650 protein-coding genes, 4 tRNA genes and 13 pseudogenes (2 of these 667 running past the window's edge) are annotated in these 922,746 nt (G+C 71.0%); 317 read left to right on the top strand and 350 right to left on the bottom strand.

Annotated features, from left to right (window positions below; all coding sequences use genetic code 11):
- A protein-coding gene (locus tag WMF22_RS19995) for a serine/threonine protein kinase (protein WP_437300642.1) crosses the window boundary here: on the top strand, positions 1-1,285 show its 3' portion. Its footprint begins 146 nt before the window's first position; only the last 1,285 of its 1,431 coding nucleotides appear in the window; the start codon falls outside the window, past its left edge; it ends in the stop codon at positions 1,283-1,285.
- A gap of 13 nt (positions 1,286-1,298) precedes the next feature.
- On the opposite strand, the gene WMF22_RS19990 is transcribed toward WMF22_RS19995, so the two are convergent.
- The 3 genes from WMF22_RS19990 to WMF22_RS19980 form a co-directional block, all read right to left on the bottom strand.
- The gene (locus WMF22_RS19990; protein WP_012236218.1) at positions 1,299-2,147 is read right to left on the bottom strand and encodes a hypothetical protein; all 849 of its coding nucleotides are present in this window, start codon (positions 2,145-2,147) and stop codon (positions 1,299-1,301) included.
- A 164-nt stretch (positions 2,148-2,311) separates the two neighbouring features.
- Complete coding sequence (locus WMF22_RS19985; RefSeq protein WP_438036728.1) at positions 2,312-3,439, bottom strand: carboxylate-amine ligase; 1,128 nt, start codon at positions 3,437-3,439, stop codon at positions 2,312-2,314.
- The gene (locus WMF22_RS19980) at positions 3,436-4,419 is read right to left on the bottom strand and encodes an ATP-grasp domain-containing protein (protein WP_437300640.1); all 984 of its coding nucleotides are present in this window, start codon (positions 4,417-4,419) and stop codon (positions 3,436-3,438) included. Before WMF22_RS19980 ends, WMF22_RS19985 begins: the two co-directional genes overlap by 4 nt.
- A gap of 387 nt (positions 4,420-4,806) precedes the next feature.
- Here WMF22_RS19980 and WMF22_RS19975 point away from each other — a divergent pair.
- From WMF22_RS19975 to WMF22_RS19965, 3 genes are all read left to right on the top strand, one after another.
- A tRNA-Val gene (locus tag WMF22_RS19975) sits at positions 4,807-4,878 on the top strand.
- 45 nt (positions 4,879-4,923) lie between these two features.
- Positions 4,924-5,000 (top strand) — tRNA-Asp (locus WMF22_RS19970).
- Between the two features lie 166 nt (positions 5,001-5,166).
- A tRNA-Asp gene (locus WMF22_RS19965) sits at positions 5,167-5,243 on the top strand.
- Between the two features lie 98 nt (positions 5,244-5,341).
- On the opposite strand, the gene WMF22_RS19960 is transcribed toward WMF22_RS19965, so the two are convergent.
- The 3 genes from WMF22_RS19960 to WMF22_RS19950 form a co-directional block, all read right to left on the bottom strand.
- Positions 5,342-6,868, bottom strand: a complete 1,527-nt coding sequence (locus WMF22_RS19960) for a hypothetical protein (protein WP_438036727.1) — start codon at positions 6,866-6,868, stop codon at positions 5,342-5,344.
- Positions 6,869-6,997: 129 nt separating this feature from the next.
- Positions 6,998-8,359, bottom strand: a complete 1,362-nt coding sequence (locus tag WMF22_RS19955) for a sugar transferase (protein ID WP_438036726.1) — start codon at positions 8,357-8,359, stop codon at positions 6,998-7,000.
- A gap of 364 nt (positions 8,360-8,723) precedes the next feature.
- Positions 8,724-10,175 carry a hypothetical protein gene (locus WMF22_RS19950; protein ID WP_437300637.1) on the bottom strand — a complete coding sequence of 484 codons (1,452 nt, stop codon included), beginning with the start codon at positions 10,173-10,175 and terminating at the stop codon, positions 8,724-8,726.
- Positions 10,176-10,507: 332 nt separating this feature from the next.
- Here WMF22_RS19950 and WMF22_RS19945 point away from each other — a divergent pair, with 332 nt between their 5' ends.
- On the top strand, positions 10,508-11,806 hold the full coding sequence (locus WMF22_RS19945) for a glycosyltransferase family 4 protein (RefSeq protein WP_438036725.1): 1,299 nt from the start codon (positions 10,508-10,510) through the stop codon (positions 11,804-11,806).
- Positions 11,807-11,813: 7 nt separating this feature from the next.
- Here WMF22_RS19945 and WMF22_RS19940 read toward each other — a convergent pair whose 3' ends face one another.
- Entirely contained in the window at positions 11,814-12,422 is a 609-nt protein-coding gene (locus WMF22_RS19940) for a hypothetical protein (RefSeq protein ID WP_438036724.1), read from the bottom strand.
- Positions 12,423-12,966: 544 nt separating this feature from the next.
- Here WMF22_RS19940 and WMF22_RS19935 point away from each other — a divergent pair.
- The gene (locus WMF22_RS19935) at positions 12,967-15,498 is read left to right on the top strand and encodes a hypothetical protein (RefSeq protein ID WP_438036723.1); all 2,532 of its coding nucleotides are present in this window, start codon (positions 12,967-12,969) and stop codon (positions 15,496-15,498) included.
- A gap of 54 nt (positions 15,499-15,552) precedes the next feature.
- Here the strand turns inward: WMF22_RS19935 and WMF22_RS19930 are convergent, their stop codons facing one another.
- Positions 15,553-15,861 (bottom strand): YciI family protein, encoded by a 309-nt coding sequence (locus WMF22_RS19930; RefSeq protein WP_437300633.1) that lies wholly within the window; start codon positions 15,859-15,861, stop codon positions 15,553-15,555.
- A 179-nt stretch (positions 15,862-16,040) separates the two neighbouring features.
- Between WMF22_RS19930 and WMF22_RS19925 the strand changes: the two genes are divergently transcribed.
- Positions 16,041-16,958 (top strand): hypothetical protein, encoded by a 918-nt coding sequence (locus WMF22_RS19925; RefSeq protein WP_437300632.1) that lies wholly within the window; start codon positions 16,041-16,043, stop codon positions 16,956-16,958.
- A 122-nt stretch (positions 16,959-17,080) separates the two neighbouring features.
- Here WMF22_RS19925 and gloA read toward each other — a convergent pair whose 3' ends face one another.
- Positions 17,081-17,476, bottom strand: coding sequence for a lactoylglutathione lyase (gene gloA / locus WMF22_RS19920; protein WP_437300631.1), 396 nt, complete (start codon positions 17,474-17,476; stop codon positions 17,081-17,083).
- Between the two features lie 44 nt (positions 17,477-17,520).
- Positions 17,521-17,994: a transcription elongation factor GreB gene (greB, locus tag WMF22_RS19915; RefSeq protein WP_272099185.1), complete on the bottom strand. Its 474-nt coding sequence runs from the start codon at positions 17,992-17,994 to the stop codon at positions 17,521-17,523.
- Positions 17,995-18,253: 259 nt separating this feature from the next.
- Between greB and WMF22_RS19910 the strand changes: the two genes are divergently transcribed.
- A complete protein-coding gene (locus tag WMF22_RS19910; RefSeq protein ID WP_438036722.1) occupies positions 18,254-20,113 on the top strand; it encodes an acyl-CoA dehydrogenase in 1,860 nt (619 codons plus the stop codon).
- Positions 20,114-20,161: 48 nt separating this feature from the next.
- Here the strand turns inward: WMF22_RS19910 and WMF22_RS19905 are convergent, their stop codons facing one another.
- The gene (locus tag WMF22_RS19905) at positions 20,162-20,647 is read right to left on the bottom strand and encodes a hypothetical protein (RefSeq protein ID WP_438036721.1); all 486 of its coding nucleotides are present in this window, start codon (positions 20,645-20,647) and stop codon (positions 20,162-20,164) included.
- A gap of 216 nt (positions 20,648-20,863) precedes the next feature.
- Here WMF22_RS19905 and WMF22_RS19900 point away from each other — a divergent pair, with 216 nt between their 5' ends.
- On the top strand, positions 20,864-22,408 hold the full coding sequence (locus tag WMF22_RS19900; RefSeq protein ID WP_438036720.1) for a PGRS family protein: 1,545 nt from the start codon (positions 20,864-20,866) through the stop codon (positions 22,406-22,408).
- Positions 22,409-22,444: 36 nt separating this feature from the next.
- On the opposite strand, the gene WMF22_RS19895 is transcribed toward WMF22_RS19900, so the two are convergent.
- Positions 22,445-23,233 carry a hypothetical protein gene (locus WMF22_RS19895; protein ID WP_437300627.1) on the bottom strand — a complete coding sequence of 263 codons (789 nt, stop codon included), beginning with the start codon at positions 23,231-23,233 and terminating at the stop codon, positions 22,445-22,447.
- 182 nt (positions 23,234-23,415) lie between these two features.
- Between WMF22_RS19895 and WMF22_RS19890 the strand changes: the two genes are divergently transcribed.
- Together WMF22_RS19890 and WMF22_RS19885 are read left to right on the top strand one after the other, a co-directional pair.
- Positions 23,416-24,648, top strand: coding sequence for a di-heme oxidoredictase family protein (locus WMF22_RS19890; protein WP_437300626.1), 1,233 nt, complete (start codon positions 23,416-23,418; stop codon positions 24,646-24,648).
- Positions 24,649-24,729: 81 nt separating this feature from the next.
- On the top strand, positions 24,730-25,791 hold the full coding sequence (locus tag WMF22_RS19885) for an EfeM/EfeO family lipoprotein (RefSeq protein WP_437300625.1): 1,062 nt from the start codon (positions 24,730-24,732) through the stop codon (positions 25,789-25,791).
- Positions 25,792-25,837: 46 nt separating this feature from the next.
- Here WMF22_RS19885 and WMF22_RS19880 read toward each other — a convergent pair whose 3' ends face one another.
- From WMF22_RS19880 to WMF22_RS19860, 5 genes are all read right to left on the bottom strand, one after another.
- The gene (locus WMF22_RS19880) at positions 25,838-26,611 is read right to left on the bottom strand and encodes a PP2C family protein-serine/threonine phosphatase (RefSeq protein ID WP_437300624.1); all 774 of its coding nucleotides are present in this window, start codon (positions 26,609-26,611) and stop codon (positions 25,838-25,840) included.
- 136 nt (positions 26,612-26,747) lie between these two features.
- Positions 26,748-28,253, bottom strand: coding sequence for a hypothetical protein (locus WMF22_RS19875; protein ID WP_438036719.1), 1,506 nt, complete (start codon positions 28,251-28,253; stop codon positions 26,748-26,750).
- A 251-nt stretch (positions 28,254-28,504) separates the two neighbouring features.
- Positions 28,505-30,343: an OmpA family protein gene (locus WMF22_RS19870; RefSeq protein WP_438036718.1), complete on the bottom strand. Its 1,839-nt coding sequence runs from the start codon at positions 30,341-30,343 to the stop codon at positions 28,505-28,507.
- 219 nt (positions 30,344-30,562) lie between these two features.
- Positions 30,563-31,237, bottom strand: coding sequence for a hypothetical protein (locus WMF22_RS19865; RefSeq protein WP_437300621.1), 675 nt, complete (start codon positions 31,235-31,237; stop codon positions 30,563-30,565).
- Positions 31,238-31,491: 254 nt separating this feature from the next.
- Positions 31,492-34,962, bottom strand: coding sequence for a thrombospondin type 3 repeat-containing protein (locus WMF22_RS19860; protein WP_437300620.1), 3,471 nt, complete (start codon positions 34,960-34,962; stop codon positions 31,492-31,494).
- 272 nt (positions 34,963-35,234) lie between these two features.
- Between WMF22_RS19860 and WMF22_RS19855 the strand changes: the two genes are divergently transcribed.
- Positions 35,235-38,894, top strand: a complete 3,660-nt coding sequence (locus WMF22_RS19855) for a Kelch repeat-containing protein (protein WP_438036717.1) — start codon at positions 35,235-35,237, stop codon at positions 38,892-38,894.
- Between the two features lie 223 nt (positions 38,895-39,117).
- Here the strand turns inward: WMF22_RS19855 and WMF22_RS19850 are convergent, their stop codons facing one another.
- The 4 genes from WMF22_RS19850 to WMF22_RS19835 form a co-directional block, all read right to left on the bottom strand.
- On the bottom strand, positions 39,118-41,016 hold the full coding sequence (locus WMF22_RS19850; RefSeq protein ID WP_437300618.1) for a PEGA domain-containing protein: 1,899 nt from the start codon (positions 41,014-41,016) through the stop codon (positions 39,118-39,120).
- 36 nt (positions 41,017-41,052) lie between these two features.
- On the bottom strand, positions 41,053-42,855 hold the full coding sequence (locus WMF22_RS19845) for a serine/threonine protein kinase (protein ID WP_437300617.1): 1,803 nt from the start codon (positions 42,853-42,855) through the stop codon (positions 41,053-41,055).
- Positions 42,856-43,434: 579 nt separating this feature from the next.
- Positions 43,435-44,259: a hypothetical protein gene (locus tag WMF22_RS19840; RefSeq protein WP_438036716.1), complete on the bottom strand. Its 825-nt coding sequence runs from the start codon at positions 44,257-44,259 to the stop codon at positions 43,435-43,437.
- A 676-nt stretch (positions 44,260-44,935) separates the two neighbouring features.
- Entirely contained in the window at positions 44,936-46,216 is a 1,281-nt protein-coding gene (locus tag WMF22_RS19835) for an SUMF1/EgtB/PvdO family nonheme iron enzyme (protein ID WP_438036715.1), read from the bottom strand.
- 115 nt (positions 46,217-46,331) lie between these two features.
- Here WMF22_RS19835 and WMF22_RS19830 point away from each other — a divergent pair, with 115 nt between their 5' ends.
- Complete coding sequence (locus tag WMF22_RS19830) at positions 46,332-47,918, top strand: metallophosphoesterase family protein (protein ID WP_437300614.1); 1,587 nt, start codon at positions 46,332-46,334, stop codon at positions 47,916-47,918.
- A 20-nt stretch (positions 47,919-47,938) separates the two neighbouring features.
- On the opposite strand, the gene WMF22_RS19825 is transcribed toward WMF22_RS19830, so the two are convergent.
- Complete coding sequence (locus WMF22_RS19825; protein WP_438036714.1) at positions 47,939-49,147, bottom strand: glycerate kinase family protein; 1,209 nt, start codon at positions 49,145-49,147, stop codon at positions 47,939-47,941.
- Positions 49,144-50,568 (bottom strand): SLC13 family permease, encoded by a 1,425-nt coding sequence (locus WMF22_RS19820; RefSeq protein ID WP_438036713.1) that lies wholly within the window; start codon positions 50,566-50,568, stop codon positions 49,144-49,146. Before WMF22_RS19820 ends, WMF22_RS19825 begins: the two co-directional genes overlap by 4 nt.
- Positions 50,569-51,109: 541 nt before the next feature.
- Here WMF22_RS19820 and WMF22_RS19815 point away from each other — a divergent pair.
- From WMF22_RS19815 to WMF22_RS19790, 6 genes and pseudogenes are all read left to right on the top strand, one after another.
- Entirely contained in the window at positions 51,110-52,324 is a 1,215-nt protein-coding gene (locus WMF22_RS19815; protein ID WP_437300611.1) for a vWA domain-containing protein, read from the top strand.
- An 88-nt stretch (positions 52,325-52,412) separates the two neighbouring features.
- Entirely contained in the window at positions 52,413-53,714 is a 1,302-nt protein-coding gene (locus tag WMF22_RS19810; RefSeq protein ID WP_438036712.1) for a BMP family lipoprotein, read from the top strand.
- Positions 53,715-53,797: 83 nt separating this feature from the next.
- A pseudogene (locus WMF22_RS19805) lies at positions 53,798-54,241 on the top strand (ATP-binding cassette domain-containing protein); the annotation flags it as partial.
- Between the two features lie 174 nt (positions 54,242-54,415).
- Complete coding sequence (locus WMF22_RS19800) at positions 54,416-55,333, top strand: ATP-binding cassette domain-containing protein (protein WP_438037272.1); 918 nt, start codon at positions 54,416-54,418, stop codon at positions 55,331-55,333.
- Entirely contained in the window at positions 55,330-56,412 is a 1,083-nt protein-coding gene (locus tag WMF22_RS19795; RefSeq protein ID WP_437300609.1) for an ABC transporter permease, read from the top strand. Before WMF22_RS19800 ends, WMF22_RS19795 begins: the two co-directional genes overlap by 4 nt.
- 78 nt (positions 56,413-56,490) lie before the next feature.
- Positions 56,491-57,582: an ABC transporter permease gene (locus tag WMF22_RS19790; RefSeq protein WP_438036711.1), complete on the top strand. Its 1,092-nt coding sequence runs from the start codon at positions 56,491-56,493 to the stop codon at positions 57,580-57,582.
- Here the strand turns inward: WMF22_RS19790 and WMF22_RS19785 are convergent.
- Together WMF22_RS19785 and WMF22_RS19780 are read right to left on the bottom strand one after the other, a co-directional pair.
- The gene (locus tag WMF22_RS19785) at positions 57,567-58,844 is read right to left on the bottom strand and encodes a DNRLRE domain-containing protein (RefSeq protein ID WP_438036710.1); all 1,278 of its coding nucleotides are present in this window, start codon (positions 58,842-58,844) and stop codon (positions 57,567-57,569) included. The two genes, WMF22_RS19790 and WMF22_RS19785, sit on opposite strands and share 16 nt — an antisense overlap.
- A gap of 859 nt (positions 58,845-59,703) precedes the next feature.
- Positions 59,704-61,818, bottom strand: coding sequence for a tetratricopeptide repeat protein (locus WMF22_RS19780; protein WP_438036709.1), 2,115 nt, complete (start codon positions 61,816-61,818; stop codon positions 59,704-59,706).
- Between the two features lie 210 nt (positions 61,819-62,028).
- On the opposite strand from WMF22_RS19780, the gene WMF22_RS19775 reads away from it, so the two are divergent.
- A complete protein-coding gene (locus tag WMF22_RS19775; protein ID WP_437300605.1) occupies positions 62,029-62,370 on the top strand; it encodes a hypothetical protein in 342 nt (113 codons plus the stop codon).
- A gap of 4 nt (positions 62,371-62,374) precedes the next feature.
- On the opposite strand, the gene WMF22_RS19770 is transcribed toward WMF22_RS19775, so the two are convergent.
- Positions 62,375-62,596 carry a hypothetical protein gene (locus WMF22_RS19770; protein WP_012236178.1) on the bottom strand — a complete coding sequence of 74 codons (222 nt, stop codon included), beginning with the start codon at positions 62,594-62,596 and terminating at the stop codon, positions 62,375-62,377.
- A gap of 144 nt (positions 62,597-62,740) precedes the next feature.
- On the opposite strand from WMF22_RS19770, the gene WMF22_RS19765 reads away from it, so the two are divergent.
- From WMF22_RS19765 to WMF22_RS19745, 5 genes are all read left to right on the top strand, one after another.
- Positions 62,741-62,890: a hypothetical protein gene (locus WMF22_RS19765; protein WP_437300604.1), complete on the top strand. Its 150-nt coding sequence runs from the start codon at positions 62,741-62,743 to the stop codon at positions 62,888-62,890.
- Entirely contained in the window at positions 62,890-63,930 is a 1,041-nt protein-coding gene (locus WMF22_RS19760; protein WP_438036708.1) for an STAS domain-containing protein, read from the top strand. The genes WMF22_RS19765 and WMF22_RS19760 overlap by 1 nt, the downstream gene beginning before the upstream one ends.
- A gap of 100 nt (positions 63,931-64,030) precedes the next feature.
- A complete protein-coding gene (gene gnd, locus WMF22_RS19755) occupies positions 64,031-65,026 on the top strand; it encodes a phosphogluconate dehydrogenase (NAD(+)-dependent, decarboxylating) (RefSeq protein ID WP_437300602.1) in 996 nt (331 codons plus the stop codon).
- Between the two features lie 213 nt (positions 65,027-65,239).
- A complete protein-coding gene (locus WMF22_RS19750; protein ID WP_438036707.1) occupies positions 65,240-66,307 on the top strand; it encodes an ATP-binding protein in 1,068 nt (355 codons plus the stop codon).
- Between the two features lie 82 nt (positions 66,308-66,389).
- Entirely contained in the window at positions 66,390-67,757 is a 1,368-nt protein-coding gene (locus WMF22_RS19745; RefSeq protein WP_438036706.1) for a hypothetical protein, read from the top strand.
- Between the two features lie 100 nt (positions 67,758-67,857).
- On the opposite strand, the gene WMF22_RS19740 is transcribed toward WMF22_RS19745, so the two are convergent.
- Positions 67,858-69,699 (bottom strand): inositol monophosphatase family protein, encoded by a 1,842-nt coding sequence (locus WMF22_RS19740; protein ID WP_438036705.1) that lies wholly within the window; start codon positions 69,697-69,699, stop codon positions 67,858-67,860.
- 29 nt (positions 69,700-69,728) lie between these two features.
- Positions 69,729-70,046, bottom strand: coding sequence for a LysR family transcriptional regulator (locus tag WMF22_RS19735; protein ID WP_012236172.1), 318 nt, complete (start codon positions 70,044-70,046; stop codon positions 69,729-69,731).
- A 103-nt stretch (positions 70,047-70,149) separates the two neighbouring features.
- On the opposite strand from WMF22_RS19735, the gene map reads away from it, so the two are divergent.
- Entirely contained in the window at positions 70,150-70,899 is a 750-nt protein-coding gene (gene map, locus WMF22_RS19730; protein ID WP_012236171.1) for a type I methionyl aminopeptidase, read from the top strand.
- 112 nt (positions 70,900-71,011) lie between these two features.
- On the opposite strand, the gene WMF22_RS19725 is transcribed toward map, so the two are convergent.
- Both WMF22_RS19725 and WMF22_RS19720 read right to left on the bottom strand, forming a co-directional pair.
- The gene (locus WMF22_RS19725) at positions 71,012-71,503 is read right to left on the bottom strand and encodes a hotdog fold domain-containing protein (RefSeq protein WP_012236169.1); all 492 of its coding nucleotides are present in this window, start codon (positions 71,501-71,503) and stop codon (positions 71,012-71,014) included.
- 76 nt (positions 71,504-71,579) lie between these two features.
- Positions 71,580-73,229 (bottom strand): protein kinase domain-containing protein, encoded by a 1,650-nt coding sequence (locus WMF22_RS19720; protein ID WP_438036704.1) that lies wholly within the window; start codon positions 73,227-73,229, stop codon positions 71,580-71,582.
- 175 nt (positions 73,230-73,404) lie between these two features.
- Here WMF22_RS19720 and WMF22_RS19715 point away from each other — a divergent pair, with 175 nt between their 5' ends.
- Positions 73,405-74,661 (top strand): dicarboxylate/amino acid:cation symporter, encoded by a 1,257-nt coding sequence (locus tag WMF22_RS19715; protein ID WP_437300598.1) that lies wholly within the window; start codon positions 73,405-73,407, stop codon positions 74,659-74,661.
- 115 nt (positions 74,662-74,776) lie between these two features.
- On the opposite strand, the gene WMF22_RS19710 is transcribed toward WMF22_RS19715, so the two are convergent.
- From WMF22_RS19710 to WMF22_RS19690, 5 genes are all read right to left on the bottom strand, one after another.
- Positions 74,777-74,902, bottom strand: coding sequence for a hypothetical protein (locus WMF22_RS19710; RefSeq protein WP_438036703.1), 126 nt, complete (start codon positions 74,900-74,902; stop codon positions 74,777-74,779).
- 314 nt (positions 74,903-75,216) lie between these two features.
- Positions 75,217-75,534, bottom strand: coding sequence for a hypothetical protein (locus tag WMF22_RS19705; protein WP_438036702.1), 318 nt, complete (start codon positions 75,532-75,534; stop codon positions 75,217-75,219).
- Between the two features lie 96 nt (positions 75,535-75,630).
- The gene (locus WMF22_RS19700) at positions 75,631-76,032 is read right to left on the bottom strand and encodes an SPW repeat domain-containing protein (protein ID WP_012236164.1); all 402 of its coding nucleotides are present in this window, start codon (positions 76,030-76,032) and stop codon (positions 75,631-75,633) included.
- Positions 76,033-76,302: 270 nt separating this feature from the next.
- Complete coding sequence (locus WMF22_RS19695) at positions 76,303-77,313, bottom strand: M23 family metallopeptidase (protein WP_437300595.1); 1,011 nt, start codon at positions 77,311-77,313, stop codon at positions 76,303-76,305.
- A 246-nt stretch (positions 77,314-77,559) separates the two neighbouring features.
- Positions 77,560-78,996, bottom strand: coding sequence for a DEAD/DEAH box helicase (locus tag WMF22_RS19690; RefSeq protein WP_437301580.1), 1,437 nt, complete (start codon positions 78,994-78,996; stop codon positions 77,560-77,562).
- Positions 78,997-79,652: 656 nt separating this feature from the next.
- On the opposite strand from WMF22_RS19690, the gene WMF22_RS19685 reads away from it, so the two are divergent.
- On the top strand, positions 79,653-80,786 hold the full coding sequence (locus tag WMF22_RS19685) for a hypothetical protein (protein ID WP_438036701.1): 1,134 nt from the start codon (positions 79,653-79,655) through the stop codon (positions 80,784-80,786).
- A gap of 281 nt (positions 80,787-81,067) precedes the next feature.
- The gene (locus WMF22_RS19680; RefSeq protein WP_438036700.1) at positions 81,068-84,337 is read left to right on the top strand and encodes a UvrD-helicase domain-containing protein; all 3,270 of its coding nucleotides are present in this window, start codon (positions 81,068-81,070) and stop codon (positions 84,335-84,337) included.
- On the opposite strand, the gene WMF22_RS19675 is transcribed toward WMF22_RS19680, so the two are convergent.
- Entirely contained in the window at positions 84,334-85,953 is a 1,620-nt protein-coding gene (locus tag WMF22_RS19675) for an SEL1-like repeat protein (RefSeq protein ID WP_437300592.1), read from the bottom strand. The two genes, WMF22_RS19680 and WMF22_RS19675, sit on opposite strands and share 4 nt — an antisense overlap.
- 455 nt (positions 85,954-86,408) lie before the next feature.
- On the opposite strand from WMF22_RS19675, the gene WMF22_RS19670 reads away from it, so the two are divergent.
- On the top strand, positions 86,409-86,699 hold the full coding sequence (locus WMF22_RS19670) for a SelT/SelW/SelH family protein (protein WP_012236157.1): 291 nt from the start codon (positions 86,409-86,411) through the stop codon (positions 86,697-86,699).
- A gap of 42 nt (positions 86,700-86,741) precedes the next feature.
- Here WMF22_RS19670 and WMF22_RS19665 read toward each other — a convergent pair whose 3' ends face one another.
- Both WMF22_RS19665 and cysK read right to left on the bottom strand, forming a co-directional pair.
- A complete protein-coding gene (locus tag WMF22_RS19665) occupies positions 86,742-87,734 on the bottom strand; it encodes a serine O-acetyltransferase (RefSeq protein WP_437300591.1) in 993 nt (330 codons plus the stop codon).
- Positions 87,735-87,741: 7 nt separating this feature from the next.
- Positions 87,742-88,734, bottom strand: a complete 993-nt coding sequence (gene cysK, locus WMF22_RS19660) for a cysteine synthase A (RefSeq protein ID WP_437300590.1) — start codon at positions 88,732-88,734, stop codon at positions 87,742-87,744.
- A gap of 528 nt (positions 88,735-89,262) precedes the next feature.
- On the opposite strand from cysK, the gene WMF22_RS19655 reads away from it, so the two are divergent.
- The 6 genes from WMF22_RS19655 (at position 89,263) to WMF22_RS19630 (ending at position 96,327) form a co-directional block, all read left to right on the top strand.
- The gene (locus tag WMF22_RS19655) at positions 89,263-90,501 is read left to right on the top strand and encodes a hypothetical protein (protein WP_438036699.1); all 1,239 of its coding nucleotides are present in this window, start codon (positions 89,263-89,265) and stop codon (positions 90,499-90,501) included.
- Positions 90,502-90,701: 200 nt separating this feature from the next.
- Entirely contained in the window at positions 90,702-91,637 is a 936-nt protein-coding gene (locus WMF22_RS19650) for a hypothetical protein (RefSeq protein ID WP_437300588.1), read from the top strand.
- 553 nt (positions 91,638-92,190) lie between these two features.
- Entirely contained in the window at positions 92,191-94,278 is a 2,088-nt protein-coding gene (gene ligD, locus WMF22_RS19645) for a DNA ligase D (protein ID WP_438036698.1), read from the top strand.
- Positions 94,279-94,461: 183 nt separating this feature from the next.
- Positions 94,462-95,097, top strand: a complete 636-nt coding sequence (locus WMF22_RS19640) for a hypothetical protein (protein WP_437300586.1) — start codon at positions 94,462-94,464, stop codon at positions 95,095-95,097.
- Positions 95,098-95,109: 12 nt separating this feature from the next.
- The gene (locus tag WMF22_RS19635; RefSeq protein WP_437300585.1) at positions 95,110-95,709 is read left to right on the top strand and encodes an RES family NAD+ phosphorylase; all 600 of its coding nucleotides are present in this window, start codon (positions 95,110-95,112) and stop codon (positions 95,707-95,709) included.
- 192 nt (positions 95,710-95,901) lie between these two features.
- Positions 95,902-96,327 (top strand): hypothetical protein, encoded by a 426-nt coding sequence (locus WMF22_RS19630; RefSeq protein WP_438036697.1) that lies wholly within the window; start codon positions 95,902-95,904, stop codon positions 96,325-96,327.
- 52 nt (positions 96,328-96,379) lie between these two features.
- Here the strand turns inward: WMF22_RS19630 and WMF22_RS19625 are convergent, their stop codons facing one another.
- The 10 genes and pseudogenes from WMF22_RS19625 to WMF22_RS19580 form a co-directional block, all read right to left on the bottom strand.
- Complete coding sequence (locus WMF22_RS19625; RefSeq protein ID WP_437300583.1) at positions 96,380-96,988, bottom strand: DUF4360 domain-containing protein; 609 nt, start codon at positions 96,986-96,988, stop codon at positions 96,380-96,382.
- A 264-nt stretch (positions 96,989-97,252) separates the two neighbouring features.
- Positions 97,253-99,115 (bottom strand): M14 family zinc carboxypeptidase, encoded by a 1,863-nt coding sequence (locus tag WMF22_RS19620; protein WP_438036696.1) that lies wholly within the window; start codon positions 99,113-99,115, stop codon positions 97,253-97,255.
- Positions 99,116-99,464: 349 nt separating this feature from the next.
- Positions 99,465-101,129: an IS66 family transposase gene (gene tnpC, locus WMF22_RS19615; protein WP_438036695.1), complete on the bottom strand. Its 1,665-nt coding sequence runs from the start codon at positions 101,127-101,129 to the stop codon at positions 99,465-99,467.
- On the bottom strand, positions 101,126-101,548 hold the full coding sequence (gene tnpB / locus WMF22_RS19610) for an IS66 family insertion sequence element accessory protein TnpB (protein WP_438036694.1): 423 nt from the start codon (positions 101,546-101,548) through the stop codon (positions 101,126-101,128). Before tnpB ends, tnpC begins: the two co-directional genes overlap by 4 nt.
- Entirely contained in the window at positions 101,542-101,871 is a 330-nt protein-coding gene (gene tnpA / locus WMF22_RS19605; RefSeq protein WP_438036693.1) for an IS66 family insertion sequence element accessory protein TnpA, read from the bottom strand. The genes tnpB and tnpA overlap by 7 nt, the downstream gene beginning before the upstream one ends.
- A 296-nt stretch (positions 101,872-102,167) precedes the next feature.
- Positions 102,168-102,443, bottom strand: a complete 276-nt coding sequence (locus WMF22_RS19600; protein WP_438036692.1) for a DUF7716 domain-containing protein — start codon at positions 102,441-102,443, stop codon at positions 102,168-102,170.
- 1 nt (position 102,444) lies between these two features.
- Complete coding sequence (locus WMF22_RS19595) at positions 102,445-102,654, bottom strand: HNH endonuclease (RefSeq protein ID WP_438037271.1); 210 nt, start codon at positions 102,652-102,654, stop codon at positions 102,445-102,447.
- 807 nt (positions 102,655-103,461) lie between these two features.
- A pseudogene (locus WMF22_RS19590) lies at positions 103,462-103,605 on the bottom strand (RHS repeat-associated core domain-containing protein); the annotation flags it as partial.
- Positions 103,606-103,977: 372 nt separating this feature from the next.
- Positions 103,978-110,685 carry an RHS repeat-associated core domain-containing protein gene (locus WMF22_RS19585; RefSeq protein ID WP_438036691.1) on the bottom strand — a complete coding sequence of 2,236 codons (6,708 nt, stop codon included), beginning with the start codon at positions 110,683-110,685 and terminating at the stop codon, positions 103,978-103,980.
- A 366-nt stretch (positions 110,686-111,051) separates the two neighbouring features.
- The gene (locus WMF22_RS19580; RefSeq protein ID WP_438036690.1) at positions 111,052-111,963 is read right to left on the bottom strand and encodes a hypothetical protein; all 912 of its coding nucleotides are present in this window, start codon (positions 111,961-111,963) and stop codon (positions 111,052-111,054) included.
- 689 nt (positions 111,964-112,652) lie between these two features.
- Between WMF22_RS19580 and WMF22_RS19575 the strand changes: the two genes are divergently transcribed.
- The 3 genes from WMF22_RS19575 to WMF22_RS19565 all read left to right on the top strand — a co-directional run bounded on the left by WMF22_RS19575 (position 112,653) and on the right by WMF22_RS19565 (position 117,066).
- Complete coding sequence (locus WMF22_RS19575; protein ID WP_438036689.1) at positions 112,653-113,672, top strand: extensin family protein; 1,020 nt, start codon at positions 112,653-112,655, stop codon at positions 113,670-113,672.
- Between the two features lie 234 nt (positions 113,673-113,906).
- On the top strand, positions 113,907-115,475 hold the full coding sequence (locus tag WMF22_RS19570; RefSeq protein WP_437300578.1) for a hypothetical protein: 1,569 nt from the start codon (positions 113,907-113,909) through the stop codon (positions 115,473-115,475).
- Between the two features lie 49 nt (positions 115,476-115,524).
- Complete coding sequence (locus WMF22_RS19565; RefSeq protein WP_438036688.1) at positions 115,525-117,066, top strand: hypothetical protein; 1,542 nt, start codon at positions 115,525-115,527, stop codon at positions 117,064-117,066.
- A gap of 40 nt (positions 117,067-117,106) precedes the next feature.
- On the opposite strand, the gene WMF22_RS19560 is transcribed toward WMF22_RS19565, so the two are convergent.
- Both WMF22_RS19560 and WMF22_RS19555 read right to left on the bottom strand, forming a co-directional pair.
- A complete protein-coding gene (locus tag WMF22_RS19560) occupies positions 117,107-117,457 on the bottom strand; it encodes a hypothetical protein (RefSeq protein WP_437300576.1) in 351 nt (116 codons plus the stop codon).
- Positions 117,458-117,468: 11 nt separating this feature from the next.
- Complete coding sequence (locus WMF22_RS19555) at positions 117,469-117,915, bottom strand: hypothetical protein (protein WP_438036687.1); 447 nt, start codon at positions 117,913-117,915, stop codon at positions 117,469-117,471.
- 504 nt (positions 117,916-118,419) lie between these two features.
- Between WMF22_RS19555 and WMF22_RS19550 the strand changes: the two genes are divergently transcribed.
- Complete coding sequence (locus tag WMF22_RS19550) at positions 118,420-118,581, top strand: hypothetical protein (RefSeq protein ID WP_437300574.1); 162 nt, start codon at positions 118,420-118,422, stop codon at positions 118,579-118,581.
- Between the two features lie 162 nt (positions 118,582-118,743).
- Here the strand turns inward: WMF22_RS19550 and WMF22_RS19545 are convergent, their stop codons facing one another.
- From WMF22_RS19545 to WMF22_RS19525, 5 genes are all read right to left on the bottom strand, one after another.
- Positions 118,744-119,199: a hypothetical protein gene (locus WMF22_RS19545; RefSeq protein ID WP_438036686.1), complete on the bottom strand. Its 456-nt coding sequence runs from the start codon at positions 119,197-119,199 to the stop codon at positions 118,744-118,746.
- Between the two features lie 219 nt (positions 119,200-119,418).
- On the bottom strand, positions 119,419-119,880 hold the full coding sequence (locus WMF22_RS19540) for a hypothetical protein (protein ID WP_437300572.1): 462 nt from the start codon (positions 119,878-119,880) through the stop codon (positions 119,419-119,421).
- 252 nt (positions 119,881-120,132) lie between these two features.
- The gene (locus WMF22_RS19535) at positions 120,133-122,883 is read right to left on the bottom strand and encodes a sensor histidine kinase (RefSeq protein WP_438036685.1); all 2,751 of its coding nucleotides are present in this window, start codon (positions 122,881-122,883) and stop codon (positions 120,133-120,135) included.
- Positions 122,884-122,892: 9 nt separating this feature from the next.
- Complete coding sequence (locus tag WMF22_RS19530; RefSeq protein ID WP_437300570.1) at positions 122,893-125,064, bottom strand: ATPase domain-containing protein; 2,172 nt, start codon at positions 125,062-125,064, stop codon at positions 122,893-122,895.
- A complete protein-coding gene (locus WMF22_RS19525) occupies positions 125,061-125,540 on the bottom strand; it encodes a hypothetical protein (RefSeq protein WP_437300569.1) in 480 nt (159 codons plus the stop codon). Before WMF22_RS19525 ends, WMF22_RS19530 begins: the two co-directional genes overlap by 4 nt.
- Positions 125,541-125,717: 177 nt before the next feature.
- Here WMF22_RS19525 and WMF22_RS19520 point away from each other — a divergent pair, with 177 nt between their 5' ends.
- The 7 genes from WMF22_RS19520 to WMF22_RS19490 all read left to right on the top strand — a co-directional run bounded on the left by WMF22_RS19520 (position 125,718) and on the right by WMF22_RS19490 (position 135,453).
- Positions 125,718-126,026: a hypothetical protein gene (locus WMF22_RS19520; protein ID WP_437300568.1), complete on the top strand. Its 309-nt coding sequence runs from the start codon at positions 125,718-125,720 to the stop codon at positions 126,024-126,026.
- An 832-nt stretch (positions 126,027-126,858) separates the two neighbouring features.
- A complete protein-coding gene (locus tag WMF22_RS19515; RefSeq protein ID WP_438036684.1) occupies positions 126,859-127,833 on the top strand; it encodes an alpha/beta fold hydrolase in 975 nt (324 codons plus the stop codon).
- Positions 127,834-127,902: 69 nt separating this feature from the next.
- Positions 127,903-128,964, top strand: a complete 1,062-nt coding sequence (locus WMF22_RS19510) for a hypothetical protein (RefSeq protein ID WP_437300566.1) — start codon at positions 127,903-127,905, stop codon at positions 128,962-128,964.
- Positions 128,961-129,977: a zinc ribbon domain-containing protein gene (locus WMF22_RS19505; RefSeq protein ID WP_437300565.1), complete on the top strand. Its 1,017-nt coding sequence runs from the start codon at positions 128,961-128,963 to the stop codon at positions 129,975-129,977. The genes WMF22_RS19510 and WMF22_RS19505 overlap by 4 nt, the downstream gene beginning before the upstream one ends.
- A gap of 211 nt (positions 129,978-130,188) precedes the next feature.
- Positions 130,189-130,719, top strand: coding sequence for a pyridoxamine 5'-phosphate oxidase family protein (locus tag WMF22_RS19500; protein ID WP_438036683.1), 531 nt, complete (start codon positions 130,189-130,191; stop codon positions 130,717-130,719).
- A gap of 147 nt (positions 130,720-130,866) precedes the next feature.
- A complete protein-coding gene (locus WMF22_RS19495) occupies positions 130,867-131,964 on the top strand; it encodes an AI-2E family transporter (RefSeq protein WP_437300563.1) in 1,098 nt (365 codons plus the stop codon).
- A 45-nt stretch (positions 131,965-132,009) separates the two neighbouring features.
- Positions 132,010-135,453, top strand: coding sequence for an ATP-binding protein (locus WMF22_RS19490; RefSeq protein WP_438036682.1), 3,444 nt, complete (start codon positions 132,010-132,012; stop codon positions 135,451-135,453).
- Here WMF22_RS19490 and WMF22_RS19485 read toward each other — a convergent pair.
- Both WMF22_RS19485 and WMF22_RS19480 read right to left on the bottom strand, forming a co-directional pair.
- Positions 135,405-136,169, bottom strand: coding sequence for a hypothetical protein (locus WMF22_RS19485; protein WP_437300561.1), 765 nt, complete (start codon positions 136,167-136,169; stop codon positions 135,405-135,407). The two genes, WMF22_RS19490 and WMF22_RS19485, sit on opposite strands and share 49 nt — an antisense overlap.
- Positions 136,170-136,296: 127 nt before the next feature.
- The gene (locus tag WMF22_RS19480) at positions 136,297-137,169 is read right to left on the bottom strand and encodes a DNA-formamidopyrimidine glycosylase family protein (RefSeq protein ID WP_437300560.1); all 873 of its coding nucleotides are present in this window, start codon (positions 137,167-137,169) and stop codon (positions 136,297-136,299) included.
- A 107-nt stretch (positions 137,170-137,276) separates the two neighbouring features.
- Between WMF22_RS19480 and WMF22_RS19475 the strand changes: the two genes are divergently transcribed.
- Positions 137,277-138,230 (top strand): hypothetical protein, encoded by a 954-nt coding sequence (locus WMF22_RS19475; protein WP_438036681.1) that lies wholly within the window; start codon positions 137,277-137,279, stop codon positions 138,228-138,230.
- 66 nt (positions 138,231-138,296) lie between these two features.
- Here the strand turns inward: WMF22_RS19475 and WMF22_RS19470 are convergent, their stop codons facing one another.
- From WMF22_RS19470 to WMF22_RS19460, 3 genes are all read right to left on the bottom strand, one after another.
- Entirely contained in the window at positions 138,297-139,898 is a 1,602-nt protein-coding gene (locus tag WMF22_RS19470) for a PAS domain-containing protein (protein ID WP_438036680.1), read from the bottom strand.
- A gap of 205 nt (positions 139,899-140,103) precedes the next feature.
- On the bottom strand, positions 140,104-141,264 hold the full coding sequence (locus tag WMF22_RS19465; RefSeq protein ID WP_438036679.1) for a PAS domain-containing protein: 1,161 nt from the start codon (positions 141,262-141,264) through the stop codon (positions 140,104-140,106).
- Positions 141,265-141,449: 185 nt separating this feature from the next.
- Positions 141,450-142,382: an AraC family transcriptional regulator gene (locus WMF22_RS19460; RefSeq protein ID WP_437300556.1), complete on the bottom strand. Its 933-nt coding sequence runs from the start codon at positions 142,380-142,382 to the stop codon at positions 141,450-141,452.
- A 221-nt stretch (positions 142,383-142,603) separates the two neighbouring features.
- On the opposite strand from WMF22_RS19460, the gene WMF22_RS19455 reads away from it, so the two are divergent.
- The 4 genes from WMF22_RS19455 to WMF22_RS19440 all read left to right on the top strand — a co-directional run bounded on the left by WMF22_RS19455 (position 142,604) and on the right by WMF22_RS19440 (position 147,223).
- Positions 142,604-143,389, top strand: a complete 786-nt coding sequence (locus WMF22_RS19455; protein ID WP_437300555.1) for a hypothetical protein — start codon at positions 142,604-142,606, stop codon at positions 143,387-143,389.
- 90 nt (positions 143,390-143,479) lie between these two features.
- A complete protein-coding gene (locus tag WMF22_RS19450) occupies positions 143,480-144,871 on the top strand; it encodes an RNA polymerase sigma factor (RefSeq protein WP_438036678.1) in 1,392 nt (463 codons plus the stop codon).
- Positions 144,872-144,984: 113 nt separating this feature from the next.
- Positions 144,985-145,956, top strand: coding sequence for a hypothetical protein (locus WMF22_RS19445; RefSeq protein WP_438036677.1), 972 nt, complete (start codon positions 144,985-144,987; stop codon positions 145,954-145,956).
- A gap of 136 nt (positions 145,957-146,092) precedes the next feature.
- Entirely contained in the window at positions 146,093-147,223 is a 1,131-nt protein-coding gene (locus WMF22_RS19440; protein WP_438036676.1) for a hypothetical protein, read from the top strand.
- A gap of 22 nt (positions 147,224-147,245) precedes the next feature.
- Here the strand turns inward: WMF22_RS19440 and WMF22_RS19435 are convergent, their stop codons facing one another.
- The 3 genes from WMF22_RS19435 to istA (WMF22_RS19425) form a co-directional block, all read right to left on the bottom strand.
- Positions 147,246-147,377: a hypothetical protein gene (locus tag WMF22_RS19435; RefSeq protein ID WP_438036675.1), complete on the bottom strand. Its 132-nt coding sequence runs from the start codon at positions 147,375-147,377 to the stop codon at positions 147,246-147,248.
- A gap of 254 nt (positions 147,378-147,631) precedes the next feature.
- Positions 147,632-148,393 (bottom strand): ATP-binding protein, encoded by a 762-nt coding sequence (locus WMF22_RS19430; protein WP_438032200.1) that lies wholly within the window; start codon positions 148,391-148,393, stop codon positions 147,632-147,634.
- Positions 148,390-149,877: an IS21 family transposase gene (gene istA / locus WMF22_RS19425; RefSeq protein WP_438032199.1), complete on the bottom strand. Its 1,488-nt coding sequence runs from the start codon at positions 149,875-149,877 to the stop codon at positions 148,390-148,392. The genes WMF22_RS19430 and istA (WMF22_RS19425) overlap by 4 nt, the downstream gene beginning before the upstream one ends.
- Before the next feature lie 515 nt (positions 149,878-150,392).
- On the opposite strand from istA (WMF22_RS19425), the gene WMF22_RS19420 reads away from it, so the two are divergent.
- From WMF22_RS19420 to WMF22_RS19405, 4 genes are all read left to right on the top strand, one after another.
- Positions 150,393-150,539, top strand: coding sequence for a hypothetical protein (locus WMF22_RS19420; RefSeq protein WP_438032198.1), 147 nt, complete (start codon positions 150,393-150,395; stop codon positions 150,537-150,539).
- A 759-nt stretch (positions 150,540-151,298) separates the two neighbouring features.
- Entirely contained in the window at positions 151,299-151,943 is a 645-nt protein-coding gene (locus tag WMF22_RS19415) for a hypothetical protein (protein ID WP_438036674.1), read from the top strand.
- A 117-nt stretch (positions 151,944-152,060) separates the two neighbouring features.
- Positions 152,061-152,702: a hypothetical protein gene (locus tag WMF22_RS19410; RefSeq protein WP_438036673.1), complete on the top strand. Its 642-nt coding sequence runs from the start codon at positions 152,061-152,063 to the stop codon at positions 152,700-152,702.
- 101 nt (positions 152,703-152,803) lie between these two features.
- Positions 152,804-153,502, top strand: coding sequence for a hypothetical protein (locus WMF22_RS19405; RefSeq protein WP_438036672.1), 699 nt, complete (start codon positions 152,804-152,806; stop codon positions 153,500-153,502).
- A 63-nt stretch (positions 153,503-153,565) separates the two neighbouring features.
- Here WMF22_RS19405 and WMF22_RS19400 read toward each other — a convergent pair whose 3' ends face one another.
- Positions 153,566-154,426 (bottom strand): hypothetical protein, encoded by an 861-nt coding sequence (locus WMF22_RS19400; RefSeq protein ID WP_438036671.1) that lies wholly within the window; start codon positions 154,424-154,426, stop codon positions 153,566-153,568.
- Between the two features lie 252 nt (positions 154,427-154,678).
- Positions 154,679-160,783: an AAA family ATPase gene (locus WMF22_RS19395; RefSeq protein WP_438036670.1), complete on the bottom strand. Its 6,105-nt coding sequence runs from the start codon at positions 160,781-160,783 to the stop codon at positions 154,679-154,681.
- A 317-nt stretch (positions 160,784-161,100) separates the two neighbouring features.
- On the opposite strand from WMF22_RS19395, the gene WMF22_RS19390 reads away from it, so the two are divergent.
- Both WMF22_RS19390 and WMF22_RS19385 read left to right on the top strand, forming a co-directional pair.
- A complete protein-coding gene (locus WMF22_RS19390) occupies positions 161,101-163,203 on the top strand; it encodes a DUF4365 domain-containing protein (RefSeq protein WP_438036669.1) in 2,103 nt (700 codons plus the stop codon).
- Between the two features lie 80 nt (positions 163,204-163,283).
- Positions 163,284-164,120: a nucleotidyl transferase AbiEii/AbiGii toxin family protein gene (locus WMF22_RS19385; RefSeq protein WP_437300544.1), complete on the top strand. Its 837-nt coding sequence runs from the start codon at positions 163,284-163,286 to the stop codon at positions 164,118-164,120.
- A 54-nt stretch (positions 164,121-164,174) separates the two neighbouring features.
- On the opposite strand, the gene WMF22_RS19380 is transcribed toward WMF22_RS19385, so the two are convergent.
- The 4 genes from WMF22_RS19380 to WMF22_RS19365 all read right to left on the bottom strand — a co-directional run bounded on the left by WMF22_RS19380 (position 164,175) and on the right by WMF22_RS19365 (position 169,284).
- Positions 164,175-166,073: a serine/threonine-protein kinase gene (locus tag WMF22_RS19380; RefSeq protein WP_438036668.1), complete on the bottom strand. Its 1,899-nt coding sequence runs from the start codon at positions 166,071-166,073 to the stop codon at positions 164,175-164,177.
- A gap of 152 nt (positions 166,074-166,225) precedes the next feature.
- Positions 166,226-166,543: a Rieske (2Fe-2S) protein gene (locus WMF22_RS19375; RefSeq protein ID WP_437300541.1), complete on the bottom strand. Its 318-nt coding sequence runs from the start codon at positions 166,541-166,543 to the stop codon at positions 166,226-166,228.
- Between the two features lie 11 nt (positions 166,544-166,554).
- The gene (gene nirB, locus WMF22_RS19370) at positions 166,555-168,999 is read right to left on the bottom strand and encodes a nitrite reductase large subunit NirB (protein ID WP_438036667.1); all 2,445 of its coding nucleotides are present in this window, start codon (positions 168,997-168,999) and stop codon (positions 166,555-166,557) included.
- A 3-nt stretch (positions 169,000-169,002) separates the two neighbouring features.
- Positions 169,003-169,284 carry a molybdopterin oxidoreductase gene (locus WMF22_RS19365; protein WP_438036666.1) on the bottom strand — a complete coding sequence of 94 codons (282 nt, stop codon included), beginning with the start codon at positions 169,282-169,284 and terminating at the stop codon, positions 169,003-169,005.
- Between the two features lie 229 nt (positions 169,285-169,513).
- Between WMF22_RS19365 and WMF22_RS19360 the strand changes: the two genes are divergently transcribed.
- Together WMF22_RS19360 and WMF22_RS19355 are read left to right on the top strand one after the other, a co-directional pair.
- Entirely contained in the window at positions 169,514-171,082 is a 1,569-nt protein-coding gene (locus WMF22_RS19360; protein ID WP_438036665.1) for a GMC family oxidoreductase, read from the top strand.
- A gap of 7 nt (positions 171,083-171,089) precedes the next feature.
- Positions 171,090-171,533 carry a hypothetical protein gene (locus tag WMF22_RS19355; protein ID WP_438036664.1) on the top strand — a complete coding sequence of 148 codons (444 nt, stop codon included), beginning with the start codon at positions 171,090-171,092 and terminating at the stop codon, positions 171,531-171,533.
- A 74-nt stretch (positions 171,534-171,607) separates the two neighbouring features.
- Here WMF22_RS19355 and WMF22_RS19350 read toward each other — a convergent pair whose 3' ends face one another.
- The 3 genes from WMF22_RS19350 to WMF22_RS19340 form a co-directional block, all read right to left on the bottom strand.
- Positions 171,608-171,961 (bottom strand): FG-GAP repeat domain-containing protein, encoded by a 354-nt coding sequence (locus WMF22_RS19350; RefSeq protein WP_438036663.1) that lies wholly within the window; start codon positions 171,959-171,961, stop codon positions 171,608-171,610.
- A gap of 14 nt (positions 171,962-171,975) precedes the next feature.
- The gene (locus tag WMF22_RS19345) at positions 171,976-173,271 is read right to left on the bottom strand and encodes a peptidylglycine alpha-amidating monooxygenase (protein ID WP_438036662.1); all 1,296 of its coding nucleotides are present in this window, start codon (positions 173,269-173,271) and stop codon (positions 171,976-171,978) included.
- 295 nt (positions 173,272-173,566) lie between these two features.
- On the bottom strand, positions 173,567-174,253 hold the full coding sequence (locus WMF22_RS19340) for a hypothetical protein (protein WP_438036661.1): 687 nt from the start codon (positions 174,251-174,253) through the stop codon (positions 173,567-173,569).
- A 570-nt stretch (positions 174,254-174,823) separates the two neighbouring features.
- Between WMF22_RS19340 and WMF22_RS19335 the strand changes: the two genes are divergently transcribed.
- The 4 genes from WMF22_RS19335 (at position 174,824) to WMF22_RS19320 (ending at position 179,045) form a co-directional block, all read left to right on the top strand.
- Entirely contained in the window at positions 174,824-175,882 is a 1,059-nt protein-coding gene (locus WMF22_RS19335) for an alpha/beta fold hydrolase (protein ID WP_438036660.1), read from the top strand.
- Complete coding sequence (locus WMF22_RS19330; RefSeq protein WP_438036659.1) at positions 175,879-177,201, top strand: fatty acid desaturase family protein; 1,323 nt, start codon at positions 175,879-175,881, stop codon at positions 177,199-177,201. Before WMF22_RS19335 ends, WMF22_RS19330 begins: the two co-directional genes overlap by 4 nt.
- Positions 177,202-177,330: 129 nt before the next feature.
- Positions 177,331-177,825, top strand: a complete 495-nt coding sequence (locus tag WMF22_RS19325) for a PaaI family thioesterase (RefSeq protein WP_437300531.1) — start codon at positions 177,331-177,333, stop codon at positions 177,823-177,825.
- Between the two features lie 698 nt (positions 177,826-178,523).
- On the top strand, positions 178,524-179,045 hold the full coding sequence (locus tag WMF22_RS19320; RefSeq protein WP_437300530.1) for a hypothetical protein: 522 nt from the start codon (positions 178,524-178,526) through the stop codon (positions 179,043-179,045).
- Here the strand turns inward: WMF22_RS19320 and WMF22_RS19315 are convergent.
- The 4 genes from WMF22_RS19315 to WMF22_RS19300 form a co-directional block, all read right to left on the bottom strand.
- Positions 179,029-180,072: a lipase secretion chaperone gene (locus WMF22_RS19315; RefSeq protein ID WP_438037270.1), complete on the bottom strand. Its 1,044-nt coding sequence runs from the start codon at positions 180,070-180,072 to the stop codon at positions 179,029-179,031. The genes WMF22_RS19320 and WMF22_RS19315 overlap by 17 nt on opposite strands.
- A gap of 54 nt (positions 180,073-180,126) precedes the next feature.
- Positions 180,127-181,038 (bottom strand): esterase/lipase family protein, encoded by a 912-nt coding sequence (locus WMF22_RS19310; protein WP_437300528.1) that lies wholly within the window; start codon positions 181,036-181,038, stop codon positions 180,127-180,129.
- Positions 181,039-181,454: 416 nt separating this feature from the next.
- The gene (locus WMF22_RS19305; protein ID WP_438036658.1) at positions 181,455-185,627 is read right to left on the bottom strand and encodes a serine/threonine-protein kinase; all 4,173 of its coding nucleotides are present in this window, start codon (positions 185,625-185,627) and stop codon (positions 181,455-181,457) included.
- A gap of 1 nt (position 185,628) precedes the next feature.
- Positions 185,629-186,456 carry a hypothetical protein gene (locus tag WMF22_RS19300; protein ID WP_438036657.1) on the bottom strand — a complete coding sequence of 276 codons (828 nt, stop codon included), beginning with the start codon at positions 186,454-186,456 and terminating at the stop codon, positions 185,629-185,631.
- A gap of 792 nt (positions 186,457-187,248) precedes the next feature.
- On the opposite strand from WMF22_RS19300, the gene WMF22_RS19295 reads away from it, so the two are divergent.
- Complete coding sequence (locus tag WMF22_RS19295) at positions 187,249-187,629, top strand: CBS domain-containing protein (protein WP_438036656.1); 381 nt, start codon at positions 187,249-187,251, stop codon at positions 187,627-187,629.
- A gap of 37 nt (positions 187,630-187,666) precedes the next feature.
- Here the strand turns inward: WMF22_RS19295 and WMF22_RS19290 are convergent, their stop codons facing one another.
- From WMF22_RS19290 to WMF22_RS19240, 11 genes are all read right to left on the bottom strand, one after another.
- The gene (locus WMF22_RS19290) at positions 187,667-188,794 is read right to left on the bottom strand and encodes a hypothetical protein (protein ID WP_438036655.1); all 1,128 of its coding nucleotides are present in this window, start codon (positions 188,792-188,794) and stop codon (positions 187,667-187,669) included.
- 5 nt (positions 188,795-188,799) lie between these two features.
- Complete coding sequence (locus tag WMF22_RS19285; RefSeq protein ID WP_438036654.1) at positions 188,800-190,386, bottom strand: AAA family ATPase; 1,587 nt, start codon at positions 190,384-190,386, stop codon at positions 188,800-188,802.
- 732 nt (positions 190,387-191,118) lie between these two features.
- Positions 191,119-191,931 carry a metallophosphoesterase family protein gene (locus tag WMF22_RS19280; protein ID WP_437300522.1) on the bottom strand — a complete coding sequence of 271 codons (813 nt, stop codon included), beginning with the start codon at positions 191,929-191,931 and terminating at the stop codon, positions 191,119-191,121.
- Positions 191,932-191,945: 14 nt separating this feature from the next.
- Entirely contained in the window at positions 191,946-192,296 is a 351-nt protein-coding gene (locus WMF22_RS19275) for a BolA family protein (RefSeq protein ID WP_438036653.1), read from the bottom strand.
- 126 nt (positions 192,297-192,422) lie between these two features.
- The gene (locus WMF22_RS19270) at positions 192,423-193,844 is read right to left on the bottom strand and encodes a hypothetical protein (RefSeq protein WP_438036652.1); all 1,422 of its coding nucleotides are present in this window, start codon (positions 193,842-193,844) and stop codon (positions 192,423-192,425) included.
- 125 nt (positions 193,845-193,969) lie between these two features.
- Positions 193,970-194,986 (bottom strand): ABC transporter ATP-binding protein, encoded by a 1,017-nt coding sequence (locus WMF22_RS19265; RefSeq protein ID WP_438036651.1) that lies wholly within the window; start codon positions 194,984-194,986, stop codon positions 193,970-193,972.
- Positions 194,983-195,996, bottom strand: a complete 1,014-nt coding sequence (locus WMF22_RS19260; RefSeq protein ID WP_437300518.1) for an ABC transporter ATP-binding protein — start codon at positions 195,994-195,996, stop codon at positions 194,983-194,985. Before WMF22_RS19260 ends, WMF22_RS19265 begins: the two co-directional genes overlap by 4 nt.
- 45 nt (positions 195,997-196,041) lie before the next feature.
- Entirely contained in the window at positions 196,042-197,094 is a 1,053-nt protein-coding gene (locus WMF22_RS19255; RefSeq protein WP_438036650.1) for an ABC transporter permease, read from the bottom strand.
- A gap of 2 nt (positions 197,095-197,096) precedes the next feature.
- Positions 197,097-198,017, bottom strand: coding sequence for an ABC transporter permease (locus tag WMF22_RS19250; RefSeq protein WP_012236088.1), 921 nt, complete (start codon positions 198,015-198,017; stop codon positions 197,097-197,099).
- 254 nt (positions 198,018-198,271) lie between these two features.
- The gene (locus WMF22_RS19245) at positions 198,272-198,637 is read right to left on the bottom strand and encodes a glutaredoxin domain-containing protein (RefSeq protein WP_437300516.1); all 366 of its coding nucleotides are present in this window, start codon (positions 198,635-198,637) and stop codon (positions 198,272-198,274) included.
- A gap of 200 nt (positions 198,638-198,837) precedes the next feature.
- Complete coding sequence (locus WMF22_RS19240) at positions 198,838-199,806, bottom strand: quinone oxidoreductase family protein (RefSeq protein WP_437300515.1); 969 nt, start codon at positions 199,804-199,806, stop codon at positions 198,838-198,840.
- A 120-nt stretch (positions 199,807-199,926) separates the two neighbouring features.
- Between WMF22_RS19240 and WMF22_RS19235 the strand changes: the two genes are divergently transcribed.
- Entirely contained in the window at positions 199,927-201,438 is a 1,512-nt protein-coding gene (locus WMF22_RS19235) for a GH1 family beta-glucosidase (RefSeq protein ID WP_438036649.1), read from the top strand.
- A gap of 6 nt (positions 201,439-201,444) precedes the next feature.
- Here WMF22_RS19235 and WMF22_RS19230 read toward each other — a convergent pair whose 3' ends face one another.
- The gene (locus tag WMF22_RS19230) at positions 201,445-202,278 is read right to left on the bottom strand and encodes a class I SAM-dependent methyltransferase (RefSeq protein WP_438036648.1); all 834 of its coding nucleotides are present in this window, start codon (positions 202,276-202,278) and stop codon (positions 201,445-201,447) included.
- A 303-nt stretch (positions 202,279-202,581) separates the two neighbouring features.
- Between WMF22_RS19230 and WMF22_RS19225 the strand changes: the two genes are divergently transcribed.
- A complete protein-coding gene (locus tag WMF22_RS19225) occupies positions 202,582-202,986 on the top strand; it encodes a hypothetical protein (RefSeq protein WP_437300512.1) in 405 nt (134 codons plus the stop codon).
- Between the two features lie 218 nt (positions 202,987-203,204).
- Here WMF22_RS19225 and WMF22_RS19220 read toward each other — a convergent pair whose 3' ends face one another.
- The 5 genes from WMF22_RS19220 to WMF22_RS19200 form a co-directional block, all read right to left on the bottom strand.
- Positions 203,205-204,143, bottom strand: coding sequence for a fibro-slime domain-containing protein (locus WMF22_RS19220; RefSeq protein WP_438036647.1), 939 nt, complete (start codon positions 204,141-204,143; stop codon positions 203,205-203,207).
- Positions 204,144-204,297: 154 nt separating this feature from the next.
- Positions 204,298-206,706: a glycoside hydrolase family 31 protein gene (locus tag WMF22_RS19215; RefSeq protein ID WP_438036646.1), complete on the bottom strand. Its 2,409-nt coding sequence runs from the start codon at positions 206,704-206,706 to the stop codon at positions 204,298-204,300.
- Positions 206,703-208,865, bottom strand: coding sequence for a peptide ABC transporter substrate-binding protein (locus WMF22_RS19210; RefSeq protein WP_438036645.1), 2,163 nt, complete (start codon positions 208,863-208,865; stop codon positions 206,703-206,705). The genes WMF22_RS19215 and WMF22_RS19210 overlap by 4 nt, the downstream gene beginning before the upstream one ends.
- Positions 208,866-209,043: 178 nt before the next feature.
- Positions 209,044-210,060: a UDP-glucose 4-epimerase GalE gene (gene galE, locus WMF22_RS19205; protein ID WP_012236077.1), complete on the bottom strand. Its 1,017-nt coding sequence runs from the start codon at positions 210,058-210,060 to the stop codon at positions 209,044-209,046.
- 118 nt (positions 210,061-210,178) lie between these two features.
- Positions 210,179-212,653: an ABC transporter substrate-binding protein gene (locus WMF22_RS19200; RefSeq protein WP_438036644.1), complete on the bottom strand. Its 2,475-nt coding sequence runs from the start codon at positions 212,651-212,653 to the stop codon at positions 210,179-210,181.
- 230 nt (positions 212,654-212,883) lie between these two features.
- Between WMF22_RS19200 and WMF22_RS19195 the strand changes: the two genes are divergently transcribed.
- The 3 genes from WMF22_RS19195 (at position 212,884) to WMF22_RS19185 (ending at position 219,139) form a co-directional block, all read left to right on the top strand.
- Entirely contained in the window at positions 212,884-213,939 is a 1,056-nt protein-coding gene (locus tag WMF22_RS19195) for an ATP-binding protein (protein WP_437300507.1), read from the top strand.
- 185 nt (positions 213,940-214,124) lie between these two features.
- Positions 214,125-214,694: a hypothetical protein gene (locus WMF22_RS19190; RefSeq protein WP_438036643.1), complete on the top strand. Its 570-nt coding sequence runs from the start codon at positions 214,125-214,127 to the stop codon at positions 214,692-214,694.
- Positions 214,691-219,139: a hypothetical protein gene (locus WMF22_RS19185; protein ID WP_438036642.1), complete on the top strand. Its 4,449-nt coding sequence runs from the start codon at positions 214,691-214,693 to the stop codon at positions 219,137-219,139. The genes WMF22_RS19190 and WMF22_RS19185 overlap by 4 nt, the downstream gene beginning before the upstream one ends.
- 27 nt (positions 219,140-219,166) lie before the next feature.
- On the opposite strand, the gene WMF22_RS19180 is transcribed toward WMF22_RS19185, so the two are convergent.
- Together WMF22_RS19180 and WMF22_RS19175 are read right to left on the bottom strand one after the other, a co-directional pair.
- On the bottom strand, positions 219,167-220,198 hold the full coding sequence (locus WMF22_RS19180; RefSeq protein WP_438036641.1) for an OmpA family protein: 1,032 nt from the start codon (positions 220,196-220,198) through the stop codon (positions 219,167-219,169).
- Between the two features lie 228 nt (positions 220,199-220,426).
- The gene (locus WMF22_RS19175; RefSeq protein WP_437300503.1) at positions 220,427-221,518 is read right to left on the bottom strand and encodes an RNA polymerase sigma factor; all 1,092 of its coding nucleotides are present in this window, start codon (positions 221,516-221,518) and stop codon (positions 220,427-220,429) included.
- Between the two features lie 117 nt (positions 221,519-221,635).
- Here WMF22_RS19175 and WMF22_RS19170 point away from each other — a divergent pair, with 117 nt between their 5' ends.
- The 4 genes from WMF22_RS19170 (at position 221,636) to WMF22_RS19155 (ending at position 226,805) form a co-directional block, all read left to right on the top strand.
- Complete coding sequence (locus WMF22_RS19170; RefSeq protein ID WP_438036640.1) at positions 221,636-222,172, top strand: L,D-transpeptidase family protein; 537 nt, start codon at positions 221,636-221,638, stop codon at positions 222,170-222,172.
- Between the two features lie 105 nt (positions 222,173-222,277).
- On the top strand, positions 222,278-222,703 hold the full coding sequence (locus WMF22_RS19165; RefSeq protein WP_197539384.1) for an EVE domain-containing protein: 426 nt from the start codon (positions 222,278-222,280) through the stop codon (positions 222,701-222,703).
- A gap of 32 nt (positions 222,704-222,735) precedes the next feature.
- The gene (locus WMF22_RS19160) at positions 222,736-223,461 is read left to right on the top strand and encodes a hypothetical protein (protein WP_438036639.1); all 726 of its coding nucleotides are present in this window, start codon (positions 222,736-222,738) and stop codon (positions 223,459-223,461) included.
- Between the two features lie 854 nt (positions 223,462-224,315).
- Positions 224,316-226,805 carry an efflux RND transporter permease subunit gene (locus WMF22_RS19155; protein WP_438036638.1) on the top strand — a complete coding sequence of 830 codons (2,490 nt, stop codon included), beginning with the start codon at positions 224,316-224,318 and terminating at the stop codon, positions 226,803-226,805.
- Between the two features lie 70 nt (positions 226,806-226,875).
- On the opposite strand, the gene WMF22_RS19150 is transcribed toward WMF22_RS19155, so the two are convergent.
- Complete coding sequence (locus tag WMF22_RS19150) at positions 226,876-227,349, bottom strand: SRPBCC family protein (RefSeq protein WP_438036637.1); 474 nt, start codon at positions 227,347-227,349, stop codon at positions 226,876-226,878.
- Between the two features lie 713 nt (positions 227,350-228,062).
- Positions 228,063-228,539 (bottom strand): SRPBCC family protein, encoded by a 477-nt coding sequence (locus WMF22_RS19145; protein ID WP_437300498.1) that lies wholly within the window; start codon positions 228,537-228,539, stop codon positions 228,063-228,065.
- 452 nt (positions 228,540-228,991) lie between these two features.
- Here WMF22_RS19145 and WMF22_RS19140 point away from each other — a divergent pair, with 452 nt between their 5' ends.
- Complete coding sequence (locus WMF22_RS19140; protein WP_437300497.1) at positions 228,992-230,269, top strand: AAA family ATPase; 1,278 nt, start codon at positions 228,992-228,994, stop codon at positions 230,267-230,269.
- On the top strand, positions 230,266-230,844 hold the full coding sequence (locus tag WMF22_RS19135) for a hypothetical protein (RefSeq protein WP_438036636.1): 579 nt from the start codon (positions 230,266-230,268) through the stop codon (positions 230,842-230,844). The genes WMF22_RS19140 and WMF22_RS19135 overlap by 4 nt, the downstream gene beginning before the upstream one ends.
- Positions 230,845-230,965: 121 nt before the next feature.
- Here the strand turns inward: WMF22_RS19135 and WMF22_RS19130 are convergent, their stop codons facing one another.
- Both WMF22_RS19130 and WMF22_RS19125 read right to left on the bottom strand, forming a co-directional pair.
- Positions 230,966-231,997: a hypothetical protein gene (locus WMF22_RS19130; protein ID WP_438036635.1), complete on the bottom strand. Its 1,032-nt coding sequence runs from the start codon at positions 231,995-231,997 to the stop codon at positions 230,966-230,968.
- A gap of 4 nt (positions 231,998-232,001) precedes the next feature.
- Complete coding sequence (locus WMF22_RS19125; protein WP_438036634.1) at positions 232,002-233,003, bottom strand: hypothetical protein; 1,002 nt, start codon at positions 233,001-233,003, stop codon at positions 232,002-232,004.
- A gap of 376 nt (positions 233,004-233,379) precedes the next feature.
- Here WMF22_RS19125 and WMF22_RS19120 point away from each other — a divergent pair, with 376 nt between their 5' ends.
- From WMF22_RS19120 to WMF22_RS19100, 5 genes are all read left to right on the top strand, one after another.
- On the top strand, positions 233,380-233,697 hold the full coding sequence (locus tag WMF22_RS19120) for a hypothetical protein (RefSeq protein ID WP_437300493.1): 318 nt from the start codon (positions 233,380-233,382) through the stop codon (positions 233,695-233,697).
- Between the two features lie 155 nt (positions 233,698-233,852).
- Entirely contained in the window at positions 233,853-234,710 is an 858-nt protein-coding gene (gene bufB, locus WMF22_RS19115; protein WP_438036633.1) for an MNIO family bufferin maturase, read from the top strand.
- Positions 234,694-235,599: an HvfC/BufC family peptide modification chaperone gene (locus WMF22_RS19110; protein ID WP_438036632.1), complete on the top strand. Its 906-nt coding sequence runs from the start codon at positions 234,694-234,696 to the stop codon at positions 235,597-235,599. The genes bufB and WMF22_RS19110 overlap by 17 nt, the downstream gene beginning before the upstream one ends.
- Positions 235,600-235,608: 9 nt before the next feature.
- On the top strand, positions 235,609-236,040 hold the full coding sequence (locus WMF22_RS19105; RefSeq protein WP_437300490.1) for a secondary thiamine-phosphate synthase enzyme YjbQ: 432 nt from the start codon (positions 235,609-235,611) through the stop codon (positions 236,038-236,040).
- A gap of 178 nt (positions 236,041-236,218) precedes the next feature.
- Complete coding sequence (locus WMF22_RS19100; RefSeq protein WP_437746926.1) at positions 236,219-236,968, top strand: lysophospholipid acyltransferase family protein; 750 nt, start codon at positions 236,219-236,221, stop codon at positions 236,966-236,968.
- A 23-nt stretch (positions 236,969-236,991) separates the two neighbouring features.
- On the opposite strand, the gene WMF22_RS19095 is transcribed toward WMF22_RS19100, so the two are convergent.
- Positions 236,992-237,843, bottom strand: coding sequence for an SGNH/GDSL hydrolase family protein (locus WMF22_RS19095; RefSeq protein ID WP_438036631.1), 852 nt, complete (start codon positions 237,841-237,843; stop codon positions 236,992-236,994).
- 119 nt (positions 237,844-237,962) lie between these two features.
- Here WMF22_RS19095 and WMF22_RS19090 point away from each other — a divergent pair, with 119 nt between their 5' ends.
- The gene (locus WMF22_RS19090) at positions 237,963-239,342 is read left to right on the top strand and encodes a M50 family metallopeptidase (protein ID WP_437300487.1); all 1,380 of its coding nucleotides are present in this window, start codon (positions 237,963-237,965) and stop codon (positions 239,340-239,342) included.
- An 18-nt stretch (positions 239,343-239,360) separates the two neighbouring features.
- On the top strand, positions 239,361-239,819 hold the full coding sequence (gene dut / locus WMF22_RS19085; RefSeq protein WP_437300486.1) for a dUTP diphosphatase: 459 nt from the start codon (positions 239,361-239,363) through the stop codon (positions 239,817-239,819).
- A gap of 161 nt (positions 239,820-239,980) precedes the next feature.
- Here dut and WMF22_RS19080 read toward each other — a convergent pair whose 3' ends face one another.
- The gene (locus WMF22_RS19080; RefSeq protein ID WP_438036630.1) at positions 239,981-241,516 is read right to left on the bottom strand and encodes a serine/threonine-protein kinase; all 1,536 of its coding nucleotides are present in this window, start codon (positions 241,514-241,516) and stop codon (positions 239,981-239,983) included.
- Positions 241,517-241,749: 233 nt separating this feature from the next.
- Here WMF22_RS19080 and WMF22_RS19075 point away from each other — a divergent pair, with 233 nt between their 5' ends.
- Positions 241,750-244,491, top strand: coding sequence for a phosphoenolpyruvate carboxylase (locus tag WMF22_RS19075; protein WP_437300485.1), 2,742 nt, complete (start codon positions 241,750-241,752; stop codon positions 244,489-244,491).
- Positions 244,492-244,652: 161 nt separating this feature from the next.
- Complete coding sequence (locus WMF22_RS19070; RefSeq protein WP_437300484.1) at positions 244,653-245,852, top strand: 6-phosphofructokinase; 1,200 nt, start codon at positions 244,653-244,655, stop codon at positions 245,850-245,852.
- A gap of 91 nt (positions 245,853-245,943) precedes the next feature.
- Here the strand turns inward: WMF22_RS19070 and WMF22_RS19065 are convergent, their stop codons facing one another.
- From WMF22_RS19065 to WMF22_RS19055, 3 genes are all read right to left on the bottom strand, one after another.
- Entirely contained in the window at positions 245,944-246,822 is an 879-nt protein-coding gene (locus WMF22_RS19065; RefSeq protein ID WP_438037269.1) for an NmrA family NAD(P)-binding protein, read from the bottom strand.
- A gap of 127 nt (positions 246,823-246,949) precedes the next feature.
- Complete coding sequence (locus WMF22_RS19060; protein WP_437300482.1) at positions 246,950-247,957, bottom strand: anion permease; 1,008 nt, start codon at positions 247,955-247,957, stop codon at positions 246,950-246,952.
- Complete coding sequence (locus WMF22_RS19055; RefSeq protein ID WP_437300481.1) at positions 247,954-248,571, bottom strand: DUF47 domain-containing protein; 618 nt, start codon at positions 248,569-248,571, stop codon at positions 247,954-247,956. Before WMF22_RS19055 ends, WMF22_RS19060 begins: the two co-directional genes overlap by 4 nt.
- 123 nt (positions 248,572-248,694) lie before the next feature.
- On the opposite strand from WMF22_RS19055, the gene WMF22_RS19050 reads away from it, so the two are divergent.
- Complete coding sequence (locus WMF22_RS19050) at positions 248,695-250,488, top strand: ATP-binding protein (RefSeq protein WP_437300480.1); 1,794 nt, start codon at positions 248,695-248,697, stop codon at positions 250,486-250,488.
- A gap of 42 nt (positions 250,489-250,530) precedes the next feature.
- Here the strand turns inward: WMF22_RS19050 and WMF22_RS19045 are convergent, their stop codons facing one another.
- Together WMF22_RS19045 and WMF22_RS19040 are read right to left on the bottom strand one after the other, a co-directional pair.
- A complete protein-coding gene (locus WMF22_RS19045) occupies positions 250,531-251,013 on the bottom strand; it encodes a hypothetical protein (protein ID WP_438036629.1) in 483 nt (160 codons plus the stop codon).
- 149 nt (positions 251,014-251,162) lie between these two features.
- Positions 251,163-251,681 (bottom strand): peptidylprolyl isomerase, encoded by a 519-nt coding sequence (locus WMF22_RS19040; protein ID WP_437300478.1) that lies wholly within the window; start codon positions 251,679-251,681, stop codon positions 251,163-251,165.
- Between the two features lie 235 nt (positions 251,682-251,916).
- Here WMF22_RS19040 and WMF22_RS19035 point away from each other — a divergent pair, with 235 nt between their 5' ends.
- Positions 251,917-252,567 (top strand): hypothetical protein, encoded by a 651-nt coding sequence (locus WMF22_RS19035; RefSeq protein WP_437300477.1) that lies wholly within the window; start codon positions 251,917-251,919, stop codon positions 252,565-252,567.
- Positions 252,568-252,878: 311 nt separating this feature from the next.
- Here the strand turns inward: WMF22_RS19035 and WMF22_RS19030 are convergent, their stop codons facing one another.
- Both WMF22_RS19030 and traA read right to left on the bottom strand, forming a co-directional pair.
- Positions 252,879-254,786 carry an OmpA family protein gene (locus WMF22_RS19030; RefSeq protein WP_438036628.1) on the bottom strand — a complete coding sequence of 636 codons (1,908 nt, stop codon included), beginning with the start codon at positions 254,784-254,786 and terminating at the stop codon, positions 252,879-252,881.
- Complete coding sequence (gene traA, locus WMF22_RS19025) at positions 254,783-256,912, bottom strand: outer membrane exchange protein TraA family protein (protein WP_438036627.1); 2,130 nt, start codon at positions 256,910-256,912, stop codon at positions 254,783-254,785. The genes WMF22_RS19030 and traA overlap by 4 nt, the downstream gene beginning before the upstream one ends.
- Positions 256,913-257,364: 452 nt before the next feature.
- Between traA and WMF22_RS19020 the strand changes: the two genes are divergently transcribed.
- The 3 genes from WMF22_RS19020 (at position 257,365) to WMF22_RS19010 (ending at position 260,397) form a co-directional block, all read left to right on the top strand.
- On the top strand, positions 257,365-258,186 hold the full coding sequence (locus WMF22_RS19020; RefSeq protein WP_438036626.1) for an SDR family NAD(P)-dependent oxidoreductase: 822 nt from the start codon (positions 257,365-257,367) through the stop codon (positions 258,184-258,186).
- A gap of 133 nt (positions 258,187-258,319) precedes the next feature.
- Positions 258,320-259,984, top strand: a complete 1,665-nt coding sequence (locus WMF22_RS19015) for an SBBP repeat-containing protein (RefSeq protein ID WP_438036625.1) — start codon at positions 258,320-258,322, stop codon at positions 259,982-259,984.
- A gap of 284 nt (positions 259,985-260,268) precedes the next feature.
- Positions 260,269-260,397, top strand: a complete 129-nt coding sequence (locus WMF22_RS19010; protein WP_044965146.1) for a hypothetical protein — start codon at positions 260,269-260,271, stop codon at positions 260,395-260,397.
- Between the two features lie 18 nt (positions 260,398-260,415).
- On the opposite strand, the gene WMF22_RS19005 is transcribed toward WMF22_RS19010, so the two are convergent.
- Entirely contained in the window at positions 260,416-264,762 is a 4,347-nt protein-coding gene (locus WMF22_RS19005; RefSeq protein ID WP_438036624.1) for a DNA topoisomerase 3, read from the bottom strand.
- A 221-nt stretch (positions 264,763-264,983) separates the two neighbouring features.
- Between WMF22_RS19005 and WMF22_RS19000 the strand changes: the two genes are divergently transcribed.
- On the top strand, positions 264,984-265,775 hold the full coding sequence (locus WMF22_RS19000; protein WP_438036623.1) for a hypothetical protein: 792 nt from the start codon (positions 264,984-264,986) through the stop codon (positions 265,773-265,775).
- A 282-nt stretch (positions 265,776-266,057) separates the two neighbouring features.
- Here WMF22_RS19000 and WMF22_RS18995 read toward each other — a convergent pair whose 3' ends face one another.
- A complete protein-coding gene (locus WMF22_RS18995) occupies positions 266,058-266,453 on the bottom strand; it encodes a hypothetical protein (RefSeq protein ID WP_438036622.1) in 396 nt (131 codons plus the stop codon).
- Here WMF22_RS18995 and WMF22_RS18990 point away from each other — a divergent pair.
- The gene (locus WMF22_RS18990; protein WP_437300469.1) at positions 266,434-267,177 is read left to right on the top strand and encodes a pectate lyase; all 744 of its coding nucleotides are present in this window, start codon (positions 266,434-266,436) and stop codon (positions 267,175-267,177) included. The two genes, WMF22_RS18995 and WMF22_RS18990, sit on opposite strands and share 20 nt — an antisense overlap.
- 46 nt (positions 267,178-267,223) lie before the next feature.
- On the opposite strand, the gene WMF22_RS18985 is transcribed toward WMF22_RS18990, so the two are convergent.
- Complete coding sequence (locus tag WMF22_RS18985) at positions 267,224-267,889, bottom strand: HD domain-containing protein (RefSeq protein ID WP_438036621.1); 666 nt, start codon at positions 267,887-267,889, stop codon at positions 267,224-267,226.
- Positions 267,886-268,875, bottom strand: coding sequence for a diguanylate cyclase (locus tag WMF22_RS18980; protein WP_437300467.1), 990 nt, complete (start codon positions 268,873-268,875; stop codon positions 267,886-267,888). Before WMF22_RS18980 ends, WMF22_RS18985 begins: the two co-directional genes overlap by 4 nt.
- Before the next feature lie 107 nt (positions 268,876-268,982).
- Here WMF22_RS18980 and WMF22_RS18975 point away from each other — a divergent pair, with 107 nt between their 5' ends.
- Positions 268,983-270,308: a sigma 54-interacting transcriptional regulator gene (locus WMF22_RS18975; RefSeq protein ID WP_438036620.1), complete on the top strand. Its 1,326-nt coding sequence runs from the start codon at positions 268,983-268,985 to the stop codon at positions 270,306-270,308.
- Between the two features lie 58 nt (positions 270,309-270,366).
- Here WMF22_RS18975 and WMF22_RS18970 read toward each other — a convergent pair whose 3' ends face one another.
- The 8 genes and pseudogenes from WMF22_RS18970 to WMF22_RS18935 all read right to left on the bottom strand — a co-directional run bounded on the left by WMF22_RS18970 (position 270,367) and on the right by WMF22_RS18935 (position 278,424).
- Positions 270,367-271,248, bottom strand: coding sequence for a hypothetical protein (locus WMF22_RS18970; RefSeq protein WP_438036619.1), 882 nt, complete (start codon positions 271,246-271,248; stop codon positions 270,367-270,369).
- Positions 271,238-271,996 (bottom strand): hypothetical protein, encoded by a 759-nt coding sequence (locus WMF22_RS18965; RefSeq protein WP_438036618.1) that lies wholly within the window; start codon positions 271,994-271,996, stop codon positions 271,238-271,240. The genes WMF22_RS18970 and WMF22_RS18965 overlap by 11 nt, the downstream gene beginning before the upstream one ends.
- Complete coding sequence (locus WMF22_RS18960) at positions 271,993-272,745, bottom strand: ParA family protein (RefSeq protein ID WP_438036617.1); 753 nt, start codon at positions 272,743-272,745, stop codon at positions 271,993-271,995. The genes WMF22_RS18965 and WMF22_RS18960 overlap by 4 nt, the downstream gene beginning before the upstream one ends.
- A 17-nt stretch (positions 272,746-272,762) precedes the next feature.
- Positions 272,763-272,888 (bottom strand): annotated as a pseudogene (locus WMF22_RS18955) (AAA family ATPase); the annotation flags it as partial.
- Between the two features lie 691 nt (positions 272,889-273,579).
- Entirely contained in the window at positions 273,580-274,404 is an 825-nt protein-coding gene (locus WMF22_RS18950; protein WP_438036616.1) for a hypothetical protein, read from the bottom strand.
- A 28-nt stretch (positions 274,405-274,432) separates the two neighbouring features.
- Complete coding sequence (locus WMF22_RS18945; RefSeq protein WP_438036615.1) at positions 274,433-276,055, bottom strand: serine/threonine-protein kinase; 1,623 nt, start codon at positions 276,053-276,055, stop codon at positions 274,433-274,435.
- A 254-nt stretch (positions 276,056-276,309) separates the two neighbouring features.
- A complete protein-coding gene (locus tag WMF22_RS18940; protein ID WP_438036614.1) occupies positions 276,310-277,491 on the bottom strand; it encodes a vWA domain-containing protein in 1,182 nt (393 codons plus the stop codon).
- Between the two features lie 270 nt (positions 277,492-277,761).
- A complete protein-coding gene (locus tag WMF22_RS18935; RefSeq protein WP_437300460.1) occupies positions 277,762-278,424 on the bottom strand; it encodes a hypothetical protein in 663 nt (220 codons plus the stop codon).
- Between the two features lie 678 nt (positions 278,425-279,102).
- Here WMF22_RS18935 and pheS point away from each other — a divergent pair.
- From pheS to WMF22_RS18920, 3 genes are all read left to right on the top strand, one after another.
- Positions 279,103-280,152, top strand: coding sequence for a phenylalanine--tRNA ligase subunit alpha (pheS, locus tag WMF22_RS18930; protein WP_012236022.1), 1,050 nt, complete (start codon positions 279,103-279,105; stop codon positions 280,150-280,152).
- A gap of 33 nt (positions 280,153-280,185) precedes the next feature.
- On the top strand, positions 280,186-282,648 hold the full coding sequence (pheT, locus tag WMF22_RS18925) for a phenylalanine--tRNA ligase subunit beta (protein WP_438036613.1): 2,463 nt from the start codon (positions 280,186-280,188) through the stop codon (positions 282,646-282,648).
- 958 nt (positions 282,649-283,606) lie between these two features.
- The gene (locus tag WMF22_RS18920; protein WP_438036612.1) at positions 283,607-283,780 is read left to right on the top strand and encodes a hypothetical protein; all 174 of its coding nucleotides are present in this window, start codon (positions 283,607-283,609) and stop codon (positions 283,778-283,780) included.
- Between the two features lie 110 nt (positions 283,781-283,890).
- Here the strand turns inward: WMF22_RS18920 and WMF22_RS18915 are convergent, their stop codons facing one another.
- Positions 283,891-285,108 carry an MFS transporter gene (locus tag WMF22_RS18915; protein WP_438036611.1) on the bottom strand — a complete coding sequence of 406 codons (1,218 nt, stop codon included), beginning with the start codon at positions 285,106-285,108 and terminating at the stop codon, positions 283,891-283,893.
- A gap of 219 nt (positions 285,109-285,327) precedes the next feature.
- Between WMF22_RS18915 and WMF22_RS18910 the strand changes: the two genes are divergently transcribed.
- A complete protein-coding gene (locus WMF22_RS18910; protein WP_438036610.1) occupies positions 285,328-286,458 on the top strand; it encodes a pirin family protein in 1,131 nt (376 codons plus the stop codon).
- Positions 286,459-286,492: 34 nt separating this feature from the next.
- Here the strand turns inward: WMF22_RS18910 and WMF22_RS18905 are convergent, their stop codons facing one another.
- Positions 286,493-287,482, bottom strand: a complete 990-nt coding sequence (locus WMF22_RS18905) for a helix-turn-helix transcriptional regulator (RefSeq protein ID WP_437300456.1) — start codon at positions 287,480-287,482, stop codon at positions 286,493-286,495.
- A 115-nt stretch (positions 287,483-287,597) separates the two neighbouring features.
- Positions 287,598-288,515, bottom strand: a complete 918-nt coding sequence (locus tag WMF22_RS18900; protein ID WP_438036609.1) for an SMP-30/gluconolactonase/LRE family protein — start codon at positions 288,513-288,515, stop codon at positions 287,598-287,600.
- A 643-nt stretch (positions 288,516-289,158) separates the two neighbouring features.
- Here WMF22_RS18900 and WMF22_RS18895 point away from each other — a divergent pair.
- The 8 genes from WMF22_RS18895 to WMF22_RS18860 all read left to right on the top strand — a co-directional run bounded on the left by WMF22_RS18895 (position 289,159) and on the right by WMF22_RS18860 (position 299,909).
- Entirely contained in the window at positions 289,159-290,133 is a 975-nt protein-coding gene (locus tag WMF22_RS18895; RefSeq protein WP_438036608.1) for a PAS domain-containing protein, read from the top strand.
- Between the two features lie 301 nt (positions 290,134-290,434).
- Complete coding sequence (locus WMF22_RS18890) at positions 290,435-291,037, top strand: cysteine hydrolase family protein (protein ID WP_437300453.1); 603 nt, start codon at positions 290,435-290,437, stop codon at positions 291,035-291,037.
- Between the two features lie 3 nt (positions 291,038-291,040).
- Positions 291,041-291,886: an ABC transporter permease gene (locus WMF22_RS18885; protein ID WP_438036607.1), complete on the top strand. Its 846-nt coding sequence runs from the start codon at positions 291,041-291,043 to the stop codon at positions 291,884-291,886.
- Complete coding sequence (locus tag WMF22_RS18880) at positions 291,883-292,728, top strand: ABC transporter ATP-binding protein (RefSeq protein WP_438036606.1); 846 nt, start codon at positions 291,883-291,885, stop codon at positions 292,726-292,728. The genes WMF22_RS18885 and WMF22_RS18880 overlap by 4 nt, the downstream gene beginning before the upstream one ends.
- Positions 292,725-293,765 carry an aliphatic sulfonate ABC transporter substrate-binding protein gene (locus WMF22_RS18875; RefSeq protein WP_438036605.1) on the top strand — a complete coding sequence of 347 codons (1,041 nt, stop codon included), beginning with the start codon at positions 292,725-292,727 and terminating at the stop codon, positions 293,763-293,765. Before WMF22_RS18880 ends, WMF22_RS18875 begins: the two co-directional genes overlap by 4 nt.
- Complete coding sequence (locus tag WMF22_RS18870) at positions 293,762-294,217, top strand: nucleoside deaminase (protein WP_438036604.1); 456 nt, start codon at positions 293,762-293,764, stop codon at positions 294,215-294,217. The genes WMF22_RS18875 and WMF22_RS18870 overlap by 4 nt, the downstream gene beginning before the upstream one ends.
- A 476-nt stretch (positions 294,218-294,693) precedes the next feature.
- Positions 294,694-296,226 (top strand): protein kinase domain-containing protein, encoded by a 1,533-nt coding sequence (locus WMF22_RS18865; RefSeq protein ID WP_438036603.1) that lies wholly within the window; start codon positions 294,694-294,696, stop codon positions 296,224-296,226.
- A gap of 11 nt (positions 296,227-296,237) precedes the next feature.
- Positions 296,238-299,909, top strand: a complete 3,672-nt coding sequence (locus WMF22_RS18860; protein WP_438036602.1) for a serine/threonine-protein kinase — start codon at positions 296,238-296,240, stop codon at positions 299,907-299,909.
- An 18-nt stretch (positions 299,910-299,927) separates the two neighbouring features.
- Here the strand turns inward: WMF22_RS18860 and WMF22_RS18855 are convergent, their stop codons facing one another.
- Genes WMF22_RS18855 through WMF22_RS18845 form a run of 3 tightly spaced genes read right to left on the bottom strand, consistent with a single transcriptional unit; the run spans position 299,928 to position 303,178 of the window.
- Entirely contained in the window at positions 299,928-300,953 is a 1,026-nt protein-coding gene (locus WMF22_RS18855) for a hypothetical protein (protein WP_437300446.1), read from the bottom strand.
- A gap of 23 nt (positions 300,954-300,976) precedes the next feature.
- Positions 300,977-301,522 (bottom strand): hypothetical protein, encoded by a 546-nt coding sequence (locus WMF22_RS18850; RefSeq protein ID WP_437300445.1) that lies wholly within the window; start codon positions 301,520-301,522, stop codon positions 300,977-300,979.
- A gap of 30 nt (positions 301,523-301,552) precedes the next feature.
- Positions 301,553-303,178 carry an FG-GAP repeat domain-containing protein gene (locus WMF22_RS18845; RefSeq protein ID WP_438036601.1) on the bottom strand — a complete coding sequence of 542 codons (1,626 nt, stop codon included), beginning with the start codon at positions 303,176-303,178 and terminating at the stop codon, positions 301,553-301,555.
- 815 nt (positions 303,179-303,993) lie between these two features.
- Here WMF22_RS18845 and WMF22_RS18840 point away from each other — a divergent pair.
- Positions 303,994-305,214 (top strand): hypothetical protein, encoded by a 1,221-nt coding sequence (locus WMF22_RS18840; RefSeq protein WP_438036600.1) that lies wholly within the window; start codon positions 303,994-303,996, stop codon positions 305,212-305,214.
- A 279-nt stretch (positions 305,215-305,493) separates the two neighbouring features.
- Positions 305,494-307,101 carry an amidohydrolase family protein gene (locus WMF22_RS18835; protein ID WP_438036599.1) on the top strand — a complete coding sequence of 536 codons (1,608 nt, stop codon included), beginning with the start codon at positions 305,494-305,496 and terminating at the stop codon, positions 307,099-307,101.
- On the opposite strand, the gene WMF22_RS18830 is transcribed toward WMF22_RS18835, so the two are convergent.
- From WMF22_RS18830 to WMF22_RS18820, 3 genes are all read right to left on the bottom strand, one after another.
- Positions 307,069-308,052, bottom strand: coding sequence for an asparaginase (locus tag WMF22_RS18830; RefSeq protein WP_438036598.1), 984 nt, complete (start codon positions 308,050-308,052; stop codon positions 307,069-307,071). The two genes, WMF22_RS18835 and WMF22_RS18830, sit on opposite strands and share 33 nt — an antisense overlap.
- A gap of 24 nt (positions 308,053-308,076) precedes the next feature.
- Positions 308,077-309,039 carry an SMP-30/gluconolactonase/LRE family protein gene (locus WMF22_RS18825; RefSeq protein ID WP_438036597.1) on the bottom strand — a complete coding sequence of 321 codons (963 nt, stop codon included), beginning with the start codon at positions 309,037-309,039 and terminating at the stop codon, positions 308,077-308,079.
- A gap of 128 nt (positions 309,040-309,167) precedes the next feature.
- Positions 309,168-310,790, bottom strand: coding sequence for a DUF1552 domain-containing protein (locus WMF22_RS18820; protein ID WP_437300439.1), 1,623 nt, complete (start codon positions 310,788-310,790; stop codon positions 309,168-309,170).
- Between the two features lie 714 nt (positions 310,791-311,504).
- On the opposite strand from WMF22_RS18820, the gene WMF22_RS18815 reads away from it, so the two are divergent.
- Complete coding sequence (locus WMF22_RS18815) at positions 311,505-314,540, top strand: SNF2-related protein (protein WP_438036596.1); 3,036 nt, start codon at positions 311,505-311,507, stop codon at positions 314,538-314,540.
- The gene (locus WMF22_RS18810; protein ID WP_438036595.1) at positions 314,537-315,466 is read left to right on the top strand and encodes an SWIM zinc finger family protein; all 930 of its coding nucleotides are present in this window, start codon (positions 314,537-314,539) and stop codon (positions 315,464-315,466) included. Before WMF22_RS18815 ends, WMF22_RS18810 begins: the two co-directional genes overlap by 4 nt.
- 8 nt (positions 315,467-315,474) lie before the next feature.
- Here WMF22_RS18810 and minE read toward each other — a convergent pair whose 3' ends face one another.
- Both minE and minD read right to left on the bottom strand, forming a co-directional pair.
- Complete coding sequence (minE, locus tag WMF22_RS18805; RefSeq protein ID WP_437300436.1) at positions 315,475-315,789, bottom strand: cell division topological specificity factor MinE; 315 nt, start codon at positions 315,787-315,789, stop codon at positions 315,475-315,477.
- A 12-nt stretch (positions 315,790-315,801) separates the two neighbouring features.
- Complete coding sequence (minD, locus tag WMF22_RS18800) at positions 315,802-316,629, bottom strand: septum site-determining protein MinD (protein WP_437300435.1); 828 nt, start codon at positions 316,627-316,629, stop codon at positions 315,802-315,804.
- Between the two features lie 724 nt (positions 316,630-317,353).
- Between minD and WMF22_RS18795 the strand changes: the two genes are divergently transcribed.
- The 3 genes from WMF22_RS18795 (at position 317,354) to WMF22_RS18785 (ending at position 320,907) form a co-directional block, all read left to right on the top strand.
- Positions 317,354-318,544, top strand: a complete 1,191-nt coding sequence (locus WMF22_RS18795; RefSeq protein WP_438036594.1) for a sugar ABC transporter substrate-binding protein — start codon at positions 317,354-317,356, stop codon at positions 318,542-318,544.
- Between the two features lie 76 nt (positions 318,545-318,620).
- Positions 318,621-319,058 carry an NADAR family protein gene (locus tag WMF22_RS18790; protein WP_437300433.1) on the top strand — a complete coding sequence of 146 codons (438 nt, stop codon included), beginning with the start codon at positions 318,621-318,623 and terminating at the stop codon, positions 319,056-319,058.
- 169 nt (positions 319,059-319,227) lie between these two features.
- Entirely contained in the window at positions 319,228-320,907 is a 1,680-nt protein-coding gene (locus WMF22_RS18785) for a hypothetical protein (RefSeq protein WP_438036593.1), read from the top strand.
- Between the two features lie 84 nt (positions 320,908-320,991).
- Here WMF22_RS18785 and WMF22_RS18780 read toward each other — a convergent pair whose 3' ends face one another.
- Complete coding sequence (locus WMF22_RS18780; protein WP_438036592.1) at positions 320,992-321,621, bottom strand: hypothetical protein; 630 nt, start codon at positions 321,619-321,621, stop codon at positions 320,992-320,994.
- Positions 321,622-321,763: 142 nt separating this feature from the next.
- Between WMF22_RS18780 and WMF22_RS18775 the strand changes: the two genes are divergently transcribed.
- The gene (locus WMF22_RS18775; protein ID WP_438036591.1) at positions 321,764-322,738 is read left to right on the top strand and encodes a DUF4423 domain-containing protein; all 975 of its coding nucleotides are present in this window, start codon (positions 321,764-321,766) and stop codon (positions 322,736-322,738) included.
- Between the two features lie 70 nt (positions 322,739-322,808).
- On the opposite strand, the gene WMF22_RS18770 is transcribed toward WMF22_RS18775, so the two are convergent.
- Positions 322,809-323,480: a cyclase family protein gene (locus WMF22_RS18770; protein WP_437300429.1), complete on the bottom strand. Its 672-nt coding sequence runs from the start codon at positions 323,478-323,480 to the stop codon at positions 322,809-322,811.
- 321 nt (positions 323,481-323,801) lie between these two features.
- Between WMF22_RS18770 and WMF22_RS18765 the strand changes: the two genes are divergently transcribed.
- Positions 323,802-325,544 (top strand): ABC transporter substrate-binding protein, encoded by a 1,743-nt coding sequence (locus tag WMF22_RS18765; RefSeq protein ID WP_438037268.1) that lies wholly within the window; start codon positions 323,802-323,804, stop codon positions 325,542-325,544.
- Between the two features lie 47 nt (positions 325,545-325,591).
- On the opposite strand, the gene WMF22_RS18760 is transcribed toward WMF22_RS18765, so the two are convergent.
- Both WMF22_RS18760 and minC read right to left on the bottom strand, forming a co-directional pair.
- On the bottom strand, positions 325,592-329,716 hold the full coding sequence (locus WMF22_RS18760; protein ID WP_437300428.1) for an SUMF1/EgtB/PvdO family nonheme iron enzyme: 4,125 nt from the start codon (positions 329,714-329,716) through the stop codon (positions 325,592-325,594).
- Positions 329,717-329,844: 128 nt separating this feature from the next.
- Positions 329,845-330,675: a septum site-determining protein MinC gene (gene minC, locus WMF22_RS18755; protein WP_438036590.1), complete on the bottom strand. Its 831-nt coding sequence runs from the start codon at positions 330,673-330,675 to the stop codon at positions 329,845-329,847.
- A 179-nt stretch (positions 330,676-330,854) separates the two neighbouring features.
- Between minC and WMF22_RS18750 the strand changes: the two genes are divergently transcribed.
- On the top strand, positions 330,855-331,631 hold the full coding sequence (locus WMF22_RS18750) for a hypothetical protein (RefSeq protein WP_438036589.1): 777 nt from the start codon (positions 330,855-330,857) through the stop codon (positions 331,629-331,631).
- Between the two features lie 163 nt (positions 331,632-331,794).
- Here WMF22_RS18750 and WMF22_RS18745 read toward each other — a convergent pair whose 3' ends face one another.
- Positions 331,795-332,826 carry an SDR family NAD(P)-dependent oxidoreductase gene (locus WMF22_RS18745; RefSeq protein ID WP_438036588.1) on the bottom strand — a complete coding sequence of 344 codons (1,032 nt, stop codon included), beginning with the start codon at positions 332,824-332,826 and terminating at the stop codon, positions 331,795-331,797.
- Entirely contained in the window at positions 332,823-333,356 is a 534-nt protein-coding gene (locus tag WMF22_RS18740) for a TetR/AcrR family transcriptional regulator (RefSeq protein WP_438036587.1), read from the bottom strand. Before WMF22_RS18740 ends, WMF22_RS18745 begins: the two co-directional genes overlap by 4 nt.
- Positions 333,357-333,748: 392 nt before the next feature.
- On the opposite strand from WMF22_RS18740, the gene WMF22_RS18735 reads away from it, so the two are divergent.
- Positions 333,749-334,594, top strand: coding sequence for a hypothetical protein (locus WMF22_RS18735; protein WP_438036586.1), 846 nt, complete (start codon positions 333,749-333,751; stop codon positions 334,592-334,594).
- Positions 334,595-334,764: 170 nt separating this feature from the next.
- Here the strand turns inward: WMF22_RS18735 and WMF22_RS18730 are convergent, their stop codons facing one another.
- Positions 334,765-335,445, bottom strand: coding sequence for a TetR/AcrR family transcriptional regulator (locus WMF22_RS18730; RefSeq protein ID WP_438036585.1), 681 nt, complete (start codon positions 335,443-335,445; stop codon positions 334,765-334,767).
- A 30-nt stretch (positions 335,446-335,475) separates the two neighbouring features.
- Here WMF22_RS18730 and WMF22_RS18725 point away from each other — a divergent pair, with 30 nt between their 5' ends.
- On the top strand, positions 335,476-336,378 hold the full coding sequence (locus tag WMF22_RS18725) for a sterol desaturase family protein (RefSeq protein ID WP_438036584.1): 903 nt from the start codon (positions 335,476-335,478) through the stop codon (positions 336,376-336,378).
- 57 nt (positions 336,379-336,435) lie between these two features.
- On the opposite strand, the gene WMF22_RS18720 is transcribed toward WMF22_RS18725, so the two are convergent.
- Positions 336,436-337,557 (bottom strand): hypothetical protein, encoded by a 1,122-nt coding sequence (locus WMF22_RS18720; protein WP_438036583.1) that lies wholly within the window; start codon positions 337,555-337,557, stop codon positions 336,436-336,438.
- Positions 337,558-338,119: 562 nt separating this feature from the next.
- Between WMF22_RS18720 and WMF22_RS18715 the strand changes: the two genes are divergently transcribed.
- Positions 338,120-338,482 carry a hypothetical protein gene (locus WMF22_RS18715; RefSeq protein WP_438036582.1) on the top strand — a complete coding sequence of 121 codons (363 nt, stop codon included), beginning with the start codon at positions 338,120-338,122 and terminating at the stop codon, positions 338,480-338,482.
- Positions 338,483-338,771: 289 nt separating this feature from the next.
- Here WMF22_RS18715 and WMF22_RS18710 read toward each other — a convergent pair whose 3' ends face one another.
- Complete coding sequence (locus WMF22_RS18710) at positions 338,772-338,936, bottom strand: encapsulin (RefSeq protein WP_438036581.1); 165 nt, start codon at positions 338,934-338,936, stop codon at positions 338,772-338,774.
- Positions 338,937-339,237: 301 nt separating this feature from the next.
- Here WMF22_RS18710 and WMF22_RS18705 point away from each other — a divergent pair, with 301 nt between their 5' ends.
- Positions 339,238-340,914, top strand: a complete 1,677-nt coding sequence (locus tag WMF22_RS18705) for a cytochrome P450 (RefSeq protein ID WP_437300402.1) — start codon at positions 339,238-339,240, stop codon at positions 340,912-340,914.
- 275 nt (positions 340,915-341,189) lie between these two features.
- Here WMF22_RS18705 and WMF22_RS18700 read toward each other — a convergent pair whose 3' ends face one another.
- Positions 341,190-341,402 (bottom strand): hypothetical protein, encoded by a 213-nt coding sequence (locus WMF22_RS18700; protein WP_438036580.1) that lies wholly within the window; start codon positions 341,400-341,402, stop codon positions 341,190-341,192.
- A gap of 165 nt (positions 341,403-341,567) precedes the next feature.
- Here WMF22_RS18700 and WMF22_RS18695 point away from each other — a divergent pair, with 165 nt between their 5' ends.
- The gene (locus tag WMF22_RS18695; RefSeq protein ID WP_437300400.1) at positions 341,568-342,062 is read left to right on the top strand and encodes a DUF2267 domain-containing protein; all 495 of its coding nucleotides are present in this window, start codon (positions 341,568-341,570) and stop codon (positions 342,060-342,062) included.
- A gap of 103 nt (positions 342,063-342,165) precedes the next feature.
- Here the strand turns inward: WMF22_RS18695 and WMF22_RS18690 are convergent, their stop codons facing one another.
- Positions 342,166-342,465 (bottom strand): BON domain-containing protein, encoded by a 300-nt coding sequence (locus WMF22_RS18690; protein ID WP_438036579.1) that lies wholly within the window; start codon positions 342,463-342,465, stop codon positions 342,166-342,168.
- Positions 342,466-342,518: 53 nt separating this feature from the next.
- The gene (locus WMF22_RS18685) at positions 342,519-343,463 is read right to left on the bottom strand and encodes a sodium:calcium antiporter (protein WP_438036578.1); all 945 of its coding nucleotides are present in this window, start codon (positions 343,461-343,463) and stop codon (positions 342,519-342,521) included.
- 243 nt (positions 343,464-343,706) lie between these two features.
- Here WMF22_RS18685 and WMF22_RS18680 point away from each other — a divergent pair, with 243 nt between their 5' ends.
- A complete protein-coding gene (locus WMF22_RS18680) occupies positions 343,707-344,630 on the top strand; it encodes a DUF6184 family natural product biosynthesis lipoprotein (RefSeq protein ID WP_438036577.1) in 924 nt (307 codons plus the stop codon).
- 42 nt (positions 344,631-344,672) lie between these two features.
- Here the strand turns inward: WMF22_RS18680 and WMF22_RS18675 are convergent, their stop codons facing one another.
- Positions 344,673-345,008: a hypothetical protein gene (locus tag WMF22_RS18675; protein ID WP_437300396.1), complete on the bottom strand. Its 336-nt coding sequence runs from the start codon at positions 345,006-345,008 to the stop codon at positions 344,673-344,675.
- Positions 345,009-345,029: 21 nt separating this feature from the next.
- On the bottom strand, positions 345,030-345,722 hold the full coding sequence (locus tag WMF22_RS18670; RefSeq protein WP_437300395.1) for a hypothetical protein: 693 nt from the start codon (positions 345,720-345,722) through the stop codon (positions 345,030-345,032).
- A gap of 176 nt (positions 345,723-345,898) precedes the next feature.
- Between WMF22_RS18670 and WMF22_RS18665 the strand changes: the two genes are divergently transcribed.
- The 3 genes from WMF22_RS18665 to WMF22_RS18655 are packed head-to-tail and all read left to right on the top strand — an operon-like array spanning position 345,899 to position 348,008.
- A complete protein-coding gene (locus WMF22_RS18665) occupies positions 345,899-346,978 on the top strand; it encodes an NAD-dependent epimerase/dehydratase family protein (RefSeq protein WP_438036576.1) in 1,080 nt (359 codons plus the stop codon).
- Positions 346,975-347,607 (top strand): vitamin K epoxide reductase family protein, encoded by a 633-nt coding sequence (locus WMF22_RS18660; protein WP_437300393.1) that lies wholly within the window; start codon positions 346,975-346,977, stop codon positions 347,605-347,607. Before WMF22_RS18665 ends, WMF22_RS18660 begins: the two co-directional genes overlap by 4 nt.
- A complete protein-coding gene (locus WMF22_RS18655; RefSeq protein ID WP_437300392.1) occupies positions 347,604-348,008 on the top strand; it encodes an SPW repeat domain-containing protein in 405 nt (134 codons plus the stop codon). Before WMF22_RS18660 ends, WMF22_RS18655 begins: the two co-directional genes overlap by 4 nt.
- Positions 348,009-348,191: 183 nt before the next feature.
- Here the strand turns inward: WMF22_RS18655 and WMF22_RS18650 are convergent, their stop codons facing one another.
- Together WMF22_RS18650 and WMF22_RS18645 are read right to left on the bottom strand one after the other, a co-directional pair.
- Positions 348,192-348,599, bottom strand: coding sequence for a hypothetical protein (locus WMF22_RS18650; protein ID WP_437300391.1), 408 nt, complete (start codon positions 348,597-348,599; stop codon positions 348,192-348,194).
- Positions 348,600-348,736: 137 nt separating this feature from the next.
- Positions 348,737-349,405, bottom strand: a complete 669-nt coding sequence (locus WMF22_RS18645) for a phosphoribosyltransferase (RefSeq protein ID WP_437300390.1) — start codon at positions 349,403-349,405, stop codon at positions 348,737-348,739.
- A gap of 298 nt (positions 349,406-349,703) precedes the next feature.
- On the opposite strand from WMF22_RS18645, the gene WMF22_RS18640 reads away from it, so the two are divergent.
- Together WMF22_RS18640 and WMF22_RS18635 are read left to right on the top strand one after the other, a co-directional pair.
- Positions 349,704-350,975 carry a hemolysin family protein gene (locus tag WMF22_RS18640; RefSeq protein WP_437300389.1) on the top strand — a complete coding sequence of 424 codons (1,272 nt, stop codon included), beginning with the start codon at positions 349,704-349,706 and terminating at the stop codon, positions 350,973-350,975.
- A gap of 183 nt (positions 350,976-351,158) precedes the next feature.
- Complete coding sequence (locus WMF22_RS18635) at positions 351,159-352,007, top strand: DUF2267 domain-containing protein (protein ID WP_438036575.1); 849 nt, start codon at positions 351,159-351,161, stop codon at positions 352,005-352,007.
- A gap of 47 nt (positions 352,008-352,054) precedes the next feature.
- Here WMF22_RS18635 and WMF22_RS18630 read toward each other — a convergent pair whose 3' ends face one another.
- Complete coding sequence (locus WMF22_RS18630; protein ID WP_438036574.1) at positions 352,055-353,299, bottom strand: PAS domain-containing sensor histidine kinase; 1,245 nt, start codon at positions 353,297-353,299, stop codon at positions 352,055-352,057.
- 465 nt (positions 353,300-353,764) lie between these two features.
- On the opposite strand from WMF22_RS18630, the gene WMF22_RS18625 reads away from it, so the two are divergent.
- Positions 353,765-353,965 carry a hypothetical protein gene (locus tag WMF22_RS18625; RefSeq protein ID WP_437300386.1) on the top strand — a complete coding sequence of 67 codons (201 nt, stop codon included), beginning with the start codon at positions 353,765-353,767 and terminating at the stop codon, positions 353,963-353,965.
- 254 nt (positions 353,966-354,219) lie between these two features.
- Positions 354,220-354,570: a hypothetical protein gene (locus WMF22_RS18620; RefSeq protein ID WP_438036573.1), complete on the top strand. Its 351-nt coding sequence runs from the start codon at positions 354,220-354,222 to the stop codon at positions 354,568-354,570.
- A gap of 67 nt (positions 354,571-354,637) precedes the next feature.
- Here the strand turns inward: WMF22_RS18620 and WMF22_RS18615 are convergent.
- Positions 354,638-355,253: pseudogene (locus WMF22_RS18615) on the bottom strand (sulfatase-like hydrolase/transferase); the annotation flags it as partial.
- A 326-nt stretch (positions 355,254-355,579) separates the two neighbouring features.
- A complete protein-coding gene (locus WMF22_RS18610; RefSeq protein WP_438036572.1) occupies positions 355,580-356,047 on the bottom strand; it encodes a hypothetical protein in 468 nt (155 codons plus the stop codon).
- Between WMF22_RS18610 and WMF22_RS18605 the strand changes: the two genes are divergently transcribed.
- Both WMF22_RS18605 and WMF22_RS18600 read left to right on the top strand, forming a co-directional pair.
- Positions 356,031-356,357, top strand: coding sequence for a hypothetical protein (locus WMF22_RS18605; protein ID WP_438036571.1), 327 nt, complete (start codon positions 356,031-356,033; stop codon positions 356,355-356,357). The genes WMF22_RS18610 and WMF22_RS18605 overlap by 17 nt on opposite strands.
- A 21-nt stretch (positions 356,358-356,378) precedes the next feature.
- Entirely contained in the window at positions 356,379-356,654 is a 276-nt protein-coding gene (locus WMF22_RS18600; RefSeq protein ID WP_437300383.1) for a hypothetical protein, read from the top strand.
- Between the two features lie 458 nt (positions 356,655-357,112).
- Here the strand turns inward: WMF22_RS18600 and WMF22_RS18595 are convergent, their stop codons facing one another.
- The 3 genes and pseudogenes from WMF22_RS18595 to WMF22_RS18585 form a co-directional block, all read right to left on the bottom strand.
- Complete coding sequence (locus WMF22_RS18595) at positions 357,113-362,380, bottom strand: AAA family ATPase (protein WP_438036570.1); 5,268 nt, start codon at positions 362,378-362,380, stop codon at positions 357,113-357,115.
- Between the two features lie 920 nt (positions 362,381-363,300).
- Entirely contained in the window at positions 363,301-363,708 is a 408-nt protein-coding gene (locus WMF22_RS18590; RefSeq protein WP_437300381.1) for a hypothetical protein, read from the bottom strand.
- A 1,087-nt stretch (positions 363,709-364,795) separates the two neighbouring features.
- Positions 364,796-366,353: pseudogene (locus WMF22_RS18585) on the bottom strand (IS3 family transposase).
- Between the two features lie 585 nt (positions 366,354-366,938).
- Here WMF22_RS18585 and WMF22_RS18580 point away from each other — a divergent pair.
- From WMF22_RS18580 to WMF22_RS18550, 7 genes and pseudogenes are all read left to right on the top strand, one after another.
- Positions 366,939-367,289: a hypothetical protein gene (locus WMF22_RS18580; RefSeq protein ID WP_437300380.1), complete on the top strand. Its 351-nt coding sequence runs from the start codon at positions 366,939-366,941 to the stop codon at positions 367,287-367,289.
- A gap of 76 nt (positions 367,290-367,365) precedes the next feature.
- Positions 367,366-368,463: a sensor histidine kinase gene (locus WMF22_RS18575; protein WP_438036569.1), complete on the top strand. Its 1,098-nt coding sequence runs from the start codon at positions 367,366-367,368 to the stop codon at positions 368,461-368,463.
- A 377-nt stretch (positions 368,464-368,840) separates the two neighbouring features.
- Positions 368,841-369,242, top strand: a complete 402-nt coding sequence (locus tag WMF22_RS18570) for a response regulator (protein ID WP_438036568.1) — start codon at positions 368,841-368,843, stop codon at positions 369,240-369,242.
- A gap of 643 nt (positions 369,243-369,885) precedes the next feature.
- Positions 369,886-370,239: pseudogene (locus WMF22_RS18565) on the top strand (RsbRD N-terminal domain-containing protein); the annotation flags it as partial.
- Positions 370,240-370,371: 132 nt separating this feature from the next.
- The gene (locus WMF22_RS18560) at positions 370,372-371,142 is read left to right on the top strand and encodes a sensor histidine kinase (RefSeq protein WP_438037267.1); all 771 of its coding nucleotides are present in this window, start codon (positions 370,372-370,374) and stop codon (positions 371,140-371,142) included.
- A gap of 537 nt (positions 371,143-371,679) precedes the next feature.
- Positions 371,680-372,897, top strand: coding sequence for a TPM domain-containing protein (locus tag WMF22_RS18555; protein WP_438036567.1), 1,218 nt, complete (start codon positions 371,680-371,682; stop codon positions 372,895-372,897).
- An 11-nt stretch (positions 372,898-372,908) separates the two neighbouring features.
- Positions 372,909-373,514: a hypothetical protein gene (locus WMF22_RS18550; RefSeq protein WP_437300375.1), complete on the top strand. Its 606-nt coding sequence runs from the start codon at positions 372,909-372,911 to the stop codon at positions 373,512-373,514.
- Between the two features lie 297 nt (positions 373,515-373,811).
- Here the strand turns inward: WMF22_RS18550 and WMF22_RS18545 are convergent, their stop codons facing one another.
- From WMF22_RS18545 to WMF22_RS18530, 4 genes are all read right to left on the bottom strand, one after another.
- Complete coding sequence (locus WMF22_RS18545) at positions 373,812-374,759, bottom strand: STAS domain-containing protein (RefSeq protein ID WP_438036566.1); 948 nt, start codon at positions 374,757-374,759, stop codon at positions 373,812-373,814.
- 222 nt (positions 374,760-374,981) lie between these two features.
- Positions 374,982-375,554 (bottom strand): hypothetical protein, encoded by a 573-nt coding sequence (locus tag WMF22_RS18540; protein ID WP_437300374.1) that lies wholly within the window; start codon positions 375,552-375,554, stop codon positions 374,982-374,984.
- A 2-nt stretch (positions 375,555-375,556) separates the two neighbouring features.
- Positions 375,557-376,906 carry a hypothetical protein gene (locus WMF22_RS18535; RefSeq protein ID WP_438037266.1) on the bottom strand — a complete coding sequence of 450 codons (1,350 nt, stop codon included), beginning with the start codon at positions 376,904-376,906 and terminating at the stop codon, positions 375,557-375,559.
- Between the two features lie 5 nt (positions 376,907-376,911).
- Positions 376,912-377,802, bottom strand: coding sequence for a hypothetical protein (locus tag WMF22_RS18530; RefSeq protein ID WP_438036565.1), 891 nt, complete (start codon positions 377,800-377,802; stop codon positions 376,912-376,914).
- Between the two features lie 159 nt (positions 377,803-377,961).
- Here WMF22_RS18530 and WMF22_RS18525 point away from each other — a divergent pair, with 159 nt between their 5' ends.
- Together WMF22_RS18525 and WMF22_RS18520 are read left to right on the top strand one after the other, a co-directional pair.
- A complete protein-coding gene (locus WMF22_RS18525; protein WP_012235974.1) occupies positions 377,962-378,813 on the top strand; it encodes a DUF350 domain-containing protein in 852 nt (283 codons plus the stop codon).
- Positions 378,810-380,054, top strand: a complete 1,245-nt coding sequence (locus WMF22_RS18520; RefSeq protein WP_437300372.1) for a glutathionylspermidine synthase family protein — start codon at positions 378,810-378,812, stop codon at positions 380,052-380,054. Before WMF22_RS18525 ends, WMF22_RS18520 begins: the two co-directional genes overlap by 4 nt.
- Positions 380,055-380,087: 33 nt before the next feature.
- On the opposite strand, the gene WMF22_RS18515 is transcribed toward WMF22_RS18520, so the two are convergent.
- Positions 380,088-380,657, bottom strand: a complete 570-nt coding sequence (locus WMF22_RS18515; RefSeq protein ID WP_438036564.1) for an SgcJ/EcaC family oxidoreductase — start codon at positions 380,655-380,657, stop codon at positions 380,088-380,090.
- A 327-nt stretch (positions 380,658-380,984) separates the two neighbouring features.
- Between WMF22_RS18515 and WMF22_RS18510 the strand changes: the two genes are divergently transcribed.
- Positions 380,985-381,758: a hypothetical protein gene (locus WMF22_RS18510; protein WP_438036563.1), complete on the top strand. Its 774-nt coding sequence runs from the start codon at positions 380,985-380,987 to the stop codon at positions 381,756-381,758.
- Here the strand turns inward: WMF22_RS18510 and WMF22_RS18505 are convergent, their stop codons facing one another.
- Positions 381,759-383,423, bottom strand: a complete 1,665-nt coding sequence (locus tag WMF22_RS18505; RefSeq protein WP_438036562.1) for an NTP transferase domain-containing protein — start codon at positions 383,421-383,423, stop codon at positions 381,759-381,761. It lies immediately after the preceding gene.
- A 228-nt stretch (positions 383,424-383,651) separates the two neighbouring features.
- On the opposite strand from WMF22_RS18505, the gene WMF22_RS18500 reads away from it, so the two are divergent.
- The 6 genes and pseudogenes from WMF22_RS18500 to WMF22_RS18475 form a co-directional block, all read left to right on the top strand.
- Positions 383,652-384,113: a (2Fe-2S)-binding protein gene (locus WMF22_RS18500; RefSeq protein WP_437300368.1), complete on the top strand. Its 462-nt coding sequence runs from the start codon at positions 383,652-383,654 to the stop codon at positions 384,111-384,113.
- Complete coding sequence (locus WMF22_RS18495) at positions 384,110-386,245, top strand: molybdopterin cofactor-binding domain-containing protein (RefSeq protein WP_438036561.1); 2,136 nt, start codon at positions 384,110-384,112, stop codon at positions 386,243-386,245. Before WMF22_RS18500 ends, WMF22_RS18495 begins: the two co-directional genes overlap by 4 nt.
- A gap of 9 nt (positions 386,246-386,254) precedes the next feature.
- Positions 386,255-386,848, top strand: coding sequence for a hypothetical protein (locus WMF22_RS18490; protein ID WP_438036560.1), 594 nt, complete (start codon positions 386,255-386,257; stop codon positions 386,846-386,848).
- Between the two features lie 638 nt (positions 386,849-387,486).
- On the top strand, positions 387,487-388,863 hold the full coding sequence (locus WMF22_RS18485; RefSeq protein WP_438036559.1) for an AAA family ATPase: 1,377 nt from the start codon (positions 387,487-387,489) through the stop codon (positions 388,861-388,863).
- A gap of 65 nt (positions 388,864-388,928) precedes the next feature.
- On the top strand, positions 388,929-389,501 hold the full coding sequence (locus WMF22_RS18480; RefSeq protein WP_438036558.1) for a hypothetical protein: 573 nt from the start codon (positions 388,929-388,931) through the stop codon (positions 389,499-389,501).
- Positions 389,431-389,781: pseudogene (locus WMF22_RS18475) on the top strand (RNA polymerase sigma factor); the annotation flags it as partial. The gene WMF22_RS18480 and the pseudogene WMF22_RS18475, both read left to right, overlap by 71 nt.
- Here WMF22_RS18475 and WMF22_RS18470 read toward each other — a convergent pair.
- The 4 genes from WMF22_RS18470 to WMF22_RS18455 all read right to left on the bottom strand — a co-directional run bounded on the left by WMF22_RS18470 (position 389,682) and on the right by WMF22_RS18455 (position 392,624).
- Complete coding sequence (locus tag WMF22_RS18470; RefSeq protein WP_438037361.1) at positions 389,682-389,882, bottom strand: hypothetical protein; 201 nt, start codon at positions 389,880-389,882, stop codon at positions 389,682-389,684. The pseudogene WMF22_RS18475 and the gene WMF22_RS18470 overlap by 100 nt on opposite strands.
- Before the next feature lie 16 nt (positions 389,883-389,898).
- Entirely contained in the window at positions 389,899-390,534 is a 636-nt protein-coding gene (locus WMF22_RS18465) for a hypothetical protein (RefSeq protein ID WP_438037360.1), read from the bottom strand.
- A gap of 172 nt (positions 390,535-390,706) precedes the next feature.
- On the bottom strand, positions 390,707-391,471 hold the full coding sequence (locus WMF22_RS18460; RefSeq protein ID WP_437300364.1) for a zinc-dependent peptidase: 765 nt from the start codon (positions 391,469-391,471) through the stop codon (positions 390,707-390,709).
- Positions 391,472-391,655: 184 nt separating this feature from the next.
- On the bottom strand, positions 391,656-392,624 hold the full coding sequence (locus tag WMF22_RS18455) for an aldo/keto reductase (RefSeq protein WP_438036557.1): 969 nt from the start codon (positions 392,622-392,624) through the stop codon (positions 391,656-391,658).
- Positions 392,625-392,848: 224 nt separating this feature from the next.
- Here WMF22_RS18455 and WMF22_RS18450 point away from each other — a divergent pair, with 224 nt between their 5' ends.
- The 4 genes from WMF22_RS18450 to WMF22_RS18435 all read left to right on the top strand — a co-directional run bounded on the left by WMF22_RS18450 (position 392,849) and on the right by WMF22_RS18435 (position 396,490).
- Entirely contained in the window at positions 392,849-393,889 is a 1,041-nt protein-coding gene (locus tag WMF22_RS18450) for an AraC family transcriptional regulator (protein ID WP_438036556.1), read from the top strand.
- 244 nt (positions 393,890-394,133) lie between these two features.
- Positions 394,134-394,784, top strand: a complete 651-nt coding sequence (locus WMF22_RS18445; protein ID WP_437300361.1) for a DUF47 domain-containing protein — start codon at positions 394,134-394,136, stop codon at positions 394,782-394,784.
- A 10-nt stretch (positions 394,785-394,794) separates the two neighbouring features.
- Positions 394,795-395,805 (top strand): anion permease, encoded by a 1,011-nt coding sequence (locus WMF22_RS18440; RefSeq protein WP_437300360.1) that lies wholly within the window; start codon positions 394,795-394,797, stop codon positions 395,803-395,805.
- Positions 395,806-395,905: 100 nt separating this feature from the next.
- A complete protein-coding gene (locus WMF22_RS18435) occupies positions 395,906-396,490 on the top strand; it encodes a hypothetical protein (RefSeq protein WP_437300359.1) in 585 nt (194 codons plus the stop codon).
- 16 nt (positions 396,491-396,506) lie between these two features.
- Here WMF22_RS18435 and WMF22_RS18430 read toward each other — a convergent pair whose 3' ends face one another.
- Both WMF22_RS18430 and WMF22_RS18425 read right to left on the bottom strand, forming a co-directional pair.
- Complete coding sequence (locus WMF22_RS18430) at positions 396,507-397,460, bottom strand: hypothetical protein (RefSeq protein ID WP_437300358.1); 954 nt, start codon at positions 397,458-397,460, stop codon at positions 396,507-396,509.
- 43 nt (positions 397,461-397,503) lie between these two features.
- Complete coding sequence (locus tag WMF22_RS18425; protein ID WP_437300357.1) at positions 397,504-398,493, bottom strand: cupin domain-containing protein; 990 nt, start codon at positions 398,491-398,493, stop codon at positions 397,504-397,506.
- A 133-nt stretch (positions 398,494-398,626) separates the two neighbouring features.
- On the opposite strand from WMF22_RS18425, the gene WMF22_RS18420 reads away from it, so the two are divergent.
- Entirely contained in the window at positions 398,627-399,163 is a 537-nt protein-coding gene (locus WMF22_RS18420; RefSeq protein WP_438036555.1) for a DUF4345 domain-containing protein, read from the top strand.
- Positions 399,164-399,301: 138 nt separating this feature from the next.
- Here the strand turns inward: WMF22_RS18420 and WMF22_RS18415 are convergent, their stop codons facing one another.
- The 3 genes and pseudogenes from WMF22_RS18415 to WMF22_RS18405 form a co-directional block, all read right to left on the bottom strand.
- Entirely contained in the window at positions 399,302-399,925 is a 624-nt protein-coding gene (locus tag WMF22_RS18415) for a tetratricopeptide repeat protein (RefSeq protein WP_437300355.1), read from the bottom strand.
- A gap of 22 nt (positions 399,926-399,947) precedes the next feature.
- Positions 399,948-400,373: pseudogene (locus WMF22_RS18410) on the bottom strand (TIR domain-containing protein); the annotation flags it as partial.
- Between the two features lie 223 nt (positions 400,374-400,596).
- Positions 400,597-401,784 carry a hypothetical protein gene (locus WMF22_RS18405; RefSeq protein WP_438036554.1) on the bottom strand — a complete coding sequence of 396 codons (1,188 nt, stop codon included), beginning with the start codon at positions 401,782-401,784 and terminating at the stop codon, positions 400,597-400,599.
- A 259-nt stretch (positions 401,785-402,043) separates the two neighbouring features.
- Between WMF22_RS18405 and WMF22_RS18400 the strand changes: the two genes are divergently transcribed.
- The gene (locus tag WMF22_RS18400; protein ID WP_438036553.1) at positions 402,044-402,496 is read left to right on the top strand and encodes a hypothetical protein; all 453 of its coding nucleotides are present in this window, start codon (positions 402,044-402,046) and stop codon (positions 402,494-402,496) included.
- A gap of 206 nt (positions 402,497-402,702) precedes the next feature.
- Here the strand turns inward: WMF22_RS18400 and WMF22_RS18395 are convergent, their stop codons facing one another.
- The 5 genes from WMF22_RS18395 to WMF22_RS18375 all read right to left on the bottom strand — a co-directional run bounded on the left by WMF22_RS18395 (position 402,703) and on the right by WMF22_RS18375 (position 409,881).
- Positions 402,703-403,644 carry an ABC transporter permease gene (locus WMF22_RS18395; RefSeq protein WP_437300352.1) on the bottom strand — a complete coding sequence of 314 codons (942 nt, stop codon included), beginning with the start codon at positions 403,642-403,644 and terminating at the stop codon, positions 402,703-402,705.
- Positions 403,641-405,239, bottom strand: a complete 1,599-nt coding sequence (locus WMF22_RS18390) for a sugar ABC transporter ATP-binding protein (protein ID WP_438036552.1) — start codon at positions 405,237-405,239, stop codon at positions 403,641-403,643. The genes WMF22_RS18395 and WMF22_RS18390 overlap by 4 nt, the downstream gene beginning before the upstream one ends.
- A 7-nt stretch (positions 405,240-405,246) precedes the next feature.
- A complete protein-coding gene (locus WMF22_RS18385) occupies positions 405,247-406,269 on the bottom strand; it encodes an ABC transporter substrate-binding protein (protein WP_438036551.1) in 1,023 nt (340 codons plus the stop codon).
- A gap of 237 nt (positions 406,270-406,506) precedes the next feature.
- Positions 406,507-407,058 carry an SRPBCC family protein gene (locus tag WMF22_RS18380; RefSeq protein WP_437300349.1) on the bottom strand — a complete coding sequence of 184 codons (552 nt, stop codon included), beginning with the start codon at positions 407,056-407,058 and terminating at the stop codon, positions 406,507-406,509.
- 51 nt (positions 407,059-407,109) lie between these two features.
- Positions 407,110-409,881 carry a DUF2961 domain-containing protein gene (locus WMF22_RS18375; protein WP_438036550.1) on the bottom strand — a complete coding sequence of 924 codons (2,772 nt, stop codon included), beginning with the start codon at positions 409,879-409,881 and terminating at the stop codon, positions 407,110-407,112.
- A 120-nt stretch (positions 409,882-410,001) separates the two neighbouring features.
- Here WMF22_RS18375 and WMF22_RS18370 point away from each other — a divergent pair, with 120 nt between their 5' ends.
- The gene (locus WMF22_RS18370) at positions 410,002-411,423 is read left to right on the top strand and encodes an ADP-ribosylglycohydrolase family protein (RefSeq protein ID WP_437300347.1); all 1,422 of its coding nucleotides are present in this window, start codon (positions 410,002-410,004) and stop codon (positions 411,421-411,423) included.
- An 8-nt stretch (positions 411,424-411,431) separates the two neighbouring features.
- Here the strand turns inward: WMF22_RS18370 and WMF22_RS18365 are convergent, their stop codons facing one another.
- The gene (locus WMF22_RS18365) at positions 411,432-411,653 is read right to left on the bottom strand and encodes a hypothetical protein (RefSeq protein WP_437300346.1); all 222 of its coding nucleotides are present in this window, start codon (positions 411,651-411,653) and stop codon (positions 411,432-411,434) included.
- A gap of 167 nt (positions 411,654-411,820) precedes the next feature.
- On the opposite strand from WMF22_RS18365, the gene WMF22_RS18360 reads away from it, so the two are divergent.
- Positions 411,821-413,041, top strand: coding sequence for a vWA domain-containing protein (locus tag WMF22_RS18360; protein ID WP_438036549.1), 1,221 nt, complete (start codon positions 411,821-411,823; stop codon positions 413,039-413,041).
- Positions 413,042-413,143: 102 nt separating this feature from the next.
- Here WMF22_RS18360 and WMF22_RS18355 read toward each other — a convergent pair whose 3' ends face one another.
- Entirely contained in the window at positions 413,144-413,971 is an 828-nt protein-coding gene (locus WMF22_RS18355) for an endo-1,4-beta-xylanase (RefSeq protein WP_437300344.1), read from the bottom strand.
- Between WMF22_RS18355 and WMF22_RS18350 the strand changes: the two genes are divergently transcribed.
- The gene (locus tag WMF22_RS18350; RefSeq protein ID WP_438036548.1) at positions 413,934-414,494 is read left to right on the top strand and encodes a hypothetical protein; all 561 of its coding nucleotides are present in this window, start codon (positions 413,934-413,936) and stop codon (positions 414,492-414,494) included. The two genes, WMF22_RS18355 and WMF22_RS18350, sit on opposite strands and share 38 nt — an antisense overlap.
- 195 nt (positions 414,495-414,689) lie before the next feature.
- On the opposite strand, the gene WMF22_RS18345 is transcribed toward WMF22_RS18350, so the two are convergent.
- Positions 414,690-415,679, bottom strand: a complete 990-nt coding sequence (locus WMF22_RS18345) for a LacI family DNA-binding transcriptional regulator (RefSeq protein ID WP_437301576.1) — start codon at positions 415,677-415,679, stop codon at positions 414,690-414,692.
- A gap of 907 nt (positions 415,680-416,586) precedes the next feature.
- On the opposite strand from WMF22_RS18345, the gene WMF22_RS18340 reads away from it, so the two are divergent.
- The 17 genes from WMF22_RS18340 to WMF22_RS18260 all read left to right on the top strand — a co-directional run bounded on the left by WMF22_RS18340 (position 416,587) and on the right by WMF22_RS18260 (position 435,875).
- Positions 416,587-418,281, top strand: coding sequence for a DUF1592 domain-containing protein (locus tag WMF22_RS18340; protein ID WP_438036547.1), 1,695 nt, complete (start codon positions 416,587-416,589; stop codon positions 418,279-418,281).
- Positions 418,278-419,714: a DUF1552 domain-containing protein gene (locus WMF22_RS18335; RefSeq protein ID WP_437300341.1), complete on the top strand. Its 1,437-nt coding sequence runs from the start codon at positions 418,278-418,280 to the stop codon at positions 419,712-419,714. Before WMF22_RS18340 ends, WMF22_RS18335 begins: the two co-directional genes overlap by 4 nt.
- A gap of 242 nt (positions 419,715-419,956) precedes the next feature.
- Complete coding sequence (locus WMF22_RS18330) at positions 419,957-421,390, top strand: M64 family metallopeptidase (protein WP_438036546.1); 1,434 nt, start codon at positions 419,957-419,959, stop codon at positions 421,388-421,390.
- Positions 421,387-421,953 (top strand): hypothetical protein, encoded by a 567-nt coding sequence (locus tag WMF22_RS18325; protein WP_438036545.1) that lies wholly within the window; start codon positions 421,387-421,389, stop codon positions 421,951-421,953. Before WMF22_RS18330 ends, WMF22_RS18325 begins: the two co-directional genes overlap by 4 nt.
- A 78-nt stretch (positions 421,954-422,031) precedes the next feature.
- Complete coding sequence (locus WMF22_RS18320; RefSeq protein WP_438036544.1) at positions 422,032-422,169, top strand: hypothetical protein; 138 nt, start codon at positions 422,032-422,034, stop codon at positions 422,167-422,169.
- Positions 422,170-422,349: 180 nt separating this feature from the next.
- Entirely contained in the window at positions 422,350-424,044 is a 1,695-nt protein-coding gene (locus WMF22_RS18315; protein WP_437300338.1) for a ribulokinase, read from the top strand.
- Between the two features lie 11 nt (positions 424,045-424,055).
- Complete coding sequence (gene araA, locus WMF22_RS18310; protein ID WP_012235941.1) at positions 424,056-425,561, top strand: L-arabinose isomerase; 1,506 nt, start codon at positions 424,056-424,058, stop codon at positions 425,559-425,561.
- A gap of 10 nt (positions 425,562-425,571) precedes the next feature.
- Positions 425,572-426,270 carry an L-ribulose-5-phosphate 4-epimerase gene (locus WMF22_RS18305; protein ID WP_437300337.1) on the top strand — a complete coding sequence of 233 codons (699 nt, stop codon included), beginning with the start codon at positions 425,572-425,574 and terminating at the stop codon, positions 426,268-426,270.
- A gap of 83 nt (positions 426,271-426,353) precedes the next feature.
- Positions 426,354-427,325 carry an ABC transporter substrate-binding protein gene (locus WMF22_RS18300; protein WP_437300336.1) on the top strand — a complete coding sequence of 324 codons (972 nt, stop codon included), beginning with the start codon at positions 426,354-426,356 and terminating at the stop codon, positions 427,323-427,325.
- A gap of 48 nt (positions 427,326-427,373) precedes the next feature.
- Positions 427,374-428,897: a sugar ABC transporter ATP-binding protein gene (locus WMF22_RS18295; RefSeq protein WP_438036543.1), complete on the top strand. Its 1,524-nt coding sequence runs from the start codon at positions 427,374-427,376 to the stop codon at positions 428,895-428,897.
- Positions 428,894-429,952: an ABC transporter permease gene (locus WMF22_RS18290; RefSeq protein WP_438036542.1), complete on the top strand. Its 1,059-nt coding sequence runs from the start codon at positions 428,894-428,896 to the stop codon at positions 429,950-429,952. Before WMF22_RS18295 ends, WMF22_RS18290 begins: the two co-directional genes overlap by 4 nt.
- Positions 429,949-430,998, top strand: coding sequence for a galactofuranose ABC transporter, permease protein YjfF (gene yjfF, locus WMF22_RS18285; protein WP_437300333.1), 1,050 nt, complete (start codon positions 429,949-429,951; stop codon positions 430,996-430,998). Before WMF22_RS18290 ends, yjfF begins: the two co-directional genes overlap by 4 nt.
- Positions 430,999-431,175: 177 nt before the next feature.
- Entirely contained in the window at positions 431,176-433,566 is a 2,391-nt protein-coding gene (locus WMF22_RS18280) for a family 43 glycosylhydrolase (RefSeq protein WP_438036541.1), read from the top strand.
- A gap of 57 nt (positions 433,567-433,623) precedes the next feature.
- Positions 433,624-433,758, top strand: a complete 135-nt coding sequence (locus WMF22_RS18275) for a hypothetical protein (protein WP_437300331.1) — start codon at positions 433,624-433,626, stop codon at positions 433,756-433,758.
- Positions 433,759-434,028: 270 nt separating this feature from the next.
- Positions 434,029-435,225, top strand: a complete 1,197-nt coding sequence (locus WMF22_RS18270; RefSeq protein WP_438036540.1) for a zinc-binding metallopeptidase family protein — start codon at positions 434,029-434,031, stop codon at positions 435,223-435,225.
- Between the two features lie 87 nt (positions 435,226-435,312).
- Positions 435,313-435,555, top strand: a complete 243-nt coding sequence (locus tag WMF22_RS18265; RefSeq protein WP_437300329.1) for an addiction module protein — start codon at positions 435,313-435,315, stop codon at positions 435,553-435,555.
- Positions 435,552-435,875 (top strand): type II toxin-antitoxin system RelE/ParE family toxin, encoded by a 324-nt coding sequence (locus WMF22_RS18260; protein ID WP_438036539.1) that lies wholly within the window; start codon positions 435,552-435,554, stop codon positions 435,873-435,875. Before WMF22_RS18265 ends, WMF22_RS18260 begins: the two co-directional genes overlap by 4 nt.
- Before the next feature lie 102 nt (positions 435,876-435,977).
- Here the strand turns inward: WMF22_RS18260 and WMF22_RS18255 are convergent, their stop codons facing one another.
- Complete coding sequence (locus WMF22_RS18255; protein WP_437300327.1) at positions 435,978-436,796, bottom strand: hypothetical protein; 819 nt, start codon at positions 436,794-436,796, stop codon at positions 435,978-435,980.
- A 526-nt stretch (positions 436,797-437,322) separates the two neighbouring features.
- Between WMF22_RS18255 and WMF22_RS18250 the strand changes: the two genes are divergently transcribed.
- The gene (locus WMF22_RS18250) at positions 437,323-438,237 is read left to right on the top strand and encodes an SGNH/GDSL hydrolase family protein (protein ID WP_438036538.1); all 915 of its coding nucleotides are present in this window, start codon (positions 437,323-437,325) and stop codon (positions 438,235-438,237) included.
- Between the two features lie 42 nt (positions 438,238-438,279).
- Here the strand turns inward: WMF22_RS18250 and WMF22_RS18245 are convergent, their stop codons facing one another.
- Positions 438,280-439,422, bottom strand: coding sequence for an aromatic ring-hydroxylating oxygenase subunit alpha (locus tag WMF22_RS18245; protein WP_438036537.1), 1,143 nt, complete (start codon positions 439,420-439,422; stop codon positions 438,280-438,282).
- Positions 439,423-439,542: 120 nt separating this feature from the next.
- Positions 439,543-440,535: a latent transforming growth factor beta-binding protein gene (locus WMF22_RS18240; RefSeq protein ID WP_438036536.1), complete on the bottom strand. Its 993-nt coding sequence runs from the start codon at positions 440,533-440,535 to the stop codon at positions 439,543-439,545.
- Between the two features lie 795 nt (positions 440,536-441,330).
- On the opposite strand from WMF22_RS18240, the gene WMF22_RS18235 reads away from it, so the two are divergent.
- Positions 441,331-442,947 (top strand): hypothetical protein, encoded by a 1,617-nt coding sequence (locus WMF22_RS18235; protein ID WP_438036535.1) that lies wholly within the window; start codon positions 441,331-441,333, stop codon positions 442,945-442,947.
- A gap of 210 nt (positions 442,948-443,157) precedes the next feature.
- On the opposite strand, the gene WMF22_RS18230 is transcribed toward WMF22_RS18235, so the two are convergent.
- Both WMF22_RS18230 and WMF22_RS18225 read right to left on the bottom strand, forming a co-directional pair.
- Positions 443,158-444,534, bottom strand: a complete 1,377-nt coding sequence (locus tag WMF22_RS18230; RefSeq protein WP_438036534.1) for a sialate O-acetylesterase — start codon at positions 444,532-444,534, stop codon at positions 443,158-443,160.
- A 228-nt stretch (positions 444,535-444,762) separates the two neighbouring features.
- Entirely contained in the window at positions 444,763-445,437 is a 675-nt protein-coding gene (locus WMF22_RS18225; RefSeq protein WP_438036533.1) for a universal stress protein, read from the bottom strand.
- A gap of 424 nt (positions 445,438-445,861) precedes the next feature.
- Here WMF22_RS18225 and WMF22_RS18220 point away from each other — a divergent pair, with 424 nt between their 5' ends.
- From WMF22_RS18220 to WMF22_RS18195, 6 genes are all read left to right on the top strand, one after another.
- Positions 445,862-446,653: a CBS domain-containing protein gene (locus tag WMF22_RS18220; RefSeq protein WP_437300320.1), complete on the top strand. Its 792-nt coding sequence runs from the start codon at positions 445,862-445,864 to the stop codon at positions 446,651-446,653.
- Positions 446,654-446,844: 191 nt separating this feature from the next.
- Positions 446,845-447,255: a CBS domain-containing protein gene (locus WMF22_RS18215; protein ID WP_437916566.1), complete on the top strand. Its 411-nt coding sequence runs from the start codon at positions 446,845-446,847 to the stop codon at positions 447,253-447,255.
- Positions 447,256-447,354: 99 nt separating this feature from the next.
- On the top strand, positions 447,355-448,701 hold the full coding sequence (locus WMF22_RS18210) for an acetyl-CoA hydrolase/transferase family protein (RefSeq protein ID WP_437300318.1): 1,347 nt from the start codon (positions 447,355-447,357) through the stop codon (positions 448,699-448,701).
- Between the two features lie 211 nt (positions 448,702-448,912).
- Positions 448,913-450,646, top strand: a complete 1,734-nt coding sequence (locus tag WMF22_RS18205) for an acyl-CoA carboxylase subunit beta (protein WP_438036532.1) — start codon at positions 448,913-448,915, stop codon at positions 450,644-450,646.
- Positions 450,647-450,648: 2 nt separating this feature from the next.
- A complete protein-coding gene (locus WMF22_RS18200) occupies positions 450,649-453,567 on the top strand; it encodes a biotin carboxylase N-terminal domain-containing protein (RefSeq protein ID WP_438036531.1) in 2,919 nt (972 codons plus the stop codon).
- A 203-nt stretch (positions 453,568-453,770) separates the two neighbouring features.
- The gene (locus WMF22_RS18195; RefSeq protein WP_437300315.1) at positions 453,771-454,337 is read left to right on the top strand and encodes a hypothetical protein; all 567 of its coding nucleotides are present in this window, start codon (positions 453,771-453,773) and stop codon (positions 454,335-454,337) included.
- A 148-nt stretch (positions 454,338-454,485) separates the two neighbouring features.
- On the opposite strand, the gene WMF22_RS18190 is transcribed toward WMF22_RS18195, so the two are convergent.
- A complete protein-coding gene (locus WMF22_RS18190) occupies positions 454,486-454,851 on the bottom strand; it encodes a hypothetical protein (RefSeq protein WP_438036530.1) in 366 nt (121 codons plus the stop codon).
- Between the two features lie 402 nt (positions 454,852-455,253).
- Between WMF22_RS18190 and WMF22_RS18185 the strand changes: the two genes are divergently transcribed.
- The 6 genes from WMF22_RS18185 (at position 455,254) to WMF22_RS18160 (ending at position 461,120) form a co-directional block, all read left to right on the top strand.
- Positions 455,254-455,715 (top strand): FAD-linked oxidase C-terminal domain-containing protein, encoded by a 462-nt coding sequence (locus tag WMF22_RS18185; RefSeq protein ID WP_438036529.1) that lies wholly within the window; start codon positions 455,254-455,256, stop codon positions 455,713-455,715.
- 130 nt (positions 455,716-455,845) lie between these two features.
- Positions 455,846-456,829 carry a hypothetical protein gene (locus tag WMF22_RS18180; protein ID WP_438036528.1) on the top strand — a complete coding sequence of 328 codons (984 nt, stop codon included), beginning with the start codon at positions 455,846-455,848 and terminating at the stop codon, positions 456,827-456,829.
- Positions 456,829-457,425, top strand: a complete 597-nt coding sequence (locus WMF22_RS18175) for an RNA polymerase sigma factor (protein WP_438036527.1) — start codon at positions 456,829-456,831, stop codon at positions 457,423-457,425. Before WMF22_RS18180 ends, WMF22_RS18175 begins: the two co-directional genes overlap by 1 nt.
- The gene (locus tag WMF22_RS18170) at positions 457,422-458,207 is read left to right on the top strand and encodes a hypothetical protein (RefSeq protein ID WP_438036526.1); all 786 of its coding nucleotides are present in this window, start codon (positions 457,422-457,424) and stop codon (positions 458,205-458,207) included. The genes WMF22_RS18175 and WMF22_RS18170 overlap by 4 nt, the downstream gene beginning before the upstream one ends.
- Positions 458,208-458,281: 74 nt before the next feature.
- Entirely contained in the window at positions 458,282-459,175 is an 894-nt protein-coding gene (locus tag WMF22_RS18165; RefSeq protein WP_438036525.1) for a fibro-slime domain-containing protein, read from the top strand.
- A gap of 424 nt (positions 459,176-459,599) precedes the next feature.
- Positions 459,600-461,120 carry a hypothetical protein gene (locus WMF22_RS18160; RefSeq protein ID WP_438036524.1) on the top strand — a complete coding sequence of 507 codons (1,521 nt, stop codon included), beginning with the start codon at positions 459,600-459,602 and terminating at the stop codon, positions 461,118-461,120.
- A gap of 84 nt (positions 461,121-461,204) precedes the next feature.
- On the opposite strand, the gene WMF22_RS18155 is transcribed toward WMF22_RS18160, so the two are convergent.
- The 9 genes from WMF22_RS18155 to WMF22_RS18115 form a co-directional block, all read right to left on the bottom strand.
- The gene (locus WMF22_RS18155) at positions 461,205-462,071 is read right to left on the bottom strand and encodes a hypothetical protein (protein ID WP_438036523.1); all 867 of its coding nucleotides are present in this window, start codon (positions 462,069-462,071) and stop codon (positions 461,205-461,207) included.
- Positions 462,072-462,454: 383 nt separating this feature from the next.
- Positions 462,455-462,844, bottom strand: a complete 390-nt coding sequence (locus tag WMF22_RS18150) for a DUF4150 domain-containing protein (protein WP_438036522.1) — start codon at positions 462,842-462,844, stop codon at positions 462,455-462,457.
- Between the two features lie 9 nt (positions 462,845-462,853).
- Complete coding sequence (locus WMF22_RS18145) at positions 462,854-463,507, bottom strand: DUF3540 domain-containing protein (RefSeq protein WP_438036521.1); 654 nt, start codon at positions 463,505-463,507, stop codon at positions 462,854-462,856.
- Positions 463,508-463,517: 10 nt separating this feature from the next.
- Positions 463,518-464,627 (bottom strand): pentapeptide repeat-containing protein, encoded by a 1,110-nt coding sequence (locus WMF22_RS18140; RefSeq protein WP_438036520.1) that lies wholly within the window; start codon positions 464,625-464,627, stop codon positions 463,518-463,520.
- Positions 464,614-467,277 (bottom strand): DUF2169 family type VI secretion system accessory protein, encoded by a 2,664-nt coding sequence (locus WMF22_RS18135; RefSeq protein WP_438036519.1) that lies wholly within the window; start codon positions 467,275-467,277, stop codon positions 464,614-464,616. The genes WMF22_RS18140 and WMF22_RS18135 overlap by 14 nt, the downstream gene beginning before the upstream one ends.
- Before the next feature lie 43 nt (positions 467,278-467,320).
- Positions 467,321-469,720 (bottom strand): type VI secretion system Vgr family protein, encoded by a 2,400-nt coding sequence (locus WMF22_RS18130; RefSeq protein ID WP_438036518.1) that lies wholly within the window; start codon positions 469,718-469,720, stop codon positions 467,321-467,323.
- Between the two features lie 152 nt (positions 469,721-469,872).
- A complete protein-coding gene (locus WMF22_RS18125) occupies positions 469,873-471,972 on the bottom strand; it encodes a DUF2169 family type VI secretion system accessory protein (RefSeq protein WP_438036517.1) in 2,100 nt (699 codons plus the stop codon).
- Between the two features lie 438 nt (positions 471,973-472,410).
- Positions 472,411-472,779 carry a hypothetical protein gene (locus WMF22_RS18120; RefSeq protein ID WP_438036516.1) on the bottom strand — a complete coding sequence of 123 codons (369 nt, stop codon included), beginning with the start codon at positions 472,777-472,779 and terminating at the stop codon, positions 472,411-472,413.
- A 292-nt stretch (positions 472,780-473,071) separates the two neighbouring features.
- Positions 473,072-475,390 carry a nitric-oxide reductase large subunit gene (locus WMF22_RS18115; protein WP_438036515.1) on the bottom strand — a complete coding sequence of 773 codons (2,319 nt, stop codon included), beginning with the start codon at positions 475,388-475,390 and terminating at the stop codon, positions 473,072-473,074.
- A gap of 281 nt (positions 475,391-475,671) precedes the next feature.
- Here WMF22_RS18115 and WMF22_RS18110 point away from each other — a divergent pair, with 281 nt between their 5' ends.
- Positions 475,672-476,082: a VOC family protein gene (locus tag WMF22_RS18110; RefSeq protein ID WP_438036514.1), complete on the top strand. Its 411-nt coding sequence runs from the start codon at positions 475,672-475,674 to the stop codon at positions 476,080-476,082.
- A 187-nt stretch (positions 476,083-476,269) separates the two neighbouring features.
- Complete coding sequence (locus WMF22_RS18105; protein ID WP_437300311.1) at positions 476,270-477,631, top strand: PQQ-dependent sugar dehydrogenase; 1,362 nt, start codon at positions 476,270-476,272, stop codon at positions 477,629-477,631.
- Positions 477,632-477,670: 39 nt separating this feature from the next.
- On the opposite strand, the gene WMF22_RS18100 is transcribed toward WMF22_RS18105, so the two are convergent.
- The 3 genes and pseudogenes from WMF22_RS18100 to WMF22_RS18090 all read right to left on the bottom strand — a co-directional run.
- The gene (locus WMF22_RS18100; RefSeq protein WP_438036513.1) at positions 477,671-479,062 is read right to left on the bottom strand and encodes an extracellular catalytic domain type 1 short-chain-length polyhydroxyalkanoate depolymerase; all 1,392 of its coding nucleotides are present in this window, start codon (positions 479,060-479,062) and stop codon (positions 477,671-477,673) included.
- Positions 479,063-479,291: 229 nt separating this feature from the next.
- On the bottom strand, positions 479,292-480,377 hold the full coding sequence (locus tag WMF22_RS18095; RefSeq protein WP_438036512.1) for an alpha/beta hydrolase family esterase: 1,086 nt from the start codon (positions 480,375-480,377) through the stop codon (positions 479,292-479,294).
- A gap of 443 nt (positions 480,378-480,820) precedes the next feature.
- Positions 480,821-481,588, bottom strand: a pseudogene (locus WMF22_RS18090) (glycoside hydrolase family protein); the annotation flags it as partial.
- A 16-nt stretch (positions 481,589-481,604) separates the two neighbouring features.
- On the opposite strand from WMF22_RS18090, the gene WMF22_RS18085 reads away from it, so the two are divergent.
- Positions 481,605-481,925, top strand: coding sequence for a hypothetical protein (locus tag WMF22_RS18085; protein WP_438037359.1), 321 nt, complete (start codon positions 481,605-481,607; stop codon positions 481,923-481,925).
- A gap of 37 nt (positions 481,926-481,962) precedes the next feature.
- On the opposite strand, the gene WMF22_RS18080 is transcribed toward WMF22_RS18085, so the two are convergent.
- Positions 481,963-483,291: a DUF2403 domain-containing lipoprotein gene (locus WMF22_RS18080; RefSeq protein ID WP_438036511.1), complete on the bottom strand. Its 1,329-nt coding sequence runs from the start codon at positions 483,289-483,291 to the stop codon at positions 481,963-481,965.
- A 626-nt stretch (positions 483,292-483,917) separates the two neighbouring features.
- Here WMF22_RS18080 and WMF22_RS18075 point away from each other — a divergent pair.
- Entirely contained in the window at positions 483,918-485,333 is a 1,416-nt protein-coding gene (locus WMF22_RS18075) for a hypothetical protein (protein ID WP_438036510.1), read from the top strand.
- 15 nt (positions 485,334-485,348) lie between these two features.
- On the opposite strand, the gene WMF22_RS18070 is transcribed toward WMF22_RS18075, so the two are convergent.
- Positions 485,349-486,200 carry an SDR family oxidoreductase gene (locus tag WMF22_RS18070; protein ID WP_437300306.1) on the bottom strand — a complete coding sequence of 284 codons (852 nt, stop codon included), beginning with the start codon at positions 486,198-486,200 and terminating at the stop codon, positions 485,349-485,351.
- 152 nt (positions 486,201-486,352) lie between these two features.
- Here WMF22_RS18070 and WMF22_RS18065 point away from each other — a divergent pair, with 152 nt between their 5' ends.
- On the top strand, positions 486,353-487,285 hold the full coding sequence (locus WMF22_RS18065) for an AraC family transcriptional regulator (protein WP_437300305.1): 933 nt from the start codon (positions 486,353-486,355) through the stop codon (positions 487,283-487,285).
- 569 nt (positions 487,286-487,854) lie between these two features.
- Positions 487,855-488,502 (top strand): histidine phosphatase family protein, encoded by a 648-nt coding sequence (locus WMF22_RS18060; protein ID WP_438036509.1) that lies wholly within the window; start codon positions 487,855-487,857, stop codon positions 488,500-488,502.
- On the opposite strand, the gene WMF22_RS18055 is transcribed toward WMF22_RS18060, so the two are convergent.
- A complete protein-coding gene (locus WMF22_RS18055; RefSeq protein ID WP_437300303.1) occupies positions 488,471-489,481 on the bottom strand; it encodes a phosphotransferase family protein in 1,011 nt (336 codons plus the stop codon). The two genes, WMF22_RS18060 and WMF22_RS18055, sit on opposite strands and share 32 nt — an antisense overlap.
- 275 nt (positions 489,482-489,756) lie before the next feature.
- Here WMF22_RS18055 and nhaA point away from each other — a divergent pair, with 275 nt between their 5' ends.
- Positions 489,757-491,166, top strand: a complete 1,410-nt coding sequence (nhaA, locus tag WMF22_RS18050; protein WP_438036508.1) for a Na+/H+ antiporter NhaA — start codon at positions 489,757-489,759, stop codon at positions 491,164-491,166.
- A 31-nt stretch (positions 491,167-491,197) separates the two neighbouring features.
- Here nhaA and WMF22_RS18045 read toward each other — a convergent pair whose 3' ends face one another.
- Together WMF22_RS18045 and WMF22_RS18040 are read right to left on the bottom strand one after the other, a co-directional pair.
- A complete protein-coding gene (locus tag WMF22_RS18045) occupies positions 491,198-492,976 on the bottom strand; it encodes a DUF389 domain-containing protein (protein ID WP_438036507.1) in 1,779 nt (592 codons plus the stop codon).
- Positions 492,977-493,113: 137 nt separating this feature from the next.
- Positions 493,114-495,336: a bifunctional alpha,alpha-trehalose-phosphate synthase (UDP-forming)/trehalose-phosphatase gene (locus tag WMF22_RS18040; RefSeq protein WP_437300300.1), complete on the bottom strand. Its 2,223-nt coding sequence runs from the start codon at positions 495,334-495,336 to the stop codon at positions 493,114-493,116.
- Positions 495,337-495,850: 514 nt separating this feature from the next.
- Between WMF22_RS18040 and WMF22_RS18035 the strand changes: the two genes are divergently transcribed.
- Genes WMF22_RS18035 through WMF22_RS18025 form a run of 3 tightly spaced genes read left to right on the top strand, consistent with a single transcriptional unit; the run spans position 495,851 to position 498,533 of the window.
- Entirely contained in the window at positions 495,851-497,182 is a 1,332-nt protein-coding gene (locus tag WMF22_RS18035; RefSeq protein ID WP_438036506.1) for an NfeD family protein, read from the top strand.
- Complete coding sequence (floA, locus tag WMF22_RS18030) at positions 497,182-498,174, top strand: flotillin-like protein FloA (protein ID WP_437301575.1); 993 nt, start codon at positions 497,182-497,184, stop codon at positions 498,172-498,174. The genes WMF22_RS18035 and floA overlap by 1 nt, the downstream gene beginning before the upstream one ends.
- Positions 498,171-498,533 carry a hypothetical protein gene (locus WMF22_RS18025; protein WP_437300298.1) on the top strand — a complete coding sequence of 121 codons (363 nt, stop codon included), beginning with the start codon at positions 498,171-498,173 and terminating at the stop codon, positions 498,531-498,533. Before floA ends, WMF22_RS18025 begins: the two co-directional genes overlap by 4 nt.
- Before the next feature lie 3 nt (positions 498,534-498,536).
- On the opposite strand, the gene WMF22_RS18020 is transcribed toward WMF22_RS18025, so the two are convergent.
- Positions 498,537-498,719, bottom strand: coding sequence for a hypothetical protein (locus tag WMF22_RS18020; RefSeq protein WP_437300297.1), 183 nt, complete (start codon positions 498,717-498,719; stop codon positions 498,537-498,539).
- A 264-nt stretch (positions 498,720-498,983) separates the two neighbouring features.
- Here WMF22_RS18020 and WMF22_RS18015 point away from each other — a divergent pair, with 264 nt between their 5' ends.
- On the top strand, positions 498,984-500,435 hold the full coding sequence (locus tag WMF22_RS18015) for an ATP-binding protein (RefSeq protein ID WP_438036505.1): 1,452 nt from the start codon (positions 498,984-498,986) through the stop codon (positions 500,433-500,435).
- 118 nt (positions 500,436-500,553) lie between these two features.
- The gene (locus tag WMF22_RS18010) at positions 500,554-500,952 is read left to right on the top strand and encodes a DUF421 domain-containing protein (RefSeq protein WP_438036504.1); all 399 of its coding nucleotides are present in this window, start codon (positions 500,554-500,556) and stop codon (positions 500,950-500,952) included.
- Positions 500,953-501,062: 110 nt separating this feature from the next.
- On the opposite strand, the gene WMF22_RS18005 is transcribed toward WMF22_RS18010, so the two are convergent.
- Complete coding sequence (locus tag WMF22_RS18005; RefSeq protein ID WP_437300294.1) at positions 501,063-501,422, bottom strand: four-helix bundle copper-binding protein; 360 nt, start codon at positions 501,420-501,422, stop codon at positions 501,063-501,065.
- Positions 501,423-502,100: 678 nt separating this feature from the next.
- Between WMF22_RS18005 and WMF22_RS18000 the strand changes: the two genes are divergently transcribed.
- From WMF22_RS18000 to mnhG, 11 genes are all read left to right on the top strand, one after another.
- Positions 502,101-502,697: a hypothetical protein gene (locus WMF22_RS18000; protein WP_438036503.1), complete on the top strand. Its 597-nt coding sequence runs from the start codon at positions 502,101-502,103 to the stop codon at positions 502,695-502,697.
- 560 nt (positions 502,698-503,257) lie between these two features.
- Positions 503,258-503,593 (top strand): hypothetical protein, encoded by a 336-nt coding sequence (locus WMF22_RS17995; RefSeq protein WP_438036502.1) that lies wholly within the window; start codon positions 503,258-503,260, stop codon positions 503,591-503,593.
- 170 nt (positions 503,594-503,763) lie between these two features.
- A complete protein-coding gene (locus WMF22_RS17990; RefSeq protein ID WP_438036501.1) occupies positions 503,764-506,709 on the top strand; it encodes a UPF0182 family protein in 2,946 nt (981 codons plus the stop codon).
- 125 nt (positions 506,710-506,834) lie between these two features.
- Positions 506,835-507,848, top strand: a complete 1,014-nt coding sequence (locus WMF22_RS17985; RefSeq protein WP_438036500.1) for a universal stress protein — start codon at positions 506,835-506,837, stop codon at positions 507,846-507,848.
- 47 nt (positions 507,849-507,895) lie between these two features.
- Positions 507,896-510,214: a hydrogen gas-evolving membrane-bound hydrogenase subunit E gene (mbhE, locus tag WMF22_RS17980; RefSeq protein ID WP_438036499.1), complete on the top strand. Its 2,319-nt coding sequence runs from the start codon at positions 507,896-507,898 to the stop codon at positions 510,212-510,214.
- Complete coding sequence (locus tag WMF22_RS17975; protein WP_437300287.1) at positions 510,196-510,618, top strand: MnhB domain-containing protein; 423 nt, start codon at positions 510,196-510,198, stop codon at positions 510,616-510,618. Before mbhE ends, WMF22_RS17975 begins: the two co-directional genes overlap by 19 nt.
- Positions 510,615-510,965 carry a sodium:proton antiporter gene (locus WMF22_RS17970; RefSeq protein WP_438036498.1) on the top strand — a complete coding sequence of 117 codons (351 nt, stop codon included), beginning with the start codon at positions 510,615-510,617 and terminating at the stop codon, positions 510,963-510,965. The genes WMF22_RS17975 and WMF22_RS17970 overlap by 4 nt, the downstream gene beginning before the upstream one ends.
- Positions 510,962-512,452, top strand: coding sequence for a proton-conducting transporter transmembrane domain-containing protein (locus tag WMF22_RS17965; RefSeq protein WP_438036497.1), 1,491 nt, complete (start codon positions 510,962-510,964; stop codon positions 512,450-512,452). Before WMF22_RS17970 ends, WMF22_RS17965 begins: the two co-directional genes overlap by 4 nt.
- Before the next feature lie 4 nt (positions 512,453-512,456).
- Positions 512,457-512,954, top strand: coding sequence for a Na+/H+ antiporter subunit E (locus WMF22_RS17960; RefSeq protein ID WP_438036496.1), 498 nt, complete (start codon positions 512,457-512,459; stop codon positions 512,952-512,954).
- Position 512,955: 1 nt separating this feature from the next.
- On the top strand, positions 512,956-513,237 hold the full coding sequence (locus WMF22_RS17955; RefSeq protein WP_437300283.1) for a monovalent cation/H+ antiporter complex subunit F: 282 nt from the start codon (positions 512,956-512,958) through the stop codon (positions 513,235-513,237).
- On the top strand, positions 513,227-513,607 hold the full coding sequence (gene mnhG / locus WMF22_RS17950) for a monovalent cation/H(+) antiporter subunit G (RefSeq protein ID WP_437300282.1): 381 nt from the start codon (positions 513,227-513,229) through the stop codon (positions 513,605-513,607). Before WMF22_RS17955 ends, mnhG begins: the two co-directional genes overlap by 11 nt.
- Before the next feature lie 25 nt (positions 513,608-513,632).
- Here mnhG and WMF22_RS17945 read toward each other — a convergent pair whose 3' ends face one another.
- Positions 513,633-514,664 carry a mechanosensitive ion channel family protein gene (locus WMF22_RS17945; protein WP_438036495.1) on the bottom strand — a complete coding sequence of 344 codons (1,032 nt, stop codon included), beginning with the start codon at positions 514,662-514,664 and terminating at the stop codon, positions 513,633-513,635.
- Positions 514,665-514,667: 3 nt separating this feature from the next.
- Entirely contained in the window at positions 514,668-515,771 is a 1,104-nt protein-coding gene (locus WMF22_RS17940; protein ID WP_438036494.1) for an AI-2E family transporter, read from the bottom strand.
- A gap of 419 nt (positions 515,772-516,190) precedes the next feature.
- Here WMF22_RS17940 and WMF22_RS17935 point away from each other — a divergent pair, with 419 nt between their 5' ends.
- The gene (locus tag WMF22_RS17935; RefSeq protein WP_438036493.1) at positions 516,191-517,060 is read left to right on the top strand and encodes a hypothetical protein; all 870 of its coding nucleotides are present in this window, start codon (positions 516,191-516,193) and stop codon (positions 517,058-517,060) included.
- Between the two features lie 198 nt (positions 517,061-517,258).
- Positions 517,259-517,693 carry a DUF6184 family natural product biosynthesis lipoprotein gene (locus tag WMF22_RS17930; RefSeq protein ID WP_438036492.1) on the top strand — a complete coding sequence of 145 codons (435 nt, stop codon included), beginning with the start codon at positions 517,259-517,261 and terminating at the stop codon, positions 517,691-517,693.
- Between the two features lie 33 nt (positions 517,694-517,726).
- Here the strand turns inward: WMF22_RS17930 and WMF22_RS17925 are convergent, their stop codons facing one another.
- From WMF22_RS17925 to gspC, 4 genes and pseudogenes are all read right to left on the bottom strand, one after another.
- The gene (locus WMF22_RS17925; protein WP_438036491.1) at positions 517,727-517,987 is read right to left on the bottom strand and encodes a hypothetical protein; all 261 of its coding nucleotides are present in this window, start codon (positions 517,985-517,987) and stop codon (positions 517,727-517,729) included.
- A gap of 16 nt (positions 517,988-518,003) precedes the next feature.
- A pseudogene (locus tag WMF22_RS17920) lies at positions 518,004-518,072 on the bottom strand (hypothetical protein); the annotation flags it as partial.
- A gap of 25 nt (positions 518,073-518,097) precedes the next feature.
- Positions 518,098-518,460 carry a hypothetical protein gene (locus tag WMF22_RS17915; protein WP_438036490.1) on the bottom strand — a complete coding sequence of 121 codons (363 nt, stop codon included), beginning with the start codon at positions 518,458-518,460 and terminating at the stop codon, positions 518,098-518,100.
- Complete coding sequence (gene gspC / locus WMF22_RS17910) at positions 518,457-519,398, bottom strand: type II secretion system protein GspC (protein ID WP_437300270.1); 942 nt, start codon at positions 519,396-519,398, stop codon at positions 518,457-518,459. The genes WMF22_RS17915 and gspC overlap by 4 nt, the downstream gene beginning before the upstream one ends.
- A 336-nt stretch (positions 519,399-519,734) precedes the next feature.
- Between gspC and WMF22_RS17905 the strand changes: the two genes are divergently transcribed.
- From WMF22_RS17905 to WMF22_RS17895, 3 genes are all read left to right on the top strand, one after another.
- Entirely contained in the window at positions 519,735-521,243 is a 1,509-nt protein-coding gene (locus WMF22_RS17905; protein WP_438036489.1) for a sensor histidine kinase, read from the top strand.
- Positions 521,240-522,613, top strand: coding sequence for a sigma-54-dependent transcriptional regulator (locus WMF22_RS17900; RefSeq protein ID WP_438036488.1), 1,374 nt, complete (start codon positions 521,240-521,242; stop codon positions 522,611-522,613). The genes WMF22_RS17905 and WMF22_RS17900 overlap by 4 nt, the downstream gene beginning before the upstream one ends.
- Before the next feature lie 212 nt (positions 522,614-522,825).
- Entirely contained in the window at positions 522,826-523,284 is a 459-nt protein-coding gene (locus tag WMF22_RS17895; protein WP_437300267.1) for a hypothetical protein, read from the top strand.
- Positions 523,285-523,303: 19 nt separating this feature from the next.
- On the opposite strand, the gene WMF22_RS17890 is transcribed toward WMF22_RS17895, so the two are convergent.
- Entirely contained in the window at positions 523,304-524,587 is a 1,284-nt protein-coding gene (locus WMF22_RS17890; protein WP_438036487.1) for a hypothetical protein, read from the bottom strand.
- A 249-nt stretch (positions 524,588-524,836) separates the two neighbouring features.
- Here WMF22_RS17890 and WMF22_RS17885 point away from each other — a divergent pair, with 249 nt between their 5' ends.
- The 9 genes and pseudogenes from WMF22_RS17885 to WMF22_RS17845 all read left to right on the top strand — a co-directional run bounded on the left by WMF22_RS17885 (position 524,837) and on the right by WMF22_RS17845 (position 536,427).
- Positions 524,837-525,559: a hypothetical protein gene (locus WMF22_RS17885; RefSeq protein ID WP_438036486.1), complete on the top strand. Its 723-nt coding sequence runs from the start codon at positions 524,837-524,839 to the stop codon at positions 525,557-525,559.
- A 12-nt stretch (positions 525,560-525,571) separates the two neighbouring features.
- Positions 525,572-526,429, top strand: a pseudogene (locus WMF22_RS17880) (CotH kinase family protein); the annotation flags it as partial.
- 74 nt (positions 526,430-526,503) lie between these two features.
- Positions 526,504-527,526: a calcium/sodium antiporter gene (locus tag WMF22_RS17875; RefSeq protein ID WP_437300264.1), complete on the top strand. Its 1,023-nt coding sequence runs from the start codon at positions 526,504-526,506 to the stop codon at positions 527,524-527,526.
- A 78-nt stretch (positions 527,527-527,604) separates the two neighbouring features.
- Positions 527,605-529,551 (top strand): TrkH family potassium uptake protein, encoded by a 1,947-nt coding sequence (locus WMF22_RS17870; RefSeq protein ID WP_437300263.1) that lies wholly within the window; start codon positions 527,605-527,607, stop codon positions 529,549-529,551.
- A gap of 189 nt (positions 529,552-529,740) precedes the next feature.
- Entirely contained in the window at positions 529,741-530,424 is a 684-nt protein-coding gene (locus WMF22_RS17865; protein ID WP_437300262.1) for a potassium channel family protein, read from the top strand.
- 136 nt (positions 530,425-530,560) lie between these two features.
- Complete coding sequence (locus WMF22_RS17860) at positions 530,561-533,290, top strand: TonB-dependent receptor domain-containing protein (protein ID WP_437300261.1); 2,730 nt, start codon at positions 530,561-530,563, stop codon at positions 533,288-533,290.
- Positions 533,290-534,606 carry a hypothetical protein gene (locus WMF22_RS17855; protein ID WP_438036485.1) on the top strand — a complete coding sequence of 439 codons (1,317 nt, stop codon included), beginning with the start codon at positions 533,290-533,292 and terminating at the stop codon, positions 534,604-534,606. The genes WMF22_RS17860 and WMF22_RS17855 overlap by 1 nt, the downstream gene beginning before the upstream one ends.
- 2 nt (positions 534,607-534,608) lie before the next feature.
- Positions 534,609-535,697, top strand: a complete 1,089-nt coding sequence (locus WMF22_RS17850) for a hypothetical protein (protein ID WP_438036484.1) — start codon at positions 534,609-534,611, stop codon at positions 535,695-535,697.
- A 7-nt stretch (positions 535,698-535,704) separates the two neighbouring features.
- Positions 535,705-536,427, top strand: coding sequence for a hypothetical protein (locus WMF22_RS17845; RefSeq protein ID WP_438036483.1), 723 nt, complete (start codon positions 535,705-535,707; stop codon positions 536,425-536,427).
- 143 nt (positions 536,428-536,570) lie between these two features.
- Here WMF22_RS17845 and WMF22_RS17840 read toward each other — a convergent pair whose 3' ends face one another.
- Positions 536,571-536,780: an MbtH family protein gene (locus WMF22_RS17840; protein ID WP_437300257.1), complete on the bottom strand. Its 210-nt coding sequence runs from the start codon at positions 536,778-536,780 to the stop codon at positions 536,571-536,573.
- Between the two features lie 183 nt (positions 536,781-536,963).
- Here WMF22_RS17840 and WMF22_RS17835 point away from each other — a divergent pair, with 183 nt between their 5' ends.
- Both WMF22_RS17835 and WMF22_RS17830 read left to right on the top strand, forming a co-directional pair.
- Complete coding sequence (locus WMF22_RS17835) at positions 536,964-537,824, top strand: SDR family NAD(P)-dependent oxidoreductase (RefSeq protein ID WP_438036482.1); 861 nt, start codon at positions 536,964-536,966, stop codon at positions 537,822-537,824.
- Between the two features lie 281 nt (positions 537,825-538,105).
- A complete protein-coding gene (locus WMF22_RS17830) occupies positions 538,106-538,534 on the top strand; it encodes a hypothetical protein (RefSeq protein WP_438036481.1) in 429 nt (142 codons plus the stop codon).
- 32 nt (positions 538,535-538,566) lie between these two features.
- Here WMF22_RS17830 and WMF22_RS17825 read toward each other — a convergent pair whose 3' ends face one another.
- Positions 538,567-538,953 (bottom strand): hypothetical protein, encoded by a 387-nt coding sequence (locus tag WMF22_RS17825; RefSeq protein ID WP_438036480.1) that lies wholly within the window; start codon positions 538,951-538,953, stop codon positions 538,567-538,569.
- Between the two features lie 377 nt (positions 538,954-539,330).
- Here WMF22_RS17825 and WMF22_RS17820 point away from each other — a divergent pair, with 377 nt between their 5' ends.
- Entirely contained in the window at positions 539,331-540,263 is a 933-nt protein-coding gene (locus WMF22_RS17820) for a trypsin-like serine protease (RefSeq protein WP_437300253.1), read from the top strand.
- Positions 540,264-540,293: 30 nt separating this feature from the next.
- Here WMF22_RS17820 and WMF22_RS17815 read toward each other — a convergent pair whose 3' ends face one another.
- Entirely contained in the window at positions 540,294-540,740 is a 447-nt protein-coding gene (locus WMF22_RS17815; protein WP_438036479.1) for a LysR substrate-binding domain-containing protein, read from the bottom strand.
- A gap of 56 nt (positions 540,741-540,796) precedes the next feature.
- Here WMF22_RS17815 and WMF22_RS17810 point away from each other — a divergent pair, with 56 nt between their 5' ends.
- Positions 540,797-542,134 carry a hypothetical protein gene (locus WMF22_RS17810; protein ID WP_438036478.1) on the top strand — a complete coding sequence of 446 codons (1,338 nt, stop codon included), beginning with the start codon at positions 540,797-540,799 and terminating at the stop codon, positions 542,132-542,134.
- Positions 542,135-542,163: 29 nt separating this feature from the next.
- Here the strand turns inward: WMF22_RS17810 and WMF22_RS17805 are convergent, their stop codons facing one another.
- Positions 542,164-543,099, bottom strand: a complete 936-nt coding sequence (locus WMF22_RS17805; RefSeq protein WP_438036477.1) for a LysR family transcriptional regulator — start codon at positions 543,097-543,099, stop codon at positions 542,164-542,166.
- Between the two features lie 148 nt (positions 543,100-543,247).
- Here WMF22_RS17805 and WMF22_RS17800 point away from each other — a divergent pair, with 148 nt between their 5' ends.
- The 12 genes from WMF22_RS17800 to WMF22_RS17745 all read left to right on the top strand — a co-directional run bounded on the left by WMF22_RS17800 (position 543,248) and on the right by WMF22_RS17745 (position 562,189).
- Positions 543,248-544,243, top strand: coding sequence for a DUF2169 family type VI secretion system accessory protein (locus WMF22_RS17800; RefSeq protein WP_438036476.1), 996 nt, complete (start codon positions 543,248-543,250; stop codon positions 544,241-544,243).
- On the top strand, positions 544,230-544,796 hold the full coding sequence (locus WMF22_RS17795) for a hypothetical protein (protein ID WP_438036475.1): 567 nt from the start codon (positions 544,230-544,232) through the stop codon (positions 544,794-544,796). The genes WMF22_RS17800 and WMF22_RS17795 overlap by 14 nt, the downstream gene beginning before the upstream one ends.
- Complete coding sequence (locus tag WMF22_RS17790) at positions 544,793-546,994, top strand: type VI secretion system Vgr family protein (protein ID WP_438036474.1); 2,202 nt, start codon at positions 544,793-544,795, stop codon at positions 546,992-546,994. Before WMF22_RS17795 ends, WMF22_RS17790 begins: the two co-directional genes overlap by 4 nt.
- Positions 546,991-549,174 carry a type VI secretion system Vgr family protein gene (locus tag WMF22_RS17785; RefSeq protein WP_438036473.1) on the top strand — a complete coding sequence of 728 codons (2,184 nt, stop codon included), beginning with the start codon at positions 546,991-546,993 and terminating at the stop codon, positions 549,172-549,174. Before WMF22_RS17790 ends, WMF22_RS17785 begins: the two co-directional genes overlap by 4 nt.
- Entirely contained in the window at positions 549,171-549,680 is a 510-nt protein-coding gene (locus WMF22_RS17780; protein ID WP_437300245.1) for a hypothetical protein, read from the top strand. Before WMF22_RS17785 ends, WMF22_RS17780 begins: the two co-directional genes overlap by 4 nt.
- A gap of 20 nt (positions 549,681-549,700) precedes the next feature.
- Positions 549,701-553,696: a DUF6531 domain-containing protein gene (locus WMF22_RS17775; RefSeq protein ID WP_438036472.1), complete on the top strand. Its 3,996-nt coding sequence runs from the start codon at positions 549,701-549,703 to the stop codon at positions 553,694-553,696.
- A gap of 1 nt (position 553,697) precedes the next feature.
- Positions 553,698-554,612 (top strand): hypothetical protein, encoded by a 915-nt coding sequence (locus WMF22_RS17770; RefSeq protein ID WP_437300243.1) that lies wholly within the window; start codon positions 553,698-553,700, stop codon positions 554,610-554,612.
- A gap of 5 nt (positions 554,613-554,617) precedes the next feature.
- A complete protein-coding gene (locus WMF22_RS17765) occupies positions 554,618-557,158 on the top strand; it encodes a type VI secretion system Vgr family protein (protein ID WP_438036471.1) in 2,541 nt (846 codons plus the stop codon).
- Positions 557,158-558,120: a hypothetical protein gene (locus WMF22_RS17760; protein WP_438036470.1), complete on the top strand. Its 963-nt coding sequence runs from the start codon at positions 557,158-557,160 to the stop codon at positions 558,118-558,120. Before WMF22_RS17765 ends, WMF22_RS17760 begins: the two co-directional genes overlap by 1 nt.
- Entirely contained in the window at positions 558,117-559,448 is a 1,332-nt protein-coding gene (locus WMF22_RS17755; RefSeq protein WP_438036469.1) for a hypothetical protein, read from the top strand. The genes WMF22_RS17760 and WMF22_RS17755 overlap by 4 nt, the downstream gene beginning before the upstream one ends.
- A gap of 6 nt (positions 559,449-559,454) precedes the next feature.
- Positions 559,455-560,963 carry a hypothetical protein gene (locus tag WMF22_RS17750; RefSeq protein WP_438036468.1) on the top strand — a complete coding sequence of 503 codons (1,509 nt, stop codon included), beginning with the start codon at positions 559,455-559,457 and terminating at the stop codon, positions 560,961-560,963.
- A 203-nt stretch (positions 560,964-561,166) separates the two neighbouring features.
- Positions 561,167-562,189 carry a zinc-dependent alcohol dehydrogenase family protein gene (locus WMF22_RS17745; protein WP_438036467.1) on the top strand — a complete coding sequence of 341 codons (1,023 nt, stop codon included), beginning with the start codon at positions 561,167-561,169 and terminating at the stop codon, positions 562,187-562,189.
- Between the two features lie 112 nt (positions 562,190-562,301).
- On the opposite strand, the gene WMF22_RS17740 is transcribed toward WMF22_RS17745, so the two are convergent.
- The 3 genes from WMF22_RS17740 to WMF22_RS17730 are packed head-to-tail and all read right to left on the bottom strand — an operon-like array spanning position 562,302 to position 568,095.
- Positions 562,302-563,090 (bottom strand): WG repeat-containing protein, encoded by a 789-nt coding sequence (locus WMF22_RS17740; protein WP_438036466.1) that lies wholly within the window; start codon positions 563,088-563,090, stop codon positions 562,302-562,304.
- Complete coding sequence (locus WMF22_RS17735; RefSeq protein ID WP_438036465.1) at positions 563,087-565,435, bottom strand: glycosyltransferase; 2,349 nt, start codon at positions 565,433-565,435, stop codon at positions 563,087-563,089. The genes WMF22_RS17740 and WMF22_RS17735 overlap by 4 nt, the downstream gene beginning before the upstream one ends.
- Positions 565,432-568,095, bottom strand: a complete 2,664-nt coding sequence (locus WMF22_RS17730; protein WP_438036464.1) for an NB-ARC domain-containing protein — start codon at positions 568,093-568,095, stop codon at positions 565,432-565,434. Before WMF22_RS17730 ends, WMF22_RS17735 begins: the two co-directional genes overlap by 4 nt.
- A gap of 428 nt (positions 568,096-568,523) precedes the next feature.
- On the opposite strand from WMF22_RS17730, the gene WMF22_RS17725 reads away from it, so the two are divergent.
- On the top strand, positions 568,524-568,817 hold the full coding sequence (locus WMF22_RS17725; protein WP_437300234.1) for an AAA family ATPase: 294 nt from the start codon (positions 568,524-568,526) through the stop codon (positions 568,815-568,817).
- A gap of 174 nt (positions 568,818-568,991) precedes the next feature.
- On the opposite strand, the gene WMF22_RS17720 is transcribed toward WMF22_RS17725, so the two are convergent.
- Positions 568,992-569,705 (bottom strand): hypothetical protein, encoded by a 714-nt coding sequence (locus WMF22_RS17720; RefSeq protein WP_437300233.1) that lies wholly within the window; start codon positions 569,703-569,705, stop codon positions 568,992-568,994.
- Entirely contained in the window at positions 569,702-570,937 is a 1,236-nt protein-coding gene (locus tag WMF22_RS17715) for an AAA family ATPase (RefSeq protein ID WP_437300232.1), read from the bottom strand. The genes WMF22_RS17720 and WMF22_RS17715 overlap by 4 nt, the downstream gene beginning before the upstream one ends.
- Between WMF22_RS17715 and WMF22_RS17710 the strand changes: the two genes are divergently transcribed.
- Positions 570,918-571,265, top strand: coding sequence for a hypothetical protein (locus WMF22_RS17710; RefSeq protein ID WP_438036463.1), 348 nt, complete (start codon positions 570,918-570,920; stop codon positions 571,263-571,265). The genes WMF22_RS17715 and WMF22_RS17710 overlap by 20 nt on opposite strands.
- On the opposite strand, the gene WMF22_RS17705 is transcribed toward WMF22_RS17710, so the two are convergent.
- From WMF22_RS17705 to brxE, 8 genes are read right to left on the bottom strand one after another with little or no spacing between them, the layout of a single operon-like run.
- Positions 571,266-573,368, bottom strand: coding sequence for a DEAD/DEAH box helicase (locus WMF22_RS17705; RefSeq protein WP_437300230.1), 2,103 nt, complete (start codon positions 573,366-573,368; stop codon positions 571,266-571,268).
- A 20-nt stretch (positions 573,369-573,388) separates the two neighbouring features.
- Positions 573,389-574,699, bottom strand: coding sequence for a BREX system ATP-binding protein BrxD (brxD, locus tag WMF22_RS17700; protein WP_437300229.1), 1,311 nt, complete (start codon positions 574,697-574,699; stop codon positions 573,389-573,391).
- Positions 574,696-577,566 carry a BREX-6 system phosphatase PglZ gene (gene pglZ / locus WMF22_RS17695; protein WP_438036462.1) on the bottom strand — a complete coding sequence of 957 codons (2,871 nt, stop codon included), beginning with the start codon at positions 577,564-577,566 and terminating at the stop codon, positions 574,696-574,698. Before pglZ ends, brxD begins: the two co-directional genes overlap by 4 nt.
- A complete protein-coding gene (gene pglX / locus WMF22_RS17690; RefSeq protein WP_438036461.1) occupies positions 577,559-581,557 on the bottom strand; it encodes a BREX-6 system adenine-specific DNA-methyltransferase PglX in 3,999 nt (1,332 codons plus the stop codon). Before pglX ends, pglZ begins: the two co-directional genes overlap by 8 nt.
- A 3-nt stretch (positions 581,558-581,560) precedes the next feature.
- Positions 581,561-585,187: a BREX system P-loop protein BrxC gene (gene brxC / locus WMF22_RS17685; protein WP_438036460.1), complete on the bottom strand. Its 3,627-nt coding sequence runs from the start codon at positions 585,185-585,187 to the stop codon at positions 581,561-581,563.
- Between the two features lie 8 nt (positions 585,188-585,195).
- Positions 585,196-585,834: a BREX protein BrxB domain-containing protein gene (locus WMF22_RS17680; protein WP_437300225.1), complete on the bottom strand. Its 639-nt coding sequence runs from the start codon at positions 585,832-585,834 to the stop codon at positions 585,196-585,198.
- Entirely contained in the window at positions 585,831-586,616 is a 786-nt protein-coding gene (locus WMF22_RS17675) for a DUF1819 domain-containing protein (RefSeq protein WP_438036459.1), read from the bottom strand. Before WMF22_RS17675 ends, WMF22_RS17680 begins: the two co-directional genes overlap by 4 nt.
- 17 nt (positions 586,617-586,633) lie before the next feature.
- A complete protein-coding gene (gene brxE, locus WMF22_RS17670; RefSeq protein WP_437300223.1) occupies positions 586,634-587,257 on the bottom strand; it encodes a BREX-6 system BrxE protein in 624 nt (207 codons plus the stop codon).
- A 431-nt stretch (positions 587,258-587,688) separates the two neighbouring features.
- Between brxE and WMF22_RS17665 the strand changes: the two genes are divergently transcribed.
- Positions 587,689-588,000 carry a DUF4357 domain-containing protein gene (locus tag WMF22_RS17665; RefSeq protein ID WP_438036458.1) on the top strand — a complete coding sequence of 104 codons (312 nt, stop codon included), beginning with the start codon at positions 587,689-587,691 and terminating at the stop codon, positions 587,998-588,000.
- A 202-nt stretch (positions 588,001-588,202) separates the two neighbouring features.
- Here WMF22_RS17665 and WMF22_RS17660 read toward each other — a convergent pair whose 3' ends face one another.
- From WMF22_RS17660 to WMF22_RS17635, 6 genes are all read right to left on the bottom strand, one after another.
- Entirely contained in the window at positions 588,203-591,295 is a 3,093-nt protein-coding gene (locus tag WMF22_RS17660) for a DUF3427 domain-containing protein (RefSeq protein ID WP_438036457.1), read from the bottom strand.
- A 79-nt stretch (positions 591,296-591,374) separates the two neighbouring features.
- Positions 591,375-591,638 carry a hypothetical protein gene (locus WMF22_RS17655; RefSeq protein ID WP_437300221.1) on the bottom strand — a complete coding sequence of 88 codons (264 nt, stop codon included), beginning with the start codon at positions 591,636-591,638 and terminating at the stop codon, positions 591,375-591,377.
- A gap of 199 nt (positions 591,639-591,837) precedes the next feature.
- Positions 591,838-592,845, bottom strand: a complete 1,008-nt coding sequence (locus WMF22_RS17650; RefSeq protein WP_438036456.1) for a hypothetical protein — start codon at positions 592,843-592,845, stop codon at positions 591,838-591,840.
- Positions 592,846-592,856: 11 nt separating this feature from the next.
- Positions 592,857-594,512: a hypothetical protein gene (locus WMF22_RS17645; protein WP_438036455.1), complete on the bottom strand. Its 1,656-nt coding sequence runs from the start codon at positions 594,510-594,512 to the stop codon at positions 592,857-592,859.
- Entirely contained in the window at positions 594,509-595,486 is a 978-nt protein-coding gene (locus WMF22_RS17640; protein WP_438036454.1) for a hypothetical protein, read from the bottom strand. The genes WMF22_RS17645 and WMF22_RS17640 overlap by 4 nt, the downstream gene beginning before the upstream one ends.
- Positions 595,487-595,983: 497 nt before the next feature.
- Positions 595,984-596,853 carry a hypothetical protein gene (locus tag WMF22_RS17635; RefSeq protein ID WP_437300217.1) on the bottom strand — a complete coding sequence of 290 codons (870 nt, stop codon included), beginning with the start codon at positions 596,851-596,853 and terminating at the stop codon, positions 595,984-595,986.
- Positions 596,854-597,335: 482 nt separating this feature from the next.
- Between WMF22_RS17635 and WMF22_RS17630 the strand changes: the two genes are divergently transcribed.
- Both WMF22_RS17630 and WMF22_RS17625 read left to right on the top strand, forming a co-directional pair.
- On the top strand, positions 597,336-598,634 hold the full coding sequence (locus WMF22_RS17630) for a helix-turn-helix domain-containing protein (protein ID WP_438036453.1): 1,299 nt from the start codon (positions 597,336-597,338) through the stop codon (positions 598,632-598,634).
- Between the two features lie 107 nt (positions 598,635-598,741).
- Positions 598,742-599,197, top strand: a complete 456-nt coding sequence (locus WMF22_RS17625) for a hypothetical protein (protein WP_438036452.1) — start codon at positions 598,742-598,744, stop codon at positions 599,195-599,197.
- A gap of 118 nt (positions 599,198-599,315) precedes the next feature.
- Here the strand turns inward: WMF22_RS17625 and WMF22_RS17620 are convergent, their stop codons facing one another.
- Positions 599,316-600,038 carry a hypothetical protein gene (locus tag WMF22_RS17620; RefSeq protein WP_438036451.1) on the bottom strand — a complete coding sequence of 241 codons (723 nt, stop codon included), beginning with the start codon at positions 600,036-600,038 and terminating at the stop codon, positions 599,316-599,318.
- Positions 600,039-600,527: 489 nt separating this feature from the next.
- On the opposite strand from WMF22_RS17620, the gene WMF22_RS17615 reads away from it, so the two are divergent.
- Positions 600,528-601,421 carry a hypothetical protein gene (locus tag WMF22_RS17615; protein ID WP_437300214.1) on the top strand — a complete coding sequence of 298 codons (894 nt, stop codon included), beginning with the start codon at positions 600,528-600,530 and terminating at the stop codon, positions 601,419-601,421.
- A gap of 31 nt (positions 601,422-601,452) precedes the next feature.
- Here WMF22_RS17615 and WMF22_RS17610 read toward each other — a convergent pair whose 3' ends face one another.
- Both WMF22_RS17610 and WMF22_RS17605 read right to left on the bottom strand, forming a co-directional pair.
- A complete protein-coding gene (locus WMF22_RS17610; RefSeq protein ID WP_438037265.1) occupies positions 601,453-604,851 on the bottom strand; it encodes a protein kinase domain-containing protein in 3,399 nt (1,132 codons plus the stop codon).
- Positions 604,851-606,293 (bottom strand): sigma 54-interacting transcriptional regulator, encoded by a 1,443-nt coding sequence (locus WMF22_RS17605; protein ID WP_438036450.1) that lies wholly within the window; start codon positions 606,291-606,293, stop codon positions 604,851-604,853. The genes WMF22_RS17610 and WMF22_RS17605 overlap by 1 nt, the downstream gene beginning before the upstream one ends.
- 326 nt (positions 606,294-606,619) lie before the next feature.
- On the opposite strand from WMF22_RS17605, the gene WMF22_RS17600 reads away from it, so the two are divergent.
- Positions 606,620-608,527 (top strand): M6 family metalloprotease domain-containing protein, encoded by a 1,908-nt coding sequence (locus tag WMF22_RS17600; protein ID WP_438036449.1) that lies wholly within the window; start codon positions 606,620-606,622, stop codon positions 608,525-608,527.
- Here the strand turns inward: WMF22_RS17600 and WMF22_RS17595 are convergent.
- Entirely contained in the window at positions 608,475-609,434 is a 960-nt protein-coding gene (locus WMF22_RS17595; RefSeq protein ID WP_437300210.1) for a LysR substrate-binding domain-containing protein, read from the bottom strand. The genes WMF22_RS17600 and WMF22_RS17595 overlap by 53 nt on opposite strands.
- A gap of 124 nt (positions 609,435-609,558) precedes the next feature.
- Here WMF22_RS17595 and WMF22_RS17590 point away from each other — a divergent pair, with 124 nt between their 5' ends.
- From WMF22_RS17590 to WMF22_RS17580, 3 genes are all read left to right on the top strand, one after another.
- Complete coding sequence (locus tag WMF22_RS17590; protein ID WP_438036448.1) at positions 609,559-610,407, top strand: oxidoreductase; 849 nt, start codon at positions 609,559-609,561, stop codon at positions 610,405-610,407.
- A 227-nt stretch (positions 610,408-610,634) separates the two neighbouring features.
- Positions 610,635-611,222, top strand: a complete 588-nt coding sequence (locus WMF22_RS17585; protein ID WP_438036447.1) for a LysE family translocator — start codon at positions 610,635-610,637, stop codon at positions 611,220-611,222.
- 3 nt (positions 611,223-611,225) lie between these two features.
- The gene (locus WMF22_RS17580; protein WP_438036446.1) at positions 611,226-612,665 is read left to right on the top strand and encodes a PLP-dependent aminotransferase family protein; all 1,440 of its coding nucleotides are present in this window, start codon (positions 611,226-611,228) and stop codon (positions 612,663-612,665) included.
- A 111-nt stretch (positions 612,666-612,776) separates the two neighbouring features.
- Here WMF22_RS17580 and WMF22_RS17575 read toward each other — a convergent pair whose 3' ends face one another.
- Complete coding sequence (locus WMF22_RS17575; protein ID WP_438036445.1) at positions 612,777-613,358, bottom strand: DoxX family protein; 582 nt, start codon at positions 613,356-613,358, stop codon at positions 612,777-612,779.
- 139 nt (positions 613,359-613,497) lie between these two features.
- Here WMF22_RS17575 and WMF22_RS17570 point away from each other — a divergent pair, with 139 nt between their 5' ends.
- Together WMF22_RS17570 and WMF22_RS17565 are read left to right on the top strand one after the other, a co-directional pair.
- Entirely contained in the window at positions 613,498-614,463 is a 966-nt protein-coding gene (locus tag WMF22_RS17570) for a LysR family transcriptional regulator (protein ID WP_437300205.1), read from the top strand.
- A 183-nt stretch (positions 614,464-614,646) separates the two neighbouring features.
- On the top strand, positions 614,647-615,921 hold the full coding sequence (locus WMF22_RS17565) for a kelch repeat-containing protein (RefSeq protein ID WP_438036444.1): 1,275 nt from the start codon (positions 614,647-614,649) through the stop codon (positions 615,919-615,921).
- A gap of 56 nt (positions 615,922-615,977) precedes the next feature.
- On the opposite strand, the gene WMF22_RS17560 is transcribed toward WMF22_RS17565, so the two are convergent.
- Positions 615,978-616,670, bottom strand: coding sequence for an O-methyltransferase (locus tag WMF22_RS17560; protein WP_438036443.1), 693 nt, complete (start codon positions 616,668-616,670; stop codon positions 615,978-615,980).
- A 130-nt stretch (positions 616,671-616,800) separates the two neighbouring features.
- Between WMF22_RS17560 and WMF22_RS17555 the strand changes: the two genes are divergently transcribed.
- A complete protein-coding gene (locus tag WMF22_RS17555; protein ID WP_437300202.1) occupies positions 616,801-617,712 on the top strand; it encodes a LysR family transcriptional regulator in 912 nt (303 codons plus the stop codon).
- A 161-nt stretch (positions 617,713-617,873) separates the two neighbouring features.
- Here WMF22_RS17555 and WMF22_RS17550 read toward each other — a convergent pair whose 3' ends face one another.
- Entirely contained in the window at positions 617,874-618,089 is a 216-nt protein-coding gene (locus WMF22_RS17550) for a hypothetical protein (RefSeq protein WP_438036442.1), read from the bottom strand.
- 1 nt (position 618,090) lies between these two features.
- On the opposite strand from WMF22_RS17550, the gene WMF22_RS17545 reads away from it, so the two are divergent.
- Positions 618,091-619,530 carry a glycosyl hydrolase family 8 gene (locus WMF22_RS17545; protein WP_438036441.1) on the top strand — a complete coding sequence of 480 codons (1,440 nt, stop codon included), beginning with the start codon at positions 618,091-618,093 and terminating at the stop codon, positions 619,528-619,530.
- A gap of 287 nt (positions 619,531-619,817) precedes the next feature.
- On the opposite strand, the gene WMF22_RS17540 is transcribed toward WMF22_RS17545, so the two are convergent.
- The 3 genes from WMF22_RS17540 to WMF22_RS17530 form a co-directional block, all read right to left on the bottom strand.
- The gene (locus WMF22_RS17540; RefSeq protein WP_438036440.1) at positions 619,818-621,137 is read right to left on the bottom strand and encodes a hypothetical protein; all 1,320 of its coding nucleotides are present in this window, start codon (positions 621,135-621,137) and stop codon (positions 619,818-619,820) included.
- Positions 621,138-621,198: 61 nt separating this feature from the next.
- Positions 621,199-625,986: a sigma 54-interacting transcriptional regulator gene (locus WMF22_RS17535; RefSeq protein ID WP_438036439.1), complete on the bottom strand. Its 4,788-nt coding sequence runs from the start codon at positions 625,984-625,986 to the stop codon at positions 621,199-621,201.
- Between the two features lie 10 nt (positions 625,987-625,996).
- Entirely contained in the window at positions 625,997-627,451 is a 1,455-nt protein-coding gene (locus tag WMF22_RS17530) for a hypothetical protein (protein ID WP_438036438.1), read from the bottom strand.
- A gap of 204 nt (positions 627,452-627,655) precedes the next feature.
- Between WMF22_RS17530 and WMF22_RS17525 the strand changes: the two genes are divergently transcribed.
- From WMF22_RS17525 to WMF22_RS17500, 6 genes are all read left to right on the top strand, one after another.
- The gene (locus WMF22_RS17525) at positions 627,656-628,429 is read left to right on the top strand and encodes an MBL fold metallo-hydrolase (RefSeq protein WP_437300196.1); all 774 of its coding nucleotides are present in this window, start codon (positions 627,656-627,658) and stop codon (positions 628,427-628,429) included.
- 205 nt (positions 628,430-628,634) lie between these two features.
- Positions 628,635-629,573, top strand: a complete 939-nt coding sequence (locus WMF22_RS17520) for a hypothetical protein (protein WP_438036437.1) — start codon at positions 628,635-628,637, stop codon at positions 629,571-629,573.
- Positions 629,574-629,714: 141 nt separating this feature from the next.
- The gene (locus WMF22_RS17515) at positions 629,715-630,323 is read left to right on the top strand and encodes a TetR/AcrR family transcriptional regulator (protein WP_438036436.1); all 609 of its coding nucleotides are present in this window, start codon (positions 629,715-629,717) and stop codon (positions 630,321-630,323) included.
- 31 nt (positions 630,324-630,354) lie between these two features.
- Entirely contained in the window at positions 630,355-631,347 is a 993-nt protein-coding gene (locus WMF22_RS17510) for an alpha/beta fold hydrolase (RefSeq protein ID WP_438036435.1), read from the top strand.
- Positions 631,348-631,596: 249 nt separating this feature from the next.
- Positions 631,597-632,475, top strand: a complete 879-nt coding sequence (locus tag WMF22_RS17505) for an MbnP family protein (RefSeq protein WP_438036434.1) — start codon at positions 631,597-631,599, stop codon at positions 632,473-632,475.
- The gene (locus WMF22_RS17500) at positions 632,472-633,527 is read left to right on the top strand and encodes a cytochrome-c peroxidase (protein WP_438036433.1); all 1,056 of its coding nucleotides are present in this window, start codon (positions 632,472-632,474) and stop codon (positions 633,525-633,527) included. The genes WMF22_RS17505 and WMF22_RS17500 overlap by 4 nt, the downstream gene beginning before the upstream one ends.
- Positions 633,528-633,618: 91 nt before the next feature.
- Here WMF22_RS17500 and WMF22_RS17495 read toward each other — a convergent pair whose 3' ends face one another.
- The 15 genes from WMF22_RS17495 to WMF22_RS17425 form a co-directional block, all read right to left on the bottom strand.
- On the bottom strand, positions 633,619-636,393 hold the full coding sequence (locus WMF22_RS17495; protein ID WP_438036432.1) for a hypothetical protein: 2,775 nt from the start codon (positions 636,391-636,393) through the stop codon (positions 633,619-633,621).
- Complete coding sequence (locus tag WMF22_RS17490) at positions 636,390-638,066, bottom strand: RHS repeat domain-containing protein (RefSeq protein ID WP_437300190.1); 1,677 nt, start codon at positions 638,064-638,066, stop codon at positions 636,390-636,392. The genes WMF22_RS17495 and WMF22_RS17490 overlap by 4 nt, the downstream gene beginning before the upstream one ends.
- Positions 638,011-639,465 (bottom strand): DUF6531 domain-containing protein, encoded by a 1,455-nt coding sequence (locus WMF22_RS17485; protein WP_438036431.1) that lies wholly within the window; start codon positions 639,463-639,465, stop codon positions 638,011-638,013. Before WMF22_RS17485 ends, WMF22_RS17490 begins: the two co-directional genes overlap by 56 nt.
- A gap of 228 nt (positions 639,466-639,693) precedes the next feature.
- Positions 639,694-640,914, bottom strand: coding sequence for a cytochrome P450 family protein (locus WMF22_RS17480; protein ID WP_437300188.1), 1,221 nt, complete (start codon positions 640,912-640,914; stop codon positions 639,694-639,696).
- Positions 640,911-645,401, bottom strand: coding sequence for an amino acid adenylation domain-containing protein (locus WMF22_RS17475; RefSeq protein ID WP_438036430.1), 4,491 nt, complete (start codon positions 645,399-645,401; stop codon positions 640,911-640,913). Before WMF22_RS17475 ends, WMF22_RS17480 begins: the two co-directional genes overlap by 4 nt.
- A 212-nt stretch (positions 645,402-645,613) precedes the next feature.
- Positions 645,614-646,372, bottom strand: coding sequence for an SDR family oxidoreductase (locus WMF22_RS17470; protein WP_437300186.1), 759 nt, complete (start codon positions 646,370-646,372; stop codon positions 645,614-645,616).
- A gap of 12 nt (positions 646,373-646,384) precedes the next feature.
- Positions 646,385-647,092, bottom strand: a complete 708-nt coding sequence (locus WMF22_RS17465; RefSeq protein WP_437300185.1) for a hypothetical protein — start codon at positions 647,090-647,092, stop codon at positions 646,385-646,387.
- On the bottom strand, positions 647,089-647,793 hold the full coding sequence (locus WMF22_RS17460; RefSeq protein WP_437300184.1) for an ABC transporter permease: 705 nt from the start codon (positions 647,791-647,793) through the stop codon (positions 647,089-647,091). Before WMF22_RS17460 ends, WMF22_RS17465 begins: the two co-directional genes overlap by 4 nt.
- A 40-nt stretch (positions 647,794-647,833) precedes the next feature.
- A complete protein-coding gene (locus WMF22_RS17455) occupies positions 647,834-648,685 on the bottom strand; it encodes an ABC transporter ATP-binding protein (RefSeq protein WP_437300183.1) in 852 nt (283 codons plus the stop codon).
- Positions 648,686-648,701: 16 nt separating this feature from the next.
- Entirely contained in the window at positions 648,702-656,651 is a 7,950-nt protein-coding gene (locus WMF22_RS17450) for an SDR family NAD(P)-dependent oxidoreductase (RefSeq protein ID WP_438036429.1), read from the bottom strand.
- 54 nt (positions 656,652-656,705) lie between these two features.
- Positions 656,706-678,413: an SDR family NAD(P)-dependent oxidoreductase gene (locus WMF22_RS17445; RefSeq protein ID WP_438036428.1), complete on the bottom strand. Its 21,708-nt coding sequence runs from the start codon at positions 678,411-678,413 to the stop codon at positions 656,706-656,708.
- Between the two features lie 138 nt (positions 678,414-678,551).
- On the bottom strand, positions 678,552-697,688 hold the full coding sequence (locus tag WMF22_RS17440) for an SDR family NAD(P)-dependent oxidoreductase (protein ID WP_438037264.1): 19,137 nt from the start codon (positions 697,686-697,688) through the stop codon (positions 678,552-678,554).
- Complete coding sequence (gene fabD, locus WMF22_RS17435) at positions 697,685-701,206, bottom strand: ACP S-malonyltransferase (RefSeq protein WP_438036427.1); 3,522 nt, start codon at positions 701,204-701,206, stop codon at positions 697,685-697,687. Before fabD ends, WMF22_RS17440 begins: the two co-directional genes overlap by 4 nt.
- A 600-nt stretch (positions 701,207-701,806) precedes the next feature.
- Positions 701,807-703,690: an NAD(P)/FAD-dependent oxidoreductase gene (locus tag WMF22_RS17430; protein ID WP_437300179.1), complete on the bottom strand. Its 1,884-nt coding sequence runs from the start codon at positions 703,688-703,690 to the stop codon at positions 701,807-701,809.
- An 811-nt stretch (positions 703,691-704,501) separates the two neighbouring features.
- Positions 704,502-705,824: a condensation domain-containing protein gene (locus WMF22_RS17425; RefSeq protein ID WP_437301573.1), complete on the bottom strand. Its 1,323-nt coding sequence runs from the start codon at positions 705,822-705,824 to the stop codon at positions 704,502-704,504.
- A 333-nt stretch (positions 705,825-706,157) separates the two neighbouring features.
- Between WMF22_RS17425 and WMF22_RS17420 the strand changes: the two genes are divergently transcribed.
- From WMF22_RS17420 to asnB, 10 genes are all read left to right on the top strand, one after another.
- Entirely contained in the window at positions 706,158-706,799 is a 642-nt protein-coding gene (locus tag WMF22_RS17420) for a TetR/AcrR family transcriptional regulator (RefSeq protein ID WP_438036426.1), read from the top strand.
- Entirely contained in the window at positions 706,796-707,977 is a 1,182-nt protein-coding gene (locus WMF22_RS17415; protein ID WP_437300177.1) for an HlyD family secretion protein, read from the top strand. The genes WMF22_RS17420 and WMF22_RS17415 overlap by 4 nt, the downstream gene beginning before the upstream one ends.
- A gap of 71 nt (positions 707,978-708,048) precedes the next feature.
- The gene (locus WMF22_RS17410; protein WP_438036425.1) at positions 708,049-708,975 is read left to right on the top strand and encodes an ATP-binding cassette domain-containing protein; all 927 of its coding nucleotides are present in this window, start codon (positions 708,049-708,051) and stop codon (positions 708,973-708,975) included.
- Positions 708,972-710,114 (top strand): ABC transporter permease, encoded by a 1,143-nt coding sequence (locus WMF22_RS17405; RefSeq protein ID WP_437300175.1) that lies wholly within the window; start codon positions 708,972-708,974, stop codon positions 710,112-710,114. Before WMF22_RS17410 ends, WMF22_RS17405 begins: the two co-directional genes overlap by 4 nt.
- Positions 710,115-710,287: 173 nt before the next feature.
- Positions 710,288-712,141 (top strand): NAD(P)/FAD-dependent oxidoreductase, encoded by a 1,854-nt coding sequence (locus WMF22_RS17400; RefSeq protein ID WP_438036424.1) that lies wholly within the window; start codon positions 710,288-710,290, stop codon positions 712,139-712,141.
- A 43-nt stretch (positions 712,142-712,184) separates the two neighbouring features.
- On the top strand, positions 712,185-713,084 hold the full coding sequence (locus WMF22_RS17395; RefSeq protein ID WP_438036423.1) for a class I SAM-dependent methyltransferase: 900 nt from the start codon (positions 712,185-712,187) through the stop codon (positions 713,082-713,084).
- A 73-nt stretch (positions 713,085-713,157) separates the two neighbouring features.
- Positions 713,158-713,343, top strand: a complete 186-nt coding sequence (locus WMF22_RS17390; RefSeq protein ID WP_437300172.1) for a hypothetical protein — start codon at positions 713,158-713,160, stop codon at positions 713,341-713,343.
- A 52-nt stretch (positions 713,344-713,395) separates the two neighbouring features.
- Positions 713,396-715,213 (top strand): DUF692 domain-containing protein, encoded by a 1,818-nt coding sequence (locus WMF22_RS17385; RefSeq protein ID WP_438036422.1) that lies wholly within the window; start codon positions 713,396-713,398, stop codon positions 715,211-715,213.
- Between the two features lie 10 nt (positions 715,214-715,223).
- Positions 715,224-717,188, top strand: a complete 1,965-nt coding sequence (locus tag WMF22_RS17380) for a glycosyltransferase (RefSeq protein ID WP_438036421.1) — start codon at positions 715,224-715,226, stop codon at positions 717,186-717,188.
- Between the two features lie 9 nt (positions 717,189-717,197).
- The gene (asnB, locus tag WMF22_RS17375; RefSeq protein WP_438036420.1) at positions 717,198-718,964 is read left to right on the top strand and encodes an asparagine synthase (glutamine-hydrolyzing); all 1,767 of its coding nucleotides are present in this window, start codon (positions 717,198-717,200) and stop codon (positions 718,962-718,964) included.
- A gap of 691 nt (positions 718,965-719,655) precedes the next feature.
- Here the strand turns inward: asnB and WMF22_RS17370 are convergent.
- Positions 719,656-719,731: transfer RNA gene (locus WMF22_RS17370), tRNA-Lys, on the bottom strand.
- 192 nt (positions 719,732-719,923) lie between these two features.
- Between WMF22_RS17370 and WMF22_RS17365 the strand changes: the two genes are divergently transcribed.
- Both WMF22_RS17365 and WMF22_RS17360 read left to right on the top strand, forming a co-directional pair.
- Positions 719,924-720,679: a S1 RNA-binding domain-containing protein gene (locus tag WMF22_RS17365; RefSeq protein WP_437300168.1), complete on the top strand. Its 756-nt coding sequence runs from the start codon at positions 719,924-719,926 to the stop codon at positions 720,677-720,679.
- Between the two features lie 592 nt (positions 720,680-721,271).
- A complete protein-coding gene (locus tag WMF22_RS17360; protein WP_438036419.1) occupies positions 721,272-722,870 on the top strand; it encodes a L,D-transpeptidase in 1,599 nt (532 codons plus the stop codon).
- An 84-nt stretch (positions 722,871-722,954) separates the two neighbouring features.
- Here WMF22_RS17360 and WMF22_RS17355 read toward each other — a convergent pair whose 3' ends face one another.
- Positions 722,955-723,401: an acyltransferase gene (locus WMF22_RS17355; RefSeq protein ID WP_437300166.1), complete on the bottom strand. Its 447-nt coding sequence runs from the start codon at positions 723,399-723,401 to the stop codon at positions 722,955-722,957.
- 474 nt (positions 723,402-723,875) lie between these two features.
- On the opposite strand from WMF22_RS17355, the gene WMF22_RS17350 reads away from it, so the two are divergent.
- A complete protein-coding gene (locus WMF22_RS17350) occupies positions 723,876-724,658 on the top strand; it encodes a hypothetical protein (RefSeq protein ID WP_437300165.1) in 783 nt (260 codons plus the stop codon).
- A gap of 197 nt (positions 724,659-724,855) precedes the next feature.
- Here WMF22_RS17350 and WMF22_RS17345 read toward each other — a convergent pair whose 3' ends face one another.
- Both WMF22_RS17345 and WMF22_RS17340 read right to left on the bottom strand, forming a co-directional pair.
- Entirely contained in the window at positions 724,856-725,248 is a 393-nt protein-coding gene (locus WMF22_RS17345) for a response regulator (RefSeq protein ID WP_272098384.1), read from the bottom strand.
- A 208-nt stretch (positions 725,249-725,456) separates the two neighbouring features.
- Positions 725,457-725,891, bottom strand: coding sequence for a DUF309 domain-containing protein (locus WMF22_RS17340; RefSeq protein WP_437300164.1), 435 nt, complete (start codon positions 725,889-725,891; stop codon positions 725,457-725,459).
- Between the two features lie 90 nt (positions 725,892-725,981).
- Between WMF22_RS17340 and WMF22_RS17335 the strand changes: the two genes are divergently transcribed.
- Entirely contained in the window at positions 725,982-726,158 is a 177-nt protein-coding gene (locus WMF22_RS17335) for a hypothetical protein (protein ID WP_437300163.1), read from the top strand.
- A 51-nt stretch (positions 726,159-726,209) separates the two neighbouring features.
- Here the strand turns inward: WMF22_RS17335 and hflX are convergent, their stop codons facing one another.
- The 6 genes from hflX to glgA all read right to left on the bottom strand — a co-directional run bounded on the left by hflX (position 726,210) and on the right by glgA (position 734,613).
- Positions 726,210-727,640 carry a GTPase HflX gene (gene hflX / locus WMF22_RS17330; protein WP_437300162.1) on the bottom strand — a complete coding sequence of 477 codons (1,431 nt, stop codon included), beginning with the start codon at positions 727,638-727,640 and terminating at the stop codon, positions 726,210-726,212.
- Between the two features lie 242 nt (positions 727,641-727,882).
- Positions 727,883-729,802, bottom strand: coding sequence for a GAF domain-containing protein (locus tag WMF22_RS17325; protein ID WP_437300161.1), 1,920 nt, complete (start codon positions 729,800-729,802; stop codon positions 727,883-727,885).
- 232 nt (positions 729,803-730,034) lie between these two features.
- Complete coding sequence (locus WMF22_RS17320; protein ID WP_438036418.1) at positions 730,035-731,456, bottom strand: WD40/YVTN/BNR-like repeat-containing protein; 1,422 nt, start codon at positions 731,454-731,456, stop codon at positions 730,035-730,037.
- 35 nt (positions 731,457-731,491) lie between these two features.
- On the bottom strand, positions 731,492-731,875 hold the full coding sequence (locus WMF22_RS17315) for a FixH family protein (protein WP_437300159.1): 384 nt from the start codon (positions 731,873-731,875) through the stop codon (positions 731,492-731,494).
- Between the two features lie 70 nt (positions 731,876-731,945).
- Positions 731,946-732,950: a hypothetical protein gene (locus tag WMF22_RS17310; RefSeq protein WP_438036417.1), complete on the bottom strand. Its 1,005-nt coding sequence runs from the start codon at positions 732,948-732,950 to the stop codon at positions 731,946-731,948.
- A gap of 208 nt (positions 732,951-733,158) precedes the next feature.
- Positions 733,159-734,613 (bottom strand): glycogen synthase GlgA, encoded by a 1,455-nt coding sequence (gene glgA, locus WMF22_RS17305; RefSeq protein ID WP_438036416.1) that lies wholly within the window; start codon positions 734,611-734,613, stop codon positions 733,159-733,161.
- Between the two features lie 229 nt (positions 734,614-734,842).
- On the opposite strand from glgA, the gene WMF22_RS17300 reads away from it, so the two are divergent.
- The 5 genes from WMF22_RS17300 to WMF22_RS17280 all read left to right on the top strand — a co-directional run bounded on the left by WMF22_RS17300 (position 734,843) and on the right by WMF22_RS17280 (position 742,486).
- Positions 734,843-736,042: a vWA domain-containing protein gene (locus WMF22_RS17300; RefSeq protein WP_438036415.1), complete on the top strand. Its 1,200-nt coding sequence runs from the start codon at positions 734,843-734,845 to the stop codon at positions 736,040-736,042.
- An 87-nt stretch (positions 736,043-736,129) separates the two neighbouring features.
- The gene (locus WMF22_RS17295) at positions 736,130-737,182 is read left to right on the top strand and encodes an RluA family pseudouridine synthase (protein ID WP_438036414.1); all 1,053 of its coding nucleotides are present in this window, start codon (positions 736,130-736,132) and stop codon (positions 737,180-737,182) included.
- A 203-nt stretch (positions 737,183-737,385) separates the two neighbouring features.
- Positions 737,386-738,324 (top strand): hypothetical protein, encoded by a 939-nt coding sequence (locus tag WMF22_RS17290; RefSeq protein ID WP_437300154.1) that lies wholly within the window; start codon positions 737,386-737,388, stop codon positions 738,322-738,324.
- Positions 738,325-738,435: 111 nt separating this feature from the next.
- Entirely contained in the window at positions 738,436-740,385 is a 1,950-nt protein-coding gene (locus tag WMF22_RS17285; protein ID WP_438036413.1) for a molybdopterin-dependent oxidoreductase, read from the top strand.
- Between the two features lie 154 nt (positions 740,386-740,539).
- A complete protein-coding gene (locus WMF22_RS17280) occupies positions 740,540-742,486 on the top strand; it encodes a hypothetical protein (RefSeq protein WP_438036412.1) in 1,947 nt (648 codons plus the stop codon).
- Between the two features lie 14 nt (positions 742,487-742,500).
- On the opposite strand, the gene WMF22_RS17275 is transcribed toward WMF22_RS17280, so the two are convergent.
- Positions 742,501-744,084, bottom strand: coding sequence for a hypothetical protein (locus WMF22_RS17275; RefSeq protein WP_437300151.1), 1,584 nt, complete (start codon positions 744,082-744,084; stop codon positions 742,501-742,503).
- Positions 744,085-744,300: 216 nt separating this feature from the next.
- Between WMF22_RS17275 and WMF22_RS17270 the strand changes: the two genes are divergently transcribed.
- Complete coding sequence (locus WMF22_RS17270) at positions 744,301-744,807, top strand: DUF4112 domain-containing protein (RefSeq protein WP_438036411.1); 507 nt, start codon at positions 744,301-744,303, stop codon at positions 744,805-744,807.
- A 276-nt stretch (positions 744,808-745,083) separates the two neighbouring features.
- On the opposite strand, the gene WMF22_RS17265 is transcribed toward WMF22_RS17270, so the two are convergent.
- From WMF22_RS17265 to WMF22_RS17225, 9 genes are all read right to left on the bottom strand, one after another.
- A complete protein-coding gene (locus WMF22_RS17265; protein WP_438036410.1) occupies positions 745,084-745,788 on the bottom strand; it encodes a Bax inhibitor-1/YccA family protein in 705 nt (234 codons plus the stop codon).
- Positions 745,789-746,081: 293 nt separating this feature from the next.
- Positions 746,082-746,426, bottom strand: a complete 345-nt coding sequence (locus tag WMF22_RS17260) for a hypothetical protein (RefSeq protein WP_157906707.1) — start codon at positions 746,424-746,426, stop codon at positions 746,082-746,084.
- Positions 746,427-746,607: 181 nt separating this feature from the next.
- Complete coding sequence (locus tag WMF22_RS17255) at positions 746,608-748,053, bottom strand: ParA family protein (protein WP_438036409.1); 1,446 nt, start codon at positions 748,051-748,053, stop codon at positions 746,608-746,610.
- A gap of 189 nt (positions 748,054-748,242) precedes the next feature.
- Positions 748,243-749,811 carry a bifunctional phosphoribosylaminoimidazolecarboxamide formyltransferase/IMP cyclohydrolase gene (gene purH, locus WMF22_RS17250; protein ID WP_438036408.1) on the bottom strand — a complete coding sequence of 523 codons (1,569 nt, stop codon included), beginning with the start codon at positions 749,809-749,811 and terminating at the stop codon, positions 748,243-748,245.
- A gap of 59 nt (positions 749,812-749,870) precedes the next feature.
- Positions 749,871-752,363, bottom strand: a complete 2,493-nt coding sequence (gene lon, locus WMF22_RS17245; RefSeq protein ID WP_012235780.1) for an endopeptidase La — start codon at positions 752,361-752,363, stop codon at positions 749,871-749,873.
- Between the two features lie 209 nt (positions 752,364-752,572).
- Positions 752,573-753,829, bottom strand: coding sequence for an ATP-dependent Clp protease ATP-binding subunit ClpX (gene clpX, locus WMF22_RS17240; protein WP_012235779.1), 1,257 nt, complete (start codon positions 753,827-753,829; stop codon positions 752,573-752,575).
- A 482-nt stretch (positions 753,830-754,311) separates the two neighbouring features.
- Entirely contained in the window at positions 754,312-754,956 is a 645-nt protein-coding gene (locus tag WMF22_RS17235) for an ATP-dependent Clp protease proteolytic subunit (RefSeq protein WP_020735738.1), read from the bottom strand.
- A gap of 297 nt (positions 754,957-755,253) precedes the next feature.
- Positions 755,254-756,522 carry a trigger factor gene (gene tig / locus WMF22_RS17230; protein ID WP_437300146.1) on the bottom strand — a complete coding sequence of 423 codons (1,269 nt, stop codon included), beginning with the start codon at positions 756,520-756,522 and terminating at the stop codon, positions 755,254-755,256.
- Between the two features lie 267 nt (positions 756,523-756,789).
- A complete protein-coding gene (locus WMF22_RS17225) occupies positions 756,790-756,954 on the bottom strand; it encodes a hypothetical protein (RefSeq protein WP_012235776.1) in 165 nt (54 codons plus the stop codon).
- A 579-nt stretch (positions 756,955-757,533) separates the two neighbouring features.
- On the opposite strand from WMF22_RS17225, the gene WMF22_RS17220 reads away from it, so the two are divergent.
- Positions 757,534-758,469: a ParA family protein gene (locus tag WMF22_RS17220; protein WP_437300145.1), complete on the top strand. Its 936-nt coding sequence runs from the start codon at positions 757,534-757,536 to the stop codon at positions 758,467-758,469.
- Positions 758,466-759,371 carry a ParB/RepB/Spo0J family partition protein gene (locus WMF22_RS17215; protein ID WP_437300144.1) on the top strand — a complete coding sequence of 302 codons (906 nt, stop codon included), beginning with the start codon at positions 758,466-758,468 and terminating at the stop codon, positions 759,369-759,371. The genes WMF22_RS17220 and WMF22_RS17215 overlap by 4 nt, the downstream gene beginning before the upstream one ends.
- A gap of 18 nt (positions 759,372-759,389) precedes the next feature.
- Here WMF22_RS17215 and WMF22_RS17210 read toward each other — a convergent pair whose 3' ends face one another.
- The 4 genes from WMF22_RS17210 to WMF22_RS17195 are packed head-to-tail and all read right to left on the bottom strand — an operon-like array spanning position 759,390 to position 764,465.
- Positions 759,390-760,451: a tetratricopeptide repeat protein gene (locus WMF22_RS17210; protein ID WP_438036407.1), complete on the bottom strand. Its 1,062-nt coding sequence runs from the start codon at positions 760,449-760,451 to the stop codon at positions 759,390-759,392.
- On the bottom strand, positions 760,448-763,309 hold the full coding sequence (gene glnD, locus WMF22_RS17205) for a [protein-PII] uridylyltransferase (protein WP_437300142.1): 2,862 nt from the start codon (positions 763,307-763,309) through the stop codon (positions 760,448-760,450). The genes WMF22_RS17210 and glnD overlap by 4 nt, the downstream gene beginning before the upstream one ends.
- Positions 763,310-763,328: 19 nt before the next feature.
- Entirely contained in the window at positions 763,329-764,162 is an 834-nt protein-coding gene (locus tag WMF22_RS17200) for a CheR family methyltransferase (protein WP_437300141.1), read from the bottom strand.
- 15 nt (positions 764,163-764,177) lie between these two features.
- Positions 764,178-764,465 (bottom strand): hypothetical protein, encoded by a 288-nt coding sequence (locus tag WMF22_RS17195; protein WP_044965043.1) that lies wholly within the window; start codon positions 764,463-764,465, stop codon positions 764,178-764,180.
- A gap of 180 nt (positions 764,466-764,645) precedes the next feature.
- Here WMF22_RS17195 and WMF22_RS17190 point away from each other — a divergent pair, with 180 nt between their 5' ends.
- The gene (locus tag WMF22_RS17190; RefSeq protein ID WP_438037263.1) at positions 764,646-765,491 is read left to right on the top strand and encodes an ABC transporter ATP-binding protein; all 846 of its coding nucleotides are present in this window, start codon (positions 764,646-764,648) and stop codon (positions 765,489-765,491) included.
- 64 nt (positions 765,492-765,555) lie between these two features.
- Here WMF22_RS17190 and WMF22_RS17185 read toward each other — a convergent pair whose 3' ends face one another.
- Positions 765,556-767,130 (bottom strand): ATP-binding protein, encoded by a 1,575-nt coding sequence (locus WMF22_RS17185; protein ID WP_438036406.1) that lies wholly within the window; start codon positions 767,128-767,130, stop codon positions 765,556-765,558.
- 89 nt (positions 767,131-767,219) lie between these two features.
- Between WMF22_RS17185 and crcB the strand changes: the two genes are divergently transcribed.
- On the top strand, positions 767,220-767,603 hold the full coding sequence (gene crcB, locus WMF22_RS17180) for a fluoride efflux transporter CrcB (RefSeq protein ID WP_438036405.1): 384 nt from the start codon (positions 767,220-767,222) through the stop codon (positions 767,601-767,603).
- Positions 767,604-767,649: 46 nt separating this feature from the next.
- Here the strand turns inward: crcB and WMF22_RS17175 are convergent, their stop codons facing one another.
- The 6 genes from WMF22_RS17175 to rpsB all read right to left on the bottom strand — a co-directional run bounded on the left by WMF22_RS17175 (position 767,650) and on the right by rpsB (position 775,836).
- A complete protein-coding gene (locus WMF22_RS17175; RefSeq protein ID WP_438036404.1) occupies positions 767,650-768,630 on the bottom strand; it encodes a hypothetical protein in 981 nt (326 codons plus the stop codon).
- Positions 768,631-769,370: 740 nt separating this feature from the next.
- A complete protein-coding gene (locus WMF22_RS17170; protein ID WP_438036403.1) occupies positions 769,371-771,398 on the bottom strand; it encodes a hypothetical protein in 2,028 nt (675 codons plus the stop codon).
- On the bottom strand, positions 771,395-772,795 hold the full coding sequence (locus WMF22_RS17165) for a hypothetical protein (protein ID WP_438036402.1): 1,401 nt from the start codon (positions 772,793-772,795) through the stop codon (positions 771,395-771,397). The genes WMF22_RS17170 and WMF22_RS17165 overlap by 4 nt, the downstream gene beginning before the upstream one ends.
- A 27-nt stretch (positions 772,796-772,822) precedes the next feature.
- Complete coding sequence (locus WMF22_RS17160; protein ID WP_438036401.1) at positions 772,823-773,767, bottom strand: polysaccharide deacetylase family protein; 945 nt, start codon at positions 773,765-773,767, stop codon at positions 772,823-772,825.
- A gap of 9 nt (positions 773,768-773,776) precedes the next feature.
- Positions 773,777-774,727, bottom strand: coding sequence for a translation elongation factor Ts (gene tsf / locus WMF22_RS17155; protein ID WP_438036400.1), 951 nt, complete (start codon positions 774,725-774,727; stop codon positions 773,777-773,779).
- A 272-nt stretch (positions 774,728-774,999) separates the two neighbouring features.
- Positions 775,000-775,836, bottom strand: coding sequence for a 30S ribosomal protein S2 (gene rpsB, locus WMF22_RS17150; RefSeq protein WP_437301571.1), 837 nt, complete (start codon positions 775,834-775,836; stop codon positions 775,000-775,002).
- 545 nt (positions 775,837-776,381) lie between these two features.
- Here rpsB and WMF22_RS17145 point away from each other — a divergent pair.
- Positions 776,382-778,484, top strand: coding sequence for an IPT/TIG domain-containing protein (locus tag WMF22_RS17145; protein ID WP_438036399.1), 2,103 nt, complete (start codon positions 776,382-776,384; stop codon positions 778,482-778,484).
- On the top strand, positions 778,484-780,538 hold the full coding sequence (locus tag WMF22_RS17140; RefSeq protein ID WP_437300132.1) for an IgGFc-binding protein: 2,055 nt from the start codon (positions 778,484-778,486) through the stop codon (positions 780,536-780,538). Before WMF22_RS17145 ends, WMF22_RS17140 begins: the two co-directional genes overlap by 1 nt.
- 10 nt (positions 780,539-780,548) lie before the next feature.
- Here the strand turns inward: WMF22_RS17140 and mutS are convergent, their stop codons facing one another.
- From mutS to WMF22_RS17125, 3 genes are all read right to left on the bottom strand, one after another.
- Entirely contained in the window at positions 780,549-783,299 is a 2,751-nt protein-coding gene (gene mutS / locus WMF22_RS17135) for a DNA mismatch repair protein MutS (RefSeq protein WP_438036398.1), read from the bottom strand.
- Positions 783,300-783,416: 117 nt separating this feature from the next.
- Positions 783,417-786,332, bottom strand: coding sequence for a hypothetical protein (locus WMF22_RS17130; protein ID WP_438036397.1), 2,916 nt, complete (start codon positions 786,330-786,332; stop codon positions 783,417-783,419).
- On the bottom strand, positions 786,329-788,086 hold the full coding sequence (locus tag WMF22_RS17125) for a hypothetical protein (RefSeq protein WP_438036396.1): 1,758 nt from the start codon (positions 788,084-788,086) through the stop codon (positions 786,329-786,331). Before WMF22_RS17125 ends, WMF22_RS17130 begins: the two co-directional genes overlap by 4 nt.
- 470 nt (positions 788,087-788,556) lie before the next feature.
- Here WMF22_RS17125 and WMF22_RS17120 point away from each other — a divergent pair, with 470 nt between their 5' ends.
- The 4 genes from WMF22_RS17120 (at position 788,557) to WMF22_RS17105 (ending at position 796,446) form a co-directional block, all read left to right on the top strand.
- Positions 788,557-789,888, top strand: a complete 1,332-nt coding sequence (locus tag WMF22_RS17120) for a PP2C family protein-serine/threonine phosphatase (protein ID WP_438036395.1) — start codon at positions 788,557-788,559, stop codon at positions 789,886-789,888.
- Between the two features lie 418 nt (positions 789,889-790,306).
- Positions 790,307-791,314, top strand: coding sequence for a hypothetical protein (locus WMF22_RS17115; protein ID WP_438036394.1), 1,008 nt, complete (start codon positions 790,307-790,309; stop codon positions 791,312-791,314).
- A gap of 308 nt (positions 791,315-791,622) precedes the next feature.
- Positions 791,623-795,684 (top strand): serine/threonine-protein kinase, encoded by a 4,062-nt coding sequence (locus WMF22_RS17110; protein WP_438036393.1) that lies wholly within the window; start codon positions 791,623-791,625, stop codon positions 795,682-795,684.
- Positions 795,685-795,717: 33 nt separating this feature from the next.
- Entirely contained in the window at positions 795,718-796,446 is a 729-nt protein-coding gene (locus WMF22_RS17105) for an OmpH family outer membrane protein (RefSeq protein WP_438036392.1), read from the top strand.
- A 63-nt stretch (positions 796,447-796,509) separates the two neighbouring features.
- On the opposite strand, the gene WMF22_RS17100 is transcribed toward WMF22_RS17105, so the two are convergent.
- A complete protein-coding gene (locus tag WMF22_RS17100) occupies positions 796,510-798,621 on the bottom strand; it encodes a hypothetical protein (RefSeq protein WP_438036391.1) in 2,112 nt (703 codons plus the stop codon).
- Positions 798,622-798,685: 64 nt separating this feature from the next.
- On the opposite strand from WMF22_RS17100, the gene WMF22_RS17095 reads away from it, so the two are divergent.
- The 3 genes from WMF22_RS17095 to WMF22_RS17085 all read left to right on the top strand — a co-directional run bounded on the left by WMF22_RS17095 (position 798,686) and on the right by WMF22_RS17085 (position 802,944).
- Entirely contained in the window at positions 798,686-799,138 is a 453-nt protein-coding gene (locus tag WMF22_RS17095) for a hypothetical protein (RefSeq protein WP_438036390.1), read from the top strand.
- Positions 799,139-799,205: 67 nt separating this feature from the next.
- A complete protein-coding gene (locus WMF22_RS17090; RefSeq protein WP_438036389.1) occupies positions 799,206-800,759 on the top strand; it encodes a hypothetical protein in 1,554 nt (517 codons plus the stop codon).
- Between the two features lie 457 nt (positions 800,760-801,216).
- The gene (locus WMF22_RS17085) at positions 801,217-802,944 is read left to right on the top strand and encodes a glycoside hydrolase family 43 protein (protein ID WP_438036388.1); all 1,728 of its coding nucleotides are present in this window, start codon (positions 801,217-801,219) and stop codon (positions 802,942-802,944) included.
- Positions 802,945-802,987: 43 nt separating this feature from the next.
- Here the strand turns inward: WMF22_RS17085 and WMF22_RS17080 are convergent, their stop codons facing one another.
- From WMF22_RS17080 to WMF22_RS17040, 9 genes are all read right to left on the bottom strand, one after another.
- Complete coding sequence (locus WMF22_RS17080; protein WP_438036387.1) at positions 802,988-805,495, bottom strand: hypothetical protein; 2,508 nt, start codon at positions 805,493-805,495, stop codon at positions 802,988-802,990.
- A 491-nt stretch (positions 805,496-805,986) separates the two neighbouring features.
- On the bottom strand, positions 805,987-810,264 hold the full coding sequence (locus tag WMF22_RS17075) for an RHS repeat-associated core domain-containing protein (RefSeq protein ID WP_438036386.1): 4,278 nt from the start codon (positions 810,262-810,264) through the stop codon (positions 805,987-805,989).
- Positions 810,265-810,334: 70 nt separating this feature from the next.
- The gene (locus WMF22_RS17070) at positions 810,335-810,907 is read right to left on the bottom strand and encodes a hypothetical protein (protein ID WP_438036385.1); all 573 of its coding nucleotides are present in this window, start codon (positions 810,905-810,907) and stop codon (positions 810,335-810,337) included.
- Positions 810,907-813,681 carry a type VI secretion system Vgr family protein gene (locus WMF22_RS17065; protein ID WP_438036384.1) on the bottom strand — a complete coding sequence of 925 codons (2,775 nt, stop codon included), beginning with the start codon at positions 813,679-813,681 and terminating at the stop codon, positions 810,907-810,909. The genes WMF22_RS17070 and WMF22_RS17065 overlap by 1 nt, the downstream gene beginning before the upstream one ends.
- 13 nt (positions 813,682-813,694) lie before the next feature.
- A complete protein-coding gene (locus tag WMF22_RS17060) occupies positions 813,695-815,968 on the bottom strand; it encodes a type VI secretion system Vgr family protein (RefSeq protein WP_438036383.1) in 2,274 nt (757 codons plus the stop codon).
- Positions 815,969-816,008: 40 nt separating this feature from the next.
- The gene (locus tag WMF22_RS17055; RefSeq protein WP_438036382.1) at positions 816,009-818,234 is read right to left on the bottom strand and encodes a type VI secretion system Vgr family protein; all 2,226 of its coding nucleotides are present in this window, start codon (positions 818,232-818,234) and stop codon (positions 816,009-816,011) included.
- Between the two features lie 1,196 nt (positions 818,235-819,430).
- Positions 819,431-820,234, bottom strand: coding sequence for a hypothetical protein (locus WMF22_RS17050; RefSeq protein ID WP_438036381.1), 804 nt, complete (start codon positions 820,232-820,234; stop codon positions 819,431-819,433).
- 179 nt (positions 820,235-820,413) lie between these two features.
- A complete protein-coding gene (locus tag WMF22_RS17045; protein ID WP_438036380.1) occupies positions 820,414-825,234 on the bottom strand; it encodes an alpha-2-macroglobulin family protein in 4,821 nt (1,606 codons plus the stop codon).
- 319 nt (positions 825,235-825,553) lie between these two features.
- Positions 825,554-826,648 carry an IS1 family transposase gene (locus WMF22_RS17040; RefSeq protein ID WP_438037262.1) on the bottom strand — a complete coding sequence of 365 codons (1,095 nt, stop codon included), beginning with the start codon at positions 826,646-826,648 and terminating at the stop codon, positions 825,554-825,556.
- A gap of 231 nt (positions 826,649-826,879) precedes the next feature.
- Here WMF22_RS17040 and istA (WMF22_RS17035) point away from each other — a divergent pair, with 231 nt between their 5' ends.
- Positions 826,880-828,469: an IS21 family transposase gene (istA, locus tag WMF22_RS17035; RefSeq protein WP_438034845.1), complete on the top strand. Its 1,590-nt coding sequence runs from the start codon at positions 826,880-826,882 to the stop codon at positions 828,467-828,469.
- Positions 828,466-829,287, top strand: coding sequence for an ATP-binding protein (locus WMF22_RS17030; RefSeq protein WP_437297344.1), 822 nt, complete (start codon positions 828,466-828,468; stop codon positions 829,285-829,287). The genes istA (WMF22_RS17035) and WMF22_RS17030 overlap by 4 nt, the downstream gene beginning before the upstream one ends.
- A gap of 922 nt (positions 829,288-830,209) precedes the next feature.
- Here WMF22_RS17030 and WMF22_RS17025 read toward each other — a convergent pair.
- Complete coding sequence (locus WMF22_RS17025; protein WP_438036379.1) at positions 830,210-830,878, bottom strand: hypothetical protein; 669 nt, start codon at positions 830,876-830,878, stop codon at positions 830,210-830,212.
- A gap of 326 nt (positions 830,879-831,204) precedes the next feature.
- Here WMF22_RS17025 and WMF22_RS17020 point away from each other — a divergent pair.
- A pseudogene (locus tag WMF22_RS17020) lies at positions 831,205-831,507 on the top strand (IS1 family transposase); the annotation flags it as partial.
- Positions 831,508-831,526: 19 nt separating this feature from the next.
- On the opposite strand, the gene WMF22_RS17015 reads toward WMF22_RS17020, so the two are convergent.
- The 13 genes from WMF22_RS17015 to WMF22_RS16955 all read right to left on the bottom strand — a co-directional run bounded on the left by WMF22_RS17015 (position 831,527) and on the right by WMF22_RS16955 (position 846,471).
- Entirely contained in the window at positions 831,527-832,174 is a 648-nt protein-coding gene (locus WMF22_RS17015; RefSeq protein WP_438036378.1) for a hypothetical protein, read from the bottom strand.
- Positions 832,175-832,182: 8 nt separating this feature from the next.
- Positions 832,183-832,977: a hypothetical protein gene (locus WMF22_RS17010; RefSeq protein ID WP_438036377.1), complete on the bottom strand. Its 795-nt coding sequence runs from the start codon at positions 832,975-832,977 to the stop codon at positions 832,183-832,185.
- A gap of 412 nt (positions 832,978-833,389) precedes the next feature.
- Entirely contained in the window at positions 833,390-833,776 is a 387-nt protein-coding gene (locus WMF22_RS17005) for a hypothetical protein (protein WP_438036376.1), read from the bottom strand.
- Between the two features lie 15 nt (positions 833,777-833,791).
- Positions 833,792-834,265: a hypothetical protein gene (locus WMF22_RS17000; protein WP_438036375.1), complete on the bottom strand. Its 474-nt coding sequence runs from the start codon at positions 834,263-834,265 to the stop codon at positions 833,792-833,794.
- A 1,108-nt stretch (positions 834,266-835,373) separates the two neighbouring features.
- Positions 835,374-836,504 carry an IS1 family transposase gene (locus tag WMF22_RS16995; protein ID WP_438036374.1) on the bottom strand — a complete coding sequence of 377 codons (1,131 nt, stop codon included), beginning with the start codon at positions 836,502-836,504 and terminating at the stop codon, positions 835,374-835,376.
- Between the two features lie 1,180 nt (positions 836,505-837,684).
- Entirely contained in the window at positions 837,685-838,203 is a 519-nt protein-coding gene (locus WMF22_RS16990; protein WP_438036373.1) for a hypothetical protein, read from the bottom strand.
- Between the two features lie 95 nt (positions 838,204-838,298).
- Positions 838,299-839,390, bottom strand: coding sequence for a helix-turn-helix domain-containing protein (locus tag WMF22_RS16985; protein WP_438036372.1), 1,092 nt, complete (start codon positions 839,388-839,390; stop codon positions 838,299-838,301).
- Positions 839,387-840,046: a hypothetical protein gene (locus WMF22_RS16980; RefSeq protein ID WP_438036371.1), complete on the bottom strand. Its 660-nt coding sequence runs from the start codon at positions 840,044-840,046 to the stop codon at positions 839,387-839,389. The genes WMF22_RS16985 and WMF22_RS16980 overlap by 4 nt, the downstream gene beginning before the upstream one ends.
- 295 nt (positions 840,047-840,341) lie before the next feature.
- On the bottom strand, positions 840,342-840,965 hold the full coding sequence (locus WMF22_RS16975) for a hypothetical protein (protein WP_438036370.1): 624 nt from the start codon (positions 840,963-840,965) through the stop codon (positions 840,342-840,344).
- Between the two features lie 471 nt (positions 840,966-841,436).
- Positions 841,437-842,495 carry a beta-ketoacyl synthase N-terminal-like domain-containing protein gene (locus tag WMF22_RS16970; protein WP_438036369.1) on the bottom strand — a complete coding sequence of 353 codons (1,059 nt, stop codon included), beginning with the start codon at positions 842,493-842,495 and terminating at the stop codon, positions 841,437-841,439.
- On the bottom strand, positions 842,495-843,526 hold the full coding sequence (locus WMF22_RS16965; RefSeq protein ID WP_437300109.1) for a DUF2169 family type VI secretion system accessory protein: 1,032 nt from the start codon (positions 843,524-843,526) through the stop codon (positions 842,495-842,497). Before WMF22_RS16965 ends, WMF22_RS16970 begins: the two co-directional genes overlap by 1 nt.
- 64 nt (positions 843,527-843,590) lie before the next feature.
- Complete coding sequence (locus WMF22_RS16960; RefSeq protein WP_438036368.1) at positions 843,591-845,162, bottom strand: YkgJ family cysteine cluster protein; 1,572 nt, start codon at positions 845,160-845,162, stop codon at positions 843,591-843,593.
- A 4-nt stretch (positions 845,163-845,166) separates the two neighbouring features.
- Positions 845,167-846,471 (bottom strand): DUF1566 domain-containing protein, encoded by a 1,305-nt coding sequence (locus tag WMF22_RS16955; protein ID WP_438036367.1) that lies wholly within the window; start codon positions 846,469-846,471, stop codon positions 845,167-845,169.
- Between the two features lie 349 nt (positions 846,472-846,820).
- Here WMF22_RS16955 and WMF22_RS16950 point away from each other — a divergent pair, with 349 nt between their 5' ends.
- From WMF22_RS16950 to WMF22_RS16940, 3 genes are read left to right on the top strand one after another with little or no spacing between them, the layout of a single operon-like run.
- Positions 846,821-847,840 carry a sugar-binding protein gene (locus tag WMF22_RS16950; protein WP_437300106.1) on the top strand — a complete coding sequence of 340 codons (1,020 nt, stop codon included), beginning with the start codon at positions 846,821-846,823 and terminating at the stop codon, positions 847,838-847,840.
- 32 nt (positions 847,841-847,872) lie between these two features.
- Complete coding sequence (locus tag WMF22_RS16945) at positions 847,873-849,375, top strand: sugar ABC transporter ATP-binding protein (RefSeq protein ID WP_437301570.1); 1,503 nt, start codon at positions 847,873-847,875, stop codon at positions 849,373-849,375.
- Positions 849,372-850,487: an ABC transporter permease gene (locus WMF22_RS16940; RefSeq protein ID WP_437300105.1), complete on the top strand. Its 1,116-nt coding sequence runs from the start codon at positions 849,372-849,374 to the stop codon at positions 850,485-850,487. Before WMF22_RS16945 ends, WMF22_RS16940 begins: the two co-directional genes overlap by 4 nt.
- Positions 850,488-850,769: 282 nt before the next feature.
- Here the strand turns inward: WMF22_RS16940 and WMF22_RS16935 are convergent, their stop codons facing one another.
- Positions 850,770-851,780, bottom strand: a complete 1,011-nt coding sequence (locus WMF22_RS16935) for a hypothetical protein (RefSeq protein ID WP_438036366.1) — start codon at positions 851,778-851,780, stop codon at positions 850,770-850,772.
- A gap of 114 nt (positions 851,781-851,894) precedes the next feature.
- Here WMF22_RS16935 and WMF22_RS16930 point away from each other — a divergent pair, with 114 nt between their 5' ends.
- Positions 851,895-852,971: a glycosyltransferase family protein gene (locus WMF22_RS16930; protein WP_437300103.1), complete on the top strand. Its 1,077-nt coding sequence runs from the start codon at positions 851,895-851,897 to the stop codon at positions 852,969-852,971.
- 41 nt (positions 852,972-853,012) lie between these two features.
- Here the strand turns inward: WMF22_RS16930 and WMF22_RS16925 are convergent, their stop codons facing one another.
- The gene (locus WMF22_RS16925; RefSeq protein ID WP_437300102.1) at positions 853,013-853,273 is read right to left on the bottom strand and encodes a hypothetical protein; all 261 of its coding nucleotides are present in this window, start codon (positions 853,271-853,273) and stop codon (positions 853,013-853,015) included.
- Between the two features lie 106 nt (positions 853,274-853,379).
- Entirely contained in the window at positions 853,380-854,171 is a 792-nt protein-coding gene (locus tag WMF22_RS16920) for a Stp1/IreP family PP2C-type Ser/Thr phosphatase (protein WP_012235727.1), read from the bottom strand.
- Between the two features lie 56 nt (positions 854,172-854,227).
- Here WMF22_RS16920 and WMF22_RS16915 point away from each other — a divergent pair, with 56 nt between their 5' ends.
- Positions 854,228-855,613, top strand: a complete 1,386-nt coding sequence (locus tag WMF22_RS16915; RefSeq protein ID WP_438036365.1) for an aldehyde dehydrogenase family protein — start codon at positions 854,228-854,230, stop codon at positions 855,611-855,613.
- 83 nt (positions 855,614-855,696) lie between these two features.
- Positions 855,697-856,125, top strand: a complete 429-nt coding sequence (locus WMF22_RS16910) for a VOC family protein (RefSeq protein WP_438037261.1) — start codon at positions 855,697-855,699, stop codon at positions 856,123-856,125.
- A 132-nt stretch (positions 856,126-856,257) separates the two neighbouring features.
- Here WMF22_RS16910 and WMF22_RS16905 read toward each other — a convergent pair whose 3' ends face one another.
- The 3 genes from WMF22_RS16905 to WMF22_RS16895 all read right to left on the bottom strand — a co-directional run bounded on the left by WMF22_RS16905 (position 856,258) and on the right by WMF22_RS16895 (position 860,826).
- Positions 856,258-858,960, bottom strand: coding sequence for a hypothetical protein (locus WMF22_RS16905; protein WP_438036364.1), 2,703 nt, complete (start codon positions 858,958-858,960; stop codon positions 856,258-856,260).
- A gap of 304 nt (positions 858,961-859,264) precedes the next feature.
- Positions 859,265-859,876: a 30S ribosomal protein S4 gene (gene rpsD, locus WMF22_RS16900; RefSeq protein ID WP_437300098.1), complete on the bottom strand. Its 612-nt coding sequence runs from the start codon at positions 859,874-859,876 to the stop codon at positions 859,265-859,267.
- Between the two features lie 167 nt (positions 859,877-860,043).
- Positions 860,044-860,826: a class I SAM-dependent methyltransferase gene (locus WMF22_RS16895; protein ID WP_438036363.1), complete on the bottom strand. Its 783-nt coding sequence runs from the start codon at positions 860,824-860,826 to the stop codon at positions 860,044-860,046.
- Between the two features lie 509 nt (positions 860,827-861,335).
- Between WMF22_RS16895 and WMF22_RS16890 the strand changes: the two genes are divergently transcribed.
- A complete protein-coding gene (locus WMF22_RS16890) occupies positions 861,336-861,878 on the top strand; it encodes a PadR family transcriptional regulator (protein ID WP_437300096.1) in 543 nt (180 codons plus the stop codon).
- A 17-nt stretch (positions 861,879-861,895) separates the two neighbouring features.
- On the opposite strand, the gene WMF22_RS16885 is transcribed toward WMF22_RS16890, so the two are convergent.
- From WMF22_RS16885 to WMF22_RS16870, 4 genes are all read right to left on the bottom strand, one after another.
- Positions 861,896-862,426: a GNAT family N-acetyltransferase gene (locus tag WMF22_RS16885; protein WP_438036362.1), complete on the bottom strand. Its 531-nt coding sequence runs from the start codon at positions 862,424-862,426 to the stop codon at positions 861,896-861,898.
- A 146-nt stretch (positions 862,427-862,572) separates the two neighbouring features.
- Positions 862,573-863,706 carry a UTP--glucose-1-phosphate uridylyltransferase gene (locus WMF22_RS16880; RefSeq protein WP_437300094.1) on the bottom strand — a complete coding sequence of 378 codons (1,134 nt, stop codon included), beginning with the start codon at positions 863,704-863,706 and terminating at the stop codon, positions 862,573-862,575.
- A gap of 256 nt (positions 863,707-863,962) precedes the next feature.
- On the bottom strand, positions 863,963-864,892 hold the full coding sequence (locus WMF22_RS16875) for a Uma2 family endonuclease (RefSeq protein WP_438036361.1): 930 nt from the start codon (positions 864,890-864,892) through the stop codon (positions 863,963-863,965).
- A 102-nt stretch (positions 864,893-864,994) separates the two neighbouring features.
- Positions 864,995-866,524 (bottom strand): O-antigen ligase family protein, encoded by a 1,530-nt coding sequence (locus WMF22_RS16870; RefSeq protein WP_438036360.1) that lies wholly within the window; start codon positions 866,522-866,524, stop codon positions 864,995-864,997.
- A 260-nt stretch (positions 866,525-866,784) separates the two neighbouring features.
- Here WMF22_RS16870 and WMF22_RS16865 point away from each other — a divergent pair, with 260 nt between their 5' ends.
- On the top strand, positions 866,785-867,390 hold the full coding sequence (locus WMF22_RS16865) for a polysaccharide biosynthesis/export family protein (RefSeq protein WP_438036359.1): 606 nt from the start codon (positions 866,785-866,787) through the stop codon (positions 867,388-867,390).
- 73 nt (positions 867,391-867,463) lie between these two features.
- On the opposite strand, the gene WMF22_RS16860 is transcribed toward WMF22_RS16865, so the two are convergent.
- Together WMF22_RS16860 and WMF22_RS16855 are read right to left on the bottom strand one after the other, a co-directional pair.
- Positions 867,464-868,345: a hypothetical protein gene (locus tag WMF22_RS16860; RefSeq protein WP_438036358.1), complete on the bottom strand. Its 882-nt coding sequence runs from the start codon at positions 868,343-868,345 to the stop codon at positions 867,464-867,466.
- Positions 868,342-869,406: an AAA family ATPase gene (locus WMF22_RS16855; protein WP_438036357.1), complete on the bottom strand. Its 1,065-nt coding sequence runs from the start codon at positions 869,404-869,406 to the stop codon at positions 868,342-868,344. Before WMF22_RS16855 ends, WMF22_RS16860 begins: the two co-directional genes overlap by 4 nt.
- A 64-nt stretch (positions 869,407-869,470) precedes the next feature.
- Here WMF22_RS16855 and WMF22_RS16850 point away from each other — a divergent pair, with 64 nt between their 5' ends.
- On the top strand, positions 869,471-870,862 hold the full coding sequence (locus WMF22_RS16850; protein ID WP_438036356.1) for a hypothetical protein: 1,392 nt from the start codon (positions 869,471-869,473) through the stop codon (positions 870,860-870,862).
- A gap of 96 nt (positions 870,863-870,958) precedes the next feature.
- Here WMF22_RS16850 and WMF22_RS16845 read toward each other — a convergent pair whose 3' ends face one another.
- Positions 870,959-871,495, bottom strand: coding sequence for a VOC family protein (locus WMF22_RS16845; RefSeq protein WP_437300087.1), 537 nt, complete (start codon positions 871,493-871,495; stop codon positions 870,959-870,961).
- A gap of 123 nt (positions 871,496-871,618) precedes the next feature.
- Between WMF22_RS16845 and WMF22_RS16840 the strand changes: the two genes are divergently transcribed.
- Both WMF22_RS16840 and WMF22_RS16835 read left to right on the top strand, forming a co-directional pair.
- A complete protein-coding gene (locus WMF22_RS16840) occupies positions 871,619-872,638 on the top strand; it encodes an AraC family transcriptional regulator (RefSeq protein WP_438036355.1) in 1,020 nt (339 codons plus the stop codon).
- A gap of 195 nt (positions 872,639-872,833) precedes the next feature.
- Positions 872,834-873,549: pseudogene (locus WMF22_RS16835) on the top strand (tannase/feruloyl esterase family alpha/beta hydrolase).
- Between the two features lie 276 nt (positions 873,550-873,825).
- Here the strand turns inward: WMF22_RS16835 and WMF22_RS16830 are convergent.
- A complete protein-coding gene (locus WMF22_RS16830; RefSeq protein ID WP_437300084.1) occupies positions 873,826-874,878 on the bottom strand; it encodes a LacI family DNA-binding transcriptional regulator in 1,053 nt (350 codons plus the stop codon).
- A gap of 624 nt (positions 874,879-875,502) precedes the next feature.
- Here WMF22_RS16830 and WMF22_RS16825 point away from each other — a divergent pair.
- Positions 875,503-877,452, top strand: a complete 1,950-nt coding sequence (locus WMF22_RS16825; RefSeq protein WP_438036354.1) for an ATP-binding protein — start codon at positions 875,503-875,505, stop codon at positions 877,450-877,452.
- 153 nt (positions 877,453-877,605) lie between these two features.
- Here WMF22_RS16825 and WMF22_RS16820 read toward each other — a convergent pair whose 3' ends face one another.
- Complete coding sequence (locus WMF22_RS16820) at positions 877,606-878,625, bottom strand: hypothetical protein (protein WP_438036353.1); 1,020 nt, start codon at positions 878,623-878,625, stop codon at positions 877,606-877,608.
- Positions 878,626-879,388: 763 nt separating this feature from the next.
- Here WMF22_RS16820 and WMF22_RS16815 point away from each other — a divergent pair.
- Positions 879,389-880,168, top strand: coding sequence for a hypothetical protein (locus WMF22_RS16815; RefSeq protein WP_438036352.1), 780 nt, complete (start codon positions 879,389-879,391; stop codon positions 880,166-880,168).
- Between the two features lie 42 nt (positions 880,169-880,210).
- On the opposite strand, the gene WMF22_RS16810 is transcribed toward WMF22_RS16815, so the two are convergent.
- Both WMF22_RS16810 and WMF22_RS16805 read right to left on the bottom strand, forming a co-directional pair.
- Positions 880,211-880,699, bottom strand: coding sequence for a hypothetical protein (locus tag WMF22_RS16810; protein ID WP_438036351.1), 489 nt, complete (start codon positions 880,697-880,699; stop codon positions 880,211-880,213).
- 11 nt (positions 880,700-880,710) lie between these two features.
- Complete coding sequence (locus WMF22_RS16805) at positions 880,711-882,417, bottom strand: DUF2330 domain-containing protein (RefSeq protein ID WP_438036350.1); 1,707 nt, start codon at positions 882,415-882,417, stop codon at positions 880,711-880,713.
- 395 nt (positions 882,418-882,812) lie between these two features.
- Here WMF22_RS16805 and WMF22_RS16800 point away from each other — a divergent pair, with 395 nt between their 5' ends.
- Positions 882,813-884,042, top strand: coding sequence for a hypothetical protein (locus WMF22_RS16800; RefSeq protein ID WP_437300078.1), 1,230 nt, complete (start codon positions 882,813-882,815; stop codon positions 884,040-884,042).
- A 192-nt stretch (positions 884,043-884,234) separates the two neighbouring features.
- Here WMF22_RS16800 and WMF22_RS16795 read toward each other — a convergent pair whose 3' ends face one another.
- On the bottom strand, positions 884,235-884,684 hold the full coding sequence (locus tag WMF22_RS16795) for a hypothetical protein (RefSeq protein WP_437300077.1): 450 nt from the start codon (positions 884,682-884,684) through the stop codon (positions 884,235-884,237).
- A gap of 690 nt (positions 884,685-885,374) precedes the next feature.
- Between WMF22_RS16795 and WMF22_RS16790 the strand changes: the two genes are divergently transcribed.
- From WMF22_RS16790 to WMF22_RS16780, 3 genes are all read left to right on the top strand, one after another.
- A complete protein-coding gene (locus tag WMF22_RS16790; protein WP_438036349.1) occupies positions 885,375-886,730 on the top strand; it encodes a hypothetical protein in 1,356 nt (451 codons plus the stop codon).
- Between the two features lie 48 nt (positions 886,731-886,778).
- Positions 886,779-888,476, top strand: coding sequence for an amidohydrolase (locus tag WMF22_RS16785; RefSeq protein WP_438036348.1), 1,698 nt, complete (start codon positions 886,779-886,781; stop codon positions 888,474-888,476).
- An 87-nt stretch (positions 888,477-888,563) separates the two neighbouring features.
- Entirely contained in the window at positions 888,564-888,947 is a 384-nt protein-coding gene (locus WMF22_RS16780; RefSeq protein WP_438036347.1) for a hypothetical protein, read from the top strand.
- 79 nt (positions 888,948-889,026) lie between these two features.
- Here WMF22_RS16780 and WMF22_RS16775 read toward each other — a convergent pair whose 3' ends face one another.
- A complete protein-coding gene (locus WMF22_RS16775) occupies positions 889,027-889,896 on the bottom strand; it encodes a DUF899 domain-containing protein (protein ID WP_438036346.1) in 870 nt (289 codons plus the stop codon).
- A 404-nt stretch (positions 889,897-890,300) separates the two neighbouring features.
- On the opposite strand from WMF22_RS16775, the gene WMF22_RS16770 reads away from it, so the two are divergent.
- Positions 890,301-891,638, top strand: coding sequence for a cytochrome P450 (locus WMF22_RS16770; RefSeq protein WP_438036345.1), 1,338 nt, complete (start codon positions 890,301-890,303; stop codon positions 891,636-891,638).
- 185 nt (positions 891,639-891,823) lie between these two features.
- A complete protein-coding gene (locus WMF22_RS16765) occupies positions 891,824-893,902 on the top strand; it encodes an alpha-amylase family glycosyl hydrolase (RefSeq protein ID WP_438036344.1) in 2,079 nt (692 codons plus the stop codon).
- Positions 893,903-894,332: 430 nt separating this feature from the next.
- Here the strand turns inward: WMF22_RS16765 and WMF22_RS16760 are convergent, their stop codons facing one another.
- The 12 genes from WMF22_RS16760 to WMF22_RS16705 all read right to left on the bottom strand — a co-directional run bounded on the left by WMF22_RS16760 (position 894,333) and on the right by WMF22_RS16705 (position 909,786).
- Positions 894,333-895,178, bottom strand: coding sequence for a carbohydrate ABC transporter permease (locus tag WMF22_RS16760; RefSeq protein WP_437300070.1), 846 nt, complete (start codon positions 895,176-895,178; stop codon positions 894,333-894,335).
- Entirely contained in the window at positions 895,171-896,061 is an 891-nt protein-coding gene (locus tag WMF22_RS16755; RefSeq protein WP_437300069.1) for a carbohydrate ABC transporter permease, read from the bottom strand. Before WMF22_RS16755 ends, WMF22_RS16760 begins: the two co-directional genes overlap by 8 nt.
- Positions 896,058-897,380 carry an ABC transporter substrate-binding protein gene (locus WMF22_RS16750; protein WP_437300068.1) on the bottom strand — a complete coding sequence of 441 codons (1,323 nt, stop codon included), beginning with the start codon at positions 897,378-897,380 and terminating at the stop codon, positions 896,058-896,060. Before WMF22_RS16750 ends, WMF22_RS16755 begins: the two co-directional genes overlap by 4 nt.
- Position 897,381: 1 nt before the next feature.
- The gene (locus WMF22_RS16745; RefSeq protein ID WP_437300067.1) at positions 897,382-898,458 is read right to left on the bottom strand and encodes an ABC transporter ATP-binding protein; all 1,077 of its coding nucleotides are present in this window, start codon (positions 898,456-898,458) and stop codon (positions 897,382-897,384) included.
- Between the two features lie 49 nt (positions 898,459-898,507).
- Positions 898,508-898,672, bottom strand: a complete 165-nt coding sequence (locus WMF22_RS16740) for a hypothetical protein (protein WP_438036343.1) — start codon at positions 898,670-898,672, stop codon at positions 898,508-898,510.
- An 8-nt stretch (positions 898,673-898,680) separates the two neighbouring features.
- Positions 898,681-900,870, bottom strand: coding sequence for a family 1 glycosylhydrolase (locus tag WMF22_RS16735; protein WP_438036342.1), 2,190 nt, complete (start codon positions 900,868-900,870; stop codon positions 898,681-898,683).
- Positions 900,871-900,872: 2 nt separating this feature from the next.
- Entirely contained in the window at positions 900,873-901,997 is a 1,125-nt protein-coding gene (glf, locus tag WMF22_RS16730) for a UDP-galactopyranose mutase (RefSeq protein ID WP_437300064.1), read from the bottom strand.
- The gene (locus tag WMF22_RS16725; RefSeq protein WP_438036341.1) at positions 901,990-903,138 is read right to left on the bottom strand and encodes a glycosyltransferase family 1 protein; all 1,149 of its coding nucleotides are present in this window, start codon (positions 903,136-903,138) and stop codon (positions 901,990-901,992) included. The genes glf and WMF22_RS16725 overlap by 8 nt, the downstream gene beginning before the upstream one ends.
- A 340-nt stretch (positions 903,139-903,478) precedes the next feature.
- On the bottom strand, positions 903,479-905,389 hold the full coding sequence (locus WMF22_RS16720; protein WP_438036340.1) for a glycoside hydrolase family 2 protein: 1,911 nt from the start codon (positions 905,387-905,389) through the stop codon (positions 903,479-903,481).
- 516 nt (positions 905,390-905,905) lie between these two features.
- The gene (locus WMF22_RS16715) at positions 905,906-906,316 is read right to left on the bottom strand and encodes a VOC family protein (protein WP_437300061.1); all 411 of its coding nucleotides are present in this window, start codon (positions 906,314-906,316) and stop codon (positions 905,906-905,908) included.
- 94 nt (positions 906,317-906,410) lie between these two features.
- Complete coding sequence (locus WMF22_RS16710; RefSeq protein WP_438036339.1) at positions 906,411-908,288, bottom strand: cytochrome-c peroxidase; 1,878 nt, start codon at positions 908,286-908,288, stop codon at positions 906,411-906,413.
- 325 nt (positions 908,289-908,613) lie between these two features.
- Positions 908,614-909,786 carry a ferritin-like domain-containing protein gene (locus WMF22_RS16705; RefSeq protein WP_438036338.1) on the bottom strand — a complete coding sequence of 391 codons (1,173 nt, stop codon included), beginning with the start codon at positions 909,784-909,786 and terminating at the stop codon, positions 908,614-908,616.
- Positions 909,787-910,079: 293 nt separating this feature from the next.
- Between WMF22_RS16705 and WMF22_RS16700 the strand changes: the two genes are divergently transcribed.
- The gene (locus tag WMF22_RS16700; RefSeq protein ID WP_438036337.1) at positions 910,080-911,885 is read left to right on the top strand and encodes a hypothetical protein; all 1,806 of its coding nucleotides are present in this window, start codon (positions 910,080-910,082) and stop codon (positions 911,883-911,885) included.
- On the top strand, positions 911,882-914,119 hold the full coding sequence (locus WMF22_RS16695; protein ID WP_438036336.1) for a hypothetical protein: 2,238 nt from the start codon (positions 911,882-911,884) through the stop codon (positions 914,117-914,119). The genes WMF22_RS16700 and WMF22_RS16695 overlap by 4 nt, the downstream gene beginning before the upstream one ends.
- An 88-nt stretch (positions 914,120-914,207) precedes the next feature.
- Here WMF22_RS16695 and WMF22_RS16690 read toward each other — a convergent pair whose 3' ends face one another.
- From WMF22_RS16690 to WMF22_RS16680, 3 genes are all read right to left on the bottom strand, one after another.
- A complete protein-coding gene (locus WMF22_RS16690) occupies positions 914,208-914,783 on the bottom strand; it encodes a c-type cytochrome (protein ID WP_438036335.1) in 576 nt (191 codons plus the stop codon).
- Between the two features lie 89 nt (positions 914,784-914,872).
- Complete coding sequence (locus WMF22_RS16685) at positions 914,873-915,832, bottom strand: TauD/TfdA dioxygenase family protein (RefSeq protein ID WP_438036334.1); 960 nt, start codon at positions 915,830-915,832, stop codon at positions 914,873-914,875.
- A gap of 83 nt (positions 915,833-915,915) precedes the next feature.
- A complete protein-coding gene (locus WMF22_RS16680; protein ID WP_437300054.1) occupies positions 915,916-916,731 on the bottom strand; it encodes a class I SAM-dependent methyltransferase in 816 nt (271 codons plus the stop codon).
- Positions 916,732-917,351: 620 nt separating this feature from the next.
- On the opposite strand from WMF22_RS16680, the gene WMF22_RS16675 reads away from it, so the two are divergent.
- A complete protein-coding gene (locus WMF22_RS16675; protein WP_438036333.1) occupies positions 917,352-918,533 on the top strand; it encodes a hypothetical protein in 1,182 nt (393 codons plus the stop codon).
- Between the two features lie 488 nt (positions 918,534-919,021).
- On the opposite strand, the gene WMF22_RS16670 is transcribed toward WMF22_RS16675, so the two are convergent.
- A complete protein-coding gene (locus WMF22_RS16670; RefSeq protein ID WP_438036332.1) occupies positions 919,022-920,617 on the bottom strand; it encodes a hypothetical protein in 1,596 nt (531 codons plus the stop codon).
- A 267-nt stretch (positions 920,618-920,884) separates the two neighbouring features.
- Positions 920,885-922,746: the 3' portion of a rhamnogalacturonan lyase gene (locus WMF22_RS16665; protein ID WP_437300051.1), read on the bottom strand. 187 nt of this gene lie beyond the right edge of the window; 1,862 of the gene's 2,049 nt are visible here — the last part of the coding sequence; its start codon lies off the right edge, out of view — the gene reads right to left on this strand; the stop codon is at positions 920,885-920,887.

Here is a 922,746-nt window from a genome sequence, read left to right as displayed (position 1 = left end):
GATGCTGCCGGAGTTCGGCGACGACCCGGCCTTCGAGGCGATGTTCCTCGACGAGGCGCGCCTCGCGTCCCGCATCCGGCACCCCCACGCGGTCGAGATCGTCGAGCTCGGCGACGAGAACGGCGTGCTCTACATCGTGATGGAGTGGGTCGACGGCGACACGATCGCCTCGCTGAACAAGCAGGTGAAAACGACCGGCGGCGTCCCGCTGCCGATCCTCCTGCGCATCGCCTCGAGCATCTGCGCCGGCCTGCACGCCGCGCACGAGCTGCGCGACGACGAGGGCAGGCTCGTCGACCTCGTGCACCGCGACATCTCCCCGCAGAACGTGATGGTGTCGTTCGACGGCATCGTGAAGATCGTCGACTTCGGCGTCGCCAAGGCCACGGGCCGCCTGCACGAGACGCACGTCGCCGGCCAGCTCAAGGGCAAGATCCCGTACCTCTCGCCGGAGCAGCTCACGTCGGGCAAGGTCGATCGGCGCGCCGACATCTTCTCGCTCGGGGTCCTCCTCTACACGACCCTCAGCGGCTACCACCCGTTCCGCGGCAAGACGGACGCGAAGACGATGGAGAACATCATCCGCTTCGCCCCCGTCCCCATCCGCGAGCTCGTGCCGGACGTCCCCTTCGATCTCGCGCTGGCGATCGAGCGCGCGCTGGCCAAGGATCCGGCGGACCGCTGGAGCGACTGCGCGTCGTTCCAGCGAACGATCGACCAGATCGCGATCTCTCTCGGCACCCCGGTCACGGAGGGCGACGTCGGCCGCTTCGTCCGCGAGACGCTCGGCGACGCCGTCGCCGAGCGCCGGAAGAAGCTCGCGACGGCGATCCAGCTCGCGGACAGCCGCTTGTCGGCGCGGGGGGAGCTCCGCGCCACGTCCGGGCGGCGAGGCGAGCCGCGCAGCAGCAAGCGGCCGCCCGCCGGGAACACGCCACTCCCGGCCACGTTCGCCGGCATCCTCCCCGTCTCTCTCGACGAGCCGCAGCCCAAGTCGTCCTTCCCGCCGCCGCCCTCCAGCCGCAAGCTGCCGGTCAAGTCCGCGCCTCCGGCCCTGATGACGCCGGCGCCCCGCCGGCGGCGGCGGTGGCCCCGCCGCATCTTCCTCGCCTTGGTCGTGGTCCTGCTGCTCGTCTCGGGGGCGGCGCTCGCCGCCCGCGCCGGCATCCTGCCCGTGCCCGGCGAGGTCCACGACGCCGTTCGCGACGTGCGCGCGCTCCTTCGCGGCGTGCGCGAGCTGCTCCGCGGCGTCCTCGAGCGGCTGAGCGCGCTCCTCGCGGACTAGCTCCGCGCGGCCGTCACTTGATGCCGGCGGACGGCTCCGGCAGGCAGACGCCGAGCGCGCAGAGCAGCAGGTTGACGTCGCCTGCGGCGCAGTACACCTGCCGCGCGCAGTAGTCGTCGTAACCGCAGAGCTGATGGCAGGACGCCTCGTTCCCGAGCGCCCCGGTGAACGTCATGCAGGACCAGCCGCTCGACAGCCAGAGCCCCTCGGGCCGCTTCGTGTCGAAGAGGCACGCGTCGGCGCGCGTCTCCGGGTCGAACACCTCCGCGGTGCAGGCGTCGCCTCCGGACAGCTTGCCCCGCGCGGCGGACATCGTGTTGAGCAGGTAGGTCACGTCGCACGCCTGATCCGAGGCCGAGTCCCGCGCGATCCGGGCGCGCAGCTCGTCCTTCCTCGCCGCGTACGATCGGACCGCGCGGATCGCGCCCGTCACCTGGTTGTTCCCGCCGTCGGGCTTCGTCCCCTCGGCGAGCGCCGCCAGCACCTTCTCGACCAGCTGCTCCGTCTCCGGATCGGCGCCCGCCGAGCCGTCCTTCGCGTAGCCGAGCCGGATGGTCGAGGGCGGCGTGCGCGACGTGCACGGCTTCGCGTGCGCCCAGAGCTCCTCGCTCACGATGGGCGGCCGCTTCGTGAGCGGCTGCTTGCAGACGCCCACCGATCCGGGCGGCAGCGAGCCGGAGGCCCGCGGCGTCGGCTGCCCAGGGCCTTCGTTGACGTACTCGGTCGACGCGCAACCCGCGGCGCCCGCGGTGACGGACAGCGCGAGCAGCCAGCCCACCGAGAGAGCTGCGACGCAGCGATGCGGAGCGTTTCCCACGGCCGCACGGTAGCAGAGCCGGAGCGCGAGCAGAAATTCTCGCACGGAGGCGCGCCTCGGCCGGCGGCCGCCTCTCGATGCACCCCGCCGCCCCGCCGCTCCGCCGCCGCTGGCCCGCCGAGCGCCTCCGCCGGAGCCGCGCGCGGCCGGGAGGAGCCCTCCTCCCGGCGCGCGGCCTCCCCACGGCGGCCTCCGCCGCCGAGCAGCTCTTACAGGCCCAGGCTCGACTGCTCGATCAGGTCGTCGACCACGGCGTGGAAGCTCTTCGTCCGGGCGTAGACCGTGAGCTGGCGATCCGCGCTCGTCCCTTCGTGGAGGATCCTCCGGACCCGCTCGATCTCGCCCTGCGATCCGAAGATCTCCGCCGACTCCTGCACGAACTCGAGGAGCTCGCCGACGAGGTGGCGGACGGGGACCTGCTCCTGCTTCCCGAAGTCGATGAGCTGCCCGTCGAGGCCGTAGCGCACGGCGCGCCACTTGTTCTCCTCGATGAGCTCCTGCCGGTACTCGCGGAACCCGAGGTTGCGCCGGTAGAGGAGGTAGAGCTTGCCCATGACGGCCTGGACGAGCGCGGCCAGCGCCACGGTGTCGTCGAGCCGCGTGGTCATGTCGCAGATCCTCACCTCGACCGTGTCGAAGAACGGGTGCGGGCGGACGTCCCACCAGATCTTCTTCGCGTTGTCGATGCAGCCCGTCTTCACGAGCAGATCGACGAAGCGCTGGAAGTGGCCGTACGACTCGAAGCGCCCCGGGATCCCGGTGCGCGGGAAGCGCTTGAAGATCTCGCTGCGCGTGCTCTTCAGCCCCGAGGGGCGGCCGAGCCAGAACGGCGAGCTCGTGGAGAGCGCGAGGATGTGCGGCAGGAAGTAGCGGACCTGGTTCGCGAGGGCCATCGCCACCTCGCGGTCCTTGACGCCGACGTGGACGTGCAGCCCGAAGATGAGGTTGGCGCGGGCGACGTCCTGCAGGTCCTCCACGATGCACCGGTAGCGCTCGCCGTCGGTGATGTCCTGCTTCTTCCAGTCGCTGAACGGGTGCGTCCCGGCCGCGACGATCCGCATCCCCCCTCGCCGCGCGAGCGCGTTCAGGCTGCCGCGCAGCTCGACGAGCTCTCCCCTCGCCTGCCGGATGTCCCGGCAGACGCCGGTGCCCGTCTCCACGACCGACTGGTGCATCTCCGGGCGGGCCCGGCCGCGCAAGAGCTCGTGGCCCGGCCCCCCCTCGAGCAGCTGGCTCACGTACGACCGCAGCTCGCGCGTCTCCGCGTCGACGATCTGGAACTCCTCCTCGATGCCCAGCGTGAACTGGCCGTCGAGGAGCCCCTCGACGTCGGTCATGACGAGGCCCCGAGCCGCACCTTGCCCACGGAGGGCCGGACGAGCCTCGACCACGCGTAGCCGTCCCGCGTCCGCCGGTCGCCCCGCGAGCACTCCACGGCGAACGCGACCATCCAGTCGACGGCGATGTTGAAGTACCGCTCCCGCAGGTGCTCGATGTGCATGTCCGGCGCCGGGTTCGTGAAATCGATCGCGTACGGGACGCCGTCGCGGATCGCGAACTCGATCGAGTTCATGTCGTAGCCGAGCGCCTTGTTGATCTTGATCGCGTCCTCGATGACGCGGTCGTGCAGCGCCTTCGGGAGCCACCGCTCGCTGTCGTGCTGCACGTAGCAGCCGCGGAGCCCCGTGGGGCCGATCGCCCTGGGGTCGTACTGGATCGGGAGGATGCGATCCTTCCCGACGCAGATGCAGCGGACGTAGTCGTCGAAGTCGATGAACTCCTGCAGGGTCATGACGTTCTGCCCCGAGGCGTTGTAGGCGGCGAGCAGCTCCTCGTGGCTGCGCACCACCGACACGTCCTTCCACCCGCCGCCGTCCGCGGGCTTGAGGATGGCCGGGAAGCGCACGTAGTCGATGATCGCCTCCCAGTTGAGCGGATACTCGAGGTTGCGGAGGCTGCGCTCCTTGACGATCGCCGGGATGTAGTCGCGCTGGGGCAGCATGACGGTGCGCGGCGTCGCGATGCCGATCTGAGACGCCAGCGAGTAGCCGAAGAACTTGTCGTCGGCGCTCCACCAGAACGGGTCGTTGATCACGAACGCCCCGCCGAGCGCGGCGGCCTTCAGGTAGAAGCGGTAGTGCTTCACCTCCTGGCTGATCCGGTCGATGAGCACCCGGTACGGGCTCTCGAACCGCTCGGGCGTCCCGCCGAGCTTCGCGATCTCCGCCCGGACGCCCGGAATCTTGTTGCACCTCTCGAGGAAGGCCTGAGGGAACGACTGTTCCCAGCCGACGAGGATGCCGATCTTCTCCGCCATACGTTGCTTGCTCCTCCACTACGCGACCACGCGGCTGGCGCCGCTGACGCACAGCGTAGCGCGGACACATGGGAATTTTACGCTGTAAGTGTGTCGATGAGTCAGGTTGTCACACGGTCCAACAGCTCTGTTCGCACGTCCGCCCGGCGCGTGCGTGATGGCGCTTGCCATCGCAGCAAACGAGCGACGCGAACGCGAACGAACGCGGACGTGGATCGCGAGGGCGGCGGGGGGACCGGCGCGGGCGCGTGTGGCGGCGCGCGGCGCGCGGCGAACGCCACGGAGATCCAGGGGCAGGCGCGGGCTCGATCAGCCAGGGACGGAGGCCACGAGAAATAAATCTTGACGGACTCCGTTCGGCGAGTACAGTCGCGCACCTCTCCGACGGGGCGGGTAGCTCAGCGGCAGAGCGTCGGCCTTACAAGCCGATGGTCGCAGGTTCGACCCCTGTCCCGCCCACTTCCTGGGTTTAGGGGCCTGGGTGATCTGTAGTGATGTCAGTCTGGGGTGGTAGTTAAGTTGGTTATAACGCCGGCCTGTCACGCCGGAGGCCGCGGGTTCGAGTCCCGTCCACCCCGCCAGCTTTCTTCCCTGTCATCTGAGTCGATGCTCGCCTGAGCCTCCCTCGGTTGGCTTGCACCGCTCGGTGCAGGCCAGGCGAGGAGGTCTGGCTCATGGCGAGCTTGCTCATGGGAAGCAAAGCCGAGCTGGCTCGGCGCTCGCTGAGCGGTCGTATCCCTGACGTCTGGGGTGGTAGTTAAGTTGGTTATAACGCCGGCCTGTCACGCCGGAGGCCGCGGGTTCGAGTCCCGTCCACCCCGCCAACGCTTCTTGAATCGCCGCCGCGCCGCCGCCCGCCGTCCCTCTTCTGACAGGCCGGGCGCTCTGGGCGTGGCGCGCGTGGCGCGCACGGCATCGCGCCTCAGTCGGCGCGCTGCGAGAGCGTGAGCAGCGCCTTGACCTTCGCGTACGAGATGTAGGGGTTGTCCTCGGCGCCCCCGAGATCGTCGGCGTCCTCGCCCGTGCCCTGGGCCCGGACCGGGATCCAGAGATAATCCGGGTGGAGCTCCTTGCCGTTGACCCCGTTCACGATCGAGGGGTTCTTGATCCACTCGCCGCCCAGGATGGTGAGGTTCTGGTCGAGCTCGAGCACGTAGTGCAGCTCCGACACGGAGAGCGGGACGGTGCGCTGCTCGGGCGGCGTGAGCAGCGTCTCGCCGGTGACCGAATCGGAGATCATCCAGAAGCGCGCGGCGACGCGGACGAAGCGCGTCGCGGCCGGGTTGAACCTGTAATTGTAGCAGTCGGCGCCCGCATACGCGCCGCCGCACAGGAGCCGCGCGGCCTGCCTGACGTCCACCTCCTCGATGACGTCGATCGAGAACTGCTTGACGGGGAAGCTCCAGACCTCGACGTCCCACGTGTGGTCGACGACGAACATGAGCTTCTGTCGCTCGGTCGAGTCGCCGTGGAGCGGCTTTGCTCCGACCCCGAGCAGCCCGGTCATGGCCACGTGCATCGTGGCCGGGTTCAGGTCGCGGCAGGCGGGGTCGACGGGCCTGCCGTAGACGTCGCGCATCGTCCGATCCGCCCGCGTCTCGCAGCGGCGCCCCGAGAAGGTCACCGAGTCGCTGAAGTACAGCTCGCTCATCAGCGCCTCGATGTCCGCCATGCGGAACAGGACGCAGCCGGTCTCCGCCGCGGCGCACTCGGTCACCGTCGTGCCGGAGAGCTTCACCCGGACATCGCGGCGCGGCCCGGCCCCCTCGGCGGCGACGTAGGCCGACCACCCGTTGCAATGCCCCCACCAGTACTCCGGATAAACACCCTGGTAGAGCCCGTGATGCTGTAGCTCCCAGCGCGTGGCCGGGCCGGCCACGACGACCGTCGGCTGGATATAGGGAGGATTGCGCAGGTAGGGAGGCCTCCTGAGGTCGTCCATGCTCCACGAGGCGATGGCCCCGAGCCTCTCCATCTGCCCCGAGTGGAACAGGACATCGTATTTCTCGACGGGAGAGATGTTGTCCGGGTCGGAGATCCGGTCGGAGTAGTTCTTGTTGGTCGAGTTCCAGCGATCGGCGATGCCGTTCTGCCGCTGCGGCCACCAGTTCGAGGCGAACGCGGTCGACTGCGCCTCGCCTTCCCGGAGCGTCGAGTTGAGCTGGAGCAGGGAGCCCCGGAGCTCGGGGTGCAGGTGCGAGGGCAGGTTGGCGCCGTCGAGCGCCTCGCGGCCGCCGGCTCGAGGGATGAGGAGCTGGTGCGCGCCGCCGAGGATCTGGCCGGTCTCGGGCGAGAAGCCGAGCACATACGGCAGCTCTCCGCCTTCCATGAAGCGGAAGGTCGAGACGTTCAGGCTGCTCGCCGCGGCGGCGACGCTCTCTCCCGGCGCCGGGTCGAGCTCCGCGCAGCCCTGGACCAGCAGCACCGAGCTCACGACGCTCGCCCTCATCCACGTCTTCATCGCCGACCCCCCCGGAGACCGACGCCCGCCGATCTCTCGCGCGTGCTCTGCAGAGGGCGCGCCACCGAGCCCGGCGGTAAAGAGCGCAGCCATTGCACGGCGCGGCGGCCGGACGATTCACCGTGCGCCGATGCGCCAGAGCACGACCTTCACGGTGTCGATGAGGATGGAGATATCGAACCAGAGCGAGAAGCTCTTCATATAATAGAGATCATACTGGAGCTTCTCCAGCGCGTCCTCGGCGGACGCGCCGTAACGGCAGCGCACCTGCGCGTGCCCCGTCACTCCCGGCTTCACGAAGAGCCGCTGCCGGAAGAAGGGGATTTGCTTCTCCAGCGCGGCGATGAACTCGGGGCGCTCGGGCCGCGGCCCCACCATGCTCATCTCGCCGACGAGCACATTCCAGAGCTGCGGCAGCTCGTCGAGCCGCATCTTCCGGATGAAGCGCCCGACGCGGGTCACGCGCGGATCGTTCTCGGTCGCCCACGCCGCCCCGTCCTTCTCGGCGTCGGTCCTCATCGAGCGGAACTTGTGGATCCTGAACGGCTTCCCGAGAGCGCCTGTCCGGATCTGCGAATAGAGCGCCGGCCCCCTTGAGTCGAGCTTCACGAGGGCGGCCGTGAGCGCCATCAGCGGGAGCGCGAGGACGAGCCCGGCGGTCGCGCACGCGACGTCGAAGATCCGCTTCGCGATCAGCGTCCGCCGCCGCACGCTGAACCCGTGAGAGAAGATGATCTGGCTCGGCTTCAGCTCGCGCACGCAGATCTTGCCCGTCACCCGCTCGTAGAAATCCATGCCCTCCTCGATCTGGACGCCGCGGAGCTTCAGATCGAGCAGCTCTTCCAGCGGGAAGGCGGCGCGGCGATCGGACGTCGCCACGATCACCGCCGCGACGCCGCGCTGCTCGACGAGGCGGCGGAGGTCACGGTACCTGCCCGCGATCTCGGCCTCGTCGATCGGCTCCTCGTCTCGGACGAGCCGACCGGCGAGGCGCAGCCCGAGGACCTGTCCATCCTTCCGGAGGAGGGCCGCGCACGAGCGGGCCAGCTCGCCTGAGCCCAGCACGACCGCGCGCTTGGAGAAGCTCTCGCTCCTCATCACCCGATCACACGCCGCGCGCCACGCGGGGAGCACGAGCGCCGCCGCCCCGAGCGACGTCAGGAGCACCCGGTCGCTGATCTCCGCGTCCGGCACGAGCCAGAACGCGAGCCACAGCACAGCCGCCGCCAGGCCGAGCGCCCGGAACGTCGTGAGGACCAGCGCCCGTGCCCTGGGAGGCTCGGGCCCGTAGAGGCCGTGATAGTAGAGCGACGCCAGCGCCACCAACGAGATGCTCGCTGTCCGTCCGAAGCGCTCCCCATCGAGCATGTGCTCCCAGCCCACGAGCACGCCCGGCGCGCAGCACACCAGGAGCGAGAGCAGGCTGGCCTCGACAAACCACACCATCGCCCGGCGCGGCGACCGGAACAGCTCCAGCATCGTCCCTCCACTCGTCGGCCCCGGGCGGTCGCACATCACGGCGCGTCGCCTCTGACGGGGCACCTACGGTTGTAGTTGAACCTACACTAGAGCAGACCGGGGCAGACTGCCAGATGCCTCCGACGAATCTCATTTCATGACGGCGGACTGAGCCGCCGCGCGCGAGGCCGGACCCGGCGAAATTGGCGCTTTTGCGGCCGGGTTGCGGCGATGACGTGCGACCTGTCGTGGGGAGTCGCGGCGCGAGAACGCCGTCGACGGATTGCCTACGTCGAGTCCTTAGCGTCACGTGGACCGAGGCGGAGCCGTCGCGCGGGTGGGCGCGCCGCCCGCCGCGGGGGAGCGACTGGCGTGTCGAGGGGGCTTATCGCGCGTCGCGCGTCGCGCGCGGGCCGGCTTGCGCGGCGCGCGCGGGTGGGGCCTCGCCGGAGGTGTCGCCGCCGTCGTCGGGCTCGCGGCCTGGCTCGGGCGCCTGCCAGCGGCCGGAGGGCATCCCCTGGATCATCGCGCCGCGGCGCTCGTCGTCCCATGCGCCGTCGGGATCGCGGCGGAGCGTCCGGTGTCGATCCGTCGATAACGTCCCCGAGATCCCGGCGCTGACGATGCTCCTCAGCGAGCCGCCGGCCTCGCCTGCGCCCGGCGCTGGATCGAGCGCGGCGCGCACGTACTCCAGATCGACGCCGCCGCTCAGCGCGAGCCCGCGAAAGAGGGGATAGGAGATCTCCGCGCCCGCGAGCGCGGTGGTCGTGGACACCGACCCTTCCCTGGAGGGCGCCGCCGCGCCGGGGGTGAGGTGGAGCGGCGGATTGGCGGCGACGGGGGCGCTGCCGGTCGAGAAGCGGGCGACCCCGGTCACGATGAGGTCTCGGGTCGCGCCGCCCCGGGCGGGCCGAAAGCTCGCTTCGAGGGACGCCTCGTGCTCGTGTCCGAATCCGATCCTCGGCCCGAGCGACGTGTAGGCATAGGCGTAACCCGCTGTCAGCCGATAGCGCTCCTCCACGTAGGTGAGCCCGAGCCGCGCCGCCGGCGAGATCACCGCGTCGCGCGACGACAGCACCGGAGGCGGGCTCGCGACGGTCACGCCGCCGGCGACGCGCGTCGAGAGGTTCCGCGTGAGCTCGTGAGACTCGGAGAGGAGCGCGGCGCCGGCGTGGACGCGGGCCGCGCCGCGCGTGAGATCGGTGTCGAGCAGCGCGTGATGGTACTGGGTGACCTCGTACCGGAGCTCGGGTGTCAGCGTGTCCAGCGCGCCGAGGTCGAACGAGGTGCTCACCTCGGCGCGCCCCGTGTGCGCGTCGATCCCGACAGCGGCAGGGTCGTCGGCCGAGAGCGCGCCCGCCTGCTCGTAGCCGACGCCGACGCGCACCGAGGAGCGCCGCGACGCCGCGATGGAGAGGGCCGGCGCGGCGGAGAGCGTGTATTGCAGGCGATCGCCGGACAGGAACGGATCGCGCGCGGCGAGCGCGTCGTCGGCGCGCACGCCGAGGCGGGTCGCGAGGTAGCCGGCCGCGGCCATGGAGAGATCCGCGAGCGGCGAGAGCGCCCAGCCCGCTCCCCCGCCGAGCCGCGCCGAGGCGCTGTCGGAGGGCGTGAGTCGAGCCGGGTCGAACGAGACCTGAAATACCCGCTCGTAGCTTCCATCGACGCTCACTCCATAACGAGAGACCTCGCCCCGGAGAGAGCCCTCGAGCGAGCCAACGACGCCAGCCATCAGCGCTCCCGAGCCCACGTCCCCGACGTTCGACGCCACGCTCTGCTCCAGCGCCGCCCGCGCCGTCACGTCGGAGTCCCACATCGGCAAGACGAACGAGAACACGCGCCCCCTCGCTGTCGAGCGGCAAGCCCCGCGGCACGGAGCGACCCGAATCGGCCGCCCTCCCCTCCCCGGCAGCACGCCCGGCGCCCGGAGCGTCCCACGTTCGATGATGTTTGCAACATTACAAATCTGGCCTCGGCGTGCGCGTGCGCATGCCACAGCGTGCAGCGCGCCGGGCTGCGCGGCGCCGCCGGGGACGCTCCGGAGAGCGGGCCAGGTCGTGCAATGCGCGTGCTCGCGGTGTGGACGTGCGCCGACAGGGCAGGACGTACCCCGGAGTCCATCGCTGCCCCGCTGAGGGCGGACCCATCGAATGTAACAAATGTTACACCATGAAGTCGGGTGTGAACGGGGGCATGAAGGGGGCGGGCTGGCCGAGGCCGCTGCGCGTCCTCTGGGTGACGCGCATCTTTCCGAACCGGGTTGAGCCGCTGTCGTGCGCGTTCCAGCGGCAGCAGCTCGCGGCGCTGTCGCGCCGGTGCGCGGTGGAGGTGCTCGCGGCGATCCCGTACCACCCGGGCGTATCGCTCCTGGGCGATCGCACACGCCCGGGCCGGCTGGTGGCGGTGCCCGCGCGCGACGAGATCGACGGCGTCCCGGTGGTCCACGCGCGCGCGCCGTACCTCCCCGGGGCGGGCCGGGTGCTGGCGCCCGTGAACGCGCCGCTCTACCTGGCGGGGCTCCTGCCGTACGTCCCGCGGCTGCGGGGGCGGTTCGACGTCGTGCTGGGGGCGTGGCTCTACCCCGACGCCTGCGCCGCGGCGCTGCTCGCCCGGATGCTCGGCCTCCCTTATGCGGTGAAGGCCCACGGCACGGACGTGAACGTCGTGGCGCGCTGGCGCTCGGTGCGGCCGCTCGTCGGCAGCGCGCTCCGGTCCGCCGCATGCGCCATCGGCGTGAGCCGGCCGATGGTCGAGGCGCTCGTGGCGCTCGGCGCGCCGAAGGAGCGCGCGGTCCTCGTCCGCAACGGGGTCGACCGCGCGCTCTTCCGCCCCGCCGACCGGCGCGCTGCCCGGCGCGAGCTCGGGCTCCCGGCGCGCGGGCGCATCGTCACGTTCGTCGGGCACGTCAGCCGGGAGAAAGGGATCCACGAGCTGCTGAGCGCGTTCGAGGCGCTCGGCAGGGACGGCCGCGACGGAAGCGAGCCTGTCCATCTCGTGATCGTCGGCGACGGTCCGGAGCGGGTTGCGGTCGAGCAGGCCGCCGCGCGGCGCGATCGCGAGCGCGCGCCCGCCGATCTGGGCGAGAGGCGCGGGCGGATCCTCGCGGTCGGGGCGAGGCCGCTCTCCGCGGTCGCCCGCCACCTCGCCGCGACGGATCTTCTGGCGCTTCCGAGCTGGGCGGAAGGAACGCCGAACGTGGTGCTCGAGGCGCTCGCGGCTGCGCGGCCTGTGGTGGCCACGCGCGTCGGGGGCATCCCGGATGTGGTGACGCCGGGGCGCACCGGCCTTCTCGTCCCGTCGCGCGATGCCGGGGCGCTCGGCCGGGCGCTCCGTGAGGCGCTCGCGCGAGCCTGGGATGAGGACGCGTTCGCCGAGGCGGCGCCGCCGTCGTGGGAGGAGAGCGCCGAGGCGCTGCAGCGGCTGCTCGCGCGGGCGGCGTTCGGGGACGACGGGCGGGCCGCCGCCTGAGGCGGGATCACCACAAGATCGACCAGGTGCACCGCGGCGCCCCGCGGTGCCTGCAGGCCGTATGCTCGACCGCGCTGCGCCGGCTGCCGAGGAGCGCGAGTCCCGCCTCGACCCAGCCCGAGATGCCATGGCCGCACATGTAGAGCGGCAGGCCGCCGCCCGAGAGCGTGGCCCTCCCCGCCGCGTCGCCGGTGACCGTCACGCTGAAGTCGCCGTACCTGAAGTAGGTCTTGTACATGAGGCCGAAGCGCTTGAAGAGCACCGACGGCGAGCCCACCACCGCCATCGTCTTGTAGGTCGTCGTCAGGTCCTTCCGGGCGATCTCCGCGCCGAGGAAGCGCATCTTCTCCATCCTGCCGCCGAAGAGCCCGTGCAGGAGCGCGCAGTCGATCTCGAGGAGCGGCGCCATGTCGTGCCAGGCCAGAGGCATCGGCGGATCGTCGAGGTAGCGGGCCGCCTGCGGCGAGAGCTGGCGGCTCAGATCCGCCACGGCCCGCTCGCCATAGCTCTGCCGCAGGGCCTCGGCGCGGGAGCCGATCAGGGTGCCTTTCACGAGATTCCCCTCGCGCAGGACCCGAGGATCGCCAAGGAACTGGGAGGAGTCTGGCGTCGGCATGCTGCAGAGCGCTCCTATCTTCGCCGAGTATAGCGACAGATCCGCGCGGAGGTGTGGCGGATTCGCGTCATGTGCCCTAGAGCCTCCAGGCGCGTGTCCTTCGAGGTTCCGCGGTGTCCGAGTCTTCCGGGGCCGCGGTGGGGCGCGGAGGCAAGGGCGCACTCCGCCCGCCACTCGATTGCGTTCGCTATTTCTACGTCGCCGCCATCCTGCCCCGCGAAGCGCGAGCGCCACCTCGGCCGCGATGGCGTCGCCTGACCAGGCGAATGGTATGCAGTATCACCACCTACGCGGCGTGCATGGCGCCTTCCTCCGACGGTCGAGCACAGGGATGAAGCGCGCGTCTCGGGCCGAGGGTTGATGAGGTCGCCACGCGCGAGCCGCTCGGCGGCGCCGTCGATGTTGGCCATGTGACACGGACGCACACCGCTCAATCCTCGTGACGCGCGATGCGCACGCAGGCACTCGGCACGACGCGTGCTGTTCAGCGTGGGTCAACGCTGGCCGGCGCGGCTGTTCGCGCCCAGCGATACAGAGAACCAGCATGCGACCGATTCACCACATCCTCACCGCCGCGGTGCTCTCCCTGGGCCTTGTCGGGGCGCCGGGGCGCGCCGCCGCGCAGCCTGTCACCGGTCACCCGCGACTCTGGCTCACGAACGAACACCTCCCGAGGCTGCGCGGGTGGGCCGCGGACAGCCGAAACCGCATGTACACGGAAGCCCTGTTGCCCGCGCTCCGGGGTGCGATCGCAGCTTACGAAGGCCGGTTCTACCCGAATGGGCGGCCGAACCCGACGTGGCCGGACGGCGGCACCAACGCCTACGAGCAGTATCCGACCGAGGCGTATGCCGAGTTTTTCGCGTTCATGTCGCTCATCGACGCCGACGTCGCGGCCCGCCCCACCCACGCCGTCAGGGCGCGCAACCTCTTGATGGTCGCCATCGAGGAGGCGAGCAAGGGGAGAGCCGACGGCCAGCCCTTCCGCCGCCCGGGGTTCGCGACCGGCGATCGCTCGCGCTGGTGGGGTGAAGGGTTCCCGCTGACGGTCGATTGGATCTACAACGCGACCGACAGCGGCGGCCGTCCGGTGCTCTCCGCCGGCGACAAGGCCAAGATACGGCAGGTCTTTCTCAGGTGGATTGACGACAACCTCCACGCCTCGACGGCGGGCAACGAGCACCCCCACCCCGTCGGCGTCATGAACGATCCGGCGCTGCTCCGCGATCCGCTCCAGCTCAGGTGGGCTGCGAACAACTACTATCTCGGCCATCTGCGCAATGTCACGCTGATGTCGCTCTCGATGGACGACGCGGACGACCCTCCGCTCGATCCGAGCGCGCCGGTGGGGAAGCTCGGCAACACGCTGCGCAGCTATCGCGCGGACGCGACGGGCGCGTGGCTCTACCAGGCCTTCGCCGTCTTCGAGGCCTCCGAGACCGCGGCCAAGCAGCTCGGGGTCCCGTCCGACGGGCTCGGCGTGGCCAGCGGCGGCATGCCCGTGGAGGGCTTTCTCTACGGCAGCGGCGGCGTCGCGACCCTCCACCAGGCGCTGCTCGGGCTGTATACGGCCGGCTACGGCGCCCAGGCCCAGTCAGGACCTCAGATCGGGCTGCTGCGCAGCGGAACCTGGGACCGCTTCACGGACGGGTTCCTGCACTCGATCGCGCCGGGCCCGGTCACGTACCCGTCGAGGCGCGACCTCGGGCCGGTCTACGAGATGGCGAACTACGGCGACACGCTGCAGAGCTGGGTCGAGCCGCGCTTCGCGGAGCTGTTCGGCTCGCTGGGCGTCTACGACCAGCTCACGGGCAACACCGCGCGCTTGCAGCGGTCGCGCTGGATCGTGGCCAACACGATCGCGGGCGGCGCGCCCGAGCTCTACGCGCGCACGTCCAAGATCTGGGGCTCACCCGCCCCGAGCCGGGCGATCCTGAGCTTCATGCTCTTCGACCCGGCCGCGCCGCTCCCGCCGGATCCTCGCCCGGCGATGCCCACCGCCTTCTTCGAGCGGGCGCAGGGGCGCGGCTCGCTCCGCGCGCGCTCGGACTGGACGGCGGGCGCGACGTGGTTCACCTGGCGGTGCGGCTGGGTCACCATCAACCACCAGATCGGCGACTGCAATCAGATCGAGCTCTACCGGAAGGGAGAGTGGCTGACGAAGGAGCACACGAGTTACTCGAACAACCTGATCGGGGCCACGACCGACTACCACAACACCCTCTCCCTGCAGAACGACAAGCCGTCGAATGTCCGCTGGTACGAGAAGGAGATCGTCGCGCGAGGCGGCCAGTGGCGCGAGGGGCGCGCCGCCGGCGATCCGAAGACGCGCATGACCCGCGGCGCCGGCTACGTGTTCGCCGAGGGGATAGCGACGGATCTGTACAACACCCGCGAGAACGTCTGGGTGCCCGCGGACGCCGCCCGCGACATGGTCCATGCGAGCCGGTCGGTCGTCTGGCTGCAGCCGGACCACGTGGTCGTCTACGACCGCGCGACGTCCCGCACCGCCGGCCGGTTCAAGCGGTTCAACCTGATGACCACGTCGGCGCCGCGGATCGCCGGCCGGACGGCCAGCGCCGTGACCCCGCGGGGGCAGACGCTGTTCATCCAGAGCCTCTTGCCGCGGAGCGCCCGCATGGCGGCCGTGCCGGTCGAGAACGTCAACAAGCCGGCGGCCATGGAGCCGACGACCCACCGCCTCGTCGTGGAGGATCAGGCCGCTCCGGCGGACGTCCGCTTCCTGCACGTGCTGCAAGGCGCGGACGCGGGCGCGGCGATGGATGCGGCGACGCGGATCGACAGCGCGCAGGGCTCCGGCTTCGACGGCGCGCTCGTGGCGGGCACGGTCGTCCTCTTCCGGGCGGATCTGCGCTCGGAGCCGCGACCGAGCTCGGGGCCGCTGTCCTATCAGGTGCCTCGCGCGACGCGCAGGCACGTGATCACCGGTCTCCTGCCGAAGGGCGGCTACGACGTGGCCGTCGTCTCCCGGGAGCCGGAGCTCGCGGTGCGCATCATGCCGGGCGGGCGCTACACGACGGACGACTCGGGCGTGCTCTCGTTCGACACGCCGTAGCGCGCGGTCGGCGGCGCGGACGGCGCCGGTGGGATGAACGGCGGGGCGCTCCCGTCAGGGCTTCGGGGCGAACACCCTGTCGAGCTCCTCCTTTCCGAACACCGGCGCCCAGGGCAGGAGCTCGTACTGCGCGAGCCCCTTCGCCGTGAAGGGATCGCCGTCCCGGATCCGATCCAGCGTCGCCCCGGCCGCCTCGTCGGGCACCCGGAGCAGGAGCGCCCCGCCGTAGCGGGGATCGAGCGGCCCTGACACGAGCACGAGCCCCTGCTCGATGAGCCCCTTCAGATAGGCGCGGTGGGCGTCGACGGCCGGGAGCACCTCGTCGAGCGGTCGCCTGTAACGAATGATCGCAATCGCGTACATGATGTCGTGAGTCCTCGCGCCGCAATCTACCAGAGCACAGCGCGTCCGGCCGGAGAGTCTGTTCGCGCCAGGGCGCCCTCCGGCCGAGCCTCCGGCGGCGATCGCGGCGATCGCGCGGTCCCCCTTTCCCTTCGCGCTTCTGTCTGGCAGTGTGCGCGCCCTCCGCTGGAGACACCTGTATGGCGAGACCCCCGAAAGCAGCACCTGCTCCCGTTCTCCCGTCCTCGCCGGCCGCCGCGCTCGCTGCGTACGGCCGCGTTGAGCCGAAGCTCCTCGAGCTCGGCCCCGACGATCTCGTGACCGTCTACGTCGAGGTCCCCAGGGCCGTGAGCTCCGTGCTCTCCGCCCTGCCCCACCTGCGCGAGCTCCGCGACGAGATCGTCCGGGATCTCCCGAACCATCCGATCGCGATGCTGGACGAGCTCGAGGACTTCGCCCTCGCGGCCTGGTACGCGGATCTTCTCTACAGCACGCCCGCGAGCGAGCTCGACGCGAAGAAGCTCACCGAAGACGCCGGCACGCTGCGCGAGGCGCTCCTCGTCGCCGCCGAGGCGCTTGGTCACCGGAACCTCCTCGACAAGCAGCGCGTCGCCGACATCCGCAAGGGCAAGGGGCACGCGGATCTCGCGAGCGATCTCATCGCCCTGGCCGAGCTCTTCCGCGGCTCCTGGGACAAGGTCCGCGCCAAGACGGCGGTCGAGGACGAGGAGCTCGAGCGCGCCGCGGATCTCGGCGTGCGCCTCCTCGCCGCGCTCGCCGCGAAGCCCGGCAAGGGCTCGTCCGCGGCGCCGAAGATCACCGACGCCGCCGATCGCCGCGCCCGCGCGATCTCGCTGGTCGCGAAGGCGTACGAGGAGTGCCGCCGCGCCGTCGCGTACCTGCGCTGGCACGAGGGCGGCGACGGCGACCTCGCCCCGTCGCTGCTGCAGAAGCCGCGCGGCCGGCGCCCGAACGCCGAGAAGGCCGCGGCGGCCGCGAGCAGCGCCTCGTCCGAGGCGCCGGCCAAGGCGCCCGACGAGGAGGCGTCCGCGGCAGAGGGCGGCGAGCTCTCGTCCCCCGAGCCGGCGAACGACGCCGCGCCGGCCGCGGGCGCCTGATCACCCGCGCCTCGCGGGCTTGAAGCGAGCGCGCGGGCGAGCGCGAAGCAGAGACGATGCGCGGGCAGCGCGGAGGCTCCTCTGGGCCTCCGGCTGCTCCGCTGCCTCGCCGACCTCGCCGGCTACCGGCTCCGGCTCGACTCCTCGATGAGCTCGACCTTGTAGCCGTCCGGATCCTCGACGAACGCGATCACGGTCTTGCCGTGCTTCATCGGGCCCGGCTCGCGCGTGATCTTCCCGCCCGCCGCCCGGATGCGGTCGCAGGCCGCGTGGATGTCGTCGACCCCGAGCGCGATGTGCCCGTACGCCGTGCCGAGCTCATATCTGTCCACGCCCCAGTTGTGCGTGAGCTCGAGCTCGGCGTGCTCGGGGTTCTTCCCGTACCCGAGGAAGCAGAGCGTGAACTTGCCCTCCGGGTAGTCCTGCCGCGACAGGAGCTGCATCCCGAGCACGTCCCTGTAGAAGCCGATCGAGCGCTCGAGATCGCCGACCCGAAGCATCGTGTGCAAGATCCTCATGCCGATTCCCGTCTCCTTACTCCGGCCCTGGCGCCGCGCGGCGCTCAGCCGTAACGCACCGAGATGAGCTCCATCTCCGCCTCGCCCGCCGGGCGGCGGACTGTGATCACGTCCCCCGCGCGCTTGCCGAGGAGCGACCGACCGACCGGAGAGCGCCAGCTGATGCGCCCTGCGGCGCTGTCGATCTCGTCCTCGCCCACGATCTGGTACGTGCGGCGCGCGCCGTCCTCGTCCTCGATCTCGACCGTCGCGCCGAAGAAGACCTTGTCGCCGCGCTGCTCGGACGGATCGACCACGACGGCCTTCTCCAGCCGCTTGGTCAGGTAGTGCATCCGCCGGTCGATCTCGCGCAGCTTCTTCTTGCCGTAGATGTACTCGGCGTTCTCGGAGCGATCGCCCTGCGCCGCCGCGTCGGCGACCTCCTGGACGATGCGAGGCCGCTCCACGGAGCGGAGCCGCGCGAGCTCTTCGGACAGCCTCCTGGCCCCGCTGGGCGTGATGTAAGCCGGGTCGGACATGGTCGATCGCGAGCGAGCCTACGCCGCGCCGCTCGCCAGTTCAACGCCGTGGATCCCGGCGCGGGGGCCCCGCCGAGGACCCGCCTCGGATGCCCCGATCTTCATGGATCTCCACGAGATTCTTCACATGTTGCGGACGGTTGTTGACGCGCCGCGGCGACATGCTAGGCGAATGCAGAACTATGCCGCAGCTGCGCGGAAGACCGGGAAGGGAACCGGCTGCCAGCGCCTCCCTGCCGCGGCAACGAGGAGGTCTCCCATGTCGAACGCTCAAACCCAACAGAACCGCTACAAGGCCGACCTCCGCGAGATCCGCTTCCTCCTCTTCGAGCAATTCCGCCTGGACGAGCTGCTCGGCAGCGCGCCCTACGACGCGTGGGGGCGCGACGAGGTCGGGATGGTCGTCGACGAGGTGTACAAGTTCGCGTGCGACGTCTTCGGCCCGCTCAACGCGGTCGGCGATCGGGTCGGCTGTCGCATCGAGGAGGGGCAGGTCAAGACGCCGCCGGGGTTCAAGGACGCGTGGGACAAGCTGTATGAGGCCGGGTGGAAGTCGGTCTCGGTCTCGCCCACCTACGACGGCCAGGGCGGTCCCTTCACGCTCTACACGGTGGTGGAGGAGTTCCTCTGCGGCGCGAACGCGGCGCTCAACATGTACCCCGGGCTGACGTACGGCGCGGCCGAGGTGATCGAGCACTTCGGGACGCCGAGGCAGCGCGACCTCTTCTTGAAGCGGATGTACGGCGGGCAGTGGAGCGGGACGATGTGCCTGACCGAGCCCCAGGCCGGGTCGGACGTCGGCTCGTCGCGGACGACCGCGGTGAAGCAGAAGGACGGCAAGTACCTCATCCGCGGCACGAAGATCTTCATCTCCGGCGGCGATCAGGACCTCACCGAGAACGTCGTGCACCTCGTGCTCGCCCGCGTCGAGGGCGCGCCCCCCGGCACGAAGGGGCTCAGCCTCTTCGTCGTGCCCAAGGTCCGGGTGAACGACGACGGCTCGCTCGGCGGGCCGAACGACGTCGTCGTCGGCAACATCGAGCACAAGATGGGCATCAACGGGTCGTCGACGTGCGTGCTCAACTTCGGCGAGAGCGACGCCTGCCTCGGGGAGCTCGTCGGCACCGTCGAGCACCAGGGCATGCCGCAGATGTTCCGGATGATGAACGGCGCGCGCATCTCCGTCGGCCTGCAGGGCGTGTCGGTCGCGTCCTCGGCGTACCTGAACGCGCTCGAGTACGCGAAGGATCGCAAGCAGGGCTCGTCGATCCTCCAGTGGAAGGACGCGACGGCGCCGCGCGTGCCGATCATCGATCACCCGGACGTGCGGCGGATGCTGCTCGACATGAAGAGCCGCGTGGAGGGCATCCGCGCGCTCATCATCAAGCTCGCGCGCCACCAGGACGCGGTCGCCGTCTACCAGGGCAAGGACGACCGCGCGGCCGCCTACAACCAGGGCCAGGTCGACCTGCTCGTGCCGCTCGTGAAGGCCTACTCGTCCGACCAGGCGTTCCGCGTCTGCGAGACGGCGATCCAGACCTTCGGCGGCGCCGGGTACACGAAGGACTACCCGGTCGAGCAGTACTGCCGCGACGCGAAGGTCTTCTCGATCTACGAGGGCACGAACCACATCCAGGCGATGGACCTCGTCGGGCGCAAGCTCGGCCAGGGCGGCGGGGTCAACCTGCAGGCCTTCCTGAACGACGTGGACGAGTTCGTGAAGGCCAACGAGAAGCACCCCGTCCTCGCCGCGAGCATCAAGGAGCTCCGCGACGCGCACGAGGCCGTCGCCGGCACCGCGATGCGGCTGCTGTCGTGGTTCCAGCTGGGCAAGATGCCGATGGTGCCGCTCGCGGCGAACCGCTTCCTCGAGATGATGAGCGAGCTCGCGATCGGCTGGCTCCTGCTCGACGGCGCGGTCATCGCGCTCAAGGCGATGGAGGGCCTCCCGGCCGGCGACACCGGCGCGAAGGACCGCGCCTTCTACGAGGGCAAGAAGCACGCGGCCGTCTACTTCGCGGCCAACGTGCTGCCGCACGCGAAGTTCTCGGCCGAGATCCTCGGGCGCGAGGACTCGTCCGCGCTCGACATCCCGGCCGACGCGTTCGCGACCGTCTGACCTCCCTCCCCGCGCCGCCCCGCCTCCGGGCGGGGGCGCGGCGCAGGGTCACGCGGGGACCGTGAGCCGCTCCGCCAGGTCTCGGACGGGCACCGGCATCGTCGGGTCGCGCGAGACGGCCATGATCTCGGCGCGGAGCGCGCGGACCTCCGTCAACCGGAGCCACGAGAGCGCGAGCCGCGTCATGCTCGGCAAGCCTCTGGCGAGCACCGTGCGGACGACGTCGGCCGCGGGGAACGAGAAGGCCACCTCCTCGGGGGGCAGCCCCGCGGCCTTCGCCGCCGCCTCGATGCTCGCGTCGAAGTCGTCCCGCTTCGTCTCCAGCACCTCGAAGAAGGCCCGCCCGCGCTCCGGCGCGATGGCCTGAGCCGCCCCGCCGCCTTCGGGCGCGAAGACCCAGGCGCCCGAGCCGTCCAGCCCCACCCGGGCGCCGGACTCCAGCGTCGCCAGCGGCAGGAAGCGACCGCCTTCGATCGGCTCGCCGCCGCCGGCCTCGATCAGCTCGCGCACGAGGTCCCTCAGGTTCGCGCTCATGGGCCGATGTTCGCACGGAATACCCAGCGATGGGCAACTGGCGGCAACTGGGGGCAACTGGCGGCGACTGGGGGCAACTGGCGGCAACTGGGGGCAACTGGCGGCAACTGGGGGCAACTGGCGGCAACCGAGCCGACACGCCGCGCGCCGGCAGGCGCGGGGCGCGCAGGTCGCTTTGCTTGGAAAACGCGCAGGGCTGACCGGAATAGGAATAGTATGAGGATTCGATTCAAGGTTGATGCATGGGTGGTGGGGTTCATTCCGGTCGTGATGGCGTTGAGCGGCTGCTTCAAGCAGCAGCCGGATAACATCATCGGGATCGCGAACCCCGAAGACGAGGTGTCCGACGAGGCTTGCACTCCGAGCAAGCACGAGACGGTCCCCTCGAAGTGCGGGGTCTGGGTCTCGAGCACCCTGGGGGACGACAGCAACGCGGGGATCCAGAGGGCGCCCGTGAAGACGATCTCGGAGGCGCTCGAGCTCGCCCCGGAGTACGGAAGACGCATCTATGTCTGCGCCCAGACGTTCGATGAGGCGGTGATCGTGCCGGGGGGATACAGGCTCTTCGGCGGGCTCGACTGCGACGACCGCTGGCGCTGGATAGGCGACAAGAAGAAGACCACGCTCACCGCTCCCGAAGGCGAGACGCCGCTCTCGTTCGACAACGGCGAAGGCGCGGCGGTGATCGAGGATCTCCACGTGATCGCGCGCTCCATCCCGGCGACCCACGCCGAGCTGGCAGGCAGATCGGCGATCGCCGCGAACAGCTCCGGGGTCCCTGTCCATTTCACGCGGTGCATCCTCGAGGCGGGCGACGGGGCGCCGGGGGCGAGCGGCGGGGCGTTCGTGGACGGCGCTGCCGAGAATGGGATGCTCGGCAACTTCGGCAATGCCGCGTGCTCGGCCACGACGGTCGCCGGCGGGCTCCCCGTGAACAACACCTGCGGTACGCCCGACGATCGATCCGACGACTCGCGCGGCGGCACGGGAGGGACGGGTGGCCTGCAGTCCGGGGGGGATGGAACCAGCGGGGTTCCGAGCGACGTGATGAACGGCGGCAAGGGCGAGACCAGCACCCAGCCCTGCACCGCGGGGCAGGATGGCGCGGACGGGGTGGACGGGAGTCCGGGCGCCGGCGCGACGGGCTTCGGCGACCTGTTCCTGGATGGGTATACCGGCCCGCTCGCTGGCGACGGGACGCCGGGCAGGCGGGGCCAGGGCGGCGGAGGAGGCGGCGGCGCGAAGGGCGGCACCGGCGCGCAGATGTGCCCTTTCGAGGCCTCTGCGGCCGGCGCCGGCGGAGGCGCCGGGGGCTCGGGCGGGTGCGGGGGGCTCGGCGGCCGCGGCGGAGGCGCCGGCGGGGTGAGCATCGCCCTCTTCGTGGGGAGCGCGCCCATCGCCTTGAACGACGTGGTCCTGAAGACCGGCCGCGGCGGCAATGGCGGCGATGGCGGCGAGGGCCAGCCGGGCGGCGAGGGCGGCCACCACGGGGCAGCCGGGACCCGAGGCGAGGCCACGGGGCTGAACGCCGCCTGCCCTGGCGGTCGCGGCGGCCGGGGCGGCCAGGGCGGCCGGGGCGGCGGCGGGCTCGGCGGCCACTCGATTGCCATCGCGTACGCGGGCACCGAGCCCTCGCTCACGAACACGACCATCGAGCTGGGTGAGGCCGGGATCGGAGGGCGCGGGGCCAGCCGGACCCATGACGGAGCCGACGGCGTGGCGGCGGAGATCTACGATATCGAGCAGCGTTTCCGGCAGTAGCGCGGCGTGAGGTCCGCGCCGCGACGGCGCCCGGCGTTACGCCGGCGCCGCCGGCGCGGGCCAACTCCGATCCTCCTGCATGCAGCGGAGCTGCGTCACGCGCCGTCCCTCGGCGGTGGTCACGACGATCTCCCGGACGGGCGTGTCGCGCCGCGCGCGTCGGCTCAGCTTCTCGACCACCAGGAAGCCCTCCCGCGCGTCCGCGAGGCGGAGGAACTCGTCGAACAGCGCGATATGCGCGCCGCGCGCGCCCTCGTCGGCCGTCGCGATGCGCCGCTGCGTGGTGACGCCGATCGCCAGCGCGCCGCCCCGGGCCCGCACGACCATCGCAGGATCGAGCCCACGCTGGCTCTCGTCAGGCACCGTCCAGATGTCCGCGACCCCCGCCTCGGTGAGGCGCCGCTTCATGTAGTAGAAGGAAGACTCGAGCGTGTTGTTCCGGTACGGGATCGCCTTCGACTCGATCGGATCGACGTGATTCCGCCAGAACGCGATCAGAGCGCGCGCCCAGCGCCCGCCGTCGAGCCGGCGATCCTGGAACGGCCAGTCCTCCGCCATCGCCTGCGCGCACACGCCGCGCAGCGCCTGCTCGTCGATGCCGCGCGTCGCCAGGCAGGGCGCGCAGTGCATGTAGGCCGTTCCCCTGTCGAGGAGCGCGCCGCACATCGAGCAGATGTCGTTGCCGTAGCCGGGGCCCATGTACCGGAGCCAGCCGGCGCCGAGCTCCTCGTGCGCCGCGCGGCGCTCCTCGTTCCGCTCGATCTCCCGCAGTCCATCCCGGAGGGCCTTCGAGGCCGCGCGCCGCTCGTCATCTCGCTGCTTCATCCGCTGTCCTCCAGCGTGAGCCCGTCCGCGCCGGCTCGGGCAGTGTAACGCCCGAGCCTCCGCCACGCTTCGCAAGGAGGTGGGATCCGCCCGTGCGCGATCCTGCACACCAGCCCGGCGGGCGCGCCGCCCTGGGTTATTGACGCTGACTTTCATTTACGGCTACGGTTCCGGTCGACGACATGGCACGGTTTGCCCTGTTTCTTGCGCTCCCGCTGGTCTTCAATGGGGGTTGCGGCTCGGAGTCCGCTCCCGACGATCCTCTGGCTGGCATCACGCTGATCGGCGATGACCTCACCGACATCCCGCTGCACGGCGCTTCTGCGGAGCAGGTAGCTCGGTTCAAGGACGGCGACGCGCTCTTCGATTTCGTCTTTCGCGAGCGCGATGGCCTCGGGCCGCTCTACATCCGCGCGGCGTGCGCCGGCTGTCACGACGGCGCCGCGCGCGGCCCGGGCGCGGTCCAGAAGATGGCGCTCGTCGAGGACGACGGCGTGACGCCGGCGGCGGATCAGGGGGGGCTCCCCTACGGACACACGTTGCGGCCCTACGCCGTCGGGGGGGCGACGACGCTCTCGCAGCCCGAGACCGAGGCGACGATCAAGGTCTCGAAGCGCCTCGGCCCGCCGGTGTTCGGGCGCGGCTACATGGAGGCGGTCGACGACGCCGAGATCGAGCGGGTCGCGGCCGAGCAGGCCGCGCGCGGCGACGCCATCCGCGGGCGCATCAACCGCGTTGTGTTCCACTCGAAGAAGAGCGGGGACGAGGCGTTCCACGCCTTCGTCGAGGGCGACGAGGACCTCATCGGCCGCTTCGGGTTCAAGGCGCGGGTCGCCACGCTCGACGACTTCACGGCCGACGCCTACCAGGGCGACATGGGCATCACCTCGCCGCTCCGGCCGGACGAGCTGCCGAACCCCGACGGGCTCATGGACGACGCCAAGCCGGGCGAGGACGTGGTCCTCGACACGGTGAACGCCGTCGCCGACTACATGCGCTTGCTCGAGATCCCGAGGCGCGCGCCCGCCGACGCGCGCGGCCAGGCGCTCTTCGCCGAGGCCGACTGCGCCGCCTGCCATGTCCCCTCGCTGAGGACGCGCGCCGACTACCCGATCGCGCAGCTCGCGGACATCGACGCTCCAGTCTACACGGATTTCCTCCTGCACGACCTCGGCCCTGAGCTCGCCGACGGGCTGGCCGACGAGTCGGCCAGCTCCGTCGCCTGGCGGACGGCGCCGCTCATCGGCGTGCGCCACAGCACCTCGTATCTCCACGACGGCCGCGCCAGGACCATCGAGCAGGCCATCTTGCTCCACGACGGCCCCGGCTCGGAGGCCGCCGCTTCGGTCGCCGCGTTCCGCGCGCTCTCCTACGAGGATCGCGGGGCGCTCATCGACTTCGTGCGCTCGCTCTGATCGACGTCCACCGAGACGCACACGCACCCGTCCACATCGCGCGCTCGCCCCACGCGAGCGGTGACAAGGAGCTCGAACATCATGCACATCCCCGCCCGCCTGCGGTCCGGTCTGGCCATCGCCGCCGCCGCCCTCTCGCTTCCTGCGTGCGGAAGCGACAACGAGACGCTGCTCACCGACGCGGAGTACGAGCAGCAGGCAGTGCTCGACGTGAAGGCCTTCATCCAGGACAACATCGACAAGTTCGCCGCCGCCACGGCCGCGCTCCAGGCGGCCGCGCCCGCGCCGGACGCCGACGGGTGGAGCGCGACGAGCGACAAGGAGGCCGTCGATGCCATGAAGGCCGAGTGGAAGAAGGCACGGCAAGCCTACGAGAGCGTCGAAGGGGCCATCGCGGTCGTCTTTCCGGATCTCGACTACTCGACGGATGCCCGCTACGACGCGTTCATCGAGGAGCAGGCCGACGACAACCTCTTTGATGGAGAGGGCGTGACCGGCGTGCACGCCGTCGAGCGCATCCTCTGGGCCGACGCGATCCCGGAGCCCGTCCTCGCCTTCGAGTCCGAGCTCGATAACTACAGCGAGGCAGCCTTCCCTGCCACCGAGGCCGAGGCCGCGTCGTTCAAGGACGAGCTCTGCGCGCGCCTCGCGGCCGACGCGGCGAAGATGCAATCGGATTTCGGCTCGCTCGCGCTCGACGCGCCGTCCGCCTACCGCGGGGTCATCGCCTCCATCGCCGAGCAGGTGGAGAAGACCAGCAAGGCGGCGACCGGAGAGGAGGAGTCGCGCTACGCCCAGTACACGCTCGCCGACATGCGCGCGAACGTCGCGGCCGGCGTGGCGACCTACGAGGCCTTCCAGCCGTGGATCCTGACCAAGGGCGCCGATGGCGCGGAGGTCGACGAGGCGGTGCGCGACGGCTTCGAGCGGCTGTCGAGCGCGTACGACGCGATCGAAGGCGACGCGCTGCCGCCGCTTCCGGAGGGGTGGAGCGAGGCGGAGCCGACCGACGAGCAGCTCGCGACGCCGTTCGGGAAGCTGTTCTCGCTCGTGGAGCACGAGAGCGACGACGCGACCCCGGGCACGCTCGCCAGCGACATGACGAGGTCCGCGGATCTGCTCCGGATCAAGACGCTCCCGTAGAGCGGGGCGCGTCTTCGTGCGCCAAGGCGCGGCGCGCTCGGCCGCGTCAGCCGCCGGCGTTCCACCGCACGAGCACGCACGTGACGTTGTCGGGGCCGCCGTGCTGGTTGGCGCGGTCGATGAGGGACCGCGCCGTCGCGGCGAGGTCGCTCTCCTGCGCGAGCAGCTCGGCGATCTCCAGCTCGGGGACCGGGCCCGAGAGCCCGTCCGAGCAGATCAGCAGGAGATCTCCGGCCTCGGGCCGCTCGACGCGCGTGGCCACGTCGACCGTCTTCCCCATCCCGAGCGCGCGCGTCACGACGTTGCGGGCGAGCAGCGGATCCACATCGTCAGGCAGCTGCTCGCCGGTGTTCAGGTGCTCGTTCCAGAGCGAGTGATCCTCGGTGAGCCGCTCGAGCCGGCGCTTCCGGTAACGGTAGACCCGGCTGTCGCCGACGTGCGCGATGCACGCCGAGCTCCCGTCGACGTAGACGCCCGCGAACGTCGTCCCCATGCCGTAGCAGAGCGGGTCGCGCTGCCCGACCTCGAAGATGCGCTCGTTGGCGCGCCAGATGGACGAGACCAGGCGCAGCTCGAGGGGCGTCACCTCCTCGTCGTACCCCGTCGGCTGGGTGATCTCGCCCTCGCCGTCCTTGCAGAACGAGCGCACGATGTCGACCGCCATCCGCGACGCGACCTCCCCACCGGCGGCGCCGCCGATGCCGTCCGCGACGACGAAGAGGCCGAGATCCAGATCGACCGCGAAGCTGTCCTCGTTCTGCTCGCGCTGGTGGCCAACGTGGCTGTCACCGGCGGCTTCGATGTGGAGCGGGGGGTTCACAGAGCTTCCTCGTCAGCGGGACGCGTGTCGTGCCGGGAGCATCCAGCGGCGGGACGCCTCGCGCAAGTCAGGAAGGAGCTCAATTCGAGTGAAGAGCGCCGGCCTGCTCGGGCACGTGCATGACGCGTGACGCGCGTCACGTGCGCAGCGTGGCGGTCGCCGGCGACTGGAGAGGCGGATGGGCGCCGTGCGGCTCGCTGCGCTGCCCGGCAGGGGGCGGGACGCTGGCCGCGAGGGCCTCGAAGCGGCCGTTCTTCCAGGTCACGAGGCCTCCCGAGAGGCGCGCGGCGCTGCCCGCCCCCGGCTCGGACCTCAGCCAGACCAGGGGGCGCGCGGCGAAGACCGGCTTGGTGCAGGCCACGTCCTCGAAGGCGGCGGACCACGAGCCGGTGTTGCCGAAGAACAGCCCGCCCTCCCAGGTGCCCTCGGGCGTGTGCGTGTGGCCGAAGACGACCGCTCTGGCGCGATGGGCGCGGGCGACGTGGCGCGCGGCGCGGCTGACGCGCTGCCACGTCGCGTCGAGCGGGAGCTTCGGCACGAGGCGCTCGTAGACGATGAGCGCCGCCGGCGCGACGAGCGCCCCCGGCGCGAGCCAGAGCGGAGCGAGCACCAGCCACACGAGCGCCACCGCGACCGCGAGCAGCGCCAGCGCGGCCCGGTCGAGCCACAGCTCGCGCGCGACGAGCCCCAGCCGATCCTCCGCCGGGGGCGCGAACAGGCGGGCGTGACGGGCCACGGCGCGGAGCGGGGCGCCCGTCTCCTGCGCCGCGGCGGCGAGGCACTCGCGCAGGCGAGCGCGCCGCTCCGGCTCGCGCCGACGCACGAGCTCGACGAGCGTGCGGAGCGCGCCGAGCGCCCACGCCCCCGCGAGCGAGCGGCTGGAGAACATGTAGTAACGCGCCCAGTGCGCGAGGTACCCGAACGCGGACAGCATGAACGAGGCGTCCACGTGCGGGTTGAAGTAGCCCATCCGCGACACGAGCAGCCGGCACACGAGCGAGCCCATGGTGGGCTGGATCTCGCCCGGTTTACGCCCGAACGGGACCATCGGGTAGCGGTAGCTGCAATACGCGTCGTACTGGTTGCCGTGCTCCACGATGATGCCGTCGGGCGTCTTGTGGAACCACGCGCGAAACACGACGCGCGCGCCCAGCGCCGCGCGCGCGTGCGGGGCGCTGGAGAGCTGCGCGTCGCCCAGCGCGGCGAGCGCCGCATCGACGACGCGGTCCCGGACCAGGTCGCGCACCTCGGGCAACGTGAGCTGGACGTCGTGGTTGCCGGAGATGAACACGACGGTGTGCCCGTCCGCGACGACGCGGCCGAGCGCCTCGATGAACACCGGGTGGTCCGCGAGGATCGCATTCATCGCAGGGACCGCGTGCTCGGCGCTGCGGGGGAGATCGTGAAAGACGCTCTGCTGATCGATCACGCGCGGCGCATCGAAGTCGAACACATCGCCGTTGAGCACGAGCGTGAGCTCATCGCGCCCCGCGCCGCGCGCCGCGCCCTGCCTCATCTCGTCCCGGAGCGCGTCCAGCATCGCCGCGACCTCGCTGTCGGGGGAGTAAGGAGCCTGACGGTAGCGCATCCACAGGCCGTCACCCGGCTCGAGCTCGCAAAGATGGATATCTGAGATCGCCACCGTATGGAGCATTCGATAAGGTGACACACTCGCCCGTCCATGGCCGTCAGGGAACGGTCACGGCCAGGTGTCGGGCGGCGGCGGAGGCGCATGCGGGCGCGGCGCAGCATGACGTGCCGCGGCGCCGCGATCGCCCAGGACTGCGAGGTATCGGCGTCTGCGCGTCCGGGCGGCTGTCGGGATTTGTGGTGTCTTGGGCGTTGTTTCGCTCGTGGTCGTAGCCGTCGCGCCGCGGCGCCGGCGCTTGCTCGCTAGGGCTTTCCCTTGCGCTTGACGATCACGAACTGCACGCGGCGGTTCTTCTGGCGCCCTGTCTTGACGCGGTTGTCCCCGACCGGCTGCTCGAAGCCGTAGCCCTTGGCGACGAGCTTCTCCCTCGGAACCCCGGCGGCCACGAGCCACGAGAGGACCGCGTCCGCGCGCTGCTGCGACAGGCGGAGGTTGTATTCCTCGGTCCCGTTGTCGTCGGTGTGGCCTTGCACCTCGACGAGCTCGATGTCGGGGTTCTGCCGGATGGTGTCGCGCACCTCGTACAGGACCTCGTCGGAGATGGGATCGACCGTCTCGGCGCGCGTCTTGCCGTAGACGACGAACTGCACCGGCTTGGACGTCTTGATCTCGTCGGCGTTGACGCGAACGAACCTGGGGCAGCCGTTCTGTCGTGGATCGGGGTCGGAGGGCCCCCGCTCGTTCGGGCAGGCGTCGGCGGCGCCGCGCACGCCGTCTCCATCCGGATCGGCCGGGCAGCCGTTCTGCTTCGGGTCACGGTTCGCCGGCCCCTTGACACTGGGGCAGGCGTCCGAGGCGTCGGCGATGCCGTCGCCGTCCACGTCGCCAGGGCAGCCGACCTTCTTCGGGTCGTCGCTCGCCCCGCCGCGCACGCTGGGGCAGGCGTCGATGCCGTCATGGAAGCCGTCGTCGTCCGAGTCCTCGGGGCAGCCGTTCTGCGTGGCGTCGGCGCTGCGGGCGCCCGGGGTGCTCGGGCACGCGTCGTCGATGTCGAGCACCGCATCCCCGTCGCGATCCGCCGGAGGACATCCGTCCTTCGCGCGATCGGGCGAAGGATCACCCTTCACGTCGGGGCACGCGTCGATGTCGTCGTTGATGCCGTCGTCGTCCTTGTCGCCCGCGACGGCGGCGGCTTGGCCGCGATCCGGGGCCGGCTTGGGGAGCGGCGTCCAGCCGACCATGCCGACGGCGCGGACCGGCGGTGTGCCGATGGCGTTCGTCAGGCCCGGGCCGACCGCGGCGCCGAACGTGAGGCCGTCGAGGACGCGCAGCTTGGCGCCGAAGAGCAGCTCGGCGTTGACGCCCGCCTCGTCGCGCTGCACCGGCGTACTGGAGAGCAGGAGATCCTCGCCGAGCGGCGCGCCGCCGTACGCCTCGGCGCCGAGCTGGAGGAGATCGCCGGCGATCAGGAGCCCCGCGGCGCCGCCGAACGTGAGCAGCTGCGGTCGGTTCGGGCCGCCCCCGAGCTCGACGCCGCCGCTCGCGCTCCACAGGAACCCGAGCGACGAGCTCGCCGAGCCGACGCGCCCGCCGAGGCTCGCGTGGACGGCGCCGCGGGCCTCCGCGTCGCCGGTGTACTGCGCCGGCGAGCCGGTGGGCGCGAACAGGTAGCCGCCGATCCCGAGCTGGAACGGGCCCGCGTCTTCCCCGAGCAGGCGGACGCGCGCGCCGACGCGCAGGTCGCCGAGCTCGGGCGCCGTCAGCTCGGTGAACGCGACGCCGGGGATGCCTGGATCGTCGCCCCCTTGCGCGACGGCGAGGGGGGCGTCGATCGAGAGCAGCAGGCGATCCCACAGCGCGAGCGAGGCGTCGAGGCGGAGGAACGCCTGCGAGGAGACGAGGTCGACCGGGGTCTCACCGCTGGTGTGGATGGGGCGGTGGGCGTAATCGAGCATCACGTAGGCGCGCGGCGCGAGGTGGCCGGGCGCGGCCGGAGAGGGCACGCCGAAGAAGGCGTCTCCAGCGGGCGCCGGCTCGAACCGGTCGAGGGAGAACCCGCCGGTGGATTGACCGCGCGAGGCGCCGGCGAGCGTCATGAGGACGGCCGTGGACGCGACCGCTGCGACGGAGGAAGGCCTCATCGGCCGGGCACGATAGCGGGGGCGCGTGGCGGGGGGCAACATCCGCATTTCTTCCCTGGCCGCGGCGATCCTGGGCGAGGTCAAGGAGACGGCCCGCGACCCGCTCGCGCCGCGTTCGACGTGGCCACGATTCTGGCCACGGACGACGGTGCGCGGAGGGCGCGCCGCGCCACGGACGATCAGACGATCAACGGCTATGGGATGGCCGAGCGCGGCGCGTCACGGACAGTCGCCGAAGGCGCTGTTGGGTACGACGCTGCGCGTGATATCCGCCGTGACGGTGGGGATGTCCTGTGTCCAGACGTGATCCGTGGGAGCCGCGTCGCACGTCCCATTCTGTGAAAGGTCCACGTACCAGTGCATCTTGTACGCTTTGTCGCCGGGTATCTGCCCCGTCACGCTGAACGTGCCGTCGTCCTCGATCGCGTCCGACGCGCTCAGGGCCGGCGCGGCATCGCCGGCAGCGACGACGGCCACGTAGACCATGTCCCCAGCGGTGTAGGCGGGAACGTAACCGGTGCCGCGGAGGGTGAAATTGAAGCTCTCACCCGACGTGCCGCCAGCGCCGCCTGCTCCCGCGCCGCCAGCGCCGCCCGCTCCCGCGCCGCCCGTTCCCGTCCCGCCTGAGCCGCCTGTTCCCGTCCCGCCTGAGCCGCCTGTTCCCGCACCGCCTGAGCCGCCTGTTCCCGCGCCGCCTGAGCCGCCAGCGCCCTCGCCGCCAGCGCCGCCCGTCCCTGCGCTGCTCGTGCCGCCCTCACCCGTGGTGGTGGTCGTCGTGGAGCTCGAGGTCGTCGCGTCCCCCGGGGCCTCGTCACCTCCGCATCCCGCGCCCGTACCGGCGATGACGAGCGCGCCCATCGCCATCCACACCGCGATCCACCGAGATGCCTGCATGAGGGTCCTCCTTGAAGCTCCGTTATGGCGGGGCGCATCTCCGTGCGCCGCGGGCTCATCCGCGCCGTTCGGCTCGCCGAGGCGTACTTTCGTACGCCTCACGCGCCTGCCTGGCGGCTGAGCCCGTATCACACGAATCTGCACCTCGCTATCCAAGATTGACGACATCGGACGGCTGCGTCGACGAGGAGCCGCCGCGCTCGCCGGGCGTAGCTCTCAGGTGATCGCCAGAGCCCCGTTTCCGCGGCGTGGCGTCATGCTGCCCGTCGCGGTTGCGGCCGGCCTCGCCACCGGAGCACGGCGGCGAGGATCAGCAGCATCCCCCACGCTTCCCGGGGCATCGGCGCACGTCCCATGCGGCAGTCGCAGCCGCCCTGGAAATCTGGCGACGTCGCGCCGCCGCTGGTCGCCGTCGTCGTCGCGGCCTCACCGCCCATGCCGCCCATGCCGCCAGCGCCGCCCGCTCCGCCGGCCCCTCCGCCGCCGCCGGTGCCGGTCGGATCCGGCGGCTCGCAGGCGTCACCCTGGCCGTCCTCGTCGGTGTCGGTCTGTTCGGGGTTCGCCACGCTCGGGCAGTTGTCGGTGTCGGTCACCACCCCGTCGCCGTCGGGATCGCAGGCATCGCCGAGATCATCGCCGTTCGCGTCTTCCTGCCCGGCGTTCGCCAGGCTCGGGCAGTTGTCGCAGACGTCGCCGTCGCGGTCGCCGTCGGCGTCCGCCTGATCGGCATTCACGATCTGCGGGCAATTGTCGTCCGCGTCAGGTATCGAGTCGCCGTCGGCGTCGTCATCGCAGGGATCGCCGAGGCCGTCGCCGTCGATGTCGGCCTGCGGATCGCCCGGCGCAGGCGGCGGGTTCGCCGCGAAATCGCAGTTGTCGTCCTCGTTGATCACCCCGTCGGCGTCCGGATCGCCGTCTGGATCGCACGCGTCGCCGGTGCCGTCGCCGTCGGCGTCTTGCTGCCCTGCGTTCGCCAGGCTCGGGCAGTTGTCGTCGACGTCGAGCGTGCCGTCGTTGTCCGAGTCGCCGTCGCACACGTCGCCCTTGCCGTCGCCATCGGTGTCGACCTGCGGCTCGCCCGGCGCGGGCGGCGGGTTCGCCATGAGGCGGCAGTTGTCGTCGCCGTCGGGCACGCCGTCGTCGTCCGAGTCGGTGTCCCGGTAGTCCGGGGTCCCATCGCCGTCCGTGTCGATCGCCGGCGTGTTCAGCAGAGCGTCCCCGGCCTCTTCGGAGTCGAGCACCTCGTCGCCGTCGCTGTAGCGGTCCACGGCGTCGATGAACGCGTCACCGTCGGTGTTGTTGGCCGGATCGGCGGGATTGTCGCGGTTCAACACCTCCTCGAAGTCGCCGATCGTGTCGCCGTCGGAGTCGACGCTGGTCGGGTCGGTCCGGAGCGCCGCCTCCTCCGCATCCGTGAGGAGGTCGTTGTCGTCGTCGTCGTCGCAGACGTCCCCGTCTCCATCGCCGTCGGTATCGAGCTGGTTGGTGTTGATGTCGTATCCGCAGTTGTCATCTGCGTCGAGGACGCGGTCGTTGTCGTCGTCGTCGTCGCACGCGTCACCGAGCGCGTCTTCGGGCCCGGTCTTCGGGTTGTTCTCCTGCCCCGGGTTCGGCGTGGTGCGGCAGTTGTCGCCGCCGTCCGGCACCCCGTCCGCGTCGTCGTCGTTGTCGCACGCGTCGCCCTGCGCGTCGCCGCCCGCGAGGCTCAGGTCGGTGTTGATCTGCGTGCTGTTCGGCGCGAACTGGCAGTTGTCGGCGGCGTCGAGCACGCCGTCGGCGTCGTCGTCATCGTCGCACGCGTCGCCCAGCGCATCGCCGCTTGCAAGGTTCAGATCCGTGTTGGCCTGGGCGCTGTTCGGCGTCGTGATGCAGTTGTCGTTCACGTCGGGCACGCCGTCGGCGTCGTCGTCGTCATCGCAGGCGTCGCCGAACCCGTCGCCGTCGGTCAGGTCCTCGTCCGTGTTCGTCTGATCCAGGTTGCGCTGGAGCGGACAGTTGTCGGTGGCGTCGGACACGCCGTCGGCGTCGTCGTCGTTGTCGCACGCGTCGCCCTGCGTGTCGCCGCCGGGCAGGTTCCGGTCCGTGTTGCGCTGGCTCGTATTCGGCTCGGTCGGGCAGTTGTCGGTGACGTCGGGCACGCCGTCGGCGTCGTCGTCGTCGTCGCACGCGTCGCCCTGCGTGTCGCCGGTGGCGGCGTCGGTGTTCGCCTGGTTCGCGTTAGGCACGTCCGGGCAGTTGTCGCAGGAGTCGCCTCTCTGGTCCCCGTCGCTGTCGTCCTGGTTGTTCGTGTCGTTCGGCCCGTTCGGCGTCGAGGGGCAATTGTCGCAGACGTTGCCGACCCCATCGTGATCCTCGTCGAGCTGGCTGACGTTGGCGATGCTGGCGCAGTTGTCGCAGGCGTTGCCGAGGCCATCGCCGTCGCTGTCGATCTGATCCGTGTTGGCGACCTCGGGGCAGTTGTCGCAAGCATTGCCGACGCGGTCTCCGTCGCCATCGGCCTGGTTCGGGGTGATGAGGCGCGGGCAGCTGTCGCAATCGTCGCCGAAGCCATCGCCGTCCGTGTCGACCTGGGTCAGGGTCGCGACGTACGGGCAGAGGTCGCACGCGTTTCCGAAGGGATCGCCGTCCTCGTTCTGCTGATCGTTCGCGCGGTCGACGCAGTTGTCGCACGCGTCACCGGTCCCATCGAGGTCGCTGTCCGACTGGCTGGGGTTCGACGTGGCAGGGCAGTTGTCGCAGACGTTGCCGAACGCGTCGCTGTCCCCGTTCGCCTGGTCCGCGTTCGCGCGGCTCACGCAGTTGTCGCATGCGTCCCCGACCCCATCGCCATCCGCGTCTTCCTGGAGGCTGTTGGGCGTGCCGGGGCAGTTGTCGCACGTGTCGCCGACCCCGTCGTCATCGCCGTCCGCCTGGTTCTCGTTCGCGTGGCTCGGGCAGTTGTCGCAGGCGGTGCCGATCGTATCGCCGTCGCTGTCCGCCTGGTTGGTGTTGGCCGTGTCAGGACAGTTGTCGCAGACGTCGCCGAAGAGGTCGCCGTCGGGGTTGCGCTGATCGGTGTTCGGGGCGTTTGCGCAGTTATCGCAGTCGTCTCCGATGCCGTCGTTGTCCCTGTCCCGCTGATCGTTGTTGAACGCAGTGGGGCAGTTGTCGCAGGCGTCGCCGTAGTTGTCGCCATCGGCGTTGGCCTGGCTGGCGTTCGAGATGTTGAGGCAGTTGTCGTTGAAGTCGCTGTCGCCGTCCGCGTCGTTGTCGGTCTCGCAGATGTTCCCCCGCCCGTCGCTATCGCTGTCGAGCTGATCCTCGTTGCTGGAGGTGTCGCAGTTGTCGCAGACATCCGGGACGCCATCGTCGTCGTCGTCGAAGTCTGGATCCGCTGCCATGGGTGTGGGAATCGTCGGACACTTGTCGGCGGTGTCCGCTATCCCATCGCCGTCGTCGTCGAGGTCTGTGTCGTCCGGGATGCCGTCGTTGTCATCGTCGTTGTCGCACGCGTCGCCCTGAGCGTCGCCATCGCCGTTGTACTGGCTCGGGTTGCTGACCCCAGGGCAGTTGTCGACGCCGTTCGCGACCTCGTCGTTGTCCGTGTCCCACGGCGCCGCGCTCGCCGGCCGCGGCGCGAGCGCCACGAGCGCGAGCAGGCCCGCGAGCAGCGGCAAGAGCCCGCGTCGCGCGGCGCCGGCGTGCGCGAGGTGGCGGGGCATCCAGGGCAAGGCGGGGAAAGTCATCGCGGCTCCTCCAGACAGATCGCGCCGTACGCGACAGCGCCCCCGTAAGCCTACCCAGTTTCGCCCGCCTCCTGGGGAGGTTTTCCTCGGCCGTGCGCTCGATCGAGCGGCTATCGCCCGCCGCCGCGTCTCCGTGTCGGAGGACACGTCGGGGGAGCCCGCCGCCGCTCTCGACGCGCCGCCTCACTGTTCGGCCGCGGGCCGCCTTCTGTTAGGATGGCCCAGATCCGCCCCCTCACGTCGCGCGCGCCGCGCCGACCACGGAACCACCCTTGCGAAACCACCGCGTGCTGCGACTCGGCTTCAGGCTGCGAACGGCTGCGCTGCTCTCTGCGTGCGCCATTCTCCCCCAGGTCCTTGGCTGCTCCGACGAGGGCGCCTCGCGCCGCTCCCCCCCGCCCGGCCCCGGGTCGCCTCAGGCGGCGCCGCCCGGAGCGCGCGCCCGCATCGCCGCGATCCGCGCGCGCTTCGCCGACGCCATCGCCGCAAGCCCCGTCAAGATCGCCGCGGCGACCCCGGCCGGCGCCCTGCGGGCGGCAGCCCCGGAGGCCGCCGCGGCGTCCGTCGAGCTCCCGGCGCGCGCCGCCGGGCCGGTGCGCCTCGCCGATGGCGCGTCTCGCGTGTCGATCGCCTTCTCCCTCGTCGACGCCGCCGACGTGCCTGCGGCGGTCGACGGCGGCCTCGTCCTCTACGCAGGCGCGCTGCGCGCCGAAGGCGGCGGCGCCCGCGACGTCCTGCACCGCGTCCTCCCGAACGGCACCGAGGACTTCGTCGTCTTCGAGCAGGAGCCGGCGCGCAAGGAGCTCCGCTACCGGGTCGACGTCACCGCCGTCTCGGGCCTCCGCCTCGTGGAGCGCGCGCTCGAGTTCCTCGACGCCGGCGGCTCGCCCCGCCTGCGCGTCGCGCCCCCCTACCTCGTCGACGCGACCGGCGCGCGCGTTCCGGCCTCGCTCTCCGTCGAGGGCTGCGCCGTCGACACGAGCCCTCGCGCCCCGTGGGGCCGGCCGGTCACCCCGCCGGGCGCGCCGGCGTGCACGGTGATCGTCGGATGGCAGCCCGCCGGCGTCCGGTACCCGGCGCTCGTCGACCCGCAGTGGATCGCCACGACGAACCAGATGATCACGCCGCGCGCCGGTCACACCGGCACCGTGATCGATCCAGCGAACCCTGCGAGCCCCGTGCTCTTCGCGGGCGGGTTCGACGCGTCCGGGGGCGCTCTCGCGACGGCGGAGCTGTACTTCCCGCTCGACCGCACGTTCGCGAGCACCGGCGCGATGGACGTCGCGCGCGGCGCCCACACCGCAACGGCGGTCACGAAGCTCGCCCCGGCGGCGCCGTCGGATCCTGCGCCTCCGCCGCCGGCGGTCGTCGTCGTGGGCGGCAGCAGCCAGCGCACCAGCGGCACGCCGGTCGCTGCCGTCGAGGTCTACAACCCGGCGACCGGCCAGTTCGTCAGGGACGCGGGGGCCTCTGTGGGCCGGTTCAACCACTCGGCCACCCTCCTCGATCCAGGCGTGGTCCTGGTCGCAGGCGGCCTCGCGGATCCGCTCAACCAGCCCACGAGCACCGCTTCCCTCTACACCTTCAGCGCCTTCGGACCGAACGGCGGCGCGCCGGTCACGAGCGCGCTCGCCTCCGTGGGCAGCATGGCGACCTCGCGCCACGCCCACACGGCGGTCCGCCTGAAGACGGGGAATGTGCTCGTCGCAGGCGGCTTCGTCCTCTCGGGCGCGGCGCTCACCTCGGCCGAGATCTTCCACGAGGACGAGGGCGTCTTCCGGCCGATCGCCGTCCTCTCGCCCTCCACGACCCCGATGACGGCGCAGATGAGCGCTCTCCGCGGCTTCCACACGGCGACGCTCATCGACCGCGCGGAGGCGCTGGGCGGTCAGGCGGCGACGGCGCTCGACTCAGGCGAGGTGATCCTCGTCGGAGGCACCACCCGGGTCTCTGGCGGCGCCTACGTCCGCACGATCGACATCTACCACGACGGCGTGGCCGATCCGACGAAGCGGGGCTTCGAGCTCCAGCCGACGCCGATCTCCATGGCGAACGCGCGCGCCAACCACACGGCGAGCCTGCTGCCCACCGGCGACGTCCTGATCGCCGGCGGGTTCGACGGCACGACCTCGCTCTCGAGCGCCGCCCTCTACGATCCGCTGACCAGGAAGTTCAGCGCCCTCAGCCTGCCTGCCGGCTCGCTCGCACAGGAGGCCCGTCGGGAGCACGCCGCCGTCGTCGTCAACGCCGGCACCGACCGCGTCGCAGGCCGGGCGGTGCTCGTCGCGGGCGGCATCGGGGCCACGAGCGCGCAGCCGCTCGCCAGCGCGCAGCTGCTCATCAAGGCGAACGGCGAGCCGTGTGCGAACGATCAGGAGTGCGCATCGGGGCATTGCTCCGATACGGAGAACGTCTGCTGCAACGAGGCGTGCGACCAGGAGTGCTTCTCGTGCACGGCGTCGGGCAAGGGGACGGGCAGCGATGGCACCTGTGGTCCTGCGAAGCTCGACACGGAGCTCCCCGTCGTTTGCGTCAACCAGATCGAAGTGCACAACCGCTGCGATGGCCAGGGGCGCGCGCTGGCTCATGAATCCACGAAGGACTGCAAGCCCGGCCGCTGCGGCAGCAACAACAGGTGCATCCTCTATTGCGTGGACGACTGCGGTTGCGACGAGAGCGGCTGGTGCGACGTCGGCGTCGGTGATCCGGACGCCTGCGGTGAGGTCGGCGGCGCCGGAGGTGCATCGTCCGGAACGGGTGGTGGCGGTGCGGGCGGCGCGTCCACCGGCGCGGGTGCAGGCGGCGCGTCCACCGGCGCGGGTGGCGCGGGTGCCGGCGGCGCAGCCGCTGGCTCGGGTGGTGCGGGCGGTGCCTTCGCCGGATCGGGTGGCGCGGGCGCAGGCGGCGCGTCCGCTGGATCGGGTGGCGCTGGTGCCGGCGGTGTAGGCGGCGCGTCCGCTGGATCGGGTGGCGCTGGTGCCAGCGGCGCCTCCGTTGGATCGGGTGACGTGGGTGCCGGCGGCGCAGCCGCTGGAAGCAGCGGAGGTGCAGGTGGCGCGGGCGGAGCGTCCGCCGGATCGGGGGGTGCGACGCCCGGGTCGGGTCAGTGTCTCGATCGACTCGCCAACGGCGCCGAGTGCACGCGTGATCGCCAGTGCGTCTCGGGCAATTGCGTCGACGGTTTCTGCTGCGATTTCCGGTGCGATGGACAGTGTCAGGCATGCGACGTGGTGAACAACGTCGGCAGGTGCACGAACGTCGGGACGCCTGTCGACCACGAGTCGCCGCACCCCAACGAGGGCGGCACCTTCCAGCGTGAGGCCTGCCCCGGTGAGGGCGCGTGTGCCGGGTACTGCGGCGGCGCCACCGACGCCAAGTGCATGTTCCCTGTGGAAGGGGCGGTCGCGAAGACCTTCACGTGCTCCTGCCCGGACGAGGGCTGCGTCGTGGGTCCCGCGACGCTCACGCGCTTCTTCTGCGTAGGAGACGGCCGTGAGGACGAGCCGGTGGTCGAGCGCTGCGGCGGGTTCAAGTGCGCGGACGAGACCGCCTGCAAGACCTCCTGCGCCTCCGACGACGACTGCATCCAGGACTTCGTCTGCCTCGACGGCGTCTGCGCCGACCTCGAGGCGATCGGACCGAGCTGCGACGGCGAGCACACGCTCCGATCCCCGGGCGTCGACACGGACTGCACCCCGTACAGCTGCCCGCCGGGCGGCAGCGCCTGCGCCTCCCCGTGCAGATCGGTGGCCGACTGCGTCGACGGCATGGTGTGCAACCTCGCGAACCAGTGCGTCCCGCCGATCGATCCGTCGGAGGTCCCGTCCTGCTCCTGCGGCGTCGTCGGCGCCCCCGCCGAGCGCAATGCCGCGCGCTTCTCCGTCCTCCTCGGCATCGCGGCGGCGCTGGCCGCCCTTCGCCGCCGGCGCTAGAGCGGCGGTCACCCGCTTCGGATACGGGCCCACCTCGACGTTTTCGGTGCTCAGCGCACTGGAGTGCGCTTGCGCGCCGAAAACGCCGATCTGGGCCCGTCTCCTGTGCGGGTGACCGCCGCTCTGCTGCGGCTCTGGATGGCGCAGAGGGGGCGGAAGCCGCTGTAAACGAGCAGGACGTATGCAACGCCGCGCGGCGCGGCCGCGCACCGGCGCGGGCTCGTCAGAACTGGTAACGCAGGCTCGCCCCAGGCGAGAACATCAAGACGAAATCGCCCATGAGCGACTCCGGCTCGTAGGTGCCGATCCCGTCCGTCGAGGCCGACAGCTCGATCGTCCTGTCCCACTTCGGCTTGCTGAGGCCGACCAGCAGCAGCAGTTTCAGGCTGCCGGACACCTCCCACCGCTCTCCGAGCCGCAGGCCGAGCCGCAGATCAGGATCCGCGTAGAAGTAGGTCGCCGAGGCGAAGTCGACCACCGGGAACGTGTTGAACCACTCCCCGCCGGTCGTCCTGAACCTGCCGGTCCGCTCGTCGCGGACCTCGCCGACGAGCACCCCCGCGCCCAGCCGGAGCAGCGCCGGGAAGCGCTCGTCGAGGTCGAAGTGGTACCCGAACGTCGCGCCGGCCAGGAAGCCGCCCAGGCGGAGCGTGTCGCTCGCCGTGCCATCGAGCGGATCCCGGTAGCCGACCGGCCTGAGCGTCGCCGAGCGCTCGTCGATCTGCTGCGCCGCGAACAGGCCGCCGAGCTCGATCCCGACGCCGATCCCCGAGCCGAGCTCGTAACCGCCGTGGATCATGCCGAGCCCGCCGAGGCCGAGCGAGCTGGAGCAACCCGAGCCGCAGCCGTCCGTGATCTCGCCGCCCAGCGTCGGCGCCAGCAGGAACGACGCGCTCACGTCGAGCGTGATCTTCGGCGGCTTGCGCCAGATATCCGCGTCCTCGTCGCGCTCGAGCCGCATGTCGAGGCTCTGGCGCTGGCCCTTCAGCAGCGTCACCGTGCGCGTCCCGGTGACGAACCCGTCGGCCTTCACCTCGACCCGGTGCGCGCCCGCCTTGAGCCGGCCGAGCCAGACGCCGTTGCCCACGTTGACCGAGTTGATCCACACGCTCGCGCCGGGCGGCGTGGGGTCGACCCGCAGCGACGCGTCGAGATCCTCGGCGAGCAGCGACAGCGTCGTGAGCTCCTGCGGCTTCACGGGCGCCGCCGTCGGCTGCGTCCCGAGCTTCCCCGCGCCGCGCAGCGCCACCATGTGATCGCCGACCGACAGCGCGCCGATCCACGGGGTCTGCCCCACGACGACGTTGTCGACGAGCACGTCGACCGTCTTGCCGGCGCGCTCCACCACGCGCAGCCGGCCCGAGCGGGTCAGCCTGCGGAGCTTCGCGTTCACCGTGACGGTCTGCCCGCCGGCGACGTCGACGCGCGTCTCCACCGGCTCGTAGCCCTCCTTGAAGACGCGGACGACGTGCGGGCCCGCCGCCACGCGGATCGGCTTGACAGGCGGGTACTGCCCGCGCTCCTCGCCGCTCACCACGATGGACGCCCCGGGCTCCGCGTTCGTGATGTCGAGCGTCCCCACGAGCGCCCGCAGCTCGGCGATCTCCCGCTGCGCGGCCGCGCGCTCGGCGGCCGACATCGTGAAATCGCGAAGGAAGGTCTCGAACATCTCGAGCGCCTCGTCGTAGCGCTGGAGCTTGCGCAGCGCGATCGCGGCGTTGTTCGTGGCCACGCGCGTCGGGAAGAGCTTGCGCGAGAGGAGGAACTCCGCGAGCGCAGGGCCCCACGCCTCCTCGCGCAGCAGCGTGAGCCCCTTCTCGAAGTGGAGCCGCGCCACCTGCCGGTCCGTCTCGGAGACGGGCGCCTCCTCGGCCGGGACCGCGGCGCCCGTGGCCGGCGCTGCGCCTTCCCTGGCCGGCGCGCCGGCCTCCGCGGCGGGCGCGGCGCCCTCCTTGACCGGCGTGGCGGCGCCCGTGGCCGGCGGCGCCGGCTGCGCGAGCGCCGGTCCGGCGGCGACCGCGACCGCGACCGCGGCCGAGAGCGCGCGCAGCCGCGGCGCTGCGCGGGGACGCCGCGCGAGGGAGAGAAGACGAGAGCCGCCGCGCCGCGTACGCAGATCCATTCGATCGAGCACCGTACTCAGCCTGTCGTTCCGCTGCTACTTTCCGAACTCGTCGGTGTTGTCGATGATCCCCTTGGGGGTCGTGGGCGCGGGCGGCGGCGCCGGCGGCGCGGTCGAGGCGCTCTTCGCCGACGTCGCAGGACCGCCCTTCCCCGACGTCGGCGTGAGCTCGACCTTCGGCGGCAACGCGCCGGTGTCGGTCACCACGACGTCGGCCATCGCCTCGCCTCCCCCCTTCTTGAAGACGCGCACCCTGTGCACGCTCCCGGGCGGCCCGGTGATATCGAGGATCCCGTTGCGCGTCGTCACGCGCTTGCCCTCGACCTCGACCGAGGCGTCGGCGGGCAGGATGACGACCTGAACGCGCTTCGGCTGCGGCTCGACCGCCGCGACCACCTCCGGCGTCGTCGGCGTCGCGGCCGGCGGCGGCGTCGGGGGCGGCGACGTCGGCGTGGCCGCCGCAGGCGGGAGCGTCTCGACGGTCGCCTTCGCCTCCGGCTGCGCGACCGGCTCCGGCGACGGCCGGCTGATGAAGTACACGCTGGCTGAGATGACCGCGGCGGCGAGCGCGGCGCCGGCCACCACCGGCACCCGCGGCACGCCGGGCTGCGTGCCGCGGTGCGACTGCGTGAGCGCCCCCGTCGTCGCAGCGCCTGCGTGGTTGGTGGCCGGAATAATCGGCGCCGGCGGCCCGCTCTGGAGCGGGGGAGGCGCGAACGACGAGTAGCCTCCGCGGTGCTCCTGCGGGACCGCGGGATACCCGCCGCTCTGGTTCGCCGGCGCTGTCGCGGCGTACGCGCCGCTCTGGTTCGCCGGCGAGATCGCGGGGTACCCGCCGCTCTGGTTCGCCGGCGAGGCCGCTGCGTACGCGCCGCCCTGGTTCGCGGGCGGCGCGTTCATCGCGAGCCGCGGCGCGGACTGCCGGTGCACGGCCTCCGGCAGCGGCACGAGCATGCTCTCGTGGATGCCCCAGCCGTACGGAAGGAGCGGCCGGATGGCGCCGAACATCTCCTGCGCGCTCTGGTAGCGCTGCGCGGGGGCTTGCAGGAGGCATCGGTGCACGATCGCCGCGATCTCGGGCGCCACCCACGGGGCGAAATCCTGCACCTGCGGCGGAGGATCCGAGCAGATCGCGATGATCAGCTCACCGAGCGCGGTGATGTGATGGTACGGCGTCCGCCCGGTCAGCAGCTGGTAGAGCACGGCGCCGAGCGACCAGATGTCGGTGCGGTGGTCGATCTCCTTCTGGCCGCGCGCCTGCTCGGGCGACATGTAGAGCGGCGAGCCGATCAGGTTCCCGGTGCGCGTCAGATCGGCGCTCTCGGTCTCGTTCGCCCGGTCCATCTTCACCTTGGCGATCCCGAAATCGAGCAGCTTGACGAGGATCTCGCCGGCGTCGCGGCGCGCGAGGAACAGGTTGTGCGGCTTGATGTCGCGGTGGACGACGCTCGCCTCGTGCGCCTTCTGGAGCCCGATGCACGACTGCGCGACGATGCGCAGCGCGAGGTCGGGCGCGAGCGGGCCGACGCGCTTGATGAGCTCGTGGACGTCCTCGCCCGCGAGGAACTCCATCGCGAGGAACGGCAGGTTCGAGCCGCGATCGACGCCGGCGTCGAGCACCTGGGTGATGTGCTGTGTGTCGATCGCGCCTGCCGCGCGCGCCTCGCGCTGGAAGCGGCTCACGACCTTCGGGTCGCGGGTGAGATCCGCCGAGCTGATCACCTTCACGGCGCAGCGCCGGCCGGTCCCCGTGTGCTCGGCCTCGTAGACCGAGCCCATGGCGCCCTCGCCGAGGAGCTTGCGAATCTGATATTTGCCGTCGATGATCGTGCCGATCACAGCGTTAGCGCCACTCTAAGGGATTGCTCGCGGCGTAGCAACGCCCGTGAAGGCGGCGCCTGCCGCCGGCGCGGGCTCGCTGGACTCAGGTGCAATTCGGCGCAATTTCGCGGGCCGCGCCGCGCTCCCGCGGCGCAGCGCGTCTCGCCTCACCTCGCCATCATCGCCGGCCATCCACCTCCCCGCCTCCCCGCCTTCCCGCCATCCCGCGCGGGCAGCGGGGCACGGCTGACGGCCGCGTGGCGCCGTCCCCCCTGCGTCCGCGAGCCGCGCTGGCGGCGACGACCTCACCTCACATGGGTCGCCCCCGCCGGCGCGGGCCCAGCCTTTGCCGTTGCGGCCGTTCGAGCGCTGCCGTCACGTCCCCGCCGTCCGCCGGCCGCCGAGGGGGTGAGCCCGAGGCGGCGCAGGCGGAGCTCGCGCGGGAGAGCGGCGACGATGGGCCGACCCGAGATCGGCCATCGAGCGCGAGCGACTCACGCTCTCCCGTGGCGGCCTGCGCGGCGCCGGGCCTGTTTCCTCCGCGCCCCGCGCCGTCGCCGCGGCCGGCGCTAGCAGCCGAGGCAAGAGGCCCCGTTGTTACCAGCCCGGCCCGTTGCCACCGCCGCAGCAGCCTCCCCCGCCGCCGCAGCTCCCCGAGCCCCCCGAGAACCCGAACCCGGGACCGCCGCCGCAGGGGCTGCCCACAAACCCGCCGAGGGAGCCCGGCACGAACCCGCCACCGCAGGGACCAGCCGAGAACCCGCCGTTGAACGGGCCGCCGATGCCGGGATTGCACCCCGAGAACCCACCACCGCCGCAGGGCGGCCGCCGGTTGCAGCAGGGGGGACCGAAGTTGTTGCAGGGGCTGCACGGAAAGCAGTCGGGAGCGAACACGTTGTTGCACGTGGTGCAACTCGTGATGATCGCGGCAGGCACGCCGAAGCCGCCGAAGCCGCCGAAGCCGCCGAAGCCGCCGAACGGCATGCCGCCGAACGGCACGCCGCCCACGCCCGGCACGCCGCCCACGCCCGGCACGCCGCCCACGGGCCCCTGGCCGACAGGCCCCTGGCCGACAGGCCCCTGCCCGACCGGCCCCTGGCCGACAGGCCCCTGCCCCATCTGGCCGATCGGCGCCTGCAGGCCGGGGCTCGCCGGTCCCTGCACGCCGATCGGCCCCTGGCCGAGGTCCATGGGGCCCTGCGCGCCGATCGGCCCGCCCTTGCCACCATCGTACGGCCCCTGATACCCGCCCCTCGCCGACGCGCCAGCCTCGAGCGCCTCGGTGGTCGAATCGACCTGCTCGACCTCGTCGATGCCGGCCTCGTCGAGATCCGCGTCGCTCCCCGCATCGAAGGCGCACCCCGTGCCCAGCGCCGCCATCACCACCGCGAGCCCCAGCACCTTGCCATGAATCGAGAGCATGTGTTGTCCTCCTCAATATCCCGTGATGGCCGGAAGGTCCGAGCCACCTTGGGCTCATCGAAGAGCAGGCTGTGTGCCTCAGCCCTCGTGTGCAGACACTGCCGCTGCGAGCTCGCGTCACCCGCCTTGACGCGTCCGCAAAAAGGCATTCTCTGGATCGACGCCGGCCTTGGTTTTCCGGGTTCTCAACGCGGAGACCGGCGGGACGGCCCCCGATCGGAGGGCGGTTCGCGCGCGGGCCGCGCGTCCCATGCTGGAGATGGCGAACTCAACGCCTCGGGGGCAGGCGCCTCGCGCCGCGCGCCGCGCCTCTCTCGCGGGCTTTCGAGCAGAGCACCTGCGCTCCCGCCCGCACCGCGGCCGTCGTGAACGAGAGCCGTCGAGGCCCGATCGAGGCCCGCTCGCGACGGCGCGCGGCGCCTCCCCGCCGCCCGTCTGACCGGGCCGCAACCCGCGCACGACGTCGGACCCTCTGCGCCTGACGTGCTCAGGCTGCGCCGTTTGTGCCCCAACGGATGCACGACACGAATCGATCGCCTCGGGCCGTAATCGTCTGCCTCCGCCACCGCAACTTCGCGACGGGCGCTCGCAACGAGCCGCGTCAGCGAGATCCTGCGCCCGTGGACCACCCGATGCGCACACGTGGGCTCATGTGGTCAAATCTATGTGGATGGATTCACCTGGCGCCGTGGTGGTCGACACCCTCGCCTCGCTCGGCGCCGTCCGGCGGCGTGATGTCCTTGCAGCAGCGGAATCCAAGGTGGTAGTTCGCGTGGCTGCCCCTGCTCATGAGGCGCGTCGCGTGCCAGTCGGGGGCGCGAAAGCGGCAGTCGTCGGCGTGGACCTCCATCGACGAGAACGCGAACCAGCTGCCCTTCATCTCGGTGAAGCCCCGATCGCCGTGCCGCGCGAGCTCCTCGGGCAGGATGGGCAGGCTCATGTGCTCGGCCACGTTGCCGTGCAGATCGAAGACACCGAGGCTGCTGCGGCATGCGGGGAACGCGCCGGCCGGATACGTGTTGGAGCCGCAGCGGTCCCACCCGCCGCCTGGACAGCCCGGCGTGCGGGAGCTCCCCGTCCCGCAGAGCGCGTGGTCCTTCGCGGGGCCGTAGCTCCACACCTTCTCGCGCAGGAGGTTGTGGTGCCAGCTCGCCTCGTTCCGGGGGCGCGCCCACTCGTACTCGACGTCCGGATCCCGCAGGGCCCCGGCGCACGCCCCCTCCCACTCGTGCGCGTCGCAGATCCGTTTCCCGACCGCCCTGCACAGGAGCGCCGCCTCGCGGGCCCGGACGTGCACCACGGGGTACTCGCAGGGCACGTTCGGGAACTCGAGCTGATCGATGCACGCGGGCGCGTCCGCCGCGGTCTGACCGCGCGTGGGATCGAAGAGCGGCACCATCCCCGGCGCGCCGCAGGCCGGCTCGCGCGCCGGCTCGACGCCCGAGAGCGCTCGAATGCGGCGGCACTCGGATCGTGACATCGGGTGCCGCGTCAGCGCGGGGTTGCCCTGGCCGAGCACCGTCGACGCCGCGAAGATCGCCTCGACCTGCCGCATCGCCTCGTCGGGGAGCGCGAGCTCGCGCCGCATCCGCGCGAACAGCCGGAGGCGCTGCGCTTCCAGCGTGCCGGGCTCGGCGTCCTCGTCATCCGCCGTGAGCGTCACCCGCTCTGGCGGCGCCGCCGGCGTGCGCTCCGGCAGCGCGCTCGTCGCGCTCGCCACGAGCGGCGCCGCGCTGCGCGCCGCCGTCGCGGGCGCCCCGGTCCACACCGCCACGGCCGCGCTGGTCCACACGGCCGCCCCCGCGCCGGCAGCGCCCGCGGCGACGAGGGCCGCGGCCCTGCCGCGCCGGCGCGCAGGCGCCGCGCGCGCGCCGGTCGAGAGCGCCGGCGGCGGGCCGCTCGACGCGGGTGATCGCAGGGCGCAGGCCGGCTCTATCGGCGTCTCGGTGCAGGACATCAGCGCGCGAGCTCGCGCTTACTGCTACGAGCATCCATCGATTCCGGCAACTTTCGGGGCGCGCGCGGTCCGAGCGGCTCCTTGACGGTCCTGCCCGGGGCACGTCAAATGAGGCATGGCGCGACGGGCGGCCCTCCGAGTCCTCTACCTGGCGCTCTTGCCGGTGCTCGTCCTGCTCGCGCTGGTCATCGTCCCGGCCCTCGTCGTCTCCAGCGTCGCGAGCCAAGGCCGCGTGTGGCGGCCGGAGACATGGAAGAAGATCTCCTACGGGAGCCTCTACTTCCGCTCGTCGTTCCGGGGGAGGCTCGGCGAGGTCGTCGACGTCATCGACGTCGTCCGCGATCGCCTGATCCTGCTGTTCGTCCTCCTCGCCGCGGCCTGCGGCGCCGGCGGGCTCGCCGTGCACGCCCTCGAGATCGGCGTCCCCGCCTGGCTCTCCGCGTGGCTGGACGGGTCGTTCCTCTCCTTCCTCGCGTCCTGGTTCCCCGCGGGCGGCAGGCTCTCCTTCGGCGGCGGGGCCGCGCTCGTCCTGGCCGTGTGCACGGCGCTCGCCGCGCTCGCGCTCGGGCTCTCGCTCTATGCCTGGCTCGCGTCCGCCCTGGGCGAGGCGACCCGCGTGATCCTGCGGTATGGCGGCGCGGCGACGCTCTTCCCCGACCCTGGCGACGCGATCCCCGGCGGGCGGCTCGTGCTCTGCCAGATCTCCGATCTCCACATCACGACGGGCGGCCGCGAGCCGTACGAGATCGAGGAGGGCTCCGCCGCGTGGCCGGAAGGGGCCCCTCGCCCCGACACCGCGGAGCTGACAGGCCGCCTCCAGCGGCTCGTGGCGGAGATCGCCGCCATGAAGCCGCCGCTCGTCGCGCTGACGGGCGACATGACCGATCTCGGGGAAGAGGCGCAGTGGGACGAGCTCGAGGCGGCGCTCTCCGGCATCCCGGCCTCCTCGCAGGTGCTCATGGTGCCCGGCAACCACGATGTCGCCATCAACCTCGGCACGTCGCCCGACCCCTACCTCACGAAGCGGGCGGAGCGCGAGCAGCGCTTCATCGAGGTGCTCACCCGCGTGGAGCGCGGCCCCTTCCAGCCTCCCCTGCACCTCCCGGCCCGCAAGCGCGCGCGGCGGCGGCTGCGCGCGATCGCCGGCCTGTATCCGAGGCGGCTCGATCTCGAGGGCGGTATCCGGATCTTCGGCCTCAACTCCAACCGTTACCGGTCGCGGTTCGTGGGGTCGAGCGCGATCGGGCAGATCGGCGGCGCTCAGCTGCGTCGCCTCGCCCGCGCGCTCCGGCGGGGGTCCGGCCCGGTCATCGTGCTGCTCCACCACCACGTGGCGCGCCTCGCGGGGCCGATCTCGCTCAACGACACGTTCATGATCGCCATGGATGGCCCGCGCCTCCTCGAGATGCTCGCGGCGTATCAGCAGAAGAACCCGAAGAAGAACAGCGCGCTCGTGCTCCACGGGCACAAGCACCTCGCGTTCTTCGGCCACTACCGCTCGAAGAGCGGCGGTCGCGTCAGCGTGTACGCGCACCCCTCGTCGACGCTCGGCCACGAGACCGACGGCCACCTCGACGGCGTCGCCAGGTTCGCGGCGATCCGCCTGACGGACGACGGGATCTGGCGCGTCGAGACCCACCCGCTCCGCCCCGCGCGCTCCGCCGCGCCGGCGCCGGCCCCCGCCGAGGCCGAGGTGTCTTGAGCGACCCGACCCGGGTCGGGTCAGCCCGCCCGTGCGCGTGGACGCGGATGCCCTCGCGCCTTGCGGAGCCCGGGGAGATCTCGGCCGATGAGGATGTAGCGCAGCGCGTTCTCGGCCGCGTTCGCGATCAGGAAGGGTGCACGATCCATGGCCTCGGACAGCGTGCATGGAGCCTCGAGGATCGACGAGAACGAGTCGATGCCGCACGCGTAGTTCACGCGCGCATCGTCGTCGATGGTCCCTGCCAGCGCGATGACCGGCAGCCTGAAGTGCTTTGCGCGTCTGGCCAGCTCCGCCGGCATCTTGCCGCGCGACGTCCGGGCGTCGAGCCCCCCCTCGGCGGTGACGACGAGATCGGCGTCGCGCAGGAGGTCGTCCAGGTCCAGGTGGCGGACGAGGACATCGTAGCGAGGCAAGAGCGTCGCCTTCAGCAGGGCATGAAGCCCCGCGCCGAGGCCTCCGGAGGCGCCTCCTCCCGCCATGGTCCTCACGTCCACGCCCACGTCGCGCGCGATGATGGCGGCATAGCGCTCCAGGGCCGCCTCCAGCCGCTCGACCATCTCCGGCGAGGCGCCCTTCTGCGGGCCGAACACGCGCGCCACGCCGCCGGCGCCGCAGAGGACGTTGCGCCAGTTGCACGCCACCTCGATCTGCACGCGGGGAATGCGGGGGTCCCTGCCTGAGAGATCGATGCAGTCGAGCTCCAGCAGCGCTCCTCCTCCCGCTCCGATCTCGCCCCCCGCCGCGTTCAGCAGGCGGATGCCCAGCGCCTGGGCCATGCCCGCCCCGCCGTCGTTGGTGCCGGAGTCGCCGCAACCGATGAGCAGCCGCGCCGCGCCCGCGTCGAGCGCGGCGCGGATCAGCTCGCCGACGCCGCGTGTCGTCGTGGCCATCGGGTTGCGCGCGTGAGGCGGGACGAGGCGGAGCCCGGCGGCAGCGGCCATCTCGAGCACCGCCGTCCGTGGTCCGGCGCCGCCGAGGAAGCCGAAATGGGACGCGACAGGCTGGCCCAGCGGACCTGTCACGATCGCGGGGTGCAAGGAGCCGCCCGTCGCCTTGACCAGCGCCCGCGTGAAGCCCTCGCCGCCGTCCGTGAGCGGCGCCTTCAGGAGGCGCGCCTCCGGCAGCGCGCGCCGGAGGCCCGCCGCGATGGCCTCGGCGACCTGCTCCGCGTCCAGGCATTCCTTGAAGCCCGACGGAGCGATCAGGATGCGCAGGGGGCCCGTCATGGCGCGAGCCCCATCCAGCGCCAGCAGGTGAAGTGAAAGACGGCGATCAACGCCAGGTGGATCGGGAGCATGACGGCGCTGAGGAGCAGGAGATCCGCCGGGCGGAACGTCTCTCCGTCGAGCCCCTGGAACATCAGGAGCGCCTTGGAGCTCACCGGGAACGTCAGGCAGTAATCGATGCCGACCGTGCCGATGAAGATCACCGCCGCGGGGTCGAGATCGCGACCGGCGGCGAGCTGCAGCAAGACGGGGCCGAGCGCGACGATGCGAGCGACGTGGGAGGTGAGGTAGAGATGGGACGTCAGCGACATCACGCCGACCGCCACGACGAGGAACAGGCGCCCTCTGGCGCTCTCGATACCGCTGTTGCGGAGCAGCGCCTGAAAGAGCCAGCCGGACGCGCCCGTGTCGATCAGCGCGCCTCCCAGGACGAGCGCCGCTCCGACGAAGAGGAGGAGGTTCCAGTCGACCGCCTTCACGCCTTCCTTCCAGCGGAGCGCGCTGCCAGGCGCCGTGAGCGCGAGCGCGCCGGCCAGCGTGACGGTGGCGCTCTCGTAGCCGTGCCACCGCTCCGAGAGCCAGAGCACGACCATCGTCGCGCCGACGGCCAGGGTGATCCGCTCCGATCGCGACAAGGAGCCTCGCGGGCGCCGGGGGACCCGGATGCGTCGCCCGCGGCGCTCGCCGTCGAGGAAGAGCGCCATGATGACCGCGCAGGCGGCGCCGCTGGCCACCATGCCGAACGGCATCCCGTAGAGGACCCACTCGCCGAAGGACAGCCGACGGCCGGTGACCTGGCCGAGCAGCTGGTTCGCCACGAGGTGAGACCCCGCGCCGACCAGCGAGCCGATGGTGCTGACCAGGATCACGGTGGGGAACAGCAGCGCGAGGGCGCGGGTGATGCGCGGATCCGCCGTGATGGAAGCGACGCTGCGGAAGATGGGAATGGCGATCACGGCACGGCCGGAGACCGACGGGACGAAGAGCGACGACGGGATGAGCACGGCCGTCAAGCACCAGAACAGGCCGCGCACGGTGCGGGCGCGCTCGACCACGCGCTGCGCAAGCCGCATCGCCAGGCCGGACTGCTCGACTGCGCCGCCCAGGATGAACGCGCCTATCATCAACCAGATGACGTCGGACGCGAGGGAGTCGAAGAGCCGTTCCTGGGGGCTGACGCCGGTCAGGAGGAGGAGCAGCGCCGCGCCGAGCCCGACGTACGCCACGTCGAGCGACGTGGTCGACCAGAGGATGATCGCCAGCAGCACGGCGAAGAGCGCGATCCGGGCGGGCGCCGGCAACGTCGCCGGCAGGACGACGGCGATCCCCGCGGCGATCGTCAGCGAGAGGGGCAGGAGGACGCGAACCCGATCGGCCGGGCGCGGCGGGGCCGGCCGCGAGGGCGGCGGGCGGACGGCCACGGCATTGCTGCGATCCGCGGCGCTTTCGAGGTCGGGCGCATCCTCATGATTTGCGTCGCTCGATGACATGAAGATCGCCCGCTAGGAGGAAGGCATAGTCCGTGCCCCCCTCCTGCAACCGCGCTGACGAGGCGGGCTGCTCGCGCGCCGCGATCACGGCCGCGGATGCGCCCGATCCAGGCCCGGCGCGGCGTCGTTCTCGTCCGGCGCCAGGGTCGGCCCCGTCGACGGCGTTGCCCACCAGAGCCGGCGCTCTCAGCCCCTTCCACACACCGGGCGTCGCGCACCGAGCTGTGGTGAGAAAGGAGACCACACTTCAAGGAATGCCGGGCCGCGGCAACACTTGCCGGACCGCGTTGGCGGAAAGCATCATTTCTGATCCGTGCGTCGTCCGGCTGCCATGTTGGTCAGCTATGCTTCCCGGATGACGAGCACCGGGAGCGAGCTTCACGGCCGTGTCTGCTCCGGGTGCCTCACGCAGAATCAACGGTGCTGGCGCCGGCGACGCGCGCCGGGCCGCCCTTGATGGAGGGTTCGACTTATGAGATTGCCCACGATGGCCATTGTGTTGCTGACAGTGGGTGCGATCGGCGCTGGATGTGGGGGCAATGGTGCCAGCGACGGGAGCTCGCAGAGCGGCGGCCCGGGGAGCGGGGGCTCGGGCCAAGGGAGCTCCCAGAGCACGAGCGGCGATTTCGGATCGGGCGGTCCGGGCGCAAACGGCTCCTCGGGGCAAGGCGGCTCCTCGAGCAACGGCAGCTCCTCGGGCCAAGGTGGGGCGTGCGCCACCCAGTCGGCCAGCGCCGACCTCCAGCCCGTGTACCTCGCCTTCGCGTTCGACGTGTCCGGCAGCATGGGCATGGGCGACGAGCCCTGGTACGATAAGGAGCTCAAGTGGGATCCCGTCGTGGCGGCGACGAAGCAGTTCTTCAGTGATCCCCTGTCCGAGGGCATCAACGCGTCGCTCAGGTTCTTTCCGAGCGACGACGAGGACCGCGACGAGAAGTGCTCGGCCGAGACGTACGAGACACCGGAGGTCCCGATGACGCCGCTGCCGTCTCCGCGCTTCGAGGAGGCGATCACCGCCGTCACCCCGGCCACCAGCGCCGACTGGCGCGGCGGCACGCCGACGCTGTTCGTCATGCAGGGGACGATCTCGTACGTCGAAGACCAGCGGCGGGCCACGCCTGGCAGGTACGCCATCGTCCTCGTCACGGACGGCTATCCTGCGGGCTGCGGCACGGAGTCCAACAGGATCCAGCGCGTGTCGGACGCCGCGGCCGGCGCGCTCGAGGACGGCGTCCCGACGTACGTCATCGGCGTCGACAACCCGCCGATCGAGGGCGCGCCGCACGACCTCGACAACCTGCACCAGATCGCCGACGCGGGCGGGACGGAGCGAGCCTACCTGATCGACACGGGCAATCCCGGGGCGACCTCGGCTGCCTTCAAGGCGGCGATCGACGCGATCCGCGGCGCCTCGGTCTCCTGCACGGTCGAGATCCCGCCCGCTCCCGACGGGCGGAGCTTCGACGCGCAGCGGGTCCGCGTGACGTACCAGAGTGGCGGAGGTGACCCGACGGCGCTCTCCTACGACCAGGAGTGCGCGAGCGAGAACGCCTGGCGTTACGACAGCGCCGCGAACCCGACCCAGATCGTGCTCTGCGACAGCACGTGCGCCACGATCCAGTCGGACCCCGAAGCGGCCCTGGGGGTCGATTTCACCTGCGAAGACGTGATCGTGATACCGCAGTGAAACGCGGACGACGCCCAGCACCTGCGCTCGGCGTCGTCCGTCTCGGCGGTTCTTGACACCCTGCGACATTCCCGCCCACGATGCCTCGGTGACACCTCGCTCGCCGAAGTCGCCCGCGGCCCTCGCTGTCCCGCGCCTCGCTGCCCGCCCGCCCGCCGTCCTCACCATCGCGCTGTCGCTGTTGGCCGGCGCGTGCCAGGGCTCGTCGACGAGCACGAGCCCGCCCTCGGAGAAGACCGCCGGCCCCGGCGCCGCGGCGCCGGCGAGCGCTGCGCCCGCGGCGCCGGCCGCCGCATACAAGGTCGGCATGGTGCTGGTCGGCCCCTACAACGACAAAGGGTGGAACCAGGCCCATCACGACGGCATCCGGTCGGTGCTCGCCAAGATGCCGGACGTCGGCTTCGAGTATGTCGACAAGGTGAACCCGTCCGACCGCCCGAACGTGAAGGGTTCCCAGGTCGCGGACGATCTCATCTCCCGGGGCGCGCGGTTCGTCGTCTACAACTCCGACGATTACAAGGACGACGCCCTCGAGACCGCGCGCAAGCACCCGGAGGTCACGGTCATCCACATCTCCGGCGATTACGCCTGGAAGGAGGGCAAGAACCACAAGCCCCAGCCCAACCTGGGCAACCTCATGGGGCGTATCGAGACGGCCCAGCACATCGCCGGGTGCGCCGCGGCGCTCGGCACCGAGACGGGCAAGATCGGGGTTGTCGGCCCGCTCGTGAACGACGAGACCCGCCGGCTGGTCACCGCGGCGTACCTCGGCGCGCGGTACTGCTGGGAGAAGTACCAGAAGAAGAAGCCGGAGGACCTCACGTTCAAGGTCACGTGGATCGGCTTCTGGTTCAACATCCCGGGTGTCACCCTCGACCCAACCAAGGTGTCCGACGACTTCATCGGCGGCGGCTTCGACGTGCTGATGACCGGGCTCGACACGCCCGAGGCCGCGCTGCAGGCCAAGAAGGCGAGCGGCGCGGGCAAGAAGGTCAAGTACGTCCATTACGACCACAGGGCCGGCTGCGACCTGGCGCCTGAGATCTGCCTCGGCGTCGCGTACTACAACTGGGCGCCGCTCTACCGCGAGGCGATCGAGAAGGCGCGCGCGGGCAAGTACGCGAGCGAGTTCGTCTGGCGAGGGCCGGACTTCCGCGATCTGAACGGCGAGTCGTCGGTCGTCGGCTTCGGGCCCGGCGCCGCGCTGGGAGAGGCGCAGGCGCCGCTCGGCGCGTTCGTCATCGAGCTGGCCAACGGGCTCGACCTCTTCAAGGGGCCGCTCAAGTTCCAGGATGGCACCGAGTTCCTGAAGGACGGCGAGGCCGCGACGCCCCAGCAGATCTGGTATCTGCCGCAGCTGGTCCGGGGGATCACCGGGCCGAGCAAGTAGCCGTCTCCGGGCGGTGATCCATGCGGATCGAGATCGAGCGCGTCGCGAAGCGGTTCGGCCCGGTCAAGGCCAACGACGGCGTGTCGCTGACGATCCAGGCGGGCGCCGTCCACGGGCTGCTCGGCGAGAACGGCGCCGGCAAGAGCACGCTCCTCCGCATCTTGGGCGGGCTCCTCCGCCCGGACGCGGGCCGGTTGCTCTTCGACGGCCGCCCGGTGGCGCTCGCGAGCCCGGCGGACGCGCTCGCCGCCGGCGTCGGCGTGCTCCACCAGGAGCCGCTCGACTTCCCGCCGCTCACCGTCCTGGAGAGCTACCTGGTCGCCCGGCCCCGCGCGGGCGGCGCGGGCGGCGTCGCGGGCGTCTTCCTCCCCCGGCGCGCGGCGCGCGAGGAGCTGCTCGCGCTCGCGGCGCGCTTCGGCTTCTCCGTCGATCCGGACGAGCAGGTCGCCCGGCTCACCCTCGGGGAGCGCCAGCAGATCGAGCTCTTGCGGCTCCTCGCGCTGGGCGTCCGAGCGCTGCTCCTGGACGAGCCCACGACGGGGATCTCCGGGGCGCAGCAGGAGGCCCTGTTCTCCGCGCTGCGGCGGCTCAAGGCGGACGGCAAGGCGATCGTCCTCGTGTCGCACAAGCTCTCCGACGTCGAGGCGCTCTGCGATCGCGTGACGGTGCTGCGGCACGGCAAGGTGGCGGGAGAGGCGGAGATGCCGGCCGGGGCCGATCGCCTCGTCGCGCTGATGTTCGGCGAGGCGCTTGCGCCTCGGGAGCGGTCCCCCGAGGAGGGCGGCGGCGCGCCGCTCGCGCCCCTGGAGCGCCTGCCCGGGCCGAGCGGCGGCGCGGCGCTCACCCTCGAGGGCGTGGCGTTCGGGGATCACCGGCTCGACGTGCGCATCGCCCACCTGGCCGTCCGTCGCGGCGAGGTGATCGGGCTCGCGGGCCTCGAGGGGAGCGGCCAGCGCCTCCTGCTGCGCGCCTGCGCGGGGCTGCTCCGGGCGCGGCGGGGACGCGTCGTCGTGGGCGGGGCCGACCTGACCGGCCGCCCCTACCCGGCCTTCCTGCGCGCCGGCGTGGGCTACCTGCCCGCCGATCGCCGTCGCGAGGGCCTCATCGCGGGTCTCTCCATCGAGGAGCACGTCGCGCTGCGCGCGCCGCGGCCCGGCTTCTTCCTGCGCCCGCGGGAGATCCGGCGCGCCGCCGAGCGGGCGATCGAGGCGCTCCGGATCCGGGGCCGGCCCGACACGCCCGTCGAACGGCTCTCCGGCGGCAACCAGCAGCGCACCCAGCTCGCGCTCCTCCCGGCGGGCCTCGCGCTGCTCCTCCTGGAGCAGCCGACCCGGGGGCTCGACCTCGCGTCGGCGCGCTGGGTGTGGGAGCAGCTCCTCGCGCGGTGCCGTGCCGGCGCGGCGCTCCTGTTCGCGTCGTCCGACCTCGACGAGCTGATGCGCTACAGCGATCGCATCCTCGTGTTCAGCGGCGGGCGCGTCTCGCCGCCCGTCCGCGTCGCCGACCTCACGCTGGACCGGCTCGGGCGGATGATCGGCGGCGAGCTCGACGGCGCCGCCCCGCCCTCGGCGCCTGGTGCACCTGCGCCGCCGCCAGCGCCTGCGGGGTCCGATCGATGAGCTCCGAGCCGAGCGCCCCAGCCGAGCCCGCCGTGCGCCGCGCGCCGCGCCGGGCCGTATTCCTGCTCCTTCGCCTCGCACCGCTCGCCCTGGCGTTTGCGCTCGTGGCGGGCCTCTGCGCGCTCCTCGGCGCCTCGCCGGCGGCGGTGGCCGCGGGCCTGTGGCAGGGCGCGTTCGGCTCCACGGATCGCGCCGCGCGGGTGCTCGTCACGCTGGCGCCGCTGCTCCTCTGTGGGAGCGGCCTGTTGTTCACGTTTCGCGCCGGGCTGTACCACCTCGGCGTCGAGGGGCAGCTCGTCCTGGGCGCCGTCTGCGCCACGGGCGCGGCGCGCGCCCTGTGGCCGCACCTCCCGGCGGGCGCCGTTGTCGCGCTCTGCGTCGGCGCGGGCGCGATCGGCGGGGCGCTCTGGGGCGCCCTCACGGGCGCGCTGCACACGCGGGTCCGGGTGAGCGAGATCTTCGCGGGCCTCGGCATGAACTTCGTGGCCCAGGGGCTGGTCCTGTACCTCGTCTTCGGCCCGTGGAAGCGCCCTGGCGTCGCGTCCATGGCCGGCACCGAGCCGCTCGACGGCGCGCTCCGGCTCTCCACGCTGGGCGGCACCGATCTCAGCCCCGTCGCGCTCCTGCTCGGGGTCCTCTCGCTCCTCGGGACGGCCGTCGTGCTCGGGCGGACCCACCTCGGGCTCCGGCTGCGGGCGGTGGGGCTGAGCCCGCCGGCCGCGGAGGTGCTCGGCGTGCGCGCGGCGCGGCAGGTGCTCCTCGCGTTCGCGGTCTCCGGCGCGCTCGCCGGCGTCGCCGGCGCGCTGCAGGTGCTCGGCACGTTTCACCGGCTCATCCCGAGCATCTCGAGCAACCTCGGCTTCCTCTCGCTGCTCGTGGTGATGCTCGCCGGGCGGCGCGCCGCGCTCGTCGCGCCGATCGCCCTGTTCTTCAGCGCGCTCAACGTCGGCAGCCTGGAGCTCCCGATGACCCTCGGGCTGGAGTCCTCGCTGTCGGGCGTGCTCCAGGGCGCGCTCGTCCTGTTCGCGCTCCTCGCCCCCAGGGCGGCGCGCGGCGGCGGCCGGCCGGAGGTGGCGTGATGGGACGAGGCCCGGAGGGACGAGGCAGACGGAGGCAGGCCTGATGGAAGGACGCCTCCGATGGAAGGAGCAGCCCTCATGAGCGACGGCGGCGCCGAGCTCCTCTCGCTGCTCGCGACCGCGCTCGCGGCGTCGACGCCGCTCGTCTACGCGGCGGTCGGCGAGACGCTGACCGAGCGGGCCGGGGTCATCAACCTCTCGGCCGAGGGAGCGATGATGCTCTCGGCGATGGTCGGCTTCGCGGCCGCCCTGTCGACCGGGAGCGTCCTCGCCGGCTTCGCCGCCGCGGCCGCGACCGGGGCGCTCGTCGCGCTCGTCGTGGCGATCGGCGGGATCTACCTCGGCCGCTCCCAGATCGCGGTCGGCTTCGTCCTGGCGATGCTCTGCGCGGATCTCTCGTCGGTGCTCGGCGGCCCGTACGTGCGCGTCCCCGGGCCGACGGTGCCGGCGGCGTCGATCCCGGTGCTGCGGGACGTGCCGCTCGTGGGGCCGCTGCTGTTCCAGAGCGATCCCCTGGTGTATGGCAGCTACGTCCTCGTCGCCTGCGCGTGGCTCTTCCTCTATCGCACGCGCGCGGGGCTCCTCCTCCGCGCGGTGGGCGAGCAGCCGGCGGCGGCGCACGCGCGCGGGGCGCATGTGACGCGGGCGCGCACGGCGGCGACGCTCGTGGGCGGGGCGCTCGTGGGCATCGCCGGCGCGGCGTACTCGCTCGATTTCAAGGCGGGATGGAGCCACCGCCACACGGCGGGTTACGGCTGGATCGCGCTGGCGATCGTGATCTTCGGCGGCTTCCATCCGGTGCGGGCGGCGCTCGGCGCGTACCTCTTCGGCGTGCTGTCGTCGGCGGCGAGCCTCGGCCAGAGCGCTCTTCCATCGGTGCCGACGCAGGTCTTCAGCGTGGCGCCGTTCGCGCTGATGATCGCGGTCCTCGGGCTCACCTCGAGCGGGCTCCTCGAGCGCGCCTCCGCGCTGCTGCCGCGCGCCGCGCGCCGCCCGCTCCTGCGCGCGTTCGACGCGACGCCTCCCGCGGCGCTCGGGCAGCCCTACCCGGCGGACGGCGCAGCGGAGGGGCGGCCGCGCCGCGTGGATCAGAGCGCCGAGGAGCGGTCGTGTGATGTGGGTGACGGGGCGGAGGGGCGGCCGCGCCGCGTGGATCAGCGGGCGAGATAACAGACCTCGAGCCAGGGGCGGTCGCTCTGGAGGGGGTGATCGCTCGAGCGGTACGACGTGCGCCCGTCCGGCCCTTCCTCGACGAGGAAGCCGTAGTTCGGGGTCGTGCCGTCGACCCACGCCTGGACGAGCCCGGTCAGATCGGCGCTCATGGCATAGGGGTCGACATAGGTGAGCTCCGCCGCGGCGGCCTTGTCGTAGCTCGCGGCGAAGCTCTGCCAGGTCACGGTGTCCTCGCGCCACGGCGCGGTGATCCGGTGAGCGCGGACGGTCTGGTCGCTCGATCCGAAGGCGACGACGCCGAACTCTGCCGACGTGACGGTGGCCCCGGCGGGGATGCCGTCGAGCCCGAACCGGTAGAGCGCCTGCTTGCGCGCGCCGTTGGCGTCGCCCGAGTAGTTGTAAGGGACGTGGCCGTCGCTGTAGCGGGGGAAGGCTTCCCAGATACCGGCGTCCTCGACGGCGCCGAGGGCGCCTCGCTGCAGGGTGACGCACACGTCTTTGCATGCGTCCCCGAGGCCGTCACCGTCGCTGTCGAGCTGGTCTGGATTCGCGGCAGCGGGGCAGTTGTCGCAGGCGTCGCCGATCCCGTCGAGGTCGCTGTCGGTCTGGTCCCAGTTGGCGACGCTGGCGCAGTTGTCGGTCGCATCGCAGAACGAATCGCCGTCGCTATCGCCGAGCGGACACGGATCGCAGGCGTCGCCGATCCCGTCTCCGTCCGCGTCGGCCTGGTCCGGGTTGTCGCGGTTGGCGCAGTTGTCGCAGCCCGCGCCCAGGCCGGGCGCGATGTCGTCGCTGTCGTCGCTGTCGTCGCTCGCGAGCGATGACAGCCCCACCTCGTAGCCGTCGCAGACGTCGCGATCCGCGCAGGGGATCGGGCCGGAGACCGCATCGTACAGGCAGAGGAGCGACGCGCCTTCGGTCGCCTCGACGTACACGCGGGCGAAGCCGACGGCCGTCGACCCGCCGTCGACGACATCGACCTGGAGATCATTGCACGCCGCTGGATTGTAGAGGGCGAGGACGCCGGGCTCGGTGAACGTCCTCTGGAGCGTCGCTGAATTGCAATCGCAGCCGTTGGTGCTCGCGACCGTGTCGAGGTGGACCCCATTCAGGTACAGCGAGAACGCGCCGGCGCCGCAATCGGCGTGGTTGATGGTGAACGTGATCGCGGTCGGTGCCCCGAACGCCGTCCCGGGGATCCCTGCGAGCACGAGAAGAGAGAGGCAAGCGCTAGCAGCGCTCGTATGGAAATATCGCATGATTCTTCTTATATTCTTAGTTTAGACAACATACAATGGCCCTGAGCGGTTTTTGGTTCGCTGGTGCGCGGGTGTCGCGTGTCGCGTGTCGCGTGGCGCGCAGTGAACAGCGGGGTACACGGCGCGTAGTGAACAGCGGGATACGCGCCGTGGGGTGAACAGCGGGATACTCGACAGGCGGTGAACGACGGGGCACACGACGCGCAGTGAACTGCGGGATACGCGATGCGCAGTGAACGGTAGGGCACGCGCCGCGTAGTGAACAGCGGGGTACACGACGCGCAGTGAACGGTAGGGCACGCGCCACGGGGTGAACGTCGGGGTACGCGACGCGGGTTACGGGTCCGGCGGTCATATCGTCTGGGGCGGGCTCCGGCAGTGCCTTCGCGCCATCACCGTCCGCATTCGTGGTGATGCCGCGCGTGGTGCCGGTTTCAAGGGGACGTTGCGGGCGTTCAGGCGGCTTTCGGCATTGACGATTTCTTACTGCGCTCGCCGCGAGCGTCGGGCGCGACGGGACGCCGGAGATCGCGCAACAGCAGCAGCAGCTCGCGCCCATCGGGACCTGGCGGCCGGCGGCGGCGCGGCGCCAGGCGGCGGAGGCGCCGGCTGCGGCGGAGCCGACCCGGGTGGGTGCCGGCGCGGAGCCCGACGCCGTAGGCCCAAGAGGACGGGCGACGTCCGGGTCGGCCTGGGATGGTCCGGACCAGGCGCTGTCCGGGTCGTGCCCATGGGGCATCTCTATCGAACTGGGCGGGCGGGGCCAGCCATCCGCGCTGCGAGCGGCCCGAAAGCGCCGTGAGCGAGGAGTTACCGCTGGTGCGCTCGCTCCCGGACGACCGTGCGGCGTCGCCGGCGCTCAGGAAGGGAAGTCTTGGTCCAAACGAGCGATCAGGTCTATCCGATCGATCCTTTGCCATGCGCTGCGCGCGGCCTCGACATGCTGGTGCTGGGTGACAGCGTCGGGCGCGACGGCGGCAAGATGATGATGGGTCCGACCGATGGAGCAGGGCTCCGGGATGCGCTGGTACAGCGCGAGAGCTTCTTCGTAGCGAGCACGGGCCGCGCTGGCATTGCCGTGGGCTCGAGCGATCTCTCCAAGGCGCCTGATGCAGTCGGCTTCGCCGCGCACAGACCCCACCTGCCGGTAGAGCGGCAGCGCTTCTTCGTAGCGCGCCCTCGCCTCGTCGTGCTGCGAGCGCGCGAGCGCGATGTCTCCAAGGCTCTGGGCGCACAGCGCCTCTCGCCGCCCGTCCCCTGTGCGCTGCGCCACCTCCAGCGCCCGACCAAGGGGCAATGAAGCCGCGTGCCCGGAAAAACGCGCGAAGTTGGTCAACGCCGTCGCCGTGTCGATCCATCGCCCTGGTTCGACCTCCGTGAGCCCGCGTCGGATCACCGAATCCAGGTTCGCCGTCTCCGGCGCGAGCCGCGCCGCCGCCTCTGTGCCGCCGCGGCTCCCCGGCACCGGCCCGAGCGTGCACGTGAGCTCCCCGTAGTGCTCCATCGCCCGCCCCAGGTCCTCCACGACCGGCGGGTACTCCGCTGCCACGTACTCGCGCACCGGCGAGAGCATCTTGAGCCGGCCGCCCTCGAAGTAGGCCAGCCCCACCTGCGCCAGCGCGCGCGCCGCCGCCGGCCCGATTCCCGGCAGGAGCACCGCGAGATCCCGCTGCGCGATCCCGTCCGGCAGCATCGCCAGCACCGAGAGCAGTCGACGCGCGCCGGCTGTCATCCGCGGCGAGCCGATCGAGAGCTCCAGTGACGCCTTCCAACTCCGGAGCCGATTGCGCGCTCCGCCGTCGCGCTCCAGCACCGCCGTGCGGCGCGCCTCCCACTCGTCCTTCAGGTTGATGAGGTCGTTTCCGTGGGTCGCGTGCGCGAGCAGCGCGATCGCCAGCGGAATACCCTCCATCAGGGAAAGCAGCGCCGAAAGTGCCGGCTTGCTCCGGTGCTCCTCGCCCGCGATGGCGCAGAACACTGCCTCCGCCTCGGGGCGTCGCAGCGGCCGGAGCTCAATCGGCGAATTCCAGGTCACCCTCCCCGGCCGGCCCGCGCCGCGCACCGACGCCACGAGAGACAGGTCCGGCACGGCCGCGAGCTCCGCGAGCAGCGCTTCGGTCCCAGGCTGGTCGTCGCCATCCCAGGGCGTCTCCAGGTTGTCCAGCACGAGCACGGCCGGGCCTGCTGCGAGAAATGACATCGCCTGCTGCCACAGGTCCGGGCCGGAGGCGATGCGCAGCGCTCCGGCCAGCGCGACGGCTGCAGACTCGGCATCTGGCGCAGCGTCGAGCCGCGCGAAGAAGCGCCGCTCCCCGAAGCGAGCCACCACCTCCGGGCGGTGCAGGACCGCCAGGCTGATCGTGCTCTTCCCGACGCCCGCCGCGCCGAGGAGCAGCACGCGTCCCGGCGGCTTGCCCACCAGCGCCGCGACGATGGCCTCCACCTCCAGGCCCCGGCCGATGCACAGCTCCGCCGGTGGCAGCCCCGCGGCCAGGGCGCTCCGTCCTCCCGGAGCCGCCCGCCGGCTCATCACGCGTTCGACCACGGCGCGCAGGCCGCGCACCACCTCGGTCCAGGCCTCGCCTCGAACCGGCCAGCCCTCCACAGGCCGCCCGCCCTCGGGGAGCGGAGCAAGCTTGCCGAACTCGGTCCAACCCCAGTCGCAAGGTCGGACAGGCACGGGCACGACGACCACCTCGCCCGCGGCGCGCCGGGCGAGAGCGCGCGCTGCCTCCTCATCGAAGTGACGATCGGAGGCGAGGAAAGCGGGACTCACCAGCAGGACCACGACCTCAGCCGCCTCGATCTGCGCGCGCGCTTCCGCCGCCGGTTCTCCCCCTGCGGCGATCCGGTCGTCGTGCCAGACCTCGATCAACCCGCTGCGCTCGATGGGCCTCAGGTGGACCTCCACCTCGGCACGCAACGCGGCGTCCTCCGGGGCAGACGAGATGAAGAGACGAACCGGCTTCGGCATGCGCGTCCAGAGCTGCAGTCTGCTCCGGCGAGTTTACAGACCTCTCCCTGGGCTGGATAGCCCAGGACGCCCGCCCGATTGCATGGACGGCCGGGTGCCGGCGGGCAGATACAGCGCAGCAACTCCGCTCGTCGCGCCGGAGAGGCCGCAGTAGATCTGCCGCGGTGGGCCGCGGGTGCGAAGTGCCCCGTCCGCGTCCGGGCCGAGGCGATGGCGGCCCTGCCGGACGGCGAGGTGCTCGCGGTCGAGCGCTGGGCGCCCGGTCGCGCCGACTCCATGGTGATCCCCCTGCCCGCCTGGGACGGCAAGCTGCTCCGCGCCACGGTGCTCGCCACCGAGCGCGATCGCTACGTCGTCGCGCGCTTCGAGGCAGCGAGCACCCTCGCGCGCAACGGCGGCCAGCGCATGCTGGGCGCGAGCGCCCCGGACGCGGCCCGCGCCGAGGCGCTCGCGGTTCACCTGCGGGAGCGCGTCAAGGGAGCGTCGCCCGCGGTCGCCTGCTTCACCCCGGCAGAGGTCCTCCGCGAGGTGAGGCTCGCGGGCGCGCCGTGACGGCTCAGCTGATCCCCATGGGCGCGCCGCCCTCGGCGACGAACCGATCGGCGATGTCCACGAGGAGCGCGTCGGTGGCGGGCTTGCTCTTCACGGTGACCTGCGTCTCGTCGGGAAGCAGCACGAACGAACCGACCACCTTGCCGTCGAGCCGCACCTCGTGGCTGCCGCCGGGCGGAGCGGGCGCGACCTCGTAGACCTTGCCGTCACGTGCCTTGATCTTCATGCCCTAGCGGTAGCACGCAGCGGCCGCGCGGGGTGCGCCGCGCCGCGGCGCGCGAGCCCAGCCCGCCTCGGGCAAGAGCCCCTCCACCGCGGGCGGATTGCGCGGTAGGATGGGGCTGCGCGCCGCGCGCGAGGAGTGTTCACCGTGCCGAGATTCGATCTGGTCCCGAGCCCGTCGCTCGCGTCGACGACGGCGCGGGAGCGACCCGGGGAGAGCGTCATGACAGCGGCCTCCGCGCGCGCCATCGAACCACGGACCCACGCCGCGGGCCGCCCGCTCGACGCCGATCGCTGATGCTGATGCCAGAGCCTGGCCAGCCCCCCGAAGCCGGCGGCGGATGGATCGTCCTCGGCGTCCTGAACGAGATCCTCCTCAAGCTCGCCAGCCAGCCGGACCTGCGGTCGCTGTGGGAAGAGGTCTGCGCGAGCGCGCGCTGGATCGTCCCGTCCCAGCGGCTCTGCGTCGTCCTCGCCAAGGACGGCGGCGGCGCCAGGATCGCGGCGAGGTACGAGCGCGGCACCTTCGAGTACGGGGCGCCCGAGGGCGGCGGTGTCGTCGTGGACGCCTGGATGGTCGCGGCGCTGGAGGCGCAGCGCCCCGCCTGGTTCAGGGGGCCGTGGGACGAGGCGCGCGAGGCGGATCGCGCGCGCGCGTGGCTCCTCGCGGACGACCCCGACGTCGTCTTCCATGTGCCGATCCAGGTCTACAAGAAGACCATCGGCACGATGCTCTTCGCCCTGGAAGACCAGCGCCAGATCGACCGGAAGGCGCTGGCGAGCGCGACCACGTACGCCCTGTACGTCGGGGCCACGTACACGACGCTCAAGAACTCGCTCGACCTCGCCGCCGCGAGCGCGCAGCTGCGCGAGCAGAACGACGAGCTCGAGCGGGTCCAGATCGAGCTGCGCCTGCAGCTCGACCGGGTCCGCGCGGCGCACGAGGCGATGCTCGAGATGTCGACGCCGATCATCCAGGTGTGGGACGGCGTGCTCACGCTGCCCGTGATCGGCACGATCGACAGCGCGAGGGCGGCCCGCATGATGGAAGAGGTGCTCGACGCGGTCGTCCGGCACGGCGCCCGCTTCATGATCGTGGACCTCACCGGCGCGCAGGCGACGGACACCTCGACCATCGATCACCTGCTCCGGATCTTCGCGGCGACGAGGCTGCTCGGCAGCCGGTGCATCGTCTCGGGCGTCCCCACGGCGATGGTCGGGCGCATCCTGGAGTCCGGCGGTAGCCTCGACGGGATCCCGGTGTTCAGCACGCTGAAGAGCGCGCTCGAGCACGCGGTGGGCGCGATCCGGCAGCAAGCACAGCCGGCGCGCCGGTAGCCGCCGCGGCCGGAGGAGCGCCCGGACCGGAGCGGTGAAGGCCGCGCGCCGCGCGCCGCCCGCTGTGATACGCCCGCGATCCCACACAGGAGCATGACGGATGAAGCTCGCGATGATCGGACTCGGCAGGATGGGCGCCAACATGGCGCGCCGGCTCATGCGCGGCGGCCACGAGGTCGTCGCGTTCGATCTGAACCAGGACAGCGTGAAGCGGCTGGGCGAGGAGGGCGCGGCGACGGCCTCCTCCCTGGGCGACGCGGTGGCGCAGCTCGAATCGCCGCGCGTGGTCTGGGTCATGCTGCCCGCGGGCGCGCCCACCGAGCGCGTCGTGGAGGAGCTCGGCGAGCAGCTCGGCGCCGGCGACGTGATCATCGACGGGGGCAACACCTACTTCAAGGACGACGTCCGCCGCGCCAGGGCGCTCGCCCCGAAGGGCATCCGCTACGTCGACGTCGGCACGAGCGGCGGCGTGTGGGGGATCGACCGCGGCTACTGCCTCATGGTGGGCGGCGCCCCCGAGGCGTTCGCCCTGGTGCAGCCGATCCTGCGCACGCTCGCGCCGGGGCCGGGGGACATCCCGCGCACGCCGGGCAGGCAGGAGGCCCAGGGCGGCGCGCAGAGCACGTCGGAGGAGGGCTACCTGCACTGCGGCCCGGTTGGCGCCGGGCACTTCGTGAAGATGGTCCACAACGGCATCGAGTACGGCCTCATGCAGGCCTACGCGGAGGGGTTCGACATCCTCAAGAACGCGGCGGGGGAGCGCCTGCCCGAGGAGCACCGGTACGCGCTCGACCTCGGCGAGATCGCCGAGGTGTGGCGTCGAGGCAGCGTGGTGGGGTCGTGGCTGCTCGACCTCACCGCGATCGCCCTCGCCGAGAGCCCGGAGCTCGCCGCGTACAGCGGCTTCGTGCAGGACTCCGGCGAGGGCCGCTGGACCGTGATGGCGGCGATCGAGGAGGCCGTCCCCGCAGAGGTGCTTTCCTCGGCGCTCTACGCGCGCTTCCGCTCACGCCACGATCACACCTTCGCCGAGAAGGTCCTCTCCGCGATGCGGCACAAGTTCGGCGGACACCTGGAGCGCCCGACGGGGGGCTGAGGCGAGGTTGACGGTCAGAACCGACGTCTAAAGCGACAAACCGGTTGAAACCACAAGAAAGAGCAGGAATTTCACAGGGAGGCGGGGAGCGAAAGGCGGCGAGAGGGAGAAAATCATTCTCTTCTTCCTCCCCGCCTCCCTGTGAAAATTCGCCGGGTTTCAACGTGAACGGTGCTCCAGAACAGGCGGCGAGCGTCTCCCACCGAGGTGCGAATGCATCATAAGGAAAAGGAAGGATCTCCCGCAGCCGTCTCTTGGACCGAGGGGGAAGAGCGCGCTCGTGAAGCGATCGAGCGATGGCGCGTTGCTCCGGGCTCCGCGTGCCTCCTGCACGGCCCGGCGGGAGCCGGCAAAACGGCGCTGTGTATGCTGCTCGTCGCCGAAGCGAGCGAGCGTGTCGGGGTACGCACCGCTGCGGTGCAGGTAGGACGAGCGGGCCGCTTCGCCTCCGAGCCCGAGATCCTCGCGTCGCTCCTGGAGCAGCTCGGTGACGACGTGCTGCGCCCTCCGCGGGACGTCCTGAAGTTGCGTTCGGAGCTCCGGAACAGGCTGGCCAACGGCCAGGAAGAGGACGAGCCAGAGGCGCTCCTCGTGCTCGATGGCCTCGATGAGTGCGTCGACTGGCCTCGCGAGGCTCGGGTATCGACGCTTCAGGCGCTCGGAAAGCGCGTTCGATGTCTGGTCTCCATCGCCGGCGGCGAGGGCGACGCGCACGCCTGGGGGGAGCGGCTGGGATGGAAGGCCGGTGATGCGCTTTTCGTCGAGGTTGCGCCGCCTTCCCCCGCGGCAGCGGAGCGCCGAGGCATTCCGAGCTGGGCAGCTGCAGGGGGCAACGGCGGACCGGAGGCGCTCGCCGCGCAAGTCGAGCGTGAGCTCCGACTCCTCCGGGAGGAGAGGTCGCGCTGGAGATGCTCTCCGTGCTGGCCCGCGCGCTCGCGCCGCTCGATGCAGAGGATGTCGCGGAGCTCCTGGAGATCGAGGACCGTGCCGTGCGCGGTCACCTGCTCGTGTACGGATCGATCCTCGATCGGATGTTGCGCCGGGATGGGCCGGCGCGCGCGGCGCGATTCCAGCACGAGGCGCTGCGGGTCGCGTGGGAGCAGAGGAGCGCCGGTCGGGATGGGGCGATCGAGGCGCGTTACCGCGGCGCGATCTCGCGATGTACGGCGGAGCCCGCCGGCCGCCGGCGAGCCTACTTCCGCCGCTATGCGAGCGCACACCTCGCGCTCGGCGGCGCTCCCATCGCTTCGATGCTCGCGTTTGCCGAGCCGGGTTGGGTAGCGGGTAACTCTGCCGAGGCGCTCGCGTATGCCCTCACAGATCTCCGCCGCCTGCGCGATCGAATAGGAGAGGAGGTGGAGCGTTGCAGGTCCCTGCCTCCCCCCTCGCCGCGGCGCTCGTCCGCTGCGCGGCAGCGCAGGGCGCGGCGGCGACGCTGGGAGACACGGAGCCGTGGGAGAGCCCCGATGCAGACGTCGCCACTTCACTGCTCGATGCGGACGCGGCGCGCGCGCTTTCATTGCTTGCCCTCGCTGCGGAGGTCTCACTGTCCGCCCAAGCCGGAGTCCGCGAGCGAGCGCTCGAGATCGCCGATCGCACGGGCGCGCGGTGGTCGAGCGCCTCGGCGCTGATCGCCATGGCCGAGGCGGCGGAGGGCGAGAGGCGCACCCGGTATGCGCGCGCCGCTCTGGAAGCTGCGCGCCAGTCGGACGGGGAAGATGCGCCCCGGGCGCTCGTCGTGGCGGCGGGCCTGCTTCCCGAAGAGGAAGCCCAGGAGGTCGCCGCAGAAGCCATCGCGCGCGCGGGAGGGGCGCCGCACGCGCTCGTGCCTCGGCCGCGAGTGAGCGAGGCTTCCGCCGTCGCGCTGGAGCGAGCTTCGCGTTCCCTGCCAGCGCCCCAGCGAATTCGTGTCCTCGCCCGGTTGCTCACCGGCCTCCCGGCAGAGGCGAAAGCTCGTGCTGTCCAGGAGATCGAACGGCTCTGGGCGCCTTGGTGCTTCGAGAACAAGGAGGAGGCTGAGGCGGTGGCGCCTTATCTGTCCGACGCTCTCCTGAAAAGGGCGCTCGAGGAGGTCCCGGTCTGGCCAGTGCACGCTCTCGGGGCGAGGCTGGTCTCGCTCGGGCGAGAGGCCGACGCCCGCGCGCTCGTGCTGCGATGGGCGGCGAGCAGCGCAGGGTACCGGGCGGACGCGCTGCTTCGCCTCGGCGAGAGGCTCCCTGCGGGGCGGAGACCGGTGGAGGAGGTACAGGCCCTCTTCGAGGAGCTCGCCCCGGAGGAGAGATGCAATTTGATCAAAGAGCAACCTTCCGCTTCGGTCGCGCACCTGGGGGCGGAAGCGGCTTTACGCATCGCAGAGGACTGCGTCGAGCCCTCCGGGAGCTACGTTCGGGCCGTCGCGCTGGCACGGCTTGTAAAGGCGCTTCCTGAAGCGATGCGCGCCGAGGCGGCCCGACGAGCGGTGCTCGCCTTCGAGGCAGCAGGCGCAGACGCCGATGTGCTCGGCGATCTCTGCGAGGCTGCGCCGTGGATGAGCCCTGCCGAGGCGGCACGGCTGGTCTCGACGAGCCTGTTCGACGCCTCAGGGATCCCGTCGCTGGCAGGCGTCTTCCAGGGATGGGCAAGCGTGGCACAGCTCGCGCGCGTCTTTCGCCAGGCCGGAGGGGAGGAGGCCGTGCTTGCGGCCGCCGATGAGGTGGCGTTCGCGGGGCGGTGGCTGCGCAGCGTGGAGTGACCCGTCCTCCCCCGCTCATGCTCATGCAGGACGCTTGGTCAGAAGCGCCACACGCCCGCGCCGAAGAACGATGAAGCGCTGGCGAGGTCGAGGCGCGATCCTAACGGCCCGAGGCGAGGAGCGCCTCGGCGAGGAGCATCGCGTCGACCGGCCAGAGCTCGGGTGGACGCCGGTGCTTCGCCCCTGCCTCGGGGAGCGGGCGGCAGCTGAGCACGAGGCGGCGGAAGCGGTCCGGGACGGCGTCCCGGCCGTGCGCCGCGCCGAGCAGCGCGCCGGCGATCGCGGCGTTCGTGTCGGTGTCGCCGCCGGCCATCACCGTGTCGACGAGGCCCCGCTCGAGCGAGGGCGCGTGGAGGAGCTGGTAAAAGGCGTTCTGCAGGGCGATGAGCACCCACCCGGCCTGGTGCGAGAAGCTCCGGGGCGGGGCGCCGCGCGCGGCCGTGAGCGCGGCGACGACCGCGCGCTCGCCGCTGCGCTCCGCCTCGTCGAGGGCGGCGGCGCAGGCGCCCTCGACGCCGGCGCCGCCCACCGCCGCGGCGATGGCCGCGACGAACGCGGCGGAGGCGGAGCGGCAGACCGGGTGGGGGTGCGTGAGCGCGCTGTCGTCGCGCGCCCAGGCCGCGGCCTCCCGCGGGCGGCCCGCGCCGAGGACGCCGAGCGGCGCCGCGCGCATCACCGAGCCGTTCGCCTCGCTGGTCAGGCTCGCGGCGGCGCGGGCGCGCTCGCGCCGCGCGCCGGGCAGCGGCGCGCCCGCGGCGGCCCTGAGCGCGGCCGCCGTGGTGTTGCCGATGTCGAACGGGCCGGAGCCGTACCAGTGCACGTAGGCGTCGAGCGCGGCCTCCGCGACGAAGCCGCGCTTGCGGACGATCGAGCGCGCGAGCATGAGCGCCATCTCGGAGTCGTCGGTCGGCTGCCCGGCCAGCGTGCCCCACGTCCCGCCGTCGGCGAGGTCGCGGACGCCGTCCGGGTAGAGCGGCGCGATCGCCTCCGCGGTGCGGAACTCGACGAGCGCGCCGAGCGCGTCGCCCGCGAGCTGGCCGAGCAGGCAGCCCTGCGCGCGCGCGAGCGTGCCTGCGCCCTCGACGAGCAGGCTGCGCGAGGGGCGCAGGAGCCCGTACGTGCCCTGCGGCGGCGGGATGCGGCCGTGGATGACGGCGTTCCACGGGCGGCGCGCGAGCTCGCGCACGACCGCGGGGGCGCCGCCGAAGAGGCGGCAGACCTCGCCGTCGCCCTGCGCGGTGTACGCGACGGGCGCGCCGTCGTCGTCGACGAGCTCGCCGCCCGCGGCGCGCACGAGCGCGTGCCCGGCGGCGTAGTCCCAGCTGCGGGGCCGGCTGAGCGAGACCGCGGCGACGCCCTCGCCGGCCGCGGCCAGGGCGAGCCGGTAGGCGAGGCTCGGGAGCGCGAGGAACCGCGCGGGGGCGACGCAGCGGGCGTTGCGGGCGGGGAGGTAATCCGCCGACTGCGACAGCAGCACGACCGCGTAGCGATCGAGCGCGCCGCCGGCGAGCGACGTCGAGACGGCGGCGCCGTTGCGCCGGATCGGCCCGGCGCCCTCGGCCCACGCGATGAGATCGCCGTCGTCGTCGGGGTAGGCGTACGCGAAGACGACGCCGAGCACCGGGGTGCCCTCGCGGAGGAGGCCGATGGAGACCGAGGCGCCGCGGTAGCCGTGCAGGAAGGACGCGGTGCCGTCGTGCGGATCGACGACCCAGCGGTGCGACGGGTCCGCGCCGTCCAGGGCGCCGGTCTCCTCCCCGAGGAACGCGTACGGGGTGGCCCGGGTGAGCGCGTCGCGCAGCAGGAGCTCGACCTCCACGTCGACGTCGGCGCTCGTCCCGGCGCCGCGTGGGCCGCCCGGGCGGTGGAACTCCGCGCGGAGGAGCGCGCCCGCGCGGCGCGCCGCGTCGACGGCCAGCGCGAGCTCAGCGTCGTAGCCCATGCCGTTCCCCTGGCTCCACGCGAGGCACCCTACCCCAGGTCGGCGCGCTGGCGGTGGCCGGCGTCGAGATCGCCCGGGGGAGGCGCGGCGCCGTAGCCGCGCACATCGGCGACGGCCGCGTCGACCTGGGCGACGATGGTGCGGGCGTGGTCGAGGAACGCCGCGCCGGCCGGCAGGAGCCGCATGCCGCGCGCGGTGCGCTCGAACAGCTGCGCGCCGAGCTCGTCCTCCAGGCCGCGGATCTGCCGGCTGAGGGGCGGCTGCGCGATGTGGAGCCGGCGCGCGGCGCGGCCGACGTGGCCCTCCTCGGCGACGGCGATGAAGTAACGGATCTGCGAGAGGCTCACGCGGCCGATTCTAGCCCGAACCCCGCGCGCGGGGAGCCGCGCGCGGGGGCCCGAGATCAAAACGGTATTGGATGGCCGCTCGCTGCCCGCGCATACGCCTCGCATGAACGTGGACATCCTCAGGCCTCACGCGTGCGAGGCGATGCGGCGCGCAGGGCGCGCGGCGGCGGCGACGCTCTCGGCCGTCGGGGCGCGGCTCCAGCCCTTCGTGACGACGGCGGACATCGATCAGTGGGTGCGCGAGGACACGGCGCGGCGCGGCGGCCGCCCGAGTCAGCTCGGCTACAAGGGCTTCCCCGCGGCGGTGTGCACGAGCCGGAACCACGTCGTGTGCCACGGGATCCCGCGGCGCGACGAGGTGCTCCTGCCGGGCGACATCGTCAACGTCGACGTGACCACGGAGCTCGACGGCTACCACGGCGACACCTCCGCGACGTTCTTCATCGGGGAGCCGAGCCCCGAGGCGCTGCACGTGGTGGACGTCGCCAGGCGCTGCCGGGACGCGGGCATCGCGGTCGTGCGCGACGGGGCGCGGCTCGGCGACATCGGCGCGGCGATCGAGGAGATCGCGCGCGCGGAGGGGTGCGGCGTGGTCCGCGAGGTCGGCGGGCACGGCATCGGACGGAGGATGCACCTGCCGCCGCACGTCGCGCACACGGGGGTGCGCGGGGCGGGCATGCGGCTCCGCGCCGGGATGGCCATCACGATCGAGCCGATGGTCAACCTGGGCTCGCACCGCATCCGCACGCTCGACGACGGGTGGACCATGGTCACGGAGGACGGCAGCCTCTCGGCGCAGTTCGAGCACACCGTGCTCGTGACGCGGGACGGCTGCGAGATCCTGACGCTCTGAGGGCCCCGCAGCGCGCGTCGGACCTGGAGCGCCAGCTCGCCGAGGCGCTGGCCGAGATCGAGCGCCTCCGCCGCAACTGACCGCGCCCGCGCCGCGCGCGAACGCGGCGGCGTCACACCCCCTTGGTCACCCAGGCCCAGACGAACTCGCACTCCATCGGCGACGCGCCGCTCTCGTCGGTCACCGTGACGGCGACCGCCACGTCCCCTTTCGGCTGATCCAGGAAGGACTGGCGCTGCTCGGGCGTGAGGGTCGCGACCGCGCGGAGGCCGCCCTGGGCGCGGCGCTTGTAGTCGATCTTCATGCTGCGCAGGAGCGGCAGCTTGTCGTCCGGCAGGTTGACGGCGACGACGAAGCCGGTCGCCGTCTCGGCCAGGAGCCCCGCCGCGGCGGCGTGCACCCCGCCGATGTGGTTCCGCACCCTGCGCCCGTTGGCGAGCCGCAGCGCTACCCGATCCGAGCTCACCTCGTCGAACTGGATCCCGGCGGTCCCGGTGAACGGCACCATGCGCTGGAACAGCACGGACTGCGCGCGCGTGCGCAGGAAGGACGGGAGCGCCTGGAGCGGCGCGAGCGAGCGGGAGATGAAGTTCAGCTGGGACATGGATCCTCCAAAGGGCCGCGAGCTTAGCGCATGCCGGCCGGCGCCTCGTCAGGCCGTGGGCGGCGCGGCTCCCTCGTCAGCGCCGCCGCCGCTGGGGCTTGTTCACCGCGACCGCGGCCTCTTCTTCCGCTTCCGCCCGTTCCGCCCGCTCCGCCGTGGAGCGCGCGGTGTCCGTCTCGACGCGCAGCTTGCCCTGACGGTCCCCCCCCTCCTCCGCCGCGCCGATGCGCTGGCGCGGGGCCGCCGCAGGGCGCCAGTCCTTGCCGATCGCCCTCGCCATGGCCACCTCGTGCCTGCGGCGATGCTGCTCGTGCCACCACTGCATGCGCTCGGCCTCCTCGGCCCAGTCGTCCTCGTGCGCGGTGAACGCGACAAGCCCGTGGATGGCGACGCCGATCGCCCAGCCCAGCGGGATGATCGCCGCCCAGAGCACGACGCCGAGCGGCAAGGCGAGCGTGAGGAGCGCCGCGTTGACGATGAGGTAGACGCCGAGGTGCCGGTAGAAATCGCGGCGCTTGCGCCGGAGCCACGTGGCGCGCTCGGCGGCGGTCGCCGCGCTCGACCTCCGCTTCACGTCATCGCGCTCGCGCGCGCGAAGCGCGCGGCTCGCCTCGCGCAGCGCCTCGGGGCCCACGCCCACCTCCTCCGCCGCGGCGAGCAGGTCGTCGAAGCCGAGGCGCGCGTCGCCCCGCGGGGCGCGCGCCAGGCCTCCGTCGGCGGAGGCCTGGCGCTCGATCGCCTGCGCCAGGACGTCGCGGACCTCCTCGGTCGAGAACCGCTGCGCCGCGGTCTCGCCGCCGCGAGGCGCCTCGCTCCGCTGCGCGCCGGGCGCCTGCGCGGGCGGCGCGGCGGCAGGCGCGGCGGGCGCCTCGCCCCTCCCGGCCGCCTCGAGCACGCGCAGGAGATCGTCCATGGACGCGAACCGATCGTCGGGGCGCTTCGACAGCGCGCGCAGCACGACCGCGCTCACCGCGGGCGGAACGGCGGCGGCGTCGAGCAGGGCGCGGTCGGCCTCGTCGGTGAGGATCGACGCGACGACCGCGAGCATGTCGCCGGCGCCGCGCCAGGGTAGCCTGCCGGTGAGGAGCTCGAAGGCGAGCACGCCCCACGCGAACTGGTCCGCGCGCCCGTCGAGCTCGGCGCCGCGGATCTGCTCCGGGGCCATGTAGACGGGCGTCCCGAGCTTGACGCCGAGCGCGGTCAGCGTCGGCAGCGCAGGGGCCTCGGTGGACGCGTTCGGATCGGCGTCGCCTGCGGCGCGGCGCGCGATGCCGAAGTCGAGCACCTTGATCACCCCGTCGTCCCGGACCATCACGTTCTCCGGCTTGATGTCCCGGTGGACGAGCCCCCGCCGGTGCGCCGCCGCGAGCGCGCGGGCGACGTCGGAGAGCCAGGCGATCCGCGTCGACGCCGGCGCGTCGGCGCCGCTGATGGCGCTGCGCAGGGTGCGGCCCGGGACGAGCTCCATCACGATGAACGGCGTCCCCTCGAGCTCGCCGACGTCGAAGATCGAGACGGCGTTCGGGTGATCGAGCGCTGCGGCGGCGCGCGCCTCGCGGAGCAGGCGCGCGCCGGCGTCCTCGTCCACGGCGCCGCCCGCGATCACCTTGACCGCGACGCGCCGCCCGAGCCGCGCGTCGTGCGCCCGGTAGACGCAGCCCATCCCCCCCTGCCCGATGGCGGCCTCGATCGTGTACCGCTCGAACGAATCGCCCGGCTTCAGCATGGCCGGCCGGGAGCCTAATGGATCCGCGTGGGCTTGGACAGGCGGCCCTTGGCCCGCGGACGGCGCGTGCGGAGGTCGATCCGTGGCCGCAGGACGCCCCGCTGGCCGTCGAGGGCCCGAGGGCGTGGCGTCAACTCCGCGGATCGCGGCGCCGCGGCTTGTGTAAGGTGGCGCCATGTCATCGCATCGAACGATGCTGCTCGGCGTCGCGGTCGGGGCGGCGGGCGGTCTCACGGCGAACGCTGTCGCGGCAGGGCACCCGGCGCTCACCTGGATCGTCGATCACATCACCTACCCGGTGGGCCAGATCTTCCTGCGCCTGCTGTTCATGCTCGTGCTCCCGATCCTGTTCTCGGCGCTCGTGATGGGCGTCTGCGAGCTCGATCTGAAGCACGTCGGCCGGCTCGGCCTGCGGACGCTGGGCTACACGGCCGTCGTCTCGAGCATCGCGGTGCTGATCGGCCTCGTCCTGGTGAACCTGATCCGCCCGGGCGACGGCCTGCCCGAGGCGGTCCGGGGCCTCGCGCACGGCGGGGGGATCAAGGCGGCGACCGCGCCGGCCGACACATCGCCGGTCGGGATGATCATCGCGATGGTGCCGGACAACATCTTCAAGGCCGCGGCCGGGGGCGACGTGCTCGCGGTGATCACGTTCTCGCTGCTCTTCGGCATCGCCCTGTCGCTCACCCAGACCGGCGCGGCGGCGCGGCTCCGCGAGTGCATCCAGGGGCTGCTCGACGTCTCGATGCGGCTCATCGAGGGGGTGCTCCGGTTCGCGGCGATCGGCGTGGGCGCGCTGCTCTTCACGATCACGTCCCGCATGGGCATCGGCATCATGCAGCAGCTGGCGGCGTACGTGCTCACGGTGCTGCTCGGCCTCGGCCTGCACATGTTCGTGGTCTATTCGCTCTCGGTCCGTTTCCTTGGCGGGATGTCGCCGGTCGCGTTCTTTCGCGGGAGCCGGACGGCGATCGTGACGGCGTTCTCGACCGCCTCGTCGAACGCGACGCTGCCGACCGCGCTGAAGGTGGCCGAGGAGGAGCTGAAGCTGCCGCCGTCCGTGGCGCGCTTCGTGCTGACCGCCGGCGCCGCGATGAACCAGAACGGGACGGCGCTGTTCGAGGGGGTGACCGTGCTCTTCCTGGCCCAGGTCTACGGCGTGTCGCTGAGCTTCGGGCAGCAGGCGACCGTGATGCTCATCTCGGTGCTCGGGGGGATCGGCACGGCGGGCATCCCGGCCGGCTCGCTGCCCGTCATCGCGATGATCCTTGGGATGCTCGGCATCCCGCCCGAGGGGCTCGGTCTGGTCCTCGGGGTGGATCGGTTCCTCGACATGTGCCGGACGGTGATCAACGTGGTGGGGGATCTGGCAGCGGCGGTGTTCGTCTCGCGGGATCAGCACCCGAAGCCGCAGGAAGCAGCCGGCGCGTGACGGGACGGGGCGAGCGCCCACGCGCGACGCTTCGCAGCGGAGGCGTCGCGCCCCGCGGGTCTGGAGCGCCCGCTCCCGACCGTCGGGGCTGAGCCGCTCGCCGACGTTCCTTGGTTCAGGCCGCCATCTTCATGGCGGGCATCATCATGCCCATCATGTTCGGCATCATCATCGCGGGCATCATCATGCCCATCATGCTCGGCATCATGCCCATCATCAGCATCATCGGCATGTTCATCATGGCTCTCCCCTGGGTCAGTCGTCGCGGGAAGTGGAGTAACTCCCTGACCGGATCGGAGTAATGTTGAAGACTTGCAGCGCCGTGTTTTCCTCCACGGGAGCGGACAGGGCTTCGGACGGAGCGGATGGACGGCCAAGCCAAGCAGAGGAACATCCACGATAGCGGCAGCCGTCGCTGCCGCCCCGGCCGAAACAGGGTCCCGTGAGGCGGGCGTGCTCAGGATGGGCGTCTCGGAGAACAGGCGCCGGAAGGCTGTTCCGTCGCGGTCGAGGTGTGCGCGGAAACGGGGAGCCGGTGGACGGTGCCGCCCTCCGTCACTCGAGGGTGAACGTCGCTCCCGTCACCGGATCGCACACCAAGATCGGCACGTCCTCGCCGGCGCTCTTCAAGCGCGCCCGCGCCTCCTCGATCGCCTCGTCCACGGCTGCCTCCGCCGCCCCCTGCGAGGCCTCCCCTGCCCCCTCGCCGCTCGCGCCGAACTGGGCCGCCCGCTGGTCCTCCTCGGCCCGCTGCGCCCGCTCGCGGTTCGCCTCGGTATCGAGGGCGTCGCTCGTCTCACCGACGGGCACCACCTTCACGAGGAAGTCACCCACCCGCAGGCTCATCGGATCCGGCTTCTTCGGGTCGCTCACGGCGTCTGTCCTCCCGCCACGCATGAGCTTGCCGTAAATCCGCGCGATCCACCACCCTGACCGCCGCGCCGATCGCGAGGCGCACGCGCACGCCCCTCAGGAGAACGACCGGTGCTCCGGCCGGTAACGAGCGCTGGCTGTCGTCGTGGCGTACGAAGAACGGTAGTCCGTCGCGAGCCAGACCAGGCCGACGGCCACGCCCGACACGAGATAGAAGCTCCTCGCCGCGGGCTCCTCATCGAAGCCGAACAGCCACGGCGCCGCGACGAGGAGCACGGCGACCGTGGCCTCGATCGCCCCGTGGACAGGGAACGGGATGAGCTTCGCGGCGCCCAGCGGGAACGCGGTGAGCAGCGTCATCCCGAGGTGTGCGGCGCCCAGGATGTAGCAGAGCGTCTCGGGGAGCCCGCCGAAGCCGAACAGCGAAGGGGCCAGCAGGAACAGGGCCGCAACCGCATAGTCCACAAACCCATGAGCTCGAGGCGACAGCATCTTCATGACCGACTCCTTGCAAAATCGATATCCGGATTGAGTGCCTTCGTCGGTCCGGAAATTTGCAAGGGGTATGCCGCCAAGAGGCTCGCGGGAGAGAGCTTGTCCTCCCGGCGACCTCGGCGGCCATTCGATCATCCATCGGCCCGGGAAGGAAGATCAGCGGGCGTGCGCCTGGAGGCGCCGGCCGCTTCGACGGCCGAACCCGAGCCCCATTTCCGCCCGGGAGAGCTCAGCCATGAACGCGCTTCGTGTGGCACCTTGCCCCGCCGTGCGTCACTTCGCGGCGGAGATCAGGAGCTCTGGATCGACGCGTGTCTCGAAGAGATTCATGCGCCAGTCGAGGTGCGGTCCGTTCGTGCGGCCGGTCATCCCGACGGTCGCGATGACCTGCCCCTGCTTGACCTCGTCGTTCACCTTCACGGCGAAGCCGTGCAGATGGATGAACGTGGAGGTCAGTCCGTGCCCGTGATCGATGATCACGGTGTGACCGCTCAGCGGGAGGTCCTTCTCGACGAGCACGACCTTGCCGCAGGCAGGCGCGCGCACCGGCGTACCGACGGGCACCGCGATGTCCACGCCCCAGTGGATCCCGCCGTCCGTGCCGTTGAGCAGGCGCGGCTGGCCGTACCGAGAGGTGATGGGGCCCTTGGACGGCCAGATGAAGCCGTTCTTGTAACAGTTCCTCTTCGTGTACTTGCTCCGGAGCGCGTCGAGCTTCTTGTCGGTCTGCGCGAGCTTCACGCGCGTCGCCATGTCGAGCTTGACCATGTTCTCCGGCAGGCGGTCGACCTTGTCGACCTCGAACTTGCGAGGCTCCACGTCGAAGATCTTCTCGAGCACCTGCCCGTCGTCGAACGTGATGGTCAGCTTCTCCTGCGCTGGCGCGTTGCGCGAGAAGGCGATCAGGAACTCTCCCTCGTCGCTGACGGTCACGCGATGGCCGGGGAACGCCATGCGGCGCAGCTTGCCGTTCAGCTTGGCGCGCAGGAGCCCTCCCTGGACGGCGCGCCCTTCCACCGAGAGGCGGCTGTCGTCGGCCGCGGGCGGCCCGGCGTCGGCCGCCGCGCTCGCCGCGGCATCGGCGGTGTCGGCCGCCGCGGGAGCGGCGCTGGCGTCGGGCGCCTCGGCCGGCGCGCTGCTCGCGGAGGCGACCGGGGCGGCCGAGGCAGTCGGCGCCGGATCGGCGGAGGCCTGGGCGCCCGTGGTGGACGAGCTCGAAGAAGGAGCTCCGCGATCGCAGGCAGCGATCGTGAGCAGGCTTACAACGATGACGGGGACGCGCATGTCAGCGATCGTGCCAGAGTTTCCGCACATCGACGAGATAATGTCGAAGCGCGTCATTCAGGCATGGTCCGGTCGCAAACGACGTGCGCGCCTGGCAAACGACGTGCGCGCCTGGCAAACGACGTGCGCGCCTGGCAGACGACCTGCGCGCGCGACGAGCGCCAACGAGCACCGGGCTCGCGGTACCGCGCGCATCAGGCGATGCGCGGCGTGATGGATCGAGCGCGGCGGGCAGCGCGGTGAGGATCAGTTGTCGACGCGAGGGGTGTCGTGCCGCGGCAGCGGCCGTACCGCGGGCTGCGCCTGCGCCGCGGGCTGCGCCTGCGGCCGAGCGTGCCCCTGGGGGTGTGGGCGGCCCTGTCCCTGCGGTCGGCCCTGCGCCTGCGGCCGAGCTTGCCCCTGGGGGTGCGGCCGGCCCTGTCCCTGCGGCCGGCCCTGTCCCTGCGGCCGAGCGTGCCCCTGGGGGTGTGGACGGCCCTGTCCCTGCGGCCGGCCCTGCGCCTGCGGCCGAGCTTGCCCCTGCGCCTGCTGTGCGGGCCTGGGATCGATCTGGAAGACGGGAACCCCGGGGTCGGCCAGGAGAGGGAGGCGCTTCTGGATGAGGCGCTCGATGTCGGCGAGGTAAGCGCGCTCCTCGCTGTCGCAGAACGAGAGCGCCACCCCGGACGCCCCGGCGCGCGCCGTGCGGCCGATGCGGTGCACGTAGCTCTCCGGGATGTTCGGGAGGTCGTAGTTGATCACGTGCGAGATGTCGTCGATGTCGATGCCGCGCGCCGCGATGTCGGTCGCGACGAGCACGCTCGTCGTCCCCTGCTTGAAGCTCGCGAGCGCCCGCTCGCGCGCGCCCTGGGACTTGTTGCCGTGGATGGCGACCGCCTCGATGCGCGCACGGCTGAGCTGCTGGACCACGCGGTTGGCGCCGTGCTTGGTGCGGGTGAACACGATCGCCCGGCGGAGCGCGGGATCCTTGAGCACGTGCTCCAGCATCGCGCGCTTGTCCGACCGCTCGACGAAGACCACCCGCTGGTCGATGTTCTCGGCCGTCGTGGCGATCCGCGCGACCTCGACGCGCACCGGGTTGCGCAGGATGCTGTTCGCGAGCTTCAGGATGTCCGGCGGCATCGTGGCCGAGAACAGGAGCGTCTGCCGGCGCTCGGGCAGCATCGCGAGCACGCGCCGGATGTCGTGGATGAACCCCATGTCCAGCATCCGATCGGCCTCGTCGAGGACGAGCGTGTCGAGCCGACCGAACGGGGCGATGCCCTGCGAGCAGAGATCGAGCAGCCGGCCCGGCGTCGCCACGAGCACGTCGACGCCGCGGCGCAGCGCCTCCATCTGGGGGCGCTGCCCTACCCCGCCGAAGACGACCGCGGTCCGCAGGCCGAGGTTCTTGCCGTAGGTGGTGAAGCTCTCGGCGACCTGCGCCGCGAGCTCGCGCGTCGGGGTGAGCACGAGCACGCGGAGCCCGCCTTGCCTCGGCCCGCCGCTCTGCGCGAGGCGCTGCAGGATCGGCAGCGCGAACGCGGCGGTCTTGCCCGTGCCGGTCTGCGCGCAACCGAGGAGGTCGTTGCCCTCCAGGATGGGCGGGATGGCCTGCTGCTGGATGGGCGTCGGGGCGCTGTACCCCTCGGCCTCGATGGCGCGGAGGAGCGGTTCGATGAGCTTGAGATCGGCAAATTGCATGGACATCGGGCTGGAATCGGGCTGGAGCACAGCCCCTCCTGAGCAAGGGCGGAAAGGACGCCGCGGCACCGCGCCCTCCCTGTGGAGAGGGTTCGATCACGGAGAGCTGCCGCCTCGCGCCGCCTTGAGCGGAGGCTGCGAGGACCATTGACAGCGACCGAGCACCGCGACCCGTGCCAGGTCAGTCCGAGGCGGCGACTCTAGTACGGCGTGGCGAGGAAGTCGAGCCGCGACCGCGAGCCAACGGCGAGCCGCGAGCCAACGGCGAGCCGCGATCGCGTCGCTCCGCTCGGGGCGCGCTGAGCGGCCTCCGCGCGCGCGGCGCACCATGCTAGCTCCGCGCGCGCGGCGCACCATGCTAGCTCCGCGCGCGCGGCGCACCATGCTAGACCGTCGCCCGAGCGGAGGGCCCGCTTCTCGTGCGCTCGCGCTCGCAGGTCGCCCCGCGTCGCCCGCGACCTCCAGCGTCTTCCCGCCCCTTCGAAGCACTGCAGCACGCCATGGCCGAAACCGCCGAAGCCTCGAAAACGCCGGCCCAGGTCGGGCACTCCGCTCCGGAGCGCCCCGTCCTTCGGTCGCCCCGATCCCGGCTTCGACGCTGGGTTCTCGGTGCCGTCGCCGTCCCGATGCTCTCCGGGGCCGGGTTATGGATCGCGGTGCACCGCATTCCATGGATGGGCCCGCTCGTCGCGAACGGGCTGCGTTCGGTGATCGGGGCCGAGAACGTGACGGCGCTCGAGGAGACCGCCTACACCCTGGAGGATCGCGTCCACCAGCTCTGGCGCAAGGACGAGCCGCCGAAGACGTACTGGGAGGTGCCCGAGCAGCCGGGCCCTGCCGCGACCGCCTCGCCGCCTTCGGCCGCGACGCCGAGCCCGGCCGCGGGGGACACCGGCGCGGCGGCGTTCCGGCCGACGGACGTCGGCCCCTCGCACGCGGCCTGGTCGGCTCCCGGCGACGGGCGGTGGGTGCCCATCGCGGATCACGCCCATCCGAGCGACGCGCCGCGCCTCCACAAGACGCTGCTCCACCCGGATCCGAACCGCTCCTGGGCGGAGCTGTTCATCGTGGCGGTGGATCTCGCGCGGGTCGATGTGCACCTCATGGCCGGCTCCCGCGAGCCGGCGGCGACGACCGAGGAGGGCAAGCCCTACGAGCGGCCCGCGAAGATCCCCGAGGCGGACCACGGGCGGCTGCTCGCGGCGTTCAACGGCGGCTTCATGACCGAGCACGGCCAGTGGGGGATGCGGCTCGACGGCGTGACGCTGGTGCGCCCCCGGGACCAGGGCTGCACGCTCGCGCGGCGCCGCGACGGGCGGCTGCAGATCGCGCCATGGACCAGGCTTTCGGCGGGAGAGAGCGACATGCAGTGGTGGCGGCAGACGCCGAGCTGCATGGTCGACGAGGGCGAGCTGCACCCGCTGCTCCGCGCGCCGCAGGTCCGCAACTGGGGCGCCACGCTGGACGGCAACACGGTGATCCGCCGCTCCGCGGTCGGGCTCGACCGCGACGGCAAGGTCCTCTACGTCGGGATCAGCAATCACACGACGGCGCCCGCCATCGCGCTCGGGATGCAGCACGCCGGCGCCTCGGCGGTGGCGCAGCTCGACGTGAACTGGTCGTACCCGAAGTTCCTCCTCTACGAGCCGGGTGAGGGCGGCGCCCTCGCGCCGGTCGCGCTGGCGAGCGGCTTCGAGTTCTCGGAAGACGAGTACATCCGCAAGCGCTCCCTGCGCGATTTCTTCTACCTGACCCGCAAGAGCCCGGCGCCCTCGACCGCGACCCCGTGACCTCGTGATGCCTCGCGGCGGCCGGCGGTCCCCTCCGGACCGGGGCTCGCGCCCGCGCGTACAGGCTCGGGTCGAGCATTTTTTTGCCACACGGGCGAGCCCGTCGAGCCGCATTGCATCGAGCGAGCGCCTTTTGCCACGGGACAACGACTTTCACGCATCGCGACGCATTGCGATCAGCCCACCTCAATTTCCAACCATATTTCACCAAGACTGCTGGTATCCGCGATTGACAGCGCGAGGGAGCTCGATAGGTAAACGACACCTCACGGCGGAACACCATGCGTTTCTATGCAGACCTCCATGTGCACTCGAAGTACTCCCGCGCGACGAGCGGCGATTGCGATCTCGCGCATCTGAGCTACTGGGCTCAGCGCAAGGGCATCGCGGTGCTGGGCACGGGGGACTTCACCCATCCAGCGTGGATGGCCGAGCTCCGCGAGCACCTCGCGCCGGCCGAGCCCGGGCTCTTCCGCCTCCGGGACGATCTCAGCCGCGCGGTCTCGGAGCGGCTCCCCGGGGCCTGCCGCGGAGCGACGCGCTTCGTCCTCTCCGTGGAGATCTCGACGATCTACAAGAAGGGAGATCGGACGCGGAAGATCCATCACCTCCTCTACGCGCCCAGCTTCGACGCGGCGGAGCGCATCGTCCGCGCGCTCGCCAAGATAGGCAACCTGACCGCCGACGGGCGGCCCATCCTCGGGCTCGATTCGCGCCACCTGCTCGAGATCGTGCTGGAGGCCGGCGAGGGCTCCTACCTCGTGCCGGCGCACATCTGGACTCCCTGGTTCTCGGTGCTGGGCTCCAGGGCGGGCTTCGACGCGGTCGAGGAGTGTTATGGCGATCTCGCGCCGCACATCTTCGCGCTCGAGACCGGGCTCTCGTCCGATCCTGCGATGAACTGGCGGATCTCCGGGCTCGATCGGTACCGGCTCGTCTCGAGCTCGGACGCGCACTCGCCCGCGAAGCTCGGGCGCGAGGCCACGGCCTTCGACGCCCCGCTCGACTACTTCGCGATCCGGCGCGCCCTGGAGACCGGTCAGGGCTTCGGGGGCACGGTGGAGTTCTTCCCGGAAGAGGGCAAATACCACCTCGACGGCCACCGCAAGTGCAATGTCGTGCTCTCGCCGGCGGAGGCGCGGGCGCTCGCCCTCGCCTGCCCCGTGTGCGGGCACCCGGTCACGGTGGGCGTGCTGCACCGGGTCGAGGAGCTCGCCGATCGCGACGAGGGCGTGCGCCCCGAGGGCGCGAGCGAGTTCCGCAACCTGGTGCCGCTGCCCGAGGTGCTGGCCGAGCTCCACGGCGTCGGCGCCTCCAGCAAGGTGGTGCAGCGGAGCTACGACGGGGTGCTGTCGCGCGTCGGCCCCGAGCTGTTCCTCCTCGGCGACGCCCCGCTCGACGAGATCGAGCGCGCCGGGACGCCCCTGCTCGCCGAGGCGATCGCGCGGATGCGCGAAGGGCGCGTGATCCGCGACGCAGGCTACGACGGCGAGTACGGCGCGATCCGGGTCTTCCAGCCGGAGGAGCTCGCGCAGCGCCGCGGGGGCGGGCTCCTCTTCCAGCCGGAGGCCGCGGCGCCGCGGCCTCCTCCCGCGGGGGCGCGCGCTCCCGCGGCGTCACGCCCCCCTCCGCGCCGCGGCCGGGCCGACGCGGCGCCTCGCCCGGCGCCGGCCGGCGAGGTGTCCCGCGGCGCGCCGCCCGCGCCGGGCGGCGCAGCGCCGCTCGACGCGCTCGACCCGGAGCAGCGGGCGGCGGCGGAGATCACGGACGGCGCGCTGCTCCTCCTCGCGGGGCCAGGCACGGGCAAGACCCGCACGCTCACGCACCGGATCGCGCACCTCGTCCTCGATCTCGGGGTGCCGCCGGAGCAGTGCCTCGCGATCACCTTCACCCGCCGCGCCGCCGACGAGCTGCGGGAGCGGCTCGGCGCGCTGCTCGGCGAGGCCGGCGGCCGCGTCCCCGCCATGACCTTCCACGCGCTCGGCCTCTCGCTGCTCCGCGAGCACGCGCAGGGCGCGGGGGCCGCGCCGCCCGCGATCGCCGGCGAGCGCGAGCGGACGGCGCTGCTCGCCGCGGCGCTCGGCGTCCCGGAGCGGCGGGCGGCCAGGTTGCTCGCCGACATCGCCGCGCTGAAGCGGCGCTGCCCGCGCCACGCCGACGCGCACGGGTCGCCGGCCGCGGGCGGCGAGATCGACCGCCACGTCGACCGCGCGTGGAAGGTGTACGAGGACGAGCTCGCCGCGCGCGGGCTCCTCGACCTCGACGACCTGATCGGGCACGCCGTCCTGCTCCTGGAGCAGCAGAGCGGAGCGCTCGCCGCGGCGCGCGGGCGGGCCCGGTATCTCTCCATCGACGAGTACCAGGACATCGATGAGCGCCAGTACCGGCTGGTGCGCGCGCTCGTCGCTCCCGGCGGGAACGTCTGCGCCATCGGCGATCCCGATCAGGCGATCTACGGATTCCGCGGCGCGGACGTGGGCTTCTTCTTCCGTTTCCAGCAAGATTTCCCGGCGGCGCGCGTGGTGCGCTTGAAGCGGAACTACCGCTCGTCGCGCCCCATCGTCGAGGCGGCGCTCCAGGTGATCGCGCCCTCACCGACGCTCGGCGCGCGGGAGCTCCTGCCGAGCGCGGGCGGCGTGGAGCTCGTGGCGGTCCACGAGTCGCCGACGGAGGCCGCCGAAGCCGAGCGCGTGGTCCACACGATCGAGCGGATGCTCGGCGGGTCCACGTTCTTCTCGATGGATAGCGGGCGGGTGAGCGATCCTGCCGGGAGCGGCGAGGTTTCCTTCTCGGATTTCGCGGTGCTCTACCGGACCGAGGCGCAGTCCGAGCGGCTCCGGGAGGCGTTCGCCCGCTCGGGGATGCCGTTCCAGCGGCGGTCGGATCGCCGCGTCGCCGAGCGCGCGGGCTCGGAGGCGCTCGCGCGGGCGCTCGCTGGCACACCGCCGGGGCCGCTCACGGCGCGCCTGAAGGCGGCCGCGGCGCGCCTCCGCGAGGAGGTGGCGCAGCCCGGGCTCGCCGGCGCTCCGCCCGCGGCGGGCGCGGCCGAGGAGGGCGGGGCGAGCGCGGCGTGTCTGCGCGAGGCCGACGTGGACGCCGCGCTGGAGCTGCACCTCGCGCTCGCGGAGCGCTGCGGCGGCGACGTCGATCGCTTCTCGATCGAGCTCGCTGTGTGCTCCGAGATCGACGCGTGGGATCCGCGGGCCGACCGCATCTCGCTGCTGACGCTGCACGCGGCCAAGGGGCTCGAGTTCCGGGTGGTCTTCCTCGTGGGGTGCGAGGACGGCCTGCTCCCGCTCCGGTTCCCCGGCAGGGACGAGACGGACGTCGCCGAGGAGCGCCGGCTCTTTTATGTGGGCATGACGCGGGCGCGAGAGCGGTTGTTCCTGACCCGCGCCATGCAGCGCGCGCGGCACGGCAAGGTGGTTGAGACCGAGGTGTCGCCGTTCGTACGCGAGGTGGAGGAGCGCCTGCTCCTGCGGGTCGGCCCGTCGCCCGAGGCGCAGAGGGGCTCACGCGCCGGGGCCGATCGTCAGATGAAGCTTTTTTAGCGGGGCGCGCCGCCGAGCCGCTTCTGGGCCGCGCACGCCGCCTTGTCCTGCGTCCGAACGCACTGGTCTGCGTAGAAGGTCCGGGCCCGATCCTTGTCCTTGCGCTCCAGGAGCGGGCCGAACGCGTCACACGCCTTCTTCTCGCCCCACTGCGTACACGCCTTCTCGTAGAGCGAGTAGGCCCGCTCCGGATCGGCGGTCACGCCCTCGCCGCGCTGCCAGATCTCGGCGGCCCGCACGCAGCCGCCGGTGCCACACACCTTCTCGTAGAGCGCCGCTGCGCGCGGCATGTCCTTCGGAATGCCGCTCCCCTTCTCGTACATCCCGGCGAGGCTCAAGCACGCCTCGGCCCCGAACCCCTTCTCCGGACAGCCCTTCTCGAAGAACGAATACGCCTTCGCGACGTCCTTCGGAACGCCGTCGCCCTGCGCGTAGACCGAGCCGGCGGCGTTGCAGGCGTGCATGTCCCCCAGGCTGCAACCGTGGCTGTACGCCGCGATCGCCTTCACCCCGTCCTTCGGCGCCCCCTGCCCCTTGCGCAGGATGTCGCCGAGATCGACGCAGTCCTCGGACTGGCCGCCCTGGCACGCGCGCTGGAGCACGCCCACGGCGACCCCCACGTCCTTCGCCGCGAGCTTCCCCTCGACCAGCATCTTGCCCAGCGCGCTGCAGCTCGGCCCGTGCCCGAGATCGCAGCCGCGCCGGAGGAACGCGACCGCGCGCGTCGGGTCCTTCGGGAGGACCGCCTGCGGGCCCTCGCTGAGGTACCACTCGGCCACGCTGAAGCACGCCCAAGCGTCGCCCATCTCGCACGCCTTGTCGGCGAACTCGCGCACCTTGGCCCGCCCCGCGGCGTCCGGGGGGACCTTGGCGCTCTTCATGTCGCGCAGGAGCTGCTTCGCCCTCGCGTAGCAAGCCTGCGTGACGCCGGCGCCGCACGCCTTCTCGAACAGCTCCGCCGCCCTCGCGTCATCGCGCGGAAAATCCTTGCCGCCCAGGTAGTGAATCCCGAGGTGATAGCAGCTGCCGACATCGCCCTTCCCGCACTCCGCCGCGCAGGCTCGGGCGTCGGTGGGCTCGCACAGGTGCGCGGGCGCGAGCGCAGGCGGGGAGCACTTCGCCCCGTTCGGCACCGTCCCGAGCGGGCACAGGCTCGACAGCTTCGGGAACTCGTCTTCCGCCTGCTTCACCGGAGCCTCGGCCGCCGCCGCCCTCTTCGTGAGCAGCGGGACGAGCTCGAGGCGCAGCGGCGCATGGCAGCGCTCCGTCGGCGCCTGCGCGTCGGGCTTCGCGGCCCGGCAGGCGTCGAGCTCCCCTTCCTTGCTCGTGGTGCCGCCCTGGCTCGCCGTCGCGGCCGCCCCGACCGCCCCGAAGACCTGATCCACCGTCCGCGCCGTGCCCCGGCTGCCTGGCGCCATCGCGAAGGCCCCGAGGAGCGCGGCGCGCACGAAATGCGTCGCGCCCTCGCAGCTGCCCGAGAGATCCTGCGCGGAGGAGGAGGCCACCGTGGTCGCCATCTTCCCCGTCGGCACGAGCGCCACGTCGATCGCGGCCGAGCCGCCGCCCTCGATCGCGGTGCTCAGCGCCGGGGCTCCGAAGGGGACGTTCGCCTGCATCTCTGCAGGGTTTGTTAATTGTATTACTTTTTCTGCCCGGGTCACGCCGGCGAAGGAGTAGCTCCCTGGGAGCTTGCACTGCGTGAGGAGCTTCAGCGTCGTGCAGTCGTAGGAGACGACGGCGATGCCGTCTTTCATCGCGAGCCCGAGATCGGAGCGGCGTGTCGTGAGCCAGTCGACGATGAGCGGCTCCGCGTGGCCGATGGCCGGACACCCGCCGCTGGTCGTGCTGGCGGTGCTCTCCGGCGAGGCAGTGGGCCGGGGAGGATGCACGACCACCTCGGGTTCCAGGCCCGGCCCACAGGCCATCGCTCCGAGCGAGAGCCCAACCACGCACAAATCGAACGCGCGCTTCATCGAGCCGACAGAACCATGAGCCATGGGGTCTGGTCAATACGGCGAGCGCGACCGCACGCGGCATACGACCGGCCGCGCGCCCGCGCTACGATCCTGGCATGGACGCCGCCCCCGCCCCGCAACGGCCGCTCGTCGCGATCCGCTATTGCCCGAAGTGCCGCTGGCTCACGCGCGCGGCCTGGCTCGCTCAGGAGCTGCTGATCACCTTCCCCGATGAGATCGACGTGCTCCTGTCGCCGGGCGAGAGCGGCACCTTCGACATCACGCTCGACGGCGCGCCGCTCTTCTCGCGCGCCGTCGAAGGGCGCTTCCCCGAGCCCAAGGAGCTCAAGCAGGCGATCCGCGATCGCGTCGCCCCGGAGCGCCCTCTCGGCCACTCCGATCGATGAGGCGCGCCCCCGCCGCTGCACCATGCAGCGCAGAGCGGCGGTCTAGATGTCGAAGTCGAGGATGCTGTCCAGATCGGAGCCGCTGACGGCGGGCGTGCCATGGGGCGGCGACGCGACGCGCAGCCTCGGGGCCTCGAGCGCGACGCGCTGGCCACCGGCGACGCTCTTCGTGAGGAACACCGAGCCGCCCACCACGCTCCCCTGCCCCAGCACCGTCTTGCCGCCGAGGACCGTGGCGTTCGCGTAGATGGTGACGTTGTCCTCCACGGTGGGGTGGCGCTTCAGGCCGCGCGCGCCCCGCGAGTGCTGCGGCAGGGACAGGGCGCCGAGCGTCACGCCCTGGTAGAGCTTGACGTGCTCGCCGATGTCGGTCGTCTCGCCGATCACCACGCCGGTGGCATGATCGATGAAGAAGCTGTCACCGATGTTGGCGCCCGGGTGGATGTCGGCGCCCGTCCTCGTGTGCGCCCACTCGCTCATGATCCGGGGCATGAGCGGCACGCCGAGGAGGTACAGCTCGTGCGCGACCCGGTGCACCGTCACGGCGAGGAGGCCTGGATAGGCCAGGATGATCTCGTCCATCGAGGCCGCCGCGGGATCGCCGTCGTAGGCCGCCTGCACGTCGAGCAGGAGGCGCCGCCGGACCTCCGGCAGCCGGGCGATGAACAGCCGCGCCACGTCGCGCCCCCGCTGCCGGCACCTCGGGACGTCGAGGCGGCCCGCGTCGACGGTCTCGTCCTGGAAGCACAGACAGCGCTCGATCTGTCGCTCCAGCTTGTCGCGCAGCGTCGAGACCAGGGTGCCCACGTGGTAGAGCAGGTCCTCGTCCGACAGGTCCTGCCGCCCGTGATAGCCCGGGTAGAAGATCTGGAGCAGGAGATCGATGATCTCGGTGATCTCCTGGCGCGACGGGGTGAAGCGCTTGTTGATGTGATGCCCGCGCGCATCCGCCCGGTAGCTCGCGATCAGCGCGTCGACGATGCCGTGCAGGTCGGCGGGCGCCTCGGAGGGGGCAGCATCACACTTCTTGCTCACGTCGACCTCACGAGGCCTTCATGGCCTCGACCTCGGAGAACATTCCTTCGAAGAGGGGCCCAGAGAGGTACCGCTCGCCGGCGTCCGGGAGGATGACCACGATGGTCTTTCCTTCCCACTTGGCATCCTTCGCGAGCCGGCTCGCCGCGACCATGGCCGCGCCGCAGGAGACGCCGCAGAGGATACCCTCCTCGGACGCGAGCCGCCGCGACATGGCGATGGACTCGTCGTTCGAGACCGCCTCGACCTGGTCCACGAAGGAGAGGTCGAGGTTCTTCGGGACGAAGCCGGCGCCGATGCCCTGGATCTTGTGCGGGGACGGGGTGAGCGGCTGGCCGGCGAGCGTCTGCGCGATGACCGGCGAGTGGACCGGCTCCACCGCGACGGAGTGGAGGGCGCGGCCGCGGCCGCGCTCGAAGTAGCGGCTGACGCCGGTGATCGTGCCGCCGGTGCCCACGCCCGAGACGAGGACGTCGACGTTGCCGCCGGTGTCCTCCCAGATCTCGGGGCCGGTGGTGGTCTCGTGGATCGCGGGGTTCGCCGGGTTCTCGAACTGCCGCATCAGCACGTACCGTCCGGGGTCGGAGGCGGCCAGCTCCTCGGCCTTGGCGATGGCGCCGTTCATCCCCTTGGGGCCCGGCGTCAGGAGCAGCTTGGCCCCGAGGGCGATGAGCACCTTGCGCCGCTCCATGCTCATCGTCTCGGGCATGCTGAGCACGCACTCGATGCCCCTCGAGGCGGCGGCGAAGGCCAGCGCGATGCCGGTGTTGCCGCTGGTCGCCTCGACGATCGCCTTGCCAGGGCCGAGCACGCCCCGCTGCTCGGCGTCCCAGACCATGGCCGCGCCGATGCGGCACTTGACCGAGTACGCCGGGTTGCGCCCCTCGATCTTCGCCAGCACCGTCGCGCGCGCGCCGTCGATCACGCGGCGGATGCGCACGAGCGGCGTGCGGCCGATGCTCTGGGTGTTGTCGTCGTAGACGCGGGGGTAGCTGGTCATGGGGGGCCCGTGCAGGTGAGTGGGGAGGAAAGAGGAGATCCAGAGGCGCCCCGCGCTGTCAAGGTTCACGTGCGCCGCGCCCCGGGCGCGCCGCATTTCCAGCGCGCAGCGCGGCGTCGTCCGTCGGCGACGTCCGGCGCGTCAGCTCGCCCGGCGGGCGCGCGCCGCGCTCAGCGCGCCCCCTCGTCGGTGAACCGTTGGACGTGCAACGGTCGACGCGCGCGGGCCGGCGAGACACCCCGGCGCATGGAGGTCAGTCGGACCATGAGCGAGCGGTGCGGTCGTACGGTCGATGGCGCGAAGTCGATTACGCGCTCTGCGCGCAGCGCAGGAGCCAACCAGAATCCCGGAACCACGGGGCTGCGCGCGCAAGCAAGGTGCTTCCCTGGGCGCTTCCCTGGTCAAACAATGAACCACCATGGGACTACGTCGGACCAGGTCCACTTCCTTGACGCATGCGCATGCGAACCTATCATGTAGAATTTTAGCGCTTGCCATGAGTGGCATAGGCCTCGCATCATCGCTGACATGTTCCCCGGTGAGCCCCCTTGCGCGGAGGTCCAACTGCCCCATGACGAGGATGAGCCCACTTTAATTTTCCGTCGTCCGCCGGCGTCGATTGGGGGCATGGCGATGCCGTTCGAATCGCCGGCTCCGGTCATGGCATCTCCGACGCGGCGTTCCACGTCGCGCTTGATCGCCTTGAGCGCGGGTGCCGGCCTGGGCTTCGCGGCGGTGGTGGGCGGGCTCGTCTCGATGCAGCTCGGCGCGGCGGGCTTCGATCTCCGCGCGGGCTCGGCGCTCCAGCCGGCCGCGGCCGCCGCGGCCATCCTGCGGTCGACGAGGGGGGCGGCGCGGGTCGAGGCGAAGGCCGGAGCGGCCGCGCCGCTCCATGCGACGCCAGCGACGGCGGCGCCGGCCCTCGCCCCCGCGGATCGCGCCGACGCGACGCTCGATCGAACGGCGGTCATCCCCATCCCTGACGGGATCATCACCATCCCTGCGTCGTTCGCCTCGGCCGATGGCGCGTACGATCTGGTGATCCACTTCCACGGGGTCAACGATGTCGTGCAGGCGGGCTTCGATCGCGCCCGGGTCAACGCGGTCGTGATGATCATCAATCTGGGCATCAGCTCTGGCGCGTACGAGACCCAGTTCTCGATCCGCTCCTATCTCCCGGCGTTGATGGCGAAGGCGCAGGCGGCGCTCGAGGCCCGTGGGCTGCGCGGCGCCCGGCTCCGGCGCGTCGCGCTCACGGCGTTCAGCGCCGGGTATGGCGCGGTTCGCGGGCTCCTGAACCAGCCGGGGTTCACCGACAAGGTGGACGCCGTGCTCCTCCTGGACGGCATCCATACCGGCTACATGCCGCTCGACCACAGCCTGGACATGGAGCGCCTCAAGCCGTTCAGCCGCTTCGCCGAGCTGGCGGCCGCCGGCAAGAAGATGATGTCGATCACCCATTCGGAGATCACCCCGAACGGCGATTACGCCGGTACTCACGAGAGCACGGACGCGCTCCTCAAGCTCACGGGCGCGCAGCGCTCCCCGGGCGCGGGCGCGGACGAGCAGGCGATCTACGACCTGACCGGAGAGGCGAGCGAGGCGAAGCTCCGGTTCGCGCCCCTGTCCGAGGCGCACAGGGGCGCGTTCCATGTCCGCGGCTATGCGGGCACCCAGAAGCCAGATCACGTGAGGCACCTCACCCGCATGGCGGAGACCGCGCTGCCTGATCTGGTGCGCCACTGGAGCGAGCCGCCCGCGCAATGATGGGTCGCGCGTCGGGGGCGCGCAGCCATCGGCACGGAGAAGCGTATTACGGAGATCGCGGCGTCTTCATTTGAGAATTCGTCGCGGTGCGGCCTTGCGAGGCTAGAGTGCGAGTGCCGGTGAGAAAGCCGGTCAGCGGATCTCGCTGATCTGCGATTGGCTCTGGCTCCTGCGATCGTCCTCTGCTACCGCGCAGCGCGATGGGTCAACCGGACCTGTTCGCCAAACGAACGTTCGCCGAAGAGACGGAGCGCCTCACTGGAGGCGCCATCACCTGGCAGGATCCACCGGAGATCCGGCTCGAGAAGGTGCAGTGCGATGGCCTGCTCCTGATCCACCGCCCGGCGCTCCTGGTGGAGCTGGCAGCGCCTTGGCCCGAGGCGCGTGGCCACGAGGAGGTGATGGTCGAGCTGAAGCTCGCCGGGGATCACGTGGACCGGAAGGCGATAGAGCGGGCCCTCTTGCGGCGGCAGGCGAGGCAATTGCAGCGGGTCGAGCAGGGGGAAGAGGCGCCGCCCTGGGTGGGCCACGAGCCGCTCTGGCTGGTCGCTCCTCACGTCCCGGAGTGGCTGCAACGGGTGTACGCGCCCACGCGCTTCGCGCCCGGCTGCTACCGCGTGGAGCCGCTCGGGCGCTGGGTGCTGTGGGTTGCAGCGAACGAGCTCCCCCTGCGTGACGAGCTGATCGCTTTCCTGGTCGCCCGTTCCGGGCGAGCCCTGGACGAGTTCGGCCGGTGGGTAGCTGGACGCCGGCCCATCGAGTGGGTGCTGGCCATGCTAGAGTACCTGGCGATGTCAGCGACGACCCGAGAGGAGCTCCTGTGGAGGTTCGGCAAGGCCGAGGACCCGGAGGTGGAGGCCCGGCGACAGCGCATCCTCGAGGTGCTGCTCGAAGCGAGCCCGCAGGTCCAGGAGCGGCTCATCGAGAAGGGCATCGAGAAGGGCATCGAGAAGGGCATCGGCAAGGGACGTCTGGCCGAGGCCCGCGCTGCCCTGCGACGTGTGCTCGCTCGCCGGCAGCTCGCGCTGAGCCCGTTGGACGACGCTCGCATCGAGGCGTGCGTCGAGCTGGCGACCCTGGAGCGGTGGCACGACCAGGCCATCACCGCGACGAGCGTCTCCGAGGCACTGCAGTAGCTCGGTCCGGCACCGGGCGGACCCCTGTCGCTCGCCCCTCACGGCAGCGCTTGACCCGTTCACGCCGTCCGGAACGACCATCCGACGAACACTGCGGCGGCAACGCGCAGCACCATCGTTGCAGCATCCTTTCTATCGTCGACTTCCTCGAGTCCGTCCTTCCTTGATCTAAACCACCCGCGCGGTCCTGCGCGCCTGTTCATTCCAGGCGCCGTGGCTGGCAGGCGTGGAAACTCGGATGTTGCGCGGGCGCCTGTGCGCCAGGATCCGAGGAGCTCCGCTGCGCAGAGCCGCGGCTGATGCGCCAGGGGGAGGACACGTGCGTGGCAGATCGCCGCATTCTGAGGCGCGCATGTCGAGCTCAGCCGGCCGCGCCATGGTCTGGGAGCTGGAAACCACCGGCAGGCGACGATGCCATTGCGGTATCGGAATTGCTTTTTCCACCAAAAGAGACGGTGGCATGATGATGGCCGGACAAAGACAGGCACAAGGCGCGGCGAGGCGGACTCAAGCGGTGCGACCAGCAACCCTGACCGCCCGTCGCAAACGCGGGGTGACGGCGGCCGACGTGGACAGCCAGCGCTCGCCCGCGGCGACGGGAGAGGCGAACACCACCGCAGCGACCCCGCGCCCGACGCTGACCTACGCGGATGCGCTCGAGGGCGCCCGGAAAGGGCCGTTCCCGGGCGAGATCGAGCCCCAGCTCGCGACGCTCGTCACCGGGCCACCCCCGGGCGAGGGGTGGCTCTACGAGGTCAAGCTCGATGGCTATCGCATGCTCGCGAAGCTCCGCGGGGGGCGCGTGACGCTCCTGACCCGCCGCGGCCAGGACTGGACCGAGCGGTTCGCGGGCGTGCGCGACGACCTCGCCCAGCTGCCTGCGCGGGAGGCCGTGCTGGACGGCGAGATCGTCGTCGTGAGGCCGGACGGCGTGACCGACTTCCAGGCGCTCCAGAACGCGCTCAGCGACGGCAATGGCAGGCGCGAGGGGCGCCTGATGTACTTCGTCTTCGATCTGCTCTACCTCGACGGCCGCGATCTCCGCGCGTGCACTCAGGTCACGCGCAAGCGGGCGCTCGAGGCGCTGCTCGCGGAAGCGCCCGAGGAAGGGCACCTGCGCTACACGGAGCATGTCGCGGAGGACGGCTCCGCCGTCGTCCAGCACGCGTGCGAGCTCGGGATCGAGGGCGTCATCGCGAAGCGCCCGGAGGCTCCCTACCGGAGCGGGCGCGGCGACAGCTGGCTCAAGGTGAAGTGCGGCCGGCGCCAGGAGTTCGTGATCGTCGGCTTCACCGAGCCGTCCGGCGCCAGGAAAGGGCTGGGGGCGATCCTCGTCGGCGTGAACAGATCAGGCAAGCTCGCCTACGCCGGCAAGGTGGGCACCGGCTTCACGAGCAAGACGCTGACGACCCTGCGCAGCCGCCTCGACTCGATCGTACGCGCCACGCCGGCCTGTTCAGGGGCGCCGCGCATGCGGGGCGCGCGCTGGATCGAGCCCAGGCTCGTCGCGGAGGTCCGCTTTTCCGAGTGGACGCGCGACGGACGGCTGCGACACCCCTCCTTCGAAGGGCTCCGCGAGGACCGCACCCCGGAGTCGGTCACCGTCGAGCGCGAACAGCCGCCGCCGCGATCGCCGCCCGGCGAGGCAGCGGGCGCGGCGCCAGGCAGCGCGGCCGGCGCCCCGCCGAGGAGGACAGCGAGCACGACGGGGAGCAAGGCCCCGCGCGGGGGCCGGAGCAGCGGCGGCGCGGGGCGGGTCGAAGTCGCCGGGGTATCGCTGACGAACCCCGACAAGGTGCTTTATCCCTCGCAGGGGATCACGAAGCTCGCGCTGGCCCGGTATTACGAGCAGATCGCCGACCACATGCTGACCCACGCCGAGAAGCGGCTGCTCACGCTGGTCCGCTGCCCCGCAGGCCAGGGCAAGCCATGCTTCTTTCAAAGGCACGAGGCCGAGGGGCTGTCCGAGGCGATCCAGCGGATGGCCGTCGAGGAGGACGGCGGCGAGCGCACCTATCTTTATATCGAGACCACCGAAGGGCTCGTGTCGCTCGTCCAGATGGGGGCGCTCGAGCTGCACCTCTGGGGGAGCCGCGTGGACCGGATCGAGCAGCCCGACAGGATGGTGTTCGACCTCGATCCAGCGCCGGATCTCCCGTGGGAGCGCGTGGCGGACGCGGCGAGGACGGCGCGGCGCCTCCTTTCGTCGCTGGGGCTACAAAGCTTCGTCAAGACGACCGGCGGCAAAGGCCTGCACGTCGTGGCCCCGATAGCGCCACGCAGGGGCTGGGATGAGGTGAAGGCGTTCACGAAGGCCGTGGCCGACGCGCTCGTGCGCTCCGATCCGGCGCGGTACACCGCGACGATGTCGAAGGCGAAGCGCGCCGGCAAGGTCTTCATCGACTACCTGCGGAACGGGCGCGGCGCCACCGCGGTGGCGCCCTACTCGACGCGGGCGCGCCCCGGCGCGGCCGTCGCGACCCCGCTCTCGTGGGACGAGCTCGACGCGCCGCTCGATCCCGCCTCGTTCACCATCGACACCGTGCCGCAGCGGCTCGCCGCGATCCGGGACCCATGGGCAGAGCTCACGAGCGTGCGCCAGTCGATCACCAGCGCGATGCTGAAACAGGTCAAGCTCTGACCTTCTTCCAGACGCCCCCGACAAACTCGGGAGCCGGTGAGCTCACCGAAGAAGAACGACACCAGCGACACCGGGAATGGTTCTCACTGACGTTCCGTTCAGCATGGTCGTAATGACGCAGAAGGGCGGGGTGCGCTTGGTTGACGGCGCTGGGCGCGCGCTGCATCGTCCCCTGGGTCGGCCATGGCGAATAAAGATCGGGACTCCAGCGCCCTTTCGGAAATTGCAGAGCGACTCCACCAGTTCGACGGTGAGCCGCTGCGGGTCGAGTTCCTGACGCGCGGCATCGACGCGCTCACCCAGGTCGCGGAGCGGCTCGATCAGAGCGAGCTTGGCGAGGTGGTCGCGTCGCCCAGCAACGCGGACGCCCTGGTGACAGCGCTCACGCAGCCGAGCGCCGTCGGCCTCTTTTCCGCCGCGGATCCGCTCACGCCGGCCCGCCTCCGCGGCCTGCAGGCGAGGGACGCGCTCCTCGCGGCCGAAGGGGGCACGCTCACCGCCGAGGAGGTCGGCGAGGGGCTCCACCTCCCGCCCCGGGCGATCGAAGCGCAGCGCGCCGCCGGAAGGCTGCTGGCCGTCAGCATCGGCGCTCGTGGCCACCTCTACCCCGCATGGCAGTTCGCGGACGAGGGCCTGCTGCCGGGGATGGAAGAGATCCTGGCCCTGCTCGAAGAGCACCCCCCGCTGGCGAAGGTCCGCTTCTTCCTCTCCGGCAACCTCCGCCTCGACGGCGAGCGGCCGCTCGACTGGCTCCGCCGCGGCGAGCTGGACCCCGTGCGGCTCGCCGCGCGCACCTTCGGTGAGCAAGGCGCGGCCTGAGAGCGCGCCGCGATGACGACGACGCTCGGGGCGCATCCGGACCCGCCCCTCGACCTCGCGACGTCGCCGCTCCCCATCGCGATCTACCGGCGGAGCTGGTTCCGGATCCACTGGCTCGCGCGTGAACCGCTGCACTTCGGTCGCTCGGGCGACAACCGCTTCGACGCGCCGGACGGCGAGTTCGGCGTGCTGTACGCCGGGAAGGACGCGCGCTGCGCCTTCATCGAGGTGTTCGGCCACGCGACCGGCGTGCGCTTCGTGGAGCAGAGCGAGCTCGCCGCGCGGGGGCTCGCGCGCATCGCGCCGCGGCGGCCGCTGCGGCTCGTGAACCTCACGGGAGAGGGGCTGGCGCGCCTCGGGGCCGACGCCCGCCTGACCTCGGGGGAGTCCTATCGGGCCGCCCACCGCTGGGCGCGCGCGATCCACGACCACCCGAGGCGACCCGACGGCATCGCGTACGTCGCGCGCCACGATCCGACCCGCGTCTGCGCCGCCCTCTTCGAGCGCGTCAGCGCCGAGCTCGAGGTGACCCGGCTCGGCTCCCTCGCGGATCCGGCGAACGCGGTGCTCCTCGCCAGGCTCCTTGACACCTACAAATTCGGGCTCGTCTGAGCCTGGACGAGCGGCGCGGCGGCGCGGCGGTCGACGACGCTCCGCCGAGCGCGATGGCGGCGCAGGGCGCGCGTGCGGGCTCCGCGCGCGCGCGCGCCGGCACAACCGGTGCTTCTCCTCGAAGCAAGCGCGCCGCCGCGGCGCCGCGATGGGCGGAGATCGCGGGACGCACGGCCGAGAGGCGGGGGTCCGATGAAAATCAAGAATCTGCGGCTGGAAACAGGCTATCTCGTGGAGCCCATCCCGCTCCAGAAGGGGATTTCGGTTCATCAGATCCAGATCACCACGGTGGGCGAACAGGGGTCGTCTCGGGTCCGGATCTCGCTCGATCCCAACCGCTGCACGGTGGACAGCTTCGGCGAGGCCAAGGCGTGCACGCGGGTGGCGCCGGTCCAGATCGAGGCGGACGTGGAGCTCCTCGAGGAGTGCGACGAAAAGCAGCTGCTCGCCCTCAAGTTCGAGGGGGGCCACGGGCCAGCGGTCCGGCTCGCGCTCCTGCCCCTGTGTGGCACGGGCAAGGAGGCCATCGTCGCGCGGCTCCTGATCTTCGGGGAGACCGGGGAGATCCTGGCCATCGTGCCGATGCAAGGGTCGTCGGCCGGCTGCCTGATGGCGTGAGCGAGCCCGGCGCGGCACCGCCACGCCGGGCTCGCCGTGCGCCCTGCCGACCTCAGGGACCGGGACAGGGGCGGTACACGAGGCCGTACGCGATCCGGACCTGGACGTCGGTCGTGTCGTTGGTCAACACCCCGGAGCTCGACGGCGCAAACCGGTTCGTGACATAGAGGCTCGTCTTGATGTTGAGCGGCCGCACGGTGCCGCACTCGGACCAGACCGTGGTCGTGAAGGTGTCCGTGCGGGAGAAGTCGCTCGTGAACGGCCCGATCATGCTCCACGTGAGCGGCCCCGAGGTGAGCGGCGACCCCGAGAAATAATACGATGTCTCGTGGAGCCCCTGGACGCCCCCCTCCAGGTCGGCGAACCCCCGGTACGTGGCGTCGAAGACCGCGACTTGCCACCCCGGATCGAACCGGAGATCCACGGCCAGCTGGCAGAACGCGCGGTTCGAGGCGCGGCCGATGCCCGGGCCGGCGTGCGCCTCGAACTGGTCGAAGATGACGGTCAGCGCCTTCTGATCAGGCGAGATCACCCCCGCGGCGGAGCCGACAGGGCAGCCGCTGCCAGCATAGGTGAAGTTCGCGATCCGCGTATTCTGCGCCAGCGCAGGAAAGGCAAAGAAAAACGCCGAACAAAAGCCGAACGCCCATCGCAGGAACATCGTCCCCCCCTTTCGCCGTCAGGCGACATCACGTCGCCGTGCGTCGTCGTAGGCGCGCGCATCACCGCTGTCGCACGCCGGCCGACATGTCGTGACGAGCATGCGATCGCGGCGCGCTCCGCGCAACCCGAGCGGGGCCCCCTCGCCCGTCGCGGCGCCGCAGACTGGCCGGAATCCATCGAATGATGTGAGGCCTGTGGGGCTCACGGACATTCGGCCAGAGCCGGAGCGCAGGCGAAGCAGACGAAACGAAGGAGAGGCCTGTCACGGGGGCGCGGCGACGCGGAATACCGGGACGAGATTCACGCGCTCGTCCCAGGACGGATGGCGCTTGTAGAAGAAATCGAGGCGGGCCTTCGCGTCGTTCGCAAACGCAGGATCGCGCAGGCGCGCATTGAACTCGTTGCGCAGCGCAGGATCCGCGGCGAGCATGCTGCGCGCCTCCTCCTCGGCCACGTAGGCTTCCATGTATTCCTTGCGCTCGAAGGAGGCGTTGAAGAAGCCCCAGGCGACGAGGGAGTCGGGCGCGAGCGGCTCGAGGAGGTGCAGGACGAGGGGCGCCCGCGGCTGCGCGATGGGAACGAACAGCGAGCCGGCCGGAAGATCCTGCCGCTCCGGCCGGAAGGCGCCCTGGAGCTTCACGCGCGTCCGACCCTCGAAGGGCCGCTCGAACGTCACCGCGTCGGCCCGGAACGCCTCGACGGGAAAGCCGGGGCGAGCCTGGGGGAGGATCTGGTAACGCACGCCGTGCAGGCGCAGCTTGTCGGCCACCCAGGCCGCGTGCGCCGCCGGGATGACGTAGCCGGCCTCGGGCGCGGTGACCGTCAGGTCCGGCTGGATGCGGTCGAACAGCGGCACGCGCCAGATCTCCGGGCGGGACTCGTCGTAACGGGTCCACGTGCCGCCCGAGATCTCCGAGGCGCGCCTCTCGTAAGCGAAGCCGCGGAACGGGAAGATGCGCGAGACCGGCCCCGCGCGGTGCGTGAGGGCGAAGGGGGCGCCGGCGAGGCGCGCGCTCGCGGCGTCCGCGCGCTCGGCCGCGGCGCGGAGGGCGCCCGCGCCGGAACCGGAGGAGACGCGCTCGAAGAGCGCCGCGAGGAGGTCGTGCACCGCGCGCACGCGCTCGGCGTGGGTGGCCCAGCTGTGCGTCTCGACGAGCACGCCGATGCGGTTGCGGGCAGCGCTGTAGGACTGCGAGAAGCGCGGCGGCCCCGGCTCGGTGGAGATCCCCGACGAGGGATCGTCGTCCTCGCGGAATGCCGGGTAGAACGGGAGCGGCAGGTGACCGAGCGCCGAGAGGCGCGCCTGGAGCTCCCCCGAGAGGGCGCGCGCCACGGCGTCGAGTCCGCCGGGGTGAGGCACCGAGGGCTCCACGACCACCGCGATGTCGTGCTGGAACTTCGCGCCGTCGGTCGTGTGCAGGTCGACCTGGACCACCGGATCCCAGGCGTCGAGGAGCGCCAGCATGGCCCGCATCTCGGGCGCCTCGGCCTTCATGGTATCGCGGTTCAGGTTGAGGTTCTGCGCGGTGGCGCGGAAGCCCATCTCCTCGGGGCCGCGCTGGTTGGGCCGCTGGTTTCGACGGAACCGCTCGTGGCCGTCGACGTTGAACACCGGCACGAACACCGCCGTGGCCGCCGCGAGGGCGCCGGGCGCCAGCGCGCCGTCGAGCAGCTCGCGGAGCGCCCAGAAGCCGCCGTCCTTGCCGTCGATCTCGCCGGCGTGGATGCCGCCCTGGAACAGGATCACCGGGCGCCGCCTCGCCCGCGCCGCCGCGGGGTCGAGCGTGCCGTCGTCGGAGGCGGCGATCGCGAGCATGGGCCTGCCCTCGGGCGTCGTGCCGAAACGGACGCAGCGGGCGCGGCCCGGATAGGCCCGCTCGAAGTCGCGGCATAGCCGCTCGACCTCGGCATAACGACCCGTGCGCCGGAAGCCGGTCCGCTCGGCCTCGGTGACGAGCGAGGGCGCCTCGGGGCGCGCGGACGGCGCTGGCCCGTCGTCGGCCGGCGCGCCGCGCGCCGGGGCCTGGCGGGGCGCGAGCAGCGCGGCCAGCGCGATCCCGAGGGAGATGTGGCGGCAGCCGAGGGAAACGAGGCGGCCGGGGGCCGCGATGCAGGGGCGAGACATCGGGGGAGTCGAGCAAATTCCGTGTCGAACGGCAACGGAGCGATCCCAGGCCCCAGGCAGGCCAAGCGCGATGCCGGCCAAACGAGGCGGACGCTGTTCACCCGTGACCGCGCGAACATCGGGAACCATGGTGCAATGCCCGCTTCGCGAAGAGCTCGGCAGATCGCCATCGCGCGCGGGTAAGCGCCCGGCCATCGCCATGGGCACGACCCCTTGCGGCTCTCGCCGGGGTCGACGATGCTGGGCGCGGGGCGGCGTCGACCCACGACTCGGCGCGGGCACAGGCGGTCCTGAAAGAAGGCCCGGCGAGGCGGCATCCGCCTGCGTCGCCGGCCGAAGCTCGCGTTGTTCAGGTCGCGTCGACGTCGCCGGCGCTTGGCGCAGCACGCGGCGATCTCGCCCATGCGTCGGGCAGCAACTCGTCCAGCCGGTCGCGCGGCCAGCCCGCCTGCAGCTTGTCGATGACGTCTGTCGCCCAGGCGAGCGGGTTGACTCCGTGCATCCGACACGAGCCGAAGATCGTATAGCCGACGGCCAGGCGCTGAGCGCCCTTGTCGGAGCCCGCGAATAAATAGTTTTTTCTTCCGAGGGCTACACGTCTTAGCTGCCGCTCGACCTCGCCGTTATCTATCTCGAAGCGTCCATCCGTGAAGCAGCGCCGCCACGCTGCCTCCTGGTTGATGGCGTACTGGGTAGCGATGTAAAGGGGCGTGCCTGGCACGAGCCGCAGGTGCAGCTCGTGAATCCACTGATACAGCTCGTCCATAAGGGGGAGCGACCGCTCCTGCCGGTGCGCCAGGCGGGCCTCCGTGGACAGCGCCTCGTCTTTGCAGCTCGCCTCGATTCGGTAGACGGCCTTAAAGTACGAGAGCGCCACCGCCGCTCGCGCATCGCCGCCCTTGGCCGCCTTTTCGAACTTGGCGCGGATGTGCATCCCGCAGCCGAGCCGACGCTCCTCGGGCACGATCATCTCGCCGTCGTCGCCTCCGCGGAGCATCGCGCCATAGCCCGCATACCCATCGCCCTGCAAGTAGCCGGTGAAGCCCTGCAGCAGCGCCGCTGGATGCTTCGCCTTCCAGTCCGGTGCGTACAGGAACGCCACGAAACCCGCCCCGACGAAGGCCCAGATGTGGCCTCGCTTCACCCCCGTCGGATGATCTCGATCCAGCACCCGCATCCCCGTGTCGTCGGCGCGCAGATAGAACGAGTCCAGCACCCGCTTTTCGAGCCTCTCGGCCACGGGGGCGAGCACATCGAGCGCGAAGGCGGACCAGTCTCCCAGTGTCGATGGCGACAGGGGCACGCCGAAGCGCGCGTACTGCTGCGACTGCCGGTACAGCGGCATCGAGTCCTCGAACTTCTCGACAAGAATGCTGGCGAGCAGTCCCGGTCCCGGACGCCCTCGGTCCATCACCTTCTCGCTGTCCGCGGTCGTTACGCCCTGCTCCGGGCAGCGCGGGCAGGCGAGCTTCTCCCGCTGCTCCTCGATGATCTTGAACTGTGCCGGCACGAACTCGAGCACTTCGCTCGTACGATGGCCAATGCACTTCTTGTCCGCGCCGCACTGCGGGCACGTCCGCTCCGCCTCAGGGACGGGCACCACGCGCGTCTCACGCGGCAGGTGCTCGGGGAGCGGCGCGCGCCCACCCCGTCCTCGCGGCGGCTTTGGCGGCTCAGGGGGTTGCGGCACCAGCCCCTGCTCCGGCTGCGGCGGAGCGTCCGCGCCGAGCTCCGAGCCCGCCGCCCCCGGCGGCGCTTCCGCCCCGAGCTCGGCGAACATCAGCATCAGCTGCTCGGTAGAGACCTGCTGGCTCTTGCGGCCGTACAGCTCGCGCAGCGCGCTCGCGAGCCTCGCCGAGAGCGCGGTGTTCTTGTCGCGCAGCTGGACCAGAAGCCCGAGCACCAGCTCGATGAGCTCCGGAAGCTGCCCGGCGGCCGCCAGCTGCTCGAGCTTGCTCCGCACGTCCGCCAGATCGGCCGGCAGTTGTGCCTGGGACTGAAGAGGACTGGTCACGTGGCGCGCGAGATAGCTATCCCACGCGCATCCATCAAGCTTTGCTTCGACGGAGCAATTTTTCTCACGCCGGGCCTCCAGCGCTTGCGCCGCACGGCCTGGGACAGGTCGAACCCTTCGAGCATCAGCGACAGCTCGGCCGCCTCGACCTCGACGTGCGTGGCCCCCTTGGGCAGGTCGCAGGCGAGATGGAATCGCCCGCGAGCCAATTTCTTCGCCACAATCATGTAGCCGGTGCGGTCCCAGAACAAGACGCGCATCTGGTCACCTCGCCGATTCCTGAACACGAACAGATGCCCACAGAGCGGGTCGGCTCCGAAGCGCTGAGAGACCAAGGCCGACAGCCCATCGAAGCTCTTGCGCAGATCCGTGGGCTCGGCTGCGACGTACACGCGCACCGACGGCGGCAGCGTCAGCACGGCGTCTCCTCGGCCGCGAGCGCCAGGACCCGCTCGAGCGTGGCCGGGTCGAAGCCCGGCCGGACCCGCACCACCCGCCCGTTGGGTAGCGCGATCTCGATCGGCTCCGGCGCGACGACCGATGCGTCCGTCACCACGTGGACCGGCAGAAAGCGCGGTGCTTCGGTCAACGACGACGGCGAGGGCTGGTCAGCTCGCAGCTTCCAGCGCCACCAGTACAGCTGCTTCGGCTTGTACCCTTCGCGCCGCGCGAACTTCTCGGCGCTCAGCCCGCTGCGCTCCCATCGCTCCACCCGATCGGCCCACTCCACCCTCGTTGCCATCACTTCCTCCTTCGTCGCGATGGGAACTGGTAACCGGCCCCGACGGGCTGGTCACGATGGCGTTGGTCGGGCGGTTACGCGCGCGGGTCGGGCCAGCGAGCCTCCCCGGGTCGCGGTCGCCACCACGCGCTCCGGCGAGTGGACGGAATTTCGAGCACGATGACGTGCGCGAGCACGGTGGCAACCTCGTCCGCGCGATAGGGCCGAGGAGGTAGACATGTCGGCCTGCTCGGCGCAGCATCTTTTGCACGTTACCGCCAACCCACCGCCGTCACGTTCACGGGGAACCCGTATATCTATGCATCGTACATTGCATAATAAATGATCCGTTGGCATTTTTCGTTGAGCGTCGCATCTGGGCGGCCGCGAAACTCTTCGAGGATCTGTTGAATGGTATCAACCTCAAGAAAGTACTCATAGCCGAGAACCCTTGCTTCGTCAGGAACACGATAGTCCTCGGTAAGCCGAAACGCGCTCGCTTCTGAGTCGGGGCGCCATTCCGGTTTCACGAAGATCACATCCTCACGATCCATCTGATCGATCTTGGCGATCAAGTCCAGCAGACTGGTCATGTTAGAATTCCTTTCCCCAGAGAAAGAACCCGCCTCGGCCCTCAGGATGCATTAGTTCGTAGTAGCCGCTTCCCGCGGTGTGCTGCGCACGCGGGACCAGCTGTACCACACCAGGTCTCTCGGGCACGTGGTGCCATGTCCAACCTGACGGAGAGAGGCCCCTGGCGGCACCGGAAGCAGAAGTGGGCACGTCGATGCTCAACCCTCGCATGGCCTGGGACAGCTCTGGGCTCGCCCGCATATCGGCGAGGAGCGCTTCGTTTGCTGCCCTGAAGTGAGCCGGTCGAGTTCCGGCTTCGAGCTTGGGCAGGGGTGTCTCGTATGCGACCGAGTACGCCCTTACTCCCCCGCGTGCGGCTCCTATCGCAACCGCTCCCTCCTCCGCCGCCACCAGCCCCCTTCCCATCCCGAAGACGGTGGCCGCGGCGAGCACCATCGTCTTCGTCCCCGCCGCGCCCGCTGTCCGATAGTCATCCCGATCGATGGCGAGGGCCGTGTCCGCCGCGCCGCGGCCGATGTGGAAGAGCGGGTTGACGGCGTTGAGCGCACCGACGAGGCCGTCTTCGTCGTAGCCGTCCCACATCGCGCCGGCGAACTCGTAACCGCTGTACATCCCGAGCGTCAGCGCGTTCAGCACGAGCATCCGCCCGATCCCTGCTCCGAGGTCGCGCGTCCCCTCCGCGGCGCCCAGCAAGGTCTGGCCGACGACGGTGCCCGGGCCGCCGACGCCCGAGTGCTCCGGCGAGACCGTCACCGGCTGCGGCACGTACCCGGATGAGCTTCCGGTCGTGCCCACGTCGATAGGCGCCGTCGTGGCGCCGACCTCAACGGCCTCGCGCGGCCCTTCTTCAGGCTGGTTTGCTTTCGGCGGCGAGTAGAAGAGCTCCACGGCGTATTGTTCCGGGCGCACCACCGAGTCGACCGGCAGGATCGGCTCCTCCACCGGCTCTTCCTGGAAGCCGCTCGGATCCACATGATTGAGCGGGCTGTTGCGCACGTAGCTGTACGGATTCCAGCTCTGCCCGAAGGACGGAATCGAAACGATCGGGTCCGTCGTCAAGAACCGCCCGATCCTGGGATCGTAGATCCTGCCCTTCATGTTCACGAGGCCGAGCTCGTCGTCGCTCTCGTGCCCGGTGAACCCCTGCGTCGTCTCGCTCGGGAACGACGCAGGCGGGCGCTCTCCCCAGACGGGGTTCCTGCGCTGCCCGAACGGGTCGTAGCTCCCATGTTTCTATCTATGGGAACTCGCCCACAGCCGACGAATCCACTCGTTATCGGTAGGGCGCGGTTCGGTCTTGATAGGACTTCCTCCAGGAGCCGATTCGATAAGGTGGAGGAGGGTCCATGCAAGGCCGTAACAATCGTCCGGCCCGAACGAGCCAACCAACAGCGCGGCCTCCTCGTCCGTCAGCGGCCGTTTGATGCGCTGCAGGTGTGCCTGGTGCAGCGCGATTGTCTCCTCAGAAGCGCCAGAATCTGGGAGTGGTCCAAGCCGAACGAATTCTTCCACCTCCTTGCGAACAGTCATTACCTATCTCTCCATGAGTTCGGGGAAATCTCGCCTATAGAACTGCAATAAATCGCGGAGCCCTTGGTCGTACTTGGGGCCGACAACTTGGCGGACGTCGCGGATGTCACGAGCGAGCACATCACGGAACGACATTCCGGCCTCGGTTCGTGCCGTAACGCGACCGAGTGCGCCGTAGGTCCGTGTTGCGGCGTGCTCCTCGGCCATCATGACCAACGCCCCTCCGTCCGCTCGGGAAGTGAAGCCGAGAGCCGCCTGCGGCATATGATGCGGTGTCAGCCCGTCTCCGACAAGACGTCGGGCATCGAGAGCGGCGAACCGACCGGCTTCTCCGGCCACCACACCCCCCCTTGCGGCTCCCGCTGCTGCCGTCGACCCCTCCGCGAGCGCTCCCAGCCCTCTGCCCGCACCGAACACCGTGGCCGCGCCGACGAGGATCGCCTTCACCCCCGCCGAGCCCGCCGCCCGATAGTCGCTCCGGTCGATAGCAAGGGCCGTGTCGGCGCCGTTGCGCCCAATCTGGTAGAGCGGGTTGACGGCATTGAGCGCGCCGACGAGGCCGTCTTCGTCGTAGCCGTCCCACATCGCGCTGGCGAACTCGTAGCCGCTGTACATCCCGAGCGTCAGCGCATTCAGCACGAGCATCCGCCCGATCCCTGCTCCGAGGTCGCGCGTCCCCTCCGCGGCGCCCAGCAAGGTCTGGCCGACGACGGTGCCCGGGCCGCCGGCGCCCGAGTGCTCCGGCGAGACGGTCACCGGCTGCGGCACGTACCCGGACGAGCTTCCGGTCGTGCCCACGTCGATAGGCGCCGTCGTGGCGCCGACCTCCACGGCCTCGCGCGGCCCCTCTTCAGGCTGGTTTGCTTTCGGCGGCGAGTAGAAGAGCTCCACGGCGTACTGCTCCGGGTGCACCACCGAGTAGACCGGCAGGATCGGCTCCTCCACCGGCTCTTCCTGAAACCCGCTCGGATCCACATGATTGAGCGGGCTGTTGCGCACGTAGCTGTACGGATTCCAGCTCTGCCCGAAGGACGGAATCGAAACGATCGGGTCCGTCGTCAAGAACCGCCCGATCCTGGGATCGTAGATCCTGCCCTTCATGTTCACGAGGCCGAGCTCGTCGTCGCTCTCGTGCCCGGTGAACCCCTGCGCCGTCTCGCTCGGGAACGACGCAGGCGGGCGCTCCCCCCACACGGGGTTCCTGCGCTGCCCGAACGGATCGTAGCTCCTCCGCTCGATCACGTCGCCGTCCTCGTCGGTGAGCGCATCGATCGAGCCGAGGTGATCGACATGCACGTAGCGCGTGCCGTCGTCCGAGCCTCCCCGGGTCACGATCGCCACCACGCGCTCCGGCGAGTGGACGTGGTACCGGTGCTCCACGGCGCCCGACGCCGCCTCGGTGACCCGCTCGTACAGATCGCCGAAGTAGAGCGTCTCCTTTTCCGGCGTGGTCTTGCGGATCCGCTGCTGGTCGCCGTCGTAGCCGAACGTGATGGTGCTCGCGCCCTGCGTGATGCGCTCCGGCAGATCGAACGGCGTGTAGCGCACCGTCGTGCCGCCGGGCCGCGCGGTCTGATTCCCGACGGCGTCATGCGCGTAGCTGTCGGTGCCCGCGCCGGTGATCGCATGCGGGTGCAGCGGGTCGTCATACGAGAGGTCGCCGACGTCCGACTTGAAGGTGAGATTGCCGTTCGGGTGGTAGTCGTAGCGGAGCGCGCAGGGTGCCGTCGCGCTCTCGAGAGCGCCGAAGTACGCGCACGTCAGCCGTTGGATCGGATCGTACCGGAAGCGCTCCGTCGTGTTCTCTGGCTGGAGCGCGTCGGTGCGGCGCGTGAGATTGAGGAGATCGTCGAACCCGTAGTCAAGGTCTTGCACCTCCCCCGCGCCGCTCTGCGTCGCCATGTGCCTCAGGCGCTGCTTGTCCGCGAAGTAGCTCCGCTCCGTGATGGCGCCGTTGCCGAACACCTCCTCCCGGAAGCGCCCCGCGTCGTCCACGTCCGCCAAGCGCCAGTAGGCGAGGTTCGTTCCGCTGTCGCGCACGGCGAGCACATGCCCGTGCGCGTCGCGATCGTGGGCCACGACGAACGGAGCCGCGCTGGCAGGCGCCGGGTACGTGATCGTCTCGACGCGGCCGAGCTCGTCGTAACCCAGCCTGACCTCCAGCGGAGAGCGCTCGCCGTCGATGCGGAGCGCGATCGTGTCGAGCTGGCCACGGCCGGTGTATCCGTACGTCTTCTCCCCGTCGGGGCTCGCAAGCGTGTGCAGCTTCCCGACGCCATGCGCCGCGGTGTCCCAGGTCCACGAGGTCGTCAGGCTCTCCGCGCCGTCCTGGTCCACGCGTGAGCGGGGTCGACCGAGCGCGTCGTACGTCCACGTGACCTTTCGCTCGAGCGCATCGGCCTGTGAAATCAGCTCGCCGAAGCCGTCATGCATCGAGACCGTCGTGCCCCGATCGGGATCGTCGAGCTGCCGGACGCGGCCGAATGCGTCGCGCGTCGTGCGCGTCACCGCCTCGCCCGGATCGGTGACCGTGTGCAACAGTCCGAAGGGGCCGTACGCGTAACGGGTGATCCCGTCGGCCGCGTCGGTGATGGTCTTGATGCGCCCCAGCGGGTCCTGCTCGGTCACCGTCACATGATCGAGCGGATCGGTGACGCGCACCTGCAGGCCATCGTACGCCGTCGTCGTGACCGCGTTCCACGGCGTCGTATGGCGCACCTCGCGGCCCGCCGCATCGTACTCGTAGCGATCGTACAGGATCGCGCTCTCGGGGGTGTCCTCCCTGACCGGCACCGAGCGCCGTGCGATGTGCTCGCCCAGCGCGTCGTACCCGATCTCCTGCATGATGCGCTTCGCATCACCCGAGCCCTCCGACGGCTCCGGTTCGGGCCCGTGTCCCAGCCATCGGATCGGGCGGCCGAGGCTGTCGAACTCCACCGTATCGTCGGCACCGCCGGTCGTGATGCTCCGCTGCCTCACCCGCCACGCGTCCTGCTCCGGGCCACCCTCCTTGCTGCGAGCGAGGGTGACGGTCGTCGTCGTGCCGTCCGGGCGCCTCTCGATGCCGAGCCGCCCGAAGCCGTCGTGCGCCCACGTCGTCACGAGCTGATTCGGATCGACCCGCTTGAGGAGCACGCCGAGCGCGTCGTCGAGCTCCACGAGCGTGGTGTGCCCGGCCGCGTTCACGTACTTCTCGGGGAACATGCCCTCCTCGTCGAAGCCCGTGCTGAATGTGCGCTTGTGCCCGAAGGCGTCCTCCGCCATGACGCCGGTGATGTTCCCGAAGGCGTCGCGCGCATAGGTGAGCTTCAGCTTCGTGTCCGGCAGGCCGTCGTCGCTCTCGGTGGCTTCGGTCTCCACCTCGCCGTGGATCGTGTTCGTTCGCTTGAGGGTCCTGCACTGCGACATCCCCGCCGCCGCGCTGCACTCCTTCTGCGTTTCAAGCTGGCCGAGGACCCAGCGCCCTGTATCGTTCTTGAACGACCGCGTGACCTCGAGCGTCAGGTCGGCGCCCTCCGTCGACACCTCCTCGGCGCGCACGTTGCCGAACGTGTCGAAGTCCGTCACCTTCGATATCGAGTCGCGCAGCAGCGTCGCGCCATCGCCGCCGCGCTCGATCTCCCGCACGTACACCTCGATCGATGTCGCGTCCCCGCCCGGGGGCGGATAGACCCCTTGCGCTCGCCTCACCCGGCGCTCGGTGGGCAGCGTGAAGTACGTGGCGCCGTCGTTGGTCGGCACGAGCGTCCGCGTCACGTCGCGGAACGAGAGCTCGATCAGCTCCGGCCTGGGCTGGCTCGCGAGCCCCGGAGCCCCGCGCAGCGTCCGCTGGATGCTCCCCGCGAAGGGAAAGACCTGGAGCTCGTCGTCGAAGGTGCCGTGGTCGTAGACGTCGATCGTCACGGCCCCCGTATCCAGGTCGGTGACGATCCGCTCGCCGAAGCCGAGAAATCCGCGGCCCAGCCGGTGGTAGCGCCCGTCGCGGTAGCCGACCTCGAAGCGCCTCGCTCGATCCGCGCCGTTGTTGAGCGCGTACGCGCTGACCACCCGGCGAGGGCCCGCGACGCAACGCCGAGGATAGCCGCAGTCGTCCGCCGCGCCGGAACGCGCGACGTAGAGCGCGCTCCTCCGGTCAGGATCCTCCTCCGCGCCTCCGCTCGTGACCAGCGCATCGGTCAGGTGGCCGTACGAAATGCTCACGTTGGGCACGAAGCCCGGCTCGGTCGGCTCGTGCGCGTTCATCCCGTCACAGACCGCGACCAGGAGATCCTGGTCGGCCGAGAGGTTCTGGAAGACGTTGAACACGCCGCCGAGCGCCAGGATCACGTCCTGGGCCCCGTCCCCGTCGAGATCGCCGGTGCGCGGGCCGCGCGGATCGGCGAGCGTGATCGCGTCGCCGAGCTTGGCCTCGAAAGGAACCCCTGCATCGACGAGCTTGAACGGCGGCCCCGCCAGGTCGCCCGTCGCTTGCAGGACGGCCCAGGAGGGGAGGACATTGGAGCCACTCAGCAGCATGCCTGGTGGGACGGGCATGAGCAGATCCTGCCGTCCATCGCCGTTGAAGTCGAGCGGCACCGCGAGGCGGAAGAGCGCGTCGTGATCCGGGGCCCCCAGCAGATCGCCGAAGCTGAACGCGTCGACGGTCCGGAAGGGCGACATCACAAACGTCGGCCCCGTGTTGAGGTAGGTATAGAGCTGGTGGTCGCTGCTGCCGGATTCGACGGCATCGGGCAGGCCGTCGCCGTTGACGTCGAGAAAGACGACGCGGCCCCCGCGCCGCACGACAGGGAGCTTGGTGTCGATGAGCTCCCAGCGCCCCTCGCCCCGGCGCATGATCGCTTCGTAGCTTTCTCCGATGAGGGGCGTCCCGTCATTCCACAACATCAGGGAAGGCACGACGAGATCGATCTTGCTGTCGGCGTCGATGTCGAGCGTGTGGAGCTCCACATCGCATGGATAGAGGCTGAGCACCTCGATCGATTCGCCCGTGGGGCCGAACCCCGCGGGCGTCGCGCCGCGCGCGGGCCTCCAGAGGTGGACGGTCCACACGGCGGACACCGGATCCGGTACCAGCTCCTCGACGTGGTCCTGGCACTGGATCAGATCCGGCACCGAGTCGCCGTCGAGATCGGCGAGGTGCACCGAGGCGACGGGGCTGCTCAGGCTCGGCGGTTTTGGCGTGCTCCCGAGCGGGAACAGCCGGCGGATGCCCGTGTCATGCAGCGCGAAGGTCCGGTCCGGCCGGGACAGGAGCACGTGCCATGTGGTCCTGGTGTCGAAGACGTCGTGGAGAAAGACGTCCATCTGCCCATCGTCGTTGTAATCGAGCACCGTCCCGAGCTCGGGCTGAAGAAGGGCCGGGTCGGACGGTCCATCCGCATCGGCGGCGAACAGCCAATCCTGGAGGAAGGCGCGCTCCGGCGCCGCGAGAAAGGACGGCGAGGCGCTGGGCCCGAGGTTGCGCGCCACCTGCCACGTGGTGATCGGATGCGACGGCGTGCTGGACCCCGGGACGATGTCCGGAATCACGAGATCGTCGAGGCCGTCGGCGTCGATGTCGAACACCATCGGGCTCGCCTTCTCGGAGACCGGCTTGTCGATGTCCGTCGTGAGCCGCTCGAATCCGGGCTTTCCGCGGCTGTACTGGAACCGTGTCGGAGGCTTGCAGACCCCGTCGCTCGCGCACTCCTCGACCTGGGTGAGGAGCGTCCGGCTCGTCGTCGGGCTGAGCTCGTAGCGGAAACCGTAGCTCCGGACCAGCGCGTCGCCCGGACCGAGCATCTGGATCTCCTCCAGGCGAAGCGAGCGCTGGAGCGCCATGCCACCCGAGTAGCCCATGCGAACCGCGGCCGAGTCCTTGGTCCCGTACACGAAGCGCACCGCCCGGGAAGGCTCGAGCGACGGCGTGCCCTCGAAGCTCGTGTAGCGGATCTCGTCCACCGCGTATTCGGCCGCATGGCCGTCCTCGGCCTCTGCGAGGCAATACGCGTACGTCATGGCGTTGCCGCGGCCGTCGCGGGCCTCGTTCGCGAGCCACGCGCGCGGGACGCCGCCTCGCGCGAGCGGCTTGCTGCCGTCGGCGCGCCCGTACTCCACGACGCGGCCGGAGGGCAGATACGCCTCGAAGAAGAGCGCCTCGGCGGGCCCGCTACGTTCCGGAGGATAGTGACCGACCACCTTGACGAAGGTATCCGGGAACGTGCGGTACTCGATGGTTCCCGGCCCCTCTCCCACGTCGACGAGGCGCTGGCCGTCGAGGCAGAGCGCGTCGTCTCCGTCGTACCGCACGCCGCGGATCTCCCCGTCTTGCGCGAGGCTCTTCGGACATCGTGTGATCGCGGACAGCCCGGCGAGGGAGAAGCCGTTGCCGAGCACGCCGTCGCCGCCGTCGCTCCGGTAGACGATCTGGAGCCCAGGACCCATGCCCGCGCGCGAGGGCGGGGAGGCCAGCTCCATGGTGTACACGGCCTCACCGGTGCTCGTGATGGAAAACGCCCCGGGGATGGTGCCGGCGGCGACGGTCTCGACCTCCGGCGCGGGACGGGACGTGGCAGGGCTGTGCGCGCGCTGCGTCCGGCAGGCAACGAGGCCAGGCGGCTCCGGAACCGGCTCGCCGAAGGCGCAATAGCACCCGCCCGACCCGAGCACGCAAGTCAGAAACATCCAGAGCGGGATCAATGCCCGGTGCACACAACGCGGAATCGGCGCCATCGCAGCCTCCCCGGCGAACAGCAGTGCCACGGCGCAGCATCGCGCGTCAAGCGCCGCGCTCATGCCCAACCGCGCCATCCATGCCGATGTCGAGGCATTCGTGACTGCATCCGTGCCGGTGCGGCGTGCGCGCGGCGGGCGCCACAGCTGCCCTCGTCGAGCAGCGATTGGCCGTCCATGATGAGGACGGGGTCATCCGGGCGTGAAAGCGCGTGCGATGGCGTGCGCGCTGCCTCGACGTCGAACGCGGCTATCGGCTGAGCCTCGCTTAACCCGAGATTGGGTGGATGGAGGCGGTATGGGAGCTCAGCGCGCACGACGGCGTGACCGGGACGCTCCACGGCAGCCCGGGCGCGGCGGCGACAGTTAGCTGGTGGGCGTCGTGCCGTTCAGCGCGGCGCCGGGCACCGCGGGCACTGCCGCGACGTTCAGCGCGGCGGGCGACGCCGGCTCCGTCGGTCCAGCCGGGGCCTCGTCCGCCGGTGCCGCGGCGGTGTCGCTGGACGACGCCGCGCGGCCCGTGCGGCCCTTGTAGAGAGACGGGGCGATCGCATCGGCGTCCCCCTCGTTCCAGCGCAGGTACGTGACGGCGCGGCGGGTCTGGTCGTAGGCGTGGACGAGCAGCGAGAACGCCCGCGCCCTCCTGTCCGCGGCCTCGCTCGGCCCGGGACCCTTGCCGTGCTCCCTCACGCCGAGGGCCGCGAGGATCTGCGGCCCGATCTCCCCGGCGCGCCTCACTTCTTCCTCGGTCGCCGCCGTCCTGCCGGCGACCTCCGACCAGCTCGCAGTGAAGAGCGCCGAGAGGGCGACGAGGTCATTGGCCGTGTCGATGTGCCCCTGTCCGGCCCGGATCTCCGCGACCGTGTCCGCGTCGAGCAGACCGCGGCGGGCGAGCGCCGCCGCGTCGCTCAGCAGGTTCTCGCGCAGCGGGGCTGCCTCCGCGAGCAGCGGCTTCAGCGCGTTCTCGGCACCTCCGCTCGACAGCCACGCGAGGTGCGCATACCAGGCGGCCAGCGCGTAGGTCTCGAGCCGGTCCAGCAGCGCGACATCGTGCTGCGGCAAGCGCTCCGCAATGGCAGGCTTCAGCGCGAGGAGGCCAGGCAATACGCCCAGCACCTGGGAGACAACACGGGGGATATCGAGGTTGATGGCGATGAGCCGATCCGGGCTCAGCGCCTCGATCTCGGACAGGGCCTTGTCGAACGCCGCCGCGGCCTGGAGCGGAGCCGCGGGCTTCTTCGGGGCAGGCTTCTTCTTGAGCGGAGAAGGTTTCGTCATGAGGGGATGACCTCTCGGTTGGACTTCGTCGCGGAGCAGCGGAGAACAGGCGCTCCTCTACCCCGCGCGCTGGATGTGATGATGACGCCAGGCGGCACGCCGGACGTTCTGGGCAGGGATAATCATCCCCGCCAGGCCGTCAATCGACCTACCCGTTGATTTCCTGACGGCGGTGCGGCCAAACGTCGTAATCTTGCGCCATGGCGCTCGGGCCTGCGCGGGGCTGGAAGCGCCGTCGCCCTGGCAGAAGGGAGCCTGGCCTCGCGGAGCCCGAGCCATCGGTTCGGGCGCTGCTGGCGCCGTGACAGGCGCGCTGAGTGTGTCGGTGAATGGGCGGCACGCGCTGTGCCATGAACCGGCGAACACCGCTATCGACCACCGCCTCCGGTGCCATGAAGGCTGCCGGCAGTCTCCCCCGGACCGTGTCCGGTGCCACGAAAGCTGCCGGCAGCCTCCCCCGGACCGTGTCCGGTGCCACGAAAGCTGCGGGGAGCCTCCCCCGGAACGCGTCCGGTGCCACGAAGGCTGCGGGGAGCCTCCCCCGGACCGTGTCCGGTGCCGGGAAGGCTGCGGGGAGCCTCCCCCGGACCGTGTCCGGTGCCGGGAAGGCTGCGGGGAGCCTCCCCCGGACCGTGTCCGGTGCCACGAAGGCTGCCAGACTGCCCGGTTTCTCCTAAGCTCCGCCAGAGATGAGCGCGCTCCCTTCCCGCCGTGCGCTGACCCTGGGCGCCGCCCTGATCGGCGCTGCGGCGCTCCTCACGCCGCTCGGCATCGCCTCACTACGCCACGCTTCGGAGGAGCCGGTCGACGCCCCCGCAGCGGCGGCGCCCGCGCCCCCCGGTGCGGCGACGGCGCTCGCGGATGGCGGGGACGGCCCCCTGGACGGCGACGCCGGCGCGCCTGCGCCTGCGGACGGCGCGGCCGCCCTCCTGGACGGCGGCTGGGACGGGGGCGGCGCGCGGTTCGAGCTGCCCGCGTGGTCCGCCTCGTCGCGCGCGGCCACCTACGGGGCGCTCTCGGCCGACGCGTGCGACAGGGAGATGAAGCGCCGCGCGATCCCGCACGCCCCGGCGCGCGGCGCCGTGCTGGTCGACCGGCCGGTCAGGATCACCGGCGCGCTGCGCGGGGTCACGTTCCGCGGCGACGGCGTGGCGAAGCCCAGGTCGGCCTCCCCGTTCGACATCGCCGATTGCCGGCTGGTCCTCGCGCTCGACGATCTCGCCGCCTTCCTGACGACGCGCGGGATCGTCGAGGTTGTGCACTTCAGCATGCACCGGCCCGGTCCAGCCGGCGCCGTGGCGCCGCCGAAGGCGCCCGCGAAGCCGCCGGCAGGCAAGAAGACCCTGAAGGCCGCCGTCAAAGCGGCGAAACCGGGCGAGCGCGCCGCGAAGAAGCCGGCGGCGGCGCCCAGGCGCCCCAACCAGCACGCCCTCGGTCTCGCCATCGACGTCGCTGCCTTCGTGAAGGCCGACGGGACCCGACTCGACGTGAAGGCCGACTGGCTCGGCGCCATCGGCGCGCCGCCGTGCGGCCCCGGATCGGAGCCGAAGGCGCCCAGCCCCCACGCGCTCGAGCTGCGGGAGATCCTCTGTTCCATCTCCACGAGCGGGCTGTTCAACGTCGTTCTCACGCCCAACGCGAACGAGGCGCACGCGGACCACTTCCATTTCGATATCAAGCGAGACGCGCGCTACTTTCTGGTGGAGTGAGCGCGCGTCACGGCGCGGTGTCGCTCCGCTGCACTGGACGGATCGAGCGCCCGCCGGAAGCGAAGAGCCCGCACATGCCGCTGACCCGCGGGTCGCATTGCGTTATCGAGAGACATTTTCCACGGACAAATGCATCCTTGATGCCGTTCCTGCGTGTTGACGCCGAGCGGCTGGCGCAACTACCGTGCACGCGGAATGCGGAACGAGCGCAACGCGACCAGGCGAGTATCCGTTGTGGCTGTTGTGCTCTGCGCGTGGAGCGCGAGCACGTCGACCGCGTGCCGTTATTCCGATGCTTGCTGGGAAGGGCTGGACTGCGCCCCCGATCCGGAGCCCTCGCCCGGACCGTGCGAGGGAGAGCCCGGCAAGGCGCAGGCGCTCGACGCGTGCGGGGTCTTCGCCAGCGAGCACGGCGACGACGACCACGCCGGCACGAAGGACGCGCCGGTGAAGACGCTCCAGCGCGCGGTCGAGCTGGCCACGACCGGACGAGGCGGCGGCGAGGCGCCGACCCGGCGCGTGTACGCCTGCGGCGAGGTGTTCGAGGAGGCGATCTCCCTGCCCTCGGGCGTCGATCTCTGGGGCGGCCGACGCTGCGACGGAGGCGACTGGTCGTTCGGCGGGCCCGCTCAGCGGACGACCATCGCGCCGCCCGGGGGAGTCCCGCTGCGCGTCATCGAGGGAGAGGACGCGACGTCGACGATCTCCGGCGTGCGCGTCGTGGCGGCGGACGCCTCGGCGATCGACGGCAGGTCGTCGATCGCGGTGATCCTGAGCTACGGCGCCAGGGTGAAGCTGGTGTCGAGCGTGGTCATCGCGGGCAACGGCAAGGACGGGGAGCCCGGCGAGGACGCGCCGAGCGCCCGCGCGCAGAGCGGGCAGTTCGGGAACGACGGGGCGGATGCCTGCACGGCGGACGCCGCGATGGGCGCCCTCCCGGTCGTGACCGCGTGCGGCGAGGGCATCGAGTCGACGAGCGGGTACGGGGGCGACGGCGGGATCGAGCAGGGGGGCGACGGCGCTCTGGGACAGCCCGAGCCCGCACCGAACCCCGAGGGCAAGGGCCTCGGAGGAGCCGGCGCCGGCAGCACGGCGTGCAGCGACGGGAAAGCTGGCGCGCCCGGCGAGGACCGTGGCCGCGCCGGCGGCGCGGCCGGAATTGGCTATCTCAACGACGACGGGTGGATCGGTGTCCGCGGTGACGACGGGGAGCGGGGCGGCGTCGGCCAGGCCGGAGGCGGCGGGGGTGGAAGCAAGTCGCGCGACGGCGTGAGTCTCCCCGTGTGCCCGGCCTCCCGACCCCAGACCGGGGCGGCCGGCGGCTCGGGGGGCGGCGGCGGCTGCGGTGGCCTTGGCGGCAAGGGCGGCGGCTACGGCGGCGCGAGCATCGGCATCGTGGCGCTGGAGGGCACGGAGCTCACGATCGAGGCCACCGAGGTGGTCACGGGCCGCGGCGGGAACGGGGGGACCGGCGGAACGGGCCAACCGGGCGGCTTCGGCAAGCACGGTGGGTACGGTGGCAAGGGGTTCGTGCCCGGGATGTTGGACGCCTGCCATGGCGGCTACGGCGGCAACGGCGGCCGCGGGGGCGACGCCGGCGGCGGGCTCGGCGGCCCGTCCATCGGCGTCGCCTACGTGGTCCCCAACCTGGCCCTCCGGCCCGGCGCCGTCATCAAGTTCGGACCGGCTGGCGAGGGCGGCCTCGCGGGGAACGCCGGCACGCTCGATGTGGCTGGCAAAGGCGGTTCCGCTCCTTCGGCGGAGACCCAGGCGTTCAGCGGGCCGAACGAGCTGCCCCGTTAGCGCCTTGGATAGCGTGCGTCCCCAGGGACGCTTCCGGTGAGGCATGCCCATGCGCGTGAAGTCCGTGTTCCTTCCGTTCGTCGTCCTGCCGCTCGCCATGGCCGGTTGCGGGAACTCTCCGGAGGTGAACGAGCCGGGCGGCGCACCGCCGTGCGACGCTCCGTCCGCCTGTCCGGGCGATGCCGTCCCGGAGTCGACGTGCCTGGAGGAGCTCGCCGCGGATCGCGCCATGGACGGCTGCGGGGTGTTCGTCAACAGCGAGATCCTCGACGGCAACGACGCGAACCCCGGCACGAAGGACCGGCCGGTTCGCTCGGTCCAGCGGGCGATCGAGCTCGCTCGCACCGGGCGCGGTCGCGTGTTCATGCCCACCGATACCTTCGTGGGGACGATCAGGCTTCCTTCCGGCGTGGACATCCATGCCGGCTTCGACTTCCTCGAATGGCGGCGCCGGAGCAGCGACAGCCGCGGCCGCATCAATTCCGAGGTGGATGAGCGGATCGCGGTGATCGTCGAGCCGGCGCGCCCCGGCGACACGGGGGCCGCGGACGGGGTCTCGACGCTCGATCACGTGTGGGTCCTGAGCGGGGCCCCCATCGGGGTGCTCGTTCAGTCCAACACCGCGGTGGAGATCGTCCGCAGCGAGATCAGGGCGCTCAACGGCGGCAGGGCGGGCCACGACGGGGAGGCATGGCCGAGCCGAGCAGCGGCCGGCCCCGATGGCCTGCTCGGTGAGAACGCGTGCTCCGCCGCCAGGATCCCCGGAGGCGCGGCGGTGACGAACCCGTGTGACGACGGAACGTCGAGCACCGGCGGCAAAGGCGGTGATGGGCTGCCCGCGCGGGCCGAAGACGGAGACACCGGCGAACCGGTGCCGGCGGCCGACCCGACCTCAGGCCTCGGCGGCCACGCGGAGCGCGAGGGGAGCGCCTGCGAGCACGGCCGGTCCGGGCGCCCCGGGACCCCGGGAGCGGCGGGAGCGGCCGGCCAGGGCATCGGGCGCCTCACCGAGACGGGATGGGAGGGCGACAAGGGGACGGACGGCGGTTGGGGAACGCCGGGCCAGGGCGGAGGCGGGGGCGGCGGCCGGCGCGGCGGGCTCGCCGTGTGCACGGCGGCGGACAAGGGAGGGGCCGGCGGCGGCTCCGGAGGCGCTGGCGGCTGTGGCGGCCGGGGGGGTCGAGCCGGCGAGAACGGCTCGCCGTCGATCGGCATCGCCGCGCTGCACGCCAGGGTGACGGTCCGGGACAGCGTCATCAAGGCGCCCGCCGGCGGGGCGGGAGGCGACGGAGGGCCGCCCCAGCAAGGCGGCCAAGCCGGACGAGGCGGGTACGGCGGCGACGGCTACGACGGCGCGCGGGCGTGCAGCGCTGGCCGCGGCGGCGACGGCGGCGACGGCGGCTACGGCGGCCCCGGGCGCGGCGGCGACGTGATCGGGATCGCCTACCTCGACGAGGACCAGCTCACGCTGGAGGGGGTCACCTTCGAGCTGGGCCTGCCGGGCCCAGGCGGCACCAGCTGGAGCCACGACGGCACCATGACGACAGGAGAGGATGGCGTCGCCGTGGAGACGCTGCGCTTTCCTGAGTAGGCCGTGTCGCGAGCGAGCTCTTACGCTGGCGGGCGCCTCGTCACTTCTGCGTATCAGGAGCAGATTCGGTGCCGCGACGATCGAAGATCTTCAAAATAGACTCGATCATCGTCCGCAGCTCTTGTGGAGGCTGGCGCGTAGTCGTCCACTCCAGCACCAAGCCGACCAACCTTCGCACGAAGTCACAGTCAGCCTGCCGCACGACTAGCGTCGTCGTCACCTCTCTGGATAGAATCGCATCGAAGGCGTCTCCCATCGCGCACAGAGTCCCCAGCCATTCATTCGTCGGGAGCTCGGACACCGACGCACCGACGTCGAGCGACTCCACGATCGCAGAGAGACAGTTAAGCCCCTCGGAGAGCGCCTGCGCCACTTGCCGCTCACGCGTCATTTCCCCGTCCTCTACTTGTCAAACTGATATCGACAAAGCCAAGTTCCAATTGGATTGATGATGGTGCAGTTGTCTCCATTTGAATACTGATAAGAGCATGTCCACGTGGGTTTGCCACCTTTGCACCAGTACAGATCGCCAACCCCGCTGCTCGGGCTGTACGGATGCGAAGCGTGATGAACGCAGTAGGCACCGATCGCCTCGCACTGGTCTACGCACGTATTGCTGCCGGGGGATGCGCAATTCACCTGGGCTGCTGCCTCAACGGCTTCACTGCACTCGGAACGCTCCAGCTCGTCTTGCGGATCCGGTGGCGCATCTCCGAAGCCTCCGGCCCCACCCGGGGTGATGACGCCTGCGCCGACGCCCTCACCACGATCATCCCGAAGGTAGCACTCACCCATGTCGTAGTTGCACGCAGCAACGAAGCCACAGATCAGAATTACACTGACCTTCATGTCGCCTCCAGTCGCAAAACTGGTCCGACGGTTGAGCTGACCGCCATATCGTCAGGGAGCATCTGCCCGCATGGAGACGACGCTATCATAGGGAGCCTCTGCATGGTGCAATGCCCACCTTAACACTATTGCTGGAGGTTGCCCCAGATCAGCCGGCAGACCACCATGACGCCAAGGCCGCCAAGAGGAGATAGTAAGGGCCGTCCCGGCATTTCGCCTCCTATTTCCCTGGTTCCTTGGCGTCATGGCGGTTTGCCTCGCAGCTCGACTTCCCGCAGTAGAGTTAAGCTCACGCCCCGCGGCTCGCCGCAGGTTCGCTGACGAGCCGCACCACTCGAGACTCTTCTCAGTCGAGCGTGGCGTCAATGGGCAACCAGGCGTACAAATTCTGTCCGTGCGCCAGTTGGGGCGGCCGGCCGAGGCATCGGGCGCCTGACCGAGACGGGATGGGAGGGCGACAAGGGGACGGACGGCGGCTACGGCTGCCCCGGGCGCGGCGGCGACGTGATCGGGATCGCCTACCTCGACGAGGACCAGCTCACGCTGGAGGGGGTCACCTTCGAGCTGGGCCTGCCGGGCCAAGGCGGCACGAGCTGGAGCCATGACGGCACCATGACGACAGGAGAGGATGGCGTCGCCGTGGAGACGCTGCGCTTCCGGGAGTAGGCCGTGTCGCGGGCCAGCTCGTTCGACGGATCGGGCGGTCTTCTCCATCGCGCCAGAGCTCGCCCCCGGCGCCGTCCTCCGCGCCCACGCCGCCCTGGCCCGACCGCAATCGGCCGGCGCCTCAGCGCGACCGAAGAGCGGTTCTGCATCGATCTCGATGAGCTACGGACTCGCCGGCGCATCGACCCTCTCGCCGAGCCTGCGCTTTATCCAAGCGGGAGCACCTCGACGTACTCTGATCGCCCCGTCTGCTTCGCGCACGAAGTCGTGCGCAAAGACGATTACGGACTTGGTTGGTCGAAACGCGGCAGGATCGGAGCGTGGTCCAGCATCTGGCCCGGCATACCATCCGATCTCTCCGCTGGGGAGCTTTCGTCCGATGATGAGGCCGTCGCCGTCGCTCGGCCAATCGCCGGGCTTATGGATGCCGATCGTTCCATCCGCCTCTTGAACGATCACAGCCTCGGGTAGGCTGTCCAGACGACCGTGATAGCTCCTGATCTCTTCGGCGATGATCTCTTGGAGGGTCGGCTCGACATTGGAAGCTGGAGGCTCGGGTTCGGGGGTCTCAGGAACGCTGGACGGCGCGGCCTCTGGCTCCGCCGTGTCAATGGCCATGCACACATCCAATTTTTGCCTGGTCGAGGCCAGGGCGCTTCGTTCGGCCTCGCACTCATCGTCGGCAGGCGTCGTGCCCGGAGACGTGGGTGACCCCCTAGCATCCGCTGCGACACCTGGCGCATCGTGGGGTACGGCGCGTCCGAGGAAGACGCCAAGGATGCCAGCCCCGGCAATGATGACGAACCCGAAGGCGCGAGAACTTGTCATGGCGCATTCTCACTGCGGCGGCTTCGACGGTTGTTCGATCTTTCCGCCGAACATGAACTGCACGCCAGGGCTCGCAGGCTTTCCGTCGATTGTGATCGTCCCATCCGGTTCACGCTTCCAGACGCGTCGCGGAGGGATCGGAGGATCCCAGGGCCGGAATGCGTCGGGATCTGTGCGTGGTCCGGCGTCTGGCCCTGCATAAACTCCGAGCCGTCCGCTGGGCAACTTGCGCGCGACGATGTACCCATCGCCGTCATCCGGCCATTCGTCAGGTTTGTAGACACCGGTTCTCCCATCATGGTGCTGGACGACCACGGCCTCGGAATAGCTGTCCAAGAGCCGGCGATTCCGACGGATCTCTTCGACCTTCGACATGCGCTGGTCGAAGGGCTGGGATTCCGGAGGATCGACCTCGGATGGATTGGCAACGCCAGATGGCTCGGCCTCGGGAACCCGCGAACGAAGGGCCATGCAGAGTTCCAGTTGTGCCCTGGTCGAGGCGAGAACGGCGCGTTCCTCTCTGCAGCCACGGCCGGGAGATGCCGCCGTCGAACTCGGGGACGATGCGCTCGGAAATGCTTGTGCGCCTGGCGCGTCGCGCGGCGAGGCGCGTCCAATGAAGGCGCCAGCGATACCGGCAACAAGCGCGAACACAAGGCAGCTGCGACTTGTCATTGCACCGCTCGCTACTACGCGCAGGCTGGGGGCGCGGGACGACGTTCTCTAGCGGCTCCCTCCGGCGGCGGCTCCCTCCGGCCGGGCGAGGGGGAGCGTGAAGAACAACGTGGCGCCAGCGCCGAGCTGACTCTCCGCCCAGATCCTCCCGCCGAGGGCCTCCACGAAGCCCTTCGCGATGGTGAGCCCCAGCCCGGTCCCCAGACGCGCGGTCTCCGACACCTGCCAGAAACGATCGAAGATGTGAGGGAGCTCGTCGGCGTGGATCCCCGCCCCCGTGTCCGTCACGGCGAAGAGCGCCTCGTCGCCGCGTGGCTCCGCTCGGACCGTGATGGCCCCTCCCTCCGCGGTGAACTTGATCGCGTTGCCGATCAGGTTCGCGAAGACCTGGAGGACCCTCTCGCGATCGCAGCGCACCTCGAAGTCGCCCCCGCCGCGGATCTCGCCCTCGAGCACCAGGTGCTTCTGCGCCGCCAGCGCCCGCTCCATCTCGATCGCGTCGTGGACGAGCGCGCCCGCCGCGTGCATCCGCTTCTCCACCGACAGCCGGCCCGCCTCGATGGCGGCGACGTCGAGCAGATCACCGATGATCCGGAGCATCCGCTGCGCGGCGAGGAGAATGACCTCGGCCTTCCTCCTGTCGTGCGCTCCCGCCTCGTCGGCCGGCAATGTCCGCATGAGGAGAGCCGCGGCCGTCAAGATGGCGCTCAACGGATTCTTGAGATCGTGAGAGACGATGGCGAGGAAATCGTCCCGCGTGCGAATGGCGCGCTGCGCGTGCTGGTACAGGCGCGCATTCTCCACGGCCGTGGCGGCCCGGCGCGCCACCTCCTCGGCCACCACCAGATCGGCGGCGGAGTAGCGGCGGCTCGGCTCCGCCGTCACGAACGTGAGCGTGCCGATCGTCCGCCCGCGGGCCACGAGCGGCACCACCATCACCGCTCCCGAGCCTCCTGCGCGGAGAGACCCTCGATGGCCCGGATCGTGGGCGGCGGCCCCCACGGCAGACTCGGTGATTTCAGGGATGAGGAGCGGCTCGCCGTTCCGCAGCACCCGCGCCTGCGGGGTCTCCCAGCCCGGCCGCTGGGCGAAATCCCCCATCCGCTCGGCCAGCCGTTGCTTCGCGGGATCGGCGGACGTCGGCGCGAGGCGCTCGACACGGCCATTCTCGTCGACCAGGTCGACGAAGTAGAGATCGGCCAGGGCGTGCACCGACAGGCGCGCCACCGAGGAGACCGTCTCCGCGTAGTCGAGCGAGGAGGCGAGGACCGCGCTGACCTCCGCGAACAATCGCTGCACCTGCTCGGCTCGCTTCACCTCCATGATACCCCGGAAGACGAGCACCGCCCCCGAGACCTGCCCTGCTCGCTGCAGAGGGGCGAACGTGCAGCTGACGTGCAAGGCCGCTCGGTCCCGGCGTGAAACCACGTCCTCGTCGCTCCGGACCGGCTCGCCCGTGTGGATCGTTCGCAGCGCGGGGTGATCCTCGTCAGGTATGGACGTCCCATCCGCGCGTCGAAACCGGACGACCTCCTGGACGCGCCGCCCCACGACCTCCTCCGTCGTCCAGCCGAGCAAGCGCTCGGCCGCGGGGTTGAAGAAGGTGATCCGCCCTTCGCGATCCATCGCGATCACGCCCTCGCCGATGCTGCCGGTCACCGCCCGCGTGAACTCGAGCTGCTCACGGACCCTCGCCTCCACCTCCTTCGCGGGGGTGACGTCCATCGAGACACCTTGAAGCCGAGGCGCGCCGGCGCTGTCCTTCACCAGGTGCATGCCGGTGTGGAGCCAGAGCACGCGACCGTCCGCCGTCCGGCAGCGATGGTCGCAGCGCTGGTCCCGCTCGGCGGCCAGCGTCCTCCGGAGCGCCCGCTCGAGCTCGCAGCGATCGTCCGGCTCGGCGCAGCGGCTCCAGAAGTCGGGCTCCGCGAGCCACCGCGCGCGCGGATAGCCGAGGAGCTCCTCGGCCCGCGCGCTCACGTACAGGACCTGGAGCGTGCGCGCGTCGGCCTCCCAGACGAACGCTCGAGCGAGGTTGTCCACCAGCGCCTCGTAGCGCTGCCGCAGCGCCTCGGCGAGCGCCCGCTGCTCGTCGGCCTCGGCCTGCCTCCGCTGGGCCGCTGCACGCGCCTCCTCCGCGACCGCCTGCTTGGCGTCGATGATCGCCTGGCGATCGAGCGCGATCGCGAGCTGGTTGACCGCCGCGTTCATGAACACGAGATCCGGCTCCTCCAGACGGGCGGCGCCCTCGATCTGGAGAGCGCCGAAGATCGGCCCGCGGTCGATGACGAGAGGGAGGACGAGGAAGCACCCGCGCTCCTCTGCCTCGGCCCGCGGGGCCCCGGCAGGCTGTCCGGAGGGCGCGCTCGCCGCGGCCGGCCCGCCGTCCGGATCGGCCGGCCGCGCGGCCTCCGAGCCGGTGAGGTAAGCGTACGAGGTCGCGGCACGGGATCTCGCTGCCTGGAGTCGATCGGCGCCGACACCTTCGGCGCTCCAGACGATGGTCTTGACCCCGGGGCGACCCGGGACTCCCAGGAGGACGAGCGCGGTGCGGAGGGGGAGCGCCCGCGCGAGGGTCGCGAGGACCGACGGGACGGTCCGCTCGGCGCCCTCGAAGCGCGTGAGCTGCTTGCTGATCTCGTAGAGGTACAGGACGCGAGGGTACGCGCGCTCGAGGCCTCCGGCGGCCGGAGCCTCGCCGCCGCGCCGCGCCGGCTCCTGCTCGCCGCGCGCGTCGTCGCTCCTCGCCTCTCTCTGGTGCGCTCTCGGCGGTTCCTTCTTCCGGCGGCCGGTGCTCATCCCCGCCTCCTATTTCGTCGTTCGCCTCCGGCGCTCGGTGTTCTTCGCCGCCAGAGGGGCACCCAGGTCAGCGCGCCGCCCGATCCGGGCGCCGCCCTTCCCCACGGTGAAGTGGTAGGCGCCGAAATCGTGCTCGCTGCCGCGCGTCTTCACGACCATGAGGGTCGGCCTGATCTCGCCCGGCATGGGCGTGTACCGGAGCACGACGAGGTTGTCGGCCACCGGAGAGAACCTGCGGTCGGTGACGGTCTCGCTGGAGTACATCACGCTCGACTCGAGCGTGAGCAGGGTGGTCACGCCGAGCGCCTTGAACCGCGTGATCAGCGCGTAGAGGAGCTGCCGCAGCTCGTCGTCCGGGATGCCCTCGGCCGCGAGGTGGCTCACGCTGTCGAGGACGAATCGACGCGTCTTCTGCGTGCGGATCTTGTCGGTCAGGAGCGAGAGGAGCTGGCTCGGGCGGACGCGCTCCCGCGAGAGGTAGATGACCTCGGCGAGCCCCTTCTCGATCGCCTCTTGGAGCGGCAGCCCCAGCGCCTCCGCGGTCCTGATGAGCTGCGCGGGCCCCTCCTCGAGGGCGAGGTAGAGCCCCGGCTCTCCGCGGCGGCAGCCTTCGAGGAGGAACTGCAGCGACAGGGTGCTCTTCCCGATGCCCGCGCTCCCGGAGAGGAGGGTGACGCTGCGCTCGAGCAGCCCTCCGCCGAGCAGCCCGTCGAGCCCGGGCACGCCGGAGGGCAGGCGCCGCGCCGTGTCCAGGGGGGGCGGCGGCTCGCCGAACGCCGCCTCCGCGTTGTAACGGGGATAGACGATGAGCCCGCCCGGGCCGATGTGGATGCTGTGCCGGCCCCTGAGGTGGGCGGTGTTCCTGAGCTTGTAGATCTCGATGTAGCGCTGGCGCTCGAGCCCTTCCTCCGTCGAGGAGAGGAGGATGACCCCGTCGACCACGGTCTCCTCGACGCCGAAGCGGCTGATCTGGTTGGTGCCGTAGGGGATGTCGGTGGCGAGGAAGCCGACCGCCTGCGCGTTGTGGATGACGCTGGCGAGCTGGAAGATCTTCTCTCGGTCTACCTGCGGGTCCTTGACCTTGTGCAGGAAGACCGAGACCGAATCGACGACCACACGCCGCGCCTTCATGCCGAGGATCCGCTCGCTGAGCATGAGCAGGTGCCCCTCCACCAGGATGTCGGGCTGCGGGATGAAGACGATCTCGACCATCCCGCGCTCGATCTCGGCGTCGAGGTCCCAGCCGAGGCCACGGGCGGTGGCGCGCAGCCGCGCATCGCTCTCCTCGAAGGAGAAGAATATCCCCTTCTCGCCGGCCTTCGCGCCGCGGTAGATGAACTCGAGCGAGAGCACCGTCTTGCCGGTCCCCGCCACGCCGGCGATGAGGAGGCTGGAGCCACGCGGGATCCCGTCTCCGAGGAGCTCGTCGAGCCTCGAGATGCCCGTCCTGAGGCGCGGCTCCTTGCCCTCGACGGCCGCCCGGTGGATGGTGAGGCGGGGCGCGAACACGTCGATGCCGGCCCGCGTGATGGCGAACGAGTGCTCCTCGCGGCTGTGGTCGGTGCCGCGCATCTTGACGATCTGGATGACCCGCCGCTGCTCGCCGGACTCCTGGCGCTGGTTGATCATGATCAGCCCGTCGACGATCGAGAACAGCGGGTTGGTCTCGATGTCGCCGTGCCCGAACTCTCCGAGGAAGAAGGTGGTGGTCTCCCACGCCATGAGGTTGATCGCGAGCTCGTAGCCGAACTTCCGGAGCTCTTCCTTGGACTTGGCGAGGTCGTCGAAGACCTTGAAGCTGTCGATGACGACCATGGACGGCTTGACCTTTTTGACGTGATCCATGACGAGCCGAAAGGCGCCGTCGAGGCCCTTCGTCCGGAGGATGGCGCCGAGGTCGACGAACTGGATTCCCCCGTCGATCTTCCCGGCGTCGAAGAAGTCGAACTGATTCAGGTAGCGCAGCGTCTTCGCGGTCGGCTCCGAGAGCGTGCTGAAGTAGAGGACCCGGGTCCTGGCCGAGGCGTTGTGGAAGCAGATCTGCTGGGTGAGGATCGTCTTGCCCGCGCCCGGCGGGCCGGCGACGACGACGATCGACCCCTTCGGCAGCCCCCCCCCGAACAGCCCATCCAGGTTTCGCACCCCCGTCTCGATGCGCGCGATGGCCGTCTTCTTCGTCATGGCTCCACTTCCTCGCCGTCCTCGCCCTCGGAGATCCCGGGCGCGCTCTCCGACGCTCTCTCGATCCCACCCCCCTCCCCCTGCGCGACCTTCGAGAGCTCCGCGTGGAGCGCCGGCGTGAGGATCTCCGCCGTCAGGTTTCCGAGGACCGTGAGGAACTCCACCAGGATAAACCGGAGCCCCTCCTCGATCTGGTCGCGGCGCACGCCCCCGGCGCGCTCGTGGAGCTCCACGCAGCAGATCCCGCCCGACTCCATCCTGAGCGACGAGAGGACCGGGGATCGCTCGGAGGCATAGTAGAGAACGCGATCCACGATGGCGCCGAGCGTGACCTCCCCGAGGGTGACGTGGGCGCGCCACCACAGGGCGTTGAACGCTCGTTCGAAGAGCTGGATGAGGCGGTCGGGCGGCGCGCCCCGAGCTGCCCGATCCATCCAGGCGTCCACGCAGGCGCTGTGCTCGTTCGCGTCACGCATGGGCGCTACGTCGCCTCGACGGTCGCCAGGGAAGAGCAATGTTCATGCCGGTGCCGCATCGCGCGCTCGATCAGGGGGTCGCGCGCGGGCAGCGTCGCCATGGCGCTCGCGCTTCAGGCCGGACGGTCGCGGCGTTTGCGCTCGGGACGCTCGCCGGATCCGCCGACGGTGCGAGCTGTGCCGGCCCTTCAGCGCGGCGCGGTCGCGGGCTCGAGTCCGCGCTCGATCGCCGGGCGACTCCCCGCCGAGCGCGTGGAGCGCGCCGTCCGCGGTGCGCTGCGCCGCACGCAACGAGATGCCCGCCGACCTCCGCGCGGCGCGGAGATCGTCGACCAGATCCCGCACGCGATGGATGTCCTGCGCGCTTCCGGCGGAGGCGCGGAGCGCGATGATGGATTCGAGCCCCTCGAGGACGTGACGGACGACGCGGCGCGCGGAGGTCGCCGCGTCAGCCGCCTCGCGCAGCATCGCCCGCGCATCCTGTGAATTTCTCTCGAGGTCTCGCATCTCGTCATCTCGTGCAGTTCGCGAGGGGAAGGGCCGCTCGGTCCATCGCGATGCCGCTGCGGGAGGGCTCGCGGAGCGAGCCTCTTCGCGCTCCACGCCCGCTCGCGGCTCGACCTTGCGCGGCCTGACACCGCGGGGTTCAGGCTGGCACAGCGGCGGCCCCACGTCTCTCGTTATCGCCCGGTGGCGGCGCCTTGTGCCGATTCGGGCACGGGAGACGGTCGAGCGCTGCATGGAACTCCTCTTCTTTTTTCTTGCCCCGTCCTCCGGGACGAGGGGCGCCGCCGCGGCGGTCGAGCGCGAGGCTGGCCCCCGAGGAGCGCGGCGGGCTGGCCTTGCTGACCGTTCGACGGCGGCGTCGATGAGCAGCCGCACCTGGGCGGCCGCCTGTGCGCTTGGCGCGTCGCGCGGAGCGGCACATCCAATGACGGCGCCAGCGACACCGGCAATGAGCGCGAACACAATGCAGCCACGAATTGCAATCGCGCCTCTCGCTACGATGCGCAGCCTGGGGGCGCAGGCTGGCAAATCGCATCATGGTGATGCCCTCCGGGGATCACCATGATGCGCCCAGCACGGCGTACGCCGGCGCTGCAAAACCCACATCGGACGCGAAGCTCGCTTCGCGGCACCCCCTCCCCCGAGCTTCCCATCCCAGCTGTGCAATCTGGACAGACGCGGCACTTCGTGCGAACTCTTGATGAAGAACATGTCGGTCACGTGTCGCAGCCATGTTCGCGTCCTTTCTGCTGGCGAGGTCCACTGGCAAGAGTGGACCCCCTCCCGGAACGGCGGAGCGGACCAGCGCCCCGTGGTCCTGGTACACGGCCTGTCCGATAGCTGTCGGACCTGGAACCGCCTCGCCCCCGCGCTCGCGGCGGCGGGGCGCCGGGTCGTCGCGCTCGATCTGCCCGGCCATGGCGACTCGGCTCGGCCCGACGCGCCCTATACGGTCGCGTGGTATGCGGGCGTGGTCGCTGAATGGATCCGTGCCCTCCGGCTCGGCGATTTCGATCTGGTGGGGCACTCGTACGGCGGCAGCATTGCAATGTGCGTGGCCACCGAGCGGCCAGGGCGCATCCACCGCGTCGGGCTGGTCGCCGCGGGCGGCATCGGGACGGAGGTCGCGCTGCCGCTGCGCCTCGCCGCCGTGACCGGGCTGATCGAGCTGGCCGCGCCCGTGCTCATGGGCGTCGGCACGCACGCGGGGGTGCTGGTGCTCGGCGGCGATTTCAACGCGGAAGAGCGCAGGCACCTCGCCAGGATGAACGCGCGGCCCGGCACGGCGCGCGCCCTGTCGCGCACGCTCCGCCACGCGATCGATCTGCGCGGCCAGCGCCATCACCTCATGGACATCGCTCATCGGCTCCCGGAGATACCGCCGCTCGCCGTCTACTGGGGCGAGCGCGACCAGGTGATCCCGGCGCGCCACGCGGCGGACATCGACCGCTACATCGAAGGCGCGGCCGTGCGCCGCTTCGCCAAGGCGGGGCACTACCCGCACCGGGAGGCGGTGGCCGATCTGGCCCCCGATCTCCTCCGCTTCCTCGACGAGCCGCGGCCCGCGCCGCGCCTGCGCGCCGGGGCGCGCGCCCCGCGCGCATCCGCCGCGGCGGCCCGCTCACCGCAGGCAAGCGCCCGCTGGCAGCCCTGGCCGGACGCCGCGGTCAGGCGCTGGGCGCGGAGCCCGCTGTCTCCGCTGATGCGGCAGACACCGCAGCAAGACACCGGCGACTCGGCATCTCCCGCCGACCTCGGGAGCCGCCCGCCGCCCGTTCCCTGTTGACGGCGCGCGGCGCGTTCTCGGTGACGCCGCGCACGCCTCTCCTGTCGACGCCACGCCACCCCTTCCCTGTTGACGCCGCGCCCCCCGGTGCGGTTCTCTCGGGCGCCGGTGCAACTCGAATGTGAGACCTGCGGCGCCTCGCTGCGCGTCGAAGCGGACCAGCGGACCGCGGTGTGCCCCTACTGCGCGTCGCCCTCGGTGGTGGAGCGGCCGCCCTCCCAGGATCGGCCGTCGCCGCACTTCGTCGTCGGGTTCACCACGACCCGGGAGAGCGCGCAGGGCGCTGTCAAGGCGTGGCTGGGAAAGCGGAGCTTCTTCGTGCAGTCCAGCGTCAAGACGGCGACGATCGACGCGATCCGCGGCGTCTACACGCCCGCCTACCTGTACTCGGCGATGGCGCAGACGCGCTACGCGGCGCAGATCGGCGAGGACTACCAGCAAACCGAGACGTACACGACGACCGACGACAAGGGGAACAGCGTCACCCGGACGCGCGTCGTCACGAGGACCGAGCACCGGCACCTCGAAGGCCAGCATGCGACCTACGTCATGGACGTGCTCGTCGTGGCGTCTCGCGCCGTCCCGAACGCCGAGCTCGAGGCGATCGAGCCGTTCGACCTCCGCACGATGCGGCGCTACACGCCCGCGGTGCTCAGCGGCTGGATCGCCGAGGAGCCGACGATGACCCAGGCCGAGTGCTACGGCCTCGCGCGGCGGGAGGCGCTGGAGAAGATCGGCCGCGACCTCTCGGGCTTCATGCCCGGGGACAGCCACCACGGCCTGACGCACGAGACGCACCTCGACCGCGAGACGCTCGAGCTGCTCTATGTGCCCCTCTGGGTGCTCGCCATCCGGCACGACCCGCAGAAGCCGCCCTTCCGGGTCCTCATCAACGGCCAGACCGGCGCGATCCACGGCAAGGCCCCCCTCTCCTGGATCAAGATCGCCCTCGCCGTCGTGCTCGTGATCGCGCTGATCGCAGCGCCGTTCGTCCTCGCCGCGGCGCGCGACCGGGGCCGCGATCCGACCGAGCGACGCGGCGCCGCGAGGCCGCCCGCCGCCGCCCCCGCGCCGACCGAGCGCGTCCGCCCCGGCGAGAGCAGGCCCGCACCGACCGGAGGGGCGCGATGAGCGTGAACATGGACGTCGCCTCGGCCACCACGAGCGCCACGGGGCCGTGCTGCGCGCGCTGCCAGGGGCCGCTGGAGGCGGGGGACCTGCGCTGCGCCGTCTGCGGCCTCGCCGCGCCGCAGGGCCGCGCCCCGGCCCCGCAGGCGGTGCAGGTGCTGCGGTGCACCGAGTGCGGCGCCGCGGTCTCGTACTCGGCCGAGGCGCAGGCGCCGAAGTGCCGCTTCTGCGGCGCCGTCACGCGGATCGAGCAGCCGGTCGACCCGATCGATCAGGCCGACTGGCTGCTCCCGTTCGGGGTGCCCCCCGATCAGGCCGATCAGGCGCTGCGGCGGTGGATGTCGACGCTCGGCTTCTTCCGGCCGTCGGATCTCTCGCGCGCGGCGACGGTCGAGGGGCTGCGCCCGATCTGGTGGGCGGGCTGGCTCGTCAGCGCGGACGCCGTGGTGAGCTGGACGGCGGACTCGAACGCGGGCGCCCGGCTGAGCAGCTGGGCCCCGCACGCCGGACAGACGCAGCTGCCGTTCCGCAACCTGCTCCTGTCCGCCTCACGCGGGCTCTCGCTCGACGAGGCCCGGGAGCTCGCGCCGTACTTCCGGCTCGACCTGGCGGTGCCCGCCGCGCACCGGACACAGCAGCAGCTCGGACCGCCCGACGCGGTGCTGGAGCAGTTCGACGCGCAGCGCTCGGCGGCGCGCAAGATCGTCAGCGAGCGGATCGCCGCCAGCGCGGAGGACGCCCTGACGCGAGGCGTGATCCCGGGGTCCACGTTCCGCAACGTGCACGTGGCGGTGCTCTTGCACGCGCTCGAGACGCGCCGGCTGGCGCTGCCATCGTATGTGCTCGCTTACCGCTACAAGGGACGCAGCTACCGCGCCGTCGTCCACGGCCAGGACGCGAGCCACGTCACAGGCACGGCGCCCATCGCGTGGGGCAAGGTGGCGCTGGTGGTCGCCGGCGCGCTCGCGCTCATCGTGCTCGTGATCGGGGCGCTCGTGCTCGCCCGCGCAGCGTAGCTCCGCCCGCCCTCGGTCCTCTCCCCCTCCTCCTCCCCGCTCCCCCAGCTCCAGCGCTGCGCGGGCGCGGCGGGCCGCGCCAGACGCTGTGGCGGAATGCCTCGAGCGCACGCTCGGTGCGGCACGGCAGAGCCATGATCCGCGCCCTCCACCGCGCGCCCCGGCCATGGTCCGGATCTGGCACTGAGGCCGGAGCTCGATGGAGGAAACCATGGAAACTGGATCGCGGGAGAAGCTGCTGGAGATCCTCAAGAAGTTCCGGACTGCCATGCTCGTCACGCACGCCAGCCACGGGGCGCTGCGGGCGCGTCCGACGGCGCTCATGAAGGTCGACAGCGACACCGGGGACGTCTGGTTCATGACGAGCATCGACTCGGGCAAGGTCGATGAGATCGAGTCGCAGCCGGAGGTGAATGTGACCCTCCAGGAGGGGCGCCGCTTCCTGTCGCTGTCGGGCAGCGCCTCGATCGTGCGGAGTCGGACGAAGATCGAGGCGCTGTGGTCGGAGCAGGCGAAGGTGTTCTTCCCGCAGGGCAAGGACGATCCCTCCCTCGCGCTCATCCACGTGAGCCCGCGCGAGGGCGAGTACTGGGACAACGAAGGCGCGGCCGGGCTCAGGTTCCTCGTCGAGGCCGTCAAGGCGTACGTCACCGGGACGACGCCGAAGACCGACGCCGCCCAGCACGGCTCGGTGCCGCTGAACGGCGGGCAAGCCGGCGATGCCCGGGTGTCCGCGCGATAGCGATCCACGCCGTCGCGCCGCGGATCGGGGCGGGACGGAGCGTGGCGCATCCCTTGCTCCTCTCGGGACTGCGTCACCTCCGCTCCACCGGAGCGGAGGTGACGCGAGAACCCGTCAGCAGCGAGGTTGGGCATGGGGATCTTCACGATGTCTCGTCGAGCTCAGAGGGTCGTGGTCGCGGCGGCGGCGGTCGTCGTCATCGTCGGGCTGCGCCACGCCGAGCCGTTCCTCGTGCCGGTGCTGTTCGGCGTCGCGCTCGCGGCGATCTCGTCGCCCATCGCGACCTGGGTGACCCGCCGCGGGCTGCCCGCGGCCCTCGGGGCGCTGGCCGCGCTCGTCGTCGATCTGGCGATCCTGGTCTTCGTCGGGGCGGTGGTCACCATCGCCGGGGTGGAGCTGGAGGAGAAGGTGCCGGTCTACCTGGTCCGGATGTCCTCGATGACCGAGGCGCTCGCCATGACGCTCACGGAGCGCGGCCTCCCGGTGAACCCGGAGCTCCTCTCGCGCACGCTGCACACGGCGTCCCTCGTCCCCCTCCTCGGCGGGGCCGCGGTCACGGTCGCCAGCGCGGCGTCGAGCCTCGGGGTGGTGCTCCTCGTCGTGTTCTTCGCGCTCTGCGAGGGCGCCGGCGCGGGCGCGAAGGTGCGGCGGCTGCTCTCGACCCCCGCGCGCGGCCTCGAGCACGTCGATCGCATCGTGCGGGAGGTGAAGAAGTACCTCGTGGTGAAGACGCTGACGAGCCTGCTCGTCGCCGTCCTCGCCTATGTGCTCCTGGTCCTCCTCGGCGTGGACCTGGCGCTCCTCCTGGCGTCGAGCCTGTTCGTCCTGCACTTCATCCCCAACATCGGCGCGGCTGTCGCGACGATCCCGGCCGTGCTCGCCGCGCTGGCCAGCCAGGGCCCCGGCACCGCGGCCCTCGTGGCCATCGGGTACCTCCTGATCAACCTGCTGGTGGGCAACGTGCTCGAGCCGCGCGTGCTCGGACGGACCCTGGGCCTGTCGCCGCTCGCCGTCCTGATAGGCATGCTCTTCTGGGGCTGGCTCTGGGGGCCGGCGGGAGCGCTGCTGTCGGTGCCCATCATGATGGTCGCGAAGATCACGCTGGAGAACGTGGAGGGACTGTCGTGGGTCGCGCGCATCATGGAGCCCGCGCCCGAGGAGCCAGAGACAGCGCCCGTCAGCGGCGAGCCGGCGCCAAGCTCGCTGCTGCGGCCGAGCGTCGCGGGGGCGCGACGATCCGGGTAGCGATGGGTGATGTCAGGCACCAGGTCTTCTCTTGAAGATCTGGCCATGACCACGAGCCTCATCACGCGCAGAGCGTCGCATCAGCGATCGGAGAGCGAGCAGGCGCCGCCAGCGAGCCCCGATTTCCGCGCGATCTTCGAGGGGATCCCGGGAAACTACGTCGTGCTCCGTCCAGACTTCACCATCGTCGCCGCGAGCGACGCCTTTCTCCGGGCCGCGAACACGCGGCGCGAGGAGCTCCTGGGTCGCAATGCCTTCGATGCCTTCCCCGACAATCCGGACGATCTGCACGCGACCGGCACGACGAACCTGCGCGCCTCGTTCGAGCGGGTGATCCAGACGGGCGCCCCGGACAGCATGGCCGTGCAGAAATACGATATCCCGCGCCCCGAAGCGGAGGGAGGCGGCTTCGAGGAACGGTACTGGAGCCCCTTGAACTCGCCCCTCCTGGGGCCGGATGGCAAGGTCGCGTACATCATCCACCGCGTCGAGGACGTCACCGAGTTCGTCCGCCTGAAGCAGCGCGGGATCGAGCAGTGCCGGCGCACCGAGGAGCTGAAGACGCGGGCGGAGCGGGTCGAGGCCGAGGTCTTCCTCCGGGCGCAGGAGATCCAGCGCGCGAACGAGCAGCTCCGCGTGGCGAACGAGCAGCTCAGCCGGCTCGACGAGCTCAAGACGAGGTTCTTCTCGAACGTGAGCCACGAGTTCCGGACGCCGCTCACGCTCATGCTCTGCCCGATCGACGAGCTCCTGACCGGCGCGCCCGGCGACCTCACCGGCAAGCAGCGCGAGCTCGTCGAGCTCGCGCGCCGCAACGCGCGGCGGCTCCTCAAGCTCGTGAACACCCTGCTCGACTTCGCCCGGATCGAGGACGCCCGGATGAAGATGGTCTACGAGGCGCTCGACCTCTCGGCGCTGACCGCGGAGGTGGCGAACGCGTTCCGCGGGGCCATGCAGCGGGCGGGGCTCCGGCTCGTGATGGACTGCCCGCCGCTTCCGGAGCGCATCTACGTCGATCGCGAGATGTGGGAGAAGATCGTCCTCAACCTGGTCTCGAATGCGTTCAAGTTCACGTTCGAGGGCGAGATCGCGATCTCGCTCCGGTGGGGCGGCGACCACGTGCTCCTCGAGGTCCGCGATACGGGGACGGGGATCCCCGCCGACGAGCTCCCCCGGATCTTCGAGCGCTTCCACCGGGTGCACGCAGCGCGCGGGCGGAGCCACGAGGGCTCCGGCATCGGCCTCGCGCTCGTGCGGGAGCTCGTCCGGTTCCACATGGGCGACGTCCAGGCGACGAGCGAGGTCGGTCGTGGCAGCACGTTCACCGTCCGCATCCCCGCCGGATCCGCGCACGTGCCTGCGGAGCGCATCGGCGCCGAGCGGGAGCTCGGCATGACGGCCGTGACGGTCCAGGCGTTCGTGGAGGAAGCGTCGCAGTGGATCTCCGGGCCCGCGCCGCCGGCGGAGCTGCCGCTCGGGCCACCGGCAAGCGCGGGAGACGCGCGCCCGGCGGAGGGCCCGGCCGGCCACGTCCTGCTCGTCGAGGACAACCCCGACATGCGGAGCTACCTCCGGGAGATCCTCGCGGCGCGGTGGACCGTCGAGGCCGTCGAGGACGGCGAGGCGGCGCTCTGCGCCGCGCGCGCGCGCGCGCCCGATCTCGTGCTCACCGACGTCATGATGCCCGGGCTCGACGGGTTCGGCCTCCTCCAGGCGCTGCGCGCCGATCCGACGACGCGGCTCGTCCCCGTGGTGCTCCTCTCGGCCCGATCCGGGGAAGCGTCGCGCGTGCACGGCGCCGAGGCGGGCGCGGACGATTACCTCGTCAAGCCGTTCTCGGTCCGCGAGCTGCTCGCGCGGGTCGGCGGGCGCATCGAGATCGCCAGGCTGCGCCGCCAGGTCGACGAGGACGTCGAGCGCCTCCGCGAGAGCGAGCAGCGCTTCCGCTCCCTCGCCGACTGCGCCCCCATGATGATCTGGATGTCCGGGCCCTCCGGCGGGTGCGAGTACGTCAACACGACGTGGCTGCGCTTCACGGGGCGCTCCCTCGACGAGGAGCTGGGGGACGGCTGGCTCGACGCGGTCCACCCGGACGATCGCCCGCTCGTCGCGAGCGCGTGCGCCGAATCGATCGAGACGCGCGAGCCGTTCATGCTGGAGTGCCAGATGCTCCGCCGGGACGGCGAGAGCCGGTGGGTCGTGACGCAGGGCGCCCCGCGCTTCGGCGCCGCCGGGACGTTCCTGGGGTTCGTCGGCTCGTCCCTGGACATCACCGAGCGCAAGCGCGTCGAGGACGCGCTGGCCGACGCGGATCGCCGGAAGGACGAGTTCCTTGCCATGCTGGGGCACGAGCTGCGCAACCCGATGGCGCCGATCTGCGTGGCCGTGGAGCTCCTCCGGCGGCGGAGCCGCGGCGGGCCGCCGGACAAGCACGTCGAGGTGATCGCGCGGCAAACGAGGACCTTGATGCGCCTCGTGGACGATCTGCTCGACGTGTCGCGCATCACCCGGAGGAAGATCGAGCTCCGCAAGGAGCGGATCGACGTCAAGGCCGCCGTGGCGCGCGCCGTGGAGTCGACGCGCGAGCCGATCGAGGCGCGGCGGCACCAGATCCGGCTCGCGCTGCCGGCGGCCGCCGTCCACGTCCTCGGGGACGCCGTCCGCCTCGATCAGATCCTCGTCAACCTGCTCACCAACGCGTGCAAGTACACCGACCCCGGGGGCCACATCGGGGTGACGGTCGCGCAGCGCGGCGACCAGGTGGAGCTGCGCGTCCGCGACGATGGGATCGGGATCGCGAGGGAGGTGCTGCCCCATGTCTTCGACCTGTTCCATCAGGCGGATCGCAGCCTCGATCGGGCGCCCGGCGGCCTCGGAATCGGGCTGACCATCGTCCGCGATCTCGTCGCCCTCCACGGCGGGAGCATCGAAGCGACGAGCCCGGGGCCAGGGCAAGGCAGCGAGTTCATCGTGCGTCTCCCCGTTGCGGCGGAGGAGCGCCTACCCGCCGCGGCCGCCGGGGCGACGGCCGCGCCCTCGAAGGACGCAGAGCAGCCGTCTCCGGCGGCGAGGAAGCTCCGCGTCCTCATCGTCGAGGACAACGTGGACGCGGCGAGCACCCTCGCCGACGCGTTGCTGGCCCTCGGGCAAGAGGTGTGGATCGCCGGCGACGGCCCGCGCGCGTTGAGGGCGGCGGCGGAGCATCGGCCCGATCTCGTGCTCCTCGACATCGGGCTCCCCGGGATGGACGGCTACGAGGTGGCGCGGCGCCTGAGGGAGGATGAGCTGTGCTCGGGCGCGCTCATCGCGCTCACGGGGTACGGGCAGGCGTCGGATCGCCGCCGCGCCGAGGCGGCAGGGTTCGACGCCCACTTCGTCAAGCCGATGTCGCTGGATGCGCTCGCCGGGATCGTCGACGCTGCCGCGGCGTCTGGAGCGCGTCAGGGCGCCGCGGACGGCGCCGGCGCGAGCCCGAAGACGCGCTCGTGACGGGCGCTCACGTGGCAACCCATGCACGAGGCGACCCGGCCGGCGGAGGTCACCTCGCCCGCGGGCGTGACCGTGCCGTAGACCCAGCCCGCGTCGGTGCCGGGCGTGTCCGGCGCGACCTTGAGCACCACGTAGGCGCCGGCGAGGCGCGACGCGCGGTAGACGCGATCGCCGTCGCGCAGGAGGGGATCGAAGTGGTCCGCGGCGTCCGGCGGCGTGGCGCCGGCGCCCGGGAGGGCGGCCGCCGCGCCGTCCTCCACCAGCTCGGGGACAAAGCTCTCCTTGACCAGGACCTGCCCGACCGGCTGGGCGACGGGCGCCTGCCCATCGACGAGCGGATAGCGATCGCGGTGCTTGGCGAACACCGAGTAGAGCTTGCGGGCGTGGCCGCCGTCCTCGGCGGCGCTCATGCGGACGCGGCCGGGCAGCGGCATCCGGCACAGCCAGGGCGCCCAGCGGAGCTCGTCGTCGACGCGCCCCCAGGGCTTGTAGTCGCGAAAGGCGGCGGCGATGAGCGGGGCGAGGCGGGGGTCGATCTCGGCCTCGGCGGTGCCCGTCTCGGGCGGCGAGCCCGGCGCATCCGCCGAGGCCGAGGAGGAGGAGACGGGGGCCGGAGGGGGCGTTGCGCTCCCGGCGTCGTCCGGTGTGACGGGCTCGTCCAGGGCGTGGCTGCACCCGGGCGCGAGCGCGAGGAGCAGGAGCAGGGTGAGGCGCATGGAGCGGATCGTACGATCGGAGCGCCGGAAAGGTCTGCCGGGCAGCACGGTTGCGCGCGCCGCGCGATCACCGGGGGTGTGCTGGCGTTCGCGCGCGCGCCGCAGCGCGGCCCGACGGCGGCCGTGGTCATGGCGCGGACGGAGCAGGCCCGGCCGGCGGCGCGGCGCGGGTCGGCTGGCAGCGAGGACAGAAGTAAGTCGACCGCATCATCGTCCCTTGCCGGCGCATCTGGATCGCGGCGCCGCAGTCGTAGCAGGCGTACCCCTCGCGGCCGTACACGCTGACTGGCCTCCTGCGGTCTCCGCCGGCGCGCGTCGTGCGTGTGGTCATGTAATGTGCGGTCGGCCCACGGTACGCGCTGGCGGCGTCCCGCGGCTCGACGTTGGCTTGCAGGAGGCGGCGGCCGACGTCGAGCATCGCGGAGAGCTCCTCGTCGGAGTACGCCCGGACCGGGGCGAAGGGGTCGAGCCGCGTCCGGAAGAGGAGCTCGCTCTTGTAGATGTTGCCGATGCCTGCGACGACCCGCTGGTCCATGACGGCGACGCCGAGCGGCGCCTCGTCGAGGGCGCGCAGGCGGCGGAGCGCCTCGGCGGCGTCGAAGGCGCCGCCGAGCAGATCCGGGCCCAGGCCGCCGAGGAGGCGATCGCCGCGCAGGGCGCTCGCGCGGAGCAGGCGCGCGACGGGCGCGCGGAAGCAGACGGCGACGTAGCCCGGGACCGCGAGGATGGCCGACGCCGTCGCCTCGGACCGCCTCCAGCGCTCGCCCTCGCGGTAGAGGTGCCAGGCCCCGCTCATGCGCAGGTGCGTGTGGAGGACGGTCCCCTCGTCGAAGAAGATCAGGAGGTTCTTGCCGCGCGCCTCCACGCGCTCGACGCGGCGGCCGACGAGCCGGCGGCACGGCTGGTCGCTCCGGGGCAGCTCCAGCGCGACGACGGGCGCGCCCGTGAGCGCGGGGCCGAGGGCGGCGGCGATGCGGAAGAGGGTGTCGCCTTCAGGCATGAGCGGTGTCCGGAGGCTCTGGTGCGGACCGGCCGGATCGCAAGGGGCACGAGCGGAAGGGTCAGGCCCTCACCGCATCGCCAGCCTCGTCTCGCGCTCGTCCGAACATGGTTGCTCCCTTCCTCGGTCCGCGGCAGTCGAGCGTCGCGACCCTGGAGAGCCCCTCGATGCCTCACCCGACCTTGTGCCCCGTCGTCCTGCTGGCAGCGTCGCTCTGCGCGTGCGCCGCGCCTGCGCCCGCGCGCGTCGACCGAGCGCCGACCGAGCGCCCGATCGCCGTACCCATCGCGCCCGCGGCGCCGCCCGTCGCTCCGGACGCCCCGCCCGACGCGGCCTCGCCGCCGGAGGTCGAGATCCGAGGCCGCCAGATCCTCCTGGACGGCCGGCTCGTCGGCGACGCGAAGAGCATCGTCGAGCTCGGCCGGCTGACCAAGATCGATGAGCTGTTCGTGCAGCTGGACGCGCGCCGCGCCCGCGAGAGCGACCGCGGCGCGCCCGCGCAGGGCGAGATCGCCGTCGTGGCGGGCGAAGCGGTCGCCTGGATCGTCATCGAGAGCGTCTCCCGGACGGCGGCCTACGCGGGCTACCCGGTGTCGCTGCTGCGCACCGGCGCGGGCGGGCTCCGTTTCCGCGCGCCCGTGCCCGGATCTCCGGGTGAAGACGCCTCGGAGCCGCCGTGGCCCGAGATCGCCGTCGATGTCCGCGAACGCGACGTGGAGCTGAGCCTCTTCGAGCTGACCGTCGCCCCGCCGAGCGCCTCGGAGGGCGGCGGGTTCGTCCGGACGCTCGTGAAGCGCGAGGTCGTGGGCCCGCAGCGGGAACGCGCCTCCGCCGCGCTCGCGGAGCTCGCCGAGGCCGCGTGCGCGAAGGCGCCGCGGACATGCCTCGACCGCCTCGGCCTGCGCGCCGTGCCAGGAGCGAGCCTCGCCGACGTCGAGGAGGTCGTGTCGACCACCCTGGGCCGCGCGCGGCAATGGACGGAGCGACCGCCCGGCTCGAAGCAGGAGATCCTCCTGCTCGGAGCCCTCCCCCGCGAAGGCCGGTTCTCGCCGGGCTCGTGACGCCGACGCGGCAGCGCGAGCGGCCGTCTCGCGCGGCGCGAACGGCCGCGGACGGCTCCGCCGCGCTCAGGCCTTTCGATCCGCGCGCGGGCTGATCACATACCCCTTCCGCGCCAGCGCGTGCCGGAACCCGGCTTGCAGGTCCCGGTGCGTCGCGAGCTTGCCGAGCTCGATGCCGAGCTCGATCACGGTGCGGGCGATGCTGGGCGAGGCGCCGACGACGCTGCACTCGGCCCCGAGGAGCCCCGCGGCGCGCGTGGCCTGGAGCAGGTGGTTGGCCACCGCGGTGTCGACCGACGTGACGCCGGTGATGTCGATGATGACGAACTCGGCCTGGTGCCGCTCGACCGCGGCGACGAGCGACTCCACGAGCTGGGCGCCGCGCGCGCTGTCCATCTGGCCGACGAGCGGGACGACGAGGATGCCCGGGTGGATGGGGATGCTCGGCGTCGAGAGCTCCTGGATGAGCTCCATCAGCCGCCGCTGGGTCTCCAGGAGGATCGACTCCTGGCGCTGCGCGTCCTCGATCTTCTTGCGCTCGGTGATGTCCTCGACGAGCCCGAGGAGATAACGGCCCTTGCCCACGGCGTCCTCCATGGGGACGAACCGGGCGCGGCCGATGCGGTCGCCAAAGCGCGCCGAGGGGACGCGGAGCTCCGGGACCTCGACCGGCACGCCCCCCGCGAGCACGGCGCGGCTCTCGGCGTCGATCTTCGCGGCCAGCGCCGGCGGCAACAAGTCGCTGGCGCACAAGCCGATCAGCTCTCCTGGCGCGTGGCCATGGAACTCCTCGAAAGCCTTGTTCACCCGTACATAGCGGAGCTCCGCCGCATCCTTGACGAAGAGCATCAGCGGGAGGTGCTCGACGATGCTGTCGAGGAGGAGGCGCGCGTTCTCGAGCGACGCCTCCGTCGCCCTGCGCTCGGTGACGTCGTCGTAGACCACGGCGGCGCACCGATCTCCCACGGCGAACGACCACGTCGTCATGACGCGCGTGCCCTCTTCCCAGGGGACGATCACCTCGCTCTCGTCCGTCCCGCCGCAGCGGATCAGCTCCGCCAGGCGCTGCGGAATGCCGACCTGCCGGAGGCTGGGGACGCTCTCGTCCATGGTCCGGCCCAGCATCGCCGCGGTGGGCCTGCTGGCGATCCGCTCGGCGGCGCGGTTCATGTAGACGTACCGGAGCGACCGGTCATCCTCCGGGTCGTCGAGGGTGATGAACGTGCAGCCGAGGTGCATGGACTCGACGACCTGCGCGCACCGGCGCTGGTGCTCCCGGACGCTGCGTTCGCCTCCATCGATGAGGCGGAGCAGGGCGCCGCGGCCGCCGCCGATCGTGCAGGCGAGCCCGCGGAGCATCCACCGCGGCGCGCCGCGGCCCTCGTCCGGGAGGTCGATCTCGGCGCGATCGACCTCGCCCGAGAGGATCGCCTGGATCCGGGCGACGTCGGCGGCCGCGGGCGCCAGCGACAGGAGCACGCGATCGCCCTCCGGCGACAGCGGCAGGCTCGGCGCCCCGAGCCCCGAAAGGAGGCGATCGAGCTGCTCGTTCTTGCACAGGACGCTGCCCCGCGCGTCGATGACGAGCGCGGGGTCGTCCAGGGCCTCGATCAGGAGACGTGGATCGATGTGAAGAGTCTCTGCGCGATCTTCGGCCGTCGTGTGCACGCACCCACCCCGTGAGCCCGATGCGAGGGCCCATCGCGGCCCCCGCTGCTGGAACGTCACAACAGGCCGCATCATCGCTCCGTTCTCGCGCTTCTGCACCCTCCGGGTGAGCACATCCGCCGAAAAAGGGGCGACAGCGTCGCACCGGAGGCGTCTTCCGGCGCCGGTGCGAAGCCCGAGCGGCGCTGGGGCCGCGCGTGGACCGTCAGCTGGCCGTCACGCTGGCGCGGTTTTCCCGAGGCGGCTGCGGCGCCATGCGCCGGATGCAGTAGCTCAGGGCAGCCCGCAGATCGCGCTGCGTCGAGATCGTCGAGAGATCGAGCCCCAGCGCGACCATCGTCTGCGCGACGTTCGGCTTGATGCCGGCGACGATGCCTTCGGCGCCGAGCAGGCGGATCGCCGCCACGAGCTCGATGAGGTGGCTCGCCACCTTCGTGTCCACCATGTCGACCCCGGTCAGATCGAGGATCGCGAAATGGGCTTGTTTCTCCGTGATGCGCGCGAGCAGCGCATCCATCACCTCGGCCGTCCGCATGCTGTCGACCACGCCGATCATGGGGAGCGTCAGCACGCCGTTCCACACCTCGATGATCGGCGTGGAGAGGTTGCGGATCACCTCCTGCTGCTTCTCGATCTGAGAGAGCCTGGCCCGCAGCTCTTCCTGCGCGCGCTTCACCGCGGTGACGTCGAGCGAGAACCCGAGCACCGCGTCGACCTCGTCGCGCTCGTTGAGCACGGGGACAACCCAGCTCTCCCAGTGGACGCCGTGCGCCGTGTTGTGGTCATGGGCCATCGCGCCGGCGAGCGCTCTCCGCAGGACGATGCGGTCTTTCTCGGGATAGAGCTCGAGCAGGTTCTTCCCGAGGAGCGCGCCCCTCGCGAGCCCGGCGGCGTCGAGCCCCTTGCCGTCGTGGTAGATGACGGTCCCCTCGGTGTCGATCGCCCAGAGGACGACCTGGAGGTTGTCTGCCAGACCGTCGAGGAGCCGCTCCTTGAGGCTCGGCTCTGCCGGGCTGCGCTCGCCGTCGGCGTCGGCCTGCCGCAGCGACCCGTGGATCGTGCCCCCTTCGGGCGCCCGGCTCGCGTTGCACCTCAGACGCCGGTAAGCGCCCTGGGCGTCCATCAGGCGCACATCGACCTGCACCGGCTCTGTTTGCTCCTTCAGCCGGCTCCACGCAGCGGCGAAGTCGGCGCGATCCTCCGCATGGACGAGCGCCGAGAGCGAATTGCCATGCGTTATCCCGGCCCCCAGCGCCTGACGGAGCGCGCCGCTCGCGTGAAGCACATCCCCATCGATCCCCGCGATGAAGAGCATCTCTGGACAGGACGCGAAAAATGTGTGCAGCAGCGCCGAAGAGGCGTCCATTTCGTTCGCCATCGTCTCCCTCCCGTTTATGTCCCCCTCAGACAAGATGGCTTGTATCAGAAGCGCATCGCTGTTGAGAAGCCGCGCTCGCGACCGGATGACGTTGGTGCGATGGGCAACGGATCATGCAGCTCCGGGGCTGCTCGGCGCGCGTCACCCGCGCCGCGCTCCGGTGATCGCTGCGGTCAGCGGCGCGGCCGCACCTTGAACCAGAGCTCGAGGTCCACGCGGCCGTCCTTCGGCTCGTCCGTGACGTAGCGCTCATAGGAGGTGAAGTCGTCGGGCGCGAGGCTGCTCTCCCTGAACCAGCACGAATAGATGCTGCGATACGCCTCTGGGATCCCGGACACCTCGCCGGCATAGCGGAAGACGGCGTAGCGGCCCTCGCTCATCCGGCCGCGGAAGAGCGGGGGCGGCAGCGGGACGGCCTCCGGACAGGGCACGCAGGCGTGGTATCGGCACAGCTCGGGGGCGGTGATCTGCGGGCTGTCGTGCGGTATTCCCCAGGCATCCACGGCGTCTTCGCAGAGCCCGAGCTGCCGGGCGGCGGCGATGAGGTCCGACCAGAGGTGCTCGAGGGCCGGGACGTCGTACCCGCCCGGGCTGGCGAGGCACGCGAAGTCGAGCCCGCTCGTGGTCTCGAAGCGGACCCGCCCGCTCCACGCCGCCGCCTCGCGGCGCCGCTCGTCGACCCCGCGCTCGGGCGGGAGTGTATAGAGCTCTTCCGGCCGAAAGTCCTTTCCGTAGAGCGACGTCAGCTTCCCGATCGCGACGGGGAGGCCGCGCTCCGGGCTCCGCACCTGCGACGGGCTGCAGCCGAAGTGCGCCGCGAACGCCTTCGAGAAGTTCGATGCGGACGAGTACCCGGACGAGAGCGCCACATCCATGACGCTGCGGTCCGGCTCGTACGCGAGCCGCAGCGCCGACTGCTCGAGCCGCCTCCGGGTGATGAACCGCCCGATCGGCTCGCCGACCGCCGCGTGGAAGACCCGGTGGAAATGGAACTCGCTGAGGCGCGCCGCGCGCGCGACGTCCGCGACCGTGATGGGCCGCTCGAGGTTCGCGGCGATGAAGCGGAGCGCGCGCTCGATCTCGGGCCGGTGGGCGGACTCCGTCACGACGACCTCCGCGAGGCGGCCCCGGCGAGGGCGAGCGGCGTGCCCGGTGCGCGCGGGCCTTCGAGTCGCATGCCCGCATTCTAGAACGGCTCCGGCCGGAGAGGCGCTCTCCGGCGCTCCGAGCGCGGGCGCGCGGCGGTCGACGCTCCAGCGAACGAACGAGGCGGCGGGCGCCTCGGGGGTCGCCTGGAGATGCACCCGGCTGGTAGGGTTGGGTTGCCATGGATGTCCGAGCCACGCTGCCGGTGACCCCCACCCTCGATCTCCTCGACCTCAATGTATCCTACGCTTACACGCACGCTGTCCGGCTCCTCAGCCTGGACAGGGCGGCGCCTTTCTGGCCCGATCTGGGGCTCCGCATCGATGACGTCGAGGCGGTGAAGACGGCCGCGCGCCGCTGCGTCCGGGCGGAGATCGCGATCGAGGCGCTGGACGACGAGGAGCGGGACTACGAGGGCATGATCGCGGTGCACATCGCGGCGTTCCTCGCCGACGTGGAGCGCTCCCAGGGCACGGCGGCCGCGGCGCAGATCCGCGCGTGGATCGAGGAGCGCTACTTCGTGCTCGACCGGCTGCCGGACTGGCGGACCATGTGGCAGGTGCTCGTCGTGTGGCTATCGCGCCGCAAGGAGCACCGCGTCGCGCGGTTCGGCCTGCCGCTCGACAAGATCGCCAAGCTCTTCCAGATCGCCCGAGCGTGGGCGGAGGCCGAGGACACGCTGGATCGGCGCATCGCCGAGGCGGAGGCGCTCCCGCTGGAAGGATGGGACGCCGAGGCCTACGCGGCGTACCGCGGCGACGACTCCGACCTGAGCCCCCTCACCGCGCTGTCGCAGCACCTGTCCGCGCTCGAGTTCGAGCGCACCTGGGGCGCGATCCGGCGGCTGCTCGGTCCGGCGGAGATGGACGCGCTCGAGCGCTGGGGTCAGGTCGAGGTGCTGGCCCACATGGAAACGATCTCGCCCCACTCGGCGTGGATCCCGCCCGAGGGCCGCAGCCTGTCGTGAGCGCGGCGCTCGCCGCGGGAGCGCCTCCGTCCCGTGCGCCGGGCGGTGCGATTTCCAAACAGACCCGAAGAGCTCCCCGCAATTCTGGGTATGAGCACCCACGTTCCTTCCGCCGACGCCTCCCGCACCGCGACATGGAATTCCGTTCACACCGCAGCGCTTGAGACGCTCCCGCGCTCGCTCCGGCTCCTGGGGGTCGCCGCGCCCGACATCGACGACCTGGTCCAGGACGTCCTGCTTGCGGCGTACGAGAGCCTGGATCGGTTCGATCCCGACTACCCCGCCTCCGCCTCGCCGCCGCTTCCGCGCGAGGCCGACGCGGCCGGCGATCCGCCGCAGCGGGACGGCCGGCGCCCGCGCGGCAACGCGGAGGCCCGGTGGCTCTTCGGGATCGCGTGGCGGAAGGTCAGCAAGCACCTGGAGCGCGCCTACCGCCGCCGCGAGGTGCCGGACGGCTTGCACCTCGGGCCGCGCGGCCAGGCGGTCGAGCCCGGGCCGAGCGGCGAGCAGCGCGTCCTGGAGCGGGAGCGGCTGGAGCTCGCGATCGACGTGCTGGGCACGATCGCCCCCGAGCGGCGGGTCCTGCTCGTCCTGCACGAGGCCTTCGAGGTGCCGATCGTCGAGATCGCGCGCGAGCTCGGCATCAACTACAACACCGCCGCGAACCGGCTGCGCCTGGCCCGAGAGGACTACCGCGCCGCCGTCGCGCGGCTCCGCCCGGAGCAGCGGGAGGCGCTGCGCGGCTGCTGGCTCGCGTTTCCGGTGGCGTCGGAGTTCCTGGCGCGCGACGGCGGCGCGAGCACCTCGGCGCTGGCGGCCCCCGCGCCGCCCGCGGCATCCGCGCCGCCGGCACCCCCGCCGGCAGCGCCTGCGCCGCCCGCGGCATCCGCGCCGCCGGCACCGCCGCCGGCAGCGCCTGCGCCGCCGGCTCCGCCGGGACCGCCGCCGCGCTCGCCTGCCACCGCGACGCTGCCACGGAGGCCAGGAAGGATCGCCGTCGCCCTCGGGTCGGCTGCCGCGGGCGTCGCTGGAACGGTCGCCGTGCTGCTCGCCCTCGCGCCGCCGCCGGCCCTCTGGGCTCGCCGCTTCGGGCCGGTGCTGCCCGAGCTGCGGGCCGAGCTGCTGCCCGCGCGCACCGCGTGCCTTGCAGCGACGCCGCAGCAGGCGCCGGAGCGGGAGCCCGTCGCCCCCGCGCCCGAGGCGCTCCACCGCCCGTGCCCTGCTGCTCCGCGGGCGGCGCCGCGGGCCGGCGGGGCCAGCGAGCGCGATGACTTGTTCGTGGAGGAGCTCCGGCTGCTCGACGTGGCGCGGGAGCGCCTCTCCGCCGGTGACCCGGCCGGGGCGCTCCGCCTGCTCGACGTCCACGAGGCCCGGTTCCCCGCAGGCCGGCTGAAGTCGATACGGGAGCGGCTTCGCGCGGTCGCCCGGACGCGCCTCGCCCCCCCGGCGCACGGCGCGTCGGGAGGAGCGCCCTCGCGATGATCAGGCCCGCGGCCAGACAGGGGCTCGGCGCACATCACGCCCGACGCACCACCCGATCCATCCGATCTCGCCGGCGCGCGGGGCGCCTGGCGCGCGCCGCCGTCGGGGTGGCCATGATCCTGCTCTGCGGCGTGGAGGCGCGCGCCGCGCCGGAGCCGCCACGGGCTTCGATGCGGATCGAGGTGGTGCGAGGCCGGGGCGCCGAACGCTGCCCCGACGAGGCGTTCCTGCGCGCGGAAGTGGCGCGCGGGCTCGGCGCCGACCCCTTCCAGGACGACGCGCCGCGGGTCCTCACGGTCAGCGTCGCGCCGGACGGGCCGGAGCTCACGGCCTCCATGGCGCTGCGTGACAGCGAGGGCGAGACGATCTGGGCCGAGGGGTTCAGCACCCGCAGCGGCTGCGAGGAGCTGCTCTCCGGCGTGGCCCTGGCCATCGTGGCGCAGATCCTGGGCGCGCCGGAGCGGGCTCGCCCGCCAGCCGAGGCGTCGCCGCGGTCCGACCCCTCGTCGCCGCCCTCGCCGCCGCCTGCGCCGGCGGCGCCAGCACCGCCGGAGGCGGCGCCGCCCCCGCCGGAGCCGCTGCGGTTCGAAGCGGGGCTCGGGGCGACCGTGGGCCTGGGGATCACGCCGGGGGCCGCGGCTGGCATGACGCTGTCGCTTGGCGTTCGCCGGTCCGGATGGTCGATCGCGATGGAGGGGCGGGCGCTCGTCTCGCTGGCGCAGGAGGTGGAAGACATGAGCATCAGCACCAGGGCCTTCACGGCGGCTGGTGTGGGCTGCCTGCACGGTCGCCACCTCCTCTTCGGCTGCGGGGTCGCGACCGTCGGCTTCGTCCGGTTCATCCCCCGGCATCCGTGGGACATGACGGTGCGCGACGACCGTCTGTTCAGCGTTGGAGCGCGGCTTGGCAGCGCCTGGGCCATCTCGGACAGCTGGAGCGCGCACGGCTACGCCGAGGCCAGCGCGATCGTGGATGACACGGTGCTCCGGCGCCGGGGCCAGCGGCGCGATACCGCTGGATCCGTTTCGTGGTCCTCACCTCCGGTCAGCGCAGCGCTCGGACTCGGTGTCACGGCGACGTACTGAACGACCTCGCGGAGGCGGCTCTCCTCGCCGACGACGTGAGAATTTTCAAAAGGAAACCGCAATGCTCGATGCAATCGACTGTCTCGCGAAAGCTGCCCGTTGTGGGCGTGGGCCATGTCTACATATCTTGTCCGCCATGCGAACCATCATCCTCCTGCTCGTAGGATCCCTCTTCTTGGCTGGCTGTGACGACCCAGGAGATCCGACCGTCATCGGTCCCTGTCAGCCACAGGAGTACGGCAACCCAGGCTGCCCATGGCCCGAGGAAGGCGGCGGCGGGGCCGGCGGTGAGGGTGGCGGGGGCGGGGGCGGAGCCGGCGGCGGCGACGAGACCGCGTGCGCCGGCGATTGCGTCCCACCGGCGCCGCTCGGCTGGTTCGGCCCGGCGCTCCTCTGGTTCGGCCCGCGGGACCAGGTGCCGGACTGCCCCGCCGCCGCGCCGAACATCGGCTACGAGGGGTTCGCCGACCTGGCGCCCACCCCCCTCGCCTGCGCGGCCTGCCTGTGCGATCCGCCCGACGCGGCCACCGCCTCGTGTCAGCTCCCGCTGGGCTGGTCGGTGCACACGGCGACGACGTGCGCTGGCGACCCCAGCGGCGTCACGACCCCCTTCGCGGCGCCCGACGGCTGGGACGGCGCCTGCACCGCTGCGAACGCGATCCCCGCCGGCCAGGACTGCGGCGGGAGGCCGTGCGTGCAGTCCGTCTCCATCGAGGCGCCGATCGTGACGGCGACCGGCGCGTGCACGCCCAGGGTGGACGAGCCGCCACCGCCGGCGCTCCTCGATCCGTGGCAGACCCGGGCGCTCGCCTGCGTGCCCGGCGCCTACACGGAGTGCGTGGGCGACCGGAGCACCTGCATGCCCTCGCCGGACCAGCCCGGGGTCCCGCCGCCCGGCGGCTTCCTGACGTGCATCTTCCACGAGGGCGACGTGACGTGCGCGGAGCCCTACCTGGTCAGGCACGTCTTCTACGGCGGCGCCGAGGACACGCGCGGCTGCTCCGAGTGCGGCTGCGGGGAGCTGGAGGGCGCGTCGTGTACCGTCATGGCCTCCGTCTACAGCGACGGCGCGTGCGGGGAGTTGCTCGTGTCGGCCGTCGTGAGCTCGACGACGCCGTTCTGCGGGGTCACGCCGCCCGGCGTCGCCCTCGGCAGCAAGTCGGCGGAGGTCGTGGCCGTGGATCCCGGCGGCTGCGCCCCGAGCGGCGGCGAGCCGATCGGCGAGCTGCTGCCGGCCGAACCGTCGACCTTCTGCTGCCAGGCATAAGGCCCGCGAGAAGAACAGGCGATCATCGCCTCGCGCTCGGCAGCAGCAGCTCCATCTCATTCGCGAGCTCTCCGCGCTCCTCGTCGCGGAGGGCCGCGACCAGGGCGCCTGCGAGCGTCCCCGAGCCGACCATCGGCCCGACCGGCTCACGCACCCAGAACGCCGTGATCGACCCCGCGTGCGTGCCGCGTCCCTCGGCCGGGAGCCGCTACACGGCCGCGTAGGCCCGGACGTCCGAGGAGCGGCTGCGCGCCAGGGAATGGGGGCGCTGCCAGCGAGCGTTCGCGGCGTGGTGTTGATGATCGCGGCAATCCGCGGAGATTCGGTGAAGTTCACCGGTGAAATCCGCGCCCGGTGCCGGTGAAACCCGCACCCGACGCCGGTGAAGTTCACCGGTGAAGAGGCCGCTCAGTGCTTTTTGGTGCGGCGCTGCTTGGTGCGGATGGCACTCAGCTCCTTGGCTTCCTTGAGCCGGTAGCTCTCGGCCTCGATCTCGATCACCTCGGCCCGGTGCACGAGCCGGTCGACGAGCGTAACGACGCAGGCGGCGTGCGGAAAGACCTGGCCCCAGTCGGAGAAGGCCTTGTTCGTACTGAGCAGGATCGGCTTCTGCGCGTCGTAGCGACGGGTGACGACCTCGAATAGCAGGTCGGCGTAGCGGCCATCGTAGGAGAGATAGCCGACTTCATCGATGCAAAGAAGGGCTGGAACCGTGTAGCGGTGCAGCCGGCGCGCGAGCGCGGCCGAGGACTCCTGCGCGGCGAGGTCGGCAAGCATGTCGCTCGCGGTCGAGAAGCGGACCGTGTGACCGCGGACGACGGCCTGGTGGGCGACGTTCTTGAGGATCATGGTCTTGCCGACGCCGTTGGGGCCGACGAGCACGGCGTTGTGGCCGGTGGCGAGGAAGCCGGGAGCGAAGAGGTCGTCGACGGCCTCGCGGTCGATTTTCTTGGGCCAGGACCAGTCGAAGTCCGCCATGGGCTTGAAGGCGGCTACGCGGGAGTTTTTGAGGCGGCGATCGAGGCTGCGTTTTTGGCGCTCGCGCTCCTCAATGGCGAGCACCTCGCGAAGCCAGGGCTTTTCGGCGAGCTCCTCCCAGCAGGCCAGCAGACCAAACAGGCCGAGGCTTTTCAGGCGGGCCTTGGTCTCGGTGGGCGTTAGATCGGTCATGGCGTCGGGTCCTTCTTCAGGGCGTCGTAGGTGGCGAGCGAATGCGGCGTGACGACGAGGGCGGCGTGCTGGCCGCGCGTGACGGGGATCGAGACTGGAGGCGGCAGGTGGCGCTCGGAGCGCCGGCGGTCGATCACCTGGCGCACGGCGCCGACGTGAATGGTGTCGCGCTCGAGCACCTCGACGAGCGCCTCTTCGAGCTCGGCGGCGCCGACGGCGTCGAGCAGGTGCAGAAGCCGGGCGATGGCGCTGCCGACGTTGTCTCCGCGCTCGGCGAGGATGCGCAGGAATGCCTGGCTGCTGCGGGCGGCGCGGGCGAGGCGATCGAGGCCGCGATGCTCGCGGGCGCGGCGCTTCTCGTCGACCAGGCGCTGGATGTGCTCGGGTTGCTCGATCTGCTGGCCGCGGTCCCACGAGCGGACATGGGTCGCGACGATCTCGTTGCCGTCAGCGATGCGCACCTGTTCGAGGTCGGCGAGGACGACGAGCGTGCGGCTCGTCCGGTCGTGGGGAACAGAATAGTCGTTGAGATCGAAACGCGCGTAGGGGGTCTTTCCGATCTCGACCTCGACGCGCTCATGGGCTGGAAACGGCGTGTCGGGGTGCCCGAGCAGCACGCGGCTCTCGTCGTCGAAGGCCTGCCGCACGGTGCGGGCGCGGTCCTCGACCCAGGAGCGATCGAGCGCTGCGGAGCTGGTCCACTCGGTCGCTTGTCGGTTGAGGTCGTCGAGATCGGTATAGGTCCGGGCCTCGAAGAATGCCTCGCGGACGTAGCGGATGGCGCGCTCGACGCGGCCCTTCTCGTTGCCGCGAGCGACGGCGACGGGGCGCGGCTCGAAGCGGTAGTGCGCCGACAGAGCCAGGAGCATGGGGTGGAACCGGATCGCGTCGCCGTGACGCTCCACGACAGCGCTCTTGAGGTTGTCGTAGAGCAGCACGCGCGGGACGCCGTCGATGTCGGCGAACGCCTCGACGTGCCCGCGAACGAAGAAGGGCATCGCTGCGCTGGGGAAGAAGCGCAGGAAGATCCGCCGCGAGTAGCTGAGCACCATGACGAACGCCCAGAGCGGGCGCAGCGCCCGGCCGACAGCCAGCTTGCCGAAGTGCGCCCAGTCGACCTGCGCTTGCTCGCCGGGCAGCGTGCGCAGCCGCTGGAATGCCTCTGCCGGCTTCTTGGGGCGGAGACGACCGATCACTCGGCGCAGATGATCGGGACCGCCCGGATAGCCGCGCTCCTTGAGCATGCCGAAGAGGCGACTCGAGCGCAGCGAGGGATACTTGCCGAGCTGCTCGACGATGAAGGGCACGAACGGGTCGACCATCGACGGGCGCGGCGCGACGACCTTCGGGTCGACGCCCGCTTGCCCGAGCACGCGCTGAACGGTGGTGTGGTGCAGCCCGAGCTGAGCGGCAATGGTGCCCACGGGCCACTTCTCACCGTGGTAGAGGCGCAGCACCTCGGCCTCCTTCTCTTTCGCGATCACCGCCGCCTCCCGTCACCGCGGAGGGCTTCGTGGGACGCGGGGAGCGCGTCGGTGAACAGCTGACCGAGCGCGCCGCTCGCGCAGGGCCCAGGGCGGAAGCCGCGCTCCGCAGAGCGAGCAGCGGCCGACATCTCGGATCCAATCGTCATTGTTGTCCTTTCGGCCGGGGGTGATCTCCGGCGCGAGCTGGGACATCGACGCGGCCGCGGCTTGTGTCACCCTGTGATGCGTCACTTTCTGCGCGGAGAACTTGTCCCGCTGCCGGTCCCGATACCGGGCCTGGCGAGCGGCATGGAGGCGGCGAGCGCGAAGCTGCGTCTGGTAGGCCGCGCCGGCGCGGCGGAGCGACTCACGACGCTGGAGCGGGCGGCAGTCGGGGCAGAGGCGCTGGCCGCGATCGCAGCGACGGCAGAGGCGAAGCTGGACGCGGCAGCGGGCGCAGTGGGCGAGGCGGTAGGCGGACGAAGGCAACGGGCTCCATGACGCCGCTTTCTGGACCTGGAGCCCGGCTTGTGATGAAGGTGGGGGACTCCGGCAACGCGGAGCTCCAGAAGGCCCGAGGGTGGCAGCCCTCGGGCCTTCGACTTTTCGGCGGGCGTAACGTCTACGCCGCGGAGGCGAGCGTGGCCCAGATCGGCGTGGGGACCGGCGGTGAACGGTGAACGCCGCCGATCATGGGGCCGCGGTCTTCACCGATCGGACGCGGGACGCGATGCTCACCGACACGTGGACCGCGCGAACCGATTGGCCCCCGTCGATCCCTCGAAAGCGAAGCGAGATTGTCCGCGACCGGCCACGCGAGTCATCGCTTGCTCCCGACGTCCTGGACATCACGCGCGTGCCTTGGCGAGCTCGACGCGCTCGCTCGCAACGTCTGGCCGCAGCCATACGCACGGGTTCATCGAAGAACGACAGCCTTTCCTGTATCCTCCTGCCTGCTTCTCGAGGCAAACGCGAGCCACCACCAGATACCCCTGAGAGCAAGAGCCTATGACCGCAGCACGTCGTTCAAGGACAATCCATCACAGCCTCGCCCAGCTAATTTCCGCCACCGTACTATCCCAACCCGGATGCACGATCTTCGACGAAATACCAAAGCCGACGTGCATGGATCCATCCCCCGAGTGCCAAGCACTGTGTGCACCAGAAGACCAATACCCTCTGCTGATTTATTGCTTTAGGACAACACCGCTGCAGAACCAATTCGTGAACACGGTAAATTCGAAGAACTGCAACCAATGGCGCGAATTGCTGCAACCCGTCAGCGGCATCAGCCTACTCATAACCCCTGAAAAAATCGGGATAACGCCAATCAAGAAGGACCCCTGCTACTACTAGCCTGTACCACACTGGAGACCCATTCGCCCCACCAGCTGACCTTTAAACAACGATCGCTATCGTCACCCCGCAACATTCGACACATGGGAACATTACCGAAGCCGACAACACGGATTGGATTAGGCATTATTGCGGTCGCCGCCTTGGCGGCGGCATACAATCTGGGAAGGACCTCGGCAGAGAGCGGCAGCCGCCCTCAACGGCACCAGCATGCCGCCAGCGAGGACAATCCCGATCTTCGGTCAGCACTGAGCGTCGCCCAGAAGAGGTTGGCCAGCTGCGAAAAGGCCCTCCAGCGTCACGACCAGCTTCTTCAGAAGAGAGAGGAAACGCTCCACACCGACGAGGACAACCCCACACCTTCACCTCAGCCAGCGCTACCGGAGCGATGCATCGTCGCGTCGCAAGTGAAGCAACTGCATCTCCTGGCCGCGAACTGTGGGAGCATTCGGAGACATTTTGACGCATACAAGACAATACTGGGCAGCAGCACGATCGACTGCGAAATCGTCTTGGACATTCTATCCGTGGCCCAAGGACAGTCCGTCCTCTGTGACGCCATCATAAGAATCAGCGAGGGCGCCACCTACCGAGAGGCCATGAGCGACCCGCTCGCCATTGCCGCGGCGGAAGACGCCTATGCGACCAGGAGCGAACACGGCGACCTCGGCTACATTGAAAAGCTGGTAAAGAACCCAGAGTGCATAGCCCGCATGCGGCCCCAATGAATCGAGCCCATGTCACGCCGTCGCTCATCTCGCGGGAGCCATCGCCCCGCTGATCGGACAGGCCAGGGTCGCCATTCTCACGCACGTACCAGGACTTTAACCCGTAACGGTCGATACATGGGAACGTCACCAAAACCGACAGCATGGATTGGATTTGGGGCCATCGCGGTCGCGGCGCTGGCGGCGGCATACAATCTAGGAAAAATCTCTGTGAAGAGCAACGAACAGCCTCAAGCACGCCAGTACGCCGCCGGCGAGAGCAACCCCGATCTTCGGTCGACCCTGAGCGTCACCCGGAAGCGGTTGGCCAGCTGTGAGACGACCCTCCAGCGTCGCGATCACCATGCTCAGAAGAGAGATGGACATCTCCACGTTAACGAAGGCAAACGCGCACCCTCACCCGTGCCAGAGCTCTCGGAGCAATGCAGAATCGAATCGCAAGCGAGCGAGCTAGAGGTGCTAGCCATGGACTGCAGGGTCTTCAGTGGACTGTTCGGTGCGTACAAAGCCATACTCGGCAGCGACACGATCGACTGCGAAACCATATTGAGCATCCGAGAACTGGCTCGAGACCAATATTCAACTTGCTCCGACGTAATAAGATCTTTCGAGGACGCGTCACAGCCGGATGTTACGAGCGATCGTCGCGGCATCCACGTGATGGAAAGCGCTTACATGTTCAAGAGCTACTACGACGACATCGACATCGATGAACTGGTGAAGAACCCGGCGTGCGTAGACCGTATGCAGGCCGAATGACGCGAACACATTTTACGCCGCCGTTCGTGTCGCGGGCGCCGTCGACTAGCCGTTCGAGCAGGCAAGGGCAGCCCTTGTTTCGCGCTCTGTCAGGTCTTGGAGTGTTCACCATCGCCGCGCTGGCATCGGCGCAAGAGCCACAGCCCCCAGAGAAGTTCCACTGGGACGGCCTCCATCTCAACGGCATCGTTCAGACGAAGCTCCCCCATCTCGCGAGGCTCGGAGTCATTTACGGCGGCGGAACAGCTCCGGGGGCCGTCCATACAGCCATGGTGAGCTTCGGGCAGACCGCGAGCCCCACCCAGGAGCTCAACATCGGGTACTTCATCGGCGTTGGAGTGGGCAAGGAGAACATGTCGACGATAGAAGACAAGAAGCTGGGGATTCACGCCACGTACGAGGCCGGGCCGTTCAGGGCGAGCGCGGCCACGAGCTTTCAAATGTACCAATTGATCGGAGCCGTTCTTCCCATGTTCACCACGACCTTGAGGCCGCAGGCGACCCTTGTCCGGACCACGCACGTCGACATCTTCCTCGGCGGAGACGTCTATTCCCGTAACCTGAACGTCCAGATCGGTTTCACGTGCGGATTACGGTTCAGGGACATAAGAATCTTCGATCGGAGCATGGATGGACTCCTGTCCATCACGGAGATGAACGCTTGGACCAGCGTTCCGGCGCATGGAACCCTCTGGGCGGTCTACGTCGAATCGCGCCTCGGGATCGTCGTCGATCTGGAGCCCGACGAGGGAGACAAGGGAGAAGCGCGCGACCGGATCCGTGAGTATGGGCAGCTCTGATCGGCCGCGCCGGGGATGCCGCTCGCCTCATCGCCCTCGCTCAGGCGGGTTGCGACGCGGCGCTCAGGGCGCCTCTCCCTCTCCCGTCGCGTCGCTCGCGATCGCCTCCGGCTCCTCCTCCAGCGCCTCCTCGACGGCTTGCGCGGAGGCGGCCCGCGAGAGCAGGCGCGGCGTGAGCGACTCGAAATCGTCGCCGTGGAAGTAATACCCCACCTTCCGGAGCGCCGGGTGCCGCCGCAGGAGCAGCGTCCACAGCCGATCCCTCGCGTCCTCGGCCGCGGTCTTCTCCTTCTTCTTGACCTCCACCCGGGCTCCGGCCGGGGTCAGGTTCTCGAGCAGCCACTCGCTCGTCCGCCGGAGCTTCTCGATCTCCTCCCTCGTGAACGGGTGGAGCCCCTTGAGCTCGGCCGCGTGCTCCGTGAACAGCGCCGCGAGCTCCATCCCGTCCCGCGCCATATCGTATTTCCCCGAGCCGGCCCGGATCTGCGCGACACGCTCCCTGTCGAGGAGGCCGCGCCGGGCGAAGAGCTCCGCCTGCGTCAGGAGATCTTCGCGCGGCCCGCCGATCTCCTTCAGCGCCTTGTCGATCTCCTTCGGGCCCGCCGCCCGGGGCAGCGCCTCGCGCACGGCGAACAGGAGCGCCCGCGCGAGGTCCGGCAGCGAAAGGAGCTCGTCGACCGCGATCCTGGGCAGGTGCTCGCGCACGGCCTTCACCTGCTCCTTCGTGCCCAGCACCGCCGCGACACCGCGCTTCACGTTGACCAGCGCGAGGCGCGGATCGGCGCGGCACACCTGCACCTCCCCGGCCGGGAGCCCCGCCCCGATCGCCTGGTAGTGCCTGTACAGGGCCTGGTAGCTCCCGGCCCCCTCCTCTGCCCTGGCCTTCGCCGGGGACTTCTCCGGTTGAGTCTTGAGCTTCGCCATGGTCGCCGAAGCTACCAGGCTCAGCCAGGAGCCAGGAGGCCCTCCGGCGCTGGACCTCGAAGCAGAAAATCAGGCACTCCTGCCTGCGCGGCAGGTCGCGCGACCGCCGGAGGAGGCAGGTTTGTATCCCAGACCACACCATACCCCTCCTCTCGCAGCCTACCGTGCGTGCCAGCTCACACAAGAGGCCGGCAGAACAGCCTGATCCGCCTGATTTTTTGCTTCCGGCCGCGCTCCCGGAGCCACGTCTGCCTACGCTCCGGCCCCTGGATGCGGCACGGCACTCTCCGGTGCGCTCAGCGGGAGCTCCACCACGAACGTCGCGCCGGCGCCCGGCTTGCTCTGCACCCGGATGGATCCGCCGTGCGACGCCACGATCGAGCGCGCGATGTAGAGCCCGAGCCCGATGCCGCCGAAGTTGCGCACCGACACGGCGCGCTCGAAGCGCTCGAAGATCTTGCCCTGATCGGCCTCCGCGATCCCGATCCCCTCGTCCCGGATCACGAGTTGCGCGCGATCCGCCTGCCGGCGCACGCCGATGAAAATAGGCCCGCCGGCGCCGTACTTCATCGCGTTCGACAGGAGGTTGACGACGACCTGCTCCAGGCGATCCGGATCCCAGTACCCGACGACGGGCGCTCCCAGATCCAGCTGCGCCGGGCAGCGGGCGTCCGCGAGCTGGGGGCGCATCCGCTCGACGATCTCATGCACCAGCGCCGCCAGATCGACCGGCGCCCGCGTGAGCGCCAGCCGCCCGGCGTTCATCCTCGTGACGTCGAGCAGCTCGTCGACGAGGCGCCCGAGCCGCGACGTCTGGCGGCCGAGGATGCGGAACATCGCCTCGATCCGCGCCGGGGGGACGCCCGCGAGCGAGCCGCGGTGCAGCAGGCGCTCGGCCGCCTGCACCTGCATCTGCATCGAGGTCAGCGGGGTCTTGAGCTCGTGAGACGCGACGACGAGGAACTCGTCCCGCCGCTCGATGGCCTCCTGGGCCTCGGTGTACAGGCGGATATTGTCGAGCACGAGCGCCGCGCGGCGCCCCAGCTCCTCGGCCAGCCGCAGGTCGGCGGGGCCACAGCGGCGCTCGGGCGCCGTCGCCAGCAGGGTCATGACGCCGAAGTACCGGTCGCGCGCGAGCAGCGGAACCCGCAGGAACGCGTGGACGCCGAGCCGCTCCCAGGGCGGCCTGACCCGCGGGTCGAGCGAACGCACCTGCTGCACCAGCGGCGCGGCGCGGCCATCGACCCCCTCGAATCCGGCCGGCGGCGCTCCTGCCAGCGCGCGCAGCGCGTCCTTCAGCGCTTCCAGCTGCTCGCCGGGCACCCCTGCGACGACCGTCGGGCCCGGCGTCGTGTCCGCCGAGAGCACCTCGACGACACACTGATCCGAGAGCTCGGGCACCGGGAGCTGCGCCACGCTCTCGAAGCTCGCGCCGTACCCCAGCATCATCAGCTTGCGGCTCGCCTCGGCCAGGAAGCGCTCGGCCTGCTCGGCCCGCTTGCGCTCGGTGATGTCGGTGGAGATGCCGCAGAGCACGCCGGGCATGAGCCCCTCGCCGAGAGGGAATTTGATCGACAGGAACGTGTGCAGCCCGTCCTCCAGCGGCACCGTCTCCTCCCACTCCATCGGCGCACCCGTCTCGATCACCTTCCGCTCGTGCTCGCGGACCATCTCGGCGAAGGGAGCAGGGAAGACGTCGGCGTCGGTCCTCCCGAGGAGCTGCTCGCTCGGCACGCCCAGGAGGGCGCCCACCTGCCGGTTGGCGAGCAGGAACCGGCCCTCTCGATCCTTGACGTAGACGCTCGCCGCCGAGTTGTCGACGATGGCCTGGAGCATCTTCTGATTGGCCTTGAGCGCCTGCTCCGCCCGCCGCCGCTCGGCGTTCTCCTGCTCCACCTCGGCATAGAGCATCGCGTTCTCCAGCGAGAACGCCGACTGCGAGGCGAGCAGCTCGACGACGCTGAGCCGCCCGGGGGTGAACACCCCGGTGGCGAGGTTGTTTTCCAGGTAGAGCAGGCCGACGAGCCGAGCCTGGCGCACGATCGGGAGGCACAGCACCGATCTCGGGCGCTTGCGCCGGAAATACTCGTCCTCCACGAAGGGGTGCCGGCCGGCGGCGTCGTCGAGCAGCACGCGCTCGTGGCTCCGGCGAACATAGTTGATGACCGACTGCGGCAACGCGGCCGAAGGCGACTCGCCCGCGTCCAGCAGCCGTACCGCGCCCCCCGGCGCCTCGATCGCCGCGAGCCACAGCTGCTCCTCCCGGACCAGGAGGACATAGCCCTCCTCGGCGCCCGCGTGCTCGACGACGATGCGAAGCAGCACCTCGAGCAGCCGCGGGAGCTTGAGCTCGCCAGAGATGCTCTGCGCGGCCTTCACCACCGACAGGACGTCGAACTGCTCGGCCCGTACGGCGAAGGTGACGGTGGGGGCGATCGGCTTGCGCTCGACCAGGTGAGGGTAGCGCTGATCGAGCTGCTCCACCTTGGCGCGGGCGCCCCAGCGGAAATAGCCGGCGCGGGCGCCTCGCAGGTAGCTGTCGGCGGGTATCGAGAGGCCGCGCGCGCGGTAGAACTCCGCGGCGAGCTCGCAGGCGATGGCCTCATGCTGGACGAAGCCGCCCTCGCGCGCCGCCGTGATGGCCTGCTCGTAGAGCCGGCTGGCCTCCGGCTCACGCCCCAGGAGCCGGGCGATCTCGGCGCGGACCAGGGCGTGCTTGTGGAGGAAGTTGTCGGGGCCGCTCCTGGCCCACGCGCCGAGCTGCCGCTCGCACTCGATCAGCTCCTCCAGCTCCTCGGGGAGCACCCACGGCGGGGACGGCCGCGCCTCGCCCGCGCCGTGCGGCGCGTGCGGCGCGTTGAAGAGGGCCGCGAGCGCGAGCGCGCGATAATAGAAGCTCTCGGCGATGAGCGCGTGCGGACCGATCCTGGGGGGGTGCTCGGCGATCGCGCGGGTGGCCGCCGCGAGCGCCTCCCGGGGAGCGCCGAGCACGAAGAGCGCCTGCGCCTTCAAGCTGTAATAGAAGTCGCGCGCGGCCTCCAGATGCCCCCCCTGCTCCAGCCGCGCCTCGAACGCCGGCGGATCCAGCTCGGACCCGTCCGGCATCGAGAAGCGGACCGGCCTCCCGCGCAGCGTCTGGATCATGGCGTGGCCGCCGAGGAGGGCGTTGAGCGCGAACGTGTAACCGACCCCGCGCACGAAACCGAGGCGCTCTTCGACCTCGTGAAGCACGTCCTCCAGCGGCTCGCCGGAGAGCAGCGGGAACAGCGCGGCCCAGATGCAGTTGGTGCACGCCATGTTCAGGTCACCGGACTCGACCGCGGCGCTGAAGCCGTCGCGCGTGTACGGATACGTCTCTCTGTAGTGGCGTGTCCAGAAGACGACAAAGTGTCCGAAGAGGACGACCACCACCGATTTCGTGGTGAGGAGGCCGCTCTTCTGCGCCAGGTCGTGGCCGAGCCTGCCGAACGAGTAAGCCTCCTTGTATCGCCCGAACCTCGAGCTGATCACCATCGCGAAGGCGGCGTACGCGACAGCGGAGTGCTCGGCGTTGCCGTGGCGCAGGCTGAGCTCGACCATGCGCATGACGGCGAGGTTGTACAGGTTCGGGTCCACGAAGAACGAAGGGAGGGACACGCTCTGCAGCACGCCCATCGTGAGCTTGATCTCCGGGTGGGTCATGGGCGGCAGGTGGATCAGGTCCTCGATGGCCCGGTCGCCCAGGGCCTTCCAGACGCTCTCGGTCTCCTCCTCGACCTGCGCGTCGGTGGGGTGGAGCGGCAGATCGACGTCGCACGCGCGGAGGCACGAGAGCGCGATCTCCACCGCGCGGGTGTATCGCCCGCGGGTGGCGTGCAGCGCGACGGCGAGCTCGACGACGGTGGCCGTCTCGTGCCGGGTCCTCGCGCGATCCATGAGCTCTTCCACGCGCCCCTCGGCTTCCTCGAAGCTGCCGGTGATGTACGCGACGTGCGCGCGCTCGAAGGTCAGGCCGTAGGTCAGGTCGTGGCGCGTCTCCCACGAGGTCGGCGCGAGCAGCGAGAGGCCCGCGGCGAAGAGCACGGCGGCGGACTGGAAGGCCGCGGCCGCCTTGGCCTTCCTGCCGGCGCGGAGGTTCAGCGCGGCGACCTCGTCCCGCTCCGCCTGGGAACGCAGGAGCGAGGCGCCGCGGTTGAGGTGGCCGACGACGTCGAAGAGCGCGTCGTCGCGCTCCTCCGCGCGTCGCGCCCCGAGGAGCAGCCGCCCGATACAGAGGTGCATCTCGGCGAGCTGTCCCGCCGGGATGAGCGAGGTTGCGGCTTGCTGCACCCGGTCGTGGAGGAAGCGATAGGCGCCGTCCCGGCGCAGCAGCAGCCCCTCCCGCACGGCCTCCTCGAGCGCGTCGTGGAGCTCCGCCGCCGGACGGCCCGCGACCACCGCGAGCGTGTCGAGCTCCAGGCTGCCGCCGAGGCACGCGGCGAGCGTGAGCGCGTCCCGCGTCGGATCCGAGAGCCGCTTCAGCTTGCCCGCCATCAGCTCGACGACGTTGTCGGTGAACTCCTTGTCCCGGATCGCGGCGATGTCCCAGCGCCACCTGCCCTCCTCCGGGTCGAAGGTGATGAGCCCCTCCTGGTGCAGCGCGATGAGGAACTGGAGCACGAAGAACGGGTTGCCGCCGGTCTTCTCGTAGACGAGCTCCGAGAGCGGCTCGGCCTTCTCCGCCGGCGCGTGCGGCGCGTGGACCGCCTCGGCGACGATCGCCCCGACATGGGCGGCCGAGAGCGGTTCGAGGACGAGCTCGACGACGGCGGCGCCGCGCTTCCGCGCCTCGGCCAGCGTGAGCCGCAGCGGGTGCGCGGGGCCGACCTCGTTGTCGCGGTACGCGCCGATCAAGAGGAGGTGCTCGGATCCGGCGTAGGTGGCGAGCTGCTCGAGCAACTGGAGGCTCCCCGCGTCGGCCCACTGCAGATCGTCGAGGAAGAGCGCGACGGGGTGGTCCTTCCGGGCGCATGCCGAGACGAAGCGCTGGAGCGTCGCGTGCAGCCGGCTCTGGGCCTCGGCGGGCGGCAGCTCGGGCACGGGCGGCTGCGGGCCGAGGAGCAGCGTGAGCTCGGGGAGCACGTCGGCGAGCAACCTGCCGCTCTCGCCGAGGGCCTCCCGGAAGCGCCGTCTCCAGCCCTCGACTTGCTCCTCGCTCGCGCAGAGGATCTCCTGAAAGAGCGCCCGGAACGCCTGATGAAAGGCGCTGTAGGGGACGTCCCTCGCGGCTTGCTCGAACTTGCCGGACAGCAAGAAGCCGCGCTCCCTCACCACCGGCCTGTGCAGCTCGGCGACGAGCGACGATTTGCCGATGCCCGAGTAGCCCGACACGAGCACGAGCTCTGGCCGGCCGCTCGCGACAACGCGCTCGAACACGGCGAGCAGCGCCGTGACCTCGCGCTCGCGCCCGTACAGCCGCTGCGGGACCTGGAACCGGTCGGAGAGATCGCGCCCCCCGAGCGCGAAGGGGGGAATGGATCCGCTCGCCCGCCACCTCGCGAAGCACTCGTCGAGGTCGTGCCGCAGGCCCGCCGCGCTCTGATAACGCTCCTCGGCGGCCTTGGAGAGCAGCTTGAGCACCACCGCGGAGAGCTGCGGGGGAATCGAGGGGACGAGCGCGTGCGGCGGCCGCGGCGCCTGGGCGATGTGGCAATAGACCCACGCGACGGGATCGCCGGCCTGGAACGGCAGCGTGCCCGTCAGCATCTCGTAGAAGACGACGCCCAGGGAGTAGAGATCGGTCCGCTGGTCGATCCAGCGGTTCATCCGGCCTGTCTGCTCCGGGGCCATGTAGGCCAGGGTCCCCTCGATGAGCCCGATGTGCTCGAGGTGCTGGAGCTCGCGGGGTATCCGGGACGCGATCCCCAGGTCGGTGATCTTCACCTCGCCGGTGGCGGGGTTGAGGAGCACGTTCTGCGGCTTGATGTCCTTGTGGACGACGTCGTGCCGGTGCAGCCGGGCGAGCGCCTCGACGAGGCGGATGGCGAGGGGGAAGAAGCGCTCGAGCGGCGTCGGCCCATCGCTATCGAGCAGCCGATCGAGCGACACGCCGCCGAAATCCTCCAGGACGAGCGCCGGCTGTTCGCCGAGCATCGCGAGCCCATGGGGCATGACGATGGCCGTCGTGTCGAGCGCCCGAGCGATCTCGTATTCATGGCGAAGCCGCTCGGCGGCGCGAGGGCTCGCGTGATCGCGCCGGAGGACCTTGAGCACCACGGGACGGCCGTCATCCTCGCGTACACCCCGGTAGAGAAGGGTGTCTGAGCCCTCGTAGAGGGTCTCGATGATGGCGTAACGGGACGAAGACCCGTGATCGGACGAGACGGGATTGGTGCCCACATGAGCCCTGATGCGGGGGATGCGCGACCCATGCTGCCATGGTCGGCGCGCGTCGCCAGCGCTTTGAGCGGGCGGCGCCCCTGCCCTCTTACGTCCTCCGCGCACCCCGGCGCGCGACGGGTCTTGCTAGACGGCGACGCGTCGCCGGACGCCGATCGAGCTGGCTCGGGTTCGCCAGGACCGCTCCCGGCATGCGAGCACCGCCGCCAGCGATCGCCTGATGCCCTGGCCAACGGGCCCGCGGCGCGTCCGATGGAGCGTTCGGCCTGGGAAGCCCGAGCACGCACCGTCACATGATGGTAGCATCCGCTGGAGCCATGGATCCCAGGGGGAACGACAGGAGGACGGGGCCGCAGTTCAGCGACGCGATGCGCGTCTCGCAGAGGGCCGTCTTCCAGCTCGCCGATCGTCTCACCGACGCAGGGTGGAAGGTGGATTCGTCCTCGATCTACCCGGACACGGGCGAGGACGTTCGGGTCGAGATCTTCGAGACCGGAGGCGCGTGCACCGGGCTCTCGCTCGACCTCCAGGTGAAGGGACACAAGAGTATAGAACGGTTCCACGTGGAGAGCGATCCCGCTCATTTGCACTATCCCCTCGACGTCAAGCACCTCGTTGGCTGGGAGAGAAAGACAAGGCCCGTCGCGATCATCATCTGGGATATCCGCGAGCGGCGCGGGTACTGGGCTCTCGCCAGAGACGCCTGCGAGCGGCTGGACAACCGGAGCCGCGGATGGCGCGGGCAGCAGGAGGCGACGCTCCTCATCCCCAGAGCGAATGTCACCGACGACGAGGGGCTCGCGAGACTGCGAGTGGCGGTGGCACGGGACGAGCTTCCCAAACTGGTCCGGCCCGGCGAAGAGGTCGCCTTCGAGCTGTCGGTCCAGGTCGACGATAGCCCCGAAGGACGCGCCAAGCTCGACGAGCTCACCAGGTTCTGGGAAGGTGGCGGCGCGGTGACGATCGAGGGGCGATTCATCTCCGATATTGTCATACTCCACGACAGTCTCCGCGCGGCCTTCGGAGAAGACTACTGGAAGCGCTCCACCGCCGAGGTACGGCTCGCTTCGGTCCCCGGAAGTGAGCCCTTGCCCGTTCGAGTCGAAGCCGAGTCACCCTTGGGGACAGCGCAGCTGCCGTATGTTGCACTGCGTCTTGCGCGCTCGGGCCGTCGATACCGGACCTTGAGCAACGAGCACCAGCGTGCAGCGGTCACATTAGCGCTCACCGTCAGTGACGAGGACACGCAGCACGTCGAGGTGAGCGTCGATCTCGCGCTGAACAGAAGAGACGTCTTCGAGGCCACGGCTGCGGCCCGGTTCTTCCTCGTTGCGACGGAGCCCGGCGGCATTCTGCGGATCGAGCGGCTCGACGAGAAGGAGACGTGTCTCATGGCGTTCGGCGCATCCACGCCGGAGGAGGGGCGGAACGCGCTGCGACGGGCCCACGAGCTCCTGGAAAGGCTTTGCTTGCTTCAAGACCGTATACGGAGATACGGCACGTTCAAATTCAACTTTCCGCCGCCTAGGCAACAAATCGAAGCTGCGCTCAAGCTGTTCGGGATCGTGGCCGGTAGTGAACACGAGATCGAGATGACGTACACGGCGAAGATTCGCACCAAGGGAGCAACAGCGCTCGCGATCGATCCGACCGAAGGTCCGGTCACCTTCGTCATCGACGGCACGATCGATAATGAGGACATTGTCGAGATCTTCGGAGTTCGTGTGCCAATCGGACCTGTACGCTGTGTGGTTGCGGATGTGCCGCGCTTCGTGGAGGCACACAATAACGCCCTGCAGCAAGCACTGGCGTCGAAGGAAGAAACGTTTCAGGTGAAGATTCCATGCCGCGGACGCTACCTCCACTGGATCCCTGAGGGCAGCGTCGAGGATCGCCTCGACGCCTTCGCGAAGGAGCAGTCTGGGTACTTCACCGCCGATCAAGCAGGGTCGGTCGGCTGTTTCGCCGACTACCTGGACTACCTCGAACAGCGCCAGAAGGTGCAGACGGTAGCGGAGGGCGTCTTCCGCATGGTCAATTTTCCACCGGTCTCCGACGTGGAAGATCTGGTCGTCGTCTGGCTTCAGAGCGGTAAAACAGCAGTATTCTCCCACCATACCGCGCTCATGCTCCACGAGCTCTCCGACATCCTTCCCCCGCGCATTCATGCGACGGTTCCGCCGACATGGGCGCCGGCGTCGCTGCCTGCTCACGTCGTCCTGCATCGCGCGACGCTGGCGGAGTCGGAGATCACCTGGCACGACGTCGTGCCTGTCACGACACCCATCCGCACCCTCCGGGACTGCACGGACGCCGGGCTCGATCCCGACCTATTGGACCAGGCACGCCGCGAGGGAATCGAGCGAGGCATGTTCGCCGCCGACGAGCTACCCCCGAGCACGACGTTCGCCGCAGAATGAAGACGCGAGGCTATCGAACCGCCGAGCAGTTCCGGCAGGCGCTCGAGCAGCGGATCCGCACGGAGGCGCAGCGCGCGGGCATGCTCGTCGTGCGCGTCCGTCAAATACTGGTCTTCGAGCGGTTCACAGCGAGGCTGGCATCGGCCTTCGGATCGCGCGTGGTGCTCAAAGGAGGCTTCGCGCTGGAGCTGCGCCTCCATGGGGCGCGAGCGACGCGCGACGTGGATCTGCGCATATCAGGAGATCCCGGGGCGCTGCTCGCCGAGCTACAGGCCGCATGTCGGATGGACCTCGGCGACTTCATGACATTCGAGATCCGGCGTGATTCGCAGCACGCGGTGATCGCAACGACGAGCCCTTACCAAGGGTACCGCTTTCGGAGCGAGGCACGGCTGGCCGGAAAGATCTACGGCGAGCCCTTTCACGTGGACGTCGTCTCCGGCGGGCTCATGCCCAGACCCCCCGACCGCATCGCCGCGGGGGAGTTCTTCGGTTTCGCAGGGATACCTCCGTTCGAGGTCGCCGTTTATGCGCGAGAGGTGCACATCGCCGAGAAGCTACACGCATATACGTATCCGTACCCAGTGACCAATTCCCGGGTCCGCGATCTGCCGGATCTCGGGCTGCTCGCGCGGAGCGGCCCGTACGATGCGGTGGCGCTTCATGACACGATCGCCGCCGTCTTCGCTCATCGTGCGACCCACCCGGTGCCGCTGGCGCTGCCGAGACCGCCGCCCGCGTGGGACGCTGTCTACGCGAATCTTGCTCAAGAGAGCGCGCTTCCGTGGCCAACCATCGACGTGCTTTTCGAGGCGGTCGAGAAGTTCTTGCAGCCGGTGCTGGCGGGCAGGGCCGGCGTGTGGAGCGCTGAAACCTGGGACTGGATTCCGGCAGAGATCGATCCGGCCCCTCGTTGACCTGCAGCTTCTCCATCGGCGCGTCGCCGAGAGTCGCTCGGTGCAACAGCGTCGTCAGCGGCGCACAAGCGCCTCGCTCCCCGCCAGCGTGCCGCCCAGGGTCCCCCATCGCCCCGCGAGCTGCCGGCCCGCGATCGCATAGCTGACCACGCCGACCTGCTGGCTCGGCGACCAGCCCACGACGAGCTGATCGCCCGAGCGGATGCCCACCCCCTTCAGCGCGCCGGTGCTCAGCGCCCACGTGACGGCGTACGTCTCGCCCGTGGGCACGATGACGACCGTGCCCTTGCGAGCGCCGTCGACGATCCGGTAGCTGCCGACCAGCCCTTCAGGGCCCTCCAGCTCCTCGGAGATCACCTGGCCGGGCCGGTCCGTGGCGATCCACTGCCCGCGGAGGCGCCCGCCGTCGATGCGGTAGGCGGCCGCGCCGTAGGGCCCGCCGCTCGCCCATCCCACGGCGAGCGTCTGCCCCTGCACGAACGCGATCCCCTCGTAGCCCGCGCCCTTCGTGATGATCCAGGAGATGCGGTACGTGTCGCCGCTCCGCGAGAGAAGGACGTTGCCCGTGTAGCTGCCCTGCCCGCCCGGGTTGCGCGACGATACGATGTCGTACGTGCCGGCCAGATCGACGTCGCTGCTCGCCGCGGCGCTCGAGGGCCTGGCCGGCGGCGTCGGCGCCCCGCCCGGGGCCGTGGCCGCATCGCCGCTGCCGTAGAGCGGCGATGGCGGCGCGCCGTCGGCGGCGCGGTCCGCCGCGCGGAGCCGCTGGAAGGCCACGAAGCCGAAGGCCATGAGCGCGGCGACGGCGACCAGCCCGCCGCCTGCGATCGCGAGCAGCAGGCCCCAGGGGGCCCTGCGCGGGGGCAGCGCCGGCACCGGGACGAGCGTGCCGCCGGTCATGCCGCCGACGTCGGTGCGGTAGACCCCCGGCTGGGTCGGCGCGGTGGCCGGCCCGGAATGGCCGGAATAGACCGGGGGTGTGGGCACGGGTGGCGTGGGCAGGGATGGCACGGCCGGCAGCGGCGCGGACCTGTGGGCGGCCGCGGCGAGCACGGGATCGAGCGCCGCCATGGCCTGCGCCGCGTCGGCGAAGCGGGCGCGGACGTCGCGGGCGAGGCACCGGGCGAACCAGGCGTCGAAGCCGGGGGGGATCAGGTGCGCGCAGCCGAGCTGCGCGGCGCGGGCGGACGGTGGATCCAGCGGGCCGAAGAGCACCTCGCGCATGAGCGACATGACCGAGGCGCTCGGCCCGCGGCTCGGCTCGACCCAGTAGAGGCGCGCGGTGAGCAGGTAGAACGCGAGCAGCCCGAGCGCCCAGACGTCCGACGCCGGGACGACCTGCGCGGCGAGCTCGGTCTGCTCGGGCGCCATCCAGAGCGGCGTCCCGACCGACGCGGTGATCGACGTCGTCGCCCGCGCCTCGGCCACGATCTTCGCGACGCCGAAGTCGAGCACCTTCACCTTGAAGCGGACGTTCTGCTGCCGCGGCCGCGCGATGAAGATGTTCTCGGGCTTGAGATCGCGGTGGACGACCCCCGCGCGGTGCGCCGCGCCGAGCGCGTGGCACAGCTGCCCCATCAGGTCGCGCACCTCGTCGGGCGGCAGCGCGCCGCGCTGCGCCATCACGGCGGAGAGGTCGGCCCCGTCGAGCAGCTCCATGGCCAGCCAGGGCGTCTGCGTCGCGGAATCGACCCCCGCGGCGACGACCTCGACGACGTGATCGCTCTCGATCCGCGCCCCTACCCTCGCCTCCTGCTCGAAGCGCTCGCGGAAGCGCGGGTCCTGCGCGAGCTGCGCGTGCATCAGCTTCACCGCGCGCGGCTTGCCCGTCGAGAGCTGCTCGGCGACGAACACGGCGCCCATGCCCCCCTGGCTCAGGGGGCGGACGACGCGGAAGTCGCCCCCGAGGACGGCGCCGGGGGCGAGCGGTGCGGCTGTCGTGGGGTCGGCCATGGCGAACGGGAACCCTCCGGGCAACGTCGCGTGACGCGCGACGCGCGACGCGCTCCGGTAGCGTACCCAAAGACGCGCGTGCCTGGGGCTCCGCGGAGCGCCCGCGCGGCAGCACGCGTCGGGCCTCCCCCCGGGCGCGGCGCGGGCGGCGCTCAGCCCCCGCCGCCCTCGATCCGCACAAGGATCTGGTTCGTCGCGCTCAGGCGGACGGGATAGGTCCTGAGCCCCTCCCCGCCGCTCAGGGCCTCTCCCGTCTCCAGGTTGAACTTCCGGGCGTGCAGCGGGCAGATGAGCGTGCAGCCGCCGAGCAGCCCGTCGACAAGCGGACCGCCCCGGTGCGGGCAGCTCGCCTGCGTGGCGAACACGCGGCCATCCCGCGCGACGAACACCGCGATGCGCTCCGATCCGACCTCGAACGCGCGCCCCTCGCCCGGCGGGATCGCCGAGAGCGGGCCCAGGGTGATCTCCATCTCGCGCCCCCTCATTGCACGACCGGCAGGACCGATCGGAACTGGTTCGCCGTCCTCGGGGAATTCGCCTCTCGCCACGGATCGCGGTACGCCTCGACCGTCTTCCGCATCTCCTCGTCGAGGCGCGCCGCGATGCCCTCGCTGTCGTCCACAACCACGGCGCGGATCTTCTGGATACCGACGCGCTCCACGAATCCGTACGTCCGCTCCAGGTACCTGGCGTTCTCGCGGTAATACTGGATGAATCGCCCCATGAGCCTGAGCGCGTCCTCGTGCGTCTCGACAACGCAGAGCACGTCGCCCTTGCGCACGTGGGCGCCGGCCGCGCCGCCCACGTAGATCTCCCACTTGCCGCCCTCCACCGCGACGGCGCCGACGTCCTTCACCATCGCCTCCGAGCAGTTGCGCGGACAGCCGGCGGTCGCGAGCTTGAGCTTGGCCGGCGTGTCCATGCCCTGGAAACGCTCCTCGATCTTCAGCGCGAGCGCGATGCTGTCGCCGAGCCCATACCGGCAGAAGTCGCTCCCCACACAGCTCTTGCACGTGCGGTACGACTTCCCATAAGCGAACCCAGAAGGCATGTCGAGGTCGCGCCACACGGCCGGCAGGTCCTCCTTCTTCACGCCGAGCAGGTCGATGCGCTGGCCGCCGGTGAGCTTCACGAGCGGCACGCGGTACCTGTCGACGACGTCCGCGATCCGCCGCAGCTGCGCCGCCGACGTGACGCCCCCCGCGATCTGCGGGATCACGCTGAAGGTGCCGTCCTTCTGGATGTTGGCGTGAACGCGGTCGTTGATGAAGCGGGCGTCGCGCTCGTCGTCGTAGTCGTGGTGCCATACCGTGCGGAGCAGCGACGCGAGCCCCGGCTTGCTCCCCGGGTCCTCGCTCCCGCCGGCGAGCTCGCGGAACACGGCGGACACCGACCGGAGCCCGCGCTCGCGGATCGCCTGGACCAGCTCGGGCTTGCTCAGCGGGACGGAAGGCACGTAGTAGCTGGCCGCGGGGTCCTGCTCCGCCGCGCCCCCGCACGCCCACGCCACGACCTCCGAGACGAGCTGCTTGCAGGCGCCGCAGCCCATGCCCGCGCGCGTCGCGTCCATGACGGTCCGGAGGGTCCGCTTGCCGGCGCGCACACACGCGACGACGCCCTCCTTGGTGACGCCGTTGCAGTTGCAGACCTGCATCCCCTGCGGCATCTCCTCGATCGTCGCCTGCTGTGAGGGCGCGCCGAGATCGAACAGCAGCGACAGCCGCTCTTCCGGGAGCGGCGTGCTCTTGTCGAACGCCTGCATCAGGTACGCTGCCTTGCTGACGTCCCCAAGGAGGATGCCGCCGAGCAGCCTGCCGTCGCGGATGATGAGCTTCTTGTACGTGCCCTTCTTCGGCTCGAGGAACTGCACGATCTCGTCGCGGTCGTCGGCGGGCTCGGTGATGCCCATCGAGGCGAGCTGGATGCCCATGACCTTGAGCTTCGTGGAGACCTTCGAGCCGGCGTAGGAGGCCTTCTCGTTGCGCTTCGTGATGTGGTCGGCCAGCACCTTGCCCTGCTCCCAGAGCGGCGCCACGAGCCCGTAGACCTGCCCCCGGTGCTGGCAGCACTCGCCGACGGCGTAGATCCTCGGGTCGTCGGGCGAGCGCATGTGGTTGTCCACCACGATCCCGCGCTCGACGGTCAGGCCGGCGCGCAAAGCGATCTCCACGTTCGGCCGGATGCCCGCGGAGATCACCACGAGATCGCAGGCGAGCGCCTCGCCGTCGGCGAAGCGGAGCCCCGTCACGCGGTCCTCTCCGAGCACCTCCTTCGTGCTCCTGTTGAGGTGCACCGTCACGCCGAGCTGCTCGAGCGTCGTCCTCAGGATGCCGCCCGCCGTGGCGTCGAGCTGCTGCCCCATCAGGTGACCGCTGATGTGGACAACGTGGACGTCGAGGCCGAAGTTCTGCAGCCCGCGCGCGGCCTCGAGCCCGAGCAGCCCGCCGCCGATGACCGCGGCGCTCCGCTTGCCCCGCGCGTACTGGGCGATCTTGTGGCAGTCGTCCAGGCTGCGGAACACGAACACACCGGGCTTCTCCCTGCCGCCCTCCAGCCGCAGCCCCTGAATCGGCGGGATGTACGGCGAGCTGCCCGTCGCGATGATGAGGTTGTCATACGGCGCCACGACCCCGTGCTCGCCGGTCACCTGGCGCGCGTGCCGGTGGATGGCCCGCGCGCGCACGCCCGCGTGGAGCTGGATGCCGTTCTCGCGGTACCAGGCCAGGGGGTTCAGGAAGATCTCGCTCGGGTCCTGGGAGCCGTTCAGCACCTCCGAGAGCAGGATGCGGTTGTAATTGCCATACGGCTCGTCGCCGAAGATGGTGATCTCGAACTGGTCGGCGCCGCCCCGCGCGAGGATCTCCTCGACCGTGCGGACGCCGGCCATCCCGTTGCCGATCAACACGAGCTTTCGCTTCTTCTGCATGGCTCAGATCTCCGCCAGGCCGATGTCGATCGTCGCGAGCCCCCGCGCGCCTTCGGGCGCGCCCACGCACAGATCGATCACGCTCTCCGGGTGGATGTCCTCGATGATCACGAGGGGCACGTGGATCGCCGACTTGGCGCCGATCGGGAAATAGCGCATCGCGTGGCCGTCGCGCTTGAGGAGCAGGTAGATGAGCTCGGGCGTGGAGTTGCCCGCGCGCAGGTAGATGAGCTGAGCGCGCTTGTCCCGCGGGACGGTGTACCCGACCGCCGGACGAAGAGGCACCGGCCGCTCCAGGCCTTGCCCCTCGAACGAGTAGACACCCTGTATGAACCTCGGTGTTTCCAATGTGGCCTCCCGGGCGGATCATCGGACCCTCGGACGGGCGCGCGCGGCGTACGCCGCCCGGCGCACGCCGCGCGGCGCTCTGGCACCGCACCACGGTCATACAGCGAGGACAGTTTCGAGGGTTCGTTGCCCGGCGGCGCGATCCCGTGTAGGTCGAGTTTCCAAGGTGTTTCGATCGTCCCTGTCCTCTTCGCCCCGCCCGGCCGCCGCCGCGGAGCTCGTCGTCGTCGGGGCCGGCTCGGCGGGCGCCGTGATCGCCGCGCGTGTCACCGAGCGCGCGGATCGCGAGGTCCTGCTGCTCGAGGCGGGCCCGGACTACCCGGACCCGGAGCGCCTGCCCGCGGATCTCCGGGACGGCACCCGCAACTCGTGGCTCGCGCACGACTGGGGCTATCGCCACCGGCCGACGCCCGGGCAGATCATGTTCCTCTTCCCGCGCGGCAAGGTGGTGGGCGGCTCGTCGGCCGTGAACACGTGCATCGCGGTCCGCGGCCAGCCGTACGACTACGACGAGTGGGCGGCGCTCGGCCTGCCCGAGTGGGGCTTCGACGCCTGCCTGCCCTATTTCAAGCGCCTCGAGGACGATCTCGACTTCGGCGAGCCCTGGCACGGCAAGGGCGGCCCGGTGCCGATCCGCCGCGCCCGGCGCGAGGAGCTCGTGCCGTGGCAGGCGGCGTTCGTCGACGGGTGCAGGGCGCTCGGTTACCCCGAGTGCGCGGACACCAACGATCCGCGCGCGCCCGGCGGCGTCGGGCCGCACGCGATGAACAAGATCGACGGACAGCGCATGAGCGCGGCGCGCTGCTACCTGACCGCCGAGGTGCGCCGGCGCGAGAACCTGCGGCTCCGGCCGCGCACGACGGTGCGGCGGGTGCTCGTGCGGAACCGCCGGGTCGAGGGGGTCGAGATCGAGACGGACGGGCGGGTCGAGGTCGTCGCGACGCGGAAGGTGGTGCTGAGCGCCGGCGCGATCGCGACGCCGGGGATCCTCCTGCGCAGCGGGATCGGGCCGCGGGCCGAGCTCGCGCGCCTCGGGGTCGCGCTCGTGTCCGACGTGCCCGCCGTGGGGGCGCGGCTGCTCGACCATCCGGGGGCCGTCATCGGCCTGTGGCCGCGCCGCCGCGGCCTGATCGACGTGCTGCGCCAGCCGCTCGTCCAGACGATGCTCCGCTACACGTCGCGCGGCAGCCCGTACCCGAACGACGTGATGCTCCAGCCGGGCTCGTTCTTCCCGCTGCACCCGCGCTTCACGGTGCCGGCGTTCGCGATCGCGTGCTGCATCGGCAAGCCGCGCGGCGCCGGCCGCATCGAGCACCTGAGCGCCGACCCGCACGCGCGGCCCCGCATCGTCTCGAACATGCTCGTCGACCGGGACGACCTGTCGCGCGCGGTCGACGCGCTCGCGCTCGCGTACGAGATCGCCCGCACCGCGCCGATGCGCGAGCTCGGCTGGTTCGTCTGGCCAACGGAGCGCACGCTGATGCGGCGGGAGGCGCTGGAGCGGTGGATCACCCGGAGCTGCGGCTCGGGCTACCACCCGTGCGGGACGGCCCCGATGGGGCCCGAGGGGGACGTCTCGGCGGCGGTCGACGGGCGCGGGCGGGTCCGCGGCGTCGAGGGCCTCGTCGTCGCGGACGCGAGCATCATGCCGACCATCCCGAGCGTGAACACGAACCTGACGGCGCTGATGATCGGCGAGCGGTTCGGCGAGTGGCTCCGCAACGGCGCTGTGTAGCCGCCGCTTGGGGGACGACCCGGCGTTCTGCGACAAGTGCCAGGCCGCGTACCTCGTCGACAAGCGCGTCCTCACCGTGCTCACCGATGACTACGTCCACCCGACGCCGGGCTTTCCGGCGCCGGTGACGAGCGAGACGATCAGCTGGCCGGCAGGCTGCTGCGTGTGCGCGAGGCCGGCGACCCGCGGCGTCGAGGCGAAGGCGCACGACGGCGAGACCGGGACCAACGCGGCCGTCGCCGCGGCCGGGCTCGCGCTCGGGAGCATCGCGGTCCGCACCGGCGGCGGCACGACCTACACGCTGCGCATCCCGCACTGCGCCGAGCACGACGACGGCGCGAAGCTCGAGATCGAGAGCAACAACAAGCCGCCGCTGAAGATCCGCTTTCGCTCGTACGCCTACCAGCGCCGCTTCCTCGAGCTGAACCCGAAGCCGGCGAAGGCCGCGTAGATCCGCTTCAAGGCGCCGTCGCGCAGCCGCGACCGCGGAAGGCGACGAGACCGTCGAGCTGGACGCCCACGACGTCAGGGCACCCGCTGCAGTCGAAATCGGTGATGCCGATGCCGAAGCCGTCGATGTTCTAAGGTGCCGGGGAATGGAGCCGCCTGGGCTTCGAACGTGCCCTCCTGGGTCTGGAGGAACGACCACATCTCGGCGGTGTTTCGGCTGAGCGCCACGAGATCGCTCCGCCCATCGAGGTTCAGATCGGCGATCTGGATGCCTCCGGAGACGGAAACCTGGTGGTCATCGATGGTGAGCAGCGGCTGCGGCGCGGTCAGGTGGCCGAGCCCGTCTTGCAGCAGGATCCAGACCCGCATCGGCCCGTCGGTGTACTCGTGCGTGACGGCGGCGACGTCCTGGCGTCCGTCGTTGTTCACGTCGCCGAGCTGGTCTATTTTGTGGTCACACAGGACACTTCTTCCGTCGGAGAAGTCAAGTCCTCCACCTTTGACTCTAGCTCTTGAGACGGATAGTACATCACGAAATTATAACACATCTCATCCTGCGTCCGCTCCCCGAACTCCACGGCGCTGTTGCCCGGGTTGTCCCACGCGCAACGCGTCCTCACGGTGTCGCCGCCTCGAAGGATGGTATCGTTGTCATACCAGATCTGGTTGTCGAAGTTCCACGGATCGGCGAGCCCCAGGTTGCTCGGCTCGCTGCCGTCCGTGGGCACCGTGTTGCTCGACAGGTGCTTGCCGAGGATGTGCATGTGCGGCATGACGCTGATCACCGAGATCTCCCCCATATCCCGCGGGAACTGGTAATCGCAGCTCACGTCGAACGAGCCGTGAGGCGGGATGTTGATTTCTTCTGTGCCGAGCGCGAAGATGCCGGCGTCGTTGGGGCGGAGCTCCGTCGTCGTGCAGACGTCGAAGCCGGTGCTGTCTTGCTGCCCGTCGAGGCCCTTGATGTTGCTGTAGTGCACCTGGATCGTGAAGTGCTCCGTGCCTTCCAGCGGGAAGCCCGCCTCTGGCGGCAGCTCCGTGGCCTTGCCGCCGGGCGCCCAGACGGCCAAAAGATCCCCCATGATGTCGCCCCCATCGCACGGCGTGGGCGTCGAGGGAGACGCCTCATCCGCCTTGAAGAGCAGGATATGGTGTACAATGGTGCTGTTGTCGATGTGGGGCACGACCCCGACGAGGTGTCGTTTCTGGCCGATCTCTACATCGACCCCATAACACATATACTGGTCCTGGACGTCCTTCGGCATGACGTAAGGCGCGGACGGCGCTAGCCGGACATCCGGTGTGCAGCTCAGGGTCGGAGGGTGGATGGTTCCGCCGCCGCCCGGGTCGACGCACGTGTCTTTACCGGCCGGCATGCCGGCGGCGATCCATCGATCGAAGATCGCGAGCTCCGCGGCGGTCAGGGGCTCGGTTGGGGGCGGAGGCATGGGGCGCGCTGTGTCGCGGGCGCGTGCGGCGACGAGCTCGTAGACCTTCTTGTTGGGATCGCTCACCGCGGGCGCGACCAGATCGGTCCGGTCGACCAGCGGGAACGGCGCGCCGAACTTCGGGGACGCCCCGTGACAGGTCTGGCACTTCGTGGAGAGGATCTTGTCGACGTCGCACGGCAGCGCTTCCGCGTTGCCGTTCTCCGGACCGGAGCCGGATGAGCTGCACGCGACGACCACGAGAGCGGATAGGAAGGACAGCGCCGAGAACAAATAACGACTACGATTCATGCGAGCTCCTCGGGGAAAAGTGCGACCTTGAACGGGCTTCGAGGGTATCGAGCGCTGATCTGCAGCTTTTCGGAAGGGCGGTCGAAGACCGAGATTCCGAAGAACGCCGTCGAATTGGGTGGAAGAAGAGCGCGCGCCGCGAGCTCCCGCGAGCAGCGGGAGACTTGGCGCGTGAGAGCACCGGCGACCCAGGTCTACGGACGGGCCGGCGACCTGGCGTCGGTGCTACGTCGGTGAGTGCCCGCCCGCTCCGAGATCGTTCAACGGTGCGCTCACGCGAAGACCCGGAAGGCGCTCAGCAGATCATCCCCTGCCCGCGCATCTCGGCGAGGTCCTCGTCGCTCGGCCGGCGGTGCCGCCCGAGGAGCAGGTCGCCGAGCCAGAGGAGGTTGTAATTGCAGTGCATGTACCGGTGGTGCAGGTAGTGGTGCCGGGAGATGAAGCGCACGTAGCGCGTGCCGAGCAGCCACCGCATCGGCCGCGACGCGCGGGCCATGGCCTCGGTCCGCGGCATGTGCAGGTACGGGTGGAGGACGAGCGACGACAGCGGGTAGATCACGAGCGGTAGCGAGGCGCCGACGACCACCGCCGCCGGAAGGAAGAGCGCGTACAGCGCGAAGAACGGCAGCACGGGGGCGGCGAACGCGAGGATCCCCAGGCCGGCCAGCGAGACGCCGTATTGCTCGCGGATCATCCGCCGATCGCCCTGGGTCTCGACGATCCAGCGATCCAGCCGCTCCTGCTCCTCGCGGTTCCGGAACTGCCGCACGTGGCTCTCACGGTAGGTCTTGCCGTGATGCACGACCGTGTGGCTCGTGTACGCGCGCAAGAGGGGGCGGCCCGCGCGGCCGAGCCGCTTCGCCGCGCGGCGGACCGCGAGGCTCGCGTGCAGCGCGTTCCGGTGGAGAAACGACTCCGCCATGGAGACGGTGAGATAACCGATCACGACGCCCGCCACGATCTGGACAGCCCCTGTAGACATGGCCACGGGATTCATGGGTATGCTCCTTCGCGCAGACCTCGGGTCTGCAAGGGACGCTGGCGCGGCCGGCGAGCAGCGCGGCCGGGATGCCCTCGTCGATGCCGGTTCGTGCATGGCAACCGCGGTGCCAGCCGGCTGCGGCGCGACTCCGCCCGTCCGGCGCCGCGGTTCCGCGCCCGGAGCCCTCACGCCGCGCCGCGGGGGCGCTCCTCACATGGAGGCCAGGACCTCCAGCTGGCGGCTGGCCCCTTTACCCCGGCTGGCCGCATGCGCCGCCGGCGGCGCGGCGCGTTGCTCGATCGAGCAAGCGGATGTCCGCGCCGATGCAGCCTGGGCTCGCTGAGGCCCTGATGACGCGCGGCGCGCCCGCGTCGGGGCGGAGGGCGGCCCACGAGGCCCGCTGGAGACTGGCATCCTTGCTGCAGTGACGCCTCTCGCCGCCGCACCCACGCCGCCCCGTGCCGGCCGTGGCCGGCTGTCGCGCGGCCCGGCTCCTCGGAGAACACCCGGGGATCAGGAGCTCGGGCCGGACAGCGCGCCTCGCGGCGGAGAGGAAGAGGTAGAGGACCCATGATCGAGCAGAACGCCCTTCATCGCGCATCCTGGATGCAGCGTCCCGAGCCCCTGACCGCGCGGCAGGGGGAGCGCGCGTCTCTCGTGCGCCTCGCGCGCGGCCACGCCGCGACCGTCGCCGGCTTCGTCACGAGCAGCCTCACCCCGGAGCTCGCGTCCGCGGTCCCCTGGCGGTTCCGCGTCCCTGGCGGGCCGTACGGCGCGGCGACGCTGACAGGCCTGTACTTCCCTTCCCCGGGCAGCCGCGACCTTGTCGTCCTGCTGCACGGCATGGGCGGGGATGTGCGCTCGGCCTACCTGCGCGCGGCGACGGCTGCCCTGCGCGCGCAGGGGCTGTCGGTGCTCCGCCTCGGCCAGCGCGGCTCGTCGTGCGACCCGGAGGATCTCCACCACGCGGGGCTCTGGGAGGACCTCGCGGCCGTGCTGAGCGGCGATCCCATGGTTGCGCGCCACGAGCGGATCTTCGTCGTCGGCTTCTCGATGGGCGGGCACGTGGCGCTCCACCTCGCCGCGGCGGGGCACCCGCGGCTCGCGGCCGTGGCCTCGATCTGCTCGCCCCTCTACCTCGATCGCGCCGTGAGCCACATGGATCGCCCCGAGAGCGTCGTGTACCGGCGCCACGTCCTCGGGGGGCTGAAGCGGATGTACCGGGAGATCGCGCGGCGGCGGCGGATGCCCATCCCGCCGTCGGCCGTCGATCGGGCGGCGACGCTGCGCGAGTGGGACCGCCTGACGGTGGTCCGCCGCTTCGGCTTCCGCGATCCCACGGCCTATTACGAGGCCCAGGGCGCCGGGAGGATCCTTGGCTCGCTGGCCACCCCGGCGCTGCTCCTGTATTCGCGCCAGGATCCGATGGTGCCGCCGGCGACCCTCGCCGGCCTGGCGGCGCACGGGGGGCTCTCGTCGCCCGCCCGCGTCGTCTGGATGGATGGCGGCGGCCATATCGCGCTTCCCCGCAGGCTCGATCTCGGCCTCGACCCGGCCGTGCCTCGGACCCCCTACGAGCAGATCGCCGCCTGGCTGCGGCGGCACCAGGCCCCCGGAGGCGCGTCATGAGCGCTCGAATCATCACCATGGCCATGACACGCCTCGCTTCGCTCGAGGCGCAGAGGACGGAGAGGACGGAGCTCACGATGAAGACCGAGGATGCGTTTCCCCGCGCCGCGCCCGCGGCGACCGACACGGCCCCTCGCACGACCTCGCTCTCGGCCGAGGGGGCCCGGCGGCTGATGGCGGGCATCAAGGCGATCCGCGCCGGCGCCTCGGCCCGGACGGGGGCGGAGGATCTCCGCCATATCAAGCGCCTGTCCCTGCTGGGCCGCGCCTTCTCCGCCCTCGGGTACGCGACGTCCGCGCTCGGGCCCAACCCGATCTCGATGATCCTCATCGCCCTTGGCCGGTTCGCCAGGTGGGTCGTCGTCGCGCACCCGGTCCTCCACAAGGCGTATGATGGCGTCGCCGGCGGCGACCCGGCCTGGAACAGCCGCACGTTCGCGCGGGGCCGGCGCAGCCTGTGGGACTGGTTCGACTGGCTGGACGCCGACGCGTGGCAGGCGCAGCACAACGTCTCTCATCACTGCTACACCGGCGACGAGCGCGACCCCGACCGCGTCGCCGTCAACATGGCGTGGCTGAAGAGCAAGCCGAAGCTCGTCCGCGCGCTCGCGCTGCTCGTGACCGCGTGCACCTGGAAGTGGCTCTACTATGGCCCGGCCACCCGGAGCGCCCTCCGCAAGCGGCGCGAGCGCGCGGCCGAGGCCTCGACGGAGGGGCGCGAGCGCGCGGCCTGGTCGCCCAGCGTGCTGCTCGACCGCGAGATGCTGCTCCGCTCGTACCTGCCGTATGCGCTCGTGCACTTCGTCCTCCTGCCGCTCGCGTTCCTGCCGCTCGGCCGCTGGGCGGCGCTCGGCGTGCTCGTCAACAGCGTGGTGGCGGAGCTCCTGTCGAACCTGCACAGCTTCGCGGTGATCGCGCCGACCCACACCGGCCTGGATATCCCCATCTTCGAGGGCGCCGCGCGCAGCCGCGAGGAGTACTACGTCCGGCAGATCGTCGGCTCGGTGAACTACGAGAGCCCCAGCAGCGCCGCCGACTTCCTCCATGGCTACATGGGGTATCAGATCGAGCATCACCTCTGGCCGGACCTGCCGCTCCGGCACTACCCCGAGGTCGCGAGGGAGGTCGAGGCGCTGTGCAGGGAGGTCGGGCTCCCGTACCGCAGGGACTCCGTCTGGAGGCGGATCACCGAGATGGTCCGCGCGGTGATCAGCGACGAGGAGGTGCAGGCCACGCGCGTCGCGATCTCCGATGCAGGCGCGCGCCGCGCCGGACGGAAGAACGGCGGTGGTCTTGAGCTCGCTTCCTTGCACGGATAGGCTCCGAGGCCCATCGATCGCGGGCTCGCGCGGATGTAACGGACGTAACGGACGCAACGAACGTAACGAACGTAACGAACGTAACGAACGTAACGAACGTCAGATTCAGGAACACGGAGAGAGGGAATCATGGCGACGACTCAGGAACGACAGCTGGTGGTGACGTGGCAAGATCCTGCGCCGGCGGTGGAGAAGGTGAGATCGATGTCCGGCCTCGCCTACCTCACGGCCATGATGAACGGCGAGCTGCCGATGGCGCCGATCGCGAGCCTCCTCGGGCTGCGGGTCGCGGCGGTGGAGGCCGGCCGGGTCGTCATCACCGGATCTCCCGGCGAGCAGCACCAGAATCCGATCGCGATGGTCCACGGCGGCTATCTGAGCACGATGCTCGACTCCGCGATGGGCTGCGCCGTGCACGCGTCCCTGGAGGCGGGGGTCGGCTACTCGACCGTCTCTCTCCAGGTCAGCTTCGTGAAGGCCCCGCGCGCCGGCGGGCCCGAGCTCATCGCCGAGGGCCGGGTCGTCCACCTCGGCAAGCGCCACGCCACCGCCGACGGGACGCTGCGCGACGCCGACGGCACCCTCTACGCCCACGCCACCACGACGTGCCTGATCCTGCGGTGAGCGCCGCCCACGCCGGCTCGCCCGTGAGCCGGCGCCGCGACCGGAGGAGCTCCTCGAGCAACGCGCTCGGCACGCCGCGGAGATCGTCGCCGAACGACCCGACGCCGAGCTCGTCCTGATTGAACAGGGAGGCGCTGAGACGGGGAGATTGTTGGGATTGTACTCCCCGTCTCCTCGCCTCCCTGTGAATTTCTCCGAAAAATTCGAGAGCGCCGCGGATCCCGGGCCTGGCCGTGTCAGACGCTCCTCGTCTGCGGCGTCTTCCCGGGACGCGGGACTCGGCACCTCCTCTCCATCAAGGGGAATCGCAGCGGCGCCGAGGACTCCGAGGGGATCGCAGAGAATCGCTGTGCTCTCCTTGCCCTCTGTGCTCACTGCACCTCCCTGCCTCGGCTCCCGGGCGCTCGATCGACGGGGGCGAAAGGCATCTCCCGGAGGAGGCCCGAGGCTTGCTCTCTCCAGCGCAGGTGCGTCGATGGCACCGGGAGGGGCGCATGTGGACTTCGAAGACGGGGAGAACCAGCGGTAGGTCAACAAGGGGGAAAGGCGTCGTCCAGGGGCTCGCCGGGCTTCTCGGGATCGGCCTCTGTCTCGGCATCTCCAGCGCTTCCGCCGGCGGTGCGACTCAGGCCGTCTCGCCTCAGGCCCTCTCACCTCAGGCCCCGGCGCAGGGGCGTGCCGGGCCTCCGCAGCGAGCCGTGACGACCACGCAGCGCGCCCCGCGGCAGACCGCGACCATCACGCAGCGCGCCCCGCAGCAGGTCGCGACAGCCACCTACGTCGCGAACCCGAGGAGGGCGCGCTGGATCATCGCGGGCGCGTCGACCCTGGGCGGCTTCTGGGTCGCGTCGGCCGTCCGCGGCGCCGCCCTCTCGCTCGCGCAGCCGGAGGTGCGGATCCGCCTGGTGCCGCAGTGCTCCCAGGGCGCCTGCTTCGTCGTCCGGCGCCACGAACGCACCTCGGCAAGCCCCGCCTCGCTGCTGATCCCCCTCGCGGGTCCGTGGATCCACCTCGGCACGGGGCGGCCGACGGCGGCCAGCGCGGTCGGCCTCTCCCTCCTCGGCGCCGGGCAAGCCGTCGGCCTGGGGATGCTGCTCGGCGGCATCGCCATGCCTTCGCAGGTGCGCGTGCCGCTGCAGCGAGGCCAGGTCCTCCAGGTGGGCGCGGCCCCGCTCGTCACCCCCGGCGGGCTCGGGCTCTCGATCAACGGATCGCTGTAGGCGCGCCCGTCACCGCGGGAGGCGCGAGGTTGAGGATCGCCCGCACGCGCAGCCGCTCCTCGGGCGTGAACGAGCCCTCGAGCAGCGCCTCCTCCTCGGCGCGCCGCGCGTCGGGATCGGCCACCGTCGCCTCGATGTCCGCGCGCGCGCCGGCGAACGCGTCGAGGCGCTGCTGCCAGGCCGCCCGCTGCCGGTCGAGCTCCGCGAGCCGGTCCGCGGCCTCGGGGCCCACGGTCGCCACCCGGTGCGCGCGCAGCTCCTCGTCCGACGCGCCCGCGTCCCGGAGCGCCTGCTCCTCGGCCTGCTGCGCGAGCGGGCGCGTCGCCGCCTCCCGCGCCTCGCGGACGGCCTCCGGGAGCGCCGCCTCGACCTCCGCGATCCGCGCGTCGCGCTCCTCCGGCGAGAGGGCCTCGTCCGCGAGGATGCGGGACTCCTCGATCGCCGCCTCGATCTCCCGCTCCTCGTCGCCGAACAGCCGCGCCGCGGCCGCCTCGCCGAACCATGCGCGCCGGATCGCGCGCAGCGCGGCGAGGCGCGCCGCCGGATCGGCCTCCCGCGCGACGCGCGCCCCGCCGGCCGCCTCGCGGTAGCCGAGGTACCGGTCGAACAGCGCGATCGCCTGCTCCGCCGCGCGCCCCGACGCCTGCTCCCGGATCGCCGCGACGACGCGGGCCCGGATCGCCGGCGCCGGCTCCTCGCCGGTCGCGCTCAGGAAGTAGTCGAACAGCCCGAGCAGCTCCGGGCCGGCGACCAGATCGCCGCGCTCGTCGACGGTCACCGCGCCGTCGACGTCGGTGCCGCGGAGCGAGGGCGGCGCGGCGATCGCCGGCGGGCGCGGCGCCGCCGGGGGCCGCGTCACGGACAGCGCCTGCCGGAGGCGCGTGGGGGCCGGCGCCACCGACAGCGCGGGCAGCGCCTCCTCCCGACCGGGGCGCGCGGTCCCGTTCGATCGGCCCGAGGGCGCCGCCGGCGGTGTCCGCTCCCCCGAGACGAGGCGGCCCGCGCCGATCGCCGCGACGAGCGCCATGGTCACGAAGAGAGCGGTCCTGCCACGACACGCCACGAAGCGCCCTCCAGAGGGTCAGAGGCCGACGGCCTTCAGCCGGCTCGCGTGCGACCGGAACACGGACTTCGGGTTCGGGCCAGACAGGTTGATAAACCCGAAGATCTGATTGACCTCGTCGAGGTGGTTCATCGCATAGTCGTCGCGGACCACCTCCCCGAAATGGGAGCTGCACCTGCCCACCATCCCGTCGTTCGACTCCGAGTACAGCGTGGAGATGAGCTTGAGCGTCAGGTCGGTCGGATCGATGAGGCTCGTGACGACCGCTGTCCCCGACCACGAGAAGAAGCGCACGCCGCCCTCCTCGTCGGGGCCCTGCCCGCACCGGCCGTCGGGCAGCCCGGCGGGGTAACGCGCGTTGAACTCGCGCATCCCGGCGGCGGACAGCGATCTGACGGCGGCGATCGCGTCCTGAGGCGCCGCGTGCCCGCTGAGCAGGCTGAGCACCGCGCCGAGGCCGCTCGCGAGGAGCGAGAGCGCCCCCTCCGCGAACCCGCCCTCCCGCAGGTTCTCCTGGAGGAAACTGGCGAGCTCGGCCCCCTGATGCGGAGACCCGATGGTGGTCACCGAGGCAATGAGATCCGGCCGCACCGCGGCGACATACCGGGCGTCGAGCCCGCCATGGCTGTGCCCGACCAGGTTGACCTTCCCGCTCCCGGTGCGCGCGACGATATCCTCGACCTGCGCGAGCAGCGCCTCCCCCCGCGCCTCGGTGCTGTCGAACTGGGGCACCTCGGTGGCGTACACCTCCGCTCCGCCGGAGCGCAGCGCCGACGCGATCCCACCGAAGTAGTCGATCACCCCGAACATCGCCTTGAAGCCGGCCATCCCGTGACAGAGCACGATCGGATACCGCGTCTGTGCATAGCTCTTCATCGCCAGCGCGCCCTCGCCGACCTCGGCGCGCTCCGCGTCCGCCGGCTCGTCCATCGACGCGACGCATCCTTGCGAGAGCAGCACCACGACAGCTCCCGCCGTGCACCGCAATGCGTCAAACCACGTCCGGCGCCCGGCCCATCGTTTTCTCTCGACTCTCTGATTTCGAGCGGGTGTGACGGCGGTGGGTCGTGCAGGGCGCATGCTGGAGGAATGAGCTCGTCTGATCACCTGCCACCTCTGATAGAGTATTTGTTTAATTCGAATCAAGCAGAACTCACAGGCTGTCAGCGCGACAAGCAGCTCACGTATCCTGGACAATCGGAAGGCCGGTGTCCTCCCCTTCACGGGTCACGTCGGTCCAGGCGGCGCGACAGGGCATCAGCGCGGGGGCGCAGAGCCGCCCATGCCGCGGCGAGGGCCGGGGGCACGCGGGCGGGCGAGGCGGAGGGCGCGGGCCCTCGGGGCGGCTAGGTCGCCGTCGCACCGCGCGCGCCGCGGACGATGCGCGCGTTCTCGGGCACCGCCGTCAGGAACCGCTCGCGCCGCCGCGGGTCCGCGATCCGGCGCGCCCGCGCGAGCAGGAGCTCCCTGGCCTCCGAGAGCACCGCGGCCGCCTCGGCGTGGGCGCCGGACGCCGTGAGCGCCTCGGCGTAGGCGAGCCGCACGAGCGACTCGCCTTCTTCCAGGGATCCGAGCGCCGCGAGCTCGCCGAACGCCGCCCGCGCCGCGCCGAGCGCCGCCGCGACCTCGCCCGCGGCGAGCAGCGCCCGCGCGCGCACCGCCACCGCGGCCGCGCGCAGCCGGGGGGCCACGTGCAGCGCCGCCTCGGCCGCGCGCGCCTCCCGCTCGGCGGTCGCGGCGTCGCCGGAGAGGAGCGCGATCTTCGCGAGGTAGGTCCGCGCCACGCCCTCCATGCGGAGGTCGCCCCGCTGCTGGAACGCCTCCACCGCGCGCCGCTCGACGAGCTGCGCCTCGTCGAGCTTGCCGAGCTGCCCGAGCGCGTGGCCGAGGTTGTGCAGCGCCACCGTCTCGAGCTCGCGCAGCCCCATCCGGTCGGCGGCCTCCAGGGCGGCGCGCAGGACGGACTCGGCCGCCCCGAGCTCGCCGAGCTCGGCGTAGATGAAGCCGAGGTTCGCGCCGATCACGCACGCGCTGCGCCTGTCCCCGGCCTGCTCGAACGCCGCGAGCGCCGCCTCCAGGCCCTCGAGGCACGCCTCGGGATCGCCGCCGGCCGAGGCGCGGATCGCGCGGAGCTGCTGCGCCATCGCGACGAGCTCGGCGTCCGGCGGCGGATGCACGCGGAGGTCCTCGTCGATGCGCGCGAGCAGCGCGTCGGCCTCGGCGTAGCGGCCGCCGAAGACGAGCTGCGCGCCGCACTCGCAGAAGCACGCGATCCGGGCGCGGCGCAGCGCGGCCGCGCCGGAGGACAGCGCCGCGGGCGCGGCGGACGGCGGCCCCGCCTGCGCAGCGGAGGGCGGCGCCGCGGACGCGAACGTGGGAGGCGCCACGGACGCGAAGGAGGGCGGCGCCGCGGACATCCCCTCGGCGATGGCGGCCCACCGCGCGACGCGGTCGACCGCGCCGAGCTTCCCGGCCGCGGCGGCGATCTGGGTGACCGCCCGGAACCACCCGGCGCAGCCGGCGGGGAGCAGCTCGGCCGCGGACGCGCCCAGCTCCTCGGCCGCCGCGAGGTCGCCCGTCCAGACGTTGACCTCGGCCGCGACCAGCCGGAGCGCGCCGAGATCCTCGCCCTCGGCGCCGCACGCCTCGCCGCACGCGGCGCGCTCGATCGCGGCGCGCAGGTCGTTCGCCTCGAGCGACTGCTCGGCCGCGCGGCGGTACCAGCGCACCGCGCGGCCGGGCTCTCCGCCGCGGCGGAAGTGCTCGGCCACGCCCTGCGGATCGGCGGAGGCGCTCCGCTCGAGCCACGCGCCCGCGAGCCGGTGGCCGAGGGCGCGGTCGCGCTCGGTCAGCATGGCGTACGCGGCCTCGCGGACGAGCGTGTGGCGGAAGACGTAGTCGGCAGCGTCGGCGAGGCCCGCCGACGCCGAGGCCGGCGCGACGAGCTCGCGGTCGGCGAGCGCCGTCAGCCAGGCCTCCACGTCGGCGAGGCGCTCCTCGCCGCCGAGCAGCGCCGCGACGCCGCGCTTCGAGAAGCGATCTCCGAAGATGCTGGCCGCCCGGAGCACGCGCTTGCCCTCGTTGCCCTCGGCGTCGAGCCGCGCCTCCACCGTGCCGAGCACCGAGTCGGGCAGGAGCTCCTCCTTGCCGCTCGCGACCGCGCGGATGAGCTCTTCCAGGTAGAACGGGTTGCCGCCGGCGCGCTCGACGAGGTGCGCGACAACGCCCTCGGGCACGGGCTCGCCGAGCGCGGCGCGCACGAGCTCCGCGCTCGCGCGGCGGGGCAGCGGGCCGAGCTTGATCGTCTGCACCTCGCGCTCGGCCCACAGGCTCGGGAACAGCCGGTGGACGTCCGGGCGCGCGAACGCGAGCAGCATGAGCGGGAGCTCGCGGAGGTTCCGCAGCGTCGCGTCGAGCAGGCGCACGGTGGCGGCGTCGCCCCAGTGGAGGTCCTCGAGCGCGAGGAGCACGGGGCGCGCGGCGCACTCGGCGGCGAGCCAGTCCTCCCAGGCGGCCCCCACGCCGTCGCTCATGCCGGTGGCGCTCTGGCGCGCCGCCCGCACCATGCGGGCGTGCTCCGGCGACGGCGCGCCGCTGATCTCGCCGAGGAACGCCGCCGCGCGATCGAGCGCCGGGCCGCCCAGGTGACGCCCGAGCCGCTGCTTCAGCTTGCGCTGCCGCGCCCACGCCGGGTCGCGCGCGCGGAGGCCGGCGGCCCGGCAGAGCACGTCCGCGATCATGCCGAACGGCGAGCCGGGAGCGCCCGAGTCGGCGCGGCCCCAGAGGATCTCGAGCGGCTCGTCCCGCTGCCGCAGGGCGGCGAAGAGCTCCAGGCGGAGCCGGGATTTGCCGGCGCCGGGCGGCCCGAGGACGAGCACCGCGCTCGCGAGCGCCTCGGAGATGCAGCCGGCGAGCACGCCGTGGAGCATCGAGAGCTCGCGGGCGCGGCCGACGCACGGGGTGCGCTTCCCGAGCAAGGCGGGGGCGATCTCGTCGACGGCGCGCTCGCCGTAGAGGAAGAGCGGCCCGCCCGGCGCCGAGGGCGCGGCGTGCGCGACGATGAAGCGCGGGCCGAGCATGTCGGCGGTCGCGCCGTCGATGCGCACCGCGCGCACCTCACGCTCGTCGAGCGCCGCGCGGAGCTCGGCGAGGCCGCGGTCGATCACGTCGCCCTCGGCGAGGCCCGCGGAGAAGACGCCCCGCCCCGTGATGACGCAGAGCGGTGCGGCCGGGAGCTCGGTGCGGAGGGCGAGCGCGCACTGGGCGGCGCGCTCGGCGCGATCCACGGCGCTGCCGGGGCCGGACATCATGACGATCTCCACGCCCGGGACGAGCTGCGTGAGCCTGCCGCCGTGGAGCTCGATGAGCGATCGGATCTCCGCGGCCCGGGCGCTCGACGTGGACGGCTGTAGCCTGCTCGATCCGGGCGGCAGCTGCGACCTGCGCGAGGCGGGCGGCAGTTGCGACCTGCGCGAGGCGGGCGGCGGCTCGCCAGGGGCCTCCTGGGCCTGCGGGGCGGGCTGCGGCGCCCGGGCTGCGCCGTGGCCGGGCTCGCCGAGGAAGACGAGGCTCACGACGCGCTGCTCGCCCAGGGTGAGCGCGGCGCGGTCGCGCGGGCCGAGGCCGTGGGCCGGGGCGTCGGGCGGCGCGCCGCCCGCGAGCGTCGGCGCGTCGGGCGGCGCGGTCCACCCGCCCCGCATCGCGGCGATCCGGTCGAGCTCGGCCGCGACCTCGGCGCCGTCGCGCGGGCGGTCGCCGGGCTGCCTGGAGAGCATGCGCGCGACGAGCTCGTCGAGCGGCGCCGGCGCGTCCGCGCGCACGTCGCGGAGGCGGGGCGGGTTCATCAGCAGCACCCTGCTGAGCGAGGCCATCGGGCTCGCGCTCGCGAAGGCGGGCTGGCCGGCGATGCACTCGAAGAGGACGCACCCGAGGGAGAACACGTCGCCGCGCGGGTCGGGCGCGCTGTGTGCCTCGACCTGCTCCGGGGCCATGTACCCCGGCGTGCCGAGGACGCCGCCGGTGACGGTGACGCGCCCCGCGTCGCTGCTGGGCCGCGCGATGCCGAAGTCGACGAGCTTGACCCGCCCGGCGTCCCCGCCCGGGAGGAAGAGGTTGCTCGGCTTGATGTCGCGGTGGACGATGCCGCGCGCGTGCGCGAACGCGAGGGCGTCGGCGGCCCGGCGCACGAGCAAGAGCCCCTCGCTCGCCGGCAGGACGCCGCGCGCGAGGCGCGCGGCGAGGTCCTCGCCGTCGAGCCACTCCATGGCGAGGTAGCGATCGCCTTCCGGGGTGCTGCCGTGCGCGACGTAGCGCACGATGCCCGGGTGGACGAGCGCGGCGAGGAGGGCGGCCTCCCGCTCGAACCGCTCGATCTGGATCTCGTTCCTCAGCCGGACGATCTTGAGGGCGACCGCCGCGCCGCCGAGGCGGTCGTACGCCTTGTAGACGGTGCCCATCCCTCCGGAGGCGGCCTCGCCCTCGACGGCGAAGCGCCCCGCGATGATCTCCGCGTGGCCCACGTCAGCGCAGGAACACGGTGACCGAGCCGGGGTTCGGCGTCCTCTCGACGACGAGCTTGCCCGAGCTGCTGCGGACCTTGCCGCGGCAGCTCGGGAAGCTTCCGTCGCTGTCCGGCTCGTCGCACAGGCTGGCGCACGAGCCGGCGACCTGGATCGCGCACGTGTCGAGCGAGGGCCCGCAGGCGCGCGCGAGCGACGACGGCTCGGGGGGGAGGCACGCGTGGTAGCGGCGCTGCGGCGCGAAGATGTTGCCGTAGTAGGTGGCCTCGCGCCTCGGATAGGCCGCGCGCTCGACCTTGTCGGCCTGGAGCTCCTCGTGATCTCCGCGGACGGAGATGTTCACCTTGTGCCCGAGGTAATTGACGCGAGCGAGGACGCAGCCGCTGACCCAGGACCGGCACGCTTCGTCGCAGGCGCCGCCCTCCTCGCCCCAGCTCGCCGCGAGGCCGAGCTCCCCTGGGAAGGAGAACTCGTCGCCGTTCACGGCGACGGTGAAGCCTTCACCCGCGGGCAGCGCGCAGCCCGCGACGTACTTCAGCAGGGTGCGCGCGGCCGGGTCGCGGAGCGCCTCGGCCGTGAGCGGGTGGCCCGAGAGCGCCTCGGCCGTGAGCGCGTTCGACGTCAGCGCGTTCGACGCCAGCGCGTTCGACGTCAGCGCGTTCGACGTCAGCGCGTTCGACGTGAGCGCGTTCGCCGTCTGGGCGGCCTGGGACGCGGCGTCCCCGGCGTCCTCGGCCTGAGCGTCCGGATCGAGCGCCACCGCGCACGCGCTCGCGAAGAGCGCCGCGATGGCCAGGAGGAGTGCAGCTAGCTTCGGCGAATGCTCCATGGATAACGCCCCCCCTGGGATGCCCATGAGCGCATGGCCCACGAGCTCCCGAAACGACCGGCGCCGAGGCGCGGGCCAAGGGGTACGCGCATCGAACACCGGCGCGTGATCTTGTTCAGATGCACGAGCCGCGAAGAAGCCCACGAGTCGGAGCGGCCGATGGGGCCATCTCCGCTACAGAGACAAATGGAAAGATGTCACTGATACCCCGCCGGGCAAAGACCGACGCGCACGCAATGGTCTCTTTTTTTGTGTCGCGGCGCGATCGCTCTGTTCGCGCTGTCGTGGTGCTGTCGGCGCGAGACGCCTGCTCTGTCCAAGGCATCATGGACAGCGATGCTGGCACCGGGGACGGAGGAGCCATGGAGTGCGGTCGACGTGCGATGATGGCGACACGATGGCCTGTCGCCGACAGCCGGCCTCCTCGCCGGGAGGCGCCCGGAGAGGCGCTCGGCGGGCTCGATCCATCCGGGCGGGCGACGGCCTGGGCCTGCGCCTCCCGGGCCCCGCCGTCGGCTCCCTGAGCTCCCCCGGCGGGCCCGCTGCCCGCGGCGGCGGCCGGTGGGGCGCGCCGAGGTCGGCCGAGCCGACCGGTGCGTTGCGCCCCCGGCCGTCCGCAGCGGTCGCGCGACGGAGGGCGTTGGGCGGGGGCGTTGGGCGGGGGCGTTGTGACGGGTTGCGCGACGGACGGCGGCTGGACGGGCTGCTCGGCGCGGTGCATCGGCGCCCTTGACGTCGCTGCGTGTTGATCATTACATGCCCCGGACCATGAAGGGCCATGCGCGCAATCTGATGACCGAGCGCGTTATCGCTTTGGAGCAGGGCACGCCGGTCATCGACATGTTGCAGCTGTTCGCCAGCCATCACCTGAGCGGCGCGCCGGTCATCGACGGGGGGCACCACATCGTCGGGTTCGTCAGCGAGACGGATCTCCTGGGCGTGCTCCTGCGCAAGGAGTACGCGGGCATGACGGCTGCAGACGTGATGAGCACCCCGCCCATCTGCGTGGACGAGTTCATGCCCACGGACGAGGTGATGACCCTGCTGCGCGCGAACCGGATCCACCACCTGCCGGTGGTGCGCGAGGGGCGCCTCGTCGGGATCATCACCCCGCAGGACATCCTGCGTTATTTCGTGGCGTGCGTGATGCCGCTCCCGCCGAGCACCGCCTGACGTCACGGCGCAGCCGGGGCCGCCGCTGCGCCGGAGCCTAGGTCAACATCTCCGGGAACGCGCATCCCCAGGCGGCGATCTCACCAGAGAGCTGCGCGAGCTTGGGATTTTGTGGCAAGTCGAAGAGTCGCGCGACCTCTCGCGGGTGCCGCGGGCCCTCCTGGCGGAGCCACTCCACGATCTGCTTGAGCACGTGCGCCCCCAATCCTTCGACCACGAAGCATCCGCACTCTGCGCGCTGCTGGCATTTGCCTTTCGGTCGCTGGCAACGGTCGCGCCTGAGCTCGGCGCTCACGTCGGACCAAAACTCGCGCTCCCCGGCCTTCATGGTGTGCTCGATCTGGTACAGTGTGATGCCGTCCTTGATATCGGCGTGCGCGCGGTGCTCTTCCGCCAGGCGGCGGAGGTCCGCGACGACAGAGCGGCGAGGATCCTTCGCGCTCTTCTGCGTGAGCGCAGCATCATAGACGTCGAGGGGGACGAGGTTCTCCGCTTCACGGCCGTGCACTTCCCTCGCCCGCTGGAACGCTGACCTCCCTTGCGCCTTCTTCTCCAGCTCGCGCCATGTCTCTCCCTTGGGTCCCTCGGGGTACCGGCGATCGCTGTCCGCGATGGCTAGCACGATGCGGCCGTCGTCCGCGATCCGAGCGAACTCCGGTGCGAGGGTGCTTCCCCCTGCTCCGCGGCGCTCAAACTGCAACCTGAGTCTCCGCAGATTCCGCAGGGTGAGCAGCAGCTGAGCGACCTCGGCGTAGAAGTCCACGTCGAGGAGGTTCTCCCCGAGCAGCACGGCGCGGATGGTCCGTGTGCTCCTGTCGAAGTGATGGAGGGGGGCCCGGACGACGTGGCTACCCGAGCTCTCGATGTGCTCCTTTCCGTCGAACCGTGCGCCGACGCCGAGCTCCACATACCAGTCGAGCCGACTCCTCAGGCTCAAGAGCTCAAGCGATGTGCCGCGGATGCGCTCGAGCGTGCTCTTCTCGCGCCGCGACAGCCGCGGGAGAAGGGGGCCGACGGCTTCGATGTCCTCGGGAGCGATGGCCACGACGTGCTGCCCCTCGCGATGCATCCTGAGGAGGAGCTCGATGCAGTCGCAGGATTTCTCTGCGGTCGCCCCGCCGCCGACCGCGTCCGCGATGGCGGACGGGTCAAGGTAGATCAGCATGCGATCTACCGCTGGCCGACGGCAATGGGGAGCTCTTCCAGGGGCTCCGCGACGGGCGCGAGGAAGCCGAAAGGCCAGGAATCGCTGAGAGCGCCGTCCTCTTCATAGCCGCTCACGGTCACCGTCGTCTGGCGAGTCTCCCTGTCCTGATCGAAGAAGAGGATCTGGGCGTCCGATGGGTCGATCTGCTTCTTCCGGATGAGCATCCCCAGCCCGTTCACGAGCGCCTCGCTGTGGGTTTCGACCATCAGCTTGACCTCGCGACCCGACCTCCGGCTCTCCAGAAGAGCGCCGACGATCATGTCGGCGAGCCTCGCCTGATGCGCCGGGTGCAGATGCAGCTCGGGCTGTTCGATCGCGAGCATGGTCGTCGGAACATCCCCGGGTTCCTGCTCTCGAAGACAAGCAGACCAAAGGGTTGCCGCGAGCGGTAGGATCTCGGAGTAGCCGAACCCCGCATCCACGAGGTTGACGAAGCGGTCGGCACCGCGCTCCTTGATGAGGATCTCCGTGTGGAGGCGCTCGGTGCGCATCATGGTCTCGAAGCCGAGGTGAGCGCGGGTAAATGCAGCGAAGCTCCTCGTCTCCTCGGGAGAAAGCGACCTTAGAAACATCGGAAGGTTCTGACCTTGGGGATCAATCTCCTGCACCGAGAGCTGCTGGATACGGTATGTACGCAACGCGCTCGCACGCAGGGGTGCCACGTACCTGATACCCGCAAAGAAGGAACCGATCGTGTAGTCAAGATTGGCAATGATCCCCGGCAGTAGGTATGCAACTTGAAAGGCGAGTCCTCTGCGCAACCCAGGGCTGTCAGGATTGAGCTCAATCGCAAGGTCCTCGCTACCGATCTTTGCCAGAAATTTTCGCGCATCGTTCAGCATCTGCGCGCACGAGCCAATCCGAACATGGTCAACCAAGCTCGCTGGCGCTTTGGAACCGAACGCTTCCAGGAACACGGACTCTGCCCGGCTATAAAAAACAGAGCTTTCCAGGGCTCTTCCGTCGTAAAAATCGTCGTCCTCCCAGCGCAGCCGGTACACCGGCACATATCGAAAATTCGGCCCTTCAGAGGACACAAGAGCTGGAATCAGCACCATGCGACCGCCAAGCGCGAGAGGAACATCCGCGGACATGATATTATGTGAGTCAACAAGAAACTCAATCAGCTGTCCGTCTGGCATGGCCCGAATTATTATCTCATGATCCGCCACGTGAAATTTGCAGCTGTTTACATAAGGTTCCTGCATGTTGGACGCAATAGTAATCTCGACATTGATGCTGGTCGATTCGGTGGTCCACCAATGCTCTTTAGATATGTCCACACAAAAGCAAAAGGATATACACTTCTCGTCGGACCTGAAATTCACGGCATCAGCAACGGATCCAAAATCCACGAACTTCGGATCGTACCAGAGGATCGGACTGCTTCTCTCCGCTTCCACGCTCTGTCGGAGCAGCGGGAAGGCGCGCAGGAATGTGCTCTTTCCCGAGCTGTTTCGGCCCACCAGCAGCGTGATGGGCTTGAGGGAGAGGATCCCCGTGTCCGTCAGGCACCTCAGGTTCTTGACCCCGAATCCGACCAGCTTCACTGAACCTCCAGCTCTCCCACTGCAACCTCGGAGCCGCTTTGTTTGCCGTATGCTGGTGCAACGGCGGCGCCCGCGCCACACCAGCGAGCGGCCGGGACGAGGTCGCCTCGTGGCGCGGAGACACGAACGGCATCGCGGTACCCCTCGGGCCAAGCGCTATCACGGCCCTGACCCGGGCGTCGACGTTCACCGCGCCGATGCGTGAAGCGCCGGGCTGATGCGAAGGCGACGGTGCCCGGTTGCTCGGAGCAGCTTGGGGCGTTGCTCCGGGTTCCTGGCGGGCAAGCCAGGCGCCTTCCCGGGTTCTTCGTGCTTTCAGTCGGCCACCTCGGAATGTTCGCACCACCGAGCTCGGCCACAAGCTGCTGCGTCCGCGTCCGAACCGGAAGTCTAAGAGCGTGGCCCGCGCCCTCGGGTGGAAGCACGCTGCGCGTGCCTGGCAAACCGCTGAGGCGCGCGGTCATGCGGTTTTGTGCATGGCGGGGCACACGTAGTGTCACTTCGGAGCCTCTCCTGTAAACGGCTGGACACACGTAGTGTCACTTCGGAGCCTCTCCTGTAAACGGCTGGACACACGTAGTGTCACTTCGGAGCCTCTCCTGTAAACGGCTGGACACACGTAGTGTCACTTCGGAGCCTCTCCTGTGAACGACGGGGTATGGGGCAGCCGGCCTGTGCTCGGCGGACCTCCCCCGGCCGGAACGGCGCGCCGGAGGAGAGGCTCTCCGCCCCCTACCGCCGGTCGAACTGGTACCGCGCCCGCTCCGCGCCCTCGATCTCCACCACGATGCGCTTCGGGCCGAGCCGCACGACCGCGTGCGCCGCGGCGGGGCGGCCCGGCGCGTCGTCGTCGAGGTTCTCGATCAGGCTCTGGAGCGTCACGTACGGGATGCCGCGGATCACGTCGAGGTGGTTCCAGTGCAGGTGGCCGTTGAAGACGGCGAGCACGCCGTGCTCCTCGAAGATCTTCCGCATCGCGCGCCGCTCGCGCACGAGGCAGATGTGCGGGCTCCCCTCGAACCAGCGGTTGCCCCGGAGATCCTGATCGGCCGCGCTGTGGTGCATCAGCACGATCTTGGGCAGCGGGGACGCCGCGAGGTCCTCGCCGAGCCAGGCGAGCTGCTCTGGCCCGAGCGAGATGTCGTGATCCTTGCGCTCGCGCGTGTGAAGGACCGTGAAGTGGAAGCCGCCGCGGTCGAAGGCGTAGTGGAGCCGCGTCGCCTCGGGTCTGCCCCAGGCGGACAGCAGGTCGGCCTCGCTCAGGTGGATCACGTCGTGGTTGCCGGCGACGTGGAAGAGCTCGGCCTTGAGGCCGCGGAGCGCGGCCATGCAGGCGCCGTAGCGCTCCCGGTCGGCCTCGGGCCCCTCGTCCTCGATGTCGTCGCCCAGGTTCACGACGAGATCGGGCCGCGTGACCTCGTTCATCCGCTTCACGAAGGCGCGGGTCAGCTCGGGCGCCTCGCCCGTGAGCTTGCGCAGCTTGCCCCCGAACGATGCCTCCGGGCCGAAGTGCAGGTCCGAGACGAGGGCGACGACGAGCTCCATGCGCGCCTGGCCGCTCAGCCCGACTTGGCGCCGGGCTCCGGCGCCGCCTTGGAGCCGCCCAGGCACGGGGGAGAGCGGAAGTCCGCGCCCCCCTGCCGCTCCCACTCGTCCGGCGTCATCGCGCGGATCGTCAGGGCGTGCAGCCCGGAGCGGAACTCCTCGCGCACCAGGTCGTTGACCCGGCGGTGGCGATCGAGCGGGCTCAGGCCCCGGAACGCCTCGCTCACCACGAGCACCTTGAAGTGGGTCTCCGAGCCCACCGGTACGCTGTGCATGCGGCTCTCGTTCTCCACCTCGATGTGCACGGGCTCGAGCGCGCGAACGAGCTTGCCGTGGATCGACTCCTGCTTCGTCCCTGTCGTCATGGCCGCGCGAAGCTTACCCTCCGCCGCGCCGCCGGTCACCCGCGGGGACGCGGCCCCTCGCCGACCCAGGGGATCGCCCGGCGCACCCGCCAGCGGATGAGCCGCCCGGCGCGCCCCGGCCGGGCGTCACTTCGCCGGCGGATCGGCGCGCGGCAGACCTCGCTCATCGAACAGGAGAGCGATGTCGACGTGGAACTGCGCTCTGCGAGAGGACGGCGGCGCTTGATGGGAGCTGGGCGGCGCTTGATGGGAGCTCGGCGGCGCGCGATGGGAGCTCGGCGGCGACGCGGAATGACCGCCGTGCGCCTCGCCGTCCTGCGAGTCCATCGCGAGCACCTCCCGCTGCGGGGGCGCCGCGCCCGGCTGCAGGCCGAGGTTCTCCTCCCACGGCTGCACGTCGCGCTGCTCCCACGGCTGCGCGTCGCGCTGCTCCCACGGCTGCGCGTCGCGCTGTTCCCACGGCTGCGCGTCGCGCTGCGCGGCAGGCGACGGAGGCACCTGCCGCGGAAGCGCATGCGCCGCCGGCGTATCCCGGCGCGGAACCACCCCGGCCTGCTGCCGCGAGCTCGGAACGGCCCGTTGCGACAGCGGCGCCGACGTCTCTCGCCGTGTATACGTCGCGGCCGGCGCATCCCGACGCGCGTACGCCCCGGCGTGCTGCGAGCCAGCCATCGGCGTATCCCGCCGCGCGTATGCCTCGGCCGGATGCGAGCCTGCCAGCGGCGTATCCCGCCGCACGTACGCTCCGGCCGCCGGCGATGCCTGCACCGGCCTGGACGCCTCCCGGCGCGCGACCGCCGGACCGGCGGCCGGCGGCGGCGGCGGGAGCGGCGTCGGAGCGGGCAGCTCACGGCGCGCCCGCGACGAGGGCGGCCCCACCATGACCCCCAGGCGCTCCGAGCGCGGCACCGGCGCCTCGCGCGGGCGGTGCGCCGCCTCTCCCGGCGCCTCCGCGCGTGAGCGCTCCGGCCGCTGCGCGGCCACGGCAGCCGCCACGCGCTCGCGGTACGCGAGCTCCTGCGCTCCTGCGCTGCGCGGCGCCTGCGCGCTCGCGCTGCGCGGCCCCGAGCGCGGCAGCGGCGTCGCCTCGGGGTCGCGCCGCGACGCCGGGTCCGCCTTCATCACCCCGATGGTCATGCGCTCCGACCGCGGCACCGACGCGCTCTCTTCCGCCGGCATCATCGAGTAGCGACCGGGCGTCAGCTGCCGCGAGCGCTGCTTGCGGCTCTCGCGCGCCGCCGTGGCCAGCAGCGCCCCGAGCTCGTCGTCCGCCATCGCCTCGTCGACCCGCACGAGCGTGCTGACCACGTCGCGCGCGATCTCCTCGAACGCCTCGGGAGCGAGCGCGTAAGTCGACGACGTGACCACGATGACCACCGGCCGACGCTCTTCCGCGAGCGCGGCGGCCATCGATACCGGACACGCCTTGACGATGATCCCCACATCCATCGCCGCCGTCTGGCAGCGCTGGAGCAACGCCTGATCGCCGCCGATGAGAAGGGCCGTCGGGATCTGGGCGCGAAGCGTGGCGTCAGAGATTCGCGGCATCGGTCCCAGGATCCTAACCCCGCTACTTCACGCAGAGGTCAGGAAAATCCTGTCATCGGACATTCCACGTCATGTCTGGACAACGAGCCCAGCCGATGTGGGGTAGTGCGCGCCGCCGGATCACATCACGGATGCGTAGGTGCCGTGGGCAGCTCGGTGAGATGGCAGGCGGCCCAGTGCCCAGGGCGGCGCTCCTCCAGCGGAGGGGCCTCGGCGCTGCACCGGTCCATCGTATAGGGACAGCGTGTGTGAAAATGGCACCCTGACGGCGGGTTCAGCGGACTCGGCACCTCGCCGACGAGGGGCAGCCGGCGGCGCGTGCGCTCCACGTCGGGATCCGGGATCGGGATCGCCGACAGCAGGGCCTGCGTGTACGGATGTTGCGGTGAACGGAAGAGCTCATCCGGGCGAGCGCGCTCCACGATCCGGCCGAGGTACATCACCGCGATCTCGCTTGACAGGTGGCGGACCACGGCGAGGTCGTGCGCGACGAACACGTACGTGAGCGAGAGCTCGCGCTGGAGCGACGCGAGCAGGTTGACGATCTGGGCCTGGATGCTCACGTCGAGCGCGCTCACCGGCTCGTCCGCGATCACGAGCTTCGGCTTCAGGGCGAGCGCGCGGGCGATGCCGATCCTCTGCCGCTGGCCGCCGGAGAACTCGTGCGGATAGCGCCGCATGTACGAGGGCGAGAGCCCGACGAGCTCCATGAGGCGCGCCACCTCGCGCAGCGCCTCGTCGCGCGACGAGACGAGGCCGTGGGTGGAGAGCGGCTCGGCGATGAGGTCGTGGACCGTCATGCGCGGGTTCAGGCTCGCGTACGGGTCCTGGAAGATCATCTGCATCTCGCGGCGCGCCTTTCGCAGCGCGCGCGGCTCGAGCGTCAGGATCTCCCGGCCGTCGATCTTCACGCTCCCCGACGTGGGCGGGACGAGGCGGAGGATGCCCCGGCCCGTCGTCGACTTGCCGCAGCCGGACTCGCCGACGAGGCCCAGCGTCGCGCCGCGCTCGACGTCGAACGAGACGCCGTCGACCGCGCGCACCGTGCCGACCTGCCGCTGGAGCAGGCCGCGGCGCACCGGGAAGTGGACCTTGAGATCGCGCACCGAGAGCAGCGGCGGGGGGGTAGCGGCGGTGGTCATGGCGCTCGTCCTGCGACGTCCTCGACGTGGCACCGCACGACGTGCAGCGCCTTCCTGTTGCCCTCGCCCGAGACGACGCGCGGCGGCGGCGCCTCCTCCCGGCACGCCGCGATCGCGTGCGCGCAGCGCGGGTGGAACGGGCAGCCCGGCGGCAGGCGCGCGAGCGAGGGCGGCATCCCGGGGATGGGGACGAGATCCGCGCCGCGCGCGTCGTCGAGCCGCGGGATCGAGCGCGACAGGCCGATGGTGTACGGGTGCCGGGCCGCGTGGAAGATGGCGCCGACGGGGCCCTCCTCGACGATGCGCCCGGCGTACATGACCGCGACGCGATCGGCCATCTTCGCCACGACGCCGAGGTCGTGCGTGATGAGGAGGACGGCCGCGCCGAGCGCCTCCTTCCGCTCCCCGATCAGGTCCAGGATCTGCGCCTGGATCGTGACGTCGAGCGCCGTCGTCGGCTCGTCGGCGATCAGCAGATCGGGGTCGCACAGGAGCGCCATCGCGATCATCACGCGCTGCCGCATCCCGCCCGAGAGCTGGTGCGGGTAGTCGTCGATCCGCGACGCCGCCGCGGGGATCCCGACCGCCTGCAGCATCTCGACGCTGCGCCGGCGCGCCTCGGCGCGGCCCATGCCGCGGTGGAGCTCCAGCACCTCGATGAGCTGCTCGCTCACCCGGAGGTAAGGGTTCAGCGACGTCATCGGGTCCTGGAAGATCATCGCGATCCGGTCGCCGCGGACGCGCTCCATCCGCGCCTCGCTCGCCTCCACGAGGTCCTCGACGACGCCGCCCTCGGACTCGAGGAGGATCTGGCCGCCGACGATCCTGCCCGGCGGGTCGGGGATGAGCCGCAGGAGGGAGAGGCTCGTCACGCTCTTGCCCGAGCCGGACTCGCCGACGATGCCGAGGACCTCGCCCCGATCGAGGCTGAAGGAGATGCCATCGACCGCGCGGACCACCCCCTCCTCGGTGAAGAAGTGGGTCTTCAGGTTCTTGACCTCGAGCAGCATGGTCCGTGCGGGCGCGCGCGTCCCGGAGGAGGAACGCGGCGCCCTTCAGTCCTTTCGGATGCGAGGATCCAGGGCGTCGCGGAGCCCGTCGCCGAGGAAGTTGAAGCAGATCAGCGTGAGCGCGAGCATCAGCGCCGGGAAGACGAGCTGCCAGGGGAAGAGGTCCATCGCGTCGGCGCCGGTGGACGCGAGCAGGCCCCAGCTCGACAGCGGCTCCTGCGTGCCGAGGCCGAGGAAGCTCAGGAACGCCTCGGTCATCATCACCTCGGGGATGGTGAGCGTCGTGTAGACGATGATCGGGCCGACCGCGTTCGGCACGAGGTGCCGGAAGATCAGCGCGGCGTGCCCGACGCCGATCGAGCGCGCCGACTCGATGAACGGCTGGCCGCGCAGCGCGATGACCTGGCCGCGGACGATGCGGGCCATGGTGAGCCAGGAGATACCGCCGAGGGCCGCGAAGACGACGACGATCTGGAAGATGGGGAAGTAGCTCGGGTCCGACGGCTCCTTGACGAAGAGGCCGAGCGCGACCTTCCAGGCGCGGTAGAGCACGGTCTGGTCGTTCGCGAAGAAGACCATCAGCAGGATGACGAGGATGAGGAACGGGAACGTGTAGAGCACGTCCACGATGCGCATCATGATCGCGTCGACCTTGCCCCCGAAGTACCCGGCGACGCCGCCCCAGCTCACGCCGATGACGAAGCTCACGAGCGTCGCGACGATGCCGACGGCGAACGAGATGCGCCCGCCGAAGAAGACGCGGGCCATCAGATCGCGGCCGAAGTAGTCGGTGCCCATCCAGTGGGCGAGCGACGGGGGCTGCGCGCCGAGCTTGAGATCCGCCTTGTCGTACCGGTAGCTCGACAGCTCGGGGACGAGGATGCAGGCGAGGATCATCGCGATGAGCACGACGCCGCAGGCGACCGCGGCGCGGTTCTTCCGGAGCCGCCGCCACGCGTCGCGGCCGAGGCTCGAGCCCTGCTCCAGCGCGTCGAGCCGCAGCGGGCCGGCCGGGCTCGGCGCCGCGCCGCCCGCGTCGACAGGGGCGGCGGGCGGATCGCCGGGGGCGGCGGGCTGCGGGAGGGCGGCGTGGGGCATGGTCAGCGCAGCTCCACCCGCGGGTCGATGAAGGCGTACGCCACGTCGACGATCGCGTTGAAGAGCATGAGCAGGAAGCCGTAGACGAGCATGACCCCCATCACGAGGTTGTAGTCGCGGTTCGTGGCCGCCTCGACGAAGTAACGGCCCATGCCGGGGATGTTGAAGATCTTCTCGACGACGAGGGAGCCGACGAGCAGGCCGCTGAAGCCGGGGCCGAGGAAGCTCACGACAGGGAGCAGCCCGCCCCGGAGCGCGTGCTTCAGGACGACCTTGCGCTCGGAGAGCCCCTTGGCGCGGGCGGTGCGGATGAAATCCGAGCGGATCACCTCGAGCATCCCGCCGCGCGTCAGCCGGGCGATGTAGGCCGCGACAGGGAGCCCGGCGCAGATGACCGGCAGCACCATGTGCCGCCACGTCTCCCAGCGCGCCACCGGGAACCAGTAGAGCTTGAGCGAGAAGACGAGCATGAGCAGCGGGGCGAGCACGTACCGCGGCACGCTGAGGCCGACCATCGCGACCCCCATGGCCGCCGTGTCCTTCCAGGTGTTCTGGCGGATCGCGCCGATGATGCCGAGCGGGATGCCCGTCGCGAGGGCGAAGAGCATCGCCCAGCACCCGAGCTGCATCGACACGGGCAGGCTGAGCGCGATGATCTCGTTGACGGTGCGGTTCGGGTACTTGAACGTCGGGCCCAGGTCGCCTCGGGTGACGAGCGCAAGGAGCCAGTCGCCATACTGCTTCAGCACCGGATCGTTCAGGTGGTACTTGGCGTCGAGCTGCCGCTGGACCTCGACGGGCACGGCCCGCTCCTGGTCGAACGGGCCGCCCGGCACGATGCGCACCAGGACGAACACCAGGGTGGCGACGAGGAAGAGCGTGGGGATGATGGAGAGCAGCCGCTTGATGGCGTAGGAGCTCACGGCGCGCCGCCTCCCGGCCGCCGGGCCGCGCCGCTCGCCCCGTCATCCCGCCGCCTTCCGTGGATCCCGAGCGATGTCACGAGGTGCCTCCGTGCTGCCTTCCTTCAGCGCGGCGCTCGCCGCGATCGCCGCGAGCGCGCGCCGCGACCTCCCGCATATCACGGAACCGCCGGTCGACCGCGGCGTTTCGCGCGGCACGTCGCGCCGCGGCCGAGGCGGCCTGCGCGCTGTGCCCCGCGTTCATGCGCGCCTGATCACGGCGAGCCCTTGAGCTTGCCCTGGTCGCGGAGCTTCACGAGCTCCGCGTAGCCGCCTTCGAGGACCCCGCCGACGAACACCATGGGGAACGTCGGAAAGCCCGCCCAGAGCTTGATGGCGAGCCGCTCCTTCCACCTGGAGAGGTAACTCCCGTACTCCAGGTAGGTATATTTCACGCCCTCTCCGTCGAGCAGCTGGCGCGCCTTCTTCACGAAGGGATTCTGGGCCATCCCGACGACGACCACCCGGTCGCGGCTCACCGCCGCCGCGACCTCGTCGACGATGGACCGATGAAATCCGGCGATCTGCGACATCACCGTGTCCGAGATCTTCTCGGGAGCAAGCGTGGGACGTTCGGCCATGGAATGAGCACCTCCGGGCCGGGAGCGTACCGGCCCGGAGACGACACGGTCAACGGCCGGATTGGCCGGAGGCGGCTCGCGTACAGCGCACGTCCGCGCGCCCGAGAGAGAACCAGAGAGACAGGGAGCTCCCGCGGCGGGGCCGAACTCCCCAGCTCCTCCGCGCCTCGAATCGCGCCTCCGCGCGACGGTTCCGTCCGCTACGGGATGAGCAGCACCTTCCCCGTCGTCGCCCGCCCGGCGAGCGCGCGGTGCGCCTCCGCCGCCTCGGCGAGGGGGTATGTGGCGCCGATCGAGATCGTGAGCTCGCCGCGCGCGATCGCGCCGAGCACGTCGGCGGCGCGCTCGAGCAGCTCCTCGCGCGTCGCGGTGTAGTGCTGAAGGCTCGGCCGCGTGAGGTAGAGCGACCCCTTCTGGTTCAGGATCTGCGGGTCGAACGACGGCACCGGCCCGCTCGACTGGCCGAAGAGCACCATCGTGCCGCGCAGGCGGAGCGCGCCCAGGCCCTTCGCGAACGTGTCGCTCCCGACGCCGTCGTAGATGACGTGGACGCCGGCGCCGCCCGTGAGCCGGCGCGCCTCGGCCTCGAAATCGGCCTTCGTGTACAGGATCACCTCGTCGGCGCCGGCGTCTCGCGCGAGGCGCGCCTTCTCCTCGGTCGAGACGGTGCCGATCACGCGCGCGCCGAGCCGCTTCGCCATCTGGCACAGGAGCAGGCCGACCCCGCCCGCGGCCGCGTGGATGAGGCACGTGTGGCCGGGGCCGAGCGGGAACGTGGAGCGCACGAGGTACTGCGCCGTGATGCCCTGGAGCATCGCGGCCGCGGCGCGCCTCGCGCCGACGCCCGCGGGCACGGGGACGAGCTTCGCGGCCGGGATCCGGACGTGCGTCGCGTACGAGCCGGGGCCGCCGGTCCACGCGACCTCGTCCCCTTCCCTCACCTCGGTGACGGACGGCCCCACCGCCTCGACGCGCCCGGCGCCCTCGAGGCCGAGCGGGATGGGCGGTTCGATCTTGTACTGGCCGCTCCGCTGGTAGATGTCGATGAAGTTCACGCCGGCGGCCTCGACGCGGACCACGGCTTCCCCCGGGCCCGGCGCGGGCGTGGGGAGCTCCTCCAGCGTCATCACCTCGGGGCCGCCTGCGGCTTTCGGTCGGATCGCGAGCATGCCGCCCATGTTGTCGAGCCGCGCTGGGTCGTCAAGCGACCGGCGCGCTCATCGACGCGCATCGAAGCCGACGCGCATCGAACCCATTGCTGTCCCGCGCACGCCGTGGATGATGCCTCCATGGCTCTCCATCCTTCCGAGTCGCTCCCCGCGAGCAACGCCTCTCCCGCCTCGCCCTCGTCCGCGCCCCCGCCAGTGACCGCCGCCTCGGCCGGCGCGGGCCGAGCAAACGCGACGGTCGCGCCGTTCCCCGCGGACTTCCTGTGGGGCACGGCCACCGCGGCCTACCAGATCGAGGGCGCCGCCAGCGAGGATGGCCGGACGCCCTCCGTGTGGGACGTCTTCTCGAAGACCCCTGGGAAGGTCTTCGAAGGGCACACCGGAGACGTCGCCTGCGACCACTACCACCGTTACAAGGAGGATGTCGGGCTGCTCGCCGAGCTCGGGGTCAAGAGCTACCGCTTCAGCGTCTCGTGGACGCGGGTCCTCCCGGACGGCACGGGCAAGGTCAACCCGAAGGGGCTCGACTTCTACGATCGCCTCGTCGACGAGCTCCTCCGCGCCGGCATCGTGCCCATGTGCACGCTCTTCCACTGGGACTTCCCCCAAGCGCTCCAGGATCGCGGCGGGTTCCTCCAGCGCGACGTCGCCGACTGGTTCGCGGACTACACGACCGTCGTCGCCCGGCGGCTCGGCGATCGCGTGCCCTGGTGGGTGACGCAGAACGAGCCGCAGGCGTTCATCGGCAACGCGCTCCTCAACGGCGTCTTCGCCCCCGGGCTCAAGCTCCCCTACCGGGAATACCTGACCGCCGCCCACAACCAGATGCGGGCGCACGGCAAGCAGGTGGACGCCCTGCGCGCCGCGGCCACGGCGGCGAAGATCGGCTACGTGCTCGCCACGCAGGTGCAGCGCCCGGCGACCGAGGATCCGGCGGACATCGAGGCGGCGCGCGAGGCGATCTTCTCTGTCTATGACAAGAACCCCTGGAACAACGCCTGGTGGATCTGTCCGGTGCTCGAGGGGCGGTATCCGGAGAGCGGCCTCCGGCTCTTCGGCGACGACATGCCCGAGTTCCCCGCCAGCGACTTCGACCAGATCAAGCGGCCGATCGACTACCTCGGGCTCAACATGTACTCGGCGGGCACGTGGCGGCAGGGCAAGGACGGCAGGCCGGAGCGCGTCGTCTCCCCGCCGGGCTATCCGCGCGGGACGCTCGACTGGCTGCAGATCGTCCCCAGCACGCTCTACTGGGGATCGAGGTACTTCTGGGAGCGGTACAAGCTGCCCATCGGGATCACCGAGCACGGCCTGGCGACGCGGGACCAGGTCTTCCTCGACGGCAAGGTGCACGACCCGAAGCGCATCGACGTCATGCACCGGTACCTGCTCGGCCTGGCGCGGGCCGTCCAGGAGGGCGTCCCGGTCGTCGGGTACTGGGCCTGGTCGCTCCTCGACAACTTCGAGTGGGCCGAGGGCTACAAGGATCGCTTCGGCCTTGTCTACGTCGATTACGCGACGCAGCGACGGATCCCGAAGGACTCGTTCTCCTGGTACCGAGAGGTCATCGCGACCGGCGGGCGCTCGCTCCTCGGGCCGACCGCCGTCGCGTGGGACAACGTGACCGGCTGATCTTGGTCAGCGGGGTTTGCGGCCGATCGCGATGTTTGCCGTCACCGGGACACGCACGGCCCCGCCTGGTTCGGCGAAGGACGCGATGGCGGCGCGCAGCGGTCCGCGCAGCCGACCGCGCCCGTCGCCGTCCAGCGCGACATAGAGGGGCATGAAGCGCAGGATCTCGTCGAGATCCGCCATGACGTGATCCACCGAAGCTCCGCCCCACGCGTCGTCGACCGCGTGCACGGCGACCTCGCCGCACCCGGCCCCGAGCATCTCGGCCTTCAGGCCCTCCAGCGAGCACAGCACCGTCATGCCCTGGGGCGGCGGCTGGATCGGCGCCTCCGGGAAGGTGCGGCGATAGGCCTGCAGGAAGAGCGGCGACGGCCCTGCCCCCTCCGGGTTCGACCAGGCCGCCACGATGACACGGCCCCCGGGCCGGGTCGCGCGGACGAGCTCGGCCATGCCGCGGCGCCAGTCGGGAAACATCATGACGCCGAACACGGAGCAGCTCACGTCGAAGGTCGCGTCCTCGACCTCCAGCGCCTGCCCGTCCATCACCCGCGCCTCGCTCCCCGCGAAGGGCTGCAGTCGCTCGCGCAGGCGCGCCGCCATGCCGCGCGAGAGATCGGTCGCGAGCACGCGCGCGCCCGCCTCGGCCGCGGCCAAGGTCAGGGCGCCCGTCCCTGCGGCGACGTCGAGCACGCGCTCGCCGTGCCCGATCCCGCCCGCGAGCGACAGCGCCGCGCGCGCGAAGCCCGCCGTCAACGGCTCGGCCCAGCGCTCGTAGCTGGCTGCCAGGGCGGTCCAGCGCGCTTCGTCGCTGAAGTTGAGCGGCTCAACGCGGTTGGTCATCGGCCATTCCTCCTGTCATCGATCATGGGAGAGGAGCCTGTCACCACCCGACGAGCGCGTCACTGGCGGCGCTTTCGGTGGTTCTGGCCTCCTTTTCGATCGCCGCGCCTCTCCCGCGGCCAGGCCACGACGACGGCGGCGCGCTCCGCAGGATTGTCGCTGGCGCCCTTTCGTGCTCCCCTGGTGATCGCGGAGGAGCCCCGTGGCATCGGTCGCTCCCTCGCCGGCGCGACGCGCAGCTCGGGGTCCTCCCCCACGTTCCGCCGACCGCCGGCCCGTCAACGCAGTCGTGTGGAGGCTCCCATGTCGATCGCCGGTCCCCTCTTAGGAATCGTGATCACCCTCGTCGTGCTGGGCGTCATGGCCGTGGTGTTCGTCACCGTCTTTCTGCCCATGATGAAGAACGCGAACAAGATGCTCGCGGGCGCGAACGAGATGATCCAGGCCCAGACGGCGGCGGCCAACCTCCGCATGACGGGCCTGCCCGCGCAGGCCCGCGTGCTCGTCGTCCAGCCCACCGGCACGATGATCAACTACCAGCCGCAGTGCCGGGTCGACCTCGAGGTGTATCGCCCGAATGCGCCGCCCTACCGCGCGGCCATCCTCGCGGTCATCCATCAGATGGCGATCCCGCGCGTGCAGCCGGGCCTGGTCGTGCCGATCAAGATCGACGCCGCCAATCCCAACAACATCGCGCTCGACGTCTAGAGCGGCGGTCACCCGCTGCGGATACGGGCCCATCTCGACGTTTTCGGTGCTCAGCGCACTGGAGTGCGCTTCCGCGCCGAAAACGCCGATCTGGACCCGTCTCCTGTGCGGGTGACCGCCGCTCTGCGACGCTTGTACCTGGGGCGGGTGGAACCGCTCTGGAGCGGTCGGATGCCGGGCTCAGGCCTGCGAGAGGGCGCGGGGCGCGCCCGGATGCCTCACAGCGGGACGTCGACGGGCACGAAGCAGGAGATGTTGGTCTCGATGCGGAAGTTCGACCCGTCGGTGTGCCGCTCCGCGTGGAAGATGTCCATCGCGTAGCTGTTGCCCGGGTAGATGCCGAGATCCTGGGCCTGGGCATCGAAGTCGATGATCCCCGTCTCCGGCCCGTGCATGCTGCCGAGATCGAGCGCGAGCTTGCCGTTGATGAAGATCCAGATGTCGTCGTCGCCCCGGAAGGTGAACGTCTGACCGGCGACGTAGCCGAACTTCAGGTGGATCTCGGTGGTGAAGAGGAAGTTCTGTCGTTTGCCGTTGTTGGGCGGGGTGATCCCGAACCCCTCCTCCGGCGCCAGCGGGAAGAAATCCGCGCTGTCGAACTCGTACTGCCCCGATCCGGGCGACGACTCCGCGAGCGCGAGCTCCTTGGTGAACGTCATGTTCACGCCCGCCGTATCCCGGTACCACTGGTTGAAGCTTTCCTCGCTCGTGATGGTCTTCTGATTGCCGACCCCGTCCCTGCAGCCGAGCGGTGTCTCCATGTCCGCGAAGCAGCCCACGGAGTCGAGGAACTGCGGCTTCAGGTCGCCGTCGAGCGTCGGCTTGATGAGCTGGCGGCGGACGACGTCGCCCCTGAAGTTCGCCATCTCGAAGTCGGGGTGCGTCTCCTTGAAGTCGCGATACGTGACATCGAGGACGCTCTTGCACTCGCTGCCGCCTGCGCCGCCTGCGCCGGCGCTCGCGTTGCCCCCCGTGATGGTCCCGAAGTCGTCGCCGGTCGAGCTGCTAACGCCGCTCGTAGGCGTCCCGCTGCTGCTCGCGGGCGTCCCGCTGCTGCCGCCGGACCCGGAGGTCGGGCCGCTGCTCTCGTCGGGCGCCGAAGAGCACGCCAGGGCTACCGCTGCGAAGGTCAGAAGAAAGAAAGAGCGAGGGTACATTGTGCACTCCTAGGGAGCAGTAGCACAACCATATTTCGTGCCTTTTGTCAACCACGTCTCGTGTCTCATGGCCATCGCGTGGTGAAGCGTTGCGGCAGTGTGCCGGCAAGCTCGGGGAACATGCCTTGTTCGATGGACCAGGCGGCGGCCGCGCTCAGGACACCTGGAGCTCGATCCGCTGCCAGTCGGCCACGACCTCGATCTCGACGCCCCCGTCGATCGCGCGGTGCGACCTGGCCCCGACCACGGAGCGCGGCGCCGGCACGCCGTGGACGCGGATCGTCTCCACCTCGCGCGCGAGCGGCAGATCGCCCGCCGCGCTGCGCTCGAGCGCGAACGTGGCGCCGTCGAGGCCGCCCTCGACGCGGGTGACGCGCGACGCGCCGTGGCCGTCGCCCTCGTCCTCATAGAGGCGGCCGCTCACGCGCTCCGCCGCGTGGACGTGCCACGTGATCTCCTCCCAGCTCGCGCTCGTCGTGTGCATCCGAGGCGCGGTGAGCGCCACCGCGCCTCCGGCGCGCAGCCACACGGGGACCACCCCGAGCGGCGCATCGGCGATCACGTGCCGCCCGCCCTGCTCCACGCTCCCCGCGCGCTCCAGGTTCGCGAAGTCCATCCAGGCGCCGGCGGGCAGGTACACCAGCCGCTTCGACTGCCCTGGCCGCACCACCGGCGCCACGAGCAGATCGCCGCCGAACAGGAGCTGATCGAACGCGTGCAGCGCCTCGGGGTCGCCCGGCGCCGCGAAGGACAGCGGCCGCAGGACGGGTATCCCCGTCTCCGCCGCCTCGTGCATGAGCGTGTACAGGGCCGGCAGGAGCCGGTAGCGCCGCTCGAGCGCCGCGCGCGCAAGCCCGAGGTACGGCTCGCCGAAGCGCCAGGGCTCCTGCGCCGGCCTGCCCCTCGCCGCGTGGTTGCGCATCAGCGGATAGAAAAGCCCCGCCTGCATCCAGCGCACGAGCAGCTCGCCGTTCGCGCGCCCCGTGAAGCCCGGGATGTCCGCGCCCACGAACGGCACGCCCGAGAGGCCGAGGCCGATCAGCATCGGGATGGACGCCTCCAGGTGCGTGAAGTTGCTGGCAAAGTCGCCGGTCCACACAGCGGCGTAGCGCTGGATGCCGGCGAAGGCCGCGCGCGTCAGCACGAAGGGGCGTCGCTCCGGCGCGTGGCGCGCGAGGCCCTCGTGGGCGGCCCGCGACATGCCGAGTCCGTAGACGTTGTGGACCTCGAGGTGGCGCCGGGCGCCGTGGCGCGCGTCGTCGGGGAGCGTGCTGCCCTCGATGGCGCCGAGGCCCGCGGTGCGCCCGCCGCTCGGCGCCGGCAGGCCCCTGTCGGGGCGGACGGAGAAGCACGCCGGCTCGTTCATGTCGTTCCAGATGCCGGCGATGCCCGCGTCGACGAACGGCTTTTGCAGATCACCCCACCAGCGCTGCACCTCCTCGCGCGTGAGATCCGGGAAGACCGCCGGGTCGGGCCAGACCTCTCCCACGAGCGTGCCGCCGCGAGGCAGCCGGACGAGGTAGTCTCGCGCTCTCGCCTCGTCGTAGACGGCATACCCCTCGTCGGCCTTGATCCCCGGATCGACGATCGTCACCAGCCTGACGCCCTCGGCCGCGAGCTCGCGCGCGAGCCGCGCCGGGTCGGGGAAGCGCGAGCGGTCCCAGGTCCAGACCCGATAAGCATCCATGTAATCGATATCGAGGTGGACAACGTCGAGCGGGAGGCCGCGCGATCGGTAGCCGCGGACGACGCCGCGCACGTCGTCCTCGGTCTCGTAGCCCCAGCGCGACTGGTGCGCCCCGAGGCTCCAGAGGGGCGGCATGGCCGGGCGCCCGGTGAGCGCGGCGTAGCGCCGGAGGACGTCGGCCGGGTGCGGGCCGGCCAGGAGGTAGACGTCGAGCTCGGGGCCCCGCGACTCCCATTCGATGCGGTTCGGGTCGTTGAGCGCGATATCGACCTCCGAGCGCCACGGCTCGTCGAGGAAGAGGCCCCAGGCCACCCCGCCGCGGAGGGCGATGAAGAAAGGAATCGAGGCGTAGAGCGGGTCGGACTCCACGTGCGGCGGGAAAGCGTCGGTGTTCCAGAAGGTGAACCGCAGGCCGCGCTTGTCGAGCGGGCCGACCTTCTCGCCGAACCCGAGGTAGGCCTCGTCCGGCGGCGCCGCGAGCGAGAGCCGGGAGCGGAGCTCGTCCACGGGGAACGCCGGCCGGACCTGCCCCGAGAAGGCCTCGCTGCGCGCGAGGGGGCGGCCTTCTGCGTCGCTGAAGATCCATGTGCCCGCGGCGAGCGAGATCTCGAGAGAGGCGCCCTCGGCGCTCACGTGGAGCGTGTCCCCCTCGCGGCGCGCCGAGAGCGGCAGCGCGCCGTCTGCCACCACGGCGAAGGAGTGTTTGGGGGGCAGATCGGGGTGCGTGAAGCTGGTCACCGCGGACGAGGGGACGTGGCGCACGCGCAGCGCGCCGGGGCCTGGACAGCGGATCTCGACCGCGGCGCGGGCGCCCCAGAGGAGCACGTGCGTCGCGCCGATCGAGGCGTCGGTGAGCAGGCCGTGCGCGCCCGTCATGGCCCCCCGAGCCGCCCCGGCGGCGGCAGCTCCAGCACGGGCGGCGGCTCTCCGGCCGGCCCCTCCTTCTGCTTCTGCCAGTCCGGGTCGATCCAGAGCCATTTGATGAGCTGCGTGTTCCGCGCGTTGGGGATGAACCCCCTCACCCACGGCTTCACCAGGGTGGGCTTCTCCTCGAAGTAGAGCGGTATCCTGCTCATCCCGTCGAGCGCCCGCCGCTCGGCCGCGCGGAAGCGCCGGATGCTGTCCCTGGGATCGGCCGTCGCGGCGGCCTCGCCGACCGCCTTGTCGAACTCCGCGTCTGCCCAGCCGGTCCGGTTCTGGGGGCTCTGCGACAGGAACGTCCCGAGCCACGTCTGCGGATGGTTGTAGTCGGCCAGCCAGCCCAGCCGGATCACCTGGAAGTTGCCGTCGCGGAGATCCTTGAGCATCACCCGCCACTCCTCGCTCCGCAGCGTCGCGGAGACCCCGAGGTGGCGCTTCCACATGTCCTGGATGGCCACGGCGACCTGCGCGTGCCCCTCGCCCGTGTTGTAGAGGATCTCGAGCGGCGGAAACCCCTTCGCCCGCAGCTCGTCTCCCTCGCGGGCGACCTCGTACCCGGCCTCGGCGAGCAGCGCGCGGGCGCGCGCCGGGTCGTGGCCGACCTCGGGGCTCGAGAACGGATCCACGCCGCGCGCCCTGTCCTCCGCCGCCTGCTCGGCGTAGCCGGATCCGGTGATGTCGGGCACGTAGTGGGTCGCCGGCTTCCCGACCCGCGTGATCTTCTCGACGAGCTCCCGCTTGTCGATCGCGAGGTTCAGCGCCCACCGGACGCGCGGATCGTCGACCGGCGGCTTCCTCGTGTTGAGCTCGTAATACACCGTGGAGAGGAACTCGCTGCGCCGGAGATCCTTCTTCCCGGACAGCCAGCTGCGGTGGTCATACGGGAGCTCGCAGTTGTCTCCCAGGTAGTCGATGTCCCCCGCCTTGTAGAGCTGCAGGGTGGCGTTGTACTGGGCGATCTCCATCCAGACGATCCGGTGGATCCTGAGCGCGTCATGGCCCCAGTACGCCGGGTTCCGGTTCATCGTGATCTCGTACCGGAACTTCCACTCGTCGAGCCGATACGGCCCGTTGACCACCATGTTCTCGGGGCGAAACCAGAGATCCGGCTCGCCGCGCGCCTCGAACGGCTCGACGACGTCGCGGCGCACCGGGAACAGGGTGACGAAGCTCGTGAGATCGGTGAAGTACGGCGTCGGCTGCTCGAGCTCGACGTCGAGGGTCAGGTCGTCGCGGGCCCGCACGCCCACGGCGGTGTCGTCCTCCGCGAGCGACGACGTGGCGACGAACCCGGCCGCCCCTCCGGCGCCGGAAGGCAGGGAAGGCAGCGCGGCGCGAGCGCCCGTGGCCGCGGCGGGGTCGTACGTCGGGAGGCTCGCGTGGGGCGCGACAAGCGCGTACGCGGCGGCCTCCACGGGCGCGAGCAGGCAGCCCGGGAGGAAGCCGCGGCCGGCTGGCCCCTCGATCTCGAACCAGCGGTCGGCCGCGCCATTGCAGGCGACCGGCGGCCCGGCCGCGAGGAGCGCGACCTCGGCGCCCCGCCACCCGCCGCCCGGGGTGGCGTCGCGCGGCGCGGGCGGCGGGGTCGCGCCGGCCGCGTCGAACGAGAGCCGCTCGCCGGCGCCTGTCGCCTCGTCGGGCTCGGCGTACGTCACCGAGGTCACCCCGGTGGGCGGCGCCGGCAGGGGCGCCACCGCCGACGTCACCCGGGCGGGCGACTGGCCGAGCACGACGACGAACGCCCCCTCGGGCAGATCGAGCGCGGGCGGCGCGTCGGGACGAGGCGCGCGGCGCAGCGTCGCGCCCTCGCGCAGCGCCTTGAGCTTGCCCAGGTTGAAGAGCTCGCCGTTCTTGAGGACGTGCAGGTTCGTCGCGGCGAGCGAGGCCGTCGACGGGCGCAGCACGCGCTTCCACGCGTACTCGAAGTCGTGCGCCGTGACCGGCTTGCCGTCCGACCAGCGCGCCTCCGGCCGCAGGTGGAACCGGAAGAACCGGTTGTCGTCGCTCCGCTCCCAGCGCGCCGCGACCCCCTGCGCCGCGTGGAGATCGCCGGGCGCGTAGCTGGTCAGCCCCTCGAACAGCTGGTGGAGCAGCGTGATGCTCACGGAGTCCACGGCCTTGCCTGGATCGAGGTACTCCGGCTCGTCGCCGTTGTTGACGTAGAACGTCGTGACGTCCTTGCCGACGCGCGACGTCGTCCCGACGTAGCCCTCGGTCTCGCCCGCGCAGGCCGCGAGCGGGCACGAGAGGGCCGCGAGCAGGAGCGCCCTACCGCGCCTCGGATCCGCGGCCCTAATCGGCGAACCCCTTCGGGTTCTGCTCTTGCCAGCGCCAGCTGTCGCGGCACATGGTCTCGAGATCGCGCTCCGCGCGCCAGCCGAGCAGCTCGATCGCGCGCGCGGGATCCGCGTACACCGAGGCGACGTCCCCGGGGCGGCGCGGCACGATCTCGTGGGCGACGCGCCTCCCGCTGACCTTCTCGAACGCGGCCACCATCTCCAGCACCGAGTGTCCCCGCCCGGTGCCGAGGTTCACGGTGAAGCTGTCGCCGACGGTGAAGATGCGGTTCAGCGCGGCGAGGTGCCCGAGCGCGAGGTCGACCACGTGAATGTAGTCGCGCACGCCGGTGCCGTCCGGCGTCGGCCAGTCGCCCCCGAACACCCGGAGCTTGTCGCGCCGCCCCACGAGGACCTGCGTGATGAACGGCGTCAGGTTGTTCGGGATCCCGTTCGGATCCTCCCCGATGAGCCCGCTCTCGTGGGCGCCCACGGGGTTGAAGTAGCGCAGCGACCCGAGCGACCAGCCCCCGGTGGCCGCCACGTCGCGCAGGATCTGCTCCACCATGAACTTGGACTGCCCGTAGGGGTTGGTCGGCCCGAGCCGGCTCCCCTCGTCGAGCGGCACGCGCTCGGGATCGCCGTACACGGTGGCGGACGAGCTGAACACGAGCTTCCGCGCGCCCCGCGCGTCGAGCGCCTTGAGCAGGCACACGGTCCCCGCGACGTTGTTCTCGTAGTACGAGAGCGGCTTCTCGACCGACTCGCCGACGGCCTTCAGCCCCGCGAAGTGGATGGTCGCGTCGATCGGGTGCTCGGCGAGCAGCCGATCCAGGAGCGCCGCGTCGCGGATGTCGCCCTGGATGAACGTCACCTGCTTCCCGGCGATCCGCTCCACCCGCTCCACCGCCGCCTTGCGGCTGTTGCAGAGGTTGTCGAGGATCACCACCCGGTAGCCCGCGTGGAGGAGCTCCACGCAGGTGTGCGAGCCGATGTAGCCCGCGCCTCCGGTGACCAGGATCGTCTTGCTCATGTCGTTCTCCCGAGAGGGTCTATGCCGCGCTCTCGTCGATGAGGCCACGCCGCAGGCCGGCGCGTCAACGGGGACCTCACGGCGCGGCCGGACGGCCCAGCGGTGCCGTCAGGGCGCGTCAGGGCGCGTCGAGCCGCCCCGGCGCCGGGAACTCGAGCTCCGGAAACGCGGTCTCGTTCGACGGGTTGTTGCGCCAGCTCGGGTCGTTCCACAGCCACTTGACGAGCTGCACGCCGCGCGAGTTGCCCTTGAACCCCTTGACCCACGGCTTCACCAGCGTCGACTTCGTGTAGAAGTAGAGCGGCAGCTTGGGCATGCGGTCGAGGGCCCGCTTCTCCGCCTTGCGGAACGCCCGGATGCTCTCCTTCGGATCGGCCGTCGCCGCGGCGGCGCGCATCAGATCGTCGAACTCCTGGTCGGCCCATCCCGTCCGGTTCTGCGGGCTGTACGAGAGCAGCGTGCCGAGCCACGTCGCCGGGTGGTTGTACTCGCCGATCCAGCCGAACCGCACGACCTGGTAGTGCCCGTCGCGCACGTTCTTGAGCATCACCTTCCACTCCTCGTTCCGCAGCGTGACCGAGACGCCGAGGTGGCGCTTCCACATGTCCTGGACCGCGACCGCGATCTGCTTGTGGCCCTCGCTCGTGTTGTAGAGGAGCTCGAGCGCCGGGAAGTTCTTCGCCCGGTACCCGTCGCCCTCCTGGACGACCTCGTACCCTGCCTCGGCGAGCATCGCGCGGGCGCGCTCCGGGTTGAACAAGACCTCCGGCGACGAGAACGGATCGACCCCGAGCTTCCTGTCCTCGGCGACCGCCTCGTCGTAGCCCGATCCGGTGTAGTCCGGGACGTAGTGCGTGGCCGGCATCTGCCCCGCCCGCGTGACCTTCTCGACGAGCTGCCGCTTGTCGACCGCGAGGTTGAGCGCCCAGCGGACGCGGGCGTCGTCGACCGGCGGCTTCTTCGTGTTGAACTCGAACCAGTAGATGGAGAGGTACGGGTACCGCTGGAAATCCCGCTTGGTCGACAGCCAGTCCATGTGCTCGGCGGGGAGCGAGGTGTTGTCGCCCAGGTAGTCGAGATCCCCCGCCTTGTAGATGTTCATCGTGGCGTTGTAGAGCTCGACCTCCAGCCACACGACGCGGTGGATCTTCAGCTTGTCGCGGTTCCAGTACATCGGATTCCGCTTCATCGTGATCTCGTAACGGAACTTCCACTCATCGAGCGTGTAAGGGCCGTTGACAACGATGTTCTCGGGGCGGAACCAGAGCTCGGGCTCGCCGCGCTTCTCGAACGCCTCGATCACGTCCTTGCGCACGGGGAAGAGCGTCACGTAGCTCGTGAGATCGGTGAAGTACGGCGTGGGCTGTTCCAGCTGCACGTCGAGCGTATGGTCGTCGCTCGCCCGGACGCCGACGGCGCCGTCGTCCTCCACGAGGAGCGCGTCGGGCACGAAGCCCACGGGGGGCTCGCCCTGCGCGGCGCCGCCGGAGGGGGGCGCCGCGGCGTCGTACGTGGGGAGGCTCGTGTGCGGCGTGACGACGGCGTACGGCTCCGACCGGGGCGCGGCGCCCGCGCTCTCCTTGCCCGGGTTGCCGGCGTTGCCCGCGGGGGGGACGAGCGCGCAGCCCGGGAGGAAGCCGCGCGCGCCGCCCCGCTCGATCTCGAACCACCGGTCGGCGGCGCCGTTGCATGTGCACGGCGGGCCCACGCGGACGATGTCGACGACGGCGCCCTGCCAGCCGCCGCCGGGCGCCGAGCCGAGCGGCGCCGCGCCGCTCCCTGCCGCGCCGCTCCCTGCCGCGCCGCCTCCTGCCGCGCCGCCTCCTGCCGCGCCGCCTCCTGCCGCGCCGAACGAGAGCCGATCGCTCGCGCCGCCCTTCGCGTCGCCCTTCGCGAACGTCACGGCGGCGGAGCCCTCCGGCAGCGCAGCGAGGGGCGCGATCGCGGTGTCCACCTGGATCGGCGAGCGCGCCAGCACCACGACGAACGCCCCCTTGGGCAGATCGAGCGCGGATGGCGCGTCGGGCCGGGGGGCCGCGCGGAGCGGCGCGGCCTCGCGCAGCGCCTTGAGCTTGCCGAGGCTGAAAAGCTCGCCGTTCTTGAGGACGTAGAGGTTCGTCGCGGCGAGCGAGGCCGTGGAGGGGCGCAGCACCCGCTTCCACGCGTACTCGAAGTCGTGCGCCGTGACCGGCTTGCCGTCGGACCAGCGCGCCTCCGGCCGCAGGTGGAACCGGAAGAGCCGGTTGTCGTCGCTCTGCTCCCAGTGGGTCGCGACCCCCTGCACCGGGCGGAGGTCGCCGGCGCCGTAGGTCGTCAGCCCCTCGAACATCTGCTGCACGAGCGTGGAGCTCGCCGAGTCGTTGGATTTTCCTGGATCCAGGTACTCCGGCTCGCTGCCATTATTGATGTAGATCGTCTCCGTGTCCTTGCCGACGCGCGCGGTCGTCCCGGCATACCCGCCTTCGCCCTCGCTGCACGCCGAGAGCGCGAGGATCGCGAGCCCGAGCGCCGCGGAGGCGCCGCGCGCCCCGCAACCGGCGCTCCCGCCGCCCCCCGCGCCGCCGGCACCTCGTCGCTCCGAAGCCCGTCGCATATCGCGCGCGTAGCACGGCGCTCCGGGGGCAGGAAGACCATGGCTGCTTGGCGCGAGCGCGCGTGCGGGCACGGGCACAAAACGCCGATCCTCCCCCGGTGAAGCGGAGCAAGGGCGCCATAGCAGTCGGCGATGGATCGGCGGTGGCGCGCAGCCGTTCGCCCGCGAGAGCCGCCTAGCGGCCCGGTGCCGTGGTTGCGGCCACACCATCGCTCGGGTAGAGGGCACGCGTGATCAGCGCAGTCCATGTCGAGCGGCTTCGCGGCATCCGTACGGGACGGCTCTCCGGGCTCACGCCGCTCACCGTGCTCGTCGGACCGAGCGGCGCCGGCAAGAGCACGATACTTGACGCGCTCCTCATCGCCGCAGGCGGCGCCCCGGGCGAGGCCATAGGGCGCGTGGTGCGCCGCCGGGCCGAGCTGCCTCAAGGCGGGCCCTGGCTCTTCGAGCGGCGCCAGCCCGACGCGCGGATCGTGCTCGAGAGTGACGACGCTGGCCCCCGGACGTGCGAGCTGAGCTGGTCATCGACCCCCTCCGAAGATCTCGTGCGAAGGCTGCCCGAGCACGAACGGGAGCGGCATCCCATCGAGATCGGCTGTGACGTGACGTCTTCGCTCGGCGACTTTCGCTCGCGCACCGTGATCTCCGTCGGCAACGAGTACCGCTTCGATCTGGGCAGGGCCGATGCCCACTCCGATGTGCGCCAGTTCCGCGACGCGCGCGTCGTACGGCTGGTGGAGCCCGCGGCCGGCGCGAACCACGCAGCGCTCCACCGCGTGTTCTCCGACGCAGCGGAGCAGGGGAGGCTCGACGTTGTCATCGAGATCGTGCGAGAAGCGCTCGACGGCGTCGTCGATCTCCGCGTGCTGACGGTCGAGGACGCGCCCGTGGACCAGCCGATTCTTCATCTCGACTACGCCACGCACAGCGTCCCCGTCGCCGGCGCAGGCTCTGGCATCTACGCGTTGGTGCGCCTCGCCCTCGAGCTCGCTGCGCTGCCCGGCGGGCTCGTGCTCGTCGAGGAGCCGGAAATCCATCAGCACCCGGCGGGGATCCATCGAACGGCAAAGGTCTTGCACGCAGCGACGCGCCGGGACATTCAGGTCGTCGTCTCCACGCACAGCCTCGAGCTCATCGACTCGCTCGTCGCCACGGCGACCCAGGAAGATCTGGATCGTCTCTGTGTCGTGCGCGTCGTGCTCGATCGAGGCATGCTGCGCAGCTCGCGCTTCCCGGGACCGATGATCGCCACGGCGCGGCGAGAGCTCGACGAGGACCTGCGATGAGCCTCCCCGCGGAGTCCGTGCTTATCTGCGAGGGATACCACGATCGTGCCTTCCTGCGCGGTTGGCTCACATGGCTCGGGTGTGAAGGACTGCTCAACAAGCCCTATCGGGGCGGGAAGCCCTTGCGGGGAGCTGGCCAGTATGGCTTCAAGACACCGAGCGGAGGGTGGCTGAGGATCCTTCCCGTGGACGGCGATACGAAGGTCACCCTGGCGGCCGAGGAGCTGATCATCCAGAGCGCGACGACTCCTATCGAGCGCATCGTGCTCGTCTACGATGCCGACGATCCGCATCCGGCCCCGGGAGGAGGTGCACGGCAGAGCGACTTCGATGCGTGGGCGATCAAGCAGAAGGCGAGCCGGGTGCCCGACACGGAGGAGTTCGAGCTGACGGGAGGCATGATCGCGACCCGTCTCTCGATCGTCGTATGGGGCGCGCCCGATGCCGCCTCCGCGCTCCTGCCGCCGCAGCAGACGCTCGAGCGGCTCGTCTGCGCTGCGATCGCCGAGGCGTACCCGACGCGCGGCAAAGCGGTCTCTGCCTGGCTTGCGTCGCGACCCGAGCCCCCGTTCCAAGAGAAGCTCGGCAAGACCCACGCTGCGTCGCACATGGTGGGGTGGTTCTCTGACCGCGGCTACGAAGGTCTCTTCGATGCCGTGTGGGAGGATGCGGCGGTTCGCGAAGCGCTGCTCGCACGCCTCGGTGCGACCGGCTCTGCCCGCGTCGTCAACGAGCTGGTCGGCGCCCCGGGATGAGCGCTCGAGCGATCGGCCCGCGTCGACGCGATCAGCGCAGCGGCCGGGGGTCTCTTCCGGCGCCTGCTCTCCCGCTCTGCTCCGCGCTGCTCCTCGCGCTGCTCGCCGCCGGCTGCGGCGGCGCGGCCTCCCCGGGCACCACGCCCCCGCAGACCGCCCAGTGCGATCCTGCGCACCTCGACGTGTGCGAGCGCGCCCTCGTCGCGGCGCTCGCCGACGGCCGGCCCCCACGCGAGCTCGCCCTCGGCTACGTCGCTGCCCGCGCCTCCCGCGACGCCGACGACCCCTGGGCGCTCGTGCTCCGCGACCTCGACCGGCACGGCGGGACCGGGCCGCGGGCCGCGGTCATCGTCGAGGCAGGCGCGGACGCCGCGGCGCGAGCGCCTGCGGCCGCGGCGGAGGCGAAGTGGATCCGCGCCGCGCCGCTGCCGCCCCCCGGGGTCCTGGCCGCCGACGCGCTGCTCCTCGCGATCGGCGAGGCCCTCGGGTACGAGCACCTCGTCCACGCGCGCGCCCGCCACGGCGCCGTCCAGCTCTTTCCGGCCGATCCGCTCGCGCCGTTCATGGCCGGCCTCGCGCCGATCGCGCGCGGCGACGCGTCGCTCTCGCGGGTCGCGGACGACATCGCGCTCGCCGCGCTCGTCCGCCGCGCCTTCGGCGCCGCCGGCCGCTTCCGCTACGTCGAGGCCGCGGCAGCGGCCGACGCCCTCGCGGCCGCGGTGAAGGGGCGCGACCCGAACGACGAGCCGGTCCTGCGCGGTCGCTACGCCCTGCAGCTGCTCGCGACCGCCGGGGTCGCGCTCGAGGAGGCCGAGGACGACGCTCCCCTCGCGCCCTCGGCCGCCCGGCTGGACCCGCCGCCCGCGCCGGGCGACACGCCTTACGGCGACCTCCTCCGCGTGCGCACGGCCCGGGACGGCCGCGCCGCGTGGCGCGCCCGCGGCGCGGCCGTGCTGCGGGCCGTCCCGGAAGACCGGCGCGGCGCGCTCGACGACCTGCTCGGCAAGGCCCCCGGCTGCGGCCGCGACGTAGCGCCCCCCATGGAAGGCCCGCGCGACCTCGTGTTCGCCGCGGCGCTCGCCGGCGCCCTCGCCCCGGGCGACCCTTCCGCTGCGCCCGCGAGCGCCGCGGCGGCGCCGGGACGGCGCCTCCCGCTCGACGCGTGGCTGCCGCGCTACGAGGCGCTCGTCCGCGCCGTCGAGCAAACGAGCACCGCGTGGGCCCACGCGCCCGCCCTGCTCCACGAGCGCAGCCCCACGCCCGCCGCGAGCCAGGCAGGCAGCGCGGGCAGCGCCGTCCACCGCCGCGCCACCGAGCTCGGCCTCGCGCACCTCGCCGCGCTGCGCGCCCTCGCGGAGGCCGAGCCGCGCCGCTACCGCGCGCTCGCGCTGATCCCCCTCGCCTACAGCCCCGGGGTGCTCGCCGACGAGCCCCTCCGCGACGCCATCGTCGACCTCACGCAGATCGCCGTGCAGCGCCGCATGGCCGAGGCGCACGACCCGGAGGCCGTCCTCGGCGCGGCGCTCGCCGGCGTCTTCGCGGGCATGGCGTACCCGCCCGAGGTGCAGCCCCCGCACTTCCTCGCCCTGCAGGGCGCGCTCACCGCCAAGCTCCGCGGCGAGCTCACCGAGCAGGCCGGCTGGGGCGTCGCCGGCCTCTACGCCGCCGACGCGCTGTACCGGCTCGCCTCCGGCCAGGCGCCGGATCTCGCGTTCTCGTCCGCGCAGATCGAGCGCGCGCTCGCGCCCGCCCCGGCGCTGCCCCACCCCGGCCTCGCGGCGCTCGCCGCGAGCCTCTCCCGCTACGCCGCGCTCGGCGCCGCCGGCGCGCTGGATCCGCAGGCGGCCGGCGCAGCCAGGCTCCCCCCGGAGCGCCGGCAGGCGCGCGACGCGCTCCGGCGCGCCGTCGCGGGGCTCGCGGCGCGCGATGCCGAGGCCGGCGCCGCGGCCGACGCCGCGGAGGCGCCCCCGCCCGAGCTCGTCGAGGACGTCACCGCGCTGGCCGACGGCGTCCTCGCCGTCCTCCTCACCGAGCGTTCGCGCAAGCCGCCGCCGGCCGGGGCCGCCTGCGCCGCCGGGCGCGGGCCGAGCCCCGAGGCCCGCCGCGCCCTCGCGCGGCTCGGCGACGTCCGCCGGCGGATCCTGCTCGCGCCGCGGTACAGGCAGGGCGACGGCCCGTGGGCGCGCCGGGCGCGGCTCCTCGTGACGCTCCTCTCCGACGCCATCGATCTCCTCTCGGCGCCCCCGCGCGCCGCCGGCGCGACGGCGCGGGTCGCTCCGCCGCGCTTCACCCTCCCGGCCGCGGACGCCGAGGCCGCCGTCGCCGCGGGCCTCTCCGGCTGGGTCGACCAGGACCTCGCCGACGCGCTCAACGGCGGCTACGCGCTCGCCCGCGCGCTCCTCGAGTCGTCCACCGCGGAGCGCTTCGCCGAGCGGAGCGGCGCCCCGCTCGGCCGGGTGCTCCGCGGGCTCTCCGCAGCGTTCCGCGACGATCCGGCGCGGCGCGGCGGCGCCGGACGAGGCCCCGCCGGCGGCGCGCTGCTCGACGCGCTCGCGTCGCTCCCCGCCGCGCGCGACGGCGGCGGCGATCTCCGGGGCCTGTTCGTCGGCTACGCCCGCGCGTTCTCCGCCCTCGGGCTGCGCGACCAGGCCGACCTCGCGCTGCTCACCTCGCTCCTCGGCGCCGCCGTGCTGGGCGGGCCGCCGTCGCCGGACGCCATCGCGCTCGCGAACGAAAGCGGCAGCCGGGTCGCCTGGGCGCTCTCGTACCTCGGCGAGATCGCGAAGGCCCGGCGCGGCGTCGCCCCGGATCCGTCGGCGTACGCTGCCGCCATGAGCAAGGCGTCGGACGACGCCTGCCAGGCGGCAGACGCCGGCGACGTGCTCGCCCTCGTCGGCGCCGTGCGCGACTTCGCCGGCGGCCGGCGCGCCGAGGCGCGCGACGCCCTCGACCGCGTCCTCGCCGCCGCCGACGCCCGCGGCCTGCGCGTGCCGCGCATGACCTACCGCTACGAGGAGAAGACAGCGACCCGCGTCTTCTCGCTCAGCTTCGACGTCTCGTACGGCGCCGGGCTCCTCGAAGGGGCGAACGGCTTCCAGCTCGGCCTCGGCCTCCGCACCCGCGGCGAGCCCGAGGGCTCCCTCACCGCGGCGCTCGCGCCCGAGGGCTCGCCCCGGAGCGACGAGGACGCGGCGCGCGCCTACGTCAGCGCCGCGGCGCTCGCGGCCGCCTACCACTTCCTCGACGGCGACGCCGAGCGCGGCACCGCCGCGGCGCGCCGGGCGATCGCCGCGCTCTCGTTCGGCCTCCGGCTCGGGCGGCGGGCGCTGCGCCCGGACCAGCCGCTCGCCTGGGGCCGGGACGCCCGCGCGCTGCTCGCGATCGACGCCCAGCTCGCGGCCGAGGCCGGTCACCCCTTCCTCGCCGGCGACCTCTGGACGCTCGTCCGCGGCCTCCTGCCGCCGGACGCGGACGACGCCGCGGTCGCGGCGCTCCTCGATCCGCTCCCGGCCGGCCTCGCCGCGGTCCCGGAGCTCGACCCGCTCGTCGCGAGGACCGCGCGCTCGCTCTCCGTCGTCGCCAGGCCGCTCGCGTGCACCGAGGCCAGGGTCGAGCTCGGCGGCTACGAGGCGCCCGCCTGCGACGCCTACCCGCTCGCGCTCTCGCTGCGCATCGCCGACGTCCTCGGCAAGCTGCCGCACCTCCAGCGACGGGCGCGCGCGGGCAGCGCGGCCGCGTGCCCTGCCCTGCGCAGCCTCGACGGCTTCCTCACGGCGGCGGAGCGGGGGACGTACGACCCCGACGCGTTCACGGCCGCCGTGGAGGCGCTGCGCCAGAGCGGCCGGCTCTACGACGCCGGCGTGATGCTGGCGCGGCAGCGCCGCGAGGGGCACTGCGGCCCCGTCGTGCTCGCCGCCGCGCGCGCGCTCGGCCGCGCTCCCTCGCTCGGCCCAGCCCTGCGCGCGGATCTGCTCAGCGTCGCGGTTCGCTGCGCGGCCGCGGCGCTCGACGCGAGCGTCGTCGACGACCTGATGGCGCTCGACGGCGAGACGCGCGTCCTCCCCGACCTCGGCCGCAACCTGAAGGTCGTGCTCTTCGCGACGGAGCTCGCCGTGCGCGAGCAGCGCTGGGACGTCCTCTCGCGGCTCTCGAAGCAGCCCGACTTCGTCGGCCGCTTCCGGGGCGAGGACGCCGGCGCGGCGGCGACCGCGCGCCTCATCGAGGCCGCGGCGGCCGTGCTCTCTGGCGAGCCTGCGCCGCGCGACGCCCCCGGAGACGGCGCGCGCGACGCGGCGTGCGCCGGGCCTCTCGCCGGCGATCGCGCCGCGCTGTGCGCCGAGATCCAGCGCCTGCGCCCGGGCGCGCTGCCCGAGCCGCAGCGCCGGCAGGCCGCGCGCGAGGCGCTCGCGCGCCTGCTCGCGGCCGCGCGCGGGCAGGCTCGCTAGCCTGCCCGCTCGCGCGGCGCCGCGCGCCTACTTCACGCTGGCGGGCTTCGTCTCGGCCGGCTTCGTGTCCGCGGGCTTCGCCGCGGCCGGCTTCGTGTCCGCCGCGGGCGCGGCGGGCGCGGCCGCGGGGGCAGGCGCGGCGGCGGCGGGCTGCGCTGCAGCCGGCGGCGCCGCGGCGGGCGCCGGTGCGGCAGGCGCGGCGGCGGGCTTCGCGTCCGCGGGCTTGGCGGCGGCCTTCGGGTCCACCGGCTTCGCGTCGGAGGCCTTCACGGCGCCCTTCGGCGCTGTCGCGGGCACGCCGGCCGGCTTGAGGCCCTTTTTGGCGACCGCGGCGCAGGCGAGCTCGACGCCGGTGTCCTTGCCGTCGAGCCGCATGATCTTGATCTCGACGCGGCGGTTCTTCTCCTTCGCCTCCTCGGTCTCACCCGGATCGGTCGCGCAGTGCGCCCCGTAGCCGGCGGCCCGCACGCGGTTCTTCTCGACCCCGAGCGCGGTGAGCGCCTTCACCACCCCCTCGGCGCGCTTCTTCGTGAGCGTCACGGTGGCGGCGTCGTTGCCGACCTTCTCGGAGTAGGCCGCGACCTCGACGAACTGGATCTGCGGATGGTCCTTGAGGATCTGCGCGATGTTCGCGAGGAGCCCCTGCGAGGCGGGCTCGAACTCGGGCTTGCCGGCGACGAAGGCGATCTTCTGGTTGAGCTTCACCTCGTTGCCCTCCAAGACGACCGGCGGGACGTCGGGACAACCGTCGTCGTCCTGGTAGCCGTTCTTGACCTCGGCCTCGGCCGGGCACTTGTCGGCGTCGGCCACGAGGCCGTCTCCGTCCGGGTCGGTCGACTTGCAGCCGTCCTTGGCGTCGGGCGGCAGGCCGTCCTCTTTCTCGGCCACGCACTTGTCGGTGCCATCGTCGAGCACCCCGTCCGCGTCCGCGTCAGGGGGCGGCGCGGGCGGCGCGGGCGGCGGCGGCGCGGGCGGCGGTGCCGGCGCCTTCGCGGTCTGCTGCTGGGGCTCGACCGCGCAGCCGGCGCTCGCCGCGAGCAGCGATACTGCGAATGCCATTCCAAGCCATCTCGTCGTTCGCATCTCCTGGGCTCCTCTCCTTGGCGTCGTTGATCGCGCCGAGCGCCAGCGTGTTTAGACGACTACGCCGGAAACTGCGAGATGGATTCGTACGGCGGCGCGCGCCGCTCGCCCTCGGCAGCGCGTCGGCCCCCCGCTCCGGAGGCGACGGCGAACCGTCGAGTTCGCCTCGATCTCGGCGCGTCGTTTGCCCCTTGGCGCGAGCAGCTAGAGTTTTCCCGACGGGAAATCCACCTCGTCGACCTTCGATTTCGGCGCTGCTTTCCTCGACTTGAGCATCTGCTCCTTGAGCATCTGTTCCTTGAGCATCTGCTCCGCGCGCACCGACGAGGTGGGCTTCTGTGCGGGCGGCGGCGCCACCTTCGGGCGGGGCTTCGGCGCGGGCCGAGAGTTGCTCTCGTCCTTCGTGTCGAGTTTCTCGTTGACCTTCTTGTCGAGCTTCTCGTCGACGGGCCCCGGCGCCTGGGTCTTCTCCGTCGGCGCGCGGAGCGCCTCGAGCGCGCGCTCGCGCGCCGCGGCGACCTCCGGCGCGTCGCGGCCCGCCGGGTCGAGCCGATCCGCCTCGTCGAGCTGGTCCAGGCACCGGCGGAAGGCCGCCTCGTCGCAGGCGCGCAGCGCCTCGGCCCGCAGCGACCGCGCGCGCTCCAGCGCGTCGAGCGGCGAGGGCGGCGCGATGGGCGGCGAAGGCCCGTCGGGCGGCGCGCTCGGCTGCGGCTCGGGCAGGGGCGCGATCAACGGCGCCTCGCTCGTCGACCGCAGGAGCCGGGCGACGACGATCGCGAGGATGGCCAGCGCCGCGACCGCGGCGAGCTCGGCCATCCATCGCTCCCGCATCCATCGCCGCATCCGCGACACGCGCTGCCGCACCCGGGCGGCGGGCACCTGCTCCTCGGCGGCGATGCTCTCGAGCTTCTCGCCTTCCCCTTCCCGGGCCATCCACGACAGCGTCTGCCGGGCGTCGTGGCTCGCGGAGGCCTGCTCTTCCGCCCAGCGCGCCAGCTCGCGCGCCTCGACGGGCGGCGGTCCGACCGGCAGGTCGGGCAGCTCCGTCGCGGCCTCCCGCGCCGAGCGCCGGTGGTGGTCGGCCACCTTGTGGCGCGCGATCCCGAGGAGCCAGCGCCGGAGCTCCGTCGGGTCGGCCGGGCGCCCCGGCGACGCGAGCGCGTCGCAGAGGACGGTCTGCACCACGTCGTCGACCTCGCGGCCCGGGACGCGCCGCCGCACGAAATCCTCGAGGGCACGGCGGAGCCCCGGCTCTGCCAGGGGGTTCGTCGCGGGGGTGCGGTCCTCGGTGGTCATCGACGTGCTCATCGACCGTGCATCGCGCCGCGGCCGCGGAGTGTGACGCGCCCGATCGAGAATACTGCAGGCCCCGTCCGGGCGTCACACTCTCCAGCCCGGCGCCGACGGTCGGGCATGCTCCTCAGGCCCCCTCTTCTCGTCGCCGCGGCGTTGCTCGCCGCTTCCCTCACCCACACGCTCCCCTCCCTGACCGCCGCCCGGGGCGTCGCCCCGCCGGTCACCGAGATCCGGATCGACAAGAGCGAGCACACGCTCGAACTCGTCGCGGGCGGCAAGATCGTCCGGTCCTACCGGGTCGCCCTCGGGCCGGGCGGGCCGGGGCCGAAGCGCTACGAGGGCGACAGGCGCACCCCCGTCGGCACGTACCGCGTCGCGGGCCGCATCAACGGCCTGTTCCATCGGTTCCTGATGGTCAGCTACCCGAACGAGGAAGATCGCGCGCGCTTCGCCGAGCTCAAGCGGCGCGGCGAGGTCCCGCCGGGCCGCGGCGTCGGGCACAGCATCGGCATCCACGGCGTCGGAAGCGCGCAGCTCGCTGGCGTGCACAAGGAGAGCGACTGGACGCTCGGCTGCATCGCCCTCGACGACGACGAGATTGACGAGATCGCGCGGCGGACGCCGGACGGCGCCAAGATCGTGATCACCGACTGAACGGGCGGTGCTAGGGTAGCCGGTCAGATCGACGGGCTGTCCGTCGAGGATGAGAGCGCGACGGCGAGGCCGGCGCCGCCCTCGCGCCTGCCCTGGAGATCGTGCATGTCTCGCCGTTACTGGCTGATGAAGAGCGAGCCACAGAAATATTCGTTCGCGCAGCTCGTGCGCGACGGCCAGACGATGTGGGACGGCGTCCGGAACTTCGAGGCCCGCAACAACATGCGGGCCATGAAGCAGGGGGATCTCGTGCTCTTCTATCACTCGAGCGAGGGCAAGGCGGTCGCGGGCGTTGCGCGCGTCAAGCGCGAGGCGTACCCGGATCCGACGGCCGACGCCGACGAGGACTGGAGCGTGGTGGACATCGAGCCGGTCGCGCCGCTCAAGGCGCAGGTGAGCCTCGACACGATCCGCGGCGACGAGTCGCTGGCCGAGATCTCGCTCTTGAAGCGGTCGCGGCTCAGCGTGGTGCCCGTCTCGAAGGAGCACTTCGATCGGGTGCTGAAGCTGGGCAAGACCAAGATCGCTTGACGCGGGGACCCGGGGAAACGACTAATCCCGTCGTGAACCTCCGCCCTGGAGCCCGACCCCTCGCCGTCTTCTTCCTCGGCAGCTTCCTCGCCAGCGCCGCGTGCGGCGGCCCGCCCACGCCGTCCCCGATCGAGGGGGAGCCGATCTGCCCCGATTTCGAGATCGGCGCGACGCGCGCGCAGATGCGCGGGAGCCTTCGCTTCCCTGTCACGCTGACGGTGCGCGAGGGCAAGGAGCCGATCACCCGGACGACGCTCACCGGGCGCCGGTCCAAGGACGATCCGCCGAGCCGCATCCTGCTCTCCGACGAGGACGCCGAGTACGAGATCGAGTGGGCCCAGTGCGAGAACCAGCGCGCGCCGCGGACGCGCGTGGTGGCGCGCGAGTCGAAGGACGCCGCGGAGTACGAGTGCGGCAACGCGACCGTGTACAAGACCGACAAGCTCGTCACCCGGAAGGGCGACGCCGCGTCGCGCACGGTCCACTTCGCGGCGCCCCCGAAGTCGGAGTGCTGGGAGAGCGAGCTCCCGCCAGCGCCCCCGCCGCCCGCGCCCCCCGCGGCGCCCGACCAGCCGCCGCCGGACGCGGGCGCCGAGGCCGACGCGGGCGCCGCGCCGGTGGACGCGGGCGCTGCGCCGGTGGACGCGGGCGCCACGCCGGTGGACGCCGGCGCGCCCCGCGATGGGGGCGCCAGCGGCGTTGCGAAGCCTCGCGGCACGGGGGCCGCGGACGCCGGCACGACCCCGCCAGGCCCCTAGCACCCCGATCAGCTTGGAAACCAGAGAGATGAGACGCCAAAAGACGCCAAAAGACGCAGAGAGGCGCCAAAAGACGCCAAGAAAACAATAAATTTGGCGTCTTTTGGCGCTTCTTGGCGTCTTTTGGCGTCTCAACTTCTCGCTGTTTGCGTGCGGCTTCAACCCGTTCGTCGCTCTAGGGCCTGTTCGTCTGCCTCATGAGGCGATCGGTCGGCGGGCCTGGCCGCCGGCGACACCCTAGCTGCCTTGGCCCGTGCGCGACGCGGCCAAGGCTTCTCTGGCCCCCTCCCGTCGCGCGAGGCCCCCGGGAGAGGCGTCGCAGGGGAGCGGGCTCGACACGGGAGGCACGCCGGGCGGCCATCCTTGAGGCAATGACGTCGAGAGCCGGCCACGAGCTCCCGGTAGTGCCGCCTTTTCGCGCCCGCGATGCGGGCGATCTCGTGACCGATCTGGCGGCGCACGAGATCGTCGTTGCGCATCCCGAACACCGCATCATGGTCAGCGGGGTCGTGGGAGCGCCCGCCGGCCCGGCGCGCCTCCGCGGCCGCCTGGACCTCGGCGGCGCGCCGTCGCCGCGCCGCACACGACCGCTTTTCTCCGGGGATCCGGTTCCCTAGAACGTGGTCCACCGGCGCTTCCACCGTCCTTCCAACGTCCCTCTCCGCCCCGGAGCCACACACCGTCTCATGTCCGCTCCCCCCATGCCATCGCCTCCGGCGCCCCGCCCGGTTCCTTCCCCTGATTCCCCTGATTCACACGAAAGCTCCGGTGAAGCTCCCCGCGAGCCCTCTCCCCGCCTCGCGCCGCCCTCGTCGCGCGGCGGCGGGCTCGCGTCGCGCCTCGCCGAGCTGCAGGTGAAGCGGCCGGCGCTGCCGCTGCTCGCGACCGGGATCTTCACCGTCATCGCCCTCTTCCTGGCGACGCGGCTCCATGTGCTGACCGGGTTCGAGTCGCTGCTGCCGGCGTCGCGGCCCAGCGTGCAGGAGCTCGACCGGGTCGCCGCGAAGACGGCCGGCGTCTCCACGCTCTTCGTCGTGCTCCAGGGCGGCGAGGGCACGCCCACGGCCGCGCTCCAGCGGGCCGCGGACGCGCTCGTCCCGGAGATCGAGAAGATCGGCCCCCCGTGGGTCGGCAGCGTCGAGGACGGGGTGCACGAGGCCTACCGCTTCCTCTCGCCGCGCGCCGGGCTCTACGTCGACCGCGACAGGCTCACCAAGCTCAGGGACGACATCGAGGCGCGCTACGCCTACGAGGTCAACAAGGCGACGGGCGCGCTGCTCGACGACGACGAGCCGCCCCCCGAGGTGAGCGCCAGCTCGATCGAGCAGAGCCTCGGCCTCCAGGGGGTCGACACGGGGCGCTACCCCGACGGCTACTACCAGTCGAAGGACGGCAAGACCGTCGTCGTCGCCATCCGCTCGAAGGTGATGGCCAGCGATTTCGCCGCCGGCTCCGAGGCGATCCGGCGCGTGAGCGAGGTCGTCGAGCGCGTGCGCCCCGCCTCGTTCGAGCCGGGGATCACCTACGGCCTCGCCGGCGATCTCCAGACCGGCATCGCCGAGTACGCGGCGATCAACGAGGATCTGACCGACGTCGGCGTCTCGGGCGCGGTGCTCATCGCCGCCGTCGTGTTCCTCTACTACCTGCGCCTGCGCACGCTCGTCGCCATGCTGATCACGATCGGCATCGGCGTCGCCTGGACGTTCGGCGCCACCCAGCTCGCGCTCGGCCACCTCAACATGGCGACCGGGTTCCTCTTCTCGATCGTCGCCGGCAACGGGATCAACTTCGGGATCATCTACATGGCGCGCTACCTCGAGGCGCGCCGCGGCGGCGCGAGCCTGCTCGAGGGCGTGCGCGTCGCCCACCGCGAGACCTGGCTGCCCACGCTCACGGCCGGCTGCGCGGCCGCGGCCGCCTACGGCTCGCTGCTCGTCACCGAGTTCCGCGGCTTCCACGACTTCGGCCTCATCGGCAGCGCCGGCATGGTGCTCTGCTGGGTCGCCACGTTCGTCGCGCTGCCGAGCATCCTCGCGGTGATGGACCGGATCGTCCCCCTCGAGCAGGAGTCGCCGGGCCTCCTCGGCAGGCTGCGGCGGCGCGCCCAGGGCGGCATCGCGTTCGGCGCGCCGTTCGCGCGGCTCGCGTCGCGGAGCCCGGCCACGCTCACGCTCGCGGGCCTCGCCCTGGCCGCGGCCGGCCTCGTCGCCACGGTGAGCTACGTGCGCGCCGATCCGATGGAGTACAACCTCCAGAACCTCCGCAACGACGAGGGGTCCCGCGCGGCGCAGATCCGCCTGAGCTCGCTCGCGGAGGAGATCACCGGCTACGTCGGCACCGACGGCATGGCGATCCTCGTGGACCGGCCCGAGCAGGTCGAGCCGCTCCGCGCCGCGCTCTACGCGAGGCGCGACGCGGCGCCCGAGGGGGCGAAGCCGTTCAAGGAGATCTACGCGCTCCAGGATCTGGTCCCGCGGGATCAGGAGGCGAAGCTCCCGCTGCTCCAGGAGATCAAGGATCGCGTCCTCAGGGCGCGGAAGCGCGGCCTCGTGGGCGACGAGGACTGGCGCCGCATCCAGGCGGTCATCCCGCCGGACGATCTCGCGCCGTTCGGGATCGACGATCTGCCGGCGGGCGTGGCGCGCGCCTTCACCGAGACCGACGGCACGCGCGGGCGCATCGTGTACATCAGCCCGACCACGCCCGAGAGCGTGCACGACGCGCACTACCTCTTCCGGTGGGCGGACGCGTACCGCGAGACGCGGCTCCCTGACGGCAGCGTCGTGCGCGGCTCGGGGCGCGCGGTCATCTACGCGGACATGTGGGCGGCGGTCATCGACGACGTGCCGCCGGCGGTGCTCTTCTCGCTGGCCGCGACGGTCCTCGTCGTGCTCGTCGCCTTCCGCGGCGGCCGCCCGGCGTTCGCGGTGCTCGGCGCGCTGCTCGTCGGCGCCTCGTGGATGGCGGGGCTGCTCGTGCTGATGGACGTGAAGCTCAACTTCCTGAACTTCATCGCCTTGCCGCTGACGTTCGGCATCGGCGTCGACTACGCCGTGAACATCGTGCAGCGGTACGCGCGGGAGGGCGCCGGCGGCGCGCTGACCGCGGTGCGCGAGACGGGCGGCGCCGTGATCCTCTGCAGCCTCACGACGACGCTGGGCTACCTCGCCCTGGTCCGCTCGCAGAACTACGCGGTGCGGAGCCTGGGCGTCGCCGCGGTCATCGGCGAGCTCGCGTGCCTCTTCGCGGCCGTGCTGGTCTTGCCCGCGGCGCTCGTCTGGCGCGACCGGCGGCGCCCGAAGGGCGAGCAGGCCTTCCTCGCGGTCGGCCGCCCGACGACCTGAGGGCGGCGGGCGCGCTGCGCGCTCCTGCGGCCGCCGCGCTCACCGCGAGGCTCGGCGCGCGGCGGCCGGATCAGGCGGCGCCGCGGCGCTTCGCGAAGTACGCCTTGATCGCCGCGACCTCCCTCGCGGTGAGCGCGGCGATGGCCGGGACGACCTGCGCCGGATCGTGACCTGCCGCGACCCCGAACTCCCGTGGAAACTCGAGGAAGGTCTTGCCCGGCTCGGTCGTGACGCGCCGGAGCCGGTAGGTCCCGGTGTAACGTTCGATGCCGAAGATCTGCCCGTGGATCCGGTAGGTGACGGCGTGCTCGGTCTCGGAGCGCGCGACCACCTCTTCCAGCGAGCTCTCCCCCGAGACGAGCGTGAACGCGAACCGCGAGGGCACCTTCTCCGCGGAGCCGCCCTCCACGTAGCCGTACTCCTTGACGTTGTCCCCGAAGACGACGGGGATGAGCTTCGTGATATCGCGGACCTCTTGCCAGACCTCCTCGATGGCGGCGTCCAGCACCGCCGAGTCGTAGACGTGATACCGCGCGTCGATCATGGCTCCCTCCTCCCGATGCCGCAGGCGCGACACCGCCATGCGCTGCGGAGCGATGTTATCAGGGGATGTCGCCGCCGCCCGAGCGCGCCCTCGTCACGGCGGCGTGCGCTCGGGAAGGCGAGATCGCCGTCGTGAATGGACGGCCAGGGTGGTCGCGCGCCGGCACGCCCGAGCCCTGGCCGCCCGCAGCGAAGTCGATCCGTCCCGGCCCCGTCGCTCGCGCCCGCTCCAGCGCACGCGATCCGTTGCTTCCGCCCAGGCGCAGGCCCCTCGTCCGCGCTCGAACCGTTGAAGACCCCCGGCGGCGGGTCCCTCGCGCTCACTCGAACCGTTGAAGACCCCCGGCGGCGGGTCCCTCGCGCTCACTCGAACCGTTGAAGACCCCCGGCGGCGGGTCCCTCGCGCTCACTCGAACCGTTGAAGACCCCCGGCGGCGGGTCCCTCGCGCTCACTCGAACCGTTGAAGACCCCGGCGGCGGGCCTCTCCCAACGGTTGCGGTCCGTTGAAGACCCCCGGCGGCGGGTCCCTCGCGCTCACTCGAACCGTTGAAGACCCCGGCGGCGGGCCTCTCCCAACGGTTGCGGTCCGTTGAAGACCCCCGGCGCAGGCCTCTCCAGCGGTTGCTATGGGACGCCGGCCCCCTGCTGCCATCCCTCGCGGAGCCGTGGGTGCTCCACCTCGGCCCTGTGCGCTCGGCCGAGGCCGCTGTGCATCACACGGGGCGGCGGCGCTGCGCGAAGTGCTCCTTGATGGCGACGACCTCCCTCGCGGTGAGGGCCGCGACCGACGGGACGACCTTCTCAGGCTCCTGGCCCGGCGCGACGCCGAACTCCCGGGGCCACTCGAGGAACGTCTTGCCCGGCTCGGTCGTGATGCGGCGAAGCCGGTACGTCGCGATGTACCCCTCGATGCCCAGGACCTGCCCGAGCAGCCGGTACGTGACGGAGTGCTCGGTCTCGGATCGCGCGACGACCTCCTCCACGGCCTTGTCTCCCGACGGGTGGAGCGTGAACTCGAAGCGCGACGGGATCTTCTCCGCCGAGCCGCCGTCCACGTAACGGTAGTCCCTGACACCGTCACCGAAGACGATCGGCAGGAGCGCGACGATATCGCGGAGCTCTCTCCATGCCTCCTCGATGGGCGCGTCGAGCACCGCTGAATCGTAGACGTGATATCGGGCTGCGAGCATCGATGGTCCTCCCGGCGGTGTCGCACGAGCGCGACGTCCTCCCGCGCAGCGGCCGATGCTACCAGATCGTCCCGCGCCGCCGCGACCGCGCGCCCGTCACGGCGGCGCGCGCACATCCGCGCAGCAGCGGTGCGCTGGGCCTCACGACGACGCTGGGCCGCCTTCCCCTCGTCCGCGCAGGGCTGTGCCGTGGAGCGTCGCTGGCTCCAGTGCCCCGGCGGCGCAGTTGAACGGCTCGTTCCCCCGCGGCACCGCACGGTCGGACGGAGCCCTGCGGGAGCGGCTTTTCTTGCCTTTTCCCGCGCGACCCAGCAGATCACGCGTTGCCATGGTCATGACGCAGCCGATGGAGCTCCTCTGCAAGAAGGTCTGGCACACCTTCCGCGCTCATCCGCTCGCGACCCCCATCGGCCACGGCCCGAACGAACCACGGGCGACCGAGAGGGGACGCGATGCTTGAGAGGCTGGAACTGCACGACACCGGACCGGCGCCCGCGATGGCGTTCGAGCTCGCGCCGCGGCTCAACCTCTTCGCGGGCGACAACGGGCTCGGCAAGACCTTCGTGCTGGATGTCAGCTGGTTCGCGCTGACCGGCACGTGGCCCGGCTATCCCGCGGCGCCGCGACGCGGCCCAGCGGTCAAGCCAGAGATCGTCCGGGAGACGCGTGACGGGGAGGTCGTGCATCGGGTCTCCTCGTCGTTCGACTTCGAGAAGCAAAACTGGCACACCGTCTATCCACCCGGGGCCTCCAGGCGCTCCGGCCTCGTCTTCTACGCCCGGGTCGACGGCAGCTTCTCCGTGTGGGACCCGCTTCGACCCGCGGGGCACCTGCAGTCCCCGCTCGGCGTGAAATCGACGGGACCCGTGCCGGGGTTTCACTTCACGCCCGGCCAGATCTGGAACGGGCTCACCGCGGACGACCACGACGGCTCGGTGCTCTGCAATGGCCTGATCCGCGACTGGGCCACATGGCAGCTCCAGCGTGGCAGCACGCTGGAGCTGCTGACACGTGTGCTGGAGGTCCTGTCGCCGAATCCTGGGGAGACCCTCCGGCCCGGAGCAAGCACGACCCGCGTCTCGCTGCATGACGTCCGCGACATCCCGACCCTTGACATGCCCTATGGCAGTGTCCCGGTGTTGCTCGCTTCCGCCGGGATGAAGCGGATCCTCTCGTTCGCCTACCTCCTGGTCTGGATGTGGCGCGAGCACGTCGAGGCGGCGAGGCTCCGGAACACCGCGCCGGAGCGGAGCTTGGTCGTGCTCGTCGACGAGGTGGAGGCTCACCTGCACCCGCAGTGGCAGCGCGTGATCCTGCCCGCGCTGCTCCGGGTGTCCCGCGAGCTCGAGGCGTCCATCGAGACGCAGCTCTTCATCACGACGCACGCGCCGCTGGTCCTCGCCTCCGCCGAGCCGCACTTCGACGAGGCGCGCGACGCGCTCTTCCTGTTCGATCTTGACGGGGCTGAGGTCACCGTGTCGAAGCCCGCATGGAAGGCGCGCGGGGACGCCTCCGCATGGCTCACGTCCGACGTGTTCGATCTGGCGCAGGCGCGGTCCGTCGAGGCAGAGAAGGCGATCCTCGACGCGATGGCCGCGATGCGGCGGCCGAATCTGCCGATTGAGGACGTGAAGCGGATCCACCAAGAGCTGCACGACGTGCTCAAGGACACCGATCCCTTCTGGGCGCGCTGGCTCGTCAGGGCGCGTCAGGCCGGGCTCACGCCGTGATCCACGTACCTCTCCAGCCGGAGCCGGCGCGCTTCGACGCGCTCGTCCGGCAGCCCGGCCTGCGCGCCCTCGCCGCGAACGCGGAGCACCTGCCCCCAACCTGGCGGGAGTGCCTGGACGATCTCCGCGACAGCTACCGCAGCATCTGCGCCTACCTGTGCGTGCTCGTTCCGCGAGGCACCGGCGCGCGCTCCGTCGATCACGTCGCGCCGAAGTCGAAGCGCCGCGAGCTCGCGTACGAGTGGAGCAACTACCGCTTCGTGTGCTCGCTCATGAACGCGCGCAAACGCGATTTCGACGACGTCCTCGATCCGATGGAGATCCCTGCTGCGTGGTTCGTCCTGGAGCTGTCGTTCCTCCAGGTGCTCCCAGCGGAAGGCCTCGACGGCGAGGTGCGCGAGCGCGTCCAGGCAACCATCGAGCGACTGAAGCTCAACGACAGGGAGTGCATCGCCGCACGGGAGCTGTCTTACGTGCCGTACCTGGAGGGGAGGCTGCCGCTGGAGCTGCTCCAGGAATGGAGCCCGTTCGTTGCCAGAGAGGTCGTCCGGCAGGGACTGGCCAGGCGGGAGTAAAGCGCGAGGCGCCACACGGGCTCGGCGCCTCTTCTCTCACCGGCGCCGGCTCCCCCTCCCTGGCTTGCCGGAGAGCGGCATCTTCGTCGCGCGTCCGGCAGCCCCCGGCTGCGCGCGCCCGTCACGGCGGCGCGCGCAGATCCGCGCAGCAGCGGACGCCTGTCGAGTAGTCGAAATACGTGAAGTCGTGCGACGCGACGCGCGCCATGCACCCCTCCCGGGTCGCGCGTGCGTAGAAGCCGCCGACGAACGTCCCCTCCGGATCGTCGATCCACTCGTCCAGGTTGCCGACCATGTCGGCGATCGCGTCGTCCTCCCACGCGCTCGCGCACGTGGCGGTCTCGCCCGTCCGCCGCAAGAGCGGCGCCCCGGCGACGCGCACCAGGTTGAGCCGCGGGTCGCTGTGCCCGAGCGTCACGTCGCGGTGGAGCACGCCGGCCGGGTGGTGCTCGCGGAACACGTTGCACCGCCCGTCCGCGTAGGTCGGCCCGTACGGGAACTGCTCGTCCCGCTCGCCGCGGCACGCCGTCCGCCACTCGTCGAGCGAGCAGAGCCGCTTGCCCGCGTTCCGGCACGCGAGATCCGCCTGCGCGCCGGTCGTGTAGCCCTGCGGGAGCACGCCCCTGCGCGACACCGCGCGCGGCTCGAACTCGCGCTGCTTCTGCCAGCCAGGCAGGAGCGGCAGCTGCATGCGGCGCGCCTCGTCGTCCCCGAGCTGCAGCCGCATCTTCGACCACACACGCTCGACGGACGCGGCCGCCTGGCGCGACGGAGGATAGAACGCCGAGATCTCGAGCCCCGTCTCCTTGTCGAGCAGCACCGCCTCGTGGCGATCGACGCAGAACCGGCGCGCGACCCGCACCATCTCCGGCGGACAGCGCGGCTCCGCCGGCGGCGCGAGCGCCCTCGGCCCCGGAGGCGCCCCCACGAGCGGCGGCGCGACGTCCGGCGCCCCGGCCCCGGCGTCCTCGGCGCCGGTTCCCGCGTCCTCCGCGCTCGGCCCCGCGTCCGCCCCGCCGCGCTCCGGCTCCGAGCGGCAGCCCGCGAGCCCCGTCCACGCGAGCGCCGCGGCGCTGACGCAGGCGAGCGCCGCGGCCGCGAGGCGGCGGCCGGCGCAGGGCCGCGTGGAGCGCTCGGCGGATCGCGCCGGCATCGGGTCAGCGGATCGCGCCGGCATACGGGTCGATGGACGCCGGCTCGCGGCAGAAGAAGCGGCGGAGCACGAGGTAGTGATGGATCGGCAGCAGCCGCGTCTCCTCCTTCATTGACAGCCCCATCCGGCTGATCTCGGCGCCCTGGAACGGCGTCTTCGGATAGCAGCGGACGATCCCGGAGAGCGCCTCGTACTCGTCGAGCAGCCCGAGCACGTGCCCCACCTCGTGGGCGAGCACGGGCAGCGACCAGCCGGCCCGCATCGCGCTGAAGTACGGCGTCCTGCCGCACGTCGGCGAGAGCGGCACCGCGAGGTCGACCCGGAGCGCCCGCGCACGCGCCTCGTCCGCCAGCACGAAGTCGAAATCGTAACGCACCGGCAGCCCGAAGGCGCGCGCGTCGCGGTTCCAGTACCCCTCGGCCTCGTCCGACCAGCGCGCGAGCAGCGCGCGGATCGCGGCCGGCGTCGCCCTCGCCGTGAACACGCCGGACCCCGGGCAGGCGTCCGTCGATCCCGAGCGCGCGTACGGTGTCCCGCGGCACGCGATCGCACCCCCGAGCCGGGCGGAGAGCCCGCAGTCGGGCAGCTCGAGCCAGCCCGCGCCCTCCGGCGGGTCGACCGCGATCCGCACGTCGACCTCCCAGGCGCCGCCGCGCCGCCGCACGAGGTAGCTCATCGGGCCGAAGAAGAGGCCGTAGTGCGGCATCACCCCGGCGATCCGCCGCTCCCCCTCCGGCACGTCGCCGCGCGCCCCGGAGAAGACGCGGCGCGGAGCCGGCTGGCACAGGTACGCGTCCTTCGCGATCGCGTCGGCTAGGATGTCCCGGAACGTCGCCTCCCGCCCTTCGAGGACCACACCGCTCATCACCTCGAGCTCGGCGGCGATCGCCTCGACAGGGAGCTCGCGCCCGGAGCCCGCATCACCCGCCGCGCCGCCCGGCGCGCCGGCCCCCGCGCGCGGAGCCCCGCCGCAGCCGGCCACCCCCAGCGAGAGCGCTGCGAGCACCGGGAGCGCCCCGCGACGCGGGTGGACGAGGACACGCCACGGCGCCGCCGCGCCGCGCCGGACGCTTTGTCTTGCGCCTGCCGTCCGAAGCGAGTTACGTCGTGCATGGAACGCTGCACGCTGGCCGCGCGCCCCAGCCGCAGAGGCTACGTCGCCGGACGCCGTGCACGCAGGGGGGGCTCGCGTGGGCGTGGAGGTCAACCCCGCTCACTTACGGGGAGTTGAATGAAGAATCAACGCGTCCGAAGTGAAACCGTGGAACCGGCCGGGCGTAGTGACGCGTAGCCGATGGGCTCGGCGCGGCCGAGAGGCCGGCGAGACCCGACGGGCTCCAGCGCGCGGGCGCGCCATGCTGGCGAGGCGCGCGGTGGGCTCGATGATCGCGACGAAGACGAGCGTGGAGGATCAGATGACGATCGACATGGGCAAGACGTTGGCGTTGACGGCGGTGTCGGGCATGGTGGCGGGCCTCGCGGGCTGCGCCTCGTCGCCTCCGCCCGCGCCCGAGACGGGCGCCGCCCCCGCGGCCGACGCGCCTCCGGCCGCGGCGCCGGAGAACGCCGCGAAGGCGTGCTGTGCCGGCAAGAACGAGTGCAAGGGCAAGGGCGGCTGCAAGAGCGACAGCCACGCGTGCGCCGGCCAGAACGAGTGCAAGGGCAAGGGCGGCTGCAAGCCGGCCGACTGCTCGTCGTAGCTCGGCGCGCCCGACCCGGCGGAGTCCGGCGGATCCACGCGGATCCGCCAGATCCGCTGGGCCGTCGGGCCACGCCACGCGGATCCGCCGGATCCGATGGATCGTGAGGCGCCGCGGCGCACCCCTCCACCCCTGAGCAAGGCTCGCGGTGAACCATGGTGAACCCCGAACGGATGCGGCTGGGACTCCCCGACCTCGGCGTCGGCGTCGGGCTGCGCATCCCGCACTACCGGCACATCTTCGAGCACCGGCCCCGGGTCGACTGGTTCGAGATCATCAGCGAGAACTTCATGGTCGACGGCGGCATGCCGATCGCCCACCTCGAGCGCGTCCTCTCGAGCTACCGCCTCGTCCAGCACGGCGTCTCGCTGTCGATCGGCAGCACGGATCCGCTCGATTTCGACTACCTGCGCCGGCTGAAGGCGCTGCTCGCCAGGGTGAGCTCGCCCTGGGTGAGCGATCACCTCTGCTGGACGGGCGCGCACGGGATCAACCTGCACGACCTGCTCCCCTTGCCGTACACCGAAGAGGCCGTGCGGCACGTCGCGGCGCGGGCGCGGGTGGTGCAAGACTTCCTCGAGGTCCGGCTCGCGCTCGAGAACGTGTCGAGCTACCTGACCTTCACGGCCAGCCGGATGAGCGAGTGGGAGTTCCTCTCCGCGATCGCGGAGGAGGCCGACTGCGGCATCCTGCTCGACGTCAACAACGTCTACGTCTCCTCGTACAACCACGGCTTCGATCCGGAGGCCTACATCGACGGCGTGCCGCACCACCGGATCGTGCAGTTCCACCTCGCCGGCCACACGCACCAGGGCGCGTACATCCTCGACACCCACAGCGATCACGTGGTCGACGCCGTGTGGGCGCTCTACCGGCGCGCCGTCGCCCGCGCCGGCGACGTCTCGACGCTCATCGAGTGGGACGACGACATCCCCTCGTTCGAGGTCCTCGCCGCCGAGGCGGAGAAGGCGCGGGCGATCCGGGAGGAGGTGGCGCGTGCGCGCGCCGCCTGACCCCGCGCCCCCGGCCGGCCTCGCCGCCCTGATGCGCCAGCTCACCCGCATGTTCACGGCGGGCGCGCCGCTCCCGGACGACGCCGAGCTCGCCGGCCTGTGCCGCGAGCACGTCGCCGGGAGCGAGCGGCTCGCGCCCGCCGAGCAGGCCGACATCTACCGGCGGCAGTTCTGGCTGCGGCACAGGGACGCGCTCCGCGAGGACTACCCCGCGCTGGCGCACGTCCTCGGCGACGACGGCTTCGACGCGTTCGCGAGGGCCTACCTCGCGGCGCACCCGCCCGCGAGCTTCACGCTGCGCGACCTCGGGCGAGACGTCGCCGCCTTCGCGGGCGCGCACGAGGGGTTCCCCCCCGCCCTGCGGGATCTCGCGCGCGACGTGGCGCGGTACGAGCACGCCCTCGTCGATCTGTTCGACGGCGCCTCGCCCCCTCCGCTCGATCCGGCGAAGGTGACGGGCATGCCGGCGGACGGCTGGTCCACCGCCAGGATCGTCCTTCACCCGCTGCTCGCGCTGGTGCGGCTCGGCCACCCGGCGCACGTCCTCCGGAGCGAGCTCAAGCAGGGCCGGTCGCCCGCGCTGCCCGCGCCCCGCCCCGTCCGCCTCGCCGTGTTCCGCGGCGCGGATCTCACGATCCGCTTCGAAGAGCTCGAGCCGCCGGCGTTCGCGCTCCTCGAGGCGCTCGGGCGGGGCGTGCCGCTCGTCCCGGCGTGTGAGGAGGTGGCGGCCGGAGCCCACGGAGCGGAGGCGTGCGGCCGCCAGTCGCCGGGCGGCGGCGAGTTGGCGGGCGCGGCGCTGGCCGAGCGCGTCGGCGTGTGGTTCCAGCGCTGGACGAGCTGGGGGCTCATCGTCGACGTCGTGCCGGGCGCCCGCGCCGAAGGCGGCTAAGATGGCGCGGTGACCACCATCGTCCAGCGCACGCTCGAGATCCGCACGAACGGCCGGGGTTTCGTCGACATCACGCGCGAGGTCGCGCGCGTCGTCACCGGCGCGGGCGTCGACGTCGGGCTCTGCGCCGTGTTCCTGCAGCACACGTCCGCGAGCCTCATCCTCCAGGAAAACGCCGATCCGGCCGTCCTCCGCGACCTGGAGCGCTGGATGTCGCGCCTCGCCCCGGAGGGCCGCGAGTACGAGCACGACGACGAGGGCCCCGACGACATGCCGGGCCACCTCAGGAGCGCCATCACCCGCTCGAGTGAGGTGATCCCGATCTCCGGCGGCCGCCTCGCGCTCGGGACCTGGCAAGCCCTGTATGTCTGGGAGCACCGTAGTTCTCCCCACGCGCGCCGCGTGGTAGTGACCGTGACCGGCACCACAGCCGGGGGTTGAGTGGTATACTTTGCGGCGTTCGCGCAGCGGACGAGCGCTGGATGAGCGCTGCATCAGCACTGGATGAGCTCGGCGCCCCTCGGGGGCCGCTTGCCCGCCGCGTACGGCAGGGCCTGCTCGGTCGCCAGCGCGCCACGCGATCCCCTCACCCTTCAGCGGAGCCAGCGGGAAGAGAGCGATGAGCCTTCAGACGACGTTCATGGGAATCTTCGACACTGCCCGGATCTGCTTTCCGACCGTGGTGGACGCGATGATCGGGCGTGTGACCCTCGAGCGCTGCGATGAGCGCCTGGACTGGTGGGCGCGCAAGGTGCTCGAGGACGCGGACGTGGATCTGGTGGTGCGCGGGCGCGAGCACGCCTCGGGCGCACGGCCGTTCGTCGTGATGTCGAACCACCAGAGCCTCTTCGACATCCCGGTGGTGTTCCGCGCGATCCCCGGGCGGCTGCGGATGATCGCCAAGAAGGAGCTGTTCAACGTGCCGATCTTCGGCCAGGCGATGAAGGCGGCGGGGTTCATCCGGATCAACCGGAGCGACCACGTCCAGGCCAGCGCGAGCCTGCAGGTGGGCGCGTCCATGCTGCAGGACGGGACCCGGGTCTGGATCGCGCCGGAGGGGACGCGGAGCAAGACCGGCGCGCTCCTCCCGTTCAAGAGCGGCGGCTTCCGGATGGCGATCGAGACCAACACGCCCATCCTCCCGGTGGCGATCGACGGCACGCGGCACGTGCTCCGGGCCAAGGATTTCGTCGTGCAGGAGCACCACCGCGTGGTGGTCACGATCATGCCGCCGATCGATCCGGCGCCCTACGGCGCCGGGGGCCGCAACCGGCTCATGCGGGACGTGAGGGCGGCGATCGCAGGGGCGCTCGGCCACGATCCCGGGCTGGTCCACCGCGGCGCAGGCGTCGCGACGTCGGCGGCGTAGGGCGCCGGCCGGTCAGCTCGCGATCACTCCGCCCGCCGCTCCGACACCTGAGCGCCCGGCTGGGCCGCGCTCTCCGGGGCCTCCGCCCGGGAGCGGTGCTCCTCCGGCGGAGACGGCCGGAGCGCCCAGGGGCTGCGCGCCGGCACCGCCTCGCCGGCCGGGAGGTGCTCCGCCGTGAGCCAGCTCCAGAAGGCCTCGGCCCAGCGCGCGCCCCCGACCTCGTTCGGGTGGATCTTGTCCTTCTGGCGCGGGAGGGGGCCCGGCACCAGCGCGTCGGAGTCGAAGAAGCGGCACGGCGCCGAGTTCGTCCGGATCACGTCGATGATGCCGGTGTCCTTGCGCCACAGCGGCGGCGACACCCACACGCACGGGCGACCGCCGATCGCCTTGACGATGCGGCGGATCGCGCCGGCGTGGGCCGGCGGGTTGACGTTCTCCACCTCGTTGGCGCCCAGGCTGATGATCACGAGGTCCGGCTGGTAGTTCGCGACAAGGAGCTCCATCCTGGAGGCCCACGTCACCGTGTACGAGCTGGTCTCCGCCTTCACCGCGTAGCGCACGCGGTGCGCCTGCATCCTCGGGCGGAGCGCCTGCGCGAAGCCCGCCACCGCGAACGAGTCGCCGACGTGGAGGACCGCCGTGTTGGGCGGAACCGCAAACTCGGGGGGCGCGGCGGCCGGCGGCGCGGCGGCGGCCTCGACCGGAGCGGAGGCCTCGGGCGGGCGGGCGGCGGCCGGCGCGGAGGCCTCGGGCGGCGCCGCGGGCGCCGGCGCGGCCCCGGGGGACGGCGCGGGCGCCGGCGCGGCGCCGCACGCCATGCCCGCCGCGGCGACCCCGGCGAGCGCCCATCTCCTGACCCGGATCTCCCTGCCCATGCTCGCTCCCGGCGCCGCGCCCGCGCGGGCCGGCTCGCCCGCGCGGCGCGCACTCTACGGCCGGCCGCGTCCGCACGGCAATCATTGAGCGAACGGCCCGCACGGCTTATTACATGCGCATGAGCTTCCGTCTGTTTGGAGTCTCGGTCGACGTCCAGATCGGGTTCTGGCTCTCCGCCGCCCTGCTCGGGTACGCGTTCCTCGCCGGGCAGCAGTACCAGCTGTTCCTCGTCTGGATCCTCGTGGTCTTCCTGTCGGTCCTGATGCACGAGTTCGGCCACGCGCTCGCCATCAAGCGGTACCGGATCGAGCCGGAGATCACGCTCCACTTCATGGGCGGGACCACGACCTGGCGCTCGCTCCTGCCCCTCGGGCGGCTCCAGCACGTGCTGATCAGCCTGGCAGGCCCCTTCGCCGGCTTCGCCGTCGCCGGGCTCCTTCACCTCGTGCTCAGCTACGGCCCGGCGCTCTATGCCCTCCCGGACATGGTGCTGAGCGGGATGGAGCTGCTCATCAAGGTCAACCTGGTGTGGGGCCTCCTCAACCTGATCCCCGTGCTCCCGTTCGACGGCGGCCACGTGCTCGAGCACGCGCTCGGCCCGAAGCGGGCCCGGCTGACGGCGGCCATCTCGGGCGTCGCCGCCGTGCTCCTCGCCATCTTCTTCCTGAGGGCGGGGTTCTTCTTCTTCTCGTTCATCCTCGGCATGTCGGCGTTCCAGAGCCTGCAGCGGTTCCGCAGCGAGCCGGCGGCGCCGTCGCCCTCCATGAACCGCCGGCGAGCGGAGTTCCAGGAGGAGCCGATGCCGCCCGAGACGGCCGTCCTGCTCCAGCGGGCGCGTCGGGCCGTGGAGGACGAGCGGACGGGCGAGGCGATGGCGCTCTCGGCGGAGGTGCTCGCGCAGTCGCCGGCGCCGCCGAAGCGCGCGCTCCGGGAGGCGCACGAGCTCATCGGCTGGTCGCACCTGCTCCTCGGCGACGCGAAGCGCGCGGGGGAAGCGCTGGCGCAGGCGCGCAAGCAGGGCGAGCCCGACCCGGCGCTCGTCGGCGCGATTCACCTCGCGCTCGGGGAGCTGAAGCAGGCGCGGAAGGTGCTGGAGGCGGCCCGCGAGGCCGGCGACGACCGGAAGGAGGTCGCGGGCCCGCTGATCCGGGTGCTCGTGGAGCAGGGCGAGGCGGCGCGGGCCGCGGCCGTGGCGCTGGACATCGTGGAGCAGCTCTCGGAGGACGACGCGCGGAGGATGGCGGAGATCGCGTTCGAGCGCGGCGCGTTCGACTGGTCGGCGCGGCTCTACGAGGCGATCTTCCGCCGCGTGGGCCTCGGCGAGGACGCGTACGGCGCGGCGCGCGCGAGCGCCAAGGACGGGAACCTCGAGGGGGCGCTCGATCTGCTCCGGCGCGCGGTGGAGGCCGGGTTCTCGGATCGGGCGCGGGCGTGGTCGGACTCGGCGCTCGAGGCGCTCCGGGGCTCGGCGCTCGAGGCGGTGCTGCCGCGCCCGTGACCGGCTAGGCTCCGCCGCGTGCGCATCCAGGTGCCTTTCCTCCGCGTGGGGCCGATCGAGGTCCCTCCCCCCGCCTACCAGTCCGAGGGAGCCGTCGGGCTCGATCTCTGCGCGGCCATCGAGGCGCCGGTGACGCTCGCGCCCGGGGAGCGGAGGCTCGTGCCCACGGGCTACGCGGTCGCCCTCCCCGACGGCCACGAGGGGCAGGTGCGGCCGCGCTCGGGGCTCGCGCTGCACCACGGCGTCACCGTGCTGAACAGCCCCGGGACGATCGATCCGGACTACCGCGGGGAGATCAAGGTCGTCCTGATCAACCTCGGCGCAGCGCCGTTCACGGTGCACCGCGGCGATCGGATCGCCCAGCTCGTGATCTGCCCGGTCGCCCTCGCGGACGTGGTCCTGGTCCCGGCGCTCGCGCCGACGGCGCGCGGCGCGGGCGGCTACGGATCGACAGGCGTGCGGCGCGAGGAGCCCTGAAGCGACAAACGGGTTGAAACCCCAAGAAAGAGCAGAAATTTCACAGGGAGGCGGGGAGGCGGGGAGCGAGAGACGGCAAGAGGGAACAATTCATTTTCTTCTTCCTCCCCGCCTCCCCGCCTCCCTGTGAAATTTCTCCGGGTTTCAACGTGATCGGTGTTCTAGCGGTCCGACGAGAACAGCCGGAACACCGCGATCCCGATGCCCAGGACCACGAGGCCCACCGCGACGTGGAAGAGCCCGATGGGGCCCACGCCGCCGACGGGGCCCACGCCGATGCGCTGGCCGCCGAAGAGCAGCGAGGCGGCCGCGAGATCGAGGAGGGTGATGACGACGCCCGCGCCGGCGAGCCGCACCGGCAAGGCGAACATCGCCATGAGCTCCCCGGTGCTCAGGCTGGGGCGCGCGGGCGCGCGCTCCATCATCGGGGGCGGCATCCTCGACGGCGCATAGGACGGCCGCGCGAAGGGCGCGGGCGCGGGAGGAGACCAGTCGAGCGCGAGCGGCACGACCGGCTCGGTGGGGAGGCTGTGCGGCGGCAAGCGGCCGCCGCCGCGCTCCGGCAGGTGGAGCTCCCGGGCCGTCGCCTCCGCGAACGCCGCCGGCGCCGCGAGGGCGGTGCCCTGGAGGAGATCCTGCGACCGCGTCGAGCCCGGCGACGAGGGCGATGCGGGCAACACCGAGGAGCGGACGCGGGCGGCGGCCGGCGCCTGGCTCCGGCTGGGCACCGCGATCGGCGGAGCGCTCCGCGGCAGCCCGAGCGCCTGCTCGACCTCGTCCCAGAACGCCCCGATGTCCCGGAAGCGCTCGCGCGGATCCACGGCCAGCGCCCGACGGAAGGCGGCCTCCAGCGCGTCGGGCACGAAGATGCCCTCGCTCCTCGGCGTGGGGCGGCGCTTCTCGTCGAGCACCGTGCCCATCATCGCCACGTGATCCCCGCCGATGATCTCGCGGCCGGCGAGCGCCTCGACGACGGTCACGGCGAGCCCCCAGACGTCGGTCCAGGGGCCCGTCTTGCCGAAGCGCTTCGGCGCCCACTGCTCGGGCGCGCCGTAGGCGGGCGTGAACGCCGTCGAGAGGCCGCCCGACGTGGTGGCGGTCTGGCCGGCCATGACCGTCGCGGCGTCGCGGGCGCGGGCGATGCCGAAGTCGAGGATCTTGACGACCTCCGCGCCGTGGATCTGGGCGAGGAAGAGGTTCGCCGGCTTGAGATCGCGGTGCACCACGCACGTGGGGCCGCTCGGCCCGGGGAACAGGTGCGCCGCCTCGAGCGCGCGCGCGACCGGCGCGAGCAGCCGGATCACCTCCCCCGGCGCGAGCTGCGGCGCTCCGATCGCCGCGCGGGAGGCGATGTGGCTCGCGAGCGTGCGGCCCTCGAGCCACTCCAGCGCGATGAACGGCACGAAGGCGCCGGTCGCGGTCGAGATCACGTCGTGGTGCAGCGGCCTGACGACGGCAGGGATCGCGGCCGACAGGCGGAACAGCAGTTCCGCTTCTTCACGAAATTTTTCAAGAAACTGCACGCGCAGCTGCTCGGGCAGCGTCGCCGGGACCTTGAGGCACTTCAGCGCGACAGGCGCTCGAAAAGCCTCGTGGTACGCCCGATAGACGACGCCGAACCCACCCTCGGCGACGACCCGCTCTACCTTGAACGCCCCCTGGGTCGTGCCGACGATCCCGAACACATCATCGGCCATCCGCCAGAGGGTACACGAGCTCGACGAGGCTTCGAAAGGGCGCGGATGAACGGGCGATGCACGGACCGTGCTCGCACCACCGCCCACCCGCCAAGGCCCCCGAGGCGCGCCACCTGCCCCGACCCGAGGGGCGCCACCCGCCCCGGCGCCGCCACACCCCCGGCGCCACCGACCGTCCGCCCAGGCCACACTCGGTGGTCCGTTTTACGCCGCATCGCGCTAGGCTGGCGCCCATGCCGCCGCGCCGCCGCGAGGTCGATCGACCTCTTCGCAAAGAAGTTCGCCTGCTTGGACGCCTGCTCGGGGAAGTGTTGATCGAGCAGGAGGGAGAAGAGCTCTTCGCCATCGAGGAGCGCATCCGTACGCTCGCCATCCGCCGGCGGCGCGGCCCCAGCGACGGCCGCGCGCACGCGGCCGCGGAGCTCAGCAAGCTGCTCGCGGAGCTGCCCCACGACCGCCTCGAGCCCGTCATCCGCGCGTTCACCGTCTACTTCCGGCTCGTCAACCTCGCGGAGCAGCACCACCGCATCCGCCGCGCGCGCGCGTACGCGACGGATCCCGGCGCGCGGCCGCAGCGCGGGTCGATCGAGGCCGCGATGCACACGCTCAAGAAGGCCGGCGTGCCGGCGGAGCGCGTGCGCGCCGCGCTCAGGACGCTCGACGTGACGCTCACCCTCACCGCGCACCCGACGGAGGCCGCGCGGCGCACGGTGCTCGAGAAGCTCTACCGCATCGCGAAGAACCTCGAGGAGCGCGATCGCTGCCAGCTGACGCCCGACGAGGCGGCGCTCAAGCTCGCCGAGATCCGCGAGGAGATCACCGCGCTCTGGCAGACCGACGAGGTGCGCCGCGATCGCCCCACCGTCGGCGACGAGGTGAAGAACGTCGCCTGGTACATCGAGGAGATCCTCTGGGATCTGCTCCCCGATCTGCCCACCGTGATCGGGCGCGCGTTCGAGGCCGCCTACGGCGAGCCGCTCGACGCGGAGATCGCGCCGCTCCGGATCCACTCGTGGGTCGGCGCCGACATGGACGGCAACCCGCTCGTCGTGCCCGCCGTGCTCGAGGACGCGCTGTTCGCCTACCGCATCCGCGGGCTGCGCCGGCTCGTCCGGGCGGTGCGCGACCTCGGCGGCGCGCTGTCGCAGTCGGTCCGGCACGTCACGCCGCCGCCGTGGCTGCTCGCCTCGATCGAGGAGGACGCCGCCGCGATGCCCGAGGTGGCCGCGCACTTCGGCCCGCGCACCGAGGGCGAGCCGTGGCGCCGCAAGCTGCACTTCATCGAGGCGCGCCTCACCGCGACGCTCGAGCACGCGGAGCACGGCCGGGCGGAGGCGCGCGCGCGCTCCGGGCAGGGCCCCGCGCGCGAGGGGCGCGCCTTCGTGCGCCCGGAGGAGCCGACGCTCGCCGTCCCCTACCGCGAGCCCGCGGAGCTCGAGCGCGACCTCGCGGTCGTCGCCGACAGCCTGCGCGCCGCGCGCTGCGCGAGCTCGGGCGAGCGCCGGGCGCGGGCGCTGCTCTCGCAGGTGCGCGCGCTCGGGTTCGCGCTCGCGGAGCTCGAGATGCGCGCGCCGGCCGAGGACGCGCGCGCCGCGGCGGCCAGCGTCGCGGAGGGCCGCGTCGAGCCGGCGCAGATGACGCCCGAGGCGCGCCGCGTGTTCGAGGCGCTCCAGCGCATCGCCGCGGCGCAGCGCGACGGCGGCGAGGCGTCCTGCCGCACGCTCGTGCTGTCGATGACCCACAGCGAGGACGACGTCCTCGCCGCGCTCGCGAGCGCGAAGGCCGCCGGGCTGTGGGACGAGGCGCGGTCGTGCGCGCGGATCGACGTCGTGCCGCTGTTCGAGTCGCTCGCCGCGCTGAACGACAGCGCGAGGATCCTGCGCGCGCTGCTGGCGCACCCCGAGTACCGGCCGCACGTCCTCGCCCGCGGCGTGCAGGAGGTGATGATCGGCTACAGCGACTCCGGCAAGGAGGTCGGCCTGCTCGCGGCGAGCGCGGCGCTCCGGCGCGTGCAGGAGACGCTGCCGAAGATCGCCGCGGAGGCGGAGCTGCCGCTCCGCGTCTTCCACGGCCGCGGCGAGTCGGTGGCGCGCGGCGGCGGGCCGGCGCACCAGGCGCTGCTCGCCCTGCCGGCCGGCAGCGTCGGCGGCCGCTACAAGGCGACCGAGCAGGGAGAGGCGCTCGACCACAAGTACGCGCGCCCCGAGCTCGCGATGCGCACGCTGGAGATCATGCTGAGCGGCGTGCTCCTGCACACGCTGGGCGCGCAGCCGCGGCCGCCCGCCGCGTCCGAGCTGCGCTACGCCGCGGCGTTCGACGAGCTCGCCGAGACGGGCCGGCGCGCCTACCGCGCGCTCGTCTGGGACGAGCCCAGGTTCGTGGAGTTCTTCACGGCCGTGACCCCGATCGACGAGATCGCGCGCCTGCCGCTCGGCTCGCGCCCGAGCAAGCGCCGCGCGGGCGGCCTGGAGTCGCTGCGCGCGATCCCGTGGGTCTTCGCGTGGACGCAGAACCGGGCCATCCTCCCGGGGTGGTACGGCGTCGGCAGCGGCCTGGAGGCGATGGGCCAGCGCCCCGAGGGCGCGGAGCTGCTGAAGGAGATGATGGCGTCGTGGCCGTTCTTCCGGGCGGTCATCGACAACGTCGAGATGGTGCTCGCGAAGGCCGACATGACGATCTTCGCGGGCTACGCGGAGCTCGCGCCGGCCGCCGCGCGCAAGGCGGTCGCGCCGCGGATCATCGCGGAGTACAAGCGGACGCGGTCGTGGCTCAAGCGGCTCACGGGCAACCGGCGGCTGCTCGAGGGCAACCCGACGCTCCAGCGGTCCATCTCGCTGCGCAATCCTTACGTCGACCCCCTTTCATTCCTGCAAGTCGAGCTCCTGCGGGCGAGCCGCGGCGGGGACTCGGGGCGCGATCGCTCGCTCCTGCTCACGCTGAACGGCATCGCCGCCGGCATGCGCAACACGGGGTGAACGGCGCGCCCTCGGCGCCGCGCGGAGCGCCACGCGGCGCGGCGCGCTCGCTCGACGCCGCGCGGCGCTGTCGTCCAACGCCCGGCGTCGTCGAACAACGATCGCGAACGTGTGACAATCGCTCAGCCAACCTCGTCGTCGCGTGGTAGAAGGCCGGCGCCATGACCAGCATCGTCGAGTTCGGACGTCCCGACACCCTCCCGGCATCGGACAAGCGCCTGCTGCTCGTCTTCGACGGCGGCAACGCCCCTGGCTACTCCTCGGTCGCCGTCGCGCTGACCGAGGAGGCGGCGCGGCGAGGCTACGAGGTGTGGGCCGCGACCGAGGGCTTCCGCTCCCTGACCGCGGACGCGCGCGCCCAGCCCCAGTTCGAGCGCCTCATCATGAGCCGCCGCCAGCGCTACGATCTGCTCGCGCAGGGCATCCCGGCGCGCTCGATGGGGCGGCGCGTGCTCGACGCGGGCAGCGATTTCCGCAGCGAGCGCTACTCCGGCTTCCTCGATCGCGAGAAGCGCAAGCAGGCCGCCGCGACCTTCAAGGCGCAGGGGTTCACGCACCTCATCTGCGTCGGCGGCAACGGCACGTTCGAGGGCATCAAGGCGTGGCTCGACGAGTTCGAGGTGCGCCCGCAGGCCGGCTTCGTGAACGTCTCCATCGACAACGATCTGGAGGGCGATCGCGCGATCGGCTTCCTGTCCGGCGTGGAGACGGGCGCGACCATCGCGCGCGGGCTCTACGAGGACGCTTATACGCACAAGCGCATCTACATCCTCGAGATGATGGGCAACCGCAGCGGGCGGCACGCGCTGCACTGCGCGGTGGCCGCCCGGGCGCACCTCATCGTGCTCCCCTTCTTCCGCTTCCCGCAGGACGTGCTGGGCGAGCTCGCCGACGGCCTCAAGCGCGCCGACTACGCGCTCGTTGTCGTGGCCGAGGGCTACGAGGCCGAGCGCCGCCGCAAGGAGCACCCCGGCATGTCGGCGAGCGAGTTCCTGAAGAAGCAGCTCGAGGGCGCGGGGCTCCGCGACTCGCCGGACAAGCGCGTGATCGCGGAGCCGTTCAGCCGGTACATCCGCGGCATCCGCCCCGCCTTCCTCGACGTCTCGGCCGCCTTCCTCAAGGGGTCGCTGCTGCTCGCGGCCTTCGACGAGGGGCGCACCGAGGTGATGCCGTACGTGCTCGCCGCGAACGACGTCGGCGTGCTCGACTTCGCCTCGATACGCCGCGAGGACGGCGTGGAGCGGGCGTTCCTGCCGCTGCTCGACCGGCTCGACCTGAACCGCTTCAAGACCTGGATCCTCGACCATTTCATCAGCCTCGGGGCGGCCCGACCGAGCCGCGCGCCGTCGCACGTCGGATGAGCGCCGCGCCCGCGCGGGCCGGGTGAGCCCGGCGCGCGGGGCAGGTGGACCGGTGGACCGCGCGCCGGATCGACGCGGCGCCCTCGCAGGCTCACGCGACCGCTCGGGTCAGCGCGCCCGCGAGGTGCTCGCGCGCCCAGTCCTCGAAGCGCCGCCACCCGACCTCCGGGTAGGCGGCGTGGAGCGCCCCGAGGTCCACGCCGTGGCCCCCGCGCGTGAGCCAGCGGAACATGGCCGCGAGGTCCTCGCTGCGCGCGCGCACCTCGGCGAGCGGCACCTCGGCGTAGCGGATCTCGCGGCCGGCCACGCGGGAAAGCGCCGAGACGGCCTCGGCGCCGGTGAGCTCGTCGGACGCGAGCTCGATCCGGCGCCCGAGGAAGTCGCGCCGGCGCTCGAGCACGAGCGCCGCGAACCGCCCCACGTCGTCGGCCGCGATCTGCTGCAGCGGGCAGGCTGCCGGGAGCGGGGCGGCGTACACGCCGCGCCGGAGGCCGAGGAGCGCAGCGGGCGTGATCAGGCTCTCCATCAGGCACACCGGGGCGAGGATCGTGCAGGGCACGCCGAGCGCGGTGATGTGCCGCTCGACGGTCGCCTTGCTCTCGAAATGGGGGACGCCCGTGCCCCGGTCGGCGCTCGCGACCGAGGTGTAGACGAGGTGCGCGCCGCCCGCGGCCCTCGCGCCCTCGGCGGCGGCGAGGCCGAGCCGCAGCTCCGCCTCGACGGCCGCGAGCCCGCCCTCGATCGGCGAGCCCATGGCGAAGACCGCGTCGACGCCGGCCGCCGCGCGCGCGATCGAGCGGGGCTCGTCGGCGCTGCCCTGGATGACCTCGACGCCGAGCTCGATGAGCCGCGCCGCGGTCGGATCGCCAGGCCTGGCGGAGAACGCCCGCACGCGGTGCCCGCGGGCGAGCAAGGCCCGCGCGACCGCCCCTCCCGGCGCCCCCGTCGCCCCCGTCACGAGCGCCCGCATGGTCGCGCTATGGAGATCGGCGGCGCGCTTCGGAAGTCCCAGGGCGGGCCGCGCGAGCGCCGCCGCCCGGCGCGCGAGCGAGGCGCCTGCTCGCCTGCGTGGCGTCACGCGGCGCTCGCCTGCGCGGTCAGGGCTGGCCGCTGATGACGCTCGCGATGGTGTAGGCGATCGCGGCGAGGGCGGCCGAGGCGGGGATCGTGAAGATCCAGGCCCAGACGATGCGCCCGGCGACGCCCCAGCGGACCGCCGAGAGGCGCCCGCTCGTGGCGCCGACGCCGACGATCGCGCCCGTGATCGTGTGGGTCGTGCTCACGGGGATGCCGAGCGCCGTGGCGCTGAACAGCGTCGCCGCGCCGGCCGTCTCGGCCGCGAAGCCGCCCACCGGCTTCAGCTTCGTGATCTTCATCCCCATGGTCTTCACGATGCGCCAGCCGCCGGAGAGCGTGCCGAGGCCCATCGCCGCGTGGCAGACGAGCACGACCCAGAGCATCGGCTCCGGGTCCTCGCCGCCCTCCTGGAGGCCCGCGGAGATGAGGAGGGCCGTGATGATGCCCATCGTCTTCTGGGCGTCGTTGCCGCCGTGCCCGAGCGAGTAGGCGGCGGCGGAGAGCAGCTGCAGCCGCCGGAACCGGGTGCTCACCTTCTTGGGCGTCCAGCCCCGCGCGAGCCACCGGATGGCGTGCATGAGCGAGAACCCGATGACCGCGCCGAGCAAGGGCGACACGAGGATGAACGCCGCCGTCTTGCCGAAGACCGTCGCGTCGAGCACCGACAGCCGCCCCGCGCTCTTCACCGCGGCCCCGGCGAACGCGCCCATGAGCGCGTGCGACGACGACGACGGCAGCCCCCACCACCACGTGAGCAGGTTCCAGATGATCGCGCCGAGCAGGCCGCCCAGGATGACGTTCGGCGTGATGAACCCCGGCTCGACGCCCTTCGCGATGTTCCGCGCCACCGTGGGCTCGAACAGCGCGAACGCGATGAAGTTGAAGGCGGCTGCCCAGAGCACCGCGGTGCGCGGCGACAGGACGCGCGTCGAGACGACCGTGGCGATCGAGTTCGCGGCGTCGTGAAAGCCGTTGATGTAATCAAACGCCAGCGCGATGATGAGGATGGCGAGGATGTAGGTCGTCATGCGTGCTCGAGCACGATGCCCTCGATGATGTTCGCGACGTCCTCGCAGCGGTCGGTCGCGTGCTCCAGGAGGTCATAGATGTCGCGCCACTTCATCACGAGGAGCGGGTCGTTCCCCTTCTTGAAGAGCGCCGCCAGCCCGTTGCGGTAGTGCGCGTCCGCCGCGTTCTCGATCTTGTTGATCTCGACGCAGAGCTCGAGGAGGTGCGGCTGTTTCTTCAGGTCCCTGAGCGACTGGATGGCGGAGCTCATGACGGTGCACGCGTCGACGACATCCTGGGCGAGCAGCCGCGCGTCCGGCAGGGCGCTTTTGATCTCGAAGAGCACGAGCCTCACGCTCGCCGCCTCGATGCAGTCGAGCACGTCGTCGAGGCGGGTGATGAGCGCGTGGATCTCCTCGCGATCGAGCGGCGTGATCCACGTCTGGTGGAGGGCGGCCAGACACTCGTGGGTGATCTTGTCGGCCTCGTCCTCGAGGTCGGAGATCCGCTGCACCAGGGTCGGGGCTTCGTCGAGCCGGTCGAGCATCTCCAGGAGGAGCTCGCTCGCTGCGACGCTCTTTCGCGCATGGTTCGCCAGCGCGTCAAAGAAGACTGCGTCACGGGTCAATCCCATGGGGCCGGGCGTTTACCCGTCTCCCCGCATCACGTCAACGAGTCGTCATGGAACGGACAAAACCAGGTAACCTAAGGATCTTCGCCCACGTCGCGCGCGGCGTGAGCCGGGCGCGCTGGTGACATGGGTATACGAAGCAAGCTCATCGCGTTCGCGGTGGGGATCGCGATCCTCGCGGCGCTCGTGTTCGACGGCTATGTCCTGAAGACGCTCGGGGCAGAGCTCTCGGCGCACACGGAGGACGACCTGGCGACGCGGACGGCGCTCGTCACCGAGGTCGCCGCGAGATCAGGAGACCTCGCGGCCGAGGCGCCCGCCCTCGCGACGGCGCTGTCGAAGATCGCAGGAGCGCGCGTCACGTTCATCGATCCGCGGGGCGCGGTGCGGGGCGACTCGTCGGTCGCGCCGGAGGGGCTCGGCCAGCTCGACACGCACGCGACGCGCGACGAGGTCGCCGACGCGCGGCACCAGGGCACGGGGCGCAGCGAGCGCGTGAGCAGGACGACGCGGATGCGGATGCTCTACGCCGCGCAGCGGCTCGATCGCCCGGACGGGCCGTGGGTGGTGCGGGTCGCCTTCGAGCCGGTCGCGATCGACCGCAGCCTGTCCGCCGCCCGCACGCGCGTGGTGGAGGGCACCGTCCTGGCCCTCGCGCTCGCCGTCGCCGCGGCGCTCGCCGGGGCGCGCGCCCTCTCCGGGCGGCTCGTCTACCTGACGGGCGTCGCGCGGGAGATGCGGGCCGACCTCGGCCGGCGCGCGCGCATGCAGGGGCACGACGAGATCGCCACGCTGGGCGGCGCGCTGGACGACCTCGCCGAGAGCCTGGAGGTGTCGCGGCGCGAGCTCGGGGGCGAGGGAGAGCGCTTCGGCGCGGTGCTCGAGTCGATGCGCGAGGGCGTGCTCGTCACGGACGAGAAGGGCGACATCACGCTGGTCAACCCGGCGCTCTCGCAGCTGCTCGGCATCCGCAGGGACCCGGTCGGCCGCCCGCCGCTCGAGGTGCTGCGCTCGTCGAGCCTGCACGAGCTGCTCGAGGAGGTCGCGCTCGCGCGCGCGGCGGCGACGCGCGAGATCGAGATCGCGCCCGCGGCGCCTGGCGCGGCCGGGCCTCCGGGGCGCAGGATCCTGCTCGTGAACGCCGCGCCGCTCGCGCTGCCGGCGCAGGGCCGCGGGGCGGCGGGGGTCGTCGCCGTCTTCTTCGACGTGACGGAGCTGCGGCGCATCGAGGGCCTGCAGCGCAACTTCATCGCCAACGCGTCGCACGAGCTGCGCACGCCGGTCGCGTCGATCCGGGCGAGCAGCGAGACGCTGCTCGGCGGGGCGCTCGACGACCCGGAGGCGGCGCGCGATTTCGTCGAGGTGATCGAGCGGAACGCGACCCGGCTGCACCGGCTCGTGGACGATCTGCTCGATCTGTCGCGCATCGAGGGCGGCGAGCGGCCGCTCTCGCCGGGCACGCTCGATCTCTCGGTGCAGGCCGAGGCGGCTGTGGCGCTCCTGCGCGGGCGCGCCATGGAGAGGGACACCGAGTTGAAGATCGACGTGGCGCCGGGCACGCTCGTCGCGGCGGATCCGCGCGCGCTGGACCAGATCTTGACCAACCTCGTCGACAACGCGATCCATCACACGCCGAACGGCTCGCACGTGGTGGTGCGCGCGCGGGCCGCGAACGGGCGCGTCGTCCTGGAGGTCGAGGACGACGGTCCGGGCATCCCTGCGGTGCACCAGGCCCGCGTCTTCGATCGGTTCTACCGGGTGGATCCGGGCCGCTCCCGCGCGTCGGGCGGCACCGGGCTCGGCCTGTCCATCGCGAAGCACCTCGTCGAGGCGATGAGCGGCGACATCACGGTGACGACCGGCGCGGCCGGCGGCGCGCTCTTCCGGATCACGCTGCCGACCGGCGCCCAGAAGAAGTAGGCTCGGCGGCGCTGGAGCCGGCCTCGCCGAGCGGGGCGGGAGCTACGGCGCGCAGGCGGTGCGGCAGGAGTCGAACGAGCTCTGGCACGCCGCCGGATCGGCGAGCGCGGGCAAGCCGCCGTCCGCGGGGAACTTCGGCGTCAGGCAGGTCTGGAGGATCGACTGGCACTTCGCGGCGCACTCCGCGAGCTTGGTCGAGAGCGCCCCCGCGTCGGCCGTGGTGGCGGCGCCCCCGTCCTTCGGCGCGCCCGCGTCCACCGGCGCGCCCGCGTCCGGCTTCGGGGTCGCCGGGGCGGCCGGGGTCGGGGCGGCCGTCGTTGTCGCTGGAGGCGCGGCCGGGGTCGGCGTCGCGGCCGGCACCGTCCCGGTCGCCGCGGGCGGCGGCGCCGTCGCGGTCGGTGCTGTGACGGCGCCTGGCGCCGGGATGACCTCCTCCGGCTCGTCGCTGGATTTGCACGCCGCGAACAGCAGCGCCGGCGAGGCGATCATCACGGCGAAGGCGGCGAGGAGCTTGTGAGCGCGCATGGGGGCTTCATGCTGCGCCTCCGCCGGGAACGCAACCCTTGCGCGCGCGGCCCGCGAGGCGTGGTTGGCGATGCGTGGCCTGGCGAGGAGAGGCCGCGCGCGGGCAGGCAGAGAGGTCTCCGGCGGGAGGCTCGCTCTCGGCAGGAGGGCTATTCCGTCCTGAAGATCACGTGGAAGCCATAGCGGGTCTCCACGACGTCGCTGAGCTGCTGGACATCGAGCTCGAACGCCGCATCGGCGAAGGGCGGCAGGACGTCGGCGCGCTCCACGGTGCCGAGCGAACCGCCGCGCGACGCCGCGCCGGCCTCCTCGCTGTACTGCGCCACCGCCTCGCCGAAGTCGGCGCCGCCGCGGATCTTGTCGCGCGCCTCCATCGCGCGCAGGCACGCCTCCTCGCGTGTGCGCGTCGTGCCCTCGGCGCGATCGGCGCCGGCATGGCGGACGAGGATGTGCTTCACGCCGATCCGCGGCGGCTCGTCGGGGCGGGCCTGCCGCGGCGCGCTGGCCGCCGCGAGGCACGCCGCGGCGCTCGAGGCGCTCTGCTCGGCAGGGGCGGCGCTGTGCGGAGGGGCGTGCGGCGCCGCCTGAGGCGCGCTGCACGCGGCGGCGAGCGCCGCGCCGAGGAAGGTGAGGAAGCCGAGAGGAGCGGATCGCTCGATCGGGCGCATCGGCCGCCGAGCATATCCAGGCGTCCACGAGATCGGAACACTGGATGGGGCGGTGGATGGGACGGTGGCGATGTGACGACCCGGTGATGCGCACGGCGTCAGGAGCCGATCCACCCGCGAGCAACCTGCGAGAGGCGGCGTGGCGCCGGGCCGGCTGGCGTCCCTGGTGCGCGTCGGCTGCGTCCATGATGCACGGGGTTTGCATCGCGCGTCGCATCGCTGGTAAGAAGGCAGTATGCAGCGCCTCCTCCTCTCGGCGGCCCTGGGTGCCGCGCTGATCGCCGGTTGCAGCACTCCTTTCCGGGACAAACGCACGCCTTCGGGCGAGTTCTGCAGCGACATGCACGTCGTGCCGGCGGGCCAGCTGCCCGATCGCGAGTACCATCGCCTTCAGCCGATCGCGAGCGATCCGACGGCCCGCACGGAGGCGGAGCGCCTCGAGTCGCTCCGCAAGGCCGCGTGCGCCGTCGGCGGCGACGCGGTCATCGAGGCGGTCAACGAGGAGATCCGCACCGAGGACGGCCGCTATGCCAGCGTGGCGAGCGGGACGGCGGTGATCTGGGTCCGCCGCACCGACGGAGAGGCGAAGCCGTTGACGTTGCACCCGGCGACGCCGCCCGCCGACTCGGCGGCGCCTGCCGAGCCGGAGGCGCCGCCGGCGGACCAGCCAGCTGCTCCTCCGGCTGCGTCCGACGAGCCGTACGAGGACTCGCCCGCTCCCGCGGCCTCGGCCAAGCCAGGCAAGCCGGGGGCGAAGCCCGCGTCGCCCACCCCGCTGTCGTCGGCCAAGCCGGCCTCCTCTGCCCCGCCGTCGTCGCTCCCCCCGCCGTCGTCGGCCAAGCCCGCCACGTCATCGGCGCCCGCGAAGCCCGCGCCGAAGAAGTAAGCGCAGCAGACTACGTAGAAGACGTCAGCGTCGCGCGGCTCCTACCGCTGTGACGCTGACGTCCGTTTGTGTAACGCGCGCTCGACCGCCATCGAGCCCCCTTCCATCCACCCCCTCGGGCCGGGCCCCCCGGATCGACGCCTTCCTGGAACAACGATCAGGTTGAAACCCGGAGAATTTTCACAGGGAGGCGGGGAGGCGGGGAGGAAGAAAAAAAATGAATTTTTCCCTCTTGCCGTCTCTCGCTCCCCGCCTCCCCGTCTCCCTGTGAAATTCCTGCTTTTTCTCGTGGTTTCAACCCGTTTGTCGCTCTAGCGAGTCCCCCCGCCTCCGGGAGCCGGCGGCTGGCTCGACGAGGACGGCGCCGGCGCCGGTGGCGGCGGCGCGGGCGCGGGCGCGGGGGTACCGGATCGCGGCAGCACGCCCGTGTTGCTCGGGAGGCCGCCCGCGTTGCCGCGGTTCGGCAGGGGTGCAGCGCCGCCGGGCGCCCCGCCCGCAGGCGGAAGCGAGGATCCGCCGCTCGGCAGCACGTTCGACTTGAGGACCCCCTGCCCCGGCAGCGTGCCCTGACTGGGCAGCGTGCCCTGGGTCTTCTGCGGCAGCACCCCGCCGGACGGCAGGAGCTGCTCGCTCCCCTCGGGCGCGCCGGTGAGCGGCTTCGCCCCCGCGGCGCCGTAGCGCAGGATGCGGAAGACGACGCGCCGGTTCTTCGACGTCATGAACTGGCAGTCGGGCGACAGCTGATCGTCGGGACCCTGGCAGCCTGTGTCGTCGTAGATCGGCTGCGTGTGCCCGTAGCCGACCGCCTGGAGCCGCGAGGCTTCGACGCCCTTCGCGATCAGGTACGCCATGACGCTCGCCACGCGGCGCTGGGACAGGGCCATGTTGTACAGATCGGTCGCGCGCACGTCGGTGTGGCCCTCGATCCGCACCTCGCGGATGTCGGGGTTGTCGATCAGCACCTGCGCGACCGCCTCGAGCGTCGAGTTCGAGTCCTCGAGGATGATGTCCTTGTCGGTCGCGAAGTGGACCTGCTCGGTGATCACGATCTCGTCGCCCCGGATGAAGGCGAGCGGACAGCCGTCCTTCCCGTGCGGCCCGGCGGGCTTGTCGGGGCACTTGTCGTCGCGATCGAAGACGCCGTCGCCGTCGGTGTCCAGGTCAGGACAGCCGAAGTTCTCGGGGCTCCCGGGCACGTCGGGGCAGCGGTCCGCGGCGCCGATGAGGCCGTCGCGATCCGGATCGTCTTTGTCGCGCTGCTGCAGGCGGTTGATCTCCTCCTGCTCCTGCGAGGTCTTCGGCTGCCACGTGATGACGTTGAAGAAGCGGATCGAGGGCGCGCCGAAGCCGCACGCCGCGCCGAAGCTCCCGCCGAAGGTGATCGTGATGCCGTGCTTGGTCTGCCAGCGCAGCCCGAGGAGCGCCTCCGCGGGGATCTGCCCCGGGTCGTCGGGGTAGCTCGTGAGCGAGGGGTACCCGTACACCTCGCCGATGACCGACAGGCCCCAGCTCTGGACGACGTACTGCTCGGCCGCCACGCCGAACTGCGCCATGTCGCCGACGCGCACGCCCGCGAACTGGTTGTCGGGCCGCAGCCAGATGCCAGCGTTCGCGGCGAGGAGCAGCCCGAAGTTGAACCGGTAGTCGCCGATGAGCGTCGCGCCGCCGCTCAGCGCGCCGTCGCTGGTGAACGCGTTCTGGTCGCCCGTGGGGAAGTTGAGGTTGCCCGCGATGGCCATCCCGAACCCCTCCTTGACCTGCTCCTTGCGGTTCAGGTACGGGAGCGAGATCTTCGTGGACAGGCGGAGATCGCCGACGGAGGAGCTCTTGACCGACCCCTCGGTTCCGAAGCGGCGGAGGTTGCCGCCCTCCTGGAAGAGGACGAGCGGCATGGCCATCGTCACGTCGAACACGTCGAAGAAGCCGATGCCCGCGAGCAAGGCGAGCTCGAGCCGCCCGGAGATGGCGTCGACGGCCTGCCTCGTGTCGTCGCCCGCGACGAGCAGCACGAGCGGGTCGGCCGCGATGTCGCTGTAGAGGCCGACGGTCGGCGAGAGGTTCCCGATGACCTCGGACTTCTGGACCATCACGAGATCGCGCGGGGCCGCTGCCGGGCGGAAGACCTGGGCATCGAAGCGCCCCTCCTCGGCGAGCGCGGGGCGCCCGGCGAGGAGCGCGGACAGCGCGAGGAGCGGGGCGAGGAGCGGACGAGTTCTCACGAGGCACCTCCGCTGCGCCGGCGGCGCTTTCGCTCGATCAGGGCCAGCGCCGCGAGGGCGACGAGCCCGGCGGCCCTCGGATCGGCGCCCTTCTGGCCGACGACCGAGACGCTGCAGATCTCGGCGAGCGTGCCGCCGCACGCGACGTTATCGGGCATCGGGCCGAGCGCGCACTCCTTGGCGTCCGCCTCGTCGGTCCAGCGGCAGTGCTCGTTCCCGAGGCAGTCCAGGTTCGTCTTGCAGGAGACGTCGCAGGTGTTCGTCGCGAGGTCGCACGTGTTGCCGCACGGACACTGCGTGTCGGCGTAGCACTCGACGCACCTCTCGCCGTCGCAGTACGGGGTGTCCTCGCCGCAGGTCGCCATGCACCCCGGCGGGTCGCACTGATGCGTCTCGCGGTTGCAGGTCGTGCCGGCGCACTGCTCGTCCGACGTGCAGCGCACGCACGCCGCGAGCTCGGAGAACTGGCCGAAGCAGAACGGCGTATCGCCGCCGCAGCTGTCGCAGCGCGGCCCGCAGCGCCGGTCCTTGACGCACTCCTTGCACTCGCCGCTCAGGCAGTACTGCCCCTCGGCGCAATCCATGTCGTTGCGGCACGCGGCGCACGCCGTACCGATGGGCCCGGGGAGGCAGAACGGCACCGGGGGCGACTGCGGATCGTTCGGGTCCTCGGGGTGCATGCAGTCGACGCAGCCCTCGCCGCAGCAGTTGGGCAGGGCGTTCGTCGGGAGCGGCCTGTCCATGCAGTGGCCCGTGGGCACGTGGCACACCTTGCCGTCGGGGCACTGCTCGTCGGTGAGGCACTCGACGCACATCGGGGTGCCGCCCGGCTCGACGGCGGCGCAGTCCATCTGCGTGCCGTTGATGCCGTTCGGACAGCAGTTGCACGAGTTGCCGGCGCACCGGTCGGAGGTGTCACACAGGACGCACGTGTGATCGACGCAGATCTTGTCGCGCGAGCAGTCCTCGTCGATCTCGCACTCGTACTCTTCCTTGCACTCGTGCGTCTCGGGATCGCAGACGAAGCCGTCGCGGCAGTCCTCGCTGGTGCGGCACTCGGCGCACTGCGTCCTGCCCTCCAGGTTGATGCAGAACAGCGTGTCGCCCGTGCAGGCCGAGCAGGATTCGCCGCAGAATCGTGCGGTGTCACACGGGGCGCACAGGGCCGCCTCGTTGCAGTAGTAGCTCCCAGGACAGCCGTTGGTCCCGTGCTGGCCGGCGAACTGGCGATTGCACTGCTGGCACTGGTCGAGATCGGGGAACGACGGCGACCCGCTCAGCGTCTGGAAGAACTGCGCGGGTTGGAAGAGGGAATAGTTAGCCTCCTTGAGGCTCTCGCTGCCCGCTACCCGCGCGCCGAGCTCGAAGTCCTCGAACTCGCCGACGAAGTAGGACATCTCGAGCGCCGCGTGCTCGGCGATCTCGACGTAGAGGATCTCGAGCGGGTACAGGCCTGGTTTCTCGAAGATGACGGTGTTCGTGAGGCGCCATGTCGGAAGGCCGAGCCGCGCCGGACGGACCATGACGGGCTTGACGCCGTTGAGCTTGTCCCAGAAGGTGAGGCTTATCGCATCGTCGGCATAGAAACCGATATGAACGGGTCGACGCACGATCTCCTCGGGGACGATCAAGAACCCGCGGAGCCTGGAGCCGAACGGCTGGCTGGTGCCGTCGCTGTTCCAGGGGAAGTCGCACCCGCCCTGCTGGCACGTCATCGACATCAGTCCGGTGAAGTCGCCGTAGCTCAGCGGGCCTTCGCCGTCCTCGTTGTCGTCCTCATCAATGTCGCTGTTGTTGTTGCTGAGATCCAGGACGGTCCGAACGACGTATTCGTGATACTCTGCCGCGGCCTCGCTAGGCGAGCGCTCGATGAACGCGTTGACCTTGTCGTTATAAGCCAGACGCTCGCCAGGGTTGTCGGTGGCGAGGGGCACATAGAAATCGATATCCACGTTCTTCGACAGGGCCGATGCGGCGCAGAGGCCGGTCCCCTCGACCTCCGGCAGCGTGTCGATGGTGGGCTCATAGAGGGTGACGGGGCCGAATGGCTGCGATTGTGCGCGCGCCGGCGCCGGCAGCAGCCCGAGCAGGGCCGTGGCGACTAGAGCAGCTCGTCGAATGCGCATGGCTCGCTCGCGGGTCCTTTGCATCGCTCGCGGGTCCTCAGCACCCGAGCTCCGGAAGTTACGAGCTCCAGGCTAGCCGCTCCGCGCCGCGATCTGCAAGAGGAAGGCTGCGAAAGCCCGCTCCGCATGTAGGCGACGGTCCTCTACCACCCCTGCCGCCCGATGGTCCGATGCTGTCATGCGCGCGGGACGGCTGGCAAACCGCACGGGCGATCGGCCGCACACGCCTGGAGCGGATGGCCTGGTGACGGGAACGGCACGAGGTCGACACCCACGCGCGACCTTCGGCTCCCCAGAGCCGATGACGCGCCCTAGGCCATCGCGCGATCTTGCTGCGTTGCGGCAAGATCGCGCGGAAGCCGGAAAGGGAAAGATTGCTGACCGGGGCCCCCGCGGGTCAGGAGCACGGCCCGCTCGCGATCCTGGACGAAGCAGCATAAAAGGCTCGCTCCATGACCACGACCTCGGGCCTCGGTATCGTCACAGGCGCCTCGTCCGGCATCGGCGCGGAGATCGCGCGGCAGCTCGCGGCGCGCGGGCAGCCGGTGCTCGCCATCGGCAGGCGGGCGTACCGTCTGGAGGAGCTCTCCGCAAGGGCGAGCGCCGCCGGGCACGCGCCCATCCACCCGCTGGAGCTCGATATCACCAGCGAGGGCGCTGCCCTCCGCGTGCGGGATCGGGCGCGCGAGCTGGGCGGCGCGGCCTGGCTCGTCAACAACGCGGGAACGACGCGGTTCGGGCCCTTTCTGGACGGCGATCCCGCGGCGCAGGCGATGCTGGTGCGGCTCAACTGCGAGAGCGTCGTCGCGCTCTGCGCGGCGGTCGTCCCCGACCTGGTGGCCCGCGGCGGAGGGCGCGTGCTCAACGTCGCGTCGCTCGCCGCGTTCCAGCCGACCCCGGGACATGCGGTGTATGGAGCCACCAAGGCGTTCGTGCTCTCGCTGTCCGAGAGCCTGGCCGTCGAGCTCGACGGGACCGGCGTCACGGTGACAGCCCTGTGCCCGGGGCCGGTGACCACCGAGATCTTCGACGCGGGCGCGCCCGGCGTGCCGCGCAGGAAGATGCCGTTCGAGCTCACCGCCGAGGACTGCGCGGCCTACGGCATCGCGGCGGCGGATCGGGGCGACGTGGTCGCCGTCCCGACCACGCTGAGCAAGGCGACGGCCCAGCTCTCCCGCTTCCTCCCTCGCGCGGCGATTCGCCGGCTCTCATCGCGGATCGGGCTCTCGGTCCTCGGCTATGGCGCACCACCTCCACGCGGCGCCCGAGGCTAGGGCGAGAGCTCGCGCGATACCCCATGGCGCTCGATCCGAAACACGGCGCCAGCGGCGCTGCCGCCGTGATAGCTTCCGTTCTGGCGTCCGCGCAGCCGCTCCCAGGGCAGATCGCGAGCGCGCAGAACATCTCATGCAGGCACAAGTATACATCCTTGGTTCGATCGCCGGCCTGATCCTCTGCGCCAGCGGTTGCGCGGCGCTGCTCGGCCTCGACGAGTTCGCCGATCAGTCGCCGGGCGGCTCGGGGGCCGGCGGTGTTGGGGGCGCGGGCGGTGCTGGGGGTGCTGGAGGTGGAGCTGAGCCCACCCCCTGCACACCCGACGCGTCGGAAGCGTGCTACAGCGGCCCGCCGGTCACCAGGAACGAGGGGTTGTGCCGGGAAGGGAGGCGCACCTGCAGCACCGACCGGACCTGGGGCGCCTGCGAGCACGAGGTCCTGCCCACGGTGGAGCGCTGCGACGTCGCGGACGATGAAAACTGCGACGGGTTCCAGTGCATTGTGTGGGCGGCGGGGTACGAACAGACCGGCCACGCCGGCGCATCGGCCCTTGCGACTGATGCTGTGGGGAACGTGTTCGTCAGCGTAGCCTTTGCTGGGATTATCACGGTGGGAGGGAAATCCTTTTCTTCTGCCAGCAACCGGGGTGACGTCCTGCTTCTCAAGTTGAGCCCAGCCGGCGAGCCCCTCTGGGCCAAGAAGTTCGGGGATCTCGGTGCGGACTATACCTCGGATCTTGCCGTCGATTCCAAGGGGAACCCGGTTTTGGTCGGCGAAAGCCACGAAGGGGGAATTGACTTCGGCGGTGGGCCGCTCCCGGCAGGTCCATTCATCGCTCGATTTGACGCAACGGGCGAGTACATCTGGAGCAGTGGCCTGGGAGGCCGCGGCGCGCTGACTGGAGTCGCGATTGACGCCAGCGACGACATCGTGGTTGCGGGAAGATTCAGCGAACCCATCGATCTCGGCGAGGGTTCGATCACGCCTGACGGGGAGGACATTCTCGTGGCGAAGCTCGACGGTGCCACCGGGCGCGTGAGCGAGCCAGGCTGCTGGGTGCGCACGTTCAACGGTACGTCGTTCTATGAAGCTGCCACCGCCGTCGCGGTCGATAGTTCGAAGAACATCTTCGTCCTTGCCTGGTCCGTGGAGACGATCAATCTCAGCACCCGTAATGCGCCGATACGAGTCGATGGAGGACAGTTCGTCGTAAAGCTGACGCCGGCCGGGGAATCGGTGTGGGCCAGAGGGCTAGACGGGCCGGGCTCCGGCGATGTACACCCGACAAGCATCACGGTGGACCAGTCGAGTCGCCCTGTGGTGGTTGGTTCATTCACCGGCGAGATGCACGTTGGTGACCACACATTACCAGGAGGAGACGACAGGGATGTCTTCGTGGTACAGCTCGAGGCGAACGGGGTGCCCCGATGGATGCGCGCGTTCGGAGACGCGGTCGGTCAGCAGGAGGCGTATAAAGTCGCTCGGGATCCTTCTGGCAATCTCGTCGTCGTCGGGCCTGCCGAGGGACAGATCGACTTCGGCGACGGCCCCCTGAAAGCAAGGGGTCGCCTGAGCTCCTTCGTCGCCAAACTCACGCCTGATGCGAAGCTGGTGTGGAGTTATCTCATGGACACCACCGGCGATGACGATCTGCGCGCGATTACCATCTTACCCGACGGCGAGACGATCGTCGCGGGGGGGACGACCGCTCCGGACGCGGACTTCGGCACAGGTCCTCTTCCCGGCACCGGCGACGGTGAGCTCACGCGCGTCGTCATCGCCAAACTGGGCCGGTAGCACATAGCGGCTTGGGATGGTGACGCGCATCTCCGATGCCGAGTTCGCAGCGCCTGCCTTGCGCGGCAGGGCGTTGAGGTGAGCATCGAGAGCGCGCCAGCGTGAGTCGTTCTCTCCGGCTGCGTGCACGCGTAGCGAAATGCCCCACTGTGGCGCACGCGCCGACGTCCCCACCATCAAGGGACCAAGACCATCCGCTTCCTCCCGAAATTCCGCCCCTCTCGCGGTGGCACCCACGTTGCTTTGCTCACCGAGCACCCCGACACGGGGCCGGAGGTCATTCGATGAGCAAGATTCTGCGTGGGATCGCGGCGGGTTACGGCGCGAAGAAGCTCGGCGGCGGGTGCTTCAGCACCCTCCTTATCTTCGTCCTGCTCTGGTGGGCGCTCGGCCACTTCGGCATCTTCCGCTGAGCGCCGCCCGCGCGCCGCTCAGCGCGATCGGCCCTTCTTCCGCTGCGCCTTGCGGGCGAAGAACGCCCTCCGCGCGTCCGACGACGTCGCGCTCTGCCGCTTCTTCACCTTCGGCGGGAGCTTCGCGAGCGGCACATCGCCCACGACGTCGCTCGCGCCGCGCGGCCCGCCGACGAGGCCGCGCGACGTGAGCGACGCGCGCTGGTACGTGATGAGCTCGCCCGCCTTCTCGAACGAGTCCTCGCGCACGCAGACGAGGCCCGCCCGCACGAGCCCGCCGAGGAGGTGCTCGAAGTCGCGCCGCTCGAGCGACCCGTCGGCGAACGCCTCGCGGTAGAGCCGGCCGGTCGGCTGCTCGCTCTCGCGGAGCGCCGCCAGGATCTTCGCGATCGCCTGCGCCTCGCCGCGGCTCGGCGCCCGGAACTCCCGCGCGGCGCAGGCGGCCGGCGCGCAGACGTCGCAGAGGCCGCAGGGCTCGCCCGTGTCCTCCTGGTCGCCGAAATGGCGGACCAGGTGGAGCATGCGGCAGCCGTGGCCCTCGGTGAACCGCGCCATCTGCACGAGCTCGGCGAGCTTGTGGCGCCGCTGCGCCTCGTAGGGTCCGCGCCACCCCGGCTCGCCCAGGGCGATGCCCCCGTCCGGATCCACGCGCGCGCCGCCGTGGATCCAGAGCTTCTCGAGGGCCTTGTCCGCCACCTCGGGATCGATACCGAGATCACCGAGGATCGCCTCCTTCGGGCGCGGCTCTTCCGACAGGACCTCTTCGATGCGCTGGAGCATCGCCGGATCAGGGTAGTCGCGCTCGTGGAAGAACTCGTGCATTCGCCGGTCGACATACGAGTGCATCAGCACGGCCCGCGAGGGGAGCCCGTCGCGGCCAGCCCGGCCGATCTCCTGGTAATACCCCTCGACGCTCCCGGGCAGCCCGGCGTGGACGACCGTGCGGACATCGGGCTTGTCGATGCCCATGCCGAAGGCGATCGTGGCGACGATGATCTCGGTGCTGCCGTCCAGAAAGGCCGCCTGGATCCGGTCGCGCACCGGGGCGGCGAGGCCCGCGTGGTACGCCTCGGCCGGGAGATCCTCCGAGAGGCCGGCGGCGAGCGCCTCGGCGTCCTTCCGCGTCCCGGCGTAGACGATGGCCGGCGTCCGGCCCTCCTTCCCGAGCAGCGCGCGCACCCGGGCGAGGCGCTCTCCCGGGCTGACCTCGAGGATCTCGATACCCAGGTTGCTCCGCCTGAAGCCGTGAATGAACCGCGCCGCGGACGCGAGGCCGAGCTGCTCGACGATGTCGTCCTGCACGACCGGCGTGGCGGTGGCGGTCAGCGCGATGACCGGCGCCGGCCGGAGCGCCGGGAGGCGCTGACCGAGCATCCGGTAATCAGGGCGGAAGTCGTGGCCCCATTTCGAGATGCAATGGGCCTCGTCGACGGCGACGAGCACGGGCTTCCGGCGGGCGAGCAGCTCGGGGAACCCGGGCACGCGGAGCCGCTCGGGGGCGATGAAGAGGAAGTCGAGCGCGCCTTCGAGGTAATCGATGCAGGCCTTCCGCGACTCGGCCCGGCTCCGGCCGGAGTGGATCCGCTCGGCGGCGAAGCCACACGCCCGGAGCTTCGAGGCCTGATCCTCCATGAGCGCGATGAGCGGGCTCACGACGAGCGTCGTGCCGCCTCGGGCGATGCCGGGGAGCTGGTAACAGAGCGATTTGCCGGCGCCGGTGGGCATGACGAGCAGCACGTCGCTCCCCGCGGCCGCCGTCCGGCAGACGGCCTCCTGGTAGGGGCGGAACGCGCTGAAGCCGAAGCACTGGTGGAGCAGCTCGACGAGATCCTCCGGCCGGCGCGCTGGAGACGAGGCGACCGCCGGCGAGGACGCCGCGCCCGCCCCACGCGCCGGAGAGGACCCGACGGCCGCCGCACGCGCGGGCGACGGCGCTACCGCCGCGGGTCGCGCGGGCGGAGACGGCGCTATCGCGGCAGGTCGCGCGGGCGACGGCGCTGCGGCCGCGGATCGCGCCGGTGGTGACGTCGCTGCCACAGGCCGCGCAGCCGACGGCGCTACCGCCACGCGTCGCGCCTGCGCCCGAGCCGGCGGCGATGCTGCAGCCGCCGCCGCGACCGCCTGCAGCGTGCCAGGTGATGCGTCGTCAGGCCCGGCGCCCGCGCTGCTGCCCGGAGCGCGGCGACGCGTCGCCTCGCGGCCTCGACCGGTCCCCGGCGCCGCGGCCGCGGCGCGGCCCCCCTTCGCGCGCGACCGCGCCTCGCCGCGCTCCTGAAACGGCGACGCCCCGGCCTCCGGGGAGAGCGCGCCGTCCCCGGCCGCGCGCCGCCCCGCGCTCACCTCCGCCACCACCTGGCGCACGTACGACTCGATGCCCGCCATGAACGACGGCAGATCGCCCCCGCCCCGGGCCATGCGGGCGAGCTTCGCCTCCCAGGCGCCCGTCATCGCGGGGCTCTTCACGTCCGCGTGGACGACCTCGATCAGCCCGACGCCCTTGTCGGTCGCGTGCAGCAGCTTGCCCTTGCGCACGATGTACTCGCGCCGCAGGAGCGTCTCGATGATCGCGGCCCGCGTTGCCGGCGTGCCGAGGCCCGAGTCCTTCATCGCCGCGGAGAGCTCCTTCTCTTCGAGGCTGCTGCCCGCGGTCTCCATGGCGGTGAGCAGCGTGGCCTCGGTGAAGCGCGGCGGCGGACGCGTCTTCTTGGCCTGCGCCTCCGCGTCGAGCACGAGCTGCACCTGCCCCCTCGCGAGGCCCGGCGGGAGCCGCTGATCCGCGGTCTCGCGCTCGCCCTCGCCGCCCTCCCCGTCGCGCGCATCGCGCGCATCGGGCCCATCGCCGTCCGATTCGCCCTTCCTGCGCGGCCTCGCAGGCGGCTTGCCGAAGCCGATGTCGAGCACCTTCCACCCGACCTTCTCCACGACGCTGCCCGCGCTGTGGTAGCGGTCCACGATCGGCTCGCCGCCGCGCGCGCCCGCGCCGCCGCGCGTGGTGATCGCGGTGATGACGGTGGTGATCGAGGTGACGTGATCCTCGTGCCACGCCGAGAGGAGGCGCCGGCAGATGAGATCGAAGATCTTCTGCTCGTCGGCCGAGAGCTCCGCGCGCGAGGACCGAGCCCCCGTGGGGATGATGGCGTGGTGATCCCCGACCTTGCCGTCGTCGACGAAGCGCTTGCCGAGCGGCCGGGCCCCCGTCCCCGGCGCGAGCATCCCCCGGTACGAGCCCTCGATCGCCTGCACCGCGGCGCCGAGCGTGGCCGCGACCTCCGTCGAGAGGTGCCGGCTGTCGGTGCGCGGATAGCTGATGAGCTTCCTGCGCTCGTACAGCGCCTGGGCCACCTCCAGCGTCTTCTGCGCAGAGAAGCCGTAAAGGCGGTTGGCGTGCCGCTGGAGCTCGGTCAGGTCGTAGAGCAGCGGCGGCGGGAAGCGGCGAGACTCCGACCGGACCGCCTCGATGCGCGCCTCGCCGCGCCGGGCCCGCTCGATGATGCGCCGCGCCTCCTCGCCGTCCGGCGGCAGGCGCCTCCGCGACGGCGCGGTCTCGGGCCGCTCGCCGGCGTTCGGCCGCTCGCCGGCGTTCGGCCGCTCGCCGGCATGCGGCCCCTCGCCGGCGCCCGGCGGCTGGCCCGGGAGCGGTTTGTCGTTGAAATACGTGCCCTTGTAGGACTCGTCGGCCGCGCCCGAGCCGTCCTCCCGGAGCGGGCAGAAGGTCGCGACGACCTCGAGGTACGGCTCGGGGACGAACCGCCGGATCGCGAGCTCGCGCTCGACGACCATGGAGAGCGTCGGCGTCTGCACGCGGCCGACCGAGAGATCCTGGTCGAAGACCAGGCTGTAGGCGCGCGAGAGGTTCATGCCGACGAGCCAGTCCGCCCGGCTGCGCCCGCGCGCCGCGTCGGCGAGGCCATCGTAGCCGCGCGCGTCCCGCAGCCGGCGGAGCCCGTCACGGATGGCGTCGGGCGTGAGGGACGAGATCCAGAGACGCTCGACCGGCTTCTTGCACCCGGCCGCCTCGTAGATGTACCGGAAGATGAGCTCGCCCTCGCGGCCGGCGTCCGTGGCGCAGACGACGCGCTCGACGTCGCGCCGGCCCAGGATCTTCCGGACGATCTCGAACTGGGCCCGCGTCCCGGGGAGGACGACGAGCGGAAACTGCCCGGGCAGCATCGGGAGGAGGTCGAGGCGCCAGCGCTTCCAGGCGGGGTCGATCTGGTGCGGCTCGGCGATGGCGACGAGGTGCCCGATCGCCCACGTGACGACGTAGCCGCCGCCCTCGAGGAAGCCCTCGGCGCGCTTCGAGGCCCCGAGCACCGCGGCGATGTCACGGGCGACGGCGGGCTTCTCTGCGACCACGGCGATCATGCGGCGACCATGCGAAAACGGCGGGAGGTGGGCGTCGCCCGCGCCTCACGCCGGTGCGTTGATAGCGCGAGCCGCGGGCGGGCGGTATGGGGAAGCGAGCGGGCAGCGAAGCCCGCGCCCGGCCGGCGCCTTGACACGCTGGCGCCGAGCGGGTTCACGTAGTGTCTGGACGCTCGCCGCCGCGCGAGGGCGCGCGACGGCTCAGGGAGAGGGGCATCGAGATGCGAGACCTGAAGGGGATCGTCGAGGTGGAGCTGCTCGTCGAGGAGAGCGGCGCGCTCACGCCGACGCGGGAGTACGTCCACCGAGAGTCGACCTATGTCGAGGGGCGGTCAGGCCAGCGTTATGCGCTGCGCGTGCGAAACCTGACCGGCGCGCGCGTCGAGGTGGTGCCCACGGTCGACGGCCTCGACGTGCAGAGCGGCGAGGACGCGTCGTTCGACGCTCGCGGCATGGTGATCAGGGCGCACGAGTCGTTCGATTTCACCGGGTTCCGCATCAGCCACACCGAGGTCGCGACGTTCCGGTTCGGGAGCATCGAGCAGTCGTACGCCGCGCAGATCGGCAAGCCCCGCAACGTGGGTGTCATCGGCCTGGCGGTGTTCGAGGAGCTCGCGCCCCCGCCGCCGCCCCCGCCTCCCTTCGCGCCGCCCCCGCCGGCGTTCGGCGGGCCGCAGGGCGGCGGATTGCCCCCGCCGGCTCCGGGGTATGGACCGCCCGCGCCCGCGTCCGCTGTGCCGCCGCCAGCCCCCGCGCCGGGCGCCGCGCCGGCCCCCGCGGCGCCGAAGGGGCTGGGAACGACCTTCGGCGAGCGGCGCGAGTCCCGCATCACGTCGACGCAGTTCACCCGGGCGACCCCCAAGCCCGCCGCCGTGCTGGTGATCCGCTACGAGCAACGCGACGGGCTGAGGGCGCTCGGCATCGACGTGGACGGGCTGCACCAGCGCGAGACCGCCAGCCCCTTCCCCGCCGAGACCGGCTTCGCCAAGCCGCCGCCCGGCTGGAAAGGCTGAGCGCCGGAGCCCCCGCGCCTCCCTGTGAATCTTCTCGAAAAATTCGAGGGGTACTTCAGACGGGAGTCATCCTTGCCGTCAAGCACGTCAACCCGTGGTTGACGTCGCGGCGCTACGACGCGCCGCCATGAGGATGCCCACGCCACGAGCGCTGCGCGGGCTCCCGGGCACACCGTGAACCACCGGTAGGCGATTCCAGGCAAGTGGCATTGTCGTTGCCTAGCTCGCGGCGGAGGCGCAGCGCCGGCCCGGTTCGGCGGCCGCCCACCGCCGGGCCGCCCATCATGATTCCAGAACGAGAGGTAGCGACATGAGATTTGGAATGCAGTCAGCTTTCACTTTGCTGCTCGTGATCGGCGCCGCCGGAGCCATCCAGCTCGGCTGTTCAGACGACGCGGCGACCCCGGACGACGGCCAGGGAGGCAGCAGCTCGAGCAGCAGCACCGCCGCGACCGGCGGGAGCACCAGCACCACAGGCGGCGCCGGCGGCGGCAGCACCGCCGCGAGCACCACGAGCGGCGCGACCACGAGCAGCTCCGGCACCACGAGCAGCTCCAGCACCACGGCCGCGAGCACCACGAGCAGCTCCAGCACCACGGCCGCGAGCACCACGAGCAGCGGCACGGGCGGAGAGGAGCCGCTCGGCGACGAGATCCCGATGGCGATCCCGACGCCCACGAACGGCAACGGCGAGATCAGGACCCAGACGACGGTGCTCAAGAACGCCGCCCACGGCGGGCAGGACGTCTACGACTTCAACAACCAGAAGATCGGCGTGAACAACACGGCGGACTGCGACGACGGCGAGGGCCAGAAGACCGTGTTCGAGGTCGAGGACGGCGTCACCGTGAAGAACCTCATCATCGCCGGCGGCCTCCCCGGCGGCAACGGCATCGTGTGCAAGGGCGACTGCACGCTCGATCACGTCTACTGGGAGGACGTCTGCGAGGACGCGGCGACCAACAGCGCCGACGGGGCGACGATGCACATCAACAGCTCCATCGCCCTCCGCTCGGCCGACAAGATCTTCCAGCACAACGCCAAGGGCGGCTCCACGACGATCGTCACGAACTCGTACATCGCCGACTTCGGGAAGCTCTGGCGCTCGTGCGGCGACTGCACCGCGAACGGCGGCCCGCGGCACCTGATCATCGACAACGTCAGGGTGGACCGGGTGAAGACGACGGTCGCCGGCGCGAACCAGAACTACGGGGACACGGTCACGATCACGAACCTGTACGTCAAAGGGGGCTACGACGCGGGCGACGACAAGCCGAAGATCTGCCAGGAGTACAGGGCCGTCACCGATCACATGGGCGAGTCCGAGAAGCTCCACGGCGGCGCGAGCCAGTGGGACACCGCCACGTGCCGCGTGAGCAAGAGCGACGTGAAGAGCTGGTGATCGCGCGAGGGGCAGCGCGCGCCGGCGTCGCTACGCGCCGGCGTCGCTACGCGCCCGCGTCGAGCTTCCGGCGCAGGTTGTCGCGCGCGCGCGCCTCGAGGCGCGCGTGGAAGTACGGCGAGAGGAAGATCCGCTCCGCCGCGAGCAGCTTCTCGAAGAAGCGCCGCCGGCCTGCAGCGTAGAGCTCGGGCGGCACGGCGCTGTACTCCGCGGCGATCGCCCGGTCGTACGCGTCGAACACCGCCGCATCGCTGCCCAGGATGGCCATGTCGCAGTCGAGGAAGAGGGCCTCCTCCTCGCCGACGTCCGCCGGATCGAGGGCCCCGTGGCGCGCCGTGAGCAGGATGAGCCGCTCGATGAGGCCCTCGTCGAGCCCCTCGCCGGGCAGCCAGCGCGCCACCGCCTCGCGCGCGAGCTCCGCGCTGCGCGCCTCGTTGTCGTGGCGGCCGGGCACGTACACGGCGTCGTGGAAGAGCGCGGCCAGGAACACCTCCCGCGGCCTCCGCCAGCCGACGTCGCGGGCGACCTCGCCCACCCGGCGGAGCACCTCGCCCACGTGCGCCAGGTCGTGGTACGCGCGCCCGGGCTCACCGTAGGCCGCGCGCAGCGCGCCCCACAGCGGCTCGGGCAGGACCAGGCCGTCCGGGGCCTCCGGCGGCGCGTCGCCGCCGGCGCGCGCCTCGCTCGCCGCGATCCCGCCGTCCGGCCTCACGCGAGCACCAGATCCTCGGGGCGGAACAGCTCCCCGTCGTACGTGGCGACGCGGCCCTTCTCCGTGGCCTTCGCGTGGTTCTTCGCGAGGTTGGCGCGCCCCTGGATCTCGCGATCGGTCAGGAAGCAGTCGACGTCGGCGACGCACAGCCCGGCCGAGATCGTCGGCGAGCGCTCGACGCGGCGGTAGCGGCGGCGGGCGAGCCGCTCCTGGAGCGCGCGCAGGAAGTCCACCGCCCACGCGCGCGTCGCGTTGGGCAGCGTGATCATGTACTCGTCGCCGCCGAACCGGTACGCGTGCCCGTGCGCGAAGACGTGCGCCTCGATGCTCTCCATGAGCGGCGGGAGCACGTGGAGATCGACCGCTGTCTCGGTGTGCTGGACGTTGAACGCCTTGAAGTCGTCGATGTCGATGAACGCCACGGCGATCGAGGCGCCGCGCAGCGCGCAGCGCGCCCGGTAGTGCGCCAGATCGGGCAGGAAGAGCCCGGGCGCCTCGAGGATGTGGAACTTCTCGTCGTACTCGCGCGGGCGCAGCGGCGGCGCCTCCGGCATCACGGCCTCGGCGTGCCGGATCGACATGTAGTCGGTGAGCTGCGGCACCTTGAGCGCGCGCGTGGCCGCGAACCAGGGCGCGGCCATCAGCTGCTCCAGCCCGTGGACCTCGCGCCGGAGGTGCCGGATCGTCTCGGCGTTCACGGCCTTCTGCAGCGGCTCCTCGATCGCCGTGGCGCTGTCGCGCCGGAGATCGATCAGGATGCGCTTGAGCAGCGGGCCCTGCGTGTCGTGGATCTGCGCGTGCGGCGGGCGCAGCTCGAGCTGCCGCCCGAGGAGGCTCAGCTGTCCGATCAGCTCCGTCACCTCCGGCGGCTCGTAGCCGCGGAACTCCTGCCGGATCACGTCCGCCACGTCGCGGCGGAACGCATCGGTGAATCGGGTGACGCACTGGGACAGGATCTTGGCCTCGGACTGCGTGAACTCGAGCACCTCGTGAGGATATCCTGGCGGCGTGCGCCCAGCGCCCCGGACGCACCGCGGGCTGGAAATCCACCGGAAATTCGGAGATGCTGCCCCGTCCCCCTCCCGCGCGATCGATGCACGACCCCACCCGGACGATCACGACCCTCCGAAGCGACGCGGTCGAGCTCCCGGACCTGCGCATCCTCGTCACCCCGCAGAAGAGCCCGCCGATCGAGGCCGCCCTCGGCGTGGCGCCGCTCGTGCTCGGGACGAGCGGCGAGTGCGACGTCATCATCCCCGACTCCCGCGTCTCGCGCCGCCACTGTCAGCTCCGGTTCTCGCCGCGCGGGGTCGTCCTCACCGACCTCGGCAGCAAGAACGGCACGTTCATCAACGATGTCTTGATCGTCGAGGGCTTCCTCACCCCGGGCGCCATCGCGTCGCTGGGCGGCGTGCCCCTCACCGTGCGCGTCGGCGGCGCCCCCGTCGTCGTCCCGCTCTCCACCACGGCCAGCTTCGGCGAGGCCCTCGGCGGCAGCGTCCCCATGCGCGCGCTCTTCGCGCGCCTCGAGCGCGCAGCGGCCACCTCGGAGACGATCCTCCTGCTCGGCGAGTCCGGCACCGGCAAGGAGGTCCTCGCCCGCGCCATCCACGCGGCGAGCCCGCGCAGCGGCGGCCCCTTCGTCGTGTTCGACTGCAGCGCCGTCGCCCCGAACCTCATCGAGGCCGAGCTCTTCGGCTACACGAAGGGCGCGTTCACGGGCGCCCAGAGCGCGCGCGCCGGCCTGCTCGAGGAGGCGAGCGGCGGCACGCTCTTCCTCGACGAGATCGGCGAGCTCCCGCTCGATCTCCAGCCGAAGCTCCTGCGCGCGCTCGAGGCCCGCCAGGTGCGCCGCATCGGCGCCGCCGCGTACACGTCGTTCGACGCCCGCGTCGTCGCCGCCACGCACCGCGATCTCCAGGGCCGCGTCGCGTCGGGCGCGTTCCGCGAGGATCTCTACTACCGGCTCGCCGTCGTCGAGACCGTCGTGCCCCCGCTGCGCGAGCGCAAGGAGGACATCCCGCTGCTCGTCGAGCGCTTCCTCGCGGCGCAGGTGCCGCCGCGCTCGCTCGCCGACCTGCCGCCGAACGCGCTGGAGCTGCTCCGCGGGCACCACTGGCCCGGCAACGTGCGCGAGCTCCGCAACACCGTCGCGCGGCTCATGCTGTTCCCGCACCTCGCCGAGGAGGCGATCGTCAAGGTGGCGCCGCGGCCCGCCGACATGGGCGTCGGCCAGTTCGTCGCGCTGCCGCTCCGCGAGGCGCGCGACATGGTCGTCGAGCAGTTCGAGCGCACGTACATCGCGATGAAGCTCCGGGAGAGCGGCGGCAACGTGGCGCGGGCCGCCGCGTCGATGGGCGTCTCCCGGCAGCTCGTCCACCGGCTGATGGAGCGCTACGGCATCCGCAGCAAGGGCTGACAGCAGGCGCAACGCGTGCGGCTCGGCGTTCGCGGCATCGGGAACCGTGAGCGGAAGCCTACGACTTGGTTGATGCTCTGGGGTTCACCACCAGAGCGAGCCCCTTCCGGTCGAGCAGCAAGCCGTCTCTCGTCGGAAAAGGCTTGCGCTTCCGCTCCCTCCACGTGCGGAGCGCCGCAGTGCGTTGGTGCTGCGCCCAGGTCACGGGAACGGACTCCATGCAGCGCAGAAAGCGGGCGCGCCCGCCGAGGCCCATGGCGTCACGCAACATGTAACGCCGGATGGGCTGGGAGATGAGCAGGTAAGCCCCGAGGTGATACAGCGCCAGGAGAAGCAGGCAGGCCTCGCCTAGGCGCCGGAGGGCGGCATCGAGCTCCCCGGCGCGCTCCGCATCGAGGTCGATCGAACGGATGTCCCGGTAGAGGCTCCGATAACGCGCGGTGGAGCCGTGTACGAAGCGGCTCGACCGCTGGTAGGCGTGCACGATCTCGGAGAACAGAAAGGACGTTTCGGCGGTGTCGCCGAGCGCAGGCTGGAAGTGTGGAAGGCGCTGGATCTCCTCGAGCAGGTCGGCCCAGACGTCTCTCACGTCCTCTTCGGGGAGGAGGGAACGCGCAACGAACAGGGAGGGGCGCGAGTCGAAGTAGCAGTGCCGGACGAGGTTCTCCACGAGGCTCCGGGCATGGAGATGGGCGGTGCGCTCCACCCCAAGCGCGCCTGCATGCAAGATGGCGAGGATGTCCACTCGTGCCGCGTTCAAGAACGCCGGGACCTCCGCAAACTCACTGCAGTGCCACGCGAGCCAGTTCAGGTAGGCGAGGGTCTGCTGGGAGCCGGCGAGCTCCGACCCGGAGCCTCCGAGCCGGCGCTCGACCTGCCGGCCGACCTCCGCGAGCAGCTTCTCGCGGGGCGAGTCGCGGCGCTGTCGCTTACTCGCCATGGGCCTTCTTTGTGTTGATACGACGTGTCTCCGCGATCGCTCGGTCGGCAGGGCTGCGCAGCCCTTCGGCCAGCAAGTGCGTCGTGATGCCCCCGCTCTTCGCGGGCGCGAGGCGCTCCACGTCCTTGAAGAGCCGCTCTGCGAGGTGCCGGCGCGATTCCTGAGCCTTGTAAGGCAGTGGAGCCGGTGCCCACATGGTCCGGAGCTGCGCGATGGAGTGCAACGTTGGCAGCACGATCACGTTCTCTTCAATTGCTGAGATCGCGAGATTGCGGAGAATCGATTCAATCCTTTTTCCATGCTCTGCCCCCGCAGCCTCTGACGTGATCCTTAGAAGTTCCGCGATTGTGAACGCTCGCGCGCCAGGCGCGAGGCGTAGGTTATCTATGTTGCGGAGCGCTTGCTCGATGACGTTGTTGATCGGGGAATCCGGTCGCATGTTCGCAGATTTTCCCAGGAATCCACGGAGCTTCTTTTCGACATCGGCATTGTCTTGGGCCAATTTGAGTAGCTCGTCTTTGAGAATTTCGAGCAACCGCTCGATCGAGACCGGCCCGTGGTCCTCGTCCGTGGAACTCTGTTGTCGCTTGAAGTCTCGGAGCAGCTGGAGGACCTGCGCCAGCTCCTTCTGCCCGCCGAGGATCGCCTCGGCTGCCTGGAAGTCGTCTGCGGAGTGATCCTCGACCAGGCTCAGCAGCGCTCGCGCTGCCCGTATCCCATCAGTGCCTGCACGCTCAGGGCTCGTCACGGTGCACCTCCGAGAAGGCCCACCTCGAGCGCGACCGTCTCGAGCTCGTCGACGAGCCGCGCGTGGTCTGGATCGCCAGAGAATGGCAGCGGCTCGTTCCGCTCGAACGAGTCACGGTAAGCGTCATCCCTGGAGATCACCGCGGAGAGACAGCGAACCGCAGGCTTCTGCGCCGCGCACAGATCGCTGATCGCCTTCACGTACCGCTCTGCCTTGGCGCGCTGATCGGCGTCGCTCGCCGGCGGGAACATGCTGAGCACAACCCCGGCGACCTTCGCCTTGATGTCCAGAACCTTCTTGTACTCCTTGAGCGCTTTCATGAGGAGCGGGAGCCCGTGGAGAGAGAACTGATCCGCCGTCATCGGGACCAGGATCTTGTCCGCCGCCTTGAGCGCCGCCAGGCTGACGCTGCTGATGCTCGGCGGGCAGTCGATGATGACGTGCTCGTACGCATCGCCGGCCCTGGGCAGCCATTTCTTGATCCGCGACACGACGATCTCCGCCGCGATCTCCTGCACCTCGAACATCCTGGCGCTCCCGCACACGAGGGTGAGCGAGCCCCCGCCGGCACACTTCCGCACGGGCTCCAGGTAGTCGCTCACCTTGCGCAGCGGGCCGTGCGGCTTCCCGCTGACCACGTCGAAGTACCGCACGTCGCCGTGGAACAGATCGTGGAGGTTGCCTTCCCGGCGCTCCTTGTCCTCGCCCCGAATCGCTGGTCGTTGAGCAAGTACAGGCTGGCGTTGCACTGCGGGTCGGCGTCGAGCAGAAGGACGCGTTTGCGGTGCCTTTCGGCGAGGAGCGCAGCCAGGTTGACGGCGATCGTCGTCTTGCCGACCCCTCCCTTGATGTTCTGCACCGCGAGGACGCTCTGTTTCGGCCGATCCGGCATGCCGGTGGGAGCATACGCCACAGCCGTACCGCTCGGAAGTTCCGGCGAAAATCAGGAGTATGTCCGAGAGCAGGGCGGCCGAGACCGCACGCCTCTCACGCAGAGCTCACCCGTGTGGGCCCACGTTGAGCAACACCACGGCATCTGCAGCAGGGGCTGACCGCGGCGCGGCGAGCGGCCTTCGGCTGCTCAGGTCGCGGGCGGTCATGCTCGAAGATCTTCGCGGAGCGAGCCCGATGCCGTCGTGCTTCCCGCGTGAGAGCCGTCGCTTGACGCACAGGATGGGGGGAAAATGTTGCAAAGCACACCAACATGGGCGCGCAGGAGGGCGCCTAGGCTGCGCGGGAGGGACCGCTGGCGCTGCACGGGAGGGCGCCGAGGCGGCTCAGGAGGACCGCTGGCGCTGCACGGCAGGGCGCCGAGGCGGCTCGGGAGGACCGCTGGCGCTGCGCAGGAGGGTCGCCGGCGCTGCGCAGGAGCCGCGCGATTGTAATTCAGGACACTCCATGGAGCGCTCAGGAGGGGGCCGAGGCTGCGCAGGAGGGTCGCCGGCGCTGCGCAGGAGAAGGCCGAGGCTGCGCAGGAGGGTCGCTGGCGCCGCGCAGGAGGAGGCCGAGGTTGCGCAGGAGGGTCGCCGGCGCTGCGCAGGAGGAGGCCGCAAGCAGCAGGGTGACAGGCCTCGTGCGTGCGCTCAGAACACGCCGCGGAGCGAGAGCCCGGGGCCGCCCGGCGAGAACGAGAAGCTCGCGACCGGCGCGGCGGGCGCGGCGGGATCGAGCTGGAAATAGAGCACCGCGCCCAGGCCGGCCGCGAGGAACCCCACGCCCGCGGAGATCGCGCCTGCCTTCCACGTGAGATCGATCGCCTCGACGTCCTCCGCCGGGCAGCCGGGCGCGCACCGCCTGCGGAGCTCGCTCCGGTCGAGGTGCCCCTTGATGCCGAGGAACGCGCCCACACCGAGCCCCACCACGCCGGCGCCGGCGAGCACGAGCGGCCAGCGCTGCCGCACGGGCGGCGCGCCGGCGCCGCCCGCGGGGCGCGACGGCGCCGGCGCAGGGAAGCGCACCGCGATCGGCAGCGCCTTGTCGCCCGGCGGCACCGTGACCACCGTGACGACCCGCGTCCCCGCCGCGTCCTCGAACGTCAGCGTGTGGCGCCCGGGATCGAGCTCGATCGGATCCTTCGGGAGCGCGTCGACCAGCGGCGCGCCGTCGAGGAGCACCCTGACCCGGCCCGGTGCGCCGCCGTCCGCGGACGTGGCCGACAGCGCGACGCTGGGCACGTCGCGCTCGACCTGCTCACTCCAGCGTTGGCAATCGCGGGCGAGCGTCGCCGGGCACGAGCTCGCGCAGGCGCGGAGCTCGGCCCGCGCGCGCAGCAACGCCCGGTCGCGGACGAGCTGCTGCGCTTGCTCGTACGAGGCCGCGCACGTCTCGCCCACGCCCTGAGCACGGGCGTGAGAGCTGGCGACGAGCATGACGGCCGCGCCCAGGGCGGCGAGGAGGCCTCGTTTCATCGCGGCGTAGGCTACACGCTTCCGCCGTTCACAGGCACTCGCGCTTGATCCGCCGGATGCCGCTGGCATCGACGTAGTACGGGGGCACGCAGCGGGATCGCGGCCGCGCGGTGCGCGCGGGGGGCACGGCGCGCTGCGCGGTGGTGGGCGCGACCGGCTCCGGCGCAGCCGCGGCGCTCGCAGGGGCCACAGCGGCGCTCGCAGAGGCCGCAGGCGCGCTCGTGGCGGGCGCCACAGGCGCGGCCCCGGACGCCGCCGGCGCGGCCGCGCTCGTGTCGAGCACCGCATGCCCCGGCGCCGGGACGACGGCCAGCGGAGGCGGCTCGCCGGCTCCGGCGCGCTCGGCCTGCGGCGCGTCGGGCTCCGGACGCACGCTACAGCTCCTGCCGAGCGCCACGGCGAGCACAAGCGCGCTGGCCCCGAGCGCGAGCGTGGAGGCGCGGACGAGCTGCGCGCTCGCCAGCCGCGGCGGCGCCGCCGCGGCGACCGGCGTCGCGAGCGCCGACGCCACGGGCCGCGCCATGTCCTCGACCGTCCTCGTCATCGTCGGAACCGTCACCGAGGTCCGCAGCGCGCGCCCGCGGCCGCCGGACGGCTGCGCGAGGCGCGCCTCGTCGTCCCGCGGCGGCGCGTCGTCCACGGCGGCGGGTCTCGGCGGCGGCGGCGCTGGGGCCGCGCTCCGCTGCGACGTCTCGATCGCGGCGAGGCTCTTCGCCCGCGCCTCGAGGAGCGTCCCCGCCGTCGCCTCGACCCACGCCCCGACCGCGCGCGGGCTCGCCGGCGGCAGCGCCTCCTCCAGCGCGGCCGCCATCTCCAGCGCGGTCGCGTAACGCCGGGAGGGATCCCTGTCGAGGCCGCGCAGCACCACCTCGTCGAGCGCCTTCGGCACGTCGCCGTACACGCTCGGCGGCTGGACGACGCCCTCGAGGATCCGCCCGAAGATCTCCGCGTCGCACTCCCCCGTGAACAGCCGCCGCCCGGCGAGCACCTCCCAGAGGACCACGGAAGCGGCGTAGATGTCGGCGCGGCGGGTCAGGGGGGCTCCGCGCAGCTGCTCCGGCGCCATGTAGCTGAGCTTGCCCTTGAGCTGCCCGACGCGGCTCACCTGGCTCCGCACCGCCGCCCGCGCGATGCCGAAGTCGAGCACGCGCGCGATGCCGTCCTCGCCGACGAGGATGTTCTGCGGCGACACGTCGCGGTGGACGATCTGGAGCGCGGCGCCCTCCTCGTCGGTCGCCTCGTGCGCCGCGTGCAGGCCCGCGAGGGCGCCGGCGATGATGGCCGAGCCGACCGGCTGCGGCACCCGTGCCCCTCGCCGGCCGGCCTCGCGCAGCAGGCTCGAGAGCGATTCCCCCGCGATGTACTCCATGACCACGAAGAGCTCGTCGTCGGCCTGCACGCTGTCGAGCGTCGTGACGACGTTCGGGTGACGGATGCGCACCGCGAGCCGCGCCTCGTCGAGGAGCATCGACGAGAACTCGGGGTCCCTGGCGAACTGCGGGTGCAGGCGCTTGATCGCGACCGTGCGCGCAAAGCCATGGGCGCCCACGAGCCGCCCGAAATGGACGGAGGCCATCCCCCCGGAGGCGATCACGCCATGGATCGTGTACCGATCGAGGGTCCGCCGCTCGCGCTCCTGAGCAGGTGCCATGGTGGCCCTGTTCTACAACATCTCGGCAGCGTTGCCGGACGGTACCTGCGCGCCGCGCTCGCGTCCGTCGGCCCATGGCGCCGGGCAGCGGCGAGGGCGCTCGACCCGGCGGATGGGTGACTGACCGCCCCTGCCGAGGTGGACGGGTGGAGAAGCAACTGGGTGTGTCCACAGCGTCAACTCACCGTTGACATGGGTCGGGCTGGCGGCGCGCGCCGTCGGATCGAGCGCCCCGCAGGCGCGGCGGCCTGCGGCTACAGGGGAACCTCGATCACGCTCTCGCAGGTGAAATCGACGCTCAGCTTCGCCACCATGTCCGCCTGGACCGTGGTGCACGCGTCGGCACACAGCACGATCTGCGTCGGACTCGCGGGCTCGTCGTAGCGCCAGGCGCCCTCGATCGCGCAGCTCTGGTCGTACACGAGCTCCGTGGTCGCGCTCGATCCGCTCGTGTAGAGCACGCGGACCTTCTCCTTGTCGAACGCGCTCCCGTCCGGCGGGAGCGGGATCGCCATCGTGCACGAGACCGAGGCGCCGCGGATCCGGTCGACCGCCGCCTTGAAAGCGGCCGTGGTCTGCGACGGATCGCCGGTGTCGATGAGCACGGCGCCCTCGGTGCCGCCGGCTGCCGCGATCTCGTGCAGGTCGTCGAGGGTGTCCGGCGCGCCCTCGATCGGCGGGTTCTCGACCCCGATGACGTAGGTCGGGACGCCCTCCGCCAGCGCCGCCTGGGCGTCGGCCACGACGGCATCGATGGTGTCGGACGCCTCGTCGCAGCCCTGCGGGTAGCCGTCCGTCACGAGCACGATCGCGTATTTCCCGGGGTTCTGCCGCCGCTGCGCCTCGATGAACTTGCTCGTGCCCCGCATCACCCACGCGGTCGGCGTGCCGCCGCGCCAGTCGTCCGAGCGCGCCGGCTCGATCGCGTCGATCGCCTCGGTGAAGGCCGCCGAGGGGAGCGGCGTCAGCGGCACGTCCGGCGTCGCGTAGATCTCGACAGAACACTTGTCGTCGTCGGCGGGAAAGAACGAGAGCGAGGCCGTCAGCCCTTCGGACCCGGGATCCGAGAAGAACTGCTTGGTCGCGGCGACGACGGGATCCCACTTGAGCGACTTGTCGTGCCAGTCCTCGTCGCCCTTGCCCATGCTCCCCGACACGTCGAACGCGAACGCCAGGTACACGGGCTGGATGGACGCCGCCGCCGTCTGGGTGGCGCACGCTCCGCCTCCGCCCGTGGGGCTGGCGCCGCCCACGCCGCTCGATCCAGGCCCGATCCCGCCGCCGATGTCCAGCGAGCCCCCCTCGCCACCGAAGGTCCCACCGGAGCTCGCTCCTTCACCCTCTGCGCCGTCGCTCGCGCCGCTCGCGCCGCTACCGCACCCGAGCCCGACCACCGCCGCGCTCAGAACCGAAAAGAAACCAGTAAGCAATTTCACAAATCGACTCCTTGCACGACCGCGTGCCGACGCCGTCCGCCCGGCATCGCGACCTCGGGATCGCGCGTGGTCCTGGGCTTCCAAGCACGCGGGGTGCCACAGCGCGCGCCCAGGACCCGCGCGTCCTCGCGGCGCGACGCGACGGCATCCTCGGTCGTGTCATAGGAACACAGGCCGCATCGCGGCGACGCTGCCGGCGCGCGGCGACGTCGAGCGCGTGCGATTTCAATCGTTGTCGCGGTTCGACGGGCTGTCAGCGGCCCGCGCCGGTTACTTCAGATAGGAGCCGCAGCGCCCGTCGCCGGCCTCGACGTCCTTCGCTGTCGCCTTTCCTGGAGGGAACGCCCCGCGATCGCAGAGGGCCGCCAGGATATCGAGGAGCTCCTGCGCCATCTCCTTGCCCGTGCTCCCGCGGACCTGACGGCCCATGGGCGAGCCCGGCTGCCCGTTCAGGATCTTGTGCCAGTCCTCGTACGCCTTCTGCCGCGCGTGGGAGCCGAGAGAGTAGGCGCCATCGTCGAAGAGCACCTTCGTCCCATCGTCCCCATGGCACGACGAACAGCGCTCCTTGATGTGCGCCTTCCCGCGGGCGGCGTCGCCGCCTGGGAGGAGCGCGTAATGTCCCTGAGCCGGCGGCTTGATCGTGAAGATCTGGTCAGGATGCGGGAGCGCGCCGTCACGGACGCCGATCACGAACGCGGCCACGGCCTCGATCTGAGGGGGCGTGAGCACGTCGCCGTACGCGGGGATCTCGCGATCCCCCTTCGTGAGCAGAAGGACGAGATCCTCTTGCGTCTCGCGTCCCCCGAGGAGGCTCCGCGAGACGGCGTACGCCTTCGCCATGGCGCCTGGTCCATAGATGCCCTCGCGCCCCTTGAGATCCCAGCCGAAGAAATTCTTGAGCCGATAATCATGGCCGGCGTCGTTGCTCATCGCCTCCCCGGACCCGAGCCTCAGCGTCCCATTGCCCGAGGGACCGCCCTGACCATCCAGGGCCCCTTTGGTCTTCGAGCTGTCGGGGACAAAGGCCGAGAACGGGGGCTCTTTCCCATAAAACTTGTCGAAGAGCCGGCCGCCGAGCGCCGTGTCGATAACGGGCGTTTCCGGCGCGGGCAGCGCAGGGGCAGAGACGGGTGCGGGATTTGCGGGACTTGCGGATCGCGTGGGCGGCACCTCTGCCGGCGTGGCAGGGCCGCAGGCCGCCGCGACGGCGAGGAGCGCAGGGAACGCGGCCGAGAGGGGAGCGCGACCTACAGCGAGCGAGCGGGATCGGGCACGGTGGAGCAAGAAAGCCTCCTGGCGAAGGGGGTCACGCGGCCACTGTATTCAACTCTGACCCGGCGCCGCAACCACGACCCGTTGACCAGCCGAACACCCGATCTTCGCGCTCGCGGTGCGCGGCCATGAGCCAGACGAGTTTGAGCTGTTGCGCGCGCCGCGCGCAGGGCGGGGCCGCGCAGCGGGAGCGGCGAGGCACGCCCGCCGCGGTGGCGGTCGCCGAGCCTCCGGATCACGCGTGCGGGCCGCGCGCTGGCTGGCGCGAGCACCTGGGGGGCGGCGCGGGAGGTCAACGTCTTGCGTTGCCATGGCCTTCGCGGTAAGGGGGCGGCAATGAGTGGTCCCGAACTCGGCCGCCTCATCGACGAGGTCGATCGCACGGTGGACGTCCAGTTCGCCGCAGCCGGCGATCTCGATGAGCTGAACCGCCTGTATGCCAGCCTGCTCGGGCGCCGCGGGTCGCTCAATGCGCTGATGAAGCAGCTGCCCGGCGCGGCGCCCGAGGAGCGCAAGGCGCTCGGCCAGCGCCTCAACGCCGTCAAGGGCCGCGTGGAGCGCGCCCGCGAGGAGGCGACGGCGAGGATCAAGCGCGCTGCGCGCGATCGCGAGCTCTCCGCCCCGCCCCTCGATATCACCCTGCCCGGCCGCTGGCGCGCGCCCGGGCGGCCGCACCCGATCATGCGGACCCTCGACGAGATCGTCGATATCTTCGTGGGGCTCGGGTTCGACGTGGCCGAAGGGCCGCAGATCGAGCTCGCGCGCTACAACTTCGATCTCCTCGGGTTCCCGGCGGATCACCCGGCCATGGACATGCACGACACGTTCTACATGGCCGGCGATCCTGGCCAGAACGTGCTCCTCCGGACGCACACGAGCCCGGTCCAGGTGCGCGAGATGCTCTCCCACCCTCCGCCGGTGATGATCGTCGCGCCCGGGGTCGTATATCGGCGCGACGACGACGCGAGCCACAGCCCCATGTTCGTGCAGATCGAGGGGCTCGTCGTCGACCGCGACGTGTCGCTCGCCGATCTGAAGGGCCTGCTCGAGGTCTACAGCCGCCGGATGTTCGGCGAGGCCACGAGGACGCGCTTCCGGCCGAGCTACTTCCCCTTCACCGAGCCCAGCGCGGAGCTCGACGTGTCCTGCCTCGTCTGTTTCGGCGAGAACCGCGCCTGCCCGCAGTGCAAGGGGACGGGCTGGCTGGAGGTGCTCGGGTGCGGCATGGTCCACCCGACGGTGCTCCGGAACGTCGGGATCGACCCGGAGGAATACACGGGGCTGGCGTTCGGCATCGGCGTGGATCGCACGGCCAACATGAAGTTCGCCGTCGACGATATCCGCGCCTTCTACGAGAACGACGTCCGCTTCCTCGGAAGCCTCTAGGCCGCTGCCCCTCGCCCGCAGCCCCGATTCCCCATGTTGATATCCTACAAGTGGCTTCAAGAGATCCTCGGCGCCGATCCCGGCGTCGACGCGGTGACCTCGGCGCTCGGCCGCGGCGGGCTCGAGGTCGACCGCGTGACGCACGTCGGCGCCGCGCTGCGCTCCGTGGTCCTCGCGAGCGTGGTCGCGACGCGGCCGCACCCGGCGGGCAAGAAGGGCCTGACGGTGGTCCGCGTGGACGCGGGCGAGGCGGGCGGAGAAGGCGTCGAGGTCGCGTGCGGCGCGCCGGTCATCCCGGCGGCTCCGGCGCTCGTCTGTTATGCGCCCGTGGGGGCGCAGGTGCTCGACCGCACCGGCGCGCTCGTGACGTTGACCGAGAAGGCGGTCGCCGGCTTCACGTCGCCCGGCATGCTCTGCGCCGAGGACGAGCTCGGGCTCGGGTCGAGCCACGAGGGTCTCCTGACCGTGGAGGGCGGGCGCCCGGGGCAATCGCTGCTCGACTGGGAGCCCCGCCTCGAGGACTGGATCATCGAGCTGAGCGTCACCCCGAACCGGCCCGACGCGCTGGGGCACCTGGGCGTGGCGCGGGACGTGGCCGCTGTGCTCGGCCTGCCGTTCCGTCCGCCCGCCGTCGCCGCGCCGCGGGAGAACGGCGCCGGAGCGCCCGCGGCCGTGCAGCCACGCGCCGTCGTGGAGGTCCGCGACGGGGACCGCTGCCCCCGGTATGACGGGCAGGTGATCGAGGGCGTCGGCGTGGGCCCCTCGCCGCTCTGGGCGCGGGTGCGGCTCGGCCGCCTCGGCGTCCGGCCGATCAGCAACATCGTCGACGCGACCAACCTGGTGATGCTCGAGCGGGGGCAGCCGCTCCACGCCTTCGATCTCGACACGCTGCGGCTCCCGATCGAGATCCGGAGGGCGAAGCCGGGCGAGGCGTTCGTCGCGCTCGACGGGCAGAAGCTGTCCCTGGACGAGGACGACCTGGTCATCGCCGACGCGGACCGCGTCGTGGCCCTGGCGGGCGTCATCGGCGGCGCGGACAGCGGCGTCACCGCGACGACCCGGCGGGTGTTCCTCGAGTCGGCGTACTTCGAGCCGCGCGGGATCCGCAGGTCGGCGCGCCGGTACGGCTTCCACACGGAGGCGTCGCACCGCTTCGAGCGGGAGGTGGACCTCTCGGGGGTCCCCCTGTCGCGCGACCGCGGGAGCGCGCTCATCTGCGAGCTCGCGGGCGGCGAGGCGGCGGGCGAGCCGATCGACGCGTACGTGGCGCCGCGCGCGCCGCGCCGCCTGACGCTGCGGCTCCCGCGGTACCAGCGCATCATCGGAGCCGAGGCGCCGGCGCGGACGCGCGAGATCCTGGAGACGCTGGGGCTCTCGGTGCTGGAGCAGAAGGCGGACCGGCTCCTCGTCGAGGTGCCGGAGCACCGGCCCGACATCGTGGAGGAGATCGACCTCATCGAGGAGGTCGCGCGCATCGCCGGCTACGACCAGATCCCGAGCCGGCTGCCGCGCGTGGGGGCCGCGCCGGCGGGCGCCCGCGGCGATTACCGGCTGCGGCGCAGGGTGCGGCAGATCTGCACGGGGATCGGCCTGCACGAGGCCGTGACGTACTCGTTCCTCTCGCCCCAGGAGCTGAAGGCGGCGCGCTACGACGACGGGTCGCTCCTGCGGCTGCTCAACCCGCTCTCCGAGGAGAAGTCGGTGATGCGGCCGTCGCTGGTCCCCGGGCTGCTCACGGTGGTGCAGCGCTCGCAGCGGTACAACGTGCCGCGCGTGCGGCTGTTCGAGGTGAGCCAGGTGTTCCTGCCGTGGCAGGGCGAGGCGAGCGGCGCGGGCCAGCTGGCGCGGGTCGAGCGGCCGCCGGTGAACGAGCCGACGCGGCTCACGATCTTCCTCGCGGGGCCGCGCGACAGCTACCTGACGCGGCCCGAGGACGTCGATTTCTACGACGGCAAGGGCGCTGTCGAGGCGGTGATTGCGGAGCTCGCGGGCAGCGTGACGCCGGCGTTCGACCTCTCGGGCGAGGCGCCGCCGTGGGCGCACCCGAAGAAGGGCGCCCGCGTCCTGCTCGACGGCCGCGAGGTCGGGTACGTGGCGGAGCTGCACCCGGACGTGCGCGAGGCGCTGGAGATCACGAGCGGGGCCGTCGTGGCGGAGCTGGATCTCGCGGCGGTGGCTGCGGCGTACAAGGCGCCGGTGGCCGCGAAGCCGAGCCGGTTCCCGGCGATGCGGCACGACGTGGCGCTGCTCTTGCCGCTCGACGTGCCGGCGGGAGAGGTGCTCGAGGTGCTGCGGACCACCGCGGGGGAGCGCTGCGAGAAGGTCGAGATGTTCGATCGGTACCGCGGCGAAGAGCTCCCGGCGGGGACGCACTCGCTGGGATTCGCGCTGTGGTTCCGGTCGGCCGAGCGGACGTTGACGGACGACGAGGTCGACAAGTGGACGAAGGCCGCGGTGGACGCGGCGAAGGCGCGGTTCGGGGCGCAGCAGCGCTGAGCGCCGGCGGCGAGCCACGGCGGATCGCGGATCCGGGCTGACCGGCCCCGGCGAGGGGAACGCTGACGGTTCAGGGAGCTCATCCTATGGGGAAGCAGGCCGGATAGCATCTTGCACGCTGAGCCGAGCCGTCGCCCTCGGGGACGTGGAGGCAGCGCGGGTCGTGCACGAGGCGATCGGTCAGCTGCTCGGGCCTGGCGGCGGTACCGGAGGGGCGAGTGCGCTCACGCCCGTAAGGCTCGGCTGGCTAGACCCGGGCCTTCACCTTCTCCATCGTGGCGATCTACCTCATCGCCGCGCGCGCTTGGGGGCGAAACCTCTGGAGGCGCTGGGGGTGCCATGGCCAACTTCGGCACAAGTCGACACGAGCCTTGCGCGCCAGATGGAGAAACAACGGAGATCGCGGCATAACGTATCTGGCGCGGGCTTTGCTCGGGGCGAACGTATGCCACACCAATCATCGACGCGAAGATCATGGGCTGCTGTCACCGTCGCGCTGCTGACGGCCGGACTGCATGCGGCGTGCGACGCTGTCACCGTTGCGGATACCCCGAGCTCCACGTCGACCGCCGGCGCCAGCGGGAGCTCCGGTGCGGATACCTCGAGCTCCACGTCGACCGCCGGCGCCAGCGGGAGCTCCGGCTCGGAGGCAGCTGGCGAGGCGTGCGGGATGAATGGGCCTTGCGAGCCAGGGTCGCATTGCCTGTTCGGCGACCATGCGTGCGGGACGAGCCCGCCCGACGAACACTGCCCGACGGAATACTGTGCTGTGCCCGGTTCATGCAGCGGCCTGGGCGGTCCACCTGTCTGCGGGTGCGACGGCAAGATCTACGACAACGCGTGTCTCGCGGACTCCGCCGGCGTGGGCACTTCGAGCCTCGGAAACTGTGGGCCCGCGCCTCAAGGGCGCTTCGCGTGCGGCGAGCTGTTCTGCGAGAAGGCGACTCAAATATGTATTGTGAACCATCCCGACGGCTGCGGGTCCACCCAGCACGAGTGTCGCGACCTGCCCCAGGGCTGCGGTAGTGCCAGCTGCAATGGGTGCGTCGACGCGTCGAATGAGTGCCTCGATGTCCTCCATTGCAGCGCGGACGCCAACGGCGACATCACCGTCACGTGCACCACCTTCTGACCTCGACGACGAAAGATCCGGCAGCAGCTCCGTCGAACCAGGAAATCGTCCTGCGCGCATGGGCCACACGGCCAGGACGCGGAAGAAGATCGGGCGCTGCGGCGCGACGGCTACGGGCGCCCTGCAGCCGCGAGCGCGACGCGCCGCTCGATCCCGAGGAACATGAGCGGCAGCGCCACGGTGAACACGATCGACAGCCCCGCGACGACCGGCATGCCATCGAGACGGTGGTCCGGCAGCTCGTGGAGCATCCTGGCCGCGGCGAACGCCGCGATCGCGGACGACATGTGCTGCACGGCCGACTGCATCGAGGTGAAGCGCGCCCGCTCGGCGGGGCGCGGCACCTTCGACGTCAGCGTGTTGTGCGAGACGTTGCGGAACGTCATGCCCAGCATGAAGGCGATGAAGATCGCGAGCACCGGAAGCCCCGGTGTATACGAGACGAACCCGGCGTAAAGGACGCTCACGAGCACCACCGCCCCCACCGAGCCCGTCTGGAACGCGCCGAAGCGGTCCACCAACGGTCCCACGGCCCGCATCGCGGCGAAGCTCACCAGGCCTCCCACGAAGTAGAGCAGCCCGAGCCGCTCGCGCGGATACCCGAGGTTGTACTGCACGTAAGCCGAGATGTTGGGGATCACCAGGAACGACGCCACCGTCAGGATCGCCGTCGTCGCGTACGAGAGCAGGACGATGGGCCGGCCGAGGAGCGCGCCGAGCTCGCCGAGCGCGCTGCCCGACGGCCGCGCGCCGGTCAGGTGATCTCGCATCGAGGGCAGGAGGAAGATCGCGAGCCCGGCGACGAGCAGCCCGAGCGCCGCGACCGCGAAGAACGGCAGCGGAAAGCCGCCGCGGCGGGCGAGCTCCAGCCCGGCGGGGACGCCGAGCACCGAGGCGACCGAGAACGAGCCCATCACGACGCCCATCGCCTTGCCGCGCCGCTCGGGCGGGATCACGTCGGCGACGATCGAGAACGCGACCGAGGTCGCGGGCCCGCCGAACGCCCCGGCGAGCACGCGCGCCGCCATGAGGCTCGGGAGCCCCGTGGCGAAGCCCCCGGCCGCCGTGCCGGCGACGAGGCCGAGCATCGCCACGGCGAGCGCGCTGCGGCGGTCGAAGCGGTCGAGGAAGAACGCGCCGGCGAGGCCCGAGACCGCGGCCGCCGCCGTGTAGCTGCCGCCGATGAGGCCGATGCTGGACATCGGGATCCCGAGCGCGACCGCGAAATCGGGCCCGAGCGGCATCACCATCACGAAGTCGAGGACGTTGATGAACTGGACCGCAGCGACAAGGAAGATGATGCTCGATTCGGAGCGCCGTTTGGACACGAGGGTCGACTCTAGTCCACTCCAGGCGCGCCCGCCCCGCCTCCGCACGAAAAAGCGCCGCGACGCGCCGCGCTCACGCCCGGACGCGCACCCTCACCTCTCCCCTGCTCTGCTCGGCCCGCGCGGCGGCGCGCACGTCGCGCGCGTTGCTGTCGGCGCAACGCCGCGTTGCGCGCTCGCACCGTTGTCCCCCCATGAGGTCCACCTTACGATGAGAGGATGAGCCCCATGGATCGCCGCACAGCCCTCGGCGCCCTCGCCGCAACGCCCGTCGTCGCCGCGTGCGACCCCTCCGCGCCCCCGCCCGGTCGCGCCGACGAGGCCGCGCTCGCCGCGGAGGACGTCGTCCGCGACGTCGCGCCGCTCGGGTTCCCCTGGGAGACGCTCGATCCCTTCCTGTTCTGCGTCCACCACGACGACGCGTACCCGGCCGGCAACGAGCGGATGGGGCCGGCCGCCTCGCTCTCGGGCCGCGCCATCGGGCGCGACTTCGCGGGCAAGGACGGCTGGCGCATGTACCACGGCGACGTGGTCCCCGGCTTCCCGCAGCACCCGCACCGCGGCTTCGAGACCGTGACGGTCGTGCGGCGCGGGCTCGTCGATCACGCGGACTCGCTCGGCGCGGCCGCGCGCTACGGCCGCGGCGACGTCCAGTGGCTCACGGCGGGGGGCGGCATCGTCCACGCGGAGATGTTCCCGCTCGTCGAGAAGGACGGGCCCAACCCGCTCGAGCTCTTCCAGATCTGGCTCAACCTGCCGCGCGCCGACAAGCTCGCCGAGCCGCGCTTCGTGATGATGTGGGGCGACACGATCCCCAGGCAGATCGCGCGCGACGCCGCGGGCAGGACGACCGAGATCACGATCGTCGCCGGCCGCCTCGGCGAGCTCCGCCCGCCGGCCCCGCCGCCGAGGTCGTGGGCGGCGCGCGCCGCGTCCGACGTGGCGATCTGGACGCTCAAGATGGCCCCGGGCGCGCGGTTCACGCTGCCGGCCGCCTCCCCCGGCACGAACCGCGCGCTCTACTTCTTCCGCGGCGCCGAGCTCCGAATCGGCCCCCGGCGCGTCCCCGCGGCCCACAGGATCACGCTCCGCGACGGCGCGGCCGCGCTGCTGGAGAACGGCCCCGACGAGGCCGAGATCCTGCTCCTCCAGGGCAAGCCCATCGGCGAGCCCGTCGCGCAGCAAGGCCCCTTCGTGATGACCTCGATGGCGGAGGTCCAGCAGGCCTTCCTCGACTACCGGCGGACGGGCTTCGGCGGATGGCCGTGGCCGAGCGACGGCCCGGTCCACGGGCGCGCGGAAGGCCGCTTCGCGCGCTACCCCGACGGCCGCATCGACAAGGCGGGCTGAGCCCCCCGCCTCCGCGCCCCGGCGCGCCGATCCCTCACCTCGCGTCGAGCTCGGGCTCCTCGCTCCAGCAGTCGTTCGCGCTCGCCCGGTGCCGCGCGCGGTACTCCGAGGGGCTGACGCCCTCGGAGCGCCGGAACTGCTCGGCGAAGCGCGACGCCGAGTCGTAGCCGCAGGCCGTCGCGACCTCCAGCACGCCGTGGCGCCCCGAGCGCAGGAGCCCCTTGGCGAGATCGAGGCGCTCCTTCCACAGGAGGGCCCTGAACGAGACCCCCTTCGCGCCGAGCCGGCGGCGCAGCGTCGCGTCGCTCACCCCGAGCGCGCGCGCGACCTCCGGGGCCGCCCACGGGCGCGCCGGATCGCGGCGCACGAGCGCCCGCACCGCGAGCGTCGGATCGAGCGCCAGCGTCGAGGAGGCGGCGCGCGCCTCGTCGAGCTGCTCCCGGTGCTGCAGGAGCAGGGTCAGGATGAGATCCTCCAGCCGGTGCTCGATGAGCAGCGCGTGCGCGCCGGGCAGGAGGAGCGTGTTCACGAGGTGGATCAGCGCCTGGATCGACGGCATCGCGGAGCGCAGGAGGTGCGGCCGATCCGCCTCGAAGCCGCCGAGCCCCCGCTGGACACAGAGCGTGGGATACCGGCGCTGGAGCCGCTCGTCGACCTCGCTCAAGAGCTCGATCGTGAACGAGCGGTAGGCGCCGCGCTCGGGATCGGGCTCGTTCACGAGCTCGAGGGGGATGCCCTGCGGCACGAGCAGGATCTGCCCCTCCCGGGCGACGAGGCGCGTGTTGCCGTCCGGGCCGTCGAGGAAGATCCGCTTCGCGCCGTCGAGGATGAGCACGACGAGCGGCCGGGAGAGCCGCTGTATCGTGATCCGATCGCGCGTGCGGGTGAAGACGCCGACCCACCGGGCCAGGCCGGCGCCGCTCGCCGATGACGTGCGCTCCAGGCGGGAGATGGCCTCTCTGAGCGCGCCCCAGGCCTGGGCTTGATCGGTGGGCTCGAGCAGTCGGGTGAGCTGGGTCTTCATCGTCGCTCCTGATGGAAAAGGGCGCTTCTCTCGCCGCGCAGACGCAGCGCGGGGCCGGCCGGGGCGGCGCAGCGTAACCGCGCCGCCCCTGGGCCCAAAGCGCTGTTCCGCCGGCTCACTCCACGTCGAGCAGGACGATCTCGCCGTCGTTGAAGAGCGGGACGAGCAGGCGATTTCTCGCGCGGTCCCAGCCGAGATCGGCGGGGCTCGGGAGATCCGCCGCGAGCGTGGAGACGCGCGGCGCCGCGTCCCCGGTGGGGTCGATCTCGAAGACGGCGCCCGCGTCCCAGCTCGACACGAGGAGCCGGCCGTCGTCGAGGCGCACGAGGCCGTCCAGCGTGCCAGCGGGCAGGGAGATCTCGCGCCGGAGCTGCGCCGAGGCATCGAGCGCGTCGACCCGCGCCGCGCCGAGGTAAGCCACCCAGATCTCGCCCTCCGCGCACGCCACGCCGTTCGGGTGCGGCAGCGCGGGATCCGCGATCAGCCGGGAGACCTCCCCGCCCGGATCGACCGCGACGAGCGCGTCGGTGCCGATCGAGGTGAGCCCGCCCTCCCCGATGGCCACGCCGGTGTCCGAGACAACGATCGACCCGTCGGGCATGGCCGCGACGTCGTTGAGCAGACCGGCGCCGGCGACCTCGATGTCCTCGATGAGCGCGCCGTCGCTCGCGTCGAAGACGCGGATCGCGTCGATATCGGCCACATAGAGCCTGCCGCCCGCGATGGCCATGCCCTTCGGGGCGCTCAGCGTCACGCCCTCCGACGCGCCGTCGATCCATGTCAGGTCGAGGATCTCGCCGTCCGGCGAGACGCGCGAGATGAACGCGCGGCCGTCCTTCTCGACGGGTGAGCCGACGATGTTCGAGACGAGGTAAACGTCGCGCTCCTCGTCGTGGAGCACCGACTCGGGCGTGCTGAAGCCGCCGACGCGGCGGAGCTCCGGCGCGGCCGGGGCCTCGCTCTCGGCGCACGCCGGGAGGACGGCGGCGAGGCAGGCGAGGACCGAGGCGAGGCGTTTCGGTTGCGTTGTCATGGTGCGCTCTCTCGTGTGAACGGGCCGGCGACGCGCCGGCTGGTGCGCCTACCCTGCGCCCGCTCGCCGCGCGGCGCGCGCCCGCGGCGCTCATTGGTACGCCCGAAACGCTCACGCGCCGCGCCTTGCGCCGCTGCCGGCCAAGACACAAGGCCTCGCGCGGGCGCCGGGACCACACCCGGCCATGGCGCGCCTCGACCAGGGAAGAGCCGAACGTTCAAGGCGCCTCCGTCGTTCCACCCGACAGGGAATCGACGGGAATCGACGGGGATCGACAGGGAATCGACAACCGCGAGACAACGAATCTCACGTCCACGCCGCTTCATCGGCCACGCGCAACGCACAACCATCGTCCGCGTTGTACGAGGTAGATTGCCGCCCTCCGCAGATCCTGTCCTGACAAATGAGCACGGGTCCAGCTTGAACGGCGCGTACCGCCGTGTGAACGGCGGGTAAACGCCGCGTAACGCCACGCGCTCGCCCTCCGCACGGGCGAGGAACGTCTTGGTCGACATCCACCGGACCTGCCGGCCCACACCGAGGGCACGCGGTGAGTCGACAACGGACATCGAGCGCTTGACAAGTGTTGCGCCCCCGACAATCATGCGGTCACCGTGGCCCGGCTGGCACGTGGTACCCTGTAATGCAGTGTCTTTCAGACCCAGATAGCGAGACGTCGCTGCACGATCAGATCGCGGCGCTCCGCAGGCGCGTCGCGGACCTGGAGCAGGCCCTGGCCGAGGCGCAGCGGCCGAGCTCGACCGTACGCGACGCGCGGCCCGCCGCGCGGGAGCACGAGCTCCTGGCCAGCTTCTTCGCGGCGGAGGCCTCGGGGTACGCCGCGCTGCTCGACGCGATCCCGGCGATGGTGTTCTTCAAGGCTCGGGACCACCGGTACCTCGCCGTCAACAAGGCCTATGCGGAGCACTATCGCCTCTCGAGCGACAGGATCGTCGGGAAGCGCGACGAGGAGATCTTCGTCGACGAGGTCGCGCGCAGCTACCGCGAGAACGACGAGATCATCATGTCCGAGGGGATCCCGCGGATCAACGTGGAGCTCCGGTGGAAGCTCGAGGACGGGAGCGACGGCTGGACGCTGGAGAACAACGTCCCGTTCCGCGACGCGAGCGGGCGCGTGATCGGGATGGTCGGGGTCGTGGTCGACATGACCGCACGAAAGAGGACGGAAGAGGCGCTGCGGAGCACCGAGGCCGATCTCCTCGGCATCCAGTCGCGCCTCCTCGAGACGATAGCCGCGCTCTCGACGCCGGTCCTGCCCATCGACCACGGGGTCATCGTCGTGCCGCTCATCGGCCATCTCGACACGATGCGGGGCGCCCAGCTCATGGCGGCGCTCCTGCAAGGCGTGGAGCGCCACGACGCCGAGCTCGTGATCGTCGATCTCACCGGCGTCCCGATGATCGACAGCGCCGTCGCGCTCCACCTCCTGCGCGCGGTGCAGGCCGTGGGCCTGCTCGGCGCCGAGAGCGTCCTCGTGGGGATGTCGGCCAGCACCGCCGCGGCGCTCGCGAGCCTCGGCGAGACGCTGGAGGGGATCGTCCTCCTGAGAGATCTCCGGGCCGGCGTGCGTTACGCGATGGCGCGGCGAAGGAGATGACGGGCGTGCGGCAGATGGCGCCACTGTAGACGTCAAGAGACGTCAGGCGACGCCGAGCGGCGCCGAGAGACCTCTCCCTCCCTCGCACCTTGTTCCACGCAGCGGGCGACCTCACGCCCTCTCGAAGTGCTCACGCACCGAGGTCTCGCTTGACCCTCCGGCGAAGCACCGGCTAAATTCCGTTCAGCCTTTTAACGCTGCATTCCCGGCTGATGTAGAGACGGTCGGTTCACCACTTCACCACACCTCAGCGAGCTCGACGCGCCCGGTGTCCCCCGCGCGTCGAACGTCCAGGCCAGCGATGACGCCGCGTATCCGCCCGTTGCCCCTCGACCAGATCCGGCCCGCCACCACCGCCCTCCTCGTCATCGACATGCAGCGGGACTTCGTCGAGGAGGGCGCGCCCTGCGAGGCGCGCGGGGCGCTCGATATCGTACAGCGCGTCAACGCGCTCGCCGCGTGGGCGAGAGGGCACGGCCTGCCGGTCGTCTTCACCCAGGAGATGCACAGGGCCGATCGGTGCGACTTCGGCATCGAGCTGGAGTTCGAGCCGCCGCACTGCCTCGAGGGATCCCGCGGCGCCGAGATGGTCGATGGGCTGCGGATCGAGCCGCAGGATCATCGGATCTTCACCAAGCGGCGCTACGACTGTTTTCTGGGCACCGACCTCGACCTGCTGCTCCGGTGCAAGCGGGTGGAGAACCTCATCTGCTGCGGCGTGTGCACCAACATCTGCGTGCTCAGCACCGTGCTCACCGCGAGGAACCTGGATTACCGCGTGCTGCTCCCGGTCGACGCCGTGGCCGGGACCTCACGGGAGCTCCACGACGCCGCGATCCTCTGCATGAGCAACGCGTTCGCCTACGTCACCGAGAGCGCCGCGGTGATGCAGCTCTTCGGCTGACGGATGCCCGGCGACCGAGCGCCGCGGGCCCCGTCGCGACAGTGCGAGCGACCACCGCCGCGCTGGCTCGCGCTCGGCCGCCCCGTTTCCGCCCGGGTCCGTCTCGCGCTCGGCGCGGCGAGCTTCCTCGCCACCCTCGCGGCGTACGCCGGGCTCACGGGCCGCGACGGGGTGAACACCGCCCTCGCCCCCACGCTCGCGAGCATCGGGCGGGCGACGGCCGAGGCGCTCGGCTCGGCGGAGCTCTGGCTCGACGTCCGCTATAGCTTCCTCCGGGTCACGGCCGGGTTCGTGGCCGCCGCGCTCCTCGCGGTGCCGCTCGGCGTGCTCGCCGGCGCGTTCCGATCGATCGCCGCGCTGATCGAGCCGCCGACCGAGTTCCTCCGCTATGTCCCCGTGCCGGCGCTGATCCCGCTCGTCATGATCGCGGCGGGCATCGGCGAGGGCGCGAAGGTCCTCCTCGTCTTCCTGGGGACCTTCTTCCAGCTGTTGCTCATGACCGCGGACGAGGTGCGGCGGGTCCCGGCGCCGCTGCTCCAGGTCAGCCAGAGCCTCGGGGCCACCCGGCGGGAGATCGTCTGGCGCGTGCTGGCCCCGGCCGCCCTCCCCGGCATCTGGAGCGCGCTGCGCATGTGCAACGGGTGGGCGTGGAGCTACGTCGTCGTCGCGGAGCTCGTGGCCGCCACCGAGGGCCTCGGCTTCCGCGTCCTCAGGTTCTATCGCTTCATCCAGACGCCCAGCATCTACGCGTACCTGGCGGTGCTGGGCGCGATCGGCCTGGGGCTCGACTGGGCGTTCGGCGCAGCGCACCGCCGGCTCTTCCGCTGGGCCAGGGGGCGCGGCGCGTGACGCTCTCCGTGCGCGGCGTCAGCAAGGCGTTCGCCGGCCGACGCGGCGAGACGAGCGCCCTCTGCCCGCTCGACCTCGACGTCGGCGAGGGCGAGTTCGTGAGCCTCGTGGGCCCCTCCGGGTGCGGGAAATCGACGCTGCTGCACATCGTCGCGGGGCTCGAGCCGGCGACCACCGGGACCGTCACGCTCGGCGGCGAACGCGTCCTCGGCCCCGGCGCCGAGCTCGGCGTCGTGTTCCAGCAACAGACGCTCTTCCCGTGGCTCAGCGTGCGGGAGAACGTCCGCTTCCCGCTGACGCTGGCCCGCCACCGCGGCCGGGCGCGGCAGGCCGGCGCCGAGCGAGAGGCGGACCGCGTCGAGCGCCTGCTGCGCCTCGTCGATCTGTGGGACTTCCGCGACAGCGCGCCCGCGGAGCTGAGCGGCGGCATGCAGCAGCGCGCCGCGCTGGCGCGGGCGCTCGCCGCGCGGCCGGAGGTGCTGCTGATGGATGAGCCGTTCGGCGCCCTCGACGCCCAGACACGTGAGGAGATGCAGGGGCTCCTGCTCCATGTGATCCGACATCACCGGATCACGACGCTCTTCGTCACCCACGACGTGGAGGAGGCCCTGATCCTGTCCGATCGCGTGGTGGTCTTCTCCGAGCGCCCCGGCCGCGTCGTGGCCACGTTCGACGTGCCGGTACCCCGGGCGGATCGCTCGCCCGACCTCGATCTCGATGAGGCGTTGCTGCGCCTCAAACGGGATATTCTCTCGCTCCTGCGGGGGAAGGCCCGCCCCGAGGAGCAGCGCCGCCGCTTGCTCCTCGGGCTCACGCATACGCCGAGGGGAGAGGATCCATGAACCGAAGGACCGTCGTGCTAGAGCTCGGGGCAGCGCTCGCCTGCCTCCTCCTGTCGCCAGGCTGCTCGAAGAAGGACGAGCCAGCGCGCGAGGCGCCCGCCGCCGCTGCGCCGGGCGAGAAGCCCGGGGCCGCGGCGAACGCGCCGGTGAAGCTGACCGTGGGGCACGACCTGTGGATCGGCTATGCGGGCGTGTTCATCGCGAACGAGCTCGGGCTGTTCAAGCAGGCTGGCCTCGACGTCGAGCTCAAGCCGTTCTCGAACCCCGGGGACACGCTGCCGGCGCTGGCCGCGGGGAAGCTCGATATCGGCCTGACGACCCTGCAGAACCTGGCCGTGCTGAGCGGCAACGGCGACACGGACGTCGTGGCCATCGCGCTCATCGACAGCTCGAACGGCGCGGACGCGGTGGTGGCGAAGGAGGGGGTCGCGTCCATGGCCGATCTCAAGGGCAAGACGGTCGCGCTCACCCTCGGCGAGGTCAATCACATGCTGTTCCTCGCCGGCCTGAAGAAGTCCGGGCTCTCCGCGGACGACGTGAAGGTCACGAGCATGAGCGCAGACGACGCCGGGGCCGCGTTCGTGGCGGGGAAGGTCGACGCCGCGGTCACCTGGGAGCCGTGGATCACCAAGGCGACCAAGGGCGGCGGTCGCGTGATCTTCTCGAGCGCCAGCGTCCCCGACACCATCATGGACGCGGTGGCCGTGCGGAGGTCGCGGCTCGCCGAGTCCGGTGACGCCTGCTCGAGGTTCATCGGCGCCATCGATCAGGGGGTGCGCGTCCTGCGCGGCGAGCCCGACAAGGCGATTCCCATCGTCGGCAAGTACTTGAGCGCTCCGCCCGAGGACGTGAAGGGCATGCTGGCCGGCGACAAGATCTACGACCTGGCCGACAACAAGCAGCTCTTCGGCACGGCGGAGAAGGCCGGCCCCGTGTACGCCTCGATGAAGGCGGTTGTCGACTTCGCTGTCGAGTCCAAGCTCGTCAAGAAGGCGCCGGCGCCGGAGTCGCTGCTCGACCCGAGGCTCGTCCGATGAGCCGCGACGAGGCGCTCATGGCGCGCGCGCTGGAGCTCGCGCGCGGCGCGCAGCGCGCGGGTGAGCCGCCGTTCGGCGCCCTGGTGGTCGCGCTGGACGGCACGGTCGTGGCGGAGGCGACCGACGAGGTGAACGGCCAGCGCGACTTCACGTACCACGCCGAGGTCGGCGCCGTGCGCCGCGCCTGCGCGGCCGCCGGGCCGGACTTGCAGGGATACACGCTGTACACGACCGTGGAGCCCTGCCCGATGTGCTTCACCGCGGCCTGGCTCGCCCGGGTGAGCCGCGTCGTCTTCGGCTGCACGATGCAGGAGGTCACGGCGGCGACCGGGGGCGCGCAGCGCGAGCTGGCCGTCCCGGCGAAGTGGATGAACGAGAGCTCTGGCGCGCCGCTCGATCTCGTCGGCGGCGTCCTCGACGCGCAGTGCCTCGCGCTGTTCGGCCCGGCGTGACGCGCTCGCCGGCGCTCCGCTGGGAGCGCTGGTTCGGTGTGTCATCATCGCGCCAGGATTTCTGCGACACCGAGGATGGGCCGGGTGAAAGCTCAGCAGCCTCAGTTGTTTCCGTCTGACTTCCCGTCGAGCGGGGCTTGGCCGTGGCCCAACGCGGGCCCAGCGAATGGGCGTTTGCGAGACTGCGCCTGAGATGGACCGCGGCGCGGTGGGGGTCCGCGGGGGACGACGACCGCCCGGGACGTCACCGGGTTCCCGCATGGGCTGCCCGATCCCAAGCGCCAGGGGACGTCTGGAGGAGCTCACCCGCGAACGTGTCTACAATGGACGATTTCAATGTGAATGCATTGCTCCGTGAGGTACGCCGCGAGCTCGGCGCGGGCCGCGCCCCTTGACAGCTCTCGGGTTTAACCGTCCAATGGGCTCGCTTCTGCGCTTTTATTGAGGCACGGCGTGCGGACGTCGCTGAGGTGCAGATGGAAATACGTCACGATATAGAGAACCTCGAGCCGGGCACAGTGCTCGAGGGGCGGTACGAGCTGCTCGAAGAGCTCGGAAAGGGCGGCTTCGGCATCGTCTACCGCGCCCGCCAGCTCGCGACCACGCAGACGGTCGCCATCAAGGTGCTGGACGTCCAGACCTGGGACGCGCATCCCGCTGAAAAGCGCCTTGCCCGCTTCCGTCGCGAGATGCAGCTCTGCGGCCAGCTCCATCACCCGAACATCGTGCGCCTCATCGATTTCGGGCAGACCGTGTCCGGGTTCCCCTACGCGGTCTTCGACTTCGCTCCTGGCAAGAATCTCAGCGAGGTGCTGGCCGAAGAGGGGGCGCTCGCCCCGCGGGAGACGCGGCACCTGATGCTCCAGGTCCTCGACGCGCTCGCGTGCGCCCACGCTCAAGGCGTCGTCCACCGTGACCTCAAGCCGAGCAACATCATGGTGATCCCGACAGGCGCGCGGCGAAACGCGCTGGTGCTGGACTTCGGGATCGGCGCGTTCATCGACGGTACCTACGCCAGGATCACCGCGACCAACGAGGTGCTCGGGACGCCGAGCTACGCCGCGCCCGAGCAGCTCCGAGCCTTTCCGCCGACGCCTCGGTCGGATCTCTTCGCGTGGGGGCTGGTGTTCATCGAGTGTCTCACAGGCCGTCAGGTGCTGTCGGGTGATTCGTTGCTGGCGGCGATCGCCCAGCAGCTGGGCCCCGAGCCGATCCCGATCCCCGCGCCGATCCGAGCAGAACCGATAGGCGCGATCCTCAGGCGCGTACTTGAAAAAGACGTGCACGCGCGCGACGTCGCGGCGTCGGCGCTGTTCCGGGAGATAGAGGAGTGCGTCCTCGAGCCCAGCGCGCCGTGGCGGAGCCGGGTCGAGCCCATCCGCATAGGGGCGGACCAGCCCACGGTTTCCATGGCGGGGTTGTCCCAGGACTGCCTGCCTTCCACCACGGCCCTGTGCTACGCGCTCTCGGCGAGGAGCGCAACGCGCGATCTCGGCGAGCTCGATGCGCTCCTGCGCCGGGGGCTGCAGCGCTGCGCAGAGCTCTCGAGCGTCCACGGCGGACACCTCTCCGCCGTGATCGGCGACATGGCGCTGTTCCTCTTCGGCCATCCGGCGAGCGCGGCGCGCGCCGCGCTCGCCGTCGCCACTGCGGCGTCGAGACAGGGAGACGAGCCGCTCGCCGCGCTCACGGCCCGTATGGGCATCGAATCAGGGCCGGTCACGATGGACCCGCTGGCCGCCGAGCGGAGCGGCACGAGGCCGGTCACCGGGACGACGCCCTGGCTCGCAGCGCGCCTGGCCACGGCAGCGCTCTCCGGTCACATCGCCGTCGGGCCGAGCGCGCAGAAGCTCCTCCGGGATACCTTCACGCTGAAGGCGGCGGGGCTCCTTCAGCTCCAGGGCCTCACCGATACCGTGGAGGCTTTCGAGCTCGACGCCCCTGACAGCACGGCAGGACCACAGGAGCAATCCTCGGCGGCGAGAATGGCAGACAGCGCGCTTCTGTGAAAGGACCGGATATGGAGAACGCTGGTGCTGCTCGGCCATCGGAGGACGCTGGCGATCGACTCGGCCCCTACCGCCTGCTGCGGCGGCTGGGCGCAGGCGGCATGGGTGTGGTCTACGAGGCGGTCGACGCGGCGCGAGGCCGCCGTTTCGCCCTCAAGACGCTCCGGCGGCTGGACCCAAAGACCCTCTACCGCTTCAAGAACGAGTTCCGCAGGGCCGCCGATCTGTCCCATCCAAACCTCATTCAGCTGTACGAGCTCACCGCCGAGAAGGACAGATGGTTCTTCACGATGGAGCTCATCGACGGATCCGACTTCCGGACCTACTTCGAGCAGATCAGAGCCAGCCGCTCGGCGGACGGCGCTCCGCTCTGGAACAGCGACGGTATTTACGCGAGCTTGCGGCAGCTCGCCGGGGGCATCGCAGCCCTGCACGCGTCCGGCTTGCTCCACCTCGATCTCAAGCCCGAGAACGTGCTCATCGAGCGCGGCGGGCGCGTCGTGATCCTCGACTTCGGGCTCTCCCTTCCTTCGTCGCCGTCGCCTGACGCCGCCCCGGGGGAGGGACGCGAGCTCGCCGCTACGCCGCTCTACCTCTCGCCCGAGCAAGTCGGCGGCCGGGAGCCGAGCCGGGCCAGCGATTGGTACGCGGTGGGGCTGATGCTGTTCGAGGCCCTGACCGGGGAGCTCCCCTTCCCCGGCTCCATGTGGGAGAGCCTCCTCGCGCGGACGCAGCTCGCCGCGCCGCTCCCCTCGTCGCGCCGCGCCGACGTTCCGGCCGATCTCGACGAGCTCTGCGTTCGGCTCCTCGCCACCGCCCCGGGCGATCGTCCCTCCGGCGCCGAGGTGCTCGAGCGGCTCGGCGTCGCGCCGCCGCGCGAGGCGCCGAGGCAGCCGCTGATCGGCCGGAAGCAAGAGCTCGAGGTCGTACAGGAGATTTACCGGCGCAGCGGGGCGAACGCGCCCGCCTACGTCCATCTGAAAGGCCCCTCGGGGATCGGGAAATCGGCTCTCGCGCGGCGCTTTCTCGAGTTGCTGCGCGATCTCGATCAGCCGCTGGTCTTCTCGGGGCGGTGTTATGAGTGGGAGTCGGTCCCGTACAAGGGCTTCGATCCCATCGTCGACGCGCTCGCGAAGTACATCGCCGGCCTGCCGGAGATCGTGGAGCGGGCGCTGCTCGCCGGCGACGTGCACCTCGCCGCACGGATCTTCCCGGTGCTGCGCACCTGCCCGTCGCTCCGACAGCTGCCCGCGGCGCCGGCCGACGCGCGTGATCCGCTGGAGCTGCGGCGCCGGGCGTTCATCGGTCTCAAGCAGATCTTCGTCCGGCTGTGTGCGAGGCAGCGCGTCGTCTTGTTCCTCGACGATCTCCAGTGGGCGGACCCGGACGGCGCGGCGCTCCTCGTGGAGCTGCTCTCGCCGAGCGACCCGGCGCCGCTCTTCGTGCTCGCCGCCTACCGCAGCGATGACGCCGCCCAGAGCCCCTTCTTCAGGGAGATCCAGGCGCTCCGCGACGCCCAGATCCCGGTGATCGAGCCCACCGTCGTCGAGCTCGCCCCGCTCCCGCCGGACGAGGCGGTCGAGCTCGCAGGGCAGATACGCGGCGGCGAGCTCTCCGCGGAGGAGGGGCAGCGGATCGCACGGGAGTCGGGCGGCAACCCGTTGTTCGTCGAGGAGCTGGCCCGGGAGGCCGCGACCGCACCTGCGCCCGGCGACGATCGCCGCCTCTCGCTGGAGCGCGTCGTGCAGGCGCGCGTCGCGCAGCTCCCCGACGACGCGCGCAAGGTGCTCCGCGCGGTCGCCGTCGCCGCGCGGCCGCTCACGCAGGAGGCGGTCGCCGCCGCCGCGCGGATTCCGGGCGAAGATCCGCTGAGCGCCCTCGCCCATCTCCGGGCGGCGCGCCTCGTCCGGACGCGCGGGCCGAAGGGCACGGATCTCGTCGAGCCCTACCACGATCGGATCCGAGAGAGCGTCGTGGCCGAGCTGCCGAGCGACGAGCTCCGCGCCCTTCATGGCGCGCTGGCGCAGGCTATCCTCGCGACGCCCGACGCGGAGCCCGAGCTCCTGGCCCACCACTTCCACGGGGCCGGGGACATGGCGCGCGCCGCGGAGTACACGGTGCTGGCCGCGGAGCAGGCCGACGCCGCCCTGGCCTTCGATCGCGCCGCCGAGCTCTACGGCCAGGCGATCGCCTGGGGTCCTCTGGAGCCACAGCAGCTCCGTGTCCTCGGGGTCCGGAGGGGCCGCGCGCTCATCAACGCGGGGCGCTGCGTCGAGGCCGCGCCGGTCCTGCTCGACGCCGCACGGGGCGCGCCGCGGGACGAGCGGCGGGATCTCGTGCGGCAGGCCGTCGAGGCATACCTCGTCGCCGGGCACGTGGACCAGAGCCTCTCGGTGGCCAGGCCGCTCCTCGAGGAGCTCGGCGTCGCCTACCCGGCGTCGGCGGGGCGAGCGACGCTGGTCATCCTGGACAAGCTGATCCGGCTACAGCTCCGAGGAATCGCCTTCGCTTCCAGGGCCGAAGCCTCGATTGCCGCCGAAGCCCTGGCCCGCATCGACCTGTGCTGGGCGCTCGGCAAGGGGCTCACTCCCATCCTGCCCACCCACGGGCTCGCGTTCAGCTTCCACACGCTCTTGCTCGCCCTCGACGCCGGGGAGCCGACGCGGGTCGGCCGCAGCCTGGCGCAGGTCGGCGGCACGATGCGCTTCATGGGGGCCTGGCTCTCGCGGCGTGGAGAGGCCTACCTCACCCGCGCCAGCGAGCTCGCGCGGCAGAGCGGCTCGCCCTACCTCGAAGGCGTCATCTTGATCTGGGGAGCCTTCGAGCACATGTACGTCGGCCGCTGGCGAGCGCTCGAGCAGGCCGATCGCGGCGCCCGGCTCCTGCGCGACCGGTGCAGCGGCGTGCACTGGGAGTGCGCGGTGGGCGACGGCCTCGTGCACGTCGGGCTGGATGCGCGCGGAGAGATCGAGGAGCTCGAGCGGCGCGCGACCGAGGCCCAGCTCGAGGCGAGCGAGCGGGGCGATCTCTACGGGCAGGTGCGCTTCGCGCAGGACGCAGCGTACTGCCGCATCGCGCGGGGCGACACCGACGGAGCGCGAAGGCTCGCGCGGTGGGTGCTCGAGCGCTGGACGCAGGAGGGGTACACAGTCCAGCACTTTTACTCGACGCGGGTGGAGACCTACTGCGACCTCTACGAGGGCCGGCCCGACGCCGCGCGGGCGCGCCTCGAGCGGGACTGGCCGCGCATCCAGCGCGCCCAGATGCTCCGCCTGCCGATGTCGCGCATCGACGCGTGGCTCATGAAGGCGCGCGTCCAGCTCTCGCTCGCGAGGACGAGCGGCGAGGCCCTCCGTTCGTGCGAGGCGATCGCGAGGACCCTCGACGAGGAGCCGATTCGCAAGGACGGCAAGGCGCACGCCGCGCTGATCCGCGCGGCCTCGACCTCTTTCAAGGGGGATCGCCGCCGCGCGCGCGAGCTCCTGGGGTCGGCGATCGAACAGTACACCGCGCTCGACATGGGCCTCTCCGCCGCCTGCGCGAAGCGCCTCCTCGGCCAGCTCACCTCCCGGGCCGACCAGGTGCGTGAGGCCGAAGACTGGATGCGCGCGCGCGGCATCGCCGACCCGGAGCGCTGGACGCGGGTCTTCGCGCCGTTCGACGCCCGCCTGCTCGAGGTGTGACGCGCCCGCGCGGCCCGCTCAGAGCAGGGTGAAGGAGGGGTGAAACCCGAGGTATGCCTTGGCCTCGGGCGGGGCGTCGGGGCGCGGGATCAGCTTGAGGTAAAACTGCCGGTCGACGCGGACGAGCCATCCAGCGCCGGGCAGGTCGACCTTCGTGGCGCCCGACCAGCGCGCGATCGCCTCGCCCTTCTCGGGAGCGCACGCGCCGCTCCGGACGAGCCGCTCGAGCAGGCGAAGGCCTTCGGCCGTGGCCGCGGGGGTAGGTCCCGCATACCGCTCTACGGCGAAGTACGGTCCCACGGTCTCCGCGACGTCGATGTGGACGCCGAACAGCTCTTCGCCCGGGCCGAGGAGCTCGAGGCCGCTGTCGATGAGCCGTTCGGAGCCTGACCAGCCGATGGCCCGGAGCCAGGCCGGGATCTCTGCGAGGCGCAAGGCGACATAAACCCGCACGTCACGAAGGCCGCGCCGCGGCATCGCCGCGATGCTCAGGACACGCCTGTTCGCGGGTAGAAGCGCGGCGCAGCGCTCGAGCATGTCGAGGACCTCTTCATGCGCCGGGCGGCCGAGCGCGAGGCCGAGGACGCTCGCGCAGACCGCCCGCAGCTCAGGGATCGCGAGCGGCAGCACGGGGTCCGGGGACAAATAGCTCGGGTCCACGCAGGGAAACACGATCGGCGCCGCGCTGCGATCGGGCAGGATATCGTATTCGAGCCAGATGAGCGGGACGCTGCGGTGAATCGGCGAGCCCTCCCGGCTCCATTCTTCCGCGAATCGCCCCGCCGCGCCCAGCGTCCCTTCTGCCGCGTGGCCCGGCGGCAGCGACGCGAGCCGCTCGCGGCCACCGTCGCGGGCCGACGCACACACGATGAAATCGACGCGCGGGTCGCCCTGTCCGAGGCGACACTCGAGGAGCCCCCAGTCAAAGGCGGGGGGAAGCTGCTCGGCGAGGTCCCGGATCCGGGCGCGCCATGGCTCGGCGAGCAGCGACGTTGGGAGCCATGGGGCCACGACGTCGAGGAGCCCGCCCATCGGGTGGAGCATCGCGGCCTCGTTCCGCAGGAGGATCAGCTGCTGGTCACGGTGAAGCCCATCGACAAGGTGCCGCTGAGGCCGCCCGTATTGGTCACGACGACATTGTAACTCCCCTGCGTTCCCAGGGCGAACGTGACATCGGCGATGAGGCTCGATGAGGGGCCCGGGGTCACGCTGACCGTCGTGGCATTCACGGTGCGAGACGGGTGCTGGAAGCTGAGATTCGCCCGAGCTTCGAAGCCAGTGCCGGTGACCTTGACCCTGACGGACTTCGGCAGCGCGCCGGGGGGGGTGCTCGCCGGAGTGATCTCCGTCACCGTGATCGATGACGGCGGCCAGGGGATGCAGATGTGTGCCTCCCCGAGCGTCTTCAGGAGATCGAGCAGGCGTTCGAACACCTCGGCGGGGAGATGCTTCGCCAGCGCGCCGAGATCTCTCTGCCGCAGGAGCGCGATGTCCGGGTCGGAGAGCCCGTACTCCTTGAAGACGGACTCCGGATCGCTGCGGATGCGCGTTCTGACCTCGTGGTCTCGGGCAGCTTCGGTGATCAGACGAGAGAGCTTTGTTGTGTCGTGCATGTTCGGCGTGTGCCGCAGGTCCGGGCGGCGTCAAGGGGGGCAGGTTGGGGGCTCGAGGAAGCTAAAAAAGACGTAATTGCCTATGCTAGGGCTGTAGTTCTGGAAGTTGGCGACGGCCATGTCCTGGACAGGGGAGTACTCGTACTCCACCTCGATCCGGTCGCCGGCGTCGAGCGGCTTGCGGAGCGAGATCCAGTTGCCCGCCGGCGTCCAGGTGTACTGCGACGGCCGGAGCTCGGCGCCGTTCCGGAGGACCTTGCGGTACGCCGCGATCCGGCGATCGGGCAGCGTGATCACGGCGCGCTTCGATGTGGACGAGAGCTCGTATCGCCTGGTGCGCAGACACCGCCGCTTGACGTCGGCCGAGGCGAGCCCCTCGAGCACCGAGCTGGTCTCGGTCACGAAATCCGGCGATGCGGCGAACGGCGGGCTCTTCGCCGATCCATCGAATCCCCACAGCGCGCCGCCCTGCTTGTTGGGCCCCCACTGGCCGGCCATGAGATCGAGGTTGCCGTCCCCGGTGAGATCGGCGAGGTAGACCTTCGAGGCATACTGCACCGGAGCCGAGCGCCAGACGGACTCGTTCCCCGACGCGGGCGTGAACATGACGAACCGGCTGTCGCAATCGCTGAACAGGCAGCTGTCGGACACGACCAGCGACAGGGCGGGGTCCTGGCCGAAGCGCCCGACATCCACCGAGTAGGAAAACGGGAACGTGTCCTTCGACTCCCAGCTCGGGCGGACGGCGAGGGGCACCTTTTCGCCGGGCTTCGGCGCGTGCCCATAGAAGACCTGCGCGTGCTCGCCGGAGACCACCAGGTCCATCCAGCCGTCCTGGTTCACGTCGGCAAAGGTGACGTCGCCGGCGATCATCTCCACCTCGGATCGCCACGCCGGCTTGCTCGCGATCGAGCCGCCTTCGTTGAGGTAAATCCGCGCGCGGCCCGGCGTCGGAGGCGGCGTGCCGGGGGTCGGTGGGATGGTCCCGGTGCCCTCGAGCATCACCGCCACCGCGAGGTCGAGATCCCCGTCGGCGTCGATATCGCCGAGCGCGCAGCCAGCGGTCAGGTAGTGATCGGAGGTCCTGTACGACGGCGCCTGCTCGAGCTTGCCTCCGAGGTTCCGGTAGATGCGGACGCCTCCGCCCGAGATGTCGCGATCGCGGCCGAACGCCACGGCGACAGCGACATCGAGCCAGCCGTCGTTGTCGACATCGCCGACCGCGAGGCCGCCGTGATATTCGTTGACGTCGGCGAGCCAGGTAGGCCAGGAAGCGAATCGGTTGCCGTTGCGGGGATCGTTGGTGAAGACCACCAGCGGCTGCGGGCTCATGTCGTTCCCGTTCGACACGATCATGTCTGGCAGATGGTCGCCGTTGATGTCCGCGAGGGCGAGGCCCGTGGCGAAGTGGCCCATCGTGGCCGTCGTATAAGGGGCCGTGCGGACGTAGACGTCACGGAGGCTGACGCCGCTCGGCGTCGTGTCGGCGGCCGCGGCGCTCGCGCTTGGCTCCGCGGACGGCGCGCCAGCATCGGGAGCGCCGCCGCCCGCGGGCGGGCCGTGGCAAGCCGAAAGACCGATGCTCGCGAGCGCCGCCGCGAATCGCCGCCGCGACGCCGGTACGACCTGCTTGTGGAGGAACTCGAGGCTATGCATGCGGAGCAGATGGGTCGAGCAATGCGACCGGGCGTAGCTGGTCCGAAGAGGGCGAGATGTGCGATGCTTTCATGAAAACTTGTCATCGTCTAGGCGATTGTGATCCCCGTCCGGCCCACGATACGTCCGCCCGGGCCGGTAGCGAGCCTTCGACGGTCGCGTGATCATTGAGGTATCAGCCGCCAATCCGGCGCGGAATGATCGTCATGCGCGCTGAACGGCCGTGCAGATTGGCGCGCACGTGCCGTTACAGCGCCTTGTCCTCCTGCCGCACGGAGACACGTTCAGGCGGCCACCGCGGATCGAGGTCGTCCGGGGGCCTTTCGGCTCCGCGTCCTGGAAACGGCTGATTCGAGCGTTTCAGAACACGGTGGGTCGACGTTCGGCCCAAGCTTGCTCACCCCTCCGGTGCCACCGGCAGCCCGATCGGCCCCGCCAGAAAGAATCGTCGATGGCCGGAGCGGCCCGACCTTCCGGTGGCGGTCGGGGCGCCAGCAAGGTTTGCTTACCTGAGCAAGCCCTGCGTTCTCCACTCGCCCCTTCTACGCAGCCGTTGCGTACCCGAGGTCGAGGCGCCGCTCGCGCGGCCCGAGGGGCGCTGCGGATGTCTGGCATGCGGGGTGCTCATGGCACGCGACGGGACGCGGACCGCGCAGCGGAGCCTGAAGGAAGACGGCCCTTCGCCGCTCCGGGGCGCAGCTGCCCCGGCCAGACGGTCGGCGCCTTCCCTGGCCGCAGGTGACGGCTCGTCGGGTGAGCTCCGCGCACCCAGCGCCGTCCTCTCTGCGCTGCATTCCGAGAAGGAGACGCTTGCAATGAAACGATTCTTTTATCCGTTGGTCCTCGTGGCGATCCCGGCAGCTCTCTCCGCCTGTGGCTCCGGCCATTCGTCGGAGTCGGACGAGCTCGCCGCGCCAGACGAGCTCACCGGGACGGCCGAGGGCGCCCTCGCGTGCGGCGGGCTCGCCCCGGGGGAGTCTCTCGATCGAAGCCAGTCGATCCGGTCGTGCAACGGCCGGGTGAGGCTCGTGCATCAGACGGACGGCAACGTCGTCGCCTACGACGAGACCGATGCGTCCTGGGCCACGCACACGGCGCCCCGGTCAGACACGACGAGGTTCATCATGCAGACCGACGGGAACCTGGTCCTCTACGCCGGCGCCCGCGCGCTCTGGAGCTCCAGGACCGCGGGAAACCCCGGCGCACGTTTCGCCCTCCAGGACGACTGCAACCTCGTCATCTACAACACCGCCGGCAGGCCCATCTGGACGACCTCGACGTCGTGCCGGACCTCCAGCGTCGTCGACCTCTTCGACTACATGACGCCGGGATGCAGCGCGAGCGGCCCCCAGTACACAACGCAGGTGACCGGAGCTCGATGGTACGTCCCGCAGGGCAAGGACGACTCGGGGCGCAGGCAGTTCGTCTACGTGAAGGGCAGGAACGGCGCCGACTACGAGTCCTACACGGCTGACGAGCAGTGGAACCCGCTGTGGAAGGACACCTCGTGGGCGTACTTCGACACCGGCATCCAGACGTACTGCGATGAGCAGTGCGGCGCGCTGAACTGCCCGACCGACTGCAGGCACCAGTGGCGCGGAGACCCTGTTTCGGGCGGCTACGCCTACCAGGCCCCGAAGGACACCACCGACTGGGGAGGTGCGAAGGTGCTGCCGCGCTATTTCGACAAGTCACGCGGCGTCCAGACCTACACGTTCGACATCTACGTCGACGCGCAGAGCGAGACCACCTGCGGCGCCTGCGACTCGTGGCACGAGGGCTGGACGTGGCAGCGGTACACGGTCGAGCACCTGTCCTCCGTCACCGCTCCGAACGGTCAAGTCTACACGGACGTGATCAAGAAGGTCATCATCGACGGCGCCGGGAAAGACGAGGTGTACTACTTCGCCAAGGGGAGCGGCTGGATCGGCTACGAGGTGCAGCACTCGACCTACAAGGACTGGATCAACGGGACCACCACCGGCGTCAGCCTCCCGACCATCTGCCCCGGCGGCGGCCCGGCGAGCAGCTGCTAGCTGCGCTTCACGGCCGCCGAGAGGACCGCTGCGCGACCGGGGCCGCGCGCGACGAGGCGTCCGGGTGTTGCTGAGGAAGCAGCCGCGCTGAACCGCTGCTCGGATCCGAGCAGCGCGCGCGGCGAGCGCGCCGGAGGGGCGCCGAGATCCGCGGTCGAGAGCGCGAGCCCCCCCGGCACCGGCGCCGGGGCACGCGTGTTGCAGCGAGCGGCGCGCCAGCACGGCCATCGACCATCCACCGGCGGCCTCGGTGCACCCCTACCCTTCTCCGGAGTCTTCATGACTGACCGTATCGCTCGTCTCAAGGCCTCGCCCTCCGTGGCGGTCAAGGAAAAGCTCGATTACCCCGTCATCGACACGGACATCCACACCAACGATTACTCGCCGGCGCTGGAGGACTTCGTCGCCACGTACGGCGGCGCCAAGCTCGTCGACGATCTGCGCAAGGCGCTGAGCTCCCGCCGCCGCAACGCCGAGAACAGCAGCGGCAAGGACTGGTACAGCCAGACGCCCGAGGAGCGGCAGCACTACCGCACCGTCAGATCGCCGTGGTGGGCGCGGGTGACGCGCAACACGCTGGACGTGGCCACGTACCACCTGCCGGAGCTGCTCGCCGAGCGCCTGGAGGAGCAAGGGTCCGACTACTCGGTCCTGTTCCCGAACAACACCCTCGCGCCGCTCGCCGTGAAGGACCCGGGCGCGCGGCAGGCGCTCCAGCGCGCGATCAACCACTACCACGCGGAGCTGTTTCGCAAGTACAGCGACCGCCTCACCCCTGTCGCCGGCATCCCGCTGAACACGCCCGAGGAGGGCATCGAAGAGCTGGAGTTCGCCGTCAAGAAGCTCGGGCTCAAGGCGATCAACATCGCCGGCGGCGTGCGCCGCCCCATCAAGGCGATCGCGGAGAAGTACCCGCCGGCGCACCACCCGGAGATCGCCAAGTACGCGACGTACATCGACTTCTACGGCATCGACAGCGAGTACGACTACGATCCTTTCTGGGCGAAGGTGGTCGAGCTCGGCGTGCCTGTCCTCACCCATTACGGGAGCCAGGGCTGGACGGGGCGCTCGTCGATCAGCAACTACATGAACAACCACGTCGGCCACTTCGCCGACGGCTCGGAGGCGTTCGCCAAGGCGCTGTTCTTCGGCGGCGTCACCCGCCGCTTCCCGGGGCTGCGCATCGGCATGCTCGAAGGCGGGGCCGACTGGGGCGCGCGGGTCTACATCCACCTGGTCGACCGCTTCCAGAAGCGCGGCCCGGAGGGCCTCAAGCACTACGACCCCGCGGCGACCGACCGCGCGCTCTTCACCGAGCTCTTCCGGCGCTACGGCGCGGATCTCGCAAAGCTCGCAAACGGGCGCTCCATCGAGGGCGAGCAGCTCATCGCCGACACGCTGGGCGCCGGGTACACGAGCGACGCCCGCCAGCCTGCGCCGGAGTACCGCAATGATTTCGAGGCCGCGGGCATCGAGAAGATCGAGGACATCCGCGACCGCTGGGTGAACAACTTCTTCTTCGGATCCGAGTCGGACGACCGAACCATCGCGTCTGCGTTCAACGCCAAGGCAAACCCGCTCGGCGTGAAGATCAACGCCATCTACTCCTCCGACGTCGGCCACTGGGACGTCCCCGACCTGACCGAGGCGCTCGCGGAGAGCTATCGCCTCGTGGAGGAGGGCGTCCTCAGCGCCGAGGACTTCAAGGCCTACGTGTTCGAGAACCCGTACAAGCTCTACACCGAGGCCAACGCGAGCTTCTTCAAGGGCACGCGGGTCGAGGAGAAGCTGAAGCGCAAGGCGTCGAGCGGCGCCGGTGACGAGCGGCGCGGCCCGGGCGCAAGGAGTGAGGGTCTACCCGGCAAGCCGGTCGAAATACGCGCGTAGCGCCGCCCCGTCGAGCCCCGCCCCGAGCGCGAACATCAGCGCGAGCCTCGCCTTGGGCCCCGAGAGCGCGCCCGCGGCGATCACCCCGAGGTCCCGGAGCCGCCGCCCGCCGCCGGGCGCGCCGTACGTCGGCGTGACCCGCCCGCCGGGGCAGCGCGAGCTCAGCACCACCGGCGTGCCGGCCTGCACCAGCGCGCCGATCGCCCCCTCCCAGCTCCCGCAGACGTTCCCCGCGCCCGAGCCCTCGATCACCACCCCGCGCGCCCCGGCCTCAAGGATCGCGCGCAGCAGGAGATCGTCCATCCCGGACGCCATCTTGACGAGGTAGACCCGCGGCTCGGGCTGCGCGAGCGGCAGGGTCGGCGTCCTCGCGGGGCGCGCGTGGACGCGGACGCCCTCGCCGTCGACCCAGCCGAGCGGCCCCACGCCCGGCGAGGCGAACGTGCCGAGCGCGGTCGTGTGGGTCTTCATCACGCACCGGGCCGCGTGGAGCTCGTCGTTCAGCGCGACGAGCACGCCGAGCCCCCGCGCTGACGGCTCGACGGCGATCCGCGCGGCCGAGACGAGGTTGCGCGGGCCGTCGGTCCCCGCGGTGCTCGCGTCCCGCATCGCGCCGGTGAGCACCACCGGGGTGTCCCCGTCGAGCAGCAGATCCAGCGCGAACGCCGTCTCCTCGAGCGTGTCCGTGCCGTGGGTGACGACGGCGCCGGTCACCTCGGGATCGACCTGGAGATCGCGCACGGCGCGCGCGAGCGCCGCGATCCTGTCCGGGCCGAAGTTCCAGCTGCTCTCGAGGCAGAGCTCGGTGACCGCGATCTCGGCGATACGGCCGAGCGCGGGCACGTCGGCGACGAGCTCCTCCGCGCGGACGGCGGGCACGGCGGCGCCCGTCTTCGGATCGACGCGGCTCGCGATGGTGCCGCCGGTGGTGACGAGGTGAACGCGAGGCATGGATGGTTGTCTGCGTGAAGCCGATCACCGCATGTGCGAGAGCGGGAGCCCCGCGACGGGCGCGCGGAACGTGAGGAGGTGGGGCATCGCCAGCGACCCCATGTAACACGTGCGGAGATCGGGGCCGCCGAACGCGATGCTCGTGGGCAGCTGCAGCGTGTTTCCCGCGCAGGCGCCGAGGTCGGCCGGCTCGATGGTGCCGTTCCTCTGCTTCACGGTCATCGCCTTGAGGACGGCAGGGCGCGGATCCTCGAAGACGGTCTGGTAGCTGCCGTCGGGGAAGATGACCGCGAGGCCGTTGCGACAGACGGCCACCACCCAGATGTTGCCCTCGGCGTCGAAGGCGAAGCCATCCATGTACCCGCCGATGCCGAGGCTGTCGGGCCCGAACGGCTCGGGATCGCCGAGGCTGCCGTCGTCGCGCACCGGGAACCGGAGGAGGCGGCCGGGGACGGTCTCGACGGCGTACAGGAACCGCTCGTCGGCGTCGAGGCGCACCTCGTTCGTCAAGCTGAGGCCGTCGGCCACGATGCGGGCGCCCTTCTCGTCGACGAGCGCGATGTACCCGTCGCGGACGCCGCCCACGACCGCGGGCCACCACGGGAGATGCCGTGTCGTGACCGAGATCCAGAGGCGATCCCGCGAGTCGATGAAGCAGAAGTTCACCGCGCCGAGCGGCTTGCCGTCGATGGAGTCGAGGAGGACCTCGGACCGGCCGTCGCGGTGGAGCTTGTGGATCTTGCCGCCGGACATGCTGGCGACGATGAGGTTGCCCTGCCGATCCATCGCCATCCCGTTCGGCTCGGGCACCTCCGGGCCGAGGGTCGCCTGCCTGCCATCGGGCTCGATGCGCGTCGCGATGCCGCGAGCGTCCGAGGTCCAGAGCGTGCCGCCGGGCTCGACGATCACGCACTCCGGCCGGACAAGGCCTTGCCCGACGTACTCGATCCGAGACAGCTCGAGGGTGAAACCCCTGACAGATGACATCCAACGACCTCCCGGCACGGCGCCGCGCCGCGCCCGCTCGACGCGCGCGAGCATAACACCCCCTCGCCGACGGGGGCATCTCGTTCAGGCGCGCCGCCCCGGGCCGACAGGCTCGGGAACGCGACAGCTCAGGAGTTCGCCTTGAGCGCGGTGAACTCGCCTGGATCGTGGATGGTGGGGGGATTGACCCCGCCGCCGATGAAGTCCTCCGTCCGGTCGTACATGCCGTAGTGGGTCACCGGCGCCGAACCGCCCCGCGCCGGGAAGCCATCCGGGCCTGCCTTGACCCCGAGGGCGTTCATCAAGCTGCAGAAGTACTTGTTGATCGGCGCGTTGGCGAGCGACGGATCGGTCCCCGTCTCCTGGGACATCGCGTCGACCTTGTTCGACGTGCCCTCGGTACACGTGCCCTCGCTGTTGCCGGTCGTGAGATCGGGCGAGCCGTCATCGACGTTCACGGCCCAGCCGGTCTTGAAATAGCCGCCGGCGCTGCCGGCCTGGACGATCGGCAGGTTGTTGAGGTTGCGGGCGCAGCCGTCCGACACGTCCTGGAACCAGACGGCCGCGCAGCTGTCGAGCAGCGTCCCGTCGCCCTCCTCGATCCGGTCCAGCTGCTCGACGAGGTGGGCGAATTTCCTCGCATAGTAGTCGTCGATCGCGAGGAGCATGTCGATCGCACCGGGGACACAGGTGCCCGTCATGCCCGCATTGTCCAGGCGACGCGAGAGGCTGGCGCTCTCGTACGTCACGCCGAGCCCCTTGAAGACGTAGTTCCCGGGGTATTTCAGGAAGATGACGGGGTTCGCGTTGCACGCCGCCGCCAGCACGGCGAGGTTCGAACAGAGGTCCGCTCCGTCCAGCGTGTCCGAGATTCGCCGCGTCAGCTTGTCGTCGGCGCTCGGGGCCGTGCCCCACAGGCTGATGTTCTCTTGCGTCGCGCCGAGCGCCGTGGCGAGGGCCGTGTCGCACTGCGCAGAACCCACCACGTTTCCTGTCGCGTGGATGAGCTCCTTCCAGGCCGAGAGCTTCTGCTTGTCGGCACGGCTCATGTCGAACCGCTCGAGCCTCTGCAGATCATCCTTCACGATGTCGAGCACGCTCTTGCCGCGCATCGCCGCGTAGGTGTCCGGAGACGGCGGCTTCCCCGGCTCGAAGAGGCCCGTGAGGCTGCTGAAGAGCTGCGACGGGTTGAGGCCCCTGAAGAGGGTCTCGGCGGCGGAGTAGGAGATCGCCATCTGAGGGCTTTCATTCTGACCAGCCGTGGTCAAGAGCAACGGAGTGCCTTGCGGGCTGAGCTGTCGTGCGATGACGTGGTCCAGCGAGGGACCGGTCGGCATCGCGTTGAACTTCGTCGCGGCGTCGAAGCTGAACGGGTCGTCGCTGTTGGGAGTGACCGGGTGGCAAGTGAAGTACGACCCGACCACCTGCGTGTGCGGATCGTTCCCCTGCCCCCGCTCCATCGTCGCCGTCCACTCGTTCATCGCGCGGATGCCTCGGGGCATGAGGAGCTTGTCGACGTGAGGCGCCAGGTGCTTGAGCGTCGTCGACTGGAGGTCCGCGGCGGTGAGCGGGCCGTGCGACTTCTTCGGGAACCACCGCGTCGTGATGCAGCCATAGGGCGTGAACATCACGATCAGCCGCTTCGGCGGCGTGGCCGGCTGCGCCATCACGGAGCGGTCGAGGATCGAGCCGAGGAACGGCGCCGCGACGCAAGCTCCGCCCAGCCCCCGGAGGAAAATTCTTCGGTTCATGCGCTTTGACATGGTCGTATTTTTCCCGCCTCAGTGAAGGCAAAACGCCCGGCTGCCACTCGGAACGCCCTCGGATGCCCGAGTTTGGCACGGATCCATCCCCCATAATCCCCGCGGGCCCGTGAACGTATTTGGAATTCGCTCGGCGGGGCGCGTTGGGCGAGCGGAAAGATGCCCCGCCGCTCGCCGCGCGACGCGGCAGCCCGACACGTCGCGGCAGTCCTCAGAGAGCGATCTTGGATCAGGGCGTCGGGGTGCCCTCGCAGTACTGCGCGGGCAAACAATTGCGCTTACCGCAGATGTCGGCATCTCGGTCACGCTCAGGGCACGAAGCCCGCCCCCTCCACCCCACCGGGCACGGCGAGCGGGCCGCCGAAGCGGACAACGTGACGGCCCGCCTCTCGCGCGGCGCGCGGGCGGCCCAGGCGCCCCTGCGCGCGCTCGGCGTCAACCGGCCGCTCGAGCTCGCTATGCTCCCGGCGCAGCACGCCGCAAGGGCCATTCCCTCGAGTCCCGATCTTTTTCCATGAGATGTTCTCCAACCCTCCCGATCAGAGGTTTCAAACAAATTCTGGCAATTCTCAGCCATGACACGCAATGGGCTAAACCCGTGATTCAGCGGGAGCGCTCCCGTCCGGCCCATCGCTTTTCTGGCTCACGACGCGTGAAGCCCCCTTTTCGCCGTCGCCGGCTGTGCAATGGATCTGCGCGTCGATGCCGCTCGTCTTTCTGCCAGGCGATCTCCGCTTCTTCCTCTGGGACGACACGGCCGTGGATCAGCTCGCGGCCCGGTCGCTCGGCGCGACGGCCCCGGCGGAGGCGGTCGTGGTCTCCGAGGCGGGCCGCGCCGGGAGGAGGGCTGGGCAGGCCGCGCCGCTCCTCGACGGCCTGGCCGCGCTCGCCAGCATGGCCCAGGACGACCTCGAGCGAGCGCCGCCGTCCGTCGCCACATGGAGCCTTGCGAGCAAGCTCGCGCTCGATCTCGTGGTGCGGGAGCGGGTCGTGCCCCGCGTGGTGCCGGCCGGCGCCACGCAGGGGCGCACGGAGGCCCGCTGGGCGGTGTCGCTCGCCGCCCCGGAGGACGCCGCGCGCGTCGCGGCGCTCGCCCGCGCCATGCCGCCGGCCGCGCACGCGGTGCCGGCGGGCGCGCACACCGCGCACGAGGGCCGCGGGCGCTCCCGGGCGCCCGCCGCCGCGGAGGTCTGGTCCGCCGAGGCCCTGCTGCGCGCCTTCCTGGACGCCGCGGCCGACGCGCTCGCGCGCGGCGCCGCCGCGGATCGTCCGGCGCGCGCGCCGCGTCCCGCGCGCGCCCCGTGGGAGCGCCGGCTGGTGCTCGCCCTGACGGGCCCGCGGCCCGCCTTCGCCGCGGAAGGGCTCGCCGAGCGCGCGCTCGTGGCCGATCTCGACGCGTGGGTCCGGCCCGCGCTCGGCGCGTGCGACGCGCTGCGCGCCTGCTTCCGGCTGGAGCTGCCCCAGGGCGACCGCGGCTTCGTGCTCCGCTTCCTGCTGCAGGCGACCGACGATCCCAGCCTGCTCGTGCCCGCCGCCGACGTGTGGAAGACCCAGGGGCGCACGCTGAAGGCGCTCGGGCGCGCGTTCTCCGGCGCCGAGGAGGTCCTCCTCGGCGCGCTCGGCGCCGCCGCGCGGCGCTTCGCGCCGATCGCCCGGGCCCTCGGCGAGGCGCGGCCGGAGCACGTGGACCTCGATCCCGCGGAGGCGTGGGACTTCCTCGCGCAGGCCGCGCCGGCGCTGGGCGAGGCCGGGTTCGGCGTGGTCGTGCCGGGCGAGCTCCTCGCCTCGGGGCAGCGCCGCCTGCGCCTCCGCATGCGCGTCGGCGCGGCGCGCCGCACCGCGGGCGTCGTCGCGGGCAGCGCCGGGCTCGGCCTCGACGAGGCGCTCGATTTCGCGTGGGAGGCGGCGCTCGGCGACGAGGCGCTCTCCGCGCGCGAGCTCGCCGCCCTCGCGCGGCAGAAATCGCCGCTCGTCCGGCACCGCGGGGCCTGGGTGGTCGTGGTCCCCGAGGAGCTCGCCGAGATAGCGCGGCGCCTCGAGGCCGGCGGCGGCCGCATCCCGGCGCGCGAGGCGCTGGAGGGCGCGCTCGCGGGCGAGGCCCGCGTCGACGGCCTTGTCGTCCCCGTGGTCGCCGAGGGCGCGCTCGCGCGCGCGATGGAGCGGCTCCGCTCGGGCGCCGAGCGCGCCGCCGCGCCGCCCGCGGGGTTCGTGGGGACGCTGCGCCCGTACCAGGCGCGCGGCGTCGCCTGGCTGCAGACGATGGCGAGCCTCGGCCTGGGCGCCTGCCTGGCCGACGACATGGGCCTCGGCAAGACCGTCCAGCTGCTGGCGTTCCTCGTCGGCCGGCGCGCGGCGGCGCCCGAGGACGCGCGCCCGACGCTGCTCGTCGCCCCGACGTCGGTCGTCGGCAACTGGGAGCGGGAAGCGGCGCGCTTCGCCCCTGCCCTGCCCCTCGTGCGGCACTACGGCGAGGGGCGCGCCCGCTCGGCCGAGGAGCTCGCGTCGCGGGCGTCCGGCGCGAGCGAGCGGCCCGCCGAGGGCGGCGACGGCGGCGCGCGCCGCGCGGGAGGCGGGCTCGTCCTGACCACGTACGGCCTGCTCCGCCGCGACGCCGCGGCGCTCGCCGGCGTGGACTGGGCCGCGGTCGTGCTGGACGAGGCGCAGAACATCAAGAACGCCTCGTCGCGCACCGCCCGCGCCGCGCGCGCGCTCCGCGCCCCGCACCGCGTCGCGCTGACCGGAACGCCCGTCGAGAACCGCCTCGCCGAGCTCTGGTCGATCCTCGAGTTCGCGAACCCCGGCCTGCTCGGCCCGCTCGAGGCGTTCCGGCGCGCCTACGCGGTGCCCATCGAGCGCTACGGCGACCGCAAGGCCGCAGAGCGGCTCCGGCGCGTCGCCGGGCCGTTCTTGCTGCGACGCGTCAAGAGCGATCCCGCCGTGCTCCAGGACCTTCCGCCGAAGGACGAGGCCAGGGTCTTCTGCACGCTCACGCGCGAGCAGGTGACGCTCTACCAGGCGGCGCTCGACGAGGCGATGCGCCGCATCGAGGAGGCCGAGGGCATCGAGCGGCGCGGGCTCGTGCTCTCGCTGCTGACGGTGCTCAAGCAGATCTGCAACCATCCGGCGCAGTGCCTCGGGGAGGCGGGGCCGCTCGCGGGCCGGTCCGGCAAGCTCGCGCGCCTCACCGAGATGCTCGAGGAGGCGCTCGCGGCGGGCGATCGCGCGCTCGTGTTCACGCAGTTCCGCGAGATGGGCGACCGGCTGGTCCGGCACCTCGCGCCTTCGCTCGACGCGGAGGTCCTCTTCCTGCACGGCGGCACGCCGAGGCTCGCGCGGGACGAGATGGTGCGGCGGTTCCAGGACGATCCGCGGGGGCCGCGCGTGTTCGTGCTCTCGCTGAAGGCCGGCGGCGCGGGGCTCAACCTGACGGCGGCGAGCCACGTGTTCCACTTCGATCGCTGGTGGAACCCCGCGGTCGAGGACCAGGCGACGGACCGCGCGCACCGGATCGGGCAGCGGCGCGCGGTGCAGGTCCACAAGCTCGTCTGCGCGGGCACCGTGGAGGAGAAGATCGACCGGATGCTGGAGCAGAAGCGCGATCTGGCGGCGCAGGTGGTGGGCCAGGGCGAGGCGTGGATCACCGAGCTCGACGACGCGGCGCTGCGCGAGCTGTTCGCGCTGTCGAGGGACGCCGTGACCGGCGCGGGCGAGCTGGACGACCGCGAGGAGCCGGAATGAGCCCGCCGGCGCGATGGGCGCCGTTCCCCCGGGAGGCCGGGCCGAAGCCGCCGCCGCCGGCGCGAGGCATCCGGATGAAGCGGGCCGGCGCGACCTGGTGGGGCAAGCGCTGGGTGGAGGCGCTGGAGCGGATGGCGCCCGACGACGCGGGCCGCCTCGCGCGCGGGCGCACGTACGCGCGCACGGGGAGGACGCACGATCTCACGGTGAAGCCCGGCCTCGTGACCGCGCGCGTGACCGGCTCGCAGCCGAGGCCGTACAAGGTGATCCTCACGATCGCGCGGCTCGACGACGCCACCTGGGCGAAGGTGATCGCCGCCATGGCGAAGCGGGCGAGCTTCGCGGCGGAGCTCCTCGCGGGCCAGATGCCGGAGGACATCGAGTCCGCGTTCCAGAGCGCCGGGACGAGCCTGTTTCCGGAGCGGCCGGAGGACCTCACCACGGCCTGCTCGTGCCCCGACATGGCGAACCCCTGCAAGCACGTCGCGGCGACGCACTACGTGCTCGGGGAGGCGTTCGACAAGGACCCCTTCCTGCTGTTCGAGCTGCGCGGGCGCACGCGCGAGCAGGTGATCGAGGCGATCCGCGCCGCGCGGGGCGCCCCCGCGCGCGCGCGGGCCAAGCGGGCGGGCGCCGGCAAAGGCGCTTCCTGCGCCGGAGGCGCGCCGGCGATCGCGACGGTGACGCCCGGCAAGATGGCGGCGAAGGACTACGACGCCTGGCGCGAGGCGCCGCCGGCGCTCGACGTGACGCTGGAGCCGCCCGCGGCGCACGCGGCGCTCCTGTCCCAGCTCGGCGTGCCGCCGGGCTGGACCGAGGAGCGCTCTCCGGCGGATCTCTTCGGACCGCTCCTCCGGGCGGCGTCGGAGCGGGCGCGGGAGATCGCGATGGCGGAGGGCGCGCCGCGGGGGCGAGGGCGCGGCTGAGCCGCGCGTCAGCAGTTCCGCGCGGCGGCGGCCCCCGCCCGGGACGCGGCGGCGCGCACGGCCGCCCGCTCCGACTCGGAGAGCACGACGTTCAGCTCGAGCACGTCGCAATCGCCGCTCCGCTCCACGTTCACGCTCACCTGGTCCAGGTCGATCCGCTCGTACTTCGAGATGACCTGGAGCAGCTCCTGCTTGAGCCGCGGAAGATAGTCCGGCTCGCCCGTCTGGCGCACGCGCTCGCGCGCCACGATGATCTGCAGGCGCTCCTTCGCCACGGTCGCCGACTTCGGCTGCGACCTACGGAAATAGTCCATGATCGACATGGCAGAACTCCCTCAGACGGTCGCCGCCTGGCCGCCAAAAATCCGGCTGAAGAACCCCTTCTTGGCCGGCTCCAGGAAGCGGTGGGGGCGGTCCGCGCCAAGGAAGCGCTGGACCACGTCGAGGTAGGCCTGCGCCGCGTCGCTCGTCGGATCGAGCACCACGGGCGTCCCGGCGTTCGACGCCTGGAGCACCGCCTGCGACTCCGGGATCACGCCGAGCAGCGGGATGCCGAGGAGCTCGAGCACGTCCTGGTGCGCCAGCATCTCGCCCTTGGCGACGCGCGCGGGCGCGTACCGCGTGAGCAAGAGGTGCGTCTTCACCGGCGCCTCGCCGAGCTCCGCCCTGCGGGTCTTCGCGTCCAGGAGGCCGAGCACGCGATCCGAGTCCCGCACCGAGGAGACCTCGGGGTTCGTCACCACGATCGCCTCGTCGGCGAAATACATCGCCATCTGCGCGCCCCACTCGATGCCCGCCGGCGAGTCGCAGAAGATGTACTCGAAGCCCGCGCCCCGCAGCTCGTCGAGGATGCGCCCGACGCCGTCGAGCGTGAGGGCGTCCTTGTCCCGCGTCTGCGACGCGGGGAGCACGTAGAGCGAATCGAGCCTCTTGTCGCGGATCACCGCCTGACGGAGCGTCGCCTCTCCGCGAATCACGTTGACGAGATCGTAGACCACGCGCCGCTCGCACCCCATCACGAGATCGAGGTTGCGGAGCCCCACGTCGAAGTCGATGGCGATCGTCTTGCAACCGACGGCCGCGATGCCGGACGCGAGGTTTGCGGTCGTGGTGGTCTTGCCGACTCCGCCTTTGCCCGAGGTGACGACGACTACCTTTGACACCAGAAACCTCCTTACGATGGTTCGAGAGACGTGGCCTGTCCTACGGCCGAGCCCGCGCAGATGCCCCGCCTCCCGGCGTTGAGGGGGCGGCGTCGACGTGATGGGAGCTCGGCGCCCACCCGATTCCATTGAGGCCGGGGACGCGCTCGACTGGGTACGTCATCGCGAACCGAACGAACAACTTTTTCGCGACGAAACTTGCAGCGTAACCCGGCCGTCGGTCTGGATCCAAGTTACCTACATGTAGGTGCTCCCTGCCGGCGGGCCGTCGTGCGTCGTGCCGCCGCTGCCCGACGCGTCGAAGCTCCCGTCGGTGAAGCAGTCGGCAACAACGGTCGCCCCGGCGCTGGCAAGCATTCTCCACCTCCTTCCGCGACGGACGGCGACCTGGCAGACACGCGCCGTCGGCGCGAGGCGAGGTGTGTAATCATGCTTCCAAGGCGCCCCTGCGCGTGGCGCCTTCAGCCGAGAGCTCCCACCTAGCCCTCACGCCACTCCTCATCGCCGCTTCTCCGCGCCTATTGACAGTCACTTCGTCGACGTCGTATCTCAAAATTGCAAACATGGGTTTCAGGACGCCCACGACGTTGCAATGCGCCCGTCGAACCGACATGGTGTTCGTTCATCGCAGATGTCGGCTCCACTGTATGGAGACCAGGATGCTGGTGGGACTCGCGTCCCAGATCTCGGCATCGTGCTCGCCGGCCGCCGAGGAGGGAATGTCATGAAGATGACAGGACGATGCTGGATGACGGCCCTCGGGCTCACGCTGATGACGGCGGCGTGCGCGGCAGAGGACGCCGCCCAGTCGGACAAGCCGACCGAGGAGATCATAGAGATCAGGCGAGACCGGACTCCGGTCACCGAGTTCACGCCAACGGAGCTCGAGGCGAGGATCGACGACCTCGTCAAGGCGATCAACCAGAGTGGGCTCAAGCCGATCGAGATGGTGGTCCTGCTGAAGCACCTCTCCACCTTCTTCGAGCCGATCGCCACCGGCGCGAACCGAGCCATGGGGGAGCTCGAGGCCGTGGGGAACGTGCTCGGCCCCAGCACGCAGATGACCACGGACGACGGTACGGCGTCGCAGAACCTCCAGAATCAACAGATCGCGAACGCGATAGAGGATGGCGTCCAGGGCCTCGGCATATCGCCCTACGACGTCCTCAACGAGCCCTCCGTCAAGGAAGCCGTGAAGCAGAAGCTGCACGTGGTGACGTTCGACACCGATCTGAAGGACTCGGGGCGCACGCTCTACGTCGGGGCCATCCAGAAGGAAGCCGGCGCCAAGGCGGCGCAGGCCCTCCTCGATTCCAAGATCAAAGATGACGAAATCCCAGCCTTGCCCCCCCCGCCAGGGACAATCTTGGTCCACGGCGACGCGTCAACGCAGTGGTACGACGGGTCCCAGCGAACGTTCGGCGTCCTGGATGTGCTCGGGCAGACCGGTTACACGGCGCAGGTGGTCCAGGCCGTCTTCATCAACGGTCAGGAAGGCTATGACGTCGATCAGCTGAAGACCCAGATCCTGAACGCGAACCCGCCCGTCGTGGGCATGATCGGCGTGTTCAACATCTCGTATCGGTGCGTGATGGCCGCAGAAGACACCGGCAGGCTGGACATCCCCATCGTCACGTTCGACTTCGATCCGAAGACCGTCGAGTACATGCAGAAGAAGCGCATCAAGGCGACGGTCGTCCAGCGGCAGTACTACGAGGGGTACCTCGTGCCCTACATTCTCTATGGCATCCAGCACATCGGCCTCGAAGCGACGAAGCAGATCCTCGGTCCGCTCATGGTCGACGAGAAAGGGATGCCCGACGAGCACCGGGTGAACATCGGCGTCGACGTTGTTCCCGCGAACAAGTTCCAGGCCTACAACGACTTCCTCGACCAGATCGGCTCGATCCAGTAGCGGCGCCGTGGATGGCGGCGGGCTCGCGTCGAGGTTCCACCCCGGCGCCGCGGGGGCCGTGGGGTAGACTGGGCTCATGACCGTCATCCGCTTCTATCGCTCCGGCGACGCTCACGGGTTCTTCTCCAACTTCTCGCGCCACCCGGTCACGCTCAAAGGCAAGGTGTGGCCCACGAGCGAGCACTACTTCCAGGCCCAGAAGTTCCCCGGCACCGAGCACGAGGAGGTGATCCGCAACGCCTCCGGCCCCGGCGAGGCGGCCCGCATGGGCCGGCAGCGGAGCCGCCCGCTGCGCCCCGACTGGGAGCAGGTCAAAGACGATGTCATGCGCGAGGTGGTGCTGGCGAAGTTCACCCAGCACGAGGATCTCCGGCGCGCCCTGCTCGACACCGGGGACGCGGAGCTGGTCGAGCACACAGCGAACGACGCCTACTGGGCCGACGGCGGCGACGGGAGCGGGCGGAACATGCTGGGCATCATCCTGATGGAGGTCCGCGCGCAGCTGCGCCGCTGACGCGCCAGGGCGGCCCTCTCTCCCCGGACGGCCCTGGATCGCTGGCGATGAGCAGGGCGCGCGCGGCGACCGGGGCAAGCGCTTGCCGGCTGCTCGGGCGCTTTGGCGGAGACGCCTGCGCCGGTCGGGTGTACCACAGCGCACGTCCACGAGGAGAACCCCCCTGTCCATGCGCCTGGCGTTTCCCCGACTTGTCACCGTGGCCGGGCTGGTCGCGCTCGCGTCGTGCGGAGGGCCCCCCGCGGCGACGCCGCCGCGCTCGGCCGCGACCCCGGCGCTCGCGGGGACCACGCCGCCAGCGGGCCCCGAGATGCCGCGAAGCGTGGAGTCGCTCGTCGACGTCATCCCCGGCGACGCGGTGCTGGTCGCGAGCGTCCCGCAGGCCGGCGCGCTCCTCGCCGGCGCTGCGCCGGTCCTCCGGGAGGATCTCCTCGCGGAGGTCACGGCGGTCCTGGCGCGCCAGCCCGGCCTGAGCCCTGACCTCGCCCGAGATCTGATGGCATCGTTCGACGGCGCCACGGTGTTTGTCGGGGGCGAGGCGGCTCCGCGCGACTCCCTGGGGGCGCTCGTCGAGCGCGGCTGCGTGGCGGCGCGGTTCCGCGACGGCGCCCCGGTCGAGCGGCTGCTGAAGGAGCTGCCGCGCGAGGCCGGCGAGGGCCGGTTCGCGCTCCGAGGCGACGAGGACGACGTGATCGCCCACGGCGCGTGGCTCGCCGGGGCGCGGGTCGCCCTCGTCTGCGCCCGGCCGGAGCCGCTGTCGAGGGCCCTGCGCGTCGCGGGCCAGCGCGAGCCGTCGTTCAAGACGTCCGCGCTCTTCCAGGCCGAGCGCGCGAAGGATCCCTGGCTCGCGATCGACCTCCACCGGGTACAAGGCGGCGGCGCGGCCGGCCCCGAGCCCGGCTCGCGGCTCTTCATCGCCCTTCCCATCAGCCAGGACGCGCCCGGGCTCCGCGTGGAGCTCGAGCTTTACGGACCGGAAGTTCCCGCGCTCGGCACGGTGCTCGCGGCGACGGACCATGCCGCCGTGGCGAAGCTGCCCCAGGGAGCGCTCGTGACGTTCGGGCTGTCCCTTCAGCGGTCGCCGGGAAAGACGGTGAGCGACGTCCTCGGCGCCTTCGACCGGTTCGCCGGCGAGCCTGCCGCGGCGTCGGCTGCGGCCGCGCTCGCCGAGGTGGGGCTCGAGCTCGGCGATGTGGACAGGGCGCTCGGCGGCGAGGCCGCTGTCGGGATCTACCGCGATCCGAAGCACAAGCTCGGCCTCGCGGGCGCCGGGCGCGCCGAGGTGCTCAGGCACGGCGCCGTGCTGATCGCGCTGGCGACCGCGGATGAGGCAGCGCAAAAGAAGGTGTTCGGCGCGGTCGCCGCGCACATGAAGCGGACAACGAAGAAGCTCAGGGCCAAGCCCGGGTCGCTCGCGCAAGATCTCGATGGCGGCAACGAGCTGAGGGCCGAGACCCGGCCTGGGTTCATCCTGATCGGCGCGGGCGACCGCAGGTACCTCGCCCAGGTCGCCGCGCGCTTCGGGAAGGACAAGGAATCGCTGGCCGCGACCCCATCGTCCGCCGAGGCCCGGGCGCTCGCGAAGGGCGCCTCGCATCTGCAGGTGTACATCGACCGTCAGGCGTTCGCTGGAATGCTCGAGGGCCCTGTGGCGGCGAGCTTCGGCGCGCTCGGCAACTCGCCGACGCTGGTCTCGCTCGCGCTCGCGCCGAGCGACCGCGGGCTGGATCTCACGCTGAGCGGCCATGGCGGGGTCGAGATCCTCGGCGCGAGCGCCGCGCTCGCCGTCGCCGGCGTCAGGCGTTACATCAACGCCGCGAAGGCAGCGGCGGCGGACGAGCCGGAGTAACGCGCCGGCGCCGCGCCTGATGCTCATCCTCAGGGACAGCCATGCTCCACCGCAGATGGCTGTCGTGCGACCGAGGCTTCGCGCTCAGAACTCCGCCACGTGGAACGATTGCACGCCGACCGCCCCGAGCGGTCCGCTCCCTCTGACGAACTCGCCGAGCCCCTCGATCTGGCCTTCGGCGGCGCTGCTGCTCAGCGTGCCGCTCAGGTAGAGGAAGACCTCCCTGAACTCCGCGGTATCGACCTCGGTGACCTCGTAGGAGCCTTGCAGCGCGGAAGAGGAGAGCTCGATCGCGTGCTCGAACCAGGCAGCGTCGGCCTGCGTGGCCCGGAGCGTGACCTCGAACGACTCGTCGAACGCGCCGTCTTCCGTCGAGAAGGCCATCGGGACATCGATCTGCAGGTGCTCGACGCAGCCGATGTCCTGCCCCACTCCGCTCCCGTCCATTGATCCCACGAAGCGCGCGGCGACGATCTCGCCCACGGAGAGCGTCGCTGTTGTGCTGCCGCCCTTCGCCCAGGTGAGCGGGGCGGAGCGCTCTCCGGAGGCGACGGAGAGCACCTCTCGCGCAGAGAAGCCCAGCGGGGAGACGTCGTCGGCGCCGATGTCCTCCCCACCCTTCCCCTCACACCCTTCGTCGTAGACTCCGCCGATCTGGCCGCTCTTCGGGCTGCCGCCGACGCCATCGACGCACCCGAAGAGCCCAACGCTCATCACTGCCCCACCAAACCAAGAAAGCCAGCGCCGCTCGCTCATGTTCAAGACCTCCTGCGGCCTACCTTGCGTTCGTCGCCGGCGCGACGCCAGGTCAGCTTCGCACATTCCATAGGGCAAAAAGGCCTCCCCATGTGCGAATATGCGATACGTGGACCATGAATCCCTTGCAAAAGAGCTGATCCGCGCCCTCCGCGGCCGGCGCTCGCAGCTGGCCTTCAGCCGCCGGCTCGGCTTCCGCACCAACGTCGTCTACACGTGGGAGTCCGGAAGGCGCTGGCCGACCGCGGCCACGTTCCTCGTCGCCGCGCGGCGCGCGGGGGTCGACGTCGTGGCGGCGGTGAGGCGCTTTTTCCCGTCGCTGCCCGCGTGGCTCGCGCGCGCCGATCCAGCGTCGGCCGAGGGCGTCGCGGCGCTCCTCTCGGAGATGCGCTCCATGTCGCCCATCGTCGACGTGGCGCGGCGCGCGGGCAGGAGCCGCTACGCGGTCGCGCGCTGGCTCTCGGGCGAGGCCGAGCCGCGGCTGCCGGACTTCCTCCGGATGGTCGAGGCCTGCTCGCTGCGCCTGCTCGATTTCGTGGCGCTCTTCGCCGACCCGGCGGCGCTCCCGGCGGCGAGCGCGGCGTGGCGCACGCTCGAGGCCCAGCGCCGCGCCGTCTACGAGGAGCCGCTGCTCCCCGCCGTCCTGCTCGCGCTGGAGCTGCCGGCCTACCGGGCGCTAGCGCGCCACGAGCCGGGGTGGATCGCGCGGCGGCTCGGGTTCCCCGTCGAGGACGAGGCGCGCTGCCTGGATCGGCTCGCGGAGGCCGGCCAGATCCGGAGGAGCCGCGGGCGGTGGAGCGTCGCGCCGATCCGGACGGTGGACACGCGCCCGGATCCGGACGCGGAGCACCGGCTCAAGTGCTTCTGGGCCGGCGTCGGGCTGGCGCGGCTCACGCGCAAGGCCGAGGGGCGCTTCTCGTTCAACGTCTTCACGGTCTCCGCGGCCGATCTCGAGAAGCTCTCCGAGCTCCACGTGAGCTATTTCCAGAACATGCGCGCGGTGATCGCAGAATCGCGGCCGCCCGAGCGCGTCGTCGCCGTGAACCTGCAGCTCTTCCCGCTCGACGGAGGCTGAGCCGGCTGCGGACACCGCGGCGCCGCGACGCCGCGCGCTCACCGAGCTTCCACCGAGCCGCCCGCGCGGCTCATACGATGGCGAACGCCCGGACCGGGAACGTGCCGAAGGCGCGGACCTTCACCGGGACGGCGAAGAGGCGGGCTCCGGCGGCGGGGAGCTTGTCGAGCCCGGTCATGTGCTCGCAGATCGGGATGTCCGCTCCGAGCAGGAGGGAGTGGACTGGCCGCGCGGGATCGTCCGTGTCGTCGATATTGTAGGTGTCGACGCCCACGAACACGGCGCCTGCGCCGGCCAGGAGCCGCGCCGCGTCCCGCGTGAGGTACGGGTGTCCTTCGAAATAGCGGTCTGTGCGCCAGTGTTCGCTCCAGCCCGTGCGCACGAGGACGGCCTTCCCGGCGAGATCGAGCCCGTCGAAGGCGTCGGCGTCAATCGCTCTGCCGGACCGGCCCCGCGCCTCGACCACCACGCTCTCCAGATCGGCCAGCGATTCGAGCGGCAAGCCGGCGAGATCCTTGCCGTTCGCATAGCGATGAAACGGGCTGTCCACGTAGGTGCCCGTGTTGGCGACCATGTCGATTCGACCGATGTGGAATTCGACGCCTTCCGCGTAAACGCCGCGGGACTGCTCGCGCGAGAGGAAATCGCAGACGACGGGCGCCGGCACGCCCTTGTACGTCGTCATGCCGTGCTCGACGGTGTGGCTCAGGTCGACGAAGGTGCGTGAGACGGGGGTGGTCACGGTCGGCTCCTCGGAAGGGGCTCCGCGCGGCGGAGCGTCCTGTGCGCCCGGTCGGGGCCCCGAGCCGCCGCCAGTTTCGCGAGAGGGCGCGAGGAGATCCAGAAATCGGGCGCGAGCCGGTCGAGTTGACATGTGCTCACATGCGCCGATAGAGTGCGAGCGCGGCGATACCTGGCCCGATGCTTCACGGGGACGAGCGTCGAGCATGCGTGCCTCGGCGGGGGGCCGGGCGTCGTCGCTGGAGTGGTCACGGGAACGGAGCGTCGCGGGGGGGTCGAGATCGCCCGCGTGGAGAGGTGGATGTCTGCGATGAGTCGAACCATGCCGCGCCGCGCGTTCGTCCTGTCGGCGCTGCTGCTGTCCACCTGCGCCGCGGCGGGCTGTCGTTCGAAGAATGGCAGCGAGAACCCGTCCGCCGCTCCGGAGCGGGCGGCGGCGCCGGGGGGGTCGGCGCAGCAGGCGGCGGCCGCCTCCGCGCAGCAGCCTCCGCCGAAGCGGGCCGCGGTGGTCACGATCGCGAGGGAGCAGCAGGCCACCTGGGTGCGCAACTTCAACCCCCTGCTCCCCGAGGGGAGCGCGCGCTTCCCGACGGTCGCCGGCATCTACGAGCCGATGCTCGTCTACAACACGATGCGGAGCGATTACACGCCGTGGCTCGCGACGAGCTACGCGTGGAGCGACGCGAACAAGAAGCTCACCTTCACGACCCGCTCCGGCGTCACGTGGTCGGACGGACAGGCGTTCACGGCGAGGGACGTCGCGTTCACGTTCGCGCTCATCAAGAAGCACGCGGCGCTCGATCTCGCCGGGGTGTGGCGGTTCCTCGGCGCCGTGACGGCGATCGACGACGCCACCGTCGAGTTCACGCTGCGGCGGCCCTATGTCCCCGGGCTCAGCTACATCGGCCACCAGCCGATCGTGCCGGAGCACGTGTGGAAGGGCATCGTCGATCCGGTCACGTTCGCGAACGAGAACCCCGTGGCGACAGGGCCCTTCACCGAGGTGAGGGTCTTCCAGAACCAGGTGTACGAGCTCGGCAAGAACCCGCGCTACTGGCAGGAGGGCAAGCCGGCGGTCGACGGGCTGCGCTTCCCGGCGTATCCGAGCAACGACCAGGTCACCCTGGCGCTCGTCAACGGCGAGATCGACTGGGCGGGCGCGTTCGTGCCGGACATCGAGCGGGTCTTCGTCGCCAAGGATCCGGCCCATCATCATTACTGGTTCCCGCTCGTCGGGGGCACCGCCACGCTGTACCCGAACGCCACGAAGAAGCCGTTCGACGACGTGCGCGTGCGCAAGGCCATCAGCATGGCGATCGACCGCGAGCAGATCGTCAAGCTCGCCGCGGACAACTACACCCATGGCGCGGACGCGACGGGGCTGGACGACTCCTACGAGCGGTTTCGCAACGAGAAGGCGGTGGAGGCGGGCGACTGGGTGAAGTTCGATCCGCAGCGGGCGAACCAGATCCTCGACGAGGCGGGCTATCCGAGGGGCGCGGACGGGATCCGGACGAGGCTCGGCAAGCCGATGAACTTCGAGATCAACGTCGTCAGCGGCTGGTCCGACTGGGTCCGCGCGGTCCAGATCATCACGCAGAACCTGGAGAGCGTGGGCATCGCCGCGTCGATGAAGACCTACGACTTCAGCGCGTTCTACGCGGCGCTGCAGAAGGGCCTGTTCGATCTGTCGATGGGCTGGACGAGCGTCGAGCCCACGCCGTACAATTTCTACCGCGATCTGATGAGCGCGGATCTCGTGAAGCCGCTCGGCGAGATGGCGCCGCGCAACTGGCACCGTTTCGGCGCCAGGGAGGCCGACGTGCTGTTCCATGCGTTCGAGTCCGCGACGGCCCCTGCCGATCAGAAGCGCATCCTGGACGGGCTGCAGATGATCTTCGTGCAGGCCGCGCCGGTGATCCCGCTCTTCAACAACCCGTCGTGGGGCGAATACAGCACGAAGCGGTTCACCGGCTTCCCGACGATGGAGAACCCGTACGCGAAGCTGACGCCGAACAACCCGCCGGAGTACCTGCTCGTCCTGACCGAGCTCCGCCCCAGGTGAGAGCGGATTGCCCGGGGGGCGCCACGGGGGTTCCTTCCGGGTAAGCGTCAGGGCGGGGGATCGAGCACCAGGCGGAAGCCGCTCGCAAATGGCGACTCTTCGGCGCTCGCGCCTGTCCGGAATGCACATTGAAGGGCCATGCTCGCCGGGACGTGCCCAATGCCACCTCGCAAGACCGCCCTCCAGCTCGGCGGAATCACGCCTCCATGGTTCTTCGCCTTGTCGGTCAGACGCTCACCGTATGGATCCGAGAAGAGCGAGTCGCACCACTGTGCCGCGCTTCCCACCAGATCGACCACCCCTGCGATGGGTGGGAAAAGTCCGATGCAGTCGTGGAGTATCGGCTTTTCGATACCGGACCAACCACGACCCGTCCTGTCATGACTCGCTGCCGGCATCAATGCGCCCCAGGGATAGAGGTTGCCGCCATCTGCCCGGACCACGTACTCCCACTCGGACTCCGTCGGCAGGCGAACGACGCGACCGTCCGTCCGATGTGCAGTGCGCCAGGCGCAATAAGCAAGCGCTTCATAGATCGAGACCCCGAAGATCGGCCCCTTCCAGGTGTTCCCAGCGCTCCGCAAGAGCTTTGTAAGATTCTGAGAAGACTGACCACGGATCTTGCGCGGGGCGTGGGGCCAGAAGCGCTTATCGACAAATTCTTTGGAGTCCAGGAACTCGAGGTACTCGCGGCTGCTCACCGGCGCCCAGGCCATGGCGAACGGCGCGACCGTCGTCTTTCGCAGCGGGCTCCCGATCTTCTTCGCGATGAGATCCCCCAACCCGTCGCCGAGAATCACCTCTCCACCCGGGAAGCTGATCCACCGCTCCGCCCGCAACCTGGGGTCACCGTGACGCAGATCGAGCCGAGCGAGGCCCGACAGGACCAACCGTCGGTCTCGCAACGACCACGTCGTGCTGTCTCGCTCGTAGGTCTGAGCAGTCTGCGCGACCAGGTGCTCAAAGTCGATGCCAGGGAACATCTCCCGGCTCTCGATCATTCCTGCGGCGACCAGGCCGAGCAGGCGTCCGCGCGCCTCGGCGTGCTCCTGCGCAAGCTCAGCCATTCGACCCGCGAGTAACTGAGCCTTCTCCGGCGTGCCCAGCGCCCTGGGCAGGAGGCGGATCACATCTTCCCAAAAGGGATCGCTCAGCCGTTGCCTCGCCCAGAGTTCGTCGACCATGTCGCGCACCGTGCGATCCCGCTGGGCCAGCTCGCTCGCGGACAGGTACTCGCGGAAGAGACGATGCCAGAAGCGGATCTGCTCTTCATCTCCGCTGGGCTCGAACCGGAGGAGACCCGTGTGCTCAGCGATCCACTGGAGGTGGCGGCTCGCTCGCAGATCCGGCTGGGCCTCCCCCACGGGCAACGTCTGACGCAGCTCGACGAGCGCTCGAGCCTCCGGCCAGCTCTGCGCGCCTTCCTCCTGCATCGCGAGCGCGATCCGTTGGAGCAGCCGCTTCTTCGCAGCTTCGTCCAGTTGCCAGCCGTGGTCCGGATCCTCCGAGCGACGCGAACGGCAGAGATCGTCTACCAGGAGCTGGCAGAGCCGGCCGCGATCGTCGGGCAGGGTTCGGTGCTTCTCGTAGATCAGACATACCGCCGTGAGCATGAGCGGGTTGGACGTGAGCGACGGCTCGTCGAGGCGCTCGCCGCTCAGGCTTTCCACGGCGGTCTGAAGCCCGGTCGTGAACAAGTCATTCTTGCGGCGGTGGCGGCTCCAGCGGACACAGAAGCTCCCCATCTGTTCGCGGCTGAGAGGGGCAACGTGGACGACCCCGAAGCCGCCGAAGCGGAGATCGCCCGTATATGCCGCGGACCGCGTCGTGAGGAGGAGCCTCGTGCCCGGGAAGCACTCTGGCTTGCCCACACATCGGAGCAGGTCGAGCACGCGCCGCCGCTGCTCGGCGTTGGCAATCTCGTCGAGCGCGTCGATCAGCAAATAATAGCGCCCCTGCTCCAGTCCCTCGCGAATGGCGGCTGCGCTCGGGTGCTCGTGCCCGCCCTTGGTGAGCTCCTCACCGATCGCGGTGAGGAGCGCGTCGAGCCCGCGGTTGAGATCTTGCTTTGCCAGCCTCGTTGCCTCCACGATGATGGGAACGGGCAGTCGTCCGGACGGGATCCGCAGGGCATCGAGATCGATATTCTTCTCCAGATCGCCTGCGCGGCCCAGGCAGGCGGCGCCGAGCGACGCGGCGATCCGTGTGATGAAGACGGTCTTGCCCGCGCCAGGGGCGCCAACGACGGCGAGCCGAGGAAAGTCGGCGCACGAAGCCCAGCGGGCGAGCGGAACTCGCGCCTCTGTCGCATCCTCGAGCAACGGCTTGTTACGCTCGCCCTCCTCGCCCCGCCGGGGCTTCCCGTCGGCACCGCACACCCAGCCCTCGGCCACGCCGTCGAGCGCCGTGTAGAGCTCCGGAGCGTACGGCTCGTCGCGCGGAACGGAATCGAGCAGGTAGGAGCGGCTCGCGGCGGTACGGCCGCCGCGCCACACCTCGACCGAGTACCCAAGGTAGGCCCGCTCCCACGATTTCAGGCCGCGATCGGGCCCCGTCCCGCGCCTGGCGATGGCCGAGTTCACAAAAGCGCCCACCTTCTCGGGCAGCTCGGAGGGGTCGGCGAACTTCTGTGCTGCGCCGAGCGATGCGCGGAAAGCCTCGACCTTGTCGAGCGCCAGCCGCTCCGTCAGCCGGTAGGGCGGCCAGTCGCCCTCGGGATCGGACAGGAATGCCACGCGCCGATCCGCCGGGGCGCGCGCCCAGACGGACGCGATCTTCCCGTCCTCCCAGCATTGAGCTTGAAAGAGGATGATCTGATCGAAGCACGAGGGATCGACCGCTGGGTCGGCCGGCCCTTCGGAGACCTCCACGCCAAGCGCGCGCTCCAGGTAGGCCATGACATTCGCACACGCGGGCGTGAGGTCGGCATCGGTGGCCAGCAGGAGCACGCGAAAGCGTCGCGAGTCACGCGATGAGGCTACCTTGGACTCCGGGGTGGCGAGCGGCTCATCGGACGCGGGCAGCGAGGCGGGCGCTGTCACGGCGGGCACGACGACCTTCGTGACGAGCTCTCGGTGGAGCTTGATCGTCTCCGGGCAGGTTGCGTTGTGGCTGTTTTCGTCGAGCTGACAGTGGTCGTGATCGGGTACAAATTGCCATCGCCCGCCCTCCGGACGCGGAGCCCTGCGCGGCCACAGCCGGAGCTCGCCCTCATTGCCCTTCAACGCGACCTTTCCTATGGCATAGCCGAAACGGCGGTCGGCCTCGCCACCTTCCCACGTTTCCTCGCCGAAGAGCGACAGCCCCTGCCAGTACCGCGCGGGTGCCCCGCCACCGATCGAGAGCATCCTGTAGCCCGTCTCGTGCATGTGGCCGTAAAGGTGCATTGCAAACTGGCCATGAAGGATACGATCGAGCTCCCCCTGCGCCTCTGCGCACAGCCAGTCTGCGGGGTGGTGCGTAAGCAGCAGGCATAGGTGGTGCTCTCGCACCCACTCCGGCCCAGATTTCCCGCATGCCTCGTCGAACTGACGATGATCCAGGGCGAGGCGCCCCTTGTAGTCGCCGCCGGCGAGCTGAAGGAACGCGCTGTTCAAGCCGACAATCCCGACCTTTGCGCCGTCCTTCTCGACCGTCGCAGCGAAGTCGCCCGGCAGGGGCCCCGCGTGAATCGTGAGCGAGGCTGGCATGGTTGCTCGACGAGTGTTCCACCATATCTGATAGTCGCCGAAGGCGCGATTGACGATCGTCCGCAGGCGACCTGCCGGCTCGTTCCAGAATCGATGGCGATACTTGGCGCGCTCCGGCTTTGCCCACTCTGCGAGCAGATCCAGCTCTAATTCGAGTTCCTTGTCGGCCGGGTTCTTCTCGGGATTCGGTCGCTGAAGATCATGATTCCCCGGGACGGCGAGCAGGGCGATTGGGTGCCTTGGTTGTAGCTGTTCAAACAGGCGCCAGAGCTTGGCCAAAAAGCCATCGAGCTGGTCAAACTGCTCCTTCGTCCCCCGATCGGTGAGATCGCCAGTAAAGAGCACGGCGTCCCAAGGGCCTGCGTACGGATGCCGGCTGCGAAGATCCTCGAAAATTTTGTGCTCCCAGTCGCTCCACCAGCGCTTCTGAGACTCCATCCCTCGGTGCAGATCCGTAAAGTGCAGCCAGCCAAACGTCGTCATCGATACCTCTACCGAGCAACGGGATGGTACGAGGCACGAGGCTACTGTGGCGAGCTTTTTGGCTACTCGCTAGCGTTGCCTGCTAGTTATATAAGTCGTTCAGCGCGACCTACGGCGACCCCGGCGGGTTACAGCCGCGTGACCACGAGCCCGTCGTTCTGCACCGAGATGCGGGCGGGCTTGCCGCGGTGCTCGTCGGGGATCTCGTCGGCCATGAGGTAGCGGCCGGCGATGGAGACGAACTCCGCCTCGAGGCTCATGCAGAAGATGCTCGCGTCCGCGTTGTTGTGGGCGCCGGCCATGGCGCGGCCGCGGAGCGGCGCATAGACATGGATGTTGTCGTTCGCGATGAGCTCCGCGCCGGAGCTGACCGGCGAGAGGACCACGAGGTCGCCGTGCGGCACGTAGATGACCTGCCCGCTGCGCACCGGCTGCCGCACGGTGAGCCCCGCCGGCGGCGGCTCCCCGGCCGCGTCCGGCGGCGGCGCGGCGTCCCTCGAGCGCCGGGCGGGCCCCGCCGCGGCGGCCCCTGGCGCGCCGCGGTCCGGCGCGGGCCCTACCGCCACGGGCCCCGGCGTGGGGGTGCTCCCCTCGGCCGGCCCAGCCTGGCGTGACGAGCGCGTGAGCGGCGTCCGCAGCACGCCGAGGCCGGCGGCGACGGCCCGCTCGCGCTGGGCGTCCGTCGGGTTGCGCACGGCGATGGGCACGAGGTTGTGCTTCCTCAGCAGCCCGGCGAGGGCGCCGAGATCGACGGGCTCGTCGCCGAGCTCCGCGAGGTCGAGCAGGATCGGCAGGTGCAGGAAGAAGTGCGGCATCTGCGAGATGTGGTCGGCGAGCTGACGCTCGACGGCCGAGACATTCGCCGTCTTGAGACAGAGCATCGTGATGGCAGGCATCGTGCCCTTGAGCGCAAACGCCTGCTGCTCCTGCCGCTTCTCCCCTCGCCTGCCCGACACCATCGCTGTCCTCGCTCGCAAAAAGGTGCTCCCGCGGCGGCACTGTAACCCGGATCCAGGGGCTCGCGCGGGAAAAACCGCTGGGGTTCCGGGCCTCGCCGCGCGGCCGGCGCGTCGCTGCCTGCGGGCGGCGCGCCGCTGCTTGGCTGGCCGCCTCGCGCGGTGCTAACGGTGGCTTGGCCATGCCCACAGCGCGCCGCGCCTCCGTACTGCGGCTCGATCCCCCTACCGCCTCGCCCTCCCCCGCGTCCCCGCGCGCGGCGCCCCGGCCGGTCGACGCGCTCGATCGCCACTTCGCGCTGGAGGTCCCGTGCGTGTTCTCCGAGGCGGAGCGCGCCGCGCTCGTCGCGGGTGTCCGCGCGGCCCGCGCCGAGTGGACTGCCGACTTCGGAGGCGAGCAGTTCTCGCTCGGGCGCGCCTTCTACACGCACCTGGAGCAGGGGCGCTCCCGGGTCTATTTCGCCGACGCGGCGGCCTCCGACGCCCGCGTCGAGCGCCACCTCCCCGGGCTCCAGCGCCGGATGCGCGAGCTCGTCGCGGCGCTCACCGGCGGGCTCGCGCAGCCCCGGCGCGGCTTCTGCGGGCCAGGCGTCCACATCTTCCCCGCGGGGGAGAAGGTCGCGCGCGAGGGCGGCGTCGTCCACTTCGACACGGAGGGGCTCTCCGACTACCACCTTGCCCGCCGGCTCCGCGCGCTCACCGTCGTCGTGATGCTGGAGCTCCCCGACGCGGACGGGGGACTCAAGCTGTGGGACGTCCTCTACGACGGGCGAGACGACCCGGGCGACACGGCGCTGTCCGCGCGGAGCCTCGTCGCCGGCTACAGCCCTGGCGGAGCGCTGGTGATCGACAGCTACCGCCTGCACCAGATACAGCCGTTCCCGGGCGACCGCGACCGCATCTCCGCGACGGTGCACGCGGCCGAGATCGACAGCGGGCGCTGGGAGACGTGGTTTTAGAGCAACAAGCGGGTTGAAACCGGCTGAAACGAGCAGAATTTCGAGCCGCCAAGCGCGCTGAGGGCGCCAAGAAGAGGACAGACTCTTGGCGTCCTTGGCGCGCTTGGCGGTGTATTTCTCGGTGGAGAGGCTGGAGGGCGCCGAAGCGCCGGTGGCGCGGCGCTCAGTCGCTCGCTCGCCCCGACGCCCCGAACGCGTGCCTCAAGTGCGGCCCGATGCGTCGGGCGATGACGAGATCGACCAGGGGCGGGGCGAACGCCTGCAGCAGCAGCAAGATCCGCGTGGACGCGCCCATCACCGCCCTCGTCCTCCTCGCGAGCAGGGCGGCCAGCACGAAGTCAGCGACCTTCTCCGGCGGCGCGAGCGTGCTCCCCGCGCGGCGCCAGAGATCTGCAAAGGGGCGCTCGGCGGCTGTGTCCGCCGGCGCCGGGCCGACATAACAGAGGCGCTCGGCCCGCCCCTCGACGGCAAGCTCGCGGTTCACCGCGCTGCAGAAGCCCGCCAGCCCGGCCCGCGCGGCCACGTCGACCGAGTAGTACGGCAGCGCGAGGGTCCCGTCGCCGAAGCCGCCGAAGAGGGCGATCACGCCCCCTGGGCGCAAGCGCGGCAGGAAGGCGCGCGCCACATGGATCGGCCCCGCGAGATCGACAGCCAGCTCCGCTTCGACCTCCTGGTCGGTGTGCGTGTCGAGCCCCTTGCGCACGTCGACGCCGGTCGCGCACACAACGTGGTCGACCGGCCCCACGCGCGCCGCCACGTCGCGCAGCTGCGGCGCCGCGAGCGCGGCCGTGTGGTGGGCCGCGCCGTACGCCTCCGCGAGCCGAGCGAGGCGCGTGCTGTCGCGCGCGACGAGGACGACCTCCGCGCCCTCCCTCACCAGGGCGCGCACGACAGCCTCGCCCAGCCCGCCCGTGGCCCCGACCACCGCGACCCGCTTGTCGCGGAAGCTCCGGCCGGTATTGACCTTCGGAGGCCGAAAGCGCGCGAGCGCCTCGGCGCCGAGGACCAGCCCCGCCCCCCAGAACATGACCTCGCCGGCCCCGATGAGCCCGGCGGCGAGGGCGGCGCGCCCCCCGACCGAGAGCGGGAGGAAGGGCACGACCAGGAACGCCGAGAACCAGACCGGAAACGAGCCGATCACCGAGCCCCAGGCGAGCGCGCGCAGGACAGCCTTGCAGCGAGACGACGGCGTCACGGAGCGCTCCCCTCGGTCAGCTGCTGCAGGCGGCGGATGACCTCGATCCGTCGCTCGGGTGGCAGCGGGTCCAGCCCGAGCAGCTCCGCCATCCAGAGGCCATCGACGGCGAGCCGGACGACCAGCGCGTCGATGGGACAGATGCCGTCGCGCGCGAGCCGCTCCGCCCACGTACGGTAGCGCTCGCGCAGCGGCTCTAGCAGGTGGGGCGCGAGCGCGACGGCCGCGAGCAACGCGGCGCTCGTCCGGTCGGGCACGTCGCCCTCGACGGTGGCGTGCAGGTAGGCGCGCGCGAAAGAGCCCGGCTTGCCGTCCTCGAGCTGCGCGAGCCGGCGGTCGAAGCCGGCGACGAGCGCCTCCACGAGGCCCCCGACGAGCGCCTCCTTCGAAGCGAAGTGATAGAGCAGCCCGCCCTTGCTCACCCCGGCCTCGGCCGCGACGGCATCGAGGGTCATGGCGTCGCTGCCGTCGCGGCGGACGACGACGGCGGCGGCGGCAAGGATGCGGTCGCGCTGGCTGATCCGCGGCATTTCATTACTGTACCGTCCAGACGGTTCAGTTTCAAGGGGCAGCAAGCCACGTGACCCCGCGAGCACGGGATCGATGGGCTTCCGGCAAGCCGCGCCGTTGGCTCCCCTGCCCGCGCGGGCATCTTTCGCAGGTAATGGAACTTGGGATCCGTCAGAGCGTCGGTCCCGCGGGATCAGGTCGATGACATCCCGACTTCACGCTCGCGAAGCTCATGCGCGGCGTCGGCGCTCTTCCTCCGTCGTCACCGCCCCGGCTCGGGGGCCGTGCACGGCGCTACGTGGACGCCATCGCCTTGGCCCTCCCCTTCCGCTGGAGCGGCCTTGAAGCCCTGGCATGGTGTTTGCGCAATCATGGGGTGTCGGCCCGGATCGGCCCGAGTAAGGAGCCCACCATGTTCATCCCTCCATCCATCCACGGTTCTCTCCTCCTTTTGTTCGCCTCCTCCGTCCTCGCGGCGGGCTGCGTCGCCGACGCGTCGTCCGATGCGGGCGAGCCCGTCGGTGACACTTACCAGAGCTTCGATGAATGGAAGGCCAGCCTCCCGCGCGATCCGAACGACGGTGCTTATCTCGTCGACGGCGACATCGGCGTTCACGACGACCTGACCCTGAAGGAGCTCTCCGCCGAGTACCGGCAACCGGGGGCGCTCATCGTCAACACGCGCAGCGACGGGAGCGATGACCGCTGGAGCGACGAGCAGAAGATGAACCTGACGTATTGCGTCTCTCCGCGCTTCGGCGACGACCATGACGCGGTGGTCGCCGCGACGCTGGCGGCCGGGTCCGCCTGGGCGAACGCCGCCGCCGTCCGCTTCGTCTACGAGCCCGACCACGACGAGGCCTGCGAGTACTACGAGGAGCATCCCGCGCTGTTCGAGGTGGTCCCCGCCAGCGGCACCACGTACAACGGGCGAGCTTTCCTTCCGAGCATGGTCGCGCGGGGGTATCACCAGGTCTTCATCGATCTGGAGAACATCGCTCGGGCCGCCTCGAAGACCCTGACCGGGGTCCTCCGGCACGAGCTCGGGCACGTCCTCGGCTTCCGGCACGAGCACGCCCGGCCGGAGGGCAACGGCGCCTGCACGGAGCGTCCCGGTTGGCGGGCGCTCACACCCTATGATCCGGAGTCGGTGATGCACTACAACGCGGAGAGCCGGTGCGAGGGCGCCAACGGGGGAGACTACGCGCTGACCTGGCTCGACAAGGCAGGGGCGGCGGAGCTGTATGGCGAGCCTTGATGAGCTCCTCCGCGACGGGTGACCGCCGGCGGCCAGTATCCAGCAAGCGAATGGACAAGACGAGCACGCATCCGCGCTGGCCTCGGAGCCGCGGGCACGCTCGCCAGACGGGCTTCGCCTGTCGTGCTGGCCGCCATCCCGGTCGCCTGGATCGGCGTGTTCGAGCGCCTCTACAACCGGTCGAGGCTCGCCGCAGCCCGCTCGTCCGCGAGGACCCGCTGCAGCAGCGCCGTGCTCTCCTCCGCCATCCGCTCCGGTGAGCACGGCATTCCCTTGTGGACCCAGCTCGTCATCAGCCGCACCAGCGCGGCCGCCGCCGCCTCGCAGCGGAGCATGAACAGGGCCCCCTCCTCCGGCGCCAGCCGCGGAGCGTACAGGCGGCAGATGCTGCCCTGAAGGATGTCCTCCAGGGACCGCGCCAGCACCCGCTCGCTCTTCTCCGCGGACAGGAGCTTGCGCACCAGCTCGTGCATCTCGGCGAGGTGGCGGTAAAACGGCAGGAAGTCGAACGGACGTCCCGCATCCCGCAAGGACAGCGCCCGCAGGTGCTCGTGTCCAAACAGCAGCAGCTGCTCCTTGTTCTCGTAGTGCGCGTAGAACGTGGACCGCCCGACGTTGGCTCGATCGATGATGTCCTGGATCGACACCTCGTCATAGCCCTTCTCCAGGATCAGCGCGACCAGGGCGTCCGAGAGCAGCTTCCGGGTCTTCTGAACGCGCCGATCCTGCACGCGCCGATCCTGCACGCGCCGATCCTGCACGCGCCGATCCGCGATCTTGCCAGCGGCCCGCGTCCTGTCGCCGCCCCTGTCCCTGTCCGCGTTTCCGGACTTTTTCGCGCTCTTGTTCATTAACGTTCAATCCGCGGTCCGTGTCGCTGGGTGGAAGAGGCGCTCGAGCTCAGCATCCATCCCATGCGAGGCACGCTGATCTGGATGACGAGCCGCCTGCTGTACCCGCTGCTGCTGGCGGTGACCTTGTACATCATCTACGCCGCCGTGACGCAGGGCTGGGATCTGAGCCGCGCCCTGTGGGGCTACCTCCTGGGCCTGATCGTCTTTCTCATCACCATCGAGCGCCTGCTGCCGCTGTCGCCGGACTGGGGCATGACCGGCCAGAGCTTCTGGCGCGACCTCAAGTACCTGCTGGCCTCGGGCGTCACCATCGCGGTGGTGCGGACCGGCTTCGGCACCCTGGCCCTGTGGCTCAGCGAGCGGCATCAGGGCCCGCTCGCCAGCGCCTCCGTGCCCCTCGGCGTGGGGGTCTTCCTTGTGGTCTTCGAGCTGCTGCAGTACGGGTTCCATCGCCTCAGCCACGAAGGCAACGGAGCCCTGGGGCGCTTCTTGTGGAAGGTCCACCTGGCGCATCACCTTCCGGATCGCGTCTACGTGGTGATGCACGGCGTGTTTCACCCCCTCAACGCGCTCATCTCGGCGGTGCTGATCCAGTCGACCCTGCTGTTCTTGGGGCTGTCGCCGCCGGCCGTCTTCGCTGCGATGTTGCTCATCGATCTGCAGACGATGATTTCGCACTTCAACGTCGACATCCGCGCCGGATTCCTGAATTACGTGTTCATCGGCACCGAGCTGCACCGCTATCATCACAGCGCCGACATCGACGAGGCCGGGAACTTCGGGACCGTACTTCCGCTGTGGGATCTTGTCTTCGGGACGTTCGTGTACCGGCCGGACGCGGCCCCGCGCCGCCTGGGCGTCGACCGCTCCGCTGGCTATCCGCCTTCGCAGCAGTTCTGGAAGGTGCTGGCCCTGCCGTTCCGACGCTGACCGTCGGCGGCCGCTGATCTCAGCCGCATCCCCCAGCGGCCGCTGGGAGACGTGGTTCTAGGCCGGTAGCCGGCCGTCCCCAGCGAACGTCGGGGCAATGGCAGAGGCCCCGAGCCACGCCCGCGCGAGCTCCAAGGTCTGCGCGTTCTCGGAGACGTTCTGGAGGAAACCGTCGCGACGGCGGAGATCGTCGATCCGCGCCGCGGTCGCGAGGAGGCGGTCGCGCGCGTCCGCGATGGCGGCGCGCGCTGCCGGGTGGTCGCCTGTCGCCTCGAGCGCCCGCGCGTACACGAGGCGGGCGAGCTCCTCACCCTCCTCGACCTTGCCGAGCGAGGCGAGCAGCGCCATCGCTTCACGCGCCTCGGCGAGCGCCTCGGACGGCCTCCCGCGCGCGAGCATCACCTCGGCCCGCGTCGCCAGGGCCACGACCTGGAACGGCTTCGCCGCCTCGAGCAGCGCCACCGCACGCTGGGCCTCCTTTTCGGCCGCTTCGAGCTCTCCCGCGCTCCGCAGGAGCCACGCGAGGTAGGCGCGCGAGACCCCCTCGATGCTCCGCCAGTCGCCTCTCACGGCGGCGGTGACAGCCTCCGACTCGACAGCGAGCCCCTCATCGATCGCGCCGAGGCGGCCGAGGGCGAAGCCGAGGTTGTGCCGGCCCGTGATGACCGCGCGCTCGAGCCCCATGCGCTCGGCGTCGGCGACCGCGCCGCGGAGGAGCGCCACCGCTTCGGCGTAGGCGCCGAGCCTGATCTCGGCCTCCGCGAGGTTGCCGCGGGCGACGCAGGCGTTGCGGACGTCGCCCGTCTGCTCGAAGCAGCGCAGCGAGGCCTCCGTCAGCGCTCGGCAGCGATCGAGGTGGCCGGCGAACTGCGCGCGCACGCTGAGCGCCCGGAAGATCGGCCCGCTCACGGCCGGGTCGCCCGAGAACCGCCCGGCGACGGCCTCGATCCGCGCGTGGAGCAGCTCGGCCCGATCGTAGACGCCCGCGAAGAACAGCCGCACCACCACCCGCGTGGCGGCCATCACCGCCGGGCCGGTCGTCCCGTCGTCGGACCAGGCGCCCGCGAGCTCATCGGCGAGCGCCACAAGCCGCTCATGATGTCCGAGCCTCCCCGCGGTCTGGCCCACGTCGCCCACGGCCACGTACCAGCGAGCGCTGCCCCTCGGCAGCGACTCCATCGCCACCTGCGCCCAGCGGAGCGCCTCGGCGATGTCCCCGCGCCAGTGATGCGCCTCGGTCCGAACGAGCGCCAGCTCCCCGCGGTTCGCCGACGCCGACCGTCTCCAGCTCGACCCGGCGGGCCGCGGCGCCGTCCAGCGGCGGCGTGGGCGCGCCGAGGAGAGTTCGGGCGGCTCGGCTGCCCAGCGGAGCCACTGACGCCTGAGAATGCCGCATTCTCGAATATCACACGCATTGTGTGTGCTCCGGGGGAGGACCAGGCGACCGGGCCGGCTTGCGAGCTCAGGCCGTCCGGCCCGTGCAGGGCCCGCCGGCGCGCTCGGCCCTCGTCCGCGCGGCGTACATCGGGTTCTGGCCCCCGCCGTGCAAAAACCCTGCGGCTGCGCCGCGGAAGCGACCCGCACGTCGCTGCGCCTCCGCGCCCCAGTGTGCGGGCGCTTGTGGCAAAATGTCCCAGTGCTAAGCGCGGCGCTGCACGCCGCGCTCGGGTAACGGAAGACCTCGTCCCGAAGGCGAGCGGGCGGAAAGACCGGCACAAGCTATGCCTGGGGCTGCCTCACGATGATGGCCCTGGAAGAAATCGAAGACGGGAGCATGTCACGTGATGTTGAGCTCGCTCAACCGCTGTTTCGCGTCGTTGTGCTCCATGCACGGCGCCTGTCTCTCGCGAGGTATGGCGGGGGAATCGTTCCCATTTTGGCGCTCCGCCACGCGCTCCTACCGAGCTACGCGGCGTCCGCCGTCGATGCGGCCCTGATCGATGCCGAGTCTCGCGGGCTCTTCCGGTTGAGGTACTTATCCAACCGGTGTGCTGACCATGACGACGATGGCCTCTGGATCGAGGACCGCGGGTTGGCCTACTGGATCGATCTGACCACCACGGAGGACGACGCCCCGAACGCGTCCTTGGCGCCGAGGCTGTAGCACCCGCGAGCTCGAGGAGCTCTGACGAGCTCCGCCGCGGGCCCCCGATCGCTCCCCGTACATTTCTGCACGGCGGGGCCCGGGATCCCAGACAGACCGCAAGCTCGCGAGCCCGGCCGCTGCGTCGATGCGCGCGTCGGCCAGCGCGGCGCCGGTTATTCTCCACCGAGCCGAGCACCGGGGCGTCGCCCACGCCCAGCCGCTCGAGGGCGAGCGCGGCGCAGGCGCGGAGGTCGAGGCGCGCGTCGTGTCAAGCGACAGTTATTTTTACTGACGCTCTACACGCCCCTCAGCCACGCAGCAGCGCGACAGCCGCGGCGGGCTCGAGCACGCGGGAGGTGAAGCTCTCCGTGAGGAAGAGCTCGATGATCTCCTTAGCGTGCCGATCGTATCCGATGGACAAGGCCTCCCCGACGGTCAACTCGAAATCGCTACCAGCGGCACGGACCAGCAAGCACCCCATGCGCTCGTAGAGCGGCTCCGCAGTCGCGAGGTGTCCGCGCTGCGCCGCCGAGACGAGCAGGCGGGCGCGAGGTGGCTATGTCGTCGATGGCGCCTGCTTCTCGATTTTGGCCGCGCTCGGCCGCGCGGTCGGCGAGTTCGGCGATTTCGACCTCGTGGTCATGGAGGAGGCGGCCAGGCCGCGCTGGATCCGCCGAGACGGTCCCAGTCTCCTCCTGGAGCGAGGATCTCTCGTTGCATCCGCGGGAACGCCGTTCGCTTCAGCCGCCTTGCCCAACGACCGGAGCATGCAGATGAGTTACAAAAACGCCTCCGTCTCCGCCGCCCCTACTTCATTCGACCGGTTCTGGGAGCATTACCTTCGGGAACACCGCAGCGGCCTCAACCGCGCTCTGCACCTGACGGGCACGGCGGCCGCCCTCCTGATTGCCGGGACGGCCCTGGTCCGCCGCAAGCCCCGCCTGCTGGCGCTGGTGCCGCTCGCCGGGTACGCCCCTGCCTGGCTCGGGCATTTCCTGGTCGACCGCAACCTACCCGCCACCTTCCACAACCCGCTCTGGTCCCTCCGTGCCGACCTGCGGATGGTCCGCCTCGCCGCGTCCGGCCGCCTGGGCGACGAGGTGCAGCGGTGCGACGCGCTGCCCCCGCCGGCCGTCCACGCCACCCATCAGATCCCACGTGACCCCCTCCCCGACAGCACGCTGGCCATGCTGATGGACCCCTACCGCTTCATCATGCGGCGGTGCCGCCTCTTCGGCTCCGATCTCTTCGAGACCAGGTTCCTGCTCCAAAGGACGATCTGCATGACCGGGCCCGAAGCCGCGCGCCTCTTGTACGACCCGTCCCGCTTCATGCGACAGGGGGCCTCCCCCCGCCGCATCCAGGCAACCCTCTTCGGCCGGGGCGGCGTGCAGGGGCTCGACGGTGAAGCGCACCACCACCGCAAGCGGATGTTCATGTCGATGATGACGCCCGCGGCCATCCAGCGGCTCGTCGACATCGCCGCGGACCTCTGGCGGGCCCGTCTCCGCCGCGCGGCGACCTCGGAAGAGGTCGTTCTTTACGAACAGGCGCAGGAGATCCTCACCCGCGCCGTCTGCGCCTGGGCCGGCGTGCCGCTGGAGGAGGACGAGGTCCACCGGCGGACGCGCCAGCTCACTGCGCTCTTCGACGGCGCAGGCGCCGTGGGCCCGCGGCACTGGCGGTCGCGCCTCGCCCGCAAGGCGACCGACGCGTGGATCGCCCGGATCGTCGAACGGATCCGCGCCGGCCGCCTGCGCGTGCCCGAAGGCAGCCCGGTCCATCTCGTGGCCACCTACCGCGACCTCGACGGCAACCTGCTGAGCCCGAAGGTCGCCGCCGTCGAGATCCTCAATGTCCTGCGCCCGACGGTGGCCGTGTCGGTCTACATCACCTGCGTTGCGCACGCCCTGCACCACCACCCCGAGTCGCGCCAGCACATCGCCGCCGGCGACGAAGCCTATGTCGACCGCTTCGTCCAGGAGGTCCGCCGCCTCTACCCGTTCTTTCCCCCCGTCGCGGCGCGCACGCGCCACGCCTTCGAATGGCAGGGCTACCACTTCCCCGCCGGCGCGCGGGTGTTCCTCGACCTTTACGGCACCAATCACGACCCCAGGACCTGGGACTCCCCCGACCGCTTCCTCCCTGACCGCTTCATCAGCGAGCAACCCGATCCGTGGAACTTCATCCCCCAGGGAGGCGGCGACCATCACGTCAACCACCGCTGCCCCGGCGAGTGGATCGCCCTTGAGCTCATGAAGTCCACCGCCCGCCTCCTCACGCGCGAGCTCAGGTACGACGTCCCTCCGCAGGACCTCGAGATCGACTACGCCCGGCTCCCCGCTCTCCCCAAGAGCCATTTCGTGATGCGGAATATCCGCCGGCTGACCGAAGCCCCGGGCCGGGTCGCTTCACCCGAAACGGGCAACGGCGCTTCGAAGCGCGGGTGAGGCGGACCGCTGGTCGCGGCTCGGCAGGAGACGGCCTCGGTTGCAGCCGCGCGCCGGCCGCGTCGGCCGGGTGGCTCCGATGCGGCAACGTCTTCGGCCGACCGGGGACGTCCCGGCGCCGTGGCCTCTCCGAAGGCCGCCCCGACCTCGGCGGCGTCCCGGTAAACGCGGTCAGGCAGGGTCGCGAGAGCCCCCACGCGCGGCCGGTAGAAGAAGATGTCGCCCTGCTCCAGGATGTGTGCGCCTGCGCTGGAAGCGCATGGCTGCCGAATCGATCATGAGGCGGCGCGCTCGATGCGCTCCTGCGCCGAGCGTTGCCCGAACCAATCGCGCGCGAGCATGGCCACCCGATCGAGCGCGCCCGGCTCCTCGAAGAGGTGGGTGGCACCAGGGACTGGAGGGACGCTCCAGCTCCCGGCGAGTGTCGCCCCGTCGGCCAGGATGACGACCTCCCTCTCGAACGCATCGCCGCCTAAGCCCGTGTGCATGGTTCCCTACGTCCCCCGCGCTACCTGGAACCGTACCCCCGGAACGCAAGCCCGCTCGCAAAGGTTCGCTGCGGCCGCCGCCGCCCGATTCTCGAAATCGGCGCGGCCCGGGATGACGCCTCCTCGGGAGAGCTTCATGTGATCCGTATCGAGAGGAGGTTTGTCGTGTCCAGCCGAGAACCCACTGCCGCTCCCCCCATCGACGCGAAGGGCAACGCACCCCTGGACAGCGCGGAGCAACGCCTGTTGCGAGAGATCGTCGACGTGACCGAGCTCGCGCCGGAGATCGACGTGTCGGACGCGCTCCAGGCCGTCTTCGAGCCGCTGCTCGCCCGGCTGAGCCGTGGCCAAGCTCGGGCCCTGCTCGCCACGTTCCCCGAGTCCGTCCGCCGTCGGTTCGAGCCGGCAATGTCGAGCCGGGGCGAGGAGGGTGAGGCGTTCGGCGCGGACGAGCTCTTCCGGCGCATCGGCGACCGCCTCCGCGTAACCCCTGACGAGGCCCGGCAGGTCGCCGGCGGCGTGATCGCCGCCGTGCACCGCACGTTGTCCAACGAGGAGGTCGCGCAGGTCGAGTCGCAGCTGCCGCACGACCTGAAGAACATCTGGAGAGCGGGGCCGGCGCGACGCAAGCGCAACCCGGCCGGGAACCGCGCGGCCTGAAGTCCGATGCCGGTGCCCTGCGACGCGAAGGCGTGGAAGACAGCAGAGGTCGGGCACGGCGGTATGGGGGGCCTCCCACGGGATCCATGGAGTCTCGGATGGTCTACGGCACGAGGGCGGAGGGCGGGACGACTTGAATCTGGTTCTCGACGTCCTCCACGCCCAGCATGCACCAGGCGTCGCGCTCCGCCGCAGACATCTGCCCCTCACTCGCCGCCGTGCCGTACAGCGTCACGAGCGAGCTCTGCGTCTTGACGCCGATCGCGACGGCATCAACGAGAGGATCCCGCTCGTGCGCGAGCCGGATCGCCTCGGTGATCTGATCGTCGTTGTCCTCCTCCGGCGGAACGACCTCGAGGGCATTGACCACGCCACGGCGGGCCGGACGCGGAGCTGGGCCCATCCGTGCGATCGACCGCTTCGATCGCTGGAGGAGCCCAACCATGTATATCGACGTCACGACGATCGCCAGCAAAGTGGCAACGAGCGAGAATCGTGGCGCCTCATTGAGAACGGGCCCGCCGGGATAGATCGCGTCGGCGACAAAATGAGCATCGTCGAGAAGAGGTTCGTTCCGAACGCGTCGGAGAACGCCATCTCGTACTGTCCCAGGCGGGCGGCGGAAATGGTTGAGCTGATTTCAGGCAGCGATGTTGCGAGACCACCGAGAAGCAGGCCGGCGAAGCTGGCGCCAACGCCCGTTTGTGAGCCGAGGGCATCGGCGGTCCGCGTCAGCATGAATCCAGCGACCAGGATCGCCGCCCTGGAGCCGATCGTGGAGAGAGCGATCGCGCGGGTCGACTTGTGCTCTGCGCGACGGCCATCGCGGGGGTCCGGGGGGATTTCGCGACGCACGGAGTCTGAAGCTCGAACACGCGGGAGCTCGGGATGCCGCGGCGCCTTGTATTGAGAGCGCTTGATGAGCACGACTGAATACGAGTAGAGCGCGAGGCGCGCCGTCGTCCAGGCGCCGACGCCGCACACGGCGATATCGCCGACGGGCAACCCCAGAGCGGTGACTGTGAGCACGAGGGCGACCAGCGCGCCCTGTACGAGGACGACCGGTTTTCGGACGTCCATCGACAGCGGCTCGGAGCCGACAGCGGCATCGGTCACGGCGAGCGAAGCCATCGTGAAGGTGATCCCACCGAGCAGGGTGGAGATCGCCAGCGGCGCGCTCTTCATCGAAGTCGCCGTGACCGTCGTCGTGAGCTCGGGCAGGGAGACGGTGCCGCCGAGGAGGACGACCCCAACCAGCGCCAGTCCCGCGCCGGTTCGTTCGGCGATGATCTTGCCGCAGCGCGCCAGGCGCGTGCCGGCGAGCCACACGACCGCCGCGCTCGGAGCGAACAGCGCGAAGTTGAACCCCACGGGGTTGTGCTGGAGGTTTCGCAGATCCATCGCGCCTCTGCGTCGCGAGACGACCCGTCCGATGGTGCTTCAGCCGGGCCCTCCCGCCTCGCTCGCCCGAGAGCCGTGCGGCCACCGCCACGCGCATCAACCTCGGACGCCCAGGGCCGAGGCGCGAGCTCGTCACGCCATCGCGCTCACCGCGCCGAGCCTCGAACAGCGCCGTGCTCGCCTCTCCGCAATGGGGGGTACCCGGCGCGGCGCGTCCGTTGCTTCACTCAACCGCGGTGCTCCATGGGAAACGAAGCGCAAGAAACGGTCGTCCTCATCACGGGTAGCAGCGGGCTCATCGGATCCAAGCTCGTCGAGGCATTGCCTCCGACTACGTCGTCATCGGGGGAGCATCTCCCGCTTGCAGCATCGCTCCGTCGCTCGTCACGCACGGCTTGCATGGCGGCAACGGAGGCACATACCTCATCGCAGTTCGAGGCTGTGGCGGCGTCCGCGGTCCGGCGCCCCCTGCCGGTCGATCTCTGCCCCGGAGATCGCACCGCGGTGTCCGGCGCGATGACAGCCGAGCACGGCGCCGGCAGAGGCACGTTAATCGCAAGGGTGTTGGGGCAACTTGCGAGAAAACAGCACGCGGACGTTCCGATCCGCGTGCCGGGCCGGTCGGTGTTCGACGCAGCCGACGGCGAGACGGTCGAGGGCGACGCCCATCGCGCGACCCAGGCGCGTTGGATGGCGCCCGATCTGCACGATCGGGCTGATCGGGAGGAAGAGATGATGCGAACGAACCATGGGAGATCGATGATGGGCCTCCTCCTCGCGGCGGGGGTGCCCCTGCTCGTGGCGGCGTGCACGCGAGAAGAGAGGGCGCTCGGGACCACGCCCCCGCCGGGCGCCCCTCAGGTCGAGCCGCGGGCGACGACCGTCAGCGCGGTTGACAGCATCGTGGCGGCGCGGTGCGACCGCGAGGCACGGTGCAACAATATCGGCGCCGACCGGGAATATGCGAGCCAGGAGGCCTGCGCCACCAGGATTCGAGCCGAATGGCGTGACGACCTCAACTTCGCCGAGTGCCCCGGCGGCATCGATTCCAAGGAGCTGACCGAGTGCCTGCAGGAAATCCGAAATGACGACTGCAACAATCCGTTCGACACCCTCGGCCGGATCGTCGCTTGCCGCTCGAGCGACCTCTGCCAAGCCACTCAATAGCTGCGCTTTCGCGCGCGGAGGCGAGCGGGGCACGCAGAGCGGTCATGGGATGTGAGCCTGCCAGTGCGACGGGGCGGACGCGTTGAGGTCCACGTCGCAGACGCCGAGCAGCCGTTCCCATTCCGGCCGGCGGGCGGGCGCCAGCTCATCGAGGATCGCGGTCGACAGGTGCTGCCGGCGGCGCGCGTTCCAGCCACGGTCGGGGAGCGGCAGGGGCGACACCACGACCACCTCCGACCGAAATGCGCCCCCCAGCAGCGGTATCAGCCTGGCGATCGCCCCCGGCTCGACCGAACCCAACGGTGCGACCGCGATGACCGCCGAGGGCGGCGGATCCGTCGCCCCGTCCTCGGTTGCGCGCAGAACGCCGAAGATCAAGATGACCCGTCCGGTGATGCTTCAGCCGGGCCCTCCCACCGCTCTCGCCCTCAGGAGAACATCCTTGTTGAACTGCCACATGATCTCGGCGTGCCCATCGAACGCGATCCGCCCCACACGGTTCAGGTCCTCGATCAGCTCGAGCAGTCGCCCCTTTGCCTCGCTCACGAAGAGCGCGTCTTCAGGCAGATCGCCCAATTGTGCCTGCTCGCGGGCGCTGGCGGCGTCGAGCTCGCGCTGCACGGCATCGAGCTCTTCTGCGGCGCTTCGGCTCTTGAAGTACTTTCGGAGCGCCCCGTCCAGAGCGATAACGCCTGGGCGGAGCTGGCTCAAGTGGGCCGACAGCCCCGCGGCAGATCGACCGAGCGGCCCCGTGTGCAGCGGCACAGAGGACGGCCAGGCGGCCGCTGTCTCGCGCAGCGCCATTGGCACCGCGTTTCGCAATCGCCGCAGGAAGGCCTTCGCCCGGCCGATGGCGCTCCACTCCGCGGCGTCGGCGTCGCGCGCCTCTCCTTGCGAAATGGCTGGCCCGGGCGACGCGGATAGCTCCGCGACCATCTGCTCGAGCGCGAGCGTCTTGTCTCGCGTCCAACCATTGTCCGCCAGCTCTGCCGAGAACCGCCGCGCGAGCTCCATGTGTACGCGCCCCTGTTCGACAAGGCCGTGCCGTGGCTCTTTGCGACCCTTCTCTACCAGCCGAACGCCTACCGCCATGCGCATAAACCTGGGACGCCGAGGACCGAGGCGCAAGTTCGTCGCGCCGTCGCACGCGGACGTACTGTGGCGTACGCGCTGCACCGAGCATTGAAAGAACAGCGCTGTGCTCGCTCCTCCGCAATGGAGGGTACCCGGCGCGGCGCGCTCTTTGCTTCACTCAATCGCGGTGATCCATGGGAAACGAAGCGCAAAAACCGGTCGTCCTCATCACGGGCAGCAGCGGGCTCATCGGATCCAAGCTCGTCGAGGCATTGGCATCCGACTACGCCGTCATCGGCATGGATCAGAAGACGCCGACCCAGGTCCCGGCCGGGGCCCGGTTCCTGGAATGCGACCTGACAGACCGGGCGAGCGTGCGGAAGTCGCTCAGCGCCGTGCGAGAGCGAGAAGGGAGCGAGCTCGCCAGCGTCCTCCATCTCGCGGCGTACTACGACTTCGCTGGCGAGCCGAGCCCGCTGTACCACGACCTCACGCTCGGGGGAACCGAGCACCTTCTCGATGCACTCCGAGGCTTTCGCGTCGAGCAGATCGTCTTCTCGAGCAGCCTCCTCGTGATGAAGCCGGCGGAAGAGGGAGAGCGAATCGAAGAATCATCGGCTACAGAAGCGTCGTGGGACTATCCCCGCTCGAAGCTCGAGGCGGAAGAGCTCATTCGTGAACAGCATCGAGACATTCCCGCGGTGCTGCTGCGCATCGCCGGCGTCTACACGGAAGACTGCGAGTCGGTTCCGATCGCCCAGCAGATCCGACGCATCTACGAGAAGAGCTTCGAGAGCTACTTCTTCCCGGGGGATCCGGACCACGGCCAGGCCTTCGTCCACATGGATGATCTCGTGGCGTGCTTCCGCAGAGTGGTCGAGCTTCGCGACCAGCTCGCTCGCGACGAGGTGTACCTGATCGCCGAGCCGGACGTCATGAGCTACGCCGAGCTGCAGGACGTGTTGGGAGCGCTGATCCACGGCGAGGAGTGGCCCACCATCGTCGTCCCGAAGCCGATCGCCAAGGCCGGCGCATGGGTTCAGGTCAAGCTCAAGGGCGGCAAGGGAGCGTTCATCAAGCCGTGGATGATCGATCTCGCGGACGCTCAGTACGCCGTTGATATCAAGCATGCTCAGGGCCGGCTCGGCTGGAATCCCGTGCGGAGATTGCGCGACACGCTGGGCGAGATGGTTCGCAGGCTGAAGGACGACCCGAGGGGCTGGTACGCGAAAAACAAGCTCCCGTTACCCGAGGGAAAGGCGAGCGCCGCATGACGGCTCGCACCTACCCCGATCCCGATCCGACGAGCCTGAACGTCCACGCGCCGCCGTGGCATTACAACCCGTCCTCCTGGCGGCAGCGCGTGCCGATTTGTCTCCTCGCGGCCGTGGGCTTCGTCCTCTCGTCGTACATGGCGCTCTACCAATGGCGCCTCATCTCGTCCGTGTGGGATCCCTTCTTCGGTGAACAGACCCTGCGCGTGCTCGATTCAGGCGTGTCGCACCAGATGCGTCGCTGGTTCGGTGTTCCCGACGCCGCGCTCGGCGCGATCGCCTATCTGGGCGACGCGATATTCGGTCTGGCGGGCTGCACGCGCCGGTGGCAATACCGGCCGTGGCTGGTCGTGCTCTTCGGGCTCGACGTCATCCCGCTCGGCGCGGTCAGCGTCGTCCTCGTCGTGCTCCAAGGCACGGTCGTTGGAGCGTGGTGCTCGCTCTGTATCGCCACCGCCGTCGTCTCGCTGGTGCTCATCCTCCTCGCGTACGACGAGGTCTGGTCCAGTCTCTCCTATCTCGTGAGGGTTTGGCGTCACACGCACCAGCGTCGCGCCGTCTCCCGCACGTTCTGGGGGCGTCCGTCGCCTGGGGGGGACGACGCGGCGCTGCTCGGCGGGAGGGCATGATGTGGGCGCGCGTCGTCGAGGTGATGCTCGCGTGCTGGCTGGCGGTGAGCCCCTTCATCTTCCGTCACGGAAGCCGAACGGAGCTGTGGGTCAGCGATCTCGGATGCGCCGCGATCGTGATGACCCTCGCGCTCGCCTCGTTCTGGCATCCGACGCGCTACGCGCATGGTGGAATCGCCGTGGTCGCCATCTGGCTCGTGGCGTTCGGCTACTTCCGGTGCGGCTCTCCGCCGCCCGCCGCCGCTCAGAATGACATCCTGACGGGGCTGCTGCTCCTCATGTTCGCGATCGTCCCGAACGACGCGTCTCAACCGCCGACCCCGTGGAGGCGTGCGAGGGAAAGGGCCATCGCTGGAGATCTCGGCGCGGCGTCGATTCAGCGGCCTCCTTCCGATTCGTGAGTCCCTCGATCCGGTCCCCCAACCGTCAAGCCGCGTGGTGCTTGCGCCGGGGCTGGCTCGGCCACGTCCAGCTACGGCGGCTCGGCAGGCGAACCCGCGCCGGCCGGCGTGCTCGACGGCGCAGCGGACGACTCGCTCGAGAAGCGCTCCTCGAGCTCCAGCACGGCGAGCACCGAGTTGTGCCTACGCGCCGCTCCGCTTCTCTGGGATGTGGTCCTCGCCGCCCGGCGTCCGCTCTATTCGTGCCTGCGGCTCCTCCTGCTCAGGCCGCTGGTGCTCGGGGCCTTCGCGGGGCACGGCCTCGCCACCGTGCGTGCCGCCCGAGTGGGCGCCGCCGGCATAGCGCGCCGCGCTCTCGGCCGAGCTCGTTCCGCCGGCGTCCCGCTCGGCCGTCCTGCGCATCGTGCGCTCGTCGGCGTGCTCTGGGGGCCTGCGGTGCGGGGGTGCGATCTCGGGTCGAACACGATCGCGCAGGCTCCGGACACCGCGGAGCAGGCGGGAAGGTCGGATCCACCGCGACCCGACGAGGCGCCGGACAATGCGATCGACCCGCTGCTTGGCCCACGTCAGGGTCTTCTTTGTCGTCTCCATGAGCTCAGCTTGCGTCAGGCGACCCGGCACCGGGAGCGTGTGGCGCTGCGTGCCCACACGGGGCCCCACCGGCGCGGGTCCGATGTCGGCCCTGGTTGCCTGAGAGAAGTGATCCGGAGCGCCATCGCACCGGCATGTCAAGCGGCCTCATGCGCGTTACGCGACGTCAGTCTCGTCGCGCGCTCCAAAAAGATCCGGACCTCCTCATCCGTGGTCTGCGAGAAGTCCTGGTACCAGCGCCCGACGGCCACGAAGGGCTCCGGGGTGACGGCGCAGACGACCTCGTCCGCCTCGCCCTGAAGGGCCTCGCATGTCGAGGGGGCCGCGACGGGGACGGCCACGACGATTCGAGCGGGCGACAGGCGCCGCAGAGCGGCCACCGCCGCCCGCATGGTCGCGCCCGTCGCCAGGCCGTCGTCCACGAGGATGACCACGCGACCGCGGATGTCGAGCGGAGGCCGGCCGCCGCGATATTCGCGCTCGCGGCGTTCCAGCTCCTCCCGCTCCAGCAGCTCGGCGTCGGCGATCTCCCTTTCCGCGAGCCCGAGCGCGCCGACGACATCCTCGTTGAGCACGCGCACGCCGCCCGAAGCGATCGCCCCCATCGCAAGCTCTTCCTGCCCGGGAACGCCGAGCTTGCGCACGACGAAGACGTCGCACGGCGCCCCCAACCGGCGGGCAACCTCGAACGCCACCGGGACGCCTCCCCGCGGTAGCCCCAGCACCGCAACGTCCGCTCGACGCGCGTAGTGGTCGAGTTGCACTCCAAGGCGCTCGCCTGCATCCGAACGGTCATGGAACAACATGAGCCCTCCTGCCAGACTACGGGGATGGACCTCTTGTCCGCTCGAAATGTACGGGAGCGTTCTCGAAAGCGTCAGTCCCCTATCAGTAGATAGTAGAATTTTAGTGGATAATAGCAGCGTTCGCGTCCCGTGCGGCTCGGGGACCAGCCGATCCACGATGCAGGGCGCCACACGCGGCCGCACGTTCCCTCTGCGCCGAGTCCGGTCCATCGCGCTCGAGTTGCGAACAGCCCGCACCATCGTCAAGAAGGTCGGGGGGTGATGCGTGATGTCACGATCTGGCTGGAGCGAGTTGCCCATGACGAGCGCGGAATGGCTGGGCCTCGGGGCGGTGGTGGTCCTGATCTCCCTGGCGGCTCTGATGGCGGCGGCCGAGGTCGTGATCACGCGCACGAGCCGTATCCACGCCTATCGGCTGCGGGAGGACGGGCGCCCAGGGGCGGCGTCGCTCGCGAGGGTGGCCGAGAGCCCGGCGCCCTACCTCAACGTCGTCCTGCTGCTGACCCTGCTCTTTCACCTGACGGGCACGACGATCGCCGTCGCAGTCGCGGTACGGGTCCTCGGCGGGCTCGGCGAGGTGATCGCCACGCTGGTCATGACGGTGCTTTTGTTCGTGCTCGCCGAGGCGAGCCCCAAGACGTTCGCCGTGCAGCACACGGACCGGACCGCGCTGCTTCTCGCGCCTCTGGTTCTCGCTCTGGGCAGGATCCTCGGGCCGATCGCGCGTCTGCTCATCGGCGTCACCAATGTCATCCTGCCCGGCAGGGGGCTCAAGGAAGGGCCCTTCGTCACGGAGGCGGAGATCCGGGCGATGGCCGACGTGGCATCGAAGGAGGCGGCCATCGGAGAAGAGGAGAAGAGGCTCATCCACTCCATCTTCGAGTTCGGCGATACCGTCGTCCGCGAAGTGATGACGCCCCGGCCCGACATCGTGGCCGTCCCGGTGATGACGCCCCTCCCCGAGGCGATGAGCGTCTTCATCAAGCACGGCCACTCGCGCATCCCGGTATACGACGCCACGCTCGACGACGTCGCCGGCGTGCTGTACGCGAAGGACGTCATGCGCGAGCTCCACGCCGGCCACACCAAGCGACCCCTCTCCGAGATCGGCCAGAAACCTCACCTCGTGCCCGAATCGAAGAGGGTCGCCGAGCTGCTCAAAGACATGCAGAAGGGTAAGTTCCATATGGCGATCGTCGTGGACGAGCACGGGACGGTGAGCGGTCTCGTGACGCTGGAGGACGTGATCGAGGAGATCGTCGGCGAGATCGCCGACGAGTACGACCGCGAGGAGCCGGACGTGAAGCCCGCCGGCGCGAAGGCCTACCGAGTGAAGGGACGCACGCCCGTCGACCGGCTGAGCGAGGTGCTCGACGTGAAGCTGCCGAGCGCCGAGTGGGACACCGTGGGCGGCCTCGTGCTCGGGGTCCTCGGCCACCTGCCGGCGCAGGGCGAGCAGGTGGAGATCGAGAGCCTGAGGTTCACCGCCGAGCGCGTCCACGGCCGGCGGATCTCCGAGGTCCTGGTCGAGCGGCTCGAGCCAGCCGAGCCGGTGCGCGCCGGGGCGTGATCGCGCGTGGTTCGCCGGTCCCGCGCCGCGGACCGCGGGCCCCGTATCGAGAGCCCAAGAACGACGGCATGCGGATGAGCAGCCGAACGGAGGCCGGTGGACTCTCGATGCGCCGCCCATTGCCATGGGGAAATTCGACCCAACGTAAAGAAACGGAGGCGTGACATGCTCTGTAGCGAGCTGATGAAGAGTAAGCCCGTTTGCGTGCTGCCCGATGCCGCCGTGCAGACGGCGGCGCAGCGCATGGGCGACGAGAACATCGGATTTCTCCCCGTCTGCGACGTCTCGGGCAAGGCGCTCGGTGCGCTGACGGACCGGGACATTGCCATCCGCGTCGTGGCGAAGGCTCTCCCCGCCACGACCCGGGTCGCCGACGTGATGACGTGCGAGGTGGTCGCTTGCCGGGCGGACGAGGACATCCAGCAGGCGGAGGAACGGATGCGGCAGGTCCAGAAGTCGCGCATCATGTGCACCGACGCGCAGGGACGCCTGGTCGGCGTGATCAGCCTCTCCGACATCGCCCGGAGCGAGCCCGACGACAGGGTCGCGGGGACGCTGCGCGCGACGGCCATGCGCGAAGCCCCGGCGGCGCCCGGGGCCGAACCGGCGCCCGAAGCGAGGCCGATCGACGCGAAGTCCGAGCGCGTCTTCCGGCGGATCGAGGAGAGCGGGGCGCTGCCGAAGGATCTGCGCGCCCCGGAGGCGGTCGGCGCCGTGCTGTGCGTGCTGTCGCTGCGGGTGAGCGGTGGCGAGGCGCGGGACATGGCGGGCGCCCTGCCGCCGACGCTCAGGGAGATCGTCGAGCCGTGCGCGCTGCACCGGGCCGAGCAGCCGGACACCTTCAGCCGCGGCGAGTTCGTGCAGGTGTTGGCGCAGCACCTCCAGACGTCGAGCGAGCAGGCCGAAGCGCTGGCGCGCGCCGTCTTCTCCGCCGTCGAGACGGAGATGCCGATGGACGAGGTGACGGCAGTCGAAGTGCAGCTCCCGGGCGATCTGAAGGATCTCTGGGGTCGCAACCGCCGGGCAGCCTGACGCTCGCTCGAACCGGCGCTTCGAGCAGCGGGGCAGCGGATCCACGCTCATTGCACCTGAAACTCAGGCCGCTCCTCGCCGGGCGCATGCGCGCGGCGCGGCAGCTCGACGGTGAACGTCGAGCCCCGGTCCGGCGCGCTCTCGACCCGGATGGTGCCGCCGAACGCGTCGAGGATCTGCTTCACGATCCACAGCCCGAGCCCGAACCCCCCGTAATGGCGCTCGGACACGGCGCGCTCGAAGCGCCCGAAGATGCGGGCCTGCTGTTCGGGCGCGATGCCGATCCCCTGGTCGCGCACCAGGATCCGCGCCGCGTCGGCGCCTTCCTCCACGACCAGATCGATGGGCTTGCCGGCTCCATACTTGATGGCGTTCGAGAGCAGGTTGCTGAGGATCTGATCGACGCGGGTCCGGTCCCACCATCCGGCGACCGGCTGGCCGGCCTTGACGCGCAGCTCGCAGCCGGCGCGGGTGAGCTGCTCGCGGAACCGGAGCGCCGTGTCCCGCGCCGCGGCCGCGACATCCACCTGCTCGTGGCGAAGCTGGACCTTGCCCGCGGTGATGCGCGAGACATCGAGCAGATCGTCCACGAGCCGCTTCAGCCGCTCCACCTGCCGTGCGACCACGTCCATCTTGTCCAGCAGCCGCTCGGGCGGTAGGGGCGCCGCGTCGCCGCGCAGCGCCCGCTGCACGCTGCCAACCTGCAGCTCGAGCGGGGTGAGCGGCGTGCTGAGCTCGTGGGAGGCGATGGAGAGGAACTCGTCGCGCAGCCGCACCGCGTCGAGCGCCTCGTGGTACAGCCGCGTCCTGTCAGCCTCGGCCTCGCGGGTCTCGGTCACGTCGATGCCCGTGCCGATGATGAACTCCACCTCCCCGTCCTCGTCGTACAGGAACGCATGCGACCAGACGACGCGGCGCTTGCGGCCGTCCTTCGCGATCCAGTCGTTCTCGTGGTACGGCAGCGGCTCGCCCCTCTTGCTCTTCGCGAACGTCGCCAGCAGGCTCGCCTTCTGCTCCGTCGTGAGATACAGGTCCCAGAACACGTGGCCGCGCACCTCGTCGAAGCAGAGGCCGGTGAGCTTTTCGCAGGCCCGGTTGAAGCGCACCACCCGGCCCTCCCAGTCGAGGACGACGATCAACGCGGCCACCGTATTGAGCACCGCGGCGCTGAAGTCCCGCTCGTGCCGGAGCGCCTCCTCCACCTGGCGCAGCCGGAGCAGCGCCCGATCGGCCTCGGCGCGCGCCGCCTGCGCGCGGGCGTACCACGCGCGGAACTCCAAGGCTGCGAGCACGGCGACGGTGATCCGCAGCGCTTGTAGAACCATGCTCCCCCCGGGCTGGCCGCGCGGCCGCGCCGCCCCTGAGGATCTCGGGCCCTCCCGCAGGGTAGGCTAGCATAGGTCGATCCGACGGACGCGCGGTGCGCCGGACCCATCGAGCGCCCAGCACGTCCCCCCGTCGCGGCAGTTCGAGATCTCCCAGCTATTCCGAACGGCGGATTCGGGCGGCCGGGCACCAGAAGCCCGATATCGTCTGCGAAGCCGCTCCCTTAACGCGGCGGTCGGCGTAGGATCGCCTCGCGCTCCGCCCCAGCGCCGCGGGCGACGCGCCGCTGTCCCGTGACACTCCCCGGATGTCCGGCGACGTCACGGGACCAGACCGGTCCCATGGCTCCTGCGTGGCCTGCTCCGCAGCCGGCCTGAGGCGCGGATCCTCGAGGGCACGCCCCTTGCGAACCGCACGCTTGGAGGCTGTGTATGCGTGCCCTTGTCCTTGGCTCCGCGCACTTGCGTGTGATCCTGCTCGCCGGCGCCCGGCCTGCGCTCGCCCAGCCGCATCTCTGGGACAGCCTCACGGGCGGTGAGATCGTCGATCAGGAACAGCCGATCTTCAACAACGACGCGGACATGGTGAATGGCCATGTCGTCGGACAGGTCTTCATCCCGCAGACCGATTAGTATTCTGCCTCTCCCGGAACCTGACGGCCTGCCCGCCGTGCTACGCACGGGGGAAGGAGCCCGTCGATGCCGAAGCGAACCCGTCGGAACCACGGCAGCGAGCAGAAGGCGGCGTTGCTCAAACGCCACCACGCCGAGGAGATCCCCGTCTCGAACGCGGATCGCGCCGAGGACGAGAGCGCGCTTGCGACGGCCGAGGCGGCTGGGACGCGCGCTGGCGGGAGGCCCCGCCATGGGACAGCGACCCGGCCCAGGTGCACTGGCGCGCGGAGGTCCGCGGCGGGCTCGCGGCCGAACACGCCTGCCACGGCCTCGAGCTCATCGCCAACAAGCTCGCCAGCGAGCAGAAGGGGCTGCACGCCGCGGCAAGGAGGGCCCCGGAGAGCCCGCAGAACGCCCGCGCGTCTCGCATCCTCTTCCTCGCGAGCGACGGCAGTACCCCGACTGCAATGCGCTCCCGGCGCCCCCTGGCCTGCCGGCTCGAGATCCCGGGCGAGGCGCTGGGCGAGAAGCTCACGGGGAGCGCGAAGATGATCCGGAGCGTGCTTGTCCTCGACAAGAAGGTTGCCGCCAGAGCGCTGCTCGCCCTGCTCCCGCCCGGCTGACGCCCGGCGGCGGGAAGTGGTCAGATCGCTCCCCTCTGTGCCAACGTCGGGTGAGACAGAGGGCGCGGAACTCGAGGCACCGGTCCGTGATCTCGTCGTCGATGGTCTCCATCCGCTTGCGCGTGAGCGGTGTCCTCGATGCGGCCGTCGGCGAAGCAGTGGAGCACTCCCCGCGGCCCGAACCGCTTGCGGAACGCTGGATCCTTGGGGTAGTCGGGGAGCTCCGGCTCCTCTTCGGCGTTCAGGTGGTAGAGGTTGCCGTAGAACTCGTCGAAGCCGTGATTCGTGGGCAGGTGCTCGTCCCGGTCGCCGAGGTGGTTCTTGCCGAACTGCCCGGTCACGTAGCCGAGCGGCTTCAAGAACTCGGCGATCGTGGGGTCCTCGGGCTGGAGGCCGACCTCGGCGCCGGGCATCCCCACCTTGGTGAGCCCGGTGCGGATCGGGTTCTGGCCGGTGATGAACGCGGCTCGGCCAGCGGTGCAGCTCTGCTGACCGTAGTAATCGGTGAAGGCGAGCCCCTCCTCAGCGATCCGATCGATGTTCGGGGTGCGATACCCCATCATCCCGCGGCTATGGAAGCTGACGTTCCAGACGCCGATGTCGTCTCCCCAGAGGATGAGCACGTTGGGCTTGCCGTTGGGCTTCTTCGTCTTCTTCGGAGTCGCCGTACCAGGTGTCGACATGGCGATGGAATGGCACACGAACGGTGCCCGACAAGTCGGGAGAACCCGCAACGGGCGCACCGAACACGGGCTCCGCTCTCGGCAGTTCCTTGATCCCGTGGTGGACGGTGGCCTTCGCGCCGTCCTCACTGCAGCCGAGCGCGCGATGATCTCCTCGAAGGACTGCTCGTAAAAAAACCTGATCTCCACGTCGCGCTGCCGCTGCCGTCGAAAGCCATCGTGACGATTACGTCCGACCGGCCGCCGATGGGCTCGAAGAGCGCATGGCGACGCGCTCGGACTCTTCGAATCGTTTCGTCTTACCTTCCCCTCGGCGGCCGCATCGCTCAATCGGTGCAGCACGGCGCCCCGACGGGGGCGTCGCAGATCGCCGGATCGTCGCTGCATGGCAGCCCCCACGCCACGGTGGCGCCGAGGACGACCTCCACCTGCGCTGCGTGCTTCGTCGAGCCGTCGTCGTTGCGCGCCTCCGCCGCGAGGATCACGTGGGTCCCCTCCTTGAGCACGGCGGCCGGCTCCCACTGCCTTCCGGGGCGGAACGCAATGAGCCCGAACGCGTGCGGGAACTCCCCGGGGAGGAGCTCGATCATCCCCTCCTGCGGCACGCCCGGCGGGAACAGGTCCCCGGTCGCAGGGTCCTTGACGCTGTACCGCACGCGGCCCCTCGCCCCGCAATCGCTGCAGCCGACGGCGAACCAGAGGTGATATCCCCCCTGGGGCCCGGCCATCACCGGGCGCGTGGCGCCATCCTCGATGCGCTCGAAGCAGGTCTCGCCGGTGCCGATCTCGAACACCGCGGACGCTGACGGATGGCAGGCAAGGGGTTTCTCGCTACCATCGCCTAGGCCCGTTCAGATTGCCGCACAAGGCATCAAGCACACCGACAAGGGATTTCGCGTTCTTCTCATGAATTCCGCCCAGCTTGAGAACTTCAAGGCAAAAAAGGAGTTTCGACACATTCCGAGCTTTGAAGGACTGAAGATTCGTTCGTACTCTCACACTGGCGAGCTCCCAGCGGGAAGCTGGGTTGCCGTTGTGGCGAATTCAGAGAACATCATAAACAGCATGGTCGCAAAGCTTAAGATCGTTGTTGACTCCAAGTAGCCCGGCGCAGGATCCGTTCATATGCTCCTACGCTATCGATGGTCGGCGGTCGGCACGTCGTCGCTGCTGGCGATGCTTAGCCTTGCGATGAGCGGGGCACTTCTCGACAATCCGGGCGTGGATCTCGTCATAGGGATTCTGGGAGTCACTATGGTGCTCGTCAGCCTGGTCCAGCTTGGCGCGTCGTTTATGATGCCAGACGACGTGCGATGCCCGAAGTGCGGCGAAGGATGCCGCCTAAAAGTGCGGATGTCCGGCGTGCCAGAACTCCGGTCAATTGTCGACGGTGAGCGTTGAAACGCTGCCGGATCCGGCACGCCTTCACCTCCGAGCAGGAGATCATCAAGTAAGCACAGGCACGCCGCCGATGGCGGCGCGCTGACGGCCGCGCGCGAGGAGCTGCGCGAGCGCGCCGTGCGCCACGCGCCCGAGCGCGGCCCGTCGCCTCGCCGTGCGGCAGGCCGCCGCCGATGACGGCGCCGTGACGGCGCCCGAGCTCCACGACGTGGTATCCGAGCTCCGCCGCCGCGCGCGTTGCTTCGTCGCGCTACCGACGCGCCCGTCCCGGCGGGCTGGCCGACGGTGGCGCCGATCTCGCCGGCGTGTGCCCCCTCATTCTTGACGCCGCGTTCCTGCTGGGGGCGCCGCGCGGCGCGTCTGGGGCCGCTCGGGGGAAGAGTTGCCCAACACGATGACATTGAAGCGCTGCATCATCTGACGCTGGTTCCTTCCGTGGAGACGGGCGGCGGGAGACATCACCCCGTCTCCCCTCCGGCGCGGCTGTGAGGCGCGTCCGACGGGGCCTGTCGGTTCGTCCGCGCGTTCGGGCCCGGCCGGCTGCCATCCCGCATGGGCTCGCGCGGCAGCTCCACGATGAACGTGGCGCCCGCGCCGGGCTCGCTCTCGATCCGGATGCTTCCGCCCAGCGCGTCGACGACGCGCCGCACGATCCACAGCCCGAGGCCGAGCCCGCCGAAGTGGCGCTCCGACACGCCGCGCTCGAACCGCCCGAAGAGCCGCGCCTGCGTCGCGCGGGGGATGCCGGCGCCGCGGTCGCGCACGACGAGCCGGGCCCAATCGCCGTCGCCCTCGGCCCGGACAACGATGGGCTTCCCCTCCCCGAACTTGACGGCGTTCGACAGCAGCTTGTCCACCACCTGCCGGAGACGCGCGCGGTCCCAGACGCCCACGACCCCCGGCTCCGCCGCGAGGGACAGCGTCGAGCCTGCGTGCTCGAGCGCCACCGCGTGGCTCGCGGCGACGTCGCGGACGACCTGTGACAGATCCACCGGCTCCATCTGCATCTCCGGCTGGCCCGCGGAGAGGCGCGCGACGTCGAGGAGATCGTTCGCGAGCCGCTCGAGGCGCGCGATCTGGCGCACGGCGCGCTCCAGCTTCGTGGCCGCGCGCTCCGGCCCCCCGGCCTTCGTCCCGCCGGCGCGCGCGTCCCGGAGCAGGACCTGGACTTCCATCAGGAGCGGCGTGAGCGGCGTCCTCAGCTCGTGCGCGGCGAGCGTGAGGAACGTGTCGCGCGCCCGGACCCCCTCCTCGGCCAGCGCGAGCAGGCGCGTCCGCTCCTCCAGCAGGCGCGCGAGGTCGTCGTAGAGGAACGCGTTCTCCAGCGCGACGGCGGCCTGGGCCGACAGGATCCCGACCACCTCCACGCGCTCGGCCGTGAACGCGCCCGTCGCGAGGTCGTTCTCGATGTACAGCACGCCGCGCAGCGCGCCCCCCGAGAGGACCGGGGCGCACAGCATGGATCGGGTCTGTCGCGACACCACGTAGGGATCGTCGCGCGTCGCCGGAGACGTGCGCGCGTCCTCGAGGACCATCGGGGCCCGGGTCCGCGCCACCGTGCGCACGACGGACAGGCACGCGCGATCGCCGGCGCGCTCGACGGGTACGCCCCCCGCGCGGACGGCCCCGCGGGACGGGTCGCCGGCCGCCTCGAGGACGAGCGCGCCCTCCCGCTCGACGAAGAGCGCCCCCCGCTGCGCGCCGGCGTTCTCCATGACCGTGGAGAGGAGGCGCGTCGGGAGCTCGTGGAGCGTCAGGCTGCTCGTGATGGCGTGCAACGCCTTGAAGAGCGACGCCGCGTCGAGCAGGACGGCCGGCGCCTGCGAGGTCGTGATCAGCGCGCCCATGGGGGCGTGCATCGGCAGGAGGCTCGCGTACTGCTGCTCGAGCTGCGCGACCTTGGCCACGGCGCCCCACCGGGCGTAGAGCCGCCGCGCGCGCTCCAGGTAGGCGCGCGCCAGGAAGGCCTTGCCCGTCGCCAGCCAGAAGCGGCCGGCGAGCTCGCACGCGAACGCGGCGTCCTGCACGTAGCCCTGCGCCTCCGCCCCGGTGACGGCTTCATCGTAGAGCCTGGCCGTGGTCCAGGGGTGCTCGCCCCGGATCCCGGACCGCATCGCCTCGATGAGCGCGACGTGGTGTCCGAAGTTCATCGGGGCGTGCCGTGCCGCCTGCCGCAGCTCGGCGAGGATGCCGTCGGCGCGCTCGACGAGCGCAGCGCGCCGCTCCCCCGCCTCTTCCGCGGCGAGCATCAGGCAAGCGAGCGCCTCCGGGATCTGAACCCGGGTGTACATGGGGAGCGTGCGCACGGCCGAGAGATGAGGTCCGACCCGATCGAGCTCGTCGAGGACGCCCTGGAAATCGCCGAAGAGGGCGAGCAGCAAGGTGCGATGGAAGGCGACATTGAACAGGGTGGACGAGTCGCCGGCGGCCTCCAGAGCGGGGCGCACCGCCTCCGCGTCGAACGCCTCGCCCTTCAGGACCGTCGGCTGCCCGCCCGCCCCGAGGAGGTTCAACATGGCCTGCTGGGACGCCTTGATGAGGCGCATCATGGGCTCCTGGTGGAGCAGCGTGAAGGAGCGGCGCAGCTCCCCGATCTCCTGCGAGAGCCCGCGGAGCGGCGCGCCGCTGATGTAGGCGTACATGCCGTACAGCACGCCACAGTAGGTCGCCGACTCGAAATCGCCGTGCGCCAGTCCCTCCTGGTACCCGAGGCGCAGCGGCGCGAGCGCGTCACGGAAGTGCGCCGTGCGCGGGTGGAGCAGACCCTCGACGAGCGGGATGACGATGGCGACGAGCTCGCGGGCTCGCAGCCGCGTCATCACCTCCATCGCGAGCCGGCCGAAGGCCGCACCGCCCTCGGCGTCGCCCGCCATGACATAGAGAAGATGGCCGAAATTCCCGTACGCCTGCGCGGACGATGGGGCGTTGCCGCGCTCGATGGAGAGCCGCACGCCCTCGGTGACGAGCAGCGGGTAGTGCGCCGGCGCCACCAGGAAGGCCACGGCCATGAGCTGGCGGATGATCCCCATGGCGGCGAGGGCGCCTGGATCGCGCATCGGCGGCAGCGCCGCGAGCTCCTCCACCGCCTTTCCCGAGAGCCGCTCGAGGATGGCCGCGATGGCACGCTGCACCTCCTCGGCCGCGGGCTCCTCGGGGAACGTGACCCCGAGCCGCCCGAGCGCGCGGAAGCCCACGCGCACGGCCTCGGCGCGGCGGTCCTGCGCCTGCGCGCTCCGGATGCGGAGCCCGTCGGCCTGGACCTCGTCGAGGACCGAGTCCGCATGGGCGGAGAGCGCGGAGACGAGCTGCTCGACGCCGTCGAAATCGCCGACGAGGCAGGCCGCGAGCGCCGCTGCCCGGTACAGCGAGGCAGCGAGCTCGCGCGCCCGCGCGAAGCCCTGCTCGCCCAGCACTCGGGTGCCCGCGCCGAGCAGGGTCTCGGCCACCTCGAACGACGCCGCGCCGAGCGCCCGCTGGCCGCCGCGCAGGAACAGCCGGGCCACCTCGATCCGCTCCCCCTCCTCCGCGAGCAGCGCCTCCCCCGCCTTGAGCTGGTCCAGGATCACGAACAGGCGCTCGTCCAGGCGCTCGGCCGGCGTCATCGCGAGGAGCCGCCGTCCGAGATCGAGGTGCACAGCGGGCCGATCCCGCTCCTCGATGAGCGCATAGGCCGCCTCCCGGATCCGATCGTGCGCGAACGCGAACGTCGCGCCCGAGGAGTGGCCAGCGGGCGCCCGGAGGCGGAGCGGGATCAGCATCCCGGCCTCCACCGGCTCCCGCAGATCCGAGAGCGTCTCCTCCGCGGCGGCGCGGCGGAGGGCCGCGAGCGTGCCGAGGTCGAACGTATCGCCGAGGCACGCGCCCACACGCAGCGCCTCCCTCGCGGCCGGCGAGAGCTCGCCGAGCCGCGCGCGGAGCAGCTCGGCGGCGTTCTCCGCCATCGGCGCGGCCTCGGCGCGGGCCTCGTCCCACGTGAAGCAGGCGCCGGCCGGGTCGAACGTGATGACGCCGTCGCGGTGCAGCCGCTGCAGGAGCTGGCCGATGACGAACGGGTTGCCCCCTGTCTTCCGCTCCACGATGCGCGCGAGGCTCGCCGCGCGCGAGGCCGGCGCCCGCAGCGCGCCGGCGACGATCTCCACGACGTCGCGCTCGCGCAGCGGCGAGAGCGCGAGCGAGGTGACCCTCGCAGCGCCGTCGCGCATGCGATCCATCGCCGCGCGCAGGGGGTGCCCCTCGGAGAGGTCGTTGTCGCGGTACGCGAGGATCATGCAGCAGAAGCGCAGGTCCGGATCGGCGGCGAGCTCGCAGAGCAGGCCGAGCATCGCGGCGTCTGCCCACTGGAGATCGTCGAGGAACAGGACCAGCGGCTGGTCGTCTCGGCACAGCGCGCGCACGAACCTGCGGAGCACCAGCGTCGAGCGGTTGTGCGCCTCCACGGGCTCGAGCTCCCGCAGCGGAGGCTGCGGCCCGACCAGCAGCGAGAGCTCCGGCACGAGCGCGGTGACCAGGGCGCCGTTCTCGCCCAGCGTGGAGAGGAGCGCCTGCCGCCATGACGCGACGGCGTCGGGCTCGGCCCCGAGCAGGTGCCGTACGACGTCGTGCAGCGCCCTGGCGAGGACGGCGTACGGCGTCGCGCGCTGGAACCTGTCGCATTTGCCCGCGGCGAACAGCCCGCGCTTGCCCGTGATGGGGCGCAGCAGCTCGTGGGCAAGCGCCGATTTGCCGATCCCTGGCGGTCCGCCGACGAGCACGAGCTCCGCGCGCCCCTCGGCGGAGGAGCGCTCCAGGGCGAGCGCGACGGCCTGGATCTCCTCATCGCGACCGTACAGCCGGCGGGGGATCGCCAGCCGATCCGGGACATCGCGCCGACCGAGCGGGAAGGGCTCGATCCGGCGCGCGCGGCGCCATGATTCGACGCACGAGCAGAGGTCCGCCTCGACGCCCCAGGCCGTCTGGTAGCGATCTGGCGGCTCCTTGGCCATCAGGCGGAGCACGATGTCGGACACGACATCGGGAACACGGGGGTCGACCTCGCGCGGCGGGGCGGCGACGCGCGCGAGGTGGCAATACACAAGATCAAGCGGGTCGCTCGTCTCGAAGGGCCGGCGGCCCGTGAGCATCTCGTACAGCGTCACGCCCAGCGCATAGAGATCGGCCCGGGCGTCGAGCGGCCTGTTCATGCGGCCCGTCTGCTCGGGCGCCATGTAGGCGAGCGTCCCCTCGATCTGGGACGGCTGCGCGAGCTCCGCCTGCTCCAGCGGCAGCTCGCTCGCGACACCGAAATCGATCAGCTGAACAGCGCCCGTGCGCTCGTTCCACACGACGTTCGAAGGATTGACATCCTTGTGGATGACGTGGGAGCGGTGCACCTTGGACAGCTCGCCTGCGAGCCTGGCGCCGATCACGAGCGCCTCGTCGATCGCGAGTCGCCGCCGGGCGCAGACACTGGCGACGGAGACGCCGCCGATATCTGGCGTCTCCAGGTACCGCGTGCCGCCGAGGGTGAGGAGCTGAAAGGTGCGCCCAAGGCGACGGAGCACCGCGGCCTCTCGGTCGGGCCCCTCGCTCTCGTCGGTGTGGATCTTGAGAATCACGGAGTGGACGGCGCGCCCGTCCGGCGGCGCGACCGCCCGGAACACCGCACCCGACCTGGTGCGGGCGACCGCCTCGATCTGCCCATAGCCGGCAGACTTCAAGGCTTTGACGATCTGAGCCGCGACGTCCATGGGCCTCGTGCTGGCCGCCCGCTTGGCGCGCGAGCGGCGGGATGCGCGGTTTGTGCTCGGTGCGAGGGAGAGAGCATAGCGACATCTCGGCGCCTGGGCACCCGCCGCGCGCGAGGAGCTGCGCGAGCGCGCCGTGCGCCACCGCCCCGCGAGGAACTGCGCGAGCGCGCCGTGTGCCACCGCCCCGCGAGGAACTGCGCGAGCGCGCCGTGTGCCACCGCCCCGCGAGGAACTGCGCGAGCGGGCCCGTGCGCAACTTCCGCCCGAGCGCGGCCCGTCGCGGCGCCGCGGGGCAGGTCGCCGATGACGGCGCGCCGACGGCCGCGCGCGAGGAACTGCGCGAGCGGGCCCGTGCGCCACCATCGCGCCCGAGCGCGACCCGTCGCCTCCGCCGGAGGCAGGCCGCCGCCGATGATGGCGCGTTATCGGCCACGCTGGAGGAGCTGCGCTTGCGGGCCCGTGCCACCGTCGCGCCCGAGCGCGGCCCGTCGCGCCCGAGCGCGGCCCGTCGCGGCGCCGTGAGGCAGGCCGCCGCCGATGATGGCGCGCTGACGGTCGCATGCCAGGACACGCACGACCGCGGCCATGCTCCAGCGTACCCAGAGAGGGGTGCATGGGTCTACGGCGAGCCTGACGCGACTGCGCCAAGGGGGCGACGGCGGCTTTGGCGGCCCCTTGCGTGGCGGTGACTCGATCGGAATCGCGTATCTCGACGAGGACCAGCTCACGCGGGAAGGCGTCATGAACGAGCTGGGACCGCCGCGCAAGGGCGGCACTCGCAGGGATTGGTCGGGCGAGATGGTAACGGGGCAGGACGGGATCCAGGTCGAGACGCTCCGTTTCCCTGAATGGGATCGGCGAGGGGGCGCGATAGGCACGCACGGGAGATGTACGCAGCGAAGGTCCAACGCGACGCCGCTTCATGTGCTCGACTGGCGCGCTTCCCGCCGGGCAGCGCTGCACCGCAGACCAGCATGCCGATCGCCCGGACGTGGGCTTGGGACCGCGGCCGTCCCGCGCTCCGCCGCCTCCCACGCGGCTCGCAGGCTGCTTGCGAGCTTTCCTTCCCCTTCCATCGGCGGTCCCATTCGCTTCAGCGCCTCCAGGCGCGCAGCCTCCAGCCTCGACCGGCGCGGCGCCGTCGCCCGGCGCTTCTCCACGTGCTCACCGAGCACCTGCGCCGCGCGCTCCCACTGCGCCGCCGCCCCCGGCGCGTGCGCGATCCTTCGCACGGCGTTCCAGGGCGCTTCAAGCTGATCACACAGGTTGCCGATCTCGGGGTGCAGCCGTGCGATCGCGCGCAGGTGGCACCGGGTCTGCTTGTTCATCTGGAAACACTCTTCCAGGACGTGGCTCGGCGCGCGGACAACTCCGCACGCGAGCTCGTACCAGCGCCGCGAGCTCATGCGTCAACAAAAGCACCGAACCGCAAACCCGCCAGAGCGAAGCCTTCATTTTCCGTTCAACTTTAAAGAGCGTTAAAGCACAGTACCAGAGTCGGCGCCTGACGAGGGCGACGGCATTAAAGTCTGATGTAGCGTGCGACCAAGGGGACGCCGGTCCTCACGTGACACCGTGCCTTGACTGGCGTTCGCTGGGACCCGATCACGTGAGCTCGGTGTGCTGGGTGACCCCTCCGGCGATCCCACGGCCCGACCGTCGAGCGGGGCGAGCTCGCGCGGCCGCTCCGGAGCGAGGAACGCGGCCTTGCTATCTGCTCCGGGGTTATACACCCCTACGGGGCCGCTGCGCACAAGCGCGCGTAATTGCGTCGCAATCTCCCTGCGTGGCTCCACGCGCCGAGCGCCCTTGGCCGTGGCGTGGCCGTGATGGCGGCACACTCAGCGCGCGCGCCGGCGTCGCGGCCCGCCAGGACGAGCGCGGCGCGGCCTGGTCGATGTCCGCCAAGCCGAGCGCAGCGCGGCCGGCGTCGAGGTGGACGTGGGCGAGTTCGGGACCGTTGTCCACCTGGCCGAGGGCGGCGCGGCCGCAGCGTCGAGATGGACGCTAGCGACGAGCTCGGGATCGCGCCGGTGTCGTGCCACATGGCAGCGGAGCAGACACCGCGGCCGCGCGGTCGAGGTTCTGAGCTCGGCACCATCACCGGCCTCACGCTCCGTGGCGGCGGAGCAGACAGCGCGGCCGCGCCATCGAGGTCCACGAGCGTGGAGCGGCTGCGGCGTGGACGCCGGCCAGCTCGGGGCCGGTGATCTTCACCTGATCGAGCGCGGCGCGGCGGCCTCACACCGGCGAGTTCGGAACCGTCGAGGTCCTCACCTCGTCGAGAGACGCACGCGTCGGCGGAGGCGCGCCTAAGAAATGTCTGCCGCCTTGGTCGCAAACGTCTCAACGCGTGTGGGCGGCATCGCTGCAACGCGGTGCGGGGGGTGTCAAGATAGTTGTCCGGCAACTCGGTCAGGTCGTCATGAGTGCTTTGGCCTCGTGGGTGTGAGGGTTGAGCGTGACGGGGCCGCTGGGCGTCCAGTTGCGAGTCTGGCCGGTCCAGCGCCGGGGTGTCCTGCGGCGGGCCCGCTGGTAGAGGGCGTGGCGGGCGGCGAGCAGCGCGCCGTCGTGCCCTTGGTGGCGGTCGTTGGGGGTGACGAAGCGGATGCCGCTGTGCAGGTGCTCGCCGTTGTACCAGGCGACGAAGCGCTCGACCCAGTGGCGCGCCTGCTCGACCGTGGCGAACGGGCGGCGTGGGTACTCGGGCCGGTACTTGAGCGTGCGGAAAAGGGCCTCGGCGTAGGGGTTGTCGTCGCTGACGCGAGGGCGGCTGAAGGAGGGCACGACGCCCAGGCGCTGGAGGGTGGCGAGCATGGTCGAGCCTTTCATCGGGCCGCCGTTGTCCGCGTGCAGCACCAGGCAGCCAGAGCCCACGTTCTCCCGGCCGAAGGTCTGCTCGACGAGGCGAGCGGCAGCCAGCATCGACTCCTCGGTCTCGACCGACCAGCCGACAGTCTTGCGGCTATAGACGTCCACCACCAGGTACAGGAAGTAGAACTCTCCGCGCACCGCGCTCTTCAGGTAGGTGATGTCCCAGCACCAAACCTGATTGGGCTGTTTGGCGACGAATTCGCGAGGACGATGGGCACTCGCCGGTCGAGGCGGATGGGGGTGCGCGAGCAGCCCTTGCTCCCGCAGGACGCGGTAGAAGCTCGACTCCGAAGCGATGTAGACGCCACGATCGGCCAGGTGCGGCACAATCTGCTTGGGCGAGAGGTTACGGAACTCGGGGCTGTTGGCCGTCTCGACGATGCGCCGGCGCTCGGCGTCGGTCAGCTTGTGCGCCGGCGCGTGGCGCGGTCCGGCTCGGCTCGGCCGTCCTCGCCGCCGGCCTCCTCTCGCCAGCGGGCAACGGTCCGCGCGCTGAGCCCGAGCGCACGGCAGGCCGCCTCGAGCGTGGCGCCGCCCTGCACGGCCTCGTCGATGAGCGCGAGCGTCACCTGTCGGTCTCCGGGTCCGTGTCGTCGTCCCCGTCCCCCCAGAGGGCCTGGACTTTCTTTTGGAGCACCAGCAGCGCCGCCGCCTCGGCCAGCGCCTTGTCCTTGCGCCTCAGCTGCCTCTCCAGCTCCCGAACGCGCCGTGACGGGGCCGGGCTGGGTCCTGGCTTGGCCGGCCCTCCCAGCGCCTCCAACGCGGCCTTGCGCCACTCGGCGAGCTGCGCCTCGTGCAGCCCCTCGCGGCGAAGAAACTCGCCGAGCTCCCGCTCCGAGAGCGCAGCCGCCTCCGTCACCGCGCGCAGCTTCTGCTCCGGGCTCCAGTCCTCGGGGCGGCGAGCGGCAGAGGGGGGCACAGGCGCGGAGCGGCGAGCGTCGTCGGACATGGGCGCGAGGCTACGAGCATCGCGAAGCCAGCGCGAGAGCGTCGTCTGATGCACCCCCGTCTCGGCCGACAGCGCCACCGCCGTCGGTCCTCCTGGGGCGAGGAGCCGTTGGACGATTTTTCTTTTGAAGGATTCTGAGTACTCTCTCACCTCAAAGCCTGTCTCCGCTCCCCGAACGTGGTGACCTGACTCTTCGTAAGCGGATCAGATCGGGCGACAACTTCTCTGACAGGGGGGGCTTGTCTGCACATTCGCCGGAACGCGCTGATCTTGCAAGGGAACCACGCAGGGCCACCGCGTGCGAGCAGACGCGACTGATCGCGAGTGCGCGGGAGATTACCGCCGTCGAGGCGCACGTCGGAGAGCGCAGGATCGCGCCGGCGTCGATGTCCGCTTGGCCGAGCTCGAGGCGGCTGCGGCGTCGAGGGGGATGCCGGCGATCTCGGGACCGTCGCCGGCGTCAACGTCCACGAAGTCGGCGCGGCCGGTGGTGTCGAGCGGAGTGCCGGACGAGCTCGTGCCAGGTCGCCCGCGTCGCGTTTACGGCGCCCAAGCAGGCAGGCCGCAGGTCTGCGGACGTGGCGGCCATGTCGAGGCGCACGTCGGCGAACTCGACCCGGTTCGTGTCACTCGCTGAGCTCGGGAGCGATGCCAAGTACGAGGAGATCGAGCGCGAGCTTGGCGCGGCCCCCTGCTGGTCAGAGAGCTTCGGGGCCCGGCGCCCGGTTGGGCAATGTGACGTCGCCGAAGCAGGTGCCCCGCACGGCCGCGTCGGCGCGTGAGGTCGAGCCGGTGGCGCTCGCCGGCGCCGAGCTCATCGGCAGCAAGCTCGTGCGCTCGCCGTCGAATGGTCGAGCGCTGCACGGCGGGCGAGATGAGGCGCACACCGGCGAATTCTGCGCTGTCGCTCACGACGAGATCCGCGTGCGACGGCATGGCAGAGCTCGGCATCAACGAGCTCTGCCATGCCGTAGTGACGAGCTCAGCGCGAGCGGTGATGTTGCGGGAATCGAGCTCGCGAGGGTGCCGGAGCGCTCCACGTATGCGAGCTGGCACGGCTATCATACCCAACATGAAAACGGGTGACCCCGGCCGATCGCTGCAGCTCGCGTCGCTTCTCCGTGACCGCAAGCAAGCGCTAATTTAACGGTGGGCTCGCCGCGTGCTCGACGACCCGGGGGTACCCGAAGCGAGCCGGCTGAGCGTGCCCGAATTGCTCGACCACGTCCCGATCCTGCTGGATCAGATCATTGACGCGCTCATGCAACCCGATGTCGTGCGAACAGGAGGAGAGGCGTGTGGCCGAGCCCTGGGCAGCGGCTCGGCCGCGAAGGAACACGCGCGCTCGCGTGCCGTGCGTCGGTACGGCCTAGATCACGCGCTTCGTGAGCTCTCGCTTTTCCGCTCCGCGCTCCTCGAGGAGTGCCGCTCCGCGTCAATCGCGCTCGAAGGTGGCTCGGCGCAGCTCATTCACTCCGCCATCGACATGGTCATGAGCACCGTCGCCGTGACGATGGAGCGGGAGACGAGCAGCGAGCTACGCAAGGAGGCCGAGTTTCGCGACCGCGTCATGGCCATCCTCGGACACGACTTGCGCGATCCGCTCTCGTCGATCCACATGGCCGCGTCGCTCTTGCAGAAGCGCGAGGACATGCCGGAGGGGGGCAGCAAGATGCTCGCGCGGGTCACCCGTTGCGCTGACCGCATGGCGCGGATGATCAACGACCTGCTCGACCTGACGCGCAGCCGCGCCCGAGGCATCCCCATCGAGCCGAAGCCGACCAACCTGCACGACATGTGCCGCCACCTGCTCAATGATCTCGAGTTGCTCCACCCCGAGCGTGCCATCCTCTACAGCCACCACGGCGATGGACGCGGCGTTTGGGACTCCGATCGGCTCGCCCAGATGGTGTGCAACCTGCTCAGAAACGCCATCCACTACAGCCCACCATCGACACCCGTTCACGTCACCATCGACGGACAGGGGGAGCGTATGGTGCTCTCGGTGAACAACCAGGGCACGCCGATCTCGCCGGAGCTGTTGCCCAGGCTCTTCGAGCCGTTCCGGCGCGGTGCGCGCGAAGCCGAAGCGCAGAGCGCCTCCGGCGGGCTCGGGCTCGGACTCTTCATCGCCCGGCAGATCGTCATAGCCCACGGCGGCACCATCGGCGCCATGAGCGATCAGGAGCACGGCACCACCTTCACCGTTTCGCTTCCGCGGCTCTCGCACACGTCCACGACCGCGCCGCCGGAACCTTGACCCGGGCATCTGCAACCAGGCCGCAGACCAGAGAGCGCAGCTGCGACATCGAGGCGGGCGTCGACGAGCTCGGGGCGTCGCGGCGTCGCGTCCTAGCGTCCGAGCAGACGGGCCGAGGCTTGCCCGAGAGCCGAGGAGCGCAGGCGGTTGCACCTTATCTTGACCCTACGTGTATTGCTCGCGGGTCGCCCGGGGTTGCGGCCACAGCGGCTCGCAGCGCCACGGTTCCGCCTGTCACGGCCGCAGCAGCTTCCCGCCTTCGGACAGGTCATCCTCAGCAACGCCGTGGCGGGTGTGGCCACGGCGTCGGCTCGGTCCCGCAGCAAACCCGGGCCTGAATTTCATGCTGTCGGCGAAGGCCGGAGCGAGGAGGAAACGTGTACGCACACCCGAGCGGGCATCCGGTTGACAGGCGGCGGGTCCTGGTGATTGACGATGAGCCAGACATTCGAGAGGCGCTGGAGATGTTCCTCTCCGGCGAGGGGTACGATGTCGCTACCGCCGAGAGCGGCGAAAGTGCGGTCGAGCAGGCACAGGGGCGGCCGTTCGATCTGGCGATCACCGACCTGCGGATGCCGGGCATGGGTGGCTATGAGACCCTGGTCGCCCTGAAACGGATCCATCCGAACCTGCCGGTCATCGTGGTGACGGGCTACGCTTCCGACGAAGCCACCATGCGCTGCTCGAAAGAGGGAGCGTTCCGGATCGTCCACAAGCCCATCCACCTCGAGAATCTGCTGCAGATCATCAAGGCCGCGCTCAACGAAGCGCGCGCGTAGGTCGCTCGTCCGCACGCGCAACCCGTCGCGCGTGGGCGCGCAGAGCGAGTCGCGCATCGCACCGACGGCCGAGTCAGCAGCAACCGGCGCCGTCAGCGCGCTCCGCGACGTCCACCCGATCGAGGTCGGCGCGGCCGCGTCGATGTCCACTCCGTCGAGGTCGGAGCGGCCGCGGGTCGAGGCGGATGCCGGCGAGCTCGGGGCCGGCGTCGGCATCGCGTGCATGGCGCCCCGAGCAGACAGCGCGCCGCGGCGTCGAGGTCCTCGAGCACGGAGCGGCCGCGGGGTCGCGATGGATGCCGGCGAGCTCGGACCGTCGATGTCCACCCGGGCAAGCGCGGAGCGGCTGACTGTTCGCTAGCCAGGAGCCGACGCACCCGAGGAACTCGCGCTCCAGGAGCTCGGCACCGGCGTGCCCGACGAGCTCGCGCGCGCTGAGGAGCAGCGCTCCCAAGCTCGCTACACACCCACCACGGCCACGCCACATTGACGGGCGATCGGGTCGGCCTGGCAGAGCTCGGCATCGTCGAGCCGGCGAGCCGCCACGGCAACGAGTCCAGCGCCAGCGGTGACGCCGAGGTCCACGCCCACCAACTCCGCGCCACAACGTCGGAGCTATTTCGAGCGTCTGTGCAAAGCTTCGATGTTGAGCTCGCGAGGGCGCCGGAGCGCCTCACGTTCGCGAGCTCGCCTGCCTGCCATGCCCAACATGAAAGCTGATGACTCCGTTCGATCGTTGCAGCTCGCGTCGTTTCTCCGCGACCATAAACAAGCGCTGATTCAACGATGGGCTCGCCGCGTGCTCGATGACCCAGAGGTGCCCGAAGCGAGCCGGCTGAGCGAGCCGGAGTTGCTCGACCACGTCCCGGCCCTGCTCGACCAGATCATTGACGCTCTCATGCGACCCGATGTCGATCAAGCCGGGGGAGAGGCGCACGGCCGATCCCTGGGCAGCGGCTCGGCCGCGAAGGAACACGCGCGCTCGCGTTCCGTCCGTCGTTACCGTTTGGAACACGCGCTGCGTGAGCTCTCGCTCTTTCGAGCCGGGCTCCTCGAGGAGTGCCGCTCCGCGCCGATCGCGCTCGAAGGTGGCCCGGCGCAGCTCATCCACACCGCGATCGACACGGCCATGAGTACCGTCGCCGTGACGATGGAGCAGGAGGCGAGCAGCGAGCTACGCAAGGACGCCGAGTTTCGCGACCGCGTCGTGGCCATCCTCGGACATGACCTGCGCGATCCGCTCTCGTCGATCCACATGGCCGCGTCGCTCTTGCAGAAGCGCGAGGACATGCCGGAGGGGAGCAGCAAGATGCTCGCGCGGGTCACCCGTTGCGCTGACCGCATGGCGCGGATGATCAACGACCTGCTCGACCTGACGCGCAGCCGCACCGGCCGGGGCATCCCCATCGACCCGAAGCCGACCGACCTGCACGACATCTGTCGTCAGGTGCTCAACGAGCTCGAGTTGCTCCACCCCGAGCGTGTCATCGTCTACAGACGGCACAGCGACGGGCGCGGCGTCTGGGACTCCGATCGGCTCACCCAGGTCTTGTCCAACCTGCTCAGCAACGCCATCCACTACAGCCCGCCATCTACGCCCGTTCACGTCTCCATCGAGGGACAGGAGGAGCACGTGGTGTTCGCGGTGAACAACCAGGGCACACCGATCTCGCCGGAGCTGTTGCCCAGTCTCTTCGAGCCGTTTCGGCGCGGCGCGCGCGAGGCCGAAGCGCAGGGGGTATCCGGTGGGCTCGGGCTCGGGCTCTTCATCGCCCGGCAGATCGTCGTAGCCCACGGCGGCACCATCGACGTCATGAGCGATCGGGAGCACGGCACCACCTTCACTGTTTCGCTTCCGCGGCTCTCGCACCCGTCCACGACCGTGCCGCCGGAACCTTGACCCAAGCGCCTGAGCAGACAGGCCTCGGGCCAGAGAGCGCGGCTGCGGCGTCGAGGCGGGCATGGGCGCGCTCGGGCCGCCGCAGCGTGGCATCCTGCCCGCATCCGCAGGTCGGTGATCGCCAGATCGAACGGCTGCCCCTGTGCCTGCTCGACCGCAGCTTCGCCGCTCCCGGCGGTCGCGGCCTCGTACCCTCGCGGTCGAGATAGAGCTCAGCCGCGCCCTTGACGACCCGCGACCGCCAGGACCACACAGGCGCGTCCCGACGGCTCGCGCGCAGCCTCCACGGCGTCCGCCCGCTGACCGCCACCCATGCAGGACACAGTCGCTAATTATTCGAAACTACTCAGCATTGTTTTTGCGTGTGGAAATTGTTTTCCCCTTGCAGATGGGCGGCGTCACGACGCAATGCCGTGGCGCCCGATCCGGGCTTCGGCGTTGCTTCTCCCCTCGACCCGGGCTCTCCATGGCCGGATGAGCTCGATTCGACTGGGAGGGTGGCCGGGGGTGGGAACGGTGGTGGGGAGTGGCCGCGGTGTGCGGCACCTCCTCGCCGCAGCGCTCGGCGTGCTTGTGATCCTGTTCACGGCATCATACGCGCTCGCGGCGCCGGCCGTGACGATCCAGGCCCCGGTGAACGACCACGCGGGCGTGCTCACGCCGAAGGAGCGAGACGACCTCGCGCGCAAGCTCCTCGCGCACCGCGAGAGGACCGGCGTGCAGATCGCCGTCCTGCTCGTGAGGACCACGGGCGGCGTGCCCATCGAGGATTACTCGCTGGAGATCGCCGAGGCCTGGGGCGGGGGCACGGAGAAGCAGGACAACGGGGTGCTGTACACGCTGGCCATCGACGACCGGCGGATGCGCATCGAGGTGGGTTACGGCCTGGAGGACATCCTGACCGACGGCGTGTGCCGCGCGATCCTCGACGCGTCCCGCGACGACCTCCGGCGCTCGCAGTACGGCAGCGCCGCGGGCTTCGTGATGGGCAGGCTGGTCGCCCTCACGGCGGACCAGAAGATGGGGCCGGGGGGGACGCTGGCGCTGCTCGGGTCACCGTCGACGCACATCGAGGCGCGCTACATCGCGCATTACGCGCTCGGTGCGCTGTTCGGCGTCCTGCTCGGCTTCGTGGTCCGGCGCGCGCCGCGCTCCCCTGCGGCGCTGGGCGATCTCGAAGGGCACATGGCGGGCCGGCGAGGGAAACTGCTTATCGCCGCCACGGCCGTCCTCGCCTTCCTGGTCGTCCCGGGGCTCGCGGCGTTCGTGTCGGTATCGGCTTACGGGGCGCTCTCCCAGGCCGCCGCATCGACCTACCTGACGAAGCAGGCAGGCCCGCTCCTCGGCGTGATGCTCATCGCGACGCTGATGGGCCTGGTCGCCGGACGGAGCCTGTTTCTGAAGAGAGCGCGGGAGGAACCCTTCCTGCGGCGCGTGAGGTTGTCTGCCATCGCCATCGCCGTCGTCGTCCCGTTCGGCGCCGGTCTGTTCGGGCTCGTCAGCTCCGTCGACGTGTCGCTCTACCTGGCGCTCTTCATGTGCTTCCTGTTCGGCCTGTTCCCGGCCATAACGCTCCTGCCCGCCAGCGGCCCGGCCGCGTCGTCGGGCTCGTCTTCCGCCTCGAGCTCGACCTCGTCGTACTCCTCGTCCTCGTCCTCCTCGTCCTCCTCCTCCTCGTCGTCGTCGTCATCGAGCAGCGGTTACAGCGGCGGTGGCGGATCATTCGGGGGCGGCGGCGCGAGCTCGAGCTGGTAGGAGGAACGTCGATGAACGAGCGTGCGACAGAGCTCGACGCGGAGCAGGCGAGGAAGGTCGATTACGAGGACGTCGACGAGGTGATCGCGCTCGCCGCGCGCCTCGCCGAGGCGGACAAGGATCGGCTCCGCATCGAGGATCTCGAGCGCGTCGGCGCCGAGCTCGAGATACCACCCCGCCACGTACGCCGGGCGGTGGAGGAACTCGCGGCGCGGCGGCAGCGCGAGGCGGCGCGGAGGGCCGCGGCCCGGCGGCGGCTCCGCTGGGCGGGCGCCGCCCTCTCGGCGATCGCCCTGGTGCTCGGCGGCCTGCTCCTCTCGGCGCGCGCCTCGCTGGAGCAGGGGCGCGCCGAGGTGGAACGCAGGAGGGCGCAGGTCGAGAACGTCGTCGAGCGCCGGGAGCGCACCCGCGCGCGCCACGAGGGCGCGGCGCCCTCGCCCGAGCGCGACGCGGAGCTCGCCGGCGCGGACAACCGGGTGAGCATCGAGCGCCGGCGCTATGACGAGGACGCCAGCGCGTACAACGCGCTCGCCGCGGGGCTCTCCGCGCAGCTCGCCGCGCGCCTCTTCGGCCTGCCGGCGCGCGTGCCGCTCTCGAACGAGATCGACGCCTGGTAAGGCAGCGGCCGACTGCTGCTCTCACCTCTGCCGGCCAATCCCACGCGCCGGCGGCATCACGCAGCGTCAATGAAAATTTACAGAAACATACCCCGTAGAACACCGATTTCCTTGAGCGAGCGAGAAATGAACCGCCAAGGCGCCAAGGACGCCAAGAAGAAGACGAGATCTTGGCGCCCTTGGTGCCTTGAGGGTTCGAAATTCTGCTCGGTTCAGGCCCAAGGCGGTCCTTGGAGCACCCCTTCTCGATGGCGTGCAGATTGGACAGCAGCGCCATCTGCGCCCGAGGGCGGCCCCTCAGCGCCCGGTCGCCCGGCGTGCCCGCAGCGCGTGGTCGATGCCGCTCTCGAGGGTGCTGCGGACGACGGCGTCGTGGAGGCTCTCCTCGATGGCGGCGATGACCCGGGCCATCTGCGGCTGAACGCCGGTGAGCACCACCTCGGCGCCGAGCAGGCGCACGGCCTTGGCGATCTGGACCAGCCCCTGGGCGACCTCTTGCCCGGCGCCGGTGACGCCGGTGACGTCGAGGATCGCCGTGCGGGCCCCGCGCTGGACCACGCCGTCGAGGAGGGTCTCGAGCACCTGGCGGGCGCGATCCCTGTCAAAATCGCCGACGAGGGGCATGGCCAGCACGCCTTCGGCGATGGGGATGAGCGGCGTGGAGAGGGCGCGCAGCGCGGCCTCCCGCGTGCGCTGTATCTCCTCTTGCAGCCGCCGGTTCTCCTCCTCGGCCGCCTGGCGCTCGAGGAGCTCGAGCTGCTGCCGGGTCACGTCGCGGTGCGTCTCGATGACGTATTTCGCGCCGGCCTCGTCGGTGACGGGGAAGAAGAGCGTGTCAATCCATAGCTTGATGTCGTAGGCGCCCGGCAAGCCCACGCGGGACACGTCGACGAGCTTCGGCTCCAGCTCGACGATCTCGCCCTGCGCCGCGCGCAGGAACCCCGCCGCGAATCCCCCCTCGACGGCCTGCTCGTCGTGGAGGATGTTGTGCAGCTTGGTCTCCGGCGTCGGCGGCTCGACCCCCGTGGCCGCATAATGTAGCCGGTTGGCGCCGATGGACGCGCCATCCGCGCGACGGACGACGATGCCGATGGGGAAGTGCTCGAATATCTCGCGATACGGGAGGCGAAACCAGAGATCCGGGTCGTCGCTCCCGCGCTCCCTTTCGAGCTCGGCGACGCGCTGCCGGAGGCGGTCGTTCTCGCTCCGGAGCGCCGCGATCGTGTCCAGCTCGGTTTCCTCCATCACGCATTGACCTCGCTCAACCCACCAGACAACGACGGGCGACGCGCTGGCTTGGTGCGCGCCAGGGCAGAGATCCCCCTGCGATCACGTCACCACACCACGCACGTTTCGACAAGCCCCCGCGTGAGCCCCGCCGCCTCGACGTGGCGGCCCTGCACAAGGCGTTTGCTGGCGCACGATCCGTGATTCCAGCTCGCCATTTCAAGGCAGTGCTACACGGTGTTACACGATCTTCCGCAGGTAGTGGAACTTGGGATCCGTCAGGTCCTCGGCCGTCAGCGCCCAGCCCTCGTCCCGCGGGATCAGGTAGATGACATCCGACTTCACGCTGGCGAAGCTCACGTGACCGAGGTTCTGGAGGATGTGGCCGAACACGTCGCGGCGCCACAGGCGGTCCTTGGGGATGTCGCAGACCGTGCGGAGCATTCGATCCGTGGGTGAGCCCTGGATCAGCAGGAACGCCATCGTGAAGGTCAGGTAGCGGGGCTGGCCGCGGTACGGGTCCGGCGTCCCCGACGGCCCCTTGCGCGCGCCCTCCTCCGTGATCATGCCGCGGGACCACATGCCGTAATCGTTGAGCGCCCGGGAGTCGTCGTCGAAGTAGTCCCAGCACCCCTTCTCGATGGCGTGCAGGTTGGACAGCAGCGCCATCTGCGCGCGGCGGTACTGGTACCACTTGTATTGCAGGCTCATCTTCTCGAACTGGACCTGGACGGCATCGTGCAGCGCGCGCTGCAGCGTGCTCCCGGGGTCCATGCGCGCGCACACCTCCATCGCGAAGATCGAGTGCTCCACGGTCAACCTCCGTATCCGCCCGAAGCCCGGTTCCACGATCCGCTCCGGCTGAGGGCCGCGCCGAGGATCACGCCGGTGCCGAGCGCCACGACGACTGGCACCGTCCCGAAGCCGTCCGGGCTCGGCGACCCCCCGCTCGACGCGGCGCCGCTCGAGAACGCCGTCGCGCGCTGCGCGGGCACGTACGATTTGGCCGGCCTCGGCGCGCCCGGCTCGACCGGCGCCGGGCGCGGGGGCGGCCCCCACGGATAGTCGATCCAGAACCAGCCGTGCGACGCGGCGCGGCCGCCATAGTAGTAAGGAGGCCAGTCCTCCGTCTCGTTCGCGGGCTTCGGCTCCGCCGGGTCGGCGGCAAAGACGTTCGCGGCCATCAACCCGACATCGAGCCGGCGCGACCGGAACGCAACGAGGTCGTCGTTGAGGTCGTCGGACTCGGTCGTGTCCCTCTCCGTGGGCACCACATAGAGCACATGGCGAACCCCTCGGTCCCAGAGCGCATCGGCGGACGGCAGCCTCGCGACATGCCGGTTGTCGAACTGCGTCGCGTCGTCCGAATAAGGCGAGAGCCGCTGTCGATCGAGGACGAACATCGTCGCGCGGGGGCCGGGGACCGAGCGGGCGAAGAGCGGCTGGTAGTACGCCGCCGCGGCGAGCGTCAGGTGCGCCTTGACGACGCCCCGCGGGTGCGGCCAGTTGTCGAACGTGAACACCGGGTCGAACGCCTCCGCCGCGCCCGCGGCAAAGGCCACCGACTCGGGGCCGTCGAGATCCACGATGACCGCGATGTCGCGGCGAAGGCCGCTGTCCGTCCGGGCGGCGAGGAGGAGCGATGCGAGCGCCTTGCCGCTCCGGTAAGCGCGGTCCATCGCCGGCGTGAAGATCGGCCGGAGCACGGTACCGAGCGGCGTGATGGGCGCCGGATCCCCCTCGGCGACGAGCGTGGGCACGGCCGACGGCGACTCGAACAGCGCGGGCACGTAGTAGGCGCGCGCGCCCTCGTCCGCCGGCCTGAGGTCGGTGGACATCCTCGCGAGCGCGGCCCGGTCGAACGGCTTCTTCGACTCGCCGTCGAACGTCACGCTCTCCTGCGCGGCGCCGAAGCTCCAGCCGAACGTCCGCTGCATGTCGAGCGCCCGCTTCCGCTGCACCGCGGTCTCATCGTCCGAGCACCCGTCCGCGGCCACGGCGATCGCGGCCGCCACGCCGACGAGCCCGACCGCGCCGAGCGCAGCCAGGATCGCGTTCCGCCGCGACGCGTCCTTCGGCGCGTCGGCCAGGCCCTTGTGCCACCAGCGCGCCCCGACGATCCCGGGCTTGTCGAGCACCTCGGCGCGCTCGAACGGCTCGTCCATCCGGCTCACGCGGCGGCCTCCCCGGCGCCCTGCGGCGCGCGCGGCGCGACGCCGGCCGCCCTGGCGTGGTCGCGCCGGAGCGCCTCGATGAACTCCGGCGTGAAGGTGCCGTCGACGCGCACCGAGTACCTGAAGTACGGGTCCGCCTCGACGCCGTGGTAATCGTGATCGTTGAACCAGTAGGCCCGACCGGCGACCGCCGTCTTCCGCCGCGCCCGCTCGTCCCACAGGAACAGGCGCTTGTTGCCCGCGGGGCAGAGCGTGATGAAGTGGTCGGGCTCGCTGTCCGGCGCTCTCCCCTCCCCGTCGCGGTGCACCGTGCCGTGATCGTTGGCCTCGAGACCCATGATGTTGCAGCGCCCTATCGACGCGAAAGGCAGGCGCTTCACGTAGGCGATCGTCCTCGGGAAGAACGACTTCGCCAGGCGGGTGAAGTCCTTGCCTTCACTCCGGCTCTTGTCGCTCCAGTAGCGGTTCGGGATGAGCTCGACATAAACCTTCCAGGGGAAATACACCCCATGGCGGAACTTGAGCCACAGCATCTGCCGCCGGGAGAGCGGGATCTCGCGCTCCTCGCCGAACTCGAGCGCGGCGCGCGTGGAGCTCTCGATCGACGAAGGGTCGTCCGAGAGGCGCTGGAACGTCGCGAACTCCTCGTCGTCGAGGCCGCGGATCACCTCGCCGTAGTCGGCGAACGCCTCGCCGCTGCGCGAAGGCGGCATGATGCCCATCGCGCGGTGGCTGCCGCCGGTGTAATCGATCGGCACCTGCGTGAGCCCGAGGCAGATCTCGTCGTGGATCTCGCCGAGCGGGGCGAGGTCGAGGTACGGCTCGAGATCGATGGAGGGTCGCCCGAAGATGCCCTGGATGCCGGAGTCACAAGGAGGTTCGACCATGGGTCCGCCGCCGGAGCCGGGGCGTCACGGCCCGGCAGGCCTACCCATATCACAAAGCCCGGGGCGCCCCGCAAACCCCGAACCCCGCCTGCGCCTCGCGGCGGCGTGACGCGAGGCTTGGGCTTGTGAGGGCGCGGCGCGTTCTGTAGCGTGCGTCCCATGGATCTGTCCTACGTCATGGGGTTCGGGCTGGGCACCACGCTCGCTCTGCTCGCCCTGCTGCGCATCGGGCAGAGGGTCTTCTCACCGGCGCATACGGCCGCCCGCGATCTCACGGAGAGCAACGCCGCCCGCCGGCTGCTCACGGTCGGCCAGGTCCTCGCGGTGTTCCTCGTCGCCGCGAACGCCGTGAAGAACTGCCTCGAGGGCGAGGGCTTCGCGCGCGATCTGCTCTGGGTGAGCGCGTTCGCCGTCGTGGGCCTGCTCCTCGTGCTCGCGACCGGCCAGCTCGGGATCCGCCTTCTGCTCAGGGCGCGGCTCCCGGCCGAGATCGAGCGCGGCAACGCGGCCGCGGGGCTCGCGGCGGGCGCGCACTACGTGGCGACCGGGCTCATCACCTCGCGCGCGATCGCGGGCAAGGATCTCGGCGATCTCGCGATCTCCCTCGGCTTCTTCGTCCTCGCGCAGATCACGCTGCACGTGTTCATCTCGCTCTTCCGGGCGCTCACCACGTACGATGACGCCGAGCAGATCCAGGGAGAGAACCTCGCCGCCGCGCTGAGCTACGCCGGCGCCTCGATCGCCGTGGCGATCATCATCGCGCGGGCGCTGGAGGGCGACTTCGAGGGTCTCTTCATCTCGCTGAAGGGCTATGGCGGGGTGCTGCTCTATCTGTTCGCCCTCTACCCCGTGCGGCAGCTCCTCGTGCAGAGCGTGCTGCTCGGCGCGCCGCTCGCGCTGCGCGGCGGCCGCCTGGACGCGGGCATCGCGGCCGACCGCAACGAGGGGCTCGGCGCGCTCGAGGCGACGACCTACCTCGCGACCTCGATCGCCATCGCGCGCCTCCTATGACCTCCGCCGACCGCGCCTACGACGCCTTCGCCGCAAAGATCGTCGACACGGGCCTCATCACCGACCCCTGGTTCGACGGGGCCCCGCGCTTCCGCGAGGAGCCGGTGTTCGTCACGGCCGCCGAGCAGCGCGCCCTGTACCGCGCCGCCGAGGAGGTCGCGGCGGTCTACAACGAGCTTTGCCTGATCGTCGCGGACGAGCCGTCGCTGCTCGACGACTTCTTCTGTCTGACGCCGTGTCAGAAGGCGATGTGGCTCTCGTCACAGCCGCTGTGGCACGGCATCGCGCGCGCCGACGTCTTCCTGACGGACGAGGGCCCGGCGATCGCCGAGCTGAACTGCGACACGCCGACGGGCGAGGCGGAGGCGGTCGTGCTGAGCGCGCTCGCGGCGCCGGATCACCCGGGCGCGCGCGACCCCAACGGCGAGCTCGGCGCCCGGTTCTGCGCGATGGTGGACGAGGTCGCCCGCGCGCTCCTCGGCGAGGCCGCGACGCGGCGCCTCGGCTTCGTTTATCCGACGGAGTTCACCGAGGACCTCTCGGTCATCCGCCTCTACCAGCGCTGGCTCACGGAGCGCGGGTATTCCGTGCTCCTCGGCTCGCCGTACAACCTCGGCCACGACGATCGTGGCCTGTCGCTCTTCGACGTCCCGTTCTCGGTCCTCTTGCGCCACTACAAGACGGATTGGTGGGGAGAGCGCTCGAGCGTGTGGACCGACGAGCAGATCCCCGACGCCGAGCCGCTCGCCGGCCCGCTCGGCGCCGTGCTGTCCGCCGCGGCCGACGGGCGCGCCGCGATCCTGAACCCGCTCGGCGCCGTGCTGCCGCAGAACAAGCGCTCGATGGCGTTCATGTGGGAGCACCTCCACCGCTTCTCGCCGCACGCGCAGTCGGTGATCCAGCGTCACGTACCGGTGACGTCGCGGCTGGAGACGGTGCACCCCGAGCTGCTCCTCGCGCAGCGCGAGGAGTGGGTCCTGAAGAGCGATTACGGCGCCGAGGGAGAAGAGGTGATCCTCGGGCGCCACACCCCCGACGAGGTCTGGCGCGCGTCCCTGGCCAAGGCCCGGGAGGGGCGGTGGATCGCGCAGCGGTACTTCTCCGCCCTGGAGAACGCGCGGCGCGAGTCGGTCAACTACGGGATCTACCTGATCGCCGGCGAGGCGTGCGGCATCTACGCGCGCGTCCAGGCCGGGATGACGGACGCGGCCGCGCTGAGCGCGCCGGCGCTCGTGCGGTAGGCGCGTTCGCGGGGCGAGCGCGCCCGCGGGCGGCTACTGGGCGGGTCGGGCCGGGGCATCCATGGCGCGCACCGCGCGGAACGCGTCGGCCGTAGCCTGCGTGTTCTGCGTCGTCACGATATGGAGCCGGTCCCCCTCCCGCCGCGCCACGTGCACAAGGATGCCCTGCATGTCGGGCACGGGCTGGCCATCCGGGGTGACGACGCCCGTCAGCTCCCATGCCCAGCGGACGACCGCGAGATCCGGCGCGACGAAGCGTGTCTCGACACGCACGCTGGCGAGGCGGCTCTTCGCAAAGACGGTCTTGTGAATGCCGACGTGATTCGTCCGGATCTCCTCCCGCCCATGCCACCACATCCCGAAGATGTTCACGAAATCGGCGTCCTCCGCTTGAAGCGCGGCGAACGCATCCATGTCGTGCCGGTTCCAGGCGTCGTTGAAGGCGGCGACGAGCTGCTCCCCCAGCGCACGCTGCTCGCTGGCGTCGGGCGCCGCTGCCGCGATGGCCGGCGCTGGCGCCGCCGGCGCAACGGGCTGGGGCGTCGCGGGGGCGCACGCGAGGACAAGGAGCGGCAGCGCAACAAGGGCGAGGGCTCTATGCATGGAACGCCCCTTACTGCGAACCGGCGCGGGACGTCAACCGGCGGCGCGCTCGATCCCGACTGCGGGTCAGGCTGCTGTCCTCGCAGGCGGTAGAGCTGCCTCGATCACGTGGAACAGGCGTTGACCCGCTCGCGCCGTCATCGAGGATCAGCGCTCGGCCGGATCGCCCCGGTTGCCAGCGGAGCCGCGGATAGGTACGTTTGGTTGCCCGCTGGGTCCGCTCCGCGCACTGCCGAGGATGCCTGAGGAACCCGCGCCAGGTCGGCATTCCCACGACCGGAGCGCGACGACCCGGCGACCCGACCCAGTTGACGGAGGAGGAGAGAGATGCATCGATTTGTCTTCAAAACGTGCGGATACCTGGCCACGATGTGCCTGCTCACGCTCGTGGCTTGCGGTGACGACGAGGGCTCCGACGAGACGTCGACGTCGGGGAGCGGGGGCGCCGGCGCTTCAGGCTCGGCGGCCTCGACAGGCTCGGGCGGCACGGGAGGATCAGGTGAGGGAGGCGGAGGCGGCGGCGCGACGGGGTGTCCCGAGCTCGTTGGCCGCGTCCCCATGCCGGAGCTCGGTCCGTGGATGTACGGGCCGCACCCCGGACCGTGCGCCCAGACGGACACGGAGACGGACACGGGACAGGAGATATCGTTCGTTTACGAATACGATGGCCAGCGTCTCGTCGGAGCGGTCGAGACGCTGGGCAGCGAGACCCACACACACACCTTCGACTACGAGGGCGAGCGCATGGTCCGCATGACCCGGACCGGCGCGGCCGACACCCGTGTCCTCGAGATTGACTACAACGACGAGGCGCGGGCGATCACCTATGGGAACGACGACTACTTCGTCCGGTACGATCGCGATGACCAGGGGCGCCTCACGCAGCTGACGTTCGACCGCTTCACGGATGCTCTGCCGACCATCACGACGGAGATCGTCTACGAGGGTTGTCGTCTCCTCCGCCGGGAGCAGGGGGTGAACCCGCTCGACGGCATGCCGACCTCATCGATCCCGGCCTTCACCTACGTCTTCGACGGCGATCTGCTGGTCGAGCGCCTGGGGGAGACGTCGCGCACGGTTTACGATTACAGCTGCTGGTGATCAGCTCGGCGGGCTCGCCGGCGCGTGGCCGCCGAGCGCGCGCACGTCGTCGGCCGTATCGACGTCGATCGCCCCGCCCGCCCAGTCGATCGCCGCGACCTCCTCGACGCGCAGCAGGCGGCCGGCGCCCTGGTCGCCCTGGAGGCGCGAGAGCGCGTCCCAGCGAGATCGGTCGAACACCGCCGGCGCGCCCACGACGCCGCTGAACCGCGACGCGGCGATCGGCGCGCCCGCGAGCCAGGCGTCCCGCAGCGCGATGACGTGCTCGACCGTGAGCAGGGGCTGGTCCGCGAGCGCGATCAGGAGCGCGTCGGCCTTCGAGGCCTCCGCCCACCGGACCGCGGCGCGGACCGAGGAGGCGATGCCCTCTTCCCAGCCATCGTTCGCGATGTGCGCGACCTCCAGATCGCCGAGCGCGCGCGCGACCGCGCCGGCATTGGCGCCGAGCACGACGCCGACCGGCCCGGAACGCGCCTCGACGCACGTGGCCGCCACGCGCCGGACGAGCGGCGCTCCGTCGAGCTCGACGAGCTGCTTGGGGCGACCGAGGCGACGTGAGCCGCCGGCGGCGAGCACGACCAGCGCCACGCGCGCGTGCAGCGGCCGGGCGCGGGCGCGGAGCTTCCCCCCCTGCGCCCTGCGCGCGACGGCCTGGAGCTCGCCCACGATCGAGAGCGCGATCTGCTCGGGCGTCTCCGCGCCGAGATCGAGCCCGATCGGCGCGTGGATCCGCGGATCGTCGCCGGGGTGGCCGATCTCGGCGAGGAGATCGCGCGTGCGGCGCGCGGGCCCGAGCACGCCGATGTAGCGGGCGCGCGACGCGAGGGCGACGGCGAGCGCGTCGCGATCCGGCGTGACCTGATGGTGCATGATCACGACGTACGGCTCGGCCGCGGCGTCGATGAGCGCGCGGAGGCGATCCGCCGCGCCGCCGGTCGAAATGACGCGATCCGCTGCGCGGAACCGGGCCCCCTGGCGGATCGTGGGACAAGCGACCGTGACCCGGAACCCGACCGACGTCGCGAGCGTGACGATGGACACCGCGTCGTGCCCACCCCCGAGCACGAAGAGCTGCGGCGACGGCGCGATCTTCTCGACGAGCACGGAGATCCCCAGCCCGTCGAGCTCCACGACGCCGGCCGGCCCCCGCGCCGCGGCCTCGATCGCGGAGCGCGCGGCCGGATCGGTCACCGGGTGCGCGAGCGCGCACGGCGGACCGAACGCGAGGCGCGCGCCGACCCGGACCGCGCCGGCCGTCGAGCGGATCACCGTGACCAGCGTGCCGGTGGTCTCCTCGGCGAAGCAGGCGGCGGCGAACGCGAGCGCGTCGTGGGTCGCGCCGGCGGCGACGTGCTCGAGCAGGACATCGACGACGCCGTTGCAGCCGAGCCCCACCCCCCACGTCTCTCCGTCTTCGGTGGTCGAGTCGTAAGTGACCACCACGGCGCCATCGCGGCACCGGTGCTCTCCGCGGAGCATCACGTCGCCCTCGAGGCAGCCGCCGCTCACACACCCGGACACCCAGCGATCGCCGGCGACAAGCATCCGCGCGCCCGGACGCCGGTACGACGACCCCGACACCCGCACGACCGTCGCAAGGAGAAACGGTGACCGCTCTGCCACCAATGTCGCCGCTTCGCGCACGATCCGCTCAAGCTCGTTCATGCGCTCGGCATCATTCACCCTTCGTGACGCGCCCGCCAGGGCGTTCATCGTCGCTGGTGACGCTGGTGACGCTCGATCGCCCTCCTCGCCGCTCGGTCGGTCGCGGTCGGGGTGCGAGCGTGACAGAGCGCCGGCGAGCGCCGGGTCGATGACCGATGGTGAAGAAATGATAAGAACATGTGCAGTAGCTTGACGGCGAGCCAGCCCAAACGTATGGCCTCAGCGGCCATGAAGCTCGATGTGAACGGCGTTGTTCGTGATGTGGATGCCAGTCCAGAGATGCCTCTGCTCTGGGTGCTCCGTGATCTGCTGGGATTGACCGGCACAAAATACGGCTGTGGCATGGCCCAGTGCGGCGCCTGCACGGTCCACATCGACGGCAAACCCGCGCGTTCGTGCGTCCTGCCGGTGTCGAGCGTCGGGGCGCGCAAGGTGACGACGATCGAGGGCCTGTCGCCCGACGGGTCGCACGTGGTGCAGCAGGCGTGGGCGCAGGCCGACGTCGTCCAGTGCGGGTACTGCCAGTCCGGGCAGATCATGACCGCGGTCGCCTTGCTCGACCAGAAGCCCGATCCGAGCGACGCCGACATCGACGCTGCGCTGTCCGGCAACGTGTGTCGCTGCGGGACGTACGTTCGTGTACGCGAAGCGGTGATCCTCGCGTCGAGGCTCAAGCGAGGTGGCAAGTGACCGTCTCCCGGCGTGACTTCTTGCAAGCGGCCGCGGGCTCGGCGGCCGGGCTCCTGATCAGCTTCTACGTCCCGCAGGGGGTCCGCGCCGCGCCGAAGGCGGCGCAGCCGCCGCCGCTCTCGCCGAACGCGTTCGTCCGCGTCGGCACCGACGAGTCCGTGACCGTGGTGCTCGCGCACTCCGAGATGGGACAGGGCATCTGGACCGGGCTCGCGATGCTGATCGCCGAGGAGCTCGAGTGCGACTGGTCGAAGGTGCGGTCGGAGCACGCGCCGGCCGCGCCGGTCTACGGCCATCCGGTGTTGCAGTTCCAGATGACCGGGGGGTCGACGACGACGAACAGCGAGTTCGAGCGCTATCGCACCGTCGGCGCGATGGCGAAGGACATGCTGCTGCGCGCGGCGGCCGCCCGGTGGAAGGTCTCGCCCGCGGCGTGCACGGCCGCGAACGGCGTCGTCACCCACGGCAAGGACAAGCTGACCTTTGGCCAGCTCGCCGAGGAGGCGATGAAGCTCGCCCCGCCGGCGAAGGTGAAGCTGAAGGACCCCAAGGACTGGAAGCTGATCGGCACCCTCGTGCGCCGCATCGACACGCCGGAGAAGATCACGGGCAAGGCGCAGTTCGGGCTCGACGTGCACTTCCCCGGGCTCCGCACCGCCGTGGTGCTCCGCCCGCCGGCGTTCGGCGCCAAGCTCGTCAAGTTCGACGCCGCCGACGCCCTCAAGGTGCCCGGCGTCGAGAAGGTCGTCCCCACCGCGAACGGCGTCGCCGTCGTCGCCGCGCATTTCTGGGCCGCCAAGCTCGGGCGCGACGCGCTCCGCGCCGAGTGGGCGCAGCCCGAGGGCGGCGGGGCCGACAGCGCCAAGCTGCTCGCCGAGTTCCACGCGAAGGCGCGGGCGCCCGGCGCCGTCGCCGCCAGCGTCGGCAAGGTGGAAGACGCGCTCGCCGCGGCCAAATCCCGGCTCGAGGCGGAGTACGACGTGCCCTACCTCGCGCACGCGCCGATGGAGCCGCTCAACTGTACGGTCAAGATCGACGGCGATCGCTGCGAGATCTGGACCGGCACGCAGTTCCAGACCGGCGACCAGATGGCCGCGGCGAAGATCCTCGGCACGACGCCCGACAAGGTCCAGATCCACACGACGTTCCTCGGCGGCGGCTTCGGGCGGCGCGCCAGCCCCATGGCCGATTTCGTCGCGGAGGCCGTGATCGTCGCGAAGGCCGCCGGCGTGCCGGTGAAGGTCGTGTGGACGCGGGAGGACGACATGCGCGGCGGCTTTTACCGCCCCGCCTTCGTCCACCGGATCCAGGTCGGCGTCGACGCGCGCGGCCTGCCGGCGGCGTGGGATCAGGTGGTCGTGGGCCAGTCGATCGTCGCCGGCACACCGCTCGAGTCGTTCGTCACGAGGAACGGCGTCGACTTGACCTCGGTGGAAGGGATCGCCGAGTCGCCCTATGTCGAGCGGACGCCCGCGCTCCGTGTGTCGCTGCACTCGCCGAGGACGCCGGTCACCGTGCTGTGGTGGCGCTCGGTCGGCAACACCCACACGGCCTTCGCGGTGGAGAGCATGGTGGACGAGCTGGCCCACGCCGCAGGGCAGGATCCGCTCGCGTACCGCCTCGAGCTGCTCAAGGACAAGCCGCGGCACGCGAACGCGCTGAAGGTCGCCGCCGAGAAGGCCGGCTGGGGCACCGCGCCCGCCCCGGGACGGGCGCGGGGGCTCGCGATGCACGAGTCGTTCGGCTCCATCATCGCCGAGGTGGCCGAGGTCTCGATCGAGAAGGGGCGCATCCGCGTCCACTCTGTCACCTGCAGCGTCGACTGCGGCACGGCGGTGAACCCGCTCGGCATCGAGGCGCAGATCCAGGGCAGCGTCGCGTTCGGCCTCACGGCCGCGCTCTACGGCAAGATCAACATCGCCGAGGGGAAGGTCCAGGAGAGCAACTTCCACGACTATCCCATGCTCCGGATGTTCGACATGCCGCGCATCGCCGTCCATCTCATCCCGAGCAAGGCCAAGATGGGCGGCATCGGGGAGCCCGCCACCGCGCCGATCGCGCCGGCCGTGGCGAACGCAGTGTTCGCGCTGACCAAGCAGCGGCTGCGCTCCCTTCCGTTTCGCCTCGCGTAGGAACTGACCATGATCCGATCCTCTCTTGTCCTCGCCTCTCTCCTCGCCGCGTGCGGGGGACAGACGCCCGGGGCCTCGCCGGCGCCCTCGCCGTCGCCGGTCAGCCGCGAGGCCGCCCTCGTCGCGTTCGAGACCGTGCGCGGCGTCCTCCAGCACCCTCGCTGCCAGAACTGTCACCCCGCCGGCGACGTGCCGCTCCAGGGCGACGAGGGCCGCCTGCACACGCAGCTCGTGCTCCGCGGACCCACGGGCCACGGCATGCCGGGCGCGGAGTGCACGACGTGCCACGGGCCGACCAACCCGCCGAACAGCTTTGGCATGCACGTGCCGCCGGGCGTCGCGAAGGGCTGGCACATGCCGCCGCCCGAGATGCCGATGGTGTTCGTCGGTGTCGCCCCGGGCGCCTTGTGCGAGCAGATCAAGGATCCGAAGCGCAATGGCGGCAAGGACATGGCGGCGTTGCGCGTCCACCTCGAGGATCCCCTCGTGACCTGGGGCTGGAACCCTGGCGCTGGCCGCACGCCCGTCCCGACGCCGTACGCCGAGTTCGTCGCTGCATGGGAGACGTGGGCCCGCGCCGGCGCGCCCTGCCCTGGTGGATGATCGACGCTCACGCGCTTCGCCGCCGGGCAGCGCCTGCTCTATGATGTGGCGCATGGGGTCGTGTCCCGCCTCGGCCTTGGGTCCGTGTCGGCGCGCTGGCGGCATGTGGCCGGCTCTCCTGCAGCTTCTCCTGCTCGCAGCGCTCGGCGGATGCAGCGGCGCCGTCGGGCGAGCACACCACCGTGCTCGCGCGGCATGCGCTCGCCGCTGCGGGCGGCGAGCGCAAGGGCGCCGGCGAGCGCGGCCGGGCCAAGCACCCCCAGCGCCACCAGCGCAGCGCACCGCCCCCCTGCGGGCAGCCCCGCGGTCGCGGTCCTTGCCGCCGCCGGCCCCACCGGCGCAGGCGCTGCCGCCGCTGGCAGGGGGGCGACACGCGCAGCGTTCGCCGCCTCCGCCTGCTCCAGCCAGGCCCGCACCGCCGCGCGCCGCGCCGCGCCGCCGTGCCGCTCGACCAGGGCGGCCACCTCCCGGGCCGGCAGCCTCCACCGCTTCCGCCCGCTCGCGGGGTCGTCCGGGATCCGCGGGCGGACGTCCCCGGACCCCCGGTGGACCGATGGTGACGTACGCCCTCGCAGTGACCGGGCGTCGTGCCCGCAGGTATTGTTGAACATTGAGCGCGGAGCTGGCACAAGGGACGCATGCGTCCGCGCTGGCAGCTGCTCGTCGACGGGCTCGGTAGGATCGAGCGGGCCGAGGTGGAGGTGCGTCCGCTGCTGCTGTTGGTCGGCGCGAACAACACTGGGAAGAGCTATTTGGCATCGCTACTCTGGGGGCTCGTGGCCATGCAGGCGGACCTCGAGCTTCCCCCTGGCGCTGCGGTCCAAGCGTGCGACGACTGGCTCAGGCGCATCATCAAGGAAGGAGAGCGCTCCGCGAAGCACGAGTTGAGCCCCGAGGAGATCGGGCTGTTTGACCGGCTCTTCGAAGCAACGCTCGAGGCGAACCGGGATCGGATCGTGGCTCGTATTTTCAACAGCCAGTCCGTGGGCGCCGGGCGCCTCCAGCTTCGCAATGTCTCGGAGGGGCGGCACGCGCGCTTCGAGTGGACCGCCGACGAGCAGACCGGTACTCATGTATTAGCGGTACACGACGGCGCGGGCGGCGAAGAGAAGAGCATCTCGACGAGCCTCCATGTCGACGATCTGGGCACCATCCGCGTCGCCGCGCGTGATCTGTTGATGCGCCGGCTGACGTTCTTCCGTATGACGCGGCTGTTCAAGCCCTTTTATGACAGCTTCAGCTCGATCGATCCGGTCTATCTTCCTGCCTCGCGAACCGGCTTCATGCAGCTCTACAAGGGAGCCGTTCAGCGGAGCCTCCGGGACGTGTTCCGGCGCGAGCTTGGCGAGAGCAGCCCGCTCGACCTCACGACGCCAGCATTTCACTTCATTGACATGCTAGCCCTTGGCCTTAAGGAGAAGCGCTCACAAACCTTCGCTGAAGAGGCCGAGCTTCTAGAGCGCGCACTGAGCGGACAAGTCGAGCTGATCGCGGGGCAAGGCGTCAACGAATTTCGTTACAAGCCTGAGGGGGGAGGCGTCTCGTTGCCCATGAGCCTGTCCTCCTCCTTGGTCACCGAGCTCGCGCCTCTGGTTCTCGTGCTCCGTCACCTGTCCAGCTTCCCGCTCCTGGTGCTCGAGGAACCCGAAGCGCATCTCCACCCGGCGCTGCAACGCCGCCTGGCTCAGGTCATCGTACGCTTGGTCCGCAAGGGCCTCTACGTCTGGATCACCACACATAGCGAGAACTTTTGCCAGCAGATCAACAACTTCCTCAAGATCGGTATGAGCCCCGAACGCGAAGCTCTCCAGGGCGAGCTCGGCTATGGACCACAGGACTACCTGGAGCTCGATGACGTGGCTGGTTATGGATTCCAGCCCGAAGGTCCTCGATCTGCGATCAACAGGCTCGAGGCTTCGGAGCAGGGGCTGACCATGCCCACGTTCAACCGCGAGCTGATCGCGCTGAGCAAGGAGACGCTGCTCCTCCAGCGGCGCGGTGCGACGAAGCGATGAGGCGGAGCGGCGACATCGAGGACGTACTGCGTCGAACCATGCAGTCCGGGCTATACCGCGTCACGATGGGCCCCTTCAACGAAACCGTCAGTGAGCGGCAGAAAGATGGACGGGCCGAGCTCCGCTGCGTCGTACCTGACAAGGCGCGCTGCATCGCCTGGATGATGGAGAATCCGAAGCTGTTCCCATTCCTGCGGAGCAGCGAGTGCACCGATGGGTCCTTCCTGATCGAGCTCCAGGACGGGACCTTCGAGGCCCATGTGATTGAGTGCAAGCTGACCATCAACCAGGATAGCCGCAACAAGGCGAAGGCGCAGATGGCGTGGACTCTGGTCCGGCTACACGCCCTTGCCGGGGCGCTCGGGATTCAGCTCGCGCGGGCGGTGCTCTACACCGCCTATTGCAACGACCAGCTGTCGAAGGATCCCGGGCTGCTCAAAGTGCCCCTGGGCGCTATAGACGCGTTGACCGCGGAAGACGAGGAGGTGGTGGACGCGCTGGAAGGGCAGTTCGACTGGCCCGAGCAGGAGATCTCGCTGAGCGGGTTCGAGGAGCGCTTCCCCCATCGTGCGGTCAAACTCAGCGCCGCGAGCGCGGGCGGCGTCGCCGAGGGGTGCTGCGTGCTCGCTTCGCCCTGAACCGCGGCGCCCGCCGAGGCCACGGAAGGCGGAATTTCGCCCCCTGCTGGCCCCTGCCGACGACGGCGCGCCCGCCGACGAGGATGCGCCGCTCCTCGATCGCTTCCTCGCCGGCGATCGGGCCGCGTTCGACCAGCTGGTGCTGCGCCACCGCGGCTCGCTGCAGAAGCTGGTCCGGCGCTACGTGCGGAACGAAGAGGACGCCGAGGACGTGACGCTGCGGGCGCTCCTGCGGGCGCTGGAGAAGCTCTCGACCTTCCGGCGGGACTCGACGTTCCGCACGTGGATCCACCGCATCGCCGTGCACACGGCGCCGAACCACGTCCGCGGAAAGGACCGCGCCGCGCCCGGGGTCGAGCTCGACGAGCTCCCGGCCTTCACGAACGCGCGCAGGTCGTCAATCGACGCTGACGCTGGTCACGGCGGTCCAGTCGTTGCGGCCGTCGGCCGAGACGAAGTGGAAGCGGAGCGTGTCCTCGTGGCGAGCGGTCGAGACGACGGCCGCGCAGGCGCCGATGAAGTCGTCCTCGCGGCAGGTGTCGCGGAGATCGCCGCCATCGTCGAGCACGCCGACGCGGACCGGGGCCGCGTTCTCCCGCAGGTACGGCGCGGCGATGAGCTCGGCCGGGGCCAGCGGTGTGGGGACGGGCGCGTCGAGGTCCCAGAGGCGAAGGTGCTTTGCGTCGGTGAGGTGGGCGTAGAGCCGCTCGACCTCCTTGCCAGCGTCCTCCTCGACCGCGAGGGCGAGAAGCAGGACGCGGTCGTCCTCGCGGGCCCGAGCGCGGGCCTTGAACGAGAGCGGCGCGCGCAGCGTGACGACGGCGGGGAAGCGGCCCTCCGGCGGGCGGAAGCGGACCAGGGTGCGGCCCAGCGGACGAGGAGGCGTGAGCCCCGCCGGGCCGCTCGGGTCATGGGGAACGAGGAGGTACGCGGCGAGGAGGAGGACAGGCTCTGGCGCGCCGCGGAGGAGGCCGTCGTGGCCGGAAGCGAGCTCGAGGGCGGTGATGTCGAGGCGAAGGCGGAAGGAGCGCACGCGCCTCGCGGGCGGCGCGGCGGCCGCAGGCGACGCCGGGCGAGGAGCGGAGGACGCGCCGCCCTTGCGGGACCTGCCTTTGCGCTTTCGGGCCATCGGGGAGCCGGGAGATACCACGACCGGCGGCGCTCGGGCGATCGGCCGCGCGCGGCGCCGACGCCGGGCGGCGCCGCTACCGGCCGGCCGGGTCCTGGCAGTAGAACGCCTTCAGCTGCTCGTAGAGCTCCGGGTGCTTCGCCCTGAGCTTCCGCGGCTTCTCGAAGAAGGCCTCGGTGACGACGGCGAAGAACTCGGCCGGGTTCGTCGCGCCGTACGGGTCGATCACCGTGCGCTTGAGGCTCGCCTCGTCGCGGAGGAGGCGCTCGTACTCGCGGCCGAGGATGCGCGCCCACGCCGCGTACATCGAGCGCTCGGGCAGCTCGGGCGCGCCGTCGGCGGGGCCTTCCTCCTGGTCGAGCTGGTGCGCGAACTCGTGGAGCACGAGGTTGTGACCGTCGCTCATGTCCGCCGCGCCCGCGAGCACGCCGTCCCACGCGAGCACGACCGACCCCCGCGACCACGACTCTCCGAGCCGCGCGTGATCGCCCTCGACGACGACGCCCCCCTCCCGCACCTCCCGGCCGCGGGCCACGTAGGTGCTCGGGTAAACGAGGACGACCTCGAGCTCGGGGTAGTAGTCGGTCTCGCGGTGCAAGAGGAGGAGGCACGCCTGCGCCGCCACCGTGACCCGGATCTCGTCGGTGATCTCCTGGCCGCCGCACCCCTCGAACGGCTTCTCGTCCAGAAAGACCTGGACATGCCCGAGGAGCTCCTGCTGGTCCTCGGCCGGAAGGCGGCCGAAGCAGGGCACGTTCCGGTCGAGGATCTCGCGCCACGCGGGCGGAAAGGGCTCGCGTCGGACGGCGTCGCGCCGCCGCTTCCTGAAAAAGGCCAGCATCGACGACCACCTTACCCGCTCGCGTGGCGCTGTCGGAAGAGCGGCGAGCGGCCCTCGCGGAGTGCCCGTGCCGCAGCAGCGGATCAGCAGCGGAGCACCACCGGCTGCTGCCATGGCAGCAACGAGCGACCACGGCGCCGCCGTGAGCAGGCGTGCCGCCTGCGGCGGTTCGTCAGCGCCGGCTCTACGCCTGCGCCGTCGCCTGCGCCGCGCCGCCCGCGCGTACGCTCGACGCGGGCACGGCCTCCGGCGTCGATCCCGCCTGGCTCAGGCGCCGCTTCGTCTCGGCGACGACCTCGCTCGGCAGGGGGCCCTTCCTCGCGAACTCCAGGTTGTCGCGCAGGTGCTTCGGGTTCCGGGTCCCGACGATCGTGGTGCTGAGCCCCGGGTGCGACAGCGTGAAGCGCAGGGTGAACTCGATCCGGCTCAGGCCATCGAGCAGCTCGTCGAGCCTGGCTCGCTCCCACCGGTCCTGCATCGTGGTGCCCGGCAGCATGGTATTCGTGCGCTGCCAATCGGTGGGCGCGCCGCGCGCCACGCCGCCGCGGATGATGGTCCCGGCGCCGGCCTGGGCCGCCTTGCTGATCACCTCTTCGTGCTCGCGCTGCAGCGCGGAGTACGGGATCTGGAAGGCGTCGAAGACGCCGAGCTCGATCTGCTCGACCAGGTTGGGCAGCGTGCCCGAGACGCCGAGGAAGCGCACCTTCCCCTCGCTCTTGAGCTTCAGCGCCTCTTCCAGGGCGCCGTCCTGCTCGAACTCCTGTCGGGTGAGGCTCCGGTGAAACTGCACCAGATCGAGGTGGTCCGTCTTCAGCAGGCGCAAGCTGTTCTCCACGCCGTGCCGGATGTTCTGCGCCGTATGCACGTGCTCGCCCTGGGCTCCGCCGACGACGCACCCGCATTTCGAGGCCAGGAAGTACTCGTGCCTGCGGTGCGAGAGGAAGCGCCCGATCCGCTCCTCGCTGCGACCGTAGTCGATGGAGGTGTCGATGAAGTTGATCCCGGCGTCCAGCACGTCGTTCAGGATGCGCTCCGCCTCCTGATCCGAGAGCTCAGGGCCCCGCGGCGCGCCGCGCAGCTCCATGGCGCCGAAGCCGAGGGTGGTGACGCGGACGCCGGTGCGTCCGAGCAGGCGAGTGGGCAGATCGGTCATGGTCTTCCTCCGAGAGCGAACACGAGCTGGTCGCAACGGCTGGTTGCGCCCCTGAGCGAGGGATGTTGGTATTCCGCGTCACACACACGACGCGCGATTCACGGCTGCGCTGGGCGCCACCGCAATCTGCATCTGCAGAGTCGGCAAACCGTGAGCCAAGGATGGGCCAGGCGGAACGCCGCTTGACGCCGCCGCCCCTCGCAGAAACCCTGGGCGCCTCCTCCGTGACCCCGCGCCCCGCGACCCAGCCGGCCACGGTCTTCGCGCAGGCGCTCGGCATCGCGGTCGTGACCGCCTCGCAGCGCGACGGCATCGCGCCGCCCGAGGTGTGCGCGCGGGTCGGCGTCGACCCCGCGGTGCTCGGCCGCCCCGACGCGCGGGTGACGCACGACGAGCTCTGCCGCGCGTGGGCCGCGTTCTCGGCTGCGGACGAGTCGTTCGGCCTGCGCGCCGCGGTGCTCGTCGACGCCGCGCCGCAGTCGCTCGTCGAGTACACGTTCGCGAGCGCTGGCGACGTGCGCGGCGCGGTGCGGGCGTTCCTGCGCTTCCAGCGGCTCATCCACGACGCCGCCGCGCACACGTTCGAGGAGGGGCCGGCCCACGTGACGTTCCGCTTCGCGCTCGCGCCCGGCCACACGGCCCCGAGCGCGGTGTGGGACTACCTCGCGGCGACCACCGTCCTGCGCTTCCGGCGCGCCGCGACGCCCCCCCGCGAGCCCACGGTCGTCCGCCTCGTGCGCCCGCCGCCCGCGGACGGCGCGCTCGCGCGCGCTGTCTTCCGCGCGCCCATCCGCTACGGCGAGCCGCGCGCCGAGATCGAGTACCCGAGGGCGCTCCTCGACGCGCGGATGAGCACCACCGATCCGATGCTCTACGCGCTCCTCGCCCAGCAGCTCGAGCGCGCGCTCGGCCTGCCCGCGGGCGAGCACCGCGTGCTGCCGCGCGCCGAGGAGGACGTGCTCGCGCGCGTGCGGCGCGAGCTGCGCACGGCGATCCCGCAGGGCGAGGCCACGCTCGACCACGTCGCGCGCGCCGTCGGCCAGAGCGCGCGCAGCCTCCAGCGCCGCCTGTCCGAGCGCGGGACGAGCTTCCAGGCGATCGTCGACGACGCGCGGCGCGCGATGGCCGAGGAGCTCCTCGCGGCGCACCGCGCGACCGTGACCGAGGCGGCGTTCGCGGTCGGGTTCACCGACGTCGCCGCGTTCACCCGCGCGTTCAAGCGCTGGAACGGCGTGCCGCCCGGCGCGTGGTCCCGCCGCCGCTGAGCTGCCCCGGCGTGGGCGCGGCGTCGAGCGACCCCCGGCGGCGCAGGGCCCGAACCACCGCGACGGCCGACATTCCCCCTCGAGACGCCCGTGACCACGGACAGGAGGGTAAATTTTTCTTACCCCCCTACACAACGCTTCGATAAGACCTTACACAGCCGCGGCGGCAGCTGCCCGACGCGAAGCGCCCGCATCGAGCGTCACGCGCTCGTGCTAGGATGCGCCCGCCCGCCAAGAAAGGTACATGATGTGGCTCGATCGGGTCATCAAATCGCTCTTACCTCGTGAAGAGCACTTCTTCGACTTGCTCGAGCGGGGCGCCGACTGCGCGCTGCAGAGCGCCAACGTCCTCTCGGAGTGCTGCAGCGCCCGGAGCGCCAGCGAGAGGCAAGCCCTGGTCTCGCGGATCACCGACATCGAGCACGCCGCCGACGCGGTGATCCGCGACGTCTACGACGCTCTCAACAAGACGTTTGTCACGCCGCTCGATCGCTCCGACATCTACGCCCTGGCGACGGATCTGGAGAACGTCTCCGATCGCGTCCACTCCACGATGATGCGGGTCGTGGTCCACGCCATGGAGGATCTCCCGCCGGCGAGCCAGGAGCTCGCCGCCAAGATCCTGGAAGGATGCTCCGAGATTCACAGCGCCGTCAAGCTGCTCCGGGGGATGAAGCGGGTGGCGGACATCAACCGGCATTGCAAGGCCATCGCCAAGCTCGAGCACGACGGCGATCAGATATTCCGCTCGGCGATCGTCGACCTCTTCAACACCGAGAAGGACGCCATCCATCTCATCAAGCACAAGGAGTTCCTCGAGGGGCTCGAGAACACGCTCGACGCCTGCGATGACGTCGCCAACGCGCTGGAAGCGCTGGTGATCAAGAACGCCTGAGGGGCGCGCCATGAACACTCTCCTCGTCACGCTGACCCTCGTGGTCGTGGTCGCGCTCATCTTCGACTACATCAACGGCTTCCACGACACGGCCAACGCCATCGCCACGGTGGTGAGCACCGGAGTCCTCCCCATCCGCACCGCCGTGCTGCTCGCGGCGCTGTTCAATTTCGGGGGCGCGCTCACCGGCACGGCGGTGGCGAGCACCATCGGGAAAGGGCTCATCGTCCCTTCGGCGGTGACCCAGGTGGTGGTGCTCAGCGCCCTCGTCGGCGCGATCTTCTGGAACCTCTTCACCTGGTATTTCGGCATCCCGTCGTCGTCGTCTCACGCGCTCGTGGGCGGGCTCGTGGGCGCTGGCGCCGGGCGGGCGGGCGCCGCGGCCGTGCAGGGGGCGGGGCTCTTGAAGGTGGTCAAGAGCCTGATCATCAGCCCCGTCGTGGGCTTCGTGATCTCCTTCCTCGGGATGATCGCCATCTTCTGGATCGTCCGGCGCACCCGGCCGGCGCTGGTCAACCGGCGCTTCCGGATCCTGCAGATGGTCTCCGCGGGCTTCATGGCGCTCTCGCACGGGAGCAACGACGCCCAGAAGACCATGGGCATCATCACCATGGCGCTGCTCGCGTACGGCGCGATCCCTGCGGGCCCCGGCGAGTTCCCGGTGCCGCTCTGGGTGGTCTTCGCCTGCGCGACGGCCATGGCCCTCGGCACGGCGGCGGGCGGGGTGCGGATCATCAAGACCATGGGGACCAAGATCATCGACCTCAAGCCAATTCATGGCTTCGCCGCCGAGACCAGCGCGGCGGCGACGATCTTGACCTCGTCGTTCCTGGGGATGCCTGTGTCGACGACACACGTGATCACCGGCTGCATCATGGGCGCTGGCGCGAGCCAGCGGGTGAGCGCCGTGCGCTGGGGCGTGACCACGCGCATCCTCTGGGCGTGGGTGCTCACCATCCCGGTGAGCGCCGTCGTGGCCTGGGTCTGCTATCTCGGGCTCTCGTCGATCCTCGGCGGTTGAGCGTCGCCGCGCCGCGCCGCCACTGCTGACCGCTGACCGCTGACCGCTGACCGCTGACCGCTGACCGCTGACCGCTGACAGCTTGCCAAGGAGGCCCTCCGTGCACCGTCGCCATGCGCTCTGGATCTTCATGCTCTGCCTGGCTCCGGTGCTCGCCGGGTGCGGGCACCCCTGGAAGACCATGCGTGAAGCCGTGCCGAACCCGTTTTACGGCCAGGGGCGCTTCGGGGTCGTCCCCATCGCTTTCTACGGCCTCCAGGTCGGCGACGGCTCCGAGGCCGACTGGATGGCGGACAAGGACGCCGAGCAGCAGCAGAGCTGGCAGGAGGACAAGGCGGCGATGAACGAGGAGTTCACGGAGGCGCTGATCGCGACGGCGGCGTCGGAGGGCGTCGCCATCGTCAGGGCGAGGAGCGCAGCCGACGCGCCGTTCTTCCTCCGCGCGAACGTGACGTTCTACGAGCCCGGCATCTTCGCGGTCGTGCTCAACAAGAACACGCGCCTCAAGGCGATGGTGCAGCTCACCGATCCGGCCGGGGGCGTGTTCGACGAGTTCTTGATCGACACCGCGGTGCCGGCCTCGTTGACCAACCCGTCGAGCGGAGGGCGCGCGCGGACCGCGGCGAGCCAGCTCGGGAAGCTCGCCGCGAGGTACATCATCCATCGCGTCCAGGGCGAGGACTGAGCGCCGCGGGGCGCGGTCAGCGCGCGATCTGCGCGAGCGTCGCCTCGGCCGACGGCGCGGCGAGCCCCAGCTCCGTCGCTCCGTAGCGCGCGAGCGCCCGGCGGTCTGCCGGCGAGATCGTCCGTGCGCGGAGCGCCTTCGCCGCCGCGGCGGCGCCCTCACCGCAGGACGCCGGCACGCTCGATCCGTAGCGCAGCGCCCGGTGCGTCCGGATCATCGCGAGCACGTCGAGCGACGCGCCCGCGTAGTGCGCCACCTGATCGAGCAGGAACGTCGCCAGGGGCCGCGGCACGGGCACGCTGTCGAGCGCGTCGGTCGGGCGGAGCTCGTAGACGACGCGCTGCTTCGACGGCAGGAACGTGGTCCGGTCGAACGTCGCGTCGCACGAGAGGAAGATCTGCGACGTCGGGACCAGCACGCGGACGGATGGGGCCACGTCCCACGCGGCGATCGTGTGGTTCCACGTCGGCCAGAAGAGGCCGACCCCGCGGACGTCGAGCCGGCGCGCCAGCCCGGCGAAGAGCGCCGAGAGCTCGTCGCACTCCGCCGTCGCCGAGGGGCCGGCCGACGACGCGAGCGGCGGGCTCTGCCTCCACGCGGCCCAGATGTGCCAGGCGGTCGGGTTGCGATCGGTGATGCTCCAGCGCAGCCGGAACGGACCGCCGTCGCGCGTCATCTCGAAGAGCGTCCGGACGCGCACGTAGTCGCGGACCCGCCCGGCGCCGCACTCGAGCCCGTGCTCCGCGCAGAAGCGCTCGGCGTCGGGGCGCCGCGCGTCGGCGGCGCACGCGTCGATGCGCTCGCCGAGGCGGGCGGCGAAGTCGCGCATCGGCAGCGCGTCCGGGAGCGCCTGGCCCTCGGTGGCGGCGCAGGTATCGGCGCGCGCGGTAGCGGCGGGCGCGGTCAGCGCCGCGGCCAGCGCGAGCGCGAGCAGGTGATGCGGTCCGGGGGGCGAGCGGCGGTTCGGCATCCCCCTCCATCGCGCGGCGGCGGCAGAGTGTGACCGGATGCGGTCACGGCCGGGCGCCCGCCCTCGGCGCGTGCTCCGCCGTCGCGACGCCGCGGCGCACGCTGCCTGGCGGCACGCCGAGCGCCCGTTTGAACGCCCTGCAGAACGCCGCCTCGGACCCGTAGCCGACGCGCCGCGCGATGTCCGAGAGGGGCTCCGACGTCTGCTGGAGGTGCGCGCGGGCGAGCTGCATCCGCGACTCGGCCAGGTAATGCATCGCGGGCTCGCCGACCAGCTCGGTGAACCGCGCCGCGAACGCCGAGCGGGACATGCGCGCCTCGCGGGCGAGCGACACGAGGCTCCACGGGCGCTCCGGCGAGCGGTGCATCGCGGACAGCGCGCGCCCCACGTGCTCGTCCCGCATGGCGGCGAGCCAGCCGCGGCCCGCTTCGGGCGACGAGCCGAGCCACGACCGGATCGCCTGGACGACGAGGACGTCGGCGAGCCGGGTCATGATCGTCTCCCCGCCCGGGCGGAGGGTGAGGGCCTCACGGGAGATGAGGCGCAGGGTGCTGTGGATCCAGCCGGTGTCCTCGTCGTCCCACGTGTCGATGTGCAAGACCCGGGGGAGCTGCGCGACGAGGCGCCGGGCGACGACGTGATCGAAGCGCATCGCGGCGTACGTGACGTGCGTGACCTCGCCGCCTCCGCCGTGGCGCATGATCTCGTATCGTTCGCTGATCTGCTCGACGGGGATCTCGAACAGCGGCGCCGTGCGCGCGCGGGCGCTGCTGCGAAAGCGGTGCGGCGTACCGTGCGGGATCAGCGTGAGGCTTCCCTGCTGGAGGCGCATCGGCGGCGCCCCGTCGACCTCGAGCCAGCAGTGCCCCGCGGTGATCACCTGGAGCGTCATCAACCCTTCCAGCGAGGGCACGTCGATGCCCCACGGCGCGGAGAGCTCGGCGCGACAGTAGAGGGTGCCCGTCAGCCGCAACAGGTGCAGCGACTCTCCGAGCGGGTCCGGGGCAGGAACGACGCTGCGAGGGCTCGACACGCGCCACAGCGTGCCCCAGCCTCGACCAGACGTCCATCGATCATGGACGAACTGCAACTATTTTCGGACTTTCGATGATTGCTCGTCCCTCCAGGGCGCCGCACGTTGGATGCACTACCCAGCAAGGAACATCATGTCCAATCGTCCAGGCCCCCTCCTCGTCATCGGCTCGACAGGTACGACCGGTCGGCGGACCGCGCCCGGCGTCGCGACGATCCCCGTCGCGAGGCGAACAGCGAACCTGCAGGCCCCGCGGCTCGTGACGGCGACGCTGTTCGTCGCCGGCCTGGTGCTCCTCGGGATCGGCGGCGCGTCGCTCGTCGCGCCCGTCGCCTTCCACGCGAGCAGCGGGATCTCGCTCGGCGAGAGCCGTAGCCTGCTCAGCGAAGCACGGGCCGCAGGTGGCTCGCTCCTGGGCGCCGGCGCGGTGATCCTGCTCGGCGCCTTCGTCTCACGGCTGGCGTTCACCGCGAGCGTGCTCGGCGCGGTGATGTACGTCTCCTACGGCCTCTCCCGCCTCCTCGGCATGGCAGTGGACGGGATTCCGGCGCAGGAGCTCGTGCTGGCGACCGCCGTGGAGCTGATTCTCGGCCTCCTGTGTGTCGCGGCGCTCGCCACGCATCACCGACGCGCAGGCGCCGCCACCCGGGTCGAGGCGACCCGGGGTTGAGGCGACCCGCAAGGCCAACCCGGGTCAGGCCGCGGCAGCGACGGTAGCTTTCTTCATCGAGCTGCACAGAGGTGGCAACGGCCGACCGGATCGCCCCCGAGGCGCAGCTGCTCACGCGCAGGCGCGCGCGGGAGCTCATCAGAGCTCACCAGGCAAGGTCAGGTCTGCGTCCACGTCGAAGTCGAGCGGTTCGAGGCTGCTCCACCCGCTGCGCGCAGCATCGATATCCCCATGATGGCCGGCGCTGTCGGACGCCGCGATGAGGGCAAGGCGACGGCGGAGCCACCCGATCGAGTAGGGATCCGGGATACGCTGGTACAGGGCGAGCGACTGCTCGTAATGAGCGCGGGCAGCGTTGGCATCGTTGCGAGTCAAGGCGATGTCTCCAAGACGCGTGATGCAATTGGCCTCACCGAGCACATCGCCGATCTGCCGGTAGAGCGGCAGCGCCTGGTCGTAGCGCGCCCTCCCCTCCTCGTGCTGCGAGCGCGCCAGCGCGACGGCGCCTAGGCTCATGATGCAGTTGGCCTCGCCACGCACGTTTCCCACCTGCTGATAGAGCGGCAGCGCCTGGTCGTAGCGCGCCCTCGCCTCCTCGCGTTGCGAGCGCGCCCGCGCGATGTCCCCGAGGCTCTCGATGCATGTCGCCTCTCGCCGCCTGTCGCCGGCGCGCTGCGCCGCCTCGAGCGCCCGCCCGAGGGACAACGGCGCCGCGTTCCCGGAGAAACGCGCGAAGCGGGTCAATGCTACTGCCGCATCCATCTTCGGTCCATTCCCAGGTGCAGTGCTGGACGAGCACCGGCACGACATCGACCTCGCCCGCAGCGCGCCGGGCCAGCGCTCGCGCGGCCTCTTCGTGGACGTGGCGATCCGAGGCCAGGAACGCAGGGCTCACCAGCAGCACCACGACCTCCGCCGCCTCGAGCCTCGCCAGCGCCTCGGTCGCCGGCTCTCCGCCGGCGTGGACCCGGCCATCGTGCCAGACCTCGACGACCCTCTGCCGTTCCAGGGGCTTCAGGTGGGCCACGAGCTCCGCACAGAGTGCGGCGTCCGCGGCGGCAGAGGAGAGGAACAGACGAACCGGTGCCGACGTTGCGCGCAGGGCTGCGGCCTGCGCTGGCGAGCTTACGGAGCTCGCGGTGAGCTGAATAGGTGCGGCGGCGCCCGCCCGGGTCGCCCGGGCCGCTCGCTGGCCGAGGGCAGGCGCCACGTCCCGACCCAGGTTGGGGTGGTACCGCGAGAAATGCCCGGCCGCACGGCGGCTCCAGCGCTTCGAGACCGCCGACGGCAGCGGCCACCCGCCGAGGCCGCTCTCCCCGCGCGGGGGAGGCGGGAGATGAGCTCGGACTTGTCACCGCATCAGCGCCGACCGCGCAGGGGATCGTCGGGCGACCCCTGTGAGCGGCGCCAGGGCCACGCGCGACCGGCCGCCCTCACTCGATGGTCGACGCCGTGACCATGATCGGCGTGTCGTCGTGGTTCGAGATCTGCGGATAGGTCGGGTACCACGACCCGCCGATGTTGTTGGTGATCACCGACCGGTCGATGACGATGTTTCCCGTGTGATCGTTGCTCACGAAGAAGATCGCGCTCCCGTGGGCGTTCACCTCGTTTCGCTCGATGCGGGTCCCGCAGAGCGTGAGCGTCATCGTGGTGCCGTCGTTGTAGATGGCCCCGCCGCTGCCGCCGCCCGGCGTCCCGGCCATCGGGGGGTTGCCGCCGTTGCCGAGCGCGCGGTTGTGGGAGAACAGGCTGTTGATGACCGTCCAGGAGACGCCGATGCTGCTGATCCCGCCGCCGTTCGCGCACACGTTCCCGTAGCCTTCGGCGCCGCCGAAGGTGCTGTTCACCACGTGGAGCGGAAGGCCGTTGTACTGCATGAACGCCCGGATCCCGGCGCCGCCGATGTCGGGGCCCGTCGGATCACACGTGTTGTTGAAGAAGCGTGAGTTGACGACCTTCAGGCGCCCGCCTTGCGCGAAGATGGCTCCGCCGCCCTCGTCGTCATCGTTCGTCGAGTTGCCCCCGAGGAAGGTGAGGTTCTGGACCGTCAGGCGCGGGTGGTCCTGGTTGTCGCAGTTCGGCGTCGTCCAGACCTGCGCCTCGTCACAGGTGTTCATGTAGAGGATCCGCCGCTGCCCGCCGCCGCTCAGGGTCACGAGCCCGCCGCCGTCGATCACGATCTCGGGGCCAGTATCGTTGAAGATCTTCGCCGTCTCCTCGAGCGTGATGGTGATCGGCTCCGGGCCGCAGTCGAATGTGATGATGCCGCCGGCCGCGACGGCGCTGACGACGGCCTCCGAGGTGCAGCTCTCCGGCGTCCCGTCGCCGATCACCGTCGTCGGTGACGACGTGTCGGCGGCCTGGGCCTCGGCCGGAACAGCGCAGCTCCCCTCCGGGTTGCCTGCCGCGGGGCCATCACCCTCATGCACCGGAGGCTCCGGCGTCGAGCCGCCCGAGCCCGCGCCCGCTCCCGAGGAGCTCACGCCGGCCCCCGAGGAGCTCGTCGCTCCGGCGCCGCCCGTGCCTGTCCCCCCGTCACCCCCATGCGGGTCGTCCCCGCAAGCCGCAACCCCGGTCGCCATCGACAAGCACAAGATCAGCCCCAGCGATCGCCGCATCACGCCCTCCTCGATCCGAAAGGTTTTGCTCAGCGGCGTGGACACCTCTCGGGCCGCTCGCTCCTCGCGTGGCCAGTCGCCAGCATCATCGCAGCGTACCTCCGTCATGCGGCGGTCCGCTCATCGATCCCACGGCGACCGAAGAGCCCATGGCACACCCACGACACGGATGTCCCCCGAGATCCGCCGCTGCGCGCTGTGAGGTTGGGTGCACACACCAGGCACACACGTTGCAGTGAGAGCGCACCGGAGGGATGAGATGCACAACACAGCGTGGCTGATCGCGGCGCTCCTGGTGGTCGGCTGTGGCGGCGCGGACTTGCCCGAGGGCTGGGAGGATGCGGAGGCGATCGAGGGCCTCACCCAGAGCGAGTGCAAGGCGGGCGCGTACGACGACACGGTGCAGGAGGCGCTCGTGGCGACGCCAGAGCGCGGCGCTGTCCACCTCGAGTACCGCGCCGCGCAGTTCCGATGCGATCAGGAGGTGGAAGGGTTCGTCCGGATCGCCGGCAGCAGGGTGGATGTGCTCGTGCAACCCGTGGACATGGATCCCGGGTCCGTGGCCGGGTGCGACTGCCGCTATGACATCGGCATGGCCATCAAGGGCCTGAGCAAGGGGGCCTTTGCCGTCGAGCTGTACCGCCGCTGGGACAACATCAACGATCCGAACGATCCGAAGAAGATCGGCTCCACCGAGGTGCAGATCCCCTGAGGACGGCCGCAAACCGAGGCGGAAGCCGTTGCGCTCCGCCGCACGGCAAGCGATGTACAGCCCGAGCCCCTGCCCTTCATCCAGGCGTCGAGGCCGCCTGTGCGCGGCCCACGACGCCAGGCGAGCCCGACCTGGCCCGCTTGCTCCCTCGGATCTGCGAGCATCGGACACGCCTCGACACACCGGCCGCGCGCGTCGAATCACCGTCAGCCCGCGGCGGCGCGCGCCCCCCGCGCGCGCCGCACCCGGTCGACCGCGACGGCGATCACGATGATCGCGCCCGTCGCGATCTCCTGCACCCAGCTCGGCAACCCGAGGTGGACGCCGCCGGTCCGGATGACCGTGATGAGCAGCGCCCCGATCACGCTCCCCGCGACGCTCCCCTCGCCGCCCGAGAGCGGCGCGCCGCCGATGACCACCGCCGCGATGACCTCGAGCTCCAGGCCGATCGAGTCGGTCGGGTCGCCCACCGTCAGCGTCGAGAACTCCATCACCCCCGCGACGCCGGCGAGGAGGCTCGACAGCGTGTACACCGCGATCTTCACGCGCCCCGTGTCGATGCCGCACAGGCGCGCCGCGGCCTCGTTGCTGCCGACCGCGAACACGTGCCGCCCGAAGCGCGTGAACATGAGCACGGCGAAGACCAGGATCGCCAGCGCCGCCGCGATCCACAGCCCGGGCGCGGTGAGGTCGGACGACAGCAGCGCGTCGAGCCCGCGCGGATCCGCGTCGATCTTCTGCTCGGACGCGAGCCCCTTCGCCGCGCCGCGCAGCGCGCTCATCGTGCCCAGCGTCACGACGAAGGGCACCATCCGCGCCCGCCCCACGAGCGTCCCGACGAGGGCGCCCACGACGCCCGCCGCCGCCGCGGCGACGAGCGCCGCCGGGAGCGCCGGCACCCCCGCGCGCAGGAGCTTCGCGAGGACGACCGTCGTGAACGCGACGAGCGAGCCCGTGGAGAGGTCGATCCCGCCGGTCGCGATGACGAGCGTCATGCCGACGGCGCAGATGCCGACCACCACCGTCTGCCGCGCCATCGTGAGCAGGTTCTGGCTGCGCAGGAACGTGTCGGGCGTCAGCGCCGCGAAGAGCGCATAGACGAGCAGCAGCGCCACGAGCGGCCCTACCCACGGCGGACGCTTCTTCACGAGGATGCCTCCAGGAGGAGCGACGCCTCGGTCCACGACGACGCGGGCCGCGGCGGATCCAGGGTCCCCCGGCGGAGGACCGCGATGCGATCGCAGGTCGTGACGAGCTCGTCGAGCTGGCTCGACACGAGCACGATCGCCTTGCCGGCGCGCGCCAGATCGCGGAGCAGCGCCAGCACCTGCGCCTTGCTCGCCACGTCGATGCCGCGCGTCGGCTCGTCGACGAGGAGCACGTCGAAGTCCTCGCGGAGCAGCCGCGCGATCTGGACCTTCTGCTGGTTGCCGCCCGAGAGCTCGCCGACGCGCTGCTCCGGCCCCCCTGCGCGGATCGCGAGCTCCTCGATCCAGCGCGCCCCCTCCGAGAGGAGCGACCTCGGCCTGGCGAAGCGCGGGGCGCGCGGCGAGAGCCAGACGTTCTCGGCGAGCGAACGGCCGAGCATCAACCCTTCCCCGCCGCGATCCTCGCTCAGCAGGCCGATCCCGCGAGGGGCGCGCAGCGCGACCGTCCCGCCGCGCCTCGGATCGAGCCCCGCGAGGATGCGGAGGAGCTCCGTCCGCCCCGAGCCCACGAGGCCGGCGATGCCCAGGATCTCCCCCCGGCGCAGCGTCAGCGACGCGCGCTTCGGCCGCTTCACGCCGGAGACGCCCTCGGCCTCGAGCACCACCTCGCCCCCGTCCGGGCGCGCCGCCTCGGGTACGGCGCTTGCGCGCGTGTCGGCGCTTGCGCGCGTGTCGGCGCTTGCGCGCGTGTCGGCGCTTGCGCGCGTGTCGGCGCTTGCGCGCGTGTCGGCGCTTGCGCGCGTGTCGTCAAGCGCGCGGCCCAGCATCTCGCGGACGATCTGCGCCGGCTCGATCTCGCGCGGATCGCCCTCCCCCGCTACGCGGCCGTCGCGGAGCACCGTGTAGCGATCGGCGTGCGCGCGCACGTCCGAGAGGAAGTGGGTCACGAGCAGCACCGCGAGGCCGGCGTCTCGCAGGGCGCCGACGCGCTCGAACAGGCGCGCGGCGTCCGACTGGCCCAGGCTCGACGTCGGCTCGTCGAGGACGAGGAGCCGCGCCGCGAGCCGCCCGTCCTCGCGGAGGCCGCCCTGCGCGAGCGCCCGCGCGATCTCGACGAGCTGCTGATCGGCGACGCCGAGCTCCCCGGCCCGCGCGTCGAGCGGCACGCGGCCCGGATCGGCGGTCACGAGCGCGATCGCCGCACGCGCCACGGCGCGCGCGCGCGAGCGGTCCCGGATCTCTAGCCCTAGCCGCGCGCGCGCGAGCGGCTCGATCCCGAGCACCACGTTGTCGACGACCGTGAGGTGCGCGCAGAGCGTCCGCTCCTGCGGCACAAGGACGACGCCCGCGCGGCGCGCCTCCTCGGCCGACGCCGGCGCGTACCGCGCCCCTCCGAGCAGGACCGCGCCCGCGTCCGCGCGCTCCATGCCCAGCAGGACGCGCGCCAGCGTGCTCTTGCCCGCGCCGTTCTCGCCGAGGAGCGCGTGGATGCTCGCGGGCGCCACCCGCAGCGAGACGTCGCGCAGCACCGGATTCGGGCCGAACGCCTTCGCGAGGCCGGTCACCTCGAGGAGGGGCGCGCGCTCTCCGCCCACGGGCCGCTCACTCCCCGAGCCACCTGGCGAGGTCGGGTCTCACGATCTCCTGCACCGCCGGGTCGTCGAGGTCCTGCCTCGTGACGACGCGCGAGCCCGTGTCGATGCGCGCCTCGACCTTCTCTCCGTGGAGGTGCGCCACCATCGTCTTGACCGCGACGTACCCCATGTTGAACGGGTTCTGCACGACGAGCGCCTCGATGTCGCCCTCGCGCAGCGCGCCGAGGAGCTTCTCCGACGCGTCGAAGCCGACGAACTTCACCTTCCTCGCGACGTTCGTCTTGCGGAGCGCCTGAAGCATCCCGAACGTCGTCGACTCGTTCGGCGTGAAGACCCCGGCGATGGCCCCCTCCGCCGCCCTCTGCGCGAGCAGCAAGCTCTCGCTCTTGTGGAACGCCGACTCCGTGGTCGCGCCGCCATACTGGTTCTCGCTCGCGACCGTGACGCCGGGCATCGCGCGGACCGCGTCGAGGAACCCCTTCTCGCGGTGCTGCGTGCTCGCCGAGCCCTCCTGGTAACGGAGCACGACGACCTTGCCTTCCTCGCCGATCGCCTTGCCGAGGTGCTCACCGGCCAGCCTCCCGGCCGCCTCGTTGTCGGTCGCGACGAAGCTCACGTGATCGTCGCTGGCGAGATCGGAGTCGAACACGACCACCGGGATCTTCGCCTGCCTCGCCGCCCGCACCGGCGCCCTCAGCGCCGTGGCGTCGAGCGGCGCGAGCACGATGCCGGACACGCCCTGCGCGACGAAGCTCGAGACGACATCGACCTGCGCCTTGAGGTCGTCCTCCCGGAGCGGCCCTTTCCACACGACGTCGACGTCGAGCTCGCGCGAGGCCTTCACCGCGCCTGCGTGCACGCTCTTCCAGAACTCGTGTGTCGTCCCCTTCGGCACGACGGCGATGCGGAGGCGCGCGCCGCCGGTCGCGCCCGCGCCCGCATCCGTCGACGTCGTCGCCGATGACGACGTCTTGGAGCACGCGGAGAGGAGGGCAATCGCGAACGCGCACACGACGACATGGACGCTCATGGGCGCGAGAGGATAGTCGACGGATCGCGGCCACGCTCGCGCGGGCGAGCATGTCGCCTGCGGAGTTCCGTCCGACAAGCACCATGGGAGTCCTCGCCTGCACCCGGCGCAGGCAAGCTCATCCTGGCGCGACGCTCGCCTGCGGCTCGTCATTCATCCGGGATTCACCCGGGATTCACCCGGGTCGAACCGGCGAGCGCGCGCGCTGGTCGACCCGGGTCGGACGGCGCAGCTCGGTCAGCTCGGCGGCGCCGCCTTCGACTCGACGATCTGCTTCATCGCCCCGAGCCCCTTCTCGAAGTCGGCGCCGACCATCTTGTCCATATCCATGAACATCCCGAACGCCTTGCCCATGAAGCCGTTCTCCCCCTCCATCACCCACGTCACCTTCGTGCCGGAAGGCGCCGGAACGAGCGTGAATGTCGTCGTGTTCGTCGCCTCGATCGGCTTGATGAACTCGACCCGGACCGTGACGTTCGACGGCTGCTCTGCGCCCGTGATCGTCATCTTCCCCTCGCCCACGTCGTCGTTGCCCGACCACGCGTACGACGCGCCGGGGCCGGACGCGGGCCCGTCGTAGGTCCTCTTCAGGGCCGGATCGAGCCCCTCCCACGGCGACCACCGCGCCCAGGCGTGGAAGTCGACGATCTGGGCGTACACGGCCTCTGGAGGCGCCGCCACCGTCGCTGAACGCTCGATGCGGAACGTGGAAGGCCGCGTCATCACCACGATCACGAACAGGAGGACGACCGCCACGAGCCCGAGCCCAACGCGCTTGAGTACCTTCATGCGCGAATCCTACACCCGGCGCGCAGGGCTTGAAACCCCTCGCGGCGCGCCTCACAGGCCGAGGAGCTCCTGGAGGAACACGCCGCCCTTCCCGGCCCCTGCGTGCGTGAAGAACAGGCGCCCCGACGCGAAGTCGCCGCCCTCCGCGACCCACTCGGCCGCGTGAGCGCGCAGCCGGGCGACCGCGCGCGGCGGGAACGCGAACGGCGAGCGCGAGCGGTAGACGAACGTGGCGTCGTAGTCGACAGGATAGCTGGTGAGCGTCAGGTAAAACCACCCTTTCCGCTCGAACACGAACGGCGACTCGGTATAACCGCTGTTGCGCATCGCCGTCTCCGGCCCGAGCGTGAGCGCCATGGCCGGCGGGCTCCAGTGGAAGAGATCCAGCGACGTGCGGTAGGCGACGCCGCTCAGGGGCGACGCGATCGACGCGCAGCGCGTATAGTACACGACCCACAGATCGCCGAGCCGAGCGAGCATCGGATCGCGGGCGACGCAGATGTCCTCGAACAGCGTCCCTCCCTCGCGGCTCCAGGTAAAACCGTCGCGCGAACGCGCGATCCGGAAGCCGGATCGGTCGGGGTCGTGCGTGCCCACGTGAAAGATCATGACCAGGCTGCCGTCCCGGTCCCGGACCACGTGCGGGGCCCAGATCCAGCGCTCGTCGGAGAGGGCGTGAATCGAGGAGCGCTCCGGCGCCAGCGTGAGGCTCGGTGAGACGGACCCCATCCAGCTCACCGGCCCGGGGCCAGGCGCGGTGGCGAGGACGAACTCGCGCTCGTCGTCCGGTCGATAAGGCTCGCGGTGAAAGATCCCGGTGAGGATCCAGCGGCCATCGGCGAGCTGGATCATCGAGTGATCGTTCACATAGAACGGCCCCCCGGGGAGGTTCTCCGAGTCGAAGATCTCCACCGCGGGCCCCTGCGTGAGCTGAGGCGTGGGAGGTCCGGAGAAGAACCGCAGCGTGTAACCCCGCTCGCTCCACGGCGCCGGAGAGTGTGTCGCGTCGATCTCGAGGACCGGGCGCCTGCCTGCGCCGCACTGTTCGGGGAGGAGGTCGATCCACAGCGCGTCCTCGGCGAGCGACCGGACAGGGTTCGCCTGCATCTCGTGGAGCACGCCGACCTCCCGCCCGCCGAGCCTCACGCGCGCCGTCTGGGGGGCGTTCGCCGCGGAGTACGCGCGGAGCAGCAACAGGCCGCGCGCATCGGACGGGCACGCGACCTCGATCCGGGTGATCCCGCGGCCCTCGCTGGACCACGAGCGCCGCCGGAGCTCCAGCCGCTCGGCGTCGACGGCCGAATGCACGAGCCGCCGCCGCCCGGTCGCGCGGACCTTCTGCTCACCGATCACCTGATATTCCGAGAATGCGTAAGAGAGGCCCAGCGAGCGCACCCGCAGCGGCGTGTAGGCGCCGGTCGGCCCGGCCTCGATACCGAAGCGCAGACCGGAGCGGCTCACGATGGGATCGGCCACGTGCAGGCGGTACAGCGAATGGACGAACGTGGCGTTCTTCCATCCATCCTCGGGATCGACGACGAGGAAGCGGAGCTGCCCGCTGAACGGGTTATGGTGCGCGCCCAGGAAATAGAAGCCTCCATTGAAGTAGTCCTCGGTGCCGGTCCCTATCTGCAGCGGGTGCGACATCCCGTCGGTCCGGATCATCTCGTCGCCCTCGAGGTACGTCCGATCGTTCGGCCGGCCGCCGCTGATCTCCTCGAGAAGCGCGACGAGCTGGAGCGGCTCATCGCTCTCGAAGAGGGGCATCGTCGTCTCGCGTCCGGGGGCCATCTGATCGCGGTATTGCGCGATCAGCCGCACGCCTCGGCGGGCGGGCGCGAGGCCGACGGCCGCCTCGACACCCGCGATCTCCTGCCCGGGCGCGGCCTCGAGCGAGAGCACCTCGCCTTCGGCCAGCGGGATCGGCAGGCGCGTCGCGAGCCTGCCCGCCCCTGCGGCGTCGGGCGTCCAGGCGGCGTGCAGCGCGCTCCTGAAGGTGGTCCATCCGCCGTCGGCGTCGGTGCCCGAGCTGGCGAGGCCGAAGAAGAACGACGCTGGGATGGGCGGCTGTCCGCCGATCCTCACCGACAGGTCGTTCAAGCTCCTCGCCGGGATGTGAACGTCGACCCCGGATACGGTCGCGGGGCCGGTCGCCAGGACGAGCGGCGCGCTGGCGCTCAGGCTCTCCCGGCGCGGCGGGGCGGGCAGGGTGGCTGTCCAGTCCTCCGTCATGAACCGCGACAGCTCCTCGGGCGTCGGTCCCGACGCGGCCCCGGGGCCCTCGCGGTACGTGATCTGGTAATAGATGGGAACGCCCCGGAAGAGGACCTTGGCCTCGCTCGACCAGGCGAAGGGGACGTAGCTGGTATACGCGCCCGAGCTCGCGTCCACGTCGAGCACGAGAGGCGATCTCCAGGGGCCCCTACCCCCGAAGAAATCGCCGGGCGACCCGCGGAACGCTGTGTGTCCGTCGATCTCGATCCAGATCTCCTGGTCCGGCCTCTCGAGCTCCGCGCGGGGGGCGGTCATCCAGATCCGCGCGATTCTCCCCTCCCCGCGGGCGTGAAACAGGACCCGGTGCTCCCCCTCGATCGCGACCCCCGGGCGATATCCATCATCGTTGCCCCCTGCGGGGTCATGCGTGGTCACGCTCCGTGTCATCCACCCGGGATGAAAGGAGAGGAGATCCTCCAGCACCGGCGTGATGGACGCGGCGCCCGGCGCAATGGCGAGGGACGCGCCGAGGAGATGGCGGGCCGCGCTCGAGACAAGGTGGTCCAGGAGCGCGCGCGCGCCGCGCCCATCGAGACTTCCGGCGTTCATGATCGAAACCTAATGGCGCGAACGACGCCAGGGGAGCGGGCTCGGCGAGGCACCTCGCTTGCACCGCCGCGAAGCGAGGACATGCGCGACGCACCGATCGCGCACTCGAGGGGGTAATTCATGCGCACCCGCCGCGATCGACGCCCTGTCGAAGGCTCGCCCCGCGTCGGCCCTCGCGCGTGGGCGCGCGGCCTCCTGCTCGCGCTCCTCTCTCTCTCGCCGCTCGCGGGCGCCGGCGACGCGCCGCGCCGCGCGCTCGCCGCCCCCATGGAGCAACGGGACGCCCCGGGAATGTCCCCGAGGCCGCGGCTCCAGCTCGATCGCGCAGCCTACGCCGAGCGGCTCCGCGCGATGTGGATTGGCGCGTGCATCGCCAACTGGACAGGGCTTCGCACGGAGGGCGTCCGCATCGAGCGCCCCTTCTTCACCGACGCTGACTGGGGAAAGCCCCTGGGGCGCGGCGGGGCGCCGATCGACTTCGTCCTCCTCGACCCCTGCCCGGCCGACGATGACACCGACATCGAGTATGTCTACCTCCACCTCATGACCGAGGCGGGGACGCTCTTCCTCTCCCCCGAGCGGATCCGGGACGGGTGGCGCGCGCACATCAACGACTTCATCTGGGTCTCCAACCGGAGGGCGCGCGATCTCCTCGAGCGCGGCGTGCTGCCCCCCGCGACGAGCGATCCGGCCCTCAACCCGGACGCGCTCCAGATCGACGCCCAGCTCACCACGGAGATCTTCGGCGCCCTCGCGCCCGGCATGCCGGAGCTGGCGCGGCGGATCGCCGACCTCCCCATCCGGACCACCGCGCGCGATCACGCCGCGCACGCCGCAGAGTTCCATGTTCTCCTCTTCTCGCTCGCGGCGACCGTCGATCTGGAGAAGCCGCGGCGACAGGAGATCGTGCGCATCGTCCGTGAGGCCAGGAGCTACCTGCCGGCGGAGTCCAAGGCCGCCGACGTCATCGACTTCGTGCTGTCCGCCTATCTATCGACCGGGGATCGCGACGCCTGGGAGCGCGCCCGCGATGCCATTGCGGATCGCTACCAGGAGCGGGCCTCGGCGCATGGCTTCGTCTATCGGGGGTTCACGGAATCCGCGATCAACCTGGCGACAGCGACGCTGGCCCTCCTGTTCGGTGAGGGGAGCTTCCGGCGCACCGTACAGATCGGCACCCTGTCCGGCTGGGACTCCGACAACGGCACGGCGACCATGGGCTCGCTCGTCGCGCTCATCGGCGGGATGGAGGAGCTGCGCCGCGCCTTCCCCGGCGCGCGCCTGTCCGACCGTTATCGTATCCACCGCACGCGCCCCACCCTGCCGGACCGGCTTCCGCAGGATCGCGAGGCCGAGGACACCTTCACGGACGTGGCGAGGAGGATGGCCGCGCTTGTCGACCTCGCCGTGCGGGAGGGAGGCGGCCAGGTCGAGCCGACCCGATGGGTCGTCCCGCCTCGCCCCCGCGACGGCACAGGACCCAGCGCGCGCACCACCCCCGGGTCGGAGCCGCGGCCCCGCGCTCCTCGCCCGGCGAGATGAGCTGGTGCTCAAGGCGCCTCGGGCCACCCCGTCGTCGTGAAGCTGCTGTTCACGGTCATGCTGTGGACGTTGCGAATCGTGCCGTCAATCAGCCGGAAGACGACGCCCGGATGTGAGATTTCACTCCGACGACCATGCCGGTTGCGTGAACGGCGGCGCATTGCGCGATGACGACCGCGACTCGACGCCGCGTCTTTTCGGACCGTATCCCGCGCAAAGATCAGCGTCATCGACTATACTCGTCATCGATCCCGGGGCTCCGGCGAGGCATGCACTGGAAAATTCCGCCTCTGGAGACCTCTCGTTGCTATCTAACTTCGTGCCCGCGGACCGCGCTGGCACGCGTTCCAGTAGGAGTCGGCTCATGAGATTGCCCAGGATAGCCATTGCATTGCCAATGGTGGCTTTGATCGGCGCGGCGTGCGGCGGGGCCAACGATGGCAGCGAGGACAGCGCTGGCTCGCAGAGCAGCTCCGGCTCCGGCTCCGGCTCCGGCGCCGGCGCCGGCTCGGGCACCAGCAGCAGCACCAGCACCGGCTACGACGACACCTTCGGCAACGGAAGCGGCACGGGATCGAGCGGGAGCTCCGGTACGACCGGCAGCGGCAGCGGCAGCTCGACGGGCGCGGGGGACGCGTGCGCCACCCAGTCGTCCCAGGCCGGGTTTCAACAGGTGTACCTCGTGTTCGCGTTCGACGTATCGGCCAGCATGACAGCGAGCGACGTCGAGTGGCGCAGGAAGGATCTCAAGTGGGATCCCGTCGTGGCCGCGACGAAGCAGTTCTTCGCGGATCCCGCGTCCACCGGGTTCCAGGCGTCGCTCACGTTCTTCCCGGGCTCGGCTCAGACGACTCAGGCGTGCCAGGCCGCCGACTACTCGACCCCGGATGTCCCGATGACGCCGCTGCCCTCCCCGGCGTTCGGCGAGGCGATCGACGTCATCGAGCCGGAAATCAGCGACAGGCTCTCGTGGCGCACCAGCACGCCGACGGCATTCGCGGTCGACGGCATCGTCGGCTTCATCGAAGCGCAGCGCCAGCAGCACCCCGGGAAATATGCGATCGTGCTCGTGACCGACGGCTATCCGGAGGGGTGCCGGCAAGGCGGCAACGCGCTCCAGGACGTCGTGAGTAACGTCGAGGCCGCGCTCTCCAGCAACATCTCGACCTTCGTGATCGGGGTCGACAGTCCGCAGGGGGAAGGCGCGCCGCCCAGCCTCACGAACCTGCACGAGATCGCGGCTGCAGGCGGCACGGGAGAGGCGTCGATGCTGAACACCGGCGACCCCGCGCAGACGACGGCCGCGTTCAAGGCCGCGATCGAGAAGATCCGCGGCGCCGCTGTCTCATGCACGATCCCGATCCCGCCGCCGCCCGACGGGAGGAGCTTCGACAAGCAAAAGGTCAACGTGACCTACACGAGCGCCACGAGCAACATGCCGACGACGCTCTCGTATGATCAGGCCTGCTCGGTCGCAGGCACGTGGCGCTACGACGAGCCTGCGAACCCGACGGCGATCATCCTCTGCGACGATACGTGCGCCGTGGTCCAGGCCGACGTCGAGGTCTCCCTGGGCGTCGACTTCACCTGCGAGGACGTGATCCAAGTGCCCCTGTGATCGCAGACCTGGAGAGAGCGCGCCGGCATCCGTACGAGATGCCGGCGCGCCCGAGCTCCTTCGATCGAGGGAGCTCGTCCAGATCAGCGCGCCGGCGCCGCGTCAACCACCGCGGTCCAGGAAGTCCATCAGCCACTGCATCGCCGGCCGCATGGTGCCGTTCTCCTGCTGGAGGCCGGTGCCGTTCCTCCAGGTCTTGCCGACGATGTAGCCCCACAGGGTGATCCCCGGGATCTTGGGGTGGTTCCAGAACATGGTGAACTGCTCCTCCATGATCTGCTTCTGCCTGTTGTCGTTCGCTTCGCCGATGTCGTACTCGGTGATGTACACGGGCTTGCCCAGCTCGGCGAGCGAGTCGATGTACCCCTTGACCGTGTTGGTGTTGATCTTGAAGGCGTCGTGCGCCTGCGCGCCGAGGGCGTCGACAGGGGCGCCCGCCTCGATCACCTTCTTCGCGATGTCCTTGAAGTGCCTGTGCTCGTTCTCGTACTCGATGTTGTTGTAGTCGTTGAGGATCAGAATTGCGTTCGGGCAGAACTCGCGAGCCCACTTGAAGGAGTTGACGATCCAGTCCCAGCCGCTCGCGCCGTTGCCGCCGAGGCCGGCCGTGTACGAGGGCGTGGTGTGGGGCGGCGGCTCGTTGACGACGTCGATGTACTTCGTGTCCGGGTAGCGCTTGCAGAACTCCTCCATCCAGCTCCGCACGGCCTTCTTCTGCTCATCCGGCGAGAGGCTCCCGACCCAGGAGGGTTGCTGGCTGCCCCACACGAAGACGTGGTGCTTGAAGATGATCTTGTTGTCCTGCGCGTACTTGTAGGTCCTGTCGAGCGAGCTCCAGTTCTTGTTCCCGCGGGAGCTCTCGACGGAGCCCCACTTGCCCTCGTTCTCGGGCGTGATCTGGTTCCAGTACTTCGCGAAGCCGTCGCGCACCGCGCCGCTCGTCGTGATGTTGCCGACGAACTTCTCCTCGGGCTCGGTTCCGCCGGTTCCGGTCGACGCGCTGCTCGACGCGCTGGTCGACGCGTCCCCGCCGCCGACCCCCGTGGTCGCGCCGCCGGAGCTGGAGGTGGTCGTCCCGGGATCGCCCGAGCTGCTGCTGGTGGCAGGGCCGACGCCGGTCGTCGTGTTGGCGCTGGAGCTGCTGTTCGCGCTGTTGCTGGAGCTCGTGCTGGCGCTGGTGCTCCCCGCCCCGCCCGAGCCGCCCACGCCGTCGTCAACCCCGTCGCCCCCGTCCCCGCATCCAATGAGGGTCGCCATTCCGAGCGCGAGCCAGGCCGTGCTGCACAGCAATCGAGAAGAACGCTTCTTGTTCATGTTGGACTTCCGCAAGCCGGACGAATTGTCGTGGGTGAAGCTGGGAGCGAGAACGCCGAGGGGCGGCGGCACGAACGGACTCAGCGATACGCACGCCGTGCAACTCGCGACGGATGATTCCCGCCGCACCTGGAAGTGATCACGACACGCGCGCGAAGCTCCCTACATTTCAAGTTCCTGGCTGATAGGAAACGTGCATTGACAGCACGTGCTGCAATCATGAAGCAACTTTGCACTTCGAGCGGCAGCCCAGCTCGGTACCCCTGGCTTGCCCGCTCAAGGCCCGGTCCGTGGAGACATCACGGATGTCGGTTACGGTAGAGCGCGCACGGTCTCACCGGCGCCGGGGGACGGCCGTGCTCTTGCGCACGACGAGCTCGGTCTCGACAACGACCCGCGACCACGAGCGCTGGCCGCTCTCGATCTGCCCGAGCAGGACGTGGAGACAGCGGCGCCCGAGCTCGGAGAAGTCCTGGCGCACCGTGGTGAGCGGCGGCGTGAAGTAGGCCGCCTCCGGGATGTCGTCGAAGCCGACGACGCTGATGTCGCGCGGCGTCTCGCGCCCGTTCTCGTGGAGGAAGCGGAGGAGGCCGAGCGCCATCTGGTCGTTGGCCACGAACACGGCGGTGACGCCCGGCGTGCGCGTCAGCTGCGGGGCGAGCTCGTAGCCGGAGCGCGCGCTCCAGTCCCCCCGCAGGAGCGGCGGGATCTCCGCGCCGGCCGCCTGCAGCGCCGAGCGCCAGCCGTCGATGCGCTGGTCGGCCTCGAGCCAGTCGGTCGGGCCGGCGATGTGCCACACGGTCTTGTGGCCCAGATCGAGCAGGTGGCGGGTCGCGGAAACGGCGCCCCCGAGCTGGTCGACCGCGACCACCGGCACCGAGTCGTCCGGACCGCCCTCGACCGCGACCACCGGCACATCGGAGGTGACGTGGCGCAGCGCGTCCACCGCCGACCGCTGCGGGGCGATCACGACGATGCCGTCGGCCCCCTGGTCGCGTAGCCGCTGCACGGCCTCCAGCACCGGCGCGCGGCTGAACGACTTCAAGCTGGCGATGCTCACGCCGTACCCCGCGTCGTGCGCCGCCTCCTCGAGCCCCAGGAGCGTCGACGCCGGACCGTAGAGCGTCGTGTCGAAGCTGACCACGCCGAGCGTCCGCGAGCGCCCGGTGACGAGCGCCTGCGCCACCGAGCTGGGCCGGTAGTCGAGCTGGCGGATCGCATCCAGCACCCGCTCCCTCGTGTCGCGGCGCACGTGGGGGCTGTCGTGCAGGACCCGCGAGACCGTCTGATACGAGACGCCAGCGAGCTTGGCCACGTCGACCATGACCGCGGCCCGCCGCCCGACGCCCTTCTTGACGCGGCGCACCGGAAGAGATTTCTCAGCCATCGGCGCGGGAGGATAGTCGCGGGCCGGTCGATTGGAACGGAGTTCTTCAATGTGAGCGTTCACAAACTGGTCGGGGTTCTTCATTTCACTCGGCTTTCGCGTCACTGGGCGGGTGCGCGCTGGGGATCGTCGCCATCGGGATCGAGCGCGGCACCGACGCTGATCGTTCGTCGTCGTAGATGCCATTCCCGGTGGAGCCGCGATCGATCCCGCAGATTTCACGCCGGCTGTCATATCTGGCCTATGCGAACGGCATGCCGACGGCCAACGGCGGGCATGGCCACGTCGACCAGGTCCGCAGCCCGACCTCTCCTCCCCTTGAGGGCGGCGCTTCGGAGGAGCGCGGCTGGCCCTCCTACTCAACCGGTTCAGAAATCGTTGGGCGCCGGTCGATTCCCGTTGACATGGCGAATGTGAACGCTCACAATCGGGGGGACATCCTTAGGGCATTGCGCCGGCAGGGTCATCGGCGTACGCATTTGGGCGTTCGTCATCGATGGCAGCGCGATGAGAGACGGCGGGCCTGGGCTGCTGCGCGGTGCGCTCGCCTCCCGCGCCACTGCCCGTTGGGGTCGGCCGCGCGGCAGCGGCGGTTCGTGGAGGTGTTACGCGGCGCGGCGCCGGCTCATCTACCGCGGCCTCAGACGTCAGGAAGGCACCTTTTCACACAGCAGGGCGGACTCACAGGAGGGATCGTGTGAAACTATCTTCGTTATTGGCCGCCGCCTTGAGGCGAGCGCGCCGCAAAGCGCCGAGGTGGCTCGACGGCCGAGATCGCGCAGCGGGAGCCATGAAATCTTCCACTCACAACACCGGTCCGAACGCAGCATGGGATCGATGGGAGGTGGAAACATTCACTCACAGCGGGGTGACCTCCCGGCTGCTGGGAGCGGCCGCATGCGCGTCGCTCCTCGTTGCAGGGTGCGTGGGTGATATCGGCGGCAACCCGGGCTCCTCCTCCTCCTCCTCCTCCGGCGCCGGTGCGAACCCGACGGGCGGCGGCACGAGCTCCTCGGGCGGCGGAGACGCCGTGTGCAACCCGCGGCTCGAACGGCGGGTCGTGCTGCTCGCCGACCTGCAGTTCATGAACGCCATCCGGGATCTCCTGGGGGACGAGGCCATCGAGGCGGAGCAGGCGCCGGACGCGCGGACGAAGCCGTTTGCCAAGAAGGGCCTTGTCGTGGGGACCTCCCTTGTGCATACGCGGCTCGCGAGGGCTGCCTACGCGGCCGAGAGCATCTCTGGGCGCTTCGAGCAGGTGACGGGGTGCGCCCCCGACGGAGACGACGCCTGCGCCAAGACGTTCCTGACGAAGTTCGCGCAGCGGGCGTTCCGCCGGCCCATGGACCAGACGGAGCTTGACAACCTGTGGTCCGTCTATGCGCTCGGGAAAGAGACGAGCTACGAGCGCGGCGTCTCGCTCGCGCTCGAGGCGCTCATCGCGTCCCCCTCGTTCTCCTACCGCACCGAGCTCGGTGGCGAGGCGGACGGTGACGTGGTGAAGCTCGCCGCGCACGAGGTCGCGAGCGAGCTCTCGTTCTTCTTGACGGACAGCCTACCGGACGCGGAGCTCGCCGCCGCCGCCGACTCCGGCGCCCTGAACGATCCGGAGGAGCTGACGCGCCAGGCCGAGCGGCTGCTCCAGAAGCCCGAGACGCGCAGCACCCTGAACACCACGCTGATCGCGGCGTGGGGGCTCAGCAACCTGTTCGGCACGGTGAAGGATCCAGGGCTCTTCCCGGAGTACACCCCCGCGCTCCAGGCGAGCATGTTCCACGAGACCGAGCTGCTCCTGGACGACCTGCTGTGGAGCCGCGGAGCCGACGTGTCGGCCCTGCTCACCACGAGGGAGACGTTCGTGAACCGCGTGCTCGCGGAGGTCTACGGCGTGGAGCACACGGGCGCGAGCCCGGAGGAGTTCACGAAGGTCGAGCTGCCGGCCGAGGAGCGCGCCGGGATCCTCACGCAGCCCGGCCTGCTGTCGGCGCTGTCCCGGACCGACAACACGAGCGTCGTGGCGCGAGGGCTCTTCGTGCGCGGCGCGATGCTCTGCCTCGGGAAGATCCCGTCGCCCCCGGAGGCGCTCTCGGACGCGATCAAGGAGCTGCTCGAGGCCGACATGACCGAGCGCGAGCGCGCCGACGCGCGCGCTGCGAACGGCACCTGCGCCGGGTGCCACGCCCAGTTCGACGCGTTCGGCCTGCTGCTCGAGAACTACGATCCGGTCGGCCGGTACCGCGACACCCTCGATGGGGAGCCCATCGACGCGCGCGTCAATCTGGGCAACATCGCCGAGGTCGCGGGGAGCTACGCGAGCGCCGTCGAGTTCGCCGAGGCCGTCGCGCAGAACGACGGGTTCGCCGCGTGCATCACGCGGCACCTGCTGACCTACGGCACGGACGACGAGGAGCTCTCGACCCGCGATTGTCAGGTCGAGCGCGTGATCGAGGCGCTGCCAGAGGGCCAGCGGACGCTGTCCAACGTCGTGAAAGCCATCGTGACGTCGCCCGCGCTGACCGAGCGCGCCAGGGAGGAATGACCGTGGGCTACAACCTTTCTTACGGATGGTCTCGCCGCCGCTTCCTGCAAGGCATCGGCGCCGCCGCGGGTCTCATGACCGTGCTCAAGGGCCTCGAGTCGGCCGCCGAGGGCGCGGCGCCCCCGAGGCGCCTGCTGATCGTGCAGCGCCCCGTGGGCACCGTGTACGAGAACTACTGGCCGCAAGGGAACGGGACCAACTTCACGCTCTCCCGCATCCTGACCCCGTTCGAGGCCATGAAGTCTCGGATGGTCGTGATGCGCGACCTGAAGCTGCCGCACGAGGGGTCCGTCGGCGGCGGCCACGAGCGCGGGACGGTGCTGATGTGCACGGGGACGCGGACCAAGCAGCTGTATCCGGGCAACGGCGGCGACGATCCGATGGCCGAGGCGCCGAGCATCGACCAGCTGCTCGTGAAGCAGTCGGCCGAGCTCCAGGGCACGCCCATCGCGTCGCTCCAGGTCTCCTGCGACAACCGCGCCGACACGCCCGAGGTGTCGACCCGCCACATGTCCTATTCGGGCGCGCGCGCGCCGATGAAGCCCTACTACCAGCCGCTCGAGGTGTACAGGCGCGTGTTCGGCACGCTCATGCCGGGCGGCCCGACGGACGAGAACCTGGACGCCCTGAATCGGGCGCGCCTCCAAAAGAAGAGCGTGCTCGACTTTGCGCTGAAGGACCTCCAGCGCCTTCAGAGCCTCGCGCCGAGCTCGCAGCGAGAGGCGCTGGAGGGGCACGCCGCCGCCATCCGCGAGGTGGAGAAGGAGTTCGACGCCGACCCGAGGGATCCCGCGTCCTGCGGTGTGCCGCAGGAGCCCGAGACGATCGAGGTGAGCGGGCACATCGATCCCTACGGCAGCTCGCACGTCGTGAGCGAGCGCGACGACGTGAAGCACGCGCGCATCGGCGCCCTGCACTTCGCCGTGATCAAGGCCGCGTTCCGCTGCGACCTGACGCGCGTGGTCACGTTCCAGTGGGCCCCTGGCACGAACCACGTGAGCTTCGGCGAGCTGTGGCCGCCCAACTCCGCCATCTTCAAGGTGCACCACACCACGAGCCACGATCCCGATACGCCCGACACCCTCGAGTTCCTCACGCGGGTGGAAGAGTTCTACGCCGGTCACGTCGCCGGCTTCCTGAAGGAGCTCGCGGAGACGAAGGACGTGGCCGGCGGGACGCTGCTCGACACCACGCTGGTCCCGTACATCACGGAGGTCGGCACGCGGCATCACAACTGGGACAAGATGGCGTGGGTGCTGTTCGGCGGCGAGGGCACCACGCTGCGCGGCGGGCAGGTGTGGACCAACGGCAACCGCGGCGGCCGCTCCACCAACGACCTGTGGATGGCGATCGCGGGCTCCTTCGGGGTCCCGGATCTCGTGATGGGGGACCGCGACCTGCACACCACAGCGATCGAGGGGCTGTTCGGCTGACCGTGATCCGGCCGTAGCCGTCAACCAAGCCTCCCGCCGAGTCCTCCCGCATCCGAACGTCCACGTAAACGTATACATAAACGTTTGCGTGGACGTTTACGTTGGTAAACGATGGTGGGTGAAGGGGGTGGGTTTCGTGCCCTGCGTGGCCGAACGAGCTTGGCTGACGCCTATGGATCCTCGGGGATGGGATACGGTGGAGCTCGGCGTGGACGCCGCCTGCGAAAGGTCGTGAGGTGAACATGATGAAGTCGAGATTCCACCTGCACCTCTTGAGCCTCGTGGCGCTCTGCGCCTGCGGCGAGGCGCCGGACAGCCCCGCGGCGACGGCCGACGGCGGCGGCACGCCGGAGGGCAGCACCTCCGCGTCTGGCGGCGCTGCCAGCAGCGGAGCAACAGGCAGCGAAGCTCCGGGCTCCGGCGGCTCCGGCGGCGCGGGAGGCGCGGTCCAGAGCGGCTCGACCGGCACGGGCGCCGGGGGGAGCTTCGTGCCCGGCGGCACCGGAGGAGGCGACTCCGCCTACGTCCTCGATTGCGGCGCGAACGGCGTGGCCATCGAGAGCGCGGGCCCACCGGAAAACCGCATCAACTACGTCATCGTGGGCGACGGCTACGACGCCACGACCGTGAACACCACGTACCTCGATCACATCGAGGAGGCGATGGCCAAGCGCTTCAGCAGCCCGATCGGCGAGCCGTACGGCAGGTATCGCAAGTTCGTCAACATCTGCGCCGTCAAGCTGGTCAGCCGCTCGAACGGCATCCCTGGAGCGCTCGGCTGCACGGGCGACGACGAGAGCCGCCTCGCAGAGTGCGACACCCGCGCGGCGGATCAGGCGCTCAAGGCGAACCTCCCCGAGGACTTCGAGGTCGACTGGCACGCCATCGTGTTGAACAACGATCGCTGGTGGAACACGGGCTCGGCCTGGATGCTCTGGTCCGGCGGGCACGGGGACGCCGCCGGAGCGGCGCTGCACGAAGGCGGCCACGGCTTCCATCAGCTCGCCGACGAGTATTGCGCCAAGGCGACGGGCTCCGCCTGCGGCGCGAACACGTGCAGCGGCAGCGGCACGGAGTACGTCGAGGTGAACACAACGGGCAACTGCACGACGACCGCGGGCAAATGGGACAAGTGGCTGGCGTACGACGCCGCCGACGCCACGGGCGTCCAGGGCACGTTCGTCGGCAGCCGCTACGTGGATAGCGGACAGTACCGCCCGTCCTCGAACTCGATGATGAACAGCCTGTTCGGAGACAACAAGAACACGAGCTTCAACCCGGTCTCGCGCGAGAAGATGATCATGGACATCTGGATGCGCATCAAGCCGATCGACTCGGCCGATCCACCCGCGGGCGCCGTCACGGATCCGGCGACGCTCGCGGTCAAGGTGATCGATCCCGACGTCATCAGCGTGGACTGGACGCTCGACGGCGAGGTGATCGCGACGGACGGCGGCCCCGTCTACAACGTCGCCGCGGCGGGCCTCGCCTCGGGCACCCACACCATCGTCGCCAAGGCCTACGACAACGCCGGCGAAGAGCTGGTGCGCTACCGCAGCGGCGAGTGCCTCGACCCTCCTCCCTCGACCAACCCCCGGTACATCGATCCCTGCTGGGGTCGCGACAACTGGCCCCGCTCGCAAGAGACGGTGACGTGGACGGTGACGATTCCATGAGGTCGGCGCGCAGGCGCTGGTCCGTCGCCGCGCTGCTGCTCCTCGGCGCGGCGCTTTACCTCGTGCATCGCTCTCGAGAGCCCGACGCGCGACCGCTGCCTTCCTCTCGGCAGGAGACGTCGCGAGAGGAGGCGCCGCGCGAGGCAGCGTCGCGCCGTGGGTCGAGCGAGCCACCGGCCTCGGCCGGCAGCACCGTCCTCGCCGCGGCGATCGACGACCTGCCCGTCATCGGGCCGAGCCCCGACGACCGCCACGACGGCCCCGCCCACCCCCACCCCATCACGCAGCGCCACGTCGAGATCCAGCATGAGAACGGCCTGATCGGGCTGCTCAACGACGCGATGAGCGCGCGGAACGGCGCGCGCATGCGGGAGCTCGTGCACGAATATCGTCGCACGCATCCCGGCGACCCGAACCATCTCCAGGACGGCTACGAGATCATCGCAAACTGCCTCGACGCGCCGGGCGAGGCGTCGAGAGCGGCGGCCGAGGGCTACTATGCGGAGCATCGCGCATCGACCGTGAGGCGCTTCGTGCGCAGGATCTGCCTCGAAGGCGGCTGAGCCGCGTCCCCACAGGCGCTCGCCAAGCTCGTTCGGTCACGCTCAGGGCACGAAGCCCCACCGCCATCGGTCACCAACGTGAGCGTTCACGTGGTCGTGGTCGTGGTCGTGGTCGTGGTCGTGGTCGTGGTCGTGGGCGTGGTCGTGCGCGTGCACGTGCACGACCACGCGCACGTGGACGTGCACGACCACGCGCACGTCCACGTCGTCGCGTGAGCCGGCGGACCATCGCCCCCTCCCGGCCGGACCGCACGAGAGTAGAGTTGCAGCCTGGCTCATCCTTCGGGACGCGAGAACCGTCGCGATCCGGCAGATTGTGATTGACAGTCACAATGTGAACGTTCACATTGAACTCGGGTCACATCCTTACTGGCTTAGTCCGGCCAACGGGTCGTCATGCGCAAGGGAACATTCGTCATCGGGATCGATTTCGGCACCGACTCCGTTCGGGCGGTCGTCGCGGACGCGCGGAGCGGCGAGCTCGCGGGGGCCTCGGTCGCGCCCTACCCGCGCTGGGCGCAGGGCCTCTATTGCGACGCCCGCGCACACCGGTTCCGACAGCACCCGCTCGACTACCTGCATGCCATGGAGGCGTCCATCCGCGCGGCCCTGGACCAGGCGGGCAGCGACGTCGCCGCACACGTGCGCGGGATCGCGGTCGACACGACCGGATCCACGCCGGTCCTGGCGGACGCGAAGGGCAGGCCTCTCTCGCTCAGCCCACGCTTCGAGGAGGACCCGGACGCGATGTTCATCCTCTGGAAGGACCACACCGCGGTGGCCGAGGCGGCGCGGATCAACAGCGTCGCTCGGACCTGGGGGGGTGTGGACTACACGAAGTACGAGGGCGGGGTGTACTCGTCCGAGTGGTTCTGGGCCAAGGTGCTCCACGTCCTCGAGACCAATCCGGCGGTCGCGCGCGCGGCGGTCACCGTCCTGGAGCACTGCGACTGGATCCCCGCCGTCCTGACCGGCACCGAAGACCTCCGGCAGATCAAGCGGAGCCGCTGCGCCGCCGGGCACAAGGCGATGTGGCACCCGGAGTTCGACGGTTATCCCTCGAACGAGTTCCTTGCGAGGCTCCATCCGCGCCTGCCCGCGCTCAAGGCCACCCTCGGCTCGCAGACCTGGACCGCCGACGTGCCCTTCGGGACGATCTCGCCCGGGTGGGCCGCGGCGCTCGGCGTCCCGGACGACGTCGTCGTCGCGGTCGGCGCCTTCGACGCGCACATGGGCGCGGTCGGCGGCAACATCCAGCCGAACCGCCTGCTCAAGGTCATGGGCACGAGCACGTGCGACATGCTCGTCGTCCCGAAGACCGGCGCGCCGGAGGTCCTCGTCGCCGGGATCTGCGGCCAGGTCGACGGCTCGATCCTCCCGGGCGCGATCGGCTACGAGGCGGGGCAGTCCGCCTTCGGCGACGTCTTTGCCTGGTTCAAGCAGCTCCTGAGCTGGCCGCTGCTCGCCATCCTCCCTGCCCTGCCCGGCGACGGCCACTCGCTCCGGACGACGGTCGCCGACGTGACGCTCGCCGATGCGGCGATCGAGCGGATCATCCCCGAGCTGGAGCGGGCGGCCGCGGAGATCCCGCCGGCGCGGAGCTCCGTGCTGGCGCTCGACTGGCTGAACGGGCGCAGGACCCCGGACGCGGACCAGCGGCTCCGGGGCGCCATCGTCGGCCTCGATCTGGGCACGGACGCGCCGCGGATCTACCGCGCGCTCGTGGAGGGGATCGCCTTCGGATCGCGCGCCATCGTCGAGCGCTTCCGAACCGAGGGGCTCCGCATCGACGGCATCATCGGCGTCGGCGGCGTCGCGCGCAAGAGCCCCCTCACGATGCAGGTCCTCTCGGACGTGCTCGACATGACGGTCGAGGTCCGCGCCGGTGAGCAGCCGGTCGCGCTGGGCGCGGCGATGTTCGCCGCGACCGCCGCCGGCCTTCACGCCACGGTCGAGGACGCGCAGCGCGCGATGTCGCCTGGGACCGAGGCCCGGTATCTGCCGGATCCCACGCGCGCCAGGCTCTATGACGCGCTGTACCGGGATTATGTCGCGCTGGGATCGTTTGTGGAGAGGGAGTTGACGCAATGAGCGGGATCGCCATGCAGGATCTTCGAGAAGGCTTCGAGGTTTGGTTCTTGACCGGCAGTCAGGACCTCTACGGTGAGGAGGCGCTGAAGCAGGTCGCCGAACACGCGCGCGAGATCGCCGCGTCCCTCGACGCCTCGGGCAAGCTCCCCGTCAGGGTCGTCTGGAAGCCGACGCTCAAGAGCTCCGAGGCGATCCTCGCCGTCTGTCGCGAGGCCAACGCGTCGCCGCGGTGCGCCGGCGTGATCACGTGGATGCACACGTTCTCGCCCGCGAAGATGTGGATCGCGGGGCTCAAGCGCCTGGAGAAGCCGATCGCGCACCTGCACACGCAGTACGGCCGCGAGCTGCCCTGGGACAGCATCGATATGGACTTCATGAACCTGAACCAGTCGGCCCACGGGGACCGCGAGTTCGGGTACATCGGCGCTCGCCTGCGCATCGACCGGAGGGTCATCGTCGGCCACTGGACGGACGGCGACGTCCTCGCCAAGCTCGACGTCTGGGCGCGCGCCGCCTGCGCCATCCTCGACGGGCGGCGGCTCAAGATCGCGCGCTTCGGCGGCATGAACATGAGAGAGGTGGCCGTCACCGGCGGCGACCGCGTCGAGGCGCAGGTCAAGTTCGGCTGGTCGGTGAACGGCTACGGCGTGGGCGATCTCGTGGGGCGCATCGCCGACGTCGACGAGCGCGAGGTCGATCGCCTGGTGGCCGAGTACGACGAGGCGTACACCATCGCTCCCGCCCTGAGGAGGGGCGGCGATCGCCACGGCGATCTGCGGTACGCGGCGAGGCAGGAGGCGGCGATGCGCTCCTTCCTGAAGGAGGGCGGCTTCGGCGGCTTCACCACGACCTTCGAGGATCTGCATGGGCTCAAGCAGCTCCCCGGCCTCGCGGTGCAGCGGCTCATGGAGGACGGCTACGGCTTCGGGGCGGAGGGCGACTGGAAGTCCTGCGGCCTGGTCCGCGCCCTGAAGGTCATGGCGACGGGCCTGCGCGGGGGCGTGTCCTTCATGGAGGACTACACGTATCACCTGGTCCCGGGGCGAGAGCGCGTGCTCGGCGCCCACATGCTGGAGATCTGTCCGTCGATCGCCGCCGGCAGGCCGTCGCTCGAGATCCACCCGCTCTCGATCGGCGGCAAGGGGGACCCGTGCCGGCTCGTCTTCGACGCCGGGGTCGGGCCCGCTGTGAACGTTGCCATGATCGACATGGGCGGCCGCATGCGGATCGTCGCCAACGAGCTCGAGTCGGTGGCGCCCGACAGGGCGATGCCGAAGCTGCCCGTGGCGCGCGCGGTGTGGGTCCCGAAGCCCGATTTCAGGCTCGCCTGCGAGGCGTGGATCCTGGCCGGGGGCGCCCATCACTGCGCCCACAGCCGCGCCGTGACCATGGCGCACGTGGAGGACTTCGCCTCCATCGCCGGCGTGGAGCTGGTCCGCATCGGCGAAGGGACCGACATCCGCTCGCTCAAGAACGAGCTCCGCTGGAACGATCTCGCCTACCGGCTGGCGCACTGAGGGCCACGACGTGAGCGCGACCTATCGAGAGCTGCGCGAGCGCGCCTTCACGGCGAACATGGAGATCCCGCGCCGAGGGCTCGCGATCTACACGTTCGGCAACGTCTCGGCGTTCGATCGCGACCGAGGCGTCCTGGCGATCAAGCCGAGCGGCGTCCCTTACGATCGGCTGTCGGCCGACGACATGGTCGTGGTCGATCTGGAGGGGAAGGTGGTGGAGGGACGCCTCCGCCCCTCCTCGGACACCAAGACGCATATCGTTCTCTACGCGAGCTTCCGCGGGTTGGGTGGCGTGGTGCACACGCACTCGACCTACGCGACGGGCTGGGCGCAGACAGGCACGCCGATCCCGATCTACGGTACGACGCACGCGGATCACCTGGCCGAGGACGTACCCTGCACCGAGGTGATGCGGCCGGACGCCGTGGAAGGCGACTACGAGACGGAGACGGGGAAGCAGATCATCGAGTGCTTCAGGGATCGTAACCCGCTTCACACACCCATGGTGCTGGTGGCGGGACACGGCCCGTTCGCGTGGGGAGAGGACGCCGAGAAGGCCGTGTACAATGCGGCGGTGCTCGAGGAGATCGCGAGGATGGCGTTCATCACCCGCACGATCCACCCGGGCGCCGCGCGCCTGCCGGACGCGCTCGTGCGCAAGCACTTCGACCGGAAGCACGGCAAGAGGGCGTATTACGGGCAGAAGTGACGCCGGACGTCGGGGGACGACGGCGAGGATGAGTCAGGTGCCTCATGGAACGAGGCGATGGACGAGAGGAGACGAGCTGCGCCATGAAGAGGAGAAACTTTGTCACCACAGGGATGGTGGCGCTGGCAGGGCTGGCGATGATCCTGGTCGGGCCGGGCTGTCAAAAGGAAAATAAACAGATCACGCTCGGGTTCTCCCAGATCGGCGCGGAGAGCGAGTGGCGGACCGCGAACACCAAGTCGATCGAGGAGTCCGCCAAGGCGGCCGGGATCGACCTCAAGCTCTCCGACGCGCAGCAGAAGCAGGAGAACCAGATCAAGGCCATCCGGTCGTTCATCGCACAGAAGGTCGACGTCATCGCGTTCTCGCCCGTGGTCGAGACCGGCTGGGAGCCCGTCCTGCGCGAGGCCAAGGAGGCCAAGATCCCCGTCATCCTGACCGATCGCGCGGTGGACACGAAGGACGACAGCCTCTGGGTCAGCTTCATGGGGTCGGACTTCGTCGAGGAGGGCCGCCGCGCCGCGAAGTGGCTGGTCGAGAAGACGAAGGACCAGAAGGACCCGGTCAACATCGTCGAGCTGCAGGGCACCGTCGGCTCGGCCCCCGCGATCGATCGCAAGAAGGGGTTCGAGGAGATCATCAAGGACAAGCCCCAGTTCAAGATCATCCGATCGCAGACGGGCGACTTCACGCGCGCCAAGGGCAAGGAGGTCATGGAGGCGTTCCTCAAGGCGGAGGGCAAGAACATCAACGTCCTCTACGCCCACAACGACGACATGGCGATCGGCGCGATCCAGGCCATCGAGGAGGCGGGGCTCAAACCCGGCAAGGACATCCTCATCATCTCGATCGACGCGGTGAAGGGCGCGTTCGAGGCGATGATGGCGGGCAAGCTCAACGTGACGGTCGAGTGCAGCCCCCTCCTCGGGCCGCAGCTGATGAGCGCCGTGAAGGACCTGATGGCGGGCAAGCAGCTGCCGAAGCGCATCGTCACCGAGGAGGGCGTCTTCCCGATGGAGACGGCCGCCCAGGAGTTCCCGAAGCGCAAGTACTGAGCGCGCGTGACGGCGGCGCCGCGGAGGCCGCCGGGGAGGACGTGAGCGATGCAGAGCGGAGCCGTGCCCGTGCTCGAGATGAAGCGGATCTCCAAGGGATTCCCTGGCGTACAGGCGCTCTCTTCCGTCGATTTTCGCATGCTGCCCGGGGAGGTGCACACGCTCATGGGGCAGAACGGCGCGGGCAAATCGACGCTGGTCAAGGTCCTGACCGGCGTCCACCCCCCGGATGACGGGCAGATCCTGCTCGAGGGCCGGGAGATCAGGCCCTCGAGCCCGCAGGGCGCGCAGGCGCTCGGCATCAGCGCCGTGTTCCAGGAGGTGAACCTCTGCCCCAACCTCTCCGTGGCCGAGAACATCTTCCTCGGGCGCGAGGACGCCGGCGTCTTCGCGATCCGGTGGGGGGAGATGCGCCGGAAGGCGAGCGCCCTGCTCTCGGACCTCAACATCCACGTCGACGTCACCGCGCCGCTCTCGACCTTCTCGATCGCCGTGCAGCAGCTCGTCGCGATCGCCCGCGCGCTCTGCGCCAAGGCGAAGATCCTCGTCCTCGACGAGCCGACCTCGAGCCTGGCCGAGGACGAGGTGAAGACGCTCTTCTCGGTCATCCAGCGGCTCAAGGCGCAGGGGATGGCGATCCTGTTCATCTCGCACTTCCTCGACCAGGTGTTCGAGATCTCCGACCGGATCACGGTGCTGAGGAACGGTCAGCTCGTCAGCGAGACGCCGGCCGCCGAGCTGTCGCGCATGGAGCTCGTCACGCGGATGGTCGGGCGCGAGGTCGCCGAGGACGGCCCGGCCCGGGCCGAGCGCGCGCGGGCCACCTTGCCGGCGGGCGGGCAAGCGCCCCTGTTGCGGGCGCGAGGGCTCGGCAAGAAGGGCTCGGTCAGCGACGTCGATCTCGACGTGCAGCGCGGCGAAGCGCTCGGCCTCGCCGGCCTCCTGGGCGCCGGGAAGACGGAGACGGTGCGGCTCTTGTTCGGGCTCGACGGGGCGGACCAGGGATCCATCGAGATCGACGGGGAGCCGGCGCGCATCGACTCGCCGCTCGACGCGATCGCGCGCGGGCTCGGCTTCTGCCCAGAGGACCGGAAGGTCGAGGGGATCCTCGGCGACCTGTCGCTGCGCGAGAACATCGTCGTCGCCCTCCAGGCCAAGCGCGGCATCTTCCGCAACCTGTCCCGGGACGAGCAGGACGACATCGCCCGCCGCTACATCCAGCGGCTCGGCATCGTGGCCGCCGACGCGGAGGTGCCCATCTCCAAGCTGAGCGGGGGCAACCAGCAGAAGGCGCTCCTGGCTCGCTGGCTGGTGACCGATCCGCGCATGCTCATCCTCGACGAGCCGACCCGCGGCATCGACGTGGCGGCCAAGGGCGAGATCATGGGCCAGGTCATGGATCTCTGCGATCGGGGCATGGCGGTGGTGCTCGTCTCCTCGGAGATGGCCGAGGCGCTGCGCTACTCGGACCAGGTCGTCGTCCTGCGCGACCGGCGCAAGGTGGCGGAGCTCGCCACGGCCAAGACCGACGAGCAGGCGGTCTACCAGATCATCGCGGGAGGTCAGCCGTGAGCGCGGCCGCCGCCTCCCTGCGCCGGCTCGCCAGCGGGAACGCGTTCTGGCCGCTGGCGATGCTCGGCTCCCTCCTGCTGTTCAACCTCGTCAGCAATCCGCAGTTCTTCGCGATCACGGTCAAGGACGGCCACCTCTACGGCAGCGTCATCGACATCCTGAACCGCGCATCGCCGCTCATGATCATCGCCATGGGGCTCACCCTGGTGATCGCCACCCGCGGCATCGACATCTCCGTCGGCGCGGTCGTGGCCATCTCGGGCGCGGTCGCGGCGGTGCTGATCGGCGGCGAGCTCTCGCCGAGCGGCGGGACCGGCATGGCGGACGCGACGCGTGTTCCGCTGCCGATCGTCGTCTGGAGCGCGCTGGGCGTGGCGCTGGCGCTCGGCATGTGGAACGGAGCGCTGGTGTCGCTCTTCGGCATGCAGCCGATCATCGCGACCCTGATCCTCCTCGTCACGGGGCGAGGCATCGCCCAGCTCATCACGGGCGGCCAGATCATCACCATCTACTACAGCCCGTACCACTTCATCGGGAACGGCTTCCTCCTGGGGATCCCGGTCTCGCTGTTCATCGTGGCGGGCGTGAGCGCCGTCGTCTGGCTGCTGACGCGCAAGACCGCGCTCGGCATGTTCATCGAGGCGATCGGCGTGAACCCGGTCGCCTCGCGGCTGGCCGGGATCCGCGCGCGCACGATCACCTTCGCCTGTTACGCCGTGTGCGGCCTGTGCGCCGGCATCGCCGGGCTCATCGTGAGCTCGAACGTCAAGAGCGCCGACGGGAACAACGCGGGCCTCCTGTTCGAGCTGGACGCCATCCTCGCCGTGGTTCTGGGCGGGACGTCGCTCTCCGGGGGCAAGTTCACGCTGGCGGGGAGCGTCATCGGCGCCCTGATCATCCAGACGCTCACCACCACCATCTACTCCGCCGGCGTGCCGCCGGAGGTCAACCTGGTGGTGAAGGCGCTCGTCGTCTTCCTGATCACCATCGTGCAATCGCAGAAGGTCAGGGATCTCATCGCAAAGCAACGGACGAGGAGGGTGGTCACACCATGATCGACACCGCCGCCGTGACCGGACGGAGCGGCACCATCGCCGCGCCCGGACGGAGCGGCACCACCGCCGCGACCGGGCGCTCCGTCCGGATCGACCCGAGGCACCTTCCGCTCGCGGTCACCAGCAGCCTGTTCGTGCTCATGTTCGCGGCCGGGTCGTACCTGTTCAACGGGTTCTTCTCGCTGCAGGTGTTCCTCAACTTTTTCATCGACAATGCGTTCCTCTTGATCACCGCCATCGGGATGACCTTCGTCATCCTCTCCGGCGGGATCGACCTCTCGGTCGGCTCGGTCATCGCGCTGACCACGATGGTCTCGGCGTCGCTCGTCGAGAAGCACGGTGTGAGCCCTGCCGTGGTCATCCCGCTCGTGCTGGCCATGGGCTCGGCCATCGGCCTCGTGATGGGGGTCGTCATCCAGTACTTCAAGGTGCAGCCCTTCATCGTCACGCTGGCGGGCATGTTCCTGGCGCGCGGGCTCTGTTACCTCATCAGCATCGACTCCATCACGATCCGCAACGGCTTCTACGTCGACGTCTCGTCGCACCGCATCCCGTTCCTGTTCGACACCTCGATCACCTGGAACGTGATCATCGCGCTCGCGCTGTTCGCCGCGGCCATCTACATCGCCCACTACACGAGCTTCGGCCGCACGGTCTATGCGATCGGCGGCAGCGAACAATCCGCCCTGCTCATGGGCCTGCCAGTGCCACGGACCAAGGTGCTCATTTATACCTTGAGCGGGTTCTGCTCGGCGCTGGCGGGCGTCGCCTTCACGTTCTACATGGTGTCCGGCTACGCGCTGCATGCCGGCGGAATGGAGATGGACGCAATCGCCGCCGTCGTCATCGGCGGCACCCTGCTGACCGGCGGCCATGGTACGGTCGTCGGCACCCTGTTCGGTGTGCTCATCTACGGCACCATCCAGACCCTCATCATGTTCGAGGGCACGCTCAGCTCCTGGTGGACCAAGATCGTCATCGGCCTGCTCCTCCTGGTCGCCTGCCTGCTCCAACGGATCTTCGAGCGGCGCGCCCGTACGGCGTGACAAGAGGGGGATGAAGGGCGTTCCGCCAGGGTCCGTGTGGCTCCGATAGGCACTTTCGTGCCCGTTCATTGATCATTTCGGAAGCCCTCGGGAATTCAAGGGTCCACAACAAGGAACTGAGAGGTCATCGTGCGCTCTTATGCAGCAGGGATTGTCACTTTCGTTGGATTGATCGCGATGGGGTGCGGCTCGGACGAGCCCAATCCCAGCACGGCGGGATCGACTAGCACCTCAACCTCGGCAAGCTCCGCGGGTGGGGGCGGCGACGGCGGTGGAACGGGCGGAGACGGCGGTGGAACGGGCGGAGACGGCGGTGGAACGGGCGGAGACGGCGGCTCCGGGGGCACGGGTGGCTCTCCGAACGCCGGCGGCGGTGGGGCGGGCGGCGACGGCGACGCGGCCTTCGAGGTGACGACCTACCAGAACCCCGTTCTGCCCGGTGATCACCCGGACATGAACATCTACCGGGAAGGCGACCACTTCTACCTGGTCGGGTCGAATTTCCACATGATGCCCGCCTTCGAGATCCTGCGCTCGACGGATCTCCTCCACTGGGAGCGCATGAACCGGGTGGTCCACTCGACCGCTCCCGCGCTGGAGGCGCAGCTCGGCCCGGGCCAGGGCACCTGGGGCGGCTTCATCGTCAAGGCCGGCGACGTGTACCGGGTCTATTACTCCATCGGGGCCACCCAGCATTTCTCCTCGGCGCCGAGCCTCGAGGGCCCGTGGTCAGAGCCCACCAAGGTCGACATCTTCCCCTACACGCCGCCCGGCAGCGAGACCTCGTACGAACGAGGGACCGGCTCCGACAACTCGGTGTTCGTCGATCCCGACAGCGGCAAGACGTACATGATCATCAAGAACGGTCTGTGCAAATGGGACGCGGATCACCCCAACGACTTCGGCATCAACCTGGTCACGGAGATCGATCCCAAGACCGGGATGCTGCTGCCCGAGTCGAGCATCGACATGAGCTTCATCAACTGGGATCAGGAGACCGGCGGCTGCGGCGACTTCACGAATCCTGACTGGAGCAAGTGGGCCGAGGGGCCGACGATGGCCAAGCGCGGCGAATGGTATTACTACTTCGTCTCGACGCACACGGCCTGCGGCGGCCAGCTGCACGCCTGGGCTTCGAAGAAGCTGGTCGGCAGCACCGCCGAGGACTGGACGTGGCTCGGCTATGTCCTTACCGGCGAGGAGCCGTACGCCGGCGTCCAGCACACCACGGCGCCGATCGCGCTCGAGGACGGCTCGTGGTGGGCCTTTGCCCACTCGTACGACTGCAGCAACGTGGGCACCGACGACACCAAGACCTCGAAGAACGGCGACTGGCAGGGGCTTGGCCGCGAGGGGCTGCTGCTGGAGGTGACCTGGGTCGACCAAGAGGTGAACGGGAAGACGATCCCGGTCCCGCGGTACCCGACCAAGAAGGGCGGTCTGTCCGCGCCCAAGCTGCCGCAGAGCGGCGTGCCCTTCCTGCTGCCCGTGAACGACGATTTCTCGTCGGCCACGATCGACTCCGCGTGGACCACCTACGGCCCGTCGGAGGACAAGTACTCGGTTGTGGATCGCCCGGGGTGGCTGCGGATCACGCCGGGTACCGGAGGGACCACGTGGGTCGTTCAGAAGGACACGCTGCACTCGAGCAGCATGGTCGCGAAGGTCGAGTTCACGCCCACGGCCGACGGGGACGCGGCCGGCATCCGCGTGGGCAACGGCTACTGGCAGGACGAGCAGGTGCTCTCCTGCCCGACGTGGATGACCGACAGCGAGCAGTTCAGGCTCCCCGCCATCATGGACGTCTCGGTGGCGCGGGTCATGGAGGGCGAGGAAGACAGGATTCGCTTCTCCTTCCGGTCGCGCTCGGTGCAGGCCCCGGCCGAGGCGGGGGCCGCGTACACCGAGCTTGCCGAGCCGGTCGTCGTGGGCGCGTCGGTCCCCGCACCCGCCGGGAAGGCGGTCTGGCTGAAGCTGGTCCGCTCCGAGCACAAGGCCACGGGCTGGTTCAGCACGGATGGAGTCGAATGGACCCAGGTGGGCACCGAGATCGACGTCTCCACGCTCGACGGGTTCTATGCCATGGCCCACACCTGGATTGGCAACCAGGCCGGCATGTTCGCGACCAACAGCCGTGCCTACTTCGACCTGTTCACCTACCGTGACGGATTCACCCCGATCCCGGCCGCGGAGGCGGACCAGCAGTCCGGCGCCGAGGTCGTGTCGAGCACGTCGGCGGGACCGGTGCTCGGTGATCTGGAGAACGGCGATTGGGCCATGTTCGGGAGCGTTGACCTCGGCAGCGGGGGTGTACAGTCGAAGGCGATCGCGCTGGAGGCCTCGAGCGCCGGGGGCGGCGGCACCGTGGAGGTCTGGATCGATCCGTTCGCAGGCGGCTCGATGATCGGCACCTGCGCGCTCCCCGGTACCGACGGCTGGGAGAAGTGGACGACGACGACGTGCAACGTGGCGCCCACGTCGGGCACGCACGAGGTCTACCTGAAGGTGAAGGGCGGCCAGGGCGAGCTCGTGCGCCTCGCATCGCTGCGTTTCGTGCCCGCCAACTGACCTGCCCGCCACGGGTGGCAAAGCCGCCGGCGGCGTCGCCGGCGGCGGCCCCCTTCTGTGGCCGGCCGTGTGGGGCAGGTCGCTCTTCGACGACGATCCCGAGGACCGGTGGTGCAGAGGCTCGTGGTGGACGCGGGCGGGCTCAGGCCGAGCTACCTGGGACCGCCGGAGAGCTACCGCGCGACGAAGTAGCGAGGCGCGCGCAGCGAGCAGCGCAAGCGTCGGGGGCGGCGGGGGTCGATTCCCAACCTGGGTCGGCTGAAGCGCTCAACCTGGGTCGGGTCGCCGCAACCTGGGTCGGGTCGCCGGCATTCTTGCCACACCGAGACACGTCGCGACGTCCGTCCACGGCGCGTCGAGTCCTACCCGTGTCGCGAGCGTCGAGCCGCAGGCTTGGCATACGGCTTGCGTTCCGTGCGACAGTGAGCCGAGACCGACACGATCGAGGCGGCTCAACCCACCATGACCAATCGCTTCGACAGTCTGATCGCGCGCCTGCGCAGCGCATGGAAGCGGACCAAGCAGCCCACCGCACCGCGCGCCTACCGCTGCCAGTGCGAGAGGCCGGTGTTCTTCCGCAACAGCGAATGCCTGGCCTGCAAAACGCCGCTCGGCTACGAGCCCGAGCGCGCCCAGGTCCTGCCGCTCAAGGCTGGCCCGACCGAGGGCGCATGGCAGATCTGGCACGACACGGCGGAAGCGCCGCAGCCCTACAGGCGCTGCGGCAACTTCGACCTGGCGTCGGGCTGCAACTGGCTGATCCCGGCGGCGGCTGAGGCGCCCGCGCTCTGCGCCGCGTGCCGGCTCAACCGCACCATTCCAGACCTCTCCGTCGCCGAGCACCAGGCGCTATGGCGGCTGCTCGAGACGGCCAAACGACGGCTCGTGTCGCAGCTCCTGGCGCTGAACCTGCCGGTGAAGTCCAAGATCGGCGAGGATCCGGAGCGCGGCCTCTGCTTCGACTTCCTCGCCTCTCCGCCCGACGGGCCCAGGGTGATGACGGGCCACGCCGACGGCGTGATCACGCTGAACATCGAGGAGGCGGACGACGCCACGCGCGAGCGCACCCGCGCCGCGATGCGCGAGCCCTACCGCACGCTGCTCGGGCACTTCCGGCACGAGGTCGGCCATTATTACTGGGACCGCCTTGTGCGCGACACCGGGTGGCTGGCGCCGTTCCGGGAGCTGTTCGGCGACGAGCAGCAGGACTACGCCGCCGCGCTGAAGGCCAACTACGAGCAGGGGCCGCCGGCCGACTGGCCCGAGCGCTTCGTCAGCGCCTACGCCAGCATGCACCCTTGGGAAGACTGGGCCGAGACCTGGGCCCACTATCTCCACATGGTCGACACCGTGGATACGGCGCTCAGCTTCGGCATCGACGCCGACGAGGTGGAGCTCGACGTCGAGCCATGGGGCGCGGACGCGCTGTGGCGGCCGGACGACCGAGGGGCCGAGACCTTCCTGGGCTTCTTGAACGCCTGGGTGGAGCTGACGGCCGTGCTCAACGAGATGTCGCGCAGCATGGGCCAGCATGACTTCTACCCGTTCGTGCTGCCGCGCCCCGCCGTGGCGAAGCTGCAGTTCATCCACCTCGTGGTGAACGGGACCGCTCCCCCCGCATCTGCCGCTAGGCCGCTCGGAGCTCCCGCGGCGCCATAGAAGATCCAATCCCGGCACCGCCCCCGCAGCCGAGTGACCACTGTGAGGCGCGCGCGGTGCCACGATCGTGCTAGGCTCCAGGGCACCATGTCGCAGCATGAGAGCGATCTCCTGGCCAAGATCCTGCGGCTCCCGCCATCCGTCCGCGCACAGTTCGCGCACGAGATCCTCGCCAGCCTGGACGACCCGGCAGAGACGGAGGTCGAGGGGCGATGGACGGCTGAGATCGAGCGTCGGGCGGACGAGGTCCTTTCCGGACTGGCCGAGCTGGAAGACGCGGATCTCGTCCATGAACAACTCGCCGCGCGGCTCGGCGCCACTCGCCGGTGAAGGCGCGCTACCACCGCGAAGCGCGCGAGGAGCTCGCGGCCGCGGCGGAGTGGTACGAGGCCCGGCAGCCGGGATTGGGGCTGGACTTCGTCGCCGAGGTCGCCCGAGCGGTAGCATCGATCCGCGAGTCTCCCGAGGCGTGGCCCCGCTGGCAGGGGCTCACGACCTCCGTCCCGATTCGTAAGATCGTCCTGCAACGATTCCCCTTTTCTCTTCCGTACCTGGTGCATGACAAGGCCATTGTCGTGCTCGCCGTCGCGCACGGACAGCGAAGGCCGGGATACTGGCGCGCGAGGCTGCACAGCCTGGACGCGCCCTGAGGCCGCCCTCCAGGAAGCGGTTGGCAGTGCGCCGCGCTTCGCGGCGGTATGTTCCCGTCGCCTCCGCCACAGGCCCGCGGTGGTACGCGGCCGCGCCCGCGCCTACCGCCCGTACAGGCGCTGGAGCCGCTTCACGAACTCCGGCTTGAACACGCCGTCCACGCGGATCGAGTACCGGAAGAACGGGTCCGGCTCGACGCCGTGGTAATCCATGTCGTTGAACCAGTAGATGGGCGCGCGGACGACCGTGCGCTCCTCCCCTGCCCTGTCGCAGACATAGAATCGCTTGTCGCCGCGCGGGTCGAACGAGATGGACTGCGCCGCGCCGATCGCGCTCCCCGGCTCGGTGTCCCGGTGCGCGGGCGCGTGATCATTCGCCTCGAGGCCGAAGATCACGCACCGCCCGATCTCGACGAACGGCAGGCCCCGGATGAACTCGACCGTCCGGGGGAACGTCGCCCTGGCCTCCGCCGAAAAGTCCTTGCCTGCGCCCGAGTGCTTGTCTTCCCAGCGATCGTTCTCGAGCAGATGATAGCAGACCTTCCAGGGGAAATAGACGCCGTAACGGTACTTCAGGTACAGCATCTGCGCCCGCGTGAGCGGGTGATCCGTCTCGTCTCCAAACGTGTACTCGCGCCGCCGGTCGGGATCGAAGGCGGACGGGTCGTCGCCGAGCGCGATGAAGTCGCAGAACTCGTCGCGCGAGAAGCCCCCGATGACCTCCCCGTAATCCACGTACGGGTCGTCGTGCACCCAGGGCGCGACCACGCCCATCCATTTCAGGCTGCCGCCGGTGTACGAGGGCTCGACGCGGCAGAGGCCGCGCACGATCTCGCGATCGAGCTCGGGGAAGCACGCCGCGTCGATCAGCGGCGACAGGTCGATGTACGGGCGGCCCCACAGGCCGCAGAGCTTGCTCATGCCGTCCTCGCTCCGAGCGGTACCCGCGCGCGACCAGGCCGTCAAACGTGTGGGCGCCGTCCTCCACCAGGGCGCAGGTCGAGGGGGCGTGGCCCGGCGCGCGGCTCCCGCGGTGCCGGCGCGCGCAGATGGCGCGATCCTCCCGGTTCACGGCGTCCCAGGAGGCGCCCACGTGGCCCGGATCGCAGCCTGGCGCGAGCCAGCACGGGCGGGAAGCCGCGCTCGGGCGTGGAGCGCTCGGGACCGAACGCCTCGGGGGCCTCCCAGGAGGAGGGGCCGTGGCGCAGACACCGAATTCGACTCTCGCCCGAAATGTTCAATCCACCGACATGAACGCGACGTCTCGCATCAAGGCATAGGCGAGTATGCCTATACATCGATTCATCTGGCTTGGGTACGACGTCGTGGCAGTCACCTGCATCGGGCGAACGCGGCCCTTCGATGCATGGATGAATCGTCGATACAAGGCAATGAATGGCTTTCGCCGCTTGAAACCTCGGCGCCAAGCGGACACTGGAGAAATAAAATGAGGTCGATACGTCCCTACGTTGCTACGAAACTGAGCGTTCTCGGTCTCCTGAGCATCGGCATCTGGGCCTGCGGTGAGGCCAATGACGATGGTACGTCCTCGACCGGCGGAGGCGGCCCCGACGGGACCACCACCACCAGCAGCGCGGAGACCACGGCCACGGTCGGCTCGGGCGGTGCGGCCACGACCGGCGCCGGAGGCGCGACAGCCGGCAGCACCTCGAGCAGCAGCAGCAGCAGCAGCAGTGCAAGCACCGCGGAGGCCAGCAGCTCGGCCAGCGGCGGAGAGACGGCCGGCACGGGCGGGGAACCGGGCGAGTGCGTCAAGGGCCAGACCAAGGGAAATCAAGTCGCGGTCATCGGAGAGTCGTTCATCGCCGCGACGCACGGCATCACGCAGCAGATCGAGAAGCAGGCCAAGGCCGCGGGCTCCCTCCCCCAGAACGACCGCTACATCGACAACTCGGTCAGCGGCACGACGCTGGCCAACGATCAGATCCCCAGCCAGTACCGCAAAGCCGCGGAGAACGGCATGATCAAGTACGTGCTGATGGACGGGGGCGGGAACGACTGCTTGCTGAGAGGGGACGGCGACGGGGCCCTCGAGGCGGCGGAGGCGCTGTTCGAGACCATGGAGAAGGACAACGTCGAGAAGGTGGTCTATTTCTTCTATCCAGACCCCATCGGAAACCAGTTCGCGTCGCTCAAGACCTGCCTCGATACGCTCCGGCCGAAGATGAAGGCGCTGTGCGACGGGCTCACGTCGCCGAAGTGCTACTGGCTGGACCTTCGTCCGACCTGGAACGGACACAACGACTATACGCAAGACGGAATCCATCCCACCTCTGCCGGTAGCATCGCCACCGGAGATGCAGTCTGGGAAGTGATGAAGGAGAACTGCGTCGCGCAGTAACGAGAGAGCGGTCCACGGGCGACCCCACCGGCCGCGGCTCGCTCATGCCGTCCGCGCGCGGAGCGCCGAGAGGTACCTGCGCGCGACCATGCCGTCGAAGGCGTGGACGCCGTCTTCCACCATGGCGTAGGTCGACGGCGTGTAGCCGGGCGCGCAGATCCCGCGCTGCTGCCGCTCGCAGATGGCGCGGTCTTCCCGGTTCACCGCGTCCCAGAAGGTGAACACGTCGCCCGGATCGAAGCCTTTCGTGAACGCCGCGGGGTGGAAGTACGTGTCGGCGATCACGAGCGTCCGGTCGGGCGCGCGCGGGGCGAGCCGGTACGTGAGCAGGTAGTCGGGCTGGAGGCTCGTGAGCAGGCCCGGAAAGAGCAAGGCGTCGCGCACGCGCCGCCGCTCCGCCTCGGGGACGATGAGCGGCCGCGCGCCGGGCGCCGCGCTCGTCGAGACGGTGTCGGCGCCCGGCGCGAGGTCCATGACGCCGCCGAGCCACGGGCCCCCCCGGCCCCAGGACACGGCGTCGTCGCACGGGGTCAGCTGCTCCAGCGCGGGGTGCACGCGCGGGAAATGGTGAGACTCCTGGAAGTTCTCGACGCAGAGCTTCCAGTTCGCGGCGACCTCGTACTCCACCCGCCTGCCCCGACGGAGCGAGCGCAGCCCGGGGCGCGAGAGCCAGGGCGGCGCCTCGCCGATCGCGCTCTCGAGCGGCGGCGCGCCGGGATCGAGCGTCACGAAGAGGAAGCCGAAGAGGGCGCCGGCGCGCGCCGGGAGGAGCCCGTGCGCGCCGCGGTCGAAGCCGGGCGGCGCGTGGGGCGCGGCGCGCAGCGCGCCCGAGAGCTCGTAGGTCCAGCCGTGGTACGGGCACTCGAGGTGCGCGAGGCGGCCGCACGGGCCGTCGAGCAGCGTCGCCGCCCGGTGGCGGCAGACGTTGTGGAACGCGCGGATCTCCAGATCGGCGCCGCGGAGGACGACGACGCCCGCGGGCGTGAGGGGGGCGAGCAGCCACTCTCCTGGGCGGGCGATCTCGTCCTCGCGGCCGACGCAGAGCCAGGAGCGCCCGAAGATCTCGGCCTGCTCGAAGGCAAAGACGTCCTCGTCCCAGTACGCGCGCGCGGGCAGCGGCCGGGCGCTGGGGAGCGGCGCCAGCACCGCGTCGAGATCGGCGGGGGTGAGAGGGAGCTCCGGCACGGCGGGCGATCCTACCAGAACGAGGGCGCGGATCGCGCCGCCCGGGAGCGGCTCAGGGGGCCGGCCGGGCTCCTTCTCGGGCGCCTTCATCTCCTCCGCGGCGCCGGGACAAGCCACGGATCAGCACCCGAGGATGCTGGCGTTGCCGCACGAGTAATAACACTCATCGCAGTTCACGCATGTGTCGTAGTCGAGATAGAGCTGCGCTCCATCCGGATGTCCGTCCATGCACGCGGTGAAGCAGGCGTCGTCCCCGTCCTTGCAGGTCACGGCGCACTTGGCGAACAGGATGCAGTCGTCGTCGAGGATGCACGCATCGAGCTCATCGGCGCAGCTCCCCTGGACCGCGCATCCGACGCACCCGCTCGTGTCGCTGCCGCACTCGTCGAGGTCGTCGCAGGTCAGGGTGGCGTTGCAATCGGCGAGGTCCGTGCCCTCCTCGCAGAGACCGGTGCCTTCGGGCTCGTCGCACTCGCCGTTGTTCGTGGAGGCGCACGGCGCGCCTGCCGCGCAGTCCGCGACGTCCGTGCCCTCCTCGCAGAGCCCGGTACCCTCGGGCTCGTCGCAGACGCCGTCCCGCACGCGGTCGCACGGCGCGAGCTTGCAGTCGTCGACGTCCGTGCCCTCCTCGCAGAGCCCGGTGCCCTCGGGCTCGTCGCAGGTGCCGTTGCCGATCAAGGGACAGTGAGAGAGGCAGTCGGCGGCGTCGGTCCCGGCCGGGCACTCGCCGGTGCCCTGGGGCTCGTCGCAGATGCCATCACCCGCGCTGGGACAGCGGCCCGTGGGCTCGAGGCAGCCCTGGAGGGCCGCCTCCTGGATGTTGCAGACCTCCGTCAGGTGATGACCGTCCACACACTGGCCCTCCAGCCGGACACAGTCGACGTACGCCGCGTGCTCGTCCTGGCAGCGCTCCTCGGCTCGCTTGGCGATGGTCTCCTCCTCGGCCTCGCACAGGCCCTCTTTGTCGCCAGAGCAGTCCTCGCAGGCGCAGCGGGCCTCACAGACCGTCCCGTAGACCGGCAGCTCGGTCTTGCCACCATCACCCTCCGAGCCGGCGCAGGCCGCGAACAGACCGGCGATCGCTGCTGTGATCATCACGTGTCGGACACGCATGGGGTCTCCTCATCCTCTGGCTGAAATGAGAGGTCGTCCGCCGAGGCGCAGGGCGCCGACGCGACGCAGCAAGGGCAAGACGACATGGCTGGCACTGGAAGCACCAGGGCACCCTTCACCTGCGCACACGGTGCTCGACCGCCTTTCGTTTCGGCTGCGACTGAAAAATTCAACCCAAAGAAAACGGCTACCTATACCAGCTCCGACGGCGGCCGGTCAATCATCGCGAGGCGACGCGCGGGCGAGAGCGGGCGGGGCAGCGGACGCAGCTCCGCTCATGGCGACAGGGGCGGAATGGCCAAAGCTTCACGGAACTCAGGAGGTGCGCTCGATGCGGTCCGGCTTGCCAACGAGCTGAGGAGCGGACGCCCGAAACCTCACGGACATCGGGAGGTGCGCTCCGGCTCGGGAAGGTGCTGAGGAGAAGAGAAACGCGCAGGTCGGCAAGGACGGCTCGCCGGACGGGTGGAACGGGTGAGAACGAGTGGAGAAGAGAGCGTCGCGACCTCCAAAACGCGCTCCACGAACGTGGAGCGGACGCGACAATCGCGCGCTCGGCCGTCGAAAAGCTGCTTCGTTCGTCGTTGGCCCGGGGCGAGGAGGAGCGTGGACGAGGTAGGAGGCAGACAGCGCGGGCGCCCTCCGCCCGAAAGCGCCGTGAAGGAGTAAAGAGGCGTTGGCATCCGCGCCGTTTCGACAGAAGATGCGTTCGCGCGTATCGCGCTGCGGCTCGTCGCCTCCGGCGGCCGGCGCCGCGTCACTGGACCCCTACCGGCTGGAGAGCAGCGGATGAAGATGCGATCTTTGGTGTGTCTCTTCGTTCTTGGACTGATGACGACGACGGCGTGCGGCGACGACGACGCGACGGTCATCGGGACTGGGGGCGGCGGGGGTGCGGGCGGCGGCACCGGCGGCGAAGGCGCCACCTCGGCCAGCAGCACGACAGGAAACGGCGGCAGCGATACCGGCGGCGGCGGCACCGGCGGCACCGGCGGCACCGGCGGCGGCACCGGCGGTAGCGACACGGGCGGCGGCGGTGCGGGCGGTACCGGCGGCGGCACCGGCGGTAGCGACACGGGCGGCGGCGGTGCGGGCGGCACCGGCGGCGGCGACACGGGCGGCGGCGGTGCGGGCGGCAGCACCACCTCGAGCTCGGCCTCCTCGAGCAGCGCCTCCTCGACCTCGGCCGCGGCCACCACCGGCGCTGGCGGCGACGGCGGCGGCAGCGCCTCCTCGACCTCGGCCGCGGCCACCACCGGCGCTGGCGGCGACGGCGGCGGCAGCGTCTCCTCGACCTCGGCCGTGGCCACCACAGGCGCTGGCGGCGACGGCGGCGGCAGCGTCTCCTCGACCTCGGCCGTGGCCACCACAGGCGCTGGCGGCGACGGCGGCGGCAGCGTCTCCTCCACGACCTCGGTCACCACAGGCGCTGGCGGCGACGGCGGCGGCAGCGTCTCCTCCACGACCTCGGTCACCACGACCGCGGCCACCACCTCGACGACCTCCGTCACCACCGGGGGCGGCGGCGAGCCACGCGCCGACGGCGCTGCCTGCGCCACCGACGCCGAGTGCGCCAGCGGGTTCTGCCTCGGTGAGACGGAGTTTGGGTTCCCTTCCGGGCACTGTACCGCCGAGTGCGTGACGGACAGCGACTGTGCCGGCGGCGGCGTCTGCATCCGCATCAACGCATCCCTCAACCTCTGCGTCGCCGAGTGTGAGACAGCGGCCAACTGCCGCGACGGCTACATGTGCGACGTTGACTCCACCTGCTGGCCGAACTGCACCAGCGACGCGCACTGCCCGGAGGTGGGCACGTGCGACACGGAGTCGGGCGGCTGCTACCCCCCGATCGAGACGAGCCCGGACGGCAGCGCTTGCGCGCTCGACAGCGAGTGCACTGGCGACTTCTGCATCACCGAGGCCGCGACCGGCTGGCCGGGCGGCGCCTGCTCGGGCGTCTGCAACACGGACAGCGACTGCAACGGCGGTGCCTGCATCGAGAACGCCAGCGGCTTCCGTTTCTGCATCGCCGAGTGCGCCACGTCCGGAGACTGCCGAAGCAGCTATTCGTGCCGGAATGGCCTCTGCTTTCCGGAATGCACCAGCGACGCTGATTGCACGGAGCCGGGCTCCACCTGCAGGGTGGACGTGGGCACCTGCGCGCCGCCGCCCGGCGAGGGCGCCGACGGCGCCCCCTGCACCACCGACGGCGACTGCGCCGGCGGCTACTGCTCTCCCGACGAGTCCGGCTGGCCTGGCGGCTACTGCTGGGGCGTCTGTGACGACACGACCCCCTGCGCCGGCGGCGGGATCTGCACCGTGGACGGCTACTGCAACAGCGATTGCGCGACGTCGGCCGACTGCCGCGACGGCTATGAGTGCACGACGGAGGGCTGCTACCCGGCGCTGTGACTCGGCGACGGGGGGGCTCGCAGGCGGGTCCGTACGACCTGACGACGGCCCCCTGCGGCTCCCCTGAAGCGATGAACCTCCGCGTCGCCATGAGGCGACGACGAGGCCTCTCCCACGAAGCGCGGCGCGGCTGCTCACCACTCCTGGCGCAGCCGGCGCGCGCGCCTCCTTCCCCGCTCCACCAGCTCTCCACGAGGCGCCGCTCGGCGCTCAGCCCTGCCCGCGCGAGCGGCGGCGGCGCAGGCCCGCGAGCGCGACGAGCGCGAGCGCTGCCGTTGCCCCGGGGCCCTGGCCGGCGGCGGTCCGGCAGCCGCAGCCGCCGGCGCGGCCGGGCGCGACCCCACCCGAGCTGGCCGCGGCCTCGGCGCTGCCCGTCGCCGCCGCGCTCCCGCTCGATACGGCCGTGGCGCCCCTTCCCCCCTCGCCTGCGCTCCCGGCGCCGCCCGCCGCCGCCGCGCTCCCGCTCGATACGGCCGTGGCGCCCCTTCCCCCCTCGCCTGCGCTCCCGGCGCCGCCCGCCGCCGCCGCGCTCCCGCTCGATACGGCCGTGGCGCCACCCCCGGCGGCGCCGACTCCCGCGGCGCCGCCTCCCGCGGCGCCCCCTCCCCCTGCAGCCGCGCTCCCGGCGCTGCTCGCCGACGACGCGGTCGACGAACCCTCCTCGCGGACCAGCGCGAGGTACGCCTCGGCGAAGCGCTCGCCGAGGAGCTGGTACGCGGCGGAGTCGAAGTGATACGTGTCGTCGGGCGATCGCACGGTGAAGTCGTCCGTGTCGACCCATGCGACCCGCGGGTCCTCCTCGGCCACGGTCACCTGCGCCGCGCGCACGGCGTCGATGTTCGCCGCCTTTCCGGGGGCGATGGGCCCGCCGTTCGCGGGGTAGAGGTTGTCGCTGACCCTGCCGAGCACGACCGGGAGCCCGGGGACGCCGAGGTCCGCGCGGATCGCCGCGATGAAGCCGCGCAGCGTGTTGCCGTAGGAGAACGCGGCCGACCACCCCGCCTCGTTCTCGCCCTGCATCCAGACGAGCGCGGCGATCTCGTACGGGTGCCCCTCCGACTCGAGCCTCGCCAGGGCGCCGTCGAGCCGCGTCACCTCGTCGGGATAACGGAGGGCGCGGTCGCCCTCGTACGTCGCGGAGTCCAGCTCGCCGAGGAGCGCGTGGTAGAGCTGCGATTTGTAGAGCACCTCGGGATCCGGCGCGAGGCCGCGCCCCCAGTGTTCGACGAGGTTGGTGCCCCCCTGCGCCATCTTCACGATCGCGATCCGGTGCCCCGGGTACGCAGCGACGATCGCGCGGCCGAACGTGATCTCGGGCCCGTAGCGGCGGGCTTCGCCCTTCGGCTCGAGCGGCCCCCAGTCGGCGCTCGTCGCCGCGGCGTACGGCCCTCCCTCGCGCGCGTCGGGGTTGTAGTGGTCGTACCAGACGTCCGGCTGGCTCTGGAGCTCGACCGGGAGCTGGCGGCCCACGCCGTAGCCGACCATGTTCGACTGACCCGCGAGGACGAACACCTTCACCGGCTGCGCGATCGCGGGAGCGGAGAGGGACAGCGCGAAAGCCGCCAGGGCGATGCACGACCGCTTCATGGCGCTGTGTATCCCCCGCGCGCGGTGGAACGTCAACGCGGCGGGATCGCGCTCTCCTCGAGCGGCTCGGCGCCGAGGCGCCGAGCCGCTCGAGGAGAGCGCGCGGACAGAACACGACGCACGAGGATGGGAGCCTCGTTCGTCACGCGCTCGCCTCGCGTCCTCAGGGCGCGTATCGAGCGCTCGTGTGCCTGACAGGCGCGCGGTCCCGTCGAGCTCGCCTCGCGATCACGTCGCTTCGGGCGTCGACTGGTAGGCCGCGCTCGACGCCGCGTAGACCCCGTTGGTCGCATACGAGTAGCGGTGCGGCCGGACGTGGTGCTCCGCGTGGCGCGCGCACCAGAGCGCTGCGCCGCCCGTCTCTTGCCGGTGCTTCACGCACTCCGGGCAGGGCGGCTCGATCTCGGGGACCCGGCCGGCGGTCGCGTGATCCTTCGGCCGGACGATCCACACCGGGCAGCGCGCGAGCCGGGAGACGCGCTCGGCGACCGAGCCGAGGAGCAGCCGTTCGAGCCCGCGGTAGCCGTGCGAGCCGACGACCACGAGGTCGGCGTCCAGGTCGGCGGCGAGCTGGGCGATGTTCTCGGCCGCATCGCCGCGGCGGAAGTGGACGACGACGCGCTTCAGCCGCCCCCCGTCGAGCTTGTCGCCCATGGCGCTCACGCGCTCGCTCGCGCGCTGCTGGAGCTGCTGGAGCGCCACGTCGGGCTTGGTGGCCACCATGGGCGCCCGCGAGAGCCCGATGTCGACCCAGCTCTCGGGCTCGACGTAGACGGCGTGCACCTCGGCGTTCTCGCGACAGCAAGCGGACTCGAGCGCCTGATCAAGCGCGCGATTGCTCGGCTCCGAGAAGTCGATCCCGACGACGACGATGAACCGATTCGTTGCGTTTGCGCTCGACATGACAGCCTCCTCAGCCTCCATGCGAGGCCCCGACCTGCGGTCGCCTCGCTCAACCCATCTGCCTATCTGCCCGTTTGCCCGTCTGCTCAACACTCAGCACGCCGCATGCCAGGCGTTCCGGGGGCCGGAGAGGAAGGGTTCGCCCGCGCTGGCTCCCTCGCGCGAGCGGGGCTCTTCCCGCGACCTGGACGCTCCGCGCGAGCCGAGAGCGAGCTCCTCTCGCCGCGAGCGCTGGGGGCGGGCGCCTCGCGAGGCAGCCCGCGGCCGTTTGCGCCGCGGCGCAAACGGCGCGCGGAGGCGCAGGCGTGACCGCGGCGTACCAGGGCCGCCGCCGCCCGCCGGGGATCTCGCGTGCGTGGCACGAACGGTGCTCATCCCACGGCGCACCTCGAGCGAAGGACGCAGAGGCGAACGGGAGACGACGATGACAACCCTTGGACCTACCGGCGGAGAGCACCAGCTCCGGCACCACACGATCCGCAGCGCGCACATCGTTGGAGACGACGGCGAGGAATCGGTCGTGGCGACCGTCTACTGTCCGTTGCGGGAGCGCTCGATGACGGCGCGAGAGTGCGAGTCGTGCCGTCGCTTCCATGCGCTGCACTTCGACAAGAGCTCGCGCACGACGTCGGTCGTCTGCCATGCCAGCCACGCGGCGCCGGGCACGGAGGACGCGGATCCGCTGCGCAGCGCGGGCGTCGACGTGGCCGTGAACCCGGAGGCGCCGCTCGCCGACATCATGACCAAGGACGTCATCTGCATCCGATCGGAGGTCTCCCTCGACGACATCACGGCCCTGCTCGTCCGCCACGAGATCAGCGGGATGCCGGTCGTGGACGCGGCGGGCAAGCCGGTCGGCATGGTGTCGCGGGCCGACGTGCTCCGTGCAGCAGAGGAGCGCGGCGACACCGAGGAGTCGCGGCGGGTGGCCTCGCGGTCGGGCGAGGTCGCGCCGCTCGACATGAGCCAGGGCTTTCATGTCTACGAGCCCGTCAGGGTCACCGCGCGCGACGTGATGACGCCCGTCGTGGTGCAGCTGCACGAGAGCGCCAGCATCCGGCAGGCCGCGTCGCTCATGGCCTACGAGGGCGTGCACCGGCTGCCGGTCGTCTCGGACGACGGCAAGGTCGTCGGCATCCTGTCGTCGCTCGACGTGCTGCGGTGGTTCGGGCGGTGCTGCGGGTACCTGATCCCGTCGGCGCGCAAGCGGGCCTGAGGAGATGGCTCGCCGATGAAGCGTACGCGCCGCACGCCCGCTGCGTGTCGTAGCGCGAACGCCGATCCAGGCGGTCCGCATCTTGCAAACCCGCCTCGTGGCCCATCGTGGCAAACCGAGCTCGATCGAAGGGCGCCGGTCCGATCAGCTCGAATCGATCATCGCGGACGTCCAGCGCCAGGGGAGGCCTTATGAGCTCTTCGACCATTCGCATCCAGGACTGCATGACCCGGAGCCCCCACTCGATCGGCGCGGATCAGAAGGTCGGCCTCGCCCGCGCGCTCATGCGCGGACATCGCATCCGGCATTTGCCGGTGCTGAGCGGCGGCCGGCTGGTCGGCATCCTCTCCGAGCGGGACATCTACTGGATAGAGACGCTCAAGGAGCAAGAGGGGGATGAGCTCGTCGTCAGCGAGGCCATGTCGCCGTGCCCCTACGCCGTCGCGCCGAGCGCGCCGCTCTCCGAGGTGGTCCGCGAGATGGCCGAGCACAAGTATGGATCGGCGGTGGTGCTGGACGGCGCGCAGGTCGTCGGCGTCTTCACGACGACCGACGCGCTCGCCGTGCTGGCCGCGCTGCTCACCGAGAAAGAGATCTCCTGACCCGAGGCTCGACCCGCATGACGGCGCGGCCGGCCATCGCCCGCCCCGACGGCGAACGCGCTCCGTTCATCCCCCGAGAACACCGGAAGAAGGCACACGATGCAGCAGACGATCACGGACTGGCGATCGCGCTTCGGCGACAAGATCAAGACGGCCGAGGAGGCCATCCGCGCGATCCCCCCGGGGCGGCGCATCCTCGTCGGCTCGGGCGCCGCGGAGCCGACCGATCTCGTGAACGCGATGGTTCAGTCCGGCGACCACCTCGCCGGCAACGAGATCGTCCACCTGATGACCGAGGGCCCCGCGCCGTATGTCCGCCCCGGCCTCGAGCGGCGGTTCCGCCACACGGCGTTCTTCATCGGCCAGAACGTCCGCGAGGCGATCCACGAGGGGCGCGCCGACTTCATGCCGGTCTTCCTCTCCGAGATCCCGAGCCTGATCCTCTCGGGCCGGGTGGGCATCGATGTGGCCCTCATCCAGGTGAGCCCCCCGGACGCCCACGGCTTCGTCAGCCTCGGCGTCTCCGTCGATATCGTCCGCGCCGCCGTCGACTCGGCGGATCTGGTCCTCGCCGAGGTCAACCCGCGGATGCCCCGCACCCACGGAGACTCGTTCTTGCACGTGGATCGGATAACCCACCTCGTCCCGGTGGACCGCGAGCTCCCCGAGCGCGCGATCGAGCCGCTCGACGACGTCGACCGCGCCATCGGCCGCAACGTGGCGACGCTCGTGCCCGACGGCGCGACGCTCCAGACCGGCATCGGCAAGATCCCGAACGCCGTGCTCGCCGCCCTGGGAGGCAGGAGCGACCTCGGCGTGCACACCGAGATGCTCTCCGATGGCGTGATGGATCTCGTCCAGCGCGGCGTCATCACGAACCGCAGGAAGACCCTCCTGCCGGGGAAGCTCGTGACCTCGTTCCTCCTCGGCAGCCGCGCCCTCTACGCCTGGGCCCACGAAAACCCCGTCATCGAGATGCGCGGGTCCGCCTTCACCAACGATCCGCTGACGATCGCGAGGAACGACAGGATGATCGCGATCAACGCGGCCCTCGCCGTCGATCTGACGGGCCAGGTCGCCGCCGACACGCTGATGGGCCGCTTCTTCTCCGGGATCGGGGGGCAGGTCGACTTCATCCGGGGCGCGGCGCGGAGCGCGGGCGGCAAGCCGATCATCGCGCTCCGGTCCACCGCGAAGGACGGCACGATCAGCCGGATCCAGCCCGCGTTCGAGCAGGGCGCCGGCATCGTGACGAGCCGCGGGGACGTGCACTACGTGGTGACGGAGCACGGCGTCGCGGATCTCTGGGGCCGGAACATCCGGCAGCGCGCGCTGGCGCTCATCGAGATCGCCCACCCCGATCACCGCGCCGACCTCCTCGCGGCGGCCAAGCAGCGCCGCTATGTGTTCGGCGATCCTGCCGTCTCGCGCGCGGATTCCCCCTGACGAGCGCCGGGCTCAGCCACGCATGACTCGCCGCGTCCAGGCGGGAGAGCGCCGCGCGAGCCGGTCGAGGTGGCCGCGGCGACCCGGCATCGCCGCGGGGAGCCCCGTGCCGCGCCCCACACGCCGGCGCCGGGGCGCGGCACGACGCTCGGCCCGGGCGCGCGAGGTGCGTCCCCGGATCCTGCCATGATATAGAGCGCCTCGCCCGTCCATGAGCCCTCTTGATCACAACGATGTCGCCGTGAAGCCCTCCGCCCTCGTCCCCTCGCTCGACGATCCGCTCGACGAGGGATCCGGGGCGCCGGCCGCGCCTGCCTCGGCGTACGACGCGGCGCTCCGGGAGGCCGAGGAGCTGCGCAGGCGCCCCTATGTCGCCGCGGGCCCGGAGAACATCATCCGGCAGCACAGCAAAGGCCGGATGACGATCTGGGAGCGCATCCGGGTGCTCACGCCCGAGCCGCCGCGCGTCGTCTTCGAGAACTGGGGGCCCAACCTGGACGGCGCCTCGCTGGTCACCGCGATCCTGCGCGTCGGCAGCCGCGACGTGGCGCTGTACGGCCACGATTTCACGATCCGCGCCGGGTCGATGGACGCGACGAACGGCCGCAAGCTCGCGCGGCTGTTCCAGCTCGCGGGAGAGCGGGGCATCCCGCTCATCGGCCTCAACGACAGCGCCGGCGCCTACGTCCCCGCGGGCGTCGGCGGGCTCGACGGCTACGCCGAGGCGTTCGCGGCGCTGCGCAAGATCAGCGGCGTGGTCCCGAGCATCATGTGCATGTTCGGGTTCAACGCGGGCGGCGGCTCCTACCTGCCCCGGCAGGGCAGCTTCGTCATCCAGCCGGGCGGCACGTTCTTCGGCCTGACCGGGGCGGCGGTCGTCAAATCGGTCCTCGGCGAGGTGGTCTCGCCCGACGACCTCGGCGGCCCGCGCGTCCACGGCGCCTCGGGGGTGGCCGATCTCACGGTGCCAGACGAGGTGGGCGCGCTGCGCACCACCGTCCGGCTGCTCGGTTACCTGCCGAGCAACAACCGCGAGAGCGCGCCTTTCCAGCGGACGAGCGATCCGGTGGGCCGGGAGACGACCGAGATCGACACGCTCCTCCGCAGGACGATCTCGTCGCCGACGGGCTACAACACGCCGCTCGACATCAACATCATCATCCAGCGCATCTGCGATCACGGCGACTACTTCGAGGTGCAGCCGCAGCGCGCGCGCAACACGATCACCGCGTTCGGGCGGGTCGGCGGGCGCGTCGTCGGCTTCGTGGCGAACAACAGCGCTGTCGCGTCGGGCCAGATCGACGTGGCGGCCGCTTACAAGAACGCTCGATTCATTCGCTTCTGCAACCTCTACAACATCCCGCTCCTCTTCATGGAGGACACCACAGGGTTCCTCCCGGGCAGGGAGCAAGAGGCGATGGGCATCGTGCAGGCCGGCCGGGCCATGCTCGACGCGATCATCGACGTGCGCACCCCGCGCATCCTGCTGCTCGTGCGCAACGCGTTCGGCGGCGCCTATGCCTCGTTCAACAACTACGCGACCGGCGCGGACGTCGTGCTCGCGCTCCCCACGACCCGCGTCGCGGTGATGGGCCCCGCCGGCAAGGAATTCGTCTACAAGGACGAGCTCCGCAAGGTGCGCGCGCAGGCGAGCGCCAGGGAGAAGGCCGGCGTCAAGGAGCGGCTCGCCCGCGGCCTCGACGAGGCCAAGGCGAAGGCGGAGGCCCGCGACGAGGCGGCGGCGTGGCTGAAGGCGAGAGAGGCCGAGTTCGGCGCGCGGTACGAGCGGGAGCTCATGAACCCGCGCGAGGGGCTCAGCCTGGGCTCCATCTCGCGGCTCGTGATGCCGCGCGAGCTCCGCTCGGTGATCGCAGAGAACCTCGAGTTCCTGCTGCGGCACTACCAGCCAGGGCCGTTCACCGGTGTTCAGCGGGAGTTCCATTGATCATGGATGGATTCGAGACCAGGCGAGGTTACGACCGCAACCCGAGGGTGGTGCGCGACCGCAGGCTCGGCCGCTCGAGCTCGGCGTGGGCGCGCTCGTTCGCGGCCGACGACGTGCGGCCGCTGATCGTCTGCCGGGGCCCGATCCGGAAAGAGGCGATGGATGTCTTCGCCCAGATGGGGATCGAGCATTACGGCATCCTCCTGTCGGAGAAGGACTCGATCGTCTACACGCACGCCCTGGCGCCGGAGCTGCGCTGCATCCACCCGGCGCACGTGCACCGCGTGAAGGACTATACCGGCGCCACCAAGGACGAGCGCGTCAAGCTGATGCAGGAGATCGTCGCGATCGCCCGGGCCGGCGGCTACACGCACGTGTTCGCGGGCTACGGCTTCATGGCCGAAGACGAGGAGTTCGTGCGCACGCTCGAGGAGGCGGGGCTCGTCTTCATCGGCCCGCGCTCGTCGGTGCAGCGCGCCGCCGGGCTCAAGGACGAGGCGAAGCGGACGGCGCTCGCGGCCGCGGTCAGCGTGACGCCCGGCATCGACGACGCGACCCGGCGGATCGTGCTCCGCAAGTGGCCCGATCACGCGGCGCTGCGCGCGGCCGCGGCGGACCGCGGGCTGCTCGGCCCGGGCGCCGCGGGCGCGCGGCTCGCCGACGGGATCCCGCTCGCCGATGCGGCGGACGCCCTGCTCGCGGCGGCGTACGCGCGGCGCGTGGATCTCTACACGACCGACGAGCTCTGCGAGGAGCTCGAGCGGGGCGCGGCCGAGCTGCTCGCTCGCCACCCGGGGCGGCGGATCCGGCTCAAGGCCATCGGCGGCGGCGGCGGCAAGGGGCAGCGGCTCCTCGCCGGCGTCGCGCCCGACGCGGCGCCCCTCGAGGCCGCGGCGCGGGCGCGCGCGGCCGAGGTCCCCGCGCTGGCGCGGGAGATCCTCGCGGAGGTGAAGGCCGCGGGCGTCGGCGACAACAAGAACATCCTGCTCGAGCTCAACGTCGAGGAGACGCGGCACAACGAGATCCAGCTCGTCGGCAACGGCGCGTGGTGCGTCGCGCTGGGCGGGCGCGACTGCTCGCTGCAGATGCACGAGCAGAAGCTGCTCGAGGTGGCGATGACGCAGGAGGGGCTGCTCGAGGCGATCGAGCGGGCGCGCGCGGACGGCGAGGCGCCGCGCGCGGCGTCGCTCGAGCGCGAGCGCGCGTCGCTCGCCCGGATGGAGGCCGAGGCGGAGCGGTTCGGGCAGGCGGTCGGGCTGAACTCGGCCTCGACGTTCGAGTGCATCGTCGAGGGGGATCACCACTACTTCATGGAGGTCAACACCCGTATCCAGGTCGAGCACCGGGTGTCGGAGCTCTGTTATGCCCTCCGCTTCGAGAACCCGGCCGATCCGGCCGACGCGTTCGAGGTGACCTCGCTCGTCGAGTGCATGGTCCTCCTCGCGCGCCACGGGGAGCGGCTGCCCCGGCCGATCCGCGTCCGGCGGGAAGGGTCCGCGGTGGAGGCGCGCCTCAACGCCACGAACGGCGCGCTGGAGCCCCACGCGGCCGGCATCATCGTGTCCTGGAGCGATCCGCACCCGCACGAGATCCGCGACGATCAGGGCATCTGCGTGAAGAACCCCGACACGGGGGTGTTCATGCATTACCGGGTCGCCGGCGCCTACGACAGCAACATCGCGCTCCTCGTGACCTACGGCGCCTCGCGCGAGGAGGCCTACCAGCGGATCTGCGAGATCCTGCGCACGACCACGCTGCGCGGCAGCGATCTCCACACGAACCTCCTGTTTCATTACGGGCTCGTGCACTGGTTCCTCGCGCGGAGCGTGTGGGCGAAGCCGACGACGGGCTTCGTTGTCCCGTACCTCACGCAGGTCGGCCTGCTCGCGGTGGAGCTCGGGGGGCTCGATTTCGACGCGATGTGGGCCGAGCTCGGCGCCCGTCACGAGCGCCGCCTCGCGGCGCGGGCCGGGGCCGCGGAGGCGACCGGCGGAGGAGCGTTGAAGAAGGTCTTCGCGCTGAAGGACACGCTGGTGCGCCGTCCCGTGGAGAAGATCTGCGCGGAGCCGCACCTCCTGTCGGCGTGGCTCAGCCGGAACATGGGGTCGTTCGAGATCCGGTCGGGGCGGGTGCGCTGGCTCAAGAACCCGATCGAGGTGCTCGCGGACACGTACTGGCTGCTCAACATGACGCCTCAGCCGCAGGCGCCCGCGGCCCACGTGATCTGGGATCACGACCAGGAGGTGCTCTCGCGGGCGCTCGGCTTCTACCGGCGCGTCGGCGAGCGGATGGGCCAGGCGGGCGGCGCGCCTCCGTGGCCCGAGCTGCGAGCGCACCTGTCCCGGGACACCGCGCCTCACGGCGACGACGCCGAGCTCTGGCGGCGGGTCCGCGGCGCGCACCTCGGCTTCCAGGCGGGCCTGGAGCTGCTCGACGCGCTGGTCCTCGCGGGGGACGCCGCGCGCTTCTTCGAGCTCCGCGCGCGGGAGGACGGCACGGTCGCCATCCCCGAGCGCCTGCTCGATCGCGAGCTCTCGGCCCGCATGCGCAAGGTGCTCGCGCCGCCGCCCGCCATGCGGGCCAACGAGATCGTCGCGGTCACCGGCGGCATGTTCTACGCGCAGGAGGCGCCGGATCGGCCTCCGCTCGTGACGAAGGGCAGCCATTTCGCCGCCGGTGACCCGCTCTACGTGATCGAGGTCATGAAGATGTTCAACAAGGTGCTCGCGCCGTGCTCCGGCACCGTCGAGGAGGTGCTCATCGACGGCGGCGAGGGGACGATCGTGCAGAAGGGCCAGCCGCTCTTCCGCGTGAAGCCCGACGAGGTGCTCGTGGAGGAGGACTCGGCCGAGCGCGCGCGCCGCCGGCGCGAGACGACGCTGCGGTACGTCGACGCGATCTTCGACGCCGAGGGCCCCTGAGGCCGCCGCGGGCAGGACGACCTGCTCACGCCGTCAGAGGCAGGGCCACCGGCCCTGCGCTGGGGAGCTCGACGAACTCGCGCGGTTCGGGCGGCGCCATGTAGGAGGCGATTGCACGCTTCAATACCGGTGCGGAGGGCAACCATGTGGCCTACCCCCGCGGGTTGATGTACCCTCACTGCCGAGCGCGCTCGCGCGATGGGATGACCGACGAACCGAAGGTCAAGGGGGTGGCGTTTCGCTCCGTGGTGGCGAGCTTTGGCAAGCTGCGCGGCGAGCCTGCCCAGAAGCTCAGCCTGGATGAGATGTGTGAACCGCTGCGCGACGGCATCCGCTACGGCAGCCTCGTCTCCACCGGCTGGTACCCGATCGCCTGGTACAAGGACCTGTTCCAGGCCATCCGGCGCACCAGCGGAGAAGGCAAAGAGCTCATCCACCAGATTGGCCGCCAGTGCACGCACGACGACATGAGCGGCATCTACAAGGTCATCGCCGGGCTCATCTCCCCTTCCACCCTCTTCTCCCTCAGCCAGCGCGTCTTCTCCAACTACTATTCCGCCGGCCACGTCCGTGTCCTCGAATCCCGCCGCGGCTTCACCCGCGCGCTCTGGATCGGCTGCGAAGGCTTCGACGAGAACATGTGGACCGAGGTCATCGGCTCCTGCGAGCAGCTCCTCGTGATCGGCGGCGCCGACCACGTCCGCCAGCGCATCATCTCCGGCGGCGGCGACAACGACGATCACCTCGAGTTGACCGCGCACTGGAGCTGAGGCCCCGTGGAGTGTACCGGACAGGTCACAGCGGACAGCGGTCGGATGCCCCACCAGATCCCGAAACCGCCGACGTAGTCAGTTCTCCCACTCAGCGGACGAATATCTATACGCGGCAGGGGCGCGGTCCCGAGGGCATCCGGGTGGCTTAAGAAAACAGCCTGAAAGACCCGCAGCCCCCGCGATTACGGCAGGTGTCGATCCACTCGTTGCAGGCCCATGTGGCATCCGCTGACGTATGGCCCCACCAGATCGTGACCTTGCCGACGTACTCGGCACGATTGATGCACCACCATGTGCTATAAGCATAAAACGCTTCCTCCGCTTGCTGTGCGGTTCCAACCGCCTCCGCCGCGTCGGGGTCGATCGAGTCCGCCGACTCGGGACCGGCCGCCTCCGCCTGGGTCTCCAGCTCGTCATCGCCTTCGAGGGAAGCTTCCCCAACGCAGCCCCCGAGCACGGCCGCGGTACCGAGGAGCGTCAACGGGAGGACCCTCTTGCTGAACAAGCGCATCTTTTTACTCTCCTGAGATTTTTATTACTGGAGGGGACCGTTCGCATCCCGCTCCTGCCTACTGGATGCTGCGGTGGCGGGCCGTCCTTCACCCAATCGTGTGCGGCCCTTCTTTTTCGAAAACAGCCTCCTGTCGCGCTGGCGATCTCGATCTCCTCACGCCGGAGCGCGCGGAGCTCCTCGAGCTCCACGGCGGGAACGCACGAGGCAAGCTCGGAGACGACGCACGCGGAGGAGGCAGAGCCCGCGCGCCCGGCGCGCGCCGCGCGAGATGTCGGCCGCGGGGCCAGTCCGGGTCGAGCCGACGCTGCACTCCACCCCCTGGGAAGCGGCCTGGACCGACCCGGTGTCCTTCGAAGAAGGCGCTCGCTGCGACCCGTACAGCGTTCCTCAAGGACGATCGTGCGCTCCATCGCACAGGGCCTCTCGCGTCATGGTTTGCGCGCCGAGGGCGTCGACCGAGCGCCCGCCTTGACCCGTCCGACCTCGCCCCGTTCGGCCGCGGCTGGACCAAGGCCGTCAAGCCGAGGCTGTCCGCGGTCGCCTTCCCGCGCTCAACGGCCGAGGTCTCGCGGCCACATCGGCGACGGCAGCCGTCACATCAACTCCACATCAACGTCATGCAGCCCGATCACCTCGATGGGATCGAGCTCCTGCGGCGCACCCACGAGGCGTGGTCATGCCAGCTTTTCGCTCGTCAAGAGACACCACGGGAGCATCTCCGCCGAACACGGAATGGGCCTACTCAAGAGAGACTATCTCCCCTATCCTCGCTCGGCCGAGGAGCTCGCGATCATGAGATCCATCAAGCGGGCGCTCGATCCCCTGAACCTCATGAACCCCGGAAAGCGCCTCGAGGTCTAGGTTCTGTCGAGCGAACGTCGCGAGCGAGCCGTTCCTGGGGCGAGCGCGCGCGGGGCTGTGTCGCTGCTCTGCGCGTGCGCCGTGCTCGCGCCTGCCGCGGCGCGCGCCGAGTGCGCGCGGGGCCGCGGACGTGTCGTGGGTCCGCCTGGAGGGGGCCGAGGAGCGGTGCCCGTCGGCGCGACAGATCCGCGCCGAGATCGCGCGGCGGCGCGGGCGGGAGCTCGCCACGATGGGCGGCGGCGCCTCGATCGAGGCCGTGGTGAAGGGAAACCCCGGGGCATGGTCGGCCCAGATCCGGACCGTCGGGTGCGACGGGACGCCGCCCACGGTGCGCAAGCTCGAGAGCAGCGCGGCGACCTGCGAGGCGATCACCAGCGCAGCAACGCTGGTGATCGCCCTCGCCATCGATCCCACGGCCGACCTCGCCGCACCCGCCGCGCCTCCCCGGGCCGACGGCTCGCCCCCGCCGGGGCCACCGGAAGCCCCGCCGCCAGGCGCCCCGCGGCCGGAGCCGCCGCGACGCGCCCCGGCAGAGCCCGCGACGCAGGTGGACTCCTCGCGCGGCGCGCCCCCGCCGCTCCCAGAGGCGGAGCATGCGCCACGCCCTGGGCTCTCGGTCACGCTGCGCGGGCTCGCCGCCACGGGCATCCTCCCGGTGGTCGGGCCCGGCGTCGCATGGTCGGCCGAATGGTCCGTCGCGCCCCACTGGACCATCACCTCGGGAATGCTGTGGCTCCCGGAGCAGCGCGCGGCCGCGCCGGCCGTCGCGTTCGGCCTCACCGTGGGCTGGCTCGGCGTGTGTGCGGAGGCGCTCCGGACCGGGCGGCTCTCGCTGGGCGCGTGTGTCCAGCTGCTTGGGGGCGCCGTCCACGCTGTCATCCACGAACACCCGTCGGTGCTCCCCGTCGACCCTGGAGCCCGGCTCTGGGTCAGCCCCGGTGTGGGCACGCGCCTCGCCGTGCGCGTGGTCGGTCCGCTCCGCCTCGAGACTGGGATCGACCTTGACTTTCCGCTTACGCGATACCGTTTCCAGCTCCAGGGGTACCCGCGGCCAGCCTTCGAGCAGCCGGTGATCGCCGGCGCGCTCTTCGGTGGGGCCGGGATCGCGTTTTGATGAAGGACCCGTCGGACGTCAGCATTCAGACGAGCGTGGAGCAATGTCTGGACGCAGAGGTCCGCGCCGGGCCCAAGCCGCCCCGTGGCTTCGCCGCCGTGCACGCCGAGCATGCCGGCTTCGTGTGGGCCACGCTGCAACGGTTCGGTATTCATCCGCCGGACCTCGAGGACGCGTTCCAGGACGTCTTCGTGGTGGTCCAGCGGCGTCTCCCCACCTTCGACTGGGCCTGTCCGGTCACGACATGGCTCTTCGCCATTTGCCGGCGCGTCGCCGCCTCGCACCGCCGGCGCGCGCAGCGCTCGCTCGTCGGCGAGGACGTCCACGACGTCGCGGATCCCGCCTCGGGCCCCGAGGAGATCGCCTCCGGGAAGCAGGCGAGAGAGCGGCTCGAGCGCATCCTCCAGGCGATGGACCTCGATAGGCGCGCCGTCTTCGTGATGTTCGAGATCGAGGAGATGCCGTGCAGCGAGATCGCCGATCTGATCGGCATCCCCGTGGGCACGGTCTACTCGCGCCTTCACGCGGCGCGGAAAGAGTTCGCGGCGCTGCTGAAGAGGACCGAGGCCGAGCGCGCGCGACGAGGGGGCATATGAGCGAACCGAAGCGGTGGATCGAGGATGATGGAGGCGCCCCGGCCGGGGCGCGCGAGCTGCTGCGCTCGGCCGTGCGCCCGCGGCCGATGGCGCCCGTCGAGGCGGCGCGCACAGCGGCCCGCGTGGCACCGCTCGCGGCGGCCCCGAACGGCGGCGCCGCGCTGCCCATGTGGGCGAAGGGCCTGCTCGTCGTGACGGGGCTCGGGGCCGCCGGGCTCGCCCTCCACGGCGCGGATCAGGGAGGCCAGCGCACCGCCGTGCTGACTCAGCCGCCACGTCGGCTGGAGCACCTGTCGGCGGAGCGCCTCCTCTCGAGCGCGCGGGGCGCCCTGCGCTCCGTGGAAGCGGCGCCGGCTGCCCCTGCGCCCGATCGACCGTCCCTGGCCGCCGAGGCGCCCCATCCGGCCGCGTCCGCCCCTCACCGGGAGCCGCCGCGCGACGTCGGCCAGAACGTCCGGCAGAGCGAGCCCGCGCCTCCTCCTGCGCCGCCCGGGAGCGCGGCGTCCGACAGTGACGACCTGCTCCGGGAGGCGACGCGCCTGGAGCAGGCCAGGGCGCTGCTCGCGCGGTCGCCGGAGGCCTCCCTCGCGGCGCTGGACGAGCACAGGCGCGAATTTCCGAGAGGCCAGCTCACTGCAGAGCGGGAGTTCATCACCATCGACGCGCTGGTGCGGCTCGGCCGCACGGAGGAGGCGCACGCGCGCGCGGAGGTGTTTCTCACGAGGCATGCGTCGAACCCCTATGCCGAGCGGGTGCGCCGCCTCGTCATCAGCGCCCCTTGAAACGGCGCGTTCACATGAGTTTGCCTGCAGGACCGGCAAGCTCGGAGGCATCCATGCGACAGGAGACGATCTCGATGAAGCTAGCCCAGCCCACGGCGGCCACCCGCGCGGACACCCCGCGATTCCTGGCCGTCCTTCTCTCGACGGGCACGGCGCTCGCGGGGTGCACCACCGAGATCGCCGTCATCGGTCGCGACCTCGGCGCCACGACATCGTCGTCGCCCGCTTCGTCCTCGTCCACCGCCGGCGGTGATGACCCCGGTATCCTCGATCCCGGCGCTGGCGGCCGCTCTCCCCAAGGCACCGCCGGCGCTGGCGGGGACGAGCGTTGCGAGCCGAAGCTCACGGGGGTGCTGCGCGACTTCAAGGGCTTCCCCTCTGGCGGGCACCCCGACTTCGAGAACTTCGCGGGCGACGGCCTGAAAGGCATCGTCGAGCCCGAGCTCGGCCCCGACGACAAGCCGGTCTATGCCCATGAGGGCGGCACGGCGCACACGACCGGGCCCGAGGCGTTCTATCAGTGGTATCACGACGACCCCGCGGTCAACATTCCGATCCGGTACGACGTCCCTCTCCAGGTGAGCGAAAGCGGCCTCGGGATCTTCTCGGGAGACCAGTTCTTCCCCATCGACGATCAGGGGTGGGGCAACGAGGCGCAAATCCACAACTACGGCTTCACGTACGAGCTCCACATGACGTTCAACTATCAGCCCCGCGGCGTCTTCTTCTTCAACGGTGACGACGATCTCTGGGTGTTCATCAACAGGCGCCTCGCGATCGACATGGGCGGGCTCCACGTCCCGACCTCGGCGCTCCTCGAGCTCGACGCGAAGGCCGAGGAGCTCGGCATCGAGGTCGGCAAGGAATATCCGCTCGACTTCTTCTACGCGGAGCGCCGCAGCCGCAGTGCGGTGTTCACGATGATGACGTCGTTCAAGTTCACGAACTGCAAGCCGATCCTGAGGTAGCGCCGAGAGCGCGCTCACGTGCGCCTCGAGGCACAGCCGCGCGAGCGGCCAGAGGGGGCGGCGCGCGGGCGCACGTCCACCCCGCCACCATCGGATGGGATCAAGGGCGATTGCGCTGCTGAAACCTCGCCGCGTGAGGTTTCGACCGCGCAGCCCGGAGCGCGCCAACGCTCGCGGGCTGCACTGCGCCTGGCCGAGACGCAGCGGCAAGATCTGCGAATCGGGCCCAATTTGGCCAGCTTCAATCAAGCTCGCTCCGGTACCGGCCGGCGAAAGGGGCTCCGAGGATCAGGTTCGATGACACCTGCATCTCTTCTCTCCGCGTACGTCGGCGTGGTGAGCCCGTGACGATGCGGAAAATTGCGCTGCCCAGGGCTTGACCTCGCGGCCGACCCTCCGGCAGACTCCCGCGCCTCGAGCACCTATGCCGCACAAATTCTGCGTCGCCACGCCGTTCGCGCTGGCGTCCGCCTTGCTCCTCCAGGCCGGAGCCGTCCGCGCGTCGGGCGCGCTCGAGATCACCGGCGCTCCTACGAGCGCCAACGGGCTGAACGCACGGGCGCTCGCGCGAGGACCGGAAGCCGCGTTCTTCAACCCCGCGCTCCTGCCGTATGCGGCAGCGACGACGCAGGCGGGCCTCTTCGTGCTCGTCACGCACGGCGACATCACCCTCGCTCCGCGCCCTCCGGGCGTCGACGTGCCCGAGTCGGTGTACGATGGCCAGATCCGGAATCCGGACGGCTCGACCTCTCGGCTCACCCACCGGCCCATGCCGGGGTCGAAGCTCCCGAGCCCGCGGGATGACACGCGCGACCGGCAGACCAACACGTACGCGACCCTCGGGTTCGTGCGGCCGCTTTACGAGGACCGCCTCGTCCTGGGCTTCTACGCCCTGCTGCCGCTCAGGAGCTTCCAGGAGCAGCGGGCCTTCTTCGCCGACGAGCGCGCGCAGTACTTCTCGAATCGGCTGGAGTTCGAGCTGCTGGGAGATCGCTTGTCGGTCACCAGCCTGGCCGTTTCGATGGCTGGCCGAATCACCCGCTGGCTATCCGTGGGGGCGGGCGTCGACGTCACGATCGGCACCAGCGCGCGGACCGCCGTCCACGTGCCCGACGCGAGCGACCAGCGGACCGCCCTCATCAACCCCGACGTGGAGGTCGAGAGCGTCTTCGCTCCTTACTTCGCCTTCGCGACCAGCCCGGCCCCCTGGCTGCGCCTCTCGGCCACGCTCCACCTCGCCTCGGCGTCGGACACCGACGGCGAGAACAGGATCCGCTTCTGGAACACCACCTATCCGGAGGGCGAGACCTCGGTCCCCCAGGCCTATCGCTTGACGCTCGGGCACCAGCCGACCCGCGTCGGCGTCGGGGCCTCGGTCACGGGCCCGCCACGCGAGGACCGAGGGGGCGAGCGCGCCGCGCGCTCGAAGGGCCCCGCGCCGCCCGCCTGGGAGATCGGCGGGCACGCGCTCCTGACGCGGTGGTCAGAGTACCGCGATCGGCACGCGGAGACCCCGCCCGACCCGTGGTCGAGCACGGTTTCCGTGGGGCTCGGCGGCGCGATCATGGTGGGGAGCCGCAGGTTCTCCGCGGACGTCGCCTTCACGCCGTCTCCCGTGCCCGACCAGACCGGCAGGACCAACTACGTCGACAACCCGCGCCTCGCGGTCAGCGCCTCGTTCGAGACGCCGGTGTCGCTCTTCGGCGCCGACTTCGGCGTGGGAGCGTTCCTGCACGGCCAGCTGCTCGTGCCACGGGAGGTGTCGAAGAGCCCGTCCGCCAGGAACCCCGTGATCGACGAGGTCCCCGACAGCCTGGTCGACATCGTGAGCGGCGAGCCGCTCGATGGCGTGGAGGGGCTGCAGACGAACAACCCAGGTTATCCCGGCTTCTCCAGCGGCGGGTGGCTGGCCGGCGCCGGCCTCGTCCTGCGGCTGCCTGAGTGAGCAGCGCACCGAAGCCGGCGTCCTCTCGATCGGTGGCCCGGAGGCGCTCGGTCACACGGGGCGCCGCGACCGCCGGGAGCGGCGTTACTGGAAGAGCGTGTCGGCCCTCTCCTTGATCCAGGCGCAGTCCGCGTCGTCAGGGGTACGGACCATCACGAAGGTGCTGTTGCACTCCTCCGGGTCGGGATACGTCCTCGAGGCGGCCATGGTCGCCTTGAGGCTCGGAGGATCCGTGTCGAGCACGCTCTGCTCCGACGCGAACCCGAGTCGACCCTCGATGCGATAGGTCGCGACCGCCACGCCGTCGAGCTCGGTCCGTGCCCGCTCGGCGACGTAGACCGACCCGTCGATGAGCCCCTGGAGCTGAACCGTCATCCCCGGGTGTCCATCCTCGTCCTGATCGACGACGCGAGCGTCGGCCGGATCCGTGGGCAGCTCGTCCTGCGCCGGGTCGTCGAGCGCCGCGCCGATCACCTCGTGGAGGGGCCCGAGCTTGTAGCGGAACCCCCCTTCGCTCGCCGCAAACGTGCCCTCGCGGGTCACCGGCGCGAGCGCCTCGCGGAAGCTGTCCGGGATGACGGCGTGCACGATCGCGTCCGGGTCCTCGGTATAATGGTCGCAATACGTGCCCTGCAGGGAGATGGCGTCTCCATTCTGCTGCTGCGTGATCAGCATCACGCTGACGATGCGCGTCTGGAACGGCGGGAGACCCTGCGCCTGGGTGAGCTGCGACCCGATGGCGCGGTACGCCCACGTGCCGGAGACATCGGTGACGTCCGGGGCCGCGGCCTGTGCGCAGCCCGGCGATCCCCCGCCCGCGCCTCCCGTCCCCCCGGAGCCCGTGCTCGTCGTCGTCGCGCCCGTCGTCGTCGCGCCCTCGTTGTCGGCAGGATCCGATCCGCAACCCAGGAGGGGCAAGGCAAGCAGTCCAACGAACAGGTTGTACCTCATTCAAAGCTCCATGCATCGCCGGCCCGCGCGTCGAGGCGGCCGTGAGGATGGCCGCCTTCGGTCGTCCATGGCCAGCTCGTCTGCGTTCGGACGACCGGCGCGGTTGTTAGCATGAGCGCGCGCTGGACGTGCGCCGACGCGCCGGCTTCTCCTATTTTTCCGCCGCATCCCGGAGCGCACGGCGAAGAGCAGCGAGAGGAACGCTGCGTAGAGCAGAGGCCCCGTCGCGTCCTCGTTGCGCCGGGGAGGTCCCGAGCACGTTCACAGCGAGCCCACGCCGGGTCAGCGACCCCGCGCAGCATGCCGCGCTCGACGTGCTGCACAGCGACGAGCTCGTCGACCAGCCCCCGCCGGAGGTCTACGCGACAGGCGGCCGAGATCCCTCAGGGGGACAGGATGAGCACCTTGACCTGACTCGGCACGATCCGCATTCCGGGGCAGTTCGTGGAGTTCTGCAGGCTCATGCTGGTCAGCCGGGTGGCCGGCATGCCGCCGACGAGGCAGGTGAACGCGGCGGTGATGTGGCGGGACGGCCCCATGACCGAGCCGGACGCGACCCCCAGGGCGACGCCGGGCTGATCGCCGACGGAGATGAGCTGCGTCGTCAGCAGGTTATGCGCGGGCGCGCACATGAACAGCACGTTGTAAGCGGCCGGCGCGCTCACCGGGCCGAAGGACATGTTGGGATAAGGGACCGGGACAGGCACCGGTGGGGTGAGGCACACGTCCGGAAACCCCAGGTTCATCCCGCCCATCTGCGTGTTCGCGAACATGACGCCTCCTCAACCCAGGTGGATCTGCTCGCCGTCGATCTTGACGAGCTCCTGCGCGGTCACCAGCGTGTTCTCGCCGCGCAGGCTCATCGTCTTCTTCGCGACGTAATCGACCCGCTCGGCCCGGAGCTGCTCGCTCTCCTCGATGGTGCGGTAGGAGCGCTTCACCCGCTGCGAGAGCCGCTCCAGCACGGAGTCGAGGCTCCCGGCGAGGACCTTGGCCTTGCTGATCTCCGCGCGAAGGAGCGTCCCAACGAACGAGAGGCGTTGCAGCGCGACGTTCCCGTCGACGGCGTTCACCGAGAGGCCCGCCGAGACCACCGCCACCTCCTTGGCCGAGACCAGGCCGATGCCGTCCTGCGCGGCGACGCCGAGGCGACCGGCAGGCAGCTTGATGTTCAGGTCGCCGTCCGCGACGATGTTCCCGGGCGCGCCGTCCTCCCGCTCCAGCACGGAGAGCACGTAGCAACGCCCGTCGGTCGCCACGGCGATGAGCACGAGGTCGCCCGCCTCGGGCTCGAGGAGGCACCCCTTGGCGCGCTTCGCCCTGAATTCGCCCGCGTCGGTCTCCACGACGAGCGCCGCGCCGTCGGCGCGCGCCACGGTGCCGAACTCCTGAGTGACCAGAGCCCTCGGCTCCTGCTTTCTCGCCAGATTGCGCATGATTCCCTCGTCAACGCGTGGACGTCTCGACACCCACGGCCGGAGGCTCCGAGCTCCCCCGGCCGCTGCTCAACACCCGTGATTGCCACTGCTCCGCCTCGGCGAGATCCGCGTCGTCGCCGAGGGCGGCCGCCCGGTTAGACCACACGGCCCCTTCGTCCTTGATCCGATGGAGGCGCGCTCGAAACAGGGTCGCCCTCGAGAAGTCGCCGGCCGAGACGTCGGCGTGGGAGAGGTCGGCGTACGTCAGGTTGGCGCCGTTCCAGCGCGCGCCCGCGCACGCGGCCCGGGTCAGGATGCACATCTCCAGGTTGGCGCCGGCGAGGTTGGCCTCGATGAGGCGAGCGCCCACGAAGACCGACTCCTTGAGCACGGCCCCGGCGAGGCTCGCGCGGGTGAGGTTGGCATTCACGAAGAGCGCCCGGCCCGCGAGCGCGCCGTCGAGCCTGGCGCCGGAGAGGTTCGCGTCCTTGAAACCGCACTGCGTCAGCGTCGCGCCGGAGAAGTCGCAGCCGCTGAGATCGGCGCCCGTGAACTGCGTCATCGTGAACGACATCCCGCGCAGGTCCTGGCCCGCGAGCTTCCCCTCCACGAGCACGGCGAGCTCCAGGACGGCGCCGCCGAGGGTCGCGGTCGAGAGATCGGCGCGCACGAGCGCCGTCTGCTTCAGCACGGCGCCCGAGAGGTCGATCCGCTCGGTCCGCACGTCCAGGATGGCGGCGCGGTCCAGGTTGGCGCGCGCGAGCCGGGCGCCCGAGAGGCTCGTGTTGATCACGCTCGCGAGGGTCAGATCTGCTCCGCTCAGGTCGATCCCGGAGAGATCGCCGCCGGTGAGCTGCGCCGCGATCAGGGAGGCGCCGTCCAGCTTCGCCCCCGTGAGATCACAGTCCACCATCGCCGCAAGGTGCAGGTTGGCGCCGGACAGGCGCGCGCCGCTGAAGCTGCAGCCGGTGGCGGTCGACTCCTTCAGCCGAGCGCCCGAGAGGTCCGCGCCGGCGAAGCTCACCTTGTCGAAGATCGCGCCGGAGAGGTCGGCGCCCGAGAGATCGACGCCCGAGAGGTCGACGTCGGAGATGATCTCGCCGCCCTGGACCAGCTCGACCAGATCATTTCTGTCCATGGTTCTCCGGCGGCGCGACGAAGCGCACGTACTTTACATTGGCCCCCTTCAGGCTCGTCGCGGCGTTTCCGCGCATTTTCGCGGCGTCGACGCGGAACAGGTTGGCCCTCTCGAAGTTCGCGTCGTCGACCTTCGCCTTCTGCAGCACGGCCTCCATCAGATCGATGCCGGACAGCGAGGCGCCCGTGAGGTCTGCCCGCGTGAGCATGGCGCCCGCCGCGACGGCGCGATTGAGGCGAGCGCCCGTGAGGTCGCACTCGCTGAGATCGGAGCTCCGCAGGTTGGCCTCGGTGAAGTCGCTCCCTCTGAGGCAGGTGCCCCGAAGGTTGGCCTGCTCGAGCGAAGCGCCGCGGAAGTCGGCGCCGGCGAACGACGAGCCTGCGATGATGCGGATGTTGTCGAGCCTGGCGCCGCGGAAGACGGCGCCGTCGCCCTTGCCGGCGATGAACACCGACGAGCGGAGGTTCGCGCCGCGAAGGTCGACGCCCTCCACGTTGGCCTCGATGAGGGTGCACTGCTCGAGGTCTGCGCCGGCGAGCTGGGCGCCGGAGAGGTCGGCGTTGATAAGGACGAGGTTGCGCGCGGTCACGCGGCTGAAGTCGGCCCCGTCGAAGGTCGCCTCGGACAGGTCCGCGTCCGACAGGCGCGCGCCGGTCAGGTCGGCGCCCGACAGGTTGGCCTTGGCCAGCACGGCGCCGGTGAGGTCGAGCCCGCCGCCCATCTTCACGTCGGACAGGTTCGCTCCGCCGAAGTTCGCGCCGGCGAGGTTCGCCCCGGTGAGATCTGCGCCGAGGAGATTGGCCTTTGCCAGGACCGCGCCGGCGATGTTCGCGCCGCACAGCCGGGTACCCGTGAGGACCGCGGCCTCGAGCAGCGCGCCCTCGAGATCGATGCCCGACAGGTCGAGGTGCGAGAGATCGGCGCCCGTGAGATCGCGCCCCGCGAAGCTCTCCCCGCCCCGGTGCCCGGCGATCACCTCTTCCCGCACGCGAGCGGCCTCCTCGCCGCCCAGCCGGGAGGCCGCCGGGTAGTGGTGTGCGAACTTCCGGTAGGCAGAGCGCATCTGCTCCTCGACCTCGAAGAGGCGCGCCGCGAGCTCCGGATCACCGAGCTGCGCCTCGAGCTCGGGCCACTCGACCCCGCCGTTCCGCGCCATCTGGGCCACGTCCTCGAGCCGCTCGATCTCCTTCTTGGCCGAGAACCGGGGCGGGCCGCCGGCTTCCTTCTGCCGCTCGCCCATGATCGCGTCATAATCGAATCCGTGCTTCGCGCACTCGGCGCGCGCCCTCTGCTCCTCGGCCGCGCGGCGCGCCTCCGCGTCCGCCTTGGCCTTCTCGGCCTCGGTCATCGCCCGCTCGACGTACGCCGGCAGCTCGTCCAGGCTGGGCTCGAGCACGTCCTCGTCCGGCGGCAGCGGCGCGACGAGCGGCTCCGGATCGAGCCCCTGCGCCCGGATCTTCGCCTTGAGCTCCTCGATGTCCCGCTCCATCTTGACGCGGGCGCGCTTCTGCCAGAGCCGTTCCGACTGGAGCAGCCTGGTCATCTCCGCCTGAGGGTCGTCCGGCAGCGGCCCCGCCCCCAGCTCCGGAGGCGGCATCAGGTCCGCGTCGCGCAGCAGGAACAGGTGCCCTTTCTCCTTGTCGAGTCGCTGGGCCATGACGGTTCGGTAATGCTCGACCGGCCTGGGCTCGCCCATCGCCTCGCACCCCGCGACGACGTGGAGCACGTCGGCCGCGTCGTCTTCAAAGATCTTGAGCACCCCGCGATAGACGAGGATCCCGCGCTCGTGGTGGGGGAAGAGCCGGACCGTGTCGAGGCGGGTCGCGATCTCCCGGAAGGACTCCCCCTCGCCGGTCTTCTGGTTGATGAAGCACCGCGTCGCCACCCCCGGCAGCGCCCCTTCGATCCGGGGCTTCCCGGGGTGCATGTTCTCGATGACGAACGCCTCGTCGCCCCGGAAATACCCCTCGATCTGCTGGTCCGGCGGCGCGGCGTTGAAGAAGCTCCAGTCGAGGTCCTTGGCGAGCTCGGGGAAGCGCTCCTTGAGCCACGCTTCATCATACGTCCCGACCTTGGAGAAGCGCTGTGGCCAGGTCGGATCGTAACCTCCGAACCCGGCGGGCGGGGGCCGGTCGCCGGGCGACCGGACGAGGCGGCGCGGATCCTCGATGTTGGGCAACGGATGGACCGAGCCGTCCTCGCCGCGCACCGGCGCGAAGCCTTTGCCGAGCGGGTTCGGCGCGTAGCCCTCGCCGCCGAAGGCGTTCTGCCAGGTGATCGGCATCTCGGTGAACGGCTCTGGCTCGGTCGTCCCCAGGAGCCCGAAGCGACGATTTCCGACGACATAGAGCGTCTTGTCGATGGCCCCAATCTGAACCCGCACCGAGCAGGCAGGGCGCGGCACGGCGCCCGCGGTGAAGCAGCGGCCGTTCACGAGCAGCTCTCCCCGGAGCTTGGGCATGCACTCGTCGAGGATGGCGTCGCTCCCGAGCTCCGCGCCGGCGAACCTCCAGAGGCTCTGCTCGTAGAGCAGGCGCCTCGGCGCCTCGATAGGGAAAAAGACGAGGAGCGTGACGACGAGGTACGGCTCGCCGTCGCTCTCGAACACCTTGGTGAGCAGCCCCAGCCGGTTCGGCTTGATCGTCTTCATGAGGTTCGCAGCAGGCTCCCGCGGTCTTCTGCTGGGCGCCGCGCTAGTGGAACATGTGGATGAAGGATTGCCAGACGTGAGCCCCCGTCGAGGTCACCCTCGCCGCGGCATGCCTGGTGAGCGTCACCGCTGAGCTACCCAGCTCGACGCTCTTCTGCCAGACCTCGAGGAAGTTTTTGTTTACCACCAATTTTGCGTTCTTGACGTTGACGCCGAGGACCGCCTCCGCCTTCATCCCGGCGATGACATCCAGCTTCAATCCCACGACCAACTCCGTCCTTTGCGGGGCGACGACGTTCAGGGTGCCGTAGCCGTACGTGAAGTTGAACAGGCCACCTTGGGTCTTTTGAATTCTGAGGCCGTTAATCTCGCGGTAGTCGGACTTGGCCTTCGCCCTGAAGTGGTCTGCCTCGATAACGTAGTCACCCTTCGCGATGTGCGAGACGTGGCCGCCCGGGATGTCGACCTTCCAGCCATCATTGAACTTCTGGTCGTGAAGACCGGTGGTCTCCTCGTACCGGCCGCCCGTCGTCACCTTCGTCTCGTGATGGCCCTCGTACCGCTCCGTGACCTTCCCGTGGACGGTCGTCTCCTCGCTGCCGTGCTCGGATTTGCGCAGGTTGGTGACCGTGGTGGTCTGGGTGTCCAGGTATGTTTCCGTGACGGGCTTGGTGACCGTCTCGCTCTTCGTGTCCTTATAAATCTCCGTGACGGCCTTCGTGACGGTCTCGTTCTTCGTGTCCTTATAAATCTCCGTGACGGAGCCGGTGACGGTCTCTTTCAGGTAACCGCCGACCTCGGTCTCCATTTGATCGCCGACGTTATCTTTCCTCCAGGTGCCCGTCTGGATCTCGAGCGACTTGCCCGTCTTAATCAGGGCGGTGCCGTCCGTCCTGGAGATGAAATTGTGGTGATCGTTGGGCGCGCCCATGCGCAGGATCGTGTTCTCGGTCGGTGTGCTGACGGTGATGCGCTGCGAGCCCGCCTGGTCCTCGAGCTCGATGCGGTTCCTGCCCCCGGTCTGGATGACGTTCCTCGTCCTGTTGGCCGAGGTGACGGGGCTCGGCGTGAGCGCGTTGGGGGCGACGCCGGCGATGACGGGGCGGTCCGGATCCCCGCCGAGGAAGGTGCACATCACCTCGGTGCCCTTGCGCAGGGGGAAATGGAACCCCTCGGTGCCGCCGCCGTGCGGCTGGAGCATGCGCACCCAGGTCGAGGCCTTGCCGCCCCGGAGGTCGCTCTCATCGAAGCTCAGCTTGACCGCGTAGCGACCGTGCTGGTCGATCTGGGCATACTCGCTGTCCGCCGGGCCGTCGACGACGGCGTGCTCGGTCCCGTAGATACGAGGCCACGGCGTCCGCTGCGGCGCCCGGTACTGGACCGTCGAGGAGACGGCCTTGACCTCCATCCGATACACATCATCCCAGGTGAGCCCGATGATCTGCATCAGCTCGGGCGCCCAGCCCGTCTGGTTGCCCCAGTGCTCGACCTCGGTGGCCAGATAAACCGTATTCAACGCCGGCCTCGGATGCTCTTCGAGCTCGAACGTGTACCCGGGGCGCATGGTGAACGCCGCCCCGGCGCCGTGGTAGACGACCTGGCCCGCGAGCAGCTCCTGCGCCTTCACGGCCGCGAGGCGGCTGCCCTCGGCCGGCGTGAAGAAACGCGCGCCGTGGACGCTGATCTCGCCGAGCCCCTTCGCCGCGACGGGCGCCCTGCCGGAGATCTCGATCGCTGGATTGTTGTAATCATAGTCGCTCATGCGGACCCTGGACGGCATCGACGTGTGCCGGCACGTGAAGGTCCAGAGCACCTCTCCCTTGGCCCTGTGCTCGCTGAACTGCGGGAGATACCGGACCGCCCTCTGGCCGAGCGGGACGTGGACGCCCTTGTCGTCGGTGATGATGAGCGTCTCCCCGTCGTCTCCTTGCTCGAAGTAATAATAGAGCCCCTCGCGCTCCATCCACCGCGAGATGAAGTCGAAGTCGCTCTCGCCGTACTGGCACACGTGCTCCTGCGGCTTGTAGCTGCCGATCAGCCTGAGCTCGTACTCCGAGACCCCAGCGCCCGAGAGCACCGTCTTGATGATGTCGGGCACCGTCTGGTCGGTGAAGACCCGGCTATGCAGGGAGATGGTGAGCTTCCAGAGCTGCGGCACGAGCACAGCGCGGAAGACGGAGCGCTCGCCGAACGCGTGAATGAGCTCCACCGTCGCGAAGATGCCGTTCACGAGGAGGGGAGCGCCGCCGTCCGACGGGGAGAGGCGGAGTGTCGCCTTCGTGCCCACAGCGTCGGCGAGGTCGAGATCCTGGCCCACGTAGTTCGTCATCACGAGATAAATCTCGAAGACGTACGGCTTCGACAGCCCCTCTGTCCCTCGAAATCCAATGACCCGCGTGGCGGCAGGGAGCGCGCTGGCGCTGACGGTGAACGCATCTTGCATGGTTGTAATCCCCGTTGTCGGTGCGCGTTGGCTCCTGGCGCTGGAAGAACGTCGACTATAGAGGCGATCCCTGGAAAGCAAAGAGATGATTGCATGTCACGACGGCGCGTCGCCGTCGTGTGATCCGCGCACCTGACATCGCGTCGCACGGCTCATCCGGCCTGCGCCGCGGGGGCGTTGCTGTCCGCGGGCTGCCGCGGCGCTCCGCGCAGCGCCGCGATCTCGGCCTCGACGCGCGCTCTCAGGCGCGGATCGCCGGCGAGCCGCCTGGCCCAGAGCCGCTTCATCTGCGCCCACACCGTGCGTCGAATGGCGAGCGGATCGAGCGCCGCGGCCGCACCGTCGCGCTCGGTCGCGACGACCAGCCGCGCATAATCGGTCGGATGCACGACGCCGCGGATGGCCTCCCAGGCGGCGAGATAGGCTGCATCGAACCGATCTCGGAGCGGTCGCTCGCGGCGTCGGGCCTCCTCCGCCATCGCCTCTTGCCATCGCGCCTCGGCCTGCTCCCAGCGCTCATCGGAGAGGCCGTGCGCGCGGAGCACGTCGGCCCGGGGGACCGGCCGCTCCGCGAGCTCCGCCGCGACGATCGCGCACCGCTCGACGCTGACGTCGTCGCCCTCGCCGAGCGGCGGGAGCGGCCCCGGGACCTCGTCGCCCTTGCGTCGGAGCTCGTGAAAAAAGCGAGACGCGGCCGGCTGCTCGGACGCTTCCGAGACGAGCCCCGGAACCGCGGTGGTGTCGACGGGAGCCTCGAAGCACGCGGGCGCCGCCGCCGTCAGCGCGGACGTCGCGGGCCCCATGGACGCGGAAGGCGCCCGCGCAGCGCGCTCGCCGGACCAGGGCGCGCCAGGGATCGGCAGATCGGGCGCGACGCGCGGTGGAGGCGGCGGCGCGGCAGGAAACGGCGTCGCGGGCTGATCGGTGGCCCGCGCCTCGTCCTCGCTCGACAGAAGCGTCGTGCTGGTGAAGATGGCAGGGATTCGATCTGCGATCGGCCCAGGCTCGCCCTGCTCCGCCGGCGCAGGGGCTGCGTGCCCGAAGGGGAGCGCCGGCGCGCGCATCGGCGGCTGGTCCGACTCCACGGGGAGCGCGAGCGTTCGAAAGAGTGACGCGGCGGACAACGGAGGATCGACGAGCTCGACGTCCTCGGCGGAGAGGCAGATCGGTAGCTCCGGGGCGAGCCGCGCCTCGCCAGCCCCGTTGGGCGCGTCCTCGACCCGGGCGGTCTCCTGGGAGCCCAGACGGCGGGAAGGCGGATGCGCCGGCTGCACGCGCTCCTGCTCCTCGAGGCGCACGTCGGGCCATGCGATCTCCTCGCCTTCGATCTCGACGCCGGCCACGATCCGCACGGCGGCGAGGGCGTCCTCGCCGGAGATGGGGAAGACCCGGCGCCACACGACGGTGCAGCGCTGCTCGACGCCGTCGATGCGAAGCGTGTCGGCGTTGAGCTCGAGCAGCTCGCCGTCTGCCGCCGCGGAGGCGGCGAGCCCCCGGATCCGCGCGACCCCGCGCGCCCCGGGCAAGCGCATCTGAAGCCGTGGGGCCGCCGGATTCACGTGCTCGAGCACGATCCACTCATCGCCTTGCAGGAATGCGATCCGCTGGTCCGCGGGCGCCGCCTGGAAGTACGACCAGTCGAAGCCCGCGGGGATGTCGGCGTTCGGCCCCTCGAGCGCCTTGCGAGGCGTGCTGCCGAGCAGCCGGCGGCGCGCCGGCGAGGCGCGCGCGAGCGGCGCGAAGCCGGCGAGGCGCGCGGGATCCTGGAGGTCGAGGATGTTGGCCGGGCCGTCCAGCGGCTCCCCATCGAACGGATTCTCCCACCCGCTCGCGCCGCAAACCGCCCTCTCGTACACGAGGGGTATCTGCCGGAAAGGGCCCTTGTCTCGGACGAGGAGGCGCTTGTCGAGCACCCAGCCGCCCGCGCTGTAGATCGCGAGCCGCACGGGCAAGGACTGGACCTCGGTGCCGCGCGGCGCGTGCGCGTCTCCGGTGAAGACCACATCGGCGCGGCCGAGGTAGGGCGCGAGGTCCCCGCTCCAGCGGATGCTCCGCGCCGGGTTCTTGCCATGGTGGACCTCGGCGCCGAGGATCTCCTGCGGATCGGTCCGCCACATCACCGCATCGATCGCAAAGGCGAAGCTCGCCTTGGCGATGACGGTGATGTAGTGCCGGCCCTGCGTGCGCCAGGCGATCGCGGCGGCCGCGGCGCCTCTCAGCGGCGTCACGGCGCCGCGCAGGAGCGCGCTCATGATCGCGCTCTCCGACGGCCGCTCCCGGCCATGGCTCGCCTCGGCACCATGAATCGCCTCCCACGTTGAGTACCCTCTCTCGTGTGAAGAGCGCGCGGCATTCTCGCGATCTATGTGCGACTGCAGCGCCGGCGCACGGCGCATCTCATCGTCGGCGGCTCGAGCAGCAGCGCGGTCCATCGCCATCGACGCGCTGGTACGGCTCGGCCGCACGGAGGAGGCGCACGCGCGCGCGGAGGCGTTTCTGACGAGGCATGCGTCGAACCCCTATGCCGAGCGGGTGCGAGCCCGGCCGCGCCATCCGGAGCGCTGGTCGGGCGCGACGCGCAGCTGGACGCCGGCTGGGGCTGCCCGCGTCGGGCGGCGCGAACCTGGCGACCTCATCGAGGTTTCAGGCAAGGAGGCGCTCGCTGCATCCAGTGGAGCCGAATGCGACGACTACCGCGGCCCCCACTCCTTGATAACCATGCACTTTCCATTGCACCACTTGACCCACGCGTTGCAGGCCCATTTGGCATCATAATCATGATGCCCCCACCAGATAACGACTTCGCCGACTCTAACGTAGGCGGGCTGCTGAGCATCCGGAGCCAAGCACCACCACTTGCTTTCAAGCGCTTGCTGCGCGGTTCCGACCGCCTCCGCCGCGTCGGGGTCGATCACATCCGTCGACTCGGGATCCGCCGCCTCTGTCTGTGTCTCCAGCTCGTCATCACCCTCGAGGGAAGCGTCGCCAAGGCAGCCGCCGAGCGCGGCTGCGGCGCCGAGGAGCGTCAACGGGAGGACCCTCTTGCTGAACAAGCTCATCTTTTTACTCTCCTGAGATTTTTTTACATGAAGAGACCGTTCGCATCCCGGTCTCTCTCGCGCCTGATGGATGCTGCGGTGGCGAGCCATCCTTCACGCAATCGGATGGGGGCGTCTCTTTTTTTGAAAGAAGCATCCTGTCGCGCTGGCGATGTCGAGCTCCTCAGGTCGGAGCTCCCGGAGATCATCTCTCGTAGGGCTCCCTCCTCGCCTTGAAGCTCCTTCGGGGCGCCGCGCGGCGCTGCGGCGAGCAGGCGCGCCAGCGGACCGCCGGCCGCTGGCGCGCGGGTGATCAGGCCGCCGGCGCGCCGCTCGCCGCCGGCGCGGCCATCCCTGCCGCCTCACCTTCGGGGGCGGGCTTCGCCGAGGCGGCGCCCGCCGGCCGGCGGGTGAAGAGCCCCGCGACGAACCCCACGAAGGCCAGGACACCGACGATGAACAGGGTGTCTCCGACGAGCCGCATCCAGCGCAGCGCCTCGAGGACGGGCTGCTGCAGGAACTCCGCGCTCCGCGCGTACCACAGCCCGCGCTCGACGCTGGCCCACGCCTGCGCCAGCCCGATCGGCAGGAGGCTCAGGAGGATCATGAGGCCGAGACCGCCGTTCATCCCCCAGAACGCCACCCGGAGCCGCGCCTCGTTCCACACCGCGTCGGGGCGCAGGCGGCGGAGCATCACCAGCACGAGGCCGAGGGACAACAGCCCGTAGACGCCGAACAGGGCGGCGTGCGCGTGCACCGGGGTCGTGTTGAGGCCCTGCATGTAATAGAGGGCGATCGGCGGGTTGATGAGGAAGCCGAACACCCCGGCGCCCACGAAGTTCCAGAACGCGACGGCGACGAAGAACTGGATGGGCCAGCGATAGGCCTGCATCCACGCGCTCCGGTGCTGCATCTGCCAGGTCTCGTGCGCCTCCATCCCCACGAGGACGAGCGGCACGACCTCCAGGGCGCTGAAGCTCGCGCCGACGGCCATCACCGAGACCGGCGTGCCGCTGAAGTAGAGGTGGTGGAACGTGCCGGGGATGCCCGAGACGAGGAAGATGCAGGTGGACAGGAGCGCGGCCCGCGCCGCGCTGTCGGGCCGCACGAGCCCGAACCGGGTGAACAGGAACGCGATCGCCGCGGTGGCGAACACCTCCATGAACCCCTCGACCCACAGGTGGACGACCCACCAGCGCCAGTACTCCATGACCGACAGGTGCGTCTTCGCGCCGTAGAACAGCCCCACGCCGTAGAACATCCCGATCGCCACCGTCGCGCCGGTGAAGAGCAGCACGATGTGCCGGCTCATGTCGCGCCGCGAGAGCGCGGGCCAGAGCGCGCGCAGCATCAGGAAGAGCCAGAGCGCGAGCCCGCCGAAGAGCGCTATCTGGAAGGCGCGGCCGAGATCGACGTACTCGTACCCCTGGTGCCCGAACCAGAACGAGTGCTCGAGCGCGAAGCGCTGCTTCACCGACAGCCACTCTCCGGCGAGCGAGCCGAAGACAACGAGGACGAGCGCCCCGAAGAGGACGTTCACGCCGAGCCGCTGCCCCCTCGGCTCTCGCCCGCCCACCGCCGGCGCGAGGAACAGCCCCGCCGCGAGGAACGCGGTCGCGATCCAGAAGACACCGAGCTGGACGTGCCAGGTGCGCGTCACCGCGTACGGCAGGTAGTCCGCGACCGGCAGGCCGAAGACCTCGTGTCCTTCCACCGTGTAGTGCGCGGTCAGGGCGCCGAGCGCGACCTGGAGCACGAGCAGCGCGACGACGACGAGGCAGTACTTCCCGACGGCCCGCATCGACGGGGTGAGCACCCACCCCGAGAGCGGGTCGCGCGCCGGCGCGGCGACGGCCGGCTCCTCGCTGCGGCGGAACGCGTGGTACCAGACGAGCGCGCCGATCCCGGCGAGCAGGAGCACGACGCTCACGATCGACCAGATCACGTTGGCGGCCGTGGGGACGTTTCCGACGAGCGGCTCATGAGGCCAGTTGTTGGTGTAGCTGGCGCCGGTGCCAGGGCGCTCCGCGGCCGTGGCCCACGAGGTCCAGAAGAAGAACGCCGTCAGCTTGTCGCGCCGCCCGGCGTCGGGGACCGCGCCCGTGTGCAGCGCGTAGCTCTCGCGCAGGCCGGTGAGGCTCGGCTCGTCGCCGAAGAGCGCGCGGTAGTGCGCGGCGGTCTGCTCGATCGCCAGCGCGCGATCCTCGGAGACGGTGAGCGCGCCGGTCGCGGCGTCGTAGCCGTTGTGGCGCATCGTCCGCTGGAGCCGCGCCTTGAGCGCGGCCTGCGCCTCGTCCGGGAGCGCCGCGAACGCCGCGCCGTGCTCTCGCTCGCTCCAGAGCGCGAGCTGCGCCTCGGCCTCGCGATGGAGCCAGTCGGCCGACCAGTCCGGCGCCTGGTAAGCGCCGTGCCCCCAGACGCTGCCGACCTGCTGTCCGCCGATGCTCTGATAGACGAGCTGCCCGTCCAGGATGTCGTCCTTCGTGAGCAGCACCCGGCCGGACGGCGTCTCGACCCGCTCCGGGATCGGCGGGGCCTTGCGGTACACCTCCCGACCCATGAAGCCGAGTATCAAGAAGCCAGCGGTGATGACGGCGGCGAGCGCCAGCCAGAGTCGTCGTAGGTTATGCATAGCGACCTCGTTGTTCGCGTGAGCCCCGGCGCGCCCGCGCCTCCGCGGCGCGACCTCGAGGGCTCCGGTCGTGACGCCCGGCCATGAAGCAGCCGGCGTGCCTGACGCGTGCACCCCTCGTTTTCACGGCGCGCGGGCACGCGCCGGAGGCGGGGGGCGCACCGTTTGCACGAAGGCGCACCCGCGGCCTGGGCCTACCGTCGCGCCGGGGCCTCCGGGTGGGGTATCCTGGGCCGCGCGCGCCGCTCCCCTACCCCGGCGCCGTCGCGGAGGCCCTCCCCATGTTCAAACGCATCGCGCACGTCTGTCTCAACGTGAGAGATCTGCAGCGCTCGGTCGACTTCTACGGCAAGCTCGGGTTCGCCACCAAGTTCAGCTTCACCCGCGAAGGCGCGCCGTTCGGCGCTTACCTCGAGATCGCCGACGGCAACTATGTGGAGATGTTCGAGGACCGGAACCTCGGCGAGGTGGTCAATACCGGGATCGCGCACTTCTGCCTGGAGACCGACGACATGGACGCCGTGATGGCGACGCTGAAGCGCCGCGGCGTCCCGTTCACCGAGAAGAAGCTCGGCTGCGACAACACGTACCAGATCTGGCTGGCGGACCCCGACGGCAACAAGTTCGAGGTGCACCAGTACACGCCGACCAGCACGCAGTACACCGGAGGGGTGATCGAGGCGGACTGGTAGGTAGCCGACCGCCGGGGCGGCCGCCGGGGCGGCCGCCGGGGTTGGATGCCGGGGCTGGATGCCGGGGCTGGATGGAGGGGCGCTCCCCGTCGGCTCGTGGCGAGCGGCGAGGAGATCGGCGGGCTCATCGGTCCAGCGGAGCGGTGGAGCGGTGGACAGAGGAGCAGCCGAATGGCAACCCGAGTCCATGCACAACCGAATCTCAGGTCGCCCGTGGGCCCGGCGCGGGGTGGCTCAGGTGCTCTTGGTCGGCGCCGGCGCGGGCGCGCTGGCCTCCTGCTCGCCCAAGCGCGCCGAGGTCACACCGCAGCCAGCGCCCACCGACAGGATCCTCACCGGCGCGGACGCGCTGGGCGACTGGACGACGGACGCGCCGGGCGTGAAGCGCAAGATCACCGTCGCCGACCTCCCCGCGCCCAACGAGGGCGAGTCGGTGAGCAACCGCCCGAGCAAGGCAGATCGTCCAGCCGGTGTGTTCCCCAAAGTCCCGTCGGGGTTCACCGTCACCGAGCTCGCCACGGGCCTGGAGAAGCCGCGCGTCGTGCAGGTGGCGCCGAACGGCGACGTGTTCGTGGCCGAGAGCGCGGCGGACCGGGTGCAGGTGCTCCGGGACACGGACGGCGACGGCAAGGCCGACCTCCGCAGCGTCTACGCCGGGGACCTGAACCGCCCCTTCGGCATCGCCTTCTATCCGAGCGGGACCGAGGCGCCGACGCACGTCTACATCGCGAACACCGACAGCGTGGTGCGGTTCCCTTACAAGGCGGGCGACACCAGGGCCAGCGGCCCGGCCGAGGCGCTGGTCACCAACATCCCCTCGGGCAGGGAGGCGGTGGGCGGCGGCGGCCACTGGACCCGCGATATCGTCTTCAGCAAGGACAACCAGCGAATGTTCGTGTCCGTAGGCTCCCGCTCCAACGTCGATGACGACGACGACGAGATCCGCCGCGCGTGCATCCTGGCCTTCACGCCGGACGGCAAGAACGAGGCGCTCCATGCGTCAGGCATCCGCAACCCGGTCGGCCTGGCCATCGAGCCGGCGACGGGCGCGCTCTGGACCAGCGTGAACGAGCGCGACGAGCTGGGCGACAACCTGGTCCCCGATTACGTGACGCGCGTGCACGAGGGCGGCTTCTACGGCTGGCCCTGGTACTACCTCGGTGGGCATCAGGATCCGCGGCACGAGGGCAAGCACCCCGAGCTCCGGGACAAGGTCGTCGTGCCCGACGTGCTGATCCAGTCGCACTCGGCCTCCCTCGACCTCTGCTTCTACACGGGCCAGCAGTTCCCCGCCGACTACCAGGGACACATCTTCGCGGCGGAGCACGGCTCGTGGAACCGCTCGCGGCGCACCGGATACAAGGTGATCCGCATCCCGGTCAAGGACGGCAAGGCGGCGGGTCATTACGAAGACTTCATGACCGGCTTCGTCACGAGCACCGGCGACGTGTGGGGTCGTCCGGTCGGCGTCGCCGTGGCCAGGGACGGCGCGCTGCTGGTGACCGACGACCAGAGCAACACCGTGTGGCGGGTGGCCTACGGCAAGTGAGACCACGATGCGATGCGGCCGGCGGGTCTTCCTGTGCGCTCAGCGCGGGCGGCGCTTCGGGCGACCGAGCAGCAACCCCAGCGCCGCGAGGAGCAAACCCGCCTGGGCGCCAGAGTCGCTCGCGTCGTTGCCCACCGCGCAGCTGCAGCCGGAGCTGGAGCTGTCTCCTGCTGTCGAGTCGCCGGTTCCCGAGCTGGCGTCCTGTCCGTTCGCCCCCCCGGACGCGGTGTCCATCGCGCCGCCGCTGCCTGCGCTGCCGCCTGAGCCACTTACCATGACCCCGCCCGCGCCTCCGGTTCCGGGCTCGCCCCCCGCGCCTCCGGCGCCGTCCGCGCCACCCGCGCCTCCGGCTCCGGGCTCGCCCCCCGCGCCTCCGGCTCCGGGCTCGCCCCCCGCGCCTCCGGCGCCGTCCGCGCCACCCGCGCCTCCGGTGTCGCTGCCGCCGGGAACAGCGCCGGGACAAGCCGCCGTCTCTGGATCCTGACCACCGGCCGTGTCGAGGCCGAAATAGGCGGCGACGGCGGGTCCGTCGAACGGCACAGAGTGCCCGACGCCGTCCATCGAGAAGGCCTCATAGACCGTGTAGCCGCAGGAGCTCTTCCAGAACTGGCGCGTGGTTCCGCGCTTCGGCGTGTCGGTCCCGCTCGGGGTTTCGCTCAACCCCAGGACGTTCGTCCACTCTTTGACGTCTTCAGCCATGTTCTTGTAGCTGAGGATCGTGTCGGCGGTGCCATGCCAGTGCTGCAGGCGCGGGCGATGGCCGGTGTAGCCGGGATAGTACGAACGAACGAGGTCTCCCCACTGCTGCCCGGTCTTCGTGACGTTGCCGCCCCCGCAGGGCCCGCTCCACTGGGCCGAGCTCCCCGTCCCGGTGACATCGTTGTAGCCCTCGGCCCAGCAGCCGCACGGAACGCCCATGAGCGAGACGCCGGCCATGAACACGTCAGGATACACCCCGAGCAGCGCCTCGGTCATGATGCCGCCCGATGACCCGCCGACCGAGTACACGCGGCCCGCGTCGCCGCTGTACTTCGCGAGCGTGTATTTCACCATCTGGACGATGGCCCCCGTGTCGCCGCCGCCGCCGTGGTTGAGCGATCGCGTCGATCCCGCGTCCCAGCAGTTCTGCCCGGTGGCCTCCGGGAAGATCATGATGAAGCCGCTGGTGTTCGCGATGGAAACCAGGCTCGACATCTCGCTGAACGTCCCCTGGCCACTTCCCTGGCAATGATGGGGAGCGACGACGATGGGCGGTCTGGTCGCCAGCTTGTCAGGCACGTAGATGTACATGTTGACGTAGCTGGGCAGGCCGTCCGCGCCCCATTCGCTCTGGTTGACTTTTTGCAGCGATGCCCCGCGCGCAGGCAGCGCAACGAGCAGCGCCAGCGAGAGCGACGCGAGCCCGAGGACGTGACTTTTGAACTGGTCCATCGTACAGAGACTCCCTATCAACGACAGCCTGGCACGCGAGCGAGCACCGCTTTGTTTCGCGCACTCCAGAGCGACAAACGGGTTGAAACCCTGAGACCAAGCAGAGAATTCACAGGGAGGCGAGGAGGCGGGGAGCGAGAGACGGCGAGAAGGAGAGATTCTTTTTTTCTTCCTCCCCGGCTCCTCGCCTCCCTGTGAATTCTCTCCGGGCTTCAACACGATCGATATTCTAGAACTGACTCAGGAACGCCCACACTTCCTCGGGCATCCACGACATCTGCTTCCCGGCGTCGTTCGGCGACGGGGTATGACCACCGTCGTAATCACACCAGCGGGTGGGGTGCCCCGCGGAGCAGCCCTTGTAGTCCGAGCAGGCGTGGCCACCTCTGGGCGCCTTGGCGAGGGCCTCCACCATGCATCCATTTTGCTTGGCAAAGAAATCGCTGTTGGAGGTTTGTCCGGCTCCGCCGCTCTCCTGCTGACCGAGCGAGGACATGAAGGCGACCGGCTGACAGCTCGCCGGCCTGGGGAGACCGCCGCCGGAGTGGACCACCGTGGCGCGGTAAACGTCCGGACGCGCGCAGGCCAGCGTCCACGCCATGGCACCCCCCTGGCTGAAGCCTTCGAGCTCGATGCGCGAGGTGTCGATGCAGAGATCGCCCTTGACCTGCTCGAGGATGTCGTCGACGAAGGTCACATCGTCAGCTGACCAGAACCCGTCGACAGCGTCGGGCGCGATGAAGATGGTGCTCCCTTCGGAGAGCGACCAGAGCCCGAAATACGAGGGCGCAACCTGGCCGCTGTTGCCCGTGGCGCCGTGGAAAGAGAGAATGAGCCGGTACGGGTGGCCGCTGTCGTAATCGTCGGGGACGCGCAGGGCGTACTTGCGGCTCTTCCCGCCGCTCTGCACGGTGCCAGCGCCGTTCTGGAGCGTGCGCGTCTTGCCGCAGCCTGCGGACTTCACCGCGTCGCCTCCACCTCCGCCCCCGCCGGCGCCGCCTGTCCCGGCGCCGCCCGCGCCGCCCGTTCCACCCGAGCCCGCTCCACCCGAGCCCGCTCCACCCGAGCCCGCTCCACCGGCGCCGGCGGTCGCTCCGCCGCTGCTGGATGCTTCGCCGCTGCTCGTGCCGCCGGAAGCGCTGCTTGACCCAGCGGTGGCGCCGGTCGACGCCCCGCTGGCGGCTGACACGCTCGAGCTGCCCGCGCCCGCAGCTTGTGCCGCGTCGCCGCTCTCGTCGCCGCACGCCAGCATCGCGACGCTCGAGAGCCAACAGAAGACATGGAAGCGACTGACGGCCTTCTTTTCGTGGTGCACGATGCCCCTCTGGTTGCGTTACGTCTGCGCGAAGCGCTCACTCGAGGCCCACGACGGAGAACGGCGAGATCGGCGGACAGGTGGTTGCCAGATGCTCCGCGCTTGGAGTGCGCCCTGATGTCATCCCAGCCGAGCCCAGCTGCTGCTCCTCCTTTCCCCCGGCATGCGCCTCGTCCGGAGCCACGGCGCGACCGTCAAGGTGAACGCGCAGAAGGACACAAGGCCCGGTGCGCGTGGCGGCCCATCCAGGGGAAGGCAAAAGAAGTTTCGGAGCGCCGAATGTGAACGCTCACATGGTCGGCGTCAATCACAAACTGCGTTGCGGCGCGGGCCTGCCGCGCCGACGCCGCCCGGGGGGCGAGCGGCGGCGGGTCCAGGGCGCCGCGGGGCGGTGGCCACGGCGGGAGAGCGCGCAGGCGACCGGCCTGCCCGCCGCGTCTCGCTCACTCCGTCGAGGCTGCGCACGCGTGGTGCGGCGCGCTGACGTAGGCCTGACCGAGCTCGTTGAGCTCGCCGTCGTCGCCGAGCAAGCTCGCGTGCCGGACGTTGTCGGCGCGGCCCGAGAACCACGCGTACCTCGCGATCCGGGGCTCGTTCTCGAGGTACGCCAGCGCGTCGACGAGGAACTCCTTCTGCTCGGCGAGGGAGCCCGCGCTGTCGCAGGCGAACTCCGTGAGCCAGAGGGGCTTGTCGAACCGTGACTTGTACGTCTCGACGTGGTTGATGAGCCACCGGGCCTGGTTGTCGCCTTCTCCCTTGCAGCCGGTGTAGATGTGGATGCCGATGTAATCGACCCGGCACCCGCTGCACGCGGCGAAGAAGTCGTCCAGGTACTTGAAGGGATCGGTCTCCTGGCAATCGCCGCCGCAGAAGTTCACGGCCGGCGACACGAGCGCGAGGCCGCGCGCGTCGGCCACCGCCTCGACGTGCGGCCACAGCGCCGCGGCCTCGGCCGCGGAGAGGTCGGCCTGCGCCCCGAAGTTCGGCTCGTTGAACCCGAGCAGGAACCTCGCCCCCTCGGGGATCTCGGAGGCGATGCGACCGGCGGCGGCGCTGTCGAGGTTGCCCCCGCCCCACACCATCGGTACGTACTCGACGCCGAGCGTCTTGTAATAATCGGGCCGGACCCCCTCGTCCGGCACATGAGTCCAGTTGTACCACCAGGACACCGCCGGGGAGAGGACATCCATGTCCGCCTTCGAGTGATAGCCATACGCGAGGCCGCGCTTGCAGCCCGCCGGCGCAGGGCCGCCGCTGCCGCTCGAGCTTGCCGCGCCGCTGCCGCTCGAGCTTGCCGCGCCGCTGCCGCTCGAGCTTGCCGCGCCGCTGCCGCTCGAGCTTGCTGTGCCGCTGCTTGCTGCGCTGCCGCTGCTCGCGCTGCCCGCGCCGGCGCCGCCGGAGCTCGCTGCGCCGCTGCTGCTCGCGCTGCCCGCGCCGGCGCCGCTCGACCCCGACGACGCCTGTGCCTCGTCGTCGCTGCCAGAGCACGCCGGCACGCCGGCGAAGGACGCGATCGCGGCGATGGCGAACCACCGCACCGGAAGCTGACGGAGATTGTGCATCGTGTTCCTCGGTTTCATGGAGCTCATTCGGGCAGGCGCATCGAGAGCATGGCGTCGATCGAGCCGCGCGAGAGCCCGCCCGGCAGATCGGGGAGCATCTCGGCCGCGGCGGAGGGGATCCTCTCGGGGTGGATGACCGCGACCTGGATCGTGCGCTGCGCCTCATCGAGCAGGATCATGAAGTAGCGATCGCCGCTGGGCCGGCGCCACGTCGGGCAGCCGTCCGAGGGCCCGCCGGCCTCGATGACAGGCCCCTTGTCGTAGGCCTTTTGCGCGCACGCATCCACCACCTCGACATCCTCGGCGAACGCGTCGCGATCACAGCCGGTCCCGCAGACGCTGCCGCCGATGTGCCCCTCCTGGTACGAGCGGACACCGGTGCTCATGAACTCGCGGTTGCTGTACTCGTTGTTGTCCATCACGACCTCGAAGACGTTGATCTCGCCGCAGCCGTCGCCGACGGTGCCCGTCTTCGAGTAGCAGTTGCAGAGCCCGTTCCACTTGCGGCCGCCGTCGCGAAAGAGCTCGGACGCGACGAACGCGACCCACGGGCCGGGATGGCCCTGCCCACCACCGTCGCATTTCTCGACCCCCGCGTCGTCGAACGTCATCGACGCCAGGAAGACCACGAGCTTCGAGCCCGCCCAGCCGAGGTGCATGATGCCCGGATCGTCGGGACAGTAATAGTCCTTGCCGTCACCGCACGCAAAGGGCTTGTCCTGGGTGAAGTACGTGACGCAGTCCTTCTTCGTGAGGTCGCCCGTGAAGTCGGCGGACGTGTTCTGCCCTTCCGTGACGAGCAGGTTGGAGCCCACGCCGTTCTTCGCGTCCCACGACGAGACCATCTGCCATGCGGCCGGGTCGCTGCCGGGCTGGTAGACGGCGAGCTGCTTCACGCGGATCGCCTTCATGATGAGGGTCATCTCTTCATCGAACGGGGCGAGCGTGTCGCTCGTCGTGTGATGCTCCGTCATGCAGCAGTGCCCGCCCCAGGTGTCGTCGCCGTCCTTGTAGTCGCACGCCGGGTCGCCCGGCGCGCGGTCGATGCGGCGGGGCCACCAGCCGGGCGCGCCGATGTTCGTGAACGTCATCGTCCCGCCGCGCGTCGGCGTGCTCGGCTCAGGGACGTGGGGGCCGAGGCCGCCGCCGGCGCCCGTCGTGCTGGCGGACGGGCCTGCGCCGGAACCCGCCGTGCTGGCGAACGAGCCGGCGCCGGCGCCTGTCGTGCCGGTGGACGGACCTCCGCTCGCCTGGCCCCCCTGCCCGCCCTGGCCGCCGACATCACCTCCGTCACCGCAGGCGCACGCGAGGAGGACGAGGGCAGCCTGCACGATCGACGAGGAGCGCTTCATGCCCGTGACTGTCTCCGGAGCGCGCGCGTTCCGTGATGGAAAACAGAGGGGTCGGAGCCGATTGGTCATCGAGAGTCCCACATGGGCGCCGCACGGGCCCGACCCGAGCAGATCGAGCGCGGTCGAGCCACGACCCACCCCGGAGCGAGGTCGCTCGAGCGGACATCCGCAGGGGCTTCGAGCTCGCGTCCGTGCTCCCCGAGAGCCCGCCTGACGCTGCGTAGCGCCCTGGCGCGCCTCGACGCCGACTCGCACGCTCGCACACAGGGTTCAAATCGCCTCTCGCAAATCGGACCGACGGGCGGCGGAGACAGCGAAGTCGACTCCGGACATCTCCCGCGAGAGGGGCCATCCGGCGGTGGGGTACTTTGGCCGAAGGCAAGGTCTTTTGAACCGCGAGGACGCCATAAGACGCCAAGAGACGCCATAAGACGCCATGAATAACACAAAAATTTTGGCGTCTCTTGGCGCCTCTTGGCGTCTTATGGCGTCCTCGCGGTTCCATCATTCGGGCCGGGTGGGGCAAGCACCCCGCCACCGGCTATCCGTTCCACCCTGCCCGGTCAATGCGGCCTGGGCGGCGAGGCCCGTCGCGCCGGGCTCATCGGTAGCGCTGATTCGAGGACGTGCGATCGTCGGACTGGGACCTTGGCGATAGCCCTCTGCTGGTCGGCGGCACGATACCGGGCACGCCCCGCTCGGGGAGCGTGCGCGTCTTCAACAAGGGGAGGATGCTCAGCCCCGGCGCCATCCTCGGCGGGCCTTACGAGGGCTCCGGTACGGTCGAGGTGGTCGGGTACGGATCGCGGTGGACCAACAATGGCTCTCTCGCGATCGGCGCAGGACACTTCGCCTGGGGCTCGCTCATCGTACGGACCGGCGCCAGGGTCATCACCGACGATCTGCTGGTCAGCGGGCCCTACTTCCACGCCTACGGCGACGTGCTCGTCGACGGGTACGACGCGACCCTGACGAGCCGAACCAACGCCTATATCGGCGACCTGTGGGGCGGCAAGATCGAGCTCCGAAAAGGAGCGAGCTTCTTCTCGCACAACGTCTATTTCGGCGCCAACACCTCGCCGGACCCTTTCCGCCCGATCGAGGCGATCATCACAGGCTCCGCGACGAGGTGGGTGAGCACGGGGGAGTTCGTCGTCGGCGCGGGCAGGGCCGCGCAGCTGTCCATCTACCGGGGCGAGCTCTCCACCGTGGGCGCGCAGGTCCTCGGCAACGAGCTCGAGAACAGCGTTGTCAGCGTGAGCGGCTGGGGCGGCACCTGGACGAACGCGGGGCTGCTGTCGGTGGGGGGAGACGATGGAATCGGCGGGATCGCCCTCGGAGCGCTGGGGACCCTGGCCACGGAGGAGGCCGAGATCCGCTCGCGAGGCGGCGCGGCGTACATCCACGTGACCGACGTCCATGCGTCGTGGATCAACGGCGGTGACGTCACGATCCTCGCGTCCACCGACTCGCCGGTCTATCCGGCGCTGCACATCGACGGGGGTGGATCCGTCCGCATCGGCGGCCTCCTCCGGCTCGCGCCGCTGCCCGGCGCTCCAGGCGGCCCGAGGTGGGCGGTGCGGCTCGCGGACGGCGAGCTCATCGCGGGAGAGATAGAGGTCCAGGCCGGCGACAACATCGATTTCTACAGGGGGCGCCTCGAGACAAGCAGCTTCACGGGCGATCTCGCGAACCCCGCGCTCGGCACGCTGGTCGTGGGCGAGGTGTACCCCTCGACGAGCGTCGCCGGGAGCTACAGCCAGGGCCTGTTCGCGACGCTGAGCGTGACCGTCGCCGGGCCGAGCGCCGCGCCGCTCCTGTTCGTGGACGGGGACGTGACCGTCGACGGAGCGCTGGAGATCCACGTGGATGACGGGGCCATGCCTTTCCAGGCCGGCGCCACCGTCGCCGTGCTCGGCTGGAGCGGCGCCCTCCTGGGGACGTTCTCCGACGTGAGCATCGATGTGCCGCTCGCCCCCGGGCTCGCCTGGGACACCTCGGCGCTGTACACGACCGGCGAGATCGTCGTCGTGCCTGGTTGATCGCGGCCCGAGCCGTCAGACGATGCCGCCGTTCACGAAGATCGTCTGTCCGTTGATCCAGCCGCAATCATCGCCGCACAGGGCAGAGATGACGTTCGCGATGTCCGACGGCTCGCCGAGGCGCTTGTGCGGCGTTCGCTGCGCAAAGCTCGCGATCTGCTCGGCGGTCTTGCCGTCCGTGAACAGGGTTGTGTTCACCACGCCCGGCGCGATCGCGTTCACGGAGATCTGGCGTCCTTCGAGCTCTCTCGCGAGGACGTTCGCGAATATCTCTTGTGCGCTCTTGGTCGCAGCGTAGGCGCCGTACGTGCCCGTGCGCAGCTGCGTGATGCTCGACGACAGCGCGATGATCCTGCCGCCGCTCCGTACCCTCCTCGCTCCTTCGCGCAAGACGAAGAAGCTGCCCTTCTGGTTGACGTCGAGCATCCTCGCGAAGTCCGAGTCGCTCATCGCGTGAAACGGGGCGAGGCGCATGACGCCGGCGTTGCTGACGACGACGTCGATGCCGCCAAAGGCGCGCTCGGCCTCGTCGAACAGCCGCCCTACCGCGTCCGCCTCGCTGACGTCGGCCTGTACCCAGATGGCGCGTCCGCCGGCAGCCTCGATCTCGTCGACCACCGCGGCTGCCAGCTCGCGATTCTTTTCGCAGTTCACCGTCACGGCGAATCCATCGCGAGCGAGCCGCTTCGCCGTGGCCGCTCCGATCCCCCGGGACGAGCCGGTCACGAGCGCCACCTTTCCGTTTGCCCGCGGCGCCTGGGTCTGCGCACACGCCACCGCGGCGACGCCAGCGACCGCCATCACCGGTGCAAGCGCCGCAGCCCCAGCCAAGAACCTGCGCCGCGAATCGCTCTCAGAGTCCGACATGTTCCACGCCCTTTCTGCGTTGGTTGCGGGCTTCAGCATGCTCGCGCGCTCGGTCCCCGTCCTGCCTGGTCCCACCAAAACCTTGCCTAATCCTTCAAGACGGGCTACCGTCTCCGCCGGCGCTCGGGGTCCGACGGCGAGAGGGCGAGGCGATGGACAATCTTCGGCGCGCGGTGCGAGACTACGCGAGCAAGCACGCGAATGGAGACGGGCTGGCGCTCACCAAGGTTCCGGGCCTGCGCATGATGTGCGTGCACGCGCCGAGCGGCCCGCTCCACTCGATCTATCGGCCGCTCGTGTGTCTCGTCCTCCAGGGTGCGAAGCGCATGCTCGTCGGCTCCGAGGAGCGGATCGTCTCTCGCGGCGAGTCGGTGATAGTCACCGCAGACATGCCGGTCACGGGGCGAATCGTTCAGGCGAGTCAGTCAGAGCCCTATCTGGCCCTGGCGGTCGAGCTGGATGTCGCGCTCATCAGGGAAATCGCCTCCGCGTCGAGCTCGACGGCCGAGGACGCATCGAAGGCGCCGCCTCTCCTCGTCGCGAACATCGATGAGGTGGTGCTGGACTGCGCGTTGCGTCTGATGCGATTGCTCGGTCGACCCGAGGCGATTCCGCTGCTCCATCCGGGGATCGCGCGAGAGCTGCACTACTGGCTCCTGTCAGGGCCCCACGGAGCGGCGCTGCGGGCCCTTTCGCTGCCCACGAGCAGCGCCAGCCGGCTCGCGGCCGCGATCGCGATGCTGCGCGCCGAGTATCGGACGCGTATCCCGGTCCGTCGCCTGGCGAAGAGCGCGGGGATGAGCTCGACGGCGTTTCACGTGCAGTTCAAGCAGCTCACGTCGCTGGCGCCGGTCCAGTTTCAGAAGCGGTTGCGGCTCATGGAGGCGCGTCGGCTCATGGTGCATGAAGGCGTATCGGCGACAGCCGCCGCCTTCGAGGTGGGCTACGAGAGCGCGTCGCAGTTCTCTCGCGAGTACGCGCGGTTGTTTGGCGCGCCTCCGAAGCGGGACGCCCTTCGGGCACGCTCCGCGCCGCTGCCCAGGACGTCGGCCCGGCAGCAGGCGGCCATCAGCGCTTCGAAGTGATCGCATCGCCACGAGCGGCGCCGAGCGCCGAGCGCGACGACGCGGCCGTCGCCGCCGCCGGCCTGTGCCACGTCCCCTTCGCCCGCACCTCCGGGTGCGACCAGGCCCCCCGAGTTGTGCCACCTCGGTGTGACTATGTGCCAGATCAGGGGGGTCCGACACCGGCACAACCGCAATGCATTGCGACACACCGGGTCCTTGACCCCCTCGAGACGCTCCGCGGAGCGCCTCAGCAAGGTCAATCTGTGTCAAATACCGCTTTCCTCCGCGTTCTTTTGTGCCATCGACCCCCTGGAAGCGCCGTTGGTTGTGCCAGAAGGGGGGTCCGGGACCCTCCGGACCGCAATGCAGAGCGCCCACCAGGGTGTCGGACCCCCTCCGGACCGCAACGCAGAGCGCCCGCCGGGGGGCCGGACCCCTCCGGACCGCAACGCAGAGCGCCCGCGCCGGCCCGGCTCGCTCGCGCCGCCGGGCGACCACGGCGCCAGGGTGAGCCCGTCGCGCGGCGCTCGATCTGGCCGCGGCTCACGCTAGCTTCCGGGCCGAGCCCCCCTGCTCCGGTCCGACCCATGCGCCCCTCTCTCCTGGTCCTCGTGCGCCACGGCCACACCGCCGGTAACCGCGCCGGCCCCGCGACGTCGATGAGCGGGTGGACCGACACGCCGCTCGACGCGCGAGGGCGTGAAGAGGCCGAGGCGCTGCGCCGCCGCCTCGCCGGAGGCCCGGCCTTCGACGCCGTGTACTCCAGCCCGCTGAGCCGCGCGCTCGAGACGGCGCGGATCGCGGCCGGCGCGTGGGGCCCGGCCCGCCCCCACGACGGGCTGCGCGAGATCGGCTGCGGCGACGTGGACGGCCTCCCGATCGAGGAGGTCAAGGCGCGCCACGCCCCGCTCTGGGAGGCGCACCTGCGCCAGGCCGACGACGATTTCCGCTGGCCAGGCGGGGAGAGCTACCGGGAGCTCCGCGCGCGCTGCCTCGCGACGATCGCGGCGATCGCCGCGGCGCACCGGGGGCAGCGCGTGCTCGTGGTCACGCACGCGGGCGTCATCGGCCAGATCCTCGGGGCGCTGCACGGCGTCCCGCCGGCGCGCTGGGAGCCGTTCCGGCCGGGCAACGCCAGCCTCACGTCGCTCTCGTGGCAGGGCGAGCGCGGCGTCCTCCTGCGCTTCGACGACCGCGAGCACCTCAGCTCCAGCACGCGTCGGCCCGGCGGATGACGCGCAGCCAGTCCGCCGCGTTCCGTGCCGCGGCCGCGAGCACGCCGGGCGCGCTCGCGCCGCAGGCCATCGCGAGGTGGTGCCCGAGCGCGCCCGCGAGCGCGTTGGACGCGGCCGCGAACCAGTAGGCGTCGCGCAGCGGCCGGGTCAGCGCGGGGGCGAGCCCGCGCGCCGAGAGGTAGCCGGCGAGCAACGTATCGTGGCGGCGCCGCGCCTCCGGCTCCCAGTACCCGAGGGCCTGGAGCCACGAGCTCACGTCCTCCAGCGGCGAGCCCATCCGCGCGCGCGCCCAGTCGAGCAGCACCGGCTCCACGACGCCGTCGCGCCGGCGGACCATGACGTTTCCTGGGTGCACGTCGCCGTGGATCACGGCGCGGCCGAGCGGCTGGAACGCGAGGAGCTGGCGGCGCATCGCGGGCAGCGCCGAGACGACCCGCCGCAGGGCGGGCAGCGCCCGGGCGAGCGCCGGGACCTCGCCGCGGGGAAGGCGCTCGGCCAGCGAGAGCGTGTCCCGCGCCATGGCCAGGTTCTCGGCCTCGTAGTCCCAGGCCGGCAGCGCGGCGCCCTGCGCCGTCTCCTCGTGGAGGCGCGCCAGCCGCTCGAGCACCCGGGCCGTGTGCCCGCTGTCGGCCCAGGGCCAGGCGTGCGCCGGCTCGATCCGCTCGAGGTAGAGCAGCCAGCGCCCGCGCCCGAGCCGCTCCGCGCCGAGCAGCTCGGGCGAGAAGCGCCGGCCGACGGACCTCGAGAGCCGCCGGTAGACGGCCGCCTCGCGCGCGGCCGTGCCGTGCACGAGCTTGGCCACGAGCGTGACCCGGCGAGCCCCCGCGGCGCCGCGCAGCCGCGCGGTGACGAGCGCGACCTCCGAGCAGAGCCCGCCGGGGAGCGGGCGCATCTCGATGGCCGAGTCGCAGACGGCATCGCCGTGGCGGGCGACCAGAAAGGCCGTCACCGCGGCGCGATCCAGGGCATCTCGCGTCATCCGTCGCCTCCCGGCCCCACGATGCGCCGAGGCCAGCTCACGATCCACCCTGCGCCGCGAGGCCGATCCATGCGCCTGGCCGCGCCGGAGCGGCGGCGCCCGACCGCGCCGGAGCGACGCACCCGGCCGGGCGCGCCCGTTCGCGCTGGATCCGGTTGCCTGAACGAGTATTCTCCCGCGCGGGTGTCGCGGCCGTGGAGCGCCGCGACAGGTCTTCATGGGACGGTCGGGCCGCCTTCCCCCTCGCGCGACGTCGCTCGCGCCTCGGTGGTCCATTGAGCCGATCCCCCTCTCAGGAGCTTGCCCCCGGAACGTGGGCCCCCGCGCGCCGCATCGCCGAGCGCGTCCTCGGCCCGATCGAGCGCTTCCTGCACGTCGAGGCCGCCAGCGGGATCGTCCTGCTGATCGCGTCCGCCGTCGCCCTCGCGTGGGCGAACTCGCCGTGGGGCGACGCCTACGAGCACCTCTGGCACGTCCCGATCACGCTCGGCGCGGGCTCGCTGGCGTTCACGCAGCCCCTCCACTTCTGGATCAACGAAGGGCTGATGACGATCTTCTTCTTCGTCGCCGGCCTGGAGATCCGGCGGGAGATCCACGAGGGGGAGCTCTCGGATCTCAAGCGCGCGGCGCTGCCGATCGCCGCCGCGGTGGGCGGCATGATCGCGCCCGCGCTCCTCTACCTGTCGCTCAACGCCTCGCCGGCCTCGCGGCACGGCTGGGGCGTCCCCATGGCGACCGACATCGCGTTCGCGGTGGGCGTCCTGGCGTTGCTCGGCAAGCGCGTGCCCCCTGCCCTGCGCGTGCTGCTGCTCGCGCTCGCCATCATCGACGACATCGGCGCCATCATCGTCATCGCGCTGTTCTACTCGTCGGGCGTCGCGTGGAGCGGCCTGCTCGTCGCGGCCGGCGGGGCGCTCGCGGTGGGGGTGCTCCAGCGCTTCGGCGTCCGCTCGCCCGCCGCCTACGTGGCCCCAGGCGCCGTCGTCTGGTGGGGCATGCTCCGCGCCGGCGTCCACCCCACGATCGCCGGCGTCGCCATCGGGCTCCTGACGCCGGTGCGCTCGTGGTTCGGCACCCAGGGGTTCGTCGCCGCGGCGCGCGACGCGGTGGACAGGGTCGCCGCGCTCACCAGCCGCGACGGCCACCGCGCGGACGAGCTGCTCAAGCCCCTCGGGCGGATCCGGCAGGCCCAGCGCGAGGCGCTGCCGCCCGTGGTCCGGCTCCAGGCGGCGCTCCACCCGTGGGTCGCGTACGGCATCATGCCGCTGTTCGCGTTCGCCAACGCCGGCGTCCGCATCGATGCTTCCTCGCTGGGCCACGCGGCCTCGGGGACGATCCTGCTCGGGGTCACGCTCGGCCTGGTCGCCGGCAAGCCGCTCGGCGTCTTCCTCGCGAGCTTCGCGATGGTCCGGCTCGGCGTCTGCGCCCTGCCGCGCGGCGTCGGCTGGCGCGGGATCGCGGTCGTGGGCTGCGTCGCGGGCATCGGCTTCACGATGGCGATCTTCATCGCGGGCCTCGCGTTCGGCGACGCCGCGCTGCTCGCCGCGGCCAAGCTCGGCGTCCTGCTCGCCTCGGCCGTGGCGGCCGTGGCGGGGCTCCTCGTAGGCAGGCTCGCGCTGTCCGAGGCCCCGGCGCCCGGCGCGGCGCTGACGCTCGAGGAGGCCGAGACGTCGACGGAGCAGTAGCCGCCGCGGGCGACCGCCCGCGCGGCGGGCCTCAGCGGATGCCGGAGCCCGCGCCGGCGTCCGCCGGAGCGCCGGCGTCCGCAGCGGCGTCGGCCGGCGCCGCTGCGAACGCCGGCGCGCACGGCGTGGCCGAGACCAGCGCCCGCCACCGCGCGCCCTCACGGACGTGCACCCGATCCGATCGGAGCGCCGGCAGCGACCGGAGCGCCGCGAGGACCGCGTCGAGCTCCCCGCTCGGCTTCTCCCCGCTCGGCTTCTCCCCGCTCGGCTTCTCCCCGGGGTTCGGGGGCACCTCGACGCACCCGTGGAGCGCTTCCACGTCGTCCACCCAGGCGAGCGCGGGCCCGGCTGCCTGGAGCCAGGACCACCCGCCCGGCGGCTCGGCGACGATCGGGTCGGGCGAGATGGCGCGGTCCTGCACCGCGACCTCCGCGCCGAGCTCGCGCGAGAGCGCGCGCCCGAGCAGGTCGCCCGCCGGAGCGCCGAGCTCCGGACCGACGTGCACCACCTCCACGACAGCCGGCTCGTTCTCCGGGAACCGGAGCCGCCACGCGACGAGCGGCCCCGCCGCGTGCGGCCACGCGCCGGCGAGCGACTTCGCGAGCTCCTGGCGGACGAGCACGAGATCGGGCTCCTTGGGCACCACGTCGATGGGCGTCGATCTCGCCTTGACCGACGCCGCCACCTCCTCCAGCGCGCTCGCGTCGAGGACGGCGATCACGTCGACCTTCGGGGTGATGCCCGCGACGGCGGCGATCTGATCGCGCAGGTCGTGCTCGATCCGCTCCGCCTCGTCGGCTCGGCCGAGCATGACGAGGCGCACGACGACGCTGCCGTGATCGACCGAGACGTTCGACCGCACCGCGCTCTGCGGCAGCGCGTCCAGCATGCGCACGATCGCCGTTCGGACGCGCACCTGCCACGACACGCGCGCGAGCGCCTCCCGGAGCGGGAAATACACGGCCCCGAGGAGCGCGAGCGGCATGAGCACGCGGAAGATCCACCCGTGGCGGAGCTCGAAGAAGACCTGCAGCGCGCGCGCCACGCGGCGGATCGCGCCCGGCTTCTGCTTCGCGAGCTCCGCGTGCTCGAGCTCCGCGGTGCTGACGGCGCTGTAGCCGAGGAGCAGGAAGGAGAGGATGGCGAACAGGAGGATCGCGCAGAGGTTCGCCGTGAAGAGCAGCGCGGCGCCGCTCGCGACGCTCTTCATCCGCGTGCCGATCCCGAAGCCGATCACGCAGAGCGGGGGCACGAGCGCGATGCCGATCGCCGTGCCCGCGGCCGTCGAGGTCGTGTCCGAGCCGGGCCGCGCGGTGGTGTAGGCGGCCGCGATCGCGCAGAAGATCGCGATGAGCAGATCGAGCGCCGTCGGCGACGTGCGCGCGGCGATCTCCGAGGTCACCTCGTAGAACGGCAGCATCAGCGTGAGGACCGTGGCGCTCGTCACGACCATGACGACGCTGAAGGCGACGCGCGTGAAGGAGCGCAGCGCCAGGAACGGCGAGCCGATCGCGAGGCCCATCCCGAGCTCGACGATGGGCCCCATGAGCGGCGAGATCAGCATCGCGCCGATGACGACCGCCCCGCTGCCGAGGACGAGCCCGAGCGAGGCGATGCCCATGGCGAGGAAGAGCTGGAGCCAATAGCCCGCCGCCCCTCGGGCGCTCCGCTCCAGCATGCTCCGGACGATGGCCTCGCGGGCCTCGGGCTCGATGCCGAGCGCGGCGGCGATGCGGTCCTGCAGGGCCGCCCCCGCGGGCCGCCCGGACGGCCTCTCTTCGGGCGGTTCACGGCCGGGATCTTGATGCATGGCGCGCCTTATAACGCGCCTCTCCGCCGCGCTCGCGCCGGGAAACGCGGGCCGGTCGTGGACACCGCCGCGCCGCGAGCGGCGGCGGCTTCGGGCCAGGAAGAAAGGCATGGATCGCGCGTGGACCCCGGCGCGGGTCAGGCGTGGAGCCCCGCGTGGCCGGCGTCGAGCCCCGCGTGGCCGGCGTGGATCGAGCGAAGGAGGCGCCGCACCGCGCCGGCGTCGGGCAGCCGGTAGGCGGCGCGGCTGCTCTCGTTGCCGACGTGGATGGTGTACGCGGACGGCGGCAGCGCCGCGAAGATGTCTTCGTCCGTGCGGTCGTCGCCGATCGCGATCACCGCCGCCCTCCCCGGGACGTCGTCCAGGATGAGCGGCACCACCCTGCCCTTGTGGACGCCGCGCGGCCGGACCTCGACCACCTTCGCGCCGGCGAGGAGCTCCAGGGTATCCATGGGGAGGCGCCCCTCGAGGTGCGCGCGCAGCTCGCGCACGTGCTGGCTCGCCAGCTCGGGCTCGGCCGTGCGGTAGTGCCAGGCCAGGGTCACCGTCTTCTCCTCGATGAAGCTGCCCGGGGTGCGCCGGGTGAAGCCCTCGAGGACCGCCCGCACCTCGCCCTTCCAGGCGGCGGCGTCCGGCTCGAGCGCGACCCAGTCGTCGCTCGCCTTGCGCCGCGACCAGAAGCCGTGCTCGGCGTGGAGGTGGAGCGGCAGCGCGCCGAGCCATCGCTGGATGTCGGCGCGGCGGCGGCCGCTCACGATGTGCACGCGGTCGCGCTCGGACAGCGCCCTGAGCAGCGCGAGCAGCTCCTCGTCCGGCGCGGCGAGGTCCGGCACCGGCGCGAACGGGACCAGCGTACCGTCGTAGTCGAGGATCCACACGCGCTGCGGCGCGACGCGCACGCGCTCGACGACGCCCTCGGGCATCCCTCGGCGCGACGGCGCTGCGGCCCCCTCGGGCTCCGGCGCCGCGGCGCGGTCGAGCTCGTCGAGGAACGCCTGCGCCCAGGCGTGGACGTCGTGCGTGGCCACGCGGCCGCGCAGCGCCGCCATCCGGCGCCGCTGCTCGGCCGGCGGCATGGCGATCGCCTGCTTCACGGCGGCGGCGACCGAGCCGATGTCGTACGGGTTGACGGAGATCGCCTCCGCGAGCTCGGAGGACGCGCCCGCGAACTCGCTCAGGATCAGGGCGCCGTCGTCGTCGACCCGCGCGGCGACGTACTCCTTCGCGACGAGGTTCATGCCGTCGCGCAGCGGGGTCACGAGCATCACGTCGGCGGCGAGGTAGAGGGCGACCACCTGCTCGAGCGGCAGCGAGCGGTGCATGTAGTGGATCGGCGTCGCGTACGTCGTGCCGTACTGCCCGTTGATGCGGCCGACCATCTCGTGCACGACCCGCCGGAAGTCGGCGTACGCGCCGGCCATCTCGCGCGTGGGCACGGCCAGCTGGAGGAAGCGGACCTGATCGCGCAGCTCCGGCTCGCGCTCGAGGAACCGCTGGATCGCGAGCAGCCGGCGCGGGATCCCCTTCGTGTAATCGAGCCGGTCGATCCCGAGCACGATCTTGCGGCCGCGCGCCTCGGCGCGGATGCGCGCCGCCTCCTCCCGCACACCGGGGTGGCCCGCGAGCCGCTCGATCTCGGCGGCGTCGATGCTGATCGGGTGGACCCCCAGCGCGATCCTGCGCCCGTCGTGCTCGAGCTCCGCCTCGCCCGGCTCGACGCCGAGCACGTGCGCCGCCGACGCCGCGAAGTTCCTGCGGTAGGCCGCCGTGTGGAAGCCGATCAGGTCCGCGCCGAGCAGGCCCCGGACGATCTGCTCCCGCCACGGGAGGATGCGGAAGACCTCGGCGGCGGGAAACGGGACGTGGAGGAAGAAGCCGATCCGGGCCCCGGGGAGGCGCCGCCGGAGGAGCGCCGGGAGGAGCAGGAGCTGGTAGTCGTGCACCCAGATCGTGTCGCCCGGCGTGTACTGCGCGGCGACGACGTCGGCGAAGCGCTCGTTGACGCGCTGGTAGGCCTCCCAGTCGAGCTCCGCGTCGAGGTTCACCTTGTCGAGCAGGTAGTGGAGCAGGGGCCAGAGGACGCCGTTCGAGAAGCCGTCGTAGAAGCGGTGCTGCTCCGCGGCGCCGAGGTGCACGGGCACGGCGCGCATCCCGGCGAGCGCCACGTCGGCGTCCCTTCGCTGCTCCGGGGAGAGGCTCGTGACGCTGCCCGGCCAGCCTATCCAGACCGCGCAGCGCCGCTCGTGGGGGCCGCGCATGGCGGCGGCGAGGCCGCCCGAGGAGCGCGTGAGGTTGAGCGCGCCGCGGTCGACGCGCACGCTGATCGGGAGACGGTTGGAGACGATGAGCAGTCGGGCCATGGAACTCCCCTCCTTGGCGGCGACGAGGCGCCGCTCTCCGGGCGCGAGGCGCGGCACCTCCCTCATCCGCCGGGCGCGAGGCGCGAGCCGTCGGAAACGAACAGGGCGCGACGCCCTCCGGGATCGCCGCGGGCGAGCGGCGGAACGAATACTTTGAACTCAAAACATATCGCGCGGCGTAGCGCAAGCTGATCCGGCACGCCGGACGGCGTCGCGCGTCGATCGGCCTCCGACGTCGCGGCGCCCGTCGCGGCCTATCCAGTGCGCGCAGGCGTCATGATCGGCCAGGCGAGAGGTTGCTCACCAGATCGCCTCCACGCTCGACGGATGGGCGCGAACGCTGCGGGGCTGAAAAATCGGCGCACGGTGGAGCTGCCCGAAAGGCTGCGGATCTCGCCGCGCACGCCGGCGGCTTTGACCACGGCGATCACCGCTCTAGGTGTCCGCCCGGGGGTGACGCGTGTCGCTGACAGGAAGGCGCCCGCGCGCGCGGCTGCCGCGCTGGATTCCGTACGTGCTCGCGCTCGTCTCCGCGCTCGTCGCCTCGACGGCGCGTGCCGGGGCCGCACCGATCGTTCATGTCGCGCCGATCCAGGGCGAGATCGACGCCGGGCTGTCCGCCTTCGTCCAGCGGGCCATCGACACGGCCGAGACGGCAGGAGCGAGCGCGCTGATCCTGCCCACGAACACGCTCGGCGGCCGCGTCGACGCGGCCATCGCCATCCGCGACGCGCTGCTCGCGACCCCGCTCCGCACCGTCGTCTTCGTCGATCAACGGGCGATCTCGGCGGGCGCCCTCGTCGCCCTCGCGGCAGAGCAGATCGTGATGGCGGAGGGCGCGACCCTGGGCGCCGCGGCGCCGGTGCACGCGGGGCCGGAGGGGGCGGAGCCCGCCGGGGAGAAGGCGACCTCGTACGTCAGGAAGGAGTTCCGCTCGACCGCCGAGCGCCGCGGCCGGCCGCCGGAGCTCGCCGAGGCGATGGTGGACGAGGACGTCGCCGTCGAGGGGGTCGTGGGGCCGGGGAAGCTGCTCACGCTCACGACCGCCGAGGCGCTGGCGCTCGGCGTCGCAGACGCCCAGGCGGACGGCATGGATGCCGTGCTCGCCCGGCTCGGCCTCGCGGGGGCCGAAATCCGCCGCCTGTCGCCGAGCTGGGCAGAGCGCGTGCTCAGGTTCCTGACGACGCCTGTCGTGAGCTCGCTCCTCCTGAGCCTCGGGATGATGGGCCTGCTGATCGAGCTGCGCACGCCGGGGTTCGGCGTCCCGGGCCTGGTGGGCGGCGCCTGCCTGGTGCTGTTCTTCTGGGCGCACTGGCTGCTGGCCCTCGTCGGCTGGGAGGAGATCGCGCTCGCCGTGGCCGGCGTGCTGCTCCTCGCCCTGGAGGTGTTCGTGATCCCCGGCTTCGGCGTCGCCGGCGTCCTCGGCGCGGTCGCGCTGCTCGCCGGCCTGAGCATGAGCCTGGTCGGCGCGGGCGTGACGCCCGGGCGCGCCCTCGAGGCCGTCGCCCAGGTCGCGCTGTCCATCGCGCTGGCGCTGGCCGGCATGCTCGTCGCGCTGCGCTTCCTGCCGCGGCTCCCATTCGGGCGGCGCCTGGTCCTGGCGACGAGCCTCGGCGCGGACGTCGCCGGCGGCCCGCCAGCCCAGGCCAGCGGACCGCTGGTGGGCGAGCGCGGCGTCGCCTCGTCGCCGCTGCGGCCGGCCGGGATCGCCCGCATCGGGGGAGCGCGGATCGATGTGGTGTCGGAGGCCGAGTACATCGCGGCCGGAGAGTCGGTCGAGGTGATCCGCGTCGAGGGCAACCGCGTCGTCGTGCGCCGGACAGAGGCGCAGGAGATGGGGGGATGATGGGTATCGATCTGGGCCTGTTCGGGCTGGTCCTGCTGCTGCTCGCGGCGCTGTTCATCGGGCTCTACATGATCCCGATACCCCTCTGGATCGCGGCCTGGGCCTCGGGCGCGTATGTCGGGCTGTTCACGCTCGTCGGGATGCGGTTCCGGCGCGTCCCGCCGGGCACGGTGGTCACCGCGCGCATCAGCGCCGTCAAGGCAGGGCTCGACATCTCCGTCAATGACCTCGAGGCGCACTACCTCGCCGGCGGCAACGTGGTGCGCGTGGTCAATGCCCTCATCTCGGCGGACAAGGCGAACATCCCGATGCCGTTCAAACGCGCCGCGGCCATCGACCTGGCCGGCCGCGACGTGCTCGAGGCGGTGAAGATGTCCGTGATCCCGAAGGTCATCGAGACCGCCCGCATCGCGGCGGTCGCGAAGGACGGGATCCAGCTCATCGCGATCTCCCGCGTGACCGTCAGGACCAACATCGATCGGCTCGTGGGCGGGGCGGGCGAACAGACGATCATCGCCCGCGTCGGAGAGGGCATGGTGAGCACCATCGGCTCGGCGGCCACGCACAAGGAAGTGCTCGAGAACCCCGATCATATCTCGAAGAACATCCTCTCGCGGGGGCTCGACGCGGGGACGGCGTACGAGATCCTCTCCATCGACATCGCGGACGTCGACGTGGGCGCGAACATCGGCGCCAAGCTGCAGATCGACCAGGCCAACGCGGACAAGCAGATCGCCCAGGCCAAGGCGGAGGAGCGGCGCGCGATGGCGGTCGCGCTGGAGCAGGAGATGCGGGCGCGGGTCGTCGAGGCCGAGGCCGAGGTGCCGCGCGCCATGGCCGACGCGTTCCGCCGGGGGAACCTTGGCATCATGGATTATCATCGGTTGAAGAACGTCCAGGCGGACACCGACATGCGCGGCGCCATCGCCTCGGACATGACCGGCGCCGACGGGACCACGGAGGCGCTCCGCGAGCGGAGAGGGCACCCGTGACGCTGGCAGACCTGCTGCTGCTCGCGCTCTTCCTGCTCTTCGCGCTGATCTCCTGGCTCGGCGCGGCGCTCGGCGGGACGCGCGAGCGGCGTGAGGACGGCGGGGCGCCCCCGCGCGCGCCGTATGGCGGGAGGCTGCGCGCGCCGTATGACGAGATAGCGACCGGCCGGCCCGCGCGCGCGGCGCCGCCGCCAGCGGCGCAGAACGAGGCGCCGTCGCCGACGGGCGTCTCCGACGCGGGCGCCGGGGCGCGCGTGTCGCGGCGCGCGAAACTGCGAAGCGCGCTGCGCCATCGGGTCAGCTTGCGCCAGGCCTTTGCGCTGGCGGAGATCCTGGATCGACACCGCGCGGGGCCGTGATCATCATGCGCCGCGCTCGTCGGGCGCGAGGTGATCCTCGAGGCGCGCCGGCTCGTCCCCGACGCGCAGCGACAGCGCAGCGGGCCAGAGATGATGGACGGCCAGGCACAGGGCGACCACGCCGCCGGCGACCGCGAGCACGCTGGTGCGCGCCGACGGCGCGCTTCCGACCTGGGAGCTCCGCATCCTCCTACCGCCGCCGCGGGCTTGCGAGCGGCGTTCCTACGACGTCGGGGCACGTGACGAGCGGCGCCTGCGCCGTGGCCTGGAAGGGCGCGCGGGCGCCGGGCCGGCCGGCGTTCGAAGCCGCCGACGCGATGCGGGGCCGCTGTCATAGTGCCTCCCATGTCCGCGAATCACCGGCGCCCACCCCACGATGGACAGGCGAGGTCGTGTGAGGAGGCGGGCGGGACGAGCCTCCGATCCATCGTCCGGGGAATGATCGCGCTCATGGCCGTGCTCCTGATGCTCTCAGCAGCGGGAATGGGCCTGCTCACCACGTTCCTGCACCGGACGGCGCTCCTCATCGACGACAGCGTCGATGGCGTGCGGCTGGCGATGGAGCTGCAGCAGCAGATGACGCAGTACAACGGCCTCAGCAACCTCGCGCTGGCGTCGGCGGAGGGCTCGCTGACGTCCGCCGAGGACACCGGCCCTGCGCTGGAGGCGATCGTCGCCCGCGCGGACCGGCGCCTCGTCGAGGTCCGCAAATACGTCGGCAGCCCGGAGGAGGAATCGCTGCTGCGCGAGGTGGAGCAGCGCATGCACGACTACTTCGCCTCCCGGAGAGCCCTCCTCGAGCACCGCGCGACGCCGGGCGAGGCCATCCGGACCTCCTCGCCGCTGCTCGACGCCGCGATGACGAGCCTCCAGGACTTCGTCGACAAGAACAGCCAGCAGGCGCGGGCCGCGACACGCCAGGCCGCCGCCTGGGACTCGGCGGCCAACGTGCTGAGCATCGGAGTCGCCCTGCTCGCCGTGATCGCGATCTCGGGGTCGCTCGTCGCCCTGGAGCGCTGCGTCCACTCCCCGCTTGCGGCGCTCGAGCGGGCCATCGAGCGCTTCGCGCGCGGGGACAAAACCGCGCGCGCCCCGGCCACGGGGCCCGCGGAGCTGCGCTCGATCGCGGGCGTGTTCAACGGCATGGCGGACAGGCTGGTCTGCCAGGAGGAGAATCAGCTCACCTTCATCGCCGGCGTCGCCCACGACCTCCGCAACCCGCTGACGGCGCTCCAGATGAAGGTCGGCAGGTTCGACCCGACCGGCCCGGCGCCGACCGCGGAGCATGCCCGGCGGGCGAACGATCTCGTCGCACGGCAGGTCGCTCGGATGGATCGGCTCGTCGGCGACCTCCTGGACGCCACCCGGATCCACGCCGGCCGGATCGAGCTCAAGCTGGAGGCCTGCGATCTGCGCGAGCTCACGCGCGAGGCGGCGGAGCTCTTCCAACCTTTGTCATCGGCTCATGAGATCATCGTCTCGATCGCCGCGGGACCGGTGGTCGCCCGCTGTGATCCGTCGCGCATCGCGCAGGTGCTCAACAACCTCATCAGCAATGCCATCAAGTATTCTCCTCAGCGAAGAGAGATCACCGTCTCCGTGGGAGAGGACCGCGATCGTGCCTTCGTCACGGTCGCCGATCAGGGCATCGGCATCGCGCCGGAGGATCTCGAGCGGATCTTCGAGCCGTTCCGCCGCGTCGGCGCGTCCCGCGAGCTGGTGCCCGGCGTGGGGCTCGGGCTGTGGCTCGCGCGGCGGATCGCCGAGGCGCACGGCGGGTCACTCGGCGTGAGCAGCGCGCCCGGCCAGGGATCGGTCTTCCGCCTCGATCTGCCCCTCGCGGAGGGCGAAACGGGCCCGATGTCGCCGAGCGCTCGGGCGGCGTCGGCGCCGCGGAGCTGAGCGCGTTGGTGAGAGAGCCGCCGCGACGACCACGACGACACGTTCGACGTCTCGGTCGACGTCTCGGTTACCCCTGGACGTCCCCGGCCTGACCATCATGACAATGGACATGTCTGACGTGACGCGATCACGCTCGGCCCCGTCGAGGACGGGTCCGGTCGCGCTCGGCTCGACGCTCGCGACCGTGACGCTCTCCAAGAGCGTGGCGCTCCTCGAGCGTGTTCTCGCGTTCGCGCTGCTCATCTCGCTCCAGTTCCTGATCACCTGGCTCTCGGTCCGCTCGAAGGCGGTGAGCCATATGGTCAAGGCCGAGCCGATGCTGCTGGTGCGCCGCGGGGAGGTGCTCCCGCGCGCGCTCAAGCAGGAGCGCGTCGTCGATGACGAGCTCCTCGCGGCTGCGCGCCAGCAGGGGATCATGTCGCTGGCGGACGTGGAGGCGATGATCCTGGGGACGGACGGCAGCTTCTCGGTGATACGGCGCCCTCCGTCGAGCGAGCAGGCCTCCTCCACGTCGTGAGCGGGCGCTCACCTGCGGCGACCCGGCGCGGGTTCAGCGGAGCACCAGGCCGCTCGTCATCGAGCGAGCCACGCTCCGCCGCTCCTCACGGGGAGCGCTGGACCGGACGCCTACGCCGCGCGCGCGACAGGGGAGGCGTCGCGGCAGGCTTCTGCGCAGGCGCGGCATACCTCCGCGCACATGTTCGTCCGCTCGTCGTCGAAGCGATCGCACTCGGACGCGCAGCGGTCGCATACCTCGGCGCAGACCTCGCACGTGCGGCCGAGGAGCGGCGACCCTCTGAGCATGAAATGCGCGCTCATCTGGCAAATCTCCGCGCAGTCGAGCATGATCTCGACGTGGCCCGGCTCGGCGTGCGCGCCGCCCTGACGGAGACAGTGGATCACCATCTTCTTGCAGAGCTCATGGCAATCGAGGCACGCGCTGATGCAGGCCTTGGTGTCCTGGCTCATCTTCGAAACGTCGATCATGATCTTCCTCCTGCGGTCGGTGTTTCCGGAGCTGTGCTCTATCGGACGGTCGCGTGAATCCCGCTCTGGAGAGCCCGGACACTCCGCACTCATGGGCGATGTCCTCGATGTGGTGCTCGTCGTCGCCTGCCTGGGAGAGGGCGCAGCGCTCGCGTTGGCTCAGCCCCTCGTCCGTCAGGCGCTCAGTGCTCTCCGCGCGCACGCGTGCGCCCTGTGCGCCGTGCACGGCGCGTGCCGAAAGACGCTCCAGGATTCACGCGAGTGGCTCCTGGCGTGAATCGCACATTGGACCCTTCGCGCTTTGACACAGGTCGTTGTACGACGAGCAGAGACGCCGCTCTGCGCGACAGGAGACACTCACGGGCATGACCGAGATCGTCGCACCGGCAGCCGATGGCGTCGAGGATGCCGCTCGGGCGATGTGCAGCTCGTCGAGCAGAGTGCACCCGCGCGCGTGGACGCACTCCGCCTGAGGTGTTGTCGAGCGCTTCGGCGCGCTTGGCCCCGAGCGCCGGGCTCCGTCGCTCGCACGGGGCGTTCGGGGCACGAATTTGCATGCAAACGTCGCGTGCCCCGACCAGCCAAGGCACTGCAGCCTCTCACGTGCGGGTGGCTGCGCTCGTTCACGCACCGGCTCGACCGTGCGTGAAGCAACTCTCAATCAGGGGAGCAGGACGCATGATGTTCTACAGGACCGCATCGTTGGTCTCGGCGATGGCCGCCGCGGCGCTCGTGGTCGCTTGTGACCGCAACCCGGGCGAGGACGTTGTTCAGGCCCGCAAAGAGGCGCAGGAGGAGATCGCGCGCATCCAGCGCGAGGCGGAGCAGAAGATCGCCGAAGCTCGGCGCGAGGCCGCGGAGGAGATCGCCGAGGCCAGGAGAGAGGCGAGGCAGGAGCGGGCCGGCGTGCGCGAGGACGTGGCCGAGGAGCGCCGGGAGCTCGAGGAGGCGCTCAAGGGCGCGCGGCACGACACGAAAGCGGAGTACATCGAGTACGCGCGCAAGCGGGCTCGGCTCCTGGAGCTGCGGGCGGCGGAGCTCAAGGCGCAGGCGCCCACCGTGCCTGCCGTCGACCGGGGCCCCGTCGACCAGGCGCTGCGAGAGATCGAGGCGAAGCACCGCGAGGTGATCGGGGCTCTGAACGAGCTCGGCAAGGACACGAAGCAGCCCTGGAGCTCGGCGAGGGCGGAGATCGACAGGAAGCTGAGCGAGATCGAGCAGCGCGTCGACGCGGCCGGCGGCGCCGCGAAGGCGGCGACGAAGCCCGCCCGGTGAGCGTTTCGCAGCAACAAGGACTGCGACAATCCGTTCGACACCCCGGCAGGCGGCGTCCACCAGAATGCGCATCTGCGAGGCGGCGATGAGCATCTGGTTGTCGACGGCGAAGTCCTCGAAGAGCGATAGCAGGTCGACCTCCTGCTGGTAATCGAGCCCTGGTGGCGGTGCGCCCTGCTGCAGATCAGCCGCTGAGAGCGCCGCGCCAGGGGCGTGCGCCTCGCGGGAGGCCGGCGCAGGCCATTGACCAGCCCGCGCGCTGGCTTCATGGATATTACCGTGGAAAGCCGCTGCCTCCGGCGTGATGCCGCGCTGCGGGGCGAGCTCGAACGAAGACCGACGAGGAACTGGGAGGGGTCGATATGCCTGGAGACAACCCGTCTGCCACGAGCACGCCGGACGACGTGCGGGAGCGGGCCGCGGAGGGCAGCGCAGCGACAGCGCAGCCCAGGCCGGATCGGGAAGATGGCGCAGCGGCCGAAGCGGAAGCGGAGGCGGAAGCCGAGGTGGCGGGGAATGCTGCCTCGGCCTCGAACTCGGCTGCATCCAGAAATTCGGCTGTGGCCACGTCTGCCGCGGCGGCCACCGACGCGGACGCCGACGCGGACGCGGACGCCGACGCCGCTGCGGGAGATGCAGCCAGCCGCTCTTCCGCTTTCCACAAGAGCTCATCGGGCCACAACCGCGGTGACGCCAGGAACGTGAACATCGTCATCTTCCCGGACTCCGGCGCGACCGTCGCCTGCCTCCTTCTGGCGTTATCGAAGACTGGTGGTCTGAGCCTCGGCGCTCCCGCGCCCGTGACGCAGCTCCTCGAGTCGCTGCTCGCGCAGCAGCGGGAGATGCATCAGCAGCTCGTCCACGCGCTTCAGGTGCTCGCGCTCAAGGGCGGCTGAGGCGTGCCGGACGAGGGCGCTCAAGGGGCGGACCATCCCGGCGCGCTGCCGGCTCGCCTGTCCGTGCATCGCTGACACGCACCCGCAGCTCTGGATCGGGCGCGGTCCTTGCGCCTTGAGGGCGCACGCTGTCGCGCCCCGCGTGGGGCCCTGCTCGAGGGAGGCATCGAATGTACGTTCTCGTTATCCTGGTGCTGCTCGGCGCCGGAGCAGCCCTGATCACGCGGGGGATGTGGATGCGCAAGCGCCTGCCCATCGCGGCGGGAGCGCTGCTTGTGGTAAGCACGCTCGCGTTCTTCGGGTTCCTGAGCTTCTGGGGCGAGTACCTCTGGTTCGCCGAGCTCGGTTACACCGCGCGCTTCTGGAAGGTGACGCTGGCCCGGTTGATCTCGGCGCTCGTCGCCGCAGCGCTCGGCGGGCTCGTCGTCTTCCTGCTGACCCTTCCTGCGCGGTCGCGCGGCGCGCGGCGCACCCCGACGCTTCTCGGCGCGGCGCTCGGCGCCATCTGGGGCTTCTTCGGCTGGGCGGTGATCCTGCGCTTCCTCGAGCGCGCGCCCACGGAGCTGCGCGACCCCGTCCTCGGCCGCAGCACCTCGTTCTACCTGTTCTCGTTGCCGTTTCACGATGCGGTTTACTTCCTGCTGTGGGCCCTCGCGCTCTTCGCGCTCGCCGGGGCGGCGGTCGACGCGGGCCTTGTGCCGGTGAGGCGGAGGGTCCGTGATCCCGCCCCGGAGCACGCCGCGGCGCCTCCTGCGGAGCACGCCGCGGCGCCGGCCGTCGCGGGCTCCGCCGCGGCGCCGGCCGTCGCGGGCTCCGCCGCGGACGCCGCGCCGGCCGGTGCCGCACGGTACCGTGCGCTCTTCTTCTCTCTCGGCGCGCTCGCCCTCGTCGTGGCCTGGGGGCGCTGGCTCGCGGCCTATCACCTCATGTACTCGGAGTGGGGCGTGGTCGTGGGCCCGGGCTGGACCGACGTCCACGTGCGCCTGCCCGCGACCCGGATCGTCGCCGTCATCGCGGCGCTCGTGGGGTTCGCGCTCTTCCTCCCGCCCGTGCAGCGCGCCCTCTATCGCCTCGCCGCCGGCGAGCGCGGGCCGGGCCGGCGCACTGTGGCGGGGCTCGCCGCGCTGCCGGCGCTCCTCGTCGCGGCGCCGTGGGCGCTCGGCATGTTCGTGCTCCCGCTGCTCTTCCAGTGGCTCAAGGTGGTGCCCAACGAGCTCGCGCTCGAGCGCCCCTACCTCGCCCACAACATCGCGTTCACCCGCGCGGGGTTCCGCCTCCACGACGTCGAGGTCACCGAGTTCCCCGTCTCCGACCGGCTCACCCGCGAGACCCTTGCGAACAACCAGGATCTCCTGTCCGAGGTGCGCCTCTGGGACCCGCGCGCGCTCGACGCCGTGCTCCATCAGTTCCAGGCGATCCGCCTCTATTACGACATACCTGGCATCGACATCGATCGCTACACTGTGGGCGACCGCTACCGGCAGGTCATGCTCGCCCCGCGCGAGCTCAGCGCGGAGAACCTGCCGAGCGAGCACCAGACCTTCGTCAACCGTCGCTTCAAGTACACGCACGGTCACGGCGTCGCGATGGCCTCGGCGCACGACTTCACGCACGACGGGCAGCCGAACCTGCTCGTGAAGGACATCCCGCCCGTCTCCGTCTCCCCCGAGCTCGCGGTCGAGCGCCCGGAGATCTATTACGGAGCGACCACCCACGGCTACGTGGTGGCCAACTCCAGAGAGCCGGAGTTCGACCATCCGAGCGGCTCGGAGAACGTCTACACGCGCTACGCGGGCACCGGCGGGATCGCGCTTGAAGGCTTCTTCCGAAAGCTCCTCTTCGGGTGGAAGCTCGGCGGCACGAGCTTCCTCGTGTCCGGCATCCCCACGGACGACAGCCGGGTGATGTTCCGCCGCGAGGTCCGCGAGCGCGTGGGGGCGATCGCCCCCTTCCTGGCGCTCGATCGCGATCCGTACATCGTCGTCGCCGGCGGGCGGCTCCACTGGATCGTCGATGCGTACACCACGTCGAGCTATTACCCTTACAGCGAGAGCTTCTTCTCCGCTGAAGACACCGGGATGAACGGGGGGCACGCGCTGGGCGACGCGGGCGGGCGGGCAGGGTTCACGCATCACCTCCGCCACGCGAACTACGCGCGCAACTCGGTCAAGGCGGTGGTCGACGCCTACGACGGCTCGGTGCGGCTTTACGTCTTCGAGCCGGAGGATCCGATCATCCAGGTCTACAGCCGCATCTTCCCCGGCCTGCTCCTGCCGCGCGAGGAGATGCCGGCGGAGCTCCGCGCGCACGTGCGTTATCCGGAGGATTTCCTCCTCGCGCAGGGGCTCGTCTACGCGAAGTATCACATGAGAGATCCCGAGGTGTTCTACAACCAGGAGGATCTCTGGACGCGCGCGACCGAGAAGTATTACGAGGAGGTCCAGCCGGTGGAGCCCTATTATGTGATGTGGAAGCCGCCGGGCGACGGGCGACCCGAGTTCACCCTGATCCTGCCGTTCACGCCGAAGAACCGGCAGGTGCTCATCGGCTGGATCGCCGGCATGTCCGACGGCGACAACTACGGGCGCATGCTCGCGTACAAGTTCCCCAAGGAGACGCGTGTCCTCGGCACCCAGCAGATGGATACCAAGATCGACCAGGATCCGGTGCTGTCGGCGCAGCTCTCGCTCTGGAGCCAGCGGGGTCAGAAGGTGATCCGCGGCAACGCGCTGGTCATCCCCGTCGAGGACACGCTCCTCTACGTCGAGCCCATCTTCCTCCAGGCGGACACGGCGGCGTATCCGGAGCTCCGGGTGGTGGTGGTGATGCACGGCGACCGGATGAGCTACGCGAGCTCGCTCGACGCGGCGCTGCGCGGCCTGGTGGAGGGCGAGCCGCCCCCGACGCCGGCCGTGGCGGGCCTGCCCGGCGTGCCCGAGGCGCCGGGTGGGCCCAGCGTGACCGACGGGCTGGCGCAGCGGGCCAACGGCGCCTTCGCGAGCTACCTGCGCCTGCTCGGCGAGCGTCGCTTCCACGAGGCCGCCACGGAGCTCGAGGCGCTGAGCCGGACGCTCGAGGAGCTCCAGCGACCGTCCGCCCTGCTAGACGAGCGGTAGCGGGACGCCGCGCGCGGCCGGTCGGGGCGGGCGAGGCGGCTGCGCGGTCGCTCGACCAGCAACCGAGCGCGCAATCGTCGCACGCCGCACAGGCAGGCACACCTTTCGCTGCTCCACGGTGGTCCATGCCAATCGTCTGCGACACCGACTTTTCTCCGGCCGCACAGCAGGCTGGGCGGGCCGCTGCGTCCCTCGCCCAGCGGCTCGGCGAGGAGCTCCATCTCGTGCACGTCGTCGACGAGCTCGGCTCCGAGCTCCTTATCGGCCATGAACAGGGCGCGTTGCTCGATCCAGAGCGCGAGATGCTCGAGCGGCAGACCGACGCGCTGCGACAGCTCGGAGCGCGGGTCGAGGCGCGGCTCGTCGCCGGGTTCCGGCACGCCTGGCTCGCCGAGATCGCGAGCGCCTGCCGAGCCCGCCTGATGGTGATCTCGCGCCGCCCCGCGAACCGGCTCGAGCGGCTGTTCGGGGATGGCGTCGAAAGAATACTCCGGAGCTCGACCGTCCCGGTGCTGGTCGCCGAGGACTCCGATCGCCTGGTCGATTGGCTGCAAGGCGAGCGCTGCTTGCGCGTCCTGGTCGGGCTCGACCCCGCCGACTCTGCTCGAGCCGCTCTGGGCTGGCTCACCGAGCTCGACGGCGCGGGGCCGCTCGAAGCGCTCGTCGCGACCTTCCACCGAGAGCTCGGCCTCGTGAGCTTCTGGACGCGGTTCGTGTCTGCCGCGGCGAGCCGAGGCGTCGTGCATCCCTACCGCGACAGGCCCCTGGCCGGGGCTCGCAGCGCGGTCGGACCGCGCGCGCTCGACGGGGCGACCTCACACCTCGAGGTCATCACCCGCCATCCGGCCGCCGATCTGCTCCGCCTGGCCCGGCGAGAGCAGGTCGACCTCCTGATCCTCGCTCGCGATCCGTCGCAAGGTCGCCTGCTGCGAGCGCCGGTCTGGCGCACCATCCTTCAGCCGAGCCTGCCGTGCAGCGCCGTGTGCGTGCCCGCGACGTATGCGCCGGCAGAAGCCTCGATCTCGCGCAGCGAGCCCGCGGCTCGACGCATGCGGCGCCGGCGCCCGCGGGCGCGATGGTCTGCGCGGAGCGCGCGCGGAGGACAGAGAGCCCATGGCAACATGCAGGGCAGAGCGTAGCCACATGCCAGGGGGGACGCGCCCCGTTCGGCAACAAGGGTTCTCGCATGCTACCGACCCTCGCATCGACGATCGCCATTCCCTTCCTGGGTGCGGCGCTCGTGCTGTTTCTCTCGCCGCGGTGGGCTGGACGCGTCGCGCTCCTCCCCCCTGTGCTCGTGCTCTTCCTCATGCTTCCGCGCTGGCCCGAGGTGTCCGGGGGTGCATCGACGACGATCCCGGTCGAGTGGCTCCCCTCCGTCGGGATCGCGGCGAATTTGCGCCTGGACCGCCTCGGCGCCTTCTTCGTGCTGCTCGTCGCGGGCGTGGGCCTCGGCGTCGTCCAGTACAGCCGCGCCTACCTAGGACCGAAGGGCAAACCCGCCTACTGGGCGACGCTCCTCGCGTTCATGGGGGCCATGATCGGGGTCGTCCTCTCGGACTCGCTCGTGCTCCTCTACGTCTTCTGGGAGCTGACCACCATCGCGTCCGCGCTGCTCATCGGGATGGACTTCACCGATCCGGAGGCGCGGAGCGGCGCGGTCCGCGCGTTCCTGGTCACGGGCGCAGGGGGCCTCGCGATGCTCGCCGGCGTGGTGTTGCTCGGGCAGCTGGCCGGCACGTACAACCTGTCCGAGCTCGCCCCGCGCGCGGGCGAGCTCGTGGCGAACCCGGCGCATGTCCCCGCGCTCATCCTCCTGCTCGTGGGGGCGTTCACCAAATCGGCGCAGTTCCCGTTCCATTTCTGGCTCCCGGGCGCCATGGCCGCGCCCGCGCCCGTCAGCGCCTATCTTCACTCCGCCACCATGGTGAAGGGAGGTGTCTTCTTGATGGGCCGCCTGTTCCCGGTGTTCCATGCGTCCCCCGTCTGGCAGCCTGTCCTCGTCACGGTGGGGCTCACCACGTTCGTCGTTGCCGGATGGGACGCCGTCCGGGCCTGGGACCTGAAGAAGCTCCTCGCGTACAGCACGGTGGCGTACCTCGGCGTGCTGACCGCGCTCTACGGCCTCTATGCGAGGACCGGGACGCGCGGTGAGCTGCTCACTATCGCGAACCACGCGCTGTACAAGTCCTCTCTGTTCTTGCTCGTCGGCTGGATGGAGAAGGTGACGGGGACACGCGATCTTTCGGTGCTGAAGAGGGAGCACTGGTTCCGGCGCGAGCCGGTCGCCGGGGTCTTGATCGGGTTCGGCGCCGCCGCCATGGCGGGCTTTCCCTTCGTGTTCGGCTTCATCAGCAAAGAGATCCTCTTCGAGGCGCTGCTCGCCGATCGCTCCCCGGCCGGCGTGGTCGCGGTCGTGGCGGCCGTCGTGGGCGGGGCCCTCGCGGTCGCCTATGCGCTCAAGCTCTTCGTCGGCTCGTTCTGGGGCCCCGACATTCCGCCCGAGGATCGCGGCCATCCGAGACACCAGCTCTCGCCATGGCTGCTCGTCGTCCCCCTCCTCCTGCTCGCCCCGCAGGTGCTCGGCGGCGTGGCTCCGGGGCGGCTGGGTTCTCTGCTCGAGCCCGGAGCCGAGCGGCTGGGGTGGCTGGCCGTGTGGCACCACGCGGACGCCCTCTTCGCCCTCAGCTTGATCACGATCGCGCTGGGGGCGGGCGGTTATCTCCTCTGGAGGCTGCACGCGAAGCCCCCCAGCGAGCCGGAGACGCAGATCCTCTCCGACCGCATCTCCGGGGTCGTCCTCCGCCTCTCGGGCTGGGCCGGTCGAGCCGTACAGGCCGGGGGACTGCCGCGTTACCTGGCGGTGATGCTCCTCTTCGCCGCCGCGGCGTCGTGCTCCGCCGTCGCCCTGGGGGATGGGCTCGGCGCCACGGGGACGTGGGGCCCCGATCTCGGGGTCGCCTGCCTCCCGGCGCTCATGATCGTCGCCGGGGCCGCGCTGACGCCCTTCGGGACGAGCCGTGTCGCCAGGGTCGTGACCATGGCGGTCGCGGGGTACGGCGTCGCGGTCTTCTACATCGTCTTCCGCGCGCCCGACCTCGTGCTCACGCAGGTCCTGGTCGAGACGGTCTCGCTCATCCTGCTCCTGCTCGTCTTTCGCAGGCTCCCCAGGCTCGCTCCCGACGCGCGGCCTCGAGGGGTGCGCATCGCGCACGCCGCCGTGGCCGGCACCGTGGCGGTCCTCGCGGCGACCCTCGCCTGGAGCACCGGTGTCCATCCTCCGAGCGCCCCTGCCGGAGCGGATCAGCTCGCGCTGTCGCTCCCCGAGGCGCACGGGAGAAACGTCGTCAACGTCATCCTCGTGGATTTCCGGGGCGCCGATACGCTCGGCGAGATCACCGTGCTCGCCGTCGCCGCCTTGGGCGTGGCGGCGCTGCGCCCGCGGCGCGAGCCGGCTCAGGCGTCCAGGCATGGGGGGGCCGGGTCATGCGATCGCCCTTCCTGAGCTACGTCGCCACAGGGGTGCTCCCGTTGATCGTCGTCTTCGCGCTCTTCCTGCTGCTCCGCGGGCACGACGCGCCGGGCGGCGGCTTCATCGCCGGGCTCGTCACGACCATCGCGTTCGTCCTGGCGGCCCTGGCCTTCGGCGCGGGCACCGTGCGGGCCGCGCTCAACCCGCTCGCTTGCCGGATGCCCTGGATAGGCCTGCTCATCGCCGCGGCGTCGGGGCTGCCTGCCGTCGCGCGCGGCCAGGGCTTCTTGACCCATTACCACGTGCCGATCGGCGCCGACGAGGCTCCCGCGCTCCGCCTCTCGACGACGCTGCTCTTCGACGTCGGGGTCTATCTCACGGTGGTCGGCGCGGCGATCAAGGTGCTCGACGCCTTCTCCGCGGAGGCGCCGCCGTGATCGGAGCCGCCGCGATCGCCGCCGGGGCGCTCCTCGCTGCGGGTCTGTATCTCATGCTGTCCCGCGACGTGCAGCTCGTGGCGATGGGCTTCTTCCTGCTGTCCAACGGCGTGAACCTCTTCGTGCTGACCGCCTCGGGGATGCCCGCGGGCGCGGCGCCGCCGCTGATCCCGGAGGAAGATCCGGCCGCCGCCCTCGCCCGCCCCACGGCCGATCCGCTCGCGCAGGCGTTCATCCTCACGGCGATCGTGATCGGCTTCGGGATGGCCGCCTTCCTGCTCGCGATGGCCGTCGACATCCACCGGAGGAAGGGGAGCGATGAGCCGTCCGGGGGGGACGACGCATGAACGCCGCGATCGTGGTGGTGCCGGTGCTGCTGCCCCTGTTCACCGCGGTGCTCCTGGCGCTGTTCTCCGGGAGGCCGCGGCTGGAACGGTGGCTGTCGCTCGCCAGCGGCGCCCTCCTCTTCACGACCGCTCTCTTGCTCACCGCCCGGACGGCCCGCGGCGCGATCTTCGTGCTCCCCATCGGGGGCTGGCGCCCGCACGTCGGCATCGTGTGGGTGGCGGACGCGCTCTCCGCCCTGATGCTGCTGTTCGCGTCGATCATCGCCCTGGCCGCGCTCGCCTACGCGCCCGGATCGCTGCGCGGCGCGCGCGAGCGGCGGTGCTTCTATCCGCTCCAGCAGCTCATGATGGCAGGGGTCAACGGCTCCCTCGTGACCGGCGATCTCTTCAATCTGTTCGTCTTCTTCGAGCTCATGCTCCTCTCGTCCTTCGCGCTGCTCGCGCTCGGCACCCGGGCTGCAGCGCAACGGCATGCGCTCGCGTACGTGGTGATCAACCTCGTCGCCAGCGCGGTGCTCCTCGGCGGCGTCGGCGCGGTCTACGGCACGGCCGGCACCGTGAACATGGCCGAGCTCGCGGTGCGCACCCGCGAGGGGGGCCTGCCGTCCGCCTTCTGGGGCGCGGGGGCGCTGGTGATCGTCGTCTTCATGGTCAAGGCGGCCCTGGCGCCGGTGTTCTTCTGGCTGCCCGACGCGTACCCGGAGGCGTCGGCCGTGGTGAACGGCCTCTTCGCCGGGCTCCTCACCAAGGTGGGCGTCTACACGCTGTTCCGCGCCGTCCCGCTCCTGGGCGCCGCCGCGCCCGGCGGGCTCCGCTCGGCGCTCCTCGTGATCGCCGCTGTCACGATGGTCGTCGGGGTCGTGGGGGCGCTCGGACGAAGCACGATGCGCGGCATCCTGTCGTTCCATATCGTCAGCCAGGTCGGCTACATGATCTTCGGGCTAGCGCTGTTCACCCCGATCGCGGTGGCAGCGGGGCTGTTCCACACGCTCCACAACATGGTCGCGAAGACAGCGCTCGTCTTCGCAGGAGGCGTCGTGGAGGGCATCGCAGGGCCGGGGGCGCTCGGCCACGCCCGCGGGCTCGCGCGCGCGCACCCGTGGGTGGCCGCGGGCTTCTTCGTCCCTGCCATGTCGCTGGCCGGACTGCCCCCGCTCAGCGGGTTCTGGGGCAAGCTGCTGCTCGTCGTCGCTGGCTTCCGGGCCGGAGCCGTCGTCGCCACCACGGTATCGCTCGTCGTCGGCCTCCTCACGCTCGCGTCGATGCTCAAGATATGGACGGCCGTCTTCTGGGGGGAGCCCACCGGCCTGCGCACGCGCGGCGCCGGCGGCGACCGGGGCATGCTGGGCGCGACGCTCGTCCTCGGCGCGCTGACCGTGATCCTGGGCCTCGCGGCGGCGCCGCTCTTCGCGCACCTCGAGCGGACGGCGACCACGCTCCTGGAGGTGACGCCGTACGTGGACGCGGTCCTCGTCCAGCGACGATGAGCCGATGAACCGCCTCGCGTTGAACCTGCTCCTCGCGATCGTCTGGGTCCTGCTCCAGGTGGAGTTCTCCCTGGGGCGCCTGGTCGTGGGCTTCCTCGTCGGCTTCGGCGCGATTGCGCTCACCGAGCGAGCGCTCGGCAGGAGCTTCTACGCGCGCGCTGCGGCGGGCGTGCTCGCCCTGGCCTGGAGCTTCGTCAAGGAGCTCGTCCTCTCGAACCTCACGCTCGCGCGCGACATCCTCCGCCCGCGGTCCGTGTTCCATCCGGCGTTCGTCCGCCTCGATGTGCGCGCCCTGAGCCCCGTGCAGACGATCCTCCTCGCCAGCCTCATCTCCCTGACCCCGGGCACGCTGACGGTCGACGTGGGCCTGGAGGAGCAGGCGCTCTACGTCCACTCGCTCTACGCGCGCGATCCCGCGGAGCTGCGCGGCCGGCTGCGCCGGTTCGTCCGTCTGATCCAGCGCGCCGCAGGCCGCGGGCTGCCGCCATCGCTGGAGGAATGACATGGGAAGCGTCGATCCGCGGTCCGCCGTCCTCTTCGCCTCGCTCTTCGTGCTCGGCGCCGGCATCGGGCTCTGCACGATCCGCGTCGCGCGCGGGCCGACGAACTTCGATCGATTGCTCGCGTTCGATTGCCTGTTGATGAATGTCGTCGGCGTGGCGCTCGTGGCGTCGATGCTGCTCGCCACGGACGCGTTCATCGACATGGTGCTGGTGACCGCGCTGTTCGGGTTCATCGGCACCATCTCGCTGGCCGCCTACCTGGAGGGCTCCCTTGCTCGCTAGCGCGCTCGAGATCGCCGCCGCCGTGGCGGGGACGTTCTTCATGTTCGTGGCGTCGCTCGGCGTCCTGCGCCTGCCGGACTTTTATGCGCGCATCCACGCGCCGACCAAGGCTGCGACGCTGGGGCTCGCGTTCCTGCTCGCCGCGCTCGCGCTGCACTTCCAGGAGCTCGCGAGCGTGACCAAGGCGGCGCTGGTGCTGTTCTTCGTGGGCGTGACCGCGCCCGTGGGCGCGCACATCCTCGCGCGAGCGGCGTACCGGAGGGGCGTGCGGGCGCCCGGCACGCGGGTCGACGAGTACGGGCCTTCCGTGCAGCACCTGCGCAGCGAACCCGAGCGTGAGGAGGAGGTGAAAGGCAAGGAGGACGGGTGAGCCAATGCCGACCGGGAGACGCTGGTCAAGGCGCGCCCCCGTCGGTATCGCGGCGCTCTCCCCGGCCCGGCGGAGCCGCGTCTCGCGGCTCCTGCGCCCGGGCCACGCCGCGGGGCCGCGGCACCGGGCCCTTGCCGGCGGGCCACCCCTCGCGCTGGCGGGAGCGATCGCCGTCGGTCTCCTCGGTCTGGTCGTGGAAGAGCACCTGCGTGGTCGGGAAAGGCAGATCCACGCCGCCCTCGGTGAGCGCCCGCTTGATGGCGACGAGCACCCGATCGCGCGCGTCGAGCGCGTCGTGCTGGCGGGGAGGCCTGATCCACCAGCGGACGCGCAGGTTCACCGAGCTCGCGGCGAGCTCCATGGCCAGCACGTCGGGCGCTGGCTCCGGGAGCACGCCGTCCACGCTCCGGAGCGCCTCCAGGATGAGCGCCCTGGCGCGCTCGACATCGTCGCCGTAGCCGATGCCCACGTCGTACTCGATCCTGCGCACCTCGAATGCCGTGTTGACCACGACCGAGTTCGTGAACAGCTCCGAGTTCGGGATCACGACGCGCCGGCCGTCGTACGTCTTGAGGAGCGTCGCGCGGGTCTGGATCTCCTCGACCGTGCCCTCGTAGCTGCCGAAGCGGATCTGGTCGCCGATGCGGAACGGCTCGGTCAAGAGGAGGAGGATGCCCGCGAGGTAGTTCTGGAGCACGTCGCGGAACGCGAAGCCGATCGCGACCGATCCGATGCCGAGGAACTGGAGGAGCGAGGCCGGCGTGAAGTTCGGGAAGACGATGACGCACCCGACGAGGGCGCCGAGGATGAACATCGCCCCCTGGGTCAGCCGTCCGAGGACCAGCCCGAGGTTCTGGTTCCGGCGCCGCGTCATCGCGATGCGCCGGATCGTGGTCCTGAGCAGCTTGCCGGCGACGTAGAAGGCCGCGAACACGGCGAGCGCGATCCCGATGCTGGGCAGCGAGGAGATCAGGTCGGCGGCCAGGTGATGCACCTTGTCGACGGCCTGCGCCCACGCAGAGGGGCTCTCGCCGGGAGGCGCGGCGCTGGCGCTCATGGCCTACCGCTGCTCAGGGAGCCCCGGAACCGGCGCATCCTCCCCCTGGCTCACCGTGGTGTCGCCCAGCACGCCCTCGACGTAGACCCGCTTCGCGAGCACGACGAGGACGACCAGGATCGGCGTGGCGAGGACGACGCCGAGGCCGCCGGTCAGCGTGCCCATCAGCACCTGCGTCACCAGGATGAGCCCCGGCGGCAGCGACACCGTGCTCCGCTGGATGAGCGGTGTGATCAGGTAGCTCTCGACGACCTGGATGCCCAGGTAGAGCGCGATCACGTAGCCTGCCAGGGCCGGGCCTTGCAGCAGGCCGAGCAGCGCGGCGGGGACGGCCGAGAGCACCGGTCCGACGTAAGGAACGAACGTCAGCACCGCCGCCAGGATCGCGAGCGTCAGCGCCAGGTGGATGCCGAGGAGCGCGAGGCCGATCCACGTCATGACGCCCACGATGGCCATGGAGAGCAGCCTCCCGAGCAGCCATCGGCGGAGGAGGTGCCCCATGTCATCGAGCACCGTCGACGCCTGGGCCCGCCGCGCGACGGGGACGAGGCGGAGCAGGCCCTTGCGATACGCCGCGGGCTCGGCCGCGAGGAAGAGGCCCAGGAACAGGACGACCACCGCGCCCGCAAGGGCGCCGAGCGTGGTCGAGAGCAGGCGTGTGGCGCCGAGGAGGGCCTGCCGCGCGTGCGGGAGGACCTGCACGTCCGAGAGGCGCTCGGCGAGCTCACGGCCCCAGGCGTACCGCCCGGCGTGCTCGGCCGCGCGGCGCGCCGCCTGGGGCAAGCGCTGCGCGAGCTCGTCCACCTGCGCGGCGAGCGACGGTGCGATGAGCCAGGCGCCCGCCGTGACGGCGGCGGCGAGCGCGGCGACGGTGACGGCCAGCGCCCAGCCGCTCGAGAGAGGGGAATGGCGGCTCAGCCAGTCCCCGATGCCGCGCAGAACGATGGCCAGGAGGAGCGCCGCGAAGACGAGGAAGACCACCTCGAACACGGCCCCGAGCACCCAGAGGAGCAGCCCGATCACCGCCACGGTCGCGACCGCGGCGATGGCGCTCGATCGCGCCTGCCCGCGCCCGTCGGCGTCCGAAGCCGGTCTCCGCTCCACCATATCGGCTCCGCGGGCGCGCCGCTGCGCCTCTGCACACGCCTATTCCGCCGGCGGGGTCGCACGTCAAGCCACCGAGGGCGCGCTCGTGCCAGCCTGACGTGCGGCGGGCGTGCGGCGGGCGTGCGCCCGGGCTCTCGAGTCCAGCTCACGAGTGCGCATGACGGTGACGGCGCTCGGCCGTGCCCGGCGCCGCTCCGGGAGCACCGTCGCTTGCAGGCGTGCCCGTCGCTGGACGGGCGCGGCGTTCCCTTGCGGGCACCGAGGCGTCTGCGGCAGCGCGTGTCGAGCCTGTGGCGGCGCTGCCGGCCCGGCGTCTCGCGCCGGCCGATCCCTGCCGGCGAAGCGCTCCGCGGTGTCCCTGGCGTGCGATGGCCGAGCTCGGCGTCGGCAGAGGCACGCCAATCGCAAGATGTCGGGGCATGTTGCGAAGAACCAGCACGCGGATGCTCTGGTCGGGGACGGTTCTGATCGTGGCCGTCGCCGGCTGTCGAACCGATGAGCCGCGCGGAGAGGCCCTCGGGGAGAACCTGCAGAAGGAACCTCCGGCGCAACAGCAGCAGCGCGGCGCGCAGGAGCCTCCGGAGAGCGCAGCGCGGCAGGCTCCTCCGGCCGACGTCGAGGTTGGCGGCGTGCTGTCTTGCCGCCCCGAGGCCGAGATCGAGGCCACCATGACCCGCCTCATCGCGCTGGCGGACTCGAACGAGGACCGGGCGCTCTCGAAGGACGAAGCGCTCGGCCTGACGAACGTCGTGGTCGGCGGCTTCTTCTTTCGCGCCGACGAGAACGGCGACGCGGTGGTGACGCCCGAGGAGGGCCGGAAGGTGCGAGCGGAGTTCATGGACCAGAACCCCGCGGCCGCCGCGCTCTTCCAGGAGGCGCGCAAGACGACCGGCAAGAGCCCCTTCGCGACGCTGGCCCGGCTGTTCGACGTCGACTACGGCAAGCCGCTCCCCATCGCCGAGGCGCGCGACGCGGCCCGCGGCGCGGTCGAGGACCTGTACCGCGCGGCCGATCAGGACCGCGACGGGGTCCTCTCGCGCGCCGAGGCCAGCGGCGTGGCGTGGGAGGGCGCGCGGGCGCTGGGCCGGTCGGCGTTCGAGGCAGCCGACGGCGACCGGAACGGGCGCCTGACGTCGCAGGAGTTCCAGGCAGCCCTCCAGGGGCCGGCCAAGGTGGCCTTCGCCATGGCCGACACCAACAACGACGGACAGCTCGCAGAGGACGAAGCGGCCAGGGCGATGGGGCAACTCGTGCAGCGGCTCGGCGTCCAGCCGCCCGCGGCGCAGTAGCAGGTGACGCGCTCGCCACGGCCGGCGTGCCCTGCTGGCGCCCGCCTGGATCGCGATCGCGCGGCCTGATGACGCCGTCCAATCCGGGATGTCGCCATCGAGGTGGATGTGCTCCGGCCGAGAGGCACCACCATCGCGCGATCGCGGCGCGCTGGACAGCGCCCGATCTGCGCGATCGGGCTGGTTGGGGAGGAAGAGATGATGCGAACGAACCATGGGACATCGGTAGCGGGCCTGGTCCTCGCGGCGGCGGCGACCCTGCTCGCGACGGCATGTGATCGAGAAGAAAGGGCGCTCGGGACGACGCGCCCCCCGGAGGGCGTCCAGGCCCAGGCGCGGACGGCGGTCGCGAGCGCGGTCGATAGCATCGTCGCGGCGCGGTGCGACCGCGAGGCGCGGTGCAACAACGTCGGCCAAGGCCGCGAGTATGCGAGCAAGGACGCCTGCGCCACCAGGATCCGTGCCGAGTGGCGCGACGAGCTCAACTTCGCCGAGTGCCCGGGCGGCATCGATTCCAAGGAGCTGAACGAGTGCTTGCAGGAGATCCGCAACGACGACTGCAACAATCCGTTCGATACCCTCGGCCGGATCGTCGCCTGCCGCTCGAGTGATCTCTGCCGAGCCACTCCCTAGCCACGCTCTCTCGATGGGCGCGGGCAGGACCTGTCACCGAGCGCGGCGCGACCGGGGGGCGGCGCGCCCCGCCGCGTCGTCGGGCCCGAGGCGACGACGCATCGCCGCGGCGACCCGCTCGCGTGCCCAGCGGTGCGCGGGATCGGCCTGGAAGCGCTCATGCCACAGCAGCGCGAAGGGGAGCGGCGGCAGGGCGAGCGGCGCCTCGCGGACGACCAGGCCCAGGACCCCGGCCACCGCGTGCACGAGGGGCATCGGCGCGTTCATCAGGAGATCCGAGCTGGCGACGATCATCAGGCCGGTGGCTCATCGACGACTGCGTGATGCCCAGGCGCTGGGCGGCCCGGGCCATGTGGCGCTCCTGCAGGAGGACGTGCAGCGCGTGCAGATGGCTGGGAGCTTGCCTACCGCGCTCGCGTGGTGAAGCGGGACGTGATGGAGTCCGGGATATCCTGGATCGACAGGACAGGAGTCGGCTTGTCCGGGTTGTCGAGGGCCCTGTCCACGTAGTGCCCGAGGTACTCGGTTGTAACGAACGCCGTGATCGCGTTCGTCACCGCGCCGGCCAGGGGGATCAGCCCCAGGGTCATGGTGAGCACGAGCCGAAGGGCGCCGCCGCCCCAGATGATCTGGTGGACCTGGGACCACGCCGCCTTCGAGAGGGACGCGCCTCGCTCCTTCGCGAGCGACGCCGTGAGCAGGTACTCGGAGATCTCCTGTTCATCTTCATCGATGGCACGCCGCGCAGCGCGTGAGCCGCGCCTCACTGGATCCGGAGATCGATCGTCATGTCCTTTCCCCCCCGCTGGAGGGAAATCGCGAGGTTGTTCGCCGAGCGCAGCCGGGCGTAGGCTTGAAGCGCGCTCTGCGGATCGGTCATGTCGAAGCCGTTGATCGAGCGGATCGTGTCCCCCTTGCGCAGGCCGACCGCGGTCAGCAGCGAGTCGGGCGCGACGCGGGCGAGGCGGACGCCGACCACGCGCTCCCCCTCCCGCGCAGGCACGATCCGCGCGGAGCGCATGAGCTCCCCCTGCTTCTCCAGGACCAGATCGATCGCCGTCCGGTCGACCACGAACTCGCGGTCGCTCACCTTCCGGATCTTCGACGCGATCTCCCGCGGGAGCGCGCCGCGCTTCGGCCGCGGCGCCGCGGGCGGTGGCGCGGGCGTCGCGCGCGGCGCGCCCCGGTTGTCGCCGATGCGGACCTGACACCGCGCCCCCGGCTCGGCGAGCCAGACACGATCCCAGCCGATCGCGACGACCGAGCGGCCCTCGACCGCGTCGCCCTCCCGGCGCAGGAGCGGCTCCCCTCGCCCGGCCGCGATCGTGGCGAAGGACCAGGAGGGATCCTCCGAGGCGGCGATCAAGAGGACGCGCGCGCCCTCGCAGATCGGATCCAGCAGAGGATCGGCGCCCACGGCGGACGCCTCGTCCTCCTCCTGGCTGGCGGGCTTCGGCGTGAGGGGCCCTGTCACCGAGTCGAACGGGTTCCGCGCCACGATGGCTGCCGCGCTGGTCGTGTGATCGCCGTCGTCCAGGAGGGGCCGCGGCTGTGACCGCGGTTGCGGCCGCGCCGGCGGCAGCCCGGACAGCCACGCTTCTTCCACCAGGTACGAGATCCCGGACGCCTGCTGGTACGCGGCGACTAGGATCATCCCGCCGACGAACGCCGGGAAACATCGCTTGATGAGGGAATCCGGGATCACGTCGTTTTCCAGAGCGAGAGCCCCGCGCGCCGGTGCGCAGGCGGCGAGCGGCCGTGGATGGATCGCAGGAGCCGTTCCGGGCGCCCTGCGCGGAGAGGCCCTCGGGCGAGGGCAGCCTGGCCGCGGTAGAGCAGCATCCGTGCCCGCGTGGCTTGGGAGTTGCTGATTGCCGGCGCATGAAGAAAAAGACGGCTTTCGCGCCGCTCCGCCGCCTCCTCGCCGCCGTCGGCGGCCCTGCAGCCGCGGGCCGCGCGCCGGAGCCGCGCAGCACGCCGGGCTCCACCTGCGAGGCCCCATGAGGTGCGACATCGTGTCGCATCTGGGACAATGGATCGCATGGCCGTGCACAGCCTAGGGGAACGGAGCGCGATGGGGCTGACGCTCCAGCTTTGGCTCATGCTGCTCGTGCCGATCGTCCTCGCCGTTGCGCTCTACGGGGCGGCGATCCACACGACGCGGCACCAGTTCCTCCGCAACCAGGCGTCGGCCGAGCTGCGCCACCACGCGAGCCTGGTCGAGGCGGCGATCGGCGGGGCCGTCGAGCGCGGCCAGGTCGCGCTGCTCAAGCAGCGCATCGAGCGGCTCGCGCAGGCCGATCGCATCCTCGGGATCGCGGCGTTCGACGAGCGCGGGGGCCCGATCCTCGTGACGGATCCCATCGCCGGCGAGTCGGCCGAGCTCGCGGCGCTGGCGCGGCGGGCGCTCGCGACGGGCGCGGAGATCGAGGAGGAGCGGACGCTCGGCGGAGGGCCGGCGCTCGTCCGCACGGTCACGTTCTCGCAGCGGGGTCTGTCGGTCGTCGCCGTCGTCGTCCGGGAGCTCCGCTACCTGGACGCCTTCGCGCGGAGCTCGAACCGGGGCCTGGCGCTCGCCGGGGCCGCGCTGCTCGCCGCCGTCGCGTTGATCGCCGCGTTCGCGAGCCGGGCGACGGTCGGGCGCCCGGCCGGCGCGATCGTGGCGGGCGTCGAGCGGGTGGCGCGGGGGGAGCTCGAGGTGACGGTGCCCGAGGCGGGCGCCGAGGAGCTCCGGCGGCTCGCGCGGGCGTTCAACGCGATGACGGCCTCGCTCACCGAGGCGCGCGCCCGCCTGGAGCAGGAGCAGGCCGCCCGCGCCGCCGCCGAGCGGAAGCTGCAGCAGGCGCACGCGCTGTCGGCCGTCGGGCAGGTGGTCGCCTCGATCGGCCACGAGATCGGCTCCCCGCTCAGCGTCATCCTGGCGCGCGCCCGCCGCCTCGCCGACCAGCCCGGGTGGCCCGAGCCGGCCCGCGGCGAGCTGGAGACGATCGCGACGCAATCCGAGCGCATCTCCCGCGTGGTGGCGCGGCTGCTCTCGGTCGCCCGGCCGCCGAGGCTCCTCGGCCGCGGGAGCGACGTGGCCCAGGTCGCGCGCGAGGTGCTCGCGTTCCTCGGGCCGGAGTGCCGGCAGCGCGGGGTCGCGACCCGGATCGAGCACGACGGGGCGCCGCTGCACGCGGTGCTCGACGCGGACCACCTGTTCCAGGTGGCGTTCAACCTGTGCCTGAACGCGGCGCAGGCGCAACCTCGCGGGGGCGAGATCACGGTGCGGCTCCAGACCGTCGACGCCCGCAAGGCGGCCATCGAGGTCGAGGACCGCGGGCCCGGGATCCCTCCCGAGGTCGCCGAGCACATCTTCGAGGCGTTCTTCACGTCGAAGGGCGATCGCGGCGGCACCGGCCTCGGCCTGGCGATCGTCGAGGGGATCGTGCGCGAGGCGGGCGGCTCGGTCGAGCTCGTCCCGACGGACCACGGCGGCGCTTGCTTCCGCGTCACCCTGCCGCGCGGCGCGTCCGCGCCGCTGCCCGCGCGCGCGGAGGCTCGATCGTGAGCGCCCGCGCGAAGGTGCTCATCGTCGACGATGAGCTCGAGATGGTGAAGCTCGTGGCCGACATCGCCCGCGACATGGGCCACGAGCCGGCGACGCTGACCGCGCCGCTGCTCGCGCTCCCGCTGCTCGAAGAGCGGGAGTTCGACCTCGTCGTGACCGACGTGCGCATGCCCGAGATGGACGGGATCGAGCTCATCGAGCGGATCGCGCGCTTCGACCCCCGGACGGCGATCATCGCCATGACCGCGTTCGGCTCGATCGACACCGCGGTCCGCGCCATGCGCGCCGGCGCGTTCGACTACCTGCCGAAGCCGTTCCAGCCCGCGGACATGGCGCTCCGCATGGAGCGGGCGCTCGGGCAGCGGGCGATGACGGTCGAGCTGACCGAGCTCCGCTCGGAGGTCGCGCAGCGGTTCTCGATCGCGGGCATGATCGGGCGCAGCCGGGCGATCGAGGAGGTGATCGCGCTCGTGCGGCGCGTGGCCGACAGCCGCGCGACGGTCCTCGTGAGCGGCCCGAGCGGGAGCGGCAAGGAGCTCGTGGCGCGCGCGCTCCACGGCGAGAGCCGGCGTCGCGGGAGGAAGTTCGTGGCGGTCAACTGCGCGGCGATCCCGGAGTCGCTCATCGAGGCGGAGCTCTTCGGGGTGCGCAAGGGCGCCTACACGGACGCGCGCAGCGACCGGCCCGGGATGTTCCAAGAGGCCGACGGCGGGACGTTGTTCCTCGACGAGGTGGGCGAGCTCGCGCTCCCGCTCCAGGCGAAGCTCCTGCGGGTGCTCCAGGAGCGGGAGGTCCGCCCGGTCGGCTCGGCGTCGTCGGAGCCCGTCGACGTGCGCGTCATCGCGGCGACGAACCGCGATCTGCGCGCGGCGGTCGCCGAGCGCAGCTTCCGCGAGGACCTCTTCTACCGGCTCGCGGTGATCGAGATCGCGATCCCGTCGCTCAGGCACCGCACGGACGACATCCTGCCGCTCGCCGAGCACTTCCTGGCCCGCGCGGCCGCGAACGCGGGCAAGCCGATCGCCGGGTTCTCGGGCGCGGCGGTGAAGCGCCTGCTCGCGTACGACTGGCCCGGCAACGTCCGCGAGCTGGAGAACGCGATCGAGCGGGCGGCGGCGCTCTGCGACGGCGCGCGGATCTCCCCGGACGACCTCCCCGAGGGCGTGCGCGCGCGGCGGGGCGCGCCGGATTTCCTCGATGCCGCCGCGGATCGGCTGATGACGCTCGACGAGCTCCAGCGCGAGTACGCGCAGCTCGTCCTGCGGCGCGTGGGCGGCAAGAAGCAGCGGGCGGCGGCCCTGCTCGGCGTCGATCGGCGGACGCTCCAGCGCTGGTTCGGCGGGGGGAGCGACGGCGAGCAGGAGCCCTGAGGGTCGCGTCCACTCCCCGCTGGCGGCGCTCGATCGGGCCATCGAGCGCTTCGCGCGCGGCGACAAGACCGCGCGCGCCGGCCAGGGCCCGCGGAGCTGCGCTCGATCGCGGGCGTGTTCTCGGGCCCCCGGGGCCGAGCGCGCTGGCCAGACCGGCACGCCCGGCCCAAATTATTTTGATCTCAAACAATGAGCAGGCTAGAAATTCTGTCATGAGCCTGTCCTTCTCCGGGCCGAAGGGGTGGATCGAGCAGCGCTGGATCGTGTATGCGCTGATGCGCGACAGCATCCAGCACCACCTCGAGGACGGGCGGCCGAGCGCGGAGTTCGCGACCGTCCACGGCGCCGCCGCGGCGCTCGGCGGGCAGCGCGTGAAGCTCCCTGCGCGAAGGCTCCACGACGAGCTCAGGCGCGCGCGCGCCGAGCTCGCGGGCCGATCGATCGACGACCTGGCGATCAGCGGCCGGACGCGCGCGGTCCTCAGCCTGCGCTGGCCGCCGCCGGAGGAGATCGAGACGATGCTCGTCACGGACTGGGGGGACTCGGTTCCGCTGCTCGGCGCGCCATGCGGCGACAGCCTCGACGACGTCTTCGGCCACCTGCTCGACGGCCTCTTGCGCATCACGGAGGGGGCGTCCGAGTCGGATCACGTCGAGATCATGGACCTGTAAGCGCCAGTCTCACCGGAGATCACTCCTTCGATAAATAAGCGATCATGAAGCACATCTCCTGATTCGTCCCCTCCCCCCAGGGCACGTCCTGCGGCGGGAGGGAGAACTGCCCCTCGCTGTCCACCGTGTTGTCCCACGTGCACTCGGTGACGAAGCGATCGCCCGACCCCCAGCGCATCGGCTCATCGAACATGTAGAGCGCCTGGTGGTGGAACTCGAACTCGCCGCGCGCGGCGCACTCGCTCTCTCCGCCGTCGCGCTCGATCCAGGCCCTGTAGGAGCGGCCGAGCACGTGCATGTGCGGCATGACGCCGTACACGAGCAGCGGCGGGCCCTCGTTCGGCGCGGAGCTCCGCTCGGTGTGCGCCTCGGCGCCCGCGGGGATCGTGAAGGGGACCGGGCCGAACACATCCATGTAGACCTCGGCGCGAGGCGCCTCGCGCGAGAGCTCCAGGCGGTAGCCGGACCGATCGCGCGCAGCCGAGTTTCTGCGCCCGAAATAGTGCATCTGCATCACGAGCTGCTCTCCGGGCTCGACGCGGACCCCGGCGCCCTCCGGCAGCCGCGTCACCCCGACGCCGGGCGCCCAGCTGTGGAGCAGCTGCCAGTCGAGCTCGATGACCGGATCGCGGCACGGGAACGCGCGCGTCCCCGGCGCGACGCCATAACCGATGCCCGCGTCGCCGCCGAGATCCCGGTACACGGCCATGTGGTGCACAACGGCCGGATTGCCGACCTCCGCCTCGAACGCCGTGATCCAGGCCGGCTCGGAGAAGGGGTTGTCGATGATCGTGCAGAAGTACTCGTTGCCGTCGTCGTCGAGGGAGACCTCGTGCTCCTCGGGCATCTCGAGCGTGGCGTCGGGCGACTCGATCGTGTCCGCCCGGCTCCGCGGCGGCGGCGAGTCGACCGGATCGCCGAGCGGAGCGCCGTCGCGCGCCCATGCGTCGAAGAGGAGGCGCTCCTCTCGACTGAGGCTCATCCGCTCCGCGCCTTCGTAGCTGCGGCAGCTCGGGTCCAGCACCGGCGGCGGCATGTCCCCCGCGCTCACCCGCAGCGACATGAGCGCGGCCAGCCGCTGCGCCGTCGCCGCGTCCGTCAGCGCCACCCCGCCGACGCCCGCGCCGTCGTGGCAGGAGGCGCACGAGCGCTCCACGAGCGGCTGGATGTCCCGGAACCACGTCACCTCCGGCCCCGGCGACGCGGGCGCCTCCCCGTCGCCACCACACCCCATCGTCCCCACCGCCCCGAGCACGAACACAACCGCGCTCCGTGCCCTGCGCACAGCTTCGCCCCTGGTCATCCCACGCCTCCTGTCGTCCCGGCCGGCTCAGGCGCCGCATCTCCGCGAGCGCTCCTGTCAATCGACCGTTTCAAACGATTGTTTAATAGCCAGTCGGCGGTGTGTCAAGGGCCGAGCTCGACGAGGACGGCGGCGGTCCTCGAGCGGCCGCGACGTGAGAACGGAGAGGCGCGTGTCGGCGCGCGTGCGGATGCCAGCGCACATCCAGCACGGGGGCCGAGCCGCGCGCGCTCGGCTAGGATCGCCAGCATGCGCAACCCCCGCCTTCTCCTGCCGCTGGCGACGGCCCTGGTCCTGGGATCCTTGCAAGGTGCCGGCTGCTCCGGCGAGTCGCCCGCTGACGCGGGCGCGACCGCCGGCGCGACCGCTGGCGGGTCGTCCGGCCCCGAGGGGTCGCGCTGCGAGCCGTCGGGCGGCGGACCCCACTGGCTCCTCGAGGGCGAGACCGTGACGTTCCCCGTGACGTGCGCGACCGGCCTCGCGCTCCCCGACGGCGCGATCGAGGTCGGCCCGCTCCCCGACGGCGCCAGCTACGACCCTGTCGCGCGCGAGGTGACGTTCTCACCCGGGCTCGACCAGGCCGCGGTCTACGAGATCGAGATCCGCGTCGCGCAGACGTCCGAGGTCGGGCGCGTCAAGATCGGCGTCGCCGACGCCTTTGCCGATCCGTCGAACGTGCCTGTCGTCGATCCGGCCCGCTATCCCGAGGAGTACGGCTTGCCGGTGCTCTTCCTCTCGCCGACCCCCGAGGCGAAGGAGTACGCGCCGGCCACGGTGGTCTACCGCGGCCACACGTACATGGCCGAGGCGGAGCTCCGCGGCGAGAGCTCGCTCGGGTATCCGAAGAACAGCTTCACCCTCAAGTTCCCAAAGGAAGACAAGTTCAACGAGCCCGACGAGGCAGGCGGGTTCACCGATCGCCGCAAGGTCGTGCTCGTCTCGACGTTCGACGACAACTCCTATGTCCGGTAACGCCTTGCGTACGACCTCTGGAACCGCCTCGATCCGGAGCACATCCAGATCAAGACGTACAGCGCCGTTGTGTACCTCGACGGGCAGTACGCGGGGCTCTACACCGTCGCCGATCACGTCGACGGCTACCTGATGGAGGACCACGGGTACTCGCAGGACGGCAACCTCTACAAGGCGGTCAGCCACGCCGCGAACTTCGCGCTGACCACGCGCAACGGCGAGCCGAAGGAGACGCTGCACGACGGCTTCGAGAAGAAAGAGGGGGCGCCGGACGAGGGCGAGCCGGACGCGTTCGCGGACCTGGAGGACCTCGTGAGCTTCGTCGCCACGTCCGATGAGGCCGCGTTCGCCGCCGAGATCGGGTCACGGATCGATCTGCGCGATTACGAGGACTGGTGGATCTTCGTCACGTTCATCATGGCCGACGACTCGGCCGGAAAGAACAGCTACCACTACCGCGATCCGGTCGCAGGCGGCGTGTTCCGCTACGCGCCGTGGGACTTCAACGCGAGCTTCGGCCAGACGTGGGAGACGGAGCGCCAGCCGGCCTCCGATCGCGTCGAGTACCTCCAGGTGAACCTCCTCTTCCAGCGCCTCCTGGAGGAGCCCTCGATCGGCGATCCGCTGCGCGCCCGCTACGGAGAGGTCCTGCGCGGCGCGCTCGGCGACGCCGAGATCCAGGCCATCGTGGACGGCTACGTGGCGCGCATCGACGCGAGCGCGCGCCGGGACGAGGCGAAGTGGGGCGAGGCGTACCGGAGCTACGAGGGCTGGAGCTGGCGCGGCGACTTCACGACGTACGAGGAGGAGATCGCGTACCTGAAGGCGTGGATCTCGGAGCGGTGGCGGCACCAGGATGCGATCTACTGACCAGGCGGGACAAGCTACTGACCAGGCGGGACAAGCTGCTGGGCCGCGACGGCGCCGGATGATAATGCGTCCCCGTGCTCCTCCACGCCACGCAGCTCCTCCTGGGCGGGCTCTTCCTCTATCTCGGCGCCGAGTGGCTGGTCAAAGGCTCGTCTGGCCTGGCGCTGGCGTTCGGGCTGCGGCCGCTCGTCGTCGGGCTCACCGTGGTCGCTTATGGCACCTCGGCCCCGGAGCTGACCGTGAGCCTCGCGGCCGTGCTCGAGGACCGGGGCGCCATCGCGCTCGGCAACGCGGTCGGCTCGAACGTCGCCAACCTCGGCCTCATCCTGGGGTTGACCGCGCTCGTCTGCCCGCCCCGCGTGGAGGGCGGCCTGATCTGGCGCGAGATCCCGGTGCTCGTGGGCACGGCGGCCTTGGTGCCGCTCCTGCTCGTCGACGGCATGCTAAGCCGCATCGAGGGAGCGCTCCTGTGCGCGGCGTCGGTCGGGTACACGGCGTGGGTCGTCCAGAGCGCCCGCAGGGGCGCGCCGGGAGGCGCCGCGGCCAGGGCGCGCACGTCGCCACCGTCCCCGGACGAGCGGAGCGCGTTCGCGGCCGCCCGCGAGATGGAGATCGACGCCGAGCGGGCCGGCGCCCCCGCGGGCCGCGGCAAGCGGCGCCTCGCGCTGATCACGGCGGTGGGCCTCGGCCTCCTGATCTTCGGCGGCAAGGTGTTCGTGAGCGGCGCCGTGGGCGTGGCGCTCGGCGTGGGCATGAGCGAGCGGCTGGTCGGGCTGACCATCGTCGCGGTGGGCACCTCGCTCCCGGAGCTGGCGACCAGCATGATCGCGGCCGCGCGCGGGCACTCGGACATCGCCGTCGGCAACGTGGTCGGCTCGAACATCTTCAACGTGCTGATCATCCTCGGCGCCGCCGCCCTGGCGCGGCCGCTCGCGGGCTCTCCCGCCGGCATGGCCGTCGATCTCGCCGCCCTCGGCGGGGTGACGGTGTTCGCGGCGATCGCGATGCGGACCGAGCGCGTCCTCCGCCGCGCGGAGGGCGCCGCGCTGCTGGCGATGTACGCGACCTTTCTCGCCGCGCTGATCCTCGCCGCCTGATCGGCGCGCCCGCCCGGCGCCGGACCGCTCGCCGCGCGGCCGGAGCGGACGTTGACATCCTCCAGCGCGGCGGCGTGAATGCTGCGCGTGGATCCATCACCTCCCCCCTCGTCCTGGCCGCGCGCGCCGCGCGCCGACCTGCCCGGCAATCACGGCGACCGCGCGGAGCCCTCACTGACGGTCGCCTCGCTGGTCGCGCAGTCCGTTCCGCCGCCCTCCGCGGCCGACAGCGCGGCCGCGGTCGCGCCCCGGCCGCGCGCCGCGTGGATGCGGCCGGCGCCGCTCCTGGTCGGCAGCGCTGTCCTCCTGGGGATCGACCTGGCGTTCGCGATCACCCCGCGCGCCTCGATGGCGCTCACCGCGCTGGAGACGCTGCTCGTTCCCGCGTGGGTCGCGGCCGTGGTCTCGCTGGAGCGCCTGCGGAGGGCGCTCGCGGGCGCGAGGATCGAGGCCAGGCGGCCTCGGCTCGCGCTGTTCCTGCTCGCGTTCGGCCTGCTGCTCGTGTGCATCGGCGAGAAGTGGCTCCTCGTCTGGCAGCCGGCCGACGACCCGGAGAACCGCGGCGTCGCGCTCTACCGCGCGTACACCGTGCTCGCGTTCCTCCTGGCCATCGGCGGGCTGCTCGGGCGCCGGCCGCTCGAGCGGCTCCTCGCCACCGCCGCGGAGCACCCGGCGCGGCTCATGGCCGTGTCGTTCGGGGTCGCCACGCTGATCGGCAGCTTCCTGCTCACCCTGCCGCAGTCGCTCCGGGACATCGCCGACGCCTCGTTCATCGACGGCCTGTTCATGTCCGCGAGCGCTGTGTGCGTGACCGGGCTCGCCGTGCACAACGTCGCCGAGACGTACACGCCGTTCGGCCAGGCGGTCCTGCTCCTCCTGATCCAGATCGGCGGGCTCGGGATCATGGTGCTCTCGACGTTCTTCGCCATCCTCGCCGGCAGGAGGCTCAGGCTCCGCGACGCGGCCGTGATGGCCGAGATGATCGACGCCGAGTCCTTTGCCCGCCTCCGCCGCAACATCGCCGCGATCGTCCTGTTCACGCTCGGCATCGAGGCGGCGGGCGCGCTCGCCCTGCTGCTCAGCTTCCTGCCCCACCACGAAATCGCCTCCGGGCCCGTCGCCGGGGAGCCCCTCTCCGGCGCCGGCGATCACCTCTGGGCGGCCGTCTTCCATGCGGTCAGCGCGTTCTGTAACGCGGGCTTCTCGCTGTTCAGCGGGGGGCTCGTCCCGCTGGTCGGCTCGCCCGCGGTCTGCGGCGTGGTCATGGCGCTCGTGATCCTGGGGGGCCTCGGCTTCCCGGTGCACGACGAGCTCATGCGCCGGCTCAGGCTCCGGCTCCGCGGCGAGCGGCCGCCGCGGCTGTCGCTGCACAGCCGGGTCGTCCTGCTCACGACCGCGGTGCTGCTCGTCGCCGGGGCCGCGGGTTTCCTGCTGCTCGATCGGCGCCGATCGATGGGGGACCTGTCGTGGCCCGTGACGGTGCTGGCGAGCTTCTTCCAGTCGGCCATGACGCGGACGGCGGGCTTCAACACGATCGATCTGGGCCTCATGGGCCCGGCGACGTGGATGCTCACCTGCATGCTGATGTTTGTCGGCGGCGCGCCGGGCTCGACCGCGGGCGGGGTCAAGGTCACGACCGTCGCCGCGCTGTTCGCGACGCTGCGCGCCGAGCTGCGCGGAGAGGAGGCGCCGCGTCTCCTCGGTCGGACCCTCCCGGCGGCCACGGCGCGCCGCGCCCTGGGGGTCGCGTTCCTCAGCGTGGTGCTCGTCTCGGGGTTCTTGCTGATCATGCTCGCCCTGGAGCCGCACGACCCGATGGGCCTCGCGCTGGAGACGGTCAGCGCGTTCGCCACGGTCGGGCTGTCGGCGAACCTCACGCCGTCGCTGAGCGCGCCGGGGAAGGTCGTCATCACGCTGGCGATGTTCATCGGCCGCATCGGGCCGCTGACGCTGGCGCTGGCGCTCGCCAACCAGGCGAGGACGCGGAGCTACCGGCTGCCGGAGGAGCGCGTCGGCATCGGGTGAGCGCGGCGCTGGTCGCCTCCGCCTCGGCCGTGGACGCCTGCTCGACGCCGGGGGTGGTCGCCCGCTCCTCGGAGATCGGGGGCGCTCCGGGCCCCGGATCCCCCGGTCCTCCGATCTGTGGCGCTGGCCGCGGATCCGTGCGACGTTCGCGGCGCCGCGCCGCCAGGAGGCGGCGCGCGATACCGGACCATGAGATCGAAGAGCGTCCTCGTCATCGGGCTCGGCCGGTTCGGCACGTCGATCGTCGAGACCCTGTGGAAGGCCGGGGCGGAGGTGATCGCGGTCGACAATAACCCCGAGGCGGTCGACGCGGTGAAGGACAAGACATCAGCCGCCTTCGTCGGCGACGCCACGGTGCACAAGGTGCTCGAGGGGATCGGCGCTCAGTACGCCGAGACCGCCATCGTGACGTTCGGCGAGCACTTCGAGCCGTCGGTGCTCTGCGTGGCCTCCCTGGTCCGGATGCGCGTGCGCGAGGTGATCGCCCGCGCCGCCACCGATCGCCAGGCCGACATCCTGCGCGCCGTGGGCGCCACCCGCGTGATCCAGATCGAGACCGAGATGGGCCGCCGCGTCGGCGCCGACATCACGATGCCGCTCGCCCAGGATCTGCTCGATCTGGCCAGCCACTACCGCGTGGTCCCCTGGAACGCACACGGGCCGCTCGTCGGGCAGACGCTCGCCGGCTCGAAGATCCGCCAGCGGTACCGGATCAACGTGCTCGGCGTGCGGCCGCACACGAGCAAGCTGCCCGGCGACAAGCCGCGCCTCGAGGCGCCCACGCCGGACTACGTGATCCGGGATGGAGACACGCTGCTGCTCGTGGGCGACGCCGACGACGTGAGCCGGTTCGTGGCCGAGGTCGGGGGCTGATCGGCCTCCGCGTCCCGCGTCGAGGCGCCCCGAACAGGCCACCCGAGCACATCCCGGCCGCGCGTTCCGGCTTTTCCCCTCGTCCTCGATGTGCGAGAGCGCCAGGCACATGCGTCCTTTCAAAGCGCCCTCTGCGATGCGCCTCGCTGTCTCGGAAGCGCTGCTGCTCGCGGTCGCGATGACCGCCAGCTCCGCGCGCGCGCAGCCCGCCGACGAGCCTCCGCCCGAGGGAGACGTGGGTGGGGCCTCCGTTCCTCGCGGCGGGGCCGGCGCGGTCGTCGTCCCCCAGCCGGGCACGGCCCAGCCGGCGCAGCCCGCCGCCGTCAGCCCGCCGAAGCTGATCACGTACGCCCCGCCCGCGTACCCGGAAGAGGCCCAGCGCGCGGGCGTCGAGGGGAGCGTCATCCTCAAGCTCGACATCGACAGGACCGGGCGCGTCACCAAGGCCGAGGTCCAGACGCCGGGCGGACACGGCTTCGACGAGGCCGCGCTCGCGGCCGCGCCCGGCCTCGTGTTCGAGCCGGCGCGGCGGCCGGACGGCACGCCGGCGCCGGCGCGCATCCTCTACCGGTACGCGTTCACGCTCACGCCCAAGCCCGAAGGCGCGGCGGCGCCGGCGCCGCCCGCGGACGTCGAGACGGTCGTCGGGACCGTCCTGTCCGCGAGCACCGGCGAGGGGCTCCCGGACATCTCGGTCAGCCTCCTCCGGCCCGACGGCGGCCGCGAGGACGTGAAGACCGACCAGCGCGGCAAGTTCCGCTTCAAGAACCTCCCGCCCGGCAAGTACCGCGTCGAGGTCGCCGCCGCGGGGTTCGAGCCGTTCACGGCCGAGGAGGACATCGCGGAGGGCGAGGCGATCGAGGTGCGCTACCGCATCTCGCTCGCGAAGCCCAAGGACGGCCAGCCGCAGGGCATCGAGGTGACCGTGCAGGGCGAGCGCCCGCCGCGGGAGGTGACCCGGAGGACGCTCGAGCGCCGCGAGATCGACCGCATCCCGGGGACCGGCGGCGACGCGCTGCGCTCGCTGCAGAGCCTGCCCGGCGTCGCGCGCAGCGGGTTCGGGCTGCTCATCGTGCGCGGGTCCGCGCCGCAGGACACGCTCACGTTCATCGATCGCACCCCGGTGCCGATCATCTACCACTTCGGCGGCCTCTCCTCGGTCGTGCCGACCGAGATGCTCGAGAAGATCGACTTCTACCCTGGCAATTTCAGCGCCGTGTACGGCCGCGCCATGGGCGGCATCGTCGACGTCGGGCTCCGCTCGCCGAAGCAGGACGGCAAGTACCACGGCGTCGTCCAGCTCGATCTCATCGACGGGCGCGTGCTCCTCGAGGGGCCCGTCCCGTACCTCAAGGACTGGAAGTTCATCGCGGCGGGCCGGCGGAGCTGGGTCGACGCGTGGCTCGGGCCCGTGCTCAAGGAGGCGGGCTCCAGCGTGACGCAGGCGCCCGTCTACTACGACTACCAGTTCGTCCTCGAGGGCCGCCCCTCCGCCAGCGAGCGCGTGCGCGCGAGCTTCTACGGATCGGACGACGCCTTCAAGATCACCCTGGACAAGCCGCCGGAGGACGAGCCGGCGCTGACGGGCGATTTCGGGCTGCACACCGCCTTCCAGCGCTTCCAGCTCAGCTACGAGAACCGCCTGGGGAACCGGGACAGGATCCTCTGGTCGCTGGCCCTCGGCAGGGACGTCTTCGACTTCGGGGTCGCTCCCCTCTCCTTCAACGTCACGACGGCCTCGCTCGACCTGCGGCTGGAGTACTCGCACCGGTTCGCCAGGTTCCTCACGATGAACGTCGGGACCGATCTCACGAGCGGCATCGCGACAGTCAACCTCCACGCGCCGACGAGGCAGCCCGCGGGCCACCCGTCGAACCAGCCGTTCTCGACGCTCCCCGCGCAGGACCAGTCGTTCGACGGCCCGTACTCCCGGCCGGCCGCCTACGCCGAGTTCGAGGTGGTCCCCTCGCCGCGCGCGCGGATCGTCCCCGGGGTGCGCGTCGACTACGCGCTCGACACGCGCACGCTCGACGTGAGCCCGAGGATCAACGCGCGCTACGACATCCGGAGCGGCTTCCCGCGGACGACGGCCAAGGGCGGCGTGGGCCTCTACTACCAGGCGCCCCAGTTCCAGGAGAGCGTCGAGCCGTTCGGAAACGCGGATATCAAGTCGAACCGATCCATCCACTACGGCCTCGGGGTGGAGCAGGAGATCACGCCGCAGATCGACGTGACGGTGGACGGGTTCTACAAGCAGCTCGATCGGCAGGTCGTCTTCTCGGCGGAGAAGGACGGATATGCCAACGACGGCACCGGGTACGCGGTGGGCGGCGAGGTGCTCTTGAAGTACAAGCCGGACGACCGCTTCTTCGGCTGGGCGGCGTACACCCTTTCGCGGTCGGTGCGCACGGACGGCCCCGGCGAGGAGGAGCACCCCACGCCGTGGGACCAGACGCACGTGCTGACCGTGCTCGGGAACCTGCAGCTCGGCCGGGGCTGGGAGGTCGGCGCGCGCTTCCGCCTCGTGTCGGGCAACCTGGAGACACCCTATGTCTGCGATCCGGAGCAGAAGGGGTGTGATCCGAACCGGGTGAACGCGATCTACCATGCTTCCTCGGGCAAGTACTCGCCCTTCCCGCTCGGCGGCGACTACAGCGAGAGGATGCCGCTGTTCCACCAGCTCGACGTCCGCGTCGACAAGACGTGGCGATTCAAGAGATGGCAGCTCGGGCTCTACCTGGATGTGCAGAACGTCTACAACCACCAGGCTGCGGAGGGCATCAGCTACAACTTCAACTTCACGAAGCGGGAGTACGTGACGGGGCTCCCCTTCCTGCCCACGCTCGGGCTGCGAGGAGACTTCTGATGAAACGGACCCGACTGCCCTCTCGCCGCGCGCTGCTCGCCGCGCTCTCGACCCTGGCCCTCGGCATCCCCTGCTGCTCGGGGAGCGACCTGGCTCCGTCGTCCGAGGTGGAGGGGCTCCGCGTCCTCGCCGTGACGGCGGACGAGCCGTACCCGGCGCGGGGCACGCCCGTGACGTTCCAGATGACGTACGCCGACGCGCTGGGCGACGCCGACGGCAACCCGCGGAAGGTCGAGGTCACGTGGATCGGGGGCTGCGTGAACCCGCCTGTCGGGCTGGACGCGCAGATCGGATGCCTCGGGCAGTGGATAGGCACGTACATGGCGGCAATGCTTTCGCCGCAGGGAGGCGGAGGTGGCGGCGGCTCCAGCGACGGCGGTGCCAACGACGGCGGCGGCGGTGCCAACGACGGCGGCGGCGGTGCCAACGATGGCGGCGGCGGCAACGGCGGCAGCGCCGACGGCGGCGGCGGCAACGGCGGCCAGGAGGAGCAGACCGCTCTCTTCAAGCGACAGGAGCTCGAGCCGGAGCTGAGCGGCAAGCCCAACGCAGCGTCGTTTACGTGGACGCTGTCCGGCGACATCCTCAGGCGGGAGGACGCAGGACACACCGCGACCGGAACGAAGTACTCGTCGGCCTACGTGTTGTTCGCCGCGTGCGCCGGCAAGATGCGGCCGACTCCGGCGCTGTCCGCAGCGCTGACGGCGGTGCTGACAGGCGCTGACCCGTCCTCGGCGCTGGGAGACGTCACGGGGATTCCACTGGAGTGCGTCGATGAAGACGGGAGGGTGCTCGGTCCGGACAGCTTCGTCGTCGGCTACACGCAGGTGTTTGTCTTCCAGGACTCGGATCAGCGAGCCAACACGAACCCGCCCATCGACGCCTTCACGCTGAAGCTGGATGACAAGGAGGTCGCGCTCGGCGAGAGCGGCCTGCCCGTCGTGGAGCCGTGCATCCGGCCGGAAACGAAGGCCCAGGGATGCGCCCCGGCAGAGCCGGACGCCGGCGACTGCACGACCTACGACATCGACGTGATCGTGCCGTCCGATGCCGCCGACGTGGACGTGGAGGCCACGGGGCTCGGGGGGCCGCCCGCGCGCGAGGCGATCTGGGTCGACTACTACACGGACGGGGGCGGATTCGACGGGGCGAGGCGCCTCGTGAGCGACGCGGTCACAGGCCCCGGCGAGCGCCACGGGACCACCTGGACGCCTCCCTCGAAGCCGGGGCGCGTGTCGCTGTGGGCGGTCGTCCACGACACGCGGGGCGGATCGAGCGTGAGGCAGTTGGAGGTCGAGGTGCAGGAGAAGGAGTAGTCATGCCGCCGCTCGATCTGCACGTCGCCCTGTTCGGCGCCTCCGGCGCCGGCAAGACGGTCCTCCTGGCGGCCTTCTACCGGGCGCAGACGCAGCCCTCGTTTCAGATCGAGCACGCGTACAAGATCCAGGCGGTCAACAAGGCGCAGGGCAACCAGCTCCTCGGGCGCTTCTACCGCCTCGAAGAGGGCAGGTTCCCGGACGGCAGCACGCGCTTCGACGCGTACGAGTTCGACTTCTTCCCGAGGGACCTGCCGGAGGCGGCGGTCCGCATCCACTGGTACGACTACCCCGGGCGCTGGTGGGAGGACGAGCCGATCGACGCCGAAGAGCGGGAGGCGATGCGCCAGGGCCTGCTCAAGCTCGGCATGAGCCACGTGGGGATCCTCCTTGCGGACGGCGCGAAGTACCGGAGCGAGGGGACAAGCTACATCCGGTGGCTCTTCGAGCACTTCGCCGACGAGTGCGACCGGCTGCGCCGGACCAGTGCCGCCACGGGCGACGAGGTGAGCTTCCCGCGCGAGTGGATCCTCGCCCTCAGCAAGGCCGACCTGTTCCCGCCGGAGTACAGCGCGAGCGACTTCGAGCGCGAGGTGTGCCGCGACGCCGACGAACAGCTCGCGAAGCTCTGCGCCGTGCTCCGCGCCGAGCGCGCGTTCGGCCACCGGTTCATGCTGCTCTCGTCGGTCGCCGCGCCGGTCGACGCCGACGCGCAGGTCGACCCGGGCACCTCGCTCGGCGTGCGCACGCTCGCGCCCGCGGTCCTTGTGAGCACCGTCGAGGGCGCGGTCCGCGAGGCGCAGGCCACGCGGAAGGAGAGATCGGCTGGCGAGACGTTCTTCCAGGGGCTGCGCGATCTTGTCACGTTCGTCGACTCCCTCGACGACTTCCTCCCGAAGCGATACCAGATCGTGAGCAAGATCCTGCGGTTCGTCTCGATCAAGGACTTCGCGACAACGCGGCTCGACAGGCTCCAGAAGACCCGCGAGGGCGCGATCCGGAGGGGCGACGCGTTCACGGCGGTCCTGAGCGCGATGGCCGCGGCCCTGCGCAACGACGAGGGGGCGCGGGCCTACCACCAGAACCAGTAGGACAGCCATGCTCGCGCCCGCGCCAGCGTCCGTCGTCGAGACATCGCGCCTCCTCTGGAGGACGCGCGGCGAGCACTGGGACTACGAGTTCATCTGCGTGCCCGAGATCCCGGCCCTCCCCGCCTGGCTCACGGCGCTCGAGGCCATGATCGGCGACGCCGACGCGAGCGCCGGAGAGCTCCGTTATGGCCTGCTCGAGATCGACGAGCCCGGGTCGAGAGGTCCTCTCGTGTTTCCCTACATGGCGACGCGGTTCCTCGATCCGGCGCGGAAGGACTGGACCGGAAGGCAGGTCCAGCACTTCGCCGTGTGGTTCCCGCCGATCCCGGAGGAGGCGATCGAGGCGCTGCCCGGGGCGATCCCCGCCGACTGGCACCTTCGCGTGCTCGAGGGCCTCGCGGGGACGTACGGCTCCGGCGAGGTGTTCGGGCTGCCCGAGGCGGCGATCCGCGCGTCGAGGCGGGGTGTTCCGGAGAGCCGGGCGGCGCGCGCGATGGCGATCGTGAAGCGCACGCCCCCTGTGGCGCTGCTCGAAGGCGAAGCCGCGCCCGCGCGGTGGAAGCGGGTGCCCACCGTAAAAAAAAAGTGCCCGGATCCTCCCGGCGCGGTGAGCCTGCAGGTGGCAGGAGCAGGCGATGACGGCAAGCGCCCGGGACTCGGCTGCTTCGCGGTCAGTCTGCTGGTGATCCTCGCCGTCGGTCGACTGATGATCGGATGGGTGGCGGGCTGAGGCGGCCTCGCGGCGCGCGCGCGCCCTGGAGCTGGAGCTGGAGCACGCACGCGGGGAGCGGCCGCCGGGCGCGAGCTCCAGCCGGCGGGACGCGCCCCGTCAAGGGCCGCAAGGGCGGCCGGAGCGCGCGCGCGGGACGGCGTTCATTGACCGTCCATGGCCTGGCGCAGGCTCAGCGGCCGCATGTCGGTCCAGACCTTCTCGATGTGCTGGAGGCACGCCGCGCGCGTCCCCTCGGTGCCCTCGGCACGCCAGCCGAGCGGCAGGTCACGGGTCGCCGGCCAGATCGAGTACTGTTCTTCGTGATTGACGACCACCCGGAAGATGGTCTCGCTGTCCTCGGAGTCGCTCATCGTGCACCTGCGCGGCTGTCGGCCAGCGCGCATGGTAGGAGCGGCTGCGGTGACATGCAAGCCATTCGTGGAGGTGGTCACTTCACGCCGGATGGCCGTGGCCGGCCCCGCCGGCGCCCCCTATGCTCGCCCCGATCGCCGCGCCAGAGGCGGCGCGCCATCAACACATGACGGAGATCTGCTGTGAATGACCATCCCGCATTGACACCTGGCCGCGCCGCCGTGGTGACCGGCGCCGCCAGCGGCATCGGCCTCGCGGCCGCCGAGCGCTTCGCGCGCATGGGCATGAAGGTCTGTCTCGCCGACCTGGACGGACCGGCGCTGCACGAGGCCGCCGGGCGCGTCGCGGCCGCCGCGCCCGGCGGCCAGGCCGACGTGCGCGCGGTGCCGACCGACGTCGCCAGGCTCGAGGACGTGCATCGGTTGAAGCAGGCCGCCTACGACGCGTTCGGCGAGGTGGCGGTCCTGATGAACAACGCCGGAGTCGGCGGCGGCGGCAAGCCGTGGAAGGACATCGAGCGCTGGCGGCGGCTCATCGAGGTCAACCTGTGGGGCGTCATCCACGGCGTGCAGGCGTTCACCGAGGCGATGATCGCGCAGGGCACCCCGTGCGCCATCGTCAACACGGGCTCGAAGCAGGGCATCACCACCCCGCCCGGCGACGCTGCCTACAACGTCTCGAAGGCCGGCGTGAAGGTGCTGACAGAGCAGCTCGCCCACGAGCTGCGCAACGTGGCGGGCTGCAAGATCACCGCGCACCTCCTGATCCCGGGCTACACGTTCACCGGGATGACCGCGCGAGGCCCGGAGAAGCCCGCGGAGGCATGGACCGCCGATCAGGTGGTGGATCGGATGATCGGCGGCATGGCCCGGGGCGACTTCTATCTGCTCTGTCCCGACAACGCGGTGACGCGCGAGATGGACGAGCGCCGCGTGCAGTGGGCGGCCGACGACCTGATCCAGAACCGACCTGCGCTGTCGCGCTGGCACCCAGAGTACGCCGAGGCGTTCGCCGCGTTCATGGCGGGCGCCGCGAAGCCCTGACGGGGCGGGCTGCCCGGAGCGCGCGCCGCGCGCAAGCGAGGCGGGCTCGGTCCCGGGCAGCATAAAGATCCGTCGCTGTAATCCGTCGCTGTAACAGGCGAACTGCACAGGTTGTTTTCAGCCGCCCGAATTGAATGTTTCACTTCGCGTGATGGTCGGGCTCCTCACAACACAACAGTGCAGAGATGCTGGCCCGTTGCGCTGCTCCTCCTCTGGATGCAGATCTTGCGACGAGGTCCTCGACGAACGGTCGCCCGCGGCCCAGTCTACCCGCCAGCTGTATGGTCCCGCTCCCTGCCCGTCCGCTTCAGACCCACTGGTGCAACGAGGGCACGGTAAAGATCTGGTGTCCCGCGCCGGCGCTGATGGTCACGTGTGTCACCGGGGTGCTGGTGGAGGCGGGAGCCGCGGCGATCGAGGAAGTGTTGTTGCGGCGGGTCGCCGCGGAGGGCCGAGTGCTGGTCTTCAATGACTGGGAGGCGATGACCGATTACGAGCACGTGACGCGCACGCGGCTGACCGCGGCGACGATTTCCGTCCTCCATGCGGTCGAGGGCGGTCACTTCCTGCTCCAATCCAGGGTGGTCATCTTCGGGGTTCAGATCGCGAATACCGCCATCCGGAAGCTGACCGTCCATCCGTCGCGCGCGGTGTTCGAGCGCGCGCTGGAGGACGCGCTCCGCCAGCGCGCGCCGGACGGCACGGTCTAGTCCCTGGGTTGGCCCGCGCGGCTGGCGGGGAGCTACGATCCGGATGGACGCCTGTCGATCAGCGTCCACGCGCTCCAGTGGGCGTATCGCGCGGAGGCGAGCGCCCAGACAGCGAGCGGCGCCCGCGCGTTGCCGAGCGGCGGCGACGGCTGGTCCACCTCGCGCAGCAGCGCCGACGTGGCGATCTCGACGCCTGGGACGAGCAGCTCGGCCGAGGCGCGGGCGCGCGGTAGATCGCTCGCGACCACCACGCCCGCCTGCGTCGCCAGGCGCCGGAGCGCCGGCGGCGGGAGCTCCCCGGGCGCCAGGCCCGCGGCGTCGTAGGCGTCGCGCCAGCGCTGGAGCCCGGCGGCGTCGATCCAGCCGGTGTGGACGTGCCCCGAGCGGCCGTGACGGACCAGGATGATGCGCGCGCTCAACGTCGGTCCTTGCGAGGTCCGTCCGGGGGAATCGCAGCGCCTCTCCTGGCTGTCAAGGCGCGGACCGCGGGCGCTGCTCCGTGCGGGCGCGATGTGCCCGTGGTGCACGTCGGCCGTCTGGGCCCGAACACCGAGGGGGCCGGAGCACCGACGTCGCCGCGCCAGGGGCGGCCAGCCCCGTCGCGGCGGTCTCTCACAAGGAGGCATGCGGGCCTCCGTGAATCCGTGAAACCGAAAGATCCTCCGCGCGTAGAGCCGGCATCACCTGACCGAACCGGTCAGCGACGAACGTTCAATCCTTCCCTGCCCGCCGAGGACCGGCAATTCGGCCGCTCGACGGTGCGACGACGCTCGTCGGTGAATCGAGGAGAAGACCCATGACGACGAAGAAGATGATGCTCGTGCTCGGCGCCCTGTTGATGTCGTCCAGCGCCCTGGGCTGCGCGGTGGGCACGGACGATGAAGAAGCCGCAGAGCTCACCGGAGAGTCGGAGGAGGCCATCATCAATAGCGCCACCGACCCGAACGCCGCGTATCGCGCCGTGAGCCTGCTCATCAACATCGTACCGAACGAAAACACGTACTTCGTCCCTACGCGCTGCACCGGGACGCTGGTCGCGAGCGCCTGGGTCCTCACCGCGGCGCACTGCGTCTCGGATCTTCGTGGTGGCGTCCCGCTCCCTCCGGCCAACATCTCCGTGTCCGGCGCCGGCACCGTTTCCAGCGTGCACGTGGTGCCAGGCTGGAACGGCAGGCCGAGCTCGGCCTGGACGGGCGCCCCCGATGTGGCGCTCTTGCACCTCGCCGCGCCGGTGCTCGGCCAGACGAACGATATCAACCTGCCATGCCCCCGGGTCGACGCCACGCACGGCTGCGTGGTGTCGTCGATCCTGAGCTCCTTCCCGCGCGGGCTGTCGCCGGCCGACAGGAACATCCACTGCGTCAGCAACGGCCCGCGGACAGCGGGCGGCAGCTATTTCCTCTCCGGGAGCGCAGGCAGCGCCGACTTCCTCCAGGACGACGCCGACCTCCTCGCCGGCACACCGTGGTACGTGTACCGGACCAACGCCGCCGGGCAGAGGCTGGCCCAGACCGACGAGGGAGGTGGCTGCTTCTGGAGACCCTCGGGCAGCAGCGCGATCCGAGGTTGGCTCGTGAGCGTGAACAGCTTCGACAGCGCCGAGAACGTCATCCCGCATTCCTCCACGCACCTCGAGCACGCGACGGCATCGGAGTACTTCTTCAACTGGGTCCAAAGCGTCATCCCGCCGGAGCAACGCACGGTCGTATCTCGCATGGGCGGGCTGTAGCGATACCAGGCACCCGCGCACCGCGGCGCCTCACGCGCGCCGGCCGCTGCGCCGGGGAGAGCCCCGGCGCGGCGGCCCTGATGGCGCGAAGATCTCCGCGAGAAAATCGACGAACACGCGCACCTTCGGCAAGAGGTGCCGATTCTTCGGGTACAGCGCGTGAATCGGCCAGGTCGCCATCGCGAATTCGTCGAGCACGGTCACGAGCGTCCCGTCAGCCAGCGCGTGCTTCGCGAGGAAGTCGAGCATCGCGATCATCCCGCTCACGACGATCGCGAGGTGGCTCAGGACGCCCACGTCGTTCGGCGTGTTTCTTGGCAGCCCGACGGATCGGTAATATGGTGTCCCGTCATTCCCAGCCCACAACAAAATTATTGGTTTATTGAAAACCACTTTGCGCGGACCGTGCTCTCGGGAGACCCACGTGAATACCGACATGACGAATGGCGTGGTCGAAGGCGGCGTCGATGCGGCCATCGTGGATGCCGGAACGTGAACCCGTGTACCCGATTCACCGCCGGAGGAGATTGATCATGAGCACCTGGAAGACGCCCAGCGCAACCCTTGTCGTCTCTCTCTCGCTGGCCGGGATCGCTGCGCCGGCCACGAGCAACGCGCAGCCGGTGGAGCCGGCTCCGCAGGCTGCGCCGGGCGCGGCCGCGCCGGCGCCCGTGGAGGAGCCCCGTCCCGAGCCTCCTCCGCCGCCTGTCGAGCAGAAGAAGGCCGATGACAAGCCTCTCGTTCGTGTCTACGGGATCGTCAAGCCCACGGTCGTCGTGGGGAACGGCCTCGAGTCCTTCGGCAACCCGAACTACACCGCCCCGACGGCCGCGGTGAACCCGCTGTTCCTCGCCGATCCGGACGCCGTGGGCCTCACCTTTCAGGCGCAGCAGACGCGCCTTGGCGTGGCCGTCGGGGAGGGCACGCCCGTGAAGGGGCAGGTCGAGGTCGATTTCATCGATTTCGGCAAGTCCTCTCCGGCCCAGGGGACGAGCCTTCGCGTGCGTCAGGCGTTCCTGGACTGGACTCCCGCCGACGGGCACAAGCTGACGCTCGGCCAGACATGGGATCTGTTCTCGCCGCTGAACACGCACACGTACAACCTCGTAGGTGGGATGTTTCAGTCCGGAAACTCGGGCTTCGTGCGCCACCAGTTCATCTACCTGGCGAACGCCGGCAGCCTCGAGGTGGGCGCCGCGCTCGGTCTGGTCAGCCAGAACGTCTCGGCCATCCTCAACAACGTCGAGTACTCGCGCACGCCGACCGTCTCGCTGCGCGCGAGCTATCGCGCCGAGAAGACAGCGTGGGTGGGCGCCTCGGTGATCGGCACGCGGCTCGCCTTCGACGCGAACCTGCCGACCGAAGAGGGGCGGCTGGCGCTCGGCGGCAACCTGTTCGGCGAGATCACGAGCGGCTCGCTGAACGTGCGGGCCGAAGCGTACGGCGGGAAGAACCTCGCCAACCTGGGCCTCCTGACGCTCGGGCAGGGCTATCGCACGGACGACGTCGCCGAGGTAGGCGGCTGGGTGTCGGGCAAGGTCACGTTCGACAAGCACTCTTTGCACCTCGTCGCCGGGACCGCGATGGTGCTCAGCACCGACGAGATGCAGCTCGGCTACACGCCCGGAACCCCCGCGGCGGGCGGCACGCCGGCCACCGCGCCCGCGCGCGTGGGCGCCAATGGTCCAGGCATCGAGCGCAACGTGACCCTGCGCGCGGGGTATGCCTTCGCGCCCATGAAGGGGCTCTCCATCGTGCTCGAGCCCTCCCTGTTGCTGACGCGCCACAAGCTCGATCCGGCGGACGCGGCGCAGCATGACGCCGACCGCACGGGCTGGGGCGTCGAGGCCGGCGGGCTCTACCAGTTCTGACGGCGCCGGCGGCCCCCGCGAGGGGGCGCTCAACGCCGCCCGCTCCGCCGGCGCTCTCCCCGGCGCTCGGGCGAGGGTGGAGCGAAGATCTCCGCGAGAAAATCGACGAACACGCGCACCTTCGGCAAGAGGTGCCGGTTCTTCGGGTAGAGCGCGTGAATCGGCCAGGTCGTCGTCGGGAATTCATCGAGCACGGTTACGAGCGTCCCCTCGGCCAGCGCGTCCTTCGCGAGGAAGTCGAACATCGCGATGATCCCGCTCCCGGCGATCGCGAGGCGCCTCAGGACATCCACGTCGTTCGCGTGGAACGGCCCGGAGATGGGCACCTCGAGCACGGCGTCGCCGTCTCCGGTAAGGAAGCGGAACCCCGCGGGCCGCCCGTCGCGCAGGTACCCGACGCAGTCGTGGCGCGCGAGATCGGCCGGCGTCGCGGGCGCGCCGCGCCGCGCGATGTACGACGGCGCCGCGCAGTGGACGAGGCGGCTCGCGCCGAGCCGGCGCGCGACGAGGCTCGAGTCGCCGAGCGGGCCGATGCGCACGAGCAGGTCGAGCCCCTCGGCCGCGGGGTCGACGTGCTGATCGCGCAGCGTCAGGTTGATCCGGACGTCGGGGTAGCGCGCCGCGAAGCGCGGCAGGCCCGGCGCGATCACGTCCCGTCCGAGCGCCACCGGCGCGTCGACGCGCAGGAGCCCCACCGGCTTCTTGCTCGCGCGCGCGATCGCCTCGGTCGCCTCCCCTAGCTCCTCGACGATGCGGACGCAGCGCGCGTAGAAGGCCTGCCCGTCGTCCGTCAGGCGGAGCGACCGCGTCGTGCGCGCCAGCAGCGCCACGCCGAGCTCCTGCTCGAGGCGCATCACGCGCCGGCTCACCGCGGACGGCGTGACGCCGAGCCGGCGCGCGGCGCCCGAGAAGCTGCCGGTCTCGACGGTGGCGACGAGCAGCTCGATCGCGGCGAGCGAGATCATGATCTGTGCCGAAATAGCACAGGTGACGCTCCCTCGCGCGGACTACCGCGCCCCGGATGGCTCGATCCAGCCATTGGCCTAGCTGGATTCATTCTCTCGATTCTTGATGCCATGCCTCACGTTCCGATACGTTCCGAGGAGCCGCGGAATGTTTGCGAACGCCACACCCGTTGCTGCTCTGGCCGTGCCCCTGCACGATGAGCGGGGTGTCGACGTCGTCATCCTTCTGGCCAAGGCCACCTTCGCCAGGCGCGGTCCCACGCTCGTGCTCCTGGAGGAGCAAGCTCCCCTTCGCCTCAACGACGTGCCGACGGACGAGGCGGCCGTCCGGGACGGCCGTGAGTCGAGCATTCGCTACCCCAGCGACGTCTGCTGCGAGAAGCCGGGGGCAGACGTCGTGATCGTCGGCAGCGCGGTCTCCTCGAAGGCCGTCAGCAGCCTCGACGTCGCCGTTCGCGCGCCGGGCCGCTCGATGTCGCTCACCGTGCACGGCGAGCGGGTCTTCTACAAGAGCGGCCTCGGCATCAAGATCTCCCCGGCAGCGCCGTTCGAGCGCGCCGCGATCACCTACGAGCGCGCGTACGGAGGGACATCGAAGGACGGCACCGTCGTGGAGTGGCACAACCCCGTGGGGCGCGGCGCCCACAGATCGACGTCGGAGCTCGATGGATCCCCGGCCCCGTGCATCGAGGATCCCGCGCACCCCGTCACGGGCACGGACGCGACGCCTCCGGCCGGATTCGGCGCCATCGCGATGTGGTGGCTGCCGCGGCGCGCGCTGTCGGGGACGATGGACGCGGCGTGGCAGCGCGAGCGCATGCCGCTGCCGCCGCTCGACTTCGATCGACGCTTCTATCACGTCGCTCATCCCGGTTTGCAGCTGGATCGGCCGCTCGCGGCGGGCGACGTCATCGCCACACACGGGCTGTGTCCAGAGGGGCTGTTCGACGTGACCATTCCCGAGCTCGCGATCGTCGCGCACCTCCGCCGGGCGACGGGGCGGGCGGTGTCCCTGCCCCTCGCGCTCGACACGGCCGTCCTCGAGCCCGACACGGCGCGCGTCGAGCTCACGTTCCGGCGCGTCGTCCCGCTCGGCAGGGGCGACACGATGCTCCGGGAGGCGCGGCTCGATGTCGACGCGTGACGCCCTCCTGCTCTCCGTGCCCGCCGACGGGCGGATTCCGGCAGCGCTCCGCGCTCCCATCGAGGGAGTCTCCATCGCGCACTACCTCGTCGTGGAAGCGGCGCAGCTCGACGGGCTCCCCGTCCCCGCCGTGCTGGAATGGCTCGGCGTGCCGCGACGCGCGTTCGCGCGGGCCGAGGAGCTCTGGAGCGAACGAGTGGCCGACGCGCTCGCGGGCGAGGACGGCGGCTTCGACGCGCTGTACGAAGACGCCATCGGCCGAGCGCTCTCGCTCTGGGCGCGGGCCGTCGACCCGCTCGACCGGGAGTTCGGCGCCTGGATGACGTTTCAACGCCACGCGCTCGAGGCCGACGATCCGGGCGAGCTCGCCCGCCGCGCGGGGCTCACCCGGGGTGACGAGCTGCGCCTCGCGCGCCTCTGGCGCGGGCGGCTGGTCGAGGCCGAGCCCGAGCTCGTCGCCCTGGCCGAAGCGGCGATGTCGGGGCCGCTCGCGCCCCTGCCCGCGCTCACCGTGTCTCCGTTCGTCTTCCCACCGGCGGAGGAGCGCCCGTGATCAACCAGGCAGAGCTCCGGCTCGACGGGCTCGAGGGCGCGGAGATCGTACGGGTCCGCGGGCGTGAAGCCATGAACGAGCTCGGCGCCTTCGTCGTCGATGTCCTGCACCCCGACCCGCACATCGACCCGGCGGCGCTCGTCGACAAGGACGCGACCCTCGGGCTGGCCGACGGGAGCGGACACACGACGACGTTCCACCTGATCGCGCTCGAGGCCTCCCACGGCGGCCACTTTCGCGGCAGCGACCGCTATCGCATCACGCTCGGGCCCGCGGCCGAGCGCCTCGCCCTGCGCGTGAGCCACGCGATCTTCCAGGACAAGACAACCCAGGAGATCGTGGCCGAGCTCCTGCTCCGCGCGGGCATCCCCGCCGCCCAGGTGAAGTGGCGCCTCGCCGGGCAGTACGCGAAGCGAGGCTACACGGTGCAGTACGGAGAGAGCGAGTGGGCGTTCATCGCGCGCCTGCTCGCCGACGAAGGCATCAACCACTGGCTCGATCGAGACGACGACGCTCCGCTCCTCGTCTTCGGCGATCACCCGAGCTCCCATGAAGGGATCGAAGGGCCGAGCCCCGTCGTGCCGTTCGAGGACGCGAGCGGCAGGAGCTCGATGGCGTTTGCCTTCCATGCCCTGCGGCGAAGCTGGTCCATCACCTCGACAAGGGCGAGCCTGCGCGACATCAACGTGCAGAACCCCGGCGTGCCCGTGGACGGCGAGGCAGGCGAAGGCGCGCTCGAGGTCTTCGAGTATCCCTCGAACCTCGTGATATCGAAGGCGGCGACCGCGCGGGCCAAGGTCCGCCTCGAGCAGCTCCGCCGCCATCGCTCGACGCTGGTGGGCGAGAGCGGCAACGCGCGGCTCCGCGCCGGGCGGGTCGTGCAGATCACCGGCGCCGCGGACGCCTGCTTCTCGGGCAGGTTCCTGATCACCGCGGTGGAGCACGAGCTCGAGCAAGCCTCACGGGAGCAGCCCCGGGGCACGCCGTACCGCAATCGCGCCACCCTCGTCCCCTTCGCCCCGGACGCGCCGTACCGGCCCGGGGTACCGCGCTCACGGCCGATCGTGGCAGGGATCGAGAGCGCGATCGTCACCGGCCCTGCGGGGGACGAGATCCACGTCGACGATCTCGGTCGCATCAAGGTGCGCTTCTTCTGGGATCGCTCGAGCGTGGGCGACGACAAGAGCTCACGCTGGGTCCGAGCGCTCCAGATGAACCTCACGACGCCGCAGATGCTGCCCCGCGTCGGGTGGGAGGTCCCGGTCATCTACGAGAACGGCGATCCGGACCGGCCCTTCGTCCTCGGGCGAGTCTACAACGGCGGGGCCGCGCCGCCCTACGGCCTGCCCGACAGGCGCGCGACGAGCACGCTGCAATCGGCCACGTCGCCGAGCGACGGGACGACGCAGGAGATCCGGATGGGCGACGACGGGGGGAGCGAGGAGACCTTCGTCCACGCGACGAGGGATCAGACGGTATCTGTCGGCGGCGCTCACGCGATCAAGGTCGGGGCGAACCGGCTGGACACCGTGCAGAAAGGGCAACAGCTCCTCGTCGACGGCGCGCAGACGACGACGATCGGGGGCGACCAGTCCATCGTCGTGGGCGCCGACGGCAACATCGTCGTCAAGGGGGCGCGCTCGGAGAGCATCGGCGGCAGCGAGAACATCGGCGTGACGGGCACCTACAAGACGACCGTCGACGGCGCTTACGTCGAGCAGATAGGCGCCCTCTACAGCCTGCGCTGCAACGAGTACAACGCGAAGATCCAGGGGGCGTTCACGCAGGTCATCGGCGCGGCGCTCTCGACGACGGCGGGGCTCGGGAGCAACCAGTCGGTGGCGGGCGCGCGGACCGAGGTCGTGAGCGGCGCCCGCAGCTTCACGGCCGGCCTCGCGTACGCCGACGGGACCATGGGTCGAAAGAGCGTCACCGCCGGGGCGGCGAACGAGAGCGCGAACGCCAAGGTGGCCTTCAACGCGGGCGCCCGGGCGACCCTCCAGGCGGGTGGTGTCCTGTCGATCGAGGGCGGCGGCAAGGTCGTGTTCGAGGCGAGCACGATCTCGGTCAAGGCCGCGACGCTCACCGCGAACGGGGGGAGCACGATGAAGCTCGCGGGGGCGATGAAGTCGACGTCCACCGTCAAGCTCGACGCGCCGACGGTCAAGAAGAACGACAAGGTCGAGGTGGGGCCGTGAGGGCCGCGTTCGATCTGACCATCGAGGGGGCCCCGCCGCTCTCGGTCCTGTCGTTCGATGCCCACGAGCGGACGCATGTCGGCGGCAGCGTGTGTGTCCTCGCGCGCGTCGCTCCAGGGCGGGACGAGGCGCTCGTCCCCGACGAGCTGCTCGGCAAGAAGGCGACGCTGGAGATCTCGCCGAAGGACGCGCTGCGCGACGTCCCGCGGAGGTTTCACGGGGTCGTCGACGTCATCGAGAGCGCGGGGCAAGGCGCGCTGCTGACGATCGTTCCGCGCCTCATGCCGCTCGAGGACGGATCGGATCACCGTATCTTCCTGGAGCAGGACTCTGTCGCCATCGCCGAGGGGCTGCTGCGCGAGGCAGGCCTCGCCCTCGACGTCCGCGTGGCGACCCGACCCGAGCCGCGGGTCCAGTGCGTCCAGGCCTTCGAGTCCGTTCTCGCGTTCGTGCGGCGGATCCTCGCCGAGGACGGGATATCGCTGTGGGTCGAGCACCAGGAGTCGGAAGACGTGGTGGTGTTCGGCCAGGACGACTCGGCCTGCCACGATCTCCCGGGCGGCGCGCGCGTCACGGTGGCGCACGACGGAGGGCTGACGACGGGCGAGGTGGTCACGGATCTGCGGCTGCTGCACCGCGTGACGCACGATGGCGTCGCGGTGTCCGACCACGATCCCGATCATCCCGCGGTCGATCAGGCGGCGTCGGTGGGTGGGCAGCGCTTTCAGCGCTTCGCGTACCCTGGACACCATCGCTCGCCCGAGGCAGGCGCCTCGCGGGCGCGGCTGCTCCTGGAGGAGGAGCAGACCGAAGGCGTGATCCTCCGGGCGCGCACGACCTGCCGGCATGTCGCGGTGGGGACCATCGTGGAGCTCGAGGGCGCCCCGCGGGACGATGAGAACGGGCGCTTTCGCGTCCTGGAGGTGCGACACCAGGGGCGCGACTTCGCCGCGAACGGCCCGGGCGATCTGCGTTATGAGGCCGAGTTCACAGCGGTCCCCGCGGCGCGGCCCGTGCGGCCGAGGCGACAGCCGGCGAAGGGGCTGGGCGGGCTCCAGACGATGACGATCATGGGGCCGCCGGGCGCGGAGATCCACACCGACCCGCAGGGGCGGGTCAAGGCGCGCTTCCGCTGGGATCGCCTCTCACCCGACGACGACACGGCGAGCGCGTGGGTCCGGCCGATGCAGCCGCCCTTGAGCGGTGGGTTCTTCCTGCCGCGGGTCGGCTGGGAGGTGCTCGTCGGGTTCATGAACGATCCTGCGCCGACGGGGGATACCCCGCTGTCGCTCGGGCGCCTCGACAACGGGCACGCGCCCCCCGCCGAGAGCCTGCCGAAGCAGAAGGTGCGGTCGAACTGGGGGACCCAGAGCACCGGGGGGAGCGGGAAGCAGAACCAGATCCGCTTCGACGACGCCGCGGGCAACGAGGGGATGCACTTCGCTGCGTCGAAGGACGCGAACGAGAGGACCGAGAACGACAAGGTCGTCAGCGTGACGGCCGACGAGGAGAACGTCGTCGGGGGCAACCACACGAGCACGGTGACCTTGCAGCAAGTGACAGCGGTGAAATCTGCCCAGACGTACTCGGTGGGTGGCAATCGCGACGTGACGACGACGGGCGCGCTCGGGATCTTCGCCGCGAGCGAGAGCGTCAGCGTGGGCGCGACGCGGAAGCTCACGGTGGGGGGCGATTACGAGATGAAGGCGGCCACCGTCAGCCGCATCGTCGGGGCCGCGGAGAACGTCGTCGCGATCCAGGGGACGAACCGCCACGTGACAGGCGCCTCGACCATCGCCGTGGGCGGCACGTGGACCGAGATCGGCGGCATCACGGCGTCCACCGGCGTGCTCGGCGCCAGCACCCTGACCGCCGGCGGGCCCCTCTCGGTGAGCGCGAGGAGCGTGTCGATCAACGCGTCGGTGCTCTCGGAGACCTACGCGGGGCTGTACAGAGCGCACGCCGGCGCGGATTTCACGGTGGGGGCTCCCATCGTGAAGCTCAAGGCGGGCGGGGCCATCCGGGCCAAGGGAGCCGACGTGTCCTTCAAGGCGAAGTCGAGGATCGTGCTCAAGGCGGGCGGCGTCACGGTCACGATCACGCCGGCGTCGATCACGGTGAAGGGAAAGCTCAAGGGCGATTCGACGAGCGTCGTGACGACGAGGGAGGAGGTCAAATGAGGGCGACGAGGACCATGAACCAGGGCGCGAGCGCGCGCCCTGCGCCGAGCAAGGGCGCCGCGCGCAAGGCCGGGCCGGGCAAGGTGGTGAAGCTCGGCCGCCGCGCGGAGGCGGCGCCGCCGCTCGGCGGCGGAGCCCATTTCGCGAAGCTGCTCAGGAAGCTCGCGGAGGGGCGGTACGAGGCCTCGCTCTTCGGCGGAGAGCCGCGCGAGGTCGGGGTGCTGCCCGAGGTGGATCTCGAGCTCGCCGACAGGTGCCTCGCCGAGCAGGGCGTCGTCCTCGTGGGGATGGTCGGCGACGACGCGGTGATCTTCGGCGCGCTCCAGACGAGGGAGCGCAGGGCGGAGGAGATCGTCGTGGAAGCGCCGCGGAGGCTCGTGCTCAAGGCGGGCAAGTCGCGGCTGGAGCTGTCGGCCGACGGCCGGGTGAAGCTGTCGGCCGACGCCGTGACCGTGGACGCCCCCCGCGAGGTGCGGCTGGCGAGCGCGCACGTCGAGATCCCGTAGGCGAGGCCGCCGGAGCGACGATGAGCAGCGTCGGCAAGAAGGAGATCGCCACCAAGAAGAGCGGCCACGGCGCTGTCGCGCCCGGCGCCATCAGCCCGGTCAGCCCGCCGGCGCCCCCCGTCCCGACGCCGTTCCTGTACACGGCGCGCAGCGCCAACAAGACCGGGACGGAGCACAACTCCAGCTACTGGATCTGGGACACGCAGGCGCTGGTCGAGGGCAGCCAGATGAACGTCGATCCGCCCGCGAACGCGCCGTCGAAGACCGCCGGCGGCGACCTCGTGACGCACGCCGACACGAAGATCGCCGTCATGAAGACCGGCTCGATGGTCGTGAAGGCGGCCGGCAAGAACGTGTGCGGGACCGGCGATCTCGTGAACATGAACGTGCTGACCGCCGAGCAGAGCATCGCTCAGATGGTCGTTCCCCTGCTCAACAAGGTCGATCTCGCCCGTGCGTCGAAGTCGACAGCCCACGCGCACAGGGTCAACGAGGAGTACTATCGCGCGTTCCACCCCGAGCGCGCCAACCAGACGAACGTCGGTGATCCGATCGACGTCGGCACCGGCTTCGTTGTCGACGAGGGCACGGACATGAGGCTGCCCGGACCGATCGAGCTGGTGTGGCGGAGGACGTACTCGTCGGGCTACCACGAGAGGACGACGGCGCTCGGCAAGGGGGGGTGGGTGCACTCCTTCGAGCAGTGGATACAGCCGGGCGAGCGGGTGATCCGGCTCCACGACGAGGAGGGGCTGCCGGTCGACTTCGCCGTCCCGCCGCCGGACGGGGGCAGCTTCCACCGGGGCCGGCGCCTGGAGCTCCGCGCCGTGGGCAAGCGCTACCAGGTCCGGAGCCTGAAAGACCGGCTCGTGCGGGAGTTCAGCGCGCTGCCGAACGGCCGCTTCGCGCTCGCCGCGATCACCGATCCGTACCAGCACCGGATCGAGCTCGAGTACCGCGGGAGCTCGCTCGTGCGCATCGCCGACAGCTGCGGCCGCGACGTCCGTGTGATGAGCACCGAAAAAGGCCGCGTGGTCCGCGTCGAGGTCTGGGCGCGCGCCCCGGGGAGCGACGGGGCGCCTGCGCTAGAGACCTGGTTCGATTACGACTATCATGTCGAGGGGACGCTCGCCTCCCACACCAATGCGCTCTCGCACGTCAAGCGATGGGAATACGACGGTCTGCACCGCATGGTGAAGACGACGGCGCGGAACGGGATCTCTTTCCGCTACGAGTACGACGAGGAGACCGGCCGGTGCGCGCGGACCTGGGGCGACGGGGGCCTTCACGACGTCCGCCTGGTGACCGACGACGACGCGGGCGAGGCGCGGACCCACGGCACGAGCCGCGCGCGGCGATATCACGTGAAGGACGGCATCGTGGTGCGCGAGGAGACGTTCGACGGCGGCTGGGCGTCGGAGCGCGAGCGCGACGGTGATGGGCTCCTCATCCGCCGGGGCAACGCCGCTGGCGAGGCGATGACGTACGAGCACGACGCGCGCGGGAACCTCGTGAAGGAGACCGACCCGGCGGGCAACGTCACGGCGTGGGAGATCGAGGCCGACGCGCCCGTGCGGCGGATCGACGCTGCGGGCCGCGAGATGCGCTACCGGTACGACGCGCATGGCGCGCTGATGAGCGTCACGCTCCCGACGGGCGCGTCCTTCAGCCTGACGCGCGACACGGACGGGCGCGTCGTCGGCGCCTTCGGTCCGAACGGCACGCTCGCGACGTTCACCTACGATGAGCACGGGAACCTCGCGTCGGAGACCTCGGGGCGCGGCGAGACGACCTGGTACCACCACGACGCGCTCGGCAGGCCCGTGGCGCGGGTCGAGGCGTCGGGCCATGTCACGCGCACCGAGCGCGATCGGCTCGGCCAGGTGCTCGCCCTGGTGCGGGCCGACGGCACGCGCCTGACGGCGAGCTACGATCCGGTGGGAAACGTCACCAGCGCGACCGACGCGGCGGGCAGGACGACCCGCTTCTTGTACAGCGGAACAGGGCACCTGGCGAGGATCGTCCCGCCGGACGGGCAGGTGGTCGCGCTCCTGCACGACGCGGACGAGCGGCCGATCGAGATCATCAACGCGCTGCTCGAGCGTTATCGCCTGGAGTACGACCGCGCCGATCGCGTGGTGTCGGAGCGGACCTTCGATGGACGGCTGATCACGTACCGCCACGATCGTGGGGGGCGGGTCGCGCGGATCGACTATCCCGACGGCGAATGGCGCGAGCTCGCCTACGACAAGCTCGGGAACGTCGTGGAGGACCGCGGGGCCGACGTCCAGATCACGTTCGAGCGCGACGCGCTCGGGCGGATCGTCCGCGCGGTCTGCGCCGACGCCACGGCGAAGGTGGTGACGGAGATCGAGCGTGACAGCCTGGGGCAGGTCGTCGCCGAGCGCCAGGACGGGCGCACCATCCGCTACGAAGTCGACGCATGCGGCCGGCGCACGGCGCGCATCGCGCCGGGAGGCGAGCGGACGGAGTACCGCTATGACGACGACGATCTGCTCGTCGGGATCACGCACGAAGGACGAGCTGTATCCATCCAGCGCGACGCGGACGGCCGGGAGCGGCGCCGCGACTTCGGCGCCTTTCGACTGGAGCACGACCACGACGCCCTGGGGCGGCTCGTGCAGCAGCAGGTGATCTCCACGGAAGCGGCGGGCGCCGCGAGCCTGGTCGTGAGGCGGCGGTATGGCTATGACACCGCAGGCCGCCTGACGTCGGTGAGCGACGGGCCCGACGGGCAGGGCGGCACCACAACGACGTACCGCTACGATCGCGCGGATCAGCTGCTGGAGGCGGCGAGCGGCAGGCTGCGGGAGGCGTTCGAGTACGACCCCGCGGGCTCACTCGTGGGCGCGGTGCGCGGTGGTGGATCACCGGATGTCGCGCGACGCTGGTCGCTCGGCCCGGGGAACGTGCTGAGAGAGGCGGGCGGCGCGCGTTATCTGGTCGACGGCCGCGGCAGGCGTATCCAGCGCATCGAGAGAGGCGCGGGCGGCGGCGAGGAGGTGACGATCTACGGCTGGGACACCAGGGATCGGCTCAGGGAGGTCGTCCTCCCCGACGGCAGGCGGGTGCGCTTCACCTACGACGCGTTCGGCCGGCGGGTCCGGAAGACGGTCCTTTCCCCCTGGGATCGCTCGTCCCTCGAGGGCGGGGCGAGCGGAGGCGCGGTGGTGGAGGCGTCGGTCGACTTCCTGTGGGACGGCGACGTCGTGTGCGAGGAGAGACATGCCACGGCCGAGGGGCCGCGATCCCGGATCCACGTCCACGATCCCGGCACCTTCACGCCGCTGCTCCAGGTCGAGCAGGGCATGGTCTTCGGCGTCGTCGCCGATCAGGTCGGCACGCCGAAGGAGCTCGTGGATGAGCGCGGCCGCGTGGCCTGGCGAGCCCATCACGGCGCCTGGGGCGACGTCGTGTCGGTCGAGAGGGACCCGCGCACGTTGCCGGTGGAGAGCCCGTTCCGGCTCCTCGGCCAGGTCGCGGACGACGAGACGGGCCTCTGCTCCACGAGGTTCAGGTACTTCGAGCCGGCGTGTGGAAGGTGGCTCTCGCCGGATCCCATCAACATCCATGGCGGGTTGAACCTGATGGCGTTCGGCGGGGCGCCGACCGAGACGGTAGATCCCCTGGGTCTGGCGTATGACCCATGGCAGCCGCACTCCCCCGGTACCCAGGACTGGAACGACGGGAAAGGCACGCACTTCTACACCAACAACCCGGGCGTCGAGCTGGGAGTCCGGACCGACGGCAGGGGCAACGTCACCTTCGAGCGTGTCACGGGCACCGAGAGGAGACCTGGACCGGTGCAGACCGAGATCAACACCGCGAGGGAGAGGCTGAGGACCGACGCGGGCTGGCGATGGCAGCTGCTCCGGAACCTCTGTGAGGGCATCCAGCGCGCCTCGACAGGGACCCCGAGCGACAGGGCCCTGGCTGCGAGGATGGATCAGGTCAGAGCCGCTCTGGCGAGGCTCATCGCCCACAAGGGTCATTGATATGCTCCTGCCGCGACCCACCGTCGACTTCATGAACGAGCTCGCCGCGCGCCGCGCGCCGGAGATCGAGCTCTACCAGCAGCTCGGCTTCCCGGACTTCTTCTTCACCGACGGCGAGCTCTCCGGGCCTCCCTGCGAGGTTCAGTTCCTCACGTATGGACCTCGCGCGTGTGAGGTGATGCTGAAGGGGAGCCGGGTGCTCGGTCATCCACACACGGTCACGACGGACGAGGCCGGCGGGGTCCCATGGGATGGTGTGGCGCGGCCGAGGACGTTCCGGGAGTACCGAGCGCACGTGCAGTCGCTCGCGCCGTCGATCGCGCCGAGGTCTCCCCTCGGACGCGCGCTCAAGGAGCTCCGGTCGGTGGACCGACGCTTTCGCAGCGCAGAGTGGCTCCGGTTGATCGACTGGTGGGCGCTGAGCCGCGTGACGCGCGAGAGGCACCTGGAGCCGCTGCTGAAGAGCGCGCTCCAGCAGATCGGAGCGGCGTTCCACGGCGGCAGCTTGACCGCTCTCCGGCTCGCCGCGGAGCTCGTCGCGCCCGGCTTCGCGAGGCAGACGCTCATCGACGCGGGCGTCTGGCCTCCGTCGCGCCTCGGCGTCTCCGAGGCACGTCTGACCGAAGCCTTTCCCGCGAACCACCCGGACCGATACAGGGTCTATTGCCAGGCGACCGGGGAGCACCTCGGCCCCCTGTACCAGGTGCGGCCTCGGCTCGACCGCGATCTTCAGGAGGAAGAGCTCTTCGCCGAGGAGGATCGGCAGACGAGCTGGCGGCTGGGCGCCACCGGCTACGTCCTCACCGGCGACGGCAAGCTCTGGCGGCCGGAGAAGCACGGATGGCGTTGCTTCGGCCCCGCGATGGACGCGCTGCTCGTGCGGCCCCCGAAGGCCGAACGAAGGCGCTCGGGCTGACGCCCATGCACGTCACGCTCTCCCTCGATCCGCCGGCGACGACCCGCGCCATCGCGCTCCGGGTCGCGAGCGCGCTCGGCGGCGCGACGCGCGCCGAGATCGACGTATCCGCGCCGGAGCCGCTCGACGGCGAGGCCCTCACGGGGACGCCCGCGCGCATCGAGATCAGCGGCGACGACGGCGCGATCGCGGTGCACCACGGCATCGTCGCCGGGATCACCGCGAGCGCCACCGTGGACCCGGGCGCGCAGCGGCTCTACACGCTCGACGTCCGCTCGGCCATCGAGTGGCTGACGCTGCGCAAGGACGCCCGGGTGTTCCGCAAGACGACCGCCGCGGCGATCGTGGAGGAGCTCCTCGCCGGTGTCGGCATCCGGGACGACGCCTTCGTGAACGAGGCAGAGCCGCCGCCCGAGCGCGAGCACGTGACCCAGTGGGAGGAGACCGACGCCGTCTTCCTGCGCCGCATCTGCGAGGAAGAGGGCCTGTTCTTCCGGTTCGATCCGAAGGAAGGGTTCGACGCGTTCGTCCTGTGCGACCGGTCCGACGCGGCGCCCGACGGCCTGTCGGATCCCCTGATGTTCGTCGATGAATCGGGCCTGGTTCCGGGGCAGCGCGTGGCCTTCGCCCCCAGGCAGATCCGCAGGCGCCGGCCCGGCAAGGTGGCGCTCCGCGATCACGACCCGGCCAGGCCGGCCGTGAAGCTCGAGGCCAGGGCCGAGGGCGGGCTCGATCCCGAGAAGGCCGTGGAGGTCTACCAGGCGCCCGGCCGGTTCCGGACCGACGGCGAGGGGCAGCGCGAGGCGACGCTGCGGCTCGAGGCGCTGCGGGCCGACGCCGATGTGCTCGAGTTCGACACGACGGCCCTCGAGCTCCGCCCCGGCGTGCAGTTCGAGGCGGACGCGACGCTCTCCGCGGGGCTGGCGCCGAGCGGCAAGTACTTCGTCGTCGAGACCTCGCTGGCGTGGCGCGCGGGTGAGCCGGAAGGCCGGATGTCCGTGAAGGCGATCCCGCTCGGCGTGCCGTACAGGCTCCCGCGCGCCACCCCGCGCCCGCGCGTCCCGGGGATCCTGAGCGCCACGGTGACCGGCGCGAGCGGCGAGGAGATCCACACCGACGCGGCCGGCTGCGTGCGCGTCACGTTTCCCTGGGATCGCGGGGGCCCGAAGGACGAGACAGCGAGCCTGCCAGTCCGCGTGATGCAGGCCCATCTCCCGGGGTCCATGCTCGTCCCGCGCGTGGGCTGGGAGGTCCTTGTGGGCTTCGAGGACGGCGATCCGGATCGGCCCTACGTGCTCGGGCGCTCCTTCAACGGCCGGCAGCTGCCAGCGTTCGGGTTGCCCGCCAACAAGACGATGACGGCGTTCGGCACCGTGAGCTCTCCCGGCGGCGGCAAGGCCAACATGATCACGCTGGAGGACGCCGCCGGGCGGCAGCACATGGTGTGGAACGCCGGCTTCGGCAAGACGACGACGGTCGGGGCCGACATGCAGAACCAGACCGTTGGGTTCGAGAACATCCACATCAAGGGCGCGCAATCGTGGCAGATCGGCGGCAAGGAGACGCTGTCGCTCGAGAACGCGTGGACGGTCGGCGTCGACAGCCAGACGGCCTCCGTGGGTGGCAATCAGGACATCACGATCAACGCCACCGGCATGACGAAGGTGGGGAGCGAGACGGTCTCGATCGGCGCGAACCTCATCGAGCTGGTGGGTGATCCGATCAGCGGGCTCAAGGGTTTCGCGGAATCGGCGGCGCTGGCCGGGGTCGGCCAGATCCCCGGGGTCGGCGCCGCCCTCTCGAGGGGCTACACCTGGGGAAAGGCGCTGGGCGAGGGATACCGTCGAGGCGGGTGGAGCGGCCTGGGAACGGCCGCTGTGCGGACGGGCCTTGGCGAGGTCGCCGGCCGGATCCCCGGCGGCGACGCCATCGTCGCGGCCGCGGACAGCGCCGGGCTCACGCCGTGGTCCGAGCAGGCCCGGCAGCGCGCGGCCGAACAGGAGGGCGGAGGCGGTGCTGCGGGCCCAGGCGGCGCGGGCGCCGGCGCGGCCGCCGCCGCGCCGGGGCACCGGAAGCTGGTCGTGAACGGCACGACCACCGAGGTGATCGGCGCCGTCCATGCCATCCAGACGCCGGGGTCGCTCAAGTGGACGACCCTCGGCGCGTCGAGCTTCGCCATCGGAGGGAGCCACGCCACCTCCGCCGTCCGCATCTCACGCCTCACGATGGCCGCGTCGGCGGACACCGCGGCGGCGACCTCCCTCCGGGCGAGGGCCGGGCTCGGGCGCAACGTCAAGACCGCCCATACCCTCAAGGCGGGCGGCGCCATCCAGCTCGATGCCGGCGCGGAGTTCGCCGTGAAGGCCGGCGGCGCGCTGTCGATCCAGGCGGGTGGGGCCATCACGCTCGACGGCGGCACCGTGGTGTTCGACGTCGGCGACGGCGCGTCCACGGTCTCGGTGCACGGCGGCGGGCTCACCCTCGAGTCCGCGACGATCACCATCAACGGCAAGACCCAGCACACGGGCAAGGAGAACGCCGGCTGATGGCGCTCTCCGTCGCCGAGATCGCCCTTGTCTCGCCGCTCGGGTCGAGCCCGAGCGAGCACGTCTTCTTCCATCGAGCGGAGGTCAATCCGCACGCGAGTGGCGCGTTCACGACCCGCGACGGGGAGGCCCTCCCCGTCCACCACTGCCCGTGGATCGCCGCTTCACGCCCGTGGTCGTCGCGGATCCGCCTGCTCGCGAAGCAGGCCCTCGCGCGCGCGGCGCCCGTGTCGAGGAAGACACCCATCCTCCTCGTCGCGCCCCGCGAGGCGCTGGAGGGCGAGGCGGACGTCGCGCGCTTCCTGACGCTCGCGGGTCACGCCGTCGTGAGCCAGCGATCGGGGGCAGCGGGGTATGTGCCGGCCCTGAAGGAGGCGCACGATCTTCTCCGGCAGGATCCAGAGGTGGTGGTGCTCGCCGTCGACTCCCGGATCCACCGGCCGGACATCGAGCGGTGGCTCGAGCTGCGTTATTCGGCCTTCACGCGCAATCCGCTGCCCCCCTCGGAGGGCGCCGCCGCGATGCGGCTCGTCGCGAGCGCGCAGGCGCCGCTCGCGGGCAAGGTGCACTCGTACGCCATCGCGGAGAGCGAGGCGCGCGACGACAACGATCTGCCGACGGACGGCGCCGCGCTCACGCGCGTGTTCGCGGCGCTCCGGCTCCGTCCGGCGGTGCCGCTCGTCGTCGGCCCTCGCGACGTGGATCCGCTCCGGATCCGCGATTTCCACCTCGCCTCCGTGCGTCACCACACGCGGCTCGGGCGCGCGGAGATGCCGAGCTTCGAGGGGCAGATCGGCGCCCTCGGCAGCGCCGCGGGCCTGATGTCGGCGGTCTTCGCGCTGGCCTGGCTGCGGCATGGGCTCCCTCTCCCCGGACCGGCGCGCGAGCGTGTCGCGCTGGCCTGGGCCCGATCGCCCGACGGAACCGTGGGCGCCGCGCTCGTGGGAGACGAGCGATCATGAGCGTCCGGCAGGCTTCTGCCGGGCTCCGGCGGGTGCTCCCCTCCCCGCCGCTCACCGAGCGAGAGCCGCCGCCCGCGGATCGGGATCTGCACGCGCTCGCGTGGCAAGGCGAGGTCCGCCTCGACGCCGAGCGGGCAGCGGGGGTCACCGCGGCGCTCTGGCAGCGGCACGTGCGGACCGGTCTCCTGGAGCGGGCGCTGGTGCTGGGGGCCGATCACCGCGCGGGGCCGCACCTCGATCGGCCCGAGGCCGCGCGCCGCCTCCTCGCGCACATCGACGCGCTCGCGGAGGCCGGGTTGACGCCCGTCGAGCTCGCCGCGTTCGCGGAGGAGGTGGACCTCGATCACCCGGGCACCTTGTGGGCGCTGGCGCTCCTCTTCGGCTGCCTGGAGGCGCGTGGCGTGGAGGACGCGTTCGAGGCGTGGCTCACGTCCCTGGACGGCTCGGCCTTCCCCACCTACCGAGGCATCGTCGAGCTCGCCGACGCGATAGCGACCCAGCCGAGCGCGGATCTGCGCGAGCGCGCGCGGCGCTGGGCGGCGCGCCTGGAGCAGCCGGTCCTCTCCGCGATCGCGCTCGAGGCGATGCCTCCCGGCGAGCTCCCGGGTGACGCGCTCGCCGCCCTGGCGCGGGCGCAGAGCCCCATCGTCCAGGCGGCCCTCGAGCGGCATCTCTCGCGGGCGCCGCGTGGCGCCGCGCTCGCCGCGCCGGGCCGCGCGTCGTGGCTCGACGTGGCGACCCCTGCGTTCGCCCACGAGGTGGCGCGCGCGCGCATCCTCCAGCGGGACTTCGAGCCGCTGCACCGGGTACGGAGCATGGATCCTCGCGCCGTCGCCGCGCTCGGCCCGTACGCGCTCGACGTGATCGCGCTCGCGGGGGATGCGGGCGATCAGGCCCTCGCGCGCGATCTCGCGGCCGGGTTTCCCACGACCCCACGCTCGCTCGACGCCATGGGGCGGATCGGGCTGCCTTCCCTGTTTCCGCGCCTCCTCGCGGCGGTGGGGAGCGACGAGCTCCACGAGGACGCGCACGGCGCGCTCGTGACCGCGCTCGGATCGCGCGTCGCGTGGCGCTCGGTGAAGGCGTGGGAGGAGGTGATCGCGTCCCTCCCCGCGACCGCCGCGCCGACGCGCCTGCGGGGGGGCGAGCCTCATTCTCCGCGATCGGTGCTCGAGGAGATGAGGCGCCCGGACCTGTCCGCCGAGGCCTTGCGCGTGCGCGCCGACGAGCTCCTCGCGCGGGCCGGCCGACCGGCGCAGGTGGCGTGGGACGCGTTCGGGGCGACACTGGAAGGAGCCTTGTCCGAACTGGCTCGCCTCGCGCGCTGAGGGCTTATGTCACAGGAGACGGTCATCTCGCTGGAATCGTACGCTGCCGTGATGGCCGGCCTCGGGGCGGGGCTCGACCTGCGGAGAGCCCTCGCGCACGCCGGCGTCGCTCCGGCGGCGTGGGAGCGGGCTTCCGAGCAGTGGCAGGCCAGGATCGACGAGAGCGCGGCGTCGGATCTCGCCGTGCTGGTGGCCTTCGACGCCGCCCTGCTGACCGCGAAGCGGCGGTTCGAGCCGACGTTCGAGCCCATCGAGTCGGATGTCCGCGCGTGGGCCCATTTCCGCCGGCACTTCGTGACCGCGGCGGAGCCGATCGCATTCCTCGCGCGCCACGACCTCGATCTCGCGACGTACGCGCGCATCGAGGCGGGCTGGGCGAACCGCGTCCTTCTGGATGAGATGCTTGCCGCGACGCTTCGATGCCACATGGAGGGCGCTCTCGAGGACTGTCCTGCCCTGACGAGGACGCCTTCGCCGCTGCTCGCCGCGACGGACGCGGAGCCGGCGCCGGCGCCGGCCGTGGCGTCGCCGGCGGTCGTGACGCCGCCGGCGGTCGTGGCGTCGCCGGCGGTCGTGACGTCGCCGGCGGTCGTGACGCCGTCCGTCGTGGCGCAGCAGGTCGTGGCGCAGCAGGTCGTGCAGCACCCCGCGGTGGTTCAGGCGCAGGTCGCGGGCGAGATCGCGGAGCCGCCTCGGTCGCCGCCGCCTCCGCCGCCTCCGTCGATGCGCGATGCTCGTGCTGCCCCGCGGAGCATCCAGATGGGGACGACCGTGGCGGTTTCGGCCGTCCCGTTCCCCGAAGGCCTGCCGTTCCAGCGGCCCGCCCCGCCGGGTCAGGCGAAGGCGGAAGAGGGGCCGCCGCCCATCCCGCTGGAGCGGTATGCGGTGATGCTCGCCGACCACACGCTCTTTGGCATGACGGAGGCGCAGCTCTGCGAGAAACACCAGCTGACGCCTGCGCAGCGGGCGCAGGCGTTCCAGTACTGGAAGGGTCGAGTCGACGCGGACGCCGCGCTCAGGGGCCGCGTGAAGGTCGCGGTGGATCGTTATCAGGCAGCCCGCGCCAAGGCGGGACAACACGCTCCCGAGCGCTCGTCCCCACGACAGCCGGCCATCGCGCAGGCGCCCAACCCTCCGGCCGCCGAGCGGCGCGTCGACTTCAACAGGACCGTCGATCCGGGCGAGGTCGTGATGTCGCCCGTCTTGCCGTTCCTGGCCGGCTCCTCGCCCGCGCCGAGGCCGACCGCGAGCGCGAGCGCCGAGCCGCAAGGCGGCGCCGGCGGGCCCGGTCAGCTCTCGCTGGAGCAATACGCGTCGCTCACCGTCGATCTCTCGCTCGATCCGGAGCGCACCCCGGAGACGCTCCGTCGCTACGGCCTCACGCCCGCGCAGAGGACGCTCGTGGACGCCACCTGGACGGCGAGGCTCGCCCAGAACGCCGCCGATCGCAGCGCGTTCGAGGCGGCCCGTGCCTCGTACCGAGCGTGGCGCCTCCGCAACACCAGCAAGCCGTGATCGTGCAGGCGCGCTGGTGCGCGGCGCGCGGCGCGCGAGAAGCTCCCGGTCTCGACCGTGGGCGGCGACGAGCAGCTCGATCGCGGCAAGCGAGACCATGATCTGTGCTGAAATGACACAGGTGACCTTCCCTCGCGCGGACTACCGCGCCCGGAGGAACGGATCTACGGATGGGGTGTCCAGCGAAGATTGGAGGACACGCCATGAAGACTGTCATCATTCGGAAGAACGCCTCGGAGTCGGACGCGTGGACGCTCGCCGAGCGCCCCGCTCCCAAGCCCGGTCCGGGGCAGGTGCTCGTGCGCGTCCGCGCCGCGTCGATCAACTACCGTGACCTCATGGTCGTGCGCGGCCGGTACGGCGGGGAGCGCAAGGACGAGCTTGTCCCGCTCAGCGACGCGGCGGGCGAGGTGATCGCAGTTGGAGCGGGCGTGCGGCGCTGGAAGGAGGGAGATCGCGTGATCTCGACGTTCTTCCCGACGTGGGCTTCGGGGCCGTTCCGCGGGGAGTACCGCACCACGACGCTCGGCGCGGGCGGGAACGACGGGGTGCTCGCGGAGCTCGTGGTGTTCGGAGAGGACGCGATCGTCCGCGCGCCGGCGCACCTCGGGTTCAACGAGGCGGCGACGCTGACGTGCGCCGGGGTGACGGCGTGGACGGCGCTGTTCGAGTCGGGGCCGCGGCCGGCGCCGGGGGCGACGGTGCTTGTCCAGGGGACCGGCGGGGTGTCGCTGTTCGCCGCGCAGCTGGCGCGCGCGGCGGGGCTGCGCGTGATCGCCACGTCGTCCAGCGCGGCGAAGATCGAGCGGCTGCGCGCGCTCGGCGTGACCGAGGCGATCGACTACCGGAAGCAGCCGGAGTGGCACGAGGAGGTGCTGCGGCTGACGGGCGGCGAAGGGGTGGACCGGGTGATCGAGGTGGGCGGCGCGGGGACGCTGCCGCGATCGATGCAGGCGGTGAAGACGGGGGGCGTGGTGAGCCTGATCGGGCTGCTCAGCGGGGTGGGGAGCCAGATCGATCCGATGCCGATCCTGTTCCGGGCGATCCGCGTCGAGGGGACCGTGGTCGGGTCGCGGCAGGCGACCGTGGAGCTCGGGGCGGCGCTCGAGCTGCACGGGATCCGGCCGGTGGTTGATGAGGTCTTTCCGATCGAGCGGGCGAACGAGGCGCTCGCGAAGCTCGCGGCGGGCAAGCACTTCGGGAAGGTGGTAATCGGGATCGACTGAGCGAAGCGGCGGTGAGGGGGGAGTGGCTGCGATGGCCGAGCCACCTCACCCTGGAAACGCCACCAGCAGATGCGCAGCGGTCCCGCGTACTCCATCACCGCGTCCGAGAGCGTCAGCGGATCCCCGGCTCGCAACGCAGGTGTTCACCGCGGCTCGTGGTGAAAGAGAGCTCCGCGAGCTCGCTTCGCAAAGGGGCCCGCAGCACGTTCACCGTGCGCCCCGTCTCATCGATGATCTCCAGCGATCCATCGAAGCGCTCGACACGCGCCTGGCCATTGTAGAACGGCTCCACCATGGCGAACCGCTGAGCATACGCAGGCTGCCCGCGGCCATCCACGTGCATCCACCCCCGCTCGTCGCGGGCGCGCGCAAAGCCCTTGTGGAACACGTCCAGGTCGAGATAACGGCGACCGTGGACGAGCTCGCCGCGCGCATCGATGTGCGTGGAGCGGCCATCGTCGCCCTGCGCGACAGCGGCGCCGTCGCGGTAATCGCCCGCGTAGCGCCACCGCGCCGCATACAGCGGACGCCCGGCCTGATCGATGTGGCCGTAGAGTCCCTCGCTGTCGCGGACCACGCACCGGCCGTCCTGGTAGTTGCCGCACCAGGAGTACCGCTCTGGATAGAGCTCAACGCCATCCGGCAGGATGTGATGCCAGCCCTCGGGAGCCGAGACGGCGGCGCGCCCTTCATAGAAACCGAAGGTCCTCTCGAACCTCCGCGCATAGGCGGGCTCCCCGCGCGCATCGATATGCCAGGCCGTGCTGCCGCACCGCACGGGCGAGAGGCCCGGGGCGTGGAACGCGAGCACCTCCTCGAAGCGTGCGGAGTACAGCGGCTCGCCGTCCACGAGGTGGTGCGTCCTCTCCGGGGCGACCCGCGCACGTCGCCAGTCGTTCATGGCTCACCGGCCGGCCGCCGCATGTTGCACCCAAGGCAGAGCGCACGGCTCCGGTAGGTCTTGAGCATCCGCAGGTAAGGCTCGCCGTTCCATATCTCCATCAGCCCCGCCTCGTGGAGATTGCCGAAATCGCCGAGCGTCCTGCGCTCCGCGTCGGGCGCGCAGCACGGGTCGAAGCGTCCCTCGGCGCTGATCCACGCCTCCTGGCCAAGAAACGGGCAGCGACCTCCCGGGGCCAGGTCTTCGGGGGCCGACTCGTCGAGCAGGAAGATGTTCTCCAGCAGCACGTGCTTGCCGTTCGGCAATGCGCGCTCCGACGCCGCCTCTCGCGCGGCCAGCACGGCCTCGTTCCAGCGCCGGATCGCCGAGGCATCGCGGCGCATCGAGAGCGGCTTGATCTCCTCGAAGTGCGCCCACAGGTGATGTCCCTTGACGCGGTCCACGCCGAGGCGGATCGCGAGCCGCACGATGTCGGCGAGCTCGGCGACGTTCGCCTCCAGGAACGTGAGCTGGAACGTGACCCTGCAGCGGTTCCCGCCGTCGGCGGCGTGCGCGTCGCGGACGGCGATGAACGCCTGCACGTTCTCGAGCACGGCTTCCCAGCGGGCTCCAAGCATGATCAGCTCGTGCGTCTGCCGCGTGGCCCCGTTCCAGGAGATCTTCACGTCGGAGGTGATCGGCACGAGCCGTTCGGCCCATTCCCGGGCCCCCCGTCGCGGGAAGGTCCCGTTCGTTGTCAGGTTGAGCTTGACCCCGTGCTCCCGGCAGATGTCGACGATCTCGTCGAAATGGTCATACAGGAGCGGCTCGCCCATGGTGGAAGGGATCACCTCGCGGAGGCCACGGCCGGCCGACTGGGCGATCACGCGACGCACGAGCTCGATCGGCATCAGCCGGCGCGGCTTTCCAGCAGCCTTCCGCGCCTCCTGCAGAGGGCTGTAGGGCGAGTGCTCCTCGCACATGATGCAGCGGAGGTTGCAGGTGTCCGGGTTCGTGTCGAACGTGATGCGCCACGGCCCCTGGCCGGGCTCGATCCGAGCGGCGTCGCGGCGGGCGATGACCTCGGCGTAGATGCGCTCCATCGCCTCGACGTGGCCTGCGAGGTCGGGCACGTGTCCGGACTCGGACTGCGCGTACCCGCGCTGGCCGAGGCGGCGGGCGAGCGCCGGATCGTCTGCGAGGCGCTGCATCTGGCGCGACATCGAGGAAGGGTCGCGGTGCTCGAAGAGGAGGCCGTTGACCTCGTGGTGCACGTACTCGGCCATGCCACCGGCGTTCGCGGTGATCATCGGCACGCGCGCCTGCAGGGCCTCGTGGATGACGAGCGGCGAGTTCTCGACCCAGATCGATGGCACGACGATGCAATCGACCCTATCGAAGACGTCGCGCACGATATCCTCGTTGCGGTACTCGGGCAGCCACTCCACACGAGCGGCCGCGTCGCCCGGCAGCCTCTGCGCGATCGCGCGGAGCGCCTCGGTGTCCTGCCCGCGCGGTCGACCCCAGATGCGGAGCCGAGCGTCTCCCCTCACCTGCCCAAAGGCCTTGAGGAGCTGGTGGATGCCCTTCGCGGGGATGTGCGTCCCGATGTACCCGAAGGTGAACGGCTCCCCCGGGGTTCGGGCGCGCCCGACGAGGCGGGAGAGATCGAAGCCATAGTCCAGGTAGACCAGCTTGCGCTCGGGCAGACCGAACGCCTCCCGGTACCGGCGCTCCAGGTAGCGCGCGGGCGCGATGAACAGGTCGACGAGATCGGCCATCTCGCGCGCGTGGCGCATCCGGCGCGCGACCCAGCCAGTCCAGTAGGCGACGTCTTCCTCGCGCTCGTCCGGCGCGCCCGAGAAGAAGCGCGCGTAGCAGCGCTCGGCGCATTTCCGGTCCTCCTGCCCGTCGCACGCCGCCCACAGATCGTCCGGGTTCGCCGGGTGCGTCTGCATGAACTGCCCGCGCGGGCACATTACCCAGTAGTCGTGCAGCGTGTACACGATGGGGATCCCTCGCCCGGAGGCCTCCGCGACGAGCGAGGTCGAGAGGTGATTGAGGTGGCCGATATGGACCACGTCGGGACGGAGTCGGTCGCAGAGCTCGGCGAAGCGCTGGTCGACGCCGGCGTGCCGGTAGCCGTCTCGAACGCGCGGCGTGTTGACGAGGTGGAGCGAGATGCGCGGATCGTCGGTGTCCTTCTCGTGGCGGAGCGCGAAATCCGGCGCGAACGGGTCCTCCTCGCGCGTGAAGACGTGGACCTCGTGGCGGCCGGCGAGCCCGCGACAGAGCGTCTGCGTGTAGACCTCCGAGCCCGCGTTGTAGCGCATCGGGTAGCCGTGGATGACCTTCAGGATCTTCATGAGCTCTCCTCGATACGGCCGTAGGATTCCAGCTCTCGCCAGAGATCGCGCGTCTTCAGCCCCATCTCGCTCGCCTCCTGACGAGCGAGATCCGCCTCCCTGCGGACGCCGGCGTGATCGCCCTGCGCCGCGCAGAGCCGCGCGCGGAGGGCATGAAGCCACGGGACACGGACGCGGTAGCGTGTCTCACCGAGGAGCGCCTCGGCGACATCAAGCTCCTTGGCCGCTTCCGTCAGCATGTTCTCGGCGAGGGCCACACGGGCGGTGATGAGCGCCGCGTCAGCTTCGATGAGGAGGAAACCACACCCTTCGAAGATCCGCCGCGCTTCAGCGAGATGCCTCCGGGCATGGTCGGCATTCCTGTCTGCCCAGAACAAGGCACAATCAAGGTAACAAGGCGGCAGGTGGTCCCACCGACCTGCATCGCGAACGATCTGCGCGGCCTCCTCGAACCGCTGCATTGCCTCGTCCGTACGCCCCAACGCAAGGGACGCCCGGGCTAACGTACGCATGGACAGGCCGCGATTGAGCAACGAGCTGGCGCCGGGATCGTCACTGTACGCCAGCTCGACGGCCAGGACCGCGCGGTCGTGGGCGAGCTCCACCTCATCGAGGTCGAGCAGCAGCACGGCGTGGTTCGCGAGCGCGTAGTGCTCCATCCCCACGTGGCCAGCGATCTCTCGATCTCGGATTTGCTCGATCTCCTCGAACGCGGCGTGGGCCTCGTGCAGCCGGCCGAAACGGTGCAGCAGGTGGGCACGGAAGTCACGCGCAATGACGCGAGGACGCAGCTTGCCAGAAGCATCGGCGTGGCGCACCGCGCTCTCCACGCACGCGATCGCCTCCGTGAGATTGCCTCTCAGCGAATGCACGGAGGCCAGGTTGCGCACGGACTCTGCTGCTTCCGCTATGAGACCAGCGCCGTTCGCTGTCCGGACGGCGTGCTCCAGGAGGCGCACGGCGTCGAATGTCTCGCCGTGCGCGCGGAGGAGCACACCGGCGCTGTTCTCAAGCCAATGGCGCTGCGCGGGGGCGAGGTCTCCCGTGACATCAAAAGTTCTCCGGTCGAAGAAGGCGAGAAAGGCGCGGCGGTCTTCCGCCACGGTGCCGTGCAACTTGAGGCTTCTGTGACGCTCCCCTTCACGGATACGGTCGTGCAAGACCTCGAACGACTCGGACCATCGATGGGCTTGAAGGCCGTGTGCGACCGCTGCATAGAGCGGATCGAGGTCCTCGCGGCGGACCGTGCCGTCGCTTGCGCGAGGAGACAGGTCGCGAAACCAGTCGAACAGGCGCTCGTGCGCGGAGCGGACCCCCGCGGGATCACTCGCTTCCAGCCGGTGTCGCCAGAAGCCACGCATGAGGGGATGCTGATCCCAGGCGTCCGTTTCGGTCTTCAAGAGGAGCGCGGTTTTCTCGAGGCGTGCGCAGATTCGCCGGAGCTGCTGGAGCGATGCTTCGCCGAGCGCCGAGGCGAAGCCGGAAGCGCCTGCCCGGGCGCCGAGAGCGGCGAGCGTGGCGAGATCGGTGGGCCGCTCGCAGAGCGCGACGATGCCGAGCACGGCGCGCTCCTCGGGCTTCAAGCGTTCTTCATAGAAGGAGAGGATGCGCTGGATCCGGCCGCCGTCGTCGATATCCTCCGCGCCGAGATCGAGACGGTCGGCCACGACGACGTCGCCTCCGTGCGCCTCGTTCAGGTAGTCGCCCACGAGGGCGAGCGAGAGGGCGTGGCGGCGCAGGCGATCGGCCAGGCGCCCGAGCTGCTCGTCGGACCCGCGCACGCCTCGGCTCCGCAGCACCTGGACGGCGGACGCGCGGTCGACGGGGCCGAGCTGGATGCGGCGGACGCCGGCACCTTCGAGATCGAAGGGGGGACGCGTGGTGATCACGCACAGCCCGCCGTACATCTGAGATGCCAGCTCGCGAACGAGGATCCCCATGTGCCTGTCGATCAGCTTTCCTCGGGCGTCCTGCAGCGGCTCCAGCCCATCGATGACCACGATCGTCCGGCGATCGCGCACGCGCCGGACCAGCCGGCTCACGTTCTCCATGGGATCTGCCGAGGGTGTCTCTCCGATCGAAGCGAGCAACACGGACACCGCCGCCGACGCAGACGGCGCTCCCCCGCCGTCCTGATCTTCGATGGAACAAGAGATCACGGCTTCGACCCCGCCATAGACCGGTTGCATGCCGTCGAGCCAGGTTCGGACGAGCTGCGTCTTGCCGGCTCCCCCCTCGCCGACCACCACGACGACTTGGACGGCGTCATTCACGAGCGCGTCATCCAGCGATCGCTTCTCCTGCTCGCGGCCCACGATCTCCCGTTCAGGCGGAGGGAGGCGGCCGAGCGCGACACACCTCGGACCGAGTCGAGCCGCCCGCAGCGCCTCGCCGACGCGACGCGCGATCGCGACGAGGGCTTCGCCGGGGTCGATGACGGTCGCCACCGCGGGATCCAGGATCGGCCCGAAGCGACGGAGCACCAGGTCTTGGTCGTCGACGCAGGCCCTCCAGCGCACGAGCGAGACTTCGGCGCGCCGCCGGTGAGCGAGGGCACGATGAGCGACGCTGCGCCATGCGGGCCAGTCGAGCAGTCGCGCAGAGACAAGGATGACGACATGGGTTGCCGCACGGAGGCGCTCGTCGATCCCGTGCTCCACGTGTTCGCCGCCCACGAGGCAAGAGTCCAGCACCTCGCCACCTTCTCCGCGGCACACCTGCTCGATGTGAGGCCGGAGAGCCCTCGCGCCGTCGTCGTCGTCCGGGCAGTGAAGCAGAAGCAGCTGCATGCGGACGAGAGATTCGCACGGAACACACGCGGCAGGACACCCTGCCGTGCGTTCCGTCCCCTGCGCAAAGACCTCGCCGGCTTCGTTCGAGAAGCGTGCCTGCTCGCTGCACACCCGCTCGCCTACCAGCGCGACGTGATCCCAGCCGAGTGCCAAGGTCCGCCGGCGGAGCGACGACAGGACGTGCTTCGACCAGACGACGGCCGGGCGGCTCGGTCAGGCGCGACAGACCGCGCCGCGTCGAACCGCTGGCGAGGGTCCGATCTCGGAGGCTTCGTGGTACAGGAACGTCCGCTGCCATGCCGACGAGTCCCCTCAGCCCGCTCAGCTGGCCCGTGCGCGAGATCGCCCGACTCGAGCGCGGCGGCCTTGTACCTGGAGACGTCGTGATCACGCGCATCTACATCGACAACTTCCGCACGCTCGTCAATTTCGAATGGAAGCCGGGGAAGCTCGCCCTGCTGCTCGGCGAGAACGGGTCCGGCAAGTCCTCGGTGATCGATGCCTTGTGGGGCATCCGCGCGCTGGTCGCGGAGCAGGGTGAGCTCCGGCGCTGGTTTCCCGGTGTATCTCGCGCGCGGGTGGGACGGTGAGTGATCGCGCGCAGTTCGTCGTCACGGCTATGTCGTCGCGAGCTACCCTCGCGAAGTGAAGGCGTTTCGCAGGCAGAACGCCAGCGCCTCGACAGGGCTGGTCGCGCACATCGACGCGGACCCCACCCATACGGTCGCCGCGCGCAGCTCGCGGCGGAGCTGCTCGGCCCCAGCTCAAGGCCCGAGCACGTCGAGGAGGCGACCGAGATCCGGGCAGCGGCTCAGCACCTCGGCGCGTCGAGCCGGGCCTGGCCTGATCCGAACGCGCAGGAGATCCTCGTCGTCGCGCCCCTTCTTATAGCGCCGCTCGGAGATGATCTGGAATACCCGGTCCAGACACTCCGCCGGCTTGCGGTACTGGACTGCGAACTCCTCGGCGCCGAGCGTCGCCGGAGGAGGGACACACCTGTCCAGCAGCGCTTGAACCTGTTCGCGGCGACCTTCGGCGTGCTCGAGGAGGGCGTCGGGGCACGCGACGAGCAGACTCTCCTTGTTCCAGCGGATACAGCGCACGTACAACCTCGACGACTTCTCCTCCGAGAGCGCAGACTCTCGCACGAGGTGGTCTTTCCATGACGCCTCGAAGGCGATCACCCATTGGTGCAGCGCTGCGCCGTCCCCTCCGGCGGACGCTGGCCGCGCGCCCGGAACGAGGTTTTGCGGCCTGTCGGCGTCCGCGAGGCAAACGACGCGATCGGGCGGGAGCTTCGTCTGCTTGAGCGGCGTCCGCAGGAGCCTGGGCGCCTCGTGCACGAAGTTGCCGGTGCCGCGGACGGGTCTCCCCTCCACGATCATCTCGGGAAGACCACGGTCTCTGCGCATGGCCTTGACGAGCAGGTGCAGCTCTTCGTGGTAGTCGTCCTCGTAGGCGATGACGATCGATCTCACGACACGGACGTCCCGTCTCGAGGAGGCGACTCCAGCATGCCTCGGGCGCGCAGCTCCGACAGCGAATATTCCTTGAGCCAGGCGTCGAGCAGCTCGCCGTCGAGCGTCTCCACGGTGACGCCGGCGTCGCTCGAAAAGCGCGTGATGCCGAGCGACGCGGCGGGGTCCTCCAGGTGATCGAGCAGGCGGTCGGCGTGCGTGGCCGCCAGGATCGGGGTCTTCTCCGCGCGCGACTCCATCACCTTCACGAGCCGCCGCATCGCCCTGGGGTGGAGGCTCCGCTCCGGCTCATCGAACGCGATCAGCGCGGGGCTGTCCGGCGCGTGCAGCGCGGCGAGCAGCGCCAGGTAGACGCGCATGCCTTCGCTCATGTCGTCGAGGTAGAGGGTCGCCCCCGAGCGCTTGTCACGCCACGTCAGGGTGATCACGCCTCGGCCGGGCCCGGGAGGGAATCGCATCTCCTCGCACCAGGGAAAGACGGCCTGCAGGTCGGCGAGCAGCGCGCTCCACGTGTCCGGGTATTCCTGCGAGAGGGTGTGGAGCGCGTTGAGGAGGTCGCGCCCAGACCGCTTGATGCGGCGCGTCCGCTCGACGGGCCGAGCGCCGATGGGCTCGTGCGCGCCCTCAACGCCGTCGGGGGCGGCGCCGAGGGCGAACGACGGATAGAAGGCGATGCTTTGCAGTGCCTCCTTGACGTGCATCGGCGTCGGGTAACGCACCTCGTCCGAGATGGCCGCGAGGCTGGAGTTCGTGAGCATCGCGCTGTCCGACTCCACCGGGGCCACGACATCGTTCTTCCTCGTCTGGACGTTGGCCGCCCAGGACGCGGCGCCGCCCTTCAGCGCGATGAACGGACGCTGCTCGAAGCCGTTTTTGTAAACCCGGACTTCTTCGTCGAGGACGGTAGGGCTCGCCCGGACGCTCCCGAAGCGGATCATGTATTCGACCGGCGCCCTCTCCCGCTGAAAGACGGGCGAGCGCTCCGAGAAGCGGGCAAGCAGCTCGATCTCGGTGCTCGTCCCGGCCCAGGCGACAGCGGCCCATCCGCCCCGATCGAGGATCGCCCGCCCGGCCCGCCCGCCCGCGGCCGCGCAGATCATCGCGACACCATCCAGGATGGAGCTCTTGCCGCTGGCGTTCTCGCCGATCAGCACCAGCGGTTTGCCTGGAGGCAGCGAGATCTCCACGTCCTTGAGCGCGCGGAAGCCTTGGATGCGGATCTTCTCGAGCATGGCGGCGCTCGCCGTCTATCGCGCGGATACGGTTCGTCGTCCAGATCTCATGCACGCCGAAGCCACCGGGACGGGCCCAGGACCCCCACACGCTGCGCAGCGGCCGATCGCTCGGAGCGCCGCCGACGATCCGTTCGCCGCGTTCGACGAGGCGTCGAGCGCCTCGCAGGACGGGGCGGCGAGCGACCGCGGGTCGCAGGCCTCCTCGGAGACCGCCGCGCAGGCGGCTGCCTCCGGCGCGAAGAAGCCGTGGTTCGCGCTCCTGTGGAACCTCACGGAGACCGGCGCCAGCGTCGACCTCGAAAAGCGACGACCGTGTGGATGCTGACTACACCGCCAGCCACCGCACCGTCCCCGCGATGTCGAGCAGAAAGCTCTCGACGACCTCCAACGCGAATCTCTCGGGGAGGCAGTCCTGGAACTTCGATAGCCGGTAGCCCGGCAACCTGGCGAGCACGGCCTGGCGCAACTCGGGTGCGTCCCAGAAGGCCGATGACGACATCCTGCCGATCGTCCCACGAACGCTCTCGTGACCGATCCCGTCACCCTCGATGCGAAGCTGAAAGTTGTCGGCAACGACCTTCCAACCTTCCGCGACCTCAAACCCGTACTTGAGCGTGTGATTCACACGGCCTCCCGCGAAGGTCCACCAGCGGGCGACGCTGCCGTCGGTCTGCACCGCGTGGCCCGCTCGCCGGAGCAGGTCGCCCAGATCTGCTCGCTTCTCCTCGATGTGCTTCATCCCGCGCTCGTCGACGTACGGGTAGCGAACGGCCTCCGTGAGCACCCGCTTCATCCTCTGGCACAGCTCGAACCCGAGGAGCTGCGGGATGAACCCGCCCCAGCTCGGCTTCACGCCGGCCGGCGCTTCGCGAACGACGACGACGCGGTCCCCGTGGCGCACGCGCTCGACGGTCCACGCACGGCCGCCGAGCAGGAACGAGCTCATCTGTTCCACGAGCCGATCCACGAAGTCCTGTTCGAGCGATCCGAGGTCACGCCCCGCACCCGTCACGACACGGTAGAGCACCGGCGACGAGAACACGGCGTACAGCTCCATGAAGTTCTTCTTGCCGTACGCCCGTTCGGCCTTCTGTCCCATGGACAGCAGGCCTCCCGCCTCGAAGAGGAAATCCTGCTCCTTCATGTGCCCGACGACCTCGTCGAACTCGGTCCGCGTGATCGACCGGAAATCGGGGGTCTTCTCGAGCTGCTCCCAGCAGCGCTCGGCGCTGATTGCGCCATATTGGAGCGTCATGGCGAGGAGCTGGTGAACCAGCACCGGCCAGCACCGCTCGTGCTTGGCTACCCGTTCGACCCAGCCTTCCCGGGCCAGCTCGATCAGCGCGACCGCCTGGAGCACGGCCTCGGGATCCTCGCAGAGGAACGTCGTGTTCGCGACGGTACCCGCCCGGCGGCCCGTTCGCCCCATGCGCTGCATGAACGATGAGACCGAGCTCGGGGCGTTCGCCTGGAACACGAGGTCGAGGTCGCCGACGTCGATGCCCAGCTCGAGGGTGGACGTGCAGACGATGCAGGCGTTCGTCCCATGCGCGAACCGCTCCTCCGCAGCCCTGCGCTCTTCCAGCGATACGGAGCTGTGGTGAACGAACACGTCGATGGACCGCCCGCGCATCCGCTCGGCGACGCTCTCTGTGAGCGACCTCGACGGGCAGAAGAAGAGGCTCTTCTTCCCGGAAGCGCGAGCCGCAGCCTCCACGGCCAGGCCCGCAACGCTGTCGTGCAAGCCGACGAAGAGGTCCCGCTTGGCCGGGATCTTCGGCGGATCGACGACGACGCCATCGCGCCTGGACGAGCCCGCAAGCCACGCGAGGATCTCCGTGGGGTTACCCACCGTCGCGGACAGCCCCACGCGCTGGACGTCGTTCTGGCTCGACGGAGCGAGCCTCTCGATGACAGACATCAGGTGGGCGCCGCGATCTGTCCCTGCGAGCGCGTGGATCTCATCGATGACCACGAGGCGGAGCTCTTTGAACAGTCGCTGCACCGGCGACTTCGGCGAGACGAGCATCACCTCCAAGGACTCCGGCGTCGTCATGAGGATCTCCGCCGGCTCCTTGATGAACCGCCGCTTCGCCTGATCGGTGACGTCGCCATGCCAGACGAAGCGCCGGAGCCCGACCATCTCGGCGTACGTGCCCAGGCGCTCCTCCTGGTTGTTGAGGAGCGCCTTGATCGGAGCGATGTAGATGACGCCCACGCCCTCGGGCTCGCGCTCGACGAGGCTCGCGAGCGCCGGGAACATCGCGGCCTCCGTCTTTCCGCCGGCCGTCGGCGCGAGCACCACGGCGTTCTTCCCGTCGAGGATCGCCTCGCCCGCCATTTCCTGGACGGGCCGCAGGCTGATCCAGCCCAGGCGGGACACGATGGCCTGCTGGAGGCGGGCGGGGAAGCGCGCGAACGCCGTCATGTGTGACCGCAGTCCTCCGCTCAAAACTCCACGGATGCCACCGGATAGCCCTTCTCGTCGTCGGGCTCCGGCTGGTATTCGTAAGGTCTCTTTCCCTCCGACGCGCGCTGCTCCTCGACCGTGGGCTGCGGCTCGGGGAGCGATGCGTCGGGGTTCTCCGCCACGGTGTCGAAGAGGTTCACGAGCCGGCGGAGGAACTGACGTGGAACGACGCCGACGTCTCCGCCGAAGCCCCGGCTCACCTCGTCGACAAGCGACTCGATCCGCTCCGGCGTCACCTTCTGAGCGACGATGTTCGGGTCGCCCATCGGGTAGAGCTGCTGGAGCCGGAGGCCGACGTCCTTCAGGCGGCCCTTGTCGAAGGGCTTCAGCTCCAGCTGCGGCTGGCGCATCGTGACGAGACCGCCCTCGTTCAGGAACTGGATGCGATCGTGGAGCGGTTGCAGCCCCGCGACGCCCCGGCGCGCGTCGAAGAACTCGGGCGTGCCCGTGAAGATCCAGAGCAGCCCCTTGTAGCGATCGGCCGCGTCGATGATCTGCCGGACGCCGTTCAGCGACTTGCCGCGCACGTCCTGGCGCATCCGCAGGATCGTCTCCGCCTCGTCGATGACGATGACCAGGCCGTTGTAGCCGGCGGCCTTGACGATCTCCAGGACGCCCTGGAGGTACGCCATCGCGTCCTTGCTCGCGATGTCGCCCTTGATGCCTGCCGCCTTCTTCTCGGACGCGCTGACGTTCTCGCTGCCGGAGAGCCACGACAGGAGCGCCCCCGCCTCGCGCACCTTGCCCGCCTGCTTCAGCTTGAAGACCTCGCGCAGCACGCGCCCGAGATCCTCGGGCGCCTTGCCGCCGGTCATCGAGGTGATCTCCTCCTCGATCCGCTTCTGGACCTTCTGATCGAAGTCGGGCGCGCGCTCGTCGGCGCCTCCGTCGATGAGCGCGTTTTCGACCTTGGCGATCCAGCGGTCGATGATGTCGCCCAGGGCGCCCCGCGGGCACGAGCTGGTCCCCAGCTCCTGGACGACCTTCCGGTACACGTCGTCGAACTTGTGAAAGTGCAGGTCGTTGTCCGAGACGACGACGAAGCTCGTGGCGAATCCCCTCGCCTGCGCGTCGAGCAACGCGAGCCGGGCCATGAAGGTCTTGCCGCAGCCGTAGCCGCCGCGGAGGAACTTGAAGACGCCCTCGCCCGACTTGGCCAGGTCGAGCAGCCGGCCGATCTCCGCCCGCTGCTTCTCGATGCCGACGGCGAACGCCTCCAGGCCGCGCTCCGGGACGACGCCGGAGCGGAGGCGCTCGAAGATGTGCTCGCGGTCTCGTTGGCTCGTCATCGGTCACCCTCTCGCACGTAGCGCTTGCCGCCTTCTCCAGGCTCGATCCGCACCTTGAAGGGGAGCTTAGGCAAGTGGGTCTCGAACTCCAGCGAGAACCTCCGGAAGGCGCGGGCCGATCCGAGGAGGTTCGTCACCTCCGGCTCCGTTACCACGCCGTGCTTCTCGATGTGCAGGAACACCTTGCGGATGCCCTCGTCGGCGATCGTGCTCGCCCACCCCTCCGGCGCGGGCGGCGGGATCGTGGGCGGCTTCGTCCCGCGGGAGGTGCCGCTCACCGCGTACCACCGGTCGGGCGTTGCGCCGTGGACCTTCTCGGTGCTGTCCGGGTGGTACACCTCGACGCGGACGCGCTCGTCGGCGGGGCCTTCGAGGCCGAAGAACACCTCCGTCCAGGCCTCGCCGACGGTCACTTGCAAGCGCCCAGGCCTGAGCGACGACGGCCCTGCCACGTCCTTGATGATCACGCGGATTGGAGGGCGGTCGGGGACCCGGAGCGCCAGATGGACAGCCCGCGCCGCGGCGAACCCGAGGCTCGTCGTCGTCTGCCGGGCGAAGCCGATCCGCAGGCGCAGCCGGTGGAGCCCCACCACGTCGTCCTGGGGCTCGACTTCGACCGCGTACTCCGCGTAGCCGGCCTGCTCGGCGCGCTTCCTCGTCACCGTGAGCACCGGGATCACCCGCTCCTGCGGGCTGTTCCCGCCGTGGACGAACGAGGCGCCGGCGTTGCCCGTCGCGAAGACGGCCGTGTCGTCCCGGAAGAGCAGGTAGCCCGAGATCCCCTCGTACCCGAGCGACGAGACGGACACGTTGACCATGCCGGCCTCGGCGCGGGGGTGCTCGTCGAGCACGTGCCTCCGCTGCGGATCGCTCTTCTTGCCGAACGGTCGGACCTCCGTCGTCTCGTCCTGGAGGAGGAAGCCGTGGTCCGCCGTGAAGACGCAGCTCTTCACGCCCGCCAGCTGAAGATGGTGCCAGGCGGCTTTGATCTGCCGGAGCGTCGACTCGAACGTGGGGAGTCCGACGTTCGCTTCGCCCGCGTCGTCGATCTCCTGGGAGTGGACAACGATGATCTGGTGCGCCTTCACGCTCTTCGTGAGGGCCGCCGTGCTGTCCTCGCAGACCTTGGCGAGCGTCAGGCGGAGGGCGGGCTTCCCCGCGCTGCGCATCCCCATCGCGCGGGCGCGATCCTCCGGATTGCGCACCGTGAACTCGCCCGTCTTGAAGCCCTGGAAGCTGCCGGCGACGGTGAGCCGGTCGCCCTGGGCCACCGGCGCGAGGACGTTCATCCCCACGGCGGTGATCGTCGGCAGCTCGGCGAGCCGGGGTTTCAGGTCCACGACGGTGCCGGCGCCCTTCAGCTCCTCGACGAGCTCGGTCGCCATCTCGTAGCGGAAGGCGTCGATGACGAAGACGGCGACCTTCTCGCTCGCGAGCGTCAGGGGGTGGACGACCTGCTCGAAGAGGCTCCGCTGCCGCAGGTCGGCGGACGGCAGGAAGCCGTGCTCCTTGCAGAGGGCGGCGAAGTCCTTCGCGAGCTGGTCGGCCCAGGCGCGGTGGGCTCGCCGTAGCTCGGTGGCCACCTCGCGGAGGGCGCCGTAGTGCGGCAGGCGCGAGTCCAATAGAGCGAGCCGACGCTGCTCGAACCGCCGGTGGGCTCGGTCGACCTCGAAGGCGGACGCGGCGTACCGCTCGACGGCCTCATCGAGGCTGCGGGCGCCCTCGAACGGCCTCGGGTGGCGCGCGAGCGTCTCCCCGAACTCGGCGGCCTCCGCCACGAGGCTCCACGCCCACCGCCGGAGCTGGTCGCGCTGGACCCAGAACGACCGCTCCCCCTGGCGCGCCTCGCACCAGGCCTTCGCCTTCGACCACGCGCCGGCGCGGAGCGCGTCGACAGCGCCCGTGAGGACGCGGTTCTCCTCCTCCTGGAACGTGTCGATCTGCCCGAGGTCGTCCGGGGTCATCGCCGCGAGCTCCTCGGCGAGGAAGCCCTCGACCTCATCGGCCATCCGGGCGTAGGCCTCCGCGCTGTCCTTGCGGAGCTGCGCCGCGAGGTCGCCGCACGCCTTCACGAGCGGGGCCGACAGGCTCCGGAGGCGTCGCAGGTGCTCGTCGTGGGCGGGGCGCCGGAGGTCGTTGACGTACTCGACAGCGAGCACCCAGCCGACGAGCTGGTGGAGCAGCCGGTCGAGCTCCCTGGCCTCTCGCTCGCCCGCGTAGAAGGCCTCCCAGGCGTTGTCCATTCCGGTGAGCTTGTGGATGTAGCTCCGGAGGGTCGCCATCTCCTCGGGGCCCGACACGCGGGGCGCGAGCGCGCCGGGCTGCGCGAGGGCTTCGGCGAGCATCCGGGGGCCGAACTCGTCGAGGGCGGCGGCCAGACCGAAGGTGCTCTGCGAGACGGCCGAGGTGAGCCAGGCGTCGGCCTCCTCGAGCGTGGGCTGCTTCGCGAGGAGCTTCTCGACCTCGGCGGGGGCGAGGCGCGCGGCGGCGGCCTCGCGGATCAAGGTGTCGAGCGCCTTCCGGAACCGGACGCCGGGCTCGTACAGCTCGAGGACGGGCGTCTTGCGGATCGTGTCCTCGTTGAAGCCCGGCATGTGGATGAGGAGCGTCTGCTTGTCGAGCCCGCTCCCGAAGTGCTCCAGGTGGAAGAGCAGGTCGAGGAAGCTGCCGCGGAAGCCGACAACGGGGAACGGGAACTCGCCCTTCGCCTGCCTCGCCGCGAGGTCGTCCACGAGGCGCGTATAGTGGGCGTCCTTGTCGAGCCAGACGACGATGCCCTGGCGGCGGAGCTCGCCGAGGACCTCTTGCTCGATGGCGGCGGAGACCGGGCCGCGGTCGGTCGTGGCGGGGTCGCGTGGCTCAGTCATCGGGCTCCTCCGGGGCGTTCTCGTCCTGCTCGAACAGCGGACCGGCGCCGCTGTCGTCGTCTGCTGCGGCCGACGCGGTCTTCCTGTCGCGGCGCTTCAGCTCCTTGGCCAGGATTTCGCGCGCCTCGCGCTCGTGCTCGGCGAGGAACTTGGCGCGCGCGGCGTTGGAGGCGGGCTCGTCGATGGTGAAATCGGGGCGAATCTCGTCCTGGAGACGGAGCTCCCAGGCGTAGGCCTTCGCCGGGTGCAGCTCCCAGAAGCACTTGTGGGCCACGGCGAGGGAGGGGTCGTCGTGGCACTTCTTGCGCACGCGCGCCGGGAAGTAGCGGGCCGCGAGGTGGGACCAGTCGTAGTCCTTCTTCCCCTGGGCGGTCGCCAGCTCCTTCCACCACTTCTTCGGGTCCTTCCACTGCGGCTCCAGGAGCGGCCAGAGGGCGGCGCTGTTCACCATCACGCCGTCGTCGAGATCCATGACGTAGCGGGCGTCGACCTCGCGCTTGGGCGTCTTGTCGTCCGGGGACGGCGGGCCTTTCTCCGCGATCTCGGTGACCTTGGCGATGAAGTCGTTCAGCTCCTCGAGGAGCTTTTGCACCTCGGTGAAGCGGCGCTCGGCCTTGCCCTTGTTGTTGCCGGAGGCACGGGCGGTGCGGAGATCGTCGAGCTCGCCTTCGAGGCGGCGCTTCGTTGGCACGAGGTGATCGGCGAGAAGGACGTTGAGCGTGTCGTCGGCCCAGCGGTGGATCGAGATGAAGGCGACGAAGCTCTTCTTCGCCGAGGACAGTGGGAAGTAGATCGGGCGGTTCTCGTAGAGCTTACGATGGTAGTCGAAGAACGACTTGCGGAGGTAAGTGCGAAGGTCGTCACCGTCGCCGACAGTAGCCCCGCGCTCCTTCCAGAACGCGATGATTGGCGCACAGGAAACTTGGTCGACACTGTCGCCTCCTTCGGACGAGATGAAGAGAATTCCGCTCGGGAGCGCGCCTGCGGGGGCTACGTCGTGGATGCCTTCGCCGCTCGCACCGAAGCGACCGAAGGCGACCCCAACCGCGTAGGAGCAGAACGCCTCAGGGGCAGGTGAATCGTAGACAGGCTCATAGAGTGGAAGCGTATCGCCCTCGGACCGGTCAACGGCTTTCTGTGCCCAGGATTGCACGCACCGCCACGCCGAAGGACCCGGCCGCTTGAACTCCACTGACGGTTCGCGGCCTGACTCATGCTCCGAGAACGCCGCCTCAACAAGCGACCATATCTGTTCGGTTGCACCGACAGAGAAGACTGGCAGCCTGACCACGTCCGAAACCGCGAAGTCGACACCGGGCGCGAGCGACTGGGCTACGCTTCGACAACTTTTGGAGTTCATAAGGCAAAGAAGTCCGGTCAGGTCCCCCGTGACCAGGCTCCGTCCCTTGTCGCCGAAAATGCTGCTAAACCGATGTCGTCGAGCGCCAAAATCGGCTCCAGCAGTTGTAAAAGCGACACCCCCAAGAAAGTAGAATTGTTCGTTTTGCGGCCGAGCGGCCTGCTTGCCGTCCACGACGGCAAGCTTTAGGGCAAGCCCCCTCTGATACCAGTCGACTACCTCGGAGAGAGGCTCCACCCACAGCCTACCATCGCTCCCTTTGATAAAGGGGACCCAGTAAGCGTCAGCCGGTGGTGAACCAGAATTTTTTTTCCAGACTCGGTCAATCGCAATTTCCCATGGCCGCCTTAGGTTCCGGGTGTTGTTCCCAGTGCAGAGCCCCTGACGCACTTTCGAGACAGTTCCAAGCTTTGGCGCCGCTGCGTACCGCGCGAGAAACTCCTTACTCCACCAGTAGACGATCGGCTCGCCCTCGATGACCTCGAAGCCCCGCGGATCGAACTCGTAGCGTCCTAGATGGGCCAGAACAGCCGCCCGCTTGCGGTTCGTCCGCTGACGATCGTAGGATTTGTCATCCAGGGTAGTCGGTTGTATGGCGAAGCTCGGAACCCCTGGATGGGGCGCCCGACGGAAGACCGTGGCGCATACAGCCAGCACCTCGTTGGGCACCTCGTCGAAAGCACCTCGATCAAAGTCACCAATGGCTCTGAGATCGTTCGTCTTCAGGAGATGCTTGCGAAACTCGCCGAACTGCCCAAGAAACATCCATCCCCGCATGGTGAGGAGCGCCGATGCTCCCCCGGGTCGGGTGAGCTCCAGCCCTCGCTCCAGAAACGCGGCGTAGAGGTCCGCTTTGCTCTTCGGGTACGTCGCCGCGATGTAGCCGAACGAGTTTGTCTTCGAGAGCCCCTGGTACGGCGGGTTCCCCACCACGATGTCGTAAGTGCCCTCCTTTGCCATCCTGACGAACCGGACCCCGGCCGCGAGTTGCTCTCCGTCAAGGCGAAGGCCGAGGTCACCAGATTTCGAGTGCTTCGCAAGGAACTGCTCCAGCTTCTCTAGAACCGTCGCCTTCGCTGCCCCGGTGGGCAGCTTCACTTGCTGCACCGGGAACCCGCCGAACAAGTCGCCCTGGCCGTGGGTACGCTCGAACTCCACCTCAACATCCTTGATGGCATCCTCGACGGCGGCATCGACCTTCAGCAGCGAGCCGAGGTAGTCGACCCCCGCGAGCGATGTGACGAGCCTGGTGGTCAGCTCCTCGGGGATCCCTGCCTCGCGCTTCAAATCCTTCCGCAGCACCGCGATCGCGGGGTCGTCGGCCGGCAGGTTCCCCAGCTGAAGGACCGGCGCGACAAGGTTGACCCTCTTTGGCCGGGCCGCCTTCGCCAGCGACCTCGCCTTCAAATACAGCCCCGCCGCCGCGATCTGGATGGCCCGGGGATCGATATCGATCCCATGGAGGTTGTTCTCCAGGATGGACTCGGCGATCTCGCGGTCCGTCACCGTCGCCCCGAGATGCCGTGCCTCCTCACGGTAAAGCGCCGCGAGCAGGTCGAACGCGATCACGAGGAAGTGCCCGCTTCCGCACGCGGGGTCCAGGATCTTGATCGCCCGGACCGACGCCGGCGCCTTCTCGACCGCATCGTCGGGGATCGGCTGCGGCACGTAATATTTCCAGTGCTCCTCCAGCTCCCCCTCGATGGGCATCAGCGCATCCAGCGCCACCTCCCCGGCCTCTCTCCTCTTCCGCCACTCGGCCCTGCGGTCGTCGAGCACCGGCAGGACGCGCTCCGCATCCGCCGTCCACCCTCGCTTCTTGCACATGGCCAGCCACGTCAGTCCGAGGCTGTTCTGCAGCAGCCACTCGACCATGTAGCGCTCGGTGAACATCTGCGTCTTCGACGCGATCTCGTGGGGCTCGATCTTCCCCCCGCCGTTGATCTTCGCGTCGAGCGCCTCCCGGTCCGGGTCGTTCCAGTACTGGTAGACCCACCCGAGGGTCGTATCGTCGGTCCACGCCGAGGCGAGCCCCGGCGCGTCGAGCCGCTCGATCATGTCCCGCAGCGTCGCCGCCGGGATCGGGAACAGCCGCGTCAACCCCACCTCGCCGAACACGCCGGGCAGGTCGACCGCCAGCTCGTCGAACACGAGCTCCAGCAGCGTCCCATACCCCTCCGTCGCGTCCGTCGTCCCGTCGGTGCAGAGCGTGGGCGCGAACTCTCGGAACTCGCGGTATCCCTTGCTGTTCCACCCCCCGGTGACGACAGCGGGCCTGGAGAGCCCGAGGGCCTCCAGATGGCGCAGCAGGACGAGCCGGTTGACGGCGGTCGCCGCCGCCTCCTTCTCGGCCTGGGCGAGCAGGCGCTCCTTCGTCGCCTTCAGCTCGGCCTTGTTCTTCGGCTTCGCAGCCCGCGCGCGCTCGTCGATCCACGCCTCGATGCGCTCCCGGCGCCTCCGGTGGGCCTCGTCGAGGCCGGCGTCGCCGGTGGGCACCGACAGCCGGTAGCGCCGGTCGGCCTCGTCGTGGATGGCGCGGAGGAGCCGCGCGCGGATGCCCTTCTCGGGGTCCTGCGCCGTCCCTCGGATCGTCTCGGCGAGGAGCTTCTTGGCTTCGGGGGTGAGCGGCATGGTTCAAACGATCCGTACGCGAGCGCCCTTGTCGAGGAGCGGGCCGATGCGGTCTTCCAGCTCGCTGAAGACCGCGCGCAGCTGCTCGCGGCTGGCCACCTCGCGGCCTCGGAGGTGGGTCTCGACCTTGACCACCTGCCGATCGGTCTCCTTGCTCAGCTCCTCGTCGAGCCGGTCGTTCGCCAGCTCCTCGGCAGGCTGGAGGCGGCTCGCGAAGCGGTCCCGCACCTCGACGAGCGTGGGCGAGACGGCCTCCGCCGTCGTGTCCACGAGGACCTCGGCGACCGGCCGGAGCACGCGGTGGGCCTGGTCGGCGTTGAGCTGCGCGAAGCCCGGCCGCGTCTTCACTCGGCCCCTCACCGCCTCGGCCTGCGCGTTCTGCTTGTTCAGGAGGCCCCGGCGAACCTCGACGTAGCGGGCGCGGATGCGGTCGAGGGCAGGCTTGAGCTGGCTCGCTTCACGCCACGGGAGCTCGGCCGACAGGTGATTCACCACGACCGCGGCGTCGTCCTCGATCCCCGAGAGCTCCTCCATCTGGCGGAGCTGCGACAGCTCGTGATCCCGGATGCGCGCGGCCTGATTCACCGTCTCGATCGCGCCGGGCGTCAGCTCCGAGCTGCGCAGCCCGAGCTGCTCCAGGCCGTCGCGGAGCACATCCAGGTTCCGCTTCACCTCCGCGACCGTCTGCTGGACGAACCGCGAGCGGCAGCAGTCCTCGAGGGCGCGCCCGAGCTTCTGGAGCGCCTGCGGGAGCGTCGGACGCCCCGGGAGCGCGTCGAAGCGCCGCTCCAGCTCCCTCAGCCGCTCGCGGTACGCCGGGAAGTGCAGGAACACGGTGTCGGCGATCGGCTCGTCCTCGGGATCCTGGTCGACCTGGAGGTACTTCTCGAACAGCTTCCGGATGGCGATGCGATCCTTCTGCGTGACGTCCCCCTCCGTGGCCGGGAAGAACTCGGCCCGCCGGAAGTCCCGGTCGCCTTTGAAGAGGTCGCGAACGCCCGGATCCTGGTGCGACTTGATGTCGGTGCCCTGCTCGGTGCGGATCCGGACCTTCTTGCCGCGCAGCAGGCCGGCGCAGCACGCCTTCACGAGATCGGGCGCGTACCCGTACGGCGGGCTCACGAACGTGGCCACGAGCGTCTGGCCGGAGAGCCCCCCGTGCTGCGCGATCTCCTGGGCGATCCGCGTCGGGAAGAGCCCGGCGCACGAGGCGACGTACTTGCCGGCGTCGAGGGAGAGGATGCCGAGCCCGCCGTCCATGAACTTCGTCGACGGCCCCGTCAGCTCCTTCTCCAGGAGCTGGCTTAGCTCCGTCGGGGAGATCGCGATCTCCGAGAAGTGCGGGTACAGGTCGGGGAGGAGCCGCGTGGCCATGCTGGAGAGGGCCGGGCCGAACGCGCTCCCGGCGTCCCGGGGACGCAGCGGCTGCCCGCGGAAGTAGGCGGAGCCTTCGAGGAAGGCCTCGGCCACCGCGGCCTTGACGCGCGCCTCCAGCTCGTCGAACCGCGCCTCCTCCTCGGCGAGGAGGCGCAGCTTCTCCGGCCTGAGGGACTCACGCCGGGGCCGGTTGCGTTCCAGCATCCGCTCCGAGCGGGCGAGCTGCCGCGCGTGATCTTCGATCGCCCCCGACTCGCCGACGACCCAGACAAGGCGGTTCCGGAGCTGGTCCTGGTCGCTCCTCGGCACCCAGACCGAGGAGGCCCGCTCCTCTTTCTTGCCGAGGAAGCGGAAGTCGACAGCCACGGTCGAGTCCTCGCGGGCGTCCTGGAGCTTCACGTCGTGGGCGTGGCGCCCATCGGAGAACCAGAGCGTCCACGGGAACGGCCGCCCCTTCCACCGCAGGCGCTCCTGCATCGAGCCCACGAGGTTCTTCAGCGCCTCCTGGGCGATCTTGCTGATCTGCTCCTGCGTGACGCCGATATCGTCGCGCTCCCGCTGCCACTCCTGGCCGGCGGAGCTCTGGATCTTGAACCCGTGCTTCTCGGAGTAGGAGAGCAGGCTCAGCGAGCGGAGCTTCTCCAGCGCCTCCGTGACCGGCTGAACGCGGTTGCCCTCGCCGAGCCGGCCGTAGAGGCAGGCGGCCACGAGCGGCGGCATCGTCGGCGTTTGCTCCTGGATCAGCTCCAGCAGGGCGACCGCCTTGGCGACGCGCTGGGCGAGCGCGTCGTCGCGGACCTGCGGGTCGTTGAAGAGGCGCGCGAGCGTCGTCTGCACGTCGGCGTCGAGCGCCGAGTGCTGGACCTCGAAGATGGCGTCGAGCGTGACGAGCGAGCCCACCTCGCCGTCCGCGAGCTTCTGCTCCCGGAACAGCTCGCCGAGGAGCTGCAGGAGGCCGCGGATGGCGTGGTCGTCCCCCTGCACGCGGGTCGAGCGCGTGCGGAGGTTCGAGGTGACCTGCATGAGCAGGTCGATGTGCCCGGGGAGCATCGGGTAGACCTCGACGAAATCCTCCTCGGTGATCTCCTCGCAGCCGTAGCCGTAGAGCTTCAGGTCCCCGCGGTGCTTCTGGAACAGGTCCCGGAGCGTGCCCTCCAGCTCGGGCTTCTTCTTGAGGAGCCGCTTGTGCACGACGTCGCGGATGTTCGTCGTGCCGAGGTGCACCCGCAGGTGCGTCGGGAAGCGATCCTTGAGCTTGCCGAGGTTGTTGCTCTCCGCCTGGTCCTCGAGCTTCTGCTGGCCGGTCGCGAACAGCCACACGCGCCCCTTGAGCCGCTGGCCCAGCTCCGACACGAACGACTGGAGCTTGAGCATCCGGCTCTCGTCCTGGTGGACGTACTGGCTCACCTCGTCCACGACGATGAACAGCGTGTTGTCAGCCGCGCGATTGTGGGCCATCGCGTCGATGGCCTCGACGACCTCGCGGACGCTCGTGCCCGCGCCCGTCCGCGCGCCCGCCCGGCTGTCGATCCAGCTCGTCGGATCGGGATAGCGGTCCGGCTTCATGACATGGAGCACGTGCGAGAAGTGGTCGTCGGCCTGCTCCTCCTCCTTCGCGGCCTTCCAGTCCTTGCCGAGGGTCTTCTTCGCGATCTGCACGAAGGTCTCCCACTCGCCGTCCCGCTCCAGGCGCAGCTCGAAGTCCGCGACGAGGTTGCTCTTCGAGCAGTACCCGAGCCGCGCCTGGACCAGGCGGAGCACGGCCGAGTGCACGTGCTCGCCGTCGCGGGCCACGCCGCCGATGTCGAAGACGACGGCCATCGGCGCCTTCACGTGCTTCGCGAGCGCGTGCCACGCCTCGACAAGCTCGTCCCTCCGGGGGGAGTCGTCCCGCTGGAGGAGGGCGGACCCAAGGGGCGTCCCGTCGGGGAGCACCACGCCGTCGAGGGAGAGCCCAAGGAGCTTCGCGAAGCTCGATTTACCGGAGCCGTAGAAGCCCGATATCCAGGACGCCGGCAGCTCGGGGCCGCTCTTCTTCGCCAGCTCGTGCGAGATCCCCCGGAGCAGGTGCACGAACTGCTCGTGGATGCCTGATTTCACCCGCCGCGCTCGCGGGTCGTCCTCGCGGTAGCCGCCCGTGATGATGTATTCGCTCACCTCCGCCTGCAGCTTCGCGGGCGACTGCTCATGAAAGTACACGACCGGCGGGATGTCCCGGGTCACGTTGGCGACGAAGAGGTCTCGGATCTTCATGGCAGCCTTCACGGGTAGATGCGGGGGCGGTAATCGCGGTCGGCGTCCAGCTCGCCCATGAAGGAGAGCGCTGTCGTGTCCTTGCGCTCGCCCGGGTAGAGCAGCACGACGGGGATGTTCCTCGTCTTGCCGTCGATATGCTTGAGGAGCGCCGAGGACCGAAAGAAGGGATAGAGCGCGCCGGCGCGGCCGAGGAGGACGAGGGTACGGCCTTCGCGATCCGGGTTCTGCTGCGCGAAGTCGGCGATGAGCTTCGCCACGTCGGCGGCGATCCCGCTCGGCCCCTCGATGTGGGGAGCGATCTTGTCGCGCAGGTACTCCAGCGCTCGCTCGGGGCTCTTCTCGTGGAGCCGCTTCTCCCGGCTCATGAGCGCCGCCACGTTCGCCTCCCCTGTCGCCCGGATCCGATCGAGCAGGAGCCTCTGGAGCGAGATGGGCAGGACCCCCCAGTCCTCGGCGCGCAGCTCGTCGGTCAGGCCGCGCATGAGCCGCCGGAGCTTGAACTCGTCCTTGGGGCGATACGGGAGGATCGCGAAGCGGTAATTCCGCATCGTGCTGATCTGGGGGCCGTCGGCGGCGAGCAGGTCGCGCCGGAGCGCGGCGACGGCCTCGTCGAGCGAGTCTTGCTGGAAGAGGGGTTGTGTCACAGCGTCGCCTCCGCCCAGGCGCCGAGGGTCGGCGCCTCCCATTCGAACTCGGTGAGGTGCGCCATCCGGCGGAACTGGATCCCCGGAAGAGCACGGAGCCTTTGATCGAGGAAGCCGTCCACGAGGCCCACGGACGCGAGATAGGGGTTCTCGGTCAAGGTCCCGGCGAAGCGGACGCCTCGCAGGAGGTGCAGCAGATAAGCGAGCGCGAGCTCGGGCACCTTGGGCAGGAGGAGCGCCCGAGGATCGCGCTTCGGCGAGAGGAGACCCGCCTCGGACGCGGCGGAGAGGAGCTTGCTCGCGAACTGCACGCAGGTCGCCGCGGACCACCGTTCGGGGAACTCGTTCTTCACCCACCGGAGCACGATGTCCCGGTCCACCTTCGGGTCCCGCAGGGCCCGGCGCTCGACGAGGAACATCCCCGTGAATCGCCGGTACAGCGGGTCGGAGAGCTGGAGGTGCCAGTGGCAGATCACCTGCCTCGTCGAGGCGTCCATCGCGTTCCACCGCCGGAGCACCCCGAGCGCCTCCGGGAAGGTGTCGTAGCGGTGCACGAAGCTCGAGAGGAGGAAGCGGACGCGCTCTAGGCTCTTGCTCCCGAACCACCGCTGCTCGAACGCGAGGAGGGCGCGCTCGACGGCAGGCACGGTGGGGTCGATGTGCTCCCAGTACGCGCGCGAGTCCTCGATCCCCAGAGCGAGGCGCAGGATGCGCGTGTGGATATCCGTCGCCTCGGCAGGGCGCTCGGCCGGCGCGCCCGTGGGGTCTGTCGCGATCGTCACGGCCTCCACCCTAGCGGTCACCCCTCCAGCTTGTAAAAAGGCAGCGGGTATTGCTCGGCGAGCGGCACGAGCGCGGCGCCGAGGCGCCTCACGAGCACGTCGGTCGCGTCGGGCCGCTTGCCCTTGAGCTGCCGGCCGCCCGGGACCGTGGTGAACGCCGCGTCGCCTCCCTGGAGCGCCGAGACGAGCTTCTCCTTGGCGAAGTCGGCGGTGAGGGGTAGCGGGAGCAGCAGGACCTCGGCCGGCGGGCGCCCCGAGCGTTTGTGGGCTGCGAAGCGATCTCCGAGCTGCTCGTCGAGCTCGAAGCCGAGGAAGTAGAGCGTCCGCAGCTTGTCGGGATCGGCCATCTTGGCGCGCGCCTTCGCGTCGGTCCGCCGGGCCGCTTCGCGCACCGCTTCGAGGGACGCCCAGACATGCGTCTGCGGGAGGAGCCGCGCGAAGAGGTCACCGCCGCCCGCGTCATCGATCAGATCCGTGTCCCACCAGCCGAGGCGGCGCGGCGAGCAACGACCTTCACCCGCCCACGCGATTGTCACCTGCATCGCGAGGATCGCGTCGAGCGTCTCATCGGGGACCAGGGTTGCCATGCGGACGGTCGACGTTACGCGCAGGTTGCCGATCTGATCAAGGTTCGTTAGCATCGCCCCCGGTGCCACGTCGTCACCATCGACCAGAGCCGACCGAGCTGATCGCGACTGCCGAGGCGACGATGCTGCCCGGCGTCCACCTGCCGGCGTTGCGCCGGTGGGACGAAAGCGCGGAGTTTCCCACCCGCTGCCACCCGATCAACGCATATCGGATGGTCCTGCGCTTCGATGGGATGGAGTTGCGGAAGAAGATCCTCAATAGGAGGAGGGCTGCATAGTGCCGGGTTGCTCCGTACGACTGTTCCTGATCGACGGCAGTCCCCAGGGCATGCGCACGGCCGAAGTTGGCAACTGGACCGGGTTGGCCCTCGTCTGCCCTCGCACGGATCTCGCTCGTCTCGCGTTGCGTCCCGAGGTGAAGAAGACCGGCATCTACATCCTCGTCGGCCCGTCGGAGACCGCAGGATGCGAGGGCCGAGTGCGTCGTGCGCGAGGGCCAGTTCGTCATCCGCCAGGGCTCCTCGGCGCGGGTGAGGGAGGTCGAGTCCCTCGGCGATGGAGCGCGTGCACTTCGCAAGAACCTTCGAGACGCTGGGGTGCTCGTGCCGGCCAACGGGAACCCGAACCTGTTCCGGTTCACTCAGGAGTACGCCTTCGATTCACCTTCTGGAGCAGCGGCCGTGGTGTCGGGCACCGGGCTCAACGGGCGTGTCGCTTGGAAGGTAAAGAACGAGGGGATCTCGTACAAGGAATGGCAGGAGAAGCTCGTCGCTTCGGAAGCAAGCGACGCCTCTTAAGGCGGCGCTTGCGGATGCACGCGGGTGCAGCTTCATGACCGTTCCTGGCGTCTCGCCAATGGCCGCCCGGAACGACCTGCTTGTGGATCAGACTCCCGCGGCAGCTCAATCTCCGGGCAATGCCGAGACGAGAGCCGGCGGGTGGTTCACTTAGGTGCACCGCAGGCGCGCACTTTGTCCGCAGAAGCGGACAAGGTTCCCCTCACGCCACCGCCGCCGCAAACGACGCGAACAGGTCCCCCGGCAGCGCATGCTTCAGCCGCCACGTGATCGCCATCGGCAACTCCGACTCATGCCGCACATAGCTCGCCGGCCCCAGGAACCAGAACGCCCGCTCGTCGCTGCGCAGCCGCGCGAACAGCATCACCGCCGTGCCGAGCGCCTCGTGCTGCTGGTAGCGCTGCCCCGTCTCGCTCTCGGCGCGGGTGGTCGACTGGCTCTCCCAGTGGATCAGCTGCCGGTTGATGGCATGGTCGCGGTAGCGCGTCGTCGGCGAGAACTGCCCGTTCGTCTTGTCGAGCGTGAACGCGAGCAGGTCGGCGCGGGCGTCCTTCGCCCAGTACACTCCTGTCTGCCAGGGCGCGACCTTCGCGCTGCCCCCGACGCCGAACGCCGCCAGGATTTCGATGCGCGAATAGCGCGCGTGCACCTGGAGCGGCACGTCCGGATGGGTCGCGAGCCCCCGGTGAACGTGGCCCACGCGGGCGGCGAGCACGTCCATCACCTCGACGAGCTCCGCGCGCACCTGGGGGTGCGCCCAGACGAGGGCGCACGCCTGCGCAAGGGTGGTCGCCTTGTCGATGGCGCGATCGGCCACGGTGGCGACGAGCATGCGCAGGAGGCGGCGCTCCCGCACGCTCATCGCCCCGGGATCGGGGCACGCGTCGGACGCGAGCAGCCGGCGAACCACCTCGATCCGCACGAAGTCGTCGACGTGGAGCAGCCGCCCGCACGCGCGCCGCAGCACCTGCTCGTGCGGTCCTACGCCGAGCGACGGGAGCCCGGCGTCACCACGGAGGTCTGACCACGAGCGCTGCCCTGCATAGACGTCCTCGAGCTCGAGCCCGGTCTCTTCGAGGAACCGCGCAAGGCTCACGTCGCCGCCGCGGGCGAGCCGCCGCAGCTCGTCGACCTTGGCCGTCCACCCCGACGGCACCGCTTGCCGGATGTTCTCGAGCACGAGCTCCGATGCCTTCTGGTCGAGCTCCATGTGGCAGCCCGCGGGCAGAAACGGGAACCCGCCTTCGATCTGCTGAACGAGCTCTTTCCGGCTCCCGCCGAGCAGGGCTGCGAAGCGGCGATCGAAGCGGAACTCGCGCCGATGGTGCCCGACGAAGTCGAGCACCGTGCAAACGGTCTTGCCGGCGCTGCGCCGCAGGCCGCGCCCGAGCTGCTGCAAGAAGAGCGTGGGGCTGTCGGTCGGGCGCAGGAGGATCAGCGTGTCGACCGCAGGGACGTCGATGCCCTCGTTGAACAGATCCACGGAGAAGACAACGTTGACCCGCCGCGCGCCGAGATCGGCGAGGGCCGCGCGCCGCTCGTCATCGGCGCTGTCCCCCCACACCGCGCTCGCCGCGACGCCGGCCTCGCGAAAGACGCGCGCCATGAACCGCGCGTGCTCGATGCTGACGCAGAATCCGAGCGCCCGCATCGTTCGCGTGTCATCGACATGCGCGGCGAGCTGGGCCACCACCTGCCGGGCCCAGACGTCGTTGGCGGTGAGCAGCTTGGAGAGGCCATCGACGTCGTAGCCGCGCCCGCGACGCCAGGGCACATCGCGCAGGTCCAGCCCGTCGTGGATGCCGTAGTAGACGAACGGAACGAGCCGGTGCTGATCGATCGCGTCCCAGAGCCGCAGCTCTGCGGCGATCCGGTCATCGAACCAGCCGAGGAGCGGGAGCCCATCGCTTCTCTCGGGCGTGGCCGTGAGGCCGAGGAGCTCGACGGGACGCACGCGCTCCAGCAGCGCGCGGTACGACGGCGCGGCGGCGTGGTGAAACTCATCGATGATCACCACGTCGAAATGGGCCGGATCCAGGTCATCGAGCCCTGCTGCCGAGAGGCTCTGGATCGACGCAAAGACATGCTCGAAGCGCCGCGGGTGACGGCCGCCGACCCACAGCTCGCCAAAGGCATGATCGCGCAGGCCGTGACGAAACGTCGCGAGGCTCTGCTCCAGGATCTCCCCGCGGTGCGCGACGAAGAGCAGGCGTGCGCGGGGGAGCGCCTCCCGGAGCCGGGCGTAGTCGATGGCGGCCATGACGGTCTTGCCGGTGCCGGTCGCCGATACCAGCAGGTTGCGGTGATGCCCGCGCTCGCGGGAGAGCGCGATCTGCTCGAGCAGACGTTCCTGGAACGGCTCGGCGCGGAGCTCGATCGGGCCGAGCATCACCGGTAGCGCCGCGTTCGTCGCCTGATCGACGCGCTCCAGGAACTCCGCGCGGTCGTACGGCACGAAGTCGCCGCTGTTCCAGTAGCTCTCGAAGACGGCGGCGACCTTGGCGACGACATCCGGGTTGCGGGCGCCGGACACGCGAACGTTCCACTCGAGCCCGCTCGTTTGCGCGGTGTGTGTCAGGTTGGAAGAGCCGATATAGGCAGTCGAGAAGCCCGACGCGCGATGAAACAGCCAGGCCTTCGCGTGCAGGCGGGTCGTCCCCGTGTCGTACGACACGCACACCTCGGCGCCGATCTTGCGGAGCGCCTCGAGCGCCGCCGCTTCGGTCGATCCCGTGTACGTAGTCGTCAGCACACGCAGCGCGCGGCCCGCCTGACAGTGCACGCGGAGCGCCTCGAGCAGCGGGGCGATGCCGCTCCGGCGGACGAACGCCATGACGACGTCGATGCGGTCCGCCGAGCGAACCTCGGTCAGGAGCTGGTGGCCTACCCTCGGCTCGCCAGGCGCGTTGGTGAGCAGCGCCGTGTCGAGGAGCGGGATGAGCGGCTCGGGGATCGTCTCCGGCCTGCCGTCCGGCTTTCGCCCGACGATGGCGTGGAGCACCGTCGCCGGCTCGACGGGCGCCTCGGGCTGGAGCTCCGCGCCGGCGATCACCTGGTCGATCTGCTCGACGAGCCTCCGCGCCAGACCCACGCCGACGGCCACACGCTCCGCATCGGGCACGCCGGAGAGGGCGCGCTGCACGAGGCGACCCAGGTGCAGTGCGATACGGTCGGCGGCCTCAGCGGCCCGGAGCGCCGCGGTGCGGACCTCCAGGCTGGCGTCGAGCTCGCGCAGGCCGGACGCCAGCGCCTCCGTGATCAGATCCTGGTAGAGACCGCGCCGGTTCGCCGTCATGGCCAGCGAGTCTACGGCAGGCGAGCGCACATCCAGGCGGCATTCGACCGGTCGCTCGCCGCAGCGCCGCTCACGCTCGTCAATGACCGACGACGGAGAGAGCCATCACCACGCAAGCGAGAATGAGCGCCGAGCAGATGGGCACCACGATCCAGAAACCGAGGTACGGCGTGGAAGGGTGACGGACGCGAACGAGACTCACGACAAGGACGTAGAGCGCAGAGGTCAGCGTGAAGGTGAACGCCAACGGCCTGAGCATTTTCGTCCCTTCAATCGAAAAGACGTAGAGGGAAAACAGAGTTGGCAGCGCGAGCAAGAGGACGATGAGGATCTTGAGGAACATGCCGAACGCTCGTCTTGTCGGTCAGGGTTTCAGGTCCACGGCAACAGCAACTTTGCGCGGGATCAGGACAGCGGCCGCCTCACTCGAGCCGGCGGCTCACGACCGATTGTGTGGCGTGCGGCTCTGGCGGCCTCGCCATGCGCTCACGCGCACCACGAGGGCACGCGCTCAGCCCCTGGCGGCGCAGATCGTCGGGGTCTCACGGGGCGGCGGTGTACGTGCCGCTAGCGGTCTGACCGAAGGGATCGCGACAGGCTACCGTCACGCTCACCGGACCAGTGAGCGTGTCGGCGGCCTTGACCTCGATGTCCACCCGGCCATCGCCGTCGTCGTCCTCCGCCGCCGCCGCTCCGGCCATGAGATCATGGCCCGCCGAGGTCACCGTGATGCCCTGCGCCGGCGTCGCCTGGCAGGACTCGACGCGACCTTCGGTGTCCGCGGTCACTCGGATGGCCTGGGACGGCCGCAGCGCGCTGGACGAGGGGAAGAGCGAGGGCCGGTCGGCGACGAGGATCTCCACCGGGGCGGCGCTCGCATCACCTGCTGTCGCCGTGACCCACGCCCTCCCAGGCCGGGTCGAGGTGAAGGTGGCCGTGGCCACGGCATTGGCCGTTCCGTCGCCCGCGAGCACGACCTGGTTGGCGACCGTGCCGCCGAGGGAGCCACCCTCGCTGGCCTGGAACGTGACACGCGCGCCCGCGGCCGCGGGAGCGGCGGTGATCACGAGCGTCGCGTGAAACTTCCCGTTCGCCGGGATATAGCCCTCGCCGTCCGGGTAGGTGCGGACGAGCGCGAGGTTCTCGACGGGAATACCGAGGTTCACCAGGAAGTCGGCCCTGGCTTCCTCCTCACACGCGTCGGTCGCCACAACGGGGACGCTCACCAGCCCGCCTTCCCCGGGCGGGAGGGACCGGAGGACCGCCAGGGGCACCGTCGCCGTCCAGCTCCGGAAGTTGAAGGCGTCGCGCGTCGCGGCGACTCCGGCCACCATGATGTTGCGAATGGTCAGATCCGCCGAGTGCTCGGCCGTGCCCCGGACCAGGAGGTCGGATCGCACGATTCGCTCCGGGTTCTGCTCGAGGACCTCGATCTCGATGTCGTCGCCCCGGCACTCGACCTCGACGTCCGGGGGTTCGTCGTCGAAGTTGCACGCGGCCACGAGGAGCGAAAGAGCGATGGATCGGACGGCAAGCTTTGCGACGTACATGGGCCGGTCCCTCACTTGAAGAAAGTCGCGCTGCTGCGGGTCGCGACCTGGAGAAATTCAGGGCTGAAGTTGAAGACGAGGCCCCCGCCGACGCCGTAGCGCTCGGTGGTAGGGACCGAGCCTGCGTCCACGGGTGACCCCACCTCGTACCCGGGCGCGAGGCGCGTCACGCGGCGCAGCACCACGGTGCCCGCGAGCGAGAAGCTGGGCGAAAACTCCCATTCGAGCCCGAGGTGCAGCGATTTGAGGAGCTCGAGGCTGGTGGCGCTCTGGTTCAACAGCCCGATCCCCACATAGGGAGCGACGCAGGTCCCGCATCCCCGGATTGCCGAGCGGCCGCCGTCGGCGAGGTAGTCGAACACGAAGGGGGCGAACCCCAGCACCAGCTCGACATCGACGTTGCCCGACGACCTGGCGACGATCTCGGGCTGCTGGCTGCCGGGCCGGGTGCTGGCTTCATACACGCGGTCGACCGCGCCGGTGAAAACCGGGCCCAGGCCGAGCCGGACGGCACCGACGTAGGTCTGCTCCACGAGGAGCTCGACGGTGTACGTCGGGTTCTCTGCGCCATCGAGGTGCTTGATCTTGATGTCCGCCTTGCCCGGTCGGCGCGGCCCGAACGTGGATTCGGAGACAATGTCGATGGACTTCTGGGATTTGCCACCTCCGCCCTTCAGATCGGCCTGGGCCTGTTCTTGGCCCGCCTTCTCCGAGATCTCGGCACGGATGCCCGGCTGGAAGAGGCCGCGCTCGCCATCCATGGTGATGTTCACCTTCTTTTCGCGAAGGTGCCGCACCCTCACCAGGACGGCCCGGTTCGGGCGGATGATCTGGCTGGTATCCGGCTTGAACTGGAAGACCGGCCGGTCTCCGTCGGTCACCAGATCGACGCAGATGAGAACCGTCTCTTGATTGCGATCCTTCTTGTTGCAGAAGGTATCCTCGAGCTCCAACGGCACGCCCCCCGCCGTGGGGGGCGATTGTTCGTCCTTGTTGTCGATCTGGAACTCGGCGTAGCCGGCGTAGCCGCTGCCGTCGAAGTCTGCAAACCCGGTGATCGCCTGGGCCCCCTTGAGCTCGATAGGCAGCGCCAGCTTGTCGTCCTGGGTCGGCACGATCCTCCATTCGCGCTTGCCGCCCACGTCGACCACGAACGCGACTTGGCCCTGGGCGGCGGGCGCTCCGCTCGCGACCTTCAGCGAATCCCCGTTCTCGTCGGCCAGCGACAGCTTCGTCCCGTTGCCGGAGCGCGGCCTGTGCTTGAGGACTATCGTCGCGTTGGGATTGAAGCTCGCCGGAGCAGTCTTGTCGAGGTTTGGCGAAGGGCCCATGAACGACAGGGTGAGCTGATCGTCGGGGCGCTGCGAGCGCCACAGGAGCGGGCAGTCGTCGAGGCCACCGGCGCTGGGCTTGATCGAGGCCTTATCGACATTGACCTTGCAGTGCTCTTCCTTCGTCACCACGCCGCCGTTCTCGGCCTTGATCCAGAAGTCCACGTCCGTCGCGACCGCGCCCGCCGGTCTCTTGAACACATCGGCGAAGGTCGGCCCGGCGATCGACTTCTGCGCAATCTGGAAGACATCGTAGGTCTCCTGGCTCGCCGCGCGCGCGTTCTGGGGGAGCAGCCATGCGGCGAGCATGGGCAGAATGAACAGGTGGGCTCTCATTGGTTGGATCCTCGGAAGAATTTCCAGTACATGGGCCCGATCTCGCGGGCAAGATAGCCGATGGGCAGCAGGAACGAGACGGGCCGGGTGGTGCTCCCGGCGAAGACGGTCCCGATGACCCGGCCATCCTCGCTGGTCACCAGGGACCCCGAGTCGCCGGCCTTGCTGAAGGCGCCATCCTCCAGAGAATCGATGACGAGCGCACCGGTGTAGTCGTGGGGGACCCCGTCGGGCAGGGTGACCCTCGTCGTCGACGAGGCGACCTGCCGCAGCCTCCCGCGGCGGATCGGATCCCTCCCGGCGATGACGCGAGAGAAGTGCCGCACTTTCATGCGATCGGCGCCGAGCGTCGCGAAGAGCGGGAACGGCGGGCCGCACTCGGTCGCAGGGTGATGACCGTTCACGCTCCACGCAGGGCCCGGATCGAGCCGGGCTATCGCGAAGTCGACGGGCTGGTTCGCCCCCAGCCGACCTTGCAGCAGGGTAGCCCGGTGCGCTGTCCCGAGGACGTCGACGACCTGCACCTGCTCGTTCGGGCCGTCGCCAGGTCCGTAAAACGACCTGATTCGTCCGTCGCTGTAGGGCAAGGTCCCGTGCCCGGAGAGGAGCGCGTAGGTGACGCCGTCGTCTTGCATCACCGCCGAAAGGGTCGACCTGCGCATCCGGGGGCCGTGGCCGGAGCGCACCTCGCTGCGGACGTCCACCGTATGCGCCCGGATCTCCCCGACCTCGAGCACGTCGATGGAATACCCGTCGAGGCTCGCCGGCAGGCGCTCGCTTTCAGGTAGGTCTCTGCCGGCGCGCTTCCTCGCCACGTGGACACAGATGGCGGGCCGATCGAGCCACGCGCCGCCCTGGCGCTTCTCTCCCCAGAACACCCCCATCACGCCAGGTAGCCCCCGGAACCGGTCGGAGATGGCTGCCACCTCGGCGGAGACATCCCATCCCTCCAAGGTACCCTTGAGCATGATCATCTGGCATACATCAATTTCTTCGCAGACGCAAGAATTGCCGCGGCGCGCGCGTATCAAGTTGCCGCAGACATGCCTTCTCAAACGCCGCGATCGGCTCGGACAGCTAAATCCCCGCGGCGTGGAACAGCGCGGCGAGCTCTTCAGCCGCGGGTTGTTGCGGCCCTTGACCTGGGCGTTGTTGTAGCCGTCCCGTGTGAGGAAGCGCTCCTCGCGGCCACCGCCTTTACCGTACTCGACGAGGAAAGCGCACCTTGCCATTGAGGAAGGGCGCCCAGGGGGGCTCGCCGAGGCCGGAGGGGGGCCTCTCCACCGCGGAGACGGGTGCCACCCATCTTTTCTTAAAGGCACGTCCACCGGGAGATGGGTGCCACCCATCTTTTCTTGGAGGCACGTCCACCGCGGAGATGGGTGCCACCCATCTTTTCTTGGAGGCACGTCCACCGGGAGATGGGTGCCACCCATCTCCCCCGTGGACGACCCACCTCACCCGGACGGGTTCACGGCGCCCCGCCGGCCCCGAACGGGGGCGCCGAGACGACCTCGGGCTTCCTGGCCGGGGCCTTCCGACGGGCTCTCCCGAGATCGTCGACCATCTCGACGTAGGGCGCCAGCAGGAACGCGGCGAGCGCCTCGCTCCCCGGGATCTCCGGGTCGGCGTGGCTCTCGATCTTCTGGATCACGCTCCGCAGCGCATCCCGGGCGGCGCTCCACTGCGGCCGGCCGTCGGTCGGCCCGCCGTCCTTGGCGAGGACCACGGTCGTGAAGCCGTAGGCCTCGCCGAAGCGCGCGTGGGCGGCGACGAGCTGCCGGTAATGCCGGGTCCCGCCGAACTGCTCGATCACCGCCTGGGCGCGCTCCTCCTCCAGCGTCTTCATCCGCTGCACCATCGCGGCCCACTGGACGCGGGGCCGGCGCGTGATGAAGCGGAGCCCCTCGGGCGCCGGAAAGAGCTGCGCATACAGCCAGCGCGCCTCGGAGGGCGACGGCGTCTCCCCATCGTCGGAGAGCCCGGCGGCGCCCGCGTTCCACTGCTCGAACGCGCGCCATCGGTCGTCGCTCTCGGTGTTCGCCGCGCTCCGCTCGGCCTCGCTCGGCGCCGCATGACGCTGATCGGCCTGCGCGCTCGCCCGCAGGCCGCGGAACCCCTGGAGCTCTGTCGCGGCCGCGTCGAAGCGCCTCCACGGCCTGTCGATGTGCGGCGGCAGCGCCGCGACGGGCTCGACCCCCTTGGGCAGCGGCGCGTCGCCCTCCTTGCGTTTACCGCCCTTCGGCCGGAGCACCGCCGCGATCCGCGCGCTCATCTGATCTCGGAGACCGATCACGTCGTCCGCGACGAGATCCGGGGGGAGGACGATGGTCGAAAACATCGGTGTTTCACTCACGGGGGAAACCTCCTGTGATGTCTGATGGGTTCTGGCCTGCCGCCGTGGCGACACGCCGTGGTTTCGTTGCGGCGTGGCGGCCTGGCAACCCACGTGCCGGCGCGAGATGCGTGAATGTCTCGGCGAAACGTCTCAGACAGCGAGGGGCTGAGCGCAATGCCCCGTCATGATCCGCAACGGATTGCGCTGTTGCGCAACGCTCCCGTCGGCGCGTCACCACCGCTTGTGTGTCGCGATGCCCGGGAGCTGCGTGAACCGCCAGGATCACGCAGCTCCGGAAGAGCTCCAGGCGAGAGAGCGGACGGGGGCCTCCTCCGGCGGACGAGCATCCTCCAGCATTTCGAGCCCCGCCACGTCGACGCCGGCCTCGCTCCAGCGGGATGGCGGCGGAGCTCGTCCAAGCTCATCGACGCGGGCGCGTCGCCGCCTCGCTTGGATTTCGCAGCTGGCGCCGTGGCTGCGGAGGCTTGCTTCTCCTGAGCGGCTCGCTCGGCGTTGAGGACGAAAAAACGGTCGATGGCCTACCGGAGCGGTCTCCCGCCTGGTTCAAATTTGTTGCGCGGATTCCAGGAATCCGTACAGTTTTCCACAGCCTCGCCCGGGTACCAGTTCACACCTCTCGGGCATACATTCTCGACATGAATCAGGCGATCGGAACACTCGTACGAACCCGCCGGTCGGAGGTGGGTTTCTCGCATGAGGAGCTCGCGGAGCTTGCACGCGTGCCGCTCGCGACGCTGGAAGCATTCGAGGAGGGGCAGGGAAACATCACCGCAGCGGCGCTGGACCGCGTCGCGTACGTCCTCTGCGTGGATGCGGGCGTCCTGCGGCAGGGCAGGATCGAGCGCTCGCCGACGGCCGCCCTGTTCTTCCGCCAGGGCGCCTTTGCGGACTTCCGCGACGTCGAGGATCGCCCCCAGGTCGTGGCAACGTTCGAGCGCGCGCTCGCCCTCCGGAAGGTCAACGCCCTCCTCGGGAGACCTCCCGGCCTTCGCGAACGATTCGAGCCAGAGGAGCCCACCCCGGAAGCTTTCAAGGACGGGTACCGCCTCGCTCGCAAGTTACGGAGCGCGCTGGGAGACGAGACCGGCCCTCTCGGAGACATGGCCGAGCTGCTCGAAGAGGAGTTTGACGTCCTGGTGCGGGCCGAGGCGCTGTCGAGCGCTCGGATCGATGCGCTTGCGTTGAAGGAACCGCAAACCGGCATCGCAGCGGTCATCTTGAACACAGCGAGCAAGCGCCGATCCAATCCATGGGCGGCCCGCGTCGACCTTGCTCACGAGCTCGGGCACATCCTGTTCGATCCTCCGCAGGGAGAGATCAACCTCGTGGTCGATCAGGAGGGTGACGAGGGCAAGGTCGTATGGCACGGCGAGAGGCGAGCGCGCGCATTTGCCGCCGAGCTCCTCATGCCCGCAGAGGGACTGCGGCAGCTCCTGGGCCCCCCCCAGTATGAGATGGCCACGTCCAAGGCGCTCGATCTGCTGGCTCGGACCCGGCAGCACTTCGAGACCCCCATCGAGATCACGGTGAACCATCTGGTCAATCGCGAGTACATCGTCCACTTTCAGCAAGAAGCCGTGATCGAGAAGGCCAGGCGTACGAGCGGCGGCTCGGCGGCAGCCGTCCCTCTGTTGGATCCATCCGGGCACGATGTTCTCACCCGACGCGTGCTCGAAGCGCTCGATCGCGATCTGATCTCCGCCGGGCGCGCGCGGGAGTTGCTGCAGCTGACCGCCTGGGATGATTTGCCCACGAGCGCGTGAGCCAGAGCGTTCCCATGGTTCGGTACCTCCTCGACACCAACGCGGTAATTCCGTTCCAGCGTGCGGGTTGCCTGAAGGCGCTCGTGGCTGCGGCAAAGAGCGTACCGATGGCCATCGTGGACGACGTGCTCGAAGAGCTCACCGTGCCCAGGAAGCCGACCGATCCCGAGACGAACCTCATGAAGGAGGCCGGCCGAGAGCTGCGCGGGAGCTCGGTGGAGCTCATCGAGGTGCTGGCCGGCTCGGAGGAAGACGCGACGCGGGGCGTCCTCATGGCGTTCGTGGATCGAGGAGAAGCAGCCTCGATCGCCGTCGCATCGCGTCGCTCGGATCTCATCTTCGTGACGGAAGACGTCCGGGCCGTCCAGGGCAAGCCCAAGCTTTATCGTGAGCTCCCAGGCGACGTTGGCAGGATCATCGGGCTACACGCCCTCTTGCGGGTGCTGGTCGAGCGCGGCGCGCTGTCCGCGGCGCTCGCCAGGGCGGTTGCGGCTTCCCGTGACCTCGATCCTCCGCTCTGGTGGGCGGGGTGGACCGCCTCGCTCCCACCGGAGAAGCCGTAGCACGCACTCCGTCTTCCGGGCCCCGGAGGTCCAGACGCTGGAGAGGCTCGCTGGACGTCGAGCTTTCCCTGTCTGTCATCGTCCTCCCGCTTCGACGTCCAGATCGTGGGCTCGCTTCCTATTGCTGCGAGCGCTGATAGGTATTCCCGAAGTCGTCCTGCACCACGACGGCGAGCCCGTCCACCGCCTCCACCTCGATCCTTAACTCGATCACCCGCGTTCGAAAGGCCCAGCCGTCGGGAAGCGTCAATGTCTCGCCGAGCTTCGCGAGCGACGCCTCGTCCTGCTGCACCTCCTGCACGCTGTACGACTGCAACTCGTAGATCGCGCCCTCCGGATCGACGAGCTCATAGACGGTTTTGCCCGCATCGTAGCCCCACGTCGTGTCGCGTCGCACGGCGCGTGTCTCGTAGGGCTTCGCCTTGCCCGAGGCCTCGGCGAGCGCGACGGTGAGCGTGCCCGTCTTGCGCATCTCGATGCCGCCGAGCGTGCGCACCTCCGGATCGAGCACCTTCGAGCCCTCGAAGCTGTCGATCATCCAGTGGCGCGGGCCGTTCAGGACCACCACGTCTGCGCTCGTCTCGGCCCTCACCTCCGCCTCATCCACCGCGACCCACGCCGCCTCGGGGCACTCGTTCAGGCCCTGCGTGTTGTACACGTCGATCGTCACCGATCCCGCGCCGAGATCCGCGTCGCCGAGCAGGATCTCGCAGTAACGGCTCCCCCGCAGGGTCTCCTGCGCGGGCGCGGGCGTCTCGGTTTCGACGGGCTTCGTGCTGCCACAGCCGACCGCGGCGAGAACGAGCGAGAGGAAAATGGAGAGCGACGACGGCTTGTTCATGGCGTGTACCTCGGGCAGAAGGCGTTCGTGGAGCGCGCGGATCGCGCCCTCTTTCCCCTGCTCCCGTAAAAGCACCCGCCGACCCGACACGGCCTCGGTCGATTCTTCTCCGCGCTCCCTCCCGTCGGGTTGGCCGGGATCTCCACGGAGCGAGGAGAACATCACCTCTCCGCGGCCCCGCGACGCCCCCTCCCGCCGCCCCCTCGCTCCGGCAGCCCCGATGGGCGCTTGTCATGGCGGCGCAACACCCGCTGTCCGCGCGACGGTCACCTGTAACGCCGCCGTACCACCTCGCCGGGAAACGCGCCGGCGATCCGCCGCCGCCGCACGGCCAAATCCGCCGCCGCCGCGCCGCTCGCACGCGTGGCACGGCGCATGCTCCTTGTCCCCGGCACGCAGCGCGGCGATCATCGCCGCTTGTGTCCACGCTCGGCGAGGTCGCCGTTGCCGTGAACGAAGGCTCTAAACTCTCTGGACGAGGAGATCGCGATGAAGCGCTCGGTCGGTGCGCACGGGATGGTGATGGGCGTCGGGCTCCTCATGGCGGCTTGCGGGCCGGCGTCGGAGTCGGACATCGAAGTCGAGCTCGCCGGGCCGGGGCTCGAGGCGACAGGGCTGAAGCCCGGTATCCCGGACACCAACGGGACCGAGAAGCTCGCGTGGCACACCTGGAAGTACGCGGTGGTCACGGCGCTGCGGAACCCGCTGCTCCAGAACGACCAGATCCACCCGAACATCCTCGCCACCAAGATCCTCGACGCGGCGGCCCCCGGGGGCGTGGACGGCAGGGAGGTCTTCGATCACACCGTCCGCTGCGCCGCCCCCTACGGCACCGTCGTGCACCACGGCGGGGAGGTCTACCTGGGGCGAGGGATGGTGAGCAGCGCGTCGGCCTGGACGGAGCAGGGGCTCTCCGATGCCGTGATCGGCAACGTGCTGGAGTGCGTGATCGCCTACGTCAACGACGTGACCGACGGCCTCAGCGTCCTGCTCACGGGCACCCAGGTGGCCGACGACGGGGAGCCTCACACCGAGTACGTTCACCGCGAGGCGCTCTGGTGCGCGGTCCCCTCGACCGCGTTCGGCGCCATGGTGTTCGTCTATGCGACGGCCCCGTTCATCGCCCACTGCGACGTCAACCCTGAGTCGGCGCTGAAGCAGCGGTACTGCTACAAGGACGGGGCCTGCGGCCTCAACTACATGGGGTCCCTGGCGGACAGCGTCGATAACGGCACTTGCCAGCCCGTCGGACTCCCGGGGCACGGCCAGTTCATCTGCAACGAAAAGCCGTGCACGATGACGTGGCTGAAGGACATCGAGCCCGACTGGTGCCGTGAGCCCACGCGCGAGCGCACGATCGATCCCGCGCTGTTCCCCCGGTGAACGCCGCGGGCCGCGCGGGCCGCGGGGGCGGTCAGGGCGCGGCGGGGTCGGGCGCCTGGCCCGCGAGCCGCCGCGCCTCCGCGAGGCGCGCGCCCTCGGTCCGGGCGCGCAGCGGGTTCGCCAGGAGGGCCGCCTCCAGGGCCTCGGCCCCGCGCCGGGCGGCCTCCCGCCGGGCCGCCGCGCCGGGCGCGGCCGCGGCGCGCAGCAGCCAGAGCCCGCCCTGGGCCACGAGCGCCCCGTCGAACCGCGGGTGGAGCCCGAGCGCCGCGTCCGCGTGCCGGAGCCCCTCCGCGATGTCGGCGGCGGCGTCCCCCCCGCGGTCCGCCCGGTGGGCGGCGCGGGCCTCGTAAATCTCGGCCAGCAGCGCGGGGAGCCGGGGATCGGCGCGCTGCCCGCCGAGCAGGGGGTCGAGCACGGCGAGCGCCGCGTCGAGCCGCGCCGCGTCCGGCCGGCCGCGCCGCGCGCTCCACCGGTAGGCGAGCAGCTCCACCTCGGCGCGCTGCAGCCGGTCCGACACGTCCCAGGGCGCCACCGCGATCTGGCGATCGAGCGCCTCGCGCGCGATCCGGATCGAGGGCGACGGGTCCTCCCCCCGCGCGACCCCGACGCGCGCCTCGAGCACCGCCAGCATCGCCCGCAGCGACTCCGGGAAGGCGGTCGCGTCCGGCGCCACCTCCAGCGCGCTCGCCCGGACACGCGCGAGCGCCGGGCCGGGATCCGCGCCCGCGTCGAGCGCGTGCAGCGCGAGCGCGTGCTCCAGCCAGACCCGCCAGTAGGGCGCCCAGCCCCAGGAAGGGTCCTTCTGATGCATCGCCTCGATCACCCGGAGCGTCCGCTGGACCGCCTCCTCGGGGGAGCGGCCGGCGCGGACGAGGTGCTCTGCCTCGTAGACGCCGGTGACGAGCCGCGAGGTGCGCGCGCCGTCGAGGCCCGGGTCGAGCGCGAGGACCTGGTCGCAGCGGGCCCCCGCGCGCTCGAAGGAGCGGCTCGGGTCGCGGCCGTGCAGGGAGTCGTGGCGGCCGAGCTCGGCGTGGACGGAGCAGAGCTCGGCGAGGGCCCAGGCGAAGTCGGGCTCGCGCTGGAGCGCGGCCTCGTAGCCCTGGATGGCGCGCTCCAGGTCCTCGCGCTGGTCGCGGCCGAGCATGTCGGCGTGGTACGCCCGCGCGCGGGCGACCGCGGCGGCGACGTACCGGGCGAAGGCGTCGCCCGGGCTCCTGTCGAGCGCCGCCTCGGCGCGCGCTGTCGCGGCGCGCAGGGCGGCCTCGGCGTCCTCGCCCGGCTGCATGCCGCTCGCGGCCCACCAGGCGAAGCAGTTGTGGACCCAGGCGAGCTTGACCAGCGCCTCGGGGCTCCTCGGGCTCGCCTCGAGCGCCCGCTCGCAGGCCGCCCGCGCGCGCTCGAAGCTCGGGCGCATCGAGTCGCCGCGCTTGCCGGCGGCGTTCATGGTCTGGGTCCAGAGCTCGCACGCGGCGGCGTGGACCGAGGGGTCGGACCGGCCGTGGTCGGCGGCGATCCGGTACGCCTCGGCGGCGCTGTCGAAGTGGCCCTTCATCCGGTCGAAGTCGAAGGCGGCGGCGTCGTGGCGGTGGCGGCTCCCGAGGGCGAAGAGCACGTCGCCCTCCAGCTTCCTCGCCTCGTGGAGCCACGGCGCCGCCGCGAACGCCTCCCGGGCCCGCTCCAGCGCCTCGTCGTGCCTGCCCTCGGCGAACGCGAGCAGCCCTTCCACGTAGGCGGGCGCCTCGATGGCGCCGTGCGCCGGCGCCTCGCCGGCGCCGCCCAGCGCCGCGCGGAGGTGCTCGATCGCCGGGGCCTTGTACTCGACCTCGATCGCCGCGATCCGGGCCTCGCGCTGCGCCGGGTCGCGGATGCGGCGGGTCTCCTCCAGGGCGCGGCGGTAGAGCTCGGAGAGCGCCACGCCGGCGGCGTGGTGGAGCCCCGGCGATCGGTACCCGGCCCGCTCGGCGGCGCGGAGGTGATCGAGCGCGGCGCGCGGCTCCTGGAGCGCGAGCAGGCCGCGGCCGAGCGCGTACTCGCCGGGGCCGCGGCCGACCTCGCCCGCTGTCGCCATCCGGGCCTCGACGACCCCGAGCCGGGCGCGGACGACGTCGCGCTCGCGCTCGACGTCGTGGAGCGGCATCGCGTGGGCGGCGCGCAGGAAGAGCTCCATCTCCTTCACGGTCTCGCCGAGCTCGCGGGCGAGGTTGGCCTGCTCCGCGGCGGCGCGCCGGCCGCGGACGAGGAGGCCGGCGACGACGAGCGCCGCGAGCAGCAGCGCGGCCACGCTCGCGACCGCCGCCCGGTGCCGCCGCGCATGCCGGGCGAGGCGGCGGCCGAGGGAGGCGCGGCGCGCGAGCACGGGATCGCCGTCCAGGAAGCGCTGAAGATCCTCGCCGAGCGCGCGCGCCGACTCGTAACGGGCGCCGGGCTGCTTCTCGAGGCAGCGCATCACCACCGCCTCGAGATCCTGGGGGATGTCGCGGTCCAGGGTCCGGAGCGGCGGCGCGTCCTCCTCCAGCACCTGGCGGAGCACGTCCATCACGGTGCCCCCGGTGAACGGCGGGCGGCCGGCGAGCAGCGCGTAGAGCGTCGCCCCGAGGCCGTAGACGTCGGTCCGCCGATCGAGGGCGTGCACCCGCCCCGCGGCCTGCTCGGGCGCCATGTACGCGGGGGTTCCGAGCAGGGCGCCGGTCAGGGTGGGCCCGCTCTCCCCCGCCTCGCGCGCGATGCCGAAGTCCATGAGGTAAGGGCGGTAGGCGCCGTCGGTGCCCCGCTCCAGCATGACGTTGCTCGGCTTGACGTCGCGGTGCACGAGGCCGAGCCGGTGCGCCTCGTGCAGCGCGGCGGCGATGGCGCGGGCCACGCGCACCTTCTCCTCGAGGGTCAGGTCGCCGCGGGCGTCCTGGAGGGAGGGGCCGTCGATGCAGCGCATGACGAGGAAGGGCACGTGATCGGCGACGCCCGCCTCGTGGACCTCGCAGACGTTCTCGTGGCGGAGGCGCGCCTGGGAGCGCGCCTCGCGCAGGAAGCTCCCGTCGATCTGCGCGCCCGCCGAGAGGAGCTTGATGGCCACGCGCCGGCCGAGCCGGAGATCCCGGGCCCGGTAGACGGCGCCCATGCCGCCGCGGCCGAGGAGGTGGAAGTCCTCGAAGCGGGCGTGGAGCGAGGGCGGTATCGGCGAATGTGGGATCGACGAGGGCGCGTCGGGCGTGGACCCGCGCGCGTCGGCGGCGCGCCGGCTCTCGTCGTCGAGGCCGAGATCGGACGTGGCCTCGGGCGCGGCGGGCGTGGCCCCGGGCGCGGCGGGCGAAGCCCCGGGCGCGGCGGGCGTGGCCCCGGGCGCGGCCGGGCCGGTGACGGTCGCGTCGTCGCGCCCGCGCCGCGGCCACGGCGGGGCGTCGACGCGGGGATCGTCGCCGTCCACGGGCAGCATCATCGGGCGCGGAGGCCGTGGCGCTGGAGCAGCCGGTGGACGAGCTGGCGGGAGACGCCCATCGCGTCGGCCGCCTGCGAGATGTTGCCCCCGTGCTGGCGGAGCTTCTCGGTGACGTAGGCGCGCTCCAGCTCCTCCAGCACGACCTCCCGCGCCTCGGGCAGCGGCAGCTCCAGGAGCCTGTGGAGGCGCGCATCCCCGGGCCCTGCCGGCGACGCGCCGGAGGGCGCAGCGCCCGACGAAGCCGCTCCGGAGGGCGCCGCGCCCGAGGGATCGGGCCGCGCTGCTTCCGCGCTCAGGCTCCCCTGCGGCGCCGGCGGCGCGGCGCCGAGGATCTCGTGGAGCAGCTCGGGGAAGAGGACGAGCCGCGCGACGGTGTTCCGGAGCTCGCGCACGTTCCCCGGCCAGTCGTACGCCTCCAGCAGCGGGAGCGCGCCCGGCGGCAGGTCCGCGAGCGCGCGCGGCGGGTCGCGCGCGGCCAGGAACCGCTCGACCAGGAGCGGGATGTCGTCCTTGCGCTCGCGGAGCGCGGGGACATGGACCTCCACCACCGAGAGCCGGAAGTAGAGATCGGCCCGGAACGAGCCGTCCTGGGCCTTCGCGCGCAGGTTCCGGTGCGTGGCCGCCACGATCCGCGCGTCGAAGGGGAGCCACTCGTTCGATCCGAGCCGCCGGATCTGCCGCCCCTCGATGGCGCGGAGGAGCTTCGGCTGGAGCTCGAGCGGGAGCTCGCCGATCTCGTCGATGAAGAGCGTGCCGCGGCTCGCCTGCTCGAGCAGGCCCGGCCGCGCCGCCGCGGCGCCCGTGAACGCGCCCCGGGCGTGGCCGAAGAGCTCGCTCTCGACGAGGTTCGGGGCGATGGCGCCGCAGTCCACGACCACGAAGGGGCCGTCCTTGCGGCGGCTCTGCGCGTGGATCGCCCGCGCCAGCACCTCCTTGCCGGTGCCGGACTCGCCCAGCAGGAGCAGCGTCTCGTCGGTCGGCGCAGCGCGCTCCAGCCGGGCGAACAGCGCGCGCATGGGGAGGCTCCGCCCCGCCGCCTCGCCGAACGCGTCCGCGGCGGAGAGCGGCAGGACGGCCGCGGGCCCCGCGGGGCCGACGACGATCTCGGAGCCGCCGACCGTGGCGGGGACGCCCGGCGGGAGGAAGGCCTCGCGGATCCGGACGTCGCGGATCAGCGTGCCGTTCTTGCTGCCCAGGTCGCGCAGGAGCACGCCCTGCTCGGTCAACCGGATCTCGCAATGCCTGCGCGAGGCGCGCGGATCGGCGAGGACCAGATCGCAGTCGGCGCCCGCGCCCACGAGGAGGGGGCGCAGATCGAGCGGCGCGGTGAGCGCGCGCCGGTCCGGGAGGGTGACGGTCACCGAGACGGCCGGGAGCCGGAGAGATCGCCCCTCATCGAAGCTCGTGAGCGTGCAGGCCGCCCCGGGATCGTCGCCCATGATCGCCATGGTGCCCCTGGAGGGGGCCGCGTCAACCCGGAACCGGCGCGCCCGCGGGCCGCGCCTGCACCGCACGCGCACGCGCACGTGCACGCGCACCGGTCGGTGGAGCGCCTGCAGGACCGCTGTCACGCCGCCGCGACAGCGCCCGTCGCGCGCGCGTGACAGCTGTCCCGGCCGCGTGTCGGCGCGCGGCGAAGCGCTCGCCGGAGACGCGCGGATCCGCCTGGAAACGCGGCGATTCGCGCTGCTGACCGATCCCGGCACACGCGTTGCGATGCGCCCCCCTCGAACGCGGCGAAACGCGGATTGAGGAGGATGCGGACATGACGTCTCGAAACAGCGGCGCGGGCAACGTGGATCACCAGGGGATCGCCGGCGCGCGCCGATCGGCGCGGCTCGGGCTCGTCGCGCTCGCCGCGCTGGCGAGCGCCGTCTCGGCGAGCCGCCCCGCGGCCGCGGTGAGCGCCGAGCCCGGGCTGCGCGAGATCCAGCTCGACGCGACCGGCGCGACCTTCCGCGCCGAGGTGATCGGCGACGAGCACTTCGATTACCTCCGGATGGCGGACGGCACCGCCGTCGTGCTCAACGACCTCTCGGGCGACTACGAGGTCGCCGAGCTCGGCTCGGACGCGCGCGGCGCCCCGAGGCTCGTCCCCTCCGGCGTGCTGGTCCGCGATCTCCGCGGGCAGGGCGGCCTCGTGGATCCGGCGTGGCTCCAGCGCATCGACGACGAGGCGCTCGATACCCTCTGGGAGGCGGAGATCGCACATTCCCGGGGCGCGCTCTCGTTCGCGGCGAATCCGACCGTGAGCTCCGGGATCCGGCGCCCCCTGCTGACCATCCTGGTGGAGTTCACCCAGGGCGGCGGGCTCGCCGCGCCAGGCGCGTTCACCGGCAACTTCGCCACCGACCTCGCGTACTGGAACCAGACGATGTACGGGAGCCTCCCGGGCTCGGTGAACCATTATTACGCCGACATGTCGCGCGGGAAGTTCGCCTTCACCCGCGCGAAGGAGACCCAGGGCACCGCCAGCGACGGCATCGTCCGGATCAAGCTCCCGTTCGCGCACCCCAACAGCAAGAAGGATTTCTCCCTCCTCCAGCTCTACCTGAAGGAGGCGCTGGTGAGGGCGGATCCCTTCGTCAACTTCGCCTCCTACGACACCAACGCGGACGGCAAGGTCCGCGGCGACGAGCTCAACACGGTCTTCATCGTGGCCGGCTACGAGACCTCGAACACGAGCAAGACGCCCTCCATCTGGGCCCATGCGAAGGGCTTCGAGGACCCGATCACCCTCGACGGCAAGGTCCTCACCGGCTACGCCGCGCTCGGCGAAAGGCAGGTCCACGCCGTCCGCGGCGCGCCCACCACGATGCCGGCCACGGTGGGTGTCATCGTCCACGAGCTCGGGCACTCGGCGATAGGCCTCCCGGATCTCTACAAGGGCCCTACCCCGCTCGGTTCATGGTGCGTGATGGCGAGCGGGAGCTGGGGGAGCACGAGCGGCTCGCCCGGGGGCTCGACGCCCGTGGCGATGGGCGCCTGGAGCCGGATCAAGGCCGGATTCCTGGCGCCGACGGTGATCGAGCCCGGGTCCCCGCCGCAGGACATCGCCATCGTCCGGACGGCCGGCGCGGAGTTCCTCGGGCAGGGCGTCGCGCCGACGATCTACAAGATCGAGACCTCGGATCCGGACCAGTACTTCCTGATCGACAACCGCCATAACGAGGGATACGACCGCGGCCTGCAGCGCTGGCTCGACTTCGATGACGTCTCCGGCGGCGTGGCGATCTACCGCGTCGACGAGGCCAGGAAGGCCGGCGAGGGGAAGATCGCGTTCATGGCGAGCAACCCGAAGTCACCGAGCTCCATCACCAACCTCTACAACGAGCAGGGGGGCCGGACCTTCACGCCGTTCACCGACCCGAGCAGCGACGACGCGGACGGGCAGTTCACCGGGCTCTCGGTCACGGACTTCAACGTCTCCGGGCCGATCATGCTCGCGCACGTGAGCTATGTCCCCTTCGCCTGCAACGCGATCACCGCGTCCGTGGCGGAGCACGAGATCCACGGCCGCGCCCACAAGCAGATCGTCGACCTCGGGGACGACCAGATCTTCCTTGGATACCGCACGACGGGCGCGCAGCAGGCGCTCGGGTTCGACGAGGACGAGATCGTCACGCTCCACGTCGAGGCGCCCGGGATGTGGAGCGTCGGGGAGTGCGACTGAGCGGCCTGGCCTCCTGCCCGCGGAAGCGCGTGACCGTCTCGATCAGCGCGCGGAGCTTCGGCTGCTCCTGCGTGCGCGCGGGGAAATAGAGGCAGAAGCCAGGCCCCTTCGTGATGAACGCCTCGAGCACGCGCTCCAGCCGTCCCTCCGAGAGGTCGCGCTCGATGGCCTGGTCCGGCACGTAGGCGAGGCCCGCCCCCGCGCACGCGAGCGCGACCATGAGCCCGATATCGTCGGTGACGACGCCGCCGGGGACGTCGACCGTGATCGTCTTGCCCCGGCGTTCCAGCTCCCAGCGATAGACGACGCCGCTCGCGAGGAGGCGCTGGCGGATCGCGCGGTGGCGGACGAGGTCCTCCGGCGCGCGCGGCCGCCCCGCCTGCGCGAGGTAGGCCGGCGAGCCGACGATCGACCACGACGAGTGGCTCGAGATAGGGACCCGCACCATGTCCTTCTCCACCGCGTCGCCGAGCCGGATGCCCGCGTCGAAGCCGGACGCCACGAGGTCGACGAAGGCGTCGTCGAGCGAGACCTCGATCGACAGCTCCGGGTACACCTCCCGCATCTGCGCCACGAGCGGGGCGACGAGCCACGCGCCGCTCACGCGCGGCGCGGTGATGCGGAGGTTCCCGGAGGGGCGCCCGCGGTAGTCGCCGAGCGCGGCGAGCGCGTCCTCGACGTCGGCGATCGCGGGCCGCAGGCGCTGAAAGAGGCTCTCGCCCGGCTCCGTGAGCGCGACGCGCCTCGTGGTCCGCTGAAACAGCACGACGCCCCACCGCCGCTCGAGGAGCTTGATCTTCTGGCTCACGGCGGTCGGGGTGACGCCGAGCGCGGCGGCCGCGGCGGTGAAGCTCTTGTGGCGGCCCACGGCGAGGAACGTCGTGAGCCCGTCGAGCGCGTCGGTCATGCTGGATTATGAACTAAATGTTCATAAAGCATCAACGTTTTGGCTCCTTTTCTTCATGCTCGGGATGTTGCATCTTCCGTCGTGTGAGGGGCGCGGCGCCCCGGGCAACGAAGAGGAGATCCCCATGGAAACGAGCAAGCACGAGCGGGTGTGGTTCATCACGGGCGCGTCGCGCGGCATCGGCGCGGAGATCGCGAAGGCGGCGCTGGCCGCCGGCGATCGGGTGGTCGCCACCGCGCGTGATCCGAAGAGCATCACGGACCGCTTCGGGCGGCTCGAGGCGCTCCTCCCCGTCGCGCTCGACGTGACGGACGAGGCGTCGGTCGCCGCCTCGGTCGAGGCGGCCGTCGCTCGGTTCGGCCGGATCGACGTCCTCGTGAACAACGCCGGTTACGGCGTCATGGGCGCGATCGAGGAGACCTCGGGCGACGAGGTCCGGCGCATCTTCGAGACGAACGTGTTCGGCCTGCTCGCGGTGACGCGCGCCGCGCTCCCGCAGCTCCGGAAGCAGCGCGCCGGCCAGATCCTGAACATCTCGTCGCTCGGCGGTTACCGGGCGGGCGCCGGGTTCGGCGTTTACTGCTCGACGAAGTTCGCCGTCGAGGGGATCTCGGAGGCGCTCCACGCCGAGCTCGCGCCGCTCGGCATCGCGGTGACGGTCATCGAGCCGGGCTACTTCCGGACGGAGTTCCTGGAGGCGAAGTCCGTCGTCGAGACGGGCAAGGTCATCGCCGATTATGACGAGACCGCGGGCAAGGTCCGGAGCCGCGCGAAGGCGGTCAGCCTCCAGCAGCCTGGCGACCCGGAGCGGCTCGCGCGCGTGGTCGTCGAGCTCGCCCGCGCGAAGAATCCCCCGCTCCGCCTCCCGCTCGGCAGCGACGCCGTGGCTGCAATCGAGGCGAAGAACGCGTTCGTGGCGCAGGAGCTCGCCGCGTGGCGCGCCGTCGCGGAGTCGACGGACTTTCCGAAGTGAAGCGAGGTTGATGCCCCCGGAGGCGCGATCGCGCAGGGAGCGACGGGGGCACGCGCCCGCCGCCTCCGGGTCGGTCGTTCGCCATGGGCGCCACCCCGGGCGCCGGGCGCTTCGCTGTACCGGTCGCGCGACTGACACAGTGCCTTCGCGCGGCGCGGCCCCTGTGCCTTCACCGGCGAACACCGCCTCCTTACGCTCCGAGCCATCCCCGACCGGAGCGATCTGCGATGACCGAGCTGCTGCCCCTGCTGACCTATTGCTTCGTGATGTCGAGCACCCCTGGGCCGAACAACGTGATGGTCACCGCCTCGGGCGCCAACTTCGGCTACCGCGGATCGCTGCCGCATCTCCTGGGCATCGGCGTGGGCGGCGCGGTCCAGACCTTCGTCGCCTGCCTGGGCCTGGGCGCGCTCTTCGCCGCCTACCCGGCGCTGCACGCCGTGCTGCGCGTGACCGGCGCGCTGTACCTGCTGGTGCTGGCGTGGAAGCTGACCGGCGGCGCCGCGGTCAAGGGCGCCGAGGTGCCGCGGCCGCTGTCGTTCGCGCAGGGGGCGCTGTTCCAGGCCGTCAACCCGAAGAGCTGGGTCAAGGCGATCACGGTGGCCTCGGTGTTCATGCCGGCGGGCATGGGCGTGGCGAGCGGCGCCCTGCTCGTGTCCGTCGTCGGCCTCGCCATCACCTTTCCGTGCACCTCGGCGTGGGCGCTGTTCGGCGTGGCGATCCGGCGATTTCTGACCGATCCGCGACGGCACCGGCTGTTCAATGGCATCATGGCCGGCGCGCTGGCGGTGCTGGCCCTCCTGCTCCTGCGTTGATCCATGTTCTCGCTCGACCGCGACTCCGCCGTTCCCCTGGCCGACCAGATCGAGGCGCGGCTGCGCGCGCTGATCGAGGGCGCGCGGCTGCCGCCCGGGGCGCGGCTGACGTCGATCCGCCAGCTCTCGGGCCAGCTGGGGGTGAGCCCCAACACCGTGGTTGTGGCCTACGATCGGCTGGCGGCGGCCGGGCTGGTCGAGTCGCGCGGCACGGCCGGGTTCTTCGTGTGCGAGGCGGCCTCGGCCATACCGAGCGAGGCGTGGCTCGAGGCCGGCGAGGAGCAGGAGCCTGTGTGGCTGGCGCAGCAGTCGAACGACCAGCGCGCCGGCGTGCTGCTGGCGAGCAGCGGCGCGCTGCCGGCGAGCTGGCTGAGCGACGCCATCCCGGCGACCGTGCTCCAGCGGGCGCTCGCCAGGAGCGACGCCGGCATGGCGGCGCGCTGCCCGCCGCAGGGGCTGCCCGAGCTGCGCGAGCGCATCGCGACGCTGCTGCGCGCGCAGGGCATCGCGGCCGACGCGGGCCGCGTGCTCACGACCTGGGGCGGCACGCATGCGATCGACCTGATCTGCCGGAGCACCCTCCAGCCGGGCGACGCCGTGCTGGTGGAAAACCCGGGCTATTTCCTGCTGTTCGGCCGCCTGCGGCAGGCGGGCTACCGCCTCGTCCCGGTGGCGCGAAGGCCGGACGGCGTGGATCTGGGGGCGCTGGAGGCTGCGTGCCGCGAGCACCGGCCCAAGCTGATGTTCCTGCAGAGCGTGCTGCACAACCCGACCGGCTGGGGATCGAGCGCGGCCAACCTGCACCGCGTGCTGCTGATCGCGCACCAGCACGGCGTCCTCATCGCCGAGGACGACGTGCACGGTCACTTCCACCCCGGGCACCCGACGCGGCTGGCGCAGCTCTCGGGGCTGGACGGGGTCATCTATTATTCGAGCTTCTGCAAGGCGCTGAGCCCGGCGCTGCGCCTCGGCTACATCGCGGCCGAGCCAGGGCGGCTGAAGCCGCTCCTGCGCGAGAAGATCTACTCGGTGCTGACGAGCGGCGCGCTGAACGAGCTCGTGCTCCTGGAGGTGCTGTCGGCCGGCCGGTGGCGCAAGCACATCGATCGGCTGCAGCAGAAGCTCGGCGCGGCGCGGAACGCAGCGGCGCGCCGGCTGCGCGACGCCGGCGTCCAGCTCGACCATCCGGGCGAGGGCGGGCTGTTCCTCTGGGGCGCGGCGCCGCGCGGCGTGGACGTCGACGAGCTGGTGAAGGACGCGTACCTCAACAAGATCCTGCTGGCGCGCGGGGCGACGTTCATGGCCGATGGGGCGGGCGATCCGCATATCCGGTTCAATGTGGTGTTCAGCCAGCACGCGCGGGTGGCGGAGTACCTGGCGCAGCGGTTCGCGGCGGTGGCGAGCGCGCGGGGGGCGATGGAGAGGGCGGGCGCGGTGGCGTAGCGGGTCGGGAGGCGACGCCGTCGACGTCACGCCTGAGGGGTGTCACGCGCCGTCGGCGGTGTTGGCGCTGGCTTGTTCGCCACCGGGTCCTCGCCCGACGGACCCCGCAGCTCAGCGCACGAGCGCCGCCTCGCCTGCGTGCCTGAGCTCGCCGTCAGCAGCAAGCCGGCGCCCGAACCGCCGCGCGAGCAGCGCATCCAGCGAGAACCGTCCCGGTCCCGCGCCGAGGAGGAGGACCGCGAAGGCGATGAACAGCGACGCGAGCTCGGAGGACCCTGATCCCATGGCGCTCCGGCCGCCCGCGCGCACGAGCCACGTGGGCAGACCGCCGAAGGGGAGGCCGGGCCCCGCGTCGACCCCCTGCACGGTCAGACGGATGAACGGCTCGCCGGCGGGGACGTGAGCTATCGCGATCCCCACGATCATGGTCACCCCGATCCCGGCGGACGCGAGCGGCGTGGCCAGGCCCAGGATCCAGGCGATGCCGCCGCCGAGCTCGGCGAAGGCAGCGAGCGCCTGGAGCCATCCCGGCACGGGGCCCGGACCCATCCAGCTCGTCGCGGCCATCATTTTCGGCGCCCCGTGCAGGGCCATGGCGGTGCCGGCCACCAGGCGAGCGAAGAGCAGGCCCGTCGACGTGGAGCGATCGAGCGCGCGAGGGAGAAGAACTCTCAGCATCCGGTCCATGGTCATGATTCCTCCGCCGCCGGCGCTTGCCGGGATCGGCACGTCACCGCGGCTCAGGCGACATGGATGCACCCGATCCGGGCGCGTGATAACGCACCCGGGACTTGAAGGACCTTTGCGCGATCCTGAAAGATGGTGGAGCTGGATGGACCGCTTGACCAGCATGGCCGTGTTCACGAAGGTGGTCGCGACCGGGAGCTTTTCGAAGGCCGGGCGCGAGCTCGGGCTGTCCCCCGCCGGGGTGAGCAACCACATCCGCGCGCTCGAGGACTGGCTGGGCGCGCGCCTCATCCACCGGACGACGCGGCGGCTCAGCCTGACGGAGGCGGGCGAGGCCCTTCACGAGCGCTGCGCGCGCATCCTCGCGGAGGTGGAGGAAGCCCAGGCCGCCGCCGGCGCGCTCCACGAGGCGCCGCGGGGCCGGCTCAGGATCTCGGTGCCCATCACCTTCGGGGTGCGCCACCTCGCGCCGGTGATCACCGATTACCTCCTCGCGTATCCGGAGGTGGCCGTCGACGTCTCGCTGAACGACCGCAAGGTCGATCTGCTCGAGGAGGGCTTCGATCTCGCCATCCGCATTGGCGCGCTCCCGGACTCGAGCCTGGCCGCGCGCCGCATCGCGCCGAGCCGCTCCGTGCTCTGCGCCTCACCGGCCTACGTCGAGCGCCGTGGCGCGCCGGCGGAGCCGGCCGACCTCGAGCGCCACGAGTGCCTCGAATACATGTACCGTGCGACGCCGGGCCAGTGGCGGTTCCGCGGGCCCGGCGGCGAGGAGGTGTCCGTGCGCGTCCGGGGCCGGCTCACGGCGACCAACGGCGAGATGCTGCGCGTCGCCATGCTGAGCGGGCTGGGCATCGGCGTCGCGCCGACGTTCATCGCGGGCGAGGACCTCGCCGCAGGCCGCCTGGTCCCGCTGATGCCCCGCTACGCGCTCGAGGAGGTCGGCATCCACGCCGTCTACCCGCAGGGGCGGCACCTCTCGGCGAAGGTCCGGACCTTCATCGACTTCGTCGTGAGCCGCTTCGGGCAGGAGCCCGCGTGGGACGCCTGGGCCCAGCGCGGCGCGGCCGCCCCGGCGCAGCCGGAGCGCAGGAGGGAGCGGCGGCGATGACGTCGCCGGTCACCGAGCTCTCGCGAGGAGGGACGCAACCGCGCCGCGGCCAAAACGAGCGGGGTGACCAGGACTCCGCTCAGCTCGGCGTCGCGGAGATCGGGTATGATCCTCTGTTGCGCTCGTGGCGGGTCCCCGCAGGGGACGGCCGCCCCCTCCCCTAACTCCCGACGAGGTCCTACCATGTCCACCATCGGTCGTTGCCATCGCGGTCTGCGCGCGCTCCTGTCCTTCGCTGCGCTGACGGCCGCCGGCTGCGCTTCTGCGCCGGAGCCCGCGCCGCCCGCGGACGATCCGCTCGAAGAGGCGGCGCTCGAGGCGCACGCGGTGCCGTCGTCGGCCGACCATCACGCGAAGAAGAAGAAGAAGAAGAAGAAGTGCCGCCGCCACGTCGGCGTCCACGCGGAGTGGTCGTCTGCGGCGCCTCTGCCAGAGGCGCGAGAGCGGCACATCGCCCTGCGCATGCCGGACGGCCAGGTGATGGTCGCCGGCGGCAGCGGCGATTACCCCTACCCCACGACGGTCGATTTCTACAATCCTGACACCGACACGTGGACGACCGGTGACGCGCTGCCCTACCCCATGTCCCCGGTGGGCGCGGCGCTCCTTCAGGACGGCAGGGTGCTCTTCAGCCCAGGCGGGCTTGTCTACGATCCGATCACGGGCGCGACGGCGAGCGTCCCGCTCACGCCCGGCGAGGCGGCCCGTGGGTGGGAGTTCGCGTATACCGCGCTCACCCTCCTGCCGGACGGGCGGGTATTACGCACGGGCGGCAGCGACGACGACAGCACGCTCAAGGAGGCCGTGTTCTACGATCCTGCCACGAACACGTGGTCCAGCGCAGGATCGATGTCGGTGACCCGCTACCTGCATACGGCGACGCTGCTCCAGGACGGGCGCGTGCTCGTCGTCGGCGGCTACACGTTGAACGGCAACGAGATGCCCCAGGGCCGCACCAGCGTGGAGATCTACGATCCGGCCACGGGCGCCTGGACGCCGGCGGCGCCGACGAACCTGCCCCGCATGCAGCACACGGCCACGCTCCTGCCGAGCGGGCGCGTGCTGGTGCTCGGCGGCGGCGGCAGGATCTACGGCGGCACCGAGGAGGAGATCGAGATCCTCGTCGATGCAGGCGAGACCGCCGAGATCTACGATCCCGCGAGCGACACGTGGACGTCGACCGCGCCGCCGAACTTCCTCCACACGTGGGCGTCCGCCGTCACGCCCATGTCCCACGGCCGCGTGATGGCCGTCGGCAGCGACGGCGCCGAGATCTACAAGGAGGCGAACGGCACCTGGACCCCGATCGACGAGCCGATCCAGAGGGGCTTCCCCACCGCGACGACCCTGCAAGACGGCTCGGTCCTCATCACGGGCGGGTATGATGCGACGTACTTCAGCAATCCGCCGACCCTCGCCAGCGTGGAGCGCTACGGGGGCTGCAGGAAGAAGCATTGATGCGCACGCACCGCCGCGCGCGGCTGGCCCTCGCGCGAGGAACGAGGCGGCCTATCTCACGCCTCGCGCTCACGCCCGTCGCGGCCGTGCCAGCAGGAGACCTCCAGCCTGTCCCCTAGCGGGATCTCCACCGACCCGTAGCCGCTCTCCGCACCGCGCACGTACTCCAGGTACGGCCGCAGGTCATCCGGCGCGATGTCGAGATCGTCCGCGACGATGAGCGCGCCCCTCCGCAACCGGGGCTCGAGCATCCGGAGCACGGGCAAATAAAGGTTCTTCCATCCGTCCAGCAGAACCAGATCGATCGGCCCCTCCACGTCCCGCAGCGTCACCAGCGCGTCTCCCTCGCGGATCTCGACGAGATCGCCGAGCCCGCTCTCATCGAGGTTCTGCCGCGCCCGCCGCACCTTCTCCGGATGCAGCTCGCTGCCGATCACCCGCCCGCCGCCGCCATCGCGGAGGGCCGCGGCCAGGAACACCGTCGAGATCCCGAACGACGTGCCGAACTCCACCACGTTGCGCGCCCGCGCCGCGAAGGCGAGCAGGTGGAGCAGCCGCCCGACCTCGCGGGAGACCGGCAGGTACGCGTCGGCGAGCATGTGGGCGAGCGTCGCGGGGTCGGGGCTCGGCCCGCGGCGCTCCCAGTCGCCGCGCACGCGGGCGATGATGCGCGGATCGCCGCTGTCGGCGTCCTGGAAGAGGCGGTCGAGGGTCCTTTGAACGCGCGGCGAATCGAGCGTCGTGCTCATGATGGCATGTCTCCTCCGGGCAGGCGCGGCGACGGCTCCCCTGCCCTCGCGGCTGCCCTTGTCGACACCGAACTTGCGCTCGAGGAGACATGACTTCCAGTGCATGTGCGGTACGTTATTGCTGCGTCCCATGCACTCCATGGATCTGAACCTGCTCGTCGCGCTCGACGCGCTCCTCGAGGAGGAGAGCGTCCTCCTCGCCGCGAAGCGGATGCACCTCAGCCCCTCGGCGATGAGCCGCACGCTCGCGCGCGTCCGCGAGGCCGTGGGCGACCCGATCCTCGTGCGCGCCGGCCGGCGGCTCGTGCCCACGCCGCGCGCCGCCGAGCTGCGCCCGCGCGTGCGCGCCGTGGTCGCCTCGGCCAGCGCGGTCCTCCGCGAGCGGGGCGCGCTCGACGTCGCCGCGCTCACCCGCAGCTTCGCCGTCCGGACCAGCGACGGCATGCTCGGGCTCGTCGGCGCCCCGCTCCTCGACGCGCTGAGGGCCGAGGCCCCGGGCGTCACCGTCCGCTTCCTGCCCGAGGGCGACGAGGACGTCGCCGCGCTCCGGGAGGGCCGGATCGATCTCGACCTCGGCATCATCGGCGACATGGGCCCGGAGATCCGCGTGCAGGCGCTCGTCAAGGACCGCTTCGTCGGCGTGGTGCGCCGCGGCAGCCCGCTCGCGTCCGGCAAGGTGACGCTGGAGCGGTACGTCGAGCACGCCCACCTCGGCGTCTCCAGGCTGGGCAAGACGTGGGGGCCCATCGACGAGGCCCTCAAGAAGAAAGGGCTCGCCAGGACCACAGCGGCCGTGGCGTCAGGCCATTACGCGGCGCTGTGCCTCCTCGCCAGCTCCGACCTCGTCGGCGCGTTCCCGTCGAAGTGGCTCGCGCACGCCGCCCCGCGCTTCGATCTCGTCACGTTCCCGCTGCCCGTGACGACGCCGGCCATCACCATCTCCCAGGCGTGGCACCCCCGCTTCGACGCCGACCCGGCGCACCGGTGGCTGCGCGACCGGCTCCGCCGCGTCTGCCGGTCGCTCGCGGAGCCCAGGGCGTAGCCGCGCCCGGTCGAGCGGCGCCGATTCAGGGCGTGTGAACGTCAACCACGTCGACCGCGTCGCCCGTGAGCGAGCAGCGCTGTGGCGTGAAGACGGTGCCCTTCGACGCATGAAAAGATGCTGAGATCACGCGACTTTTCCAGAAGGGCCGGATCGCGTTGTCACGGTGTCCTCTCCCCCCGAGGCAGGCCCGGCAGTTGGGACTTGACGCCTCCGAGCGGTTGGATTTCCTTCTCGCCCAGCAGCGTCATCACGTGGACGTCGCCAGCGATGTTCACGCCGAGCGCGTCCTCAGAGGATGCGAGCTCGAACACGAGGATAGCGATGAACTTGCGAATGCTAACGTCTCCCGTCGCATCGGCATGGTTTGCGGTCACGGTGATCGCCTGCGCGCCCACCAACCAAGGCACCCAGGTCGGCGCGCCCGATCCGGCGAGCTCCACGAACCCGGCCGGCAGCGCCGCTCCGGCCAGCACCGCGACCCCGAGCGGCGCGGCCCAGACGCCCGCCCCGGCGGAGCCCGCGCCCCTCGGTCCGCCGCTCAAGCCCGCTGCCCAGGGAGCGTTCGCCACGGGGGAGTACCGCAACCTGTTCGCCGAGCTCGGGCACAAGCCCGCCGAGATCGACGCGAAGATCGCGAAGGCCTACGAGCAGCTGTTCCACGGCGATCCCAAGGAGCAGGCCGTCCTGTTCCCCGCGGGAAAGAACGCGAACGGCCCCAAGGCGTACATCAAGGACATCGGCAACGACGACGTCCGCTCCGAGGGGATGTCGTACGGCATGATGATCGCCGTGCAGGTCGATCGCAAAGACGACTTCGACGCCCTGTGGAACTGGGCCAAGTCCCACATGTACCGCGCGGATCCGAAGCACCCCGGCTTCGGCTATTTCTCGTGGCAGATGCGCCCGGACGGCACGGCCATGGATGAGAATCCGGCCCCGGACGCGGAGGAGTATTTCGCCACGGCGCTGCTGTTCGCGTCCAACCGCTGGGGGAACGGCAAGGGGATCTACGATTACAAGAAGGAAGCCTTCGCCATCCTCGACGCGATGAAGAACCGGAAGCCGATCACCGGGCCGGTCAACAAGGACAAGCGCAAGACGACGCTGCACTCGCTCTTCAACACCGAGCACAAGATGGTGCGGTTCACGCCCGACGCGGACAACTTCGCGAAGAACGGCGATCACACCGATCCGTCGTATCACCTGCCGGCGTTCTACGACCTCTGGGCGGCCTGGGGCCCCGAGGCGGATCGCGCGTTCTGGGCCGAGGCGGCCAAGGTGAGCCGCGATTACTTCGTCAAGGTGACCCATCCGAAGACCGGGCTCGCTCCGGATTACGCCAACTTCGACGGCACCCCCAAGGCTGCCTCCTGGGACGCGGGGACCGCCAACTTCCGCCAGGACGCGTTCCGCACGGCGATGAACTGGTCGGTGGACGCGGCGTGGTGGGCGAAGGATCCGCGGCAGACCGAGCTGAGCGATCGCCTCCTCGCGTTCTTCGAGGCGCAGGGCCCCAAGTACAAGGGCAACTTCACCCTCGAGGGCAAGCCCATCGTCGACTACGACTCGCTCGGGCTCGTGGCGGCGAACGCCGTCGCGGCGCTGGCCGCCACCCATCCGCGGGCCTGGCGCTTCGTCGAAGAGCTGTACCAGCGCGAGGCGCCCACCGGCAAGTGGCGGTATTACGACGGCATGCTGTACACGATGTCGCTGCTGCACCTGAGCGGGAAGTTCCGCGTCATCACGCCGCAGGCGCAGGCCGCGGCGCCTGCTGCTGCCGCGAAGGCGCCGGCTGCCGCTGCCGCGAAGAAGTAGCTCGGCAGGCGTGGGGGCGCTCGGGATCACGCCGGTGATCGCGGGCGCCCGACGCCGACTCCCCTCGCAAGGCATGGCCCGCCGGGAGGTGGCGTTCCAGGACCTGCGCCGCGTCGCAGCGGGCCAGGAATAACGATCACGCTGTTCAAGCGAGAAATGAACCGCCAAGACACCAAGGACGCCAAGATAAGATTCTCTTCTTGGCGCTCTTGGCGCCTTGGCGGTTCGAAATTCCGCGCTTTTCAGGCAAATTCAGCCCGTTTGTCGCTCTAGCCTGCGCCCCCGGATCACCGGGCGACGCCGCGGAGCTCCAGCTCGCCTCCCGGCGAGCGCGCCGCGATCACGGTGATCGTCGCGGAAGCCGACGGCCCGAACAGCTCGGACGCCGAGAGCCCGGGGACCTCGGCCGCCGGCGCCGAGAGATCGGTCGGCCTCCGCCGCAAGGACGCGTCGCCGTCCGCGGGCCGCTCCACCCACTCGATGAGCTCGCCGCGGACCTCGGGGAGCACGTACGGCCGGCCCGATTGCTCGATGCTCGCGGCCAGGGCGTCACCGTCCGCAGGAGCGGTGATGTCCCCGATCCGCAGATCGAACTGCTCGAACTTGGGCTCCGGATGAGACGGCGCCCATTCGAGATAGGCCACCACCCTCTCTCCGGCGCCGAGCATCGGGAAGGACTGCTTGCCTTCCCGGGATCGCGGGATAGCGCGCCTCGTGCGCCGATCATAGACAACGATGTCCGCGAGATCGCGCGCGTCCTCGTCGAAGCGGCCGTCGGGATCCTCGGAGAAATCAGCGAAGGCGACGTGCGTCGCCGAGATGTCCGGGAAACGCTGCTGCCCCGGGCCGGACGCTATCTGGACCGCCTCCCCCTGGCCGATCTCGTACAGGAAGACGTCCGTGTCGCCGCTCTCGTCCGCGGTCAGCCAGCCCGTCAGCACCACGGCGTCTCCCTCCACGCGCGGCTCGCCCGCGTGATCGAACGGGCCGCGGATCGTCTGCGTCTGGCCACCCCGGCGCACGCGCACGACGCGTGTTCCATCGTCCGTCGCCTCCCAGACCACGACGTCGCCGGCGAGCGCAGGCCGGCGCGGCGCCTCGGCGGCCGGCGCGAGGAGGAGCTCCTCGCCCGTACCGAGATCACGCAGCCTCAGGGCGCCGCTCGCGTCGCCAGCCTCGCGCGGCGCGACGTAGGCCAGCAAGCAGCCGTCGATCGCGTAGGGGGGAGCTCCGGGCGCCTGCCGGGCGCCTGTGTCGACGCTCGACGCGAAGACGGCGACGCCGTCGGCCGCGGAGGCGTCGCACGCGGCGGGCGACGGCAGCGCGGCGGGGGCGCCGCCTCCGCCGTCCGGCGGGAGCGCCGGCGATCCGTCGACGACCGCAGGCGGCTCGCCGACCACCGCCCGCGATTCGTCGACGGCCGCGGGCGCGCAGCCCGCGACGAGCAGCGCGAGCGCGAACCGCCCGCTCCATCCACGGCGAGCGCTCGGTCCTCGATGGCCGGGGCGCGGGGAGTTCGGAAAGACCGTTTCTCCTGCCGCGCGGCCCTGCCAGTGCTCCTCGTCGAGCCTCGTTGTGTTCAGTGCTCCGGAACCGCTGCCCTTCATAAAGAGTCCTCCGATGCTGCGTTTGATTGCCTCTCTGTCGGCGGCGCCTTCACGAGGGGATTCACTCCGCTTTCCTCTGCGATCCGGAGGGGGCGCGCATGCCGAGGCGCGCCATGCGCTTCTTCAGGCCGTGGCGCGTGATGCCGAGGCGCTCGGCCGCGCGGCTGATGTTCCCGCCGGTCTCCGCGAGCGCGCGCCGGATCGGCTCGCGCTCGTCGTCCTCGGCCAGCACGTGGCGCGCCTCGCCCGGGTTTGCCCGCCCCGCGGCCGGCGCCGGGGCGGGTCCGGCCATCGGCGGCCGGGCCGGCGACGCGGGGCGCTCGGCGGCGTCGGGCGTCCGTCGCGCGCTCGCCCGCAGCGCGCTCGCCCGCGGCGCGCTCGCCCGCAGCGCGCTCGCCCGCATCCCCCGCGGGAGGTGCTCCAGCTCGACGCGGCGCACGCCCAGCGCGGCCAGACGCTGGACCAGGTGCGCGAGCTCCCGCACGTTGCCGGGCCACGCGTAGGCATCGAGCGCCGCGAGCGCGCGCGGCGCGATCTCGATGGAGGCGCCCGTCCGAGCCAGGTACCCGGCGAGCAGCAGCGGCACGTCGCCCTCCCGGTCGCGGAGCGGCGGCAGGTGGATCTCGATGGCGTTCACCCGGAAGAGCAGGTCCTGCCGGAACACCCGCTCGGCGACCGCCTGCGCGAGATCCCGGTTCGTGGCCGCGACGATCCGCACGTCGAACGGCCGCTCGTCGTCGCTGCCCACCGGGCGGTAGCGCCGTGACTCCAGCGCCCGCAGCAGCGCCGCCTGCCGCGCGAGCGGCAGCTCCCCCAGCTCGTCGAGGAAGAGCGTGCCGCCCTCGGCCCGGGCGAGCAGGCCGGAGCGCGCGCGCTCGGCCCCCGTGAACGAGGCCCGCGCGTGGCCGAAGAGCTCCGCCTCGAAGAGCGCGTCGGGTACGGCGCCGCAGTTGACGGCGACGAGCTCGCGCGAGCGGCGCGGGCCGAGATCGTGGAGCGCGCGGGCGAAGAGCTCCTTGCCCGTGCCGGTCTCGCCCATGAGGAGCACGGGCAGATCGCTGTCGATGGCCGGGTCGAGGCGCGCGAGCGCCCGGCCCAGCGCGGCGCTCTGGCCGAGGATGTCGGGGAAGCTCCTCCGCGGCTGGGCCGCGGGCACGACGGTCGTGTCGGCGCGCCGGAGATCGGGCGCGGGCTCCGCGAGCGAGGCGAGGCAGGGAGGCGCCGGGCCCTCGCGGCGGGGCTCTTCCGGGGCGCCGGGACGGGTGAAGAGCCGCAGATCTTCCGGCGCTCCGGGGCCGGCGAAGAGCCGCAGGAAGAGCCCCGCGAGCGACGCCCAGCGAGCGGCCCGCGCCTCCGTGACGGCGTCGAAGCACGCCGGGCGGAACCGGTGCTCGACGACGATGAGCGCGCGCGGAGGCCCGGGGAACGCAGGACCTGGCGAGGCCGCGCTCGGCGCCAGGGCGCGCGCGCCCATCGAGGCGTGGTCCGCGCCGGCGCGCAGCACGAGCCGCGAGCCGCGGCCGCCCGGCGTCTCCACGTCGCGCTGGTAGTGGACGGGCGCCGCCTGGCTCAGCGCGAGCTGCGCCAGGTCGGGCGCGACGCGCCGCGCCGCCTCGGCGATCTCCAGCCCGTCGAGGTCGGCGCCCCACGCCGCGACCACCCGTCCCTGCTCGTCGACCACGGCGAGCAACGCGCGCTCGGCCCCCGACTGCTGCACGAGGGCGCGCGCGAGCCCGACGGCGGCCTCCGCGGCGCCGTCCGCGGTCGCCACCGACGCGAGCCACGCCCAGAGCGCGCCGTCCTCTCCGCTCGCCGCCGCCGCCGTCATGCCTGGGCCAGCATACGCGCCGCCCGCCGCAGGTGCGCCCTGCGCCGCGGACGGTGCGCCCTGCGCGCCGCCCCGCGCCATCGCCGCGGCCGGCGCCCGCCGTGCGCCCCGCGCCGAGCGCAGCACGTCGAGCGCCTGCGCCTCCACCTCCGCGAGCATCGCCGCGCGCGCACGCCGCGCGGCCCGGATCGCCCCCCGCGCCGCCCGCCGGGGCTCCGCCGGCAGCCTGGTGAGGTACGCCTGCGCCTCCGCCACCTGGGCCCGCGCATCCACCAGCGGATCGTTCGCCCGCACGCCCGGGTCCAGCGCCGCGAGCGCCGCGAGCGCCCGCCGCCCGTCGCCGTCGAGCAACGCGACGTTCGCCCGCGCGATCACCAGATCGGCCTGGATCGCCGCAGGGAGCGACGCCGCGAGCGCCCACGCCTCCTCGATGCAGCGCTCCGCCGCGCGCGCGTCGCCGCGGCGCACCTCGATGTCCGCGCGCGCCGACAGGCACCAGCCGCGCCCCGCCACCTGCCCCAGCGACCGCGCGAGCCGCATCGCCTCGTCGAGCGCGCCGAACGCCTCCTCGTAGCGCGACGCCTTCCCGAGCGCGATCCCGAGGTTCATCAGGCACGAGCGCATGCCGGCGCGGTCCCCGAGGGTCCGCTTGACCGCGAGCGACGCCTCGAACGTCCGCACCGCGCCGTCCACCTGGCCGCGGTACAGGGCGACGATGCCCGCGTTGTGGTGGAGCCGCGCCACCTCTTCCACGTCGTCCACGCGCTCGCCTTCCACGTCGTCCACGCGCTCGGCCGCCGAGGGCAGCTTCGCCTGCGCCCCCGCGAGCCACGCCTCCGCCTCGCCCCAGTCGGCGCGCATCAGCGCCACGAGCCCCAGCGTCGACAGCGCGAACGCCTCGGCCGCCCCGCCGCCGAGCCGCCGCGCCGCCGCGAGCGCCGCCAGCGCGTGCTCCTTCGCCGCCGTCGCGTCGCCATCCCGCGCGCGCTTCTCCGCGCGCCGCCGCAGCGCGAGCACGAGCACCCGCTCGTCGCGCTGCGCCGCCTCGTCGAGCCACGCCACGACCTGCGGGTGCGCCGCGCCCACGCCCGCGTCGCGCGTCAGCCGCTCGAGCCTGCAGAGGAGCGCCGGGGTCCTCCGGTCCGCGTCCTCGCCGAGCGCGAGCAGCGCCTCGATCTCCTCCGACCGCAGCCCGGCCTCGCGCGCCTGCGCCGCGGCCCGCTCGTGGAGCTGCGCGCGCCGGGCTCTCGTGCACGGCGCCGCCGCCGCCGAGAGGAGCGCCGACGCAGGCGCGCCGGGATCCGCGAGCAGCGCCGCGGCGACCTCCTCGGCGATCTCCGGCGTGGCGAGCGCCGCGGCGAGATCCCTCGCGAGGGCCGGAGCGGACAGCGTGGTGAGCGCGCCGGCCGCCGCCTCCCGCCGCGCGATCAGCGCGCCCGCGAGCAGCTCGCCGAGGGCTCGCTCGCCGGAGGCGCGCGGCGGCCCGCCGCCCCGCGCGTCCGCCCGGCCGCCGCGCCCGAACCCGAGAGCGCAGCGCGCCTCGGGCAGGGCGCCGCCCGCGATCGCGATCGCGGCGAGCGTCGCGCAGGCGCCGGCCGACAGCCCGCGCACGCGCTCGATCGCCGTGTCCTTCGTGAGCGGCACGCGGCCGAGCGACGCGAAGAGCCACCCCGGGTTCTTCCCCGACGCCACGGCGGCCTCGCGCACGCTCGCCTCGTCGTCCACGCCGAGCGCGCGGCACAGCGCGCCGAAGCTCGCGTCGCCGAGCGGCCCGAGCGCCACGCACGCCGCGCCCTCGGGCGCGCTCCGGGCCGTCGCGACCACCTCGATCGCCGCGCCGCCGGGCGCCGCCGGCCGGCACCGGTACGCGTCGAGCGCGGCGCGGAGCTCGGCCGGGGCCTGGTCCAGGTCGTCCAGCAAGAGCAGGAGCGGGGGCCCGTCGCCGGGCGGCGTCACGAACGGCGGCGATCGCTCGGCGCCCCGGAAGAACGCGATGAGCCGCAGCAGGAGCGGGTCGGCCTCGCGCGGGAACGCCACGTAACGGGCGCTCCGCCCGGCGAGCAGCGCCCGCGTCACGAGCTCGCGGCCGAGGTGGCTCTTGCCGGCGCCGCTCGGCCCCGTGACGTAGCGCACGCGGCCCGACAGTGACGGCGCCTGCTGCAGCGCCTCGAGCTCGCGCTCCCGCCCGATGGGCGCGGGCGGCGCCCCCACGGCGATGCCCGCCTCCGCGGCCGCGACGCCGAGCTGCCGGAGCACCTCGCGGGCCTCGGCAGGGCGGTCTCGCGGGTGCAGCGCGAGCAGCGCCTCGACCACCTCGGCCACGCTCGGCTGAACCCACGGTGCGGCGTCGCGCAGCGGGCGCCGCGCGCGAAAGGGCCCGGGCGGGCGGCCCGCGGCCGAGCACCACGCGAGCGCCCCCAGGCTGTAGAGGTCGGACGCGGCCGACGGCGCGCCCCCGGCGAGCAGCTCGGGCGCGGCGAACGCCGAGGTGAACGCGACGGCGCCGCCCGGCGCGCGCGCCCTCGACACCGCCGCTCCGAGGTCGAGGAGCACGGCCTCGGCGCCGCCCCCGCCGAGGGGCCGCATCCGGACGTGCGCCGGCTTGAGATCGCTGTGCACGAACCCCGCGTCGTGCAGGGCGGCGAGCGTCCTCGCGACGCCGGCGAGCACGCCCGCGAGCCGCGCCGGGCGTTCGCCGGCCGGGGCCCCCTGCACCCACGCCGCGGCGTCGTCGCCGGCCACGTACTCCTCGACGAGGAAGGGCGCTCCCGTCCGCTCATCCCGCCCGAGATCGTGCGCCCGCACCACGCCGGGGACGCGCAGGCGCGCGAGCAGCGCGAACTCGCCGAGCAGGGTGTCCTCGCGGAAGGCGCCCTGACGGAACACCTTCGCGACGAGCTCGCGCCCCCGCGCCTCGTGGTCGATCACGCGCCCCACGACGCCCTGCGCCCCCTGCCCGAGGATCTCGCCGGGCTCGTACCGAGCATGGGCCACGAAGGGCTCGCGCCGCGGGGCGTGCATGGCCGAGAGGTTACTCGCGCGCGGCGCTCGCCGTCGCTCCGGCGGCGATGCGGGCGAGCAGGGGCTCGCCGTACGCGGGCGCGCCGAGGAGCGCGAGCGCGCGGCGGAGGCGCGGCTCGGCGAAGCGCCCGAGATCGTCGAAGTGGCGCTCGGCGTCGCCGGCGAGGGACGGGTCCGCGAGCCGCCGCGCCGCGCCGACGTCCGCTGCCTCCATCTCGGGCGAGAGCACCTCGACGCGGAGCATCATGACGCGCACGACATCGGCGGGCGTGGGATCGATGGTGATCGGGATCGAGGCGTCGGTCCACGCCTCCGGAGCGAGGTAGAGCACCCGGACGCCGGGCGTCCGGAACCACTGGCGCTTCCAGGTGTTCACCATGGCGACGGCCTCGTCGTGGTACAGGCCTGTCGCGTCGAGGGCGTCGATCATGCTCGCGCCGAGCGTCTCGACGAACTCGTCGAGCGGCGGCGCTCCCTCGAGCGAGGGGGCGCGCTCGACGAGCGTGTCGCCCGTGGTGATGCCCTGGGGGTGCGCGACGAACGCCCCCGCCGAGGCGCCGACGTTGAGGACGAAGACGGCGCCGATCGCCTCGTCGAGGGTATTCTCGGCGGAGATCGCCCCGCCGGTGCCGGCCGTCACGCGGACGGGCAGGTCGAAGTTGCCGAGCCCTCGATAGAACAGGAAGCGCTCGTGCTGGGGCGTCTCTATCGAGCCGGGCACGCCGGTGACGCGGAGCGGGTTGGCGCCGACCTGGCGCGCGTGAGCCCACGTGAACCGATCGAGCGGCGCCTCGGGCAGAGGGACGGCGCTGTCGCGCCCGAGGATCTCGAACGTACTCCACTGGAGGAGGCCGTTCGCGTTCGGGCCGTACATCTCCGAGCACATCGACGAGCGGAAGGGGAACTCGGGGTCGAACACCGGGTCCGCGTACGTCGTCACGCCAGCAACGGTGTTGGGCGCGATGATGGGCGGGTAGAACTCGCGGACGGCGGGGTACCACTGCGTGAAGATCCCTTTGCGGAACGCTATCTGGACGTGCGCGGTGAGCGGCTCCTCCGCGTAGAAGTAAGTGACCGGCGTCTCCATCTTCACGTTGGCGCTCGTCGAGATCGAGCCAGCGAGCGTGCCGGCTCCGAGCCGGTCATAAACGAAGGCGGGGAGGTCCTCCTCTTCGTGGTGCAGCCCCGTTTGAAGCGAGCCGTCGGAGCCGACGACCACGGTGTCGGTGCCCCATTCGTGGACGATGAAGCCCTTGCCGGGGTACGCGAGATCCGGCGCCGAAGGCACAGCGGGCGCGGCCTGCTGGCCGGGGGGAGCGCCCTCGTGAGGCGCTGGACCGGGCGGATCGGCCGGCGCGTCGCCGGTCGAGCTGCCGCCGTCCGACGTCGTCACGGAGCATGCGGCGATCAGGGTGGCGAGGAGGACGGGAAGCGTGAGGCGGTGGGATGTCGGTTCGGTTACCATGGTAAGGTCTCCTTCCAGCCCCTGAAGCAGCTCTCGGGCCATCACGCCAAAACATTGAATTTCAATGGATTGTGCGCATCGCACCGGGACGGTTACCAGGGGACGTGGTAACCGGAACGGCGGGGTGACCAGGAGCTGGTAACCGTGGACGATCGGCCGAGCGAGGAGCGCTCCAGCGAGGTCCCGGAGTGATAAGTGAAACGCATGGCCACTTTGCCGATCGCCGACCGCTGGTTCGAGATCACGCGCGTCAGCGATGACATCACGCGGCTGATCGAGCCGCACGTGGTGCCGCTGATGCGCTGCAACATCTGGCATGTGCGCGGTCGCGATCGCGACCTGATGATCGACACGGGGTTGGGCATCGTCAGCCTGCGGGAGGCCATGAAGCACCTGATCGACAAGCCGGTGACGGCGGTCGCGACCCACACCCACACCGATCATGTGGGCAGCCACCATGAGTTCGAGCACACCTTGGTGCACGCTCTCGAGGCGGAGAACCTGCGCTCACCGACCGACCGCGGCACCTTGCTGGCCTCGGCGATGGGCGCCGCGACAATCCGCGCGCTGGGCGACGCTGGCTATCCGATCGAGAGCGATTTGATCACCGCCCTGCCCTACGCGGAGTACGACATGGCAAGCTACGCCCTGCGTGACGCGCCGGTCACGGAGGTCGTCGCCGAAGGCGACGTCGTGGATCTCGGCGACCGTCACTTCGAGGTGCTGCACCTGCCCGGTCACTCGCCGGGCAGCATCGGTCTGTGGGAGGCGGCGACCGGAACCTTGTTCCCGGGGGATGCGATCTATGACGGGCCGCTGCTGGATGAGCTCGAGGGCGCGGACATTCCCGCCTACGTCCGCACCATGAAGCGGTTGCGGGAGCTCCCAGTGCAGATCGTGCATGCAGGCCACGACCCCAGCTTCGGCCGGGCACGGCTGATCGAGCTGGTCGATGCCTACCTGGCGAAGCGCGCCTAGCGTGCGCCGGCAATGCAGGCGATCGTCGAGGAGACCGGCTCGCCGCCAGCCGAGGCGGTGATCGGCGCCGCGGCCCGCGCCCGCTCATGGTATGCTCGCGTCGAACGCGACGAACCGATCGGCGGGCAGCCTCAATCGGGCCTGCCGGCGGCGGCCGCACGGGCGCGCGCGGCGGTCCGCTTGCCGGCCGGGCGAAGAGGCGCTGATGCTTATCAATCAATCGACTCGTCGTATCCTCTCGCTGCTCATCCTCTCCTCGGCCGTGGGATGTGTTCAAGAACGCCCGCCGGGCCGCGTGGTTTATATGGGCGGCCCCAACGCCGGTGGGAGCGCCGGGACGTCTGCGCCGAAGGAGGCGCCGGAGCCCTACGCGCCTCCGGCCCTGCCGGTCATCCCGGTCATGATCGATCCGGGCGGCGCGCACGGGTTTCGATGCGCGGTGAGGCTCCGCCTGGACCTCTCGCCGGTCGCCGGCGAGCGGCGGCTGCTCCGCGTGGTGGCCGAGAACGCGACCGGGCAGCCGCTCGCGCTCGAGCTGCCCGACCGATGCCCAAACGGGCTCGTCGAGCTCGAGGGGCTCGGGCCGGGCTACGACTATTATGGGACGTGCAACGCGGGGCCGTGCCCGGGCGTGAGCTCGGCGCGTCGTATCGAGCTTGGCCCCGGCGAGGCGCGGCCGATCGCGGAAGCGATGATCGCGCTCCGAGGCGCGCCTCCGTGCACCTCGGCGCTGCCGCCAGGCCAGCACGTGGTGCGCGCCGGCGTGCGCACCGCGAACGTGCCCATCTGCACCGCGGAGGCCGTCCTCGATGTGCCTGGGGCTGCGCGCCCTCAGTCGCCGCCGAGCCCCCCGCCGCCCTCCGTCCCCTCGCAGAGCACGCCCCCGTCGAGCGACCCTTATGCTTGCGGGAGCTCCACCGACTGCGTGCTGTCGTGCCCGGAGCCCGCGGGTTGTTGCGGGTGGCCGTGCGGGTGCCAGCACGCAATCCACCGCGATCATCGCGCCGGGTTCGAGGCGAATTTCGAGAAGACCTGCACGCGCCCGCCGCGCTGCCCGGTCGTCGGCTGCGCCTTCGAGCACGCCGTGGGCGCGACGTGCAGGAACGGTCGGTGCGTGGCGACGACCACGCTCGGAGGGCTCTGATCGGGCGGGCGCCCCTCGCGGGGATCAAGCGCTGCATGAACGGCCGTCGGCCCCAACCTCGGTCGGCTGCCCCGTCGGCCCCAACCTCGGTCGGCTGCCCCGTCGCTTGACAAAATCGAACGGTCGTTCTATCCAGTCGAGGTGGCGAAAGGTGAAGATACCCGGCAGGCCATCCTGGCCGAGGCGCTGGCGCTGGCGAGCGAGGTCGGGCTCTCGGGCGTGACCGTCGGCGCCCTGGCCGAGCGCGTGAAGATGTCGAAGAGCGGCCTCTTCGCGCACTTCAGCTCCAAGGAGAACCTGGACGTCGCCATCCTCGAAGAGGCCAGGCGCCGCTTCGTCGACCTCGTGGTCGCGCCCGCGCTGCGCGAGCCGCGCGGTGAGCCGCGCGTGCGCGCGCTCATCGATCGGTGGTTCGATTGGACAGAGCAGGACTTCATGCCAGGCGGCTGCGTCTTCCATGCCGCCGCGGCCGAGCTGGACGACAAGCCCGGTCCGGCGCGCGACGCGCTCGTCGCGTCGCAGAAAGACTGGTTGGCCACGCTCGCCACCGCCGCGCGCATCGCCGTCGAAGAGGGCCACTTCCGCTCGGACCTCGACCTTTCGCAGTTCGCCTTCGAGGTCTATGCCATCGCGTCCGGCTCTCACGCGCTCGGCCGCTTGATGCCCGACAAGGCGTCGGCGCGCCGGGCCCGCGCCGCCTTCGAGAGGCTCGTGACCGACGCCCGGCGTCCGCCCCGCCGCGCTGCCTGATCCGTCTCGCAATCCCCCGAGGAGGTCCCCCATGCAGGAAGCCCATCAGGTCCATTCGTCGCCCAATAATAGAACGATCGTTCGTACTGATCCGCGGCAGGTCCTCCTGCGCGGTGGGATCCGGTTCGGGTTCAAGCTCCTCAACAAGGCCGCGCCGGATCTGGCCTCCCTGGCGGCCGAACGGCTGTTCCGCTCTCCGCGCCGGCACGCGCGCCCGGCCTGGGAGGAGGAGATCCTCGCCGGCGCGGCGCGCTTCTCGCTGCCGTGGGGCGCGGAGGCGCTTCCCGCGTGGTCGTGGGGGCACGGGCCGACCGTGCTGCTCGTGCACGGCTGGGAGGGGCGCGGGAGCCAGCTCGGCGCGTTCGTGAGGCCGCTCGTGGAGCTGGGCTTTCGCGTGGTGGCGTTCGACGCGCCGGGGCACGGCGATGGGCCGAGCCGGTCGGCCACGCTCGTGGAGCTGGCCCGCGCGGTCACCGTCGCGATGGACGAGGTCGGGCCCGTCCACGCCATCGTCGCGCACTCGATCGGGTGCGCCGCGACGACGTATGCGCTGTCCCGCGCGGCGTCCGTCCGGCCCGCGGGCGCTCCGGCGCCGAGGCTCGTGTTCATCGCGCCGCCGATCAGCGCGGTCCGCTACACCCAGCATTTCGCGAAGCTCCTCGGCATCGACGAGGCCGTCCGGCGCCGCATGGTCGCCCGCCTCGAGGCGCGCTACGGCGTGCCGCTCGCGGACCTCGACGCGCTCTCTGCGGCCCCGCGGATGAACGCGCCGCTGTTCGTCGTGCACGACCGCGACGATCGCGAGGTGTCGTTCGAGGCAGGCGCGGCGCTCGCCGATCGCTGGCCGGGCGCGCGGCTCATGTCGACCCGCGGCCTCGGCCACAGGCGCGTCCTGCGCGCGCCGGAGGTGATCGCCGAGGTGGTCGAGGTCGTGACCGGCACCCCGTGGCCGGTCCGGACAGGGCTCGAGGCGTTCGAGCTGGAGCGCGAGCTGTTCGAGCGCGACCGCCGGCGCGTGGTGTGACGCGGTCGCTGACAACGAGCGACTGCCATCCGCATGAGCCGTCCGGAATCTTTCGACCGCTCGTCACGCCATCGCTCGCGCCTTGATCGCGTCTCGCCCAGCAAGATCCCGGCGATACGTCCTCTGTTCCGGCCTGGTGCGTCATCGCGTACACTCGATCCCACGATGAAATCTCCTGGCTTGTTCCGGTTGATCGGGTTGCTCTTGGGCGCCGCGGCCGCTTGCGGCACGTCCTCGAATCAGCAGCCAATGGCGTCCGGGACCGGCGGAGCCGGCGGCAGCCAGCCCGACGGGTCCGGTGGAGCGAGCAGCACGGGCGGCGCGGGCGGCCAGGCCGAGGCCACCTGGCCGACCGGCTGCGCAGAGCAGCCGGCGTCCATCAGGACCGAGGGCACACTCGTCGAGCTCGCGTTCGAGCTCGTCCTCGGCGGCGAGCCGTTTGTGTTCGGCGAGCCGAACGTCGCGCCGGACGGCAGCACGGTCACGCCGCTCAACGTTCGCTTCTACGTCTCGCACGCGGCGCTGATCGGAGAGGACGGCGACCTCGTGCCCGTCGATATCGTCGGCCCGGACGGCGCCGCCACCCCTTACGGGGTCCACTTCTTCAACGCCGAGGACCCGGGCTCGGCCACGTTCCGGCTGCGCGCTCCGGCCGGCAGCTATGAAGGCGTCAGCTTCGTCTGGGGCTTGCACAAGGCCTGCAGCACCTCTCGGCCCGAAGCGAACGTCGCGCCTCTGTCGGAAGCCTCGCAGATGACGTGGCCGCACAGCGGTTACCTCTTCCTGCGCTACGAGGGCAGCGTGGCTCCGCCGGCCGAGGGCGAGGGTGGTTCCGACGATCCGGACGGAGAGACGGCCACGGTTCCGCCGGCGGTCCACATGGGAGGCAACCTGGTCGAGGATCTCGCGCCCAGGGTCGAGGTACGAGGCGCGCTGTCCGTGCCCGCGAGCGGCTCGACGGGCAAGGTCGTCCGGGTCGTCATGGACGAGGTCTTCGGGGGCGCCACGGCGGACGTCGACTTGACCGGGTTCGTCGCGCCGCCCGGGCCCGTGGGAGACGAGCTCCTTGCGGGTGAGCGCCTGCGGCGCGGCCTCCCCGACCTGACGGTGTTCGCGTTCGGTCCGTGACGCCGGGCTTCAACCGTGGCGGGGCCATCGGCCTGGCGGCGTTGCTCCTTGCGGGCGGATGCAGCGATGACGGGCCGGCGGCCCCTGGGGCCCCTGGACCTTTGCCGCCGCTCGTCACGGACGCCATCCCCGCCGGTTTTCCGGCGCGCACCGCGGCGGCCAGAGCGCCGGCCGACAACGCGCTCACCGAGCCGAGGGCCCAGCTCGGCAAGAGGCTCTTCTTCGACAAGCGCCTCTCTCGTACCGGCGAGGTAGCGTGCGCGAGCTGCCATCGCCAGGAGCATGCCTTCGCCGATCCGGACCCCGTCACCCGGGGGGTCGACGGCCGCCTGGGACAGCGGAACGCGCCCGCGCTGGTGAACCTGGCCTGGGGCGAGAGCTTCTTCTGGGATGGCCGCGCGGCCACCCTGGAAGAGCAGGTGGGGAAGCCCATCGAGAACCCCGACGAGATGGATCTACCGCTCGCCGAGGCCGTCGCTCGTGTCGCCGGTGATGACGTCTACGTGAAGGCGTTCGCGGATGCCTATGGCGGGCCTCCCGGGGAGGAGTCCTTGCGCAAGGCCATCGCCAGCTTCCTCCGTTCGATCGTCAGCGCCGACAGCCCTTACGACCGGCACCGGCGCGGGGACGACACGAGCTTCGGAGACGCCGAGCGCCGCGGCGAGGCGCTGTTCCTGACCGAGCGGGCTGACTGCTTCCATTGCCACCCGTCCGGAATGCTCACCAACGAAGGCTTCTTCAACAACGGCACGTACCTCGACGGCGGCGACGTCGGGCGGCAAGTGATCACCGGACGCACCGGAGACCTTGGCAAATTCAAGGTGCCCGCTTTGCGGAACATCGCGGCGAGCGCCCCCTATATGCACGACGGATCGCTGGCGACGCTGGAGGAGGTGGTCGACCATTACGATCGCGGCGGGCGAGGGCATTTCTCGACCGATCCGCAGATCGAGGAGCTGGGGCTCTCTCCGGACGAGAAGGCCGATCTGGTGGCGTTCCTGCGGTCGCTGACCGATGCCGCCTTCCTCGACGATCCGCGGTACCGCCCCTGAGCGGGCGTGATGTCGGCGCGCGTCGACATGTCCCTGAGCTCCGCCATCTGCTTGGGCGTGAGGGGACGATCGAGCGCGACATGAAAAAAAATCAGGGCAGCCACCGGCAAACGTCGACGATCTCTCGGGCCACCGCGACGACGCCCTGCGGTCCAGCGACGCGGGCGAATAACGGCGCCAGGTGCCCGAGGTCGTCCTTCGTCCAGTCGTCGAGGAGATCGGGCCGCGGCTTCCAGCCGAGCTCGTTCAGGAGTCTCTGGCAGACGCGGCGCGCGTGCGGCTCGGTCATCGAGGCGGCCAGCGGGATCAGCGCGAAGAGCGCCTCGTCCTCGTCGCTCGGCCGCGCCAGAGCGCGCTCGACCACATCGCGCGCGATCGCCGGCGCGTCGTCCGGCGAGGCCACGGCGATCGCGACCAGGTCTGACCAGTTGGCGCCGATCTCGCGGGACAGGTGGAGGACCGCATCGGCCCCGAGAGCCCGGGTCCACGCAGCGGCGTTCCGCGCGAAGAGCAGGCGCGCGCCGTCGCTCGCCCGCAGATCGCTCGACAGCTGGGCCCAGGCGGCCTCGCGGACCGCGGCGGGCAGGTGCGCGAGCAGCGCGGATCGCGCCTCGATCCGGTCCGACGGCTGGGGCAGCGTGTCCACCAGCGCGAGCGCATCCTCCACGCGCCCCAGATCGCAGAGGCGCGCGGCGACGGCCGTCACCACCGGGAGCTGGAAGCCGGCCGCAGCCGCGCACGCCTGGACCAGCGCGGACGCGGCGCCGGCAGGTGCGTGCGGCGCGAGCGCGCAGATGCTCAAGCTCGCGTCCGGCGGAAGCCAGTCGTCCGAGAGCAGCGACAGCGCGAGCCCCAGCGCTTCCGACGCGCCCGCTTCCCGCTCCTCCGCGGGCAGGCCCGAAGCGAGGCGGGCGAGGACCGTGTGCCGCTCCGAGGGGGGCAGCGCCTCGGACCATGCCCAGAGCCCGCGCACCGCTGCGGGAGGCCATCGCGCGGCGGCCTCCGAGAGCCGCGGCAGCTCGTTGCTCCTCTCGTCGGCCGGGACCTCGGCGAACGCCTCGCGACCGAGGTCGCGCGCCTCGTCCTCGGGCAGCAGCGCCGCCAGGGACACGCGCGCGAGCCGGCTCTCCCTGGTCCGCTCGCGACCGAGCCGCGCCGCTGCCTCACGCGCGGCCGTCACGCGCGCCTGCCCGTCGAGCGCGTGCGCCACGGCGGCGAGCGCGCCCCCCTCGGCGTGCTCCTCGCCGGCGGCCTCGAGCGCCCAGCCGAGCACGACGTCGCGCTCGGCGTCGGGCAGCTCGTTCGCCAGCCGGATCAGGGCGCCGGCACGCTCGACGGCGTCGGCGATCGGCCGCCCGGCCTCGAGGACGTCCTCGCCGACGCGCGGCATCTCGATGTGGGGTCCTGCGGAGCCCTCGCCTCCCTCGGCCCCTTCCTCTTCCTCCTCGTCGTCGTCCTGCGCCGCCAGCGCGGCCCGCGCGCGCCGCGTCTCCTCGAAGCCAAGGATCGTTCGCACCGAGCTCGTCACGAGCAGGCAGCGGACCCGCGCTGCCAGCACCGCCACGACATCACCTCCGGCCGCGGCATCGACCAGGAGGCGCGCCGCGCACGCCGCCGTCGCGTCCACGTCGGCGATGAACCCGGACGAGCCATCCGGGCGTGTCCTCCACACGTCGAGCCACGCCCTCGAGACCAGGTCGAGCCGCTCTGCGAGGCGCGCGCCGACCCGCTCCAGGTGAGCGCGCCAGTTCCGGCATACGTAGTCAGAGACCGTGCCCGAGGCGAACGCGCGCTTCCCGTGCTCGGCGAACCGGCGATCGACCGCCGCGCGCTCGTGCGGCGCGAGCCGCCCTTCGATGACCTCCGCCCAGGCCGGGTGACGGAGCGCAAGGCCTGTTTCTCCGGCAGCCACCAGCGGTCCGCTCAGCTCGTTGCAGGCGCCGACGCTCACCGTCGAGATCGCGAGGAGCTCTTCCCTCTCGATCGGCGCGAGCGCGCCTGCAAGCCATGGCAGCGCGGCGCTCATCGAGCCACCGTCGCAGAGATCGAGGACCCCTGAAGCCCCGGCGGGAGCGCTCGGGAGCGCCGTTCCCACAGCCACGAGATCCCGCGTGAGCACCTCGATCAGCGCCTCCACGAGGAGCGGCTCTCCGCCGCTCACCCGTGCGACATCGTCCTTCACGCCGGCCGGCAGATCCCCGACCCTCCGCCCGATGGCCTCCGCGATCTCGTCGGCCTCCATCGGTGACAACGCGACCACCTCCGTCTCCTCTCCGCTCCCTCCGAGCGCATCAATCGAGCGCGCCGACAGCACGGCGCGCACGCCGGGGCCGAGGTCTTGCAGGAATCGCTGCGCTGCATCGAGGGTCCGGGAGGCGCCCTCGTCGAACCCGTCGAGAATCACGACGAGCGGCCTGCTTCCGGGCGGGCGGCCCTCCGCGAGCATGATCGCAAGGTCGCGCCGCATCTGCTCGACCCCGTGCGGCCGCTCGCCGGTGCGCCGCGGCGTCCTGAGGAACAGAGCCACGCGAGCATAGAGGAGGTTCAGCGCCGTGGACTCCAGCGCCGTACCGAACCGGCGGCTCACGGGGACGAACGCTACCTCGTGCCGGCCCGCGCGGGCCAGCTCCAGCGCCCACGCGCCCAGCAGCATCGACTTGCCGCGCCCGCTCGGTCCGAGCAGCGCCACGCGCGCGCCGCCGTGCTCCAGCCACGCTTCGAGGCCCGCCACGGCGCCAGCGCGCGCTCTCCCGCCGAGGGGGGCGCTGCGGCAGCGCTCGACCTCGCGCCAGAAGGCGAGGACGCCGCGCTCCGCCGCCGCCGGGCCAGCGGCCGGCGCATCCGGTGCTCGCGAAGGAGTGCTCATGTCCCTTCGAAGGGCGGTGTGCTCGAGGGAGCAGTCCTGAACGGCACGGAGCGTCCCGCTAGCCATACATTGCCGTTCCACGCCTTGCCATCCGAGCCGATGACACCGTTCTTCTTGCCAGTACCGCCGTTGTTCGCCGGGTGAAGGCCGAGCTCACGCAGGACCTGCGCGCAGAATTTGCATGGATCCATGAGCTTACCGCGCCTGTCCGTCGTCGTCATCTTGCCCTCCTTCACCTGTTTCTGCAGCTCCTTCCTGATCTCGGTGTCTTCGGCCGCGGAGTCCTTCAGCGTCTTACCGTTTTTCTTGCGGTCCTGCCGGATGTCTTTCGCCAGGTTGTTCAATGCATCGATCTCGGCGCAGTGCCCGGCGCTCGATGGCGCCGGCCCCGCCACCTTGCCCTCGTCGAACTTCTTGTGGGCATTGGCGACAGCGGGCTGGAGCGCAGGGTCGAGCGCGCCCCCGAACGTGCTCGATCCGTGGTGCGTCTTGCCGCCGGCGGTCTCGATCTCGGTCCCGGCCTTGGCCATGAGCCCGTCCGGATCGACGAGCCGCGTCGGCTGGTTCTCCGCGTAGGCGAATCCATTGAGACCGCCGAGGATCCCGATCGGATCCGCGCTGATATAGCGACCCGCCTCGGGATCGTAATAGCGGTTGCGGTTGTAGCAGAGGCCGATCTCGTCGTCCCAGTACTGCCCGCGAAAGCGGATCGGCGTCGACACCGGCGCCGGCGCGTCGCGCGCGGGCTCGACCTTTCCCCAGGCGCTCCGCCGCAGCTCGCACGCGACGGCGCCGTCGGCGCCGACGAGCCGCTCCGGGGTGCCGATCTCGTCGTTCAGGTAATGATACCACTCGCCCTCCCCGGCGCGCTGCGCCCACGGCGCGCCGGCCTCGAAGACGTACGTGCGCGCATCCACGGTCGGCACGGCGGGGGCAGCCGTGTCGCCGGTGACCTGCCGGATCTCGTGCACGAGCTCGGCGCCATCCCAGACGAACCTCGTCGCGCTCTCCGGCCGCAGCTCGCCGGTCGAGAGCCGCCGGGAGACCCGCTTGGCGACGCGCCGGGCGTCCGGATCGTACGAGAACTCCACGACGGTGCCGTCGGCGCGCTCGACCGACTGCAAGAGCCCACGCGCGTCCCAGGCGTACCGGGTGACCTCGAGCGCTCCGGCGGGGGTCCTGGCCCGCGTCTCCTTGAGGCGCGCGTCGTCGTCCCAGAGGAGCTCGGTGTCTCCCTTCCTGAGCAGACGATTTCCAGGACCGTACGAGCGATCCTGCTTGCCAGCGCCGACGTCGAACACGTTCCCGCAGGCGTCGTAGCGAAAGAGCTCGGCGCGCTCGTGCTCCGGGACGTTCGCCAGGATCTGGCTCGCAGGGTCGTACTCGAAGCGGCGCGTGCCGTACGCCTGGTCCCACGCCTCGACGAGCTCCGACGCAGGCGAATACCGGTACGCCTGGTGCACCGTCATCGACGCCGGGGCGTGGCCCACCCATTCCGGTTCGTTCGGCCCGACGTGCACGCGGCTCGACGGCGAACAGACGCGCCGTTCGACGAGGCGATCCATCAGGTCCCACGCGCTCTCGATCCGGCCGCCTCGCGGGAGCGTGCGGCAGACCTCACGCCCCGCGGCGTCGTACGCGATCCGGACCTCGTCTCTTCCGTCGAGGATCACCCTCTCCGCGAGCCCGCCGACGTTGCGAATCCACCTGGCGGAGGCCCGCCGGATCGATCGCCCGGCGGATGTGCCCGTCGGGATCGCGCTCGATCTTCGTCATTCGACCGAGCGGATCGGTGATCGAGAGCTCGCGGCCGAGGCGATCCCGCTGCCAGACGGTCATGGCGCCGGCCGGATCGACGAACGTCCGGAGGTGCCCGTGCTCGTCGTACGTCCGGCTGAACACGGCCCCGGCGCTCACGGCCTTGTCGAGCTTGCCGAAGCGGTTCCCGAAGTAGCGATGAACCGTGATGGAGTCCGCGACTTCGACGTATCCGTCCTCTCCGAACTCCAGCTTGCAATGGTAGATGCCTCTGGCGACGGTCTTCCCGTCGGCCAGGCGCGCCGACACGTCCTCCGCCAGGCTGCGGTCGGGCCCATCGGCGTAAGCGCCCCACGTCTCGACGCAGCGGCGCCGATCGTCGTAGCGGAATGAGAACGTGAGCCCGGTGGGGCTCGTATGGGAGGTGAGGAGGTGTTCCTGGTACGTGTAGCGCGTCGTGTAGCCGTCCGCGTCGGTCGCGGACGTGAGATCCCCGGCCGCGTCGTAGCTGTACTGCGCGAGAGGCACCCAGACACCGCGCTCCCGTGCGTTCTTGATCTCGAAGGCGCCGATGCGCCCGTCGGGCGCCCGCCGGACCCGGACGATCCGGCCGACGCTGTCGGTGATCTCGGCGAGCACGCCCTCGCGGTACGAGAGCCTGATCTCGTTGTTGTATCGGTCCTTGATCGCGGTGAGCCGGTACCGCTTCCCCGCCGCTTCGGCGAACACGTACCAGCTGCCGTCGCCTGTATCGAGGACGAAGCCGCGCTCCTCCCGCGCGAGGACCCAGCCGTGGGGGCCCGCCGCGCCGGCGCCCACGGGGATCGCGTCGAGATCGACCGGCCCATCGTCGGTCCAGACGCGGAGGATGCGCTGCCGCACCTCGATCTCCCACGCCAGCGAGTGGCTCCACCCGAACCCCAGGCCGACGTCGCGATCGAACGCCGCGGTGGTGTAGGACCGCACGATCGAGAGCGGCAGCGGTCCCGGAAGCTCGACGTCGACGGCGGGAATCGTGAACACCCGGCCCGTCACCACGTCGACCGGGTCGCCCTTCGCGGCCATTCCCGATTTCTTGCCGCCATGGTGGTTCGGGCAGCCGGCGCCGTCGCCGCCTGCGCTGCCACACCCGGACTTCCCGCCGCCGCTGGCGTCCTTGCCGCCGTTGGAGCCATTGCCGCCCTGTTTACCGCCAGAGCCGTTTCCTCCAGCGCCGCCGCCACCGCCACCGGCCCCTCCCCCTCCCATGATGAAGACGCCCGGGTTCATTCCGGGGATGGCGGGGATGTTCGGTACAGGCGCAGTGCGGGCCATGGTCTTCTCCCGGGGTCTCGTGCGGTCTTGCCGCCGTGCGATCCAGACGAACGTACACCTGCTGGCCCCCGGATGCACCCACACGCTCGCAGCCCGGGGCAATGCGCATCGACGAGGAGGATGCCCATGAAGAGCGACCCAGGCATCCAGCCCGCTCCACGCTGCGTCGAGCCGTCTCGCGAGCGCGTCGAGCGGCTTCGTCCTGGCGTACCGTGGGGCACGCCGGGCTCAGAAGACCACAGGCAGCGCCCTCACCCCGCGCAGCAGATGGCTCTGGTTCCACTCGAGCTCACGGGAAGATGCGGTCAGGGCGAGGCGGGGAAAGCGACGAAAGAGCGCGCCCAGGGCGATCGCGCCCTCCATCCGCGCGAGCGGCGCGCCAAGGCAGGCATGAACGCCGTACCCGAACGCGACATGCCGGTTCGGCTGGCGGGTGATGTCGAAGGTGTCCGGATCGACGAACTGCTCGGGATCGCGGTTGGCCGCCAGGATCCCCGCGACGATGGGCTCTCCTGCGCGGATGCGCGCGCCGCGCAGCTCCACGTCGGTGAGCGCCCAGCGCATCGATGTCGTCTCGACCGGGCTCTCGTAACGCAGCACCTCCTCGACGACCAAGCCGATGATCTCCGGCCGCTCCCGGAGCTTCGCGAGCTCGCTCGGATGCTCGAGGAGCGTGAGAGTGCCGTTCCCGATGAGGTTGGCCGAGGTCTCGTGCCCTGCGACGAGAAGGAGAAACGTCATGCTCAGGAGCTCTTTCGTGGTGAGCCTGTCGTCGCCCTGATCCTCGGCGGCGACGAGCGCGCTCAGAAGATCGTCGCCCGGCGCCGCGCGCCGCTCCTCGAAGACCGAGTGAAAGTACGTGGCGAACTCGGACACCGCCGCCGCGCGCCGCTCGAGATCCTCGGGCGTGGCGGCCGGGGCGGCCAGGATCTTCGTCCACGCGCGGAACCGCTCCCGCTCCGCGTAGGGGACCCCGAGCAGCTCGGCGATCACCGCGATGGGCAGGAGAAACGCGAAGTCGGCGATCAGATCCATGCCGCCCTGGCCCTCGATCTCGTCGAGCAGCGCATCGCTGATCGCCTCGATATGCGATCGCATGCCCTCGACGATGCGCGGCGAGAAGGCCCGTTGCACGAAGGCCCGCAGCCGGGTGTGATCGGGCGGATCCGACGTCAGCATGTGGCGGCTGATCTGCAAGGCCGGATCGCCGAGCAGCGGCGACGTCTGCCGCCCGTGCGAGGCGAGCTTCTCGACGTCGTTGGTGAAGCGGGGGTCCCTCAACAGGGCGAGGCAGTCATCGTGGCGCGTCGCCATCCATAGAGGCACGCCGAAATGCGGCGCGATGATCTGGCACACCGGGGTCGCCTGGCGCAGCCGCGCGTAGATCCCGTGCGGGCTGGCGCGGCCCGCCGCTGAAAAGAGCTCACGACTCACTTCCTCGGGATTCATGACATGGCTCCTTGGATCACGGGAGAACAGGCGAGCGAGGCGGCGATGAGGGACGCGAGGGCAGCGCGAATGGCACCAGCGACGCGCTCGATCGTCGCGGCGCGGTACGTGTTCTCGCTGTAAACGAAGAGGATCTGCAGCCGCCCCTCGCTCACGTGGCAGAAGAGGATGAGCCGGAGCCCCACGTGGTTGTTGGGCGAGTATTCCAGGCCTGCAAACTCGCTCGCGAAGCGGAACCTCGGCGCGCCGAGCAGGATCTTCTCGCGGTGGCCCGAGTTGACGTAGGCGATCTCGGGCTCGATGGCGGCCAGCTCCTCGCGGATCGACGCGTCGTCGCTCAGGAACCGGAGCGGCCCGTAGGAGAAGCTCCTGGCCACGGCGGCGCGGAGCTGACCCTGGATCGCCCGGAGAGCGTCCAACGGCGACGCGGACTCCGATGCATCCAGCCATACGACGTACGGCTGCACGAAGTAACCCACCGTGCGGGAGACATCCACGTCCGGGATGGGCGCGTCGCGCCCGTGGCGCACGGCGCTGACGAGCAGGGAACGCCGCCCCGTCAGCGACTCCATCCCGAGCGCGATGCCGGTGAGCAGGACGTCGTCGACCGTGACTCGCTGCTGGCGCGGCAGAGCGCGGAGCACCGCCCGGGTCTCGTCGACCGACAGGTCCATCGACGCGACCGCCAGCCCGGCGAACAGCGGCGGACCGGTGAGCTCATCTGTCGGCAACGGCGCGCGCGCCCTGCGGGCGATGCCCTGCCAGTAGGGGAAATCCGCCAGCACCGACGCGCTCTGCGCATGCTCGCTGAGCCGCTGCGCCCAGCGCTGGTACGACATCGTCTTGACGGGCAGCCGGATCGGCGCGCCGCGCGCGAGCTGCTCGTACGCCGCCTGGATGTCCTCCAGGAGAATGGATTGCGAGATCTCGTCCATCACCAGGTGATGGCACGCGAGCAGGAACCGGAACGGCCCTCGGGGCCCGAGCCGGAGCAGCGCCGCGCGCAGCAGCGGGCCATGCGCCAGGTCGATGCTCGCGTTGACGCGATTGGCCTCCATCGCGATCGCCATCGGCACCTCTTCCTCGGGGTGCGACGACAGATCGATGGTCTGCCAGAACGCCTCCTCGCTCACCGACGGCTTGTGCGCCTGCGTCCAGCCGCCGACCGGCCGCTGCGTAAAGCGCAGGCGCAGCGCGTCGTGGTGCTCTATCACCGCGCGGCACGCCGCCTCGAGCAACGCGGGCTCGGTGTCGTCGGCGATCTCGAGCAGGAGGGACATGGTGAAGTGGTGAGGCTCCTGTACGCGCTCGGAGAGGAACACGAGCTGGATCGGCGTCAGCGGCGCTTCCCCGGCTGGTCGCTCCTGCGAGTCGGCCTGTCCCGCCGCGATCTCGGCGGCCTCGGCCAGCCGCTCGACGGTCGGGCGCTGCACGAGCTGACCGGGCGAGATGCGAATTCCTTGCTGGCCCGCGCGGGACGCGACGCGCACGGCCAGCAGCGAGTCCCCGCCGAGCTCGAAGAAGTCGTCGTGGATGCCCACCCGCGGGAGCCCCAGGACCTCGGCCCAGATCCGCGCGAGGGCGCCCTCGACGGGCGTGCGCGGCGCGGCGACCTCTTCCGCGAGCGCTCGTCGCCCTGGATCCGGCGCCGGGAGGCCGCGGCGGTCGATCTTCCCGGCTGGCGTGAGCGGCAGAGCGTCCAGCACCACGTAGGCCGCGGGCACCATGAAGTCGGGGAGCCGCTCGAGCAGGTGCTCGCGCAGGGCGCCCTGGGTCGGCGGGGGGCCTGGGTGGCGGGGCACGACGTAGGCCACGAGCCGCTTGACGGCCTGCGCGTCGTCCCGCGCTACGACCACCGCCTGCAGCACCGCCGGGTGACCCGCCAGCGCCGCCTCCACCTCGCCCAGCTCGATCCTGAACCCCCGCACCTTCACCTGGAAGTCGCTGCGGCCGAGGAACTCAAGCGCGCCGTCAGGCGAGAACCTGGCCTCATCGCCCGTGCGGAACATCCTGGCCCCCGCCACGCCGCGGAAAGGATCGGGCACGAACTTGCTGGCCGTCAGATCCGGCCGGCGGAGGTAGCCCCGCGCGACCCCCTCACCGCCGAGGTAAAGCATGCCCCGGGTGCCCGGCGGCACCGGCTCCAGGTCCGCGTCGAGGACATAGGCCGTGGTGTTCGCGATGGGGCGGCCGATCGGGACGGCGCCGCGCTGCGGGGCGTCCACGTGATGCAGCGTCGACCAGATCGTCGTCTCGGTCGGCCCGTAGAGGTTCCACACGTCCGCGCCCGTTGCGCGCAGGCGCTCCGCCAGGTCGGCGGCGAGCGCCTCGCCCCCGCACAGGATCTTGAGGCCCGCGCCCTCGGTCCATCCGGCCTCCAGCAGCATCCGCCAGGTCGCGGGCGTCGCCTGCATCACGGTCGGGGCGACCTCTTCCACGAGCGCCCTGAGCGCGGCGCCGTCGGCCGCCACGCTCCGGGGCGCGAGCACGACGCGCGCGCCGACCGTGAGCGGAAGGTAGAGCTCGAGCCCCGCGATGTCGAACGACACGGTCGTGACGGCCAGCAGAACATCGCCTGCCGTGACGCCTGGGCGCTCGGCCATCGCGCGGAGGAAATTGACCACCGCCCGGCGCGTCACCTGCACGCCGACAGGCTTGCCCGTGGATCCCGAGGTGTAGATCACGTAGGCGAGGCCCGTGCCCGACGGCCGCTCGCCGCCCCACGCTCCCCCTGGAGAGGCGCCCGGATCGTCGATGTCGATGATGTGGGCGCCGCGCGGCGCGGGTAGATCCGCGGGCGCACGCCGAACGAGCAGCGCCGCGGGCCGCGCATCATCGAGCATGTACGCGAGCCGCTCGCGCGGGTAGGTCGGATCGAGCGGCACGTAGGCGCCGCCCGCCCGCAGGACGGCGAGCAGCGCGATCACCAGGTCGATCCCGCGCTCGATCAGGATCGCCACGAGCACCTCCGGCCCCACCCCCGCGGCCCGCAGGCGACTCGCCAGCGCGTCGACCCGGGCCTCTAGCGCCCGGTAGGTCAGCGTCTCCTCGCCGCAGGTCAGGGCGGCGGCGTCGGGCGACCGCGCCGCTTGCGCCGCGATGAGGTCGTGCACGCACGCGACCGGCGGCAGCTCCGCCGCTGTGCGGTTCCAGTCGAAGAGCACCGTTCGCCGTTGCTCCTGCGTCATGAGCGGCAGCGCCGCCGCACGCCGATCGGGGTCGACCGCCGCGCCCGCGAGCAGCGTCGTGAGGTGCTCGGCGATCCGCGCGATCGTCGCGGCCTCGAACAGGCTCGAGTCATAGGTGAGCGCGCCTTGGAGGACGCCCTCCCGTCGGCTCAGCGCGAGCCCGAGGTCGAACGGGGCCGCGTCGAGCGGCACGTGCTCTGCCGACACCTCCAGGCCGGGGAACGCGACGCCAGGATCGGCGTCGGCGATCTCGAATGTCACCTGGAAGAGCGGCGTCCGGCTGGTGTCGCGCGCTGGGTTCAGCGCATCCAGGAGCGCCCCGAACGGGACCGCTGCGCTCACCCGCGCGTCGCGCAGCGCGGCCTCGCTCTCCCGAATCAGCGCGCGGAAAGTGGCGTCGCGGCCAACGGACACGCGCACCGGGAGCCAGTCCGAGAGCGGCCCGACCACGCGCGCGAGCTCGGGGCTGGAGCGCCCATCGACCGGAACCCCCACCGAGAGGTCGCCTTGCCCCGACCAGCGGTGGAGCATCACCGCGAACCCGGCCAGCAGGACGGCGGACAGGCTGCACCCCTCGCGGCGGGCGATCTGCGAGAGAGAGTCCACGAGGGGCGCGGGCATCTCGACCGGGTACGCGGCGCCGCGCCGGGAGTTGCGCACGATGGGCCGAGGCCGGTCGGGCGGCAGGTCGAGCGGCGGCACGCCAGCCAGCCGGCGCCGCCAGAAATCGATCCGCGCCGCGGCCTCGTCCGTCTGCACCCAGGCGCGCTCCCCGTCGGCGGGCGCGACGAAGCCGCGGCGCCCCTCCCCTGCGGCGGGGGCGCGCGACGCGAGCTCATCGAACAACGTGGCGAGCGAGCCACGGTCGGCCACGATCTGGTGCGCGATGAGCGCGAGCACATGCGCCTCGTCGCCGAGCTCCACGAGGAGCCCGCGCAGGAGGGGTCCGCCCTGGAGATCGAACGGGCGCCGGGCCTCCTGCTGCAGGAGGCGCCGGAGCGCCGGCTCGCCCTCGCCGGGGGGAAGCGCCCGCATATCCACGCGGACGAGCGGCGACCGCACCTCGATCCCGATCCTGCCGACTGGCCCGCTTTCATCAAGCCCGAACGTCGCGCGCAGGATCTCGTGCCGCTTCAGGCTCTCCGTGAGGGCCGCCTCCAGCGCGCCCACCCGGAGAGGGCCCACGAGGCGCCACGCAAGGGCGACGTGGTGGCTCGGACTCCCGGGATCGAGCTCGTTCAGGATCCAGTGGCGGCGCTGCCTGAGAGAGAGACCAAACGTCTCGAGCGGGCTGTCCATTGTCACACCATCCTATCGGCTCTGCATTGCAATGCGCGTCGAGAAGAAGAAGGTGGCGCGGCCCGAGCGGGGGCGATCAAGACAGGGCATCGAGGCCCGCGCCGCCCAGGGCGTAGAGCGTGGCTTGGCGGCGATTCCGGCGCTGACGTGCCGCCCCGTGCGAGCCTGCGCCCGCGCAGCACAGGAGGCGCGACGGGCCCGAGCCGGCGCCGTCAAACCAGCGAAGACCCGCCGTCGACGACGAGCGTCTGGCCGTGGATCCAGCCAGCGTCCGGCGAGGCGAGGAAGCCGACGACCCGGGCCAGGTCCTCGGGCGTGCCCAGCCGCCCGGCGGGCGTCCGCCGGACCATCTCGTCCTTGATACGCCCGAGCGACGGGGACATCCTCAGGACATCCGACTCCACGAGCCCGCCGGAGACGCCGTTCACCCGGATGCCCTTCGGCGCCAGCTCCGCGGCCAGATAGCGCACCTGGGCCTCCAGCGCTGCCTTGGAAATGCCGATCGCGCCGTAGGCGGGCACGACACGCTGCGCGCCGAGGCTGGAGATCGCGACGATCGTCCCGCCGCCCCGGCGCTCCATCGCCGGGGCGAGCCCTTGCGCGAGCAGCATGAAGGCGCGGGCATTGACGTTGAGGCTGAGCTCCCAGTCGTCCAGCCGCAGGCGATGGAGGGGGATGAAGACACCCGCCGCGGCATTATGGACGAGCACGTCGATGCAGCCGAACGCCGCCAGACTGGCGTCGACGAGCCGCCGGACCGCGGCCGGGTCACCGACGTCGGCCTGCACGACCGTGCACGCGACCCCGAGCCGCGCGAGGTCATCCGCCGTGCGCTGGGCCGCGTCGACGTCGCGCAAGTAATTGACGACCACGCGCGCCCCCATCGCCGCGAGGCGCAGCGCGATCGCCCGACCGATGCCGCGCGACGCGCCTGTCACGAGCGCCGCCTTGCCGTCCAATGCACGTTCCATGGGCCTCTCTCGTCAAAAGACTTTCATCCGGAACCAGCGGTAAAGGAGCGTCAGACAGATCGCGTCGAGCGCCGCGGCCACCGCCCAGCTCGCGAGGACGCTCGCGCTGAAGACCGGCTCGGCCTCCGCCTGATACACCCAATACACCGGGATGACGCCGAGCAGGAGCCGCGCGGGCGAGCTCGTGAAGAAGCTGATGAGGGGGAGCATGAGCAGCAAGTTGAGCCCCTTGAGCACGGTGACTCCCTCGATCTTGTTCTTGGCGATCGTGACCACGAGCAGCGCGATGAGCGGGGAGCTCAGCCCGAAGAGGACCGCGGAGACGAGCGCGCGCCCCACGTCCGGCGCGATGATGCCCGAGAAGAGCATCGCCCCGCCGGCGCTCAGGCTGCCGAGGGCGACGACGAACGACATCCTGTACAGGATGAACGCCATCGGCGAGATGGGCATCACGCGCAGGACCGTGAACAGGCCGTCGTCCTTCTCGTCGAGCATGATGAAGGCGGCGATGAACGCCGGGAACGCCGAGAACATGCCGCAGACGAACGCGAGCAGGATCCGGTTGTAACCGGCGACGATCGGGAAGCGCGAAACGATGTGGGGGAAGCCGAAGCGCAGCGCCAGCACGAGGAAGACGGGCATGACGAACAGCGCTGTCAGCGCCTTGTCCCGGAAGATGTGCTTGAAGTCGTTGCGCATGAGCGCGAAGAAGCGGCTCATGCTCCCTTGCCTCCGCGGATGATGTGGACCTCGAACGAGCGGGCCGCCGCGGCGTAGGCGATGCCGATCCACAGGGCGAGGTAGAGCGCCGCATACGCGAGCTTCGCCGGGGAGACCGCGCGAAACGCGGCCTCGAACAGGATGAGGGATGCCTGGGAAGGAATGATGTAGAACCAGAAGGCGTCCATGACCCCGAACAGGCCCAGGAGGGGCAGGCAGAGCGGCGCGAGGAAGAGGGGGACCACGATGATGTATTGATTGAACGTCGTGACTCGGGCGACCCCGGTGAAGCCCAGCATGACGAAGAGGAGCGACGAGAGGACGATCGCCAGGATGAGGAAGCCCCAGTTCGCGACGGCGCCACCAGCGGCGAGCGCCATGACGACGCTGGCGGGGACGGCGATCAGGGTCAGCGAGATGGCCTTGGACCAGAGATATTGCCACCTCCGGAGCGGCGTCACCGTGATCGCGCGAAGGATGTTCGCGTCCTTCTCGAAGAGCACCAGCGCCCCGATGAACATGAACCCGAGCATCGACGGGTCGGTGTACAAGAGGAGGACGAGGATCTCCTCCGTGCCCGCCGCGGGGAGCGCCCGGAAGAGCAGGATATAAAGCGCCGTGACGACGCAGGCGACAGCGACGATGTTGTACCGCGCCTGCAGCTTGAGGTCCCAGAGAATCGTGGATAGCAGCCTGTTCATTACGCGTGTCACCTTCCTGGCTCTCTCGCCCGCGAGCGCGTCACGCGAGGTGCGCCCCGGTCGCGTCGACGAACACCTTCTCCAGCGTCGCCTCCTGCGAATGGATGGCCTGGACCCGCTCATCCTGGAGGATGCGCAGGAACTCCGCGTTGGCGCCGAGCCCGTCCAGCGGGAACTCGCGCGTCGTCAGCCCGTCGCGCTCGAACTCGACCCGCACCGTCCGCTGCCCCGCCTGGAGCTTGAGGGTCTTCGGGGTCTCGATGAGCTTGATCTCCCCGCCCACGATGAAGGCGACGCGATCACAGAGCTCCTCCGCGTCGTGCATGTTGTGCGTCGTGATGACGATCGTCTTGCCGCGCCGCTTGAGGTCCATGATGATGTTCTTCATCGCCCGCGCGTTCACCGGGTCGAGGCCCGATGTGGGTTCGTCGAGGAAGACGATCTCCGGATCGTGCAGCAGCGCCCTCACGAAGTTGAGGCGCATCTTCATCCCCTTGGAGAAGTCCTCGACCTTCTTCCCGGCGTGCTCGCGCAGGCCGACCAGCTCGAGCAGGTGCACCGGATCCTGCGTCTTCTTCCTGTAGAACGACGCGAAAAACTGGAGGTTCTCGACGGCCGTGAGCTTCCGGTAGTGATTGGGGAGCTCGAAGCCGACGCCGACGTGCTCGTAGTAGTCGTCTTGCCAGTCTCGCAGCTTCCTGTCGAGCACGACGACCTCGCCCTCGAAGCCCTTGAGCAGGCGGATGAGCACGTTCAGCGTCGTGCTCTTCCCCGCGCCGCTCGGGCCGAGAAAGCCGAAGATCTCACCCGCCTGGACGCGGAAGCTGATGCCCTTCACCGTCGGGGACGTGCCCTTCGGGTAGGTGTAAACGAGATTCTCGACCTGGATCATGACTCCACCTCGATGACTACTCCTCCAAGAAGCGCCGGATCGCGCCCGCGGAGAGCGGAAGCGCGGGCTCCTCGATCAGGTTGAAATGGTCGCACGGGATCTCCACGACCTCGAGCTGCCCGGTGACGAGCTTCCGCCAATCGCCGACATAGTCGTAGTTACCGTAGACGTCATAGTGCCCCACGCCCGTCCAGCTGCTCTCCTCCAGGAAGATGTTCGCCTTGAGGTAGAGGACGTCAGAACCGCCATAGGGCGGCGGACGGTAGCTGTTGTACGTCACCTCGGTATAGTCGCCGAGCTTGATGCACCCGCGGATGTAGTTGTAGATGTCGTCGGCCGACATCGCGTTCTTGCCGCGCGCCTTGGCCAGCTTGGCGACGTGGGCCACGTGCAGCTTGACCGGCACGTCCTCGAGATCCTTACTCGTGACGAACGCCTTGCCGTCCTTCTTCGCTCCGGCGAACTCGTTCGCCATCATGATGGTGAGGAAGTTGTCGTCGTGTCCGAAGGTCTTGAAGAAGATGTCGACGGCGGCGTCCACGGGGGGAATGGTGTCGAACAGGGTGAGGTGCGCGACGCCGTGGCCCGTGGCGTGGAGGCGGTGGGCGATCTCCAGGGCCACGAGCCCCCCGTACGAGTAGCCGGCGATGTTGTAGGGGCCCTCCGGCTGCACGAGGCGCATGCAGCGGATGTAGTGCTCCACGATCTCGTCGAAGGAGTGCGGGATGAGCTTGTTGTCGACGCCGCGTGCCTGGAAGGCATAGAAGGGGTAATCCGGGCCGAGCGCCCGCTGGAGGCTGTTGTAGATCGCAGCGTACCCGGGGCCGCCGTGCACCCAGAAGGAGGGGCGCCGGCTGCCCTTCGTGTTGAGCGGCACGATCTCGGGCGGCAGCTTCGCCCGGACCGGCGCGAGCGCGCGGGGGCGGGCCGGCGCCGGCGCCGCGGCGGCGGGCTCCTCGTAGCCGATCTCCTGCTTGACGAAGGCGGCGAACTCCCGGAGCGTCGGATGGTCGAAGATGCCCGTCATCGGGATGAGGTCGCCGAAGCGCTGCTGGACTCGCTGGATGATCACCGAGGCGAGGATGGAATCGATCCCGTAATCCACGAAGTTCGTGTCGGGGTCGAGCCCTTCCATATCGGCCCGGAGCTCTTCCGCGAAGAGCGCGCGCAGCTCCGTGAGCACGGGATCGGCGTCGCGGAGGGCCACAGGCGGCGTGGCCGGGGCGGCGGCCACCGGCCGCGATGAAGGCTTCGCCGCGATGACGCTCTGCCGCAGGGCCCAGTGCCGCTTGCGCTCGAAGGGGTAGGTCGGCGCCGGGACGCGGCGGACCGCCGCGCCCCGGCGCAGGTCGGTCCACCGCACCTTGGCTCCGGCGACCCAGCGCTGCGCAAGCGCGCCGAGGTCCCGCTTCTCGAGCAGCGACGCCGCCTCTCGGTCGCGCTCCTCCTCTCCCGGGTCGCCCGCCTTGCTGGCCGCGGCGCTCCCTCGATGAAGCTCCGGGACGGCCCCCGCGCCGTCGCGGTGACGCGCCAGCTTGTCCTGGACCTCTTGCAGGCTCCGGGCCGTGAAGGCGAGCCGCTCGGGCAACTCTTCGCGCCCGATCTGCAGGGTGTAGGCGAGATCGGGCAGAGAGGGCGCATCACCGGCGCTGAGCGCGCGGTCGATGTGGCTGGCCAGCGCCTCGGCGTAGGCGTCGAGCCGCCCGGGCGTCTTCGCCGAGAGCACGATGAGCTCGGGAGCGTCCGGCCGGTGCGCGGGGCCCGGCGGGGCCACGTACTCCTCGAGGACGACGTGCGCGTTGACGCCGCCGAAGCCGAACGAGCTGACCCCGGCCCGGCGCGGTATCTGCCGCCCTTCCTCGTCACGCAGCGGCTCCCAGGGCCTCGTCCGGTCGACGAGATGGAAGGGCGTCCCGTCCAGCTTCACGTACGGGTTGAGCTCCTTCAGGTGGAGCATGCCTGGCAAGACCTTGTGCTGCATCGAAAGCACGACCTTGATGAGGCCGGCGATGCCAGCCGCGGGCTCGAGGTGCCCGATGTTGGTCTTCACCGAGCCCAGCCCGCAGTACCCCACGCGCTGGATGGGCCGCTGTCGCGTCGCGGCGAGCTGCCGGAACGCCAGCTTGATCCCGTCGATCTCGACCGGGTCGCCCAGCTTGGTCCCGGTGCCGTGCAGCTCCAAGTATGCGATGGTCTCCGGGTCGACGCCGGCGCCGCGGTACGCGTCGCAGAGCAGCGCCGCTTGCGCCTCGGAGTTCGGGGCCGTCAACGACGCAGCCTTGCCGCCGTGATTGGTCGCGGCCCCGCGGAGCACGGCGTAGATGTGGTCGCGGTCCTCGATCGCGCGGCGGAGCGGCTTGAGCACCACCGCCCCGCCGCCCTCGCCGCGCACGTAGCCGTTCGCGCTGGCGTCGAGCGTCTTGCAGCGGCCGTCCGGCGAGAGGATGCCCAGGGCCTCGGCGGCCATGGTCGTGTACGGGTTGATCATCAGGGAGATGCCCCCGGCGATGGCGAGCTCGCTCTCGCCGCTCTGCAGCGAGCACATCGCCCGGTGCACGGCCACCAGCGCGCTCGAGCAGGCGGTGTTGTACGGCTCGCTCGGGCCCCTGAGGTTGAGCTGATAGGAGATGCGGTTGACGAGGATCGAGTGCTCGTTGCCGAGGCCCATCTGGGCGTTGATCTCGCCCTGCTGGCCGAGGAGCTGCTTGTAATCGTTGAACTGCACGCCGGCGAAGACGCCGACCCGACGACCGGAGAACGCCGACGCGCGGTAGCCGGCATCCTCGATGGCCTTCCAGACGATCTCCAGGAAGATCCGCTGCTGCGGATCCATCATGTCGGCCTCGATCGGCGAGATATTGAAGAAGCGCGCGTCGAACTTGTCGATGTCGTCGATGAAGCTGCCCCAGCGGGCGCGCGGCGTGATCCTCTCCGGTGCGATGGCGTCGTACTGCTCCCGGGTCCATCGATCGGCGGGGACCTCCGTGACGAGATCGCGGCCTTCCTGCAGGTTGCGCCAGAACTCGCCAAGATCCCGCGAGCCTGCAAAGACGCCGGCCATCCCGATGATGGCGATTGGCTCGGCCCCCCTGGTCGCCGGGGCGTCGCCGACGGAGGTCACTCGAGGGGCGCCTTCCGGCGCCGGCGCCGCCGCGCTCGGCGCCGCCGCGGAGGAGGGAGTGGGACGCTCGTAGTAGGCGCGGATCGCGCTGCCGGAGGCGTCGAGCAAGTGCTGGCCCAGGCCCCGGACGCTGCTGCGCTCGAAGAACACCGTCGGCGAGACCTCGACGTCGTAAACGCTGCTCACCCGGTCCGCCAGCGCGACGAAGGTCGTGGACTCGAACCCGTAGTCGCCGAGCCCGGCATCGATCTCCAGCCGCTCGGGGCTGAGGCGGATGAGATCCGCCGCGATCCTCTGGAGATCCCGCTCCAGCCTGCGCGAAATCGGGGCATCTCGGCCCTGCGCGCCGGCTGCATCGGGCTCCGATGCAGCCGCCGCCCGGGCGTCCTGGCGGGCGGGTGTGTTCGCCCCCGTGTGCGCCGCGCCGACGCCGTTGTGCTGCGCGCCGACGCCGTTCAGCGGAACCACTGCGTCGTGCAGCGGCCGCCGCGCGCCCTCGCCGCGCGGACCGGCGCCGTCGAGCCGCGCGTCGGTGCCGTTCAGCGGCGCGCCTGCGCCGTTGGGGTTGAGCAGCGTGAACGCGCCGTTCAGCGGCGCGCCCGCGCCGTTGGGGTTGGGCAGCATGAATGCGCCGTCCTCGTGCGGGCTCGCGCGATGGCCGAGGCTGGGCAGGCAGCTGTCCTGCACCCAGCAGCGCTCCCTGGCGAAGGGATAGGTGGGCGCCGACACCCGCCGTGGCGCAGGCATTCCGGCGCCTTCGTAGAGATCGTCCCACGGGATCTCGACGCCCCACGCCCAGAGCTGAGCGAGCTTGTCGAGCTCGCGGTCGCCCGCGAGCCGCCGTAGGAACTCCTTGCCGGCAGGCCCATCCATGAGCCGCTCCGGGATGGCCTCGCCGGGGCGGGCGCTGCCGCGCGAGACACCGGGGATGTCACGCCGGCCCTGGATGTACTCGTCGAGCTTCGCGACGAGATCGCCGAGATCCGACACGACGAGGGCGAGGCGCTCGCGCATGGCCTCGCGGCCCACCTGGAGGGTATAGGCGAGCTCGGCGAGATCCACGTTCGCGGGGACGGTCGCGTCGCCGGACGCTGCGGGGGCGCTGCGAGCCGCGCCCTCGCTCAAGAACGCCGCAACCGCCGCGAGGCTGGGGTGCTCCTCGAAGAGATCCGGCTCGATGCTCACGCCGTACAGCGCGCCGATCCGGTCGGCGAGCTCGGCGAGGGCTATCCCGTCGTCGCAGCAGTCGTGAAGGCGATCGTTGGGATCGAGCGCGGCGGGGTCCACGCCGATGGCGTCGGCGGCGAGGCGCAGCAGCGCCTGCTGCATCGGCTCGCCCGCGCTGTCGGCCGCCGGAGCGCGCGGAGCGCGGATGGGCCGCACGAAGCGCAGGAGCCGAGCGGCGTAGGCGTTGAGCCGCTCCTCACACCTGGCCGAGAGCACGACCAGGTACGGGCCTCTCCACCCCGCGTCCAGGCGCACCGGTTCGTCGATGTGCTCCGCGAGGACCAGGTGAGCGTTCGCGCCGCCCGCACCGAAGCTGCTGACGCCGACGTGCCGAGGTCGCCCGGAGCCGGCGCCGTCATCGCTCGTCGCGAGCCGTGGCCACGGGGCGAGCTCTCGCTGGACGTAGAAGGGAGTCTGCTCGAAGGGGATGTTGGGGTTCAGCCTCTCGGCGTGCAGGGACGGGGCGAGCTCGCCGTGCTTGAGCTGCAGCAAGACCTTGGTCACCGCGGCGATGCCCGCCGCCGACTCGAGGTGGCCGATGTTCGACTTGACCGAGCCGATGGGACAGCGCTGGAGCGCGCGCGCTCCTTCGCCCTGACGCTGGAAGGCCCTCGCCAGGGCCGAGATCTCGATGGGATCCCCGAGCGCGGTCCCCGTGCCGTGCGCCTCGACGTAGGAGATGTCCGCGGGGCCGACCTGCGCACACCGCAACGCCTGGGCGACGAGCTCGGCCTGCGCCTTGGGGTTCGGCACGGTGTAGCCGTTCGTCTTGCCCCCGTGGTTGAGGGCGCTGCCCCGGATGATCGCGTAGATGTGATCGCGATCGCGGACGGCCCGGGACAGCGGCTTGAGCAGGACAGCCCCGACGCCCTCGCCCGGCACGTACCCGTCCCCGCCCTCACCGAAGCTGTGGCAGCGCCCGTCGCTCGCAGCGAAGCGCCCCTGGCTCAGCAGCCAGTATTTGTAGGGGTGCACGGTGACGTTGACCCCGCCGGCGATCGCGACGTCGCACTCCCCGAGCTGGATGCTCCGCCATGCGAGGTGGATCGCCGCGAGCGACGACGAGCACATGGTGTCGATCGCGAGGCTCGGGCCGGAGAGGTTGAAGAAATACGAGACGCGATTGGCGATCGAGGCGAAGGAAGAGCCGTAGATGAGCCCGCGCTGCGCGGCCGCGACGTCGGCGCCGAAGAGCTGGTAGTGGCCGTACATGACGCCGACGAAGACGCCCACCTTCGAGCGCGCGAGCCGCTCGCGTGTATATCCGGCGTCCTCGACGGCGTGCCAGGTCGTCTCCAGGAAGAGGCGCTCCTGGGGATCGATGAGCTCGGCCTCCTTGGGCGAGATGTTGAAGAAGAGCGGGTCGAACTTGTCCACATCGCGGAGGAACCCCCCCCATTTGCTGTAGCTGCGGCCGAGCTTGCCCCTCTCGGGGTCGTAGAAGCCGTCCAGGCTCCAGCGGTCGGGCGGGATCTCGGAGATGCAATCGCGCCCTTGACGGAGGTTGCTCCAGAACTCATCCAGGTCGTCGGCCATCGGGTAGCGGCCGGCGACGCCGACGATAGCGATCTCCTCGAGGCCCGGCACGGTGGTCGCAGCGGCGTGCCCGGAGGGCTGGATCGGCTGCGCCGTGATCGGCGCGGCAGCCTTCTCCGCCTGCGCGGCGGCGCGCGGCGCCGGCCCGGGCGAGATCGGCGCGGCCCGGCGCGGGAGCGCCGCGCCAGCGCCGGCCTGCCGCTGGATCGCGGCGGCATGGTGCTCCGCGAAGTACCCGGCAAGCTCCTCGAGCGTCTGGTGCTCGAAGAAGAGCGTCTTCGGGAGCTCACCGAAGTGGCGCTCGAGCTCGCGGATCAGGGTCACGATCATGAGCGAGTCGATCCCGAATCGCTCGAACGGATCACGGGACCGGATCGCGGAGGCGGGCAGCTTGATGTGCCTGGAGAGGAGCTCGCGGAGGTGCGCCTCCGCCATGCTCCGCAGGGCGGGAAGATCGTCGTCGACAGCGGCCTCCGCCGCGGCCGGCGCTGCCGCGCTCGCCGGGCTCGGGGCGGTGCTCTCGGCGGCGGACGCCCAGGCCATGAGCCGTCGCGCGGCCTCCGGCTCCCCGTGCAGCACGACGACATGCGGCTCGCCGGACGCGTGGGCCGCGCCGAGCGCCTGAAAGCCCCGCGGCGCGCCGAGCAGCTCGAGTCCCGCGCCACGGAGCCAGGCGCCGAAGGCGGGATCGACCCCCATGCCGCCGTCCGCGAAGAGCGGCCAGCCGATAGAGAGCGTACTCCCCGCGCGCTCGCCGCGCGCGCGCAGGGCTTCCCGCCACGCCGCAAAGCCATCGAGGAAGCTGTTCGCGTACGCGTAGTCGCACTGCCCCACGCTGCCGAGCGCGCCCGCGATGGATGAGAAGAGGACGAAGAAATCGAGCGGCTCCCCCGCGGTGAGCTCGTCGAGAAACAGGCTGCCGCGGACCTTCGGATCGAGCACGGCGCGCACGGCGTCCAGCGTCTTGTTCACGAGGAGCGAATCCCGCACGACGCCGGCGCAGTGAAGGATACCGCGAATGCCGCCGTGTCGGCGGCGCGCCTCGGCGACCAGGCGTTCGACGTCGGAGCGCTGAGTGAGGTCTGCCTGGAGATACACCGCGTCGGCGCCGAGGGCCGAGAGCCTCCGCACGAGCGCCACCCTCGCGGCGTCGGGCGCAGAGCGGCCCGAGAGGACCAGGCGGGTTGCCCCGTGCGTCGCCAGGAGCTCGGCGAACCTCGCGCCCAGGCCGCCGGCGCCGCCGGTGACGAGGTAGGCGCCGTCCGGACGAAGCGGCAGCGTCGCGGGACCGCTGCCCGCCGCAGCGAGAGGCTCGAAACGACGGACGAGCCTCGCGCCGCCCCTGAAGAGCACGTCGGACGCGCCGTCGGAAGCATCGAGCTCGCTCAGCACGGCCTGAACGCAGGCGGCGTCGGACGCGCCGCTCGCGCCCACCGCGGCGCAGCGCAACCGCGGGTCCTCCCGGCGGAGGCTCCGGGCAAAACCAGCGACGCCAGCGTGCTCGGGGCGCCGCGCCCCGTCCCCCGCCGGGTACAGGTAGAGCAGGTCGACCCGCGCGCCACCTCCGGCCGCGAGCAGCGCTTTCGCAAGGAGGAAGAGCGCGAGCGCTCCCCTGCCGAGCGGGGCATCGGGCGCGGGCGCCGCGCGCGACCACAGGTTCACGATCGCGTCAGGGGCACGGTCCGAGGCGCGCAAGGAACGGAGGAGCCGCTCGTAGTCCTCGAAGCGCTCGGGATCGATCTCGTAGGCGTCGCGGCCGGCCTCGCGGTAACGCTCGCCTGGCCGGACGAGCGAGACGCGCGCCCGCTCGCCCGCATGCGCCTGCAGCTGGCGCAGGATCTCCTCTCCGTCGTCGAGGACGACGATGCTCCTGCCCGCGACGCCGCGCCCGTCGCCCGCGGCGGCAGGCGCCCACACGCCCCGGTAGTAGTTGAGAAGCTGAGTCGAAGATGCCGCTGCCGGCTCGGAGCCGGCGGCCACGGTCTGCTTCAGGAGACGGAGCCCCTCCTCGGCGTCGATCAGCCCCGCCTCGATCCGCCTGAGCACCTCTCTCCGCGTAAGCCGCTCTTCCGTAGTCTTCATGATCACCTTGCTGGATTGCTCGTCGAGATCGCGCCCGCGCCGCCGCTCGACGCATCAAGGCCAAGTGGATGTGCCGTTCAGAGGGTGCGCGCCTGCGAGGATGCGCTCGGCCTCGTCCGCGGTGAGCCCCCCGCGCTCGAGCTGCCGGAGGATGTTCAGCTGCATCCGCTCGAAGGTCTCCCCGTCGACCGCCGCTCGATCTGCGCCGGAAGGCCGCGGCGGCCGCGCGCCAGGGCTGTCCACACGCGGGATCTCCTTCAGCGCGAAGTCCTTGATTTCGATACAGATTCGCCCCACATCGTCGGCGATGCGGACGTCAAAGCGCCGCAGCGCCGCCGGGGCGCGGCTTCGTCGGGGGGTCGCGTGGACATGCACCCAGCAGCGCGCGGGCAGGGTCCCCACGAGGACGAGCTCGCCGAGGGCGACGGGCAAGTAGGCTGCGCCCTCCTCGACGTCGGCCTCGATCGCCGCCACGACCTGGAGAGCGCCGTCCAGCAGCGAGGGGTGGAGCCCATAGGCGGCCGCATCGCCGGCCAGCGCCGCCGGCAACGCGAGGCGGGCGACCGCCTCGCCGTCGCCGCAGCGGAGCGCCGTGATGACGCGGTAGCTCGGCCCGTACTCCATGCCCAGCGAGGAAAGCGCGCGGTAACAGTCGTCAGGATCCAGCGTGCGGGGACAGCGCCGCTCGATCTCCTCGAGGCCCAGCGTGGCCGACGCGCGCGGGGTCGGCGCAGCGCCCCGGTACACGACGCGGCCTTGCGCGTGGGGCGGCCCGGCGTTGCCCGTCACGATCTCGAAGTCGGCGCCGTCCGCGGCCGGGCGCAGGCTGGTGACGACCTCGACCTGTCCGGACGCGGTGTCGAGATGGATGGGGCTCGACCAGACGACGTTCCTGAGCGCCGCGACCTCGCCCTCGCCCGCGATGGCCGCGCCGGCGCGCGCCATTTCCAGGCACGCCGCGCCCGGCAGCGTCGGCTTCCCGAGCGCCACGTGCTCGGCGATCACCGCGTCGCCTCGGGTCAGGTGCGTCGCAAACCGGACGGCTTTCAAGGTCGAGGCGTTCCGCTCGATCAGCGGGTGCACGCGCTCGGCGCGATCTGCCGCTGGCGCGCCGCGCGCCGGCGCGACCGGCGGGCGATACCGCTCGCGCGAGAACGCGTAGGTCGGGAGCGAGAGCCGCCGGTGGTCCTCCCTCGCGTAAAGCGGCGCCCAGTCGAGGTCGCAGCCCTCGAGATAGAGGCGCGCGAGCTCCTCCAGATGGCTACGGCGCTCGTCCGGCGCGAGCCGACCGCCCCGGAGCGCATCGAGCCACGCCTGTCCTTGCCGGCGCCGGGTCGGGGCGCCGCCGCCGGCACGCGCAGGCGCCTGGAGCTCCCGGAGCGCCATGCGCGGCGCTCCCAGCACCCGCCGGAGCTCGCGCGCGAGCGCGTCGACGCCGTCGACGACGAACGCGAGGCGCAGCGGGAAGTGGCTCCTGCCGAGGTGCAGGCTGAAGGCGATGTCCCGCAGCGGCGGCACGGGCGCAGCGCGCTCCAGCCAGGCGGCGAGATCCTCCACGCGCCGGCAGAGCGCGTCCTCGGTCTTTGCGGACAGCGCGACGAGATAGCAAGGCATGCGATCCGAGGCCCGCTCGTGCGGGGGCTCGGGGGCCTCGCGGACGACGACGTGCGCGTTGGTGCCGCTGAACCCGAAGGAGCTCACGGCGGCGAGGCGCGCGCCCTGCTCCGGCGCCGGCCAGTCGCGCAGCGCCGTGTTCACCAGGAACGGGCTCGCGCGGAAGTCGATGAGCTCGTTGAGGCGTTCGACGTGGAGCGAGGGCACGAGCTGGCGGTGCTCGAGGCAGAGCAGGACCTTGAGCAGCCCAGCGACGCCGGCCGCCGTGAGGGTATGGCCGATGTTCGTCTTGACCGATCCGATGGCGCAGGTCTGCGTCGCTTGGGTGTGACCGCGGAACGCGGCCGTCAGCGCCTCGATCTCGATCGGGTCGCCAAGGTGGGTCCCGGTGCCGTGGGCCTCGACATACGAGATCGACGCCGGGTTGATGCCGAAACGGGCGTACACGTCGCGCTCCAGCGCCGTCTGCGAGGGGGAGCTGGGTGACGTGATGCCGTTCGTCTTGCCGTCCTGATTGCTCCCGCTGCCACAGATGACACCATGGATGTGATCACCGTCTCGCAGGGCGTCGCTGAGGCGCTTGAGGACGAGCACGCCCACCCCCTCTCCGGGCACGAAGCCGTTGGCGCGGCTGTCGAAGGTCTTGCACCGTCCGTCGGGCGACAGCATGCCGCTCCGGCTCGCGCACACGTAGAACTCGGGGGTGCTCATGACAGCGACGCCGCCGGCGATCGCCATATCGCACGTACCCTCCCGGAGGGACTCGCAGGCAAGGTGGACCGCGACGAGCGATGAGGAGCAGGCCGTATCGACCGGCACGCTGGCGCCCTTCAGGTTCAGCAGGTACGAGATGCGCGCGGCGAGGATCGAGCTCGAGTTGCCCGTGAACGTGTACGCCTCGATGGGAACGCCGAGCCGCTTGAGCAGGGAGCCGTAATCGCCGGAGCCGACGCCGACGAAGACGCTGCAGCGCTTGTTGTCGAGGCTGGCGTCAGCATAGCAAGCGTCCTCTATCGCCTTCCAGGCCTCCTCGAGGAAGACCCTCTGCTGGGGATCCATGAGCTCCGCTTCGCGCCCTGAGATGTTGAAGAAGAGCGGGTCGAAGCGCTCGGTGTCGTCGAGGAGACCGCCCCACTTGCTGTAGCTCTTGCCCGGCGCGCCTGGATCAGGGTCGAAGAAGTCACGGTGATCCCAGCGCGTGATCTCTCGGACCGAATCCCTCCCGCTCGCCAGGTTCCGCCAGAACGCGTCCAGGCCGTCGGCCTCGGCGAAGCGCCCCGACATGCCGATGACGGCGATGTCGGCCGGCGGCGCTTCCAGGGCGCCCACGAGCGCAGGCGCTACCGCAGGAGCAGGCGCTACCGCAGGAGCAGGCGCTACCGCAGGAGCAGGCGCTACCGCAGGAGCAGGCGCTACCGCAGGAGCAGGCGCCGCGTGGACAGACGCCGCATCAACAGGCGAGCTCGCCTCGACCGGCGGCACAGGCGCAGCGGACTCGGGCGCTGCCGCCGCTGCGAAGGAGCCCAGCTGAGCGGCCCCTGACTCGGTGAGGACGTGGTCCGTCAGCTTGCGAATGCTCGCGTAATTGAACAGGTCCTGCGTCCGGAGATGGAAGCCGGGGACCCCGTTCAGCTTCGCGACGATGTCCGCCGCGAGCAGCGAGTCGACGCCGAAGTCGGTGAACGGCGCGTTGCGGTCGAGCGCCTGGGCGTCGAGCTGCAGCGTGGCGGCGACGCGCTCGGCGATGGTGGTCTCGACGTGCAGGCGCATAGCGTCCTCGTCCGCAGGAGACGCCGCGGCGGGCGTCGCGGTGACGAGCGCCGGCGCGGTGAGCCCGTTGACGAGGCGCTCCACCGGCGCCCGGGGGGCCGCGCGCTCGGGCGCGGACCGCGGGGCCGGTGCCGGCGTACTGGCCGGCTGCGCCGGCGCTCCGGCGGGCGTCCCCGGAGCGCGCGTCGACAGGACGATGCCGTCGCTCTCGGCCAGGAAGACGTGCTGGCCTACCCGCCGGCCGTCGGGCGCCTCCAGGCCCAGCGCGGAGATGGAGCGGAAGCCCGCCTCCTTGAGGCAGCTCTCCCAGCGAGGCACGTCGAGCAGGGGTGCTCCGCGCAGGCGCCGATCCTCGTCCGCGAACAGCCACCAGCCGTCGAGCAAGCCGAACGTCAACGTCGTGAACGACTGCACCGCGGTGACCTCGTTCAGGACGAGCCAGCCGCCCGACCTGAGGAGCTCTTTGACATTCCGGAGCGTGCGCTCGATCCGCCGCGTCGCGTGCAGGACATTCGCGGCGAGGATGAGGTCGTACTCGCCTGGCGAGAACCCCTGGGCAGCGACCTGCTGCTCGATGTCCATGGCCTGGAACTCGGCGAACGGGTAGGCCTCCCCGAACCGCCGCCGGCCGTGATGGATGAAGCCGGAGGAGACGTCCGTGTAGACATAGCGGACGTGATCGGCGTACGCCCGGAGCCCTTCGAGCACGACGCGGCTCGTCCCGCCGGTGCCGGCGCCGATCTCGAGGATGTGGATCTTCTCGCCCGGCCGGAGGGCGGGGAGGCGCGCCTTTAGGTAGGCATGCACCGCCCAGAGCACCACCTTGTTGTAGTGCGCAACGAGGACGCCGTCCGCGTAGACGGCCTCGACCAGCTCGTTCGAGGAGCGCGGAAAGAGCACGTCGGTCGCGAGCGCTTCGCCTCGCAGGACCTCGGGGTAGCGGGACGCGCACGCCCAGAGCAGGCGGGCGTGGGCCGCGAGCTCGGGCCACCGCGCGACGAACCGCTCAATCTCGTCCTCGGACGCCGCAATTCCATCCCGGAGCGCCGGATCATCGATCTTCTGCGCTGCCTCGACCTCGGCGCCACGCCGAACGATGAAGCCCGCGCGGGCAAGGATGCCGAGCAGCGCATCGTAGAGCTTGACGAAGGCAGGCGAGATCCCGAGCTGTCGGCGGAGAGCATCCATGTCGCTGCGCTCGCCGGCCCGGCGGAGGCCGCCCATGCGCTGGAACGCGCCGAGCAGCAGCATCGCCCCCAGACGCTCGAGCGCCTCGAACTCGTCGATGGCGCGGGCCACGCGGGGGCCGCCGAGGGCAGGCCCCGCGGCGGCGTCGACGGTCCGGTGGAGCCGCGGCGCGCCGGCGTCGGGGCGGATCTCGGCGCGCTGATCGAGGTCGACGCCGATGGCGGCGAGCAGCGCATCGCTCGCCTTGATGGGCATCACCACCTCGACCCGGCGCGCCAGAACCCGGGTGACGGCCTCCATGCCCTCTGCCGGCTGGATCGAGTAGAGGCCATGCGCCGCCAGGCGTTGCTGGTGCTCCTCCGTCGCCACGACGCCGACCTCGCCCCAGTAGCCCCACTGCAGAACGTGGACGGAGTACGGGACGCGAGCGGCCCACCAGCGCGCGAAGGCGTCCTTCGAGGTGCACGCAGCGGCGTAGTTGCTCTGCCCAGCGTTGCCGATGAACGACTGGGACGACGAGAAGAAGAGCACGAAATCCAGCGGTTCGCCCTGGAGGGCCTGGTAGAGAGCGACGCTGCCCGCGGCCTTCGGGGCGAGCGCAGCCCGGAAGGTGGCCTCGTCCATGGCGTCGATCGTCCGGTCGCGCAGGACGATGGCCGAGTGCACGACGCCGTGGAGCGCGCCGAAGCGCCGCTTCGCGGCCTCCACCGCGCTCCGGAGGGCGGCCGGATCGGTGACGTCGGCGGTCACATACATCGCCTCGCCGCCGCGCGCCTCGATCCGGGCGAGCTTGCTGCGCAGCGCCTCGCTCGACGCGCTCCGGCCGACGAGGACCACCTTCGCCCGCGCGTGTTCCGCGAGATAGAGCGCGAGCTCCGTCCCGAGGCCGCCCGCCCCGCCGACGATCAGGTAGACGCCGCCCTGCCGGAACGGGGGCCCATCGACGGGCGGCACGTCGAGCGGCATCAGCGTGCGCGCATACCAGCGACCTTGCCGCAGGGCCGACTCCTGCCCGCCGAGGCGGCCCGGCCCCGCGGCGATGGCCTCGGCGATCGCGCCGAGCTCCGCGTCGGGACCGAGCTGGAGGTCGACGCAGCCGACCGCCCACGCGCTCCGCTCTTTGGCGAGGGAGCGGCAGAACCCGAAGAAGGCTGCCGCGTGCGGGTTGCGGATCGTGCCGGCCCACACCTCGGCAGCGTCGTTGGTCACGACGTTGAGCGCGAGCGGCCGCGCGGCATACCCCGCGCGGCCGAGCGCCGTGACGAGCCGGAGCAGGGACAGCACGCCGAGCTCCTCGGCGCGGGCGAGAGCGCCGAGATCCGCGGGGTCGAACGGCTCCGGCTGGACGCCGAGGAAATACACCGCCCCGAGCGGCGGCAGGCCTCGAAGCACCTCGTCGAGCGCCCGCACGTCGCCCACAGGCACGCGGTACGAGCGCTCGCCGCGGCGCTCTGCGACCGCGGCCAGCTCGATCGCGATCACCTCCTCCCCTCGCCGCTCGTGGACACCCGCGATCGCCGCGTCGAGACCGGCGCAGCGTGGCGAATGGACGACGAGCACCGCCCCGCGGCCGTACGTCGAGGCGCCGGCCGGACCGGCGAGCAGCGGATCGCGAACGGGACGCCAGGCGGGCAGGTAAAAGACGCGCTCGAGCGGGTCGGTGCGCGCACGGAGCGCGAGCTCCCGGATCCGCACGCAGATCTGCCCCGCCTCGTCGGTGACGGCGATATTGACGCTGAGCGGGTCCCGGCCCGGCGTCACGTGGACGTAACCGCTCCGATCGAGCGGGCGAAGGAGCTCCAGCCGCTCGAGCGCGAACGGCAGGTGCGGGCGGCCGCTCCGCTGAAGCGTGGGGAAGGCGGCGAGCGCCTGCAGCGCGCCATCGAGGAGCGCGGGGTGGAGGAGATGGACGCCTGAGTCCGCCTCGTGCTCGGCCGTGAGGGCGACGCGCGCGAGGACCTCGCGCTCGCCCACCCGGAGCTCGCCGAGGGTTTGGAGGAAGCGGCCGTGGCGGATGCCCATCGCCCGCAGCCGGGCGTACGGTCCGCGCAGGGGATCCACGATGGTGGTGCATTGAGCCCGTATGGCCTCGAGCGGCAGGGTCGCACCGGGCTCGGCTCCGGCGGTGCTCCGCGGGCGGAGCACGCCTCGGGCATGGGTAACGCGCCGGCCTGCGGCCTCGGTATGGAGCTCGAAGGCCAGATGCGCGCCGTCTTCCCTCAGGGCGACGCGTGCGACGACGCCCTCGCCGGTCACGATGAGCGGCTGCAGCCACACGAAGTCCGCGATGTCGTACGCGGCGCCCGCGCGCGCGCGGGACGCAGCCACGAGCGCCGCGTCGAGCTGTGCCACGCCCGGCACGACGGGCTGGCCCTGCACCTCGTGGTCGCCGACGAGCGGCAGGTCGCGGCGCAGCACGCTGCGGAAGGCGAGCTCCTGCGGACCGGCGCTGCTGTCCGGGTCGCCGACGAGCGGATGTGCGGGTCGGGCCGCGACGTCGTGCGAGGGCCGGGCCGCGACGTCGTGCGAGGGCCGGGCCGCGACGTCGTGCGAGGGCCGGGCCGGCTCCTGGAACCAGCAACGCTTGCGCGCGAAGGGATAGGTGGGTAGAGCGACGCGCCGGCGCCCCGCGCTCGCATAGAGGCCGGTCCAGCCGAGATCGTACCCCTCGAGGTAGAGATCGCGCAGGGTGATGAGCGCCTCGCGGTAATGATCGCCGGCCAGCGTGCCCGCATCGAGCGCGACGATGAGCGCCTCGCCAGCCTCCCGGCGTCCAGGATCCTGCGCCTCCGGGGACGCGCTCAGATTGCGCCACCGCACCGGGCCGGTCGCCTCCTCGCGCTCGGCGTCGCGCAGGGCCTGGGCGAGCTCCTCGCGCGAGCCCGCAACGACGGCGAGCCGCACGGGGAAATGACTCCGGGCGACGAGCAACGTGAACGCGATATCGCCGAGCGCGTACTCGGCCCCCAGGGTGTCGAGCCAGCGCGCCAGGTCCGCAGCCCGTTGGCGGAGCGCGGGCTCGGTCTTGGCCGACAGCGGGAAGAGGTACGCCGGGCGCGGCGCAGAGGGAGCAGGCGGCGAGGGCGGCTCCTCCATGACGAGGTGCGCGTTGGTCCCGCTGAAGCCGAAGGAGCTGACGGCCGCGCGTCGGGGCGCGCCGTTCGCGTCCCACGCGCGCGCCGTGGTGGGCACATAAAAGGGGCTGCCCTCGAAATCGATGAACTCGTTGGGCCGCGTGAAGTTGAGCGACGGCGGGATCCGCGCGTTCTTGAGCGCCAGCGCCGCCTTGATCACGCTCGCGACGCCGGCCGCGGCCACGGCGTGGCCGATGTTCGTCTTGACGGAGCCGAGCGCGCAGTACTGCTTTCTGTCCGTGTAACGCCGGAAGGCGTTCGTCAGCGCCTCGACCTCGATGGGATCCCCGAGCCTCGTCCCCGTCCCGTGCGCCTCGACCAGCGTGATCGTCCCCGGATCGATGCCTGACGACTGGTAAACGGAGAGCTCGAGCTCGGTCTGCGAGCGCGCGCTCGGCGCCGTAATCCCGTTGGTCCGGCCGTCTTGATTGAACCCGGACCCCTTGATGACGGCGTGGATGTTGTCGCCGTCCCGGAGCGCGTCGTCGAGCGGCTTCAGCACCACCGCGCCGACCCCTTCGCCGGGCACATAGCCGTTGGCCCCGTTGTCGAAGGTCTTGCACAGGCCGTCGGGCGACAGCATGCCGGCATTGCTGTTGATGACGTGGAAGTGCGGCGTCGTGCGGATGAACACGCCGCCGGCCACGGCCAGCTCGCTCTCGCCCGCGATCAGGCTCTGACAGGCGAGGTGGAGCGCGACGAGCGACGAGGAGCAAGCCGTGTTCACCGCCACGCTCGATCCTCTCAGATCCAGGAAGTACGACAGCCTGGCGGGCACGACGGAGGGCTCGTTGCCCCAGAACGACTGGGCTTCGAGCCCCACCCCCGCCCGAACCATCCTGTCGACGTAATCGCTCTGCCCGACGCCCACGAAGACGCTGCAACGGCTGTTCGCGAGCGCCGCCGTTGCGTATCCGGCGTCCTCCAGCGCGGCCCAACCGATCTCGAGGAACAGGCGCTGCTGCGGATCGGCGAGCTGCGCCTCCTTGCCCGAGATGTTGAAGAAGAGCGGATCGAACTCGTCGATGTCGCCGAGGAAGCCGCCGCGCCGACAGTACGTCTTGTCGAGCCGCTGCGGGTCCGGGTCGTAGTAGGCGTCCACGTCCCAGCGCTCCTTCGGCACCTCCGTGATGGCGCTGTGGCCCTCGATGAGGTTGCGCCAGAACGCGTCGAGGTCCCGGGCTCCAGGGAACCGGCCCGCCATCCCGATGATCGCGATGTCGCGCGAGGTGAGCGCGGAAGCGGGCCGAACCGGTCGCCCGCCGGCTCGCGGGGCCGCCGCGGGCGGGTGGATCTCGACGGCGACATCAGCCGTTGTGACAACGACCTTCCCGACGTTCCTGCGCTCCTCTAGGTAGCTGTAGGCCTCGCGCACCGCGGCGAAGGGGAACACCTTCCCCACCGTGGGCCGGATGAGGCGGTTCCCGAGCGCCTCGACCATTCGATCGAGGTAGCGCGCGGCGAGCTCGGGGCTCTGCCGGAGCAGCTTTCTCAGGTCCAGGCTGTAGAAGGTCTGGTTGTCGACCAGGTGAGCGAGGTTGATGTTGCGAGCGCCCTTGAGCCCCGTCACCGCGATCTCGACATAACGACCGCCCGGGGCGAGCACATCGAAGTTCTTCTGGATGGCGTCCCCCGGCAGGGTATTGAAGATGACATCGACCCCGCGGCCACCGGTGAGCTCCAGGACAGCGCGCGCGAAGTCGTCCTCGCGGTGATTGATCCGGTGAGGGACGCCGAGCCCGGCGAGATAGTCGAGCTTCTCGCGCGAGCCCGCGGTCGCGAAGATCTCGGCGCCGATCTGCTGCGCGAGCTGGACCGCGATGAGCCCCGTCCCCCCCGTGGCCGTGTGGATGAGCACCCGCTCGCCCGGCTCGAGCCGCGCCAGCTCGAAGCCCCGGTCCATGGTCATGTACACGATCGGGAACGCGCAGGCCTCTTCGTGGGTGATGCCCGCCGGCTTGCGGGCCACGGCGCTCTCCTCGAGGTTGACGAGCGTGCTGTGCCCCCCCATCGCAGCGCCGACCAAGCCGATCACCTCGTCACCGACGCGCACGCGGCGCACGCCGGGCCCCACCGCGAGCACCACACCCGAGACCTCGAACCCCGGCGTGAACGGGTATTCCGGCATCGTCGGATACAGGCCCTTGACGCAGAGCAGATCACCGAAGTTGAGGGCGAACGCCTTGACGTGAATCTGGACCTCCAGCTCGCCCGGCGCGCGCGGGCGCACGGCCTCGACGCGCATGTCATGGATCTTGCCCGGCCGGGTCAGCACCACGGCGCGGTGCCCCGCGACCCCCGCGCCCTCCGGCGCGGGCGCGTGCGGGGCTGACATGGCAGGCGGAAGGACACCGTCCAAGAGGCTCGTCTCCTCCGCGGGCGCGGCGTGATCGCTGGCGCGGACGCCCGGCAGGAGCGCAGCGTACGCTGGCGCCGCCGGCGCGTCCCAGGCGCTGATCGGCTCGAACGACGTTGCCCGGGCGGTGGTCTGCTCACGCGGGGGCTCGGGCGCCGCGGACGCCTCCGGCGCCGGGTCGACGGTGGCCGCACCCAGCGCCGCAGCGGCGCGCTCTCCGTGCTCTTTGGCGATGAAACGCGCGAGCTCTCTCACGCTGCTGTGATCGAACAGGGCCGTCGTCCGCAGCGTGACGCCGTACGCCGTGTTGATGACGTTGATGAGCTCGATGCCAATGACGGAGTCCACACCATACTCGCTGAACTGCCGCTCCCGATCGATGCCTTCGGGGACCATGGTCAGCGCGCGCGCGACGTGCACCGCGATGTCGCTCTCCAGACGCTGCAGCAGCGCACGTGCGTCGACCGGCGCCGGGCCGCCGGCGGAGGCACGCGCCCGCGACGGACCGGCGGCCGCGCGGGACGCCGTCGTGGCCGCCGGCAGCGCTGCCGGGCCGCGCGCCGGCGCCCCATCGGCGCCTGCTCGCGCGCCGGCGCCCATGGCGGCGAGCACCCGCTCCTCCGCCTTGATCGAGACCACCTGGGTCTCGGAGTGCGACAGCACGCGCTCGACGGCCTCCAGCCCCTCGTCGATGCGGATCGAGGCGACGCCCTGCGCGGCGAAGCGCTTCGCGTGCGCCTCGCCAGCGACAACGCCCACCTCGCCCCAGTACCCCCAGTTGATGACCCGGACGCGGTACGGCGCGGTCCGGGCGAGGTGATGGGCGAACGCGTCCTTGAACGTGCATCCGGCCGCGTAGCTGCTCTGACCGGCGCTGCCGGTGAAGGACTGAGCCGACGAGAAGAACAGGAAGAAGTCGAGCGGCTCGCCGGCGAGCGCGTCGAGGAGCGCGACGCTCCCGTTGACCTTCGGCGCCAGCGCGGCCTTGAAGCTCGCTTCATCCATGTTCTGGAGGGTCCCGTCTCGCACGACGATCGCCGAGTGGACCGCCCCATGGATGCTGCCGAAGCGCGCCTTCGCCTGGCGCACGGCCTCCCGCACGGCCGCAGGCTCGGCGGCGTCCGCGCGCACGTAGAGCACGCTGCCGCCGAGCGCGTCGATGCCCGCGATCTTCGCTCGCTGCGCCTCGCTGAGCTCGCTGCGGCCCACGAGGACGAGCCGCGCCTGAACCTTGGCAGCCAGGTGGCGCGCAAGCTCCAGCCCGATGCCGCCCGCGCCACCGAGGATGAGGTAGACGCCCCGCTGGCGGAGCGGCAACTGCTCCGCTCGAGGCAGCCGCACAGGCAAAAGGACGCGCTCATAACGCTGGCCCTCGCGGAAGGCCACCTCGCCGCCCCGCGGGCTCGCCGGCTCGGCCACGATCGCGCGACCGAGCGCCCGCAGCACGCCCGCCGCGTTCGCGTCGTCGGACGTCAGGCGGACGTCGAGGCAGCTGACGGCCCAGCGCGGACATTCCTTCGAGAGCGATCTGCAGAAGCCGAACAGGCTGGCCGCGTACGGCCGGCCCGATTCGCCGGGGAGGATCGGATGCACCTCGTTGGTGACCACCTTGAGCTGCAGCGCGCGCTGCTCGAAGCCGCAGCGGAGCAAGCTCTTCACCAGGCGGAGAAGCGACAGCACGCCCCTCTCCTGGCTCGACGCCAGCGCGGCCATGTCGCCCGCCGTGCAGGGCCCTGCCTCCAGCGCCGCCAGATACACCACCGCGCGCAGATCCTCGATGGCGCCGAGCCAGGCGTCGAGCGCGGCAGCATCGCCGAGCGCGAGCTCCCAGCGATCTGCCGCGCGCTGCCTCGTTGCCGCGCCGAGGGTGACGCGGATGACGCGCGCTCCCTGGTGCGCGTCTTCCAGCACGTCCTCCAGGCCGCAGGGCGCGGGCGGCTCGATGAGGAGGACCGTCCCCGCCAAGCCGCGCGGCGCCTCGGCCGGCGTCGGCAGGGGCGCCGGCCGCCAGAGCGGCGCGAACAGGTCGGGGCCCGATACCGCGTCCTTGAGCGGCCTGAGGACGAGGTCGACGAGCCGAACGCAAGGATGCCCCTGCTCGTCGAGGACCTCGATCCCATAACGCCCCTCGCCGGTGCGCCTGACGTGGGCGTAGACGCGGCGCGTGAGAGGCTTGACGAGCTCCACCCGCTCGGCCGCGAAGGGCAGCTGCGCGTGAGCGTTCTCTCCGCGGTGGATCGCGAGCGCGCCGATGACGTGGAGCGCGGCGTCCATCATCATGGGGTGGATGACGAGCTCGTCGAGCTCCCGCTCGCGCTCGGGCGGCAGCGTGAGCAGGCCGAGCGCCTCGTCGTCGCCCACCCAGGCCTGCTCGACCCGCTGGTACGACGGACCGTAGTCCATGCCGACAGCCCTGAACTGCGCGTAGAGCGCGCCCTGGGTCACGGGCGCCGAGCACCTCTCCTGAAGCGCCACGATATCGATGCGCGCAGGCCGCTCACCCGCCGACGCCCCCAGATCGACCGCGCCCTTCGCATGGGTCACCCACCTCTGTTGCGCGTCCTCGGTCTGGATCTCGAACCGCAGGGAGCCCGCCTCCTCGCGGAGGACGACATCGACGCTCCTCGGCTGCTCGTCGACGATGACCGGCTGCAGCCAGACCACATCGCGCAGCGCGTGCGGATGACCGGGCGCGGCTTCGGCGACGGCGGCGCGCGCCATCTCGAGGTAGCCCACCCCCGGCAGGATGGAGCGTCCCCGAACCTTGTGATCCCGCAGGAGCGGCTCGGCGGACACGAGCGCCTTGCGGAACACGAGCCCGCGCGTCTGCTGCAGGCTCCGCGCCGGGACGATCCGATCGAGCAGCGCGTGGAGCCGCGCGCCAGTGCCTGACGCCGAGGACGGTACCTCGGGCAGCCAGTGCCGCTCGCGAACGAAGGGGTAGGTCGGAAGCGACACCCTGCGCCCCCTCGCGCCGCCCGCGCTCCGGCGCACCGCGTCCCAGTCCACCTCGACGCCGCGGACCCAGAGCTGCGCCAGCTTGTCGAGCTTGCGCTGGCGCGCGATGGCTCGGACGAGCTCGGCGCCTTCCTCGCCCTCCAGCAGCAGCTCGGGTCGCCCGGCCTCGCGCCGCGCGCTGCCCACGTACACGGCCGCGACGCCCGTCGCGCCGCGGCCGTGCTGATCGAGCTTGTCGCGGAGCTCGCCCAGCGTCGCGGCGACCACCGCCATCCGCTCCTCCATGACCTCGCGGCCCACCTGGAGCGTGTAGGCGATGTCCGCGAGCGCGAGCCCCTCCCACGCGGGCGCCGTGGTGGACCCGCCCTCGAGCGGCGCCACGCCTTGCGCCACGAGCCCTCGCGCGAGCGCCTGGATCGTGGCCCGATCGGCGAGCAGCGCCGGATCGATCCCGTACGTCTGGGCCACGCGCTCGATGAACAGGGTCAGGGAGACCGGGCCGAACTCATACTCGTTCAGCGGCTCCTCCGGGTCGAGCTCGGCAGGCGCCACGCCGAGCGCGTGGGCCGCCATTGCGCGCAGCTCCCGCGCGAGAGCATCCGCGTGATCCGCGGCGAGGGGCGCCGCCGAGGCGCCGCCCTGCTCGGCGATCCGCTTGCCCAGGAACGCAGCGAGCTTGCGGGCGTAGGCGTCCAGCTGCTCCGGGGTGCGGGCGGACAGGACGACGACGTGCGGGCCGGGCTGCGGCGCGACGGCCTCGGGAGATGGCGCGACGTACTCTTCGAGGATGACGTGCGCGTTCGACCCACCCGCGCCGAAGGAGCTCACGCTGGCCTGCCGCGCGACGGCGCGCGCTGCGCCGCCGTCATCGATCACGGGACGGGACCAGGGCTCCAGCGTTCGCTGCACGTACAGCCCTGCATCCTCCAGCGCGAGGTGCGGGTTCAGCCGGTCGGCATGGATCGAGGGCGCGAGCGCGCCGTGCTTCATCTGGAGGAGCACCTTGGTGATGCCCGCGATGCCGGCGGCGGACTCGAGGTGTCCGATGTTCGATTTCACCGAGCCGACAGGGCAACGCCGGCGCCGGGAGGCCGGCGCGCCGAGCTGCTCGAATGCCGCCTGGAGGCCGGCGATCTCGATGGGATCGCCGAGCGACGTGCCCGTCCCGTGCGCCTCGATGTACCCGATCTGCTCCGGCCGCAGCCCCGCGTTCCGCAGCGCGCGCGCGATCACCTCGGCCTGCGCGGCGGGGTTGGGCACCGTGTAGCCGTTCGTCCGGCCGCCGTGGTTGATGGCGGTGCCGCGGATGACCGCGTAGATCCGGTCGCCGTCGGCCTCGGCGGCGCGGAGCCGCTTGAGCACGACCGCGCCGACCCCCTCGCCTGGCACATACCCGTCGCCCCCCTCGCCGAAGCTCCGACAGCGCCCGTCGCTGGAGGCGAACTTTCCCTGGCTGAGGGCCAGGTACTTGTTCGGATGGAGCGAGAGGTTCACCCCTCCGGCGAGCGCGAGCTCGCACTCGCCCCGCAGGATGCTCGCGCACGCGAGGTGGACGGCCGTCAAGGACGAGGAGCACATGGTGTCCACGGCGAGGCTGGGGCCGTGGAAGTCGAGGACGTAGGAGACGCGGTTGGCGATCGACGCGTGGATCGAGCTCGGCGTGAAGCCCGAGCCGCGGTGGGCAGGCTCCAGGCTGAGCAGCTGGTACTGGGCGTACATGACGCCCACGAACACGCCGACGAGGCTGCCGCGGAGCGCCTCACGCGAATGGCCGGCGTCCTCGATCGCTTGCCACGCGATCTCCAGGAAGAGCCGCTCCTGCGGATCCATGATCTTCGCCTCGCGTGGCGAGATGGCGAAGAAGAGGGGATCGAACTTGTCGACGTCGTCGAGGAAGCCGCCCCACCGGGAGTAGCTCTTGCCCGCCTTGCGCCGATCGGGGTCGTACCATGCGCGGTGATCCCAGCGATCCGCGGGGATCTCCGTGATGCAGTCCGCGCCCGAGCGGATGCGCTCCCAGAACTCGTCCAGGTCGCTTGCCATGGGGTAACGGCCGCTCAGCCCGATGATGGCGATCCCCTCCTGCGACGGGTCGTCCTCTCGGCGCCACGCCGGCAGCGCGGCCGCCGCACTCGGGGGTCGCGCTGCTCCCACGGCGGCGGCCGACGCGGCGGCCGCCGCGGTTGCGGACGGCGCGCCGGCCGCGGCCCCGGGGGATGCCGCCTGACCTAGCTTGGCCGCCACGCGCGGCAGGCAGCGCTTGAGCAGGTAGCTCGCGAGCTCCGCCACGCTCCGGTGCTCGAACAGCAGCGTCTTCGGCAGCTCGCCGAAGTCGCGCTCGAGCTTGCGGGTGATGTTCATCACCATCACCGACTCGATGCCGTAGGTCTCGAACGCGGCCCGCGCAGAGATCTTGTGCTGCGGCAGCTTCATCTCCGCCGACAGCAGGGCCTTGAGGTGCTCCTCCAGGCGCGCGCGAAGCCCCGGCTCGTCCCCCTGAGCGACCCGGGCATCGGGCGCGGCGCGCTCGGCGGGCATCGCCTCGGGCGCGGCCGGCTTCAGCCCCGACACGATCCGGCCGTGATCGCCGGAGAGCACAAGGATCTGCGGGTGCGCCGATCGCAGCGCCGAGGCGAACGCGGCGAGTCCGTCGCGCGTGGCCAGCGGTGTCCATCCGAGCGCCTCCCGCATCCAGTCCTGGACCGCCTCGGGGACCTTCATGCCGCCCTCCTCCCAGAGCGGCCAGTTGATGGAGAGCGTCCTGCCGGACCGTCGCTCCTCCGCGCGGAGGCGCTCTCGCTCGACCGCGAAGTGATCGAGGAAGCTGTTGGCGAAGGCATAGTCGCACTGCCCGGCATTGCCGAGCGCTGCAGCGGCCGACGAAAAGAGGACGAACGCCTCGAGGGGTTCGTGCCGGGTCGCCTCGTCCAGCCAGAGCGCGCCGTACACCTTGGCGGCCAGGCATGCCCTCACCTCCTCGACGGTCTTGTTCGCGAGCAGCGCGTCGCGGACGTGGCCGGCCGCATGGATGACCCCGCTGAGCGCGCCGAAGCGGGTCCTCGTCGCAGCGACGAGCCCAGCCACCTCCGCGCGACTCGATACATCGGCCTGCAAATAAACGACCTCGGCCCCGCCCTCGGTCAACGCGCGGAGGCGCGCTGCCCGCGGCGCGCTCAAGGCCGAGCGGCCGGACAGGACGAGCCGCGCCTCCAGCGTGCGCGCAAGGTGCTCGGCGAACGCGAGCCCCAGCTCTCCGGCGCCCCCGGTGATGAGGTACACCCCGCGGCGCCGGAGCGGCGCGGGCTCAGGGAGGTCGCCGTGCGCCGATGCGACCTCGTCCCAGGCCCTCTCCCACCGCCGGCCGTCTCGGTCGTAACGCACCTCCGCGCTCCCGTCAGCGGTACGGAGCTCGATCAGCAGGCGATCGAGCTGGTCGGGCGACAGGCAGGCGCCGGTGGGCTCGAAGGCGGGGATGGCCACGGCTTTGATGGCCAGTCGCGGGTCTTCGTGCCGGACACTCTTCGCGAAGGCGGCGAGCGCGCCGTAGGCGGGCCGGACCCCGGTCCCCTCTTCGGCGTGGACAAAGGCGAGCTGCACGGGCTCGGACGGGCGCGTCGCGGCGAGCGCCTGCGCCAGCGGCAGGACGGACAGGATGCCGCGCTCCAGCTGCACGGTCGTGTCGCCTTCGGGATGCTCGCGCGACCACAGGTGCAGCACTTCGGCCGGGCGCAAGCCGCGGCGCTCCAGCGCCCGGAGCAGCTGCCGGTAGTCGTCGAGGGCCCCGGGGCGGACGGAGAAGCTCCCATCGTGCCGCTCGGCGAAGCCGCGCCCGGGGACGACGAGCAGCGCTGGGCGCGCGGCGCCCGCGGCGTCGCTCCGCTGGCGCGCGGCGTCCACGAGCTCCCCGCCGAGATCGAAGATGAGGAGCGCGCCGCCGGGCGCCGCGTCGCCGGCGCCCGACGGCGCGGGCGGGCGCTGCCGCCACACCGGGCGAAAGAGCGAGCAGCTGGCGCCCGTCGCGGGCCGCGGGAGCGCCGCGCCGTCGAGGCGCTTCACCGCCAGGTCCATCATCGCCGCGAGCGGCGAGCCATCCTCGCTGTAGACCCGGATCTCGAAGCGCTCGATCGTCGGATCGGCGGGCGCCGCGCCCACGGCCCGGCGGGCGTGCGCGTACGCCGCGCGCTCGACGGGCCCGAAGAGCTCGAGCGTGCCGAGGGCGAAGGGCACGTAGGTGTCGCCCGAGGCGGCGCTCCGCGCCGCAAACAGACCGAGCAGGGCCTGAAGCGCTCCGTCGAGCAGCACCGGGTGGAGGACGCAGCGCTGAAGCTCCGGCGAGAGCTCCGCCGGCAGCGCGAGGCGCGCGAGCGCCTCGTCCGGCCCGAAGGCGAGCTCCTGGAGCGACTGGAAGGCCGGCCCGTAAATCAGCCTGCGCTCGCGGAACTGCGCATAGCAGGTCCCCGCGGACCAGCGCGCCGGGCAGCGCGCCCGGATGACGTTGACGTCGACCCGCGGCGACGCGGTCGCTGGCTCGTCGCGCATCAGCTTGCCCGACGCGTAGACGTGCCTCGCGCCTCCCTCCAGCGCGCCCCACACCTCGTATGCGACGGAGTCGTGATCCGCCGCGAGGCTGACGCTGACCTCGGCACCCAGCTCAGGATCGACCGCCAGCGCGCTGGACCAGACGGCCTGGGCGATCCGGCGCACCGGCGGGAGCCCGGCGAGCTCGCCGGCGGCACGCGCCATCTCGAGCACAGCCACGCCCGGCAGCACGCGCCGACCATCGACGACGTGATCGGCGAGGAACGGCTCGTCGCCGCGGAAACGCGTCGTGAAGCGCGGCTCTCCCAGCAGCGACGTATTCTGCCCGATCAGCGGATGCAGCCGCGCTGGGGGCGCGCCCCCGGCGAGCAGGGCGCCGCCGGGGCTGCCGATCCAGCAGCGCTCCTTCACGAAGGGCCGCGGGGGCAGCGAGATCCGCCGCGGCTTCGAGGGAGCCGCGAGCTGCGCCCAATCGATCTCGACCCCCGCGACCCACAGCGCGGCCAACCCTCCCAGGTCGCGCGCGGCGAGCGCCGCCGCGCGGGCGTCGTCCGGAGCAGCCGCCTCCAGCGCGGCCGGCCGAGGCGCGTCGGCGGTATTGCCCTGATACAGCCTCTCTACGGGCTGGCGCGTGACGTACGCGTCGAGCTTCCCGATGAGCTCCTCCACCGAGGAGGCCACGAAGGCGAGCCGCTCCGGCATGGGCTCCCTGCCCACCTGCAGCGTGTAGGCGAAATCGCGGAGGTAGCCGCTGCCATGAGGCGCTTGCAGGCGCGCCAGGCCGTCGCGCAGCGCCGTCGCGTACGCCGCAAGGCGCTCGCGATCCCTCGAAGACAGCACGATGAGCACCGGGGCCTCCGGGCTCGCGGCGGCCGGCGCTGGCGGCGCGTCGTACTCTTGAAGGACGATGTGCGCGTTGGCGCCGCCCGCGCCGAACGAGCTGATCCCGGCGATGCGTGGAGCGGCGACCTCCTCGCCGCCCTCTCGCAGCACGGGCTGCCGCCACTCGCTCAGCGTCCTCTGCACGCGGAACGGCGAGCCTTCGAACGAAATGTTCGGGTTCAGCCGCTCGGCGTGCAGCGAGGGCGCGAGCGCCCGGTGCTTCATCTGGAGCAGCACCTTCGTGATGCCGGCGACGCCCGCCGCGGACTCCAGATGTCCGATGTTCGACTTCACCGAGCCGATAGCGCAGCGCTGGGCGTCGTCGCCGCGGCGCAGGTCGCCCCCGGCCTGGAACGCCTTCGTGAGCCCGGTGATCTCGATCGGATCGCCCAGGGCGGTGCCGGTGCCGTGCGCCTCCACGTAGCTCACGCATCGGGGGTCGACCTTGGCCCTGCGAAGCGCCTCGACGATCACATCACGCTGCGCGTTGGGGCTCGGCACGGTCAGACCGTTGGTCTTGCCGCCATGGTTGAGCGCGGTGCCCTTGATGAGCCCATAGATGAGATCGCCGTCCGCCGCCGCCTTCCGCAGCGGCCTGAGCAGCAGCGCGCCGACGCCCTCCCCCGGCACGTAGCCGTCCCCGCCCTCGCCGAAGCTGCGGCAGCGGCCGTCGCTCGCGGCGAATCGGCCGTGGCTCAGGATGAAGTACTTGCTCGGGTGAACCGTGAGGTTGACGCCGCCGGCGATGGCAGCGTCGATCTCGCCGCGGCGGATGCTCTCGCACGCGAGATGGATGGCCGTGAGCGAGGACGAACAGAGGGTGTCGAGCGCGATGCTCGGGCCGCGCAGGTTGAGGTGATACGAGACCCGATTCGCGATCGACGCGAAGAAGGAGCCTGGGGCAACCACCTCGGCGCGGAGCGACTCCTCGAGGGCGATGAGCTGATAATGGGAGTACATGACGCCCACGAACACGCCGACCCGCTCGCGCGCGAGCCGGCCCCTCGTATGCCCGCCGTCCTCCAGCGCGTGCCATGCAGCCTCCAGGAAGATCCGCTCCTGGGGGTCCATCAGCTCCGCCTCCCTTGGAGAGATGTTGAAGAAGAGCGGATCGAACTGATCGACGCCGGAGAGGAATCCGCCCCACTTGCTGTAACTCTTGTCCCGCCGATCCTTGTCGTGGCTGAAGAAGGAGCGGTGATCCCAGCGGTCCGAGGGGATCTCGGTGATGCAGTCGCGACCTGCCCGCAGGTTCTCCCAGAACACATCGAGGCTCTCGGCCATCGGGTAACGTCCGGCGAGGCCGACGACGGCGATGGTATCGTCCTCGGTGAGCTGCTCGGCCGTCGGGCGGCTCCGCTCCGGCGCGGCGGCGGGCTGGGCGCCGGGCGTCACGGCAGCGGGCCACCATCGCGAGCGCGAGGGATCCCTCTCCGGCGTCGGCGCGGCCGGCTCCGGCGTCGGCGCGGCCGGCGCCTCCCCGCGGGCGTCGTCGCTCAGCCTGTCCGCGTGGTGCTCCGCCAGATAGCCGGCGAGCTCGGAGACGCTGTTGTACTCGAAGAAGAGCGTCTTCGAGAGGACGCCGAACCGCTCCTCCAGCGCGCGCGTCAGCGTCACGATCAAGATCGAGTCGATGCCGTAGGCCTCGAACGGCTTGCTCGCGTCGATCTTGTCAGGAGGCAGCTTGATCTCGGCGGAGAGCACCGCCTTCACGCAGGCCTCCGCGCGCTCGCGCGTCGCGCCGCCCCCGGCACAAGGCGGCGCCACCGACGCGACGCTCGCGCCGCCGACCGGGGAGCTGAACCCGAGCGCGGCCTTCATCTTCGGCGCGTCGCCGGAGAGCACCGCGACCTGCGCGAACGGCCCTCGCAGCGCGGCCTCGAGCGCCTCGATCCCGGCCCTGCGCTCGAGCGGCTCGAAGCCCATGACCTTGCGCGCCCACGCGATCGATCCCTCGTCGGCCGTCATCCCTCCGTCGCGCCAGAGCGGCCAGTTGATCGCGACGGTCCGGCCGGCGCGCGCGCCCCGCAGCCGCGACGCATCGCGGTGCGCCGCGAAATGGTCCTGGAAGCTGCATGCGAAGGCATAGTCGGCCTGACCCACGTTGCCCATCACGGCGACGATGGAGGAGAAGAGGACGAAAAGATCGAGCGGCTCGGCCTGCAGAACCTCGTCGAGGTACACGGTCCCATGCACCTTCGGGGCGAGCACCTCGGCCATTGATGCCCTCGTCTTGCGCGCGAGGAGCCCGTCCTGAAGCGCACCGGCGCAGTGAAAGACGCCGTGGATCCCGCCGAACTGGGCCCGGATCTTGGCCGCGAGCGCCTCGACCGAATCCCTCCGCGCGACGTCGGACGTCACATAGACGGGCTGCGCGCCGAGCGCGGCGAGCTCAGCGAGGCGGCGCTCCTTGTCGGCGCTGAGCGGGGAACGCCCCGTCAGGATCAAGGTGACCCTGGGGCACCGCCGCGCCACGTGCTCGGCGACCAGGCCGCCGAGCCCTCCGAGGCCCCCTGTGATGAGATACACGCCGTCGGGGCGGAAGGGGTTCTCCTCGCCTGAAGCGAACCCGGGCGCGAGCTCGCGCGGCCGCCGCACCAGCCGGCGGCCGCCCTCGTACAAGACCTCTGCATCGGTGGCGGGCGCCCCGAGCTCTTGCCGCACGGCCTCCGACCAGGCGAAAGGATCCGCTGCGACGACGCCCACGGCCTTTCCCGCGAGCTTCGGATTCTCCAGGCGCAACGTCCGGAGCAGGGCGCCCGCGCCCGCGTAAAGCGCCGACGGCCCCGGCGCGCTGGCATCGTACAGATACAGCAGCGCAGTCTCCTGCGTCGGCCTGCGATCGAGGAGCGTCTTGCTCAGGCCGAGCAGCGAGTACGCGCCCTCGTCCAGCCGCGCGTCGATCCCCCCGACGGCGCCCACCGCTCCACCGCGCGACCAGGCGTGGACGATCACCGACGGCGAGAATCGTTGCCTCTCCAGCGCTCGGAACAGCCGCGCATAATCCTCGTCGCGCCCAGGATGGATCTCGAACGCGTGCTCTCCACGCTCATGAAACCCGTCCCCTGGCGTCACGAGCACGGCAGGCGCCGCGCCGTCGAGGCGAGCCTGGAGCGCGCGGCGGATCCCCTCGCCGGTGTCAAAGACGAGCGCGGGGCCGGCGTGCGCAGCGGCCGGCTCCGCGGGCGATGGCTCCCAGACCCATCGGCAATACATCAACGCCTGCGCTTGGGGCGCGCGCTCGGCGGGGGCGGCGGCGTGCTGCCGCTCGGCGTATAGCCGGAGCCCCTCCTCCGGAGACACCTGGCCGGACTTCACCATCTCAAGAATTCGTTTCGTCGCAGGATCCATCTCAACCATCGCGCACACCCGAATAGACGATCGTCTCACGTCACTGCGGAGCGCCCCCGGCCTGCCGTCACCCCGCCTCCACGTCGGCGGACCGAAGCCGCGCCGCTCCTACTCGCTCGCGCCGCGGAGGCGCTGGTACGCCTCCGCCACCTCCACGGTATTGCGCTGGACCTGCCGGAACAGATCGAGAATCGTGCTGTCCTGCGTCGCCGTGCCCGGGGTGCCCGCGCTGGCATCGCGGTGCTGCGGCCGCGCCCTCACCCCGTATTGACGTATCCGGACGAGCACCTGCCCCGCTTCGTCGAGCAGCAGCACGTCGAACTTGTGGAGCCCGCCCTGGCTGCCGGCGGGCGTAACCAGCGCGTAGCAGCTCGGCGGCAGCGGTCCGGCGATCGTCAGCTCGCCGATGCCGAACGGCATCGGCCGAAGGGCGCCCGGCGAACCGCGCTCGAGCAACCAGAGCGCAGACTGCAGGGCGCCGTCCAGGAGCCCTGGAGTCAAGACGTAGGCGGCATAAGCGCCGATCTGCGCCGGCGGCAGCTCCAGATGGGCGAGCACCGCGTTCTCACCCTGGTACAACCGCCGGATGATCCGGAACGTGGGGCCATAGTCCAGCCCCGCGCGCTGCAGCGCGAGGTAGCACGCCTCGCGGTCCAGCGATGTAGGGAGGCGGTCTCGGAGCCGCGGCAGATCCACCGACTCCAACGCGAGCGGCGCGGCCGCCTCGCCGTAGAGGATCCGCCCGCTGGCCCGGACGTTCCGCGCGGCGCCGGCATCCTCCGTCCACACCTCGTAGCTCGCTTGATCTCCCTGCGGGTGGAGCGAGATGGACAGGCGCTGCCGGCCTCCCGCGGGCACGATGGCGCTCACCCACACGACATCGCGGAGGCCGAGCGGCTTGCGCCCGGCGGAGAGCTCGCCGGCGGCTCGAGCCATTTCCAGAACGATGACGCCCGGCAGCACGTTGAGGCCTCCGACGACGTGATCGCGGAGGAACGGCTCGCCGCCGGAGAGCTCCGTGGTGAACCGCTGCTCCTCGAACGTCGACGTGTTCGCCGCGAGCAAGGGGTGGAGCGATGCGACGGCGGACGGGCCGCGGGCCCCGGCCCCGTGCGCCGCGTGCTCGGGGAGCCAGTAGCGCTCGCCGCAGAAGGGGTACGATGGCAACGCTACCTGCCTGCAGTCCTCTCCCTCGAAGAGCTCGGCCCAGGGGAGGGCAGCGTCCGCGATGTAGAGCGAGGCCAGCGGCTCGAGGCGCGCGCGGAGCTCGCCTTCCGTGAACGTACCGGCGCGAAGCTCGGCGAGCAGCTGCCTCCCGAGCGGCTCGTCGGCCGCGGCTCGCCGGCTCCCGGACGCCGGTCCGCCGCTCGAGGCAGCGCGCAGCTGTTGCACGAGATCCGACGTGCTCCGGGCCACCAGCGCGATCCGCAGCGGGTGCTGGGTGCGGTGGAGCAGCAGCGTCGAGGCCACGTCGCGCAGCCGCGGCGCGGGGTCCGCGCGCTCGATCCAGTCAGCGAGCCGAAGCAGCCTTTGCCGCAGCGCCTCGTGCGTTTTCGCCGACAGCGCCACGAGATACCAGGGCCGCGCGTCCGGGGCCCGCTCCCGATCGGGCACGTCGCTCGCCTCGCGGACGATCACGTGCGCGTTCGTGCCGCTGAAGCCGAACGCGCTGACCGCGGCCTGCCGCGGCGCTCCCGGAGGCACGTCCCAGTCCTTCAGCGTCGCGTTGACGTAGAAGGGGCTGCCGCGGAAGTCGATGAGCTCGTTCTCCCGCTGGAGGTGCAGCGAGGGCACGAGCTTGCGGTGCTGCATTCCGAGCAGCACCTTGATGACGCCCACGACCCCCGCCGCCGTCAGCGTGTGGCCGATGTTCGTCTTCACCGAGCCGATCGCGCAGTACTGGCGCCGGTCGGTGTAGGCGCGGAACGCGTCCGTGAGCGCCTGGATCTCGATGGGGTCACCGAGCCGCGTCCCCGTGCCGTGCGCCTCGACGTAGGTGATCGACGCCGGGTCGATGCCGAAGCGCTCGTAGACGTCGCGCTCCAGCGCCGTCTGCGACGGCGCGCTTGGCGAGGTGATACCGTTCGTCTTGCCGTCCTGGTTGATGCTCGATCCGGCGATCACGCCGTAGACGCGATCACCGTCGCGGCGGGCCGCATCGAGGTCCTTGAGCACGATCGCGGCGACCGCCTCGCCGGGCACGAAGCCGTCCGCCCGCTGATCGAATGTCATGCATCGGCCTTCGGGCGACAGCATCCCCGTGCGGCTTGCCATCACGTGGAACTCCGGCGTCGTGAGCACCTCGGCGCCGCCCACCAGAGCCATTTCATACGCGCCGTTCCGGATGCCCTCGCATGCGAGGTGCAGCGCTACCAGCGACGACGAGCACGCCGTGTCGATCGGCACGCTCGGCCCTTTGAGGTTCAGGAGGTAGGAGATGCGGGCCGCCAGGATGGAGCTCGACGTGCCCATGAACATGTGAGGGCCCGGCGGGACCTCGCGCTCGATGATGAGTCGCTTGTAATCACCGCCCGAACACCCGACGAAAACGGCGCACCCCTTCCCGTCGAGCTTGTGCTCGGCGCAGCCGGCGTCCTCCAGGGCTTTCCACGACTCCTCCAGGAAGAGCCGCTGCCGAGGATCCATGAGCTCCGCCTCCTTGGGGGAGATGTTGAAGAACAGCGGATCGAAGCTATCGATGTCCGGCAAGAGACCCGCCCACTTGCTGTAGCTCTTGCCGACCGCATGCGGGTCGGCATCATAGAAGCGCGCCTGATCCCAGCGCGCGATCTCCTGCACCGAGTCGACGCCGGCCGCCAGGTTCTGCCAGAGCTCGTGAACGTCGCGCGCGCCGGGAAACCTGCCCGCCATGCCGATGACCGCCACGAGCGGCGGAGCGCTGGGCGCGCGCTGGACCACGCTGAGGCCCTCATCGCGCCGCACGCTCGGGGTGACCTCGGCCGCCGGCCTCCCCTTCCCTGCCCCGTTGCCGCCCCAAGGCAGCTCCTCGGGCAGGTGTGCCTGGTGTACCGCACCGCCGCCGTTGCGCCCCGGGCTCGCGGACAGGTGCTCCAGCGTCCGGGGCTGCCCGCCGCCGCTCGACCCGTTCGTGTGGCTCCCATCCCCTGGGCTACGGGCGGAAGCCTCGCTGGCGCGCTCGACAGCCGGCGACCCGAGCCGGATCGACGCGCCGAAGCGCTCGATCATGTGCGCCGCGAGCTTTCGCACCGTCGGGTAGTTGAACAGGTCGGTGCTGCGCAGCGTGATGCCGAACGCCTTGTTCAGCCGATCGACGATCGCCACCGACTGGATCGAGTCCACCCCCAGGCTGGTGTACGGCGCGGTCGGGTGGATCTCCTCACGGCCCACCTCGAGCACCTGCGCAAGCGTCGTGGTGGTCGTCTCCTCGACGCGTGCCCGGAGCTCGCTCTCCGTCAGCTGCGGGGGGCGCGCGCCCAGCTCGGCGTGCGCCGCGCGCGGGGCGGCGGATGCGCCGGCGCCCTTTGCCGCGCGCGGGGCGGCTGCGCCGCCGTCCTTCGCCGCGGGCTCGCTCTTGGCGGTCGCTGGCGCCGGCGACGCGCCGCGGGCGACGGCGCCTCCGAAGGTGTCGAGCATGTAGCCGGACAGCCTGCGCACCGTCGGGTAGTTGAACAGGTCGGTGCTGCGCAGCGTGATGCCGAACGCCTTGTTCAGTCGGTCGACGATCGCCACCGACTGGATCGAGTCCACCCCCAGGCTGGTGTACGGCGCGGTCGGGTGGATCTCTTCACGGCTCACCTCGAGCACCTGCGCCAGGATGTCGACGACGGCGCGCTCGATCTGCGATCGTGGGCCGCCGCCCGGGGCCGCGCCGGCGAGCGCGGCCTCCGCGGGCGCCCCCGGCGCCTCGCCACCTGCAGCGGCCGCTGGCTGCACGGCGCCGAGGAGGCTGCGGGCCTGAAGCGCCGACGCAGCTCGCGGCGCCTCCCGCCGCGACCCCTCGGCCACAACGCGCCGGACCAAGCCGTCGCTCTCGGCGACCAGCACGCTCTGCCCGAGCCCTCGGCCGCGCGCATCCGTCTGCCCGAGCGTCACCACGTGCGCAAACCCCTCCCGTCCCAGTACCCTGCGCCATGCCTCCGCGCTGAGCAGGGGCGAGGCCGGCAGCCGGAGCGCGTCATCTTCGAACAGCCACCACCCTTCCAGCAAACCGAAGGTGAGCGTCGTGAAGTCCTGGACCTCGGTGACCTCATTGAGGACGAGCCACCCTCGCGCCCGGAGCAGCGACTTGGCGTGGCCGAGCGTGCGCGCGATCTGCCGCGTCGCGTGGAGAACGTTCGTCGCGATGACCACATCGAAGCTGCCGGCAACGAAGCCCTGCGCTTCGACCTCGCGCTCGATGTCGAGGACCCGGAACTCCATGAACGGGAGCGATGCCACAAACCGCTGCTGGCCCTGGTTGATGAAGCCGGGCGAGATGTCCGTGTAGACGTACCGGAGCCGGTCGCCGTGGGCCCGGATCGCGTCGAGCACAGTCACGCTCGTGCCGCCGGTGCCCGCGCCGAGCTCGACGATCTGGATCTTGCGGCCCGCCGGGAGGAGCGGGATCTGCGCTTCCAGATAGGTGAGCACGCTCTCGGCGACGATGCGGTTATAGTAGTTCGACGTCGTGTTGCCCCCATACACGGGCGCGACCAGCTCGGTCGAGCCGCCGGGGAACAGGATCTCGGTCGCCGGGATCTCGCCACGCAGGATCTCGGGATACCGCCTCAAGCACCTCCAGAGGAGCTCCAGGTACGCAACCCGCTCGGGGAATGCGGCAGCCAGGCGCTCCTTCTCCGCGCTCAAGGTGAGCTCGTCCCCCGCCGCGTCGATCGACATCGTGACCACGTCGGGGCCCTCTAGCCGCACGATGTCGGCCCTGGACAAGACGCCGAGGAGCGCGTTGAACAGGCGCGCGTGCGCCGGGGCGACGCCGAGCGCGCCCGCGAGCTCGTCCCAGCGTCGCCGCTCGCCCGCGACCCGAAGCGCGCCCATCTGCCGGAGCGCAGCCAGCAGCATGCGCCTCGCGAAGCGCTCGACCTCGTCGAAGGCCCGGACCGACTCGGCGAAGGAGTGGAGTGGCAGGCTCGTCGGACGCCGATCGAGGGCAGCCGCGCGCAGCATCGGAGGCACTTCGGCCGGATGAACGCTGAGCTCCGCCCCCAAATCGACGCCCATCTGTGCCAGCACCCGCTCCTCGGCAGAGATGGCCATCACCTGCTCGACCGGTCCGCTCAGCACCCGCTCTATCGCGGCCATCCCCTGCTCGGGACCGATCGAGAGCACCCCTTGCTCGGCCATGCTCCGCCGGTGCCCTTCGGTGGCGACGACGCCGACCGTTCCCCAGTAGCCCCAGTTGATGATCCTCACGGGATAGGGCAGGGTCTGACCAAGGTACCGCGCGAAGGCGTCCTTGAACGTGCATGCCGCCGCATAGTTGCTCTGCCCGACATTGCCCGTGAACGACTGCGCGGACGAGAAAAAGAGCAGGAAGTCGAGCGCCTCGCCTCGAATCGCCCGGTAAAGCGCGACGCTGCCGCGCGTCTTCGGCGCGAGCGCGGCGCGAAACGCGGGCTCGTCCATATTCTCGAGGAGCCTATCTCGCAGCACCAGCGCCGAGTGCACGACGCCGTTGATCGCGCCGAACCGCGCGCGCGTCTCCGTGATGGCGCGCCCGATGTCCTCGGGGTCCGTCAAGTCGGCGCGGAGGTAGATCGCCTGGCCGCCCAGCGCCTCGATCCGCGCGAGCGTGTCTCGCTGGGCGGGGCCGAGCACGGTGCGGCCGACGAGCGCCAGCCGCGCACGCGCGGTGGTCGCGAGGTGCAGCGCGAGTTCGAGCCCGATGCCGCTGGCGCCGCCGACGACGAGGTAGACCCCCTCGGACCGGAACGGCGGGAGATCGGCCTTGGGCATCCGTATCGGCGTGAACACCCGCGCGTACCTCCTGCCATCGCGGAGCGCGACCTCGGCGCCGTCCGGGTGACCGATCTCGGAGACGATCGCCTTGACGAGCTCTGGGTGGCCGATCTCGTCCCGCCGAACGTCGAGGCAGCGAACGGACCACGCGGGGTGCTCCCGCGCGAGCGAGCGCGTCAGGCCATACAGCCCCGCAGCGAACGGCGAGATCGATTCCCCCTGAAGGACGCTGTTCACGTCATTCGTCACGACGGTCAGCTGCACGGGAGACGCGGAAAGGCTGCGGCGGCGCAACGCCTTGATCAGCCGGAAGAGCGACAGCACGCCCCGCTGCTCGCAGGCGTCGAGCGCGCCGAGATCGCCGTGCTCGACCGGCGTCGCCTGGAGCCCGCCGAGGAAGTAAATCCTGCCGACGCTCGGGAGCCGATCGAGGCAGGTCGCGATGGCGTCAGGATCGCCGGCGGGGACCTCCCACACGCGCGCCGCTCGTTGCCGCCGCTCGTAACCCAGCCGGATCTCGATGACCTCTTCATCCGGGTGCGCAGCGGCGAGCGCCGCGCCGAGGCCGAGATCCTGGGGCGGCGCGACGATGAGCGTCGCCTGCCGCGCCGCGCCCGCCGCGCTCGGCCCCGCCGCGTCACCGGCGATCGGCGCCTCCCGCCAGCCTGGCCGGAAAAAGAACCGCTCGCGGGCGGGCGCGTCCTTCGCCTCGCGCATGGCGACGTCGTGCAGCTTCACGCAGGCGCGCCCCTCCTCGTCCGAGATCACCGCGTGGAACTGGAGGTTGCCCGCAGCCTGGACATGGAGATGGCCGCGCTGGCCGAGCGGCCGGAGCAGCTCGATCCGGTCCACCGCGAACGGCAGCAGCGCCGCGTTCCCGCCGCCTCCCCCGACGATGGACAGCGCGCCCATGGTCTGCAACGCAGCGTCCAGCAGCGTGGGGTGCGCCGGGTACAGCGCCGCCTCGTCGGCGAACTCGGGCGGCAAGCGAACGGCGGCGAGGGCCTCGCCGTCGCCGATCCACGCTTGCTCGATCGTCCTGAAGTACGCGCCGAGCACGACGCCGGTCGCGCCGAAGGCCTCGTAGAGCGCCTGCTGCCCCATCGCCCGCCCGCAGCGGGCCTTGATCGCCTCCACGGGCAGGCGCGCCGCCTCGCCCTCGGCGGCCGCCGCGGCGCCGAGCGCCCCCTTCGAGTGGACCGTCGCGCCGCCGTCTCCCCCGGAGCGCACCTCGTACTCGAGCGCGCCGCCGTCATCGCGGACGACGACGCGCACCTCCCTGGTGTCCTCGTCGATGACGAGCGGACGCAACCAGGCCACCCGCGTCAGCTCCATCGCGGCCGACTCCTGCACCTGCGCTCCCGCGGCGATCGCCATCGCCAGCTGACCGACGCCCGGGAATACGAGCCGGCCACCAACCTCATGGTGCGCGACGAGGGGCTCGGAGCGCCGGAGCGTCCTGCGGAACGCCACGCCCTCGCGCAGGCTCAGCCCGAGGTCGATGCCGTCAAGCAGCGGGTGCGCCAGCCGGAGGTCCGCGGCCGCTCGTGTCGCGGACTCGCGCCGGCCCTTGGGGATCCAGAACCTGTCCCTGGCGAAGGGATAGGTCGGCAGCGAGATGCGCCGGGGCAGCTGGGCGGGATACAGCAGCTTCCAGTCGACGTCGACGCCGGAGATCCAGAGCTGCGCGAGTTTGTCGAGCCGGCGGTTCTCGATGAGCGTCCGGACGAAGTCCGCGCCCTCTCCTCCGTCGAGGAGGGCCTCCAAGCGCCCCTCGTCGCGCACCGCGTTGCCGCACCACAGCCCGTCGACGTTGTCCTTCCCCTCGTGGAAGGCGCGCAGCTTGGCCGCGAGCTCATCGAGGCTCGACGCGGCGACGACCAGCCGCTCCTCCATGGGCTCGCGGCCGATCTGGAGCGTATAGGCCAGGTCCATCAGGTCGAGGTCGCTCCGTGCGCCGCCCTGCGACTCCGGGCCGGGCGCGGGGCCGAGGCGGCGGGCCACGGCGTCGTGGTGCGCGTCCAGCAGGTGCCACGCCAGCGCGCCGAGGCTCGGCCAATCGATGAAAACCGACGGCGCGAGCGGGACGTCGAGCCGCTCTCCGACACGGCGCGCGAGCTCTGCCGCGTGCACGGCGTCGAGCCCGAGCTCCGCGATCGGTTCATCCAGCGAGACGTGCGCCTCGGCAAGGCCACCCACCTGCACCGTGAGGGCGACGAGCTCGGTCTCGAGAAGCTGCGCGAGCTGCTCGCCATCCGACACCGGGGCCGGCGCCCCGGCGCCCGACGGCGCAGCCTTCTCGATGAAGCGCGTCGTCCTGGCGACGTACTCCTGCAGCCGCTCCTTCGTCTTCGCCGACAGCGGCACGATGCACGGGGCCCCGGCGGATCCAGCCGGCCTGGACGGCGGGACGAACTCCTCGAGCACCACGTGCCCGTTCACGCCCCCGAAGCCGAAAGAGCTCACGCCGGCGCGGCGCGGGACCGTACGCCCGTGCTCGTCCTTGATACGCTCCCATGGGCGCCCCTCGGTCACGAGAAAGAAGGGGCTATTCTCCAGCTGGATATACGGGTTGATCTCGGTGAAATGAATGGTGGACGGGATGCGCCCGTGCTTCATCGCGAGGATCACCTTGAAGATCCCCGAGATCGCGGCGGCAGGCTCCAGATGGCCGATGTTCGATTTCACGGAGCCGACGCCGCAGTAGCTGCTCGACGGCTGCGGCAGCCCGCGCCGCCGGAACATCTCTTTGAACGCCTTCTTGAGCCCGTTGATCTCGATGGGGTCGCCGAGGCTCGTGCCCGTGCCGTGGGCTTCCATGTAGGTGACGGTCGCCGGATCGATCTGCCCCTCCTCGAAAGCGCTGGTGATCAGCTCGGCCTGTGCGTTCGGGTTGGGCGCGGTCATGGTGTTGACCTTGCCGCCGTGGTTGACCGCGCTGCCGCGGATGACCGCGTGGATCTGATCGCCGTCCGCGAGGGCTCGACGGAGCGGCTTGAGCAGCAAGGCGCCCGCGCCCTCGGCGCGCACGTAGCCGTTGGCCCGCTTGTCGAACGCCTTGCAGCGCCCGTCGAGGCTGAGCATGCCGGCCTTGCTGAACGAGACGAACACCATCGGGTGCAGCAGCAGGTTGATCCCGCCGGCGATCGCCACGTCGCAGCTCCCGGCCCAGATCGCCTCGATGGCCTGTCGTATCGCGACGAGCGAGCTGGAGCACGCCGTGTCGACGGGCACGCTCGGACCGCGCAGGTTGAACAGGTAGGAGATCCGGTTCGCCAGGATGGAGTGGAACATCCCAGTCGTCGTGTACGCCTCGGTGTCCACGCGGTTCTCGCGGAGCAGCTCGGAGTAGTCGAGCAACGACACACCCGCGAACACGCCCGTTCGGCCTTTGGCCAGCTCCGACACGCGGTAGCCCGCGTCCTCGATCGTCCTCCAGACGACCTCGAGAAAGACACGCTGCTGCGGATCCATGAACTCGGCCTCACGCCGCGAGATACCGAAGAAGCGGGCGTCGAACTTGTCGACGTCCTCGATGAACCCGCCCCATTTGATGTTCGTCTTGTTCGGCTCGGTCGCCGGATCGCCGAACCAGGCTCGCCAGTCCCAGCGGTCCTTCGGGATCTCTGTGATGAGATCGCGCCCCTCCGCGAGGTGGCGCCAAAACGCTTCGAGATCCTCGGACTGCGGCATGATGCCGCTCATCCCGATGATCGCGACCGGCTCGCGCGCGAGCGCGCCTGCCTGGCCGAGCGCCGCCATTCCTTCCACGCTCGACCCATACGCGCCTCCCGGCGCCGCCGGCTCGTCGGCGCCGGCCCAGGTCGCCCCCGCCGCGCCGCCGCGCTCGGCCGACCCGCGCATCTCTGCCGCGGCCGCGGGCTCCGCGGCGCCGCCGCGGTCGTCTGCGCTCATGCCGTAGCGCCGGGCCAGGTCGCCGCCGTGCTCCTCGACGAGGTGATGAGCGAGCCCGCCCAGCGTCGGATGCTCGAAGAAGATCGCGGGCGTGATTTCGAGGCCGAGCTGCGCGTTGATCTGGTTCGACAGGGTCATCAGCGCAATGGATTCGATGCCGTACTCGGAGATGTTCTGATCGAGGCTGATTCGGCCCTCGGGGAGCTTCAGCATGGCGGAGAGCATCCGCCGGAGGTCGCGCTGGAGCGGGGCGATCAACGCGTCGGCCGGCACGGGGTGGGCGGGGCCCACCGGCGCCGGACCGCGCCCGCTCGCTGCTGCGGGCGCGGGCGCCGGCGCGTCGGGCGCGTCGGGCGCGGGCGCGTCGGGCGTGGTCGCCCGCGCGACCCGCGCGATCTGCTGCGGCTCTCCCTCGATGACTGCCACGTGGGCGGCGCCAGTCGCGAGCGCGAGCTCGAACGCGCGGAGCCCCGCCTCGGTCGACATCGGCCGCATCCCGAACGACGTGAGCAGATGCTGCTCCGTCTGCGCGTCCACCCTCATGCCGCCGTCGCGCCAGAGCGGCCAGTTGATCGAGATCGTCTTCCCGACGCGCTGGCCGGCCGCACGGAGCGCCTCACGTCGCTCGGCGAATGCGTCCAGGAAGCCGTTGGCATAAGCGTAAGCGGCCTGGCCCAGGTTGCCGAGGAGCGCCGTCGTCGAGGAGAAGAGCGCGAAGAAGTCGAGCGGCTGATCGCGCAGCGCCTCGTCCAGGTACATCGCACCGAGCAGCTTCGGGCGGATCACGGCCGCCGCGTCCTGCAACGTCTGGTTGCGGACGAGCGCGTCCCGGATCACCCCCGCGGCGTGCACGACGCCGTGGATCGAGCCGAAGCGCGACCGGGCGGCCGAGACGAGCCGCTCCACGTGATCGCGCTGGGAAACGTCAGCTCGGATGTAGTCGATCTCGGCGCCGAGGCGCCGGAGCTGCTCGAGGCGGGCGGCCTTGCCGGAGTCGAGCGACGAGCGCCCGACGAGCGCGACGCGCGCCCGGACGGTGCGCGCGAGGTGCTCGCAGAAGATCAGGCCCAGGCCGCCGAGCCCGCCCGTGACAACGTAGACACCATGGTCCCGCAGGGGTGCCGTGCTCGCATCGACGCGCATGGCCCCGAGGTCGAGCTGCTGCAGCCGGCGCATCCACCGCTGCGAGCGCTCGTACCGGATCTCCGTGGCCACGGCGCTCTCCGCGCGCAGCTCCCGCGCCACGATGTCGGCGAGGTCCCCCGCTGCCATCGTGGAGAGGTCGTCCCCACGGAGCTCCAGCGCCTTGAAGCGGAGCCTGGGATTCTCGAGCTGGAGCGTGCGGCCGAACCCGCCGATCGCCGCATGCCGCGGCAGGGCCCCCCCGGGGCCGCTCGCGTAAGCGTACAGCATCTGCACCCGGTCTTCCGTGCCCCGCCGGACGAGCGCCTGGCTCAAGAGCAGCAGCGCGTAGACCCCTCGGCCGAGCTGGTCCTCCAGCGCTCCCGGCGCGTCGTCCTGGCGATCGTCCGCCCAGCGATGGACGACGGCGCCGGGCATCCACCCGGCTGCGCGGAGCGCCTCCAGCAGGGCGGCGTAGTCGTCGGGCGCGCCAGGGCGGACCGTGTACCGGCGCTCCCCCGTGCGCTCGAAGCGCGACCCGGGCTCCACGAGCACGACCTGCGGCGCCCCCGCCCCCTCCCCGCCCAGCCTGGCCTCCAGCGCGCCCCGCAGGGCATCGCCGGTATCGAGCAGCAGGACGGGGCGCGACAGCGCCCGCGCCGCCGCCTCGAGCGGCAACGCAGCGGGCTCCCATGTCGTCCCCAGATACACGACCGATCCAGGGGCGCGCGTCGCCGCGAGCTCAGCCGCGGCGGTCGTTGGCCCGGCCGGCTGCATCGGCCGGCACACGAAGTTCTTGATCCGGACCAGCACCTTCCCGGCCTCGTCCGAGATCAGCACGTCGAATTTTTGCACTGCCGACCGGAGCGCTTGGTCGCCGCCGAGCAGGCGGACGTAGGCGAAGCAGACGTCGGGCAGCGGGCCCACGACCTCGTACTCTCCCACGCTGAAGGGGATGTGGATGACCTCCTCGTTGCCCCTGAGCCCCGCGAGCGCGGTCACCTGCTGAGCCCCGTCGACGAGCGCCGGGTGCAGCGCGAAGCGGCGCGCGCCGTCGCGCAGGTGCGGCGGCAGCTCCATGCGCCCGATCGCCTCGAAGTCTCCCGCGCGCACCTCGACGTTGACCTGGTAGCTGGCCCCGAGCCGCAGTCCGATGCGGGCAAGCCGGGCGTAGCCCTCCGCGACGGGAACGCTCCTCGGGCAGCGTCGCCGGACGGCCTGCAAGTCCACGTGCTCGGGACGCTCGTCGCCGCCCGCCGGGGCGTACACGACCTTGCCCTGCGCGTGCGAGATCCGCTCACCGCCGCGAAGGCTGTAGACCTCGACGTCCGCAGCGTCTCCCGCCGGGACCAGGCGCGCGTAGACGTCGACCGGCTCGGCGGCGGCCCGGATCGGGCTCGTGAAGGTCACGTTCTTGATCCTTCGCGCCGGCCTCTCGCCAGCGAGCTCGCCCGCCGATCGCGCCATCTCCGCGATGGCCACCCCAGGGAGCACCAAGCTCTCCCCCACGCCGTGATCGCGCAGGAAGAATTCGTCGCCCGTGAGCGCCTTCTTGAACCTGATCTCGGTCAGCGTGGACACGTTGGCGTCGATCAGCGGGTGCAGGCCATCGCCTGCCGGCAGCCCGACGGCGGGCGGTTCCTCGCACAGGACCTCGCGATCCGAGATCCACACGCGTTCGTTCAAGAAGGGATAGGTCGGCAGCGACACCCGCCGCCGCTCCCCGCGCGCGGGGAGCCGGTGCCAGTCGATCTCGGCGCCCTGGACCCACGCCTCCATCAACGGCTCGAGCCGCCGCTCGCGAACCCAGAGCTGCACGCGCTCTGCCGCTTCTGCCTCTGTCCACGCGCGCCGCTGCGCTCGGGTGACGTCGCCGCGCGCGGCACGGCCCGGCGCAAGCTCGCCGCGCAGCGCGCGGCGGAGCGCACCCGCGGCCTCCTCGACCCCCCCGGCGAGGATAGCCAGGCGGTGATCCATCGCCTCTCGGCCGATCTGCAGAGTAAAGGCGACATCCGCCAGGACGTGATGGGGAGCCGCGGCGCTGGGCCCCTCCAGAAACGCGGCCAGCCGCTCGGCATAAGCCATGAGCTGTTCGTCGCCCTTCGCCGAGAGCACGATGAGCTCCGGCTGCGGCCGGATGGCAGCTCGATCGTCGGGGGGCATATCGTACTCCTCGATCACCACGTGCGCGTTCGAGCCGCCCGCGCCGAATGAGCTGAGGCACGCCCGGCGCGGCGGGGCCGCTCCGCCCGCGGGCACGGCCGCGGTGGTCTCCCAGGGAGCAAGGCCGCGCTGCACAAAGAAGGGCGTCTGCTCGAAGTCGATGTTCGAGCTCAGGCGCTCCGTGTGGAGCGACGGGACGAGCGTCCGGTGGCGCATCTGGAGCAGGATCTTGGTGAGCCCAGCGATGCCCGCTGCGGCTTCGAGGTGCCCGATGTTCGATTTGATCGAACCGATCGCGCAGTACTGGCGTCCCTCGGTGTTCTCCCGGAACGCCTTCGTCAGGCCGGCGATCTCGATCGGATCCCCGAGCGCGGTCCCGGTGCCGTGCGCTTCCACGTACGTCACGGTGCCGGCGTCGACATTTGCGTTCCGCAGCGCCTGCAGGATGAGCGCCGCCTGCGCGTTCGGGTTCGGCACGGTGTAGCCGTTGGTCCTGCCCCCGTGGTTGCTCGAGCTCCCCTTGATGATGCCGTGGATCGGGTCGCCGTCCATGAGCGCGCGGCGCAGCGGCTTGAGCAGCACGGCGCCGACTCCCTCCCCTGGCACGAAGCCGTCGGCGCCGGCGCCGAAGGCGCGGCACCGGCCCGTGGGCGACAGCATTCGCTGCTGGCACATCCACGCGTACTTGGAGGGATGCAGCGTCAGGTTGACGCCTCCGGCGAGCGCCAGGCCCGACTCGCCGCGGCGGAGGCTCTCGCACGCGAGGTGAATCGCGGTGAGCGACGACGCGCACGCGGTGTCGAGCGGAACGCTCGGGCCGTGCAGGTCGAGCACATAGGAGACCCGGTTCGCGATCGACCATGGCATGGACATCGGGATCGCGTGATTGCCCGCGCGCCATTCGCTGGGCCCGAGGAGCAGGTACGTGTTCGTCGTCACGCCAACAAAGACCCCGACTTCTCCTCCGCCCTCCTGCGTGCGCTCACGGAGCGACTGCCTCGTGTATCCGGCGTCCTCGAACGCCGCCCATGCGACCTGCAGGAACAGCCGCTCCTGAGGGTCCAGCGTCTCGGCCTCTTTGGGGGAGATGTTGAAGAAGAGCGGGTCGAACTTGTCGACATTCTCCAGGAAGGCCCCCCACTTTGCGTAGATCTTCCCCTTGCTCGCGTGCTTCGGATCGGGGTCGTAGTACTTGCGGTAGTCCCACCGGTTCGGCGGCACCTCGGTCACGCAGTCCCTGCTGGACCTCAGCGTGTCCCACAGCTCGTCGATGTCCCTGGCGTTGGGATACCGGCCGGCCAGGCCGACGATCGCGATGTCTTCATCGCGCAGCACGTCCGCGCCATCGCCTCGGGTCGCGCGCGCGGCGGACGGCGCCGCGGCGCCGCTCTGCGACCGCGACTCGCCGTCTCCACTCTCCCTGCCGTCTTGCATGCGGAACATCCCTGCGAGCGCCGTGGCATGATTGTTCACGAAGAAATCCGTAAGCTCCGACAGGTTACGCGTCTCGAAGAGCAGCGTCTTCGACGTGGCGCCGAGCAGCCTCTCGATCCTCGTATTGAAATGGTGCACGAGCAAGGAGTCGATCCCATACGATTCGAAGTCCTCCCGCGGATCGATCTCGACGCTCGGAACACGCGTCTCCTCGGCAAGGATCTGCCTGAGCCACCGCTCGGTCTCGAAGCGCAGGGCCTTCCTATCGATGTCGAGCGCCACACCGCGGGTCTCCGGGGCGGCGCTGACAGCAGGCGGCGCGGCGTCGAGGCCGAGGAACACGCGTACCTTCGAGCGATCGCCGCAGACGGCCAGACACTGGTGCCCGGCGGCGCGCGCGGCGAGGACGTCCCAGAGCTGCATGCCTTGCTTCGCGGTCAGCAGGACCAGGCCGCTTTGCTCGGCGTAGCGACGGCGCTCCTCGTCCGAAGGCAGCATGCCCCCGTCCTCCCAAAGAGGCCAGTTGATCGACAGCGTCCTGCCGGCGCGCCTTCCGGCCGCTCGCAACACTTCCCGGCGCTCCGCGAAATGATCGAGAAAGCTGTTGCTGTACGCGTAATCGGTGAGACCGGCGTAGCCCTTCAGGGCGGCGAGCGAGGAGAAGAGCACGAAGAAGTCGAGCTCGGTGGACGCCAGAGCCGCGTCGAGGTTCAGCGTCCCGTACACCTTGGGGGCGAGGATCGCCTCGATCTCTGTCGGCCCTTTGCGGATGAGGGGCGCCGGGCGGTAGACGCCCGCCGCGTGGAAGACTCCGCGGATCGGGCCGAATCGCGGAGTCACGTCCCGAACGAGCGCTTGCGCCTCGGCTGGCCGCGTGATGTCCGCACGGATGTACGTGACGGCCGCCCGCCCGATGGCGTTCAGCCGCTCGATCCGGGCGCGCCGCGCATCGGTGAGCTCGGACCTACCGACCAGCACGAGCTGCGCCCGCTGCTGGCGCGCGAGGTGCTCGGCGAAGAGGAGGCCGAGCCCGCCCGCGCCGCCGGTGATGACGTACACGCCGCCGTCGCGAAGGGTTAGCGACGCCGCGCCGGCGTCCGTCGGCGCTTCGAGATCTGCTTCACGGAGGCCACGCACGAAGCGGCGGCGCCCGATGTAACGGACCTCGATCCCGGCCCCCTGCGTTTCGCCCAGCTCCTGCGCGAGCGCCCACCACGCGTCGCTCCGCGCGTGGAGCGATCGCGGCTCGATCGCGCCCCGCAGCTCGACCGTCGTGCAGCGCAGCGTGCTGGTCTCCTCGGCGAGCGCCCGCACGAGCCCGCCGACCGCCGCATGCTGCGGCAGCACCTCGGAGCCGGCGGCAAAGACGTAGAGCGACCGCACCGGCGCACCAGCCCGCTCGGCGAGCAGCGCCTGAGAGAGCGTGATGAACGACAGGGCGCCCTCGTTGAGCTGCTCGCGCAACGCATCGGCGCTCTCAGGAAAGATGGGCAGTGACCAGGCATGGACGATACGGCTGGGCCAGAGCCCCCGCCCTGCGATCTCGTGTATGAGGCGCTGGTACTCCCCCGCGGCCCCGCCTACCTCGTAGGTCAGCCCGCCGAGATCGCGGAATCTTGCCCCCGGCAGCACGAGGACCACGGGCGCGCCGGGCACCGCGAGCTGCTCCCGTGCGGCGGTCCGCATCTCCTCGTCGCGGGCGAACAGCAACAAAGGGCGGTCCGGCTCCCCGCCGCGCGCGACCTGCGCCAGCGGTCGCTCCTCCCAGGAGGCCCCGGCATAGATCCGATCGGCATGGACCTCCGGCGCCGGCGCAGCGCCTTCCGCGGCACCCACCGGCGCTTCCGCCGGCAACCAGAACGAGCGGCCCTCGAACACGGTGACCGGAAGCGAGACCTTCTTGAACGTCCCTTGCGGAAATAGCCGATCCCAGGCCAGCTCTGCACCGCTCAACCACAGCCTGAGCGCCGCCTGCTCGGTCGACTCGGAGAGATCCCCGGCCACGGCGATCTCCGCGATCGCATCGGGCGAGGACAATCCATCCACCTTTCCTAGGCGCAGCGCGACGCGACCGGACGGCGGCGCGCCGCCGCGATCCAAGGCATCGCGCAGCCATGCCCCCGGGTCGGGGATCTCGACGATCGTCTGGCTGTGCTCGCGCAGCAGCGGATAGCTCCCGTCAGGCCGCAGATGCTGCATGCGGCGCTGCAGCGCGGCCGAGGCGCTCGCAACATCTGGGCGCTCGTCCAGGATCAGCCCGGCCGCAACCTCAATGGGCAGAACGCCGTCGATCACCAGCGCGAGGAGCTCCAGGAACGACGCCCCCAGGCGAGGCTTCGGCGGCGTGAGGTCCCATTTGCGGCTCAGCTTGCCCATGGCGCTCAGGACGATCAGCATCAGGAGCACACGGCGCTTCGACGCGCGGCCCTGGGGCGCGTCCACGAGCAATGCGTCCTCGGACAGCAGTCGCTCGAGGGACTCCCCGCGCGCCCGCAGGGCCGGCGCCCACTCCTCCAGGAGCTTCCTGTACGTGAATTGCGAGCGATGGAGCGCGCGCGCCTTGCGCACCTGCGTCGCGAGGTCGTCCCCCGGGTCCGAGAGCCCCTCGACGAGCAAACGAGCGTAGCCCTCGTCGAGCGCATACGGCAGCAGAGGCAGCCCGGCGACCGGATCGTATACGGTGATCTGCGGGCGCCGGAGCGCTGGCAAAGGCGCGCGCCCGCTGAGGGCGGCGAGCGCCGCCTCCAGGCCGAGCGCGCCGCTCGCGGTCAAAATACCCCACATCCCCTCGCCTTCACCGACGAGCAGCGCCGGCGTGAAGGCGCGGAGCAGCTGCGACAGGTAAGCATGCCCGACGAGAAGTCGAAAGCACGCGTCTTCCCCCGGAGCCCACGTGTCGCGCCACAGCGCCTGGCCGTCCGGCGCGCCCGGTCCCAGCTGCGCCAGCGCCTGAAGGCCTTCCTCCACGAGGGGGCCGAACCCGGGATCGCGCTCGGCCAGCGAGCGCACCGCCGCGCCGCCACGGAGCGTCACCGCCGCGACGCGCAAGGCCTGTGGTGCTTCGGCGCGATGTGAAGGCGCAGCCCGCTCGGCGGTGATGAGCCCGCGCAGCTCGTCCCGACTGCGGATCCAGCCGCCGAGGCGGAAGGGATGCGAACGCCGGCCGGTCGCCAGCGTCGCGCAGATGTCGCGCAGGCGACACCGGGAGAAATCCTCTGTCTCGACGAAGCCCCGCCAGGCATCGCGCAGCCGTTCCAGCGCGCTCGGCGACCTGGCGGAGAGCATGAATGGGAAGCCGTACGGCTCGTCGGCAGGAGCGGCCGCCCCGGCGGTCTCGGCGACCACGTCGCCGTGAGACTCCATCAGCACGTGAGAGCTCACCCCGCCGAAGCCGAACGAGCTTACGCCAGCGCGCAGCGGCAAGCCCGCTGCTCGGCTCCGCCACGGTTGCCGCGCGACGACCACGGCGAAGGGCGAGCCCGCGAAGTCGATGATCGGGTTCGGCTCGCGGTGGTGCAAGCTCGGCGGGATCTCACCGTGACGCATCATCATGAGCACCTTGATCACGCCGGCGATGCCCGCCGCCGCGTCGAGGTGCCCGATGTTCGTCTTCACCGATCCGAGCCCGCAGAACTGGCGCTCCGCGGTGAAGCGACGGAACGCGCGCGTGAGCGCCTCGACCTCGATCGGATCACCGAGCGAGGTACCAGTGCCGTGGGCTTCGACGTACGTCACCGTCTCCGGGCTGAAGCCGGCCTCTTCGTAGGCCGCGACGATCACGTCGTGCTGCGCCTCCACCGTGGGCGCGGTGAGCGAAGGGGACGCGCCGACATGGTTGACCGCGGCGCCCTTCACCACGCCATAGACGTGATTGCGCATCGACTCGGCGTCCCGCAGCCGCTGCAGCAGCAACACGCCGACGCCCTCGCCCGGCACGTACCCGTCCGCGCTCTGGTCGAACGCCTTGCACTGCCCTTCCGGGCTGAAGAAGCGTGCTTTCGAGAACGAGATGTACTTGAACGGGTGCATGTGGAGGTTGACCGCCCCCACCAGCGCGTAGTCGATCTCTCCTCGCTCGAGCGCACGCTTGGCATGATGGATGGCGACCACCGACGAGGCGCACGCCGCGTCGATCAGCAGGCTCTCGCCGTGCAACCCGAGCACATACGATATGCGGTTGGCCAGGATGCAGCCATAGTTCCCCTGCGCCGCGTAGCTGTCGATCGAGCCGCCGGGAGCCGCGATCTTGAGCTGGTAGTCCTGGTTCATCGTCACGGCGTACACCGCCGTTCGCTTCGCCTGGAGCTCGGACAGGGGCATCCCCGAGTCCTCGACGCAGCGCCACGCCTCCTCCAGCAAGAGGCGCTGCTGCGGATCCATGCTCATCGCCTCGCGGGGAGATATCTGAAAGAAAGCGTCGTCGAACCTGTCGATGCCGTCGAGCGCGCCGAGCCACTTGCCCGTGCTCCGGTTCGGCGCGGTCACATCGGGCGAGTAGTGCTCCGACAGGCTCCAGCGCTGCGCCGGGATCTCCTTGATCGAGTTCACTCCACGCAGCAAATTATCGAAGAATTCCCGACTGTTCGCAGCTTCGGGAAACCTCCCCGAGACACCGATGATGGCGATGTCCGCGGCGCCCGACGGAGCAGCGCCATTCTTCCCATTGCGGCTCAAGATCCCGTCTCCTCGAAGCGAGCCTCCAGCGGGCTCCGCTCGCGCTCCTCGGCGAGCCCCAGCCTGGTCCCCGCGGCCTGCGCGACGCTCGCCGTCAGGACCCGAAGCCGCTCGCCGAGCAGCTCGGCGGCGCCGTCCATGAGCGTCTCCGCGATCACATCGACATGGCGATCCTCCCAGCGCTCGAGCGCCGAGCCTTTCACCCAATGGTTGAACCCGCCCATCGACGGATCGCAGTACACCTGATAGTCGACCCGGCGCTCCTCGTCGCCGCGCGCCGCCAGCATGGAAGCCTCCTCGAAGTAGCGTTGGAAGATGAGCCCCATCTTGTGCTTCGGGCTCCGCTCCGCCTTCTCGATCGCCTGGAAGCCGCGGCGGCCGAGCGCCGCCATGACGTCGCCGTAGACCTCCTGCAGGCTGCGACGGAAGATCTTTTCCTCGACCTGATGCCTGTCGCGCGCGCTGAGCTGGTCGAACGCGTCGTGCTGGCGGTAGAGCTGATACAACTTGTTCGCCCGCGCGGGGAAGAAGAGCCCCTTGCGCAGCGCCTGCGTCCTGGCGCCCGTCTCGAAAGCATGGCCGGCGGGGACGCACTCGCTGTCCTGCACGCCTGCGCGATCGAGCAGCTGCTTGGCGGCGTCGCTCAGCCGGGCTTCGTGCGTGCACTGGTTGATCGCGCCCGTCATGACGAAATCCGCGCCGTGGAGCATCGCGGTCGCCACCGCGCCGGGCGTCCCGATCGCGCCGACCCCCACGCGCACCCGCCGCGAGTAGCCGAACCTGCCCCCAGCCGCGTCCCGGAGCGACTGGACGACCGGCAGCAGGACGAGCGTATCGATATTCAGGATGGAGTCCGGCACGAGGCACACGTCGTCCACCATAGCCACCTTGCTGGCCAGCTCCGCCTCCAGCGCCGTCACCGCCCCGGCGGCGAGCAGGCCCTTGACCACACGCTCCGGCGCTGGGCTCATGAAAGCCTCCGCGAGCTCGGGCCGGGATACCCTGACCAGCACGCGGTGCTGTACGGAGACGCCTGCGCCGCGCCCCGCGCGCAGCCCCTTCAGCCGGTAGCGCACGAGCGCGGGCGTCACATGCAGATAGTCCACGAGCTCTGTGTTCGTGACTCCATGCCGCAGCAGCAGATCGATGCTCGCCTCCTCGGCCTCGTGCGCGCTCGGATCCCAGGCCAGGCTGGCGCCGTACGGCTGCCCTTCGACGAGATGGCCGCGAATTTCGGCCAGCGCGGCATCGAGCTCCGACGACGTGAGGCCGCCCGTTCCCAGGAAGCCGAGGAGGCCGCGCTGCGCCAGCCTCACCACGAGCGCGGGTGAAGTGATACCCCGCGGCAGCCCGCCCGCAGCATACGCATGCCGCACCCCATACTCTCGCATGAACGCCGCATCGCCGAGCGCGGAGGCGCGGCCCAGCCACCGGAGCGTCGCCGCTCGGGCGGGCCGCCCCGGAGCCGCCTTGCCGTCGACCGGCACGGGCGCGACGCGCTCCGGCGTGCCCCGCTCCGCCGGCGCCGCTTCTGCCGCCAGCGCCGCGCCGTTGGTCGCCTTCGGCGCCTCGTGGCGGGCCATGGCGAGCGCCTGCGCCGCCGGACGGGCCGGCTCGCGCTCCGGCGCCACCAGCGGGAGCGGCTCGCGCTCCGATGCCGCCGGAGGAAGCGGCTCTTTTCGGATCTTCTCGATGAGCTTCGTGAGGACGTTGCCCGGCCCCGCCTCGACGAACTCGGCCATCCCCTCCCGAAGCAGAAACTGCACCGTCGCGGTCCACCGCACGGGCTGCGTGAGCTGCTTTGCGAGCAGTTCGACGATCCGGTCGCGCGTATACAGCGCCGCCTCGGCGTTGGACACGACGGGGATCCTGAGGTCCGCATACTGGAACTGCCGCAGGAAGGCCGTGAGCTCGCCCTTCGCGGGCTCCATGTAACGCGAATGGAAGGCCCCGCTCACCGGCAGCTGGATATACGACTGAGCTCCGGCTGACTCGAAGACGGGCCTCGCACGCTCGACGGCGTCGCGCCGCCCGGAGATCACGATCTGACGCGGCGAGTTGATGTTGGCGAGGTCGATCGCCTGGAGCCGGTTCTCCTCGATGACCCGCTGGACCATCGCCTCGGACAGGCCAATCACCGCGGCCATCCCCCCGCCCTCGACCCTGGCCATGAGCTCGCCGCGGCGCTGGACGAGCCGCAGCCCGGTCTCGAAGTCGAAGGCCCCCGCGGCGAATAAGGCGTTGTACTCACCGAGGCTGTGGCCGGCCACGAAGGCCGGCGCGTCGCCGGCCTCCTGAGCCAGCCGCAGGTACGTCAGCGCGTTGACGACGTAGAGCGCCGGCTGCGTGTACTGGGTCTGGCCGAGGCGATTGTCCGGGTTCTCCAGGCAGAGCTGCCGCACCGAGTATCCGAGGATCTCATCCGCCTTGGCCACGAGCTCCGGGAACTGCTGAAAAACGCCCTCGCCCATCCCTTTACGCTGAGAGCCCTGCCCAGGAAATACGACCGCCCTCATCGCCCTCGTCTCCTTTGCATCTAGCGCTGGCCTGTGCTCGGCGGGTCCGCGCGCGAGCTGACCCGTCACGTTCTCGAAATTCTTGTGATCTTGCGCGAAGGAGGTGATCACGGGAAAGACCTTCGCCGACGATCCCTTGCCGAGATTGTATTTGACAAAATTCGCGAGCGTCCCCGAAGGCCCGAGGTCCACGTAGACGAGGTCCTCCCGTCGCTCCTCCAGGGCCACGATGGCCTCGCGCAACAAGATGGGCTTCCGCACCACGTCCCAGAGGTAGCCGTCACCCATCTCGGTGATGATCCGCCCGTGAAAGCAGGACGCGAGCGGCAGCGCGGGCTTTCGAAGCAACTTCGTGCGGAGGAACGTCCTGTATCTCTCCTCCGCCGGGTCCATGAACGATGAGTGAAACGCGTAGGGCGCCGGCAGCTCCTGAAACAGAATGTTCTTCTTCCGGAGATATTCACAGATGCGCTCGAGCCCCTCGCGGCTGCCCGCGACGACGAAGTGCTTGGCGTAATTGATGCCCGCGATCTCGCTGTTTTCACGCAGGATCGCTTCCTCCTCGTACAGCGCCGGATCATGCATGATCGCGAGCATCCCGCCGCCGGTGCAGCACGCCTCCAAGATGTCAATTTGTTGAAAGATCGCCTCAAGGGCGTCCTCGGCGCTCATCGAGCCCGCGACAGCGCAGGAAGCGTACTCGCCCATGCTCGCCCCGAGCAGATACGCGGGCGTCACGCCGCTGTCGATGAGCACCTGCGCAAGCGCATACTCAATCACGAAAATCGCCGGGTGGCTGAACTCGAGATGCCCGCAGAACTCCCCACGCGGCTTATGCTCGGCGTAGAGGTGCTCGAGCAGCGATCGCCCCCTCATCCCGCGAACCATGTCATCGAGCTCACTGACTCGCGCACGGAACCCGGCATGGCAGTCGAAGAGATCCCTGCCCATCTGATAGTACTGGGATCCCTGGCCCGAGAACATGAAAACAATGCTTGACATAGTCGCCTAGCCGCGCATGAGGACCTGACACTCAACCCTAATCGATGGCATCAAGGATGGCCGCGTCTGTCAATCCCCCAGCACACCTCCGCCCCTCGTAAACAACAAGAACTGGGGAATATGGTCGAAACAAAGCGAATTCCGACACATACGAAACACCATCCGGCAACAATCATGGACGTCCGACGCCCGATGGACCGGGGCTCGGATGCACTGCGATACTTTGACCCTGCCAACGTCGTAAGGCGCCGGTGCCGTCAAGGGCTCAGCGCGCGGCTCCGACGGTGCGACCGCGCCGGTGCCTGGCGGTCAGCGCATCGTCGCGATCCACCTGCCCCTCGAACGTCATGAAGAAGGCTCACCTGACGGACGAGACGCCATCCCCGAGCTTCCTGATGACGCAGGCATGACCTCCGCGTAGCCGCACGGCGCCTCCCGCGGGAGCGTGCAGCCGGCTGGCCAGCTCGACGCGCGCCGCGCTTTGCCCGATCTCGATCCACTCCTCATCGCGACGCACGGAACGCTGCAGGTCGACCTCGCGCTCGGAGCTCCCCGCGGCGGCGGCACGATGCCAATCCCTGGTCCGGGGCGAGCACGCCATCACGCCGGTACCTGCGAGGCCTGGCGCCCGGTCACCGGCCCGCTGGACATCGAATCGGCCGACGTCTGCTGCGACTCCTGCACGGGCTGTCGCCCGGGCCGCCGCAAGCCCAGACGCATCGCGGCCTTGCGCAAGGCGGTGTCCACAGCGTCGAAGCCGTACATCACCCCGAAGAGGGCGATGGTCATCACGCCGGCGACCCGGAGCATCACGGGAGATTCTTCGGTACCCTTGATGCGCATCCACCCCGGCTCGTTCTTGATGCTCCGCGGGCTGATATCCACGAATTTTTGCTCGCCCGGGAACATGAACTGCAGCACCTTCGGCGCGGTCGCCGCGGGGCGCAAGATCGAGCGCATCGTCGGCACCGCGACGCCATGATCGCGGCGCCAGAGCGCACGATCCCGCAGCTGGCGCTGGAGGTGAGCCTGGAGCCGCGTCACCTTCTCCGGCGGCAAAAGCCTCCAGGGGAGGGCTCTCGTGAAGAACAGGTTACGCCTGAGCTCCCCCCGCAGCCGCTCGTGGACCGGCTGCTCGCGCTCGACGTAGCCTCCGGTGTCAACCAGCCATCGGTTCAGCTGATGCCGCGGGATGCTCAGCCCGATGACCATGCACATATCGAGCCAGTGAGACAGCATGAAGAACCGGCCGTCGGAGATCGCAGAGGTGTATTTTTCCTTGATCGTGTTCCTCATGAGGTGCCAGTCTTGGCGACCGTGCCGATTGATGTGCTCGATGTACTCCCTGTCGAGATGCTTGCGCTTGATGTCGTCCTCGATGACGTTGGTGATGTGCCAGCTCTTGGCCATCGCCAGGGACATGCCTTGGCTGTAGTATGCATCGATGATCGACGCGGCATCCCCCACCATCGCATAGCGATGCTCGTGCACAAACGTGTCCGTCATGTACTGGACGTTCTTGTACATCTTGAACTCGAGCAGGGTTTCCTCGAAGAGGACCTTGTCGAAGATGGGGTACTTTCCGATGATCCCCCAGAACTGCTCCTTCGGCGTTCTGCCGGGCAAGGGCTTCCGCTGATCGTAGGTCACGCCGACGCTGATGCGGCCGCTGTCGAGCCGTATCACCCAGATCCAGTATCCGTCGCCCCAGAGGTGCAATGTCGTGAGATCCGCGTGCTCGTCGTACTTGACGCCCTCGTCTGCTGGAATTTCCCACTCTTGGTCGAACATGTCGTCACGGATGCCCGAGAACTGGCCCCATATCGCAGTGGTCTGGAATCCGTCGTTCATCTCCCGATGCTCGGAGGCGTGACCGCGCAGCTTGGCAAGCTTGCGCGCCCGCCCCGTGCAGTCGACCACCCAGCGTGTCCGCACAACCCCAGACCCGTCGCTCCCGGACGCCTGCCACTGAATGACGTGCGGCGTGCCATCCTCATGGATGTCGACCTCCCTCACGCGCGCCGTGTCCATGAAGGTGATGCTCGGATGCTTGCGGGCGGTGTCGGCCATGAGGGCCTCCACCTCGTGCCTGACGAGCTGCACGTCCTTCAGCTGACTGCGGTAAAATAGCGGATTCTCGAACGCGTCGATCCATCGCTGCGGGATCGTGTGCAGGAGCGCCCACTGGTTTTTGTCCTTCATCGACGTCGTCCCCTCCATCCCCTCGATGAAGGCGACCCCGATCTTCGGCTGGCACGTGCTCGTGCAGTACGCATCGAGCTCGCCGATCGTCCTGATGAACCCGTTCGTGAAGACCAACGTCGACTCGCCAACCTTAAAGGTCTGCTTTCGCGTGCCGATGTCGTCGATGATGGTGACCTTCAGGCCGCGCTTCACGAGCTGAAGCGCCGTGATTAGCCCGACGATGCCCGCGCCGGCCACGACGACGTCAGTATCGGCCACATCCGAAGGCTCAAGATTCACAATGAACTCCTCCACGCCCTGGCGAGCACAGACATTCTTGTCATCATAAAATGGTTTCCTATCAGGGAGAGCCTGTCAAGGCAAATACTGCATGGCAATCCTCTTCATCCCGTCGACCCGGAGCCGCGTGCGCTTGCGCTTCTCAAAGGGAAACCGGAGCGAAAACCTCACAAATGGACGGAGGCGAGAATCTTACAGGATGGTGGCACGGCCGGATCATGGCATGGCGGGCTCGCGGCACGCCTAGGGGGCGTGTGCGCAAACGCGCGCGACCAGAGGCGGATGGCCGCCAGCTTGCCCATGGTCAGGTACTGTTCGCCTCGTTGCTCGTACCGGGTCGCGACGCGGCGGAGCTGCTTCAACCTGTTCATCAAGCGCTCCCCCGGTTGCGCGTTCGGCAAATGGCGCGAGCGAACCACCGCGAGCACGGCTGATCGCGTCGGGTCGGAGTGACCGCACGGATCTGGCGAAGGCGCAGCGAGGCGCGCGCGCAATGTTTCATTCACGTTTCGCAAAAGGGGTCCCCTCGCGCACTCCCAGCTCCCGCCGACGCCTGGCGCCACGCCTTCACAGCGGGATGGGAGAGATGCCCAGATAGGGTCGGATCGGGGGACCGCGCTTGTCGCCACACAGCCCGACCCCGACGCAGGCCGCGGCTTCGTTGCCGTGTGGACATAATCACACGACGCCCGGCCCCGTCGTGACGAAGCCCCCCGGAGCCTCGTCTCACTGCAGGCGGAGTGAGCTGAGATCCGGGTCGACGATGGCCAGCGCCCAGCCGGATCTTCCGGCCATCAGGCCGCCCGCTCGGTCACAGTCGGGCTCGTACCGATCCGGCCAGGAGGCGACCAATCACCTCATCGGCGAGCGACGCGGCGTCGGCGGGCTGAAGGTGCGGTGTCGTGTAGTGGAAATTGAGAAAGATGCGCCCGTCGAACGTGTGGGCAACGAGGTTATAGGGGTTCGAGTGGATCGCTGTGGCGGAAAAGGAGAACTGCAGCTCATCAAGGTGCAACGGACCGTAGTCCGAGGGGACGTCGAGCTGGCCAAGGTTGCTCACGACGACTGCATAGCTGTCCGCTTCGGCGAGCTTGAGCACCAGGGCACCTGGCGTCATGGTCGCCGGCACGACCTTGCCGCTGAGGCGCACCGCGACGAGCGGCTCCTCGCGGGCGAGCGCTTGTGTTATCTTGCTGCGCACGTCGCGCGCCAGGTCCCAGAACCGCGTGCCGGCATCCAGGCGGTGCACGGTATTCGCGGCGGCGACATAGAAGCCGATCTCGTCGCCGAGTGCCGGCGAAAACTGCCGGCGCATGCTGATGGGCGAGCGCTGGCTGATGGTCATGGGCTTGCGGAGCGATCCGCCTGCGATGCGGTGGGCGACGGCGTCAAGCATCGCGGCGCAGAGGGCACCGTGGACGGTGGTGTTCTCCTGGCGGCAGGCGTCGATCAGGGCCGAGGTCTCCGGCCGATCGAGCTTGCGAAACACGACACGCGCGGCGCGCTCGCTCACGGGCGCCACCCGGAGGCACCCGAGCGTCTTCGGGCGATGCACATGGCGAGCGGCGGTTATGCGTGCCACGAGCGAAATGGCGCGTGCAATGCCGCGGAGACCGCGGACGCCTTCCGGCAGCAACGACTCGATGGGCGGCCTCTCAGGACAGCGCGCCGCTGGTAGCGAAGCACCGGTGAGGATGCGACCCAGGGCATCGAGCAGATCGCGCATCGCGTAGGCAGCGGACGTGCCGTCACCGATCGCGTGATGAAACGAAAACAGCAGATCGCTGCTGTCAGCGCCTTGCAGGAGTAGAGCGCGCGCCAATGGACCCGTGCTGCACGGGATGGCCTGCGCCACGTCACGTTCCATCTCGTCTCGCCAGGCGTCGTAGTCCGCCCGTGCCCTGACACGAAGCGGGATCGGGGGCACGTCCCGCGACGTGAAACGCGGCTTGCCGTCAGCCATCTCTATCCGCACGGAAAGCAGCGGGTGCCGCGCCTGGACGTGCGCCAACGCCTGCGTGAGCGCCTCCTCCTCGATGGATCCGCGCACGCGCGCGACCACAATGAAGTTGAACGGGGCGACCTGATCGATGAGCCACATGAGCCGCTCGCTGTCGCCGAGAAGACGTTCCATCACCGGGTCACTAACAGCTAATCCGACGCGTCACAAGCGCAAAGCCATCTCGTGCCCGCGGCCATGACCGAGGCCGTTCGTCCGACCCCACCGGGGGCATTGAAGGGGAACAAGGGATGTGCACGTCCAGCGGGAGACGCGATCCGCTCGGCCCACCCGGTGGCGATTCATGAGGCCAAGGCGTCACAAGTTTGTTTCGAGAAGATTGCGCAGGACGAGGAGGCCCTCGGTCGACAGGAGGACCTGATCGGCGGGCGGAGCTCTCCGACTTCAAGCGGCGTGGCGCCCGCGCACTGGGTGCCGACGACAAAAGTAACTTGATAGTTACCAGAGATGCGCCTACAGTGCGCGACGGTACTCATGTCTGCATCTGTACGAAACGCGGAGCGCACGTGCGACAGGATCCTTTCGACCGCACTGGAAGAGTTCTCGTTGCACGGCTTCTCAGGCGCGCGCGTTGACGTCATCGCGCGCCGGGCCTGCATCAATAAGCGGATGCTGTATCATTACTTCGGGAGCAAAAAGGGCCTCTACCGCGAGATCGTGCGACGCAAGTTGGCCGAAAAGGACGAGTTGCGGTGGAACGACCCGGACGACCCGAGGCAGGGGCTCCCATTCTGGTACGATATCGCGCGCAACGATGTAACCTGGGTACGCTTGATGCAATGGGAAGCGCTCGACAGCGGCGACGGCGAGGTCGTCGGGGAGCCCGAGCGCAGGCTTCGAATCAAGGCGATTTGCAAGGCGCTGCGCGCGCGTCAGGAGAAGGGGTTGCTGCCGCGCGAGCTCGAAACCGAACCGCTGCTGCTCATGATGATCGGGCTCAGCATCATGCCGACCGCCTTCCCGCAGGTGACGCGAATCGTAACCGGCACATCTCCGGATGACGAGATGTTCCAGCGGAGATGGATGACGTTCCTGAACCATTTTGCCGAATATCTGACGCCTCGCGAGAAGAAGGGAGGTAACCCGTGACCGTGGACGCCACCGCTTATGGCCACCCCGTAGCTCACCGTCGAATCAACTGGCGTCGTCTGCTCGCCGTCTTCCTGCTGCTGCTAGGGTGCGGCGGTTACGTGGCCTACGCGCACAAACAGGCGCGCAAGCCGTACGAGTGGAGCGGCACGGTGGAGGCCCGCTCGATCGCGATCGGCTCGCGCACCGGCGGGCGTGTCAAGCAGGTGCTCGCTCGCGAGGGCGATCGGGTCGAGGCCGGCCAGCCGATCCTCGTGCTCGAGCCGGGCGATCTCGAGGCGCAGCTGACGGTCGCTGAAGGACAGCTCGCGCAGGCCGAGTCGGAGCGCGACAAGCTCGTGAAGGGGGCGAGACCCGAGGAAATCATGCAGGCCAAGGCGCGCGCCGCGGCTGCGGCCGCGACACTTGAGGAAAACAAGCGCGGCGCGCGGAGCGAAGAGATCGCGGCAGCCGAGGCGCGGCTCTCAGCCGCCGAGGCGGCGCTCGAGAAGATCCAGCGCGACGCCGAACGCTACAAGGGGCTCGTGGCGAGCGGCGCGATCTCGCGGATGGAGGCGGAGGCCGCCGAGAGCGATCTCAAGCAGCTCCAGGCCCAGCGCGACGCACAGAAGCACGCCCTCGACGAGCTCGTCAACGGCACGAGGCGCGAGCGGATTCGGCACGCCGAGGCACTCGCGATGGAGGCGCAGGCGAGCGCCAAGCTGGTCTCTGCGGGCACGCGCGTCGAGGACCTGCGGGCGGCCGAGGCCGCGGTGAAGATCGCGCAAGGCCGGCTCGACGCGATCCGCGCGCAGATGGATGAGCTCACCGTACGAGCCCCCGTCGCTGCGAGGCTCGACGCGCTCGACCTCCGACCCGGCGACATTCTCCACCCGAACGCGACAGCAGCCACATTGGTCGAAGATGACGCCCTCTACGTGCGCATCTATGTACCCGAGACCCAGCTCGGGCTTGTTCGCGTCGGTGATGCCGTTCCGATCACGGTGGATACGTTCGGCGATCGCTCCTTCCAAGGTGTCGTACGGCACATCAGCAGCGTCGGCGAATTTTCGCCGCGCAACCTCCAGACGGCAGACGAGCGCGCCAACCAGGTGTTCGCCACGCGAATCGACATCACCGAGAATCGGGAGCTCCTGCGCGCCGGCATGAGCGCCCTGACCAAGGTGCCCAGGCCATGAGAACCGGTGCACCCGTCCTCAGTGCGCGGCAGGTGACGCGAAAATTCGGCAGCTTCACCGCGCTCGATCGCGTGGACCTGGAGGTCTACCAGGGCACGATCTACGGTCTGCTCGGGCCGAACGGCTCCGGGAAGTCGACGTTGATCCGCATTCTGTGCGGGCTCCTCATCCCGACGGCCGGGACGGCGAGCGTCCTCGGGCTCGACGTGGCGCGCCATGGGCAGGAAATCCGGACGCGCATCGGCTACATGAGTCAGAAATTCTCCCTGTACGAGGATCTGACGGTCCGCGAGAATCTCGATTTCTACGCGCGTATCTACGGCCTCAGCGGTGCGCGGCTGCGGCAACGCTGCGACGCGGCGATCGCGCTCACCCACATCGAGCCCTACGTCGATCGCCGGGCTGGCCTGCTGTCTGGCGGCTGGAAGCAGCGCCTCGCGCTGGGTAGCGCGCTGCTCCACGAACCGCAGGTCATGTTCCTCGATGAGCCCACGGCAGGCATCGATCCCGTCGCGCGTCGCGAGCTGTGGGATCTGCTGTTCAAGCTCGCGGCGCAGGGCATGACGCTGCTCGTGACGACGCACTACATGGACGAGGCGGAGCGCTGCGGCGAGGTCGGGTACCTGTACCTCTCCAGGATGATGGTGAGCGGTACGCCCAACGACCTGAAGGCGCTGCCCGTGGTGAACAAGCCAGGACAGCGTCGGGTCGAGATTGAGACCGGGCAGCCGGCGCGGATGCTGGACTGGCTCCAGCGGCAGCCCTTCTGTCGAGCGGCCACGATCTTCGGACAATCGGTGCATGCGATCATCGAGGAGCGCCTGGCCGATGACGTGCTGCGCGACGTGCTGGGGCAGGGGGGCTTCGGCGCCCCGGCTGTGCGAGAGATCGCGCCTTCGCTGGAGGACGTCTTTGTGACACTCACAGAGCACGCCGCCGGGCAGGCTAGCTCAGCCGCGCCTTCGCCGGTGCCCGCCGGAGCCGGGGGACAGTCGTGACCGGCGCGAACGAGGCCCGGAGGATCTGGACCTCCTTCGTCGCGATCTGCGTGAAGGAGTTCCTGCACATCCGCCGCGATCCCATGGCGCTGCGCATCGCGCTCGCCATCCCCATCCTTCAGCTCGTGCTCCTTGGCTTCATCGATCAGACAGTGCGGAACTTGCCCACCGTCGTGGTCGATCAGGACTTCTCTCGGTCCAGTCGCGACCTCATGGACCGGCTCCGCGCGACGGACACGCTCGAGATCACCCGCGTCACGACAAGCCCGAAGGAGGCGCGGGAGGAGATCATCTCGGGCCGGGCGAGGGTCGGGATCGTCATCCCTCCCGACTTCCAGGACAGTCGAGTTCGGGGGAAGCAGGCGAAGATCCTCGTCCTTATCGACGGATCGGACTCGAGCGCCAGCTCGCAGGCGCTCGCCAGCGTCACCGGCCTCGCCGCGCATGTGACCCTGGAAGAGATCCGTAGCCAGGCGCCTAAGGGAGAGCAGGGTTTCGGGCTCTCTGTGCAACCTATCATGCTGTTCAACCCTGACGGCAGGACTGCGAACTACATCATCCCTGGCCTCATCGCGTTCGTGATCCAGACGATCGGCATGGTGATGACGGCGCTGGCCATCGTCCGTGAACGCGAGCGGGGCACGCTCGAGCAGCTCCTGGTCACACCGGTGCATCCGCTGGGCCTCATGCTGGGCAAGCTCGCCCCCTACCTGATCGTCGGGGTGGCCGAGAATCTGCTCCTTCTCTTCATCATGCGGTTTGGGTTCGGCGTGCCCATCCACGGGAATTTGCTGTTCCTCTTCGTCATCAGCACCATCTTCCTGTTCGCATGTCTCTCGATCGGCCTCTTTATATCGACGCGCGCCCAGACGCAGCCTGAAGCTCAGCAGATGGCGCAGCTGTTCACATTGCCATCGTTCTTCTTGACCGGGTATCTCTTCCCCGTGGCAGGGCTGCCGCTCGCATTGTATGTCCTGGGTCGCTTGCTGCCGGCTACGCATATGATCGAGGTGATGAGGGGCGTCGTGCTCCGCGACGCCGGGCCCCTCGATCTCCTTTCGAACGTCCTCGCGCTCGTCGCCATGTGCGTCGTGCTCGTCTGGGGTAGCGTGCGGCGTTTCCGGAACCTCATCCTCTAATCCTACCAGCCGCCTCCCGCGAGGCGCGGCGCTACCCCACCATGGCGGCCAACTCCACGAGGCGCCCGGGGCGTCTCGTGTCCCCGCACACCTCGCGGCGGGCTCGATTTTACATCGAAGCTTCGGCCCTTCACTCGTCGGAGCGTCAACTCTAACCAGAGAGAATGAACAGTATGGAAGAGCGCTCATCGCAAGCCGACGTCGTGATCATCGGCGCGGGCATCGTCGGCCTACACAGCGCGATTCAGCTCGCAAAGCGCGGCTTCAAGGTCACGCTGGTCGACAGCGTTCGAGATCAGAAGCGGAGTTTCAAGGTAGGCGAATCACTCCTGATCTTCAGCAACATGTTCCTCCGAAACATCTCGGAGCTGGACGACTTCATCGACACCTCCTTCCCGAAGCACGGCGTGTGGTTTACCTATGGAATGGAGGGGACCACGAGCTTCGAGGACAAGCCCGAGTGGTCGGTTCAGAGCAGCATTCCCGCGGCGATGCGGGACGCCTACATCGACGGCAGAATGCTGAAGGGAATGATCGACGACGCGCAGATCGTTCGCCCGGAGGCCGAGGATCGGATGCAGGAGCTCGCTCGCGCGCATCCGAACGTGACATTCCTCGACACTGCGCGCGTCAAGGATGTCCATCTGGGGCGCGACGGAGGTATCCACGAGCTCGTCTGGCAGTGCCGCGCAACCCAGCGCTCCGGCACCGTCCGAGCGAAATGGGTCATCGATTGCTCCGGCCGCGCGCGTTTCCTCGCCAAGCGGCTGGGCCACGCCGCGGAGGACGTGGAGTTCAACGACGGGTTCCGGAACAGCGCGGTCTGGGCCCAGTTCTCGGGCATCAAGGACGAGATGTTCGGCGAGAACTGGCGGTACGTGTTTGGCGACGGCGCGGTGACCTCCCGCGATCTCAGCACGCTCCACCTCTGGGGAGACGGCTACTGGATCTGGGTCATTCGACTCAATGAGGAGCGCATCAGCATCGGGGTTAGCTACGATCAGAAGCGCGCGCCGCCGGGAAACAACTACAAGGAGAAGTTCTGGAACGTCATCCGGCGTTATCGGTTATTCGATGACATGCTGCGAGAAGACAACGTGCTGGAGTTCAACGTCTTCAAGAACTGCCAGCACTGCACCGACACCTACGTGAGCAACGAGCGATACGGCATCGCGGGCGACGCGGCCTCGGTCATCGATGCATATTACAGCCAGGGCGTCTCGCTGGCGCTCGTCACCTCGTGGCACATCGCGAACATCGTGGAGAAGGACCTGCGTGACGGCCACCTGGATCGTGATTACATCGAACGAGTGAACCGGTACACGAAGCAGGATTGGCACATGATGCGGAATATCGTGAAATTCAAATACACGGCCGCGATCATGGATCCTCGCTTCTTCCTGCTGTCTCATCTCCTCGACACGGTGATGTTCAGCGGCGCGGGCAGCGCGCGTTACAAGCTGTGCAAGTGGCTCGTCGAGACGGGAGGCGCGACCGCCGGCGAGACGCCGCGCCACAAGGCGCTCCGGGAGAGCTTGAGCAAGAGCCTGTTCTTCTCGAAGAACCCCTTTGTCTCGCCGGAGACGATCCGCAAGCTGCAGCACCGGTGGCAGGAGAAGCTCGCGGAGAGAGCGCAGTGGCGGCTGGCGCACGGGCTGAAGGTGTCCGGGCTGCGCTCGATCGTGCGCACGCCCGGCGGCCTGCTCCAGTTCTGGAAGCTCCCGTTCCTGAAGCCAGACGGCTTCGCCGACATCTCGCCGAGCGCGCTCAACGGGCTGCCGAAGGCGCTGTCGATCACGGGCGAGGAAGCGGACCCGGCGGTGCTTCACGCCGCGCCCCTGCTCATGGCCTGGGTGTTCATGAACATGTACGTCTATGATGGACTCTCGACGAGCGCGCTCAAGGCGCTCGTAGCGCTCGGGCTCGTCAAGGGCGAGGCATCGGCGCAAGCTTCCGGAACAACACAGAATGCGCCGCAGGGCATGGACGCGAGATCGAGCGAGTGCCCCGCCTCTCCCGGAACCTGACGGCCAGCCCGCTGCGCTACGCGCGGCGGAAGGAGCCCGTCCGATGACCGCTACGCGCCGAGTCGACTGGAACACGCCCGGCAATGCGGAGCAGTATGACCGTTATGTCGCCGCCCACCCGATGTACCAGGTGACGAGCCGCGCGCTCGTCGCCCTGTCCGATCTCGGCGCCGCGCGAACCATCGTGGATCTCTGCTGCGGCACCGGCGTTACGAGCGAGGTCGTGCTCGAGGCGGCACCGCACGCGCGGGTGATTGCGCTCGACGCCTCGGCGAGCCAGCTCGCGCTCGCGCGCAGCCGGATCACCGAGCCGCGCGCCAGCTTCGTCGAGGCCCTGGCCGAGGAGGTCGCGACGATCGTCGCGCCGCGCGTCGATGGCGTGGTGTGCAACGCCGCGGTCTGGCAGCTCAAACCGGCCGCGATCCCGGCTGTCTCTTCGCTGCTCGGCGCGGGAGGGCGCTTCGCCTTCAACTTCCCGGCGCCGTTCGCCCCCGAAGCCGTACGCGCGGCAGCCGCCGCCGAGGGCGTCGCGCCGCCGAAGGTCAGGTTCGAGTCGTCGCTCGAGCGCGCGATGCTCGACGAGGCCCGGCTCCGCTTCGGCTACTCCCCGCCGCCGAGGGGCAGCGCGCGCATCGCGGGATCGAGCCCGGCATTCGAGCACGGATTCTTTGCCGCGCTCGACCACGCCGGACTCGAAATCGTGGCGCGCACGCTCGCCGCGATCCAGATCTCCCCCGAGGCCGCGCTCGACTGGTATCTCGTTCCCGTGTTCCGCACCAATGTCCTACCCACGATGTCCGCGGTCGATAGCGAGGCGGTCCTCCGCGCGGCTTACGCTCGATGGCGCCCGTGCGCCGAGGAGACCACCGCGACCTGGCTCAATTGCCTCGCCGTGAAGAAACACGCCACGGGAGGAAATGAATACCCAGGTCGCAATCCTTGACACGCAGCCGTGCCTTGACGGGCATGGGAACAAGATGCTTCGATGCCATCCTGGCGTAACCAGGAGGTGGTCCATGCAGGTGAACGTCGAGAAGTCCGAGATCGTCGAGGGCCCTCGAGACGAGATGCAGCAGGACGAGAGCTTCGAGCTCAAGCTCGTCGACTGCGGCACCAACTACCAGAACGAGATCCTCCCTGACCGGAGCCTCCCGAGCTGTCTGAGCTGCTTCTGCGGCTCGGGGTGCTTCTGCGGCTCGTAAACCCGACCGACGGCCTCTGCGGGTACCCTCCAAAGCTCACCCCTCCTGGTCCGTGACCCTCCGCGAGATCCCAACGCTCGGAATCGGCATCGGCTACCGCAACGAGCTCCGCTCGTTCTTCGACGCTCACGCCCGCGAGATCGACTGGTACGAGCTGGTCGCGGATCGGTATTTCAGCTCGTTCCCTGAGAGCGCGGACTGGATCCATTCGTTCCGTGACGAGCACCGGCTCGTCCCGCACGGCCTCGATCTGTCGCTCGGCACCGACGAGCCGCTCGACCCGCGCTACAGCCGCGAAGCGGCGGAGTTGATCCGCCTGGTGCGCGCGCCCTACTACAGCGACCACCTGTGCATGACCCAGGCTGGAGGGATCCAGCTCGGGCACCTCACGCCGCTGCCCTTCACCCGCGCGGTGGCGCGCCGGGTGGCCGACAAAGCCAAGGCCATCCAGCAGATCCTCGGCGTCCCGCTCCTGCTCGAGAACATCGCCTATTCCTTCGTGCTGCCCGGCGAGATGTCGGAGGTCGCCTTCGTCTCCGAGGTGGTCGAGCGCGCCGACTGCGGGGTGCTCCTCGATCTCACGAACCTCTACATCAACGCGACCAACCACGGATACGACCCGTACGACTACCTCCGCCGGCTCCCGCTCGAGCGCGTGGTGCAGGTGCACCTCGCCGGCGGGGAGCGGCACGGGGGCCGCTGGGTCGACACCCACAGCCAGCCGGTCGATGTGCACCCCGAGGTCTGGGCGCTGCTCGAGCGGGTGGTGAGCTGCGGCGCGCTCAAGGGTGTGCTGCTCGAACGCGACCAGAATTTCCCGTCAGATCCGGAGGAGATCGTGAAGGACCTCCGCCACGCGCGGGAGATCTTCTCGCGCGCCAGCGACACGGGCGCGGCCGCGGGCCGGGGGGCCGCCCCGGCGCGGCATACGCCCGAGATCGGGCGTTCGCTCGATCAGGGCGATCTCCTCGTGGGCTCGCCCGGCGCCGCGGATCGGATCGCATTCCAGGTAGCGTTCGCCCGGCTGCTCGTCGAGCCGCAGCTCCGCGCGCGGTTCCTCGCGCACCCCCACGACGTCGCGCGAGAGCTGGGGCTCCCCGAGGACGCCGTCGAGGCGCTGTGCCACCCGGGCCCGGACGGGCTGGGGGCGTTCGCCCACCAGCTCGAGTCGAAGCGTTTCCGGCTGATCAGCCGCCTGTCTCCCGCGCTGTGCAGGCTGCTCGAGCGCCTCGGCGCGATCGCGCACGTGCAGCGCGAGTTCTCGCGCCGCCGCCCGCCCGTCGAGTCGCCCGAGCACGCGAGCCGCACGATCCGCGACGCCTACTGGGTCCAGGAGGTCGCGCTTGAGCTCGTGCAGGAGGGCGGGATCGAAAGCGAGCTCGTAGAGGACGTTACGCGGTTCGAGCAGGCATTGCTCGAACTCACCACGAACCCGGATGCCGTCGCGTCGGCCCGCAGCTGCGATTCGCTCCGCGCCTCCGCCCAGGAGCTCTCGACGGCCGGGCTCCTCGACGGGTACCCTGCGGCCGGCCGGCACGCGTTCGTGCGTCGCTTCGCATCGCAGATCATCTGGGTCATCCGGGCAATCATGGAGGATCAGCCGCTCGACGCGCCGCCGCGGCACCCGACGTCGGTGCTGTTCGTCAAGCAGGTGGGGCTGCGGAACGTGCTTTACTTCGAGATCAACGCGCTCACCGAGCAGCTGATCGCGCTGTGCGACGGCGAGCGCACGACGCGCGAGATCATCGCGCGCCTCGGAGAGCGCTTCCGCTCGCTCGCCGGCCCTCCCGGCGCCGACAAGACGGTCGACATGCTGCGGCTGCTCATCGCGAGGAATGCGCTCGTGGTGCGGCCGTCGCTCGAGATGTGAGGCGCCCGCGGTGAAGCTCTGTTTGCTCATCAAATACCCGCCCATCCAGGGGGGAGTCAGCGCGCAAGGCTACTGGATGGCCCGCGCGCTCGCCGAGCTCGGGCACGACGTGCACGTCGTGTCGAACGCGGACGAGGTCGAGCCCGAGTACCGCATTCAGCTGGACCCGGAGGACCGCGCGCGCCTCGAACCGGAGGGCGGGCCCGGGCACGTCCAGCTCCACCCGCCCGAGGCGATGTCGCGCAAGCTCGCCCATATCCCGCAGGCGAACCCGTTCGTGTCGAAGCTCGCCGGACGCGCCGTCGACGTGATCCGGCGCCACGGCTGCGAGCTCGTCTTCGCCTACTACTTCGAGCCGAACGGCGTCGCCGGTCACCTGGCCGCGACCTGGGCCGGCGTGCCGCTCGTTCTCCGGCACGCCGGCAGCGATCTCGGCCGGCTGATGCTCCAGCCCGATCTCGCGCCGACCTACACGGAGATCGTCCGGCGCGCCGATGGGATCATCAGCGGCAACCGGTTCCCTTTGCTCGCCATGGGCGCGCCCGCCGAGGCGATCTACAGCGTGCCCCCGTACTACCTGCCAGCCGAGCACTTCGGCCCGCACGTGCCGCCGCTCGACGTCGATGCGACCGTCGCGTCGCTGAAGCGGCTCTCGCCTGCGGTGATCAGCCCCGGCCCGTACGATCCGGCGGTGCCGACCGTCGGGATCTACGGCAAGGTCGGCGAGCTCAAGGGCTCCTTCGACCTCGTCGCGGCGCTCTCGTCCCTCAAGCGGCGCGGCCGCGCCTTCAACTTGCTGGCGCTCACCCAGGGGCGGGAGCTCGAGCCCTTTCGCCGCGCGGTCGTGGACGCGGGGCTCGCCGATTGCACCTGGATCCTCCCCTTCATCCCGCACTGGCGCGTCGGGCAGTTCATCCGGGCCTGCACGGCGGTCTGCTTCCTGGAACGTGACTTTACCATCTCCTTTCATGCGCCGTCCGTGCCGCGCGAGGTGCTCGCGTGCGGCACCTGCCTCGTGCTCTCGGGCGAGATCCTCGAGAAGCAACCCTGGAAAGACCAGCTGGTGGACGGGGAGAGCTTTCTCCTGGTCCCCGACCCCAAGGACATGCACCGCCTGGCCTCGGCGCTGGATCGCGTCGTCACCGATGCCGAGGGCGCCCGGGCGATCGGCCGGCGGGGCGGAGCCGTCTCGGTCCGCCGTGCGTCGGCGGAGGAGCTGGGGAGGGCCTACGAGCAGGTCTTCCTCGACGTCCTGAGGCGGCGCGCCGCCGCGCCGGTGGCGCCGCCGCCGCCCGTGGAGCTCGTCGAGCAGGTCGCGGATCTACGGACGATGCTGCCGATGCTGCCCAAGGTCCTCGGCGACGAGCCGTTCGCCGCGCTCGCCGCCGAGGTCCTCGCGGGCCGGCCGGCGACCCGGCCGGCCCGCGCCGAAGCGGACGCGTTGCTCTCGGCCGCGGCCCGCGCCCTCGCCGGTTCGCCGCTCGGCGAGGACGCGATCGCCTTCTCGCGGCACCTCCTGTGGATGGGCTGGCCCGTCGACGGAGAGCCGGTCGCCCGCCCCTTCGGCGAGCACGCCGACGCCCTGGTCCTGCGTAGTGAGCGCTCGGACATCCTGGGGCTCCGTCCTCTCCGGAGCGCGTGCGCCAAGGTCGTGCGGTTCGAGCATCTGCCCGAGTCGCACGTCTCGCCCAGGGCGACCCGGCAAAGCGGCCCGTCCGTCGTCCTGTTCAACAAGCAGGCGAACTTCCTCGGCCACTATTTCCTCGTGAACGACCGCGTGGGCGCGCTCCTCGATCGCTGCGACGGCAGCGCCACGGTCGCGGAGCTCTGTGCCGCCGAGGCCGCCGCGCGGGGACCAAGGGAGGCGACCGCGGAGGCCCAGAAGGCCGTCCTCGGCGCGCTCCGGCGCCTGTACCGCAGCCGCGTCCTCCTCTTCCTCGATGCTCCCGCGCTCCCTCCAGCGGCGGAGGCCTAGGGCGTCGCCGTGTGCGGGGTGGTCGCCATGTTCGGCTCCGCGGATCGCGCCGCGCTGGTCGCGATCACCGACCGCCTGCGCCACCGGGGCCCGGATGATTTCGCCGTGCACGTCGAGGGCTCCGGAGGGCTCGGCCATACCCGGTTGAGCCTGCTGGATTTTGCGGGCGGAGCGCAGCCGCTCCGCAGCCCCCGCTCCGGACGCCTCATCGCCTACAACGGGGAGCTCTACAACCACGAGGAGCTCCGCGATGAGCTCCGGCGCGCAGGCGCCGAGTTCGCCTCGCGCTGCGACACCGAGGTGGTGCTCGCCGCCTACGATCACTGGGGTCCGGCGTGCGTCGAGCGGTTCGACGGCATGTTCGCCTTCGCGGTGCTCGAGCCCGATCGCCTCGTCGTGGCCCGCGACCGGTTCGGCATCAAGCCCCTGTTCGCGTACACGGCCCTGGACGGGCGGTTCGTGGTGTTCGCTTCCGAGGCGCGCGCGCTCTTCGCGCTCGATGCGGTCTCGACCACGCTCGACCGCGCCGCGCTGCTCGAGACGGTCGTCCTCGGCCATCCGCTCGAGGATCGGACGCTGTTCCGCGATATCAAGCGGTGCCCGCCGGGCCACGTGATCGAGGTCCGGCGCGATCCGGAGTCGGGGCGCATCTCCACCGTGCTGCTCCATGCGCTGCCCGATCCGGCGGCGGACGGACCGTGCGCGGGCGAGGACATCGATGTCTCGCCGGTGGTAGACCGCTGCGTCGAGCTCCTGGACGTGTCTGTCCGGCAGCAATGCGTCGCCGATCACCCTGTCGGGGTGCTGCTATCAGGCGGGCTCGACAGCTCGATCCTCGCGGCGCTCGCGGCCCGCCATAGCCGGCGGCTGGTCACGGCGACGATCGGGACCGAGGAGGACGAGGAAACCGCCGCGGCGGCCGCGGTGGCGCGCGCGCTCGGGAGCGCGCACCGGACCATGCTGCTCGGCTTGGGAGACTGCCTGACCGGGCTCCCGACGCTGGTTGCGTCGCTGGCTGCCCCGACGGGGTACTCGCTGCTCGAGTCGGTCTGCCCCGCGATACGGCGGGAGGTGAAGGCCGTGCTCTGCGGGGACGGGGCGGACGAGCTGTTTGCCGGGTACCTGGTGCATGTCGCGCCCGACCGCTGGCGTGGGTTCGCCCAGGGCCGGCTTGACCACGTGGCGGCCAGCGGCGCGCTGCCCGCCGCGGAGCGCGGGCCGCTCGACCGCTTCCTGGCGGGTCTCGAGGCCGCCACCGTGGAGGAGCGGCGCGCTCGCGTATACGAGGCCTACTTGCGCAACCAGCTCAGCGTGGGTCACCTCGAGCGGTGGGATCACCTCAGCATGGCGGCGGGCCTGGAGATCCGCGTGCCGTACCTGTGCAACGGCCTCTCGCGGCTGCGCCGCGAGCTCGGATGGCCGGCGCTGCTCGACGGAGCCGAGCAGAAGCGGCTGCTGAGGGAGGTCGCGCGCCGGGTGCTGCCGCCGGAGGTCGCGCGGCTCGTCTTGGGCCGCCGGAAGCGGCCCTTCTGGGAGGCGTCCCGCGGCGTGATGCCGGCGTACCACGCCTTCGCCGAGCGCCTGGTCCCGGCGGAGCTGCGCCGCGCGCACCCGTTCGCGCGCTACTTCCACGGCGTGGAGGCGCAGCTTCATTTCGATCTGTTCGTCCTGCTCTTCGTGGGCCACCGCGGGCAGGTGCCGGCAGGGTTCGAGCTGCAGTCGCTCTACGAGGAGCGCTCCGGGCTGCGCGAGATGCTCGCGGCGGCCTCGGCCTGATCCTGCAGCGTGGCAGCCGGCGGAACCTCATTTTTGGGGCCTGGCCTCCGGCGGGGTTGGCGCCCCATCGCCTTGAGGCGACGGTCCTTCCTGGGCGGGTTCGAGAGCCCCCGAAACGGGGGAGCGACGACGGCGTGTCCATGGCGTGCACCTCGGACAGAAAGGGATCGTGGGGGCGCTCGGAGCGCGCCCTCGTTCGCCTACTCGCGCAAAAGAGCCCGCGGGCCCGACACCTCATCGGTCGATTTTTCCTGTGCCGTCTCGTGTTGACGGACTTGCTGTCGCGGGAGCAAGGGCGCCTGTTGCTGGGCCGCCAAAACGTCGATGGTAAGGCCGTCACCAAGCTGAAGCCGAGCAAAGTTCTGGGCTACGAGGAGCTCCCAACGACGCGGCGGCTTCCGAGGTTCGCGGCTCGACATTCGACGGAGTCACGTTCGAGGAGGCGACGAAGCTCGACGCCGAGATGATCAAGGAAAGGTTCTCAGCATCGAGGCGGCGGACGTGCAAGCGACCATCTGGTCGGCTCGGCGGGCGGCACCTGGCGACCCCCCAGATCTACGCCACGTCATCCGGGAGGACCTCGTAGCCACGATCGGCCTGCTCGGAGGCGACGGTAACAGGACGATAACGCCTCTCCGAGCACTCGCTGATGTGCTCTTCTCGGCGAGCGAAATCTTCAACGATTTCGCTGTGGTGGGTCGACAGGGACTCGAACCCTGGACCTACGGATTAAAAGTCCGCAGCTCTACCGACTGAGCTATCGACCCGATCCAGCGGCCGCGGAAGCTAGCAGAAGCCCCTCGCAGGTTCCACCTTTCCGTTCCCGCCGCCTCCCTGCTCTCCGCTCCCTCCGCCCCCGCCCTGCTCTCCGCCTCCCTCCCCCTCCTCCCGCCTCTCCCCTCGCTTCCCGCTCACCGCCGCCTTCCTCGCGCCCTCGCCTCGCGCTATGAGGTCGCGCCATGTCGTCGTCACGCCCTTCCGCCGCCTCCAAGGAATCGTTCGCTTCGCTCTTCGAGCAGTCCGAAGGAGCTGGCAAGCAGCGCCGCCGCCAGTACCACACGGGGGAGACCGTCGAGGTGACCGTGGTCGCGATCGCTCGCGAGGCGGTCTTCGCGGATCTTGGCGGCAAGCAGGAGGGCATGTTCGAGCGCGTCGCGCTCGCCGACGGCGACGGCAAGCTCCGTGTTGCGGTCGGCTCGCGCGTCTCGGCCGTGGTCGCCGGCGTCGACTCGGGCACCGGCCAGGTGCGCCTCACGCCGGTCGTCGTGCGCGCGAGCGACGACGGCGACGGCGGGACGTCCCTCGCGGTCTCCGCGCCTGCCGCGGGCGGCGCGCCGCTGCTCGTCGAGGGAGCGCGGGTCAAGGGCAAGGTGACGGGCATCGAGCGTTACGGCGTCTTCGTCCAGATCGCGGGCACCTCGGGCCGCTCGGGCCGCGGCCTCGTCCCGACGGCCGAGACGGCGACGCCTCGCTCCGCCGACCTGAAGAAACACTTCACGGTGGGGCAGGACGTCGAGGCGAAGATCCTCAACGTGGACGAGTCCGGCAAGATCCGCCTCTCGATCTCCGCGCTCCGCGTCGACGAGGAGCGCGGCCAGTTCGAGTCGTACGCCAAGGGCGAGCGCTCCGGCGGCGGCAACGACAAGGGCGCCAAGCCTGCGCCTCGCAACTTCGGCACGCTGGGTGACCTGCTCGCGAAGAAGGTCAAGCGCTAGCGCCTCGTCCCCCCCTCGTCCGGTCTCCCTCTCCCCCGCCCGTCTCCCTCTCCCGCCTCTCCTCTCCCCCTCCTCACGCCGCCGGCAGGAGATTGCATCTCCCCCTCGGTTCAGCCTACACCTCGCCCGCTCAGCCCTCGCGGCTCCAGCTTCGGCTTCCCGTCGCCCGCTGGCTCGCTGGCCCGCGCGCCTTCGCACCTCGGGCCTGGGTGTCCCTGCCTCCGCCTTCGCGTCGATGCCTTCCCTCGCTCGAGCCTCCGCCCCCGCGTCGCTGCCCGCACCGCAGCGCGCTCCGCGCACGCGCGCGCGCCCCCGCGTCGGCTCTCGCGCCACGGCGCCCTCCCGCTCGCTCTCCGGCGCCCTGCTCCGCGCTGGCGCTCTCGCTGTCGCCTTCGCCGGCGCCTCCCCGCTCGTCCTTTCGGTCACGGCCTGCTCTCCGTCCCAGGATCCGCCCGGCAGGGCCACCGACGATCACCGCTCCGGCGCCGCTCAGGCAACCGCCCCGCTCGCCACCGGTGCCGCCCTCGCCGTCCCGGGTCTCCCGTCGGCCGAGCCGCTGGCCCCCTCTCCTGGATCCGCCGCGCCGGACGCCGTGTCCCCCGCGTCGCTCGCGTCGCCGGCCGCCGCATCACCGTCCTCGAAGGAGGCCACGCTCCCGGGCCGGGGCGCGAAGATCGCCAGCATCGCGATGCGCACCTGGATCTACGTCGCTCCCGACGAGCGCTCGACGAAGCTCGGTTACCTGCGCGCCGGTGCGGTCGTCGATCGGGCCGAGCTCCCGGCGGGCACCGACGGATGTGCCGGCGGCTGGTACCGGATCGCGCCGCGCGGTTACGTCTGCGTGGGCAAGGGCGCGTCGCTCGCGCTCGAGCACCAGGTGGTCGCCGCCGCCGTGCGCGGCCCGCGCCGGGGTGCGCCGGTACCTTATCACTACGTCATGTCGGGCTCGCCCCCGCCGCACCTGTACTTCCGGCTCCCGACCGTCGAGGATCAGCGCCGCGTCGAGGGGTCCAAGCTCGGCGTCCACCTCGCCCGCGCCGCTGTCGCGCCCTCGTCGTTGCCGCTCGATCCCGTGCCGGAGTTCCTCCTCGCCGGGCGGGATCTCCCCAAGCCGTACGGCGCGGAGGAGAAGCTCCACTACTCGGTGCACACGGGCCGCACCAAGGAGAGCTCCGCCTTCGGCCTGATCACGACCTTCGAGTGGACCAACCGCCGCTTCGGCCTCACGACCGAGCTCGACCTCATCCCGCTCGATCGCACCCGCCCCGCGCGCCTCAGCGCGATGCGCGGCGTGATCATCAAGGATCTCGACGCCGAGGGCGCCGAGGTCCCCGCGAGCGCATCCGACACGGCATCCCCGGCCGGCGCGGCGTCGTCAGCATCCCCCACGCCCTCGGCCGCCCCGACGCCCGCCGCCGCTCCACCGGCCGACTCCGCGAGCTTCTCCATCGCCGAGCTGCCCGCCGACGAGCTGCCTCCCGCGCCGCCCGGCACCGATCCCCGCCCCGATCCCGCCTTGAAGGGCGCCCCTGCCTTCGTCCGCGTCCACGGCACCACGCGGCAGCGCCCCTCCGCGTCGGGCCGCGCGCTCGTCAACGCGGGCCTCGCGCCGCACCGCTCGGGGTGGGTGCTCACCGGCCGCACGCGCGGCGGCGCCAAGGGGCTGGTCGAGACGACCGAGGGCTCATGGCTCGCCGCCGACCACCTCGTCATCGCCGAGCTGCGCAAGGACCCTCAGGGGTTCGCGCGCGCCGGCAAGAAGTGGATCGACATCTCGATCCGCCGCCAGATGCTCGTCGCTTACGAGGGCACGCGCCCCGTGTTCGCGGCGCTCATCTCCAGCGGTCGCAGCGGCATGGCCGATCCCGAGGAGACCGACGCCACCGTCCGTGGCTCGTTCTACATCCACGCGAAGCACGTCTCGACCACGATGGACGGCGATGACGAGGCGTCCGAGGCGGCGTTCGATCTGCGTGACGTGCCGTACACCCAGTACTTCCACGGCGGTTACGCGCTACATGGCGCGTACTGGCACGACGAGTTCGGCAAGGCGCGCAGCCACGGCTGCATCAACCTGGCCCCTGCCGACGCGGCCTGGCTCTTCGAGTGGACCGAGCCCGCCGTCCCGCCCGAGTGGCACGGAGCGATGAACACCGAGGGCGGCGGCACGCTCGTCTATGTGCATGGCTGACCCGGCCCAGCTCGCCAGGTGCATCTGGCAAGCTGGGCGGGAGGCCTGCTCACCCGACCGCTGCTGACCCTCCCGTCCGTCCCGTTACTGACAGGACGCCGGCATCTGCGCGCCGACCAGGAGGCCGCGCAGGGTCGAGAGCGCTTGCCGCCCCTGCGGGGAGTTCGCCAGGCCGTCGCACGCCGAGGCGGCCGCGAGGTAGCCGCCCTGCTGCTCGGGCGGGGCCGACTTCGCGTTCTGGCGCAGCGCCGCGCAGCACTTGCGGATCCCGCTGGGATCGCCCGTGCCGACCACCTTCTTTCCAGCGTCCGCGTCCGCCGCGTCGGCGTCCGCCGCAGCCGCCCCGGCGTCCTCTTCGGGCATGATCTGCGTCGTGGGGGTCGGCGTCGGGGCCGGCGTCGGCACGACGGGCGCCGAGGGCACCGGCGGCACGTCGTCCTCTTCCTTCTTGGGGCACCCGCTGGTGACCAGAGCCACTGCAAGGGGGAACATCAGCGCCCCCAGAACCGTGAAGAGCCGTGTAGGTTTCATCTCACCTCAAGTATCCGATTCGCGTTTGCGTGGGAACTTCTGTTCGACGAGGAACGCCCCGATCGCAACCAACTTCCCTGAGCGCACGCGGTCATGAGGCCCGCCGGCTGCACGCCCTCGGCGATCCGAGCGGCCAGAGTATGGGCGTCACGTGCCCGCTCGCAAGATCGCGAAGGCCGCCGACGGGCGCGCTTCAGGTGCTCCCCGACCTCGGTAGCAGGCGCGTGCGTCGCGGCGAACACGGCGAGCGCGACGGACGCGAGGCACACGGCGAACGCGGCGAACGCCGGCGCGCGCGCGGGGCGGAATCGCTCGCGACGCTCGGCGACGGCCGCCGATCAGCGTGCGCCGGGGCGCGCGGCGGGCCCAAGCACGCGCGCGTGTGCATGTCCAAATCTCGAAAGGACACGCCGACCGGCCGGCGCAGGCGCGCGACTCCAGCGCTCGACCGATACGGCTGAAGCGGGAGCAACCATGAAGTACACGCAGCACGAGGAGTGGACGAACGAACCGCGAGCCGCCTCCACCAGCCCCGGAGAAGACACATCGGTCTCGTTCTCGGTGGACGCGCCCTCGCTGGACGCGCCCTCGCTGGACACGCCGGCTATCACGGAGGACGCCGCCGTCACGACCCCGCCCGCGGCGCGCGCCGCGCGCGAGGAGCGCGACGTGTCCTCGGGGCAGATCGACCTCACCGCGCTGAAGGCCGGCGAGGAGGGCGCCCGCCCCCAGGTCCTCGACCTCTTGCCGATCTTCCCGTTCGGCGAGCCGCCCGCGTCCGCACCCGTGCCCGAGGCGCCGGCGCTCGACGTGCCGGCGCACGCGTGGCGCGCCCGCTCGATCGCCGTCCTGCTCGCAGGCGCAGCCGCGATCGCGGCCCTCACGGCGGGCATCTCTGCCCCGGATGCCGCCGCCACCGGCCCTCGCGCGGCCGCCGGCCTCGCCGCCGCCGCCCGCGCGGTCGAGGCGCGGTTCCCGCGCGTCGAGGCGCCGCGCGTCGAGGCGCCGCGCGTCGAGGCGCCCGCCGAGCGCGCGCGGATCGCGCCTCCTGCCGAGCGCGACAGCTCTGGCTTGACGCCCGACGGCGTCGCCGCCTCGCAGCGCGCGCCGGAGAAGCGTGTACGGGCCACGGGCGCAGCCGCGCCGACGCGCGCCAAGCCAGGCCCTACGGCGCCGAACACGACCGACCGCCGCGCTCCCACCGACCCGTGCCGCGGCGACCTCCTCTGCGCGATGCGCCGCGCCACGGGCGGCTGATCCGCCGCCGAGCCCCTCGGCGGCTCCACGGCGGCCTGGGTCGGGCCCATGCCGGCGATGCACCCGCTCAGACAGCGCGCCGGGCTCACGCCCGGCGAGACCCCGCTCAGATAACTCGTTCAGGCAACGCGCCGGGCGCGCGCCCGGCACGACCCCGCTCAGGCGGCGCGCCGGGCCCGCGCCGGGCCCGGACCCGCTCAGGCGGAGGCCGGGCTCGGGCCGGGCGGGCACCCCGCGTGCGCCGCGATCGAATCGAGCAGGCGGTTCAGATCGAACGGCTTTGCGACCGACGCGCACGCGCCCACCTCGCGGGCCCAGGTGCCGGCGTCCACAGCGGCCGTCATCACGAGGATGGGCGCGCGCGGACCAGGACACGACGCGTACGCGCGGGCGAACCCCCAACCGTCCATCACCGGCATGCGCATGTCGAGCAGGATGAGATTCGGCCGGTTGCGCTCCAGCAGCGCGAGCGCGGCCTCGCCGTCGCTCGCCGAGAGGACGTCATAGCCCTCCTCCTCCAGCGTGATCTCGAGCATTTCCCGGATCTCCTGGTCGTCGTCCACGATCAGGATCTGCTTGCGCCGTGTCACGCGGCTCCTTTCGGTTTGCAGCTTGGCCCGAGGCTCGGCGCTCGCCGTCCCCTCCACTCCGGTTCCACAGTACCCGTCTGCCACGATATCCCCCCACACGGGCGCTTCCCATGCGCGAACACCACTCAGGCAAACGATGTCACGCCCGCGTCCCATGTCGCACGCGACGAGCGCAATATCGACTGCGGAGCCCGTTCGGGTCAGACGCTCACGCCCGCGAACGCGCCCCGGACGGCGAGGGCGGCGCGACATCACCCGCGATCTCCATCCTGGGCAGAAGCGAGGCGTCGATCTCGGTTCTCTCTCCGCTCGCGAGCTGCTCGATCACGCCTGCTGCGCGGGTGATGTCGTCGACGAGCAGCGGGATCGCCAGCCCGCCCATGCCATCCGGCGTGCTTGCGAGCCGAGCGCGCGCCTTGTCGAGCAGGCGCAACGCCCCCGGTGGGCTCCGCATCCTCGTGAGCTTGTGCATGGCCGCGGCGACGAGGATGAGCCCCTGGAGAAACGTCTTCCTCACCGGGTCCGGCTCGCCTCGCCACCCGGACTCCCACAGCTCGTGCGCCTCGAAGAACCGCCCTGCGCGGTAAGCCTCCAGCCCGCGTTGGACGATCGCTTCGAGCGCGGCGTCGGTGGAGGAGCTCATGGCGCAAAGCGACAGCGGGGAGCGGAGCGTACCACCGTACCACGCGCCCCGGACGCAGGCGCTCCGGCGCTCCGGTGCTACGCTCGGCGCGTGCAGCGGTGGATCCTCGTCGCGGTGATTGCTGGGCTCCACCTCCTGGCCTTCGCGATCGGCCTCCTCCTGCGCCGCCGCAGGCGGCGGCGGCGGCTGGAGGTGGAGGCCGACGAGGCGCGCGCCATCGCCGCGCACGCCGACGCCGCGCGCGCCCGCGCCGCCCGCCCGCGCTGATCCCGCTCGCCCGCGCCGAGGCCACGCGCGCCCGCGCCGGCCGCCGCCCCGTCAGCGCGCGAGCAGGCTGCGCAGCCGATCGAGCGCCGCCGCGTGCGCCCGCACCGAGAGCCGGCCGCCGACGTCGTCGTACTCCTCCGAGAGCACGCGCGCGTTCTCGTAGATCTCCCCGATGAGGCTCTGCTTCGCGTACGGCAAGAGCAGCTCGGCCTCCACCATCGACTGCTCGAAGAACGCGATGATCGCCTCCCGCAGCGCCGCCACGTCATCCGGGATCTTCGCCGACAGCTGCGTCGCCTCGGGGAACTCGAGGCGCAGCGCGTCCCGCTCCTCCTCGGAGAGCCGGTCCACCTTGTTCAGCAGGAGCCGGCTCGGCACCTCGCTGGCGCCGATCTCGGAGAGCACGCCGCGCGTCACCGCGAGCTGATCGCGGAACGTCGGATCCGACGCGTCGGCCACGTAGAGCAGGAGCGACGCCTCGAGCGCCTCGTCCAGCGTCGAGCGGAAGCTCGCCACGAGATCGTGCGGCAGCTTCTTGATGAAGCCGACCGTGTCCGAGACGAGGATCCGCGGGCGCACCTCCGGGTGGAGCGCGCGCACCGTCGTGTCGAGCGTCGCGAACAGCTTGTCGGCGACGAGCACCTCGCTGCCCGTCAGCGCCCGCATCAGCGACGACTTCCCCGCGTTCGTGTAGCCGACCAGCGCGACGCGGCGCTGCCCTTGCCGGAGCGCGCGGCGCGTCGACTGCTCGCGCTGGACCGCGGCGAGCTCCTCCTTCAGCTCCGCGATGCGATCGCGGATCTTGCGCCGATCGAGCTCGAGCGCGCTCTCGCCGGCGCCCTTGCCGCCGATCCCGCCGCGCTGCCGGTCCCCGCCGCCGCCCGTCTCCCGGAGCCGCGGCGCGACGTAGTTGAGCCGCGCGATCTCGACCTCGAGCTTCGCCTCCCGGCTCCGCGCGTGGCGGTGGAAGATCTCGATGATCACGCCCGCCCGGTCGAGCACCTGCGCGCCCGTCGCCCGCTCCAGGTTGCGCGCCTGGCTCGGCGAGATGTCGTGGTCGACCGCAACGACCGTCGCCAGGCGCGCCGCTTGCCCGGCGCCGCCCGCGCGCGGCTCCGCGCCGCCGTCGTCGCCCGCGTCGTCGCCGTCGTCTCCGCCGAGCTCGACGTCGTCCTCGTCGCCCTCACCGCTCTCTGCGGCCCGGCGCGCGCGCGCTTTGTTCTTCCGCTCCGGCGCGCCCGAGGGCACGACGCCGCTGCCGCCCGTGAGCTCCGCGAGCTCCCTGAGCTTGCCCTCCCCGAGCACCGCGGCCGCCGCGAGCGCGCTGCGCCGCTGCGATACGGTCGCGATCACGTCGAAGCCGAGCGTGTGCACGAGGCGGCCGAGCTCGGCCAGATCGGCGGCGTGCTCTACATCGTCGACGCCGGGGAGCTGCACCCCGACGAGCACAGCGAGGGGACGTTCTTGGTTGGTGGTGGTCATACGGTCGTGTGCGAAGGCGGGAGCTTCGCCTCATCCACCCCCGCGACGCAAGCCGCCGCGCGCTCGCCCACACCTCGCCGCGTCGCCTCGGACGAAACCGCCGGGCGCGCTCCGGCGAACCGCCGAGCTCTCCCCGACGCGGGCCACGAGGGCGGGCAGGGACAGCCCGACGCCGGCGGCGGGCGTCGCCTTCCGGGCACGCCCGAGGCGCGCGCGTCACATCCCGAGGCGCACGAGCGGCGTCACTTCGCTCGCGCCGCTTCGCCGTGCAGCCGCGCGCTCTCGATGGCCAGCGACGCGAAGCGCCCGAGCTCCGCGGCCACGCCCCTGTCGTCTTGCCGGAGCTCGCGCTCCACGGTCCAGAGGCTCAGCAGGCCGAGCTTGCGGCCGCGCGCCGCGAGCGGCACGAGGATCGCCGAGCGGGCGCCGAGCTCCCGCAGCGCCGAGAGGTGCTCCGGCCCGCGGGCGATCCGCTGCAGCCACGGATCGGTGACCAGCGGGATCAGCGTCGCCTCCCTGCGGGCCGTCGCCTCGGCCAGCGAGGCGGTGTCGCCGAGCAGCAGCGGCGGGTGCTTGAGCAGCCTCGGCAGGAGCGCCCGCGCCTCGGGAAGGCGCGCGGACGCGACGAGCCGCGGGGAGCCGCCGTCGTCGAGATCGAGCGCGCAGAGGTCCGCGAAGCGCTCGCCGCCGAGGCGCACCACCTGCTCGATCGTCCCGTCGTGGTCGAGCGACTCCGCCATCAGCGCGCTCGCGTCGAGCAGGATCTGCCGCGCGCGCTCGGCCTTCCTGAGCTCGGTCACGTCCTCGACCGTCATCACGGCCGCGGTGATGCGCCCGTCGGCGTCGCGCACGGGGGCCACGCTGAAGCTCCCGAGGCGGCGCTCTCCGTCCGCGCGGACGAACTCCATCTCGTCGCGGGAGACCGTCTCGCCGCCGTGCAGCGCCCGGTGGAGCAGCCAGCGCGCGCGCTGGTCGTCGTCGGTCTCGCTGAGCAGCGTCCGCAGCGGCGCGTTGCTCGGGGTCTCCTCGGGGCCGCGGACGATCTCCGCGAACCGCCGGTTGTTGAGCGCGACGGCGCCCGACGTCCCCTCCGCGACGACCACGCCGACCGGGAGCCGCTGGATCGTCGCCTCGAACCGGCCACGCTCCGCGGCGAGCTGCTCGCGCAGCTGGGCCTGGGTCGCGAGCGCGGCCGCGCGCTCGGCCGCCTTCTTGAAGAGCAGCCGGTCCCCTTCGGAGAACTCCGCCACGCGGCGGGAGCTCACGACCGTGACGCCGACGAGGCGGCCCTCCGAGAGCATCGGCACGCCGTAGAGCGCGTGGAGCGCGTCGCTCGGGCGCTCGCTCTGCGCCCCCGACTCCGGCCCCGCCGCGCCGCCCCCGGCGTCGGTGGCCAGCGGATCCGGCGCGGCCGAGCGCAGCGCCACCGGGCGCCGCTCGCGGACCACGCGCCCGACGAAGCCCTCCGCCAGCCTGTAGGCGCGCAGGCCCCACAGCGCCTCGTCGACGCCGATGCCGGCGCGGATCCGCAGCACCTCGCCCTCGAGCAGCAGCATCACCGCCCAGTCGACCGACCGCGCCGACTCGACGAGCACCTCGACCAGCCGCCGCAGCAGCCGATCGATGTGGACGTTGCCCATGCCCTCGGCCGAGACGCGATCGAGCGCGCCGAGCGCGCGCTCGCGCAGCGCGGCGCTCCGCGTCGCCGGATCGATGATCACCTGATCGAGCACCTCGTGCAGGATCGTCATCTCGACCCACGACGGCTGCGTGCCTGTCCGCTCGAGCATCCGGAGCACGCAGCGGCGCAGCACCGAGTACTGCGCGGCCACGTCCTCCAGCTCGAACCCGTCGCGGAGCTTGTCGAGCACGCGGAAGCCGAGCAGCGGCTCGGGGAACTCGACCGACACCGACTCGACGCCGCTCCACGCGTCCTGCTCCTGGTCGCCCGGCGGCGCAGCGGCGGCGGACACGGCCGCCTCGAGGCGCTCGGCGAGGCGCGCGAAGATGGAGGGCAGCTCCTCGCGCAGCGCGATGTAGCCGGGGGACTGCTCACCCGGCGCGCGGCGACGCTCGGCGCGCTCCCATGCCTCCAGGATCTCCGCGCTGTGAGCGCGCAGGAAGACGGCGAGCGGCGATCTGGGAAGGTCTCTAGGGGCCATTCACGCGCTGGCCGGAGCCGCGACACCCTCAGTCTACGCCAGCCCACGAGGACGTAGATCCAGAAACGAACCGCCGGCGGCTTGCCCGTCCGGCGCCCCCGCGGACGGCGCCGCGTCGGTCCGCCCTCGCCGTCCGTACCCTCCTGCCCGCGCCATGCGAGCGCGCTTCCATAAGCGGTTATGTCGCGCTCGCCTGCACGCCTGCGCCGTCGCGCTCGCCTGCGTCGCCGCGCTAGCGAGCGCGCCGGCGCCGCCGCGCGCTCGCGAGGCCCGCCGCGAGCGCGAACCCGATCGCGCCGCTGGCGGGCGGCGCCGCGTCCTCGCCCCGCCCCGCGCCTGCCGCGCCGATCTTGCACCCGCACCCGTCCGACGCCTCCGCTGGCGGCGGCTCGGATCCCCCGCCGCCGCCGCCGCCGCTGCCGGTCGCCGCGGCGCCGTCGCACTGCTGCGAGCCGATGGTGAGCGCCGTCGCACCCCACAGCGGAGCGCAGGTCGAGGTCGCGCCGCTCTCCGGCGCGCACTCGATCGGCCCGCAGAGCCCGTCGAGGTGCAGCAGCGCGGAGAAGCTCTCGCCGTCGTCGATCGATCGGCCCACCGTGAAGCCGTCGGCGAACTCGTCGCCGCAGGCGAAGAGCGCCTCGGCGGTCCAGGTCAAGCACCGCGCGCCGACGTCCGAGATCTTCTCGAACTCGAGCGACGCGGCCGGCGCGCGCCAGATTCCGTCCTGGGGCCCGCCCACGATCACTATCGCGCCGTCCGGCGAGAGCGCGAAGCCGAGGAGGTCGCCGGCGCTCTCGAAGGCGGTGGTGAAGCTGCGCCCTCCGTCCTTCGAGACGAGCAGCGCGTCGGTCGGATCGCCGTCGAGCCGCACGTAGACGATGTCGGGGTCGACGGGATCGATCGCGCCCAGGAACGGCAGGCGCATGTCGTCGCTCCCCGGGATGTCGAGCCGCTCCCAGGTCGCGCCGCGATCGTCGGTGCGCTGGAGGGCCCCGGCGTAGTCGGGCGCGCCGTAGCGGCCGCTCACGTAGACGCGCGCGCGGTCCGAGGGGGCGGCGTCGACCGTGTGGGCGAGGAAGTCGTCGGGCAGATCGACGCCGGCCTTCGTCCAGCTGTCCGCGTTGTCGCTCGTCTCCCAGAGCTGGGTCAGGAACTGGCCCGCCCCGAGCCCCGCGCTGACGACGAGCACGGCACGGGAGGGGTCCTCGCGATCGGCCGAGAGGTCGATGACGTAGCGGCTCATCAGATCGCCCTGGGCGAACGACCAGTCGCAGCCGCCGTTCTTCGACGCGCTGAGGCCGTCGAAGACGCCGGCGATGATCGTCCCGTCGGCCAGGAAGGCGAGCATCGGATCCTCGTTCCCGCCGAAGCCGACGACCGGCTCGCAGATCCAGCGCCAGCGCTCGCCGCCGTCGTGCGTGGCGAGCAGGCCGTAGGTCGCGCGGACCATGAGGCGCGACGGGTCGCTCGGGTGCGACGCGATCAAGCCTGCGGCCGGAAAGCGGCCGTTGGCCGAGGCCGGCGCGGAGAGCGCAGCGACCGAGAGCAGCGCCGCGACCGAGAGCAGCGGCGCCGCGCAGGACGAGAGGGGGCCGCGCCGCCGCGCGCCTGGCCCGCTGTGGGGGTGACGCGTCGGCGCAGGGAGGGCTCGCACGGAGCGTTCTGTAGGGGCTCGCACGAGGGGTGAGCCTAGTGGACGTCGAACTCGAATGCCGCCTCGTCGATGAGGGACGAGGTCAGGGCCCGGCATTGCACGTCCCAGAGGCCCCCCATCCCGAAGGGCACGTCGGCGATCTCGTACACGCCGGGCTCGATCTCCGTGCCCTCGTGCACGGACCCGTGCCCCATGCCGGTCATGCTGGCGTAGCAGCGGAGCTTGATCCGCTGCGCCGGGTCCCGCGAGTCGGTCCAGGTGAGCCGCACGTGGAAGGTGTTGAAGCCTCGCTTGATCGGCTCGGTCGACTCCACAGCGAACTCGATGCGCCCGTTCGCACCGACGTCCAGCCGGTGGCCGTCGTCCGGCTCCACGTCCCGGGATCCGCAGCCCGCCGGCGAGAGGACGGCGAGCGCCACGAGGAGTGCGGCGCAGGCGCGCGCCCAGCGGCGCCCGCGAGGTGACTTCGGCGAAGGCTGTTCACGAGGTTCAATCACGTCTTCCCCACACGTAGCGAAGGCCTGCGGACAGGGCGGCGAACGCGCCCTCGTTGCGGCCGATCCCGGAGATCGGCACGTCCACCTGGAGGTTGCCGACGGCGGTCCAGCGCGCGCCGACGTCGTGGGCCAGCACGGCGAGCAGCGCCGTCCGCGCGCGCTCCTTTCCCATGGGATTGCGGGGGCCCGGCCCAGGCTCATCCTCGCTCGGCGCGCCCTCGCGCTCGTGGAGCGCGCCCACGGTGAGCGAGGCGCCGGAGGGCCACGAGGGCCCCGCCGCGGCGAGGATCTGCACGCGGGGCGCGGACCGCGCCGCGTCGCCGTCAGGGAGACGGTGGCTGGTGCGGACGCTCGTCGAGGCGGCGAGCAGCGCGTGGAACGAGCCCCACGACTTCTCGAAGACCATCCCCGGCCGGATCTCGGCCACCCCGAGGCCGGTCGTGTCGGCGCCGGTGATGTCGACGCTGTCGACGCCCATCGCGCGGGCGCCGGTCGCGCCGCTCACGCCGGCGTCGAGCGGCGCCGCCCCGGTGCTCGGGCCGCGCCCGGTCGGGAGCGTCACGCCGAGCGTGAACGCGGCGGACGGGATCCACGGCGACGCCGCGCCGTCGATAAGGTCGATCCTGACTGCCGCGCCCAGGTCACCCGGCCCGCCGCCGGACGACGTGGCGCCGAGCCCCACCCCGCTCCAGGTGACCATCATCGGCACGGACACGGCGAGCTGGAGGTGATCCCCGGCCCGCACCAGCCACCCGGCCTCGGCCTTCAGCTCGCGGTGATAGACGCCCTCGCCGGACGCGTCGAAGCCTCCGTCCACCGCCCACGCCCCGAGCTGCTCGCTGAGCCGGACGGAGAAGCTCGCCGCGGCGCGCTCCGAGGGAGCGAGCCACTGGGCCATGCCGTGCCCCGCACCGCAGCAGGCCGACGCGCGCGCGGCCCTCGGATGCACCGCGAGCGACAGCAGGAGCACCACACCGGCGACGGCTCTGGCCAGCACGGCCGCTCCTATAGGCGAGGCTCCTGCCCTGCGCCAATGCGACACGTTGTCGCGCGGAGGGCGCCTGATCTCGGTCGGGCCGCGCCTTCACGCGGTGTCGCGAGCCGTTTCCGTTCCGCGCGCAGCGCCTCGCGACCGCGCGCAGCGCCTCGCGACCGCGCGCAGCGCCTCGCGACCGCGCGCGGTGCTCGGCGACCGCGCGCGGCGCTCAGCTGGCGAGGGCCTGGCGGTAGACCTGGACGTAGCGGCGCGCGGGGCGGTCCCAGCCGAGGTCGAGGCGCATGATGCGGCGCTGGACCGCGGGCCAGCGGGGCGACGTGAGGGCCGCGAGGGCGCGCTGGACGCCGCCGAGCAGCGACGTGGCCGTCGGCTTGTCGAACAGGAACCCCGTGCCGGTCTCCAGGGCGGCGTCGATGTCGACGATCGTGTCGACGAGGCCTCCGGTCCTGCACGCCACCGGGGCAGCGCCGTAGCGCTGCGCGTACAGCTGCACGAGGCCGCACGGCTCGAAGCGCGACGGCACGACCACGAGGTCGGCCGCGGCCATGAGCCGGTGCACGACGGCCTCGCTCACCCCGCCGAGGAACTTCGCCCGCTCGGGCGCCTTGGCCGCGGCGGCGGAGAGCTTCTCCATGAGCTCGGCGTCGCCCTCACCGGCCACGACGACGCTGACGTCGCCCTTCAGGATCTTCGGCATGGCGTTCGCGAGCAGGTCGCTGCCCTTCTGCGCGACCACCCTGCCGATGGACACGAGGAGCGGGCGATCCGGCCGGATCTCGAGCCCGAGCTCCTGGAGGAGCGCGCTCTTGCAGCGGCCCTTGTTGCTCACGTCCTCCGCGTCGTAACGGGCGATGATGGCCGGATCGGTCATCGGGTTCCAGACGGCGTAGTCGATGCCGTTGACGATGCCGGACAGCTGGTTCGCCCGGGTGCGGAGCACGCCGTCGAGGCGCTCGCCTTGCTTCGGCGTGAGGATCTCGCTCGCGTACGTGGTCGAGACGGTGGTGAGCGCGTCCGCGGCCAGGATGCCGCCCTTGAGGAAATTGAGCTGGCCGTAGAACTCGAGCCGCTCGGGCCGGAAGTGGTCGTCGTCGAGGCCGAGGTAGGCGAGCGCGTCCTTCGGGAAGAGGCCCTGGTGCGCGGCGTTGTGGAGGGTCAGCACGGTCCGGCCAGGCGCGGACTGCTGGTGGCGGAGCAGGTACGGCACCATGGCCGTGGGCCAGTCGTGGGCGTGGACGATGTCGAACGGCGAGCCCGACCGGGCGCGCTGGCGGACGAGCTCCACGACGGCGCGGGAGAACAGGGAGAACCGGCGCGCGTTGTCCTCGTAGTCGCGCCCCTCCTCGCCGTAGATGCCGGGTCGATCGTGGAAGCCTGGTACGTCGAGGACGACGAGCTCCACGCCCGTGCTGAGCCGCCCGTCGAAGAGCGTCACCTGGATCGGCCCGCCCGGCGACACCTTCGCGTCGACCTCGAGCGGCATCGGGGTGAGGCGGCGCGCCATCATCAGCCCGCTCGAGTCGAGCGCCTGGTAGCGCGGCAGCGCGATCGTCACCTTGTGCCCGAGCAGCCGGAGCGCCTTCGAGAGCGACGAAACGACGTCGGCCAGGCCGCCGACCTTGACGATGGGCGCGATCTCGGACGCAGCGAAGAGGATGTCCATGCGGGCGCCGTGTGTAGCACGAACCGGGGCGCGTACAGCGCGGCTCCGAACCCACAGCGGCGCTGAACGCTGGCCAGCGCCCGGGTGTCGCCGCCGAGGCAGCGCCATGCGCGCCGTTTTGGAGCAACTTTCCATCCGCGCCACATCCACTTCCAGGGCCCTACATGCATCCACTTCCAGGGCCCTACATGGCGGAGACAGGCCGTCCTGCCCTGTGTATCGTTTATCCATGCGCAGTACCCTTAATTTTCCCAGGCTTTCCTTGCTCCTCGCCCTCCTCGCCACCGGCGTCGCCGTGAACTGTGGCGGCAAGAACGACGGCGACGGTTCGTCCCAGGGCTCCGGCGGCATCGGTGGCCATGGCGGCAGCGGCGGCGCGGGCGGCGCGGGCGGCGTCGCCGGCCCCGGCTCGGGCTCGGGCTTCGGCGAAGGCGGCGCGGGGCTCGACTTCGCCGGCTCGCACAGCTCGAGCGGCACGGACGGCGGCGGCGGCGGCGCGTGCCAGCAGCTCGACATCACGTTCGAGCCGCAGACGCCGACCGTGATGATCGTCGTCGATCGCTCGGGCAGCATGTACGGCAGCGGCTTCTGGGATCCGCTCAAGACCGCGGTGCTCAGCGTCGTCGACAGGCTGCAGGACCGGGTGCGCTTCGGCTTCGTGACGTTCACCGGGATCGAGAACAGGCAGTGCCCGCTGCTCGCGAGGGCCGACGGCATCGCCCTCAACCACCACGCCGCCATCTCGGCCGCCTACGAAGAGGCCTCCACGGTGCCGCCCGGCAAGCTCGAGACGCCCACCGCCATGACGTTCAACGAGACGGTCGTCCCGGAGCTCCTCGCGTTCCCGGAGCCCGGCCCCAAGTACATCCTGTTCGTCACCGACGGCGAGCCCGATCGCTGCGACGACGTGCGGGCCGAGTGCGCGCGCGACGACGTCGTCGGCGCGGCGCAGGACGCCTACGAGCAGGGCATCGGCACGTTCGTCTTCGGCCTCGGGTCGGGCGCGCTCGCGCAGCACCTGCAGGACGTGGCGAACGCCGGCGCGGGCCAGCCCGTCCAGCGGCCCAGGAGCGGCACGGACGCGGACTGCTTCACCGGCGCAGGCACTTACGCCGACGCCGGCGGCACCGCCACGTACTACACGCCGGACCCCACCGACGCGTCCTCCCTGGAGGACGAGCTCGACGCGGCCATCGCCGGCGTCAAGAGCTGCACCTTCGACCTCCAGGGCTCGATCGAGGTCGACGTCCGCAACGCGTCGCTCGGCCAGGTGCTCCTCGACGGCACGCCCGTGCCCTACGACGCGCAGAACGGCTGGACGATGGAGAGCGCCACGCAGCTCACCCTCGTCGGCGACGCCTGCGAGCAGCTCAAGGACGCGCAGGAGATCTCGTTCGACTTCCCCTGCGAGATCCTCGTCCCCCAGTGACCCCAGCGAACGACGCGCCGACGCGCGCCGCCCCTTTTCCGCGCCACGGGCCGGCGCTTTTGCTAAAGGCCAAGGCCGGCTCGGCCCATGACCAGGATCAGCGCGCGAGAGCTCGCCGGCACGAGCGGCCCCTTCGGCCGCGGCACGCCGGTGGTGCGCCCCGCGGAGGTGCCGGAGGGGTCGGTCGTCACCGTGCTGCGCGTGCCGCCTGAGTCGGCCGGCATGCGGCTCGACCGGTTCGTGCAGACCCAGCTCAAGCGGACGAGCCGCACGCGCGCCGCCGAGATCGTCGCCCGCGGCGCCTACTCGCCCGAGGCGCGGCGCCTGCGCGGCAGCGATCGCGTCCGGCCGGAGCAGTGCATCCTGCTCTGGCGCGAGCCGTGGGACGAGCAGGCGCCCGACACCCCGATCCCGGTCCTCTACGAGGACGACGCGCTGCTCGCCATCGACAAGCCGGCGGGCCTGCCGGTGCACCCCACGGCGCGGTACCACAAGAGCACCGTGATCAAGATGATGGAGGCCGCGCGCCCCGGCGAGCGGCTGTTCCTGGCCCACCGGCTCGACCGGGAGACGAGCGGCGTGCTGCTGCTCTGCCGCACGCCCGAGGCCGATCGGACCGTGAAGGCGCAGTTCGAGGAGCGCACCGGCGTCGTCAAGCGCTACGCCGCGATCGCGTGGGGCTGGCCCGAGCGCGAGACGTTCCGGGTCGAGCTGCCGCTCGAGCTCGACGACGCGAGCCGCTACAAGGTCAAGATGCGGGTCGCGCCGCCGGGCCGCGGCCTCGCGTCGGCCACCGCGTGCGAGGTGCTGGGCCGCCGCGCCGATCCCCTCACCGGCCGGCGCTACGCGCTCGTCCGCTGCACGCTCGAGACCGGCCGGCAGCACCAGATCCGGGTCCACCTCGCGGCGAGCGGCCTCCCGCTCGTCGGCGACAAGCTCTACGGCCCGGACGAGGGCATGTTCGCGCGCGGCGCCGACGGCGTGCTCACCGACGACGACCGCCGCGCGCTCGAGCTCGACCGTCACGCCCTCCACGCCGCGCTCCTTGAGCTCACGCATCCGATGACAGGCGAACGCGTGCGCATCGAGGCGCCGCTCTCGGACGATCTGCGCACCTTCTGGGACGCGCTCGACGCGTGATCCACGCGGAAGGTGGAGGATCCATCGCGGGCCACCCCTCCGCTCGTGTGTGTGCGCGGTGACGCTTGCGGGACGCGATGACACCGGTGGGCGAGGCGGCGCCTGCGGCGCGCCATGGACGCTGCTGACCTGAGCCCCGCGCGAGCGCGCTCGTGCGCCTGCGGATCTTGTGCCGAAGTGCCGACTTACGTACGATGGCCGAGATGACGCGTGCGCGAGACGACCTCGAGGCGCTGCGGGATCCAGCGCTCCGGTCCACACCGCTCGAGGCCGAGAGCACCGCCCAGAGCACGACATCCGGGCCGGCGCCTGGTCCGGGAGAGACGATGCAGGACGCGGCGGCGCCCTCTCCAGGAGAGCCTGCCGGCGCCGGAGAGCCGCGGCAGGCGGGCCCGGAGCGGGCCGCAGCGGCCTCGTCGGCCGGCGCCGCGCCGCTGCAGGCCGACCCGCGGGCCCGGGGCGACGAGAGCCTGGATCGGGAGCGCTACGAGCGGTACGCGATGCCGGCGAGCGATCTGCCCGCGGCCAACGTGCAGGCCTTTCGCGGCGACGCGAGCGGGGTGCTCGCGATCGTCCGGCGCGCCGTGCAGTCCGTCACGCGCGATCCGGCGCGCCACCGGCGCCGGCTGCCGAAGTCCCGCTTCGACGCGATCCGCAGCCTGCCGGAGCTCGCGATGGCGCTCGACTACGCGGTGACGCGCATGCAGCCCGAGAGCGCGCCGCCGCCCGAGATCGTCGAGAAGCTCGATCTGCTCTACGGGGCGCTGCGCCCGACGCTCGCCACGGCCGAGGTGTACTTCCCGCGCAGCATCGTCCCGGAGACCTTCGGCATCGTCCGGCGCGCGCTCGTCGCCGGCGATCCCGCGAGCGCGACGGCCACCATCACCAACCTCATCCTGGACCGGTGGAGCCACGTGCAGAGCCGGATCCCGATCACGAGGGAGGAGCTGACCCAGCTGAACAGCACGGCGAAGTGGCTGCTCAGCAACACGCGCCCGCCGGAGCGGCTCGACTCGAGGGACATCCGCGATCGGCTGTGGTCGCTCCTGCGCGAGCGCTACGAGCAGCTGCGGGCGATCGCCCAGGAGGTCTCGGGCGACGACTCGCGGGAGTACGCGCCCGAGCGGCTCGCGGCCGATTGATCCGGCGCGCGGAGCCGCCCCGGCGCGGCGTGGAAGCCCGGCCAGGTCCGGACGGACGTCCGGGGGGCGGGGCGGGTGTACCGCCCCGCAGGCTCGATCTACGCTGCCGCCATGCAGGAGCTCCGCAAGACGACCTGTAACCGCGACTGCCCCGACGCCTGCAGCATCGTGGCCACCGTGGAGGACGGCCGCGTCGTGCGCCTCGGCGGCGACCCGGACCACCCGATCACGCGGGGCTTCCTCTGCTACCGCACGTCGCGCTTCCTGGAGACCCAGTACTCACCCGAGCGGCTGACGACGCCGCTGCTCCGCAAGGGCGGCGAGCTCACGCCCGTCTCCTGGGAGGAAGCGCTCGACACCGCGGCCGAGCAGCTCCTCACGATCCGGCGCGAGTCGGGCCCGGCCGCGATCTTCCATTACCGGAGCGGCGGCTCGCTCGGGATGCTCACGGGCATCGCCGACGCGTTCTTCGCGCGGTTCGGGCCGGTCACGGTCAAGCGCGGCGACATCTGCTCCGGCGCGGGCGACGCCGCGCAGCTCGCCGATTTCGGGGAAGAGGACAGCCATGACCTCGCCGATCTGCTCAACGCCCGGCACATCCTCCTCTGGGGCAAGAACGTCTTCACCTCGAGCCCTCACACGCTCCCGGTGCTGCGCGAGGCCAAGGCGCGCGGCGCGGAGCTCGTGCTCATCGATCCGGTGCAACACAGGACGGCGTCGCTCTGCGGGGCGTTCTACCAGCCGCGCCCCGGCGGCGACTTCGCGCTCGCGATGGCCGTCGCGCGCGTGCTCTTCGACGAGGGGTGGGCCGATCCGCGCGCCGCGGACTACTGCGATCACCTCGACGCCTTCCGCGCGCTCGCGCGCCGGAGCTCGGTCGCCGCGTGGTGCCGCGAGGCCGACGTGCCCGAGCGCGCGGCCCTGGACCTCGCGCGCCGCCTCGCCGAGAGGCCCACGGCGATCCTCGTGGGCTGGGGCATGGGCCGGCGCACCACGGGCGGCGCGATCGTGCGCGCCCTCGACGCGCTGGGGGCGGTGAGCGGGAACCTCGGCATCCCGGGCGGCGGCGTCTCGTTCTATTTCAAGCGGCGCGGCGCGTTCGACCTCTCGCCGTTCGAGGGCGAGCGCCCGGCGCCCCGCACCGTCTGCGAGCCCCTGCTCGGGCGCGATGTGCTCGGGATGAGCGACCCGCCGATCCGCGCCGTCTGGGTGACCGCGGGCAACCCGGTCGCCATGCTGCCCGAGTCCGACACCGTCGCGGAGGCGCTCCGGACGCGCGACCTCGTCGTCGTTGTCGACTCCTTCCTCACGGACACGGCGCGGGTCGCCCACCTCGTGCTGCCCACGACGACGCTCCTCGAGGCGGACGACGTGGTCGGCGCCTACGGCCACCATTACCTCGGCGTCGCCACGCCCGTGGTCCCGCCCCCGGCCGGGGTGAAGAGCGATCTCGAGATCATGCAGGCGCTCGCGCGGCGCGTGGGCCTCGGCGGCGCGCTCGACGGCAGCGCCCGCGACTGGAAGCGGCGGGTCACCGAGCCCAGGCTCGCGCCGCTCGGTGTCACGCTCGAGACGCTGGAGCGCGGGCCGGTGCGCAACCCGCTGGCGCCGAAGGTGCTGTTCGAGGACCGCAAGTTCCCGACCCCGAGCGGCCGGGTCAACCTCATCACCGAGGCGCCCGAGGAGCGCGAGGATCCCGACGCGAGCGAATACCCGCTGCTGCTCATGGCGCTCTCCACCGAGAAGTCCCAGTCGTCGCAGTGGGCGCGACCCCAGCACGGTCCGGCCGTCGTCACGGTCCACCCGGACGCGGCCGGCGGCGTGCCCGACGGCGGCGCCTGCCGGATCACGTCGCGCGTCGGCGCCATGACGGCGCTGCTCCGCCACGATCCTGCCCAGCGCCGCGACGTCGCGCTCCTCCCGAAGGGAGGCCACCTCCGGGACGGCCGCTGCGCCAACGCGCTGATCACCGCGCGCACCACGGACATCGGCGAGGGCGGCGCGCTCTACGAGGAGCGGGTGCGCGTCGAGCCGATCGACCCGCCGGCGCCCCTGCCCTAGCTCCGCCCGCCAGGGATCCGGAGAGAGATTTCAACGCAAAGTCGCAAAGCCGCAAAGTCGCAAACAAGAACAATGGAGCTCCCGCTCCGGTCGGCCAGGCCGCGCCTGCCGACCCCTCTAGCCCGCGCGGCCGGCGGTCTCTTACGCTCGCGGGATGGCGAGAGAGCTGCCTGCAAGGTTCGGGATCACACCGCACGCGGCGCGCCGCCTGGCGAACCGGCAGATCGCGATCGGCGCGTCGATGGCGCTGGTGGGCGCGGGAGTGAGCGCGACGGGGATCGGCAGCGTCGCGGCCGGGTTGCCCTTCGGGATGGCCGGCGCGCTCATGATCGCGATCGGGCTTCGCGCCCGTTCGATCGGCGTCGCCGTGCAGGTCGTCAACAAGGCGTACAACCTCGCGGCGTCCGGCCAGCGCGAGGACGCCGCCGAGCTGCTCGACTACGCGGAAGCGACATACCGCTCGCGCTACGTCCTGCGCGTCATCGACGTCCAGCGCGCGCTCGCCGCCATGCAGCGCGGCGATCTCGCGGGCGCGCTCGCCCGCGCCGACGCCGCGGTGACCCGCCGCACCGACCCGCTCTCCTTTCACCTGGAGCACGCGACGATCGCCGCGGCGCGCTCGCTGAGGGCCCTGCTCCGCGCCTCGACGAGCGATCGCGACGGCGCCGCGGCGGACATCGAGCTCGTGCGGACGAGCGCCCTGGCGTCGCCCGAAGCGCTCGCCCGCGCGGAGCTCGCGGCCGCGGTGCTCCTGGAGCGCTCGGGCGACAGGGAGGCGCTGCGGGCGCACCTGCTCCGCGAGCGGGGCCTCCTCGTCGAGCACACGCGCCCGCGCGAGCGCGCCCTCGTCCGCGCCTACCAGCGCATGCTGAAGGCGAAGGCGAGCTCGGTCTACCGCACCGGCGCGAAGCGGGAGCCGGAGGCTTCAGGCGAGCTCTCGGCGGCGGACTGGGCGGCGCGCATCTCACCCGACGCGGCGCCGTTCATGCGCGCCCCCGCGCTGGCGGCGGGCGGCGTCGAGGAGCTGTCGCGCGCGGAGGTGGACCGCGCCGACGCCTCCGCGCGCGCCGCGGCGGACGGGCGCGTGGGGAGCAACCGCCAGCCGGTGACGAGGGCGGCGCGCCGCGTGCTGCTCCTGTGGGCGGCCCTGGTGATGCTGTTCCTGGGGGTGTGGCAGCTCTTGAGCTCCGATCGGGCGCCGACGGTGGCGCCCGAGGTCGAGCGCCTGCCAGCGGAGCCGATCGTCGGACCGCTTTCCATCGTCCTGGCGTTGCCGATCCTCTTCATCGTGATGCTCGTCGGGGCCGTGCTCGTGAACATGGCGCGCGCGCGCAAGCTCTCGCAGCGCTTCATGGCCGCCCAGATCGCCGTGGCGAAGGGCGAGGAGCAGCGGGGGAAGGGTGAGATCGAGGCGCTCACGCGAAGCATGGTGCCCGCGGCCGCGGCGCAGGCGCACCTCGCGCTCGCCGAGCTCTCGGAGCGGCGAGGGGAGCTGCCGGCGGCGCTCGCGGCGTGCGAGGCGGGGCTCGCGCGGCTGGGCACCGAGGCGGCGCGCGCGACGGCGGCGGACATCCTGCTGCCTGCGCTCCTGGCCGAGCGCGCGTTCCTGTTCGCGGCGATGGACCGGCGCGCCGACGCGCGCGCCGAGATGGCGCTGCTCGCGGAGCGGTACGCGTCGTACCCGTTCCTGGAGAGGGCCAGGCTGCGGGTGGCGCTCGCGCTGCGCGCGCGGGAGGGCGACATCGCCGGGGCCGCGCGCCTCACCGAGCGGGACGCGGATCTGCCGCTGAACGCGCGCGACGAGCTGCTCGCCGACGTGTGCCGCGCGGCGGCGAGCCCGGGCGCCGCGGGGGCTGGCGAGGTGGAGCGGCTCCGCGAGGAGCTCCGGCTCGACGCCGCGAGCCGGCGCTGGCTCTCGGCGGTCGCGCCGGCGGCGCTCGCGGCGTTCGAGCGCCTGAGGGAGCAAGGCGACGCGGAGGCGCTCGCCGGGGCCGAGGCCCTCGCGGAGACGGAGGCGCTCGCGGAGGCCGAGGCCCTCGCGGAGGCCGAGGCCCTCGCGGAGCGCGCCGGGGTGCGCCCGCGGGACGCCGGGGCGGCGTGAGCGCCGCGCGCCGCTCAGTCTTCTCGAACAGGCGCCCGCATCGGCTCCCTCGGCCTGGTCCGCTCGGGGGGCGCGGCGGCCGAGCCCTCCACGGCGTCGCCGATCTCGCGCGCCACGTCCTCCACGGTGCGCAGGCTGATCCTCCCGGCGACCACCAGGGTCGCGCCGATCTCGCTGCAGTCGATGGGCTCCAGCCGCACCGGCGACGCGAACGCGTTGACGGCCGCCATCTGCCCGGCCGCGTAATCGAGGCGCGCGCCGAACACGAGGTCGCCGTACCGGGTATAGGAGACCAACCCGAGCGACGCGTGGGCGCCGCTCATCCGCTCGAAGAAGAGCTTCGACTCGGCGGACATGGGGCCTCGCAGGCTCGACAGCGCGTTGAAATCGGAGGCGACGCCGCCCACGAGGCTGAGGTCGCGCGTGAGGAACACCTCGGCGCCGAGCCCGACGTTGACGATGGGCGCCGCCGCCTCGACGATGTCGAGGCGGCCCCGCGCCCGGCTCGTCACCGCGCCCCCCGCGATCGCGATCTCCTCGCGATCGGCGGCGATCCGCGCGAACTCGCGCTGGCCCATATAGAAGAAGCCGTCGAGCTCCAGCCGCAGCCTGCTCCACTCCGCGCTCGCGCCGACCGCGACGCGGGCTGGAGAGGGGGCCACGAACTCCCCTTCACCGGCCCAGTAGCGCGCCGCCGCCGTCCCGTCGGCGCGCGTGTCGGCGTAGCTCGCGTCCAGGGAGTCGACGGCGTGAACGCTGGGCGTCCGCAGGCTGATCCCGGCCGAGAACACCCGGTTCAGCCGGTACGTCACGCCGAGGTGCGCCAGGAGGTCCCATGAATCGCCCGAGAGCGCGGCCTGGTAGGTAGCGCTGCTCGCCGAGCCCGCGCTGGTGTCCTCCACGAGGCTGGCGACGCCGAGCGAGCTCGCGTAGCGGGTGCGCACGAGCGAGAGCGAGGCGCCCACGGCGAGGCGCGGGGTGGCGCTGTAGCTCCACGAAGGGCCGGCGCTGAAGCGACCCCACGCGTAGCGGAGCGTCTGTGCCTGGCTCACGCGCCGCGAGGCGGACTCCCCCGAGAATCGCAGCGCGTCGAACCCGAACTCGTTCTCCTCCGTCTTTCCGAGGCAGGCGGCGACGACCTGGCGGCCGACCGGCACCCGCGTCGAATCCGCGCCTCGTGCGCCGCTCTTCCAGTTGAAGAAATAGCATGTCGCGTCGGGGAGGCTGTCCAGCCCATGATCGCTCACCGACGTGCGATCGAGCCGGAGATCGCCGTAGAGGCCGGGGTCGACCGGCCCTGGCTGGTGCCACCGTTGCAGTGTGCGGTGCGCGTAGCGGAAGAACGCCGACGAGAACGCGATGTTCCGGTCCTCGATGCGGACGATCGTGGCTGGGTTCAGGAAGGGCGCGGCGCCGTCGACGCCCAGCACGACCCCCGTGCCCCCCAGGAGCGCCGATCGCCCGCCGAGGAGCGCGGATTCGTACCTTCCCTGCGCGCGCGCCTCGCCTCCGCCGAGCGTCCCGAGCAGCGCGCTGGCGAGGCCGAGCAGCGCTCGGCGCGCTCCGGAGCTGCGAACCAGGGCGCGCGGGCTCGGCATGGCAGGCGCCAGCATGGATCACGGCGCCGTCGCCGCAATGGCGGCAGCGCCCGCCCGCGACCCCCTCTCGAGGCGACGTGCTCCTGCCCGATCCTCGCCCCCGCGCCGCGCGTCCCTGCGACGCCGCCCCGCGGTCTCTCTCTCGAGTCGCCGTTCGAGGGGGCGAGAAGTAAACTGCAACGGATGTCTGATCCGCTTCGCAGAGATGGGTCCGCCATGCCCGTGCCGCCGCTCGCCCCGCTGAAGGCCGTTGATCTCGAGGACGAGCGGCTAAAACGCTTGAACGCCCTCGGGCATTTTCTGGACAACTCGATCCGTATCCCTGGAGTCGGCTACCGGGTCGGCTACGACGCCGTGATCGGGTTGATCCCTGGGGTCGGCGATCTCATCGGTTTCGTGCTCTCGATTTACATCGTGCTCGCGGCGACGCGTTACCGTCTCCCCGCCTCCGCGGTGCTGCGCATGGTGCTCAACGTGGGCCTCGAGACGCTGCTCGGCACGGTCCCACTCGTAGGCGATCTCTTCGATGCGACCTACAAGGCGAACGCGCGCAACCTCGACTTGCTGCGCGCCCACCTCGCAGCGCGAACGCAGGGCGGCGCGCCGCCCTCGAATCTTCGTTTCTACGCCGGCCTGTTCCTGGCGCTCGCAGGCATCCTCGCCCTGGCAGCTCTCATGCTCTTCTCGCTGACGAGAGCGCTACAAGCCCTCTTCGGCTCCTGACGCCCCCTCTCCTCACTCCTCCGCAACGGACGCCCCCTCTCCTCACTCCTCCGCAACGCCCCCCCGCCCGAGTCCCTCTCCGCAACGCCCCCCGCCCGAGTCCCTCTCCGCAACGCCCCCCGCCCGAACCCTTCTCCGCGACGGCCCCCGCCCGAGCGGGGTGCACCCGCACAGGAGACGGGCCCAGATCGGCGTTTTCGGCGCACAGGCGTACTCTCGTACGCCGAGCACCGAAAACGTCGAGGTGGGCCCGTATCCGAAGCGGGTGCGCCCCGCTCAGTCGCGGGAGCTTATGAAGAGACGGAGCACATGCCAGAACAGCATGGCGACCGACGCGAAGAGCTCGAGCGCGGCGCCGACGTACCGGTCCTCGGGGAAGTGGTGCAGGATGTTCGACGTGTCGTAGAGGATGGCGGCCCCAGCGAACGCGACCATGGCGACGCTGAAGAAGGTGCCGAGCTGGAAGCCGAACAGCGCGCCTGCCGCGATGAGGACGAGCGCGCAGATGGCGCCCCAGCGCAGGAGAGCCCCAAGGAACGAGAAATCCTTGCGGGTCACGAACGCGATCGCGGTGAGCCCGGCGAAGCCGGCCATCGTGGCGAGCCCAGCGCTCTGGATCGCGCCGGGAGCGACCATGTCCGCGATGTAAAGGAGCGGCACGAAGACGATCGCCTGGGCGAGCACGAAGCCGCCGAGCGCGGCGTACTGCGCCGGCTTCGAGACCGACGTGTGCGCCGCGCGGCTGGCCAGCCAGCTCACGAGCATGAACGCCCCGAGAACCAGCAGCCAGCTCGTACCCATCATCGCCCTGGCGATGACCGAGGCGACGCCGGTCTTGAACAGCGCGATCTGGATCGCAGCGAAGAGGACGATCGCACCGAACAGGTGGTTGTACGTTCGCACGATGAAGCGCTCGCGCGACTCGGCACCGGCGCGGAGCACCGACGAGCGTGTCCCGTATCCTACGTAGTTCTGGTCCATGTTCCCTCTCTGGTAGGCCTCGACTCTAGCACGTGAAGCACGCCGCATGCCCGCGGCGAGGCGGCCGGGGGACGAGGCGCAGCGCCACGACGCCGCGAGCGCCGGCGCCTGTGCAGGGGCCCTCCGCCGCTCGCCGGCTCCCGGGAAAGCCGGCCGGTCGCAGGTCCCCCACGGCACCGCGCAGGGCCCCCCGGAGCCCGCCGCGCCCGCCGCGCCCGCCGCGCCCGCCGCACGATGATGGAAATGCGGACGTCGCGCCCTGCGTCCTGTCGAAGTCTCCCTGGAAGAAGGGATTAAATCCCCTTCGGGATCTTGTCGAGGTCCACCTGGGAGAGCGCGTGCCGGATCAGCGCGCTCCTGTTGGCCTTGGTCATCCCGCGCGCCTTGAGCGAGCTGACCATCTCGTCCAGCCGCTCGAGATCCTCGGTGTACATCGAGATACAGATGACCTTGTAGTGCTGCGGTCTCTCCGGCGCCGGCGCAGCACCCGGCTCGGATGCGGCGCCGCTCGTCCGGGCCTTCGCGCGCACGCGAGGCGCTTCCGTGGACGTATAGAACGCCCCGGACAAAACACCTTCCACTTCGTCGCGATCGAGCAGCGCCCGCGCGGCGCCCCCGAGATCGCCTTCGCTTTTCATTGCTTCCTCCAGCTCCCCTGCCCGGTCGAGGCTCCGCGACTGCGGGCCCTTCATTCAGCGAACCCCCGCGTCCGCGGGTCCTTCATCCAGCGGGACCCCGCGTCCGCGGGTCCCTTCATCCAGCGGGACCCCGCGTCCGCGGGTCCCTTCATCCAGCGGGACTCCGCGTCCGCGGGTCCCTTCACGCCCCCGCCGCCGCAGCGCCCGGCCGCTCGGTGGCCGCGTCCCCCCGGTCGACGCTCCATGCTGTCCCGTCGCGCGCCGCCCCTGCCTCGGGGCCCGCCGTGCTGCGCTCGCGGCTCTCGATGATGCGATCGACCACCGCGAGGTAGTCGTCCGCGGCAGGGGTTCCCGACGCGTACTCGAAGATCGTCTGCCCTTGCGCGGGCGCCTCCTTGACCTTGATCGCCTGCCGGATCGGCGCGAGGCAGCGCTCCCCGAAGTGCTGCTTCATCGTGCTCACCGCCTCGCGCGCGATCTTCGCGCGGCCGTCGTAGAAGGTCGGCAGCACGCCCCAGATCTGCACCGGGTGATGCAGCAGCGCGTTCACGTTCTTCACCGTCTTGATCACCTGCCGGACGCCGACGAGCGACAGATAGTCGCACGCGACCGGGACGAGCACGCTGTCGGCGAACACCAGCGCGTTCTGGTTCATCAACGACAGGCTCGGCGAGCAGTCGAGCACCACGTAATCGTACTCGGCCGCCGCGGCGGAGAGGCGATCCGAGAGCACGCGGTCGCGGTTCTGGCGCCCTGCCAGGTAGAGCTCTGCCGCGGCGAGCGTCTCGTTGGACGGCAGGAGATCCAGGTTCGGTCGCACCGTCTTGGTCGCGTCCGCGACCCGGAGCCCCATCACGAGCACGTGATAGAGCGACCGCTCCGCGCCCGCGCCGAGCGAGACAGAGACGTTCCCCTGCGCGTCGGTGTCGACGAGGAGCACCCGCTTGTCGCGCGCCGCGAGCCCGGCCGCCACGCTCACGGCCGTCGTCGTCTTGCCCGTACCGCCCTTGTGGTTGAACACGGCCAGGCAGCGGGGCACCCCGGCCGGGCGCTGCGGCGGCTGCGCCGGCCGCTTCGCGCCCCCCGCCGGCGACAGGGGCACCGCGACCGCGCCCTGCCCTTTGACCTCCGCCGGGCGAGCGGCAGACGCGGCCGGCGCAACGGCCGGCGCGGCCCGCCCCGTCGCCTCACCCTGGGCGCTCGCCCGAGCCGCCGGCGGCGCCGGCTCACCTGCCGCCACGGCGGCGCGCGACCCGCCTCCTGCCGGCGGCGCCTCGTCACCGCTCGGCGTCGCTCCCTCGGCCGGCGCCGCGGCCGCCGCCGCGATGTCGCCGAGCCGCACCCCCTTCGCCTCACGGACCAGCTGCGTCCGGCACCCCAGCGAGCACGCGTAGTGCCGGCGCCCGGCGACGTAGAGCACCTGGGACACGAGATCCGGCGGAAACCGCTTCGCGCACGCGTCGCACGTGGCGAGCACGGCGCCGTCCTGCCCGCCGAGCTGGCTCTTTTCCAGGCATTTCTGCGAGCAGAAGAAGGAGAAGCCGCCGTCTTTCTCCTCCATCTGGTACCGGAACTGGACCTCGAATCCGGTCCCGCACACGCTGCACGTCTCGCTGATTCCGCCCACAGCTCGCTCCTTCGCGCCGCGCACAGCGCTTTGCCCAGGCGCAGCGTTGACCATCATCACAGTCAAGGCGCAAAGGTCAACTTTTCTGCGAGCGTGACCCACCCTTCCGACGCAAGGGCGTGGGAGCGCGCGCATCCCGGGACAGAGGCGCGAGGCGGTTCAGCGGCGGGACCTCGGTGCCAGACCGGCTCAGTGACGGAAGTGCCGGGCCCCGGTGAACACCATCGCGATCCCCGCCGCGTCGGCCGCGGCGATGACCTCCGCGTCCTTCACGCTGCCGCCTGGCTGCGCGACCGCCGTGATCCCGTGCTCCGCGGCGAGCACCACGTTGTCCGGGAACGGGAAGAACGCGTCCGACGCGAGGACGCTCCCGCGAGCCCGCTCGCCCGCCTTGCTGCAGGCGATGCGCACGCTCTCGACCCGCGACATCTGTCCGGCGCCGATTCCGACCGTCCTCCCTGGAATCGCGAGCACTATCGCGTTGGATTTCACGTGCTTGCAGACGCGCCAACCGAGATCGAGCGCCTCGAGCTCCTTCTCGGTCGGCGCGCGCTTCGTCACGACCCGGCCGCCGCGCACCTCGCCGGCCGCCGAGGCGTCCCGCTCCTGGACCACCAGGCCGCCGCCGACGCGCTTGAACGTCAGCTCCCGGTGATCCGCGGGCAGGAGCGCGCCGGTCGCGAGCAGCCGGAGGTTCTTCTTGGTCCGGAGCACCTCCAGCGCATCGGGCGTATAGGCGGGCGCGACAACGCACTCCAGGAACGTCTCGACGAGCACCTCGGCGGCAGCGCGGTCGACCTCGCGGTTCAGGGCGACGATCCCACCGAAGGCGCTCACGGCGTCCGCGTCGCGCGCCGTCCTGTAGGCGGCCGCGAGGCTGTCGCCGGTCGCGACGCCGCACGGGTTCGTGTGCTTCACGACGACGGCGGCGGGCTGCGTGAGCTCGCGCACCGCCTCGAACGCGGCGTCCACGTCGACGAGGTTGTTGAACGAGAGCTCCTTGCCGCCCGCGCCCAGCGACTCCGCCAGCGCGAGCGACCCCGCGGCCGCGCCCCGCTCACGATAGAAGGCGCCGGACTGGTGCGGGTTCTCGCCGTACCGGAGCGGATAGGCCCGCTCGAGGGCGAGCGTGAGGAAGCGCGGATAAGCCTCGCGCTCCGCGGCGCTCGGCTCACCCTCCTCGGGGAGCGAGGAGAGGTAACCGGACACCATCCCGTCGTAGGCCGCCGTGTGCGCAAACGCCTTGGTGGCGAGCCGGCGGCGGGTGGCGCTCGACACCTCACCTTGCCTGTCGATCTCGGCGAGCACAGCATCGTAGTCGGCCGGATCGACCACCACCGCGACGCGCGCGTGGTTCTTGGCCGCGCTCCGCACCATCGACGGCCCGCCGATATCGATGTTCTCGATGATCTCGGGGTGCGCGACCCCCGGCTTCCTGACGGTCGCCTCGAAGGGATAGAGATTGCACACCACGAGATCGATCGGCGCTCCGCCGAGCCGCGCGAGGTCCTCGTCGTCGATCGCGCCGCGCATCAGGATGCCGCCGTGCACCCGCGGATGGAGCGTCTTCACCCGGCCATCCATGACCTCGGGAGAGCCGGTATAGGCCTCCACCCCGACGACCGGCACGCCGGCGTCCGCGAGCGCCCGCTGCGTCCCCCCGGTCGAGAGGATCTCCACGCCCTTCTCCGCGAGCCGCCTGGCCAGCGGGAGCAATCCCGTCTTGTCGGATACCGAAATCAGTGCGCGTCGAATCATGGCGACGCAGAGCTAGTGCGTCTCTGCGGCGACCGCCAGCCTATCCGACGGCGCCGCGCTCACGCGCCGGGCGGCGCGGCCGGCGTCGGCTCGCCCGCCGCGGCCGGCGGCGCCTTGACCGGCGCCGCCTCGGTGACGAGCTCGCCGTCCCGGTACTCCAGGACGCCCTTGGGCGGCCCGAAGATCGCATAGGCGTCCGGCAGGATGAGCGCCTCACGGAGCACGTCGTCGACGTGCTCGACGAGCACGAGCCGCAGCGCCTTTAGCACCCGCCGCGGCACGTCCCGGAGATCCTTCCGGTTCTCCTTCGGCAGGATGACGGTCGCGATGCCGCCGCGGTGGGCCGCGAGCAGCTTCTCCTTGAGCCCGCCGATCGGCATCACACGCCCGCGCAGCGTGATCTCGCCCGTCATCGCGAGATCCCTCCGGACAGGCACCTTCATGAGCGAGCTGACGAGCGCGGTCACCATCGTGACGCCGGCGCTGGGCCCGTCCTTGCGGACGAAATCGGGGAAGTGAATGTGGACGTCGACCTTCTGATAGACGTCCGCCTCGAGCCCGAGGCGGTCGAGGCGCGAGCGCACATAGCTCATCGCCGCGTGCCCGCTCTCCTCCATCCCCTTCTCGAGCAGCCCGGTGATCACGAGCTTGCCCTTGCCCGGCACCACCGTCGCCTCGGCAGGGAGCAGATCACCCCCGACGTTGGTCACGGCGAGGCCGTTCACGAGGCCCACCTCATCGCGCTCCTCGCGCCGGCCGAGCCGGTACTTCGGGACGCCGAGGTACTTCGGGATGCTCTTCGCGACGACCTCGATCGGCTTCTCCTTGCCGTCCGACACCACCCGCCTGGCCACCTTGCGGCAGACGCTCGCGATCTCGCGCTCCAGCGAGCGCACGCCGCTCTCCTTCGTGTAGTGGTGGATGATCGTCCGGAGCGCGCCCTCCGTGAAGTCGAGCGACACGTCCTCGAGGCCGCACTCCTTGCGCTGCCGCGGCACGAGGTACTTCACCGCGATGTTCAGCTTCTCGAACTCCGTGTAGCCCGAGAGCTGGATGACCTCCATGCGGTCCTGGAGCGGCACCGGGATGCCGGAGAGCGTGTTCGCCGTCGTGATGAACATCACGTCGGAGAGGTCGTAATCGAGATCCAGGTAATGGTCGTTGAACGTGTGGTTCTGCTCAGGATCGAGCACCTCGAGCAGCGCTGCCGCCGGATCCCCGCGGAAGTCGGTCGACATCTTGTCGACCTCGTCGAGCAGGAACACGGGGTTGTTCGTCCCGACCTTCTTGAGCGACTGGATCAGCTTGCCGGGCAGCGCGCCGATGTACGTCCGGCGGTGGCCGCGGATCTCCGCCTCGTCGCGCACGCCGCCGAGCGACAGCCTCACGAACTTGCGCCCCGTCGCGCGCGCGATCGACTTCGCCAGGCTCGTCTTGCCGACGCCGGGCGGCCCGACGAAGCAGAGCACCGGGCCCTTGAGCTTCTTCGTGAGCGCCTGGACCGCCAGGTACTCGAGGATCCGCTCCTTGATCTTCTTGAGGCCGTAGTGGTCCTCATCGAGGATCCGCTCGGCCTCGACGAGGTCATAACGCTCCTCGCTCTTGTCGTACCAGGGGAGCTCCAGGATCCAATCGATGTAGTTGCGCACCACGGTCGCCTCGGCGCTCGTGGGGTGCATCATCTTCAGCTTCTTGAGCTCCTTCTTGACCTTCGCGGCGGCCTCCTTGCTCATCCGCTTGGTCTTGAGGGCCTCTTCGATCTCCTGGATCTCGTTCTTGAACTCGTCGCGCTCGCCGCCGCCCAGCTCCTTCTGGATGGCCTGCATCTGCTCGTTGAGATAGTACTCCTTCTGCGTCTTCTCCATCTGCTTCTTGACGCGACTCCGGATCTTCTTCTCCACCTGGAGAATCTCGATCTCGGCCTGCATCAACTCGATGAGACGCTCGAGCCGCTTCTGCGGCTCCTCCATCTCGAGCAGCGCCTGCCGGTCGGTCAGCTTGATGGTCGGCAGGTTGGCGATGATGGTGTCGGCCAGCCGCGAGGCCTCGTCGATGGCCTGCACCGCCATCAGGACCTCGGGCTGGATCTTCTTGTTGAGCTTGACGTACATCTCGAACGTCGACTGGACCGAGCGCATCAGCGCCTCGACCTCGACGCTCGCGACCGAGCTCTCGACGATCTCGTCGTACTCGATCAGGAAGTACGCATCGCTCTGGACGTAGCGGCGGATGCGCGCCCGGCGCTTGCCCTCGATGAGGACCTTGACGGTGCCGTCCGGGAGGCGGAGCAGCTGCATGATCGCGCCGACCGATCCGACGCCGAAGATGTCGTCCGGCGTCGGATCGTTCGTCTTCGCGTTGCGCTGCGCGGCGAGGAAGATCTCCTTGCCGCGGTTCATCGCCTCGTCGAGCGCGGCGATGCTGCGCTCGCGCCCGACGAACAGCTGCGAGACCATGTGTGGAAAGACGATGATGTCGCGAAGCGGGAGCAACGGGACGATCCCGCGCTCGGGTGCGTTCTTGCCGCGATCACTGTCGTTCTTGAAGAACATCCGCCGTCTTTCCGGGAGTATCGGGAGGTCGGGGCACCCCCGCCTCGGTTGTCACAAATGCCTGGATCTGATGCTGAACTTCCGCCGGCTCGTCCCGCTGCCCTCCAGGGACACACGGCGCCGGCACGCTCGGAGGCGCATCCGGGGGGTGAGGGCGCACGGCTCGGGCCGCGCCTGCGCTCCGGCCCGCCGCCCCCCGGGGGTCAGCGCTACGCGAGCTCCGCCTCCTTCGTGTACACGATGAGCGGAGGCTCGTGCTTCACGATCACGTCCTCGCTGACGACGACCTCCTTGATCCCCGTGCGGGACGGGACGTCGTACATGATGTCGAGCATCGCCGACTCGAGGATGGCGCGAAGACCGCGGGCGCCGCTGTTCCTCTCGAGGGCCTGGCGAGCCACCGCCACGAGCGCGCCGCGGGTGAACTTGACCTTCACCCCGTCCATCTCGAAGAGCTTCTGGTACTGCTTGACCAGGCTGTTCTTCGGCTTCGTGAGGATGTCGATGAGCGCCTCCTCGTTCAGCTCGTGGAGCGTCGCCACGACCGGCAGGCGCCCGATGAACTCCGGGATGAGCCCGAACTTGAGGAGGTCCTCCGGCTGGACGACGCTGAGCAGGTCGCCCAGCTTGAAGTCCTTCTTCGCCTTGATGTCCGCGCCGAAGCCGAGGGTGTTCTGGCCGATGCGCCGCTGGATGATCTGATCGAGCCCGACGAACGCGCCGCCGCAGATGAACAGGATGTTCGTCGTGTCGACCTGCAGGAAATCCTGCTGCGGGTGCTTGCGCCCGCCCTTCGGGGGGACATTGGCGATCGTCCCCTCGATGATCTTGAGCAGCGCCTGCTGCACGCCCTCTCCGGAGACGTCGCGGGTGATGCTCGGGTTGTCGCTCTTCCGGCTGATCTTGTCGATCTCGTCGATGTAGACGATGCCGCGCTGCGCGCGCTCGACGTCGTGATCCGCGTTCTGCAGGAGCTGGACGATGATGTTCTCGACGTCCTCGCCGACGTACCCCGCCTCGGTCAGCGTCGTCGCGTCCGCGATGGCGAAGGGGACGTTGATGATCTTGGCGAGCGTCTGCGCGAGCAGGGTCTTGCCGGACCCCGTCGGCCCCAGCAGGAGGATGTTCGACTTGGACAGCTCCACGTCGTCCGAGGAGACCCGGCTGTCGATGCGCTTGTAGTGGTTGTGCACCGCCACAGCGAGGATCTTCTTGGCGCGGTTCTGGCCGACGACGTACTCGTCCAAGGTCGCTTTGATGTCGGCGGGCTTGGGCACCGGGGTCGACCCCGCGTACGGCTCGTCCTTCTCGACCTCCTCCGCGATGATGTCATTGCACAGCCCGATGCACTCATCGCAGATGTACACCGTGGGGCCCGCGATGAGCTTCTTCACCTCTTTCTGCGACTTGCCGCAGAAGGAGCAGCTTAGATTGCCATTCGAGTGATCGTCCCGCCTTCGCTCCACTTCGACCCTCAGTGCGGTCTGCCGACGCTACCGCTTCAATGAGAGGTGGGGTCCCGCCGCGGCGGCGGCCCCTCCAACTTGCGGCGGGAACGGCTTCCACCGTCCCCTGGATTTTCAGCGATGCGCAGCCAAACGCCGCGCTCGGATTCTAGTGCGGTGCCCGTACCGTCGCAAGCTAACGGGGGTGGTCTCCAGCCTGTGGCCGAAGTCAGGGAATCACCCGATGGCGCCCCGCGATCGGCCGCCGGCGCGGCCGCGCATCGCGCGAAAAGCGCGAAAAACAGCGGATCGAGCGAGCTCCGCGCGGCGCATGCGGCGCCGAGCCCGCGTGCTCCGCTGCTGCGCGCCCGCGTGCAATGCTCCGCCCGCCACAGCGGTGGCGCGCGGCGTGGCATCGCGACGCCGCGCCGCGGCGCGGCCCGGGGCGGCGCCGCGCCGGCCTTCATCCCGAGCACGCCCGCCGGACGCGGCGGCGCGGCCACCTACTTGTTCCGCTTCGGGAAGACCTCGTCGATCAGGCCATACTCCTTGGCCTGCGTCGCGCTCAGGTAGAAGTCGCGCTCGATGTCCCTCGCCAGCTCGTCCCGGTTCTTGCCGGTCGCGTCGACGAGGATGTCGATCAGCGTCTCCTTGATCTTCTTGATCTCGCGCGCCTGGATCTCGATGTCCGTCGCCTGGCCGCGCGCGCCGCCGAGCGGCTGGTGGATCATCATCCGCGCGTGCGGCAGCGCGAAGCGCCGGCCCTTGCGACCGGCGCCGAGCAGCACGGCGCCCATCGACGCGGCCTGGCCGATGCACATCGTCGACACCGGGCAACGCACGTACTGCATCGTGTCGTACATCGCGAGCCCCGACGTCACGACGCCGCCCGGACTGTTGATGTAGACCTGGATCTCCTTCTCGGGATCCTCGCTCTCCAGGAAGAGGAACTGCGCGATCACGGCGTTCGCGACGAAGTCGTCGATCTCCGTGCCGATGAAGACGATGCGATCCTTGAGGAGACGGCTGAAGATGTTCCACTCCCGCTCGCCGCGGTGGGTCACCTCGGTGACCGTCGGGAGGATGTAGGCCTTCTCGCGTTCGAGAAACTCGATGGCTTGGGTGCGGGTTTCGACTCGTCGGGTCATCCGGTGCTCCGGGGGGTTCGCTGCCGCGCGGCAGGGGCTCTACTCCTGGGCCAGACTGCGTCCGATCGCAAGACCGAACGCGCCCGAGGTTACCGGAAATATCGGCCGCTCGCCGCGCGGCGCACGGAACACGCGGGGCGCCGCGGCCCGCGCGATCCGGCCGCGCGCGCCCGACGTCGATCGAGAGCGCGAGAGGCGCGACCTGGACAAACGGCGCACGCCGGCGCAGCAGAGCTGAGGCGCCGGCGTGCGGTGCAGGAGTCCGGCCATTCCGCGCCGGACCGCTGCTGGGCGGGGCTAGCTCGCGTCGGCGACCTTCGCCGCAGCCTCGATGATGTCGAGGATCTTGTCCTCGAGGATCATCCCGGCGAAGAGCTCGCGCTTCTGGGGCTCGCGGTACTCCGCCTTGATCTTCGCCACGTTCTTGCCGGTCTGCTCGGCGAGCTCCTCGTAGCCCTTCTCGAGGTCGGCCTCGGTGATCCTGACCGCCTTCGCCTTCGCGATCTCGGCCATGACCAGGCCCGCGCGCACCTTCATCTCGGCGTCGAGCCGCACGCGGGCGCGGAACTCCGGCGTCGGATCGACGCGCTGCCCCTGCCTCCGCGCCGTCGCGAGCAGCTCGCGCTCGGCGAGCTGCGCCTGCTGATCGACGAGCGACGGCGGGACCGGGATCGGGTTCGCCTTGCAGAGCTCCACCACGAGCTGCTCGGCGACGGCGTCGCTCGCCCGCTGCGTCAGCTCCTTCTCGAGCTTCTTGCGGAGCGACTCGCGGAGCGCGGACAGGCTCTCGTCGCCGCAGTCCTTCGCGAACTCATCGTCGACCTCGGGGAAGATGCGCTCCCGCAGATCCTTCAGCGTGATGTGGAAGGTCGCCTGCTTGCCCCGCAGATCCGCGTTGGAGTGCTGCTCGGAGAACGTGACCTGGACGTCCTTCGACTGGCCGGGCGTCATCCCGGCGAGCGCGTCCTCGATCTCCTTGAAGACCTGGCCGCTGCCGAGCTCGGTCTCGATCTCCTGCTCCTTCGTGTCGCGCAGCGCGCCGTCGACCTCGAGGGTGAACGCGATCGTCGCGACATCCCCCTTCGCCGCGGGGCGCTCCGGCTCGGGCGCCTGCAGCGTCGAGTGCTCGCGCCGGAGGGCGGTGATCTCGGCGTCGATCATCTCGTCGCTCGGCGTGGTCGAGGGGCGCTTCACCTCGAAGCCCTCCCACTTCACCTCGGCGATGTCGGGGCGGACCTCGAAGCGGGCCTTGTAGGAGAACGCGTCGTCAGGGCGGAGCTCGGTGGGCGCGATCGCCGGCTGGGACAGGGGCTGCACCTGCTTGTCGGCGAGCGCCTGGTTCAGCGTGGCGTCGACGAGCCGCTGGGCGACATCGGCGTGGATGCGGCCGCCGTAGAGGTGCGCGAGCACCTGGCGCGGCGCCTTGCCAGGCCGGTAGCCCCGGACCCGGGCCGTCCGCTGGAGCGCCGTATAGGCCTTGTCGACCTCGCTCCGGACCCGGTCCGCGGGGACCTCCACCTGAAACTCCATCAGCACGGGAGAAAGCTTTTCGACGTTGACTTGCATGGCCGTTTTTTTCGAAGGGCGGCACTCGTGCCACGCGTCGCTGGGGGGGTCAAGACGAGCGACAGGACGCTGCTTTAAAAAAAAGGAGCCCCGGCGGAGAGGCGGCCGCCGGGGCTCGGATCCCGGGAGGGATCGTGCAAGCTGATGTGGAGCGCTGCGCAGCGCCGGCGCTGGTGACGCGACGGAGCAGCAGCGCCGAGCGCGACCGCGAGGACGTGCGAGGACGCTGAAGGCGCGCCTCGCCGCCTCGCCGCCGCGCGGCCGCGCTCAGTCGTCGTCCGAGACGTCGAAGGGGTCCTTGTCGAAGTCGAGCTCGGCGTCGAAGGACCCCTCCTCCTCGACGATGTCCTCGAGCGAGAAGCCCACACGGCTCGGGCGGAGAATCTCCCGCTCGAACTCTGAAAAGCTCTGATACGACCTGGGAAGCGGCATCTGTCCTCCTCACATGTGCCGAGGCGACGTCGGTGCGTCGGTCTGCTCGGCGAAGCTGGGCACCACGTCCGTGATCAAGGGGCGGTCGACGTCGTCCCGCGACTCGAGGTCGAGGGCGGACGACGGCGCGAGCCGAGCGCCGACCTGCGTTGAAGCGAAGGCGAAAGCACGAGGACCTGCGCAGGAGCGAGCGGCGCAGGGCCGCGCCCGTCGCACCAGAAAGCGCGCGCAAGGACCCGATCGACGGGCCCCGGGTCGCAGCAGGCGAGCAGCGCCCCGCCGAGGCCGAAGCAGCGGCCTCGCCTCGAGGCGCGACCGCGTGCCCATGCCTTCGCCGTTCGGCCACCTTTGCCTACATCAAGCGACATGTGGGCACTGTAGATTCCCCTGCCGTTCAGGCCAACAATCTGGCGAGCGAACGGTGGGATGGCGGCGAGCGGGTGACGACGCCCCCCGCGCGCTGGGCCGACCGCAGGACGGACCCGCACGCTCGGTCGAACGTTTGTGTCGAGGCGCCCGCATCTCTCGACGTGCCGATGGGGGTCGTGTAAGCAGCCTGGTCGGACGCGACACAGCACGATGCCATCGCCCAACGAGGGGGGCGCGCCCGGCAAGCCCGGCTCCGCCCCCAAGCCTTCGCCTGTCATCTTCGCCGTCGCCAACCAGAAGGGGGGCGTCGGCAAGACCACGACCTCGGTCAACCTGGCCGCGAGCTTCGCCGCGGCAGAGTGCCGTACGCTGCTCGTCGACTGCGATCCGCAGGGGAACGCCTCGAGCGGCGTCGGCGTGCGGCGCGGGAGCTTCGAGCTGTCCCTCTACGACGTCCTGATCGGGCGGGCGGCGCTGAAGGACGCGATCGTCGCGACCGAGGTGCCGCTGCTCGGCGTGGTGCCCGCGACCCAGGACCTCGTCGCGGCGGAGCTCGAGCTGGTCGACGCGGACGACCGCGCGGTGCGGCTGCGCAACGCCCTGCGCCCGCAGCTCGCGGGCTACGACTACGTCGTGCTCGATTGCCCGCCGTCGCTCGGGCTCCTCACGCTGAACGCGCTCACCGCGGCGCACCGGGTGCTCGTGCCGCTCCAGTGCGAGTACTACGCGCTCGAGGGGCTGACGCACCTGATGGCGACCATCGACCGGGTGCGGAGCGCCTTCAACCCGGAGCTCACGGTCGAGGGCGTCGTCCTCACGATGTACGACGGGCGCAACTCGCTCACCCACCAGGTGGCCGACGAGGTGAAGGCGCACTTCCGCGTCTTCGACGCGATCATCCCGCGCAACGTGAAGCTCAGCGAGGCGCCGTCGCACGGCAAGCCGGCGCTGCTCTACGATGCGCAGTCGAAGGGGGCGCAGGGCTACCTGAGCCTCGCGCGCGAGATCCTGGACGGCCCGCCCGCCGCCGCGGCAGACACGAAGAAGCGGCCGCGCGGGGACGCCGCCGAGGCGGAGCCGCCGGCCGAGCCTTCGCCCCCGCAGAACCCCGGAGAGCGCGCGAGGGACGCACGACCCAGATCATGAATGCCGATCAGAAAGGGGCGCGGCGCGCGCTCGGACGGGGGCTCGACGCCCTGCTCCCCGCGGCGCCGCCGGCGACAGCGACTGCGGCCGAGGGGCGCAGCGTGTTCGTGTGCGCGATCGAGAAGATCGTCCCGCAGAAGGGGCAGCCGCGGCAGCACTTCGACGAGACCGAGCTCGAGGAGCTCACCGGCAGCATCCGCGAGCACGGGCTCATCGAGCCGCTCATCGTGCGCAGGACGCAGGCGGGGAACGACGCCTTCGAGCTCATCGCGGGCGAGCGGCGGTGGCGCGCCGCGCAGCGCGCGGGGCTCAGGGAGGTGCTCGTCGTCGTCAAGGACGTCTCCCCGAAGGAGGCGTTCGAGCTCGCGCTCGTCGAGAACGTGCAGCGGGCCGACCTCAACCCGATCGAGATCGCCGAGGCGTTCGATCGGCTGCTGCGCGAGCACAGCTACACGCACCAGACCCTGGCCGAGCGCGTCGGCAAGGACCGCACGACGATCGTCAACTCGCTCCGGCTGCTCCGGCTGCCGCCGCGGATCCGCACGATGGTCATCTCGCGCGAGCTCAGCGAGGGCCACGCGCGCGCGCTGCTCGGCGCGCCCAGCGACAAGGTGATGGCCGACGTCGCGGAGCGGACCGTCCACGGCAAGCTCCCCGTCCGCAAGGTCGAGGCGCTGATCAAGGCGGCGAAGGAGAAGGAGCTCCGGGCCGCCGAGGGCGAGGAGCCGGGCGAGAAGAAGCGCGGCGGGAAGTCGCCCGCGATCAAGGACCTGGAGGCGCGGCTCGCGCGGCGGCTCGGCACCCGCGTCGAGGTGCGCGACGCGGGCGGCCACGGCGAGCTCGGCATCACCTACGGCTCGCTCGACGAGCTCGACAGGATCATCGCGCTGCTCGGCGCGTGACCCTGCGCGGCCGCGCGATCACTTCAGCCTCGCGCTGAGCTCCTTCACCTTGGCGCGGGCGCGCTTGCCGATCTCGGTGTCGCCGCCGTGCTTCCCGGCCTCGGTGAGCGCGGCGATCGCGCTCTGCGGCTTGCGCTCGGCCAGGAACGACAGGCCGAGGTAGTAGTGCGCGGCCGCGAACCGCGGGTCCACCTTGATCGCCGCCTGGTAGTCGGCGCGCGCCCCCGGCTCGTCGCCGAGCTCGTGGCGGCACGTCCCGCGGCGCACGTGGAACTCGGCCTCCGGCTTCAGCTTGATGGCGCGGTCGAACGCCGCCACGCAATCGGCGTAGGCCTTCGCCGGCCCGAGCATCCGCCCGATCGTCGCGATCGTCGCCACGTCGTCGCCGGTCGCCGCGAGCGCCTTCCTGAGCTCGGCCGCGGCCCGGTCGAGCACCTTCGCCTCGAACAGCATCGCGCCGTAGGCGAAGCGCGTGGCGGCCGTGTCCTCGGCCTTGAGCGCCGCCTCGTAGTGCTTGCTCGCGTTCGCGACGTCGCCCTTCAGCCCGTACGCGTAGCCCAGGTTCTGGTGGAGCGCCGCCCGGTCCGGCGCCTGCTCGATCGCCTTCGAGAGGACCGCGATCGCCTCGTCCGGCCGAGGCGGCTCGTCCAGGTAGAGCGCGGCCAGGTTCAGCGCGGCGGCCTCGAGCCTGGGGTCGCTCGCGAGCGCCTTCTTGTACGACGCCTCGGCGCCGGCGCGATCGTTCGTCTGCTCGTTCGCGAGGCCGAGGTAGTAGTGCGCCTCGGCGCTGCCCGGCTCGTGCTCGATCGCCTGGAGGAGGTGCGGCTTCGCCTCCTCGTACTTCTCGTTCTTGATGTACGCGACGCCCCGGTCCAGCGCCGTGGACGACGCGCCCTTCGAGGCCGCCGCGTCGCTGCCCTCGGGCGGATCGGCCAGGAGCGGGTCGCGCTGGGGCTCCTGCGCTCCACCACACGAAAGGGCGCACGCCGCGACGCACGCGGCGTGCGCCATCGCCCCGAGGACCCGCTGCGCCGCGGGCCTCGCCGTCCACACAGCGCGCGTAAACCACCTCTCGTTCATCCGACACTCCCTTCGCCGTCCAGGCCCTGGAGGACGGCGTGCAGCCGCTCCTCCACCTCTTGCGTCCGCTTGCCGCTCGCGATCTTCGTCCCGTCCGCCTCGCTCACGTAGAACACGTCGGCCACGCGCGTGCCCTCCGTGTTGATCTTGGCGACCGAGATCGAGAGGCCGAGCTGGTAGAGCGCGTCCGAGATCGCGAACAGGAGGCCGGGGCGATCGCGCGTGAGGACCTCGATCACCGTGTGGTGCGAGGCGCGATCGTCGATGGATACCTGCGTCCGGACCTTCGGCGTCGGGCGCTCGCGCAGCGCGCCGCCCCGGCGCTTCTTGGCGAGCTCGGCGCCGGAGAGCTGCCCCGAGAGCACCGCCTGGATGTCGGTCACGAGCTTCGGGATGGCGCGCGCCACCCCCCCTACCCCTTCGCCGCGGTCGCGCACCCAGAAGAGGTCGACGGCCTGCAGGCGCACGCCGGCCGGCGGGGACGAGCCCGCCCTCGCGCGGATCACGCCGCCGTCGTCCATCCCGTCGTCGTCGCACGCGCGCGAGTGGATCTGCGCCGCGTGGACCTCGAGGCGCGAGGCCGCGAGCGCGGCCGTGATCGCCGCGAGCAAGCCGGGGCGATCCGGCGCCACGACGCAGACCTCCGCGGCCTCCGGGTGGCGCGACGGGACGAGCGCGACCGAGACGCTGTTGGCGCCGGACTGCTGCTGCCGGGCGAGCTCCGAGTGCGCGGCGATCGCGGCCGGGCTGTTCGCGAGCAGGTAGCGCTCGGGCATCGACGCGAGGTAGCGGGCCAGGAAGTCCCGCTGCGCGCGCCGCTCGGCCTCGCTCGCGGCCGGGAGGTCCTCGAGGGCGCCGACCGTGCCGCTGATCGCGCGGGCCATGCGCTGGTCGTCGATGTCGAACGGCCCCGCGTCCTCGCGCGCGCCGCGCAGGGCCCTGTCCGCGGAGAGGTAGAGCTCGTCGAGCATGCGCGCCTTCCACGACGTCATCGACGTGGGGCTCGTGGTCGAGATGTCGGCGACCGTGAGCAGGTAGAGATCGCGCAGCCCCTCGCGGCCGTGCACCTCCTGGCAGAACTCCGAGATCGTCGCGGGGTCGTCGAGATCGCGCCGGGTCGCGATGAGGTACATCACGAGGTGCTTCAGCACGAGGTGGCACGCCTCGTCGATGTCCTCCTGAGGGAAGCCGAGCCGCGCCAGGATCTTCCGGGCCATCTCGGCGCCGCGCCCGCTGTGATCGGTGCCCCCGATCGCCTTGCCCACGTCGTGCAGGAGCGTGGCGAAGAACAGCATCGTCGGCCGCGTCGCCTCGGCGGCGAGCCGGCACGCGAGCCCGAACTCGCCCGCGAGCTCGCCCCGCGCGAGCGCCGCCAGCCGATCGACGGCGGCGACCGAGTGAACGTCGACCGTGTACACGTGGTAGACGTCGTGGTGGACGCGCCCGACGACCGGCGAAAACTCCGGGATCATCGCGAGCAGGAGGCCGAGGTCGTGCAGCTCGCGGACGACCGAGCCGCTCTGCAGCTGCGTCTCCTTGCACGTGGCGACGAGGGTCCGGAACCGCTCGGCGGCCTCGGGGCTCTCGCGGAGCGCCGCGCAGAACGCCGGATCGCCGGCGGCGCGGACGATCGCGCCGCGCGCGTAGGGCAAGAGCGGCACGCCGCGCTCGACGGCCTCGGAGACGAGCCGCAGCGCGATCGCCGGATCGGTCCTCAGCAGATCCGGATCGCTCATCGTGATGCAGCCGTCGAAGAGGCGGACCCCGGCGCCGAGGTCCTCGTCGCGGCGGCGGCGCCGCGTCAGCGTCGGCGTGGCGCGCGAGACGATCATGTCGAGGGAGCGCGAGATGGTCCGGGCGCTCCGGTAGTAGTCGCTCATCATCCGCTCGATCGCCTCGGGCGACACGGCGGCCTCGTCGGGGGGCGGCGCGCTCTTCCGGCCGGCGTCGGCCGGACCGGCGCCCTTGCTGTAGCCGAGCGCGCCCGCGCACAGCTCCTGCTCGTCGAACGTCAGCCGGTCGGTCCTCCGCCCGGAGTGGGCGTGGAGCAGGTTGCGGATGCGCCAGAGCATCTCCGCGGCGCTCCGGATCTCCTCCGCCTCGCGGGCGACGAGCGCGCCGAAGCGGACGAGCGCGTCGAACTCGCCGACGCCGTAGCGCGCCTTCGCGGCCCAGCGGGCGACGTCGAGATCGCGCAGCCCGCCCGCGCCGTTCTTCACGTCCGGCTCCAGGAGGTAGACCGAGCCGCCGAAGCGCTCGTGCCGCTGCGAGATCTCCTTCCCGAGCCGCTCGATGAAGCGGGGCAGCTCCGAGTGCGCGAAGATGCCCGACGAGGCGCGCTGCCAGAGCGACTCCGACAGCGACGCGTCGCCGACGACGTGCCGCCAGTCGAGCAGGCTCGTCGCGGTGGGCAGGTCCTCCCGCGCGCCGTCGATGAGGTCGTCGATGGTGACGACCTGGTGCCCCACGGCGACCCCCATGTCCCAGAGCGGGTAGAGCAGCGCGTCCGCGATGGCGCTGGCGCGCTGGGCGTTGCGGGCGAGGATGCGCAGATCGAGGTCGCTCCGCAGCGCGACCGCGCCGCGGCCGTAGCCGCCGACCCCGGCGATCGCGACCGAGTCCCACTCCTTGCGGCTGGGCCCGCCGGACTCGCGCAGCAGGTGGAAGAGGCGCGCCAGGAGATCGTCGAGCAGGCGCGCGTGGCGCCGCCCGAGGGCGACCCCGACGGCGGCCGGGTCCGCGGCCGGCGTGGGGCCGCTCGGCGCCGTGCGATCGAGCTCGGCGCGCTCGCGCGCGTAGGCGGCGCGGAGCTCGACGAGCCCGCTGGGCCTGGACGTGGGGGAGAGGTCGACGCTCATGCGGTGTCGTTCTGCTTTCTCAGGCGCCCGGGGCGCGGAAGGCGGTGACGTGCGCGTTCACCTTGACCGACGTGAGGCCGGCGCCGCAGAGGCGCGGCGCCTCGCTCGCGGCGGAGAACAGGAGCCCGCCCGGGCCGAGCTCGGCCGCGAGGCGCCGCGCCACCGCGTCGCCGGCGGGCTCTGCGAGGTACAGGAGCACGTTCTTGAAGAAGATGATCTGGAACCCGCCGCTCGGCACGGCGTGCACCAGGTCGCAGACCTCGAAGGACACGACCTCGCGGAGCTGCTGGCCGACGTGCAGCGCGCCGCCCTTCTCTTCACAGTAGCGCTGAACGAAGGACGGGGGGAGCTGGTCGACGGCCTCGGCGGAGTAGACGCCCTCGCGCGCCGCCTCGATCGCCGGAGCGGCGCGGTCGACCCCGAGCACGCTGAAGCGGCGGCCCGCGCTCGCGAGCACCATCGCCAGGGTATAGGCCTCCTCGCCGGTGCTGCAGCCGGCCGAGAGGCCGGCGATGGGCAGATCGGGCGGGAGCCTGGGCAGCACCGAGGCGGCGATGGCCTCCCAGATGATCGGGTCGCGGTAGAAGCGCGTCTCGCCGACGCGGAGCGCGCTGACGATCTCCTCGATGGCCTCCCTGTCGTCCCGCAGCCGCTCGGCGGCCGCGAGCGGCGACACGCCGTGGCGCGCGGCCACGGCGCTGAGCACGGCGAGCACCCGCTCGCGCACCCAGCCCGGGGCGGCGAGGCTGCGGCCCAGGCCGAACCTGTGCTGCAGCTCGGCGAGCGCGAGGTCGACGGCCCGCTGGGCGGACCGCGCCGCAGGACCTGCTCCCGCTCTCGACGATCGGGCCATCGAAGGTCGCCGCGATCAGCCGAGGAAGCCGGCTTTCCTGGCCTGGGCTCCCTTGCCGCCGCCGTCGAGGGCGATGGCGAACACGTCCTTCAGCGCGAGCACGAACGTCTCGCCCTTGGTGCTGCGCGCCTTGAGGAGCCCGCCCGCGCTCGACACGGCCTCGATCTTGGTCACCGGGAGCGACACGCCGTCGTGCGCGGCGTAGATCGTGAGCACGCGCCCCTCGGGGAGCTCGGCCCAGCCGTCTTTGTCGGTCTTCGCCTCTGCGGTCTCGAGGGCTGCCTTGAGTAGGTCGTCGGTCATGAGCAACGTTTCCGTCCCGCGCCCTGCCGCGTCAAGCACGTGCTCGCCCTTACCGTGATGCAAGGCGATCGGCGTCCTGCGGGGCCCCCTCCGTGGTACCGTACTGTGCGGATGTCGAGAAGGCCGCCCAGCCAGCCCCCCCCGCGAGGGGCCCCCCCGGAGGCGCAGCAGGTGGGCAAGATGCCGCCGGGGTGGCAGCCGGGGGATCACCTCTTCGTCGACGACATCAAGAAATCGTTCGGGGCGACGAAGGTGCTGCACGGCATCACGATGCACCTCCGGCGGACCGAGACGGCGGTGATCATCGGCGGGTCGGGCGCGGGCAAGACCACGCTGCTCCGGCTGCTCATCGGGCTGGAGCGGCCGACCACCGGCCACATCTGGGTCGACGGCGTGGACATGGGCGCGCTCGACGATTTCGAGATGAACCGGATGCGCCAGCGGTTCGGCATGGTGTTCCAGTACGCGGCGCTGCTCGACTCGCTGACGATCTTCGACAACGTGGCGTTCCCGCTGCGCGAGCACAGGAAGCACATGTCGAAGCGGGACATCCGCGACAAGGTCGTGGGCATGCTGAACTCGCTCGGCCTCGAGAACAAGGAGGACCGGATGCCGTCGGAGCTGTCCGGCGGGCAGCGCAAGCGCGTGGGCCTTGCGCGCGCGCTGATGCTGGAGCCCGAGATCCTCATCTACGACGAGCCGACGAGCGGGCTCGATCCGCTGACGAGCCGGATGGTCGACGACCTGATCGAGGAGACGCGGGCGCGCTTCAAGGTGACGAGCGTCGTGATCTCGCACGACATGGCGAGCACGTTCCGCATCGCGCACCAGGCGTTCCTCGTGATCCAGGGGCGGGTCGTCGCGTCGGGGACGCCGGACGAGCTGGCGCACGGCGACAACGAGCAGGCGCGCCAGTTCATCGCGGCGTCGGGGGTGGCGACGGACGAGGTGTCGCGGGTGAACCGGCCCGCGCTGGCGGACGGCGCGGGCGGGCGGGTGATCGAGTTCAGGAAGGCGGCGGAGTAGCTGCCGGGTCGAGCGCCGCGCGACGAGCACGGTCTCCTCGGGCCTACCCTCGCTTGGAGGACGCTCACAGGCGGAGCACCGCGACGCGGCGGCCGCGGGGCGTCGTCGCTTCGAAGAACCGGGGGGCGGTTCTAGCGAGGCGCCCGCGCGCGTCGAAGATCACGAGCGTCCCGCGCTTCTGGCGCAGGCGCGCGAGGTAGTCGTCGAGCTGAGCGAGGCCTTCGAGGAGCGGGTCCTTCTGGCCCTTGCGCCACACCTTGAGCTCGATCGCGCGCCGCTGGACGGCTCGGGAACCGTCGGGCTTCTGGTAGGGAAAGCGGACGAGCAGATCGATGCGCCCGCGGCCGACGCCGTACTCGCGATCGATGAAGCCACCGCCGTTGACCGCGCGCTGGAGGAAAGCCATCAGGACGAGCTGCGGGGCGACCTCGGGGTACGGCATCCCGGAGGCGAGCACCTCGCCGTGCTCGTGCCAGAAGGCGGCGAACGCGCGGAGCAGTCGCCGGAACGCGAGGCGGCCGTCGGGCAGGCGGAAGCGCTCGGGCGGGGCGTCGATCCGCTCCTCGGCCGACGAGGACAGGACACGGGCGATCACCTCGCGGTAGATGGGGTTCGCGACGCGCAGCGGCTTGTCCTGGGCCACGAGGCCGAGATCGCGGACATAGGAGGCGTCATCGTCGTACGTGTCGCCGCCGCCCTCGTACGTCCCCGCGAGCAAGGGCTCGAGCACGCGGCGCACGCGGGGCTCGGCGAGCTTGCTGACGAGCGAGTCGAGGTGGGTAGCGCGGGCAAGGATGAGGCGCTCCTTGGCCTGCTCGACGTGCGCGCGGGTGATGGGCTCGCTGGGCGGGACGGCCATCTTCTCGATGATCTCGCGGCCGAGGGCATTGACGAGCCATGGCTGGCCGGCGGTGAGCTCGAACGCTCGCGTGAGCGCTGCATCGAGGAAGACCTGACCCGTGTCCTCGGTGTGCTGGGCATAGAGCGCACGGAGCTCTTCCTCCGAGAAGTCTCCGAGCCGCAGGGACTCGAGCTTGATGTTAAACGGGCTCGCGGTGCCAAGACGTCCGGGATCGCCGCCGCTCGCGGCCTTGTCGTCGCGCACATCGCGCAGCCCGCAGAGGATCACCGAAGCGGGGAAGTGGCCGGGACGGCTGGGAAAGCCGGCGCGGAGCTGGCGCAGGATGCTGAGAAGGCCCTTGCCGCGCAGCGAGTCGATCTCGTCGAAGATGAGGGCGAGCGGGCGCGGGCAGGCGCGCGCCCAAGAGGTGAGGGCCGCGGAGAGGAGGCCCTCGTCGCCCTCGAGAGAGAACGGCGGCGGCTGGAGCTCGAGCGGCAGCGCGATCTGGGCAGCGCGCGTGAGCTCGCGAAGGATGGCGCGCTGGGCGGAGCGGTAGTCGTCGCCGGCGACGCTCCCTTCCTCGCAGGAGAAGAGGACGGCGGCGTGTCGCCCCGAGGCCGTGAGCCGCTCGGCGACGGCGCGCAGGGCGGTCGTCTTGCCCGTCTGCCTGGGGGCGTGGACGACGAAGTACCCCATGTGCTCGACGAGGCTCGGGGCCTCGGGCAGGCGGCTCTCGGCCGGGATCATGTAGTGCAGATCGGGGCGGCACGGCCCGGTCGTGTTGAAGCGGCGCTTCACCCGCGCCAGCGTTGGGCCAGCGGCGGTGAGGACGCAAGGGCGCGGCCGCCGTTCACGGTGATCGCGACTCGAGCGAGAAGGTGAAACGAATGGATCGGTGGTTGTGGATCGGCCTCGGTGGCGCAGCGGGGACCCTCGCCCGCTACGGGCTGTCGACGTGGTGCCAGCAGCGCCTCGGCGCCGAGTTTCCGTATGGGACGCTCGCCGTCAACGTGATCGGGTCGTTCTTGCTCGGCGCCATCGGAGAGATCGCCGCGACGACGGAGCTCCTGTCGCCGACGCTCCGCCTCAGCCTGAGCACCGGCGTCATGGGCGGCTTCACCACGTACTCGAGCTTCAACAACGAGACGATCCGCCTCATCGAGCACAAGTCGTTGGCGGCGGGGCTCACCAACATCGCGATCACGCTGGTCGCTTGCTTGCTCGCCGGCGCCCTCGGGATGGTCGTCACGAGGCGGCTCATCGCGGGCTGACGCGGTGGGGGCGGGCGCTGAGGAGCGCTGGCTCGGGGGCTGGGGATCAGCCGCCGACGCCGGGACTCGGTGTGGCCTCCGGCGTCAGCGCGCTGCCGCCCGGCGCGCTGTCGCTCGGCGCGGTGCCGCTCGGCGCCTCGCCGCCGCCGGACGGGGTCTTCTTGGCCGAGTTGCCGGAGCGGGTCTCGAACATCCACGCGGCCTTGTTCAGCTCGGGGACCAGGATGGTCCCGTCGACCCGGCGCGCGGCCCTGAAGGCGCGGAGGATCTTCTCGATCACGACCGCGACCCTGCCGTCCTGGAGATCGAGCGCCCGCTGGGTCACCCGGCGCCCCGCGGCGACCTGGATGCTGGCAGTCCCGCGCACCCGCTGCGCCATGGTCCGGAGCGCGGCCGCGCACTCGGCACCGACGTCATAGTCCTCGAGGAGCTGCGCGTCCTGCGGATCGGCCCGCCGGGTCTCGTCGATGAAGGCCGCGAGCGCCTCGAGGCCCCTGGCGAGGTTCTCGGGGGAATCCGCGCGCCCGACGATGGCGTCGACCCGCGCCATGCGGCGCGGGCCGAGCGCGTTGCGCAGGCCGTCGTAGCAGAGGTCGCGCTCGGCGATGCCGTCGCGCATCGCGCTCCGCCCCTGCACCTCGAGCGCGGCCCGGGCGCCGGCGACCTCGGTCGCCGCCGCGTCGTGCGACCGCTTCATCGCCTGGAGCCTGCCCGCCTCGGCGACGAGCAACGGCAGGAGCGCCTCGGGCATGCGCACCTTGCCGCGCTGCGCCCCAGACAGCGAGCCCAGGATGCGCCGCGCCGAGGCGACGAACTGAGGGACGTCATCGATGAGGCTCTGCGAATCGATGCGCGTCCCCTCCGCGACGAGGTCCTCCTCGGGAATGCCCGCGTACGTCCGCGCGGCGAAAGCGCCGTCCGCGGGGCCGAGCTCCCGCGCGAGCGCGTCGAGGGTGGTGGTGGAAACGACAGGTGCCTCGGCCGGCGAGGTCGCCGGCGCGGGCTTCTTGGTCTTGGAAGTGGCCATGAGAGGGGAAGCTACGGGAAAGCGTCAAGGAACGGAAAGCGAACACATCGCTGCGCAAGATCACGTCGCGACGATCCAGTCCGAACGAATGCACGGGGGCCGGGAAAGCGGCGCAGGGTCGGTGGCTGGGGCGCGCTCGGCGGGCGCGACGCGCGGACCAGGCAAGATCGACGGCGTCACGACGGCGGGCGGCGCGCGCGAGACCGGCGAGGGAACGCGCGCAACCCCGGTCGCGCCGGCGCACCACAGGCGCGGGGCGCGCGCACAACGCGGGGCGACGCGCGCACAGGCGGCCCGGACACGCGCACGACGCGGAGGCGGCGTGCGGCAAGCCCGTCACCCTCGCGCGCCAGAGATCCCGGGCGCGCGCACGACGCGCCAGGGACGCGCGCACGACGCGCCGGGAACGCGCGCACGACGCGCCAGGGACGCGCGCACGACGCGCCGGGAACGCGCGCACGACGCGCCGGGAACGCGCGCACGACGCGCCAGGGACGCGCGCACGATGCATTGCGTCATATATCTCCCCTGCCCTTCATCGCCGGCGACCGCCGCGCCGCAGGCTCGCCGCGTCCCGTACGGCGGGTGAGATCCCCTGCCGGGGATCTGCTTCGCGAGAGAAAAGAGAATTCAACCCAAAGGCGCAAAGGCGCCATCAATTTCATGCATTTTTGCGCCTTTGCGTTGAACTCTCTCTCCCGATCCCTCGCCGGACCCCTGGTGAGTGGAACCAGGGAACCTCAGGACGGGCGCGCTGCAGCGCGGAGTAGCTCGTCCCACGCGGGCACGCCGAGGCCGCCGAGAGGTTGGGCGAGCGCTGCGGCGCGCAGCGCGGCGGAGCGGGCGTCACCGGCGCCAGCGCTCGCGAGGCGCCGCGCGAGCTCGCGGTGCGCCGCCACGGCAAGCACGCGGCTCATGTGATCCTCCGCGGTGTCACCGAGGAGCGCCTCGGCCTGGTCGGCGAGAGAGCGGGCGGACGCGAGGGCGTGATCGGCGTCCGTATCGACCGCGGCCCCCAGCAGCTCGACGAAGAGCTCGGCCCGCAGGCGTGATCGCCGGTCCAGGCCCCAGTCACCCCACTGGGCAACGGAGCTGCGCGCGCTCATGAACCACATCGCGGCATCCCAAGGATTCCCCATGACCATCGAGAGGAGCCCGGACGCGACCGCGCCAAACGCCTCCGCACGGAACCCGCCGTCCGGCTCGAGTCGCTCGTCCGAGGGAGCCCGCCCGTCCCTCCGATGCCCGAGGAGCTTCGCGGCCCGCTCCTCGTTTCCGCGGGCGATCTCGACGAGCGCCTTGGCCGCTTCGCAGCGGCGCGCGAGGCTCGCGTGCTCCTTCGGCCAAGGCGCGCCCTCGGCGAGCGCTCGCTCAAGCCCCCAGAGCGAGGCGTCGAGATCGCCGGTAAGGAAGTCTAGATCTGCAATCACGACGCGCATGATCACATCGACACCCACGGATTCACGCCGGGGAGAGCTCGCGTGCGGCCCGGGATCGAGCAGCGCGGCAACCCGCCCTCGCGCCGCCGCGACCTGACCGCGCTCGGCAAGCCGGAGAAGGTGCGATCGGGCGGCGATCGGAACGAGCCGCGATCGGATGACGTCCGTCGATGCCTCGACCTCGGTCGCGAGGGTCTGGTCGAGCTCTTGCGCGCGCTCGAGATGACCGAGGCACCAGTGCACGAACGCGTTCGCCCGAAGCGCGCCGTACATCGCGTCGCGCGCACCGCGCAGCGAACCATCCCCGTCACGAAGCGCCCGGTCCGCATAGGGAACCGCTTCAGCCGCGCGATCCTGCGCGGCAAGCGCGATGGCGAGCCCGGAGCATGCACCGACCGCGAACGCGACGGAATCGCCGTCGAGACGCTCGATCGCCCCGGAGAAGAGCCCCGTCGCCGACCTGAAGTCCCTACTGGCAAGATCCCAGATGGCAAAGTGCAGATCGCGCAGCGGTCCCGGTGGGTGGACCACCGAGGGCTCGGTGATCTCCGCCGCGGCGAGCACGGAGAGCAGATCGTCGACCCACGGCCGGACCACGATATCTCCGCCGAAGAGCGCGAGCGGGGACACCGCTCTCATGAGCAACAGCGCATCGTTGACGCGCCTGCCCTCGCTCGCCGGTGCCGCCGCTGTCAGCGAGGAGAAAGCCGCCTCCACGCCGCCAACGAGGGCCGGCGCTCCTATCTTGTGGCTCTCCAGGATCGGCTCGATCGCCATGTCGCGCGACACGCCACGCGCTACGCGCGTTGTCCCCGGTAAGCTGTTGGGCGCGCCCGCGTCCTCCTCGATGACGTACTCACCGCTCCGGATCGACCACACGTCAGGCGCCGCGGCCGCGAACACCGGTGCGAGCGCGCGCGGCAGCATCACCACGACCTCGCCGTGTGACGGCCCGAGTACGTTGCGCTTCTCGTTCCAGAGGGAGAACACGCGCGCCCACGGCTCGGTGTCCGCGTAGGCCGCGCGCGACACGTCGACCAGGTGGATCGCGCCGCGGAGCTCGTCGGGCGGGTCGAGGAGCGGGAGCAGGACGCGATCCGCGAGCTCGCCGTCGGTGAGCGGCGTGTCCTCGGTCCGTGCGCCGTACGGCTCCAATCGGACGAGACGAACCTCCGCGCGCCCGCGCCGCGGGAGCTCCGCGGAGAGCTCGGCGACCAGCTGGTCCGCCGCGCGGGGGCTCGCGCACCGTGCAAGGTACAGGTGGAACCGCCGCGAGAGCGCGAGCGCACGGACAAGCCGGGAGCGCTCCCCTCCCGCAGCGCCGCTCATGCGCCCTTCTCTCGGACGCCGTCACCCGTGTCGGGGACGGGCGCCGCGAGTTCCTGCATCCCAGCAACCGACGGGTGGACGTCGACCCACTCATCGTCGTTCAGATAGCGCAAGATCACGTTGTTCTGGAGCAGGTGGTCGGCGGCCTCGCGCTCCTGCTCGTTGTTCGTGATGAGGCGCTTCGTGCGGTTCACCGTGGCGAGCCACGGGATCGCGCCGCTGTCGTAGACGATGCTCCGGTAGGCGTTCCCCGCGCGATGGAGCTCACGCTCGAGCGTCTTCGCGTCCACGGGGAACGTCTCGAGCTCCAGCAGCGTCTGGAGCAGCCGCACGATCTCGCGCGGGTAGCCGCCCGACCACAGCGCGATGTCGCGGATCCGGCTCCGGAGCGCCGCCTTGCCGAAGATCTCCTCGAGCGCGGCCTCGTCGATGCGCTTCTTCACGAGCTCCGTGATGACCTCGACCCCCTCGGGGTGGAGCGTGCCCCCGGCGTCCCGGACCTTGATCATCGGCAGGAACGACACCGGGGGCTCGACCATGCGGCGCGCGAGCGCCGGCGGGATCGTGTAGAGCACGTGCACCGGCAGCTGGAGGTAGGGCGCGCCGGTCGAGAAAATGCGCTCGGCGCTCTCGAGCACCGGCTTCCAGGTGAGGCTCGTGCCCCGGAGCTTCTCCAGCGAATCGAAGAGGATCACGACGCCGGAGCGCCCGAGCTTGCGCGCACGCCAGTCGAGCTCCCGGAGCTCGTCGTGCACGAAGCGGACGAACGTGGAGAGGTGCCTGGCCACGATCTCGCGGACCCGGTGGCGTACGGTTGGGTTGGTCTTGAGGTTGAGCTCGACCCCGGTCTTCGCCCCCGCCTCGACGCCCGCGGTGAGCTTTCCGATCTCCACATCGGTCCGCGAGAGCCACGCCCAGAGCCGGCGGTGAGGCCCGTCCGTCAACGCGCTGGCCGCGTCCTCGCCCTCCGCGGTCAGGACTGCACGCTCGGTATGGAGCAGCACGAGCGCGAGCACGTCCGAGATGTCGATCTCCACGGTCAGGTCGAGGACATCGTCCGCGTCGATCAGGACCGTGAGGTGGTTGCGCCGCTTCGGATCGGAGAGCCTGGCCGCGAGGCGCTGGATCTCGGTGCTCTTCCCCGTGCCGCGGAGGCCCGTGAAGAGCTGGCAGACCGGCGTCCTGGAGAGCTCGATCTGGCGCGCGAGCTTGTTCGTCCAGTGCGCTCCGCGAACACCCCGGTGGTCGATGTCCACGTTGCGCGCGTCGCCCGGCGCTAGCGGTTCGTCGGGGTTGCAGCGGTTGTAGAGCTCCTGGAGGCGCTCGAACTCCATCGCCGGGAAGGTACCCGACGGCCCCCTGTTCGGCAGGAAATTCGGGTGCCCGATGGGAGCCACGGTCGCGGCCCCCCGTCGCCCCCTGGGTCATGCGATGAGCCCGGGCTCCCTGCTCGCCTCGTCCAGCCGCACGAACCCTACCCCTCCCCGCGAGACCTCCTCCACGAACGCCCCCAGCGCCTCGAGCCGCCTGCCCAGCGGCACCCGGAGCTCCGGCTGGAACGGCGCGAGCGCCTCGAGGCCGTCGCTCCGGTCGAGGAAGTCCATCCCGTGCAGCTCCAGGTTCACGAGCGCCTCCCCTGCGCACGCGCGCGCCAGGAGCCGCGCGCCCGCCGCGCCCGCGAGCGCCACGCTCGTCCCGATGACCGGCAGCCGGAGCCCCGGCGTCACCTGGATCGGCAGCTCGACGAAGCGCCGGCCGCCGCGCCGGTACCACGGCCGCCCCGGCCGGTACGGCCGGCGCGGCGCCGAGAGCACACGCGGGGTGTCCAGGATCGCCGACGACCCCCTGCCCTTCACCCGCTGCACGCCCATCGCGAGCGCCTTCGCGGCGTAGTAGGGCGGGCACGGGAACACCGAGGAGTCGAACGCGACCCCGACCGCGTCGAGCGCGTCGAATAGCGCGTCGCTCACCGTGTACCCCGGCGCGCGGAAGCCCGTCGGACGCCGGCCGACCGCCTCCGCGATGGCCTCGGCGCCCAGCAGGACCTCCAGCGCGATCGCGGCGCGCGGGAGCCGCGAGAGGTCGTAGCGGTGCCCGTACGAGTGGTTCTCGACCGCGTGGCCGGCGTCGCTCAGCGCGCGCAAGGCCGCCGCGCTCTCGGGGCGCGCGAGGTCGCGGCCTATCGCGAACAGCGTGACGGGGATGCCGTGGGAAGAGGCGAAATCAGCGATGCGCGGCAGCGCCGTGTCGTAGACGGCGCTCAGCGCGGCCGCCGCCCCGGAGCGTTCCGGGACGGCGAGCCCGTGGATGGCGAAGTAGTTCGGGACCTCGTCGAGGTCGATCGAGACGGCGGCGAGGCGCCCCCGCATCGGACCGCGTCAGCTCGCGGCCATCTTCGCCACCTCGGCGGCGAAGTCGTCCTCTTTCTTGGCGATGCCCTCGCCGCGCTCGTACCGCACGAAGCGCGTGAGCGTGAGCTCGCCGCCGGCGGCCTTCGACGCCGCCTGGAGGAGCTTCTCGATGGTCTGGCCGCTCTCGCCGCGCGAGGCCGCCTCCACCGACTCCTGCTCGAGCAGCGCGACCTCCGAGTACCACTTGTTGAACTTGCCCTCGATGATCTTCGGCCACGCCGCCTCCGGCTTCGGCTTCGGATCCTCGCGCAGCTGCGCCTCGAAGATCTCCTTCTGCTTGGCCTTCAGCTCCTCCGTGACCTCGTCGCGACGGAGGACGAGCGGGCTCATCGCGGCGGCCTGCATCGCCGTCTCCTCGACGAACTTCTGCACCGCAGGGTGCTCCGCCACGGCCTGGCTCGACGCCTCGACCGCCACGAGCACGCCGATCTTGCCGCCGAGGTGCACGTACTCGTGCGCGACGCCGTGCTTGCCCGCCGGGATCGACACGCGATCCCAGCGGCGCACCGCGATCTTCTCGCCGATGCGCGCGGTCAGCTCGGTGGCCGTGTCGGCGATCGACTTGCCGCCGATCGAGAGCTGAGCCGCGTCCGCGCCGTCGGGCGCCTTCTCGACCGCCGAGAGCACGTCGCCGACGAACTGCCGGAACGCGTCGTTGCGGGCGGCGAAGTCGGTCTGGATGTTGACCTCGACCATCGTCGCGCTGCGCCGGTCGGCCGCGACCACCGCGCGGACCTCGCCCTCGGTGGCGGACGCGCCGGCCCGCTTGGCGCTCTTCGCGAGACCCTTCTTCAGGATGATCTCGACCGCCTTCTCCATGTCGCCCTCGGCCTCCGTGAGGGCGCTCTTGCAGTCGCTCATCCCCGCCTGGGTACGCTCACGAAGCTCCTTGATCGCCTGCGCATTGATGCCGGCCATGGCTCTTTCTCCTTCAACCTGAAACCTAGATAGGAAGAGGCCGCGCCGAGCGGCCCCCGTTCACCACACGTCCGACTGCTGTTGCACGAACGGCCCGAGCGAGCGCGGGTCGAACCGCAGAGGCACAGAAGGCGCAGAGGCGTGAAATTTTCATTTCTGTCCCTGCGCCCTCTCTGCTCTCTCACGGCTGCCATACCGCCCAGGCGAGCGGCGACGTCGTCGTCACCGCGCCGCCCGAGCGCTGGGGCCGCTCCGTCGCGGCTCGCGCCGCGCTACGACGCCTGCTGCTGGCGCGGACCGCCGCCGCGGCCGCCGCGGCCGCCCTGGTAGACGTTGATCTCGTCGCGCTGGCCGCGACCGCCGCCCGCCCCCTGCTGCCCGCCCTCGCCGTGATCCTTGCGGCGCTGCGCGCCCTCGACGCACGCGTCCGCGACACGGGCCGTGATCAGCCGGATCGAGCGGATGGCGTCGTCGTTGCCGGGGATCACGAAGTCGACGAGATCCGGGTCGCAGTTCGTGTCCGTGATGGCCACGACCGGGACGTTCAGCTTGCGCGCCTCGCTGATCGCGATGGACTCCTGGTGCGGGTCGATCACGAAGATCGCCGCCGGGAGGCCGCCCATGCCCTTGAGGCCGCCCAGGTACTTCTCGAGCCGCTCGCGCTCCTTCTCGAGGCGGACGACCTCCTTCTTGAGCAGCTGCTCGTAGGTGCCGTCCTCCTTCATGCGCTCGAGCGTGCGCAGGCGATCGAGGCCCTGCTTGATCGTCCGGAAGTTCGTCAGGGTGCCGCCGAGCCAGCGGTTCGTGACGAAGTACATGCCCGCCCGGCGGGCCTCCTCCTGCACGATGTCCTGCGCCTGGCGCTTCGTGCCGACGAACAGCACGTGGCCGCCGCGACCGACGGCGTCCGTCAGGAAGTCGTACGCGCGCTTGAAGAGCCGCGTCGTCTGGTCGAGATCGATGATGTGGATGCCGTTGCGCGCGCCGTAGATGAACGGCCGCATCTTCGGGTTCCAGCGCTTCGTCTGGTGGCCGAAGTGCACGCCCGCGTCGAGCAGCGAGCGGAGCGGAAGCGGGAAATCCCCCGGCTGGGGGGCAACGGCCTGCATGGTGTCGGCCGCGGGGACGGATGCGGAGAAGCTGGTATCGGTCACGGCAGTGCCCTTTCGGTTGGTCCGCCGCTCCCCCTCCCGCGACCAACCCCAGGCGCGGACAGGAGCGTCCGTGCTGCTGGGGCACCGGGCCGCGGAATGCCGTGGGTGCCAGGAGAGCGTGTGGATTCGGTTCTGCGGCAGCGAAGGCGAGGATTCAGCCTCCGCTGTCCCCCTCGTCACGAGACCGCAAGAAGGGGGGCGGTTTGCTACCCCGAGGGGCCTCGCTTGTCAAGCGATGAAGCCGCCGCCTCGGCGTGCACAATTTCCGTGTGTTTGCGTGTGTCTCCGCGCGGTCGTCCGCGCAGCCGCAGCCATCCACGCAGGTGCCCGCGCGGTCACCCGTGCAGTTACCCGTGCAGTTACCCGTGCAGTTACCCGTGCAGTTGCCTTCGTTGCGTCAGCTGCGCCGAGGGGGACCACGCGGCGCGGAGCACGGGAACGCCGGGCCGCGCCCCCTGGCGCGCCGTGGCCCGGCATCCGCGATGGCGTACACTCGCCTCGTGCGAACCGCATCACGAGGCTTTCTTACCGCACGCTTCGCTTCGGTCGGCGCAGGGCTCGCGATCGTCTCCGCCTGCATCGCCTCGGCGCCGGAGGGCATCCGCCGGCAGACCGACGGCGACGGCGGCGATTTCGGCGTGGACCCGCAGACCACGTCGACGTCGTCGTCCGCCGGCGCAGGGCTGCCCGGCGGCGATCCGCACGCGCTGCTCGGCGCGGACCCGACGCACGGGCCGTTCAACGGAGGCCAGCGCGTCCTGCTCCACGGCAACGGCTTCAGCTCCAAGGTCCGCGTCTGGTTCGGCGACGTCGAGGTCGATCCGTCCGCGATCGTTCCCATCGATCCCAGCCGGGTCCAGGTGGCGGCGCCGCCGGGCGCGGCGGGCCCGGTGGAGCTCGCCGTGCAGAACGGCGACGACACGTCGACCCGGCGAACGCTGCCGGGCGGCTACGTGTACGACGCGCTCTATGCGTCCCCGTCGAGCGGGCCGATCTCCGGCGGGACGACCATCGAGCTCGTCGGCCAGGGCACGCGCTGGAACGAGAGGACGGTCGCGAAGATCGATCAGAAGCCGTGCACGTCGCTCACCGTCCAGGAGCCGACGCGGCTCCTGTGCACGGTGCCCCAGGGCACGCCGGGCGCGAAGACGATCTCGGTGACGACCGGCGGCGAGACGATCCTCGTGCTGGACGGCTACACCTACGAGGACAGCCAGAACGGCTACAAGGGCGGGCTCAGCGGCGCGCCGCTCGCCGGACGGCTGAAGGTGCTCGTCTACAACAACTTCACGGGTGATCCGATCCCGGGGGCGAGCGTCGTCGTCGGCACCGACACGACCTCCGCGATCGAGGTCGACGCGTCCGGCGTCGCTGTGATCGAGGACGCGTCGCTCGATTCGCCGCGCACCGTCACCGTGGCCGCGACGTGCCATAGCCCGATCTCGTTCGTCGACGTGCCGGTCGACACCGTGACCGTCTACCTGGATCCCGTGCTCACCCCCGCGTGCGGCGCGTCCGGCGATCCGCCCCCGCCGGTCGGCGGCAAGGTCGGCAGCGCGGGGGCGATCGAGGGCGAGCTCGTCTGGGACACGTCGCTGGACCCCGGGGGCGCCGCGTGGGGCAACATCCCGAGCCCGCGCCGCGGCACCGAGCGAAAGGCGGCGTACCTGTTCACGACGGGCGCCGATCCTCTCGCGACCTTCAGGCTGCCGTCCGAGTTCCAGGCCATCACGCCGGAGACGTCGGGCGAGCTCGGGCACGGGTTCACGATGTACATCGCGCCCGGCAACCGCACGATCTACGCGCTGGCGGGCCTCGAGGATCGCTCGACGACCCCACCGCGGTTCACCGCCTACGCGATGGGCGTGGTCCGCGGGATCCCCGTGCTCCCGAACAAGTGGACGAGGGAGGTGTTCGTGCGGATCAATCAGCCGCTCGACCACGCCCTCTCGATGGACGTCAGGGCGCCGGCGAAGGGGCCGAAGGGGCCGGATCGGATCCAGGCGAACGTGTCGCTGATGATCGGCAACGACGGGTTCGCGACGCTCCCGATCGGCGCGCAGAGCCCGCTGATCCCGTTCGACGGGGGGCTGACGTTCGTGGGCGTGCCGCCGCTCGCCCGCGACCTGCTCGGCGCGAGCTACCACTCGTCCGCGCGCGCGGTGACCGGCCAGGCCGGGCTCGCGCCGCTGTCCGTCGTGGGGCGGGTCCTCTCGACCAGCACGAGCGAGCCCGTGCGCATCGGCGACTTCGTGGGGGTGCCGACGCTCGAGGCGCCCGCGCAGAACAGCGCCTGGGATGGGTCCCACCTCGCGGCCTCGTTCAGCGCGGGCGCGCCCGTCGATCTCAGCGTCTACGACATCGCGAGCGGAAACGGCCTCATCCGGTGGACCGTGGCCGTGCCGGCAGGGTCGCACGCCGTCGAGGTGCCGGACCTCCGGCAGCTCGGGCTCGATCACGGCGCGCTGCCGCCAGGGCCGCTCACGATCGGGGTGTACGGGGCGCGGATCGACGGCTTCGATTACGGCAAGCTCGTCTACCGGCAGCTCAGGCCGGCAGGGATGGCGGCCTACTCCCTCGACAGCTTCAACGCACACCTGTGATGAGCGCCCCGCCCCCCCCGACGCGAGCGCGCAGGCCGGCGCGCGCACGGAAGCCAGGACGCCGCGCCCGATCGCGGCACGCTGCAGCCGCCGCCCTCGTCGCCGTCGCCGCGGGGCTCGGGCTCGCGCCGAGCTGCTTCGACAGCGGCACCCGGTGGGGTGCGCGGCCGGAGGAGCCGCCGCCCTGCACGGCCGGCGCGGTGCGCTGCGGGGCGGAGCTCGCGCGCTGCGAGGAGACCGGCGCAGGGCTGGCCTGGGTGACGCTCGACGACTGCGCCGCTCGAGGGCTCGTCTGCGCGTCGATCGAGCTCGGCTGCAGGCCCTGCGTGCCCGCCGCGCACTCGTGCCGCGGGCAGGACGTCGTCGCCTGCGACGCGGACGGCCGCTTCGGCCGGGTGCTCGACACGTGCGACACGGAGGCCGGCGAGGCGTGCCGGAGCGGGAGCTGCCAGCAGCTCTGCGCCGTCGCGGAGCTCGAGCGGAGCAACGTGGGGTGCGAGTACTGGGCGGTCGATCTGGACAACGCGCGGATCGACGCGACCGGAAACGCGGCGGCGCAGCAGTTCGCGGTGGTGATCTCGAACCCGCAGCCGGACGTGCCGAACGAGATCCACATCTTCCAGGACGACGGCGCGCCGGGCGACGAGCCCGCCCCGGTGGAGATCGCGAGCGGGCTCATCGCGCCGCTCTATCTCCAGGTGTTCAAGCTCGGGCCGCGCGAGGTCGATGGCAGCCCGGAGGGCGAGTACAACACGGGCACGCACACGGCGCTCACGCGGCACGCGTACAAGATCACGTCGAAGTTCCCCATCGTCGCCTACCAGTTCAACCCGCTGGAGAACGCCAACGTGTTCTCCAACGACGCCTCGCTGCTGAAGCCGCGCGAGGCGCTGACGTACAGCCCGGGCGCGATGGCGACGGCGTACGTCGTCACGGGGTGGCCGCAGACCATCGCGGTCACGGACGATCCGGACACGAACTTCGATCCGCAGAACCCGGTCGACCTCCGGGCGTTCCTGACCATCGTCGGGACGCGCGAGAACACGACCGTGCAGGTGAAGACGACGGCGAAGGTCGTCGGGGGCGGGCCCGTCCCGGAGACGCCGGAGGGCGGGTCGATCGAGGTCAAGCTCGGCGCGTTCGACGTGCTCAACCTGGAGAGCGGCGGGTTCAACGCGGACTTCACCGGATCGATCGTGAAGGCCGATCAGCCGATCGCGGTCTTCACCGGAAGCGAGGCCTCGGACGCGCCGCACTTCGAGGTGCTCGCCGATCGCCGCTGCTGCGCCGACCACCTGGAAGATCAGCTCGATCCGACCCGGACCGCCGGCAAGCGGTTCGCGGTGCCGCACACGCCGAGCCGGTCGCAGACGGTGAAGGAGGCCGGCGCGCGGATCGAGGCCGTGCCCGAGCCGGACTACGTCAGGATCGTGGCGGCCAGCGGCAAGGGCGCCGTGATCGCGACGACCCTGCCGCCGCCGGACGATCGGATCACGCTGTCGGCGCTGGGCGAGTTCCGCGAGGTGACGGCGTGGGGCGACTTCATGATCGAGAGCTCCGAGCCGGTCATCGTGTCGCAGGTCATGGCCAGCCAGAACGCGACGGGGGTCAAGCAGGGGCTGCCAGGCGGAGACCCGAGCCTCATCATCCTGCCGCCCATCGAGCAGTTCCGGCCGGACTACGTGTTCCTGACGCCGGACAAGTACGCGTTCGACTTCATCTCGGTGGTCGCGCCGCGGTCGGCCGTCGTGCAGCTCGACGACGCGACGCTCGGGCCGGACGAGTGCGAGATCGCGCCCGCGGACGGGCTCACGGAGGAGCAGCGCGGGGGCGGCGCGCCGTCGTTCGTCGTCTACCGCTGCCAGCTGAGCTTCGCGGCGATCGATCCGGCGCGGCAGGCGCCGGACAACGTGCTGCCCGGGACGCAGCGCGACGGCGTGCACTGGCTCACGGCCTCCGCGCCCGTGGGGCTGCTCGTGACGGGGTTCGACTCGTTCGTGAGCTACGGGTACGCGGGCGGCACCGAGCTCCGCGAGATCGCGCCGCCGGACTGAGCCGCCGCGGTCAGCCGCCGCCGCCGAGGAGGCCCTTCAGCTTGGCCACGAGCCGCAGCGCGTCGAGCGGCGCGAGCCGATCGACGTCCACGGCGCGCAGGGTCTCGATGACGGCCGACTGCTCCGGCGGCGCCGCGGCCTGCGCGGGGGCGAACAGGTCGAGCTGCGCGGCGCCGCCGCGCGTGCGGCCGCGGAGGGAGGCGTGCTTGCCGCCCGGCAGCGCGGCGCCCGACTCCAGCGTCGCGAGGATCGCGCGGGCGCGCGCGAGCACCCCCTCGGGGACGCCCGCGAGCCGCGCGACCGCCACGCCGTAGCTGCGGCTCGCGGGGCCCGCCTCGAGCTTGTGGAGGAAGATCACGTCGTCGCCGTGCTCGCGCGCGGCGACGGAGTAGTTCGCGATGCCCGGCGCGCGCGCCGAGAGCTCCGTCAGCTCGTGGTAGTGCGTGGCGAACAGGGCGCGGCAGCCGATCGCGTCGAACAGGTGCTCCGCCACGGCCCACGCGATCGCGAGGCCGTCGTACGTGCTCGTGCCGCGGCCGATCTCGTCGAGGATCACGAGCGATCGCCGCGTCGCGTCGCGGAGGATCTCGGCGGTCTCCCGCATCTCCACCATGAACGTGCTCTCGCCGCGCGCGACGTTGTCGCTCGCGCCCACCCGCGAGAGGATCCGGTCGACGAGGCCGATCTCCGCCTCGCGCGCCGGGACGTAGCTGCCCATCTGCGCGAGGACCACGATCAGCGCCACCTGGCGCATGAGCGTCGATTTGCCCGCCATGTTGGGGCCCGTGATCAGCCAGAGCCGCTCGCCCGAGAGATCGAGGCGGGTGTCGTTCGGCACGAAGTGCCCCGCGGCCGCGTAGCGCTCGACCACCGGGTGGCGGCCGTCGCGGATCGCGAGCGCCTCGCCCGCCGTGACGTGCGGCCTCACGTAGTCGTTGCGGTGGGCGACGTCGGCGAGGGCGGCGGCGACGTCCCACGCCGCGAGCTTGCGCGCGAGCGCGCGGAGGCGGCCCTCGCTCTTCGCGACGAGGGCCCGCAGCCGGTCGAAGAGCGCGGTCTCCCGCTCCAGCGCGCGCGCCCCGGCGTGCTCGATCTTGTCGGCGAGCTCGTCGAGCTCGTCGCTCGTGTAACGCTCGCCGGTCGCGACGGTCTGCTTGCGGCGGAAGGTCTCCGGGACCTTGGCGATGTGCGCGCGCGTCACCTCGATGTACCAGCCGAAGACGCGCGTGTACTTGACCCGGAGCGAGGGCGCGCCCGTCTGCGTGCGCAGCTTCGCCTCGAGCGCGAGGATGAGCTCCGTCGCGTTCTTCTCCACGCCGCGCGCGTCGTCGAGCTCCTTGTCGTACCCCTCGCGGAAGATGCCGCCCTCGCGCGTGTTCGGGGGCGGCCGCTCGATCAGCGCGGCGGTGAGCTCGGCGCACACGTCGGCGACGACATCCAGCGCCGCCGCCTCGGCGAGGATCAGCTCGGAGCCCGACCCGGCCGCGGCGCCGTCCTTGCCCCGCGCGGCGGCGCCGTCGTCGCTCCGCGCCGCCGCCTTGCCGAGGTCCGGGATCGACCGGACCGCGGCGATCGCCGCCGGGGCCGCCGTGAGGCCGTCGCGCAGGAGGCCGAGGTCGCGCGGCGTGGCCTCGCCGAGGAGCGCGCGGACGCTGAGGCGCTCGAGGTCGCCTACGCCGCCGAGCGCTTGCCGCAGCTCGCCGCGGGCGCGCGGGTGCGAGACGAAGAGCTCCACCTCGTCGAGGCGCCGGCGGATGCCGGCCAGGTCGGCGAGCGGCGAGAGCAGGCGGCGGCGCAGGAGCCGGGCGCCGCCCGGGGTGACCGTGCAGTCGATGACGTCGAGCAGGGTGCCGCGGCGGCCGCCGTCCGCGGCGCGCACGAGCTCCAGGTGCGCCTGGGCCGTCTCGTCGATGCGCAGCGTGCCCGAGGTGTCGTGCGGGGCGATGCGGCGCACCGGGATGCGCGCGCCGGGGCTGCAGCGGCGCGCGAAGCGCAGCGCCCGGGCCGCGGCGCGCACCGCCGGGAGCGGGTGCTCGGCCAGCGCCGCCGCCGAGATCGGCTCGATCGCGGCGTCGTCGAGGATCGACGCGACCTGCGCGCTGTCGAGCTCCTCGTCGTCGCGCAGCGCCGCGCGGCAGGCGAGCGAGGCCGCCGCCGCGCGGACGTCCGGGAGGTCCCGGGCGATGAGCGCCTCGCGCGGATCCGCCCGGGCGAGCTCCGCGAGCAGCGTCGCGGCGTCCGGGACCGAGGTGGCCGAGAGCTCGCCGGTCGAGAGATCCAGCAGCGAGAGGCCGTAGGGGCCCCCCGCTCCGAGGGCGTCGCCGCGGGGCGCGCCGCCGCCGTCGACCGCCGCCAGGTAGTGGTTGGCGCGCGCGTCGAGCTGCTCGGTCTCGGTGACGAGCCCCGGCGTGACGACGCGCACGACCTGCCGCGGCACGAGCCCCTTGATCTTCGACGGATCCCCGCACTGCTCGCAGATCGCCACCTTGTGGCCGAGCGCGAGCAGCCGCGCGATGTACCCGTGCGCCGCGTGGTGCGGGACGCCGGCCATCGGGGATTCGTCGGGCTCGCCCTTGTTGCGGCTCGTGAGCGTCAGGTTCAGCGCGCGCGACACGAGGACCGCGTCGTCGTTGAACATCTCGTAGAAGTCGCCCATCCGGAAGAAGAGGATGGCGTCGGGGTGGAGCGCCTTCGCATCCTCGTACTGGCGCATCACCGGGGTCAGCTTCTTCCTGGCCGCAGGCTGCTCGGACGGCTGCATCGCCGGCGTCTTAGTCTCGACCGCCGGTGAGGTCTACGCGTGATTCGCGCGTTTGTTCCGCTGTTTTCGTGGAAATATCGGCGCCGAAACCGCAATGCAGCGGGGCCGGCGGGCGGCTCAGCGGTACCGGCGCGTCACGGAGACGTCGCGTGAGCTCAGCAGGAACAGGCCCTGGACCGAGCCGTCGGTGACGGCGAGCTGGCCCGTGGCCGGAACGAGCTGGATGGACTGCGGCTGGAGCTCCGGTGTGTCGCTGATCCCCGCGAGGTCCAGGGCGAGCGGCGTGAACGCCCCCTGGGTGGTGAAGCGGAACTGCATGTCCTGCTCGGGCACGCCGCCCGTGACAGCGAACCGGAACATCGGGTTGATGAACGCACCCACGTCACCGTCGGTGACGTGCCCGTCGCGCGGCGTATGGACGACGCGCCCGTTGAGCCGCGAGAGGCGCGTGTCGCACGAGTTGCGGCAATAGCCGCCCTCGGGATCGGCGATCACGTGGTGCAGGAACCCGGCGCCGTTGCTCCGGACGACCCACTGGCCTCCGGCGCGGATGCCGAGCTGCACCGAGCCGGCGAAGCAGCACGCCGCGAACCCGACCTCGTCCGTCCGCTCGAGCTCGAGGTGGTCCTCGTAGGCCTCGACGATGCGGAGCGCCGGGCGCGACGTGATGACGCTGCCGTACTTCGCGTTGCAGGTGTCGAACGAGCAGACGGCCGGGTCGACGCTGTTCCAGTAGGTGGCATCTTCGTCCGGGAGCTCGGACGTGATCTGCGCGAAGTCGGCGAGCTGCTCGGCGCGGGTCTCGGCCTCGCCCTCCGGGACGCCCGCGGCCTTCAGCTGCGCGGCCACGCTGGTCAGGCTCTGCACGCCGCGGCGGCAGAAGCGGGCGTCGGCGCCCCTCAGGTGGAGGTTCTCGTCGAAGGCGACGGAGGCCCGGGTGATCGACGTGAGCACCCCCTCGTACGTCACGTTCCACGTCTCGTTGGCGATGTGCACCCGCGGGTCCTCGAGGTTCATCGTCAGCGCGTGCTGCGGCCCGCCGGACCTCAGCACGAGCCCCCGCTCGTCGAGCTCGCTTTCGGCGCTGTCGCTCGACGCGATCGCCTCGCGCTGCACCCCCACCGCGAGCGCGAGGTCAGGCGCGGCCCCCTCGGACGGGAGCGTGGCGCGCATCTTCGGGCTCTCGCCGGAGAGCGGCACGACCGCGCCGCTGCGATCGTAGAGGATCGGCAGACCCTGCACGCCGGGCTCGATCTGGCCGGAGCCGTCGCTCGCCACGATGTAGCTCTCCGAGCGGACAGCGTGCGGGAGGACGACGTTGCAGGACGCCTCGCCGCTCGTCTCGAGCGGCGGGCTGCTCGGCGAGGCGTCCGCCTCGCAGCCCGCGCGGACGCTCTGGCGCTCGGGTCCGCGGCAGGCCGCGTCGAGGTCGTCGATGTCGACGATCGCGACCTGCCCGTTCGTGAGCGCCATGTACGCGAACGTGCCCCGGAGCTTCAGCGGGCCGGCGCCGGAGTCGCGATCGGTCGACGTGCGGAACAGCGTCTCGAGGTCGCACGACGTGACGCTGCTGTCGCACGTCCTGAGCTCAGGGAGGGGGCTGCACCGGATCCCCCTCGGCACCACGCCCGTCGCCGGGAGGCTCCTCGGGACCTCGCGCTGCACGATCGCGAGATCGCGCACGGGCGCCGGCAGGCGGATGCGGTCGGGCGGCTGGAACGGGTTCCAGTCCGGGTTCTCGCGAGAGAGCGGCGACCGGCTGGACGCGTCGTCGCTCGCGTCGTCGCTGACGTCGAAGATCATCACGCTGCCGTCGCCGGCATCGACCGCGTAGAGGTAGCGGTTGAACTCGGGGGGCGACGCCTGGCTCACCGCGAGGCGCCTCGTCGTGACGACGCGCCCTGGGTCGAGCGTCGACGCGGGCAGCAGCGGGGGCTGCTCGCGCGGCTCGCAGGGCGTCGGGAGGTCGACGACGTGGATCACAGGCGCGTCGAGATCGGCGATGAACAGCCGGTCGCCGGAGAGCGCGAGCCCCGCGGGCCGGGCCTTGTCGAAGGCCTGCTCCGGGCCGGCCGCGACCGCCGGCTGAGCGCACGACACGTCGCCGGGCGGCACGTCGCCGGGCGGCGGCTCGTCGGGCGGCGCGGCCGTCGGGAGCGAGACCTGGAGAGGGACCCACCGCTCCACATCGCACGCCGCGAAGCCGCCGTCCTTGTAGTCCTCGTGCTCGAGGAGCTTCTGCGCGTCGATCACGACGAAGCCGCCGAGATCGGGCAGGGTCACGAGGAGCTTCTGCCGGCCGCCGCCCTCCATGGCGAGGCTCCCGTTCGAGGTGGCGCAGACGTCGTCCATGAACGCGCCGGGGTCGCCAGGCTCGGTCGGCTCGACGTCGTACGGAGGGGGGCCGGCATCACACGAGCTCCGCACGTTGCCGTCGGTATCCGGCGGGTCGGCGAGGAGCAGCATCTCGCCCGGCGCCGAGGGGAGCGAGCAGGCCGGCCAGGAGCTGAGCGACGGGACCGGGCAGCCCTCGCGCGGCAGCACCTTCGCCGACGGGAGCGCGTAGATCCCCGCGCGCCCCGGCTCGGCGACGGCGACGAACGACGCGGTCCCCCCCGGCGTCGCGACGATGTCGACCGGCTGCGCGCCGACCGGGAGGAAGCTCGGGGCGGGCGTGCCCGTGTCCCGATCGACGATCAGCGAGGACTCGGTCGTCAGGTCGACGACCGCGACCTCGCCGCGCGTGGTCTGCGTGACGAGGCCGTAGAGGTGCGGGAGCGTGGCCCTGCCCCCGTCCTTGGCGTCGACCTCGTAGTCGGTGGACGACTCGACGGTGCCGTACGAGCAGTCCGTGATCGGCAACGAGCGCATCACGCCCGGCTTGCCGGGATCCGGCCGGTCGATGGCGAGGCAGACGAAGGCGCTGCGGCCGGACTGCGCCAGGGCCTCGACGGCGACCGGCGTGGTCTCCGCGGCGCACCCGGCGAGCGCCAGGGCGGAGGTGGAGGCGACGAGCGCGAGGCGCGGCTTCATTGGGACTCCCGGGGCGGGACGGGCGTGCCCACCGTGAGGATCATCGTTCCGAACGTGTTCGTCTTGCGCATGTCGAGGTTGACAACGCCGAGGTACGAGTCGGTGAAATGCGCGATGTACATGAGGGAATAGGGTTCGCAGCCGGCGCTGCCCTGCACGCATTCGCAGCGCTCCTTCTCGTCGCCGCACGCGGAGCCCGTGTCGAACGCGAGCGCCTGCGGCCCACGCCCGGTCTTGATGGGGGGGTCGAGGCGGCGCGCTTCCGGGTCGTAGGAGAACGCGAGCCCCGAGTCGAACGCGAGCGCGAAGATCCTGCGGCGGCGCGCGCCTTCCAGGTCGATCACCTCGCCCACCTCGATCCGGGACGGGTAGGCCCCGAGCAGGGCGGCGTCGTGGAACGCGATCGAGTAGAACACCGAGGCCCGCTTCGCCGCGGGGACGTCCGGGTCCCTCTTGACCAGCGTCGTCGTCAGCTCGCCGATGAGCAGCGAGTTCGGGCCGCGATGCGCCACGTACACCGGGATCGGGATCTCCACGCACCGCTCGAGGCACGCGACCACGTCTGCGTCATCCGCGCAGCCGTCCTCGCACGCCTTCCGCTCGCTCGCGTCGAACGCGATCCCGCGGGAGTCGGTGCCGCTCGCGAGCGCGGTGATCCGCGTCGGGGTCGACTCGTACAGGCGCGGCGCCCCGCCTGAAGCGGCGTCCTGATAGCGGAGCAGGCCGAGCTCCGGCGCCGCGAGGTACGTGAGCGCGAACGCGGGCTGGTCGTCGATCGCCCACCCGCGCTGCTGCAGCGCCCCGAGCACGCTCGGGCGCGGCACGGCCGCGAGCTCCGTCGGCCCGTAGGCGAGATCCGTGAGGACGTGCGCGAGCTGCGGCCGCTCGTTCGCTTCCCAGCGGTTCACGATGACGCTCGCGGCGTTCTCCGTCTGGTGCGAGACGACGATGCTCGTCCCGCCCGGGCCGGCGGCGATGCCGAACGGCTCCAGCGGCAGCTTGCGCCGGATGAGCTCCCGGCCCGGGTCCTCCCCGATGCGGTGATCTCTGCTGCAGCGCCCGCCCGCCGCGCTCGCGCCGCAGTCCAGCTGGAAGCAGGCGTCGCCCTTGCAGCGCTGCACGCGGGCGCCGTCGGGCCGATCGTCGGTGACGTCGAACCGATCGTCGGCGACGTCGAAGAAGGTCACCGAGGGGTCGCCGCGCACGGGCACGAACAGGCGCGCCTGCCGCTCCGCGCCCGGGTCGGCGCCCTCGCCGCTGAGCGGCCTGTGCACGAGGAGGAGGTTGGACGCGAACGCGCCGATCACGGCCGAGCTCCGGACGACCTCGTCGTCGCCCTCGAGGGCGGAGATGTCGAGCGGCCCGCACGGCCCCGGGTAGAGCGACGGCGCGGCGTTTGTCGCCAGCCCCACGCTACCGCACGCGCCGCGCACGCCGGCGCTGGCGTTCGGCCCGCCGGGAGCGAGCGCCGACTGGAGCGTGAGCGCCCGCCTGCGCAGCCGCTGGAGATCCAGCGCCTGGACCGTGCCGCCGTTGAACTGGAGATCGAAGTCCGAGTTCGCGACGTAGAGGACCCGTCCCCCGGGAGACACCGCCAGGCCCGTCGGGTAATAGAGCCCCTCGACCGGCGGCGGGAGGCCCTCGCCCTCGACGAAGCAGCCCGCGACCCCGAGCCCGCCCACGCCCACGATCGAGGCCGCGAGGCCCACGCCAACGATGCGAGGTGTCTGGAGAAGTGTGCGGGCGAGCTTCATGCGGGCGCGGAGACTAGTCAGCACCAGGAGCACTGGCAACCCGCTCCGCTCGGTGGGTTCGTTTGCGGCGGACACGCGCCGGGCGCGCGGCGCTCGCAGCGGGCCTCGTGGCGAACGAGCGGCAGACGCGGCTGCGACGAAGGCCCTCGTCTCTCGCGCGCACCTGCCGCAGCGCAGCACGCCCGCACGGCCTGCCCCGGGTGAGCGCGCGCGGCCCGCCAGGCGCAGCCTCTCCCCGGTGAGGCGCGCTTCTCTGGGCTAGGCGCTCTGCAGCGGTCGCCCGTCACGGGGTGGCGAGCCCTGCGGCAGGGTGAGGTGGCGCTCCCTGCGCCGGGTGGTGCCCAAGGTGCGCCCCTGCAGCAGTGTGAGCTCCGCAGGTCAAGGTCGACCAGGATCGATCGCCGTCGTCCGTCCCCCTGCACGTTGATCTCGGAGACGCGGCGCGCCTTTGCTACGTTGGTCGCCGGGACATGGCCGATCTCGCAGCCGCCCTTGTCATGGGAATCGCCCTTCTTGGGCTGATCTATTGGTATTTTCGCTCGAACAACGGCGACCGGACCCGCCCTCGCGCGGCGACGGCGCTGACGCAGGGGGGCCCAGGAGCCCAAGCCCTCGACGAGGGGGAGGGAGATCTCGAAGATTCAACGACGAGGCCAGGCGCAGCAGGGCTGCGGGGCGGCGCGCCCGCGAGCGAGAGCGCCCACGCGAAGACCGCGGGAGGTCACGGCCGCACCGAGCGGGTCTCGAGCGCCGACTGGAAGCGCTCGAACGGCCCGTCGCGCTGCGACGACGACGACGCGTTCGACGACGATGACGACGACCTCACGCTGATCACGCTGGCGCCGCCGGAGGTGCTGCAGAGCACGATCAAGCGCGCGAGCGTCCCGTCGTACGGCGGCGACGACGACGATGATGATGACGACGACGGGCACGAGCGTGAGGAGCCGTCCGCCGTCCCCATCATCTACGACGACGAGGCCGCCGTCGACGAGCCGACCAGCTCGTCGCCGCTCCTGCTCATCAGCGCCGTCGGCCAGACAGACCCCGGTCAGAAGCGCAAGAAGAACGAGGACTGCTACCTCTGCCTGGACGAGCACTACCTGTTCGCCGTGGCGGACGGCATGGGCGGCCACGCCGGCGGCGACGTCGCCAGCCGCCTCGCGGTCGACACGATCGCGCGCGCGTTCAAGGATCAGTCGTTCGTGGACAGCGACGCGGAGAGCCCCTACCCCGACGTCCCGCGTCGCGGCAGCGAGCTCGCGGTCGCGATCCAGCAAGCGAACCAGGCGATCTACGAGCGGGCCCACGCCGAGCGGAGCCTCACGGGCATGGGAACGACCCTCGTGAGCGCGCGGTTCTCGCCCAACAAGCAGCGCCTCTACATCGGCCACGTGGGCGACAGCCGCTGTTATCGCCTGCGCGACAACGAGCTGACGCAGCTCACCACCGATCACACGATGGGCGCCGCGGGGATCACCGGGCCGATGGCGAACCACCTGAGCCGGGCGATCGGGATCTCCCCCGCAGTCAAGGTCGATCTGATCATCGCCCGGCCCCACCCCGGCGACGTCTACCTCCTCTGCTCCGACGGCCTGTCGAAGATGACGACCCACGAGGCGATCCGCGACATCCTGCTCGCCGAGCCCGATCCCGAGAAGGCGTCGCAGGCGCTCATCGAGAAGGCGAACGCCGGCGGCGGGCGGGACAACATCACCGTCATCCTCGTCCGCGTCAGCGATCCCAAGGACCTCGCGCGGCTCGCCTCGCGCGCTGGCGCCAGCGCCGGCGCCAGCGCTGGTTGACCGCTCGCCGTCCCCTTCCCCCCTCGCCCTCTCGCCCCCCTCCCCCCCCTCCAGCGAGATCGACCGCGCACGGCGCTGACCGAGAGGTCCGCGCGGCCGGCGGAGCATGCCCGCCGCGCGCAGGCCATTTCAGACAGCGTGTCTGCATTGCCTCGAACCCCAACGGATTCTCATGGTCCGCGCCGGTCAGCTGCCTGCGTGCATACGGGCGAGTGGTCACGCTCGTCACGGATCCGGATCCCGCTCACGCACAATCGTGATTTGGAGGCCATTACCATTCACGAGCTTCGATTCTCACGTCAATTGAAGCCAGCCGAGATCGCGAAGAGAACCGACGTGGGCTCTTGACGTGCTTTGCCTCGAGAGCGCTTCATGGCGACCACGGATGGCTCGTCCAGCGGAGCCGCTGACCGGGGATATGGCACGCTCCTTTCTCTGCATGATCGTCTTCGCCTCTCTGCTGCTCAGCGCGCCATCGCGCGCGGCGGAGCCGGCACGCCGCGCGCTGCGGCTGCGCTACAGCGAGGATGCGCAAGCGGCCTCGTGCCCTGGAGAGCGCGCGCTGCGCGAGCGGATCCGGCTGCGCGTCGGGTACGACCCTTTCCGAGAGGACGCGACCGAGGAGGTCGAGGTCGCGATCAGGCCTCACGGCGCCCACGTCGTCGCGACGACGACCTACCGGAACGCCGACGGGCAGGTCTCCGGCCGAGGCTTCGACGTCTCCCACGGAGACGGCGCCTGCGAGCAGCTCACCGATACCGTCGCGGTCGCGATCGCCTTCACGCTGACGCCGTTCGCGAGCGACGAGCGAGCGCCCGCCGCGCCGCCTCGCCCGGAGATCGCGCCGGCGCGCCCGGAGCCCGCGAGCAGGCCCGGCGAGCCATGGAGCTCGGCGCGGATGGGCGTGGGCGCGATAGCGGGGCTCGGGGTGCCCGAGGGGCTGTTCGGCGGCGCCTCCTTGCTCGTCAGGCTTCGCTGGTCACAGAGCCTCTCCTTCTCGCTGGAGAGCCGGGGCACGTTCGCCGTCTCGAGGCCGAGCACGGTCGGACACGGCGAGGTGTCGAGTCCGGACGCCCCGAGCCCCGGCGGGAGCACGACAGCGCGATCGCCGTACCCGCGCACGTACAGGAGCGGCGCCTTCGCTCCGTGCCTTCACACGGTCGACCTGCTCGTCACATGCGCTCTCTTCGAGATGGGCGTTGCGCAGGTCAGCGATCAGGACGCCCCCGCCACCGACGAGTCCCTGCTGTTCATGGGCCTCGGGCTCCGCGGCGGGATCGAGCTCGCGCTCAGCGACACGCTCTCGTTCTATACCCACGCCGAGGTCCTCGCCGCGCTCGGGCTCGTCGACCACCCGCTCGCCGGCGCGCTCAGACCTCTGCGTCCGAGCGCTTCCCTCGGCGCCGGGCTGCTCGCGGGGTTCTGAGCGCACGGAGGGCTCCGCGCGGGCAGGAGGGTGGTGCGGACGGCGCGACGGCGCGGATGCTGGCTGGAATTTTCGAGCGCCGTGTCCCGATCGCGCCGGTCATGGCGGCGCTACGCCGCGGAGCAGCACGACGATGGCGCGCGATTCGGGCTTCGGCCCAGGTCGCCCGCCGGCGCTCCGCGCCGCGCGGGGCGCCTTCTCGCTGGCATGAAGACGCGAGGTTCGCGTAGCCTATCCGGACGGTGCTCCCGGAGTTCACCGACCCGACCGACCGCTTCATGATCGAAGCCCGCAGCCGAAGCGGCGGCATGGGTGATATTTTCAAGGGCACGGATCAGACCACCGGCACCCCGGTCGCGCTCAAGATCCTGCGCGCCGCCGCGTCGCCCCAGGAGCGCGCCCGCTTCGCGCGCGAGATCTCGATCCTCGCCGATCTGCGGCACCCCAACATCGTCCAGTACGTCGCGCACGGCACCTGGCTCGACGGGCGCCTCTTCTTCGCGATGGAGTGGCTGGACGGCGAGGATCTAGGGCAGCGCCAGCGGCGCGCGCCGCTCGGCCTGCGCGACTCGGTGGAGGTCGTCCGGCGCAGCGCCGCCGCGATGGCCGCCATCCACGCCCGCGGCGTCGTCCACCGCGACCTCAAGCTCTCCAACATCTTCCTCGTCCGCGGCAAGGGCACCGCGATCAAGCTGATCGACTTCGGCGTCGTGAAGCTCGCGGTCCCGGACGACTGCCCCACCGAGCGCGGCACGATCATCGGCACCCCGCATTTCATGGCGCCCGAGCAGGCGCGCGGCGAGGCGGTCGACGCGCGGGCCGACGTGTACTCGCTGGGCGCCGTCCTGTTCCGCCTGGTCACGGGCAGGAACGTGTTCGAGACCGAGAACGCGATCGCCCTGCTCAGCCGCCTCGTTGTCGAGGATCCCCCGCGCTCGCAGCAGATCCGCTTCGACGTGCCCGAGGCCCTCGACGAGGTGCTCGCGCGCGCCATCGCCCGCGATCGCGAGCAGCGGTACGAGAACGGCGGCGAGCTGGCGCGCGCGCTCGCGCGGGTCGGGGAGCTGAGCAACGATCCCCCCGCGACCGACAGGTCCGCCTCGATCGTCCGGCGCGCGGCCGCCCAGGAGATGATGCCGAGGCCCGCCGGGCCGGGCGACGAGCGGCCGCAGGTGCGGCTCGCCAACGGCGAGCGGCGCGTGATCGCCTGCGCGCTCTTCGAGCTGGGCGCTGGCCCGCTCCGCCCCGCGCTGGACGCCGCGCTCCGCGAGGTCCTCGGCGACGACCCGCGGTTCGAGCCGCTCCCCGACGGGAGGCTCGCCGCGGCGCTCGGGGTGGAGCGCTCGCGGGGCGACGAGGCGGCGCGCGCCGCGCGGGCGGCGCTGACCGTGGCCCGATCGACGCCGGGCGCGCGGGCCTCGGTCGCGGTCGGGCACGCCGTCCGCGGCAGGGCGAGCCTCGCCGGCGAGGCGCTCGATCGCGCGGCGCAGCAGCTGGAGTACGCGGCGCCCGGCGCGGTCCGGATCGACGCCCACGCGATCGCCGCGCTGGAGGGGCGGTTCGTGGTCCAGGAGGACGCGCGCGGCGGCGTGATCGCCCACGAGGACGCGGCCGGCTTCGACGCGCGCAAGCCCGCCGGGCTCCCCACGGCGCCCCTCGGGCGCGAGCACGAGCTCGCGAGGCTCCAGGGCATCTTCAGCGCGATCGCCGGGGACGGCGCGCCGCGCGCGGCGCTCGTGACGGGCCCCGCCGGCATCGGCAAGAGCCGCGTCCGCGCCGAGCTGATCCAGCACCTCGAGACGGCGCCGCACGCGCCGATCATCCTGCTCTGCCGCGGCGACGCGATGAGCCAGGGCGCTGGCCTCACGACGCTGGGCCGCGCCCTGCGCGCGCTCATGGGCATCCGCGACGGCGAGCGCCTCGAGGACCAGGTGCAGAAGGTGAGCGCCCACGTGGCGATGCGCCTGGCCCGCCCGCTCCGCTTCCTCGCCGGCTTCATCGGGGAGCTCGCCGGCGTGCCCTTCCCCGACGAGGGCAACGAGCCGCTGCGCGCGGCCCGCGAGAGCCCGCAGCTCATGGAATCGCGCACGCGGATGGCCGTGGAGGCGTTCTTCCGCTCGAAGTCCGAGACCACGCCGCAGATCCTCGTCATCGAGGACATGCACTGGGCCGACAGCGCGACGGTCGAGCTCGTCGACTGGCTGCTCGGCTGCGCCGATCTCCGCTTCGGGGTCTTCGCGTTCGCGCGGCCCGAGCTCTCCGCCCGGTTCCCGTCGCTGTGGGAGCACCGCGACGTGACCCGCGTGACGCTCCCGCCGCTGTCCCCGGAGGCCGCGGATCGGCTCGCGGCGAGCGCCCTCCCGCAGGCCGACCCGGCCGCGCGCGGCGCCATCGTCCAGCGCGCCGGCGGCTACGGGCTCTTCCTGGAGGAGCTCATCCGGTCCGCCGCGGAGGGGCGCGACGGCGTGCCGCTCGGCGTGCAGGCCCTGGTGCAGGCCCGCGTCGATCGCATGTCGAGCGGGGTGCGCGGGGCGCTGCGCGCCGCGTCCGTCTTCGGCCAGGTCTTCTGGACGGCGGGCGTCGCGGCGCTGCTCGAGCGCGCCGTGGGCGCGGAGCTCGCCGAGCTGGAGGCGGGCGAGATGATCGCGCGCCAGCTGGAGCCGCGGGTCCCGGGGCAGGTGCAGTGGACGTTCCGGCAGGCGGTCGTGCGCGACGCGGCGTACGCGTCGATCCTCGAGGAAGACCGCGCCGCGCTCCACCTCGCCGCGGCCGCCTGGCTCGAGTCCGCGGGCGTCGATCCGGGGCTCATCGCGCGCCACGCCGAGGCGGGCGGCGACAAGGCGCGGGCGGCGCTGCTCTACGCGCGCGCGACGCGGGACCCGGCGGCGAGCGGCGCGGAGCTCGACGAGGCGCTCGAGCTCGCGACGCGCGGGCTCGCCTGCGGGGCCGAGGGGACCACGCGCGCCGCGCTCCTGGTCCGCCGGGCGGAGATCCTCGAGCTCCTCGGCCGCCTCGACGAGGCGCTCGACGCCGCGGAGCAGGCGTCGCGCCTCGCGCTGCCCGGCTCGGATCTGTGGGGCGAGGCGCAGGTCGTCGCGGCGACCTGCATGATCGAGGCGGGCCAGGGCGCCGAGGGCGACGCGCGCGCCGCGTCCGCGCTCTCTCCGCAGTTCGCGGCGGCGCTCTCGCCGTCGATCCGCGCGGAGCTCCTCGCGTCGCGCGTCCGCGCCCTCGCGGCGCTGGGCCGGCCCGCCGAGGCGCTCCGCGCCGCGCACGCGGCGATGGAGGCCGCGCGCGGGAGCGGCTCGGCCGGCGCGCTCCTCCACGCCCGGAAGGCCCACCTGGCCGCGCTGATGCACGCCGGCGACCTGGCCGCCGCGGCCTCTCTGGGCGCGTCGCTCGTCGCGGACGCCGACGCGGCCGGCGACGCCGTCATCGCGGCGAGGGCCCGCCTGAACACCGGCTCGGCGCTGAACCAGCTCGGCCTGTTCGAGGAGGCGCAGGCGCTGCTCGAGCGCGCGCTGCTCGACGCGCGGAGCCGGAAGCTCCGGGCGATCGAGGGGTTCGCGCTCCACAACCTCGGGATGTCGTACGCGCGGCTCGGCAACATCGAGGAGGGCGTCGCGCTCGAGCGCCAGGCGAGCGCGATCGCCGACGCGTGCCAGCTCTCCCGCCTCAGGTTCGCCGGCCGGCTGTACGAGGCGCTCTTCCTCGTCTGGCGCGGCGCCCCCGGCGACCACGCGACCGCCCACGCCGTCGCGCGCTGGCTCTGCGAGGAGGCGGCGCACCACGCGGCCGCGCTGCAGGCGATGGCGAGCTTCGCGATGGCGCGCGTCCAGCTGGCGCGCCGCGAGCTCAGGGCCGCGGTCGACGCGGCGCGCGAGGCCTCGCGCCACCTCGCGGGTGGGCCCATCGAGGAGTGGAGCGACGCGATCCGCGTCACGCTCGTCGAGGCCCTCCTCGCGATCGGGGACGAGCGCGAGGCGAACGCCGCGCTCGACGCCGCGTTCTCCGCCCTGGCCGCGCGCGTCGAGGCCCTGCGGGATCCCCGCCAGCGCGACGCGTTCCTCCGGGGGAACGACGACGTCGGGCGACTGATCGCCCTCGCTCGAGAGCGCCTCGGCCGGTCGCTGCCCTCGACGCCGCGGCCGCCGCACGCGGCGGACCCGTCCGCCCAGCGGGCCGCCGGGGCGCCGTCGCGGAGCAAGGTCGCGAAGACCGCCGGCGCCGTGGGACGGAAGGAGCGCGCCGAGGCGCCGAGCAACAACGATCCGGCGGCGCACCGGAGCGCGAGCGCTGCGCAGAGCAAGGAAGCGCACCCGGAGGGCGCGGCGGCGGCGGCGCACGAGAAGGGCGCGCCACGTTCTTGACGTTGGGTGGCCGGGTAGCTAAGGCCATCCGCGATGCGAAACAACGCTCCTGAGCGGCTCGTCGCGCGCTGTTCCACGTTCTCCACCCCTGCGCGCCCGGCCGGCGCGAGCCAGGGTGCTGCGCTGGCAGCCCGCCCGACCTCGGGCCGGTGGCTCAGGGCGCGCGTCCTGCCGCTGCTCGCGGCCGCGGCGCTCGGCGGCGCGGCGCTGCTGTCGCCCGCGCCCGCGGCCGCGCAGTCGAAGATCGCGGTCGTCGACGTGCGCCGCGCCATGCTGGAGACCGAGGAAGGGCTCCGCGTCCAGGCGACGCTCAAGAAGCTGTTCGACAGCCGCCAGGTGGAGCTCGACACGAAGCGCCGCGCGCTCGACGACGAGCGGGACAAGCTCGACAAGGAGGCCCAGACGGGCAAGACGCCGAAGGACGTCCTCCAGCGCAGGTTCGAGACCTGGCAGCGCCAGGCCGCCGAGTTCCAGGCGACGACGCTCGACGCCCAGCGCGAGATGCAGCGCAAGGAGAGCGAGCTCACGACGCCGATGCTGCAGAAGGTGCTCGGCCTCCTCCGGCGCCTTGCGGCGCAGGAGGGTTACGACCTCATCCTCGACAAGTCGGCCGTTCCCTACTACCGCGCCGATCTCGAGCTCACCGATCGCGCGATCCAGATGTACAACAGCGGGCAGGCCGGCGAGGCGCCGCCCGCGAAGGGCGCGCCGCCGGCCAAGGGCGCCGCCCCGGCGAAGCCGGCCGCGCCCGCCAAGAAGTAGCCGCGCAGCGTACGTCGCTCGAGGGGCGCTCGTGGCTCGCGCGCGCCGACGTCCGCGCGCCGTTTACCCTGCGCGCCGGCGGGGCCGCGTCCAGCGGCCCGGGGCGCCGGAGGCGCGCGCCGCGATCGGCCGCCAGGCCTGGATCGCCTCCTCCTGCGCCACCACGAAGTCGTGCGGATCGAAGCGCACGAAGTGCCCGGTGCGGACGATCAGCTCGCGCTGGAGCAGCCGGCGCTCGCCCGGGGTGACCCGCCCCGTATCCAGCTCGTCGAGCACCACGTCGGGCGTGTAGGGGCGCCCGCGGCGGTAGCGCGCGGTCATGTCCCAGCCCTGGCAGCGCTCGCGCCAGAAGGCCCGCCAGCGCGCGGCGTCCACCGTGGGCTGCTCCTCCATCTCTGGCGCCGGCGCCTCGGGCAGGTCGTTGGGATCGCTGACCAGCTGCGCGAGCTTGAGCTCGCGAGGCTCGCCCACGTCGGGCTCGGGCGGATCGGCGACGAAGATCTCCTCGTCCTCCACCGCGACCTCCTCCCACATCCCCGCGCCGGTGATCCGCTCCAGCGCGTAGGCCGCGGCGAGCTTCACGTCCCCGTCCACGTCGCGCTCGAGCAGGTCGATGAGCAGCGGCACCGCGGCGGCCGCGCCGGTCCAGCCCACGGCGAAGATCAGGCCGCGGCGCGGCGCCTCGGCGGCGCGCGCGGCGAGCAGCCGCGCGTCGGCGTCGTCGCCCGCGAGCGCGAGCAGGATCGCCGCGGCGTCCGCGCCGTCGGCCTCCTCCAGCGCGCCGCGCAGCGCGAGCGGCGCGTGCGGGTGATCCGAGAGCGCCATGGCCGTCCAGGCGGCCTCGCGGAGCGCCGGGTCCGGCGCCGCGGTCGACGCGAGCGCCCGCTGGATCAGCTCGGGCAGGCGGGGGCCCGGCGTGCAGCCGAGGTGGTGGAGCGCGCACGCCGCCACGGGGGCCTCGTCGTCCGACGCCGCCGCGACGAGCTCGTCCTCGGTCGCGAAGCCGCGGTAGGCGAGGACGTCGATCGCCATCGCGCGGACCAGCGGCTCGGGCTCGCGGAGCAGGCCGCGGAGCGCGAGCGGCAGGAGCTCGTGCGGGACCAGCTTCAAGGCGGCGCCGAGCGCGTCGATGAACGCCCTGTCCTTGCCGCTCCGGAGCAGCGCGAGCTCGGCCGCGGCGAGCGCGTCGCGGCCGGCGAAGCAGCCGAGCACCATCGCGCTCGCGAACGCGACGCTCGCGTCCTTCACTGGCGCGTCGGCCACGAGCCGCGGCACGTGCTCGAGCGCCGGCGCCCCGATCGCCGCGATCACGTCGATGGCCGCGAGCATGCGCCGCTCGAGGATCAGCGCGCCGCGGAACGGATCGCCGAGCAGCGGCGCCCGCTGCATGCCGACCATCGCGACCTCCTCGAAGCACTCGCGGGCGCGGGCGCGCAGGAAGGCGACGTCATCGATCGCGTCGCCGATCTCGGGCGCGAAGCCCGGCGGCGCGGGGCGCGCAGCTCCCTCCTCGGGGCAGGCCGCGGGCGGCCGCACCTCCGCGGCCGCGGGGAGCGCGCCGGGCGCGGGCGCCTGCTGCTTCAGCGCCTCGACGGCGGCCTCGAGCTCCTCGAACGTCCGCGGCCGCGGGATCGGCGGCGGGGGCTTCGCGACGAGCTCGGCCGGGGGCGGCTCCGGGACCTTGAGGAGCGGCGCGAGCGACGCCCGCTGGATCGCGTGCAGCCGCGGCCGGTCGCGGCTCGCCAGGATCGGCGGCAGGTCGAGCGGCGGCGCCGGCGGCACGAGCGCGAGCCGCGCCGCGGCTTGCTCGAGCCAGCCGCGCGCGCTCCGGAGCAGCTCGTCCACCGCCGCGAAGCCCGCGTCGAGCCCGATCGCCTGCTCGATCCGAGCGGCGATGTCGTCGGTTTCCGCCAGGGCGGCACGCACCGCGCCGAGGGGTTCGGCGCGGCCGTCGAAGGCGTCGTAGATCGCGCCGAGGGCCCGCTCCAGGGCGCGCGCGGGCCCGGTCAGGTCGGTCACCGGTTCGACGTCGTGCTCGAGCGACAGCGCTGCGCGGCGGAGCGCGGCGTGCGCGTTCTCGAGCTTGTCGTGGGCGAGCACGTCCGTGCCGGCGGGCGCGGAGGGCTGCCCCTCCTGACCGCCGGGCGCGACGAAGGGCAGGTATGAGAAGGACACGCGCCATGGATACACCTGCGCGAAGGAGGCCCCAAGACGCGCGCTGAGGTAGCCTGACCGGACGATGAAGGATCCTCCGCGGAGCGCGCAGAACGTCGACGACGTCGAGGTGTACGCGACGCTGGCCGCCCAGCTCGCGGACCCGAGCGCCGACCGCGCGGCGCTCCTCGCGGCGCACGGGCTCGACGAGGCCGGCTGGGAGGCGCTCGACGACGCCTGGCAGGCGCGGCTCTCCGAGGCGGACGACGACGACGGCGAGGAGGTGGGCGTGCCGCCGCTCGTCGTCGCCTTCGCCGAGACGTTCGCGCGGGTGCAGCGCGCCCGGGCGAAGAGCGAGCTGTCGTTCGAGCGCTTCCTCGAGGCCGCGCGCGGGTTGAAGCGGGGCATTGACATGGCGACGGTGCTGAGCCGCCTGGACCTGACGCTCGAGGACTACCTGAGCGCGCAGCAGCGATGGACCGCGGCGATGCTCGAGGACGAGGCGCTCATGGCGCGGTTTCAGCGGGCGATGAGGTAACCGGGACAGCCGCGGGGCGACATCGGCCGGGCCGCCGCAGCGCGCCGCCCGACGGTGACGAGAGGGTATGTTCGTGGACATGGTGGAGCGCGACGAGGAGGTCCGATCGATCCGGCTCGAGGAGCTCGCCGCCGTGGCCGGGGCCCTCGAGGCGGGCCTGCCGCGCGACGAGGTGCTCGCGGACGCGGGGCTCTCGGCCGCGGCGTGGGAGGCGGAGCGGGAGCGGTGGATGTCCAGGCTCGCCGCGCAGGCCGCGCGCGGGCAGCTGCGATCGAGCCGCCGGTACCTGGAGCTCGTCGCCGCGCAGAAGCGCCGCGCCGAGGAGAAGGCGCGCAGCGCGCGCAGGAAGCTGGAAGGGCCGATGCCGGTCGCGCCCGCTGCGCGCATCGCCCCGCTGCAGGGGGCGCCTCGGGATGGGGCGACGCCGCCGCCTGCCGCGGGCGTGAGCGACGAGGGGGCTGCGCGATCTCCCTGGGCCAGGCTGAACGCAGCGGCGCCGCCGGCCGGGGTCGTGCAGCCTTCGCCGTTGCCACCGCCCGGGGTCGTGCAGCCTTCGCCGTTGCCGCCGGCCGGGGTCGTGCAGCCTTCGCCGTTGCCGCCGCCCGGGGTCGTGCAGCCTCCGCCGTTACCGCCAGCCGTGCCGTCGCCGTCGCTGCTGCCGGCCGTGCCGTCGTCACTGCCCATGCCGAGCCTGGAGCGGCCGTCCACGGCACCGCGAGCCCGCATGACGCTCCTCGGCACGACGTCTCTCCCGCGCCGGGATGCGCTGCCATTCCGCCAGGACGTGTCGAACGCGCCCCCGGTCGAGGGGACAGCGACGTCACCGGCAGACGGCCCGGAGATGGAGACGACGAGCATCGGCACGGTCGGCGCGCAGGCGGCCGACAGAGCCTTGCCCTTCTCCGGCACGGCCCCTCTACCCCCGCTCGACGCCGCTCTGCCCTTCTCCGGCACGGCCCCTCTACCCCCGCTCGACGCCGCTCTGCCCTTCTCTCGCCCGGCCTCCTCGCCGCCGGCCGCCAATCCCTTGCCCTTCTCTCAACCGGCCTCCTCGCCGCCGGCCGCCAATCCGTTGCCCTTCTCGCGGCCGTCCTCCTCGCCGCCCGCCGGCAACCCCCTGCCCTTCTCGCGACCGGCCTCCTCGCCGCCGGCCGATAACGCCTTGCCGTTCTCGCGACCGACCCCCTCGCCGCCCGCCGACAAAGCGCTGCCCTTCGCTCGTCCGGGCCAATCGCCCGCGCCGGCGCGGCCCGCCAGGGGAGAGATCGCTCCGCAGCCGCCCCAGATCCCGACGGGGAGCTGGGCCCTGCCCTTCCTTCAGCCAGGCGCCGTCGAGCCGCCCGCGAGCCCCATGCCCACGGAGCCCGCCGCGCAACCGCACGCCGGCGCGGACGACGACGAGATGATGCGCCGCGTGGAGCGGATCTCCCTCGCGCGGTACGCGCGCCTGTGCGCCGACATGCGCGACCATCCGAATCACATCCCGCAGATCCAGAGCCACTATGGGTTGACCCCACAGAGCTGGATCGCGCTCCACAGGAGTTGGCACGAACGCTTCGAGTCCGATCCGGCGCTCAAGGCGCAGTGGCAGGCGCTCCTCGGCCAGAGCGCGCGGAGCTGACGACCCCAGCGCTCGAGTCGGGCGCCGTTCAGCGCTGGCGTCGAGAGGTGTCGAGGCTCGCCGCGCGGGTCTATTTTGATTGACATCGGCCATGTGAACGTTCACAGTGCGGTCCTGGGGCATCCTTTTGCTTCGCCCTGAACAGCCTGCGCTCGTGACCTCGCCTGCAGCAATTCGCGGGCGAAGCGGTGCCATGGGCAGAGCCGCCTCCGATCCCTCGACGGGAGCGAAATTCGCGGACGGCGGAACTGCGGCAGACGTCGCCGCCGCCACCGGCGGAGACGGCGGCGACGTCGACCACGCGATCGACACAGCGAACCGCGACGACAGAGGGACGGTCTCCAGCGTGCCCTGCTCGACCATGAAGAAATCGGCCTCGGCCGCCCGAGCGGTCGTGATCAACGGCTCTGGACCAACAGGTAAGGTGAACATGCGTCGCTCACGTACATTGGCGAGAATGGCTTGTTGCGGGGTCGCGCTCGCCTCGGTCGGGCTCGTCGCGAGCCCCTCCGCGCTGGCCGATTACCCCATCGCCTCGCACCGCTACCTCGCCGACCCCGCCTCGCTGGTGCACGACGGGCGTGTCTACCTCTACGCCTCGAACGACGACGACAACGTCAAGGCAGACGGCTCGGACGGCAGCTACGAGATGGCCTCGATCGTGGCGGTCTCGAGCAGCGACCTGAAGAACTGGACCGATCACGGGGAAGTGCTGCGCGTGCCCCGCGCCGCCTCCTGGGCGACCTACTCGTGGGCCCCGGCGGTCGTGGAGCGCGGCGGCACCATCTACATGTACTTCGGCAACAGTGGGAACGGTATCGGCGTTGCCTCGAGCGAAAGCCCGACCGGACCGTTCAAGGACGCGAAGGGCAGCGCCCTGGTGACCTCGAACACGCCCGGCGCCTCGGGCCCGAACATGTGGCTCTTCGATCCGGGCGCCTTCGTCGACGACGACGGCCAAGCGTACCTCTACTTCGGCGGCAACGGCGAGCAGAACGCGCGCGTCATCAAGCTCAATGACGACATGGTGAGCGTCTCGGGCTCGGCCACCGCGATCACGGTGCCGTACTTCTTCGAGGCCGCCTGGATGCACAAGCGCAACGGCCTCTACTACCTGTCGTACTCGACGAACCCTGACAACGCCCTGCGGATCGACTACCTCACGAGCACGAGCCCCATGTCCGGCTTCACCCACCGTGGCACGGCGGGGCCCCAGCCGCCGAAGAACAACAACAACAATCATGCGGCGATCTTCGAGTATGGCGGCTCCTGGTACCACGCCTACCACAATCGCGCTGTCGCCACCGATGCCGGAGAGCCCACCGGCTATCGCCGGAACATCGCGCTCGAGCCGCTCACCTACAAGGACGACGGCTCCATCGTGCCGGTGACCTACACGACGGACGGGCTCAAGCAGACCGGGAACCTCGACCCCTACGCGCGCGTCGAGGCCGAGACCTTCAACGCGCAGCGCGGCATCGAGACCGAGCCCTGCGAGGAGGGCGGGATGAACCTCTCGTTCATCAGCGGCGGCGACTGGGTGCGCCTCCGCGGGGTCGACTTCGGCGAAGGGGCGGAGAGCTTCCGCGCGCGCGTCGCGAGCGGCGCGGAGGGGGGCAGCATCGAGCTCCGTCTGGACGCGCGCGACGGCACGCTCGTGGGCACCTGCGCGGTCGGGGCGACGGGGGGCTGGCAGACGTGGACCGATACGTCGTGCACGGTCGACGGCGCCACAGGCGTTCACGATCTCTATCTGGTCTTCACCGGCGATGGGTCGACCCTCTTCAACGTGAACTTCTGGCAATTCTCGCCCATCGGGGGCGGAGGCGCCGGCGGGGGTGGCACGGGGGGAAGCACGAGCGGCGGGGGCGACGGCAGCGTCAGTAGTGGCATCGGCGGCGGCGGTACCGTCAGCGCCGGCTCCGGCTCCGGCTCCGGAGGAGCGCCCTCGACGGGCACGGCCACGGGTGGAGGCTCGCCCAGCTCGACGTCAGCCGCCCAGGCGTCGTCGGGCGGCACCTCCGGCGAGGAGTCGACCGAGCCAGCCGGTTGTGGCTGCCGCGCGGCGAGCCGCGCGCCGTCCGGAGGTGCCCTCGCGCTGACAGCGCTGCTCGCGGCGTCCCTGGGGCTCCGGCAGCGCGGCCGGAGGGGGCGTGGCCCGGAGGTGACGAGCGGGAATCGATAACCAAGCGGACGAGCGCCGTCTCGCCGCGAATGCGCTCGATCGTTCACTCCGACTCGGGCCCGATCTCCGAGAACCAGTCATCAAGCTCGGCGAGCGTCCTGGCCCAGGCCACGAGCGCGGCTTCACCTCCCAGACGCAGGAGGAGCGTGTCCAGGCATGCGCCGTTGTCATAACCCCGATCGTACGTGAAGAGAGGCGTGATCTCGGCGATCGTGGGGCACCACGCGTCGGGTGAGGCGCGCTCTCGCCACACGTCGCACAGGCTCTCTTCCGACATCCAGGGGAACATGCTGCAAAGCGCGTCATCCGACTCCTCGGGGCGCTCGCGGAGCGTCTCCTTCACCGTCTCGGCGACGGCCCCGGACAACCGCTCCCGCGCCTCCTGGGAGAGCGATGGGAACACGGCCGCCCACGCGCGCAACCTGTTCGATGCCCGAGCTGCGCCCCGCACGAGCTCCGCAAAGCGGGCCGCATCCTCCCCGCTCTTCAGCGCCTCCCCTACCAGCTCGAGCATTCCAGATGCCTCCTCGTCATCCAGGTCCGGACGCAGAAGAGCCTCCACGTCGGAAAGCGAACCCAGCGCGAGAGCGACCTCCACTTCAGCTTGATGCCGGTCGTCGTCTCCTTCCATCGCGGCGCAGAAGCTGGTCGCAAGGTCCCTATCGCCCAGCTCCGCTGCACGACGGGAGAGGGCGGCGAAGACCTCGTCACCACAAGGTCCGACGTGTGGCAAGACCTCCTGGTGGATATGGCGGAGCTCTTCCAGCGTCGCCAGTGCGGCCCAATTCTGGACCGCGCCGTCGCTGCCGCGAAAAGCCTCCGGCGGCTCCGAGAAGAACATGCGTGCCAGCTCGGCCCGAAGCTCCGCGCTGACATACGGAGCGTACTCGGAAGCGGCATGGCCCCGCTGGTCGCCCTTCACCTGTCTCACCCGAGCAACGAGATCTCTTTGGACTTCATCAGCGAGCCAAGCCGGCAGGTTCCCGTCGAGAAGCGGCTCGGTATTTCCCAAATATCCCCGAGATTCACCCTGCCAGCGTCGAACGAGAACCCGCGCTTCATCAGGATCCAGTCGGCTCCACGCGCTTTCGGGCACGTACTTGAGAAAGCGCCTTGCCATGACAGGGAACCGATCGGCAGACGCGAGCCAGCCCATGGCCGTGTGGACGGTGCCGGCTGCACCTTCCGAGCTGACCGCGAGCCGCTCCGCCAAGACCTCCAAGCGATCCTCCACCCTTGGCAATGCGACCAACCCAGCATCCACCTCTTTGATCATTACAACACGACGCGCTTCCGGGCAGAGACGCGCAAGCCTGACGCGCCATATCAGCCGCTCTTCTTCACGCAAACCAGAGAGGCGTCCCTCAGCGAGGAAGAGCACCTCGTCTCGCGCCGGAGAGCACAGCCGCTCCGCGATTCGCAGAAGCGGGCCGGTTACTGGCGCGGCGAACCTATGACGAGACTTCAGCTCCCTGAGCACGCGGCTCTTGGAAGCTGATCCACGTTCGACCGATGAACGCGTCAAGCCGGTCTCCGCGAGCTCAGCGACGGCGCGTTCGGCTTCACGCAACAATGGATCTGGCCACATCACAGCGGTTGGCGACACCACAGGTAGGACGGATTTCCACAGACGCATCCGCCGCTCCACGCTCAGCGGCTTGGCGAGCTCAATGGCTGCGCCCGCTTGAAAGATCCCCTCACGGATGGCACCGGCGACGATGTCTGGGAGCGCGTGCATGAGCGTAGTGACGAGCTGCTCGAAGATCGTTCGCAACCGCAGCGCCTGAACCATGCACCGGCCGCGCTCGGCCGCCGACACCGCCTCGAGGAACGCCGAATGGCTTCTCCGCCACGCGGCGACGACGAGCGCACGAAAGCCGAACGCGCCACCGTCCAAGGACTCCCACGCCGCGCGCATCGGTTCGGCGATGACACGATCGATCTCTTCACCTGTCGCATCATGATGCACGAGGTGAATCGATCCATACCGGACGACGTATTCTGCTCGAGAAAGGGCGACATCGACCTCTCCGAAGACACCATCGAGAGTCGCTCGAACGTAGGCATTCATGCACTCGTGCCCGCGAGAAATCCCGTGGTCGATCGAGCGGCGGACGACCTCTTCACCCCATGCCCTATCCAGGAACGCTACGCCGTCCTCGGTCCGGGAAAGCCATGGTGCGAGCCGCTCCAGCGTATCCTTCACTCGATCCTCCGACCGGCTGGAACCAGCGACCCTGGCAAGCTCTGCCTCCGGTATTGGCCCGCTCGCAGCACCCAGAATGGACGCCGTATCGAAATCGACGTCCTCGGGCAGTTCTGCGACTGGGCGCGCAGGCAGGTCCTCAATCCAAACCTCTGACCACTCACTCCCTCGATGGAACAACCGCTCCCGCACCGCAGCCGTTCGTCTCGCGCCATCGCCCTCAGCACCGCACACCGAAACCCACACGCGAACATCAGTGGAGAACGTCGCAGACAATCCAAGCCGCGACCATACTGCCGGGTCGTCATTGTCACCAGCGCCATCGAGGATGATGAGCAGCGGCATCTCCGGGGTTTCGTCACCGTCGATGAGCGGCCGGATATCATCGGCTACGCGCGGCGCAAGCTCGCGCTCGAACGCTCCCGTCCGAGTCAACCGTCCGAGGCGCGCGTGCAACGCAGCAACCCATACCGAGGGGTCAGCTGTACCGCAACGGACCGCGATCGGTATGAACGCGACCCTGGAGAGTTCTCGCCTGGTGAGATATATCGCAAACGCACCGAGCAGCGAGCCTATTGCAGCGCCCGCGGGAGATCGAATAAGAATCCGTTCACCAGGTCGCGAATTCTCCCAGAGAGACTTGAGCTTGGACCGAGAGCCCGGCCCGCCCGCCTCGAGATGAGATTCGCCTGCCTGGGGAGAATCCAGTTCGCCACGGACGCTTGCGGTCGATTCCGCAGTTGCAAGGACAGATCGAGTATTGCGCCATACCGGTCCTGGGGCGCGCTCCAGACCTTCCAGCAGAGAATGAACCGCGCTATTGTCGTAAGAATCGCTCATTTCTTGTTCGGGGCGGTGGTGTCGTCTTCGGGTGGCACGAACTTCGGCGCCGGCGGCGGCGGCGGCTTGTCCGGTCGCTTGTAGTTGCCTTGCTCGTCCAGGAATGCGCTCGGATCGCGCGAGTTCTTCTGCTGCGAGCCATCCGGGTTCAGCTTGGGGACGACGTTTGTCGCGGAGGGATTCTGCAGCGCGACGTTCTTCCCTGGATCGTTCTTGTCCGGGTCGTAGACGCCATCTTTCTCATGATTCCACTTCTTGCCGTTGTACATGACGCCCCCCTTGGCGTCCGCTGTGGTGAGCCCCGCCTTCTCCTTCGCCCCCCTGGGCACGTCAGCGTTCGGATCAGCATTGATATTTCCCGGGTGGATGCCCAGCTCGCGGAAGACTTGCGCGCAGAACGGACAAGGCTTCTCGGGAGATTTCTTTCCTTTCTGCTGCCTGTTGTACGCCTCGATTCGCGCGCCGCGGCGATACTCTTCGCGTAGCTCGTTGCGAACACGGGCATTTTGCTCGGCCTCGGACATCTTCGCCCACCCCTCACTCTTGCCGAGGCGGCCGCGAATGTCCTTGGCTTGTTGGTTCAACGCATCGATCTCGGCGCACCGACCCGCTTTACTGGATGCGATCGGTTTTTCAATACCTTTTGCATCGACATTCCGAGGATCATTGGATGGTTTACCAGGATCAGGATCCTTGAACTTGTTTCGCGCATTGACGACAGCATCCTTGAGCGCCGGGTCCAGGTCATTATCACTCTGAACCGTCGAGCTCTTCCCTTCGATGCTCTTCAGCTGATTACCATCCGCGTCCTGGCGCCTGGTAATGGACGCGAACATCAACCCCGTCGGGTCCACCATCTTCGTGGGCCGATTCCCCGCATAGGAGAACCCGTTCTGCCCGCCGAGCAGCCCGACCGGGTCGACGCTGATGTACCGTCCTACCGCGGGGTCGTAGTAGCGATAACGGTTGTACGCGAGGCCCGTCTCGTCATCGTAGTACTGCCCGAGGAACCGCAGCGGCGTCTCCGTGCGCGCGCCTTCCCGCGGGCGCGCGGCGCCCCACACCGTGCGGTCGAGCTCGCAAGCCACATTCCCGGCGGCATCGAGCAGGCGCTCCGGTCTGCCGACAGGGTCGTTCAGGTAATAATACCACTCGATCGACACAGCATCGCCTTCGCCGCTCCTGGCGTCCTTCTGCGCCCACGGCGCCGACGTCTCCTCGTCGGTGCAGTACGTCCTCTCCTGGGTGACCCGCTCGCCCTCCGGGCCCCACTCGCGCTTGATCTCATGAACGAGCGTGTCCCCGTCCCAGATGAACCGCGTCGTGGACAGCGTGTTCATGCGCCCGCCTTCGTCTCGCCTGACCACGCGCTTCTCGAGGCGTCGGGCAAAGGGATCGTAGGCATGTTCGATCCGGACGCCGTCGGGGCGCACCACGGCGCTCAGGAGACCTGCGCCGTTCCATTCGTAGCTCGTCGTGGCCTCCTGACCGCTCGGCGTGACCACGCGGCGCTTGATCAGCCTCCCGTCGCCGTCCCACACGTACGACACGGGGCCGCGCCGGAGCAGCACGTTGCCGCGCCCGTACTCGCGCGCCGGCGCGCTGGGGCCGAGCTCGCGCACGTTGCCCTCCGCGTCGTACCGGAAGCGCTCGCCCTGCCCGTGGACGTCGGTGCGCGCCAGCACCTGCCCGCGCGGATCGTGCTCCCATCGCTCGACACCCGAGCGATCGTCGTCGACCGCGGCCACATCGCCCTGCGGCGTGTAGTGAACCGATTGCCGGAGGGTGAGGTCATGGGGGAGCGCCCCGATCCAGTCGGGCTGCCCTGCGGCCACCACAGGGCCTGCGACCCCGCGCGACACCGTGCGCTGGACCATGCGGTCGAGCCCATCATAGACGACGTCCATACGCCCGCCGCCGGGCAAGTAGCGAGCGGTCTCTCGCCCGAGCGCGTCGCGGAAGACGCCGAGCTCTTCGCTGCCATCGAGCGTCACCCGCAGCGCGCGGCCGGCGACGTCGCGCGCCCAGGTCTGGCGGTGTCCGCGCGAGGTCTTGCGCTCGACGACATTGCCCATCAAGTCATGTTTCGTCTCGACCGAGAACGTCTCGCCGCCGGTCACCTGCCGCTCACACGTCACCCAGCCCAGGAGATTGCGATCGAAATAGATGTCGCCCGAGGGGCCGTGCGCCGCGATGATGTAATCCAGCTCGTCGTACTCGAACGTCTCGACGCCGCCGTCGGGGTACTGGTGCTCCACGACGCGGCCGACGAGATCGTACACGTACCCGGTCTTCTCTCCGAGGCCGTTCTCGAACTGCACGACACGCCCCATCGCGTCGTAACGATAGCGAAGGGTGCGGCCGTCGAAGGTGACCTCCTCCGACACCAGCCTGGCGGCGTTCAGCCGGATGCGGTGCACCTCTCCGTGGCTGTTGTGAACCTCGACGAGGCGCCCCTCGCGGTTGTATCGATATTTGCTGGTCCGCCCGTCGGGCTCCCGCGTCTCGACGATGCGGTTATATCCCGCATAGCGGTGCGTGGTGGTGTGGCCGTTCGGGTGCCAGATCGACGTGCAATTTCCCGACGGATCGTACTCGTAGCGCGTCACGCCGCCATCCGGCGTCCGCTCGGATCGGAGGCGGCCGGCGTCGTCGTGGGAATACGTGACCATCGCCCCCGACGCGTCGGTCATGCTCCGGCGCCGGCCCCAGTAGTCGTACGTGTACTGCGTCACCGCGCCCGTGGGGTCGGTCCTCTCGACGAGGTTCCCGTGATCGTCATAGCTGTACAGCGTCTGCCCGCCGTTCGGCGCGACGGTCCGCGTGGTGAGCCCGCGGCGATCGAAGTACACCTCGAAGGTGGCCCCGATGGCGTCGCGCCACATGAGCCCGCCGGCGAGGCGCGCCGTCTCGATGACGCCCCCCGCAGGGTCGACCGCCCTGCGGATGTGCCCGTCGGCGTCGCGCTCGAACGTGGTCACGCGGCCGAGAGCATCGATGATCCGCAGCTCCCGCCCTCGAGCGTCCCTCTCCCAGCGGGTCGTTGCTCCCATGGCGTCGGTGAACGACAGCAGGTTTCCCCACGCGTCGTACGTGCGGCAGAAGACGCCGGCGGCCGTGACCGCCTTGTCGACGCTCCCGAAGTCGTTTCCGAAGAAGCGCTCGACCGAGATCGAGTCGGCCGCCTCCACATAGTTGTGAGGCCCATACTCGAGCTTCGTATGAAAGATGCCCTTGGCGGCCGTGATCCCGTCGGCGAGCACCGCCGGGACGTCGGCGGCGAGGCTCTCGTCCTCGCGCCCCGGGAACGCGCCCCAGGTCTCGACGCACCGCCCCTCCCCGTCATAGCGGAAGGTGAAGCAAAGGCCCGTCGGGTGCTCCTGGCACGTCAGGAGATGGTCCGTATACGTATACCTGGTCGCCGCGCCCATCGCGTCCTCGGCGAGCACCAGATCCCCCGCGTCGTCGTAACGATACCGCGCGAACGGGACCAGCTGGCCCCGGTGCGGCGCGTTCTTCACCTCGAACGACGCGATGCGCCCTTCCCTCGTGGAGCGGACCTCGACGTTGCGACCGACCGAGTCGACGATCTGCGCCAGGACACCTTCCTTGTAGAAGAACGAGATGCGGTTGTCGTGAGAGTCGGTCTCCGCGGACAGGAGGTAGCGGTCTCGCCAGGCGTGCTCGAAGATGAGCCACCGGCCGTCGCCCCGATCGAGCACGAAGCCGGTCTGGCCGCGGACGAGCAGCCACCCGGAGGGGCCCACCGCCGACTCGCCGACGCGCATGGGCGTGAAGTCGACGTACATGCCGTTCCCGGTCCAGAGCCTCGTCCGGCCGCGGTGCACCTCCACCTCCCACGCGTACGAGTGGTACCAGCCGCGCCCGAGCCCGACGTCGCGGTCACGCGCGGCGCTCGTGTAGCTGCGGGTCAGCGTCAGCGGCAGCGGGCCCGGCAAGTGCACGTCGGTGACGGGGATCGTGAAGACACGGCCCGTCACGACGTCGACAGGGTCTCCCTTGGAGCCCTTGCCGCTCCCCTTTTTCCCATGATGGTTGGGGCACGCCCCGCCGTTCTGGCCGGAGCCACAGGCGCCTTTGCCGCCCCCCGACGCGCTATCGCCGCCGTTCTTGCCGTTCGCGCCCTGCTTGTCCTTGCCCGCGCCGCCTCCGGGGCCGCCGGCCCCGCCGCCGTTGCCACCTCCACCGAGAACGAAGACGCCGGGGTTCATCCCCGGGATGGCCGGGATGTTGGGGACAGGTGCCGTTCGCATCGCCGTTTCTACGCTCCCTGAGTGAAAGCTATGACAGCCGAGCCTTCCCGCGGGCGCGCCGCGCGCGCCGTCAGTTCAACCGCAAGAGCCTCCCGACGATCCGGAACAGCCCCCGCGACGCGGCGCTGATGCGGGTGCCGACGATCTCGATGTCGCCTATCTTCTGGATGCGGACAGCGCCCCGGCCGGAGCGGAGGAGCAGCTCCTCATCACCCTCGATGGTGACGTTGGTCGCCTTGAGGTGGAGCGTATGCGGCCGCTGCGTCGTCAGGGCCGCGACGATCAGCGGGGGCTCGCCCTCGCAGAGCTCGACGAGCACGGCGTCGCCGCGGGCGCGGGCGTCGGCGATCACCTCGGGATCGACGTCGGGCGCGATCTGCGCGTCGACGGGCCCCTCCGCGCCACGGACGTGGATCGACGCCCTCCGCCCCGCGATCGAGGCGACGCGCGCGGTCCGCATCGCGGCGCCGAGCGGCTGCGCCTTCGGCGCCGGGAGCGGCGCCGCGGCCGGCTCGGCGAGCACGTCGTCGAGCGTCACGCGCGGCGACCCGGACGCGTCCTCCGCCGGGGCCCCGGCGTCCGGCTCCTCCAGCGAGAGCGACGCGCCTGCCGCCCGCGAGCCACCGTCGAACGGAGTCGCCATCAGACCTCCGAGACCTTCTTCGGCAGCTGGATCTTCGGCGCCAGGATGGTCACGAGCGGGGACGTGATGGTGACGCCCGCGCCGTCGATCACCACCTCGCTGGCGCCGCACTTGAAGACGATGGCGCCCTTCGCCTCCACCTTGTGGAAGGCCCCGATGAACGTCGCAGGCCCGACGGCCTGCACCACGTGCGACCCCTTGAGCTTGTCGACGACCGCGCCGCCCACCATCGCTGTGCGCGAGCCGGTGACCGTCTCGCTCTCGCCCCCGTTGCTCAGGACGACCAGGCCCGTCGCCTTCTCGCTCTTCGAGCCCGTGACGCTCTCCGCGTAGCTGCCGAACGCCACCTGCACCGTCGCGGCGCCGACGTCGATCGTCTTCTTGCCGGTCACGTTGTTGTCGATGTCCTGGATCGCGCCCAGGACCTTCATCGAGCCCACGTCCTCCTTGTGGGTGCCCGTGACCTTGGCTGTCGTGTGCCCGGGCCCCTTCTCGCGATCGGTCGCGTCGACGCCATCGACGGCGCCGTCCGGCCCGCCGGCGTTGGCCATCGACGCGCCGCCGCCGCCGCCCCCGTCCATGCCGAGGGCCGAGGCGAGCGCCTCCGGCTTCACGAAGACCTTCCCGGCGAGGCTGCTCTGCGCCGCGTTCGACGCGATCGAGGCGAGCATGTTGGGCGCTGCGGCGCCCGGCGCGCCGCCGGCAGCGCCGCCGCCGCCTCCGCCACCCCCGCCTCCGCCCATCGAGGCCGCGAGCTGGCTCGCGCCGGGGATGCTTGACGCGCCCGCGATCATGCCGGGCATGCGGCTCATGTCGCCGCCGGCGACGGCCTGCATCGCGCCCGACACCCCCGCCGCCTTCTGGGTCAGCCCGTTGATCGGCGCCATCACCTGGTTGATGGCGCCGTCGACCTGCCCCTGGACCGCCGCGATCGCGTTGTTGGCCATCACGCTCGCGAACTGCACCGCCGCCTGCGCCGCGAGCGCGAGCATCGCCTCGAGGGGGTTGCCGTCCATCTCGAACTGGTTGCCGCCCACGGTGGTCGTCGCGTTGCCCTTCGCCGTCAGCGCCGACACCGCGTTCACCTCGACGTTGCGGTTGCCTCCGACGCTGATCGTCTGGTCCGCGCCCACCGTGTTCTGCGAGCCCTTCGTGATCTTCGTCGTCTGGTTGCCGCCGACCTCGAGCGACGCGTTGTTCCCGACGACCGACGTCTCGTTGTTGCCGATGTTCCGCTTGGCGTTGTTCGCCGCGACCGTCTTCATGTCGCGCTGGGCGTGCACCATGATCTCCTCGGAGCCCGCCTTGTCCTCGAAGCGGATCTCGTTGGCTCCGCCGCCGCCCGGCGTGCTCGAGGTCTGGATCGCCGTGCGGGTCTTGCCCTCCGGCAGCGCGTACGGCGGCATATAGACGCCGTTGTAGAGGCGCCCGGTCACGATCGGCCGATCGGGGTTCCCCTCGAGGAACTCGACGATCACCTCCCAGCCGATGCGCGGGAGCATCATCGAGCCGGAGGTCTGGAGCTGCGCGACCCGCATCCAGCACGACGCCTTGTCGTCGATCACGTCGCTGCGATCCCAGTGGAACTTCACCTTGCAGCGGCCGAACTCGTCGGTGTGGATCGCCTCGGTCTGGGAGCCGGCGGGCGCCACCACCGTCGCGGTCTGCGGCCCCTCGATGAGCGGGATCGGCGTGATGCGCCGCGGCCTGTACTTCACGGAAGCCGGCACGAGGCGCGCCCGCGCCCTGGAGCGCGGCGTCGCGCGCTCGCCGCCGCGCGCGTCGTCCTCCTCGTGGACGTAGGTGTGCTTCACCGCGAAGAGGAAGTACTCGCCGTCGAGCTCGCCGGCGTCCGTGATCGTGAGCTTCTGGCCGACCGCGAGGCGCGCGCAGACGGTGTCGATCTCGATCGTGCGCCGCTCGACCTGCTCTTCCTCCAGCCGGATCTGCGCGAGCCGCTTCCCCTCGCTCGGCTCGAAGTAGCCGCCCGGGTAGTCGTAGCGCTCCAGCGCGTCGTTCTCCCCCTGCGCCGCGGTCGCCGTGAGATCGAGCTTCGGCCGCTCGAAGTCGAAATCGCGGAGGACGAACTTGCCGGAGCGCACCCGCTCGAGCTCGCGGATCGCGTAGATCGCGTCGCGCTCGTCGGCCGCGCTCAGCCCGGTGCGCCGGCGGAACGGCAGCGCGGGGTCGCCCGCGATCGGCCCGGCGACGGTGCTGTCGTCGTCGAAGACGAGGAGCTCGCCGTCGGCGTCCACCTCGACGAAGCTGTAGATGCCCTCGTGCTCCATGAGCCGCGAGATGAACGCGAGCGCGCTCTCCTGGTACTGCACGCAGTACTCGCGCTTCGGACAGTCGCCGCTCAGCCGCCACGCGACCCTGGTGATCCCGTGATCCTCGAGGACCTTCGCCACGATCTCCTTGGCGCTCATGTCCTGGAAGATCCGCGAGTCGACGCTGCGCGCGAGGAGCGCGAGCGAGGAGACGACGCGGACGGCGTAGCGGACGCCCAGGAGCCCCTCGACGCCGAGCTCGGTGGTGCCGATCGAGGTCGCGGCCTCCACCGTGCCCGCGATGACGCGCGGCGCCTCCCCGGGCACGCCGAACGAGAGCGCCGCGGGCTTGCCGATCATCGCGTCGAGCTCCTGGTACGTGTGGAGGTACACCTCGACGTCGAGGACGAGCGGCCTGCCGGCCTCGTGGGTCGACTCGAAGCGGAGCACCCGGGCCGCGGGGACCTCGTCGATCGTGAAGTGCGCAATCATCTCGCGTGCCACGTTCGCCTCCTCCTCAGTTGTCGAGCACCAGGGCGGCGGTGTCGGAGACGTCGCCGTCGAGCTTCGCGGAGACGCCGATGATCGCGACGCTCGCGGGCGTCAGCGAGAGGATCGACGCGCCCATGACCAGCGTGAGCGCGCCGGTCGCCTCGAAGACGGCGTTGTTCGCCTTGACGAGCTGCGCGCCCCCCGCGAGCTCGGTGTACGTGCCGAGCGAGCTCTCCACGCGGTTCCCGTTCGCCACGTTGACGATCGCGCCGCCGACCTTCACGTTCATCGATCCGCCGACCTGGACGCCGCGGCCCGACTTGACCGCGATCACCTTCGCGCCGGTGGCCGTCTCGCTCCGGTCGCCCTGGACCGTCACCGAGCGGTGCCCCAGCGCGAGCTCGACGAGCGCCGCGCCGACCTCGTGGTTGAAGCCGGCCAGGGTCTGATCCGTGACCGAGCCGACCACGAGATCGATCTGGTTGCCGGACACCGTGAGCGCGCTGTTGCCGGTGACGTCGCGCTTGTGATCCCCGCCGATCTTCATGTCGCGGTTGCCGCCGATCGAGAGCGAGTGATCGCCGCCGATGTCGTCGACGTGGAAGGTCTCGATCTTCATCGACTGGTTGCCCGAGACCGAGAGCGTCTGGTTCGACCCGATGCTGGTCGTCATGCTGTCCGTGACGTTCGTCGTCTGATCCGCGCCGATCTTCTTCTTGTGGTTGTTGCCGATCGACTCGGTCGCGTTGTTCTTCACCTCGGTGGACATGTCCTTCGAGGCGTTGATGAACATCTCCTCGCCGCCCTTCGCGTCCGACATCCGGAGCTCGTTGGTGCTGCCCCCGCCCGGCGTCGTCGCTGTCTGGAGGGAGCTCTTGCCCGCCTCCTTCGGGAGCGCGTAGGGCGGCGGCGTGAGCGCGTTGTACATGCGGCCCATCACGAACGGCCGGTCGGCGTCGCCCTCGACGTGGCGCACGGTGACCTCCCACCCGACGCGCGGCAGCAGCATGGATCCGCCCGTGGGCACCTGGCTCGTGCGGATCCAGCGGCTCGAGGTGTCGTCCTTCTTGCCGGAGCGATCCCAGTGGAAGGAGACCTTCACCTGCCCGCTCGCGTCCGTGTGGATCTCCTGCCCCGAGGGCCCGGTGGTCATCGCTGTCTGCGTGCCCGGGATCACCTGCTCGCGGGCGCGCCGCGGGGGCCTGTAGCGCGTGGTCCCGGTCGGCACGCCCCAGAACTCGCAGCTCGACCGGAGGTCGCGCGCGCCGTCCTCCGCGCCCGCGCGGCCGGAGAGCTCGAAGTTCCGCGGCCGGCTGCCGGCGATGCGCGCGCGGACCACGAGGTACTCCTGGTTGAGCGGGTCGTAGGGGTGACCGTCGACCGAGAAGCGCCGGCCCGGGAGCAGCGCGAGCGAGCCTGTCTCGCCGTGCACGACGTCGCGCTCCGCCTGCACCGAGTCGAGCAGCACCTTGGCGAGCCGCTCCGCGACGCCCGCGTCGGCGGTGCGCGCCGGGTGCTCGTAGATCTCGAGCACGTGCTCCCCGGGATCGCTCCCCTCGGCCGACGCCTCCGGCTTCGTCGAGGGCTTCTCCGGGTCGTAGTCGCGGACGAACACCTTGTCGCTCCGCACGGAGACCTCGCGAGAGAGGCGGACGATACGATCCGCGAAGCCCTCGACGCCGAAGTCCTGGAAGAACGGCAGCGACGTCGCGCCCTCGATGTCCTCGAGGCCGGTCGGCGAGTCGCCGAAGACGAGGACGTCCTCCTCGTCCTTCATGTGGATCGCGAAGTAGATCCCCTCCTCGGCGAGGAGGCGGTGCACGAAATCGAGGTCCCGCTCGCGGTACTGGACCGTGTAGACCCGCGCCGGGTGGGGCTCGGTCACGCGCCAGTCCTGCTGGCCCGCGGGCACGCCCGCGCCCTCGAGGACCTCCTTCACGATGTCGACAGCGCTCTTGTCCTGGAAGATCCGGCAGTCGGAGCGCTGCCCGAGGTTCCAGAGCGCCGGCGCGACCTCGATCCGCAGCGTGGGCACGTCGTCGGGATCGGGCACGAGCTCGGCGAGGACGATGGTCCCGGCGAAGGAGCGCGTCTGCGTGTCGTCGCTGCGCGACAGCGTGAACACGGCGCGCTTGCCGAGGACCTCCTTCGGCCTCGGCAGCGCCGCCTCGTCGTCGAGCAGCTCGCACTCGAGGCGGGTGAGCTCCGAGAGCTGCTCCGTGAGGTCGAAGCGCAGCACCCGGTAGATCTTGCCCTCCACGCTGAGGGAGGGGATCGCGAGGACATGATGATCAGCCACTCTTCACCTCTCTCTTCACGTCACCAGCGCCCATGGGCCCTCACGATCCGAGCTTCATCGACGCGCCCATCTTGACGACGAGCGCGCCCTTGACCGCGATCTTCGACCCCTTGATCACGACGGGTCCGCCGCCGAGCTTGAGCTCGCTGCCGCCGCCCTTGAAGGCGCCGACGGCGCCGAGGAGGGTGATGAGCGGCGCCTGCACCACGAGGTCGCCGTCCAGCTTCTGGTAGTGGAGGCCGCCGACCATGTTGGTGACGCCGAGCGCCACCTGGGAGAGCGAGCCCTTCGTGAGGTGGAGCTCCGCCGCCAGCGAGGTCTGGTCCTTGTTGGCCGTGATCTGCTCTCCATGGCTGCCGTTGATGATCTGCGCCTTCACGGCGCCCACCGTCTCCGTCATCCCGCCGAGGACGTTGTCGTTGATCGAGCCCAGGCTGCCGGAGAGCTGCAGCGCGCCGACCTTGCGGCTCATGTCCCCGGTGATGGAGTGCCTGACGCCGTTGGAGATCGTGATCTGGTTGCCGCTCACCGTGTAGGAGCGGTTGCCGGTGACCTTCTCGACGTGGTTGCTGATCGCGTTGGTCGTGTCGTTGCCGCCGATCGAGATGCTCTGGTTGCCGGTGATCTTGTGCGAGAGCACCGCGCCGACGTCGAGCGATTGGTTGCCGGCGACGGAGGTCGAGTCGTCGACCTTCACCGAGCGGGAGCCGTTCACGCTGATGTGCTGCTCCTCGTTGACCGTGACCTCCTCGACCTTGTCGTTCTTGATGGTGACGTTGAGGTCCTTCTGGGCGTGGATGCCGAACCCCTGGCTCCCCGCGGTGTCGGACATGCCGATCTGGTTGTGGCCGCCCGCGCCGGGCGACGACATGCTCTTCAGCGTGCCGGACGCCTTGGCGGCGGGGAGCGCGTCGGGCGGCGTCTTCTCCGCGTTGTACGTGCGCCCGAGCACGAGCGGCCGGTCCGGGTCGCCGTCGAGGAACGCGACCGAGACCTCCCAGCCGACGCGGGGCAGGATCATCGAGCCGCCCATCGCGATCTGCGAGACGCGCAGCCAGCAGCTCGAGGTGTGGTCCTGCTGGCCCTGCCGGTCCCAGAAGAAGCGGACCTTGATGCGGCCGTACTTGTCGACGTGGATCGCCTGCTCCTGGGTGCTCGACCCGGTGACGACCGCCGTCTGGATGCCGCGGATGCGCGGCCGCCGCGCGCGGCGCTCGGCCGCGAAGGGCGCGCCCTTGGGGACGCCGCGGAAGTGGTTCTCGACGTCGTAGTTCGTGACGCCGCCGGTGAGCGTCTGGTTGCCGCGCGAGACGAGGCGGGTGACCACGAACTCGCCGTTCAGGCACGGCTCCGCGGCGCCCTCGACGGCGAACGGCTCGCCCACCTTGAGCCCGGCCGCGCGGCTCTCGCCCTCGCACACGTCGGCGTCGGCGGAGAGCTCGCGCATGCGGGCCTCGGCGCGGCGACTGCCCACGCTCCCCTTCGTGAAGCCGGCGGGGTACTCGAAGTAGGGCAGCGCGATGGCCTCCTTGCGGGGCAGCGCGGACTCCGGCTTCACGTCGGGCTTCTCGAAATCGTGGTCCCGGAGGTGGACGAGGCTCGTGCGCAGGGCGCGCGTCCTCGTGAACCTGGAGAGCGGCAGGCTCCCGGGCAGGCCGCCCTGCGCCATGCGGAAGCTCACCGGCAGCCCCTCCTCGACCTCGAAGGCGGCGGGGTCGTCGGTGATGATCATCGTGTGCCCGGCGGCCTCGTGCCGGAAGTAGTAGAAGAGGCCGTTGTCCTCGAGGAGCCGCGAGACGAAGTTGAGGTGCGACTCGCGGTACTGGACGATGAACTCGCGCGGCTCGTACTCCTTCGCGATGCGCCACTCGACCTTGTCGCCGAAGCCGGCGTCCTCGAAGACCGACTGCGCGACCTGGACGATCGTCTTCTCCTGGAAGATGCGGCACCCCTCGCGGTGCTCGAGCGCGGCCAGCGCGGGCCGCAGGCGGACGTCGAACTGGCGGCTCTCGCCCACGATGTGCGCGAAGCCGGCGCGGTCCACGATGCCGTCGTACAGCCGCTCCTTGCCCGACGTGTCGACGACGCGCAGGCAGAGGCGGCTGCGCAGGCAGTCCTCGACCCGGAACGACGCGTCCAGCGTCGCGAAGCGCACCTCGACCGTGTAGGGGGTGGAGATCGCCTCGACGGCCTCGAAGCGGGTCACGGCGACGTCCGCGGGGAGCTTGTCGCCCTCCAGGGAGAAGGTGGCGAAGGTAGCGGCCATTGGGGGCATGGTAGGCGATCGGCGGACGGCGCCAAGCCCCGGCGCTGGAACCCGACGCGGGGGGAGCAGCGTGGGGGGCCGGATCGCGCGGAGCTCCGGGCGGTGAGTGGTGGGGTACTTGCTCCGCCCTGGCGGAATGATGGAGCCGCCAAGACACCATAAGACGCCAAGATTGTTGTGTTTTTTGGCGCTCTTGGCGCGCTTGGCGGTTCAAGAGACCCGCCCTTCGGCCAACGTACCTCACCACCGGGCGGTGCGCGGGCGCGGCAGCGCGGCGGTATCTTTCAACTACCCTCCGCGGCCGCGCTCGCCGCAGCAGCGTCGGGTTCTTGATGCCTAGAAGACCGATCACGTTGATCGAGCGAGAAGTGAACCGCCAAGGCGCCATAAGACGCCAAGATTTTTGTGATTCTCTTGGCGTCGTTGGCGCCTTGGCGGTCCGAATTCTGCTCTCTTCTGGCGGTTTCAACCCGTTTGTCGCTCTAGGAGGTTCGACCTTCGTCCCCTGAATCTCCTTGAGCGCTGCCGTCACCGACTTCTCATCGTAGAACGAGAACAGCACGAACCCGGTGATGCAGATCAACACCCCCGCCACGCCGCTCATGCGAACGCCGAGAGGATTGAACAGGGAGTCGGGGAAGATGCCGCGAGCTCATCCCGAGCTGGCGCCCGATCTTCGCCATGGAGGGCTCCCCCGCCGTCAACCTCTCCGAGATGGCGCTCCGGACTTGCCCTGTCAGTCTCACGCGACGGCGGACACGCGACCGCGCTGTCCAGTGATGCAGGTCGTCACCGCATGAACGCACCGTCGCGGAGCTTCACGCCCAGCTGACCAAGAAGTCATGTTGACGGAGGACGTCAAACCGCAGCTTGTCAGATCTCTGAGTGCCTCATCGTGCCTGCAGCTGCGGATGCCCGCAAGCCGTTCTGCCATGCTCGGCTCATGCGCCCACAGATCCTGAGGAGGAGCCGATTGATGTACGGTGATGGTGATTCCCTAGCATATATAATTGAAGACGCGCGCCCGGAAGGGAGCTGTCCATCGAGAGGATGAACTGTCAGAAGCGTGGACAGCAGCAGTGGATTACTGGTCAGATCTGCAGGCGTCGGAAACCAGCGGATTGCGTCGTCCGCATTGTGGACGGGCCGCTTCTTCCGAAGCGACCTTCACCCTTGCGCAAGCTATGCGCTGACCGTCAATCGCGGATGCGGTAACGGGCGAGCTCTTCGGCCGTAGCCTCGCCGGTGTAGAAGCCGTTCGTGACCCACACCGCGCGCAGCCCCAACTCCTTGACGAGCCCGCGGGAGATCTGTACGTCGCTGGTGCTGGGCGCAGGCACGCCGAGGGCGGGCTTGCCGTCAAGAGTACGCACGGTGTGGTTGTGGAGGACGACCCAATACTCCCAGCCGGCGGCCACGTCGCGGCGGACCTCGTCGAAGCCATAGAACGCCTTGGGCGGGAACATCGCGTCGCTCCCCCCGAAGTAAATCTTGAGCTGGGGCCGGCCGCCGACCTCGCGGCGCAGGATCGACGCGATGAACTCGGTGGGCTGGGTGAGCTCCGAATAGCGCGCGTCCTGGGCCGCGAACAGGGCTGCCTCGAGGCAGCGGATAGGCCGGACGCGACCGGCGCCGCCGTACATCAGCGCAACGTTCTCGTCCTCGCGGCGCCATAGCTCGCGCTCGGCGTCGTCGCGCGGCTGGGGTGGATCGGCGACCGGACGCTCGAGGTCACCGCCGGCCGCCGCGATCGCCTTACGATACGCCAGGTACCCGGGCGCGCTCGGCAGCACCTCCTCGAACAGCACCGGCGCGGCCGGCACCTCCCACACCTGCAACACCGCGTTGCCCTCGCGACGCACCACGGTCGGCGCGCCGGGCAGCGCGCACCTCGGCGGCGGTGCCTCGACGGTGCCCGCTACGGCGGCGGCCGAGGGCAGCTGGGGGCCTCCGCAGGCGGCGAGGACGAGCAGCTGGAAGAGCGTCCATTGCGGGCTCACGGCCGGGATCGTGGCACAGAAGAGGGCCGCCTCCACTCCACAGCCTGTGGGCGCGCCGAGGCCGTGCCCTCCATCGATGCGGATGAATGAAGCCCTCTGGCCGGGCATCGAACACGACTTCAGCCGTTTGCTCCCGCGCCGGCGCGGGCGGAGAGTGAACCGGTATCCAGGAGCGCCGATCACTCGATCACGATCGGCCGCGCCGGGACCACCGCGCGCGGCAGCTCCCCCTGCGCCACCCGGGCCTGCGCCTCGGGCGCCGTCACCTTCCCGGCGAGCGCGAAGCGCACCGGGATCTCCACGAGCGTCGCGAGCCGGCTCGCCTCCAGGGAAGCCCGCACCGCGAGGACGCCGTTCACCTGCCGCACGCCCCCGAGCGGCGCGGCCAGCGACACCCCTGGCGGAAGCGGGATGCGCACGTCGACCTCGACCGGGCGGCCCAGCGTGTGGCGCAGCGAGACAGCGAGCTTCCCCGTCGTCCCAGCGCGCGGGCGCTTCGGCCAGGAGATCTCCACCTGCACGGGGCTCGCCGCCGCGGCCGGCGGCCGGCTCCAGCGCCGGAGCGCCGGGCGCTCCAGGCGCGCCACGACCGCGGGCCCCGCCGCCTCGACCGCCACCTCCGTCGCGCCCGCGTCGAGCGGCAGCACGAGCCGCCCCGATGGCCCGACCTCCACGTCGCGGCGCGCGCCGCCCGAGGTCACCGTGACCCGCGCCGCCCCGCGGCCCTCGCCCCCGTGGGCCAGGAGCGCGCGCACCACCGCGCGCGTGCTGGCCGGCGCGCCGTAGCCGCCGCGCACGTCGCGCTGCAGGCCCACCCAGCCGAGGAGCCTCGCGGGCGGCGCGGCGCTCCTGCCGAGCCCGGCGGCGCGGAGGAGCGCCGCGTAGACCACCGCGCGCGTGCTCCGATCCTCGGCCTGGCCGGGCGGCAAGGTGATGCCGCCCGTCGGGAGCAGCGCCACCCAGGCGCGCAGCCGGTCCGCCACGTTCGCGGCCAGCGCCGCCCGGTGCGGCCGCTCCGCGAGCGCGAGCAGGACCCGGGCGAGCGCCACGCGATCGCCGCGCCGGATCACGTCGTCCAGCGTCCTCGTGACGAACGCGTCCCAGCACGCGTTCACCGCGCCCCCCGCCGGCGAGGGCTCGACCTCGAGCGCGTCGAGCGCCGCCGTGGGGTGCAGGGGCTCGGGCGGGCAGCGCGCGTCGATCTTCGGCAGCTCCTCCGCCACGGACGCGGGCGCGAAGGTGCGCGCCCGGAGCGCCGGGGGCCAGGAGGCCAGGTCCTTCTTGGTGCCCTTGTACGCGAGCAGCCGGCCCACGGCGCGGCGGCCGATGTCCTCCGCGCGCGCGGCGAGCGGCGCGCCCTCGCCCCCGCGCGCCTTAGCCCAGCGGCCCACGAGCGACGCGACCTCCACCGCGTCCGCCATCGCCCCGGCAGACGAGAGCCGGTCGGGATCCATCGCCTCGAGCGCCGCGGTGAGCGCGCCCGCGAGGCCGCGCTCGACGACGAGCCGCGGGCGGCCGGTGAGCTGGTAGCGCTGCGCGTCCGTCGCAATGCGCAGCGTGGCCGTGGCGCCGCCCTCGACGACCTGGGCGATGTTCAGATCGGTGGGCTCGCCCGCGGGGCGCACGTCCCATGCGTGCACGAGCGTGTCGCCCGGGGTCCCCTGCGCCTTCAGGGCGACCGCGAGCTCCGCCCGCCCCGCGCGCAGCGCCCGCACCCGAGCGCGCACCGGGGCCGCGCCCCCCGCGGGCACGTCGACCGCCACCGCCCGGCGCCGCGGGTCCGCGAGGGCGGCCACGCCGCGCGCCGTGAGCTCCACGATCGCGCGGAGCGGCTTCGATGAGCGGTTCCGGACCGAGATCTCCACGTCGACCTCGTCGCCCTCGACCCACGCGGCGCCCGCCTCGACGCGCGCCGAGAGCGGCTGCGCGGTGGGCACGTCGAGCGTGGCGGTGGCCGGCGTGGCGCCGTCCGGCACGCCCACGAAGACGAGCCGGAAGGTCGTCTCGACGTCGCCGAGCGGGACGCGCATCCGCAGCCGGCCATCCTTGTCGGTGCGCCGGGGCGGCGACCAGAAGAACACGCCCCGCGGCGCGCCGTACGACGTGCGGTGGGATCCACCGAGCCTGCCGTGGCCTGCACCGAACCCGACGCCGGAGCCCGTGCCCCCGCCGAGGGTGCCGATGCCGCTCAGGCCCAGCCCCTCGCCCAGCGACGTGCCCGTGAGCTCCTCCAGGAGGCTCTCCCACGCCGACACCGTGGCGTCGCCGACCTCCATGTCGAACTTCGCGTCGACGAGGCGATCCTCGCCGACCGCCCTGGCGTACGGCGTGCCCGAGCGCAGCACGCGCTCGAACGGATCGCGCACGTCGTCGCCCGTGCCGATCCGGCCGTCGGGCCCGGGCGCGTGCAGGGCGAAGCCGCGCCGCACCGTGAGGAACGGCGCGGGCGGCGCCGTCGTCGGGGTGAACTGGATCGTGCCGCCCCAGGGATCGAGCAGGAGCGACTCCTCGAGCTGCGCGTCGCGCACCAGGCGGCGGAGCAGCGCGTTCGGATCGCGGAGCGCCGGCTCGTCCGGGTCGAGCAGCCGCTCGCGCCGGAACGCGCGCGCCGCGGCGAGGACGCGGAAGAGCTTGAGGCGGGTGACGCGGCGAGCGACGTGATCGAACGTGACCTGCGGGTCCACCGCCAGGAGATCCGCGAGCGAGAGCGGCTCGCCGCCGGGCGTCTCGGGGGGCGCATCCATGGCGGCCGTGACCAGGGTCATCAGCTCGGGGTTCCATGCATGGGCGCCGCCCGGCCCGCGGCGGCGCACGTCGCGCAGCCGCTCCGGGTCGCTGGTGGCCTCGAAGACCGCCCCCTCGAGCGAGCGGAGCACCTGGCCGAACGCCTCGTCGAGCGCCGCCCGCGCGGAGCCGGCCGGATCGTTCGCCGGCGCGATCGCCTCGCGCGCCCGCGCGCCGAGCTCCGCGCGCCGGAGCGGATCGAGCGCGGGATCGCCCTGCAGGAAGGCGCCGCAGCGCTCGGGCTCGACCATGCCCTGGCAGAGCCGCGCGCGCGTGTCGAGCGCCGCGAGGCCGCCAGCGCTGCCCCCGCCGTGCAGATCCACGACGACGGCCGCGACGGTCCCGGGCAGGCCGCGGTTGCCCCCGTCGGTGAGCGCGAGGTCCACGTCGACGGCGCCGCGCGGGGCCGCACGGCCGCCCGTGATGCGGGCCTCGAGCCGAGGAAGGACGCGCGGCGTGACGAGCACCGCGCCGCCCGCCTGCCGCGCGGCGGCGCCCGGCCGGGGAGCGGCGGCGCTGAGCGTCCAGACGCCGGCCGCGCCCTCGGGCAGGCCGAGCGCGCCGCCCTCCGGGCCGCCGGCGATCCAGGCGCTCGCCGCGCGGGCCGAGTTGCCCGCCTGGACGATCACGCTCCAGCCGGCGCCGTCCGCTGCCCTGCCGCCGGCGCTGTCCCCTGCGCTGCCGCCCTCCAGCCGCCGGCCAGCGCGCGGGCCCGCGCCACCGGCGTCGATCACGTGGAGCGCGAGCGCGTCGCCTGCGCGAGCGAGGAGCCGCTCGGGCCGGAGCAGCGCCGACGCGTCGCGATCGACGGAGACGCACAGCGCGAACGGCTCGCGCCGCGACGCGAGCGCCGGGAGCTCGCCCGATGGCCGCACGCGCACCGCCGCCGCGACGCCGCCGGCACACGGCCCGACGCTGCGGAAGGCCCCGAGCTCGGCGGGCGCGTCCCAGGTCACCTCGGCCTCGCCGTACGCGTCGGTGGTCACGGCGGCCTGGAGCCCGTCGCCCTCGACGGTGAACGCGCCCTGCACCGGCTTCCGCCGCGCATCGCGGACGCGCAGGAGCATGCGCTGAGCCACGCCCGGAACGATCGCTCCCGCCTCCGGGAGCAGCGCCGCCTCCGAGGTGGGGCTCTCTACCGATACGGTGGCCTCGCGCTCGAGCTCGTGCCCCTCGAACGTCGCGCGCGCGACGACGCGCAACGTGGTCCCTGCGCCCTGCACCACGGTGGTGGGCGCCACGGCCGCGCCGCGGACCTCGCCGGCCGCGTCGGTGCGCGCGGGCGTTGTGAGCTTCTCCCACGCGGCCCTGTCCTCGGGCGGGCTCGTGCCCTTCGGCCCGGTCCAGGTCCGCACCGGCAGCCCGGCCACGGGCTGGCCGGCGCCATCGCGGATCCGGATCACGTAGCTCGCGCGATCCCCGGCGCGCAGATCCTGCTCGGACCACTCGGCCAGCATCTGCGGGGCGCCGGGCGTCTCTTCGCGCGGCGAGAGGGAGATCTCCGCGGCGTTCGACGAGGCCCCCGCCGCGCTCCGCGCGCGGGCGCGGAGGATCCAGCGCCAGCCGGGCTCGTCGATCCAGGGGACGGGCACGCGGGTCATGGCGACGCCGGCCGTGTCGGTCGTGACCACGGCCGTGTGCCGGGCGACGCCGCCCTCGAGCAGGCTGATCTCCACGGGGACCCGCGGGGCCGGCTGCCCCGAGGCCTGGCTCTGCACCGTGATCCACGCCGACATCGCGCTGCCCGGCACCACGCGCGTGTCAGGGACGTGCAGGTCGACCTGGAGCGGCGCCAATCGGTGCACGGTGAGCGTCCGCGTCCGCTGCCGGTCGCCAGCGCGCACGCCGAGCAGCAGCCGGAGCTCGCGCTCGGGCCCCTCGGGGATCGGGACGTCGAGGTGAGCGCGCCCCTTCGCGTCGGTGGTGACCCGCACGGGCGGCGGGACGGCGCTGACCTTGCCGAGGTGCTCGGGATCCCAGGTCGCCTCCACGGCGACCGCCTCGAGCGGCCGCAGCGTGATCGCCGTGGGGAAGCCGAGCGCGAGGACCTGGACCGGCAGGGTGGCGCCGGGCGCGCCGCGGTCGGGCGCGTGAAGGAAGAGGTCGAGGCCGCGGGCGACCGCATCGCGGCCGTCCGTGGCCGCGTCGGAGGTCGCGGCGGCGCCGAGGACGGCGATGAGGAGGAGGCCGGCGAGCGGAAGGGAAGCCCTGGGCATGGTGCCTTTCGACACGGCAGAGGGGAGCAGGTTCCTGCGCTGCACGGCGCCGCGCGCGGTGGCCGGCGCGCCGCGCGATCTGGCCGGCGCGCCGTCCGGCGACGGGCTCCGGCGCGAGGCTGTCGACGACCTCCGGGCTGAGTTTCATCTCTCCGGGGAGGCTGTCGACGACCTCCGGGCTGAGTTTCATCTCTCCGGGGAGGCTGTCGACGACCTCCGGGCTGAGTTTCATCTCTCCGGGGAGGCTGTCGACGGGTGGTGGGGTAGTTACCCCACTCTGCTTGAAACGACCCCACTTTTGTGGGCGCAAACAACCCCACTATTCCGCCGTCGGGTCAGAGGGCGGATCCCCGAACAGGGACATCTGGACCGGGGTCCTCGGCTTCGGGCGCCAGGCGAACAGGTCGAGCTGGCGGGGCTGCTCCGCCGACGGCGCGGAGGGCTCGACGTGAGCCGGCGCAGCGATGGGCACGGGAGCGGGCGGAGGTGGCACGGGAGCAGCGGGCGGGCTCGGTGCGGCACCGCCCTGGACCACGCGCAGGAAGCCACGTCCGCCGGGCAGCTCGCGGGCGGTGCCCTCTGGCTTGCGTGGAGCGAGCGGCTTCGCGCTCGGCGCTGGCGTCTCGGGCACCGAGAGCAGCGCGTCGAGCAGCTCCGGGAGCTCCCAGATGTGGCTCGTGACGCCGGCCGCCATCGCGGGCGTGACTCGGGTCGTCTTGACGATCAGGCACAGGTTGTAGTGCGTCAGCCCGAGAGACACAGCAGCGCGGTGGTGCTCCGGGTCTTTGCTGAAGGCCAAGACCAAGCGCCTCATCCGCCCGATGTGGTGCCGCAGGGTGGCGTTGTTCCGCTCGACGTGCGCGGTCGTCGCGGCGTCGATGTTCGGAGCGCCGAACACCACGCGCCGGGTCAGGAACGGCTCGCGAGGCGGTTCGTAGCGGTGATCGTCATCGCGTCGCCCGCCACGTGTGTAGTGCTTGATGACCTGCGCGAAGTCGACGCCGGGGCCGAAGCTGGCGCCGATCGCGCCCGGATAGGGTGGGAAGCCGTCGGAGGTGAGCGAGGGCATGACGACGAGCCGCGCACGCAGGTCCTTGATGAACGCGTCGGCGCTCGTCTCGTCGCGCTTGCCGACGTGCCACGTCACCGCGTAGCGGCTCGGCATCGCGAGCGCCGTGAACGTGTACGCCTCACCGAGACCGGCCGCGTGCTCCGCGGGCGTCACGCGCGACTGCTTCTTCTTCACGAAGGACCAGACTTCATCGCTCTCGATGAGCGAGAGCGATAGGTCGCGCGCCATGGTGTTATGGAGACTCTGCGCGGCGACGCCGACCCGAAGCGCGAAGCGGCGGATCGTCTTCCGTTCGACTCCGGTCATGCGCTCGACGGCGCGCTCGCTGTTGCCGTCTGCCAGTTTTCAGTCTCATGGGGCCACCTGACGGCGTTTTTTTCAGGGTCATGGGGCCACCCCAAATCCAGGAGGATGGGGCCACCCGCGCGGGGGCGTGACCCAGTTTTTTTCAGGGTCATGGGGCCAGCTTCCGAGGTTTTTTGCAGCCTCATGGGGCCAGCTCGGGACGCCGAGGTCGGGATCTGAGACGGGCTCCTTCCGATGACGGCGCGGGTCGCCGTCGGAAGGAGGCCGATGCCCTACCGAGAGCTGATCATGGTTGACATCAAGGAAATGCTCCGCCGTCGTGCGGCGGGGCAGAGCGCGCGTCATGTGGCGCGCGCGACAGGGTTCGATCGCAAGACGGTCGGCAGGTACTTCGAGGCTGCAACGACGTTGCCACTGCCGTGTGACCGCGAGCCGACGGACGAGGAGATCCACGCGATCGCCCAGCGCGTGCAGGCGCGCCCCGTGCCCGACACGAGCGAGGAGTGGAAAGAGATCGGCACGCATCGCGCACGTATCGAGGCCTGGCTCGCCCAGCCCCGGCCGCTGAAGCTGACGAAGATCCACGTGCTGCTCAAGCGCGATCACGGCGTCAGCGCGAGCTACGGCACGCTCCGGCGCTTCGCCATGGAGGAGCTCGCGTGGCGCAAGAAGACGCCGACGGTTCGCGTCGCGGACACCGAGCCCGGCGAGATCGCGCAGGTCGACTTCGGCCTGATGGGAAGACTGTTCGACCCAGCAACGCAGCGGGTTCGCAATCTGTGGGTGCTCGTGGTGACGCTCGCGTACAGCCGCTACCAGTTCGTGTGGCCGTCGTTCGAGCAGACCACCACGGCGGTGTGCGCGGGCCTGGACACGGCGTGGAAGTTTTTCGGTGCGATGGCACGAGTGATCCTGCCGGACAACATGAAGGCCATCGTGCTGCGCGCCGACGAGCTCGCCGTCGTGCTCGTGCCGGCCTTCCTCGACTACACACAGACGCGCGGGCTGTTCGTCGATGCCGCACGCGTCAGGTCGCCCAAAGACAAGGCGCGCGTCGAGAACCAGGTCGCCTACGTGCGCGAGAGCTGGTTCGACGGCGAGTCGTTCGCCAGCCTCGACGAGGCCCGCGCATCCGCGGAGCTGTGGTGTCGCGATGTCGCCGGCGCGCGCATCCACGGCACGACACGCGAGGTGCCGCGCGAGGTGTTCGAGTCACGCGAGAAGGGCGCCATGAGGCCGGCGCCGGAAGCGCCGTTCGACGTGCCGCACTGGACTGACGCGAAGGTGCACCCCGACCATCATGTGCAGGTCCTCCGGTCGCTCTACAGCGTGCCCACGCGCTACGTCGGCAGCACGGTGCGCGTCCGCGCCGACCGCGCGTCGGTGAGAATCTACGCGGGTACCGAGCTCGTGAAGCTGCACGCGCGGGTCGCTCCGGGCAAGCGCTCCACCGACCCGAGCGACTACCCCACGGGCAAGGCCGTCGCGGCGGTGCGCGACGTGGCCTCGCTCGTCGCGAGCGCGAGAAAGTGCGGGGCGCACGTCGGCATCTACGCCGAGCGGCTGCTCGACGTGCCGCTGCCCTGGACGCGCATGCGGCTCGTCTATGCGTTGCTGCGGCTGTGCAAGAAGTTCGGTGATGGGCGCGTCGAGGCGATCTGCCAGAGCGCGCTCGCCTTCGACGTCGTCGACGTGCAGCGCGTGACGCGCATGCTCGAGACGGCGAAGCCGGCCGCGTCACCGTCGACCGAGGACCGCAAGGTCGTTGCGCTCCCCACGCCGCGGTTCGCGCGCAGCACGGAGCACTTCGCGACACGTACGACGGCGGCTGCCGTGACGAAGGAGGAGGTGCGATGAGCGCCAACGACGTCGACCCTGCGCTCGTCACGGCGCTCAAGCGGCTGCGTCTCGGCCGCATCGCAGCGACGTTGCGTGAGCGCCTCCTGCTCGCCGAGAAGCAGTCGATGGGGCACGAGGAGATGTTGCTCATGCTGCTGACTGACGAGATCGCGCGCCGCGAGGCGAGCGCGACGGACAGCCGCGTGCGCGACGCCGGGCTCGACCCAAGCATGCGCCTGGAGCTCTGGGACAAGACCGCGAAGGTGAGCTTCGATAGGCGCTTGCTCGGTGGGTTCACGAGCCTGCTCTTCCTCGAAGAGCACAAGCACATCGTCATCCTCGGCTCCGTCGGCGTGGGCAAGACCTTCCTCGCCAACGCGCTCGGACACCTCGCGTGTCAGCACGGCTACAGCGTGCGCTTCCTGCGCGCCGACGCGATGCTGCGCAGGCTGCGCCAGAGCAGGCTCGACAACTCACGCGACGCCGAGATGATCGCGCTCACGACCGTCGACCTGCTCATCCTGGACGACTTCGCGCTCGAGGCGATGAACAAGGAAGAGAGCCGTGACGTCTACCAGCTCTTCCTCGAACGCACGGGCCGCGGGTCGATGATCGTCACGAGCAATCGCGACACGGCCGAGTGGCTCGGGATGTTCGACGACGTGTTGCTCGCGCAGAGCGCCGTCGATCGGTTCAAGAACGCGGCGTTCGACTTCATCATCGAGGGCGAGTCGTACAGGCCACGGCTCAAGCCGAAGCTCGACGAGAGCAGCACGGCCGCGCCGCGGCCCGCGCGCGGCAAGCCGCCCACCCATCCACGCACCAAGCGTCGATGACCGCTGCGGTCCCGGCGAGGACGTCGCCCCCGGGGCCGCGCCGCCTCTGACCCCCTCGCTCCCCGCGGCGCGCCTGGCCCGCCCTCGTCGAGGTAACCGCCGGTGCCGCGGGGGCCGGGGGACCTGTTCGTGAGCGTCGTGGCCCCTGCTCTCCGCCAGAGCCTACCAGGGGGCCTGGGTGGCCCCATGACCCTGCAAAAAAGAGAGACGTCGCCGGTCGCTTCGCTCCCGGCTCCGGGGACCTCGACACGCTTCGCGGTCTCGGGCATCGTCGAGGCCGATCACGTCGTCTCCCCCTGGCCCCATGACACTGAAACGGGGTGGCCCCATGACCCTGAAACGTGGCAGCCGTCCACCAAGGCCGCGAGCACGGCAAGCCGCCGCTCGCGTGGGAGCTCGTTCGCCACGGGACCCTTGCCTTTCCCCGTCGGTGGCCGCATGCTGCGCGGTGCGAGGGCGCTGGATGGGCCACCATCCGGTGTTCGCAGCCCGCTCGTAGTTACCAGCTACGGGCGGGCGCCTTTGCCTAGGCCCCAAATGTAGCACGTAGGGTATCGACCGCTCGGCCGCATTGACTCAGCTAGGACAGGCGATGTCATAGCCGATGTTCGCGGTTGCAGCCTGTTTGATGGCTCGTTCGTGCGGCGGGGGTCGACACGCGACGGGAGCGCGCGCCTGCGGTAACCCCCCGGCCATCCTCATGAGCACGGCCGCTTGCAGCTCTCGACGGGGTCGACGATGCTGGGCGCGGGGCGGCGTCGGCCCACGACCCGGCGCGGGCACGGGCGGTCTCCGCCTGCGTCGACGACCGAGGCGAGAGCCGCAAGGCGCCATGCCGATGGCGATGGTCGGTCGGTTACGCGCCACAACCTCATCACGAAGCGATCGGGCTTGCTTTACTTACACGCCAGGCGAGTTACCCTCAATTCTTGTTGTTTTCTTGACGGAGGGTATCCAGATTCTTACCACACCACGATTGCGCTACGTGGGTACGCATTTTTTCGTTCAGATTGCGGTTCGCGGTGCTCGACGGAAGAGATGATGAAAGAGATTCGAAGAGCGCCAGTCGGCTTTCGTTGATGTCGACCTCGAGCTCGCAAAACATGGCCAGGGTTTTGCGCTTAAATGGCTCCAATATATACCGCACGCGCTTTCCGCAGTCGCTCGACTCAAAGTCGTACTGACATTTCAGTAGAGAGCCATCCTGACCCATGGTCCAGAAAGCATTTTTTAGGTCGACTCGAATGCCCCCGTACTCGGTTGCTCTTTTTTCCGGTGGCGCGTTCCAGTAAGCGTCTTTCCAGACCAGGTGTGCATTGTATGCAGTCGGGCCTAGAGGCAAGATCCCCGTCTTCCAACTAAGGCGCCCCACGAGGTCATCGAGCTGGATTATTCTCTTGGTGTACTCGGCGAGGCATACCTGCGTAGATGTTGTTTCCGCCTCCGTACAATTTGTCCCGAGCGTTTCGAAGGCGGTCTGAAAATCACTCGCTAGCGCAAGGACTTCCTGAAGCTCTTCCGTGACTCCGGCAGCAGCCGCTTGCGTCGCCTCGCGGTCGCTCTCTGTGCGCTGATAATAGGCCACTACCATCCACGCCATAGCGGGGACTAGAAGCACACCCGCGATACGACGGGCGACAGCGTGCCATCGATAAGAGAACTGCACTGACTCGCACTCAGTGCACACGGCCGCGTCGAATGGGATAGACTTCCTGCAGATAAAACAAGAAGACATGCCCACCCCCGTTGCTGTCGATGTGTTTGTTTCGGGATCGCCCGGCATCTTAATGTCCTCACATGATGTGGTATCGCTTGTCTAAGTAGAGACAAGCTTGGAAAGATGCAAGAAAATGGCTAAACGGACACCAGATTGCTCGCCGCTCGGGCGCAGCGATGGCCGCTGGCATCACTGACACCGTGTGGACACTGGAGCAGCTCATGGACGCCGCGCTGGAGGAGCCGGCCGGGGAGAAGCCAGAGCCGCAGCCGCTCGCCGTCCCGAAGCCTGAGGGCACCGCCAGGGCGCTCCCTGCCGGCCGCGGTTGGTTGCGGGTGCTCCCGGGCGGCTCCGCCCCGTCGGCGCCCACAACGCCGCAGCCACCACCCGTGGCGTCTGCCCCGGCTCCCGCGGAGCCGGAGCCCCCGCCGCCGTCACAGCCGCCGCCAGCGCCGGGGCCGCGCAGGATGGTGCAGCTGAGCTTGTTCGACACCAACCAGTAGCTGGCAGCGATCTATGTGATTACCGCTTTAGCTCTTGCGGTATTAACGGATACTGGCCTTCTTCTCTTCGAAGAAGCTTCCCGCGACGCTTGCTTGGTTTGGGAGCAGACATCAAAAACCCAAGATCGGCCAGCTTCAAAGCGTTCAGATCGTACACCTTGCACTGCTTCATGTAAGCCCCAAAGGCAACAATGCCAGTGTCATAGGTAAGAAGATGGCCCACTGCAGAATCGCACTCCGCGCATGCCGCGATCATGGCATCGCTAATCCTCTGGTGCGATGACAGCATGCGCTCGCACTTCTTGCACTCGTGCTCGTTGCGGGAGCTTAAGCACCGTGGGCACACAGATTCACTGACGTTTCTCTTATGTAGAAGCTCAGCGGCCTTTATCGCGACCGGACCGGTGATAGCAACGGTGTGAAACCTCGGTGCAATGGTAGAGTACCACCCGAGATCCATATTGCGCATCGTTCTGCAGAACTCGAGCGTCGACACTGGGCTGACAGCGATGCTGCTTAGCGCCGTCAGTATCTCCAAGCTCATCTGGTCGCGTGCACGCTCTTCATCGGTTCCTGTGGGCACGCGGATGCCAGCGCCATCGCCATCGGTCGAGGCGTCACGGGCCACCGCCCTGTGGGCGTACACAAGGACGTTCGTGTCGATCATTGTATGCATCATCGGCCCGCAATGTCGTCGAGGACGTGTCGCAAATCTTCACTGTCAATCTGCTGCACGCCTGACAGTTCTTTCATTAGCTCTGCTCCGGAAATTGGCTTCCATGGAGTAGCGCTCCTTGCACGGCTGCTGGACGCATCAAAGACGTATGTGCCGCCCGATGTGATAGCCCAGGCCGCATCCAGAGCTATGGCATGCACAACTCTCTTATTCTTTGCAGCGTCAAAGAACTGATCTTCAGAGCCGGTAGAGATGCGAACGTCGCACGGCTTCCCGTCAACGTCAATCCGCGCCTTGACCACGGTGGTCTTGCCGTTTGCCCGTCCCACCCGGTGCACCAGGCTATATATGACCGTACTGCCCCTCATGAGCGGGATCGGCTTCTTCTCCCTGCTAAGTCGCCTCATGAGCGCCATGAACTCGTCGCCGAGTCGGGCGACCGGCCCCGCGTTGCCGCGGGCCCACAACTCTGCCTTATATAGATGAAGGTCGAGGCCGTGCTCGGCGAACGCCTTCGCGATACCCCACGCCGATGCGATGCTGTCGAACGCGCGCTCTGGGTCCCTAGCGAAACTGATTACATCAGAAATCGCCGAATGCCCGGCGTCGTCTCTCGGGCGCAGCCCAGCGATCATGCTGTAGTTAGACACGACCATTGTTACGCTGTTTTCGCCGAGGCCTGGATATGCCGCGCGTATAACGTCACTAAGCAGCAGTGCTGCCGAGGCCACGCGCTCCGGCGTGGAAGCTGCGGCCAGTCTCAGCTCTAGCTCGTTATCTCCCCATGCGGCCATGGGCCGCATGGTATCACGGCGCGAAACAGATCTCAAGCAGCCGACCTGGACCGCAGTACAGGCGGAAGGATACTTCTACTCTAGAAGCGATCTTCCTCGATCGAAGAGGATCCTACCTTGGGCGACGTGGATGCGCAATATCTGCCGACCTCCGTGGCCATATCTGACCCTCTAACAAGGCGACCCAGAGCTTGGCGTGGTTCCAGGATGTGCCCAGGGTAGGCGTGGAAGATGCGCAGTTGCTCGACGATGTAGGAGAGGTCCGCGGTCAGGACGCGCAGTTTTTCGGTGCGTTGCTCATTTCCGCCACCTCTTCAACTTCAGAGCTAGCGCCTCGCGGGCGATGCGGAGCCTGGACGCCGCCGTGGACGGGTTCATGCGGCGTGCGGTCTTCGTTTCTGGCAGCGCCGGCCTACTCCCAGGTCCGCCAGATCCGCCGCGAGCGGCGTCGGCGCCCCGGGCCCTTGCCGGCTGCGATGTCAGCGAGGACTTCGCCGGGTGAGCGGCGCTCGCGCATCGCGATGATGGCGATGATGCGGGTGAGCGACACGCTCCGGTCGGTTCGGGCGGGGAGCAGGCCGTCGTCGACCCAGCCCGTGTCGGCGAGGTAGCGGTCGATCTGCTCGGGCGTGACCGAGCGTGTGACGGGCTTGCCGGGCACGGTCACGCCCACGCGCCGCTTCGGGTCGCGGGGCTTCATCGGCGCCACCTCCGCAACTTCAAGGCGAACGCTTCCCTGGCGATCCGCAACCGCGACGCCGCGGTCGACGGGTTCATCCGGCGCCGCTTGGCGGACCATCGGCCAGCCTGAGCGTCAACACACGGCGCGCCCGAAGTTCGCCGCGATCGGCTGCACGTAGAGGCCGAGCCCGTCGGTGGTGATCTGCGGCATGACCGCGAGCCGCGCGCGCACGTTTTCGACGAGAGCGTCGGCGCTCTCCTGGTCGCGCTTCCCGACGTGCCACGCGATGACGAGCTTGCTGGTGCGGCAGATGGCGGCCCACGTCCACTGCTCCCCCATCTCGGCCGCGCTGTGCTTCGCCGGGTCGAGCTGCTTCTGACGGACCTTGCACCACCCGTGCATCTCGTCGAGATCCACGAGCGGGGACGTCAGATCGCGCACCAGCCGGTCATGGAGCCGCGCGCAGCCCTCGCCGATGGCCTGACCGAAGCGGCCGATGGTGTCCTGATGGACGCCGGTCATGCGCGACGCGGCGCGGATGCTGGTGCCGTTCACGAGCGCGGCGAGCACCTCTAGCCGCCGCTCCGCCGGGAGCACGTTCGCCATGGGCTTGCACCTCTCCGGACGCGTGCCCATGATCGCAACGCGACGTGCGACGGGTGGGCCACCATCCGGCGTTCCGCAGCCCCGTCTCGGGTTCCAGCCGAGGCGGGGCGCTTTGCCTGTCCCACCAAGGTAGCACCGAAAGCCTATGTTTCCCGGCCTTTCGGCTCCGTTGGGACAGTGCATGTCATAGCTCACGTGCGCGTTTACAGCCTGTTTGACGGCGTTTCTGCGCGGTAGGTTGCGAGAGCTGTCGAGACGCTCGGAGCCCGTGGTAGCGTCGCGGGATGCGCGTACGGCTCATCCTGGAGAACGGCGGCCACACGCTGTCGAAGGTCGTGGAGCTCCCGCGGGTGCCCGCCATCGGCTCGACGATCCGGGTTGACCGCGAGCGGAGCGTGGTGCTCCTGAAGACCGACGCGGGACGCGACGCGGTGGACGTCTACCTCTGCGAGGACGCCGATGACCTGATGAGGCAGGTGTTCCCAGAGGCGCACATTGCCCACATCGAGCTCATGAAGCGCGACGGGTGGGAGGTGGAGGGGGGAGGAGGAGCTACGCGCGTGGCTCACGCGCCGCATCAACCAGCAGGACGACGAGGACGAGGACGATCCGGTCGAGCTGCACTGAGGTCCGGACGTCAAGCGGGCGGCGGCCTGTCTGCCCTAATTAGGGCACCACCTGTCGACAACCTCCGGGCTGAGTTTCATCTCTCCGGGGAGGCTGTCGACAACCTCCGGGCTGAGTTTCATCGGTGGTGGCCAAGTTTGGCCAGCCCATTGCCCTGGCGAAGTTTGAACGCACGCGACGATCGGTCGCCAAACCCGATCGGTTCGCCGATCAGTCAATCAGGCAATCCCATCTCGCGGCGTGCCGCCCTTCTGCGGTCTGACTTTTGCTGCCTGCACAGCGCGCATTGTGGATGCACTGACTTCGGCATCGTTACCGGACTCGGCATACACCAGTCTCCGTCCGGGCACTTATGGCGATACGGGTTGCCTTGCGGCCCGTACTTGACGCGCCTGATACAGCGTGGGCAGAGGCGTTCAGTCGTTTTAAATGTTCGGCGCTGCGGCATCCTGGCATCGTACCCGTACGCCGTTCGACTTGCCTACGGCAGCTCGACCAGATCGAACAGCGAGAGCTGCACCGGCGTCCTCGGCTTCGGGCGCCACGAGAGCAGGTCGAGCTGACCGGTCGGCTCGACGGGGGCGGGGGCGGGGGCGCTCGGGGTCGCGGCGACGGGCACCGGGGCGGGCGGAGGTGGCGCAGGGACGACGGGCGGGGTCGGTGCGGCACCGCCCTGGACCACGCGCAAGAACCCGCGTCCCTCGGGGAGCTCCCGGGCCGCGCCTTCCGGCTTCACGTGGGCGAGCGGCTGGGCCACGAGCTTCTCGCTCGGCGCGTCGGCCATGAGCTCGTCGAGCAGCTCCTCCAGCGACCACACGTGGTCGGTCACGCCGGCCTGCATCGCCGGGGTCACGCGGAGGGTCTTCACCACGTGGCAGAAGTTGTAGTGCGTGTAGGCGAGCGCGACGGCCGCCCTGTGGTTCTCCATCTTCTTGGAGAACGCCAAGCAGAGCCGGCGCAGGCGGCCGTTGACGTGCCGCATGGTGAGGTTCAGGCGTTCGGAGTACGCGGTGCTCGCCTTCGACATGTCGGGCGCACCGTAGATCGCCCGCTTTACGATGAACGGATCGCGCGGAGGCTCGTACCGATGGTCCGGCCCGCGGCGGCTCCTCTTGCGGTAGTGCTTCACGGTCTGCGCGAAGGTGCTCGCCGGGCCGAAGCTCGTCCCGACGGCCGACACGTACGGCGCGAAGCCGTCACTTGTCATGAGCTGCGGCATCACCACGAGCCGCGCGCGAAGGTCTTCGATGAAGCGGTCGGTGCTCTCCTGGTCGCGCTTGCCGACGTAGAACGAGACGCAGAGCCGGCTCGACACGTCGATCGCAGCGAAGATCCACCCCTCGCCGACATCGACCGCATCTTCGGCCGGGTCCACGCGGTGGGGCTTCTTCGCCACCCACCCCCAGAGCTCGTCGAAGGTGATCAGCGAGCAGGACAGGTCCCGCACGCGCCGGTCATGAAGGCGCTCAGCCCCCTGCCCAGCCAAGAGGGCGAAGCGGTTGATCGTCGGTCGGCTGACGCCGGTCATGCGCTCGGCCGCGCGCTCGCTGTTGCCGTCGACCAAGGCTGCGAGCACGGCAAGCCGCCGCTCGCGTGGGAGCTCGTTCGCCACGGAACCCTTGCCTTCCCCCGTAGGTGGCCGCATGCATCGCGGTGCGATGCGCGCTCGGCGGGCCACCGCCGGATGTTTCGCAGCCCTGCTTCCGGGAGTCAGCCTGGGGCAGGGCGCTTTGCTAAGTACCCTGCAATGTAGCACGAAACGCCTATATTTCCCGGCGCTTCCATGCGGCTAGGACAGCGGCTGTCATAGCCGCAGTGCGCGATTGCAGCCTGTTTGGTGGCTCTTTCGCGTCATCGGGGAGCGCGGCGCCATGGCCGGGGCAGGATGGGGCCAGAGCGGGGAAGCCCGCCGACGCGCTACCCGGAGAGGCTGAGCAGATCGGAGTCTCGCGGCGACGGCCGCGCACCTGCCCCTCGGTCATCTGTTATGCTGCGCGGATGGAGACGGAAGACCCGACCGATGCGGCTCCTTGGCGCGATCCGAAAACCCGGTGGAGAGCAGCGATCCACGAGGCAGGACACGCCGTCGTTGCGCACGCTCTCGGGCGTCGCGTAGAGAGCATCACGTGGGTCCCAGTTGATTCACCAGACACAGACTGGGAATCGAAGGAGTGGAAGTGGTTCAAGCTTGACGGGCTCGGGCGCGCTGCGGCAGCTACGCTCGGAGGCTACGTTGCTACCAAACGCGCGTTCCCGAACGAGCGCCCCGCCAACCGATTTGGGGCGGGGAAAGATTTCTTCGATATCAGCAGATGGGCCCCACCGCGGGTTTCCGGTGCAGCGCCGTGGTTATGGGGGGACTGGTTTGATGGCGACGAAGCGCACTGGGGGCCCTTCCTCCGCGTTTCCTTTCGCGAGGCGCATCTGATCGTGCGCGACGAATGGCGACACTTGTGCTGCCTCGCTGCCGAGATTGATCGGCAGATGGCCAGCGAAGGCGTCGTCCGCCTGAGTCCACGCGAACTCGCGACGGCACTGGGGCCCATAGGGATCCGGCACCGGATGATATCGCCTTGGACTCGACGACCGGTGCCCGAGGGGACGTTCCGACCAGGAACGTAGGAGCAACCGCGGGAGCGAGTTCATCGCCTCGCCGCCACGGCGCACATTGCGCACTTCGACCGGATGACGGCGGACGGGTGTTACCTGGAGGACGAGCGGACACTCAGGGCGTCGCTCATGCACCGGATCGGCAAGGCTAGGCCGAGCCGGCCGCTTCTTCGTGGCCGCCCTCAGTTCTGGTCAACTGGGGCTTTGGGGTCCACGCTCTCGGAACGTAGTGCGTCTTCGGGTATATTGCCGCCGATGATGACGAGTGCAGGCTTTGCATATGGGCGGCCGACGTCGGCTGCTTTGAACCCAATTGACGCCCTTGTATCGGACTTTGGGATCGGAAAACCTTCCACGCCAGGAACGTTGCAGAAGCGAACACCTTCCTTGTACTCAATCCCCAGCATGTCAGCGAGCGACTGATGGTTCTTGCGAAGAACTCGCGCGTACTCGGAGTGGATGTCGAATTCCAGGTCGAACGTACCATCAGCATGCCTGGCCACGATCTGCGCAGGTAGCAGGAACTCGGTTCCTTCATTGTCGAACAAATCTCGTGCGAGTGCACTAAGCATAACTGGGCTGCTTCGTATTTTACGAAGCCATCTCTTCGGGACAGCCATGACAAGCATTTTGGCGATGGGAGCCGGGAAGCCACGCTCGACAAGCAGAGCCAGAGTTTTCTCGCTTTCATCCATGTCCATCTGACTGTCTCCGGTATGTCCCATAGTGTCCGTTGCTGCGCGGCGATTACTTGTTGTGTGCATGCGGTCCCTGTCCTGAAACTGACCGGTGATCGCTACGTGATCGATCGCAGCGTTCCACGCGGTGTCCCAGAGCCGTCGCCGCTCCCTTCAACCAGTTGAAGTCCGAACGACAGCGACTGCACATCACTCACCGGCATACATAGTTCCCGGGCAATGTCTCGAATTCCGATCCCTTCTTCCGAAAGAGCCGCAAGCGCCTTGCGCAAGAGTGCAGACGTCTCCCGCGCGAGCGGCGCAGGCTCATTATGTCGACCTCTGCGACTGAGCTCGATGTTAAACTGCTTGTAGTGCCAGTCGGACATGAGCCCAAGCTCATGTAGTCGATGCCCGAGCGCAGCAACGGACGCACGCCATGTCTGTTTCATTGCGGCCAACGATGCAATCGTCGCCATTCGTGGGGCTGCCGCGCGTATTGCCGATGCTGGAAGCATGAAGTTGGCGGCAAACGCATCGGCCTCTTTCTCCGCATGCCGACCTTGTGGGATTCCGTGTTGGTGCATGACCAAATGGCCCAACTCGTGAGCCGCGTCGAACATGCTGCGCTCCGCCGTCTTGCGATTATTAAGAAAGACGAACGGGGTGCCGTTTCTCCATACGGAAAACGCGTCGATTGAGTCGCAGTCCTCAGAAAGAGAAAACACGCACACGCCGTGCAGCTCAAGCAGGTGGACATAATTAGAGATGGGGCGTTGTCCAAGCCCCCACATTAGGCGCAAGCTCTCAGCAGCGCTCTCCGGAGTATGATTCCGCAGGTCTGGTACATCTGGTCTAGGGAGCTCAAATCTTTCGAGCAAGAACCTGTGAAGCTCCAGCGCTAGCGTGCCCGCTGCCACGGTTCTGTGCCGAAGTGGCGCACCGGCCTTTGTTAGCGCGCGGAAGCTTGCGGACTCCAGTTTGAGTGCGTCGACCGGTGGCCTTTCAAAGAAAGAAGGCGGGAAGGACAGTGCACGACTAATCTTGTGCAAAGTGTCGATTGTTGGATTGCACTGACCAGATTCATAAGCCTTCACCATCCGGTCGGACACGCCAACAAGTGCGGATAGTTGACGCTGCGTCATCCCACGCCGCTCACGTGCGAGGATGAGCCTACTCCGGGAGAAACTGGCAACGCCCTCGTTGCTCATCGCCTTCGCACGAGCGGCGGGTCGATGACCTCAACGACATCGGGCGTCGTTGCCCGGGCCGCGTCCGGGTCTAGCATGTCGATTGCAGGTAGCAGAATGCGAACCAGCCATCCAGCAACCTGTCCATCCTTGTCGATCGCGAGCGGTAGTGACAGCTCGGCACGTACCGAGTCGCCAGTCCGCTCCACGAGGAGCATCCAGATCTCCTCGGAATCGGCTGGCTTGCGCGTGGTCGAATTGAACCAGTTTGGGTCGAGCAGCAGGTTGTGTCCGTCGACCGCGTCTTTGGTCCTCTCGCCAACGGAGCGCCGGGGTTGCGGAAAGGTTCCCTTGAGGCCGACGCCATTCTTGCCACCGCGAGTAATAACGACGCGTCGCCCACACGGCGATCGCGTCATCTCTAAGCTCCGCTGCCGGTCGATAGTCCATCCCTTCGAGCAGTAAGCGTCGCGAAATCCACGAACTCGATAGCGGTACGCGTCATAGCCCTCGGCCGTCAGAGGGTCATTTTCGGTCGCCTCTACCCTGGCGTACTCGCCCTGCAGTATGACGTCGCGAAGAACGTCTGCGCTCAGCCCGAGCTCCGCCAACTGACGCGCCGCGTCGGGGCCATCGAACACGCGCGTCGCGGGCGCTTGCTGCGTAGGTTGCTGCATCACTTCCCCTTTCTTGACCTGCGACGTAGGTAGCAAAAGGGGAAGCGATGCGCAAGAGGACTGTGGTCCGAGCTATCGGATCGGCCCGCGTGGAGCTTCCCATCTCTCGCGCCGTGAGGGGCAACCCACCGGCGTGAGGGGCAGCCGGATCGGCGTCTCCTGCCCGCGCCGCGCTCGATGGCCTCGCGGTCGGCGCGGGCCCTCGCGTTCATCTGGGGGTGAAAGACACGGTGGTCCAGAGCCGCTCGGGGTCCCAGGAGCGCACGCCGGGGCTTTCCCGACGCGCGCCGGTGGGTCAGATCGCGGCGAGGCGCTTCGCGGCGCGCGCCCGGCAGCGCTGCAAGGCCCACCTGCCGGCGCGCTTGTGCATGCCTGCGTCGACGGCTGCCTCGTGGGCGAAGCGGAGCGCGCCGCCGACCCCGAGCATCGCGAGCAGGAAGCGCTGGGCCTTCGGGGGTTCCGCGCGGATCTCCGAGGCAAGCTCGAGCGCGGTCTCCACCTCGTACGTGCGCGCCTCGAGCAGCGTCTCCCCGCCATCGCGGTCGTGCCGCCGGAAGACGTCCTTGAAGCGCTTGCGGTTGCTCACCATGCGCCACGCCATCGTCCGCATGTAGCCGCCGATCTGCCCTTCGCGCTCGGCAGGGTCCGTGCAGAGGGCGAGGGAACCATCGGCGATGTTGCGGTACGTGAGGCAGGCGCACTCGAAGGCGAAGTCCTCGACGTCGCCGGCGGGCAGACCGCGGCGGCGCAGGTACGCCTCGACACGGGCGACCCCGTGCATGAGGGCGCGCCCGATGGCGTCCTTGGTGTGGCGATCGAGGTGCGGCGGGGCGGTGGTCGGACGGGTCCCGGGGTTCCTCGGTGGGCGCTTGGGCGCACCGGTCCCTTGGCCCGATCCGCGCGGATCGGTAGGCTGCATGCTGTCGGCTCCGTGCAAGCGGTGTCGGCCACGCGGCCCGGGTGCTGGTAACACCGCGGGCCGCACTACTTCGGGCCGAAGCCTAGCGACGAGAGCCGGCCATCTGGCCAAATTTGGCCAGTTTCACTCAACCTTGGCCACTACCGTTTCATCTCTCCGGGGAGGCTGTCGACAACCTCCGGGCTGAGTTTCATCTCTCCGGGGAGGCTGTCGACGACCTCCGGGCTGAGTTTCATCTCTCCGGGGAGGCTGTCGACAGGTGGAGAGGGAATTCCCCGACCCTGCCGGAATGATAGAGCCGCCAAGCCGCCGTAAGACGCCAAGAAACCAAAAAATCTTGGCGCCTTATGGCGCCTTGGCGGCTCAAAAGACGCCGCCTTCGGCCGAGGTATCCCACCACCCCGCGAGCGCCAGTTCGGCGGTCGTCCCGTTTGGCGGCTACACTTGGACCTGGTCCGCCAGGTTGCGCCGTCACCCCGGCGCCACGACCACCATCGCCGCGCGCTCCCCGCCGTCGCTCCCGGCGAGGGAGACGGCGCACGGGTGCGGCGCGAAGCCGCGCGCGAACGCCTCCGAAGCGATCGCGAGGTGCAGCGGCATCGCCGCGGCCCCGAGCGCCCCGATCCGCTGGGCGGGGCACTCCAGCTGCTGCGGATCGCAGAAGAGCTGCTGCGTGCGCACCGACGCGGCCTGGAGCTCGAAATGGCGGAAGGTCTCAAAGGTGATGTCGGTGAGCATCCAGCCCGCGCGCATCCCGCGCTCGGCCAGCGGCGCGAGCGCGGCGCGCAGCGCGGCGGTGAGGCCCGTGGCCTGGAACGCGGGCTCGTCGTTGTCCGGGCGGGCCCGCTCGTGCGCGGTGGAGAGGCCGACGATCTGCCCGAGCTCGCGGAGGAGCGCGCGCCGCGCGACGTCGGGGCGCATGAGGACCACGAAGGCCGCGCACTCGCCGGGGACGAGGGCGTCGAGGTTGTCCGGCCGGAAGAGCCGGCCCGCGGCGTCGAGCGCGGCGATGCGCGCGGGGTCGTAGTCGGTGTGCACGCCGCCGAGCAGCGCCGCGTCGATCGTGCCTCGCGCGAGCGCGTCGCACAGATCCGGCAGCAAGTACCCCGGCGCGGCGGGGCCGCGCGTCGAGACCTTGACCGCGATCTCCGGCGCGCCCCCGTACGACTGCGCCCGCGCGGCGAGCTCGGCGGCGATCCGCTGCGCCGGGGCCTCGCCGCCCGGCGGCCGCTGCCCGAGGTGCTCGTCGAGGCACAGGCCCATCTGCAGGCGCAGCCCCCGCGCCGCGGGGCCGAGCTTCTCGAGCGCCTCGCCGAGCGCGCGCTCCGCGAGCAGGACGGCGCGCGCCGCGCCCGTGACGCGCGGATCGAGCGTGGGCAGGAAGCACATCGTGACGCGCTCGCCCTGCCCGTCCACGAGCGGCGACTCGCGCATCGCCGCGGCCGAGGCGCGGTGCGAGAACGCTGTGTCGATCGAGCGCAGCCCGACGGGCGTGACCGCGCCCGCGGCCACCATGACGGCGAGGGGCATCACGCTCGCCCCCGCTCGCGCACGATCACGCGCGCGTCCTTCATCCGCCGGGGCGCCTTGACGTGCGCGCGCCAGACCATCTCGACGGCCACCGGCTTCTGCGGGCCGGTGGCGTAGAGGTCGACGAGCACGGTGTCGAGGTGAGGCGCGAAGGCGACCGGCTCCCGATCCTTCACGTGGAACTCGATCTCGACCTGCACCTTCGGGAGCTCGAAGCTGAGCGCCCCCTCGGGCGTGAGGTTGAGCGCCCGCACCGGCTCGCCGCCCGCGAGCGGCGGATCCGCGATGAGGCCCGGCGAGGCGCAGAGGTTGAAGCGGTGGTCGAAGTCCTCGGGCAGGAGCGGCGCGCGGTTCTCCCGCCACGCGGCGTCGTACGTCCCCGCATACGCGCGGCGCGGCTCCCAGTGCCGGCCGACGGCCCCGATCCCCGCGGGCGGCGGCGCGGTCTTCGCGGTCCGGATCGGGTACGAGGGATCCTCGATGGCCGGCGCCGGCTGGTGGGTGAGCGAGGCCGGCGCGCGCGTGACGCCCGTGCCGATCGGGTTGCGCGGCTCCTCGAGGGGCGCCGCGGGATCGTCGTCGTCCCGCCCGCCCCAGGCGTGGTCGTAGCGCATGTCGATCTGCTCGATGGGCGCCGGCGCGGTGAGGGCGGCGCCCTTGTCCACCCAGAGCCGCTTGCCGAACACCACGAGCGATTTCTTGAGCGGGCCCACCTCGACGCGCACGTCGAAGGACGGCACGGCCTTGCCGTTCGGCGCGTACGCCGTGGCCACGAAGATCACGTCGGTCGCCGGCTTGAACAGGCAGACGTCGGCGGGGTACGCGACGCTCTCGGGCTTCTTCTCCTCCCAGGGCAGGTCGGCGAGGCGGACCCCGCGCGTGCGCTCGGGGGGCGCGAGCTCGAGGCTGCCGTCCTCCTGGAGCTCGAAGCTCGCCTTGACGATCGTGACCAGCTGCTCGCCGTCCCGGTCGACGAGCAGCTGTGGGTGCGCGGCGAAGTCCGTCTTGTTGTCGAGCGGGGGCTGGCTCATCGCGGGCGCATTATCGACAGGATCGGAGGCGATGTCTCTCCGAGTTCGACGGAGGCGCGCGCGCTCACCCGGCCATGGCCGCCTCGGCGGCGTACGCGTCGAGGCCGTGGCCGCGGAGCATCGCCTCCACGAGCGCGATCGGCTCGGCGCAGGCCGGGTCGCCCGCGCCCTCCCCTTCAATGACCGCCGGCAGCGCCCGGGCCACGACGAGCCGCACGGCGCGATCGCGGAGCGCGAGCGAGAGCGGCAGCGCCCCGAGCAGGCGGTGGCCGTGCAGCGCCGCGCGGAGGTAAAACCGCTCGCGGTCGCCGACGCGCGCGCGCACGGGCGAGAGCAGCAGCGCGCCGAGCAGGTCGGGCTCCGCAAGCGCCAGGGTCGCGTCCGCGATCCACCGCATGGCCCTCCGGGCGAGGTCCCGCTCGCTCCGCCAGGCGGCGTCCTCGCGCGCCCGCCGCGCCGCGCGGCCGTGGAGCGCTGCGAGCCAGGGCGCGAGCGCCGCCGGATCCAGCGGATCGGGCCGCTCGAAGCGCGCGATCGCCCCGTCGGCGAGGCCCTCGGCCTCGATCGCGGCGGCGAGCGAGAAGAGGCCCGCGGCGACGTCGGGCGGGGGCGCTGCCGCGGCGAGGCGCCGCGACCAGGCGACGACCTCGGCGCGGGAGGCGGTCGCGCCGGGCGCCACCTGCGCGCGATCGGGCAGCCGGGCGACGTCGATGCGCTCGTCCAGATCCCCCCGCGTGACGAGCCGCGGATCGAGCAACGGCGCGCCGCCGGGGCGGCCCACGCTGGCGAGCACGCAGGCGCACTCCACGGCGACCGAGACGCGCACCGACTCGCCGTCGTCGATGAAGCTGGTCGGGAAGGTGCGGCACCCGAGCGGCTTGGCCTCGGGCCCGCCCCTCGCGTGGAGCGAGCAGCGCCCCTCGCCCTCGAGGTAGGCGCACCGGCCGTCGCGCATTGCCACGACGGAGGCCGCGCACGGCCACGTCCCGCGCTCCGGCGTGAAGGCCCGCTCGTGGCGCGCGCCCCCGCTCAGCACGTCGGGCCGCAATGCCCGCGCCCGCGCGGCCTCCTCGGGATCGAAGAGGATCGAGGCGTAGATCCGGCAGCAGCTCCCGCCGCCGTCGCAGTGCAGGCTGAAGTCGGGCAGCACCTCCAGCGGGCGCGCGCGGGGATCGCGCTCCCCCGGGTCGAGCGCGGGCGCCGCGGGCGCCGCGGCATTCCAGGGTCCCGCGTCCTCGCCGGCGTCATCGGCTCCCAGCAGCCCCGCGGCGTGGAGCTCCGCGAAGAACGCCTGCGCCGCGGGCACACGCGCGTGTGCGCCCTCGCGGGCCGCCGCGATGACGATGCCCTCGACGTCGCGCGTCCCGTCGGCCGCGGAGAGCAGGACCCACTCCCGTGGGCCGAGCTGCAGCAGCTGCCCGGTGCGGACATCGTGGAGGATGACGCGCTCCTCCTCGCCGACCACGTGGCGCCGCGCGAGCACGTGGGCGGCGAGGCGAGGGCGCGCCGGCGGCATGCTCGGGCTCACCCGAGCCACGCTATCCGACGCCGGCGGCAGCGCGCCATCGAAACGAGGCGCGGCGGCGCCGGCCGTCGCCGCCGCGCTCCCCGGGCGGAGGGCGACGGCCGCAGCCACGCCGTCAACGCACGCACTTCACCCACGCGGCCGTGAAGTGGTTCCACTTGCCGCTCTCTCCCGCGTTGAACCCGGTGAAGCCGTCGTCGAAGTTGAGCGCCCAGGCCGCCGAGGCGTTCCCCACGGCCGCGTGGGAGCTCCAGTACCAGTCGTTGCTGCGGGCGCCGTACTGCGTGTCGGGGAACATCGCGCGGTTGATCGACGGCGCCACCTGCGCCTCGTCGACGAGGGTCGCGAGCTCCCGGATGCTGGGCAAGCGCCACGTGTGGCCGTTGAGATCGAGCGTCGCGCAGTAGCTCTCCGCCTCGGCCCAGGCGAGCGTGGCCGGCGAATACCCCTGCTGCCAGACGAGGCCTGTGTACCTGTCCATCACCTCGCCGGGCGACACGACGGCGTACTGATCGGGCGGGGCCACGGCCGGGCTGCTCGGCGCCTCCCCCTCGCCGTTGCCTCGCACGCAGCGCAGGCTCGCCGCGGTCGCCTTGGAGTAGGCGTTGCTGACGATCCCGTCGCTCAGGTTGAAGGCCCAGGCATAGTCGCGCCCCGCGCCGGCGCCGGCCTGCCGGATGGTGAGGATCCAGTCGGACGACGTCTTGTGGAAGCCCCCGCGCGCCCCCGGGAAAGCGCCTCTGTCGATGGCCGGGCTCCGGGTGAAGTCGACGATCGACGTCATCTCGATGCGCGTGGGAAGGCGCCAGTCGGAGAACCCGCCGAGCGTCAGGTCGTCGCAATAGCCGATCGCCTGCTCCCACGTGTACGCCTCGGAAGGAGGGTTCTGCTGCCATTCGAGGCATGTGACGTCGTCGCGCACCACGCCGCCCCCCACGTCGGTGTAACTCGCGGGGTTGGGCAGGCCGCTGCCCGCCGGGTTGGGCATGGGCCAGCAAGCCCACTTGTGCGTCCCGCAGGCCGCGGCCCTGGTGCAGGTGTCGGTCGCTCCGCCCGCGCCGCCGCTGCCCGGGCCGCCGCCCTCCCCGGCCGCTCCGCCCTCCCCTGGCGCGCCGCCGCTCGCGGTGCTCTCCGCGCCGCCGCTCCCGGTGCTCTCCGCGCCGCCCTCCCCCGGCGCGCCGCCGCTCCCGGTGCTGTCCGCGCCGCCGACCCCGGCGCCCGTCTCCGAGGCTCCGCCTGTCGCGAGCGCGCCGCCCGTCCCCCACCCGCCGCTGCCCGCGATCACATCGCGGTCGCCGCCCTCCTGGCCGCACGCCGCGGCCGCGAGCACCACGCCGAGCGCCACCCCCGTCCGGGCACGCGCCACCGGGACGGCCATCACCCAGGTCGCGCCGACGACCCACCGCTTGCTTCGATTCACAGGCACCTCCGCGCGCTCAAGCCAATGCCACAAGACAAATATGCTCGAACCGCACCAACCTATCACACGCCGCGCACAGCACCCGCCGATCGTGGTTGACACCGAAAATGTGAACGTTCACAGTGCATTCCTGCGGGCGTCCTTTGTCCTCCACATCCATTCCGATGGTGGAGACCAAGGAGTGGTTCGGCCTCCAGGACGCGGAGGGTAGACCCCAGCCACCGGGGCGCACTGTGGGATGAGCGCGCCGCCAGCTTTGCGGCAGATCACGGGGAAAACGGCCGGGTAAGGGCGACGCCGCGCGTGATGTCAACACGTTCTTGAATGTGAATCAGCAAGGAGACCAGCCGTGAAAGAGACGAAGTCCTGGGGCAAGGGGTGGGCGGTCGTGGCGCCCTTCGTGTTGGCGCTGCTCGCGATGACGGGGTGCAACGAGAAGAGCGAGGGGACGGGCGCCGCGCCAGCCGAGGGCGGCGGCGCGAAGCCGAAGATCGTCAAGCTCGCCTTCGTCACCAACAACGCGTCCGAGTTCTGGAAGATCGCCCAGGCGGGCGTCCGGAAATATGAGCAAGAGAGCAAGGTCCAGGTCGACGTGAAGATGCCGTCGAACGGCACCACGGAGGAGCAGAACCAGATCCTCGAGAACCTCTCGAGTCAGGGCTACGACGCCATCGCCGTGAGCGCCATCGCGCCGGCCGATCAGGTCCCGGTGCTCAACAAGGTGGCCGGGAAGAGCAAGCTCATCACCTTCGACTCGGACGCCCCGGCGTCGAGCCGCCTTCTCTACATCGGCACCAACAACCACGAGGCCGGCAAGGCGCTCGGCGCCCACATCGTGAAGCTCCTCCCGGAGGGCGGCAAGATGGCCGTGTTCGTCGGCACGCTCTCCGCGGACAACGCGAAGCAGCGGCTGCAAGGCATCCAGGACGCGATCGCCGGCAAGAACATCGAGATCGTCGACAAGCGCGAGGACAACACCGACCGTGCGAAGGCGCGCTCCAACGTGGAGGACATCATCAACGCGCACCCGGACCTGAAGCTCGTCGCGGGCCTGTGGTCTTACAACGGCCCCGCCATCGCGGCCGCCATCGAGGCGCTCGGGAAGAAGGGCAAGGTCCTCGCGGCGGTGTTCGACGAGGAAGAGGAGACGCTCACGGCCATCGAGAACGGCACGATCTCGGCCACGGTCGTCCAGAAGCCGTTCCAGTTCGGTTACCTGGCGAGCAAGTGGGCGCATGAGCTCTCGGTCAAGCCCGACACGGCGAAGGCGCAGATCCCGGCCAACAAGAGCATCGACACCGGCATCGACCTGATCGAAAAGACCAACGTGGCGACCTTCAAACAGCAGCTCGCCGAAATGAAGAAGTGAGCGTGGCCGCGTCCCCTCCGGATCTGCTCGCGATGCGCGCGATCACCAAGCGGTTCGCCGGCGTGGTCGCGCTCCAGGGCGTCTCTCTCTCGCTGAAGCCGGGCGAGGTGCTCGCCCTCATGGGCGAGAACGGCGCCGGCAAGAGCACGCTCATGAAGATCCTCGGGGGCGCCCTGCAGCCCGACGAAGGCGAGATCTGCATCGAGGGGAAGAGCGTCGCCATCGAGAGCGTGCGCGCCGCCAAGCGCCTCGGCATCGCGCTCATCCATCAGGAGCTGATGCTGGCGCCGAACCTGGACATCGCGGCCAACATCTTCCTCGGCAACGAAGGCGGCGCGACAGGGCTGCTCCTCCGTCCCCTGCCGAAGGGCGACATGGCCGCCCGCGCCAGGGAGCTGCTCCTGCGCGTGGGCTTGCGGCTCTCGCCCTCGACCCCGGTGTCCGCGTTGACCGCCGGTCAGATGCAGATGGTCGAGATCGCCAAGGCGCTCGCCCTGAGCGCGCGCATCCTCATCATGGACGAGCCGACGTCGTCGCTCACGAGCGGTGAGTCCGAGCATCTCTTCGGGATCATCCGCAAGCTCCGGGCGGACGGCATCGGCATCGTCTACATCTCGCACCGCATGGAAGAGGTCATGGCGCTGGCCGACCGCGTGACGGTCCTGCGCGACGGCCGCCACGTCGGGGACCTCACGCGCGCGGGAGCGACGCGCGAACGGATCGTCTCCATGATGGTGGGCCGCGAGCTCAGCGCGCACTACTTCCCGGAGAAGCGGCCCCGTGCATCGACCGAGCCCGTGCTGGTGGTCGAGGGGCTCGTCGTGCCCGGCGCGCCCGCGCAGATCTCTTTTTCGGCCGGACGCGGGGAGATCCTCGGCTTCGCCGGCCTTGTCGGGTCGGGCCGCACGGAGCTCATGCAGACGATCTTCGGGGTCACGCCGGCGCTCGGGGGACGCATGACGCTCGAAGGCAAGGAGTTCGCTCCTCGAAGACCCAGGGACGCCATCGACCGCGGCGTCTACCTGGCGCCGGAGGATCGCAAGCGCCACGGCCTCGTGCTGCCGCTCAGCGTCGCGGAGAACACCTCCCTGCCCGACATCGGCAACTACAGCCGCTGGGGCTTCCTGAACAGGGAGACGGAGCGCCGGGTCGCCGAATCGGAGGTGGAGCGCTTGAGGACGAAGACGCCCGGCATCCGTCAGCCCGTCGTGAACCTCTCCGGCGGAAACCAGCAGAAGGTGGTGCTCGGGAAATGGCTGGCCATGAACCCGCGCGTGCTCATCCTGGACGAGCCGACGCGGGGCATCGACGTCGGCGCCAAGGCCGAGATCTACCGCCACATGACCGCCCTCGCGGATGAAGGCATCACGATCTTGATGGTCAGCTCGGACATGGAAGAGATCATCGGAATGAGCGATCGCGTCGCCGTCATGCACGAGCGGCGCATCAAGGGCGTGTTGCCGCGGGAACGGCTCGGCCAGGAGCGGATCGCGACCTTGATGACGGGCCACGCCGACAAGGAGGATCTGTCGTGAGGCGCGAGCTTGGAATGACCATCGCGCTCGTCGTGATGTGTCTGGGTCTCTACATCTCGAACCCGGATTTTCTCGGGCAGTCGAACTCGATCAACACCCTGCGGCAGATCTCGATGCTCGGGATCTTCGCGATCGGGATCGGGTTCGTCATCATCGCCGGCGGCATCGATCTGTCGATCGGGTCCGTGATCGGCCTGACGGGCGTCCTCATCGCCAAGCTCTCGTCGAGCCAGCTCGGCGGCCTGGGTTACCCGCTCTGGATCGGCATTCCGGTGGCGCTCGGCGTGGCGCTGCTGATCGGCCTCGGCCAGGGCCTGTTGATCACGCGGCTCAAGCTGCAGCCGTTCATCGTCACGCTCGGCGGCATGCTGTTCTTGCGCGGCGTCTCGCAGACCATCGCCGGGGGGGGCACGCTGAGCCTCGGCGGCTCGCCGCTGCTCACCCTCGCGAACGGCGGGCTGCTCAAGAGCGGGAGCGACGCGCTCGTCCCGTATCCGCTGCTGATGTTCCTCGCCGTGGGCGGCGTGGCGGCCTACGCGCTGCACTTCACGGTGTTCGGCCGTTACGTCTACGCGATCGGCGGCAACCGCGACGCGGCCGAGTACTCCGGCATCAACGTGAAGCGGGTGGAGACGTCCACCTATGTGATCTCGGCGGGGCTCGGCGGCGTGGCTGGCGTCTGTTACGCGTCGTACATCGGGCAGATGTCGCAGCAGGTCGGCATCGCGTACGAGATGTACGCGATCGCCGCGGCCGTGCTCGGCGGCTGCTCGCTTCGCGGGGGTGAAGGCACGGTGCTCGGCATCATCATCGGCTCCGCGGTGATGCGCGTCATCGACAACGGCATCAACATGTTCCAGCTGCCGTACGAGGACGCCGACCGCATTCAACGCATCTGGCGCCTGGACCCGAACTGGACCTTCATCATCATCGGCGGCGTGATCCTCGTCGCCGTGATCCTCGACCAGATCGTGCACATGGTGCAGGCGAAGCGGCGCATCCGGCATGCCTCCGCGGGCGCCGCCGAGGCGGCGCCGAGCCTGCAGGCGGCCGCGGCGGTCAGCGCAGCGGGGCCACCTGCCGCGGGAGCGCCCGATCGCGAGAGCGTCTGAGCTTTCCGGCGATCGGGGACGAACCGGCAAGTCGCCAGGAGCGCCCCGCCCTGCCCCTCAGGACGTCGTTGCCTCCTCAGCCCGGCGGTCCGGCCTGAGCGGCGCCGGAGCTCGTGACCCCTGTCGCCCGCCCCGTCTCGGCGCCATGTCGGGTCCATGTCAGTCCACTCGAAGAAGACGTCTATCGGTTGCTCCGGCAACAGCAGGCCGAAGAACAAGAACAAGCGACATCACTGGAAGCGCTACCGCGGCCAGGGCAAGTCACACCACGGGTGATCGCCGTCACGGCGAGGTGAGCCGGCGAGCCCAGCCCGCCGCCCGACCCACGAGCGCTGCGGCCGCGATCACGCCGCGCGCCCGCGGCGTCTCCCGGGGCGAGCGCGCCTCCGGCGGCGCGACGAACGCCTCGAGCCAGGCCTCGGCCGGCGGCCGCGCCAGCACCCCGCCGAGGTCGAACAGCGAGAGATCCGAGACGCCGGCCGCCGCCGCGGCGGCCACGTCCTCGCGGAGCTCGGCGACCGAGCGGTAGACAGGCTCGTCGCCGAGCGCGCCTTTGCCCACGGCGCCCAGCGAGGCGCCCGCCCTCGGACCGAACCGCCGGGCGGCGGCGCGGCACCCCCAGGCGAGCAGCGCGAGCGCGTCCTCCCGGCCGAGCGCGCCGCGCGAATACCCCTCGAACAGCGACGTGTACAGCATCGCGCCGACGCGCCCCCACGGCGGCGCGGACACGGGCGTCCCGAGCAGCCGCTCCCAGCCGCATGCCGGCCCGTCGCGCCCGTCGGTCAAGACGAGCGGCACGATCGCGGCCGAGGTCGCCACCCCGCGCGCGTGCACCGCGCCCGCCAGCTCGGCGTACGCGCGCTGCGCATCGCTCCACCGCGGGCTCCCCCGCGCTCCACGCGGCCCACCGCCGAGCAGATCGAGCGCGCCGCGCCCCCCCGCGAGCGCCCGCCGCACCGCCTCGATCGGCGGCTCGAGATCGAACACGACCTCCGCCGCGGCCAGGCGCCGCGCGTCGAGCGCGTCCAGCAGCCGCGCGACGAACGCGCCGAACGCCGCCGCGTTGCCGGCGCTCGCCCAGCGCCCGTCCTCGTCCGCGATCATCGGCCACACAGCGACCGCCACCCCCGCGTCCGCGCACGCCGCCGCGAGATCCGGCAGCCCCGCCGCTGTCTCCGGCCGCACGGCGATCGAGAGCTCCAGCGCATACCGCCGCAGCAGCGCGAGCGTCCCGGGCGCCCGCACCACCTCGAGCGGCAGCAGCTCGCTCCAGATGCGGCGGCGGAGCGTCACGCCCGCCGCCCGCGCCGCGGCGCCGCCTGCGCTTGGTCGCCGTCCGCGCCGCACGCGCCGCGGCGCCGCCGTTTCCTTCCGAACGCCCCAGAGGCCCCGCTACACTCGCGCGTCATGAAGATCCTCTATGGCGTCGTCGGGGAAGGGATGGGGCACGCCATGCGCTCGCGCGTCGTGATCGAACACCTGCTCGCGCAGGGACACGAGCTCGAGATCATGGCCTCGGGCAGGGCGACCGACTTCCTGTCCAAGCGCTTCGCGGGGGTGAACCGCATCCACGGGCTCCACATGATCTACGAGGAGAACCGGGTGCGGCGCGGCAAGACGCTCTGGTCCAACGTGCTCTCCGGCGCGACGGGCACGCCGAAGAACATCGCCGCGTACTTCGAGCTCATCAAGGACTTTCGCCCCGAGCTCACCGTCAGCGACTTCGAGTCGTGGACGTACCTCTACGCGAAGATCCACCGGCTGCCGATCGTCTCGGTCGACAACATGCAGATCATCAACCGGTGCACCCACGACGCGCAGATCCTCGCCGGCCACGAGGCGGGTTTCCAGCTCACGCGGGCGTTCGTGAAGAGCAAGCTGCCGTTCTGTAACCACTACGTCATCGCCACGTTCTTCCGCCCGCCGGTCCGCAAGCAGGAGACGACGCTGGTGCCGCCGATCCTCCGCCCCGAGATCATCGCCGCGAACCGCCGCCCCGGGGAGCACCTGCTCGTCTACCAGACCGCCGAGGGGAACGACGCGCTGTCGGCGACGCTCGCGAAGACCGGGCTCGAGTGCCGCATCTACGGGATGCGCCGGAACATCACGGAGGAGCAGGTCGAGGGCAACCTCCGCTACCGCCCCTTCAGCGAGGAGGGCTTCATCGACGACCTCGCCTCGTGCCGCGCCGTCATCGCCGGCGGCGGGTTCACGCTGATGGGGGAGGCGGTCTACCTGCGCAAGCCGATGCTCGCCGTCCCCCTCGGCCGCCAGTTCGAGCAGGTGCTCAACGCCCGCTACCTCGAGCGCGAGGGGTTCGGCCGCGGCGCCGATTCGCTGGACGATCCGGCCGTCGTCGCGGATTTCGTGAAGGCCATCCCGGCCTGTGAAGAGAAGCTCGCGGGCTACTCCCAGGACGGCAACCGGCAGCTGTTCGAGGTGATGGACGGCCTGCTCGATCGCGCGCACGCCGGCGTGCTCTGAGCGCGGCGGCCGGCGCGCCGCGCTCCGCCGGGCTCCCTCCCCTACTTCGGCCTGCAGCCCTTGAGGTCCGAGCCGGAAACGCCGTTGCACTCCTGGTCCGCGGGGCAGTCCGTCTGCTCGACGCACGTCTTCAGGCACTCGAGCGCCGCGCTGTCGTCGGGCTTGCCGCAGACCGCCCCGCTCTCACACTCGCCGTCCGCGCCCGCTTCGTCGCATGCCTCGCCGAGCGCCGCCTCGCCGCCGCAGCCCCACGCGAGCAGCGCGCCGACGAAGAGCCCCATCCCGATCCACCTGGTTCGCATGCATGACCTCCCTTGTCTTCAGCCCATTTGCGGCGGCAGGGGCGCGGCGGCGCCGCTCACGTGATGGCGCGGCGTGCTCCCGGCCCCCTGCGCACGCAGCCCGATGCTACCGCGCGCTGCGGCTCTTGACGCCCTGGCGCTGGCTCCACGACGCCGATGCCGTCTCCTCGATCCGGATGAGCACGGCGGTGATGTTGTCGCGGCCACCGTTCTCGTTGGCGCAGTCGATGAGCTTGCCGCACGCGTCGGCGAGCACGGCGTTGTCCTCGACGATGCGCGCGATCTCGCGATCGTCCACGAGCCCGTGGAGGCCGTCGGAGCAGAGGAGGAACACGTCGCCCGCCTCGACGCGCTCCGCGCGCAGGTCGATGTCGACGCTGGGGCCGATGCCGAGCGCCCGCGTGATCACGTTGCGGGGCAGGTAGGCGAGGTCGCGCTCGGTGAGGTCGGGCCGCTCGAGGAGCGCGTCCGCGATGAGCGAGTGGTCGCGGGTCAGCTGCGAGATATCGCCGTTGCGGAGGAGGTAGCAGCGGCTGTCGCCGGCGTGGGCGACGTAGAACTTCCGCTCCCGCGGCGAGAACGCCGCGGCGACGACCGTGGTCCCCATCCCGCGGTAGAACCGCGAGTCGTCGGCGTGCGCGAAGATGCGCGCGTTCGCGTACGTCACGGCGGCGCGCAGCCTGTCGCCCGTCGACGCCTTGCGCCGCTTGCCGTTCGCCTCGCGGAAGTAGCCGGCGATGGCGCTCGCGGCGATCCGGCTCGCGACCTCGCCGGCCTCGTGCCCGCCCATGCCATCCGCGACGACGTAGACGTTGAACTCGGGGAGGAGGATGTATCGGTCCTCGTTGTGGACCCGCTCCCTGCCGACGTCGGATAGACCTGCCGCGGTGGCGCGCATTCGCCCCGAGTCTAGACGACGCTTGGCCCCCCAGGGAACTGGGTTAATCTCCCGCCATGTCCGACCTCGTGATCGACAACCCGTATACCCTCGAGGAAGCCGTCCGCCGGCCTCTTGCAGACGAGGCCGCCGTCGACCGGCTCCTCGACGCCGCGACCGCCGCCGCGCGGCGCTTCTCGCGCACATCCATCGCCGAGCGCGCCGCCCTCTGCCAGCGCGCGGTCGAGCACATCGAGGCCAACACCCCGTCGATCGCCGCCGACATCACCCGCATGACGGGCAAGCCCCTGCGCCAATCCCGCAACGAAGTCGCGGGGATGGCCAAGCGAGCCCGGCACATGATCGCGATCGCCGAGGGCGCGCTCGCCGATGTGATCCTGCCGGAGCTCCCCGGGATCGAGCGGCGGATCGTGCGCGCTCCGCTCGGCGTGGTCTTCAATCTCCCCGCCTGGAATTATCCGCTCCTCACCGCCGTGAACGTGGTCATCCCCGCGGTGCTCTCGGGCAATGTGGTGCTGCTCAAGCACTCGCCGCGCTCGCCGCTCTGCGGAGAGCACTTCGCGACGGCGTTCGCGGAGGCCGGCGCGCCGCCCGGCCTCGTCCAGGCCTTCCACTGCGACCACGCCACGTCCGAGCGCGTCGCGTCGGACCCGCGGGTCAACTTCGTCGGTTTCACCGGTTCCGTCGAAGGCGGACGCCGGATCTATGCGGCCACATCGAAGAAGGTGGCCGTCGACGCCGGCCTGGAGCTCGGCGGGAAGGACGGCGCCTACGTGGCGGCCGACGCGGACCTGGAGAAGGCGGTGGACGGGATCGTCGACGGCGCCTGTTACAACGCCGGACAGAGCTGCTGCGCTGTCGAGCGCGCGTATGTTCACCGCGACCTCTATCCGAAGTTCGTGGAGGCCGCGCTGGAGCTGATGAAGCGTTACGTCCTCGGCGATCCGACCGACGAGCGGACGAACCTGGGTCCGATGGCGCAGCCTCATGCGCCGGCGTTCCTGGAGGCGCAGGTGAAGCAGGCGCTCTCCCGGGGGGCGAAGGCGCTCTGCGGCGGTCGGGCGACCCAGGTCGACGGCCGCGGCCGCTTCTTCGAGCCGACGCTCCTCGTGGACACGGCGCCCGATCTCGACGTGATGCGCGTCGAGTCGTTCGGGCCGGTGCTGCCCGTCGTGCCGGTCTCGTCCGACGAGGAGGCGCTCGCGCTGATGAACGACAGCGATCTCGGGCTCACCGCGTCGGTCTGGACGCGCGACCGCGAGCGCGCCGCGCGGCTCGCGCGCGAGCTCGACGTCGGCACGGTCTACATGAACCAGTGTGACACCCTGGATCCGGCGCTCCCGTGGACGGGCGCGAAGAACAGCGGCAAGGGCGCGACGCTCTCGACGCTCGGGTTCCTGCACCTGACGCGGCCGAAATCGATCAACTTCAAGATCGGCTGAAGGCCCGGGCGCGCGCAGCCCGCGAGCAGATGAGCTCGAATGAGTCTGCTTGCGCCGGGGGCGAGGTGCGGTATCCCGAGGCGATGGAAATTCAAGAGATCTATCGCGGGCGCCTCATCGATCATGTTCAGCTCGTCGTGGCTGACCTGGCGGCGAGCAAGAAGTTCTATCGAGCCGTCTTCGAGACGATCGGGATCCCGATCGGAGGCGAGGCCGACGATTACTTCTGGGCCGACGAGCTCTTCATATCGAGTGTGGACTCGCCGGCCGCGGCCGGCGTGACCACCGGCCGGACGCACCTCGCCTTCCAGGCGAGCGACCGCGCGACGGTCGATCGTTTCCACGCCGCCGCGGTCGCCGCGGGCGGCAAGGACAACGGCGCTCCGGGCAAGCGCCCGTACCACCCCGGCTACTACGCGGCGTTCGTGCTCGACCCGGATGGCAACAACATCGAGGTCGTCCACCACGGCCCGGCGAACAGGTCGTCGGACGCGGTGAAGATCACGTTCTGATCGCGAAGGTGTCGCGAAAGGGTTGAGGAACCGACAGAGAATCGATTGAAGTCGGCACGGACGCCAGCGCACCACCGCTGCTGCTCCCGCGCTGCTTTCCCTGCGTCCCTCTCTGCGCCTCCTCGCTTCTCCTCAGACCGACTGCCCTGCTGGCTCGCCGTCGATACAGACCCGCTTCCTGGCGACGGGCCTCGGCGCGACGTCGTTCAGGACCACCCCGAGGATGCGGCGATCGCCGAGCTGCTCGGCGGCCCTCGTCAGCGACGACGCCCGGGTCAGCGAGGCGCGCGCGACGAGGACGATGCCGTCGGAGGCGTCCTCGATGACGTTGGCGTCGCCCGAGCCAAGGATCGGAGGGCCGTCGATGACGACGTAATCGTGGTAGCGCCGCAGCGTGCGCATCGCGGCCTCGAAGTGGACCGAGTGGAGCGCCGCGGGGTAGCTCGCCTCGAGCGATGGCTCCGCGAGCACCGAGAGCGACTGGCTGACGGCGATGACGCCGAGCGGTCGGGTCTCGCCCGCCATCCGCCGCCGGAGCTGCTCCGAGAAGCTCGCGTGCGCGGGCAGCCGCAGGCCGAGCGTCGCCGCGACGCGGGGGCACGCGAGGTGGCCGTCGACGAGCAGCACCCGGGCGCGCTCGGCCTCGGCGAGCGTCATCGCGAGGCGGACCGCGAGCGCGGTCTTGCCCTCGGCCCGGCCGGGGCTCACCACCGCGACAGCGAGCGGCTCGCCCGCCCGCCGCTGATCGAGCCGGTGCCGGAGGACCCGGAGCGCCGCGAGCGCGGGCGCGGGCGCCCCCCGGAGCAGCTCGAACACGCCGTGCCCCTCGGGATCGAGGTCCGCGCCGATGATCTCCACCTCGGGCCCGTCGAACGCGGGGCCGCCGGCGCGCGCGAACGAGCGCACGCCCACGCGGGCGAGCGGCGCCTCGGGCGCGCTCCAGGTCGACCGGTCGACCACCTCGCAGTCGCCGAGATCGAGGCCGTCCCGGAGCGTGTCCTCGGGGGCGGAGCCGTCCTCGGGGGCGGAGCCGGCCGGAGCGGCCTCTTCCGAGGCGGCGGGCGGCTCTGCGCCATGCCCGAGCCCGCCGGGCGGCTCCGTGCCGGGCCGAGCCGCGACGGGCGGCTCTGCGCCGTGCTCGATCCCGCCGGGCGGCTCCGTGCCGGGCCCAGCCTCGATGGGCGGCTCTGCGTAGTACGCGGGCACGATCGCGCGCTCGCGGAGCGGCGGGCGCGCCGGGAGCTCCGGCATCGCGGCCAGCAGGGCGGGGCCGCCGAGCGCGTGGATGTCGCCGCCGTCGTAGAGCGTGTCGTTGAGCAGCACCCGGGCCCCGGCGACGCCGATCGCGAAGAAGAACGTCACCGCGGCGCCCGCGAAGAAGACGCGGCCCCGCCCCCGGTCAGGGCGGCTCGGCAGGTAGGCCTGGTCGAGGACGTCGAGCTCGGTCTCGCTCTTGTTCTCGGCAGCGTCCGCGGACAGGTCCGCGGCCCGCTCGTTGGCCTGGACGGTCTTCAGGTACTCGCGCGCTCGCTCCAGATCGAGGCGGAGCCGGTGCCACTCGGTCTCGAGCTCGATCACGCGCTCCTCGGCGCCCCCGTCGGCCGCCCACGGCGGCGCGCGCGGCGCCTCGCCCCTGGCCGGGCTCTCGGCAGGAGCGCGCGGCGCCTCGCCCCCCGCCGGCGCCCTGCCGCCTCCGGCGCGCGCGCGCAGGCCCGCGATCTGCCGGAGGAGCGCGGTCCGCTCCGCCGCGAGCGCCGCGCGCCGCGACGGCGTGAGCGCGCGCGCCTCGCCGACCGGCGCCTCGGTGACGCCCGCGCGCACGAGCCCGAGCGCGCCCTCGGCCGCGGTGAGCTGGCTCTTCGCCGCCTCGACGCGGCGCTTCGCGGCGACGGCGTCCGGGTGGATCGGGGTCACGGTCGTGAGCTTCTCGGCGAGCGCCGCCTCGGCCGCCGCGACCGCGGCGACGGCGGCTGTGCGGGCCCGCTGCGCCTCGACGACGCTCTGGGGCAGCGGCTGCCCCGGCGCCGCCGCCGGCGATCGCCCGGCCCCGAGCAGCGCCTCGACCCGCGCGAGCTGCCGCTCGAGCGCCGCGAGCTGCGGGTCGACCGGGCGGGCAGGCTGCGCTGACGACAGGGCGCGCGCTCCAGGCGCTGGCGCGGGAGCGCCGGGCAAGCCGAGCTGCTGGGGCGCCGGTGCATACGGAGAGTCGTTGAGCCCCCACTGGAACTGCGGGTTCCTGGCGAGGAACGTCGCCAGCGCGCGGCTCGCCGCGTCGACCTTGGAGCTGGCCTCCGCGAGCTCCTTCCGCAGGAAATCGCGGGTCATCGTCGCCGTGCCGAGGCTGTCGCGGCGGTAGTCGTCGAGCAGGATCTGCGTGAGTCGGGCGGCGACCTGCTGCGCCACGTGCGGATCGTCGTGGGTGAACGAGACGACGTACGTATCGCTGCTCTGCGCGCGGAAGCCGACGTGGGTCTTCATCTCCTCGACGGCCTCGACCATCGAGCGGGCGGTCTTCTCCGGGTAGAGCCCGAACGCCTCGACGACGCCGGCGAGCGTCCCGCGCGCGCTGAGCGCGTCCTTGAGCTTCGACCCGAGGCGCGCCGCGCGCGCGGTGCTGCTCTGGGGATCGCGGCCGGTCTGGATTGTGTCGCGGTAGAGGATCGTGGCCTCGCTCCGCCACACCCGCTTCGTGGCGAGCGCCAGGGCGAAGGAGATCGCGAGTCCGACGGCCATCATCGCGGCCGCTCCGCGCCAGTACATCCGCACCCGGCCGAGGACGCTGATCGCGCGGTCCAGGCGCTCGCGGGGTGTGCTCTCCGTGCTCAGGCTGGCCATGGTGTTCCTCGCCCCGTGGGCAGCGCGTCCGGCGCCGCGCGGCGCGAGGGCGCGCGCGGTGGGCGCTCCGCCCCCGCACGGCAAGGCGCGTGCTCGCGGGCGCGTCACCCCGGGACGCACCCGGCTCGGCGCCACCCCGCGCGCCGACCGCGTGAGCGAGAGCCGATGCCGACGAACGCCATGGACATTCCGCATCCGGCGAGCGCGGCTCGCTTCGCGGACGCTCCCGGGAAGGCGGGCGCTTGTCGCGGCCGCCCCGCGTCGAGGGAGGCGGGCTCGCCAGCGCGGCGAGCCCTGATCCTCGTCACAGCCGCTGCGAGTAGTACTCGATGATGAGCTGAACCGCGATGGGGAACGGGATGCTCGTCTCGTCCGGGAGCGCGGCCACGCGCACCTGCCGGGCGTCCTTGTCGACAGCGAGCCACGTGGGGGCTTCCATGTCCGTCCTCGCGAGGCCCTCCACGACGGTCCGGTGGTCACGGCGCTTCTCGCTCACGCTCACCGTCTCTCCGGCGCTGACGCGGTAGGACGGGATATCGACGCGCTTTCCGTTGATGAGCACGTGTCCGTGCGCCACCAGCTGCCGCGCGGCCGGGATGGTGCGCGCGAAGCCCGCGCGGAAGATGACGTTGTCGAGCCGCCGCTCGAGCAGCTCGATGAGCTTCGTCCCGGCGGCGAGATCGCTCCTGCGCGCCTCGAGCATGAGCGTCTTCAGCTGCGTATCGGTGAGGCCGTAGTTGAGCCTCACCTTCTGCTTCTCGCGGAGCCGCAGGGCGAACTCGCTGAGCTTCTTGCGGGCCTGTCCGTGCTGCCCGGGGGGGTAAGGCCTCCGCTCCGTCTTCCTGGCCGACAGCCCGGGGAGCTCGACCCCGAGCGCGCGCATGACCTTGACGCGAGGTCCGGTGTAACGGCTCATGCCCGGGCCCTCCCCAGGGACGCGCGCGCGTCGCGATGGTGGAGCGCGGCGCCGCAGGGCGCCGGTGCGTCAACGTAGTCCTGGATGTTCATCGAGCGTCTCTGTCCTTGTGCATGGGTCTTGCTGTTGCTTGTCATGGCGGTGTTACCGAGGGTGCGATCGAGGGCTCACACGCGCCGGAGGTGGCGGAGGATCGGGAACTGCGCTTTACGGAAGAAGCGCGCGAGCCCATTCGTGGTCCGGATGCGGGCGCCGAGCGGCTCGGGATAGTCGTTATCGCTCAGGACGCGCAGCCACGGAAACGTCTCGACGACGCCTCCCTCTCGGTGGAGCTCGACGTGACGCGCGCCCCTCGCCGTGGTGGGACGGAGCTGGAGGCACGGGCTCGCGTCGAGCAGGAGCTCCACGTCCTTGGCGAGGCGCAGGGAGACCTGGGTCAAGAAGGCGCCGATCCGCTCGGGGCCGAGGTGAGAGAAGAGGCCGAGGCCGAGGATCAACGTGGGCCAGTCCTGCGCGTCGGCGAGCTGATCGATCCAGTGATCGCAGCCGGGGGACGCCGTGGCCAGCGCATACCGCGGCGTCCGCGGGGCGCGCCGGGACTTCCAGGCGACCACGCGGGGAACGTCGATGTCGATCCAGTGGAGGTGCCCGTTGTCGACGCGCGAGAACCGGGTGCACGGCCCGGAGAAGAGCCCGATGGCCAGCCCGTCCGGGTGACGGCGGAAGAAGTCGTCCACGACGTCGTCGACCAGCCGCGTGCGGGTCGCGAGGGGGCGGAGCTCCTGTTCCGTGAAGCCGGCGCGCTCGACCTCGAGCAAGCGGGCGAGCTGGCGCGCTTCCTCGTCGTGGAGCCCGAGGTCAGGAAACGCGTCGGAGGCGTACGCGCACGCGGCGACTCCCGCGAGCTCGCGTCGAGCAAACGAAGGGGCAGCGTCGATACTGAAAATCATTTTCACTTTCGTTACAGAGACGTGCGTCCTGTGTCAAGCAGCGAACAGCAGCGATCTCACCCAGGTTGAGCTGCCGACCCCACCCAGGTTGAGCCTGCGACCCACCCAGGTTGAGCGGCGACCCCACCCAGGTTGAGCGGCGGCGACCCCACCCAGGTTGAGCGGCGACCCCACCCAGGTTGAGCGGCGGCGCCTCTCCCCATCGCTGCGTGCTGCGACCGTGCCCGGCGCGCGAGCCTGCGGTCGTCCGCCCCGCCTCTTGACGGCCGACAGTCGAGAGCTATCTTTTAGATATATCTTTTAGAATATCGACCCGGCCGCCACAGTCCGCCGGGCCGTGGAGCCGGAGTGGCCTGCGCACGAGCGCGCGGCAGCTGAGTGTTCGCCGCCGTGGTGGTCCGCCGCCGAGCCAGAGAGGGATCTTGTCTATGTTCTGGGGACACGAGCATCATCACTGCGCAGGCCCGCGAGGGCCGAGGGGGGGTCCGTTCGGGAGGGGTCGGCCCGGCATGGGTGGCGGCCCGCCGGGCTGGTGGGGCGACTGGTTTGGAGGGCCGCCGCTCCGCGCCGATCGCGGCGGCGTGCGTTACCTCGTGCTCGACGTGCTCGCCGAGCGAGCTCGCCATGGCTACGAGGTCATCCAGGCGATCGAGCAGCGCAGCGGCGACACCTACCGGCCGAGCCCCGGCGTCATCTATCCGACGCTGCAGATGCTCGAGGAGCTCGGCCACGCGCGCGTCGTCGAGGCCGAGGGGCGCAAGGTCTACGAGATCACCGACGCCGGGCGCGAGGACCTCAAGGCGAACCGCGAGTACGTCGACGAGTTCTACGAGCGCTTCGTCGAGACCTCGTGGGAGCGCTTCGCCGAGGATTTCGGCGACGTCATGAAGCGCATCGGCTCGCTCATGAAGATGCTGCGCCACGCGATGCGCCGGGGGCGCATCACGCCCGCCGTGCTCGCGCGCACCGTGAAGGTGCTCGACAAGGCGGCGGCCGAGATCGAGGAGCTGCTCGCCGAAGATCCGGAGGGGCGCGCCGGCCGGCGCCCGTGATCCTCGCCGCCGTGGAATCAGGGCGCGACGCGCTCAGGCACGCTCTCGAAGCAGAACACCCGCCAGGCGTGGGGCTGACCAGGACGCACGAGCTCCGTCACGGCGCCGCCCGTGAACTCCGCGACGACGCCGCGCCAGAACGCCAGCGCCCCCTGGTTCCCCTCGGCGACGCGCACGGTCCACTTCCCGGGAAGACCGTTCCATAGGAGGCACGCCGCCTGGCGGCCCACGCCAGAGCGGCGATAGCGGCGAAGGACGAAGAACTCGGCCACATCGAGGGTCTCCGGGTCCTCCACCGCCGGCGAGCCGCGCGTCGCCAGGACAAACCCAGCGACGCGCCCGCCGCATCGAATGAGGAACGCGAGCCGCCGCTCCCGCTCCGACCAGTAGAGAGGGAGCTTGGGGTAGCCGAAGCGCCCGTCCTGCCCCAGCTCGACGGCGGGGAACACATCGCTGAGATCGTGAATGTACAGCTCGAGAAGGTTGGACAGGATCACGGCGTCCGCCGGCGTCGCCGCGTCCAGAGAGACCGTCTTCACATCTGCCATATCCAGCTCCCCCGTCCGAAAGCGCGCGCTCGGGCGCTCCTCGGCGGCGCGCAGCGCCTCGTCCCACGCGTCGATCCACGACGACAGGCACCTTCGCCCGCCGGCCGCGCGCCGCGCGCCGCGCGCCGCGGCCCGTGCCCCTCGCTTCAGCCGAGGAAGCCGCGCGCGCGGGCGATCGCCTCGATCGCCGGCCTCCGCCGCTCCAGCTCCTCGACGTCCTTGACGGGGAGGAACCGGGCCGCGAGGCCCTCGCGCGGGACGCGAACGAACCGGGCCGGCAGCCCGAACGTGACCTCGTTCAGGATGCGCTCGAACTGGATCGCCTTGCGGTCGTCCACCTTCTTCTCGACCTCCACATAGATCCAGTCCAGCGCGAGGGCCTCGAGCGCCTCGGCGCTCGCCAGGAAGGTGTTGGTGTTGAAGACGGGCACGACCTTCGGATCGAACCCGACCGGCAGCCGGAAGTCCTCTGCCATCACCGGTCGGCCGTTCCACCGCAGCGGCCCGCCGCCCTTGTCGCCGCCCTTGTCGACCACCTCGACGGAGAGGGGCCCGCCGTGGCCGAGGTGCCAGCCGAGGAGGACCGGATCGACCGTCGCGCCGAGGTTGTCGAGGTTGGCGATCCAGACGATCTTCCCGCCGCGGGCGATGAAGCGGCCGAGGAGGCCGCTCTCGCGGAGGGCATCCGGGAGATCGCCGTGGCCGGTGGCGTAGACGCTCGGCTCGCCCGCCTCGTCCAGGAACAGCCCGCCTTCCGGGGTCAGGCGCAGCGAGACGTGCTGCTCGAACGTGGCGCACAGATCGCCCGGCTCGTCGAGGCGCGGGCCGAGCGCCTCGCGGATCGGTCCGTTCGTCGCCTCGCTGGTCATCAGCCACAGCGGGACCGGGACCCCCGTCGTGCGCCGGAGGTGATCGCTCTCGGCGAGGCGCAGATCGAGGAAGGTCCGACCGGGCAGCACCTCGACGAGCGCCTTGACCACGCCGCCCATCCGGGTGGCCATCCCGCCGGCGAGGACGCAGAGGGCGACCTCGCCCCGGCGCAGCGCGGCCAGGCCCGCCTCGCGGCAGCGGGCGTGCTCGGGCGTGCCCTCGGCGGGCAGGTCGGCGACATCGCCGGGCGCGGGCGGCTCGACCGTGCCCTGGAGGCGGTTGCGGGCGTCCCGGTCCTTGCCGATGGACGCGGCCCACCGGGCGACGCGATCGGGGTCGAACCCGCGAGCCCGGAGGCGAGCGAGGAGCGGGCCAGGGAGCGCGGCGATCTGCTGGGTGAGGGAAGACACGGTATCCTCAAAAGACCACGAGGCGATGCGCGTGGCAACGGCATCGTGCAACGGGTCACGCCGTTCATAATGGGCGCGCCTCCTGCTCGAGAGGCATCTCGCGCCTGCGCACACACCCGAGATCCGGATGGCGCTGAATGCGTCGTACGTGGCTCCCTGATGCCGCGTCGCTCGCCTGAAGATCGCCAGTTCCATTCAAAGAATGGCCCCTCTCCAGGAAGTCACGCTGACCCGGGAGCCCCCGGTCCGGCTTCGGTCAGCGGCCGGTCGACTCCAGGAACAGCTCCTCCACCGCCGCCGCGGTCGCCGCGCGCTGGAGCCAGCGTCCCAGGACGTCCACGTCCGTCTCGCCGAGGATCCGGCCCCTCGCCTCCTCGCTCGCCGGGACGCCGCGCGCGTTCAGCAGCATCAGGATCGCCGCCGACAGCTGCCCCACCGCCTGCTCGGCCCGCGCCTGCTCCTGCTCGATCCGGGCCTCGGCGGCCTCGATCATCCCCTCCAGCTTGCCCACCAGCTCGCTGGCGGTGACCAGCTCAGCGGTATCCGCGTAAAAGCGGAGACGCCCCGCCTCCACCGCCAGATCCAGATCGAGGACCTCCGATCGATACCGCCCGGCGCGCGAGGGGATGCTCTCGTAGCGCCGCGCGCCGGTGGGCGGTAACCGGTGAGCTTTGAGGTGCCCGCGCGGGATGTCGTAGATGAAGTACTCGCGGATCCCGAGGGTCGCGTAGCGCACGACGTTGTCGACGAAGTCCTTGCGCCAGTTGCCGGCGTAGTGCACCTCGATCGCGAGGTCGATCCCCTTGCCCTCGGCGCTGACCATCCAGCAGAGGCGCGGGGTGGGATCGACGTCGGTCACCGCGATCACGTCGGGCGTGAAGCCCTTCTCGCCCGGATAGTGGGCCTTCATGTCGGCGCCGATGTAGATGCGCCGCCCGCGCCGGCCGAACCAGGCGCGGAGCGTGTCGCGAGCTTCCACCTTGGCGTCGAAGTGCGGATCCCCTTCGGCCATGGCCAGGCGCTCGTCGATCTCCTCCTGGGACACGGAGTCGACGAGCGCCGTGATCGCCTGCTGGCGCTGAGCGGGCGACATCGCGGCCCACTCGGCCTCGGTCGGGGCGCGCGGCGCCTCGGCCGGGATGGGTGCAGCGGCGGGCTCGACGGGCTTGCGGATGGGAGCCGACATCCCGCCCAGCATACCACCGTTCCAGGGCGCTCCCGCCGTCGGACGACCTGCTGCGAGGCCGCGCCGCCGCCGTCCCGCGGCGCCCGGCGCTCGCGCGCGCGCTCACCGGAGGAACCGGAGCAGGACGTTGAGCAGCACGAGCACCAGGGACATCGCGCCGCACACGAGCGCGACCTCCCTCCCGGACACGCGCACCACGACGCGGCTGTCCTCGGCCCGCGCGGCGCCGTAGAGCGCGGCGGAGGCGCCGAACACCATGTAGAGGATGTCCTTGTAGGCCCACGAGAGGAAGAAGATGCCGATCAGCGCGCCGCACAGGCTCACGAAGATCGCCGGCGCGAACCGCCTCGCCGTGGGGCCGACATCGACGTCGCCCAGCCAGATCGACAGCGGCACCTTGATCGACGCGTACAGGACGAGCGCGAACAGGCACATCCCTAGCAGGCCCGTCTCGGCCGCGGCGAGGAGATAGGAGTTGTGGGCGGTCAAGCCGAGCGACGACTCGTCGCCGAACTGCCCCGCGCCGACGCCGATCCCCCGCGTCCGGCGGATCATCTCGAACGCTTCCCGGAGCAGCTCGACGCGCTCGCCCGAGCTCTCGCTCGCCTCGTCGCCGCTCCGGCCCCCGAGCAGGAGCATGGGCGGCCCGACGAAGCAGGCGGCGATGACGCCGAGGGTCCCGCTCCGCCGGATGAAGCTGATGCCGAGGACCGCCAGGTACACGATGACGCCCGAGCGCGAGCGCGACAGGACGACCATCGCGCCGATCGCCGCGATGACGGCCGTCACGGGGAGCGCGCGGAGCGCCGCGGCCACGCGCGAGATCAGCCGATCCGTGAGCAGGACAGGCAGCGTCAGCGCGCGGGGCGCCCCGAAGGCCCGCGCGGGCCGTGGCGCAGCGCCGCCGGGCGGCGCGCCGGCCGACGGGCGCTGGCCCCCGCGGACGGCCCTGCGCGGCCGGCGCGGGCCGGAGCGCCGCTCGGCGAGCGCGATCGCGAGCGGGATCGACATTCCGGCCATCAGCGAGAGCTCGTTGGGATCGGCGAGCGAGCCGCGGTAGCGGACGCGGCCATCGATGGTCGACGTGCCGAGCGGCCCGGGGCGCTCGCACCGGTAATTGCCATCGGGCACGGGCGCCTCGATGCGGCAGTCGAGGTTGGTCTCGCAGGGGCGTCCATCCGGCTCGAGCTCGCCCTTGCCTTCCCAGTCGTCGGGAGCGGCGATCATGCAGCCGTGGGGCTGGAACGCCTGCACGATCGCGACGACGGTCGTGAGGACGGCGCAGCCGACGAGCGTGATCGCGAGCGCCCGCAGCCCCCGCGGCGAGGCGGCGGCGACGGCGACGGCGACGAAGATGCCCGCGACGGTCGCGAGCTGCATGCCGCGCTCCTCGAGCGCGGCCGGGCGCTTCAGCGCGGTGGTCAGCGCCGCCCAGGCGAGGAACGCGAGCGCATAGACGACCTGAGGCGCGAGCGTCGGTTTGAGCCGCCGCCACACGACGTCGAGGGCGACGCAGAGCAGGGTGATCCCGAACGCCGCGTGCACGAGCGGAATCCCCGAGAGCGCGGGGATGAACTCCTGCGGCTTGATGATGACGAGCGCGCACAGCGCGCACACGACCCACGCTGCCATGGTGTGGCGCGCCGTTCGCGTGGCGCGCGCCGCGCACGGGCGGCCCGCGCCGCGCCCTCGTGACGGCCGCGCAGAGGCGCCCTGCGCGGGCGCGATGAGGCGCGGCGCGCATTCCCCCCTTCCGCGCGACGGATCTAGCACCGCGGGCCCGCGCGGCACGCGGGAAGAGCGCCAGTGCGCGCGCGAGGAGCAGGCGCGGCGCGCGGCGGCGGGATCGGCGCTTGCTGGAGCGCCATCGCATCAAGGAGGCTGGAAACCGCATGTGCTCCCGCTGTGTCCGGATTGCCCTGCTCTGCTCCGCGCTCACGGTCCTCATGGCGCTCCCGGGCTGCGGCGCGCGCGCCCCGCGGATCGATTTCGACGCGGAGCGCCGCGCGACGAGCGCCTATGCGGTCGGCCCCGGCGACGTGCTGGAGGTGCGCGCCTGGAAGAACGAGGCGCTGAGCCAGCGCGTCACGGTGCGACCCGACGGGTTCATCACGATCCCGCTCGTCGGCGACGTCCTGGCGTCGGGGCGCACCGTCATGGGCATCGCCGAGGACATCGCGACGCAGGCCGCCAAGTTCTATCATGAGAAGCCGGTCGTCAGCGTCGAGGTGGCAGAGCTCCACAGCTACCGGGTCTACGTGATGGGCGAGGTGTCGCGTCCTGGCGAGTTCACGCCGAGGGCGCAGATCACCGTGCTCCAGGCGCTCGCCCTCGCGGGCGGATTCACGCGCTTCGCCGATCCCGACGAGGTGGTGATCGTCCGGCGCGACGCGATCGGCGAGCGCAGGATTCCGTTCGCCTTCGATGAGGTCGTCGGGAAAGGCGATCTCCGCGGGGACCTGCCGCTGCAGACGAACGATACCGTGGTGGTGCCGTAGAAGGCCCGCCACGAACGCGCATCGAACCCAGCAGAGCGTCAGGCGGACGCAGAAGCTATCTGACGAGCCGGAGCTAGCCTGACCGCTCCAGCTCTGCGCGCGAGAGAATGAGGCGAATCAGAGCTGCGAGATCGGCCGGCGGCTCCCGGCACTGGTCGAGGTAGCGCTCGGCCAGATCCATACGGTCCGGCCGCTTCCGCGCGCAGGGAATCGTGCGATGGAGCTCCTGGAACACGAGCTTCCCGGAGACGTGCTTCCGTAGCTCGTCGAGATCGTCCTCGCGGGCTCGCAGGAACGCGAGCCGCTCTCGGTACACCTCGCGCGCGGTGTCTTGCGCACCGAACGCGCTCGCCCAGGTTGCAAGCGCATCCTCGGCGTTCACGGTCGCGAGCGCCTGCACGGCGGTGAGATAGCTTCGGCCGACGAAGCTCGGCTGCGCTCCGTGGGCATCGGCCACGTGCCGCACGGTCCAGTTATGCGCCCCGATCGGAAGCGCCTCGCGATAGAAGCCGCGGATGCGATCGGCCACCGCATCCACCGTGTCCCATCCCTCAGGCACACGGCCTTCGCGTCGCCACAATACCCTCCGCAGCACGCTGAGCCACCCTTCCGGATCGAGCAGGTAGCTCTCCAGGTCGTAACGAGAGAGCCGGTAGCAGGTGCCGTCGAACGACGGCTCCGACTGGCGCGCCAGCTCCTCGTCCGACGTGAAATCCCTGTCCAGAATGCCGTATATGGGCACCGGCGTGCCGCGCCGCCTGAGCTCCTTGACGGCGTCCTGCACGCACTTCCAGCCATCCTGGGCGTGGAATGTGACCATCCGTCCGAGATCGCCGAACCATTCCTTGTAAAAGAACTCGTCCTCTCGGTAGTCCTCGCCCTCGCAGATGATCGCGATGCCTGCGCCGCTCCGCAGGACGATTTCGAGCTCGTCGAGGCTCTTGTAAGCGCTCATGGTGCGCCCTCGTCAGGCACGTCGAAGAGACTTTCCGGGTAGTCGAGGCTCTTCACCTCCACCGGCGGGACGCTGCGCACGATTTCCGGTGAGTGCGTCGCGAGGAACACCTGCATCTCGAGGAGCCGCGCAACGCGCCGTAGCTGGGCGAGGAGCTGACGCTGCAGGGTCGGGTGCATGCTGATCTCGGGCTCATCGATGAACAGCACGCCGTGTGGCCGCTTGCGTCGCGCGATCTCGCCGAGGAGCATCACGCACTGCCGCTCGCCCGAGGGGAGCTGGTCGAGCATCACCTCCGCGGGTTTACCGGACGCGTCGTTCCAGGGCGCCGTCACGCGCACCCTTCCCTCGCGAACGAACACCTTGCGCCCGGGACCGAGCGCTTCCTGGAGAAGCTCGACCGACCCCGCGAGCTCGCCGGGATCCTCTCCGCGGCTCTTTCGTTCGAGATCCAGGTAGTTCTGCCAGACCCAGAGCTGCTCGAGGGAGCCAGTCCACTGGCTCGTGGGGGAATACCGGGAGATCCACTGCCTGTCGGCGGGCGGGGGCTCGATGGTGCCGCCACGGACAGGGCGGAGCTCGCGGTCATGGGAGAAGTAGATCAGGCCGCCGAGAGGTTGGGTCCCGCCCAGATCCACCTGCGTTGCGTGAAGACGCAGCTCTTCGGTGTAGTTGGTCTCGGACCACCGGCGCGCCACCCCGACGTCGTTCGTCTTGAGATAGACTGTGCCACCACGAACGTCGCTATCGGAAAGGTACGATGCCTTCCCATAGACGATCAGCTCCGGGTACTGCTGGCCCTCAACGAGATCGCTCAGCGGTTGCTCGATCGTCAGCGCCACCAACCCAGCCTCGTCGAGGATCGGCGCCGGTCTCTCAGGATCGACGACGAAGGCGAGCATGGCTTCGATGACGTCGAACACCGTCGTCTTCCCCGACCCGTTGCTCCCGACGAGGACGACGCGATCCCGGGCGTCGCCCGTGACCGGATCGGTGAAGTCGAGGACGTGCTTGCCCCGGAAGCAGCGCAGGTCGTGGATCTCGAGGCTCCTCACGCGCATGACGGTCCTCCCTCTACCTCAGGCAGTACCACGGCAGAAGGGCCATGGATCGAACGAGCGCATCATGAACGCCTATCGGAAGGGCCGATCCGAAAAATGGACGAAGCTCACGCGGCTGCTCGCCCGCGCGGCGCGCAGGCGTCGAGCTTCGCGACTGGCCCCCCCCACCCGCCTCGACGTCGTACCGCCGCAGCGCCCGCCGCACACCGGCGGCGCGGCGTCTGCGGCCGGGCGTCTGCTGATGATGCGCGACCGCGATTTTGGCATCCTGGGCAGGATGCGCACCGAGGCCACGCCGCTCGCCGCCGTATTGACCCTCGCGTTGCCGTTGATCGTCGCGGCGTGTGCCCCCGCGAGCCCCGGCCCCCCGGGCCCCGCCGGCAAGGCCGCAGCGCCGCCAGGCACGCCGGCCCTCGCGGCAGCCAGCGCGCCCCCTGACCCGGGAACCCCTGGGCCTGCCGGCGCGGCGTCCTCGGGGACAGCGCCGACAGACGGCGCCCTGAACGCCGCGCCCTCCCCCGCCCCGACCGAGCCGGCCCCCGCCATCTCGGCCGACGAAGCCGAGGCGATCCTGTTCCCGGGCGACGCCGCCGCGCACCGGGACGCCATCGACGCCTGCCGGCGCGGGAACGCCGGGACAGCGGCCGCGAAAAGCCCAGCGCACGAGCGCATCCGCTGCCTGCTCGCGCTCCGCTACCAGGGCGACCCGCAGGCCGCAGCGAGCGCCACCGCGCTCTTCGACCAGAACGGCAGCGTCGCCGGGCTGGAGCGGGAGCACATGATGGACGGCGGTTACCGCGGCATGCTCCACCTCGTCCCGGAGCTGCCGGTGCGCGCCGAGCGCCGCCACCTCGAGTGGACGGTGGCGGCGATCGCCGACTTCGACGCCTTCGTCGCGGATCTCGCCGCCATGGCCAGCTCGCCCGTGCGCTACCGGCACCGCGCCCTCGCGCTCAAGTACTTCCGGTCCGTGCGGGCGCGGACGCCCTCCGCGTACGCCTCGGGCTGGACGGTCGCGTACAACCTCTCCGGCTCGCTCCACCGCTCCGCGGACGACGTGCGGGAGACGCTCTTCCACGAGCTCTTCCACCTGAACGACGGCGCGCACGGCGGGTGGTCCCAGGCGGCGCTCTCGCCGATCTACGACGGGATCGTCGCGCGCTGCGGGACGAGGATCACCTGCCTCACGCCGTACTCGCCGAACGAGACCATCGTGAAGGGCGGCACGTATTACTCGTTCCAGCCTGGAAACGGCGTGGTGGAGTACGCCGCCGAGCTGGCGATCCGCTACTACCGCGAGCAGCGCGCGGCGCTCCGCGGCAAGCCGCTCGCGAAGGCGCCGTTCAAGTGCGGCCCGCCGGAGAACGCGCGGGCATGGTCGCTGCTCGCGGGAGAGTTCTTCGGCGGCGCCGATCGGGTGGCGCCCTGCCGGGAAGGTCCTCCGGCGGCGCCCTGAGCCCCACCGCAGCACGCGCTCTCATCGTCCCACGCGCGGCGCATGCCGTGACGATGGGGCGCAAGCACCTCGGAGGCTCGGTCGCGCGCGGGCGCATCACCCCACCTGCGACCGGTGGACGATCGAGGGGCGCGGCAGCTCGAGCGGCGGCATGGGATCGAAGAGCGAGCGCTCCGCGTCGGCCACCTCCTCGGCCGAGAAGGGCCGGAGGGTCTGGCAGAACTCGACCATGATGCCGTTGGGATCGATCGTGCAGATCGAGCGGCAGAACTCGCGATCTCGCTCGGTCACCTCGAGGCCGTGCGAGAGCCACCGCGCGAGCATCCGACCGTAGAACTCGCCCGTCGGGGCGCTGAAGGCCAGGTGGTTCATCCACACCGGCAGCCCGAGCCCTGTCGAGAGATCGGTCCTGAAGCGCCCCCGCACCGTCTCTTCGTGCAGATCCCAGAACGCCAGCAGCGGACCATCGGGCTCGCTGGTCCGATACAGGGCGTGCCTCGCCCAGCCCCCGTCGCGGCTGCCCTCGTAAGGCACCGCGATGACCTTCACGAGACGGAACCCCATGGCCCGGGTATAAAACCGGTGTGTGGCGACCAGATCGCTGGTCGCCAGCGCGAAGTGATGCACCGCCATCGTCCCCCCCTTTGCGTGCACGTCGAGGATGCCACGAGCCGGAGCGCTCGTTCAAGCTGGATTTCGAGCGCGGCGGGATCGGCGCTGAGCCCCCGGGCGGCTGCGCTATCCTCGGCGCACGCCATGTCCGACGGCGATCTCGTGTTCGCATCCATGCCCGCCGGGCTCATCGCCTTCGCCTCGTCGTGCGGAGTCCCGCAGGAGGATCTGCTCCGGGCTGCCGGCGTCGCGCCCGAGGTCCTCGCCGCGCCCGACGAGCTCGTGCCGTATGCATCGCTCTTCTCGCTGTGGGAGCTCCTTCTCCAGCGCCTCCCCGGCGAGCCGCTCGGGCTGCGTTATTCTCGCTGCGTCCCGGTGTCGGTCGTCGGCATCGTGGGGCACGTCCTTCGCCACAGCGAGACCGTGCGGCAGGGCGTCGCCGTCTATGGCCGCTTCTGCCGGCTGATGGACCCGCACCTCCGAATCACCCTCGAGGAGCACGGCACGGTCGCGCGCCTCGCGCTCGAGCACGAGCCGCGCGTCGTCGCCATGGCCGAGCCGATCGAGCTGATGATCGCGACGCTCGCGCGCTTCATCGCGCTCTACCTCGGCGGGTCGGCGCGGCCGATCGAGGCGCTGTTCCGCCATCCTCGCCGGCACCCGCCGGCGCTCTACGAGGAGGCGATCGGGGCCCCCGCCCGCTTCGAGGCGGGCGCGATGGGCCTCGTCTACGAGGCGCGTGTGCTCGACGCGCCCGTGGTCGGCGCGGACCCGTCGGTCCGCGATTACCTCGTTCGCCACGCCGAGCAGCTCCTCGCCGCGCGCGCCGCGCCCGCCAGCGCCGCGACGCTCGACGCGCGCGTGCGCGCCCGCATCGACGAGCGGCTCGACCGCGGCGACGTGGACCAGGAGGGGATCGCGCGCTCTCTGGGCATGAGCACGCGGTCGCTCCAGCGCGCGCTCAAGGACATCGGCACGTCGTTCACGGCGCAGCTCGACGAGGCCCGGCGGGAGAAGGCGCTCGATCTCGTCCGGCGGCCTGACCTCGCGCTCCAGGAGATCGCGTTCCTGCTCGGCTATGGCGAGCCGCGCCATTTCTACCGCAGCTTCCGTCGCTGGACGGGCACGACGCCGGGAGAGTACCGGCGCGCCCGCGCCCGGTAGCCGGGCCCTTCGATGCGCTGCCGCCTGTTCCGGGATCGTGCCTGTGTCCCCAGCACTCTTTTTCATGGATGCAAACCAGCTTGCCAGGAGCGCGCATTGACGATCGCTGGCGCCAACACGATAGTGGCGACATGCAGATCAGACGCGGGATGAACGCGCTGTACGCCGCATCGATAACGACAGGCACGCTCTTCGGTGGTCGGCGACGTGGCGAGCTGCAACGAGCGATTCGACGTGACGGCGCTACGTTGCGCGGGTGGTGAGGACACCGGCGACGCGTGCCTGTCTGACGCGCAGATCCACGCCCTGGAGGCCATCGACGCGCCCGTACGGCTGGCGTCGCCGCTCGCCAGCGGTGACACCGAGTTTGCTGGCTTCAACGTGTACTCGGCTGCGCAGGGCGTCGGGACCGATTCGCCGCTGGAGCCTCACGTGCAGTCCGTCGACCTTGGCTCGCGCGCGCCGACCTTTCCTGTCGACCCGCTCACCAGCTCGTTCGCGGCGGCCCTCGTCGACAGCTTCATGCGCCACATCGTCGTCAGGGATCCGTCCTTCGACTATCGGACCTTCGACGCGCGGACGTGCTGACGAGCCCGCGGACGACGGAGCGCTACGTGGAAGGGCTAGAGGCCTCGCTCGGCGCGACGGCCGCCGGCGCGATGCTGCGCTACTACGAGGTCCCTGGGTTCCAGCACGCCGTGAGCACCGTCTTCCAGGTGTCCTGGGATGGCCTCGGCGCGCTCGAGAGGTGGGTCGAGGCCGGCGAGGACCCTGGTGACGCCGAGGTCGTCACGGACCTGGCGGGCGTGCCGGGGCGCACGCGACCGCTCTGCAGGTATCCAACCTTCGCGAGGTATCGCGGGACGGGGGATCCGGACGACGCCGCATCGTTCGCGTGCGCGGCGCCCTGACGCGGCCGCTCGACCGCGCGCGAGATGGTGGTGGCTCCACGCCGTCGCCTGCTCCCGGACCGCGGGCGCACAGGCGGCTCTGGAGGAACGGACAGGAAATCGGGACGAACCGCCATTGAATGATTGAGCGACCCACATCACATGAACGGGGCCACCGCAAACACTTCTCGTCCGCGTCATCCATCGCGATGCAAGGGCTGACGCGAGGAGGTGCCCTGTGTACATTTCGTCGACATCGCGTACCCTCGTTGTCCTTTGGCTGGCAGGCTGTAGCCCTCATCGGTTCCGGGGGACCGCGGCGGTGCTCTTGCGCAAGACCAGCTCGGCATCGACCACGACGCGCGAGCAGGAGCGGCGGCCGCTCTCGATCTGCCCGAGCAGCAAGTGGAGGCACCTGCGCCCCAGCTCGGAGAAGTCCTGGCGGACGGTGGTGAGCGGAGGCGTGAAGTAGGCCGCCTCCGGGATGTCGTCGAAGCCGACGATGCTGATGTCCCGCGGCACCGCGCGTCCGATCTCGTGGAGGTAGCGGAGCACGCCCAGCGTCATCTGGTCGTTGGCCACGAACACGGCGGTGACGCCTGGCGTGCGCGCCAGCTGCGGGGCGAGCTCGTAGCCCGAGCGTGCGCTCCAGTCGCCGCGCAGGAGAGGCGGCGGCTCGACGCCCGCGGCCTCCAGCGTCGAACGCCAGCCGTCGATGCGCTGCTCGGCCTCGAGCGAGTCGGTCGAACCGGCGATGTGCCACACCGTCCGGTGACCCAGGTCGAGGAGATGGCGGGTCGCGGCCGCGGCGCCGCCGTGCTGGTCGACGGCGACCACCGGGACCGAATCGTCCGGCCCCCCCTCGACGGCGACCACCGGCACGTCGGAGTTGACGTGGCGGAGCGCGTCCACCGCCGACCGCAGCGGGGCGATGACCATGATGCCGTCGGCGCCCTGATCGCACAGCCCCTTCACCGCATCCACCACCGGCGCGCGGCTGAGCGATTTCAGGCTGACGACGCTGACGCCGTACCCGGCGTCGTGCGCCGCCGTCTCGAGCCCGTGGAGCGTCGACGCCGGGCCGTAGTGCGTCGTGTCGAAGCTGACCACACCGAGCGTCCGCGAGCGCCCGGTGACGAGCGCCTGCGCCACGGAGCTCGGACGGTAGTCGAGCTGGCGGATCGCGTCGAGCACGCGCTCCCGCGTGTCCCGATGCACGTGGGGGCTGTCGTGCAGGACCCGCGAGACCGTCTGGTACGAGACGCCGGCGAGCTTGGCCACGTCGACCATGACCGCGGCCCGGCGCCCGCCTCGCTTGATGCGCCCCTCGGGAGGAGAGTTGTCGTCCATCGGGGCCAAGCTTAGTCGCGCGCGGGGGGATATGGTATCGACATCCACCACGACCGCGCCCCGGCGCCCGCCTCTCTTGAACGGCCGCGCCCGGCGCGACCAGGGCGGCGACCGCGCCCGCCGGGGAGCTGGGCCCCGATTCGACCCGGCAGGCGCGCCCGCCCTCGTCCTCGCTGGCGTTGTCCGCAGGGGCGGCGCCAGCGTCGCCCATGGCCATGGCGCCGGACGGAAACACTGTCGCACCACAGAGCGATGATGCCATGACGAGGACCTTACGTTGGATCGATGGTGTGCTTTTGACCATTCTTCGACGTCGCTGCTCTCCTGGAGCTTCGTCAGCGATAGCCCAGGAAGGTTACCGGGAGCTGCGCGAGCGAGGTTTGCAACGCCGACCCGAGCACCGCGGGGCGCCGGCCTCTCTCCTGTTCGCGCGTCCATCACCGGGCGATCGGACGCGTACGCGCGGCGCTCGCTCGGCGTTGCCGCCCCGATGCAAGCCGACGAGCCTTGACGAACGCGCTCCGCCGTGGCTTCGCGGCGAGCGCCACGCCAAGCAGCCGCACGACGCCGAGCACGCCCTGCAGCCTGGTGACGTGAACGGCGAGTTGCCAGGTCAGCAGGCTCGTGCGTTGGCGCAGCGCTCGTGTTACGAGGTCGGTGTCCATGGGGGATGCTGGAACGCCGGGCGCCACGGTCGCGAAAGAACGGTTCCGCAAATGGAACGACTTCGTCCGCGAGCTGGATCTCGCCGACCCGCTGCGCCGTCTCGTACTCGACTCATGGGAGCGCAGCTGGGCGGCGGCGGTCGACCCCGTTCGTCCGCCCTTCCGGCGGATCGACGACGAGGAGCTCGCGAGGAGGCTGGAGCTCAGCGCCGACCTGGTCCGGGCCGCCATCCCTCACCTGCACTGGGCCGCCGCGCTCCTGCGGGCGTCGGAGCCGGCCGTCTACGTCGTCGATGGGGACGGCATCGTCCTTTGCTCGGTCGGCGCGTCTCGTTCGATGATGGAGACATTCGGCCTCCTGCCCGGATTCGACTGGTCGGAGCGGGCGATGGGGACCAACGGCGCCGGCACCGCCATTGCCGCCAATCGCCCGGTCGCGATCGTCGGGCCGGAGCACTTCGCGAGCGCATTCGACGACTGCACGTGCACCGGCGCGCCGATCCACGCGCCCGACGGTACGATCATCGGCGCGATCGACGTCAGCACGTCCGTCGCGACCGGCAGCCCCGAGCGGCTCGCGCTCGTGGCGCACATCGCCTACACCATCGAGCGCGAGCTGCAGGCGTCATGGGAAAGTCGCCGCCGCGAGGCCGAGGAGGCGGGCCGGATCCAGGCCGAGGAGGCGCGCGAGCAGCTCGCCCACCTGCAGGCCGTCACGGCCGCGCTCGCCCGCACGAGCACCGCCGGAGAGTCCACCTGCGTCGCGATCGGCGCGATCGGCGCGCTCCTGCGGGCCCAGGGCGCGCGGGCCTACCTGCGAACGGACGACCCACGAGGGCTGCGCCTCGTGGCCTCGACCGGCGACGAGGGGACGTCGCCCTTCCCGGCGTTCCCGTCCGATCCGGAGCAGCCGATCGTCCTGGCCCTGTACCGCGGCGAGCTGGTCATCCTGCCGGACCCTGACGAGGTCGAGGGGGCCGCCGCGCGCTTCGCCCCGGGCCCCACCATGTCCGCGATGGCCTCGCCACGCCTCGTGGCGCTGCCGCTCCGGATCCACGATCGGGATCTCGGCGGCCTTGTATTCGTCATCGAGGGTCCGTGCCGCCTCGATCCGGCGATGCGCAAGCTGGTCGCCACGATGGCGGATCAGTGCGCTCAGGCGGTCGAGCGCAATTCCCTCTTCGAGTCGGAGAAGCGCGCCCGCGCCGAGGCACAGGATGCGGTCCGGCAGCGCGACCAGATGCTCGGCATCGTGGCCCACGATCTTCGCAACCCCCTCAGCGCGATCCTGCTCCGGGCGGCCCTGCTGAAGCGGGAGCTTGCGTCCCGCGTCGACGCGGAGAGGTGGCGGGACGGCGTACGGACGATCGAGCGCGCAGCGCGCCACAGCAACCGCCTCATCGCCGACCTGCTCGACGTGGCGAGCATCGACGCGCACCGATTGTCGATCCTGCCCGCCCCCAACGAGGTCTCCGACATCGTAGCGGATGCGACGGAGACGGTGCGCCTCGGCGCGGCCGGCCGCTCGTTGTCGGTGCACGTGGAGGTTCCGACGGATCTGCCGCGGGTGCTCGCCGATCGCGACCGGGTCGTCCAGGTCCTCTCCAACCTGCTCGGGAATGCCCACAAGTTCACGCCCGACGGCGGGACGATCGGCGTGCGCGCCGAGGCGCTCGACGGCGAGGTGGGGATCCACGTCCGGGATTCCGGTGTCGGAATCGCGGCCGAACACCTCCCACGCATCTTCGACCCGTACTGGACGCACCCGAACAACAGGCAGCGCGGCACTGGCCTCGGTCTGGCGATTGCGCAGGGGCTCGTCCAGGCGCACGGTGGGCGAATCTGGGTGGAGAGCCGGGTCGGCGACGGGAGCATTTTCTCGTTCACCTTGCCGCTCGCCGATCGCTGAAGCGCCCCCTACGTCGCGCCGGAGACTGGACCGCGCGCTCGGCGAGAGGGCGCTGTTTATCTCGCTGCCGCGCGGCCGAACGCCGCGTCAGCCGATGACGGGAGCACACCACCGCGGCTCGCTGCAGGAGGTCCTTTTGGTCGTACAGCCGGTCTAGAATCCCTTCTTCCGGAGGACGAACTGTCCGCCGTCGGCCGGCGGAGCATAGCTCTTTCCTGAAACATCGAAGGCCGTCTCCCAGGCCCCGCTGACCCAAACGCCGCCCTTCGTATCGACGGCGACGTGCGTCAGGCCGTTCGGGTTGCCGGTCGCGAGCTCGACGCTCTCGCCCTTCGTCCCGTCTGCCGCAAAGCGCGTGAGGCGCCCTCCTTTTGCATCTTCTTCCGTGCCGAGCCAGCCGAAGCGACCGGCCACGTAGCTTTGACCATCGCCGCCGAGGGCCAGCGCGTTGCCGAGATGGTCTGGTCCGCCGAGCCGGCTCGCCCAATTCACCGTCCCACCGTCCTCGAAATCATAGAGGACCGACTCCGATCTTTCCTCGTCGAAGGTGTCCGTATGATCGAGGAAGGTCGATGTCGACGTCTGTGTGGCGAGGAGGAGGAGGCGTCCAGAGGCGGTCGACTTCAAGTCTTTCACATAGTCGAAGCTCGCCCCGCCAAATCGGAGCGCGCGCAGAGGATGACCGCTCTCCGGGTCGAGCCAGGCGAGCCAGCCGTTGTAGACAGCTGGATCGTCCTGCCCTCCAGCCTTTTCGATCTCTGTCTCTCCGATCGTGAGTATTCCAGTGAACGCGCCACCGGCGAGGATCTCACCGCCACGATTGAACGCGAGGGAAATCGTGTATCCCTGGCTGATGTCGTGCTCGAACGTCGTGCTCCAGATCTCGTCGAGGGTCGACCCGGAGAACTTCATGATCTGAGGTTTCTGTACGGATGCATCGTCGTTGTACACGCCGAGGCCAACGACGACGTCGCCCTCCGCGTCAACCGCGATCGCTGTCAGAGGAGAGCTGCCTTCGAGGGTGACTCCGGCCGCGAGGGCGATCGAAAAATCGGGGTTCACCTTGACCAGATAAAACCCTTCCTCGACGGTCGTGAGGGTGAGCTCGCCGAAGGTCATGTCCTTGTAGAGCTGACCGACGAGGAAGATCGAGCCCTCCGCGTCGATCGCCATCAACTCTGGCTCAGCGGCTCCGGGCAGCGCGAGCGCGTGGAGGACTTCGCCGGTCGCCGAGTACTCCGCAAGAAAGGGCTCGTCGATCGAACCGGGGAGGAGCTCCGCGGGAGCTCGAGCTCCGACCGTGATGACCGAGCCGTTCTCGGTCGCTGCGAGCGGTTGACCGAGGCCAAAGACGTTGCGTCGCGGGAAGCTCAGAAGAAACTCCTCGCCGGCCCCGTCAGGGTCGGGCTGCGCTCCGCCGCTCCCGTTCCCGCCGCCGCTTGCTGCGCCACCCGCACCAGCGCCGCCGCTTGCTCCACCTGACGCCGTTCCACCGGCGCCCGCGCCCCCGGTTGACGTATCTCCGCCGGACGCGCTCTCCGCATTCGCCGCCGGTACGACCGTCGTCCCGCACGCGAGGAGAACGAAGGGCAACGCGAGAGTGATGAAGCGGCGTACATGCGACATCGGGATCTGACCAAGGCCGACTTTGGCACACTCTGACACGCATCCAGGGTCGCGACTTGCTCGGCCGAGGCCAACGACCAGCGCGATCCCAGAGCGTTTCCGGAGACTTCGAAGAGGCGAGGAGCGGGGCATCGTCCCCGTCAGAGCAGACTTCGTACCGCTTTGATGCCTCGCCCTCGATTGGCGGATGGGAGCCTTCCTGGCAGGGGAAGGGCGCTTGACAATCCATGGGGGATTTGCTCCGCTCGTCGTGAGCGTCGCGCCCATCCTTGGATGTGACTACGGCGTTCGCCGAGCGGAACGACTTCGCATGACCCACGATGCTCCGCCTGGAGCGGTGAGCGACCGCTTCGACATGTTCACGCGCACAGAGCGCCCGGATCTAGGCGCCCTGATGGATGTCGTCGTCGAGCAGGCATGGGCCGCGACGCCGTTCATCTACCCCAACGACGTCGAGGACGCCTATCAGGAGCTCCTGCGGGAGACCCCGGCGTTCACGTTCGGCCTCGTCGAGAGGGCGACGGGGCGCCTGGCCGCGGTCGGCAACGCCGCGCCGATCGCCGTGCGGAGCGACGATCTGGCGGCGCCGCCCGACAGCGGCTGGAGGTGGCAGGTCCTTCGTGCGAAGGCGGTCCGCGACGGCGACCCGCCAACGCACCTGGGCGCCTTCACCGCCTCGGTGTCGCCGCTGTTCCGCGGCCAGGGCGTGAGCGCGCTCGTGGTCGCCGGCTTCAAGGCGCTGGCGAGGCGATCGGGCCTCGCCGGCGTGCTCGCCCCGGTGCGCCCCCCGTCCAAGGCATCCTGCCCACGCATCGACATCGAGGAGTTCCTCGATCGCGCCCGCGAGGACGGCTTGCCCGCCGACCCGTGGGTCCGAACGCATGTCCGCATCGGGGGCCGGATCGCCGGGACTCCCCGCCGCGCCCTCGTGGTCGACCTGGAGCTCGATTTCTGGGAGGTCTGGCTCGGCAGGCCTATCCTGCCTTCCGAGTTGTCTTTCGAGATCCCCGGCGGCCTTGCCCCCGTGTACGTCCAGGGTCGGCGCGGACGTTATGAAGAGCCAGCCGTCTGGATCGTTCACTCGCTCTGACATAGCGCTGCTGGACCCGACTGGCGATGTGGATTTCAGGCCCTATGGCCGCTCAGCACAGGCCTCGTCGCTGTCCCATCGGGGGCGCACCAGCCGCTCGGCGGTCGCAACCGTGCCTCGCGCGTCGGTCACCACCCCCCTGATCCGGAGCGGTTGACCGATGGCACAAGCTGGCTCGCGGAGCACGGCCGGCCATCCGATGAACTCGCACCGGCCGTCCTCGAGCTCCTCGAGCGCGATCCTCCCCCGGCTGGTCGTCGCCGAGGACGGATCGCCGATCACGGTCGTCGTGACCTCGAGCTGGGCGCCCTCGGGCTCCAGGCCGAGCGTCCTGACGCTTGTCCACACGTGCCAGCCGCCCTGCGCGCCGTGGGCGAGCTCGACCTCCTGGCCGTCGGCCAGCGGCTCGAACTGCCACTCACCGGTGCCGAGCTCGGCGATGCCCTGCGCCGGCGGCTCGTCCCCGCCGGCGCAGCCAGGAGCGAACGCGAGGAGCACGGCGAAACCGGCGGCGGAGGGCGAGCAGGTCACGGCGTGGACTCCTACGAGCGCCGGCGGCGGCGCGCGGCCACCAGCAGCCCGAGAAGCGCGCCGCTGAGGCCGATGGCGCTGCCAGCATGGCCGCCGGCGTTGCAGCCTCCAGAGGCGGCTGCGACGGCGGGCGGCGGCACATCGACCGGTCGGCCGCCCGGCAGCGAATCGGGCAGCTGCGGGACGCGGCGGTCGTAGAAGGACGCGGGGACGGGCTCGTCGGGGAGCACGCAGGTCGTCGTGCGGCTGCCGTCGGCGGCGATCGTGCCTACCGCCACATGACCGGTCGAACAGCGGCAGGTCGGCGTCATGTTCATGGGCACGCACTCGCCGTTCGCGCCGCAATCGAACGTCGCGCAAGGATCCGCGAGCGGCGGCGCGTCAGGGAGCGCCCGGTCACCCGGGTTGAGGAACGACATGCGGATGTCCTGGCAGGTCACCGTCGGCCGACCCGACGGATCGAGCGTGGTGCGCGCGGTCGTCCCGGGCACGCATGCGCAGGCGGCGACGGGCTGGGTGCCGTCCGCGCCCTCGACGACGCGGCACAGGCCGCCTGCGCCGCACGCCGCGAAGTCGCACGGCGACGCGGCGCCGGCGGCCTCGGCGCCCGGCGGGCCCACGCACAGGTCGCGGTCCTCGACGTAGCGCTGGAGCAGGCGCGTGTTCGACACCACGGGGCCGTCGGTGCGCCGGAAGATCGGATCGACGGTCATCTCCTCGGGCGACAGGCGCGTATAGAGCCGTGTGATGGTCGCGTTGCCCTCCAGCAGCGGCAGCAGCGCGTCGCGCGCGGCCAGCTGATCCTCGTCCGAGGTCATCGTGTTGCGGACCTGCTCGGCGATGCTCGTCGTAGGTCCGCTCATCTCCGTGACGAAGCCTCGACCGCCGGCCTCGTCGACGCCGCGCGCGACGAGCGCCGTCCAGTTCGTCTGCAGCGGCCACTGGTTCGCGCTCCAGACGATCTGGTTGTCGTCGATCTCGACGTCCGGCCAGTTGGCCGGCCCATAACGCCGGTCGCCGAGGATCATCACGGTGATGCCCATCTCCGGCTCGGCCGCGATCGCCGTCAGCCGGATCGGGATCGACGGCGACCCCGACGGAAGCGTGAAGCGGAACGGCTGGATGTCGGTGACCTCGGCGTCCGGCTGGAGCCGCAGCGCGAGGAACTTCATCCCCTCGCTCGTATAGATGCGGATGTACGGCACCATCGCGTCGTTGACGCGGAAGTTGTTGTCGCGAAGCCACTCGACGAGCGCCGTGGGATCGGTCGACTCGACAACGGCCACGTCGTACGGCCCGACCTCTTCCCGGATGTGCACCGTGACGTCGCCGTCGTCGGTGCCGCCCGCGGTGGGCGCGCCCCCCGCGGCCGCATCGGGAAAGATGGGGGAGCAGCTCGGGTCGTTGGGCCACTGGAACTGCGGGCCCGTCGCTGAATCGAGGGCGGTGAGCGCAAGCTGCGGGAACACAGCGAGGCTCTCCACCGCCGGCACCTCGGCCAGCGGAACCACCCAGGCGAAGTCCGGCGCCGCGCCCGCGTACTGGATCTGCGTCACCATCGTGACCGAGCCGTCCTGGTTCGTCGCGAACAGGATCCGCTCCGCGGTCTGGTCCACCGGCTGTCGTCCGCAAAAGAATCCGCCGCACGCCTCGGCGGGTCGTGGCGCAGTCATCAGCGCCGCCGCCGCCATCACCGGAGCCACCCATAGCTTGCGCATGGTCTACATCCTCCTCGCCCGACCGATCGGGCGAACGCCCCCAGGCAAACACAGCGCCGTGCACAAGAAAAGGCGATTCCTGGGAAAGTAACGCTGTAGTCACCAGCTGATTCGAGAGGAACGGCCTTGCGTGGACGAGCCGTGCTTGCCTCGCGGAGCCCGCTCTCGAGAGCGCATCCGCTCGCCCTTCGGGGATGGGCTGCGGATCCAGCATCACCATTCCGGGCGGGAGCGGTTCGCTCGGGTTGAGCAACCGGGTTGGCGCCGCGCGCCCCCGCGTTGGCATGGAGCGCGCTTGGCCCCCTTCGGACACCGCAGGAATCGCGCTCTTCTCGGCCTGGAGAGCAGCGCCCTCACGGGTACGCGTGTTGCCAACACCGCCCGTGATGTGGCAAATGAGGTCTCTCCATCTCCCATGGCTGACGCTCGCCGCCGTGGCGTGCGGCACGGATCCGGTGGCGGTGGACCCCCGGACAACCTCGCAGCTGGTCCTCGACGGAGGGCTCGTCGATGAGAGCCCGCAGGTCATCGTGCTGGTCGTCGATGACGCGGACACGGCCGAAGCCGCGCAGCTCCGCGAGCGCGTCGCCCAGAGCGTGCGCGCAAGCCTCCTTGCCGTGATCGGATCGCGGTGGGGAACATGCGGCAGCGCGGATCCGGCCCGGTGGCACCCCGGCGACATCCGGGTGGTCGTCGCGCGGCCGAGCGCGCCCGACGCTGCGGCGCTCCTCACCTCGAGGGATATCCCCGCGCTCGCGTGGACCACGCAGACCTCGCGCGAGGAGGAGGTCGAGGCGGTGATGGCAGGCGTGACAGAGGCGCTGGGACAGCGGCTCGCCGAGCCCGGGGAGGAGTACCGCCCGCTACGGACGGCCAGGGGCGCGCTGGAGCTCGTCACGGGCGCGCGCGCACCCGTGGGGGAGGCCGAGGTAGCCCTCGTCAGGTCGCTGCCTCAGGACAGGATCGCGAGGCTGCTCGTCGCGAGCACGCGCGACGACGAGGGGCCCGGGCTCGTCGCCGACGAGGTACCCAGCCAGACAGCGCTGTCGATGACCCTGGACACGGAGGTGGTCGGGCCTTTCACCACGCCCGATTGGACCTGTCACGCCATCGACGAAGGCAGCGGGCGACTCGCGGCGTGGAGCGAGCTCGTGCGCGCCGAGCCGATCGCCTCGAGCTGCGACGATCAGCACACGTGGGACATGCTCCTTCACCCGGGTTTTGCCGATTGCGGCTTCATCTGCCAGGCCCACCCGCTCGCCGTGGACGCCGGAGGTGTGGTCGCTTGCAAGGTCATGATCGATCAGGCCGATCTCGAGCGCTGCGATGCCGCGCGCGGTCGGCGCGATCCAGGCGGGCAGCCCACGTTCGTCGAGCGCGGCGGCAAGGAGCTGCGCCGCTGCGAGGTCGTGCAGCTCGCCGGCGCCGACCTGGAGAGCTGCCGGCATTCGCTCGATTGTCCAGGATGCCCGAGCGGCTTCTGCGCGACCGAGGTGCCGGAGCTCGTGTCGCAGTGGCGCTGCATGCCCTCGGAGCACCCATGGCCGCTCCGGTTCATCGGCGGCGCGATCGAAGGCCGTGGAGGGAGGATCAACATCACCTGCAGCACCGAAGCAGAGGAATGAGAGACGGCATCGCGCGGTGCGCCCTGCCCGGTCGTCGATACCTCGTTCCGAACCCGACAGATCCTCTCACTTGTTGGCATCATAAAAGAAGATGAACAGGGAGGCGGGGAGACGGGGAGATTCATGGGATTCTACTCCCCGTCTCCCCGCCTCCCTGTGAATTCTTCCGGAAAGGAACCAGCAGGGTCGGGTTCAGTCGATGACGGTCCAGGTGGCCTTGGCGGTGCAGCCGTAGGCGTCGAGCGCGCCGGGGTGCGAGAGGGGGACGAGCTTGGTCTGCCCCTTGGCGAGCGGCCCGGTGACCGAGCGGGTGTAGGGCCCAGGATCGCCGTAGTAGTGCGTGACCGTGAAGGTGATCTTGGCCGAGTCCGGAACGCCGAAGAGCGAGGTGTTCTTGATCGCCGCGTTCGGGTTGAAGATGCTGGGATAGGTGATCGAGCACGAGAGGTTCACGGTCCTCGTGACCGGGCCGCCGCCGTCATCGCCGCCAGGACCGATGATCGCCTCTGCGCCCTCGCCCACGACCTCGGCGGCGTCGCTCGCGCCCTCATCGGCGCTGTCGCCGTCGAGCGGCTCGGCGATGCAGCCGACGAGCGAGAAGGACGAGATGAGCGAGCAGAGGAGCAGGTTCTTGAGCTTCATGGTGGTGTATCCTTGGGTCAGGGTTCACGCTCACGAGATCGCGTGTCGGCGGGCTCTGGCGAGTTCGAGTCGCCCAGGTCGCCCTCGTCGCTGTCTCGCGGCGTCGCATCCCGATAGAGCAACAGGCAGGCCAGGTTGTCGGGGCGCGTCGGGCCGCCCCCGGCGCGCCCAGGATCCACTGGAAAGACGGCCTCTTCCGGGGTTTTCGCGCTCCACCGCGCGGCGCCGGGGGGGCGCCCGCGCGGCGCGGTGGAGGTCTGAGCCCCCACGCCGACGGCGCGAGCCTCCACCAGGTGTCCTCTCAGGTGCTCTCTGGCCCGGGAGGCCGCGGCCGGCTCAAGCTCTGTGCTCGTTCGACGGGTCGGCGCCGCCCGCGCCGCCCGCGTCCCGCAGGCCGTGAAGGGAGCGCGGCGCCTTCGATGCACGAGCCCGAGGAGTCGAGCGCCCGTCCGTCGCGATCCGGCGGCCTCCTTGACGGCGAACGGCGCCCCATGGGATCGTCGGACATGCAGGCCGAGGCGCGTTTCTCCGAGGCGCGCAGCGTGCAGCGCGGTCCGCGACGTCCAGGTGGTCCTGCCGTGGGCGGGGCGCCTCGGTGAAGCTCAAGGAGCGTTGATGCTGGCACCGGGCGCTCATCCCCGCTCTTTCTTCTCGGACCCTCCGAGGGGTCACGCCGCGTGCGTGGGGGTCATGGTTGGCCCCTGCGTCGCGCTCGCCATCCTCACGGGCAAGCACGTGTCCGTCCCCTGGTTCGTGGTGGAGGCGGGCTTGCTCGCCGCGCTCCTCTGCGTCGGCGCCGCGGCCCGCAGCCCTGCGCTGCGCGTCTCTCTTCCCCTCTTCGTTCTTCCGCTCGCGTATCTTTTCTTCCGCATGACCCGGGATGGGATGACGTGCCCCGACATCCCCCGTTCCTGGCACGCATGGCGAGAGTGGTTGCCGCCCATCGGGAGCGTGTTCGGGCTCATGTCCGCCCTCGTCGGCGCCCTCGGCGTGGTGTTCTTCGCTGCCATGGCGAGCACCATGGTCCGCGTGCCGCCGCGCGCTCTCCACGCGGCGAGCGTCGCCGTCCTCGCGCTGACCACGGGCCTCATTGCCGTATCGACCGTTCACGCCGTGCGAGAGCCCGATCCGGAGCATCACATCACGTCCCTTCCGACCATCGGGGTCGTCCCGCCCATCGAGGGGGAGCCCTCGATGATCGCCGAGGGCCCGTCGGACCCGTCCGGACCGCCCCTCGTGACGCGCATCCACGACGTGACCATCGGCCAGCTGGGCGTGCGCCGGTTGTGCCCGAGCCTGTCCGAGAGGTGTTTTCTCGATGTGGAGGAGGCCGGGAGGCCTTTCGACGCTCACGTCGTGACGTGGCTGTCTCAGCGCGGCACGTACACGATGGTCGACCCCGAGGCGTGCTGGCAGCAGCCGGGTTGGATCGATCCCCGCGCTCCTCTCGTCATCCGCCAGGCGTCGCCGCTCGTTCGCGAAGCGTCTCTGTTCGCCAACCACCGCGAGCGGGGCGATCTGCTCGTGCTCGACGGAGCGATCCACGACGCCCATCGCGGCGGCGAAGCAGGTCCGGTCGTCCTCGCGGCGCCGCGGTTCGTCGCGATGCCCGCGTCCATGCGCCTCGTCGCAGACGTGCTCGGCGCCCACCGGCGCGCGATCGCCGTCGCCGCCTGTGGAGCGCTGCTCTCCGCGGCGCTGCTCCGTTATCGCTGGCGCGCCCGCCGCGCCCTCGCGCGGATCGCGGGGGCGAGGGCCGCGGTGCTCGCGGAGAACGGCTGGCTCGACTTCGCGGACGGCTCGCCTCCCGTGCGCGCCGCAGACCGCGGCTTGCCGCCCGGACCGGTCGTGGTCCTCGGACCGACGTCCGCGGGCACGTACCGCGGAGGGGCCCTCTCCGGCGCCGAGCTCATCGCAGGAGAGCAGGCCTGGCTGCTCGATCGAGGGTGCGAGCGGATCGCGCAGCTCGACGTCCTCGTCTTCTTCGTCGCGGTGCTCGCGCCGCTGCCGCTGCTGACCATCGCGGTCACGCTGAGCCTCTGGTAGCCCCCTGCCCGCCGTTGCGCGCCCCATGCGGGTGCTAGGGTGGCGCTCATGTCGAACGCGCTCCGAGCGACGCTCCTGAGCCTCTTCGGCAGCCTCGCCCCCAGCTGTGCCTCGCCGGGCCAGCTCGCCGCGACGGCGGCGCCCTCGGCGCCCGCAGATCTCGTGATCTCCGCCGGCGTCGTCCGGACCATGGACCCCGGGAACCCGCGCGCCGAGGCGGTCGCCGTGCGCGGCGAGCGGATCGTCTTCGTGGGCAGCGCGGCCGGCGCGGAGGCCTTCGTCGGGCCGGGGACGCGCGTCGAGGAGCTGCCGGGGCGCGCGATCGTGCCCGGGCTCGTCGACGGGCATGCCCATCTTTACGGGCTCGGGGTCGCGCTGGAGACGCTGAGCGTGCGCGGCGCGAAGAGCGCCGAGGCGGCGGCGGCGCTCGTGGCGGAGGCGGCGAAGGCCCGCCCGAAGGCCGAGTGGATCACCGGGCGCGGCTGGGACCAGAACCTCTGGCCAGGCGCCGCGTTCCCCACGCACGCCCCGCTCGACGCGGCGGCGCCGGAGCACCCGGTGGCGTTGCGCCGCGTCGACGGGCACGCGCTCTGGGCGAACGCGGCGGCGATGCGCGCGGCCGGGGTCGGCCGAGGCACGCAGGATCCGCCGGGCGGGCGCGTCCTGCGCGACGCCGCGGGCGAGCCGACGGGCGTCTTCATCGACAACGCGATGGGCCTCATCGAGGCCAAGGTCCCGGCCGACCCGCCCGCCGTGCGCGAGCGGCGCATCCTGCGCGCGGCCGAGGAGGCGCTCTCGTCCGGGCTCACGGCCGTGCACGAGATGGGCATCGACGACGAGACCGCGGCCGTCTACCGCGCGCTCGCCGCCTCCGGGCGGCTGCCGATCCGCGTCACCGCGTACCTCGCGGGCGACGGGAACCTCGAGGGGCTGAAGGCGCGCGCCCCCGACGTGGACCCGACAGGCACGGCGATGTTCGTGCTGCGCGGGGTCAAGCTCTTCGCGGACGGCGCGCTCGGCTCGCGCGGCGCGGCGCTGCTCGCGCCGTACGCGGACGAGCCCTCGACGAGCGGGCTCCTGCTGATGGATCGCGAGGCGCTCGCGCGCGCGGCGCGGCTCGTCGCGGACGCGGGCTTCCAGCTCGCGGTGCACGCGATCGGCGACCGCGCCAACCGCGCCGTGCTCGACGCGTTCGAGGCGCTCGGCCCGGGGCGGGCGGCGGCGCTGCGGTTCCGGGTGGAGCACGCGCAGATCCTCTCGCCCGACGATCTGCCGCGCTTCGCGGCGCTCGGGGTGATCGCCTCGATGCAGCCGACCCACGCGACGAGCGACATGCCCTGGGCGCCCGCGCGGCTCGGCGCCCATCGCCTGAAGGGCGCGTATGCCTGGCGTTCGCTCCTGTCGTCGGGCGCGTGCGTCGTGTTCGGCTCGGATTTCCCGGTGGAGGACGCCTCACCGCTGCTCGGCATCCATGCAGCCGTGACCCGGCAGGATCTCTCGGGCCACCCCCCGGGCGGGTGGATGCCCGAGGAGCGGCTCGACCTCGACGAGGCGCTCCTGGCCTTCACCGAGGCGCCCGCGTACGCGGCCTTCGCCGAGGGCCAGCGGGGCCGGATCGCGCCTGGCTACGTGGCCGATCTGACCGTCCTCGGCCGCGATCTCTCGCCCGATCGCTCGCTCGTCGACACGAAGGTCGACATGGTGGTCGTGGGCGGCCGCGTGGCGCGCGCGCCGGCGCCGCGGTGAGCGGCGCGCGCAGCGCTTCGTCCGGACCGCCATGAGACCTCACGGCCGACGCATGCAAACGACGAACGAAAGGAGGAATGAGCACCCATGCTTGCACGCTACCAGATCGTCCGCGGGCACCGTCGGGAGGACGATCCGCTGCCCGATGGCAAGCGGTACGACACGCGCAAACACACGCACCACGTCCTGAGGCCCACCCCGGAGATCGTCGAAGAGTTCCTGTCGGATCCCTCGCAAGCTGGCTTCAACAGGTTTCGCGCCGCCTACTTTGCGGTGCTCGACGAGCGGTTTGCGGAGCAACGACCGCACTTCGACGCGCTGGCGCAGGAGGCCCGGCAAGGTGACGTGTTCCTCGGCTGCAACTGCCCCACGGCGCGCCAGCCCGACGTCCGCCACTGCCACACGTCGCTGGCGCTCGAGTACCTCGCCCGCAAGTACCTGGACCTGGACGTGAGGTTCGATGCGGGGTGAGCGGCGTTCCCTCCTGCCCGCGGCGAGCGAGGCCGCTCGGGCGTCGCGCTTTCCCCGGGTGCGGCGAGGGACCCGCGGCTCAGCGCCGCATCCGTGAGCAGCAGTCGTCCGCCTCGGGAGCGGCGGCCGCGGGCCGCGCGCCGCTCGAGTCGGACAGGTCCTGCTGCTCGTCGGGGTAGCGGATGCGCTCGTCGCCGGCCTTGGCGCCCAGCCCGGTGCTGCGCCCCTTGGGCTCTTCCCATTCCTCCTGGCGCCCGAGCGCGGTCAGATCGAGGAAATAGTACGAGCCGCCCGTCGACTCCGTGCCGCGCCCGTAGGTCGAGTAGGTGTGGTACACGCGCTCGCCGTCGCGCAGGAAGCAGCTCAGCCCGTGCAGATCGAAGGGCTGCTTGCGCCCCAGATAATAAGCGGATCCCGCCTGCTCGTGCTCGGCGGGCGTTCGGTAGTTGTACTCCACGGGCGCGACCGACTCGTCCAGCGTGACGTGGTAGTCGTGGTTGAAGCGGCTGCCCGCGGACGAGTACCAGGGCACGGGCCAGCCCATACGCGCCTTGAACGGCGCGATCTTCTCCCAGGGGCCGCGCGAGATGAGCGCGAACGTGGTGCCGACGTTGTGCCAGTGCCGCAGGTGGCCCTTCGAGATCTGATCGGCGAAGCCCGAGCAGCTCGGGCAGCCGCGATCCTTGGGTGTGCCGTCGTCCTCGAACAGCCACATGAAATGATAGACGATGAGCTGCTGCCGGCCCTCGAACAGATCGAGCAGGCGCAGCTTGCCGTGGGCGCCCGAGAACTCGTACGGCTCGGTCACCTCGACCATCGGCAGGCGCCGGCGATCCGCGTTGAGCCGATCGCGCGCTCTGGTGAGCTCTTTCTCGCGGGCGAGCAGCGCCTTGCGCGCCTCCAGCCACTCGGCGCGCGACACGACGCGGGGCAATTCGATCCGGGTCATGGGGACATCTCCATGGTCATCTGGAATGGGCCTCGCCCGGTGAGGGCGCTGCCGCGGAACGGGTTCGGAAGGTCGACTGCCGAAGCGCGCGAAACTCATCGGTGCATCCGACAAAAAACGTCGCCGGTCGCCGCCATGCCTATGGCATGAGCATTGCTTAACCACGCCAACAACGGCCCAGGCGGGCTCTCCGGGGGGCGAGCGCGGTAGCGCCGGCTGGCCCCGACGGGGTGTCGCGAGGGCCTTGGTCGGACGGGCACCGCGCGGCGCCGCTCCGCCTGGCGCCGTCCGTCGTAACATTGGCGCCCGACGCCGCTGCCGCAGCGGCGCGCCGAGCCCATCCTTGCGTCGATCCCGGTGAGGCGCCGCGCGCCCCCGGGCTCGATCCCCCTCCGAGGTACGCCATGAGCCAGTTGCCCCGAGGCCCGCGCAGCCGACTTCTTACGACCTACAAGTTCCTCACCCGTCCGTTCGAGTTCCTCACGCATTGCGCCGCCACCTACGGCGATGTCTTCAACGTCCCCGTGCTCAGCGGCGATGTCGTGATCGCCGGAGGCCCCAGGACGGTGCAGGACGTGATGGCGGCGCCGCCCGAGACCTTCCTTCCCTTCGCCACCAAGGCGATCGCGCCGCTCGTGGGGGAGCACTCGCTGCTCATGCTCTCGGACGAGCGCCACAGGCGCGAGCGGAAGCTGCTGACGCCGCCGTTCCACGGCGATCGCATGCGCGCCTACGCTGCGGCGATGGCGGACACCGCCGCGCGCCGGCTCACCGAGGCGGCGCGCGCGCCCCGCGCCGTCGCCCAGGAGCTCACGCAGGCGATCTCGCTCGACGTCATCATCCGCGCCGTCTTCGGCGTGGAGGAGCCGTCTCGAACGAGCGCGTTCGCTCGGGCCGTCGTCTCCATGACCGACGCGCTGACCCCGGCGCTGACCTTCCTGCCGCCCTTGCAGCGGGAGCTCGGCGGCCTCGGCCCCTACGCGCGCTTCCGCCGGCGCGTCGGCGACCTGGAGGCCCTGTTCCGGGCGCAGATCGAGCGGGCGCGCGCGGCGCCGGGCGACGACATCCTGAGCCTCATGGTCTCGGCCCGTTACGACGACGGATCGCGCATGAGCGATCAGGCCATCTTCGACGAGCTCCGGACGCTGCTGTTCGCCGGGCACGAGACCACGGCGCTCGCCCTCGCGTGGGCCCTCGATCACGTGCACCGCCACCCCGGCGTCCTCGGGCGCCTCCGCGACGAGATCGACGCCCTCGGCCCGGAGCCCGACCCCGAGCGCCTCGCTGCCCTGCCCTACCTGGACGCCGTGTGCAAGGAGGCGCTGCGCGTCTATCCGATCGTCACCGAGTCCCCGCGCCTCCTGGCGCAGCCGTTCCGCCTCGGCGAGCACGAGCTCCCGCCGGGAACGGGGGTGGCGCCCTGCATCCTGCTCGTGCATCACCACCCCGAGCTCTACCCCGAGCCGTCCCGGTTCAGGCCGGAGCGCTTCCTGGAGCGAAAGTTCTCCCCGTTCGAGTACCTGCCGTTCGGCGGCGGACACCGCCGCTGCATCGGCGCGGCCTTCGCGATGTTCGAGATGAAGATCGTGCTCGGCGTGGCGCTGTCAGCATGGGAGTTCCGCCTGCTCGACGAGCGCCCGCCCCGCCCCGTGCGCCGCAACCTGACGCTGAGCCCCTCGGGCGGCGTCCCGCTCGTCATGCGCGCCCGGGGCCGCAGCCGCCTCCATGCCGTCGCCGCCTGATCCTGGCGCGAGGAGGCGCAGGGGAAGCCCCGGCACGGGAGTGCGCCGCCGTGGATGCCACGACACGGCGGACATGGAGGAGAGAGAGAAGATCACGACACAAAACCACCGTGCTGCCAGCGCTTCGGCGATCGTCAGAGGTGGATCTGGAATAGAGGGGCTCCCCCGCTTGCCGCATCGCCCCCATGCTGAGACGCCTTCTCCGCTCGACCGCCGCCTCTTCTCCCTGTGCATCCCTCTCGGGGCCGGTCGTGCCGATCGGCGCGGCCACGGGCGCCCATCCGCAGCGCGCCCCAGGCCCATCGCGTCACGCGCGGCCGCTCACCCGGCTCGGATGGGCTGCCGCGCTGCTCCTGGCGGCGCCCTCGTGTGAATCGGTCATCCCCTCGGGTTCGCCGCGCCCCTCCGCGGCGGCGCAAGCCCAGCTGGAGCTGCACGCCGGCGATGCCGACGTCTGGGCCTTCAGCGCGCGCGTCCAGGGCGCCCTCGCCGGCGCGGGCGCGCTGGAGGACTGCGCGATCCGGGTGGGTGGCGACGTGTTCCCCGCGGCGATCGAGCGGCAGCGGTTCTTCGCGGACGTCCCGCTGCTCGAGGGCGAAAACGAGATCGTCGCGCGCTGCCGGGAGGCGAGCGCGGGTGACCTGGAGTCTCCGCCCGTCACCTACCGCGTCCGGCTGGAGGACACGCCGCGCGCCCGCGCCCGCGCCGCGCTGGCCGGCGGCAAGCTCGTCCTCGACGCGACGAGCAGCGAGCCCAGCGAGCGCTCCCGCGCCGAGATCGTCGCCTTCGACTGGCTCCGCGTGCGCGCCGGCGCGGCGCCGGAGCCGCTCGGACAGGGCGCTCGCCTCGAGCTGCCGGCGTCCGACGGCGGCGGTCAGGCGCTCTACGAGCTCAGGGTGCGCGACGAGCGCGGCCGGGGCGACGCCGCGCGTGTCGCGCCGCCGCTCGAAGCCGCCTCCGGCAGGGCCGCGCCGGCGTGGATCGACGACGCCGTCCTTTACGGCGTCGTGCCGCCGTTCTTCGGCGATCCACCGCTCCGGAGCGTCCGCGCCGCCCTCCCCGCGATCGAGCGGCTCGGCGTCACGGCGATCTGGCTATCTCCACTCTTCGCCGCGCCCGAGGGCGACTTCGGGTATGCCGTCACCGATTACTTCAGCGTGCGCCCCGACTACGGGACCGAGCAAGATCTCCGCGAGCTCGTGGACGACGCGCACCGGCGCGGCCTGCGCGTGCTGCTCGATCTCGTGCCCAACCACACCTCGGCCGAGCACCCGTATTTCCGGGAAGCCGAGCGGCGCATGAACCGCGCGCACAGCTTCGCCTTCTACGATCGCGACGACGGCGGGGAGCCGACGCATTACTTCGACTGGGAGCACCTGCCGAACCTGAACTACGACAGCGCCGAGGTGGCGCGCTGGATGCTTGAGGCGTCGCTGCACTGGGTGCGCCGGTTCGACATCGACGGCTATCGCGTCGACGCCGCGTGGGGCATCAAGCAGCGGCGGGGCGAGCTCTGGTCCCCCTGGGCCGCCGAGCTCCGGCGCGTGAGCCCGCATGTCGCGCTGATCGCCGAGGCCTCGGCGCGCGATCCGTACTACCTGCGAAACGGGTTCGACGCGGCGTATGACTGGACCGAGGAGCTCGGACACTGGGCCTGGAAGGACGTGTTCGGCGCGCCGCGGGGCATCGCATCCCGGCTCGGCGCGGCGCTCGCCGCCACCGCGGCGCGCGCCGAGCGCACGCTCAGGTTCATCAACAACAACGACACGGGCGCGCGCTTCGTCACCCGCCACGGGCCGGGGCTGACGCGCGTCGCCGCGGCGGCGCTGCTGACGCTGCCGGGGATCCCGTGCGTCTACACGTTCGACGAGCTCGGCGCCGAGTACGAGCCTTACGGCGGCCTCGCCCCGGTCTCGCGGCCCCCGCGCGGCCAGCTGGCGCGGCATTACGAGCAGCTGATCCGGCTCAGGCGCGGCGTCGCGGCGCTCCGGTCGCCGGGGCACCACACGGTGCACGCCGGGGGGCCGGACGACGAGGTCTTCGCCTACGTCAGGCACGGCGACGACGCGTCTCGCTTCGCGCTCGTGGTCCTGAACTTCAGCGAGCGACCGGTGAGGAAGCGGCTCACCGTGCCGGAGCCGTTCGCCGCCCACGCGCGAGGCGGCCTGCGCGACGCGCTGAGCGGCGCCGGCGCGCACCTCCGGGCCGGCGCCCTCGCGCTGGACCTCGCGCCCTGGGACGTCCGCGTCCTCGTGCCGCGGTAGGACGAAGGACGGGCCCCGCGCGGGCGCTGCCCGCCGCCCCACGCCGGCCCACAAAAAACAGAGCGCCCATTCGACGGCGGGGGGGGAAGCCGTCACGGGCGCTCTGCCCTGGCTACTTAGCAGGACACGGGCCAGGGTCCTTCCGCACCCTTTTCAAGGACTTACCCGTAAGGAAGCCCCCGAAGATTTCGTTCCTGAGATCGCCGCTTGCAGACCTGACGGATGCACTCGCGCCGCGGCCGCAGGGCCGTGCGGCGGTCCAGCGCGCTCACCACCCGGCGTCGTCGCCCGGATCGACGTCTTCCGTCACCTCGGATCCCCCTCTCGCCCTCGTCGGTGAACCGGCCGTGGTCCTGCCGGCCGAGGTAGGCGATGCCGCGCTCCAGCATGAACTCCGGTCCGGCAACAGGCCGTGCGCCACGGCGGCGAATCAGCGCTTGAGCCCGGTCCGCGCGAGCCCCTCCACGAAGTACCGCTGCGCGAACAGGAAGAGCACCACGAGCGGCAACATCGCGAGGGAGGCGCCCGCCATGAGCACGGCCGGCTCGCCGCCGTAGGCGTTCTGGGTGCCGGCGATCATCTGCTGGATGTTCATCTTCTGCGGAGAGGTGATGTACACGAGCGGCCCGAAGTAGTCGTTCCAGGCGGCCTTGAGCCCGAGGACCGCGAGCGTCGCGACGGCCGGCCCGGCGAGGGGGAAGACCACCCGCGTGAACGTCTGGAGAGGGTTCGCGCCGTCCAGCGTCGCGGCCTCGATGAGCTCGTCCGGAATGCTCGCGAAGTACTGCCGCATCAGGAAGATCGCGACCGCGCTGCCCGTCGCGCCCGGCACGATGAGCGGATAGTAGGTGTCGATCCAGCCGATCCGGGCGAAGCCCACGAACTGCGGGATCAACGTGACCACGGTCGGCAGCATCATCGTCGACAGGAGCGCGGCGAAGATCGCGTCGCGCCCCGGAAAACGGAGCTTCGCGAAGGCGTAGCCGGCGAACGAGGCCGTGAGGAGGCCGCCGAGGGTGGAGGGGACGGCGATGAGGAGCGTGTTCCAGGTGCCGCGGAGGATGTCGATCTCGGCGAAGGCTTGCCGGTAGTTGGCGAGCGTCGGGCGGGCCGGGATCCAGCGGATCGGGACCGCGTAGATCTCGTCCGCCGGCTTCACGCTGGTGCTGATCATGAACGCGAAGGGCGCGAGCACGAAGACGGCCACCAGCGCGAGGACGGCATAGGAGAGGAGCCGGAGCGCGCGGCGCCCCCGGGACCTCCGGCCGCTACTCATCGTGCACCCAGCGCCGGGCGAGGCGGAACTGGAGCACGGTCACGATCATCACGAGCGCGCCGAGCACCCAGGCCATCGCCGACGCATAACCCATCTGGAAGTACTGAAAACCGGTGAGGTAGAGATAGAGCATGAACGTCGCCGAGCGGAACTCCGGGCCGCCGCGCGTCATCACGTAGACCTGATCGAAGCTCTGCAGCCCGCCGATGACGCTGGTGACGGCGATGAAGAACGTCATCGGGCTGATGGCCGGCAGGGTCACGTGCCGGAAGCGCTGCCAGGCGTTCGCCCCGTCGAGCTCCGCGGCCTCGAGCAGCGATCGCGGCACGCCCTGGAGCGCGGCCAGGAAGAGGACCATGTTGTAGCCGAGCCCGCCCCAGATCCCCATCACGACGAGCGCGGGCTTGACCAGGCGCGGGCTCGAGAGCCACGCGGGCGGGTCGGCGACGCCGAGGGCGCGGAGGTACGTGTTGATGAGCCCGTAATCGGCGTTGTAGATCCACTTCCAGAGCAGCGCCGCGGCCACGATCGAGCACACGGAGGGGATGAAATAGACGGTGCGGAAGAGCCCCTCGAGCCTGAGCTTCTGGTTCAACAGGAGCGCGAGCACGAGGGAGATGGCGATGCCGATCGGGATGCCGAGGAGGTAAAAGGCCGTGTTGGCGAGCGTCCGCCAGACGAAGAAATCCCGGGCGAAGAGGCGAGCGTAGTTATCGAGGCCGACCCAGCGCGGCGGCGTGAGCACCTCGAAGCGGGTGAAGCTCAGGTAGAGCGAAGCCAGCATCGGACCGAGCGCGAAGACGACGAAGCCGAGCACGGGGACCGCAACGAACGCACAACCCCAGCGCGCCTCGGCGCGGGCGCGCGGTATCTGCTTCTTCAACGCGCTGCCTCCGGTCCGGGGTTGTTCTCCCGCATGGTTTGCTCGACGACCGGCGCGAGGGCCGGGAGCAGCTCGCGCGCGCGCCGTTCGCCGCGCCAGACCTGGGGGAGGAAGCTCGAGAACACCTCGTGCCAGAAGGCGTTGGGCATCTCGGTCTCGGGGCTCGGACGGCTCGTCTCGGCGGCGCGCAGGAAGACCTCGGCGTGGGCCGGCCGCTGCCCGGGCTGGAGGAAGGCGGCGGTCGCGGCGACCGATCGCTGATTGGGCACCTGGAGCCCGGATCGGGCCAGCTCGCGCTGTCCCTCGGGGCCGGCCAGGTACTCGATCAACGTGAACGCCTCGGCGATGCGCCGGCTCGCGGCGCTGACGGCGAGCCCCACGGAGCCAGACCAGCTCACCGAGGTCATGCCCGGCTCCGGGACCGGCACGGGCGCGACATCCCAGTCGAAGCGCATCCGGCGATACCGCGGGACCATCCAGCGACCATCGATGTGCATGGCGGCGAGCCCGGCCTCGAAGAGCTCGCTCTGCCCGGCGCCGCCGCTGCGGGCGAGGTTGGGCGCCACGTGATGGCGGAGGGCCAGATCCGCGCACCACTGCACCGCGTCCATCGACACGCCGGAGTCCATGAGCCACCGGCGCCGCGGCGCGTCCACGATCTCGCCGCCCGCGGACCAGACCGCGGCTTCATAGGGATATCCGGTGATCCCCCAGCGCTGGACATAGCCTTCGCGGTACGTGAGCGCGCGAAAGGCGGCGATGGCCTGGTCCCAGGTCATCGGCACCTCGGGATCCGGCGCGGGGACGCCGCGGCGGCGCAGCGCGTCCTTGTTGTAGTAGAGCACCGTGGGGCCGATGTCCTTCGGCAGCGCGTAGAGGCTGCCCTCGTGGAGGACACGGCCATTCCAGCGATAGCGGTCCAGGGCGGTCGGCCAGACGTCGGCGAGGTCGAGCGTCCGACTCTCCTGCACGAGACCGTCGATGTCGCGCAAGACGCCCTGACTGACCATCTCGCCGAACGCGCCGTCGGGCACGTAGAAGACGTCGGGCGCGCGCTTCGCCACGATCATCAGCCGGAGCTTGTTGAGGTAGTCGTAGCCGACGCCGGGCACCTGCGTGTACTCGACGTGGATCTCCGGGTGGATCCGCTCGAAGGCGGCGAGCGCCGACCGCATGATGGCCCGCTCCTCCGGCATCCCCCAGCCGACGAAGGTGATGGTGGTGCGCGCGACGTGCGAGGGTGGATCGGCCTTCGAGGCGCATCCGGCGGGCGAGATGGACGCGCACCAGACCACGAGCCAGAGCGCGCGGCGGGCCATCTCAGACCCGCTCCTCGGTGCGCGGATCGAACAGGTGGACGTGCTCCGGCGCGGCGGCCAGCGTCACGCGCGCGCCGACGGCCGGCGTCGTGCCGCGATCCAGCCAGCGGGACACGATCGCGGCGTCGCCGACGCGCAGGTGGACGTACGACTCGAACCCCATCGCCTCGACCATCTCGACATCGCCTCGCACGCCGAGCGACGCGCCGGCGGGCGCGGGGCCGAGGTGCTCGGGCCGGACGCCGGCGATCACCCGGCCCTCGCGGTGCTCCGGTGTCCTCGGCAACGCGAGCCGCACGCTCGGCGCCGAGAGCACCGAGGTCGGGCCGTCGAGGCGGAGCTCGGCGGGGATCAGGTTCATCGGGGGTGCGCCGATGAACGTCGCGACGAAGACGTTCGCCGGCCGGTCGTAGAGCTGCTGCGGGCTGTCGTGCTGGAGGAGCGCGCCTCCGCGGAGGACGGCGATCCGCTCCCCGAGGGTGAGCGCCTCCGTCTGATCGTGGGTCACGTACACGAGCGTCGTCCCGAGGCGACGATGCAGGCGGCGCAGCTCGGCGCGCATCGAGCTGCGCAGCGCGGCGTCGAGGTTCGAGAGCGGCTCGTCCATGAGCAGCACGCCGGGCTCGCGCACGATCGCGCGCCCGATGGCCACGCGCTGCTGCTGGCCGCCCGAGAGCGCCCGCGGCTTGCGATCGAGGAGGTGATCGATCGCCAGCGCGCGCGCCGTGGCCTCCACGCGGCGCTTCACCTCGCCGCGCGGCACGCGGCGGAGCGCGAGCGCGAAGGCCATGTTCTCGAAGCACGTCATGTGCGGGTAGAGCGCGTAGCTCTGGAAGACCATGGCGACGTCGCGCTGCTTCGGGGGCACGTCGTTGACCACGCGGCCGCCGATGGAGAGCGTCCCGCCGTCGACGTCCTCGAGGCCCGCGATCATCCGGAGCGTCGTCGACTTGCCGCACCCGGAAGGCCCGACGAGCACGAGGAGCTCGCCGTCCTCGATGCGCAGCGACAGGTCCTCCACGATGGGCGCGCTCCCCTGGTAGCGCTTGTACACATGCTCGAACGCGATCGCGGCCACGCTTCCGCCTCCTCGGCGCCGCTGCTCGTGAACCGCGGCGTGGGCGAGATCAAGCTGCCGGGCGAGCGCCGCCTTCGCGTCGCCGGGCGAGCCCCCAGCTGGACGCCGAGCCAAGGATCTCGGCCAGATCCGCGACGTCGTGACCGCGCGCGACGAGCTCTTCGGTGATCGCGCTGCCAGTGTAGCCGGGTCCGCCGGTGGAAAGGACGCGCATGAAACCACCTAACTTCGTGGCCGGGGGTCACGCTCCGCGACGTAGCGCGCGAGCGCGTCGTCGAGCGACGGCAACAGGAGCCCGCGGCCGCTCCCGAGCGCGCTGTACCGCGGGCGCGGCGCGGCCAGGCCGAGCGCGCGGCTCGGGCAGCGCACGAGGCGCGTCGCGGGGACGCGCGCGAGCGCCGCGCTGCGCGAGGCGAGCTCCGCCCAGCTCGTGGCGTCCCGGTTGGCGAGGTGCCAGATGCCGCGCTCGCCGTCGATCAGCAGATCGAGGGTCGCGTGCACGAGATCCGGAACATAGGTCGGCGAGACGATCACGTCGTCGGCCGCGTGGAAGCTCCGGCCCTCGCCGAGGGCGCGCAGCGCGGCGCGGACGAAGTTCGCTTCGTCCCAGGGACCGAAGAACGCGGCGGTGCGCACCACCAGCGCCTCCGGGAGGATCGCCAGGACGTTCCACTCCGCCGTCGCCTTGCTCCGGCCGTAGACGTTGAGCGGCCGCGCGGGATCGGTCTCCACGTACGGCGAGCGCCGCGCGCCGTCGAAGACCAGATCGGCCGAGAAGGTGACGAGCCGCGCGTCACGCCGGCGACACGCGATCGCGAGCACGGCGGGCCCCAGCGCGTTCTCGCGCTCGCAGCGGTGCGGCTCGCGCTCGGCCTCGTCGACACGCACGAACCCCGCCGTGTTGACGACCGCCCACGGGGCGAACCGATCGAGGGCGCGCTCGACCGACGCGGGATCGGCGATGTCCATCTCATCGCGCCCGATCGTGCGATGGGGCAGGCCGCGCAGCGCGCACAGGCGCGCGAACGCGCGGCCGAGCGTCCCCTTCGCGCCGGTGATCAGGATCGGCGGGCCGGCGGCGGCGGCGGCGGCCTCGGGCGCGGGCGCGACGGACGCGGCCGGACCGTACGTCAGCCGCGCCGGGCGCCGCCACCAGCCCGGCGAGGCGAGCACGGGATGCTCGAAGCGAGCGCCGCGCGCGAGCGCGGAGACCAGCCGAGCGAGCGCCGTCGACCGCGGCGCGGGGCCGCGCACATCGAACACGCCCGGCTCGTAGTGCCCGCGCTCCTCGGTGACGAGGCAGCTCCAGTCGAAGCAGCCGAGCAGCGACCACGCGGTGACCGCGCGCACGTCCGCGCCCGCCGCGCGCGCCGCCTCTGCGGCGCGGAACGCCTCGACCAGCCAGCGGAGCTGCTCCTCGCGCGGCCCGCCGAGGTGCACCTCGCTGATCGCCACGGGCCGGCGGTAGCGATCCCAGACCTCCTGGAGCCGCGCGCGGTGCCCGTCGATGCCTCCGGCGACCGCGCGCACGGCCTCGACATCGGCATACGCGTGCTTGCCATTTCCGCCGTGCGACCAGGCGGGGTAAGAGGCCAGCCGCTCGTCGAGGAAGCGCTCGCTCGTGATGTAGTAGTTGATGCCGAGGATGTCCGGCGGACATGGATCCTCGACGAACCACGCGAGCTCTGCGGGCGAGGCGCCCCACCCGAGGAGCAGCGGAAACAGCGGGTGATCGCCGTCCACGCGCCCGGTGAGCAGATCGAAGCTGAGCCAGCGCCGGTGATTCTCGTGCTCGGCCTGGTAGGCGAGCAGCGGCGTGCTCATCGTCTTGCCGACATCCTCGGTCTGGATCAGGCGCGCCCGGGGGATCACCTCCCGGATGGCGCGCATGGCGAGCGCGATCGCGCGGCACTCGATGAGCAGCGCGCGCACGAACGTGCGCGGATCGCGGCCGTGCGGGTACCAGTGCCCGTAGAGGCCCGAGAAGCGGGCCGTCGTGAGCGGCTCGTTCACCGGCGTCCAGTCGGTGACCCACGGATAGCGCTCGGCCGCCGCGCGGGCGAAGCGGGCGAGCCCCTCGGAGAAGCCCGGATCGACGAGGCTCGTGTAACGCGGGCCGCTGCCGTGGTGGACGAGCCCGATGATGGGCCGCACGTCGAGCGCCCGGAGCCGCTCGATCCGCGCGTCGGCCCAGCCGAAGTCCAGGCGCTCCGGCCGCTCGGGCGCCGTCCGCTCCCAGAGCACGGGCATGCGCAGCGCCCGGATCCCGAGCGCGGCGAAGCGATCGAGATCCTCGAGGCGCCGCGCGTGCCCGCTCCGCTCGAGCTGGTGGTGAACCACGTCGCCGACGCGGTTGACCGTGCACTCCACGCCGCCCCAGATCTCGAGGGGCGCCCTCGCCTCTTCCGCCATGCTCAAGCCGCCTTGGCCGCGGCGAGCTGTCGGTTCGGCACGCCGGCGAGCTTGCCATAGAGGGTGAGCGCCTGCGCCACCACCTGGTCCATGTTGTAGTAGCGATAGGTCCCGAGCCGCCCGGCGAAGTGGACGCCGGGCGTCTCCTTGGCGAGCTCCTCGTACCTGCGGTAGAGGGCCGCGTTCTCCGGCCGCGGCACGGGGTAATACGGATCGCCCTCGCCCTTCGGGATCTCGTAGACGATGGTCGTCTTCGGGTGCACCTGGCCCGTGAGGTGCTTGAACTCGGTGACCCGGGTATAGGGGTTCTCGTTCGGGTAGTTGATGACCGGCGCGTCCTGGTACCTCTCTTGATCCTTGGTCTCGAAGTGGAACTCCAGGGATCGATACGGCAGCTTCCCGAAGCGATAGTCGAAGAAGGCGTCGACGGGGCCGGTGAAGATCACCTCGCGATGAGGGATCTCGCTCTGCATCTCGCGGAACGAGGCGTTGAGCAGGATCTTGATGTTCGGGTGATCGACCATCCGCTCGAACATGCGCGTGAAGCCGTGGAGCGGCATGGCCTGGTAGGTGTCGGTGAAGTACCGATCGTCGCGGTTGCTCCGCACCGGCACGCGCGCGGTCACGGCGGCGTCGAGCTCGGACGGGTCGAGTCCCCACTGCTTCCGGGTGTAGTGCTTGAAGAACTTCTCGTAGAGCTCGACGCCGACCTTGCTGACGATCACGTCCTCGCTGGTGCGGATCTGCTCGCGTCGCACGGCGCGGGAGGCGAGGAACGCCTCCACCTCGGGCGCGCTCAGGCGCAGGCCATAGAGCTGGTTGATTGTGTCGAGGTTGATGGGGATGGGGACGAGCTGCCCGTCCACCCAGGCGCGCACGCGGTGCTGGTACGGGCGCCACTCGGTGAACTGCGAGAGGTACTCGAAGACCTCCCGCGAGCTCGTGTGGAAGACGTGGGGGCCGTACCTGTGCACGAGCACGCCGGCGGCGTCGTGGTGATCATAGGCGTTGCCGCCGATGTGCGGGCGGACATCGCAGAGCACCACCTTCTTGCCCGAGCCGCGCGCGAGCCGCTCGGCGAGCACGCAGCCGGCGAAGCCGGCGCCGACGATGAGATAGTCAAACATCGGCGCCCTGCCGCGCCGCCGGGCGCCGGGCCGCCATCAGCAAGCCGTCGAGGAGCTTGTCGATCTTCGACCATGTCGCGTCCCACGATCCCTGCGCGAGCAGCGCGTCAGCCCGCGCGAGCCGCGCGGCGTGGTCCTCGGCGAGGTACGCCTCGACGGCGGCCACGAAATCGCCCGCTGTGTCCGCGATGCGCGCGAGGCCGAGCTCGCCGTAGGGCCGGACGACATCGCGGATCGACGTGGAGACGACGGGCTTGCCGCCCGCGAGGTACTCCGGCGTCTTGGTGGGGCTGATGAAGCGCGTGGCCTCGTTGCGCGCGAACGGGAGGAGCGCCACGTCCCAGCCCGCGAGGTAGGCGGGCAGCTCCTCGTAGGTCTTCTTGCCGAGATAGTGAATGTTGGGCGCGCGCGGCAGGCTCGCCGGATCGATCTTCACGACCGGACCGACGAAGACGAGGTGCCACCCAGGCCGGGCGGCGGCCACGCCGGCGATGAGATCGAGATCCATCCGCTCGTCGATGACGCCGAAGTAGCCGAGCCGCGGGCCCGGGATCGTGGCCTGATCGGCGGGCTGCGCGAGCAGCCGGCGCGCCGCAGCGAAATGGGCGATGTCGACGCTGCTCGGGAGCAGGTGCACGTTCGCGTGCAGCGCCCTCTTGGACTCGTAGAGGCTGCGCCCTCCCGTGAAGACAACGTCGGCGCGGCGGAGCAGCTCGGCCTCGTGATGCTTGAGCGCGGGCGGCGCGCCGGCGAACGCGGAGAGCTCGTCCATGCAGTCGTACACGACCGCGCTGGCCGCGAGGTGCCGCGAGAACAGGAGCGCCATCGGCGTGTAGTACCAGAGCACGTGATCGTCGATGCCGAAGCGAGCGAGCATGTCGTCGACGAGATCGCGCTGCAGCGCGTGGATCCGCGCGTCCTCGAGGCCAGACGGAAGGTGCGGCGTGACGACGCGCACGCCGTGGCGATCGACGGGCGCGGCCTCGATCCGCGGCGGCCCGTCGCTCCACACCGGCTCCTCGAAGAAGAACACGCGTCGCGTGCGCGCGCAGCGCGAGAGGAGGTGTTGCGGGCGCTGGAAGACGAAGCTCCAGCGCAGGTGCGAGAAGCAGACGACGTCCGGCCGCCGTTTCGGGCTCATGCTTGTCCTCCTCGGTGGCGGCCGCGGCGCGGCTGATGTGCACGAGCGTGCCGCCCGGGAGGGGCAATACAAGGAACGTACCTAACAGGAGTTACGTGTCACGAACAGCAGAGCTCGCGAGCGAGCGCTCACGCCATCGGGACGAGCACCCTCGGGGTGAACCCGGATCGGGCGTCGTACACCCGCGCAACGCGCCCGGCCACGGCGCAACCGGATCCGCGCTTCGCGAGGATCACCACCGCGCCGCCGAAGATTGCCCGCTCGATCGCCCGAGGGCCACCTCCGTCGCGGAGCTCGGCCGCCTCTCAGCCGCCCGGTTTGGCGAGGCTCCGTTTGAACATCACTCCTCCCCGGCGATCACCTCGTCCATGATGATGCCTTCCTGGCGCGGGCCGGCGCACTCCGCGAGCTCCATCGGGTCGGGGTGCGCCTGCCCGGCGGCCCGGCCGCGCGTGGCGGCGGCGATGGCGTCGATCAGGAATTTCGGCGTCCGATCGGCGTACAGCAGCCCGTTGGCCTCCTGGTAGGTATCGGTGAGCTGCGTGTAGCAGAAGCCCGCGAGCAGCGGTGTCGCGCGCACCACGGCGAGGAGGCGCTCGTACGCCCGCTCCAGCGCTGCTGGGTTGTCGGCGGAGGTGTATCCCCACGTGCCGGGGCGGCGGAGCGCGATACCGCCCATCTCCGAGAGCACGATCGGGTGCTCCTGCTTGCGCGAGTGGCCGTCGAGCACGAGCACGCGGCCGCCGGGGCGCTCGCGCCGGAAGAGCCGCGGGCGAGACTCGCCGCCGTCGTAGCGCTGGGCGATCCGGGCCGGATCCGGGTCGTAGTCATGAATACCGATGATGTCGGTGGCCACGGCCTCCCAGCCGTCGTTGCCGATCACCGGGCGCGTCGGGTCGAGCGTCTTGGTGAGGTGATAGAGCGCCTTGACCGCGTGCCGCTCGCGCGCGCTGTCCGGCAGGTTGGGCACGCCCCAGGACTCGTTGAAGGGCACCCAGGCGATGACGCACGGATGGCTGAAATCGCGGTTGATCGCCTCCGTCCACTCGCGCGTCAGGCGCTCTATCGAGAGGGGCGTGAAGCGGTAAGCGCTCGGCATCTCCTCCCACACGAGCAAGCCCAGCCGATCTGCCCAGTAGAGATAGCGCGGATCCTCGATCTTCTGGTGCTTGCGTGCGCCGTTGAACCCCATGGCGCGCGTGAGCTCGACGTCGCGCCGGAGCGCGTCGTCGTCGGGCGCGGTCATCCCGGTCTCGGGCCAGTAGCCCTGATCGAGCACCATCCGGAGCGCGATGGGCCGCCCGTTGAGCAGCACGCGATCGCCCTGCACCGCGACGGATCGGAGCGCTGTGTAGCTGTGCACGCGATCGATCGTCTCGCCGTCGCGGGTGACGAGCTCGATCTCGGCGTCGATGAGCGTGGGTGACTCCGGGCTCCAGAGCAGCTGGTTGCGCGAGTCGTCGATGCCCGGATCGGAGAGCGCGATCCGGCGGTGGACCTCGCCGAGCACGACGGCGTAGCTGTCCTCGGCGAGCAGCGCGCCGTTCGCGGTGAGGCGCAGGCGCAGCCGCAGCCCGTCCCGGCGCTCGCCGCCGATCCGGGCGTAGAAATCGAGCTCCCATCGGTCGAGGCTCGACTGCCAGCGGAGCGCCGCGATCGAGCTCGCGGGCACGCGCTCCATCCACACCGTCTGCCAGATGCCGGTCGTGCGCGGGTACCAGATGGAGTGCGGTTCGAGCTGCCAGTCCTGCTTGCCGCGCGGCTTGGCGAGGTCGAGCGGATCGTCCTCCGCGCGCACGACGATCTCGACGGCGCGCGCCGAGCCGACGAGGTCGGTGATGTCGACGCTGAAGGGGGTGTAGCCGCCGGCATGATGCGCCGCGCGGCTCCCCGCGATCCAGACGGTCGCGTCGTAGTCGACGGCTCCGAAGTGCAGCATCAGCCGCTCTCCGCCGCGGAGCTCCGGCACCGCGATGGTGCGCCGGTACCAGGCGGCGCGGAAGAGGCCGCGCGCGCATACGCCGCTCCGCGGGGTCTCCGGCGCGAAGGGGACCTCGATGACGCCCTCCCAGGCGACGTCGGCTGGCCCCCGGAAGCGCGCCTCGGGATCGAGCGCGAAGCTCCACGCACCGTTGAGTGATTCCCACCCGGCGCGCCGGAGCTGAGGCCGCGGGTAGCCATGCGCGCGCCCGCCGGCGAAGGAGAGGTCTGCTCCGGGGGATGGATCGGCGGCGACGGACGGGTGGTTCATCCTTCGAGGTGCTTCCTTGGCTGTACGGCGGGGCAGACCTTACAGCGCCTCAGGCGTCACGCCATGCCGCCAGCGCGGGTTTTGATCGGCGCGGTGGCGCAGACTTCATCGACGCGCGAATACCGGACAATCGACGTCTCTCCATGAGTCCGCGAATTCCGGCGTTCCGAGCGGGCCCGGCGGCAAGCGGGCAAGTAGCCTCGAGCGGTGCGCTGGATCTGACAGGGAAGCTGCTTGCCGCGGGCTGGTCGAGCCTCACTCGGCGTAGACGGCCACCGTCGCGGTGCACGAGGCATTGCCGACGCAGCCGGCGCGGAAGGTGTAGTAGGCCGAGAGCGCCGCGACGTGGCCACCTGCACGGGCGACCCGGAGCTCAGGTCGAAGAGGCGGAGGAACGTGTCGCCCGAGGAGCTGGCGCCGACGATGCCGGTCGTGCGAGGCTCGCGCTGGCGCTCGGACCCGCCAGCAGTGGAGGCTCTTCCCTCCACCTCGCCACCTCGGCGCCGGGCGGCGCGCTCAGCCGGGCGTGGCGATCTCGTCGTAACCGCGGCCGCTGAACTGAAGAAGGCAGACGCCGTGGCCGAAGGGATCGGCCAGGCGGAGCATGCGCCCCCACGCCGCCACCTCGATATCGGCTTCGGGGACCGCGCCTGCCTCCAGCGCGCGGCGCGCGGCGGCCTCGAGATCGTCGACGACGAAATCGAGGTGGACCGGCGTCCAGTGCCGCCGGTAGTCGCGCGGAGACGCACCGGCGGCTGGCTCGCTGCCGGTCGGCTTCGCCAAGAGGTAGATGGGCGCCGCCGCGCCGAGGAGCTCGACCGCGGAGGCACCCAAGCGCCGCCCGACGCGCAGGCCGAACGCACGCGTGTAGAACGCGATGGCAGGCTCGAGCGCCGGAACATCGATGTTGACGAGCAGGTCCGACATGCGATGAGTCTAGCTGCAGGGCACGTCGCCCCCAAGCCAGGGCGCTTCGCGGCTGCGCAGGGGGACGCCCGGCGCGGGGCCGAAAGCCATCGCGTCAGAGCGTCTCGAGGTACGCGACGAGATCGTCGATCTGGGCCGGCGTGAGCGCCGAGGTGACGCCGTGCCGGTCCCCTCCGCCGCACGGGCCGAAGCGGTCGTGGAGCGTCGCGGCGCAGCCGTCGTGCATGTACGGGGCGCGCGCCGCGAGCCCGTGCAGCGAGGGCACCTGGAAGGGCTGGCCCGTGCCCACGTCGACCGTCTCGTTGTTCGTGAGCTTCCTGCCGGAATGGCACGTCGTGCATCCCAGGGTCGGGTCGTAGAGGAGCCACTTGCCGCGCTCGACGGCGTCCTCGTCCGCCGGCTTCGACCGGGGCAGGGCCTTGATCGTGTCGAGCCACTCCGCGAACGCGTCGAGGCGCTCGCGGTCCGGAAGCGAGCCGCCCATCCGCTTCTCGAGCACCTCCTCCATGAAGCCCCTGAAGTCCACCAGGCCACCGTCCCAGTGCAGCGGCATCGTCGCGAGGACACCGCCTGCGACCGATTGCGTGCGGCGCGGTCCGGTGGGTTGGAAGTTCCATACCCGACCATCTTCATGCCCCTCCGGATGGCAGGACGCGCATGTGACGGAGAGGGCTCCACCGCGGTCGCCATGGAAGAGGGCATGGGAGTCGTCGAGCCGGCTCTCACCGGGAAGCTCGAGCGTGCCGAGCTTCTCGCCGCTGAGGGCCCCGAAGCGCAGGATGCTCGGCGGCTCCCGTACCTGCACGAGCAGGTTTCTCTCTCCGTCGTAGCCGACGGCGATGGGCTCGCCGCTGGAGCCGACGAAGAGGCGGCGCTGGTCGGGGGCGAGCGCGCAGGTTTCGATCCCGTCCTCCCGCTCGAGGGTCTCGAGCGGCGTCTCGACGACATCGCGGCTGCCCGCCTGCACGATCGCCGCGCTGAGCCCATCCGGCGACACCGCGATGTCGACCGGGAGCAGCCCCACCCCGATGATGCCCACACCATGTCTGGACAGCAAGGGCTCCCACGGATGCCCCTCGCTGGGCAACGGTCGCGTGACGGTCACCGCCGTGTGGATCAAGCGCCGCCTGCAATCCTTCGAGTAGTAGCGGCCGGCCCCCACGGCGTCGACGGGCGTGATGATGGCGCGCTGGTGCACCATGGCCACACCGCCCCCAGGCAGCGGGACCGTCCTCCATGCCACCGCCGGCTCGAACGCGCGCGTGTCGCTCTCGTCGCCGTACAGCTCACCCGGGATGTACGCGAGCGGCCTGATGCGCTCGGCCACGGTCCCGTCCTTCGCGACCACCAGGAGCTCGGCGGACCGGAAGCGGCTCACGAGGAGCGAGTCCCCCTCGACCACCACGTCGCGCAGATCGCGGTCGAGGCGGAGCTCGCGGACCGGCGGGGCCGTGACATCCGAGGAGAGCGTCACGAGCTCGCCTCCCGCGCACGCCACGTGGAGCAGGTCTGTCGAGGCGTCGTACGCGATCCCGCGGGGCGCGGGGCAAACGGGCCTGCGGTGCATCTCCCTGGTCGCGAGATCGATCGTGATCACCGCGCCCCCGCGGCGGAGCGCCACATGAACGGAGCCAGCCGCCCCCTCGGCCACGCGCCCGGGCTCGTCGTCCTTCTCCAGAGGGAGGATGGCGTCCACCTCGAACGTGCCGAGGTCGACGATGGCGATCCTGTCGCGGTCCGGATCCGCCGCGATGGCGAGCGCCTTGTCGGCGGTCACGAGGAGCGTCCCGCCGCTGATCGGGGGAGGCGGCACCGCGGAGACGTTGGGGGGCGGATCGTACGTCTCGGACTCCGTGAAGCCTGGGGTCTCGTAGTACGGGAGTTCGTTCCAGCCGTCGAGCACCTTGCACCCGGCGATAGCCGTGATCATGGCGACGAGCGAGGTGAGCCCCGCTCCGGATAAAGCTTTCATTGCGCCTCCTGCGACCGGCGCGGCTGTGCAAGAAGGCTGCCGGGTTCGTGGGTCGAACCTCTGACGACACCACCTCTCCTCGAAATGAGCGAGATCGCTGCGGGCGTGCCGAGCTCAGGGGGCGCATCCATGCAGCAGGATGCGCGGTCGCCGCCCAGGGCACAGACTTCCGGCTGCCGGAATCGTGCTGGAAGACGCAAAATGTATACGCTGAAAAGGCCAGGTGTTGCCGCCGTTCCACACGCGGCGTTCAGGCTGGCGCCTCGCCCTTCATGGCAGTTAGGGAGCGTCTCGCGTGGACAAGGCGACCGGAGGGCCCCTCCCCTCAAGCCATCATCGCGCCCTGGGCCGCTCCATCCGGGCGCCCCGCCAGGAGCAACCTCGACGCCGGCCGCACGATCTCCTCGATCGCGCGCGCGGCCGCCTCGCCGCGCGCCGCGGCGCCGAACCGCCCGTGCGCCGCGAGCTGCGCGCCTTCTTCGCTGTCGCCTCCCCAGAGCTCCGCGCGCCCGAGCCCCGCGAACACCTCTTCCACCGCCGCGCGCACCCGCTCGCCGCCCGCGCGGATCGCCCACGCCACCGTGCCCCACGCGAGCTCCGCGTGCCGCGCCTCGTCCGCCGCGATGATCGCGAGCGCGCTCCGCACCGCCGGGTCCTCCGCGGCGCCGAGCTCCTCGGCCGCGACAACCGCCGCGATGGTCTCTCCGATGCAGCCCTCCTTCGCGGCGCGCGCCGCGATCGACGCGAGATCCGACTCGACCTCCACCCGCCCGTCGAAGGGAAACGCGCCGGGCGCGATCGCCTCGCCCGCATAGGCGCTCGCGAGGGCGAAGCAGAGGCGCGCGTGGCGGGCCTCGTCGAGCGCCGCGCGGTGCGCCTCCTCCACGAGATCGGCCGGCGCACCCGCGGCGAGCAGCTCGAGCGCGAAGCGGCCGAACGAGGCCACGGACGCATGCTCGAAGAGCGCGTCGCGCGTCCACGCCGTGGCCAGCGCCGCCCGCAGATCCGCGGTGAGATGATCGATCCGCGGCGCGACGGCCTCCGCCGCGCCCCACCCGGCGCTGCCGCGGGCGCGGACGAACGGCGCTGTCCGCGCCGCCTCCTCGACGAGGTACGGGCGCCCCTCGCACATCGGGATGAAGTACGCCTGATAGCAGCACTGGCCGTCCTGCAAGGCTCCATCGCTCTTGACGCTGTGCGATCCGAAGCCGGTCTGATTCAGGATTTCCTGCGCCTCCGGCCGCGAGGGGCACGCGACAGGCTCGCTCCCGCCGGCACCTCCGCCGCCCCCGGCTCCCCCCTCACCGCCAGCATCTCCGAGGCTGCTCGCATCGTCCTGCGGCCATGCGAAACAGGCCACCTTGGACACGGGCTCGGGATCGTCGGGACAGCTGCTATAGGTCGTGGTGCAGCCGGCCGCGCCCGCCGCAGCGGGGAGCGCGAGCAGGGCGAAGAGGCGATGGGCAAGCGTGCGGCGAAAGGCATGGGCGGCATTCATCAGACACCTCGTTGATGAAGAGCAGGTCCGGACGCACTTGCACGGCGCATGCCTCCCCCGAATTCAAGCCAACTTCGAGCCCCCGCGCCGGCAGAGTATGGTCGGGCAGTCATGGGGGTGGCGGGCCCGAAGGCGGGGCCCCTCCTCAGGCCGAGCTCTCCACTCCTGTTCATGCAGCGTCGCCAGACTGGCGGTGAGAGCCGCGGACTCCCGGGCGACCTGGCCAGCTCCCTTCGCCCACGCCACGCTCACGCAGCTTTACGCCCTCTCGCGGATAGGGCACGTCCCCTTCCATGGAGGAGCCTCGACATCCGACCGACGCGCAGCCCCCCGCCCCCGAGCCCGAACCGCCGGAGTCGCTCGCGGCGCTCGTGCCGAAGCGGAGGCTCTGGCCGGTCTTCGCGGTGCTCGGCCTCGTGATCGCGGCGGCGGGCCTCCTCGCCTTCCGCTCGATGACGGCGACCGATCCGCTGCGCATCCTCGTGGCGATCGATCTCGACGGGACCTGGTGGGAAGGATCGCAGCCCGCGGCGAGGCTGGCCGACGAGCTCGGCGAGCACCTCGCGGAGCTCGGGTTCGATCCCGTGAAGGGCGGCGATCCGAAGGTGATGAAGGCGCTCGAGAGCGCCAAGGACCCGAAGGAGGCCGCGAAGGCGCTCGGCGCCGGCTTCATCATCGAGGCGCGCCTCGCGCCCGAGATCGTGGAGCACCCGATCAAGGAGGGTTACTTCGAGCTCCGGGTCGACGCGCCGGTGACGCTCACGTTCCTCGACAAGGGCACGTCGACCGAGCGGCGGATCCGCGGCTACTCCGGGGCGACGAAGAAGGACCGCGCCATGGCGCTGCTCGCGAACTCCATGGCGTCCCAGGCGCTCGACGCGGTGATCGCGCAGCTCATGGACCACCCCTCGGTGCGCGAGATCACGGAGGGATCGGACATCAAGCTGCTGGAGCGGCTGGCGTCGGCGCGCAGGTTCGTGAAGGACCGCGCCGCGAACCTCGACCGGGCCGCCGGCGCGTACGTCGCCCGCGCGAAGGAGATCGAGGCCGAGGAGCAGGGGCGCGTGACCTTCCTGTCGCCCCAGGCGGCGGAGGACCTGCTCGTGGGCACCGCCGAGGGCGGTTATTTCGTCAAGACGGCCGACGTCTCGGTGTTCCACTCGGTGAGGTCCAGGGACCTCGCCCGCAGCGAAGCGCTGGAGACGGTCGAGTGGCGGCCGCTCGCTCAACCGGCCGTCCCCACGACGGATCCCGGCGCGGTCAAGCCGATGTGGAGGGGTTATCACGTGTACTCGTACCCGTCGTCGCAGCGCGACGGCGACCGGGTCGCGCTGGTGGAGGACTTCTTCGGCTGGGCGAAGACCATCACGGTCGTCGACCGATCCGGGCAGAGCAAGCGCGTGCGCGTCGATCCGGAGCACCGCTTCGTCGACCCGAAGCTCGCGCCCGGCGGCAGGTTCGTGGCGGTCTACGATCGCCCGGAGGCGGACGCGCAGGCCGATCTGATGGTGCTCGACACCGACGGCGGCAAGGAGGTGTTCGGCCTCCACACCGAGAATGAGTCGCTCGGCGGGTTCGCGTGGCTCGACGAGACGAGGCTCGCGTTCGTCTACGTGCCCGACGCGTCGGAGGGCGACGCGCCGCACCTCGCGGTGGTCGACGTGGGCAAGCAGCCGCTGTCGATCGAGCGCCCGTTCCGCGCGAAGCCCGGGGAGGATCTGCGCAACCCGGCGGCGTCGAGCGACGGGACGAAGATCGTGTGCGTCGTCGACGGCGACGAGCCGGGGATCGCGGTCATCGACACGGCGACGTGGCGCCGGAAGGTGTACGCGGCCCCGGGCGGGGCTTCGTGGCCCGCGTTCTCGCCCGACGCCGCGCGCGTCGCGTTCGAGACGCGGGGCGCCGGCGGTACGGACATCGCGGTGCTGGCGCTCTCCACGGGCGAGATCAAGAAGCTGACGGTGGGCTCCGCGACGGAGCGGGTGCCGCGGTTCTCCGCCGATGGGAAGCGCGTGCTGTTCGAGGTGCGGTACCGCGACCCGGTGTTCCCGCAGAAGCGGTCGATCTCGCGCATCGCGAGCGCGGCGGTCGACCCGTGACCGCGCCCCTCCTCCCGCCGCAGCACGGCGCCAGCGCCCCGCAGAACGCCGGCGCCCCGCCGCCGGACGCCGCCGCTCCTCCCGGCGAGGAGAGCGCCGCGACCGCGATGTTCTACCGCATGTCGGCCGAGCGCCTCCGCGCGCGTTGCCTGTGGAGCGGCCTCGCGCTCGCGCTGTCGGCGCTGGTGCCGTACGAGGTCGCCTACGGCCACGGGATCTTCGTGTGGAGCGTGCTCCCCGAGCTCGCTCCCGCCGCCCAGGTCGCCGCGCTCGCGCCCGCGATCGCCGGCCTGTGGCTGCTCTTCCTCGGCGCGCGCACCGAGCGGCGCGCGGGCCTGCTCGTCGAGCGGCCGACGTCGCGCGCGATCGCCGTGCTCGCCGCGTTCGTGGCCGTGAACGTCGCCGTGTGGATCGGCCGCCGGAGCTCCGCGTGGGACATGCTGCCGCTGCCGGACAGCCTGCTGACGCGGCCGGCCCCGTTCCTCGCGGTCTTCGCGTTCACCGCGGCGGGCGTGGTGCTGCGCTTCCACGCCAGGGCGCGCAGGGGCGGCAGCGCGCTGCTCATCGCGTCGCTCGCCGCGGCGCTCGTCTTCTACCTCTGGCCGTCCCGCGGCGAGATCCCCGCGCAGACGATCGCGCGCGCGGCCGTGCTCGTCGCGACGCTGCCCGACGCCCGCTTCCAGCTCGGCTACGGCATGGTCCTGCTCTTCGTGCTCGGCCCGCTCGCGATCGCCCTGCTGGGCCTCGCGCACGCGCGCAGCGTGCCCCGGCGCGAGCACCCGGGCCTCGCGATCGCGGCCGTGTGGGCCATGCCGGGCCTCATGCTGCTCTTCGTGTACCGCGCGTTCCTCTCGGGCGGCTGGGGCGTCGAGGCGGGCACCGTCGCCTTCTTCGCGCTCCTGCTCGCCGCGGTCGTGGCGGCGCTCGCCTCCGCGATCGAGGTGCTCGCGCTCGGCGTGATGGTGCCCGAAGCCGAGCTGGAGCCAGGCATCGGGGCCAGCGCGGGCGGCGCCCGGCCGATCGTGGCGGCGGGCGCGGCCGCGGCCTCGGTCGCCGCGCTGCTGGGCGCCCTGCTCGTGCTCGGCCGCCCCGCGCCGAAGGGCGTCGACTGGAGGCTCGTCGCGCCCACGGCCGAATGGGACAGGGTGTACGGCGAGCTCTTGCCGAGCTGGGAGCGCGCGCGCATCGCCCGCGACGCACACGCGCGCAGCGGACGCGCGCAGGGCACGGGCGCGGAGGCGCAGGTGCTGACCAGGGCGCGCGGCCGCGAGATGCTCGCGGTCGCCAGGGCGCAGCCCGACGGCAAGGACGTCGCCGCGGCGCTCGCGACGCTGGCCGCTCAGGTGGACGATCTCGAGCTCTCCGGCCGCGCGTTCGGCCGGCTCGTCGCCGAGGCCAACGACGCGGCGCGACGCTCCGGGCTCGGGTACTACCTCGACGCGGCCGTCAATCTCAGCGTCTCGGCCGACGGCGCCACGCGGTGCTTCTACACAACGCCTTACCGGGTCAAGGAGGTCCACGCCTACCGCGTCGGCGACGACCGCTTCGCGACGCTCATCGTGGAGCCGATGACGGACGAGCGCCGTGTCCACCTCGGCTTCTCGCGCGACCAGGATCCCTTCGCGCTCGTCGTCGGCTCCGAGGTCCGGTCCTATGCCGAGCGGTTCGATCAGGAGAACGCGAGGTGCCACGCGGCGGCGGACGGCGCGGACGGCGCGGACGGCGCTCGCGCCGGCGCCCTCGCGCGCTGCGACGCCGCGCTCGCGAAGCTGCGCGGGCGCCTGGGCTCCACGCTCGAGCGGGCCGTGCTCGCCGGCACCGAGCGGCACGAGCTCCAGCACCAGATCGACGGCCCTCACCTGCCCCTCTCGCCCGCGGTGACCGAGCTGCTCGCCGGCTTCTCCGACGAGGCGCAGGACCGCGTGAGCCGCGAGCTCTCCGCGTACATCGCCGAGATGACGGCCGGCGACGCGCCGCCGCAGCTCACGCTCGTGCACCTGTTCCCCTTCGGCGTCGTGGCCCGCGGCGGCGCCGAGCACCGGGTGGCCACGCTCGTCCTCGAGACGCTCGCCGGGAGGAAGCTGCGCTTCGGCGCGCGGCAGGTCGATCCCGAGACGTACGCGCGGGCGTTCGAGGAGCAGGTCAGCCGCGGCGACGACGAGCTGCGCGAGGCCGCGCGGCGGGGCTACCGCGAGCACTTCGGGGTGGATCTGCAGGAGCCCGTGCGGGAGTGACCGCCCCTCTCGCCTGGAAGCGCCGCCGCCGCAGCCAGCCCCGCCTGGAAGCGCCGCCGCCGCAGCCGTCCCCGCTCGCCTGCGCGCCTCAGGGCAGGACGCGCGTCTCCCGCGCCGCCGACAGCGCCGCGCCGCCGGCCCACGGCTCCATCCGGTCTCCCAGCGAGGCGCGCACCTTCGCGACCTCGTCCCGTGTGATGGCGGGCGCGCTGTTCCCCCAGCTCGACCGGACGTAGGTGAGCACCAGCGCGACGTCCTCGTCCGACAGCGTGACGCCGAGGTTGGGCATCACGTCGTTGTAGAGCGCGCCGTTCACCTCCATCGGGCCGGCGGCGCCGAGCAGCGTGATCCGGATCGGCGTCTCCTTGTCCTCGAGCAGCCATGACGACCCGGTGAGGGGCGGATAACGTCCCGGCTTCCCCTCCCCCCTGGCCTGGTGACAGTTGGCGCACGAGCGATAATAGATCTTGCCGCCCTGGGCGAGGTCCTCGGCCGGGACGCCGGAGGCCGCCACGCGGCCCGTCGGCGTCCGGGCGTCCAGCTTCCGGAGGACCATCCACGGCAGCGCGAGCACGCCGAAGGCCACGATCAGCATGATCACCACGACGTGCGCCGTGCTCTGCGCTCCGTCTCGAGCGTCGTCGCGCTTGCTTGCTGGACCCACGGGGTGCTCCTCCGCCGCAGGTGAAGCGCACACGTCCGCGGCCGTCAAGGATCCCCTGACGCCCGCGGGCGCGCCTCGGCTCGGCGCGGCTACGCCGTCGCCGTGGCCACGGCGACCGCGGCGCTCTCGCTCCTCGCGGCGGCGGCGCGCGGCGCCTTCTTGCGGGTGACGCTGCGCCGGCCGTCGATGCTGACGGGCGCGTCCCCGTCCACCGTCACGCGGCGCACCACGCGGATCTGATCGCCGTAGTCGTTGATCGCGTAGTGCTGCGTGGCGCGGTTGTCCCAGACCGCCACGTCGCCCGCGGCCCAGCGCCAGCGGACGGTGTTCTCGAGGCGCGTGACGTGCTCCTGGAGCACCTGGAAGAGGTGCGCCGAGTCGTGGGACGAGACGCCGAGCAGCCGCTTGACGAAGTGGCCGAGCACGAGCGACCGCTCCCCGGTCTCCGGGTGGACGCGCACGACGGGGTGCTCGGTCTCGTACACGGTCGACGTGAACACCTCCTGATAGCGCCGCACGTCGTCCGCGGACGAGTTCGGCTTCCGCGCCTGGTAGTCGTACTCGTTGCTGTGGACCGCCCACAGCGTGTCCGCGAGCGCGCGCAGCGCGGGCGGCAGATCCTGGTACGCGGCGACCGTGTTGGCCCAGACGGTATCGCCGCCGTACGCCGGGATCACGAGCGCCCGGAGGATCGAGGCCCTCGGGTAGGCGTCCACGAACGTGACGTCGGTGTGCCAGGAGTTCGCGCGCCCGCCCTCCCGCGAGTCGAGCTCGTGGATGGTTTCGGTGCCATTGACCACGGGCACCGTCGGGTGCGCGACGGGCTTGGCGCCGAACAGCGTGGTGAGCGCCTCCTGCGAGGCGTCGTCGAGGTGGTGCTGGCCCCGGAAGAAGATGACCTTGTGTCGCAGCCAGGCTTTGCGGATCTCGCTCACGGTGGCGGCGTCGAGATCGGCGCTGAGGCGCACGCCGCGCACCTCCGCGCCGATCCGGCCAGCGACGGGGACGATCTCGAGGACGTTGTTGCTCTGGTTCTGTGTAGCGCTCATGCGGAGTTCTCCTCGTGGCAGAGAAAGCGAAAAGGGTGCTTGGATGGCGTCGCTGTGTGGTGGTCGGCTATCGACCTGTCACCTCAGTGCGACGCCGGTTTGTGTGCGATGGCGAAGAGGCGCTTCCCCTCGAGCCGGATGCCCTCGGGCGTCCGGAAGGCCTCGAGCTCGCGCTGGATGTCCTCGATGGCCTGGCTGCGCAGCGACTCGGGCAGGTGGCCGAGGAAGTTGCCGAACGAGCTCGCCTGGGAGAAGGCGATGGCGGCGCGCCCGTCCGGCTGATGGTGCACGTTCTCCTGGGCCTCGATCTTCTGCACGGTGAAGCCGGCGCCCCCGAGCAGCCCGGCGAGCTCCACGGCGGTGACCCAGTGGGGCGTCCCATCCCGGGACTCCGGATAACGCGCGTAGGGCTCGCGCGAGAGCACCTCCCGCTTGATGGCCTGCAGGCGGTTCGGGTGATCCTTCGCGCCCGTGGTGAGCCCGATCCGGCCCCCCGGCTTGAGCAGGCGGTGGATCTGCCGCAGCGGCTCGGTCTTCTCGGGGAGCCAGTGGAAGACGGCGTTGAGGTACACGACATCGAAGCTGCCGGAGGGGAGCCCGTCGAGCGCGTAGGCGTTGCCGACCTGGAAGGAGAGGTTCGCCTTCGCCTTCTGCTGGGCGATCTCCACGCGCAGCGGCAGCGGATCGATCCCGAGCACCTTCCCTGTCGGCCCGACGAGGCCCGCCACGTGCTCCGCGAGCAGCCCGGTCCCGCTGCCGACGTCGAGCACGTGATCGCCGGGGCGGACGCCGATCTCGGCGATCAGCCGCTTTCCATGGCGGAACTGCCGATCGGCGCTGCGCACCTCGTAGTCCTGCGCGAGCTGGGGCGTATCGAAAACGAGACTGAGACCACTCATGCGACGGCTCCGTGAAAAGGTTGTTTTCGGGCGCGCTCGGCGGGGTGACGGCCCGGGCGGCGCGCCACCGCGGGCCCGGGCGGCGCGCCGTCGTCGGCGTCGGCGTATCGCACGCGCCGTGCCAGGCATTTCCACGCGCTTCGGCCGGACATCGCGCGCCTGGTGCTGCGTCACGAGCACGCGGTCAGCAGCGCCTGCTGCCGAGGCCGCACCGCGCCCGCGCGAGCATCGCGGTCAGCAGCGCCTGCTGCCGAGGCCGCACCGCGCCCGCGCGAGCATCGCGCCGGAGCGGCTCAAGAGCGCGGCGGACAGGCCATGCGGGGTGTCCAGGCCGGGAACGATCCGGCGCTGGACGCGCGGTGTACAGCAAGGGTGGACCATTCGATAGGTTCACCTGTTTCAGAGGGCGCCCTGCCCTCATCGGGCTCTGTCGGCCCCACCGCTTCTGTCCGGCCGATCGTCGATTGATCGACGTTCACATCCCTGCGAACGCGGACGACCGGTGACCGGATGAAGCGCGCGGCGCGGGGGCGATGCGCGATGCGGCATGGCGAAGGCGCGACTCCACGCTCCCAAGCGCTCCTCTCCTGTGGCAGACTGCGCGCATGCTTTTTCATGTCGTGAGGAACGGTTCACTCGTCGGCGCGCTGCTGCTCGCGGCGGGATGTAGCTCGGGCGGCGGGCCGGCGCAGCCCGAGGGCGAAGGGGGGTCGGGCGCCACGGTGGGCAGCGGCGGATCGGCCGCGCAGACGAGCGGCGCAGGCGGCGCAGGCGGCGCTGGGGGCGCGAGCTGCGCAGAGTTCGCGATGCCCACCGACGTGGACTGCGCTGCGCCGCTCGACGGCGTGCTGCCGGTGGACCTGCGCTGTACGGGGCTTTACGGAAACTTCGATCAGCGCGAGCTCGCGTGCGGTGTGCTCGAGTACAAGCCTGCCGTGGAGCTCTGGAGCGACGGCGCCGAGAAGCGGCGCTTCGTGTCGATTCCGAAAGGGCAGCAGGTGGACACGAGCAATCCGGACGCGTTCATCTACCCCGAGGGGACGCAGTTCTGGAAGGAGTTCAGCGTGACGGGCGCGGGCGGCGCGCAGCGCCTCGCGGAGACTCGCCTCCTGCGCAAGACGGCCGCCGGCTGGGTCTACACGAGCTATGTGTGGTCCGAGGACGAGAAGCAGGCGATCCAGATGCAGAACGATTTCGGCGTGACCGATCTCTACGGCACCGGCCACACGGTGCCGAACCGCGATCAGTGCAAGGAGTGCCACGTCGGACGCGCCGATTACGTCCTCGGCTGGGACGCGCTGATGCTCGGCGCTGGGGCCCAGGGGATCTCGGCCGACACGCTGGTCGAGCTCGGGGTGATCGCGGACGCGAGCCATCTCGCCCTCACGATTCCTGGCAACGAGGTGGAGCGCCAGGCGCTCGGCTACCTGCACGCCAACTGCGGCGTGAGCTGTCACAACGACCTGCCCGAGGCGGCGGCCCACGATACGGGCCTGTACCTGCGGCTCGAGGCGGGCGAGCTCGGCGAAGTGATGGCCACGGACGCCGCCCGGACGGCCATCAACAAGCGCCCCGCGGAAAACGCGAAGTACGAGGGCCTCACGAACCCCGACCCGGCCAACTGGTACGACATCCGGCCGGGGGACCCGTCGCGCAGCTTGCTTGTCGCCCGCCAGGTGCTCCGCGGCTTCGAAGGGCAGATGCCGCGCATCGGGACGCACAAGGTCGACGAGACGGGCGTGGAGGTGGTCTCGCGCTGGATCCAGGAGATGAAGGAGACCTACCCTCCGCCTGGACCCTAGTACGGCCTGGCCCAGGTCCGTCTCCGGTTGCGTGCAAGGTAGTGCCGAGCTGCCCGCCCCAGGTCGCCTCACAGGCGGCAACCAAGCTTGTTCGGTCACGCTCAGGGCACGAAGCCCGCTCCCCCCACCATCGGTCACCGACGTCAACGTGAACATGAACGTTTACGTGGACGTGGAGTTGGACGTGGTCGTGGTCGTGGACGTCAACGGTAAGCCGTAAACGACCACGACCACGTTCACGTAAACGTAAACGTAAACGTTAGGATGTAGGAGAACGCGGCGCGAAGCGTGGTTAACGCCTATGCCACGGGGCGAGCAACGGAATCGATGTTCGGGATGCCAGGAGGGAGTCGGAGCGCCCCGGGCATCCTCTGACGCCTCGGGGTACGGAGCGGGGCGGGGCGGAGCGCACCGATTGCGCCCCCCGAGCCCCGAATGCCGCGAGGCCGGCAGCTCGGATTCCCGCCGACCTCAAGCGTTCGCCAGGATCAGGTCGGTCCCGGGGCGCCGTCCGCGATCCACTTGCGCAAGATCTCGAGCTGCGCCGCGCTGACGGTCGGCCCCCCCGTGCTGGGCGGCATCACGCCCGAGATGCACTGCGCCGTGGAGGACTGCTGGCACCCCGCGCCCTCCGCCTTGCCGGAAGCCTTGAGGTAGAGCCAGCTATTGTCGGGGTCGCCCGGGACGACGAGCTTGAACTGGCCGCCGCCGCGGGAGGCCACGTTGACCAGACCGTCGACGATCTCCTTGGAGCTGAGTCGGCCACCGAGCGACAGCCCCGCGTTGGGGCCCGACTCGGCGTGACAGCCGCTGCACAGGTTCGTCGCGCTCTCGAAGATGGGCCGCACCTTCTCGTGGAAGTATCCGGACTCGTCCGGCAAAGGCGCATTGGGATCCCTGACATCCTCGGGGTCCAGGTTCTCCTTGATGATCTTGATCTCGGTATCCATCTCGCGGCACTGCGCGACGAGATCGTCCGTCAACTTCTTGTCCGTCGGCAACATCCCCTTGGCGCGCCGGTACTTCTCCCACACGTTGTCGATCCAGCCGTGGAGCTTCCAGAACATGTAGTTGTCGATGTTCGCGTTGGTGTTGTTCACACCGTGCGTCGTGTTGCCCGGCCGCGCCCACTTGGCGTGCAGCACGAAGTGGAGCCCAACCCACGGCATGTTGGTCGCCCCCGCCAGCTTCTGCCCCACGTTGCACTGAAGCCAGAAGCCGAGCTCGCCTTCGTCCTTGAACCTCGCGAGGTTCTCGGGCTTGTCGATCTCATCGCCGATCTTCCCGGCTTCGAGGGCGGCCGAGTCCCAGTTCTTCCACGCGGAGCGCCACTGGGGCGGCACGTCTTCCGCCTTGGTCGGGAACTTGGTGAAGCCCTCGAACTGCTCGCTATGCTTGGGCCAGAGCTGCTTCAACGCCTGGATCATGTGGCGGTGAAACACAAGGAACTGATAACCGTCGCCGGCGGACTGACAGTTCTGATCCTTCGGGACCAGCTGCTTGAATTTGCAGATGCCGACCTTGCTCCCGGCGCCCCCGAAGTTGCAGGCGCGGATCGCGTGCCACTCGACGTGAGCGTCCTGCCACCTGTTTTCATACATCCAGTCCAGGACCTGGGGCTGCACCGTCGTATCGACGATGTCCGGACTGTTGTTGCCGGGCGGATAGAACTCCGCCGGGCCATCCTTCATGTTGGGATCCGAGTCGCTCGGGTGAGGCATGTACCCGCTCACGCAGTGGTCGTACGCAGGATGGTCCTCCGGACCGCCGCCGACACCGGCGCCTCCAGTGCCCGCGCCCGAGCCCGAGCCCGAGCCCGAGCCCGAGCCCGAGCTCGCCTGCGAGCCCGCGCCGGTGCCCGCGCCAGAGCCTGAGTTCACGCTCGATTGCGAGCCCGCGCCGCCCGTCCCGCCCGTCGCGTCGGGTCCTCCCGCGCCGCCCTCCGACGCGCCGCTCAACGAGTTGCCATCGTCACCGGCGCACGCGCCGAGCAACAACGCGGCCAGCGCGGCGAGCGTGGCCAGGCCCCGCCGGGGCGTACGGAGATCGGTTGCAGACACCTGGTGCTGGTCGATAAATCGCATGTCGCTCTCTCAGGCTCTCAGGCCGTTAGGCTCAGTCCGTCAGGCGCAACCCGCCTCGCCTCGGGCAGGTAACACAACTCTACCAGCGCCACGCGAGCTTCGTCAACGGTGTTAACGAACGTACTGTGCTCGTGTATTTATAAACTTGTGAACGATCACATGCAGACTGTGCAGTGAGGGCGGCCCTTTCGACGCGAGTTGACTCGGTGGCCAGGCCGTCGGCTTCAGATGTCGAGTCGAGCGAGGCGACCCGCCAGCGCCGGTGTCTCAGCGGACGTGGATATCCGGCTTCGGCGCCGCGGCCATCCCCTCCCCGATATGGAAGCTCGGGTGAGGCGGCTGGTTGTAGGCGCCGTTCTGCCACGAGATGGCAACGCGGTACTGCGGATCGTGCATCAGGGTGTAGATCCGGTTCGTCGCGACCTGGTTCGTGGTGAAGATGCGGATGGAATCGCCGCAGCGGAAGATCACCTCTTCACGCCAGTCGCCCAGGATGTCGGCGCTGAGCGTCGGCGTGCTCTTCGTGCCGTTGTTCGAGGCACACCCGGCGGCCGTGAAGTTCCCCCCTTGGCCGTCGGCCTGGCGGATGCCGTTGCCGTCGAGGAGCTCCCGGCTCAGGTCCGCGTCCCACCAGATGAGGAAGTTGCTCGACGCAGGGCGGCTCCCGACGCCATCGCCGTCCGAGCCGCGCAGCAGCTCGCTGTTGTTGACCCACGCCTCGCTGCCAGGGCTGCGCGGGTCGACGTCCGCCGCCACGCCCCGGCCAGGACCCTCCTCGCCGCCGTTGCCTGGCCCCTTCCAGAGGACCTCGCACGTGCGGGCGTCGCGCATGGCGTAGGCGGGCGCGTCGCCGCTCTCGTACGGCTGGAACACCTCGAGGCCAGGGCGCGACGGGATGTGATCCGTGACGTGCAGCGCGTCGCCGTGAGCGTAGTAGTCCACCGCGCAGAGGCCCGTGCCGTCGTCGTCGAACGTGGCGCCGCCGTTGATGATCTCCTGCTGCGGGTCGTCGTCCACGTTCGCGACGCTGATGGAGTGGCAGCCCTTGCCGCCGAACGCCTCGTTGGCGCGGCTCGAGCTGGAGTCGAACGTCCAGAGGTTCGAGAGCGCGCCGTCGCGGTAGTTCCAGGCCGAGAGCGTGGTGCGCGCGTAGTAGCCGCGCCCGAACACGACGCTCGGGCGCCCCGTGTCGTCGAGGAACGCGATGGTGCCGACGAAGCGGTCGACGCGGTTGCCGTAGCACTCGTTGTTGCCCCAGCTGCACGGGTCGCCGCGCCCGACCTTGAACTCGGTCGTGGCCAGCTCCGCGCCGGTGTCGCCGGCGAACACGGTGAGGTACTCCGGGCCGGTGAGGATATAGCCGTCGTTGTTGCGGTAATCCTTGGAATCGTCATCGCCGGCCGCGGGCCCCTTGCTCAGGTACTCGCCCCTCCCATCGCGCGTCCCCGGCGCCGTCTTGACGGCCACCTCCGCCTTCCCGTCGCCGTCGAGATCGTACACGAGGAACGGCGAGTAGTGCGCTCCGGCCCGGATGTTCACGCCGAGATCGATGCGCCAGAGCCGCTTGCCGTCGAGCGAGTAAGCGTCGAGGTAGGTCTTGCCGGTGCGGCCGGCCTTCGAGTTGTCCTGGAGGTTCGACGGATCCCACTTGAGGATGATCTCGTAACGCCCATCGCCGTCCACGTCTCCCACGCTGCCATCGCCGCTCGAGTACGTGTAGCCGTCCCCCGCGGGCGGCGGCGTCGTCGGGATGGACAGATATCCATCCTTCCACACGGGCGCGGACTCCGACTCGCCTTGCTCGACGCCGCCGACGACGGGCCGCACGGTGTAGACCGAGCTCGGAGAGCCGCCGCGGTCGACGAGGTTCGTGGAGTCCGCGAGCGGCGCGGCGTTGACCTTGGCGCCGTCGCGGTAGACGTTGAACGCGATGTCGTCGGGGTCGTAGCCGAACAGGCGAAAGCCCACGTACGTGCCGCCGTCCGTGGGCACGGCCACGACGCCGCGGTCGAGGTCTTCCATCTGCGCGAACCCCGTCGGCCCGCCGGCGCCCGCGCCGCCGCTGCCGGTCGCGGCGCTGGTCCCGGCGCCGCCGCTGCCGGTCGCGGCGCTGGTCCCGGCGCCGCCGC

Origin of the sequence: Sorangium sp. So ce204, assembly GCF_051526795.1 — a bacterium.
Taxonomy (GTDB): Bacteria; Myxococcota_A; Polyangia; order Polyangiales; family Polyangiaceae; genus Sorangium; species Sorangium cellulosum_B.
Note: the sequence above shows the minus strand (reverse complement) of the source record. Positions and strands in the feature narration are given on the sequence as shown.

What these genes read in the sequence shown, in the direction of transcription:
- WMF22_RS19580 (WP_438036690.1), bottom strand. Translation starts at nt 111,963, where the DNA reads ATGACGAAACCTTCTCCGCTCAAGAAGAAGCCTGCCCCGAAGAAGCCC.
- WMF22_RS17505 (WP_438036434.1), top strand. Translation starts at nt 631,597, where the DNA reads ATGGCGTCCGGGACCGGCGGAGCCGGCGGCAGCCAGCCCGACGGGTCC.
- WMF22_RS18235 (WP_438036535.1), top strand. Translation starts at nt 441,331, where the DNA reads ATGCGATCTTTGGTGTGTCTCTTCGTTCTTGGACTGATGACGACGACG.
- WMF22_RS18220 (WP_437300320.1), top strand. Translation starts at nt 445,862, where the DNA reads ATGACAACCCTTGGACCTACCGGCGGAGAGCACCAGCTCCGGCACCAC.
- brxE (WP_437300223.1), bottom strand. Translation starts at nt 587,257, where the DNA reads ATGCTAACGAACCTTGATCAGATCGGCAACCTGCGCGTAACGTCGACC.
- WMF22_RS19130 (WP_438036635.1), bottom strand. Translation starts at nt 231,997, where the DNA reads ATGCCGGCGCGATCCGCCGAGCGCTCCACGCGGCCCTGCGCCGGCCGC.
- WMF22_RS16705 (WP_438036338.1), bottom strand. Translation starts at nt 909,786, where the DNA reads ATGAATGCCGCCCATGCCTTTCGCCGCACGCTTGCCCATCGCCTCTTC.
- WMF22_RS19060 (WP_437300482.1), bottom strand. Translation starts at nt 247,957, where the DNA reads ATGACGACCTACATCCTCGCCATCCTCATCATCGCGCTGGCGTTTGAT.
- WMF22_RS18155 (WP_438036523.1), bottom strand. Translation starts at nt 462,071, where the DNA reads ATGAGGTACAACCTGTTCGTTGGACTGCTTGCCTTGCCCCTCCTGGGT.
- WMF22_RS17290 (WP_437300154.1), top strand. Translation starts at nt 737,386, where the DNA reads ATGACGCGTGCGCGAGACGACCTCGAGGCGCTGCGGGATCCAGCGCTC.
- WMF22_RS19675 (WP_437300592.1), bottom strand. Translation starts at nt 85,953, where the DNA reads ATGCAGGCGAACGTCCCCTTCGGAGCCCCGGCGCTGAGCACCGCGATC.
- WMF22_RS19225 (WP_437300512.1), top strand. Translation starts at nt 202,582, where the DNA reads ATGTCGATCGCCGGTCCCCTCTTAGGAATCGTGATCACCCTCGTCGTG.
- WMF22_RS19825 (WP_438036714.1), bottom strand. Translation starts at nt 49,147, where the DNA reads ATGACGGGCCCCCTGCGCATCCTGATCGCTCCGTCGGGCTTCAAGGAA.
- WMF22_RS16805 (WP_438036350.1), bottom strand. Translation starts at nt 882,417, where the DNA reads ATGCGCAAGCTATGGGTGGCTCCGGTGATGGCGGCGGCGGCGCTGATG.
- WMF22_RS19785 (WP_438036710.1), bottom strand. Translation starts at nt 58,844, where the DNA reads ATGCGATATTTCCATACGAGCGCTGCTAGCGCTTGCCTCTCTCTTCTC.
- WMF22_RS18850 (WP_437300445.1), bottom strand. Translation starts at nt 301,522, where the DNA reads ATGCACGACACAACAAAGCTCTCTCGTCTGATCACCGAAGCTGCCCGA.
- WMF22_RS18315 (WP_437300338.1), top strand. Translation starts at nt 422,350, where the DNA reads ATGCGCAAGGGAACATTCGTCATCGGGATCGATTTCGGCACCGACTCC.
- WMF22_RS18875 (WP_438036605.1), top strand. Translation starts at nt 292,725, where the DNA reads ATGAACCGAAGGACCGTCGTGCTAGAGCTCGGGGCAGCGCTCGCCTGC.
- WMF22_RS19795 (WP_437300609.1), top strand. Translation starts at nt 55,330, where the DNA reads ATGAGCTCCGAGCCGAGCGCCCCAGCCGAGCCCGCCGTGCGCCGCGCG.
- WMF22_RS19495 (WP_437300563.1), top strand. Translation starts at nt 130,867, where the DNA reads ATGTCTCGTCGAGCTCAGAGGGTCGTGGTCGCGGCGGCGGCGGTCGTC.
- WMF22_RS19595 (WP_438037271.1), bottom strand. Translation starts at nt 102,654, where the DNA reads ATGCGAGGGTTGAGCATCGACGTGCCCACTTCTGCTTCCGGTGCCGCC.
- WMF22_RS17940 (WP_438036494.1), bottom strand. Translation starts at nt 515,771, where the DNA reads ATGGTGGAGCGGAGACCGGCTTCGGACGCCGACGGGCGCGGGCAGGCG.
- WMF22_RS19700 (WP_012236164.1), bottom strand. Translation starts at nt 76,032, where the DNA reads ATGAAGATGCTGTCGCCTCGAGCTCATGGGTTTGTGGACTATGCGGTT.
- WMF22_RS19830 (WP_437300614.1), top strand. Translation starts at nt 46,332, where the DNA reads ATGGCGCGACGGGCGGCCCTCCGAGTCCTCTACCTGGCGCTCTTGCCG.
- WMF22_RS19215 (WP_438036646.1), bottom strand. Translation starts at nt 206,706, where the DNA reads ATGACGGGCGCGCACGGCCTGCTCACCGACGCCTCGATCGGCGCGACG.
- WMF22_RS19750 (WP_438036707.1), top strand. Translation starts at nt 65,240, where the DNA reads ATGCATCATAAGGAAAAGGAAGGATCTCCCGCAGCCGTCTCTTGGACC.
- WMF22_RS19185 (WP_438036642.1), top strand. Translation starts at nt 214,691, where the DNA reads ATGAGCGCTCGAGCGATCGGCCCGCGTCGACGCGATCAGCGCAGCGGC.
- WMF22_RS18160 (WP_438036524.1), top strand. Translation starts at nt 459,600, where the DNA reads ATGCCGCACAAATTCTGCGTCGCCACGCCGTTCGCGCTGGCGTCCGCC.
- WMF22_RS17285 (WP_438036413.1), top strand. Translation starts at nt 738,436, where the DNA reads ATGCAGGAGCTCCGCAAGACGACCTGTAACCGCGACTGCCCCGACGCC.
- WMF22_RS17095 (WP_438036390.1), top strand. Translation starts at nt 798,686, where the DNA reads ATGAAGGATCCTCCGCGGAGCGCGCAGAACGTCGACGACGTCGAGGTG.
- WMF22_RS19345 (WP_438036662.1), bottom strand. Translation starts at nt 173,271, where the DNA reads ATGAATCGTAGTCGTTATTTGTTCTCGGCGCTGTCCTTCCTATCCGCT.
- WMF22_RS19090 (WP_437300487.1), top strand. Translation starts at nt 237,963, where the DNA reads ATGAGCTTCCGTCTGTTTGGAGTCTCGGTCGACGTCCAGATCGGGTTC.
- WMF22_RS17170 (WP_438036403.1), bottom strand. Translation starts at nt 771,398, where the DNA reads ATGAGCGGCGCTGCGGGAGGGGAGCGCTCCCGGCTTGTCCGTGCGCTC.
- WMF22_RS19420 (WP_438032198.1), top strand. Translation starts at nt 150,393, where the DNA reads ATGAAGGTGGGGGACTCCGGCAACGCGGAGCTCCAGAAGGCCCGAGGG.
- WMF22_RS17025 (WP_438036379.1), bottom strand. Translation starts at nt 830,878, where the DNA reads ATGGTAGTGGCCTATTATCAGCGCACAGAGAGCGACCGCGAGGCGACG.
- WMF22_RS19275 (WP_438036653.1), bottom strand. Translation starts at nt 192,296, where the DNA reads ATGACGACAGGGACGAAGCAGGAGTCGATCCACGGCAAGCTCGTTCGC.
- WMF22_RS18515 (WP_438036564.1), bottom strand. Translation starts at nt 380,657, where the DNA reads ATGCATAGAGCCCTCGCCCTTGTTGCGCTGCCGCTCCTTGTCCTCGCG.
- WMF22_RS19885 (WP_437300625.1), top strand. Translation starts at nt 24,730, where the DNA reads ATGCACATCCCCGCCCGCCTGCGGTCCGGTCTGGCCATCGCCGCCGCC.
- WMF22_RS16945 (WP_437301570.1), top strand. Translation starts at nt 847,873, where the DNA reads ATGCGCGCGATCACCAAGCGGTTCGCCGGCGTGGTCGCGCTCCAGGGC.
- WMF22_RS18045 (WP_438036507.1), bottom strand. Translation starts at nt 492,976, where the DNA reads ATGCATCAAGATCCCGGCCGTGAACCGCCCGAAGAGAGGCCGTCCGGG.
- WMF22_RS18055 (WP_437300303.1), bottom strand. Translation starts at nt 489,481, where the DNA reads ATGACGCGAGATGCCCTGGATCGCGCCGCGGTGACGGCCTTTCTGGTC.
- WMF22_RS18780 (WP_438036592.1), bottom strand. Translation starts at nt 321,621, where the DNA reads ATGAGCGTTGGGCTCTTCGGGTGCGTCGATGGCGTCGGCGGCAGCCCG.
- WMF22_RS19400 (WP_438036671.1), bottom strand. Translation starts at nt 154,426, where the DNA reads ATGGCGAAGCTCAAGACTCAACCGGAGAAGTCCCCGGCGAAGGCCAGG.
- WMF22_RS17925 (WP_438036491.1), bottom strand. Translation starts at nt 517,987, where the DNA reads ATGATCGTCGCCAGCTCGGATCTCCTGATGAACGCGCCGATGCCCCTC.
- WMF22_RS19565 (WP_438036688.1), top strand. Translation starts at nt 115,525, where the DNA reads ATGCGCGTGAAGTCCGTGTTCCTTCCGTTCGTCGTCCTGCCGCTCGCC.
- WMF22_RS17525 (WP_437300196.1), top strand. Translation starts at nt 627,656, where the DNA reads ATGGCCACTTTGCCGATCGCCGACCGCTGGTTCGAGATCACGCGCGTC.
- WMF22_RS17055 (WP_438036382.1), bottom strand. Translation starts at nt 818,234, where the DNA reads ATGGCCGCTACCTTCGCCACCTTCTCCCTGGAGGGCGACAAGCTCCCC.
- WMF22_RS19725 (WP_012236169.1), bottom strand. Translation starts at nt 71,503, where the DNA reads ATGTCCCAGCTGAACTTCATCTCCCGCTCGCTCGCGCCGCTCCAGGCG.
- WMF22_RS17890 (WP_438036487.1), bottom strand. Translation starts at nt 524,587, where the DNA reads ATGACCAGGGGCGAAGCTGTGCGCAGGGCACGGAGCGCGGTTGTGTTC.
- WMF22_RS19790 (WP_438036711.1), top strand. Translation starts at nt 56,491, where the DNA reads ATGAGCGACGGCGGCGCCGAGCTCCTCTCGCTGCTCGCGACCGCGCTC.
- brxD (WP_437300229.1), bottom strand. Translation starts at nt 574,699, where the DNA reads ATGACGAGCCAACGAGACCGCGAGCACATCTTCGAGCGCCTCCGCTCC.
- WMF22_RS17075 (WP_438036386.1), bottom strand. Translation starts at nt 810,264, where the DNA reads ATGCGAACGGCACCTGTCCCCAACATCCCGGCCATCCCGGGGATGAAC.
- WMF22_RS16800 (WP_437300078.1), top strand. Translation starts at nt 882,813, where the DNA reads ATGAGGTCTCTCCATCTCCCATGGCTGACGCTCGCCGCCGTGGCGTGC.
- WMF22_RS17105 (WP_438036392.1), top strand. Translation starts at nt 795,718, where the DNA reads ATGCGAAACAACGCTCCTGAGCGGCTCGTCGCGCGCTGTTCCACGTTC.
- WMF22_RS18560 (WP_438037267.1), top strand. Translation starts at nt 370,372, where the DNA reads ATGAGTACCGTCGCCGTGACGATGGAGCAGGAGGCGAGCAGCGAGCTA.
- WMF22_RS18440 (WP_437300360.1), top strand. Translation starts at nt 394,795, where the DNA reads ATGAACACTCTCCTCGTCACGCTGACCCTCGTGGTCGTGGTCGCGCTC.
- WMF22_RS17140 (WP_437300132.1), top strand. Translation starts at nt 778,484, where the DNA reads ATGAGCGCCCCGCCCCCCCCGACGCGAGCGCGCAGGCCGGCGCGCGCA.
- WMF22_RS18950 (WP_438036616.1), bottom strand. Translation starts at nt 274,404, where the DNA reads ATGAAACGAGGCCTCCTCGCCGCCCTGGGCGCGGCCGTCATGCTCGTC.
- WMF22_RS18530 (WP_438036565.1), bottom strand. Translation starts at nt 377,802, where the DNA reads ATGGTCGAACCTCCTTGTGACTCCGGCATCCAGGGCATCTTCGGGCGA.
- WMF22_RS17800 (WP_438036476.1), top strand. Translation starts at nt 543,248, where the DNA reads ATGTTTGCGAACGCCACACCCGTTGCTGCTCTGGCCGTGCCCCTGCAC.
- WMF22_RS19390 (WP_438036669.1), top strand. Translation starts at nt 161,101, where the DNA reads ATGGATCCCAGGGGGAACGACAGGAGGACGGGGCCGCAGTTCAGCGAC.
- WMF22_RS18420 (WP_438036555.1), top strand. Translation starts at nt 398,627, where the DNA reads ATGTCCAATCGTCCAGGCCCCCTCCTCGTCATCGGCTCGACAGGTACG.
- WMF22_RS17580 (WP_438036446.1), top strand. Translation starts at nt 611,226, where the DNA reads ATGTTCTCGCTCGACCGCGACTCCGCCGTTCCCCTGGCCGACCAGATC.
- WMF22_RS18250 (WP_438036538.1), top strand. Translation starts at nt 437,323, where the DNA reads ATGAGGTCGATACGTCCCTACGTTGCTACGAAACTGAGCGTTCTCGGT.
- WMF22_RS17110 (WP_438036393.1), top strand. Translation starts at nt 791,623, where the DNA reads ATGGGTGATATTTTCAAGGGCACGGATCAGACCACCGGCACCCCGGTC.
- WMF22_RS19710 (WP_438036703.1), bottom strand. Translation starts at nt 74,902, where the DNA reads ATGATGAACATGCCGATGATGCTGATGATGGGCATGATGCCGAGCATG.
- WMF22_RS18510 (WP_438036563.1), top strand. Translation starts at nt 380,985, where the DNA reads ATGCATCGATTTGTCTTCAAAACGTGCGGATACCTGGCCACGATGTGC.
- WMF22_RS19245 (WP_437300516.1), bottom strand. Translation starts at nt 198,637, where the DNA reads ATGGCCGAACGTCCCACGCTTGCTCCCGAGAAGATCTCGGACACGGTG.
- WMF22_RS19150 (WP_438036637.1), bottom strand. Translation starts at nt 227,349, where the DNA reads ATGATCGACGCGCGGTATCACGTCTACGACTCGGCGGTGCTGGACGCC.
- WMF22_RS18775 (WP_438036591.1), top strand. Translation starts at nt 321,764, where the DNA reads ATGCGATACGTGGACCATGAATCCCTTGCAAAAGAGCTGATCCGCGCC.
- WMF22_RS17445 (WP_438036428.1), bottom strand. Translation starts at nt 678,413, where the DNA reads ATGGTGAAGTCCGGCCAGGTGTCTCCGGAGGAGGGGCTCCGGCTATAC.
- WMF22_RS18975 (WP_438036620.1), top strand. Translation starts at nt 268,983, where the DNA reads ATGCACGACCCCACCCGGACGATCACGACCCTCCGAAGCGACGCGGTC.
- WMF22_RS16670 (WP_438036332.1), bottom strand. Translation starts at nt 920,617, where the DNA reads ATGCGATTTATCGACCAGCACCAGGTGTCTGCAACCGATCTCCGTACG.
- WMF22_RS18195 (WP_437300315.1), top strand. Translation starts at nt 453,771, where the DNA reads ATGACCGACGAACCGAAGGTCAAGGGGGTGGCGTTTCGCTCCGTGGTG.
- WMF22_RS17625 (WP_438036452.1), top strand. Translation starts at nt 598,742, where the DNA reads ATGGCCATCGTGGACGACGTGCTCGAAGAGCTCACCGTGCCCAGGAAG.
- WMF22_RS17805 (WP_438036477.1), bottom strand. Translation starts at nt 543,099, where the DNA reads ATGATCTCGCTCGCCGCGATCGAGCTGCTCGTCGCCACCGTCGAGACC.
- WMF22_RS18635 (WP_438036575.1), top strand. Translation starts at nt 351,159, where the DNA reads ATGAAGAGTAAGCCCGTTTGCGTGCTGCCCGATGCCGCCGTGCAGACG.
- traA (WP_438036627.1), bottom strand. Translation starts at nt 256,912, where the DNA reads ATGCGCATTCGACGAGCTGCTCTAGTCGCCACGGCCCTGCTCGGGCTG.
- WMF22_RS17735 (WP_438036465.1), bottom strand. Translation starts at nt 565,435, where the DNA reads ATGAAGATCCTGAAGGTCATCCACGGCTACCCGATGCGCTACAACGCG.
- WMF22_RS18360 (WP_438036549.1), top strand. Translation starts at nt 411,821, where the DNA reads ATGGTGGCTTTGATCGGCGCGGCGTGCGGCGGGGCCAACGATGGCAGC.
- WMF22_RS18165 (WP_438036525.1), top strand. Translation starts at nt 458,282, where the DNA reads ATGAAGCTAGCCCAGCCCACGGCGGCCACCCGCGCGGACACCCCGCGA.
- WMF22_RS17745 (WP_438036467.1), top strand. Translation starts at nt 561,167, where the DNA reads ATGAAGACTGTCATCATTCGGAAGAACGCCTCGGAGTCGGACGCGTGG.
- WMF22_RS17460 (WP_437300184.1), bottom strand. Translation starts at nt 647,793, where the DNA reads ATGAACAGGCTGCTATCCACGATTCTCTGGGACCTCAAGCTGCAGGCG.
- WMF22_RS19095 (WP_438036631.1), bottom strand. Translation starts at nt 237,843, where the DNA reads ATGGGCAGGGAGATCCGGGTCAGGAGATGGGCGCTCGCCGGGGTCGCC.
- WMF22_RS18385 (WP_438036551.1), bottom strand. Translation starts at nt 406,269, where the DNA reads ATGAGCGTCCATGTCGTCGTGTGCGCGTTCGCGATTGCCCTCCTCTCC.
- WMF22_RS17595 (WP_437300210.1), bottom strand. Translation starts at nt 609,434, where the DNA reads ATGACCGACGCGCTCGACGGGCTCACGACGTTCCTCGCCGTGGGCCGC.
- WMF22_RS18720 (WP_438036583.1), bottom strand. Translation starts at nt 337,557, where the DNA reads ATGGAGTCGCTGCCGAGGGGCAGCGCTCGCTGGTACGTGGCCGTGGGC.
- WMF22_RS17510 (WP_438036435.1), top strand. Translation starts at nt 630,355, where the DNA reads ATGCAGGAAGCCCATCAGGTCCATTCGTCGCCCAATAATAGAACGATC.
- floA (WP_437301575.1), top strand. Translation starts at nt 497,182, where the DNA reads ATGGGTATCGATCTGGGCCTGTTCGGGCTGGTCCTGCTGCTGCTCGCG.
- WMF22_RS19385 (WP_437300544.1), top strand. Translation starts at nt 163,284, where the DNA reads ATGCTCGTCGTGCGCGTCCGTCAAATACTGGTCTTCGAGCGGTTCACA.
- mbhE (WP_438036499.1), top strand. Translation starts at nt 507,896, where the DNA reads ATGCTACCGACCCTCGCATCGACGATCGCCATTCCCTTCCTGGGTGCG.
- WMF22_RS17560 (WP_438036443.1), bottom strand. Translation starts at nt 616,670, where the DNA reads ATGAGCACGACGCTCGATTCGCCGCGCGTTCAAAGGACCCTCGACCGC.
- WMF22_RS19455 (WP_437300555.1), top strand. Translation starts at nt 142,604, where the DNA reads ATGGATGTCCGAGCCACGCTGCCGGTGACCCCCACCCTCGATCTCCTC.
- WMF22_RS17815 (WP_438036479.1), bottom strand. Translation starts at nt 540,740, where the DNA reads ATGGCCGCATCGACGCCGCCTTCGACCACGCCATTCGTCATGTCGGTA.
- WMF22_RS17955 (WP_437300283.1), top strand. Translation starts at nt 512,956, where the DNA reads ATGGGAAGCGTCGATCCGCGGTCCGCCGTCCTCTTCGCCTCGCTCTTC.
- bufB (WP_438036633.1), top strand. Translation starts at nt 233,853, where the DNA reads ATGGTGAACCCCGAACGGATGCGGCTGGGACTCCCCGACCTCGGCGTC.
- WMF22_RS16830 (WP_437300084.1), bottom strand. Translation starts at nt 874,878, where the DNA reads ATGGACGACAACTCTCCTCCCGAGGGGCGCATCAAGCGAGGCGGGCGC.
- WMF22_RS19445 (WP_438036677.1), top strand. Translation starts at nt 144,985, where the DNA reads ATGATCCTGCTCTGCGGCGTGGAGGCGCGCGCCGCGCCGGAGCCGCCA.
- WMF22_RS19715 (WP_437300598.1), top strand. Translation starts at nt 73,405, where the DNA reads ATGTCATCGCATCGAACGATGCTGCTCGGCGTCGCGGTCGGGGCGGCG.
- WMF22_RS17965 (WP_438036497.1), top strand. Translation starts at nt 510,962, where the DNA reads ATGAACGCCGCGATCGTGGTGGTGCCGGTGCTGCTGCCCCTGTTCACC.
- WMF22_RS16820 (WP_438036353.1), bottom strand. Translation starts at nt 878,625, where the DNA reads ATGGCGATCGACGCGGAGGGCTCGATCTTCCTCGTCGGTCAGCTCTAC.
- WMF22_RS17210 (WP_438036407.1), bottom strand. Translation starts at nt 760,451, where the DNA reads ATGAACGAGAGGTGGTTTACGCGCGCTGTGTGGACGGCGAGGCCCGCG.
- WMF22_RS18645 (WP_437300390.1), bottom strand. Translation starts at nt 349,405, where the DNA reads ATGTTGTTCCATGACCGTTCGGATGCAGGCGAGCGCCTTGGAGTGCAA.
- WMF22_RS18890 (WP_437300453.1), top strand. Translation starts at nt 290,435, where the DNA reads ATGACGCCGCGTATCCGCCCGTTGCCCCTCGACCAGATCCGGCCCGCC.
- WMF22_RS17090 (WP_438036389.1), top strand. Translation starts at nt 799,206, where the DNA reads ATGTTCGTGGACATGGTGGAGCGCGACGAGGAGGTCCGATCGATCCGG.
- WMF22_RS16980 (WP_438036371.1), bottom strand. Translation starts at nt 840,046, where the DNA reads ATGCAGCAACCTACGCAGCAAGCGCCCGCGACGCGCGTGTTCGATGGC.
- WMF22_RS17340 (WP_437300164.1), bottom strand. Translation starts at nt 725,891, where the DNA reads ATGAGCTCCTCCACCGACGCCGCGCTCGAAGCGATCGTCCAACGCGGG.
- WMF22_RS17465 (WP_437300185.1), bottom strand. Translation starts at nt 647,092, where the DNA reads ATGAGCCGCTTCTTCGCGCTCATGCGCAACGACTTCAAGCACATCTTC.
- WMF22_RS19200 (WP_438036644.1), bottom strand. Translation starts at nt 212,653, where the DNA reads ATGCGACGGGCTTCGGAGCGACGAGGTGCCGGCGGCGCGGGGGGCGGC.
- WMF22_RS17395 (WP_438036423.1), top strand. Translation starts at nt 712,185, where the DNA reads ATGACCGCTACGCGCCGAGTCGACTGGAACACGCCCGGCAATGCGGAG.
- WMF22_RS18715 (WP_438036582.1), top strand. Translation starts at nt 338,120, where the DNA reads ATGATGGCCCTGGAAGAAATCGAAGACGGGAGCATGTCACGTGATGTT.
- WMF22_RS17975 (WP_437300287.1), top strand. Translation starts at nt 510,196, where the DNA reads ATGCGATCGCCCTTCCTGAGCTACGTCGCCACAGGGGTGCTCCCGTTG.
- WMF22_RS16890 (WP_437300096.1), top strand. Translation starts at nt 861,336, where the DNA reads ATGGGTGGCGGCCCGCCGGGCTGGTGGGGCGACTGGTTTGGAGGGCCG.
- WMF22_RS17645 (WP_438036455.1), bottom strand. Translation starts at nt 594,512, where the DNA reads ATGAGAGCCCACCTGTTCATTCTGCCCATGCTCGCCGCATGGCTGCTC.
- WMF22_RS19070 (WP_437300484.1), top strand. Translation starts at nt 244,653, where the DNA reads ATGACCAGCATCGTCGAGTTCGGACGTCCCGACACCCTCCCGGCATCG.
- WMF22_RS19890 (WP_437300626.1), top strand. Translation starts at nt 23,416, where the DNA reads ATGGCACGGTTTGCCCTGTTTCTTGCGCTCCCGCTGGTCTTCAATGGG.
- WMF22_RS17480 (WP_437300188.1), bottom strand. Translation starts at nt 640,914, where the DNA reads ATGAATCCCGAGGAAGTGAGTCGTGAGCTCTTTTCAGCGGCGGGCCGC.
- WMF22_RS19440 (WP_438036676.1), top strand. Translation starts at nt 146,093, where the DNA reads ATGCGAACCATCATCCTCCTGCTCGTAGGATCCCTCTTCTTGGCTGGC.
- WMF22_RS18065 (WP_437300305.1), top strand. Translation starts at nt 486,353, where the DNA reads ATGGACAATCTTCGGCGCGCGGTGCGAGACTACGCGAGCAAGCACGCG.
- WMF22_RS19165 (WP_197539384.1), top strand. Translation starts at nt 222,278, where the DNA reads ATGTCTCGCCGTTACTGGCTGATGAAGAGCGAGCCACAGAAATATTCG.
- WMF22_RS19020 (WP_438036626.1), top strand. Translation starts at nt 257,365, where the DNA reads ATGACCACGACCTCGGGCCTCGGTATCGTCACAGGCGCCTCGTCCGGC.
- WMF22_RS17130 (WP_438036397.1), bottom strand. Translation starts at nt 786,332, where the DNA reads ATGAAGCCGCGCCTCGCGCTCGTCGCCTCCACCTCCGCCCTGGCGCTC.
- WMF22_RS18505 (WP_438036562.1), bottom strand. Translation starts at nt 383,423, where the DNA reads ATGAACGAGCTTGAGCGGATCGTGCGCGAAGCGGCGACATTGGTGGCA.
- WMF22_RS17960 (WP_438036496.1), top strand. Translation starts at nt 512,457, where the DNA reads ATGAACCGCCTCGCGTTGAACCTGCTCCTCGCGATCGTCTGGGTCCTG.
- WMF22_RS18415 (WP_437300355.1), bottom strand. Translation starts at nt 399,925, where the DNA reads ATGGATGCGGCAGTAGCATTGACCCGCTTCGCGCGTTTCTCCGGGAAC.
- WMF22_RS17760 (WP_438036470.1), top strand. Translation starts at nt 557,158, where the DNA reads ATGGCGCTCTCCGTCGCCGAGATCGCCCTTGTCTCGCCGCTCGGGTCG.
- WMF22_RS18280 (WP_438036541.1), top strand. Translation starts at nt 431,176, where the DNA reads ATGGGGTGCGGCTCGGACGAGCCCAATCCCAGCACGGCGGGATCGACT.
- WMF22_RS19485 (WP_437300561.1), bottom strand. Translation starts at nt 136,169, where the DNA reads ATGCGCCTCACCCTGCTCCTGCTCCTCGCGCTCGCGCCCGGGTGCAGC.
- WMF22_RS16965 (WP_437300109.1), bottom strand. Translation starts at nt 843,526, where the DNA reads ATGAGCCAGCCCCCGCTCGACAACAAGACGGACTTCGCCGCGCACCCA.
- WMF22_RS16870 (WP_438036360.1), bottom strand. Translation starts at nt 866,524, where the DNA reads ATGGCAGCGTGGGTCGTGTGCGCGCTGTGCGCGCTCGTCATCATCAAG.
- WMF22_RS19310 (WP_437300528.1), bottom strand. Translation starts at nt 181,038, where the DNA reads ATGGACGAGCCGGCGGACGCGGAGCGCGCCGAGGTCGGCGAGGGCGCG.
- WMF22_RS16885 (WP_438036362.1), bottom strand. Translation starts at nt 862,426, where the DNA reads ATGGCAGATGTGAAGACGGTCTCTCTGGACGCGGCGACGCCGGCGGAC.
- WMF22_RS18990 (WP_437300469.1), top strand. Translation starts at nt 266,434, where the DNA reads ATGGCGATCCCGACGCCCACGAACGGCAACGGCGAGATCAGGACCCAG.
- WMF22_RS18595 (WP_438036570.1), bottom strand. Translation starts at nt 362,380, where the DNA reads ATGGACGTCGCGGCTCAGATCGTCAAAGCCTTGAAGTCTGCCGGCTAT.
- WMF22_RS17390 (WP_437300172.1), top strand. Translation starts at nt 713,158, where the DNA reads ATGCAGGTGAACGTCGAGAAGTCCGAGATCGTCGAGGGCCCTCGAGAC.
- WMF22_RS17570 (WP_437300205.1), top strand. Translation starts at nt 613,498, where the DNA reads ATGGACCGCTTGACCAGCATGGCCGTGTTCACGAAGGTGGTCGCGACC.
- WMF22_RS17195 (WP_044965043.1), bottom strand. Translation starts at nt 764,465, where the DNA reads ATGACCGACGACCTACTCAAGGCAGCCCTCGAGACCGCAGAGGCGAAG.
- WMF22_RS17575 (WP_438036445.1), bottom strand. Translation starts at nt 613,358, where the DNA reads ATGACCATGGACCGGATGCTGAGAGTTCTTCTCCCTCGCGCGCTCGAT.
- WMF22_RS19835 (WP_438036715.1), bottom strand. Translation starts at nt 46,216, where the DNA reads ATGTCCTGCACCGAGACGCCGATAGAGCCGGCCTGCGCCCTGCGATCA.
- WMF22_RS19870 (WP_438036718.1), bottom strand. Translation starts at nt 30,343, where the DNA reads ATGAGGCCTTCCTCCGTCGCAGCGGTCGCGTCCACGGCCGTCCTCATG.
- WMF22_RS19905 (WP_438036721.1), bottom strand. Translation starts at nt 20,647, where the DNA reads ATGAGCGCGAACCTGAGGGACCTCGTGCGCGAGCTGATCGAGGCCGGC.
- WMF22_RS17400 (WP_438036424.1), top strand. Translation starts at nt 710,288, where the DNA reads ATGGAAGAGCGCTCATCGCAAGCCGACGTCGTGATCATCGGCGCGGGC.
- araA (WP_012235941.1), top strand. Translation starts at nt 424,056, where the DNA reads ATGCAGGATCTTCGAGAAGGCTTCGAGGTTTGGTTCTTGACCGGCAGT.
- WMF22_RS18735 (WP_438036586.1), top strand. Translation starts at nt 333,749, where the DNA reads ATGTTCATCCCTCCATCCATCCACGGTTCTCTCCTCCTTTTGTTCGCC.
- WMF22_RS19850 (WP_437300618.1), bottom strand. Translation starts at nt 41,016, where the DNA reads ATGGATCTGCGTACGCGGCGCGGCGGCTCTCGTCTTCTCTCCCTCGCG.
- WMF22_RS17870 (WP_437300263.1), top strand. Translation starts at nt 527,605, where the DNA reads ATGCTGCGCGTGGATCCATCACCTCCCCCCTCGTCCTGGCCGCGCGCG.
- WMF22_RS16700 (WP_438036337.1), top strand. Translation starts at nt 910,080, where the DNA reads ATGGAGGAGCCTCGACATCCGACCGACGCGCAGCCCCCCGCCCCCGAG.
- WMF22_RS19775 (WP_437300605.1), top strand. Translation starts at nt 62,029, where the DNA reads ATGGCGGCCCTGCCGGACGGCGAGGTGCTCGCGGTCGAGCGCTGGGCG.
- WMF22_RS19630 (WP_438036697.1), top strand. Translation starts at nt 95,902, where the DNA reads ATGAAAATCAAGAATCTGCGGCTGGAAACAGGCTATCTCGTGGAGCCC.
- WMF22_RS16780 (WP_438036347.1), top strand. Translation starts at nt 888,564, where the DNA reads ATGCTTGCACGCTACCAGATCGTCCGCGGGCACCGTCGGGAGGACGAT.
- WMF22_RS19575 (WP_438036689.1), top strand. Translation starts at nt 112,653, where the DNA reads ATGAGCGCGCTCCCTTCCCGCCGTGCGCTGACCCTGGGCGCCGCCCTG.
- WMF22_RS17215 (WP_437300144.1), top strand. Translation starts at nt 758,466, where the DNA reads ATGAATGCCGATCAGAAAGGGGCGCGGCGCGCGCTCGGACGGGGGCTC.
- WMF22_RS17830 (WP_438036481.1), top strand. Translation starts at nt 538,106, where the DNA reads ATGGTCCCGCTCCCTGCCCGTCCGCTTCAGACCCACTGGTGCAACGAG.
- WMF22_RS19770 (WP_012236178.1), bottom strand. Translation starts at nt 62,596, where the DNA reads ATGAAGATCAAGGCACGTGACGGCAAGGTCTACGAGGTCGCGCCCGCT.
- glnD (WP_437300142.1), bottom strand. Translation starts at nt 763,309, where the DNA reads ATGAGCGTCGACCTCTCCCCCACGTCCAGGCCCAGCGGGCTCGTCGAG.
- WMF22_RS19075 (WP_437300485.1), top strand. Translation starts at nt 241,750, where the DNA reads ATGCCGCCGCGCCGCCGCGAGGTCGATCGACCTCTTCGCAAAGAAGTT.
- WMF22_RS17930 (WP_438036492.1), top strand. Translation starts at nt 517,259, where the DNA reads ATGATGCGAACGAACCATGGGACATCGGTAGCGGGCCTGGTCCTCGCG.
- WMF22_RS19895 (WP_437300627.1), bottom strand. Translation starts at nt 23,233, where the DNA reads ATGAAGCAGCGAGATGACGAGCGGCGCGCGGCCTCGAAGGCCCTCCGG.
- WMF22_RS17755 (WP_438036469.1), top strand. Translation starts at nt 558,117, where the DNA reads ATGAGCGTCCGGCAGGCTTCTGCCGGGCTCCGGCGGGTGCTCCCCTCC.
- WMF22_RS17845 (WP_438036483.1), top strand. Translation starts at nt 535,705, where the DNA reads ATGCTCGCGCCCGCGCCAGCGTCCGTCGTCGAGACATCGCGCCTCCTC.
- WMF22_RS17590 (WP_438036448.1), top strand. Translation starts at nt 609,559, where the DNA reads ATGGAAACGAGCAAGCACGAGCGGGTGTGGTTCATCACGGGCGCGTCG.
- WMF22_RS19265 (WP_438036651.1), bottom strand. Translation starts at nt 194,986, where the DNA reads ATGACCACCGCCGCTACCCCCCCGCCGCTGCTCTCGGTGCGCGATCTC.
- WMF22_RS19180 (WP_438036641.1), bottom strand. Translation starts at nt 220,198, where the DNA reads ATGGCATTCGCAGTATCGCTGCTCGCGGCGAGCGCCGGCTGCGCGGTC.
- WMF22_RS16725 (WP_438036341.1), bottom strand. Translation starts at nt 903,138, where the DNA reads ATGAGCCCGAAACGGCGGCCGGACGTCGTCTGCTTCTCGCACCTGCGC.
- WMF22_RS19555 (WP_438036687.1), bottom strand. Translation starts at nt 117,915, where the DNA reads ATGAAGGTCAGTGTAATTCTGATCTGTGGCTTCGTTGCTGCGTGCAAC.
- WMF22_RS18430 (WP_437300358.1), bottom strand. Translation starts at nt 397,460, where the DNA reads ATGCCGAACCGCCGCTCGCCCCCCGGACCGCATCACCTGCTCGCGCTC.
- WMF22_RS18080 (WP_438036511.1), bottom strand. Translation starts at nt 483,291, where the DNA reads ATGAAGCGCTCCTCGTCGATCGTGCAGGCTGCCCTCGTCCTCCTCGCG.
- WMF22_RS18820 (WP_437300439.1), bottom strand. Translation starts at nt 310,790, where the DNA reads ATGAACCGAAGAATTTTCCTCCGGGGGCTGGGCGGAGCTTGCGTCGCG.
- WMF22_RS18815 (WP_438036596.1), top strand. Translation starts at nt 311,505, where the DNA reads ATGCCGCTCGTCTTTCTGCCAGGCGATCTCCGCTTCTTCCTCTGGGAC.
- WMF22_RS17860 (WP_437300261.1), top strand. Translation starts at nt 530,561, where the DNA reads ATGCGCCTCGCTGTCTCGGAAGCGCTGCTGCTCGCGGTCGCGATGACC.
- WMF22_RS17585 (WP_438036447.1), top strand. Translation starts at nt 610,635, where the DNA reads ATGACCGAGCTGCTGCCCCTGCTGACCTATTGCTTCGTGATGTCGAGC.
- WMF22_RS17655 (WP_437300221.1), bottom strand. Translation starts at nt 591,638, where the DNA reads ATGTTCCTCAAGATCCTCATCGTCCTCTTGCTCGCGCTGCCAACTCTG.
- WMF22_RS18900 (WP_438036609.1), bottom strand. Translation starts at nt 288,515, where the DNA reads ATGACAACGCAACCGAAACGCCTCGCCTCGGTCCTCGCCTGCCTCGCC.
- WMF22_RS18520 (WP_437300372.1), top strand. Translation starts at nt 378,810, where the DNA reads ATGACCTCCGCCGACCGCGCCTACGACGCCTTCGCCGCAAAGATCGTC.
- WMF22_RS17475 (WP_438036430.1), bottom strand. Translation starts at nt 645,401, where the DNA reads ATGGACAGCCCGCTCGAGACGTTTGGTCTCTCTCTCAGGCAGCGCCGC.
- WMF22_RS16760 (WP_437300070.1), bottom strand. Translation starts at nt 895,178, where the DNA reads ATGAGTAGCGGCCGGAGGTCCCGGGGGCGCCGCGCGCTCCGGCTCCTC.
- WMF22_RS19720 (WP_438036704.1), bottom strand. Translation starts at nt 73,229, where the DNA reads ATGCTGAAGCCGGGCGATTCGTTCGAGCGGTACACGATCGAGGCCGCC.
- WMF22_RS18700 (WP_438036580.1), bottom strand. Translation starts at nt 341,402, where the DNA reads ATGCACACGGGCTTAGGCGGCGATGCGTTCGAGAGGGAGGTCGTCATC.
- WMF22_RS18015 (WP_438036505.1), top strand. Translation starts at nt 498,984, where the DNA reads ATGGCCGTGCTCCTGATGCTCTCAGCAGCGGGAATGGGCCTGCTCACC.
- WMF22_RS18210 (WP_437300318.1), top strand. Translation starts at nt 447,355, where the DNA reads ATGCAGCAGACGATCACGGACTGGCGATCGCGCTTCGGCGACAAGATC.
- WMF22_RS19680 (WP_438036700.1), top strand. Translation starts at nt 81,068, where the DNA reads ATGCGTTTCTATGCAGACCTCCATGTGCACTCGAAGTACTCCCGCGCG.
- WMF22_RS18895 (WP_438036608.1), top strand. Translation starts at nt 289,159, where the DNA reads ATGCAGTGTCTTTCAGACCCAGATAGCGAGACGTCGCTGCACGATCAG.
- WMF22_RS17080 (WP_438036387.1), bottom strand. Translation starts at nt 805,495, where the DNA reads ATGCCGCTGCTCATCATCCTCGATGGCGCTGGTGACAATGACGACCCG.
- WMF22_RS17985 (WP_438036500.1), top strand. Translation starts at nt 506,835, where the DNA reads ATGCCAATCGTCTGCGACACCGACTTTTCTCCGGCCGCACAGCAGGCT.
- WMF22_RS18535 (WP_438037266.1), bottom strand. Translation starts at nt 376,906, where the DNA reads ATGGACGAGCCGTTCGAGCGCGCCGAGGTGCTCGACAAGCCCGGGATC.
- WMF22_RS17015 (WP_438036378.1), bottom strand. Translation starts at nt 832,174, where the DNA reads ATGATCGACACGAACGTCCTTGTGTACGCCCACAGGGCGGTGGCCCGT.
- WMF22_RS16740 (WP_438036343.1), bottom strand. Translation starts at nt 898,672, where the DNA reads ATGCGCGTCCTTTCCACCGGCGGACCCGGCTACACTGGCAGCGCGATC.
- WMF22_RS16775 (WP_438036346.1), bottom strand. Translation starts at nt 889,896, where the DNA reads ATGACCCGGATCGAATTGCCCCGCGTCGTGTCGCGCGCCGAGTGGCTG.
- WMF22_RS19175 (WP_437300503.1), bottom strand. Translation starts at nt 221,518, where the DNA reads ATGACCACCGAGGACCGCACCCCCGCGACGAACCCCCTGGCAGAGCCG.
- WMF22_RS19655 (WP_438036699.1), top strand. Translation starts at nt 89,263, where the DNA reads ATGTTCCCCGGTGAGCCCCCTTGCGCGGAGGTCCAACTGCCCCATGAC.
- cysK (WP_437300590.1), bottom strand. Translation starts at nt 88,734, where the DNA reads ATGACCAGCTACCCCCGCGTCTACGACGACAACACCCAGAGCATCGGC.
- WMF22_RS17160 (WP_438036401.1), bottom strand. Translation starts at nt 773,767, where the DNA reads ATGCGGGGGCGCCTCGCCGCCGTCTCGATCGACCTCGACGAGGTCCCG.
- WMF22_RS16790 (WP_438036349.1), top strand. Translation starts at nt 885,375, where the DNA reads ATGGTTGGCCCCTGCGTCGCGCTCGCCATCCTCACGGGCAAGCACGTG.
- WMF22_RS17295 (WP_438036414.1), top strand. Translation starts at nt 736,130, where the DNA reads ATGACCAGGATCAGCGCGCGAGAGCTCGCCGGCACGAGCGGCCCCTTC.
- WMF22_RS18130 (WP_438036518.1), bottom strand. Translation starts at nt 469,720, where the DNA reads ATGCAAGATGCGTTCACCGTCAGCGCCAGCGCGCTCCCTGCCGCCACG.
- WMF22_RS17470 (WP_437300186.1), bottom strand. Translation starts at nt 646,372, where the DNA reads ATGGAACGTGCATTGGACGGCAAGGCGGCGCTCGTGACAGGCGCGTCG.
- WMF22_RS19505 (WP_437300565.1), top strand. Translation starts at nt 128,961, where the DNA reads ATGAGCGTGAACATGGACGTCGCCTCGGCCACCACGAGCGCCACGGGG.
- WMF22_RS19635 (WP_437300585.1), top strand. Translation starts at nt 95,110, where the DNA reads ATGACGACGACGCTCGGGGCGCATCCGGACCCGCCCCTCGACCTCGCG.
- WMF22_RS18730 (WP_438036585.1), bottom strand. Translation starts at nt 335,445, where the DNA reads ATGAACAAGAGCGCGAAAAAGTCCGGAAACGCGGACAGGGACAGGGGC.
- WMF22_RS17640 (WP_438036454.1), bottom strand. Translation starts at nt 595,486, where the DNA reads ATGATCATGCTCAAGGGTACCTTGGAGGGATGGGATGTCTCCGCCGAG.
- WMF22_RS17455 (WP_437300183.1), bottom strand. Translation starts at nt 648,685, where the DNA reads ATGATCCAGGTCGAGAATCTCGTTTACACCTACCCGAAGGGCACGTCC.
- WMF22_RS19005 (WP_438036624.1), bottom strand. Translation starts at nt 264,762, where the DNA reads ATGATCGCCGTGGTCGCAGAGAAGCCCGCCGTCGCCCGTGACATCGCC.
- WMF22_RS19865 (WP_437300621.1), bottom strand. Translation starts at nt 31,237, where the DNA reads ATGCAGGCATCTCGGTGGATCGCGGTGTGGATGGCGATGGGCGCGCTC.
- WMF22_RS18460 (WP_437300364.1), bottom strand. Translation starts at nt 391,471, where the DNA reads ATGCTGGCCTTTTTCAGGAAGCGGCGGCGCGACGCCGTCCGACGCGAG.
- WMF22_RS19560 (WP_437300576.1), bottom strand. Translation starts at nt 117,457, where the DNA reads ATGACGCGTGAGCGGCAAGTGGCGCAGGCGCTCTCCGAGGGGCTTAAC.
- WMF22_RS19985 (WP_438036728.1), bottom strand. Translation starts at nt 3,439, where the DNA reads ATGACCGACGTCGAGGGGCTCCTCGACGGCCAGTTCACGCTGGGCATC.
- WMF22_RS18175 (WP_438036527.1), top strand. Translation starts at nt 456,829, where the DNA reads ATGAAGGACCCGTCGGACGTCAGCATTCAGACGAGCGTGGAGCAATGT.
- WMF22_RS18835 (WP_438036599.1), top strand. Translation starts at nt 305,494, where the DNA reads ATGACTGACCGTATCGCTCGTCTCAAGGCCTCGCCCTCCGTGGCGGTC.
- WMF22_RS18865 (WP_438036603.1), top strand. Translation starts at nt 294,694, where the DNA reads ATGGAAATACGTCACGATATAGAGAACCTCGAGCCGGGCACAGTGCTC.
- WMF22_RS17565 (WP_438036444.1), top strand. Translation starts at nt 614,647, where the DNA reads ATGTCCACCATCGGTCGTTGCCATCGCGGTCTGCGCGCGCTCCTGTCC.
- WMF22_RS18680 (WP_438036577.1), top strand. Translation starts at nt 343,707, where the DNA reads ATGGGAAACGAAGCGCAAGAAACGGTCGTCCTCATCACGGGTAGCAGC.
- WMF22_RS16735 (WP_438036342.1), bottom strand. Translation starts at nt 900,870, where the DNA reads ATGGCGGAAGAGGCGAGGGCGCCCCTCGAGATCTGGGGCGGCGTGGAG.
- WMF22_RS18825 (WP_438036597.1), bottom strand. Translation starts at nt 309,039, where the DNA reads ATGTCATCTGTCAGGGGTTTCACCCTCGAGCTGTCTCGGATCGAGTAC.
- WMF22_RS18885 (WP_438036607.1), top strand. Translation starts at nt 291,041, where the DNA reads ATGCCCGGCGACCGAGCGCCGCGGGCCCCGTCGCGACAGTGCGAGCGA.
- WMF22_RS17555 (WP_437300202.1), top strand. Translation starts at nt 616,801, where the DNA reads ATGCACTCCATGGATCTGAACCTGCTCGTCGCGCTCGACGCGCTCCTC.
- WMF22_RS18345 (WP_437301576.1), bottom strand. Translation starts at nt 415,679, where the DNA reads ATGGTCGACGTGGCCAAGCTCGCTGGCGTCTCGTATCAGACGGTCTCG.
- WMF22_RS19340 (WP_438036661.1), bottom strand. Translation starts at nt 174,253, where the DNA reads ATGTCTACAGGGGCTGTCCAGATCGTGGCGGGCGTCGTGATCGGTTAT.
- WMF22_RS19860 (WP_437300620.1), bottom strand. Translation starts at nt 34,962, where the DNA reads ATGACTTTCCCCGCCTTGCCCTGGATGCCCCGCCACCTCGCGCACGCC.
- WMF22_RS17850 (WP_438036484.1), top strand. Translation starts at nt 534,609, where the DNA reads ATGCCGCCGCTCGATCTGCACGTCGCCCTGTTCGGCGCCTCCGGCGCC.
- WMF22_RS17120 (WP_438036395.1), top strand. Translation starts at nt 788,557, where the DNA reads ATGGCCGATCTCGCAGCCGCCCTTGTCATGGGAATCGCCCTTCTTGGG.
- WMF22_RS17010 (WP_438036377.1), bottom strand. Translation starts at nt 832,977, where the DNA reads ATGGCCGCATGGGGAGATAACGAGCTAGAGCTGAGACTGGCCGCAGCT.
- WMF22_RS18485 (WP_438036559.1), top strand. Translation starts at nt 387,487, where the DNA reads ATGCGTCCGCGCTGGCAGCTGCTCGTCGACGGGCTCGGTAGGATCGAG.
- WMF22_RS17300 (WP_438036415.1), top strand. Translation starts at nt 734,843, where the DNA reads ATGCGCAGTACCCTTAATTTTCCCAGGCTTTCCTTGCTCCTCGCCCTC.
- gloA (WP_437300631.1), bottom strand. Translation starts at nt 17,476, where the DNA reads ATGAGGATCTTGCACACGATGCTTCGGGTCGGCGATCTCGAGCGCTCG.
- WMF22_RS18070 (WP_437300306.1), bottom strand. Translation starts at nt 486,200, where the DNA reads ATGTCGGACTCTGAGAGCGATTCGCGGCGCAGGTTCTTGGCTGGGGCT.
- WMF22_RS18910 (WP_438036610.1), top strand. Translation starts at nt 285,328, where the DNA reads ATGAGCCCCATGGATCGCCGCACAGCCCTCGGCGCCCTCGCCGCAACG.
- WMF22_RS18400 (WP_438036553.1), top strand. Translation starts at nt 402,044, where the DNA reads ATGCACAACACAGCGTGGCTGATCGCGGCGCTCCTGGTGGTCGGCTGT.
- WMF22_RS17935 (WP_438036493.1), top strand. Translation starts at nt 516,191, where the DNA reads ATGTTGCGAAGAACCAGCACGCGGATGCTCTGGTCGGGGACGGTTCTG.
- WMF22_RS17260 (WP_157906707.1), bottom strand. Translation starts at nt 746,426, where the DNA reads ATGAAAAGCGAAGGCGATCTCGGGGGCGCCGCGCGGGCGCTGCTCGAT.
- WMF22_RS18480 (WP_438036558.1), top strand. Translation starts at nt 388,929, where the DNA reads ATGGGCCCCTTCAACGAAACCGTCAGTGAGCGGCAGAAAGATGGACGG.
- WMF22_RS16680 (WP_437300054.1), bottom strand. Translation starts at nt 916,731, where the DNA reads ATGAGTGGTCTCAGTCTCGTTTTCGATACGCCCCAGCTCGCGCAGGAC.
- WMF22_RS17270 (WP_438036411.1), top strand. Translation starts at nt 744,301, where the DNA reads ATGCCCGTGCCGCCGCTCGCCCCGCTGAAGGCCGTTGATCTCGAGGAC.
- WMF22_RS16685 (WP_438036334.1), bottom strand. Translation starts at nt 915,832, where the DNA reads ATGAGCGCTACACAGAACCAGAGCAACAACGTCCTCGAGATCGTCCCC.
- WMF22_RS18150 (WP_438036522.1), bottom strand. Translation starts at nt 462,844, where the DNA reads ATGTTCGCGAACACGCAGATGGGCGGGATGAACCTGGGGTTTCCGGAC.
- WMF22_RS17355 (WP_437300166.1), bottom strand. Translation starts at nt 723,401, where the DNA reads ATGAAACCTACACGGCTCTTCACGGTTCTGGGGGCGCTGATGTTCCCC.
- WMF22_RS18705 (WP_437300402.1), top strand. Translation starts at nt 339,238, where the DNA reads ATGAGTTACAAAAACGCCTCCGTCTCCGCCGCCCCTACTTCATTCGAC.
- WMF22_RS19290 (WP_438036655.1), bottom strand. Translation starts at nt 188,794, where the DNA reads ATGCTGATCTACCTTGACCCGTCCGCCATCGCGGACGCGGTCGGCGGC.
- WMF22_RS16975 (WP_438036370.1), bottom strand. Translation starts at nt 840,965, where the DNA reads ATGCAGCCTACCGATCCGCGCGGATCGGGCCAAGGGACCGGTGCGCCC.
- WMF22_RS17795 (WP_438036475.1), top strand. Translation starts at nt 544,230, where the DNA reads ATGTCGACGCGTGACGCCCTCCTGCTCTCCGTGCCCGCCGACGGGCGG.
- WMF22_RS16770 (WP_438036345.1), top strand. Translation starts at nt 890,301, where the DNA reads ATGAGCCAGTTGCCCCGAGGCCCGCGCAGCCGACTTCTTACGACCTAC.
- WMF22_RS19530 (WP_437300570.1), bottom strand. Translation starts at nt 125,064, where the DNA reads ATGACGAAGAAGACGGCCATCGCGCGCATCGAGACGGGGGTGCGAAAC.
- map (WP_012236171.1), top strand. Translation starts at nt 70,150, where the DNA reads ATGAACGTGGACATCCTCAGGCCTCACGCGTGCGAGGCGATGCGGCGC.
- WMF22_RS17365 (WP_437300168.1), top strand. Translation starts at nt 719,924, where the DNA reads ATGTCGTCGTCACGCCCTTCCGCCGCCTCCAAGGAATCGTTCGCTTCG.
- WMF22_RS19910 (WP_438036722.1), top strand. Translation starts at nt 18,254, where the DNA reads ATGTCGAACGCTCAAACCCAACAGAACCGCTACAAGGCCGACCTCCGC.
- WMF22_RS18855 (WP_437300446.1), bottom strand. Translation starts at nt 300,953, where the DNA reads ATGCTCCACCCGATGGGCGGGCTCCTCGACGTCGTGGCCCCATGGCTC.
- WMF22_RS19270 (WP_438036652.1), bottom strand. Translation starts at nt 193,844, where the DNA reads ATGCCGCGAATCTCTGACGCCACGCTTCGCGCCCAGATCCCGACGGCC.
- WMF22_RS18135 (WP_438036519.1), bottom strand. Translation starts at nt 467,277, where the DNA reads ATGAAGACGATCAAGCCGAACCGGCTGGGGCTGCTCACCAAGGTGTTC.
- WMF22_RS17115 (WP_438036394.1), top strand. Translation starts at nt 790,307, where the DNA reads ATGGCACGCTCCTTTCTCTGCATGATCGTCTTCGCCTCTCTGCTGCTC.
- WMF22_RS17485 (WP_438036431.1), bottom strand. Translation starts at nt 639,465, where the DNA reads ATGGCCCGCACTGCGCCTGTACCGAACATCCCCGCCATCCCCGGAATG.
- WMF22_RS17175 (WP_438036404.1), bottom strand. Translation starts at nt 768,630, where the DNA reads ATGGCCACTTCCAAGACCAAGAAGCCCGCGCCGGCGACCTCGCCGGCC.
- WMF22_RS18905 (WP_437300456.1), bottom strand. Translation starts at nt 287,482, where the DNA reads ATGAAGACCCAGCTCACCCGACTGCTCGAGCCCACCGATCAAGCCCAG.
- WMF22_RS17725 (WP_437300234.1), top strand. Translation starts at nt 568,524, where the DNA reads ATGCCGACGAGTCCCCTCAGCCCGCTCAGCTGGCCCGTGCGCGAGATC.
- WMF22_RS18300 (WP_437300336.1), top strand. Translation starts at nt 426,354, where the DNA reads ATGAAGAGGAGAAACTTTGTCACCACAGGGATGGTGGCGCTGGCAGGG.
- WMF22_RS18490 (WP_438036560.1), top strand. Translation starts at nt 386,255, where the DNA reads ATGATCCGATCCTCTCTTGTCCTCGCCTCTCTCCTCGCCGCGTGCGGG.
- WMF22_RS19800 (WP_438037272.1), top strand. Translation starts at nt 54,416, where the DNA reads ATGCCGGCCGGGGCCGATCGCCTCGTCGCGCTGATGTTCGGCGAGGCG.
- WMF22_RS19465 (WP_438036679.1), bottom strand. Translation starts at nt 141,264, where the DNA reads ATGGACGCCTCTTCGGCGCTGCTGCACACATTTTTCGCGTCCTGTCCA.
- WMF22_RS18145 (WP_438036521.1), bottom strand. Translation starts at nt 463,507, where the DNA reads ATGCGCAATCTGGCGAGAAAGCAGGAGCCGAGGGCTCTGGTCACTCAG.
- yjfF (WP_437300333.1), top strand. Translation starts at nt 429,949, where the DNA reads ATGATCGACACCGCCGCCGTGACCGGACGGAGCGGCACCATCGCCGCG.
- WMF22_RS18370 (WP_437300347.1), top strand. Translation starts at nt 410,002, where the DNA reads ATGCGCACCCGCCGCGATCGACGCCCTGTCGAAGGCTCGCCCCGCGTC.
- WMF22_RS17635 (WP_437300217.1), bottom strand. Translation starts at nt 596,853, where the DNA reads ATGTTTTCGACCATCGTCCTCCCCCCGGATCTCGTCGCGGACGACGTG.
- WMF22_RS17775 (WP_438036472.1), top strand. Translation starts at nt 549,701, where the DNA reads ATGAGCAGCGTCGGCAAGAAGGAGATCGCCACCAAGAAGAGCGGCCAC.
- WMF22_RS18525 (WP_012235974.1), top strand. Translation starts at nt 377,962, where the DNA reads ATGGATCTGTCCTACGTCATGGGGTTCGGGCTGGGCACCACGCTCGCT.
- hflX (WP_437300162.1), bottom strand. Translation starts at nt 727,640, where the DNA reads ATGACCACCACCAACCAAGAACGTCCCCTCGCTGTGCTCGTCGGGGTG.
- WMF22_RS19000 (WP_438036623.1), top strand. Translation starts at nt 264,984, where the DNA reads ATGCGAGACCTGAAGGGGATCGTCGAGGTGGAGCTGCTCGTCGAGGAG.
- WMF22_RS16710 (WP_438036339.1), bottom strand. Translation starts at nt 908,288, where the DNA reads ATGAAAGCTTTATCCGGAGCGGGGCTCACCTCGCTCGTCGCCATGATC.
- WMF22_RS17615 (WP_437300214.1), top strand. Translation starts at nt 600,528, where the DNA reads ATGAAGCGCTCGGTCGGTGCGCACGGGATGGTGATGGGCGTCGGGCTC.
- WMF22_RS17895 (WP_437300267.1), top strand. Translation starts at nt 522,826, where the DNA reads ATGAGCCTGTCCTTCTCCGGGCCGAAGGGGTGGATCGAGCAGCGCTGG.
- nirB (WP_438036667.1), bottom strand. Translation starts at nt 168,999, where the DNA reads ATGCAGAAGAAGCGAAAGCTCGTGTTGATCGGCAACGGGATGGCCGGC.
- WMF22_RS19450 (WP_438036678.1), top strand. Translation starts at nt 143,480, where the DNA reads ATGAGCACCCACGTTCCTTCCGCCGACGCCTCCCGCACCGCGACATGG.
- WMF22_RS18365 (WP_437300346.1), bottom strand. Translation starts at nt 411,653, where the DNA reads ATGACGCTGATCTTTGCGCGGGATACGGTCCGAAAAGACGCGGCGTCG.
- gnd (WP_437300602.1), top strand. Translation starts at nt 64,031, where the DNA reads ATGAAGCTCGCGATGATCGGACTCGGCAGGATGGGCGCCAACATGGCG.
- WMF22_RS19255 (WP_438036650.1), bottom strand. Translation starts at nt 197,094, where the DNA reads ATGCCCCACGCCGCCCTCCCGCAGCCCGCCGCCCCCGGCGATCCGCCC.
- WMF22_RS16970 (WP_438036369.1), bottom strand. Translation starts at nt 842,495, where the DNA reads ATGCCCCTCGCCGTCATGGTGGCCGCGGGCGCGGTCACGCCCGTCGGG.
- WMF22_RS18170 (WP_438036526.1), top strand. Translation starts at nt 457,422, where the DNA reads ATGAGCGAACCGAAGCGGTGGATCGAGGATGATGGAGGCGCCCCGGCC.
- WMF22_RS19040 (WP_437300478.1), bottom strand. Translation starts at nt 251,681, where the DNA reads ATGCGCCCGATCGAGCGATCCGCTCCTCTCGGCTTCCTCACCTTCCTC.
- WMF22_RS17350 (WP_437300165.1), top strand. Translation starts at nt 723,876, where the DNA reads ATGAAGTACACGCAGCACGAGGAGTGGACGAACGAACCGCGAGCCGCC.
- WMF22_RS17085 (WP_438036388.1), top strand. Translation starts at nt 801,217, where the DNA reads ATGGCTTGTTGCGGGGTCGCGCTCGCCTCGGTCGGGCTCGTCGCGAGC.
- minC (WP_438036590.1), bottom strand. Translation starts at nt 330,675, where the DNA reads ATGGTGTCGGGCAGGCGAGGGGAGAAGCGGCAGGAGCAGCAGGCGTTT.
- glgA (WP_438036416.1), bottom strand. Translation starts at nt 734,613, where the DNA reads ATGGACATCCTCTTCGCTGCGTCCGAGATCGCGCCCATCGTCAAGGTC.
- WMF22_RS19900 (WP_438036720.1), top strand. Translation starts at nt 20,864, where the DNA reads ATGAGGATTCGATTCAAGGTTGATGCATGGGTGGTGGGGTTCATTCCG.
- WMF22_RS17235 (WP_020735738.1), bottom strand. Translation starts at nt 754,956, where the DNA reads ATGACCCGACGAGTCGAAACCCGCACCCAAGCCATCGAGTTTCTCGAA.
- WMF22_RS18660 (WP_437300393.1), top strand. Translation starts at nt 346,975, where the DNA reads ATGACGGCTCGCACCTACCCCGATCCCGATCCGACGAGCCTGAACGTC.
- WMF22_RS17810 (WP_438036478.1), top strand. Translation starts at nt 540,797, where the DNA reads ATGAGCACCTGGAAGACGCCCAGCGCAACCCTTGTCGTCTCTCTCTCG.
- WMF22_RS18060 (WP_438036509.1), top strand. Translation starts at nt 487,855, where the DNA reads ATGCGCCCCTCTCTCCTGGTCCTCGTGCGCCACGGCCACACCGCCGGT.
- WMF22_RS19540 (WP_437300572.1), bottom strand. Translation starts at nt 119,880, where the DNA reads ATGGCCCTTCGTTCGCGGGTTCCCGAGGCCGAGCCATCTGGCGTTGCC.
- WMF22_RS18600 (WP_437300383.1), top strand. Translation starts at nt 356,379, where the DNA reads ATGCTCCTACGCTATCGATGGTCGGCGGTCGGCACGTCGTCGCTGCTG.
- WMF22_RS17005 (WP_438036376.1), bottom strand. Translation starts at nt 833,776, where the DNA reads ATGGTCCGCCAAGCGGCGCCGGATGAACCCGTCGACCGCGGCGTCGCG.
- pheT (WP_438036613.1), top strand. Translation starts at nt 280,186, where the DNA reads ATGTTGATATCCTACAAGTGGCTTCAAGAGATCCTCGGCGCCGATCCC.
- brxC (WP_438036460.1), bottom strand. Translation starts at nt 585,187, where the DNA reads ATGAAGATCCGAGACCTCTTCGTCGCCAACGTGACCCGGGACATCCCG.
- WMF22_RS19490 (WP_438036682.1), top strand. Translation starts at nt 132,010, where the DNA reads ATGACCACGAGCCTCATCACGCGCAGAGCGTCGCATCAGCGATCGGAG.
- WMF22_RS18125 (WP_438036517.1), bottom strand. Translation starts at nt 471,972, where the DNA reads ATGAGCGCGCTCCTGCGCGGCGCCGTGACGCCGCTGAGAGGCGCCGCG.
- WMF22_RS18545 (WP_438036566.1), bottom strand. Translation starts at nt 374,759, where the DNA reads ATGGAGGAAACCGAGCTGGACACGATCGCGGCGCTCCGGAGCGAGAAC.
- WMF22_RS16765 (WP_438036344.1), top strand. Translation starts at nt 891,824, where the DNA reads ATGCTGAGACGCCTTCTCCGCTCGACCGCCGCCTCTTCTCCCTGTGCA.
- WMF22_RS17450 (WP_438036429.1), bottom strand. Translation starts at nt 656,651, where the DNA reads ATGAAGACTACGGAAGAGCGGCTTACGCGGAGAGAGGTGCTCAGGCGG.
- WMF22_RS19220 (WP_438036647.1), bottom strand. Translation starts at nt 204,143, where the DNA reads ATGTACCCTCGCTCTTTCTTTCTTCTGACCTTCGCAGCGGTAGCCCTG.
- WMF22_RS18375 (WP_438036550.1), bottom strand. Translation starts at nt 409,881, where the DNA reads ATGAACGCCGGAAGTCTCGATGGGCGCGGCGCGCGCGCGCTCCTGGAC.
- pglX (WP_438036461.1), bottom strand. Translation starts at nt 581,557, where the DNA reads ATGCCGCTCACCCCCGAAGCCAAGAAGCTCCTCGCCGAGACGATCCGA.
- WMF22_RS18455 (WP_438036557.1), bottom strand. Translation starts at nt 392,624, where the DNA reads ATGACCGATCTGCCCACTCGCCTGCTCGGACGCACCGGCGTCCGCGTC.
- WMF22_RS19045 (WP_438036629.1), bottom strand. Translation starts at nt 251,013, where the DNA reads ATGCGCGCTCACAAGCTCCTCGCCGCCTTCGCCGTGATGATCGCCTCG.
- WMF22_RS18270 (WP_438036540.1), top strand. Translation starts at nt 434,029, where the DNA reads ATGACCAATCGCTTCGACAGTCTGATCGCGCGCCTGCGCAGCGCATGG.
- WMF22_RS19670 (WP_012236157.1), top strand. Translation starts at nt 86,409, where the DNA reads ATGGACGCCGCCCCCGCCCCGCAACGGCCGCTCGTCGCGATCCGCTAT.
- WMF22_RS16855 (WP_438036357.1), bottom strand. Translation starts at nt 869,406, where the DNA reads ATGCGCGTGAGGAGCCTCGAGATCCACGACCTGCGCTGCTTCCGGGGC.
- WMF22_RS18380 (WP_437300349.1), bottom strand. Translation starts at nt 407,058, where the DNA reads ATGAAGGTACTCAAGCGCGTTGGGCTCGGGCTCGTGGCGGTCGTCCTC.
- WMF22_RS18100 (WP_438036513.1), bottom strand. Translation starts at nt 479,062, where the DNA reads ATGGACCAGTTCAAAAGTCACGTCCTCGGGCTCGCGTCGCTCTCGCTG.
- WMF22_RS19815 (WP_437300611.1), top strand. Translation starts at nt 51,110, where the DNA reads ATGAGATTGCCCACGATGGCCATTGTGTTGCTGACAGTGGGTGCGATC.
- WMF22_RS19925 (WP_437300632.1), top strand. Translation starts at nt 16,041, where the DNA reads ATGGCGAGACCCCCGAAAGCAGCACCTGCTCCCGTTCTCCCGTCCTCG.
- WMF22_RS17200 (WP_437300141.1), bottom strand. Translation starts at nt 764,162, where the DNA reads ATGGCCCGATCGTCGAGAGCGGGAGCAGGTCCTGCGGCGCGGTCCGCC.
- WMF22_RS16865 (WP_438036359.1), top strand. Translation starts at nt 866,785, where the DNA reads ATGTGCTCCCGCTGTGTCCGGATTGCCCTGCTCTGCTCCGCGCTCACG.
- WMF22_RS19840 (WP_438036716.1), bottom strand. Translation starts at nt 44,259, where the DNA reads ATGCTCTCGATTCATGGCAAGGTGCTGGGGCTCGCGGTGGTGATGGCG.
- WMF22_RS17650 (WP_438036456.1), bottom strand. Translation starts at nt 592,845, where the DNA reads ATGTACGTCGCAAAGCTTGCCGTCCGATCCATCGCTCTTTCGCTCCTC.
- WMF22_RS18240 (WP_438036536.1), bottom strand. Translation starts at nt 440,535, where the DNA reads ATGCGTGTCCGACACGTGATGATCACAGCAGCGATCGCCGGTCTGTTC.
- WMF22_RS17705 (WP_437300230.1), bottom strand. Translation starts at nt 573,368, where the DNA reads ATGACGGCGTTCGCGCGCTTCCCCGCCCGCCTCCAGCAGGCCATCGTG.
- WMF22_RS17325 (WP_437300161.1), bottom strand. Translation starts at nt 729,802, where the DNA reads ATGGCCCCTAGAGACCTTCCCAGATCGCCGCTCGCCGTCTTCCTGCGC.
- WMF22_RS17750 (WP_438036468.1), top strand. Translation starts at nt 559,455, where the DNA reads ATGTCACAGGAGACGGTCATCTCGCTGGAATCGTACGCTGCCGTGATG.
- WMF22_RS17715 (WP_437300232.1), bottom strand. Translation starts at nt 570,937, where the DNA reads ATGCTCGAGAAGATCCGCATCCAAGGCTTCCGCGCGCTCAAGGACGTG.
- WMF22_RS19410 (WP_438036673.1), top strand. Translation starts at nt 152,061, where the DNA reads ATGGGAACGTCACCAAAACCGACAGCATGGATTGGATTTGGGGCCATC.
- minE (WP_437300436.1), bottom strand. Translation starts at nt 315,789, where the DNA reads ATGTCGATCATGGACTATTTCCGTAGGTCGCAGCCGAAGTCGGCGACC.
- WMF22_RS18935 (WP_437300460.1), bottom strand. Translation starts at nt 278,424, where the DNA reads ATGAGCAACGACGCCGGCCATGATTATCGGCTCAAGAATTTCTTCGGC.
- WMF22_RS18040 (WP_437300300.1), bottom strand. Translation starts at nt 495,336, where the DNA reads ATGGCCCGACTGCTCATCGTCTCCAACCGTCTCCCGATCAGCGTGCGC.
- WMF22_RS16715 (WP_437300061.1), bottom strand. Translation starts at nt 906,316, where the DNA reads ATGTCGGACCTGCTCGTCAACATCGATGTTCCGGCGCTCGAGCCTGCC.
- WMF22_RS18215 (WP_437916566.1), top strand. Translation starts at nt 446,845, where the DNA reads ATGAGCTCTTCGACCATTCGCATCCAGGACTGCATGACCCGGAGCCCC.
- WMF22_RS16845 (WP_437300087.1), bottom strand. Translation starts at nt 871,495, where the DNA reads ATGGCGGTGCATCACTTCGCGCTGGCGACCAGCGATCTGGTCGCCACA.
- WMF22_RS19430 (WP_438032200.1), bottom strand. Translation starts at nt 148,393, where the DNA reads ATGACCGATCTAACGCCCACCGAGACCAAGGCCCGCCTGAAAAGCCTC.
- WMF22_RS19625 (WP_437300583.1), bottom strand. Translation starts at nt 96,988, where the DNA reads ATGTTCCTGCGATGGGCGTTCGGCTTTTGTTCGGCGTTTTTCTTTGCC.
- WMF22_RS18690 (WP_438036579.1), bottom strand. Translation starts at nt 342,465, where the DNA reads ATGGGCCCAGCTCCGCGTCCGGCCCGCCGTGGCGTGGTCAATGCCCTC.
- WMF22_RS19620 (WP_438036696.1), bottom strand. Translation starts at nt 99,115, where the DNA reads ATGTCTCGCCCCTGCATCGCGGCCCCCGGCCGCCTCGTTTCCCTCGGC.
- WMF22_RS18655 (WP_437300392.1), top strand. Translation starts at nt 347,604, where the DNA reads ATGATGTGGGCGCGCGTCGTCGAGGTGATGCTCGCGTGCTGGCTGGCG.
- WMF22_RS16785 (WP_438036348.1), top strand. Translation starts at nt 886,779, where the DNA reads ATGTCGAACGCGCTCCGAGCGACGCTCCTGAGCCTCTTCGGCAGCCTC.
- WMF22_RS17660 (WP_438036457.1), bottom strand. Translation starts at nt 591,295, where the DNA reads ATGACGGCGAACCGGCGCGGTCTCTACCAGGATCTGATCACGGAGGCG.
- WMF22_RS19475 (WP_438036681.1), top strand. Translation starts at nt 137,277, where the DNA reads ATGGTTGCTCCCTTCCTCGGTCCGCGGCAGTCGAGCGTCGCGACCCTG.
- WMF22_RS18740 (WP_438036587.1), bottom strand. Translation starts at nt 333,356, where the DNA reads ATGCCGCGGATCAGCCAGCGCGACCGCATCCTTGCCGCCGCCGCCGTC.
- WMF22_RS19960 (WP_438036727.1), bottom strand. Translation starts at nt 6,868, where the DNA reads ATGAGGGCGAGCGTCGTGAGCTCGGTGCTGCTGGTCCAGGGCTGCGCG.
- WMF22_RS18255 (WP_437300327.1), bottom strand. Translation starts at nt 436,796, where the DNA reads ATGAGCAAGCTCTGCGGCCTGTGGGGCCGCCCGTACATCGACCTGTCG.
- WMF22_RS16850 (WP_438036356.1), top strand. Translation starts at nt 869,471, where the DNA reads ATGAACGCCTATCGGAAGGGCCGATCCGAAAAATGGACGAAGCTCACG.
- WMF22_RS17220 (WP_437300145.1), top strand. Translation starts at nt 757,534, where the DNA reads ATGCCATCGCCCAACGAGGGGGGCGCGCCCGGCAAGCCCGGCTCCGCC.
- WMF22_RS18590 (WP_437300381.1), bottom strand. Translation starts at nt 363,708, where the DNA reads ATGAACAAGCAGACCCGGTGCCACCTGCGCGCGATCGCACGGCTGCAC.
- WMF22_RS18790 (WP_437300433.1), top strand. Translation starts at nt 318,621, where the DNA reads ATGACCGTCATCCGCTTCTATCGCTCCGGCGACGCTCACGGGTTCTTC.
- WMF22_RS18550 (WP_437300375.1), top strand. Translation starts at nt 372,909, where the DNA reads ATGAACGAGCGTGCGACAGAGCTCGACGCGGAGCAGGCGAGGAAGGTC.
- WMF22_RS17275 (WP_437300151.1), bottom strand. Translation starts at nt 744,084, where the DNA reads ATGCCGAGCCCGCGCGCCCTGGTTCGCAGCTCCGGAGCGCGCCGAGCG.
- WMF22_RS19760 (WP_438036708.1), top strand. Translation starts at nt 62,890, where the DNA reads ATGCTGATGCCAGAGCCTGGCCAGCCCCCCGAAGCCGGCGGCGGATGG.
- WMF22_RS18230 (WP_438036534.1), bottom strand. Translation starts at nt 444,534, where the DNA reads ATGAAGCGGTCGTGCATCGCCCTGGCGGCTTTCGCGCTGTCCCTCTCC.
- WMF22_RS18750 (WP_438036589.1), top strand. Translation starts at nt 330,855, where the DNA reads ATGCCCACAGCGCGCCGCGCCTCCGTACTGCGGCTCGATCCCCCTACC.
- WMF22_RS18665 (WP_438036576.1), top strand. Translation starts at nt 345,899, where the DNA reads ATGGGAAACGAAGCGCAAAAACCGGTCGTCCTCATCACGGGCAGCAGC.
- WMF22_RS18190 (WP_438036530.1), bottom strand. Translation starts at nt 454,851, where the DNA reads ATGCGCTTGTTCAGCAAGAGGGTCCTCCCGTTGACGCTCCTCGGTACC.
- WMF22_RS16840 (WP_438036355.1), top strand. Translation starts at nt 871,619, where the DNA reads ATGTCCGACGGCGATCTCGTGTTCGCATCCATGCCCGCCGGGCTCATC.
- WMF22_RS19065 (WP_438037269.1), bottom strand. Translation starts at nt 246,822, where the DNA reads ATGCGGGCGCTCGTGACGGGGGCGACGGGGGCGCCGGGAGGGGCGGTC.
- WMF22_RS19500 (WP_438036683.1), top strand. Translation starts at nt 130,189, where the DNA reads ATGGAAACTGGATCGCGGGAGAAGCTGCTGGAGATCCTCAAGAAGTTC.
- WMF22_RS18840 (WP_438036600.1), top strand. Translation starts at nt 303,994, where the DNA reads ATGAAACGATTCTTTTATCCGTTGGTCCTCGTGGCGATCCCGGCAGCT.
- WMF22_RS19690 (WP_437301580.1), bottom strand. Translation starts at nt 78,996, where the DNA reads ATGCAATTTGCCGATCTCAAGCTCATCGAACCGCTCCTCCGCGCCATC.
- WMF22_RS19525 (WP_437300569.1), bottom strand. Translation starts at nt 125,540, where the DNA reads ATGCGTGACGCGAACGAGCACAGCGCCTGCGTGGACGCCTGGATGGAT.
- WMF22_RS19375 (WP_437300541.1), bottom strand. Translation starts at nt 166,543, where the DNA reads ATGGAGATCACCCTGGGCCCGCTCTCGGCGATCCCGCCGGGCGAGGGG.
- tig (WP_437300146.1), bottom strand. Translation starts at nt 756,522, where the DNA reads ATGCAAGTCAACGTCGAAAAGCTTTCTCCCGTGCTGATGGAGTTTCAG.
- WMF22_RS19945 (WP_438036725.1), top strand. Translation starts at nt 10,508, where the DNA reads ATGAAGTCGGGTGTGAACGGGGGCATGAAGGGGGCGGGCTGGCCGAGG.
- WMF22_RS18000 (WP_438036503.1), top strand. Translation starts at nt 502,101, where the DNA reads ATGATGTTCTACAGGACCGCATCGTTGGTCTCGGCGATGGCCGCCGCG.
- WMF22_RS18760 (WP_437300428.1), bottom strand. Translation starts at nt 329,716, where the DNA reads ATGACGACGTTTGGCTGGCTGCACTTTACGGATCTGCACCGAGGGATG.
- pglZ (WP_438036462.1), bottom strand. Translation starts at nt 577,566, where the DNA reads ATGACTGAGCCACGCGACCCCGCCACGACCGACCGCGGCCCGGTCTCC.
- WMF22_RS18860 (WP_438036602.1), top strand. Translation starts at nt 296,238, where the DNA reads ATGGAGAACGCTGGTGCTGCTCGGCCATCGGAGGACGCTGGCGATCGA.
- WMF22_RS17540 (WP_438036440.1), bottom strand. Translation starts at nt 621,137, where the DNA reads ATGAAGGGCAGCGGTTCCGGAGCACTGAACACAACGAGGCTCGACGAG.
- WMF22_RS17530 (WP_438036438.1), bottom strand. Translation starts at nt 627,451, where the DNA reads ATGGTAACCGAACCGACATCCCACCGCCTCACGCTTCCCGTCCTCCTC.
- WMF22_RS17225 (WP_012235776.1), bottom strand. Translation starts at nt 756,954, where the DNA reads ATGCCGCTTCCCAGGTCGTATCAGAGCTTTTCAGAGTTCGAGCGGGAG.
- WMF22_RS19955 (WP_438036726.1), bottom strand. Translation starts at nt 8,359, where the DNA reads ATGCTGGAGCTGTTCCGGTCGCCGCGCCGGGCGATGGTGTGGTTTGTC.
- WMF22_RS16895 (WP_438036363.1), bottom strand. Translation starts at nt 860,826, where the DNA reads ATGATTTTCAGTATCGACGCTGCCCCTTCGTTTGCTCGACGCGAGCTC.
- WMF22_RS17125 (WP_438036396.1), bottom strand. Translation starts at nt 788,086, where the DNA reads ATGAAGCTCGCCCGCACACTTCTCCAGACACCTCGCATCGTTGGCGTG.
- WMF22_RS17535 (WP_438036439.1), bottom strand. Translation starts at nt 625,986, where the DNA reads ATGCACGCCCCGCGGCGCGAGCCCTTCGTGGCCCATGCTCGGTACGAG.
- rpsB (WP_437301571.1), bottom strand. Translation starts at nt 775,836, where the DNA reads ATGCAGGCCGTTGCCCCCCAGCCGGGGGATTTCCCGCTTCCGCTCCGC.
- WMF22_RS17265 (WP_438036410.1), bottom strand. Translation starts at nt 745,788, where the DNA reads ATGGACCAGAACTACGTAGGATACGGGACACGCTCGTCGGTGCTCCGC.
- WMF22_RS17420 (WP_438036426.1), top strand. Translation starts at nt 706,158, where the DNA reads ATGCGCCTACAGTGCGCGACGGTACTCATGTCTGCATCTGTACGAAAC.
- WMF22_RS16875 (WP_438036361.1), bottom strand. Translation starts at nt 864,892, where the DNA reads ATGTCGGCTCCCATCCGCAAGCCCGTCGAGCCCGCCGCTGCACCCATC.
- WMF22_RS17030 (WP_437297344.1), top strand. Translation starts at nt 828,466, where the DNA reads ATGAGCGCCAACGACGTCGACCCTGCGCTCGTCACGGCGCTCAAGCGG.
- WMF22_RS17190 (WP_438037263.1), top strand. Translation starts at nt 764,646, where the DNA reads ATGCCGCCGGGGTGGCAGCCGGGGGATCACCTCTTCGTCGACGACATC.
- WMF22_RS18265 (WP_437300329.1), top strand. Translation starts at nt 435,313, where the DNA reads ATGTCGCAGCATGAGAGCGATCTCCTGGCCAAGATCCTGCGGCTCCCG.
- WMF22_RS19230 (WP_438036648.1), bottom strand. Translation starts at nt 202,278, where the DNA reads ATGACCAACCGCGTTGAGCCGCTCAACTTCAGCGACGAAGCGCGCTGG.
- WMF22_RS17865 (WP_437300262.1), top strand. Translation starts at nt 529,741, where the DNA reads ATGAGATCGAAGAGCGTCCTCGTCATCGGGCTCGGCCGGTTCGGCACG.
- WMF22_RS16915 (WP_438036365.1), top strand. Translation starts at nt 854,228, where the DNA reads ATGTCCGACCTCGTGATCGACAACCCGTATACCCTCGAGGAAGCCGTC.
- lon (WP_012235780.1), bottom strand. Translation starts at nt 752,363, where the DNA reads ATGTTCTTCAAGAACGACAGTGATCGCGGCAAGAACGCACCCGAGCGC.
- WMF22_RS17620 (WP_438036451.1), bottom strand. Translation starts at nt 600,038, where the DNA reads ATGAACAAGCCGTCGTCGCTCTCCATTTTCCTCTCGCTCGTTCTCGCC.
- WMF22_RS16910 (WP_438037261.1), top strand. Translation starts at nt 855,697, where the DNA reads ATGGAAATTCAAGAGATCTATCGCGGGCGCCTCATCGATCATGTTCAG.
- mutS (WP_438036398.1), bottom strand. Translation starts at nt 783,299, where the DNA reads ATGCAGCCGTCCGAGCAGCCTGCGGCCAGGAAGAAGCTGACCCCGGTG.
- WMF22_RS19240 (WP_437300515.1), bottom strand. Translation starts at nt 199,806, where the DNA reads ATGCTCGCGATCCGACCGAAAGCCGCAGGCGGCCCCGAGGTGATGACG.
- WMF22_RS19295 (WP_438036656.1), top strand. Translation starts at nt 187,249, where the DNA reads ATGACCGAGCGCGTTATCGCTTTGGAGCAGGGCACGCCGGTCATCGAC.
- WMF22_RS19050 (WP_437300480.1), top strand. Translation starts at nt 248,695, where the DNA reads ATGGGTATACGAAGCAAGCTCATCGCGTTCGCGGTGGGGATCGCGATC.
- WMF22_RS19260 (WP_437300518.1), bottom strand. Translation starts at nt 195,996, where the DNA reads ATGCTGCTCGAGGTCAAGAACCTGAAGACCCACTTCTTCACCGAGGAG.
- WMF22_RS19600 (WP_438036692.1), bottom strand. Translation starts at nt 102,443, where the DNA reads ATGACCAGTCTGCTGGACTTGATCGCCAAGATCGATCAGATGGATCGT.
- WMF22_RS19170 (WP_438036640.1), top strand. Translation starts at nt 221,636, where the DNA reads ATGCTCCTCAGGCCCCCTCTTCTCGTCGCCGCGGCGTTGCTCGCCGCT.
- WMF22_RS18200 (WP_438036531.1), top strand. Translation starts at nt 450,649, where the DNA reads ATGGATGGATTCGAGACCAGGCGAGGTTACGACCGCAACCCGAGGGTG.
- WMF22_RS19145 (WP_437300498.1), bottom strand. Translation starts at nt 228,539, where the DNA reads ATGCTCGCAGCCCGATATCACGTCTACGATTCAGCGGTGCTCGACGCG.
- WMF22_RS19585 (WP_438036691.1), bottom strand. Translation starts at nt 110,685, where the DNA reads ATGGCGCCGATTCCGCGTTGTGTGCACCGGGCATTGATCCCGCTCTGG.
- WMF22_RS16860 (WP_438036358.1), bottom strand. Translation starts at nt 868,345, where the DNA reads ATGAGCGCTTACAAGAGCCTCGACGAGCTCGAAATCGTCCTGCGGAGC.
- WMF22_RS18685 (WP_438036578.1), bottom strand. Translation starts at nt 343,463, where the DNA reads ATGGATCTGCGAAACCTCCAGCACAACCCCGTGGGGTTCAACTTCGCG.
- WMF22_RS19695 (WP_437300595.1), bottom strand. Translation starts at nt 77,313, where the DNA reads ATGCGCGTCCCCGTCATCGTTGTAAGCCTGCTCACGATCGCTGCCTGC.
- WMF22_RS17425 (WP_437301573.1), bottom strand. Translation starts at nt 705,824, where the DNA reads ATGGAACGTCTTCTCGGCGACAGCGAGCGGCTCATGTGGCTCATCGAT.
- WMF22_RS17990 (WP_438036501.1), top strand. Translation starts at nt 503,764, where the DNA reads ATGTACGTTCTCGTTATCCTGGTGCTGCTCGGCGCCGGAGCAGCCCTG.
- crcB (WP_438036405.1), top strand. Translation starts at nt 767,220, where the DNA reads ATGGATCGGTGGTTGTGGATCGGCCTCGGTGGCGCAGCGGGGACCCTC.
- WMF22_RS18225 (WP_438036533.1), bottom strand. Translation starts at nt 445,437, where the DNA reads ATGTCGAGCGCAAACGCAACGAATCGGTTCATCGTCGTCGTCGGGATC.
- WMF22_RS19940 (WP_438036724.1), bottom strand. Translation starts at nt 12,422, where the DNA reads ATGCCGACGCCAGACTCCTCCCAGTTCCTTGGCGATCCTCGGGTCCTG.
- WMF22_RS17000 (WP_438036375.1), bottom strand. Translation starts at nt 834,265, where the DNA reads ATGGCGAACGTGCTCCCGGCGGAGCGGCGGCTAGAGGTGCTCGCCGCG.
- WMF22_RS16985 (WP_438036372.1), bottom strand. Translation starts at nt 839,390, where the DNA reads ATGAGCAACGAGGGCGTTGCCAGTTTCTCCCGGAGTAGGCTCATCCTC.
- glf (WP_437300064.1), bottom strand. Translation starts at nt 901,997, where the DNA reads ATGTTTGACTATCTCATCGTCGGCGCCGGCTTCGCCGGCTGCGTGCTC.
- tsf (WP_438036400.1), bottom strand. Translation starts at nt 774,727, where the DNA reads ATGGCCGGCATCAATGCGCAGGCGATCAAGGAGCTTCGTGAGCGTACC.
- WMF22_RS18765 (WP_438037268.1), top strand. Translation starts at nt 323,802, where the DNA reads ATGCCGCGCCGCGCGTTCGTCCTGTCGGCGCTGCTGCTGTCCACCTGC.
- WMF22_RS16920 (WP_012235727.1), bottom strand. Translation starts at nt 854,171, where the DNA reads ATGCGCGCCACCGCGGCAGGTCTATCCGACGTCGGCAGGGAGCGGGTC.
- WMF22_RS19010 (WP_044965146.1), top strand. Translation starts at nt 260,269, where the DNA reads ATGAGCAAGATTCTGCGTGGGATCGCGGCGGGTTACGGCGCGAAGAAG.
- WMF22_RS17610 (WP_438037265.1), bottom strand. Translation starts at nt 604,851, where the DNA reads ATGCTGCCCGTGGACGGCGACGATCCCCGCGTCGACGCCCCGCCGTGG.
- WMF22_RS18650 (WP_437300391.1), bottom strand. Translation starts at nt 348,599, where the DNA reads ATGGAGACGACAAAGAAGACCCTGACGTGGGCCAAGCAGCGGGTCGAT.
- WMF22_RS17045 (WP_438036380.1), bottom strand. Translation starts at nt 825,234, where the DNA reads ATGCCCAGGGCTTCCCTTCCGCTCGCCGGCCTCCTCCTCATCGCCGTC.
- WMF22_RS17520 (WP_438036437.1), top strand. Translation starts at nt 628,635, where the DNA reads ATGCTTATCAATCAATCGACTCGTCGTATCCTCTCGCTGCTCATCCTC.
- WMF22_RS18500 (WP_437300368.1), top strand. Translation starts at nt 383,652, where the DNA reads ATGAAGCTCGATGTGAACGGCGTTGTTCGTGATGTGGATGCCAGTCCA.
- purH (WP_438036408.1), bottom strand. Translation starts at nt 749,811, where the DNA reads ATGATTCGACGCGCACTGATTTCGGTATCCGACAAGACGGGATTGCTC.
- WMF22_RS16815 (WP_438036352.1), top strand. Translation starts at nt 879,389, where the DNA reads ATGACCCACGATGCTCCGCCTGGAGCGGTGAGCGACCGCTTCGACATG.
- WMF22_RS16990 (WP_438036373.1), bottom strand. Translation starts at nt 838,203, where the DNA reads ATGGACATGGATGAAAGCGAGAAAACTCTGGCTCTGCTTGTCGAGCGT.
- WMF22_RS18970 (WP_438036619.1), bottom strand. Translation starts at nt 271,248, where the DNA reads ATGGCGAGTAAGCGACAGCGCCGCGACTCGCCCCGCGAGAAGCTGCTC.
- WMF22_RS16905 (WP_438036364.1), bottom strand. Translation starts at nt 858,960, where the DNA reads ATGGCCAGCCTGAGCACGGAGAGCACACCCCGCGAGCGCCTGGACCGC.
- WMF22_RS19415 (WP_438036674.1), top strand. Translation starts at nt 151,299, where the DNA reads ATGGGAACATTACCGAAGCCGACAACACGGATTGGATTAGGCATTATT.
- WMF22_RS17765 (WP_438036471.1), top strand. Translation starts at nt 554,618, where the DNA reads ATGCACGTCACGCTCTCCCTCGATCCGCCGGCGACGACCCGCGCCATC.
- WMF22_RS18670 (WP_437300395.1), bottom strand. Translation starts at nt 345,722, where the DNA reads ATGGCGGTAGGCGTTCGGCTGGTAGAGAAGGGTCGCAAAGAGCCACGG.
- WMF22_RS18115 (WP_438036515.1), bottom strand. Translation starts at nt 475,390, where the DNA reads ATGCATAACCTACGACGACTCTGGCTGGCGCTCGCCGCCGTCATCACC.
- WMF22_RS17600 (WP_438036449.1), top strand. Translation starts at nt 606,620, where the DNA reads ATGACGTCTCGAAACAGCGGCGCGGGCAACGTGGATCACCAGGGGATC.
- WMF22_RS17740 (WP_438036466.1), bottom strand. Translation starts at nt 563,090, where the DNA reads ATGAACGACTGGCGACGTGCGCGGGTCGCCCCGGAGAGGACGCACCAC.
- WMF22_RS19140 (WP_437300497.1), top strand. Translation starts at nt 228,992, where the DNA reads ATGCTTGAGAGGCTGGAACTGCACGACACCGGACCGGCGCCCGCGATG.
- WMF22_RS19315 (WP_438037270.1), bottom strand. Translation starts at nt 180,072, where the DNA reads ATGGCGCTCGTCGCGGCGATCGGCGCGGGCCGCCTCGTCTCGGGGGAG.
- WMF22_RS18785 (WP_438036593.1), top strand. Translation starts at nt 319,228, where the DNA reads ATGCGCCTGGCGTTTCCCCGACTTGTCACCGTGGCCGGGCTGGTCGCG.
- WMF22_RS19780 (WP_438036709.1), bottom strand. Translation starts at nt 61,818, where the DNA reads ATGCCGAAGCCGGTTCGTCTCTTCATCTCGTCTGCCCCGGAGGACGCC.
- WMF22_RS17820 (WP_437300253.1), top strand. Translation starts at nt 539,331, where the DNA reads ATGACGACGAAGAAGATGATGCTCGTGCTCGGCGCCCTGTTGATGTCG.
- WMF22_RS16750 (WP_437300068.1), bottom strand. Translation starts at nt 897,380, where the DNA reads ATGGCCCGCCGCGCGCTCTGGCTCGTGGTCTGGTGCGCGTCCATCTCG.
- WMF22_RS18795 (WP_438036594.1), top strand. Translation starts at nt 317,354, where the DNA reads ATGAAGATGACAGGACGATGCTGGATGACGGCCCTCGGGCTCACGCTG.
- WMF22_RS19980 (WP_437300640.1), bottom strand. Translation starts at nt 4,419, where the DNA reads ATGGCGGAGAAGATCGGCATCCTCGTCGGCTGGGAACAGTCGTTCCCT.
- WMF22_RS17885 (WP_438036486.1), top strand. Translation starts at nt 524,837, where the DNA reads ATGCGCAACCCCCGCCTTCTCCTGCCGCTGGCGACGGCCCTGGTCCTG.
- WMF22_RS18325 (WP_438036545.1), top strand. Translation starts at nt 421,387, where the DNA reads ATGAGGTCGGCGCGCAGGCGCTGGTCCGTCGCCGCGCTGCTGCTCCTC.
- WMF22_RS16925 (WP_437300102.1), bottom strand. Translation starts at nt 853,273, where the DNA reads ATGCGAACCAGGTGGATCGGGATGGGGCTCTTCGTCGGCGCGCTGCTC.
- WMF22_RS18405 (WP_438036554.1), bottom strand. Translation starts at nt 401,784, where the DNA reads ATGCGGCGATCGCTGGGGCTGATCTTGTGCTTGTCGATGGCGACCGGG.
- WMF22_RS19650 (WP_437300588.1), top strand. Translation starts at nt 90,702, where the DNA reads ATGGGTCAACCGGACCTGTTCGCCAAACGAACGTTCGCCGAAGAGACG.
- WMF22_RS19640 (WP_437300586.1), top strand. Translation starts at nt 94,462, where the DNA reads ATGGCGAATAAAGATCGGGACTCCAGCGCCCTTTCGGAAATTGCAGAG.
- WMF22_RS18445 (WP_437300361.1), top strand. Translation starts at nt 394,134, where the DNA reads ATGATGTGGCTCGATCGGGTCATCAAATCGCTCTTACCTCGTGAAGAG.
- WMF22_RS18810 (WP_438036595.1), top strand. Translation starts at nt 314,537, where the DNA reads ATGAGCCCGCCGGCGCGATGGGCGCCGTTCCCCCGGGAGGCCGGGCCG.
- WMF22_RS19280 (WP_437300522.1), bottom strand. Translation starts at nt 191,931, where the DNA reads ATGGAGCTCGTCGTCGCCCTCGTCTCGGACCTGCACTTCGGCCCGGAG.
- WMF22_RS18625 (WP_437300386.1), top strand. Translation starts at nt 353,765, where the DNA reads ATGCGTGCCCTTGTCCTTGGCTCCGCGCACTTGCGTGTGATCCTGCTC.
- WMF22_RS18330 (WP_438036546.1), top strand. Translation starts at nt 419,957, where the DNA reads ATGATGAAGTCGAGATTCCACCTGCACCTCTTGAGCCTCGTGGCGCTC.
- WMF22_RS18005 (WP_437300294.1), bottom strand. Translation starts at nt 501,422, where the DNA reads ATGATCGACGTTTCGAAGATGAGCCAGGACACCAAGGCCTGCATCAGC.
- WMF22_RS17780 (WP_437300245.1), top strand. Translation starts at nt 549,171, where the DNA reads ATGAGGGCGACGAGGACCATGAACCAGGGCGCGAGCGCGCGCCCTGCG.
- WMF22_RS17710 (WP_438036463.1), top strand. Translation starts at nt 570,918, where the DNA reads ATGCGGATCTTCTCGAGCATGGCGGCGCTCGCCGTCTATCGCGCGGAT.
- WMF22_RS19380 (WP_438036668.1), bottom strand. Translation starts at nt 166,073, where the DNA reads ATGGCCGACCCCACGACAGCCGCACCGCTCGCCCCCGGCGCCGTCCTC.
- WMF22_RS17280 (WP_438036412.1), top strand. Translation starts at nt 740,540, where the DNA reads ATGGCGAGAGAGCTGCCTGCAAGGTTCGGGATCACACCGCACGCGGCG.
- WMF22_RS19035 (WP_437300477.1), top strand. Translation starts at nt 251,917, where the DNA reads ATGCAGCGCCTCCTCCTCTCGGCGGCCCTGGGTGCCGCGCTGATCGCC.
- WMF22_RS16795 (WP_437300077.1), bottom strand. Translation starts at nt 884,684, where the DNA reads ATGAAGCTCAAGAACCTGCTCCTCTGCTCGCTCATCTCGTCCTTCTCG.
- WMF22_RS18205 (WP_438036532.1), top strand. Translation starts at nt 448,913, where the DNA reads ATGAGCCCTCTTGATCACAACGATGTCGCCGTGAAGCCCTCCGCCCTC.
- WMF22_RS17945 (WP_438036495.1), bottom strand. Translation starts at nt 514,664, where the DNA reads ATGAGCGCCAGCGCCGCGCCTCCCGGCGAGAGCCCCTCTGCGTGGGCG.
- fabD (WP_438036427.1), bottom strand. Translation starts at nt 701,206, where the DNA reads ATGTCAAGCATTGTTTTCATGTTCTCGGGCCAGGGATCCCAGTACTAT.
- WMF22_RS18830 (WP_438036598.1), bottom strand. Translation starts at nt 308,052, where the DNA reads ATGCCTCGCGTTCACCTCGTCACCACCGGCGGCACCATCGCGAGCCGC.
- WMF22_RS18020 (WP_437300297.1), bottom strand. Translation starts at nt 498,719, where the DNA reads ATGCGGAGCTCCCAGGTCGGAAGCGCGCCGTCGGCGCGCACCAGCGTG.
- WMF22_RS18335 (WP_437300341.1), top strand. Translation starts at nt 418,278, where the DNA reads ATGACCGTGGGCTACAACCTTTCTTACGGATGGTCTCGCCGCCGCTTC.
- WMF22_RS18295 (WP_438036543.1), top strand. Translation starts at nt 427,374, where the DNA reads ATGCAGAGCGGAGCCGTGCCCGTGCTCGAGATGAAGCGGATCTCCAAG.
- galE (WP_012236077.1), bottom strand. Translation starts at nt 210,060, where the DNA reads ATGAGCAAGACGATCCTGGTCACCGGAGGCGCGGGCTACATCGGCTCG.
- WMF22_RS17770 (WP_437300243.1), top strand. Translation starts at nt 553,698, where the DNA reads ATGCTCCTGCCGCGACCCACCGTCGACTTCATGAACGAGCTCGCCGCG.
- WMF22_RS19930 (WP_437300633.1), bottom strand. Translation starts at nt 15,861, where the DNA reads ATGTACGCGATTGCGATCATTCGTTACAGGCGACCGCTCGACGAGGTG.
- WMF22_RS19330 (WP_438036659.1), top strand. Translation starts at nt 175,879, where the DNA reads ATGAGCGCTCGAATCATCACCATGGCCATGACACGCCTCGCTTCGCTC.
- WMF22_RS17070 (WP_438036385.1), bottom strand. Translation starts at nt 810,907, where the DNA reads ATGGCGACTCCGTTCGACGGTGGCTCGCGGGCGGCAGGCGCGTCGCTC.
- WMF22_RS17905 (WP_438036489.1), top strand. Translation starts at nt 519,735, where the DNA reads ATGGCCGTGCACAGCCTAGGGGAACGGAGCGCGATGGGGCTGACGCTC.
- WMF22_RS17855 (WP_438036485.1), top strand. Translation starts at nt 533,290, where the DNA reads ATGAAACGGACCCGACTGCCCTCTCGCCGCGCGCTGCTCGCCGCGCTC.
- WMF22_RS19545 (WP_438036686.1), bottom strand. Translation starts at nt 119,199, where the DNA reads ATGGCCATTGACACGGCGGAGCCAGAGGCCGCGCCGTCCAGCGTTCCT.
- WMF22_RS19935 (WP_438036723.1), top strand. Translation starts at nt 12,967, where the DNA reads ATGCGACCGATTCACCACATCCTCACCGCCGCGGTGCTCTCCCTGGGC.
- pheS (WP_012236022.1), top strand. Translation starts at nt 279,103, where the DNA reads ATGAGTGGTCCCGAACTCGGCCGCCTCATCGACGAGGTCGATCGCACG.
- WMF22_RS19120 (WP_437300493.1), top strand. Translation starts at nt 233,380, where the DNA reads ATGATCGCGACGAAGACGAGCGTGGAGGATCAGATGACGATCGACATG.
- WMF22_RS17840 (WP_437300257.1), bottom strand. Translation starts at nt 536,780, where the DNA reads ATGAGCGACTCCGAGGACAGCGAGACCATCTTCCGGGTGGTCGTCAAT.
- WMF22_RS19080 (WP_438036630.1), bottom strand. Translation starts at nt 241,516, where the DNA reads ATGGCCGATGATGTGTTCGGGATCGTCGGCACGACCCAGGGGGCGTTC.
- greB (WP_272099185.1), bottom strand. Translation starts at nt 17,994, where the DNA reads ATGTCCGACCCGGCTTACATCACGCCCAGCGGGGCCAGGAGGCTGTCC.
- WMF22_RS18845 (WP_438036601.1), bottom strand. Translation starts at nt 303,178, where the DNA reads ATGCATAGCCTCGAGTTCCTCCACAAGCAGGTCGTACCGGCGTCGCGG.
- WMF22_RS19100 (WP_437746926.1), top strand. Translation starts at nt 236,219, where the DNA reads ATGAGCCTTCAGACGACGTTCATGGGAATCTTCGACACTGCCCGGATC.
- WMF22_RS19335 (WP_438036660.1), top strand. Translation starts at nt 174,824, where the DNA reads ATGATCGAGCAGAACGCCCTTCATCGCGCATCCTGGATGCAGCGTCCC.
- WMF22_RS19015 (WP_438036625.1), top strand. Translation starts at nt 258,320, where the DNA reads ATGCAGGCACAAGTATACATCCTTGGTTCGATCGCCGGCCTGATCCTC.
- WMF22_RS19325 (WP_437300531.1), top strand. Translation starts at nt 177,331, where the DNA reads ATGGCGACGACTCAGGAACGACAGCTGGTGGTGACGTGGCAAGATCCT.
- WMF22_RS19740 (WP_438036705.1), bottom strand. Translation starts at nt 69,699, where the DNA reads ATGGGCTACGACGCTGAGCTCGCGCTGGCCGTCGACGCGGCGCGCCGC.
- WMF22_RS18110 (WP_438036514.1), top strand. Translation starts at nt 475,672, where the DNA reads ATGTTCAAACGCATCGCGCACGTCTGTCTCAACGTGAGAGATCTGCAG.
- WMF22_RS18945 (WP_438036615.1), bottom strand. Translation starts at nt 276,055, where the DNA reads ATGGCACCTGCTCAGGAGCGCGAGCGGCGGACCCTCGATCGGTACACG.
- WMF22_RS19055 (WP_437300481.1), bottom strand. Translation starts at nt 248,571, where the DNA reads ATGGGATTGACCCGTGACGCAGTCTTCTTTGACGCGCTGGCGAACCAT.
- WMF22_RS19535 (WP_438036685.1), bottom strand. Translation starts at nt 122,883, where the DNA reads ATGAGCACCGGCCGCCGGAAGAAGGAACCGCCGAGAGCGCACCAGAGA.
- WMF22_RS18120 (WP_438036516.1), bottom strand. Translation starts at nt 472,779, where the DNA reads ATGAGCTTGTTCAGCAAGAGGGTCCTCCCGTTGACGCTCCTCGGCGCC.
- WMF22_RS18870 (WP_438036604.1), top strand. Translation starts at nt 293,762, where the DNA reads ATGAGCCGCGACGAGGCGCTCATGGCGCGCGCGCTGGAGCTCGCGCGC.
- istA (WP_438034845.1), top strand. Translation starts at nt 826,880, where the DNA reads ATGCCCTACCGAGAGCTGATCATGGTTGACATCAAGGAAATGCTCCGC.
- WMF22_RS19235 (WP_438036649.1), top strand. Translation starts at nt 199,927, where the DNA reads ATGGCTCTCCATCCTTCCGAGTCGCTCCCCGCGAGCAACGCCTCTCCC.
- tnpA (WP_438036693.1), bottom strand. Translation starts at nt 101,871, where the DNA reads ATGGCAACGAGGGTGGAGTGGGCCGATCGGGTGGAGCGATGGGAGCGC.
- WMF22_RS16720 (WP_438036340.1), bottom strand. Translation starts at nt 905,389, where the DNA reads ATGAACCACCCGTCCGTCGCCGCCGATCCATCCCCCGGAGCAGACCTC.
- WMF22_RS19480 (WP_437300560.1), bottom strand. Translation starts at nt 137,169, where the DNA reads ATGCCTGAAGGCGACACCCTCTTCCGCATCGCCGCCGCCCTCGGCCCC.
- WMF22_RS19300 (WP_438036657.1), bottom strand. Translation starts at nt 186,456, where the DNA reads ATGGAGCATTCGCCGAAGCTAGCTGCACTCCTCCTGGCCATCGCGGCG.
- WMF22_RS17605 (WP_438036450.1), bottom strand. Translation starts at nt 606,293, where the DNA reads ATGGGCGACGATCCCGGGGCGGCCTGCACGCTCACGAGCTTCGATGAG.
- rpsD (WP_437300098.1), bottom strand. Translation starts at nt 859,876, where the DNA reads ATGAGCCGTTACACCGGACCTCGCGTCAAGGTCATGCGCGCGCTCGGG.
- WMF22_RS16930 (WP_437300103.1), top strand. Translation starts at nt 851,895, where the DNA reads ATGAAGATCCTCTATGGCGTCGTCGGGGAAGGGATGGGGCACGCCATG.
- WMF22_RS17495 (WP_438036432.1), bottom strand. Translation starts at nt 636,393, where the DNA reads ATGAGCACTCCTTCGCGAGCACCGGATGCGCCGGCCGCTGGCCCGGCG.
- WMF22_RS18640 (WP_437300389.1), top strand. Translation starts at nt 349,704, where the DNA reads ATGACGAGCGCGGAATGGCTGGGCCTCGGGGCGGTGGTGGTCCTGATC.
- WMF22_RS18105 (WP_437300311.1), top strand. Translation starts at nt 476,270, where the DNA reads ATGCACAACCGAATCTCAGGTCGCCCGTGGGCCCGGCGCGGGGTGGCT.
- WMF22_RS18140 (WP_438036520.1), bottom strand. Translation starts at nt 464,627, where the DNA reads ATGGACAGAAATGATCTGGTCGAGCTGGTCCAGGGCGGCGAGATCATC.